This window comes from Nostoc sp. C117, from assembly GCF_043099735.1.
Lineage (GTDB): Bacteria > Cyanobacteriota > Cyanobacteriia > Cyanobacteriales > Nostocaceae > Nostoc.
Window position 1 is genome coordinate 3,036,070 of the sequence record NZ_CP170991.1, and the last position, 826,431, is coordinate 3,862,500.

The 826,431-nt window shown below is 41.0% G+C and carries 614 protein-coding genes, 3 tRNA genes, 26 pseudogenes and 1 CRISPR repeat array (1 of these 644 only partly in view); of the genes and pseudogenes, 331 read left to right on the forward strand and 312 right to left on the reverse strand.

The annotated features are described in order from the left end of the window. Positions 1 to 41: 41 nt before the first annotated feature. The 8 genes from ACFG4S_RS13405 to ACFG4S_RS13440 form a co-directional block, all read right to left on the reverse strand. Complete coding sequence (locus ACFG4S_RS13405; RefSeq protein WP_392535266.1) at positions 42 to 5,849, reverse strand: SDR family oxidoreductase; 5,808 nt, start codon at positions 5,847 to 5,849, stop codon at positions 42 to 44. Between the two features lie 176 nt (positions 5,850 to 6,025). Continuing rightward, complete coding sequence (locus tag ACFG4S_RS13410; RefSeq protein WP_392535267.1) at positions 6,026 to 10,669, reverse strand: amino acid adenylation domain-containing protein; 4,644 nt, start codon at positions 10,667 to 10,669, stop codon at positions 6,026 to 6,028. A 50-nt stretch (positions 10,670 to 10,719) separates the two neighbouring features. Continuing rightward, the gene (locus tag ACFG4S_RS13415; protein WP_392535268.1) at positions 10,720 to 12,234 is read right to left on the reverse strand and encodes a 3-oxoacyl-[acyl-carrier-protein] synthase III C-terminal domain-containing protein; all 1,515 of its coding nucleotides are present in this window, start codon (positions 12,232 to 12,234) and stop codon (positions 10,720 to 10,722) included. A gap of 64 nt (positions 12,235 to 12,298) precedes the next feature. Next, positions 12,299 to 12,733 (reverse strand): holo-ACP synthase, encoded by a 435-nt coding sequence (locus ACFG4S_RS13420; RefSeq protein WP_392535269.1) that lies wholly within the window; start codon positions 12,731 to 12,733, stop codon positions 12,299 to 12,301. Next, a complete protein-coding gene (locus tag ACFG4S_RS13425) occupies positions 12,733 to 14,070 on the reverse strand; it encodes an anthranilate synthase component I family protein (protein ID WP_392535270.1) in 1,338 nt (445 codons plus the stop codon). Before ACFG4S_RS13425 ends, ACFG4S_RS13420 begins: the two co-directional genes overlap by 1 nt. 25 nt (positions 14,071 to 14,095) lie before the next feature. Continuing rightward, entirely contained in the window at positions 14,096 to 15,658 is a 1,563-nt protein-coding gene (locus ACFG4S_RS13430; protein ID WP_392535271.1) for a benzoate-CoA ligase family protein, read from the reverse strand. 161 nt (positions 15,659 to 15,819) lie between these two features. Continuing rightward, positions 15,820 to 16,218, reverse strand: a complete 399-nt coding sequence (locus tag ACFG4S_RS13435; RefSeq protein WP_392535272.1) for a holo-ACP synthase — start codon at positions 16,216 to 16,218, stop codon at positions 15,820 to 15,822. A 3-nt stretch (positions 16,219 to 16,221) separates the two neighbouring features. Then, the gene (locus ACFG4S_RS13440) at positions 16,222 to 16,500 is read right to left on the reverse strand and encodes an acyl carrier protein (protein WP_392535273.1); all 279 of its coding nucleotides are present in this window, start codon (positions 16,498 to 16,500) and stop codon (positions 16,222 to 16,224) included. 969 nt (positions 16,501 to 17,469) lie between these two features. Between ACFG4S_RS13440 and ACFG4S_RS13445 the strand changes: the two genes are divergently transcribed. The 4 genes and pseudogenes from ACFG4S_RS13445 to ACFG4S_RS13460 all read left to right on the forward strand — a co-directional run. Continuing rightward, entirely contained in the window at positions 17,470 to 20,172 is a 2,703-nt protein-coding gene (locus ACFG4S_RS13445) for a TonB-dependent siderophore receptor (protein ID WP_392535274.1), read from the forward strand. A gap of 123 nt (positions 20,173 to 20,295) precedes the next feature. Continuing rightward, positions 20,296 to 20,475: a hypothetical protein gene (locus ACFG4S_RS13450; protein ID WP_392535275.1), complete on the forward strand. Its 180-nt coding sequence runs from the start codon at positions 20,296 to 20,298 to the stop codon at positions 20,473 to 20,475. 145 nt (positions 20,476 to 20,620) lie between these two features. Next, positions 20,621 to 20,671 (forward strand): annotated as a pseudogene (locus tag ACFG4S_RS13455) (hypothetical protein); the annotation flags it as partial. 123 nt (positions 20,672 to 20,794) lie between these two features. After that, positions 20,795 to 21,160, forward strand: a pseudogene (locus tag ACFG4S_RS13460) (transposase); the annotation flags it as partial. Positions 21,161 to 21,210: 50 nt separating this feature from the next. On the opposite strand, the gene ACFG4S_RS13465 reads toward ACFG4S_RS13460, so the two are convergent. The 3 genes from ACFG4S_RS13465 to ACFG4S_RS13475 all read right to left on the reverse strand — a co-directional run bounded on the left by ACFG4S_RS13465 (position 21,211) and on the right by ACFG4S_RS13475 (position 26,294). Continuing rightward, the gene (locus ACFG4S_RS13465; protein ID WP_392535276.1) at positions 21,211 to 23,229 is read right to left on the reverse strand and encodes an ABC transporter ATP-binding protein/permease; all 2,019 of its coding nucleotides are present in this window, start codon (positions 23,227 to 23,229) and stop codon (positions 21,211 to 21,213) included. A gap of 183 nt (positions 23,230 to 23,412) precedes the next feature. Next, positions 23,413 to 24,798, reverse strand: a complete 1,386-nt coding sequence (locus tag ACFG4S_RS13470; RefSeq protein ID WP_392535277.1) for an MFS transporter — start codon at positions 24,796 to 24,798, stop codon at positions 23,413 to 23,415. Positions 24,799 to 25,004: 206 nt separating this feature from the next. Next, complete coding sequence (locus ACFG4S_RS13475; protein WP_392535278.1) at positions 25,005 to 26,294, reverse strand: glycosyltransferase family 4 protein; 1,290 nt, start codon at positions 26,292 to 26,294, stop codon at positions 25,005 to 25,007. Between the two features lie 174 nt (positions 26,295 to 26,468). Here ACFG4S_RS13475 and ACFG4S_RS13480 point away from each other — a divergent pair, with 174 nt between their 5' ends. Continuing rightward, a complete protein-coding gene (locus tag ACFG4S_RS13480; RefSeq protein ID WP_392535279.1) occupies positions 26,469 to 27,302 on the forward strand; it encodes an aldo/keto reductase in 834 nt (277 codons plus the stop codon). Positions 27,303 to 27,387: 85 nt separating this feature from the next. Here ACFG4S_RS13480 and ACFG4S_RS13485 read toward each other — a convergent pair whose 3' ends face one another. From ACFG4S_RS13485 to ACFG4S_RS13625, 29 genes are all read right to left on the reverse strand, one after another. Continuing rightward, the gene (locus tag ACFG4S_RS13485) at positions 27,388 to 28,371 is read right to left on the reverse strand and encodes an isopenicillin N synthase family dioxygenase (protein ID WP_392535280.1); all 984 of its coding nucleotides are present in this window, start codon (positions 28,369 to 28,371) and stop codon (positions 27,388 to 27,390) included. A gap of 146 nt (positions 28,372 to 28,517) precedes the next feature. Continuing rightward, positions 28,518 to 29,525 carry an isopenicillin N synthase family dioxygenase gene (locus ACFG4S_RS13490; RefSeq protein WP_392535281.1) on the reverse strand — a complete coding sequence of 336 codons (1,008 nt, stop codon included), beginning with the start codon at positions 29,523 to 29,525 and terminating at the stop codon, positions 28,518 to 28,520. A gap of 76 nt (positions 29,526 to 29,601) precedes the next feature. Continuing rightward, the gene (locus ACFG4S_RS13495) at positions 29,602 to 30,285 is read right to left on the reverse strand and encodes a radical SAM protein (protein WP_392535282.1); all 684 of its coding nucleotides are present in this window, start codon (positions 30,283 to 30,285) and stop codon (positions 29,602 to 29,604) included. A 27-nt stretch (positions 30,286 to 30,312) separates the two neighbouring features. Beyond that, the gene (locus ACFG4S_RS13500) at positions 30,313 to 31,239 is read right to left on the reverse strand and encodes a hypothetical protein (RefSeq protein WP_392535283.1); all 927 of its coding nucleotides are present in this window, start codon (positions 31,237 to 31,239) and stop codon (positions 30,313 to 30,315) included. Positions 31,240 to 31,308: 69 nt separating this feature from the next. Further along, entirely contained in the window at positions 31,309 to 32,268 is a 960-nt protein-coding gene (locus ACFG4S_RS13505) for a hypothetical protein (RefSeq protein ID WP_392535284.1), read from the reverse strand. A gap of 17 nt (positions 32,269 to 32,285) precedes the next feature. Further along, positions 32,286 to 33,374: an SGNH/GDSL hydrolase family protein gene (locus ACFG4S_RS13510; protein WP_392535285.1), complete on the reverse strand. Its 1,089-nt coding sequence runs from the start codon at positions 33,372 to 33,374 to the stop codon at positions 32,286 to 32,288. A gap of 25 nt (positions 33,375 to 33,399) precedes the next feature. Beyond that, positions 33,400 to 34,689, reverse strand: a complete 1,290-nt coding sequence (locus tag ACFG4S_RS13515; RefSeq protein WP_392535286.1) for an SGNH/GDSL hydrolase family protein — start codon at positions 34,687 to 34,689, stop codon at positions 33,400 to 33,402. 10 nt (positions 34,690 to 34,699) lie between these two features. Further along, positions 34,700 to 34,864 carry a DUF5989 family protein gene (locus ACFG4S_RS13520; RefSeq protein WP_190233927.1) on the reverse strand — a complete coding sequence of 55 codons (165 nt, stop codon included), beginning with the start codon at positions 34,862 to 34,864 and terminating at the stop codon, positions 34,700 to 34,702. Beyond that, complete coding sequence (locus ACFG4S_RS13525) at positions 34,864 to 35,271, reverse strand: SxtJ family membrane protein (RefSeq protein ID WP_392535287.1); 408 nt, start codon at positions 35,269 to 35,271, stop codon at positions 34,864 to 34,866. Before ACFG4S_RS13525 ends, ACFG4S_RS13520 begins: the two co-directional genes overlap by 1 nt. A 5-nt stretch (positions 35,272 to 35,276) precedes the next feature. Continuing rightward, a complete protein-coding gene (locus tag ACFG4S_RS13530) occupies positions 35,277 to 37,115 on the reverse strand; it encodes a carbamoyltransferase (protein ID WP_392535288.1) in 1,839 nt (612 codons plus the stop codon). A gap of 45 nt (positions 37,116 to 37,160) precedes the next feature. Beyond that, complete coding sequence (locus tag ACFG4S_RS13535) at positions 37,161 to 37,871, reverse strand: hypothetical protein (RefSeq protein ID WP_392535289.1); 711 nt, start codon at positions 37,869 to 37,871, stop codon at positions 37,161 to 37,163. 30 nt (positions 37,872 to 37,901) lie between these two features. After that, a complete protein-coding gene (locus ACFG4S_RS13540; RefSeq protein ID WP_392535290.1) occupies positions 37,902 to 39,437 on the reverse strand; it encodes an MBOAT family O-acyltransferase in 1,536 nt (511 codons plus the stop codon). A gap of 19 nt (positions 39,438 to 39,456) precedes the next feature. Beyond that, entirely contained in the window at positions 39,457 to 40,626 is a 1,170-nt protein-coding gene (locus tag ACFG4S_RS13545; RefSeq protein WP_392535291.1) for a hypothetical protein, read from the reverse strand. Positions 40,627 to 40,707: 81 nt separating this feature from the next. Continuing rightward, entirely contained in the window at positions 40,708 to 41,700 is a 993-nt protein-coding gene (locus ACFG4S_RS13550; RefSeq protein ID WP_392535292.1) for an isopenicillin N synthase family dioxygenase, read from the reverse strand. 59 nt (positions 41,701 to 41,759) lie between these two features. Continuing rightward, positions 41,760 to 42,722 carry an isopenicillin N synthase family dioxygenase gene (locus ACFG4S_RS13555; RefSeq protein ID WP_392535293.1) on the reverse strand — a complete coding sequence of 321 codons (963 nt, stop codon included), beginning with the start codon at positions 42,720 to 42,722 and terminating at the stop codon, positions 41,760 to 41,762. Between the two features lie 80 nt (positions 42,723 to 42,802). Then, on the reverse strand, positions 42,803 to 44,611 hold the full coding sequence (locus tag ACFG4S_RS13560) for an ABC transporter substrate-binding protein (protein WP_392535294.1): 1,809 nt from the start codon (positions 44,609 to 44,611) through the stop codon (positions 42,803 to 42,805). A gap of 32 nt (positions 44,612 to 44,643) precedes the next feature. Then, positions 44,644 to 45,420, reverse strand: coding sequence for an SDR family NAD(P)-dependent oxidoreductase (locus tag ACFG4S_RS13565; protein ID WP_392535295.1), 777 nt, complete (start codon positions 45,418 to 45,420; stop codon positions 44,644 to 44,646). 55 nt (positions 45,421 to 45,475) lie between these two features. Beyond that, a complete protein-coding gene (locus ACFG4S_RS13570; protein ID WP_392535296.1) occupies positions 45,476 to 50,332 on the reverse strand; it encodes an amino acid adenylation domain-containing protein in 4,857 nt (1,618 codons plus the stop codon). A gap of 82 nt (positions 50,333 to 50,414) precedes the next feature. Next, the gene (locus ACFG4S_RS13575; RefSeq protein ID WP_392535297.1) at positions 50,415 to 51,209 is read right to left on the reverse strand and encodes an SDR family oxidoreductase; all 795 of its coding nucleotides are present in this window, start codon (positions 51,207 to 51,209) and stop codon (positions 50,415 to 50,417) included. Positions 51,210 to 51,222: 13 nt separating this feature from the next. Beyond that, positions 51,223 to 51,930: a cupin domain-containing protein gene (locus ACFG4S_RS13580; protein WP_392535298.1), complete on the reverse strand. Its 708-nt coding sequence runs from the start codon at positions 51,928 to 51,930 to the stop codon at positions 51,223 to 51,225. After that, positions 51,923 to 52,531: a LysR family transcriptional regulator gene (locus ACFG4S_RS13585; protein WP_392535299.1), complete on the reverse strand. Its 609-nt coding sequence runs from the start codon at positions 52,529 to 52,531 to the stop codon at positions 51,923 to 51,925. Before ACFG4S_RS13585 ends, ACFG4S_RS13580 begins: the two co-directional genes overlap by 8 nt. 52 nt (positions 52,532 to 52,583) lie before the next feature. Further along, positions 52,584 to 53,489 carry a DMT family transporter gene (locus ACFG4S_RS13590; protein ID WP_392535300.1) on the reverse strand — a complete coding sequence of 302 codons (906 nt, stop codon included), beginning with the start codon at positions 53,487 to 53,489 and terminating at the stop codon, positions 52,584 to 52,586. Positions 53,490 to 53,570: 81 nt separating this feature from the next. Continuing rightward, positions 53,571 to 54,626 carry a type 2 isopentenyl-diphosphate Delta-isomerase gene (fni, locus tag ACFG4S_RS13595; RefSeq protein ID WP_392535301.1) on the reverse strand — a complete coding sequence of 352 codons (1,056 nt, stop codon included), beginning with the start codon at positions 54,624 to 54,626 and terminating at the stop codon, positions 53,571 to 53,573. Next, complete coding sequence (locus tag ACFG4S_RS13600; protein WP_392535302.1) at positions 54,623 to 56,785, reverse strand: Rieske 2Fe-2S domain-containing protein; 2,163 nt, start codon at positions 56,783 to 56,785, stop codon at positions 54,623 to 54,625. The genes fni and ACFG4S_RS13600 overlap by 4 nt, the downstream gene beginning before the upstream one ends. A 22-nt stretch (positions 56,786 to 56,807) precedes the next feature. Further along, positions 56,808 to 57,386: an adenylyl-sulfate kinase gene (cysC, locus tag ACFG4S_RS13605; protein ID WP_392535303.1), complete on the reverse strand. Its 579-nt coding sequence runs from the start codon at positions 57,384 to 57,386 to the stop codon at positions 56,808 to 56,810. Positions 57,387 to 57,404: 18 nt separating this feature from the next. Beyond that, positions 57,405 to 57,785 carry a nuclear transport factor 2 family protein gene (locus ACFG4S_RS13610; RefSeq protein WP_392535304.1) on the reverse strand — a complete coding sequence of 127 codons (381 nt, stop codon included), beginning with the start codon at positions 57,783 to 57,785 and terminating at the stop codon, positions 57,405 to 57,407. A 115-nt stretch (positions 57,786 to 57,900) separates the two neighbouring features. Next, on the reverse strand, positions 57,901 to 58,725 hold the full coding sequence (locus ACFG4S_RS13615) for a hypothetical protein (RefSeq protein WP_392535305.1): 825 nt from the start codon (positions 58,723 to 58,725) through the stop codon (positions 57,901 to 57,903). An 89-nt stretch (positions 58,726 to 58,814) separates the two neighbouring features. Further along, complete coding sequence (locus ACFG4S_RS13620; protein ID WP_392535306.1) at positions 58,815 to 67,667, reverse strand: amino acid adenylation domain-containing protein; 8,853 nt, start codon at positions 67,665 to 67,667, stop codon at positions 58,815 to 58,817. Between the two features lie 322 nt (positions 67,668 to 67,989). Beyond that, positions 67,990 to 68,379, reverse strand: coding sequence for a hypothetical protein (locus ACFG4S_RS13625; protein WP_392535307.1), 390 nt, complete (start codon positions 68,377 to 68,379; stop codon positions 67,990 to 67,992). A 1,642-nt stretch (positions 68,380 to 70,021) separates the two neighbouring features. Here ACFG4S_RS13625 and ACFG4S_RS13630 point away from each other — a divergent pair. Then, positions 70,022 to 71,482, forward strand: a complete 1,461-nt coding sequence (locus ACFG4S_RS13630) for an MFS transporter (protein ID WP_392535308.1) — start codon at positions 70,022 to 70,024, stop codon at positions 71,480 to 71,482. Between the two features lie 80 nt (positions 71,483 to 71,562). Here ACFG4S_RS13630 and ACFG4S_RS13635 read toward each other — a convergent pair. From ACFG4S_RS13635 to ACFG4S_RS13670, 8 genes and pseudogenes are all read right to left on the reverse strand, one after another. Beyond that, positions 71,563 to 72,021, reverse strand: a pseudogene (locus ACFG4S_RS13635) (carbamoylphosphate synthase large subunit); the annotation flags it as partial. 84 nt (positions 72,022 to 72,105) lie between these two features. Continuing rightward, positions 72,106 to 73,155: pseudogene (locus ACFG4S_RS13640) on the reverse strand (IS5 family transposase); the annotation flags it as partial. A gap of 18 nt (positions 73,156 to 73,173) precedes the next feature. Next, complete coding sequence (locus ACFG4S_RS13645) at positions 73,174 to 74,421, reverse strand: ISL3 family transposase (protein ID WP_392530245.1); 1,248 nt, start codon at positions 74,419 to 74,421, stop codon at positions 73,174 to 73,176. Positions 74,422 to 74,653: 232 nt separating this feature from the next. After that, positions 74,654 to 75,049, reverse strand: a pseudogene (locus tag ACFG4S_RS13650) (transposase); the annotation flags it as partial. Positions 75,050 to 75,191: 142 nt separating this feature from the next. Then, positions 75,192 to 76,013, reverse strand: a pseudogene (locus ACFG4S_RS13655) (carbamoylphosphate synthase large subunit); the annotation flags it as partial. Between the two features lie 151 nt (positions 76,014 to 76,164). Continuing rightward, on the reverse strand, positions 76,165 to 76,596 hold the full coding sequence (locus tag ACFG4S_RS13660) for an isoaspartyl peptidase/L-asparaginase (RefSeq protein ID WP_392535309.1): 432 nt from the start codon (positions 76,594 to 76,596) through the stop codon (positions 76,165 to 76,167). 395 nt (positions 76,597 to 76,991) lie between these two features. Next, positions 76,992 to 77,192, reverse strand: a pseudogene (locus ACFG4S_RS13665) (hypothetical protein); the annotation flags it as partial. Further along, positions 77,152 to 77,442: a hypothetical protein gene (locus ACFG4S_RS13670; protein WP_392536162.1), complete on the reverse strand. Its 291-nt coding sequence runs from the start codon at positions 77,440 to 77,442 to the stop codon at positions 77,152 to 77,154. The gene ACFG4S_RS13670 and the pseudogene ACFG4S_RS13665, both read right to left, overlap by 41 nt. Before the next feature lie 524 nt (positions 77,443 to 77,966). On the opposite strand from ACFG4S_RS13670, the gene ACFG4S_RS13675 reads away from it, so the two are divergent. Next, entirely contained in the window at positions 77,967 to 79,535 is a 1,569-nt protein-coding gene (locus ACFG4S_RS13675) for a GMC oxidoreductase (RefSeq protein ID WP_392535310.1), read from the forward strand. A gap of 283 nt (positions 79,536 to 79,818) precedes the next feature. Here ACFG4S_RS13675 and ACFG4S_RS13680 read toward each other — a convergent pair. The 14 genes and pseudogenes from ACFG4S_RS13680 to ACFG4S_RS13745 form a co-directional block, all read right to left on the reverse strand. Further along, positions 79,819 to 79,986, reverse strand: a pseudogene (locus tag ACFG4S_RS13680) (transposase); the annotation flags it as partial. Between the two features lie 324 nt (positions 79,987 to 80,310). After that, positions 80,311 to 81,465 carry an HlyD family efflux transporter periplasmic adaptor subunit gene (locus ACFG4S_RS13685; protein ID WP_392535311.1) on the reverse strand — a complete coding sequence of 385 codons (1,155 nt, stop codon included), beginning with the start codon at positions 81,463 to 81,465 and terminating at the stop codon, positions 80,311 to 80,313. A 651-nt stretch (positions 81,466 to 82,116) separates the two neighbouring features. Further along, the gene (locus ACFG4S_RS13690; RefSeq protein WP_392535312.1) at positions 82,117 to 83,463 is read right to left on the reverse strand and encodes a cytochrome P450; all 1,347 of its coding nucleotides are present in this window, start codon (positions 83,461 to 83,463) and stop codon (positions 82,117 to 82,119) included. A 135-nt stretch (positions 83,464 to 83,598) separates the two neighbouring features. Then, positions 83,599 to 90,741 carry an SDR family NAD(P)-dependent oxidoreductase gene (locus ACFG4S_RS13695; protein ID WP_392535313.1) on the reverse strand — a complete coding sequence of 2,381 codons (7,143 nt, stop codon included), beginning with the start codon at positions 90,739 to 90,741 and terminating at the stop codon, positions 83,599 to 83,601. A 78-nt stretch (positions 90,742 to 90,819) separates the two neighbouring features. Beyond that, positions 90,820 to 92,607, reverse strand: a complete 1,788-nt coding sequence (locus ACFG4S_RS13700) for a fatty acyl-AMP ligase (protein ID WP_392535314.1) — start codon at positions 92,605 to 92,607, stop codon at positions 90,820 to 90,822. 299 nt (positions 92,608 to 92,906) lie between these two features. Next, positions 92,907 to 93,929: an SAM-dependent methyltransferase gene (locus ACFG4S_RS13705; RefSeq protein WP_392535315.1), complete on the reverse strand. Its 1,023-nt coding sequence runs from the start codon at positions 93,927 to 93,929 to the stop codon at positions 92,907 to 92,909. Between the two features lie 16 nt (positions 93,930 to 93,945). Beyond that, positions 93,946 to 94,200: an acyl carrier protein gene (locus ACFG4S_RS13710; protein ID WP_392535316.1), complete on the reverse strand. Its 255-nt coding sequence runs from the start codon at positions 94,198 to 94,200 to the stop codon at positions 93,946 to 93,948. A 54-nt stretch (positions 94,201 to 94,254) separates the two neighbouring features. Then, the gene (locus ACFG4S_RS13715) at positions 94,255 to 95,130 is read right to left on the reverse strand and encodes a class I SAM-dependent methyltransferase (RefSeq protein ID WP_392535317.1); all 876 of its coding nucleotides are present in this window, start codon (positions 95,128 to 95,130) and stop codon (positions 94,255 to 94,257) included. A gap of 31 nt (positions 95,131 to 95,161) precedes the next feature. Then, positions 95,162 to 96,109, reverse strand: a complete 948-nt coding sequence (locus tag ACFG4S_RS13720) for an acyl-CoA desaturase (RefSeq protein ID WP_392535318.1) — start codon at positions 96,107 to 96,109, stop codon at positions 95,162 to 95,164. Then, positions 96,109 to 96,963, reverse strand: coding sequence for a DUF1365 domain-containing protein (locus tag ACFG4S_RS13725; RefSeq protein WP_392535319.1), 855 nt, complete (start codon positions 96,961 to 96,963; stop codon positions 96,109 to 96,111). The genes ACFG4S_RS13720 and ACFG4S_RS13725 overlap by 1 nt, the downstream gene beginning before the upstream one ends. Further along, positions 96,960 to 98,312, reverse strand: a complete 1,353-nt coding sequence (locus ACFG4S_RS13730; RefSeq protein ID WP_392535320.1) for an NAD(P)/FAD-dependent oxidoreductase — start codon at positions 98,310 to 98,312, stop codon at positions 96,960 to 96,962. The genes ACFG4S_RS13725 and ACFG4S_RS13730 overlap by 4 nt, the downstream gene beginning before the upstream one ends. Positions 98,313 to 98,383: 71 nt before the next feature. Beyond that, entirely contained in the window at positions 98,384 to 99,751 is a 1,368-nt protein-coding gene (locus ACFG4S_RS13735; RefSeq protein WP_392535321.1) for a cytochrome P450, read from the reverse strand. Between the two features lie 493 nt (positions 99,752 to 100,244). Next, positions 100,245 to 100,526, reverse strand: coding sequence for a hypothetical protein (locus tag ACFG4S_RS13740; protein WP_392535322.1), 282 nt, complete (start codon positions 100,524 to 100,526; stop codon positions 100,245 to 100,247). Between the two features lie 3 nt (positions 100,527 to 100,529). Then, entirely contained in the window at positions 100,530 to 100,829 is a 300-nt protein-coding gene (locus ACFG4S_RS13745; RefSeq protein ID WP_392535323.1) for a hypothetical protein, read from the reverse strand. 333 nt (positions 100,830 to 101,162) lie between these two features. Between ACFG4S_RS13745 and ACFG4S_RS13750 the strand changes: the two genes are divergently transcribed. Further along, the gene (locus tag ACFG4S_RS13750) at positions 101,163 to 101,336 is read left to right on the forward strand and encodes a globin domain-containing protein (protein WP_392535974.1); all 174 of its coding nucleotides are present in this window, start codon (positions 101,163 to 101,165) and stop codon (positions 101,334 to 101,336) included. On the opposite strand, the pseudogene ACFG4S_RS13755 reads toward ACFG4S_RS13750, so the two are convergent. Beyond that, a pseudogene (locus ACFG4S_RS13755) lies at positions 101,324 to 101,614 on the reverse strand (transposase); the annotation flags it as partial. The gene ACFG4S_RS13750 and the pseudogene ACFG4S_RS13755 sit on opposite strands and share 13 nt — an antisense overlap. A gap of 331 nt (positions 101,615 to 101,945) precedes the next feature. On the opposite strand from ACFG4S_RS13755, the gene ACFG4S_RS13760 reads away from it, so the two are divergent. The 3 genes from ACFG4S_RS13760 (at position 101,946) to ACFG4S_RS13770 (ending at position 104,688) form a co-directional block, all read left to right on the forward strand. Beyond that, positions 101,946 to 102,227 (forward strand): hypothetical protein, encoded by a 282-nt coding sequence (locus ACFG4S_RS13760; protein ID WP_392535324.1) that lies wholly within the window; start codon positions 101,946 to 101,948, stop codon positions 102,225 to 102,227. Positions 102,228 to 102,740: 513 nt separating this feature from the next. After that, positions 102,741 to 103,547, forward strand: coding sequence for a methyltransferase domain-containing protein (locus ACFG4S_RS13765; protein ID WP_392535325.1), 807 nt, complete (start codon positions 102,741 to 102,743; stop codon positions 103,545 to 103,547). A gap of 247 nt (positions 103,548 to 103,794) precedes the next feature. Further along, positions 103,795 to 104,688 (forward strand): 4-hydroxybenzoate solanesyltransferase, encoded by an 894-nt coding sequence (locus ACFG4S_RS13770; RefSeq protein ID WP_392535326.1) that lies wholly within the window; start codon positions 103,795 to 103,797, stop codon positions 104,686 to 104,688. A gap of 96 nt (positions 104,689 to 104,784) precedes the next feature. Here ACFG4S_RS13770 and ACFG4S_RS13775 read toward each other — a convergent pair whose 3' ends face one another. Then, positions 104,785 to 104,982 (reverse strand): hypothetical protein, encoded by a 198-nt coding sequence (locus tag ACFG4S_RS13775; RefSeq protein WP_392535327.1) that lies wholly within the window; start codon positions 104,980 to 104,982, stop codon positions 104,785 to 104,787. Positions 104,983 to 105,081: 99 nt separating this feature from the next. On the opposite strand from ACFG4S_RS13775, the gene ACFG4S_RS13780 reads away from it, so the two are divergent. Both ACFG4S_RS13780 and ACFG4S_RS13785 read left to right on the forward strand, forming a co-directional pair. Further along, complete coding sequence (locus ACFG4S_RS13780) at positions 105,082 to 111,990, forward strand: AAA family ATPase (RefSeq protein ID WP_392535328.1); 6,909 nt, start codon at positions 105,082 to 105,084, stop codon at positions 111,988 to 111,990. Next, positions 111,977 to 112,606 carry a response regulator gene (locus ACFG4S_RS13785; RefSeq protein WP_392535329.1) on the forward strand — a complete coding sequence of 210 codons (630 nt, stop codon included), beginning with the start codon at positions 111,977 to 111,979 and terminating at the stop codon, positions 112,604 to 112,606. The genes ACFG4S_RS13780 and ACFG4S_RS13785 overlap by 14 nt, the downstream gene beginning before the upstream one ends. A 66-nt stretch (positions 112,607 to 112,672) precedes the next feature. Here ACFG4S_RS13785 and ACFG4S_RS13790 read toward each other — a convergent pair whose 3' ends face one another. Then, positions 112,673 to 113,092, reverse strand: coding sequence for a hypothetical protein (locus tag ACFG4S_RS13790; protein WP_392535330.1), 420 nt, complete (start codon positions 113,090 to 113,092; stop codon positions 112,673 to 112,675). 271 nt (positions 113,093 to 113,363) lie between these two features. Between ACFG4S_RS13790 and ACFG4S_RS13795 the strand changes: the two genes are divergently transcribed. From ACFG4S_RS13795 to ACFG4S_RS13910, 24 genes and pseudogenes are all read left to right on the forward strand, one after another. Next, complete coding sequence (locus ACFG4S_RS13795) at positions 113,364 to 113,957, forward strand: DsbA family protein (RefSeq protein WP_392535331.1); 594 nt, start codon at positions 113,364 to 113,366, stop codon at positions 113,955 to 113,957. Positions 113,958 to 114,142: 185 nt separating this feature from the next. Then, on the forward strand, positions 114,143 to 116,920 hold the full coding sequence (locus ACFG4S_RS13800; protein WP_392535332.1) for a PAS domain-containing protein: 2,778 nt from the start codon (positions 114,143 to 114,145) through the stop codon (positions 116,918 to 116,920). A gap of 8 nt (positions 116,921 to 116,928) precedes the next feature. Further along, complete coding sequence (locus ACFG4S_RS13805; RefSeq protein WP_392535333.1) at positions 116,929 to 117,558, forward strand: response regulator; 630 nt, start codon at positions 116,929 to 116,931, stop codon at positions 117,556 to 117,558. A 206-nt stretch (positions 117,559 to 117,764) separates the two neighbouring features. Continuing rightward, positions 117,765 to 118,322, forward strand: a complete 558-nt coding sequence (locus tag ACFG4S_RS13810; protein ID WP_392535334.1) for a DsbA family protein — start codon at positions 117,765 to 117,767, stop codon at positions 118,320 to 118,322. A gap of 99 nt (positions 118,323 to 118,421) precedes the next feature. After that, positions 118,422 to 119,234: an alpha/beta fold hydrolase gene (locus tag ACFG4S_RS13815; protein ID WP_392535335.1), complete on the forward strand. Its 813-nt coding sequence runs from the start codon at positions 118,422 to 118,424 to the stop codon at positions 119,232 to 119,234. 56 nt (positions 119,235 to 119,290) lie between these two features. Then, on the forward strand, positions 119,291 to 119,899 hold the full coding sequence (locus ACFG4S_RS13820) for a Dps family protein (protein WP_392535336.1): 609 nt from the start codon (positions 119,291 to 119,293) through the stop codon (positions 119,897 to 119,899). Positions 119,900 to 120,015: 116 nt separating this feature from the next. Beyond that, positions 120,016 to 121,587, forward strand: a complete 1,572-nt coding sequence (locus ACFG4S_RS13825) for a GMC family oxidoreductase (RefSeq protein ID WP_392535337.1) — start codon at positions 120,016 to 120,018, stop codon at positions 121,585 to 121,587. Positions 121,588 to 121,779: 192 nt separating this feature from the next. Next, the gene (locus ACFG4S_RS13830) at positions 121,780 to 122,319 is read left to right on the forward strand and encodes an SgcJ/EcaC family oxidoreductase (protein ID WP_392535338.1); all 540 of its coding nucleotides are present in this window, start codon (positions 121,780 to 121,782) and stop codon (positions 122,317 to 122,319) included. A 133-nt stretch (positions 122,320 to 122,452) separates the two neighbouring features. After that, the gene (locus ACFG4S_RS13835) at positions 122,453 to 123,202 is read left to right on the forward strand and encodes a glucose 1-dehydrogenase (RefSeq protein WP_392535339.1); all 750 of its coding nucleotides are present in this window, start codon (positions 122,453 to 122,455) and stop codon (positions 123,200 to 123,202) included. A 19-nt stretch (positions 123,203 to 123,221) separates the two neighbouring features. Further along, complete coding sequence (locus tag ACFG4S_RS13840) at positions 123,222 to 123,872, forward strand: MOSC domain-containing protein (protein ID WP_392535340.1); 651 nt, start codon at positions 123,222 to 123,224, stop codon at positions 123,870 to 123,872. Positions 123,873 to 123,929: 57 nt separating this feature from the next. Beyond that, positions 123,930 to 124,277, forward strand: coding sequence for an alpha/beta fold hydrolase (locus tag ACFG4S_RS13845; protein WP_392535341.1), 348 nt, complete (start codon positions 123,930 to 123,932; stop codon positions 124,275 to 124,277). A gap of 95 nt (positions 124,278 to 124,372) precedes the next feature. Then, positions 124,373 to 125,260, forward strand: coding sequence for an IS982 family transposase (locus ACFG4S_RS13850; protein WP_392535975.1), 888 nt, complete (start codon positions 124,373 to 124,375; stop codon positions 125,258 to 125,260). A 33-nt stretch (positions 125,261 to 125,293) separates the two neighbouring features. Beyond that, complete coding sequence (locus ACFG4S_RS13855) at positions 125,294 to 125,812, forward strand: alpha/beta hydrolase (RefSeq protein ID WP_392535342.1); 519 nt, start codon at positions 125,294 to 125,296, stop codon at positions 125,810 to 125,812. A gap of 148 nt (positions 125,813 to 125,960) precedes the next feature. After that, positions 125,961 to 127,424: a SidA/IucD/PvdA family monooxygenase gene (locus tag ACFG4S_RS13860; RefSeq protein WP_392535343.1), complete on the forward strand. Its 1,464-nt coding sequence runs from the start codon at positions 125,961 to 125,963 to the stop codon at positions 127,422 to 127,424. Next, positions 127,378 to 127,542 carry a hypothetical protein gene (locus ACFG4S_RS13865; RefSeq protein WP_392535344.1) on the forward strand — a complete coding sequence of 55 codons (165 nt, stop codon included), beginning with the start codon at positions 127,378 to 127,380 and terminating at the stop codon, positions 127,540 to 127,542. Before ACFG4S_RS13860 ends, ACFG4S_RS13865 begins: the two co-directional genes overlap by 47 nt. A gap of 47 nt (positions 127,543 to 127,589) precedes the next feature. Next, positions 127,590 to 128,585, forward strand: coding sequence for an alpha/beta hydrolase (locus ACFG4S_RS13870; RefSeq protein WP_392535345.1), 996 nt, complete (start codon positions 127,590 to 127,592; stop codon positions 128,583 to 128,585). A 301-nt stretch (positions 128,586 to 128,886) separates the two neighbouring features. Next, the gene (locus ACFG4S_RS13875) at positions 128,887 to 129,282 is read left to right on the forward strand and encodes a DUF6130 family protein (protein WP_335032941.1); all 396 of its coding nucleotides are present in this window, start codon (positions 128,887 to 128,889) and stop codon (positions 129,280 to 129,282) included. Between the two features lie 262 nt (positions 129,283 to 129,544). After that, positions 129,545 to 130,024: a DUF1348 family protein gene (locus ACFG4S_RS13880; protein WP_392535346.1), complete on the forward strand. Its 480-nt coding sequence runs from the start codon at positions 129,545 to 129,547 to the stop codon at positions 130,022 to 130,024. A gap of 52 nt (positions 130,025 to 130,076) precedes the next feature. Further along, a complete protein-coding gene (locus ACFG4S_RS13885; RefSeq protein WP_392535347.1) occupies positions 130,077 to 130,481 on the forward strand; it encodes a DUF302 domain-containing protein in 405 nt (134 codons plus the stop codon). Positions 130,482 to 130,701: 220 nt separating this feature from the next. Continuing rightward, on the forward strand, positions 130,702 to 131,349 hold the full coding sequence (locus tag ACFG4S_RS13890; RefSeq protein ID WP_392535348.1) for a cysteine hydrolase: 648 nt from the start codon (positions 130,702 to 130,704) through the stop codon (positions 131,347 to 131,349). 28 nt (positions 131,350 to 131,377) lie between these two features. After that, on the forward strand, positions 131,378 to 131,743 hold the full coding sequence (locus ACFG4S_RS13895) for a hypothetical protein (RefSeq protein ID WP_392535349.1): 366 nt from the start codon (positions 131,378 to 131,380) through the stop codon (positions 131,741 to 131,743). Positions 131,744 to 132,011: 268 nt separating this feature from the next. After that, a pseudogene (locus ACFG4S_RS13900) lies at positions 132,012 to 133,352 on the forward strand (transposase). 87 nt (positions 133,353 to 133,439) lie between these two features. Further along, on the forward strand, positions 133,440 to 134,834 hold the full coding sequence (locus ACFG4S_RS13905; protein ID WP_392535350.1) for a mercuric reductase: 1,395 nt from the start codon (positions 133,440 to 133,442) through the stop codon (positions 134,832 to 134,834). 75 nt (positions 134,835 to 134,909) lie between these two features. Beyond that, positions 134,910 to 135,857, forward strand: coding sequence for a malate dehydrogenase (locus ACFG4S_RS13910; protein ID WP_392535351.1), 948 nt, complete (start codon positions 134,910 to 134,912; stop codon positions 135,855 to 135,857). 596 nt (positions 135,858 to 136,453) lie between these two features. On the opposite strand, the gene tehA is transcribed toward ACFG4S_RS13910, so the two are convergent. The 8 genes and pseudogenes from tehA to ACFG4S_RS13950 all read right to left on the reverse strand — a co-directional run bounded on the left by tehA (position 136,454) and on the right by ACFG4S_RS13950 (position 143,690). Beyond that, positions 136,454 to 137,431 (reverse strand): dicarboxylate transporter/tellurite-resistance protein TehA, encoded by a 978-nt coding sequence (gene tehA, locus ACFG4S_RS13915; protein WP_392535352.1) that lies wholly within the window; start codon positions 137,429 to 137,431, stop codon positions 136,454 to 136,456. Positions 137,432 to 137,611: 180 nt separating this feature from the next. Beyond that, positions 137,612 to 138,559 carry a class I fructose-bisphosphate aldolase gene (locus tag ACFG4S_RS13920; protein WP_392535353.1) on the reverse strand — a complete coding sequence of 316 codons (948 nt, stop codon included), beginning with the start codon at positions 138,557 to 138,559 and terminating at the stop codon, positions 137,612 to 137,614. A 134-nt stretch (positions 138,560 to 138,693) separates the two neighbouring features. Continuing rightward, complete coding sequence (gene gnd, locus ACFG4S_RS13925) at positions 138,694 to 139,722, reverse strand: phosphogluconate dehydrogenase (NAD(+)-dependent, decarboxylating) (protein ID WP_392535354.1); 1,029 nt, start codon at positions 139,720 to 139,722, stop codon at positions 138,694 to 138,696. 181 nt (positions 139,723 to 139,903) lie between these two features. Continuing rightward, entirely contained in the window at positions 139,904 to 140,374 is a 471-nt protein-coding gene (locus ACFG4S_RS13930; protein WP_392535355.1) for a hypothetical protein, read from the reverse strand. 229 nt (positions 140,375 to 140,603) lie between these two features. Next, positions 140,604 to 141,914 (reverse strand): annotated as a pseudogene (locus ACFG4S_RS13935) (IS701 family transposase). Between the two features lie 191 nt (positions 141,915 to 142,105). Continuing rightward, the gene (locus tag ACFG4S_RS13940; protein WP_392535356.1) at positions 142,106 to 142,360 is read right to left on the reverse strand and encodes a hypothetical protein; all 255 of its coding nucleotides are present in this window, start codon (positions 142,358 to 142,360) and stop codon (positions 142,106 to 142,108) included. A 127-nt stretch (positions 142,361 to 142,487) separates the two neighbouring features. Further along, positions 142,488 to 142,709, reverse strand: a complete 222-nt coding sequence (locus tag ACFG4S_RS13945; protein WP_392535357.1) for a hypothetical protein — start codon at positions 142,707 to 142,709, stop codon at positions 142,488 to 142,490. A 666-nt stretch (positions 142,710 to 143,375) separates the two neighbouring features. Further along, positions 143,376 to 143,690: an alpha-ketoglutarate-dependent dioxygenase AlkB family protein gene (locus ACFG4S_RS13950; protein ID WP_392535358.1), complete on the reverse strand. Its 315-nt coding sequence runs from the start codon at positions 143,688 to 143,690 to the stop codon at positions 143,376 to 143,378. Positions 143,691 to 144,251: 561 nt separating this feature from the next. Between ACFG4S_RS13950 and ACFG4S_RS13955 the strand changes: the two are divergent. The 5 genes and pseudogenes from ACFG4S_RS13955 to ACFG4S_RS13975 form a co-directional block, all read left to right on the forward strand. Continuing rightward, positions 144,252 to 144,527, forward strand: a pseudogene (locus ACFG4S_RS13955) (hypothetical protein); the annotation flags it as partial. A gap of 62 nt (positions 144,528 to 144,589) precedes the next feature. Further along, positions 144,590 to 144,940 (forward strand): helix-turn-helix domain-containing protein, encoded by a 351-nt coding sequence (locus tag ACFG4S_RS13960; protein WP_392535359.1) that lies wholly within the window; start codon positions 144,590 to 144,592, stop codon positions 144,938 to 144,940. A 42-nt stretch (positions 144,941 to 144,982) separates the two neighbouring features. Continuing rightward, positions 144,983 to 145,525: pseudogene (locus ACFG4S_RS13965) on the forward strand (transposase); the annotation flags it as partial. Positions 145,526 to 145,646: 121 nt separating this feature from the next. Continuing rightward, positions 145,647 to 147,410, forward strand: coding sequence for a calcium-binding protein (locus ACFG4S_RS13970; protein ID WP_392535360.1), 1,764 nt, complete (start codon positions 145,647 to 145,649; stop codon positions 147,408 to 147,410). A gap of 399 nt (positions 147,411 to 147,809) precedes the next feature. After that, positions 147,810 to 148,211, forward strand: coding sequence for a hypothetical protein (locus tag ACFG4S_RS13975; protein ID WP_392535361.1), 402 nt, complete (start codon positions 147,810 to 147,812; stop codon positions 148,209 to 148,211). Between the two features lie 285 nt (positions 148,212 to 148,496). Here the strand turns inward: ACFG4S_RS13975 and ACFG4S_RS13980 are convergent, their stop codons facing one another. Further along, complete coding sequence (locus ACFG4S_RS13980) at positions 148,497 to 149,006, reverse strand: pentapeptide repeat-containing protein (protein ID WP_392535362.1); 510 nt, start codon at positions 149,004 to 149,006, stop codon at positions 148,497 to 148,499. Between the two features lie 342 nt (positions 149,007 to 149,348). On the opposite strand from ACFG4S_RS13980, the gene ACFG4S_RS13985 reads away from it, so the two are divergent. Then, positions 149,349 to 149,858 (forward strand): YraN family protein, encoded by a 510-nt coding sequence (locus ACFG4S_RS13985; protein ID WP_392535363.1) that lies wholly within the window; start codon positions 149,349 to 149,351, stop codon positions 149,856 to 149,858. Between the two features lie 69 nt (positions 149,859 to 149,927). On the opposite strand, the gene ACFG4S_RS13990 is transcribed toward ACFG4S_RS13985, so the two are convergent. Then, positions 149,928 to 150,317: a hypothetical protein gene (locus ACFG4S_RS13990; RefSeq protein WP_069068139.1), complete on the reverse strand. Its 390-nt coding sequence runs from the start codon at positions 150,315 to 150,317 to the stop codon at positions 149,928 to 149,930. Positions 150,318 to 150,562: 245 nt separating this feature from the next. On the opposite strand from ACFG4S_RS13990, the gene queA reads away from it, so the two are divergent. The 3 genes from queA (at position 150,563) to ACFG4S_RS14005 (ending at position 153,767) form a co-directional block, all read left to right on the forward strand. Then, entirely contained in the window at positions 150,563 to 151,753 is a 1,191-nt protein-coding gene (queA, locus tag ACFG4S_RS13995) for a tRNA preQ1(34) S-adenosylmethionine ribosyltransferase-isomerase QueA (protein WP_392535364.1), read from the forward strand. An 89-nt stretch (positions 151,754 to 151,842) separates the two neighbouring features. Beyond that, positions 151,843 to 152,466, forward strand: coding sequence for a serine O-acetyltransferase (locus tag ACFG4S_RS14000; protein WP_392535365.1), 624 nt, complete (start codon positions 151,843 to 151,845; stop codon positions 152,464 to 152,466). A 146-nt stretch (positions 152,467 to 152,612) separates the two neighbouring features. Next, on the forward strand, positions 152,613 to 153,767 hold the full coding sequence (locus ACFG4S_RS14005; protein WP_392535366.1) for a tetratricopeptide repeat protein: 1,155 nt from the start codon (positions 152,613 to 152,615) through the stop codon (positions 153,765 to 153,767). Between the two features lie 153 nt (positions 153,768 to 153,920). Here ACFG4S_RS14005 and ACFG4S_RS14010 read toward each other — a convergent pair. Both ACFG4S_RS14010 and ACFG4S_RS14015 read right to left on the reverse strand, forming a co-directional pair. Further along, a pseudogene (locus tag ACFG4S_RS14010) lies at positions 153,921 to 154,577 on the reverse strand (potassium channel family protein); the annotation flags it as partial. Beyond that, positions 154,577 to 155,278 (reverse strand): annotated as a pseudogene (locus ACFG4S_RS14015) (potassium transporter TrkG); the annotation flags it as partial. The pseudogenes ACFG4S_RS14010 and ACFG4S_RS14015, both read right to left, overlap by 1 nt. Before the next feature lie 288 nt (positions 155,279 to 155,566). Between ACFG4S_RS14015 and ACFG4S_RS14020 the strand changes: the two are divergent. Further along, entirely contained in the window at positions 155,567 to 156,409 is an 843-nt protein-coding gene (locus tag ACFG4S_RS14020) for a methyltransferase domain-containing protein (protein ID WP_392535367.1), read from the forward strand. A gap of 374 nt (positions 156,410 to 156,783) precedes the next feature. Continuing rightward, positions 156,784 to 158,730, forward strand: coding sequence for an amino acid transporter (locus ACFG4S_RS14025; RefSeq protein ID WP_392535368.1), 1,947 nt, complete (start codon positions 156,784 to 156,786; stop codon positions 158,728 to 158,730). Positions 158,731 to 158,920: 190 nt separating this feature from the next. Here the strand turns inward: ACFG4S_RS14025 and ACFG4S_RS14030 are convergent, their stop codons facing one another. The 4 genes from ACFG4S_RS14030 to ACFG4S_RS14045 all read right to left on the reverse strand — a co-directional run bounded on the left by ACFG4S_RS14030 (position 158,921) and on the right by ACFG4S_RS14045 (position 164,069). After that, positions 158,921 to 159,364, reverse strand: coding sequence for a hypothetical protein (locus ACFG4S_RS14030; RefSeq protein ID WP_392535369.1), 444 nt, complete (start codon positions 159,362 to 159,364; stop codon positions 158,921 to 158,923). Between the two features lie 481 nt (positions 159,365 to 159,845). Further along, positions 159,846 to 161,582 (reverse strand): diflavin flavoprotein, encoded by a 1,737-nt coding sequence (locus tag ACFG4S_RS14035; protein ID WP_392535370.1) that lies wholly within the window; start codon positions 161,580 to 161,582, stop codon positions 159,846 to 159,848. A 146-nt stretch (positions 161,583 to 161,728) separates the two neighbouring features. Continuing rightward, positions 161,729 to 162,235: a phosphate-starvation-inducible PsiE family protein gene (locus tag ACFG4S_RS14040; protein WP_392535371.1), complete on the reverse strand. Its 507-nt coding sequence runs from the start codon at positions 162,233 to 162,235 to the stop codon at positions 161,729 to 161,731. A gap of 103 nt (positions 162,236 to 162,338) precedes the next feature. After that, entirely contained in the window at positions 162,339 to 164,069 is a 1,731-nt protein-coding gene (locus ACFG4S_RS14045) for a diflavin flavoprotein (RefSeq protein ID WP_392535372.1), read from the reverse strand. A 644-nt stretch (positions 164,070 to 164,713) separates the two neighbouring features. Between ACFG4S_RS14045 and ACFG4S_RS14050 the strand changes: the two genes are divergently transcribed. Then, entirely contained in the window at positions 164,714 to 165,148 is a 435-nt protein-coding gene (locus ACFG4S_RS14050) for a hypothetical protein (RefSeq protein WP_392535373.1), read from the forward strand. Positions 165,149 to 165,280: 132 nt separating this feature from the next. Here ACFG4S_RS14050 and ACFG4S_RS14055 read toward each other — a convergent pair whose 3' ends face one another. Continuing rightward, a complete protein-coding gene (locus ACFG4S_RS14055) occupies positions 165,281 to 166,546 on the reverse strand; it encodes a glycoside hydrolase family 10 protein (RefSeq protein WP_392535374.1) in 1,266 nt (421 codons plus the stop codon). A 262-nt stretch (positions 166,547 to 166,808) separates the two neighbouring features. Here ACFG4S_RS14055 and bchI point away from each other — a divergent pair, with 262 nt between their 5' ends. The 4 genes from bchI to ACFG4S_RS14075 all read left to right on the forward strand — a co-directional run bounded on the left by bchI (position 166,809) and on the right by ACFG4S_RS14075 (position 172,054). Then, positions 166,809 to 167,933: a magnesium chelatase ATPase subunit I gene (bchI, locus tag ACFG4S_RS14060; RefSeq protein ID WP_392535375.1), complete on the forward strand. Its 1,125-nt coding sequence runs from the start codon at positions 166,809 to 166,811 to the stop codon at positions 167,931 to 167,933. Between the two features lie 173 nt (positions 167,934 to 168,106). After that, positions 168,107 to 168,403, forward strand: a complete 297-nt coding sequence (locus ACFG4S_RS14065) for a hypothetical protein (protein ID WP_392535376.1) — start codon at positions 168,107 to 168,109, stop codon at positions 168,401 to 168,403. Positions 168,404 to 169,390: 987 nt separating this feature from the next. Further along, a complete protein-coding gene (locus ACFG4S_RS14070; RefSeq protein WP_392535377.1) occupies positions 169,391 to 171,031 on the forward strand; it encodes a metallophosphoesterase in 1,641 nt (546 codons plus the stop codon). Between the two features lie 567 nt (positions 171,032 to 171,598). Further along, on the forward strand, positions 171,599 to 172,054 hold the full coding sequence (locus ACFG4S_RS14075) for a Fur family transcriptional regulator (protein ID WP_392535378.1): 456 nt from the start codon (positions 171,599 to 171,601) through the stop codon (positions 172,052 to 172,054). 130 nt (positions 172,055 to 172,184) lie between these two features. Here ACFG4S_RS14075 and ACFG4S_RS14080 read toward each other — a convergent pair whose 3' ends face one another. Both ACFG4S_RS14080 and cobN read right to left on the reverse strand, forming a co-directional pair. Continuing rightward, the gene (locus tag ACFG4S_RS14080; RefSeq protein ID WP_392535379.1) at positions 172,185 to 173,315 is read right to left on the reverse strand and encodes a peptidoglycan-binding protein; all 1,131 of its coding nucleotides are present in this window, start codon (positions 173,313 to 173,315) and stop codon (positions 172,185 to 172,187) included. Between the two features lie 9 nt (positions 173,316 to 173,324). Continuing rightward, positions 173,325 to 177,626 (reverse strand): cobaltochelatase subunit CobN, encoded by a 4,302-nt coding sequence (gene cobN / locus ACFG4S_RS14085; protein ID WP_392535380.1) that lies wholly within the window; start codon positions 177,624 to 177,626, stop codon positions 173,325 to 173,327. 92 nt (positions 177,627 to 177,718) lie between these two features. Between cobN and ACFG4S_RS14090 the strand changes: the two genes are divergently transcribed. Continuing rightward, entirely contained in the window at positions 177,719 to 179,863 is a 2,145-nt protein-coding gene (locus tag ACFG4S_RS14090) for an ATP-binding protein (protein WP_392535381.1), read from the forward strand. 178 nt (positions 179,864 to 180,041) lie between these two features. On the opposite strand, the gene ACFG4S_RS14095 is transcribed toward ACFG4S_RS14090, so the two are convergent. Continuing rightward, positions 180,042 to 180,875, reverse strand: a complete 834-nt coding sequence (locus ACFG4S_RS14095) for a RimK family alpha-L-glutamate ligase (RefSeq protein WP_392535382.1) — start codon at positions 180,873 to 180,875, stop codon at positions 180,042 to 180,044. A 349-nt stretch (positions 180,876 to 181,224) separates the two neighbouring features. Further along, positions 181,225 to 182,118, reverse strand: coding sequence for a hypothetical protein (locus ACFG4S_RS14100; RefSeq protein ID WP_392535383.1), 894 nt, complete (start codon positions 182,116 to 182,118; stop codon positions 181,225 to 181,227). Between the two features lie 135 nt (positions 182,119 to 182,253). On the opposite strand from ACFG4S_RS14100, the gene ACFG4S_RS14105 reads away from it, so the two are divergent. The 5 genes from ACFG4S_RS14105 to ACFG4S_RS14125 all read left to right on the forward strand — a co-directional run bounded on the left by ACFG4S_RS14105 (position 182,254) and on the right by ACFG4S_RS14125 (position 187,323). After that, positions 182,254 to 183,171 (forward strand): metallophosphoesterase family protein, encoded by a 918-nt coding sequence (locus ACFG4S_RS14105; protein ID WP_392535384.1) that lies wholly within the window; start codon positions 182,254 to 182,256, stop codon positions 183,169 to 183,171. Between the two features lie 82 nt (positions 183,172 to 183,253). Next, positions 183,254 to 184,720, forward strand: a complete 1,467-nt coding sequence (locus ACFG4S_RS14110) for an AAA family ATPase (protein WP_392535385.1) — start codon at positions 183,254 to 183,256, stop codon at positions 184,718 to 184,720. After that, positions 184,717 to 185,352 (forward strand): retron system putative HNH endonuclease, encoded by a 636-nt coding sequence (locus ACFG4S_RS14115; protein ID WP_392535386.1) that lies wholly within the window; start codon positions 184,717 to 184,719, stop codon positions 185,350 to 185,352. The genes ACFG4S_RS14110 and ACFG4S_RS14115 overlap by 4 nt, the downstream gene beginning before the upstream one ends. Positions 185,353 to 185,651: 299 nt before the next feature. Beyond that, a complete protein-coding gene (locus ACFG4S_RS14120) occupies positions 185,652 to 187,001 on the forward strand; it encodes an MATE family efflux transporter (protein ID WP_392535387.1) in 1,350 nt (449 codons plus the stop codon). A gap of 28 nt (positions 187,002 to 187,029) precedes the next feature. After that, positions 187,030 to 187,323: an antibiotic biosynthesis monooxygenase family protein gene (locus ACFG4S_RS14125; RefSeq protein WP_392535388.1), complete on the forward strand. Its 294-nt coding sequence runs from the start codon at positions 187,030 to 187,032 to the stop codon at positions 187,321 to 187,323. A 49-nt stretch (positions 187,324 to 187,372) separates the two neighbouring features. On the opposite strand, the gene pcrA is transcribed toward ACFG4S_RS14125, so the two are convergent. Further along, positions 187,373 to 189,697: a DNA helicase PcrA gene (pcrA, locus tag ACFG4S_RS14130; RefSeq protein ID WP_392535389.1), complete on the reverse strand. Its 2,325-nt coding sequence runs from the start codon at positions 189,695 to 189,697 to the stop codon at positions 187,373 to 187,375. 401 nt (positions 189,698 to 190,098) lie between these two features. Further along, a complete protein-coding gene (locus tag ACFG4S_RS14135) occupies positions 190,099 to 190,332 on the reverse strand; it encodes a hypothetical protein (protein WP_392535390.1) in 234 nt (77 codons plus the stop codon). 115 nt (positions 190,333 to 190,447) lie between these two features. Between ACFG4S_RS14135 and ACFG4S_RS14140 the strand changes: the two genes are divergently transcribed. Beyond that, on the forward strand, positions 190,448 to 191,215 hold the full coding sequence (locus ACFG4S_RS14140; protein WP_392535391.1) for a thioredoxin domain-containing protein: 768 nt from the start codon (positions 190,448 to 190,450) through the stop codon (positions 191,213 to 191,215). Positions 191,216 to 191,427: 212 nt separating this feature from the next. Here the strand turns inward: ACFG4S_RS14140 and ACFG4S_RS14145 are convergent, their stop codons facing one another. Both ACFG4S_RS14145 and ACFG4S_RS14150 read right to left on the reverse strand, forming a co-directional pair. Next, a complete protein-coding gene (locus ACFG4S_RS14145) occupies positions 191,428 to 192,093 on the reverse strand; it encodes a glutathione S-transferase family protein (RefSeq protein ID WP_392535392.1) in 666 nt (221 codons plus the stop codon). Between the two features lie 131 nt (positions 192,094 to 192,224). Continuing rightward, complete coding sequence (locus ACFG4S_RS14150; RefSeq protein ID WP_392535393.1) at positions 192,225 to 192,824, reverse strand: TetR/AcrR family transcriptional regulator; 600 nt, start codon at positions 192,822 to 192,824, stop codon at positions 192,225 to 192,227. A gap of 376 nt (positions 192,825 to 193,200) precedes the next feature. Between ACFG4S_RS14150 and ACFG4S_RS14155 the strand changes: the two genes are divergently transcribed. After that, a complete protein-coding gene (locus ACFG4S_RS14155) occupies positions 193,201 to 193,998 on the forward strand; it encodes a sulfite exporter TauE/SafE family protein (protein WP_392535394.1) in 798 nt (265 codons plus the stop codon). Positions 193,999 to 194,061: 63 nt separating this feature from the next. Here ACFG4S_RS14155 and ACFG4S_RS14160 read toward each other — a convergent pair whose 3' ends face one another. After that, the gene (locus ACFG4S_RS14160) at positions 194,062 to 194,724 is read right to left on the reverse strand and encodes a cadmium resistance transporter (RefSeq protein ID WP_392535395.1); all 663 of its coding nucleotides are present in this window, start codon (positions 194,722 to 194,724) and stop codon (positions 194,062 to 194,064) included. 42 nt (positions 194,725 to 194,766) lie between these two features. On the opposite strand from ACFG4S_RS14160, the gene ACFG4S_RS14165 reads away from it, so the two are divergent. Then, the gene (locus ACFG4S_RS14165; RefSeq protein WP_392535396.1) at positions 194,767 to 195,474 is read left to right on the forward strand and encodes a cadmium resistance transporter; all 708 of its coding nucleotides are present in this window, start codon (positions 194,767 to 194,769) and stop codon (positions 195,472 to 195,474) included. A 373-nt stretch (positions 195,475 to 195,847) separates the two neighbouring features. Then, the gene (locus ACFG4S_RS14170) at positions 195,848 to 196,909 is read left to right on the forward strand and encodes a hypothetical protein (RefSeq protein WP_392535397.1); all 1,062 of its coding nucleotides are present in this window, start codon (positions 195,848 to 195,850) and stop codon (positions 196,907 to 196,909) included. A 213-nt stretch (positions 196,910 to 197,122) separates the two neighbouring features. Here ACFG4S_RS14170 and cysK read toward each other — a convergent pair whose 3' ends face one another. Both cysK and ACFG4S_RS14180 read right to left on the reverse strand, forming a co-directional pair. Beyond that, positions 197,123 to 198,085: a cysteine synthase A gene (gene cysK, locus ACFG4S_RS14175; RefSeq protein WP_392535398.1), complete on the reverse strand. Its 963-nt coding sequence runs from the start codon at positions 198,083 to 198,085 to the stop codon at positions 197,123 to 197,125. Positions 198,086 to 198,103: 18 nt separating this feature from the next. Beyond that, positions 198,104 to 198,574 (reverse strand): RrF2 family transcriptional regulator, encoded by a 471-nt coding sequence (locus tag ACFG4S_RS14180; RefSeq protein ID WP_392535399.1) that lies wholly within the window; start codon positions 198,572 to 198,574, stop codon positions 198,104 to 198,106. Between the two features lie 215 nt (positions 198,575 to 198,789). On the opposite strand from ACFG4S_RS14180, the gene cysE reads away from it, so the two are divergent. Both cysE and ACFG4S_RS14190 read left to right on the forward strand, forming a co-directional pair. Continuing rightward, positions 198,790 to 199,518 carry a serine O-acetyltransferase gene (gene cysE, locus ACFG4S_RS14185; RefSeq protein WP_392535400.1) on the forward strand — a complete coding sequence of 243 codons (729 nt, stop codon included), beginning with the start codon at positions 198,790 to 198,792 and terminating at the stop codon, positions 199,516 to 199,518. Positions 199,519 to 199,798: 280 nt separating this feature from the next. Continuing rightward, entirely contained in the window at positions 199,799 to 200,389 is a 591-nt protein-coding gene (locus ACFG4S_RS14190; protein ID WP_392535401.1) for a Crp/Fnr family transcriptional regulator, read from the forward strand. 40 nt (positions 200,390 to 200,429) lie between these two features. On the opposite strand, the gene ACFG4S_RS14195 is transcribed toward ACFG4S_RS14190, so the two are convergent. Further along, positions 200,430 to 201,074 carry an NIL domain-containing protein gene (locus ACFG4S_RS14195; protein WP_392535402.1) on the reverse strand — a complete coding sequence of 215 codons (645 nt, stop codon included), beginning with the start codon at positions 201,072 to 201,074 and terminating at the stop codon, positions 200,430 to 200,432. Positions 201,075 to 201,495: 421 nt separating this feature from the next. Here ACFG4S_RS14195 and ACFG4S_RS14200 point away from each other — a divergent pair, with 421 nt between their 5' ends. From ACFG4S_RS14200 to ACFG4S_RS14210, 3 genes are read left to right on the forward strand one after another with little or no spacing between them, the layout of a single operon-like run. After that, entirely contained in the window at positions 201,496 to 202,845 is a 1,350-nt protein-coding gene (locus ACFG4S_RS14200; RefSeq protein WP_392535403.1) for a hypothetical protein, read from the forward strand. A gap of 38 nt (positions 202,846 to 202,883) precedes the next feature. Beyond that, on the forward strand, positions 202,884 to 204,194 hold the full coding sequence (locus ACFG4S_RS14205; RefSeq protein ID WP_392530234.1) for an IS701 family transposase: 1,311 nt from the start codon (positions 202,884 to 202,886) through the stop codon (positions 204,192 to 204,194). Between the two features lie 32 nt (positions 204,195 to 204,226). Beyond that, positions 204,227 to 205,396, forward strand: a complete 1,170-nt coding sequence (locus ACFG4S_RS14210) for a hypothetical protein (RefSeq protein WP_392535404.1) — start codon at positions 204,227 to 204,229, stop codon at positions 205,394 to 205,396. Positions 205,397 to 205,497: 101 nt separating this feature from the next. Here ACFG4S_RS14210 and ACFG4S_RS14215 read toward each other — a convergent pair whose 3' ends face one another. After that, positions 205,498 to 206,997 (reverse strand): IS5 family transposase, encoded by a 1,500-nt coding sequence (locus ACFG4S_RS14215; RefSeq protein ID WP_392530881.1) that lies wholly within the window; start codon positions 206,995 to 206,997, stop codon positions 205,498 to 205,500. Between the two features lie 555 nt (positions 206,998 to 207,552). Further along, positions 207,553 to 210,720: a GAF domain-containing protein gene (locus tag ACFG4S_RS14220; RefSeq protein WP_392535405.1), complete on the reverse strand. Its 3,168-nt coding sequence runs from the start codon at positions 210,718 to 210,720 to the stop codon at positions 207,553 to 207,555. A 636-nt stretch (positions 210,721 to 211,356) separates the two neighbouring features. Here ACFG4S_RS14220 and ACFG4S_RS14225 point away from each other — a divergent pair. Continuing rightward, positions 211,357 to 211,578, forward strand: a complete 222-nt coding sequence (locus ACFG4S_RS14225) for a hypothetical protein (protein ID WP_392535406.1) — start codon at positions 211,357 to 211,359, stop codon at positions 211,576 to 211,578. 280 nt (positions 211,579 to 211,858) lie between these two features. Here the strand turns inward: ACFG4S_RS14225 and ACFG4S_RS14230 are convergent, their stop codons facing one another. The 5 genes from ACFG4S_RS14230 to ACFG4S_RS14250 form a co-directional block, all read right to left on the reverse strand. Beyond that, positions 211,859 to 212,611, reverse strand: coding sequence for a response regulator transcription factor (locus ACFG4S_RS14230; protein ID WP_392535407.1), 753 nt, complete (start codon positions 212,609 to 212,611; stop codon positions 211,859 to 211,861). A gap of 594 nt (positions 212,612 to 213,205) precedes the next feature. Next, on the reverse strand, positions 213,206 to 213,472 hold the full coding sequence (locus ACFG4S_RS14235; protein ID WP_392535408.1) for an NIL domain-containing protein: 267 nt from the start codon (positions 213,470 to 213,472) through the stop codon (positions 213,206 to 213,208). Positions 213,473 to 213,581: 109 nt separating this feature from the next. Further along, positions 213,582 to 214,457 carry a sulfate ABC transporter permease subunit CysW gene (gene cysW, locus ACFG4S_RS14240; protein ID WP_392535409.1) on the reverse strand — a complete coding sequence of 292 codons (876 nt, stop codon included), beginning with the start codon at positions 214,455 to 214,457 and terminating at the stop codon, positions 213,582 to 213,584. Continuing rightward, positions 214,444 to 215,301: a sulfate ABC transporter permease subunit CysT gene (cysT, locus tag ACFG4S_RS14245; RefSeq protein ID WP_392535410.1), complete on the reverse strand. Its 858-nt coding sequence runs from the start codon at positions 215,299 to 215,301 to the stop codon at positions 214,444 to 214,446. The genes cysW and cysT overlap by 14 nt, the downstream gene beginning before the upstream one ends. Positions 215,302 to 215,746: 445 nt before the next feature. After that, entirely contained in the window at positions 215,747 to 216,919 is a 1,173-nt protein-coding gene (locus tag ACFG4S_RS14250; RefSeq protein WP_392535411.1) for a sulfate ABC transporter substrate-binding protein, read from the reverse strand. A gap of 248 nt (positions 216,920 to 217,167) precedes the next feature. On the opposite strand from ACFG4S_RS14250, the gene ACFG4S_RS14255 reads away from it, so the two are divergent. Continuing rightward, positions 217,168 to 217,860: a gamma-glutamylcyclotransferase gene (locus ACFG4S_RS14255; RefSeq protein WP_392535412.1), complete on the forward strand. Its 693-nt coding sequence runs from the start codon at positions 217,168 to 217,170 to the stop codon at positions 217,858 to 217,860. On the opposite strand, the gene ACFG4S_RS14260 is transcribed toward ACFG4S_RS14255, so the two are convergent. Both ACFG4S_RS14260 and ACFG4S_RS14265 read right to left on the reverse strand, forming a co-directional pair. Then, positions 217,857 to 218,636 carry a class II glutamine amidotransferase gene (locus ACFG4S_RS14260; protein ID WP_392535413.1) on the reverse strand — a complete coding sequence of 260 codons (780 nt, stop codon included), beginning with the start codon at positions 218,634 to 218,636 and terminating at the stop codon, positions 217,857 to 217,859. The two genes, ACFG4S_RS14255 and ACFG4S_RS14260, sit on opposite strands and share 4 nt — an antisense overlap. Positions 218,637 to 218,761: 125 nt before the next feature. Next, positions 218,762 to 219,061 carry a putative quinol monooxygenase gene (locus tag ACFG4S_RS14265; RefSeq protein ID WP_392535414.1) on the reverse strand — a complete coding sequence of 100 codons (300 nt, stop codon included), beginning with the start codon at positions 219,059 to 219,061 and terminating at the stop codon, positions 218,762 to 218,764. Between the two features lie 459 nt (positions 219,062 to 219,520). Between ACFG4S_RS14265 and ACFG4S_RS14270 the strand changes: the two genes are divergently transcribed. The 9 genes and pseudogenes from ACFG4S_RS14270 to ACFG4S_RS14310 all read left to right on the forward strand — a co-directional run bounded on the left by ACFG4S_RS14270 (position 219,521) and on the right by ACFG4S_RS14310 (position 226,947). Beyond that, complete coding sequence (locus ACFG4S_RS14270; protein ID WP_392535415.1) at positions 219,521 to 220,006, forward strand: glutathione peroxidase; 486 nt, start codon at positions 219,521 to 219,523, stop codon at positions 220,004 to 220,006. Positions 220,007 to 220,141: 135 nt separating this feature from the next. Further along, positions 220,142 to 220,966: an SDR family oxidoreductase gene (locus tag ACFG4S_RS14275; RefSeq protein ID WP_392535416.1), complete on the forward strand. Its 825-nt coding sequence runs from the start codon at positions 220,142 to 220,144 to the stop codon at positions 220,964 to 220,966. 21 nt (positions 220,967 to 220,987) lie between these two features. After that, positions 220,988 to 221,917 carry an alpha/beta fold hydrolase gene (locus ACFG4S_RS14280; protein WP_392535417.1) on the forward strand — a complete coding sequence of 310 codons (930 nt, stop codon included), beginning with the start codon at positions 220,988 to 220,990 and terminating at the stop codon, positions 221,915 to 221,917. A 77-nt stretch (positions 221,918 to 221,994) separates the two neighbouring features. After that, positions 221,995 to 222,732, forward strand: coding sequence for a glutathione peroxidase (locus ACFG4S_RS14285; RefSeq protein WP_392535418.1), 738 nt, complete (start codon positions 221,995 to 221,997; stop codon positions 222,730 to 222,732). 43 nt (positions 222,733 to 222,775) lie between these two features. Beyond that, a pseudogene (locus ACFG4S_RS14290) lies at positions 222,776 to 223,413 on the forward strand (hypothetical protein); the annotation flags it as partial. Positions 223,414 to 223,476: 63 nt separating this feature from the next. Beyond that, the gene (locus ACFG4S_RS14295; protein WP_392535419.1) at positions 223,477 to 224,244 is read left to right on the forward strand and encodes a phosphatase PAP2 family protein; all 768 of its coding nucleotides are present in this window, start codon (positions 223,477 to 223,479) and stop codon (positions 224,242 to 224,244) included. Positions 224,245 to 224,583: 339 nt separating this feature from the next. Next, entirely contained in the window at positions 224,584 to 225,420 is an 837-nt protein-coding gene (locus ACFG4S_RS14300; RefSeq protein WP_392535420.1) for a sulfite exporter TauE/SafE family protein, read from the forward strand. Position 225,421: 1 nt separating this feature from the next. Further along, entirely contained in the window at positions 225,422 to 225,979 is a 558-nt protein-coding gene (locus ACFG4S_RS14305) for a DUF1634 domain-containing protein (protein WP_392535421.1), read from the forward strand. Between the two features lie 167 nt (positions 225,980 to 226,146). After that, complete coding sequence (locus ACFG4S_RS14310) at positions 226,147 to 226,947, forward strand: RMD1 family protein (RefSeq protein ID WP_392535976.1); 801 nt, start codon at positions 226,147 to 226,149, stop codon at positions 226,945 to 226,947. 406 nt (positions 226,948 to 227,353) lie between these two features. Here ACFG4S_RS14310 and ACFG4S_RS14315 read toward each other — a convergent pair whose 3' ends face one another. Next, positions 227,354 to 228,508, reverse strand: a complete 1,155-nt coding sequence (locus ACFG4S_RS14315) for a hypothetical protein (RefSeq protein ID WP_392535422.1) — start codon at positions 228,506 to 228,508, stop codon at positions 227,354 to 227,356. Positions 228,509 to 228,778: 270 nt separating this feature from the next. Then, complete coding sequence (locus ACFG4S_RS14320) at positions 228,779 to 229,729, reverse strand: RpoD/SigA family RNA polymerase sigma factor (protein WP_392535423.1); 951 nt, start codon at positions 229,727 to 229,729, stop codon at positions 228,779 to 228,781. 757 nt (positions 229,730 to 230,486) lie between these two features. Between ACFG4S_RS14320 and ACFG4S_RS14325 the strand changes: the two genes are divergently transcribed. Both ACFG4S_RS14325 and ACFG4S_RS14330 read left to right on the forward strand, forming a co-directional pair. Then, on the forward strand, positions 230,487 to 230,564 hold the full coding sequence (locus ACFG4S_RS14325) for an element excision factor XisH family protein (RefSeq protein ID WP_392535977.1): 78 nt from the start codon (positions 230,487 to 230,489) through the stop codon (positions 230,562 to 230,564). Between the two features lie 245 nt (positions 230,565 to 230,809). Beyond that, positions 230,810 to 232,381 carry an adenosine deaminase gene (locus ACFG4S_RS14330; protein WP_392535424.1) on the forward strand — a complete coding sequence of 524 codons (1,572 nt, stop codon included), beginning with the start codon at positions 230,810 to 230,812 and terminating at the stop codon, positions 232,379 to 232,381. Between the two features lie 301 nt (positions 232,382 to 232,682). Here the strand turns inward: ACFG4S_RS14330 and ACFG4S_RS14335 are convergent, their stop codons facing one another. Then, the gene (locus ACFG4S_RS14335) at positions 232,683 to 233,945 is read right to left on the reverse strand and encodes a sensor histidine kinase (protein ID WP_392535425.1); all 1,263 of its coding nucleotides are present in this window, start codon (positions 233,943 to 233,945) and stop codon (positions 232,683 to 232,685) included. A 30-nt stretch (positions 233,946 to 233,975) separates the two neighbouring features. Next, positions 233,976 to 235,862, reverse strand: a complete 1,887-nt coding sequence (locus tag ACFG4S_RS14340) for an ATP-binding protein (RefSeq protein ID WP_392535426.1) — start codon at positions 235,860 to 235,862, stop codon at positions 233,976 to 233,978. 255 nt (positions 235,863 to 236,117) lie between these two features. Between ACFG4S_RS14340 and petN the strand changes: the two genes are divergently transcribed. The 6 genes from petN (at position 236,118) to ACFG4S_RS14370 (ending at position 241,296) form a co-directional block, all read left to right on the forward strand. Beyond that, positions 236,118 to 236,207 carry a cytochrome b6-f complex subunit PetN gene (gene petN / locus ACFG4S_RS14345; RefSeq protein ID WP_012408302.1) on the forward strand — a complete coding sequence of 30 codons (90 nt, stop codon included), beginning with the start codon at positions 236,118 to 236,120 and terminating at the stop codon, positions 236,205 to 236,207. 7 nt (positions 236,208 to 236,214) lie between these two features. After that, complete coding sequence (locus tag ACFG4S_RS14350; RefSeq protein ID WP_392535427.1) at positions 236,215 to 236,376, forward strand: hypothetical protein; 162 nt, start codon at positions 236,215 to 236,217, stop codon at positions 236,374 to 236,376. A 154-nt stretch (positions 236,377 to 236,530) separates the two neighbouring features. Beyond that, entirely contained in the window at positions 236,531 to 239,659 is a 3,129-nt protein-coding gene (locus ACFG4S_RS14355; protein WP_392535428.1) for a GAF domain-containing protein, read from the forward strand. Between the two features lie 36 nt (positions 239,660 to 239,695). Continuing rightward, entirely contained in the window at positions 239,696 to 240,091 is a 396-nt protein-coding gene (locus tag ACFG4S_RS14360) for a hypothetical protein (protein ID WP_392535978.1), read from the forward strand. Next, on the forward strand, positions 240,088 to 240,549 hold the full coding sequence (locus ACFG4S_RS14365) for a type II toxin-antitoxin system RelE/ParE family toxin (RefSeq protein WP_392535429.1): 462 nt from the start codon (positions 240,088 to 240,090) through the stop codon (positions 240,547 to 240,549). Before ACFG4S_RS14360 ends, ACFG4S_RS14365 begins: the two co-directional genes overlap by 4 nt. A 24-nt stretch (positions 240,550 to 240,573) precedes the next feature. Beyond that, complete coding sequence (locus ACFG4S_RS14370; protein WP_392535430.1) at positions 240,574 to 241,296, forward strand: HNH endonuclease; 723 nt, start codon at positions 240,574 to 240,576, stop codon at positions 241,294 to 241,296. 155 nt (positions 241,297 to 241,451) lie between these two features. Here the strand turns inward: ACFG4S_RS14370 and ACFG4S_RS14375 are convergent, their stop codons facing one another. The 3 genes from ACFG4S_RS14375 to ACFG4S_RS14385 all read right to left on the reverse strand — a co-directional run bounded on the left by ACFG4S_RS14375 (position 241,452) and on the right by ACFG4S_RS14385 (position 244,477). Then, on the reverse strand, positions 241,452 to 242,858 hold the full coding sequence (locus tag ACFG4S_RS14375; RefSeq protein ID WP_392535431.1) for an NAD(P)(+) transhydrogenase (Re/Si-specific) subunit beta: 1,407 nt from the start codon (positions 242,856 to 242,858) through the stop codon (positions 241,452 to 241,454). Continuing rightward, positions 242,855 to 243,148: an NAD(P) transhydrogenase subunit alpha gene (locus tag ACFG4S_RS14380; protein WP_392535979.1), complete on the reverse strand. Its 294-nt coding sequence runs from the start codon at positions 243,146 to 243,148 to the stop codon at positions 242,855 to 242,857. The genes ACFG4S_RS14375 and ACFG4S_RS14380 overlap by 4 nt, the downstream gene beginning before the upstream one ends. Positions 243,149 to 243,301: 153 nt before the next feature. Next, entirely contained in the window at positions 243,302 to 244,477 is a 1,176-nt protein-coding gene (locus ACFG4S_RS14385; RefSeq protein WP_392535432.1) for a Re/Si-specific NAD(P)(+) transhydrogenase subunit alpha, read from the reverse strand. A 762-nt stretch (positions 244,478 to 245,239) separates the two neighbouring features. Here ACFG4S_RS14385 and ACFG4S_RS14390 point away from each other — a divergent pair. The 8 genes from ACFG4S_RS14390 (at position 245,240) to sbcC (ending at position 253,658) form a co-directional block, all read left to right on the forward strand. Further along, on the forward strand, positions 245,240 to 245,752 hold the full coding sequence (locus ACFG4S_RS14390) for a DUF2808 domain-containing protein (protein ID WP_392535433.1): 513 nt from the start codon (positions 245,240 to 245,242) through the stop codon (positions 245,750 to 245,752). Positions 245,753 to 245,958: 206 nt separating this feature from the next. Beyond that, positions 245,959 to 246,093 (forward strand): 50S ribosomal protein L34, encoded by a 135-nt coding sequence (gene rpmH / locus ACFG4S_RS14395; RefSeq protein ID WP_392535434.1) that lies wholly within the window; start codon positions 245,959 to 245,961, stop codon positions 246,091 to 246,093. Positions 246,094 to 246,118: 25 nt separating this feature from the next. Continuing rightward, positions 246,119 to 246,541 carry a ribonuclease P protein component gene (gene rnpA, locus ACFG4S_RS14400; RefSeq protein ID WP_392535435.1) on the forward strand — a complete coding sequence of 141 codons (423 nt, stop codon included), beginning with the start codon at positions 246,119 to 246,121 and terminating at the stop codon, positions 246,539 to 246,541. After that, positions 246,528 to 246,920, forward strand: a complete 393-nt coding sequence (locus ACFG4S_RS14405; RefSeq protein ID WP_392535436.1) for a PH domain-containing protein — start codon at positions 246,528 to 246,530, stop codon at positions 246,918 to 246,920. The genes rnpA and ACFG4S_RS14405 overlap by 14 nt, the downstream gene beginning before the upstream one ends. Before the next feature lie 216 nt (positions 246,921 to 247,136). Next, positions 247,137 to 248,288: a membrane protein insertase YidC gene (gene yidC, locus ACFG4S_RS14410; protein ID WP_392535437.1), complete on the forward strand. Its 1,152-nt coding sequence runs from the start codon at positions 247,137 to 247,139 to the stop codon at positions 248,286 to 248,288. Beyond that, entirely contained in the window at positions 248,285 to 248,800 is a 516-nt protein-coding gene (locus ACFG4S_RS14415) for a protein jag (protein ID WP_392535438.1), read from the forward strand. Before yidC ends, ACFG4S_RS14415 begins: the two co-directional genes overlap by 4 nt. Positions 248,801 to 249,094: 294 nt before the next feature. After that, entirely contained in the window at positions 249,095 to 249,625 is a 531-nt protein-coding gene (locus tag ACFG4S_RS14420; RefSeq protein ID WP_392535439.1) for a YceD family protein, read from the forward strand. 1,006 nt (positions 249,626 to 250,631) lie between these two features. Continuing rightward, positions 250,632 to 253,658: an exonuclease subunit SbcC gene (gene sbcC, locus ACFG4S_RS14425; protein WP_392535440.1), complete on the forward strand. Its 3,027-nt coding sequence runs from the start codon at positions 250,632 to 250,634 to the stop codon at positions 253,656 to 253,658. A 29-nt stretch (positions 253,659 to 253,687) separates the two neighbouring features. Here the strand turns inward: sbcC and ACFG4S_RS14430 are convergent, their stop codons facing one another. Beyond that, entirely contained in the window at positions 253,688 to 254,836 is a 1,149-nt protein-coding gene (locus ACFG4S_RS14430; protein WP_392535441.1) for a peptidoglycan-binding protein, read from the reverse strand. Between the two features lie 99 nt (positions 254,837 to 254,935). Continuing rightward, positions 254,936 to 255,802: a WYL domain-containing protein gene (locus tag ACFG4S_RS14435; protein ID WP_392535442.1), complete on the reverse strand. Its 867-nt coding sequence runs from the start codon at positions 255,800 to 255,802 to the stop codon at positions 254,936 to 254,938. Between the two features lie 449 nt (positions 255,803 to 256,251). Between ACFG4S_RS14435 and ACFG4S_RS14440 the strand changes: the two genes are divergently transcribed. The 6 genes from ACFG4S_RS14440 to cas5d all read left to right on the forward strand — a co-directional run bounded on the left by ACFG4S_RS14440 (position 256,252) and on the right by cas5d (position 263,534). Continuing rightward, positions 256,252 to 256,458, forward strand: a complete 207-nt coding sequence (locus ACFG4S_RS14440) for a hypothetical protein (RefSeq protein WP_392535443.1) — start codon at positions 256,252 to 256,254, stop codon at positions 256,456 to 256,458. A gap of 76 nt (positions 256,459 to 256,534) precedes the next feature. After that, positions 256,535 to 256,768 carry a DUF433 domain-containing protein gene (locus ACFG4S_RS14445; protein WP_392535444.1) on the forward strand — a complete coding sequence of 78 codons (234 nt, stop codon included), beginning with the start codon at positions 256,535 to 256,537 and terminating at the stop codon, positions 256,766 to 256,768. Between the two features lie 59 nt (positions 256,769 to 256,827). Next, positions 256,828 to 258,822 (forward strand): type I-D CRISPR-associated helicase Cas3', encoded by a 1,995-nt coding sequence (cas3, locus tag ACFG4S_RS14450; protein WP_392535445.1) that lies wholly within the window; start codon positions 256,828 to 256,830, stop codon positions 258,820 to 258,822. Between the two features lie 3 nt (positions 258,823 to 258,825). Next, entirely contained in the window at positions 258,826 to 261,810 is a 2,985-nt protein-coding gene (cas10d, locus tag ACFG4S_RS14455; RefSeq protein ID WP_392535446.1) for a type I-D CRISPR-associated protein Cas10d/Csc3, read from the forward strand. Then, positions 261,810 to 262,865, forward strand: a complete 1,056-nt coding sequence (gene cas7d / locus ACFG4S_RS14460; RefSeq protein WP_392535447.1) for a type I-D CRISPR-associated protein Cas7/Csc2 — start codon at positions 261,810 to 261,812, stop codon at positions 262,863 to 262,865. Before cas10d ends, cas7d begins: the two co-directional genes overlap by 1 nt. A 3-nt stretch (positions 262,866 to 262,868) precedes the next feature. Continuing rightward, complete coding sequence (gene cas5d / locus ACFG4S_RS14465; protein ID WP_392535448.1) at positions 262,869 to 263,534, forward strand: type I-D CRISPR-associated protein Cas5/Csc1; 666 nt, start codon at positions 262,869 to 262,871, stop codon at positions 263,532 to 263,534. Here cas5d and ACFG4S_RS14470 read toward each other — a convergent pair whose 3' ends face one another. Then, entirely contained in the window at positions 263,535 to 263,945 is a 411-nt protein-coding gene (locus tag ACFG4S_RS14470; protein ID WP_392535449.1) for a hypothetical protein, read from the reverse strand. Between the two features lie 126 nt (positions 263,946 to 264,071). Between ACFG4S_RS14470 and cas6 the strand changes: the two genes are divergently transcribed. The 4 genes from cas6 (at position 264,072) to cas2 (ending at position 267,131) form a co-directional block, all read left to right on the forward strand. After that, on the forward strand, positions 264,072 to 264,890 hold the full coding sequence (cas6, locus tag ACFG4S_RS14475) for a CRISPR-associated endoribonuclease Cas6 (RefSeq protein ID WP_392535450.1): 819 nt from the start codon (positions 264,072 to 264,074) through the stop codon (positions 264,888 to 264,890). A gap of 39 nt (positions 264,891 to 264,929) precedes the next feature. Next, positions 264,930 to 265,526 (forward strand): CRISPR-associated protein Cas4, encoded by a 597-nt coding sequence (cas4, locus tag ACFG4S_RS14480; protein ID WP_392535451.1) that lies wholly within the window; start codon positions 264,930 to 264,932, stop codon positions 265,524 to 265,526. 302 nt (positions 265,527 to 265,828) lie between these two features. Then, positions 265,829 to 266,833, forward strand: coding sequence for a type I-D CRISPR-associated endonuclease Cas1d (gene cas1d / locus ACFG4S_RS14485; RefSeq protein WP_392535452.1), 1,005 nt, complete (start codon positions 265,829 to 265,831; stop codon positions 266,831 to 266,833). Between the two features lie 22 nt (positions 266,834 to 266,855). Beyond that, positions 266,856 to 267,131, forward strand: a complete 276-nt coding sequence (gene cas2 / locus ACFG4S_RS14490) for a CRISPR-associated endonuclease Cas2 (RefSeq protein ID WP_392535453.1) — start codon at positions 266,856 to 266,858, stop codon at positions 267,129 to 267,131. 226 nt (positions 267,132 to 267,357) lie between these two features. Next, positions 267,358 to 269,301: direct repeats of the CRISPR family, unit length 37 nt; unit sequence GTTGAAATTTCATTAACTCCCTATTAGGGATTGAAAC. A gap of 145 nt (positions 269,302 to 269,446) precedes the next feature. Here cas2 and ACFG4S_RS14495 read toward each other — a convergent pair. The 4 genes and pseudogenes from ACFG4S_RS14495 to ACFG4S_RS14510 all read right to left on the reverse strand — a co-directional run. Then, entirely contained in the window at positions 269,447 to 269,965 is a 519-nt protein-coding gene (locus ACFG4S_RS14495) for an SH3 domain-containing protein (RefSeq protein ID WP_392535454.1), read from the reverse strand. A 181-nt stretch (positions 269,966 to 270,146) separates the two neighbouring features. Further along, positions 270,147 to 271,658: an AAA family ATPase gene (locus ACFG4S_RS14500; protein ID WP_392535455.1), complete on the reverse strand. Its 1,512-nt coding sequence runs from the start codon at positions 271,656 to 271,658 to the stop codon at positions 270,147 to 270,149. Between the two features lie 490 nt (positions 271,659 to 272,148). After that, a complete protein-coding gene (locus tag ACFG4S_RS14505; RefSeq protein WP_392535456.1) occupies positions 272,149 to 277,566 on the reverse strand; it encodes an AAA family ATPase in 5,418 nt (1,805 codons plus the stop codon). Positions 277,567 to 277,693: 127 nt separating this feature from the next. Then, positions 277,694 to 277,803 (reverse strand): annotated as a pseudogene (locus tag ACFG4S_RS14510) (IS5/IS1182 family transposase); the annotation flags it as partial. 282 nt (positions 277,804 to 278,085) lie between these two features. On the opposite strand from ACFG4S_RS14510, the gene ACFG4S_RS14515 reads away from it, so the two are divergent. The 7 genes from ACFG4S_RS14515 to ACFG4S_RS14545 all read left to right on the forward strand — a co-directional run bounded on the left by ACFG4S_RS14515 (position 278,086) and on the right by ACFG4S_RS14545 (position 284,842). Beyond that, positions 278,086 to 279,198 (forward strand): M24 family metallopeptidase, encoded by a 1,113-nt coding sequence (locus tag ACFG4S_RS14515; RefSeq protein WP_392535457.1) that lies wholly within the window; start codon positions 278,086 to 278,088, stop codon positions 279,196 to 279,198. 5 nt (positions 279,199 to 279,203) lie between these two features. Continuing rightward, positions 279,204 to 280,286, forward strand: coding sequence for a galactokinase (gene galK / locus ACFG4S_RS14520; protein WP_392535458.1), 1,083 nt, complete (start codon positions 279,204 to 279,206; stop codon positions 280,284 to 280,286). 164 nt (positions 280,287 to 280,450) lie between these two features. Next, on the forward strand, positions 280,451 to 280,684 hold the full coding sequence (locus tag ACFG4S_RS14525) for a hypothetical protein (RefSeq protein ID WP_392535459.1): 234 nt from the start codon (positions 280,451 to 280,453) through the stop codon (positions 280,682 to 280,684). Positions 280,685 to 280,988: 304 nt separating this feature from the next. Then, on the forward strand, positions 280,989 to 281,267 hold the full coding sequence (locus ACFG4S_RS14530) for a hypothetical protein (RefSeq protein WP_392535460.1): 279 nt from the start codon (positions 280,989 to 280,991) through the stop codon (positions 281,265 to 281,267). 413 nt (positions 281,268 to 281,680) lie between these two features. After that, positions 281,681 to 282,490 carry a phytanoyl-CoA dioxygenase family protein gene (locus ACFG4S_RS14535; RefSeq protein ID WP_392535461.1) on the forward strand — a complete coding sequence of 270 codons (810 nt, stop codon included), beginning with the start codon at positions 281,681 to 281,683 and terminating at the stop codon, positions 282,488 to 282,490. Between the two features lie 729 nt (positions 282,491 to 283,219). Beyond that, positions 283,220 to 283,744, forward strand: coding sequence for an isochorismatase family cysteine hydrolase (locus ACFG4S_RS14540; protein WP_392535462.1), 525 nt, complete (start codon positions 283,220 to 283,222; stop codon positions 283,742 to 283,744). Between the two features lie 78 nt (positions 283,745 to 283,822). Beyond that, on the forward strand, positions 283,823 to 284,842 hold the full coding sequence (locus ACFG4S_RS14545) for an aldo/keto reductase (protein WP_392535463.1): 1,020 nt from the start codon (positions 283,823 to 283,825) through the stop codon (positions 284,840 to 284,842). Here the strand turns inward: ACFG4S_RS14545 and ACFG4S_RS14550 are convergent. Both ACFG4S_RS14550 and ACFG4S_RS14555 read right to left on the reverse strand, forming a co-directional pair. Continuing rightward, positions 284,772 to 285,194, reverse strand: a complete 423-nt coding sequence (locus ACFG4S_RS14550; RefSeq protein ID WP_392535464.1) for a hypothetical protein — start codon at positions 285,192 to 285,194, stop codon at positions 284,772 to 284,774. The genes ACFG4S_RS14545 and ACFG4S_RS14550 overlap by 71 nt on opposite strands. Positions 285,195 to 285,294: 100 nt before the next feature. Next, positions 285,295 to 286,206 (reverse strand): IS982 family transposase, encoded by a 912-nt coding sequence (locus ACFG4S_RS14555; protein WP_392530720.1) that lies wholly within the window; start codon positions 286,204 to 286,206, stop codon positions 285,295 to 285,297. A 338-nt stretch (positions 286,207 to 286,544) separates the two neighbouring features. Here ACFG4S_RS14555 and ACFG4S_RS14560 point away from each other — a divergent pair, with 338 nt between their 5' ends. From ACFG4S_RS14560 to ACFG4S_RS14570, 3 genes are all read left to right on the forward strand, one after another. After that, positions 286,545 to 287,276 (forward strand): HEAT repeat domain-containing protein, encoded by a 732-nt coding sequence (locus tag ACFG4S_RS14560; protein WP_392535465.1) that lies wholly within the window; start codon positions 286,545 to 286,547, stop codon positions 287,274 to 287,276. 871 nt (positions 287,277 to 288,147) lie between these two features. Then, entirely contained in the window at positions 288,148 to 288,657 is a 510-nt protein-coding gene (locus ACFG4S_RS14565) for a hypothetical protein (protein WP_392535466.1), read from the forward strand. Between the two features lie 323 nt (positions 288,658 to 288,980). Next, on the forward strand, positions 288,981 to 290,156 hold the full coding sequence (locus ACFG4S_RS14570; protein WP_392535467.1) for a ScyD/ScyE family protein: 1,176 nt from the start codon (positions 288,981 to 288,983) through the stop codon (positions 290,154 to 290,156). Here the strand turns inward: ACFG4S_RS14570 and ACFG4S_RS14575 are convergent. Next, positions 290,136 to 290,486, reverse strand: coding sequence for a four helix bundle protein (locus ACFG4S_RS14575; protein ID WP_094343524.1), 351 nt, complete (start codon positions 290,484 to 290,486; stop codon positions 290,136 to 290,138). The genes ACFG4S_RS14570 and ACFG4S_RS14575 overlap by 21 nt on opposite strands. 32 nt (positions 290,487 to 290,518) lie before the next feature. Further along, positions 290,519 to 292,408 (reverse strand): ISL3 family transposase, encoded by a 1,890-nt coding sequence (locus ACFG4S_RS14580; protein ID WP_392529995.1) that lies wholly within the window; start codon positions 292,406 to 292,408, stop codon positions 290,519 to 290,521. A gap of 374 nt (positions 292,409 to 292,782) precedes the next feature. Between ACFG4S_RS14580 and ACFG4S_RS14585 the strand changes: the two genes are divergently transcribed. Then, positions 292,783 to 293,597, forward strand: a protein-coding gene (locus tag ACFG4S_RS14585; RefSeq protein WP_392535468.1) for an IS5 family transposase whose coding sequence is annotated in 2 segments (ribosomal slippage) — positions 292,783 to 293,149 and positions 293,149 to 293,597 — 816 coding nt in all. Because the reading frame shifts where the segments join, the coding sequence is not laid out codon by codon here. A 19-nt stretch (positions 293,598 to 293,616) separates the two neighbouring features. Here the strand turns inward: ACFG4S_RS14585 and ACFG4S_RS14590 are convergent. The 5 genes and pseudogenes from ACFG4S_RS14590 to ACFG4S_RS14610 form a co-directional block, all read right to left on the reverse strand. Further along, positions 293,617 to 293,892 (reverse strand): annotated as a pseudogene (locus ACFG4S_RS14590) (cation:proton antiporter); the annotation flags it as partial. A 100-nt stretch (positions 293,893 to 293,992) separates the two neighbouring features. Continuing rightward, positions 293,993 to 295,363, reverse strand: coding sequence for a pentapeptide repeat-containing protein (locus ACFG4S_RS14595; RefSeq protein ID WP_392535469.1), 1,371 nt, complete (start codon positions 295,361 to 295,363; stop codon positions 293,993 to 293,995). A 240-nt stretch (positions 295,364 to 295,603) separates the two neighbouring features. Further along, positions 295,604 to 297,211: a two-component system sensor histidine kinase RppB gene (gene rppB / locus ACFG4S_RS14600; protein WP_392535470.1), complete on the reverse strand. Its 1,608-nt coding sequence runs from the start codon at positions 297,209 to 297,211 to the stop codon at positions 295,604 to 295,606. 13 nt (positions 297,212 to 297,224) lie between these two features. Continuing rightward, a complete protein-coding gene (locus ACFG4S_RS14605; RefSeq protein WP_392535471.1) occupies positions 297,225 to 297,614 on the reverse strand; it encodes a glycine zipper domain-containing protein in 390 nt (129 codons plus the stop codon). 113 nt (positions 297,615 to 297,727) lie between these two features. Further along, on the reverse strand, positions 297,728 to 299,302 hold the full coding sequence (locus ACFG4S_RS14610; protein ID WP_392535472.1) for a GMC oxidoreductase: 1,575 nt from the start codon (positions 299,300 to 299,302) through the stop codon (positions 297,728 to 297,730). Between the two features lie 462 nt (positions 299,303 to 299,764). Between ACFG4S_RS14610 and ACFG4S_RS14615 the strand changes: the two genes are divergently transcribed. Both ACFG4S_RS14615 and ACFG4S_RS14620 read left to right on the forward strand, forming a co-directional pair. Then, positions 299,765 to 300,172, forward strand: a complete 408-nt coding sequence (locus ACFG4S_RS14615) for a hypothetical protein (RefSeq protein WP_392535473.1) — start codon at positions 299,765 to 299,767, stop codon at positions 300,170 to 300,172. Between the two features lie 37 nt (positions 300,173 to 300,209). Beyond that, positions 300,210 to 301,223 carry a hypothetical protein gene (locus ACFG4S_RS14620; RefSeq protein ID WP_392535474.1) on the forward strand — a complete coding sequence of 338 codons (1,014 nt, stop codon included), beginning with the start codon at positions 300,210 to 300,212 and terminating at the stop codon, positions 301,221 to 301,223. Positions 301,224 to 301,535: 312 nt separating this feature from the next. On the opposite strand, the gene ACFG4S_RS14625 is transcribed toward ACFG4S_RS14620, so the two are convergent. The 3 genes from ACFG4S_RS14625 to ACFG4S_RS14635 all read right to left on the reverse strand — a co-directional run bounded on the left by ACFG4S_RS14625 (position 301,536) and on the right by ACFG4S_RS14635 (position 306,731). Beyond that, positions 301,536 to 301,898 carry a hypothetical protein gene (locus ACFG4S_RS14625; protein ID WP_392535475.1) on the reverse strand — a complete coding sequence of 121 codons (363 nt, stop codon included), beginning with the start codon at positions 301,896 to 301,898 and terminating at the stop codon, positions 301,536 to 301,538. A gap of 341 nt (positions 301,899 to 302,239) precedes the next feature. After that, a complete protein-coding gene (locus tag ACFG4S_RS14630) occupies positions 302,240 to 303,337 on the reverse strand; it encodes a DJ-1/PfpI/YhbO family deglycase/protease (protein ID WP_392535476.1) in 1,098 nt (365 codons plus the stop codon). A gap of 601 nt (positions 303,338 to 303,938) precedes the next feature. Then, the gene (locus ACFG4S_RS14635; protein WP_392535477.1) at positions 303,939 to 306,731 is read right to left on the reverse strand and encodes a beta strand repeat-containing protein; all 2,793 of its coding nucleotides are present in this window, start codon (positions 306,729 to 306,731) and stop codon (positions 303,939 to 303,941) included. 806 nt (positions 306,732 to 307,537) lie between these two features. On the opposite strand from ACFG4S_RS14635, the gene ACFG4S_RS14640 reads away from it, so the two are divergent. Together ACFG4S_RS14640 and ACFG4S_RS14645 are read left to right on the forward strand one after the other, a co-directional pair. Further along, positions 307,538 to 309,061 (forward strand): glycosyltransferase, encoded by a 1,524-nt coding sequence (locus ACFG4S_RS14640; protein ID WP_392535478.1) that lies wholly within the window; start codon positions 307,538 to 307,540, stop codon positions 309,059 to 309,061. A gap of 317 nt (positions 309,062 to 309,378) precedes the next feature. Next, positions 309,379 to 310,587: a 4-hydroxy-3-methylbut-2-enyl diphosphate reductase gene (locus ACFG4S_RS14645; RefSeq protein WP_392535479.1), complete on the forward strand. Its 1,209-nt coding sequence runs from the start codon at positions 309,379 to 309,381 to the stop codon at positions 310,585 to 310,587. A 239-nt stretch (positions 310,588 to 310,826) separates the two neighbouring features. Here the strand turns inward: ACFG4S_RS14645 and ACFG4S_RS14650 are convergent, their stop codons facing one another. Continuing rightward, on the reverse strand, positions 310,827 to 311,084 hold the full coding sequence (locus ACFG4S_RS14650; RefSeq protein WP_392535480.1) for a hypothetical protein: 258 nt from the start codon (positions 311,082 to 311,084) through the stop codon (positions 310,827 to 310,829). Further along, on the reverse strand, positions 311,062 to 311,283 hold the full coding sequence (locus ACFG4S_RS14655; RefSeq protein WP_392535481.1) for a hypothetical protein: 222 nt from the start codon (positions 311,281 to 311,283) through the stop codon (positions 311,062 to 311,064). Before ACFG4S_RS14655 ends, ACFG4S_RS14650 begins: the two co-directional genes overlap by 23 nt. Positions 311,284 to 311,357: 74 nt before the next feature. Between ACFG4S_RS14655 and cbiE the strand changes: the two genes are divergently transcribed. Both cbiE and ACFG4S_RS14665 read left to right on the forward strand, forming a co-directional pair. Next, positions 311,358 to 312,566, forward strand: coding sequence for a precorrin-6y C5,15-methyltransferase (decarboxylating) subunit CbiE (gene cbiE / locus ACFG4S_RS14660; protein WP_392535482.1), 1,209 nt, complete (start codon positions 311,358 to 311,360; stop codon positions 312,564 to 312,566). 300 nt (positions 312,567 to 312,866) lie between these two features. After that, the gene (locus ACFG4S_RS14665; RefSeq protein WP_392535483.1) at positions 312,867 to 314,888 is read left to right on the forward strand and encodes an ATP-binding protein; all 2,022 of its coding nucleotides are present in this window, start codon (positions 312,867 to 312,869) and stop codon (positions 314,886 to 314,888) included. A gap of 178 nt (positions 314,889 to 315,066) precedes the next feature. Here ACFG4S_RS14665 and ACFG4S_RS14670 read toward each other — a convergent pair. From ACFG4S_RS14670 to ACFG4S_RS14680, 3 genes and pseudogenes are all read right to left on the reverse strand, one after another. Beyond that, a pseudogene (locus ACFG4S_RS14670) lies at positions 315,067 to 315,298 on the reverse strand (hypothetical protein); the annotation flags it as partial. 978 nt (positions 315,299 to 316,276) lie between these two features. Then, on the reverse strand, positions 316,277 to 317,104 hold the full coding sequence (locus ACFG4S_RS14675; RefSeq protein WP_392535484.1) for a squalene/phytoene synthase family protein: 828 nt from the start codon (positions 317,102 to 317,104) through the stop codon (positions 316,277 to 316,279). Between the two features lie 693 nt (positions 317,105 to 317,797). Next, entirely contained in the window at positions 317,798 to 319,327 is a 1,530-nt protein-coding gene (locus tag ACFG4S_RS14680; protein WP_392535485.1) for an FAD-dependent oxidoreductase, read from the reverse strand. A gap of 469 nt (positions 319,328 to 319,796) precedes the next feature. On the opposite strand from ACFG4S_RS14680, the gene ACFG4S_RS14685 reads away from it, so the two are divergent. From ACFG4S_RS14685 to ACFG4S_RS14710, 6 genes are all read left to right on the forward strand, one after another. Then, entirely contained in the window at positions 319,797 to 322,154 is a 2,358-nt protein-coding gene (locus ACFG4S_RS14685) for a glycoside hydrolase family 31 protein (protein ID WP_392535486.1), read from the forward strand. 354 nt (positions 322,155 to 322,508) lie between these two features. Beyond that, positions 322,509 to 326,903: a PAS domain S-box protein gene (locus tag ACFG4S_RS14690; RefSeq protein ID WP_392535487.1), complete on the forward strand. Its 4,395-nt coding sequence runs from the start codon at positions 322,509 to 322,511 to the stop codon at positions 326,901 to 326,903. Positions 326,904 to 327,445: 542 nt separating this feature from the next. Continuing rightward, positions 327,446 to 328,360, forward strand: a complete 915-nt coding sequence (locus ACFG4S_RS14695) for a leucine-rich repeat domain-containing protein (RefSeq protein ID WP_392535488.1) — start codon at positions 327,446 to 327,448, stop codon at positions 328,358 to 328,360. 134 nt (positions 328,361 to 328,494) lie between these two features. Continuing rightward, positions 328,495 to 329,994 (forward strand): IS5 family transposase, encoded by a 1,500-nt coding sequence (locus ACFG4S_RS14700; protein WP_392530881.1) that lies wholly within the window; start codon positions 328,495 to 328,497, stop codon positions 329,992 to 329,994. A gap of 146 nt (positions 329,995 to 330,140) precedes the next feature. Then, a complete protein-coding gene (locus ACFG4S_RS14705; protein ID WP_392535489.1) occupies positions 330,141 to 332,000 on the forward strand; it encodes a COR domain-containing protein in 1,860 nt (619 codons plus the stop codon). A 58-nt stretch (positions 332,001 to 332,058) separates the two neighbouring features. Then, positions 332,059 to 332,274, forward strand: coding sequence for a hypothetical protein (locus tag ACFG4S_RS14710; protein WP_392535490.1), 216 nt, complete (start codon positions 332,059 to 332,061; stop codon positions 332,272 to 332,274). An 18-nt stretch (positions 332,275 to 332,292) separates the two neighbouring features. On the opposite strand, the gene ACFG4S_RS14715 is transcribed toward ACFG4S_RS14710, so the two are convergent. Both ACFG4S_RS14715 and ACFG4S_RS14720 read right to left on the reverse strand, forming a co-directional pair. Next, positions 332,293 to 332,363 (reverse strand) — tRNA-Cys (locus ACFG4S_RS14715). A 237-nt stretch (positions 332,364 to 332,600) separates the two neighbouring features. Continuing rightward, entirely contained in the window at positions 332,601 to 333,191 is a 591-nt protein-coding gene (locus ACFG4S_RS14720) for a chromophore lyase CpcT/CpeT (protein ID WP_392535491.1), read from the reverse strand. A 221-nt stretch (positions 333,192 to 333,412) separates the two neighbouring features. Here ACFG4S_RS14720 and ACFG4S_RS14725 point away from each other — a divergent pair, with 221 nt between their 5' ends. Further along, a complete protein-coding gene (locus ACFG4S_RS14725) occupies positions 333,413 to 334,642 on the forward strand; it encodes a tetratricopeptide repeat protein (RefSeq protein WP_392535492.1) in 1,230 nt (409 codons plus the stop codon). 236 nt (positions 334,643 to 334,878) lie between these two features. Here ACFG4S_RS14725 and ACFG4S_RS14730 read toward each other — a convergent pair whose 3' ends face one another. Together ACFG4S_RS14730 and ACFG4S_RS14735 are read right to left on the reverse strand one after the other, a co-directional pair. Then, complete coding sequence (locus tag ACFG4S_RS14730; RefSeq protein ID WP_392535493.1) at positions 334,879 to 335,859, reverse strand: aldo/keto reductase; 981 nt, start codon at positions 335,857 to 335,859, stop codon at positions 334,879 to 334,881. A gap of 441 nt (positions 335,860 to 336,300) precedes the next feature. Further along, a complete protein-coding gene (locus ACFG4S_RS14735; RefSeq protein WP_392535494.1) occupies positions 336,301 to 336,609 on the reverse strand; it encodes an RNA recognition motif domain-containing protein in 309 nt (102 codons plus the stop codon). Between the two features lie 493 nt (positions 336,610 to 337,102). Here ACFG4S_RS14735 and recA point away from each other — a divergent pair, with 493 nt between their 5' ends. Continuing rightward, entirely contained in the window at positions 337,103 to 338,182 is a 1,080-nt protein-coding gene (gene recA / locus ACFG4S_RS14740) for a recombinase RecA (protein WP_392535495.1), read from the forward strand. Between the two features lie 81 nt (positions 338,183 to 338,263). Here recA and ACFG4S_RS14745 read toward each other — a convergent pair whose 3' ends face one another. From ACFG4S_RS14745 to ACFG4S_RS14755, 3 genes are all read right to left on the reverse strand, one after another. Further along, the gene (locus tag ACFG4S_RS14745; protein ID WP_392535496.1) at positions 338,264 to 338,986 is read right to left on the reverse strand and encodes an FHA domain-containing protein; all 723 of its coding nucleotides are present in this window, start codon (positions 338,984 to 338,986) and stop codon (positions 338,264 to 338,266) included. Positions 338,987 to 339,839: 853 nt separating this feature from the next. Next, entirely contained in the window at positions 339,840 to 341,441 is a 1,602-nt protein-coding gene (locus ACFG4S_RS14750) for a pentapeptide repeat-containing protein (protein WP_392535497.1), read from the reverse strand. 883 nt (positions 341,442 to 342,324) lie between these two features. Continuing rightward, a complete protein-coding gene (locus tag ACFG4S_RS14755; RefSeq protein WP_392535498.1) occupies positions 342,325 to 342,447 on the reverse strand; it encodes a hypothetical protein in 123 nt (40 codons plus the stop codon). 318 nt (positions 342,448 to 342,765) lie between these two features. Here ACFG4S_RS14755 and ACFG4S_RS14760 point away from each other — a divergent pair, with 318 nt between their 5' ends. From ACFG4S_RS14760 to ACFG4S_RS14780, 5 genes and pseudogenes are all read left to right on the forward strand, one after another. Continuing rightward, the gene (locus ACFG4S_RS14760) at positions 342,766 to 349,431 is read left to right on the forward strand and encodes a HAMP domain-containing protein (protein ID WP_392535499.1); all 6,666 of its coding nucleotides are present in this window, start codon (positions 342,766 to 342,768) and stop codon (positions 349,429 to 349,431) included. Positions 349,432 to 349,751: 320 nt separating this feature from the next. Next, positions 349,752 to 350,096 (forward strand): ArsR/SmtB family transcription factor, encoded by a 345-nt coding sequence (locus tag ACFG4S_RS14765; RefSeq protein ID WP_392535500.1) that lies wholly within the window; start codon positions 349,752 to 349,754, stop codon positions 350,094 to 350,096. Between the two features lie 23 nt (positions 350,097 to 350,119). Beyond that, positions 350,120 to 350,734, forward strand: coding sequence for a cation diffusion facilitator family transporter (locus tag ACFG4S_RS14770; protein WP_392535501.1), 615 nt, complete (start codon positions 350,120 to 350,122; stop codon positions 350,732 to 350,734). A gap of 150 nt (positions 350,735 to 350,884) precedes the next feature. Next, a pseudogene (locus tag ACFG4S_RS14775) lies at positions 350,885 to 351,154 on the forward strand (transposase); the annotation flags it as partial. A gap of 146 nt (positions 351,155 to 351,300) precedes the next feature. Beyond that, complete coding sequence (locus tag ACFG4S_RS14780) at positions 351,301 to 351,795, forward strand: DUF6174 domain-containing protein (RefSeq protein ID WP_392535502.1); 495 nt, start codon at positions 351,301 to 351,303, stop codon at positions 351,793 to 351,795. A gap of 324 nt (positions 351,796 to 352,119) precedes the next feature. Here ACFG4S_RS14780 and ACFG4S_RS14785 read toward each other — a convergent pair whose 3' ends face one another. The 9 genes from ACFG4S_RS14785 to ACFG4S_RS14825 all read right to left on the reverse strand — a co-directional run bounded on the left by ACFG4S_RS14785 (position 352,120) and on the right by ACFG4S_RS14825 (position 364,011). Further along, a complete protein-coding gene (locus tag ACFG4S_RS14785; RefSeq protein ID WP_392535503.1) occupies positions 352,120 to 353,736 on the reverse strand; it encodes an iron uptake porin in 1,617 nt (538 codons plus the stop codon). 314 nt (positions 353,737 to 354,050) lie between these two features. Continuing rightward, a complete protein-coding gene (locus ACFG4S_RS14790) occupies positions 354,051 to 355,094 on the reverse strand; it encodes a Gfo/Idh/MocA family oxidoreductase (protein WP_392535504.1) in 1,044 nt (347 codons plus the stop codon). A 330-nt stretch (positions 355,095 to 355,424) separates the two neighbouring features. After that, positions 355,425 to 356,825, reverse strand: a complete 1,401-nt coding sequence (locus ACFG4S_RS14795; RefSeq protein WP_392535505.1) for a sugar porter family MFS transporter — start codon at positions 356,823 to 356,825, stop codon at positions 355,425 to 355,427. 122 nt (positions 356,826 to 356,947) lie between these two features. After that, on the reverse strand, positions 356,948 to 357,949 hold the full coding sequence (locus ACFG4S_RS14800; protein WP_392535506.1) for a ribose ABC transporter permease: 1,002 nt from the start codon (positions 357,947 to 357,949) through the stop codon (positions 356,948 to 356,950). Then, positions 357,946 to 359,499, reverse strand: coding sequence for a sugar ABC transporter ATP-binding protein (locus tag ACFG4S_RS14805; protein WP_392535507.1), 1,554 nt, complete (start codon positions 359,497 to 359,499; stop codon positions 357,946 to 357,948). Before ACFG4S_RS14805 ends, ACFG4S_RS14800 begins: the two co-directional genes overlap by 4 nt. 110 nt (positions 359,500 to 359,609) lie before the next feature. Further along, complete coding sequence (locus tag ACFG4S_RS14810; RefSeq protein ID WP_392535980.1) at positions 359,610 to 360,647, reverse strand: ABC transporter substrate-binding protein; 1,038 nt, start codon at positions 360,645 to 360,647, stop codon at positions 359,610 to 359,612. Positions 360,648 to 360,719: 72 nt separating this feature from the next. Further along, positions 360,720 to 361,733: an ABC transporter substrate-binding protein gene (locus ACFG4S_RS14815; RefSeq protein ID WP_392535508.1), complete on the reverse strand. Its 1,014-nt coding sequence runs from the start codon at positions 361,731 to 361,733 to the stop codon at positions 360,720 to 360,722. A gap of 699 nt (positions 361,734 to 362,432) precedes the next feature. Continuing rightward, positions 362,433 to 363,329: an inositol oxygenase family protein gene (locus ACFG4S_RS14820; protein ID WP_392535509.1), complete on the reverse strand. Its 897-nt coding sequence runs from the start codon at positions 363,327 to 363,329 to the stop codon at positions 362,433 to 362,435. A 172-nt stretch (positions 363,330 to 363,501) separates the two neighbouring features. Beyond that, positions 363,502 to 364,011, reverse strand: coding sequence for a gluconokinase (locus ACFG4S_RS14825; protein WP_392535510.1), 510 nt, complete (start codon positions 364,009 to 364,011; stop codon positions 363,502 to 363,504). A gap of 70 nt (positions 364,012 to 364,081) precedes the next feature. Between ACFG4S_RS14825 and ACFG4S_RS14830 the strand changes: the two genes are divergently transcribed. The 10 genes from ACFG4S_RS14830 to ACFG4S_RS14875 all read left to right on the forward strand — a co-directional run bounded on the left by ACFG4S_RS14830 (position 364,082) and on the right by ACFG4S_RS14875 (position 377,845). Continuing rightward, positions 364,082 to 365,116, forward strand: a complete 1,035-nt coding sequence (locus ACFG4S_RS14830; RefSeq protein WP_392535511.1) for a LacI family DNA-binding transcriptional regulator — start codon at positions 364,082 to 364,084, stop codon at positions 365,114 to 365,116. Between the two features lie 46 nt (positions 365,117 to 365,162). Then, on the forward strand, positions 365,163 to 366,584 hold the full coding sequence (gene uxaC / locus ACFG4S_RS14835; protein ID WP_392535512.1) for a glucuronate isomerase: 1,422 nt from the start codon (positions 365,163 to 365,165) through the stop codon (positions 366,582 to 366,584). Positions 366,585 to 366,834: 250 nt separating this feature from the next. Beyond that, the gene (locus tag ACFG4S_RS14840) at positions 366,835 to 367,689 is read left to right on the forward strand and encodes an SDR family oxidoreductase (protein ID WP_392535513.1); all 855 of its coding nucleotides are present in this window, start codon (positions 366,835 to 366,837) and stop codon (positions 367,687 to 367,689) included. A gap of 2 nt (positions 367,690 to 367,691) precedes the next feature. Beyond that, positions 367,692 to 368,960: a lactate racemase domain-containing protein gene (locus ACFG4S_RS14845; protein WP_392535514.1), complete on the forward strand. Its 1,269-nt coding sequence runs from the start codon at positions 367,692 to 367,694 to the stop codon at positions 368,958 to 368,960. Between the two features lie 292 nt (positions 368,961 to 369,252). Then, positions 369,253 to 370,413: a sigma-70 family RNA polymerase sigma factor gene (locus tag ACFG4S_RS14850; RefSeq protein WP_392535515.1), complete on the forward strand. Its 1,161-nt coding sequence runs from the start codon at positions 369,253 to 369,255 to the stop codon at positions 370,411 to 370,413. A gap of 148 nt (positions 370,414 to 370,561) precedes the next feature. After that, complete coding sequence (locus tag ACFG4S_RS14855; protein ID WP_392535981.1) at positions 370,562 to 371,728, forward strand: DUF1822 family protein; 1,167 nt, start codon at positions 370,562 to 370,564, stop codon at positions 371,726 to 371,728. Between the two features lie 290 nt (positions 371,729 to 372,018). Continuing rightward, complete coding sequence (locus ACFG4S_RS14860) at positions 372,019 to 373,455, forward strand: carotenoid oxygenase family protein (protein ID WP_392535516.1); 1,437 nt, start codon at positions 372,019 to 372,021, stop codon at positions 373,453 to 373,455. A gap of 689 nt (positions 373,456 to 374,144) precedes the next feature. Beyond that, positions 374,145 to 375,599: an aminotransferase class V-fold PLP-dependent enzyme gene (locus tag ACFG4S_RS14865; RefSeq protein ID WP_392535517.1), complete on the forward strand. Its 1,455-nt coding sequence runs from the start codon at positions 374,145 to 374,147 to the stop codon at positions 375,597 to 375,599. Positions 375,600 to 375,680: 81 nt separating this feature from the next. Further along, positions 375,681 to 376,955 carry a sulfite oxidase gene (locus ACFG4S_RS14870; protein ID WP_392535518.1) on the forward strand — a complete coding sequence of 425 codons (1,275 nt, stop codon included), beginning with the start codon at positions 375,681 to 375,683 and terminating at the stop codon, positions 376,953 to 376,955. A 98-nt stretch (positions 376,956 to 377,053) separates the two neighbouring features. Then, on the forward strand, positions 377,054 to 377,845 hold the full coding sequence (locus tag ACFG4S_RS14875) for a sulfite exporter TauE/SafE family protein (protein ID WP_392535519.1): 792 nt from the start codon (positions 377,054 to 377,056) through the stop codon (positions 377,843 to 377,845). 378 nt (positions 377,846 to 378,223) lie between these two features. On the opposite strand, the gene ACFG4S_RS14880 is transcribed toward ACFG4S_RS14875, so the two are convergent. After that, positions 378,224 to 378,997, reverse strand: coding sequence for a response regulator (locus ACFG4S_RS14880; protein ID WP_392535520.1), 774 nt, complete (start codon positions 378,995 to 378,997; stop codon positions 378,224 to 378,226). 1,022 nt (positions 378,998 to 380,019) lie between these two features. On the opposite strand from ACFG4S_RS14880, the gene ACFG4S_RS14885 reads away from it, so the two are divergent. After that, positions 380,020 to 381,795 carry a sensor histidine kinase gene (locus tag ACFG4S_RS14885; RefSeq protein ID WP_392535521.1) on the forward strand — a complete coding sequence of 592 codons (1,776 nt, stop codon included), beginning with the start codon at positions 380,020 to 380,022 and terminating at the stop codon, positions 381,793 to 381,795. A gap of 156 nt (positions 381,796 to 381,951) precedes the next feature. Here ACFG4S_RS14885 and ACFG4S_RS14890 read toward each other — a convergent pair whose 3' ends face one another. From ACFG4S_RS14890 to ACFG4S_RS14905, 4 genes are all read right to left on the reverse strand, one after another. After that, positions 381,952 to 383,451, reverse strand: a complete 1,500-nt coding sequence (locus ACFG4S_RS14890) for a hypothetical protein (protein WP_392535522.1) — start codon at positions 383,449 to 383,451, stop codon at positions 381,952 to 381,954. Between the two features lie 115 nt (positions 383,452 to 383,566). After that, entirely contained in the window at positions 383,567 to 384,340 is a 774-nt protein-coding gene (locus ACFG4S_RS14895) for a TIGR03943 family putative permease subunit (RefSeq protein WP_392535523.1), read from the reverse strand. Beyond that, positions 384,333 to 384,473 carry a hypothetical protein gene (locus ACFG4S_RS14900; RefSeq protein WP_392535524.1) on the reverse strand — a complete coding sequence of 47 codons (141 nt, stop codon included), beginning with the start codon at positions 384,471 to 384,473 and terminating at the stop codon, positions 384,333 to 384,335. The genes ACFG4S_RS14895 and ACFG4S_RS14900 overlap by 8 nt, the downstream gene beginning before the upstream one ends. A 39-nt stretch (positions 384,474 to 384,512) precedes the next feature. After that, entirely contained in the window at positions 384,513 to 385,565 is a 1,053-nt protein-coding gene (locus ACFG4S_RS14905; RefSeq protein WP_392535525.1) for a permease, read from the reverse strand. A gap of 814 nt (positions 385,566 to 386,379) precedes the next feature. On the opposite strand from ACFG4S_RS14905, the gene ACFG4S_RS14910 reads away from it, so the two are divergent. Continuing rightward, a complete protein-coding gene (locus tag ACFG4S_RS14910) occupies positions 386,380 to 387,738 on the forward strand; it encodes an ATP-binding protein (RefSeq protein ID WP_392535526.1) in 1,359 nt (452 codons plus the stop codon). Between the two features lie 116 nt (positions 387,739 to 387,854). Here the strand turns inward: ACFG4S_RS14910 and mnmA are convergent, their stop codons facing one another. Beyond that, positions 387,855 to 388,910: a tRNA 2-thiouridine(34) synthase MnmA gene (mnmA, locus tag ACFG4S_RS14915; RefSeq protein WP_392535527.1), complete on the reverse strand. Its 1,056-nt coding sequence runs from the start codon at positions 388,908 to 388,910 to the stop codon at positions 387,855 to 387,857. A gap of 442 nt (positions 388,911 to 389,352) precedes the next feature. Between mnmA and ACFG4S_RS14920 the strand changes: the two genes are divergently transcribed. The 4 genes from ACFG4S_RS14920 (at position 389,353) to ACFG4S_RS14935 (ending at position 394,544) form a co-directional block, all read left to right on the forward strand. After that, positions 389,353 to 390,084 (forward strand): hypothetical protein, encoded by a 732-nt coding sequence (locus ACFG4S_RS14920; protein WP_392535528.1) that lies wholly within the window; start codon positions 389,353 to 389,355, stop codon positions 390,082 to 390,084. Positions 390,085 to 390,246: 162 nt separating this feature from the next. After that, positions 390,247 to 391,863 (forward strand): NAD(P)H-hydrate dehydratase, encoded by a 1,617-nt coding sequence (locus tag ACFG4S_RS14925; RefSeq protein WP_392535529.1) that lies wholly within the window; start codon positions 390,247 to 390,249, stop codon positions 391,861 to 391,863. Between the two features lie 287 nt (positions 391,864 to 392,150). Beyond that, positions 392,151 to 393,017, forward strand: coding sequence for a DUF2382 domain-containing protein (locus ACFG4S_RS14930; RefSeq protein WP_392535530.1), 867 nt, complete (start codon positions 392,151 to 392,153; stop codon positions 393,015 to 393,017). A gap of 588 nt (positions 393,018 to 393,605) precedes the next feature. Then, on the forward strand, positions 393,606 to 394,544 hold the full coding sequence (locus ACFG4S_RS14935) for a DUF2382 domain-containing protein (protein ID WP_392535531.1): 939 nt from the start codon (positions 393,606 to 393,608) through the stop codon (positions 394,542 to 394,544). 356 nt (positions 394,545 to 394,900) lie between these two features. Here the strand turns inward: ACFG4S_RS14935 and ACFG4S_RS14940 are convergent, their stop codons facing one another. After that, positions 394,901 to 396,085 carry an MFS transporter gene (locus tag ACFG4S_RS14940; protein ID WP_392535532.1) on the reverse strand — a complete coding sequence of 395 codons (1,185 nt, stop codon included), beginning with the start codon at positions 396,083 to 396,085 and terminating at the stop codon, positions 394,901 to 394,903. 99 nt (positions 396,086 to 396,184) lie between these two features. Here ACFG4S_RS14940 and ACFG4S_RS14945 point away from each other — a divergent pair, with 99 nt between their 5' ends. Then, on the forward strand, positions 396,185 to 397,099 hold the full coding sequence (locus ACFG4S_RS14945) for an ion channel (RefSeq protein ID WP_392535533.1): 915 nt from the start codon (positions 396,185 to 396,187) through the stop codon (positions 397,097 to 397,099). A gap of 20 nt (positions 397,100 to 397,119) precedes the next feature. On the opposite strand, the gene ACFG4S_RS14950 is transcribed toward ACFG4S_RS14945, so the two are convergent. Then, positions 397,120 to 397,314 (reverse strand): hypothetical protein, encoded by a 195-nt coding sequence (locus tag ACFG4S_RS14950; protein ID WP_392535534.1) that lies wholly within the window; start codon positions 397,312 to 397,314, stop codon positions 397,120 to 397,122. A gap of 321 nt (positions 397,315 to 397,635) precedes the next feature. Between ACFG4S_RS14950 and ACFG4S_RS14955 the strand changes: the two genes are divergently transcribed. The 4 genes from ACFG4S_RS14955 to ACFG4S_RS14970 all read left to right on the forward strand — a co-directional run bounded on the left by ACFG4S_RS14955 (position 397,636) and on the right by ACFG4S_RS14970 (position 404,576). Next, positions 397,636 to 399,324, forward strand: a complete 1,689-nt coding sequence (locus tag ACFG4S_RS14955) for an alpha/beta hydrolase (protein WP_392535535.1) — start codon at positions 397,636 to 397,638, stop codon at positions 399,322 to 399,324. Positions 399,325 to 399,915: 591 nt separating this feature from the next. After that, positions 399,916 to 400,896: a hypothetical protein gene (locus tag ACFG4S_RS14960; RefSeq protein ID WP_392535536.1), complete on the forward strand. Its 981-nt coding sequence runs from the start codon at positions 399,916 to 399,918 to the stop codon at positions 400,894 to 400,896. A gap of 994 nt (positions 400,897 to 401,890) precedes the next feature. Further along, positions 401,891 to 403,057: an ABC transporter permease DevC gene (gene devC / locus ACFG4S_RS14965; RefSeq protein ID WP_392535537.1), complete on the forward strand. Its 1,167-nt coding sequence runs from the start codon at positions 401,891 to 401,893 to the stop codon at positions 403,055 to 403,057. 43 nt (positions 403,058 to 403,100) lie between these two features. Further along, positions 403,101 to 404,576, forward strand: a complete 1,476-nt coding sequence (locus tag ACFG4S_RS14970) for a cyclic nucleotide-binding domain-containing protein (protein ID WP_392535538.1) — start codon at positions 403,101 to 403,103, stop codon at positions 404,574 to 404,576. A gap of 276 nt (positions 404,577 to 404,852) precedes the next feature. Here the strand turns inward: ACFG4S_RS14970 and ACFG4S_RS14975 are convergent. Then, positions 404,853 to 405,667 (reverse strand): IS5 family transposase gene (locus ACFG4S_RS14975; protein WP_392535468.1). Its coding sequence is split into 2 segments (ribosomal slippage): positions 404,853 to 405,301 and positions 405,301 to 405,667, totalling 816 coding nucleotides; the frame shifts between segments, so codons are not numbered across the junction. An 88-nt stretch (positions 405,668 to 405,755) separates the two neighbouring features. Between ACFG4S_RS14975 and ACFG4S_RS14980 the strand changes: the two are divergent. Further along, a pseudogene (locus tag ACFG4S_RS14980) lies at positions 405,756 to 407,057 on the forward strand (cation:proton antiporter); the annotation flags it as partial. A 182-nt stretch (positions 407,058 to 407,239) separates the two neighbouring features. On the opposite strand, the gene ACFG4S_RS14985 reads toward ACFG4S_RS14980, so the two are convergent. Then, complete coding sequence (locus ACFG4S_RS14985) at positions 407,240 to 408,517, reverse strand: ATP-binding protein (protein ID WP_392535539.1); 1,278 nt, start codon at positions 408,515 to 408,517, stop codon at positions 407,240 to 407,242. Between the two features lie 427 nt (positions 408,518 to 408,944). Here ACFG4S_RS14985 and ACFG4S_RS14990 point away from each other — a divergent pair, with 427 nt between their 5' ends. The 5 genes and pseudogenes from ACFG4S_RS14990 to ACFG4S_RS15010 all read left to right on the forward strand — a co-directional run bounded on the left by ACFG4S_RS14990 (position 408,945) and on the right by ACFG4S_RS15010 (position 414,428). Then, complete coding sequence (locus ACFG4S_RS14990) at positions 408,945 to 409,472, forward strand: DM13 domain-containing protein (RefSeq protein ID WP_392535540.1); 528 nt, start codon at positions 408,945 to 408,947, stop codon at positions 409,470 to 409,472. A gap of 30 nt (positions 409,473 to 409,502) precedes the next feature. After that, positions 409,503 to 409,649 (forward strand): annotated as a pseudogene (locus ACFG4S_RS14995) (SDR family oxidoreductase); the annotation flags it as partial. Between the two features lie 413 nt (positions 409,650 to 410,062). Further along, positions 410,063 to 410,218, forward strand: coding sequence for a hypothetical protein (locus tag ACFG4S_RS15000; RefSeq protein WP_392535541.1), 156 nt, complete (start codon positions 410,063 to 410,065; stop codon positions 410,216 to 410,218). A gap of 36 nt (positions 410,219 to 410,254) precedes the next feature. Then, on the forward strand, positions 410,255 to 411,574 hold the full coding sequence (locus ACFG4S_RS15005) for a 2Fe-2S iron-sulfur cluster-binding protein (protein WP_392535542.1): 1,320 nt from the start codon (positions 410,255 to 410,257) through the stop codon (positions 411,572 to 411,574). Positions 411,575 to 412,124: 550 nt separating this feature from the next. Beyond that, positions 412,125 to 414,428 carry a DUF4157 domain-containing protein gene (locus ACFG4S_RS15010; RefSeq protein ID WP_392535543.1) on the forward strand — a complete coding sequence of 768 codons (2,304 nt, stop codon included), beginning with the start codon at positions 412,125 to 412,127 and terminating at the stop codon, positions 414,426 to 414,428. Positions 414,429 to 414,888: 460 nt separating this feature from the next. Here ACFG4S_RS15010 and ACFG4S_RS15015 read toward each other — a convergent pair whose 3' ends face one another. Together ACFG4S_RS15015 and ACFG4S_RS15020 are read right to left on the reverse strand one after the other, a co-directional pair. After that, positions 414,889 to 415,362, reverse strand: a complete 474-nt coding sequence (locus ACFG4S_RS15015; protein ID WP_392535544.1) for a hypothetical protein — start codon at positions 415,360 to 415,362, stop codon at positions 414,889 to 414,891. A 420-nt stretch (positions 415,363 to 415,782) separates the two neighbouring features. Continuing rightward, a complete protein-coding gene (locus ACFG4S_RS15020) occupies positions 415,783 to 416,190 on the reverse strand; it encodes a DUF6335 family protein (RefSeq protein WP_392535545.1) in 408 nt (135 codons plus the stop codon). 616 nt (positions 416,191 to 416,806) lie between these two features. On the opposite strand from ACFG4S_RS15020, the gene ACFG4S_RS15025 reads away from it, so the two are divergent. Together ACFG4S_RS15025 and ACFG4S_RS15030 are read left to right on the forward strand one after the other, a co-directional pair. Beyond that, on the forward strand, positions 416,807 to 417,718 hold the full coding sequence (locus ACFG4S_RS15025; RefSeq protein WP_392530720.1) for an IS982 family transposase: 912 nt from the start codon (positions 416,807 to 416,809) through the stop codon (positions 417,716 to 417,718). Positions 417,719 to 417,755: 37 nt separating this feature from the next. Next, positions 417,756 to 417,947, forward strand: a complete 192-nt coding sequence (locus tag ACFG4S_RS15030) for an alpha/beta fold hydrolase (RefSeq protein WP_392535546.1) — start codon at positions 417,756 to 417,758, stop codon at positions 417,945 to 417,947. 267 nt (positions 417,948 to 418,214) lie between these two features. Here the strand turns inward: ACFG4S_RS15030 and rpsU are convergent, their stop codons facing one another. Then, positions 418,215 to 418,403: a 30S ribosomal protein S21 gene (gene rpsU, locus ACFG4S_RS15035; protein ID WP_392535547.1), complete on the reverse strand. Its 189-nt coding sequence runs from the start codon at positions 418,401 to 418,403 to the stop codon at positions 418,215 to 418,217. 116 nt (positions 418,404 to 418,519) lie between these two features. Then, positions 418,520 to 418,825 carry an RNA recognition motif domain-containing protein gene (locus ACFG4S_RS15040; protein ID WP_392535548.1) on the reverse strand — a complete coding sequence of 102 codons (306 nt, stop codon included), beginning with the start codon at positions 418,823 to 418,825 and terminating at the stop codon, positions 418,520 to 418,522. A 302-nt stretch (positions 418,826 to 419,127) separates the two neighbouring features. Between ACFG4S_RS15040 and ACFG4S_RS15045 the strand changes: the two genes are divergently transcribed. Further along, positions 419,128 to 420,438 (forward strand): DEAD/DEAH box helicase, encoded by a 1,311-nt coding sequence (locus ACFG4S_RS15045; protein ID WP_392535549.1) that lies wholly within the window; start codon positions 419,128 to 419,130, stop codon positions 420,436 to 420,438. Between the two features lie 404 nt (positions 420,439 to 420,842). Here the strand turns inward: ACFG4S_RS15045 and ACFG4S_RS15050 are convergent, their stop codons facing one another. The 5 genes from ACFG4S_RS15050 to ACFG4S_RS15070 form a co-directional block, all read right to left on the reverse strand. Continuing rightward, a complete protein-coding gene (locus ACFG4S_RS15050) occupies positions 420,843 to 421,466 on the reverse strand; it encodes a 4Fe-4S single cluster domain-containing protein (protein ID WP_392535550.1) in 624 nt (207 codons plus the stop codon). Positions 421,467 to 421,705: 239 nt separating this feature from the next. After that, positions 421,706 to 421,873: a hypothetical protein gene (locus tag ACFG4S_RS15055; protein ID WP_392535551.1), complete on the reverse strand. Its 168-nt coding sequence runs from the start codon at positions 421,871 to 421,873 to the stop codon at positions 421,706 to 421,708. 93 nt (positions 421,874 to 421,966) lie between these two features. Next, a complete protein-coding gene (lnt, locus tag ACFG4S_RS15060) occupies positions 421,967 to 423,574 on the reverse strand; it encodes an apolipoprotein N-acyltransferase (protein ID WP_392535552.1) in 1,608 nt (535 codons plus the stop codon). Beyond that, the gene (gene gyrA / locus ACFG4S_RS15065) at positions 423,555 to 426,158 is read right to left on the reverse strand and encodes a DNA topoisomerase (ATP-hydrolyzing) subunit A (protein ID WP_392535553.1); all 2,604 of its coding nucleotides are present in this window, start codon (positions 426,156 to 426,158) and stop codon (positions 423,555 to 423,557) included. Before gyrA ends, lnt begins: the two co-directional genes overlap by 20 nt. 140 nt (positions 426,159 to 426,298) lie before the next feature. Then, on the reverse strand, positions 426,299 to 427,642 hold the full coding sequence (locus ACFG4S_RS15070) for a chloride channel protein (protein WP_392535554.1): 1,344 nt from the start codon (positions 427,640 to 427,642) through the stop codon (positions 426,299 to 426,301). Positions 427,643 to 427,855: 213 nt separating this feature from the next. On the opposite strand from ACFG4S_RS15070, the gene ACFG4S_RS15075 reads away from it, so the two are divergent. The 3 genes from ACFG4S_RS15075 (at position 427,856) to ACFG4S_RS15085 (ending at position 431,074) form a co-directional block, all read left to right on the forward strand. Continuing rightward, positions 427,856 to 428,059 carry a hypothetical protein gene (locus tag ACFG4S_RS15075; protein WP_392535555.1) on the forward strand — a complete coding sequence of 68 codons (204 nt, stop codon included), beginning with the start codon at positions 427,856 to 427,858 and terminating at the stop codon, positions 428,057 to 428,059. 160 nt (positions 428,060 to 428,219) lie between these two features. After that, positions 428,220 to 429,092, forward strand: a complete 873-nt coding sequence (locus ACFG4S_RS15080; RefSeq protein ID WP_392535556.1) for an S-methyl-5'-thioadenosine phosphorylase — start codon at positions 428,220 to 428,222, stop codon at positions 429,090 to 429,092. A gap of 434 nt (positions 429,093 to 429,526) precedes the next feature. Further along, positions 429,527 to 431,074 (forward strand): FAD-binding oxidoreductase, encoded by a 1,548-nt coding sequence (locus ACFG4S_RS15085; protein ID WP_392535557.1) that lies wholly within the window; start codon positions 429,527 to 429,529, stop codon positions 431,072 to 431,074. A 239-nt stretch (positions 431,075 to 431,313) separates the two neighbouring features. Here the strand turns inward: ACFG4S_RS15085 and ACFG4S_RS15090 are convergent, their stop codons facing one another. Continuing rightward, positions 431,314 to 437,235, reverse strand: a complete 5,922-nt coding sequence (locus ACFG4S_RS15090) for an AAA family ATPase (RefSeq protein ID WP_392535558.1) — start codon at positions 437,233 to 437,235, stop codon at positions 431,314 to 431,316. Positions 437,236 to 437,796: 561 nt separating this feature from the next. Here ACFG4S_RS15090 and ACFG4S_RS15095 point away from each other — a divergent pair. Both ACFG4S_RS15095 and ACFG4S_RS15100 read left to right on the forward strand, forming a co-directional pair. Beyond that, positions 437,797 to 438,726 (forward strand): SMP-30/gluconolactonase/LRE family protein, encoded by a 930-nt coding sequence (locus ACFG4S_RS15095; protein WP_392535559.1) that lies wholly within the window; start codon positions 437,797 to 437,799, stop codon positions 438,724 to 438,726. Next, positions 438,723 to 439,265, forward strand: a complete 543-nt coding sequence (locus ACFG4S_RS15100) for a DoxX family protein (RefSeq protein ID WP_392535560.1) — start codon at positions 438,723 to 438,725, stop codon at positions 439,263 to 439,265. Before ACFG4S_RS15095 ends, ACFG4S_RS15100 begins: the two co-directional genes overlap by 4 nt. A 132-nt stretch (positions 439,266 to 439,397) precedes the next feature. Here ACFG4S_RS15100 and ACFG4S_RS15105 read toward each other — a convergent pair whose 3' ends face one another. The 8 genes from ACFG4S_RS15105 to ACFG4S_RS15140 form a co-directional block, all read right to left on the reverse strand. Next, a complete protein-coding gene (locus tag ACFG4S_RS15105; protein ID WP_392535561.1) occupies positions 439,398 to 440,360 on the reverse strand; it encodes a VOC family protein in 963 nt (320 codons plus the stop codon). An 84-nt stretch (positions 440,361 to 440,444) separates the two neighbouring features. Then, positions 440,445 to 441,812: an NAD(P)/FAD-dependent oxidoreductase gene (locus tag ACFG4S_RS15110; RefSeq protein ID WP_392535562.1), complete on the reverse strand. Its 1,368-nt coding sequence runs from the start codon at positions 441,810 to 441,812 to the stop codon at positions 440,445 to 440,447. A 44-nt stretch (positions 441,813 to 441,856) separates the two neighbouring features. Further along, entirely contained in the window at positions 441,857 to 442,102 is a 246-nt protein-coding gene (locus tag ACFG4S_RS15115) for a hypothetical protein (protein ID WP_392535563.1), read from the reverse strand. A gap of 38 nt (positions 442,103 to 442,140) precedes the next feature. Further along, positions 442,141 to 442,803 carry a heme-copper oxidase subunit III gene (locus ACFG4S_RS15120; RefSeq protein WP_392535564.1) on the reverse strand — a complete coding sequence of 221 codons (663 nt, stop codon included), beginning with the start codon at positions 442,801 to 442,803 and terminating at the stop codon, positions 442,141 to 442,143. 269 nt (positions 442,804 to 443,072) lie between these two features. After that, positions 443,073 to 444,749: a cbb3-type cytochrome c oxidase subunit I gene (locus tag ACFG4S_RS15125; protein WP_392535565.1), complete on the reverse strand. Its 1,677-nt coding sequence runs from the start codon at positions 444,747 to 444,749 to the stop codon at positions 443,073 to 443,075. Beyond that, positions 444,739 to 445,659 (reverse strand): cytochrome c oxidase subunit II, encoded by a 921-nt coding sequence (locus ACFG4S_RS15130; RefSeq protein WP_392535566.1) that lies wholly within the window; start codon positions 445,657 to 445,659, stop codon positions 444,739 to 444,741. Before ACFG4S_RS15130 ends, ACFG4S_RS15125 begins: the two co-directional genes overlap by 11 nt. Before the next feature lie 168 nt (positions 445,660 to 445,827). Further along, the gene (locus ACFG4S_RS15135) at positions 445,828 to 446,409 is read right to left on the reverse strand and encodes a DUF2231 domain-containing protein (protein WP_392535567.1); all 582 of its coding nucleotides are present in this window, start codon (positions 446,407 to 446,409) and stop codon (positions 445,828 to 445,830) included. Next, entirely contained in the window at positions 446,406 to 446,900 is a 495-nt protein-coding gene (locus ACFG4S_RS15140) for a DUF2231 domain-containing protein (RefSeq protein WP_392535568.1), read from the reverse strand. The genes ACFG4S_RS15135 and ACFG4S_RS15140 overlap by 4 nt, the downstream gene beginning before the upstream one ends. A gap of 1,200 nt (positions 446,901 to 448,100) precedes the next feature. Between ACFG4S_RS15140 and ACFG4S_RS15145 the strand changes: the two genes are divergently transcribed. The 3 genes from ACFG4S_RS15145 to ACFG4S_RS15155 are packed head-to-tail and all read left to right on the forward strand — an operon-like array spanning position 448,101 to position 452,000. After that, entirely contained in the window at positions 448,101 to 449,039 is a 939-nt protein-coding gene (locus ACFG4S_RS15145; RefSeq protein ID WP_392535569.1) for a cation diffusion facilitator family transporter, read from the forward strand. A 50-nt stretch (positions 449,040 to 449,089) separates the two neighbouring features. After that, a complete protein-coding gene (locus ACFG4S_RS15150; RefSeq protein WP_392535570.1) occupies positions 449,090 to 451,486 on the forward strand; it encodes a glycoside hydrolase family 15 protein in 2,397 nt (798 codons plus the stop codon). Positions 451,487 to 451,541: 55 nt separating this feature from the next. Further along, positions 451,542 to 452,000, forward strand: coding sequence for a cupin domain-containing protein (locus ACFG4S_RS15155; protein ID WP_392535571.1), 459 nt, complete (start codon positions 451,542 to 451,544; stop codon positions 451,998 to 452,000). A 172-nt stretch (positions 452,001 to 452,172) separates the two neighbouring features. Here the strand turns inward: ACFG4S_RS15155 and ACFG4S_RS15160 are convergent, their stop codons facing one another. Next, positions 452,173 to 453,084 (reverse strand): IS982 family transposase, encoded by a 912-nt coding sequence (locus tag ACFG4S_RS15160; protein ID WP_392530720.1) that lies wholly within the window; start codon positions 453,082 to 453,084, stop codon positions 452,173 to 452,175. Between the two features lie 353 nt (positions 453,085 to 453,437). On the opposite strand from ACFG4S_RS15160, the gene ACFG4S_RS15165 reads away from it, so the two are divergent. From ACFG4S_RS15165 to ACFG4S_RS15185, 5 genes are all read left to right on the forward strand, one after another. Then, on the forward strand, positions 453,438 to 454,766 hold the full coding sequence (locus ACFG4S_RS15165) for an IS701 family transposase (RefSeq protein WP_392530294.1): 1,329 nt from the start codon (positions 453,438 to 453,440) through the stop codon (positions 454,764 to 454,766). A gap of 632 nt (positions 454,767 to 455,398) precedes the next feature. Continuing rightward, the gene (locus tag ACFG4S_RS15170) at positions 455,399 to 456,646 is read left to right on the forward strand and encodes an ISL3 family transposase (protein WP_392535572.1); all 1,248 of its coding nucleotides are present in this window, start codon (positions 455,399 to 455,401) and stop codon (positions 456,644 to 456,646) included. Between the two features lie 333 nt (positions 456,647 to 456,979). Beyond that, positions 456,980 to 457,195, forward strand: a complete 216-nt coding sequence (gene gvpA / locus ACFG4S_RS15175; RefSeq protein WP_392535573.1) for a gas vesicle structural protein GvpA — start codon at positions 456,980 to 456,982, stop codon at positions 457,193 to 457,195. A gap of 264 nt (positions 457,196 to 457,459) precedes the next feature. Then, positions 457,460 to 458,197: a GvpL/GvpF family gas vesicle protein gene (locus tag ACFG4S_RS15180; RefSeq protein WP_392535982.1), complete on the forward strand. Its 738-nt coding sequence runs from the start codon at positions 457,460 to 457,462 to the stop codon at positions 458,195 to 458,197. Positions 458,198 to 458,208: 11 nt separating this feature from the next. Next, the gene (locus ACFG4S_RS15185) at positions 458,209 to 458,598 is read left to right on the forward strand and encodes a gas vesicle protein GvpG (protein WP_392535574.1); all 390 of its coding nucleotides are present in this window, start codon (positions 458,209 to 458,211) and stop codon (positions 458,596 to 458,598) included. 217 nt (positions 458,599 to 458,815) lie between these two features. Here ACFG4S_RS15185 and ACFG4S_RS15190 read toward each other — a convergent pair whose 3' ends face one another. Next, complete coding sequence (locus ACFG4S_RS15190) at positions 458,816 to 459,082, reverse strand: gas vesicle protein (RefSeq protein WP_392535575.1); 267 nt, start codon at positions 459,080 to 459,082, stop codon at positions 458,816 to 458,818. A gap of 197 nt (positions 459,083 to 459,279) precedes the next feature. On the opposite strand from ACFG4S_RS15190, the gene ACFG4S_RS15195 reads away from it, so the two are divergent. Genes ACFG4S_RS15195 through ACFG4S_RS15205 form a run of 3 tightly spaced genes read left to right on the forward strand, consistent with a single transcriptional unit; the run spans position 459,280 to position 463,782 of the window. Further along, the gene (locus tag ACFG4S_RS15195) at positions 459,280 to 459,963 is read left to right on the forward strand and encodes a GvpL/GvpF family gas vesicle protein (RefSeq protein ID WP_392535576.1); all 684 of its coding nucleotides are present in this window, start codon (positions 459,280 to 459,282) and stop codon (positions 459,961 to 459,963) included. Between the two features lie 35 nt (positions 459,964 to 459,998). Continuing rightward, the gene (locus ACFG4S_RS15200; RefSeq protein ID WP_392535577.1) at positions 459,999 to 461,903 is read left to right on the forward strand and encodes an ArsA family ATPase; all 1,905 of its coding nucleotides are present in this window, start codon (positions 459,999 to 460,001) and stop codon (positions 461,901 to 461,903) included. Positions 461,904 to 461,940: 37 nt separating this feature from the next. After that, positions 461,941 to 463,782 carry an AAA family ATPase gene (locus ACFG4S_RS15205; protein WP_392535578.1) on the forward strand — a complete coding sequence of 614 codons (1,842 nt, stop codon included), beginning with the start codon at positions 461,941 to 461,943 and terminating at the stop codon, positions 463,780 to 463,782. Between the two features lie 133 nt (positions 463,783 to 463,915). On the opposite strand, the gene ACFG4S_RS15210 is transcribed toward ACFG4S_RS15205, so the two are convergent. From ACFG4S_RS15210 to ACFG4S_RS15225, 4 genes are all read right to left on the reverse strand, one after another. Continuing rightward, positions 463,916 to 464,275, reverse strand: a complete 360-nt coding sequence (locus ACFG4S_RS15210) for a PAS domain-containing protein (RefSeq protein WP_392535579.1) — start codon at positions 464,273 to 464,275, stop codon at positions 463,916 to 463,918. After that, positions 464,244 to 464,777, reverse strand: coding sequence for a PAS domain-containing protein (locus ACFG4S_RS15215; protein ID WP_392535580.1), 534 nt, complete (start codon positions 464,775 to 464,777; stop codon positions 464,244 to 464,246). Before ACFG4S_RS15215 ends, ACFG4S_RS15210 begins: the two co-directional genes overlap by 32 nt. Before the next feature lie 3 nt (positions 464,778 to 464,780). Next, positions 464,781 to 465,236, reverse strand: a complete 456-nt coding sequence (locus ACFG4S_RS15220) for a PAS domain-containing protein (protein ID WP_392535581.1) — start codon at positions 465,234 to 465,236, stop codon at positions 464,781 to 464,783. Positions 465,237 to 465,649: 413 nt separating this feature from the next. Next, a complete protein-coding gene (locus ACFG4S_RS15225) occupies positions 465,650 to 466,603 on the reverse strand; it encodes an NAD-dependent epimerase/dehydratase family protein (RefSeq protein ID WP_392535582.1) in 954 nt (317 codons plus the stop codon). Positions 466,604 to 466,931: 328 nt separating this feature from the next. Between ACFG4S_RS15225 and ACFG4S_RS15230 the strand changes: the two genes are divergently transcribed. Then, complete coding sequence (locus ACFG4S_RS15230; protein ID WP_392535583.1) at positions 466,932 to 467,987, forward strand: acyltransferase family protein; 1,056 nt, start codon at positions 466,932 to 466,934, stop codon at positions 467,985 to 467,987. Between the two features lie 241 nt (positions 467,988 to 468,228). Here the strand turns inward: ACFG4S_RS15230 and ACFG4S_RS15235 are convergent, their stop codons facing one another. Beyond that, positions 468,229 to 468,972, reverse strand: a complete 744-nt coding sequence (locus ACFG4S_RS15235) for a M50 family metallopeptidase (RefSeq protein ID WP_392535584.1) — start codon at positions 468,970 to 468,972, stop codon at positions 468,229 to 468,231. A gap of 409 nt (positions 468,973 to 469,381) precedes the next feature. Between ACFG4S_RS15235 and ACFG4S_RS15240 the strand changes: the two genes are divergently transcribed. From ACFG4S_RS15240 to ACFG4S_RS15250, 3 genes are read left to right on the forward strand one after another with little or no spacing between them, the layout of a single operon-like run. Next, on the forward strand, positions 469,382 to 469,960 hold the full coding sequence (locus ACFG4S_RS15240) for a Uma2 family endonuclease (protein ID WP_392535983.1): 579 nt from the start codon (positions 469,382 to 469,384) through the stop codon (positions 469,958 to 469,960). 10 nt (positions 469,961 to 469,970) lie between these two features. Further along, positions 469,971 to 470,549: a Uma2 family endonuclease gene (locus ACFG4S_RS15245; RefSeq protein ID WP_392535585.1), complete on the forward strand. Its 579-nt coding sequence runs from the start codon at positions 469,971 to 469,973 to the stop codon at positions 470,547 to 470,549. A gap of 11 nt (positions 470,550 to 470,560) precedes the next feature. Continuing rightward, a complete protein-coding gene (locus ACFG4S_RS15250) occupies positions 470,561 to 470,710 on the forward strand; it encodes a hypothetical protein (RefSeq protein WP_392535586.1) in 150 nt (49 codons plus the stop codon). Between the two features lie 133 nt (positions 470,711 to 470,843). Here the strand turns inward: ACFG4S_RS15250 and ACFG4S_RS15255 are convergent, their stop codons facing one another. From ACFG4S_RS15255 to rpmI, 8 genes are all read right to left on the reverse strand, one after another. Next, a complete protein-coding gene (locus ACFG4S_RS15255) occupies positions 470,844 to 471,542 on the reverse strand; it encodes a ribonuclease III family protein (protein ID WP_392535587.1) in 699 nt (232 codons plus the stop codon). Positions 471,543 to 471,655: 113 nt separating this feature from the next. Beyond that, positions 471,656 to 473,182: a ferredoxin:protochlorophyllide reductase (ATP-dependent) subunit B gene (gene bchB, locus ACFG4S_RS15260; RefSeq protein WP_392535588.1), complete on the reverse strand. Its 1,527-nt coding sequence runs from the start codon at positions 473,180 to 473,182 to the stop codon at positions 471,656 to 471,658. 513 nt (positions 473,183 to 473,695) lie between these two features. Beyond that, entirely contained in the window at positions 473,696 to 474,265 is a 570-nt protein-coding gene (locus ACFG4S_RS15265) for a peptidylprolyl isomerase (protein ID WP_392535589.1), read from the reverse strand. A 118-nt stretch (positions 474,266 to 474,383) separates the two neighbouring features. After that, positions 474,384 to 476,366 carry a primary-amine oxidase gene (locus tag ACFG4S_RS15270; protein WP_392535590.1) on the reverse strand — a complete coding sequence of 661 codons (1,983 nt, stop codon included), beginning with the start codon at positions 476,364 to 476,366 and terminating at the stop codon, positions 474,384 to 474,386. 320 nt (positions 476,367 to 476,686) lie between these two features. Continuing rightward, a complete protein-coding gene (locus tag ACFG4S_RS15275) occupies positions 476,687 to 477,211 on the reverse strand; it encodes a tetratricopeptide repeat protein (RefSeq protein ID WP_392535591.1) in 525 nt (174 codons plus the stop codon). 152 nt (positions 477,212 to 477,363) lie between these two features. After that, positions 477,364 to 478,179, reverse strand: coding sequence for a transporter substrate-binding domain-containing protein (locus ACFG4S_RS15280; protein ID WP_392535592.1), 816 nt, complete (start codon positions 478,177 to 478,179; stop codon positions 477,364 to 477,366). A gap of 12 nt (positions 478,180 to 478,191) precedes the next feature. Beyond that, entirely contained in the window at positions 478,192 to 478,548 is a 357-nt protein-coding gene (rplT, locus tag ACFG4S_RS15285; protein ID WP_392535593.1) for a 50S ribosomal protein L20, read from the reverse strand. 19 nt (positions 478,549 to 478,567) lie between these two features. Next, positions 478,568 to 478,765, reverse strand: coding sequence for a 50S ribosomal protein L35 (gene rpmI / locus ACFG4S_RS15290; protein WP_392535594.1), 198 nt, complete (start codon positions 478,763 to 478,765; stop codon positions 478,568 to 478,570). A gap of 809 nt (positions 478,766 to 479,574) precedes the next feature. Here rpmI and ACFG4S_RS15295 point away from each other — a divergent pair. The 4 genes from ACFG4S_RS15295 to ACFG4S_RS15310 all read left to right on the forward strand — a co-directional run bounded on the left by ACFG4S_RS15295 (position 479,575) and on the right by ACFG4S_RS15310 (position 485,706). Then, positions 479,575 to 480,648, forward strand: a complete 1,074-nt coding sequence (locus tag ACFG4S_RS15295) for a Rieske 2Fe-2S domain-containing protein (protein WP_392535595.1) — start codon at positions 479,575 to 479,577, stop codon at positions 480,646 to 480,648. A 481-nt stretch (positions 480,649 to 481,129) separates the two neighbouring features. Beyond that, positions 481,130 to 482,476, forward strand: a complete 1,347-nt coding sequence (locus ACFG4S_RS15300) for a cytochrome P450 (protein ID WP_392535596.1) — start codon at positions 481,130 to 481,132, stop codon at positions 482,474 to 482,476. 57 nt (positions 482,477 to 482,533) lie between these two features. Then, entirely contained in the window at positions 482,534 to 482,671 is a 138-nt protein-coding gene (locus ACFG4S_RS15305) for a transposase (protein WP_392535597.1), read from the forward strand. Positions 482,672 to 482,790: 119 nt separating this feature from the next. After that, positions 482,791 to 485,706, forward strand: coding sequence for an AMP-binding protein (locus ACFG4S_RS15310; protein WP_392535598.1), 2,916 nt, complete (start codon positions 482,791 to 482,793; stop codon positions 485,704 to 485,706). Between the two features lie 302 nt (positions 485,707 to 486,008). Here the strand turns inward: ACFG4S_RS15310 and ACFG4S_RS15315 are convergent, their stop codons facing one another. Next, complete coding sequence (locus tag ACFG4S_RS15315) at positions 486,009 to 488,453, reverse strand: ATP-dependent helicase (RefSeq protein WP_392535984.1); 2,445 nt, start codon at positions 488,451 to 488,453, stop codon at positions 486,009 to 486,011. Between the two features lie 1,088 nt (positions 488,454 to 489,541). Between ACFG4S_RS15315 and ACFG4S_RS15320 the strand changes: the two genes are divergently transcribed. Then, positions 489,542 to 491,386, forward strand: a complete 1,845-nt coding sequence (locus ACFG4S_RS15320) for a vWA domain-containing protein (protein ID WP_392535599.1) — start codon at positions 489,542 to 489,544, stop codon at positions 491,384 to 491,386. Positions 491,387 to 491,445: 59 nt separating this feature from the next. Here the strand turns inward: ACFG4S_RS15320 and ACFG4S_RS15325 are convergent, their stop codons facing one another. Continuing rightward, positions 491,446 to 492,240 carry an aspartyl/asparaginyl beta-hydroxylase domain-containing protein gene (locus tag ACFG4S_RS15325; RefSeq protein WP_392535985.1) on the reverse strand — a complete coding sequence of 265 codons (795 nt, stop codon included), beginning with the start codon at positions 492,238 to 492,240 and terminating at the stop codon, positions 491,446 to 491,448. A gap of 117 nt (positions 492,241 to 492,357) precedes the next feature. On the opposite strand from ACFG4S_RS15325, the gene ACFG4S_RS15330 reads away from it, so the two are divergent. Next, positions 492,358 to 493,827 (forward strand): amidohydrolase family protein, encoded by a 1,470-nt coding sequence (locus ACFG4S_RS15330; RefSeq protein WP_392535600.1) that lies wholly within the window; start codon positions 492,358 to 492,360, stop codon positions 493,825 to 493,827. 35 nt (positions 493,828 to 493,862) lie between these two features. Here ACFG4S_RS15330 and ACFG4S_RS15335 read toward each other — a convergent pair whose 3' ends face one another. The 6 genes from ACFG4S_RS15335 to ACFG4S_RS15360 all read right to left on the reverse strand — a co-directional run bounded on the left by ACFG4S_RS15335 (position 493,863) and on the right by ACFG4S_RS15360 (position 501,695). Further along, on the reverse strand, positions 493,863 to 494,780 hold the full coding sequence (locus ACFG4S_RS15335; protein ID WP_392535601.1) for a DUF4437 domain-containing protein: 918 nt from the start codon (positions 494,778 to 494,780) through the stop codon (positions 493,863 to 493,865). A gap of 317 nt (positions 494,781 to 495,097) precedes the next feature. Next, entirely contained in the window at positions 495,098 to 495,913 is an 816-nt protein-coding gene (locus ACFG4S_RS15340) for an alpha/beta fold hydrolase (protein ID WP_392535602.1), read from the reverse strand. 55 nt (positions 495,914 to 495,968) lie between these two features. Continuing rightward, positions 495,969 to 496,268, reverse strand: coding sequence for a protealysin inhibitor emfourin (locus tag ACFG4S_RS15345; RefSeq protein WP_392535603.1), 300 nt, complete (start codon positions 496,266 to 496,268; stop codon positions 495,969 to 495,971). A 341-nt stretch (positions 496,269 to 496,609) separates the two neighbouring features. Next, positions 496,610 to 497,689 (reverse strand): M4 family metallopeptidase, encoded by a 1,080-nt coding sequence (locus tag ACFG4S_RS15350; RefSeq protein WP_392535604.1) that lies wholly within the window; start codon positions 497,687 to 497,689, stop codon positions 496,610 to 496,612. 444 nt (positions 497,690 to 498,133) lie between these two features. Then, positions 498,134 to 498,850, reverse strand: coding sequence for a methyltransferase domain-containing protein (locus ACFG4S_RS15355; RefSeq protein WP_392535605.1), 717 nt, complete (start codon positions 498,848 to 498,850; stop codon positions 498,134 to 498,136). Between the two features lie 574 nt (positions 498,851 to 499,424). Then, entirely contained in the window at positions 499,425 to 501,695 is a 2,271-nt protein-coding gene (locus ACFG4S_RS15360; protein ID WP_392535606.1) for a RelA/SpoT family protein, read from the reverse strand. A 295-nt stretch (positions 501,696 to 501,990) separates the two neighbouring features. On the opposite strand from ACFG4S_RS15360, the gene patD reads away from it, so the two are divergent. Next, on the forward strand, positions 501,991 to 502,344 hold the full coding sequence (patD, locus tag ACFG4S_RS15365) for a heterocyst frequency control protein PatD (RefSeq protein ID WP_392535607.1): 354 nt from the start codon (positions 501,991 to 501,993) through the stop codon (positions 502,342 to 502,344). A 334-nt stretch (positions 502,345 to 502,678) separates the two neighbouring features. On the opposite strand, the gene ACFG4S_RS15370 is transcribed toward patD, so the two are convergent. Next, a complete protein-coding gene (locus ACFG4S_RS15370; protein ID WP_392535608.1) occupies positions 502,679 to 503,272 on the reverse strand; it encodes a TetR/AcrR family transcriptional regulator in 594 nt (197 codons plus the stop codon). A 292-nt stretch (positions 503,273 to 503,564) separates the two neighbouring features. Here ACFG4S_RS15370 and ACFG4S_RS15375 point away from each other — a divergent pair, with 292 nt between their 5' ends. The 5 genes from ACFG4S_RS15375 to ACFG4S_RS15395 all read left to right on the forward strand — a co-directional run bounded on the left by ACFG4S_RS15375 (position 503,565) and on the right by ACFG4S_RS15395 (position 508,557). Next, complete coding sequence (locus ACFG4S_RS15375; protein WP_392535609.1) at positions 503,565 to 505,154, forward strand: DHA2 family efflux MFS transporter permease subunit; 1,590 nt, start codon at positions 503,565 to 503,567, stop codon at positions 505,152 to 505,154. A gap of 666 nt (positions 505,155 to 505,820) precedes the next feature. Continuing rightward, entirely contained in the window at positions 505,821 to 506,546 is a 726-nt protein-coding gene (gene cysH / locus ACFG4S_RS15380) for a phosphoadenosine phosphosulfate reductase (protein ID WP_392535610.1), read from the forward strand. Between the two features lie 96 nt (positions 506,547 to 506,642). Continuing rightward, the gene (gene sbcD / locus ACFG4S_RS15385) at positions 506,643 to 507,896 is read left to right on the forward strand and encodes an exonuclease subunit SbcD (RefSeq protein WP_392535611.1); all 1,254 of its coding nucleotides are present in this window, start codon (positions 506,643 to 506,645) and stop codon (positions 507,894 to 507,896) included. 80 nt (positions 507,897 to 507,976) lie between these two features. Further along, positions 507,977 to 508,243 carry a prevent-host-death family protein gene (locus ACFG4S_RS15390; protein ID WP_392535612.1) on the forward strand — a complete coding sequence of 89 codons (267 nt, stop codon included), beginning with the start codon at positions 507,977 to 507,979 and terminating at the stop codon, positions 508,241 to 508,243. Then, a complete protein-coding gene (locus ACFG4S_RS15395) occupies positions 508,240 to 508,557 on the forward strand; it encodes a type II toxin-antitoxin system RelE/ParE family toxin (protein WP_392535613.1) in 318 nt (105 codons plus the stop codon). The genes ACFG4S_RS15390 and ACFG4S_RS15395 overlap by 4 nt, the downstream gene beginning before the upstream one ends. Before the next feature lie 6 nt (positions 508,558 to 508,563). Here the strand turns inward: ACFG4S_RS15395 and ACFG4S_RS15400 are convergent, their stop codons facing one another. Together ACFG4S_RS15400 and ACFG4S_RS15405 are read right to left on the reverse strand one after the other, a co-directional pair. Beyond that, positions 508,564 to 509,406, reverse strand: a complete 843-nt coding sequence (locus tag ACFG4S_RS15400; protein ID WP_392535614.1) for a hypothetical protein — start codon at positions 509,404 to 509,406, stop codon at positions 508,564 to 508,566. 141 nt (positions 509,407 to 509,547) lie between these two features. Beyond that, positions 509,548 to 510,069 carry a hypothetical protein gene (locus ACFG4S_RS15405; RefSeq protein ID WP_392535615.1) on the reverse strand — a complete coding sequence of 174 codons (522 nt, stop codon included), beginning with the start codon at positions 510,067 to 510,069 and terminating at the stop codon, positions 509,548 to 509,550. Between the two features lie 206 nt (positions 510,070 to 510,275). Here ACFG4S_RS15405 and nfi point away from each other — a divergent pair, with 206 nt between their 5' ends. From nfi to ACFG4S_RS15420, 3 genes are all read left to right on the forward strand, one after another. Then, positions 510,276 to 510,941 carry a deoxyribonuclease V gene (gene nfi / locus ACFG4S_RS15410; RefSeq protein ID WP_392535616.1) on the forward strand — a complete coding sequence of 222 codons (666 nt, stop codon included), beginning with the start codon at positions 510,276 to 510,278 and terminating at the stop codon, positions 510,939 to 510,941. Positions 510,942 to 511,148: 207 nt separating this feature from the next. Further along, complete coding sequence (locus ACFG4S_RS15415; protein ID WP_392535617.1) at positions 511,149 to 511,709, forward strand: FHA domain-containing protein; 561 nt, start codon at positions 511,149 to 511,151, stop codon at positions 511,707 to 511,709. Between the two features lie 89 nt (positions 511,710 to 511,798). Next, entirely contained in the window at positions 511,799 to 513,760 is a 1,962-nt protein-coding gene (locus ACFG4S_RS15420; RefSeq protein ID WP_392535618.1) for an FHA domain-containing protein, read from the forward strand. A 269-nt stretch (positions 513,761 to 514,029) separates the two neighbouring features. Here the strand turns inward: ACFG4S_RS15420 and ACFG4S_RS15425 are convergent, their stop codons facing one another. Next, positions 514,030 to 516,837: a beta strand repeat-containing protein gene (locus ACFG4S_RS15425; protein WP_392535619.1), complete on the reverse strand. Its 2,808-nt coding sequence runs from the start codon at positions 516,835 to 516,837 to the stop codon at positions 514,030 to 514,032. A gap of 955 nt (positions 516,838 to 517,792) precedes the next feature. Further along, positions 517,793 to 518,857 (reverse strand): potassium channel family protein, encoded by a 1,065-nt coding sequence (locus tag ACFG4S_RS15430; protein WP_392535620.1) that lies wholly within the window; start codon positions 518,855 to 518,857, stop codon positions 517,793 to 517,795. 147 nt (positions 518,858 to 519,004) lie between these two features. Here ACFG4S_RS15430 and ACFG4S_RS15435 point away from each other — a divergent pair, with 147 nt between their 5' ends. Continuing rightward, the gene (locus ACFG4S_RS15435; RefSeq protein WP_392535621.1) at positions 519,005 to 520,285 is read left to right on the forward strand and encodes an aspartate aminotransferase family protein; all 1,281 of its coding nucleotides are present in this window, start codon (positions 519,005 to 519,007) and stop codon (positions 520,283 to 520,285) included. A gap of 350 nt (positions 520,286 to 520,635) precedes the next feature. On the opposite strand, the gene ACFG4S_RS15440 is transcribed toward ACFG4S_RS15435, so the two are convergent. Continuing rightward, positions 520,636 to 520,908, reverse strand: a complete 273-nt coding sequence (locus tag ACFG4S_RS15440) for a hypothetical protein (protein ID WP_392535622.1) — start codon at positions 520,906 to 520,908, stop codon at positions 520,636 to 520,638. A gap of 269 nt (positions 520,909 to 521,177) precedes the next feature. On the opposite strand from ACFG4S_RS15440, the gene ACFG4S_RS15445 reads away from it, so the two are divergent. The 7 genes from ACFG4S_RS15445 (at position 521,178) to ACFG4S_RS15475 (ending at position 529,034) form a co-directional block, all read left to right on the forward strand. Further along, on the forward strand, positions 521,178 to 521,639 hold the full coding sequence (locus tag ACFG4S_RS15445; RefSeq protein ID WP_392535986.1) for a hypothetical protein: 462 nt from the start codon (positions 521,178 to 521,180) through the stop codon (positions 521,637 to 521,639). A 321-nt stretch (positions 521,640 to 521,960) separates the two neighbouring features. Further along, the gene (locus ACFG4S_RS15450) at positions 521,961 to 522,143 is read left to right on the forward strand and encodes a hypothetical protein (RefSeq protein ID WP_392535623.1); all 183 of its coding nucleotides are present in this window, start codon (positions 521,961 to 521,963) and stop codon (positions 522,141 to 522,143) included. A gap of 853 nt (positions 522,144 to 522,996) precedes the next feature. Further along, positions 522,997 to 524,874, forward strand: coding sequence for an NAD(P)H-quinone oxidoreductase subunit F (locus ACFG4S_RS15455; protein WP_392535624.1), 1,878 nt, complete (start codon positions 522,997 to 522,999; stop codon positions 524,872 to 524,874). A 147-nt stretch (positions 524,875 to 525,021) separates the two neighbouring features. Continuing rightward, entirely contained in the window at positions 525,022 to 525,735 is a 714-nt protein-coding gene (locus ACFG4S_RS15460) for a carbonic anhydrase (protein WP_392535625.1), read from the forward strand. A 273-nt stretch (positions 525,736 to 526,008) separates the two neighbouring features. Further along, entirely contained in the window at positions 526,009 to 527,505 is a 1,497-nt protein-coding gene (locus ACFG4S_RS15465) for an NADH-quinone oxidoreductase subunit M (RefSeq protein ID WP_392535626.1), read from the forward strand. Positions 527,506 to 527,542: 37 nt separating this feature from the next. Beyond that, a complete protein-coding gene (locus tag ACFG4S_RS15470) occupies positions 527,543 to 527,725 on the forward strand; it encodes a hypothetical protein (RefSeq protein WP_392535627.1) in 183 nt (60 codons plus the stop codon). Position 527,726: 1 nt separating this feature from the next. After that, on the forward strand, positions 527,727 to 529,034 hold the full coding sequence (locus ACFG4S_RS15475) for a CO2 hydration protein (RefSeq protein ID WP_392535628.1): 1,308 nt from the start codon (positions 527,727 to 527,729) through the stop codon (positions 529,032 to 529,034). Between the two features lie 71 nt (positions 529,035 to 529,105). On the opposite strand, the gene ACFG4S_RS15480 is transcribed toward ACFG4S_RS15475, so the two are convergent. The 16 genes from ACFG4S_RS15480 to folK all read right to left on the reverse strand — a co-directional run bounded on the left by ACFG4S_RS15480 (position 529,106) and on the right by folK (position 549,314). Then, positions 529,106 to 529,546 carry an acyl-CoA thioesterase gene (locus ACFG4S_RS15480; RefSeq protein WP_392535629.1) on the reverse strand — a complete coding sequence of 147 codons (441 nt, stop codon included), beginning with the start codon at positions 529,544 to 529,546 and terminating at the stop codon, positions 529,106 to 529,108. A 345-nt stretch (positions 529,547 to 529,891) separates the two neighbouring features. After that, positions 529,892 to 530,362: an acyl-CoA thioesterase gene (locus ACFG4S_RS15485; protein ID WP_392535630.1), complete on the reverse strand. Its 471-nt coding sequence runs from the start codon at positions 530,360 to 530,362 to the stop codon at positions 529,892 to 529,894. A gap of 144 nt (positions 530,363 to 530,506) precedes the next feature. Continuing rightward, the gene (locus tag ACFG4S_RS15490; RefSeq protein ID WP_392535631.1) at positions 530,507 to 531,406 is read right to left on the reverse strand and encodes an alpha/beta fold hydrolase; all 900 of its coding nucleotides are present in this window, start codon (positions 531,404 to 531,406) and stop codon (positions 530,507 to 530,509) included. A 33-nt stretch (positions 531,407 to 531,439) separates the two neighbouring features. Then, the gene (locus ACFG4S_RS15495; RefSeq protein ID WP_392535632.1) at positions 531,440 to 532,456 is read right to left on the reverse strand and encodes a zinc-dependent alcohol dehydrogenase family protein; all 1,017 of its coding nucleotides are present in this window, start codon (positions 532,454 to 532,456) and stop codon (positions 531,440 to 531,442) included. A gap of 39 nt (positions 532,457 to 532,495) precedes the next feature. Continuing rightward, positions 532,496 to 532,804 carry an Mpo1-like protein gene (locus ACFG4S_RS15500; protein ID WP_392535633.1) on the reverse strand — a complete coding sequence of 103 codons (309 nt, stop codon included), beginning with the start codon at positions 532,802 to 532,804 and terminating at the stop codon, positions 532,496 to 532,498. A gap of 157 nt (positions 532,805 to 532,961) precedes the next feature. Continuing rightward, positions 532,962 to 533,744, reverse strand: coding sequence for a sterol desaturase family protein (locus ACFG4S_RS15505; RefSeq protein ID WP_392535634.1), 783 nt, complete (start codon positions 533,742 to 533,744; stop codon positions 532,962 to 532,964). A 374-nt stretch (positions 533,745 to 534,118) separates the two neighbouring features. Further along, a complete protein-coding gene (locus ACFG4S_RS15510; protein ID WP_392535635.1) occupies positions 534,119 to 535,189 on the reverse strand; it encodes a fatty acid desaturase family protein in 1,071 nt (356 codons plus the stop codon). Between the two features lie 18 nt (positions 535,190 to 535,207). After that, positions 535,208 to 536,056, reverse strand: a complete 849-nt coding sequence (locus tag ACFG4S_RS15515; RefSeq protein ID WP_392535636.1) for an acyl-ACP desaturase — start codon at positions 536,054 to 536,056, stop codon at positions 535,208 to 535,210. Between the two features lie 340 nt (positions 536,057 to 536,396). After that, the gene (locus ACFG4S_RS15520; protein WP_392535637.1) at positions 536,397 to 536,654 is read right to left on the reverse strand and encodes an acyl carrier protein; all 258 of its coding nucleotides are present in this window, start codon (positions 536,652 to 536,654) and stop codon (positions 536,397 to 536,399) included. 41 nt (positions 536,655 to 536,695) lie between these two features. Next, positions 536,696 to 537,544 carry a class I SAM-dependent methyltransferase gene (locus ACFG4S_RS15525; protein ID WP_392535638.1) on the reverse strand — a complete coding sequence of 283 codons (849 nt, stop codon included), beginning with the start codon at positions 537,542 to 537,544 and terminating at the stop codon, positions 536,696 to 536,698. Between the two features lie 25 nt (positions 537,545 to 537,569). Further along, positions 537,570 to 539,417, reverse strand: coding sequence for a fatty acyl-AMP ligase (locus ACFG4S_RS15530; protein WP_392535639.1), 1,848 nt, complete (start codon positions 539,415 to 539,417; stop codon positions 537,570 to 537,572). A 1,050-nt stretch (positions 539,418 to 540,467) separates the two neighbouring features. Continuing rightward, a complete protein-coding gene (locus ACFG4S_RS15535; protein WP_392535640.1) occupies positions 540,468 to 545,894 on the reverse strand; it encodes a PAS domain S-box protein in 5,427 nt (1,808 codons plus the stop codon). 11 nt (positions 545,895 to 545,905) lie between these two features. Beyond that, the gene (locus tag ACFG4S_RS15540; RefSeq protein WP_392535641.1) at positions 545,906 to 546,715 is read right to left on the reverse strand and encodes a prohibitin family protein; all 810 of its coding nucleotides are present in this window, start codon (positions 546,713 to 546,715) and stop codon (positions 545,906 to 545,908) included. Between the two features lie 676 nt (positions 546,716 to 547,391). Next, positions 547,392 to 548,237 carry an ADP-ribosylglycohydrolase family protein gene (locus tag ACFG4S_RS15545; RefSeq protein WP_392535642.1) on the reverse strand — a complete coding sequence of 282 codons (846 nt, stop codon included), beginning with the start codon at positions 548,235 to 548,237 and terminating at the stop codon, positions 547,392 to 547,394. Between the two features lie 7 nt (positions 548,238 to 548,244). Then, positions 548,245 to 548,793, reverse strand: a complete 549-nt coding sequence (locus ACFG4S_RS15550) for an NUDIX hydrolase (RefSeq protein ID WP_392535643.1) — start codon at positions 548,791 to 548,793, stop codon at positions 548,245 to 548,247. A gap of 68 nt (positions 548,794 to 548,861) precedes the next feature. Continuing rightward, the gene (gene folK, locus ACFG4S_RS15555) at positions 548,862 to 549,314 is read right to left on the reverse strand and encodes a 2-amino-4-hydroxy-6-hydroxymethyldihydropteridine diphosphokinase (protein WP_392535987.1); all 453 of its coding nucleotides are present in this window, start codon (positions 549,312 to 549,314) and stop codon (positions 548,862 to 548,864) included. A 604-nt stretch (positions 549,315 to 549,918) separates the two neighbouring features. Here folK and ACFG4S_RS15560 point away from each other — a divergent pair. Further along, positions 549,919 to 552,177 (forward strand): transglycosylase domain-containing protein, encoded by a 2,259-nt coding sequence (locus ACFG4S_RS15560; RefSeq protein WP_392535988.1) that lies wholly within the window; start codon positions 549,919 to 549,921, stop codon positions 552,175 to 552,177. 249 nt (positions 552,178 to 552,426) lie between these two features. Then, on the forward strand, positions 552,427 to 552,654 hold the full coding sequence (psb35, locus tag ACFG4S_RS15565) for a photosystem II assembly protein Psb35 (protein WP_392535644.1): 228 nt from the start codon (positions 552,427 to 552,429) through the stop codon (positions 552,652 to 552,654). Positions 552,655 to 552,809: 155 nt separating this feature from the next. Here the strand turns inward: psb35 and ACFG4S_RS15570 are convergent, their stop codons facing one another. The 6 genes from ACFG4S_RS15570 to ACFG4S_RS15595 all read right to left on the reverse strand — a co-directional run bounded on the left by ACFG4S_RS15570 (position 552,810) and on the right by ACFG4S_RS15595 (position 560,009). Further along, positions 552,810 to 553,232, reverse strand: coding sequence for a TerB family tellurite resistance protein (locus ACFG4S_RS15570; RefSeq protein WP_392535645.1), 423 nt, complete (start codon positions 553,230 to 553,232; stop codon positions 552,810 to 552,812). Between the two features lie 57 nt (positions 553,233 to 553,289). Next, complete coding sequence (locus ACFG4S_RS15575; RefSeq protein ID WP_392535646.1) at positions 553,290 to 554,708, reverse strand: 16S rRNA (cytosine(967)-C(5))-methyltransferase; 1,419 nt, start codon at positions 554,706 to 554,708, stop codon at positions 553,290 to 553,292. 123 nt (positions 554,709 to 554,831) lie between these two features. Continuing rightward, on the reverse strand, positions 554,832 to 556,286 hold the full coding sequence (locus ACFG4S_RS15580) for a glycoside hydrolase 100 family protein (protein ID WP_392535989.1): 1,455 nt from the start codon (positions 556,284 to 556,286) through the stop codon (positions 554,832 to 554,834). 665 nt (positions 556,287 to 556,951) lie between these two features. Next, positions 556,952 to 558,727 (reverse strand): DnaJ domain-containing protein, encoded by a 1,776-nt coding sequence (locus ACFG4S_RS15585; protein ID WP_392535647.1) that lies wholly within the window; start codon positions 558,725 to 558,727, stop codon positions 556,952 to 556,954. Between the two features lie 83 nt (positions 558,728 to 558,810). After that, positions 558,811 to 559,605 (reverse strand): PspA/IM30 family protein, encoded by a 795-nt coding sequence (locus ACFG4S_RS15590; RefSeq protein ID WP_392535648.1) that lies wholly within the window; start codon positions 559,603 to 559,605, stop codon positions 558,811 to 558,813. 224 nt (positions 559,606 to 559,829) lie between these two features. Further along, on the reverse strand, positions 559,830 to 560,009 hold the full coding sequence (locus tag ACFG4S_RS15595) for a type II toxin-antitoxin system HicB family antitoxin (protein WP_392535649.1): 180 nt from the start codon (positions 560,007 to 560,009) through the stop codon (positions 559,830 to 559,832). Positions 560,010 to 560,064: 55 nt separating this feature from the next. Between ACFG4S_RS15595 and ACFG4S_RS15600 the strand changes: the two genes are divergently transcribed. Then, positions 560,065 to 561,258: a Coenzyme F420 hydrogenase/dehydrogenase, beta subunit C-terminal domain gene (locus ACFG4S_RS15600; RefSeq protein WP_392535650.1), complete on the forward strand. Its 1,194-nt coding sequence runs from the start codon at positions 560,065 to 560,067 to the stop codon at positions 561,256 to 561,258. A 40-nt stretch (positions 561,259 to 561,298) separates the two neighbouring features. On the opposite strand, the gene ACFG4S_RS15605 is transcribed toward ACFG4S_RS15600, so the two are convergent. Further along, positions 561,299 to 562,531: an aminotransferase class I/II-fold pyridoxal phosphate-dependent enzyme gene (locus tag ACFG4S_RS15605; protein ID WP_392535651.1), complete on the reverse strand. Its 1,233-nt coding sequence runs from the start codon at positions 562,529 to 562,531 to the stop codon at positions 561,299 to 561,301. Between the two features lie 85 nt (positions 562,532 to 562,616). Between ACFG4S_RS15605 and ACFG4S_RS15610 the strand changes: the two genes are divergently transcribed. From ACFG4S_RS15610 to ACFG4S_RS15635, 6 genes are all read left to right on the forward strand, one after another. Further along, a complete protein-coding gene (locus ACFG4S_RS15610; protein ID WP_392535652.1) occupies positions 562,617 to 563,435 on the forward strand; it encodes an acyl-CoA desaturase in 819 nt (272 codons plus the stop codon). A 237-nt stretch (positions 563,436 to 563,672) separates the two neighbouring features. Next, positions 563,673 to 564,725, forward strand: coding sequence for a fatty acid desaturase (locus ACFG4S_RS15615; RefSeq protein WP_392535653.1), 1,053 nt, complete (start codon positions 563,673 to 563,675; stop codon positions 564,723 to 564,725). A gap of 343 nt (positions 564,726 to 565,068) precedes the next feature. Further along, entirely contained in the window at positions 565,069 to 566,148 is a 1,080-nt protein-coding gene (locus ACFG4S_RS15620; protein ID WP_392535654.1) for a fatty acid desaturase, read from the forward strand. 878 nt (positions 566,149 to 567,026) lie between these two features. Continuing rightward, entirely contained in the window at positions 567,027 to 567,722 is a 696-nt protein-coding gene (locus ACFG4S_RS15625; protein WP_392535655.1) for an NYN domain-containing protein, read from the forward strand. A gap of 131 nt (positions 567,723 to 567,853) precedes the next feature. Next, positions 567,854 to 568,564: a response regulator gene (locus ACFG4S_RS15630; RefSeq protein WP_392535656.1), complete on the forward strand. Its 711-nt coding sequence runs from the start codon at positions 567,854 to 567,856 to the stop codon at positions 568,562 to 568,564. A gap of 5 nt (positions 568,565 to 568,569) precedes the next feature. Further along, on the forward strand, positions 568,570 to 569,658 hold the full coding sequence (locus ACFG4S_RS15635) for a sensor histidine kinase (protein ID WP_392535657.1): 1,089 nt from the start codon (positions 568,570 to 568,572) through the stop codon (positions 569,656 to 569,658). Between the two features lie 494 nt (positions 569,659 to 570,152). On the opposite strand, the gene ACFG4S_RS15640 is transcribed toward ACFG4S_RS15635, so the two are convergent. After that, positions 570,153 to 570,665: a PEP-CTERM sorting domain-containing protein gene (locus tag ACFG4S_RS15640; RefSeq protein ID WP_392535658.1), complete on the reverse strand. Its 513-nt coding sequence runs from the start codon at positions 570,663 to 570,665 to the stop codon at positions 570,153 to 570,155. Between the two features lie 491 nt (positions 570,666 to 571,156). Here ACFG4S_RS15640 and ACFG4S_RS15645 point away from each other — a divergent pair, with 491 nt between their 5' ends. From ACFG4S_RS15645 to ACFG4S_RS15675, 7 genes are all read left to right on the forward strand, one after another. Next, on the forward strand, positions 571,157 to 572,950 hold the full coding sequence (locus ACFG4S_RS15645) for a ShlB/FhaC/HecB family hemolysin secretion/activation protein (RefSeq protein ID WP_392535659.1): 1,794 nt from the start codon (positions 571,157 to 571,159) through the stop codon (positions 572,948 to 572,950). 445 nt (positions 572,951 to 573,395) lie between these two features. Continuing rightward, positions 573,396 to 576,032, forward strand: coding sequence for an EAL domain-containing protein (locus ACFG4S_RS15650; RefSeq protein ID WP_392535660.1), 2,637 nt, complete (start codon positions 573,396 to 573,398; stop codon positions 576,030 to 576,032). Positions 576,033 to 576,339: 307 nt separating this feature from the next. Then, complete coding sequence (locus ACFG4S_RS15655) at positions 576,340 to 577,191, forward strand: ABC transporter ATP-binding protein (RefSeq protein WP_392535661.1); 852 nt, start codon at positions 576,340 to 576,342, stop codon at positions 577,189 to 577,191. After that, positions 577,148 to 578,002 carry an ABC transporter permease gene (locus ACFG4S_RS15660; RefSeq protein ID WP_392535662.1) on the forward strand — a complete coding sequence of 285 codons (855 nt, stop codon included), beginning with the start codon at positions 577,148 to 577,150 and terminating at the stop codon, positions 578,000 to 578,002. Before ACFG4S_RS15655 ends, ACFG4S_RS15660 begins: the two co-directional genes overlap by 44 nt. 19 nt (positions 578,003 to 578,021) lie before the next feature. Further along, positions 578,022 to 578,495, forward strand: a complete 474-nt coding sequence (locus ACFG4S_RS15665; protein ID WP_392535663.1) for a MarR family winged helix-turn-helix transcriptional regulator — start codon at positions 578,022 to 578,024, stop codon at positions 578,493 to 578,495. Then, the gene (locus tag ACFG4S_RS15670; RefSeq protein ID WP_392535664.1) at positions 578,461 to 579,729 is read left to right on the forward strand and encodes an MFS transporter; all 1,269 of its coding nucleotides are present in this window, start codon (positions 578,461 to 578,463) and stop codon (positions 579,727 to 579,729) included. The genes ACFG4S_RS15665 and ACFG4S_RS15670 overlap by 35 nt, the downstream gene beginning before the upstream one ends. Beyond that, positions 579,726 to 580,001, forward strand: coding sequence for a hypothetical protein (locus ACFG4S_RS15675; protein WP_392536163.1), 276 nt, complete (start codon positions 579,726 to 579,728; stop codon positions 579,999 to 580,001). Before ACFG4S_RS15670 ends, ACFG4S_RS15675 begins: the two co-directional genes overlap by 4 nt. Positions 580,002 to 580,243: 242 nt before the next feature. Here the strand turns inward: ACFG4S_RS15675 and ACFG4S_RS15680 are convergent, their stop codons facing one another. The 5 genes from ACFG4S_RS15680 to ACFG4S_RS15700 all read right to left on the reverse strand — a co-directional run bounded on the left by ACFG4S_RS15680 (position 580,244) and on the right by ACFG4S_RS15700 (position 589,438). After that, entirely contained in the window at positions 580,244 to 580,651 is a 408-nt protein-coding gene (locus tag ACFG4S_RS15680) for a phosphomannose isomerase type II C-terminal cupin domain (protein WP_392535665.1), read from the reverse strand. A 439-nt stretch (positions 580,652 to 581,090) separates the two neighbouring features. Beyond that, on the reverse strand, positions 581,091 to 582,437 hold the full coding sequence (locus tag ACFG4S_RS15685; protein ID WP_392535666.1) for a PQQ-dependent sugar dehydrogenase: 1,347 nt from the start codon (positions 582,435 to 582,437) through the stop codon (positions 581,091 to 581,093). 117 nt (positions 582,438 to 582,554) lie between these two features. Then, positions 582,555 to 583,766: an EAL domain-containing protein gene (locus ACFG4S_RS15690; protein ID WP_392535667.1), complete on the reverse strand. Its 1,212-nt coding sequence runs from the start codon at positions 583,764 to 583,766 to the stop codon at positions 582,555 to 582,557. Positions 583,767 to 583,779: 13 nt separating this feature from the next. Then, on the reverse strand, positions 583,780 to 586,296 hold the full coding sequence (locus tag ACFG4S_RS15695) for a PAS domain-containing protein (RefSeq protein ID WP_392535668.1): 2,517 nt from the start codon (positions 586,294 to 586,296) through the stop codon (positions 583,780 to 583,782). A 337-nt stretch (positions 586,297 to 586,633) separates the two neighbouring features. Next, the gene (locus ACFG4S_RS15700; RefSeq protein WP_392535669.1) at positions 586,634 to 589,438 is read right to left on the reverse strand and encodes a glycoside hydrolase family 10 protein; all 2,805 of its coding nucleotides are present in this window, start codon (positions 589,436 to 589,438) and stop codon (positions 586,634 to 586,636) included. Positions 589,439 to 590,006: 568 nt separating this feature from the next. Here ACFG4S_RS15700 and ACFG4S_RS15705 point away from each other — a divergent pair. Next, entirely contained in the window at positions 590,007 to 590,240 is a 234-nt protein-coding gene (locus ACFG4S_RS15705) for a hypothetical protein (protein WP_392535670.1), read from the forward strand. A 261-nt stretch (positions 590,241 to 590,501) separates the two neighbouring features. Here ACFG4S_RS15705 and ACFG4S_RS15710 read toward each other — a convergent pair whose 3' ends face one another. Both ACFG4S_RS15710 and ACFG4S_RS15715 read right to left on the reverse strand, forming a co-directional pair. Beyond that, the gene (locus ACFG4S_RS15710; protein ID WP_392535671.1) at positions 590,502 to 591,827 is read right to left on the reverse strand and encodes a TIGR03279 family radical SAM protein; all 1,326 of its coding nucleotides are present in this window, start codon (positions 591,825 to 591,827) and stop codon (positions 590,502 to 590,504) included. A 76-nt stretch (positions 591,828 to 591,903) separates the two neighbouring features. Next, a complete protein-coding gene (locus tag ACFG4S_RS15715; RefSeq protein ID WP_392535672.1) occupies positions 591,904 to 592,815 on the reverse strand; it encodes an undecaprenyl-diphosphate phosphatase in 912 nt (303 codons plus the stop codon). Between the two features lie 182 nt (positions 592,816 to 592,997). Between ACFG4S_RS15715 and ACFG4S_RS15720 the strand changes: the two genes are divergently transcribed. The 4 genes from ACFG4S_RS15720 (at position 592,998) to ACFG4S_RS15735 (ending at position 597,891) form a co-directional block, all read left to right on the forward strand. Beyond that, positions 592,998 to 593,765, forward strand: coding sequence for a DUF3120 domain-containing protein (locus ACFG4S_RS15720; protein WP_392535673.1), 768 nt, complete (start codon positions 592,998 to 593,000; stop codon positions 593,763 to 593,765). Between the two features lie 471 nt (positions 593,766 to 594,236). Next, positions 594,237 to 594,665, forward strand: coding sequence for a photosystem II complex extrinsic protein PsbU (gene psbU / locus ACFG4S_RS15725; protein ID WP_392535674.1), 429 nt, complete (start codon positions 594,237 to 594,239; stop codon positions 594,663 to 594,665). 175 nt (positions 594,666 to 594,840) lie between these two features. Then, positions 594,841 to 596,514 carry an L-aspartate oxidase gene (gene nadB / locus ACFG4S_RS15730; RefSeq protein WP_392535675.1) on the forward strand — a complete coding sequence of 558 codons (1,674 nt, stop codon included), beginning with the start codon at positions 594,841 to 594,843 and terminating at the stop codon, positions 596,512 to 596,514. A gap of 465 nt (positions 596,515 to 596,979) precedes the next feature. After that, the gene (locus ACFG4S_RS15735) at positions 596,980 to 597,891 is read left to right on the forward strand and encodes an IS982 family transposase (protein WP_392530720.1); all 912 of its coding nucleotides are present in this window, start codon (positions 596,980 to 596,982) and stop codon (positions 597,889 to 597,891) included. Between the two features lie 249 nt (positions 597,892 to 598,140). Here ACFG4S_RS15735 and ACFG4S_RS15740 read toward each other — a convergent pair whose 3' ends face one another. From ACFG4S_RS15740 to btpA, 4 genes are all read right to left on the reverse strand, one after another. After that, positions 598,141 to 598,290 (reverse strand): hypothetical protein, encoded by a 150-nt coding sequence (locus ACFG4S_RS15740; RefSeq protein ID WP_392535676.1) that lies wholly within the window; start codon positions 598,288 to 598,290, stop codon positions 598,141 to 598,143. A gap of 848 nt (positions 598,291 to 599,138) precedes the next feature. Further along, positions 599,139 to 601,340 (reverse strand): CHASE2 domain-containing protein, encoded by a 2,202-nt coding sequence (locus tag ACFG4S_RS15745; protein ID WP_392535677.1) that lies wholly within the window; start codon positions 601,338 to 601,340, stop codon positions 599,139 to 599,141. A 470-nt stretch (positions 601,341 to 601,810) separates the two neighbouring features. Further along, positions 601,811 to 602,797 (reverse strand): vitamin K epoxide reductase family protein, encoded by a 987-nt coding sequence (locus ACFG4S_RS15750; protein ID WP_392535678.1) that lies wholly within the window; start codon positions 602,795 to 602,797, stop codon positions 601,811 to 601,813. A gap of 258 nt (positions 602,798 to 603,055) precedes the next feature. Continuing rightward, positions 603,056 to 603,904: a photosystem I biogenesis protein BtpA gene (btpA, locus tag ACFG4S_RS15755; protein ID WP_392535679.1), complete on the reverse strand. Its 849-nt coding sequence runs from the start codon at positions 603,902 to 603,904 to the stop codon at positions 603,056 to 603,058. A gap of 900 nt (positions 603,905 to 604,804) precedes the next feature. Between btpA and rimO the strand changes: the two are divergent. The 5 genes and pseudogenes from rimO to ACFG4S_RS15780 form a co-directional block, all read left to right on the forward strand. After that, a pseudogene (gene rimO / locus ACFG4S_RS15760) lies at positions 604,805 to 605,656 on the forward strand (30S ribosomal protein S12 methylthiotransferase RimO); the annotation flags it as partial. A gap of 72 nt (positions 605,657 to 605,728) precedes the next feature. Next, positions 605,729 to 607,057 carry an IS701 family transposase gene (locus ACFG4S_RS15765; protein WP_392530294.1) on the forward strand — a complete coding sequence of 443 codons (1,329 nt, stop codon included), beginning with the start codon at positions 605,729 to 605,731 and terminating at the stop codon, positions 607,055 to 607,057. Positions 607,058 to 607,103: 46 nt separating this feature from the next. After that, positions 607,104 to 607,577: pseudogene (locus tag ACFG4S_RS15770) on the forward strand (TRAM domain-containing protein); the annotation flags it as partial. A 106-nt stretch (positions 607,578 to 607,683) separates the two neighbouring features. Then, on the forward strand, positions 607,684 to 609,225 hold the full coding sequence (locus ACFG4S_RS15775; RefSeq protein ID WP_392535680.1) for a DEAD/DEAH box helicase: 1,542 nt from the start codon (positions 607,684 to 607,686) through the stop codon (positions 609,223 to 609,225). A gap of 259 nt (positions 609,226 to 609,484) precedes the next feature. After that, entirely contained in the window at positions 609,485 to 610,063 is a 579-nt protein-coding gene (locus ACFG4S_RS15780; protein ID WP_392535681.1) for a Uma2 family endonuclease, read from the forward strand. A 10-nt stretch (positions 610,064 to 610,073) separates the two neighbouring features. Here the strand turns inward: ACFG4S_RS15780 and ACFG4S_RS15785 are convergent, their stop codons facing one another. The 4 genes from ACFG4S_RS15785 to ACFG4S_RS15800 form a co-directional block, all read right to left on the reverse strand. Next, complete coding sequence (locus ACFG4S_RS15785; RefSeq protein WP_392535682.1) at positions 610,074 to 611,021, reverse strand: aldo/keto reductase; 948 nt, start codon at positions 611,019 to 611,021, stop codon at positions 610,074 to 610,076. 95 nt (positions 611,022 to 611,116) lie between these two features. Further along, positions 611,117 to 612,685, reverse strand: coding sequence for a hypothetical protein (locus ACFG4S_RS15790; protein WP_392535683.1), 1,569 nt, complete (start codon positions 612,683 to 612,685; stop codon positions 611,117 to 611,119). Next, positions 612,658 to 613,287: a hypothetical protein gene (locus ACFG4S_RS15795; protein WP_392535684.1), complete on the reverse strand. Its 630-nt coding sequence runs from the start codon at positions 613,285 to 613,287 to the stop codon at positions 612,658 to 612,660. The genes ACFG4S_RS15790 and ACFG4S_RS15795 overlap by 28 nt, the downstream gene beginning before the upstream one ends. Further along, entirely contained in the window at positions 613,284 to 616,730 is a 3,447-nt protein-coding gene (locus tag ACFG4S_RS15800) for a DEAD/DEAH box helicase family protein (RefSeq protein ID WP_392535685.1), read from the reverse strand. Before ACFG4S_RS15800 ends, ACFG4S_RS15795 begins: the two co-directional genes overlap by 4 nt. 332 nt (positions 616,731 to 617,062) lie before the next feature. On the opposite strand from ACFG4S_RS15800, the gene ACFG4S_RS15805 reads away from it, so the two are divergent. The 3 genes from ACFG4S_RS15805 (at position 617,063) to ACFG4S_RS15815 (ending at position 620,137) form a co-directional block, all read left to right on the forward strand. Continuing rightward, complete coding sequence (locus tag ACFG4S_RS15805; protein WP_392535686.1) at positions 617,063 to 618,487, forward strand: BCD family MFS transporter; 1,425 nt, start codon at positions 617,063 to 617,065, stop codon at positions 618,485 to 618,487. Between the two features lie 85 nt (positions 618,488 to 618,572). After that, positions 618,573 to 619,379 (forward strand): inositol monophosphatase family protein, encoded by an 807-nt coding sequence (locus ACFG4S_RS15810; RefSeq protein ID WP_392535687.1) that lies wholly within the window; start codon positions 618,573 to 618,575, stop codon positions 619,377 to 619,379. Positions 619,380 to 619,594: 215 nt separating this feature from the next. Continuing rightward, positions 619,595 to 620,137, forward strand: coding sequence for a hypothetical protein (locus ACFG4S_RS15815; RefSeq protein ID WP_392535688.1), 543 nt, complete (start codon positions 619,595 to 619,597; stop codon positions 620,135 to 620,137). Between the two features lie 200 nt (positions 620,138 to 620,337). On the opposite strand, the gene ACFG4S_RS15820 is transcribed toward ACFG4S_RS15815, so the two are convergent. Beyond that, a complete protein-coding gene (locus tag ACFG4S_RS15820; RefSeq protein ID WP_392535689.1) occupies positions 620,338 to 622,698 on the reverse strand; it encodes a TOMM precursor leader peptide-binding protein in 2,361 nt (786 codons plus the stop codon). Positions 622,699 to 623,073: 375 nt separating this feature from the next. Further along, a complete protein-coding gene (locus ACFG4S_RS15825) occupies positions 623,074 to 623,271 on the reverse strand; it encodes a DUF5837 family cyanobactin class RiPP (RefSeq protein ID WP_392535690.1) in 198 nt (65 codons plus the stop codon). Positions 623,272 to 623,845: 574 nt separating this feature from the next. Between ACFG4S_RS15825 and ACFG4S_RS15830 the strand changes: the two genes are divergently transcribed. Next, positions 623,846 to 624,802 carry an alcohol dehydrogenase catalytic domain-containing protein gene (locus ACFG4S_RS15830; protein WP_392535691.1) on the forward strand — a complete coding sequence of 319 codons (957 nt, stop codon included), beginning with the start codon at positions 623,846 to 623,848 and terminating at the stop codon, positions 624,800 to 624,802. A gap of 24 nt (positions 624,803 to 624,826) precedes the next feature. Here the strand turns inward: ACFG4S_RS15830 and ACFG4S_RS15835 are convergent, their stop codons facing one another. The 3 genes from ACFG4S_RS15835 to chlG form a co-directional block, all read right to left on the reverse strand. Next, a complete protein-coding gene (locus tag ACFG4S_RS15835) occupies positions 624,827 to 625,114 on the reverse strand; it encodes a hypothetical protein (protein ID WP_392535692.1) in 288 nt (95 codons plus the stop codon). Positions 625,115 to 625,219: 105 nt separating this feature from the next. Then, positions 625,220 to 625,348: a helix-turn-helix domain-containing protein gene (locus ACFG4S_RS15840; protein ID WP_392535693.1), complete on the reverse strand. Its 129-nt coding sequence runs from the start codon at positions 625,346 to 625,348 to the stop codon at positions 625,220 to 625,222. A gap of 54 nt (positions 625,349 to 625,402) precedes the next feature. Continuing rightward, positions 625,403 to 626,446: a chlorophyll synthase ChlG gene (gene chlG / locus ACFG4S_RS15845; protein ID WP_392535694.1), complete on the reverse strand. Its 1,044-nt coding sequence runs from the start codon at positions 626,444 to 626,446 to the stop codon at positions 625,403 to 625,405. An 893-nt stretch (positions 626,447 to 627,339) separates the two neighbouring features. Between chlG and ACFG4S_RS15850 the strand changes: the two genes are divergently transcribed. Continuing rightward, positions 627,340 to 630,081 (forward strand): DUF4347 domain-containing protein, encoded by a 2,742-nt coding sequence (locus ACFG4S_RS15850; RefSeq protein WP_392535695.1) that lies wholly within the window; start codon positions 627,340 to 627,342, stop codon positions 630,079 to 630,081. Between the two features lie 317 nt (positions 630,082 to 630,398). On the opposite strand, the gene ACFG4S_RS15855 is transcribed toward ACFG4S_RS15850, so the two are convergent. Both ACFG4S_RS15855 and ACFG4S_RS15860 read right to left on the reverse strand, forming a co-directional pair. Continuing rightward, the gene (locus tag ACFG4S_RS15855; RefSeq protein ID WP_392535696.1) at positions 630,399 to 631,499 is read right to left on the reverse strand and encodes an ArsA family ATPase; all 1,101 of its coding nucleotides are present in this window, start codon (positions 631,497 to 631,499) and stop codon (positions 630,399 to 630,401) included. Positions 631,500 to 631,780: 281 nt separating this feature from the next. Beyond that, a complete protein-coding gene (locus ACFG4S_RS15860; RefSeq protein WP_392535697.1) occupies positions 631,781 to 631,972 on the reverse strand; it encodes a DUF2862 domain-containing protein in 192 nt (63 codons plus the stop codon). A gap of 264 nt (positions 631,973 to 632,236) precedes the next feature. Here ACFG4S_RS15860 and ACFG4S_RS15865 point away from each other — a divergent pair, with 264 nt between their 5' ends. From ACFG4S_RS15865 to ACFG4S_RS15905, 9 genes are all read left to right on the forward strand, one after another. Then, positions 632,237 to 633,055 carry a Uma2 family endonuclease gene (locus ACFG4S_RS15865; RefSeq protein WP_392535698.1) on the forward strand — a complete coding sequence of 273 codons (819 nt, stop codon included), beginning with the start codon at positions 632,237 to 632,239 and terminating at the stop codon, positions 633,053 to 633,055. Positions 633,056 to 633,533: 478 nt separating this feature from the next. Then, positions 633,534 to 634,340 (forward strand): ABC transporter permease, encoded by an 807-nt coding sequence (locus ACFG4S_RS15870; RefSeq protein WP_392535699.1) that lies wholly within the window; start codon positions 633,534 to 633,536, stop codon positions 634,338 to 634,340. Further along, entirely contained in the window at positions 634,341 to 635,102 is a 762-nt protein-coding gene (locus ACFG4S_RS15875; protein WP_392535700.1) for an ABC transporter ATP-binding protein, read from the forward strand. It abuts the gene before it with no gap. A 68-nt stretch (positions 635,103 to 635,170) separates the two neighbouring features. After that, a complete protein-coding gene (locus ACFG4S_RS15880) occupies positions 635,171 to 636,103 on the forward strand; it encodes an NAD-dependent epimerase/dehydratase family protein (RefSeq protein ID WP_392535701.1) in 933 nt (310 codons plus the stop codon). A 14-nt stretch (positions 636,104 to 636,117) separates the two neighbouring features. Next, positions 636,118 to 636,858 carry a sugar phosphate nucleotidyltransferase gene (locus ACFG4S_RS15885; protein WP_392535702.1) on the forward strand — a complete coding sequence of 247 codons (741 nt, stop codon included), beginning with the start codon at positions 636,118 to 636,120 and terminating at the stop codon, positions 636,856 to 636,858. A gap of 4 nt (positions 636,859 to 636,862) precedes the next feature. Then, a complete protein-coding gene (locus tag ACFG4S_RS15890) occupies positions 636,863 to 638,233 on the forward strand; it encodes a hypothetical protein (RefSeq protein WP_392535703.1) in 1,371 nt (456 codons plus the stop codon). Between the two features lie 97 nt (positions 638,234 to 638,330). Then, positions 638,331 to 639,311, forward strand: a complete 981-nt coding sequence (locus tag ACFG4S_RS15895; protein WP_392535704.1) for a hypothetical protein — start codon at positions 638,331 to 638,333, stop codon at positions 639,309 to 639,311. Positions 639,312 to 639,343: 32 nt separating this feature from the next. After that, complete coding sequence (locus tag ACFG4S_RS15900) at positions 639,344 to 642,328, forward strand: glycosyltransferase (RefSeq protein WP_392535705.1); 2,985 nt, start codon at positions 639,344 to 639,346, stop codon at positions 642,326 to 642,328. 67 nt (positions 642,329 to 642,395) lie between these two features. After that, on the forward strand, positions 642,396 to 643,364 hold the full coding sequence (locus ACFG4S_RS15905) for a class I SAM-dependent methyltransferase (RefSeq protein WP_392535706.1): 969 nt from the start codon (positions 642,396 to 642,398) through the stop codon (positions 643,362 to 643,364). Between the two features lie 91 nt (positions 643,365 to 643,455). Here the strand turns inward: ACFG4S_RS15905 and ACFG4S_RS15910 are convergent, their stop codons facing one another. Both ACFG4S_RS15910 and ACFG4S_RS15915 read right to left on the reverse strand, forming a co-directional pair. Then, positions 643,456 to 645,615, reverse strand: coding sequence for a DUF4347 domain-containing protein (locus ACFG4S_RS15910; RefSeq protein WP_392535707.1), 2,160 nt, complete (start codon positions 645,613 to 645,615; stop codon positions 643,456 to 643,458). Between the two features lie 277 nt (positions 645,616 to 645,892). Continuing rightward, a complete protein-coding gene (locus ACFG4S_RS15915) occupies positions 645,893 to 647,404 on the reverse strand; it encodes an FG-GAP repeat domain-containing protein (protein ID WP_392535708.1) in 1,512 nt (503 codons plus the stop codon). 1,839 nt (positions 647,405 to 649,243) lie between these two features. Between ACFG4S_RS15915 and ACFG4S_RS15920 the strand changes: the two genes are divergently transcribed. The 3 genes from ACFG4S_RS15920 to ACFG4S_RS15930 all read left to right on the forward strand — a co-directional run bounded on the left by ACFG4S_RS15920 (position 649,244) and on the right by ACFG4S_RS15930 (position 651,719). Then, a complete protein-coding gene (locus ACFG4S_RS15920) occupies positions 649,244 to 650,215 on the forward strand; it encodes a CobW family GTP-binding protein (protein ID WP_392535709.1) in 972 nt (323 codons plus the stop codon). Between the two features lie 91 nt (positions 650,216 to 650,306). Further along, entirely contained in the window at positions 650,307 to 651,368 is a 1,062-nt protein-coding gene (locus ACFG4S_RS15925; protein WP_392535710.1) for a WD40 repeat domain-containing protein, read from the forward strand. Positions 651,369 to 651,446: 78 nt separating this feature from the next. Then, positions 651,447 to 651,719 (forward strand): hypothetical protein, encoded by a 273-nt coding sequence (locus ACFG4S_RS15930; RefSeq protein ID WP_392535711.1) that lies wholly within the window; start codon positions 651,447 to 651,449, stop codon positions 651,717 to 651,719. A 179-nt stretch (positions 651,720 to 651,898) separates the two neighbouring features. Here the strand turns inward: ACFG4S_RS15930 and ACFG4S_RS15935 are convergent. Then, positions 651,899 to 651,985 (reverse strand) — tRNA-Ser (locus tag ACFG4S_RS15935). Between the two features lie 181 nt (positions 651,986 to 652,166). Here ACFG4S_RS15935 and ACFG4S_RS15940 point away from each other — a divergent pair. The 11 genes from ACFG4S_RS15940 to ACFG4S_RS15990 all read left to right on the forward strand — a co-directional run bounded on the left by ACFG4S_RS15940 (position 652,167) and on the right by ACFG4S_RS15990 (position 663,147). Further along, a complete protein-coding gene (locus ACFG4S_RS15940; RefSeq protein ID WP_392535712.1) occupies positions 652,167 to 652,535 on the forward strand; it encodes a 2Fe-2S iron-sulfur cluster-binding protein in 369 nt (122 codons plus the stop codon). 47 nt (positions 652,536 to 652,582) lie between these two features. Beyond that, complete coding sequence (locus ACFG4S_RS15945; protein ID WP_392535990.1) at positions 652,583 to 653,122, forward strand: thermonuclease family protein; 540 nt, start codon at positions 652,583 to 652,585, stop codon at positions 653,120 to 653,122. Positions 653,123 to 653,221: 99 nt separating this feature from the next. Continuing rightward, a complete protein-coding gene (locus tag ACFG4S_RS15950) occupies positions 653,222 to 654,034 on the forward strand; it encodes an inositol monophosphatase family protein (RefSeq protein ID WP_392535713.1) in 813 nt (270 codons plus the stop codon). Between the two features lie 226 nt (positions 654,035 to 654,260). Further along, positions 654,261 to 655,211 carry a tetratricopeptide repeat protein gene (locus ACFG4S_RS15955; RefSeq protein ID WP_392535714.1) on the forward strand — a complete coding sequence of 317 codons (951 nt, stop codon included), beginning with the start codon at positions 654,261 to 654,263 and terminating at the stop codon, positions 655,209 to 655,211. A 64-nt stretch (positions 655,212 to 655,275) separates the two neighbouring features. Then, positions 655,276 to 656,490, forward strand: coding sequence for an ATP phosphoribosyltransferase regulatory subunit (locus ACFG4S_RS15960; RefSeq protein WP_392535715.1), 1,215 nt, complete (start codon positions 655,276 to 655,278; stop codon positions 656,488 to 656,490). A 330-nt stretch (positions 656,491 to 656,820) separates the two neighbouring features. Continuing rightward, a complete protein-coding gene (locus tag ACFG4S_RS15965; protein WP_392535716.1) occupies positions 656,821 to 657,048 on the forward strand; it encodes an indolepyruvate ferredoxin oxidoreductase subunit alpha in 228 nt (75 codons plus the stop codon). 73 nt (positions 657,049 to 657,121) lie between these two features. Further along, positions 657,122 to 657,850, forward strand: a complete 729-nt coding sequence (locus tag ACFG4S_RS15970) for an ABC transporter ATP-binding protein (RefSeq protein WP_392535717.1) — start codon at positions 657,122 to 657,124, stop codon at positions 657,848 to 657,850. A 216-nt stretch (positions 657,851 to 658,066) separates the two neighbouring features. Continuing rightward, positions 658,067 to 659,431, forward strand: coding sequence for an AAA family ATPase (locus ACFG4S_RS15975; RefSeq protein ID WP_392535718.1), 1,365 nt, complete (start codon positions 658,067 to 658,069; stop codon positions 659,429 to 659,431). 104 nt (positions 659,432 to 659,535) lie between these two features. Beyond that, a complete protein-coding gene (locus ACFG4S_RS15980; protein ID WP_392535719.1) occupies positions 659,536 to 660,075 on the forward strand; it encodes a retron system putative HNH endonuclease in 540 nt (179 codons plus the stop codon). A 177-nt stretch (positions 660,076 to 660,252) separates the two neighbouring features. Further along, entirely contained in the window at positions 660,253 to 660,975 is a 723-nt protein-coding gene (locus ACFG4S_RS15985) for a carbonic anhydrase (RefSeq protein WP_392535720.1), read from the forward strand. Between the two features lie 663 nt (positions 660,976 to 661,638). Further along, positions 661,639 to 663,147 carry a UbiD family decarboxylase gene (locus tag ACFG4S_RS15990; RefSeq protein WP_392535721.1) on the forward strand — a complete coding sequence of 503 codons (1,509 nt, stop codon included), beginning with the start codon at positions 661,639 to 661,641 and terminating at the stop codon, positions 663,145 to 663,147. A gap of 147 nt (positions 663,148 to 663,294) precedes the next feature. Here ACFG4S_RS15990 and ACFG4S_RS15995 read toward each other — a convergent pair whose 3' ends face one another. The 6 genes from ACFG4S_RS15995 to ACFG4S_RS16020 all read right to left on the reverse strand — a co-directional run bounded on the left by ACFG4S_RS15995 (position 663,295) and on the right by ACFG4S_RS16020 (position 672,801). Continuing rightward, positions 663,295 to 663,564, reverse strand: coding sequence for a TauD/TfdA family dioxygenase (locus ACFG4S_RS15995; RefSeq protein WP_392535722.1), 270 nt, complete (start codon positions 663,562 to 663,564; stop codon positions 663,295 to 663,297). Beyond that, positions 663,542 to 665,947 carry a filamentous hemagglutinin N-terminal domain-containing protein gene (locus tag ACFG4S_RS16000; RefSeq protein WP_392535991.1) on the reverse strand — a complete coding sequence of 802 codons (2,406 nt, stop codon included), beginning with the start codon at positions 665,945 to 665,947 and terminating at the stop codon, positions 663,542 to 663,544. Before ACFG4S_RS16000 ends, ACFG4S_RS15995 begins: the two co-directional genes overlap by 23 nt. 298 nt (positions 665,948 to 666,245) lie before the next feature. Continuing rightward, positions 666,246 to 666,863: a Uma2 family endonuclease gene (locus ACFG4S_RS16005; protein ID WP_392535723.1), complete on the reverse strand. Its 618-nt coding sequence runs from the start codon at positions 666,861 to 666,863 to the stop codon at positions 666,246 to 666,248. Positions 666,864 to 666,971: 108 nt separating this feature from the next. Further along, entirely contained in the window at positions 666,972 to 668,684 is a 1,713-nt protein-coding gene (locus tag ACFG4S_RS16010) for a ShlB/FhaC/HecB family hemolysin secretion/activation protein (protein ID WP_392535724.1), read from the reverse strand. Positions 668,685 to 669,138: 454 nt separating this feature from the next. Beyond that, complete coding sequence (locus ACFG4S_RS16015; protein ID WP_392535725.1) at positions 669,139 to 670,557, reverse strand: sensor histidine kinase; 1,419 nt, start codon at positions 670,555 to 670,557, stop codon at positions 669,139 to 669,141. 819 nt (positions 670,558 to 671,376) lie between these two features. Further along, on the reverse strand, positions 671,377 to 672,801 hold the full coding sequence (locus ACFG4S_RS16020; protein WP_392535726.1) for a phospholipase D-like domain-containing protein: 1,425 nt from the start codon (positions 672,799 to 672,801) through the stop codon (positions 671,377 to 671,379). Positions 672,802 to 673,007: 206 nt separating this feature from the next. Between ACFG4S_RS16020 and ACFG4S_RS16025 the strand changes: the two genes are divergently transcribed. The 3 genes from ACFG4S_RS16025 (at position 673,008) to ACFG4S_RS16035 (ending at position 676,041) form a co-directional block, all read left to right on the forward strand. Next, on the forward strand, positions 673,008 to 674,177 hold the full coding sequence (locus ACFG4S_RS16025) for a cysteine desulfurase family protein (protein ID WP_392535727.1): 1,170 nt from the start codon (positions 673,008 to 673,010) through the stop codon (positions 674,175 to 674,177). Between the two features lie 155 nt (positions 674,178 to 674,332). Beyond that, positions 674,333 to 674,602, forward strand: a complete 270-nt coding sequence (locus tag ACFG4S_RS16030) for a type II toxin-antitoxin system VapC family toxin (RefSeq protein WP_392535728.1) — start codon at positions 674,333 to 674,335, stop codon at positions 674,600 to 674,602. A gap of 704 nt (positions 674,603 to 675,306) precedes the next feature. Continuing rightward, complete coding sequence (locus ACFG4S_RS16035; protein ID WP_392535729.1) at positions 675,307 to 676,041, forward strand: DUF1995 family protein; 735 nt, start codon at positions 675,307 to 675,309, stop codon at positions 676,039 to 676,041. Positions 676,042 to 676,346: 305 nt separating this feature from the next. On the opposite strand, the gene ACFG4S_RS16040 is transcribed toward ACFG4S_RS16035, so the two are convergent. Next, positions 676,347 to 676,796 (reverse strand): ABA4-like family protein, encoded by a 450-nt coding sequence (locus ACFG4S_RS16040; RefSeq protein ID WP_392535730.1) that lies wholly within the window; start codon positions 676,794 to 676,796, stop codon positions 676,347 to 676,349. 79 nt (positions 676,797 to 676,875) lie between these two features. Beyond that, a complete protein-coding gene (gene cobW / locus ACFG4S_RS16045; protein ID WP_392535731.1) occupies positions 676,876 to 677,916 on the reverse strand; it encodes a cobalamin biosynthesis protein CobW in 1,041 nt (346 codons plus the stop codon). 409 nt (positions 677,917 to 678,325) lie between these two features. Here cobW and ACFG4S_RS16050 point away from each other — a divergent pair, with 409 nt between their 5' ends. The 3 genes from ACFG4S_RS16050 to ACFG4S_RS16060 all read left to right on the forward strand — a co-directional run bounded on the left by ACFG4S_RS16050 (position 678,326) and on the right by ACFG4S_RS16060 (position 682,711). After that, positions 678,326 to 679,294 carry a DUF1822 family protein gene (locus tag ACFG4S_RS16050; protein ID WP_392535732.1) on the forward strand — a complete coding sequence of 323 codons (969 nt, stop codon included), beginning with the start codon at positions 678,326 to 678,328 and terminating at the stop codon, positions 679,292 to 679,294. 208 nt (positions 679,295 to 679,502) lie between these two features. Continuing rightward, on the forward strand, positions 679,503 to 681,830 hold the full coding sequence (locus ACFG4S_RS16055; protein WP_392535733.1) for a CHASE2 domain-containing protein: 2,328 nt from the start codon (positions 679,503 to 679,505) through the stop codon (positions 681,828 to 681,830). A 71-nt stretch (positions 681,831 to 681,901) separates the two neighbouring features. Then, positions 681,902 to 682,711, forward strand: coding sequence for a DUF928 domain-containing protein (locus ACFG4S_RS16060; protein ID WP_392535734.1), 810 nt, complete (start codon positions 681,902 to 681,904; stop codon positions 682,709 to 682,711). A 191-nt stretch (positions 682,712 to 682,902) separates the two neighbouring features. On the opposite strand, the gene ACFG4S_RS16065 is transcribed toward ACFG4S_RS16060, so the two are convergent. Both ACFG4S_RS16065 and mtnA read right to left on the reverse strand, forming a co-directional pair. Beyond that, entirely contained in the window at positions 682,903 to 685,008 is a 2,106-nt protein-coding gene (locus ACFG4S_RS16065) for a M3 family metallopeptidase (RefSeq protein ID WP_392535735.1), read from the reverse strand. Between the two features lie 248 nt (positions 685,009 to 685,256). After that, positions 685,257 to 686,315: an S-methyl-5-thioribose-1-phosphate isomerase gene (gene mtnA / locus ACFG4S_RS16070; RefSeq protein WP_392535736.1), complete on the reverse strand. Its 1,059-nt coding sequence runs from the start codon at positions 686,313 to 686,315 to the stop codon at positions 685,257 to 685,259. A gap of 396 nt (positions 686,316 to 686,711) precedes the next feature. Between mtnA and ACFG4S_RS16075 the strand changes: the two genes are divergently transcribed. Next, on the forward strand, positions 686,712 to 688,370 hold the full coding sequence (locus ACFG4S_RS16075) for a hypothetical protein (protein WP_392535737.1): 1,659 nt from the start codon (positions 686,712 to 686,714) through the stop codon (positions 688,368 to 688,370). Between the two features lie 116 nt (positions 688,371 to 688,486). On the opposite strand, the gene ACFG4S_RS16080 is transcribed toward ACFG4S_RS16075, so the two are convergent. Together ACFG4S_RS16080 and ACFG4S_RS16085 are read right to left on the reverse strand one after the other, a co-directional pair. After that, positions 688,487 to 688,993, reverse strand: a complete 507-nt coding sequence (locus ACFG4S_RS16080) for a pentapeptide repeat-containing protein (RefSeq protein ID WP_392535738.1) — start codon at positions 688,991 to 688,993, stop codon at positions 688,487 to 688,489. 128 nt (positions 688,994 to 689,121) lie between these two features. Then, complete coding sequence (locus ACFG4S_RS16085) at positions 689,122 to 690,639, reverse strand: LCP family protein (protein ID WP_392535739.1); 1,518 nt, start codon at positions 690,637 to 690,639, stop codon at positions 689,122 to 689,124. Between the two features lie 115 nt (positions 690,640 to 690,754). On the opposite strand from ACFG4S_RS16085, the gene ACFG4S_RS16090 reads away from it, so the two are divergent. From ACFG4S_RS16090 to ACFG4S_RS16105, 4 genes are all read left to right on the forward strand, one after another. After that, positions 690,755 to 691,819 (forward strand): mannose-1-phosphate guanylyltransferase, encoded by a 1,065-nt coding sequence (locus ACFG4S_RS16090; protein WP_392535740.1) that lies wholly within the window; start codon positions 690,755 to 690,757, stop codon positions 691,817 to 691,819. A 168-nt stretch (positions 691,820 to 691,987) separates the two neighbouring features. Next, the gene (locus ACFG4S_RS16095) at positions 691,988 to 693,634 is read left to right on the forward strand and encodes an ABC1 kinase family protein (RefSeq protein ID WP_392535741.1); all 1,647 of its coding nucleotides are present in this window, start codon (positions 691,988 to 691,990) and stop codon (positions 693,632 to 693,634) included. A 324-nt stretch (positions 693,635 to 693,958) separates the two neighbouring features. After that, positions 693,959 to 694,942 carry an ATP-binding cassette domain-containing protein gene (locus tag ACFG4S_RS16100; protein WP_392535742.1) on the forward strand — a complete coding sequence of 328 codons (984 nt, stop codon included), beginning with the start codon at positions 693,959 to 693,961 and terminating at the stop codon, positions 694,940 to 694,942. A gap of 104 nt (positions 694,943 to 695,046) precedes the next feature. After that, positions 695,047 to 695,835 carry an ABC transporter permease gene (locus ACFG4S_RS16105; protein ID WP_392535743.1) on the forward strand — a complete coding sequence of 263 codons (789 nt, stop codon included), beginning with the start codon at positions 695,047 to 695,049 and terminating at the stop codon, positions 695,833 to 695,835. A gap of 177 nt (positions 695,836 to 696,012) precedes the next feature. On the opposite strand, the gene ACFG4S_RS16110 is transcribed toward ACFG4S_RS16105, so the two are convergent. Continuing rightward, entirely contained in the window at positions 696,013 to 697,692 is a 1,680-nt protein-coding gene (locus tag ACFG4S_RS16110) for a protein kinase (RefSeq protein WP_392535744.1), read from the reverse strand. Positions 697,693 to 697,965: 273 nt separating this feature from the next. Further along, entirely contained in the window at positions 697,966 to 698,802 is an 837-nt protein-coding gene (locus ACFG4S_RS16115) for an alpha/beta fold hydrolase (RefSeq protein WP_392535992.1), read from the reverse strand. A 162-nt stretch (positions 698,803 to 698,964) separates the two neighbouring features. On the opposite strand from ACFG4S_RS16115, the gene ACFG4S_RS16120 reads away from it, so the two are divergent. The 4 genes from ACFG4S_RS16120 (at position 698,965) to ACFG4S_RS16135 (ending at position 705,610) form a co-directional block, all read left to right on the forward strand. Next, complete coding sequence (locus ACFG4S_RS16120; protein ID WP_392535993.1) at positions 698,965 to 699,039, forward strand: hypothetical protein; 75 nt, start codon at positions 698,965 to 698,967, stop codon at positions 699,037 to 699,039. Between the two features lie 68 nt (positions 699,040 to 699,107). After that, the gene (locus tag ACFG4S_RS16125) at positions 699,108 to 700,640 is read left to right on the forward strand and encodes a SagB/ThcOx family dehydrogenase (RefSeq protein WP_392535745.1); all 1,533 of its coding nucleotides are present in this window, start codon (positions 699,108 to 699,110) and stop codon (positions 700,638 to 700,640) included. Between the two features lie 649 nt (positions 700,641 to 701,289). After that, positions 701,290 to 704,088, forward strand: coding sequence for a PAS domain S-box protein (locus ACFG4S_RS16130; RefSeq protein WP_392535746.1), 2,799 nt, complete (start codon positions 701,290 to 701,292; stop codon positions 704,086 to 704,088). Positions 704,089 to 704,098: 10 nt separating this feature from the next. Continuing rightward, positions 704,099 to 705,610 (forward strand): ATP-binding protein, encoded by a 1,512-nt coding sequence (locus ACFG4S_RS16135; RefSeq protein WP_392535747.1) that lies wholly within the window; start codon positions 704,099 to 704,101, stop codon positions 705,608 to 705,610. A 396-nt stretch (positions 705,611 to 706,006) separates the two neighbouring features. Here ACFG4S_RS16135 and ACFG4S_RS16140 read toward each other — a convergent pair whose 3' ends face one another. The 4 genes from ACFG4S_RS16140 to ACFG4S_RS16155 all read right to left on the reverse strand — a co-directional run bounded on the left by ACFG4S_RS16140 (position 706,007) and on the right by ACFG4S_RS16155 (position 711,002). Then, complete coding sequence (locus tag ACFG4S_RS16140) at positions 706,007 to 708,655, reverse strand: DUF3769 domain-containing protein (RefSeq protein ID WP_392535748.1); 2,649 nt, start codon at positions 708,653 to 708,655, stop codon at positions 706,007 to 706,009. A 195-nt stretch (positions 708,656 to 708,850) separates the two neighbouring features. Continuing rightward, positions 708,851 to 708,967 (reverse strand): photosystem II reaction center protein I, encoded by a 117-nt coding sequence (locus ACFG4S_RS16145; protein WP_206263044.1) that lies wholly within the window; start codon positions 708,965 to 708,967, stop codon positions 708,851 to 708,853. Positions 708,968 to 709,422: 455 nt separating this feature from the next. Further along, on the reverse strand, positions 709,423 to 710,112 hold the full coding sequence (locus tag ACFG4S_RS16150) for a DapH/DapD/GlmU-related protein (protein ID WP_392535749.1): 690 nt from the start codon (positions 710,110 to 710,112) through the stop codon (positions 709,423 to 709,425). A 752-nt stretch (positions 710,113 to 710,864) separates the two neighbouring features. Then, positions 710,865 to 711,002 carry a hypothetical protein gene (locus ACFG4S_RS16155; protein ID WP_174707946.1) on the reverse strand — a complete coding sequence of 46 codons (138 nt, stop codon included), beginning with the start codon at positions 711,000 to 711,002 and terminating at the stop codon, positions 710,865 to 710,867. Between the two features lie 645 nt (positions 711,003 to 711,647). Between ACFG4S_RS16155 and ACFG4S_RS16160 the strand changes: the two genes are divergently transcribed. The 3 genes from ACFG4S_RS16160 to ACFG4S_RS16170 all read left to right on the forward strand — a co-directional run bounded on the left by ACFG4S_RS16160 (position 711,648) and on the right by ACFG4S_RS16170 (position 716,254). Then, positions 711,648 to 711,971, forward strand: a complete 324-nt coding sequence (locus tag ACFG4S_RS16160) for a hypothetical protein (protein ID WP_392535750.1) — start codon at positions 711,648 to 711,650, stop codon at positions 711,969 to 711,971. Between the two features lie 697 nt (positions 711,972 to 712,668). Beyond that, entirely contained in the window at positions 712,669 to 715,233 is a 2,565-nt protein-coding gene (gene glgP / locus ACFG4S_RS16165) for an alpha-glucan family phosphorylase (RefSeq protein ID WP_392535751.1), read from the forward strand. Positions 715,234 to 715,387: 154 nt separating this feature from the next. Continuing rightward, positions 715,388 to 716,254: an Rpn family recombination-promoting nuclease/putative transposase gene (locus ACFG4S_RS16170; protein WP_392535752.1), complete on the forward strand. Its 867-nt coding sequence runs from the start codon at positions 715,388 to 715,390 to the stop codon at positions 716,252 to 716,254. Between the two features lie 63 nt (positions 716,255 to 716,317). Here ACFG4S_RS16170 and ACFG4S_RS16175 read toward each other — a convergent pair whose 3' ends face one another. Continuing rightward, entirely contained in the window at positions 716,318 to 717,049 is a 732-nt protein-coding gene (locus ACFG4S_RS16175) for a DUF429 domain-containing protein (RefSeq protein WP_392535753.1), read from the reverse strand. Here ACFG4S_RS16175 and ACFG4S_RS16180 point away from each other — a divergent pair. The 3 genes from ACFG4S_RS16180 (at position 717,048) to ACFG4S_RS16190 (ending at position 719,632) form a co-directional block, all read left to right on the forward strand. Continuing rightward, the gene (locus tag ACFG4S_RS16180; protein WP_392535754.1) at positions 717,048 to 717,224 is read left to right on the forward strand and encodes a hypothetical protein; all 177 of its coding nucleotides are present in this window, start codon (positions 717,048 to 717,050) and stop codon (positions 717,222 to 717,224) included. The genes ACFG4S_RS16175 and ACFG4S_RS16180 overlap by 2 nt on opposite strands. Positions 717,225 to 717,453: 229 nt before the next feature. Further along, on the forward strand, positions 717,454 to 718,722 hold the full coding sequence (locus ACFG4S_RS16185; protein WP_392535755.1) for a glycosyltransferase family 4 protein: 1,269 nt from the start codon (positions 717,454 to 717,456) through the stop codon (positions 718,720 to 718,722). 43 nt (positions 718,723 to 718,765) lie between these two features. Beyond that, positions 718,766 to 719,632, forward strand: coding sequence for a calcium-binding protein (locus tag ACFG4S_RS16190; protein ID WP_392535756.1), 867 nt, complete (start codon positions 718,766 to 718,768; stop codon positions 719,630 to 719,632). Between the two features lie 31 nt (positions 719,633 to 719,663). Here ACFG4S_RS16190 and ACFG4S_RS16195 read toward each other — a convergent pair whose 3' ends face one another. Further along, on the reverse strand, positions 719,664 to 720,293 hold the full coding sequence (locus ACFG4S_RS16195) for a cation diffusion facilitator family transporter (RefSeq protein WP_392535757.1): 630 nt from the start codon (positions 720,291 to 720,293) through the stop codon (positions 719,664 to 719,666). Between the two features lie 411 nt (positions 720,294 to 720,704). Between ACFG4S_RS16195 and ACFG4S_RS16200 the strand changes: the two genes are divergently transcribed. From ACFG4S_RS16200 to ACFG4S_RS16210, 3 genes are all read left to right on the forward strand, one after another. Next, positions 720,705 to 721,256 (forward strand): Chromate resistance protein ChrB, encoded by a 552-nt coding sequence (locus tag ACFG4S_RS16200; protein ID WP_392535758.1) that lies wholly within the window; start codon positions 720,705 to 720,707, stop codon positions 721,254 to 721,256. A 295-nt stretch (positions 721,257 to 721,551) separates the two neighbouring features. Next, positions 721,552 to 722,754: an AAA family ATPase gene (locus ACFG4S_RS16205; RefSeq protein WP_392535759.1), complete on the forward strand. Its 1,203-nt coding sequence runs from the start codon at positions 721,552 to 721,554 to the stop codon at positions 722,752 to 722,754. A gap of 227 nt (positions 722,755 to 722,981) precedes the next feature. Further along, the gene (locus tag ACFG4S_RS16210; protein ID WP_392535760.1) at positions 722,982 to 723,797 is read left to right on the forward strand and encodes an SDR family NAD(P)-dependent oxidoreductase; all 816 of its coding nucleotides are present in this window, start codon (positions 722,982 to 722,984) and stop codon (positions 723,795 to 723,797) included. A 138-nt stretch (positions 723,798 to 723,935) separates the two neighbouring features. Here ACFG4S_RS16210 and ACFG4S_RS16215 read toward each other — a convergent pair whose 3' ends face one another. The 7 genes from ACFG4S_RS16215 to ACFG4S_RS16245 all read right to left on the reverse strand — a co-directional run bounded on the left by ACFG4S_RS16215 (position 723,936) and on the right by ACFG4S_RS16245 (position 730,849). After that, positions 723,936 to 725,774 carry an SUMF1/EgtB/PvdO family nonheme iron enzyme gene (locus tag ACFG4S_RS16215; RefSeq protein ID WP_392535761.1) on the reverse strand — a complete coding sequence of 613 codons (1,839 nt, stop codon included), beginning with the start codon at positions 725,772 to 725,774 and terminating at the stop codon, positions 723,936 to 723,938. Positions 725,775 to 726,048: 274 nt separating this feature from the next. Then, on the reverse strand, positions 726,049 to 726,783 hold the full coding sequence (locus ACFG4S_RS16220) for an ABC transporter permease (protein ID WP_392535762.1): 735 nt from the start codon (positions 726,781 to 726,783) through the stop codon (positions 726,049 to 726,051). A gap of 143 nt (positions 726,784 to 726,926) precedes the next feature. Then, a complete protein-coding gene (locus ACFG4S_RS16225) occupies positions 726,927 to 727,544 on the reverse strand; it encodes a 2OG-Fe(II) oxygenase (RefSeq protein WP_392535763.1) in 618 nt (205 codons plus the stop codon). 155 nt (positions 727,545 to 727,699) lie between these two features. Then, complete coding sequence (locus ACFG4S_RS16230; RefSeq protein WP_392535764.1) at positions 727,700 to 728,563, reverse strand: fructosamine kinase family protein; 864 nt, start codon at positions 728,561 to 728,563, stop codon at positions 727,700 to 727,702. A gap of 74 nt (positions 728,564 to 728,637) precedes the next feature. Next, on the reverse strand, positions 728,638 to 729,942 hold the full coding sequence (locus ACFG4S_RS16235; RefSeq protein WP_392535765.1) for a M16 family metallopeptidase: 1,305 nt from the start codon (positions 729,940 to 729,942) through the stop codon (positions 728,638 to 728,640). Positions 729,943 to 730,070: 128 nt separating this feature from the next. Then, positions 730,071 to 730,454, reverse strand: coding sequence for a type II toxin-antitoxin system VapC family toxin (locus ACFG4S_RS16240; RefSeq protein ID WP_392535766.1), 384 nt, complete (start codon positions 730,452 to 730,454; stop codon positions 730,071 to 730,073). A gap of 2 nt (positions 730,455 to 730,456) precedes the next feature. Next, on the reverse strand, positions 730,457 to 730,849 hold the full coding sequence (locus tag ACFG4S_RS16245; RefSeq protein WP_392535767.1) for a hypothetical protein: 393 nt from the start codon (positions 730,847 to 730,849) through the stop codon (positions 730,457 to 730,459). Positions 730,850 to 731,065: 216 nt separating this feature from the next. Here ACFG4S_RS16245 and crtD point away from each other — a divergent pair, with 216 nt between their 5' ends. The 3 genes from crtD (at position 731,066) to ACFG4S_RS16260 (ending at position 734,650) form a co-directional block, all read left to right on the forward strand. Further along, on the forward strand, positions 731,066 to 732,580 hold the full coding sequence (crtD, locus tag ACFG4S_RS16250; RefSeq protein WP_392535768.1) for a C-3',4' desaturase CrtD: 1,515 nt from the start codon (positions 731,066 to 731,068) through the stop codon (positions 732,578 to 732,580). A 449-nt stretch (positions 732,581 to 733,029) separates the two neighbouring features. Beyond that, positions 733,030 to 734,136 carry a saccharopine dehydrogenase family protein gene (locus ACFG4S_RS16255; protein ID WP_392535769.1) on the forward strand — a complete coding sequence of 369 codons (1,107 nt, stop codon included), beginning with the start codon at positions 733,030 to 733,032 and terminating at the stop codon, positions 734,134 to 734,136. Between the two features lie 130 nt (positions 734,137 to 734,266). Then, entirely contained in the window at positions 734,267 to 734,650 is a 384-nt protein-coding gene (locus tag ACFG4S_RS16260) for a hypothetical protein (protein ID WP_392535770.1), read from the forward strand. Between the two features lie 252 nt (positions 734,651 to 734,902). Here ACFG4S_RS16260 and ACFG4S_RS16265 read toward each other — a convergent pair whose 3' ends face one another. Next, positions 734,903 to 736,201 carry a cation:proton antiporter gene (locus ACFG4S_RS16265; protein ID WP_392535771.1) on the reverse strand — a complete coding sequence of 433 codons (1,299 nt, stop codon included), beginning with the start codon at positions 736,199 to 736,201 and terminating at the stop codon, positions 734,903 to 734,905. Between the two features lie 501 nt (positions 736,202 to 736,702). Here ACFG4S_RS16265 and ACFG4S_RS16270 point away from each other — a divergent pair. Further along, positions 736,703 to 738,070 carry a cytochrome P450 gene (locus tag ACFG4S_RS16270; protein ID WP_392535772.1) on the forward strand — a complete coding sequence of 456 codons (1,368 nt, stop codon included), beginning with the start codon at positions 736,703 to 736,705 and terminating at the stop codon, positions 738,068 to 738,070. Positions 738,071 to 738,078: 8 nt separating this feature from the next. Here ACFG4S_RS16270 and ACFG4S_RS16275 read toward each other — a convergent pair whose 3' ends face one another. Next, positions 738,079 to 738,753: an HAD family hydrolase gene (locus ACFG4S_RS16275; RefSeq protein ID WP_392535773.1), complete on the reverse strand. Its 675-nt coding sequence runs from the start codon at positions 738,751 to 738,753 to the stop codon at positions 738,079 to 738,081. Positions 738,754 to 739,185: 432 nt separating this feature from the next. Continuing rightward, on the reverse strand, positions 739,186 to 739,824 hold the full coding sequence (locus ACFG4S_RS16280; protein ID WP_392535774.1) for a histidine phosphatase family protein: 639 nt from the start codon (positions 739,822 to 739,824) through the stop codon (positions 739,186 to 739,188). 122 nt (positions 739,825 to 739,946) lie between these two features. On the opposite strand from ACFG4S_RS16280, the gene ACFG4S_RS16285 reads away from it, so the two are divergent. Both ACFG4S_RS16285 and ACFG4S_RS16290 read left to right on the forward strand, forming a co-directional pair. Then, positions 739,947 to 740,108, forward strand: coding sequence for a hypothetical protein (locus ACFG4S_RS16285; RefSeq protein WP_392535775.1), 162 nt, complete (start codon positions 739,947 to 739,949; stop codon positions 740,106 to 740,108). After that, entirely contained in the window at positions 740,080 to 740,280 is a 201-nt protein-coding gene (locus ACFG4S_RS16290; protein WP_392535776.1) for a hypothetical protein, read from the forward strand. Before ACFG4S_RS16285 ends, ACFG4S_RS16290 begins: the two co-directional genes overlap by 29 nt. A gap of 216 nt (positions 740,281 to 740,496) precedes the next feature. On the opposite strand, the gene ACFG4S_RS16295 is transcribed toward ACFG4S_RS16290, so the two are convergent. Together ACFG4S_RS16295 and ACFG4S_RS16300 are read right to left on the reverse strand one after the other, a co-directional pair. After that, positions 740,497 to 745,704 (reverse strand): hypothetical protein, encoded by a 5,208-nt coding sequence (locus ACFG4S_RS16295; RefSeq protein ID WP_392535777.1) that lies wholly within the window; start codon positions 745,702 to 745,704, stop codon positions 740,497 to 740,499. 407 nt (positions 745,705 to 746,111) lie between these two features. Then, positions 746,112 to 747,416 carry a P-loop NTPase fold protein gene (locus ACFG4S_RS16300; protein WP_392535778.1) on the reverse strand — a complete coding sequence of 435 codons (1,305 nt, stop codon included), beginning with the start codon at positions 747,414 to 747,416 and terminating at the stop codon, positions 746,112 to 746,114. A 609-nt stretch (positions 747,417 to 748,025) separates the two neighbouring features. On the opposite strand from ACFG4S_RS16300, the gene dxs reads away from it, so the two are divergent. Next, the gene (dxs, locus tag ACFG4S_RS16305) at positions 748,026 to 749,933 is read left to right on the forward strand and encodes a 1-deoxy-D-xylulose-5-phosphate synthase (RefSeq protein ID WP_392535779.1); all 1,908 of its coding nucleotides are present in this window, start codon (positions 748,026 to 748,028) and stop codon (positions 749,931 to 749,933) included. Positions 749,934 to 750,323: 390 nt separating this feature from the next. Then, positions 750,324 to 753,977: a calcium-binding protein gene (locus tag ACFG4S_RS16310; protein ID WP_392535780.1), complete on the forward strand. Its 3,654-nt coding sequence runs from the start codon at positions 750,324 to 750,326 to the stop codon at positions 753,975 to 753,977. 142 nt (positions 753,978 to 754,119) lie between these two features. On the opposite strand, the gene ACFG4S_RS16315 is transcribed toward ACFG4S_RS16310, so the two are convergent. Continuing rightward, positions 754,120 to 757,137, reverse strand: a complete 3,018-nt coding sequence (locus ACFG4S_RS16315; protein ID WP_392535781.1) for a GAF domain-containing protein — start codon at positions 757,135 to 757,137, stop codon at positions 754,120 to 754,122. Between the two features lie 899 nt (positions 757,138 to 758,036). On the opposite strand from ACFG4S_RS16315, the gene murJ reads away from it, so the two are divergent. Then, on the forward strand, positions 758,037 to 759,641 hold the full coding sequence (murJ, locus tag ACFG4S_RS16320; protein ID WP_392535782.1) for a murein biosynthesis integral membrane protein MurJ: 1,605 nt from the start codon (positions 758,037 to 758,039) through the stop codon (positions 759,639 to 759,641). Positions 759,642 to 759,933: 292 nt separating this feature from the next. On the opposite strand, the gene ACFG4S_RS16325 is transcribed toward murJ, so the two are convergent. Continuing rightward, positions 759,934 to 760,668 carry a hypothetical protein gene (locus ACFG4S_RS16325; RefSeq protein ID WP_392535783.1) on the reverse strand — a complete coding sequence of 245 codons (735 nt, stop codon included), beginning with the start codon at positions 760,666 to 760,668 and terminating at the stop codon, positions 759,934 to 759,936. Between the two features lie 147 nt (positions 760,669 to 760,815). Beyond that, a complete protein-coding gene (gene rppA / locus ACFG4S_RS16330) occupies positions 760,816 to 761,499 on the reverse strand; it encodes a two-component system response regulator RppA (protein ID WP_392535994.1) in 684 nt (227 codons plus the stop codon). Positions 761,500 to 761,558: 59 nt separating this feature from the next. On the opposite strand from rppA, the gene hisG reads away from it, so the two are divergent. Next, a complete protein-coding gene (gene hisG, locus ACFG4S_RS16335) occupies positions 761,559 to 762,203 on the forward strand; it encodes an ATP phosphoribosyltransferase (protein WP_392535784.1) in 645 nt (214 codons plus the stop codon). A gap of 257 nt (positions 762,204 to 762,460) precedes the next feature. Here hisG and ACFG4S_RS16340 read toward each other — a convergent pair whose 3' ends face one another. Further along, positions 762,461 to 762,856: a hypothetical protein gene (locus tag ACFG4S_RS16340; RefSeq protein WP_392535785.1), complete on the reverse strand. Its 396-nt coding sequence runs from the start codon at positions 762,854 to 762,856 to the stop codon at positions 762,461 to 762,463. A 578-nt stretch (positions 762,857 to 763,434) separates the two neighbouring features. Here ACFG4S_RS16340 and ACFG4S_RS16345 point away from each other — a divergent pair. The 3 genes from ACFG4S_RS16345 to ACFG4S_RS16355 are packed head-to-tail and all read left to right on the forward strand — an operon-like array spanning position 763,435 to position 768,771. Continuing rightward, a complete protein-coding gene (locus ACFG4S_RS16345) occupies positions 763,435 to 766,026 on the forward strand; it encodes a GAF domain-containing protein (protein ID WP_392535786.1) in 2,592 nt (863 codons plus the stop codon). Positions 766,027 to 766,053: 27 nt separating this feature from the next. Next, positions 766,054 to 766,479: a response regulator gene (locus ACFG4S_RS16350; protein WP_392535995.1), complete on the forward strand. Its 426-nt coding sequence runs from the start codon at positions 766,054 to 766,056 to the stop codon at positions 766,477 to 766,479. 6 nt (positions 766,480 to 766,485) lie between these two features. Beyond that, complete coding sequence (locus ACFG4S_RS16355) at positions 766,486 to 768,771, forward strand: response regulator (protein WP_392535787.1); 2,286 nt, start codon at positions 766,486 to 766,488, stop codon at positions 768,769 to 768,771. Positions 768,772 to 769,380: 609 nt separating this feature from the next. On the opposite strand, the gene ACFG4S_RS16360 is transcribed toward ACFG4S_RS16355, so the two are convergent. After that, the gene (locus ACFG4S_RS16360) at positions 769,381 to 770,721 is read right to left on the reverse strand and encodes a glycosyltransferase family 39 protein (RefSeq protein ID WP_392535996.1); all 1,341 of its coding nucleotides are present in this window, start codon (positions 770,719 to 770,721) and stop codon (positions 769,381 to 769,383) included. A 93-nt stretch (positions 770,722 to 770,814) separates the two neighbouring features. After that, positions 770,815 to 771,729, reverse strand: a pseudogene (locus tag ACFG4S_RS16365) (polyprenol monophosphomannose synthase); the annotation flags it as partial. Positions 771,730 to 772,093: 364 nt separating this feature from the next. On the opposite strand from ACFG4S_RS16365, the gene ACFG4S_RS16370 reads away from it, so the two are divergent. Beyond that, positions 772,094 to 772,288: a hypothetical protein gene (locus ACFG4S_RS16370; protein WP_392535788.1), complete on the forward strand. Its 195-nt coding sequence runs from the start codon at positions 772,094 to 772,096 to the stop codon at positions 772,286 to 772,288. A gap of 89 nt (positions 772,289 to 772,377) precedes the next feature. Here ACFG4S_RS16370 and ychF read toward each other — a convergent pair whose 3' ends face one another. The 3 genes from ychF to yidD all read right to left on the reverse strand — a co-directional run bounded on the left by ychF (position 772,378) and on the right by yidD (position 774,092). Then, positions 772,378 to 773,469 (reverse strand): redox-regulated ATPase YchF, encoded by a 1,092-nt coding sequence (ychF, locus tag ACFG4S_RS16375; RefSeq protein WP_392535789.1) that lies wholly within the window; start codon positions 773,467 to 773,469, stop codon positions 772,378 to 772,380. 38 nt (positions 773,470 to 773,507) lie between these two features. After that, on the reverse strand, positions 773,508 to 773,735 hold the full coding sequence (locus ACFG4S_RS16380; protein WP_392535790.1) for a hypothetical protein: 228 nt from the start codon (positions 773,733 to 773,735) through the stop codon (positions 773,508 to 773,510). Between the two features lie 114 nt (positions 773,736 to 773,849). Then, positions 773,850 to 774,092, reverse strand: coding sequence for a membrane protein insertion efficiency factor YidD (yidD, locus tag ACFG4S_RS16385; RefSeq protein ID WP_392535791.1), 243 nt, complete (start codon positions 774,090 to 774,092; stop codon positions 773,850 to 773,852). A 61-nt stretch (positions 774,093 to 774,153) separates the two neighbouring features. Here yidD and ACFG4S_RS16390 point away from each other — a divergent pair, with 61 nt between their 5' ends. Further along, entirely contained in the window at positions 774,154 to 774,870 is a 717-nt protein-coding gene (locus tag ACFG4S_RS16390) for a diacylglycerol/polyprenol kinase family protein (RefSeq protein WP_392535792.1), read from the forward strand. A 105-nt stretch (positions 774,871 to 774,975) separates the two neighbouring features. Here the strand turns inward: ACFG4S_RS16390 and ACFG4S_RS16395 are convergent, their stop codons facing one another. After that, positions 774,976 to 775,875, reverse strand: coding sequence for an alpha/beta fold hydrolase (locus ACFG4S_RS16395; RefSeq protein ID WP_392535793.1), 900 nt, complete (start codon positions 775,873 to 775,875; stop codon positions 774,976 to 774,978). Between the two features lie 724 nt (positions 775,876 to 776,599). Here ACFG4S_RS16395 and ACFG4S_RS16400 point away from each other — a divergent pair. The 4 genes from ACFG4S_RS16400 to ACFG4S_RS16415 all read left to right on the forward strand — a co-directional run bounded on the left by ACFG4S_RS16400 (position 776,600) and on the right by ACFG4S_RS16415 (position 779,742). Next, a complete protein-coding gene (locus tag ACFG4S_RS16400) occupies positions 776,600 to 777,154 on the forward strand; it encodes a thioredoxin family protein (protein ID WP_392535794.1) in 555 nt (184 codons plus the stop codon). Between the two features lie 71 nt (positions 777,155 to 777,225). After that, positions 777,226 to 777,954: a UMP kinase gene (gene pyrH, locus ACFG4S_RS16405; protein ID WP_392535795.1), complete on the forward strand. Its 729-nt coding sequence runs from the start codon at positions 777,226 to 777,228 to the stop codon at positions 777,952 to 777,954. Beyond that, a complete protein-coding gene (gene frr / locus ACFG4S_RS16410; protein ID WP_392535796.1) occupies positions 777,941 to 778,489 on the forward strand; it encodes a ribosome recycling factor in 549 nt (182 codons plus the stop codon). The genes pyrH and frr overlap by 14 nt, the downstream gene beginning before the upstream one ends. A 131-nt stretch (positions 778,490 to 778,620) precedes the next feature. Next, positions 778,621 to 779,742 (forward strand): geranylgeranyl reductase family protein, encoded by a 1,122-nt coding sequence (locus ACFG4S_RS16415; protein WP_392535997.1) that lies wholly within the window; start codon positions 778,621 to 778,623, stop codon positions 779,740 to 779,742. A 395-nt stretch (positions 779,743 to 780,137) separates the two neighbouring features. Here ACFG4S_RS16415 and ACFG4S_RS16420 read toward each other — a convergent pair whose 3' ends face one another. Beyond that, complete coding sequence (locus ACFG4S_RS16420; protein ID WP_392535998.1) at positions 780,138 to 780,944, reverse strand: CPBP family intramembrane glutamic endopeptidase; 807 nt, start codon at positions 780,942 to 780,944, stop codon at positions 780,138 to 780,140. A 252-nt stretch (positions 780,945 to 781,196) separates the two neighbouring features. Beyond that, a complete protein-coding gene (locus tag ACFG4S_RS16425) occupies positions 781,197 to 781,637 on the reverse strand; it encodes an AbrB family transcriptional regulator (RefSeq protein ID WP_392535797.1) in 441 nt (146 codons plus the stop codon). Between the two features lie 1,442 nt (positions 781,638 to 783,079). On the opposite strand from ACFG4S_RS16425, the gene ACFG4S_RS16430 reads away from it, so the two are divergent. Beyond that, positions 783,080 to 784,093, forward strand: a complete 1,014-nt coding sequence (locus tag ACFG4S_RS16430) for a succinate dehydrogenase/fumarate reductase iron-sulfur subunit (protein ID WP_392535798.1) — start codon at positions 783,080 to 783,082, stop codon at positions 784,091 to 784,093. Positions 784,094 to 784,210: 117 nt separating this feature from the next. Here the strand turns inward: ACFG4S_RS16430 and ACFG4S_RS16435 are convergent, their stop codons facing one another. The 4 genes from ACFG4S_RS16435 to psbX form a co-directional block, all read right to left on the reverse strand. Continuing rightward, positions 784,211 to 784,735 (reverse strand): TolB family protein, encoded by a 525-nt coding sequence (locus tag ACFG4S_RS16435; RefSeq protein ID WP_392535999.1) that lies wholly within the window; start codon positions 784,733 to 784,735, stop codon positions 784,211 to 784,213. A gap of 257 nt (positions 784,736 to 784,992) precedes the next feature. Then, positions 784,993 to 785,553 (reverse strand): TolB family protein, encoded by a 561-nt coding sequence (locus ACFG4S_RS16440; protein ID WP_392535799.1) that lies wholly within the window; start codon positions 785,551 to 785,553, stop codon positions 784,993 to 784,995. Between the two features lie 47 nt (positions 785,554 to 785,600). Further along, the gene (locus ACFG4S_RS16445; protein WP_392535800.1) at positions 785,601 to 786,518 is read right to left on the reverse strand and encodes a Ycf66 family protein; all 918 of its coding nucleotides are present in this window, start codon (positions 786,516 to 786,518) and stop codon (positions 785,601 to 785,603) included. A gap of 254 nt (positions 786,519 to 786,772) precedes the next feature. Next, positions 786,773 to 786,892, reverse strand: coding sequence for a photosystem II reaction center protein PsbX (gene psbX / locus ACFG4S_RS16450; RefSeq protein WP_392535801.1), 120 nt, complete (start codon positions 786,890 to 786,892; stop codon positions 786,773 to 786,775). A 238-nt stretch (positions 786,893 to 787,130) separates the two neighbouring features. Between psbX and ACFG4S_RS16455 the strand changes: the two genes are divergently transcribed. Further along, the gene (locus ACFG4S_RS16455; RefSeq protein WP_392535802.1) at positions 787,131 to 787,424 is read left to right on the forward strand and encodes a YggT family protein; all 294 of its coding nucleotides are present in this window, start codon (positions 787,131 to 787,133) and stop codon (positions 787,422 to 787,424) included. A gap of 231 nt (positions 787,425 to 787,655) precedes the next feature. Here ACFG4S_RS16455 and accC read toward each other — a convergent pair whose 3' ends face one another. Continuing rightward, complete coding sequence (accC, locus tag ACFG4S_RS16460; RefSeq protein WP_392535803.1) at positions 787,656 to 788,999, reverse strand: acetyl-CoA carboxylase biotin carboxylase subunit; 1,344 nt, start codon at positions 788,997 to 788,999, stop codon at positions 787,656 to 787,658. A gap of 461 nt (positions 789,000 to 789,460) precedes the next feature. Between accC and ACFG4S_RS16465 the strand changes: the two genes are divergently transcribed. From ACFG4S_RS16465 to ACFG4S_RS16490, 6 genes are all read left to right on the forward strand, one after another. Continuing rightward, a tRNA-Leu gene (locus ACFG4S_RS16465) sits at positions 789,461 to 789,543 on the forward strand. Positions 789,544 to 789,827: 284 nt separating this feature from the next. Further along, on the forward strand, positions 789,828 to 790,454 hold the full coding sequence (locus ACFG4S_RS16470) for a chorismate lyase (RefSeq protein ID WP_392535804.1): 627 nt from the start codon (positions 789,828 to 789,830) through the stop codon (positions 790,452 to 790,454). Positions 790,455 to 790,997: 543 nt separating this feature from the next. After that, positions 790,998 to 792,728: a DUF3352 domain-containing protein gene (locus ACFG4S_RS16475; RefSeq protein WP_392535805.1), complete on the forward strand. Its 1,731-nt coding sequence runs from the start codon at positions 790,998 to 791,000 to the stop codon at positions 792,726 to 792,728. 209 nt (positions 792,729 to 792,937) lie between these two features. Further along, entirely contained in the window at positions 792,938 to 793,999 is a 1,062-nt protein-coding gene (gene ccsB / locus ACFG4S_RS16480) for a c-type cytochrome biogenesis protein CcsB (RefSeq protein ID WP_392535806.1), read from the forward strand. A gap of 162 nt (positions 794,000 to 794,161) precedes the next feature. After that, a complete protein-coding gene (locus tag ACFG4S_RS16485) occupies positions 794,162 to 794,470 on the forward strand; it encodes a KGK domain-containing protein (RefSeq protein WP_392535807.1) in 309 nt (102 codons plus the stop codon). Between the two features lie 152 nt (positions 794,471 to 794,622). Continuing rightward, a complete protein-coding gene (locus ACFG4S_RS16490) occupies positions 794,623 to 795,363 on the forward strand; it encodes a Uma2 family endonuclease (RefSeq protein ID WP_392535808.1) in 741 nt (246 codons plus the stop codon). A gap of 138 nt (positions 795,364 to 795,501) precedes the next feature. Here the strand turns inward: ACFG4S_RS16490 and ACFG4S_RS16495 are convergent, their stop codons facing one another. The 3 genes and pseudogenes from ACFG4S_RS16495 to ACFG4S_RS16505 all read right to left on the reverse strand — a co-directional run bounded on the left by ACFG4S_RS16495 (position 795,502) and on the right by ACFG4S_RS16505 (position 799,768). Then, positions 795,502 to 795,699: a tetratricopeptide repeat protein gene (locus tag ACFG4S_RS16495; protein ID WP_392535809.1), complete on the reverse strand. Its 198-nt coding sequence runs from the start codon at positions 795,697 to 795,699 to the stop codon at positions 795,502 to 795,504. Positions 795,700 to 795,723: 24 nt separating this feature from the next. Next, positions 795,724 to 799,441 (reverse strand): annotated as a pseudogene (locus ACFG4S_RS16500) (tetratricopeptide repeat protein). After that, a complete protein-coding gene (locus tag ACFG4S_RS16505; protein WP_392535810.1) occupies positions 799,442 to 799,768 on the reverse strand; it encodes a hypothetical protein in 327 nt (108 codons plus the stop codon). Between the two features lie 349 nt (positions 799,769 to 800,117). Between ACFG4S_RS16505 and tilS the strand changes: the two genes are divergently transcribed. Together tilS and ACFG4S_RS16515 are read left to right on the forward strand one after the other, a co-directional pair. Further along, a complete protein-coding gene (tilS, locus tag ACFG4S_RS16510; RefSeq protein WP_392535811.1) occupies positions 800,118 to 801,113 on the forward strand; it encodes a tRNA lysidine(34) synthetase TilS in 996 nt (331 codons plus the stop codon). Positions 801,114 to 801,129: 16 nt separating this feature from the next. Beyond that, positions 801,130 to 801,531: a type II toxin-antitoxin system HigA family antitoxin gene (locus ACFG4S_RS16515; RefSeq protein WP_392535812.1), complete on the forward strand. Its 402-nt coding sequence runs from the start codon at positions 801,130 to 801,132 to the stop codon at positions 801,529 to 801,531. 117 nt (positions 801,532 to 801,648) lie between these two features. On the opposite strand, the gene hmpF is transcribed toward ACFG4S_RS16515, so the two are convergent. Further along, positions 801,649 to 803,412: a pilus motility taxis protein HmpF gene (hmpF, locus tag ACFG4S_RS16520; RefSeq protein WP_392535813.1), complete on the reverse strand. Its 1,764-nt coding sequence runs from the start codon at positions 803,410 to 803,412 to the stop codon at positions 801,649 to 801,651. Positions 803,413 to 803,911: 499 nt separating this feature from the next. Between hmpF and ACFG4S_RS16525 the strand changes: the two genes are divergently transcribed. The 7 genes from ACFG4S_RS16525 (at position 803,912) to ACFG4S_RS16555 (ending at position 816,164) form a co-directional block, all read left to right on the forward strand. Continuing rightward, positions 803,912 to 805,087 carry a response regulator gene (locus ACFG4S_RS16525; protein ID WP_392535814.1) on the forward strand — a complete coding sequence of 392 codons (1,176 nt, stop codon included), beginning with the start codon at positions 803,912 to 803,914 and terminating at the stop codon, positions 805,085 to 805,087. 420 nt (positions 805,088 to 805,507) lie between these two features. Beyond that, positions 805,508 to 805,873: a response regulator gene (locus ACFG4S_RS16530; protein WP_334960544.1), complete on the forward strand. Its 366-nt coding sequence runs from the start codon at positions 805,508 to 805,510 to the stop codon at positions 805,871 to 805,873. A 13-nt stretch (positions 805,874 to 805,886) separates the two neighbouring features. Then, positions 805,887 to 806,417 carry a chemotaxis protein CheW gene (locus ACFG4S_RS16535; protein WP_392535815.1) on the forward strand — a complete coding sequence of 177 codons (531 nt, stop codon included), beginning with the start codon at positions 805,887 to 805,889 and terminating at the stop codon, positions 806,415 to 806,417. 14 nt (positions 806,418 to 806,431) lie between these two features. Then, positions 806,432 to 809,368, forward strand: a complete 2,937-nt coding sequence (locus ACFG4S_RS16540) for a methyl-accepting chemotaxis protein (RefSeq protein ID WP_392536000.1) — start codon at positions 806,432 to 806,434, stop codon at positions 809,366 to 809,368. Between the two features lie 182 nt (positions 809,369 to 809,550). After that, positions 809,551 to 814,992 (forward strand): response regulator, encoded by a 5,442-nt coding sequence (locus ACFG4S_RS16545; protein WP_392535816.1) that lies wholly within the window; start codon positions 809,551 to 809,553, stop codon positions 814,990 to 814,992. 426 nt (positions 814,993 to 815,418) lie between these two features. Beyond that, positions 815,419 to 815,835, forward strand: a complete 417-nt coding sequence (locus tag ACFG4S_RS16550; protein WP_392535817.1) for a XisH family protein — start codon at positions 815,419 to 815,421, stop codon at positions 815,833 to 815,835. Continuing rightward, positions 815,823 to 816,164, forward strand: coding sequence for a XisI protein (locus ACFG4S_RS16555; protein WP_392535818.1), 342 nt, complete (start codon positions 815,823 to 815,825; stop codon positions 816,162 to 816,164). The genes ACFG4S_RS16550 and ACFG4S_RS16555 overlap by 13 nt, the downstream gene beginning before the upstream one ends. A gap of 575 nt (positions 816,165 to 816,739) precedes the next feature. Here ACFG4S_RS16555 and ACFG4S_RS16560 read toward each other — a convergent pair. After that, entirely contained in the window at positions 816,740 to 817,627 is an 888-nt protein-coding gene (locus ACFG4S_RS16560) for an IS982 family transposase (RefSeq protein WP_392535975.1), read from the reverse strand. A gap of 148 nt (positions 817,628 to 817,775) precedes the next feature. After that, complete coding sequence (locus ACFG4S_RS16565) at positions 817,776 to 817,985, reverse strand: putative adhesin (RefSeq protein ID WP_392535819.1); 210 nt, start codon at positions 817,983 to 817,985, stop codon at positions 817,776 to 817,778. A 395-nt stretch (positions 817,986 to 818,380) separates the two neighbouring features. Between ACFG4S_RS16565 and ACFG4S_RS16570 the strand changes: the two genes are divergently transcribed. From ACFG4S_RS16570 to ACFG4S_RS16580, 3 genes are all read left to right on the forward strand, one after another. Next, positions 818,381 to 819,163 (forward strand): AAA-like domain-containing protein, encoded by a 783-nt coding sequence (locus tag ACFG4S_RS16570; RefSeq protein WP_392535820.1) that lies wholly within the window; start codon positions 818,381 to 818,383, stop codon positions 819,161 to 819,163. Between the two features lie 4 nt (positions 819,164 to 819,167). After that, entirely contained in the window at positions 819,168 to 819,866 is a 699-nt protein-coding gene (locus tag ACFG4S_RS16575; RefSeq protein ID WP_392535821.1) for an AAA-like domain-containing protein, read from the forward strand. A 114-nt stretch (positions 819,867 to 819,980) separates the two neighbouring features. Further along, the gene (locus ACFG4S_RS16580; protein WP_392535822.1) at positions 819,981 to 822,050 is read left to right on the forward strand and encodes a prolyl oligopeptidase family protein; all 2,070 of its coding nucleotides are present in this window, start codon (positions 819,981 to 819,983) and stop codon (positions 822,048 to 822,050) included. A gap of 277 nt (positions 822,051 to 822,327) precedes the next feature. Here ACFG4S_RS16580 and ACFG4S_RS16585 read toward each other — a convergent pair whose 3' ends face one another. Next, positions 822,328 to 822,942, reverse strand: coding sequence for a class I SAM-dependent methyltransferase (locus ACFG4S_RS16585; protein ID WP_392535823.1), 615 nt, complete (start codon positions 822,940 to 822,942; stop codon positions 822,328 to 822,330). Positions 822,943 to 823,262: 320 nt separating this feature from the next. Between ACFG4S_RS16585 and ACFG4S_RS16590 the strand changes: the two genes are divergently transcribed. From ACFG4S_RS16590 to arsS, 6 genes are all read left to right on the forward strand, one after another. Further along, positions 823,263 to 823,550: a Mo-dependent nitrogenase C-terminal domain-containing protein gene (locus ACFG4S_RS16590; RefSeq protein ID WP_392535824.1), complete on the forward strand. Its 288-nt coding sequence runs from the start codon at positions 823,263 to 823,265 to the stop codon at positions 823,548 to 823,550. 135 nt (positions 823,551 to 823,685) lie between these two features. Then, entirely contained in the window at positions 823,686 to 823,904 is a 219-nt protein-coding gene (locus ACFG4S_RS16595) for a hypothetical protein (RefSeq protein ID WP_392535825.1), read from the forward strand. Between the two features lies 1 nt (position 823,905). After that, positions 823,906 to 824,076, forward strand: coding sequence for a hypothetical protein (locus ACFG4S_RS16600; protein ID WP_392535826.1), 171 nt, complete (start codon positions 823,906 to 823,908; stop codon positions 824,074 to 824,076). Between the two features lie 137 nt (positions 824,077 to 824,213). Further along, positions 824,214 to 825,182: an arsenosugar biosynthesis arsenite methyltransferase ArsM gene (arsM, locus tag ACFG4S_RS16605; protein WP_392535827.1), complete on the forward strand. Its 969-nt coding sequence runs from the start codon at positions 824,214 to 824,216 to the stop codon at positions 825,180 to 825,182. Between the two features lie 141 nt (positions 825,183 to 825,323). Next, positions 825,324 to 826,283, forward strand: a complete 960-nt coding sequence (locus ACFG4S_RS16610; RefSeq protein WP_392535828.1) for an anion permease — start codon at positions 825,324 to 825,326, stop codon at positions 826,281 to 826,283. A gap of 35 nt (positions 826,284 to 826,318) precedes the next feature. Next, positions 826,319 to 826,431, forward strand: the beginning of a protein-coding gene (gene arsS / locus ACFG4S_RS16615) for an arsenosugar biosynthesis radical SAM (seleno)protein ArsS (RefSeq protein WP_392535829.1). The gene runs 895 nt beyond the window's last position; only the first 113 of its 1,008 coding nucleotides appear in the window; the start codon lies at positions 826,319 to 826,321; the stop codon falls past the right edge of the window.

An 826,431-nucleotide genomic window follows, 5' to 3' on the forward strand; every position in this document is an offset into this window, starting at 1 on the left:
CTTTGATTGATAATGTTGGGTTTCGTTATTACGAATTGAGATTACCCAACTTTTTCTAAAGTTGCTTCAACTTCTTCATCAGTTAGTTCTTCTAACTCCTCTAGAATAATTTTTTCGATAAACAGAGATAATTCAGCAACAGTAGGGGCTTCAAAGAGGGCGCGGACTGGTACTTCTATTTGGAAGTCATCACGCAATTGGTTAATCATTACACTTCCTGTTAATGAGTCTCCTCCTAAAGCAAAGAAACTGTCATAAATCCCCACTTTCTCAAAACCTAAAAACTTTTGAAAGCTTCTAGCAATCTTATTTTCGAGTTCGTTAGTAGGTGCAATGAATTCATTCTTTAAATTTGGTCTGGGACGCAGAGAAGATAAGTCATATTCTTGAATATTTGCTTTCTGTTTTACGGACTTTAACCTAGTTGCTTGTTCTAACCTAGTGGTGAGATTTCCAGTCGAGACAAATACTTGATTTAATTCCTTCCAAGATAAAATCCGTTCCAGGACATTGATACCTTCTTGTGGTGTCAAAATAAATTCAGCTAAACTGGCATCAACAGATAAAAGCTGTTGTTGAACTTTTCCAACTTGCCAAGTATCCCAATCTACGCTTACCCAAGGAACAGAACTAGTTTGATTGTGTTGGTGAACAAAAGCATCCATGAAGAGATTTGCTGCTGAATAAGCTATCAGTCCTCTTCCTCCTAAAACTGAGGATAAAGAAGACATCAATAAGCAAAAATCTAGCTCTTTCGATTCTAAAACTTTTGCTAGGACTAAAAGCCCGTGTACTTTAGCTGCAAATTGCTGCTCGCACTGGGTCTTAGTTGCCTGTTCAATGGTACATAGTTTGCCAGAAATTCCCGCAGCATGGATGACACCGTTGATTTTACCAAACTTTGTTTTGGCTTGAGCGATCGCACTTTGCATTTCTTCTTCGTTAGCGACATCAGCGCCAACTAGTAAAACTTCCGCGCCTAGCGCTTCTAGTTTCAACACTTTTTCTAACAGACAATTTGACCAATCATCGCGGTTTGGTAAGATTGAACGTCCTGTTAAGATTAGTTTGGCTTTGACAGTTCGTGCTAAATATTCTGCTAAAAGTAGTCCTAAATTCCCTAACCCACCTGTAATTAAATAAACTCCTCCATCTCGCAATTGTGGTGTTACTGTTGCTACATCCCACTGGATTTGCTCAAAATTTTGTACCCAGCGATGATGATGGCGATAGGCAATAATTTGCTGAGTCGATTGCACAGATATTTCTTTGAGCAAGTTGTCTACAAGTTTATCAACTGTTCCACTGGGAAGTACAACATCAATACTACGACAGCTAATATTTGGATATTCTTGGGGAATGACTTTACAAGCTCCTAATACAGTTGCTTTTTGTGGAGAGAGTATTTCATCTCCTATCACATACTGCATATTGTTGGAGATTACCATAATTTGCAACTGTTCAGCCCAATTCTGTTGTTCCAGAACTTGAGTTATAAATAGTAAGCTGTAAAATCCTACATCTTGAGCTTGGTTGACTTCATCTACTTCTAATATTGTTTCATTGGGCGGTGTGACACTCCATAAATGAACAATCGTTTTTGGTGTGAAATTTAAGCCAGAAAGCTCCTGAAACAGTGTATGGTAGTCATTCGCTTGCCGAGGATTGATTGTATATGCATACTGTTTTTCATCTACAGCAAATTGCTCTCCAACTCTGACAGTAATCACTTTTTGACTTTGGAGTTCCAATCTTTGAACGATTTGCTCGCCCAAGCTACTCTCATCAACAAATATCAAATAACATTCCTGTTGACTTGTCTGCTGTGCTATCACAGGTGGCAACATTGAACGTTTCCATGATGGAATGTAAAACCAGTCTGCAATTTCAGGCTTTTTACCCGATGAAACTTGACTGGCATCTTCTTGATGAATCAATGCCGTCAATGCTGCTGGAACTGATTTTAATAGTGATGCAGAAGCCTGAGCTAAAATAATATGTTCTCCAAACACATCAAATTCTGAGAAAGCCGCAACATTGACAAACCCATGCTCAGTTAAAGCTTCTTGCCACTGCTCTTTTGATAAAAAGGGATTACCCATATTGCGGATACCTGCTTCATCCTCAATGGGATTCATTAGCACTGCATCCATGATGTCAGCTTCTAATCTGGCTTCGGTGATTTCCCAGAGGATTAAAAAACCTCCTGGAGCCAATAAAGAACGCACATGTTCTAAAGTAGCTCCAATATTTCGAGCTACGTGCAGCACATTAAAGGCAATGATGACATCAAAATTGTGGGTAGAATATCCTTGCTCTTGTGGCGGTTTCTCTATGTCTAGCAAACCATATTCAACAAATGGATAAGCGCTAAATTTCTTTTTGGCTGCTTTGAGAAACAAACTACCTAAATCAGTAAAGGTATATTTGGTTTGCTGTTGCGGCAACAAAGGTAACAATTCCTCTGTGGCTGTACCTGTTCCCGCCCCCAGTTCGAGAATTCTGAGGTTAACATTTGCTGGCAAGGGTTTGACCACCTGTTCAACGATCGCTCGCAAGATCGGTTTATAGTAAGTTTGCGTGGGGTAGGTTGGCACGGCATAGTCTTCTTCTTGAAGTTTCACCGAAAAGTGAAACTCTAACGCTCCCCTAGCACCAGTTAAAATGGCTGATAAGTTTTCCCCATAAAGCTGGTAAATATCTACCCATTCCATTATCTCTTGCGATCGCAATCTGGCTTCTTGAAGAAATGTATTCACTGAGTCTGGAGAAAGTGGCACCAGATTAGTATAAATTCCTACCTCATCTCGTTGTAAATCACCTGCTTCTACTAATACATTCAACCAGCGAGTCAACAGTTCTCGATAGCGAGGAATAATTTTGCACTGCTCAAACAATTCTGCGAAAGTATACTTATCCTCTGGATTGTTAAAAGCACCTAACTGTCTGATGGTCTGATTCATGTACCCAGCACATAAACGAGTCAGCCACAGTTTCCGTTCTTGCTCAAGTTGAGTGTCAATTCCTTTTACACCCTCAACTGCCTGATATTGACCGGCTTCTACCATAGATTGCCAAAGTGCAGGTAATGTCGGTAATTTTTTGCTAGTAGTTGAGGGTTTTAGTCTGTCAATCCAGTAACGTTGGCGCTCAAAGGGATAAGTTGGTAAAGGAATCCGATGACGACGCTCATGTGCGTAAAATGCCGACCAGTCTATCTCCACTCCAGAGAGCCACAGTTGCCCTAAAGTGTTGAGTAAGAATGCTAAGTCTGATTGTTGCTCGTAAGAATAACGCAGAGATGGTAGCACCACTTTATCTACAACCTGTTCGCTTTCTAAATATTGCAAAGCTAGGCTACTCAAAGTTTGTCCCGGTCCGACTTCTAACAAAATGGGATTCTGTTTTTTCCACAATTGCTTCACCCCTTCACCAAAGCGCACAGGCTGACACAGATGCTTTGTCCAATAGCTGGCATCGGTTGCTTGGTCAGCTGTAATCCATGTACCTGTAACATTAGATAGATAGGGGATTTGCGGAGGCTGGCGCTTTACGGTTTTGACTAACTCAGTGAATGGCTCGGCGATCGCTTCCATCATGTAAGAATGGAAAGCATGAGAAGTTTGCAAACGCCGACACGCTAAACCTTTCTCAGTCAATTTACCAGTTAATTCATCGATTGCATCTATATCTCCAGCTACCACACAAAGTTTTGCCCCATTAATAGCTGATAAGGAAAGTTTTTCACTCAACAAAGGACGCACTTCTGCTTCCGAAAGAGGTACAGCCAGCATTGCTCCGCTTGGCAACTCTTGAATCATTTGCGCTCTTTTCGCCACCAGAGTTAGGGCATCTTCTAAAGACAATACTCCGGCTAAAGTCGCAGCCACATATTCCCCAATGCTATAGCCAATCATAGCTACAGGACGAATTCCCCAAGAAATCCACAACTGAGCTAGAGCATACTCAATGACAAAAATAGCTGGTTGGGTGAGATAGGTTTGATTGAGTTTTTCGGCGGCTGCATCTGGTTGTTCAACAGTGCGACCAAGCATTTTACGCAAGTCGAAACCCGATTGAGACGCACCGTTTACGGGATTGGGTTGTGCAGAATTTTTCGGATAAATGACATCTCTTAAGTCAAGATTCAGTATGGGTTTGAGGATTTCACAACATTGAGCAACTGTTTTTTGAAATGTCGGCTCTAGTTGGTAAAGTTCCTCGGTCATGTTGACGTATTGTGTACCCAATCCCGTAAACATGAAGGCGACGGGGCGATCGCTAATTTCTTGAATACTGCTCAAAACTCTTTTAGAATCTTGAAGTGCGCTCACAGCATCTTCAAGGTTTTGGCAAACAACTGCTCGCCGATGTTTAAAAGCTTGACGACCAAGTTGCAGTGTGGAAGCGACATCAGCTAGGTTGACATCGGGATGCTGCTTGAGGTGTGCAGCTAAATTGGCTGTTGCTGTGTTTAAGGCAGAGCTAGTTTTCGCAGATAACAACAATAACTGCGAAGGACGCGAGTTACCAGAAGGTTGGGAGGGAGGCGCTTCTTCTAAAATAACGTGGGCGTTAGTTCCCCCCAAACCAAAGGAACTGACACCAGCGCGACGGGGTTTGCCATTAGTTGGCCATTCAGCAAGCTTTGTGTTGACGTAAAAGGGGCTATTCTCAAAATTAATTTGCGGATTGGGTTCGGCAAAGTTCAGGCTGGGTGGTAGTAATTTATGTTTGAGTGACAAGACTGTTTTGATTAACCCAGCCATTCCGGCTGCTACTCCCAAATGCCCAACATTTGTTTTAACTGAGCCGACTGCACAGTAGCCTTTTTTATCTGTACTAGCTCGAAAAGCTTGTATCATCGCCGCCATTTCAATTGGGTCGCCCAAGGTAGTACCGCTACCATGAGCCTCAATGTAGCTGATTGTATCCGGCTCAACTTCTGCCATTAGTTGAGCCGCACGAATAACTTTAGCTTGAGCAATTTCACTGGGGGCTGTGTAGCCAATTTTCAAAGAGCCATCATTGTTGATTGCCGAGCCTTTGATTACAGCATAAATCTGATCGCCATCTGCGATCGCACTCTCCAACCGCTTGAGAACAACAACACCCAAACCGTTACCAAAAACTGTACCTTGAGCCTTGGCATCAAAAGCTCGGCAATGTCCATCAGGAGACACCATTCCATCTGCTGGAAATGGGACAAATCCATCTCTAGTGACTGTAATAGTAATGCCACCAGCCAAAGCTATATTACATTCCCCACTCAACAAACTTTGACAAGCTAAATGAACTGCAACTAGTGAAGTAGAACAAGCTGTGCCAACATTAATACTCGGCCCGTTAAGATTTAATTTATACGAAACGCGTGTAGCTACAAAATCTTTATTATTACCAACAATCGCTTGCAAAGGACTTATTGCTTTTGCTGCCATCAATTCTTCATCAGCATCAAGGTTGAAAGGCAAATAACTGCTTGACCCAGAACCAGCGTAAACTCCTATAGGCTTTTCTTCCTTTTCCGGATCGTAGCCAGCGTTTTCTAAAGCCTCCCAAGCACACTCTAAAAAGAGCCTTTGTTGTGGGTCAATAGTTTCCGCTTCTCTGGGAGTATAACCGAAGAAGGAAGCATCAAATAACTCTACACCCTCTAGAACAGCAGCAGCTTTAATTGTCTTGTTGGCCTGATTAGATTCATTAAACCCCATATCTACTTCTGGCAATTCTGAAACCAACTCCACACCGTTGACCAGATTTTGCCAGAAATCCTCAATATTTTTTCCCCCAGGAAAACGCCCAGCCATGCCAATTATTGCTACTTCTAAACCAGTGGGTTCAAGATTCATCGCCTTTATCCCTCCTAAAAAATGTAGTTACCGATTATTACGTATAGCGACATTCATCTCAGTCAAAGTAATTCGTAGTTACAACCAGTAAAGACTTGTACAAATGTAATTATGAATTACGAACTTGTACTGAGTTTCGACTACGCTCAACTACCGCGTAGGCGAAGTATTACGAACTACGAATTAGTAATGATTGACCTTTGGAACCGTTGTTTTAGCCGATTTTTTCCTGCTTTTAATTCTTTCTCTAATTCCGTACTTTGTTGCTGTAAAGAAATTCTTGGTTTCTCTTGGCTTAAATGATTAGCCAAACTCTTAATTGTTGAGTATTTAAACAAATCTACCATTGAAATATCTAGCATTTCTTCAGGTAAAACTTCTTTCAGATAACTGTAAATTTTTGTGATGAGCAAAGAATCACCACCCACATCAAAAAAGTTATCGTTAATGCCAACCTTTTCTAATTCCAAGACTTTTTGCCAAACACCAGCAACAGTTTGCTCAATCTCAGTCTCTGGTGCTATATAACTATCTGAACTTTGCAGCAAACTTTTTTGCTTTTGCAGTTGACTACGGTCTATTTTACCATTTGCAGACAGAGGTAGTTTTTCCAAGCTCGTATATGCAGAAGGTACCATATAATCTGGCAGTTTCTGCTGTAAGTATTTTTGTAAATTACTTGCTTTAAACCTCTTCACAGATAACGGTGCTTGAGCAAGTACAACTTCAAAACCAATGCATTCAGATACAGAATTAGGTCTAGTTAGAAGTACGCTATCTTGAAATCCAGAATGAGCCAACATTGTTTGCCATTCTGATCCTGAAATCAACGGATGAACTTGCCGTAAATCATGATCTTCAAAAACATCAAATCCCTGCTGCAATCCCATATTTAAATCGAAAAACTGTTGAAATTTAGTTATTTCGACTATTACCAATAAACCCGCAGGAGCCAACAAAGATTTGATATTATCTAAAGTTTGAGTAATGTAACGAGTGTCGTGCAACACAGCCGATGCAATCACTACATCAAAACTATGAAGCTCATAACCTTGTTCTTGAGGAGTTTTTTCTAAATCATATAAATTGTAGCTGATAAATGGATATTGAGCAAGATTGTTCTTAGCATTTTGTAAAAAATAATTGGAAATATCAGTAAATATGTAAGTTGTATCTAATGGTAATTCCGGTAATATATGAATCGTCGTTACACCCAGACCTGCACCAACTTCTAAAATCCGCAGTGGTTTTCCTGACAACCGATTTTGCACCACTGATTTCATGATTTCCCCAACAATGTAATTACAGTAAGGAAATAGCTTTTGGTAAATTAAGGGCAAGTATTTACTAGCATATATTTCGGCTGCTTTAATTTTCTCAGTAATAATATCTGCCAAATTTTCTGAGGCAAAATCAAGCCAACTACTTTCAGAATCATTAAACAACAGAACTTCAGCCAGTTTTGCTCGTCCTTGGATTTGTAACTCTGATAAACTCACTTCTGGTAAAGCAACAGAACTAGTGAATATCTCACCTTCTTGCTCTAACCAACCTGCTTTTACTAGTGCTGTTAATGCTCGATACAACCAATGTCGATAGCGAGGCGCAATCCCACACTGAGAAATTAATTGATCTAGATCGTATTTCTCGCCAACAGAGTTAAAAACTCCGAGTTTTTTAAATGCTTGACAGACAGAGTTAGTGTGCAAATGTCCTAAAGTTTGTAATAAATCTAAGACATTTTCTCCACTTGCTTCCCAGATAACTTGTTGAGCTTGTTTTTGACCGGCTTCCACAACAGATTGCCAAATTTGCTGAGATTTGGCTGGGTGTGCCTCTTCCACTTCAAAAATATCTGCTGCCTGATTTGGTTCTGGAACTAAATAAGCTAATAATTGTTTTTTCTGGTGTTGTTCTCCCACGGCGGTAACAACAGCAACACGTACTGCTGGATGCTGTGACAAAGCTGCTTCAATTTCTCCAGCTTCGATGCGGTGTCCCCGAATTTTGATTTGGAAATCTATTCGTCCTAAAAATTGAATGTTGCCGTCTGGTAGATAGCAACCAAGGTCTCCTGTTTGGTAAATACGATCGCCTGTACGAGGATGAGAAATAAAGCTGGCGGTGGTCTTTTCTTCGTTACGCCAGTAGCCTTTGGACAGTTGCACGCCAGCACAGTACATCTGACCTGGAACCCAAACAGGGCAATCTTCTAGGCTTTCTTTCAAAATATAGTATTTTGAGTTAGCCATTGGTTGACCATAAGGAATACTCTTCCAAGTTGGATTGACTTCTTCTATGAGATAACCAATATTCCAAATCGTAGTTTCAGTAGGGCCACCAATACTGAGTATTTGTACTTCTGGGACTAAAGCTCTGATTCGTTGAGGAAGAGAAACTGGTAGCCAATCTCCGCCTAAAATTGCCAAACGCAAGCTTTTAGGTAGTTCCACAGATTGCTGTTCGGCATAGTTGACCAACATCTCCATCATTGCTGGTACAGTATTCCACAGTGTAACTTGCGATCGCGCCATCAAAGCAGCCCAGCGATCGGGGTCTTTAATACCACAGGCGTCGGGTATGACAATTGCACCGCCAGCACTCAAAAGCCCAAATATGTCATAAACAGACAAGTCATGAGACAGAGAAGTGAGAGCCAAAATCCGGTCTGTGGAACTCACGTTAAAGCGTTTGTTTGTGTGAATCACGACATTCACAACATTCCGATGAGTAATCATCACCCCTTTGGGTAAACCAGTGGAGCCAGAGGTATAAATGACATAGGCTAAATCATCGGGTGTCTGAACTGGCTGTAATGGCTCTTGACTTTCAACAGCGAGTTCTTCTGTATCTATGCACAGTCGTTGAATGTTCGCTGGCCACTCCAGTTTTTCATTTAGCCACGATTGCGTCAGAACAATCTGAACTTCACCATTTTCTAATAGATATTCCCGTCGCTGTTGAGGTAATCCTGGCTCAATGGGTAAATAGGCGGCTCCAGCAGCTAAAACTCCCAACACTGCGATGATTTGCTCCCATCCTTTCTCCATAACTATGGCGACAAGCTCGTTGGGACGAACTCCCAAACGGCGTAGCCGATGACCAAGTTGATTGGATAGGTTGTATAGTTCTTGATAAGTCAGGATACCCTGAGATGAAATGATCGCAGGTTCTAATCTGCGATTCTGCACTTGGGCTGCAAATAAAGTGTGCAACATCTCATCAGGAAGTGTTGCTGTGGTGGCATTGACGGCATCCCGCAGAGCTAATTGGGCTGGAGGTAGTAATTGTCTAGTCTTCTCCAACCAAACAGAATCAGAATTTGCCAACTGTTTGAGGAAAAGACAATAAGCCTCAAACATATCGTTGACAAGATTTTCTGGAAAGAGTTCTTCAACTACATCCCAGTTGAATGTCAATTCCTCTTTTTCTTCCCAGACTTGTATATCCATCCAAGCCTGAGAAGCTTGACTGATGCCATAGACTAGTTCGCCAAAATGACTGAATGTTAAGGTTTCTTGGCCAAGGGAGCGAAAACCGAGAGTACTGGTAAAGACAATTGGCATGGCGCTGGGGCCTGTACCTTTTTGCCGAGCTAGTTCTCGTACCACACGCACACCACTATAGTAGCGATGTTCTAAATCTTGCCAAAGTTGCTTTTGTAAGCGCAGGGAGCGGTCAGTAAATGCTTCGGGCGTAGAGTTATCTACTGTCAACAGAGTAACGGAGGTGAAGTCTCCTAAGATGTCATTTACTTGTTGGTGTAGCGGCAAGCGATTAAATAGGGCTAAATTAATCGTAAATTGGGTATTTTTGCCCCAAAGTGTCAATATTTCGGCGAAAGCAGCCAGCAAGACACCAGAGGGAGTTAAACCGACTTGAGCGGCTCGCTGCTTCAATTGCTGCCAAAGGGTTCGTTCTAGTTGGGAATGATAACGTTTACAACGATGTTGTTTGAGTTCTTTGGGATTTTTAGCTAGAGGTAAGTCTGGGGCTGGAGGTATGCTTTCTAGACGGTTGAGCCAATATTTTTGCGATCGCTTGTATAATTCTGTTTCTTGCAAAGACTGTTCTGCTAAGGCATAATCTCGAAAGGAAAGCTCTAGGGATGGCAATACTACATCAGGATTTTGGTAGATTTGAAACCACTCATCAAATAAACGAAATAGACTCCAAGCATCAAATACTTGCAAATCGTAGCTGATGTGTAGCCGAACGTGTCCTTCATCCAAACGTGTGGCGCTAAATTCAAATAGAGGCCACTGGTCAGATGGTAGCACTTGATGAGAAAGGCGATCGCGCACTCCTTCTAGTTGTGCGTTGACAAATTCCTTATCCTGTCCCCGCAAATCTAAAATTTTCATTTCATAAGCAGGTACTTTCTCCAAAATCTGCTGCTGTCCATTGGGACGTACCACAGCACGCAACATATCATGGCGTTCAATTAATTTTTGCAGTCCCCAGTTCAAGTGTTCTAGGTTAAGGTCATGACCGGCAATTTCGTAGTAACCATGATTGGATACACTACCTAACTCCAACGCTCCATTGCGCCCTACCCAAAAAGCGTGCTGCATATCAGTCAGGGGAAAAGGTTCGTAGCGATCGCTTGGCGCTGGTACAATTTTCGGTAAATCCGTAAAACTTGCACTGATGCTGTTCTCTTGCAGAAATCGCAGAATCTCTAATTTATGTTCAGCCAATGAGTTACGTAATTCTGAAGTTAGTACTCCCTTGGGGGCATCAACATCTAGTAAATCTCCATTAGCAGCTAGTTTTACGCCTTTGTCAGAGAGACTGGTTAAAAGTGAACGCAAATCCATGATTTTAGCTTGATATTTAGGTTTTTATGATGCGAACAATGTTGCCTGGTTTAGAAACTCAATTTTTCTCTTTCTTCTAGATTTAAGTCAGCAGAGGCGATCGCTTCTGATACAGTTAGGCTGGCTAAGGTTAATTGGTTCAGTAATAGTTCGGCGAGTTGAGCTATGTTATTAACTAAAAATTTATCTATAGGCACTTGCACTTGTAGATTGGCCTCTATTTTGCGCCTGAGTTCAATAGCCATTAAAGAATCAAGTAATGAAGCAGTAGACTGCTGGGTGTTAAGGCTGCTTAAAGGTAGCTGTAGCGAGGCAGCCAACCATTCCAGAAGATAAGTTTCTAGCATTTGCTGTTGTTGCTCTGGTTTAGCAGCCAACAGTTTTGCTTTTGAAAAAGTCGCTTGTGTTGCAGTGAAGACTTTTTCTTGGGAAAGACAATCTTCTGCTGTTGGTTCAGACCTAACGCTAATTGGGGGGGCTGGAACTTGTCCAAGGGCTACATCACCCCAACGCATAACAACTGCTGCGGCAGTAGCTGCGGCACCGTTAGTATAAACCAGAACTAAACTATTTTCGCTAATTTTTCCCTCTGCTGCTGCATGATACAAATTGGCGATGGGAAGTACTGGCCCGATATTTGCATATCGCGGGTAGAGATTAATTGTTCGCTGTTTATCGATACCTAATGCTCGCGTACAAACATCGACATACCAAGCAGTAGGAGTATTGAATGCAAAAAAATTAATATCATCAAGGGTGACACCAGCAGCAGCAGTTGCACTGTAGCAGCAGTTACGGACAAAATCTACTGCTGTTTCTGCCAGCATACTAGCATTGTTACCCGTGTGAGTACAAATTCGCGGCTTGCCTTGTGCATCTGTTGTCAGTTTATATGAGTATGCACCATGTGTAGCGATCGTATTGACGATTTTAGTACCCAGAATTCCCTGATTAGGTTTAAGCAAATCAACCACAAAGGCTCCAGCACCATCACCCATTGACCATGAGAGTGTGTCTGCTTCATCTACAGCATTAGATCCAATCTGAGAGATAACTACTAGTACGTTACGATAGGTTCCAGTTTGTACCAGAGCGCGAGCATTTTCAAGTGCCACTAAAGCACTAGAGCAAGTTGACTCCAAATTCCATGCAGGGCAGCATAGTTTTAATTGTTCGGCTAAATAAATAGCATTTCCAGTCCCGACTTGTTCGGAGAAAAGCGAAGCGACAATCATGAGTCCAACTTCACTGGGAGCAAGTTTTGCAGCCTCTAGAGCATCTTTGGCGGCGCGATATTCTAACGTTAGGGATGACTCTTGAGAACTAAGCACCCGTCGTTCAATATTACCTCGAAAGGGGTCTGATAAGTATGGTGCTACTGCTATTGACCAAATGTCCAGTCCATTGTTGTCGGTAGTCAAGTCATCGGATTTAGACCTCCTTGGGTTTCGGAGTTTTGTTTGTGTAAATAGATCGGGATACTTGTTTTGCCAGTATTCATTTCTCCGAATGATATCGGGAAAGCTAACTGCAAGTGCGCGAATACCTACTGAAAGGTTAATCATTTGAAAAAGGGAATAGGGAACAAATCAATTCAAAATTCAAGAAGTCCTACGTCCTGCCTTTTACTTAGAGAGCGATCGCACTTGCCGTTGCATAAGATGATACATGGCTGATGCTAACTAACCATTTGGTAATTCCAAGTGCTACTGCAATTTCTTGACATTTGCCATCTAGCAATATTGCTGGTTTACCTGTTGATAATCGTTGTACTTCCAAATCCAGCCAGAAACAATCTTGGTTATATTCAACGCCAAGGATTTGAAGTACAGCTTTTTTGACGCAGAAACGACCAGCCAAATACTGAATACGATGATTACCAAATCCAGATGCACTCAACTCACGTTCTGTAAACCATTGCATCTCAAAAGACCTACCTGCTGGTTCTATGAGTTTTTTAATAGAACTTATAGTCACGATATTAATACTATGACCAATGACTTTGAGAGCATCAGGCTCAAAGGTGAGCAGGTTTACAGGTATTTCAGACTCAATTGTAAACATCAGATTAACTTGGTTTCAGGCTGCAAAACTAAATTGGTCAACATCGTATTCATTTTGTTGACAGACTCGATGTACTCTTTTTCTGGAACTGATTCAGCCACAATACCAGCGCCAGCATTTAAGTGAATAGTATTTCCGTATTGATAAACTGAGCGAATAGCGATCGCAATATCTGATGAACCATTGCTATCTACCCAACCAATACCACCAGCATAGATCCCTCTTGGCTCGTCTTCCAAGCGATTAATCCATTCTAAAGCTTTTTCTTTATCAATCCCAGAGACTGTAATTCCGGGAAACAATACCTTCAAAGCATCCCATAAGGTATTACCTATTTTGAGTTTACCACCTACTCGTGATGATAGATGTTGTACACATCGGTACTTTTTAACCTCCATAAAGTCAAAAATGCGTACACTTTCTGGTAAACACAAGGAAGCAATCTCACTTTGTGCTAACCAGGCTGAGAGTGAGTGTTCTTTCACTTCTTTAGCATCAGTAAATAATTCATCACTTAAGCGTGTATCTTCTTGGAGATTTTCACTACGAGGGCGAGTTGCAGCTAGCGGATTCGTGATCACAGACCCATCTGCATTGGTTTCCATTAGAATTTCCGGGCTAAAGCCAACTGCACGCACATCTCCGGTATCTAAACAATAAGAACGTGCTGCATTATTGGCTCTAGATCCTACTACATAAGTTCCGATGACATCTAAATCGCCGGGTACTTTGACTGAGCGAGAAATTATCGCTTTGTGCAAATCACCTTCTTTAATCGCTTGGATGAGAGTCTTAATGCGATTTTGATAAACTTCGCGATCGCTAAAATCTAATTCCAAAGATACTGGTGTATAGTTTGGCAGTTGATTATCAATAAATAGTTGACTTTTTATTTGTTCTAATGACTTAGTAGTTTTGATATGGACTCCTTCTACTGTACAGTGAATTTCAGTTTCTGGAATCATAAAATAAAGCAGTTCTTGCGGGATTGCTTTAGAGTATGAAGAGTAAAAACGAGCTATATCAAACGCTATATAACCATAAGCTGTCCAATTTTCAACATTCAAAGACTTGAGTAGATTCTCTACTTGCTTTAAAGGATCGATAACTGGCTCACAGTCAGAATTATCTGAACCGTTAATCGAGACAAAATCTTGGTTTACCGCCACCCTAAATAACTCATTACCAGCAATACGAACCTCATTTTTACCTTCATACATGACATATTTTGTAATAATTCCAGCTTCTAGTAGGTTCTTGAGGATGACGATGGGTTCTCTTTGTCCAGGAACAAATGCTTCTTGATACTTTATTTCGGTCTTTAACTCCGTTACCATCTATTTCATCCTTGTAAGTGATTAGTTAATTAATTGCTTTTGTCGCTAAAGTATGCTTTTTACCTAATATTTTGCGATTAATTTTACCAGTCGAGGTGCGTGGTAATTTTTCTAAAAAGTAAACTTTTTTTGGAGCCTTAAAATGAGGTAATCGCCGTTTAGCAAACTTCCGAATACTATCCTCTACTTCCGGCGAAGGCTTTTCTCCCGGTTTGAGGCTGACATAAACAACTACCTGAATCAACTCTTCCCCATTGTTTGACTCTGGTACTGCTGCTACCTCAAAAATTTGCGGATGCTGATGCAAAATATCTTCAATTTCTAAAGGTGATAGCCATTGACCATTAACTTTAAAAAGGTCATCCTGACGACCCATAAACCAGAAATATCCTTCTGCATCGCATAAATATTTATCTCCGGTTCGCATCGTCTTACCATAGATAACTTTTCGCGTTTGTTGCAGTCGGTTCCAGTACCCTAACATCAGGCTTTCTCCACTCACTTGAAGGTCGCCAATCTCGCCAGCACTACAAGGAAAACCATTTTCGTCAATCACCCGAACATCGTAACCAGGAACCGACCGACCAGAACTGCCTGGTTTACACTTTCCTACTTGATTAGTCAGAAAAATGTGCAAAAATTCAGTCGTGCCAATACCTTCACAAATTTCATGATTGTAAGTCAAAAGCCATTTATGCCAGATACTTTTAGGCAATTGTTCAGCAGCTGATACACATAAACGTATAGAGGAAATATCTAAAGGAGAAATTTCATGTGCGCTGAGAATACTTGCATAAGCGCTGGGTATACCAAACAAGACTGTAGGTCGATAGTGGTGGATATCAGTAATGATGTCAAAAGCATTATTGGCATCAGATAGTATAGATGCTGCACCAACAGCCATTGGCATATAGAGAGTATTACCTAAACCATAGGCAAAGGGCATCTTAGCAACTGAATAGATGATGTCATCTTGATGCAAGCCCAGGATGATTTTTCCATACTGTTCTGCACACACCACCATACTTTGATGAAGATGAATCACACCTTTAGGCTGTCCTGTACTCCCAGAGGTGTAAAGCCAGAAAGCTGGTTCATCACGGGATGTTTCGGCACAAGGTAATGCTGACTCTTGTTGAGTTAGTAAAGAAATTAAGGGATTTTCACCATCTGCTAAGAGAGTATGGCGTAAGAACTGAGACTGAATGGGAGCTAGTTTTTCTTGCCACTCTTGGGTAGTTACTAAAAGTCTGGCGCGTGAATTTTGCAGGATATACTGAATTTCATCCAAACTACAAGCAGTATTAATCGGAACAGGTATAGCTCCTAACCAGATAGCACCCCAAAAAGTAAATACAAATTCTGGAGTGTCGGATAAGAGAATGGCTATGCGATTTTCCCGTTCTAAATCGAGATGAGATAATAGTTTAGCTGTGCGTTGGACAAAGCTGTTCAGTTGGCCATAGGTGTATGTCTCACCTTGATAGTAAAAGGCTGTTTTGTCACTACGTCCTTGTACTAGGTTGCCCTCTAAGAAGTAAGCTGCAACGTTAAAGACCTCTGGTAACTTTTCTGAAATACTATCCATCCAATTTTCCTGTGAGGCTGATATGGTTCACTAGACTTCTTGCAGAAGTCGGGAAAAGAGGAGGGGGCAAAGGGTAAAGGTTTTGTATTTAACCCTTCCCCTTTACCCTTTACCCTTTACCCTTTTCCCACAAGAGTGCAAAAAGCACTTTTGCAAGAGGTTTACTGAGCAAGGACTTGAACTAGTACGTGTTGATCCCAATAGCACCAAGTAGCCAATAATTCTCTGATGCCTTGTTGTTTTGCTTGGATACTTGCTTCTCCTTGCAAATTAATTATTAATTTGCTGTGTGTGATGTCTACTTCAATTTCATTCCAACCAATCCCAGCTAATCCAGTTCCCAAGGCTTTACCTACGGCTTCTTTGGTAGCAAAGCAGATTGCATAATCCTGTTGGGGATTATTAGCTGCTTGACAACGGTCGATCTCACCAAGAGTAAACAGTAAATTTAAGGTTTCGCGATCGTGTCGGTCAATCAATCTAGTAATTCTTTCGATAGGTGTGATGTCAATACCAAGCCCCTTAATACTGACAGTTCTACTAGAGAAGAGGGAAGCCATTGCCTAGCCAAAATTTTTCGATATAGTTGCGCTGTACTCAGGATTTACAAGCATTGCAGCCTGCACCAGATGACCAAATTGAGCCAACGTCATATCTTGCCGACCTTCAAGTTTGACACTAACTCCCAACTGACGTTTGAGTTCTAAGGATACTTCTACTGTTTCAGTGGAATCAAGCTGTAAATCCTTACGCAGTAAAGCATCTGGATAAAGCAACTCTTCGGTAATACCTAAATCAGTAAGTATTTTATTGATAGTTTCCATCACTTTTAGAGTATCCATAAAGCAAAACCTCTCAATGCGTTTGAACTAGAGGATTTATGGCAGTTCTTAATTATCTAAGATATATTCTCATATCAAGCCTGGCTGATTACTTAGTAATGAGAATAATTTGCATTTTAAAGGAGAAGTTTTTGAATCCAAGTGTCACTCACAGGTTGTTTTAAAAGTCCTGATTTCACTCAGTTTTACAAATATTTCATGTCCTTTTTAGTGCAAATTTGCACGTTATTCGCTTGAGTTTGTATTAAAACTCTTTTTTAGAACATCTGTGGTTGAAAAACTAAATCAAGTTTCACTGTATATAGGAAAGATTTTCATTAACTTTGAGTAGCTTATTACAGAAATCATCTCTTAGCAAGCCCTAATTTCAAGTTCTATGTAGTAAAGAAAATTCTCTAATGAGCAAAAAGGTCTAAGAATAGGCTATTTCAGCAGTATCTAGCTTGCAACAATATAATTAAATATATGGTAACAGCGACCAGAAGATAGAAATTATTTATCAATAAGCTAGGCAGAGCGATCGCTAGCCTGGGTTTTATCCAGTGGTGAGAGATAAGCTACATCTGCGAAATTCTCAAGTTTTCTTGCGTTGCACTGCATCATGCTTCACAAACATCGCAAGTTTCAGTATGCTGCTAAAAATAAATGATATAGTTTATCATTTATCTGGAGATAAAAATATTTCTATTGCTTGTTATCTTCAGCACTAACAAGCCCCGCCTAAGACAATGAGAATCTGCCCAGTCGTTGACTCAATTCGATTTGGAGTTTTTCAAGTGACAGTCAAACAACCACCAATATGAGAATTACTACTATTATTGGTATGATGTAGCCGCTCTGAGTCAGCTGTATTCCTTAAATTTTAATAAAAATTTTTTTTAATAAAGTCCATCTATATGAAATTATAAGTATTGAGAATATTTTTTATTAAATTTTCCCCGCTTGATTACAGCAAACGGGAAAAAGAGTGTGGGTGAACAAATGAAACTGCGGCTATTACTTCAATTTTTGTTACTGACAGGTTCTGCTTGGCTCTTATTGACAAATTCTGCTAATGCAGAAGAGAGACAGGTATCTAGCTACACAAATAGGATAATTGCAAATACTAATCAACAATTACCCCTATTGAGTACAGGACAGTCTATTGAGTCAAATAGAAATCACCGACTGAGTGAGGTAAATTTGCCACTCAAGAGTGCAGATAGACTTGTGCAGTCACCAACACTAAACTCGCCGCCTACAAATGAAATCATTGAAGTGACATCAGTCAAGGCCAATGGCACAGATAAAGGTGTAGAGGTGATTTTAGTAACTTCCAAAGGTCAGCAGTTGCAAGTATCGAATCGCAATGAGGGAAATAACTTTATTGCTGATATCCCGAACGCACAACTACGTCTACCCAATGGCGATGCATTCACATTTCGCTCCCAAAAACCTGTTGTTGGGATTAGTGAAATAACTGTTACTAATCAAGATAGTAATACTATCCGACTTACAGTGACAGGTGAAACAGGTGTGCCAGTTGTAGAGTTGTTTGATAGTGATGAAGGTTTGATATTCGGACTGATACCTGTTGCATCTTCGGCACAAACGCCGCCCACTCCACCACAACCAGAGAATCAAACTCCATCAGAGAAACCATCGCCACAAACTGATGAACCGATTGAACTGGTGGTGACAGGTGAGCAAGACCATTATTTTGTCCCCGATGCTTCGTCTGCAACCAGAACTGATACCCCAATCAGGGATATTCCAGCATCTATTCAAGTGATTCCTCAACAGGTGATTAAAGACCAGCAAATCACTCGTTTGGATGAAGCACTTCGTAATGTCAGTGGTGTCACATTTGCGGGAAATAATGACAATCGAGGTATTAGGTTTAGTTTGCGAGGGTTTGGAGCACAGGCATATTCGGGGAGTGTCCCTGTGTTGCGAGATGGTTTTAGGGTATACGGAAGTCAGGGGTTTCCAGAAATTTCCAACTTGGAGCGTGTTGAAGTCCTCAAAGGACCAGCTTCTATTCTCTACGGCGACATTGATCCAGGGGGTGTAATTAACCTAGTTTCTAAGCAACCACTAGCTGAACCATTTTATGAAGCTGAACTACAAGTAGGTAGCCAAGCATTTGTGCGTCCTCGCTTTGATATTTCCGGCCCATTGACAACCGATGGCAAGGTTCTTTATCGACTGAATGCTTTATACCAATATAGTGAGAGCTTTCGGAACTACGACAACGATCTCGAACGCTTTTTTGTAGCACCGATTGTGACCTGGAAAATAGGCGATCGCACTAATTTAACTTTTAACTTGGAATATACCAAAGATAATAGTCCTGCCGACTTTGGTATTGTTGCCTCTAACAACGGAATTGTTGACGTTCCTCGTAGTCGCGTCAGTAATAATCCCAACGACACTATCGAGAATAGTTACCTCAGTGTTGGCTACAATTTAGAGCATAAATTTAGCGAAAATTGGACAATCCGCAACGCTTTTCGGTATATGTCTTACGACTACGATTACAGTCCTTTAGCATTGCCTTTCAGTTTTGATGGCACAACAGGAATACTGACTCGTTTGTTTGCCGATCAGGAAAACACCACAAAAGATTACTCACTTCAGACAAATGTAGTCGGAAAGTTAACGACAGGTTCCATTAAGCATACTCTTTTGGTAGGTGTTGACCTTAACGATAATGACGATAGCGGCAAAACTAGCGTTGGTGGCACAGATACTATTGATATTTTTAATCCTGTTTATGGTCCTGAACCCGATCCGAGTACATTAGGTATTTTGCTCAACACTACTAGCAACACCAAAAGACTCGGTATCTATCTACAAGATCAGGTAACGTTACTCGATAACTTGTTTTTAGTAGCAGGATTTCGCTATGACACGATAGATCAGACAGTAACTAATAACACAAATGGTAGTGAGCAATCGCAAACCAATGATGCCATCTCGCCTCGATTCGGGATTCTTTATCGAGTGATTCCAGAAATTTCACTCTACGCTAGCTATTCGCGATCGTTCAGTCCCAACACAGGAACAACAGTAAGTGGTTCTCCCTTAGAACCTGAAACAGGAGAAGGTTACGAAGTCGGTGTGAAAGCAGATTTGCTCTTAAACAAACTTTTCGCAAACTTGTCATACTTTGATGTCACAAAGCAAAATGTTGCTGTTGCCGATCCCGTTAATTTTGGCTCCTCTCTTGCTGTCGGTGAACAACAAAGTCGAGGGGTGGAACTGGATATTACTGGGGAAATCTTACCTGGATGGAATATCATTGCCTCCTACGCTTACACGGATGCTGAAGTTACAAAAGACACAAATTCAAATTCAATTGGCAGCAGATTAGCAGGTATTCCCAGGCACAGCGCAGGTTTGTGGACAACGTATGAAATTCAAAGTGGCGATTTACAGGGGTTAGGTTTTGGACTGGGATTTAACTATGTAGGCGCACGAGAGGGTGGATTACCAAATACTTTTCAAGCTGATAGTTACTTTGTTACCAATGCAGGGCTGTTTTATCGCCGTAATAATTGGCGATTTGGTTTGAATTTTAAGAATCTATTTGATGCCAATTACATTGCAACCGTCGGTGATAACCCAGTCAGAGGTAATGATTTCGGCGAACCATTTACTGTAATTGGTTCGGTAACATTTCAATTTTGATTCCAAACTTTCATGAATTAACAATTAGTAATTACGTTACAGATGGGGATTTAGACCCCACCTGTAATTTAGGTGGCATGAGGAATAACCCAACTTCCTTACCTGCATAGGGAACGCAAGGCAATGCCCAACCACTGGGGTTATTGCCATATCGCAGTCAATCTTTTAACTCAAGAAAAGCGTGTCAAATGCGTAATCAAAAATAAACAGTTTCTCGCGGCGATGGATAACAAATATTTACTAAGTATTTTAGCCCTAGTAGTCTGTCAAGCCAACTTTGCTTGGTTTGACAGGTTTTGGTAAGCTAATTGAAGTATTAGCTACGGTTAGCATTATGGCAAAGAAGTATACAATAAATTTGAGTAATGGAGAAGTAGCCTATCTGCGATCGCTAATCAAAACAGGTAAGAGTAAAGCAAGAACTATTGCTCGTGCCCACATTCTTCTGATGACTTCTGAGGGGGAAACCGATGCCACGAGCGCAGATAGGCTACGAGTTAGCGTCTCGAGAGTTGAGCGCACCCGCGCCAAGTTGATCAAAAATGGGATTGAGGGCACGCTTAATGACCGTCCTCATCCACCCAAACCACGGAAGCTAGATGGTTTTAATATTTATCACCGCGATGCTGATGTTATTCGTCTAGTAGTTGATAACCTGAACACACATAATCCAGCATCTTTGTATGAAGTTTTTGAGCCACAAGAAGCTCGTCGGATTGTCCAAAAATTAGAGTTTCACTACACACCAAAACATGCCAGTTGGTTAAATCAAGTTGAGATTGAATTCTCTGTTTTATCCCGACAGTGTTTAGAGCGACGCATAAAAGATGTACAAACATTATCGAATGAAATCGCCACTTGGGAACAACAACGGAATAATGTATCTGCCAGTGTCAATTGGCGCTTCAAAACCACTGATGCACGGACAAAGATGGAGCGGTTATACCCCACGTTCTCACCCTGCAAAGTTGGCTTGACAGACTACTAGTGCTGCGCACTCAGGTCATACACACAGCAACAGCGGCTCCCGTTACCAGGCTAAACTCTTACCCATTTCAATACCTTAGTATTTTTATCATAGCGATAGGTAATGCCGTCTCTATTAGTGATAGTTTCCCCTTTGCTTGCCTTACTTCTAATAGTAGTAACGGAATAGTCGGTTAATTCGTTCATTTCTTTATGAGACAACCCTGTGACTGTGGTTGTTTCTGATGGAATTAGAGATTTATCTTGAGACGAATCATCTATTTTTATTTCAGGATTTGTGGAAGGAATAGTGGCAATTGCTTTTTGAGTCCGATAATCCTGCACGGTCACAAGTCGCCAACTAGAATCTTGTGAAAGTTCCAAAACCCATTGATGATAATCAAACAGGCTTTCTCGATGCCCAACACTGATAAATGTTGTTTTCGTCTCTTGTAACTGTTGATATAACCTTCCTTCATTTTCCAAATCTAAAGCACTCGTTGCTTCATCTAAGATAGTAAAGCTAGGATGAGTAACTAACAGTCGTGCAAAAGCTAGGCGTTGTTGTTCTCCTATCGATAATATATTTTCCCAAGGAACTTCTGTATCAAAGCCATCGACTCGACTAAGTAAGTTTTGCAGGTTAACTTGTTGCAAAACTTCTTTGAGTTCTGCGTCGGTCATTTGACGACTGGTATTAGGATAGAGCAATTGTTCGCGCAAAGTTCCCAAAATTATATATGGGCGTTGAGGCAAAAACAAGACTTCTTCTAAAGGAGGTCGCACCAAACGACCAGTTCCCGCATTCCACAAACCAGCGATCGCTCTCAATAGAGAACTTTTACCTCGACCACTAGGGCCAACAATCAATAAACCTTCCCCCGGTTGAACAGATAATGATAAATCTTCAACGATTACCTGTTCATAGTTGGGCGTTTGTAAGGTGACATTTTCAAAAGCAAGATGGTTTTCTTCTATTATTTTAATAGTACTGACATTTTTGGGTTGCTTAGTTACTTCTTCTAAAGCATCTGAAAAGTCAGATAAACGCTCAACATAGCTAGAAAATCTTCCTGAAGTTCCAAATTCACTAATTAAATCTGCCATAGCGTTAGCAAACAAACCAGTAGCTAAACTGGCTTGGCCAACTTGTCCGAAATCAATTTCACCATTAATATATAATGGCCCAAGTACTAGAAACGGAAATATTTGGATAATAGCCTGATATCCTCTGTTAAAAATTTCCTTACCTCTCTCCCAATTAATCTTGCGTTCAATATTTTTTAGGAGATTATTGAATCGGCGATGAATTATATTTGATTCTTGCTTTTCTCCTTGAAAAAAAGCGATCGATTCAGCATGATTACGAACATGGTTTAGGGAATAATTATATTCAGCTTTAAGTTCAAGTTCCTCTTGATTAATCTTATTTAATTCTTGAGTTAAATAAATAGCAATCAAATTTCCTATGACCGTATAAACAAGCATAACAATAGCGATCTGTTGGGAAATTGACCAAACAATTACTAAAAAAGCGGTCATTTCCAGCACTTTTTCTAAGAAAGTAGCTGAAAACGAGAGAGCATTACTGGTAACGGGTTCAATTTCTTGAGCTATACGTTGATCTGGGTTATCAAGATCAGATTTAAAATTGATTCTATAATAAGCACGCTTACTCAAATATTTTGATAATGTCCGATTATTTAGCCATTTGTACCAATCAAGAGCAATTTTTTTTCTGACAAATTTAGAAAATCCTACCAAGAAGGTTACGCAGAGCAGACTAACACCGTAAATTGACAAGGTTTGAGTGAACTTAGTAATATCTTTCTCTTCAATAATCACATTGACTAAGTAGTTACTAATGAAGGTATTGAAGGCAGCTACGCCTACGAGCGCGATTATTAATAATATCAAGAGAATGAGCATAGCCCATGTGCGAATCACGTCTGAAAATGCTCTATCTCCTGGCTCTGTTGGATACCAATAAGGCCCTGCGATCGCTCTAACATTCTCCCAAAATCGATTAAAAGCCGACAATGGAGAAGTAGTATCTTTTAAGGTTTGATTGCGAAGAACTTGAGCTTGCATATTTTATAATAAGTACGTCGAAAATTTTCTATGCCTGTATAACTGAAATAAAGGAAAATATAGCTGGAAAATTTTACTGGATAAGCTTTTTAGCTATTGCTTTTTGGGAAATCATCCATACTTACCTTGTTTACTTTTAGTTAACTAAAAAATAAGAGTTTGAGTAAGACATTCTTTCAGACCTTAGAGGATATCTGAGGTTGGTACAGCTGCGATGCCGGCGGCGGACGTAGCCAACGCAACTTCATCAATCACATCAGGTAGTTCATCTTCCACAAATCGTAGGCGAGGGTAGAAGTAGGTAATACAAGTTGCTAAAATAGTTAAAATTCCCATGATGATGCACAGAAGTCCCATACCACGACCTGTGCCGACACCAATAATTTGTCCGATACTACCTGCCAACAAACCATCAGTAGCCATTAAGGGTTCAAACACCTTTTCTGCCAAAGGGCCTATTGTAATATAGCCTAGAGGTAAACCTACGGCTTCGATCGCTCCTTTAATAGAAAAAACTCTACCCTGCACTAATGGTTCTACTTTCGACTGAAAAATAGCTTGTGTTGAACTAGCAATTATTGGTCGGATCAAAAAGAATAAGAAGATGCCGACAATGAAGACATAAATAGAAGCTTGCAAACCGGCAACAAGAAGAAATACACCCGTGAGCAACATACAGCTATATATCGTATTCATATTACGCTCTAGACCTCCCCAGATACCAATCAGTAAACCCCCTGCTAAAATAGCAACGCCAAAAAGTGAAAGAATAGTCCCTAAAACTGTTACGGGAGCAAAAGATAACACTAGAGGTATAGTAATAACCTGAACACATCCTACAAGAAAAAGGCTATAAGCTGAAATAATTAATACTCCTAGTAGTCCTGGTCGAGCCAATAAATAGGTTAATCCATAAGTTGTTTCTTTGAGAAAAGAACTTTCCTCAATTGCAACAGCAGGAGTGCTGCATTTAGGAAACTGAACCAGCAACAAAAGAGTAATACTCAAAAATACCGTAGTTAAATGCAGCACGATAATCCCTTGCAGAGAAATCATCCCTAACAAGATACCTCCTAAAGGTGGTGCCACAAGCCGCGCCGTACCGTTCATGAAACTCAGCATTCCATTCGCACGGCCAAGGTGCTGTTTTGGTACTAGTAGGGTTATGGAAGCGATGAAAGCTGGTATCTGAAAAGCCATGAAGATAGCACTGAAGGTATTGGCTAAGTAAATGTGCCATACTTCCAATCGACCGATGATAAATAAAGCAGCGATCGCCACTGTTGCTAAAGTTGCAAATAAATCGCTGAGAATCATTGTCCATCTACGATCCCAGCGATCCACTAATAACCCAGCTACAGGTGCAAGTAAGATTAAAGGTAAAGTATTGGAAAGAGTAATAAGAGCAAATTGGGTGACAGAACCTGTCTGTTTGTAAACCCAAACATCCAAAGCAAATGCGGTGATGCTAGTACCAATAGATGCAATGAGCTGTCCCACCCAAACAATAATAAACAGTTTCATCTCACGGAAAATAGTCAGTGGCGTTTTTTCTATACTTGCTAACACGATCAACTCCTAAGTGTATGCCTATTCAAACTTTTAATCATTAGACCTGACTTGAAAATAGGGACTGGGGAATGGGGACTGGGGAAGAAATATTTTCATTTCTTCGTTGTGAACCGTGTTCATGGAGTCTCTTGCATAAGTTGAATAGACCCCCCTTAATCCCCCCGATATATTGGGGGGAAACTTGAAATATTGCCCCCTCCCCTTCATAAGGGGAGGGTTGGGGAGGAGTGATTCAACGATTTTTGCAAGAGGTCTATTTCTTGATATTGGTGCAATAGCTTTTGCGCCTGATGATCCCAATCAAACTTTTCAACTGCTTGTTGCTGTCCAAGTTCTCCCATTGCAATTCTGAGATTGTCATCTAAAAGCAGCCGTAGCATTGCGTCGGCTAAAGCATCCACATTCCCGCGTTCGACCAATAACCCTGTTTTCCCATCCTCTATCAGTTCAGGGAAAGCACCCCCACGGGTAGCAATAACAGGCAATCCCATCGACATTGCTTCGATAATCGGCATTCCAAATGCCTCATTCCAAACAGATGGAAAAATAAATATATCTGCTTGCTGATAATACTCAAATAGCTCGAAATGGGGAACTTTGCCTAGAAAAAAAACTGAATTGGCTGCGTTAGAAGCAATTCGCTCTTGCAATTGCGATCGATAGCTACCTTGGTAATAAGGAAGAATATTCTGAATTTGCGGGTCTTTTCTATCAAGTGTGTACCACGGTACTAATGCGGTTTCTGAACCGACAAGTTTTAGCTGTACTTGTGGATCGCGGGATACTACTTTATTAAAGGCATCGATTAAAACGTGTATACCCTTCTCTGGTGAGATTCTGCCCACAAAAAGTATTTGTTTAATATCTTTTTTTTTGGTTTCTCTATTGTGATGATCGGGGAGAGCAAAGTGACGAGTATCTGCACCATTATATAAAGTTTGGCTATTAATGTGAGGCAAATATTTACGAACCTGATTTTTTAGATAATCGCTGCACCCAATTACTAAATCGACTGACTTAAGGTGCTTTTTAACCATTATTGGATCAAACAATGGTAGAAAATCACTATGTATATGTAAGACAATTTTTGCTTGGGGATTATAGGCACGCATGAGGGGAACGAATTGAAAAACAATGTTTATATGAATTACATCACATTGCTGTGCTTGGATATCCTTGGCAACTTGTCGGTAAAATTCGCAATAAAATAATTTAGAGGCATAGAAAGGTCTTTGAGGATGAGATATATTCCAGATATCAAGAAAGTTTAATGGTTCTAATATTTTATCAACCCATGATTCGGGAATGCGGTGATAAGTAATGCCATCTTCGTGATATTCTAATTCTTGATAGTGACCTTTTGAGCCATAGAATAAAACTTCATGACCAGCACGAGCTAAACGTCGCGCCAAGGCATAAGACACTAGGCGTATCCCCCCAGTTTTAGGTGGTTCAGCTAGAGTTACAGGATAATCAAAAAAAGCTATTTTCATAAGGAGAAATTAAGATGATTTTGGGAATAAAATAGAATGTATTGGAAAGAAATAATACGATTTTCAGTTGTGGTGATTAGTATTCTAAATTAATCTAAAAATTGTGTTTTATTGTTCAATAATATCTGAGAATAAATGGAATTAGTTGGTAAGTTTTAAGTTAAGAAGTTGGTTATGAAAACTATTTGTTTACCATCAGGTCAATTGATGCCAGTATTGGGAATGGGGACTGCGGGACTGGGTGAAGCGATCGCCCAGCGTGACAATGAGATTGCTGCTTTGCGTCGCGGAATCGATTTAGGGATGACGTTGATTGATACGGCAGAAATTTACGGTGAGGGTAAGGCGGAAACGTTAATCGGCGAAGCGATCGCTAATTGTCGTTCATCAGTCTTTCTGGTTAGTAAGGTTGCGCCTCGCAATGCGATTGGGCAAGGGGCGATCGCAGCTTGCGAGAATAGTTTACGGCGCTTGCAGACAGATTATCTCGACCTCTATTTGTTGCATTGGCGTGGGCCTGTAGAGTTATCAGAAACTTTGGCAGCATTTGAGACGTTGAAACAATCCGGCAAAATTCGAGATTATGGCGTTGGCAATTTTGATGTTGAGGATATGGAAGAAGCCAGTGCTTTACCCGGAGGTGAAGCCATTGCGACAAATCAAATCCCCTACAATTTGCAGCATCGCAATGGTGAGTGGAAGTTGTTATCGTGGTGTCGGCAAAGAGAAATCCCGATCATGGCACATTCGCCTTTACTACAAGGCGAACTACTCAAACATCCCAAATTGCAATCAATTGCCCAGCAGCGCGGGGTAACAGTTGCACAGGTGGCGATCGCTTGGTTGTTGCATCAAGAGGCGATCGTCTTTCCCAAAGCCAGCAATATCACCCACGTTGAACAGAATCGCGCTGCCCTCGATTTGCAGTTAACAAAAGAAGAATTGAGTGCTTTGGACGTTGCTTTTCCCCCACCATCTGCACCTATTGCCCTGCTTGAAAATTGGTAACGGAATAATTCGTAATTCGTAATTCGTAATTCGTAATTAAGAAGTTTCTGGGGAGAACAGGCGATTTACTTTTGTCTGTTTCTTTTCATTTAGAACCATTAAATCTTTTTGCTAAATCTTCAGTTTTCTGTTTGTAATATTCTTTTGTGAGAATTGGGGTGTATTTAGGAGATTCACCTGCATCTAAGCAATTTTCAATACAGGCAATCTCTGTATCATCACCAGGGGAGAGAAAGAAAGCTAAGGAGTATCTTTCTGGAAGACTACGGGCATTGGCTGGCATCAGTACCCGATGTTTGGTAGCAGGGAATTTATCGTTTGTCCATCGCTGCATGACATCTGCGATAAAGACTATCGCTGTGTTAGGAAGTGGGGGCGCAGCAATCCATTCTCCGGCATTGGTGCAAACCTCTAGCCCGCCATTTTCATCCTGAAAGAGTAAGGAAAGACTGCCCCAATCTGTATGTTCCTCAAAGCGGGCTTCTCCGGGTTGGGGAGGTTCGGATACTTCATAGTAGCGATGCAACAGCCCATAGTCGGCTTGTTGAGGATGGCGATCGCTAAAGTAAGATTCTGGTAAGTTTAGGGCAATGGCGATCGCTTTGAGAATACGATTACCAGCGTCATGACAAGCTGTGAATAATTGCTGCACAGCATCACGAAAAGCGGGATGGTGTCCCAGGTGTTGATGAACCTGCTGCGCCACTGGGGAATCTGTATCGATCCGATCTGTTAAAACAGCTTCGCCGAAAACGAAGGCTTCCCGAAAGTCACCGTTATATTTAGTGTAAAAGTATCCGAGAGCTGCGCCGTCTTTCCAAGCTAGCTGTCTTTTTTCTGCCTCTGGTAGCGCAAAGAAGCCATTAGCATTACCAAAGGCTTGGTCAATTGCATTTTGGGGAACACAGTTTTTCAAGTAAAAGCAGCCAACTTCTTCAATGGTCTGTAAGACTTCAGAAGCGATCGCCTGTTTACTAGCAAAGTCACTAAAAATAAACTGATGGAAATCAAGGATGGGAATCTGCGTGGAACTGGTAGTTTGTTGTTCGAGTTGTTTAATGGAGTTCATAAGTTAAAAGGCGGTAGATTAATTGCGGTTATTTGGTTATTTTTAAACGCAAAGGAACGCAAAGGTATGCAGAATATTTGCGATGATAAAATGTCTTGCAAACCTCCTATATCAAGCCTTGTACTGCATGTAATTACGAATTAAGATTAACTACGTCCATATTTTGTGGCTCTGTCTTTGGTTCTTTTTAGGAGATGATCGCCTACAAATGTTGGAGGATATTTAGGATATTCATCGTTTTTTAATAAACTTTCTAGACAAGTGACTTCTACTTCGTAATTAGGAATTACAAAAAAGCTAAATGAGTACCTTTCTTTTACTTTCTGGAAATCAGTTGGTACGGAAACTCGATGAGGTGTAGCGCAAAATTTATCGTTTGTCCATCGTGACATCATATCTGCCGGCATCACCAAAACGGTATTAGGAACTGAAGAGGTGGTAATCCACTCTCCTTGGGGTGTGTATACTTCTAGTCCTCCTCCTTGATCCTGAAATAGCAAGGTGATGCTGCCTAAATCAGTGTGTTCAAAAAAGCGAGTTTGTCCTAGTTTTGGCGCTTGGGAGATGTTGGGATAGTAATTGAAAACTCCGGCGTGGTTTTGCTGAGAATGTAAATCGGTAAAGTAAGAATTTGGTAATTGCAAGGCGATCGCAAATGCTTCTAACACATTCAAAGCACATTCTTGGCTAGCTTGGAAGAATTGCTGCAAAACTTGACGAAATTCTGGCGGATTTTCTGGCCATTGATTAGGGACATCCAAAGCCTCTGTATAACTTTCATCCCCAGCTTTGTTTAGATCGAGTTCATTAGCAAAACTAAAGGATTCGTGTAATTGTCCTGGTTGATCGCCAATGAACATTTTCTCAAAGGGTATGTAACCTCGACTACGCCCAGTCACTGCTGAGGCTACTTTTTCTTTTTCTGCTAATGGGAGTGTAAAAAATTCTTCGGCTTGGGTAAAGGCTTGGTCAATTAAAGTTTGGGAAACTCCATTTTTTAAATAGAAGCAGCCCATCTCTTGAATAGCACGAGAAATTTGGTTTGCAACTGTTGCTTTAGCCTTGCTGTCACCTGTAACAAATGGATAGAAATCAATAATGGGAATCTGCGATCTAGCAGTTGTTTGCTTTGTAAGTTCATTGATTGAGGTCATAATTATAAAATTCCTAGAAAGTTGATGATTTTTTCTTGGGTTATTGATAACGTTTCTGTTTTCTAAAACAAGTCAATTATTCTTCACGCATTAAATCACAAGTGCTGCATAGTGGAATTGCATTAAATTCATATTCATCTGTTTTACCAAGATAATCTTTAACAGAACCAACAATACCTGTTCCGTTTACATCTATACAACAGGTATTGATGCTTCCATCCCATAAAACTACAACTCGCTTTTTCGCTTCAAAAATGCAAGGTTTATACTTTTCTATCGTACTAGTTAAGCTTCGACCTGATGTAGTTTTAGAACTAACTTGTCCAGCCCAATCATGTTTTTCTTGCTGATGAGGATTATAGGTATAGACGATAGACAAAGGAATAGACTTTTCCTGAAACATTTCTTGAATACGCTCTTTCTGCCCAGCAAGATGTTCTGACAGATAAATGTCACGCACACCTAATTCAGACAAGCGCCATGCCTTTTCCTCATCAAGGAGTATACCGTTGGTGATAAAATTACATTCAATTCCTTTCGTTTTCGCATAAGAGATAAAATCGAATAATTCTGGATGAAGTAAGGGTTCTCCAAAATTATTAAGAAATAAATCTTTTTGTCCACACTGTATTGCTAATTCCACAACATCTACAAATGTAGAAAATGACATATTTCCTTTTGCTCTACTTTGAGATGGATGAGGACAGTAAGAGCAAGTTAAATTACAAAAATTGGAAATTTCAACTTGATAAATATACATCGTTTTGAACTCCTAAAATATCAACAGTTATTCAACACGATCGCTGATTTCTAACCTGAGTGCTTTGTGGTATACGGCGCGATCGCCACCTGCAACAAAGGTATCTATACAGTCTCTTCCGCGAGAAACCGCAGCCGGTGCAGAAGTACAGTAACCACCAAGATGCTGCCAATCACTCCAGACTGAACCATCCCAACTCTTGCGGTACATTGCACCATCACAGCCAACAGTAAAGATATCTAGCCGATTTGCAGCAACAGAAGTAGCAGCGACACCATACTGGCAATAACCTCCCAAGTTTTCCCAACCACTCCAGGTTGAGCCATTCCAGTGCTTGTGATAAATCGCACCATCCCCGGCTAAAACAAAGGTATCAATACAGTCCATCCCGTGAGAAACCGCAGCCGGTGCAGAAACACAGTACCCTCCGAGATTTTCCCACTCATCCCAGGTTGAACCATTCCATCGCTTGTGGTACAGCGCACCATCAATCCCAATGGCAAAAATATCTAGCCGATTCTCACCAACGGAAGCAGCCGCGACACCATAGTGGGAATACCCGCCAAGGTTTTCCCAACGACTCCATTTTGAACCATCCCACCATGTGCGGTACGTAGCGCGATCGCTACCCAAAACAAAGGTGTCAATGCGATTTAATCCCCAAGAAACCGCAGCTGGCGAGGAAATACAGTATCCTCCAAGTCTTTGCCAATCGCTCCAAGTTGAGCCATCCCACCACTTATGCCATAAAGGGCCAATACTGGCTGTGAGTAAAACATCCAGCCGATTCTCTGACCAAGAAGTGGCTGTAACACCATATTGGCAGTATCCGTCTAAATATTCCCCATCCGTAGAAAATATTGGCATATCTTCTTTAGAGGCGGCACTCATCGCCGGAAATGGCATACCCCGATCCTGAGAAATTGCTGCTGTAGTTGGATAGCTGGTTGTCATTTGCCTCTTTTCTTCCTTTGCGTTCTTTGCGGTTCGTTAAAAAAACTGACTTTGACAAAGAGTTAAGCCTTAACTGACCCTTATTGCATACCACTTGTGATAGACTGCGCGATCGCTACCCAACACAAAAGTATCAACACGGTTTGGAGCCGAAGCAACCGCAGCCGGCGCAGCAATAGAGTAACCGCCCAGATTATTCCAACCGACCCAGTTTGAGCCATCCCAGTACTTCTGGTACACTGCACCGTTACGAGCAATGATGTAAATATCTAGGCGATTTTCAATTCCAGAAGCAGCCGCAACACCATACTGGGAATAGCCACCGAGTTTTTCCCAACCACTCCAGCTTGAGCCATCCCAATATTTTTGGTAGACGGCGCGATCGCTACCCAAGGCAAAGGTGTCAATCCGGTTTAATCCCCAAGAAACCGCAGCTGGTGTTGAAATACAGTAGCCCCCCAGCCTTTCCCAATCACCCCAGATTGAGCCATCCCAAGACTTTTGGTATATAGCTCCATCCCAGTTGACGATAAACAAATCCAGCCGATCTCCCCAAGAAGCAGCCGCCACACCATACTGAGAATATCCGCCAAGATTTAGCCAATCGCTCCAGGTTGAACCATCCCAGCCTTTATGATAGACAGAGCGATCGCCTCCGATCGCGAAGGTATCAATCCGATTCTCTCCTCTGGCGATCGCAGTTGGTGCAGAAACACAGTAGCCCCCTAGTCTTTCCCAATCACTCCAGACTGAGCTATGCCACTTTTTGTAGTACATAGCGCTATCTTTGCCAATGCTAAAGACATCCAGCCGATTTTCTGCCCCAGAAGTGGCAGCTACACCGTACTGAGAATAGCCGCCAAGATTTTCGCCATCCATCGCAAAGGATGGCATATCTCCTAACGAAGCAGCCCCCATCATCGGGTATGGGGTTGGTGGAGGATAGGGCATACGTAGAGAAGCGTCTTGAATTTCCATTTCAAGCGGTGGCATCTCGTTAGATATTTCCTCTGTGGTTGTTTGGCTCATTGTCATTTAATTACGAATTACGAATTATCTAAAGTCTTTAAAATTACTTTGGCAGCTAGTTTATGTCCCGCAGAATTCCAATGACCATCAATATCAAAGTAAAGTTTTTCTTGCGTGCTATTTTTCCTAAAATCATCAGTTAGATTGACACAAGTTACATCTTGTGATTCTGCAATATCACATAAACGCTGATAGCCAATCTCTTCATTTTTGAGTAAACCTACATTCTCAGGAAATAACTGGACATAATCTTTGATATAGGCTGATTCTTTTGAAGGTACAAGAAAAACAAACAGCTTAACTTGATTTTCTTTGGTCAATTTAATGATTCGTGATAATGCTGCTTCTACTTTGATAACACCATCAGATATGAAATAATCACTATCTACACCAACTCCTGACTCAGGCGCTGCCAGCGATAAATTAAATAGAGTTAAACCATTTTTTGCTTCTTTAGAGATAGGATTTCCGATTGATGCTTGCAAGCTTTTTTTGTTGTTTTTCAAAACAAACTGGTACAGAAATGTTTTTTCATACCAAGGCGAAAAACTTCTTTCTTTGAGTGTATCATATATCTTTTGACCAATATCCGATGAATAATTAGTCAAATCATTAGCAACTATAGATAAGATGGCTGTCTGAGGTTTATATTTGGCGATCCATTCATTAAATAATGTTTCATATTGAGCAAAAGAATAGCCCGGAACACCTAAATTAATCACTGGCTGCTGCAATTCTGATTCTACAAGTCTGGGAAATATTTTTTCCTCACTGACCCATTGACCCCATGTAAATGAATCTCCAATAAAATACAAGTTAGATTTTGTGTAATCTCTCCCTATATTGCGAAATCCATAACTATCTGTATTAGCAACTTCTGTAACTTTTGCTTCTTGCCAAACAGTTTTGAAGTCCTTCAGGTTTGATTTAGGTTTGTAGCCTAATTGAGCATCCGGTTGAATGAATTGATAAAAAATTTGCGCCTTGGACTTTTGTGGGGCAGCAACTCCAGTAGTAATGGCAAAAGTTTCGATGATTAACAGCCCAACCATAACTCCAGCCAGCATGAGCAATAAATTTTGTAGCCAAGGCTTTATTTTTTGCATCAATTCTTACTCTTATAATTACGAATTACGAATTACGAATTACGAATTGTTTACACAGTGTTTTAGCCACAATCTTCCCTGCTAACTGATGTCCCAAAGCGTTCCAATGTCCGTCGCAATGAAAAGTATTATCAAACCCATGTAAGCAGACATTATTCTGCTTGGCATAGGCCTGAAAAGATTCTCCTAGATTGATAGTAGTAAAACCTTCACGTTCTCCTAATGCTGCAATCCGCTTTTCTGGGTAAAACCAATCTGTTAACCCTGACACTTCCTGACGATCGCGCACGATAGGATCGGGATTAACTTGCAGGGGAGTTGTTAGCGTTACTACAGCAAAATTCGCTTTTTTAGCAATTGTTTCATTATGTATTAAACTAATTAGTCTTTCTGTTTGTTGCCATGCTTGTTGCCATTCAGAATCAGTTGCGGTGTTATATATCAGCCATTCTGTTTGCTTCAAGAAATTCTGCCATTCAGGGTCAGTGAACGGAGACAGTGTTACAGGCTTGCTTGCTAATTGGAGGTCTTGTTTTTTATTATCTTGATGAGGAAGTGGTAAAGCGTATTTTGCTTGTTTGAGAAGCTGTAAAATCCGTAAACGGTCTTGAACTTGGAGATAAGCCTGATGCCACCATGACTTTTGTGAGCGATAAATATCCATATTCACAAACGAGTCATCAACTACCCAATCACCATCTCGATCGACAAAATAGGGTTTCATAAGGGCGCTATTATCCATAGCAGTCTGACTCACCATTTTTTCGGTGAGAGGGCGGAAGTTGTTGATCAAATCATTGCCAGGATAGAAATTCAGGAGTACGAGATCCGGTGAATATTTCCAGACCTTTTCCTGCAAGGCGATCAGTTCTTGATCGGTTCCATAACCATTGACTCCGAAGTTCATCACTTCTACGTCACGACCTGCTAGGGTTGGACAATTTTTCAGTTCACGTTCGATGACGGCGGCGATTCCTTGTGTTTGTGGCAGTTGGCGTGCTTCTGTAAAAGAATCTCCCAACAAGGCAATACGGATGGTATTCTCTGGCTTAACTGGGGAATGTTCTCGGTCGTGAAAACCCTCACTGTTGTATTGGATATAGGCTTCCCCTTCGTCATGCACCCACCCAGCCGCATAAGGTCGTCCTGCCCAACCTCTATGTTCATCAAAGGTATAAAATGTCTTGTATTCAACGCCAGCAATGCGTAAGCCAATTTCTACGACAGCCAGCCCTAAGACAATTCCGCCTAGCAATAAAACTAGGGTCAGCATCACTGCTACCCACCGCTTTAATGATAATGCCGATGTTACCACCTCACATTCCTCAAAATAGTGTGTAAATAAAAGGTGCAAGTACGGATGACTGGGCGAACACAATCAAGATACCTAAGAGTAATAGTGTGACGATGAGTGGTAGCAGGAAGAATTTGCGGCGTTCTTTCAGCAATCCCCATAAATCTTTCAGCAAGTCTTGTGTTGTTTCAAGCATTAGAAGGGTTTCTCCATTTTGTTTCTAGGTTTAACTTGATTGATAATGCGATAAGTTTTTACGTCAGCATCTAGCTTTCTGGCCATCGCATCATGATGAAACACGCCTCGCATCACTAGACCGATTGGCGTAATTAAGGTATAGAAAATAATACTGAGGATTATCCGCGTATTAATCCAACCTAAAATTAGTCCAATTCTCATCCAAATTTGGTAAACACCATTGAGTGTGGTGGGGGCAATCAGCGCCCAAACCCAAAGGATGCTAGCGATCGCCCAAGGTAAAATCGGTAAGGGTTCATGGTGTATCAAGGGCAGTATACTACCGAATAATCCTGCGGCGATCGCACCGCCAAGCAGTCCAAAATCCCGTAGTCCTTTCCGATCGAGTTGTTGTATTTCGTTCATCGGCGTTAATCTAATTCAAATTCTGTTTTCCAAGATTCATCTTTTTGTCCCTGCGGTTGATTCGATTTGACAATGAGAAAGTTCTCTAATACCAAGTAGTCCATCTCCGTTCTCATAAAACAGCGATAGGCATCTTCTGGGGTACACACAATTGGTTCACCCCGGACATTAAATGATGTGTTTACCAAAACTGCACAGCCCGTTTTTGCCTGAAAATGTCGCAGCAGTTCATAGTAACGAGGATTAGTTTGTTGATGAACCGTTTGAATCCGAGCCGAGTAATCTACATGAGTGATGGCGGGAATTTGCGATCGCTTCACGTTTAACTTATCAATACCAAATAACTCCTCCTGTTCTGATGTCATGGAAATCCGCAACTCGGCTTTGATTGGTGCAACCAAAAGCATATAAGGGCTGGGACTTTCAAGCTCGAAGTAGTTGGAAACCTGTTCTGCTAAAACAGAAGGGGCAAAGGGACGGAAGGATTCGCGGTATTTAATTTTCAGGTTCATCACCGATTGCATCTTGGGATTACGAGGATCGCCAATGATCGAACGACCTCCCAAAGCTCGCGGGCCAAACTCCATCCTTCCAGAGAACCAACCTACAACATTCCCCTGCTCTAGAATTTCAGCAAGTTCAGGCATGAGTTTGTCATCTTCTAGATATTGATAGGGTGCATTCACAGACTGGAGATAGTCTCGAATCTCTGTTTCCCCATAACAAGGGCCTAAATAGCCTCCCCGCATGGCATCTCCATCGTGAGGAATACGCGGCTTTTCATGATACTGATGCCAAATAGCTAATGCTGCTCCAACTGCTCCTCCTGCGTCTCCGGCTGCTGGTTGAATCCAAATATCCCGAAAATCTGTTTCTCGCAAAATGCGTCCATTGGCGACACAATTTAGGGCGACTCCACCGGCTAAACAAAGATAGTCTGTATCCAGTTCTTTCTTAACCGTTCTTGCCAAACGCAAAACGACTTCCTCGGTAACGTGTTGGATAGAACAAGCTAAATCCATTTCTCGCTGGGTAAGTTTCCCCTCGCTTTGGCGTGGTTCACCACCAAACAATTGATGAAATTTCGGGGTAGTCATGGTCAACCCCGTGGTGTAGTTGAAGTAGTCCATATTCAACCGGAATGTGCCATCTTCTTTAAGATCCAAAAGATGGTTGAGGATATGGTCTACATATTTGGGTTCACCGTAGGGCGCTAAACCCATGAGTTTGTATTCCCCAGAGTTGACCTTGAAACCTGTGTAGTAGGTGAAGGCAGAATAAAGCAGCCCTAAAGAGTGGGGAAAATCAATTTCCCATTGGGGAGTTAGTTGGCGATCTTCTCCTAACCAAACCGAGGTGGTTGCCCATTCTCCGACTCCATCGAGGCACAGCACCGCCGCCCGGTCAAAGGGACTGGGAAAAAAGGCAGAAGCGGCGTGCGCTTGGTGATGTTCAGTAAATAAAAGTTGGGGTAATTGCGTTTTTTTGCAATTTCCCAGGGTCGCCAGTTCTTTTTTTAATAGCGTTTTGAGATAAAGCTTTTCCTTTAACCAAACTGGCATTGCTGCAATAAAGGAACCTAATCCCTTGGGTGCGTAGGCGAGATAGGTTTCCAGGAGTCGCTCAAATTTGACCAAAGGCTTATCGTAAAAAACTATTTGGTCTACTTCTGATAATCTAATACTTGCTTGTTTGAGACAATAGGCGATCGCACCTTTAGGAAATCTCGCATCATGTTTTTTGCGGGAAAAACGCTCTTCTTGAGCAGCAGCAACAATATCACCATCCACAACTAAGGCGGCGGCACTATCGTGATAATAAGCTGAAATTCCTAAAATACGCATTTTTTATATAAAACTCCTATTTTTATTTATTCTTTATCCCCTGTTCTATAACCCTATATCACTCAATTTCCATAGACCCAAACTCTTTTGTGGGTAGTCTTTTCTTTCTGTTGTTTCTTCATCAATGATTTCCAACATATCGGGAAAGTTGTAAGGAGGTAATTGTAAATCGATTGCTCGCCAATCACCCGTAACAATATCTTTATTTTCAGGTATGCCCGGATAAATTGTAGTTAAAATATATGTAGAATTGCTTTTCTTGAAATTTTTAATTACAGCGATAGCATCTTTAAATGAGAGATGTACTAGACAATCTCTACAGAAAATTAAATCGACTTCTGGCAGTGGATCTATTGCTAAGTCGAGATTAATAAATTCTCTGGCTTCATTGGCGTAACGACGTTGATTGTCGGTAATTAAATCGGCAACAATATCACATCCAATATATTTGTCTATATTCAGTTGTGCTTCCTTTAGCCAATAAAAATCTCCACAAGGAGCATCAAGAATGGTTTTGACATTAAGTTTCTCCAATAAAACTGGTATTTTTTTTATAATGACCGATGTTTGCTGAAGATTAGATCCTCTGCCAGAAATAGATTCGCGATCGCCCCACCTATTACGATAATATATATCATTAAAAACTTCTTTTCTGTTTTTACTGCGATACGATAAAAGCATTAATTCATATTGTAAATTAAATGACAGATAATCAAAGAAAGATTTTATGGGATGTAAAATTATATTCTTACTCATATTTTTTAAAAAGAGAACTGCTAAAGTTAACTAAAACTGAAAGTAGACAAAGGGTTGAGGATTGATTGCTGCAAAGCGAAGTATTATTGAAACTAACATTCCATAGAAAACGGCAAAACTCCATTTAGGAATTTTATGCCACCAGTCCGCAAACCAACTTTTATAAGCTGCCCAGTGCATAATAATTAAAGGTATAAAAATCCATCCAATTTGAATGTTTAGGTTTTCAGAGCCAGGAGAATTGAAGAATAAAAAGGATTTCTCTACTTGTATAATACTGCTGAAATCGCTAACCCGAAAGAAGGTTGCAGACGCACAAAACCAGTAAAAAGTGAGGGGGATGCCTATGATATTTCTAAGGGTCTGGAATTGCTTGTAGGGAGCAATCCAAGATGACCATTGCTTATGAACAATTAAAGCGATTCCATGCAATCCTCCCCAAATTACAAAATGCCAAGCAGCACCATGCCAAAATCCAGAAACAAGCATCAAAATGAGAATATTTCTAGACCTAAAGATTTCTGTGCGTTGTTCTCTTGGTCGCATTTTTATTAAAGGGGTATAAATATAATCTCGCAGCCAGGTAAAAAGGGTAATGTGCCAACGTTGCCACAACTGAGTGATATTACTGGAAAAGTAGGGAAAATTAAAGTTGAGAGGTAGCTTGTATCCAAGTAAACCTGCACAGGCGATCGCCATATCTGAATAGCCAGAAAAGTCGCAGTATACTTGTATAACGAAAGCAATCACAGCAATCCAACAACTTAAGGCGGTATAAATCTCTGGATTAGTAAAATACTGGTCTACCAAAGGAGAGAGATTATCCGAAATACAAGCTTTCTTAAAATATCCCACCAAAAAAAGTGTTAAACATGCCCGAAAATCAACTTCGTTTAAACTTTTTGGGGTTAGCAGTTGAGGGAAAAAAGTAGATGCACGGACAATGGGGCCCGCAACTAATTGAGGGAAAAAAGCTACAAATAGAGAAAAATCCCAAAAACTTCTAATAGGTTTGACTTTACCCAGATACGCATCAATTGAATAGCTCAGAGTTTGAAATGTGTAAAAGCTAATCCCTGCTGGAAGAATGATCTCAAGGGTATTAATACTAACAGGTAAACCCAGAAAAACTAATAATTCTGAGGCAGAGTCAGCAAAAAAGTTATAGTACTTAAAAAATCCTAATAATCCTAGATTTACAACTAAACTAAGTGTTAACCATGCTTGGCGCTGCGGCTGATTTAGGGGTTTATTTAGTAGTGCATCCCAAGAAAATGTGTTTATCCATTCGTTCTTAGTTTCTTTGTTTTCTACTACTTCGCTAATTTGAATTTGCTGTCCTGCTATTGAACTATCAACTTGTGGTCTAGATAGCATCAAACCGACAAAATAATCAACGACTGTAGAAAGTAAAAGCAGCGAAAGAAAGCGCCAATCCCAAGCACCATAGAAAATATAACTACAGACTAATAACCAGGTTTTACGATGATTATGTTTCTGTAAAGCCCAGTAGATACAGAAAATAAGAATAAAGAAAAAGAGAAAACGAAATTCTGTAAAAACCATATTTATAATAATGGGTGAATTAACTTCTAGCAAATAAATTCTGGCTGATAGATGTAGGCGATTGATTATATATTTCCTCTGGAGATAACTTAAGATGCTGAGAAAATTTTGTCGCCAAAATGCGTGTAAATTCTTGAGCGCCTTGGTGATTTAAATGTCTAGCATCAGCTCGGCGTTCAATGTCATAGAGAGTGGCGAAAGTATTGGGATTATTAAAAGCCAATAGGGTCGAAATATATCCTAAATCGTAAGCTCTCATAATAGCAGAATGATCGGCATCAGAATCTAGAATTGGAGGAATAAAAAAGATAGGTTCAACTTTGATGTTGTTGGTTTCCTCTTGACTATCAATTCTAAAAATAATTTTTTTAACAATTTTAAGCGCATAAGAATCTTGTGGATATGCAGATATATTTTCTCGCTCAACAACTCCTGATTTTGCTTGCATTAATCTAATCTTATAACTCTGTAAGTAATTCAATTGAAAAGTTTTTTTCCACTCTTCACTATTTTTCAGCCAATCCATTGCATAATATCCAGCTTCCTGTAGTAATTTTTCACCTGTTATTCTTTTGGATAATGGATCTAATTTTTGCTGCCAAGAATTAGAAAAATAACCAATCCCTAGCCATCGATGAAGAAAGCTTATTGAATTTGCATAATATCCGCTAATTTTATCTTTAAAACTATAGGTTGATTCGGCGATTAATTGAAAGTTTTCTATCGTTTTTATAGGAGTATGCCAATAAACATTTTTAGCTGAAGTCGGTGCTTCTTGCATGTAAATATTATCTAAACAATCTAAAAATATCCATTTTAGTTTTGCTGGTTTTAAAGCTAAAATTTTTTGCAAGTAGAAATCCATCTCAGCTACATTTGCCGCCAATATACCAAAATTGAAAGATCTGATATTCTTATGATTTGCTGCCATTGTTTCATCAAATACTTTGGGGATAACTCCTTGATATGTGGTACTAGGCCCCAAAAAAATCACATCATAATCATCTTTATGCTCAGTAAAATATTCAAATTTTACGCTGATATCACCAAGATTTTGACGAGTAGCTGAAGAGGGTAAAACCGTATTGATTAATCCAGCAGTCGAAATCAAAGCCACTATAAAAATTAAGCTATAAATAAACATAACTAGTGGTTTTGGCACTATTTGTTTTAAAATATCTACATTCATTGTCAGGTTGCCTTGAGAATAAACACTTTATTTTTAGCTTATACAGGGAGAAAGTCTAAAATTAAAACTTTTGTCAGAAGTCTATTTTTCAGAAGAAATTAAAATCGATTTATTTTTATTATTTCTTTGGGTATAAAATTCGCTTGTCAAAATAGGTGTATACTTTGCAGTTTCATTTGCACCTAAACAACTTTCAGGACAGGCAATTTTGGCATCGTTATTAGGAGACGCAAAAAATGCAAAGGAGTATCTTGGTTGAATAGATTGGGATGCAAATGGTATTGCAACTTGGTGTTTTGTGGCATAAACTTTATCGTTTGTCCATCGTTGCAAAATTTCCCCTGCCATGACGACAACCGTATCAGGAATCAAAGGAACTGGAACTCGCTCTCCAGTTTTTGTGCAAATTTCTAAGCCTTCTACTTCATGTTGAAACACATAAGTAATAGTGTTCCCATCTGTATGTTCTCCCAGGCGAATATTTTGGGCTTGCGAGAGTTGAGATGCACCTGGATAGTGATGTAGCCCCACAGCATGATTTTGCTCAGAATGCAATTCAGTAAAATAAGACTTTGGCAGTTTCAAAGCAATAGCTAAAGCTTCAAGAACTTTCAGCGTACTTGCGTGACAAGCTGCGAAGAATTGCAACATTGCTTCTTGAAACTCTGGTTGACTTTGTAGCCATTGGTTCGGTTGGTGAAAAGGATGATCTAGCTGATCTAATTCCTCTGGATTCATTTCTCTACCAAAGTAAAATTGTTCGCTGAGTATGCTTGACATCCCCATAGGGATATATCCTCGATGACATTTTTCTGTTAAAGCTATCTGTTTCTTCTCTTCTAATGGCAGTGCAAAAAAACTCTTGGCTTGAGCGAATGCTTGAGCAATCAAAGTTGTGGGAACATCATGATTTTTTAGGTAGAAACATCCCATTTCCTGTAAAGCACTGGCGATTTGATGAGCAATTAATTCTTTAGCAACTCTGTCACCAACTAAAAATAGATGGAAATCAATAACAGGAATAGGTGTGGAAATGATAGATTTTTTTGTCAGTTCGTTAATTGGTGTCATCATAAAAAACTTTGCGTACCTTTGTGTTTACTTCGCGTACCTCTGCGTTTTAAAAGCTCATGCTATTTTTTCTCAGACGTATAACCTCCTGTCGCAACTTGATTAATATATTCATGGGTGCGAATTGGTGGATAGTTGGGAGTTGTATTTGACTCTAAGCAAGTAATTTCGGCATCGTAATCGGGAGACTCAAAATAGATAATCGAGTACCTGGGATTACTAGGGAATTTGGCAGGTAGAGGAACTCGATGTTTGGTGGCGGGAAACTTGTCGTTTGTCCAGCGCTGCATTAAATCTGCAAGGATAACTAGAACTTTACCAGGGACGAAGGGGGCTGCAATCCATTCTCCAGCATCGTTGCAAACTTCTAATCCAGCCGTCTCATCTTGAAATATTAAGGTGATACTGCCGTAATCTGTATGTTCTGCAAAGCGAGTCTCGCCGGGAGAGGGGGGTTGTTGTAGAGATGGATAGTGATTGATGGAGGTGTTGAAGTTGCGTTCTTGATGGAAATCGGTAAAGTAGGACTCTGGTAGTTTTAAGGCGATCGCCAATGCTTGTAAAATACTAAAAGACTTACCACGACAATTTGTAAAAAATTCCAATAGCACTTGGCGAAACTCTTTTTGGTCTTGAGGCCATTGATTTGGTTCACCAAACTGCTGATGAGTTACACCCTCTTCTGCTGGCGCAACGTCTAAACCAAAATTGAATGCTTCCAGCAATACCCTCTCTTTCCCACGCACAACATAGCCTCGACTCGTCCCAGGAACCAGGCGGACTTGGTTTTTTTCCTCCTGTGGTAATGCGAAAAAAGTCTGCGCTTGGGCAAAGACTTGCTCAACCAAGGTCTGAGGTACACAATTTTCGAGGTAAAAACAGCCAATTTCTTGAATAGCACACGAAATGCGATCGGCTACTGCTTCTTTCGTAGCAAAATCACCAACCAGAAACGGATGGAAATCAATAACGGGAATCGGTGTAGAAACAATTAATTGGGGTTCACGTTCTTTGATTGGGTTCATTGGTAAAAAACTCCTTTTTGTAATTTTGCGCGGTGTCCAGATCCCCGACTTCTTTAAGAAGTCGGGGATCTAATATTTTGTTAATTATTGATATGATTGGTTTTCAGTTCATAAATATTCCAAAATGTTCCTTGTAAAGCAGAGTGCTTTACGCCCTGAATGCGATTTCGCACAGACACCATTGAGAAGGAATTTACTAGATAAATAAACGGCAAATATTCCTGACTCAATCTTTGAGTTTCTGCATAAATTTGTTTTCGTTGTACTTCATTTGCGGCTGCACCTTGAATGTAGAGATCATCAATCTTTTGTTCCCAATCTGCTACCTGCTGACCACTAATCGGTATTTGTCCGGCTTGGGGCTGGCGGTTAAAAAAATGCCAGTTCCCTTTAGTAGACCAAATATTTATTGCTTCGTTGGGTTCTACCGTCATTGGGAAACCATCAATAATTTGACAATCCCAATCCAGACGATTTGCTAATTTGTCTACAACCAATCCCACTCCAATCAAATTCAAATCTACCTGAATTCCTATCTGGCTCAAATCGTCTTGAATTAAAGGAGCCATGTTTTGCAACACCTTATTGCCAACATTAGCTGTGAGCGTAAACCTGACTCGATTCCCATCTACATCGAATAACTCACTTTGATTGTTATATTGAAAACCTGCTTTGAGAAGTAATGCTTTTGCCTTTTGAGGATTATAGTTGTAGACTGGTAAACCAGCTTGTTGAGAAAGATAGTAAGGACTTTGCATGGCTATGGGCGAATTTTGCAGCGCTCCTACTCCCGCAAATAAGTTGTTTACCATACGCGGGCGATTGATGCTATGTGCAATGGCTTGGCGGAATTCTACTGTATTGAACCAGTGGGATTTAATCGGATTAATTAAAGGATGACCATTTCTTAGTCCTGTATTCAAATTAAACATCATCGCCGTGGTTACTGTTTGAGAACCACCGTTATAAATTGTAAAGTTTCCTTTTTTTTCTTCTCGTTTCAATAATGAAAAATAATTAGGATTTACGTCAATAAAATCAAGTCCTCCAGAACGAAATTGAATTAATGCTGTATCATTGTTGCTAACCGTATTTAGAACAATGCGATCGATATAGGGTTGAGTATGACTTTGAGTATCTTTACGCCAGTAATAGGGATTTTTGCGAAAAGTTATCCGCTCACTTGGAACGTATGATTCTAATTTGTATGCACCGTTGCTCACAATTTGATTGGGTGGAGTATCTGTTCCCCAGATTGAGAGAAATAGCGGTCTACCTGCGGAGTCTTTTGTGGTGATGCTGGAGCGCAGAATGTGAGCAGGTAAAATTTCTAGTTTTGTTGTGCGAAGAAAGGGAGCAAAAGGTTCTGGAAGGGTAAATTCAACGCGCCAATTATCCAATTTTTTCACTGTAGGAAAACTGCGATTTTTACCTATTTGCAAAAAATCTTTGGCATAAGAAGGAATAGAAGGATTCGTATAAATATCTTTATAAGTAAACACCACATCATCAGCAGTTAGCGGTTTACCATCTGACCATTTCAGTCCTTTCCTCAATGTAAAAATAATGCGCTTTTGGTCTTCAGAAGTTTCCCACGATCGCGCTAATGCTGGTTTAATTTCTCCTCGACCATTTTCACGAATCAATCCTTCATAGAGGAAAGTCAAAATTCCTACTCCCTGTTCCATTAACTGAGGGTTAAAGGTGTTGGGTTCGGCAGAACTACTAAGAATGATTTGAGATCCAGCTACTGCTTTGTTGATCAATTTAGTTTGGACGCAACTAACTAGGACAAACGCCAGGATAAATCCTAGTAGAACTGGCGTAGCATGCGGCGGGCTATGCCAACGCCGACGGTGGATAGTAGTAAGTGCGATCGATCTTCGCATAGCTGTACTCTCAGAAACTTCTTGTACCTACCCTACATTGCGCTGTATCCCCCATCCACCATCAAAATTTCCCCCGTCACATAAGAAGCTGCTTCAGACGCGAGAAATATCACTGGGCCGATGAGTTCCTCTGGTTTTCCGCGTCGCTGCATAGGAATCACAGCACTTAGATGTTGCTGATCTTCCTGTGGCGATCGCCGAAATGTTTCAGTACCTTCCATAATGTTGTCGATATAACCAGGCGCAAAAGCATTAACTCGAATCTGGTGATTTGCCCATTCCAGTGCTAGCGATCGCACTAATAAATTTACCCCTCCTTTGGATGCTGTATAAGCCGCTGAACCACTGATTCCCACTACACCACCGATGGAGGAGTTCATAATAATTGAGCCGCCTGTCCCTTGTTCAATCATTTGTCGAGCCGCCAGTTGAGCGCAATGGAAGTATCCTTTCAAATTGACGTTGATGATGTTATCCCACTCTAATTCTTCTAAATCAGCCGCCGGTTTGATGATGTCAATGCCGGCATTACACACTATGATGTCAAGTCTGTGATAGTGCGCCACAGTTTGCTCAATCAGGCGTAAACAATCTTGGCGATTTCTGACATCGGTGGGAATAGCGATCGCTTCGCCTCCAGCCGCTTGAATTATTTGTGCGGTGTTTTCTGCTTCGGTTGCTTTAATATCAGCAACTACAACCTTTGTGCCTACAGCTGCTAATCCTTGAGCTATGGATTTACCGATACCTCTTGCAGATCCGGTGATAATGGCGACTTTTCCTGTTAGGTCAAAAAGGGAGGGTTTCACGGTTTTTTAGTCAATTAATAAGGGTTGTCATTTGTCATTTGTTATTGATAAGAGACTAATTCTCTATTTCTGCCTTTCTTTGTAAATTGCGGATAGTTTCTGCTTGCTTAACTATGGTGGTTTTCTCAAATAAGGAGACTAAGGGTAATTCTATTTGCCAAGCTTTTTGTAATTTGTATGTAAGTTGTAGAACTAGTGAAGAATGTCCTCCAAGGTCAAAGAAATTATCTTGTGTACTAATATGTTCTAACCCTAAAACTTCTTGCCAAATAGCTAATATGGTTTCTTCAATAGAGTTACTGGGTTCAGTAAATTCAATTGCAGAATTGTGGTTAACTATTGGTAATTTATTATTTTGAATTGGTAAATTTTCACCTTCATTTAAAAAGGGAAGTTCTCTAAGACGTTGGTCAGGATTAGTAACTATGTATTCAAGTAAGTTTTGAAAGACTGTTACCATTCTGGCGATAGTAGCAGGTGTAAACAAATCCGTTCTGTAGACTAAAGCGCCTTCAATTCCCTCTGTTGTTTCTTGGAGTGTGAGATTTAAATCAAATTCGGCTGTATCTTTGGTATCTGTGGCAATAAATTCCTCCTTTAAAGTCAAATTTGCTAGTTTTAAATCATCTTCTGGAGTGTTTTGGAAAACAAACATCACCTGCGCTAGTAGTGTGTGACTAGAGTCTCTCATAGGTTGCACTTGTTCTACTAGTTTGATGAAGGGCATTTCTTGATGTGCATACACTCCTAAAGACACTTCTCGCACTCGTCGCAATAGTTCGCGGAAGCTGGGATTGCCTTCTAAGTTGGTGCAGAATGGCAGTAAATGGACAAAGAAACCAATCAGTCCTTCTGTTTCGGGACGGGTACGATTGGCAACTGTACTACTCACAATGATGTCTGGTTGTCCTGTGTAGCAGAAAAGTAATATTTTGAGTGCTGCTAACAAGGTCATAAATAAAGTTACGCCTTCCTGCTGACTCAAGATTTTGAGTGCTTTGGTTAAGTCTGAAGAAATCACCAAAGGTTGACGCGCACCTGTGAAGGTTCGCACGGCTGGACGTGGATAATCGGTTGGTAGTTTTAAGACTGGAGGATGAACACCTAAATGTTGTTTCCAGAATTGCATTTGTGATTCTAAGGTTTGCCCCTGCAATAATTGTCTTTGCCAATGTGCAAAGTCTGCATATTGAATGGGTAACTCGTTCAGGGGAGAGGGTTTACCTTGAGAAAAAGCTTCGTAAAGGGTTGCCATTTCTTGGGTTAACACGCTAAAAGACCAACCATCAGCAACAATATGGTGTGTAGTGACAACAAGTAAATGCTCGGTTTCACTCAAACGCCAAAGCTTACTCCGCAATAACGGCCCCCGCGCCAAATCGAAAGGCTGCTTAATCTCTTTCTCGGCTTGTCGTTTTGCTTCCGATATGCTTTGTACGTCTATGACAACAAAATCAAATACAGGTTCGGGGGAAATTACATAAACAACTTGTCCGTTTTCCACCTTAAAGGTAGTTCGCAAGGTTTCGTGTCGTCGCACAATTTCCCTTAAACTCTCCTCTAACGCTTTCACATCCAGCGAACCTGTGACGCGATAAATCAGGGGCAAGTTGTATACAGGATTACCAGGATAGAATTGCTCGAAAAACCAAAACTCTAGCTGAGTTAAGGAGATTGGCTGTGTTGCATTTGGCGATCGCCTGGCTTCTAATGGTGTAATCTCTTGCTGATTAGCTGTTTCAACTTTTCTAGCTAATGATGCGATCGCTGGAGATTCAAATAAACTTCGCAGAGATAATTCTACCTTAAATGCTTTACGTGTCAGAGAGATAACCTGAGTAGCAAGTAATGAATGTCCTCCCAAATTAAAGAAGTTGTCGTAAATTCCAACTTGTTCTAACCCCAAAACATCCCTCCAGATACCTGCCAAAATTTCTTCGGTGGGAGTCCGGGGTGCAACAAAAGTTTGAGCTAATTCTGGTCTGCTGGTCGTCGGTTCGCTCAAAGCGCGACGGTTAACTTTACCGTTGGGGGTCAAGGGGAAGGACTCCATCTGCACAAAAGCTGATGGAATCATGTAGTCTGGCAACTGATCTTGGAGAAAAGTACGCAACTGTTCGAGAGTGAGAGTCTGTCCTTGAATTGGTACAAAGTAAGCGACTAAATATTTTTCCCTAGCACTTTGCCCAAACACCTTGGCCACTGCTTGGTTGATTTGGGGATGTTTGCTCAAAACCGCTTCAACTTCGCCAAGTTCAACCCGAAAACCCCGGACTTTTACTAAATCGTCTATCCTTCCTAAAAATTCGATGTTGCCATCTGGTAAATATTTAGCTAAGTCGCCAGTTTTGTATAGCCTCCTGCCTCCTGCCTTCTCAAACGGATTTGGGACAAATTTTTGGTTTGTCAAATCTGGGCGGTTAAGGTAGCCACGAGCCAAACCATCACCGCTAACGTAGAGTTCCCCAGGAACGCCAATCGGCACGGGTTGGAGATTGCGGTCTAATAGATAAACTTGCACGTTGACCGCAGGCTTACCAATTGGTGGATAAATAGGCCATTTATCTGGCTCTGGGCTAAAAGTATAAGCTGTAACTAAATCTGCTTCTGTGGGCCCGTATAAATTATAGAGTCTACAATTCTCCAGACGCTGAAACAGCTTAATCATTGGTTGAGTAATCTGGAGTTGTTCGCCACAGGCGATCGCTTCTCTAATGTTCTTAAATAAATGTTCTTCCTCTCCGTATATTTCTGCTAATTGTTGCCATAAGGTGACGGGAAGGAACACTTTGGCGATTGGTTCAAATGCAAGTAACTGAATTAATTTATCTAAATCCTTGCGATCGCTTTCGCCAATCATATACAGTGTGCCACCCAAACCCCATGCCGCAAACATTTCGTGATAGCTGACATCAAAACTAAGGGACGCAAACTGAAGCACACCCACACCTGTTGTCATCTTCGCTTGATGGTGTTCTATTAAATTGGTTAGCGATCGATGGGGAACAAGAGTACCTTTAGGAGTTCCTGTAGACCCAGAAGTATAAATTACATACGCTAAATTATGCGCTTCTGTATCTGTCTGAAGATTGATATCAGATTCTTTGGTAATCTCATCCCATCCCTCATCTAACAAAATTAGATGGTGGTGAAAATCCTTTTCCAGTAATGGCTTTAAACTAGCTTGAGTTAAGACAACGCTTGCACCAGTATCCGCCAGCATAAATGCTAAACGCTCTGGGGGATAGGTAGGGTCAAGGGGAACGCAAGCACCGCCAGCTTTCAGAGTTGCTAATATAGCAACTGCCGCCTCTAGAGAACGTTCCAGACAAATTCCCACAGGTGCATCTGGTTTGACACCTAAACGTTGCAGATGATGTGCTAGTTGATTGGCGCGTTGATTTAACTGTCGGTAGGTCAGTTGTTGATTGTCATACACCACCGCCACAGATTCGGGTGTTTTTTCAACGTGCTGTTCAAATAATTGATGGATGCAATAATTGATGGGTTGGGCTGCTTGGGTAGCGTTCCACTGTACTAACAGTAAATCTTGCTCTGCTGGAGTGAGTAGCGGTAATTCGCCTATACTGCGATCGCGTAACTCAACAATTCCCTGCAACAGGGTGAGTAAATGACCAATCATGCGGTCAATTGTATCTGCGTTAAAGCGATCGCGATCGTAGTTGATTTTGATTACCAGTTCATCGCTGGGAATTGCCACCACCGTTAAGGGATAATTCGTTTCTCCGAGGGCTTGGCGATCGGCTATTTTTAAATTCCCTGGAAGTGCTTGCAAGGTTAAATTGACAGGATAGTTCTCAAAGACAACAATGCTTTCAAACAAAGGTTGATTCCTCGGAATCTCACTCACGCCTTGAATATCTACCAGTGAGGTGTAGGAATACTGCTCCCGTTCTATATGTTCTTGTTGCAATTGCACTAACCAAGGCAATAAATCACCTGTTTTAGGGATTTTTACCCGTACAGGTAGGGTATTAATAAATAACCCCACCATCGACTCTACGCCAGATAAATTATGAGGACGACCCGACACTGTAGCCCCAAACACCACATCAGACTCACCACTGTAGCGACTAAGTAACAATCCCCAAGCTGCCTGTATCAACGTAGAAAGGGTGAGATGATGTTGTTGGGCAAAAGATTTTAAAGTAGTAGTTGCCTCGGCTGATAAATGTTGCTGTCGAATATAACTAGTTTGCTGGTGAGCAATCTGCCCTACAGCTTGTTCCACAACCAAAGGGGTAGGAGTAGTAAAACCCTCAAGAGTTCGCCGCCAAAATTCCTCAGCACTAGACAAGTCTTGCTGCTGTAACCAATTAATATAATCTCGGTAAGAACGAGTTGGGGCTAAATATAATGATTGATTATTGGTAATGGACTCGTAAAAAGCAAAGATTTCTTTGAAGAGAATCGGCCAACTCCAACCATCGAGCAATATATGATGAAAGCTCCAGACAAAATGATAAGTCTCGTCTGCTAACCGAAATAAAAGAAACCGCATCAAGGGAGCTTTATCAAGTTCAAAACTTTGCTCTTTATCTATGTTTAAGAAAGAAGTAATTTGTGTTTGCTGTTCCTCAGTTGATAGTAAACGTAAGTCTTTGTTAATCCAAGTTAAATTAACCTGTTTACGCACTACTTGGACTGGCTGTTTGCGGTTCTTCCAAACAAAAAGAGTTCGTAAAGCTGCGTGTCTCTGTACCACTTGTTGCCAAGCTTGCTCAAACGCACTCTTGTTTAAATTGCCGTTAATAGTGAAGCGAAACTGCTCAAAGTATATTCTTGATTCTGGCTGATAGAGAGTATGAAATAGCATCCCCTGCTGCATTGGCGAAAGGGGATAGATGGCTTCAATATCTTTTGTTTTATTTTGATTTTGTATAGCTACCATTGTGATATTTTTTATAAAATATATATTTTTAATTAACCGCAGAGGCGCAGAGAGCGCAGAAAAAGAAATGCAATTAAATTACTTAAAAAGCTGCTGTAGATAACCCGCCATCTACTGGAATAGTTACACCGGTAATATAACTGGCGCATTCTGAACTGAGAAAAGCAACTAAATTAGCAACTTCACTAGAAAGACCACGACGACCTATAGGAATTGTGTTATCTATTCCTTCTATAATTCCCTCAATATTTCGGTTTTCTTTTTGGGCAAATACTTCTAAATATTCTCTATGTCTTGGTGTGTCAATAATACCAGGATTCACAGAGTTAACTAACACATTCCATTTAGCAGCTTGCGTAGCTACAGATTTGGTAAAGTTGATTAATGCTGCATTCGCCACTCCTGATTTGATTAAACGAGGGGAAGGTTCTTTTCCTGACGTGCCAATAATATTGATGATTCGTCCCCATTTCTGATTTTTCATATTAGGTAAAACCAGGCTTGTCATGCGGATATAGCCCATTGTTTTACCTTCAAAAGCAGTTGTCCAATCTTCATCAGATAGGTTTTCTACTGCAACGTCGGAAAATTTAGCTCCCTCAGAATTGTTTACTAAAATGTCAATTTTACCAAATTGATTAAGAGCTTCCTGCACTAACTTTTCCGAGTCGGTTGCTTTTTGAACATCAGCTGATAAACTGATAATTTTTACTGGGAAATGCGCCAGATTTTGACCAGCTTGTTCTAATCGTTCGGCATTTCTTCCACAAATTATTAAATTACAACCTTCTGCTGCTAGTTTTTGGGATATCGCATAACCAATGCCAGCACTAGCTCCTGTCACTAAAGCTACTTTCCCTGATAGTCCTAAATCCATAATCGATAGTCCTCTAGGTTGCAGTTAGCGATCGCGCAGCTTTTTCATTCAAAGAAGCTTCTTTGTAAGATAAACGAGAACTAGGTTGAATCAAAATTTTAATCAAAGATACTGTTTCATTAGAAGAATTATATCCTCCACAAAACATATCAACTGGAGCATAATAAATACTACCATATTCTAGTCGCTGCTGTTCGTCTTCCACAGACATCATCAACTGTCCATTCAGGATTATTCCCATTTGTTCGCTAGTAGATTGTTGCATTGGGATAACTCCTCCTGGGGGAATTTCAGTAATTACAATCTCAAACCAAGAAGCAACAATAGATTGACATGGTAAACCAGTAATTTCATCTTTTTTAGGCGATACCTTGAGAAACACTTCGTCAGTTTTTTCTGATGCTAAAGAAGTTACGATCCGTTTGACATCGAATACTATTGCTGTTTCTGGAAAAATATTTACAGAACCGTGAGGAACATAAGCATTGGCAATATAAGCTTGTTGTAGCGGTTCGATAATTTCTTTGGTTCCGTTGACGTTCATTTCTAAACGACCAGAAATTATCATCCCCATCTGACTTTCTAAATGTTCGTGTAGGGGAAAATTAGCTCCGGGAGGAAGATACACTAGTTGAACAAGTGTGTCTTGACATTCATAAGCTATTAATTCTACATCTGAATCAAGTTTTGTAATTTTGGGAGTTGGGAAAAATTTAGACATGACTTTCTGCTAATTTTTTGTAAAAAATTGACCAACTCATAGGGATTTTTCCATAAGTGGAAATAAACTCCAAATCATAAGCGTCAACAGCATTTTTATTAGTAATAGCTAGAGTAGCTAAACCCTGTTGTACTTGAATTGCTGCATCGCTAGTAGAAGGAGACAAATCAACCTGAATTTCTGATTGGTCTTGGGAGTCTGGTAAAAGTCTTGACAACAAAGGTAAAGGCGCAGGATGAGTAACAAGTCTAGCTCCTTTAAAAACTACCTCTGTATTTTTCTTCTTAGCTAATCCATAAACTGGAGTCGGATAGATAAAAATGAAGCCTAAATCAAAACTTGGCTCCATATAAAACTCATTAATCATTTGGTAAGCATGAGGAACTAGAGCTAGATCAATCTTGTCTTGCAATAAAGCTTCTTTGACCTCTGGAAAACCATCAAATAACTGAATTTCTCCAGTTAATTCTTCTGACTCTAATTGTTTAATTATATAGCTAGAAGCATAGTCACTACTAGTACCGCTAGGCCCCAATGTACCGATAATCAAACTTTTTGTAGGAGGAATAGGAGGTCGAAATTCAATTGAAAACTTTAGCATAGTTTTAATCAAGGTCGTATAGTAGAAAAAATCAAGTTAAAGTTACTAATTTTTAAACATTTTCTGTACCAAATATTAATTTTCGATCTATATATTGAGACTTACTCTGACTCAAAATCAATGCAGTTAGTACCAAAGCCGTACCAATCAAACCGCGTACTCCAAACTTCTCACCGAGTAGCCAAAAGGAAAAAACGGACGTGAGTACCGGATCGAGGGTACACAATAGCGCTGCCTCGGAAGCTGAAATCCATTGCTGGCCTATTGTTTCTAACCAGGTAGTACCAGCAGTCCCCAGCAAAGCCAGGTAGAGGACAATGCCATAGTTATTGCTCAGAGCCTCAAATTGTCTAACGTTCAGATCCGGCACTGCCCAGATGGTACTTAACACTGCTACAATCCACAGTTGGATAGCAGTCAAGGATAGGGTTGAGTGGCGTTGTGCCGTTTCTTGAAGTACCAGCATATAAACCCCGTAAATGAAGGTTTCAGCAAACAAAAACAAGTCACCCATGCCTAAAGAGCCATTTTCCCAACACATAATGCCGATGCCTGTGAGGGCAACTCCGGCGGCGAGTACAGTTTTCAGCAGCAAGGGCTGACCGAATAACGCCCCCAGCAGGGGTACAATGATCACATTTAGGCTGAAAATGAATCCTCCCCGGTTGGCATTGGCAGTTTCCAGCCCGATCGCTTGGAAGGCAAAACAGGCGAAAAGTAGAAGTCCTAAAACTATGCCATCGCGTAATATTTGAATGTTTAAAGAGCGTAAGTATGGGGTAAATATTGCGGCTGCAACTGTAAAACGGCTGGCGGTGAGTACAGCTGGTGAAAAGCTAGTGACTGCATCTTTGGTCAGTGGGAAGGTTGTCGCCCATATTAGACTGACGATCGCGATCGCAATTATGCCCCGAATGTGAAGGGCGTTTTCTGTAATTGTGGGTTTGTCATTTGTCATTTGTCATTTGTCATTTGTCATTTGTTATTTGTTATTTGTCATTTGTCATTTGTCATTTGTTATTTGTTATTTATTCCCCATTCAGATCCGTTGTAATGCCCCAGAACTTCTGAGTTCTGCTAAGGTGGCATTGCCAGTACAAAATAAAGCTGTTTCGAGTTCAGCAATCAGAACTTCGACCAACTGATCAACGGCGGCTTCCGATTTGACGGCTGCTTCTAAAAAAGGTCGGGCTAAACCTGCTAAATCGGCTCCTAAAGCGATCGCTTTGGCTATATCCAATCCGTTAAGTAACCCGCCAGAAGCAATCAAGGGAATTGTCGGCGCGTTCCCCCGGATGGAATTGATGCACTCGGCGGTTGGTAAACCCCAATCAGCAAAAGTTTGTCCCAAACGGCGCTGCTTGTTGTCTTTGGCGCGTTGGCTTTCCACTTTTGCCCAGGAAGTTCCACCTGCGCCAGCGACATCAATGGCTGTTACTCCCGCATCAACTAACTTTTGTGCGATCGCCGCAGAAATTCCATTTCCCACTTCTTTAACAACAACCGGAACAGGTAGTTGCTGACAAAGTTGGGCAATTTTATCCAACAGCCCCCGAAAATTTGTATCTCCTTTTGATTGCACACATTCTTGCAGGGGGTTAAGATGCAAAATTAGTGCATCTGCTTCCAGAGAATCTACAAGGCGCAAGCAATCATCAAGTCCACATCCGTAATTTAGTTGCACAGCCCCTAAGTTCGCTAACAATAGAATGTCAGGAGCAAAAGAGCGCACGGCAAAGGTAGGAGCTAAATGAGGCTGTTCAATCACAATTCGTTGCGAACCAACTCCCATTGCTAATCGGTAGCGTTGAGCAACAGTTGCTAAACGAGTATTGACTAGCTGCGCCAATTCGGTTCCCCCTGTCATGGAAGAAATTAGTAGGGGAGCGCCGAGATTTTTACCCAGAAAGGTAGTTTGCAGATTGATGTCGCTGCGGTTGATTTCAGGAAGACAATCATGAATAAACCGATAACGCTCAAATCCACTAGTTACCTGCTGAAACTGGACATCTTCTTCTAAGCAGACACGTAGGTGGTCGGCTTTGCGAGTCTCAATTTCAGTTACAGCATTGACTGATGGGATAGTGGTAGTCATAATGGTTTTCGTTGACGACGGGTTATTGGTAGTTTGGTGTAAATAGCCTCCTGAAACTTAGCAACATCAAATTCGGCAATACTAAATACTCCTGTTTTATCGAACAGCCGCGAGGAAACGCTGTCTTGACAGATGTAGTTAACGCGAATGTCCTCATGTAACGATTCCACAAGTAGTTGGATGTTCGCTAGCCGCGCCTCTTCAATGGCTTTAGTGTGAGGATCGTTTGGGTCAAGAACATGACCATAACTGCGAACGTGAAAACGGCACTCTCTTGGCCCGGCGGGAACTAAGGAAAAAGTTTGGACGTGTTCGGGAAATACGCTCAAAGAAAAAGGCATTGGGATTTCTTCTTGCGCTGACATCGAGCAGAAAGCTGAGAAACACAGCGTTTCGGGCAAAGAATCGTTTTCAGCAGCAAAATCTTGTAATTCCTGTTCACGCTCCCAAGAATGTCGAGCGATCGCTTTAGCACAATCATAATATTGTCGCTCGATTGGGGTTAAGCTGGGTGAAGCCGGATCGCGCATGGGAATAATCATGCCGTTGATACCTTCACAATCACTCGACACACCAAACCGACGGGTTAAACCTTTGTGCATCATGGGAAAGTGATAATCTTCTAAGAAGTTTTCCCACAACAGTTTGTAATCCACCTCAACATTAATGTCATAGCGACCGACTCCACCAATCGGTTGCATATTTTCCAGTTGGTAGGGTTCTAATAACCCAGGTGAATACCAACTATCGGCTAATCTTGAGCCTTCCCAACTAAAGCGAATGAAAATAAATCCATAAAAAATGTCAATATCGATGGGTTCTAAACCGTAATTAGGTAAACCAAATTTTGGATAGCTTCCCCGTTGTGTGACATCCTGAAGTTTGCCAGCGAACAATTCACCGCTTGCAGTGCGGATGACGTAGGCTCGTTCACCGATAATATCCAGCCAAGTGAAGTTACCCGGTTGCGGAACTTCGTTGATATGGCAAACAAATTGCCAAGTTGGTTTAATTAAATGCTCAACTTCCAGCGCAAACAATGCTGCATCGCCATAAATCCAGATTGGCAATGCTTGCCTTCTTTCAGATGATTCGGGATATTCTATGTCATCAGCATCAATTTTGGAATACTCAATAGACTTTCCAATGATTTGCTGTTGATCGTCATTGCTGTAAACTCGTTGCAGCACTTCATCCAGTTCTGGGGTTGACCCATCACTATCAACAGTCAGGATAAGGTGTTTGAGTTCTGCAATCAACGAGTGTAATATTAATTGGTGGCGATCGCTTCTTCCTTCTGAGGTAATCTCTGCAATTAGCTGTTTTATATTCTCTTCTAAATAACCAACTCTCAACCAGAGGCGGATTTGTTCTGGAAGTGTAGCGGTTTCTCCATCTGCATAGCCTGGACTGACAGAATTAAGCAGATTTATAATTTCTACTCCGATATTTTGATGGCTTTCAGGTTGTGATTCTTGCTTGAGATGACTATTTTCTGAAAACTTGGCAAAAATCCCCTGATTTTCATCAATTTTGACCTCAAACTCCTGCAAACTGTAATTTATCAAATCAAAATCAGCACCAAACTCTCCTCTATTTGCCCCTGGTGCATTCTTGCAATGACCATCTATACCATAAGCCCATCCATGATAAGGACAAAGAGCCGATTTATCTACATTTACACAACCGTGACCTTCAAAGACCGGTGCTTGCCGATGAGTGCAGACATTAAGGAAAACGCGAATTCTTCCGTCTGCTTGGCGTACAGCCACTAACGGTTCTTGAAAAACCTGAACAGTAATAAAATCTCCAGGCTTGGGAATTTCTGCCGCGCCACAAATAAAATACCAGTTTTTCTCTAGTTCCGATGGTTCAACAAAGATTGAACGAATAATTTTAGCGGCAAAGTAGTTATAAATAGTTTTAATATTAACTTCTGACTGATTTTGTTTGTTATATTCAGCAACTCCATGTACTAAATATTTATAAATATCTTCAACAGTAGTATTGCCTTTTACTGATAATAAATGGGTGATAAAACTAGTCCATGCTACCTCATTCTTCTTTGCAAAAATAGTCCCCTTAGCAACAAGGGAATATTGTTGTTGTCCAACTTCAAAAAAAAGTTTACATAGTTCCTTTTCTTTCACTAAAGTCATTTCATTTTTTCCTACTCAATCATCATATTCGGGAGTAATTGTTATGGAATTGTGGCAACAATAGGGAATTGATATACCCTAATTCTTCTAATTTAGTCAAAATTTTATTTGCGCTTTGGGAAATACTTTCTTGATTAGTTTTGCATTCAACATCAGGTTCAAGAGGTATTTCATATAAATCATCAATTCCAGTGAAATTTTTGATTTCACCAGCCCTAGCTTTTTTATATAAACCTTTGACATCTCGCTGTTCACAAACTTCTAATGGTGCATTAACGTATACTTCAATAAAATCTCCAATCCGGTCTTTGATTTCTTCACGAATCGCTCGATATGGCGAGATCACCGAAACCAATACAATCACATTATTTCTAGTTAACAGGTGAGCTACAAAACTAATTCGCCGAATATTTTCGTTACGATCCTCCTTGCTGAAAGTTAACCCCTTACTTAAGTTTTGGCGAACTACATCGCCGTCTAGTACTTCAATTTTATATCCTTGCGATCGCAGTTCAGTCTCCAAGAATTGGCAGATGGTGGTTTTGCCAGCACCACTCAAACCAGTTAACCATATTGTTACACCACGCTGTTGTTCCGCCATTCTACCTTTACGCTTTTACTAAACTGCTGGTCTAAAAAAGTGTGTTTTTCGAGTTTTAATCTTACCTTTTTCAAAAGAGTATACATCAGCAAAAAGCTCATCTATTTGGCAACTGTCCTTGGTAATACCAATAAATCTACCCCAACAAGCTCCATAACTGCCATCAATTGTAATATGCTCAATGTGGTGTTTCCCTGATGCAATTATTCTTTCCATTTGATAAAACTTGAGTAGGCGCTCAATCCCAACAAAAGGACTGTAACCTGGACGTTCATAGACGATATTACTATGAAAAATCTCCGCTAGACTTTCCCAACCAGAAGAATCAACAGCGCAAAATAGGTCAACGACTAATTTACTATAGGTTGTGAGGACTTGTGAATTGCTATTTTGATACATAATTCGACTCCTTTTATGCATTTAGTTTCGCTCGATCGAGAAGCTGCTAATAACTAACAGTGTAGATAATATTCACAATTAGCAATTTCCTATTAGTCATTAGCAATACTTAATATTAGTCTTCAATAATCGGTTCAGGGATTACTGGTACTGGATGGTCGAGACGATAAGCATTCCAAGGTTTGAGGAAAGAATCTCGCTTCATGCCAGAAAATCGCCCTAACTGTTTATGAAATAGACTTTCATAAAAGTCTAACTCTTTCTTTAAGAAATAAGGCGCTTTTTCTCCATAAACTTTCACAAACATTCTGTAGGTATTATAATGTTTAGCTGCTACATCATCTGAGTAAAACATCAGATCATCTTCAATGTCATTTAAAACTTCTAAAGGCCACATCAGTCTTAATTCTTCATTTAACTCATCTTCTAGGTAATTTAAACCTAACATTTTGAGCAAAGTACAATGTAAAACTCGATAGTCAGAAGAACGTAATTCCGCCGCCTTTTTAATCATTCCATGAGTAACATGAGAGCTAGCTAATAAATGAGTTTCTAATTCAAAATATTCTCCCAATTTTTGCATATATGCTTCAACTTTGCAATGCTTGAGATTATGCTCTTCTAAAACAGCCAAGATCATTTCTTGTTTGGAGTGCCAAGGAGAATATTGGAGATTTTCATAGCCTTCACTTTGAATTTTTTCAACTTCATCATCTGTTTGATAAACCAGAGCTTCAATAAAACCTAAAACTGGATAAAACCGAAAAAAATCATTCATTGAGAGGTTATAAATGGGAAAATAATAAAGCACAAATTCTCTCAATACTCTGCTAGACCGACGCATACTTTGATAAGAAATACAGGAAATCTTGGAAGCAAGTTTATTAACTAAAACTCCTGAATCACGCGCGGTTGTGAGTGTAGCTTTCGAGATTGTCATAAATAATGAATATGGTTGGTGTGAAAAATTCAAACAAAGGACAAAGTGAGGACACGTCTTCTCTTAATAGAGATGAGTTGTCAATAACTTCATTCAATTTCTGCTAGCAGTTCGTCCAACGCTTCTTGGCTTAAACCAACTTCTGGGAAATCTGAAGGGGTATAACCTCCTGCTTCTGGGGATAAGCAGTGGTCAATAATAGCTTCTAAGACTTTCACATAGTTGGTAGCCAAATTTTCTACAGTAGTCTGGTGATGGAAAGCTTCGCTATATTTCCACTCCAGATGCAATCTACCTTCAATGACTAATCCATTCACATTCAACAAATGGCGGCGCTGTCCTTTGGAACTGTGAATAGAACCGCTAGACTCTTGGGCATATTTCCAACCAAGGGGTGCTAGGTGCGTTTGGTCGAATTGACCCAAATAGTTGAAGCTCACTTGAGCTTGAGGGAACAGTTCAAGTTGCTTGTTTATGGTTGCATCCATGCTCAGATACCGCAGGATGCCATAGCCAATACCTCGGTTGGGAATGCCTCGCAGTTGCTCTTTCACTGACTTGAGAGCCTCTCCAGGATGGTGAAGACTTCCAAGTTTTAAGCAAACGGGGAATAAACTGGTAAACCAGCCTACTGTGCGGGACAAATCTACATCCTCAAATAAGTCTTCCCGTCCGTGACCTTCTAATTCAATCAGTAGAAAGTCATAGCCTGTCCATCCAGCAAAACTTTGCACTAATGCAGTCAATAGCACATCGTTAATCTGGGTGTTGTAAGCTCCAGGGACATCCTGCAACAGAACGCGAGTCTGTTCTGCACTCAAGGATATAGAGACAATCTGACTTGAACCGACAGTGTTTTCTGAGGCAACAGCAGGATAATCTAATGGTAAAGGAGCAACTGTGAATGACCTTGAGTGCAGCCAGTAATCTAGCTCTGAGTGCAGTCCTTGAGTACTGGCATAATCCTGCAATCGGATTGCCCAATCTTTGAAGGAAGTTGTTTTTGCAGGGAGTTGGATGTTGTTCCCACTATCTAACTGTTTGTATGCCCCAGATAAATCTTCCAGCAAAATCCGCCAGGAAATCCCATCTACAGCCAAGTGATGAATGACGATGAGCAACCGTTTAGGGGAAGATTTGCCTAAGTTAAATAGTACAACCCGCAGCAACGGCCCATCTGCTAAATTTAGCGATCGCTGTATTTCATCTGCCTTTAACTCAATGGCTTTTGATTGTTCTGCTTGAGTCAGGTTGGATAAATCAGCAATTGCTAAAGATATTGCATTGCACACATCACTGTTGTACTGTTGCCATTGCGCTGCTTGCTGCACAAATCGCAGCCGTAAAGCATCGTGATGGTACACCAGCTTTTGTAATACTTGCTCTAGTAATTCCGGTTGGATATTTGGCGGAACTTCTAGCAGAACAGATTGGTTAAAGTGATGGGGTTCGGGTAAATTTCGCTCAAAGAACCAATGCTGAATCGGTGTTAAGGGAACAATGCCCTTAACTAAGCCCTGTTCTGCCTCCTTAGAGGTAGTTGTCACAGCTACAGCAGCTAATTCAGCAATGGTTTGGTGCTGAAATAGCTGTTTTGGAGTTAGTTTTAATCCAGCTTGATTCGCTTTGGCGATAATTTGGATTCCAATAATGGAATCCCCACCCAATTCAAAAAAGTTGTCGTGAATACAAACTTGTTTTAATCGTAAAACATCTTGCCAAATTTTTACCAAGATTTTTTCAACGTCGGTGCGGGGAGAGACAAAGCTAGTTTTGTCATTTAACTCCAACTCTGGTACTGGTAAGGCACGACGGTCTACCTTGCCATTGGGCGTAATTGGCAATACCTCCAGAACTGTGAAGGATGCAGGAATCATATAGTCGGGAAGCTTTTCTTTAAGGAACGATCGCAACTCGTTACTAATTGGCTGTTTTCCTTCGGGGATTAAGTATGCTGCCAAATTTTTAATTCCTGGCTGATCTTCCCTAGCAATCACAACGGCATCCCGTACTTGGGGGTGTTGAGTTAAAATCACCTCAATTTCTGCAAGCTCAATTCGGAAACCACGGATTTTAACTTGGTTATCAATGCGACTAAAAAATTCAATATTACCGTCAGGTAAGTAGCGAACTAAATCTCCTGTTTTATACAGGCGATCGGCATTCGTATGCCCAAAAGGATTGGGAATAAATTTTTGCTGATTCAGTTCAGGACGATTCCAGTAGCCCCTGGCTAAACCAGCACCACCAACACACATTTCGCCCCAAACCCCGATGGGTACAGCTTGGAGATTGGAGTCTAATATATAGACTTGTGTATTACCAATGACACGACCGATAGGAATTGATTTATCAATTCGACTTTCAGCCGATACAGTAAAGCAAGTGGTAAATACAGTATTTTCCGTAGGGCCGTAGCCATTGATAAATTGACAATTGGGGAGTTCTCGCAGGACTTTTTGGACGTGAGCTACAGATAATACATCACCTCCACTCATCAATTGATGCACAGGTTGTAAATCGTGCAATCTTTCATCTACCATCAGATGGAATAAACTGGCTGTCAGCCAGAGAATACTCACCTGATAGCGCTGGATGATTTCACCCAACTCTTCTAAGGATGGCTTTTGGCTAGGCATTAGGATGAGCTTGGCTCCATTCAGGAGACAGGGCCAAATTTCTAGTGTTGAGGCATCGAAGGAAAGGGGGCCAAGTTGCAGAAATACTTCTTGTGGTGTTAATGATGCAAAGTTTGTTCCCTTAGCTAACCGAACGACATTTCTGTGGATAATGCAGACACCCTTGGGTATACCTGTTGAACCAGAGGTGTACATGATGTGAGTTAGGTTGTCTGGTGTCACATCTGTCTTGAGGTTCTGTTGGCTGTATTGGTTGAAAATTTCCCAATTTGTGTCTAAACAAACGACCTTAGCTGAGTTTGGGGGTAGTAATCCTATCAACTGCTGTTGAATGAGCAGCACCGATACCCCTGTGTCTTGGAACATATAAGCCAAGCGTTCTTGGGGATAGGCTGGATCAAAGGGAACATAAGCACCACCTGCCTTGAGGATGGCGAGGATGCCGATAATCATTTCGAGCGATCGCTCAACGCAAATCCCCACTAGTACTTCTGTTCCGACTCCCAAGCTTTGTAGATAATGCGCTAATTGATTGGCGCGATCGCTCAATTCCCGATATGTCAGTGACTCATCCTCATACACCACTGCGATCGCATCTGGTGTTTCTTCTACCTGTTCCTCAAACACTTGATGGATACATTTAGTATCGGGATATGGTATGTGAGTATCATTCCATTCCAATAGCAATTGATGACGTTCACGCTCAGTTAGCAATGGCAATGTACCTACTGATGCTTGAGGATTCGCCACAATTCCCGCTAATAATGTCTGGAAATGACCAGTCATGCGAATGATTCTATCTTCATCAAATAAATCGGTGTTGTATTGCCAAAACCCTTGTAAGCAGTTATCTTGTTCCCACATTTGTAATGTGAGGTCAAACTTGGCATTAACGTTATCTAGATGTAGAGGAGTAACAGCTAATTCAGGCGTTTCTAATTGCTCCATTAGGGTATTCTGCAATGCAAACATCACCTGAAACAGGGGACTGTGGCTGAGACTGCGCTCTATTTGCAAAGCTTCAACAATCTGCTCAAAAGGAACGTCTTGGTTGGCGTAGGCATCCATGCAAGTAGAACGTACTTGCGTTAGTAACTTTGAGAAACTCGGATTATTTTCTAGTCGAGTTCGCATCACCAAGGTATTGACAAAAAAGCCAATTAATCCTTCTATATCTTGATGGTTGCGACTAGCGATCGGTGTTCCTAGCAAAATATCTTGCTGACCACTGTAACGGAATAGTAGAGTCGCATAAGCCGCCATCAAGGTCATAAATAAGGTAGTTCCTGACTTGTGGCTGAGTTCTTTCAGCGATGCCGTCAGTTTTGCATCTAGCTGGAAGGAAAAACACCAACCTCGGAAAGTTTGTACAGAGGGACGAGGCCTATCCGTAGGTAGTTCCAAAAGAGGTGGTGCGTCTGCTAATTGTTGCTTCCAGTAATTGATTGAAGTTTGTAGTGCTTTTCCTTGCAACCATTGGCGTTGCCAAATCGTAAAATCTGCGTATTGAATCGGTAGTTGTGGGAGGGGAGAAGAATCGCCAACCAAGAAAGCTTGATATAAACTCGACAATTCTTTAATAAATACTCCCATTGACCAACCATCACCGATAATGTGGTGCATGGTCAATAACAAAGCATAAGACTCCGAATTGAGTTGCACACCTTGCTGAGTCAACCAAATTTGAGAATCTTTCTCTCTTTCTCTGTGTTCTCCGTGTCTTTGCGGTTCGTTATTTAACCGTACCAAAGTCACTCGCAGCAACAATCCTCTACTGAGATCAAAAGGTTGCAATTGATCCTGAGTTGCCAAGCATTGCAATTGTTCTGACTGTTCTTGTCCTGACAAACCTTGCAAGTCTACAACCGAGAGTTTCATAGTTGCGTGGGGAGCAATTACTTGTACAGGCGTTCCCTCCACCGCACTAAAAGTAGTGCGTAAAACTTCGTGACGACGGATAATCTCGTTGAGGCTGCGTTCTAAAACTTCTATATCTATACGCCCGTTAAGACGAACAGCCTTAAACATATTGTAGAAAGGGTTGTCCGGCTCCAATTGCGCCAAAACCCATAGGCGTTGCTGGGCGAAAGAAACAGGGAAAGTCTGAGATTCTGTTTGATTTCCCCGACGAACTTTCGCAATAGCACGGTTATTTCTTTGATATCCCAAAGACTCTGCTACTCGCCAAGCTACATCACTTAAGAAGTCAGTGCTGTAATACTGCTTCCAACTATCTGCGGTGCTAGCATTAATACCCTGATGTTCATGGAATTTCACATCCCCTACCATTCTAGACTGGGCATAAATCCCATCGGTCATACGCTGCTTTTTCTCTTTGTATGGTTGCAGCATATCAGGATGGAACTCCACCCCTAAAAATTGACATAAGCCCTCAACACTTGTCTGCGGTTGGCTAACTATGTCTTCAAATTTGACTTGATACTGGCGTTCTTGGGGAACTTGTTGTAGGAATTCGAGAATATTTTGATGGCTAATTAGCCAAACGAGTTCAGCGAGTTCTCGCCTATTGAAGGGATGTTGATAGGGAAATGTTTGCTCTACTCTAGCTTCTTCATAAGAGCGCATCGTTGCATAAGGATGACGCACAAGGTGTATGTAGAGTGGGTTTTGGAAGTTTATTTCCGCTCGTTTAAGGGTCTCTAAATCTATGGAGTAGGAGGGGGTCTTATCTACCAAGATTTTATCGCCCAGCCATTGCTGTATGAGTTGGTAGAACTGCTTAGTAGTAAGATTTTTCGCTTCTAATTCTTCCATAAGTGCGATCGCCTCTTCTGGACTACACCCACGGATTTGCATAATTGTGCGAATTGTCCCTTCCGCCCAAAAGCTGTAACGTCCAGAAAATGCTGCTTTTCGTTCCCCAAGTGTATTGAACGTCAGCAATTCCAATTCTGGAGGCGCGAACAACTGCGGATTTCCCCCCAGGATGACGCGCAGTAAGGTAGAACCGCTACGATGAGGCGAGAGGATAAAGATAGCTGGCGGGTTTTTGATTGCGTCATCTATTGGGGGAGCAATGGAGGGAATAAGCGATCGCATTTGCAAAACTTTAGCTTCATCAATACGCTCTTGTGGTAGTTCACTAATTGCAGTTATTTCCTTACCCAGGAGTTTTGCTGCTGTTTGTGGATAGTGTTCTTCTATGTAAGCTGCTAGTTTAGCAACTGTCTTGGTATCAAATAGAACAAGAAAATGAATGATCTCGTTGAGTTGTGCTTGCAATTTATTAATCAGAATCGCTCCTCGAATCGAGTCGCCACCTAGTTCAAAGAAGTTATCGTCAATACCTACTTTGTCTAGTTTGAGGGCTTCTGCAAATAAATGTGCGATCGCCTCCTCTATAGGAGTGCGAGGAGCAACAAATTCTATATCTAACTGAGGACGTTGGCGCTGTTGTCGGGATGTAATCTCTTTGAGGATGAGTTCGGGACTGTAGAGATTCCGAGCAATGCGCTCAAAGAAGTCTGCAAAGGAGGCTATTTTTACCGATCTATCAGATTTTGGTTCTTGATTGGGATTTCTATCTACGGTAAATCTGTCTAATATAAGTACTTTGTCGGATTCGGACGAGGTTGCTTTTATAGCTTCTTTATCTACGGTATCTGTATCGGATATAAGTACTTTATTCGATTCGGACGAGGTTGCTCTTATAGCTTCTTTGTCTACGGTATCTGTATCGGATATAAGTACTTTATTCGATTCGGACGAGGCTGTTTTTCTTAGACTTCCATTAGCCTCTTTAACTACGGTATCCATATCGGATATGTGTAATAAATTGCTTTCGGATGCGGTTTGAGATGGAAACTCAAATAACCAACCGCCATCTTTCTCCTGCTGAAATTGTCTACCAATACTAACCAGAAAATCCCAAGCTGGTTGATTCTTCTTTGTAGGTCTATAGAAAAGCTCGACTCGTTCCAATCCTCTTTCTTGAGCAAGAGTTCCCAAATAGGCAAGCATTTTATGCTCTACACCCCGACCAAGTACCCGACAACTAAGCAAAAATGTATCTACAGATAGTGCATTTTCTTGAGATTCAAACAAGAGCAGACCGACTAAGCCATAATCTCCAAAGCGGTCTTTTACCTTGACTACCCGACACTCTAAACTTTCTAAATTACAAAGTTGTTGAATTTCAGCCTCAGACCGTCGGATTGTTGTGAGGTTAAACTGATTGGTGCGTTGGGTAAGTTGAGCAACCCGTGAAAGTTGCTGGTTTTGCATTGGCGAAATCTCAATTTCTAAGTTCAGTTGGGCGAGGAAATCGCTAAAGGAGAGAGAATCCTGTTGCAAAAACTGGCGCTGGACATTCTGTTGATAGAGATTAGTTCTTTGTTGGTCTTCTTGGGTGGTTTGGAGTTGGTCGAAAGCCCAATAATGCTCTAAAAATTGCGGGATGCGATCGGGTTGTTCTGGAAGTTGTAATGTCAGGACTTCTGGACAGTTTGCTCTAACTTCAGCACACTCAATTGGATTGTCATCTATGAAGATGAAGCTATCTAAACTCAGTTGTAGTTCAGTAGCTAAAGCTTTCAGATTCTCCGATTTCGATTCCCAGTTAATGCGCCAGTTGACTAGATGATGGCGCTTAAGCACCATATCTGGATGTTGGTCAAAGACTGCAAATACATCCTCTTGTTCATTCTTGCTACACAAACAGATCAACTTTCCTGCTGCTTGCTGGGCGATGATAAATTCTTGGAGCGTTCTATAGGGTGGATTGATTTTGACTCCTCCAACTCCATCCTCTCCACAAATACCACTCCATAATGTATGGTCGCAATCAAGGGCAATCACCTTATGAGGAGAGCTTTGCAAAGCAAAGATTTTCCGCGCCAGTATTGTCCCCAAGGCACAGAAAAAGGTCGGCGTGTAAGGAATATGCCCTAGTTCGTCACCGTAGGGGTCATAGTACTCTTTTACGGGGTAAGTACTGGTCAATTCTTGACTTTTTATCAGATACATACCACTAACATCTTTGAGATCGGCTGCTAACAGTTCCTGCATTCTCTCATGTAAAGTGTTATTTGCTGCATCTGTTGTTGGAGAGGGAGGACAGATACAGACCAAGTAAGGAATTGGCGATCGCGTTGTTGCAGTTTTCAAAGCACTACCAAAATCCTTAACGGTTTGCTCTAGTTGGACTGGATTTTTTTCAAATTGCTGTGATGCTGAGCTTTGCTTCAGCTTGGGGCGAGTAGCGTAAATATTAAACAGTCCAGAACCGTGCAGGAGAGACTCTTCATCGACAACAAATTGGAAGCCTTTGTCTTCAAGCAAACGCATGACGTGTTTAATTGTACTGCCTTCTTGGTCATGCACTTCCATAACTATTTGTTTAATCAGTGACCAGTGATGGTCTTTAATTCCTTGGAGAATTGCTAACTCGCTTTTTTCAGCATCTAGTTTCAGTAAATCAATTTTTTCAATCTTATACTCTTCGATAATTTCTGAAAGAGTTCGCAATTGAGCTTGATATATTTCTCGCTCTAGCCTATCCTTGAGGAATTCATCAGCTAGGCGTTCTAATGACTCTTGATCCAGAGAATTATCGCGTTGCAGCATATTAATAATGACTGAGCGAATAGCTTTTTCATCTTGCTCTGTATCAGCTGCAAAACTTGAGAAAACTGAGGAGTGAGGGTAGAAAGTGAAGGTTTCTTCTGCGCGTTCACCACCTAATCCACAGTTAAAAAGATGGGTATTTTGACAGTAGAGCTTGGCATTAATCTGTAACTTATCAAAGGCGTGGGGCGCAGGTTCAAAAGCATAAATAGTCCCTTTTGGGGATTTTTGTTGAGCAAATAAGGTGAATAGACCAATATTCGCTCCCACATCGATTATGCAGTCATCTTCATTGAAGACAATTCCATGCTTTAAATAGACGCGATCGCTAAAAATCTCTTGATATAGATACTCGGTTTCGTACTGGTTAAGGTGAGCTATTTCTAAGTGATTTGGTAAGGTGTGGCGTAAGCGATCGCCAAAAATTTGTTCTTTTAGATAATCGTCAACTGTTAATTGCAGACGATTCTTAGTTTCTTCCCAATCCTCAAACCTAACCAGAACTACATTGACTCCGTTTTGATTGTTAGACAGAAGGCTGGCTGGATTAAGCAGTTCTTGAAATATTTGATTGTAAGGAGCAAACTCTATTGAATAAGGGACTTCTATTTCTTGAAACCAATACGACAGGGAATCCTCAATTGGTTCACTTGTAAACGTAGCTGTAATAACAATTTTCTGTTTAGAGATGTGTTTTAATAAATCTTGTGTATTCATAAAACTGATTTTCAGTAATCATTTCTAGATGAAAGAAAATTATGCGATAGTAAAAGCATCTCAATCAGTCTTAAAATAAGGAATCAAAAGAATCTGATGTATATTTTTAGCCGCATGATAAAACATCGATTTAACGGTTTCAGATCGATGAATTCTAATATCTCACCGCAGGTGTCATCGAACAGCATTCCTTTTTTATGCCAAAAACCTTTCAATCGATATACTGTTCTTTGATTAACAGTAGTTTGACATCAGGTAACAGTGAGTTAATAAAAACTCTCCCCTCTTTTCCAGCGCCTACCTATTGAGAAGTTATAATTTATTACTCAACAATTTCAACTACTTTTGGAATCTCAACCTTTTGGGCATCAGTACTATTTTCTGGCCTCAGTTGATTTTTCAGTTTGAGTTTTAGCTCTTCTGTAATTGGTAAATCTTTAATTTCATTGAGGAGAAATGTCACGGATTCAGTTTTGCTTCGTTCTTCATAGATAGCCTTGAGAATGGCTTCTATTCCATATCCGGCTACAGCATCTCCTGCAACAGTTATTAGACCAAGTAGAGCTATACCTCCGACGATACCAAACGGACCCCCTAATGCTGTAAGGGTAGCTGCAACGGCAGCGGAACTACCTCCTGATGCAACCGTTAGAATCACGAGAATTACGCCAGGAAGTCCCAGCCCAGCAAGCTTTTTAACGATTTCGTTCATTTTAATCACCCTCGTTTTTTTGCCAGTTAAAGATTATAAATGGCAATAAAAGTTATTTAGCCTAATGAAAAGTATAAGTCTTTTTATTTTATTGTTTTTCACAATTATTTTAATAACAAAGATAATCTCAGGTTTATCAATAAAATGCAATAGCAGTTTAAGTTAGTTAAATGGACAGTTAAGACAGTTAAGACAGTTAAGACAGTTAATAAATAATAATTAACCAGCCCCAGCAATTCTCATTTGGAAATAAATAGAGTATTAACCCCCATTCTGAACATTCAAAATGTAGTATAAAATAACTACTTTTTCAGGGAGAGTCGTAGGCGCAGGCCGCCGTAGGCATCGCTTAAAAAACAATTGGGCTGATTATGTAAGTATAAATACTCAATGTACTGGAGGGAATTGCCCGATCGCGAAGGGTAAACCCAAGAAAATAGGTAATCGATCACAGGCGATCGCAAATTACAAGAAAACGAAACCCTTGTGTTTCCAAGATTTATAGGCTAGTAGTTCGCCCAGTGAACTTGGCGGGGTAAAGGGAAAGGCGGCAGGTGGGGCCCCCACGAAGTGTGGATAAGGGGCAGGGGGAAAGGTTTTAAATCCCTTACCCTTTCACCTTTCCCCTTTCCCCAGACCTCACAAGCGCATTTTTGGGTTGGCAGACTACTAGGATGAGCAATGATACCTTACGATAGAAATTAAGAGTAAAATACTTTTCTCAAGACTTATGCAATTAGTCTTAGATTAGTTATTTAGCATATCTGGAATTAGGAGGTAAATAGACAAACAGCGTATCTGGCAAATTTTTCTCCACATTATCTAAAAAGACTACTCAAATAAGTTAATTTTCAAACCCAACCCTAACTATTGGTTATATAAATGCAGTATTTTTTGTCTATGTATACTAGCAAAAACGAAGATTTAATATTCGTATATAAAGGTATTAATCCTCAAGAATGATTTTATAAAAATTCTCTTATTATCTCTTTCCTAAAAATTAATTACCTGCTAAATTTTTATTTATACTAAAGCCTCTAGCAAAATTTGTATTAACCCTATGTCAAATAATTGACTTATTGCATAGAAGCCTAAGCACAGTTATATGTTAATTATTTAGAGGATGTTTTAAAAGTCTTCTGGTCAGTAGCAAAACGTTTTATATTACCCTAAATATCCCTTAAAGAGGGGGACTTTTAGAGACTTCCCCCCTTTTTAAGCCAGGGCTCTTTCATTCCCTAAAGAGCTTTAAAAATCAAGGGTTCTAGCGATTAAAAATTAGTTATTTTGTTACTAGCGTGCCGATGAAACCAACTATTTTTATGGACTACTACGCCACTAGGTAAATAAAGCAACCATTTCAAATTACTAAAAAGCTTATTCCCTAACACTTTTGAGTTTTGACTTCCGCTTTGCGGTACTAGTCTTCTAGACAAGTAAGTAATTGTAATGTTCTTAGAACTTGTTAATTAAATTTTATATAGCGGTTCTTGGTTGAGTGAGGTACAAGAACACTACCCCCGCAAGGGGGGAGAGAGCTAAAATCTACTTTGTATGGGTTAGGAAATTGCTATATAAGTTTTGCCAATTTTGGTTAATAGCAGCTATAACAATTTAACTCTTTAAATATTAATTAGATAATATGGTTCAGTCCCAAGAAGATGATATTTCAGTAGAAGCTAGTTCTCTTCCCCCTGTCCCTATTCAAGAAATCTCAGAGGATAGGGCATTAACAGAGACGGTACTTTTCCCTACTCCAAAACTGTTTCTAAAAATTTCTAAGCCAGAAATTCGCCAAAGTCTCAGGGCACTAACTTATGAAAGTGTCTTTGCTGCGGTTCTTTATAGTATCATCGGCGGTGCGTTGCTCAGTAATTTCTTGCTAAAGTTAGGTGCTGGTCCAGTCGAAATTGGTGTACTCGCGGCTATCCCTCAGATGGTGAATCTGCTCCAACCACTGGGAGCGTATTTGGTAAACCGAAGTACCAGCTTCCGTTGGTATTTTATGTGTATTTTCATCCCGTCGCGACTGCTATGGTTGATTCTTTTACCAGCAATTTGGTTGGTTACTTCATCTCGTATTACTGAATACCAAGTAGTACAGTTGACACTGGTAATTCTCTTAGTAGCTAATATCATTGAAGCTTTTGGTCGTGCGCCTTGGCTTGGGTGGTCAGCTGTATTGGTACCTCAACGGTTGCGGGGGCGATATTTCGGCTTTCGCAATAGTATTCTCGGCTTGACTAACCTTGTTGGTGTGCCAATGCTAGGTTTAACGGTATCAGCTTGGCCTGGTGGAACCCTTCAAGGTTATGGCACTGTCTTGGTTTTAGGAATTATCTTAGGGCTAATCAGTGTGGGCTGTCAGTTCTGGATGACCGATATAAACCCGCAGCTTTTAAAAGTTGGGGATTCAGACATATCACAGCTGCAGACTCAAGGAATAGATTTTAGCTTCCTTAAAGATGCTAACTTTTTGAAGTTTGTGCTTTACCTGAGCATCTGGTGCTTTGCTGTTAACGTCAGCAATCCCTTCTTTAACCTCTATATGTTGGATAACCTGGATATAGATATTAGTGTAGTAACGATTTATCACGGCTTAGGAACTGGTGCAAATATGCTAATGCTGCTTTTGTGGGGCAAACTGGCCGACCGAATTGGGAATCGTCCACTACTACTATTAGTGGGAGTTTTAGTGGCGGTAACACCTCTGCTGTGGCTCTTGGTTGGAAGCGATCGCATTTCTTTTTGGATCTGGCTACCCTTGTTGCACATACTAGCTGGCGCAACGTGGGCAGCAATTGATTTGTGTACTAACAATTTGATGATGGGAATAGCACCGTTGGGTCATCAGTCGAGTTATTTTGCGATCGCAGCTGCAATTGCTGGTATCACTGGAGCAATGGGTATTACTGTCGGTGGCTTTCTAGCAACTCTCCCTGGTGCTGCGGATTTGCTGGGGCTATTTGTGATCTCAAGCTTACTACGGATGCTTGCGCTTGTACCCTTAGTTTTTGTTCAAGAGCAACGCTCCATACCACTAGGCCAGCTAATGCGATTCTTATTCCCAATCAAGCAGTCAACTGATCTGATAGAAAGCTAATTAATTTAAAAATTAGGCAAAGAACTCATTTGATAGGATAAATAAAACTTGACAATGATAGATATCAACAGTAGCGCTGTTTAAAGGAGCCATTGTAATCCCTTATCCTGTAATTTATCCTCGACATGCTGCATTTGCTGGATAGTTTCACCAGTAACGAGCGCATAAATTTCGGTGTAAATTTTTCCGTATTTAACCTTCTCTAAAGCCGACAGAATAATCAAGTCTTTGCGATCTAGTTCTGGTTTTAAAGTCACTAAAATTGAATCTAAAGTTCCTTCCATACGGTAGTCACTAGAATATTTAGCTACTTCCTTTCCCAGTCCCAGTAAAGTATGACGCTGCAAACACAGAGGAGTTGATCCATTAACTCGAAAATTGGCATCGATCGCATAAAATTGTCCGTCTCGATCTTCCAACACATCGAACCCAATCACACCGAAATAACCCTGTTTGTGAGCATACTGACCAATGGCAGCAATCATCTCAAAGAACTTGCTCATGTCAGTGTTGTGGTAGTCAATTAGTCCCCCTAAATAGGGGTTGCTGAAAAAGTATGAAAAAGCAATTCTTTTGGGTTGACTAGTTATTCAAGCAAAATGAAAGATAAGCTTTTGTTGTCTCTAATTCAGAAAATAATAACTTTCAGTTATAGGAAACTGCAAAAAAGGTGCAGTTTTCAAAAATAGACATAAAAAAGCATAAAACACGCGCGACAGGTGAGTAGAAAGATTCATCACTAAAAAAGTAATAGCAATTGCAGTTTCAGAAGTATGGGAAAGTTTCGCCATCACTCGATTGAGGCTAAACCTTCTTTTAGCTTGCCCAAATTTTCCTTCAATACAATTACGAATTTTCTCAGATTCTAAATCTTGTTTCTTTTTTTCTTTACTAAGATTAGCAGGTGGTCTTCCCAAAGGAGGGCCACTGATGATAATACCTCTTTCTTTGCACCAAGCTCTATTCTCTCTTGTGCGATAAATTTTATCTACATGAACCGATTCTGGATAATAGCCAGTATAATTTTTATATGCTTCTACTTGTGCTTTTAAGTCTCCTGATTCATTAAAATTATCCCAACTAATATGGTCTAAAAATACATATCCATCAAAATAACTAGCTGATAATTTTGCCCCAAATTCCACGGCTTTCCCAGCTTTTCCACGGACAATTGGACGGATATGTGGTTGGCTTAAACTAACGATTCGGTCATCAATACTCTGTTTTTTATTTTCATACAACCATAGTTGTTGACGATAAACTTCTACAACTACAAGCAACATTTTATATTGTCTAGTACTTAGTTTTTCTAGAGTTGCTCCTGTTCTGATTAGCTGGTCAATATGAGATAAGTTTCTTTTGATATATTGAAGCTGCTTTTTAATCGCTTTTTTCCTATCTTTTTGGGATACACGACGCTTTTTAGCGACTTCTAAGTAGTCAATTCTTGCTATTTCCCGATAAGTCCTTGGTTTTTTCTCTAATGTACCTTTTATCTGTTCATAAAGAAGGTCTATTATTTGTTCTGTCTGTTTTCTTGCTTGGTTCAATAGCTCGAAATCTGTTGGATAGCTGATGTCTGCTGGCGCACAAGTCGCATCTAATATTAATTCTCCCCGATTTTTTGGCGTGTTATCTTCTTTTTCTAATTCTTCTTTTTTTTTTGGTTCTTCAGTACATAATATGCTTAACTAATAGTTTAAATGCCAATTTAACAAGCATCTAACTCGGAAATTATCAAAGTTTCTAAATCCATAGCCGGAACGTTTAATTAGCTTAAGTTTGTTATTAATGCCTTCCACAACACCACTAGTTGTCCCATTATCAAAGTAAGCAATAATCTCATCAAACCAACGGATAATAGTATTGTTACTCTTGGGAAAATATTTTTTAGCTTTTGCTAACCACATCCCGAGTTTAAAAACTCCCGGATACCAGTTATCTGTCTTATTGAAAATCTTTCTAATTTTTTCTTTTAATTCATGCATTTCTTTGAGAATAGGAGATAAATTTTTCACTTGATAAAGTTTGTTTATCTGCTCTTCATTTAAGTCTGACTCATTTTTCAATAAAACGTATTTACTATTTTTTAGTCCCGACAATACTTTTTCGTACTTAGATTTTTTTGATAATGATTGCGCTTTTTTAACTAATTCTTCTAGATTCCGCTTCTCTTGTTTTCTTTGTGTATCTAGTTCTTTATTGATTTGTGTCATCACATGAAATCTATCTGCTACTACTTGAGCATTGGGCATTAATTCTGTTACTACATTTTTGTAACCTACCCACAAATCTATACTCACTTCCTCAATTCGTGCTAAAACCTCAGTTCCCCACTCTATAAGGGTTTTCTTTACTACCTCTTGTGTGCGCCCACTTAACAAAGTTATTAATTTAGATGTATCTAAATCTATTAATACTGCACAGTAATTACCCTTGCCTTTAACTAGAGCTATTTCATCAATTCCAAGCCTTTTTATAAAATCAGGTTTGTTATCAGATAATTTTTCTGAGGCATCTTTTAACATTCTTTCTATTTCTTCTGTTGTCACTATCCCTTTATTTGCTACACTATGAATATCATTTTCTACAACATCTTGTATTATCTTGTCTGCTAGCCGTTTTGTATAAGTTCTTTTCTTACTTACAAAATCTAGCTTTTCACTAAACGGTTTTTCACATTTTTCACATTTGAATTGTCTCCTATTTATTTCTAAAAATACTGGCTTTTCTCCAAAAGGTAAGTCTTTAACAACGTATCGATGATTTTGATGTAATCTATGGCTTTTTGTACCACAGCGAGGACAATTACTGTATGATTTTGTTGATTCAGTTTGTAAAATCATTCCTATCCCCTCATGAATCCGATGAGATATAACTTTCACATCTTTTAAATCAAGAAGCGCTGTTAGGATTTTAATATTTTGTTTCCTATTCATGACTGTAAATACACAAAAAAATATTTCTCTTGTAATTACAGCTAACAACAAATATGCTTTATAAGTCAATTAGGTCAAAGTTTTTTCTCAATAGCTGATACGATTATTTTTATTTATTAAGCTTTTTGGCTAACAATTTAGCATAACAAGTGCTGAAGAACCTTTTTTTTTGAGTTGATTCAGTTGATTCAATTGATTCAGTTGCTAAAGTCGAAGATGTTGTCTCTAGTATCCTCTTAACAGTTTCTTGATTTACTTTGTTTACTAATTCTGCACTAATTCTTTCACGAAAATGGACTAGCATCGATGCATTAAATGGAGCTTCATTAATATAGGATGACATCCCTATGAAGTACTGTAGATAAGGGTTTTCCTTGATTTGTTCTACTGTCTCTCTATCACTTATTCCTAGTTTTTCTTTGATTATTAATGCCCCTAATGCCATCCGAAATGACTTTGCTGGCGCTCCCATCTCTACAGAGAACCCGGATGAATATTCCTCTTCAAATTCTGCCCAGGGTATTAAATTCGCCAGAATAATCCAACGATTATCTGATGACAACTTGCCTGAAAACGGAAATTCAAAGTTCTCTGGTGAGATTGGATTTTGCCCCTGTTTTCGGTACATGGTTACAAACAGCACACTTGTGTACTGCTGGTCGCGGTTATGCAAGGATTTTGGGCTATTTTACCCTCAAGTCTTGCACCTGAATATACTTCTTTGGTCAGATAATCTATATCCTGTGAGCTTCTCTTTCTTTTTCAGCAACCCCTAAATAGTTTCCTTCCGGAGTGACTAGTTGGCTGGTAGTGCCGATGAGGACTATCTCTCCTAGCTTGTTGACATAGAATTGTACGCAGTAATTCTGCACTTCATTATTGACGAACTCCGAGACAATAATTGTATCGAGCAACTTAATATCAAGATATTTCTTGATTTCTTCAAAACAGTAGTTCAAATCGCTGGGGCTTTTGATGATATAAGTGCCTTCTCCTGAGAGTCCGTGGGAGGTTTTAATTAAATATGGGAATTGTGGTAGTTGAATGTCTTCGAGATTAACTTGGTGGAGATTGTAGATTTCGTATTTTGGACATTGCGCCCCCAGTTGGTCTAGCATTACTTTGCTGAGTAAATGGTAATGAGTGTCTGGAGGAACAGCGTGTTTTTCAGGTTTGAGGTGATCAAAGGGAAATAAAGTAATGAGTTTGTTGAAGCGTTCGCTGTGGCTGAGGTCATCCAAATAAGTTGAGCAATTCATCATTTCAATATTGGAGTACTTGAAGCCGAGATGCTCTTGCCAGTATGCAATTAACGACTTTGACGGCGGTATAATCACAATTCCTGGAATGCGATCGCCTAACACAGCCAGATTTTTCCAAGGTTCCTTCTGACAAATCTTGTCGAAGGAGGTTTTAGTGGCTTCACTACTGCCGTCTTGAATAAAATATTTTTTCCGATTGGGATAAGCAGCCCAACTGGCAGTTGCAGGGTAATTTAAAATAAACCCATAAGATGTATCTGTAATATCTTGAGCAAACAGATCAGAAAGAGTACTCCCTTGAAAATAATGAAAGTCGTATTTTGAGTTCATCTACTCCTCCGAAAAAGCGCATCCTCTTATGGATACAGTTGTTTATCAAAAATGAGTCTCCTGGATTTCCAAGTAACACTAACTTGAAAAAATAAGCCTATATATTCAAACTTGAAAACTTAGATTGAATTTGGTTTTATTAATTACGTATTTACTTAGCGTAGCGGGGCATTTCAGCACCGCAATCTCTGGCAAAGCATTCTCCACCCCGTGCTACTAGCAGCCTGGGCTTTTCATCCATCATTTTTCGCACAACCGAGATTGGATGACGTATACCTTGAACTGCTGCGTTTGCCCCTGGCGTTGGCGGAGCGATCGCTCTCCAACTTAAAGAGCCTTCCATAATCGCCGCGTCTAACTCCACCTCTTTGTCGCTGTTAAGAGTTGCATCAAGACCAGCGTTAAATGTCAGGTCAGCTTCCAAAACACGGGTAGCTGCTTCCACAGCTTCTGCGGCAGTACCTCCACTAATTAGCACTGCCCAACCAGCTTCTGCTGCTGCTGTACAACCTGCATTATTGGGTGCAACTTTGTTGTCTGTGATGGTTTTTGCTCCACCGTGGACAATAATAGTCGGTGTCATATTATAATTTCTTCTTGTTAGTATGAATTTTGTGGGACTGCGATCGCCTTGTGTCGTACAGAAGACCCAACTGTTAGCGGTAGCGGGGCGTTTAGCGCATTCTGGCTCCTGACTCCTGAATTCTGTTTGTTGACAATAAAACTAACAATTTAAAGTTTAGTTTTCAGCTATGTATATTGTTATTTTGATCTTTTTTAATTTTCATTTAATCTACCAAGAGAAATAAGCAACTTAGCTATAGATAATTCTCTCAAAATAAAGCTTATACAAAATGGGTTATAGACTAATTAAGTGAGGTATTAACCATAAATGAGACTGTAAACGTGTAAGTTTCACTATGGTTAACCCAACCACAACAGCAGAGGTACAGAGAACATAGACTAAATGTCTCTAATTTACGTACAATTATTGTTCATTAGCCAACAATAACGCAAAAGTGCGTTAGCGAAGCTCGCCGAAGGCATTGCTTCTTCTTTCCGCTTGGCTTCGACTTCGATCCACCGTGCTTGGTGGTAAACGTTAGGCATATCGGTAATCAAGTCGCTGTGTTTTCTGTCATTGAAAGCTTGCTCCCCATTGGAAATATGGACTAATTGCCGAAACAATTGAATGGCTCCACAAAGAAGGTGCTGCTACTGAAACCAATTTCAAACTTTTGACTGCAATTTGTCGAATCGATTCTTTGCTCGGAAGAATCATACAGCAGATTTTTGCAGTGTGGTTTCGATGCAGCAATTGAGTTTTTCGACACCAATTCTCAAAACTGGGAATTTCAATAATCAATGTCATCACCTCATAATCCCAGGAATTGCAATGAGTACAAGCAGCTACAACAAATACGGGCATTGTTGTTAACAACCCAATAGATTTAATTCAGTTCCCTTGATTTGCAAATATCCCAATATCACCTATCGAAATACTGAAATATTTCAACTTCTGCTGACTATTTTTGGTAGCAGATGGAAAATCTTTGCCACACTACAGCAAATCCAAACAGGCATTGCTATTTCATCCAAAATTTCATAATTTCACCCTAATTTGATCATTTCATCTTTACTTGCGATGTCTTTTAGCTAACAACTGCAAAGTTTGTTATATTGGAAACCATACTGAGACTAAAAAGCTCGTTTTTCCAGGGTTTTATCTAAGATTTTGTTCAAGAATCAGACAGGAGTTTTATAGGGAATTTATACTTAAACGAGTGATAATAAAATCTTAATTTTTAGCTATTAATATTATTCTGTTATTTTGGTTTAACACACAGATTTCTATGTCACTTCTGTAATTCCTTGAAGATATCAATTGCAGCTAGTTGTTTCAACTGGTATGGCAGGTGTCGCTGCATAATCAACTCATAGAGGAAATTAATTATGTCAGGCGTAATTAAACGTCGTCAATTTATTCGAGCAACACTGGCAGCAACTGCAAGTATAGCTGTGCCTCAGATTTCTTCTGCAACTTATCGTGGTGAAGAATGTGTAGAAGCGCTGGTGATTGGTAGCGGTTTTGGTGGAGCAGTTGCAGCATTGCGCCTTGGTGAAGCTGGAATTAAAACCATAGTATTGGAGCGGGGACGACGATGGCCAATCACCAATGCAGGTAATACTTTCTCTACATATCAAAACCCAGATGGTCGGTCTACTTGGTTAAGTCCGACTACAGTTACATTCAACCAAGTTCCGATTGATATTTATACTGGTGTCTTTGATGTTAAGGTCGGCGATGGCATTATTGCTTATCGTGGGGCGGGGGTAGGAGGCGGTTCGCTAGTCTACAATGCTGTCAGTTATCAGCCAACTCAAGAACTTTTTTATCAAGTTTTTCCACGCACCATCAAATATGAGGAACTCGATAAAGTTTACTATCCAAAGGTGCGTTCTGTCCTCAAACCATCTTCCATACCGGATGATATTTTAGAGACTGATTACTATTTAGCAAGCCGTATTTTATTAGAGCAAGCAGCCAAAGCTGGTTTAAAAGCCCACAAACTTGATGTAGCTGTTGATTGGGATATCGTTCGCCAAGAAATTGCGGGTAAGAAGGTTGCTTCTGCGATCGCAGGTCAAGTTTCCTACGGTCTTAACAGTGGTGCGAAAAAGAGCTTAGATCGAAATTATCTCAGCATGGCAGAAGCTACTAAAAAGGTGGAAATCCGACCCCTACATGTAGTAAACACGATTGAAGAATATCATGCTGGACGTTACCGAGTTACCTGCAATCAAATCAATGAGCGGGGAGTTGTACTGGCTAAAAAATCCTTTATCTGTCGCTATCTGTTTTTAGCAGCCGGTTCCATTGGGACTACCGAATTGCTTTTACGTGCCAAGCACAACGGGACATTGCGCCGCCTGAACCATCAAGTCGGAAAATTTTGGGGAACTAACGGTGATGGAGTGAGTACGATCGTCACTTCTGGTCAAACTAATCCTACACTGGGTGGACCAGCATCGGTAGTAATTGAACACTTGGACAATCCCATTGCTCCAGTAGTCATTGAGCAATTTCCTTTTCCGATAGTTCCACAAGGTCTGTTAGCTCCTATTAGCCTTGCGATCGCCAAGCCAGAGGGCTATCTGACTTACAATACTTCTACGCAATCAGCTAATCTGTTTTGGCCGAAAGACTCAGCCAATAATCAGAAAATTACCCAAGCTAATCAGTATACCTACCAACGGCTAAATCAAGCTAACGGTACTACTTTGGGCGCACCGCTTGACTTTAGTGTTACAGCGCATCCCCTTGGTGGTGCAACTATGGGTGCTGTATGCAACACTTACGGCAAAGTCCACGGCTACTCTAATTTATTTGTTGTTGATGGTTCTCTGATTCCTGGTTCGACTGCCTGCGCTAACCCATCGCTAACCATCGCGGCTTTGGCGGAGCGGTGTATGGATCGCTTTCTCAATAAGAAGCTTCCTGAAAGTATGGAATGGGAGTAAATGGGACTTCCAACTAAAAAAAGATCCCATCGCTTTGGCGAGCAGGGAACGCAGGGGAGGAAGAATCTAAGGATCATCGTCTCTCCCAAAATTGAATAATTTAGGGTAAGGGGAAAAGGGAAAAGGTTTTAATTCCTTCCCCGAACCCCAGTCCCCTTTTCCCAGTCCAAACCTAGGGTGTTGACTCTGAGGGTTTTAAAGTGGTAAATTTTCATGCAAGAAGTACGTAGCTGCATAGAAGTTAATGCAAGAGTTTAAAAGCCCAACCAGCCGATTAGCAAGATTGTTTGTAGAAAATTGCATTGAGAATTTCTCGCAAATCTACTTCTATAGGATGCCCAAATCCTTTAGGGTTTGGCAGAAGAGGCTTGATAATTAACCATTCGCTATCACTTAAATCACTTGGATAGGGTTTGCGCTGCGGATTTTCAATTACTGGTAGACGGCTCATCGACAACAACATTAATGTTATTAATTTAGCCTATAACCTGAATATACTGAGGCTCTGTTCTCTTTAGATTTTCTTTACGAATCAGCTCTAAGTCAGTCTGCTGCACTGGAGTTCTTATGCTGGGCTTGCTACCGGATTCTTCTGAAGATAGCCCAGCTTTGAAAATAGCCTTGATAACGTTACCGTAACACTATTATCTAGAATAGCCTTGACAGCAGCTTGACTACCAGCCTTTACAGCACTAGCGATATATTGTAGTAGTCCCAAATTGCGCGTTTGTGAAGGAGATTTAGACCCCAAAACCAAACGGAATTGCGAATTGGTTTAACGAATTTGAATCGATGCTCTTACCTGTAGCTTATTTAAAGTTCTCACTCGTTCGCTATCATTGGGATGGAGACGAATCTTCACTTTCACGATTCTCACATCTGCTCTGGCAGAGGGGTCATCATTCACGATTCCTGGCTTGTCAATTTGCAATCCAATGCGATCGACAATTCCTTTAATTTCGCCAGTGAATCCTCCATACTCGCTGATAATAATTGCGGGCTGATTTACTTTAATATATTGAATATCGCTTTCGTAAACTTCAGCCATTACATACATCTGTTGTGTCTGACCAATGTCAACAATACCACCACTACCGATAACTTCACCGACTTTCGCGTTGACACTTAAAATTTGCCCCGCTACAGGTGCTTGCACATAGGTAGATTCCATGTCAACTTTTGCTTTTCGTAATTGAGACAACGATTCATTTAACTCTGCTTTCGCTACTAGAATATCTGTTGGCTTCACATACTTGACACTTTGCAGAGTTGCTTGAGACTCTTTAACACGTTCTGAGCCTGTACTAACTTGTTCGCTCAGGTTGGCTATTGCTTCCTGTAACTTTTTTTTCTCGATCTCTACTTGCAAACGCTTGGTTTCTGTGTCGGCTGCGGAAACAGCCCCTTGTTGTGAGAGAGTCTTATACTGTTGATAATCATTTTCCGCTTTAAGTAGTTCCACTTGCTGACGAGCAATAATTGTTTCCTGAACTTTCACGCCCTCAAATAGCTGAGCTTTCATTTCTGCAACTTTCTTGCGTTGGGCTTCAATTTGGCCAAACTTTTCACCAGCCTGGACTTGAGCTAAACGCGATCGCGCTACAATCACTTTCGCTTTAGCATTTTCTACAGCCGCTTGATACTGGTTAAAGTTGTCCATAATCGCAATGATTTGCCCAGCTTTAACCCGATCGCCTTCTTGTACACGCAGTTCAGCCAAACGCTGGTTAGATGCTGGAGCAGACAGATGGATGATATCTCCTTGAGGTTCCAAACGCCCCAAAGCTGTTACACGACTTATAGTCTGCTGATTACTGGAGGTTTCCTGTAGCTTGTTTTGGTTGCTGCTAAAATACCTACGTGAGCTAATACCAAAAAGAATACAAACAGTCACAGCACTAATAGACAAAAGCAAAGCGCTCGCTTTCATAATTTAGTATAAATTTAGCTTGCCAAGGTACTTATTTTGCCCATTATTATTTAGAAATTAATTATGTCCGTTGCAAAATACCGATTTTAGGCTTTGAGAAAATTGGGGAATCCCCACTTCTGGAAGAATTTTCGGAATTTTCAGCAGCTAAATACGATGTTAAAAATAGGTTTTATGATAACTGTTCTGTCTAAAGTAGGTGCGATCGCTTCATTCACTAGTAGTTCGCCAAGTTCACTTGGCGGGGTAAAGGGTAAAGCGGAAGGTGGGGCCCCCACGAAGTGGGGATAAGGGGCAGGGGAAAAGGTTTCAAATCCCTTACCCCTTACCCCTTACCCTTTCCCCAGCCATCACGTAGCATTTTTGGGGTGGCAGACTACTAGGACTGAAGATTGCCTATAGTGCTTCTCGGTTGAGTCCAATACAGACCTAACCCCCAGCCCCTTCCCTGCAAGGGAAGGGGAGTAAAATTCAAAGCCTCTCTCCTTTTAGGAGAGAGGTTTGGAGAGAGGTCAAAGTGTATTAAACTTCTTTTAAAAAGAGATAAGCTGATGCGCGTCTAAAGTATATAAACACTCTTGATGATCGTTGATTGTTGACGGGTTTTCAGTCATCAGGTAAATGTACAAATTAAATGCGTAACAGCTTACCTTAGCGTTTTTTTACGATCATTTTAATACCATACTTTGGTTTTAGCGAAAACGTAGCTTGGGGTACAATAGGGTGATTAGGTTCAATTTCTAACTGAAACTTTGGGGCAATTATTGTTAGCGTTAATACCATCTCCATCATAGCAAATGCCTTGCCAATGCACATGTGTCCACCATCTCCAAAGGGAAAATATGACCCTCTAGGAAGTTGTTTTTCCAAGTCATTAGTCCAACGTTCTGGTTTGAAGATATCTGGATTTTCAAAATAACGAGGATTGCGGTGCATCACCCATTGAGCAAAAATAAAATAGCTGCCTTTGGTAATTTGATATTCACCAATTTTGCAGTCTTTGGTTGATTCACGACTGAGTATAGGTGCAGCTGGGTAAAGGCGCAGCGTTTCTTTGACGATCATTTCAGCGTAGCGTAGGCGTGGTAAGTCAGCGAGAGTAGGAAGGCGACCATCCAGTACTTCTTTTAACTCCGCAAGCAATTTAGTTTGTACTTCAGGATGCTGAGATAAAAGCATCCATGCCCATGACAATGTACTTGTTGTGGTCTCATGACCTGCAATCATGAAGCCAGCTATCTGATCTCGTAACTGCTTGTCTGTCATTTGGCTGCCATCTTCTGCATCACGAACCTCCATCAGCATCGACAGCAAATCTTTTGTATCTTTACTAGTACCAGTGATGCGTCGTTGAGCAATTATTTTATAAATAATTTTATCTGTTTGCTTAACAACATTTCTAATACGAATATTTTCTGGAGTAGGAAACCAGTTAGGAATCAAAAAACTTTGCTTACGCTTAATTTCAAACCAATTTGCTCCCTCATGTACGGTTAAAACTAAAGTTTTAGCAGCTTCCTGAGTCAAATCTAGACTAAGCATTGTTTTAACGAAAATGTCTAGGGTTATGTGTCCCATATCCACATAGACATCATGAGTTTTTCCATCTTGCCAGGTATCGATCGTTTCTACGATAGAGGCAACCATAATCTCTGCATAACTTGCAATCTGTTTATTATGAAAGAGAGGTTGGGCTAAACGTCGCTGACGAAACCAAGTGTCTCCTTCAGTGGTTAATAAGGCTTCACCTACTACCATTTTTGCGCTACGAAACGCTCGACTTCTAATAAACAAGTTCTGGTCTCTCAATACTTGTTCAATATGCTCAGGATTAGTTAGCAGAAAGACTGGTGTGAAACCCATACGCAACGGTACAATATCACTGTATTGATAAGTACACTTTGTGAGAAATCCCAGAGGATCTTTCCCAAAATCTGGCAAGTTGCCTAATATAAAATTGCCTTTTGGACGAGGTAAAGTAAATACAGTGTTAGTCATATTTATGCCAGAAATGTTGAATAATGATGCACATATAACCAGATTAAAATCAATTCGCTATCAACTTGTGAAATTCTGTTAAAACTGCGATTTATTAGGCGGTTGCTTGGTGCTGGAACGGCAATAAAATTAATTTTACACAAGTAACGATTTTAACTGCTCAGATATAGTTCTTAAAAGAAGTTTTCGCTCACTTAATAAGAATAAGTGTTTTCCAGGAAACATCTTCATCTGAAATTCTTTACAGGTATGTATACGCCAAGGTGCTAAATCTTGGTCACGAACGTGTTCGTCTTCCAAGCCACCGAAAACAGAGATAGGATAATTGAAAGGCTCTTCTTCTAAGTAAGTATAATCATTAAGTATAGAGCGATCTGCTTGCAGCGTTGGTTTTAGCGTTTTTATCAATTCCACATTTTCTAAGATAGAGGTCGGTATATCTACAATTGAGGGTAGTTGATTCTTAACCAAATTGCCTTGTTGTTGGAATGGAGTTTTCAGATGAGGAGCCCAGTAAGCAGCGATAAACAAATGAATTGGGCTAGGATATTCACATCGGCGTAGTTGACGAGCAAGTTCAAAGCTGATGATCGCTCCCATACTGTGACCATAGAATGCGAAAGGCTTATCTAAATATGGAAGCAAAACTTCTACCAGAGTTTCTACCAGTGGAGCCATTTGAGTAAATGGTTGTTCGCCAAGCCGATTTTCCCGTCCCGGAAGTTGAATAGGACAAACTTCTATATCTGATGGCAATTCATTTTCCCATTCTCGGAAAGCAGAAGCACCTCCTCCTAAAAAGTGGAAGCAGAATAGACGCACACGAGTATTAGGATCGGATTTGTGATGGACAATCCACTTGGATATTGATTGTTTTTCTGAACCTCCTGCTGAATTTTGGAGTTCTTTTTCCTGCACAGAAGAATCTAGTTGCAAAATTAATGTTTCTGCCAATGCAATCACACTAGTTCCTGACAAAAGTTCAGCGATAGGAACTTGCAACCCTAAATTTTTCTCAATTCGATTCTTTAACTCCACAGCCATTAAAGAATCGATTCCCAATTCACTGAGGGGTTGTTCAAAATCTAGAGAATGAGATGAACTCAAGCCAACAACTTTTACAACATATTCGCCGATGTAATTGATTAGTAAAACTTTACGTTCTTCTACATTCGCCTGTTTTAGTAAGTGTAAAATATCAACCGATTTCAGTATTTCCTGTTCATCATAACTTCTCCTTTTCACTAATTCAGATAACAGTATAGGAGGGTTATTAGTTGAGAACTGCTGTACAAACTGCGACCAATTAATTGGTAATACGCCAACTTGAGGATGAGTTTCTCCAAATAAATGTTCTAGAATTTCCAAACCTTGTTCTGGAGCGATCGCACCCATTCCTTGTGTAGCTAATCGCCGCTGCTTTTGGCTGTCTAGATTGGCTGCCATGCCGATATTAGACCAAGGCCCCCAGTTGATACTTAAACTAGGTAATCCTTGTAAGTTGCGATGATGAGCCAGAGCATCTAAAAAGGCGTTAGCAGCTGCATAATTTCCTTGTCCGGCAGAACCCAGCAGAGACGCTACAGAAGAGAAACAAACAAAAAAGTCTAAGGGAATGTCTTGAGTCAATAAGTGCAGATTCCATGCTCCTTCAACTTTTGGAGCCATTACTTTGGCAAAACGCTGCAAGTTTTGTTGTAACAAAACACCATCATCTAAAATACCTGCTGCATGGATAACTCCTCTTAATGGTGGAAGAGATTCGCTAATTTCAAGTAGTAATTGAGTAACTTGTTCCTTCTGGGAAATATCAGCTTGAGCCACTAATATTTGAGTTCCTTGTTCTTCAAGTTCTTTCAAGATTATCTTGGTTTGAGCAGATGCTTCATTGCGTCCAACCAGCACTAAATGCCGCACCCCTTGTTCTACTAACCACTGGGCAATCTTTAAACCTAGAGATCCTAGTCCACCGGAAATTAAGTAAGTTGCTTTTGATAAAATATTGAATTTGTTTACTTCCTGCAATTTTTGGGTGTGAGATATAACCACTTTTCCAATATGTTTGGCTTGTGCCATGAAACGGAAAGCTTTACTTGCTTGTGTTATCGAGTAAGTAGTGTGTGGAAGAGGCTTGAGTGTGCCTTGATGAAAACCCGTAATTAGCTCGCGGAACATCAACTGAATTAAGTTGGGATCGTCTTGACAGACTTGTGCTAAATCAAAGGGAAAATAAGATATATCTTTCCGCAATTGAGCAACTTGATTTTCATCCCAAATACCTGCCTTACCAATCTCTAAAAATCGACCATTCTCACTTAATAAAGAAAGACTTTTGGAAATGAAGTCCCCAGATAAAGAGTTTAATACAATATCTATCCCTTGCTCATTGGTAAGTGTTCTCACTTTATCCGCAAAATCAAGAGAGCGAGAATTCATAATATGTGGAACACCCAGAGATTGAAGAAATTCCCATTTACCTAAACTTGCAGTACCATATATCTCTGCATTGGCTTGCTGTGCTAGTTGCACAGCTGCTACTCCCACGCCCCCAGCAGCAGAATGAATGAGAACTCGCTCACCCGGTTGAATTTTAGCTAAGTAATGCAGCCCATAATATGCCGTCAAGAAGGCGATAGGAATAGTAGCAGCCTCCTCAAAACTAAGATTTTCCGGTTTATGGACGATGAGAGCAGCATTTGTCAGGACAAAGGTACTAAAACAACCAGATGCAATTCCTAATACTGCATCTCCCACCTGAAAGTTTTCTACTCCTTCTCCAACAGCAGTGATTTCTCCTGCACACTCAATACCAAGAGAACCAGCATTACCAGGGTACATTCCCAGAGCATTGAGAACATCTCGGAAATTCAAACCTGTAGCGCGAACTTGAATTTCCACTTCTTTGCTTCCAGGTTGAGGACGTGTAGTCGGCTCAAGCGTTAGGTTGTCGAGTACACCGCGAGTAAATATTTCTAACCGATAGGGTTTGTTTAATTCTGCTCTAATTCCCGATTCTGAAGTCATCGGTACAAGTCTAGGCACATAACGAACTTGGTGGCGAAAAGCTACTTGATTTTCGGAATCTCTAATGTGGAGTTCTTCAAATAAGGTGTGAATTTCTGAAGCATCTCCTAAAGGAGACAAATCTACTCGGACACAGTGAAGCTCTGGATGCTCTAGAGTAATAACATTACCTAGACCCCATATACATACTTGTGCTAGGGCTACCGAACTCATACCTAACTCGATCGCTTGAGTTCCTCGCGTAATTAGCCATAGACGAACGGGGATATTTTCTGTTGCTGATGCGATCGCTTGAACTAAATGTAATACACTGCCACAGCTAATTACTTGATTTTCAATGATAGTACTATCTAAACTCCACAAATGCACTATTCCCAAAAGGGGACGTGTGCCTCCAAATTCATTGGATTGAACTTCATTTAGCAATCGATGAAAATCTTCTGGTTGACTTGGATTGATTTGATAAGACTCAGAATTTAAAACCTGATAATTTTCTCCAACGTATATTAATGTATAGTTATCGCCAGATTGCTTTAATAATCTTGCTAGTTCTGTACCAATGGAAGTGCGATCGCAAAAGATCAGCCAATGAGTTGATTGTTCTGACTGACTGGACACAGAAGAAAGACTGGGTTGCCATTTTAATTGATACAGCCAATCTGTTAGATTGTGTGAGGTTTTACTCAAGCTTCGCTTCGGTACTTTTTTCAACAACAGTCCTGTAACTTCTGCTACGACTGTTCCATTCGGTTGGAATAAACGCAGGTTTCCTGTCAGTGTTTTATTATCAGCTCCCCATGAGCTAATCACAACTAAGCCCCAGAGACGGCTACAAGAACGTTGGTAAATTCGTAAACTCTCGATGCTTATTGGTAGATAAATGTCTTTATTGGCAGCCTTTTGCTCATTCTCAGTCAATGCTGCGGCAAATAGCTGGAAACAACCATCCAACAGTACGGGGTGTAGCTCATAAGCTTGATTTTCTCTGATTAAGGCTTCTGGTAACTGAATCAAACCTAAAGCTTTCCCATCTTCTCGCCAGAGCTGTTGAATGGCTTGAAAGTTCATGCCATACTCAAGTCCTTGTTCTTGAAATTGTTGGTAATAGTTTGCTATGGGTAGTGCTTGCTGATATTTTGTTTGTTCGTCTTCTATAGAAATAGAATTTGGAGTACTATCGGTTTGGGATTTACGGATTTTACCAGATGCGTGTTCTTGCCAAGAGGTTTGGTTAACTTCTGCTTCATTTGATAGGCTCAAAATTTGGAAAGAAGCGTTGCCTTCTTCTTCAGAAGTTAAAATGAACTGAACAGTTTTAAGATCGTGTTTAGGAAGTATCAAAGCTGTGTGAATTGAAACATCCTCAACACAATAAAAGCCCGAACCAAATACTTTTGATGCCGCAGCACAAGCCATCTCTAAGTAAGCAGCAGCAGGTAATACTACCATCTCATTTACCTGATGGTCTTTGAGATAAGCTGGAGAATCGCCACTTAACTGAGTTTCAAACTGAATCTGTTTCAGTGCTGAACGCAATTGATAACCAAGCAAGGGGTGAATTTTCTGGTTTAAATCTGTTCTAAGTCTATTTTGGGAGTATTGAAACTGAGGGCCGATCTCAGAAGAAATCCAATATCGCGATCGCTCCCAAGGATAAGTAGGTAGTTGGAGGCGGTAGCGGGAGTAGTCGCGGTCAAACCCAGACCAATCTACGACGACTCCGCGAACGTATAATGTTGCCAAACTCTGGAGTAACTGCTGCCAGTCATCCTGTTCTTTTCGTAAAGAAGGGAGCCAATCGCCTGTACTATCAGGTAAACACTTGCGCCCCATTCCTAACAAAATCGGGCTAGGGCCAATTTCTACAAATAACTTATAGCCGGATTCGTTAAGAGTCTGCATTCCTGAATAAAATTTTACAGGCTCCCGCAAGTGATTACGCCAGTAAGAATGTTTTGTTAACTCTTCACCTGAGACTAATTTTCCCGTAACGTTAGAAATCACTGGGATTTGAGGCAGTGAATATTCCACCTTTGCGGCTATTTCTTCAAACTTATCAAGTATCGGCTCCATCAAAGGTGAGTGGAAGGCGTGAGAAATCGCCAATGATTTGGCACTGATACCAAAAGATTCTAATTGTTGCAATAATGTTTGGATAGCTTGGCGATCGCCAGAAATGACTGTATTTTCTGGGGTATTCACTGCTGCAATAGACACTTTTTTGCCGAAGGGTGCGATCGCTGCTGCAACCCGTTCTTCTGATGCAAACACCACTGCCATATTACCATCTGGCGGCAATTCTTGGACTAGCTGACCTCGCTGTTGCATCAACTTTAACCCATCTGCCAAACTGAAAACTCCAGCAACACAAGCAGCTACATATTCTCCAACACTGTGACCCATGACAACATCTGGTACAATTCCCCATGATTGCCACAATTGTGCTAAGGCATACTCTATAGCAAAGAGTGCTGGCTGAGTGTAAGCTGTTCGATCCAAAAGTGTGGGATCGTTTGTCTGTGGGTAAAGTACCTCCAGTAAAGACTTTTCCAGATAGGGGCGGAGAATTTCATCACACTGATTTAGGGTTTGGCGGAATGTGGGTTGGGTTTCGTAAAGCTGTCGTCCCATACCAACATACTGAGAACCTTGTCCGGTAAACAAAAATACTACTTGTGGAGTTTTTTGGGGAGCGCGATCGCTCAAAATATTGCTGACTTCGCCGACATCGGCAAAGGTTTGCAAATCGGCTGATAATTGCTGAGGAGAACTAGCAACCACTGCGAGGCGATAAGCAAAATTTGCTCTACCGATATTTGCCGTAAAGCAAACATCGGCAATAGAGATATCAGGATGAGATTTCACAGCAGCAGCATAACGGCTGGCAAGGGAGCGCAGAGCTGTTTGACTTTTAGCACGTAAAGTCAGAAGATGATGAGGACGTTCTAGATCGGAGACTTTTCGAGAAAGTCTTGGCATTTCTTCAATGATGGCGTGAGCGTTGGTACCACCAAAGCCAAAAGAATTGATCCCAGCGATGCGAGGCTTTGTCCCTGATTTCCAAGGTTGGTTTTGAAGAGGGATAACAAAGCCAGTCCCTTCAAGGGATATTTTGGGATTGAGTTGCTGTAGATGTAGATGGGGGGGAATTTCCTCATATTGTAGCGATAGGACTACTTTAATCAGACTAGCCATACCGGAAGCCGCTTCCAAATGACCAATATTTGTCTTTACTGAGCCAATAGTACAAATTTGGTCAGGCGATCGCCCTGGCATTAACGCTGCTTTTAAGGCATTTACCTCAATCGGATCTCCTAAAACTGTTCCTGTACCGTGAGCCTCAACATAACTGATTTGTTCTGGAGCGATGTCGGCGTTTTCTAATGCTTGAATAATAACAGTCTTCTGTGCTGTTGGATTTGGTGCAGAGATCCCATTAGTTAGACCATCTTGGTTGACAGCCGAACCTCTAGCGATCGCTAAAATATTGTCTTTGTCTGCAATTGCTTCTGATAAACGCTTCAGAACAACTATCCCACAACCCTCTCCTCGAACAAAACCATCGGCTCTCGCATCAAAGGTTTTACAACGTCCGTCAGCAGCCATCATCTGGGCTTGAGAGTAGCCAATCATCACTTCTGGGGTGAGAATCAGGTTGCTCCCTCCGACTAGTGCCAGATTGGATTCCCCTGTTTGCAAACTTTGACAGGCTAGGTGTAAGGCAACCAGTGATGAAGAACAAGCTGTATCAACAGCAATGCTTGGCCCTCGCAAATCTAAGGCGTAAGAAATTCTGTTAGCTGCAATGCTGTAACTTCCACCAGTACCACTAAAGGCACTAATTTTTGTATAATCTCGTAGTGCTAATCTGCCATAATCATTAGTAGAAATACCAATAAATACTCCTGTCTGGCTACCTGCTAGTTTATCTGGTGTCAATCCTGCATTCTCTAGTGCTTCCCAACTTACTTCTAGCAGCAGTCTTTGTTGCGGATCTATATATTCTGCTTCCCGAGGAGAGATTTTAAAAAACGGGGGATCAAATTGGTCAATATTTTTTAAAAAGCCACCCCATCGGGTACTCATTTTTCCGAAAGTACTCGAATCAGGGTCATATAAACTATTAATATCCCAACGATCTGGTGGTACTTCTGTGATGGCATCAATACCATCGTGTAGTAGCTGCCAGAAAGCATCAAGGTTTTCTGCACCTGGAAAGCGACAAGCCATACCAACAATTGCGATGGGTTGCATTTTCATTTTTATCTTTACCTAGAGAAATAAACGCTAACTTTGACGCAAATGCAAAGATGGGGCAATTAAAGGAGAGAGTTAGTTAACCCTTTCGCTAGGCACTGGAGTCAGAAAATCAGGGAGCAACACTGACTTACTAACGGACTGTCTACCCCATTCATGAACTACATTCAAGCTGCCAGCTAAAAAACTGTTTCGGCAAACATAACGTTGGATTTTTCCACTAGAAGTTCTTGGGATACCTCCTGGTTTGAGTAATGCTATGCTATAAACTTGTAATTCGTGGTTTTGTGAGATTGCTGCCTTGATAGGCTTAATCATCGCCTCAGCATTGTTCCAAGCATGACGCTCGATCTCTGCTACAACCACTAACCTTTCTTCACCTGCAACATCGATGGAAAATGCCCCAGCAGTTTTTAATGAGTTATGACTTTGTTCTACAGTCAACTCAATGTCTTGAGGGTAATGATTACAACCATCTACAATAATTAAATCTTTGAGGCGGCCTGTAACGAAGATTTCGCCATTCTTGAGGAAACCCAAGTCTCCAGTGCGTAAAAATGGCTGATTTCCTGTGTCTGCAATTCTTGCCTTGAATGTATTTTGTGTCTCTTCGGCTCGGTTCCAATAACCTAAGGTGACGCTCGATCCCGATAGCCAAATTTCTCCAACTTCGTTATCCTGACATTGGGTTAAAGAGTCTGGGTTAACAATAACAACTTTTTGCTCAAACCAAGTTTGACCACAGCTGACCAACTTCCGGGTTCTCTGGTTGTTACTAGATACTTCTATGACCCGATTATGCTCTAAATCTGCTTCTTGAACAGTACAGATAACAGGTGGAGATGCTTTTAAGCCACCAGAAATAAATAAAGTTGCCTCAGCCATTCCATAGCAGGGATAGAATACATTAGCACGAAAACCACATTGGGAAAAAGTGGCTGTAAATTGCTCTAGTGTTTCAGCGCGGATAGGTTCAGCACCAATACAAGCGACTTCCCAACTACTCAAGTCTAGATTGACTTTTTGTTCGGGAGTTATTTTACTAACGCATAACTCATAGGCAAAATTGGGAGCGCCAGTGGTAGTACCTTGATAGCGGGAAATGGCCTCTAACCAACGTATAGGCTTCTGTAGAAATGCCATCGGCGACATCAGCGTTACTGGAAAACCGCTATAAAATGGTTCTAGAATTCCAGCTATCAAACCCATATCGTGATAAGGAGGTAGCCAGATAACTCCTTGACTGTTGGGTGAGTGTTCAAGGCAATTATGCATAATTGCTAAATTATGCAGTAAGTTGTGATGACTGACCATGACTCCCTTTGGTCTCCCAGTAGAGCCAGAGGTGTATTGAAGAAAAGCCAGTGTATCATGCCTTAACTGCGGCTGATGCCATTTTTCTGCTAGTTGGTGGTTAATGGTGTCAGTTGCAAACCAGTGCAGCGTTTGCAGTTCTGGAGCCTCTATTAATTGTTGTTTGATGCTTGATATGGTAGATGAAGTGGTGAGTGCTACAGTTGGTTGGCAATCTGATATTATTGCCTGAAGGCGAGATATAGAGCGATTTAATCGGGGAGGATAAGCGGGAACAGCTACAACACCAGCGTACAAACATCCAAAAAAGCCAATAATGTATTCCAACCCTGGTGGGTAAAGTAGTAATGCTCGCTCCCCATTAGCGTTGATAGACTGAAGTTCAGTAGCGATCGCTTTTGCTTTTTCTTCTAACTGTTTATATGTTAAGTGAACTTTTGCTGTTTCTCCATCTAGCAAAAAGGTATAAGCAAGCCGGTCAGGCTGCTGGTGCGCTCTGTAACTCAAAAGCTCAACTAAGGTGCTTAATTCCAGCTTAGGCTTCCACATCACTGTTCCTGTAAGTTTTTGATTTCAGCTGCAAACGAGTCAATTCACATCTTGCACTAGGCTAAGCTGATGCGCGTCTAAAGTATATAAACACTCTTGATGGTCGTTGACTGTTAACTGTTGACGGGTTATCAGTCATCAGTCATCAGGTAAATATACAAATTAAATGCGTAACAGCTTATTAAAACTTCAGATTTAAGTCACCCAGTGCATAATGTGAATCAAGCCAATTAGACATCTCCCAAAAAGAATCTCAAACCCTTATCCTATCTACATGAAAACCTAATTTCTGGAGATGTCTATTTCTTTTCAAATAAGTAATGTGATACTAGCCAATCTTTGCCAGAGTTGTAGCCAAAAGATTCTGCACAGGTTAAGAAAAACAACCGCCACATCACCAACATTTTTGAAGCTTCTTCTTCAGAGATTTTGGCAAAAATATCTAATGCTTTTGTTCTTTCTTTGTCCAGATTCTCTAACCAAGCTTCACTTGTTTTTTGATAATGGACTCCACTGACTCGCCAGTGATGCTTGATAGCAACATCTTTGGCAAAGTATAGTAACAGGTCGTCGGACGGCATAATCCCACCTGTAAAAAAGTTATCAGCGATCCAATTTTTTTCAAAGTAGTAGGCATAGTTTAAATGTGTGAATATATGTACAAATAAAAATGCCTCTGGCTTCATCCAAGTATTAATTTTAGCCAGCAGCCTTTCATAATTGCGTACATGTTCAAACATTTCAATTGAAACGATCCGGTCGAATTGGCTTGAGGTTTCAAAATCGCAAATATCGGCAGTGATAATTGTTAGATTTTCAAATCCCAGAAGTCCTTTTTGAAAATCAATAAATTCCTTTTGGGTATGTGAATTAGATAATCCCGTTATTTTGCAATTAGGATATTTTTCAGCCAGATAAAGAGATAAAGATCCCCATCCACATCCTAAATCCAGTATTTCTTGACCGTCTGCAACTTGAGCGCGATCGCAGATCAACTGCAACATCGCTTCTTGTGCTTCATCAAGGGTTGACACCCCAACAGGCCAATAACCAGAGCTATACTTCAATCTTTTGCCTAATACCAATTGAAAGAAATCAGTTGGTACTTCATAATGCTGTTGATTAGCGTCGCTGGTGTGAATAGCTATCGGACTGGATTTGAGTTCATCAATGAACTGTAAAAGTTGATTAATTTCAGCTTCTGGGTCGTCTTTTTGTTTCTCAACTAGAAGCTTTTTCAATCCAAACCGAATCACATTTCTAATGACGCGATCGCTGAGTTGATCTTGTTCTAATTTTTCTATTTCAATGGGAAAATCCATTTTCACACACTTGTTGCTAGTTTTTTGCCGCTAAAAATTCCGCGAGCTTATTAATTGTTGGATACTCCCAAGCTACACTGGGTTCTATGCTGAAGCCTAACCAATCTTCTAAATCACCTGTCAAAATAATTGTCTGTCTTGAACTTAAATTAAAGTTGACAAATGGTTCTTCAATGTCTAATTCATCAGCTTCTATCTTTAATTCCTTGGACAACCAAGAAATAATCCACTCTTGAATTTCTTGGGTATTTTTCTTTGTTTGTGTGTTCATGTCAATTGCTCCTGATATTTCAACTAATAAACAAACGGTAAAAACTTGATTTAGTTATCGTGGAACATCGATGCGTCGAAATGCAATTCGATATACATCGCACGTCCCAACTTCAAACATATAAGCCGAAAGCTTTAAATAACGCTCAAAACTGATAACTTGTTCTTCTCCTACTAATGCAATTGCTGACTCCCGCTTTTCTCTTAATTGCGATCGCCACTTTTTTAAGGTTTGCACATAGTCAGCACGATTATTCTGCAAAATAACTACCTCAAAAAGACGCTCTACCGCTTCAGCAATCTCAGCTAAACGAGGTAAATCAGATTCAGGAAAGATTTCAGTAGAGATAAATTCATCTAAGATTGGAAGAGAATTGCCAAAGGTAATTGTCTGTAAAGACAACCATCCACCAGGCTTTAGCCACTGATGGCATTTAGAAAAGAATGTTCTATAAACATGAATTTTTTCTTGAGTAGATAGTCCGGACTTCGCAAAGGCTTCAAACGCTTCTATAGAAATAATTCCATCATAAGGTTCTTTGGGTGAATGGTCTGCCCAACTTTCGAGTAAAACCTCAATTTTTGGTTCGTTGAGTTGCGAAATCCAATCTACTTGACTTTGACTTAAAGTCAAGCCAACACCACACTCTACTTGATGTGCTTCAACTAGGCGTTTTAATGCTCCACCCCAACCACAGCCAACATCTAAAACGCGTTTTGCACCTTTGACTTTGGCTTGATGGATATGTAAATCTATCTTTCGTAATTGAGCAGCTTCAAGAGAGTCATTTTCATCAGTTTGATCCCAACTTGCACATGTATAAGTCATTGTTGGATCGAGCCACAAACGATAGAAATCATTTCCCACATCGTAATGATGTTCTATGGCTTGAACAGATGCACCTAGTTCTTGTACTCTTGTGGAAGTCATAAATTAGTTTTCCTTTCAAATATTTCTCCAGTTAAATACGACCAATATTTAACTCCCGTTTTTTAACTTCTAACATTTTGGCTGTAGGTAGCTTGACATCCCAAATCAAACCAGTTTTTTCCAAGAGATGAATAACTAAGTAAGTCAGATCGAATTGCCACCATTCAAGCCCGTGTCTAGCTGAAGCTGGAAACGCATGATGGTTATTGTGCCATCCTTCACCACATGCTAGTAAAGCACATAAAAAGTTGTTTGTACTTTCATCATTTGTCTCATAAGGACGAGACCCGTAAATATGGCAAATTGAGTTGATACTCCAAGTGGAATGATGTACTAAAAAGATTCGGACAAATCCACCCCAGAATAATCCTGAGATGATTCCTTGCCATGTCCAAGTTAATAAGCCTCCTAAGATCGCCGGAATTAAACAACCTAAAAAGATCCATAGGAAGTACCAATTATTAACTTTAAAAATCAACTGATCTCGTAGTAATTCCGGAACAAAACGAACCCAGTCTTCACTATCGTGATTAAACATCCATCCTAAGTGAGCGTGCCAGAATCCAGCTAATCGTCCTCTGATTCCTTGAGTATAAAGGTTAGGTGAATGGGGATCGTTGGGGCGATCGCTATTTTGGTGATGTCTGCGATGACAAGCTACCCAAAACAATATCGGACCCTGTGCAGCCATTGAGCCAGCAATCCCCAACAGAACTTGAATAGTTCTACCTGTTTGAAAACTTCGATGGGTAAATAACCGATGAAACCCCGCAGTAACTCCCAAAGTTGTTACAACATACATACTCAAACAGAGTCCTAATTCAACCAGACCAATACCATGTTTCCACAGTAAAATAAAGGCAGCAATTGTCCCAAGCCAAGGAATAAAGACGATAAGTAAGGCAATTTGTCGCTCTAATTGTTTTGCTGAGTTAGGTCTAGGTTTGTGTTTTATCTTGGAGGTATTTGAAGAAATCATTATTTTAAGTTAGTAAGTTGACGGTGAATTTTATGTTTCATAGACGTGATTGACCTGTGTAGTCGTTGATTGAAAGATGGCTCGGCTTTCCGAATCGTCATTGGACTTGTTGGATTGGGTTTTAAAACTGGTTGTAAGCCTTTCCTATAATTTAAAATTAGAGCTTGGCAAGTTATGCGTGGCATAGCTAAAGCCGCAGAAATCGGATATTTAATCAGAGTCTGTATCAAATTCGCTGAAGTCAAAGGAGTTCCTGTACCCCAAAGTCGAGAAAGGAAAACTTCACGTCCTTCACGCAGAATATTAATCCGAATATCTAGATGTTCTTTCAGTTCTGAAAGATGAAAATCATAATCACCCTTGAGATCGTTAAAGGGTGAAACATAAAAATCTTTCTTGACTTGATAATGAGCTAAAAAACCTGGAAGAGGTTTTTCTGCTCTATCTAGAATATAAAGATGGGTTTCACCATAAGTATTATTAATTTCAGCTACAGCGCATCCAAGTGAACCATCTGCACGATAACAATAAAAAAAACTAACAGGGTTAAAAATATAATTAAAGTATCTTGCTACTGTCACCAATTTTACAGCAGTAATATCTCGATCGCATCCCTTATTTTTTAAGAATGAAAAGAGCTTATTTCTAATACTTCCCTTTGTATCACCTAGATAATCTCCATCGTGAATTGCAACAGGTCTAATTTTATTGTATCCAAATAATTTCAATGACTCACCGAGCTTAGGCAATTCAAATAAATCAAAAGAGTAGTAGTAAACTGGATAGACAAAAGCATGTTTAATCGGCTCAAGTCGAGAATGCATTAAATATCCTACATAAATTTGAGAGTTCATAATTCCACTCCGAATGCACGAGCTACTTCTACTCCTGATTTGACAGCATCTTCATGAAATCCGAAACCGAAATAGCTGCCACAAAAATAAGTTCTTTTCGCTCCATTTAAGGCTGCTAGTTCTTTTTGAGTACTAAAAGATTCAAAGTTATAAGTAGGATGAGTAAATTTCATCTTTCTAAGAATAAATTCCTCCGCTATTGGTTTATGTCGATTCAAACTCAGGAAATACTGTTTTTGAGTATTTTCATGTCCCTGTAAGCGATTTAAATGATATGTAATACTAAAGGAAGAAATATCATCTACACCTGCTTCATTTATATAATTCCATGAAGCCCACGCTGTTTTATCTGGTGGCATTGCTGATTCATCAGTATGAAGAATACCATCATTTACCTGATACTTCCAAGCTCCAAGAAAACGGCGCTCATCTACCGAAGGATCTGCAAGTAAACTTAAAGCTTCATCGGCATGAGCGGCAATAATAACGTAATCAAACTTTTGTTCTTTGTTGTTTTTAGGTCTGATTATTACACTATCATCTAAACGAGAAATAGACTCAATTGGTGAATTAACTTCTACTTTCCCAGTAAAGTTTTTGCAGATTTCTTTGACATATGTCTGACTTCCTCCTTTAATATATTGCCATTTTGGCCCTTCCCTCAGAGAAAGCATTCCATGATTATCAAAAAAATATAGGAATGTTTTTGCAGGGAAATCAAAAATCTTTTGTGGAGTTGACGACCATATCGCTGCACCCATAGGAATTACATAAGAATCAATTAAAGCAGGTGAATATTTTTTACTTTGCAGATAATTACCAAGAGTCAATTCCCAAAAATTGTCTTCCAAAAGATCTTTACGAGCTTGATTGCAGAATATCAATATTTCTTTTAAAAGATTCAGTAATGTAGCATTATATGGCTGTGGCTCTAAAGGAGAAGATTGGAGATTAGTACGTTTAGAAAACTGATTAGTATGGCTCCAGTTGATTGCATATTGAATGTTAGATGTTTCTGAGTAGTAACTAAAAGACATTTCACTATCAGGAATTTCGCAAACATTCAACTGAGACAATAACTTGTGTAGAGTAGGATAATTGCGATTATTCAAAACCATGAAACCAACATCTAAGGGAGTGCCTACATCAACTCCTTGTTCAACTAGAATAGTATGGGCGTGTCCCCCAAGTCGGCTTTCTTTCTCAAAAATAGTTACATGGTGTTTGCGCTGAAGAAGATAAGCCGCTGTTAAGCCAGCAGCCCCAGCACCAATAATAGCGACTTTACTCCTTGCTTTGTTGTTTATTCTCGATTCTTCTGCTGTATTAACAAAGGTGTGGTCAATCATTTTCTAACTTAATTAAAAAGTTAAACATTTTCTTGAAATGCAGAACAAGTAGTTTTTTATAGCAAGTTAAACTAACGTTTTTTTAATACGACTTTCACACCATTTTTTGGTCGTAGTGAAGCTGTAACTTGAGGAACAGCTTCGTATCCTGGCGCAAGAGTAAGTTGAAATTTTTGAGCTATTGTTGCTACTAATAAAGCAGCTTGTGTTAATGCAAAGCTTCCACTGATGCAAGCACGTGGGCCTAATCCAAAGGGAAAATATACACCTTTCGGTAGCTTACTTTCTAAATTATTTGCCCAACGTTCGGGTTGAAAATCGTCTGGAGCTTCAAAATAATCTGGGTGGCGGTGCATCACCCACTGGCTTAAGAAGATGTTATATCCAGCAGGGATATGGTAGCCGCCAATTTCACAGTCTTGAGTGGATTGTCGAAACATCATATATCCGGAGGGGTAAAGACGCAACACCTCTTTAACAATCATGTTGGTGTAATGTAAGCGAGGTAAGTCTGCAATAGTTGGAACCCGACCATCCAATACTTCGCTTAATTCTGCAAGCAATTTAGTTTCTACTTGCGGATGTTGAGATAGAAGTACCCATGTCCATGACAAAATATTAGTTATATTTTGATGCCCTGCAAACATTAAGGTTACTATTTGATCTCGCAATTCTTTATCTGTCATCTGATATCCATTGTCTTGATTCCTAGCTTGTATGAATAGTGATAGTACGTCTCCTAAATCCTGACTATTGTTCAGCTGCCGTTGATTAATAATGCTATAAATAGTTTTATCCATCTGCTTAATAGCGTTTTTATGGCGAAGATTTTGTGGTGTAGGAACCCAGTAGGGAATCAAATAATTTTGCCTTCGCTGAATTTCAACCCAGTCCATTGTGATATCTAAAGCATGAGGTATATCATGAGCTATTTCATCTGCAATGTCTAGGTTAAATATTGTTTTCATCAGAATATTTGATGCGAGACGCATAATGTCGAAATATATGTCACGGGTTTCACCATCTTGCCAAGTGTTCAGCATTTGTTGAGTGTAGTCGACCATCATTTCCCCATAAGCTGCAACTCTAAGATGGTGAAAAACTGGCTGTGTCATCTGTCGCTGGCGCAACCACATATCTCCTTCGCTAAAAGCTAAGCCATTTCCCATAAATATTTTTATGAGACGCATAAATCGACCTTTGATAAACAACTCTCTGTTGTTTAACACTTGCTCAATATAGCTAGGATTAGTTAATAGACAAACTGGAGTGAACGCTAACTGTAACGGAATGATATCACTATATTCACGACTACAATGAGTTAAAAATTGTAAGGTATTTTTACTAAAATCTGATAAATTTCCTAGTAAAAAAGTCCCTTTTGGTTTTGGCAAATGAGATAAAGTTTTGCTTTTAAATGATTTAGATAATGTATGCATTTTTTGCTATTTTTCAATTTAAATTAATATTGACAATACTTTATCTCCATTAAGAGGTTATTATACAATGTCTAATAAATAGTTAAAATTTGGCGTTCCTGAATCAAAATATGAATCATTTCAGGTTCCTCACAAAATCGTAAAAAAGGGGTCAAAAACCATTAAAATGTATATATACCAAGCATTTTACAGTTATAATCAATGACCAGAGTTTCAACAGATTGTTTACGAAAACAGTTCCGATTTGAACGGGTTCAGTTGCCATAATCCCGAACGTATACCGATTTTTATTAAATCTTTGATTCTCTTTTAGACAAACCCTGTTATATCAATTGTTTGAGCGTTTTTTAGTGTTAATTTATCAACCTAAGTCTGGGAGAGCCATTACAATCCTCTTTCCTGTGTATTACATGGAATGAGCAAATAGACGAGTTAAACCGCGCAAATCTCAGCAATATAGTCTGAATTGGTTTCTTAAATATCATAGAGGGAGTTACGAATTAGTAATTATCTCGACAATAGTTTGAGCCGTTGGCGCATTGGCATCTTTCTGAATTCCTTGGCGATCGCGCCAGAGTTTATAGTAAAGAATTGGTATTGCCGATCGCGACAACAACAAAGATGCAACTTCACCCGCCATCAGCGAGATCGCTAGCCCCTGAAAAATCGGATCGGCGAGAATAATTGCCGATCCCACAACTACGGCGGCGGCGGTTAACAGCATCGGACGAAACCGGACGGCTCCCGCATCAATTACGGCTTCTTCTAAAGGCATTCCTTAATTCAAGCAGTAGCAAAATAGCAGATCACTCAGCAAAATAGGATTCACAAAACTTTTTACCTTGCATAGCATATTCACATCGTTTGCCCCTTGGCGATCGCATCTAACTGGAGTTTGGTCTAATACTAGAATCTTACCGCTTCGATGGTAAGTGACAACTGCCTGAATCTGCTTGAACAGTCGAACACATTCTTTATAGGTAATCCCGCTACTGCGGGCAATCTGGTAGTAGGGCAAACGCGATCGCAACTGTAATCTATGTTCTGCTACATCTGTTCTTTCTGCGATCGCCCTCATGCAGAATAATTTCTCCCCGCAAATACTGTTTAACTACATGAGTTCGCAACTGGAGAAGCTGATCTAAATCGAGTCCAGAAAAAAGTGAAATTTGCCGCAATTTTTCAATCGTAACTTGCATTGCCCTGCCACCCTAATCAAGCAATCCGGTCATTTCCTTCTCCAATTTAACTTTTTCCCATGTTTAAACGCTTTTATGAGCTAGCTCATAAAGGGATTCACAGAAATTTAGCAAACTATAAACAGTAAACAAGAGGAGCTGAATATATGTCTTTAAACATTGAATTATTGGAATCCACTTTTTTACAGATTAAAGCCCAGGAAACCGAGTTTATGGCTCACTTCTATAAAACTTTGTTTGCGGACTATCCAGAGGTCAAGCCACTATTTGCTAATACTCACATGGGAAAGCAAGCCAAGCAACTTTTCAAATCACTTGTTCTAGTTGTAGAAAATCTCCGCAACCCTGACGTTTTGTCTAATGCACTTCAGGGACTAGTGACATAATCTAATTTATATTCAGATATTTTTCTAATAAATTGGCTACTTTCACCATATAAACTATCTGCTAGTACTAATTCAATATTAAGGTCTGATTCGATTAATTCAGTAATAATTTCTGATGCCAACTCTATTTTAGTTTTATATTTATCTGACTCCTTTAGTGTTCCTTTTGGTTTAAATACTTTTACAATTAATGGAAAAGTTATGTGAGAGGAAACTCCATAACCATTGACTGAAACTATCTCATTATGTACCTTACCCACACTTCCTAAGTATTGTCTGTTTAGAGATGGGACTTAAGCCGTGATTATTGCTGTTAAACGAGGTATTGTCAATTTGTAGGAACTTGTACTAAAGTTGGAATCCAAATTTCAACTTTAGTTGGAGCCAACATTCCATTTTAAGATGGACTGATTTATCAATCACTCTATTGAGCAAAAGTTTCAACTTTTAGGGGACGACAAGTTAGAGTTAATTGCATATATTTGTACAGAAAGCCACTAAAGGTTCAACAAAAGTATGTAAACATTTAGTTGCTCACTGGTGGCGAAATCCTCTAGTTAATTGATGTCAAAGAACATTTATAATTGGTAAAAAAGGCGGAATACAAGTATGAGTAATCTTTGGAATTTGGGTAAATTAGGAGTCGGAATCGTTGCTGCAATAGCTTTGTCTGGAAACTCTGCTATTGCCACAATCAATCAGGGTGTGACTCTAGAGAATAATCTGAATGTGCCTACCTTAAACACAGCGATTAAAAAGCACAATACATTAGGAGACGATGCACAAAAAATTAATCACAACACCAAACAAACTCAATTTCAAAATAGATATGCTGTAGATAAGAAAAAACCGTTAATAATAGCCTGCATCCCGCTCTGGATCTGTGGTTAAGCCTTAGCGTTTTTTATTTTAACCTAATAAAAAAGCTGCTTAAATCACAGCCAGCTTTTTTATTAGGTTGAATTAGGTGCGATGGTTGCAAGCGAACTTGCGTAGCCATCGCACTTATTCACTCATCAAATTTAATAGGCAAGCCATTGAAGTGACCCTAGGTAATTTCCGGTCTAAGCCACCCAGGTAAACTAATTTTATGTTCTTCCAATTGGTTGCCATTATTATCCACTAATCCCTCAAGTATTCCCTTGAACAATAGCTTGTCTTGTGGCTTACTCTTCTAGTTGAGCCTGTATGATTTAACGGCTATCAAAATAATTTTAGTTTACAAAGTCAAATCCGTTGACTATCTGACACAAAAGAGCATTGTTAATATGACTGGTAATTATAAGCTTTGTAATAGGTGATTAAACCTCATAATTACGAATTACAAGACTTACAAACGATCTAATTCTTCGTATATATTTAAGAATAATTAGTTAAGTCAAACAGTTCTAATATGAAGAAAAAATGATACATGATGACCGTTATACACTAGCCACTGGAAAAGTAGGCGCAAATCGATTGCAAATTCTTCACCAAATCCATAAGCCATATACAGAGTTTTTACTTGGGCGAGTTGGACTCAGCGAAGGGATGCATATAGCTGACATTGGTTGCGGTATTGGAAGTGTTTCCACTTGGTTAGGGGAGCAAGTTGGATTCAACGGTTCAGTTATTGGTGTAGATGTGAGTACAGAGCAGGTAGAACAGGCACGAGGAAATGCAGACGCACTTGGCCTGAGCAATGTAAAATTTGTCTTGGGCAGCGCTTACAATACGGGATTACCTCATAACTCCTTTGACTTAGTTTACTGCCGCTTTTTGCTAGTCCATCTAACTCACCCTGAAGATGCACTGGAACAAATGCTGGCACTACTCAAGCCAAGTGGGTTGTTAGTGTGTGAGGAAGCCGACTTTAGCACTGGTTTTTGTCAACCTCCTAATTCTAGCTACGACCGTTGTATTGAGCTTTTCCTTAAACTGGGTAATGCTCGTAACCAGCACTTTTGTATGGGAAGCAAGCTTTACCAAATATTTCAAAATGCTGGTTTGCTTACGCAAGAAATTTTTTTAGTGCAGCCTGTCGCACTTCACAAAGAAACTAAGCGTTTTGTAGATTTGTCAGTATTAGAGGCAACTGATGCTTTAATTGAAACTGGAATAACAACGCCAGAAGAGATTAAGCAAACTATAGAGCAAATAAGAGAGTTGGCAGAGGACGAAACAACATTGTTTGGCATCCCTCGTGTGACACAAATCTGGGCGCGAAAATAACTATACAGTTTATTGAAGCTTTACAAAGTTATTGGATTGTGAAGAGAAAATCAATTCTCTAGTGAACAACTGAAAGCGGATCATAGTTGATTAACCTTTGAAATGCGAAAGATAAGCTGTTTACCATTCTCAGACAGGATAATTAATACCAGTTGGTAATTCGTAATTCAGAAATTCAGATTTAATCTGTAAGCGCGATCGTGATGAACTTGGCATTAGTAACTACAAATGCAGTGGGAGCTAACTTATGCTTACTCAATCAGAATCTCAAAGAAGAAAAGAGCCTTTTTGGCATAAAATTGTCCGACTTCTAAGATGGGAAAAGCCCAGTGGACGGTTAATTCTAATAATTCCAGCCCTTTGGGGTATTGTTTTAGCAGCAAAGGGAATGCCATCAATACCACTTGTTAGCCTGATCATTTTTTTTGCTTTAGCTACCAGTGCTACAACTTGCACGATCAACGACTTGTGCGATCGAGATATTGATGCACAAGTGGAAAGAACGCGTGAGCGTCCCTTAGCTTCTGGTGCGCTTTCAGTCTCTGTTGGGATCGCGGTTGCCGTGATCTCTGTGGGCTTGAATGCAATACTGGCTTTTGCTCTGAAACCACTTTCGTTCTGGTTATGGGTTGGAACACTTCCGGTAATTATTTTATACCCATTGTCTAAACGGGTATTTCCAGTTCCCCAGTTATTACTGGCAATAATTTGGGGTCTTGTAGTTTTGACTAGCTGGACTGCGGTGAATGAGCAGATAGAATTTACTACTTGGTTGCTGTGTAGCTCAACTGCCCTGTGGGCTGTGGGATTCGACACCATTTACGCTATGTCTGACCGCAAGGATGACCAGCGGATTGGTGTTAAGTCCAGCGCTCTGTTTTTTGGTAAGTATGCTCCTGTTGCTGTTATGATTTGCTATGCAACTGCTGCCTTACTATTGGGTTTGCTAGGCTTTTATATGCAATTGCAACTGAGTTTCTGGATTAGTTTGATGATTGCAACTATTGCTTGGATTTGGCAGTTTATACGGCTGCTTGATTCAGAACTTCCAAATACTGCCTACAATCAAATGTTCACTCAAAATGTCTGGATTAGCTCTGTATTGCTTTTTGGGATGATTTTCGGGTTTTTAAAATTATAAATTGAGGAACTTAATAAGGACGCGCTCCAGAAGAAACGTCTACTCGATGAAATACATTTTTTTTGGTTTCATAAATATACAGAATAAAAAACTAATCTATTTGGCTTTATTCCCTACCTTAAAGCCTTCACCACTTAAAAATTCGTCGTTTATCAGCAACAGAATTTTATCTGTGTCTTTCCCTTTGTTAGCATAGCTGGCAGGATTGGACGGGTCTTTCTTGTTCTCCATCCCGTACTTGGCATTATGGCTGATTATTTCATCCTTGTGCTGTTCAATCGAATATTTACTCAAACTTATTTTCGATGGGAGCAAACAGCAAGTAATTATTCTCAAAATGAGAATTGGTGTATAGTTTGAGTTATGCCAGATTATCCTCTCAAGAGTTGCTCTATGATTGCTCTACCTGGTATTGCCATCCAAGACAAAATATACGAAAGTTCCAATTCTCTAGTTTATCGAGGCATCAGAAACGATGGAGTAGGGATCGTCGTAAAAATGCTAAAGCTTGATTATCCCTCACCTCAAGAACTAACTCGCTACAGACAGGAATATAAAATTACCCGCTCCCTAAAATTAGAAGGAGTTATCAAAGCATACAGCCAGCAGGACTATCAACGCACTCTGGTGATTCTCTTAGAAGATTTTGGGGGAGAGTCCCTAGAGCAATGGATACACAAGCGTCCAGATATCTTCTGCCCCATGCCTTTATCCCAATTTTTAAGTCTTGCGATCGCCCTCACCGAGATTCTAGGCAAAATCCATGCAGCCCTTGTCATTCATAAAGATATCAATCCTGGAAACATAGTTCTCAATCTGGATACTGGTGTTGTTAAAATTATTGACTTTGGAATTGCCACCCAATTTAACCGCACGAATCCGACTTTCAAAAGTCCTCATGTGTTAGAAGGGACACTCGCATACTTATCTCCAGAGCAAACCGGGCGGATGAACCGTTTACTCGATTACCGCAGCGATTTTTACTCCCTTGGTGTGACATTTTACGAACTGCTCACTGGACAACTACCATTTCCCACCACAGACGTGCTGGAGCTAGTCCATTGTCATATTGCCAAACATCCTATTCCGCCTAATGAAATAAATACAACGATTCCCAAACCAGTTTCAGATATTATTCTCAAACTGATGGCGAAAAATGCTGAAAATCGCTATCAAAGTACCTGGGGTATCAAAGCGGATTTAGAAATCTGTGCTGAACAATTAGCAGAAAACGGTCAAATCTCTAGCATTCCACTGGCGCTTCAAGACGTTTCGGATCGGTTTCAAATTCCCCAAAAACTGTATGGACGAGACAAGGAAGTTGCAATGTTACTGGCGGCGTTTGGTCGTGTAGCGTGTTCAGAGTCAAATCCGGTTGCTGCTTTACTAAACAATTCAGAAACAACTTCACAAAGCGAACAAAGAGGCAAACCAAAATTCCAAGTCGGAATGATGTTGGTATCTGGCTATGCTGGCATTGGGAAATCTGCGTTAGTGCAAGAAATCTATAAACCAATTACCCAAAAGCGCGGTTATTTTATCTCTGGTAAATTCGATCAATTTCAGCGCAATATTCCCTACAGCGCGATCGCAGATGCTTTGCAAAAATTGGTGCAGCAATTGCTCAGTGAACCAAATGACAAAGTGCAACAGTGGCGATCGCTCTTACTTACAGCTTTAGGAAACAACGCACAAATCATCATTGATATCATCCCAGAAGTTGAATTAATTATCGGCAAGCAGTCGCCTGTACCGTCCGTTGGAGCAACTGAAGCTCAAAATCGCTTTCACAGAATCTTTAGGCAGTTTGTGCGGGTGTTTTGTTCAGAATCACATCCCCTGGTGATATTCTTAGATGATTTGCAATGGATAGACTCAGCAACGCTGAATTTAATTGAGTTGATGCTGCTGGATGAGCAAGCCCAATCATTATTTTTAATTGGAGCTTATCGAGATAATGAAGTAAATCCAACGCATCCATTAGCATTAATGCTAGAGAGACTGCGAAAACAAGGGGCAGTGCTTCAGGAAATTATCTTAGCACCCTTAACGCTCTTGCCGTTGAATCAGTTGATTGCCGAGACGCTACATCGGAATGCAGACATCGTTCGTCCCTTAGCTGAGTTAGTTTTGCGTAAAACTGAGGGCAATCCGTTCTTTGTCAGTGAATTTTTGAGAATGCTGTATAGCGAGAATCTGCTGACATTTGATGCACAACACTTATGCTGGCAATGGAACATAACTGATATTCAAGCCCAGAATATTACCGATAATGTTGTGGAGTTGATGCTTCACAAGTTGAAGAAACTGCCAGAAAATACACAGCAAATTCTCCGGTTAGCTGCTTGCGTCGGTGCTGAATTTAATTTAGATACTCTATCGATTGTTTGTGAGAAACCACCTGAAACGATTTTTCAAGATTTACTAACAGCCATACAAGTTGGATTAATTCAACCACTATCTGAATTAGATGAAAACTTGTTAATTCAAAAGTATAAGTTTCTGCACGATCGCGTACAGCAAGCCTCATACACATTAATCGATGAGTCGCAAAAACAAATTGTTCATTTACAAATTGGTCGCAATCTCCTTGGAAAAATTTTGCCAGAGCGACTATCAGACCGACTGTTTGAAATTGTCGATCATCTTAATTACGGAATTGAGCTTGTCACAGATCAACTAGAACGCAATGAAATTGCTAGATTAAATTTAATCACAGGACAGAAAGCAAAAGCTGCGATCGCCTATAAGGTCGCCAAAAAATATTTAGCTACAGCAAGAGCATGGCTAGCAGATTCAAGCTGGCAAAAAAACTACGATTTGACCTTAGAGTTATATTTAGAAACTACAGAAGTTGCATTCCTGTGTGGCGATTTTGAGCAGGTAGAATATTGGGTAGCGATCGTTCTACAATCAGCTAAAACAGTTCTTGATACCGTAAAAATTTATGACATTAAAATCCAAACTTACATCGCGCAGAACCATCTCTTAGAAGCAATCAATACGGCATTGCAGGTTTTACAGCAACTGGGGATCAGGTTTTGCGAACAGCCAAGTCAGTTGGATATTCAGCTTGAAATAGACGCGATCGCATCACTCTTTAACGAGATGCCGATTGAAGGGTTGAGCTATTTGCCAGAAATGGTCGAACCACACAAGTTAGGAGCAATGAGAATCCTATCAAGGATAACGACCGTTACCCAAATTGCGGCTCCTAATTTGATGCCTCTATTTGCGTCTAGGCAAGTCAGCTTGTCAATTCAGAATGGAAATGCGTCTACATCTCCTGTTGCATACGCAAACTTTGGGTTAATTCTGTGTGGGATGGTTGGAAACATGGAGTCTGGTTACGAATTTGGGCAGCTTGCCCTAAGACTTTTGTCACAGCCATATACCCATGCAATCAAATGTCGGACTGTAACAATTGTAAATAACTTTATTACTCCGTGGAAGAAACATGTCAGGGAAACATTGCAGCAATTCTTAGAAGGCTATCAAAGTGGGCTTGAAACAGGAGATTTAGAGTTTGCTGCCTATTGTGCTCATTGTTATTGCTTTCACTCCTTTGCGGTCGGGAAAGAACTCGTGGAACTTGAACGTAATATGACCAAGTATGGTGAAGCAATCCGTCAAATTAAACAAGAAGTAGCACTTACCTGGAATCAGGTATATCAACAGTCTATCTTGAATTTAATCGGATGCTCAGTTAATCCATTCCGTCTAATTGGAGAAGCATACAATGAGGAAAGCAAACTGCCACAGCATGAAATAACAAATGATGGATTTGCAATCTTCAATGTACATTGTAATAAGCTTTTCCTCTGCTATTTATTTTATGAGTACAATCAAGCAGTTCAGAACTCAGATATAGCACAAAATTATTTGCTCCAGATGACAGCTACCTTTGCTAAGGTTTTGTATTATTTCTATGATTCTTTAACTAGACTCGCAATATATCCTGAAAGCTGTGCTCAAGTACAGCCAGAAACTCTCAGAAAAATTGCGGCTCATCAAAAAGAAATGAAACACTGGGCACACTATGCTCCGATGAATTATTTGCATAAATATTATCTAGTTGAGGCAGAGAAAGCGCGAGTTTTAGGTCAGTTATTAGAAGCAGAAGAACTCTACGAACAAGCAATTATTGGTGCTAGAGACAATGAGTACATTCAAGAAGAAGCCTTAGCCTACGAATTAGCTGCTAAACATTATCTGGTGCGAGGTCGGCAAAAGATCGCCCAAACCTACATGAAAGAAGCTCACTACTGCTATGAACGGTGGGGAGCAACTGCGAAAGTGAGAGATTTAGAAGCTCGCTATCCGCAGTTATTTCCTCATTTATCCAGCGTGGCTTCTACACCAATCCGCACTACTGCTGGAACCACCTCTAATACCTCACACATCGCTTTTGATTTAACAGCAGTGATGAAGGCAATTCAGGCGATTTCGAGCGAAATTGAACTAGATCAGCTGCTCCGCTCCTTGATGAAGATATTAATCGAAAATGCTGGCGCACAAACAGGTTCTCTGATTTTAGAAAACTCAGGAAAATGGATGATTGAAGCGTCTAGTGAACTTAATGAGGGTGAGAATGTCTATGCTACACAAGTGCTGCAATCTATCCCAACTGCAAATCATCTGCCTGAATCAATTATTAATTATGTTATTCGTACTCATGAATCTGTCATCTTAAATGATGCTACTCGTGAAGGTAATTTTATTAATGAGCCATATATTCAACAGAATCAAACTCAATCAATTTTATGTTTACCTCTGCTCAATCAAGGTAAGCTAGTGGGCGTGTTGTATCTAGAAAATAAATTAGCGGCTGGAGCATTTACACCAGAGCAAGTCTCCTTTGGAGACGCTACGCGATCGCAAGTTTTACATCTGTTATCCACTCAAGCAGCGATCGCGATCGAAAATGCCAAACTCTACTCAAAGCTCCGCGCTAGCGAAAGTCAGATGACTCAATTTTTAGAAGCGATTCCAGTGGGAATTGGCATTATTGACGCGACAGGTCGCCCTTACTATGTCAATCAGCGCGGAATTGAGCTTATGGGTAAAGGCGTTGATCCTGCTGCGACACCAGAGCAACTTTCAGAAATTTATCAATTTTACGTGACGGGAACGGATCAAATCTATCCGTCAGAGAGACTGCCAATTATCCGGGCGTTGAGTGGCGAACGCACCAGGACTGACGATATAGATATTCGCCAAAACAACGCAACTATTCCATCTGAGGCATGGGGAACTCCAGTCTTTGACGAACAGGGCAATGTGATTTATGCGATCGTAGCCTTTGAAGATATTACGGAACGTAAAAAAGCAGAAAATCTTTTAGCGAATTACAACCGCACCTTAGAACAACAGGTAGCCCAACGAACAGCCGCGTTACAGCAAAGCGAAGCAGAACTGCGCGGTCGAGAACAAGAATTACGGCTGATCACCGACGCTCTACCCGCTCTGATCAGCTATGTGGATGCCAATCGATGCTATCAATTTATCAACCGTACCCATGAGGTTTGGTTTAGCCGTAACCGTGATGAGATTCTGGGCAAATCTGTTCATGAACTTTTAGGTGAGACGGGTTATCAACGGTTTGAGCCGTCTATTAATCAGGTGTTTGCAGGGCAAACTGTAACCCTGGAAGCAGAAATTCCTTCTTCCCTTGGTAGACACTGCATCAGTGCGACCTTGATCCCTGATTTTGATCGCAATGCTCAAGTGAGAGGCTTCTACAGTCTCATGACCGATATTAGCGAACGCAAACAAGCAGAAGAAGTGTTACGTCAGTCCGAGGCTCAATTTCGAGAACAGGCAATCCTCTCCGATTTTCGCGCCGATGTGGATAGTGCCTTGGCTCAAAGTGCTAGTTTGCCCTTGATACTGCATCGCTGTGCCCAAGCCGTTGTTAAGCACTTTAATGCGGCATTTGCTCGGATTTGGACGCTAAATAAAGACAATAATGTTTTGGAGTTACAAGCCAGTGCGGGGATGTATACTCGTCTTGACGGTGAATACAGTCGAATTCCTCTAGGTAGCCTCAAAGTTGGACGAATTGCTCAGGAACGCTGTCCTCTATTGACTAACAATGTGTTTGATCAATCATCCATTGATCAAGAATGGGCAAAACGAGAAGGTATGGTGGCATTTGCGGGCTATCCGATACTGCTGGATGAGCAGCTTGTTGGAGTTATAGCGATGTTTACTCGACATCCCATTCCGTCGTCAAACTTTGAGGCGTTGGAGTTTTCAGCCCGCGAGATTGCATTAGGAATTAGACGCAAACAGGCAGAAGAAGCGTTGCAAGCTTCCGAAGCAGAACTTCGGGCGCTCTTTTGTGCAATGCCCGATCCGCTCTTGGTAGTAAATGCACAAGGGCGGATTTTGAGAGCAAGCCTGATCGAGTCAGAGAAATTATCTAACCCGATTGACGAACAGGTGGGTCGAACATTTTCCGAAATTTTTGAGCGATCGCAAGCCGAGACATTTCTTGTCTGTATTCGACAAGCATTAAGCACTCAGCAGCCCCTAACGGTTGAGTATAGCTCGATCGTGGGAGGGTGGAAAACCTGGTTTGCAACTCGCATCTCGCCCATCTCAGAACATTCTGTCATTTGGCTAACAAGAGATATTAGCGATCGCAAACGAGCCGAAGAAGCCTCCATTCTAGAAGAGCGCAATCACATGGCACGGGAAATTCACGACACTTTAGCCCAAGCGTTTACAGGTATTATCATTCATGCTCGCTCTGCCTCCAATAAGGTAACGGCAGACCCAGAAAAAGCGCAAACTCTCCTCACTCAGATCCTCGACTTAGCCCGTTCTGGGCTTGCGGAGGCACGTCGTTCAGTAGAGGCACTACACCGCCCATACCTTTTAGAGAGCAGTAACTTACAGGATGCCTTACGCCGTCTTGCTGCTGAATTAAACTCCTCGATCGCAACCCAAATCGTCTACGAAGTCATGGGTACACCCTATCCCCTATCCTCCGATCTGGAAAATAATCTGTTTCGGATTGGGCAGGAAGCCTTGACAAATGCCATTAAACATGCTGCCGCACATAAAATCCACATTGAACTGATCTATGAACCGACCCAATGCAGCTTGCGAATTAAAGACGATGGGCAGGGATTTAATGTAGAAAACCAGGCGATGCAGAATGGCTTTGGTCTACTGGGGATGGCAGAACGGGCTGAACGCATTAGAGCTGAATTAAAGATTCAAAGTGACTTAGAGCAAGGGACAGAGATCGTGGTATCTATTAATCGGGGGTTAAGTCAGCATGAATCAGCCTAGTAGCATTCGCGTTCTGGTTGTGGACGATCATCCTGTTGTCCGCCAGGGTTTGATCGGAATGTTAGAGGAGGCTCCAGATATTGTCATTGTTGGTCAGGGGCGAAATGGGCATGAGGCGATCGCAGTTTTTCAGCAACAGCAACCTGATGTGACTTTGATGGATTTACGGATGCCTGAGATGGGAGGTGTTCAGGCGATTACGCTTATTTGCAATGAGTTTCTCAATGCCCGAATTATTGTGCTGACCACGTATGACACCGATGAAGAGATTTATCAAGGATTGCGAGCCGGGGCAAAGGGGTATTTACTGAAGGACTCTGAGCCAGAGGAACTATTGACAGCAATTCGGACAGTGAGCAGGGGACAACAGTATATTCCCCCTAACGTGGCTGCCAAGCTAGTCCAACGGCTGACTGCTCCAGAACTGAGCGATCGTGAGTTAGAAGTCCTCCAGTTAGTCGGACAGGGCATGAGCAACCAGGAAATTAGCACTGCTCTCAATATTAGTGAAAGTACAGTGAAGACTCATATCAACCGAATTTTAAGCAAGCTAGATGTCAAAGATCGCACCCAGGCAGCCATTATTGCGTTGAAACGCGGAATTGCTAGCTTGTGAACTACCTACACCGACCTTATGGCTGCCTAACGAACCGACGTTCAGCGGCCGGTTAGCCGCAGCAAGTCATGCCACCCGATAGAACTCTTGCGCCTGTAGGAGGGCGATCCCGACCGAGAAGTCGGCGAAGTCGCAGTCACATAGGGCGATGTACTCCAACGCATCCTGTGCCGGGTCACTGCCGTGGGCGTGGAGGAACTCCTTGGTCTGCTTCAAACCCGCTCCACATAGGAACTGGACATCAATCCCGCAGTGTGTATCGAAGTTGCAGGACTTCGCCTCCCAAACCAACAGGGAGTCTTCGACCACACCCAGCGAGAAAAGCTGGGCGCACAGGAGGCGCATCAGGAACTGGTCGCCGACCTCATTGGCCTCAAGTCGGATCTGCTCACGCAGTGCGGCGACAATCGCCGGGCGGTCGGCGTGCTTCGCCGGGAGCCCAAAGCGCCTCAGCGCCTCGTTGACACCTTTCCAACCGTCATCCATCACGCTGCCTAACTATTTATTATGCGGAAACTTTCTATATAACATTTTAGTCTGTGAGGCAATCAAACCTGAGTTTGATTCGTTTTACTCCCTCAAATTGACTCATCATCAATCATTTTGTTGATTAAAATACAGACCCGGAATTGACGACAAGCCTAAGCAATTATCATACATTAACCTCATATAAACGACTATCAGAGTTTAAGGGAAGAGATTTCAGAATGCACGGGCTGAATCTCTTCTCCTCAAAGATTTAGCATGAGGATTTAAAATGAGCGATGCTATTCCTGGCGACACTTGCGGTAACTGCCAAGCAGAGTGCAATCAATTAATTGTACCTCCTTCTGAGCAAGACCATCGACAAGGATCGTTGAATGCTCGCGTTGTACTTGTTGAGTATGGCGATTATCAGTGTCCCCAATGTAGTGAACTTTATACCTCAATTCAGGCAATTCAACGCCAGCTTGAGGCGACCTTATTCGGGAGAGATTCTCTATGCTTTGTATTCCGACATTTTCCTCAACTTCAAATCCATCCTCAAGCTCAAAAGGCAGCAGCAGCGACAGAAGCAGCAGCAACACAAGGGCAGTTTTGGCAGATGCACGAGATGTTATTGAAGCATCAGCAAAAGCTAGAAGATGGGTATTTAGCAGAATACGCTGACAATTTAGGGCTTGATGTAACTCAGTTTATTCGAGACATTGCCCAAAAAGTGTATGTCGATCGCATCAATCAAGACATTGCTAGCGGAATGGAGAGTGGAGTAGTTAACACTCCAGCTTTATTTATCAATGGTGTGCGTTATAGAGACGCTTTAGAGCTTGAGCCACTACTTGTTGCGATCGTTGCAGCTTCTCATGGCTAGTAATTCGCCAAGTTCACTTGGCGGGGGAAAGGGGAAAGGGAAAAGGGGAAAGGTTTTAAATCCCTTACCCTTTACCCCTTACCCTTTACCCCGCCCTCACCCAGCATTTTTGGGTTGGCAAACCATTAGTATTTTCGTCAATAGACTAATCGTGCGCGAACTGCCCTAAATGAGGAATCTGATTGATGAGCAGTCTTCTCAAGCAAGTTGTAGCTCAAGTTTCCAGAACGGTGCCATTGCAGACGGTTTTGATTGTGCCGTTTGTGCTGCAAACTTTGGTGACAGTCGGCTTAGTGGGGTATTTTTCCTTCCAAAATAGACAGGAAGCCATCAACGATCTCACCAGTCAACTGCGGCGCGAACTGACGAACCGGATCGAAGGCAAACTACAAACCTATACCGAGATACCCCATAACATCAATCGGCTCAATGCCAGCACCTTCGCTCAGGGAAAAATTGACCCTAGCGCAGTCAAAGGTGAGTTTCCACTCTGGCAGCAAATTCAGATTTATCCAATGGTGAGTGATATCTACTGTGGCGATCGCAAAGGTTCTCTTCTAGGGGTGCGACGTAGCCCAGCCGATCGCTCAATTGAACTGCGGTCGAGTAATGTTGCTACAGATCGTAAACTCTACGGCTACAGCCTCGATCGCAATGGTCAGCGAGACCAGTTAATCAGTCAAGGCAACAAAGCCTTCGATGCGCGGGTTCGTCCCTGGTATAAAGCAGCAGTGACGGTAGGCGAACCAAGCTGGAGTGGAATCTATGCCGACTTTGCTAGCCAGTTGCCAACGATCACCGCCAGTACGCCTGTCTATAGCACTGCCGATCGATCGCTGTTGGGAGTCTGTGCCACCGATGTATTTCTGCCTAATGAAATGAGCCGTTTTTTGGCTAGCCTGCAAATAGGCAAGACAGGCATCGCCTTTATTGTAGAGCGATCGGGGCAACTGGTTGCCACCTCCACCGGAGAAGCGATCGTAAGTGGTGGGGCGGCAGCAAATCGATTGTCCGCAGTTGAGAGCCGTAACCCTACCGTGCGAACTACTACTGCCTATTTGCGCGAGCATTTCAGCGATTTGTGGCAGATCCAGACTGCGGAACAGCTTGATTTTAAGTTCGATGGTAGGCGGCAGTTGATTCAGGTGATGCCATTCAAAGATACTCGTGGGCTAGACTGGCTGATTGTCACGGTGTTGCCTGAATCCGATTTCATGGCCAAGATTAATCAAAGCATCCGCACGACGATTCTGCTTTGTATTGCGGTTTTGCTGCTTGGCATTGCGATCTGCATTTTGATTGCCCGATGGATCGCTAAACCGATTGTCAGCGTCAGTCAATCGGCAAAAGCACTAGCAGACGGTGCATGGAATCAGACGGTAGAAATTGAGCGATCGGGCGATTTGGGCGAACTGGCTCGATCGTTCAACCAGATGGCACAGCAACTTCAAATCGCATTTGCCAAAATGCAGTCTTTAAACCAGACCCTCGCCCAAAGTGAAACCCGCCTCCAGAAAATTTTAGAGTCGGTTCCGGTAGGAATTGTAGTTATGGATGCAACAGGTCGCCCTTATTACGCGAATCAGAAGGCAATCCAACTCTTGGGCAAGAGCGTGCTGCCGTCTGTCACCCCAGAGCAAATTGCCGAGGTCTATCAACTCTATGTGGCAGGAACCGATCGCCCCTACCCAACCGAACAACTGATGATTAGGCGAGCGCTAAACGGCGAACAGGGCAGTGTGGATGATATCGAAATTCATCAGGGGAATCGCATCATTCCGATCGAAAGTTGGGGAACTCCAATTTTTGATGAGTCTGGCAACATTCTGTATGCGATCGCAGCCTTTCAAGACATCACCGAACGTAAACAAGCAGAGAAGCTTTTAGCAGAATACAATCGCACCCTAGAGCAACAAGTTGCAGAACGAACGACAGCATTGCAGGCAAATGAAGCAGAGCTACGCGGTGTCTACGAGGAGCTTCGCTTACAAGAGCAGGAATTACGACTGATTGCCGACGCTCTACCCGTTCTGATTAGCTATGTCGATGGCAATCGCTGCTTTCAATTTATCAACCGTACATATCAGGTTTGGTTCAACCGTAGCCGTGAGGAAATTCTGGGCAACCCTGTTCGCCAACTGCTCGGTGAGGCGGTTTATGAACGGATTGAGCCGTATATTAATCAGGTGTTTGCAGGGCAAACTGTCCCTCTAGAAGCAGAAATCCCTTTTCCTGATGATAAACGGTGCATTAGCGCGACCTTTATTCCTGATTTCGATGACAATGCTCAGGTAAGAGGTTTCTACAGTCTCATGACAGACATTAGCGATCGCAAACGAGCTGAACACACTTCTATCTTAGAAGAGCGTAACCGGATGGCGCGAGAAATTCATGATACACTAGCTCAATCTTTCACAGGTATTCTGCTTCAAGTTGGAGCAGTAACACAAGTGCTGGCGGATGACCCAGAAGCAACCCAAGTACATCTGGAAATGATTGAGGAACTAGCACGCGCTGGGCTGGCAGGGACACGGCGATCCGTATCAGCACTCCGTCCGCGGCTACTAGAAGAAGGTAATTTAGAGAGCGCCTTGCATCGTATTGTGGCTCAAATGCGAGCAACGACCGACACGGCTCTGATTTGCGAAACTCAGGGTATAGCTTATTCCTTATCAATCGAAGTAGAGAACAACTTACTCAGAATTGGGCAGGAAGCATTAACCAATGCGATTAAATACGCAAGTGCTGGCGAAATTCGGGTTGAGTTAGTGTACAACGAAACACAGTGTATCTTACGGGTTAAAGACGATGGCAGGGGCTTTGGAGTAGGTAGTACTCCTTTGAGCGGTGGGTTTGGCTTATTAGGAATGAGCGAACGGGCAGAGCAAATTGGCGCACAACTATTGATTCAAAGCCAACCGGGACAGGGAACAGAAATTATTGTCACCATCAATCGAGTGTGAGAATTACAATGAGCCAATCCACTACGATTCGAGTGCTGATTGTTGACGACCATGCCATAGTCAGAAAGGGTCTAGCAACCATCATTAACCGCGATCCAGAAATGACCGTGATTGCTCAAGCTGAAGATGGGCAACAGGCGATCGAGGCGTTTAGAGAATACCAACCTGATGTCACACTAATGGATTTACGAATGCCCAAAATGGGGGGTGTTGAAGCCATTATGGTTATTTGTACTGAATTTAAGCAGGCTCGAATCGTGGTACTCACAACCTACGATGGCGATGAAGATATCTATCGCGGTTTACAGGCAGGCGCTCAAGGCTATCTGCTTAAGGATTCTAAACTTGGCGAGCTTTTGAATGCGATTCGCGCCATTCATAATGGTCAGAAATACATTCCGCCAGAAGTGGGCGCAAAATTATTGCAGCGAATGACCAATCCAGAACTGAGTGAACGAGAGTTGGAAGTGCTGCGTTTAATGGCACAAGGAAGGGGTAATCAAGAAATTGGGACTGCTTTGAGTATTGGTGAAAGTACCGTCAAATCCCATGTAAATCGGATTTTAAGCAAACTGGGAGTGAGCGATCGCACCCAAGCCGTGATTACTGCTGTTAAGCGTGGGATTGTCAGTTTGTAAGCTGTACTCAAGTTTGTATCCAAATTCCAACTTTAGTTGGAGACAACGTTCCACTACGAGATGAACAGGTTCATCCATCACTAGATTGTATAAAAATGTCAACTCAGAGTGGACGACAAGAGAGGGTCAATTGTCTATATTAAATCCATAGCAATGTTAGCGCAGTTGGGTTGTAAGGCTTAAGTTTGCTTAATACAAACCGAAACATGACTTACAACCGTGATAATCGTCCTTTATTCGTTCTGCCTTCAACCCAAGATCATATTCAAGGTGTACTGAATGCTGCTGTAGTATTCGTCATGTATGGAGATTATGAATGCTTTCAAAGTGCCAACGTCTATCGATTGATTAAAGTTGCCGGACAGCAATTGAAGGTTTCGTTTGGAGAAAACAATTTAGGTTTTATCTTCCGTCACTTTCCCCAGAAACAGATTCATCCACATGCTCAACGGGCAGCGGAAGCAGCAGTTGCAGCAGCGGCTCAAGGGCAGTTTTGGCAAATGCATGAAATATTGTTCATTCATCAACAGGAATTGGGAAATGGCTATCTAGTCGAGTATGCCAATCGTTTAGGACTTGATATTTCTCAATTTTTGCAGGATTTATCCAAGGGAGCGTATGTCAATCTTATCAATGCGGATATTGAAGGTGGACTGCGAAGTGGAGTGGAGGCTGCGCCCGCTTTGTTTATTAATGGAATTCGCTATCTCGATCGCTGGACTGTTGAGCAGATAATGGCAGCCATTGTTGCTGCAAATGATTAAGGTTTTTGATGCTTATCCCAACAAGTATTTCATAACTTCTATACGGACGACAAGAATCAGAGATTTCAGCAATTTAGCAAGAATAAAGAGGCGATCGCAATGATGGTTTTTACATGGAAAAAAGTTCAAAAATTGTTGCTGTGGTTATTTGCATTAAGTGTTGTCGTTGGAATATCAATGCATCCAACACCAGCCACCTCCAAGGAATTACCTCAAGCGTCCAGCTCTAAACCTGCGATCGTTCTCGTTCATGGGGCTTATGCTGACGGTACATCATGGCAACACGTTATTCCATTGTTAGAGCAGGATGGCTACAGAGTAACTGCTGTGCAGATTCCGCTCACTTCTCTTGCTGATGATGTGACAACGACGAAGCGGGTGATTGAGAGTCAGAAGGGTTCTGTTGTAGTAGTTGGACATTCCTATGGTGGAAATGTAATCACGGGTGCGGCGGCTGGCAATCCACAGGTGAAAGCTCTGGTTTATGTTAATGCTTTCGCACCAGATATCGGTGAAAAGACGAGTGATTTGAATAAAAGATACGCAGCACCTCCGATTAGTACGGCAATTGTGTCTGATACTGCAAACTTCCTCTATGTCGATCGCGGGAAGTTTCACGAATTTTTTGCCCAAGACGTATCGAAGGCTGAGGCGCGAGTGATGGCAGCAACCCAAAAGCCGATCGCCAGTGCCGCCTTTGAGCAATCAGTGAGTGAAATCGCCTGGAAAACGATTCCCTCCTGGTTTATTGTGACTCAAAGCGATCGCGCCATCAACCCTGAACTTCAACGATTTATGGCTAAACGGATTAATGCTAAGACAACCGAAGTTAACTCCAGTCATGTTCCTTTTATCTCTCATCCCAAAGAAGTTACCAAAGTGATTGAAGCAGCCAGCACTGCTGTGAAGTAATCGTAATTTTAAGAGAAGCAGTTTCTCGGTACATACAAATAGAACAGACCTAATTATTGACTCTAGGAGATGCGATCGTGCCGACTCAAAATACAGACATCACTGAAGTCGATGGCAGTCAACCCTTACTGCATCAACATGGATATGAAATTCAGCAGTATGGTACTCTTCGTAATTTGCCAATTGTTCTCAACCCCAGTGCCCGCAGTGAAAGCTGTGTTTTAGTCAATCAAATTTTGGCAGATACGATTATTCTCTATCACCTTTACAAGAAACATCACTGGTTGATGCGCGGACATACGTTTTATCAACTGCATCTGTTGCTTGACAAACACGCCAGCGAACAGATTGAGTTAATTGATGCACTGGGTGAACGAGTACAAACACTAGGAGGCGTGGCGATCGCTGACCCGCGTCATGTAGCAGAAGTTACTAAGATTAAGCGTCCGCCCAATGGCGTTGAGGAAGTACCCGTGATGTTGTCGCGGTTACTGGAAGCCCACGAGTTAATCATTGGGGAATTGAGAGTAGCGATCGATAAAACAGCAGCGAATCAAGATAGTGGTACTAACGATTTATTAGTGAGCCAAGTCCTGCGAACCAATGAGACGCAAGTTTGGTTTCTGGCAGAGCATTTGGTGGATACACCATTGGTACGCAGTTAAAGTCAGCAGATCGGGTGTTGTAAATGAATAACTAATAGTATTTCAGCGATCGCTCTTTAAATCAGTTCATTCTTGACTCCATTTATCCATTGTAGATAACAGAGGAAGAGAACTTTATGACTAATTATAATTACATTGTAATCGGTGCAGGGTCAGCAGGTTGTGTGGTTGCCAATCGTCTAACCGAAGACTATGACACAACAGTGTTACTCCTAGAAGCGGGCAACCCAGCTACAAAACCAGAAATTCAAATTCCGGCGCAATGCTTTAACCTAATAGGCTCTGAAGTGGATTGGGGTTACGTTTCTGAGCCGGAACCCTTCTTGAATAATCGCAAAATGTTTTGTTCCCGTGGCAAAGTCTTGGGGGGCAGCAGTTCGATTAATTTCATGATGTATGTCCGGGGCAATCCTCAAGATTACAATCGCTGGCAGGAATTAGGAAATCTCGGTTGGTCATACTTTGATGTCTTGCCCTATTTCAAGAAATCGGAGTGCCAGCAGCGAGGCGCGTCAGAATTTCACGGAGTTGATGGGGAGTTGAGCGTTACCGATTTGATTTCCCCTGCTGTGGTTTCCCAAAGCTTTGTAGATGCCTGTGTGTCAATGGGATACAACTACAATCCTGATTTTAATGGTGTACAGCAACAAGGGGTAGGACTCTATCAGTTGACGGTCAAGGATGGTAAACGGCACAGTGCTGCTGCTGCTTTTCTTATACCCATTTTTCATCGTCGCAATTTGACCGTAACGACAGGGGCATTGGTGACGCGATTGATGTTTGAAGGTACTCGCTGTGTGGGAGTGGAATATCTGCATCAAAGTAGGCTTCACCAGGTCAGAGTCAACCAGGAAGTGATTTTAAGTGCAGGCGCATTTGATTCGCCCAAACTACTAATGCTTTCTGGTATTGGGGATGCAGAATATCTGCAAGCGATGGGAATTTCTGTCGTTGCAGATTTACCGGGAGTTGGTCAAAACCTTCAGGATCATATTCTCACTTGTGTCGTTCAAGCAGCTACTCAAGATATACAGCCTGCCATCACCAGTAATGGAGTTGAAGCCGGATTATTTTTGCATAGTAAAGGGAATGTCGAGGCTGCACCCGATTTGCAGTTCTTTTTCGGCCCCATTCAATTCTTGTCACCTGGTTATACTCCTGCTGATTTTGGATTTACGGGTGCAGTCTCTCTTACCCGTCTCCAAAATGTTGGCAGCGTCAGCTTACGTTCATCTAATCTCAACGATCCACCAACCATTCGGATGAACTATCTGCAAAATCAAGCCGATGTGCAGAAGCTGGTTGAGGGAATTAAATTAATCCGCCAATTGTTTCAGAGCAATGCCTTCAATGAGTTTCGTGGCAAAGAAATTGCTCCAGGTTCCCATATTCAAAGTGATGCAGCTCTCGAAGCTTACATCCGAGACACTTGCAGCACAGTGTGGCATCCGGTTGGCACTTGCAAAATGGGTACTGACCCAATGGCGGTTGTCGATCCTGAACTACGAGTACATGGAATTGAAGGATTGCGTGTTGTGGATGCGTCTATCATGCCCACTATCACCACGGGAAATACGAACGCACCGACCATGATGATTGGCGAAAAAGCAGCAGATTTAATTAAAGCGAAGTATACCTCACAAAGCATTGCCAATAAACTTAATGTCCAAGTTCAATCGCATCTCTAGCGAAATTGGTGACGAAATCCTGGGTATACCTGGAGATATCCCTTAGAGCTTGTCACGAAACAATCTTGCCTTTTTTGAGTTAGAAATCCTTTCTCAGTAAGCTTTCTAGATAAAAAATTGTAAAAGTTGTTTCATAACACCCTCTATGCCGCTTAAAAACATATCTATCACTTAAAAGGAAAACTCAAAACTATGACTTCACAAACAGCTCAAACCACCCCTACTGCTGACGAGTCGGCAATCCGTGCTTTCTATCGCCAGATGATTGATGCTTGGAATCGAGGTAGCGGCGAAGGCTTCGCTGCCCCGTTCAGCGAAACTGCTGATTTCATCACGTTCGAGGGCACGCATCTCAAGGGTCGAAAAGAAATCGCTGCATTTCATCAGCAAGCGTTCGATACAGTTGTCAAAGGAACACGCCTGGAGGGTGAGGTGGATTTTGTCCGCTTGGTGAACTCACAACTCGCGCTCATGCTCGTAGTTATCAGGGTAATACTGCCCGGACAAACCGAAAGTTCACCGTCACGAGATTCGCTGCCGCTATACGTCGTAACGAAAGGCGACGAAGGTTGGCAGATCGAAGGGTTACTCAATACCCGGAAGTTAACGCTAGAACGTCAATTCTTCTTAGACGACTTTGACTCACTAAGCGCAGAGGCTCAACGTCAAGTGACCGACCTCGTTTCAAGTCTCAAGCAGCCTCATCAAGCAGATCAATCAAAGGAGATGTAAGGAATGGCACGCTTGTTAAGATACAAAAGGCGATCGCCCTTGCTCCCCAATATCGGCTGACTATTCTTCCTCCTGACTCCGCTCTCTATTAACAACTTACCGCTTTAAACCCAACAATCAAAGGATTAGCATAATGAGAAAACTAGAAGGAAAAATCGCCCTTGTCACGGGTGGCAACAGTGGTATAGGTCTTGCCACAGCCAAACAGTTTGTTGCTGAAGGTGCCTATGTCTACATCACGGGTCGTCGCCAAGTCGAACTGGATGCTGCTGTCGAAGCCATTGGTAAAAATGTTACGGCTGTGCAGAGCGATGTTTCTAATCTGGCAGACCTCGATCGTCTGTTTGCCACCATTAAGCAAGAGCAGGGACACCTCGATATCATCTTCGCTAATGCTGGCGTTGGACAAATTGCCCCACTTGGAGCAATCACTGAGGAACACTTTGACAAAACATTCAACGTAAATGTCAAAGGTTTACTGTTCACTGTACAAAAGGCATTGCCACTGTTGCCAGAAGGCGCTTCTATTATCCTGAATGCTTCGATTACTTCTATAAAAGGTACGCCAGCTTTCAGTGTTTACAGCGCCACCAAAGCCGCAGTGAGATCATTTGCTCGGAATTGGATACTCGACCTCAGAGAACGCAAGATTCGGGTGAATGCCATTAGCCCTGGTGTGGTTCCGACTCCTGGTTACGATCATTTGGGACTGAATGACCAGCAGTTGCAAGAATTCGTGGACAGCCAAGCCAGCACCATCCCACTGGGACGAGTCGGCACACCCGATGAGATTGCCAAAGCGGTTGTTTTTCTGGCTTCAGATGACAGCAGCTTTGTGAACGGCATTGAGTTGTTTGTTGATGGCGGTATGGCACAGATTTGAAGTCCAAAAGGAGTTAAAGATGAAGCTTATCTCTGTTAATGTTGGCCTGCCGCGTGAAGTGACCTGGAAAGGAAAACCCATCCGCACTGGAATTTTCAAAGAGCCAGTTAATTCGAGAGTGATGGTGCGTGAACTCAATTTAGATGGCGATCGCCAAGCGGATCTCACCGTTCATGGCGGAGTTGACAAAGCAGTTTATGTCTATCCCTTTGAGCATTACGACTACTGGCGAAGCGAATTGCCTGACACAGAGTTAACGCCAGGAATCTTTGGTGAAAATTTCACAGTTACAGGATTGAGAGAAGAAGAATTAAACATTGGCGATCGCTTCAAAATCGGCAGTGTGGAACTAATGGTGACTCAACCGCGCTTACCCTGCTACAAACTAGGGATTCGCTTTGGGCGATCGGATATGGTGAAACGATTTCTCGCCAGTCGTCGCACCGGATTTTACTTTCGGGTTTTGCAAGAGGGCGAAGTGGTCGCTGGAGACACTTTAGAGTTGATGAGTCGAGATACCAACAATATTACTGTTGCTGATATCACTCAGCTTTATGTTCGTGAGCGAAACAATCCAGAGTTACTGCATCGTGCAGCTCAACTGAAAGCCTTACCCGAAAGCTGGCGGGACTACTTTCAGGAGCAGATTCGTCGTCAGGATATGAGATAGATCGATCTGTCGTAAAACGCCATCATGTCACTTTTATCACTTACAAGGAGTAATCCTATGACGACATATCGCACAGTTTCCATCGATGGTTTAGATATCTTCTACCGTGAAGCGGGTTCCCGTGATAATCCAACGATTTTGCTATTGCACGGCTTCCCAACGTCATCTCACATGTTCCGTAATCTCATACCAGCACTTGCTGATAAATTCCATCTCGTTGCACCTGATTATCCTGGCTACGGCAACAGTTCGATGCCAACTATAAATGAGTTTGATTACACGTTCGATCGCTTGGCTGAGATTGTGGAAAAATTCATTTCTGCGATCGCTCTCAAAAAGTACAGCCTCTATGTGATGGATTATGGTGCGCCGATTGGCTATCGGATTGCCGCTAAATATACGTGAGTTCGACGGGCTGAATTGACCATAGTTACTGGTTAGGGCTTCAATAAAAGAGGTGGCGATCGTGTAATACTGTTATGGCGTATCTACAATCTCGCTTGGATATCACAAACGTTTTTTGCGACTTAGACGACTTCTGCCAAATTTTTGAATCAGGATGGAAGGAAGCACACCTACCGCAGATGGCAGGAGAGAAATTAAGCAAGTGTCGAATGTGTTTGAGCGAGATCATGACTATCGTCATTGCATTTCATGGATCTGGGTATCGCACATTTAAAGATTTTTATACATTGCAAGTTCTACCTCATTGGAAGAATGCCTTCCCGAATCTAGTCAGCTACAACCGATTTGTTGAAATCATGCCTTGGAGTCTAATGGCATTGTGTTGTTATCTACACAGCCGTCGAGGAAATACTACTGGGATTAGTTTCATTGATTCAACTCCGATTAGTGTTTGCCATAAGTGTCGTGCAACCTCACACAAGGTATTTAAGGAATATGCTCATTGGGGTAAGAATTCTGTTGATTGGTATTTTGGTTTCAAATTACACCTAATTATCAATGAACAGGGGGAATTAATCGCTTTTAAACTGACCTCAGCTAATGTTGACGACCGTGCGCCAGTTCCAGATATGACACAAAATATTGTTGGTAAATTGTTCGGTGATCGAGGTTATATTTCACACAAACTTTTTGAGGAGCTTTACGAGCGAGGTTTACAGCTAATCACAAAGCTCAAAAAAAATATGAAAAATAAGTTGGTTCCCTTGATGGATAAAATCTTGCTCCGTAAGCGGGCTGTAATTGAGTCGGTCAATGACCAACTTAAGAACATTTGCCAAGTCGAACACTCAAGACACCGCAGTGTACTCAATTTTATGGTTAACCTTTTAGCTGGACTGGTCGCTTACACCTACCAAGAGAAAAAACCTTCTTTAGATATTAACCCTAAAGGTTTACCTGCTTTGCCTGCTGCGGCTTTTTAGGTTCGTCGAACTCACGTTAAATATCCAGAGCGTGTGCAATCTCTGATTGTTCAAAATGGTAATGCTTACGAGGAAGGTCTACGCGAATTCTGGGAGCCAATTAAAGCATACTGGCAAGAGCGATCGCCTGAGAATGGTGAAAAGCTCAAATATCTTGTCACCCTGGAAGCGACGAAGTGGCAATATACCAACGGTGTTCGCAATCTAGAAGCAATCAGCCCCGATACCTGGACTATCGATCAACATTTCCTCGATCGCCCAGGAAACGATGAGATTCAACTTGCGCTGCTGTATAGCTATGGTACGAATCCACCGCTCTATCCCCAATGGCAGGAGTATTTCCGCCAGTATCAACCCCCTACCCTGATTGTTTGGGGCAAGAACGACTATATCTTTCCTGCTGACGGTGCTTATCCCTACCAGCGTGACTTGAAAGACGTTGAGTTCCATCTACTCGATACCGGACATTTTGCCCTGGAAGAGGATGGAGATGCGATCGCAAACTATATCGATCAATTTCTCACATCACGGCTGCAATCCGTTCTCGCCTAATCGATGTAGTAAAGATTGGCTGGAATCGTCAAAAAATGACCAAATAAAAAATACCTACTTTTGTAAGGGCTTTTATTGAAAAATTAAGGAGAATTGGTCAACTATTCCGATTTTTTCATCCATCGCAACGATATCTGAGGAGATCGACATGACAACAACGAGCAATTCCGATTTTGCTGCCCGCGAGGCACTACGCCTGCTCGGTCCCGATCCTGAAAACTGGGTACCCGATCGCCCTGGCATCGATCGCAATGTCACTATAATAGGTGGCAGCGGTAGCGGTAGCACCTTTGTATTTGCGCTACGACGTGCTGGGATCGGTCGCGTAACGGAGATCGATGCAGCCGATGACGAGGCTCATGCAGGCGTGTGGTTGACGCGAGCGCGGATGAGAACGCTCCGCACACCGAAACATCTGCCTGGGCCAGAACTAGGCATCCCAGAATTGTCCTTTCAAGCCTGGTACGAAGCGCGGCACGGTGCGGCAGCCTACGCAAAGATCGATCGCATCGAGCGAGTAGCTTGGGCTGAGTACCTCAGTTGGTATCGGCACTTCCTCGGTATCCAGGTTCGTTACCAGACGAAGTTGGTGCGGATTGAACCAGTCGCAGGTTTCTTCCGCCTACACCTTGAGGTAAACGGTGTCCCGCAGATAGAGACTACGCGCAAAATTATCTTTGCCAATGGCGTGGCTGGCACGGGTGGTCCGTACATACCTCCAATACTGGCTGACTTACCCCGCACGTTGTACGCACATACCGCCGATGCCATCGATTTTGAAGCACTGCGCGGTAAGACTGTGGCGGTGCTGGGTGCGGCGGCTTCAGCTTTTGATGCAGCAGCAGTGGCGCTGGAATCGGGAGCTAAGGCAGTACATCTATTTGTACGCCGATCGGCGATCGCATCTCTGTCAGTCCTTCGGGTACGGGATTACCCTGGTGCTTACGACAACTATCCCCAACTACCCGATGCAGCCCGCTGGTTCCAGGCTTGGCAGTTTCGTCAAGCAGGCACTGCGCCACCTCCGAACTCGATTAAGCGAGCGATCGCTTTCCCGAACTTTCACATCCATCTATCTGCACCTTGGAAATCGGCACGGAAACTGGGTGATGCGGAAGCCGCCGCCAAAGGCGAACGCATTGCCATCGAGGTGAACGATGATGTTTTCGAGTTTGATTTTGCGATCGCTGGCACTGGTTACTTCGTTGACCCAACAAAGCGTCCCGAACTAGCCGACTTTGCCCAGCATATTGCCCTCTGGCGCGATCGCTACCAGCCACCAGAAGACCTGCGCGACAACGGTTTGGGGGCACATCCTTACCTCGGTAGCGCCCACGAATACCAAGAAAAAGTACCTGGCACTGCCCCTTATCTGAAAGACATTCACGTATTTAATCCTGCTGGTTTGGTCAGCTTCGGATTGCCGGTTGGTGACATCCATAGCATCCGCCGCGACGTACCTGCAATAGTATCGCGCATCAGTCACGACTTGTTCTTTAAGGACTGGGCGCATCATGAAGCACGTATTACAGGTGATATTGCCCCCGATTTTGAGGACTCGCTCTATGCTGCTGCGGTGTGGAAACAACCGATCGAGGCAGCGACCCGCTAGGCCGACAACCTTTTCACCAGTAACAAATAATTCCGGCTGGGAAACGATGCCAGTAGAAAGCGATCGCCGTTTCACGATCGCTGCCGATCGAGCATCACTGTTAAACCAATTCACTTAACAGTGTCATTTCAACAGATTGTTTACTAATTATCAAACGAGAATGTCATGGTTGCTCAAATAAACTCGCCAGCAGCAAAAATTTTGGAAGTTGCAGACGATCCACGTCTTTCCAGTGGGGTGAAGGAATTTTTGAAAGTGCTGAATTCAGGAGGTGTGCCGCTGGAGACACTCACTGCAATCGAAGCACGTCAAGTACTTGCGGATGCACAGGCTTATGTTCCAGTAGACCTTTCAGGCATTGAAGAGTCTGAGAAGACAATTACTGCTGACGGTTATTCGATTACGCTCAACATCGTGCGACCGGAAGGAGTCAAAGGCACATTGCCTGTTTTCATCTTTATTCATGGTGGTGGTTGGGTGTTGGGTGATTATCCAACACACAAGCGCATGGTTCGCGATCTGGTTGTGCTTTCAGGGTTTGCAGGGGTCTTTGTCAACTACACGCGCACGCCAGATGCTCAGTACCCACAGGCGATCAATGAGATTTATGCTGCGACCAAATGGGTTGCCGAGCATGGTGAGGAGATTGGGGTGGATGGCAAGAATCTGGCAGTGGTCGGCAACAGTGTCGGCGGAAATATGACAGCAGTCACTGCTTTGAAGGCGAAAGAAAACGGAGGACCACACATCAAGTTACATATCATGATGTGGCCGATCGTCGATGCCGATTTTGAAACGAATTCTTATCATCAATTCGGCGACAAACGGTACTTAACCGTACCCACGATGAAGTGGATGTATGACCTGTACATCCCTGACCCAGAAAAGCGCAAAGACATCTACGCATCTCCCTTACAAGCGACGGTTGAACAACTCAAAGGCTTGCCTCCAGCATTAATTGTGGTTGCAGAGAGCGATATTTTGCATGACGAAGGCACAGCCTACGGACGCAAGCTCGATGAAGCTGGGGTAGAGGTGACAACGGTGCAGTACAACGGCATGATTCATGACTTTGGACTGCTCAATGGTTTAGCCGAACTGCCACAAGTCCGCTCTCTGTTTGTTCAAGCTGCTGCCCAATTGAAGAAACATCTGCAATAGGATGCGATCGATGTTTTTGGGGAAAGGAAAAGACGCTCTTCCATCGCTTTGCTGCTTACCGAGTTAGGTAGGGGAAAAAGGGAAAGCGGAATGGCACTAAGTTAAGACACAACCCTTGCTTCCCAGCCTCCAGGCTAAGAACTAATTCTGAGAGCCTCCGCCTCCAAAGGCTTGATCAGAGGCAGAGCCTCTCGAAATACATTCCCAGCCTACAGGCTGGGAACGGGGTGAAACAAGACTTTCGGCTTATCTTAGTGCCATTTCGATCGTAATACAAACTACTCTCAGGTAATTACCTGCTATGAACAGCCACACACCGAGCGCTAGGGACATAATCGGATCATCACCGTTGATTGCGATTGAAAACGAAGCACCACCCAAGCTGATTGTCGATCCACCGCTTCCCGAACCACTGGCACAGGGACGTGTCTTCATCCAGTACCGGACGGAGAATTTGCGCGTGTTGCCAGTGTTCGGCAAAGGTGCCCTCGAAGTATCGCCGCGTATCGGTCATATCCACATCACCGTTGACGACGCGCCGTGGCACTTTGTCGATGCCAGTGGGGAAACGATCATCCTGGTCGGACTGGAACCTGGCGTACACAAGGTGCTGATCGAACTAGCTGACCCCACGCACAAAGTAATCACTAGCGAAACTGTGGAGTTCACGCTGCCCGATCCTAAGAAATCATCATGAAAAAACTAGAGGGAAAAATCGCAGTTGTGACGGGGGCTTCTGCGGAAACGCTGCACATCGCGGGTGGTAGTCATTGATCTGTATTAAACTGCTTTTGAGGTAATTCGGTCGGCACGCACTTACAGCAGAATTCAGAATCCAGAAGTAAAACAGGGTTCATACCTGGCTTTGGGACTTAGTTTGTGTACTTCATCAACTTGAAATCTGCTGTAAATTTAATTCAACCGTGCTGAGACAATCACGATTCTAGCGCTTACATACTATGAACAACCCCGAAAATCCTCGACTACCCCTGCCGCCTTTTGATAATGAATCCGCTATCCAAAAAGTCAGAATTGCAGAGGATGCTTGGAACACACGTAACGCGGAACTAGTATCACTCGCTTACACGTCGGATAGCATTTGGCGCAACCGCTCAGAATTTCTATCTGGTCGTGAGGCGATCGCACAATTCTTGACACGTAAGTGGCTTAAAGAATTGGACTACCGTCTGATCAAAGAGCTTTGGGCTTTTCAAGACAACCGTATTGCTGTCCGATTTGCTTACGAATGGCATGATGATTCCGGCAACTGGTTTCGCTCTTACGGCAATGAAAATTGGGAGTTTGATGAACATGGATTCATGCGATGGCGTATTGCCAGCATCAACGACCTGCCAATTCACCAAAGCGATCGCAAATACCACTGGATACTAGGTCGTCGTCCTGACGATCATCCCGGATTGTCAGACCTCAATCTTTGAAAAGCCCAACGACCATATCACCCAGTTTTTATCTTACAAGAAGTCCACTGCTATGAATGCAAACAACGGCATCATCAGCCAGATCAGCCCGTATGCTGTGACCGAAACTATCGATCGCTTTGCAGCCATCCTTCAAGCAAAAGGCATCACCGTTTTTGCCCGCATCAATCAACAGGCTGAAGCCGAAAAAGTCGGACTTAGCCTACCTCCTACACAGTTGTTGCTGTTTGGCAACCCGAAAGCCGGAACTTCCCTCATGGTGGCAGAACCAACAATCGCCTTGGATTTACCCCTGAAAGTACTGGCATGGGAAGCGACTGACGGCAAGGTGTGGGTAAGCTACAACGATCCTAATTACTTAAAACAGCGATTTTCTCTCTCCGATGAGTTGGTGAAAAATATCGCTATCATTGCACCTTTAATCTATCAAGCACTTAGTTCCGCCGATCGCCAATAAGTCGCAGAATTAACACGCGATCGCACCTTGGCGTTTTTGAAACAGCATTTAGGCAGTGGTGTCAAAGTCTGAAATGGGGTCACTACTGCCAGATAATTCGCCCACCGCGATCGCCCTAGTAACCAAGATATTCTGATTCTGAATCACTGGGAAAACGCTGCATATCGCAGATGGTTTTTAAGAAAGAGAATGGTGAAAATCAACAATCAAGGAAAAAACCATGAACATCAACAAGAATGACACCGCAGTAGTTGTCATCGATCCGCAAAACGATGTCTTGAGCGAAAAAGGGGTTTCCTGGGATTTGGTGGGTGAGAGTGTTAAGGATAACAACACCATCGAAAACATTGAGCGAATCTTCAAAGCCGCGAAGCAGAATGGATTTGAAGTTTTTATCTCCCCTCACTATTACTACCCCACCGACCATAGTTGGAAATTTGCCGGAAACCTAGAGCAAATGATGCTTGAGGTTAAGGAGTTCGATCGCCGTGGTGCGTTGAGCCTAGATGGATTCCTGGGATCGGGTGCTGACTGGCTCGATCGCTATAAGCCCTTCATTGAGGATGGCAAGACGATTGTGGCGAGTCCCCACAAAGTCTATGGGCCGCAAACTAACGACCTCGTTTTGCAACTGCGTAAACGCAACATCAGCAAAGTCATTATACTCGGAATGTTGGCAAATCTTTGTGTTGAAGCTCACCTACGCGAATTGCTTGAGCAGGGATTTGAGGTTCTTGTTGTCAAGGATGCAACAGCAGCCCCTCGACATCCGGAATTGGGCGACGGCTACAAGGCAGCACTGATCAACTTTGGCTATATCGCCAATGCAGTTCTTTCTACAGATGAAGTTGTAGCAGCAATGCAGTAATGTCAAACTTATTAATTTTACAAAACTCATGAAAACATCGGCGTTACTCGTGGCTCTGCCAATCAGTATCTTAGCTAATTTTTCCTTACCTGCTTCTGCTGATTCTACTGCTGGCCTCATCCTGAGTACAAAATGCCAGGGTGGGTACAACATCAATATTTGGCAGAATTATAATTCCGGTGAATTGCTCTATCGCGCGACCAGTCCCAACGGTAATTTAAGTTTGGGCAAAGGAACTAGCCAAGCGACAGAAGGTGTTCGAGTGTATAAGTTTCGGAATAGAAATTATGAATATTCGGTGTGGGATGGCACGTTAGATAATCCGCAGGCTGGAACTTTAGAGGTGTATAAAAACAACCGTATTGTGATGAAGCAAGCTTGTAGAAAAAGTTGAATCTTTTAGCGGGTGTTATGCACTTTTTGTCAACCCAGCTAGGGCAAGCATCTTGAGTTACGCTCGCCAAATACGTTATCGCTAAAACCCTCTTAGTCACAATACCTTAGCCAAAATAAGAGTATGAATTCGGAGGGATGATGTAATAGAGTTATTGTCTTCGCATAAATTTCCAACCTGGGGTGCGATCGCAAAGTTTGAAGAGATAGGGCTGCCGTAGTAGAGTTATTGTCTCTCACAACGACAACTCAAAACCCACAAACAGCCCATGCTCGACATCTTATCACTACTGCAATGCTTGCTACCGCAGATCAACGCTACGACGATGCGCCGAATGAATCAAATAATCCTGGCCATGTTAGCGATGAGCGGACGAGTCACGATGTTAGGAATTTCTCGTTGGACAAGCACTGGTGGTAGTTATCGAACAATGTTGAGATTCTTTCATACAGTAATACCTTGGGCAACATTATTTTGGCTATTTTTCCGCAAGCATTTGTTCCGTGCGAATGAAGTGTATTTGCTTGCAGGAGATGAAGTTGTAATAAGTAAATCAGGGAAACAAACTTATGGGCTGGATAGATTTTTTTCTAGCCTAGTTAGCAAACCTATATTAGGACTATCTTTTTTTACATTGTCATTAGTAAGTGTTGAACAAAGGCACTCGTTTCCGATTCAGATAGAACAGGTAATCAAGAGCGATATAGAAAAAAGTAGCCTGTCACCAACTAAAGAAATAAAACCGAAAGAGAAACGTGGACGTGGACGACCAAAAGGAAGTAAAAACAAGAATAAAACACAGGTAGTTTTAACATCTGAATTACTCCGAATTCAGGAAATGATTAAGTCGTTATTTGAGTTCTTGGCTAAATTTATCCCCCTTACTTACTTAGTCTTGGATGGACATTTTGGTAACAATAATGCTATGCAGATGGTTCACCAAGTTAACTTGCACATAATTTCAAAACTCCGTTATGATTCAGCATTATATGTACCTTATCAACACTCTGACCCTGATAAGCGCTCACGTCGTAAATACGGTGATAAAATCGACTACGATAATATACCTAACAAGTATTTATGTAAAAGTACCATTGATGAGGATATTCAAACTGATATTTATCAAGCGACTTTACTCCATAAAGAATTTGCCCAGGCTCTAAATGTAGTTATTTTGATCAAAATCAATCTTAAAACTAATGTCCGCAGCCATGTAATCCTATTCTCTAGCGACTTGAAATTATCATTTGAGAAAATAATCGACTACTATAAACTCCGTTTCCAAATTGAGTTTAACTTTCGTGATGCTAAACAGTTTTGGGGTCTGGAAGATTTTATGAATTTAAGCCAAACTGCGGTGACTAATGCTGCTAATTTAGCATTTTTTATGGTAAATTTATCCCATCATCTCCTCTGAGATTTTCGTCTCCTTAATCCCGACTCCGGCATTCTCGACCTTAAGACTCACTATCGTGGTTTTCGATATGTCCATGAAATTTTAAAAATGCTTCCCGAAATGCCTGAGCCTATTTTATTAACCCAAATTTTTACCAAACTCACTTCTTTAGGACGTATTCATCCTGTTTGTACAGGCATTGAACCCTCGTAAATTGACTAAGGTATTGAGTCAGCCAGTTTTTTCTGAAATTAATAACACCTTCTAGAAATTGTATTCACCCGATCAAACCCAAAGGATATGGAAGTGGACACTCAACACTATGACGACATTATTATCGGCGGCGGCAAAGCAGGTAAAACACTAGCACCAGCGTTAGTTGCTGACGGACGTAAAACCGCTCTGGTTGAACGCAGTTTAAATATGATTGGTGGCGGGTGCATTAATATCGCCTGCATTCCTACTAAAACTATGGTGACGAGTGCCAATGTAGCAAACACAGTGCGAAACAGTGCCGCTTATGGGGTTAAAACCAATACACCCACTGTTAATTTAGCAGAGGTGATCCAACGAAAACGAGCGGTTGTGCAAGGGATGCGTGAAATGAACTTGCACAATTTAGAAACGGCTTTGGATAAGAACTTGATCATTGGCGAAGCAAGGTTTGTTGCTCCCAAAACGATCGCAGTAACGACGACTGAGGGGAACAATCGCTTACTTACCGCCGAACGCTTATTTATTAATACAGGCACACGACCGTTAATTCCATCTGTACCCGGACTCACTGAAGTTGAGTTTTTAACAAGTGAGTCGATTATGGAGCTAGAATATTTGCCTGAACACCTGATCGTTCTCGGTAGTGGCTATATTGGTTTAGAGTTTGCCCAGATGTTTCGGCGCTTTGGCTCTGGCGTTACTGTCATTGGGCAAAGTGAGCAAATTCTGTCACTGCAAGATCCAGATATAGCGATCGCAGTTCAAACACTGCTAGAACAAGATGGTATTGAATTCTTGCTAAAGGCGAAGGTGTTGAGGGTGGATCGCACTGATAATGAAACCATCCTGCAAATTCAAGTTGGCGATCGTGAAATCACCCTCCAAGGGTCGCATTTGCTCGTCGCCGTTGGTCGTGCGCCCAATATCGATAGCTTAAATTTAGCTGCTGCTGGTGTGGCAACCGATACACGCGGATTTATTCAAGTTAGCGATCGCTTAGAGACGAACGTACCTGGAATTTGGGCGTTAGGCGACATCAACGGCGGCCCGCAATACACCCATATATCGCTTGACGATTATCGCATTATCAAAGCCAATTTAATTGATGGGGGCAACCGGAGTACAAGCGATCGCTTAGTGCCATCCTGTTTGTTCATCGATCCAGAACTGGCTCATGTGGGTTTGACTGAAACTGAAGCACAGCAACAAGGATATGCTATCCGCGTGGCGAAAATCGATGCGTCAATCGTTCCTAGAGCAAGAACGCTCGGTCAAACCGATGGACTTCTGAAGGCGATCGTGGATGCAGATACAGGTCGTATTTTAGGGTGTTCCCTGTTGTGTCATGAAGCAGGTGAAGTGATTTCAACAGTGCAAATGGTGATGCAAGCTCAGATGCCGTACACCGTTCTACGCGATGGTATTTTGACTCATCCCACGATGACCGAAGGATTAAATATATTGTTTTCCAAATTGTGAGGAGACAGCAATTGCAGACCCAAGGATTTACCAAACAAACGACATTTATCTCTTGAAAAAAGTAGATATAGCATCATGAGTAAAACATCTAAAGTCGGTATTATTGGTGCAGGTAATGTAGGTGCAGATGTTGCAAATGCTTTAGTTCTACTCGGTAGATGTGTAAGGGTTGTCCTTTTTGACCGAACCTTATCAAAAGCTGAAGGAGAAGTCTGGGACATTGAAGACAGCATTCCTCTACTTAAAGAAATGGAAATCATACCATCAAATCAGTATGAAGACTTAGCTGATTCAGATATCATTATTGTGACTGCTGGGGTGCAGCCGAAACTTGGACAGACGCGATTAGATACATTGAGTGACAATGCAGAGATTATACGTTTGACAATCAAAGAATTGGATCGAGTTGCACCGAATTCAATCATAATTATCATTAGCAATCCGGTGGATGTACTCACGCGGATTGCGATCGCTACTTCCACTAGAGCAGAAAACCTAATTTTCGGTTCGGGAACCGTTCTTGATACTGCTAGACTGAGATATCAACTTGGAAAGCGACTGAGTGTTGCAAAACAAGACGTTCATGCTTATGTGATTGGAGAGCATGGAGACAGTGAATTTGTCGTTTGGTCTAGTGCATTTATTGGGGGAATTTTGTTAACTGAATTTCCCATACCACAAGGAGCAACGCTAGAACAAATTCAGCAAGAGTATGCACAGTTAACTCGTAAACGAGGCCATAACATTTTTGAACGCAAAGGAAATACAAGCTATGGTATATCAACAGTAGTTTGTCAGTTAGTTGATACAATCCTGCGAGATGAAAAGCAGATATTTCCAGTATCGGCCAGAGCAGATTCTAACTATGGAGTTGGCAGTGAAGTTGTTTTTGGACTTCCATGTATCATTGGCTCAACAGGTATTGAGCGCCAATTGCTGTTATCAAGAAATGCTCATGAACAAAGCTTATTAGAAGAATCAGCCAACAAACTCAATGAAGCCTATAATTTTTTGCATAATTAAAATCAAATTGGAACCCTATTAAACAACATACTCAACATTACATCTAAATTAGTGAGATAACAAGTGATTTATCTAAATCGATTCATGCTTGTAATTTTCCAGTTTTTTTACTGAAGCCTCAAGTATTTATTTTGGCATTTACTCTCCAAAAAGCATTTATTTAATCGGTTGATTCTAATACATTAAAATGATTTAATGCTCTGATCTCAGCTTGACCTAATTTCCGGTCTCCCATAACGCCACCGCTAACTTTTCATGTGCATTTGTTTCAATCAATGGTCACGAAGTATTCAGAATTTTATAACCCAATACGCTTGGGTTAAGAAGAATAGTAGGTTGGGTTGAGCAACAGGGAAACCCAACAAAGCCCTGATAATGTTGGGTTTCGTTCCTCAACCCAACCTACGCCAGTTTTAGTTTTTAGCCTTAACTTAACTGTATTGTTTTATAACCCGCAACTTGGGTTATCTAGTTGCGATCGGATTTCTACAAGAATATCAATTCGAGTTGAGTAAACGAACGATTTAGTGTCATTTTGCTTAGTTGTTGCAGCCATAAGTTCCACTCCCAATATGTTCTGGAAAAATGAACGATCGTTAGCTTAGTAATTTGCCCCGCAGCAAGAGCCGCACTGTCCCTAGAGCAATACTGCCGATCGCAATATTTGCGCCAATGAATAGCAGTATTGCCAATTCTTGCATCACTCCAGTCATGCCGCGTTCAACAAGGCGCAAGGATGCCAGCGATAAGGCAGCAATGCCGAGGGTGAATGCCCAGTAGGAAGCTGTAAAGGGTTGTTGAAACAACCACGGTAGCAGCCGCAGTAAAATCAGCCCTTGAAACAGTCCATAACCGAAGAGAAACTGGGCAAAGGCATCAGGCTGACCACTGGTGATACTCAAATAAGCAACACAGCCAACGACAGGGGGGGCAAGTTGAATGCCCAGCGTTGGACGTAGTGGTTTAGGCAACGCTTCTAACAAGTAGAGGCGCTGCATAATCATCGACTCCAGTGCTAGCCACGAAAACAGCCCTCCTCCAAAAAACAACGGGCCCCATTCTCGATAACCGAGGGTACTAGCAACGATCGCACTGACAAAACTACCCGCGACTGTAGAGAGGTAGAGAATGGGTGTGATTATTTCTGGCTTACGTCCTCCCATCCATAGCTGACCGGAACGATACACGCCAAAGCTTAACTGACCAATTGTACCGACAACAAATAATGTGATGGCGATCGCACGAGAGTAGGGTGCGATCGCTAGCGCTACAAACATCGTAGACACAGGCACTAACCCAATAAAGCAACACAAAACAGGGTGCTCAAATTCAGCTAAGGCATCTGCTCTCGCCCACAACCATTTACCCACATAAAGCAGCAACAACACGAGCCAGATTGCAATTGTCAGCAGCATAATTGCTTCGCCAATCCAGGTAGGCAAGTGCCAAAGTTTAGCAGCTACTCGCCAGCAACTACCTAATCCTGCCAAACCTAGAATCATACCAAAAAAGGAAGCAGGAATGATGGCACGATAATCTTTCAATAGGGTAGGCTTTGGACGTGATTTTCTCACGATCTAGCTTTCCTGGCAGCAGTAGAGGGATGCAAGCGATGAAAAAAGTCAGGCATATTGGGGTGGGGAAGATTGCTTCAAGGTGAGGAGTCGGTTCGTAATAGAGACAACAAACCCAATTTTTAGGCTGTTTTGATCGATTTCGATTGTAAACTCATCAAAACAGTCTTGATAGACAAATTAGGTCAGTGCAGGAGTGCGAATGGTCTGAGACTGTTCACTGTAAATATCCATGATTGTGTTGAGCAATCGCAGTGCATCTGGCTTGGAACGCTGGAAAGAATTGCGTCCGATAATCGAACCAAATCCATGTCCGGCATGAATGGCACGAACTTCATTGAGGAAAGCATCATCACTGTCGATCGGCCCACCCGAAAAAATCACGATCCGCCGTCCGTTAAAGGCACATTGCACCACATGATGCACTCGTTGAGATAATGTTGCGATCGGAATTTGCTCTTGCTCATACACCTTGCGGGCTGCATCCTGTTCAACGTGTTCGTTGGGCAGTTTCACCTTGATGATGTGAGCGCCCAATTGAGCCGCAATCTGAGCCGCATAGCCAATCACATCGATCGCTGTCTCACCCACTTTACTTAAACCCGATCCCCGCGCATAAGACCAAATCATCACGACCAATCCATGCCGCTTTGCTACCTCGGCACAGGCTCGAATCTGTTGATACATCTCAAAGCGATGGGCTGAACCTGGATAGATAGTGAAACCGATCCCCACACATCCTAACCTCAGCGCATCCTCCACGCTGCCAGTGAGTGCTTGCGTTGGGTCTGACTCAGCTAGTAACACATCGCGATCGTTGGCTTTCAGAATTAGGGGAATTTCACCTGCAAATTCTCGCGCTCCCGCTTCCAAAAATCCTAACGGTGCGGCATAGGCATTGCATCCTGCTGCGATCGCTAACTCAAAATGATAGCGAGGATCATAGGCTGGTGGATTGGGCGCAAAACTGCTAGCTGGCCCATGCTCAAAGCCTTGATCCACAGGCAGCATGACGACTTTGCCAGTTCCAGCTAGTTTGCCATGATTCAGCAACCGGGCTAAATTAGTCAACGTTCCGGGATTGTCGCTGCCATACCAACTGAGAATTTCTTTTACTCGATGAGCCATTGTGTTTCTCCTAAAATTATTGTTTGGTAAAACTTCTTTCCTTTGGGCTTACGACATATCTATTAAGACGATCGCAAAAGGTTCAGCTGGATGAACCGAGCTTTCAACTTGAGACTGAGGTGCAGTGGCGATCGTCATGATTTTATTTCCGCCTGTTGTTCTACGTGTCCGCCAAACTGAAAACGCATGGCAGACAACAGCTTATCCGCAAAATCATTTTCGCCGCGTGAGCTAAACCGTTGATACAAGGCTGCGCTGAGTACAGGAACAGGAGTGCCTTCGTCAATGGCGGCTGCGATCGTCCAGCGTCCTTCGCCTGAATCAGACACGCGCCCCCCAAAGCCTGATAAGTCTGGTTGTTCCAGAAGGGCGATCGCAGTTAGATCCAGTAGCCAGGAGGCAATTACACTGCCCCGTCGCCAAACTTCGGCAATATCAGGCAGATTCAAGTCATACTGATAGTGTTCAGGATTGCGGAGGGGGGTCGTTTCAGCATTAGCCACACGGTTCTGCTTACCCACATTGGCGTGATGCAAGATATTCAATCCTTCTGCGTAGGCTGCCATCAAGCCATATTCGATGCCATTATGCACCATCTTGACAAAATGCCCCGCCCCATTCGATCCGCAGTGCAGATAGCCTTCTTCAGCCGTACCGCCTACCTTTTCCCGTCCAACAGTACGCGGAATATCACCCCCTCCGGGAGCTAATGATTTAAAAATGGGATCGAGATACTGAACCACCATCTGAGATCCACCAATCATCATGCAATAACCCCGCTCCAAACCCCACACTCCGCCACTGGTTCCCACATCTAGGTAGTGAATGCCCTTTTCCATCAGATCATTTGCCCGTCGAATATCGTCAATGTAGTAAGAGTTGCCGCCATCAATTAAGATATCGCCGGAATTCAGTTTTGCAGCCAGTTCCTTCACCATCTGCTCGGTTGGTTCTCCGGCTGGCACCATCAACCAAATCGCACGAGGTTTATTGAGCTTCTGGACAAAATCATCCAAGCTGTAAGTGCCGATCGCCCCTTCTGATGCAAGCAGTTTCACTTTGTCAGGCGTGCGATTGAACACGACACATTCATGGTTGTTTTGCAGCAGTCGCCGAACAATGTTCGCACCCATACGTCCCAGACCAATCACTCCCATCTGCATAATTTTTCTCCAATGTAATTCTCGTTTGCATAAAGTCGGTTCTGATTAGAGATAAGATTCTGGTTCATTAACAGAACAGCAATATTTCATCCTTCTTGCTCAAGTACATCACCTGTGCAAAAGGGAGGCGATGGGCTTAAGCCTCGCCAGAGGCGATCGCAACTCCGTTCGATGTATTGTTTTATCGATTATCGATTGATTTCTCAAATGTATATAATTGTGAGTGACCCGTTCTAGTTGGGGCTGAGATTACAAATCGACTCACCCCTTGCTCCCACTTTGCGGTTGCATCAACGGTGTAAGGACTAGCGGTGCCAAACTGGTTAAGGCTGCTAGGTGGAGGGGTGAAAACCAGATGAAACTTACTTCCGCGATGGGAACCGCTAATTTGAGCAAAGTTCTCACCATCATTAGACTTCAAACTTCCGTACAGTTTGCCGGCAGGATCGATAAATACGAGTATCTGCCCCTGAGAACCGACAGTACGGAAGGTTCCCGTCCAACTGCCCCGGTAGGGAAGTACATAATCTTGAGAGGGATTTGGTTGAGCTTGGCTGACTGGAAGCGCGAAGAGAGGCTGCGAGCATAGCAGTCCAATCATGCCAATCGTTAAGATTCCACCAGCCAATTGTTTTGTTGTTCGTGTCTTCATCAGTGGTTCTCTTTAAATAGATGATCGATCAACTGTCAATCTGTCAGATTCCCAGTAACGATATGGTTCTGAGATGATGATGGGAATCTCTTCAAAGTTTTCGCTTGGCGGCAGTGAGGAGGTTGTCCACTCTAACCCTGTTATGTCACTTTTGGAAAACAATAATCGAAGCAAAATTCTCAACCTTAGATTGAATCAAGCTTTGAGACTTTATCCCTCTTGTGTCACTTTAGGCAGAAGAAAAATAGAATTCAGGGTGATCCAGGAAGAGAAAAATTGGGGAAGTGAGCCCATAAACGATTGCTTGAAGCGTAGAAAAACCCAAAGACAGTTGAGGAATAGGAAAAACTGTCAACCAGGGATATATGAGGTTAAATAGTATAAAAGGTTGAATAACTAAACGCAGATTGTTGAGAATATTCTTCCAACCTTTACCATTATCCCACCAGGGGTGAGAAGCAAATGTTGATTGAGGATCTGGGGGAGAAAGATGCAGAGATTCTGAATGAAGGCTAACCATTAAGTAGGCACTTGCATTTAATTTCCCACCACCGCTCAATATCTTCATAGCGAGTAAAACGATAATCTGCCCAACCTAATTCATTTTTACTTTGTTTTAAGCCATATTCAACCCAGGTTCTTAACCCATAAAAATTACCAACCTCTCTAGGTGTAATGTCGGGATATTTGCTCATGACATACCAGGTAGAGTTTCCAGGTAAGTTAAGAGTGTCTGTAGTAATTTGCCAATACCTATGTTCTCCACGTTTTCCGTGAATTATTTCTCGAATAAACCGATTTTCACTGCTTAAGTCAGAGAACACTCTTTTAAACCTTTGCCACTTTAAGTATTGAGTGTACTGCCCTTTAAGTAAGTCTACAGAATGGTTTGAGCGAATCGCTACTAAATAATTTAAATCAAGTTCATCTAGCACTGATATGAAATTCGTCCCACTCTCTCCATATAAACTATCTGCCAGCACCAAGTTGAATTTGAAACCCATTAACTGTAGTTTTCTGATTAGCATTGCCCCGATTTGAGGCTTGGAAGATATTTATCTCCTGGCTTTAATTTTTCCCGTGGCTTGTATACTTCAAATAGTAGGGGAAAAGTCATCCCGCAGAATACACTATACGCGGTGACTGCTACAACTCCATTCTCAACCTTTCCCAAATTTCCGATGTATTGCCGTTTCACATAATCTGTAGTCGTGCCTTTCTTCTTATCTCCTGTTTCATGAATAATTAGAATGATTGGTCTTCCTTTTAGTACCTCTAAAATTAGTTTCAATCGCAAAGCTCTTAACTGTTCTACTGACCATGATGATGTAGTTAAGAAATGGTGTAGTCCTTCATAGTTGTCTAGTCCAACAATTTTCGCTATTTCAGGTAGACTTTTCCGTTTTAAATCAGAAATACATCCTATATGTAGATATTTGAAAGCTTCAAAATTCCTAACATCTGAAAACAGGTTTTTATACCACAAGCAATATTCATCCACAAACTTCACGGTTTTAATGGGTGAACGAGGCTCTACCATGCTCTGTGTCTTCGTTCTAGGTTTTGTACATTATTATACTACCGCGATAGTGACACAAGAAGGTTATTTACTAACAGAAACTAGAATTTATAGCCAAAACCCAGAAATTAAAGCTGCAAAAGGCTTACAGCGATTGGTTTCTACTAAAGTGACACAAGAGGGCTAATCCAGTGGCATACACAGCTGGATGCTCATGGGGGAAACCCCCAAGACCGCGCTGGCTCACCATATAAACCTATCCAGAAATTACTGTGACGCTTCTCATTTCTATTTTTTTCTTGAGTGCGACAAATATAAGAATCAAGTTTTTGAAATTTAGTTCTTTGTCCATGTAACCAAGCACTGGTCATAGCCAAAGTGATTAAGAAAATTAAACGCACAAGTTTATCAAGATTAGCTTTAGAACCTTTGAGATTATAACCACCAGTTTTACAATCACGAAACATAGCTTCAATCCCAAAACGCGCTCCGTAAACTTTGACAGCAGTTTCTAAATCAGGCAAATTGGTTAATAAATACCAAGCTTCTTTATCTTGCTTACCTCTATACTTTCTTTTCCAGTAAACTGCTAAATTAAAACTGGCTGTATTCCGGTTCTATGGCTCGAATTGCAATTGTTTCAGCATGGTTACTGCCATCAGCTTGAACAGGATTTGCGTGTTGAAGCAATTTAGCGACCTCTTGGGCGACAGCAGTGAGTGCATGATTAATAGGAGAATTTCCAAAAAAGTTACTCTGAGTTGGAACTTCGGAATACTCAAAATCATCTCCAACTAGTAATGGCATACGTGTCATAAAATTATCCTCAACAAAATATTGATTGAGATTACTGACTCAATTCGTAGATGATCTAAGCTGTTTCAAATACTGAGAAATTATTCTGTTACCAGAAGGCCATGAATAAGAATCAATAACACAATTCATCTGACGATGACGCAAAGCCGATCATGCTGTTACCAAAACCCGAACAATGTACACTTTTTTACATATATCAGGCAAGAATTGGGAAATATCAGGTCACGGTCAAAGCTCACTGATACTGTATGTTCAGCATCAGCATTGAGCATACAGCCCTTTTCTTACTATCTTTGTGTGAAGTAAACTGAAATATTGCAACTAAATTACTCTCAATATTTGCCTGAATTAAATATATGCAATTAACTCTAAGTTGTCGTCCACTCAAAGTTGGAATTTTTGTACAATACAATGATTGATGAATCAGTCCATATATCAATGTAAAGTTGGCTCCAACTAAGGTTGGAATTTAAATTCATACTAAAGTTCAATACCTTAGCCAGTTTATGAGGGTTCAACGCCTGTGGAAAGGGAATGGATATGTACCAAAGCAGGGGTTTAGTGATGTTTTGTCTGTAGTGGCTCAGGCAATGAATGATTCTGATTCTTGCTTACTAGTACAAATGTACTAAATAAGGGCATTATACATGATCTGGAGAATCAGAATTATCTACCCCTGATGTGTGGTCGAAAAGTAAGATTAATCCGAGTGCTAACAACTTTGTTGGTTTTGGGAACCTGGTGGAGATGTGTGGACTGACAACCAGGGTGCATCACAAGCAGACTCCCGTGTTCCAGCCAAAAGTCAGTGGGTTTACCATTTCTCGGTTTGATTTGGAATTTGCGAACACCACCGAGGCTAAGGGAAGCGATCGCAGGGTTGAATCCCATCGATGCTTCGTTGTCAGCGTGCCAACCAATCGAATCCTGTCCACTGCGGTATTGATTTCCGATGACGATGCGGAATTTGTAACCTGTCAACGCAGTGATTCTGTCCCGCAAGTTAGACAGAGATTTTGTCCAAGTCCATCAGTGAGAGGTTAGAGTGATTGCACTTTTGTCAAGAGGGTGCAGGAAAAGGGGATAAATCGAGCTTGGAGACTGGTTTTCGCAGCGCTTTAACAACTCCTAAATCTTGATTTTCTTTTGCAGCGAAGTACTTAATTGGGAGTATGGGAAAACTATTCCAAAACTACGAATTGATCAGTTCAGCGAACTCATGAAACTGTACGAATGCAGTTTTGATGAACTGATGACGGCAGTAAAGGAATCAGGTAATGCTCTCGAATGAAATAAACCTTTTAAGTGTTACTTTTTTACTTCTCTTGAAGGGATGATCGCTTCTGTCATCTTAAGTATTTATTACGTTGCAATGAACTTCAAGCTACCATTCCTTGCATTTGGCGCTCGGTAAATCCGTTTCCCAGTATGGATTAGCCATAACTGCTGATAGTTGCGGAATATGTATTAAGCAAGATTAGCTCAACTGAGTTGCAACTTAATGTCGATTTACTTCATAGAGTGGAAACGGCGTTAATCAATATGTCAAACGAGGAAGATCCGGTTTCAGCAGACATAACTGTTACCTCTGTCGAAATTCCAGAGTTGACAGAGGAAGAACAGCGCGATCGCCTTCACCTAGAGCGCCGTGTGGAAAGAGCGTTTTTTGAGGCGGGGAAAGCGCTGACAGAATTGAGGGACAGACGACTGTACCGTTCCACGCATAAAACATTTGAGGAATATTGCCGCGATCGCTTTGCTCATAGTCGCCAACAGTCAAATTACTTGATTGCCGCAGCAGGTGTTTACGAAAATTTGACAACCATTGGTTGTCATACCAATTCTGTATGAAGATGCGCCAAACTACGTCAAACTAATAGATGGATGCATTTAGTAATTTTGTGATGAGTCGTCCATTCCAAATCGAGATTTCAGAAAGCCTTGAAGAATTGGAGAAAGCTCTCAAACATGCGACAACGGCAAGCAGCAAAGAAAGATTGCAAATGCTCTATTGGCTCAAGAGTGGTCAAGTCAGCAGCAGGCGAACGCTGGCAAAACGTTTAGGGCGTGATGAAGCAACCATAACTCGTTGGGTGAGAAAGTATAAAGATGAAGCAACGAGGGGCTTGCTTGAAGTCAAACATGCACCCGGAAAGTTTAAATCTCTTACCCTTTTCCCTTTCCCCTTTCCCCAGTCCTCACTTAGCATTTTTGGGTTGGTAGACTACTAAGTACAACATTCTCTTGCCCTAATATACGGTTTAGTAATGTAGTATGAAGACCTCAATGACCATGAAGAACTGCGTCACGATTTGATGTTTGTATTGGCAGTAAAAAAACAATTAGGTTGGAGAATGAAGTAAATGTATTAGCAGGAAAAAGTACATTAAATCGCATCGAACATTGCCCAGAAACAGTTTCACAAAGAGTAGATAGCGGATATCATCGCATCGGACATGACACAGAAGCTATTGAAAAGATTACTGGTAGAAATATTTTTAGAATCCTACTACAAAGCACCAAGACAAATACTATTAGACCTAGATGTAACCAATGATTTAGTGCATGATAATCAAGAGCAAGCATTCTTCAACACTTATTATGGAGGATATTGTTATGCCCCACTCTACATTTTTTGTGGTAAACATTTATTAGCAGCTAAATTGCGACCTTCTTACGAATACTTGCCTGAAGAATGTGAGCAGATACGATTAGTTTTAGATTCGCTTCGACAACACAGACGCAACGCCCCAAGCTCATTTGACATTTGGGCTGATGCTTCAATTCTACATCTGTTCACAAAAATTTCGTATTAAATGTGTTCCAGCAAACATTGCATTGTAAACAATTTAATGATTTATTTATATTTGTCTAAAGTATTGTGTCCGGAGCCAAATCCAGGCATACATATATTCAACGCAAGGAAAATCAAACTACATGGCTACATCTCTTCAATTGGCGGTAGGTCAAGATCAGGCCGCTGTAGATGTTATCGGGGATGTTGCTGCCTCACCTATATTCAACCTTGATATATTGAATGAGGAATTACTTTCGGGCAAGGTAGCTGCTGTTGATTTAGCTAAGTCATTAAGTGATCCAGTTTTTGTTGAACAAAGCAGGTTGGCTTACCCAACTCCTGAAATTGTTACAACCACTAGCGATGCAGCGACTGAGTTTGTTGTCAAGTTAGCTCCTGAGGTAGCAAATGACCCGGCCGCTTTCAAGGCATTCTTGACCGCTGCTAATCAGCTAACGCCATCAAGTGACATCCGTCTCAAGCTGGTTCACATTATTATTGGGACTGCTGGTAATGACTTTTTGGTCGGTAAAGCCACCCATGATTACATTTTTGGTCTGGATGGTAATGATCTGCTACTAGGACAAGGCGGGAATGACTACCTTTTTGGAGGTCATGGCAATGATATCCTCTTCGGTGGAATTGGTAACGATATTCTGTTTGGCGAAAGCGGAGATGACATTCTGTTTAATGACGCAGGTAGTGATGTCCTCATTGGTGGTACTGGTAATGATTATTTTTACGTATTAGATCCCAGTGGCAGCAGCGTGCTGAGTGGTGACAGTGGGATTGACACGGCTGATTACAGTGCTTTAAGTCAGGCAATTACCCTGAAGTCTACTGGAATCGTGACAAAAGGAGTTGGGTTTGGTACAGACCAACTGGTTCAAGTCGAGAGAATTTTTGCAACTTCATCACTCAACGACTGGATTGACGCATCAGATGCAACCAGTCCAACCTCAGTAACCGTTAATTTATCAACCAATTCCCTGATTGTGAATAATGTTCCTGGCCTAGGAACGCTCAACTTCACTGTCAGCGGTTTTGAGAACGTCAGAGGTACAGCTCAAAATGACAGTATTACTGGTAATAATGCTAACAACACTCTCGTTGGTGGTACTGGCGATGATGTGTTCGCTGGTAGCCGGGGCAATGATATCATCAACGGTGATGCAGGCACTGACACAGCAAACTATAGTGTGTTAGGACAAACTATAGTTCTCGGACCTACGGGTACTGTCACTAAAGCAGGTGGATTTGGTACTGACCAGTTGAACGGCATTGAAACTATCACAGCTTCTACCCTGCTGGGCGATACAATCAATAACTCCACTGCAACGGGTAGTACCAGTATTACGGCAAATCTGGCTATCAATAGTTTGATTGTGAATAATGTTCCTTTTCTGGGAACGCTCAACTTCACTGTCAATAACTTTGAGAATGTAACAGGTACGGCTCAAAACGACATCATTACTGGCAATGCTGGCAACAACATTCTCAGTGGTAGTGCTGGCAACGATTTCTTAGCGGGTGATGCTGGTAACGATACTCTCATCGGTGGTAGTGGCGTTGATATCTTAACCGGTGGTGCTGGTAGCGATCGCTTCACCTTCTCAAATCCCCCGGAAGGTTTAGATATCATCACTGATTTTACCTCTGCCCCTGATACGATCGCAGTTTCTGCCGCTGGTTTTGGTGGTGGCCTAACTTTAGGTACTCTTTCAAGTCTTAAGTTCTTTGTGGGTGCTTCTGCAACAAACGCCACTCAACGGTTTATCTATAACAATTTGACTGGTGGATTGTTCTTTGATGTTGATGGTAATGGTGCTGCTGCACAACAGCAAATTGCTAGCCTAACCTCTGCTCCAGTCGTGACATCCAGTGATATCCTGGTGATTGCTTAACGGCTAGTTGTCGTAAAAGGGGTTAAAAACCCTGATATATCCTAGGGTCTGTCATCAGTTGATGTAAAGGAAGTAAAGTAAACAGAGAAAAGAATTTAGCTATTACGCCGTAAGCCTCCCACTGAAACGGTACTCCGTTCAGTGGTGAGATATAAGGCAGTTAAAAATAACGCGACCTCCGACTAATTCAATCCGCAGGATTGATAGGGAGGGGGTCAGCGTTATTTTTAACTCATACTTTGAAAACTATTGCAGCTATTTGTTTAGTGCTTGACGCTTCCCAGAAAGTGTTACTAACTAGTATAAGACCTTGCTATATCTGGATTTCAGTGCTTTTACCCTGCCAGAACCCCTTTGATTGCGGATAGAAATATATGAAATCTTATATTTTGAAACTGTATGTCTGTTAAAATAGGCGGCATTGTGGGAGCGATCGCTATTTTGTTGAGCAGTGGCGCAGCGTTTGCTGAAAGTGTTGGCGCAGCAATGCCCGAAGATGCACAAAGATATATCACCGTAGGGCATGATAAGTCAGGCAACAGCATAGCTCTGGACACAAAAAGTATTAAGGGTACAACATACAAGCTTTACGGTATGTACGGTGATGGCATCTTCGAGACTACATTCGATGCATCGTGTACAGAATCGCGGCTTTTTCTCAATCACATTGCCATTTACAGTTCAGAGGGACAGCTAATTCAAGAGGATAAGGATAAAGGAGAAATACCTTTTGTAGCAGATTCTTCACCAGGCAAAGGAATGCAATTTGTCTGTGAAAAGATTGGCGCTCATGGTTGGTAGGGGGAATGGGGATGGTGGAGTCCCCTCTGGGGATAAGGCTACGGTGTACACACAAGTCCGAAATAGTAGTCTGTTAAGGAATACTTGGTAAGTAGATTATCTGTCTTGACGGCGATTTATCTTGTCTCTCTAACGTCGCAGTTTTTTAGACGCGATAAATCGCTTCTCTACATGAGGGCATTCTGGCTGTTCCCAAGCGTATTGGAATAAAACTGGTAACTTGTGCGTACACCGTAGAGGGATAAGGGGAATGGGGAGTTAGAATTCTTCTCCTAGTCCCTCTCCCTATGGGCAAAACAAAGTGTCACGGGTGTCTCGTCCTGTAACTGGATTAGTCCCTTTGGCAACTTTACACAATTTTTTTTGTTCATCGGAACGCAGCAGCACATCGGTAAAATCTGCTCCGTCAATAATTGCGCCGTCAAATTTGGCGTTAGCAGCAAACGCCCCCTCTAATACAGCATTTGTCAAATTTGTTTTGATTAGGCGAGCTGAGTCCAAAGTGGCATTTGTCAAGTCAGATGCCTCCAAATTCGCAGATTCCAAATTGGCTGCAAAAAAACTCACACCGCTTAAATTAGTGTGACTGAAGTTGCTCTGGCGAAGATTAGCTTTGGTAAAGCTGGAATCTCTTAAATCACGTCCGGAGAAATCAGCCTCGATCAAAATTTCTTTATTATATTCGAGTGCGAAAGCTGTGGGAGCAAAACCCACGCTTACCATGATGCCAACTATTCCCCATAGGAAAAAGCTGAGTATGCTTGCCCAAATCCGGGCGCTTAACTTAGAATTCATGCTATTTTTAGCCAATCGCGAACCCTCCTCCATCTCATTATCCTTGAGTCAGAGATGTTAACGCAAAAATCCTTTAAAAATATTTTTATGAATACTAATTCAAGTTCATACAAGGATTTGAACATTTATTTCCCACTTGTGTGTACACCGTAGCTCCTAAGGGGAGACGCCAAAGGCGATAGCGCAGCTAAAGCCTTCTCTTCTCCCAAGAGAGACGTTAGCGCGAACAAGAGGCTTGTCTGCGACACGCTACGCGAACCTCAACAGCATAGCTTCGGTTAGAGCGACTCTTATTTTTCTGTTTAATTAAGTCATTAAATAACCCAGAATACTAAAGTTTATATGCATTATCCTGAGATTGGTCAATTTGGAGAAGATCTAGTAGCCCAATGGTTGCAATCTACAGGTTGGGTGATTCTCCATCGTCGCTTTTCTTGCCGCTGGGGTGAAATTGATATTATTGCTGAATATGATAGGAAAGTGGGGGAACAGTGGAGCAGAGGAACAGTAGGAGAACTCAGGACTCAGCACTCTACCTTAGCATTTATTGAAGTTAAAACCCGTAGTTCGCGCAATTGGGATGCAGGGGGAAGAAGTGCAATCACCCCACAAAAGCAAGCAAAAATTTGGCGTACAGCTGAAATATTTTTAGCCCAGTATCCTGAAAAAGCAGATTATTCCTGTCGATTTGATGTTGCTATTGTCTCTTGTCAACGGATATCAAAAAATATGACTGGGGTTACAGCAACACCAGAAGCTCTCGCTACTTCATCGGTAGGCGGATACAAGTTTAAGCTGCAAGAATACATTCTGGCAGCTTTTGACTCTTTAATTGATAATGGCATTGGTTAATCGCTAAGGGATAAAATATCTTGATTACCAATGACCAACAATTGTTAGTGACGTTACAAGTAAATTGAATCACGCCAAAGTTTCTGGACAGTAGCCTAAGCCCCGAACAAATTGTTGCCGAAAAGCCTCGATTTCGTCTCTCTCTGGGCTACCATGAGAGACGATCGCTACTTGATAGCGACGCATTACGTCTACAGGGCACTGTCCCGCTTCCAAACTCCAAAGTGCCATTTGCACCCTCATTGGCGGTTCGTAGCTAATTCCTAATTCATTTAGAAAAGCGCGAAAATCGCCATCTTCTTGGGGCGAAACTTGACCTCTAAGTTTGATCCTAACCACCCAGCCATCAATTTGATGAATTACGGTGACGAAGGAAACTGGTGTCTGGGGTCTAGCGTGCAGGTGTTGAACGACCCTCAGGGTTAGACTGGCATTAGCCAGATAATACAGGTATTCCATGTTTGTTGGTGCTTGGGATCAAAGCCAATCCTACATATCTATATTCATAAATTGATGCCTATTCCCGGTAGGGTAAAAGCCCTCCTTTTTAGATGGGGAGGTTTACCCAATTTTGATGTTGATTTTTGCGTGTTACCTAATATTATCAATCTTATGGCCTAGAAATAAAATTGAGCAGCGATGCTTTAGAGTTCCTTATAAGCCTAAGCTCAAACCAGCATTTTTTAAAGCAGTATAAATACTAAATGGAGAAAAAACTAGCACAAGCGAATTTGAACAAGATCTTTACTTCACAAGAAAAAGATATTGAATTAGATTGTTCAATAGCTGGGTATAATTATGAACTACCTCCAGAGATGATTGCCCAAAACCCAGCAGTTCCTAGAGATAGTTCGCGGTTACTGGTGGTTGACTCTCCCACTACAGGCATTGAAACAGCACCGCTACACCACATTTTCCATGATTTACCTACACTACTGCGGCCTGGTGATTTGTTGGTAATGAATAATACAAAAGTTATTCCGGCACGGCTTTATGGTCATAAATCCACTGGTGCTAAGATCCAGGTGTTGCTATTGGAAGAACGGCAGCATAACTGTTGGTTAGCTTTAGTTAAACCAGGAAAAAGCTTCAAACTGGGAGCGAAGATTTTTTTTGAAGCAAGGGGAGATGGGGGAGATGAGGGAGTAGGGGGAGATAAATTAATTTCTTTATCCCCGTCATCGCCTCACCTCCTCACGGCTACAGTTTTGGAGACAGACACAGCAACTGGGGGGCGTTTGTTGCAATTTGATGTACCAGAGGGAAAGTCTTTGGTGCAACTGTTAGAGGTATTTGGAGAAGTACCGCTACCACCTTACATCACTGCTTCTGAAGCTGCTGATGACCAATATCAGACTGTTTATGCCCAATATCCAGGAGCGATCGCAGCTCCGACGGCAGGATTACACTTTACCCCAGAATTATTACAAAAGTTGTGCGATCGCCAAATCAATCAAGCTTTTGTGACGCTACACGTAGGTGTAGGCACATTTCGCCCTGTGGAAGTCGAGGACGTAACTACTCACCAAATGCATAAAGAATGGATTGAAGTCCCTACGGCTACCGTAGAGCAAATCCGCGCCACCAAAGCTGCTGGTGGGCGAATTATTGCTGTGGGGACAACAGCAGTAAGAGCTTTAGAAGGGGCGGCTCAATCTGGAAATTTAGAACCATTTTGTGGTGATACAGACTTATTTATTTACCCCGGCTACCAATGGCGGGTAGTTGATGGCTTAATTACCAATTTTCATTTGCCGCGTTCCAGTTTGCTGATGTTGGTAAGTGCCCTAATTGGTAGACAAAGGTTATTGAATATATACAATGAAGCGATCGCTTCTGGGTATCGTTTCTATTCCTTCGGTGATGCCATGCTAATTTTACCCTCAGCCATCTGACCTGCGGAAGGGTATTATATTTAGAGTTGCTATTCTTGGGCTACTTTTACTTTTTTCAGATAATTACAATATCTAGTGTGAGTAACCTTATGCGTGATTTCATAATTAAGTTTGCCCAAACTATCGGACAAATCGTAACTGCTCCGATGCTCATATTGTTTCTTTTAAGTAAAAATAAACAAGTGATTATTTTAGATGTAAGACGATGGATAAAGATAGTTGATAATATGAATCAACCTAGTGCTGACTGGGTTAATTTGCTCTATTTGCTTTCTACACATCAAGAATTTAGAAACCTTTATTATTATAGAATTAAACAAAGTGACTCGATTGGCTTTGTTCTGGTCCAGGTTTGCCGAATTTTCTATAAACAATGTCCATCCCTTTTTATTGACTGTAATAATATTGGTTCGGGGCTATTTGTTCAACATGGATTCAGTACGATAATTTCAGCAGAGAGTATTGGAGAAAATTGCTGGATTAATCAACAGGTTACAATCGGTTATACCACTAAGGGGCGTCCCATAATTGGTAACAATGTAACCATAAGTGCAGGGGCGAAAGTGGTTGGTAAAATAACTATAAATGATAATGTCCAAGTTGGAGCGAATGCAGTTGTAGTCAAAAATGTTCCTAACAACTGTGTTGTTGTTGGTGTTCCAGCTTATATAGTCAAGAAAGATGGCGTCAAAGTAAAAGAGCAGTTGATTTGAATTTGTTTATTAATGATAAGGATGTTTGTGCTTGCGTTGGGATGCTCGTGAAATGAGAAATTCTTAATTTTTGATTTGTAATTTTTCATGCTGTGGTGGGTACTCTGACTTATAAACATATAAGCATCAGTACAGCTATGTCACTCATGTCTAAAAAATCTCAACCTCAACAGTGGTTACATTGGTTATCTAAGGTGGCATTTCACCGAAGCTTTACTCAGGAAAAGCCGCTGTTCATACTTTTGTTGGCTTCCTCTGCTTTTGTGGTTTTGGTTGCACCAACAATTATTATTAATTACCCAGAAAGCAAGGTGCTAGCAGAAAACGCGATTTCTCAGGATTTGGAAGCAGCTAGTTTTTTCCAGCAGGGAGTCACGCGCTATAACCGCAATGACTTACAGGGTGCGGAATATGCCTTTCGCCAAGCATTGCAGCGAGATCCCAACGTTGAGGAAGCACACAACTATCTAGGTAATATTTTCTTGCAGCAAAATCGTCTGGATGTGGCTGTGCAAGAATATGCAGAGGCGATTAAAACTAATCCCAATTTTAGTGAAGCTTATTACAACTTGGGATTAGCGTTGTACCGACAAGGAGAAAAAGAAGCAGCGATTGTTGCTTATCGCCAAAGCCTGGTAATCAATCCGACAAAAGCAGCAACTCTGTATAATTTGGGTTTAGTACTGTTTGAACAAGGACAGTTACAGGAAGCGATCGCTGCATATCAAAAAGCAATTAATCTCGATAGCAGCAATGCCAATGCTTATTTTAACTTAGCGATCGCCTTGCAACAACAAGGAAAAATAGAGGAGGCGATCGTTACTTATCGTCAAGCCTTACAGTTAGATCCCAAAAATGGCACAGCCTACAACAACATGGCAAGTTTGTTGGCAATTCATGGTCAATCTTCTGAGGCCATTTCGGCTTATCGGCAAGCTATTCGCCAAAATCCTCAAAATGCCTCAGCTTACTATAACTTGGGAGTGACTTTATATAATCAAGGTGACATCAAAAAAGCCAATGCACTACTCAAACGCGCCCATACTGAATATCATCAACAAGGCAACATTGAACAAGCTGAAAAAATTGAGCAGCTAATGCAGCAAATTGCTCAGAAGAGAGAACCACAGCAACCTCAAGCCAATCAACTAGCCACTCCCTCGCAAACTCCAAATCCTACAAGTAATGTAGTCCAAACAACTCAGCCACAGACACCAAATCAGCCAGAAACACCAGCTAATCACAGTGATGCACCTGTTTCAGTGGAACCACAGTCTACTTCAACGAGTACTGGACAATGAAGAAGAATTCATAAGTCAGAAGTCAGAAGTCAGAATAAATTAATGCTGATTCAACTAATCAATTAACAGTTTTTCAGTTGGGAGTTAGAGTCGCCTAGCAATATTAAGTGGTAAGTTTAACTCCTAACTCCTAACTTCTAACTCCTAACTTTTTTAAATCGGTAAACGATTGATATTTTTGTTGCAGCCAATAACTACCATTGCTGAACCACGCTCTAAACGCTTGGTTGAGTCAGGATTAATTTGAAATTTACCATCTTGACTGACCGCTAGCAAATTCAAACCGTAGCGGTTGCGAAGTTGAAGTTCGGCGATCGTTTTGCCGTGAAATTCATCAGGCACGATTATCTCTACAATACTATTATCTGGGTCAAGGTCAAACCGATCTAAGATTGATGGTTTGGTGAGTGTACGCGCTAAGGCACAACCCGCCTCATATTCAGGAAAAACAACATGATCCGCTCCCACTCGCCGCAACAGTTTACAGTGAACTTCACTGGAAGCTTTGGCAACTACATGAGGTACACCAGCTTCTTTCACATTTAGAGTGGTTATGATGCTTTCCTGAACGTAGTTGCCGATCGCTACAATTACAGTATCGAATTCAAAAACTCCAGCTTCTTTGAGTGCAGCTGGTTCGGTAGAATCTAGTTGCAATGCATGACCAACGATTCCCTCAGTCAATGCTTCAGAAACTCGTTTTTCATCAATATCTGTTGCTAGGACTTGATAACCAAAATTGTGCAGTGTAGAACACACAGATCTACCAAAACGACCTAATCCAATTACAGCAAATTGGTGGTTATCTTTATAACTGTCGTGCTGGTGGCAACTTTAAAGTCTAGAGAAAATAATTGACAACTAGTTTTTTTGAGAATGCGATCGCGTATCCAAAGGTACATTTCTAAAATTACCTGATAGCCAATTCCGCCAAAGATAATCAATCCGGTAATAGTAAAAATTACTAAAAAAGACGATTGATAACCGATTAAATTATCTTTAAATAGACTAAAACCAGCATTATTCCAAGCATTGATACTATGAAAAATTGCCAACCAAAGTCCTTGTTTCCAACCATATTCGGGAACAAAAGCTGGTAAAAGTAAAAATACACCTGTAATTTCAAAAATCAATGTTGTAGCAATAATGGACTTGATAACTTGGGCACTACCACTCATACCAGGTCGGTCTAAAGCTTGTTGAATGGCGATTTTTTGCCGCATATCAAACTTACGTCCTATTAGCAAAATCAGAAATGTGGTGGTTGTCATGTAGCCTAATCCGCCAATTTAAGCTAATAGGGCAATAAACAACTGACCCCAAAAGGAAAAATAAGTACCAGGATCGACTACTGATAAACCTGTGACACAAACTGCAGAAGTAGACGTAAAAAGTGCAACAATTAGGTTATTCCACGTACCATTACTAGTTGAAAAAGGCATCATCAGCAAGATAGTTCCTACAGCGATGACAGCCATAAATCCTAAACAAATTGTCCGAGCAACAGTCATAATTAATTCGTAATGGGCTATGCCCCGCTACGCTAACGTAATTCGTAATTAAGAAAGTTAGATTGAATTTGGGTTTGTACGTCTTCTGTTATGTAAGCTTTTTGGGAGAATTGGTATAAATTCGAGACAGAACAATTGATTAAGGTAAAACCAATCAATTTTTTCAGGGAGGATAAATCTTGGTTTACTTTCCTTAGAACAAAAAATACCCTTATTTAATTAAAAACATACATGGTAGTCTACGAATATGTTTTTTTAAACTATGCTTTGTCTTGAGACTGCTTTTTCATGAGTGCAACACTTTACCAGCAAATTCAACAATTCTACGATGCTTCCTCTGGTCTGTGGGAACAGATTTGGGGGGAACATATGCACCACGGCTACTACGGGGCTGATGGTAATGAGAAAAAAGACCGTCGTCAAGCGCAAATTGATTTAATTGAAGAATTGCTGACTTGGGCAGGTGTACAGGCGGCGTCAAATATTCTAGATGTAGGTTGTGGTATTGGTGGCAGTTCTTTATACCTGGCAGAAAAGTTTAATGCCCAAGCGACAGGAATTACATTGAGTCCTGTGCAAGCCGCCAGAGCAACAGAACGCGCCCTAGAAGCAAATTTGAGTCAAAGAACCCAGTTCCAGGTGGCGAATGCTCAAGAAATGCCCTTTGCTGATAATTCTTTTGACTTGGTTTGGTCGCTGGAAAGCGGCGAACATATGCCAGATAAAACCAAGTTTATGCAGGAGTGCTATCGGGTGTTGAAACCTGGTGGTACTTTTATTATGGTGACTTGGTGTCATCGACCAATTGATGTGTCACCACTGACGGCGGATGAGGAAAAGCACTTGCAGGATATTTATCGGGTGTATTGTTTGCCTTATGTGATTTCTTTACCAGAGTATGAAGCGATCGCCCATCAACTTCCATTAAACAATATCCGCACTGCTGATTGGTCGCCAGCTGTCGCCCCATTTTGGAATGTGGTGATTGATTCTGCTATCACTCCTCAAGCAATTTTTGGTTTGTTTCAAGCCGGTTGGACTACCATTCAAGGAGCATTATCTTTGGGATTGATGCGTCGCGGTTATCAGCGCGGCTTAATTCGCTTTGGCTTGTTGTGCGGAAATAAATAGCTGAACTTAGTCTAAAATGCAGTGGAGATGGCATGTAGCGATGCTGACGTAATTCTCCACTTTACTAACTTACACAAAAACGAGATGGCGATGCCAACGATGGGCTAGGCTAACAGACACCTGTTGCTGAAAAATAACTCAGACAAAAGCAAAACTTACGCAGATATATTTTTTGCTCTGATGACAATAAAAACGTTTTCCGGACTTCCACTTATATATATAATTATTGCTGTAAGTTATAATCTTTTTCTACTCAGATCTTTCTGAGATTTGTCAACTATAGCATTAGGGCTGATTCCTAAATTTGTTAAAGTTGAACAAACAATTTCTACTCAATAAATCCCTAGTCGAGAAACCTGCCTCAACCCTATTTGATGGCTAAATCAATTATTTCAACAAAACGGCTCAGCAAACAGTTTATCCGCTGGTTGCTTGAAGAAGATACAAAAAAACAAAAAAGACCTCACCCCAAGGAAGAATCACATCGCCAGCATTCTTGGTGGGAAGTGATGTGTTTGACTGGTGTAGATTATTTCTCGACTTTGGGGTACCAACCAGGGATTGCAGCCCTGGCAGCAGGGGCTCTTTCTCCTGTGGCCACGATGATTCTCATTTTGTTAACGCTCTTTGGGGCATTGCCAATTTATCGGCGTATTGCTGCCGAAAGTCCTCATGGTGAAGGTTCGATCGCCATGTTAGAGCGTTTGCTTCCCTGGTGGCAAGGCAAATTACTTGTGCTGTGCCTACTTGGCTTTGTGGCAACTGACTTTATCATCACTATTACTTTGTCGGCTGCTGATGCTACAGCCCATATCATCGAAAATCCGCTGGCTCCAAGTCTGCTTCACAATCAGACCATCGCTATTACCCTTGTATTAATTGCATTATTAGGTGCAGTTTTTCTCAAAGGTTTTAAAGAAGCCATTGGAATTGCAGTATTTTTGGTGGGAGTTTATCTGGTATTAAACTTCATCGTTGTTAACGTTGGTCTGCATCAGATCCTAACTCACCCAGAAGCGATCGCTAACTGGCAAACTGCATTGTTTGCACGCCATTCTAATCCTTTAGTGCTAATCGGTCTAGCTCTGCTTGTATTTCCCAAGTTAGCGCTAGGATTATCAGGCTTTGAAACGGGTGTCACAGTTATGCCCCTTGTCAAAGGTAGCAGCGGCGACACTTATCAGTACCCTAAAGGCGTGATTCAGAATACGCGCAAGCTGCTGACTGCTGCTGCTGCGATCATGAGTTTCTTTTTACTCACCACCAGCTTAATAACTACTCTCCTGATTCCCGCATCAGAATTTGCCCAAGGAGGCAAAGCCAACGGACGTGCCCTGGCCTATTTGGCACATTTGCATCTAGGCAATACCTTTGGCACAATTTACGATTTAAGCACTATTTCGATTTTGTGGTTTGCAGGTGCATCGGCAATGGCAGGGTTACTAAGTATTGTGCCTCGTTATTTGCCACGCTATGGCATGGCACCGAATTGGGCACGAGTCACGCGACCCTTAGTCCTAGTCTATACAGCGATCGCTTTTATTGTCACAATCATCTTTCGGGCAAGTGTGGAAGCTCAAGGTGGGGCTTATGCAACTGGTGTCTTGGTGTTGATTACCTCAGCAGCCTTTGCTGTCACCTTATCAGCTAACCGCCACAGAGAGAAACACGCAACACTTGTCTTTGGAATTATTACAGTGTTGTTTGTGTACACAACTATTGTAAATATCATCGAAAGACCAGAAGGCATTAGGATCGCTGCATGTTTTATCGGTGGGATCATTTGCACTTCCTTGATTTCTCGGGTTTGGCGTTCAACTGAACTACGAGTTGAGAGAATTGAAATTGATGATAATGCCCGTCAATTCATTGCCGAGGAAAGCCAGGGGGCAATAAGAATAATTGCCAATCGGTTAAATACAGGCGATGTCCTAGAGTATTTCTTAAAAGAGAAAGAGGTGCGCGAAGACAACCATATTCCAGCCAACGATCCCATCCTTTTTCTCGAAATTATGATATCAGATGCTTCGGAATTTGCGGATGTGATTAAGGTAAACGGTATACAAGTTGGTGATTACCGCATTCTACGTGCCAAAAGTGCAGCAGTACCCAATGCGATCGCGGCTTTACTCCTTCATATTCGCGATCAAACAGGTAAGATTCCCCATGCTTACTTCGGCTGGGTCGAAGGAAACCCAATACAATACTTACTGCGTTTTATTTTGTTTGGTGAAGGCGATATTGCTGTGCTTACCCGTGAAGTACTTCGTCGAGCTGAAAAAAACCCCCAGAGGCGTCCAGGCGTCCATGTTGGGGGTTGAGGTAGAATTCGTAATTCGTCATACTTCGACTTCGCGGTAGTTGAATCTCGACTTCTCCTGACGGAGACGCTACGCGAACGCTCGATTTCCGCGTAGTCGAAACTCAGTACAAGTTCGTAATTCGTAAGGCTAAAAGTTCAAATCCTGTCTAAATCCCTAACAACGAAATCAGACAGGATTCCTATATTGTCTATTTGCTAAAAGCATCCTTGATGGAATCAACAGTGCGTTCAACAGCATTCTTAGTATTGTCTACTGCTTTCTGCGTACGAGCTGCGTCTTTGTTTGCTTTTTCCTGAATTCTAGCTGCATCTCTTTGTGCTTTGCGCCCAATAAAGCTACCATTATCTGTTGCTTCGTCTACTTTATTGGCATTGTTTTTTGCAGTCTGCTTTAGCTTATCTGCCGTATCTTGGATGAAATTCTTAGTTCGTCCAGCATCTTCACTGGCTTTGCCTTTAGCATCATCGATATCGGCGGATGCAATGAAGTTTGTTGCAGGATTAGCCATTGCGGAGGTGTTTGCTAAAAATGCACCTTGCCAAATAAAAGCGATCGCTGATACACATAACAAAGTTGTAGCTATGGAGCGTCCGATAGAGGAAAACCGTTTCATCAAATAATTCAGTTTCATAGAATTCAATGTCCATTTGATTTAGCATTCTATATTTACTTTATTTCGCCGATCAGCTTAATCGTTCTGTAGACAGAGGTTTTTTTATCATAAGTTATTATGTAAACTCGCTCTTTTTATAGATTCAAATATTGCTGATTTAAGTGTATGAGACAAATTCTCCGCAGATTTTCTCACTGAGGCTTTTATTCTTTCTTTTGAATCTTAAATTTACTATAACAACTAGCGATCGCCAAATTCATCAACAACTAATTTTGAACCGATAGCTTTCACAAATTCTGGGGATTCTAAGTTTCATACCAACTAACCATTCAAATCACAAAGACGCGATAAATCGCCGTCTCTACAATAATCAGTCCTTCGTCTTAACGGCGATTTATCGCGTCTCTTGCCTTAACCGAACTAAATCCCCATTACAAAACTTAATTACGTTAGCGTAGCGGTAGCGAGTCCGCGAGCGTCATTACGAATTACGAATTATTTAATAGTAACTCCCAGATTTTCGATGTTCGATTGCAGTTACACCATCATTTTCCAACACTTTTCCTTTGTCTACTACGGCATAAATCAACCATCTATTTCCACATTCAAGTTGATTTTGGACTGTACATTCTAAATAGGCCAATGCTTCATTCAGAATCAAAGAACCATTCTCAGCAGTTTGTGTAGAAAGATTCGCAAAGGGATTATCTCCTAAAGTGCTTTGACGAGAAAAATATCGTCGGATATTTCTCCCTTCTTTGAGAATATTAAGTACAAATTTATCGCCTGGATGACGCATTAAATCTGCATTCTGCTCTTTTGCAATCGCTATCATAATCCCTGGTGGATTAAAAGTTGCTTGAGATACCCAAGAAGTTAAAATTCCTTTGTGGGTTTGTTGATCGCGAGTTGTCACAACACATAAAGAACCAATGATTCGCCCTACTGCTTGCTCAGTACGGTCTATTTTCGCTTCTGTGACAGCTTGACGAGGAGTACGCAATTTTTTAGTTTTCTTCAAGATTTGGGCAAAGGCAATACCCGCCTGTTGACACTGCTGTAAAATGTCAGGAGTAGGACTGAAGCGTACCCGAATTGTTTCAAACCCTAAACGATAATTAGCATCTCTCAACTTACTTTCTATCACATCAATTGCCTCTCCACTCCAACCATAGGAACCAAAGACTCCTGCTAACTTAGTTTTAGCTACCGTTGATAAGACAATTCCTAAAGCTGTTTGAATTTGAGTTGGTGCATGACCCCCTAAGGTCGGTGAGCCAATAATAAAGCCATCACAAGCTTCTACAATCCGAGTAATCTCTGCGGGATCTGTTAATTCACAGTTGATTGACTCTACATTGACTCCACTTTGAATCAAGCCTTGGGCAATATCATTAGCCAAAATTGCTGTATTCCCATAGGCGGAAGCATAGAGCAAAGCCACACTTAGCTCTTGAGATTTTTGTTCTTGACACCATTGACGATAATCATAGGTAAAACGGCTGAGACTGTAACGGACAACTGGGCCATGAGCAGGAGCATAAAATTTTGCTCCCAAAACTGTTAATTTATCTAAGGCAACTTCGACTTGTTTGGCTTGGGGTGCATGGAGACAATCAAAATAATAATGACGTTCTGCATCTAACGCCTTCCAATCTTCATCAAATAAAGTATCTTCGCAAATATGAGCGCCAAAAAATTTATCTGTGTAGAGAATTTTGGTAGCAGGATCGTAGGTACAAAGTCCATCTGGCCAACGGGGAGTTGGTACAGTGATAAATGATAATTCATGTCCTTGTCCTAAATCCAAAATATCCTCAAAGCGCACCGCTTGGATGCGTGATTCCCATTGAGGGAAGGCAGCTTTTAGAGTATTAGTAGCAGCGCGAGAACAAATTAGAGTGACTTGAGGAGCTTGAGAAATTAATACCTCAAGGGTAGCTTTACGATTGGGGTTAACGTGACCAAGAACAACATAATCGAGGGTGGTGAAGTCTAGATGTTCTGCTAGCTGCTGGAGATAAATTTCAGTAAAAGACTCACCAGGAGGATCAATAAGGGCTTTTTTATCAGCTTGGATAAGATAAGAATTTGCGGTGGTTCCCCGTTGACGGGAATATTCAACCTCAAATTTTAGTCTTTCCCAAGTGCGCGATCGCAAGATTAGGGTATTTTTTCCAATCTCTGTAACCTGAACATCTCTGGGACGGTTGGGAGTGATTGTAGTTGCAGACATAATAACCTCTTGATTGGGCATCGTGCAAAAAAGTGCTGTTAGCGATAGCGGGGCGTTTAGCCCGTGCTGAGTTAGGAGTTAGGAGTTTTAGTTTATCTCCTTGTCCCCTTGTCTCCCTTGTCTCCCTCATCTCCGTCTACTTCTTCCTACTCGACGTTCTCAAATTTGGAATGGGTTCGAATTCTATAGCGTTGAGATACTTGTTGTTCTGGGTCGATACCTTCAAAAGTTGGAGGTAACCAAACTCGGAGAGTGAGTAATATTCCTAGAACTAATAAGAAGGCACAAGTTGCTAAAATTTGGCTCCAATTAGTTTCTAAAATACCTTTGACGATGACCTCTCGTAAGGCAGAAACAATGGAAACTTCCACAGCTACGCCAATAGATATTCGTTGTTCTTGTAGGTAAATAATTAACAGTCGAAATAACTCAACTAAGATGAGTAAAAAGAGAATATCCGCAGTAACAACATGAAAATCTAGAGGCGGGAGTAGGGAGAGAAACATGTCTCTCACTTCTAACACCATGAAGCTAAATAAGCCTATACACAGGGAAATTACAATCACGTCTTGGATAAATTCCAAGCTTCTGACAATGCGTCCGCGATTAATTTGATACAGGGAAATTGGGTTATCTTCAACAGGCTCATACATGGTTTTTTGTGATGATGGGGATAAGGAGATAAACAAAACTCATAACTCAGCACTCAGCACGGGCTAAACGCCCTGCTACCGCTAACAGCACTCTTTTGCCCATTTAGTAATGATTGCCAATTTTGCGATGATGGACGGCTGTAAGTGCATTTACTTTGGCGACTCTTCCAGTTTGAACAGTGCTATAAATGACCCAATGATCGCCACAGTCCATACGGCTAGTAACTTCACATTCTGTATAAGCTAGAGCGTCAGCAAGAATAGGAGAGCCATTATTAGCGGAATATGTTTTGACTCCAGCAAAGCGATCGCCACCAGGAGCAAAACGTTTAAGAAAGTGTTTCATTAATCCTTGATAGTTTCCTTCTTCTAAAACATTGAGTACGAAGCGATCGCCAACTTGCATCAAGGATTCAATTGCTCGTTCTTTAGAAACAGCGATCGCCACTCCTAAAGGATTTTGACTTGCTTGTGTCACCCAAGAAGCTAACATAGCACTCTGAATTTCTCCTTTTTTGGCGGTAATAATGTATAATCCGGTGCTAATACGTCCTAAGGATTTTTCCAATTCTGTGTTGATGGATTTAATTTGTTTGATAGTGCGATCGCGGTTTAACCATTGACCCATATCTGTTCCCGCTTCATCACAAAGTTGTTCTGTTGCTTGAGTAGGATTTTCTTTAATTAAAATAGGCGGAAAAACTTCAGTTAAGCCCAATTCTTGAAATTTATTCCGTAAAGGGTAAATGGGTTCATCTTCTCCCCCTCCCGACTCTACTAAACCAATAGATTGTTTCGTGTGAACAGCAGCTAAAATAGTGCTTAAAGCAGCATGAGCAACACTTGAAGATTGCGGCGGCATTCCAATCACTAAACCAGAGGCTTGTGTGGTTAATTCTCTAATTTCTTGAGGCTCGGCAGTATTAATATCTACTAATTCTACTACCACGCCTGTTTTTGCACATCCATGTGCTATTGTACGCACTAAATGTTCACTGTAACCATAATCTTCTGTGTAAAATAGTGCTACTAAACTATCTATTTTTGCTTGTTCTAAGCTCCAGCTTTGATATCGCTCAATCCATTCTGGAATATAGTTTTGTAGTAAAGGTCCATGTCCCGTAGCAACTATTTTTATTTCTAACTTTTCAATTCGCTTTAAAGCTGCCAAGACAGACCGCGCATTCGGTCCCATGAGACAATCATAGTAATATTGAAAATCTTCTTCTACCAAGTCTAAATTTTCATCATAAGTATGATCGTCACAGTAGTGCATTCCAAAGACATCGCAGGTGTAGAGGGTACTAGTTTTGTGGTCATAAGTAAAGATTGTGTCAGGCCAGTGTAAGTTAGGTGCAGAAATAAATTCTAATTCGTGTCCATTACCTAAATCTAAGCGTTCTCCGCTTTTCACCAGCTTTGATTTAAATGGCTGGTGAACCATATTTTCCAGAAATTGAATAGCTACTTTAGCACCAACAATGGTAATAGAAGGAGCTAATTGCAAAATATCTTTGACCAAAGCGCTATGGTCTGGTTCTGTATGACTAATAATTAAGTAGTCAATTCTATTTGGGTCAATTAATCCTAATAGTATCTCAAGATATAACCGCTCGAACTTTCGATGAGAAGTATCAACTAAAGCAACTTTTTCTCCTTGAATCAAAAAAGAGTTATATGTGGTTCCATTCCGTAAACCAAATTCGACATCGAAACGTTCCCTATCCCAATCAAGACAACGAATAGCAGTTGTTTGGGCAGCAATTTCAATAGTTTGAATTGTTAAACGTCCTGAATTAGAAATAACTTGATTAGTTTTAGTGATTGTAACCATTGGTTTTCACCTCAAATATATTGTCTACAGGAAATGTTCTTGTTCCTATATTGACTTGAAATCCTCAATTGGTAAAATGCCAATTTCTAAAGCTAATCATTAGAAAAATTTATTTTGAATTGATCTTGATTTACCATTGAAATTCTCAATGTTTATCATTATTTTTTTCTCAATAATGAGAGACGATCTAAGTCCAAGGATGTATTTCTGATTTTTCAAAATACTCTAGAGTGTCAGCAATAAAATCACTCGTAAATATGGCGTAATATTGCTCTGGCGATCGCGGCTTCAATTCTGTACCAGTTATGAATGCCTATAAAGTCTATGTTTTCCCCAGTCTTAAATTAGTTTCAGCCTCTGGGGCGATCGGCAACTTCCAGTAAAAACAATATCTCAGTAACTATAAGCACAAGCCAATAATAGCCAACCACTGAGAATCAGCAACAGAGCGTCATCGGTTAGGAAACTAGTGAAACAGAAATCACCCGTTCGGGTGACCTAACTGTACGAAGTCGTGGCTGATGAAAAATAAGAATCTATTACTTAAGCCTACTGATTTAACTTTTTGTGTAAAACCGTTTCTTCAGTCTGAATAATATTTAGTGGCTAAAGAGTATTAGATTTTGTGGTTTGAGGATAGAGATATGAGACTAACAACTTTAATAGATTCTGTATTTATTGTTGCCTGTATTGCTTTTTCCAGTGGAATTGTTAGCGCTCAACCAGCCGATAACAGCAACTACATTTCTCCTAATGTAGAGTATGGTGCAACCAATCATAAACAAACAAATATAGCTATCACTACTAACACGTTAAACCAATCTGGGACAATCAACAGTTATGTAGAACCTTTCAATCTTGTTGCTTTTGCTTACCAAGGAGGTCTAAACCAACAAGGTATTCCCAGTGGGGAAACCTTACTCGTTCAAACCCAGAGTCAAAAAATTCTGGCTCTGGATTTGGTGAAGGCTGCTGTTAATGCCAACAGATTGTCAGCCCAAGTTTTGAATGACCAAGATTACTTGAGTGCTGTTAAGTTGCAACTGGATGCATTACCTGATTATGCTGCTGCTGATTGATAGAGCAGTTTTCTTTTGCATGAGGAGGTCAGAGGTAGATATGAAAACTGTTTAGATCTGATTTTCGACGCAAACCCTGAATCTAAGGGGGTGTGGGGCTATAGGGAAAACTAGCTCACTAGCAAAAAAAAGTTATTCAGCTCTGGCGCGGAGTGCAGGTGATGGAAAGAGGGTTTCAAATGCTGCTTGGCGCTCGTTTAGAGATTCTGGTGCATCATTCCAAAGACTTTCATAATAAAAGAAAGTTACACCTAAACCGCGTTCTTGGACAGCCCGCACCTGAGATTTAATTTGTTGCATCGAAACTGGGCTGTTTCGTAAACCTGCCATAATTCCAATTCCAGTGGGAATTATTTGTTGCGCGGCTTGAATTTCTGGACGGGAAATATTTGTGACAAAACTTTGCAGATTCGGACGATAAACTTGCACAATTAACTCGTCTACAATATTCTGCTGTATCCAAGTAAGCCAGTCTTGCAATTGAAACTTGTAAGCAAAGTCATAGTAATTAGGCGAAAGGGAGAAAATCGCCTGGGGTTTTCTCTGCTTCACAGCTTGGTTAAGTTTTAGCATGAATGCGGTAATTTTATCTGCTCGCCACTTTACCCATGCCGGATCTTTGGCATCTGTTGGGGGAGTCTTTTTAGTTTCTTGGCTATACAAGGCAACCGTATATCGATCGTAGCCAAATTCGTGGGGCAAACTCATATGATCGTCAAACTGAATGCCATCGACATCATATTGGGTAACAATTTCTAGCACGAGATTGGTGATGAACTGCTGCACTTTGGGATGGAAGGGATTGAGCCACATAACTTCACCAGCTGCACTGATGGAAGTTTGGCTACCATCCCGCTTTTGTGTGAACCAATCTGGATAGTTCAGCGCCAATTCGGATGTTGGGGGAGCCATAAAACCAAACTCAAACCAGGGAATCGCCAGTAGTCCTTTGCGATGGGCTTGGTTAATTAGATCTGCAAGAATATCATGTCCATCTGCACCTCTGTAGACAAAAGGTTGAATTCCTGCACGTTGTGCGAAGGCACTGGGATACATCACATAGCCAGAATTCCAAACCACAGGATAGATTGTGTTAAAGTTTAGCCGCCTCAACTGACTCATGGCATCCTGCACTTTGACCCGATTTTTGAGGGTGTCAAAATCATTGCTGGTCATCCAAACCCCGCGAATTTCCTGACGGGGTAGCTGCGCGATGGCAGGGGTGAAGCTATCTACCAACAATACCGTGACGAACGATATTAAAATCAAGAGTGGAAATATATATTTGAATTTTCGTCGCCAACCTTGAATAAAAGAACTTGATTTCATAGGTTTGAATGATGCATTAGCTACCCACACACGCCATTGCTTGCTTTGATGATTAGATCTACTAGACATATAGTGTACAAGCATTTATACTTACTAAAAAATTCATTTGTTGGTAGTTGTTCGTTCCGTATCTATGGAACTTTTGCACCAGAAAAACTAAATCAGACTTACGTAAATTAAGATATTTGACGCAGTTATGTAGTTATTAGTGCCTAATATTGGACATTGGGCATTAGTTATTCTCCTTTGCTCTTTGATTGCTGACTCCCCCAGATCCCCACCTGTGTCACAATAAAGAACTGTAATAAGAAAAATATTGTTAGGTAATTTAGTGAGTCCAACTGCTCAATCCACGGCAAGCGCGCGTCGTGTGGTATTTCCTTTTACGGCAATTGTCGGCCAGGAAGAAATGAAACTGGCGCTGCTGTTGAACGTGATTGACCCCAAAATTGGTGGTGTTATGATCATGGGCGATCGCGGTACCGGTAAATCCACAACTATCCGCGCGCTGGCGGATCTGCTGCCAGAAATCTCTGTGGTTGCCAATGACCCGTTTAGTAGCGATCCTAGCGACCCTGACTTGATGAGTGATGAAGTCCGCCAACTGTTAGAACAGGGGGCAGAAATTCCTGTAGCTCAGAAAAAAGTCCAAATGGTAGACCTGCCACTAGGAGCCACAGAAGACCGAGTTTGCGGCACAATTGACATCGAGAAAGCTTTATCTGAAGGTGTCAAAGCTTTTGAACCGGGACTGCTGGCAAAGGCTAACCGAGGCATTCTTTATGTGGATGAAGTCAACTTACTAGACGATCACCTTGTAGACGTGCTACTCGATTCCGCCGCCAGTGGTTGGAACACCGTGGAACGGGAAGGTATTTCTATCCGTCACCCAGCACGTTTCGTTCTTGTGGGTTCTGGAAACCCCGAAGAAGGTGAACTGCGCCCCCAACTACTCGATCGCTTTGGAATGCACGCAGAAATTCACACGGTAAAAGAACCAGCTTTGCGGGTGCAAATCGTCGAACAACGATCGGAATTTGACCAAAATCCCCCAGTTTTTCTCGAAGAGTACAAACCCCAGCAAGAAGCACTCCAAGAGAAAATTGTCAATGCTCAGCAGCTTTTGCCAGAAGTTAAAATTGACTACGATCTACGGGTAAAAATTTCTGAAGTCTGCTCGGAATTGGATGTAGATGGTTTACGGGGTGACATTGTAAGTAACCGCGCTGCTAAAGCCTTAACGGCTTTTGAAGGACGCACTGAAGTTACAGTTGATGATATCCACCGCGTAATTACGCTATGCTTGCGTCACAGACTCCGGAAAGATCCCTTAGAATCGATTGATTCTGGCTACAAAGTCGCCAAAGCTTTTAGCCGCGTCTTTGGCGTCGAACTACCAGAAGGTGACACTGCACAAAAAAATGGTATAGGTCAGAAGTTAGGGGCTAGGAGTTAAAAGTTAGAGTGAGGAGTAAAGAGTGAGGAGTTAAAGGTTTTGAATAAAAAGCTGCTTTATAACTCACAACTTGATTCCTCACCGATAACTCATAACTGACTACATAATTTACAACTCTTAACTCAGCATGGGGTAAACGCCCGGCTAACGCTAACAGCACTCAGCAGTGAAATATGAGATTTTGGTATTTTTGGTTTAACACTTTTATTGTATCTAGCCAATATAACCCGCCGCGGTTTGTAGAATTATTGATGCTATTTTTAGCGATCGCTATGTTGGCAATAGCTAGTATTTTACCCGACAGGCCTTATTTAATCTTAGGTTTGAGTTTAGTAGTTGGGGCATCTATTTCCATTTTAGTACGAGAAGCGATCGCTCCTTCACCCCAGACACGAATTACCCAATTAACAGCATTACTATTGCTAGTCATCAGCCTTTATGGGTTTGCTGATTTAATGTACACTCTTTAATGGTGACTTTTGTATACTTTTTATCGCAGTACTGAACTAGCGTCTCGCTTTTCTCAAATCCAGCTTGAGCGAGATCTTCTGAAAAGATTGACCGGTTTTTCAATTCCGATATTTCTCAGTAGCTTCTGCGAGAAACTACCAAATCAGCAGCATTAAATCATTTAACATTTTGCAAAGCTCATTATTTTTATCTTATCTTTTGCCTGAGACCAAAAAATATTTATGCAAGAGGTTTATTGCAAACGCATCTAAATTACTCTTAATCACAACTAACGTTAAGAACCAACGAAAAAATCAGCATTTCGCGTTTGATTTATTTTGCAAGCTTCAAAGCGATGTCTACGACGGTCACTGAGCGAAGTTGTTCGCGGAGCGTCTCGTAGAGAAGTGCGGGCTACGCCTACGCTAAATCTATGTCAATAAGTAGCTATTAATACGACTTTTTTTCAGCTTATTGACAATAGGCTCTTTCTGTTGACATGATGCCTTTGCCCTGGCTTCTTACCCCCTTCATGAGTTCGCATATACTCAGCTTTTTTCGGACGAAACTGGCTGATAAACTCATGTCTCATAACTCCCGTTATTGCAGGGCTAGGCGCAATCAAACTATCTCCCGTTTCAATTTTATATTTTAAGTTTGGTAGCGGTGGCGGATTATCCCCCTCATAATCTTGACACTAGACGTTTTATGCAGAATAGATTTTTAAAGGTGTTCGCCAAAAAGCTACTCTCTTTCTGCTAAAAGAATACCTAATTTTTTAATAAACCGCAGAGGCGCAGAGAACACAGAGTAGGAGAGAAGATTAGATAATCTTAGCCGGAAGAGGGTAATAATAAAATTGGGTTTAATCGGTGAATACCCTACAAAATTTTGCTATGCTACTCATGCTCAGAGCCTTAGACACCCGAAAAATCTTGTCAGTGGCTATGCTTGTGCTTGTTGTATGCTTTACTCTAGTAAGCGTGCATTCATGTAGGCAAACAGATATGATATCAGCACCTTATCTGCTGACCGATCCATTTTTGCAAGTGCCAACTGAAAATTCAGTGCGAGTAGTTTGGTTTACCGAGTTTGCTGGTGTTAATCACACAGTGTCCTACGGGGAAAATTTCAACCAAACTGCTAAAGCAAATACTATCAAACTCAGTCGGACACGCGAAGACCAAAAGTCAAAGATTGCAAACCAAACCAAAGACAACCAAGTTTATCAAAAACCTGTACAGCGTGACATTTGGCGACATGAGGCTGAGGTAACTGGGTTAGCTGCTGGTGTGCGGGTAAATTATCGCGTCACAAGTGTCCGAGAAGATGGTGAGAGCGTTAGCAGTGATGTTTTTAGCCTCGCAGCTACTCCCAAACCTGATACAGCATTAAAAATTCTACTTACTTCAGATCATCAATTAAAGCCGATGACATCTGCAAATCTGCAAAAGGTGGTGGAAACCGTTGGACGAGTTGATGGGGTGTGGTTTGCTGGTGATTTGGTTAATGTGAGCGATCGCGCCTCAGAATGGTTTGATGATAATAGTGGTGGTGCGTTGTTTCCTGGTTTACAAGGTCGTGCTAAATACGAAATGACCCACGACGGTGTGAAGACAACCTACACTGGTGGGAAAATCATTCAATATGCACCCATGTTTACTTGCATTGGTAATCATGAAGTAATGGGGCGATTTGCTAGGAAAGAAAGTTTAAATGATGAATTTGATGATACCATTCCTCATGCAGTTGCTCAAAAATTTTACCCTGATACATCTGCGATAGATCATTCTTTTAATACTGTTACCTACGAAGAAATTTTCACTCTACCAACAAGTAAAGAGGGTGGAAAAAAATATTACGCAGTTAGTTTTGGTGATGTGCGTCTAGTAGTACTATATATTACCAATATGTGGCGAAGTCCTAAGTTAGATGCACAGGCAAAAGGTAGATATAAAGAAGCAGAAAAGGATTTTAATCATCCAGAAAATTGGGGTTATGGACAGGTAATTTATGAGCCAATTACTAAAGGCAGCAAGCAGTATAATTGGTTAGAAACAGAACTTAATAGCCCTGAGTTTAAACAAGCAAAATACAAAGTTGTGATGTTTCATCATCCCCCACATACTTTGGGTGATAATATAGTTCCTGCTTATACAGATCCAGTACAAATAATTGAACGGGATGATGGCAAAATTAAGGCAGTCCGTTATGAGTACCCTAAAAACGCAGATTATATCATCCGTGATGTTGTCCCTTTACTAGAAACGGCTAATGTGCAATTGGTATTCTATGGACACTCCCATTTATGGAACCGCTTTGTTAGTCCTACTGGAATGCACTTTTTAGAAACATCTAATGTCGGTAACACTTATGGCGCGGCTTGGGGTCAGAGAAAGCGAGAAGTGCCAATTGGATATCAAGAGGATTATGTTCAGGTTGGCGACCCTAATGGTTTAAAACCGATGTTACCAACAATTGCACCTTTGTTAGGTGAAGATGGCCAGCCCATGCCTTATATTGCTAGTAATGATATTACAGTTTTTAGTATCTTTGATACAGGGACAGGTACCATCAGCAGTTATCGTTTTGATACTCGCAAGGGTGATTCAGAAGTAGTGAAGTTTGACGAATTTAAGTTGAAATAGATATAAATATAGTAGTTCATATACAGGTAAGCTACAGAAAAAATAATTAACCACAAGCAAACATATACGGTTATGAGGGCGGGGCGCTAAGGGTCATTGAGAGATTGACGCTTACATCCAACAACTTTGGGTTTTCTCTTCTGAAGTTGACCCTAATGACAGATGTGCTAACTTACTAGCTGGTGTATCTCATTAAAATGAGAATTACTAGAATTAATAATTCTTAATTAACAGGACTTTGACAAAAATAGCTAGATAGCCTATTTCGTACAATCCCCAAGGCGAAGGAGTTTCATTGCAAAGGACGCAAAGAGAAATAAGAAATGGTTATCTGAACAGATATTTACTTATAGCTAATAATTTTCATCTAAATATACAAGACTTTCCCGAAACCTTGGCTGAGAATATCTTGAAGATAAGGATTAAGGGTTACCTGATTTTTCAATCAAGATTTGATGAAATTTTCTTAAGTATTTAGTAAAGATTCTCAATAGAGAACGACTGTTGCAAATTACTCAGAATATTTGCTATATTCTCAACAAAGCCTGTTAGTTGAGAAATATTAGTATGACTGTCTACACAACTACTTCACTTAAGGCAGAACTGAACGAACGAGGCTGGCGTTTAACTCCCCAGCGCGAAACAATTTTACACATTTTTCAGGAACTTCCGCAAGGTGAACACTTGAGTGCGGAAGATCTTTATCATCGGTTAGAAACTGACGGTGAAGGGATTAGTCTGTCAACTATTTATCGCACTTTGAAGTTGATGGCGAGAATGGGAATTTTGCGGGAATTAGAATTGGGTGAGGGACATAAGCATTATGAAATTAACCAGCCTTATCCCCATCACCACCATCACCTAATTTGTGTGCGGTGCAACTCAACCATTGAGTTTAAAAATGACTCAATTTTAAAAATTGGTGGGAAAACTGCTCAAAAAGAAGGTTTTCACCTGCTTGACTGTCAAATGACCATTCATGCAGTGTGTCCCAAGTGCCAACGAGCGCTGATGCCGCTTTAGCACTTGGGGGATTAAAAAACGAAACTACTCAAATTAACCAAATAAGTGGAATTTTGAGCAGTTCGTAATTTGCTATTACTGGAGGTAAGCAATCAGTTGAGGACTGATACTAACAACACCAAAGCGGATGCTAAAAGCGTCCGCTCTTAAGATCCTTGAGACTAATCCCGTAGAATTCCTGGGCTTGTTTAATTGCTTTTTTAGTGTCATCTGCCATCAAACCGTTCAGCTTGCCTTTATAAAAGCCCCGCTCCCGCAATCGTGTTTGGATTTCTAAAACATTAAATTCGCTCTTAGGAGCAGTATCAATTGAGCTATATAATTTAGCTCTGGTAGTTGGTCCAGCAACGCCACTTGCTGTTAAGTAATTAGCTGCTTGAAATCTACGTACAGCATCGGCAGTGTAGGGACCATAGTAGCCATTTGGCTCTCCCTCTAAATATCCTGCCTGAATGAGCTGTTCTTGTAGTAATCTAACTGGTTCACCGCGATCGCCTACGCGGAGTTTATCTCGATTTACTACCTTTTTGGGAGTCTCTTCTCCATCACCAATGCCAATTGCGGGCAATTTACGTAATGTTGCCGGACCAACAACCCCGTCAACGCTTAAGTTGTAAGAATCTTGGAAACGTCTGACAGATTCTTCAGTAATCGGACCAAATATGCCTGTGGCGTTTCCGTAATAAAACCCTGCGATTCGTAATCGTTCTTGCAAAACCCTGACATTTTCACCTTCATCTCCCTTCATCAGGTAGTCGGGACTATGGCGCTGGGTACTTACTGAACTAGTAGTGCTGGTTTTTTTAGCTTGGGCACTGACAACAGTGGTTTTTTTTGCTTGTGTCGTTGTGCTACTGGGTTTTTTAGCTTGCCAGGTGTCTAATTTTTGCAGGGTGGTTGCTCCAACAATCCCGTTCACTTGCAACCCGGCAGCCTTTTGGAAGCGCCGCACAGATTCTTCTGTGGATACGTCATAGATTTGGGTGATGGGAGCTTGGTAAAAACCTGCTGTTTTTAACTTTTGTTGTATATTCCTCACAGAAGGACCTTGATCGCCTTTTTCCAGCGCCATCACGCTGCTGACAGCACTCAGAATAGACAAAGATAGAGCAAGGGGGAGCATATAGTTCCAAGCCCTACCAGAAAGCCGTTTCCAGTCTGGCGCAGTTGCTTTGTTAAACAAAGAACTGAGGGAGACTAATTCATTGGGTGTGCTGTCCTCATAGGCGAAAGCTAGGTGTAAATACGCAAGATTCTCCATAGTTTTTTCCTACACCATTGATTTTTCTTCGATAACTGCTTCAGCTTGATGTACTAGGTTTATCAAAGCTTCTAATGTTCCTATATTTACATCCTGCCATAAATTGCGCTTGTGTGCTTCTAATAATCTTTCGGCAATATCACGCAGTGCATAAGGATTCTTTTCCTGAATAAATTCCGAGACAACTGGATCGAGCAAATAAGCTTCGACAATGCCTTGATACATATGATCTTCGACACATTTAGTTGTAGCATCGTAGGCGAATAAATAATCTACGGTCGCTGACATTTCAAAGACACCTTTGTAACCGTGGCGCATAACTCCGGCAATCCACTTAGGATTGACTACACGAGAACGATACACTCGGGCAATTTCTTCTCTCAGTTGGCGAACGCGTGGTTGGGCGGGTATAGAATTATCCCCAAAATAAGTTTGAGGATTTTTTCCCTGTAGAGAACGCACCGCTGCTGTTAAGCCACCCTGAAATTGATAATAATCATCAGAATCGAGTAGGTCGTGTTCGCGGTTGTCTTGATTATGCAGGACAATTTGCATTTTGGTTAAGCGTTGCTCGAAGGCTTCGGTATTGGGGAGTGGGGATTGGGGACTGGGGACTGGGGACTGGGCATTGGAGATTTTATCCTCCCCTGTTCCCCCTGCGCCGTTTCCTGAGGAGTAGGCGTAACTACTCCAGTTAATGTAGGCGCGGGCTAAATCTTGGTCATCTGTCCAGTTTTGCGATTCGATTAAGCCTTGGAGTCCAGCACCGTAAGCTCCTGGACGAGAACCAAAGATGCGATATTGCGATCGCTCTTTCGCATCTTCTAAAGTTAAACCTTGTTTTGTCCACAAATCAGTCTCTTGGCGCACTGCATCTGCGAGGGGGTTTTGTTCTGGCGGTTCATCCAAGTTTGCCACTGCTGTCACTGCTTGAGCGAATAAATCAATTAAGTTGGGAAATGCATCCCGGAAGAATCCAGAAATTCGCAAGGTGACATCTACGCGGGGACGCCCTAAAATCGTCAGGGGTAAAATTTCAAAATCCACTACTCGCCGCGCTGCACCATCCCACACAGGCTGTACTCCCAGCAAAGCCAAGGCTTCAGCAATATCATCACCGCCAGTCCTCATGGTGGCAGTTCCCCACAATGATAAACCTAGTGTTTTGGGATACTCACCATGTTCTTGAGTGTAATATTCTACGAGGGTTTCAGCGGCTTTTCTCCCAATATCCCAAGCTGTTTCTGTGGGAACGGCACGAATATCCACAGAATAAAAGTTTTTCCCAGTTGGTAGAACTTCCGGGCGTCCGCGTGTGGGTGCGCCAGATGGGGCGCTGGGGACATACCCGCCATCGAGTCCGTGTAATAAGTGGGTAATTTCTTCGTGGGTTCGTTGTAAAGCGGGAAGGAGGCGATCGCTTATCCAGTCAAGGGTAGTGCTGAGTGGGGAGTTAGGAGAGACGCGATGAATCGCGTCTGTACAAGAGTTAGGAGTAGAGACGCGATTCATCGCGTCTGTTCTGAATTCTGAATTCTGGCTAATCAGTTTTTCTACTAAAAGGGCGGCGTGTTCTTCTAGGACTTCAACAATATCACCGATGGTACGACATTCTATGCCATTGACTACTGAATTTTCACCACTAGGCATTGACAAATCGGCTGTGAGGGGATCGAAGTCTAGTCCCCAATCTTGGGCTATGGCGCGGGTAATACCTGAAGAATAGCGATTGGGTATTCGAGCGATCGCTACTATTAAATCCCTTAATTGCCGTCCTTGGGGACATTGCCCAAAAATGTGCAATCCGTCGCGGATTTGGGCTTCTTTCAATTCACAAAGATAGCCGCCTATATTATTCAAAATTGAAAATTCGGAATTTAAAACTTCTTCATTTTGAATTCCTAAATCTAGATGGAGATTTTCTGTGATTATCAGTTCGCGGATGCGATCGCGAATCACTGGTAAACGGGAAGGATCTAGACTTTCTGCTTCATAATACTCATCAATTAAATTTTCTAACTGTTGCAAAGAACCGTAGAGTTCGGCGCGAGTCATGGGCGGTGTGAGGTGATCTATAATCACCGCCTGAGCGCGACGTTTAGCTTGGGAACCCTCACCAGGATCGTTGACAATAAACGGGTACAAGTGAGGAAGTGCGCCGAAAGCGACTTCTGGGTAACAATTACTCGATAAAGCCAAACTTTTACCAGGTAGCCATTCTAAATTTCCGTGTTTGCCCACATGAACTACAGCATCAGCACCAAAACATTCTCTCACCCAATAATAAAAAGCTAAATAAGCATGGGTTGGTTCTAAATCCGGCGCATGATAATTCAAACTGGGGTCATTATCATAACCCCTTGGCGGCTGAATTCCTATAAAGATGTTGCCGAGTTGAATTCCGGGAACGGGCATTGGGGATTGGGGATTAGGGATTGGGTATTGGGGATTGGGTATTGGGTATTGGGTATCCCTCTTGTTTCCCCCGTTTTCCTTTTCTCCAGTCCCCAGTCCCCAGTCCCCAGTCCCCAGTCCCCACCGTTCACTAATACCTTGCTGCACTGCTAGCGGTAATGAAGCGAAATATTTTTGATATTCTTCCCAAGAAACACTTTGGTGTATCGGAAGCCATTCTCTACCTTCTGGATCGTTGGTGACGCCAGATGTTAGCCGTTGAATCAACTCATCTCCTTGAGCAGGTGGATTTTCTACTTGATAACCAGCCAGATGTAAAGCTTGAAGGATTTCTACACAACTAGCTGGGGTATCCAGTCCCACACCATTAGCAAGGCGTCCATTGCGGTTGGGGTAGTTTGCCAGAATTAAGGCAATTCGCCGCTCTTGGGGTGGTTTAGAACGCAGACGCACCCAGTTTGCTGCTAGCTTAGCAACGAACTCAATGCGATCGCTCACTGGTTCATAAATTACCACATCTGTCTCTAAAAGGGGATTACGAGTTTGCACGGCTTTAAAAGACACAGCACGGCTAATAATCCGCCCATCTACTTCTGGTAGCGCCACATTCATCCCAATATCGCGGGGAGAAAGCCCTTGAAACTGTGACTCCCACTGCTCAATTGAGCCACCACTGAGGATTACCTGCAACACAGGTACGTCTAATTTTTGCCACAGTTCCGTTTGGGGTATTTCGCTTTCCAAGCGTGCTAGAGAAAAACTGGTGGTATTTAGCAGCAGTGCAATTGGTTCGGTTTCTTTGGGTTGAAAAAATTCACACAACTCAATTTGAACATCCGGTTCACGCAATGAGGAAACAAACACAGGCACAGGTTGTAAATTTTTCTCTACCAAGGCTTGGCATAGAGCATCAATTACCTTAATATTTCCCGCCAGATAATGGGCGCGGTAGAAAAGGATGCCGACTTTGGGGAGTGGCACTTCGGCTACGAGTTCTGAGGTGGATGAATGAGGTTCTGAGGTGGATGAACGGAGTTCTGAGGTGGATGAATGAGGTTCTGAGGTGGATGAACGAGTATCTGAGGTGGATGAACGGAGTTCTGAGGTGGATGAATGAGGTTCTGAGGTGGATGAACGGAGTTCTGAGGTGGATGAACGAGTATCTGAGGTGGATGAACGAGTATCTGAGGTGGATGAATGAGGTTCTGAGGTGGATGAACGAGTATCTGAGGTGGATGAACGGAGTTCTGAGATGGATGAATCAGTTTCTAACTCTCCTCCGCCCCTCTGCCCCTCGGTCACTGAGCGTAGCCGAAGTGTCGCCCCTCCGCCCCTCTGCCCCTCCGCCCCCCATTCATACAATCCCACACGCGGAATCGGCTGCGGTGCTGGAGGATTGTATGCAGTAGATAAGCAACTATCGCTGATAAATTGCAGAGCATTAACGAAATTTTGAACGCCGCCTTCGCTAAAATACTGCCATATCTGGTTAACAATAGCCAAAGGCACGGTAGACTGAGAGATTAATTCGGGATCAAAAGCGTCGTCTCCCGGCATTACAATGAGGGTTGTACCATTACGTTGGACAATTTCCTGCACGACTTCTAAGCCATAACCCCAGTAGGAACGTCCTCCTAATAGGCGCAAAATTATTACCTGGGCAAGTTCCAAAACTTGCTCTCCATAAGTATCAATAGTTAATTGTTGCTGCAATTGCAACAAGTTGGCGACTCTAAATGCAGGAAATTTTGGAGGTAATTTTGTCACCGCAGCTGCCAACGTTTGAATGTCAGTATCAGCAGCTGTAATCAACACCAAAGTCGCTGGAGTTTGTTCTAAAAAAATTAAACTTTCTGACTGATTCCATCCACCGGGTATGCTACTAGTACGATGCATAATCTTGTATTACCGTCTTAAACTGTTGGTTTGTACACAATAAAACAAACTTTCGTCCCTGCATTCAGCCCCTTTTACCAAAATGATTGAAAATGCTGAGTTCTCCTGATTTGAGCTTTTCTCGAACCTTGCCTATTGTTGTATTCAATCAGCTTGGAGAATTGTTAGAACAGATGGCTCAAACGGTGGAAAGTCCCGTTCTAGTACTGACAGAAGCTACGTTGGCGTCGATTTGTATACCTGTAGAGTGGCAAAGGCAAAGGTTTACAGTCGTGGTTTCTGAGCAGTTTAGTGCGCTCTTGCTGGGGAATTTTGAGGAGGGGAGCAAAGAAGCAGGGGAGCAGGGGAGCAGGGGAGCAGGGGAGCAAGAAATTTCCTCTGTAGTTGGGACTGCTAACTCCCCACTCAGCACTCACTTAGCGCTCAATACTAGGTTGACGTTTAATTTGGAGGCGATCGCTTCTTTTATCTCCCAAGTGAGAGATTTGTTTGAGTGCAATTCTTACACTTACCAAAATATCCAACGCTATCGCCAAATTATTAGACCCAATGATGCTACGCTCCAAAGTCAATTTACGCTGTTGTTATTAGAATATCTCCTAACTAAGCCAAACCAAGAGATAATACCACCTCCAATCCCAAATGGACCGACTGTTTATATCTGTCAGCCAGTAGAAGATGCCCTAAAAAAACAGATTTCCCAAGAACAACTGTTAAACCAGGTAACAACGCAGATCCGTAAAAGCCTAGATTTACCAGTAATTATGGCAACAGCAATTACACAAGTGCGTGAGTTTCTGGAATTAGACAGATTAGTAATTTATAAATTTGAGGGTTCTAAAGTCAAGACTCAACAACACCAGTTTGAGAGTATTGCTCTCAATGGAAGGCCACTAGCGACAACAGAAGGAATTTTCGCTAGTGATATGGAACCAGAAATATCAATTCAAGGAAACCTCTACTCAGATTTTTCACCGCACGAGGGTAGCGGTAAACGCTCACTTTCTTTGTCTGTTAATAGTCAACCTCTGCCAGAACAGTACCAAAAGTCTGGGGGTTATGTTGTTTATGAAGCGCGTGCTACTGATACTATTTTGTCGGTGTTAAATTACACGGAAAAAAATTGCTTTATCCGCACCTCTCAATGTTGGGAAAAGTATCGCCAAGGCTTTACTTTAGCTGTGGATGATGTTGAAAAAACTTATGCTTTAGAAGACTGTTTGTTGAATTTTTTAAGGGAATGCCAAGTTCGGGCAAAGTTAGCTGCACCAATTATCTTTGAAGAAAAACTTTGGGGATTGCTGATTGCCCATCAGTGCGATAATCCACGTCAATGGACTGATAGCGAAAAAAAATTGCTGACTTCCATTGCCGAACAATTAGCGATCGCTATTCATCAAGCTGAGTTAATGCGATCTCTGCAAGATGCTGCTCTCAGGCTCACCCAAGAAAAACAAACCTTGGAAGAACGAGTTATTGAGCGTACAAGAGCGCTACGAGATGCCCTACTCGCCGCCGAAGCTGCTAGCCGCCTCAGAAGTGAATTTCTCGCTACCATCAGTCATGAATTACTCACACCTTTAACTTATGTGATTGGGATGTCTTCGACGTTGTTACGCTGGCCTTTGGGTGAATTGAGTCAACGACAACGGGGTTATCTGCAAACAATCCATGATAGTGGAGAACATTTATTAGCAATGATTAATGACATCCTCGATTTATCACAAATCGAGGCTGGTAAGACAGCTTTAAATATTTCGGAATTTTCTTTGCTAAATGTTGCAGAACGTGCTGTAGAATCGCTACAAAAAAAAGCAAAAAGCGAACAAGTAAATCTTATACTGGATTTACAAATTGATCCCAAACGCGATCGCCTGACCGCCGATGCCGAACGAGTAGAACAAATTCTCTGGAATCTGTTAACGAATGCGATTAAATTCACCCCCGAAAACGGTAGTGTTACCCTCCGTCTTTGGGTAGAGGATGATAGCGCTATTTTTCAAGTAGAAGACACCGGCATAGGCATTCCCGAAGAAAAATTACCATTACTGTTTGAGAAATTTCAGCAACTCGATACACCCTATCGCCGTCGCTACGAAGGCACCGGATTAGGACTAGCTTTAACTAAACAACTTGTAGAACTCCATCGCGGTCGAATTGAAGTAGAATCAACCGTGAGCATTGGCTCAATTTTTACTGTGTGGATACCAACACAGGCAATGAGAGTGCCAAGTTAGTGGTGAGTGCTGAGTGAAGAGTAAAGAGTAAAGAGTTATAGCAGTTTGCAAGTAAATGAGGTACAAAATGCAGGACTTCAAATCAGATGTAAACAGTCTCTGCCTCCTCCAAACCCATAGCTTTGTACTTCATACAAAAGAAACCTGCTTTATTTTTCCTATGCCAATGCCCAAATTTTTATTTTGATTCTAAACTAATTAGCATTTTTTCAAAAACTTTCAACACATGCTGCTTTCCATTGTCTCTAGTGAAAATTGTATAATTCGGGTGAGAATTGATTTCAATCAACCAATATTTATTGTCTCTATCTAATACGATATCTAGACCAGCATAATTAAGGTCTAATTCTTCAAAAACTGGTCTGGCAAAATTACTAATTTCTGACCATATTTCTGGATCGTTAATATACTTTGCTCTTGCGCCATCCCAGTGAAGAGGGCTTAGATTGCCTGTAAATGTTGCATTAGTTACATCTTTTTCATAGAGTAAAACTAATTCTTTATTTAAGAAAACCGCTCTATATTCAGATTTGATAGAAATTAATTCCTGAGCAAGAGCGACGTAATCATATTTTCTCAAGTTGATATTAAAAATCTCTTTTAAAGCATTTTCAATTTCATCTTGATTCTGGCATAAAAATACGTTATGTCCGCTCGAACCAGAATTTCTTTTAACAATTACAGGTGTTTCAAACTGTTCTTTAATTTCTAATATAATATCTTCAATAGTCGGAAATTTTAAGTACATCTTATATTGGATGTCACAAAAAGGGGAAAGAAAACCTATTGTTCGAGGAAGTTTAACTTTCTTATTTAAAATATGGTAAGTATACTCTTTGTCTTTTATTATCTTTGATACTGCTTGATTAATTAACGGAGTACTATAATTACAAAAATAATGATGTTTATTATTCAGTTTTATTCTAATTAAATTTTCAGTAGGATAAATAATTTCATAACTGATGTTTAAGTTATCACAAGCTTGAAGCAATAGCGAAACGTTGTCTAACATAAATAGTTGAAGTTAAACGCCCAAATTAAGTGTTTACATGACTTAAAAAGAAAAAATTTGCTTTAATTGATGAATATCAATTAAGCGCTTTTTCTCATTTTTTGAAATTATCTTTTTTGAAAGCTTTTTAGAAAAGCCATCTTATAAAATACACCTATTTTTTCGATAATGCAACAGTTTTTCGCGAATTTCGCAATGGATATAAAAATGTGATAGAGCAGTTTGCAATTGTTTGGAGTACATACACTGTAGGAACGCATATCTGCACGCTCCTACGATGTATGTCATTCAAATAAAATAGGTATTGAAATCTAAAAAACCTAATTCTAAAAGTATGCAATGCTAATTTTTAACTTGTTGTTGAACTTGTTATTTGCCGTTTAAAAATCACTATCTCAGTACCCACAACTGGGTTACGCGCTATCAGCCTATTTTGAGAGTCGATAATTTCTAAATGAGTAAAATCAAGTTGTTGAGAGCGTTGTAATATCTCCGCAGCTAGTTTATCCTGTTGAGATTCTTTGAGAGTATACCAATCATCACTAATTTTGACGGTGAGATTACTCGTGCGAAAGTTCGCTTGAATTGACTTTATCAGACCAGAGGCAACGCGATCGCTAATTTCCGCTACCTGGTTTTCAATAGCCATAATCAAAGCTTGTTCAGGTGTCAATTCTATGACTGGTGTAGGCGTTGGTGTGGGTGTGGGAATGACTTCTGGTTCTGGTGGTGCTGGCGTAATTTCCGGTTGCGGCTGTTGTACTTCTGGTGTTGGAGTAATTTCCGGTTGTGGCGGTGGTTCTGGTGCGGTTGACTCCGGTGGAGTAGTTATCGTTGGTGTGACTACAGGAACCTCCTCAACTGGGGGAACTGTTGCTACTTCCGTAGGTTTACCAGTAAAGATAGTCACACTTGTCCAAAGGAGAATTACACTAATTCCAGCAACAATTCCCGTCAAAACTGTATCTGATAACTTTGTTGATAAATTTGATGGCAAAAATAACCGGACTGTCCTTAATAGTCCATTCCAGCGCAACAAAAGCTGCTGCAAAAAACTAGGCGTTTCCTCAGTACCCGGTGGGGGTGCTGTCTCCAGTTTCTCCACCGTTACTTCTAAAACCCCAATCGTCCCTCTCAGAAGTTGGACAATTTTAGCCTTCCAAATTGGCTGAACTCTCTGGTAAGGTTTTTGGGGAGGTTGAGTTATCTGCTCATCAGTCGGTTTTGGATTGTCTTGTGACATGGAACTTTCACCAAAAGCAGCGAATCAAAGACAAACAACGTACATTATTACTGGTGCTGCCTCTTTTGCCTTAATGTATCACTTCATTGCACGTTACTTCTGCGGAAACTAACTATTTATTACATTTGGTGAGTTATGAACCTGAAACGCCGTCAATTTTTATTTTCAAGTACCCTGGGTGCGATCGGTACAGGATTTGTGGGCTGGATGTTAAATCATCAAAATCATCAAAGTGCTGAGATTAGCGATTCAACAGCAGCGATCGCCGCGAATCCCCCTAAAAAAGACTTGTTATTACGTTTTGTATCTGTTGCAGATACAGGAACCGGAGCTAAAGGACAGTATGCTGTGGCTAGGGCAATGAATTTTTACCACAAACAAAATCCTTATGATTTAGTCGTTTTAGCTGGAGATAACATTTACAATAACGGCGAAATTGAAAAAATCGGTGAAGTTTTTGAGCGTCCTTATCAAGGTTTGCTCAAACAAGGTGTGAAATTTCAAGCTTGTTTAGGTAATCACGATATTCGTACTGCCAATGGCGATCCACAAGTGAAGTATGTTGGTTTTAATATGAAGGGACGATACTACACATTTCGTCGGGGAATTGTACAATTTTTCGCTTTAGATACTAATAGTAATGCTGATTGGAAAAACCAGCTATCTTGGTTAGAAAAAGAATTAAGCCTTAGTAATGCTTCTGCTAAAGTTGTGTTTGGACATCATCCGATTTATTCATCGGGTCAATATGGGAGTAATTCCGCTTTTATTAAAACTTTCACTCCTCTATTTAAAAAATACGGCGTTCAACTTTACATCAATGGTCACGAACATAATTATGAACGCACTCGTGCTATTGATGGTACAACTTATTTAATTTGTGGTGCAGGTGCAGGGAACCGTCCTGTAGGGCGTTCGGAGTGGACAGAGTATTCCACCAGTGATTTAAGTTTTGCGGCGTATGACGTGTATAAAGATAGAATAGAAGTCAGGGCGATCGGTACTAATAATCGCGTCTTTGATAAAGGTATTATTCAGTTGAAATCAGCGTAATCTCATAGTACTGCAAGATGATTTAACAGATGTAGGGTAGGCGATACTTATCCACTAAATTACATTAAGACTAGTTGAAACTATGAAAGTCAAGCGCTTGAAAATACAATCATTCCGGGGAATTAACGATTTGACACTTGAGTTTGATGAAACCCAGCCAACGGTACTTATTGGTATTAATGGCGTGGGCAAATCAAATATTCTTGATTGTCTGGCTATTATTATGTCACAGGTTACGGGAAAAATTCAGGACTCTCCTGATTCTATTCGTTCATTCAGCAAACAAGATACAAGTAGTGGTCGTAACGAAATACGCGCCGAAGTTATTACCGTGCTAGATAATTTAGAGGAAGTGCCTTTGTCTATCAATCTGTTTCAGATAGGTGACAGCAAATCATCTGCGCTACTACAACCAGTAATTGAAGATTTTGCTGTAAATTTAGTCGCAGATATTGCAAAATTTTTAAAAAACTCAGCTAGTAAAGAATTTTCAGATGTTGAATATCAAGAATTACAAGAAATGTTAAATCCTATATTACCAACTATAGTAGATAAAATTTCTGATTCTGTCGCTACTGATCTTGCTAAATCTACTAATATTTCTAGTTTTGAATACTCAAGATTAGGGCTGCAAACTACAATTGATTATCTACGCAAACAATTAGAAACTAATTCTCAATCCAATATTCATTTAGTAGTTTACTACCCTGTTAATCGCGCTGTTATTGATATGCCTTTAGAGATTTCAGAAGGAAGTTCATTTAAACAAGTGGATGCCTATAATCAGGCGCTTACGGGAGGAAGAATTGACTTCAAAATCTTTTTTGAATGGTTTAGAAATCGAGAAGATTTAGAAAATGAGAGGAGAAGAGATAACCCTCATTATAGAGACAAACAATTAGAAGCAGTAAGACAGTCTATCTCTTCCTTAATACCAGAATTTTTAAACTTGCAGGTTGAACGTTCTCCACTGCGAATGACTGTCAGAAAAAAAGGTGAAGAACTTATAGTTAATCAGCTATCTGATGGGGAAAAATGCTTGTTGGCAATGGTGGGAGATTTAGCAAGACGATTAGCGATCGCTAACCCTAGTTTACCAGATCCCCTCCAAGGTAGTGGCGTTGTTTTAATTGATGAAATTGAACTCCACCTACACCCTAAATGGCAACGAGAAATTATTCCAGCGCTGACAAGAACATTCCCCAATTGCCAATTTATTGTCACCACTCATTCGCCTCAAGTAATTAGCCAAGTCAAGCCTGAAGGAATTTACATTCTAGAAAAAACAGACGAAGGTGTTGTTGCAAAAAGACCGGAAAGTTCCTTTGGCAGAGATAGTAATCGTATCTTAGAAGACCTCATGGGTGTTCCAGCACGTCCACAAGAAATTAAAGATCGTTTACATGAGTTATTTAGACTAATTGATGAAGGCAATCTTGATGGTGCTAGGCAGTTATCTCAAGAAATTGCTGATATTATTGGACAAGATGAACCAGAATTAGTAAAAGCAAGTGTATCTATTCGACGCAAAGAGATTTTGAAGCGGTGAAATATATCAAAAAAAGTGAGGAACCAGAAAGTTTTACCGTTTGGAAAAATCTAGCAAATGAGGATTGGCAACCAAGTTGGGACGACTTCAGGAAACCACAAAAAACCGATGTACATGATTCCTTATTGCAAGAGCAAGGCTTTATCTGTTGCTATTGTGGAAGGCGTATTACCAAAGAAATTAGTCATATTGAACATCTAAAACCTAGATATCCTAATACTGAGCTAGCGCTGGAATACACAAATATGCTGGCTTCATGTCAAAGAGAAAGAGAGCGTAAAGAACCTCTGCACTGTGGAAGCAAAAAAGATCATTGGTACGATGAGGATTTGATGGTTTCACCCATAAATGCAAATTGTGAGGAGTTCTTTAAGTACACTGATGACGGTCAGATTTTGGCGACAAATAATTCAAAAAAGCAATTAGCTGCTGAAACAACAATTGATAAACTCGCACTCAATATTGACAAGCTGAAAAATTTACGTGCAAAATCTATTGAGCCAATATTGGAAATTATTAATACGATTACAGACGAAGAGAGACAAGACTTAATTCTAGGCTTCAGTGAAACTGATTCTAAAGGATATTACGAAGAGTTTTGCGCTGCGATTATCTATTTATTAAAAAATTAGTTTTAATGGCGTATACTGTTGTAGAGGTTGCATTGACTTGATACTAATGAGGTGTATAAAGATAGAATAGAAGTAAGGGCAATCGCTACTGATAATCGCATTTTTGATCGAGGTATTATTCAATTAAAATCAGCTTAGTTAGAGCAATGATTCAGCAATAACTTCCTTCCGAAAGACTGTAAAGTGAGTCATCTTATTCCATTAAGATAGATTCAATTTCCCAGAAGCAGTATCTTTTGAACATGGGTTTAGATTTTGGAAAAACCCTTTGTTATTCACATGGGGTTATTAAGTAATATATGTTTTCTGAAGTGAAAAAATGTCTCGTGTTAGCTGTACCTTTGGCAGCAGCACAAGTAGCTCAATCTGCAACTGCTTTTGTGGATACAGTAATGATGGGCTGGTTGGGAAGTCAGACTATTGCATCTGGAGCATTGGGAGTTACTATCTTTAGCTTTTGTCTGTTAATCGTTAGTGGTATCGTTTCTGCTATCAGTCCGTTAGCTGCTCAAGCATACGGAGCCGGAAATAGAGAAAAAGTTGGCACAATTGTCCGGCTTGGACTAGGAATATCTCTGATACTAGGAATACCAATTACATTGTTGCTTTACAATGGAGGTGCTTTACTACTTCTACTAGGGCAAGATCCTAACACAGTAGCACTAGCAGAGATTTTTTTAAGGGCGATCGCACTGGGTTTTATTCCTGCTTTAGGCTTTGCAGTACTTAAAAGCTTTCTTTGTGCTCTGTTGCAACCGCAATTAGTGATGGTAACTGTGGTTTTGGGTACTCTGCTCAACATCACAGCTAACTATGTGCTGATGTTTGGCAAACTGGGATTTCCCGCGCTGGGTTTAGCTGGTATCGGTTGGGGAAGCACATTCTCACTTTGGAGTATGTTTGTTGCTTTAACATTTTATATATGTAATCAGCCTGACTTTGCAGTTTATGGTATTTTTCGACCTTTATCTGATAAAGCTTTTCCTTTAAAGCATCGCCATATTATTGGCGAGATTTTTGAGGTTGGATTGCCCATTGGAGGTCTGATTGCGGTCGAAGCGGGACTGTTCACCATTGTTACCTTCATCATCGGAAAATTAGGAACAAACGCTCTTGCTGCCCATCAAATTGCTTTACAAACAATTTCCATGTCATTCCAGCTTGCACTAGGCATTTCTTTAGCGACAACAGTACGTGTTGGGCAGTTAGTTGGGCAGAGTGACCTGCTTGCTACTCGTCTGGCTGGATATGTAGGGATTGCCATTGCAGCTCTATCTATGGGTGTAGTAGGCATAACATTTTGGTTAGTGCCAAAGTCGATTATTTCTCTTTATATTGACATTAACGATCCAAACAATGCAGATGTGGTTGTCCTCGCAGTGAAATTGCTGGGAGTGGCAGCGATTTTTCAAATAGTTGATGGTGTGCAAGTTACTGCGGGGGGAGCATTACGCGGACTAAAAGACACTCGAATTCCGATGTTGATTGGTATTTTTGCTTATTGGTGTGTTGGTTTATTCACTGGTTATATTTTCGGAATCTCATTGGGGTATGGAGCTATTGGTCTTTGGTGGGGGTTGGCTATTGGTTTAGCGATCGCTGCAATAATCATGACTTGGCGGTTTAGCAACAAAACAACTAACTACTGATAAACAAAAATTATCACCGCAAAACTTTATGATTCTTGAGGCAGTTATGCTTAATGTTAAACCTGGTCTAGAATCAGAATTTGAAGCTGCTTTCAAAAAAGCTTCTAAATTTATTTCCTCAATGGACGGATATTTATCTCATAAATTGCATAGATGTATAGAAGTACAAGAAAAATATTTATTACTTGTCAGATGGGAGACTTTAGAATCTCATACTGTGGGATTTAGAAATTCTCCTGAGTATCAAGAGTGGAAGAAACTTTTGCATCATTTTTATGAGCCATTTCCCACTGTTGAACACTTTGAAGAAATTGAAATATGAAAAATCAGATCCCCGACTTCTTTGAAAAGTCGGGGATCTGCGGATATATTCAGTCTACTCGTTGTAACTGCGCTACTCTTGGGTCAACAATTTTTTGTCCCAAACTGGCAAATTTAATTGCTACAGACATTTTACTACCCGTTCCAAATACATGAGTAATTTCACCAAGACCAAAGGTCTTATGTAATACCCGATCGCCTACTTGCCAATTTTGCCCTGTGTCTGGCTTTCCATTAGCATTAGCGGCACTTTTGGTATAACTTTGACGACTGGCACGTTTGGTCGATAATAACTCTTCTGGTAATTCGTCGAGAAATTGCGATCGCATTGCAGGTTCACGAGAACCATATAAACGCCGTTCCCGCGCATGTGATAAATACAGCCTTTCTTGAGCGCGAGTAATCCCCACATAACACAGGCGGCGTTCTTCTTCCAAAGATGCGGGGTCACTTAGCGATCGGTAACCGGGAAATAATCCCTGTTCTAATCCCACCAAAAAGACTACGGGAAATTCCAAACCTTTGGAAGCGTGCAAAGTCATCAAAGAAACTGCTGTTTGTCCTTCTTTTAAGTTATCCAAATCGGAACTGAGAGCAGCACTACTTAAAAAGTCTTGCAGGGAAACCTCTTCGTTTTCTTCTTGAAATTGCAGCGCAGCGTTATAAAGTTCCTGGACGTTTTGCACTCTATCTGTCGCTTCATCTGTGCCTTGACTCATCAAGTCTTGAACGTAACCAGAGTCTTCTAATATTCCTTGCAAAACCTCAGTCACAGGAAGCGTACCAATTTGTCCTTGCCAACGGCTAATCATTTCGGCAAAGTTATTTACAGCTTTTGTTGCCCGTCCAGCTAATGTATTAACTGATGTTTCATCGCTGAGTATTTCCCACAGTGTTGTGCCTAGTTGCCCAGAGGCGTTTACTAAAGCGTCAATAGTGGTTTTGCCAATTCCTCGGCGGGGAGTATTAATAACTCGCAATAAACTGACTGTATCAGATGGATTGGCGATCGCTCTTAAATAAGCGACGACATCTTTAATTTCTTTGCGATCGTAAAATCTCATTCCCCCCACAACTGTGTAAGGAATTTGCTTTTCTACTAAGAATTGCTCAAAAGGACGAGATTGAGCATTTGTCCGATAAAGTATGGCAAAACTACCCCAGTTCAACTCAGGATTTTGCTGTTCTAAAGTGATAATTTGATTAATCACAAATGCCGCTTCTGCAATTTCTTCATCTGCTTTGTGACAATGAATTTGCTCACCCGTACCCCTCGTAGCTTTGAGGATTTTATCAATCCGTTGGGTATTATTTTCAATTAGCTCATTAGCTGCTTGCAGAATGTTTTCACAAGAACGATAGTTTTCTTCCAGCTTAACCATTGTGCGGGTGTCATCATCTAGCAAACCATCGCCAAAGTCTTCCTGAAATCCCAGCAAGATCGTGAAATCTGCCATCCGAAAACTATAGATGGATTGATCTGCATCGCCGACAACAAAAACTGAGCGATTTTCCCATTCCCATTCGCTCTTTTTGGTTTCGCCATTAGTTACTAATAAATGGATCAGTTCGTATTGGGTACGGTTAGTATCCTGATATTCATCTACGAGGATATGGCGAAACTTGCGATGCCAGTAACCTAATACTTGCTCATTTTGCTGAAATAATCTAGTAGGTACAAGAATTAAATCGTCAAAATCCAGAGCATTATTTTCTGCTAACTTATCTTGATATAAATTATAGACTTGGCCAATCACTCTTCCCCGATAATTCGGTTGTTCTTGCTCAAATTGTTGCGGTGATAAACCTTGGTTTTTAGCATTACTAATAGCATAGCGGACAGAGCGGGCATCAAATTTTTTATCGTCTAAATTTAACTGTTTGGTGACGATTTCTTTGATGAGAGTCATCACATCTGATTCATCAAAGATAGAGAAATTACGATTCCACTTTCGTCCTTTTTCGTCTACATATTTTTCAATATCAAAGCGGAGAATCCGAGAAAATAGACTGTGGAAAGTGCCACACCATAAGTCTTTGATAGTATTTTTATAAACTTGCGATCGCAATTGGTGTTGTTGGTATTCTGTCAACAAATCATATCGCTGGCCATGTTGTTTCATTGCCAGTTCTTCCGCAAACAGCCGTTGAATCCGGTCTTTCATTTCCCGTGCAGCTTTGTTGGTAAAAGTAACCGCTAGGATATTTTCTGGATCGACACGATGTTTTAGAATCAGATTGGCAATGCGATAAGTTAGCGCTCGTGTTTTGCCTGAACCAGCGCCAGCAACTACTAGCAAAGGGCCGCAGTAATGTTCGACAGCTTGACGTTGACTGGGGTTAAGGTGACTGAGAAAGTCGATGGTTGTTGTCATAGATGTGAAAAAGCGATGTCTACGACGGGCTACGCCTACGCTAGGCGTCACATCGATAAGATAGTGGCTATTGCCCAGGTTACAATATCCTAACGAAACTTGGTCAATAAAGATTGTTTGCCAATGTTCTTAACCAGAATGTTACTTTATCACGATTGACGAAATTTTACGCTGCCGAATGTCGCAGCTACAAAAACAAAACCCGCCTACGCTGGTTAATTAAATACTTCTTAGTCCGGGCAGGCGGACTTTGGCTGTGTAGGCGCGGTTTCCAACCGCCAGCTGTAACTACACAATAAAACATCTTTGGAGAGGATCAACCTTCTATCGATAATCCCAGAATTGTGGTAAGTGCGATCGCTAACTCTTCCATATAACTATCATCTAAATGACCAAGTACCTTAACAATTCTGGATTTTTCGTTTACTGAGACGTTCTTCATAATCTTCCAAATTCTGCAAATAGTCAGAAAAATCTGATTCCACTATTTCTGCTTCTTCTGTGAACTCCGTCCATGAGGACTGAACACTGCTGTTGTTTTTCATCATGAGAAAATCTATGAAGTCATTCACTTGTTGAAGCAGTGGCTCAGGTAGTTGACGAATCTTGGCTATAGTTTCTTCATGTACACTCATTTGACCTCTGGATGATAATCATCGTGCGTCTATGTTTCTAGAGTAGCTTCAAGCAGTTATAAATTTGCACATCTATGGCAATACTAAGATAATATTGATTTTTTACACTTTTTGTATGACTACATTCTTTAATTGGTTTGGGCAATTAGTTCAATATCTGCGTACTTTGGCAACAATAAGTCTGTTATGTTTTATTTTCACCTGGTCGCTTCCAGCACAAGCTGCTACCCGCATTGACCCCCAGCTAGAACAGCAAGTATTGCAAATTATCCGCGAACATCCAGAGACAATTATCGAATCTGTTCAAGCTTATCAGCAGAAACAACAAGAAAAAATCAATGAAGCAAGGCAAGGATTTTTACAGGATTTCAAAACCAATCCTCAAACAGTGATTGGTAACTCTCCAACCAAAGGTTCAACTCAAGCAAAAATACTGCTGGTGGAATTTTCAGACTTTCAATGTCCTTACTGTGCTGAAGCAAATAAAACATTGAAACAGTTGTTAGCAAAATATCCAGACAAGATAAGATTAGTTTACAAGAATTTACCTCTCGTTGCAATTCATTCTCAAGCACTTCCCGCTGCCGCAGCAGCTTGGGCAGCACATCAGCAAGGTAAATTTTGGGAATATAATGATGCCCTATTTACTAATCAAAAGAAACTAGGTAATTCCTTGTATTTAGATATTGCTAAAAATCTCAACTTGGATTTGGATAAATTTAAACGCGACCTGACTATTGCCACTCCTGCAATTACAAAAGACATCGAACTAGCTCAAAAATTAGCTGTTTCTGGCACACCATTTTTTGTAATTAATAGTCCAACTGTTTCCGGAGTAGTACAGCTATCAGACATTGAAACCATATTGGCTGATGCTAAGTAAATTGGTGTGTTTGGGAATTAGTCTTTTGTCATTGTTAGTAATCACTAATCACTCTAAAATTCACATTTTTGAGGAGTCTATCTTTAATCTCCCCTTTCCTTACTAAGCAGAGGGTTTGGGGGTGAGGTTTTCAGGTGTAACTTCACGCTTATTAGAAAATGCTATATTTTCTGATATTCCGGTTTAACACATACAAACTTGCCAATCGCTTGCTATTTGTTCTTATTGGCTTTATTTCTACGTAACCTCACTATAGCCCTAACTCGCCCTTTAAATGCTTCAAATTCTTCGCTACTCAATTTGGTTTTTTGCCATGCTGGACGTTGCATTAATAGCTCAGACCATTCATTTATTTTGGGGTAATCACTGAGATTAACACCTAAGTTAGGTAATGAAAGTATACCTATACCAGCAACGATATCTGCTAGAGTTAACTGCTGACTACCGAAAAAACCGCGATCGCCAAGTAATTCTGTAAAAAATTGCAGTATCTTATCTATATGCTGCTTTGCTTGTGCAACTTGTGGTGAATCTTCTCTTTCATAAATTAGTGAAATTATTTGTGGAAATAATTCATTACCAGTAACTAATTGCACCATCCTCACGGTTGCTAATGCCTGAGGCTCAGAAGGTAGCATTGCAGGTGTAGGATATTTACTTTCTAAATAGTCCATAATTGCTAGGGATTCTACAACTCGAAAACCGTCATCCACCACAACCGGAATGTGATGAAAGGGGTTAACTATCGCAAACTCTGATTGGAATTGATCGCCATTCAATTTCATTAAAACTGGTTCAAAGGGAATTTCCTTTTCTAGTAAAGTGAGCCACACACGACGAGCATTTGGCGAAACAGGATTGTAGTAAAATTTCAGCATGTTGAATCCTTGATAAATAAAACCCTTCGGTCTGAAATCAGTTAAAAAAATTATCGCATTCTTAAATTACGAATTACGAATTAGGTTGCCGAGCGTTCGCGTAGCGTCTCGCAGAGAAGCCGAGGTACGAATTACGAATTATTTTTCAGGTGAGTTTCTAAATATTGATTTAGGTGATTAATTACCCTGTGCATATGAATTGAATCTCCATAAAGTTTACTCATCATGATAGCTCCTTCCAGAGTTGCAATGATGATGGTAGCGATTTCATCAGCATTTACCTCAGAACGAATTTCGCCTTTTTCAATTCCTGTTTGAATAATTCGATGAATCAGATTTAGCCAAGAGTTCATGGCTTGTTGAGCGCGATCGCGCAGAGCCGGATGAGTATCATCACTCTCTATAGCAGTATTCAACAATGGACATCCTCCCTTAATGGGTGGATTTTCTGCAAAGCTACTAAATACTGTAATAATTGCTTGCAGACGTTCTACTGCATAGCGCTTGTTTTGCAATGCCGATCTAGTATGCTGTTTGATATGGGCGATCGCAAACTCAAAAGCCTGTAGCGCCAAATCGTCTTTGCTTTGGAAATGATTGTAAATTCCTCCTTTCTGCAATCCAGTGACACGCATGATGTCTGACATCGATGAGCCTGCATACCCCTGCTGGTTAAACAGTTCGGCTGCTTGCTGGAGAATTCTGCTTTTTGTTTCTTTACCTTTAGACATTACAGCTTTTCAGACCGATTGGTTTGATTAGGTGTATCACGACAGTTGCTTAAGAGTCAAGCATAGTTCAGTGTAGAGCATTCCCCACTTCCCTCCTCAGATTATCGAGCCAGATACAAAGCTAATACAGTAGACGTTTAATCATTCTTACGAGTAAAATACGGTAATGTAGTCGGATTACCGGATTTTACGTGTAAAACCGCAAAAAAATTAGTCAGGAGTAGTAATTCACCAATCAATCACAGTGAACAGTTATCAAAGATTTGTTTGGGGATTTAAACCCTAACCTACGCTGCTCACTTATAGAAGTGGAGGACTCAACAGGACTCTGATAATGCCGATACTTGATAACTGATTGTTGAAATTCCCCAAGAGTATGGACTATTTATTACTACCAATCTTAAGCTTCTTCGTTGGCATCATCGTTGGTTTAACAGGAATTGGGGGAGCCTCTCTTATCACTCCAATGTTGATTTTTATCTTTCAGGTTCCACCTTCTATCGCGGTGAGTTCTGATGTTGTAGCTGCCACATTGATGAAGATTGTCGGTAGCGTCAAGCATTGGGAACAGAAAACCATTGACACAGAAGTTGTTAAATGGTTGGCATTCGGAAGTGTTTCTGGCTCATTCTTCGGGGTGGCAATTTTACACTTCATTAGAGGTACGGCTGAGTATAACTTGGATAACATATTGCTGCGTTTGCTTGGGGTAATGATTCTCCTAGTTACAGTCTTGGCATTAATACAATTATTGCTATTGACTTTTTTCCCCAAGTTGAATTTACCAGAACTACCAAAATTAGACTTGGAAACTAACTTTGGTCGTTTCCAAACAATCGTGTTGGGAGCAATTTTAGGTTGTTTGGTTGGTCTAACAAGCGTTTCCTCTGGTTCAATGTTTGCCCTAGTAATGATTGGATTTTTCCGTCTTGATGCACGTAAATTAGTGGGTACAGACATTTCACACGCAGCGATTTTATTACTGTTTACCTCCCTTGGACACCTCAGCTTGGGAACAGTTGATTGGAGTCTGGTAATACCTATATGGTTAGGCTCTGTTCCAGGAGTTTTATTAGGTGCTAAAGTCTGCCAAGTAGCTCCACAAAGACCACTACGGTTTATTATTTACGCAATCTTGATGATGGTAAGTTGGAAATTAGTCCATCAAGTGTAATCAATTTTAGATCTTAGATGGGGATTTTGATGGTTTAATCCAAAATCCAAAATCCAAAATTGATTAGCCTCTCAGCCACGGTAATAGTCTGAATGTACCTCGTTCATAGATAATAAAGAGACCCAAGCCAATTAATACAAAAGGTACTATGGCGTTACCGTAGCGACTTAAAATATTTGCAATGGTAGGTTGACGGCTTAATAAATAAGCGATCGCACACCAGACTCCTACCATAACAAAAAATATACCCAGAATTACTCCCAGGCTACTAAGGTCATGACCAGCGAATAAGGGGATATATATACTAATATTGTCACCACCATTGGCGATCGTTACTGCTGCCACTTTATAAGTTTGCGGGTGCAAAATACTCAAAATAAAAGACAATACAGGGTTAGTAGGTGTAGATTGCTCAAAATCACTGCTTACTGTCTGAACTGTTGTAGCTTCTTCTTTTCTAAATATTAATTGCTGAATACCAATTGCTACTGGTAGCAGTCCCAACAATCCTATCCATTGTCGATTTATAACCAAACCACCAAAAAATCCTGGTAAGCTAGCGATGATAATAGCTGTAAAACCGAGATACTGACCGAGTAAGATATGCCGCCGCCGAAAATTAACATCTATCTGTGAGAAAAATATTAACAGAATAATGATGTCATCAATATTGGTGGCTGTGAAGGCAATTATTCCTTCTGTCAAAGCTGTTGCAAGCTTACTCATGCTGAATGGTCATAACACACGATTTCCTAGAATACCAAATTAATGTCCTGGCACAACTATGTTACTTCAATTAGTACAGGGGCAATTGCATTTATTGCCACTAACATTGATGATATTGTTCTTCTGTTGTTGTTTTTTTCTCAAATAAATCCTACTTTTCGCTCCCGGCATATAGTTGCAGGCCAGTTTTTAGGTTTTACAGTTTTGCTAATCCTGAGTCTTCCTGGTTTATTCGGTGGGTTAGTTTTATCAAAAAGCTGGATTGGATTACTTGGTTTGTTGCCAATTGCCATTGGTATCAGCAGTTTAGTGAATCGAGAAGAAGATTCATTAGACGAAGTTTCACAAGAAACAGAACAATCTGAAGGATCAATAATTACTAATTTACTATCTCCTCAAACTTACAGCGTTGCAGCCGTTACAGTTGCCAACGGTAGCGATAATATTAGTGTCTACGTGCCCTTATTTGCCAGCACTAATTTTGATGATTTTCTGCTAACTATAGGAATATTTTTTATCTTGTTAGCAGTTTGGTGCTACGCAGCATACAAATTAACTAACAACAGAGTCATAGCTGATGTATTAAGTCGCTATGGCAATAATATAGTGCCTTTTGTACTTATAGGATTAGGCGCCTTTATTGTGTTAAAGAGTGAAGCTTTGAGCTTAATAAAGCTAGCTGCAAGTTGTTTTTGTTTAATGATTTTGGTAAAAAATAATGAAAGTACCGATGAAGTTGAGGAAAATTGAACTGGGTGAAAAAGCTATGTAATAGTTTAGATTTTTGGGACTTAAACATTTTCGAGGCAGAAATAAGCCTCAAATTCATACAGGTAAAGGAAATACACCAAATGCTCAAAAATACCTCAAACCCAGATATATTGACAAAGCGAGCAAAATGATGTCAAAGTCTCCCTGTATATAGATTAGAAGCTTTTTTGTCTAAATCCCGCTAAGTAATGAGCACGAACACCCTAACTCTAACTGCTTATACTTTTATTTTTTTGTGAATTTTTCTCATGGAAAATGGGAAAGATAAAGGTAAATATTCAATAAATATTAATCTCAAATTTTGAGTATTTACAGTTCAATTTTAATATTAATTATGTACTGTGTAAAAGCAATGTATGAAATTGATATTCATACAAATAAAGTAAGAATAGTCTGTGCTGATGAAAGATATTTAAATTATTATTCGTACACATTTAAAGGATTGTGCTGCATAGAATGTAAGGGAGAAGTTTTCTTGAGAGATGGCTATGAAAAAAGAAGACATTTTGCTCATTATCCTGCTGTTACTCCTAGTGAACAAAAATGTTCGTTAAGAATAGCAGGTCATGCCAATAAATGGAGTAGCTTAACATCAGAAGGCAAAAGTCAAAGAAGAGCATTATTTCAAGAATACTTTTTAAATATGATTAAAAGTACAGATATAAATTTTGATAATAATATCCAGATGGTTCAAGATAGAGTATCGTCAGATTTTTTAAATCTTTTCATAAGAAATTCCTGCAATTATTTTTATAACAACAAAAATAATTTAATTGAAGAATGTTCTTCTATCGAAGAGCGTGAAGATAGCAAGGACTCCATCTGGAAAAAAATAATTACGGCTGAGGCAATAGATTACTTATCTATTGATTCTAGTAAATTTATACTAGAAACACTGATTAATTACAGCATTTATAAGTATTGCAACACTGTAGCTTGGAACTGGGATTATTGGCTTAATAATAGTAAACCAAATGATATTTTTTACCCCCTTAAAGAAATTCTTATTAATACTAATTGGTCATATACCTTATATTCCGCCCATAAGAATAGTATCCCAAAAAAGCCAAAACTTGAAATACATAATGATCCTCTACAATATTTTGTTAATCAGAAAAGTTCTCACCAGTTTAATTTTAGTTATATACCTGTTACATTAAAATTAACAGGTTCTCTTATCAATTTACAATTAAATAGAAGAGATTCAAAAAGAAGATTAACTACGATTGCAAAAATCACAGGTTGCAGTGTTCAAAATGATGTATTAATTATTATGTATACTCTCTTAGATGACACAGATTTTATTAATAGAAATAACCTTCGTAGTAAATGTTCTGAAATTTGTAAAAATATAGAAGATTTTTTAATATCTGCACTGAAAACAGATTTAAAACCTGTATTTTTTCTGAATTAGTCACAATCCTTTTTAAAATTGGTATTAAATTTTGTGAAAAGTCTAAGGTAAGTAAGTCTTAGCTTAGACTTTGGATATTTTGGATTAGGATAAAATCTCAAATTCAAAATCAATCTTAAATTCAAAATCTAAATAACTGATTTTTAGAAAGATGATTCATCTGCCAGGAGAATCTCAAATCTCAAATCCAAAATCTCAAATTGCTTTACGGAATTAAACTTTACTCAACCACTCATTTTCCTCTGGATCTTTAAACAGTGAGGTACTGAGGTAACGTTCACCGAAGCTAGGCTGTATCATAACGATGAGCCGACCTGCATTTTCTGGACGTTGTGCGACTTGAATAGCCGCATACAAAGCAGCGCCAGTAGAAATGCCAGATAACAATCCTTCTTCTTTTGCTAGGCGTCGGCTGTAGGCGATCGCCTGATCGTCTGCTACCTGAATTACTTCATCTACCAGCTCTGAACGATATATTGCTGGGATAAATCCCGCGCCGATACCTTGAATTTTGTGAGGTCCCGATTTCCCACCTGTTAATACTGGGCTGCTGCTTGGTTCAACGGCGATCGCTTGAAAACTCGGCTTGCGCTCCTTGATGACTTGTGATACTCCCGTAATCGTCCCGCCAGTACCCACTCCAGCGATGAGAATATCCACTTGTCCATCGGTATCATCCCAAATTTCTTCGGCGGTGGTTCGGGCGTGAACTTCGGGGTTAGCAGGGTTGCGAAATTGCTGCAACATATAAGCATTGGGCGTTTGAGCGACAAGTTCCTCTGCATGGGCGATCGCCCCTCGCATCCCTTCCACACCTGGAGTTAACTCTAGTTGAGCGCCATAAGCTTTGAGCATAGATCGTCTTTCGTGGCTCATTGTGTCAGGCATCGTTAGAATAAGATGGTAACCTTTTGCGGCTGCTACCATCGCCAACGCAATTCCTGTATTCCCAGAGGTTGGCTCTACTAAAATCGTTTTTCCAGGGTGAATCAAGCCTGATTTTTCTGCCGCTTCCACCATACTTGCCCCAATCCGGTCTTTCACTGAAGACGCTGGATTCATGCTTTCTAGCTTCACCACAATTTGAGCAACTGCTCCCGAAGCTTGGGGAATCTTGTTTAACTGAACTAAAGGAGTCCGTCCGATTAACTCTGTAATATCTTTTGCTATCCGCATATAAGTACCCCTCCGTGACTAAATGTAATACATCGGACTTTGCTGTGCGCGAGTTTCCCTTTCCTGGCACAAGTCTTGAAGTGTATAGCGACCCAAAACTTCAATTGCAGCAGCATTGGCTTGCTCCCAGATTTCATAAACCAGAGTTCTTTCTAGAGTGGGAGGCTCAGAACTCTCTTTCTCTTTCCGCTCACCTTCGACCAAAGTGACAATTTCCAGCAGGGTTATCTGCCAAGGTTCACGAACTAAAACGAAACCTCCTTTAGAGCCGCGCTGACTTTGCACGACACCAGCACGCCGGAGGTTAGTCAAAATCTGTTCCAGATAGCGCTCAGGTATGGGTTGCTTCGTGACGATCTCACTCATGGTCAAGGGAACTTTTTTCCCGTGGTGGCTTGCCAGTTCTAAAAGTGCCAGCAGCGCGTATTCCACTTTGGAAGACAGATCCAGGAGAGCGTAGTTTTGGCTATTCAAGACTGTACTCAACATACTACGGTGAATTGAAAGATTTATCGCAGTTTATGCGAAATTAATTTTTTCCACGTATTGGATGTGATAGCATCCCATTTACTAACAATAAAGTCTATAAACCTATCGACTTACCGTAGATTATCCTACATAATTCCCAACAATAAGTCATTGTTTGCAGAAATTATCTGCATAGCTGGTTTGGGAGCCTCACCTACTAATAATGTGAACCGAGTATGCTAGTAAATGATTTGCGAACTATTTTTGAGCGTGACCCAGCAGCCCGTAACTGGCTGGAAGTATTGTTTTGTTACCCTGGATTCCAAGCGTTAATTTTTCATCGGTTGGCGCACTGGCTGCATAAATTGGGTATCCCCTTTATACCTCGCTTGATCTCTCATATTAGTAGGTTTTTAACTGGAATTGAAATCCATCCTGGGGCATTAATTGGCGAGGGAGTGTTTATTGACCACGGTATGGGAGTAGTGATTGGGGAGACAGCGATTGTCGGTGACTATGCCCTGATTTATCAAGGTGTTACCCTTGGTGGTACTGGCAAAGAAATCGGTAAGCGCCATCCAACTTTAGGCAGCCATGTAGTTGTGGGAGCCGGTGCCAAGGTATTAGGAAATATTCAAATTGGCGATCGCGTCCGCATTGGAGCCGGTTCAGTAGTGTTGCGAGATGTACCCAGCAACACAACTGTAGTCGGGATTCCAGGGCGTGTGACTCGTCAGAACAACTTATCTACCAATGTTTTGGATCATGATAAAGTGCGGGACGTGGAAGCTGAAGTCATCCGCGCTTTATTTGAACGAGTCAAAGCTCTAGAAAAACATTTAGAGCAGTTACAAGATGAATCAAGTTTGTTCCCAACTGAGCTTGGCGACAAACCAGCCGACAACTCTAAGTGCAATAATTCTGATGGAATGATTGAAGATTTTCTTGATGGTGCCGGAATTTAGGCATTGGGCATGGGGGTGGGGCGTTAGGAGTGCTGAGTTAAGAGTTAAGAGTTTTGTTTATCTCGTTGTTCCATTGTCTCCCTTGTCTCCCTTGTCTCCTTGTCTCCTTGTCTCCTTGTCTCCTTGTCTCCTTGTCTCCCTTGTCTCCCATGTCTCCCTTGTCTCCCATGTCTCCCATGTCTCCTTGTCCCCTCTTTTTATTAATTTCAATATCCATAGGCTTTTATAACCTGGTATATATATACTACGGTTAGTGTATCCAAAAGCAGTACTATAGGTTATGGTTTCTTTATACGCAAATTTGACCAATCTACCAAGTAATAATACTAAGCAAGTTTTTGCACGTCGCTCATTTCTACCAGAGTATCCGAATGGTCTTTGGAAAATTGAAACGGGTTTTGTCAGAACTTTTACTTACCTGGAAGATGGTACAACTGTCGCTCTGGGATTGTGGGGTCCTGGAGATATCGTTGGTAAAGCTTTGTCAAAATTAGAACCTTATCAGATGGAATGCTTAACTAAAGTAGGGGCGACAGTCCTACCTTTAGAGGAGTGGACTCAACTAACAGAAACTCTACTTAGCCATATCCAACAGGCTCAAGAATTGATGGTGATTCGTAGCCATAAAAAAGTTGATACCATGCTCATTAAGCTCTTGGCATGGTTATCTAAAAAGTTTGGTTCGGAAGTGGAGAAAGGGCGTTTAATAGATATGCGTCTGACTCATGAAGACTTGGCGGAAATGCTGGGTTCAACTCGTGTAACCATCACTCGTGTTCTTGGACAGTTTGAGCAAGAGGGTTTGATCGATCGTCTTTCCTTGCATCGAATCGTGGTGCGAGAAGAGGAAATTTGGTACTACGAAATTTAGATTATTTCAGGATTCAGAATTCTGACTCCTGAAATATTCCCTAGCGATCGCCATAAACGCTAGAAAAATCCAACCAAATTGGTAGCCCTAGTTTTTCTAAATAACTGAGGCTAGAGTAAAGTTGCTTTGTTGTACCCCATAAATCCAAATCAAACCAGCCATCATCTTGGGTATCGGGTTGAAGTCTGGCACTGGTGATATTGACTGTTAGTCCATAACGAGAAACTAACTTGGAAATTATTGGTTCCTCATAATAAGATTTTAAGACGCACAGTTGCAAGCGCAATCGATTAGTTTGACCAAGAGAAATCCATTGCTGAAATTGTTCTTGCCATTGATCTGTCAACGATGTAGAGTCTCGATGACTGAGTTTGCTAGCTGATTGTGGGAAAGCTAAAGAGTTTTGGCTGGGTTGAATGTGGTTAGCGATCGCCAATTCCACTAAATTCACTCCCAATCCTTGCAAGTAAGATAGGCTATTTGTCAGTTTTTGGGGATTTCCCGAAAGTTCTAAATCAAACCAGCCATCGCTGTCGCTGTCGGATGTCAAGGATGCAGCTTTGATATTGACGGTTAAACCATAACGAGATACCAGCCGGGAAATTACAGGTTGTCTATGATACCTCTGAGGCACGAGAATTCGACTCTGGACTGAAGCGGGTTTTGCAGATTTACTCTGAGACATCAGATTAATTCCCAATAGCGATACCTACGGTGGGCTGCGCCTACGTAATCCTTAAATTCCCTAGAAAATCTGACTGATGCTACACCCTTAGTTAACTGTGCCTGCTTAGATGTCAGCCTTAGAGAGATTTTCATCTTTTCGGCTCTTATTAAACTACGGTAAATCTATCGTTTTAATGTATTTACTGTTATGTAAAGGAGATTCTCATAAAGTCCACAAAAAAACAATGGGTAAATTCACGTAAAATATGCTCAATTTATGTAAAGTAATTTGACCCGAAATATATTGACAATTTACTATATCTGTGGTCTGGTTTTGAAACTCTGGTCTTGCAGGCAAAGTCTCGTGCGATCGAGACTAAGAGTTGCCTGATACCAAATATGAGCCACTCCCTGAATAACAACAAACACAGGAGAAAATCATGGCTAATTCAACATTTAATCTTTCAGATCTCAATGGCAGTAATGGCTTTACTGTTAATGGAATTACTGTAGCGGATCGTTCTGGCTCCTCTGTCAACAATGCTGGGGATGTCAACGGCGACGGGTTCGACGACCTAATTATTGGGGCGCCCGGTGCCGACCCCAACGGCCAATCTTCTGGGCAAAGCTACGTGGTATTTGGCAGCAGCACAGGCTTTAGCTCTAGCTTCGACCTGTCTACCCTCAACGGCACTAACGGCTTCGCTATCAACGGCATTGCGGCAGATGACAGTTCTGGCTTCTCGAGTGGTGCTGGAGATGTTAACGGTGATGGCTTCGACGATCTAATTATCGGAGCCAGCAGCGCCGACCCCAACGGTTCCCAATCAGGCCAAAGCTACGTGGTATTCGGCAAAAGCATAGGTTTTAGTTCCAGCCTTAACCTCTCCAGCCTCAATGGTACTAACGGCTTCGCCATCAATGGTATCGCGGGAGGTGACTTATCAGGCTTGTCTGTCAGCAGTGCTGGAGATATCAACAACGATGGCTTCGACGATGTGATTATTGGGGCAATTGGTGCCAATGACTTTTCTGGGCAGAGCTATGTAGTGTTTGGCAAAAGCACAGGGTTTAGCCCCAGCCTTAACCTCTCTACCCTTAACGGCACTAACGGCTTTGTTATCAACGGCATCCAACTGGGTGACCTATCGGGCGGCTCTGTCAGCGATGCCGGAGATATCAACGGTGACGGTATCGACGACCTGATTATCGGGGCGACCAATGCTCCTGACGGCTCTTCTGGGCAGAGCTACGTGGTATTTGGCAAAACCACAGGCTTTAGTGCCAGCCTTAACCTCTCTACCCTCAACGGTGCTAACGGCTTTGCGATCGACGGCATTGAAGCGGGTGACTTCTCAGGCTCCCCTGTTAGCAGTGCCGGAGATGTTAACGGTGACGGTATCGACGACCTGATTATTGGGGCAATAAATTTTCAGACTAACAATGGTGGTACAGTCTCGGCTTCTGGGCAAAGCTACGTGGTATTTGGCAAAAGCACAGGCTTTAGTGCCAGCCTTAACCTCTCAGACCTCAACGGTACTAACGGCTTCACCATCAACGGCATCGAAGCGGATGACTTGACAAATTTCTCTGTCAGCGGTGCTGGAGATGTCAATGGTGACGGCTTCGACGACCTGATTATCGGGGTCCCCAGTGCCGACCCCAACGGTATCAGCTCAGGGCAGAGCTACGTGATGTTTGGCAAGGGCACAGGCTTTAGTCCTAGCATCAACCTCTCGGATCTCAACGGCACTAACGGCTTTAGCCCTCTTGTGTCACTATCGCGGTAGTATAATAATGTACAAAACCTAGAACGAAGACACAGAGCATGGTAGAGCCTCGTTCACCCATTAAAACCGTGAAGTTTGTGGATGAATATTGCTTGTGGTATAAAAACCTGTTTTCAGATGTTAGGAATTTTGAAGCTTTCAAATATCTACATATAGGATGTATTTCTGATTTAAAACGGAAAAGTCTACCTGAAATAGCGAAAATTGTTGGACTAGATAACTATCAAGGACTACACCATTTCTTAACTACATCATCATGGTCAGTAGAACAGTTAAGAGCTTTGCGATTGAAATTAATTTTAGAGGTATTAAAAGGTAGACCAATCATTTTAATTATTGATGAAACAGGAGATAAAAAGAAAGGTAACACTACAGACTATGTGAAACGGCAGTATATAGGCAATCTAGGAAAAGTAGAGAATGGAGTTGTGGCAGTCACCGCGTATGGTGTGTTCTGTGGGATGACTTTTCCACTACTGTTTGAAGTATACAAGCCAAGAGAAAAATTAAAGCCAGGAGATAAATATCTGACTAAGCCTCAAATTGGGGCAATGCTAATCAGAAAGCTACAGTTAATGGGGTTCAAATTCAACTTGGTACTGGCTGATAGTTTATATGGAGAGAGTGGGACGAATTTCATATCAGTGCTAGATGAACTTGATTTAAATTATTTAGTGGCGATTCGCTCAAACCATTCTGTAGACTTACTTAAAGGGCAGTACACTCAATACTTAAAGTGGCAAAGGTTTAAAAGGGTGTTCTCTGACTTAAGCAGTGAGAATCGGTTTATTCGAGAAATAATTCACGGCAAACGTGGAGAACATAAGTATTGGCAAATTACTACAGACACGGATAACTTACCTGGAAACTCTACCTGGTATGTGATGAGCAAATATCCCGACATCACACCTAGAGAGGTTGGGAATTTTTATGGGTTAAGAACATGGGTAGAATATGGTTTAAAACAAAGTAAGAATGAATTAGGTTGGGCTGATTATCGTTTTACTCGCTATGAAGATATTGAACGCTGGTGGGAGATTGTTTGTAGTGCCTACCTTATGGTTAGTCTTCATTCAGAATCTCTGCGTCCTTCTCCTCCAGATTCTCAATCAGCATTCGCTTCTCACCCCTGGTGGGATAATGGTAAAGGTTGGAAGAATATTCTCAACAATCTGCGTTTAGTTATTCAACCTTTCGTTTTATTTAACCTCATATATCCCTGGTTAACAGTTTTTCCCATTCCTCAGCTTTCTTTGGGTTTTTCTCAACTTCAATCCATTGTTTATAGGCTAACTTATCCAATTTTCACCTTCCTGGCTCACCCTGAATTCTATTTTTCCTCTGCCTAAAGTGACACAACAGGGTTAGCATCAACGGTATTGTGCCATTTGACAGTTCAGGTAACTCTGTCAGTCGTGCTGGAGATGTCAACAACGACGGCTTCGATGACCTGATTATCGGGGCATTTTCAGCCAGTCCTAACGGTTCCCAATCTGGGCAAAGCTACGTGCTGTTTGGCGGGAAGAATATCGGCATCAGTTCTAACCCCACAGGAACTTCTGGTGCAGATACTCTTGCAGGCACAATTGGCAACAACATCATCGATGGCAAAGCTGGTAATGATATCCTCACAGGCAATGGCGGACAAGATAGATTTATTATCCGCCGAGGCGATGGCAATGACACTATTACCGATTTTGGTGGTGTAGGTAAAGGCACAAACCCATCACAGGCGGTAATTGCCAATGTTGACACACTGCAATTTATTGGGGCTGGTTTGACTGCTCAAAATCTGCTGTTAACTCAAAATGGCAGCAACTTAGAAGTGACCTTTGAAAATGTGTCTAACACCAAAGTCACTTTGAAAAACTTTCAGTTAGAAAAGTTAGATAATCTGAAAGCTTCTGGAGCAAGACCGGCCGTTGGTAATATCCTATTTAATGGGCAAACTAGTATCATCGACAGTTTTAATGTCCTTGATGCCAACTCTACTGATACGACCATAGGCATCAAGAACACGGTAACTTTCCTCAATGACCTCAATAACAACATTACAGGTTTAGACAACTCTGCTGATGTGGTCAATGGTCAGGGGGGTAATGACAAAATCAACGGCAAGAGTGGCAATGATTTACTCCGGGGTGGAACTGGTAATGATACTCTCATTGGTGGTGCAGGCAATGATACTCTGGTTGGTGGTGCGGGTGCTGACAGATTCCTTTACAATACCAATGCTGTCTTTGCCAGTTCTGCTGTTGGTCAAGATACGATCGCTGATTTCAAACACTCCCAAGGTGACAAGATTATCCTAGATAAAACTACCTTTAAGGCGATCGCTTCTACTCCCGGAACAGGTTTCAGTAAAGCCAGTGATTTTAAAGTCACTACTTTAGGCGGAGCCAGCACAGCGAAAATTGTCTACGACGCTGTGAATGGGCAGTTGTTCTACAACCAAAATGGTAGTGCCGCTGGTTTTGGTAGTGGTGGTCTATTTGCTACTCTTAGCGGTGCGCCCACTCTCACAGCTACAGACTTCATCATTCAAGCGTAAGTAGGTCGGCGTAATTAGGGGTTGCTGAAAAAGTATGAAAAAGCAATTCTTTTGGGTTGACTAGTTATTCAAGCAAAATGAAAGATAAGCTTTTGTTGTCTCTAATTCAGAAAATAATAACTTTCAGTTATAGGAAACTGCAAAAAAGGTGCAGTTTTCAAAAATAGACATAAAAAAGCATAAAACACGCGCGACAGGTGAGTAGAAAGATTCATCACTAAAAAAGTAATAGCAATTGCAGTTTCAGAAGTATGGGAAAGTTTCGCCATCACTCGATTGAGGCTAAACCTTCTTTTAGCTTGCCCAAATTTTCCTTCAATACAATTACGAATTTTCTCAGATTCTAAATCTTGTTTCTTTTTTTCTTTACTAAGATTAGCAGGTGGTCTTCCCAAAGGAGGGCCACTGATGATAATACCTCTTTCTTTGCACCAAGCTCTATTCTCTCTTGTGCGATAAATTTTATCTACATGAACCGATTCTGGATAATAGCCAGTATAATTTTTATATGCTTCTACTTGTGCTTTTAAGTCTCCTGATTCATTAAAATTATCCCAACTAATATGGTCTAAAAATACATATCCATCAAAATAACTAGCTGATAATTTTGCCCCAAATTCCACGGCTTTCCCAGCTTTTCCACGGACAATTGGACGGATATGTGGTTGGCTTAAACTAACGATTCGGTCATCAATACTCTGTTTTTTATTTTCATACAACCATAGTTGTTGACGATAAACTTCTACAACTACAAGCAACATTTTATATTGTCTAGTACTTAGTTTTTCTAGAGTTGCTCCTGTTCTGATTAGCTGGTCAATATGAGATAAGTTTCTTTTGATATATTGAAGCTGCTTTTTAATCGCTTTTTTCCTATCTTTTTGGGATACACGACGCTTTTTAGCGACTTCTAAGTAGTCAATTCTTGCTATTTCCCGATAAGTCCTTGGTTTTTTCTCTAATGTACCTTTTATCTGTTCATAAAGAAGGTCTATTATTTGTTCTGTCTGTTTTCTTGCTTGGTTCAATAGCTCGAAATCTGTTGGATAGCTGATGTCTGCTGGCGCACAAGTCGCATCTAATATTAATTCTCCCCGATTTTTTGGCGTGTTATCTTCTTTTTCTAATTCTTCTTTTTTTTTTTGAGTTGATTCAGTTGATTCAATTGATTCAGTTGCTAAAGTCGAAGATGTTGTCTCTAGTATCCTCTTAACAGTTTCTTGATTTACTTTGTTTACTAATTCTGCACTAATTCTTTCACGAAAATGGACTAGCATCGATGCATTAAATGGAGCTTCATTAATATAGGATGACATCCCTATGAAGTACTGTAGATAAGGGTTTTCCTTGATTTGTTCTACTGTCTCTCTATCACTTATTCCTAGTTTTTCTTTGATTATTAATGCCCCTAATGCCATCCGAAATGACTTTGCTGGCGCTCCCATCTCTACAGAGAACCCGGATGAATATTCCTCTTCAAATTCTGCCCAGGGTATTAAATTCGCCAGAATAATCCAACGATTATCTGATGACAACTTGCCTGAAAACGGAAATTCAAAGTTCTCTGGTGAGATTGGATTTTGCCCCTGTTTTCGGTACATGGTTACAAACAGCACACTTGTGTACTGCTGGTCGCGGTTATGCAAGGATTTTGGGCTATTTTACCCTCAAGTCTTGCACCTGAATATACTTCTTTGGTCAGATAATCTATATCCTGTGAGCTTCTCTTTCTTTTTCAGCAACCCCTAATTAAAGCTAACTGGCAAGGGCTGTCCTTGGTCATTGGTAAGGGTTTTAAGCCTGTTTACGTTTCGTAACATAATTTGATTTATTCCCGAAGACTTACTTAGTTGGTTCATTATGGAAAGGATTTGTGAGGGCGTGCAGCTAGTTGTGCGCCTCCACAGTTGCTACAAACCTTACTAAGCTGTTACGCATTTAACTTCTACATTTACCTGATGACGGTTGACCGTTGACTGATGACGGATAACTCTCAACCGTCAACCGTCAACCGTCAACGATTATAAAAAGTGTTTATATAATTTAGACGCATATCAGCTTAATCACTTGCTTTAGTACTGATGACTGAAAACCCGTCAACAGTCAACAGTCAACAGTCAACCTGAAATCTCATCCCTTTTAGGGGTGGGATCAGCTTAACAAGTTGTCATCTGACGAATTGGCAACTCAACCACAAACTCTGTACCTTTGTAAGGTTCAGATTGGCAGTAGATCTTGCCCTTGTGTTTATCTGTGACAATTTGGTAGCTGATAGAAAGCCCTAGTCCTGTACCTTTACCAACAACTTTAGTGGTAAAAAATGGATCGAACAATCGAGAGAGCAATTTTTCATCAATGCCAAGTCCGTTGTCTGCAATGCGAATGGCAATCCACTCTTTATTGAGCAGCGAGGTAGAAATTCGGATGACGGAGGGGTTTGCTGCCATTGCTTCGGGAGTAGATTGGGCATTTCGCTCTTCTAAGGCATCAATGGCATTGGAGAGCAAATTCATAAATACCTGATTCAACTGACCGGGATAACATTCTATTAGAGGTAAGGCATCATAGTCTTTAATTACATGAATGGCGGGGTTATCGGCTGAGGGCTTTAAGCGGTTTTGCAAAATCATTAATGTACTGTCGATGCCTTCGTGAATATTTGCTGGCTTGAAGTCAGCTTCATCTAAACGCGAGAAGTTCCGCAAAGAAGTAACAATTTCCCGAATGCGATCGGTGCCAACTTGCATAGACTGAAATAATTTAGGTAAGTCGTCAAATAAAAATTCTATTTCGGCTTTCTTGAAAAACTCTTGTAGCTCTGGTTCGGCATTGGGATGATAATGCTGATAAAGTTGCACACAGCGAAGCAAATCTTGGGTGTATTGGTGAGCGTGTTCTAAGTTGCCGTGGATGAAATTAATCGGATTATTAATTTCGTGAGCAACCCCCGCCACCAATTGCCCCAAACTCGCCATTTTTTCAGCGTGGATCATTTGCATTTGGGCAGTACGTAGCTCATTGAGTGCCTGGGCGAGTTGATTGGCTTCTTCACGGGTTTGACCGAGCAAACTGGATTGTTGGAACAAGTTGGCTTGACGTAGGGCTACACTGAGTTGAGCTGCTACCTGGGTGACAAATTCCAATTCAGCTTCTTCCCAATGGCGTGGATGGGTGCATTGGTGAATGCACAATAATCCCCACAAATTGTCACCTTCCATCAGCGGCACGACAATTTGTGCTTTGACTTGGAATCGCTCAATCACATCAAGATGAGGTACTTTGGAGCCAATGCTGTTGACATCAGAAATTACTTGGACTTGCCCTTGGCGATATTGCGGTGCATATTGGTCACCGAAGCAATAGTCTTGTACTTTGACGGTTAGGGCAGAACCGAACTTGGGTAGTACATCTTCAGCGATAAATTCACCACTGCAAAAACTGACATCAGGATCAAAGCGGAAGATGCCGACTCGATCTACTTTGAGCGATCGCCGCATTTCATGTACTGTGGTTTTAAAGATCGTCTCCAAATCCAATGATTCCCGAATTTGGACGACCAAATCAAATAAAATCCGGCGCTGTTCTGCGGATTGGTGCAGTTCATCAGCACGAGTTTGGATTTGAGTCATCATTTGAGAACTTTGCATCGCCACTCCTAGTTGGCTAGCAACTTGTCCCAAAAATTCCACTTCCACACTATCCCATTGACGCGGTGCAGAATGTTGATAGGCAGCCAGCAGTCCCCACAGTTGTCGTCCGACAAAAATTGGCGTTAACGCATAGGCGCGAATCTTAAACTGCTCCAAAATATCCAGGTGACAGCGTGAGTGTCCAGCTTTATAGATGTCGTCTACAGCAGAATTTTCGTTGTTGCGGTAGCGTCCACCTTTGGTTTCTTGCAGGTGGGTATCTTCCCAAACGAGATTTTTGCCAAATGGATTGATGCTATTCCACTGTGACTCAACCATGCCGAATTGACTGACAAATTCGCCACTCCAGTCTTCATTGAAGCGATAAACGCCCACCCGCTCAACTCGCAATAGTTTACAGACTTCTTGGCAAGTGGTATTGAGGATTAAATCAATATTTAGAGAGGAGCGAATTTTCCCCACTACTTCAGTTAGTGCCCGTTGTCTGGCAATGGCACCTTGTAAAGCAAATGCCTGTTGTTTAGAATGACCTAAATTCTCGGCCTGCTGAATGGCAACTCCCAATTGTGCGCCCACCTGTCCGAGAAACTCAACTTCATAATTTGCCCATTGGCGGACTCCTGAGTGTTGATATGCGGCTATCAGTCCCCAGAGTTTTGGACCGATGAAAATGGGAGCGATCGCATACGCTCGAATCTTGAATTGCTCTAGAATGTCAATGTGGCAGCGCGAGTGACCGACTTGATGAATGTCATTGACAGCCAAACTTTCATTATGGCGGTAGCGTCCGCCTTTGGTTTCTTGAAGGTGGGTATCTTCCCAAACGAGATTTTTGCCAAATGGATGAATTCTATCCCACTGTGGCTCTACCATGCCGAATTGGCTGACAAATTCGCCGCTCCAGTCTTCATTAAAACGATAAACCGCTGCACGTTCGAGCTTCAGTAGTTTGCAGAGTTCCTGACAGGCGGTGTCGAGAATAATTTCGGTGTTTACAGAAGAGCGAATATTTCCCACCACTTCCGTTAACGCACGTTGTCGCGCAATTGCATCTTGCAATTCTGCTGTGCGTTGTTTGCTTTGTTCTAAAATTTCTGCCTGTTGCATAGCCACGCCGAGATGGCTGGCAGCTTGGGCTAAGAATTCGATTTCGTGAGGATACCATTGCCGAGGCTCTGAGTGTTGATAGCCTGCAAGCATTCCCCAGAGTTTAGCACCAATGAAGATCGGGGCGATCGCATAAGCCCGAATTTGAAACTGTTCTAATACCTCAATATGACAACGAGCGTGTCCGGCATCGTAAATGTCAGCCACACCAAATGGCTCATTTTTCCGATATCGCCCTCCCTGAGTTTCTTGCAAATGGGAATCTTCCCACACCAAGTCCTGTCCAAAAGCGTTGAGTGTATCCCAGCGTGGTTCTGCAAAGCCAAAACGATTGATAAAACTACCACTCCAATCAGCGTTAAAGCGGTAAATTGCAACTCGCTCAATCTTCAATTGCCGACAAATATCTTGAGAAGAAGTCGAACACAGAGATTCTAAGTTTACAGATGCCCGAATTTTCGCTAGAATTCTCGCCAATATTTTTTGGTACTGAACCGATAGCTGTAGCTGTTTGTGACACTCTTCCACGTCTTGAAGGTTTGACGTTTTGTAATCATGTGTTGTCATAGAGTACAGGGAAAATGAAATACCTACTTTCAGTGTTCCCTGTTTATTTTTGCGATTATCAGTGGAAACAAAAACTGAGTTAGGACTTAGCTACCATTCGCTCAACTGCTTGCATCTCTACGCGATTGGGTAGAATGGATGGGGTGAGAAAGTTGGATTTGGAAATGCCTAATCACGAAACTTACTTGCCTAATTTGCTCTTAAGTTTGGCATAATTTTTGCTTGATTGACTGAAAACTTAATTATGCCTCGTTTCGGAAAATCCTTAAGTTTTTGAGTTTACCTATTATTTCTGAGGAAATTTGATGTCAAAAATACAAAACTCAGTGACACTAATGGCACTAAAAAAAGCGTAAATCCTTAATATTCCTGGCTTTGAGGTGTTGGGTCTTACGTGTGGAGAATAAAAAAGATGTTGTTCTGTTCGACGCACTAAAATTCAATTTTCTTAAACAGTACACCCTGCCAAGGGTTCACACGGGTCTTTGTGCCATTCCTCAGTGATACCATTATTGGCGGTAATCAAGATAAGCAATTATTTGGCAATGGCAGCAATGACGGCAATGACATAATTATGTATTAACTACCGCCGCTATTGGCAATCTTATAAATAACTTGAGCAAAATTAAATTAACCATGTTTCATACTTCAGAGCATATCCAAGCTGGAGATAAAGTTTTGATTTTACATCCTGCCTACGTAGTTGGAAAAGTTGGAGTAGTTTGTGGTTGGGAAACACCAAAACAAAACCAATCTAACAAGCGCTGGCTAATTCAAATAACTTCAGACCACGAAAATATTTTGGTATCGCTTGTTGCTAATGAATTTCTGGGGATTAGTCCAGAACTTTATTCTTAGCAGTAATTCTTCAATATCATTCCGATCCACAAGTATAAGCTGTTACGCATTTAATTTGTACATTTACCTGATGACTGATGACTGTTAACCATTAATTGTCAACAGTCAACAACCATTAAGAGTGTTTATATACTTTAGACGCGCATCAGCTTATTCTTTTCTCAATCTCAAGTTTTTACCAAGGTAAAGATTACTTTTTGAGAAAGAAAATTACTTGACCATGAAGAATTTTAGTACTAATCCTCCAGACGATCTTTAGTACAATTTATTGCTAATCTTTTTAGCCAAATCGATAACCAAAACCTCTTACTGTCACAATATATTCTGGACAGCTTGGGTCTAGTTCTAACTTTTCACGCAACCATCGGATGTGAACATCTACTGTTTTACTATCTCCGACAAAATCTTCTCCCCAAATCTTATCTAGTATCTGTTGTCGCGTCCATACCCGCTGTGTATAACTCATAAACATTTCTAGTAGACGGAACTCCTTCGGAGATAGATTCACCTCTTGGCCACGAACTAGCACACGGCACTCTTGAGCATTAAAACTGATATCCTTGTACTCTAATCGTGATGTTTGTGGCGAAACCGCAAACCGTTGGCGACGTAGTAATGCTCGACAACGAGCTATTAGCTCCCGCATCCCAAACGGTTTTGTTAAGTAATCATCTGCTCCTACTTCTAAACCTAATACACAATCAGTTTCACTATCTTTAGCACTCAGCATCAAAATCGGTACTAAAATTCCTTCCTTACGTACTAAACGGCAAATCTCTTGCCCATTTAGCTCCGGCAACATTAAGCCTAGAATCACTAAGTCAAAACCAGATTCTCCTGAGTTGGTTTGAAGTGAAGTCAAATATTCTATAGTAGAGCGCCCATTCATAGATGTGATTACTTCATAGCCTTCTTCCGATAATGCTACATCTAGCATTCTCCGATTTAGCTCTTCATTCTCTGCCACTAAAACACGATACCTTCGACCATTTTTGATTTCAGCAAAATAATTGGTAGATTCTTTGATATACATTGAGTCTCCAAAGTTTAGTATGTGCTTGTATTTAGATGAATATTCAGAAAGCTATCTCTTTGAAGAAAAACAAATGTTTTTTTGACAACCATCATAGACTATCGGCTGTAAACAGCTTTCATCGGCTTGTGAAAAACAGACCCAGACAGATGAAATATATGTCTTTGGATAGTTTCATTCAAGAATCTCTCTAATGTAACTATCTTTAGATACTTGACAAAAACTAAAGTCTTACTTCTTTTTTTGCGATATTAATTTAATTTTTCTTCTTCTAACCTCTAAATGCTGGATACTGACGGTATTTACATCATTTAAGTAGCTAGGCACAATTAAACTAAACTACGCAAACTTATGTAAAGCGCCACAATTCCATCAAATATAGGCTTTTAAGCGATTTACATGTCTTAATTTAGTTGTCTTTTTTAGCGCTCACTTACTTAGATGACAACTGAAGCCTTAAATCTAGATCCCTTCGAGGAAGCCTTAAAAAGGATTTCCAACTAAAAAAATATTCCATCGTTGTGTATGCAGAGGAGGCAGAGGACGCAGAGGAGAAAGAATCTGCCACTATGAAAATATGTGTTTTAGCTTAGTTTACCAATCGCTTGCTTTGGCATCATCCCAGACTTCTAATTCCAAGTCGTGGAGATAAGTTAGTCCACTTTGAATTTGTGCATCTGTTCCTTGTAATTTCAGGTCAAACCAACCATCACCGACAGCATTGGCTCCCAGAATTGCTGCGGTGATATTCACAGTCAGACCGTAATCAGACACCAGACGAGAAATCACAGGTTCCTGGTGATAATCTTTAGGAATTCTGAGTCTAATCCGTTTATTGGTGAGTGTATTGTCACTAGCCATGATTTTCACTAGCCATAGAGGGGAAGGGGCAGAGGGGCGAAGGGGGATAAAGGAGATGAGGGAGAAATAACCAATGCTCAATGCCCAATGTCCCATGCCCCAAATTTAACTATTCAACATCTTTGATGCGGGTTTTGCGTTCTAAAATCTCTTTCAGCACTAAGGTGACTACTGCTAGCAACGCTAACAGTACAGCGGCAGAAAAGGCAGCTTCGGTTTCATACTGTTTGTAAGCATCTTCTACAAACAGTGGTAGGCTCTGGGTTTGGTCAGCAATGTTGCCTGATACCACTGAAACTGCGCCGAATTCACCCATTGCTCTGGCGTTGGTCAAAATTAAACCGTAGAGTAAACCCCAACGAATACTGGGTAAGGTAACGCGCCAAAATATTTGCCAATCTTTTGCACCTAGAGTTCTAGCTGCTTCTTCTTGATCCTTGCCGAATTCCTCTAAAACGGGAATCACTTCCCGCGCCACAAAGGGCATACTCACGAAGGCTGTAGCCAGCACCATACCGGGAAAGGCAAAGACAATCTTGATATCATGTGCTTGGAGCCAAGGGCCAAACCACCCATTGCGTCCGTAAAGTAGGACAATCATTAATCCTGCGACTACGGGTGAGATGGAAAAGGGTAGATCAATAATGCTCAAAACTACGGCGCGTCCGGGAAATTTATGACGAGCGATCGCCCACGCTGCACATAAACCAAATACTGTATTTACAGGTAAAGAAATCACGGCCAATAACAGTGTCAACCAAGCTGCATGGAGAAAGGCTGGTCGCGTTAGGTTGGACAAAAATGGCCCAACTCCCTTGCTGAAAGCTTGGAAAAAAACGTTAATTGCTGGGATATATTGAACTAAGGCTAAATAGGCGATCGCTATACTAATTAAAACTATTGGCACCCAGTTGTTCTGCTCTTTAGGCTTGGTTATATCAGATACAGATGCAGATGAGTGAAAACTTGGTTTATCTAGTGTCATATCGCCTTGCCCATGCTTGTAAGAAATTAATTGCTAATAGCAGTACCAAGGAAATTGATAGTAAAACTATGCCAATTACTGTTGCACCAGAATAGTCATACTGCTCTAATCGTTGGAAAATCAGCACTGGTGCGATTAAATCTTGGAAGGGTGTATTAGAAGAAATAATCACAGTTGAACCATATTCCCCAACTGCACGGGAGAAACCCAAGGCAACACCAGTCAAAATTGTCGGAAATAAAGGCGGTAAAATCACTTTCCAGAAAGTCTGCCATTGAGAAGCACCCAAGCACCAAGAGGCTTCTTCAATTTCATGTTCCATTTCTTGAAGCACAGGTTGCACAGTTCTCACAATAAAAGGTAGTGAGATAAATATCATTGCTACTGCTACTCCCGTGCGGGTAAAAGATACCTTAATTCCTAGTGGTGCTAGTAGCGAACCGATCCAGCCATTATCACTGTAAACTGTTGCCAGGGTTAGCCCTGCTACCGATGTTGGTAGTGCAAAGGGTAAATCCACTGTGGCGTCAATCAAGCGTTTTAAGGGAAAGTCGTAGCGAACCAGAACCCAAGCAATCAAAGTTCCAAATACGCCATTAAGTAAGGCTGCAAATATTGCTGTAAAAAAAGTGACGTTATATGTTGCTAATGCGATGTCACTGGTGGCGATCGCCCAAAATCTTGCAGGAGGTTCGGTACTCGCTTTCAAGAACATGGCAGTTATGGGGATAAATAACATCACCGTCAGGTATGCAATGGTGATTCGCCAAGTCCAAGGAACCCGCCCCAATTTTTTCCAGAATGGCGTTTTCCGTTCAATTTCCCCAGAAGGAGATAGAGTCATGTGGCTTCGCTCCGAATTCAAAAATCAAAGAATCAAAAAACTTTTTTGTCAGCTATGGTTGTTATTTTTCCACTGACTGAAAAGGAGCGTAGGGAATTCCTAGTCTGTCCCATTAATTTTGAGGGTTAAGAGAATGAACCGCAAAGGGCGCAAAGGAAGAAAAATTAAGAATGAGTTCACCCCTGGTAACTAATGGGACAGACCAGTAGTAGTTTGTCAAGTTTAAATTTATGGGTAAGCAAGTTCGTAGTAAGGACTTTAGTCCTTATTTTCTAAGCACTAAAGTGCTTACTACAAACCCTCAAAACTAACTTAACAAAGTAGTAGGCAGACAAGAGGACAAGAAAGCAAGGAGATAAGGAAATAAACAAAACTCCTAACTCAGCACGGACTAAACCTTAGCTATCCGCTAACAGAAATGTTTTGCCCAATTCCCCATAACTAATTACTTTTTCTTGGCTTGAATCTGGTCAAAAATAGCTCCATCTGCGAAGAATTTCTTATTGATTCCATCCCAACCGCCGAAGTCTGCAACTGTACCCAGAGTTTTCACCTTAGGAAATTTGTCTGCAACTTCTTTACTGAGAGTCAAAGTATCATCCACCGGTCGGAATCCTAATTTTGCAAACTCCTGTTGAGCTTCTGGAGTATATAGATATTTGACAAAACCTTCGGCAACTTCACGCGTGCCGTGCTTATCCACATTTTTGTCTACCACTGCGATGGGATTATCGATGGAGATATTAACATCAGGGATAATCGCAGTTAACTTTTCACCCTTTTGTTCTGCCAAGATAATCTCATTTTCATAGTTAATCAAGGCATCACCTTGACCCTGCTTGAAAAAAGCATCAGTAGCTTCACGTGCATCTTTGGTCAACAAAGGTACGTTTTTGTAGACTTTGGTCACAAACTCAGTGGCTTTAGCATCATCTCCACCAGTTTTAATGACTGAATTCCAAAGAGCTAAGAAATTCCAGCGAGCAACTCCTGATGTTTTCGGATCGGCAGTAATTAGTTTTATACCGTCTTTAGATAAATCTTCCCAGTTTTTGATATTTTTCGGATTTCCGGGACGGGTAACTAATGCTGCCACCGATTTGGAGACAATACCATTGTTGGGAACTTCTTTCTCCCATCCTGGCTGGATTAATCCAGCCTTTTCAATCTTTGAGGTGTCTCCAGCTAGTGCCAAGTGAACAACATCTGCTTCCAAACCATCGATAACGGCGCGAGTTTGGGAACCAGAGCCGCCATAGCTTTGCTTGAAGGTGACAGTTTGATTATGATCTTTCTTCCACTGTTCGACAAACTTGGGAATGATTGCTTCGTGAGCCGCTTTCGTAACCGCAAAGGAAACCAGAGTTAGTTCAACGTTATCTTTGCTTGCAGCCACAGTAGTAGCATTAGGGGTTTCAGAGGAAGAACTACTTCCAGTTCCTCCACCAGAACAGGCGGCAAGCGCCACACTCAATACAGTACCTACCAAAAAGAGTGATACAAAGCCTTTGAGCGAATTTAGTCTGAACCGATATGTTGTATGTTCAGCGTAGATGCGAAGCAGCTTGTCGTAAGACATCGCTTGTAATCTTTTCAGTGGGCGTTGCCACAAACTCATTCTCTTTCCTCCGCTAAATCTACACTTACTAGATCGTAATACAGTAATAACTGTATTATGGTACTAGATTTTTGTGGGTATCTGGTTACAAATACACAAAAACCTCATATTCTCTATCGAGAATATGGTGATTTTATCAGTTCTATGGATAATTACAAATACCTGAGTTTGAAATATTAAATTGTGATGAGAATGAGCTAGCTAAATATCAAGCAATTTGCTATTAAATAACTAAAATAATCTGCATTATGTCACTTAGTCGTAGCGACCTCGAAGCCGGAAACGAACAGACGAGACTATTAGAAGCATCACACTCTGGAATCAAGCTAACTACACTGAGTGAAGATGAGTTACAGCGATCGCTTCAGCAAACACTACAACAGCAACCAGCAAATTCTGATATCTGGATATTTGCCTACGGTTCGCTAATTTGGAATCCCTTAATCACATACATTGAGCGCCGTACTGGGATTATTTATGGTTGGCATCGCCGCTTCTGTACATGGATGATCCTTGGTCACGGGACTCCAGAGAATCCGGGATTACTCTTAGGACTCGATCGCGGCGGTAGTTGTCGTGGCGTTATTTATCGAATTGCTGCTGCCGATGTGCCAAAAGAATTACTGCTAATTTGGCGACGGGAGATGATAGCTGGTGTTTACCTTGCTCGTTGGGTAAGGGTTTTTGATGGGACAGAGGAATTCAAAGCGATCGCCTTTGTTGCCAATCGTCAACATCCCAGGTACGCTCATCAAATACCATTAACAACCACCGTTAATAGTATTGCCACGGCATCGGGAAAATTGGGTTCCTGTGCTGATTATCTAATGAGAACTGTCGAGGGATTGATGGCAGAAGGCATTAAAGATAAAAAATTGCTCTTATTACGCAAACAAGTCCTAGCAAAACAACAAGCGCTTTTAGTTAGTAGCGGTTCTTAACTAAGGGGATATTTCCGAGGTAAACCATCCTGAAATACTAGCAATTCGCCTGGTTGGATTTGTGTCCAAACTTCATTGTCAGTCAGGGGGGTAGTAGCAATAACGGCAACGCGATCGCGTTCAGTAGTTACCTCCCGAAAATCTACAGTCATGTCTTGATCGATCAAGTGAGCAGCAGTAAAGGGTGCTTGGCGGACAATGTAGCTTAGTTTGGTTGAGCAATAAGCAAAAAAGTGTTCTCCATCGGATAATAAGTAATTAAATATACCCAGTTTGGCAATTACAGCAGTAATTTCTTGCAGCACTGAGTATAGTTCCTTGATATCAGGCTCACCTTCAGGAAAGTGCGATCGCAATGTTTCTAGGATCGTGCAGAATGCTTTTTCGCTATCGGTGTCACCTACGGCTTGATAAAAGCCCATATTTTCGGGATGAAAATTGGGTAAATTACCGTTGTGGGCAAATACCCAATACTTACCCCACAATTCTCTGCGGAAAGGATGGCAGTTTTCTAGGGCAACTTCACCCTGAGTAGCTTTACGGATATGGGCGATGACATGGGTTGAGTGGATAGGATAACTCCGCACGAACTCGGCTACCGGAGAAGCAACAGAAGGTTGGGCATCTAAAAACATCCGACATCCCTTTCCTTCAAAGAAAGCAATGCCCCAACCATCGCTATGATGATCCGTTTTTCCTCCCCGTGCAGAAAACCCTTCAAAAGAAAAGCAAATATCCGTTGGGACATTGCAGTTCATTCCGAGTAATTGGCACATAGGTCTTGCAGCTTTGAATTTTCGACTAAGGGTTCAGAATCAAGATACTTCAGAATGCTGCATTGATTCTGGAGCGATCGCTTCAATCTCAGAATTTAGCTCCAACAAAAGCTGTAATTATGCCACTATGCCAAAAGATGGTAACGGCGGATATCTGGCGTCGCAGCTAGCAAAGCTTCGAGTTTGGCTGCTCCGGCTTGGAAATGGGGTGAATTCAGGTGAGTATTCAGGGCTTCATCAGAAGTCCACTCTTCTAAAAAAGTAAAGTCTGTTGGGTCCTGCTGATTTTGTAAAAGTTCATACTTGATTGCACCTGGTTCTTGTCTGGTTGGCTCAATGAGTTCCAACAACACAGCTTTTAGTTCCTCTACTTTGTTAGGTAAAGCAATCATCCGAGCAACAACGCGAATAGTGTGGTTTGTCATTTGTCGTTTATCATTTGTGATAATTTGAGAATTGCCATAGCTCACCTGATATTTTTGATGACAGGTTAAGCTGATGCGCGTCTAAAGTATATAAACACTCTTGATGGTCGTTGACTGTTGACTGTTGACGGGTTTTCAGTCATCAGTCATTAGGTAAATGTACAAATTAAATGTGTAACAGCTTATCACAAGTGTAGTCACAGGCGATCGCTATCTTCATCAGTCAGTTACACTAGCCCAGCCATACCTTAGCCAAGATGTCAGATAAAACAAAACATCTTTCCTCACTCCCCACCCTCACCTATCAGAACTAATGGGTTGAAGCTGACACCGGGACAAGGAGAATTTTAAACCGTGCAAAATTAATGCGACAGACCAATAGTTTCCTTCAACAAACAGGGTTTAAAGTACCTGTAATATGGGAGACTTGGCAATATTCCCTATAAATTCAGATTCAAGATGAGTAACGCAATTTCTGATATTGTGGTCAAAACCATCAACGGCCAAGATAAGCAATTCAACGACTACGCAGGAAAAGTACTTTTAATCGTCAATGTCGCTTCCTACTGCGGTTATACTTCCCAATACGATGGACTAGAAAAGTTAAACCAAAAGTACAAAGAAGCAGGGTTACGTATTTTGGGGTTCCCATGTAACGATTTTGGAGCGCAGGAACCAGGAAGCAATGAAGAGATTGTAAAATTTTGTACAAATCAATATCATGTTACTTTTGAACTATTCGATAAAGTTCATGCCAAAGGCTCACAGCAGCATCCACTTTATGAGCGATTGACCAAAGCTCTGGAGCCAACTGAGCCTGTTGCTTGGAACTTTGAAAAATTTTTAGTTAATAAGCAAGGCGAAGTGGTAGCTCGATTTAATAGTAGTGTTCACCCATCTTCACCAGAGCTAATTACTACAATTGAGAATGAATTAGCAAAATAGTCATTTGTATTATTGGCTATTGACAACGCCAATTTGAGATTTTTAATTTGGGGGAAGGCTAGATCTCAGACTTTCTGCTGAATTCCCCTGATTGAATTCTGAATTCTTATTTAATTTATTTGCGTCTACTTTGCCATGAACGTTGCAATCATTGGTTGTGGTTATGTTGGTTATCAAGTTGCTCAATATTGGCAGCAAAATATGAATTTTGTTGTCAGTGCAACCACAACTTCTCCTGAACGTGTTCCTGCACTACAACCAGTAGCCCAAAGAGTTGTAGTTACGAAAGGTAACAACTTCGATAGTCTAAAATCAGTTTTACAAAATCAGGATGTTGTACTTTTGAGTGTTGGTGCAAAAGATGCAGAGGTTTATGAAGAAACTTATCTGCAAACTGCTAATACTTTAGTTTCAGTCTTGCGACATATTCCCAGTGTTAAGCAACTAATATACACAGGAAGTTATGCAGTGTATGGTGACAGAAATGGTGTTTGGGTAGATGAAGAAACACCCGTTGCACCTGCTAATTTAAATGCACAAATTCTCTGCAAAACTGAGGATGTGTTATTATCAGCATCTAGTGAAAATCTCCGTGTTTGTATTTTCCGTTTAGGAGGAATTTATGGGTATGGCAGAGAACTAGTGAAAATATTTGGTAGATATTCTGGTGCTACTCGTCCTGGTAATGGCGAGGATATTACGAATTGGATTCACTCGGATGATATTGTTGGGGCGATCGAATTTGCTCGTAACCGTCGCTTGCAAGGCATTTATAATTTAGTAGATGACGCACATCTCACTAGTCGAGACTTACTCGATGGCTTATTTGCCAAACATAATTTACCTAAAGTTATATGGGATACCTCTACCAGCAGTAACCGCCCATATAATGCCTGGGTATCTAATGAAAAGCTCAAAGAAGCTGGATATGAGTTGATTCATCCACAGATGATTTTTTAGGAAGTATTCAAACTAGGAATTATGCAACCATCTGCTGTAGCTAACACAAACGATTTGACAGCATCTCCTAGCCAGTTTTACACTTGGCATAATTATCGTTGCGCCTATGAAGTCCATGAACCAATTAATACAATATCTGAGGGTATTCCCTTACTATTAATTCATCCGATTGGTGTTGGATTATCGCGGCAATTTTGGCAGCGATTCCAGCGCGAGTGGTATAATTCAGGTCAGCGTAATTTGATTTACAATCCCGATTTACTAGGATGTGGTGAAAGTGATATGCCTCATGTGGCTTATACTCCTAGCGATTGGGCAGAACAGTTGCAATACTTTTTACAAACAGTAGTGCAGAAACCTGTTATTGTAGTTGTACAAGGTGCTTTATTACCTGTTGCGATCGAATTAGTCCAAAAGGAATCAAATTTAATTGCTGGACTAGTTCTTTGTGGACCACCAGCTTGGGCTGTAATTACGAAGAAATCTCCAGAATTGCAGCAAAAAATTCTTTGGAATTTGTTAGATTCGCCTTTTGGGAGTGGTTTTTATCGTTATGCACGCACGCCAAAGTTTTTACGTTCTTTCTCAATTCGTCAACTCTTCGATTCAGAGAATACTGTCGATACAGAGTGGTTAAATACCTTGGTTACAGGTGCAAAAAATCCCGCTAGTCGCCATGCAGTGTTTTCTTTTTTAGCAGGATTTTGGCGACAAGATTATAGTAGCTCAATGGCTTCGATTCAGCAATCGACGCTAGTAGTTGTAGGAGAAACCGCATCAAGTATTAGCCAAGAAGGTAAAAAAGAAACGCCAGATGAACGCTTGGCTGATTACCTCGCTTGTCTACCTCAAGGTAGAGGGATAAAAGTCAATGGGCGCAATGTTTTACCATATGAATCAACCGCTGAATTTGTAGCAGCGATCGCTCCATTTATCAATGAAGTTTCTTAGCTAATTGACAGTTAGATGAAACCACTAATCCGATCGTAGGATATTAGTGGTATTGATTACTAAAGGCAAGCAAAATAATGTTCCCCAATCGCCGAGGACAAAGAGTACCCAATGTCACTTTTCATACTCGTAAAAATGACCAGTGGGTGGATGTAACAACCGATGAGTTATTTGCTAATAAAACAGTAGTTGTTTTCTCCTTACCAGGTGCTTATACTCCTACTTGTTCATCAACTCATCTACCTGGTTACAACGAGTTAGCTAACGTTTTCCAAGAAAATGGTGTCGATGACATTATTTGTATTTCTGTCAATGACGCTTTTGTGATGAATGAATGGGCAAAGGATCAAGAAGCAGAAAATGTTACACTAATTCCCGATGGTAATGGTGAATTTACTGAAGGCATGGGAATGCTGGTAGATAAATCAGACTTGGGATTTGGTAAGCGATCGTGGCGTTATTCTATGCTGGTAAGAGATGGCGTCATTAACCAGATGTTTATTGAACCAGATGAGCCAGGAGATCCCTTTAAAGTGTCTGATGCTGAAACAATGCTCAGATATATCAATCCCCAAGCCATCAAACCCGAATTAGTCTCTTTGTTTGCAAAAGTAGGTTGTCCCTTCTGTGCTGCTGCTAAGGCGATGCTCAAGGAACATGGGATGAACTACGAAGAAATTACCTTAGGAAAAGATATCACCACACGCTCTTTACAAGCAGTTACAGGTGCCTCAACAGTTCCCCAAGTATTTATCAATGGTAAATTAATTGGTGGATCGGAAGCGCTAACAGCGTACTTCGCTTCTGCTAAGTAGGTTTCATTAAGGTAGCACTATGTGCTACCTTAGCACCTAACTTAATATTAATAATGAACTAGTTGCAAAACCACAAAGTACTATTTTTCTAGCCTTTATTAAAAATGAAAATCAATTTAGAGAAATTGACCAAGGATATCAAAAAGCATCATTTTGGTATCCAAGTATCCAGCTTGGTTTTCAGTCTCTCTTTCTTCTACCATTGATTATCATTGCTTTATCAGTTTATAAATTTGCCCAAGGAAGACAATATGGACTGATCTCGCTCATTAGCTGGCATTTCCTAGTTATATTCTTTATCCCACTGTTCGTTAAAATCTTTGAATTTCTGCAAATCGACGCAATATTTCAATTTATATTTGATGTAATTAGTTCTCTTTTTGGTGGGTTGCTTTTCTTAATCAATTATGTTTATATCTTGCTAATTCCGCTTGTTCGTTTTGGAATTATCAAGTTTTTTCAAAAATTTGTTTTTAATGCTAAAGTTCAAGCAGCTAACAGAGTTGAAAAATCACTCTGTCTCAATTCTGCGAAAAAATTCGACGTCACGATCCCTACTGTCCCCACTGCGGTTATTATCAATATTTGGAATCTGAAAACTGTCATAATCTTACCTATAAACATTTGCCGTACTGTAAACAGTGTGGAACTTTTCAAGATTATAGTAAAAGTATTAACTAGTGGCAGATGACATTTAATACTTGATTCAATAAAGTATTTAGGAGTCAGGAGTCGGGAATCAGAATGCAAAGTGTTAAAAAAGTCAATAAAGAAAGTCGATCGCTGTTTTCTTTTTTGAAAGATTTATTGATTGTACGTTGGCGATCGCTCTTACTCCTCTTAATCGGGGTATATTTACCTTTGCAGGTCTTTAAAACCCTAGCAGTGAAGGTATGGGAAAATACAGATGGCTTTCCGTGGGATGTACCGATTCTGTTAGCCGTTCATTCTACAGAAAACCCACAATTGGATGTTTTAGCAGTAATGCTGGCTAGAATTGGTTCGCCTTGGACAGGAGTAGCGATCGCATCTGCCATCATACTAATATTAGTATTTCAAAAGCGCTGGCGATCGCTAGCTTACGTAATCACCATTTCAATTGGAAGTGTCATCATCAGTTGCACAGGTAAGGAATTCATGCATCGAGTGCGTCCTCATCTGTGGGAGTCTATTAGACCTGAATTGAGTTTTTCATTTCCTAGCGGTCATGCTATGGCAAGTGTAACATTGGTAGCAATTGTATTAATTCTAAGTTGGGCTAACCCCTGGCGTTGGTTGGTTTTCATCTTCGGTAGCTTATATATTATGGCTATTGGTTGGTGTCGTCTCTATTTAGGAGTTCACTTTCCCAGCGACATTCTCGCAGGTTGGATGGTTACATTAGCTTGGACAATTGGCGTCAATTTAATTATCAAACCGTATTTAACTACAGCCAAAACTGTAGACGAAGAACCCGCCAAAGATGAAACCACTTTACTTCCCGAAGAAGTAAAGTTGATAACTGAAGATTAAACTACCAAAAAGTCACTAAGCTATTACGCCTTTTAATTGCAGTCTGACTAGTGTTGGCGCATTATCTATGTTCGGAAGAGGCTGTCATTAGTCAATGGTCTTTTGGTGTAGTCACCGTGACACCAAGACCAAAAATACTGCAATATGTTAAGTCCCTTAGCTGAGCAAAAATAGATTTTTGGGTTTTCGACAAAATACTTAACAGTTATTAGTGAAAACTGATAACTACTTCAACTTTATTGATACCTGTCAACAGTAAAAAACTTGTCATTTAAGTTTCAAAGAATACAAAATATATTTTGGCATCTTGGTATACATTTAAAAAAAGAGGTATGAAATTTGTCGATTTTAGAATTTTCTTTACTAGTTTGGCTTGGTTCATTTAGCGCTGGCTTTTTAGGGGCGTTAACTGGTCTAGGGGGTGGAGTCGTAATTGTTCCTTTATTAACTTCTGTATTTGGCGTCGATATTCGATATGCTGTTGGGGCTTCGCTAGTATCTGTAATTGCGACTTCTTTGGGTGCAGCATCTACTTATATAAAAAAAGGCTATACTAATTTACGCTTGGGAATGTTTTTAGAAGTAGCAACAACTATTGGAGCGATCGCAGGAGCAATCATTGCTACTTTTGTGTCTGTGAAAGCCCTAACTGTTGTATTAGCGATCGTCCTGATTTATTCAGCATATCTTTCACAAAAACCGAGAATAGAAAATACTGAAGATGAATCGGCAGATCCCCTAGCAAACTATCTAAAACTAAATAATAGTTATCCAACTCCTGATGGAGTGATGTCTTATCAAGTTCATTCAGTACCAATGGGATTTAGCATGATGATCCTAGCTGGTGTACTTTCTGGATTGCTTGGTATTGGTTCGGGAGGATTTAAGGTGTTGGCAATGGATCAAGCTATGCGTCTACCCTTCAAAGTTTCCACCACCACTAGCAATTTTATGATTGGTGTAACAGCAGCAGCATCAGTCGGAGTTTATTTAGCACGGGGCTACATCGATCCGGGACTATCTATGCCCGTAATGTTGGGAGTATTACCTGGTGCTTTCTTGGGCGCACGAGTCCTTACAGGAAGTAATACGCAAATCTTGAGAATTATTTTCAGTGTTGTGATGGTGGTAATGGCTTTGAAAATGGTCTACAACAGTCTAATAGGGGGGCTGTAAAATGTATAAATTTAATCCTGACTTTCACTGGGGATCGTCGGCAAAGCCAGATAGTGAAGTGGTTACACTAACCTTACCGCAGGAAAATCAAGACTCTAATATCAAACAATTAGAAAAACAGCGCGTTAGCACAGTAGGACAATTTACTAACAGTTCTGAGATTGATGCTAATAATAACCTGACAAAAACATCAAGTGAGCAGCAATTAGAATATTTGCTCAGTAACCTTCTAAAATATGGCGTTTTGATGGCTAGTGCTGTGGTGTTGCTGGGTGGTATACTTTATCTGGTTCATCATGGCGGTGAACCTGCTGAATATAACTATTTTCAGGGAGAACCATCACAATTTTGTTCCCCAGTAGGTGTAGTCAAAGCAGTTTTATCAGGTAGCGATCGCGGTATTATTCAACTGGGACTATTATTCTTAATCGCTACTCCCATTGTGCGCGTGATCGTTTCTCTATTCGCGTTTTTACTACAACGAGAATTTATTTATGTGATTGTTACTTTATTAGTACTAGCTAGTTTGACTTACAGCCTTGTAGGAGCGTATTATTAATTTTATTTTCCCAGATGACAATAATTCATAGTTAATTTGGAAGTCCCTGGTAGCAGTGCTAGATGGATTTATTGGTAAGCTGAGATTGTAGCGATATCTGAGAACAGACATAAGTGGCGATCGCAACTCAGGCAGTTCAACAGGCAGAAAATAGCTTCCGGGCGACAATGCAAAAACTTCTTTTTCATGACAGAGATAGATTTAGAGCCCAGGCTTTATTTCTTGGTGAGGATATTAACTTAAAGACCTTGGAGGATGACGTTTGCTTGGCGACTATGCCATTAATGGTTTCAGTGGGTGAATACGCCTGTGCAGTACTGTTTGACTATGGTGCAGTTGTCCTGTTTAACCTGGAGTCTGTAGAAAAGGTAGCTTTTTTGACTAAACTATCCTCTCGAGTTCGTGGCTCTTTTGCCAACCCAGAAACAGAAGAGGTGGAAGTTCATCTCAACTTTGGGGAGAGTGAACGAGCTAAAGAAGGAAAAATTTTGCTCCATGAATTTAGTGTAGAACGCTTACAGATAGTAGCTGATATTCTTGCCAAGAGTGTTGTGCTATCTCATTATGAAACCAGCCTAGCGACTGTATTCGATCAAATTGAACCGTTTGCAGCTAGTCTCCAGCGTGAAAACAGGGGAAGACGCCAGAGCCGGGAATTACTGCGTCAACTTGGGACTACGCTGTTAGTTCAACATAAGATTGTGGGTCGAGTAGAAATCATCGATAAACCGGAGTTGCTCTGGGAGTCTCCACAGCTAGAAAACTTATATCTGCGCTTGGAAGATGAATACGAAATCCGGGAGCGTCACAATGCCTTGGAACGGAAACTAGAGCTAATTACTCAAACCGCACAAACAGTTCTAGAGTTTATGCAACATAGCAGTAGCCAGCGAGTAGAGTGGTATGTAGTAATTCTGATTGTCGTAGAGATTCTGATCTCACTGTACGACATCATTTTTAAAGGCTAAGGCTAAATTTGGAGATTCTAACAATTACTGCCTGTTTGAATCAATTGCAGGACGAGTGGTATTTCTGCTTATAGGATTTCACCAAATTATTGATACAAATCAATATTCTTGCTCCCCCTGCCTCCCCTGCAAGAATCTGTATTGTATCAATCTTAAAGTTAAACCATATCATAGGGGGAATGTGTTCAAGTCACACCCCCTGTTTTGTTCTTTGAGGTCAGCTAAAATGACCTTGATTACAGTTTTGGACTTTTATATTTGCAGTTTCCAACAATTAGATAGAAACTGCGGCTTTGCATAATTGCGGGATAATTTGAGAATTTAGATCGAGACAGAATCACCCCATCTCCGCATCTTTGCGTCCGCGCATCAGCCCATTATTCAGCAATGCCGAAACTGCCTGATGTTACGGAGATGGAACTGCCACTCGATTACCGGGAACAATCTGTTGCTGATAGGAAAACACCTCTCGGCTACAGGGATTTACGATTACTTTGACCCAATTCACATCGTTGGTACCGTTCGCCGCATTGTCGCCAAATGTCTCGAGACGAGTGAAATTCTCGATGCGTCTGCCTTGAGCATCCAGAAATGGCTTGTCAATGCGCTGGTAGTGCGAGTCGCCATCTACGTAAACAACCGGTTTACGGAAAGCAATCACCTCATCGCGCAAAGCTAATAAAAAGCTCTGGAAACCGTCAGGCTGGCTATCGGTTTCAGCAAGTGTCTTTGGATCGCGCAAAGGCGCTCTGGTTCCGTCGGTGAGATCCCACCCCGGATTACCTTGGGAGATAAACATAACCGCCACTGAATTGCGTGCCTTTGCAGCCTGAAAGGTCTCTCTCATCCATGCAATATCAGCCGCGTTTCGCGCCGCATACTCTTGAGGGTCTGGCGCAGTGTCGCATAGGTTGTTGCACGAACCCTGAATATTGAGTGTTGCATAAGTAACCTTACCGACAGTCCAGCGACGGTTCTCAACACATGGCACTGCGGTGTCGTTTGCACTCAGACACAGGGGTGCTGTCTGCACCTCCTGGACTAGCCGACGCTGCCCCAGGGAAAATTTTGTGCTGAAGAATACCTGACGCTCGTAGTCAAGGCGCTCGCGTGAGTTGAATCCACCGTTTGAAGAGCGATCGCAGTCAGTCCAATCGTTGTCCCCTGGTGTGAAGGCTGCTGGTGATTTCAGGGCGTTGAAGTAGCCGAGTGCCTGGGTGTAGAGAGCATTATTGCAGGTCGTTGGCGTGACTGAGCCGGGCGTAGAGTTACCCGCCTTCAGGTCGCCGTCGTGGACTGTGAATGCCAGGTTTTGCGCGTTCATATCAGCAATGAGGTTTGGCACTCCCGTCGTCGCCTGTAGGTCTGAGTAGGGGAGATCGCCCCAAAGCCCAATAGCGTATGACTCGTTCTCGTCCTCATTCTCTTTCTCGCTGGCAATTACCAAACTCATTACGGAACTGACTAGGAACGGCACAGTCAGCGCCAGTAAACACATTTTACGTAGGAAACGCGCAGTGGTGACGCGTTGAAATAATGAGTAGCCAAGCTTTGTTGTCATCTATCTCTTAATTATTCTTTGAGTGGGTGAGGGCATTTTGGACAATTAGCCCCTGCCCACACCATTTCAGTTAGGTAATTTAGATTATCGGATTGTCGATGACAGAGAGATTATGGATTAGTTAAGAGTTGATTTTTTTACAGATACTTCACGGATACTTTACAGGTTCTATTTTCCGTTGGTAGCGTGGAAAAATATTTTGTTCCGCAAAGAGAGTTTAAGCTCTCAGTCTTCTGCACCGATAAATCAGTAAAAATAGTCATCATGGTACTAAAAAGATAAATACTGTGCAAGTTCAGGTTGTTGACGCCGCAGAATATTAATTGCTTGTACCTGGATTTGACGAACTCGTTCTCTACTAACATTTAAGCGTTGGCCAATTTGAGCCAAACTGAGCTGTTGATCGTCCTCAAGTCCAAAGCGCAAAGTCAAGACATCGCGCTGCATGGGTTTGAGTGATGCCAACAAGTTATTCATGTCTTGACGCAGAAGTTCAACAGCGATCTGTTCATTAGGTGAAATGGCCTCCGAAGCTAAGAGTTCACTAAGTTCGGTGTCTTGATTTTCTCCCACCTTTGAATCTAGAGAAGATGGCTGACGAGATGCACTAAGATATTCCCGAATCTGCTCTGGCTGTAGGTTTAAAGCTTGGGCAATTTCTGTAATAGTGGGAGTGCGACCAAGTGTTTGAAACAGTTCTCGCTGTACTTTCTTAATTTGATTTAGTTTTTCAGTGATATGAATTGGTAAGCGAACAGTGCGCGATTTTTCGGCGATCGCTCTGGTGATTGCTTGACTAATCCACCAGTATGCATAAGTTGATAACTTATAGCCGCGGTTAGGGTCAAACTTCTCCACACCTCGTTGCAAACCTATCGCCCCTTCTTGAATTAAATCCAAGAACTCCACATTGCGGCGCTGATACTTTTTGGCAATGGAAACCACCAGCCGCAGATTTGCTGTGACCATCTTTTGCTTAGCTCGTTTCCCTTGCTGAAGTATGTGAGTCAGTTCAACTTCGCTTTTGCTAAGATGTAGAGCTAATTCGCTCAAAGTTGGTTCGCGGTTCAATTGTTGGCTAAGGGCATCTTTGTCTTGCTCAATGACAATCATTTGCTGTACCTCCCTGCCATAAGCAATTTCTTGGTCTGCTGTTAACAAGGGAAACTGACCAATTTCTTGCAAATAAACACGAACCATGTCGGAACTGAGGCTGGACATACAACTTTAATGCTCTTTGATAATTAGACGAACCTAAAAGTATAAATCAAATATTTGAATAATTTTTCTCACTTTGTGTAAGTTGGCCAAGTTTTTTCCACAAGTGTGATTAGTTTTTTATCTTCCGTAAGCTTGTCAGTTCCTCAGTCGCAGCATTTTTGCAGAATATTTTAGCGATCGCATTAATGTCCCGCTTTATCAACAGATTTTGGGAGCATCTTAATGAGTGTAAAAACACACCTACCCTGATGAATAGAATTCGCGCGGCAGTTACTGATGGGGGAAACTCCCTTCTCTACGAGACGCTCCGCGTTCGCATAGCGTTCCGTTCGCGTAGCGTCTCGTAGAGAAGGAAAGGCGCTAGCCTCTCCCTTTGGGAGAAAACCGCACTGGCTTGGCTATACAGACAAAACCCACGTAGGTGGGTTTCAAATTCTTTGAGTCCACGTAGGCAGACAAGAGTTTGTGTAGCCGCTATTTCTAATCGCCTGGTATATTTGCAAAGGTGAGATGCTCTCCAGATTTTTGACAGCAATTTTATTGATGAAGCGATCGCTGTTTAGTAATCTGTCGCATTTGTTGCTGATGGTTGGGTTTACAGTATTTTTTTCAAACTCATAATTTAAACTGCGATCGCGCTATTCACAACTAAATATTACAGCATACATAAGGTTTTTAGTCTGTCAAATTTTAATTAAAATGTTCTAGTGCTGTGATTTATTAGCGATCGCTCAAGTTCCTCAACGCAACCCATAATATGGCAAAAGATTTGTATCACGAGCAAGTTAAACGCGTTGTTGAAAAAGACGGATGGCAAATAACTCACGATCCATAGGAATTGCGTATAGGTGGAGTTGAAATGTATCTAGTCATTGGGGCGCATCAGCTTATCACTATTTCAATAAACTTCTTGCAGAAGTCGGGAAAAGGGGACCCCACCTTTCCCTTTAACCTTTTCCCTTTTCCCACCTCTTGCAAAAAGCACTTTTGCAAGAGGTCTAATGCTTAATTACCGCAGATAAAGGCTAAAATAATGCGGAAATTTAACCAGATAATTCTGGCATGAAAAAATAAATCTATATGCATAGACGAGCGCCCTTGTATTTGTTTTTAGGAGTATTAACGAGTTCTAGCTGTTTCATCTTTAGCGTAGTAGCCCAAGTCCCATCTAATTCGCAGCAGTCCTCGACTCGGAGTGAAGCTGAAACTGCTAGTTGGTTTGAAGCCCATCGCGCCCAGCCAGCCGCTTTACGAGCATTTGTACAGCGAATGCCGAAGGGAGGAGATATCCACAGTCATCTAAGCGGGGCTGTGTACGCAGAACACTATCTGGAGTGGGCTGCCAGCGATGGGTATTGTGTGAATCCAAAGGCGGAGGTTTTAGTTGAACCTAAGGCTTGCGGTCAGGACAGTAGCTATTTTCCCGCCTCAGAATTGTTCAACCGAACATCTGTTTATGATTCCCTAATAAATCGTTGGTCTACTCGTAACCTCCAATTTGCCGGAAAATCTGGACACGACCAATTTTTTGAGGCTTTTAGTGGTTTTGGGACAATATCAGACTCTATGAGCCGTCGGGATGATATGGTCGCGGAAGTAGCAAATCGGGCAGCTTCGCAGCATATTACCTATCTAGAGTTAATGCTTACCGTTCAGGGCAGCGAGGTTCGACAGCTAGGGCGTGAAGTTGGTTGGAATAAAAATTTTGCTCTGATGCACCGTCAATTGCTCAAACGAGGATTAACCAAGCTAGTGACACTCGGCAGCCAGCAACTTGCACAGTTGGAGGGCGAAGTCTCGAAAACACTCGGTTGCGGTACTCCATCAGCACAGCCTGGATGTGCAGTGAAAGTGAGCTATTTGCAGCAAACGACAAGAACAAAGTCGCCCGTTGAAGTGTTTGCTCAGTTAGCTTATGCCTTTGCACTAGATTCATCAGATTCGCGGGTAGTTGGCATCAATCTTGTCGCCCCAGAAGACAACCCGATTGCACTGCGCGACTACACGTTACAAATGCAAATGCTGCAATTTTTCAAACGCCAATATCCCGATGTCAAGGTCGCCCTCCATGCTGGAGAGTTAACTCTGGGGTTGGTTCCGACAGAGGATTTACGTTTTCATATTCGGCAAGCTGTAGAAGTAGCACAGGCCTCTCGCATTGGACATGGTGTAGATATTCTTTTTGAGGAGCGTCCCTTCGAGTTAATGGAGCAAATGCGGCGACTTGGCGTGTTGGTCGAAATCTGCCTGACCAGTAATGAGGTTATTTTAAATGTTCAGGGAGATCAGCATCCTTTTATGGAGTATTGGAAGGCTGGAGTACCAATGACCCTTGCTTCCGATGATGAAGGCGTTTCCCGCATTGATTTAAGTCATGAGTATCTGTTAGCGGCAACAAGATATAGGCTGGGATATAAAGACCTCAAGCGACTGGCTCGCAACAGCTTAGAATATAGTTTCGCTCCGGGAAATAGTCTCTGGGAGTCCCCTGAGTTTAAGGCAATGGTTTCAGCTTGTGCAAGCGATACCCCTGGTGAAACCTCTGTTTCTCAAGGGTGCAGTGCGTTTTTGCAAAAGAGCGATCGCGCGCGGATTCAATGGCAGCTAGAGTCGGAATTTGCTCGGTTTGAGTCATTGCAGAACTGGCTTTGATTGATGCTCTCTAAGTCTGCAATCCATCGCCCTGGGTAAGGGCTTCGGGCTTGATATGGTCGCGGCAGGAAACAGATAGCGCAGCGGTAGCGAGTCCTTGAGCGTCGCGCAGTTTTCCTCAAGATATGGAATTTTCTTTTGAGCTACTTGAACCAGAGAAATAAGCGATCGCAACTAAAAATGCGATCGCCTAAAATATTCACTCTAAATAAAACTTAGATATTGGGTATTGAGAAAATTATTTCTTAGTTTCCAATATAATAAATCCTAGAGCCATTTTCTAACTAATTAAATGTTGCTCTTATGTGGGAATTTTGATGATAAATTCGGTTCCCATTCCTGGTTGAGAATTCACTTCTAATCCACCTTTGTGTTTCTCTACAACTATATCATAGGCAATGGACAAGCCAAGTCCAGTCCCTTTTCCAACGTTTTTGGTGGTAAATAATGGTTCAAACAAGCGTTTTTTCAGCCGTTCAGGAACACCAATCCCATTATCACTAATGCGAATTACAACTAATTGTTGAGAATCTATTTCTGTGGAAATTTTAATTTGAGGAACTATATTGCTCATTTTGCCTTGGATTATAGCTTCATCAAGGGCATCAATTGCGTTTGCCAGAATGTTCATAAATACTTGATTCATCTGTCCTAGATAGCAGTTGACTTGTGGTAATGCTCCATAACTTTTAATAACTTCAATGGCAGGGCGATCGCTATTAGCTTTGAGACGGTGTTGCAAAATCATTAATGTACTATCTAGTCCTTGGTGCAAATCAGCAGATATTTTAGCATCACTATCCGAGCGACAGAAGTTGCGGAGCGAATTAGAAAGCTTCATAATTCGTTGACTTCCTAGCTCAAGTGAGTTCAAAATTTTTCCCATATCTTCAAGAATAAAATTCAAATCCAAGTCGTCAATAACAGTAGTAATTTTGGCTGTTGGGTTTGGATACTCTTGTTTGTACAGTAGAAGCAACTGAGTTATTGCTGCAATGTATTCTTCTAAGGGTGGAATATTGCTAGAAATAAAGTTGATGGGATTATTGATTTCATGACCAATACCAGCGATTAACTCTCCGAGTGTTGATAGTTTCTCTTGCTGTACCAGTTTGACTTGGGCTTGTTGCAAAGCTTTAGTGCGATCGCTAACTTTTTGTTCCAAAGATTCAGTCAATTGTTTGAGTTGTAAATGCACCCGCACTCTGGCAATAACTTCTTCTTGGGCAAACGGTTTCGGGATATAGTCTACTGCACCAAGAGAAAATCCCTTTGTTTTGCTATCTGTATCTGCTAAAGCAGTGGTGAAAATAATCGGAATGTTTTGCGTAACGGGATTGGCTTTGAGGCGGCGACAAGTTTCAAATCCGTCAATACCCGGCATTTGTACATCCAGCAAAATCAATTCTGGTTGATTGCGTTCAGCTTGAGCGATCGCACTTTCTCCATCCACTGCAACACGAAAACGAAAACCCTCACTATTGAGTGCTTCGTAGAGGACAGATAAATTTGTCGGATTATCATCCACAATCAGAATAAATCCGGTATTGGCAGTTTTGTTCATGATGAATTGAAAACGAAAATTTCTCTGAAATTAATTGATATTTTGTTGAATAAAAATTTCCAACCGTTTGAGTTGGAAATTACTAGCAAGCTGGACAAGTTGCTGAGTAAAAACTCTTAGTTGCTGATTCGATGCAGAAAGTTGTTCGGCCATCTCCAAAATTGTTTGAATATCCCCGTCTTGTACGAGTTCGAGTAATTGTTCTAAAACCTCATTGGCAGGATAAATCATCTCATTTGCTTGTTCAGAATTACCTGCATAATTTTTTTTGATTGTGTCTAACTTACTGTCAAAAATCCATTCGAGATGTAAAAATTGTCGTAGCATTTCTAGTAGTGTTTCAGCTTCTACAGGCTTTGGCAGAAATGCATCTGCACCTAAATCAATACTCTTATACTGGTCGGCTGCAAACACACTGGCCGATGAAGCAATAATAGTAATCTCTTTAAATTGCTCAGATTGACGCAAGCGACCAATAAATTCAAATCCATCCAATATCGGCATCACTAGGTCAGTAATAATCAAGTCTGGTTTGTGTGCTAGAGCCTTTTCCCATCCTTCTTCGCCCTGACTAGCTTCTATAACAGTAAATCCAACTGGCTCTAGTAAATTTACAATTACCGATCGGTTTTCCCATTTGTCATCTGCAGTTAAAATGGTGCGCCTTTGTCCTTGATAACCAATAATGGTTCCTTCCTCAACCACTCTAGAAATTTTTGCCCAATCTTTAGATTCTGGGAATTTTGCCTCAAACCAGAAAGTGCTACCTTTACCTAAGGTACTTTGCACCTGAATTTGACCACCCATCAATAAAACAATTTTTTGGCTGATTGCTAATCCCAACCCTGTACCTTCAGATTGTCGTTTCTGATTTCCTACTTGCTCAAAGGGCTGGAAGATTTTCTCGGCTTGTTCAGGGATTATACCTGTACCTGTATCTATGACTTCAAAGCGAATTTTGTAGTTAGTCTCTTTATTAGTATTTGATTCTTGACCAATGACCTGAACTTTGAAAGTAACACTGCCTTGATTAGTAAACTTAATCGCATTACTAAGTAAGTTAATTAGTACTTGTCGCAAGCGTTTTTCATCAGCATGAATCCCTATTGGCAAATCAGGATCGAGTTGAATATGAAATGCGATCACTTTTTGTTCTGCTCGGATGCGACAAATTTCAGTCACACTATCTATAAAGGCAGGCAAATAGAAATCAACAGGATGCAATTCGAGTTTCCGAGCTTCTATTTTGGAAAGATCGAGAACATCATTAATTAGAGTTAAAAGATGGGAACCACATTGGTAAATAATGCCGACTCCTTTGCGTCCTTTCTCACTCAAAGATTCTGTGCGTTGGAGGATTTGTGTATAGCCGAGAATGCCGTTTAGTGGTGTGCGTAGTTCATGACTCATGTTAGCGAGAAATTCACTCTTGGCTTGGCTGGAGTTTTGAGCGACTTCTTCTGCAAGGCGTAGTTCTGTCTCAATGCGCTTGCGCTGGACGATTTCACTTGAAAGCGCTCGATTAATAGCTCCTAGCTGGGCTGGGCTAGGTAGCATTAAAGCTTGAGGCATGAGATAAATTAATGCAAATGCAGTGTATATCGAAATAATGGCAGTTAGAGCTTTTAAACTACCTGCAATCCAATAGTCTGGATGCCAAAGCGTCCAAATGTCCATTAAGTGTCCACTACCGCATGCAATGATAAAAGCACCAAATAACAAAAATACTCCATTGAAAGGAACATCTTTGCGCTTAGTAATAAAGTAAATCAGTAAGAAGGGAATAGAATAATACGCAAGAGCAATCGTCGCATCCGAAATAATGTGGAGCCAAACTAATCCAGTTTTCCAGAGATAACAATGTCCGTGGGGAATAAAACCGTTAGACTGGAAAGGAGCGTTAAAAAATGTCGGCATGATACTATGGGTTACTAGATTTGAAATATATACTCATTACCCTAGTATTCCCAAAGCATCAACTCTAAAGCGCGATCGCCATTTTTTTACATTCGTCTTTATGATTGCTTAAAGCCCTAGCCTATCAAGAAAAGAGCATGACTCAAGGGCAATCGCACGCAAAACTTACAATATCATTGATAAAAAAATCCCCGATGCCCAATCCCTGTATGATAAAGATTAGAAACCTTTTGTAATTATTTGAAAAGCGGGACTATGGAGATTTTGACACTAGGTTGGGTATCACTGTTAGTTGTGTTCACTTGGTCAATTGCAATGGTAGTGTGGGGACGTAACGGACTGTAGAGGCATTGTGGAAAGTCCATTCTTAAGTATTTTAGCTTTAGTTGCTGTGGTGCTGCTCGTAGTAGTCACTGGTGGTATTGGTTATTTGACCCTAGCAGATTGGCGCGATCGCCGTCGCCGAGATGAAGAAAAACGTACTACCCGCAGCGCCACTCCCAAGCGGCGATGATTCACTGGTGTTTAAAAAATGCTATTATAGGGACATGATATTATCATGTCCCTATAATATTTTAATCGGCGATTCCAAGTAGATAACTGTTACCTTTGCGATCGCTAGGGGAATTATGAGATAGAAACTTTTAATATTTAAAATTCCGTAGGGAATGGAAAACTCTTCTACTAATCAACCCATAGAACCAAATTCCGAACGGCAAGAATCTCATTTAGATGTGATATCCTCCTTAGGTCAGAATGAGCAACAAAAAGCTTTGTCTGGAGTTCTTGCCCGAATTCGCCAATCTCTAGACATAGATGCCATATTCAAAATTACAGTCACTGAAGTACGCCAGCTTTTGAAAAGCGATCGAGTCGGCGTCTTTCGTTTTTATCCTCATTTGGCATGGGAAGGAGAATTTATCTATGAAGATGTAGGAGCAGAATGGGGTTCAGCCTTAGCAGCTAAACTACGGGATCACTGTTTTGCTGAAGAATTTGCCGGATTGTATCAACAAGGTCGGATTAAAGCAATAAATGATATCTATCAAGTTAATGCCAGTGATTGCTACATCCAGATTTTAGAAAGATTTCAGGTACGTGCCAATATAGCTGCTCCCTTGTTGAAAGGTAAAGATTTATGGGGATTGTTGTGTATTCATCAGTGTAATAGTCCCCGACAATGGGAAGCATCAGAAATTGAGTTTGTCCAATTAATTGCCGAACATCTGGCAGTTGCTTTGCAGCAAGCAGATTACTTAGAACAAGTGAAGTTACAATCGGCACAACTAGCACAAGCAAAAGCTAAAGAAAAAGCGGCAGAATGGCAGAGAACTATCGCCATAACTATTGAGAAAATCCGTCAATCCCTAGACTTGGAAAGCATTTTCCGCACAAGCACCGCAGAACTTAGACAGTTGCTAAATGCTGACCGTGTGGCTATCTATCGCTTCAATCCCGATTGGAGTGGTGAATTTGTGTTTGAATCAGTGGGAGAGGGCTGGATCTCGCTGATAGATGAGCAATTGCAGTGGCCAGAATTGAGTGAAAATATCAGTGAATGTAGTGCTAAAGATTTAGCTCAACCTCCAACTCCTGATACTTACTTGCAAGAAACAGAAGGTGGTCGCTTCAGCAGGAGCGAGGTATATCGTATTTGTAATGATATTTACAATGCAGGTTTTAGTGACTGCTACATTCAAATTCTAGAAATCTATCAAGCCAGAGCTTATGCGATCATTGCGATTTACCACGGTCAAAAACTCTGGGGCTTGCTAGCAGTCTACCAGAACACGGGAAGCCGTGATTGGCAAAAAGATGAGGTATACTTACTCACCCAAGTTAGTACCCAACTAGGTGTGGCTTTGCAGCAGGCCGAATTTTTACAACAAATGCAGATTCAAGCAGCACAAATCAGCAAAGCTGCGGAAAGACAAAGGGCGTTGGCGAACACTGTCGAAAAAATTCGTCAGTCACTGGATATTCAAGCTATTTTTAAAACCACTACTCAAGAAGTCAGACGGCTATTAGAAGTAGAAAGAGTGGCGATTTATCGATTTTATCCTGACTGGAGTGGTGAATTTGTCGCTGATTCCATTGTTGATGGGTGGACGCCAGTAGTGAAGCCGCAACCTGTGACGGAACCCGTCTTTGTGCAAGGTACTGAAGCAGGTAAGTATGCACGTCATGAAGTTTTTGTACCAATTTCTCAAGGCGAGAAACTTTGGGGGTTATTGGTAGCTTATCAAAACTCCCGACCACGTTATTGGCAAGATGAGGAAGTCAACTTGTTAGCGCAAGTTGGCGTTCAATTGGGGGTAGCATTACAGCAAGCTGAATCCTTGAGACAGGTACAGGCGCAAGCCCAGAAGCTGGCCAAAGCCACCGAAAGAGAGAAAGCCTTAGCCGCAACGGTGGAGAAAATTCGCCAATCTCTTGATATTGACACTATATTTGCTACCAGTACAGAAGAAGTCCGACAGCTATTAGAAGTCGATAGAGTAACAATCTATCGATTTCGGGCTGATTGGAGTGGTGAATTTGTCGCTGAGTCCTTAGCCGAAGGTTGCATACCAGTCAGTGAACTTGTAGGTGCAATATCTACGACCGGCTACGCCTATGCAGATGATGACTTGCAAAGTAGCCAAGGCGGAGACTTTGCTAATGGTAAAGTTCTTGTCATTAGAGATATTTATAAGGCTAATTATTCTATTTCTCATATTCCCCCCATCGACCTAATTGAGGCTAGAGCATATCTGATTGTGCCACTTTTTCAGGGCGATAAACTATGGGGATTACTAGGAGCGTATCAAAATATTAATCCTCGTGATTGGCAAGAAGATGAAGTAGATTTGCTGATGCAAATTGGTACTCAGTTAGGAGTAGGACTTCAACAAGCGGAATTACTCGAACAAACTCAACGTCAAAAAGAAGAACTCACCCAAACTCTCAAAGAATTACAGCAGACTCAAAGCCAGTTAATTCAAAGTGAGAAAATGGCAGGTTTAGGACAATTAGTTGCTGGTATAGCTCATGAAATTAATAATCCTATTAGTTTCATTTACGGCAATATCACTTATGTGAATGAACATGCTGAAAATTTATTGAAATTACTGCAACTCTATAATAAACAGCATCCAGAACTAACAGAGGAAATTCAAAAGCAAGCAGCAGAACTAGATTTAGATTTTATTGCAGATGACTTACCAAAAATTCTCACTTCAATGACGATGGGGGCAGAACGGATTTCTCAATTAGTCTTGTCGTTACGCAGTTTTTCTCGACTTGACGAAGCAGAAATGAAACCCGTTAACCTCCATGAAGGTATCGATAGTACTTTATTAATTTTACAACATCGACTGCAACCAAATACTAATTCTTTGGGGATTGAGATAATTAAGGAATATAGCGATCTACCGCCAGTAGTCTGCTATGCAGCCCAGATGAATCAGGTATTTATGAATATTCTCAATAATGCGATCGATGCTCTAGATAACTCAGCAAATGCTGAACAAATAATTGACAATCCGAAAATTTGGATTAATACAAAAATCCTTGAACGGAATACTATTCTCATTTGCATTGCTGACAATGGTTGTGGTATTCCAGAAATGACGCGATCGCGCATTTTTGAACCTTTCTTTACTACTAAACAACCTGGTCAAGGTACTGGTTTGGGGCTATCTATTAGCTATCAAATTATTGTCGAAAAACACGGGGGTAGTATTAAATGTGTTTCTGAACCTGGTAAGGGCTGTGAGTTCTGGATAGAAATTCCCACGAAACCCAGAGTTAATTAAGAAAGAGCGTTGACGTTGGCGTAGCCTATTGTGACGATGCCTGGGTTGGGCTTTCCTACGCATTTTTTATCTTACGCAAAGGCGCAGAGGCGCAAAGGAAGAGAAGAGAGCGATGGCATTTTGGTTTCGCGCAAAGTCGTAGAGAAGCGATCGCCTACTCCAAATCTTCTATACTTGTACTATGTAAAGGTAATCAAATTCTCTATGATTACAAGCACTAATACCCAAATGAAAAGCAGTGAATACCCATTTGCTCAAGAATTAATCACAGATACTCAAGGTAACATTCGTAAAGTAATTATAGATTTTGAAGACTATCTACGCTTATTAGAAGCGATTGAAGATGAAGGATTGATATTAGCAATCAAGGAAGTACAACAAGAAAGACCATTAAATATTAATGAGGCATTAGCTGAATTAGAAAGAGAGTGAATACCCAGTATCTACCCAGTTTTATTAAGGATTTAAAAGCACTCAAAAGTACACCTTACTATGAGGCGATTAAAGTACTTGGTTTTGAAGAAATATCACAAATAGCTAACTTGGAAGAAATTACTAATATTAAAAAGCTGCAAGGATATGATGATATTTATCGTATTCGTATAGGTGATTATCGAATCAGGATTATATTTGATGGTGAAACACTAATATTTCAGCGTGTGTTACATCGTAAAGATATTTATCGCTATTTTCCAAAGTTAGTTATTTTGTGGAATTCAGCGATCGCTCTTTGGAGTTTTGGCGATCGCTTTTTTGTTTCGCGCAGAGGCGCAAAGAAAGAGAAAGAGCGATCGCATGGTGTAGATTTGGAGGTGCGATCGCTCTTTTTAGCCCCATTTTTAGTGCAGATGTACTATATTCATAATGTTGCTCTACCCCACCTACAATAAATTTTAACTGGAACAAGATAAACAATGGCTAAACAACCTAAATCCGGAAGATGTGTACATTGTTTACAAAACGTGGAAGATTTGACAAGAGATCATATTTTCCCCTTTGCTTGGTATCCAGATAATACTCCTGAAAATTTGCAAAGATGGACAATTCCATCGTGCAAACAATGCAACGAGGAATATGGCAGATTAGAAGAGGATCTACTATTGAGACTAGGTATTTGTATTGATTCAGAAGATGCAAAGTCAAGCGGAATTACAGATAAGGTATTGCGTTCAATAGATCCAGACTATGCAAATGATAGAAGAGAAAAGCGAATAAGAGAAAGAAAAAGAGAGAAAATAAAAAAAGAAATCGTTAGATGGGAAGCAATCCCAACTATAGGTTTCCATCCAAATTTTCGAGTACAAAGCAATGTTTACTATCGAGAATATCCATCTATTCCAATATCAGTCGATAAGTTAGAACGATTGTGTCATAAGATAGTTCGCGGTATAACTTATTTTGTTGATCAGACTTTTATAGAAAACAATTTTGAGATTCAATTTTTTACTGTAGATGATAAAGCTGCTCAACCCATACTAGAAAAATATCAACAATATTTGGAGACATACGATCGTCCAGGTATTAAAGTAGTACGTGCTATGATAAGTGACAATCCAGATGCTGGTTTTTATGCCATAGAAATATGGGGCAGATTAAAAATGTACGCTGTAGTAAAGCCAAAGAAACTGTCATGCTGAATGCTATGAATAGTTTATGCAGGATAAACAGCAAAATTTCAATTTCCAAAACTCCCTTTATTTGACTAAAAAACTTGCCTCAGAAGCATCACACCCCCAAGGCAAGCCAACTCTCTAAATTCTTTACTCCGCGCTCTCTGCGTCTTGGCGGTTCGTTAAAGTTGCTTCACTTCCGAAACCAACTTCGACACCATATCCTTCGCACTACCAAAAAGCATCGTAGTTTTATCCTTGTAGAACAACTCATTATCTACACCGGCAAAACCCGTACTCATCCCGCGCTTAATCACAATTGTCTGCTTCGCCCGATCTACTTCCAAAATCGGCATACCATAAATCGGGCTATTTGTATCACTCCGCGCCGCCGGATTTACCACATCATTTGCCCCAATTACCAAAGCTACATCAGCTTGATCGAACTGGGGATTAATATCATCCATGTCGTACAACTGCGTATAAGGCACATTTGCCTCAGCCAATAACACATTCATGTGCCCCGGCATTCTTCCGGCAACGGGGTGAATTGCATACTTAACATCAACGCCCATTTTTTCTAACTGATCCGACAATTCACGGACGCTATGTTGTGCTTGGGCAACTGCCATACCATAACCAGGTACAATTACCACAGAACGAGCATAACCCAACATCATCGCTCCTTCTTCGGGATCGATGCTGCGGACAGTTTGATCGATCGCACCACCACTAGCAGCAGCACCACCAGAACTAGATCCTGTACCAAAAGCGCTGAACAGCACACTGAAGAGAGAGCGGTTCATTGCCTTACACATAATCTCGGTGAGAATTAACCCAGATGCTCCCACCAAAGCCCCAGCGATGATTAACATATTGTTCATCACCACGAAACCAGCAGCAGCAGCAGCCACACCTGACAACGAGTTCAACAGCGAAATTACCACTGGCATATCGCCGCCACCAATAGGGATGACAAACATCACACCCAACACTAAGGAAATAGCTACTACTCCTAAGAATATCGGTAAGCTATCCGGTGTAATGATTAAATAGGCACTGCCTACCAAATAACCACCGAGAAGTAAAAGGTTAAATGGTTGTTGGAAAGGAAATGTAATCGGGGAACCACTGATTAACCCTTGCAATTTGGCAAACGCGAGAAAACTACCAGTGAAGGTAACACCACCGATTAACACATCCAACAGCATGGAAATGTTTACATCTAGGGGTACGGGTGCGCCAGTATCCAATAACCGCCAGAATTCGGCAACGGCGACTAATGCCGAAGCCGCACCACCTAAACCGTTGAGTAAACCCACCATTTGGGGCATTTCCGTCATTTGGACTTTGTAGGCAACGATCGCCCCAATTCCCGATCCAATCGCCAAGCCCAACAATATCATCTCGTAGTTCAACACATGCTGATCCAGCATTGTCGCCACGATCGCCAGCAGCATCCCCACCGCTGCAATGACATTACCATTCCGTGCTGTCGCTGGTGAACCCAGCTTTTTCAAACCAAAAATGAATAAAGATGCAGCGACTAAATATGTCAGCTGAATGCCAGTTGGTAAAAAGTCGCTCACGCCTTAATCTCCTTCTTCTTGAACATTTGCAACATTCTGTCTGTAACGAGGAAGCCACCGACAACGTTAACTGTAGCGAATATAACGGCAATTAAGCCGAGAACCACTGATACACTTGTCTCTCTAGCACCGGAAGCCACTATTGCCCCAAGTACCGAAATGCCAGAAATGGCGTTTGAGCCTGACATTAAGGGAGTGTGTAGCGTCGGTGGTATTTTGTTGATGACTTCAAAGCCGATAAAAGACGCCAGAACAAATACAAACAAAGCAGCAAGTAATGCCTCTGTCATGAAATCAAAACTCCTTGTGTAAGTGGGCATTGGGTATGGGGTATTGGGCGTTAGGAGTGCTGAGTGCTGTTAGCGGTAGCGGGGCGTTTAGCCCGTGCTGAGTTAGGAGTTAGTATTATCCCTCTGCCCCTCTGCCCCTCATCTCCCCAGTCCCTAATTAACCGCCGGTTGTTGAGTATTCAAAGCTTGTAGCGCATCCCGCACTCGTTGATTGCGAATTTCACCTGCGTGGGTAACGCAAGCTGCATCAACGATGTCGTCACCAAAGTTTATCTCCAAAGCTTTCTCTTTGTTAATCAGCAGTTGAATCAACGATGTGACGTTCTTGGAATACAATTGGCTGGCGTGGACTGGCATTGAAGATGGTAAATTTATCGGTCCGATAATTGTCACGCCGTTCCACACAATATCTTTGCCGGGTTCAGTACAAGCGCAGTTACCACCTTGATCGGCAGCTAAATCTACAATTACTGAACCAGGTTTCATCTGTGCCACCATTTCTTCGGTAACCAGACGTGGTGCTTGTCTTCCAGGTACTTGGGCGGTGGTAATCACCACGTCAGAATTTTTGACGTGTTCGGCGACAACTTCTTGGGTACGTTGTTTGCTAGCCTCAGAAATTTCCTTGGCGTAACCACCTGCGGCGACGGTTTCTTCTTCTAATTTGACTTCAACGAATTTCGCCCCTAAGCTTTGCACTTCTTCTTTGACGGCGGGACGTATATCAAAGGCTTCTACCACTGCACCCAAACGTCTAGCGGTGGCGATCGCTTGCAATCCTGCGACACCAGCACCCATAATAAATACTTTCGCTGGGGCGATGGTGCCAGCGGCTGTTGTTAACATCGGGAAATATTTCGGTAATGCCGCTGCGGCAATCAATACTGCTTTGTAACCTGCTAGTGAAGCTTGGGAGGACAAAGCATCCATACTTTGCGCCCTGGTGGTACGGGGGATCATTTCCATACTCAAGGCGGTGACTTTGCGATTTGCCAATTGCTGCGCTACCACAGGATTTCCCAAAGGATTCAGAAAGCTGACTAATACAGCTCCTTCCTTTAACAAGTCAACTTCATTCCGTCCATCTTCTCGTTCTTGAGGTGGGCTGACTTTCAGCAGGATATCTGCTTGGCTCCATAATTGGGCAGAATCGCTGATTATCGTTGCTCCTGCTGCTTCATAGGCGGGATCGCTAAAAAAAGATCCCTCTCCTGCACCCGATTCTACCCAAACTTCCAAACCTTGTTTTACCAATCGGGCAACCATGTCAGGAATTAATGCCACACGACGTTCACAAACTTCAATTTCTTTAGCAACTGCTATTCTCATGAAATCTCCTGAAGATAAATACTTAATCTCTGCCAAGTAAGCGATCGCCCCAATCAGGCATATTTCGCACTCTTAGTACTTAGGCAGGAACATCAGCCATGATTTTTACTAGTAGATTGAACCTTGAATCTTTCCTCTCCCACTCTTAGCTTTCCAGGCAAAGCCTGACTTTGCACCTCGCAGATGTCATATTTTCAGATAGTTGCAAACAGGGTTACGTATTGCACATCCTATGTTGATTCCCAAATTTTGCATCTTTATCTTCAGCTTGTTTTCGGGATTGAGAAATTGGGTATTCCTTTCTTATAGAGTAATATTGACCAAATTTTTGAAGCTTGATAATTTCCAAATCAAATTTTAATGATTACGACTTTCATTCCAACTTATTTTAATCAATTTATCTCACCTTAACTGGCGATCGCAGATCGTATGGCTCAATTTTTATAACAAAACTCTCAAATTTAGATACACTTATACATATTCAGAAACACAATCCAATCTCAACTGTATTTTCATCTAGTTCACAATTTGACCAACTTACCAATCAAATCAAGACTCTGTAAGGATAATCAAGTCACTTTACTAAAAGTTAAATTTATTACTAAGCAATTTTACAGTTCCTCAAACCTCAGGAAAAATGGCACTTTTTCTTAAGATTTAACGTCTTATTGTCAGGAAGTGAGTAGTAAAGTTTAGTAACAAATACTAACACACAGTTATTTTAGATAACAGATTTATATTTTTGGTGGAGGAAGCCCAACTATGCGACGTTTAATTTCTGCTTTAGCTGTGACTAGCTGCTTACTGACTGGATTTCCTGCCCTGACTTTGGCAGATAGCTTACCTGGATTTACGCTCTTTAGCGGCGTCAAAGCTGAAAATCAACTGCCGTTTAGGTTAGATTTTGGCGGAGAAGCTAATGGTTGGGATCGATACAGATTAAGGATTCCAGCCCAAAGGATGAAATTGGCAGTTGGTCAATTTGCCATTAGCTACCCTGATTATTACAAAGGAACTTTTAACCCCAAAAAAATTGAGGTACGAGTCAAAGATAAAGCGGTTAAGCTTTCTGAGGTTAAGTGGGACAAAGAAGGTAAGCTGATTAGTATTTTTCCCGAAGAGCCTGTACCAGCAGGTAGCGCCGTTGAGCTAGTCTTCTCTGACGTACACAACCCAGCTTTTGGTGGAATGTATTATTTTCGCTGTCAAGTTCTCTCCCCTGGCGATGTGCCACTACTACGCTATATGGGAACATGGATTTTGACCATAACTTAAGTTTGGGGAGTGGGGAGATGGGGAGACTTGTACTGAGTTTCGACTACGCTCAACGACCGCAAAGCCGAAGTATGGAGAGCGGAGGGGCAGAGGAGATAATCCTAACTCCTAACTCAGCACTCTTTTGTCATATTCCCAATTCACCGTTAGAGTGGTACAATAAGAGATTGTGAGTTTTTATAAAAATCACCTAAGAGGAGAACAGTATGCAAAGAACACTAGGCGGTACTTCCCGTAAGAGAAAAAGAACCTCTGGTTTTCGCGCTCGGATGCGGACACCAAATGGTAGAAATGTGATTAGCGCCAGGAGAAAAAAGGGACGCCACCGTTTGAGCGTTTAGGGCATATCAAAGTAAAAGAGTATCTGTGGCTTTGCCCAAGGCAAATCGGCTAAAATGCCGAAAAGATTTCCAGGCAGTTTTCCGGGAAGGAGTTCGGCGTCATGGCTCTTATTTAACATTAAGAGCCTTAAAGCCTTTATCTTCAATAAGATCTTCTTTGGATACTGACACTAAAAATATACAAGCAACTGACTCAAGACATCTTGCCAGCACGCGAATTGGCATTTCAATTAGCACAAAAGTCAGCAAAAGGGCAGTAGTTCGCAACCGGATAAAACGGCAAATTACTGCTTTTTTGCACAACTTGTTGCCCAAATTATCACCAGGATGGCGGCTAGTGGTAGTTGTAAAACCGACAGCAGCAGATTCTAAGTGCGTAAGCCCACAATTTCTGCAAGAATTAGAGCAGTTGTTGGCACAAGCTGAGGTATTCGATGGGCATTCGTGAAGACGTATATTATGAAGGTGGCCCCCATATTGGGGATCTAATTATTAATCTGCTGATTGGACTAAGTGTTGTTGGAATACCATTGACAGTCGGGGCAATAGTCAGAGCATTGTGGCTGCGCTTCCGCATCACCGATCGGCGAATTACCGTGACAGGAGGTTGGCAGGGGCGCGATCGCACCGACGTAATTTACTCAGAAATTGTCAAAATCGTCAAAGTCCCCCGTGGCATTGGTTTGTGGGGAGATATGGTGCTAACCCTAAAAAATGGCAGTCGTCTCGAATTACGGGCAATTCCCAAATTTCGGGAAGTCTATGACTACATTAATGAAAGAATTGCTGCCAAAAATCCCGAATATACTGGCGCTGGGAACAAGTAATGGGATGAGGGGGATGAGGGGCAGAGGGGCAGAGGGGCAGAGAAGATAATACCAACTCCTAATTCTTCACTCAGCACGGGCTAAACGCCCCGCTACCGCTAACAGCACTCAGCACTCAAAATGTATGGCTATCCGTAGCGAAGGATAGTCGCACATAAGTCATGATTTAGATAAATTAGATTCAGTTATACAGTACCTCAGGTTAAATTCAGAATAATGGATTTTGGTATCGGCTTTCTCTCGAACAACGTGATGCTGCCAATCATAGATTTTTTCTATGGAATTGTGCCTAGCTACGGATTGGCGATCGTTGCTTTGACACTGATAGTCCGCTTTGCGCTCTATCCCCTGAGTGCTGGCTCAATTCGCAATATGCGGAAGATGCGAATTGTACAACCTCTGATGCAAAAGCGGATGGCAGAAATCAAAGAGCGCTATAAGGACGATCCGCAAAAGCAGCAAGAAGAAATGGTCAATGTTCAAAAGGAATTTGGCAATCCTTTGGCCGGCTGTTTTCCATTGCTAGTGCAAATGCCGGTTTTATTGGCGCTGTTTGCCACTTTACGGGGTTCGCCTTTTGCAGGTGTGAACTACAGCGTTAACCTGCAAATCCTTCCCTCAGAACAAATCGAACAGATTCAACCCCAAGCCTTTGCCACTGCTCCTCAAAATATTTATGTTGCTGATGGCGAACACGTTAAAGTAGCTGCAATTCTTCCTAGCGGCAACAAATTAGCCGTGGGCGAACAAACTAAAATACAATATCAGACTATTGAGGGCAAGCCATTTCAGGTTCTCTTAGCAGAACACCCAGAGAATAAGCTGATTCCTGATTGGAAAGTCACCAAAGGCGAAGATAGAATCAAAATTGATGCCCAAGGGAATGTAGAAGCGTTGCAGCCTGGAGATGTTACTATTCAAGGAACAATTCCTGGACTAGCGGCAGAAAAAGGCTTTTTATTTATTGATGCTTTGGGCCGGGTTGGTGCAACCGATCCAGATGGCACAATCCATTGGGATATCGTCGCCATGATTGTCTTCTTTGGAATTAGCCTTTATGTTAGCCAAATGCTCTCCGGGCAAAATTCCAGTGGTGGTAATCCTCAGCAAGATACAGTTAACAAAATCACTCCAGTGATCTTTTCTGGAATGTTTTTGTTCTTCCCTCTGCCAGCCGGGGTGTTGATGTATATGGTGATTGGTAACATTTTCCAAACCGCACAAACTTATCTTCTATCCCGCGAACCCCTACCAGAAGAATTGCAAAAAATTGTAGCAGATCAAGAGAAAGAGGCAGTAGTCACAGAACAAAAAGCATTGCCCTTTGAGCCGAAAAGCTCTAAGAAAAAGGCTACAGGGGGATCATGAGCAAAATTCTTATGGAGCGAGGCCAGGAGTGGTTAAAAACACTGCTGGAAATCAGTGGAATTCCGACTGAGATTCACGGTAATTTAGAAACTGCTCAACCTCAAGACGGGGATTCCCCAGAACCAGATAACTACTGGTTGACAATTGATGAAGCAAATTTGACACCAGAACAAATACAAGTCTTAATTGGTGCTGATGGTTCTGTGCTAGATGCGATTCAGTATTTAGCTAATTCGGTTCTCAATTTGAGCCAATCCGAAGAAGGACAAGCTTCTTACACCATTGAGTTAAATGGCTACCGTGTCAAAAGACAAGCCGAAATTCGCGGATTAGCAGAAGCAGCAGCCGATGAAGTGCGCTTTTCTGGTAAGGAAGTGGAAATCAAATCCCTCAGTTCTGCTGAACGGCGTCAAGTTCATACTTTCTTAAAAGACTTTGGAGATTTGGAAACCTTCAGTCGTGGCAAAGAACCACATCGTCATTTGGTTGTGCGTCCAGCTGGGTTGGAATGAGTTAGGAGTAGAGACGCGATTAATCGCGTCTGTACATTAGCAGTTAATTGAAAAGTCATAACTGTATAATTTCAAAATTTCTATTATCCCTAAGAGATAAAATAAAAATGTACTAAGCTGTTACGCATTTAATTTGTACATTTAGCTGATGACTGATGACTGATGACTGTTAACTATTAACCGTCAACAGTCAACGACCATCAAGAGTGTTTATATATTTTAGACGCGCATCAGCTTATCAGCAATTGGGCTGATAATCACAATAAATGTTAGTGAGGATGTCTCACAAATCCTATGGACGCAATTTATATTCCGCAGCTAACCAGAGCATCGGAGCGGACAGAGGAAGTTCAAGTTAACGAATTTCTACCTGGTCTGGAAACCTTGACACCAGTTCGCGGTCGTGTGCATGTCCAACATCATGGCAATTACCTGGAAGTGTCCGGTCAAGCAGAAACAATTATTACTTGCACCTGCAATCGTTGCTTGCAGCAATACAATCGACGTTTAGGGCTGGATACTAAAGAAATCATCTGGTTAGAGGAAACTGCAAATCAGTTAAAAGACTTGCCTTTAGAAAGGGAAGTAACTATGGAAGATTTGGTAGAAACCTTACCACCTGATGGTTATTTTCATCCTAGCGAATGGCTGTATGAGCAGATGTGTTTAGCAGTGCCTCAGCGCCAACTGTGCGATCGCAATTGTCCAGGTATTCCTGCAAGTAGTACTGTTTATAGTTCTGATACTTCTGATACTTCTGAAACTCCAGTTGATAACCGTTGGGCTTCTCTGGAAGCACTGAAAAAGCAACTTCCGGGACAGTAACATATGTTATTACACATCACTTGTTTGGTTTTAGTCTTACAACTTATGTAGTAGTTTACTAAGCTAATCTATGACATTTCTATAGAAACTCGGCCTCTCTAAGAAGCCGGGTTTCTTCAGTTTTACTTGGCAAAATAAGTTAAATTGTCAATCAAGAAAAAGACATCGATGCAAAAGACACGATCCGTCATTAATCATATTAACGATATTACTTAAGTCATGATTCAGTTAGCAAATTTGATTCACGGTGTGATGAGTTAATATTGACCCTCAAACCAAATGAAAATCCTGTGCGGACGCTAAACAATCTCTTTGCTTGGCGCTCACCAGGCGCGCCCTCTCCAAGTGGCAAAAATAAAACACCTTACATTGATGTGAGAGGACATTTAGGAACTCAGAAAGAATAAATTTTTCAGAAAAATTCCATAAATAATATTGGTAGCAATAATTCTTGAAACTGAATCAGCTACACTCAGAGCCAAATAAGCTGTTACGCATTTAATTTGTACATTTAGCTGATGACTGATGACTGATAACTGTTAACGGTCAACAGTCAACGACCATCAAGAGTGTTTATATACTTTATCCCTCTTTTGTCACTTTGGGAGAATCCAATCGCTCAAACGGTTATGGGTCTTTAATTTCTACTTTTTGTCTAAAAATTTTAGTTTCTGTTAGAAAATAAAGCCTCAAACCTGGATTGAATCAAAGTCTCAGAATTTGGCTGAGATAAAAATCATCTCCCTCAAATCTTAGAGCAATTCTTGTGCCTATATTTTCTTCTCAGATAACAGCGCAAAATAACCAAAAGCCTCAACGGAAGTTTAATTTTTCTCTGAATACAGCAAAAATTCTTTATGCAACAAGAAAAATTCACTCATGAAATTGTAAATTTTTGTAAATTTGATGTCTTCAAGACTAGAAACCTGATATTTAGATAGCTAAACTAAAAAACAGTGCATCTGTACTCTTAATTATTAAAAGTAGATGTGGCGCTATAGTGTGAATGATCCCAGTACAACTTATCCTCAAAAACTTCCTCAGTTACCGTGATGCAACTTTAGATTTTCGCGGTTTGCATACGGCTTGTATTTCTGGTTCCAATGGTGCGGGTAAATCTTCTCTTTTAGAAGCAATCACTTGGGCAATTTGGGGTGAAAGCCGCGCCACTGTTGAAGATGATGTTATCTATTCAGGTGCAAAAGAAGTTCGGGTTGATTTTACTTTCCAAAGTAATCAGCAAAAATATCGGGTGATTCGCACCAGAATTCGGGGAGCTACTAGCGTTCTCGAATTTCAAATAGAAACACCTTCTGGGTTTCGTCCACTCACCGGCAAAGGCGTGAGGGCAACTCAGGATTTGATTGTCGAACATATCAAGCTCGATTATGATACTTTTATTAATTCTGCTTACTTACGTCAAGGTCGTGCAGATGAATTCATGCTCAAACGACCTACAGAACGCAAAGAAATTTTAGCGGAGTTATTAAAACTCAATCAGTATGATGATTTGGAAGAACGCGCCAAGGAATCTTCTCGTCAGTTTAAAGCACGGGCGGAAGAATTAGAGCGTTCTTTGGAGTCGATTAAAATTCAGCTGCAACAACGGGAGACAACGGAAGCGCAAAGGAATCAGTTGGAAGGGGAACTCAATCAACTCCAACAGGTACAAGCTTTTGACAACATTCAATTACAAAGTTTACAAGTTCTCCAACATCAGCGCCAAAATTGGGAACAACAATTGAGCTTTGTGAAGCAGCAATATCAGAATCTTAGCCAAGATTGCGATCGCCTCCAACAAGAACAATCAGCGATCGGCTCTCAGCTAGCAGATTTAGAAAAAATATTACATCAAGAAGCCGAGATTAAAGCCGGATACGCCGAATATCAAAGTCTACAATCTCAAGAAGAAGCCTTTGCCGTCAAATTTGAAGAATATACCCGCGCTGGGCAAACTCGGCAACAAAAGCAACAACAGCTTACCAAACAAATTCACGAAATCGAACGGCAACTGCAACAAGCTCAAGCCCAAATCGAAGCTTTGCAGCAACAAGAGCGAGAAATTCAGCAAACTCTGACTAAATCAGGTGAAGTTGAAGCTGCTTTGTCGCAACTAGGCGCAGCTCGTCACCATCTTGCTCGTTTAGATCAACTGCAAATGCAAGTCACTCCGTTGTTGCAACAACGAGCAGCTTTACAAAGCCAACTAGATCGAACTCATGCTGGTTTAGTAGCGCGGCTCGAACAACTCCAAAGTACTGAAAACCAATTGCAACGCCAGCACCGACGCCAACCGCAGCTGCAACAAGCGGTAATGGATGTCGGAATCCAGATTGAGGAATTGGAGAAAAAACGGGTTTATCTGCAACGAGTCCAAGAAAAAGGACAAGAAAGGCGTCACTTTATTGAACGTCTGCAAGCTCATCAACGGGACTATGAAAAACTGCTGGGAGAATTAGAGCAAAAATTGCAAATGCTCCAAAATCCCGAAGCACTTTGTCCATTATGCGAACGTCCTTTAGATGAACATCATTGGAGTCGGGTGGTGGAAAAAACCCAAACTGAGTTAGAAGATACTCAAGGGCAGTTTTGGGTAGTGCGAGAACAAATGGCTGTCTCAGATCGAGAAATTCAAGTACTTAGGCAAGAATATCGGGACATATCGCAACAATTGGCAGGTTACGATGGTTTACGGGAACAACGAGGACAATTGGCAGCACAGTTAGAAGCGACAACTGATGTCCAGCAACAATTACAACAAATTGCAGCTGAAAAACAGCATTTAGAGCGATCGCTCCAAGTCGGTGATTACGCTCCCGATAAACAAGCCGAACTCCGGCAGCTAGACCAATATCTGCAACAAGCAAATTATAATGAACAAGATCACGCCTTGGCTCGGAGCGAAGTTGAGCGATGGCGGTGGGCAGAAATTAAACTCCAGCAGATTAAAGATGCTACGAAGCGACAAGCGCAACTAGCAGCCCGAAAACCAGAACTGCAAGCTACTATTGCCCAATTACAAGCCAGAATTCCCCAAGAACAAACTGATTCTGAGTGTGCCAAACAAATTGCGGCTCTGGAACGTCACATTGTTGAAATTGGCTACAGTTCTGAGCAGCACAACAACCTCCGCATGGCTGTAAAGAAAGCTCAATCTTGGCATTTGCGCTATCAACAATTTTTCGCCGCCCAGCAGCAGTATCCCCAACTCCAAGGGAGATTTCAAGAGTTGGATGAGTCCAGAAGTGCCAGATTAACTGAGCGGCAAAAACTCGCCGACGAAATCGCAAGCATAATCAAGCAATTAGAAGCAACAGCTAACCCATCTACCCAAATTCAAGCTTTAGAGCAGCAGCTACCAATACGCAGACGCCAACTCGATGAGCAAATAGCCAAGTTGGGGCGTTTGGAACAGTTGGCGCATCAATTGGAAACGCTACAAATTCAGTACGAACAACAGCACAAACAACTACAATCTTGCAAGCAGGAACACCGTGTTTATCAGGAATTAGCGCAAGCTTTTGGTAAAAATGGTATCCAAGCACTGATGATTGAAAATGTGTTGCCTCAACTGGAAGCTGAGACAAATCAACTACTTTCGCGGTTGAGTGGCAATCAATTTCATGTACAATTTATTACCCAGAAAGCTGGGCGGAGTGCTAAATCAAGTAAGAAAAATGCCAAGTTGATAGACACGTTGGATATTTTAATCGCCGATTCTAGAGGAACGCGGGCTTATGAAACTTACTCTGGTGGAGAAGCTTTTAGAATTAACTTTGCCATCCGCTTGGCGTTGGCGAAATTATTAGCTCAACGGGCGGGGGCGGCGTTGCAATTGTTGATTGTGGATGAGGGTTTTGGTACACAGGATGCTGAAGGATGCGATCGCCTCATTGCAGCGATTAATGCGATCGCCTCCGATTTTGCCTGCATCCTCACTGTCACCCATATGCCGCACCTCAAAGAAGCTTTCCAAGCCAGAATTGAAGTGAATAAAACTCAGGAAGGTTCGCAATTGAGTTTGTCAATTTAACCAAATCTTCCCAGTCCCCAATCCCCAGTTCAATTGTATTTTACCCGTGCATCCAGACCATAGGAGCGGAGCATTTTCGTTAGGTTTTCTGCTTGTTTGCGATCGTTAAATGCTCCAGCATTCACATAATCTCCCAGACTAGATTGCTCAGTCACAGCACTAGGTATATATTGTTGCACTTTACTCAGAGTATCATTACTGGAAATTGGCACTATTACTCTGTAGGGATTATCAGCAACTAATGTGTTCCCATTGGTAACAGGTACTACAGAGTCATTATTAGGAGGTAATACATAGCGACTAGCCCCAGCAGAATTGCTGACAGTGGAGCTATTCAATCCTAATGCTTGCCAAGTTTGCCAATCGACATTTCCAGTAGAATTAAGTCGAGAATATTGCTGGAATGCAATCACAGATTGCCTAGTGTAATCGCTGAAATAGCCATCAGGATTAATATTAGAGAAACCTAACTGCGTCAAACGCTCTTGAATTAATCTGATATTATCTCCTCGATCGCCCACAGTGAAATAATTTCTAGTTGCTTGTTGAGTCGGATATCCACCACTGGAGACTCTGCGTAATGCTGCCAAAATTTCTGTATTGGCGACACCATTGGGAGTTAGTCCATTGACTTGTTGAAATTTGGCGATCGCTTGTCTGGTAATTGGACCAGCTTTCCCAGTAGGATTAGGTTTAAAGTAGCCTAGCTGTCGTAAACGCTGTTGCAGTTCTTTTACTTGTTGACTAGAGAGACTTCTAGATCTAGCTACATTCCTACTAGAAGTTCTACTCTGACAGGCTCGTTGCAAAGCTCTTTGAGTACTAGGGCCGATAAACCCAACCGCAGGTATTTTTTTGGCTTGCTGAAATTTGATGACAGCATTCTGAGTCAAGCTAGCAAACTTGCCTGTCACTGGACCGTTAAAGTAGCCTAACTTTTTTAAACATCTTTGGCTATTGGCGACTTCAGAACTATTACTTCCGATTTTCTGAAGTGCTAAAGCTTCTCCAGTAATACTGATAAGTCCCATAGTCAGTGCCACAGATAAAAGACGTATCGCAGCACTGCTAGATAACTTTTTCCAATTCCAAAATTTTAAATTAACTGGTAGAGGAACAACCATGATGCTTTCGGATGCTTCATAGACTGAGACTAGCTCAGTTAAATAGCTTTTCACTTGTTTTTTTCAAGTTATAACCATACAAGATTATACTACTTTCCCAGTGTGATGTTTATTTATTGTATGATTCTTTACAACTCATTTTTTCTTGCTGATTTAAGAAGAAATTTCTAGCTTGTAATGCTGGCAGAGAGTTTTAAGTTTTCCGAGTATAAGCACTTGCACATTTTTGGGCGCTACAATCACACAATCTGGTGCATATTGCATGACTTCCCGAATGAACCAAAATGTACTAGAGACACGCCTGACAACTCGCTTTACCCGTTGCGTGTCTGGTAGCCATTCATTTATCTTGTCTTCTTGTTTAGCTTGATAGGCAAAAGCCAAACCTGCAAATAGATGCATTTCCACTTCTATCTCAGCCAAATTAGATCGCCACTCACCAGAAATTGGCATGACAGCGGCTTCTGTAATCCTGTCTAATCGTAAACTCCAGTTGTGAACCAGTTCTGGGATATCAAAGTTTCCTTCTGTCTCTTCGCACCAGCAATCAAGATATACCCGCTTTTCGTGGGGTGTAACTTTGGCGTAGCGAACGGTAAAATTAAGTACTTGTTGTCTCGCATCTTGATAAGAAAGCTGAAAGGGCTGTTCGCGCAAGATATAGCGGTCTATTTCTAAGCGCCAAGGTGGGGGCAAATTCTCTAAGAAACGTTCGATTTCGCCCCGCAGTGGTAATGATAATTCGCTGCGTTCGAGAAGTAAGTTTGCAATGATTTGGGCTTGTTCAATTTGCCCGATGTCTGTCAAAGCATTGATACATCTGTGTAATGCGCGGATGCGTGGTTCTTTCCAATCGTTATTGTTACCGATGAGTAACTGACGTTGAGCGATCGCTTTAATTAACTTAGAGATGTTAGGGTCTTCTCCCCACATCATACCGAATTCACGAGCGATCGCTTCTAGCTCGGCTTTATCACGTTCTGATATCGACAGTGTAATAGATTGACCTTTTCGACTCATTAAAAATGTCCGTATACTTTGTACATATTTTCTCTTGTCAACTTCTATTTTGCGTGTCAATATAGTTTTTAACAACCAGTTACGGACACAATATAAGGTATTTGAAAAGAATATAAAAAAGCCAGAGCAAGACTCTGGCTAACAAACCCTGATAGGGATTTAGGAGTTCTATTAATGCCTTGATCACATCTTTCCTACAGTTTCAATCCCTGATAGGGATTAGGTTTGAATCTCAAGGCTTCTTTAGTATACATCTTAAAAAAATCTCGTTCAAAATTTTTGTGATTAGATCGTATTTAATCACTTATTTACTACAGACAATGTTCTAGTGCTATATTAAGGAGAACCGAAACAAAGCTGTTTCAGTTCACCTATCCTATGTTGAGTGGTATCTCATAGGCTAGCACTGATATGGCTTCTTCGGCGCAAACCTATCAAGGTAATTTCTAATGAAAGACAACCTTCAAGATCGGATGCTTCAACTGATGTCAGATGCTTGCTGGCATTCTACAGAGGAGCTAGTAGAAAAAATTAGCCATCGATTTTCTGCAACTATGCACACTCTCAAGAAGCGTGGTTATCAGTTTGATAAACGCCGTATTCAAGGTCAACAGCATGAGTATAGACTGCTCATCAAGCTGAAAGCGATCGCATAAATAATATTTCTCACATATTGGGGGTAGTTACAGCTACTCCCATTTTCTGAAAAAGCCGCTAGTAAGGTCAATAACTATGACCGATAAGAATTTGCTGTCCAGAATTTCTATAGACCCAAATATTTGTTTTGGTAAACCTTGCATTCGTGGACATAGGATTTGGGTTTCTTTAATTCTTGACCTTTTATCCGCAGGAGAAACAATTGATACCATTCTTGAAGCTTATCCGAGCATAGAAAAAGAAGACATACTAGCTTGTATTGCCTACAGTGCGGAGATGATAAGGAATATTTTTGCAGATTCTTACTAATTTAGTGTATGTGTAACTATGCCAGATTCTCTCAGATTTTTCAGAATTGAGAGTAATTTATGAAAATCAAACTCTTTTCCACATGGTCAAAATATTCCCAAACTTCAGTTTCTCATATTAAACTTGTTACCCATCAACAAGAAGTTTGGGATGCCATAAAAAATTATCAAGTTGTCTTTGATACTGCTCTAACTGGTGACGGTAAAACTTTAGCTGCTCTTCTGCCAGCATTTTATGAACGTGAATTAGGACAAGGTTTATTTAACTATCCTACAAATGAACTTATTCGCGATCAAGCCAAACAAATAGGAAAATGGAAAAATGAATTTAATATTAATTTACAAATAGGAGAACTCACAGGAGCTAAATTAGCTTCATATATAAGCGCAGAAGGTTTTAATAAGCTGGAAACATTAAGAAATTTTGCTAATGATAATAAGATAGTTGCAACCAACCCTGACATTTTTACTTTAATTCATCGTTTACACTATGATCGCAGAGGAGGTAACAAAGCTCGTTTAGCTGAAACTTGGTTTAATAAATACCGCTATATAGTCTTTGATGAATTCCACATTTTTAATGCACCGCAAATTGCTAATGTTCTGGATGGTATTGCATTTAACAGAGCAAGTTTAGGAGATCGTTTTGCAGCAAAATTTCTTTTTCTTTCTGCTACCCCAGATAATGTTTTATTGAGAGTGCTTGATAAAGCAGGAATTACTCCAAAAATTATTAAGGGTGAGTATGAGCATGATTTAAAAAGAAGTGATACTCATCGAAGAATTTTACATGAAGTGGATTTAAATTTAGTTACTTCTGAGCAAAACAATGGGGGAATTGAAAACTGGGTTTTTGAAAATTTAGAATACATCAAGCAATTCTTTTCTCAATATCCTAAATCTAAAGGGCTTATCATTGCTAACAGTGTATTTGCTGCCAAGCGAATAGTCAGAACTTTAGAGAATGCTAATTTGGGCTTAAGCATAGGAGAAAATACAGGTCTTACTGGTGCAAAAATTAGAGAAGATGCAATGAATAAACAATTGATTATTGCAACTTCCACAGTTGATGTAGGTGTAGACTTTGCCATAAATTTTTTAATTTACGAATCTTTAGATGCTGGAACATTTATTCAGCGTTTAGGCCGACTAGGAAGACATGATGGATTTATCACTTACCAAGCAATAGCTTTAGTTCCAAATTGGGTCAAAGATAAATTTTCTGAGTTTTATAGCAATAAAGCTGAAGTAGAGAGAGAAACTTTCTTTCAAACTGTTAGGGAGAAAGTATATCAAAAACCTCAAGAATTTCAGGGATATTTAAGCCGTTGGGGTTGTGTTCTCTCAACAATTAGATATTGTTTTCTTAGTCAACAAAAGGATCAATATCAAACTCTGATTGAGCGTTATTCTCAAGAAGCCACACGGCTTGTTGGTGCAACTCCCAAATGGTGTAGGCTGAATGAACTCAAAGAACACAAAATTATTATTGAGGATTTGGAAACTTTTAGAGGTGCAGGACAGTTAGATATATGGATTAATGACCCCAACACAAATGCAGTCAGAAGTATTAGTTTATTACGTTTACTTGCAGGAACAGATTTTAAACTTATCACAGAAGATGAAGCCCAAGAAATTAGTCAGAATTTAAATGAACCCTTTTATAAAAATAATTTAGGGTTATATGCACAGATCACACAATATTTAAGTAGCTATGAACTTGTAGAAGTAACTTTTACAGATTATTTGGATAGCTTTAATCTCAACATAGCACAAGAAAGGAAAGGATTTTTTATCCAGAGTCGCCATAGAGAAATTAAAAAAATAAATGAACAAATTGAGTATTTACCCCTTACAACTTGCGTTGCAGACCCTAGTAAATACGATATTAAAGCATTGCGCCGTATTTATAGATTACCTGCGTTATTTGAACTACATAAAGTATTGGATTTGAGTCGTCAACAATATCCTGTAGCTTTTGGTTTAGATGCACTGCTTTTAGATAGTCTTCTGTATTGGCAAAAAACTAATGAAATATTTTTTGCAGGAGAGTAAAAAATGATAGATAATTTTGATTGGTTACAGCCTAATGATTATGGTAAACCAGTTATACCGGAAAAAGAGCCTCCATTAGTAGTTCTAGCATTAGATACTTTGAATAAGGCTGAAGATAAAGTTTTGCGAGATTGGATAGAAAAGGTATTTCCCAATATTCTTGATTACTTCAGCCTCAAGCCAGCTAAGGGAATGAGTTTAGAAGCGGCTGAAAAATTAGCTGTTAATGCCAAACCAGATAAAAAAGACAAGATTCTCACTAAATTGGTTGAACATAAAGACCAAAGTTTAGCTATACACCTTTTAAATGCGGCTGTTGGTGGTTGGACTCTAGTTAAATTAGCAAATTTAGATGAGCTTGAACAACGGTTATATTTAGCAGCAGTTACTCTGCACGATCTCAATAAAATTGTACTCACGCAATTGGGTAACGTGCGGATGGATGGTAAGGAAGGGGATAAATACCATCATTATTTTGATGTTTGGGCTGATACTTTAGGACTATGGAAATTTATTAGCAATGAATATTGGCAAGACATAGCTTTTCTTGCTCAAAATGCTGAAGATGCAAGAGGAGCAAATCTGACTTTTGCTAACTTTCAAGAAATCAAATTAGCTCCTGAACATTTGATGAATTTAGCTGACTTTGTTCGGTTTGCTGACTTATTAGCTTCTATGGCTCATCGTCCAGATAGTTTATATCAAGAAAATATTCGGGCAATTGTACGACGCAGGTTAAAAGATAAATATGTAATTCGCCATCATCGTACTATAGAAAACCGAGGACTATTAACTCAAACAATCCACAATGCAGTATTAGAGAAAGCAAGAGAAGTTGGATGGATAGCCTTTTTGTTTTTCCCTGATGGCATTACCTACTTTGCACTAAAGGAGAGTGAGAAACCAGATTTATCAAACCTTGCAGGAATAGTGCGATCGCACATCTTAAAAACTGCTACTAAGGGTTTGGGTAGTTTAATTTATCGTCAACCCAAAGGTATTATCAGTTGTAAACCAGATATGAAAGAAGTGGCTGATGTTGAACTTGCAGCAGGAACTCTTATCCGTCAGGTTTTTAATATACTTGGTGAAAAGCGATCTCCTGTAACTGGCGAGAGAAGAGAAAAAATAAAGTTACTTCCTGAATTAGTAAATTTAGATTGGAATTATCCCACTAATTTACAGGTAGATAGGTTAGCAGAAGGAGTCAGAGGATTAGTAGACATTCTCAAAGAATACTATGAAGTAAGTGAAGAAAAGGCTATCCAAGCTTTACTTAATGCTTTGGATATGAACGAATATGTAGAAGCTTTACAGCGCATACCTGCTCTTGGTGGTGTACCTCATGGTTGGTATTTTTTAGCTGGTCATTATATCGGTAAAAATGGCAGCTTAAATGATGCTGAACTTGAAAATTTAATGATAAAAGCTATCCGCCAAGTTATCACAGAATGGGGTAAACCAGAACAATTAACAGCGTTTGCTTTTCTTGATGCTTATATTGCTCAAGTATTAGATATTAGCGATAGTGATAAACAACATGATTTTGAAAAAGAGTTAAATCGTTACCATCGTAATAAAGCCAATCGCAAACGTGAACCAATATGTGCTGTTTGTAATAGTGCCTTTGATGTACGAGAGGAATTTTCTAGTTATACTAACAAGCGAGTGACTAGCCTTTCTAAGGAGTCTTTACGTGGCATTTGTACAGTCTGTCAAGTAGAAAAACTACTTCGCAGTTATTCTTTACACCGGACTTTAGAAGCAGATGATGATATTGTTTACCTGCACCTTTACCCAGATTATTACTTCACACCAGAAACGGCTCTTATAATGAATCGAGCCTATAAAAGCTTTGCTCAAAATGTATTTTCTGATTTAGATAAAGAATTAGCTAAACATAGCTATAACCCTAAATATATACCTCGTGCAGATGTTTTTAGGGTAGGTACTGATTCCAAAGAAAATGAGAAGCGACGACTAGAAAAAGTGGAATATCTAGAAGGACAAATGCACGGCTATTATCTTTTAGGAATTCCAGCATTATTTAAGAAACCAACTGATACAGAGGTATGGCATATACCAGCACTATTAACGCTAATTGCACCTTTAGCCTTTGGGGTTAAAGTAGTTGCTAGTCGTTCAACTCTTCCACCATACGACTCAGGAGCGGATTTTAAAGAAACTGCGGTTTTGGATGGTGTACATACCTATTGGCAACACAGCATCAGAAAATCTAGTTTCCGTCTAGATGAGTTAACAAATGCTATTCCTGCTGCGTTCTCTGTGTATGCTCTAACATCCCAAGCATACCGTGACAGTAAAAATTTTCCTGTTTGGAATGCTTTAAATAATGTTTCTCAATCTTTGGATACTAGCCCTTTGTATGTGTTCCATTATGCAGAGCGGATACTTGAAAATATTAAAAAGGAGGAGCGCAAGAAAAAAACAACTCAACTGAATGATCCATCAATTATTGTTTCTACAAAATTGTTGAATTATTACCAAATTTTGATTGATTATTACCAATGCAATAGCCCTATGAAAATGATTGAAGCATTAGTGAATAAATATGCTCGTTTTTATCGAGCTTCAGGTAAAAATTCCTCGGCTTACACAAGACTTCGACCTTTAAACATAGCAGCAAAAGTTATCTTGGAAAGTCAGCCCAATACTTCTGAAGATGATCTGCAACTAATGATACAAGGTTACTTGTTTTCTCTAGTAGATGGTGTACTAAATAACAATAATGAAGGTTATATCCCATCGGAAGCTGTGAAGGATAAAAGCCAGCGTCAAGCTCTTATTGAAGACTTTGCCCAATACTTTGTCAAAGAAGTATTTAAGAACTATTGCAGGGCAGAGAGATCGCTTCTCAGACAAAATATCAATCTTATTCGTCATGCGGCGGAAGCTTGGTATATAAAACAGTACATCAAAAAACCTGAAGAAAAAGCACAAAAATCAGAAAATAAGGAGTCAAATTAATGTTTGAGCAGTACAAAAAACATTTTCAAGAATCTATTCCTCGCATTCCTGGAGCCAAATATGCTCACTTTGTAATTCTGCGAGAAACTGATTCTTATGCAGTATTTAAAACTGATGGAGAATTAAATGTAGCTAGAGTTAGAGCAGGAATTAATAATTCACAAGTAATTAGTCGTTTAGTCCTTTTTAAACGTAAACAAACTACTCCTGAACGCTTAACAGGGCGTGAACTATTGCGGCGTTATGAAGTTTACAACTACATAAAAACCCAACATAAAAAAGACTGCGCTTACAATGAAAATCCTTGTGGAGTTTGTCCTGATTGTGTTATTTACGGTTATGCTGTGGGTAAAGGTGGTGCAGATAATTCTGGTTCGGAGAAATCCAAAGTTTTTATAGATTCAGCTTACGCTGTTCCTAAATATGAAGAGTCCCACGGAACTTTTACGCTGAATGCACCCTACGAAGATGGAACTATGACGCAAGGAACGGACACTACTAACCGTTTCAGTGAACAAGACCATGTTTTACCAGAAGTTCCTTTTCCCAGCGTAGTTACATTACGCGATCCAACACCAAATACTTTTTTATATCTGTTAAATAATTTGTACCGTACTAAACGTTACGGTGCCCAAACTACACGCACTGGACAGATGCGAAATAAGGTTGTAGCAATAATATTTGCTGATGGCGAAATTTTCAGCAACCTGCGCTTAACTCAAAAAATTTACGACATTATCGGAGATGTCTTACCTCCTTATGGACTTGATTCTCTCAAAGAAGCTACCGAACAAGCTGTGAATGAATTAATTCAAGAAGACGGAGTTTTTTATGAATTAATTGCAAAAGAAGCTCTTGTATCTCTTCAAAATGAAGCTCAATCTATTCTTGCAGATGAGGCTAGTTTCCAACAATGGATGAATTCATTGACAGAAGAGACTTTAAATTATGCAAAAGCAGTGGGTGTTCTTAAAGAAGAAAATCCAGAAAATAGCAACACTAGCAGCAGAAGTAGAAGGAATAAAAATAAGACGGCTGAAGATGAGGAAGCATAATGTATGCACATTTACTGTCTTCTCATTACCTTACAAGACCCATTGTATTTTGCTACTCGTGAATTAGGTAGACTTTATGTAACAGAGCAATACTTACATAACTATGCTCTGACTTACGCTCTTGGTTTAGCAAAAAGCAGCTATTACGATGCAGAACATATACCGCATTACGAAAGAGAGTTAGAACCTCTCAATCAGCAAGGTATTTATATTACACCTGCACGTCCTTTAAATTCTGCTTATGTGACGCACACTTATAAATTTGCTAACCTCTCTTACCATGTCAAAATGGATAAAATCAGCAAAAATATCCCAACATTTGGACGTATCCGTGAATTAGCGCCTGAAAGTAGATTTGAGTTTTTTGTTATATCTCAAAAAGAACTTAAATTACCAAAGTGGATTCGCTTGGGTAAATGGATGAGTAAAGCTGAAGTGACAGTTGAACAATTACCAAAACATAAAATTACTGAAGGTATATTCACTTGTACACATCCATTAAATCCTTTAGATGTGATGTTCATTAATCAAGTGATTAGCTATGATGTTGTGAATATGCCTCCAGTTAGCTTAATTCAGAATGTCCAAATGCGAGGTCAATACTATCAATTTGATGGCATTCAAAACTTAAAAATTCCAGTTCGGCTGGAATATCGTTTTCGGAGTTAATTACTTTCCAAAGCCTTTACTACGGGTTTTATTTTTTCGAGGCTCTATCGTCATTAACTCGGCTTTAAAACCTCTGGAATCTTGCAACATTAACTTACGTATCCGCTGGCGTTGGTAAGTCTGCACTTCAGCCGCTAGAGGATGATTAGAGTCAATTTTTAGATGAGTAATAGAAGAAACATATTTTTCTTCACTTTCGGGATTATTTGGATCTTTTAGTCCGCACATAATCCCGCCTTCATCTCCTGAATAGCCAACGAAATCAATTTCAAATTCTCTGTCTGGATCGGCGTTTACTCCTTTTTGCTTTAATGTCTTGAGAAACTCTTTGCCAGCTTTTACTTTAGCTGGTAGACTCTGTTTTAATTTTTCAGTCAGTGCTTTTGCCGCATTATAATCATCAATTCTCATCTGTCTTTCTCCTTGTGCATTAGCGCAGCTTACCGTAGGTATCGCACCTACTAAAAGTAGAGTAACATTTGCCTAATTCAAGTCTTACTTGAAGCAGCTCTCAGTCTACAAAAAAGCTGAAAAAATATGCCTCACAGTCTCGTCCTTAACCTCATTCCCCAATCTCCCATTTACCCGGAATTCCTGACTGGGAGACACTACCACGCACTATTTCTCACTCTCATCAGTTCTGTTGATTCCAGCTTGGCAGAGTATCTGCACTCCTCTAACGCAGATAAAGCCTTCACTCTCTCACCGTTGCAAATACAACGACAACATAAGCAAAATTACCACACTTTGCAATTTAGTCATCAAAAACCCATCCCGCCTGGTACTCCCTGCTGGTGGCGTATTTCCCTACTTGATGACACTTTGTTTAGTAAATTAACTGGACTTTGGCTAAATTTAAACCCCGATCGCCCTTGGCATTTAGGTTCCGCAAACTTGTATATTACCAGTATTCAAGGTACGCCCCAATCAATCCAACCTTGGGCTAATGCTTGCACCTATTCACAATTGTACGATCAAGCATCAGATAGCGATCGCACCCTAAATTTAACCTTCGCTACACCTGTATCATTTCGTCAAGGTGCATATGATAATGTCCTTCCTATCAAAGAATCTGTATTCAATAGCCTTTTGAGTCGTTGGAATAAATACAGCGGAATTGAAATATCTAGTGTCGCCCTTGAATCAATTTATCCCAGTGCTTTTGATATTAATACGGAAGTTATCAGTAACTATGAAAGTAAGTTTATCGGTTGTGTTGGCAACATTAGCTATCGAATTTTGGGAGATGTTGAAACCCTGGCAATTAAGCAAATTAATACTTTAGCTAATTTTGTATTATATGCAGGATTGGGGCGTAAAACAACGATGGGAATGGGAATGGTACGCCGAGTATAAAATTTTAGATTTTGGATTTTGAAATAGTTACTTAAAGATATGAATGAAAGTGATTACATTCCGATTGCGGCTTTAAATCAATATAGCTACTGTTCGCATCGCTGCTGGCGAATGTTTTGTGCAGGAGAATTTATTGATAATCAATACACAATTGAAGGCACAAGTTTACACGATCGCGTTCATACAACTGGCGAAGGAAATCGCGAGGAAATTTGGCAAATAAGGGCGATTTGGTTGAAATCTGATAAATACAGCCTCATCGGCAAATCAGATTTAATTGAATCAGAAAACGGTGAGTGGTATCCAGTAGAGTATAAACGAGGGCGTAAAGGCGAATGGGATAACGATGAATTGCAAGTCTGCGCTCAAGCATTATGTTTAGAAGATATGACAGGTAAAACTATTAATACTGGCTATATCTACTATGCACACTCCCATAAACGTCAACTAGTCGAGATTTCGCAAGAATTGCGTCAAAGTGCGATCGCCACAATTGAAGCTGTGCAAACACTACTCTTTACAGGTGCAATGCCCAAAGCTATCAAATCAAAACGCTGTGAAGGATGCAGTTTATATTCACACTGTTTACCTCAAGCTGTAGAAAAAGTAGGACGCTATCAAGAAGGCAATTATTAAGAATTCAGAATTCAGAATGGGCTAGGGCGTGTTTTTAAACTACTCGTTTAGTCTCCTAACTTTTTAGATCCCCCTAAATCCCCCTTTTTAAGGGAGACTTTAATAAGTTTTTGCCCCCCTTTTTTAAGGGGGGTTGGGGGGATCTAAGACTTTGAAAACACGCCCTACGCCCCGCTGCGCTAACAGAAGTCAAACAGAATTTATACGTCAATATCATTCATTGAAGCGCAAAATTATTCATTCATTGTAGAGACGCGATTCATCGCGTCTAAAAGACCTAACAATTAATTTAGGATGTAACTATGGGTACAGTATACGTCACTCAAGAAGATGCTTTTATCGGTAAGGTAGATGAACGACTCCACGTCAAATTTGATAAAAAGACGATTTTAGATGTCCCACTAATTAAAGTAGATGGGGTTGTAGTTTTAGGACGCGCTACTGTTTCGCCAGCCGCCATATCTGAACTACTCGATCGGCATATACCTCTGACTTTTCTCACAGAAAATGGTCGTTATTTGGGAAGGATAGAACCAGAAGTTACCAAAAATATCTTTGTGCGTAAAGCCCAATGGCAAGCAGCAGGTGAATCAGCGCAAGCAATTCATGTAGTACAAAGCTTTGTGCGCGGGAAACTGAAAAACTATCGTAATCTCCTTAACCGCCGTCAACGTGAATCCCCAGGTTTAGATTTATCTGTGAATGTAACACGTTTAGAAAACGCCATCGCCCCAATTGATACCACTAACAATATTAATTCACTTCGCGGCTTAGAAGGTGCTGGGAGTGCCGCTTATTTTGGCTGCTTCAACCAACTCATTCGGACTACAGAATTCTCGTTTAACACTCGTGTCCGCCGTCCCCCAACCGATCCGGTTAACTCTTTACTCAGCTTTGGCTATGCATTATTACGGCACGACATTCAAAGCGCAGTCAATATTGCAGGTTTCGATCCATATTTAGGATATTTACACTGCGATCGCTATGGTAGACCATCATTAGCCTTGGATTTAATGGAAGAATTTCGCCCCTTAGTAGTAGATGCAGTGGTTTTGTCTACATTAAATAAACAGTTGTTAACAACAGCAGATTTTCTCACAGAACCCCTGAGTGGAGCCGTTTCTCTGACTCCAGAAGGACGAAAAAGATTTTTGCAGCAATATGGACAAAAGAAACAATCCGAGTTTAAACATCCTGTACTAGGACGCAAATGTACTTATCAAGAAGCCTTTGAAATTCAAGCCCGATTATTGGCGAAATATTTGATGGGCGAAATCGAGAAATATCCGCCACTGGTTTTGAAGTAGGTAATGGAGGTCAAAAATAACGATGAATGTCTTGGTATCCTACGACATCTCCGAAGATAAGCGCCGTACCAAAATCCATAATATTCTCAAATCCTATGGACAATGGGTACAGTATAGTGTGTTTGAATGCCAACTAAGTGATACTCAATATGCAAAACTGCGATCGCGCTTGTACAAGCTGATTAAACCTGACACTGATAGTATCCGCTTTTATTTCCTCTGCGCTTGCTGTTTTGTTAAAGTTGAACGTATAGGCGGGGAACCAGTCCGCGACGATTCAATTTTCTTTGCCGAATAATGCGCGGATGGGTAGGTGTTAAAAACTAGACTTGGGGAAAGAAGCTTCAAATCCTTCTGGAGCAAGACTTGTGGGATAAATATTTTCTAAAGTACCCGCGCACCTTACACAGACTAGGTTTTAGCCATTTCCCTAATACTCAATCTCAATTTTCTATGTTACGATCAGCCCATCCGCGCAACAGAACCTTGAAAACCAAATACAGACTGTGTTTTAGACTACCGCAGTTGAAATTTCATTAACTCCCTATTAGGGATTGAAACATATTACCTCCAGTAATCGGGCTTTGGCTATTCACCCTAACGTTGAAATTTCATTAACTCCCTATTAGGGATTGAAACAACTGGCGGAATAATTAAATCACTCTACTGGATATCAGTTGAAATTTCATTAACTCCCTATTAGGGATTGAAACGTAGCAGTTCAAGTATCTAGTACGATGGCTAAACGTTGAAATTTCATTAACTCCCTATTAGGGATTGAAACTCCCACGCTGAAGTCGTGCTTAGGTGATTTGTCGCGTTGAAATTTCATTAACTCCCTATTAGGGATTGAAACATTTCCCAAAGCTGTAAATGGGAAGATTTTTGGGGTGTTGAAATTTCATTAACTCCCTATTAGGGATTGAAACCTCAGAAAGAATACTATTACCCTCGATTTGAATACTTCCTACGTTGAAATTTCATTAACTCCCTATTAGGGATTGAAACTTATTAGCCCACGAAGACGGTTGAATTTATGTTCAACAAGGTTGAAATTTCATTAACTCCCTATTAGGGATTGAAACATCAACGGCAAAACTAAGCACTTGCCGCATCCTCAAGTTGAAATTTCATTAACTCCCTATTAGGGATTGAAACAGCATTTTTGCCATCACTATTCGCAGTGCTTTGGGATAGTGTTGAAATTTCATTAACTCCCTATTAGGGATTGAAACTGATGATTAATGTTACAATAATCATCATAGGAGGTTGAAATTTCATTAACTCCCTATTAGGGATTGAAACCAAGGAATTGAGCCACCTTGCAGATTACCCAAGTGTTGAAATTTCATTAACTCCCTATTAGGGATTGAAACGGCTCTACTGGCAATGAGTAATCCCAATCCATTGCGTTGAAATTTCATTAACTCCCTATTAGGGATTGAAACTCTTACTGGTGTAAGAACTGGTGAAGCAATCGGTGTTGAAATTTCATTAACTCCCTATTAGGGATTGAAACAAAATCTATCTTGGTGCTGGCAACACGCTGCAATGGTTGAAATTTCATTAACTCCCTATTAGGGATTGAAACGAAACGATTTAAAGCTATGTCACGCTGTATTATTGTTGAAATTTCATTAACTCCCTATTAGGGATTGAAACGTAAATCCAACTTACTGCCTTAACATTACTCAGTTCCGTTGAAATTTCATTAACTCCCTATTAGGGATTGAAACTGCTTCTTTTTTGCCTAACTCAAAAGCTTTGTGATGAGAGTTGAAATTTCATTAACTCCCTATTAGGGATTGAAACCGATTACAGGATTGAGCAATCCCCGAAACAGAGGCATTGTTGAAATTTCATTAACTCCCTATTAGGGATTGAAACATGGAACAAGCCGATAAGGAGGAACTGGAGATCGCGCTGTTGAAATTTCATTAACTCCCTATTAGGGATTGAAACCGATAACGGGAACACTGCCCCCCTATTCAGGAGATGTTGAAATTTCATTAACTCCCTATTAGGGATTGAAACATATAATGCGATCGCTCTCCTGTGAGTTTTCATAGTTGAAATTTCATTAACTCCCTATTAGGGATTGAAACTGAAAGTACCAGACATAAAGGTGATTTACATTGGAGTTGAAATTTCATTAACTCCCTATTAGGGATTGAAACCAACGATTTCAAGAACAACTAAATCTAAATATACAAAGTTGAAATTTCATTAACTCCCTATTAGGGATTGAAACGTAATCCTGTTACCTTCCATCTCATTCCCGCAGGAAGGAGTTGAAATTTCATTAACTCCCTATTAGGGATTGAAACATTCCGCAGTAACAAAAATGGGTCTAACTTTGAGTTGAAATTTCATTAACTCCCTATTAGGGATTGAAACGTTTACCTTGTTCATCTCTTGGTGGAATGTAGTTGTTGAAATTTCATTAACTCCCTATTAGGGATTGAAACGTGCAATTCACTCTGATGGTGCTTTAGTTACCATTGACAAAGCCCAATCTAGGGTCAGGATTTTACCAATAAGACGTGAATAAAACTTCAAGGACAAAGGACAAATGACAGCCCAATCTAATTAACTTTAATTGCACCAACTTACTTATTGTTCATCAACTTTTTCAGTATTACCTGCTTTCACCCAACCTTCTTGTTCGCTATCTTCCAAACGGATCTTTTGCCAAGCTTTATCTTGGCTTTCTTCCAAGATAATAATTTTTTGATTAAAACCAACCCCACCAATTCGCTCAGCATCCTGATTTGGTTCTTTTCGCAAACTCAAGCCTTCAGCCCAACTAACACGCCCTCGGTAAGCTCCTGATGGCAAAGGTTTTGTCGATGGGGTGGGAGTAGGTTTAGGTGATTCAGCGGGGGTAGGAGTGGAGGTTGAATTTGGAGACGATTGAGACTGGGTACTATGTGTCAGGGTAGGTTTATCTCCAGCCTCGGTTCCTTTGGGGGCTTGGGCTTTCACCGAGGGACTATCATTGGAAAAAACGGGTTTAGCTGGGGGTATGCCGGTGCGATTCATGAAATAAAGTCCAACTGCAACACCGCCACCGATTAATACAGCGATCGCTAAGAAAAACCCAAGTAAAAACTTTATTAAGCCAGAGAACATAATTAAAACCTGATTATCAAGAGTCAAAGGTCAAGAGTCAAGGGCTACAAATAGAGAATCAATTTAACCCATCGGTATAAGAATCAATAGTCTATGATAATTCATGATTAACTATTGACAATATACTGTAGAATATTGACCCTAAACTCTTGACTAATCCATTATTCTGCCGTTGAATCCCTTAACGTAACTTACCGAAGCTATCGCTCAAAGGGCTATGTTTCGATGCTAAACGCGCTCTCCCCGCAGCCGCCCATTCTTGGAGTTGCTGAATTTGCTCCACAGCAGTTCGTGCCAAAGGTATGATTTGACTGGCGGCCTCTAAAATATCATCCTTAGTAAAATCACGATTTTGGCTAAATCCAATATGCATCGCTTCAATTAAAGTTTGCTCAATTTCTGCCCCAGAAAAATCGGGTGTCTCGTAGGCTAACCTGTCGATGTCATAACTTTTCAAGTTGTGGGGGCGCAGTCGGGATAAATGAACATTAAAAATTGCTTTTCTCTCTTCTTGGGTAGGTAAACCCACAAAGAAAATTTCATCAAATCGCCCTTTCCTGAGCATTTCCGGCGGTAGAGATTGGATATCGTTAGCGGTGGCGACGACAAACACCGGTGAGGTTTTTTCGGCTAGCCAGTTAATAAATGTGCCAAACACCCGGCTGGTAGTACCCGCATCACCTTTGCTACCCAGCCCGGAAAAGGCTTTATCTATTTCATCAATCCATAAAATACACGGGGCTAAGGCTTCAGCTACCTGAATCATTTGGCGGGTGCGAGATTCTGATTCACCCACCAAACCACCAAATAACCGCCCCACATCCAAACGTAACAGAGGTAAATGCCAGTGATGAGCGATCGCTTTTGCCGTTAACGATTTCCCAGTTCCCTGAATACCCACCAACATTAAACCACGGGGGTGCGGTAATCCGTACTGTCGCGCTTTATCACTAAAGGAGCCTCCCCGGCGAATCAGCCAATCTTTCAGGTTATCCAGTCCGCCGATATCAGAAATTTGCTCAGTGGCGGGGCAGAAGTCCAGGATTTGGGTTTGGCGGATAGTTTGGCGCTTTTCCTCCAAAACCAGATCCACATCTTCTGGCTGTAATTCTCCGTGGGTAGCGATCGCTTTTGCCAAAACCCGGCGAATCCGTTCCATCGAAAGTCCTTGACAAGAGCGCACCAAGTCATCTAAAACTTTTCCAGAAAGGGAATTACCAGTACTTTGTAATAAGCGTTCGATCTCAGTTTTTATTTCTGGGGCGGCGGGTAAAGGAAACTCCACGACTGTGAGAACTTCCGTTAAATCGTCAGGAATGGCGATGCGTGGCGACAGGAGGACAATATTTTTGGGTTGCGACTTCAGGAGTCGGGCGAGATTGCGGAGTTTGCGAGCGATCGCCACATCATCCAAAAAGCGATGATAATCTCGTAAAATCAATACCGCAGGTGCCGAAGCTGGTAATTTTTCGATGAATTCCAAAGCTTGCAACGGGTTACGCCGCCCAAACCCAACATCATTGGGGTTTCCCTGGTAGCCATCGACAAAATCCCAAGTATACACCGGGCGATTACCCTGGTTAGTTGCTTCTTCCCGAATAGCTGCTTCTACCCGCTCCTCTTCGTATGTAGGAATATAAATTAAGGGATAGCGGGCGCGTAGCAGCAGTTTAAACTCATCACGGAAACTCATGAACTCACTCCTATCAATCTGACGGACTCCAGCTTTTTAAAATTTAAAAATTAAATACAAAAATTGTTTCGACTTAAATTACTGTACTAATTCCCACTGTCTCTAGGGTTTAAATTTATCCAATAATTTTTCTACATAAGAAAACCCTCCAAATAAGAGGGTGGCGTTTAGAAGTCTAAGCTGATGCGCGTCTAATCCCTCTCCTAAGAAAACAGAATGGTTTCTTTCATCCATAGTGGGCGATCGCTCCTAAGAAAACAGAATGGTTTCTTTCATCCATAGTGGGCGATCGCTCATGAACAGCTTTTGTCACTCTCGGAAAACAATAATCTCAGCCAAATTCTGAGACTTTGATTCAATCCAGGTTTGAGGCTTTATTTTCTAACAGAAACTAAAATTTTTAGACAAAAAGTAGAAATTAAAGACCCATAACCGTTTGAGCGATTGGATTTTCCCAAAGTGACAAAAGAGGGTTAATTTGAGTTAAGTATTACACTTTAATTGGCAGTGTAATTACAAACTCAGTTTTCTCGTGCGGAATGACATCTACTTCAATTATACCGCCATGAGCTTCCACTACAATTTGACGGGCAATAGCCAATCCTAATCCCGTTCCTTTGCCCACAGCTTTGGTAGTGAACAAATGGTCAAAGATTTTCTGTTTAACTTCCTGAGGCATTCCTACACCATTGTCAGCAATCCGAATCACAACGTGCTGGCCTGATTGGGCTACAGAGGTTTGGATAGTAATACAATTAGGTTTAGCAGCGATCTCTGCCATACTTTTCCCTAAATTAGATTCGTCTAGGGCATCAATTGCATTTGCTAACAAATTCATAAAGACTTGATTGAGTTGTCCAGCGAAGCACTGCACTAAAGGTAGTACACCATAATTTTTTTCCACTTCAATTGCTGGACGCAATTCATTAGCTTTCAAACGGTGTCTGAGAATTAAAATTGTGCTGTCAATGCCTTCATGAATGTTGAAAGGTACTTTGTAATGCTGATCGGTTCTGGAAAAGGTTCGCAAACTGTTGCTGATACTACGAATACGATTAGCACCCAAGTTCATGGAGTCAAGTAACTGGGGTAAATCTTTGCGCAGGTATTCCAGGTCGATCGCTTCAATTTCATCTCCAATTTCTAGGCCAGGATCGGGAAACTTTTCTTGGTAGAGGTTAATTAACCCGAACAAATCCTGAACGTAATCTTTTGCTGGTTCAATATTGCCAGCAATAAAGCCAACGGGATTGTTGATTTCATGTGCAACACCAGCCACGAGATTTCCCAAGGCTGACATTTTTTCACTCTGCACCAATTGCAACTGCATCTGCTGTAAGTCTTGCAACGATCGCTCTAATTGTTGACTATTTTGCAATGATTTTTGATACAAACGGGCATTTTCCAGAGAAATAGCCGCTTGAGTACAAAGAAGGTTCAATATATCAACGCGATCGTCAGTGAATGCGCCAATAGAGTGATTATTTTCCAGATACAAAATGCCCAATAACTTCCCTTGATGCAAAATTGGGCTACACAAAATACTCCTTGGCTGGTGCTGCTGAATATATGGATCGTGCGTAAATCTGGGATGCACCGTTGCATCAACAATCACCAATGGTTGCAAACTCCGTTTCACAATATTGATTAAGCTCAAGGGTACTTCTTGGCTTTCTTCTATTGCTTGTGGATGGAGTAGTGTTACAGAATTATCTATATTGGCGATCGCTTGCACTATCAAACTACCGTTTTCAGATAGTAGTAATGCACACTTATCAGCTCCAGCATTTTCTAGAGTAACGTGTAGTAAGCTAGAAACAAGTTTTTCTAATTTAATTTCACTCGAAAGAGTTTGAGATGCTTTGAGAATTAATGCTAAATCTAAAGCAACAGAGGCACTAATATTATCTGAAGAAGAGGAATTGTGAGAACTTCCCCGACCAGAGACAACGATTGTTTCATTGCTAGAGATAGGGCAAGATCCTTTTTCAAGGATAGGGGATAAAAGTTGAGGATAACGAGTTTCTAAATCAGTAACTTTGGCTTTAGCTCCCCAACGGGTATAGCAGTAATAAGCTTCAATCATATAGTTTTGTGCGAGCTGCTGTTTGCCCCAGTTAAGATAGAATTTGGCGGCGAGTTCATTAGCGATCGCTTCTGGTTGAATGTAGCCCTGCTGTTTAGCATTTTCTATAGCTTGGTCATACAATTCGATCGCACAGGCTTTGTTACCTAGCACCCGGTTTCTTTCTGCTTCCACCAAACACCACAGATGTTGATAGTTCATTGGCGCATGAGTTGCCCAATACTGCATTAGGGCTTGATTTTCAGCTACCTGTTGCAGATATTGCTGCTGTTCGCTGGCTGATACATCTGGGTAATGCGCCAACAGAGACAGAGATGAATACAGGTTGTACTCTACAAAATGAACTGTATTTCTAGTACCATTTTGGTATGGTTGGGCTAGTCGCAGATTTTCTATCGCATCAGTATAAGCTCCAAAGAAATAGGCAAGAATTAATTTGTATAAATATACAAAAAATAAGATGAAGCCTACCTGATATTTAATCCAGATTGGCAACATTTCTGTTTCATTGCAACTCTCACCCACCAAACGCAACTTATCAATTGTACGACCACTTAAATTTAAGAGAAATTGTCTACTGATTTTACTTTGAATTTGCTGATACTCTTGTTTTAAATTTTGAATAATCTCAGTATACAAAGTTTGCTTGCCAAGGACTGTTTCTAGTTCTAACTCAGTATGAAAAGAAAAATCGCAATATGTCGTAGCATTGTAGCAAGCAAATTCTAAATCTCCAGTTTCCAACCCAAGCTGAAATCCTTCCTGTAAAGGTTCCAATGTGGCTTGAAAATGTTCTTTCCAGTGGCGAATGCTGCTATTAAACATCATGTAAACTTTAGATTTTAGCTTCCTGCTATCAAAGCGATCTAACAACTTGATTGCCATCTGACCAAATTTATAACCAGACTCAATATCCCCCCCACTACAGAGTAATAATCCATAGGTGACATAGGCATAAGCAGCAAGGGTAGAATTACCATATCTGATGCACAGATTGACCATTGTAAAGACGATTGATGGGTACATCTGAGGATTAGCTAGAAACACCGCAGGAGCAACGGTCATCAATATTCGCTGTGCAGCTAGTTTATCCAGAACTGTCATTTCTGGCAGGTCGATTAATGCTTCAATATCTAAGGTGGCGATCGCTTCTTGCTCTAAACTGACACCTAACATCTGCAAAACTTCTAATGCTATGTCTACCGCTGACTGCATTTGAGATTGCGAAATTAAAGATTGAATTTTGATTTCGTAAACTCTGGCTTTTTGTAGTGTATCCTTGACATTTTCGAGAAGTGTTTGTATCAACAGATTGGCTTGTTCATAGTTCGTATTTAGGTATTCTGCTTCTGCTGCTGCTGAATATAAAGAGAGCGTTAAATTGTACTGAGTCTGCCATCTCTGCGGTTCTAGGTACATTATGCCTGTATTAAAATATTTCAGTGCAGCTTCGTAGGCTGTTGCGACCTTTGCCTGATGACCCGCTATGAGATTCAGATTCGCTAATTTTTCTCGTTCGCCAAGACAATCGATTAGTTCACCAGCCAGGTTGAGATGGTTCAAAATATTAAAAATCTTTTCATGCTGGTCTGCTGCTGACGTATTGTCTAACAACCGTCGCCCAATTTTGAGGTGAGTTGCTTGCTTCTGGTCTAAAGGAATCAATGAATAAGCTGCTTGCTGGACGCGATCGTGCAGAAATTTATAGTTGGTGGTCATTTTTCCTGGTTGACCATTTACCAATGACTCGCGATCGCTCAAAAATACTTCTTGTTGGAAAAACTTATAAACATCATTCTGCGGTAAGATTAGCCCGTCTTTTAGAGCTAGCCACAAATCTTTGGCGGTTTGAGTTGGGGATTGTTCGTAAACGATCGCCAGTGTTTCTAAATCAAAAGTGTTCCCAATGCAAGCCGCTAACTGCAACACCTCTTGAGTAGCTTGGGGCAACTTCTGAAGTTGAACTGCCATAAACTCTACTACATCATCGGTAAGAGTAAGCGATCGCACCTGTGCAATGTCACATTCCCAGTAACCGCCGTGAAAATTGAATGCAATCAGCCCATCTTCATATAATGCTTTGAGAAACTGAGTTGTGAAGAAGGGATTGCCTTGAGTTTTGCTAAATATCAACTCTGTCAATGGCAAAGCTAACTCTAGGGAACAACTGAGTGTATCAGCTACCAACTGATTCACTGCCGAAATATCTAACGGGGCGAGAGTAATAGTATTAACTGTAGCCTGTGACTTCTCAATTTCTTGCAGCGTCAGCATCAGTGAATGAGTTGTATAGACTTCGTTATCTCGGTAAGCCCCAATTAGCAACAGATATCGGCTATCTATCTCGCTCATTAACAGTTGTATAAACTTGAGAGAAGCAGAATCCGCCCACTGCAAGTCATCGATAAAGATTACCAGAGGATGATCTTTTGTCGCAAACACCTGGATAAATTTTTGAAATAGAATATTGAAGCGGTGTTGAGCAGCACTTCCAGAGAGTTCGGGGACAGCAGGTTGTTTTCCAATAATCTGCTCTAGTTCTGGAATGACTTCAATAATAACTTGAGCGTTTTCTCCTAAAGCAGCGAGAATTTTGTTCTTCCATCGATCTAATTGCGTATCATTTTCACTGAGCAGTTGCCCAATCAAATCACGAAATGATTGTAAAAAAGCAGACAGGGGAATGTTGCGCTGAAACTGGTCAAATTTACCTTTAATAAAATAGCCCCGTTGCCGGACAATTGGTTTGTGGACTTCGTTGACCACAGCAGTTTTACCGATACCAGAGAAACCAGCCACTAGCATGAGTTCGCTACTTGCTTGAGAAATTCGCTCAAAAGCTGCTAGTAAACTTGCTACTTCGTTATAGCGACCATAAAGCTTTTCTGAGATGATAAAGCGATCGCACACATCTCGTTGTCCAATCTCAAATAGCTCGATCGGTCTCGTTGTTTGCAGTTGGTTGAGACACATTTCTAAATCATGTTTCAGCCCTAACGCACTCTGATAGCGGTCTTCAGCATTTTTCGCCATCAGTTTCATCACTATATTTGCAATCACCTGCGGAATTTCTTCCCTTCTGACTTCTAATAAGGGTGGTTGTTTAGCGATATGGCAGTGAACTACTTCCATCGGATCGTGAGATTGAAAAGGTAATTTTCCGGTAAGTAGTTCAAAGAAACTTACCCCTAAAGAGTAGAAATCACTGCGGTAATCAATACCTCGGTTCATCCGTCCGGTTTGTTCTGGGGATACATAGGCAAGTGTACCTTCCAAAATATTCGGACTATAAATTTCTTGCGTTTCTCTAGACAGTAGGGAAGCAAGGCTAAAATCAATCAACTTCACCTGCTGGCTATCTGGATTAATTAATATATTGGCAGGTTTAATGTCTTTGTGAATGATCCGGTGGCGATAAAGTTCATCAAGAATTGCTGCTAGAGCGATCGCAATTTCTAAAAAAGCTTTCAGGCGATGCGGCCAACAGGAGTCACTATTGCTGTTAATTTCTTTATGTATCCACTCTCGTAAAGAAATACCACTAAAATCCTCCATTATCAATGCATAGCTGTTGTGGTAATGTTCCAAGCTGTAAAGACGAACAATACCCCCAAAGTCAAGATTTTTAGCAATGGTGTACTGATTGCGAAATTGCAACAATTCATTAAATGATGGATACTCTTGTTTAAGTATCTTGATGACTACTGGTAGTTGATCCTCTGTGCGAATTGCTCGGTAAACTAGGGTTCTAGAGCCTTCATAAAGTCGCTCACTAATTCGATAACCCAGAATCTTGGTAAGTGGCTCAACTACTGTAGTCATTTTGAGTAATTTGGCAAAGAAACTAATTGATTTACAGTATTTTTCCCAAATCATAGCGATTTCTAACTCACTTGTTAGAAACGTTATAATCCCTCAAAACCTAAGAGACCATTTATAAAGTAAATCTTTAGACGGCTAGACGAAGTAGCATAATACAAATCATAACGGAATATATCGCACACTCATTTCAATCAGACGTTCATAATCCTTACTCAAACTATGGTACTGGTTTAACCAGCAATCATGTTCTTTCTACTACCCTCTTCTCCATGATTATCATTTTTACTTAGTTAAAGCCGCATATTTTTATAAAATTACCAATTGGCGGAGTGAGTATATTTGCTAATGATGCTTTACCAGAGAAGAAAGCGAAGGGATTATCAGTAGTGGTTGTAAATATTAGAATGCCAAACTCGATATAATACCGTACTCACGTTTTTATCAAACCATAGACATACGCATATAAACACAGATGAACCTCATAATTAGTCTGTATTCATCTATGGTTACTAATTTTGTATGAACGAAGAAGTCTCCAAAAAATTAGAGTTAATCAGGCAAACCTTGCGTGAAGCCGAAGTGCAAGGTGTGCGCTTGCGCGGTACAGACTGGTTTGCCTGGGCAACAGCTGGCGCTTCTAACACCGTACTGCTTACTGCTGAAAGTGGCGTAGCAGAAGTATTAGTAACTACTGACGAGGCTTGGGTATTGACGGATGAAATTGAAGCGCAGCGTCTTAAGGATGAAGAACTGCCAGCTAATTTTAAGGTGTATGTGAACCCTTGGGCTGATTATGCTGTCCGTGAGTCTTTTGTTCGCGATGTAACTGGTGGTGGAAAACTAATTAGCGATGTCTGCGACAACGGGAAGCGCGAACGCCCCATCTCCAATTTAGAAAAGCCGTTACCCCCAACTCTGCAAAATCATAAACGGGTAATGATGTCAAGTGAATTAGAGCGATATCGTCAAGTCGGGCAAAAAGCGAGCCTTGCAATGACAGAGGTACTCAAAGCCGCCAAGCCAACTTGGACAGAATATCAATTAGCAGGTGCGGGTGCAGAGGCGTTATGGGCACAAGGGTTACATCCAGCGCTGACACTAGTAGCTGGTGAGAGGCGTTTACCCCTATACCGTCATGCAACAGCCACCGGAGAACAGATTGGACAGCAAGCAATGCTGGTATTTTGCGCCAGAGGTTACGGTTTGTATGCAAATCTAACGCGATTTGTTTGTTTTGGTAAGCTTTCAGACGAACGGGCGGAATTACATTCTCATGTGCGCGAAATAGAAGCAGTAGTTTTGAATCTGTGCCAACCCGGAACCAGTCTGGATGCAGTTTATCACACCTTAGCTCAGGCTTATGAGCAGCATGGATTTCCCAATGCCATCCGCGAACATCACCAAGGAGGAACCACTGGATATCTAGCGCGAGAAATCGTCGCCAATCCAACTACTACTGATGCTTTGACAGAAGGCATTGCTCTGGCTTGGAATCCTAGTTTAGCAGGGGCAAAGATTGAAGATACTTTTGTGATTCTCAAGGATGGAAAGTTAGAAAATCTGACTTTTGATGCAAATTTTCCTCATGTTGAGGTAGAAGGAAGGTTACGCCCTGTACCTTTGTACAATTAAAAATTATGGATTTTCAACAAGTATTCGCTAAACTACCAGAAACTCAAGCCAGTGCGCCAGGAAGAGTAAATTTACTCGGCGAACATACTGACTATAACGATGGTTTCGTTCTGCCAACTGCGATTCCTCAATCGACCACGGTAGAGCTAGGTTTGAGTAGCGATAGCCACCATCACTTTTACTCGGAAAATTTCAACGAGCAAGTGAGCATTTTAGATATCAATCATACCCCGTCTGGATTTGCCAGTTATATTTTTGGCTGTATTGAGGTTTTGCAAAAAGCAGGACATAAAATACCATCGCTTTCTGTGTACGTCAAATCATCGGTTCCGATGGGTTCGGGTTTGTCTAGTAGCGCGGCTTTGGAAGTGGCAACGCTGCGGGCATTACGCCAACTTCTGAACCTTCCCATTGATGATGTTGAAATCGCCCAATTCGCCCAGCAAGCAGAAATTCAGTATGCTGGCGTACAGTGCGGCATCATGGATCAGATGGCTTCTAGCTTGGCTGATACCGAGCATATCTTGTTTTTAGATACTCGGACTTTAGAACGTCGGGTGATGCCTTTGCCAGACAACGCAGAGATTTTAGTGATTGATAGCGGCGTGCCCCGTACCCTCGCAACTAGCGGTTATAACCAGCGTCGGGCTGAGTGTGAAGAGGCGGCGCGATCGCTAGGAGTTAAGGCACTACGAGATATTACTGATGTTGAAGTAACAGAAAAATTACCCGAACCTCTACGCCGTCGTGCCCGTCATGTGGTTACAGAAGATAACCGCGTCTTGGAAGTATTGCAGGGAGTAACATCTAAGCGCTTTGGCGAATTGATGAACGCATCCCACGCCAGTTTGAGAGATGATTACGAAGTGTCTGTACCTGCGCTGGATACATTAGTAGAGATTTTGCAGAAAACAGAAGGAGTGTTTGGTGCAAGGCTGACAGGTGCTGGTTTTGGCGGTGCTTGTGTTGCTTTGGTTAAATCAGCCCAGAGCAAAGATATTGCAACTCATGTTCTTGAGCAATACAAGCAAGCAGGTTACACCGGACAAATTTTGGTTCCTTCCTTGGGGTTAAGTGATGCAGCCTAAAGTTGTTTATGGAAACGTAGGCGTTGAAGGTGTAAATCGTTGGGGATGCAATACTTTTCGGTTAAACCCAATAATGTCTCTTTTGGTCTGGGGAAAGGGAAATTCAAACCCTTTCCCTTTCCCCTTTCCCCCAAAACCCGAAAAGTATTGGTTGGGGATGGTTCATGGGTCACTTTATCACTCCTGAAGACGATCCGCGTTCCACGGAAATGCTAGAAGTAAAATGGGCTGTTCACAAAGCAGGTGAAAGTAGAACTGAATGGGCAGTAAATAACCAAGCTGCGACGCTTTCAATTCTCATTCACGGAGAGTTTCGTCTGCAATTTGAAGATAGAGAAATTTTATTATCTCGTGAAGGTATAAAAGAAGCAATTAAAGTGGAATCATTTTGTCAATAAGGCTCACAAATGAGACAAATATCAACAATATGCCTTATTGAGAACCGATTAAAACAGAGCTTCAGACCGAACAACGAAAAATCAGGGGTTTTGAGGATTTCTTATCCCGAACTCAGGTTAAGTAGATTGGCTTAAATAATTATCGTTGCGATCGGGCAGAAGCAGGAGGGAAGAGGGGTTGAGCCAACCCAGAATCGGTACTATTACAAGAGGTAAAGATTAAGTTGTAACTTTGGGAACTACTGAGACAATATAAAGTATCTCCTAATAATTTAGCAAAGTTATAAATATTGGAGCCAAGCAAATGAACGCTAAATTAATCGTTTTTTCTGCCTTTGTGACAGCATTTGTAGGTGCAGTAATTGGCTTTATTATTGCTAATTTAATTCCTTGCCCGTACACAAGTCAAATGTATAAAGGCTTGGAGCAAAAATATGCGATCGTTGGTGCAGTTGCTGGCTTGCTGATTGGTTCCAGTCAAGAAATGATTCGAGAACTCAAGCAAGAGCGCGATGCAGAAGAAGAATTGCTGCGGGATTTGAACAAAGCTATTCACTCAAGTACAGATCGAGAAAATTTATGACAATTTTTTGACAAAGACTAACAGCTATAGCAAAAATTCCGATCGCCGTTTTGATAAACTGCAAAGCCGCCATACTCACAAGTAGTAACTCTGGAATTAAGCGGGCAGTCGCACTTACTTTCGCCCGTGAAGCGCCGATGTGCTGATGTATGCAAGTGTGTCTATTGGTGGTTTGCTGAGTCCAACTGCATTGTGACTGTTAGATGCCCTTCAAAGCCAGGCGATCGCGTTGCATTGTCTGGATGTCAAAGAATTTAGTTATGTTAACTAATTCGTTATAATTAATTATTACAGAGGATTGGCATAAGCCACCAATTTTAAAAATAGTGCGCTACTATCGACAAGCAATAAAAAATCTCGTAGAGGTCTGATATTAATACGCCTCTAGTTATAAGTTGAAGAGGATAAAAAAGATGGTTCAAAGTATAGGCGGTATAGCGAAATATTCAGCTACCGACCTAGACCGATTTGCTCAAAAACTGAATCAAGACGGAATTTGTGTGATTCCCGGTGTTTTTGAGCAAAAATTGATTGACGAGTGGGCACAAGCTTTTGAAAAATTATTTCACGAGCGTCAAAATCAACCAGGTGGGTTGGCTCCTCGTGAAGTTTCGCGCTACTATTTAACCTTGCCTTGGATTTACCCATTTGCTAATGAATTAGTTTTTGCTAACCCAGTGATTATGGGTATCCTAGAGCGCGTGTTTTTCCAAGAATACGTAATGGTTCAGATGGGAGTTGATGTCCCATTCCAGGGTTCAGATTATCAGGAAATCCATCGGGATTTTCGCCCATTATTTAGCGATCGCATAGTGACCCCACTTTACGCCCTAGCAGTCAACTTTCCCCTCGTGGAAGTAACCGCAGAAAACGGTCCCTTTCAAATGGCACGCGGGACTCATATATTACCGCGTGAAGAAGGATTAAAGAAGGTTGCTAGTGGTGAAATTCCGATGGAATCTTTTTATATGCAGCCAGGTGACGTGATGGTGCGATCGCCTTTAGCGCTGCATCGGGGTTCCCCAAATCGGACAAACCATCCAAGATCTATGGTAGTTCTGGGCTATGCCATGCATTGGTTGTACACACCAAAGGTAGATTTAACTCTCCCACAAGACTATTATGAAAGTCTGCCAGAAAAGCTAAAGCAGATGCTACGCTGTCAGCTAGTAGAAAGCTTACCTCAGAACAAAGTCGAAACTTACGTGAATTTCAAATACTAGTCGTCTATCGCATTAGTTATGAGTGGTAAATGCGTTGCCACTTCTGTTGTCTAATTTGTAGCGTTCGGCTGATGAATTACAATCAAACTCTTCAAAACAGGGTCTTGTTTTCAGTTTTCCCTGAGCAGTAGCTTTTCTAACACAAAAACTTCCAAACCGAATCTTCACGCCAGATTTCCTACCAACACCCCACATCAGCAGGACTTTCGGCAGTAAGAGAGAAAATCGATTAGCTACGCTTTGCTTTAAGAGCGATCGCTACTTCCTTCATCCCCAGATTTGCCTTCTCAGCCCTCCATCACCACCAAGCATACCTGTCAGCTGCAAAGGAAGAAGCTCAAAGTTGCGGATGTCATCTTTTATAATATTGTTTTACCGAAACAAAATTCAGGAGTCAGAATTTAGTTGGGTATTTTGAACTTTATAGTCGATGAATCCAGGGATTAAATACCAATACGGTTCGGATAAACATTTTTTACTTTCCTTGTGGTCTGGGTTAAGGTTAAGGGTTAAAGGGGAAAGGATGTATTCAAAACATGAGTCCCTTTCCCCTTTAACCGAACCCAATAGGGTTTAAAACCACCACTAAATCCTTGATTTAGTGGTGCAACAATTCCGTTGCGGGTCTGAATCTCCCATTGACTCCTGAATTCTGACTCCTGAATTCTGACTTGTGAATTCTTCTTCAATTAATCTCTTAAATCTTAATCTAAATAAATTCTGGCACAAATGAGCGAAATCCTTCTTGTAATAGATATGCAAAACGGGTTTATGTCGGATAAATGCAGACATATTATTCCTACCGTCATTAAAGTAATTGAGCGTTTTTTAGAGGCTGGAAAACTCGTTGAATTCACAAAATTTATCAATACAGCCGACAGTAATTATGTGAAGCTAATTCATTGGTCAAGCTTGATACATGAACCAGAAACAAACATTATTGATGAACTTCAGCCATATATACATAATATTTTTGATAAACCTTATTACTCTGCATTTACAGAGAAGTTTTCGAGTTTTATTTTGATTAATCAAATCAGCAAAATATATCTTTGTGGAGTTGAAACTGATAGCTGCATTTTGAAGACAGCAATTGACTCTTTTGAGCGCGGTATTGAACCAGTAATTATCGAGGATGCTTGCTTTAGTGCTGGTGGTCAGCAAGCGCATGATGCAGGTATTTTTTTACTCAAACGTAATATCGGAAAAAACCAAATTCAGATGAGTAATCAGATTCTTGAGAAGATATCATAAGCTGTTCCACAGAAACTATCCATTGTGAGAAAATGTTCACTTGACTTCAAATAGGCACGGCTTCAAGGAGTAACAGCGATGGAAACGCGATTTTTAGGAAAGTCCGGTCTTAAGATTTCGGTTCTCAGTTTCGGTACAATGACATTCGGTGGTAGCGACTTCTTCCAAGAAATTGGGGCGACTCAGGTAGACGAGGCGCAGCATCTGATTGATATTTGCCTTGATGCAGGTGTCAACATCTTTGACACAGCAGATGTTTACTCGAATGGACTTTCTGAGGAGATTCTTGGTAAAGCTCTCGGAAAGCGTCGTTCTGATGTAATTATTGCAACTAAGGCTTATGGTCGTATGGGAAAAGGAGCAAATGATACTGGATTGTCACGTTATCATCTGATTCGAGCCTGTGAGGACAGCCTACGTCGATTAGACACAGATTACATCGACCTCTATCAAGTTCATGGTTTCGATGCTCTAGCTCCACTAGAAGAAACACTTCGCGCCTTAGATTCACTTGTACGTAGTGGCAAAGTTCGCTACATTGGTTGTTCTAATTATTCAGCTTGGCATTTAATGAAGGCGCTGTCTGTATCAGAGCGTTTGAACTTGGAGCGCTATGTGTCACAACAGGTTTATTACTCACTTGTGGCGCGAGAGTTGGAATTTGAACTAATTCCTCTAGGTTTAGATCAAGGTGTGGGTATCTTGGTGTGGAGTCCGCTTGCTTTTGGTTTCCTCTCAGGTAAGTATCGTCGTGGTCAGCCCCAACCGGAGGGGACGCGACGAGCCAAAATCGGTGATATTGGTACTGTCAGTGACCTGGAAAAGGGATACGATATTGTGGAAGTTCTGCACGAAGTAGCTAATAATCGTGGTGTCAGTGTTGCTCAAGTTGCGCTCAACTGGCTGTTACGTCAGTCTGGTATTACGTCGGTTATTATCGGAGCGCGGAATGAACAACAACTTCGAGACAACCTTGGGGCTGCTCAGTGGGAGCTAACATTAGAGGAAGTAAATCGGCTCAATCAGGTTAGCGCGATCGCGCCAATCTATCCTTACTGGCATCAGCGCAAGTTTGGAGCTGAACGCATTCCACAATAAAAGAGAAAAGGTTAAAGGGCAAAGGGCAAAGGGATGATGATTGTCGCGCCACAAGAGGCGAGGTTTTTACCTGACTCATAAAATTTGGATTATTTCGCGCCACAAGAGGCGAGGTTTTTACCTTTCCCCAAACCCCAGTCCCCCTTCCCCTTCTTGATAAAAATATCCCAGTTGCGATCGCATGAAGGCAGTGAGCTTGGTGCGATCGCTCTCTATCTGCAAGTCCTAGCCCGGTTGAGGAAAATGAGAGGTAGACAGTAGAGAAGCGAATGCTGTCTATGATCAGCTGCCTGATGCGGACTTCTACACTTTGTAATGCCAGCTCAAGATTATTCTTTTTTGCGTAAAGCACGAAACTTGAGGTGAATAGTATTATATGACGGTATCTATTATGGATAAACCGGGGACAACAATAAAAGTCCCCTATATAATTTAACGTGAGTTCGACAGAGCTAAAAAAGGGCAGGAGGTAGAGCAAGTAAGCCTTTTGGGTAAATGTCAATAGAAGGTTTTTTAGGCAAATAAGTATAAGCAGCTAAACCAGCCATTAAATTAACCAAAAAGTTAAATGGACTACGATGGCGAGAATGTTCGATTTGACATATATTTTTTAGATGGTCATTGACGGACTCAATCACAGCGCGTTTGCGTAACAGAATCTTATCAATCAGTTTTACCAAACGGTTTTTCATTTTCTTCTTAGATTTTGTGACTAACTGCAATCCGCGCTCATATAACTCCTCAAATAATTTTTGAGAGATGTATCCTCTGTCACCAAAAAGTTTACCAATTAAGTCACGAGTCATTTCTGGAACTGGTTTTCGGTCATCTACATTCGCCGGAGTTAATGAAAATGCAAGTAATTCTCCGCAATCATTAATAATCAAATGAAGTTTAAATCCAAAGTGCCAACCTACAGAATTTTTACCCCATTCTACTAAGCCTTTAAATACCTTATGAGAATGGGCTCGACAGTTATGACAAACATTAATCGGAGTGGAATCAATAAAGCTAATCCCTGTAATTTCTCCTGTACGTGTATGTAAAAAGCAACATAATAACATTAAGCACCAAGGCATCAATTCCACAAACCGAGTGTAGCTGACCAAATTCGGAAATGCTTGATGCCAACTTTGAAGCACATGCAGAGTGTAGAATTCCTTGAAAGTCTTATATCCACTGCCATGAAACGCAATGACTATTGTCATTACCTCTGATAAACACATCCTCGATTTACTGCGACGCTCTCCAGAAGTAGACGGTAATTGTGGTATTTGCTGCCATAGATTTTCCCATTGGTTACAGAAATCATCTACATCCCAGAATATTTGAGTGATATCGAGCCGAGATACAATGGTAGACATAGCCGAGACCTTGATTTTTCTTAGATATTTTTAGTCTCGGCATTTTTTTGTCACTTTTTCACAGATTCTCAATCAATCGTAGCGATCGCCTGAACAATACCCAATTGTGCAAATCTATATATGGCAAGCTTTTTTGGCTTTTTCTAACCGTCGAACTCACGTTAATTTACTTCTATGAAAAACTGCTCCAGCTTTCGTCTAGGGCAGTTTTATATTGCACGGTAGAAGCCAGATTTACAACTGCACCCAATATCTAAAAGCGACAGTCTAAAGCTTATATAGTAATACTTCAGCCTATTTAGCTCCTAGTGTCAGCGACGCTATATTTACCCCAATCTATGAATCTTCAAGAAGTCAAAAATCAATTTCCAGAAGCAGTAGGTGAGATCGAGACACTTGAAAGACTAGGGTTCGCTTCCCGTAGTGGTAATTGGATTGATACCCTTGACTTTGAAGAAGCACAGACAGCTTGTTGGTTATTCGGAAGAGTCGGTGATGATCAAGACGCTGATGCCCTTATTCGTACTTTGTCTGGTCAACGTCGTGAATTATGGATGCAAGCAGCAACTTCCCTCAGTCTCATCGCTACTGAGAGACACCTAAAATCTTTGTTGTCTATTCTGTCCACTAGTTCTGATCCCATACAGCGAAATAGTGTGGTGTATGCAATTTCTTTTCTGTCGAATTACCAAGGAAATCAGGAAGTGATTAGTACACTGACCGAAGTAGCAGCAAACATTGCTGAGGCTCCTTTTATTAGAGCGCAAGCATTAGAAGGAATTGGTAATAAGCTCTCTCATGAATTACCAGAAAATTTATATCAGCCAGCAGTGAGTGTAATTATCCAAGGGTTGGATGATACTGAAGCTGAAGTTAGGTTTTGGTCATGTTTTGCTGCCGGTGCCTTACAAATCAAGGAGACTTTGCCCAAGCTGCAACTATTGGCGCAGACTGATAAAACAATCGTAGCCGGGTGGTGGTCTGTAGGTGAGGAAGCTGAAGATTCAGTTACTCTTATGAGTGGAGGAGAACCACCACTGCGTAAACCATACAATTTACCTACCAATTAACTATATTTTCTAGAACTCTAGTAGTTCGCTAAGGAAACTTGGCGGGGTAAAGGGTAAGGGGAAAAGGGAAAAGGTTTTAATTCCTTCCCCCAACCCCAGTCCCCTTTTCCCAGTCCAAACCTAGCAATTTTGGGTTGGCAGACTATTAGCTGCTGCTACGCTGATTGCCATTTCCATTGCCGTCGTTGTCACCGATGAAGGTCGCACTAAGATGCTTGATTGGCGTTTCCACAGAGGTTTGAGCTTTTTACAATTGGGTTTACGTGAGATTAAACGACTGTGTTATCAATGTCTGCCAATTCCCACCTTTGTCTCTTGACCTCGAAGAAGTCCTATACCGGGCTGTGCCTCACTTAAAAAACCGGAGCAATTACAGACCAGGATTGAGTTCTCTAAAGTCACTGTTTTCTCTACTTAAAACTCAAAAAAGTTTTCTGCACCACTAAGGGAAACTAGACGATGATGCCAGATACAGTTATGTTATTTACCTTCTTATTCACCATAGTTAAATTTAATTGATCGGTTTTGAAAGTTTATTATAAATTAATATTTATCTTCTAAATAATATGCTCTTTGACTGATTTTAAAGCAGCAATCTCTAACTATATTGTCACTCCAAAAACTCAAAAGCAAGAAAAGCTAGATAGCTGATTTACTCTCTATTTCAGACATTTAAAAAAGTTCATTTTTTAGCTATTTAGTCAATGTTTTAGCTATTTAGAGTATATACAAGATTTGTATATAATATTTTTGCCCAAATGGGATGTTGCCGCTATATTTAACCTATATTTAGTCTATTATTAATTGATTTGAGTAAGGAACTCCTGTAAATTATGTAAATGTAATCAGCAAATTCTTTTTGCCCAAAAATATGAAAAATAGAGAAGAGGAGACAAAAAATATGTTTTTTAAAAGTAGAGTAACCGCAGCTATTTTTTCAACCGTTTTTGCCTTAAGTTTTGTAAATTTAGGGACTTCTCTCAAGGCAGAAGGTTCACCGCGAAGACAATTGTCTTGCACAAATAGAATGATACGAGGCAATTATGCATCTCAATATTCTGGTGTTGGAACTCCTGGAGGACCTCCTACTAATTTACTTTCCCTAAACACATTCGATGGAAATGGGAATTTAGCATCAGTTAGAGCTTTTTTAAGTGTTGGAGGAGAGATTACACCAATTACTAATGAATTTACTGGCACTTACCAGGTAAATAGTGATTGCACTGTTAATCTAATCTTTAGAGGTTCTGGTTTAGAATCAAGATGGTTCGGTATAATTGTTAACGATGGTAACACCATTTTGTATCAACAGATAGACTCTGGTACGAATAATTCTGGCTCTTTGGAAAGAGTTGCTGATGGTTATAGATATAGATTTTGATTCATGATTTTTTAACTTCCGTTTGAAGGAAAGTTGTTAGCTGTGATTTAAAGAGAAGCTCCATTTTTAGATATTACTTTTGTGCCTCTCCTAGACTTCGGTTGATAAATTAATACTAAAAAATACCTAAAACACTTGAGATAACTAGGTTTCGCCAAAATAGAATCAAAGATTTAATAAAATATGATTTCTGATTCTTGAATCCCTTAATATATAAGGACTTAACCTGATATCAAGTATTAATTTTCTCTCACTAGTCTAGGAGAGCCACTTTTGTTTCTTATTCTTGATTAATACTGACCTCTACATATTTGGATTGCCCAATGTCTTTATCTTTACTTTCCAAATCTGCTATACACTTTGTATTCATCTCTGTTGGTATTGCTGTTGTTTCTGGAATCAAACCAGTCCTAGCTGCGTCATTTACTGTCGTTGCTGATGGTCTTGATAATGTACGTGGTCTTAGCTTTAGTTCTGACGGCAGTCTCTATGTTACAGAAGCAGGAGTAGGAGGTGATCAACTATGTACTACATCAGTAACTACGCCAACTGAGCAAGCTTGTGTTGGCAAGACTGGTGCTGTAACAAGAATTAAAGATGGTAAGCAAGAGCGGATTCTCACAAATTTACCATCTTACGCATTATCATCCAATCAAGGTCAAGGAATTGGCACTAACGATATCCAATTTGATAACTTTGGGAATGCTTATATTCTGTTTGGTTCTATTTCTAATGTCAATTATGATAATACCCCGTTAATTTCTCCAAAATGGGGAGCGTTATATAAAGTCGATTTTAACAGTGGTACATTTACAACTATTGCTGATATTTCTAGTTATGAAGTTAAAAATCCTAATGAAGATAACATCTTTAATGGAAATGTAGTTAGCGATCCTTACTCTTTTATTATTGAAGGCAATACTGCTTATATTGCCAATGCAGCCTCAAACGATGTGTTAAGTGTAAAACTTGATGGTAGTAATTTAAAGAGACTTGTTACATTTCCAAAGCAAACTCTAACTACTCCTACGCAAGATATTAAATATGAAGCAGTTCCCACAGCCATTGCCATTGGTCCTGATAAGGGTTTATATATCAGTCAATTGACAGGTATACCTATTCCTGAAGGTAAAGCTAGCATATTTCGTGTTGGAGCAGATGGAAAAACAACAGTATATGCTGATGGTTTTACACAACTAACTGACTTAAGTTTCGACACTAAAGGCAATTTGTATGCTTTACAATTTGCTAACCAACCATTTTATAGAGGCAATCTCGATGCCTCGCTTATTCAAATAGCTCCTGATGGAACTCGGACAACGTTACTTAGTGGTAACGGGTTAGAGTCAGCTACTGCTTTAACTATTGGGCCTGACGGTGCTATTTATGGGTTCTTGGCAACTTTTGGTGATCTTGGTTGGGGCAAGGCAGAAGGCAGAGGGCAGAGGGCAGAAGTCGGAAGGGTAGAAGTAATAAATTCAAGCTTTGAGTTTGTTTAAGCTAGCAACTAATATACTTTGCATTTCCTCGACCTCATTCAATAGGGGAGTGAAAAGGTTTTTGTCAGCTAAATCTACTTCTTTAGCTATGATTAATTGGGTATCAAGTTCTCTCAAAGAGCCTAATGCAATATGTAAAAACTGTATGTATTCTGGCTTTGAGCGCCTTCCATAGCCTTCAGCTATATTGGATGCTACAGATACAGAAGAACGTCGGATTTGGCTGGTTAAACCATACAATTCTGATTGAGGAAATAGGCGGGTAAATTTATAACAATTGATAGCAAGTTGAACCGCCCTTTGCCAGATAAACTGATTTCTATAACTCATATAATCAAGTGTAAATTGTCAAAATTTTCTCCTCAAATAGCCAACAAAAATCGTCGTTCAAGTAAATCTATTTTGGCGCGACCATACATCTGTCGCTTTAACATTTTCAAGCGATTAATATGGCCTTCAACTGGGCCATTACTAACTGACATAGTTACACCTGCTTTCACAGCATTGTAGTCAGACTCTAAACTAACAGCGAAGGAGCGCAACAAAGAAACAGAGCTGTTTTTAGCTTTGTTGAACCAAGCATCGAGCTGCTCAGGTAGGCGTTGACGCACAAGGAATGCAAACTGTTGAGCTAGTTCAATAGCTGACTTCAAATCAGAATGGGCTGTTTGTAGTTGAGCGATGATTTCACGCTCATTAGGCTGTATTAATTCTGGTCGTCGCAAGACTAAAGCTGTGACGCGACTGGGGGTGAGAGGACGATGGGAGGAAGAACTAACCCTAGGGGACGCATTTTTCTTTGAACACTTTGCTGGCCCAAATCCGGGCAAGGTCTTGAGATAACGAGTGAAGCGAGCGACCGTGGCATAACCACCGATATAGCCGCAGGTGCGAATTTCTTCAAACAGTTCTTGGGTGTTGTGGTTCCCGCTATTCCAGCGACTGAGGAGGTAATCATGATAAGGGTTGAGAAGACTCAGACCGTGGTCGCTACGTTCACGACGTTCGGTAAAAGTTGAGCTACGCAAGTAATTGAATACGGTAGTTTTAGAAACTCCCAGCTCTTGAGCGATTGCTAGCCCTGAGAAGCCAACAGACCGCAGTCTCCAAACTTGCTCATGGATTTCCCTCCGTCTATCCCGTGCTTTGGCGGATTGAACTTTTCTTTTTAAAGATGTGTTTTGGGGAAACCTTGGCACAACTGAACTTTTATTAGTCTCAGCAATCATGGAAAGGTTATCGGGGAAAGGCAGAGAGCAGACGGCAGACGGCAGAAGGTTGGTTTGAGGGTTTTCCTGTGCAGCCAATCCGTCTGTATTCTCTGCCAAAAAGGGTTTAAGACCCCCAGCCAAGTTTTGAATTTCAGTGGTCTGCAATTGGGTGGGGTATGTATCCCCATCCAATTCCCCAATGCCTTCTTCAAGTGCTGTTTCCACCTCTAAATGCACTTTAGTATTAGTACTAAATACTTGTTTCTCCACTTCTTTAAGTACTTTGGCGTGAATACCAAAGACTTGATAGAGCGTTTGAGATAAGTTCTGCAATAAGTGAAAACGGTCTGCAACTTGAATGGCTTCTGGCGCGCCTTGACGAATACCACTTTCATAAGTTTTTGACCGATCTCGTGAGACGACTTTGACACCAGGGTGAGCTTTTAACCATTCTGCTAAGGTTTCAGCTTTTGCGTCTTTGAGTAGAGCGATTGGTCGGCTACGTTCCAGGTCAATCAATGCTGTGCCGTAAGTTTTGCATTTGCGAAAACAAAAGTCGTCTACCCCAAGAGTATGTGGCGTTACGATTGATGGCAGTGGGATTGAGCGGACTAAATTTAACAGTGTGTTGCGAGAAACTTTTATCCCCCATTGCTGTGAGAGTCTTACCCCTGCTGCACCACCCACAGATAAACCAATTGCGCTCAGTCGTTGCGCTAAACGCTGAGTCCTTCGCGCCCAAGGTGCGGTTACACTTGTCAGCCTTTCGGTAAAAATACGCCGTTTACATAAAGTGTTAATGCAAAAAAACTTTCGCACCCGTAACTGTAGGGTAATACTGTAATCAGCCCAGGGCAGGTCTGTTAACTTACGTTCGTAGCGGCTATGAATTCGGTGAGTTGGGTGGTTACAAACTGGGCAATTAATGACAGTTTGCATCGCAGAGACAATCAACGTAATCGTCCCTTGTACTTTGTCAAATTGCCATCTCTTCAGTTGAAGGTTTGTTGTATCAGGTAACAGGTGGTATAGCAATTCCATACCAAAAGTTTGACGGAGTAAAGTTTGAAGTTAGTAATTCAATTCTATCCCTTCCTCCTTCTTTTTTTCCCCCCTTCTGCCTTCTGCCCTCTGCCCTCTGCCTTCCCCCAAGCGAGATCACCAAAAGTTGCCAAGAACCTATTTATGTTTCAAACAAAGGCGATCGTGCAAAACAAGGGCAAGTTTTAAGAATTGAAGTTGTGACAAAGGTGAGCGAACCAAGTACGCTACTAGGTACGCTTCTAGCGTTTGGTACATTGGCTGTTCATTCGCTCACCAAGCGTAAGAGCTGATTCGTAAAGAAAATCTAAAGAGAACAGAGCCTCAGTATATTCAGGTTATAGGCTAAATTAATAACATTAATGTTGTTGTCGATGAGCCGTCTACCAGTAATTGAAAATCCGCAGCGCAAACCCTATCCAAGTGATTTAAGTGATAGCGAATGGTTAATTATCAAGCCTCTTCTGCCAAACCCTAAAGGATTTGGGCATCCTATAGAAGTAGATTTGCGAGAAATTCTCAATGCAATTTTCTACGTGCAACGCACTGGCTGTCAGTGGGAGATGTTACCTCATGACCTTCCTCCTTACACAACAGTGTACGGCTACTTTCAAAAATGGCAACGCAAAGGCATCTGGCAGAAAATCCACGATCAAGTACGTCATCAACTGCGACAAGATTTAGGAAAAGATGAAGATTCTACCGTGGCGATCGCAGATTCTCAGTCAGTGAAGACAACGGAAAAAAAGGGGAGGTCTACGGCTTTGACGGTGGTAAGAAGGTTAAAGGGCGTAAGCGGCATATCGTTGTAGATTCCCAAGGATTGTTAATTGGCGTTTTAGTGACTCAAGCCAATGCCTCGGAACGTTTAGGTGCTGTAGTGGTGCTGCATGAAGCAGCTCAGGAATTGTCTAAATTGGAAGTTGTTTGGGTCGATCAGGGCTATTCGGGCGAGAACTTTGCTCAACCTGTCAAGCAAGTTTGTGGAGAGCAGGTTCGAGTTGAGGTGATTCAAAGAAACTCGAAAACATTTGAGCGATTGCCGAAACGATGGATTGTGGAACGGACATTTGGGTGGCTCAATCGATTTCGGCGTTTGAGTAAAGATTATGAGTTGTACAGTGAGTTAAGTGAAGCAATGATTTATGGCTCATTGATTCGTCTGATGATAAGGCGAATGGCTTCTTAAGCTTTTGTTTACGAATCAGCTCTAAGTCTGACCATTTCAAATTCCAAGCAGCTTCAAACAGCAGTGGCGGTAAGAAAATCATCAGAATCAATTCAGGAGAGAGATTAACCAATCGGACATTGACGAATGCTAATCCTAATCCCACTATGACTAGTAAGAGTGTATAAGGAATGCGGCGCAACCAACTAAAAATTTGTGGTAGTGTTGCTACACCCAATGAGACAGATAATACTAGTAGAAATTGCTTGAGTTGTTCTGCAATTACGACTTCACCCGTGGTAGAATCTAAGACCATAAGGGGATTCCAGTTAAATAGAATATTTAGGATCAATTTATATAAAATTGCCCCAAAAGACACAAAATTTACATCCTATAGCTCTTCTCTAATATGTCGTTTATGTTGTTTTTCTGAGTTTGTATTCTATTCTTCCAACACCGTCAACATAAGTGTTTCTATCAAGATAGCCAAAATAATCTTCTTTGTTTCTGACAAAAGCTTCTTCATCCCGACCGAATTGTTCTCGGTTAAAGCCATCATTAAATCCAAATCTCTGAGTAGGTATACCCCCAACCCACTCTAATCTCTTAAATTTTTTATTATCCAATACAATATTAGGTTTATCTTGATCATATATACTCATATAATCGAATTTTATCTCGGAAACTGTGATTAATTCTTCTCCTTCTTTTTCTGTAATATGTGATGAGGGATCATAGCTGAAGAAACCAACAAAAATTTGTCCAAGTTTAGAACCAGATTTTATCCTAACGGTAAAATCATAAGTAATTTTTTGGGCATCACTACGCAGACAAACTTCCTCTCTGATCTTAATCTTCCCAAATTTAACATTAGATTTTGTTAACTCTTCTTCCTTGAAGCCAAAAGAAATGAGGTTAGCTATCGTAAAGTCCCCATGCTCATATAGAGCTCCACGGAAGTCCGTTTCGCTCAGGATAGCTTTACCGAATTTCGCTTCCGTGAGGTTAGCTTCCTTGAAGTCCGCTTTCGTAAGGTCTGCACTAGTGAAATCAGCTTTATTGAGGTTGGCTTTCGTAAGGTCTGCACTAGTGAGGTTTGCACTAGTGAAGATAACTCCCGGCAGGATAATTCCCCTGAGATTGGCTTTCTTTAGATTGGCTCCTGTAAAGTTTAACTCTGATAAGTCTAAATGTGTCAAGTTTTTTAAAAGGCCGCTATCACCAAGGAAGGATAAAACACTTGCTTTACGCTCAATGTCAGATTTAAACAAACGTAATAGGGATAATGTTTTTGCTGTAATGATAGATATTGCTGCTTCAGGATCAATAATATTAGGAAAATCTGCTGCTTTGGGTTCAAGTATTTTCATTAATTTTTTATCGACAGTAAATTCTGACAAAATTTTCAAGTAATCCTGTAAAGTTACTTCATGTTGTTGATCAGTAGCTTTATCATCAGCGTCTTTTTTAGCAGCACCTTGAGCCTTGTCCTGTAAGTCCTTAAAAAACCAACCCAAATAAGCTACCATGACTGGGGGGATTAATAACCCTATCCAGTCCCAAAGCGTTTTTGCAGATTCAAGCTTATCGGTAGTTGTCTTCTTAGTTATCTTCTCAACTCCCTTGTTCTCGGGTTGCTTTTCCGTAATAGTCGATGAATTTATAGTAGTACTTTCCCCAAATCCTGACCAGGAGAAGCGGTAAGATCCTATAATTACTAGAATGATTACAACACCCACAATTACAAGTTTATTGGTATTGGTATTGGTGTTAGTATTATTACTCATTGATGAACCTCTCAAAGTTGTGTAAAGAAACTTGTACCCAACTAATCCGACTTAATGCAGTCGGTGCAAGGACTACGCTTGTGGAGAATCTACCTTACCATTATCATCTCTTTGTGTCTGCATTTGAGCCAGTAACCTGAGTGAATCACCAATATTGCGGGGTTTTGGTACTTTGCCTTTACCAGATGGCCAACCTTCACGCTGACAGGAGCGTAAGATAGCAACATTTATTTCCAGAAATCACGATGAAAGAGGAAGCCGAACTGTAAATGTACTACCTAGCCCAGGTTGACTTTGAACGTGAATATTGCCTTTATGCGCTCTGGCGATCGCGATTGCGATGGCTAATCCCAAACCCGAACCGCCAGAGGTACGAGAGCGTAGGCGCAGCCCGCCGTAGGCATCGCGATCTACTCGGTAGAAGCAATCGAAAATTCGCTGTTGATGTTCAACAGCAATACCAATTCCTGTATCTTGAATTTTAATCATGGCGTAAAGCTCACTTTTTTCCAAAAAAACAGTAACTTTTCCACCGCTAGATGTGGCTTGAATTGCATTGGCAATTAAGTTGGAAATTAAGCGATAAAGCTGTTCTTCATTTCCTATCACATACAGTTTTTCTGAGACTTGCACCTGTTTAGAGAGATTGACTTTAGTTTCTACTGCCAAAAATGCTAATTCCTCAGTTAAATCGCTAATTAAATCATTTAAACAGCAAGACTGATATTCTCCTGTTAGTTGTTTTTGGTCTATCCTAGTTAATAGCAATAAATCTCCTACTAATTGTGATAGTCGCCGATTTTGGCGTTTGAGTACATCTAAAATTCCCCCATTGGATTTTGGTTCTTGCTGTAACTTAATAGCAGCTTCAATAGTAGAGTACATTGCTGCTAAAGGTGTGCGAAACTCATGGGCAGCATCAGCAGTAAATTGTTGCATTTGTTGGTAGGAAAAATATACAGGTTGCATTGCCCTTCCTGCCAACCACCAACTAGACAAACCAACGAAAATCATGGAAATTGGCAATCCCAAGACCAAAGCTAATCTTAAATAAGCCAGATGTTGGTCTAAATCGGTGATACTACGCGCCACTTGTAGATAACCCGAAACCTGGTTTTGAGTATACAAAGGTAAAGTGATTTCGCGGTATCGAGTACTAGAGGAATCTGTTAAGATTTGCCAATGCTGTAATTCTGAGCTAATCGGTAAATTGTCAGATTCCATGCCTACACTAGCAAAAATTTTTCCTGAGCGATCCAATAAGCGGATATAGTAATTAACTGGATTCGCTGCCTCTGTGATTGATTTTTTAATGGCTGTTGTTTTAGGCAAACAACTTGTCTGACCCACACATAATTCTAAAGAAAATTCTTTATTCAGGCGTTGTAATTGTCCGGGTTGTTGCCAAGCTGGTTCAATACTTTTATGGAGTGCGTTTGCGACTGATTGCAATCCCTGATCTATGGTTTGTTGTAATGCTCGCAATCTTGCCAGCAGTTCTGCCATATCAAAGGGTTTAACCAAATAATCATCTGCACCGCTATCTAGACCAATAATCTTTTCCTCCATTCGGTCTTTAGCCGTTAGCATTAATACAGGCAGAGTTAATTGACGCGTTAGCGAAGCTCCTCCTTTGGAGGCTCGCAACCATTTACACAACTCTATCCCTGATATTCCAGGAAGCATCCAATCAAAAATCGCAAGTGTGTACTCAGTCCAGCCAGTTTCTAAATATTGCCATGCCTGAGTACCATCTAGAAACCAGTCAACTATATACGCCTCATGGCTCAGGACTTGTTTGATTGCTGCACCCAAATCTGCTTCATCCTCAACTAATATCAGCCGCATAGTCAACCCAATGCTAAAAGCCTTCTTGAGCTTGCATTTTTTCACCTTGGGGTTTTGATAGTGCTTGTAGTTCTTCCCAACTATAGTGACTAGGTAATTCAATTGGTTTGTGATTTGCTCCTAATCCCAATCCAACTGTTGGTTCGAGTTCTTCAGTAAATTCCTCTACATATTCTGTCAACTTATTGGCTACAAGCCCACCAGTAATTGCCCCTGCAAGCCCACCAATTGCAGCACCCATCTTACCACCAATTGAGCGACCCAGTGCGGCTCCTGCAAAGCCACCTCCCACAACACCTAGACCTGTCGCTAAGGGATCAGAATCTATATGTTCTGACTCGTCCTGTTGAGATTGAATCTGTGGTTGCTCAATTGGTGTAATTTGTCGTTCATCCTTGGTCATAATGTTTCTCCTTTTTGCTATTTACTCTTGACCAATAACCTGTTCATTTCAATCGTTAAGCTATGCGTTAGTGTACCCTTTCCTACGAGATGCCAAGGGCGAACGGGATTTTGCTACGCGGAGCGTGCTGCAAGCAGATCGCCAACACGCAATGCATTCGCCATAATCGTGAGTGTTGGGTTAGCACCGGAATTTGACGGAAAGAAACTACTATCTACCACATAGAGATTCTCGACATCATGGGTACGGCAATTGATGTCAAGGACTGAGGTTTTGGGATCTGTGCCAAATCGACAACTACCGCATTGATGAGCAACTGCTTGTTCAGGTAGGTGAGTGCGGGGATAAAGGCTAAATGGCAGGACGTGTTTAGCAGAGTGAGGAATTGATTTGAGTACAGATGTCCATCGGTGAATTAAGCGATCGCTTGCTTCGGTATTGTTCAGTGTATAGTCAACATGAATCTTGTCGTCCACCACCCGAATCCGATTATTTGGATCTGGTAAATCTTCTGTCTGCAACCACCAGCCAACCGATCGCTCGGCCAGCAAATGGCGCTCAAAATGAGGAATCAGCTTGACAAATGGAGCCATTAGTGCGGGTGCTTCTCCGGGAATCATATCGGCAAGGACATTACCTGTATTCTGCACCATGCCCATCGGATAAGGAAAATCTGGCTCTCCCCAGTAAAAATCGTTGACAGCGATCGTTTTTTGAAAGTTGGCGTGATTCACTTCTAGATGTATGGAAACTATGGCCGTTTCCAGTTGCTTCATGAAATTCCGCCCCACTTGATCGGAACTATTTGCTAATCCGTTGGGATGTTTGTCATTAGCAGAGCGTAAAAGCAAAGCAGCTGAGTTGACAGAACCACAGGCAACAACCACAATATCGCTTGTGAACCAATGTTGCTCTCCTGCAATTTCAGTTTCTACCTTCGTCACTTCTCGCCCCGACTCACTGGTGTGCAGTCGCAAGACTTTGGCATTAGTTAAAAGAGTAACATTGGCATACTTTTCACGAGCCGGACGAATGGCGTTGACATCAGCATCGGCTTTTGCCTGTACGAGACAGGGGTATCCATCAAAAGTATCGCAGCGAATACAGGGACTATTTAGGCGATCGCTTTCATTCAGCTTTAATCCTAATGGCAGGTGAAATGGGTAGTAACCCAGTTCCCGGATGCCATCAGCAAGAGACTGCATATCTGGCTCATGACTGACTGGCGGATAAGGATATGGTTCGCTGCGAGGCGGTTCGGTGGGGTCTTCTCCTTCCTGTCCATGCACGTCATATAGCTTTTCTGCTTGGGTGTAGTATGGCTCAAGGTCTTGATACTTCAAAGGCCATTCTGGAGAAATTCCTCCTTTATGAATTACCCTTTCAAAATCTCGCTCCCGGAATCGAATTAGGGCTGCACCGTAGAGTTTGGTATTGCCACCAACCCAGTAGCCTGTTTGGGGACGAAAGGCTTTGCTTTCCTTGTTATACCATTGCTCATCAGTATGGTAGCGATGTTTTTGATAGACTTCCTCTGGATTCCAGTTAGCTTTCTCTCTGGGTAAAAAGTCGCCTCTTTCTAGTACTAGAATTTTTTTACCTGTGGGTGCAAGGCGGTGAGCTAATGTACCTCCACCGGCTCCTGTGCCGATAATAATGATGTCATAATGTTCTGTGATTTTAGTCATAATTGATAATTGGTAATTTCATATTAATTACGGTTTAACAACAAAGAATTCAGGAGTCAGAAGCCAAAATTCAGAATTGAATTCTGTGCGAGTTGCGGATGAATAAACGGGTTTAATTCCCCCATCAAATTCAAAATTTGGTGGTCTTCAATCAGTGGGTCAGAATCGCCCACTCATAGCGTAGCGTTAGCGAGGAACGAGTGTCGCGTCTTGATTCTGAATTCTTCTTTAATTTATAGGTTTTCTCAAAATTTAAATAGCTCTAAAGACAGATTCTTCTGTTTAGACTAAAGCTTTAATTACAATATTGCTTCTCTCTAATGGATTAATATTTATTTATGCCTAAAGACAGGTTAGTATTTCATTTTAATTTCATTTTTTATTTTTATTGTGTGAAAACGCTTGAAGACTATATCCAAATGACATTCATTTCTCCACACAGCAAGATGGGAGAAGAAAAAAATGGGGGTAAAAATCGTGAATAACAATAATCGGTGGTTTTCGTGGTTGATTTGGGTTCCTGTTGCGGTATTAGCGGTGTTCTGGTTGGCGTGGTGGATATACTTTCGTCCCCTTCCCTACACGAATCCCTGGCGGAGCCTCGGACTGCATGGCGCGATTTTGTTAGGAAACATCTTTGTGTGGATTAGTACTTATTATCGTCGTGGAAATGAACCAGGTCGTTGGTGGTTCTGGGCGTATTCAGTCATTGTTGGCTTTAGCATTCCAGGTGTTATCGAAGATATCCTTCACGTCAATCACGTGAGGACTTTATCACCGTTGGGCGAAAATGCCCTTTTGAGCTTTGGATTCTTGACGACCATCGGGTTGGGCTGGCTTGCCCAAAGAAGAGGATACAGAGTAAGATGAGCCAACTTTCAGAAATGGCAATCGCTTTGGTATTTATTTGGCAGCTTCCTCAATTAAAACACCATCTAAATCCCCGATCGCATTTTACAACTTGCCTTTAATATATTGTTTACGCTTATCTGTATTGATAAAACATCGGAACTTCAAAAAAATATTTATTGAAATTTTCTTGCCAATTTCTATAGGATTCATCTTACCTCTTCTGGTTGTTTTCAGCTACTTTGCCGAGGTTAATAGTTTATCAATTGTATATAAGACATTTTTTGTATATCCTGGTCAAGTGGTTGCTAATGGCAAATTTAATATATCTAAGCTACTTTCTGGAATAGCATGGTTCTTAAAGAACTTTATCACTTTAGTTTTAATAGCTACTGTTACAGTAAATGTCTCCTTGCGTAAGGGTAAAAATTTATTCACTTTGCTGCTTGTTGTTTGGTTTGTTTTAGGGCTGATTGTTATTATTCTACAAACTAGGTCACTGTGGAGTTACCATTATTTACTATTATTTGTACCTACAGGTATTTTAGCAACTAAAGGTTTAGATATATTATGGCAGCCTTTAAAAGAAATGAGTTCACCACTAATTAAGATTTTGGTGTCATTTTTGTTTTTATTACCTTTATTATTAAATTTTAAATTCAAGAGTTTAGCTTTAGTGAAGAATAATTTTGCTTTGACTGAAGATACACGATTGAAATATCAGACTGTATTTCGAGAAGACTATACATCGCTGCGTTCAGAAGTTGATTTTCTTTCTCAACCAGGAAATTTACCTGGTAAGATTTTTGTTGCTGGCGATCCGTCTATTTACTATTTATCTGGTCGTACTCAAGCAACATCCCTAAATGCTTGGTCACTTGAATTGTTTCTATCTGAGCAATGGCCACAAATTCTACAAGAATTAGATTTATCCAAGCCTCCTTATATATTTATTAGTGATAACTATCAGCCTCTCATTAAAAAAGAGTTTCCCCAGATTATAGAATTGATTGAGAAAAGATATCATCTTTTCTGCAAAAGCAATGATGGTATTTGGTATATTCTCAATTGAGAATATACCAAATACCATCATGGATTAGATGTAATGACAGACTGAATGTAAGAGACGGTAGGCAATTACTTCTTGCCTATCGTCCCTTACCTTATACCAATTTAACGTGAAGTTGCACATATCTTTATCCCCCTAAATCCCCCTTAAAAAGGGGGACTTTAATAGATGTTTTTCCGGTTCCCCCTTCTTAAGGGGGGCTAGGGGGGATCGAATTATATGCAGCTTCATAAAAAATTGGTATTAGATATAGGTCATTTGTTCATGCAATCAAATCTGATTACTCTTTGAGTCAAAAATTTTTCGACTCAAAACTTAGTAATAAGCCTTTCTATCTCCATCAAATCCGCGGGTTTTATCTCCTGCTCTATTTTTTGTAGGATCAAAAAACTCTTTTGTAGCTCGAGGATTTTTTTCATCTAAGTTTAGCTTTTCGCGGACATTATCAGCAGCATCTTTTAATTTGTTCTGGGCATTTGTGATTGGGTTATCGTTTTTAACTTCATTTCGGGAATCTGGTGTGCCCTTATAATAAGTACCTTCTGGAGTTATAACATCAGCTTGTGCTACATTAACGTAACTAAAAGCCTGACCCAGTAAAAACATAAATCCTACCACAAAAACCACAACTATCTGGTGTATGCGAATATTTCGTAGTGCAGAAATTAGTCTGTTCATAAAAATCCTCAAATTGCATTATGTTGGGTGTACGACTCAAAACATTGAATGACTCTTTACCATTCAATGTTTAAGAACAACTTTGATCTAGTTGTCTTTCTTTTATACAAGCAGCAAAGCGACTTGTATCTGCATTTCCTTCTTCTCAGAAGGAAATGAGATTTTATAATAAACGCCTGATGTGAAAAACGCCTCTTTCGCCATAAGGATTTCAAAACTTGTGAAAAATCGTAGTTTTTGAACTATAGACGAAATTACAACGATTTCGACACTCAATTCACATTAGACGTAAGAAAGCCTGTTTTTCGTAAGGTAGCACACTAGTGCTAACCTACAGTTATTTACATCGATACAGCAGCCCCAGTAGTTGGCTTGGCAGGTTCAATCTGAGCATTTATCCGCGCTCGATATAGTTCTACTAGTTGCTGTTCGTATTTCAATAAATTGTGGTAAATTTCTTTGAAAATAGCAGTAGCTACTGGGTCAGTGTACATTGCACACAAATTGCTAATATCGCCAATACCTGTTTGCACATCTCCTAAAGCGGAACGCAATTGATATATGTTATCACTTCCGGTTAAGGCAGTTTTCACTTTGGCATATTGATTAGCGATATTTGCCCCTAAAGAGGGTTTTTCACCTAATATCTGAAGATATGTTTCCAGATTTTGAATCTGGCGTTGTTTATTGCCAATCATTTCTTGAAAAACAGATTTAACTTCTATATCTGATTCTTTCTCTGCATATTTTTCTAAAGCTTCTAGCGAATAACGTTCACCAGCAAGGGCAGTATTTAAACCCCTACCAATCTCACTTTTTGTTGAACCACCCCAAGCATCAGCCAGCTTCCACCATTCAGCAGTTGTATCTTTTTCATTTGGTAATGCGGCATCTTTGCCAGCATAACCCAAGCGACTCAAAATAGCTGTGGTAAAAATTGCTAAGTCTCCAGGTTCACGAGATGTAATTAAATTCCCATCAACTATTAAGGGTTCATCAGAATAATTTGCACCTGCATTAATCATGTCTTTGGCAATAGCAATAAAACCAGTAGCTTGTTTACCTTTAAGTAATTCACCTTCAATCAAAACTTGTGGTCCGTGACAAACTGCTGCTACCAATTTTCCTTGTTGCATAGCTTCTTGGACAAAGCTGACTGTATTCGGATTTCGTCGCATTTTATCAGGAGCCATACCACCAGGAATCACTACTGCATCAAATTCATCTGCGATCGCTTCTGTTGTAGTGCCATCGGCTTGTATGCTTAGTTTACCGCGTTTTCCTTTATATTTTTCATTCATTCGGGAACCAAGAACAACCACTTCCATTCCCGCTTGTTTTAGTCCATTATAAGGAACTATAAATTCTTGATCTTCTACTCCCTGTTCAATAAGGATGGCAACTTTTTTGTTTCCAAAATGATTGTTGTTGTAAGCCATAGTATGATGTTACCTGTTAATTTCTAGTATTTAACTATTATCGGTAGAGGTAAATTCGTAATTCTGATAGTGCAAGCATCTCATTGGCTTAATATTGAATTCATTTATTTGCCAATAAAAAATAGTTATGAGAGAGAAACTTACTATCGAATCACTTCGGTTAAATAACTCTTAACTCATAACTAATAACTTCAACTACAAATTGCTTGACCATGAATTTATATTTATAATCCTATGACGGAATTACTAGCTTAGCTTCACTCTAACGAGGGATTTTGACAACCCCAATAGAGGGGGTTGTCATTTAATGATTACAGAGTTATGGTTTGTTCGGCGAGCGCTCTCGACAACTCTTGAAACAAAAGATTCCCAACCTTAGACATCAGCTTATTTTGCAAGTGCTTACCATTGAGTGATTGCTTGCTTGCTTGAAGCGTCAACTTTACTTTTGAGCGTTTCTTTGCAATTAGCAATTTCTCTATCTATGGGATTATCAGGTAACTGTCCGGCAATTTCGATTTTGGTTAGTACATACTGCCAACAGTTGATTATCAGCTTAATGATAAGTCTTCAACCGCACATAATATAAGTCCTGCCTATATCAAGCCACGATCGCAAAATCAGCAGCAGTCAAAGTAGGCAAATTCAGCAAATTAGCAAACTCTGCACCAGTCCCCAACCCAGCAGCACTACCATTTTGGTTATAGTAAAGACTGCCACTACCGACACTGTAAACTAGGAATGCTTTACTAGTTGCAACTAAATCATCATCGTCTACGGTAGTAAAATCAGAAACTTGACTCAACCCATTACCGATAACACTACTCAAAGCAGTAAAAGTTTGTTTACTCAACACCAATTTGTCACTAGCAGAGGTAAAATCAGTCAAGAGATCGTTGCCAAAATCAGTACTGCTAAAAGCTCGTCCGCTACTATACAAAAAGCGATCGCTATCACTCCCACCAGAAAGAATATCATTTCCCGCCCCGCCAATCAAAGTATCTGCGCCGCTTCTACCTGTTAACACATCATTGCCACTACCCCCATTCAGCGTATTGTTGAGGGTATTGCCAATCAGGCGATCGTTGCCATTACCACCAACCACATTTTCAATTACATTATTCGCAGATAGGGTCAACTTCAAGTTATTATTAACTGTCTGCGTCGTAGTGATACCTAAATTTACTCGTGCATCTGTACTAGTATTACCAAAGTTGAGAGTATCATTCCCGCCTGTGGTAATTTCTTGAATGCGATCGCTACCTAATGGAGTAGAAGCATTGAATGCGTAAGTATCATTACCGTTACCACCAGCAAGAATATTATTGCCACTATTGCCTGTCAATATATTATTGCTACTATTACCAGTGCCATTAATATTGCCAGTGCCAATGAGAGTTAAATTCTCGACACCATCAGCTAAGGTTGTTGTGGTACTAGCTTGTAAAGTGTCAGTGATAGTGACAGTCCCAGTCGCTTTTTGTAAAGCTGCATTGGTAGGGCTAGAAAGGTTAACACTAAAAGTTTCGTTGGCTTCACTGAGATTATCATTCAGGATGGGAACAGCAATTGTGGCAGTGGTAGTATTGGCAGCAAAAGTTAAAGTACCGTTGCGGCTGGTATAGTCTGCATTGGCAGTAGCAGTACCTGGGGCTGTAGTGTAGTTAACTGTGACTGGTTGGCTAGATGCATTGCTGAGGCTGACAGTTAAGACAGCTTGTGGGGTTTGCCCTTCGACAACAGTGATGTCATTGATGGAGAGAGTTGGAAGATTTGCATCATCATTGAGTATGGTTCCTAGTGCTTGATTATCAGCAATGGTGGCATTAGTGGCGTTGCTAAGATTGACGAAGAAGGTTTCGTTAGGTTCAAATCTTGTATCACCTGCAACAATAACACTAATGGTTTTACTGGTATTTCCTGGGTTAAAGGTTAATGTACCAGTGCTGGCGGTGTAATCGCTACCTGCTGTAGCTGTGCCGTTAGCGGTAGCATAGTTAACTGTGACAGCAGAGGTACTAGCGGCAGAGAGATTGACAGTAAAGGTAGCGTTCGTTGTCCCTGTATTGCCTTCAGTAACGCTAATATTGTTGATGCTGAGAGTCGGTAAGGTGGCTGCTTGTACTTCAAACGCCCCAATATCTACTGTACCGCTAACAACCCGTGCCAAGCCTCGTTCGTCGTAGGGAATAGGTTCTGAAGTGTTGCCATCGCCGTCAAGATCTTGTGTATCAACAGGAATCAAGTTGTTGTTGCCGGCGTTAATGGCTGGGCTACCAGTCAGGAGGGCATGGGTAAGGGTGAGTCCGCCATTGTTTTGTAAGGGGCCAAGTCCGGGGTTAGGGTTAACGATATCTGTGCCCGTGCCTACAGTCCCACTGGCTCCAGCCAAGCTGCCGATTAAATTGTTATTATTGCCATTGAATGTGCCAGAGAGATCTGGGTATAACTGAATCCTGCCATCAAGAGACAAATTTCCAGCTACAATCGTATTCTTGAGATTTACAGTCCCGTTCCTATTACTAACTCCACCGGCATAACCCAGAATGCCGGAAAAAGTGTTATTAGTAACGGTACTGTTCAATAGATTAATTATTCCACTGTCGTTACTTACACCACCAGCACCACCCAAACTCGCACTATTACCACTGACTGTAGTATTGACTAAGGCGGCTGAAGCATTACTAAAATTGTTGTTTATCCCCCCGCCTGTATTAGCAGTATTGCCACTCACAGTCGTATTGATTAAGGTAAGTGTTTGAGTGTTGTATATACCACCACCAAAAGTAGCACCATTATTATTACTAATTGTGGAGTCAATCACAGTCAATGTGCCATCATTCCTTATACCACCACCATCAGGAACCAATCCACTGACGCTATTGTTAGTAACTGTACTGCCGTTACGCAGGTGGGCATCGCCGGCGTTGTAGATACCACCTCCATTTTTCGCACTATTATTACTAACGGTGGTATTATATAAGTCTAAAAAGGCTGCCGAAGCAACTTTAACTCCTCCACCATCTTCACCGGAAATAGCTCCTCCTTTGACTACTAAATTCTGTAAGCTTAATTCTCCTCCAGTTAGTAGATCAAAAACGCGATCGCTATTTAATAAACCGGAAGCATCAATAGTTGCCTTTTGTCCACCAACTGCCACAATATAAAGTACATTATTGCGACTTTTAATATCTAAATCTCCGGTGAGGGCATTATCTTCATTAATCCCGTTCGATGTTAGATTATAAGTTGCTCCTCCTGTTAACTGGATTTCATAGTCAGTATTCGGGTTTGCATTGGCAATTAAAATCGCATCCCGCAGAGATAAACCATTAGCAGCACTGCCATCATTTTGATCGGCTGTGGTATTGACGGTCAAAATCGTAGTAGCCATTTGAGATTTCCTTGTAGCAAAATTAGTATTTGAGTTGTGATGTCATTCCTATTCTGATAATCACAAAAAAGGAATAATTCATATCTTATTTGTGTTTAGTCAATCAACTGATAATTTGAGAATAAATTCACCAATTAGAAAATAAGAGTGAATTAGGTGAAGTTTTTTTCAACAACTTCCTGATTTTTGCAACCAGAATCATTCGTGAGTAAATACGGAATCAATACTTGTCGGTTAAGGGGAAGGGGAAAAGGGGGAAGGGGAAAGGGGAAAGGGGAAAGAAAAAACCTTTACCCTTTACCCTTTACCCTTTACCCTTTACCCTTTACCCCAAACCCAATGCCGAGTTAAAAATGCAAAACCCGAGCAGTATAGATACTAGGTAATATTTATAGCTAAAAGGAGAACTGCGATCGCTGACTCTTACTGAGTTAACAGATTACATAACCATTCGGCTAACATCAGTGTGTAATGGACTACGCCCCACCTTCTTAGGATATCTGCGACGGGCAACTTGAGTTAGGGTTCACCATACTGGTGAACCATACTATTTATGCCATCCGGTATATGTGCCCGAGCAGCACTAGCGATTAAGTTAAGCATTAGGAAAATGCGCGAATTGGCTGGATTTAAGCTAAAGGGAACCAACAAAAACCCTTTGACTTAGTTTTTGATTGCATTTATCTACAGCCTCACTGCCTGTATTTTTCAGTCTTGGGAGTTTTTAACAAGCTTACTAAGCTGTTCTGCTGCCGTCTTCAAGCAAAAACCTCTAGTAGAAATCAACCTGTATTAGGAAGTAAGCGATGCACATTGGATTTCTCAACCCTCAAGGCAATTTTGATTCAGGCAATAGTCACATAACGAAACACCCAGATTTTGGGGGTCAGCTAATTTACGTGAAGCAAGTCGCCATAGCGATAGCTCAAATGGGTCATCAAGTTGATATTCTCACGCGTCAAATTATTGACCCAGAGTGGCCAGAGTTTGCCGAAACATTTGAGACATATCCAGGGGTCGAGAACGTCCGCATTATTCGTTTACCAGCGGGGCCAAAAGAGTTTCTTCCTAAAGAGTTTTTGTGGTCTCATTTGGTTAGTGATTGGGTACCCAACATTCTAAAATTTTATCAACAACAAGGTAGCTTACCTGATGTAATGACTGCTCACTACGGTGATGGGGGATTATGTGGCGTTCTGATTGAAGACCAGACAGGTATACCTTTTACCTTTACTGCTCATTCTCTCGGCGCTCAAAAGATGGATAAACTGGAAATCACTCCAGAAAATCTCCCACAAATAAACGAGCAATTCCATTTTAAATATCGTATCTTAGCCGAGCGCCTAAGCATGAATCGCTCGGCGGTTAATATTACTAGTACGCGACAAGAACGTTTTGAACAGTATTCTCATCGAGTGTATAGTGCTGCGGTGGATGTAAACAACGACAACCGTTTTGCAGTGATTCCACCAGGAGCAGATTTCTCGATTTTCGGTGCAAAGGCGCGTTCCGAAAACGAGGAGGCTACCTACCAACTCATTGAGGAGCGATTGGTACGGGACATTGCAGAGCCGCGTCGAGATTTGCCTGTTATCATCGCATCTAGTCGATTAGAGCCTAAAAAAAACATATTAGGGCTGGTGCAAGCCTTCGCAATCAGTCCAACACTTCAGGAACGAGCAAACTTGGTGCTACTTACAGGAGGATTGGACGATCCCTTGCGAGAGGAGACTAGCGACGAAATGACTGAAGAGGTATTAGTCCCCATTCGGGAGGTAGTTCAAGAAAACGACTTATGGGGCAAGATCAGTGCATTTGGCTTGTTAGATCAATCTCAAGAGTCACTGGCAGCAACCTATCGGTTTATGGTTAAACGCCGCTCGGTATTCGCCCTGACCGCACTTTACGAACCCTTTGGGCTTGCTCCCTTAGAAGCGGCAGTAGCGGGTTTGCCTGTGGTAGCAACACAGAACGGTGGTCCTAGCGAGAGCTTGCGACAGGGAAATAAGGAATATGGCGTACTTGTTGACCCAGAAGATCCTGCTGATATTGTCCGGGGATTAGAGCGGTTGCTATGTGATGCCCAGGAGTGGGAATATTTTGCTCAAGCTGGTCGGCAACGGGTGCTGAAGATGTACACTTGGGAATCCACTGCTGAAAACTACCTAACTTTGCTCGAGCAGATTCTGTCTTCAGCACAAACCCACCCTCGCCCTGAACTTCTACCCATCCATCCCTACTTCCGTCATCCAGAATCGCAGACTGATGTTTCTTTGGAAGAATTTGGCGATCTCTACTTTGAAAGTAATAAAAAGGTACTAAGTACGTAAATCCAGATACTTCTACGCTGATATCAAGTATGTTAGGTTACGCTCTAGCACACCCTACAAGACTACTGAGATTTTTTCAGAAATCAAATGTGATTACTATATGATGATAGTATCTGCGTAGCAAAGATTGACAACCCCTAAAGGTGGAACGCATTCATGAGCGATCGCTATCCATAGGTTTCCTGTGGCTCTCCTTTGGCCTCTCCACGCTTAAAAGCTTTCTGGTTTGACTTTTGTAATATCTTTGAATAGAAGTCTGTATAAATCGCGTCTTGGCGCGAGAGAATAAAAAATAGTGGTTTAAGTAGATAATTATAATGGATACAAAAGCTTTTAAGCGCACGCTCCAACATTCAGAAAATTACAATCGCAAGGGTTTTGGTCATCAAGCAGAAGTTACCACCCAGTTGCAGTCTGAGTATCAAAGTAACTTGATTCAGGAAATTCGCGATCGCAATTACACCTTACAACGGGGTGATGTGACAATTCGACTCGCACAAGCCTTTGGCTTTTGCTGGGGTGTAGAACGGGCTGTGGCTATGGCTTACGAAACCCGTCAGCACTTCCCCACAGAACACATCTGGATTACCAACGAGATTATCCACAACCCTTCTGTAAATCAGCGGATGCAGGAGATGGAGGTAGAATTCATCCCCATTGAAGGAAAGAATAAAGACTTTTCTGTTGTGGGAACTGGTGATGTAGTTATATTACCCGCTTTTGGGGCTAGCGTTCAAGAAATGCAGATACTCCACGAGAAAGGCTGCAAAATTGTTGATACAACTTGTCCTTGGGTATCTAAAGTTTGGAATACAGTAGAAAAGCACAAAAAAATCGATTATACATCAATAATTCACGGTAAATATAAGCATGAAGAAACAGTTGCGACTAGTTCTTTTGCTGGCAAGTATTTAATTGTGTTGAATTTGCCAGAAGCAGAATATGTTGCTAACTATATTATTAATGGTGGCAACCGTGAAGAATTTCTGACAAAATTTGCCAAAGCTTGTTCAGCAGGATTCGATCCCGATCGCGATTTAGAAAGAGTTGGCATTGCTAATCAAACTACCATGCTCAAAGGCGATACTGAGCAAATCGGCAAGCTTTTTGAGCATACTATGTTGCAGAAGTACGGCCCCACCGAGTTAAATCAGCATTTCCAAAGTTTCAATACTATCTGTGACGCCACCCAAGAACGTCAAGATGCAATGTTGGAATTAGTGGAAGATAATTTAGATTTAATGGTAGTAATTGGTGGGTTTAATTCCTCGAATACTACTCAATTGCAACAAATTGCTTTTGACCGGGGAATTCCTTCCTATCATATTGATACTGCTGAACGGATTAAATCAGGAGATTCCATAGAACATCGGCAATTAAATGGGCAGTTAATAACTACAGAAAAGTGGTTACCAGATGGAAAAATTGTTGTGGGAATTACTTCTGGTGCTTCAACGCCTGATAAGGTTGTCGAAGATGTGATTGAAAAGATTTTTACATTGAAAGCAACAGCAGCACTGGTTTAAAAGTTATTAGTTATCAGTTACTAGTGTTCGCTGGTAATTGATAACTGTTGACTTTTCATTGGGTTAAAAATTTGTGAGAAATTAAAACAAATGGCTGTCTGTTTATAAGCAAATATTCAGACAGGGCAGAACGGCGAGATTGTCAAAAAGTATGAAAATAATCAAGGAGATTATTTGTTTGTAATCGCCGATAAACTAGGAACTTGAGCTAAAGGGTGAAGGTTGAAGCTGCAATATTCTTATCCAATCAGCGCCTCGTACTCATCATGTGAACCAATCCAGATCCAGTAATAATTGTCACCTTTCTTAAGTGCTAGTGCCCGATATCCACCACTAATCCTGACTGACCACAAATCATTTCCTACTTTTTTGAAATGTAAAGACGGATGAAACTGATTATTAATCCAAAGACGATATGCCTTTCGTGCTTGCTCTTTAACTTCAGATGATAGTGCAAAATATGAGTGCCAAAAATCAGGGGTTGTTAAGGACTTCATCTAACGGTTTCACACGATTAGCTTCAATATCTGATTTGGCACGCTGGATTAACCGATCCAATCGACCAGATTTTACATCTGCTTCAATTTGCTTGTCCCAAGCATCATTGAGATATTCTTGGAGCCAGTTTGATAGATCGCGTATTTCACCTTCCGACAATTGCATAATAGCAGCTTCGATTTCTGGGAGTGAGTTCATCCAGTTATCCTCAATCCAGCACTATGCACTCTATACTACCAAAATTGACAGAATAATTCAGAATTTGAATTAGCATGACAGAGAAATGGCTTTCTATTGTCGGCATTGGGGAAGATGGGTTACAGGGGTTAAGCGCGATCGCTCTTTCTTTACTCGATCGAGCTAAAGTAATTGTGGGAGGCGATCGCCATTTAGCAATGCTCCCTACACATGACCAACGTGAAAAACTAGTCTGGACATCCCCCATTAGCACTTCAGTTGACGAAATCATCAAGCGTCGGGGTCACTCAATCTGCGTACTAGCAAGCGGCGATCCTATGTGTTACGGCATTGGTGTTACCTTGATGCGGCAAATTCCCGTTTCCGAAATGACGATTATCCCTGCACCTTCAGCCTTCAGCCTCGCCTGTGCCAGGATGGGATGGTCTTTAACTGAGGTGGAAACCTTGAGTTTAAATGGTCGTCCATCCTCCCTACTCCAGTCTTATATTTACCCAAAAGCGCGGCTGTTGATTTTGAGTGAAGGGAAGGACACACCTGCCCTCGTTGCTCAAATTTTGACAAATCGCGGCTATGGTGACAGTAGAATCACCGTCTTGGAGCGTATGGGCGGCGCTCATGAAAGAATTGTGGAAGGTAGAGCTGTATCTTGGAGTGAAACTGAAGTTGCGGCTTTAAATGCGATCGCAGTTGATTGTATTCCCGATGCTGGGATTGTCCCATTACCAAGATTACCAGGATTACCAGATAACGCCTATCACCACGATGGACAGTTAACGAAGCGTGAGGTTAGGGCAATTACTTTGGCAGCTTTGGCTCCCACACCGGGAGAATTATTGTGGGATGTGGGTGCAGGTTGCGGTTCAATTTCTATTGAATGGATGCGGAGTAATGCTCGGTGTCGGGCGATGGCGATCGAACAAAATGCGTCTAGACTACTATATATTGCCGATAATGCTGCCACTCTAGGTACTCCAAATCTGCAAATCATTGAAGGTAAAGCACCTCATGTTCTCAAAGATTTGCCTACACCAGATGCCATTTTTATTGGTGGTGGCGTAACAGTAACGGGACTTTTTGATGTTTGCTGGGAAGCATTGCGATCGGGTGGACGTTTGGTGGTTAATGTCGTGACAGTAGAGGGCGAGCAGACTTTATTTCAATGGCATGAAAGAGTCGGTGGTGATTTAACTCGTATTGCCATCCAACGAGCAGAACCTATTGGTAAATTTTTGGGCTGGCGAGCAATGGCGGGTGTGACGCAATGGGTAGTTGTAAAATAACAAGATTTGTGATGCATCTGAAAACGTGCCAGCTTAAATCTTTAACTGCTTACTTCGTTTTGTAACCTTCTCCTTGCAAAGACGATACGCCAAGGGCAAAAGCAATATGATATCAAACGATAAATCTGATTATTGTTTTACTACACGAACCAATATTTTTGTCAATATTATTTTAGATGTGCTTAAGCTACTTTATCTTTGATTTATAAATATTCCATTATCTTAAAGTTTTGAGAAGTAGATTGAAATTCTAAATTTTTTAGGGAACCATTAGATACACAGAACAAATAATATTCGTTTATGAACTTAAATTTAGAGGCATTAGGCAAAACAAGTCAATCAAACAATAACTGGCATAATTTTGATAATTCATCGATGAATTTTAGCTATCAATCAGCAGTTAATACACTGGGACAAAAAGCACTGTCAGGACTGGAATTATCGTATTTGTTCCAAGATACGGTTGCTTTAGTAGCTCAAATACTCAATGTTAAATACAGTAGAATTTGGCAAGTACTTTCAGATAGTAATGCTTTGCGTCAAGTAGCTAGCATTGGGGAGAAACCTTTAGAAACAAACTCTCCTGAGATTAATGTTACGACTAATCAGCAAATACAAAAATTGTTGGAGAATACTCAGTCAATTATTAACTGCAACACACCCAATTGTCAGATAGATGATTTAACTATTCCCTCTCCTGGTGATAGCGTTACTGGTTTGAGTGTGCTAATTCCAGGTGAGAGTAAGCCTTTAGGTTTGCTAGAAGTATATGCTACTGAGGCGAAGAGTTTTTCTTCAGATGACGTTCATTTTTTACAATCCATAACCCATATTTTGGCAACAGCGATTGAACGCAAGCGCTCAGAAGCATTAGTGTACACCCAAAGCCAAGTTTTAGAACAAGTTGCCTTTGGAGTCAACCTATATGAAATTTTTAACAACCTCTGTGTGTTGTTAGAGCAACAATTACCTGGCGCGTATTGCTCCATTTTAGTTGTAGATGAAGACAAGCGGCGACTGCGGGGAGGAGCAGCACCCACTCTCCCAGAAGAATTTGCTAAGGGTGTTGATGGTTTGATGATTGGTGAATGTTGTGGTTCTTGTGGTACTGCTGCTTATAGAGGAGATTCAGTATTTGTTACTGATATTGCTAATGACCCTTTATGGGCTGATTTCCGAGATTTCGCTTTGAGTTATAACATTAAAGCTTGTTGGTCATCACCTTTTACTTCACAAACTGGTGAAGTTTTAGGAACATTTGCTATATCTCATAAATTTCCTTGCGATCCGACTCAGCATCATCTAGAAATTCTGAAAACTGCCACCCATATTGCCAGTATTGCTACAGAAACCTACAGAGCCGCAGCAGCTTTACAAAAGGCTAACAATGAGTTGGAACGAAAGGTTTTAGAACGAACATCTGAATTAAGAAAGGCTTTGCTGGACTTACAAAAAACACAAGCTCAACTGGTTCATAGTGAAAAAATGTCCAGTCTAGGACAAATGATAGCAGGGATTGCCCATGAGATTAATAATCCTGTGAGTTTTATTGCTGGTAATCTCAGATATGCAAATCAGTATATAAATGATTTACTAGATTTAGTTGCGGTTTTTCAAGAGCAGTATCCCCAAATAAATCCCACCGTAGCAGCCAAAATAAAATCTATCGAACTAGAGTATCTGTGTGACGATTTACCTAAGTTAATGGCATCTATGAGTACAGGTAGTGAGAGAATTACAGACATTGTTCTTGGCTTACGCAACTTCTCACGCCTAGATGAAGCAAAAATTAAATCTGTAGATATTCACGAAGGCATAGATAATACATTGATGATTCTAAATCATCAGTTGACACTACCAAATAAATTACCTGATATTCAGATAGTTAAGGAATATAATCAACTGCCAAATATTAGTTGTTATGCCAACCAATTGAATCAGGTTTTTATGAATATTATCAATAATGCAATTTACGCTTTAAAGGAGAATATTCAATATTGGCAGTCTGCAACTAAGATACCAACTATTCAAATAAAAACTTTAGTTGTAGACAACGAGAGGATTTTAATTAGTATCAAAGATAATGGACCTGGCATGAAATCAGAGATTCAGGAACAGATTTTTAATCCCTTTTTCACTACTAAGCCTGTTGGTCAAGGAACTGGTTTAGGGTTATCAATCAGTTATCAGATTATTGTCGAAAAGCACCAGGGTAAACTAAACTGTATCTCTGCATTAGGTCAGGGAACTGAATTTAAAATTGAAATTCCTATTCAGAATTTTCAGCAGTCAGGAATAACATCGATTGACTCTTTACCTTAAACTTGGGCTGTATCTCTTGTATAACTACCAATGTTCTTCCAGTGCGCTGAAGGTGTTGCAGCAAAGATTTGGCAGATGGCGGTAGGATATGGAAATCACATTAATAAATTTATCACAAAACTTTTTTGTAAGAGGTCTAGTAAATAAAGACAACATTTGCTTGTACTTCTCACACTTACTACTTCCCATCCTCCAATATCAATGTAAACTCAGCAGTACGCCCAAATTCTTCTGGTGCATATTGTAGGTGAACTTCTGCACTAGGCCAAGAGAATGTACCAGGAGTAAGAACGGACTAAGTAATGCAGACTGTAAACTCCTGGTTCTAGGTGGTCAGCGTAGGCGATACAGCACTTGCGGTAGATATTTCTAAAGCCAAGTTCTCAGCTATCGGCTTTTGCTTGTAATGCTTAATATTTGAACAGAACTCTGTTTACTGCACTAGTACTCAATACTTTTCGGTTAAGGGGGAAAGGGAAAGGGTTTGAATTTCCCTTTCCCCATTGCCCTTTAACCTTTCCCCAGACCAAAAAAGAGATTATTGGGTTTAACCGAAAAGTATTGCACTAGTACTATGTTTTATGAGCCTTGGAAAAGCCACTTTTAAAAATACATTTATTAGATTAATTAGGCAATCAGTCTTTAGTAGAATAGTAATTTTTAATAGGTAGTTTTAATAAAATTATAAACTGGTATTTGATGGAGAAATTTCAGGTGACATACCCTCTATTTAATTAATAGTTTTTAACTTTTCCTTAACTTATGGACAACCAAAATAATGTATAAGGTAAACAAGGTAGTTTTTGAATAGCCTAATGTCTTAATCTCACAGCACCATAAAAGCATTTTATATATTAGGCTATTTAAAGATAAAAGTTGTATATTTTCGGTAGGCAAGACGCTCAAGCAAAAAAATTATGCTTATTTTGCTATATTAAGATTCTGAAAAATCTGAAATAAATCAGTAAGTAATAGCAGAAGTAAATACAGTTTTCGCTAATAGCATTTCTAAGGTTGAATCTATCAAAAATATGAATGTTTTGTTTTGGAGACTTATGGAAATAATTAAAGAAAAGTAGGATTTGTCAAGGGGAAGGAAAAAGGCGATAAATCAAAGATTTGAGGCTTTTGCTGTATCGTCTTCACAACAAGCAACTTATGAAACAGGTGTTTAAATAGTTCTGCCCAAAAGCTGAGAAACCTTTGTGACAAAGCTTGTTGGGAAATTTTTAGCATCTTTCCCACAACAATTTTTATTGACCCAATGTTTGAGACAATTCTGTTTAAGATTTCTCGGTTTTTTGGTCGGCATTACTTTCAAGCAGAAGAAAGCCGGCATGAGTGAATTCCTTTATACTGACTCTTGACAAAACCTCAAAAACTTTAACTTATCGTGAATCGTTCACACCAATCAATTGTTCGAGGAGTGCAAACACATCACTGCGGCTGAGTTTTTCTTTACCATTAGCAAGGGCGTCAAGGGTACCATGAGCCAAAGTTAAAGGAATTTGGCAAAAGTCTAAGGCTGGTCCGTTAGGAAGAGCTTTAGTATAAGTTTCTGCCAGTATCAAATTGCGCCGTGCATAATCTTGCATATCTACTGCACTCCAACCCTGTGGGAAGAAGTCTACCCCACGCCTCAAATCTTCAGTGTGATTACGCAGAATGTTAACTGCTTGTAAGCCGCGACCAAACCCAATTGCTTGAGTACGGTTAGTTTGTGTACCATCGTACCAAGTCCATAAGTCCGAGAGCAATAATCCCACTGCACCTGCAACTCCAAATGTATAACGATCTAAATCAGATTCTGTATAGATTTTCCAGTTTCTTTCTGCCCAGTAACCCATCCGGTCAGCCATTGCCGCAGTAGCATCCCAAATTCGAGGTGCAATGGTCTCCGGTGCTAGTAGTGACCATTCTCTAATTCTTAGGGTAACTTCTTCTAAGGAATTTTCATACCCACTAAATCCTGCAAAGAAAGCATCTACTGGGAAACCATCAACCCCTGCCTGTAATGTCAGGCTAATTGTGCGTAACAGTTTCGTCTTAGTAAGGTTATCTAGGTCTGGATGATCTTCAATTTCATCAATGGCACGCATACACAAATATGCTGATGCTACTGCTTCTTGCAATCCTGCTGGTAAAACGCTAATTGGAATATAAAAAGTTCGGCTAGTTTCTTTGAGGATTTGCAATGCATCTGTACGTAAATTCATGTTTTCACTCCCCGCTTGATTGTTGCACCACATGAAGTTTGCAATTTTTTGATGATACTGGATACAGTTTTGAGTAAACCTTAAAAACTATAGACTATAAGATACGCTAGTATTTCATCTAAAAATTAATAGTTTTTGGTGTTGCAATTAACAAAACCTCAAATTTCTAAAAGTTTAGTCTAGTATATAGGTTTTCGGATGCAAAAAAGCGTTAGGTGTAGTTAGATATAGGCTTCATAAAGTTTTGGCGCAAATATTATCAATTATGTTAATATTTAATTGTTTTTAGCCAAATTTATTTCCTAGCGAAGATTGATTCTACGAATTTCAAACTCGTATAAGTCTGCGTTAATAAGACTAATTGACTGGAATTTTTGTATCTATAGAGACAATTCAGTAAAAACTGAGAACAGATAAGACTAACTGTATACACCTGTAGATGTAAACGGCAGATTGCCGAGAATCAAGGTAAGTGAGTTTGGGAAACATACTGGCACGATCGATCGCTAATTGGGAAGAGTCATTAGTGACTATAACTCAGAACAAGAAGTTCCCGTGTATTCACTCGGTTGACAAAAAAAAAGTAGGCAAATAGCCCACTCAACAAAACACTTGTGAATATCTAATGTAACTTTTTAAGCTGTTACGGATTTAAGTTGTACATTTAGCTGATGACTGATGACCCATAACCCGTCAACTGTCAACCGTTGGTGTTAGTCCATTAATGGCAGGGCCGTTGATTACCTTTCCCTGAGTATCAAACCGCGAACCGTGACACGGACAATCCCAAGTATTTTCTAGGGAGTTCCAAGCGACGATACAGTTGAGGTGAGTACAAATTGCCGAATGTTGGTGCAGTGTGCCTTTTTCGTCTCGATAAGCTGCGATTTTTGTTAAACCATTCCGTATAACTGCACCTTTACCGGGAGCGATTTTTTCGACGGAATCAACATCTCCTGGTGTCAGCCAGTCTAAATACTGCGTAGCAACATTGACGTTCTCTGAGATAAAATCACTGACTCCACCAACTCTCACACGCGATGGGTCATAAAGCTCTGCCCAGGTATTTTTTCGCTCCAAAATCAAATCAGTTAAGAGTATGCCAGCGATCGTGCCGTGGGTCATGCCTATGCCTGTATCACCGGTGACAATGTAGACGTTATCCTCATCAAAGGGGTTTTTCCCAATGTAGGCAATACCATCATCAGAATTCATTACCTGACCCGACCAATGAAATAAAAGCTCCTGTGCCATCGGAAAACGTTCTCGCGTCCATGTTTGGAGTCTGGCATATCGTGCATTGGCATCGTCAGCTTGTCCAGTCTTGTGGTCTTCGCCACCAACTATTAATAGATCGTATTCGTCATCAAGTTTCTGTAATCTTACGTAGTGGTAGGGGTCGATGGTATCCCAATAAAGGGCTTTGGCGACGGAACCATGAGGCACTTTAAGAGCAATGACAAAAGTAATGTATGGAGCTTGCTTAAAGTGCATACTAGCCAAGTTACTGATAGGGGAGTTAGTAGCAACTACTACAGCATCAGCTGTGACAACTTGACCAGTGCTTGTCTCAACGCGCGCAAGTAAACCACCTTGGATTTTTTCTACGTGTGCCCTCGTATAAATTCTCCCGCCACGGCGTTGAATGGCTTCTGCAAGTCCGGCTAGATATTTCAAAGGGTCAAATTGCCCTTGTCGGGGAAACCGCAGACAAACTCCGGTATCAAAATCAGTTAATGGCGCTTTCTTGACCATTTCTACGTCAGTGAGTCCGACTCGGTGTGCAGCCTCTAACTCATGCTGAATGTCATCGATGGATTTCAAGTCTGGGGCGAAAAGATAGCCGTCAAGTCGCTCAAAATCGCAGTTAATATTTTCTTGGGTAGCGATCGCCTCTATAGTATTAATAGCTGTTGTATGACTTTGGGCAATAACTTTTGCGCCTTCTTTACCGTGTATTTGCTCTAATTCATAATAACGATAACTTAGCGCATTCGACAGATGTGCTGTCGTCCGTGCAGTTTGACCGCCACCAATAAGTCCATCATCCAGCACGACTACTGACTTTCCTTGGCGGGTTAAAATATAGGCAGTTGACATCCCTGCTATCCCGGCACCAATAATGCATACATCTGCATAAATATTTTCGGTAAGCACAGGTTGTTCTGGCACTTCTGCTGTTGTCATCCAAATAGAAATAGTTTTACCAGAGTCGTTTTGCATATTTTTGTAGTGTTCAAGCTTAATTTACCTGCTCAAAAAAAGTTATGGCGGTTAAGGTGATGGGAAAGTAAGAAGGAATAAAAAAAGGAAAATATCTTTGAAATTTTCCCTTTTTTATATACATACCTTTAACCGTTGCCATAACTTAGTTAATATATGTATTTCAGGTTGTTCTTATGTAAGCTTAAACTATTTTTTCTCGCTCAGGTATCTGCTCGATGATAGACATTAAAATCTACTTTTTTGGGGATGAAATTACCGAAAAAGCATATTTATAAAAAAGTATATTGGTTTGGTTGCTAGATTATTTGAATTGGAATCCTAAGTTATAAAAAATCATCTTAGTTCACAGTAATTAATCTGTAGATTTATTAATCTTTCAGACAATTTATAGCGAAAGAAAGAGTTTAAGGCTGATTATGTTTGTAATCATAAATGCGGACAAGTTTTAACCTGATTAATACGTGATATGCCACAATATTTTGGAAAACTACCCATAAATCATCAACCTTGGACAACCATTGGCAATGTAGATGCTGTAACTTGGAACAATAAAACTATTAATTTCGAGTCTAATAACTCACGCCTCACTATCACTATACTTGCGCCCAACTTAATCCGGGTGCGTTTTGCACCAACTGGGGAATTTATGCCCCGTCGTTCTTGGGCGGTGACACTGGATGATGCAGAATGGACAACAACACCTTTTACGGTGCGAGAAACTCAAGCAACCGTGGAAATTGAAACATCACAGATTCGTGTATCTGTCCAGCAACAAAACTGTCGCATTACCTGCTTCGACAAAGCTAAGCGTCCCTTTGCGGAAGATACAGAAACAGGTATGGGTTGGCGGATGGGCGCAGTTGCAGTATGGAAGCAAATTGCAGCCGATGAACATTTTTATGGCTTTGGTGAACGCACAGGTTTTCTCGACAAACTTAGCGAGGTAAAAACCAACTGGACAATTGACGCTTTAGATTACGATGCACTTACCGATGAAATGTATCAAGCAATTCCGTTTTTTATGGCTTTGCGCCCAGAGGTAGGTTATGGCATCTTTTTCAACACCACTTTTTGGAGTCAGTTTGATATTGGCGCGGAACAACCAGGTGTTTGGAAAATGGAAACTCGCAGCGGTGAATTAGATTATTACATTATTTACGGCCCCGAACCTGCTCAAATTCTGAATACGTATACTCAGCTAACAGGGAGAATGCCATTACCGCCAAAATGGGCGTTAGGCTATCACCAATGTCGCTGGAGTTACGATTCCGAAATTGTGGTGCGGGAATTGGCGCAGGAATTTCGTCAGCGTCGCATTCCTTGTGATGTGATTCACTTGGATATTGATTATATGCAAGGTTTCCGAGTATTTACTTGGAGTTCTCAGCGGTTTCCTAACCCGGCAAAACTCATCAGTGATTTAGCACAGGATGGTTTTAAGACAGTCACAATCATCGATCCTGGTGTGAAGTATGAACCAGAAGCCAATTATCATGTTTTTGACCAAGGTATAGAAAACGATTATTTTGTGCGTAAAGCTGATGGCGAATTGTTCCACGGCTACGTTTGGCCTGATAAAGCTGTTTTTCCAGACTTTTTACGTCCTGATGTGTCTAATTGGTGGGGTGATTTGCACAAAAGCCTGACTGATATTGGTGTAGCCGGCATTTGGAATGATATGAATGAACCGGCCATAAACGATCGCCCTTTCGGCGATGATGGGAATAAGATTTGGTTTCCCCTAGATGCACCGCAGGGGGGAGGGGAGGACAAGGGGAATATCCCTGTGTCTTCTTCTACTCATATAGAAGTGCATAATTTGTATGGGTTAATAATGGCGAAAGCTTGTTATGAAGGGTTGGAACGGCATCGCAATTCAGAGCGATCGTTTGTGTTGACGCGATCGGGTTATGCGGGTGTGCAGCGCTGGTCTTCGGTGTGGATGGGGGATAACCATTCTTTGTGGGAGCATTTAGAAATGTCTCTGCCGATGCTTTGCAATATGGGACTTTCGGGTGTGGGGTTTGTGGGCTGTGATATTGGTGGATTTGCAGGTAACGCCACTGGGGAATTATTTGCTCGGTGGATGCAGGTAGGAATGTTGTACCCATTGATGCGCGGTCACTCGGCCATGTCTACTGCTCGTCATGAACCTTGGGTATTTGGCGATCGCGTTGAAAATATCTGTCGAGAATATATTAATTTACGTTACCAATTGCTTCCCTACATTTACAGCCTTTTTTGGGAAGCAGCAACAACAGGCGCACCAATTTTAAGACCATTATTGTACCATTTCCCCAACGATCCTCAGACTTGCACTCTTTACGATCAAGTATTTTTAGGTGCGTCGCTCATGGCTGCACCAATTTATCGTCCTGGAATTGAGCATCGCTCGGTCTACTTACCCCTTGGCACTTGGTATGATTGGTGGAGTGGGGAGTGTTATGAAGGACCGATTCACATTCTGGCTCATGCACCACTAGAGAGAATGCCACTGTATGTCCGTAGCGGGGCGATCGTTCCCATGCAACCTGTCAAGCAATATGTTGATGAATCTCCACTCGACGAGATCCGTTTACGGATTTGGCCTGGTAATAACGAATATCAGTTGTTTGAAGATGATGGACATACCAGCAAGTATCAAGATAAGAGCTTTGCGCTAACAAACATCAGGGTATTTACACAGACAAGCAAAACAGTAGTGGAAATTGGAGCCAGAGAGGGGAAATGGACACCTCCAACCCGTGAAGCGATCGTGGAACTTGTTGGTTTTGGAGAGCAGCGTTTTCCAGATGATGGTAAACAACATCGCCTGGAATTCTGAAATAGTTGGGGAGTGGAGACTGGGGAGTAGGGGAGATGAGGAGGATGGGGGCGGAGGAGCAGAGGGGCGGAGGGGCGGAGGAGCGGAGGAGCGGAGGGGCGGAGGAGATAATACTAACTCCTAACTCAGCACTCCTAACTCCTAACTCAGCACTCAGCACTCCTAAACTCAGCACTCCTAACGCCCAATTCAACCAAATATTATGTCTTACCCTAAATTCTCGCAGAAAAAATATGCATTGGGGTAGATGATAAATAAATCAAGAGGTAACATAAAATACAAAAGCTCAGAATCATTAAACCGTAAGAAATACGTAAGTTTACTACATTAGATAGATGCGGTTAGAGAACACTAATGTTAAAGGTTAACCGCTTGCGGCTGCAAGATATCTTTAAAGTCCCGGCAAATTCATTTGTGGCACAAATCGCAAGTGCGATTCCCGTTTTAGTTGGTAGCCTGGTACTAGTTGGCTGGTGGCTGGAAATTGAAATTTTCAAGCACGGCTTCCCCGGTAGTCCGGCCACAATGAAAGTCAATACAGCGCTGTGCTTTGTGCTATCTGGTGTGTCGCTGTGGCTATTTTTAAGAACAGAGGGGCAGGGGGGCAGAGGGGCAGGGGGGCAGAGGGGCAGGGGGGAAAGAACAATTCAAAATTATCCGCACTCTCGGACTCTTTTAGTTTCTAGGGTTTGTGCGATCGCGGTGACCACAATTGCTGGGCTGACACTGTGTGAATATCTGTTCGGCTGGAATTTTGGTATTGATGAGTTGATGTTTCGTGACTCAGCTGCCAGTTTGGCGACATCGCATCCGGGGCGAATGGGGGTAAATACCGCACTCAACTTTATCCTGATGAGTGTAGCCTTACAGTTTCTGATTCATCCAAAAACCCACCGCAGTTATTGGTATAGCCAAATTCTCGCTCTGATAGCTATTTTAATTTCCTTACAAGCACTTATGGGCTATGCCTATAAAGTGAAAGTTCTTTATGGACTTGCTCCTTATACAACATCAATGGCGTTACACACAGCAGTGTTGTTCAGCTTACTAAGTCTAAGTCTTTTGTGGGCGCGGGCAGAACAGGGTTTAATGAAGGTAGTTACAAGTGATACTGATGCTGGATTACTTGCACGTCATTTGTTGGTTGCAGCGATCGCCCTACCTTTTGTACTAGGCTGGGTAATTGTTGAAGGTCAACGCGCAGGACAATACGATCCAGCTTTTGCCATATCAGTGTTTGCGATCGTCCTGATTGTAATTTTTACTGTTTTGATTTGGCAAAGTGCGAGGGTTATTGAACGCCTCAGCTACCAGCGCGATATCTCCGATGACTTACGGCTACGCGCCCAAGAAGCACTGAGAACCTACGAAGATAAACTGGCAAGTTTCGTCGATGCTAACGTCATCGGCATTTTGTTTGGTGACGTGTATGGCAGTATCAACCGAGCAAACGACGAATTTCTCAGGATGGTTGGTTACACGCGGGAGGATCTGTTAGCAGGTAACCTCAGTTGGAGCAATATCACACCACCAGAGTATCTATACTTGGATGACCAAGGTATTGCTGAAGCCAAGGGAAATGCTAACGGTGCTTGTACACCCTATGAAAAAGAATACATTTGCAAAGATGGTAGCCGTGTTCCCATTTTAATTGGTTATGTACTACTGGGAGAAAATCGCGAAGAGTCAGTAGCATTTATCCTCGATTTGAGCGAACGCAAGCAAGCAGAAGCAGAGCAACAAAAATTAGTATCACTGGTAGAAAATAGCTCTGACTTTATCAGCATCGCTACCCTTGAAGGCAAATTACTTTATATAAATGATGCAGGTCAAAAATTAGTCGGGCTTGCAAGCCTTGATGAGGTAAAACAAAAGGCAGTATTAGATTACCTCATGTCTGAAGACAAAGGATATTTTCTTGAAAATATCCTGCCAACTGTGCTTAAACTTGGCCGCTGGCAGGGAGAATTCCGTTTTCGGCATCTCCAGACAGGTGAAGCGATACCTGTTGATTACAACATCTTCACTGTTACAGACAACAATACACGTCAGCCAATTGCCTTAGCAACTGTGACTCGCAACATCAGCGAGCAAAAGCAGTCCAAGGAACAAATTCTTCAACTGAATAAGAATCTACAGCGCCGCATCACTGAATTACAAACTTTGCTGGAGGTAATCCCCATTGGCATAGGCATTGCCGAAGATCCACAATGCCAAAATATCAAGGTGAACCCTGCTTTTGCCAAGCAGTTAGGGATATTGCCAGATACAAATGCCTCCCTCAGCACTCCCTTTGAAAAACCCACAAGCTTTAAAATTTACCGCGAGGGAAGGGAACTGTTACCAGAAGAACTCCCCATGCAGTACTCTGCTACTCATGGTGTAGAAGTTTTGGATTTTGAAGTTGATATAATCCATAAAAATGGAAAAATTGTCAAGCTGTTGGAGTATGTTGCACCTTTATTTGACGAAGACGGGAGGACGAGAGGAAGTGTTGGTGCATTTTTGAATATTACAGAGCGCAAACAGGCTGAAGAAGTGCTTTGGAATCAACAAAAATGGCTGGAAGATGTCTTAAATCTGATGCCCAGACCGTTGTTGTTTATTGAGCCAGGCACAGCGCGGGTAATTTTTGCCAATCGCTCTGCTGACGAATTAGCTGGAGGCGAATTTCCCAAAGGTATACCAGCAGCAGAATATCATACAGCTTACCACTACACGGATGCGGCTGGCGATCGCATCCCCAATGAGCAAATGCCAGGAGTCCGGGTTGCCCTTGGCGAACGTCTGAATGGGATCGAGGTGGACTGGCATACTAGCTCTGGTGTGCGTTCTCTACTGATATTTGCCGATACCTTGCCAGCAATGCACGGCCATCCAGCGATCTGTGTTTTGGTATTCCAAGAAATTAGCAACCTCAAACAGGCAGAAAAAGCACTTTCTCTAGGTTACGAGAGGCTAAAGCTATTATTTAACACAGCTAACGATCTCCTATCCAGCCAGCAACCAGTAGTACTAATTGATAGCGTTTTCCAAAAACTCAGAGAGCAAATTGGTTTAGATGTTTACTTTAACTATTTGGTTAAGGATAACTCTCAGGTAATGCGGTTGCAGTCTTACAGTGGTATTTCCCCAGAACTGGCAAAGGAAATTGAGTGGTTGGCATTTGGTCAAGCGGTTTGCGGTACTGTCGCCCAGGAGGGCTGTGCAAGAGCTGTAGAGAATGTGCAACAATCAACTGACCCGAAAACAGAATTGATTCGCTCTTTAGGCATTACTGCTTATTATTGTTACCCGTTGATTGCCCAGGGACGGCTGTTAGGTACTCTTTCTTTTGGTAGCCGGAGTCTGCTAAGTTTCACCGCGAATCAAAAAGCGATGATGCAAGCGGTGTGCGACCAAATTGCGATCGCAATGGAACGAGCTGATTTAATTGCATCTTTGCAGCAGCAAACTGAGGAGTTGCAAGAAGCGAACCGGATGAAGGATGAGTTTTTGGGCATATTATCGCACGAATTGCGATCGCCCCTCAATGCAATTCTCGGTTGGGCGCAACTATTGCAACGAAGCAAGCTCAACGAAACTCTCATGGCGAAGGCGATGGAGACAATTGAGCGCAATGCTAAGGCGCAAACCCAGCTAATTGAAGACCTGCTGGATATATCGCGGATGATTAGAGGTAAGTTACGCCTGAATGTGCGTACTTGTAATTTGGTGCCGATGATTGAGTCTGCGATCGAAAATGTTAGCCTAGCCGCCCAATCTAAGGAAATCGATTTGACATTTTCCCTTATTCCCGCAACAGAAACCGAAAAATCTCCAGAAGCACAATTCCCAACTCATCAACATTCAAACAACAAATTCCTCAGTCAAGATTCGCTCTTCTTAGTTTCCGGTGATTTTGAGCGCTTACAGCAAATCGTCTGGAATCTGTTATCTAATGCTATCAAATTTACACCCAGAGGAGGACGGGTAGAGGTGCAACTGTCAGTAGTTACGAGTCAAGAAAAACCAAGAATAATTGACATCAACACCTCAGCATCTAATTTAGGAGAACACCAAAGGCAAACTGATAAATATGCCCAAATTCAGGTAATTGATACAGGCATTGGCATCAGTACTAATTTTCTTCCTTATGTCTTCGATCGCTTTCGTCAAGCTGATAGTTCTAGCACGAGAACCTATGGCGGATTAGGACTAGGATTAGCGATCGTCCGTCATTTAGTAGAATTACATGGCGGTACTATTCACGCCGATAGTTTGGGTGAACAAAAAGGCGCGACATTTACAGTCAAGCTACCACTTCTCAAAAGTCCACTCTTGCTCCCCTGCGCCCCTGCTCCCCTGCGCCTTTCCGCTTCTCCCTCCCTCCTTGATGTGCGGGTATTGGTTGTAGACGATCAAGCCGATAGCCGTGAATTCATCACCACAGTACTTGAACAGTGCCAAGCTGAAGTTAGAGCAGTGGCGTCAGTTCAAGAAGCATTGCAGGTAATTCAAGAGTGGAAACCACATGTTTTAGTCAGCGACATCGGTATGCCTCAAGAAGATGGTTATTCCTTGATTCGCAAACTGCGATCGCAACCACCAGAATTAGGGGGAAATATTCCCGCCGCCGCACTGACAGCTTATGCTAGGGCTGAGGAGCGGATGCGAGCGATACAAGATGGTTATCAGCTGCATTTGCCTAAACCCATTGAGCCGGCTGAATTAGCGACAGTAGTGGCCAGTTTGGTTGGGCGTACCTGATAAATTCAACACAATTCAAGTTCAAAAGTGCAAGTTTCGTGTTCGGAACTCGGCCGTTCATGTTTGGAACTCGGCCATTCATGTTTGGAACTCGGCCATTCATGTTTGGAACTCGGCCATTCATGTTTTGAACTCCGCCATTCATGTTTGGAACTCGGCCATTCATGTTTAGAACTCGGCCATTCATGTTTAGAACTCGGCCATTCATGTTTTGAACTCGGCCATTCATGTTTAGAACTCGGCCATTCTTGTTTTGAGGTGAAATGGTCAGGGTTTGGAGGGGGGCAATCGCTTTTTTTGCTCGACAATTTGAGTTTTGAGGTGGAATGGTGAGGGTTTGAAAAGGGGCGATCGCTTTTTTTGCTGGACAATTTGAGTTTAGAAGTGGAATGGTGAAGGTTTGCGGGGGAGCGATGTCTACGATGGTACGCCTACGCACTAATGCAATCCTTCATACAGGCTACATTATTAATTAGCTCAATTTCTCTGCTGCGCGTCCAAGCAGAAACTCGTCGTCAGACATCACCTTTGTAAAACCCCAAATGACTAACGAAGAACTGCTGCAAATTATTGAACAATCTGCTAAGGATAAGGTGACAGAATTAGACCTTTCTGGCAAAGGCTTAATAAAACTGCCAGCGGAAATTGGACAGCTTACTGAGCTGCGATCGCTCGACCTCAACTTCAATCAACTCAACAGTCTGCCAGCGGAAATTGGACAGCTTACTGAGCTGCGATCGCTCGACCTCAACTTCAATCAACTCAACAGTCTGCCACCGGAAATTGGACAACTCACCAACCTGCGATCGCTCGACCTCAGCAGTAATCAACTGAGCAGTCTGCCACCGGAAATTGGACAACTCACCAACCTGCAAACCCTCGACCTCAACAACAATCAACTGAGCAGTCTGCCAGAGGAATTTGGACAACTCACCAATCTGGAATCCCTGGACCTCAGCAGTAACCAACTGAGCAGTCTGCCACCGGAAATTGGACAACTCACCAATCTGCAATCCCTTTACCTCAGCAGTAATCAACTGAGCAGTCTGCCACCGGAAATTGGCCAACTCACCAATCTGCAATCCCTTTACCTCAGCAGTAATCAACTGAGCAGTCTGCCACCGGAAATTGGCCAACTCACCAATCTGCAATCCCTTTACCTCAACAACAATCAACTGAGCAGTCTGTCACCGGAAATTGGCCAACTCACCAATCTGGAATCCCTCCACCTCAGCAGTAATCAACTGAGCAGTTTGCCAGGGGAATTTGGACAACTCACCAATCTGGAATCCCTCCACCTCAGCAGTAATCAACTGAGCAGTCTGCCACCGGAAATTGGCCAACTCACCAACCTGGAATCCCTTCATCTTTACAGTAATCAACTAAGCAGTCTGCCACCGGAAATTGTCCAACTCACCAATCTGCAATCCCTTTACCTCTACAGTAGGGGTTGCTGAAAAAGAAAGAGAAGCTCACAGGATATAGATTATCTGACCAAAGAAGTATATTCAGGTGCAAGACTTGAGGGTAAAATAGCCCAAAATCCTTGCATAACCGCGACCAGCAGTACACAAGTGTGCTGTTTGTAACCATGTACCGAAAACAGGGGCAAAATCCAATCTCACCAGAGAACTTTGAATTTCCGTTTTCAGGCAAGTTGTCATCAGATAATCGTTGGATTATTCTGGCGAATTTAATACCCTGGGCAGAATTTGAAGAGGAATATTCATCCGGGTTCTCTGTAGAGATGGGAGCGCCAGCAAAGTCATTTCGGATGGCATTAGGGGCATTAATAATCAAAGAAAAACTAGGAATAAGTGATAGAGAGACAGTAGAACAAATCAAGGAAAACCCTTATCTACAGTACTTCATAGGGATGTCATCCTATATTAATGAAGCTCCATTTAATGCATCGATGCTAGTCCATTTTCGTGAAAGAATTAGTGCAGAATTAGTAAACAAAGTAAATCAAGAAACTGTTAAGAGGATACTAGAGACAACATCTTCGACTTTAGCAACTGAATCAATTGAATCAACTGAATCAACTCAAAAAAAAAAAGAAGAATTAGAAAAAGAAGATAACACGCCAAAAAATCGGGGAGAATTAATATTAGATGCGACTTGTGCGCCAGCAGACATCAGCTATCCAACAGATTTCGAGCTATTGAACCAAGCAAGAAAACAGACAGAACAAATAATAGACCTTCTTTATGAACAGATAAAAGGTACATTAGAGAAAAAACCAAGGACTTATCGGGAAATAGCAAGAATTGACTACTTAGAAGTCGCTAAAAAGCGTCGTGTATCCCAAAAAGATAGGAAAAAAGCGATTAAAAAGCAGCTTCAATATATCAAAAGAAACTTATCTCATATTGACCAGCTAATCAGAACAGGAGCAACTCTAGAAAAACTAAGTACTAGACAATATAAAATGTTGCTTGTAGTTGTAGAAGTTTATCGTCAACAACTATGGTTGTATGAAAATAAAAAACAGAGTATTGATGACCGAATCGTTAGTTTAAGCCAACCACATATCCGTCCAATTGTCCGTGGAAAAGCTGGGAAAGCCGTGGAATTTGGGGCAAAATTATCAGCTAGTTATTTTGATGGATATGTATTTTTAGACCATATTAGTTGGGATAATTTTAATGAATCAGGAGACTTAAAAGCACAAGTAGAAGCATATAAAAATTATACTGGCTATTATCCAGAATCGGTTCATGTAGATAAAATTTATCGCACAAGAGAGAATAGAGCTTGGTGCAAAGAAAGAGGTATTATCATCAGTGGCCCTCCTTTGGGAAGACCACCTGCTAATCTTAGTAAAGAAAAAAAGAAACAAGATTTAGAATCTGAGAAAATTCGTAATTGTATTGAAGGAAAATTTGGGCAAGCTAAAAGAAGGTTTAGCCTCAATCGAGTGATGGCGAAACTTTCCCATACTTCTGAAACTGCAATTGCTATTACTTTTTTAGTGATGAATCTTTCTACTCACCTGTCGCGCGTGTTTTATGCTTTTTTATGTCTATTTTTGAAAACTGCACCTTTTTTGCAGTTTCCTATAACTGAAAGTTATTATTTTCTGAATTAGAGACAACAAAAGCTTATCTTTCATTTTGCTTGAATAACTAGTCAACCCAAAAGAATTGCTTTTTCATACTTTTTCAGCAACCCCTACTTAACTTTTATAGGCAGCAACAAGAAACCGATCGCTTCTATGAAGCTAAATTAATCATTGTGGGAGAAAGTGGTGCAGGTAAAACTACGCTAGCCAAAAAAATTAAAGACGATAAATATAAGTTACAACCAGATGAAAATACCACCCAAGGCATTGATGTTATTCAATGGAAGTTCTTGCTTGAAAATCAGAGAGAATTTCAGGTCAACATTTGGGACTTTGGTGGTCAAGCAATTTACCATGCTACTCACCAATTTTTTCTCACAAAACGCTCTCTGTATGCCTTGGTTGCTGATACTCGCAAAGAAGATACAGATTTTTACTACTGGTTAAATGTGGTTGAATTGCTGAGCGTTAATAGTCCTTTGTTAATTATCAAAAATGAAAAGCAGGAGCGCAAACGAGAAATAAACGAACGGGATTTACGGCGCGAATTCACCAACTTTAAAGAAACACTTGCTACAAACCTGGCTACCGATCGCGGTTTGCCAGAAATCTTAAATAAAATTAAGCATTATATTAGTAACTTACCCCTTGTAGGAATAGAACTCCCTAAAACCTGGGTCAAAGTGCGGGAAGCTTTAGAAGGTGACTCCCGCGAATATATTAGCTTGGAAGAATATCTGAACATCTGTCAGAAACATGGTTTTACGAAACAGGAGGATAAACTCCAACTCAGTGAGTATCTGCATGATTTAGGGGTATGCCTTCACTTTCAAGACGATGATTTTTTAATAAAAACAGTGATTCTCAAGCCTACTTGGGGTACAGATGCCGTTTACAAAGTGTTAGATAATCCACAAGTTATTGAAAAACTAGGTAAATTTGACCGCAATGATTTAAAAAACATCTGGTACGAAAGCAAATATGCCAATATGCGGGCAGAACTCTTGCAGCTAATGATGAAATTTAAACTGTGCTACGAAATTCCTAGTAGCCCCGGCACTTATATTGCACCTCAATTACTCTCTGCAAACCAACCTGATTTCAATTGGGATGAATCCAATAACCTAATCCTGGGCTATAAATATCACTTCATGCCGAAAGGTATTCTCACTCGTTTTATAGTCGAAATGCACTCCAATATTGAACAGCAAACCCTAGTTTGGAAAACAGGCGTTGTTCTTGCTAAAGACGAAACCCGTGCTGAAGTTATTGAAAACTACAATCAACGAGAAATCAAAGTTCGCGTAGCAGGAAAACGCAAGAAAGAACTGCTAGCAGTTATCAACCATGAACTAGAAAAAATCCATAATTCTTACGAACGTCTGCAATATCAAACATTAGTTCCTTGCAACTGTGAAAGCTGTAAGGATAGTCAAGCGCCTCATTTTTATAGCCGAGAAGTGTTGTACAAATCCCTAGATGCGCTTAATTACCAAATCCAGTGCCAAAATAGCTTTCGTATGGTAGATGTCCAAAGACTGATTGACGATGTTTTATTGACTCCACAAAAACCTATGTCTGAATCTATAACCAGAAATCAAGTTTTCATCAGCTATAGTCATCAAAATCAAGAGTGGCTTACAAAACTCCAAAAACACCTCAAACCAATAATTCGCAACCAAAATATGGTGGTGTGGGACGATACCAAAATTCAACCTGGTGCAAAATGGCGTGAAGCAATTGAAAATGCTTTAGCAGCAGCAAAAGTAGCAGTATTGCTGGTTAGCCCTGATTTTTTGGCATCAGATTTTATTGCTGATAATGAGTTACCCCCATTATTAGATGCGGCTGAAGCCGAAGGACTGACGATTATTTGGATACCTTTGAGTTTTAGCAGTTATGAAGAGACAGAAATTGAAAAGTATCAGTCAGCGCATCCTCCCAATCAACCTTTAGATAGCCTGACTTCTGCACAAGAGAATCAAGCTTGGGTGAACATTTGCAAGAAGATTAAAGCAGCAGTTATTCGGTAGAATAAGGCTACAGCCGCAGTAGTATTTTGCGCCGAATTCAATCCGGTGAGTGGGAGGATTGAATGGTCTATGGGGTGGAAAAGCCAGGATTTATGAGTTACCCATCAGAATCATGACATTCAACCGACTGTGGAGCGATCGCGCCAAAATTGCTACATTAAGGCTTGGATACTCTCCGGCAATTGATTTAGCTTGGGCGGTAGCGTTGCTCTGTGCCAAAGCTTGTTTCAACAACGCTCAATGCATACTTTTAGGGTTAGTGACAAATAATTAGTTAATGTACAACACCTGAAGGCGGCACCCGGATTTGAACCGGGGGTGGAGGTTTTGCAGACCTCTGCCTTACCACTTGGCTATGCCGCCACACTCTGGTTTTTCTTAACCTACTCTAGGATACTTCTAAATTTGGTAACCATTTTGTAGTCATTAAGCATTAACCAAATAATAATAGCATATGACCCATGAAGAAGACGTAGTAGGTTAACCGAATATTTTTGGTCATTTTTGAGCGATCGCTCTAGGCGATCTAAAATATGCAAGTGCTGATTCAGCAGAGTTAGGAGTTAGGAGTTAGGAGTTTAAATCCTCACTCCTCACTTGTTACACCTTCACTTCATCAGCAAAACTACCCCAACGGACAAAGTGAAATGGTCCAGCTATAGAACCCCACAGATGTTCATCAGTATCTAAATCTCTTCCTCTATCCAGGCTGAAAAATTCTTTGCCGTCAATCTCAAATTCGTTATCAAGATAAGTATTTTTACCATCACGAACCACAATACAGCCTTTACCAGGTTCAACCCTACCCTTGAAACTGTGACCTGTCCACTCTACAACCATATTGCAACCAGGCATTTTTTCTAGTTGGTCAATGGATAAGACTTGTAGGCGTTCGGGGTCACGAGATGCACCGAAAAATTTTTGTTCTTCTTTAACTGTGTAATGTTCGATGATAATGTGGTTTTCTGCCTCAATCAAGTTCATTACCCGTATCCGGTAAGGTTGATTGAGCATAAAATTATAAGCTTGTTCGAGAAACAAACTGACTCCTGAGAACAATTCCAAGGGTAGGGGACGGATACACACACGAATATGAGCGTAAAAAGGCGGATTTTCAAAAGCTTGTTCTTGATTGCTAAAGTCAGCTGCCATCCAACGGGCTAAGGTGACAATATCAGTAGAATGAGTCATTAGAGATGATCAACCACTTGCTTAAAAATTATCTGGAAGTATTGTAGACCTTGGTAATGGTAATAGGGAATGGGGCATGGGGCATTGGGTATGGGGATAATTTTTAATCTTTTATGCGTCAAACAAGTTGGCAAGGTTGAGAGTAGGGATGAAACATTAATATAAAGACCAATGACCATAGCCAATGTCCATGCCCAATCCCAAAATAAGGTAAAGTATTCATGCTAAAGCGCTTAGTTCTGATTGTTACTGCCACTATATTCTTTAACAGTTCCTTGACCTTGGCAGAGAGTAAAAAACCGAAACCACCCGATAAATTTCCTCCCAGTCCCCTAGAAATTACCACACCCGATCCACTGCTGCCACGATCGCCTAAAGACAAACAGCCCTTAACTCTCGAAGAACGGCAAAAATTAGAACCAGCGCTAGATGCATTAAATGAAGAAGCTGCGGCGAAACTGCAAGCAGGGGATAATGTAGGAGCGTTTGAAATTTGGAACCGGGAATTGCGCTTGCGGCGCTTTTTTGGTTCATTGGCAGAGGTGCAAGCATTATCACGAGTTGGTGCCGTCGCCTGGAATCAAAACGATAGCCAAGAAGTTCAATATATTAACCAGCGATTACAAACAATTCAAAAGCAGTTAGAATCGCAGAAAATATCTGCCCAAACCGATCTGGAATTATGGCGATCGCTAGGTCAAGCTTACCAAAATGTGCGATCGTTTAAATTAGCTATAGAAGCTTACGACCAAGTTTTGTTAGCAGTGCGCCAACAAAAAGATACAGCAGAATTAGTACAAACTCTTCAGACAATTGGAGAAATCCATCTCAGTTGGTTTGATTATCCTAAAGCTGCACCAATCTACGAGGAATTGTTGAGTTTAGCTACTTCCCAGGGGGAGCGTGTAAAAGAAGTAACATATCTACAACGACTGGCTGAGATTTACGCACAGACACAACAACCGCAGGAGTCATTAAATGTACTTAACAAGTTAGTAGAAATTTACGTTCATGAAAATAATCTTACTGAAATACCAGTATTGAAGCTAGCGATCGCTTCAAATTATGAATCTCTAGCAAAAAAAGATCCTAATTTAGTGGTAGAGGCTTTTAAAACCTATCAAGAAGCTTATACTACTGCTTGGCAATTGCAGGAATATGTTCGTGCTGGTGAAGCTTTACAGAAATTAATTGCGCTGTATCGTTCTCAAGGACAAATAGATGAAGCTTTGCAGACTAGCCAAATTATTGTAGATACGCAGGCGCAAGCCGCCAACTTTTACGGGATGATGCAAGCTTACGACCAAATTGGGCAATTATATGTAGAACACAAAGACTATCCTCAAGCACTAACAGCTTTTAAAAAAGGGTTAGAACTGGCGCAACAACTCAAGCATGAAGAAGCATACTTTAATGAGCAAATTGCAAAAGTCTCGAAAGCAAATCTTTAACTAAAGAAGAATAAATGCTGAGATAATCTCTTCTGTCACTTTCCCTAGATAAAAAGATGAAATACTTGCTAAACAATAGTTTCAGTAGCGAGCGATGATGATTATCGACTAAAAAATAAAGCCAAAAACCCAACCCTAGTCTAAGGTTTAAACATTGCTTTTGATTTTTCTTTTCGGAGAGTGATAAAACAAGGATATGTGGAGATTTCTGGGTAATTCAAAGATATTCAAAAACTTCACTTAGTCTGAAAAATATTTTGCACCATTTTTTTGTCTGTATTAGCTGCTGCTTTATCTAACTCTGCAATTTCACTACTGTCTAATTGCCAACCCAATGCACCAATATTTTGCCTCGCTTGTTCCACAGTCTTTGCCCCAGGGATGGGAATTGTTCCTTTACAGATGCACCAGTTAATTGCTACCTGTGACATGGTTTTGTTTCTGTACTCTGCCACTTCTTGCAAACATACCAACAGCGATCGCACTCCTGGTAATATTTGTCTAAACAATAGACCTCTAATACCTTTGGGGAAAGAACCTTCAACAGAGTATTTTCCTGTCAATAGCCCTAAAGCCAGAGGGCTGTAGGCAATCAATTTAATTCCCAACTCATCACAAATATCTTTGAGCTTCAGTTGGGTGACAGGATATGTAGAAAGCAGAGAGTATTGAACTTGCAGAGTCGTAATCGGAACGCCGCGCTCCGCAAACTTTTTTTGTACTTGCTTGAGCCGTTTCGGACCGTAATTGGATAGTCCCACTCCCTTAACTAACCCTTGCTCATAGACATCGGCTAAACCATCTAACAGCCGCCCCTCTTGCCAAGGAGCATAGTTCGCTGTAGACCAGTGCATTTGTACCAAATCAACATTTTTCCCCAGGCGTTGAGCAGATGACTGGCAAGCCTTTACCATTGATTGGCGCGTCCATCTCCACGGATAAGCAGCAAGCTTAGTAGCAATACAAATATTTTCTTTGCCTGAACCTAAGTATTCTTGGTTGAATCGTCCTAAAAGTAGTTCACTCCGACCATTCAATCTCCCAGTTCCGTAAGAATCACCTGTATCAAATAAAGTCACACCATTGCTTACACAAAGGTTAAAAACAGCTTGCAACTGGTCATCCATGCTTTCGTTATATCCCCAAAGCAGTTGGTTGCCCCAAGCCCAAGTCCCGCAGCCCATGTTTGGGAGAGAAAGTTTTTGGAGAGTCTGCATTGTTTGCTCTCTGGTAGATTGCCTTAATAATTATCAGGCAATTCATTGGAACTAAGCTAAAATACATCCCAATCTCTTGAAAAGCGATCGCATTGGTCTGACAACAAAGAGTTATAATTAGTAGTAGAAGGCTTTCCTGACGTTGCTTTGCTTAGATATCCCTTTGCGCTTTTGCAACGACATTTCAAAGTGATGGCGCTTTCCGCTATCTGGAAAATATCTCTAAGCTTAGACCTACACTTCTTCCTTCAATCCAGCTGAGGCTGATTCTAGCCCTTCTTTTTCGCCTAAGATGATTTGGATGATAGTATATCGCTACTAAAGTTCCTTGATTAATCGTGCTTAGTAGTGAATACTTTGAGGGATAAAAACGCACAAAAAAAGCAGACGCCTTGTCTGCTCTCAATCAAGACCTGAGATTTAAATTGTCGGTTTTAGAGCTTAATAGCGTCGGGAGTATCCTCCACCATCACCACCTCGTCTACCACCACCACCAGGAGGACGGTCAGTCTTAGGCTTGGCTTTATTAACCTTTAAGCTCCGACCCATCCACTCAGCACTATCAAGGGCTTCAATTGCTGCTTCTTCTTGTGCGTCTGATTCCATTTCTACAAAACCAAAACCTCTCACCCGACCTGTTTCGCGGTCTATGGGCAATTGAACATTTTTAACGGTTCCATATTCTGAAAAGACTTGCCTGAGGTCATCTTCTCTAACCTCATAAGATAGATTACCGACGTAAATTGACATAAAATGTCTCCAGAATCAGGGGAGTGTAGAGATTTATATCCGGAGAGGTCTGTAATACAAAAATATATAAAAACAAACTACACAGCCGAATTTAATCTTCCTTTGACACTTTAACATAAATTCAGAGGTAATGTTCCTAAGCAACACTATACTAGGACTTACTCATGGGGCATTGGGCATTGGTTGGGGAAATACTTAACTATCTGTTCTCGCAATCTTCCTGATGTCTCCCTATCGTGTATAAATAAGTCCTTCTGACTCCCTCAGACTTTCCCTTGCAAAGGTATGGTGTACAAAGTCTGAATGCAAGTTGGTATCATTGTGCAAGACTAGGCAAATTAGGTGGCGATCGAGTTACGATCTTGTCATACCCTTTTTTCATTAGACAAGTCCTATTCTAGAATTTTCTGGTTAAAATAGTATATCTGTTCTACTCAGACACGAAAACCAACACTCTTAAAACCATATATATTTAGAGGCATTAGAGGCAGGAATGGCTATCAACACCGATACTTCTGGCAAGCAAAAAGCGTTGAGTATGGTACTCAACCAAATTGAGCGCACCTTCGGTAAAGGAGCAATTATGCGCCTGGGGGATGCTACTCGGATGCGGGTGGAGACGATTTCCAGTGGGGCACTGACCCTAGATTTAGCATTGGGAGGCGGTTTACCTAAGGGGCGAGTGATTGAGATTTATGGGCCGGAAAGTTCTGGTAAAACCACGGTAGCATTACACGCCCTTGCTGAAGTCCAAAGAAATGGCGGGATTGCAGCCTTTGTTGATGCCGAACATGCCCTTGATCCCACCTACGCTGCGGCATTAGGTGTGGATATTGACAATTTGCTGATTTCCCAACCTGACACAGGCGAATCAGCTTTAGAAATTGTCGATCAGCTTGTTCGCTCTGCTGCCGTTGATATTGTAGTAATTGACTCAGTTGCGGCACTAGTTCCCCGTGCTGAAATTGAAGGCGATATGGGTGATGCTCACGTTGGGCTGCAAGCGCGGTTAATGAGCCAAGCCTTACGTAAAATTACTGGCAACATTGGTAAATCCGGTTGTACAGTAATTTTCATCAACCAGTTACGCCAAAAAATCGGTGTTACCTACGGTAGTCCAGAAACCACAACTGGCGGTAATGCATTGAAGTTTTACGCTTCTGTGCGCTTGGATATTCGCCGAATTCAAACCTTGAAGAAAGGCACAGATGAATTTGGTAACCGTGTGAAAGTTAAAGTTGCTAAAAATAAAGTAGCGCCACCTTTTAGAATCGCGGAATTCGATATTATTTTTGGTAAAGGTATTTCTACGTTGGGTTGTCTTGTTGACCTAGCAGAAGAAACTGGCATAATTATCCGCAAAGGAGCTTGGTACAGCTACAATGGCGATAATATCTCCCAAGGTCGAGATAATGCTATTAAGTATCTAGAAGAAAAGCCTGAATTTGCCGAACAAATTAAGCAACTTGTTAGAGAAAAGCTAGATAAAGGTGCAGTTGTTTCTGCTAATTCTGTAGCGAAGACCAGCGAAGATGAAGAGGAAGAAGAAATGGATTTAGAGCCAGAAGAATAGGCGATGTTGATGTACTAATCTTATATGGTGCGTTACAAAGATAGCTAACTAACGCACCTTTTGAATTTGTTAGCTGGGATTTTAGGGTTTTTGTCTGCTAAAAAAGCGGTCTAAAATTTCTGATTTCTGCTCGTAACTGAAGTTCTCATACCAATGTTCAAACTTATCAACTAGTCCAGAATTTCTCAAAATCTCTAAATTGTCATTTGGTTTTTCAATTAAAGATTTTTGTTTCTCACCAGGATAAGTAAGTATTTCTGCGTGAGTATCATTCTTACGATGTACAAGCTGCATCAATAACTCCATTGCTACAGTTGGCAAAACTCGGCAGGTATAATTCACGAAAAAGTCAAAAGTCATACTACCTAGACGGATGCGATCGCCATCTTTGAGCTTGATCGGCTGATTAGTACGTTCGCCATTCACGAACGAACCATTAGTACTGTTGAAATCAATTAAGTAGAAGCCTTGCCGCTCGATATATTGAATAGCAGCGTGGCGACGAGACATATGACTATCTGCAATGCAAATTCCACTGCTGCGATTACGACCTATTGTCCATATCTGTTGTGCTTGTAGCAAACTTTGGCTCTGATTGTCACCTAAGTTAGTCATTAAATAAACAGCATTAGTATCGACTACACCATGTACATAAGATGCCTTCACCCTCTTCAACGAGGGTGGATATAGGTTTTCTAGCTGAAGAATTTCATCTAGCAGACCGCTGTGGTGTTCATACAGCTTGAGGAATACTTGATATAAAGTTAATCGCCGTTCTATTTCGGTTTGTGCAAAGTCAGACATTGTTTATAAACCTTGTATTACCTGATTTCGGTTGTGAATATTTTGCTTCAGCCTACAATCAGGGATAAATTGTTTTTTCACTTTCCCTTGCAATCTGAGAAGTTGATTGGCTTAGGAAGGTTAGATTTCAGAACTTTTAAGTGTGATATTCCCTGTTGTTAGTAGCCATAAAAGTTATGACAATCTTTATAAAAAATTATGTGATAGTTTATTGTTTATTGTAAATAATTTTTTGCTATTTGTAACAGATATAAACCATAAAGATTTGATTAAGATTACCAACTTGTCTACGTATTTTTGCGATTTTTGATTATATAAATAACTGTTATAAATAGGTGAAAAAATATTATTTCTAGGTTTTCTCTAGAAATATCCTCACAGTAGTTCTACCACTAATAAATAAATCCAGTTGAGTTATATAGCAAGCCTAAACTGCATGAATATGGTGTTTTATCATGAATCATTTAGGATTGCTATATTTCCTTAAAGTGGGGAGCATCTCAAATGTGTAAAAACCTTGATAGCCCTCATCCTCTAACCCATTCTCCCAAATATGGGAGAAGGGAAACTAGAGTTATGTCTCCCCTCTCTCAAACATGGGAGAGGGGCTGGGGGTGAGGGAAAAGATTTAAGCAAAATTGGTATGCTCCCCTTAAAGTGAGCTTTAGACTGACAACTAAAGTTTTTAATTTCTACCCTAAGTAAATCAGTGGGAATTAAGTCAAATTATGTGATGCAACGTAAAAAGGCTTAAAATTCTTACTTAATAAATAATGGCACAAGACAAATGACGCAGTTTACCAGTTAGCTTTAATTCCGCCGACCTACTAAGACTTTTTTTGTAACTTTCAAATCACAACAAGCCTCGTTTACCATTAGGGCGCACAGTCATCCAATTTGTTTTTGCTAGTGCTAGCTGTTCGTCAGAAATTTTGGCATTAGTGAGATTGGCACCACATAGATTAGCTCCTCGCAGATTGGCATTGCTGAGATAAGCATTACTGAGGTCTGCACCTCGGAGATCTGCTGCTTCTAAATCAGCATGATTGAAGTATGCTTTGGTTAAATTAGCATCTTTGAGATTTGCTTTATTGAGACTGGCTCTACCAAAGTCACTGTTGTGTAGATTAGCTCCTTGAAGATTAGTTTTTTGTAATTGAGCGGAATGGAAATTTGTCCCTGATAATTCAGCGCCTTGGAGGTTCAGCAAACTTAAATTGTGTAGAGCAAAATCCCGTCTCCCTTTCATATAGGCTGTTAGTAAACTTTGGGTATCTAACTTGCGCTCAATTTTAGAATTTTGAATTTGGGAATTATTACTGTTACTGTTAACCAAAGTCGTTGATTTGGCAATTCCAGAAGGTTGGTGTAATCCACCCGCTTCGGCTGCTTTGGCTCGTCTGGCGCGAATTGCTGCTGCTACCTGTGCTACTCCTGCACTAGTAGCAGAAGGATTGCTAGATAAAACAGCAGAATCTTCTGTGTGGTTGTGTCCTCGTGCTTTCACTCCAGAATCAGTAGATTTAACTAGCAAACTCTGTGCCAAACTTTCTAAATATGGTTCTATTTCTAAGGCTCTGAGAACTTCTGTGGCTGACTGGTAGCGATTACGTACTGATACCTCTAGCATTTTCCGTAATACATTGCTTAAGTGGTCGCTGACCTGGACAAGCTGCTCCCACATTATTTCACCAGTTGTCGGATTGTAATCTAAATCTTTAGGAGTTTTGCTAGTCAGCAAATAAATACATGTTACCCCCAGTGCGTAGATATCACTGGCGTAGACTGGACGCATAGCCATTTGTTCTGGAGGTGCGAAACCAGGAGTACCAATAGCGTATGCAGTTAATGCCGTCTGTCCCGATTGATTTGCTGCTGCTTGGGTGACTTGATTTTTAACGGCGCCAAAGTCGATGAGTACCATTCTGGCATCTTGAGTACGGCGAATTAAGTTAGCTGGCTTAATATCTCGGTGAATTACCTTTTGCTCGTGAATGTATTGCAGCAATGGCAAAATCTCACTCAAGAATTGCTTAACTCCAGTTTCGCTTAAAATACCGTTAATTTTGACCTCCTCCTGCAAAGTATCACCACTAATGTATTCTTGAACTAAGTAAAATTGTTCATGATCTTCAAAATAGTCTAATAATCTTGGTACTTGGGGATGATTGCCAATCTTACCTAGAGTTTTAGCTTCTCGCTCAAAGAGTTCTCTCGCCATTTGTAAAACATGTGGCGAGCTTCCTGAGGGACGTAGTTGCTTGATTACGCAACTCGGTTCTCCTGGTAAGCCTTGATCGTTGGCTAAGAAGGTTGCTCCAAAGCCACCCTGACCTAATGGTTTGACCACCTGATAGCGATCGCGCAACAGTAGTTGCGAGCCACAAGACTGACACCTTTGGCTATATACCAAATTTTCTGGATTAGGACAGATAGGATTTAAGCAGTAGCTCATGCACTATCAACTCGCTGCACGAATAATCATAGGGAGTGTTTATACTCTGTTTCAATTATTTAGATCTAAATCAACTCTTACCAGGTAATTTTTGCTGGAAATCCTTTAAAGAGTTTCTAAAGTTTAACTGAGATTACGTAAACTTATCTGATTTTAAAGATAGCTTATTATACTTTAACTGTTAACTGATGTTTATACTAAGTTCTATGTGACCCTACACATTAATACTCTATCCTGAGGTGAATACTACCCCGACAACGCTAGAAGGTGCTGGAGCAAAAACAAAACCTGCCTAGCCTTTTCATTGGAGAGAGGCTTTGACTCTTATCTACGTATAAATACGGTAGTAGTAAACCTAGTAGTTCGCCAAGTTCACTTGGCGGGGTAAAGGGAAAGGGGGAAGGTGGGGCCCCCACGAAGTGGGGATAAGGGGCAGGGAGAAAGGTTTTAAATCCCTTACCCTTTCCGCTTTCCCCAGACCTCACAAGCGCATTTTTGGGTTGGCAGACTACTAAACGGAGGCTAATTTTTCCTGAAAAGTCTAATTTATTGAAAGTGGGGGGAACTCCACCCACAAGGCGATAGAGTTTTTTATTCTTTTCCTTGACTACTCAAAGTATCTGCTATGCTATAGCCCTAGCACATAGTATGTTTACTTAAGTGTTACTCTAAGTAGTCTGATATTTTTCGTGATTACGAATGACTTTGGCTATGAGTTTTTGCTAACTTTTCAACGTACTCCATTCTTCTACTAGTACAGCAAGCACGGCGGAAATAACCCAAGTATTAGATAGCCAACACTTGACCCTTAGATGTCTGCTTAAAAGGTTTAGCCATTGTTTGATTAAAATAGTCGATAAATTCAAGAATTTGAATTTTGAGGTCATCCTGACTTTTGAAGATGGCACGCTTGAGTAATTATGGTGCGATCGCCTCCCAAAGAATTCATCAGTTGTGCTAAAAAGTTACAATGCAGTTCAAAGACTCGTTCCGAAATACTATTCATCCGAATTTGCTAAATTATAGCTACAAATCATTTTCCCCCAGCCCTTCTGTTCCTATGCCCACATAAAATATTTGCTAGTTATCCATAACAGAGGACGACTAGCTATGATTAGCTAAGTGGTACGCCAGATACAACTTCAGCACTACCATGTAGTCAGCAGTATTTATAAATTGCTGACACCAGCACCCAAACAAATTTGTTTTATCGACTTTTTATTCCTTACTTTCTATTTTGATAATCATTAGCTGAAACTACCCTTAGCAGCTACGGGGTGCAAAAAATACAAAAAATTCTTCAATATTTATTAAGGATAAGGCTATGGCAACCGAACAGTTGACTAGAGACAGCGACAATCTAGATTTAAATCAGCTACTGAGAACACTGGCTGCTGTCAAGCAAGGTGACTTCTCGGCTCGGATGCCCTTAGACCATACTGGTATTGGCGGTAAAATTGCTGATACACTGAATAATATTATCGATCAAAATCAGCGAATGGCGGCGGAGCTACAGCGGATTGGTAATGTTGTCGGCAAAGAAGGAAAGATTGCTGAACGCGCCTCTTTAGGAGATGTTCGCGGTTCGTGGTCAGATTGCGTCACTTCTGTCAATACTTTAATTACAGATTTAGTCCAACCAACAGCCGAAACGACTCGCGTGATCCGATCTGTGGCTAATGGGGACTTATCGCAAACCATCGCTACAGAAATTGACGGCAGACCCCTGCAAGGTGAGTTTCTCCAAACTGCCAATATTGTCAACACAATGGTAGATCGCCTGGGTTCCTTTGCCAGCGAGGTAACAAGGGTCGCCCGTGAAGTGGGAACTGAAGGTAAACTCGGCGTTCAAGCCGAAGTGCAAGGTGTTGCTGGCACTTGGAAAGATTTGACAGACAACGTTAACTTGATGGCAGGTAATCTCACCGGACAAGTTCGTAATATTGCCGAAGTTGCTACTGCGATCGCCAATGGTGACTTATCCAAAAAAATCACTGTCGATGTCAAAGGCGAAATTCTGGAGTTGAAGAACACCGTTAACACAATGGTGGATCAGTTAAATTCATTTGCATCTGAGGTAACCAGAGTTGCCCGTGAGGTGGGAACTGAAGGCAAGTTAGGCGTCCAAGCCGAAGTTAAAGGAGTCGCAGGTACTTGGAAAGATCTCACTGACAACGTGAATTTAATGGCGGGTAATTTAACTGCCCAAGTCCGCAACATTGCCGAAGTCACCACAGCAGTAGCTAACGGCGACCTATCTAAAAAAATCACAGTCGATGTCAGAGGCGAAATTTTGGAGTTGAAAAACACCGTTAACATCATGGTGGATCAACTAAATTCCTTTGCATCAGAGGTGACAAGAGTTGCCCGTGAGGTGGGTGCAGAAGGTAAATTGGGCGGTCAAGCAGAAGTCCGGGGGGTAGCGGGTACCTGGAAGGATCTCACTGACAGCGTGAATTTCATGGCGGGAAGCTTAACGGCACAGGTGCGGAATATTGCCGAAGTCACCACGGCGGTAGCTAACGGCGATCTTTCCAAGAAAATCACTGTGGATGTGAAGGGCGAAATTCTTGAACTGAAGAACACGATCAACACGATGGTGGATCAACTAAATTCCTTTGCATCAGAAGTTACCAGAGTTGCCCGTGAGGTGGGAACCGAGGGTAAGTTGGGCGTCCAAGCCGAAGTTCGGGGAGTGGCGGGGACTTGGAAAGACTTGACGGACAACGTGAATTTAATGGCGGGTAATCTCACCGGACAAGTGCGAAATATTGCCGAAGTTGCTACAGCGATCGCCAATGGTGACCTCTCGAAAAAAATCACCGTGGATGTCAGAGGGGAAATTCTCGAACTGAAGAACACGATCAATATCATGGTGGATCAACTCAGTTCCTTTGCATCAGAAGTAACGCGGGTTGCCCGTGAGGTAGGCAGTGAAGGGAAACTCGGCGTGCAAGCAGATGTAAAAGGTGTAGCTGGCACTTGGAAGGATCTCACTGACAGCGTGAACTTTATGGCGGGAAGTTTAACAGCACAGGTGCGGAATATTGCCGAAGTGACAACAGCTGTAGCAACAGGTGACCTTTCCAAAAAAATCACCGTTGATGTCAAAGGGGAAATTCTCGAACTGAAAAACACGATCAACACGATGGTGGATCAGCTCAATTCCTTTGCAAGTGAAGTAACGCGGGTGGCGCGAGAGGTAGGTAGTGAAGGAAAACTGGGCGTCCAAGCAGAAGTGCGTGGGGTGGCTGGCACTTGGAAAGACTTAACCGACAGCGTGAACTTCATGGCGGGAAGCTTGACGGCACAGGTGCGAAACATTGCTGAAGTGACAACAGCAGTGGCAACAGGCGACCTTTCTAAGAAAATTACCGTCGATGTCAAAGGGGAAATTCTGGAACTGAAGAACACGATCAACACGATGGTGGATCAACTCAGTTCCTTTGCATCGGAAGTAACGCGGGTGGCGCGGGAGGTAGGAACCGAAGGAAAATTAGGTGTCCAAGCAGATGTAAAAGACGTTGCGGGCACTTGGAAAGACTTGACCGATAGCGTGAATTTTATGGCGGGAAGCTTGACAGCGCAGGTGCGGAACATTGCCGAAGTGACAACTGCGATCGCTAACGGCGACCTTTCTAAGAAAATTACTGTTGCTGTCAAAGGCGAAATTCTCGAGTTGAAAAACACGATCAATATCATGGTGGATCAACTCAACTCCTTTGCATCAGAAGTGACAAGGGTGGCGCGAGAGGTGGGAAGTGAAGGTAAACTGGGTGTCCAAGCAGATGTACGCGGTGTCGCTGGCACTTGGAAGGACTTAACTGACAGCGTGAACTTTATGGCGGGAAGTTTAACAGCACAGGTGCGAAACATTGCCGCCGTTACCACCGCTGTAGCTAACGGCGACTTATCTAAAAAAATCTCTGTTGATGTCAAAGGTGAAATTCTCGAACTGAAAAACACCGTCAACACAATGGTGGATCAACTCAATTCCTTTGCATCAGAAGTTACAAGAGTTGCTCGTGAGGTGGGAACCGAAGGAAAATTAGGCGTCCAAGCAGAAGTTAAGGGTGTAGCCGGCACTTGGAAGGACTTAACTGACAGTGTAAACTTCATGGCGGGAAGCTTGACGGCACAAGTCCGCAACATTGCCGAAGTGACCACAGCGGTCGCAAATGGCGACTTATCTAAAAAAATCACCGTCGATGTCAAAGGGGAAATTCAAGAACTCAAGAACACGATCAACACGATGGTGGATCAACTCAATTCCTTTGCATCAGAAGTTACAAGAGTTGCCCGTGAGGTGGGAACCGAAGGAAAATTAGGCGTCCAAGCCTACGTCAGAGGAGTTGCAGGTACCTGGAAAGATTTGACCGACAACGTGAACTCAATGGCGGGGAACCTCACCGGACAAGTCCGCAACATCGCCGAGGTTACCAAGGCGGTAGCGAATGGCGACCTCTCGAAGAAAATCACCGTCGATGCCAGAGGTGAAATTTTGGATTTGAAGAACACGACCAATACAATGGTCGATCAACTCAGTTCCTTTGCATCGGAAGTAACGCGGGTAGCGCGGGAGGTGGGAACCGAAGGGAAATTGGGCGGACAAGCCCAAGTCCAAGGAGTTGCAGGTACCTGGAAAGATTTAACCGACAACGTGAACTCAATGGCGGGGAATCTCACAGCCCAAGTGCGCGGTATTGCCAGAGTTGTAACCGCAGTTGCTAACGGTGACTTGAAACGGAAATTGATGTTAGATGCCAAGGGAGAAATTGAAACCTTGGCAGAGACAATTAATGAGATGATTGATACCCTAGCTACCTTTGCCAATCAGGTAACCACAGTAGCGCGAGAAGTGGGAATTGAAGGAAAGTTAGGCGGACAAGCCAAAGTACCTGGGGCGGCTGGGACTTGGAAAGACTTGACAGATAACGTTAACGAACTCGCTGCTACACTTACCACCCAGTTAAGAGCGATCGCGGAAGTAGCTACAGCCGTAACTAAAGGCGATTTAACCCGTTCCATCGCCGTGGAAGCACTGGGTGAAGTTGCCATCCTCAAAGACAACATCAACCAGATGATTGCCAATCTGCGGGAGACAACCCAGAAAAATACCGAACAAGACTGGTTGAAAACTAACTTAGCCAAGTTTACGCGAATGCTTCAAGGTCAGCGAGACTTGGAAACCGTATCTAAACTAATTCTCTCAGAACTGGCACCCTTGGTAGGAGCGCAACACGGCGTCTTCTTCCTGATGGAGTCTGGAGAAAATACCCCGTATTTGAAATTAATTAGTAGCTATGCTTACCGGGAACGCAGACATCTAGCTAACCGCTTCTTCTTGGGTGAAGGGTTGGTGGGACAATGCGCCCTAGAAAAAGAGCGAATTTTGATCACAGACGTACCAAGTGATTATGTCAGAATCTCTTCTGGACTAGGAGAAGCCACACCCTTAAATGCCGTCGTGCTACCCGTACTCTTTGAAGGACAAGTGACAGCAGTCATTGAATTAGCATCCTTCCGCCGCTTTAGCGAAATTCACTTGACATTCTTCGACCAACTTACCGAAAGTATCGCCATCGTCCTGAATACCATCGCCGCTTCCATGCGAACGGAAGAATTACTCAAGCAGTCGCAATCTTTAGCTGAAGAACTGCAAACCCAGCAAAATGAACTCCGAGAAACCAACAAACGCTTAGAACAACAAGCCCAATCACTCAAAACTTCTGAAGATTTACTCAAAGGACAGCAAGAAGAACTGCAACAAACCAACGCTGAATTAGAAGAAAAAGCAGAGTTGCTAGCTCAACAAAAGAAAGAAGTCGAGCGCAAAAACCGGGAAATCGAACAAGCAAGAAGGTCTTTGGAAGACAAGGCGGAACAACTAGCCCTCTCTTCCAAATACAAGTCAGAATTTCTCGCCAATATGTCCCACGAATTGCGGACACCACTGAACAGCTTACTAATTTTGGCGCAGCTGTTAACAGATAACCTTGAGGGTAACCTCAGCAAGAAACAAGTCGAATACAGCCAGACAATTTACTCAGCAGGTACTGATTTGTTGACGTTGATTAATGACATTCTCGATCTCGCCAAAATTGAATCTGGAACCATGTCAATTGATATGACCCAAATGCCCTTGGTAGATTTAGGCGAGCAGACTGACCGTACCTTCCGGCAAGTAGCTCAAAGCAAAGGACTTACGTTTGCAATTGAATTTATTCCCGAATTGCCCTCCACCATCTACACAGATGTCAAACGCTTACAACAGGTTTTGAAAAATCTCCTCTCCAACGCCTTTAAATTTACAGAGGAAGGAGAAGTCCGGTTGCGGGTTGCGGTAGTAAAACAGGGATGGAGTCCCGACAACGAAACTTTGAATCGCGCCGAGGTTGTCATTGCCTTCTCAGTCAGCGATACAGGCATTGGCATTGCCCCAGAAAAACAGAAAGTCATTTTTGAGGCATTTCAGCAAGCCGATGGCTCTACCAGTCGGAAATACGGCGGCACCGGATTGGGCTTATCAATTAGCCGCGAAATTGCCCGTCTCTTCGGCGGCGAAATTAAACTAATCAGTCAACCTGGTGAAGGTAGCACCTTTACATTCTATTTACCACAATTGAGTTCCGTTAGCGATAGCGGGGCGTTTAGCCCGTTTCGAGTTCCGAGTGCTGAGTCAACATCAAAACCACTCTCCACTTCCTACTCCTCACTCCTCACTCCCCACTCAGCACTCAGCACTCAGCACGGGCTAAACCTTAGCTATCCGCTAACAGCACTCATTAATGACGATCGCACTACAATTACCATTGGCGATCGCGTATTATTAATTGTCGAAGATGACGTTAACTTTGCCCGTATCCTTCTAGATATGGCGCAACAGCATGGATTCAAGGTGATAACTGCCCAAACTGGCACTACAGGCTTGATGCTCGCACAGCAATTTCTGCCTTCAGCTGTTTTGCTGGATATAAGATTACCAGAAATGGATGGGTGGACGGTATTAGATCGTCTCAAACATGACCCGAATACGCGCCACATTCCCATACATATCATGACTGTTGAGGAGGGAAGACAACGCGGTTTGCAATTAGGAGCGATCGCATATCTACAAAAGCCTTTAACTAGTGAGACAATCGCGGAAGCGTTGAACAAAATTAAAGGTTTTGTCGAACGCCAAGTGAAAAATTTACTCGTAGTCGAAGATGATGACACTCAACGTCATAGCATTGTGGAGTTAATTGGCAACAGCGATGTTGCTACCACTGCTGTAGCCACCGGTGCAGAAGCCTTAGAAGCCATCCGCACTCAGCATTTTGATTGTCTCGTCCTGGATTTAGGGTTACCAGACATGACTGGGTTTGAATTAATCGAGCAAATCAAACAAATACCTAACGGCAAAACTCTCCCAATTATTGTTTACACTGGTAGAGAAATTAGCAAAGCTCAAGAAACTGAATTGAGGCGGATTGCAGAGACAATCATCATTAAAGATGTGCGATCGCCCGAACGTCTCCTTGATGAAACAGCGTTATTTTTACACCGAGTCCAAGCAAATTTACCAGCACCGAAGCGACAAATACTTGAACAGCTGCATTCTCGAGACTACTTACTCGCTGGTAAAAAAGCCCTAATTGTAGACGATGATATGCGGAATATCTTTGCTCTAACAAGTATGCTGGAGCGTTATCAAATCCAGGTGTTATATGCTGAAAACGGCAGAGAAGGAATTAGCCTGTTAGAAAATACACCAGATATTGATGTGGTTTTAATGGACGTAATGATGCCAGAAATGGACGGTTACGAAACAACCCGCCAAATCCGCCAAAACAATCAGTTTCAGTCTTTGCCGATTATTGCACTCACTGCTAAAGCCATGCAAGGCGATCGCGAAAAGTGTATTGAAGCAGGTGCATCAGACTATATCACCAAACCCGTAGATACCGAACAATTGCTTTCACTCCTGCGTGTTTGGCTATATCGTTAAAGAATAATTCGATAATGACTGAAAACCCGTCAACAAACAGTCAACGACCATCAAGAGTGTTTATATAATTTAGACGCATATTAGCTTCTGACTGCGATCGATTACTGTACCGTAAGAGAATGTTTCAAAAGCGAATGGATGGGTAAAAAAGCGCTCTTGGCATAACTACAGCTTATGCGCGCTCGTGCTTCTTGGTGTGGCGGTAGCTTGAAGTTTGTCTGATGCTGCTCACGTAAGGGTATAAATAAGCTTTCAAGTGTTTATATATCATTATTTGCTGATATGATGATATAAAAGAGCTTTGTATTGAAACTAAGCATATGATTCTCTCTGCTCAATCCCAGTCCACTCGCTTGAAAGCAAAACTCTTACGTGGGTTTTCTGATTCGTCACGATTGGCAATTTTGGACGTGCTGCGATCGCGTCCAATGACCGTGAGTGAAATTGTTGAAGCAACCGGGCTATCGCAATCTAACACCTCAAACCACTTGGGCTGTCTCCGTGATTGTGGTTTGGTAAACACCCTACAGCAAGGACGGTACACGAGCTATCAACTCGCCGATCCACGAGTTGCTGAGATATTGGAAATGGTCGATGAGTTACTGGCTGATGTAGCAAAAGGAGTTTATGAATGTACCCGCTACAACTGCTCAAAGAACGAATAACAACAAGCTAATCAGGAGGCACAATGTCAGACTGTGGATGTCACATGGAAGCGAAGAACGCAGCGGAGCGTAAAACGCTGCGAATTCTGTTATTTATTAATGGCACAATGTTTGTCGTCGGAATTGTGGCAGGAGTTTTAGCGCATTCAACTGCCCTAGTTGCAGACTCATTAGATATGTTTGCAGATGCTTCGGTTTACGCGATGTCGCTTTATGCAGTTGGCAAATCGGCGCATCACAAGAATCGTGCAGCGACTCTAAGTGGTATTTTTCAGATCGCGTTAGCCGTGATGGTTGTCGTCGATGTGATTCGACGGTTTGTTTGGGGGGAGAGTTCACCGGAATCAGGCTGGATGATGGGAATTGCTCTCTTGGCGCTGATTGCTAACAGTTATGGTTTGTACCTTCTCTCAAAGCATCGTAAGGGTGAGGTACATATGCGGGCAAGTTGGATATTTACGCAGAATGATGTAATTGCAAATTTCAGTGTGATCGTCGCAGGTTTGCTAGTCACTCTATTCAATTCTCGGTTTCCCGATTTAATTGTTGGATTTGGAATCGCAAGCCTAGTTCTTTGGGGTGGAATCAGTATTATTCGAGATGCACAATGCGACAGAACGAAGCAACAACCGCTGTAGCAATATCGCTTAAGAGGTTTTGCAGCAGCGATTTGAACGTTTCTCGCTTCGTTTTAGTTCTCTCATCGCCGAAGTCGAGACATAGAAACAGTACCGAAGATAGCTATGAGTAAAGTGTACTCCAGCAACTTGACCCTGGAACAATGAGAATTGATTGAACCTTTAATTCCACCTGCCAAATTTGGGGGTCGTCCTCGGAAGGTTGAGGTGTGGGATGTCCTGAATGCGATCTTTCTTTTACCTGTTAACCTAAGGCCGTACTTGGCATGACTTACCTGGAGATTTACCACCTAGACCGTGTATCGCTACTTGTGTACGTGGCGTAAAGACGGAAATTTACTGAGGCTACATAACCGACTTAGAGCCTGGGTTAGAGTTAGCCACAACCGAGCGGTGAGTCCGTCTGAAGCTGATTCGGATCGCAATCAGATGTTTGGCATAAAATTTGACCTCTCATCACTTCTGAAATGTCCTCTTAGGATACAGGTATTTAATCAAAATATAAAGTATATTTAAAGACTTAATGAATTAATATATTTAAGGTTTTGACAATTTCATGGATTCATATGCGCCTAGCTCTTATTATCAGTACCAGCTTGTTGCTATCTGTAGGTCTTAACCTACCAGCAATCTCCCAAACTCCCATACAAGTAGCACACTGTCCAGAGACTAATAATTTAAATCTAAGACGATTAAATTTTAATCGCCGTTTGTGGAATCAGCAAAATATTTCTAACTATCGCTATACATTTAGCAATGGTTGTTTTTGTACACCAGAAGCTAGAGGACCAGTAGTAATTGAAGTACGTAATGGTAAAATCAAAATCACTTCTGTAGCTACAGGTAAACCAGTTGAAAATCCACAATTCTTTGAAAACTACAACACAATTCCTAAGCTTTTTAATGTAATTCAAGATGCTATCAACCGTAAAGCCTACAACCTCGATTTAGAGTACAGTCCTAAACTTGGCTATCCAACCAAAATTAATATCGATTACAATAGTCAAATAGCTGACGAAGAAATATATCTCACCATTGAGAATTTTGAGGAAATTAAATAGATACTATCGGAATCCAATTTGATTCCTTAACTTCACGTAACTAAAAAGAAGGGTAACGTACTAAGTCCAGAACCATACATACTCACTAGGTTATCCCAAAAAGGCGATCGCACTGCGATCGCCTTTTTTATCTAGAAAGGCAGTATTTGCTGCAATACTCTTGTCGGTTAAGGGGAAAAGGGGAAAGGGAAAGGGGAAAGAAAAAACCTTTAACCTTTACCCTTTAACCTTTACCCTTTAACCTTTACCCCAAACCCAATTCCGAGTTAAAATGCAAAACCCGAGCAGTATTGGTATTTGCTGGAGAAAAAAAGGTCTCAAAATTTAAAAATCGAACGTTGTGCGAATTACCCCTACATATTGAGTATCATTTTGGCTGTTATTTTCTGGGTTGAGAATCATCCAAAAACCAGGAGTCACTGAAATGCGATCGTTCATTCGCCAGCGGTAGAATGCTTCGAGGTGGTAAGAGTTATCTCTCTCTTGACGGACATCACTGTTAGATACCCGTGGTGGCAAACCAAAGAGAATTCCTGGCAGATTGCCCTTACCCCCCACATCTGGAAACGACAGGCCAATTGCCCCAAACCAGGCATTAGCATTATCACCATTGTTCACAAACAGAGAATCTGTTCCACCCGTACCATTAGAAATATCACTGAAACCAGAGTTCTTGGCATTTGCCCAAATATATCCACCCCAACCGTGAATCTGGAAATTTGGGGAAAATCGATAGTATCCCTGTACGCCAGCAATGCTGTTGCTAGTAGCAATGTTGTTACCAAAGGGAGCATTTGATAGAGCGCTACCTCTTCCGGCTGTGATATTAACAGAACCAGCAGGGGTATAGCCATGAGAGTAGGCGACACCAATTGCTCCTTTTTTGCCGTAATACACTAAATGAGCTAGAGCGTTGTAGCCGCCATCAAATAATCCATTTCTTTGGGTGGGGTTATTAGGACTATCTGCTAAATAGCCCAAGGTAAGAACCAAGTCTTTGCTGATATTCCAATTAGCGGCTGCACCGCCGCCGCCTCGCTCGAAGAGAAAACTATTCTTGCCAAACAATGACGGAATACCGTTACCATCATCCCCAATGGTGGCAGGGGTGACGTTATCTGTGATGTCGTTGTAACCAATGCCTGTGGGACCGACAACAAAGGAGAGGGAATCACTAACTGGGAAATAGTAACGAATGTGGGGAATAAAGAGTGTATTATTACTGTCATTATCGAAGTTCAGGCGGGTCATCCCTGTACCAGTGAGTGCCGCGATTTGGCTTGAGCCACTGGAATTGGCAAAGTTGCCAAATTCTAGTCGGACTCGTAATAAATCTTTGCCTGTGAAACTGCTCTCTAAATTGAGACGGCCGCGAGTTGCGAAGTAAGTCTGGGATTCATCGCGATTTCCTCCTACCTTATTACCAAACGTATCACTAATCGCAGTAATAATTTGAGCATTCAATCTGGTAGTCGTGGAAAACTGTTGTGCTTCTAGTGTTGCTGTACGCGCCTCTAAGCTATCCACCCGCCCGCGCAGAGTTGCCAGTTCTGCTGCAAAGTCTGTCTGCAACTTTTGCAGCACTGCCAAGTCTTGCTTATTAACTAAATCGCCAGTAGCTGTTGCAATTAACTCATTAATTCGATCTAAACAAGCATTTAAACCTGCGGCAAATTCGTAACGGCTTAAGGCACGGTTGCCGCGATAAGTGAAATTGGGATAACCTGCAATACAACCGTAGCGTTCAACCAGCGATTGTAATGCCCCAAATGCCCAATCAGTTGGCTGTACATCAGAAAATTGGGAAACTGAGGTGACTTGTCCTTGCAATGTGCCAGAATTAGCAACTGCGGCATCAGAATTATCCTCCAAAGGTGTTGCCCAAACTGCTGGGCATGTCAACAACAAAAGCGGAAAACTGTATAAAAGATGTTTGAACATTAGGTGTAGTATGGTATCGAATCAGAGATAGGTAAAAATCTGTGTTTTGAGTTGAAAAACTCTTGCTATATCTGTAGCTCGCAAGCATCTGAATAAACGAGTTTAAGACTACCACTAAATCTTTGAATTAGTGGTGATTCTAGGTCATCAATACGCTTAGTTTAAGGGTTATTGGTGTAGATGATTATTCTTTGAAGACGCGATAAATCGCGTCTCTACATGAGGGTTTTGGGTTGAGCTAAACTGTATTGGTTTCTAGACGGGGGTAATTCCGCACCAAGAGTAATTCTGACTCTTGAATTCTGAATTATTCTTCAAACTGCTATTACTTTTTGCTCATTGTGGCTTTGAATAGCCGCTTCTATAATCCGCATCACATTAACTCCGTCTTCAGCGGTTACGGCAATTGGTTGATTATCAACAATTGATTTATACATTGCATCGTAGTAACCTAAATAACTGCCCTGTGAGCTTTTTACTTTTTCTCGAATTACTTTTCCAGCTTTTTCTGTGTGCAGCAAACCATATTCGCTTTCTGGCTCTGTGTACCAATCAGATGTGTTCGGCTTCATACCCGCCCGTAAATTATCTTCTTGTCCGTCGGCCCTGCTTTTAAGAAAAGAACCTTTTGTGCCATGTATAATGTATGACGGCACAGGTTCACGCACCAGAAAACTCGCTTTCAATTTGACGCGCAGTTTGTCGTAATATAGTATTGACTCAAAATAATCATTTATTTGTGATGCTTCTCTGGTGATTCGCATGTCTGCAAAAACAGCGTTAGGCATTCCAAATAAATTCAAAGCCTGATCTATTAAGTGCGGTCCTAAATCTTTGATGATTCCTGCCCCTGGACCTGGAGTTTCGACGTGTTGTTTATAACTGAGTGTTGGTTTGTATCGATCAAAATGAAATTCTGCTTCAATAATATCTCCTAGCACGCCTTCCTGGACAATTTTTTTTACTGTTTTAAAATCACTATCCCACCTGCGGTTTTGATATACAGATAATTTCTTTTCCTTTTTTTGGGCTAATTCCTTCAGTTCTTCTGCTTCTGCCACTGTTGTAGTAAATGCTTTTTCTACTACTACATGTTTTCCTGCAAGTAAAGCTTGTTTAGTATAATCGTAATGGGTATTAGTAGGCGTATTTACCACTACTAAATCAATTCGATCGTCTATTAGCAAAGCTTCTAAGGAAGGATAGCTTTCTGCATCAGGATAATCTTTCTGTATTAGCTTTTTGCTTCTTTCCCAAGAACCTCGTAATTTAAATCCAGGATGCAGATTTATAAATGGTGCATGAAATACCGAACCGGATAATCCATAAGAACACAGTGCCGTATTGATAGTTTTCATCTTTTAACTATTAACTGTCAAAGAATAGATGGATTTTTAAAAATGCAATTTATTAAAATAGAATTCAGGAGTCAGAATTTAGTATGAATTCTGTATAAGTGGTAAATAACACAGCATAAAGCCTTCTCTTCTCCCTTAGTGTTAGCCTCTCACTTGAAGAGAAGCAGAGACATTAGGCGTAACTTGCTTCTCAACAGGAGTACGTTTAGAGCAAGTCCACTAGCATCTTGATTATAAATCCTGAATTCTGAATTCTTTTTTAATGGTGGTTTCTGTTAATAAAAAGCTCTATTCAGAACTGATTGGTAAATACTATTAGCTTGCAGTCACTTACATATCTTCTAACTCCATTCCTTTGGTTTCTTTAATAAAGAAGAGAACGAAAAACAATGAAATAGCCGCCGCAGTTGTATATAGACCATAGGCAGAACCCAGTCCGAAATATTGCAGTATGGGAGGAAATGTTGTAGAAACGATGAAATTTGCCACCCATTGCATTGCCGCCGCGACTGAAAGTGCAGCAGCGCGAATTTTATTATTAAACATTTCTCCCAGCAGCACCCAGGTGACTGGACCCCAAGAGAAACCGAAACAAAATACATAGAGATTGGCTGCGATGAGAGCCACTATACCCGCTGAGCCGGTTAGAGTAAGGTTACCAGAAGCATCTACCGAAGCGGCTCTAAACATAAAAGCCATCGTCCCTAAGGTTGCAGTCATGCCGATTGACCCAAGAACGAGCAAGGGTTTGCGACCAAATTTGTCTACAAAGGCGATCGCAATCAGTGTTGTAATAATATTTACAGCTCCTGTGATCACTGTAACCTTTAGGGAATCTTTTTCTGAAAACCCAACTGCGCGCCACAAAACGCTGCTGTAGTAGAAGATGACATTAATGCCAACAAATTGCTGAAATACAGATAAACCGATTCCAATCCAAACTATGGGGAGGAGTCCGCCACTTCTTTTCAAAAGATCGGAAAACCTTGGCTCGCGTTCTTGCATCACTGTTTGGCGAATTTCCTCGATTTTTGCCAAGACGTTACCACCCAAAATCTTGGTGAGAACGCTAACAGCTTCTGGCTCTCGTCCTTTAGCAACTAAGTAACGGGGAGATTCGGGAATTGTTAAAGCTGCCATTCCATAAATCACTGCTGGAGGCACTGCTGTCCAAAACATCCAGCGCCAGGCAGGTATGCCAAACAAAAACGGTAACTCCGCTGAACCTGCTGATACAGCGATAAAGTAGTCACTCAGTAAAGCAATGAAAATTCCAACCACGATCGCTAGTTGCTGGAGAGATCCTAGCCTTCCTCGCAATTCGGAAGGAGAACATTCTGCAATATAAGCGGGTGCAATGACGCTAGCAGCGCCGACTGCAATTCCACCCAGTAATCGCCAAAAGATAAAATCCCAGATAGTGAAGGCGATTCCAGAGCCGATGGCACTGAGAGTAAACAACCCCGCAGCGACTACCATTGCCTTGACTCGACCATAACGATCTGCAATCTGTCCGGCCAGGAAAGCTCCTACGGCAGATCCCAGCAAGGCTAAGGACACAGCAAAACCAGTTAACCAACTGCTGATGTTAAAAGCTTTTGATAAAGCGACAACCGCACCGTTGATTACCGCAGTATCAAAACCGAATAAAAAACCACCGAGAGCGGCAGCACCTGCAATTAAAATGACATAAAATGTGTTGGATTTACGACGACTAGTAGTGGAAGTCATACATGTTGGGGATTGGGGATTGGGGATTGGGGATTGGGGACTGGGGACTAGGGAGTGGAGATTGGAATGTGGGGTATAGGGGAAAGACATTTTTAGATTGTTCAATCCAAAATCTAAAATGTTTATCGTCTGGAACGTCTGCGGAGGCGATCGATCATTACTGCCATAATAATTACTAGGCCTTTGACGACTAGTTGCCAGAAGTAAGACATGTTTAACAGTGTTAAACCATTGTTGAGAACAGCAATGATTAATGCACCGAGAAGGGTGCCGCCAATTGTGCCAATGCCACCTGTAAAGCTGGTGCCACCAAGAATTACCGCAGCGATCGCATCTAATTCGTAACCTTGTCCCAGCAAACCACTAGCACTATATAGACGGCTGGCACTCATGATTCCTCCCAAACCTGCCAGCAATCCACTGATACCATAGACAAACAGCAATACGTGGTTGACTTTGATACCAGTTAATCTGGCTGCCCGCTCGTTACCACCAACGGCATAGATTTGCACTCCTAAAACAGTCTGTCGCAATACAAACCAACTCACTGCCACGGTCAGCAAGGCAATTACTACCAACCAAGGAAGGGGACCTAAATAGCTATTACCAATCCAAGCAAAATTGATGTCACGGTTAATCACTGTTGTGCCATTGGCAACCAAATAGGCAACACCCCGCAGAGCCGTCAGAGAACCCAGTGTGACGATGAAAGGTGGTACATCTAAAAAGGTAATCAGAGCGCCGTTGAGTAAGCCTAAAAGCAATCCTACTACCAACGCCGCAGGTACGGCCGCCCAACCTAATGCCGGAACTAAGGATACTAAGAGTCCAACTACGGCAGAAACAGCCAATATTGACCCCACAGAAAGGTCGATGCCTCCAGTCAAAATCACAAAGGTCATTCCTGTTGCCAACACAATGTTGATGGATGCCTGTCGTAATATATTGACGAGGTTACCGCCTGTGAGGAAGTTGGAAGAAAGGAAGGTAAATAAGATACAGATAATTACAAGGATTGGGAGAATACCTGCAACTTCTAGGAAACTGGCGATCGCTCTCCGATTACCCTGCTTGGCATTTGTGCCGACTGGATTATTCTTGGTGGGTCTAACTGTCTGGCTCATGATGTTACTACCTCCGATGCTCCTGTTGCATAATGCATAATCTTTTCTTGGGTAATTTCTTTACCAGGACTGCCGTCAAGTTCGCTTACTAGCTGTCCTTCTCGCATCACTAGGATGCGATCGCTCATACCAATCACCTCTGTTAGTTCGCTGGAAACCATTAAAATAGCAATCCCTTGGGCTGCTAGTTCGCTAATAATTCGGTAAATTTCGCTTTTGGCACCGATATCTACGCCGCGTGTCGGCTCATCGAGCATCAAGACTCTCGGCTTAATGGCTAGCCAACGTGCTAACAGTAGCTTTTGCTGATTACCACCAGAAAGATCCACGGCTCTGATTTCCAAATTTGCCAATCGGATATTGAAGTTTTCTACGGCTTCCGTTGCCAACCGATTGACTGAACCCCAGTTAACAACTCCTGCTTTGGCATCTTGCTTGAGTGTGTTCAGGGCAATATTTTTCCGAGAACTCATCTCTAGAAATAAACCTTGGTCTTTGCGGTCTTCTGGGACGTAACCAATACCGGCAGCAATGGCATCAGAGGGGTTATTAATATTCAGTTTCACCCCATTCAGGAAGACTTCGCCGCTGGTTTTGCGATCGGCACCAAAAATTAGTCGGGAAACTTCTGTGCGTCCAGCACCCACTAGCCCTGATAGACCAACGATCTCGCCAGCACGGATTTGAAAACTAGTCGGTTGAATCTTGCGTCCGTCGCTGATATTTTTGACTTCCAGCACCACGGGGCCAGGATTGGTTACTCGTTGATGCTCATAAAAGTCTTGCATCGAGCGACCGACCATCATCTGTACTAGTCGCTGGGCAGAAATTTCCTCTCGTGTGAGACTGCCTACGTATTGACCATCGCGCAGTACGCTAATCCGGTCGGCCAACGCATATATTTCTTCCATGCGGTGACTGATGTAAATAATGGCGATGCCATCATCTCGCAGTCGGCGAATCACCTGAAACAAATGCTGAGTCTCACGGTCAGATAGAGCTGCTGTTGGCTCATCCATCACCAAAACGCGGCTTTTGTCCTTTAGCGCCCTGGCAATTTCTACTTGCTGCTGTTCGGCGATCGCCAAAGTACCAACTATGGTTTGTGGTGTAAAACTTGCTCCGAGGCTTTGGAGTACTTGCTGTGCCTCCAGTTCCATAGCTTTGCGGTCTAAGAACTGACCCTGCCGTAACTCGCTACCCATAAAGATATTTTCGGTGACAGTTAAGTTGGGTGCGACGTTCAGTTCTTGATAAATCAGATTAATCCCCGCCTTTCGTGCTGAAGCTGGATCGGTAATTTTTATCACCTGACCATTGATGCGAATTTCCCCTTCATCAGCAATATAAGCCCCAGCCAGAATCTTCATTAATGTGCTTTTACCTGCTCCGTTCTCGCCCATGAGAGCGTGAACTTCTCCCGGATAAATTGTCAGATTGACATTTTGGAGTGCAGGTACACCATGAAATCGCTTGGCAATCCCCTGCATTTCTAATACAGGGGCGGCGGTTGGTGCTTCCGGAAAGGAGGTTTCAATAGTTGTAGTCATAAGTAACTCCTTAGGAGTGCTGAGTGTGAGTGCTGTACATGGATAGCGGGGCGTTTAGCCCATGCTGAGTTAGGAGTTTTGTTTACCCCCTCATCTCCCCACTCCCACATTTACCAACCTTTTTCAGTGCTGACGTTATCTTTGGTAATCAGCTTGACTGGAATCAAAATGGTAGATGACTGAGGTTTTTTACCATGCAAGATATCGTTGCCAACTTCGACTGCTTTCGCCGCCATACCTCGCGGATTTTGAGTAGCTGTTGCTGCATATATGCCATCTTTGGCAGCGATCGCTTTAATTGCTTCTGGGGCACCATCAACCCCAACAATAAAGAAGTCTTTACGTTGTGCTTGGTTAGCTGCTAGTTCTGCTCCCACTCCACTCGGATCGTTGATGGCAAAAACAGCATCAATTTTCGGAAAGGTTGTGAGCAAATCAGTCATAACTCTAAGTCCTCCATCCCTGCTGCCCTCTCCATTTTGGTCTTTAGAGAGTAGTTTGATATCAGGATATTTGGATAACACATTCTCACAACCACTAACTCGCTGAATCACTGAGTCTACCTGAGGTCCATTGAGAATTACTACATTACCTTTGCCTTTGAGGCGATCGCCAATATATTTACAAGCAACCTCTCCAGCTTGCACATTATTAGTGGTTACAGTGGCATCCACACCTCCTTCTGCACCTGTATCTACTGCAATCACAATTCTGCCTGCAAGTTTGGCTTTTTCTACTGCTGGCTTAATCCCACTTTTATCAGCAGCATTCAAGATAATGATGTCAGTATTGGATGCTGTGAAGTTTTCAATTTGGTTAGATTGTTGGTTGAGATCGTAGGCACTAGAAACTACACTTGTCTTGACATCATTACCGCCGATTTTCTTGGCTGTGGCTTCAATTTCCTGTCCCATCAGGACGAAGAAGGGGTTACTTAAATCGCCAGCGGTGAAAGCTACCGATCGCAATTTGGCATCCGCAGTCCCCGGCTTAGTCTGGGCGCTAGTATTAGTAGCAGTGTTAGTACCAGCGTTGGTATCAGGGTTAGTAGCAGTATTGCTATCTTGAGAGCCATTTGTACAACCAATCAAAGTACTACTGACAAGACCTAATAAACTAGCTGCGATCGCAATTTTTTTCAAAATAATTTACCTCCAAAAAATACAATACGAGTGCTGAGTTAGGAATTCTTCCTCTGCTCCTTTGCTTCCTCCGCCCCCTCACCAACCCTTATAGCTGCTGAGATTTTCACGGGTGACTAAGTTGACTGGAATCAAAACTTCACGGGACTCAGGTTTTTTGCCTTGGATGAGATCGTTACCAATCTCAACCGCTTTTTCAGCCATCCCTGCGGGATTTTGAGCAGCAGTTGCCACAAATACACCATTTTTGTCTTCCATTGCTTTGGTTGCATCAGGTGAACCGTCAACCCCAACAATAAAAAATTCATTCCGTTTTGCTTGCCTCGCTGCTAAATCTGCGCCCACACCGCTTTGATCGTTGGTGGCAAAAACAGCATCGATTTTGGGAAAGGTTGTCAATAAATCAGTCATGACTCTAAGTCCACCATCCCTTGTCCCTTCTGCGTTTTGGTCAGAAATAATTTTTATATCGGGATATTTAGAAAGTGAATTTTTACAGCCGCTAACTCGCTGATTAATGGAGTCCATCGGCGTACCATTAAGAACAACTACGTTACCTTTTCCTTGGAGGCGATCGGCAATATATTGGCAACCAATCTCTCCAGCTTGGGTATTGTTCGAGCTAATCATCGCATCCACGTCTGCATCAACGGCTGAATCTATGGCAATGACAACTTTACCTGCAAGTTTTGCTTGGTCAATTGCTGGTTTTATTCCTTTTTTGTCAACAGCGCTAAGGATAATTAGGTCAGTATTAGCAGCAGTAAAATTTTCGATTTGATTGGTTTGTAGATTCAGATCAAAGGCACTGGAAACTGCATTAACTCTGATATTACCGCCCCCGATTTTCTTGGCTTGTTTCTGTGCCCCATTCTGTACCGCTACATAAAATGGGTTTCCCAAATCATTCAAAACAACACCGATTGTTTGTAACTTTCCATTAGAATTACTAGCCTGATTCTCTAAACTAGTGTTAATAACTCTGTTAGTATTATTGTTAGTCCCAATATTCCCATTTTGAGTGTCATTGCAACCAACAATTGTAGTACCAACTAAACCTAATATGCTAGCTATTAACCAAAGTTTCTTCATACTCATCTATATCCAACAACGCATTGAAATTGGCGGAAAATTAGCAGAATCGAAATCTGCAATATCATAAAATGTTGGTAACTTCAGACTTAATTAATTGGCACTGATAGCTGTGGTATTTTGACTTCTGATTAAAGTTCTTACATTTGGTTGGATGTAATTCCAGCTTTTGCTATTAGTTAGACTAAAGTAATTTGTTTGCTTTTTAAAGCAGAAGTAAACCAATCATTTTTTGAAACTTGTATTTAAAAGCAGTTAGAGCAAAAAGAATTGTTTGCTAAGATTTAAAAAACCTTAGGTTGTTAAAATTTTGACTTTCTATGTTGTTTTATTTTTTTAGTTTATCCTGGATTGTTACAAAAATGAATTTCCTTTATCGAAGTTTACAAAACAAAAAAGTCTTTTTCGTTTCAATGTAATATCATGTTAAATGAACTACTTTTCATGACTTATGATGCACAGATAAGTGCAATGCCCAGTCCCTATACTCCTCAAAGGATCTTTTAAAAGGGTATTTTGCTCTGATAGTTAGTGCAGCAAGACATCTAACTACATAACTAAAACCTGGATTCGACTTTGCACTTAAAAGAGTGCAGAAATGGAAAATTATGCCTTTCGGAACTTTTAAACAATCCTCTCAAGGAGTTATGATATCTGTGAAGTATTTATTGAATATTTACCTTTGCAACTACCAGACATTTAGAATTTTAATGTTGGCGGTAAATATTTAGCGACTAGATCCTCATAATGAGGCCTTAGTTTTTGCCAATCAGGAGGATTGGGGTTTTTGGAATACAAATCGTAGGGATTGAATAACTTCACCCATTTAAACATTTCGCGATCGCGTTTATCCATCAAATGGTCGTATGCGTCTTCACGATGTTGAGGATAAAATGAGTGATAGCGAAGGATGTACAATGCAGGTTCGGGCAAATAAGGTTTCATGATGGTGTAGAAATACTCATCGTGTCCCCATGACATGTGTACATTACTCAATCCACAATTCGGCTCGTAAATACCATATTTAGTGTTGTATTTCGGGTTATTGTAATCAGGATTATCTTTGAAAAACTCTGAGAAAACAATTTTATCAGAAAATTCACAACCTACAGGATAGGTATCGCCTACAGTCGCCCATTGAGGTTCACCAAATAGACAAAGCACTTTCCCCATATCGTGAAAAAAGCCGGTCAGTACCATCCAATCAGGATGACCATCTGCACGAATAGCTTCTGATGTTTGTAACAAGTGCTGTAATTGGTCTAGGTCTGTATCGGGATCAGAATCATCAACTAATTGGTTCAAAAATTCGATCGCATCCCAAACAGTCATTTCCTTATTGTCAAACTTGGAAAACTCTGCTTTTTTTTGTATTACAAAATCATAAGTTTGATGAATATGATTTAAGCGATAAAACTCTTTCACTGTATCTCTAGTAGTAGTTTCATAATTCCTGTATTCTTCAGTTGTTTTACCTTCTTTAACTATGCTTTCTGGGTTGGGATAGCGATTGAGTAGATCTTCTTCCCATTCTTCTAATGAATGCAAAGGATTGTTTTGAACTTGAACAAAGGAATTATTTAAAGTTGGAGACATAGCTTTCTACTTTTCAATACTGAATTTTAGTAGGTTTATGCACAGGTGTGTATAAACATTTAATCTGCTTATTCTTAATTTTTGCACACGTGTGCAAAAAAGTCTGTTAAGTTTCTTATCTAAATGCATACCTGTGCATTTAGCCATTAGCAAACATTCTTTACATTAGTGATTAAATTGCTAAAGCTGTTCTGATATTTTGGAGAATTTCTTCAGGCGTCTGTGCAATATCTATATATATAGTGTTTAATGGCTCTTCCAGAGTATTAAACTGGCTATCGAGGAGTTTTTCAGTCATATAGTGATTGTGACGCTCTTGCAAGCGCTTTTGAATTAACTCATAAGATCCTTTGAGGTAAACTAACTTAATGCGATCGCTTCCGTCTGGGCATAGTCCATCGCTATCTGACACCAAAAATTGGCGATAGCTGTCTTTGAGAGCCGAACACGCCAGTACCATATTTTGATTTTGTTGCAGCCATTGCTGAATGGCTGTTCGCAAATCTTGCAACCAAGGTACTCTGTCAAGATCGCTCAGAGGGATACCATGTTGCATTTTCTCAATATTCTCTGGCGAGTGAAAATCATCTGCGTCGCTAAATTTCCAGTCCAAAGACTCTGCTAGTAGTTTTCCTATGGTAGTTTTGCCCGATCCAGAAACACCCATTAAAAGAATAATCATTTGACAAATGACTCAAGTTTGCTGAATAATCAACATTATATGCACACGTGTGCATAAATTAAGATAAAATATGAGTAAACGAAAAATTTCCATTGAAGATATTGCTCGAAGAGCAGGTGTTTCTCATTCCACGGTTTCGCGTGCTTTGCGAGATAATGCTCTGATTAGCGCTCAGGTGCGAGAGGAAATTAAGAAAATAGCACGAGAAATGAACTATGTGCCTAACGCCATAGCTCAAAGCTTGCAAAATCAACGCACTAATACCATTGGAGTAGTAGTAACTTCCATCGCCGATCCATTTTTTGGCGAGGTAGTAGAGGGAATTGAACAGATAGCTAGAGAAGCTGGCTTGAATGTTCTTTTAAGTGCTTCACACCGGGATTTTCAGCAGGAAATAGCCACGATTGATAATTTTCATCGCCGACGAGTGGATGGAATCTTAGTAGCCGACTCACGAATGAATAAACAGCATACACAGCAACTCACTCAAATTGCTGTACCAACAGTTCTGATTAATAGCCAGACTAAGGATCAACCAGCAATATTGCACTCGGTATCCATAGACGACTGCTTAGGTGGCCGATTAGCGGTAGAGCATCTGATTAGTTTGGGACACACTGCTATTGGTTATTTGGGTGTAGGCGATCGCAGTAAGTCAAACCAAGAGCGTTTAGAAGGATATCGAATGGCTCTTAGCGAGGCTAATTTACCACAAAACAATGATTGGGTAGCAATTAGTGATGAAGACAATATCAGAATCAGCGATGTTGATACGGGAAAAAAGATGCTATATAAACTATTTATCACTGGCGTAACAGCCATCTTTTGTTACAACGACATGGTAGCAGTTGGCGCTCTCTTAGCCTGTCAAGAACTAAGTATTTCAGTACCCCAAGAATTAAGTTTAGTCGGATTTGATGGTATTGCTCTTTCCCGTTACGTCACGCCTTCACTGACAACAGTTTGCCAACCAATGTTAGAAATTGGTCGCTCAGCCATGCAAATATTACTCGATTTATTAGAGGAAAAAAGTGTGGAAAACCGCGTCTTATCTCCTTTTCTAGTAAAGCGGGGTAGTACTGCTGCATTTGGGCAAGGGGGATGAGGGGACACGGAGAAAAACTAATAACAAATAACAAATAACAAAAAATATGTTGACTAAAAAATGGAGTTTATCTGGCGATCGCTGTTTCGCCTCAGAACCAGTCCAAAGACAACTGGCGCGTCAATTTTTTGAAAGCATATCTACTTTACCACTGGTCTGCCCCCACGGACATGTAGACCCAGCTTTATTAGCTAATCCAGCAGCTCGTTTTGGTTCGCCAACTGAATTATTTATTATTCCTGACCATTACATTTTTCGTATGCTCTATAGTCGGGGTATACCTTTGTCAGCTTTAGGCATACCTAGCAGTGATGGTTCGCGTGTAGAAACTAACCACCGGAAAATCTGGCAGCTTTTCGCCGAACATTTTTACTTATTTCGAGGTACTCCGTCTGGGTTGTGGCTAAAAGACGAACTCACTAACGTCTTTGGGGTGGATGAGCCTTTAAATTCTCGCAATGCTGGATACATCTATGATTATCTAGAAAGATTATTACTGTTACCTGAGTTTTCACCTCGGGCTTTATTCAAAAAGTTTAATATTGAAGTGCTTTGTACTACCGATGCAGCCAGCGATCGCCTTGAGTACCATCAATCATTAAAGCAAGAAGGTTTTACGCAGATCAAACCGACTTTTCGACCAGATGGAGTAGTCAACCTGGATATTCCTGGTTGGCGGGAAAACCTAGCGAAGTTGGAAAGCACTGTTGGGCGAGACATTAGCACTTACGCGACTTTTGTGGAAACTCTAGAAGAACGTCGAGCTTTTTTTAAAAAGATGGGCGCGACAGCAACCGACCATAGTGCAGCTACACCTTATACTACACGCCTTACTGAACAGGAAGCAGAAGCTATTTTTGCCAGAGCATTAGCCAACAAACTCAATCCCGGTGATGCAGAGCGTTTTATTGGTCATATGTTTATGGAAATGGCTCGGATGAGTATAGAAGATGGTCTAGTGATGCAAATGCATTGCGGTATTATGCGTAACCATAACTCAGCGGTCTTTGAGCGGTTTGGAGCTGATAAGGGTGCTGATATTCCTTTAAAAATAGAATGGACTGAAAATTTACGTCCGTTGTTGTCAGCTTACGGCAATTACAAAGACTTTCACTTAATCTTGTTTGGATTAGATGAAAGCACTTATAGCCGCGAACTAGCTCCCCTAGCGGGTCATTATCCCGCAGTACTGCTGGGCCCGCCTTGGTGGTTTCACGACAGCATGAATGGTATGGAGCGATACTTCAATCAAGTCATGGAAACAGCCGGACTTTATAACACCGCCGGTTTTAACGATGATACACGCGCTTTCGTTTCTATTCCTGCTCGCCATACTGTTTGGCGACGTGTAGCTTGTAACTGGTTAGCGGGATTAGTAACACGTGGGTTAATCGAGGAAGAAGAAGGGTATGAAATGGCTTTTGCTTTAGCTTACGATCTCGCCAAAGTTGCTTATAAATTGAACTAAGGGAGTTCTAAATAAAAAATACTCAATTATTTGTTGTGGGGTAGGCGTCTTGTCCGCCCACAGCCAAAGGCGGGCAAGATGCCCACCCCACAAGATTGAATAATTTATTTTTTGGAAATCCCTTTGTTGCATCGAACTGCAACTTTGATGCGTCGCCCTGCAACTTGAATGCATCACCCTGCAACTTTGATGCATTGCGGATGAAATTAAAATGGTGCGCGAACGGAGTAAATAAATAGAGGAATTATCAATGCCAGACTTATTAAATAAATCAGATTTGATTTTACATAAACTTTTTAGTTTGAAAGACCAGGTAGCCATAGTCACAGGGGGTTCTGGTGTGCTTGGTGGAGCTATGGCGAGGGGTTTAGCCCTTGCTGGAGCGCGAGTAGTCGTTATCGGCCGCAATGAACCACGGGCGGATGCGGTGGTGGCAGATATTACCGCTAACGGTGGCGAAAGTATGACTATACTGGCAGATGTTAGCGATCGCTCGCAATTAGAAATAGCCAGATACGCTATTTTAAATCATTGGGGACAGATAGATATCCTGGTAAACGCCGCTGGTGGTAATATTCCGGCTGCCACAATTACTGCTGATGCCAGTTTTTTTGATATGCCACATACAGCATTTGAGGAAGTCGTTAGTCTCAACCTAATTGGTACTTTACTGCCCAGCCAGATTTTTGGTCAAGCAATGGTCGAAAAAAATCAACCCCAAGGTTGTATTGTGAATATTTCTTCTATGTCTGCAATCCGAGTAATTAGTCGGGTGGTTGGTTATTCAGCAGCGAAAGCGGCCATAGATAACTTTACTCGTTGGCTAGCTGTAGAACTGGCTCAAAAATATGGAGCGGCGTTGCGAGTCAATGCGATCGCCCCAGGTTTCTTTATTGGCGAACAAAATCGAGATTTATTACTCAATCCAGATGGCAGTTTAAGCGATCGCGGGCAAAAAATCATCGACCATACCCCAGCCGGACGCTTTGGAGAACCAAACGAATTACTCAGTACTTTGATTTGGTTATGCAGTTCTGGTGCTAGTTTTGTTAACGGGGTAGTTGTGCCGGTAGATGGTGGGTTTAGTATCTACAGTGGAGTTTAAAAATGTATTCACTAGCTGTAACTAATGGCACACTTCCAGATGAACAAGTTTCCGATTTAGTTCATCAAGCTTTGGCAGATCCTCAGTTAGATGGACAGCGTATTCTAGTATTAATTCCAGATGGCACCCGCACCGCTCCCATCCCCCAAATGTTTCGATTGCTGCATCAGCAATTGAGTAAGAGGGTTGCTGCATTAGATTTTTTGATTGCTCTGGGTACACATAATCCCATGAGTGAAGAACAAATCAATCGCTTAGTTGGAGTAACAGCACAGGAGCGAGAGACAACTTTTAAAGGAGTTCACATCTTTAATCATCTGTGGAATGTCCCAGATACATTTATTTCCTGTGGAGTAATTTCGGCTGCGGAGATAGCAGATATTAGTAATGGAATGCTCTATCAAGAAGTTGATGTACGTGTTAATAAGCTAGTAACAGAATATGATTTAATAATTATTTGTGGCCCAGTTTTTCCCCATGAAGTTGTCGGGTTTTCTGGTGGAAATAAATATTTTTTTCCCGGCATTAGCGGTCAGGAAGTAATTAATCTATCACACTGGTTAGGAGCCTTAATCACCTGTTATGAAATTATTGGTACATTGGGAATAACCCCAGTTAGACGCTTGATAAATCGAGCCGCCAGTTTAATTTCTACACCGAAACTTTGTTTGGCAATGGTGGTTGCACCAAAAACAAATCATTTAGCTGGGCTTTACATAGATAAACCGGAGTTAGCCTGGGAAGCTGCGGCAAAATTATCAGCCCAACTCCATATTAAATATGTAGATCGGTCTTTTAAACAAGTGCTTTCAGTCATGCCGAAAATGTATGATGATATTTGGACAGCCGCAAAAGGAATGTATAAGCTAGAGCCAGTAGTGACAGATGGAGGAGAAGTAATTATCTATGCACCTCATATTACTGAATTTAGCTATACACACGGCGAAATCTTAGCTCAAATTGGTTATCACGTGCGGGATTACTTTGTTAAACAGTGGGATAAATTTCAAACATATCCTGCGGGAGTGCTGGCTCATAGTACTCATTTAAAAGGTATGGGCAGTTTTGATTCTATAAAAGGAGAAAAAGCGCGGATTCGTGTTACTTTAGCTACTGGGATTTCTCCAGAGCGTTGCGCCGCTCATAACTTGAATTATCGCAATCCGGCTACCATTCAACTAACAGAATGGTCTAATCGGGAGGATGAAGGTGTTTTGCTTGTACCCAAGGCTGGCGAGATACTTTACCGTTTAAAAACAATTCAGGAATAAGAAGCACAGAGAAAATACAACAGTTTGCAGGGAGCATTCCATATGTGCAAAAACCTTGATAGCCCTCATCCCCTAACCCCTTCTCCCATCTTTGGGAGAGGGGCTGGGGGTGAGGGGAAAGATTTAAGCTTGCATTGGGATGCTCCCAGTTTGCAAGTAAATGAGGTACAAAATGCAGGACTTCAAATCAGATGTAAACAGTTTCTACCTCCTGTCTCCAAACCCGTAGCTTTGTACTTCATGCAAAAGAAACCTGCTGTAACTAATAACTCTTGACAAATGACAAATTTTTATGCAACCCCGAAAAAGCATTACTGAAATATTTTCAACTTTTGTGCAATTTGAAGCCGATCGCTTTAGTCGTTGGGCGATAGAATCAAGTTTGCGTCGGAGTATCCAAAGTTGTGTCAATCGCACCCCACAAGAAAGTTCGGAATATTTTTGGGCGCTTTATTGGTATAAATTTTCGCAGCTTCCCGAAACTGAGGTACTGGCTAGGCAACATCTCACGGCTTACTTGCAAGAACCTTGTTATTGGGTATCTCAAAAAACTGTTACTAATTTTGCCAGTACTCAGTATAAACTATCAGACTGTTTTCAGATTGCGATCGCCCAAGTTGATAAAGTCCTTAAAGGTTTCAACCCCAATCAAGGTTTTGGCTTAAAAAACTACGCTAACGCCATCTTTGGTAGTGCAATTCGTGAAACTTTGCGTCAAAAGAGCGAAGTTGATATTTGTACAGATTGGGGACTGTTACGAAAAATCACTAAAAAGCTTTTGCTGGAGTCTTTGCAAAATGCTGGCTTATCCCCAGAGGAGATTAATGCTTACATCCTCGCTTGGGAATGTTTCAAAACTTTGTATGTTCCTACGAAAACTGGGACTTCTCGGCAACTTTCTCGACCAGACGATGTAATTTGGCAAGCGATCGCTAAAGCTTACAATACACAAAGTAATCAACAAGTCAATTCCGCAACTCTGGAAAAATGGCTCTTAAGTTCTGCTAAAGCTGTCCGCAAATATCGTTATCCTACCGCAGAATCTCTCAATATACCCAAAGGTAGTGATGACTCCTGGGAGTGGCTAGACAATCTCACCGCAGATAAACAAGAATCCTTAATTAATGAAATTGTCGCCCAAGAAGAAGAACAAGCTAGAATTTCTCAGCAAACTGAGATTAACAAAGTTTTAGTCTTGGCGATCGCTCAACTTGAACCGCAATTACAAGAAATTGTAAAACTTTACTACGGTGAAGAACTAACTCAAGATAAAATTGCCAAACAATTACAAATGCAGCAATATACTGTCTCTCGAAGATTAAAAAAAGCTCAGGAAGCTTTATTGCGGTCTTTAGCTAATTGGAGTCGAGATAGTTTGCATATTTCCATTACATCAGACCTACTCAAAAGCATAAATACAGTGATGGAGGAATGGTTGAGAAATTATTACTAGTAGTCTGTCAATAAATAAATAATTGATGGATAAATATGCCTGTAGAGACGGCGATTTATCGCGTCTCCCTAACCGTCAAAATGAATTTGACAGACCACTAGCCCCAATCCCCAGTCCCCAGTCCCCAGTCCCCAATCCCCAATCCCCCATGACTACTGTATTTACTTTTGCAAATCCAACAGACTTAATTTTAGAAATTCCCACTGCTACCCAAAATCAAGCAGATATTCAGAGTCAATCTTTTTCTAACCCTACTTCTCGCTATCAAGGTTATATTAACGAACTTTGCCTGGGCGCTGTCTTAGTATGGTTACAAGAGGATTTCACACCGCAAGCAAAGGTCTGGCCAACTACCACTGTTTTATCCAGTTTTTGGGAATTGGTAAATGGAACCCCAATCACGCTAGACGCAACCCGATTTATCTTAATTCCCAGCGAGACAATTGATTTAAGAGAATTGCGAGTACCTCAAGAATGGGTGGATATTCCCAGTTGGGTAGGTGATTATTACTTAGCTGTGCAGGTAGAAGCTGATGAAGGTTATGTGAGAATTTGGGGTTATTGCACCCATGCACAACTCAAAGCTAGGGGAAATTATGATGCAAGCGATCGCACTTATTCTCTTGATGCCGATAATATTATCAATGACATCGGTATTTTAGCTGTGGCGCGGCAACTTTGCCCAGAGGAAGTAACACGTATCCCCATTGAAGAGATAGCCACCGTACCACAAACCCAAGCACAAAACCTAATTACGCGTCTGGGAAATCCAGAAATACTTACACCCAGAGTCGCTATTCCTTTTGAATTATGGGCGGGGTTAATTCAACATGGCGGTTGGCGCAAAAGCTTATATCAACGTCGCTTGGGAATATCAGAACAGTGGTCAGTTCTTGAATGGTTGCAAAGCGGTGTTTCTCAAGTTGCAGAGGCTGTTGGTTGGGGAAGTCTTGGTTTACAACTGAGTAGCGCTGGGGCGCGGAGTGTTGACCAAAGCCAACCAGAGATGATTATATCTCGTCAATTGGCGATCGCAGGTCAAAGCTACGAACTGCTAATTACACCACAAGGTCAACCAGATACAACTGTTTGGCGCTTTGAGTTACGCAACCTGAGTGTGGGTGCAGCCATCCCTGGAGGTTTTAAACTCCGACTCCTCACTGAAGATTTACAACCCTTTCCCAACAACGAAGATATTGCTCTCAATGCCGTAGAACAACTTTATGTAGAAGTTGCTTTGGAACCAGGAGAAGGCATAGTTTGGGAAATAGAACCTCTTCCCGAAAACTATGACCGAGAAATACTCAAATTTTAGGCGTTGCATATTTGCGCGTACCCTCGGGGAACACTTAAACTTCAATTTAATTTGTACATTTACCTGATGACTGTTGACTGAAAACCCGTCAACAGTTAACAGTCAAAGACCATCAAGAGTGTTTATACTTTAGACGCGCATCAGCTTATTCAACCGAACTTAATATTATTGTGTTCTCCAACGCTTAAGCCTTTGTAGCTCTACAGGCAGAGGCGTTGTTAAGAAATTGCAACAGAAAATGTCACAATGCATCTGTATACATCAATGAATTTATCAAACACTAATTTAATATGCATACTATTACTAAAAAGTCAATTAAAAAAGCTTGGGCAGGTGCGATCGCCACACCAGCAACAGAATTTCCCCATAGCAAACTGCCAATTATCTCTGGCAAAATTCCAGATGGCTTGCGTGGCACACTTTACCGTAATGGCCCCGCACGACTAGAACGCGGTGGCATTCACATAGGACACTGGTTTGATGGAGATGGGGCAATTCTGGCTGTAAATTTTACCGATGAAGTCGCAACTGGGGTTTATCGCTACGTGCAAACCTTTGGTTATCAAGATGAAGCCGCAGCAGGTAAACTACTCTACGGCAATTATGGCATGAATGCACCGGGGCCAATTTGGAATCAATGGCAAAAGCCCCTCAAGAATGCTGCCAACACTTCAGTACTAGCACTTCCAGATAAACTTTTGGCACTGTGGGAAGGTGGTAAACCCCACGCCCTCGATTTACAAACTTTAGAAACTTTGGGCGAAGATGATTTAGGAGGGTTAACTAAAGGATTAAACTACTCCGCACATTGTAAGCGCGATCGGCAAACAGGGGAGATTTTTAACTTTGGCATCAGCCCTGGACGAAATGCAACGCTGAATATTTACAAAAGCGATTCGACTGGCCGGATTATCCAACAAGCCGCATACGAACTAGATGGTATACCATTCTTGCATGATTTTGTTTTAGCAGGACAATATATTGTATTTTTCCTTCCGCCAGTGCGGTTGAGTATCTTCGCCCTGCTAATAGGGATAAACAACTATAGTGATTCGCTAGAGTGGAAACCTAAATTAGGAACTCAAATTTTAGTTATTGACCGAGAAACCCTATCTGTGGTCAGTCGTGGAGAAACTGAAGCTTGGTTTCAATGGCATTTTGCCAACGGTTATGTAGATGCTAGCGGTTCAGTGATTGTAGATATTGCCCGTTATGAAGATTTTCAAACTAATCAATATCTCAAGGAAGTAGCTACAGGTGAGACTCACACCCCAGCTAAAAGTACATTAGGGCGAGTTCATCTGCATCCGCAAACGGCCAAAGTTACCTCAATTCAACAACTATTAAACCAACATTGTGAATTTCCGAATGTACCACAGCAAAACGTGGGACAAGCTTCTCGGTACACATACATGTCAACATTTCGTTCAGAAACAGATATTAGCCAAGAACTAGTAAATGCGATCGCCTGCTTCGACCACAAAACCGAAACCCTCACCGAAGCAGACTTTGGAGAAAACCGTTATCCTTCAGAACCTATCCACGCCCAAGACACCCAAAACCCTGAAAAAGGTTGGGTGTTAACGGTTGTTTATGATGGTAATTCTCATAGTAGTGAAGTTTGGATATTTGATAGCGATCGCCTAGATGCAGAACCAGTTTGTAAACTAGGATTACCCAGCGTTATACCCCACGGCTTCCACGGCACTTGGAACCCAGCAAAATAACACCTTTGCCTTCCTACTAGTAGTTCGCCAAGGAAACTTGGCGGAGTAAAGGGTAAGGGGAAAAGGGAAAAGGTTTTAATTCCTTCCCCCAACCCCAGTCCCCTTTTCCCAGTCCAAACCTAGCAATTTTGGGTTGGTAGACTACTAGTTCATTGACAACTTTTATGTTGCTTGAAACCATTGCGACATCTCAAATGTTATGTAATTATGACAAATACGAATAAATACTTATAAAGAATTGATGAAGAAGTAATAAGTTCTCTAAGTAAATTAATAAAACTTCTTTAAAGAGTAATCTCAACTTAATCCAGGCTTGTTTTCGGTAAATACAGTTCTAGTAAACAATCCCACGCTTAGTTAATCACAAACTTTTTCTCTCATATTGCCTTCAATGCATCAAGTTTGTTTAATGACTGCAAGAAAATTATTTAAAGTATAGTTTAGTACTTATAAATAACAGATACATTGTATATTAATTTACTAAAATCTTGATTAAGTTAAGCGTAAGTACTGATATCATTTTTAATTAATTTATTAAAGAATAATTGGAAGAACCGAGTTTTCTACTAGGAAAAAAGTAACTATAAAGACCATAATTACTGCGGATTGATATAACTGTTGCGCTCAATAAAGCGTTGTGCTAGTTAAGGACTTCCAAAAAATCCAAATTTAAAATAGGGGTGCTAAAGATGACTGATGTACTTGAAATAAGCGCAAAAATCAAGCAAGAAGCAGCTAGATTACCGCTAGTTGCAGAAAATTTTGATAGTTTTTGGGATAAAGAAATCAGACCGTTATTCACAGATGAATCTTTATCTTTCAAAGTGAAAACTCTTAGTGGTAAATATCTCAAGTACGTGAATTTGGATAATGGTGCTACAACAACTCCCTTTGCAACTCTCAAGCAGTATGTCAATGAAATGCTTGACACCTATGGTAGTGTACATAGAGGTTCTGGGCAAAAATCCGTTATCACTACACGAGAATATGATGCCAGTCGGAATATTATTCGGGACTTTGTAGGGTCATCTTCAGAAAACTATGTAATTTTTGCCAAAAATACCACAGAAGCAATTAATGGAGCCGCGACACTTTGGGCAAAAAAACCTGGAAAAATCTTGGTTTCTGATATTGAACATTCATCAAATTTGTTGCCTTGGGTAACTAGAGACGAAGTTGTGCAATACAGAACCCAGCCAGACGGAAGTGTCAGTCTCGCTGAAATTGAAGATATCTTCAAGGCACACCAAAATCTACCTAAATCCGAGCAAATTAAGTTAGTAACTATTACAGGTGCTTCAACAATTACAGGTTATAGACCTCCAATTTACGAAATTGCAGCTTTAGCACATCGGTATGGTGCAAAAATATTTGCTGATGTGTGTCAATTAATTCAGCACGAACAAGTAAATATGGGTGCAGATGATGACCCATGTCATTTAGATTTTGTGGCTTTCTCTGGACACAAGATGTATGCACCCTATGGAACCGGGGTTTTGCTGGGACCAAAGGAATTTTTTGATAGCTCCTACCCTTATCAAATCGGGGGTGGAAACCTGCCTTATATCACCAGAAACCTAGAAATCAAGCGTTTTTATACAGAACGTGCCCACGATCCTGGAACACCAAACGCAATGGGTGCGATCGCCATTGGTAAAGCGATTAAAATTATTGAAGGACTGGGACGCTCGCGCATTGCTCAGTATGAACACTCTCTAGTTGAATTCACATATACACGGCTTCAGAGTATTCCTGGCGTCAAAGTACATATCCCAGGAGATAATTTAGCCCACGTTATACCCTTTGATATTGATGGGTTTGATGGACGCTTAGTGGCAGAAATTCTGGCGCAAGAATACGGCATTGGGGTTCGGGCTGGGGCTTTCTGCACATATGAATACATTCGCAAACTCAAGAATGTTTCAAACGAGCAAGACTACGAGATTGCCAAGGAAGTAGACAGAGGAATTACACGTAATATTCCTAGTATTATCCGCGCCAGCTTTGCTGTATATAATACATTAGAAGACTGCGATCGCTTTATAGATGCGATCGAGCAAATAGCTAGAAACGGATTGGCTCACTATTTACCTAACTACACACAAGATCAGATAACCGGTGTTTGGACAGCGATCGAGAGATAGTCTTTTGAGTGTTAACTGTTGACTGTTAAGTGTTAACAAAGGACAGTTGACTGTTAACAAGTGACAAAGGACAAAGGACAAATGACAAATGACCAAGAGGATTATCTCAAAGCACGGGTCGATGAGTGCATCTGGCAAAAAAGTACAGACGCAGGTATGTCGCGCCAGCGGTTTCTGCAAATACTAGCTACTATGGTTGGCGCAACAGCCATCGGGAGTTTAGCTAAACCTGCGTCAGCTCATAGTCAGGCAGGTGTTAAAACTAAAGCCAGTAAAATACTTAAGCCATTGCCACCAGGATATATCTCTCATAGCAAAGGCACATTAGAGATGAACTGGGAAGAGATGTATGGGCGTGGGTATATAGTCCCAAACGATTGGTTTTATGTTCATAACCGCAGTACACCGCCTCCTTTTGACCCGTCTACATGGCGTTTGCAAGTTCACGGAACTGGTATTTCTACTCCCTGTGAGTTCACATACGATGAAATCATCGCAATGCCGTCTATCTCAGTCACTTGTGCCATTGAGTGTGCTGCCAATGGTCGGCGCTTCTTTGAAGAAGCTTACAACACACCACTCTCTGGAATCCGCTGGAGGCTTGGGGCTATTGGTGTGGCTGAGTGGACTGGTGTACCACTTGGTATGTTATTAGAGCGAGCAGGACTGAAATCCACGGCAACAGATGTACTGGTTCAGGGCGCAGATGTAGATTCGCTGGACTCAAAGGAGACCAATAAATCTAAGTTCAGTAGCGTAGTTCCCATTACCAAGGCATTAGCAGATAACTCGCTCGTCGTCTATGCCATGAACGGAGAACCATTACCTCCAGATCACGGTCAGCCATGTCGTGTCTTATTTCCTGGCTGGGGAGGAAACGCCAATGTTAAATGGATTGAGCGGATTGAAGTTTCCGAAACACCGATATATACCCAGTGGGTGACAGAGCAGATGGTGCTGATTGGTGCAGACTATCCAGCGATCGCCCCGTATAAAGGTAAGTTGATTACATACCAAAATGTGAAAAGCGCCTTTGAATTGGCTTGGCCAGCTAAGCTCTCTGCGGGAAACTACTTACTGCGTGGGCGTTCTTGGTCTGGGAAAGGCAAGATTGTACGTGTGGAAATCAGCCTAGATGGTGGCAAAACTTGGCAATTTGCCCGACTGAGAGAACCCAACTTTCCATTTGCATGGACACGCTGGGACATTGAATGGAACCCAGTTCCTGGGGAATATTTTCTGCAAGCTCGTGCTACTGACAATTTAGGTAACACACAACCGAGTATAGTTCCCTGGAATGATTCTGGATTACTCTACGGGGGCATTGTTAGTCATCCGGTAACAGTACGGGGATGATGGGGAGATGGGGAGATGAGGGAGAATAACTCCCCATACTTCGACTTCGCTCAGTACAAGTTCCCCATTGCCCACTATTTGTAAAAAAACAATCGTTTATGAATGATTTTAGTTGGTTGATTTTACTGGCTGGGGGTTTAATATCTGGAGTTATAGCGGGACTTTTAGGCATAGGTGGCGGTATTATCACAATTCCCCTTTTAGTCACACTAGGTTATACTCCCGTTCAGGCGATCGCTACTAGTAGCCTTGCTATTGTGATTACCTCAATTTCTGGAAGTTTACAGAATTGGTGGATGGGCTACTTTGACTTTAAACGAGTATTTTACTTAGGAATTCCAGCTTTTCTAACTACTGGAATAGGTGTATATTTTGCCAATAAAATTCCATCCCATATAGTACTTTTTACATTTGGCATTATACTACTAGCTAATATCTATTTGATTGAACTTCGTAAACAACTATTACTTAGAGAAAAAGAAAACACCACACCAATATTTAACCCATTGGTTTCTAAAATTGGTACTGGGGGAGCAGCAGGAGTTTTAGCAGGTTTATTCGGCTTAGGTGGCGGTACGATTATGGTGCCACTGCAAATGCTACTACTGGGAGAAGACATAAAAGTAGCAATTCAGACTAGTTTGGGTGTGATTGTCATCACTGGTTTAGCTGCCTGTACAGGACATACATTAGAGGGAAATATTCTGTTTATTCAAGGTATAGTTTTGGGGTTTGGAGGTCTTTTAGGCGTTCAGATAAGTACTCGGACATTGCCAAAATTACCAGATCGTACTGTAAGTTTAGTACTTCGTATTTTCTTAGGAATACTATCAATTTATATTTTTTGGGAAGCTTGGATAAATTATCAACAAATAATTCCTAATTTATAATCAACTAAACCTATGCAATCTCAAATTAGGCTTTCGATATTTGTAATCTATCCATATAGTTTTACTTGATGATATCAAATTAATTGGTTCTTCAGTATGTGTTATGCCAAACTATTAATTAAAACTCAAAATCTATTAATCAATTAGACTTTAAGCCTCTAAACCATATAAAAGCTCTTTAAATTGAGTTAAAAACTGATATTTTTTTTGTCTGGCATAGGTTTTGAGCTTTTTAGAACGTAGATTTAGCATACCAACTACCGAAGAACTAATTAATTTGTAATTTGATTGATTAATCAAAGTATATATTACAGCTTTTTGGTTCTATGCTGTCAGAAATATTATCTAGTGTATTAAGCTAATTTAGTCTGTATAATTTTAGATGTCAAAATTTACTAGTTTTAGACTAACTGCATAGCGTACTAGACCTACAATATCATAAATATTAAGGCGCTTCATCAATTGCAATCGGTGTGCTTCGACTGTCTTAGTACTAATACTTAATAATTCTGCCATCTCTTTTGTAGAATGACCTTCTGCAATTAATTTTAGAATTTCAAGCTGGCGTGATGTTAACGAACAACTAGGCTTTGTGTTTGGAAAAATGCACTCGTCGTTTGTCGGCAATTCTGACTCGGCTTGATGGGGTTTAGTAATTTCTAGTTTTAATTCATCATTAACTAAAGAAAGTTTATTAGTATAGTTTTTAACCTTTAATTTCAATTCTTCATACGCTTTATGTAATAATATCTCAGCTTGTTTCTGTTTAATAATATTGAAGGCTGTTTGAATGCCAACATATAGGTCTTGCAGACTAACAGGTTTTAGAATATAACCAAAAGTAAATGTTAGTGTTGCCCTTTCTACAGTACTTTTATCAGAGTAAGCTGTAAGATAAATAAAAGGTATTTGAAGAGAATTCCAAATTTCTCCTGCTGCTTGAATACCATCTATTTCACCCTGAAGTCTAATATCCATTAAAACTAAATCTGGGCGAAGTTCAGTTGCTTTTTCAATTGCTGTTTCCCCAGAATCTACAATATCTACAACAGTGTATCCGAGGAACTCTAAATTTTCTTTTAAGTTGATTGCAAGAATAAATTCATCTTCGACAATAAGAATCCGATGAATGTTTGTTATAAAAGTGTTCATGAGACTATTGGGTTACTTACTATATATCGAGTATTCGTTTTTTAGAGACTGTTATGCAATATTTATTTTGTAAACAATTAAAAGTTCTACAACTACTACCGCTCTAATCCAAATCATTATCGTGTTTCTTCTGTTATTAAGTTGTGATAGCATAACTCTTGCTGCTGATTGCTAATTAACTATGGTACTATAGACAGATTGTGTATACAAAATACACATAAACTTCATTACTAAGCTGTTGCGCTTATAAGTTGCACTTTTTGGACGCCGTAACCCTTCATATATCGAGAATGCTTTGGAAAAGTAAAGGTCCAACAGCTTATAACCCTGAAACTACACTAGTCAATACGCTACCAGAGGAACTAAAAGACTAGTCTAAATATTTTCCCAGCACTGGTTTGCAGTATGTACTCATCTATTGGGTAACTTTTTTGGGAATTTTATGGCTGTTAAAGTCTAATTTATCATTATTTTCTGATAATCAGGAAAATTCTTAAATAGATTAAGGATTTTCCTGATTGTTTTTTTTTTCTGTTTCAGGTTAATTTATAAAAGATTGCAAAATTAATGTTTTATTACATATATTTTATAATATGAATTCTTTTCAACAAGCTTTTCTAAGACTGGCTCCAAAATTCACTAACTTAAGTCTTGTATAAAATACAATTGCTTCTCAAGTAATCGTTCACGGGATAGAGATAACTTTTTAACTAAAAAAGCCGTGAATTAAAAATTTCACTAACTCTATTTATATAATTTCATACTTGTTCTCTTTTAGAAACGTATTTTATTATGACCTCTTCAATGTATATAGTAGTCATCCTCAATAAGTTTTTAAATTACTTATTGAAGTAGGGGATAGGTATAGAAAATAAGGGTTAAAAATGCACTTGATTTTTTCGTAGATTCAATATGACCGCTATATTAGAAAATTCTCATCTTCATAAACTTCACTCTTTTAGTCCGCAGTCATTAGTAACCTTAGTCGATCAATCATAAAAATTTTCTAGGAGATATATATTATGTATGACTTACAAAATTTTACTTTGAAAAATATGTCAGAATGTGGTTTAGCTCTCCGTAATTTAGGCAAAAAAGCTAACAGTATGGAAGAAGCTAGTAATGATATTGTCCAATATCTTTATAATAATTTAATCGATCTAAACTCTGGTGAAAAATCCTGTGCGCTTGTCCGTTTTTTCAAAACTCATTCCTACGGAAAGCTAACACCAAAATTACAAGAGTATACACATAGTCTATTAGAAAATCATTTACTAGAAGATAATCTAAAGTGTTTAACTTTACTGGCAACTGCTGGACAACTACCAGAATGGAACTCACGGCATAAATCTGAGGGACACAAGGTAATTCCTCTCTTTAGCAAAGAGATGATTGCTCGCATACCGATGATTTTTCAACTTATCCAGCAATTAGGACTAAATCTTGATATTGTAGTACGACCAGACCCAAATTTACTAACTGATTTAGAACAGCGGATGTATAACGTCTTTTATGTTCCTGATGCCTTGGGTAGTCCTTATATTCCTTCACAAACATCATTTGTAATTCCTTATAATATCAAGTCTGTAGTTGGCTTTGGAGGATTATTACCTTCAGGTAACATATTTGTACTTCTTATGTTTTTAAAAGTTGTAGTTCCTCGGATAAGCGTAAATTTATTCCGTCCGATAGCATTAAACGTCAAGACGACAATATTACCTTTTGACAATGAAAAAGTTTTCATTGATTGCGAGCAATCTATTGTAGATCAGACGATTGTAAGGAAAACAGATGATGAAATATTTCAACATCTCAACTCACAAATTGCAACACTAACTCAGTTATTAGATGTCTCTGAGCAATCTAGCATAAGTCAATCAGATCGTCTTGAACAAACAAATATCTACCTTCAGCAAACTTTAAAAGAGCTTCAATCAACTCAAATTCAACTAGTCCAGAATGAAAAAATGTCTAGTTTAGGAAAACTCGTTGCTGGTATTGCTCATGAAATTAACAACCCTGTTAACTTTATTTATGGTAATATCAGCTATGCTAAAGAATGTACTCATTCCATGCTAGAAATAATCCAAAAATATCAAGATTATTATCCCAATCCTCCGCAGGAAATTAAAAAAATAATCCAAGAGAAGGAATTAGACTTCCTGACTCAGGATCTTACAAAAGCTTTCAATTCTATGACAGTGGGAACAAAACGAATTACTGAAATTGTTAACTCATTGCGAAATTTTTCGCGTTTAGATGAGGCAGAAATTAAACAAGTCGATATTCATCAAGGTATCGATAGTACTTTAACTATTTTAAAATACTACTTAGAAGCTGGAGCTAAACATCTAGAAATTAAAGTTATTAAAGAATATAGTGACTTACCTTTAATAGAATGCTATCCTGCGGAACTAAATCAAGTTTTTATGAATCTCCTTACTAATGCTATTGATGCATTACAAGATAGTAGGAAATCATGGTTCATAGGTAATAATCAACTAGAAAAACCCAATTACTTATTACCAACAATTCGTATTCGCACTGAGGTAATTGATGGAGAATGGGTAGTAATAACCTTTGCTGATAATGCTTCTGGAATGAGTGAGAAAGTGCGTACAAGATTATTTGACCCTTTTTTTACTACTAAACCTGTGGGTAAAGGCACTGGTTTAGGTCTATCGATCAGTTATCAGATCATAGTTGAAAAACATAGTGGACAAATTGGCTGTATTTCCGTTCCAGGAGAAGGGACAGAATTTGTAATTAAAATTCCTGTCAAGACTAAAAATAGGTAGAAGCATCAAGCCTGTTATTTGTCGTCGCTGGCACTTAGTTCTTAAAATGTGACAAATATCCTACGGTTATTACTACTCACAATTACAAATTACGTAGCTCGCTTCTGGCCATTTGCGTACTATATTGTAGAGACGGTAGTATTACAAATTATTCTCTCAAGGTAGCCAGCGGGGATGAAATCCAGCTAAGGGGAGTTGTTCTGGTTTAATTTCGACAGTTGTAGCATCAGCTATGGGCAAGAGAGGCATTAACCAAAGGCTGCTGGTAGCGATCGCATCTCCATCATCAGTTTTCAAAGTGTTTTTAGGTAATGATGTCGGAGGGTTTTTCTGCGGTACTACTTGGTCAAATAATAAGCCCAAACCGTCAGCAGATAAACTCATTTGCACATTTCGCTGATCTGGAGGTAGTACTAGCAGTGGTTTTTGTTGTCCGGTTTTCAGGTCAATTGCCACTACATAGGGTTGTTCTATATATTGTTCCTTAGATACTAACTGTGTCAATAAGCAATAGAGGGTGGGTGAGGCGATGTCAAATTGGCAGCTGACAATTGAACCTGTTGTTTTTACTAGTTGTTTCTGTACGCCTTGGTTTGTGACTAAAAACAAATCTCGCGTATAATCTGTATTAAACTTTACCATTGCTGCTTGAGAACCATCTTTGGAGAAAGCCTGTACTAAGCCAAACTGTGGTAGAAAATCTAAGGGTTTACTGGCATCTCCTTGTAGCGGTAAAATTGCTGCTCCCTGTCCTTGGGCAACTGCCACGGCTTTACTATCTGGCGTAATCATAAAGTCCCCTCCTGGCTGGCTTTTCAAGCGTTTAGGGGTAGGTTTTTCTCCCGAACTGTCAGTAGTTGTTGGCATAAACCATAGTCCAAAATCGCCGGGATTGGCTTTGTTTCCCCGTTGGATAACAATGGTTTGCCCATCAGGTGATAGATCAAATTTCAGGTTTTGATAATCTTTGCTATCTAAAATCAGGTCAACTCTACCTGGTGATTCTACTTTTTGTCCAGATTTACTAGAAACGCCTGTTGTAACTGTGTAGAGTTGAGCTGAAAGTAAGTCTTCGTTATTGCTCGCACGAGCGGAAAATAAAATTTTCTCCCCATCTGGAAATGACTCAAAGTCCATTGCTACTAGGTCTTTGGGAGTAAGTACCCTTTTTTGTTCTTGAGTTAAGTTGTAAAGAACTAACCGTCCTTGCTCTTCTTTCTCGGTTCCTATGTAAAGAATGACGCGATCGCGTGTGCGGAAGCTACCCACAAAGGGCTGGATTGTCCGATTTTTGCCTTCTTGCTCAGCAAACTTATCTTTTGCTGCCTGTAACTGCACTTTATAATTTGTGCCATAGGGTGCTGGGGTGAGCAGTGTATAAACCATTCGCCGCCCTGCCCAACTAAATTTACCTGCTAGAGGCGGCTCGATTTTTAAGTTATCCTCTACGCTTTTGGTAACCATTGGGCGACTAAAGGTGAGGCCAAAGGAGTTATCTTCTGCACCAATTTGCTGATTTTGCCAGGTAAAATCTCGAACACGAGCTCTCACCACATCACCTTGCAATATCATCAATCCAATCAACACAGTCAACAGTAGCATCAGTGCGATCGCGATGCGATCCAGTGGTTGAATAAATGCTTTTGATTTAGTCATTGGTTATTGGGCATTGGGCACTTGTACTGAGTTTCGACTACGCTCTACTTCCGCAAGGCGGAAGTAGCCGAAGTATTGGGCATTGGTCGTTAGTCATCAATAAAATGACAAATAACTAATAAGTATAAGGATTCTGGGGTTGAGGAATCTTTTTAAGGGAGGTTGCAGAAATAGTCAGTTGGCGTTTATTTGAGATATTTTCTGTTACCATTTTTCCTTCTACTTCCAGCCAGGTATCAGCCGAATAAGGCTCTTGATTATTTGGGAGTTTAACGGGTAATCCCACAGGATAAGCATCTGCTGCACAGCAAGTTAAGACAAATCGTGCTAAAAACAAATATTCTTTTCCCAAATCTGATGGGTGGATGACAAATCCCTGGACTTTGACTTTTTGTCCTGTATATGAATCTGGTTCTGGATAGACATTTAGAGTTCGTACCCAGTCTACAAGCGATCGCTCTTCTGGATGAACAGTTACCCGAAAGGCTTGGGGTTTAACCCTTGTGGTTCCTAATAAATCAGCTGTCACACCCCTTTGCAGTGCTTTGTCACTAGCAAAAACTTGCGGTGTAAAAATGAAACCCAAAATTGCTGCAATCAATAATAATGTACTGCCCCAACCAGGGGGAAAGAAACTCATATGCTGGGTGTTTGGCATGACATCACGGCGGCGCTGCTGCCAAAGTTCCTGCATTTTGAACAAACCAATAATAATGAAGCTGACACCACACACAATCACCCACGAGAAATAATTTGGATGAATTAATAGGTTCAGCTTGTTAGTTAGCCAATATCTCAACATTAAAATGCCCCAAGCTGTGATTGCTAGGGCATCCAGCCAAGGGAATAAAAGAATTGGGATTTTCGGTTTGGGATTTCTGTTAGCCATTAGTTATTGGGCATTGGGCATTGGGGAAAATAGTTTCGTTAGCGGTAGCGGGGCGTTTAGCCCGTTCTAAGGAAATAAGTGAGATTAGCCACTCAGTAGGGGCTAAACGACTCACAGCACTTGTGAAGGGCATTGGAGATTAGCAAAGGATGAAGGACAAATGACAAATTTTTTAAAAGACATGCAAGTTCAAGAAAAGGGTAAACAAAAATGTTAATTGTGCTGCTAAAGCAAATAAGTAAAAGATAGTTTTTGGCTTAAAAATAGTTAACATCAAACCAACACCTTTGATGTCAATCATTGGCCCAAACACTAGAAATGCTAGTAACGAGCCACTGCTAAAAGTCGAAGCAAAAGACAGGGCAAAGAAAGAATCGACTGTAGAACAAATTGACACTATTACTGCTAATATCAACATGACCACAATTGAGCTAATAGGCCCAGCACCCAAACTGAGGAACATTTCACGAGGAGCTAGGACTTGAATCGCAGCAGCAACCGCACTTCCTAAAACCATTACTCCGCCTAATTCCCGCAATTCTTGAATGCTATTATCTACCACTAAACGCAGTTTATCTGCAAGAGGTTTACTAGTAGTAGAAATGATCGTGGGTGGTACTAAATTAGGATCGATCCGTATAGGTAAACCTGCTTTTGCTCCTAAGATATAAGTCCCGGATTGCAAGATATTTGGTACTGGTGCTTCCTGTTCTACTTGGTAGCGTTTCCCACGGCGTTTGGTTTCAGACCGTGCGGGGGGATTAAACTTCATATACCGAGCGATCGCAGGTTGGACTATGGGATTTAAGTCCTTTTGAAAACTGAAAACATAGCCAATAATTGTGGCGATTAATAGGGAAAATACGACCCGTAATACTACTATTTCTGGCTGATCGCGAAAGGCTGTCCAAGTTGCCCAGATGACAACTGGGTTAATTGTTGGTGCTGCTAGCAAAAAACCAATTGCTACTGGTGTGGGTACTCCTTGAATTAGGAACCGCCTTGCTACAGGTACATTCCCGCACTCACACACTGGAAATAAAAAGCCGATCATACTGCCAACTAAAGCACCCAACAGCGGATTTTTGGGCATTTTTTCTACTAATTTGCTCTCATCAACAAAAAATAGCAGCAAACTGGAGAATAAAACCCCAAGAAGCAAAAAAGGCATCGCCTCGACTAGCAGACTTAGAAATAGCGTAAAACCATTGTTGAGTTGATTCATGGGCGTCGCTGTCAAAAGCGGTTTTGAGTTTTATAGTTCTGCTTAGTCGCTGTGGGGGTAATTCGTAATGACGCTCTGTACGAGACGCTAAAAGCGTAGCTTGCAACTCTTACAGAGTACGCGGACTCGCTAACGTAATTCATAATTACCTGTTCACAAGGGTTTCAGACATTTAGTAATGCGTGGCTTATTTACGCCGTGCTGTACTAGTCATTTTATCGAAATAGGGATCAAAAGCAGTTCCAGAAAATTAAACATCATTATAAATAACAAGTTGTCCTACGGTTGCGAGTGCCGTTTAAGCGCTACAATCCTTTAATTCAGGGGAAACAGTGATATTTACCTGAGTGCATTTACTGACGATGACCATTTCTAAGATTGTCTGAGTTCAGAAATTGTTCCGATACCAGTGGGCAAGTAGCTGCATAGATGATTTTGAATTTCCCTATGTTTATACTTACAGTAATTTTCTGAATAAAATATTAACTACGCCATATTTTCATCAAGGATTTACAGTTATTCAACATTTGGGGATCGCTGTTAGTTGTTACGATAATTGATTATGGCTAGTTTTGGCAAAATTTGATTTGAGCTTTGGTTCACAGCAGGGAGTGGGGAGACAAGGGGACAAGGAGAAAAAGTTGCAACGCCGTTTTTCTCCTTGTCCCCCATTGTCTGAACTTCCCCGCGTCCCTGCGTCGTTTTTTGTCCAATGCTCAACATAGATACTTATACCGAAACTGCATTTAAAGAATGACAGAGGCTAAAATATTAGCTTATTGTTGACCTGTCTTTGTCAAAATCAGGGTGTATAGTGCCAGAAGAATTCAGTTTTCAAATCTCACCGCCATTTTTGTCTCTTGGTAGCGATCGCGATATCAGTTTAGATTCAACCCTCCAAGAACTACCAATGTACAACTTCCCAGTGGAAATTAACTGCACTGCGATGGAAGTGGCTAATTTTTTGGAAAAGTATCCCCTGCTACCGGGAGTAATTTTGGTAGAACAGGGAAAGTTTGTGGGTATGATTTCGCGGCGGCGACTGTTAGAAATTTTAATTCGCCCCTATGGACAAGAGTTGTTTGTTCAGCAACCATTAGGGGTTCTCTACGGCTATGCACGGACACCGATTTTGCTGCTTGCTGAGACGACATTGATTTTAATGGCAATGCAACTTAGTTTAAAGCGATCGCCGGAATTATTATCAGAACCGATTGTAGTGCAAACGGCATCTGGCGATTATAGATTATTGGATGTGCAAGAATTAAATGTTATTTCTTGGCAAATTCGCGGAATCAATAATTTTGTCCGATATGAACGCAGCCAAGCCCAAATGATCCAAAATGATAAAATGGCAAGTTTAGGGCGTTTAGTAGATGGGGTAGTACACGAAATTTTAGATCCTGTGGGTTTTATTTGGGGTAACATAACTTATGTCTCAACCTACAGCCAAGACTTACTTAAGTTAATAGAGGCTTACGATCGAGAGTTACCATCAGCTTCTCAGACAATTAACCAAATCAAAGAAGAGATTGAATTTGATTTTTTAGAACAAGATTTGTTGCGATCGCTTTCTAGTATCCGCAATGGAGCAGAAAGATTAAAAAAACTTGTTACCAGCTTACAAAACTTCTGCCATATCGATGAACTTTATCCCAAGCCTGTAGATTTACACGCGTGTATAGATAACCTTATTTTATTAATTAATAGCCGAATTCAAGGAGAAATTCAAATCGTCAAAAGCTATGGACAATTGCCACCAGTGTATTGCTTTATGGGGCAGTTAAACCAGGTTTTGATGAATATTTTAAGCGAAGCTGTAGATACTTTACTCAATGAAGCAGTGCGACAGCAGTTGCATCTAGAAGATACAAAAACTGTTCAAAAACCCCGGATTGAGATTACCACAGAAGTTATTTCACAGAAACCGACTACCTCAAATATACTAGATTCTCGCTGGATTCTAATTCGGATTGCTGATAATGGTCCGGGAATATCTCCAGAGTTGCAACAGCAAATTATCGAGTCTTTTTGTCTGGAGACAAAAAATAGTAAAGAAACTAGTTTAGGAGTAAGCTATCGAATTATAACCGTGAGACATGGTGGTAAATTCAATTTTCGTTCCCAGATTGGTGTAGGCACTGAATTTGAAATTTTATTACCCTTGGTGTAGCAATATGTATTTATGAAAAACTCTATCTACAAGGGAATGGGGCATGGGAAAGAAGTTACCAATGCCCTCATAGACCTTATAGAGACGTTGCATTGCAATGTCTTCTACGACAGCCACTAGCTAAACTGTTCGATGATTCCACCACCTAATACTTTTTCGCCGTCATACCACACAGCTGCTTGTCCGGGTGTGATACTGAATTGAGGTTCATCAAACATCAAACGTACACGAGAGTTTTCTAAGGGAATCACCGTCACTGGTGTAGGTGTAGAACGATAGCGAATTTGCACTTCGGCATGAATTGGGCTAGATGGTTCAGAGATAGACACCCAATTGACTCGGCCTACAGTACATTCTGGCTCAGTTACCTTGGTGCGATCGCCAACAACTACTCGATTATTTACCGCATCTAATTCAATCACATACAAAGGTTCAGGAGCAGCAATTCCCAAGCCTTTACGCTGTCCAATTGTATAGTGATGAATGCCATCATGCTGTCCCAAAACTTTCCCTGCGGTATCGACAATATCGCCTGTTTTGGGGGCAAGATATTTATCAAGGAATGCGCGCATGGAACCGTTACTTTCCACTAAGCACAAATCTTGACTTTCTGGCTTATCAGCAGTTTTTAAACCGTATTCAGTGGCGATGCGACGGGTGTCAGTTTTTTCCAGTTCGCCCAAAGGAAATATAGTTGCCCCTAGTAAATCTTGAGACAAATCATAGAGAAAATAAGATTGGTCTTTGTTGCGATCGACAGCCCGTAATAACTGATAACGCTCAGTGGCTTCGTCATAGTTAATTCGGGCATAATGACCAGTGGCAATGCGATCGCATCCCAGTTGTTCGCGGGCATACTGCACCATTGGTCCAAACTTCACTGTTTTATTGCACTGAGAACAAGGCAAAGGCGTGATCCCAGCACTGTAACCAGTCACCAAGAAATCGACAATATTTGTTTGAAAGACATCCCGAATATCTACAACTTCATGGGGAATGCCCAGTTGTTCACAGATATCAGCCGCGTCAATCATACCCTCAGAGCAACATTGACCTTTGCCTTTCATTAGCCAAAGAGTCAAACCAATTACTTCATAACCCTGATGGTGCAGGATAGCAGCGGCGGTGGAACTGTCAACACCACCAGAAAGACCAACGACGACTTTTTTCATACAAACACAACATGGTAGCTGCGTGGCTGTCCAATTGTAGCACACACTCTTTCAAAGCCTTGCCAGCAAAGCACTTCAGTTTATCAGTAACTAGATACATCGCTGGACTGCCTTGAAAGAGGATCTAGGTTGGGTTTTGAGTGCATAAGTCCTAGATAATTGTTGCTCATTTACTCATCTAAGATTAGTTACAAATGTATTGTTTAGAACTTAAATGAGGTAACTTAACACTAACGCTATATAGTTCCTACAACAGCGAACTAATTAGTTCCTGACAGAAATTGCCTAAAAATATTTAGATTACTTTCTAACTACTATGTCCAGTGGAATACCAAATCAATTTATTCGATTTCAGATCTTGTCTTTGTTAATGGGAGGATGTTTTCTGCTGATTGCTGACTGTATCCCAGTACAAGCACAAATCTCAAAGAAGAACCTGCTATTGGCTCAACAAGAAGTTGAAACTTTACCGCCAGTTCCCTTTGATCAAGAATCACCGCAGTTACCACCGGCAGAACCAGGACAGACTTTTCAACCCGAGCAAAATTTTCAGCCTACTCAACCAGCACAGACTTTTCAACCTGAGCAGAACTTTCAGCCCACTCAACCATCACAGTATACTCAATATAACCAAAACTTTGAACGCTATTTAGTTTACGTTGATGGCAGTGATTTGCAGACGCTACAAGCAATACGCCGGCTTGAACCTAGTGCTTACATTCGAGAATACCAAGGACGTAATGTAATTCAATCAGGAGTTTTTAGTAGAGTATCTAACGCCCAACAACGGGTGAATGAACTACAATCACGAGGTATTTATAATGCCCGAATCATCAGCTTTGCTAACGGACAGGAAATAACCTCTTTTAATGGAGGTAATAGAAATTTAATCGGCGATCGCAGTAATGGAAATGTTCCCAGACAAGTATCTAGATATTATGTAGCCATTCCCACCACTTCCGAAAAGTTACCAGGAATCGCCCAACAAATCAGAGATAATTTAGCCCGATTCAGCCAAGATTTAGGACGATCTGGCGGAGTCCTCGAAAGGACACAACCACGAGGACCACACGTAGCAGTCGGGCCTTTCGCTGACCGATTACAAGCAGAAGAATGGAATAAATATCTGCGACATCTAGGATACGGTGATGCTAGAGTTTATTACGGAAAGTGAATGAGTGCTGTACATGGATAGCGAGGCGTTTAGCCTGTGCTGAGTGCTGAGTAAAAAATTAAGAGTAAAAAGTTTGGAGTTGCGAGTTTGAAGTAATATAAAACTCACAACTCCTAATTCCTAACTTTTCACTCAGCACTCATAACTCAGCACTCAGCAGTGATGCAAGATAGACAAGAACAAATTTCGCAAGTGGTAGTAACTGCTGAGCAAATGCGCGATATTGAAGCGCGGCTCTTTGCAGCAGGAATGCCTGTAGTCGCTTTGATGGAAAAGGTGGCGGGATTAATTGCCCATCGCATTCAAGATATTTACTCGCACCCTAGACAAGGGAAAGAAAAGGACACGGCGAAAAGACGCGGGGACGCGGAGAGTTCTTTCCCCGCGCCTTTTCCTCGTGTCGGCATTCTTGTCGGTCCCGGTCATAATGGGGGAGATGCTTTAGTCATAGCCCGTGAATTACATTTTCGGGGATATGAAATTTCCATTTATTCTCCTTTCTCTAAGCTCAAAGAATTAACTTCTCAGCACTTGCAGTATGCCCAGAGTTTGGGCATCCCAATTTATCAAGAAATTGAACAATTACTAGATTCTGATTTGTTGATTGATGGGTTGTTTGGATTTGGTTTAGAAAAAAACCTTACCGATCGCATTGCTTCAGCAATTAATCAGCTAAACGATTTGTCTGTGCCGATTTTCAGTATTGATTTACCTTCGGGGTTGCACACTGACACGGGCGAAGTCTTGGGAACTGCGATTCGCGCCACTTATACATTTTGCCTGGGTTTATGGAAGTTAGCTTTCTTGCAAGATCGGGCGCTAGAGTATGTTGGCAAAGCTGAGTTAATCGATTTTGATATTCCTTTGGCTGATGTGCAAGCTGTTCTGGGAAATGCACCCAGGATTAAACGCATTACACCAGCAACGGCACTTTCTACTTTATCTCTACCCCGTCCAGCAGTTACCCACAAGTACAAAGAAGGACATTTACTGCTGATTTGTGGTTCGCGGCGCTATGCTGGTGGAGCAATTTTAACTGGTTTGGGTGCAAGGGCTAGTGGTGTGGGAATGCTTTCTGTTGCTGTACCGGAATCGCTGAAATCTCTTTTGGTGTCACATTTGCCAGAAGCGTTGATTGTTGGTTGTCCAGAGACGGAAAGTGGAGCCATCGCCTACCTCGAACTACCTGCAAAAATCGATCTGAGTTCTTTTAATGCGATCGCTTGTGGTCCCGGTTTAACAACAGACGCCACTCCAATTGTCCAAAAGGTCATTGAAAGCGATCGACCTTTGCTTCTCGATGCCGATGGTTTAAATATACTCGCCCAAATGGGAACCATCCCCACTTTACAAAAACGCCAAGCAGTAACTTTACTCACACCCCACACAGGTGAATTTCAGCGATTGTTTCCCCATATCGCTGATGCCAAAGGCGATCGGATAAAAGCAGTACGAGAAGCAGCAGCCCAAAGTGGGGCAATAATTTTGTTAAAAGGCGCAAGAACTGCCGTAGCCAACCCGCAAAATGAAGTTTGGATTGTTCCAGAAAGTACACCTGCCTTGGCACGTGGCGGTAGCGGTGACGTGTTAACAGGATTGTTGGGTGGATTATTAGCACAAGCCGCTACTAAACAGATTCCTATAGAAGATATTGCTGCAACTGCTGCTTGGTGGCATTCCCAAGCGGGTATTTTAGCAGCCCAAGAGCGTACTGAATTGGGTGTAGATGCATTTACATTGACACAATATTTAATGACAATTTTAAGTATTTATCACTAAGATAAGACAAAAGAAAAAGAATATAGCAATCTTCAATCATTCGTGAACGCCGACTTCTCATTATAAATCGGCGTTCTCATACTTTAGTTATATTTCTATTGATTATCAACAGGCAAAGTTAATTTTTATCTCTGCCTGTCTTCTTGTTTTTTTAATTCAGAAACTATATATAACTTTCGATAATTGACTCTTCAGAAAGTTACTTCGACAGAAAGAGGTAAACAATTAAAGAAATGTCTAAATTATTAATAACGAGATCGAAAAGAAAATTTTTGAGGTTAAATATAATGGTTCTTTACAAATTAGATGATTTTGATCCTAACTACCAAGAGAGTTTTGAAGGTCATGATATTAAGGGACTAGGGGTCTATACACAAGGAACTGACGAAAAGATTGGTACTGTTAGCGATGTTTTAGTTGATGAAGAAGGTCATTTACGATATCTAGTTGTTGACTTAGGCTTCTGGATTTTTGGTAAAAAAGTATTACTACCAATTGGTCGTGGACGTATTGACTATAATACTAGTCGCGTTTACACAGTTGGCTTGACTAGAGAGCAAGCAGAAGATTTACCTGAGTTCAATGAACGTCAATCCCTTGACTACGACTATGAAGAACGAGTTCGTGGTGTTTATCGTGGCTCAGGAGAATATACCCCTCCTGTAGAAGCATCAGCACCATTAGACACAAATTATCCTACTCCTACTTACAATCGTGATAGCTATACATACGAACACGAGCCTTCTTTATACGCCTTAAATGAACAAGATAATTCAACTTTAAAATTGTATGAAGAACGACTAATCGCCACTAAACAACGCCGCAAAACTGGAGAAGTATCAATTGGTAAACGTGTTGAAACTGAGACAGCAACAGTTTCAGTTCCAGTGGAAAAAGAGCGAGTTGTGATTGAGCGTGTAACACCTACCAATGCGGGTACGCCAGTTTCTGCAAGCGAAGCAAACTTCCGTGAAGGTGAAGTTGCTCGCATAGAACTCCATGAAGAAACTCCTGAAATTCGTAAAGAGGCATTTTTGCGGGAAGAAGTAAGAGTTAAAAAAGTGGTAGATCAAGACACTGTTGAAGCTCAAGAAACTCTGCGTCGTGAAGAATTAGAAGTGAATGCTCCTAATCTTCCTGTTGAAGATCTGTAAGTAACTAACTAATTAGTAATACTCGTGTCCAGCGAGAAGCTAGCTACGTAATTCGTAATTCGTAATTTTTGGCTTAATAACATACCAAGCTATAAAATTGGTAGTTTCTAATTCCTTGGGTAAAAATTTCCAAGTAATTATATATACGAATTACGAATTATTTTATATAAATCCGAAATGATTTGTCAGAAAATTCACTCCAATATAGCGCTTCTCGGTTGAGTCCAATACAGACCTAACCCCTTCAAGATTCAAAGCCTCTCTCCTAAAAAGCTACGGTGTACACACAAATCGAATTACCCCCCTTAATCCCTCCTTGTAAAGGGGGGAAACCGGAAAATCTAGTTCCCTCCCCAATACATACGGGGAGGGTTAGGGCGGGGTAAAACCCAGATTCATCAGGTATTTCAGACTTGTGTGTACACCGTAGCCTAAAAGGAGAGAGGTTTGGAGAGAGGTCAGGCGAGAACCGCTATATTTTTGGGGGGGGTTACAGGGGGATAACAACTATCTCAAATTCTGACGAATGATTTATGACTGCAATTTTTAAATAAACATAAATAGAAAGCAGTTGATAAATTTTGCATTATGAATAGCCAACTGATGACAAAAAAGATTGGGCAAGCAAACTTGAATAATCGCACTAACACCTTACTAGCAAATTTGAAAAATAAGGTGAATAATTTTGTTGTGTTTGATAGTCAAGGTGAGCTAGTAGGGAAGGTTGAGGATTTAATTGTCGATCCTAATCATCGGCTAACCTTAGTTATATCTAACCAAGTGCATCAAGAAGTTGTAGAATCTGGTCAGCAGTTAGCCGAGAAACATACTTCTTTATTTCAAGTGCAGAGCCAGAGAATAAAAAAAATCGACAACCCGACTAAATCTGTTTTCATAGACCTGGAACAATCAGAAATAGATTATATGCCTGAATATTTAGAAACAGAAACACCGGGCGAGGACTACGACGGGCTACGCTCACGCAACCTCTCAGAATTATCAGAAAATTCAACTAAAAAACTAGCTGATAGTCAACCCAAAAATAACTCTATTAAGCCAGAAAATTTAGAAGATGTTAGTGAAGAAAAGATTATTCGTTTACTAGAAGAACGATTAGTTATTGAAAATAGCAAGCGAAAAATTGGTGAAGTAATTGTTCGCAAGGAAATTGAAACTCGGATGGTACAAGTGCCTGTCCGTTATGAGAAGTTAATTGTAGAACAAGTTAGCCCAGAATACAAACAACTTGCAGAAATTGATTTAAGTCAAGGTGAAATTTCTGGGCTAGATTTGACTGAAGTAAAAAGAGTTGAACTTCAACATTTCGACAGCGCTTTAACAGTAAGTGGTGAATTTAATTCACCTAAGATTGCTAGTTTATTATTAAATGCGATCGCCCTAGAGCAAAATAACGCCTGTAAGCACGTGCAAGTAACGATTGCTGTTGAGGATGAATCACATCAGAAACAATACCAAGAATGGTTTGACCGTTGTTCTAAAGGTCAGCAACCAAAGTCTGAAAAATAAGTTTCTAGCAGATAAATTTAGTAGGGTGAGCATTGCACACCCTATTTTTTTTGGGGTATGTCTTCAACAATAGGACAGATTTCAATACTTGTCGGTTAAGGGGAAAAGGGCAAAGGGAAAAGAAAAAACCTTTAACCTTTACCCTTTAACCTTTTCCCCAAACCCAATTCCGAGTTAAAAATGCAAAACCCGAGTAGTATTGGGACAGATTTATTCGCTGTCGTGTGTTGTTGTTAAGCATACAGTGAAAGAATAGCTTTTATACCAATTTAATGTGAAGTTGCAGATATCTCTATCCCCCTATAAAGAATTGGTATTACAATTAAAAACATTATGCTATTTTGGGAAAATACGAATTACGAATTAACTTGAGGCATGTATCTTTTGCGAGTAACTATTGCCAAAAACAATACTAAAAAAGTAAATATTCCTGCCAAATATAATGGATAACCATAGGTATTGGGGTTAGATTGATGAATTAGCATTCCGGCAATTACAGGACCAATACCATTGGAGATACTTAAATAAGATGCGTTCAATCCCATTGCAGTTCCTTGATCCTCTGGTTTAGTATTGAGAGAAATTAGCGTACTAATCATAGGTTGAACTAAAGAATTGAAGATTGAAAAGAGTATACTAACTCCCGTAAAGTAAACAATACTAGGAAATACTGGCATTAATACAAATGACAAACTTCGGAAAAATAAACCTAAAAATAATATACTAACTACATTAAATTTTCGACTGAGAATTGAAACTCCCCAAGTTTGCATGATTACGCCTAACACTCCAAAGACTAAAAATAGCAACGTCAAAGACTTGCTATTTTGACCCAAAACATTGATGTAATAGGGCTGAAAGGCATAAGTAAAAATAGTAAAAGTTGTGCCAATAAAAAAGTTGATAATTAGAAGTATATTAACTTTCGGCATAGTCAGACCTTTAATTAAATTTCCTAAACCTAAGTCAAAGATATTTTGTGCTTTTTTAGCTTTGTTTGGCAGAGTTTCTGGTAATAAGAAGATTGTAATTAAGAGAGCTACGAATGCCACTGCTCCGGAAACGATAAATCCAAATCCCAAAGAAATCTGCTGTGCCAACAAGCTGGTAACTGGGCCTAGTACAAAGCCTAACCCTAATGCTGCTCCATAAATTCCAAAGCCCTGGGCACGCTTTTCGGGAATGGTAATATCTGAAATAATTGCCTGAGCTACGGAAGCATTTCCGCCTGTGATTCCATCTAAGAGGCGAGCTAGAAAGAGAATACCTGCTGTTGTTGCTGTTCCAGCGATCGAGTTAGCGATCGCAGTTCCGGCTAAACTAACGATCAATAGAGGTTTGCGTCCAAAGCGATCGGAGAGTTTCCCAATCACTGGAGTCGCAAAAAACTGAGCTATGGAGTAAATCGAAAATAACAAACTCGTCTGAAAATCGCTAAGACCAAATTGTTTGCCATAAAGGTAGATAATGGGAATTAAAACTGTAAAACTCAGGGAATTAATAAAAGCAATTAAAGCCGTAATCCAGAAATTTCGATTCATCACAACCTGGTTGTTACTTTGCAACTGCACTGTAACTGAAAACAGCGACTTTTCAACCCTAGTTATATTAACTACTTGTCGTTCTTTTGGCTACCCCCGATGAGATTTCGACTGAAACGACTTTCACGGAAGCAACAACAGCGTTTGAGCCCACGTATTTACATTCAAGTTCGAGATGGAAAATTTGAGGTGATGGGTATGGGTGCATGGTATTCCTACTGGCGCGATCCCTACCATCTGCTACTGACGATTCCCTGGACTGGCTTTATTCCTCTGATTTGTGTTTTCTATATAACTACTAATGCTCTGTTCGCCCTAGCTTACTCGCTAGGAGGAGATTGTATTGCTAACGCCCGACCTGGCTCTTTTTTAGATCTCTTTTTCTTTAGCGTCCAAACTCTAGCATCCATCGGCTACGGTGCGATGTATCCGAAAACAACTTATGCCAACATTATTGTCACCATTGAAGCGATGATCGGTTTGGTGGGAATTGCGGTGATGACTGGACTAGCATTTGCCCGATTCTCTCGACCAACTGCCCGTGTAATGTTTAGTCGTGTAGCAGTAATTACACCTCATGACGCCAAACCTACTTTGATGTTTCGCACCGCTAATCAGCGCCGCAACACGATTTTAGAAGCGCAGATGCGAGTATATTTGATGCGTGATGAAATAACGGCAGAAGGGCAGTTTATGCGTCGAATCTACGATCTCCAACTGCTGAGGAACCAAACACCTAACTTCTCGTTAAGCTGGTCAGTGGTACATGTGATTGATGAGTTTAGTCCTTTATATGGAATGACACCGGAATCGCTCATCGAGACAAATTCGATGCTGATCATCTCTTTGAGTGGCATTGATGAAACGGTTGCACAGGTAGTCCATGCTCGTCATAGCTATGGTGCCAATGAGATTTTGTGGAACAATCGATTTGTCGATATTTTCCATCACACAGCTGATGGACATCGTTACATCGACTACAATCGTTTCCACGACGTTTTACCTTTAGAGTAAATAGGTTAAATGGCTCAAATTTACTCAGAAGTTTGATTAATTCGTGGTTGTGAGGGTTTCACGACAACGCGACCATTTTCAACCACAGTGGAATTTTCCCCACTATTCTTGCTGTGGTTAACTGGCACATCCTGACACTGATTTTGGTGGGAGAGATTTTGCTCCTGTTGTTGATTGAGGACAACAACACAACAAGAACAGGTAGTTACAGACATATAAAATATTTTGATCTCTATATCTATTATCGCGCTACTGATACTGTTTAGGTGAAAAATTTGCTATTTACAGCAATTTTAACTGGCTAGAATACAAATGACCGTAGGGACATATAACTGACCCTACTTTGTTGGCGATCGCTGGATCAAATCAACCACCTTAAGCAATACAAATGACTATAGGGACATACAACTGACCCTACTAGTACTTTGTCAAGCTAGTTTTGAGGCTTTGTAGTCAGGACTTTAGGGCTTAGAAAATAAAGACTAAAGTCCTGACTACGAACTTGTTTAAGCAGCATTAGACAGTAGGTTTTTCTGATGAAAAAATTTTTGAAATACCTGGGTTTAGGTTTTCTATCTGCGTTTTTGACCGCTACTCCTGGATTAGGGGCTGAGCGCATTAGCTTTTTTTACCCTCCCTTCGGCGAATTCTCTTTGTCTGTGAATTCGCTAGAAACTTTTGCTAAAGAGGGCAAAATCGATGAAGACTTTTCTTTTTATGCTAGTCGCGCCACTCCCGAACAACTCGCCCAACTGCGGGATCTACTCCAGCAGCGGTTCAATGTTAGTCCTACTGTGGTATCTCAGGTTACTTACTCACCTATAGGGGAGCAGGTGGTGCAACGGCTAGGAGATTTACTGCTCACTGAGTCTCGACAAAACGGTTTTTATGCCATACGTGCCTCTTTAATTTTGGCTGCTGCCGATCGCGAAGGTTTAACAGTGATCAATTTGCTGCGGAGATTTCCCAGCCAGACTATCAGGCTAAATTATACAGAGGGGCTCAGGATAGTTGATGACTTGTCACAATTGTTCAAAAAAAAGGATGAAGTTGTGGCTTTTCTGCAACAAGAAGCAACTGCCCAAGCAGCCAATTCCACTTTTGATTTCTCAAAACAACCAGATTTGCGATCGCCAGGAAAATTTCGTTGGCAGAAAAAAAGCCTGGAACTAAATGATACTTCTCGCAATCGCCGTCTCCCAGTAGATATCTATTTACCGGAAGTAGGTTCAGAAAACACAAAAAAACCCCCGTTTCCGCTGATTGTAATTTCTCATGGTCTGGCATCAGATCGGTCTACTTTTGCTTATCTAGCTCACCATCTAGCATCCTATGGTTTTGCTGTTGCAGTGCTGGAACATCCTGGTAGTAATGCCGAACGCTTTCAGTTATACTTTGCAGGATTGGCAAAGCCGCCAGAACCAGCGGAATTTATCAACCGACCTTTGGATATCAAGTTTTTGCTCGATCAACTGGAGCGTTTAGACAAATCCGATCCTTCCCTCCAAGGAAAACTCAATTTTCAGCAAATTGGGGCGATCGGTCAGTCTTTTGGTGGTTACACTGTTTTGACTTTAGCAGGAGCAAATATTAACTTTAAGCAACTCTACCAAGACTGCAATCCCAACAATTCATACTTTAATTTATCGCTGTTGTTGCAATGTCAAGCAACTGAGTTATCGCCAAGAAATTACGAACTCAAAGACGATCGCATTAAGGCCATTATGGCGATTAATCCCATTGACAGCTCAGTTTTAGGGGAGGGTGGCGTGAGTCAAATTAAAATTCCCGTCATGCTGGTAGCTGGTAGTCAAGATATTTTCGCCCCACCCGTATTTGAGCAGATTCGACCCTTTACCTGGCTTTCTAACTCCAATAAGTACCTTGCTTTGATCGAAAATGCTACTCACTTTTCGGCGATCGCCGAACCTACCCCTGAAAATAATGTTTTACCTGTACCATCTGCCTTACTAGGCCCCAATCCTGCTCCTGTTTATTCTTATCTCGATGCCTTAAGCGTAGCTTTTTTGGAAACTCATCTCCTCAATCGCCCTGAATACCAATCTTATTTACAGCCATCCTACGCCCAGTTCATTAGTCAAGAGTCTTTAAAGCTCAGTATTTTACAGTCGTTCACACCAGATCAATTTAATCAAGTCTGGAATGGGGCAATTCCTCAGTCATTCAAACCTTCAAATCCTTTACCAACACCTACTCCACGTTAGTTATACCAAAGAGGTGTAGGGTTGTAGTAAGACAATATCAGTTCTCTACACCCTACACCCAGCCTTTAAGTATTTCTTGTTGAATTTTGAATTGTTAAATGGTGTATCCTTTGGTCTGTTACTCCAAGGAGTCTGGATACCGCTAATGCCATCAGACTCAGAAAACATTTGGCGCTGATCTGGCTGATACGGCAGAGGGGCTGTTTTTGCGACGATGAAACTGGGTTATTTATTACAGGTCGTCTCAAAGATTTGTTAGTGATTATTATTAAGCAAATGTTGAAAGTAGTTTTTATAACAGACACTAACAAAATATAAACTGGGAGCATCTCACTTTTGTAGAAAGCTTTTTCAACCTCACCCCAACCCTCTCCTTACTAAGGAGAGGGAGCAAATATCTTGTTTCCCCCCTTACTAAGGGGGGACTAAGGGGGGTCGATTTAGGGTGCATTTGCAAAACTGAGATGCTCCCATATAAACTTTTGTCTGATTTCTGAATAAATTCCAAATGAAACCGTGATAAAAGATAAAACGGGTTTTGGAATTTATGTATATTTTCTTCCAATCAAATATTAGTCCAATATGTTGAATATGAATCCCAATCTCCAAGAAACTACTGTGCATAAGTCTTCCATAATTTATGGAGTACACTTTGCGACCAGCAATAACCTAAATGTACTTAGTGAAAGTGTAGCTAGTGAAACCGCAATAAATATTTCTCATCCAGTAGCTAGACTATTGCATAGTTCAGAGGTGAAAAATATAACCCACACGACCCCTGAAATATCTCTAGTGTCTTTAGAGATACAAACTGGTAAACAGTTATCGCACTCGACAATCTCCGCTAACATTGTTGAGAATCAAAATACACATACCAAACATGTACCTAAAGCCTTCCATACAAAACCTCACGAGAGGATAACGAGTTTCGCTCCTTTATCCAACGGGATGTTTATTATTGCGTGTACAGCACACATGCAAAATGGCAATTTTACTCGTCTCATATTTATTAATAGTAAAAAGTCTTCTGGAACTCACAAAGCTCTAAAAGTTTCGGGATTTAAACAGGAGAATAGTACTTTAGAAAGTCTGATCGAAATTAAAGATGGCAAGCTTCTGGGTATAGTTAGTCTCAATTCAGGTATTCCACCCTTTGAGTTAGTAACTATTGACTATAAGACGGGTAAAGTAACTTATGATGAACTAGTTTTACCCGATCTGCAACCAGATCGACGCTATAGTAATCTCACTCAATCCCCGGTTAACAGAAAAATTTATGCTACAAGCATGGGTATACCAATGGGTGTGCATTTAGTGCAGTTAGATATGGAGAATAATTCAGGGATCACTGGCAAACCACTAATTATTAAGTTATCAGAGTTGCATTTTGAAAATAAAGCTTTAGCAAGTGATTTGCTCAGTTTAGCTTTTTCTCCATTAGGAAAATTATATGCAGTTGCTAATTTAAATCATCAGCCAATGAATTCTCTATTTACCGTGGATATCAAAACCGGAGAGATGACCCTAGTGAAAAAATTAGCATATGGTAAAATTGCTTTTGCTTATACATAAAACCTATCCTATTTTTAGGACTTATAAACCTGTAAATTGGCAAACTGAGGCTGAGTTGAAAGACAGAGTAGGGTAGATATTTGCAAATCCGTTGGTGGTAATACCAATTGTTTATGAAGTTGCACATTCTTTTCACACTTCTCAACCTCCCCTTACTAAGAGGTTGTTTGAAAAGTGTTTTGCTGTAATTTTGGACACGTTTAGATTCCCCCTAACCCCCCTTAAAAAGGCTACGGTGTATACACAAGTCGAATTACCCCCCTTAATCCCCCCGATGTATTGGGGGAAAAAGAAAAATTTAGTTCCCTCCCCAATACATACGGGGAGGGTTAGGGTGGGGTAATTCAAGGACTGGTAGTGATTCGATAACTTGTGTGTACACCGTAGCTTTAAAAAGGGGGGAACTGCAATCAAAGTCCCCCTTTTCAAGGGGGATTTAGGGGGATCTAGAACGTTTTGTTACAGATAAGAGAACTTTTCAAACATCCTCTAAGGCTACCGTCTACACACAAGTCTTTTAGAGTGGCTCCACAGACTTTTGCTTTTAATCCCCCCAGCCCCTTTTGAAAAGAAAAGCTGTTTCATTCCCTCAAAAGCTCAAAAAAAACTTGCGTTGTGAACGAAAGGACTTGCGTTGTGAACGAAAGGACTTGCGTTGTGAACGAAAGGACTTGTGTTGTGAACGAAAGGACTTGTGTTGTGAACGAAAGGACTTGCGTTGTGAACAAAAGGACTTGCGTTGTGAACGAAAGGACTTGCGTTGTGAACGAAAGGACTTGTGTTGTGAACGAAAGTGCTTGTGTGTACAAATATAAAATTTAAATAAACTAAGCTGCTAAGTCCAGTCATGACTTGACTTCCTAGGAAGCAAGTAGCATTTTTAATAACTCTGATGAGGAAAATACTGTCGGCAAGCCATCACTTCATCATTGCAAACTAGATAAAGTTCGGATTTGGCAAATAAATCTAATCAATTGTAATTTAAAGATTATACATGAATTCTTTTGGCAGAATCCCCTTAGCTTGGTTGCAACTGACTCGCTATAAGCTGCGGCTGTTGGTAGCGATTGTCGGAATTGCTTTTGCAGTAATTTTGATATTTATGCAATTGGCTTTTTTAGACTCCCTCTACGACAGCCAAACAGCCTTACACAGTCGGCTGGTAGGTGATTTGATTTTAATTAATCCGGAAATGAAGACTTTGGCTAACACCAGAGAATTTCCTCGACAATATTTGTATCGCACACTTAATTTCAGCGAAGTTGACTCTGTTAACTATGTGTATCACGGACAGCATTCTTTTAAGTATGGCAATGTCAGTGCAGGTAAAGGAATTATTATCTTAGGCATCAACCCAGATAATTGTCCATTTGAAATTCCCAATTTCGATCGAGTTGCTCATTTATTGAGAACTAGGGGTGTGATTTTATTCGATCGCAACTCTAACTTAAAAGAATATGGCAATATCTTAAACGATTTGGAGTCAGGAAAATCAGTTGCAGCAGAAATTGGCGATCTTAAAGTTTGGATTAGCGGTTTAGTCAATTTTGCTGGTGCTTCCTTTGCCGATGATGGTAATGTGATTACCAGCAGTACAACTTTTACTTATTTGTTACCGATACGTTCTGCAAACAATATTAACATTGGATTGATCAAGCTTAAACCTGGTGTAAATCGCAAGGCGATCGCCAAAAAAATCAGCACTCAACTTCCTGCTAGTGTTCAAGTAATGACACGTCAAGAATTTATTGATTATGAAAAACACTATTGGGCTACTAGCGCTCCCATTGGATTTGTATTTAGTACAGGAGTTCTCGTTGGTTTTTTAGTAGGAGTAATTATTGTTTATCAAATTCTATATGGCGAAGTCTCCGATCATTTACCAGATTACGCAGTTCTCAAAGCCAGAGGCTACAAACATCGTTATTTTTTAAACGTTTTGTTTCAGGAAGCGCTTATCTTAGCAGTATTAGGTTACATTCCTGGACTGATAGTTTCTCTAGGATTGTACGAAATTGTCAAAGATGCAACCGCTTTGCCTATGCACATGACATTGCCACGAGCATCATTGGTACTTTTATTAACAATTATTATGTGCTTTACATCCGGCACTATTAGTATGAATAAGCTGAAAGATGCTAATCCAGCAGACTTATTTTGAACTGGGAACTTGGGAAAGAAGAATAATTAATAGCTGCTGCCAAATGACAAATGACAAAACGATCGTTTCCATCGAAAATCTCAATTACTTCTTTGGAGAAGGCGAACTCCAAAAGCAAGTTTTATCTGATATTAATCTAGAAGTTAAAGCCAAAGAATTCGTGATTTTGACCGGACCTTCAGGTTCAGGAAAAAGCACATTGCTGAGTTTAATTGGTTGCTTACGTTCTGTTAAAAAAGGAAGTCTCAAGATTTTGGGACAAGAACTCAATGGTTCTAACAGACAGCAATTAGTCCAAATGCGTCGAAATTTTGGTTATATTACCCAATCAAGTAATTTGTTGGATTTCTTAACAGTTCAGCAGAATATTCAGATGTCATTGGAATTGCAACCAAATTTCTCACCTAAAGAAGCCCGTGCAAAAACAGCCGCGATACTAGACGCTGTTGGATTAGCTGATAAGCTCAATGCTTATCCAGGAAATCTTTCTGGGGGACAGAAGCAACGAGTGGCTATAGCGAGTGCTTTGGTAACTCAACCCAAGTTGGTACTCGCCGATGAGCCCACAGCATCTCTAGATAAAACAGCAGGACGCAATGTAGTAGCCTTAATGCATCGTTTAGCCAAAGAACACAATAGTGCTGTTCTTATGGTTACTCATGATAATCGCATACTTGATTTGGCAGATCGGATTGTTAATGTTGAAGATGGCAAATTGGGTTTAGCTTTAAATCAAGAACTTTCGCTGGTTTTACCTGGTTTTGATGAAGCCTTGCTAGAAAAAGTAGCCACTAAACCAATCGTTTTAACTTACCAATCAGAGGAAGTAATTGTTCGCCAAGGTGAGCCAGCCACTAAATTTTATATTCTTCTAGAAGGTGAAGTCGAAATTCTCCAAGAATTTCCTAATGAACCCCCTCGTCTTTTAAATCATCTCAGTCGTGGGGATTATTTTGGCGAAGTCGGTTTGCTTCGGGATGGTAAACGGACAGCAACAGTACGCGTTGCTAGAAATTCAGAAGTTAAAGTGATGGTGATTGAGGAAGAACTTTTCCGACTTTTCCTTGGGAACTCTGAATTAACGAAGGCTGACATTGTGCATCATTTGCATCAACGTGTGATGACAAGTCATCTCTCAAATGCATTACCTAATGTTGATCCATCCGAGATTGTAGCAGTTGCCGCGCAAGCAAAGGTAGTTAGATATGGAGCCAATTCTATCATCGTTCAAAAAGGTGAAGTCGCTGATAAATTCTACCTGATATTAGAAGGAGAAGTTGAAGCATTGGTGGGCGATTGCCATGATGAATTCACGTCGTGTACTCTCCAACCAGGGGAATACTTTGGTAATGCACAATTGCTTAATGGAGAAAATTATCCCTTTACAGTTCAAGCTGGACTTACTGAAGTGGAAGTGATGATAATCGAACGAGAAAGTTTTTGTAGTTTAATTTTCAAATCGAATACAAATGAGGAAACTGTTGCTTCTGTGCTTCGTCAACGATTGATGAATTTGTGAATAGCATTACCTATCTAAAACAAAAAAAGCAAAAAAAGAAGTTTTTGCTTCCATTGATAGTAAATGTCTTTATCGAAAATCAAGTCTATGTACTAATACCAATTTTTTATGAAGCTGCATATAATTCGATCCCCCCTAGCCCCCCTTAAGAAGGGGGGAACCAGAAAAACATCTATTAAAGTCCCCCTTAAAAAGGGGGATTTAGGGGGATCAAGATATGTGCAACTTCACGTTAAATTGGTATAAGACTTTAAGAGCTGATTCGTAAACAAAAGCTTAAGAAGCCATTCGCCTTATCATCAGACGAATCAATGAGCCATAAATCATTGCTTCACTTAACTCACTGTACAACTCATAATCTTTACTCAAACGCCGAAATCGATTGAGCCACCCAAATGTCCGTTCCACAATCCATCGTTTCGGCAATCGCTCAAATGTTTTCGAGTTTCTTTGAATCACCTCAACTCGAACCTGCTCTCCACAAACTTGCTTGACAGGTTGAGCAAAGTTCTCGCCCGAATAGCCCTGATCGACCCAAACAACTTCCAATTTAGACAATTCCTGAGCTGCTTCATGCAGCACCACTACAGCACCTAAACGTTCCGAGGCATTGGCTTGAGTCACTAAAACGCCAATTAACAATCCTTGGGAATCTACAACGATATGCCGCTTACGCCCTTTAACCTTCTTACCACCGTCAAAGCCGTAGACCTCCCCTTTTTTTCCGTTGTCTTCACTGACTGAGAATCTGCGATCGCCACGGTAGAATCTTCATCTTTTCCTAAATCTTGTCGCAGTTGATGACGTACTTGATCGTGGATTTTCTGCCAGATGCCTTTGCGTTGCCATTTTTGAAAGTAGCCGTACACTGTTGTGTAAGGAGGAAGGTCATGAGGTAACATCTCCCACTGACAGCCAGTGCGTTGCACGTAGAAAATTGCATTGAGAATTTCTCGCAAATCTACTTCTATAGGATGCCCAAATCCTTTAGGGTTTGGCAGAAGAGGCTTGATAATTAACCATTCGCTATCACTTAAATCACTTGGATAGGGTTTGCGCTGCGGATTTTCAATTACTGGTAGACGGCTCATCGACAACAACATTAATGTTATTAATTTAGCCTATAACCTGAATATACTGAGGCTCTGTTCTCTTTAGATTTTCTTTACGAATCAGCTCTTAAAGCGGGATTTGTTACCTATTTGTCTGTATGCAGTAGTAGGGGTAATAATTTCTATTGCCGGAGTAGCAATCGGTCTTCATCAATTCGCTGGAATTGAACTTAGCATTGCTCTATTAGTTGGAGCTAGTCTATCAGCAACCGATCCGGTTTCGGTAACGGCTCTATTTCGGGAACTAGGAGCAAGCAAACGTCTAAGAACACTAATGGAAGGAGAAAGTTTATTTAATGATGGTATGGCCGTTGTGGCTTTTGGCTTATTAGTTGCTTTGCCGTTAGGTACTGCCAAACTTGATTTACAGTCTGCTTTATTAGAATTTTTTCAAGTAGTAGGCATTGGTATCAGCGTTGGAGGACTAATTGGGTTTGGTATTTCCTATCTAACCCAACGTTTCGACTTACCATTAGTAGAACAATCCCTTACCCTGGTTTCTGCCTACAGCACTTACCTAATAACAGAATATTTAGGTGGTTCTGGAGTGATTGGAGTCGTTACCACAGCTTTAATTTTAGGCAACTTTGGCTCGCGCATCGGCATGAACCCGCGCACGCGGATTATTGTGACTGAATTTTGGGAATTTCTCGCTTTTTTTGTAAATTCAATTGTTTTTCTCTTAATTGGCGATCAAATTCGCTTTGCTGTTTTAGGAGATAACCTAAAAAGTATTGCAGTCACAATTGTGGCGATGATTGTGGCACGGGCAGTATCTATTTATGCTTTAAGTAGTCTTAGCAACTGGTTATCTAAATCCGAAATTCCTTTATCTGAACAAACTGTATTGACGTGGGGTGGGCTACGCGGCTCTGTCTCCATTGCCCTGGCTTTGAGTGTACCAGCCATACTCCCCCAAAGGGAAGAAATTATTGCCACTGTATTTGGAGTAGTTTTATTTACTCTGTTAGTACAAGGCTTAACTATCCAACCATTATTAGAAAAATTCCAACTTTTAGGTTCGCAACCGCTACGTCAAAAATACACCGAAGCAATTGCCCGTCAAGTTGCTCTCCAACGGGCGCTGGAATATTTAGAAACAGCACAAAACCGTCCGGGAATTGAGCCAGAGTTTTATCGCTACCAGAAGAGGCTGCTTGCAAGTGAAATTACCTGTTTGCAAGAATAAATTGACAAGTTACTTGATGAATACCCAAATTTGCAAGAATTTTCAACCGAAGAACTGCGAGGGGAACTGCTGGCAATTGAAGCTGATACTTATGCTGAGTTTGTCCGCGCAGGTAAGTTAAATAAAGAACTGTCACCTTTTTTGCAAACAAACCATGAGGGAGCGAATGGGAAGGAATAAGTCTATGTTCTATAGTAATACCGTTTCATTTTAAGATTGATACAGATTCTTGCTCGCCCTGCAAGAATAGTGATTTTTATCAATAATTTCGTGAAATGGTATGATGCGATCGCAACTTACACAAGATTGTAAACTCTTTAAATTGTGTCTTCATTCCTCCAGCCGTCAAAAATACCATCCGTTTAAAGGCTCCCAAGAACAACCAGAGGTAATTGAACGCTGACTTTAGTACCTGTCACGGTGTCAGATTCAATAGATAATTCTCCACCATGAGCATTGATGATACGTTTGCTAATGGCAAGCCCCAACCCAGTACCGCTTGGTTTTGTGGAAAAGAACGGCTGCGTTAGCTTTGACAAAACCTCTGAAGGAATTGGCTCACCACCATTGCAGACATTAATGCAGATTTTATCAGGAGACGAACGATCCACTTCCCATTTAATCGCATCTCCGGCTGAGACTGCTTCACAAGCATTGCGAACAATATTAATAAACACTTGTTTTAGCTTATCTTTATCTCCTAAGATTTTGACTGTAGGTAACGCCGGGATAAATTCGATTTGCCGTGAGAGCGCTTCTGGCATCTCACACATTGGCATCAGTAACTCACAAATAAATTCATTCACATCCAATTCACACAGTTGCAATACTTGGGGTTTGGCATAAAGTAAAATTTCACTCAGCAGATTTTCTAGCCGACTAGCCTCACTAAGTGCCAGCGATAATCGCTCAAGACCCGCTTCAGTCAGAACAGTTTTCTTAAAATACTTCAATCCCATAATCATTGTTGTTAGTGGATTGCGAATTTCATGCACAATCATCGCCGCAAATTCACCAATAGCTGCCAGCCGTTCCTGTTCTAAAAGCTTGGCTTGGGCTGCTTGTAGTTCTGCGGTGCGTTTTTCTACCTCAGTTTCCAGGATATGATTAAATTGGCACTGCTGCTGGTAAAGATGGTAATGGTCGATGGCAGTAGCAGCACGTTCGGCGAACAATTCCACAATTTGGATTTCTTCTTTGGTAAATTCCCTCGCTTGCCGATGAAAAGAGCAAACAGTACCGAAGACTTGACCTTCAGTAGTTTGCAAAGGTATCCCTAAATATGCTCGATAACCTGACGCAGGTTTACCATATTCTGGATTAGCCACAGCATCCTCAACAGCTAATGTGCGCCCAATTTGCATAACTGTACCAATCAATCTACCATGCAGTGCATAAACACGAGGTGTATCTTCGGACATTTCCAGACTACTCGCTAGAATAGTTTCAAACCCCTCTTGGCAAAAGGTAACAACCGTCCAATCAACTGCAATCAGTTCGCTGACTCCACAGGCAATATTGTGTAAATAGCTACCTATCTCACCAGTGCGATAGTTCAAAGAGGACAAACGTGCTATTATCTGCCGCTCGCGCTGCCAAGGCTGTTGCAACAACATTTCTTCATCATCGGCTTTGCTCATGGATGCTTGTTGCATGGTTTGGCAAAATAAGTTAAAAAATCAAAATATTAAATATTGGATTTTCCAGGTGTTAACTCTGGATATCCTAATAATTTTGATGGGGAAATTTTACTAGATAAATGTGCTAATTATGCAGAAAAAATATGAAATTTTACTTAAATACATGCAAATTTATACAACAAATAGCAAGCAAACATCAGGCTAGCCATTGACAATTTACCGTATCTTTTTTTACATTTAATCACCCGTAACCTAAAAATTTAAATTTTGCTGAGAAATCTGTAAGAAGTTTCTAAGGGAAATATCAGTTTTTTAGATATCAATCTTTATCTATTCATAATTCTTAGATAAATTATTCAAGCAATAATCAGTTTAAAGTTTAAGTCAAGAGCTATATTGCTGATTAAGGGATTGAGGAATTGAAATTATGAAATTAAAACATTTATTAATAGTGGGCTTATCTTCTCTTGTCATATTTGGCTGCGTCACTGAAGTATCAAAGAACCAGGCTAATAAAAGTCCTATAGCTGTGAATGCGTCTGTTCCCGTGTCTTCAACTCAGGCGAAACCGTTAGCCAACTCAGCGCCATCTCCAAATTCAACTGCTATGAAGTCAGGTACATTTGTTTCTGGAGAACAAAAAACTCAAGGGAAAGTTAGTATTACTATTAAAGACGGCAAATCATTTCTAGAGCTTGATGAGTCATTTAATACTTCTGAATCAGGGCCAGATTTAGTAGTAATTTTGCATCGTTCTGATAACGTGATTAATTCAACTAAGCCACCATCATATCCTTTAAAAAACGGAGATTATTTTATCCTAGCTCCGTTACAAAAATATAGTGGCGCTCAAATATATTCTATTCCTCAAAACATCAATTTAGGAGACTACAAATCCATCGCTATCTGGTGCCGCAAGTTTAATGCTACTTTTGGTGCTGCTAGTTTGAGTTAGTAAATATTAACCAAAAATTTAAAAATCAAATTAAAAAATATTCCGCTTGGTCGCTTGGGTCAACCACAAGATGTTGCTTCTTTAGTCGCATTTCTGGCTTCTAATGATGCTAACTACATTACAGGTAGCACTTTATTTGTGGATGGTGGACTACTTTGGAATTATCAAGAACACTAGGGAGAAAAACTATGTCATATTGATCTTTATTTATTCCAGTTATCCTTGATACTTCTCGTCAAGGTCGCCAGAGTGAACACGTTGCTAAATTTATCGTTGAGCAGGTTGCAGAACGCGATCGCCTAGAACACCAACTCAGTAATAAAAAACGAGACTGAGATATGCAATTTTGACGCCTTTTAAAACCAAATTTTCCTTGTTTCAACCCAAAGAAACTGAGCTTTTTCGTCATAAGTCTGAATACTGAATCGGAGTTCTAGCACCCTGGAAAACCGGGAAAATCATTGAAGAAGAATTCAGGAGTCAGAATCAATACGTTCATAGAAGTGGGTGCAATAATTCTCGGTTAAGGGGAAAAAAACCTTTAACCCTTACCCTTTACCCTTTACCCCAAACCCGATTCCGAATTAAAAATGCTTAACCGAGAAGTATTGGAAGTGGGTGCGCCAGTTTCAGAGAGAATTTCATCACCTACCGTCAGTTTTGCAGACATCGAAAAAGTTTTGGCTGTGGCTCTGAGGTATGGTCTTGAAATTATTCCTCCACCTGCTGAATCATCGCAGATATAGTCCAACATCACTAAAAGTATTAGACAGGAGACAACGATGCTAGAAAGCCTAAAAAGAATTAAGAATCCATTAGTCAGAAGTATAGCCGCAGCAGCTACAGTTGGTTCGATAATTACCTTATCTGCTGCTGTTGTAATTGGAGTAACCAATGCCAAAGCTAAATCTGCCTATCAATTTGGTGTCTATTCCTCACTGTTTGGAGTAGCTAGTGGTGCAGTATTTGGCTTAATTTATACAAACAAAGCAAGTGGAAACAAATCTACTCCAGACCTCAAAGCATCAGATAGTCATGTTTGGCAAGATTGGCGAAATTTTGTTGTTGTTCGTAAGGTGAAGGAGAGCGAAGAAATTACCTCTTTTTATTTACAACCTGAAGATAAAGGGGAAATTCCCAACTTTCAACCAGGTCAATTTTTAACCATCAAACTTGATATTTATGGACAGGATAAGCCTGTAATTCGTACTTACTCGCTTTCAGATTATCCTGAAAACTGTGAATACTATCGCCTCTCAATTAAGCGGGAACCTGCACCTAATGGATTAGATGTTATGCCCGGTATAGCATCTAATTTTATGCACGATCGCATTCAGGAAGGTTCAGTAATTCTAGCAAAACCACCAAACGGTAAATTTGTTTTAGATGTGCCAAAATCTATCCCCGCAGTATTGATTAGCAATGGTGTGGGAATTACACCGATGATTAGTATGGCGAAAGCTTGTAGTTTTCTTAATCCTACTCGTCCTATTTGGTTTCTACATGGTGCTAGAGACGGTAAATTCCATGCTTTTCGGGATGAATTGAGGGAAATTTCTCGACAAAATCATAATCTGAATGTGCATTTTCGCTATAGTCGTCCTACATCTGAAGATAGAGGTAAATACCACAGTGTTGGTTATGTTGATGCTGCTCTTATTCAAGAGTTAGTACGACAAGAAGCTGAGTATTTTTTGTGCGGTTCTCCATCTTTTATGCAGTCCATAATGCAAGGGTTGAGGGAATCGGGAGTACCTGATAGTAGAGTATTCTTTGAATCTTTCGGCAAACCGATGAAAAGTCTGTCTGAGAAACTAATTCAAACGGCAACTGGAGATGAGAGATTTACAGAAATTGTCTTTGCAAAATCTGGCAAAACTTTGACATGGCAACCTAGTGATGGCACTATCCTAGAATTTGCCGAAGCCAATGATATTAATCCACCTTTTAGTTGTCGTGTAGGTGTTTGTGGTACTTGTATGTGTAAAATCAAAGAAGGTGTAGTTGCTTACCAAGAAGAACCAACTGTAAAAATTGATAAGGGTTCGGTATTGATTTGTATTTCTCAACCTGGAAGTGCAAAATTAGTGTTAGATATTTAATAAATTCCTTTGATAATCAAGTCATATCAAGCATGTTATCTATCAGTCTTAATATCGGTACAAAATTTTATTAGAGGAGATATAGCAATCCTACGTGAGTTTCAAACAAATGGTACATTTATACTAAAGTTTATTTACAACATTATGCCCGTGAAAAACTTTTTGTTAGAAGACCAGCTTTATGCAGAAAGAATAATGCTGCTGACAGAGTTTATCGAAATCATCAGGTCGGTCGTTGAGAATAAATGCACCAGATATGATGTAACCGTTGTTAATATAAAAACTGTAATTCTAGTCCTTAAAACGATTAAATCTTCAAAGGATACTTACTTTTTTTGGTCGTATTCTTGAACAGCTTTCCTAATTTATTATTGAAGAACAGTATTGCCTAAAATTTCAATTTTATTCACTGGAAAGGTGCATTTATAGGACAAATTTTCTGACTTGGTGAGGTGTTAAGTATAGGGAGTAATAGGGGAGCAAATAAATTTGACAACTAATGATATTATTGTTTGATATCAGCTAGACGCTTAGTTTTAGGTACAATCCGATGACATTCCAAAGAATCGCAAAAACTGCTACTAGCAAACCTAAAATTCAAACAACATCCCAATTTGAGCCAAGACCCTTTACACCGATTACGCAGCACAAAAAACTAGCTCCTCATCAGCAAGGGCAAGCAACTCAAGCACGAATTCAAACAAAGACCAACTTGCTAGAAATTCTTAATTTCAGGATAGAACCAAAAAAAACAAATCTGCCAAACCAACTAGTTCAGGCAAAGCTGATGATTGGGGAACCGGGGGATAAGTACGAAAAAGAAGCAGACGAGACAGCACGCCAAGTAGTGCAAAGAATTCATCAACCACAAAGCCAAATTCAACAACAATCTTTATCTGCTGACACAACTACTCTTGAACAACACAAGAGGACAAACTTAGTATTGCAAAACAAACGTCTACTACAATGTAGTGTGTCTGGTGGTGGGATAACTACCGCACCAGATTTAGAAGTATCAATACAAAAAGCACGTTCTGGAGGACAGCCGTTAGCAAAAAATATTCGCCAACCAATGGAACAAACGTTTGGGGCAGATTTTAGTAGAGTCAAGGTGCATACAGATACTCAATCAGATTCCTTAAATCGTTCTATTCAGGCCAAAGCTTTTACTACAGGACAAAATGTGTTCTTTCGCCAAGGGGAGTATAACCCTAATAGCCGAGGCGGACAGGAGTTGTTGGCACATGAGTTAACCCATGTGGTGCAACAGAATGGTAGTGGCAGTGCAGTGCAAGCTAACTCTGGTTTAATGCAGAGAACACCAGACGAAGAAGATACTTTTTTTGGCGATCTGAACTTTGATTTGGCTAGTGAAGACCCAAAAGTTGCCGATCCGGATATCTTAGACAAACATAAGGGGAAAAAACTACTCATTCCGGCCAATACTACCTCCTGGGAGTTTCAGAAGGCTCACAGATTTTGTGGTAAAGACATACCACATTCGATTGATAAAGACGAAGACTTTTCGAGTGACATAGACCAAGTAGTTGACATATTACTTGAAGCCGTAATTGAAGGTAAAAAAGGTTATGTTTTCTCACCTGATGAGTTTTATAATTACTGGGTAGCAGAGACGGATACTACTTTACTTGAACCTGGGTTTAAGAAAACAAATGAACCGCTTTTCCCCACTGACCAGAGTGGAAAACCGAGACTGCCATCACCTGATGATGTCAGACAAGGCAATATTGGAGATTGTTATTTGATGGCAGCGATTGCAAGCATAGCAAAAACTGATCCTCAATACATCTTGACAATGTTTCGTGACTATGGGGATACGGTCAGCGTTCGGCTATATGATACGGATAAATCAGACCCCTTAAAAGTGAAATTTACCCCAAGATATATAAAAGTAGATAAATCAGTTGCCAAAGACGTTCAAGGTAAATTGCTATACAATCAGGGTGCTTTGTGGGTGAGTATGCTTGAAAAAGCTTATGCCGCTGGCGGATTCGGAGGAACACATCAAATCACGAAAGATCAAACAATATCACCTTCATATAAAAAAATAGAAGCAGGTAGTAGCGCAGATGCTTTTGAGGTATTGCTGGGTAAAGCAGCTATAGAAATAAGGATTCCGACAACAGGAGGCTTCTTTAAAGCCGATTTCATGCCGTGGAGTCAGCAAGAGCGTGATGCTTACAACATAGCCAAGAGTACAAATAATTATCAACAATTAGCAAGTTATAATATATTCAAAAAAGATGTTCAGAAAATACACCAATGGATGGATTGGCTGACTCAAAAACAAGGATTGCAAGCCATTCAAACATTAGATAATAAACTCAATGGCAGTTATCAAGAAGAAATTCGATTAGAAGATTTTGAATTAATTTTTAAGGCTAAAGGGCTTGACGCAATACTAATCAACGATCTCATGAATCACCTGCAAGGCGGGTTTTCTGGAAAGAAGGGAACCGGGAATTATTCGAAGTTACAGTTAGACTTTTATAACAAAATAAATAGTAATATATTGACAGGCAAATTTATAACTGTGACCACCAACAAAAATATAGGTAGAAAAATAACGGCTAGTGGACATAGTGCAGGCGAGCCAATTTCTAAAGGATTGGTAGGAATGCATGAGTACACAATAACTGGTTGTAAACATGATAAAGGAAGTGGTTTACGCTACATTAAGCTTCGTAACCCTTGGGGAAATTACGGTCGAGACTATGACATGAATGCGAGCAAAGGAAATAAAGCAAAGGAAAATCAACAAGCTCATAGTGAATTCGATTTAGAGTTGAGTGATTTCACTAAGCGCTTCAATTTTTTAAAAGCAGACATCTAAAGTTTTCAATAACTTAGAGGTTGTTTAAAAAGTCAGGTAGGTTATAAAAAAGTTCTCTCGTTATACGCTGTGAGTAAATAGTAATAGGTATATCAATCACTGGTTGATGCTGCATTTTGGGGTAAAACTGGATTTTGAACTGTGGGAGCATGTTGAAATATCACCTCAATCATCCAATGAGCCTTATACACTCGATAATTTCTGGGGTAAGCTCCGTCAACCTAAACCAGATTGTATCCACCAGAGATTTGAATGACTTCTGCATTGGGGTCTCTTGGAGGTAGGAGTATGTTGTCAAGAGACTATTCCAACTGAGTCTGTTGAAGAGAAAATGTAGTAAGCATATTCTGTGTGCCATGATGATTTCGATTGTCTAAATTTCGGTTAAGCGGCGATCGCTTTTTCTTGAACTGCGATCGCTTTTCTCACACTGCTCCACTTTAGGGGCGAACACACTACATCACCCCCACCCCTTAGTTGGCTTTGCCAATCTTTCAGAAAAATAATCGTCAATTTCTGTTTTTATATCCTCCATTAACCTGTATTGCCTAAATGCACCATAGATAGGAAAAATCAGTATCAGGAAAATGGGAAGGGGATAAGCAGCAAAATAACTCCAAAGAAATAGTGAAGAACTAATCAAAAAAGTAGTTAAGAAAACAAATTGTTTGAGCCTAAATTCATTGACATAATCACTTAAGATTACTTCCGTTTTACCTGGCTCAATTGATATTGAAATTCTTAAGCTGGCTGATAATCCAGTTAACATAAGCCACGTATCTGACTTCTGTATCACTAAAGTATCGCGACCTACCTTCTTATTCTCGTATTTATGTCGGTGAGCAAAAGCAACTATTCTTTCAATTAAGCCATTTATATCCGCTACTTCGTTGTAGGATACCAGTGTTTTGTTGAAAGATACTGATAGCTTCATTTGCGTCAAATGTTGAGTATGGGTTTAATGAGTTTAGCCAGTTGGTTGGGCAAGTGCTACACCTTTCAGTTTTGTGGGCGATCGCACATCCACAAGAACTACTCCATCTCCAGGTTCCACTCAACTCAAAAACTCTATACGACAGCAGGATAACTATATTATTATACGGAAACTTTCCGTATAATCTTTTTCTAAATCCTAATATATCAAGCATTACAGCTACCTTCTTTCTCGATATACGGAAAACTTCTTTTTTAAACCCCTATTTTGGATATTGTACAGAATTTTTCCGTATATCCACCTTTTACGGGATGATTATAGCCTGCGGCTGCTTCTTCTTCTTCCTCAGAATGATTATCATTCTTTTAATTGGTGATTTTATTCCTTGGAAGTCCCTCACTCAGAGAAGTGTGAGAGATGTCACTGAGCTTGTTCTCGCCGAGTTTGATAATCTTCAGAAGACTTTGGATCTAACTCCCAGCGATCGCCATCACGATCCTCTAAAATATCGTTGGTATGGAGAAACTCAGAATCAGCCATTTCTAGCCCCACTGCTGTTTCTAGCTCCTCAGTTACATTTTGATCGGGAGTAGAAGTACTACCACCAACAGCTTCATCTCCAACTGCATCTGCATCTTGCCAATAAGCATCAACATCCCCACCGGTGAGTTCAGGACTAGTTTCTGTATACTCGTCCCTTTCCTGCTGTATGGAGCGCCCGCCAATATTATACCCTGGCAAGTCTTTTACACCAGTACCGTAGGACTCGGTAATTTCTTGTGGCAAATCATTAGTTTTAATTTCGTCATGATGATTTTTTTCTGCCATGATACTAGCCCTTTTCTGCCTTCTCACAATAACGTTTTCCTGTCAGCAATTTGTCTAACTAGAGATGTATAGCTGAGAAAATAATCTATCCCCTGGGAACGAAGCTAAACTCGGTACAGATTAGTCAATTGCTGCGATCGCCTTCCAGGACCTTCGCCAGAATCTGATATACGACCACCAAACTCTTCTAAATTGGGGCTTGTTAATAAGGCGATCGCTGTCAACTAAGTTCCATAGATTTTTCGCCTCCTGGTTTTGACCAATAATCTTCTCACCAAATTAAGAGAATTAATCCTACTTATTCTCATTAAGCTATTAAATTTGGAATCAAATTTAGTTCATGTGTACTACTCCGTCCGCTTTTTGTTGATGTGTGACAGTTGGGGTGCGGAAGGCGGGTTTTAACAGGCTGATGCTGGCGCTACAGCTATGTATAGTTTACTTCACTAAAGGAACGTGAGTTCGACGGTTAGAAAAAGCCAAAAAAGCTTGCCATATATAGATTTGCACAATTGGGTATTGTTCAGGCGATCGCTACGATTGATTGAGAATCTGTGAAAAAGTGACAAAAAAATGCCGAGACTAAAAATATCTAAGAAAAATCAAGGTCTCGGCTATGTCTACCATTGTATCTCGGCTCGATATCACTCAAATATTCTGGGATGTAGATGATTTCTGTAACCAATGGGAAAATCTATGGCAGCAAATACCACAATTACCGTCTACTTCTGGAGAGCGTCGCAGTAAATCGAGGATGTGTTTATCAGAGGTAATGACAATAGTCATTGCGTTTCATGGCAGTGGATATAAGACTTTCAAGGAATTCTACACTCTGCATGTGCTTCAAAGTTGGCATCAAGCATTTCCGAATTTGGTCAGCTACACTCGGTTTGTGGAATTGATGCCTTGGTGCTTAATGTTATTATGTTGCTTTTTACATACACGTACAGGAGAAATTACAGGGATTAGCTTTATTGATTCCACTCCGATTAATGTTTGTCATAACTGTCGAGCCCATTCTCATAAGGTATTTAAAGGCTTAGTAGAATGGGGTAAAAATTCTGTAGGTTGGCACTTTGGATTTAAACTTCATTTGATTATTAATGATTGCGGAGAATTACTTGCATTTTCATTAACTCCGGCGAATGTAGATGACCGAAAACCAGTTCCAGAAATGACTCGTGACTTAATTGGTAAACTTTTTGGTGACAGAGGATACATCTCTCAAAAATTATTTGAGGAGTTATATGAGCGCGGATTGCAGTTAGTCACAAAATCTAAGAAGAAAATGAAAAACCGTTTGGTAAAACTGATTGATAAGATTCTGTTACGCAAACGCGCTGTGATTGAGTCCGTCAATGACCATCTAAAAAATATATGTCAAATCGAACATTCTCGCCATCGTAGTCCATTTAACTTTTTGGTTAATTTAATGGCTGGTTTAGCTGCTTATACTTATTTGCCTAAAAAACCTTCTATTGACATTTACCCAAAAGGCTTACTTGCTCTACCTCCTGCCCTTTTTTAGCTCTGTCGAACTCACGTCAGGTTACGGTAACAGTTCGATGCCAACCATGAATGAGTTTGACTACACATTTGATCGCCTAGCCCAGATCGTGGAGAAATTTATTACCGCGATCGATCTCAAGAAATATAGCCTTTACGTGATGGATTATGGCGCTCCCATTGGCTATCGGATTGCGGCTAAATATCCAGAGCAAGTGGAAGCGCTGATTATCCAAAACGGGAATGCGTAGGAAGAAAGAAGATCTGCGTGAATTTTGGGAACCGCTCAAGGCTTACTGGTAAGACCATTCTCCTGAAAATGCGGACAAGCTCATTAAAAAAGAGTGAGGAGGTGAGCAACGCTCACCTCCTCAGGCACGATTATTATTTTTAGATCCCAAATTTTGGGAACCTAAGGGAAAAATTAGGATTTTAGCCCTGGCGAACAAGGAGTTAAATATCACTCCTTTAATAGCGATCGCTCTCAGCCGACCAATAATATCGGCTGAAAAACCTGATTAAGTCCGGAAACGTCTCTTACCCTGCCTGTGTTTGGCAACTTCTTTGCGCTTGCGCTTTTCAATAGGTGTTTCAAAGTGACGATGCTTTCTCATATCTGGAAAAATTCCAGCTTTGGAAACTTCTCGCTTAAATCGGCGTAAGGCTGACTCAATGTGTTCATTTTCGCCTACTATTACTTGGGTCATTATCTCTCCTACTAAATTGACTTAATCAATGGTGCGAGTATACGCTAACAGTGGAAAAAAAGGCAGACGTATAGTCTGACCTATTAGGCTTTAGATGAAATTTTAAATTTCATCACTTAGTAGCGGTTACGCCCACCGCCGCCACCACCACGGTTACCGCCAAATGAGCCTCCTCTATCTTCTTTGGGTTTAGCCTTATTCACTTTTAAGTCACGACCCATCCACTCTGCACCATCAAGACCTTCAATGGCAGCTGTTTCCTCAGCTTCTGTTCCCATTTCCACGAAAGCAAAGCCTCGTGGACGACCCGTTTCCCGGTCTGTAGGTACTTGAACCCGCTTTACAGTTCCATATTCGGCAAAAATACTACTTAAATCATCTTGTGTAACTTCGTAAGAGAGGTTACCTACAAAAATTGACATCTATAATTTCTCCAAAATTCAGGACTTTGTAGAGATTTAAATTTCGGAGAAAAGTCTGTAAATACTAAAAACAAAGATGCTCACCGAATTAACTCTCCTTTTCTAGGATGACACAATTAGTAATTCTCTGCATTTTCTTATGTAAAACGCGGGTGCTTTTCCTTGATTATTCCATATTCTGTTAAGATGGTAAACTACGGCATTTGCTCTGAGTCTTGGCGCTACTGCCCTTCAAACCTTTATCCGTCCGCCTAAGACTGACGCCCCTACAAGCGACAGGCCGATGTTAATTATGGAGTCCTATGTCTTTTTCTAATCTCGGCTTGTCCAATGAAATTATCCGTGCTGTCAATGAGCTGGGATACACAGAACCTACGCCAATTCAAATACAGGCGATTCCTGCGGTGTTATCGGGTTGCGATCTGCTAGCTGGGGCACAAACTGGCACTGGTAAGACCGCAGGGTTTACTCTGCCGCTATTGCATCGATTGTCGTCTGACAAGAATCTGAAAACCACTTCTAATGGATACCCACCAATTCGGGCGCTGATTCTCACTCCAACTCGCGAACTCGCCGCTCAAGTAGAATCAAGCGTGTGCGACTACGGTAAGTACTTGAACCTGAAGACGATGGTGATGTTCGGCGGAGTTAGCATTAATCCCCAAAAACGGCTTTTAAAAGGGCGCGTCGATATTCTGGTTGCTACTCCGGGGCGACTGCTAGACCATGTGGAGCAGGGTACGGTGAACCTGTCGCAAATTGAGATTTTGGTGCTGGATGAAGCAGATCGGATGCTGGATATGGGCTTTATTCGTGATATACGTCGTATTCTCTCACTGCTGCCCAAACAGCGACAGAACTTGCTCTTCTTCGCCACCTTTTCGGAAAAAATCAAAGCACTCGCCGCTGGGTTGCTAAATCGCCCACAGACAATCGAGGTAGCACGCCGCAACATTACTGCTGAGACGGTGGCACAGAAAGTCTACAAAGTAGACCGTGACAAAAAACGTCAATTGCTTGCTCACCTGATTCGCCAAGATAACTGGTATCAAGTGCTAGTATTCACCCGCACTAAGTATGGTGCCGATCGTCTGGTGAAACAGCTGGGAGACGATCGCATTCAAGCACTCGCCATCCACGGTAATAAGAGTCAGCCCGCGCGTACCCACGCTTTAGCGAAGTTCAAGAACGGCAGTTTACAGGTACTAGTGGCAACTGACATTGCAGCACGAGGTCTGGACATTAGCGAACTTCCCCATGTGGTGAATTTCGATCTGCCTAATGTCCCAGAGGATTATGTCCATCGCATTGGTCGCACTGGCCGCGCTGGCGCGTCAGGTGAAGCTGTATCCCTCGTGTCCGTCGATGAATATCATTTGTTGGCAGATATTGAAAAACTGATTCAAAAGCGCTTGCCATTTGAAATAGTGGCTGGCTTTGGAGCCAATTTACCCACGAAGCCCCAAGAAATCCCCAATGGACGCAAAGAAAACCCCAAACCCAAAGGTCGCAAACGTCCGGCTCGTTCTAATGCTACAGGTTCACCAAAGACATCGGCTAAACAATCAGCACGGCGAACCGTAGCTAGTAGTCTACCAACCCAAAAATGCTAAGTGAGGACTGGGGAAAGGGGAAAGGGAAAAGGGTAAGAGATTTAAACCCTTTCCCGCTGCCCCTTATCCCCACTTCGTGGGGGCCCCACCTTCCCCCTTCCCCTTTACCCCGCAAAGTTCACTTGGCGAACTACTAGTGGCAAAAAGAAAGTTTCGGCGAAGAATGTTTAGTGGGTTGGCGTATTTCTTGGGGGAAGTGGTGGGGGCTTTCATTAGTCATTATCTTTAACAATAATTCGTCAGCGTGAGTGTCTAAAGTATATAAACACTCTTGATGGTCGTTGACTGTTGACTGTTGACGGGTTTTCAGTCATCAGTCATCAGTCATCAGTCATCAGGTAAATGTACAAATTAAATGCGTACCAGCTTAATTATTTACACCAAAGAATTGAGGCAATTACGAATTACGTTAATTCCAGCCCACCTTGATAGCCAGTAACAATACGGCCGCCATCTTTGAGGATGTGGATTTCAATCTGATCGCTAGCCCAAGTAATTTGGTCTTGGAAGGCTGGGTTTAATACGCGCACCCGTTGGTTGCTAGAAGAAACTGGAGAATCGGGAGAATGAATTGCCAGAGATTGCACAAAAGGGCCGTCAATGAGGATATCCAGTTGTTCTAACAATTCTTGGGAACCTGGAGGTGCAGATTCAGACTGTAGCTGCTGGAGGGTGAAGCCAGAAAAAGACATAACATTTAACCCAGCAGCTTTGACTTTACGAGCTAAAGATGCTAATGCAGTTGCTTGCCAAAACGGTTCTCCGCCAGAGAAGGTTACACCCGTGTTGCGAGGGTTGCGAAGAATATTCTCGGCCAGGGTATCAACAGCAATCAGTTGGTTAGCCTCAAATGACCAGGAGTTAGGATTAAAGCAGCCAGGACACTCACGCAAACAACCTTGCACCCAGACGACTGCACGACAACCAGGACCATTGACCTCTGAGGTATCGACGTAACCCATGATATTGAGATAGCCAGAGGGAATTTCTGTGAGTGCTAGTGATGGGTCAATTGGCTTAGTTTCCATCTCTTTAACTCCTTTTAAAGCCGTTGCGTGTTAAATATTAACTATAGCGAAATCTAGCAATTGGTAACATGAGTAAAGAACTCAGGCTGTTTGTCGGACTTTGTACTCAATAACTACTTAAAATGGGTGTTGTTGATGTAGAGCTTTGCTACTAGCACCAATTGAAAGAATGATTGTCATAGATGGAATCTTCAAAGCAATGACCAGCACTTTTGTCACAGTAAATTGAAAGTAGCAAATTAACTTGCGTGTGACCAATCACTGAGCAATTCATGCTGCTGTAATATTTTCTGAGATTTACGGAATGGTACTTTCGGAGAACCAATACTCATACCGGGAAAAGACTGTTTTTTGGTGTTACTGGGTCTTTTGTCTTGTTTAGTTGAACTGATTTGGTTGGTTTTCATTGGTAATTAGATGTTTGATTAAAACTTCAGCACTAATCTATAACATCAATTTTAAAATGGCAAATTTCTGAAGAAGGATTAAAAAAGTAAACCCTAATTCATCTTTTTATTATGCAACGCCACTTTTCTCATAAATAGCCAAAATCCTCCAGAGGATATCAACAACAACGGTGTCAACCAATCACCCCAACGCACATATAAAGTTTTTGTCTGTCGGCGATAAATTGTTTCAGCATGAGTTTCGTAGGTATTATATCCAGAGATCCATAAGGTTCTGCCATGAGGATCTACAAAGGCTGAATATCCAGTATTAGTTGCCCGTGCTGACCATCTATCGGTTTCAATTGCGCGCATGATATCCTGTGCATGGTGCTGGAATGGCATGGACGCAGTGTAATGAGCATCGTTAGAAGAACTGAGAATAAATTGGCCACCTACGGCAGCTTGACGGCGAAATTGTTCAGGAAAAGCTGATTCATAACATATACTAGCGATCGCTCTACCAAAAGGAGTGTCAAATACCTGATTGGCTGAACCGGGAACTTGGTGTGCATCCAAAGGCGACAAGCGCTGAACTATTCCACCTAAAATTCCTTCAAAGGGTATATATTCTCCTAGAGGTACTAGCTTTGCTTTATCGTAGCGACTGACAATTTCACCTTTACTATTAAAAGTAAATAAGCTAATTGTATAGCTGCTTCCTCGTTCGCCAAAAGCGCCAATCCAAGCAACTACACCTTTTTCTTTCACAGCTGCGACTAAGGCTGTTTCAATTAAGTTACGCTGGAAAACAGGTAAGGCTCCTTCTGCGGTCAGGACTCCATCTACACCTTGATTTGCTAAAGTTATATATCCCTTGGTGTAGTTTTCTTCGGCGCGACGAAACCCTTCGGAACTCCGCAAAAGTCGGTTAGGAATATTACCTTGAACAATGCCGATTTTTAAGGCTGCTTCTGGTGGTTGGGCGATGGGACGGCTGTATAAGATAAAACCAATTAGGTGTAAAGTAATTAATAGTCCGGTGGCGGTAGCTAAGTATTTATTAACGAACCGCAGAGATCCAGAGAGAAATTCCTCTGTGTCTTGGCGGTTAGTCCATGCTTCAGCAATTAACCCATTAACAGCAACTATTGCAGCTGTCACAGTATTAGGTCCAGACAGTTGACCTAAGTGTACAATTACAAGATTATGCGGACTCTGTGTGTAAGCCAGAGAACTCCACCACAGAGGACCTGCACTCCATAAACTCTCTAAGCCGCACCAGACAGATATGCCAATTAATACACGTAACCACGGTTTTTGTTTGGCTACGCGAACCATTACAGCCGCCCAAATAGTGACAAATATTCCTCCCAAGACGCTGATAAATCCCCAACAAAAAAGGGTAATTAGCAAACTCGGAAACCAGGGAACGCCCAACCAAGTCATCGGATGAATTCCGGTAATCCAGGATAGGGCGATACCATGATAAGCGATACCCCAGAGAAGGCCAGGGAGCAAGGGAGCAGGGGGAGATTGGTTTTTCTCTTTGGCATAACCAACAACTAGTACCCAGAGGGGAACTAGAGCAATCCAAGCTAGAAACCATGCGCCGACAGGGGCGACGGTTAGCCCCATTAAAATGCCGCTGGCTAAGGCAATCAAGTAAGGGAGTGAGGAATTTAACCTCTCTCCCTGCTTTTTACTCAGCTTCTTCTGCATCAACACTATCAGGTGGAACTATTGCTACTCCGGTAATCGCGTCGTCTTCATCTAAGCGCTGTACTCTTACCCCAGTTGCCGATCGCGATTGGATAGAAATCGCATTCACTGCTTGACGGATGATAATACCACGATTTGTCACCATCATAATTTCATCGTCATCGTTGTTCACAATGCGGAGGGTTGCCAACTTATCTTTGGTTTTGCGGTTTTTGAACTTGGTTGCCATTAAACCCTGACCAGCACGGTTTTGTAGCCGGAATTGGGCAACTGGTACACGCTTACCATATCCACCCATTGTAATTACCAACACCCAAGGCCCAACTACGCCACTGCTAGGCACTTCTGCGGACTCTTCAGTAATTTCGGTAATTTCGATATCTTCTGTTTCGATTGTTTCGATATCTTCTGTTTCTGCTTCTGTAACATCCAAAGTTTCCAGAATTGCTGCGGGGAGAATATCCATACCCACCAGCTCATCTTTATTTTTGAGTTTCATAGCTTTGACTCCACGAGTCGCCCTACTTAAAGGACGCAGTTGTTCGTGGTTGCACCGGAAGTTAATCGCCATACCGTTACGAGAACCAATGATTACACTGTCTTCGACTCTGGCGCGTCGCACCCAGCGGAGTTGGTCGCCTTCTTCTAAGGAAATAGCAATCAAACCATTGGCACGAATGTGGCTAAAGGCTGCCAATTCGGTTTTCTTAATATTGCCGCCTTTGGTGAGCATAACCAAGTATTCTTCGTTGCTAAACTCGTCAACCGGCACAATGGAAGTGATTTTTTCCTCTTTGGGAATCGGTAACATCTGGACGATTGGTGTGCCGCGACTGGTACGCGAACTCGCTGGAATTTGATAAGCTCTCAGGCAATAAACAACACCACGCTCGCTAAAGAATAAAATACTGTCATGATCGCAGCAAGTTAAGAAATGCTCAATAGTATCATCATCTTTCACCTTGGCCGCGGCTTTGCCTCTGGTAGCACGGCTTTGGGCTTCAAAAGTGTTAACTGGCATCCTTTTGATGTAGCCTTGCTCTGTCACCAGAATTATCGCTTTTTCATTGGCAATGAGGTCGCGATCGTCTAATTCCCCTTCCCCTGGTAAAATCACCGTGCGGCGGGGTGTGGCAAAGTTAGTTTTGAGTTGCCCGACTTCAGTTTCAATGATTTCTAGCACTCTCTCCCGACGTGCCAAAATATCTTGCAAGTCGGTAATCTTCGCTTGTAATTCTTCGTGTTCCAGACGAATTTTATCTGCTTCTAAAGCAGTCAAGCGGCGCAATTGCATTTGCAAAATGGCATCTGCTTGCACTTCTGAGAGTCCGTAAGTTGTGATTAATTCGCCTTTGGCTGTGGGTGCATCGGGAGCATGACGAATTAAGACAATAATTGGATCTAAATGAGATAGAGCTATTAATAACCCTTGAAGGAGATGGTCGCGTTCCTCAGCTTTCCGCAGTTCGTAGCGGGTGCGTCTGACAATGGATTCGATGCGGAAATCCAGGAAGACAGTTAAGAACTGCTTGAGGGTGAGTACTTGGGGTTCGCTATTTACCAACGCCAGCATATTGGCGCCGAAGTTGGCTTGCAGTGGTGTTTGCTTGTAGAGATTGTTCAGGACAACGCGGGGATAAGCATCACGCTTGAGTTCGATGACAACTCGCATCCCGTCGCGATCGCTTTCATCCCGGATATCTGCGATGCCCTCCAGACGCTTCTCGTTGACCATTTCGGCGATTTTTTCAATTAGCGCCGCTTTGTTGGTTTGATAGGGCAATTCGGTGATGATAATTGCTTCTCTATCTGGGCGTCCCCGTTGTTCAACGGTTTCAATGTTGGCGACACCACGCATGGTGATGGAACCACGCCCGGTAGTATAAGCTTCTCGAATGGCAGATGTTCCTAAAATCTGCGCCCCAGTTGGAAAGTCTGGACCGTGGACATACTGCATTAATTCCAGGTCGGTGATTTCGGGATTGTGGATTACAGCCACCAAAGCATCGATCAATTCGCCCAAGTTGTGAGGCGGAATGTTGGTGGCCATGCCCACGGCAATTCCAGAGGAACCGTTAAGTAGTAACTGCGGAATCCGTGCTGGTAAAACTGTGGGTTCTTGCTGGGAACCGTCGAAGTTATCAGCAAAGTCTACGGTTTCATACTCGATGTCGTGGAGTAAACCAGCACTAGTTAAAGCTTGTAACCGACATTCGGTGTACCGCATGGCGGCTGGGGGATCGTTGTCTACCGAACCGAAGTTACCATGTCCGTTAACTAGGGGCGATCGCATGGAAAAATCCTGCGCCATCCGCACCAAGGCATCATATACAGCCGTGTCACCGTGGGGGTGATATTTACCCAATACTTCACCCACTACACGGGCGCATTTCTTAAAAGGGCGATCGTGAAGCAGACCTAGCTCGTGCATTGCATAGAGAATGCGACGATGCACAGGTTTTAGACCATCCCTGGCATCTGGCAACGCCCGACCCACTATCACGCTCATGGCGTATTCCAGATAAGACTGCGACATTTCGGTTCGCAAGTCTATCGGGATAATCCTATCCTGTGAGGTTGTCATAACCTAAAAATCTCCAAAAATCGTAGATTTTAGCTTGTTTACTCAACAAGGCGCAAAATTATTCTAAATTGCTCTTGAATAATTGCTATAATTTGATACAATTTTAGCATATATTGCCTTGTCTTGCCTGGATAGCAAACTCAATGGCTGTTTTGGCTGTTTAATTCATGAGTTTCGCTGTGGGACTTGAGTTGAGATGCAATCAAGGGAACTTTGGGAGCAAGAAAAAATCCAATTAAACTAGCAAAAAGGATTGGCGTCAAGGGATTTAAGTTAGTTAATTTTGACAATAGCAAAGTTGTACTAATCGGTGTGCGGGTTACTGCTGCATTAAGAGCCGCCATCGTACAAATCATCGCCAGAGCTGGATTCAGTCCTGGGATTAAGATTGCGACTGCTTTACCAATGCAAGCGCCAGTGAAAAACAGGGGAATGATGAATCCACCACGCCACCCACCTGTTACCGTCATGCTAATGGCAGCCATTTTTCCAAGAGCTAGAGTTAAGAGAAAAATAGCACCAAAGCTAGTAGTGAGAACTGAATCTAACTCTTCATGTCCAAAATAACGCGTCAGAGGCAATAAAACTGCTAAAATGCCAAGTCCGAATCCTGCTAGTGTTGTGCGTACATAAATAGGGCTAGGAATTCGAGCAAAGAGGTGTAAACGAGAAACCGCTTGCCAAAAGGCATCACAGCCGCGAAAAATACCCATAAAAATCCATCCCGCCATCGCTCCAATAATTCCAAAGACGATCGCGATCGCAAAATCATCGATATTTTCCAGGTGATACTGGGGAAAATGCCAAGTGGGGGCAATTCCCAAGTGGGTAATTGCAGCAAACACTAGATAACTAGCGCAACTGGAAACAATGGCTGGCATTAAGGCTTCGTAATATTCCACAATATGCTCGTGATGCAAAATCTCCAGGGCGAACATTGCACCCCCAAGAGGTGCGCCAAACAAAGCTGTAAAACCAGCCGCCATCGCTGCTAAACTCATAGTTCTGAGGTCTTCACCTTGAAGTTTTAAGCGATCGCCAACCCACGTACCAAAAGAACCTGTTACCTGTACCAGTGGGGCTTCTGGCCCAGCACTACCGCCCGCTGATATGCTAATTAGAGAAGCAAGAATCATTGAGGGATTTTTGCGAACATCTAGGCGTCCGCCACGAAAATGGATATTATCAACAATCACGGCGATTTCACCGGGATCTCCCAAAAAATGAATCACCAACCCGATAAATAAACCGCAAAGTGGCATTACTATCAGGAGGCTAAAACCTTCAAATCGTTGCAGTCTGTGAGTTAAAAATTCTAGAACATTCCAGTACAACGCTGCAAAAAGACCACCAGCAGTCCCCACAATTACCCAGCGAATCGCCCACCGAGAAATCATCAGAGGGTTACGCTTTACTAGTCCAAAAAGTTGAGCAAATGTCCAACGTTGAGTTTCATTCGTAGCGGAGGGCTTTTTTGGTAACACTGCTTATTTCCTAATTTGTGAAACAAAAAGTACTGAATATTTACGCTTTTTATGGTAGAGCTATTTAGTTTACAAAGAGCAATGTCTCCGACGGACTATTCGGCGTCGCTTTTCTTCCCCAACTCTGCATAAAATTAAGTCCCAAGATAGTGTGTACCTCACTATAGAAGAACTTAAGCTGGGCTTATAAGTTTAAGTTTTAGAGCAATAGTTATGAATAACGAAACAGTTCCTAATCCAGCTGAAAAGACGAATCGCAAAAGCGATGCCTCACAATTAAGTCCAGAGGTACTTGACAAAATTAAACACCCTCCCAACATAGATGATGTTATTCGGGAGCAATCACCACAAGAACATAGAGGTAACCCCGCCTTAGTACCCGAAATGATCGATGAACCAAGCGATGAAATGATCTGATTCACCAAAACAGAGATTCCCTGCTGCACCTAAAAACTCTGCGTTCCTCTGCGTTTAAAAATATGACTTTTTAAATGCAGAGGGACGCAAAATTTTGCCAATGCTACTCACGATTTAGGTAAAATAACTTGGCACAACAGCAAGGGAAAGGTTCGGTATCATGGCTCAAGCTAAAATTGGCATCATTGGTGGGAGTGGCCTGTATAAAATGGATGCACTCAAAGATGTAGAAGAAGTGCAAATTCAGACTCCCTTTGGTTCACCATCTGATGCTTTGATTCTAGGGACATTAGATGGTACACGAGTAGCTTTTTTGGCGCGTCATGGCCGCAATCACACACTTTTACCTTCCGAGTTACCGTTTCGCGCCAATATCTATGCGATGAAGCAATTAGGTGTAGAGTATTTAATTTCTGCAAGTGCTGTTGGTTCCTTGAAAGCAGAGGCGAAACCATTAGATATGGTGGTGCCAGATCAGTTTATTGACAGAACAAAAAATCGGATTTCAACGTTTTTCGGTGAAGGAATTGTTGCTCACATTGCCTTTGCCGATCCGATTTGTCAGAATTTGGCTGGTGTATTGGCAGATGCGATCGCTTCTCTCAATTTACCAGAAGTTACTCTCCATCGCAGCGGTACTTATGTCTGCATGGAAGGGCCAGCTTTTTCCACTAAGGCAGAATCCAATCTTTATCGCAGTTGGGATGCCACAATTATTGGCATGACTAATTTACCAGAGGCAAAGTTGGCCAGGGAAGCGGAAATTGCCTATGCAACTTTAGCACTGGTGACAGATTACGATTGTTGGCATCCAGATCATGACAGTGTGACGGTGGAGATGGTGATTGGTAATTTGCTGCGGAATGCGGTGAATGCTCAAAAGGTGATTCAAGAAACTGTGCGCCGCTTGAGTGAAAATCCGCCATCGAGTGAGGCGCATTCGGCTTTAAAGTATGCAATTTTGACTCAATTGGATAAAGCACCAGCGGCGACGAAGGAAAAGTTAGGGTTATTGTTGCAGAAGTATTTATAGTTTTGCTAGTTATCTCAACGATGGGCTAGGTCTATGCACCATTATTTCAAATCATAGAGGCGATGTGTAACGACGAGCTGCTAGAACACCAATTCAGTAATCCTGGAAGAACCTCTTCCCCAACGCTCGTAGGCAAGGGGGCTGGGGTTTTTGATTACTCAATCGATGCTCTAGTAGTCTGCCAAGGGAATTTTGCGTGGTGGCAAGCAGAGGGGCAGAGGTGCAGAGGGGAAAGAACTTGTACAAATCTCTCCTCTGCTCCCCTGCTCCCCTGCACAAGCGTCCCCGGCCTAACTGCTGTGCCAATATCATCACAAAATGCTTATCCTCCTCATTCACATTGGTTATTGTGCAAATAATCGCCCACCCAAGCACATATATCTAATTTCTTCATTCTCAGGTAGCTTGGGAATGTAGAGTTCAGTTTTTCCAAAATGTCTTTAACTCAAGAGATTCTTTCCCAACTACCAGGCGATGTTTTAAGAGGATTGGGTCAAAGCGATCGCCTTTTAACATCACTGAGAGAAAACACCGCACCTATACCAACGCTAGTTACAGAAAGTCAGCAACCCCTAAAGGTTGCTGACTGGGATGTGCTTATCTGCGGTGGTACCTTGGGGATTTTAATTGGTTGCGCTTTGGCGGTGAAGGGATTGCGGGTGGCGTTGATGGAACGGGGAATTCTCCGGGGGAGAGAACAAGAGTGGAATATTTCTCGTAAAGAATTGGATGTTTTTGTGGAATTGAACTTGTTGACAGAGGAAGAATTAGAAAGTGCGATCGCCACTCAATATAACCCAGCACGAGTAGGCTTTCACAAAGGTACAGAAGTTTGGGTAGAGGATGTTTTGAATATCGGCGTAGATCCGGTTTATTTGCTGGCTAGATTAAAAACTCGATTTCTTGCTGCTGGTGGAAAGTTGTTAGAAAACACACCTTTTACTGAAGCAGTGGTTCATCCTGATGGGGTGATGGTAAATAACCAATTCAAAACTAGGTTGTTAATCGACGCAATGGGACATTTTTCTCCCATCACTCAACAAGCACGTCAAGGAAAAAAACCAGACGCCCTTTGCTTAGTGGTAGGAACTTGCGCCCAAGGTTTTCCGGAAAATACTTCAGGCGATTTGTTGTTATCATTTACATCTTTGCAGAATCAATGCCAGTACTTTTGGGAAGCGTTTCCAGCTAGAGACGGTAGAACCACTTACTTATTCACTTATATGGATGCAGACCCTCAACGATTAAGTTTGGAAGCCTTCTTTGAGGAATATCTGCGTCTTTTACCAGAATATCAGGATGTGGAATTAACTCAGCTGAAATTTCAACGAGCGCTGTTTGGTTTCTTTCCCACCTATCGCCAAAGTCCCCTGAAAACTCCTTGGAATCGCATTCTACCAGTGGGAGATAGTAGCGGTAGTCAATCTCCCTTGAGTTTTGGTGGTTTTGGGGCGATGGTGCGTCACCTGAAGCGTTTAACATTTGGCATTTACGAGGCGCTATCAAGCGAACAATTATCTGCAAAGGCGCTGTCATTGCTGCAACCATATCAGCCAAGTTTGACTGTTACCTGGTTATTTCAACGGGCGATGAGTGTTGGTGTAAATCAGAAAATTTCCCCAGATCAAATTAACCAACTACTCTCAGCGGTATTTGAGGAAATGCAAAAGCTGGGTACACCAGTTCTAAAACCATTTTTACAAGATGTAGTTAAGTTTTCGGCACTGACACAAACACTATTAAAAACTGGATTATCTCATCCCGGAATAGTAATTAAAATAATTCCGCAAGTAGGTTTAGGAAGTTTATTAGATTGGATACTGCATTATGGTAATTTAGGTGTTTATACTGCCTTATTTGGCCTAAGTCCAATGTTAGAAACATGGATAAAGAATCAATCAACAGAACAACAATATTATTGGCATTGTTTGATTGATGCTTGGATGTATGGTTCTGGCAGTGATTATTCAGATGAAATTTAAACAAGGTCCATTACTGCCTATTTATTAGTATATTGGACGTATCTTTCATCCTGTTTACCTGATTCTTTGGACTGGGGGCAAGCTGCTTTTCTTGCACTATCTACTTTTTTACCTCATTTAGTCTTGTCTTGATTGCTACTAGATATTGAACGGCTTCGACCCTTAGCACTTAGTCATGGAATTAACATTACTATTTCCAGGTGCAAGATATGAGTTTCAGACATTTTAAAGGGGGTGGCTTATTTCCGCCGTGCTGTACTAGTTTGAACCAGAATCGGTAAGGTAATGACAAATTCAGTTCCCTTGCCGAGTGTAGAATTCACAAGGAGCGAACCGTTGTGTTTTTCCACTATAATTTGCTGGGCGATCGCTAACCCCAAACCAGTTCCTTTCCCCACAGCTTTTGTAGTAAATAAATGCTCAAATATTTTTGATTTAACTTCTTCACTGATCCCCTTCCCATTATCCATAATGGCAATTTTAACTAGATTAGTTTCTACTGAGGTTGTAATAGTAATGCAGTTAGGATTGGCTTTAATTTCCTCACAACTCCGACCTGTATTTGATTCATCTAATGCATCAACGGCATTCGCCAGGATGTTCATAAATACCTGATTTAATTGACCAGGAAAACATTCTACTTGAGGTAGGTTACCGTAGTTGGCGACAACTTCAATCTCCGGACGTTGTTCATTAGCTTTCAGACGATGTTTGAGAATGAGAATTGTACTGTCAATGCCTTCGTGGATGTTAAATAGCACTTTGTGATCTTTGTCGGCACGGGAGAAAGTTCGTAAACTAGTGCTGATATTTTTCAGGCGCTCGCACGCGATAGTCATGGAATTAATCATCTTGGGCAAGTCTTCTAAGCTATAATTCAAGTCGATTTCTTCAGCATGATTAAGAATTTCATCACTTGCATTGGGCAAGCTTAATTGATAGAGTTTTAAATGTTCAACAATATCAGCAAAAGTCGGTTTAGCTTGTTTGAGGCTGGCAGCAATAAAACCGAGGGGATTATTCATTTCGTGAGCCACACCAGCAACTAAGTTGCCCAGTGCTGACATTTTTTCACTTTGCACAATTTGTAATTGCGCTTGTTGTAAATCTTGTAATGCTTGTTGTAAATCAAGTGATTTTTGTTGCAAGGCAAGTTCAGCTTTTTTGCGATCGCTAATATCAATCACTACCCCATCCCATAGGATTGCGCCATCGGCAAGTCGCTCTGGCCGAGCAGCAGATTGAATCCATTTGACATTTCCTGAAGGGAGAATAATGCGCCATTCTTGCTCAAATGGGGTGAGATTTTGAGCAGAGTAGGCGATCGCTTGGGCAATAGCCGATTGATCGTCAGGATGATTCATGTTGTAAAGGCTATGCGTCCCTGCCATTACCTGCTCTGGCGCTAACTCATATAATTCCAAACAGCCAGAGCTAACATAGGGTGTTGAAGTTGAACCGTCGGGCGCCAGACGGAATTGGTACACCATACCAGGAATATTATTCGCCAAATTTTGGAAGCGGGTTTCACTAGCTTGCAATTTTGTTAGAGATTGGGTTAACTGTTGAGCATAGTTCTGGGAATTTTGATAAAGTCGGGCGTTCTCCAGGGAAATTGCAGCTTGAGCGCAAAGCAAGCTGAGTAATTCAACGCGATCGCTTGTAAAGGCTCCGGTTGCCAAATTATTTTCTAAGTATAATATCCCCAGCAATTTACCCTGATACAAAATTGGGCTACACAAGATACTCTTGGGCTGCTGTTGCTGAATATACGGGTCATTGATTAATTGCGGATGCACTGTGGCATCAGTAATTACTGCTGCTTGTAAGTTGCGTTTGACGTTATTAATTAAGCCAACTGGCACATCTACACAGTCTTCAACAGGTTGCGGGTTGAGCAACATCGGGTAAAAATTGACGTTGGGAGCCTGATTCTGTACACCGTCTAAGGAAAGCTGTGCTAACGCCTGAACTAGTAACCTATCTGACTGCAAAAGTATGAATACACATTTATCGGCTCCAGCATTTTCAATGACTATATGAAGCAAAGCTGAAAGCAGTTTTTCGAGTTCGATTTCCCCAGAAAGGGTTTGAGAAGCTTTGAGAATGGCTGCTAAATCTAAAGCCACAGATACACTGCTACTACTGGAAGTGGCGGAACTTGTGGAGGTGAAACTTTCCAATGTAAAGATAGTTTCGTTAGTTGAGAGGGGAGAACGGGTTTGCTGGAGGATGGGGATGAGGAGTTGGGGATAGCACCGTTCTAAATCGGCGACTTTGGCTTTAGCGCCCCAACGAGCATAGCCGTAGTAGGCTTGGGTCATGTATTCCCCAGCTATGCGCTGTTTACCCCAATCAAGGTAAAATTTAGCAGCTAGTTCGTTGGATAATCCTTCTTCTTGGATGTAATCGTTTTCTTTGGCAAGAGCAATGGCGCGATCGTACAAATCTATTGCCACAGCTTTATTTCCTTGTACTCGCTGTCGTTCCGCCTCGACTAGATAAAACTTGTGCAAGAAATTCATCGGCGCACAATCTGCCCAGTTCTTCATCTTTTCTTGGTTGTTTGTGACTCGATTTAAAATATGTGCTTGTTGTGAATCTGGCACAGATGGGTAGAGTGCTAAGTGCACCAAAGAATCATAGAAGTAAGATACTGGTACGACGAGAAGACCTGGCACTCCATCTAAATACTGTTCTGCTTGCAGAGCATTTTCCCGTGCTTGTGAATAGTCTCCAAACAAGTAGCAAAGAATCAATTTATTGAAATAAAAGTGATGTAGCCCTGTTCTATCATTAGTATCCTTCTGCCGTGGTAAAGCTGTTTCTTCGTTGTAGACTTCACCCTGTAAAATCCAAGGATGTTCTGAGGCATTCAGTAAATTCAAGACTGATTGTTGAAAGATTTGATGATAGCTTAAAGCATTTTCTTGCTTGAGTTGAACTAGGAGATCACTGATGATTGCCATTTCTTGGGCAACTGTTTTTAATTCCTGTCCCATTAAATATGTGTGCTGGTATTTATGTATGGCAGCATGGGAAGCAAATACAAAATTGCCGCCTTTAAGTCCGCTGTGGTAAGCATCCCAAAGAATTGGCAATGTTTCTCTGACATGAACTTTGGCATGAGCTATACAAACTCCCATGACAAAAAATGCCGAGCATTTGATATCCGGAGCATTAAAATTTTCTGCTAAATTTAAAGCTAATTTACCAAATTTATAAGCGGATTCAATATTTTGAAATATTGCATTGAGAAAGATACCGTAAGAAGCATAACCATAACTTGAACAAGGTGAATTACCATATTTAATTGATAAGTTCACCAGTTCACATATCACCAATGGAAATAGTATCGGTGCAGCTTGATAGGTAGCAGGACCAATACTAGTTAACATCATGGCAGCGGCTAGATGTTCGATATCTGTCATCAATGGTAGATTAATCAGCTCTTCGATATTCTTCCCATCCAAATTGCTGGCGATTTGAGTGAGTGCTTGCTGAATATCTGAGGGTTCGGGTGACTCTGGTATGCTTATCCCCAAAAGTTTCAAGGCTTCTAACCCAACTTTGACTGCTTCTAGCTTTTTGAGTTGTGCCATATCAGCTTGGATTTTAACTGCATAGATTTCTACCTTGTCAACAGCAGTTTTTGCTTGTTGTAGGACAATATCTACCCATTGCTCCATCTGCTGAAAATCGCCGTTGAGATATGCAGTTTCTGCTACTAATTTATACAGTGCGAGGGTGAGGTCGTAGTGGGTTTGCCAGCAAGACTGCCCTTGGCTCGGGTTTAGCAAGGCGATGCCTGTAGTGGCATATTCCCATGCTGCTGCATAAGCTGTTGCAGTTTTGGCTTTTTCTCCAGCATTCAAATTGAGTCGAGCCAGTTCTATTTGCGCTTCTGGTTCAATAATCAGAGATTTCCCGATATTGAGTTGATTGACAATCTCAAACAGGCTTTCATTCTGTTCTGTGACTGGCTGATGATTCAGCAGCAGTTGCCCAATTTTTAGGTGAGTTGCCTGTTTTTGCGCTTCTGGAATTAGGGAATAGGCAGCTTGTTGGACGCGATCGTGTAAAAATTTATATGCAACAATCTCTGAATTTTCTTGGGTAACTGGTTGATGTTCTTCCCCAACACAAAACTTATAAACTTCACTTTGGGGTAAAATCAAACCCTCCTGCAAGGCTTTCCATAAACTTGTACCCGCTTCGATTTGGGATTGTTGAGAAACGATCGCCAATGTCGCCAAATTAAACTGATTGCCGATACAGGCTGCCAGTTTTAAAATATTTTGAGTCCTGGGTGGCAATTTCTGAAGCTGTTGGGCCATAAATTCCACCACATCATCAGTGAGAGCCAGCGATCGCACTTGCGTGACATCACATTGCCAAAAACCTGCCTCCCAATCAAAGCTAATCAGCCCATCCTCGTGTAGAGCTTTCAAAAACTGAGTTGTAAAAAAGGGATTGCCTTTGGCTTTTTGATAAACCAATTCTGTCAACGGCAGTGCTTGTTCGCTTGCACAACTGAGTGAGTCGGCAATCAAATAGTTCACATCTGCTTGAGTTAAGGGAGTTAGGGTCAGAGTGTTGATGCAGGAGGATGCCTTTTTAATTTCATTTAGCGTTAACATTAGTGGATGAGCTGCAAACAGCTCGTTATCGCGGTACGCACCAATAATGAAGAGATAACCGCAATCGCTCTCGCTCATCAACAGCTTCAGCAAATCAAGCGATGCCGAATCTGCCCACTGCAAATCATCAAGAAACATCACCAATGGATGCTCTCTTGTGGTGAAGACTTGAATGAATTTTTGGAACAGCAGATTGAAGCGGTTCTGTGCTGCACTACCCGATAGTTCTGCGATCGCAGCCTGTTTGCCGATTACCTGCTCCAGTTCCGGAATCACCTCAATCAAGACTTGCCCGTTCTCGCCAACTGCCGCTAAAATCTTACTCTGCCATTGCTCTAGTTGGGTATCGCTTTCATTGAGCAATTGTCTTATGAGGTCACGAAAGGCTTGGACAAAAGCAGACAGAGGAATATTGCGCTTGAACTGGTCGTACTTGCCCTTGATGAAATAGCCATTGCACCGCACAATCGGCTTATGGACTTCATTAACAACTGCGGTTTTACCGATGCCAGAGAAACCTGCCACCAACATCAGTTGAGAACCACCATTGGCAACATGACCAAATGCCTCTAGTAAGGTCTGTACTTCCGATTCCCGTCCGTAGAGTTTTTCTCTGATGAGAAAGCGATCGCTAATATCTCGCTGTCCCAACTCAAACCAGGTATGTTTGCCTGTTTCTCGCCACTGTTCTAAACAGGTCACTAGGTCATGTTTAAGTCCCAACGCACTCTGATAGCGGTCTTCAGCGTTCTTTGCCATCAGTTTGCGGATAATCTCTCCTAGCATCAAGGGCAAATCCGGGTTGAAATCGCAGACTAAGGGTGGAAGTTTGGCAATGTGGCAATGCACCAACTCCATCGGTTCATAAGACTCAAAGGGCAATTGTCCACTCAGTAGTTCAAAGAAAGTCACACCTAATGAATAGAAGTCGCTGCGGTAGTCAATGCCTCTGTTCATCCGCCCGGTTTGCTCTGGCGACAGATACGCTAGCGTTCCCTCCAGTCCGTTGAGACTTTGGAGCTCCTGAGTTTCTCGTGGTAAGAGCGAGGCAATACTGAAGTCAATCAGCTTGATTTGTCTGCTGTCAGGGTGAATCAGAATGTTGGCTGGTTTAATGTCTTTATGAATGACCCGATGATGATGTAACTGGTGTAAGCTGTCTAGCAGTTGCAAAGCTATGGGTTGAAATTGCTCTAGTGTTAGTGTTTTTCCTTGAGTAAATTGCCGCAAGGAAATGCCACCAAAGTCTTCCATGACTAGGGCATAGCCATTGTAATAAGCTTCCAGGCTGTACGGTTTGATAATGCCGGGAATATCTAGGTTTTTGGCGATGGTATATTGGTTGCGAAACTGTACTAGTTCGCTGAAGGTAGGGTATTCTCGTTTTAAGAGCTTGATGACAACTGGTAGGCGATCGCATTCTCGTACTGCTCGGTATACTTGGGTACGCGAACCTGAATAAAGTTGCTCTATAACTTGGTAGCCAGCAAACCTGACATCCCCATCAACTTTTGCGCTCATAAATTTTTACGAAAAGTACTAAAGTTAGAATTCCCAGCACATAATCTTGTCTAACAAACACCTCAATTTGGGGTTGAGCTGGGATATCTGGTGCGATTCGTTCTGGAGAAACCCATTTTCTGGGGCGATTCCAGGCTTTAGTAGAGTAACCCGAATTTCTTACTCATAGGGTGGGGGGTGTGGGGAGGGTGGGAGGTGTGGCAATACGGTTCGGATAAGCATTTTTCACAATCGAGTGTGGTCTGGGGAAAGGGTAAGGGGTAAAGGGGAAAGGATGTATTCAAAACATGAGTCCCTTTACCCCCCTTACCCTTTAACCGAAACGTATTGCTCTATAACTGGTATGAGTAAGTTTGAATAACACCAATCTAAAATTTTAGAGTCTATCCAATGGCAGAATTTTTATTTGTGCCTAAAGAAAGGCTAAGATTTCATTTCAATTTCATTTATGTTTATATATGATGTAAATCATACATATTTGATATTTATAAAAACTAAATTTGTATTAACTTGAACCTGCCATTTATCGCCAGTAACCAAGTTAAATAACAGGAGATTACTATGGCTGAAGCCATTGAGATTGATGACGATCGCCTCCTTGCTATTGTATGCCCTGATGCTTCACTTCAGCAGCTAGCCAACGGTGCCGTTCATAGTGAGGGGCCTGTTTACTTCCACGAAGATGATAGCGTTGTCTGGAGTGACGCTCACGGCAACCGCCTGTTACGCTGGAGTTCTACCGATGGTGTAAGTGTCTTGCGATCGCCATCTGATTTTCAAAGCGGCAATTACCGCGATTTAGAAGGTCGTTTGGTTGCGTGTTCCTCCGGTCTGCGTGCTATTATCCGACGCGAACATGATGGTGAATGGAACGTTTTAGTTGATCGCTACCAAGGCAAACGTCTGAACAGTCCAAATGACTTGGTAGTCAAAAGTGACGGCACGATTTGGTTCACCGATCCGCCTTATGGGATTACCGAACCAAATCAAGGTTACGGCGGCGAACAGGAACAACCCGGAAGTTACGTCTATCGCTTTGACCCAGCAACAGGTGAGATTTATCCTGTAGTAACAGACATGGTGCGCCCGAATGGATTGGCTTTCAGTCCAGACGAAAGCATGCTGTATGTTTCAGATACAGCTGCGTTTAATATTCCTGGGGGGCCTCATCATATTCGCATTTATGAGGTTGTGGGCGATGGCTATGTAAAAAATGGGCGTGTATTTGCAGTCATTGAGCCAGGACAACCGGATGGACTGCGGGTTGACGAACATGGCAATGTTTTTACTAGTTCTGAAGATAGCGTGCAGATATACGCCTCCGACGGAACTCGCTTGGGAAAGATTTTTGTACCGGAGACATCTGCTAATCTGACTTTCGGCGGTAAAAAAGGAAATTCCCTTTCAGGGACACTTCGCGATCGCTTATTTATCACAGCCGGTCATTCGTTATATGTTATCGACCTTAATACTTGTGGTGTACAGCAATGATTTATCAATTTGGGTTGGGTGTAGCGATCGCTTTTTTCCTAGCTGCATTTAATTTCCCGCAGCTAAGTCCACAGTTGTTAAGTTCACTTTCTCCTGTGTATCCTGACGGATTTCCGGGATTAGCACTTTTACTACTAAGAGTTAGCCTTGGTTGGTTGTTTATATTACACGGATATCCCAAAATAACCCATCTTCAACAGTGGGCTGAGTCTCTAAAAACGCCTGTCTTTCTTTGCTTTTTATCAGCTGCATCGATGTTAGGTGGCGGAATTTTTCTGATTATTGGATTCCTCACATTTTTATCAACTTTGCCCATTCTCTGCTCAATGATTTTTGCAATATATTTGCATATCACTGGAAGTAAGCCTTTTGTAGCCCAAGATCCATACTTAATTCCTCAAGAACAGTATCAAGGTGCTTTAGGACAAGGTGAACCGCCAAGTTGGGAAAAGGCTTTTATGTATTGTGTTATGCTAATTGCGATCGCAGTTTTAGGACCTGGTGCTTATTCGCTCGATGCTACGATTTTTGGACGGTGAATCATCATATTTATGATTCAGTTATTAACAACGCCACATCATAAAATTTAAACTTCTGATCTACAGTAATTATCGTTAGACCTTCTACCAAAGCCTGAGCAATAGCCAATCAACGACCCACCGTTTCCCACATCAAGATTCCGCAATTAGCAAGATTGCGTGTCCATCAGGATCTTTAACTAAACAACGTTTGCGATAAGGACTTACACTATTTGTAAACTGCACAATCCGCGACGATACAAACTGAACGCCGTTATGCCGTAGCTTATCTACTAACTGCTCAAGATTATTTACAACAAGCTCAATTTGGATATGTGCAATATCGCAACTTTTCCAGTCACTCGGCATTGAGCGGCCTTTTCCCGGCACAATATAGTCTAACAGTTCAATTCCCATACCATCTTCAACAGGTCGCAACGCTGTAATTTTGACTTCGGCTTCTGGCAAATTATCCAAGCGAGATTGGGTTGGACGCCAGTTGAGACTGCGGCTATCAATTTGCATTCCCAGAAGGTCGCGGTAAAAGTGTAGACTCTGCTCGGTATTGGAAATCGCGATCGCGCTATGGTCAATTCCCAAAAATAAGCGATTGCTGTTTTGATGCCATTTATCTTTTCCTTTATCAGGCGGAAACCAAATTAACTCTAAATCATGACCATCAGGGTCTTTAAACTTGAAGGCGCGGACACCACCAGATGCTTGATTACCAGGTGGTATTGTCTGGGGAGCAACTGAAATTGGTTCAATGGAAAATGAACGCAAGTGAGCATAAGCACGATCCATATCACTCACTACAATCGCCAGATGTTGAAACCACCGGTCATTACTTTGTGAATCGCTGGGGATGGGTTTACCCTGAATATTAAGATACTCCATCAACTCGATAAGTTCGTCACCTAATCGCAAAGTGATAATGCGAATTTTTGCCTTAGTCACACCTTCTAAGTCGCTGTAATCCTGTCCTTCAACAGTAATATCAGAAACGAGTTCAAAAGCAAGTGCTTGTGTGTAGAAATCAACAGAGCGATTACAGTTTGTCACTGTTAAGCCAATAGCTCTAATTCTTTGTACTTGTACATCGGTTTGACTAGACATATTCAACAGCCTCTGTACTTATAATTAACGTTCTGTTAAAGGAGATTATGTCAAGGGAAAAATCTTTTTAGCACTCCCCAATCCTTATTTACTTTTCTCCTCGTCTCCCAACATTTTTAATAATTTTCTGGCAACTAAAAGACCTACAATTCCTGCACCAACTACTTCCACTGTTTGCACAACTTTTTTACTTACATCGTGGGGGTCAAGGTGGTGATGGAAAATCTCTTCATCCACCCATTCGGTTGTTGCTTTAAAGTCATGAATTGGTGTTGGCAATAGCGTTAAATAAGTGCCTTGACGGATTAAATGCCCAGATTCGCCTGCAACTTCAAAAACATTAAAAAGGTTAGCAGCAGCATCATTTAATCCCAATTTTAAGAGAGTTCCGCGTATATTTACCTTTGCTGGCTTGAGGTCTTCTCCTAAAGCGATCGCTTTTAAATTCTGGGCAATATTGGCTCCTTGCTGATAAGCCACTTGAGCCGTAGGCGGTAGCGAATTATCCTGAACTGCTGCACAATCACCACCGACAAACACCTCTGGGAAATCGAGCAATTGCAACGTGGGAGTAACTAAGGGGCGATCGCTACGATCTCGATGTTCTTTAGAAATTGGCAAATCTTTAATCAGTGGATGGGTAGAAGTGCCAGCAGTCCAGATTGTGGTATATGCTGGTAGTGTGTTAACTTGATTATTGCTCTTATATTCAATTGTATTAGGGTGAATAGCAGTGGCTTCTGCTCCCATGAGAATTTCAACTGGTACAGTGCGTTTTTGTAATTCTTTCTCCGCAATTGGGCGTAGTGGATCGTTAATATCGACATCAAGAATTTTCTGACCATGATTGAGAAGAATCACCCGAATTTCAGTAGAATTACCTCCTAAGGCGCTATACCAATGTGGGAGAAAATCAGCTAAGGTTGCTACCATTTCTACACCAGAAGCACCACCACCAACTACGACTACTGTTAATAGTTTTCGCCGTTGTTCTACATCTTCAGTTTGAATGGCTTTTTGCAAACAGTCACGTAAATGTCGTTCAAGAGCGATCGCATCTGCTTGCGTCCAGAAAGGAAAGGCATTTTCTCTAGCACCTTCAACTTGATGATAGCCAGTAACACTGCCCAAGGCTAATACTAAATTGCTGTAATTGTAAGAGTTTCCCGATACTAATTTGACTTCTCGTTGATGCAAGTCTATGGATTGCACTGTATCTTGCACAAAAATGACACCACTACCTTTAAGTAGTTCCGAAAAACGTGGGACTACCTGAAAGGTATCCATCTCGCCATCGAAATATTCATATAGTAGCGGCTTAAAGCAAAAGCGCTCATTTTTATCAATCAAGATAACAGAACGAGGATAATCTTGGTGAGCTAAATGTAAGGCTGTAAATAGCCCTGCAAAACCACCGCCGACAATCACAGTTTGATAAACTGGGCTGTTCATAAAATCCCTCACAAATGTTGTTAAATCAGAGAATGAAAGCTTTACTATAGGAATAAAAACAAAGCTATCAAAATAGCGCTGAGGAACACAGCAAATGCAATAGCATATTCAACTCTCTGACTAAAAAATCCCACAGCAGCAATCAGAGCGATCGCTAGCCCAATAATGCCAGCATATTGCTCTTTTTGTAATCCGCGTGCAATTAGTGGATCTTGACCTGGTGCTGGAGTTTCTTGAATTGTTTTTGGGGCGCGTTCTGAGGCTGGTATTTCTTGTAAGAATAGATTCATCACATTACTCCTTAAAATATTGGGATTTGTGAATTTTTTTATGCTCGCCAAAGGTAGAGAAGTGAGAAAAGAAAGACCCAAACTACATCAACAAAGTGCCAAAACAAAGTTGTTGCACTTGTACCGAAGTGAGTCTTATTATAATTGCCTGGAATAAATGAGCGAATCAGCATAATTATCTGAAGCACAACACCAGCCAGGACGTGTAGACCGTGGAAGCCTGTTAGCAAGTAAAATGTCGAACCAACTAACCCTGTAGTAATCTTGAAATCGAGATTTTTCCACTCAATTAGGAGACCAACTAAGAAGTAACTCCCCATTGCGATCGTTATTAGCCATAGCCAACGAAATTTATTGAGTTGATTACGTTTGAGGGCATTTTCTGCTGGTTGAATGACAAAGCTACTAGAAAGTAATACTACCGTATTAATAACCACAAGTGTAGACAATTGCGGCCCCAAAATACCGGGCGGTAGCCAATTAGTAGTATTCAGTCGCAGAGCTACATAAGTAAAGATAAAACTCAAAAAGATGATGCTTTCTGACAGCAAGAACACGGTAAATCCGAACATTCCTTTACCATGATGATCTTCATGGCTACCGCCACCACTTGGTAGGAAGCGCTGTAACCAATTGGGTAAGCGTCGCCGCCACAAATCAAAACGGATAGGACTTTCATCTATATGAGTGCGACGTTGCATAATTTATAATTCGTAATACTTTGGCTCCCTTCGGCTTGCTTCGACTACGCGGTAGTTGAATCTCGACTTCTCCTAACGGAGACGCTACGCGAACGCTCGATTTCCGCGTAATCGAAACTCATACCAATTCACGAAATTTTTGATACAAATCACTTTCTCTGCTCCTCTGCTTCTTCTGTTTGCCCATGTATATCATTTTTTAAGAAATGGTATCAGTACAAGTCGCTCAGTACAAGTTCGTAATTCGTAATTAAAATTTGTCTAACTCTTTACTCACTGTTGTGAGAATTTTCGATTACTGAGTACTTTGGATTGCCGTAGTCATAAGGAGGTCTGGTTACAGTTGGAATCTCTTCAAAGTTATCTCGCGGGGGTGGTGAAGAGGTTGTCCATTCTAATCCGGTAGCGTGCCAAGGATTGTCAACTGCCCTCGCCCCGTAAAGCCAAGAGCCTACTATGTTAGCAATAAAAGGCAGTGTGGATGCTCCTAGTAAAAATGATGCCAAGCTAGCGATGACGTTCCATCCTTGATATTGCGGATCGTAGGAAGAAACTCGACGTAGCATCCCTTGTAAACCTAATGGGTGCATGGCGAAGAAGGTAATATTGGCAGGAATAAAGGTCAGCCAAAAATGCAATTTGCCCCAACCCTCAGCGTACATTCTGCCAGTGATTTTGGGAAACCAGTAGTAAATTGCCGCGAAGATTGCCATTGTAATCGTGTTAAAAACGATGTAATGGAAGTGTCCCACAACAAAGTAGGTGTTATTAACGTGGATATCAAAGGGCGTGGCAGCAAGCATTACACCCGTAACACCGCCAAAAATAAACATGGCTGCACCTCCCATCGCAAATAGCATTGGTGTCTCTAGATGTAGCTTGCTTCTCCAAATGGTGGCAGTCCAAGCGAAGGCTTTAATACCAGTGGGTATGGCAACTAACATTGAGGTAGCCATAAAGGTCATCCGCATCCAACCAGGGGTGGCACTGGTGAACATGTGATGTGCCCAAACGAAAATGCTGATCGCAGCAATACCCAAGGTGGCGATCGCCACTGATCGATAACCAAATAGGGGATTGCGAGAAAATGCAGGTAAAACCTCAGCAAAAATACCGAAGGCTGGTAGTGCCATGATATAAACTGCTGGGTGGGAGTAAAACCAAAATAGGTGTTGGTAAATGATGGGGTCGCCATTTCCATCTGGTTTAAAGAATTGTGTGCCAAAGGATAGGTCAAACAAAAGCAGGATTAATGCACCCGTTAAGGCAGGTAAATTAATCAGTTGCAATAACTGGGCACTGAGAACCGACCAAACAAACACGGGCATCCGAAAAAATGTCATCCCTGGGGCGCGCATCCAAAAGATGGTTGTCACAAAGTTGACAGCCCCCATGATGGAAGAGATACCGATTAGTACTAAGCTAACTATCCAAATAAATTCACCGTTAATCAGTTCACCACCTGGAATTTGCAGACTAATTGGCGGATAAGACCACCAGCCAGATTGTGCAGTCCCGTTTGGGAGGAAGAAGCTAGACAGTAGTAAAAGACCTGCGGGTGGTAAAATCCAAAACGAGATGGCATTGAGCAAGGGAAAAGACATATCCCGCGCTCCAATCATTAGCGGTACTAAGTAGTTAGAAAGACCTGCATTGAAGGGAATAATCCACAGGAAAATCATGATTGTCCCGTGCATGGTGAACAAACCGTTATAAAGTGGGCGATCGACCAAATTTGATTCTGGGGTGAGTAATTCAGCCCGGATTAGCATCGCCAACAGTCCGCCAATCAGGAAGAAAATGAAGGTCATCACCATGTACTGAATTCCAATCACCTTATGATCGGTGTTGAAACTGAAATATTCCCGCCAAGTATTACCCTCTTTGTTCTGAGAATTTTTCGATTCTCGATCCCCGGTAATATCTTGACTAAAATCATGTGTCATTATTTAGCTTCCTTTTATTGGCAATACCAGGTTGAGCAGGTGTGACGGTGTACCAGCCGCTATTAAACAATGTTTTTGGTGGTTGGATATTTTCGGCAACCGCCTGATTTACTGGAGTTTGTTCGCTATTAGTAGTTTGCGTGAGCCACTGATTATATTTATCGAGGGATTCAACGTATACATCCGTTTCCATTAAGGCAAAGTAAGTACCGCTAAATTGAGAATCTTTCAGCCGATATTTGCCTGGGCGAATGGGTGTTAGCACAAGATCAATGTCGCGCCCTGGAATAATATCCTGCTTTAAGCGAAACTCTGGGACATAGAAACCGTGGATTACATCCTGCGCTTGCAGATTTAAGCGAGTGCTGCGATTGATCGGTAGATGCAGTTGATTGCTAGTAACGTTATTTGGATAACGAAAAGACCAATCCCACTGTTTAACGAAAACATCAATAGTTTCAGATGCAGGTTTGGGGGCATCGCTAACGGTTTCGGCGTAGGCAGGTGCAGATTCTAGAGGTGTATGCAAATGCACGATTTGGTTTAGACCTAAAATATTTAACTGCTGATAAATATTGAAGCTTTGGAAAGCAATCCACACTACTAATAAAGTTGGGGTTGCTGTCCACAATATTTCTAGCCTGGTATCACCTCTAGAGGGGTGTCCCTCAGTGTAGTCTTCTGGAGGAGCGCGATGGAAGGCGATCGCATACACCATAACGCCAATCAGCCCAAGCAAGATAAATGCTCCAATTGAGACTAAGAAGCTAAACAAATCATCTACCCGTTGTGCTTCTGCTGTAGCTTGGGGAGGCATCCAAGAAAACGCCTGTTGCCCAATCCACCGACTGACGACAAGCAACACTGCTACATAAACCGCTATTAATACATATTCAAAAACACTAAACATAAAATTCAATAAATTCTCGTTTAATTATTTGTTGTAAACATTTTTGCCAATGGTATTAAGTAGCTAAGCGCAAATAAATTAAAGTTTGTAGTCGGGACTTTAGTCCTGATGATAATCCTTGTTTTGAGCGATGAATCGCTTACTACGAACTAGGATTTGATTTTATGTTTAATTATGCCTACCTAACTTAGCAGCAGTAACATGAACCCCAAATTCCTCTCCCAATTGCGCCCCCAATGTTCCGTGAACGAATAATATGCCTAGTATTACAATCCCTGCTAACAAGTAATTCCACTGCACCTGTCTGGAAACATCCTTACGCCAGCGATAGCGTTGCAAACCTCTCCATACAGTCATAGCGACAATGATCCCCAACAGCAAAACGCCACCCAAACCATGTAAAAGCATCGTCCAACCAGCACTCAAGCCCCAAGCACTTTTTTGATCGACTGGTGGATTTGCTAACAGTAGCTCAAAAAAACCAGCCGCAACCGTGAAAAATGTGATACCTGCTGCTGCTATGAGGTTGTACCAGCCGACATCAAAAAAGCTGGAACGGATGGCGGCCAATCCCAAAAATTTGAAAATTGGTTTTTCTAAAGAAAACAACACTCCTGCTATATCAAAAAGAATGGCAATGATAAATAAACCGAGGGTTAGATGTACTAACTGCGGATGTATAGGAATCTCATATGGTAATCCGTTAGCGCCCAACCGTAATCTCAACTGTTCGATCAGTTGCGAATTCATGGTGAAACTCCCTGTTTCATGGCTTGAACTACAGGCTCAACGTGCAACCCATACACCCAAAACAGTTTACTCCCTAAATACACTTGCAAAAACACTAGGCAGACTAAAAATGTTGCAGCCCCCAAGTAAGCAGGTGGTACTTTTCGGGGGCTACGGTTGCGAATCACAAAACGCCAAGCTGCGATCGCCGCAACAATCGCCGCCAGTGACCAACCCAAGACGGTATGATAATTCAGTGTTGACTGGGCTGCTTTCTGGGCTTGTGCTAGTCCGGCTTCAAATTGACCAAAGATCACCGCTAAGAAAATTGCGATCGCAGCAACAAACATATTCCAGAAACTCACCTCGAATAAACGCACGTTGCGGGTGAAATAGCCTAAAATATCGCACACGAAAGAAAAAAGCACCATTGCGATTACGAAGTGGACAATAATAGGGTGCAAAGGATCGGGGTATGGTAGATTCTGGCTATTGAGAGGTAAGGCAGACATCGCTTTTTCCTTGGGGTATCAGGTGCTGTGATTACTTAGATATTTTGTAAAAATAGGATTTAGTATTGACTTTTGGGAGATTTTTAATTTTGCAGATGCTGACAAGATTTAGAATTCCTAACAATCAATATCTAAAAGATAGAGCAAAAGCTACTATCTTAGGGATGACTTATCCAAAAATAAATTATGATTTATTATTAGCTACATATCTCCAATTTCCAATTTTATTCAGAAAGGTAGATGGCAAAAGAAATTCATTAAATTTTATCATCAATAATGATACACACCTGAAAATACGCATCTCTACAAGATTAATAAATAACTTGAGTAAATCCTTATACCAATTCTGTTTGAAGATGCACATAAAAAGACCCCCCTGTAGTCCCCCCCAAGGCATCGGGGGGACTACAGGGGGCTTAAATATATGCAGCTTTACAAAAAAAGGGTATTACTTGTCATTAATCAAACTATTGTAGAAATAAATCTATGTCAAAAAATTGAAATTATTATAAAATCTATTTCCTGCTTAAGAAAGACATGCAACTGACTTCATCCTTTAAAAATTTCATCCAATAATGAAATCGCGATGAAATTTTTATAGTTCTTTTGGTAGATATATTTATTATTCCAATGGCTAGAAGCGTTAATTCTTGCAAACCTCTAAAGTAATGCCAGAATCACAAAAATAGTTGTCAAAAATTAAACACATAAGCAAAATGTATAATTGGTATAAAAATTTCAACGTAGGACAGCTTGCTTTAATTTGGATTCAATCATAAGTTTTCAATATCAGCTATCGTCAAACTTTGCAAATGAAAATACATAGTAAAAATTCTGAAAAAGTATTATGAGTTATTGCCCTCATACCAATTTTTTATGAAGCTGCATATAATTCGATCCCCCCTAGCCCCCCTTAAGAAGGGGGGAACCAGAAAAACCTCTATTAAAGTCCCCCTTAAAAAGGGGGATTTAGGGGGATCAAGATATGTGCAACTTCACATTAAATTGGTATTATCTGCATTAAAGGTTAAAAAGCACTTGTGACAGGTGGTATTTCTAGGATTGGTGAAGCGATCGCTTTATGCAACGCAGCACCTTCCACCCTATGAGTGAGAAATTCGGGTTAATAATTGCACTCAATGGGAAGTTACCCATCTAAATGGTGAATTAGAAATTTCTACATAATTATTATTTACTCTTATGGCAACTGATTCATCTAAAAAAACAATCTTTGCGGCGATGGGGGCTAACTTAGCGATCGCTATTACTAAATTTATCGCTGCCTCTATTACTGGCAGTTCGGCTATGATATCTGAAGGTATTCATTCAGTTGTGGATACTGGCGACCAACTAGTACTTTTGCTAGGAATTAGCAGAAGCCAAAAACCAGCAAACGATAGCCATCCTTTTGGCTATGGTCAAGAACTTTATTTCTGGACTTTTATTGTTGCCATTCTCATCTTTGCTATTGGTGGTGGAATGTCAATTTATGAGGGAATTACTCATTTAATTAGTCCTAGTCCTTTAGAAGACCCAATGTGGAATTATATTGTGTTAGGTGTGGCAATATTATTAGAAGGTTATTCTTGGACTGTAGCTTTAAAAGAATTTTTGCCGATGAAGGGCAAACAAAATTTTTGGCAAGCTATCAAAAATAGTAAAGATCCCACAGTAATTACAATATTATTTGAGGATACTGCTGCAATTTTAGGTTTATTCGTTGCCTTAATAGGAATATTCTTAGGACATTTATTTAATAATGTTTATTGTGACGGTATCGCCTCAATTATTATTGGCATTATCTTAGCTGTTGTAGCAGTGGTGCTAGCAAGAGAAAGTAAAGGATTATTAGTTGGTGAGAGTGCTGATCCTCAAACTATCGCTAACATCCGTTCTTTATCAAAAACAGAACCAGGAGTGAAAGAAGTTATCCGGGTGCTTACAATGCAACTTGCTCCCAAAGAAGTATTACTCAACTTAGAACTTCAATTTTCTCACAATCTTACAGGTGAAGAAATAGCATTAACTGTAGAAAGTTTAGAAGCAAAAATTAGCCAAAAACATCCTGAAATAAAACAAATTTTTATTGAAGCTAAATCCTTAACTGCGTCTCGCAAATATTCTCAAAGTTCTCAATAATTTTTTAATCAAATAAATATCAACTACAGCACTGAACTAGACAAAAAATTATGGTAAAAATTCTTGGTCAAGGACAGGCTTTTGGCTCACCAGGTATCGAACCTCGATGGACTCATGCCAATAAAGATGGAGTCGGAACAGCTTACTCTACCTCTAGTAACATTTGGTTTACTATTTGGAATGGTGTTGTCACTGAAGTCTACCATCCCACAGTAGATAAACCCCAAGTTCGGGATTTACAGTATCTAATTTCTGATGGAAAAAGCTTTTTTCACGAAGAGAAACGCCATCTTAAATCAAAAGTTGAACCGATGTGGACTCATGGTTTAGGATACCGCATTACTAATTCCGATCCACAAGGGCGTTATGCTGTCATCAAAGAAGTAATTGCTGACCCGCATTTATCCTGTATTTTACAACGCACAAAATTAACAGGAAATAGCGATTTTATTTCCCAACTCCACCTATATGCTTTGTGTGCGCCACATCTAGAAGTTGGAGGTAGAGGTAATAATGGTTACGCTGTACAAGTTGCTGGACATCGGATTATCACAGCCGAGAAAGGAGGAACATGGTTAGCGCTGGGTGCAACAATTCCCTTTACCCGGATTTCTTCTGGCTACGTTGGTGAAAGTGACGGTTGGACAGATTTAGCTGATAATTTTCAGATGGATTGGGAGTTTGATAGTGCTGTAGATGGCAACATAGCATTAACTGGAGAACTAAATTTAGATAGCACTAAAGAGTTTACTTTAGGACTGGCATTTGGGACAAATCTGCACAACGCAATTTCTACACTGTTTCAGTCACTCAATATTCCTTTTGAAAAGCAGAAGCAGCAATATAATGAACAGTGGAAGCGATCGCGCCAGGATCTCAAACCATTAGAAAATAGTTCTTATGATGAGGGTAAGTTATATCACAACAGCGTTAGTCTGTTGTTGGCGCATGAAGATAAAAGCTATCCTGGGGCATTAATTGCATCTCTGGCTATCCCTTGGGGTGAAGCCAAAGACGACCAAGATCAAGGAGGATATCACCTTGTCTGGACGCGGGATATGGTTAGCAGTGTATCAGGTTTAGTGGCTGCTGGGGAAACAGAAACAGCAGTGCGATCGCTAATTTATCTCGCCACTAGTCAGCAAGAAGATGGCGGTTTTCCCCAAAATTTCTGGGTTGATGGTAAACCTTATTGGACAGGTATCCAGCTTGACGAGGTGGCATTTCCCATTTTGTTAGCATGGCTATTGCACCAAGAGAAAACTTGTTTAAATTTTGATATTTATCCAATGATTTTGCGGGCGGCTGGTTATTTAATTCGTCACGGCCCAGCTACCCAACAAGAACGCTGGGAAGAAAATAGCGGTTATTCACCATCAACATTAGCATCTAATATTGCCGCCTTAATTTGTGCTGCTCAATTTATTCGTGAACGTGGCGATGAAGCAACAGCAAAGTTTATAGAAGAATACGCTGATTTTTTAGAATCTCATATCGAAGCTTGGACAGTAACTACTGAAGGAACTTTAGTTTCTGGCATCAAACGCCATTATATTCGGATTACTCCTACAGATATAAATAATCCTCACCCCAACGAAAATCCTAACCAAGGAACTCTTTTTATTAGCAGTCAACCTCCTGGTGAACCGTCAGAATTTCCCGCAAAGGAAATTGTTGATGGTGGGTTTTTACAATTAGTACGCTATGGAATTCGCAAACCTGATGACCCGATTATTATTGATTCTGTCAAAGTAATTGATGCAGTTTTAAAAGTTGATACACCTGCTGGACCTTGTTGGCATCGTTACAACCATGACGGTTACGGTCAGCAAGAAGACAGTAGTCCTTATACTGGTTATGGAAAGGGACGCGCTTGGCCTCTCTTAACAGGAGAACGAGGACATTATGAATTAGCTATTGGCGGCGATGTCAAAACATATATCAAAGCGATGGAAGGATTTGCTTCAGATACTTGTTTACTACCCGAACAGGTTTGGGATGAAGCAGATATACCTGAAACCCATCTGTATTTAGGAAAACCAACAGGTTCTGCAATGCCTTTGATGTGGGCGCACGCAGAGTATATCAAGATGTTGCGGTCAAATCATGATGGTCAGGTATTTGATTTGATTCCACAGGTGGCGAATCGCTATCTAGGTGAAAGAAAAGAGTGTAAATCATTGGAAATGTGGAAGTTTAACCGTCAAATAGACAGAGTTAAAAAAGGTTATACATTGCGAATTCACGCTTTAGCATCTTTTAAGTTGCACTGGTCAGATGATAATTGGCAAACCGTCAAAGATACACCTGCTACTTCTACAAAATTAGGAATTCATTTTGTAGATTTTTCTATTTCTGATCGTCAGGAACAGCCAATCAACTTTACCTTTTTCTGGATGGAAAGCAGCAAATGGGAAGGACATAATTATACGGTTAGAATTTCGTAATTCGTAATTTTTAATTCGCTTTTCAATACATTTCGGATCAAAAAGAGCCATTATTATGCAGAATAACTCATCACCCAAACCAACAATTGAATACTGGCACGTCTGGACTGACAACGACGGTATAAGTCACCAATCCCGTTGTCAAATTGAAGACTTCATGGAAAAAGGCATAGCCCCGGATACCTCACCACAGTGGCTTTCTAATTTGAAGCAGTCCGGTGCTACAATCACTTTTACTGTGCTACCCGTGGGATGGGTTGGTAACTGGCATGAGAACCCGAAACCCCAGTGGATCATACCTTTATCGGGACGCTGGTTTGTGGAGACTATGGACGGACAGCGAGTCGAGATGGGTGTTGGCGAAATTTCCTTTGGAGAAGATCAGGGTACGAAAGCAGACGCACAAGGTCATAAAGGTCACTTATCTGGAACAGTAGGCGATGCGCCAGCTGTTCTAATAATGGTGCAATTTGAAGAGACTCCGACTGTAAATCAATCTTGTCGATTTAGGTAAGTGAATTAGTAGCCAATACAGTTCAGAATGAGCAACAAAATATTTGTAGAGAGGGCGATTTATCGCGTCTCGAAAACCCAATGTTGTCAGTAGACCTTAACCCAAGCGTATTGAGTTAGTAGCGATCGCTAGCAGTGCGTTAGTATACTCCTTTAACGTGAGTTCGACAGAGCTAAAAAAGGGCAGGAGGTAGAGCAAGTAAGCCTTTTGGGTAAATGTCAATAGAAGGTTTTTTAGGCAAATAAGTATAAGCAGCTAAACCAGCCATTAAATTAACCAAAAAGTTAAATGGACTACGATGGCGAGAATGTTCGATTTGACATATATTTTTTAGATGGTCATTGACGGACTCAATCACAGCGCGTTTGCGTAACAGAATCTTATCAATCAGTTTTACCAAACGGTTTTTCATTTTCTTCTTAGATTTTGTGACTAACTGCAATCCGCGCTCATATAACTCCTCAAATAATTTTTGAGAGATGTATCCTCTGTCACCAAAAAGTTTACCAATTAAGTCACGAGTCATTTCTGGAACTGGTTTTCGGTCATCTACATTCGCCGGAGTTAATGAAAATGCAAGTAATTCTCCGCAATCATTAATAATCAAATGAAGTTTAAATCCAAAGTGCCAACCTACAGAATTTTTACCCCATTCTACTAAGCCTTTAAATACCTTATGAGAATGGGCTCGACAGTTATGACAAACATTAATCGGAGTGGAATCAATAAAGCTAATCCCTGTAATTTCTCCTGTACGTGTATGTAAAAAGCAACATAATAACATTAAGCACCAAGGCATCAATTCCACAAACCGAGTGTAGCTGACCAAATTCGGAAATGCTTGATGCCAACTTTGAAGCACATGCAGAGTGTAGAATTCCTTGAAAGTCTTATATCCACTGCCATGAAACGCAATGACTATTGTCATTACCTCTGATAAACACATCCTCGATTTACTGCGACGCTCTCCAGAAGTAGACGGTAATTGTGGTATTTGCTGCCATAGATTTTCCCATTGGTTACAGAAATCATCTACATCCCAGAATATTTGAGTGATATCGAGCCGAGATACAATGGTAGACATAGCCGAGACCTTGATTTTTCTTAGATATTTTTAGTCTCGGCATTTTTTTGTCACTTTTTCACAGATTCTCAATCAATCGTAGCGATCGCCTGAACAATACCCAATTGTGCAAATCTATATATGGCAAGCTTTTTTGGCTTTTTCTAACCGTCGAACTCACGTTAACCTGGATAACGGGACTTAAACAAAAATTAAGCCCAAATAAAGCCCAAACTAGCTTTGTCAGCAGCAAAGACATCACGGTTGAGGGTCAACCAATCAAAAAATCGATAAGACATATCCCTCTTCTGTCACTTTCCGGTTATTCTAAATAAAAGAATAAAAAAAGAAAACCCTGAAAGGTAAGTAGGGCAATGGATGTAGAATTACAAATTTTGAAACATTTGGCAAGAGATGCTCACCCAACAGTTGCGACCATAGATGAATATTGTGCAGAGTATAAAGACCTGTTTAAAGAAGTAAGAAATTATGAATGCTTCAAATATTTACATCTGGGAATAATGTCACAAATTAAAAGAAAATCATTACCAGAGATAGCGAAAGTCGTAAGTATAAACTCCGCACAGTCATTACATCATTTTTTAGCCAATTCAGACTGGTCAGTAGATAAATTAAAACAACTAAGATTAAATAAACTTAAAAAAGCACTAAATGGAAATGCGATTACAGTAGTAATAGATGAAACCGGAGATAGAAAAAAAGGTAAAAAGACTGATTATGTAGCCAGGCAATATCTAGGAAGTGTAGGAAAAGTCGATAATGGAATAGTTTCAGTCAATGCCTATGGAGTTTATTCTAATATAACGTTTCCATTAACTGTAAAAGTATTCAAACCCAAAGGAACGTTAAAAGAGGAGGATAAATATAAAACTAAAATAGAGTTAGCGTCAGACATCATTACAGAATTAATTGAATCAGGTTTTAACATTAAACTGGTACTGGCAGATAGTTTATATGGTGAAAGTAGCCAATTTATTAGAAAAGTAGCTGAATATAAATTAGATTATGTCGTAGCAATAAGAAGTAATCATGGAGTCTGGTTGCCAGCAGGACAAAGCGTTAGGGCTAATAAGTGGTGTAAATTTGAAAGAACATTTAGCAATCAAAAATCAGAAACCCGATACATTAGGGAAATAATTTATGGTAAAAAAAGAGCCATAACTTACTGGGAAATAACTACTGACCCAGAAACCATGCCAGAAAATTCTACAACATTTGTGATGACAAATCTTCAAGGAAAACTCAAAAAAACTTTAGGCGATTTATATGGATTAAGAACCTGGGTAGAATATGGATTTCGACAGTGTAAACAGGAACTCGGCTGGACAGATTATCGGTTCACAAATTTTCAACATATAGAAAGGTGGTGGGAAATTATTTTTTGTGTGTACACAATGATTAGTTTAAATTCTCCAGCCTTCTTAAGCTTAAATAAATCTCGTCAAATTGAAGCTGAGGTTCAAAAAAATAGTGATGTTGATTTTTCTAATCATCAACAATGGAACCATGAATGCGGATGGAAAAATACTCTAAATAATCTGCGTCTCATTGCCCAACCACTCTTACTATTTTGGTTAATTTATCCCTGGATACATATTTTCCCAAATTCTAAATTATTGCTGGGATTCAATCAATTAATTAGTGCAATGAATCAATTTAAAACCTGTTATGCTTCTGGATAATTTCACTTTGTTACTACTTGCTTATCTCGGAGAGTGACAGAAGAGGGTTATAGCAATCCGGAATCATACGTGAGAAAACACTTAACCTATAAACGTAGTTTTAAACACTCATTAATGACTTGATTTGGAGGCTAGAATTATATATATTCCATAATATATAGATGAAAACTAAGTTTTAGAAATCACGTTATATATCCCCGTATATTCTCATAAATGATTTAGGATTGCTATAGCCCTTCTAAAAGCTTCTAAAGCATCAACAAAAGTGTTTAAAGGTTTGTTGGCCCATGAGTAAATACATCATCAAATCGTTGACACCATCTTTCAAAGCATGGGGGCATGGCTACGGGGGTAGTTTCTTTTATGAATTTCTTTCAACGTGAAAGCTATGCTGAGATAGCATTATACTCTTTTTTACTTTGCTGTTTTGTTTAAGTCCCGTTATTTAAGCCGGGCAGCTTAATTAGTTTGGTTCTTCAGCACTTGTTATGCTAAATTGTTAGCCAAAAAGCTTAATAAATAAAAATAATCGTATCAGCTATTGAGAAAAAACTTTGACCTAATTGACTTATAAAGCATATTTGTTGTTAGCTGTAATTACAAGAGAAATATTTTTTTGTGTATTTACAGTCATGAATAGGAAACAAAATATTAAAATCCTAACAGCGCTTCTTGATTTAAAAGATGTGAAAGTTATATCTCATCGGATTCATGAGGGGATAGGAATGATTTTACAAACTGAATCAACAAAATCATACAGTAATTGTCCTCGCTGTGGTACAAAAAGCCATAGATTACATCAAAATCATCGATACGTTGTTAAAGACTTACCTTTTGGAGAAAAGCCAGTATTTTTAGAAATAAATAGGAGACAATTCAAATGTGAAAAATGTGAAAAACCGTTTAGTGAAAAGCTAGATTTTGTAAGTAAGAAAAGAACTTATACAAAACGGCTAGCAGACAAGATAATACAAGATGTTGTAGAAAATGATATCCATAGTGTAGCAAATAAAGGGATAGTGACAACAGAAGAAATAGAAAGAATGTTAAAAGATGCCTCAGAAAAATTATCTGATAACAAACCTGATTTTATAAAAAGGCTTGGAATTGATGAAATAGCTCTAGTTAAAGGCAAGGGTAATTACTGTGCAGTATTAATAGATTTAGATACATCTAAATTAATAACTTTGTTAAGTGGGCGCACACAAGAGGTAGTAAAGAAAACCCTTATAGAGTGGGGAACTGAGGTTTTAGCACGAATTGAGGAAGTGAGTATAGATTTGTGGGTAGGTTACAAAAATGTAGTAACAGAATTAATGCCCAATGCTCAAGTAGTAGCAGATAGATTTCATGTGATGACACAAATCAATAAAGAACTAGATACACAAAGAAAACAAGAGAAGCGGAATCTAGAAGAATTAGTTAAAAAAGCGCAATCATTATCAAAAAAATCTAAGTACGAAAAAGTATTGTCGGGACTAAAAAATAGTAAATACGTTTTATTGAAAAATGAGTCAGACTTAAATGAAGAGCAGATAAACAAACTTTATCAAGTGAAAAATTTATCTCCTATTCTCAAAGAAATGCATGAATTAAAAGAAAAAATTAGAAAGATTTTCAATAAGACAGATAACTGGTATCCGGGAGTTTTTAAACTCGGGATGTGGTTAGCAAAAGCTAAAAAATATTTTCCCAAGAGTAACAATACTATTATCCGTTGGTTTGATGAGATTATTGCTTACTTTGATAATGGGACAACTAGTGGTGTTGTGGAAGGCATTAATAACAAACTTAAGCTAATTAAACGTTCCGGCTATGGATTTAGAAACTTTGATAATTTCCGAGTTAGATGCTTGTTAAATTGGCATTTAACCTATTAGTTAAGCATATTATGTACTGAAGAACCTAAGTTTTTTACAATTAGGATTACAGAAAATTGAACGCTTGTGTTATCAACGTCTCCCAATCCCCCCATTAGCTACCTTACCAGAGCTTCATATTAAAGCTTACATTTTGATTTTAGTTCTATATAAAAGCAATCTAAATTCAACATAAAAGCTATCATTTTTTATTTGGCAGTTGTTGTTTATGCCTTTTTTATACAGATAAACTCTTTACATTTATGAAAACGTATGTTTAATTTGATTCAGTAGAGAGCAAAGGCAAATGCCTCGCTAATACTAAAAATCAACAATGAGTTAGGGTCTAAAATCATGGCAGTCGAAAAAACCAATTCTTCTTCAAGCTTGGCAGAAGTTATTGACCGTATCTTAGATAAAAGTACCGTTGTAGATGCTTGGGTACGTGTTTCCCTAGTTGGTATTGAATTACTTGCAATCGAAGCTCGGATCGTTATTGCTTCTGTTGAAACCTACTTGAAATATGCAGAAGCTGTAGGCTTAAGACAGTCAGCTGCTGTACCTGCTTAATTATTAAGTAGATGCAATCAAATTAGAATTACTAAAACCATTTTTTGTGAAGTCATCTGTGGCAAATTTCCTGGATAAAGACCGTTGTAATTACCAATAATACTTACACAACTAGCACTCTAGAACAAGAATGAACGTGGTCAATAGTCCACAGTCAAAAGTTAAATCAAGCTGGACTATTGACTCTTGACAAAATCATCAATAAATCTCTAACACTTGCGTAAGCTCTGATAATTCCCTTTAGTTTGAGTATTTTTTAGCATGATGACATTTGGTCTTTACGTATACGGTATTTTTCTTGAGCCAATTCCAGAAACAGTTCCTCTTAAAGGATTGGATTCTCAACCTGTTTATAGTCAAGTAATTGATGGATTTACTTTTTTATATTCAGAGGCACAACAAGAAAAATATTTAGCTTCACGACGAAATTTAATCAACCATGAAAAGGTTCTAGAACAAGCTATGCAAGCTGGATTTAGAACCTTACTGCCTTTACGTTTTGGATTAGTTGTGAAGAATTGGGAAACAGTAGTTACACAACTGCTTCAACCATATAAAGAGCAATTACAACAGCTATTCCAAAAATTAGCCGGGCGCCGAGAGGTCAGCGTTAAAATTTTTTGGGATAGTAAGTCTGAATTACAAGCCTTGATGGAGTCTCATCAAGACTTGAAACAGAAGCGAGACCAAATGGAAGGAAAAGCATTAAGTATGGAGGAAGTAATTCATATTGGACAATTAATTGAAACTAATTTAGCAAGTCGCAAAGAATCTATAATTCAAGTCTTTTTTGACGAGTTAAAACCATTAGCAGATGAGATTATCGAAAATGACCCAATGACAGAAGACATGATTTATAACGCTGCCTTTTTAATTCCTTGGGAACAAGAGTCTATATTTAGCGAACAAGTCGAAGCGATCGATCAAAAATTTGGTGAACGTTTACGCATTCGCTACAACAACTTTACTGCACCTTATACATTTGCTCAAATTGCTTCATAGGAGTCAATATTATGCTAGGGAAAATCTTACTATTACCAGTCATGGGCCCAATTAGTGGACTTATGTGGATTGGAGAACAAATTCAAGAGCGGACTAATACTGAATATGATGCTCAGGAAAATCTCCATAAACAATTATTAAGTCTGCAATTAAAATTTGATATGGGCGAATTGTCTGAAGAAGAATTTGATACTCAAGAAGAAGAACTCCTCTTGAAAATTCAAGCTTTGGAATTGGAAGAAGAGTCTCGCCTGGCTCTAGAGTCGGAAGATGATGATGATGATGATTATTCAGTGCAATCTCAGTTTATAGATGTATCTGAAGAAAATGAAGTTTATCAAGAGCAAAGTGTATTTGTCAAAGAATATGAAGACAATGAAAATCTAGTTCTATCACCCTAATAAGTAGTTTCCATGAACTACCTATAGTTATAACGGATGAAAAAACTAGAGGAAAAGGTTATAAATTATGAATACTAAGGTTTTAAATCAAAAACTTGATTTATTTACCTCTAGCTAATTAATCTATAAACTTAAACAAGTAATAACCCGCGAAAGCGGGTTATTACTTGTTTAAGTTTTGTTCTTATTTTAGACTAATCTGCTCAACACTTATAATTTAGTATTCAACCTCAAAAGTTTGGTAATTAGTAGCCTCAAAAAATATTTTTGGACGCGCTACTGGAGGAATATCTGACTCGGAATGACGTATTTTCTTAATATTATTTTCTGTTGTATCTATCTGGGTTTGAAGTGTAGTTAAACGTTGTGTAAGAAGCCCTTTTCGCTGTTCGATAAAAGCTAACTCTTGCTTAATTATTTGTTTTTCTGTGATTAGCTTATAAAGTTCTAATTGGTTGGATGCCTCAGATTGATTACGAGGCATGGTGCTAATTTTAGGTCTGATTATTCCTTGATTACGTATTTTTCTCATGTTATTTATCTGAAGATTTGATAGTATTATAACTAAGATTTTAAGAATGTAAATAGGTTAATAACTTTTAGCAGATTTTTTATTTTTATGCCAAAATGATTGCTTAAGTTACTATGGGTTATTGTTAAGTTTTTTATCTAGTTAAAATCATGCGATCGCCGAATTTCTACACTTACGCATTTTTCAACACACCTGATTTCCCTGTGAATTTGCCATCTGGTAATCTGGGTGAATTACTTCTGATTAATGGCAAGAATATCTCAGCCGTTGTAGAACCTGGAATATCTTTAGAAGTAAGTCAAAATAACGATGAGCAAGTCATCAAAATGGTTTTAGCCCATGACCGTGTTATCTCTGAGCTATCTTGTCAGATCACAGTTTTACCTTTGCGTTTTGGCACTTATTTTCTTTCTGAAGATACATTGCTAAATCATATAGAATCCCATGCTCAGGAGTATCAAGAGAAACTAAATAACATTCAAGGAAAAAACGAATATACTTTAAAAGTCATTCCCCAGAAAGTTGAAGAACTTACCAAGTCGTCTGGGATAAATGGCAGAGATTATTTTTTGGCTAAAAAACAATATTATGAACAGCAAAAAAGCTTTTTTCCTGCCCAAAATGAAGAAAAGTCCCATCTAATTAATGTAATTAGCGAAACTTATCAATCATCTGCGATCGTTCAAGAACATGTAGAAGAAATACGGCTTCATCTTTTAGTCGATCGCTATGATCAAGCTTTACTTTTAGAACAAGTATTAAGCTTGCAAGAAAAATGCCCTCATTGGAATTTCACCTTGGGAGAACCTCTTCCTCTTTATCACTTTATTTAATTATTACTCACAATTTTTTCAGGGAATTTTTCATTATGAACTACTATGATTCGTTGCATCTAGTTATGTTTAGCGGCAAGGGTGGAGTTGGTAAAACTACCATTTCTTGCAGTTTTGCACGTTATTGGGCGCGAAAGTTTCCTGAAGAAAAAATTCTGTTAATTTCTACAGATCCGGCACATTCTTTAGGTGATGTATTGCAATCAGAAGTTAAAGATATTGCTTTACCAATAACAGATTTACCTAACTTGAGCGTTCAGGCGCTGGATGCTCAAAAACTATTGTTGGAATTTAAAGCCAAATACAGCTATTTTTTAGAAATGCTGGTGGAACGTGGCAGTTTAGCTGATGGAGGCGATTTAGCACCAGTATGGGATTTAAACTGGCCTGGTTTAAATGAATTAATGGGATTGCTAGAAATTGAGCGTTTGCTGTCTGAAAAAAAGGTAGATCGCGTAGTTATAGATATGGCTCCTTCTGGACATACCTTAAATTTATTGGGCTTAAAAGATTTTTTAGATGTTATTTTAAATTCTTTAGAATTGTTTCAAGAAAAACATCGGGTAATCACCAAAACTTTTTCAGGTAGTTATACGGCTGATGAAGTCGATAATTTTTTAGTAGAAATGAAAACCCAATTAGCAGAAGGTAGACGCTTACTGCAAGATGAAAAATTTACAGGTTGTTTAGTGGTAGGTATTTCTGAACCCATGTGTTTTTTAGAAACTGAGCGGTTTCTAAATAGTTTAGAAACTTTAGAAGTTCCCTACGCTGGATTATTCATCAATCGAATTTTGCTAAATTCGGAGCTAGAGCCAGACCGTTATGCTGAACAGCAAAATTTACTTAAAAAATACTTAGAACTTAGTCCCGCTCACCCTGTTTTTATCTTACCGCAGCAGAGAGTAGAACCCTTGGGCGAAGTAGCTTTAGATTCTCTAGCATGCCAAATTAAACAAATTGCAAGTGTTGAACTTGCTCCACCGCCACTTATTCAATGGCCTGCTAAAGTTTTACCTAGCTTTCATGATTTTCTCAATGAAGGATGCCAATTAATTATTGTTGGCGGTAAAGGAGGTGTAGGTAAAACAACAGTAGGGGCTGCCATAGCTTGGGCTTCTTCCCAACAACATCCAGATAAAAACATTCGGGTTATTTCTATAGACCCAGCGCATTCTTTAAGTGATGCTTTTGGAACAAATCTAGGACATGAACCTATATCTTTAACATCTAATTTGAGTGGACAAGAAATTGATGCTCATCAAGTTTTAGAAAAATTCCGCGTAGATTATCTTTGGGAATTAGCGGATATGATTAGTGGTGAAGGTTCGCAAACAGAGACAACAGTTAATGTTGCTTATGTTCCAGAGGCATGGCGGCAGATTATGTCTCAAGCTTTACCAGGCATTGATGAGATGCTAGCCCTAATTACTGTGATGGATTTATTAGACAGTAAGGAGCAAGATTTAATTATTTTAGATACAGCACCAACTGGCCATCTTCTCCAATTTTTAGAAATGCCATCGGCTTTAGGTGATTGGTTATCTTGGATATTTAAACTGTGGATCAAATATCAAGATGTTTTGGGTAGAGTTGATTTTATTGGCCGCTTACGACATTTACGCCAACAAGTTGTACAAGCACAAAAAAAGTTAAAAAATCCCCAACATACTCAATTTATTGGTGTAATTCAATCGGAAGTAGCAATAATATCTGAACACATCCGCTTAACAGAATCTCTCAAAAATATGGGTATTAATCAGCGTTATGTGGTTCAAAATCGTTACAGTCGAGAGGTAGAAATTGATGGCACTTTATTTCCAGAGCAAACTATGATTCGCCTACCTAGTTTACCCCGTTCCGTGGAGCCGATAGCCCGGATTCAAGGAGCGGCAAATCTTTTATTTGAATTCGAGGAATTGACTAAGAATAAAAGATGAATAGGGCAAAAGTAAAGTAGATTTTTGGAGTTATTGTATGAGTGATTTATTCAAGGGATTTGAACAGTTAATTGAATTAGTTAAGACTTTAGAAGAAAAAGTAGAAAAGGGAGAAATTAAGACGGATTTTCAGATTAACTCCCGTTTTATGAGCAATATTCCTCGGTCTGGGAATATTCCCCGTCCTAATAATATGGCTAACGATATTGGCACAAGCCGTATCCGTACCCAACCGTCTCCTAATTCTGATGCAGCGAATGGAGCTGCACCTGACATTGTTCCACCACCTGATTCTCCTTCTGGTAATGCTTTGAAAGATATCGGGGGGCTTAATGAGATTCTCAAAGAACTCAAAGAACTAATCGCTATTCCCTTAAAACGTCCTGACTTGCTAGCTAAACTGGGGCTAGAACCAACCAGGGGTGTACTTTTGGTTGGTCCTCCTGGTACTGGTAAAACCCTGACTGCGCGTGCTTTAGCTGAAGAACTCGGCGTTAATTACATTGCTATTGTGGGGCCGGAAATCATCGGTAAATACTACGGTGAAGCCGAGCAAAGACTGCGCGGCATCTTTGAGAAAGCTGCTAAGAATGCTCCCTGTATTATCTTCATTGATGAAATCGATAGCCTAGCTCCAGACCGCAATTCTGTAGAAGGTGAAGTGGAAAAACGCGTTGTGGCTCAACTATTGGGTCTGATGGATGGTTTTTCTCACAACCAAGGTGTGATTGTTCTGGCTGCAACGAACCGCCCCGACCATCTTGACCCAGCTTTGCGTCGTCCTGGGCGATTTGACCGCGAAGTGCAGTTTCGGATTCCAGATGGCAAAGGACGCAGAGATATTCTGGAAATTCTGACCCGTGCGATGCCTTTGGATGAGACGGTTAACCTAGATGTCATCGCTGAAGGGGCTGTGGGATTTGTGGGAGCGGACTTGAAAGCTGTTTGTCAAAAAGCTGCTTATACAGCTTTGCGTCGGCAAATTCCTTCGATTGAGGGACAAATCCCTGAAAATATGACGGTTAGCCAAGCTGACTTTTTGCAAGGACTCAAAGAAATTAAACCGGCTGTGTTGCGGAGTGTGGAAGTGGAAGTTCCCCATATCGCCTGGGAAGATATTGGTGGTTTGGATAAGATTAAGGAAACTCTACGGGAATCAGTAGAAGGGGCGCTACTGTATCCAGAACTTTATCTGCAAACGAAAGCACTAGCACCCAAAGGAATCTTATTGTGGGGGCCACCGGGGACAGGTAAAACTTTATTGGCTAAAGCTGTCGCTTCCCAAGCCAAAGCTAATTTTATTAGTGTCAACGGTCCAGAATTACTCACCCGTTGGGTAGGAGCCAGCGAACAAGCTGTGCGCGAGTTATTTGCTAAGGCGCGTCAGGCGGAGCCTTGTGTAGTATTTATTGATGAAATTGATACTTTAGCGCCAGCACGCGGCAGTTACAATGGTGATTCGGGAGTGAGCGATCGCGTAGTCGGTCAATTGCTGACTGAGTTAGATGGTATAGAAGTGGGAAGCACTATCTTGGTGATTGGGGCGACTAATCGACCTGATGCCCTTGACCCAGCTTTGTTACGAGCTGGACGCTTGGATTTACAGATGAAGGTAGATTTACCAGATTTAGCTAGTCGCTTGGCAATTCTGCAAGTCCATAGTCAAGGACGACCCCTACAAGATGTAGATTTAAACTATTGGGCAGAGATGACCAAAGACTGGAATGGTGCAGATTTAACTTTACTGTGCAATCAAGCGGCGGTAGAATCAATTCGGCGTTTCCGCTCCCAAGGGTTGATAGAGCCAACTGATATCAGGATTACTACTGATGATTTCAATTATGCTTATCAGGTTCTAACTCAACAGCGCCCAGATTAGCTTTTTCTGAGATCAAAACATAGGTTTTGAGCGATTGATTAACGTAGGAGCAATTCATAAATTGTTCCTACGTTAATAGTAATGTTTATATTTTATACTTCTGGTTCAATGCCTAAAGCACGCAATTGGGCAGTTAGGCGATCGGCTCTGTGACGTAGATACAATTACTAGCAGCATCAAGGCGGAAAATCGCAACTGGAGCAGCTTCTGTTAAGGTAGCATAACGGTGTTCGCTCTCCCGCAGAGGTAACTCTACTTGTTTGCGATCGGTAATATCATAGTTAATGCCAACCATGCGTTGTGGTTCACCCTGCTCATTTTGTTGAATTAGAGCAGAGGCTTTGATAAAGCGGATACTGCCATCGGCAAGAATAATCCGAAACTCCATATCCAGTTCTTTTACCCGCTCTATAGCATTTTGAAAAGTAGTTTCTGCTACAGTTCGATCGTCTGGATGGAGCCTATTTGCCCAGTCTCGATACCCTAAAATCACGGCGATCGCGATCGTCTGGATGAATACAATGGAGCATTTCGTTGTAGCTTGGTGTCCCAGACTCAGGATTGCGGCCAAATATGCGAAATACCTCTTCTGACCAAATTAATTGTTGCGTGTGTAAATCCATTTCCCAACTACCCAGATTCGCAATCCGTTGTGCAGATTCGAGGTTAGCCGCATTTTTGTAGAGTTGAGCTTCAATTTGTTTTTGCTGGGTGATATCTTTGGCAATCTCCACACCGCCGATAATTTCTCCTTCTAGATTACACAGGGGTTTAACCGATAGAGCAACAGGAAAGCGCGAACCGTCTTTACGAATGAAAGTCCATTCCACCTCGCAATTATCTTGCTGGGTTTTCAGCATAGATAAATCTCCCAAGGCAATTTCCCTGCCCATCTCCCGCGAGAGTACATATGTCCGTTGTTTGAGTTCCTCTGGGTCGTGAAAAGTGTTTAGTGTTAACTTACCAATAACCTCATCGGCTGTATAATCCAGCATTTCCTAAGCAGCCAAGTTAAAAGTTTGAATTATTCCCTCGGAATTGGTAGAAATGATCGCATAATCGATGCTGGCCAGAATAGACTGTTTCAATCTGGTAACGGCTAATAATTTTGCTTCCGTCTGCTTCCGTTTGGTAATATCCGTTGCCGAGCCACTCATACGAATGGCATTGCCGAATTCATCCCACAATGCCTGACCCCGGTCTAATATCCATAATATCCATATATAAGAATCATCTTTGCATTTTAATTGGTATTCTTCTTGGAAAAAGGGTGCTTTATGGGCTAAATGGTCAGCCAGCACCTTAATGATGCGATCGCGATCGTCGAGATGAATGCGGCTTGACCATGCTTCAAAAGTGTGGATAAGCTCATTCTCAGCAATGCCCAGCATTTCTTCCCAACGAGCCGAAAAGAAAACATCATTAGTTTTGATGTTCCAGTCCCAGTTACCCATACACTCAACTTACGAGACATGATTGAGGAAACTTTGATTTTACTGCCAGATACAACTGAGAATTTTATATTGTAACTTTAAGCAATAGATTCACCGATTTTGAAAACTTGAAAAGGAATTACAGCATTTATTACGGTCTATCGTGAAAGACGTTGAAATTACGCTAAGAATCTATTCTTTTTCGGACATGGCAAATTGGCAACTATTATAAAAATAATTGTGTTATTTTCAATACTATACAAGGTGTATTTGCACTTTCAAGCTATTTAGACGGGCTGCAACCCGTCTTTATTTATAGGTAGATCAAAAGTTCAGGACTTACGCATAGGTCAAGGAAAATCAAATCAGCGAGGACGCAGTGAACACAGAGAAATAAGAGTTTCAGAGAGTTCTTGCATAAGTCCTAAAGTTGATTAAATTTCGTTCTTGCTACGCCAAGTTTGTACGGTTTGCTGCAACCCTTCTTTGTAAGTTAAATAACGGGGTTTCCAACCAAGCTGTTGCTCAATGGAGTCGTTTTTGATTGTGGTTGCTAACTTGAGTAACTCTACTTGTTGAGGTGTAATTATTAACAAAAGTGCTAAAGGTGTTAGCCACATAGGAATATGTGCAGGTTGTTTTCTACCTAAGGTGAAAGCAAAGTAATCAATGAAGTCTGCAAAGGATACTGGAGTACCATCAACAACGTTAAAGACCGCACCTACTTTTTGCTGTTCTCCTGCTTTAACTAGAGCGATCGCAGCATCTTCAAAGTGTAGCCAGTTACCCAAGTTATTTGCAGGTCCGGCAAAATAAGGGCGTTTGAGTTGGAATGATTTTATATATAGCTTTAGGTCTTTGGATTGGGGACCATACAGATATCCCATTCGTAATAAGGAAGAGGGAATCTTGCTGTTAAGTACTTGGTTTTCTGCGGCGATCGCGGCGGTAAAAATTGGATCGTCGCCTGGCGCAACTAAGGGAGTCGTTTCTGTAGCGTTTGTTGCATTGCCATAGAGAAAAGTGTAACTTGTATGGACAACAAACTGAATCTTTGAATCTGCGATCGCTTCTAATAGTGCAGCAGTTGTAGCTTTTAAAGTTTTGTCAAATCCTTTCCAGTCTTGCCCATCGCTTAAGAGCGTATTAGGCATCTGTGGCGTTAGATTGACGACTACATTAGCATTAGCTGTCTGTAAAACATTCTTAATTTCACTAGCGTTGGTCAGGCTAGCATCAACAGGTAAACCGCCCTGCAAACGTATGACCTCAAGGCCATCTTTACTCAAGGGTATTCCTGTAACCTGATGTCCACCAGCAACTAGCTGCCGCGTGGTTTCTTGTCCAAGTTCGGTATCCGCACCTGTAACAACAAAGTTTAGAGTCATGTTTTCTAAAATAATTCTTTGTGGAAAGAGCTAATGTTTATCATCCACAGAGGAGATTAGCTGGTTTGCTCAACTTTTTTACAACGATTGCGATGCTCAGAGATACCCCCTTAAGATTGACATTTAGCAGTTTGCGATCGTGTAAAGATATAGATTGCTAAATAATCCTATTTTAAAGGAAGCAGATGAGAAGGATGCTGGTAATATCCACCACTAATAATTTTTCTAAATTGGGCAAACGTTGATTATGCTATTTTTTTTAGCATTACTTTATACCACTATTGAGATGTACTGAGTTTTTTGGCAAATCAAATAGGATTCCTATAGTATGACTAATTGTGTAATAAATAAGTCGATAAATCCAATCCATAGTTTAACTTCTCTTCGTTTTTTTTCGGCAATTGCAATTGTATTTTTCCATATAAAATCTACGATGCCAATTTTTTTTAGTGGCTCATATTTGGAGAATTTGAAAGTTGGTGTCGAATTCTTTTTTGTTCTATCGGGATTTATATTAGGTTACAATTATAATCAATCTGCTAAATTATCGCTAAAAGAGTTTTATATTAAAAGATTCGCGCGAATATATCCCTTACATTTATTAACTTTTATAATTTGGTGTTTTTTGTTTTTCTCAAGCTGGGGAAATGAAACACAAGAAAAACTGGTGAGTGGTTTTGCAAATATTACTTTAACTCAAGCTTTTTTTCCCGGTCTATTGTTCAGCTTAGGTTACAATGCAGTCAGTTGGAGTTTATCAAATGAGGTTTTCTTTTATACTTTATTTCCTTTGATTCGTCGGGTAAAGTTTTCCATTATAATCGTTTTTATAGTTATTACTTATCTTTTATTACTACATCTGTTTAATCTACAAGAAATTGTAAATAATTATTTTCCCAATTTTAACCACTTCTCTCCATTCGTTCGCATATCAGATTTTTGTTGTGGTATTATAACTGCACAATTTTATCAACAAAATACTCGATTAAAATATGCAAATTTCTTAGAAGTTTTTATGATTTCCCTAGTGATATTTCAGGTAAATACTGTAGTAATACCAATTTCTCCAGATTTCATGCAAATATATTATTCTTTGATATTTTCGTTATTAATTCTGATTTTTGCACACGAACAAGGTGCTATCTCAAAATATATAGCAAATCAAAAATTTCTGATTTTTCTTGGTGAAGCTTCCTTCTCTTTATATATGTGGCATCATATAGTTCTACACTATTGTGGTGAAAACTTTTCTCCCCAAACACCAAAGCTTTTAGCGATATCTAGTGCAGTTCTGATTTCAATATTAATATCTATGATTTCCTTTAAATATTTTGAATTAGTATCTCGTAAATTTATATTAGAGAAACTTTTAAATAAAAGTTGAAAACGACAATCACTGATGCAATGTCTTTTCTACGATTAAACAAGTTTAAAAGTGGGTACAATCATTTTTGCAGAAAAGAAGAAATTGGTCAAAAACTTTTTTATCCTCTCCATTTTTTGTATTGTCAAGACTGTAGCCCAGTGCAGCTAGACTACACATCGGCTAGCTAAAACCCTCTTTCCTGGTGCCTTATGCCAACAACAAATAATAAAAGCTCAAAATAGTGTATGTGAAGTTCGATTTAGGGTGAACGATAGGCAATGCGGAGACTTTGGACTAAAATCACTCCAGATGCGATCGCCATTAACCCACCCCAAAACCAGTAAGGCAAAAGCAAATACTGCTGCATTTGTGCTGTATCTGAGATTCCAAGGGGACCAGCAGACCTACTAAATAAATAATCGAGTTGATGGTAGGTACTCACACAAGCTTGCACACCCAAAAATTGAATACTAAACCCTTGTACCCAACGAGGTGCTTTCAGGGCGATACCCAAAATTATTAAGCCCAACAAAGGAATTGCGACCAACCCAAACCAAGAACGCACCCAAATTAATGTGGAAAACAGTAAAAAACTGCCTAAAATTTTTAAACAGAGGGTTGCTGCTGTAAAACTGCGCGAAGCCAGAATCAAAGCTGCACCAGCAAGAGGTGGTCCCATTGGTCCTGCGGCTGCGACTAAAGCCGGGCCGATAGGCCCGAATGATAACCGCATAACATAACTTGCAACACCGGAACCGTTGCTAAAAATCGCCAATTTCTGAAACTGTCCTCCTAATAGGAGTGCCATTAAGCCGTGACCCATTTCATGAAACCAAGTTGCTAGGATCGTAAATGGGTATAAAATATAATCTCCTCCTGGAATTTGCCACAATAAAGCAGTAGCGATCGCCGCTATAATTAGCCACGTTAGACCCATGCGTTCAACAACTGGTGGCGCTTCTGTTGATAGCAAGGGTTCAAAATTTTTGTTTGGTTCCCTCATAGGTGACTCAATTTTAGATTTTAGATTTTAGATTTTAGATTTTAGATTTTTCTACGGTTCAATCGGAGTATTTGCTAACTCTACCTAAAATGTATTCTTATTATCTAGTATATATTGCTCAAACTGCATCTGTAGCGTGTTGTTGATTGATGCGTTCGGTGCATAGCCCAATATCTTGCCATTTCTCTCGACATTGCGATATGAATGCACGTTGTTATGGTGTGAGATAGTAGGCGGACATAGCAGGTATGCGATACAGTGGCTATTTTGTATTAAAGCAGATTATTTGGTTTGGTTAATTGCATTTAGAAAATTGCAATTTATCTTGGTAATTAGATATTTCTTTCTTTTGACTTTTTATTTCGCTTACAATTTAGCTAAATTTGATGTTCTTTCCAATATAGTTACTATGACAGCGATCGCCATTAATTTAAACCCTATCATCCAACTCACTGACAACCAATTTTATCAACTCTGTCGGGAAAACCCGGAAATCAAATTTGAACGTAATGCAGAGGGAGAACTACTGATAATGTCACCTACAGGCGGAGAAACTGGAAATCGTAATATTGAAATTTCAGCAGATTTTGTGTTTTGGAATCGCCAAACTCAGTTAGGAGTTTGCTTCGATTCTTCTACTTGCTTTAAATTACCTAATGGTGCTAACCGTTCTCCTGATGTCGCTTGGATTAGAAAAGAGCAATGGGATGCACTCACACCTGAACAAAAAGAAAAGTTCCCCCCCATTGCCCCAGATTTTGTTTTAGAGTTAATGTCACTAAGTGATAGTTTGCGGGAAACGCAAGAGAAAATGCAGGAATATATCAATAACGGAGTCAAATTAGGTTGGTTAATTAATCCGAAAATGCGTCAAGTAGAAATCTATCGTCTTGGTCAACCGATACAAATATTAGAATCTCCAAAAGAATTATCAGGCGAAGATATTTTACCAGGATTTATTTTAAATTTGTCAATCATCTGGAGATAGATATTTAGTTATGACAGCGATCGCCATTAACTTAAACCCCATCATCCAACTCGCCGACAACCAATTTTATCAACTCTGTCGGGAAAACCCTGAAGTCAAATTTGAACGCAATGCAGCGGGAAAACTTCTAATTATCCCACCTACAGGCGGAGAAACTGGAAATTGTAACTCAGAAATTAATGCTGATTTTGTAATTTGGAATCGCCAAACTAAACTAGGTAAAGTTTTCGATTCTTCTACCTGTTTTAAACTTACCAATGGTGCAAACCGTTCTCCTGATGTCGCTTGGATTAGACAAGAGCGATGGGATGCACTTACACCTGAACAAAAAGAAAAGTTCCCCCCCATTGCTCCAGATTTTGTTTTAGAGTTAATGTCCCCTAGCGATACTTTGAGAGAAACACAAGACAAGATGCAGGAATATATCAATAACGGAGTTAAATTAGGTTGGTTAATTAATCCAAAAATGCGTCAAGTAGAAATCTATCGTCTTGGTCAAACAGTAGAAATATTAACATCTCCAGAACAATTATCAGGAGAAGATGTTTTACCAGAATTTATTTTAAATTTGTCAATCATCTGGGGATAAATATTTATTTTATGATAGCGATCGCTATTAATTTAAACCCCATCATCCAACTCACCGACAACCAATTTTATCAACAAGTTAGGTTATGGAGTAAAGGCATCGAGGAGGAGGCTGCAATCGCGGCTCAGGTCGAGTTCTTGGATAACCATGATAGGGTTTAAGTCGAGGATAATTTTATTTTATTTTTACTCTTCAGGGGTTCATATAATTTGACTAGTTTTTATTCGTTCAACCCCACCTATTTGCTAAATATACCATCAATTAGCCCAATACTTTTATTTTTTTGATATTTTGTCACGATTCGAGTACTAGTACAAGTAATTTTAATGCTGCGTTATTCTTAGCTATTTGCTTTGATTTTCCACTTCCATCTGCTGTTAGATATTGTCCTTGAAATTTACAATTAGCTCTGATAGTAAATGTAGGACTATGATCGACACCAGATCGGCCTACCTCAAGATATTCTGGTGGAGAAATACCATATTTTGCTAGCAATTCTTGTAATGTAGAAATAGGATTTTCTACATTAAGAATGCTTGCTTCTAAATTGCGATTTTTATAAATAAATGGAGGAGTTATTTCGTTTAATTTAAATAATCTATAAATAACTTCTCTGCATTTATCCAGTCCTTGATCTAGATAAATTGCTCCTATTAATGCTTCTAAAATATCAGCAACTACTCTATCGGTAATCTGTTCTTTACTGCTGGTATTTGGAATAGTTACTATTGCACCTAGATTAAGTCCGCGAGCTATTAGAGATAAATTCTTATCTTCTACAAGTTTAGATTTAACTTCAGTAAACCATCCCGGTCGGTCTATAGTAAATCTTTGAACTAAATACTCAGATACTACAAAACCAAGTACTGAATCTCCAAAAAACTCTAGAACTTCATACTGTCGGGTAGTAATTGCCATTCTATACTTGCTTAAATCTTTCGGGACGACAGAAAATTTAATCTGAATCCACTGACTTAAGTTTTTGTCATCCATAGGTCTTGCAATGTAGCTTATTATTAAATGCCTGAAATAATAAAGTAAGAGCATCCTCAAAAAGGAGCGCTCTTACATAATAATCAGCCTAAAGCTAATAGCTAACCGTAAATTTACGCGCCTACAGCTTCCTTCGCCGCGTACAACACCTCAGCATTGATTTCTTTGAAACCCCGATCGCGGGCAAATTTTTCAGTATTTCGCTTCACTTTACCCCGGACAAATCCCGGAATTTTATTCAATTCTGCTTGACCATCTTTTGTCCAACTCAGGTCAGAATCAGCAGAAATACCCCTAGTAATTACTTCTTTGGTATCGTGACCTCCGAAGATTTCTAACAGGTGATCTTCCATTCCCAAAGTGAAGGAATTGTAGATTAAATCTGTAATCTGATTTGTCCCTTCGTAACCCATAAATGGTTTGTAACCAATGGGGAAGTTTTGGACGTGGATGGGTGCAGCAATTACGCCGCAAGGAATATCCAAGCGCTTACCAACGTGGCGTTCCATTTGGGTGCCGAAAATAGCAGAGGGTTCGACGCGAGCGATCGCATCCCCAATTGCACCATGATCGTCTGTAATCAGAACTTCATCGCAATATTCGCTCACCTGTTCGCGGAACCAGTCTGCATCATATTTGCAGTAGGTTCCAGCCCAAACTACGTGAATCCCCATTTCCCGTGCCAAAATTTTGGTGATGGCGGCGGCGTGGGTGTTATCACCAAAGACCACTGCTTTTTTGCCGGTCAAGTTCTGACAGTCAATGGAACGGGAGAACCAAGCAGCCTGAGATACATGTAGAGTTTGCTCGTTGATGAAGTCTTCGTAATTAACATCAGCGCCTTGGGCGTTAATGACCTGCTGAATTTTCCGGATACACCGAGCAGTTTCTACTACACCCATTGGGGTAATGTCTATGTAGGGTGTGCCGAATTGTTCTTCTAGGTAACGAGCTGTAGTCAAACCGAGTTCCCGGTAAGGAACCAGGTTAAACCAGGCTTTGGGCATTTTCTTCAAGTCGTTCACTGAAGCGCCTTCGGGAATTAAGGTATTGACTTCAATCCCCAAGTCAGCCATCAACCGTTTTAATTCGGTGCAGTCGTGATTATTGTGGAAACCGAGGGTGGTAGTACCAATAATATTAACTGAAGGCTTTTCGGTTTTGCCCTCTGGTAATTCGCCACGCTTTCGGGCTTTTTCAATGTAGTATTGGACGATTTGATCGAGAGTGCGATCGGCTGCTTGGAGTTCGTTGTAGCGGTAATGGTTCACATCCGCCAACATTACGTCGCCTTTCGCTTCCAGCTGCGCCCGTTCCACAAAGTTGTGCAGGTCTTCTTGCAGAATGCTAGAAGTGCAGGTGGGAGTTAACACAATTAAATCGGGGTGTTCCTCGGCGTCTTTGCGGGTGATGTTATCTACCACCTTTTCTTGAGAACCCCGTGCCAAAACGTTGCGATCGACGACGCTGGTGGTCACCGGAGTGAAATCCCTCTCCCGCGATAGCATGGAGCGCATGACGTTAAAGTAATCATCGCCTAGTGGGGCGTGCATGATCGCATGAACGTTTTTGAAAGAACTAGCAATCCGGAGAGTGCCGATGTGGGCTGGGCCTGCATACATCCAGTAAGCTAATTTCATGTTTGTGTTCTCCCTGTCCAACTTAAATAAAACGAAGTCCGATAACAGTGGACTATAAGTGCATCATTAATGACATCTCCTACACTGACTGCAAGCAGTACAGTCTCAGCTTTTCAGTGACTCCCATTAACTGAAGCTCACTTTTGATTCTACGGGATGCCCCACCGCAGAATTTAACAACTAAAATTAAACCGCTTCTGATTGTCTCAAAACTTGTATCCCTAAAGAAGTGGGTGATTTTGCAGGTTTTGTCTGAAGTGCGATCGCCCAAACCTGCTTCCCAATTGGAATCTAGCTTCTGATTTTAACAACGTTACTGTTGTTTTTGGAAAATAAATCTTAATTTTTCGGCAAATTTGTTTTCAATTTGGGATGGTGTGTTAATCATCACCATTGAAGAAGAATTCAGAATTCAGAATTAAAAGGCTTGGATATCCAAGCTTGATAATTGAAAGAAAATCAAGCAGATATACAACCATTCTGACTCCTGAATTCTTACTAGAGAGGTATTACTTACTGGCGAAAAATTTCTACTTTTTCTAACACTACCTCTTGATTAGGACGATCTCTAGTCGTAGGTACATTGGCAATTTTCTTGACTATATCCATCCCTTGGACAACTTCACCAAAAACACTGTGTTTGCGATCGAGGTGAGGCGTTGGTCCTTCTGTAATGAACCATTGCGAACCATTAGTATTGCGTCCTGCATTTGCCATTGAGAGGATACCCGCATTAGAGTGTTTCAATTCAGGATGAAACTCATCTTCAAATTGATATCCTGGACCACCAGTACCCCAGCGGTTGGCCGTATCAAGATAACGAGTCAGGGGATCGCCACACTGAATCATAAAACCAGGGATAACTCGGTGAAAGCGAATCCCATCGTAGGCAGGAGTACCCTTCAGAGATTCACCACTCTTAGGGTCTTTCCAGTCGATTGTTCCGGTTGCTAGACCGACAAAATTTTTGACGGTGTTGGGGGTTCTCTCTTCTTCCAAACGAACTACAATTTCGCCTAAGGAAGTAATTAAACGAGCGTGCAATGTACCATCACCGGGAATATTAATTTCTGGAAAACTCATAAGATATGCTATGAATGAAAATTGCCAGTGTTTGACCTATATAAGCTTATCAGCATTCAAGTTACAGGTTGACAAATTACAAAAAAATCAACCAATAAAACTTGAGAAAAAAAATATTTTACTCTGGCAAATTAATGGCTGGATTACGACTAAAGAACCCTCTTGGTACTAGCTTAAATCCAACTCGGTGAACGGGCATCACAGGCCAATCTTCCGATCGCGGAATATGAGTTACGCCCATTGTGTACCACAGGACGATATCTTCACCTATCAATGATTCATCGTCGGCAATATATTTAGGTAAACCTTTTCCAGCCTGAGTTTGATTAGGATAATTGCCGCCAGCATAAAGTTCATCGGGTTTATATTTTGTTACCCAAATATGGTGTGTAGCAAATTGTGCCCGTTTACGAATTTTTGAGCCTTCCACAGGGAAAAATATGGAATTTGCTTCTGGCATCAGCATATATCCAGGCGCAGCGCCGAGAGCATTCTTTTTATCTGCACTCACAATCATCCATTCTCGATTGTGTTTCATATCCAGATTCCGTACAGCAGCCGTTTCTTTGGTTAATGGGGTTTCTGTGATGGCGATCGCATTTCCTAAAGGATTTTTTTCATCCATCGGTAAAGCGTTAACATCCATTTCCATCACCGAATTAACTTTACCATCTACATCCAAATCTAGGCGGTAGTTGAAAAAGTGTTGGTGATTGACTCCAAAAATATTCTTACCAATTAGCCGTCCATAGGAATTATCTTCAGATTGTTTTTCAGCAGCCGTTCCCTGTGCTAGTACAATACCTGTTAATTCGTTTTGTACTTCTAAAGTTCCATCCTGGTGAAAGATCCAATTAATGCTGTAATCGTAGTTGTCAACTGCTGCCGTCATCGTCAGCACTAATTCTCGATTGCGACGGACATCATTACGTTGAGTATTATAATCATAATGCTTCCAGAGCATTCCGTTATCGCGCTCGTAGATACCAATAACCCCTGGCATCTTGTAAGGTTCTCCCTGTTCATTAGCAAATATTGCATCTAATAAAAGTCCATTTTCAGGAATTTCCTTACCTAACTCCATACTATTTGCTAATAAACCGAGGTTGTATTCCCCAACATCAAAGGCATTTCTAAATGACCAAGTAGGATCGGGATCGCCATAAGGAACTACCATTTCCGAGAGGCTAGCGCGGTATAAAACTGGTCGGATATTTTCGCCATCTTTATATGTCACTTCGTACAGCATCAATCCACTACGGGGATGCATTAGATAGCGGAAATTCCAACCTTGCCAGCTAATTTTGCGATCGTTAATTTGGAAATTTTTACCATTAGGTTGGGAAATATTTAATGCTTTTAGCGGTGAAAGCAATTTGCCCAAAGACTTCACATCATAATTCCAATTTTCTTGGGAAAAAGGTACTTTTCCCCGATCGACAAAACTGGCAATTTTTCCTGTATTTAAATTGACCGTTGCTACTACTCCTTCAATGGGACTACCGTAATAATTCCAGCCTTCGCCTTTGTAATAAGATAAGCCTCGACAAAGACGATTACCTGCTGCTTCTTCCTGTTTACTGAGGATTCCGGGTGCCCACAAACTGATTTTCACTCGATCCAAATCGGTAATTCCCCGCCTTTGCATTGCTTTTTGCCATCGGGGATCGGCTTTAATTACCTGGATTCCTAGTTGATATTCTGAATTGACAATGGCAGGTTGGACAGAGGGTATTTCTTGCCAGGAACTTAAGGTTTTGCTTTTTAAGTCAACGATACCTTCATAGGTTTTATTTTGGGAACGTTCATAGATTACCAAAAAAGCTTTTCGCCCAAAAGCTTTACCGGGTGTAAAATTTAAGACTTCTTCTTTATCAGGTTCTTGTAAAGCAATAAGTGGAAAAGCTGCCATTTCGCTCAAAGTTTTTTCTTTTTTGATAACCGAAACAGCTGTACTAATTTCTGCCTCTGTTAACGAACTCAGAGGATGGGAAATCGAAGGCTGTTGAGCCGTCAATATTTCCATTAGTCCCAGGGAAATAGAAATCATGACAATGATGGCAATAGCTAGCCACAGAAAACGCTTTAGCCGCTTAATCATCTTTTACATTTTTACAAAAGACTTATACTTATCTATTTCCAACGCTAAGATTGAAACCCGATAAAATATAGAAGCTAAAGCCAAATTAATTTCCCAAGAGTGTCCCTAATTGAGAAACTCAATATATTCCTTTAGCGAGTTGATGTAGCTCATAATTTATGAAGAGAAATTAACTGGCTCAACATCGGTGAGGACAGCAGTATGCACGACGATCATAAATTATCAAAAATTATGGAGGGACGTATTGCAATACGCTCCTCCATAATTTTGCGTCGCTCCATCTAAAATCGAAAATCCAAAATTATTTGACTTCTCAGCAATTAAGCCGAAACCAAACGGCGTAAAGATTCAGCACGACGTTTAGCAATAGGGTTATTTGGAGCTAATTTGAGTGCTTCTTCGTAAGTTTGTAACGCCTGAGTAGTTAATTTTTTCTTCTCATAGGCGTGACCAAGATTATTTAATCCTGTCACGTAATCTGGTTTAGATTTGAGAGCTTCTTTGTACTGGCGAATTGCTAAGTCATATTGCTCTTGGGTAAAATAAACATAGCCCAGCCCGTTGTAAATGGGAGCGATGTTTTCTTCTTCCTCTTCTTCGGCAGCTTTGAGAGCTTTTTGAAATAAGGCGATCGCCTGGGAGTACAGTTTTTTTTCTGAATAAATACTGGCTAACTCATAATATTCTTGAGTTGTGCCCTTTTCTTTCTCTAACTTCTTTCGCAATTTTCCAAAGGAGCTTTCAATCTTACGAGTTTTGAAAATCTGGCGTAGAACACCCACGGCTGCAATTGTGAGTATACCCACCAAAACTGAGAGGTAAACAACGGCTAGACTGTTATCCATTGCCTGCAAATAGAAATATTAAAAGTTGTTTCTGTAATCTATTATCAACGTATTGGAGAGACAAGGGAGACAAGGGGATAAACAAAACTCCTAACTCTTGTACAGAGGCGATTCATCGCGTCTCTACTCCTAACTCAGCACTCAGCACTGACTCAAGGTAAACCCCAAAATTGAGCGCGTTGTTGGAGCCAACCTTCTGCTATGTAACGAGCGATCGCTTCATTCACTCGTCGTCTTAATTCATCGTACTGCAATCCTTTGGGCATCACTACAGACAAGGGTTCTGTTGAGAGCTTGATTGGTAGTAGCCGATATTGGGGATATTGTTGCACCCAACCACCCAGAACGCTAGCATCTGCGGCAAATGCTACAACGGCATTATTTTCTATTTGCTGTCGCGCTTCTTCGTAGGAATTTACTCCTACTAACTCGGCGTTTGATAAATAGTACCGGACTTTAGCAATTGTACTGGAGTTGTTCAGTACGGCAATTTTTTGTTTTGCCAAATCCTTTAACTCCTGTACAGAAGCATCTTTGGTAATTAATACAGTGCTATCTAAGTAGTAGGGAACACTGAAATTAACGATGCGGCTGCGTGAAGAAGTTGCTGTTACCCTGGCGATCGCCAAATCAACTTTTTTGTCTAAGACTACAGACAGGCGATCGCGATTCGCTACGGGTTTAAATTTGACAGCATCTTTTTTACCTAGCAAGTCAACTGCTAAGTGCTGTGCCAAGTCAATTTCTAAACCTTGCAAATTGCCGCTATCATCTTTAAATCCCAAAGGACGCAAGTTATCTTTAACTGCGATCGTTAAATAGCCACGCTGCTGTATTTCTGCCATTTCGGCGGCAGATGCAATTAATCCTGTGCCTAGAAAACAAAAGCACAAAACCAAAATAATAGTAGCGGATAATACCAGATGTAACTGGGTAATTGCTTGCCATCTGTTACATCGGTTATTCATCCGTTACCACCTTTATCCTTTTGCTTGAATTGCCAATTGTGCGACTTTACCAAAGCTGGCTGGATCGAGTACTGCTAGTTGCGCCAACATCTTGCGATTTAGTTGAACATCAGCTTTTTTCAGGTTACCGATCAACTGGCTGTAACTCAAGCCGTGTTGCCTTGAAGCCGCGTTGATGCGAGTGATCCAGAGGCGACGGAAATCGCGCTTTTTCTTTTTGCGATCGCGGTAGGCACTTCGTAGCGCCTTCATCACTTGTTGATTAGCAGTTCTAAACAGAGTTGAATGGGAACCGCGAAAACCTTTAGCTAGTTTGAGAATTTTATTGCGGCGCTTGCGAGCTACATTACCGCGTTTTACCCGTGTCATAACTTAATTCCTGAAGGACTTACAAATATGGGAGCATCAAGCGTACATTATCTTCATCGCGTTCATGTACAAGTCCACTCTTGGACATGTTCCGCTTTTTGTTAGAAGATTTATGCTCTAGAAGGTGGTTTTTGAAAGCTTTGCGACGGACGATTTTGCCTGTGCCGGTGGCACGGAATCGCTTCGCTGCTGCTTTACGAGTCTTAAGTTTAGGCATTGTCTAGCTTTAATTCGACACAATCCCTGATTATATACTAAAAATATAAATTTTTAAGGGAATAGTTTATTTTCTCAGCAATTCTAAATTTTAGAGCAACCTAAGGAACGTGGATTAAATTAAGATGCAAAAAGAAAAGATGCAAAATCTCATCCTGTCTCTAGCTTCCCTCTCCTTTATAAGGAGAGGGATTGAGGGTGAGGTAAACCAGGGACATAAAGTGTATGTTATTTAATTCTTATTCCTAAGTGTGATTGCCGTAGAACTTTTGCAATTAACTTATCTACACGGCACTCAACCTTCAGTCTCTGCCATTGAGATCCTTAACCCGCTTGAACTAACTCAGGATTTTAAGTATACAGGTACTGTGGCGAGGTTGGTTAATGTCCCGTCTTTAGTTGGTAGCTGGTTTGCTTATCAAATATTTTTTTTAAATCTAATAAATGTATTTAAAAATACAGTTAATTAAACAATAGTCTAATTAACTGTATTTTTCACAGCGATCGCAGAAGTTTTCGGTCTATTGATAGATAACATTAACTGGAGTATCATCTAATTTTAAAAATTAGCTCATCTATTTTTAACCTGCAACAAGTACATTAATATCAGGTAATTGTCCAAGTTATTAAGCTTTAAAAAAAAAGTACTAGTTTAAAGTGGTGTATTGCAGCATTTAAGTAAAAAATAAATTGATTACCGAAATATTTTGTTAGCACTTAAACTCATGTGAAAAACCTAGTTTTAGTCTAACAATCAGTTTTCTATCTTAAAAAGGTCATATATAGAGTTAAGTATTAAAAGTAGAACAAATGAAAAGTATTTTTGAAGAAGCCAAAGAGCAAAGTCAAACTAAACCGAGAACAGAAGTCGATAAAAAGGCGATGAATCTTGCCGCTAGCTGGTATGTTGCTATGGACTCCAAAGCTTTAGTCAAAAAGCCAAAAGCTATAGACTTATTTGGTGAACACTTAGTAGCGTGGCGAGATCAAAAGGGACAGCCAGTAATCATGAAGCGTTACTGTTCCCATATGGGGGCTAGTCTGGCAATGGGTAAGGTAATAGACAATTGTATCCAATGTCCTTTTCATCACTGGCGTTTCGATAACGTGGGGCAGTGTATTTCTATACCCGATTTAGACCATATTCCCCCAACATTTCGTCAAACTACTTATGTTACTGAGGAAAGATATGGTTACATCTGGATTTGGTATGGTACTCAGACTCCTCTATTTCCTTTGGTTGAGTATAAGGCTGCTGAAAGCCAGAGGCATAACTATATGACTTTTCGTTTTTCTTACCGTACCAAAACCACTGTGTTGAGAGTGATTGAAAACGTCTTTGACCAATATCATGCAGCCGCCTTACATCAGCTACCAACTACTTCCCTTCAACTTACTGTGCTTGATGAAAATTACTTAGCACAACAGAGCGAACTACCCATAAAAAAAGAAGCTTGGTTTGGAGTTTTTATTGAAGGCCAGATCAAGAGGTATGTTGGGTTAATCGGTGTAGTAGCTCATATTTTAGGTATAAAATTTGAGACAATTACACTTTACATAGACGGTTATTCTGGCGGAACTTTGACAAAATATTTTTTAAATGGTGAAGAGAAGTTTCAGGCACTCCAGAGCAGCACTCCCATTAGTAAAAACCACACAATCTTGAATGGGTTGTTCTCGATCAAGAAAACTGGCAATATTTTCCTGGATTTAGCTTACTATCTCCTGTTCGGTTTGCAAAGCGCATTAACTGTTTATCAGGATGTAGCAGTCTGGAATAACCTAAATCCAGATGAGGGTGGAGCTTATATCAAGTATGACAAGGGAGTACTGAAGTTTAGAGAATTCTATCAAAGTTGGGTTAATAAGGTCGAAGTTGAATAGCACTAGCAAAAGCTAGCTATTAGCAATTCTATTTAATTTACAAACTTACTCGTCAATAGGGTAGTACCTGCACCAGTTTGCAGGGACTATCCAAACTCTAATTGTCAATTAAATAATGTAATGACTAAAGTTTCATTTCTCGATCGTAACACGACCAAAAGTTTGATTTTTCCCCTCATATCTAACGTTAAAAATAGTTCAACTCAACTGTCACACTTTTCAATACATTTTGAACTTAATTTTTAATAATAAATTAAACTGTGTTTTATTTATTTTTAATCGGTAGTATTTATTATCTACTTATTATTTAATGGTTCATCCAAAAGCTTTAAATAAAAGGTATGGTTTGGAATATTCAAATTCCAAGATTAGACTTAATACAACTAAGTAAGCTATTCATGCATGATAAATTACAAATACAAATGCCTTGGTCTACGCATATCCAATATAGAAAATATGAATTACTTAACAACTACTAAAAATGACTAATAATATATCTAGCTTACCTTATCCAAAAGGTAAATTTCTATTAGGAAACTTGCCTGAATTCATTAGAAATCCACTAGAATTTATCACGAAATGTACCTATGAATATAGTGATATAGTTCCGCTACGTATAGGTTTTAAAACAGCATTTATACTGACAAATCCTGAGCATGTTGAACAAGTGTTGAAAAACCAGGAATTGTTTATTAAAGGTCAAGGGTTTCGTATCCTAAAAATGCTGATGGGTGAAGGTTTGGCTACTACTGAAGGAGACACTTGGTTTCATCAGCGGCGTTTGGCTCAACCTATGTTTCATAATAAACAGATCGCAACCTATGCAGACCTCATGGTTGGCTCTACTGTGCAAATGCTCAACAACTGGCAAGAGGGAGAAACTCGTGATATTTATGCAGATTTGGAGCGCATCACCTTAGAAATCTTGGCTAAAGCAATTTTTAGTCTAGATTTATCAGAAGAAGCTGCTAAAGCTTTAGTTTTAACTACACAAGAAGGAGCGCATTGGTTTGAAATTAAGCGTAAACAAAGTTTTTTGATTCCTAATTGGGTTCCTACACCAGAAAATCTTCATATCAGAAATGTTGTTAAGCAAGCTGATAAAGCTATTTATGAAATAATTTCTCAGCGACGTATCAGTAATAGTAGTAAAGAGCGGAAAGATTTGCTGTCGATGTTGATGGAAGTTCGTGATGCGGAAGATGGTAGTCAAATGACAGACAAGCAAATACGAGACCAACTAGCTACTTTTATGTTTGCAGGTCAGGATACCACAAGAATTACATTGTCATGGGCTTGGATGCTTTTATCTGAGTACCCCGAAGTACAAACTAAACTGCTTGCAGAGTTACAAGAAGTACTAGATGGTCGCCTTCCTACCTTTGTTGACTTACCACATCTGCGTTACGCTGAAATGATAATTAAAGAAACAATGCGTTTTTACCCAGCTATACCAATACTCAGTCGTGAATCAATTAAAGACTGTAAAATTGGTGACTATCAAGTTCCTAAAGGAAGCCACGTTATTTTTGCTCAGTGGGCAATGCACCGCAATCCTCGTTATTTTGAAGAACCAGATGTATTTAAGCCAGAACGTTGGGCTAATGACTTAGAAAAGCGACTTCCTCGAGGATCGTATTTTCCTTTTGGAGATGGTGGCCGGATTTGTATTGGTAAAGCATTTGCCATGATGGAGATGGTTTTAATACTAGCAACAATTACGCAAAAAATTCATTTAGAAATTGAACCAAATCATCCTATTGTTGCTCAATTAACATTTACACTCAAGCCAAAACATGGTATCAAAATGATCGTTAAAAAACGCTAATGGGAATTGCTATAACCGTTAGTTTCAGTAGGAAAAAAAGGTGGTCATCCAAGGGAAGTGGATGTATGTTCGGTACTCAACGCCATTTTTTCTGTATTGAGACAAGTATTTACCTGGCGAAACCTACTGAGAGAGTTTCCCAATTTGCAAAAGGTATATACTTACTTTCGCAATTGGCAAAAAGACGGAACATAGATCGGCATCTATGACCGACTTAGAGGTTGGGTGAGAGCTGAAAACGAGCGAGTTGTTACGGCATTAACTTTGTACTACGTCAGAAACACTATTGTAAAGACGTGATTTGGAAAAGCTATATGAATTTTTCGACTTTAGTAGAATTACTACAGTATCGTTTAGAATATCAAACACATCATAATACTTATACCTTTCTCAAAGATGGTGAAACCGAAACTGAGTATTTAAATTATCAACAGCTAGAGCAAAAAGCACGTGCAATTGGTGCGTATCTTCAGTCACTTAATGCCTACGGTACCAGAGTTGTATTGCTCTATCCACCTGGGTTGGAATTCATTGCAGGATTTTTTGGATGTTTGTATGCTGGTGCTATTGCAGTTCCCACTTATCTACCACGACCCGATCAAACGCTAAATAGGCTAGATGCAATCGTAACTGATGCCGAAGCGGAATTGGCTTTTACCACCACAGCTTTAGTTAACTACTTACAAAGTCGGTTTGCAGAAAACCCAAAGTTGGTAGCATTGAAGTTAATTGCCACTGATAATATTACTAATATTATTGATGCTGATTGGCATCAACCTGAAATCAACACAGACACATTAGCGTTTCTTCAGTACACTTCAGGTTCAACAGGTGCGCCCAAAGGTGTAATGATAAGTCACGGTAACATCATGCACAACCTGGCGATGAATGCAGCATGTAACGATTTACATAGCAGCAGTCCCACTATTACTTGGTTACCGTTTAGTCACAATACAGGAATGCTAACTGGAGTGGTACAACCACTTTACAGTGATTTTCCTGTGATTATTTTGTCACCACTCGACTTTCTGCAAAAACCGTTACGATGGCTAATGGCAATTTCGCAATATAAAGGGGTTCTAAGTCTAGCGCCTAATTTTGCGTATGATTTAGTTTGTTTGAGAACAACACCCTCGGAACGAGCCAAACTTGATTTAAGTTGCTGGGAATTAGCTGCTAGTGGAGCCGAACCAATACGTGCAGAGACGATTGAAAGGTTTGTAACAACGTTTTCTCCATATGGGTTTCGTCGTGAAGCATTTACTGTAGCTTACGGTATGGCAGAAAGTGTTGTAAGTATTTCTGGTGGCTCTAAGCATAAACCAGTAGTTATTTTAGACATTGACAAAGCTGCGTTTGAACAAAACCGCGTTCTCGTTATGACGAATGCAGACGAAACGACCAAAAAAATAGTTGGTTGTGGTCGTACTTTGTTAGATCAAAAAATTGTAATTGTGAATCCCGAATCTTTAACCCAATGTCAAACAGGAAAAGTTGGAGAAATTTGGATATCAAGTCCAAGTGTTGCTCAAGGATATTGGAAAAATCAAAGTGCGACTGAAGAAACTTTTGCAGCATATTTAACAGATACAGGCTCTGGTCCATTTCTACGTACCGGCGACTTGGGATTTTTACATGATGGTGAGTTATTTGTTACCGGACGGCTCAAAGATTTAATTATTATTAGAGGTCGCAACTATTATCCTCAAGATATAGAATTTAGCGTGGAAAATTGTCACCCAGCTTTACAGGCAAATTGTAGTGCAGCATTTTCAATTGAGCTAGAAAGTGAAGAAAGACTAGTTATTACTCAAGAATTAAAGCAAACACATTTAGATAATGTAGACTTTAATGAAGTAACAACAGCGATTCGGCAAGCAGTATCCAAGTATCATAATTTACCAATTTACGCAGTCCTTTTGTTGAAGCCTGGGACTATTCCCAAAACATCAAGCAATAAAGTTAAACGTCATGCTTGTCGAGTTGGCTTTTTGAATGAAAGCTTAGAAACGATCGCTAGCGATATCGAAAAAATAGCAAACATTAACTTAAGTATTGGCGATCGCATAACTATCAACCGTAATCTACTGGCAGAGGTATCAACTGAAGAGCAGCAAGCATTACTTACATCATATCTTCAAGATACAATCTCTAGAATTCTTAAAGTTGAAAACAGGAGAATTGACTGTCAACAAACGCTTACTGATATGGGACTGGACTCTCTAATGATAGCTGAGTTGAGTAGTGTATTGGAATCAGAATTGGCATGTACCATTGATTCCACATTGATTTTTGATTATCCAACAGTATCGGCGTTAGCTAATTATTTAGTAAACGAAATTCTCGTCCTCGGTAAACCTACAACTACTTTGTATAATCCTTTAGTGGCAATTCAGACAGGAGATTTAAAAACTCCTTTTTTCTGCGTACCAGGAAGCGTAGGTACTGTATTTTATCTTCACGCATTGGCAACTCACCTTGGGTGTGACCAACCTTTCTACGGTTTGCAAGCACTGGGACTTGATGGCGATAAAGAACCATTATCACGAGTCGAAGATATTGCAGCTAATTATATTAAAGCAATACAAACTATTCAACCAACTGGACCCTATTTTATTGGTGGTCACTCATTCGGGGGTAAAGTCGCATTCGAGATGAGTCAGCAGCTACAAAAACAAGGTTCAACAGTTGCTTTACTGGCAATTATTGATATTCCAGCACCAATTCTTGACTTACAAATAAATATTGACTGGGATGATACAAAATCAATGATTGAACTTAGAAGTTTATTTGCTAGATTGCGAGGAAAAAAATTAGATATAGCCTCTAACGATTTAGCGCAACTCGCACCGGAAAAACAATTAAGTTATGTAATCGAACAGTTACAGGTATTTAGAGTTTTACCTATGAATGTAGGAACAAAGCAAATACAAGGTCTTGTAAAAGTTCTTCAAGCCAACCTACGTGCAATGGCAAACTACTTTCCAAGAGAAATATATCCAACACCGATTGCTTTATTTCGAGCAGAGGAAGTTCATCCTTGGGATGCAGCAACATGGCTTTCAGAAACAATACAAAGAGAAAAAGCATTTGGTTGGAATAAATTTGCAAATACATCACTGGAGATTTTTTCTGTTCCAGGCGACCACGTTACGATGATGGTTGAACCAAACGTTAATATTCTTGCCCAACATCTAAAAACCTGTCTCCGCACCAAATGTACATGTTAAATTACTTGTGATTTTGGTTAAAACTAATATATTAACTAAAACAAAGGATAAAGTGACTGTTTTTAACCTATATTCAGCAGCTTCTTTAAGACCAAAAATAATATTAAAATGCTAGAATTTGGGATAGTCATATTTATTATGTACTGATTTGAAGTTGATGAAGTAGACAATCAAAGTCCAAAAACTAGCTAAAAACCTTGTTTTACTTCTGACCAAAACAGTGCTGAGTAAAAATTAAAACTAATTTCACTCAGTACTATTGAATTCTCAATTTTTTGTATATATGTATGCCTCCTGCCTCCTTAGTTGGTTATCATTGTTGGAGTGCCGACAACATATTCAGGAAATTGGCGCTTTAGTGCCCCAAAAACAGGACATGGGGTTTGTTCTTGTAAATTTTCCGGTTTACTCCAAGTAAAGGGCGCTTTGAGTGCCGCAGACATCCATAACAACAGCTTTGCTCGTGTCATCGCAACGTAGAGTAAACGATATTCTTCAGATATTTTTAATTGCTTGGCTTGTTCCCATGCTTGCGTTACATCCGGTATGGTAGATTCTCCGTGGAGAGCAGCGCGAATTTGGGCACGGGCTACTTCTGATAAGGTAAAATCACCTAAGAACTGGCTTTGGGGAGGAACCCAAAATCTTCCAGGAATCAAGTTTTCGTGTAGAAAGGGAATAAAAACATAATCCCAGTCCAGCCCTTTGGCTTTGTGCATAGTAATAATGGTCAATTGACCGCGACGGGTGTAACGTTCTTCTGAATCTTCGGTTTCTACTGGTTCAAACCGTTCAGAACTGACGATTTCACTTAATGCTGACAGCATTGACCTCATGGAACTATTGCTAGCTATCTGCTGGTTTACCCGTTCTGCTAGTTTATCAGCAGTTGCCAATTCTGCCTGGTCGTAATTTAAGGTCAAGGCGAGGAAAGAAATGAGCTGATACAAAGGCAATTCCAAGCGGGCGCGGAGTAAACTACGGCATAAATGGGCAGCTTTTTGTACTGGTTCTGGCTGGGATACTGCTAAGGGGCTAGGATACAAAAATTCTTCTGGTAGACTTGCAAGGGCGTTGAGGTCTTGGGTAGGAATTAGCTGACGCTGCACCAATGCTTCTAGTGCGGCTTTGAGGTAATCGGGAGAGTGGGGGCGATCGCAAAATTGGAGCAATGCTAAAATTTCTTGGGGAACATGAGAACGGCGATCGCGTTCTCCCACATCGTAAAGTGTAATATTATGTTCTTTGCACACAGATGCCAGAGCCTCTCCTAACCATCGTCCCTGGCGATTTTCTCGCACTAAAATCGCGGCACTATTTTTTGTCGGATCTTCACCAAATAACTGAATTATTCTTTGAGATAACAATTCAACAGTGTGATGAATATCACGGGGAGTATATAATTCTAATCCCCCTCCTATGGCTGTTGGGTTGGCGTTAGCTTGAGGATCGCCAGCGTCAACAGGACGAATTGTCTGTAAGCGAAATGGTACTTGTCGGTTATCAGTAATCTGTTGTTTATTATTAGTGATTGCTGACCACTGACTATTGATCCATTTGAGAGTAAAGTTAGCAGCATCAATAATTATTCTCGTACTGCGACCGGCTTGATCCATCGTCGCCAATCGTTGAATGCGATCGCACTCTTCGCAAAATTGCCGAAAATAAATCGGATCGGCTGGCGTAAAAGTAGAATTAATCGCCTGATTCGGATCGCCAACCCGGACTAGGTTGAGTGCTGAGTGCTGAGTGCTGAGTGAGGAGTGAGGAGTGAGAAGTGAGGAGTGAAGAGTTAGGAGTGAGGAGTTGTCCCCCTTGTCCCCCTTGTCCCCCTTGTCCCCTTGTCCCCTTGTCCCCCTGTCCTCATCTCCCCCATCACTCGCCAAAATTTCCAACAACTGCGTCTGAAGTGGGCTAGAATCCTGGGCTTCGTCTTCAAAGACAGCGAAAACTTGGTTTTGCTCGATGCGACGGGCACTGTCGTTTTCTAAAACTCGCAGTGCAGCTAAAATCATATCGTCGTAGTCGATGAATTCACGCGATCGCATTAACCTTTGATATTGCTCGTACAATCCTGCGGCGACAGTCAAAATTCCATATTCGTCTGTGGTTTGTTGACTCCACTCCTGCAACTGTTCTGGTGATATCCCAGAACTTTTGGCTTCATGAATTACCGTATTAGCTAATTCCGGCAATACTTCTGTTCGCAGCACCGATTGGCGACGTAACCTTTCTGTTTCTTCACCGTCAAATTGATGACCTTCTAATAACCGCAAATAACGTTCTGGATTATTGCCAATCCATTGCTCTACTGCTGTGCGGATAAAACGGTGACTTTGGGTTGGTGTAATTAACGTGACGTATTCTAACTGCAACCCAGATAAATCAGAATGGCGAGTGGCAATGTTTAACGCTAGACCATGCAAAGTATAAACAAAAAAGCCTGTTTGAGGTAAACCCAAATCATCTCGTAAGTATTTGCGAATCTTGGCTTTAATATTGGCAGCAGCCGAGCGAGTAAAGGTGACAACTACTAGCTGACGACGCGAAGATGAGCGCGATTCGGCAGAACGTTCATATTGACGTGCAATGGCGATCGCCGCTGCCGCCGCCATCCCGGTAGATTTTCCTGCACCAGGAACGGCAGAAATCGCCAGAGGACCAGATTGCCAGTCAGCCATATGTTGCTGTCCAGGGCGCAAACCATTGCGAATGCGCGCTATGGCTTCTGCCCGTGGAAATGACAGGGGCGATCGCTGCAATACTTCTGAATGGAGATGTTCTTGAGGCACAGTAATACCAATTTAAAATTCAAAATGACGTTCGCGGACTCGCTCTAAGCGAAGCCATGCCGTTCGCGTTAGCGTCTCTGAAAGAGAAGGCTTTACGCTGCGCTAACAAAATTAAGAAAGCCTGATTTAATTTTGGTTTCAGATTTATATCTCTATCTGTCACATTCTTTTTTCAAATTGATATATACAGTGAGGTTATTGTTCTGAATATAGCGGTTCTTGTAAGAGGATGTTTGAAAAGTCATGATTGATGTATCAAATATTCTTTTACCCCACCCTAACCCTCACGCCACTTGCTCCACTTGGGGAAACCCCAAGACCGCAGTGGCTCCCCTTATAAAGGGGAGGGAACCGGATTTTCTTGTTTCCCCCCTTTATAAGGGGGGATTAAGGGGGGTAATCATTCGATTAATATCACAACATAGAACTTTTCAAAGAACCTCTAAGCTTTGGTGTATCTTTGCGTCCCCAAGGTGATGAGGGGGATAGGAAGTTTGCACCTTTTTACTCGGACGTTGCACCTTTTTACTCGGACGTTGCACCTTTTTACTGGAACATTGCACCTTTTTACTCGAACATTGCACCTTTTTACTGGAACATTGCACCTTTTTGCCGGAACATTGCACCTTTTTGCCGGAACATTGCACCTTTTTACTGGAACATTGCACCTTTTTACTGGAACATTGCACCTTTTTGCCGGAACATTGCACCTTTTTACTGGAACATTGCACCTTTTTACTGGAACATTGAACCTTTTTAGGGACTTCCAGAAAAAAAAGACTCAACTAATTCTTGTGGGGTGGCGTCTCGCCCGCCCGTAGGCAGAGATTTTAAAATAATTCGTAATTAAACCAATATTCATTACCCAGTCGTAGAGAATTCATACTGAATTCTGACTCCTGAATTCTTCTTATAAAACTTTACATTAAATTTGCCTCTGAATACGGAACACATTGGTTTCTGGGTACACTAAAAACAGCACTGGCTATCCATACGGCATAAGACTTAAGGCTGATCGCAGATAAATCGGAGGCGTATAAAAAATGCTCAAGATAAGTTACGACTTTGACCAGGCAATTCTACCCGCAGGATCTTCATTAAAGACTAATATTCTGCTGCGTTTTCGTGCTGACATCGCTGAATCTCCCCGACGTAACCTTAACCTTTCTCTGGTAATCGATCGCTCAGGCTCAATGGCAGGTGGTCCTTTGCATCATGCACTAAAAGCTGCTGAGTCTGTGGTAGATCAACTTGAGCCACAAGACATTCTCTCGGTGGTTGTTTACGACGATGCCGTGGACACCGTTATTCCACCCCAGTCTGTGAGTAACAAAGCGGCGCTGAAAAATTCCATCCAAAAGGTAAGAGCAGGGGGTATTACAAACTTGTCTGGGGGATGGCTCCAAGGCTGCGAACATGTGAAAACGCAACTCGACCCCCAAAAAATCAATCGTGTTCTGCTGCTTACCGATGGTCATGCCAATATGGGGATTCAAGACCCGAAAATATTGACCACGACATCAGCGAAAAAAGCTGAGGAAGGCGTTACCACAACTACTTTAGGTTTCGCTCAGGGTTTCAATGAAGACCTTTTGATTGGGATGGCGAGGGCTGCTAACGGCAACTTCTACTTTATTCAGAGCATCGATGAAGCAACTGAAGTATTTAGCATTGAGTTAGACAGTCTTAGAGCAGTGGTAGGCCAAAATCTCAAGGTAACACTTGAGTTAGCTGATGGTGTCAGCCTTGTAGATACCTTAAGTTTGGCTAAAGTTAGTCATGAAGGTGGTAAAACAGCGATCGCTTTAGGCGAACTTTACGAAGGCGAAGACAAACTTTTGGGATTGAGTTTAGAGATATCCTCTGCTCAAGTTGGCGAATTACCTCTGATGAAGTTGCATTACACCGCCGATGTTGTGCAAAATGACGTAATTCAAAATGTCTCAGGCACAGCAGATGTCGTCGTCAAAGTTGGCACCGTAGAAGAAGCTGCTCTTGCCTCTTCTAGCCATATCATTCTAGAATTAAGCCGCCTCACCATCGCTAAAGCCAAAGAGACAGCCCTCAATTTAGCTGAACATGGCAGACATGAGGAAGCCGAACAAATCCTTCGGGCGCTGGTGAAAGAATTACGCGATAAGGGGCTAAATGAGAATTTTGAAATTGCAGAAGAGATAGACCAGCTAGAGTATTTCGCGGGGAGAATTGCCCAAAAAGCTCTGGGTAATGCCGGACGTAAAGAACTGCGGGATCAGAGTTACCAAACAATGACACGCAACCGCACCGATTTAGCAGGTCGCGGTGTCACGACTGGCGATGAAGTATACGCCATGCCGGTTGTCAATGAAGTGGGTTCTGGCGTTGAATTACACTGTCTGCGTGAAGGCGGTAAACTGCGGATCAAAGTCATGTCCGACGGCTACGATTCAAGTAAAAATGTCCAGTTTCCCCGCGCTATTCGTGCCGAGGGCGCACGCTATGTAGTTGAAGGATTGGAACTTTCCAGCGATAATACTTTCTACCGTGTCCGTGGTAACATCACTCGTCTGACTCGACCAGGTGAAGCAGATAACTTTGTTGCCCATAGGCAATCGAGGTCAACTAACACAGGCAAAGCATCCAAAGGACCTGCTAGTGCCGCCGACCTGCCGACAACTGACAATACAAAGGATGGTATTCTCGTTCAGTGTGTCAAAGATGGGAGCAAGCTCCGTGCTAGAGTCGTTTCCGACGGCTATGAACCAGATTGGAATATGCGTTTTCCGCGATCGGTTCGGGAAGAAGGAATGCTTTACGTCGTCGATGAAATCAAAACAGCACCCGATGGCAAATCTTATATTGCCTGTGGTGAAATTAAGCGATTTGTCCAACCCACCATGACTAATTGAAGATAAAAAAACATCCTAAATTTTCTTGTGGGATGGGTGTTCGCACCCGTCCCATTGTTTTATAAGGCTTTATCCCACTCTAATTGATGAGCTAAACCATACTTAATAAAATCTTCTTCCTTAGCTTTGTCGCTTTTACCAAAAACACCTAAACTATAAGGGTTATCTTGCATACGTTGTGTGACTTGCTCTCTCTCAAAGGCGATCGCTTTTTCTCTAGGCATATCTGGTTTAAAAAAGTCTACAACCAAGACAGTGCGATCGTAATTTGTATAATTATGCGGACAGTGTGGATAGCTGTGATCTAAAACCATGAATTCTCCTTCATGCCAATAAAGCTCTTCATGGCATATTTTCATCGCTATATCCCCCTCTGGCACAATTAACCCTAAATAGCCACGATTCATATGAGGGTTATAGTTTACATGTAGTTTGATATCCAACCCTGGATGGAATGTACCAAAATACACGTTTCTGATAATTTCATCATGATTTAAGTTTACTTTTTCTATCAGATTAGCCAAATTGGGAAAATATTTTTCTCTTAATATAAATGCTTTTTCTGATGCCTCATTTGACCCATACTCAACATATTTTATTTGATGAAATTCAATATATTTATCAATAAATAGCCCTTGAAATAAGATACCAAAAGCACTGTATTTAGAATTACCTTTGGTTTTAATCGTTTTACTTTTAGGTCCTAGAATCTCGTAAGTAAAATTTAACTCTTCCTGAGATGCATTTTTAATAAAGTGTGTAAATTCATCTCTAATCACTTGCCAATTATCTTGAATTTTTTTTAAAAAAGTAAATTCTTTTGGGTCTATATGATATTCATTAAAACTTTCCATTATCTTTTCTCCTGAAGATGATTTCATAAAAAAGCGTTACATGGTGGTGGAATTTAGTCTGTATCCCGGTAGGATGTGGGAATTACTGACTAAGCTCATTTTAGTGTGAGGTTTACTGTGTCTGAAACTCCCGTATTAGATAAAATTATCAAAAATGTGCGGGTAGTTCGTCCCCATGAGGAAGCGATTGAACTACTTGATTTAGGCATTAAGGACGGAAAATTTGCTCAGATTGCCTCTAATATTAGCCCAAACACAGGCAAAGAGGTATTTGATGGCAAAAACTTACTGGGCTTTCCTGGGGTCGTAGATGCTCATATGCACATCGGTATCTATCAACCCCTCGACAAAGATGCTGTCACTGAAAGCAAAGCAGCCGCAATGGGAGGCGTGACTACCAGTCTAAATTACATCCGCACAGGGCAGTATTATCTGAATAAAGGCGGTTCTTATAAAGATTTTTTTCCGGAAGTCTTAGCTTTATCCGCAGGTAATTTTTTTGTTGATTACAGTTATCACATTGCACCTATAGCCAATCAGCATATCGATGAAATACCTTTATTGTTTGAAGAATACGGTGTATCTTCCTTTAAAATATTTATGTTTTATGGCGGATATGGTTTGCATGGTTTGTCAGACCAACAAAACCTCTTTTTAATGATTAACAAAGAGGAAAGATACGATTTCGCCCATTTTGAATTTATCATGCGTGGTCTAACTCGCTTAATGGAAAAACATCCAGAAGCGCGAGATACTATCAGCTTAAGTTTGCATTGCGAAGTAGCAGAAATTCTCAACGCCTATACAAAAATAGTTGAAACCGATTCTAGTCTTAGCGGATTACACGCTTACAGTGCAGCCCGTCCTCCTCATTCTGAAGGTTTAGCAATTTGTATTGCTTCTTATTTGGCACATGAAACTAACTGTGCAAATATAAATTTGTTGCATTTAAGTTCGCGTAAAGCAATGGAAGCAGCTTTGACTATGCAAACTGCTTTTCCTCATATCAATTTTCGGCGAGAAGTTACTGTTGGACATTTGCTATTAGATGTCGATACCCCTAATACAATTTGGGCAAAAGTAAATCCTCCTATCCGTCCCCGTGCTGATGTGGAATACTTATGGCAAGCAGTACTAAACCATCAAGTAGATTGGATAGTTAGCGATCATGCCTGCTGTTCTGCGGAACAAAAAAGAAGTGCAAAAGACCCGAATAATATTTGGTTAGCAAAGTCTGGTTTTGGCGGTACAGAATATTTGCTTTCTGGTGTATTGAGTGAAGGTAGGAAGCGGCGAATGTCCTACAACCACATGGCTAAGTTGCTATCTTGGAACCCATCCCGGCGCTTTGGTTTGTTAGAAAAAGGTGATATTGCGATCGGCTATGATGCTGATTTGGTATTGGTAAACCCCAATGAAACCTTTGTGGTAAGTGCTGCTGAGTCGGAATCACAACAAGGTTATACACCCTTTGAAGGAATGGAGTTAACTGGACGGGTAAAAAGTACCTTTTTACGTGGAAATTTGATTTACAACAATGGACAGGTTTTGGGTTCCCCCACTGGACGTTATTTGAAAAGATGTTAGAGTAATCTCCACATAAATGCGATCGCTTAAAATCCCTATTCTTTAATATGCCCATATGAAGACACTGTTGCAAGTTGGGATATATCCCTATCAACCCTAACAAAAGATAAATATCCATCAATTGTTCTGTGTCTAGGGTAAGTATCATAGCTAGGACAATAGCCTAAGTGATCCTTTGCGAACCGATAATTTCCTATGTCACAATATCCAGCCAAAGCAAATGCCTCTTCATTATATGATTGAATGATTCCATAGTGACCGTCATAATGTGGCAAGATGGCAAGTAACCATGTTCCACCGCCGTTATTATGTTTCCTTAAAAACTTCTTTTTTGCTACTTCAAATTGAACTGTATCTGTCTTATTCCAAGGCAACAATTTGCTATCCAATGCAGGAATAAATTCACTTATTCTTGCATGGGGATGATTAGTTTTTGCATATTGGTACTTGAGTGGGACTGGACCATTTTCCATCCAAAGGATTTCCGCTTGTTCTTTGCCTAAAACTTTCCAAGATTCTATCATTACCCCTGCGGGAATAAAGGAATAAGAATGTTTATCTAGTCGCCATTCACCAACTTGAATTTCACCAGCAAGAATAAAAATTTCCAAATCAGCTGTAAAGATACCAGATGGCGCTTTAAATTGGGGTGGTAGTACTACTCTTGAAGTAGATGCGCCACAATCATGCCAAGTCAACAATCTTCTTCTTCCTACTAATACTTCATCTGGCATTCCACTGATTCGCCATCCTGGTTCTTCAGGCACAGCATTTGTGTTAAAAAATTGATGCTTACGAGGTATGTACTCTTTCGATATTGCCGTGCATCTTCCCGATAAATTCAAGTTTCCTCTACCATCTCCACCCCAATCTTCTTTTACAGAAGCTACATTTAAAAAATCATCAACTTTGTCTTCTGCTACGGAATTAAAATTTATATTCTCTTCACCCACAACTCTAATTTCTCCTGTTCATATCCTTCTTGTTACGAATTTGATATAGGAGTGCGATTTGATTTCTGAAAAAATCTAAACTATCTGTAGGGTGTGTTATGGCGTAGCCTAACGCACCTCAATCGTTAACTGGTGCGTTAGCCTTTGGCTAACGCACCCTGCTGGCGTGGCAAGACTAAAATAGTGCAATAGATTTTTGAGAAAATTGAGATAAATCAATGTTTTCTACTTTTTTCTTAATGCACACATTTAGCCTTGCCACGCCACCACGTATATTTCAGAAATCAAATATGAGTCCTATATTATATTGTTATCAGTTAATTGTCCTCTAAAAACCCCATTACTATCTTTGATATTTTTTCAGGTATTTGGTTCATCATACATATTGTTCCGCCTTCAATATCAATCATCTTTGCATGAGGAATTGCTGTTAAAATAAACTCCCTATTATCTGCATTAGCAAACCCTAGTCTTTCTAATTGTTTTACGTCTTCTGTACCAGATAATATGAGAGTAGGAGACTTAATTAAACTAAATCTTGCTTCCATTCTTTGGCAGTAGTCGATAACAGCCAAAGGTGCATACCAAGGATAGCCAAAACCTTTTAAATCGTCTAAAACCCAACGGTGATTTAACTCCGGAGAACCTATATAGCTTGCTCTGGCTGACCATCTTTGCATCAAATGGGAACCGTCTGCTTGTATCTTGAGATGTTCAAATTTATTGGATAAAGCTGCTTTTCCCTCTTCGCTAAAGTTATCTAAGTTACATAATATAATTTTTTCGACTCGTTCAGAATAAGCTGCTGCTACTTCGGCTGCTACACAAGCACCTGTATGGTTCCCAAGAAGACTTGTGGTTTTTATGCCTAATTCGTCTAGCAGTAAAATAACAGTTTTTGCGTAATCTTCAATTGAATACATTCTTGACAGTTTATCAGAATCTCCTAATCCCAAAAAATCCATAGCCATGACTAGTCTTTTCTGAGCAAAGATTGGTATCAACTCCCGGAATTCGTCACTACTTCGGAAGTTTTGATGAAGTAAAAGCAGAGGTTTTCCCTCGCCACCAATCCGGTAAAGAATCTGCCCGTCTTCGGTGTCTAAAAAAGCTCGCTTGATTGGTTTATTCATAATACCCTGATAAATTTAGGATTTATGTCAGTATTTATTTAATTTTTTCGGCAAGTTATATTTTTTGTGCTGTGTTTTGTAGCCATTCAATCAGGGGTCTTAAAGTTCCTGGCAATGCTGTTTCGCTGACAGTCACCGTATGCTGTTTGTTGTTATCTTCTACTGTTAATTTATATTGAAAGCGATCGCTCTGGGGATTTGCCGAAGTAATTAGTTCCGGTAGCCTAAAGAAATCAGCAACTTCCACTAGTCGGGGAAGTGTCGCAGCTTCATGTGGCGGGAGAGTATCTGTATCAACGGTTGTCTTTTTGCTAATTCCAGCAAAGCCACCTGTGCGTTCAAAGGATACCCGCATTTTTTGCTCTCCATTGTGTTATTTAGTTGGGATAAATACTTAAAGTGGGAGGTGATAGTTCTTATCTCCCACTTTAGCAACAATACACAAGAGATTTATCAATCCTGAGTGTTGAATTAGGGAGTGGAAGGTATTAAACCATTTATTTCTAACTCCTCACTCATAACTCCTAACTCTTAGAGGTTGTTTGAAAAGTGGTTGGCTGTGATTTTAGGTACTTATTGATCCCCCCAACCCCCTTAAAAATGGGGGCAAAACCTTTCAAAGTCCCCCTTTTTAAGGGGGATTTAGGGGGATCTAAAACGTTTTGCTACCAAGAAGAGGACTTTTCAAACATCCTCTTAGATAACTCCTACCTTTTGCCAAGCATTCTGCACAGCTTTTTGCTCATCACTACCATTACCGTAGAGTTCCCCAGCAACTTGAATGGTGACGTTTGCAGCTTTTTTAAAATCTGCTTTGGCATTTAAGCGATCGCGTAAAGTTATGTACCAGATTTTACCAGCTTTTTCCCAGGCATAGCCACCAATTTCAACAGCTGCTAAATAAAAGGCATAGTTAGGAATGCCTGAGTTCATATGCACCCCACCGTTATCATCAGTACCAGTATATTGATCTTTCACATGGGCTGGTTGAGGATCTTTACCCAATACTGGATCGTCATAAGCTGTTCCCGGTGCTTTCATGGAGCGCAGGGCTACACCTTTGACAGTCGGTACTAAAAGACCTTGGCCAATCAACCAATCTGCGTCTTGTGCTGTCTGATTTTTGCTCTTTTGTTTTACTAGGCAACCGAAGACATCAGAAAATGATTCATTTAGTGCCCCTGGTTCACCATAGTACTGTAAACCCGCTTCATATTGGGTTATACCATGAGTTAGCTCATGCCCAATCACATCAATTGATGTGGTGAAGCGTTGAAACAGTTCTCCGTCACCATCACCATAAACCATTTGATCGCCGTTCCAAAAGGCATTGTCATATTTAACGCCATAATGCACGGTGGAATCTAAACGCAGTCCTTTGTCGTCAACAGAATTGCGATCGAATATCTCATGAAACAAGTCATAAGTAGCACCAGCCGCATCATAGGCTTCATTCACGGCTGGGTCATTGCTTGGTGGATCTCCCTCACCTCGCACTAGTGTACCAGGAAGTTGCTGTCCATATTTCGCATCGTAGATGGTGCGGCGCTTCTCACCGGGAGAAGGTGCAAATGAGACATTACCTACGACGTTTCTCCGTCCCAGAAATTGTGCCGAAATATTTAATGTATGAAAAGCCCAAGTACGCTGCTGGGGATTCCCATTCACCACGACATTTTGTAGCATGTGAGGCGGGACAATACAACAAATAGGGCATCTAGAGTAAAGTGGATGCTCATTCTTAAACCCAGCTGATTTCTTTTTATTTCTAGCCATCCAATATATTCTCCTTTTCAAACTAAGTGATGGCAAACAGTGGTTTTAACTCCACTTTTCAAAAAACTAGAAAAACGAATACAAATCATGTGTTCCTGGTTTTTTCAGAAAACTTTCTACTCCTATTTTTAGATAAGTATGGGAAAGATGAATAGTACTCTTATGGTGTACTTTTGATGTAGAAATATTTCATAAAAGCATAAGGTAAGCTTAATTACCGCAAGTTTCAGCCAAAATCTTTGCGTCAGTCAGCAAGACCTCCTTTACAGATCGAATGCGTTTATATATTAGTTCTTATCAAGGATAATAATCTTATTTATTGCTGTTTTGTTACTATAGCAATCCTAAATTATTTATGAATCACAAAATTGCTGACTTTTCAAAGAAGTCAGCAATCTCAGTCTTTTATAAATGGCAAATTCGGGCATCCAAAATCTAAATTTGTTACAGCCAGCCACCAAATACTGCTAAACCATAATATTTCCAAGGTACTGCCACAGTTTTAAATCCAGCTTTTGTTAACATTTGTAAATGGTCATCTAAAGTAGCTAGCTGATCTTGACTGGAGTAACCTTCGGTGCTAATAATGCCACGTTTAGCACCAATCTCTGTCAAACTAATTCCTTCTTGAATTGCCCATTCCTCTCGTGCTGCCTTGTAAACTTCTACTAAGGCTGGTGATTCTGGTAAAGTGGGATCTGCATTCCAAAAACAGCCATCTTGAGTCAGGCTAGCAGCAATTTGCTCAAATAACTTCAATTTCATCTCATCGTGAAGATGGTGGATTGCCAAAGACGAAACACAACCATCAAATTCGCTACCAATATTGAACTTCTCTGGATTATTTGTCCAGTCGCCAAAATCTGCTTGTATACCAGTCCACTGCTGTTGATATCCTGCTGCTGTAATTTTATCTTGGGCAAATTGCAACATTCGAGGTGAGTAATCTACGGCAATTACTTGAGCATTTGGACACCGCTTGAGTATCTTCAGAGTAAGTTCACCTGTACCACAGCCTAATTCTAAAATACGCCGACTTGTGGAAGGTACACAACGGGTAATTACCTCCAGAAACTCATCATATCGTGGTAATAATTGACGAATACCAATATCAAAATCAGCAGTGTTGGCGAATACTTCTCCGGGAAATACATTTTGCATGGGAGTTGGAATAATATAAATACACTAATCAATATTAATCATCCATTATCGCTGAGGTACGCAGTACATCGGTGGAAACAACTTTTAAGCTGTTATGTATTTAGTTTATACATTTACCTGATGACTTTTAACCATTAACCGTCAACAGTTAACGACCCTCAAGAGTGTGTATATACTTTAGACGCACATCAGCTTAGTATATACATATGCAGAATGAAAAGTTTATGAACAAGGTTAATTTTGAACAACCTGATATCAGAGATAACAATATGCTCCAGAATACGATTTTACAGGTGGTTTACGTGAGAAGTATTACCAAGTTTATCGACGTTAACATACTGTTACCATTCATCAAACTGATGAGATAACTATTGTACAGAACTTTATTCCTGAAGATAGGGGAATGATACTTGATCCCGATGTACTTTATCAGCTTGTGAATCTCTAATTTTTCAGCACCGATTGCAAATGAATTGAGAGGTTCCTTTAATTTTTCTTGCTGTATGAATGGCAAATTTTTATCATTTAAATTGGTGCGTTAACGCAGTGTAACGCACCCTATCAATTGAGATACTTACTCGTCAATTTGACCAACGCGGCGGATATTCAAAATGTCGCTCATTTTCTTAATTTGCACAAACACTTGCTCTAATTGAAAGCGATCGCGTATATCTATTCCTAAGTCCATCAATGCAGGTTGACCAGTAGAGGTTTTCACCTGAGCATGGCGGACGTTGATCCCTTGGTCACTCAGCCGTGACAAAATATCCTTTAGCACTCCGACGCGATCGAGGGCTTCAATTTGAACATCTACTGGGTATGTGTGTGGACGACCGCTATTTTCCGCGCCTGGGTTCCATCTGACTGGTACTAAGCGCTCATACTCCACACTCTCCAGATTATGGCAGCCTTGGCGATGAATTGAAATCCCCCTACCTCGCGTCACCACACCAATAATTGGTTCGCCAGGAATCGGGGTACAACACCCAGCTAAATGATACACCAAGCCTTCTACCCCAACAATAGGCGAATCACTGGCGCGGGAAGTAGTTGGAGGCGCATCTCGCAAAGCTTTTGATGTACTTGGTTCTTTGGGGATAAATGGCGCCACTGTGGAAACTGGTTGTTGTCCCTTGGCCACTTCTCGCCAACGATTTAACACTAGGTTCAACGTCACTTCTCCGTAACCCAAACCGGCAAGTAAATCGTCCACGCTGTGATAGTTACACTTTTCGGCCACAGTTTCCATTGCATCCGACTTTAGCAAACTATCAAAGCCAGTTTTACCAAGTTCTTTTTCTAATAATTCTCTTCCACGGGCGACATTTTCTTCGCGGCGCGATCGCTTGTACCATTGTTTAATCCGATATTTCGCCGCCGAAGTCCGAACAAAGTTCAACCAATCTAAACTCGGATGGCAGTTCTTTTGGGTTAAAACTTCTACAATATCGCCATTGCAAAGCCGTGTTGACAGTGGCACCATTCGCCCATTCACCCGCGCCCCTGCACAGTGATTCCCCACTTCTGTATGAATGCGATAAGCAAAATCTATAGTTGTAGCACCAGGACTTAGAGGCACAACATCCCCCTTAGGGGTGAAGACATAGACATCATCTTCAAATAGATTATCTTTGACGCTATCAAGATATTCTTGGGCGTCCTTGAGATCGGTTTGCCATTCTAGCAGTTGCCGCAGCCAAGTAAACTTGTCATCTGTACCTGTCAAATGGCTAATGCTAGAACCACCTGTTTCTTTATACTTCCAATGGGCGGCAATCCCGTACTCGGCGATGTGATGCATTTCGATTGTCCGAATTTGCACCTCCAAAGGACGACCAGTTAACCCAATTACTCCAGTATGCAACGACTGGTAACGGTTAGGCTTTGGCAGTCCAATGTAGTCTTTAAATCTCCCAGGAATTGGGCGAAAAGCATCATGAACCACCGCCAACGCCCGATAGCAATCCTGATTCGTTTGCACAATAATCCGCAACGCAGCCAAATCGTAAATTTCATGAAATTCCTTTTGCTGGCGGTGCATTTTTTGGTAAATGCTATAAAGGTGTTTGGGACGACCACTGATATCCTGAAAGATGATGCCGGCTTGCTGCAAACGTTCCCGCAAAATATCTGTAGCTTTGGCCAATTTCTCTTCTCGCGCCGTCCGTTTTTCGGAAACATGTTCCTGCATTTCGCGGAAAGCTTCTGGTTCCAAATATTTAAAAGCCAAATCTTCCAGTTCCCATTTAATCCGCCAGATTCCCAAGCGATTAGCTAAAGGGGCAAAGATATCTCGCGTTTCTTGAGCGCTGCGGCGGCGGCTGGCCTCTGACATATATTGTAAAGTTCGCATATTATGCAAACGATCTGCCAATTTCACCACAATCACCCGAATATCTTGCGCCATTGCCAAAAACATCCGCCGGAAGTTTTCGGCTTGGCTTTCGGTTTTGCTGGTGAAATTGATTTTAGAAAGCTTGGTGACACCTTCCACCAATTGCCGTACTTCTGGGCCAAAGCGTTCTTCTATTTCTTGGCTAGTAACTTCTGTATCTTCAACGACATCATGGAGAAATCCAGCTGCTATCATAGCAGCACTGCCTCCCAAGTCACGCAGCAAGTCAGCTACAGCGATGGGATGAGCAATGTATGGTTCTCCAGATTTGCGGTATTGACCTTGATGCAGTTGGTAAGCAAATTCAAAGGCGCGACCAATCAACACTGCATCATTATGCCTTCGGTCATCTTCCGCTTCGGCGCTAGTTGTCGATGACTCCTTCAAACATTTTTTTAACCATTCCGGAATGGCTAGATCAACTGATGAATTTATAGCTAGACTGCTCATAGAATTGGGTTTAGACAGGATCGGTAGATTAAGTGAATGATAAATAAAACTAGCAGCATCGCCGTGAGAAGATGCTGTTGCCCAGAGACGGGTGAAAAAAGCAGTGTCGGAATGATTTTCCAATTGCCGATAGGGCAGCGTTGGGTATTCATCCAGTTTGAGTTTTAAGGATCATAAAGAAAGGCAAACAAAGCCTCAAACCATGATTTGAGGCTTCTAGTGCTGATAAGTGTTTAAGAAAGTTTATTGTAGAAGAAAAATTACTTGACATTAATACTATCTTAACTAGCACCGGATGTCTTTAAACTGTGAGAAATATTTGGCACTCGTAACCTTGCTTGAGCAATTACGCTCCGATGCCACAACTACCGAAATCGCTGCACCCGAACTGCGACAAAGTGTAGCCTCGTTGCAGCAATTTTTCGGAGAGCAGATTGTGCCTTTGGCTGATGAAAACTGGCAAGTGCAGTCTTATCAAACGGAGATGAGTAAGCAACTGCGCTTGTTGGAAATAGATGTAATGTTTTTCCAAGGAGCGCGGCAAGCATCGACTGCACAAACGAGACTTCAAACGATTAGCGATCGCTTGACAACTCTTATCAAATATTGCGATGCCATTCTGCAACCAGAAGCGGAGGGAGAAAAATAACAATTGTTCACCTTTTTCTCTAATTTCTCTATCATCTCATTTCTGACCTATGATGGAAAGTTATTTTGGCAACAAGTTGGAAATGAGGACTGGGGATTGGGGAATGGGGAATGGGGAATGGGGAGTGAGAACTTATAAGAAAATTCTTCCCTCATTCCATACTCCCCACTCCTCACATCTTGCACCAATAAAAATTGATGAATTTTCAATACTCAGTATTAAATCAAAACCCTTGATGTAGGGATAAAAGTTTATAAAAGCAAGGTAGCTTTATTGACTATATTTTTATGTTCCCTGGGTTTGTACGTAGAGGGGCAAGATATGAGACTCCCTTTTAACCAGCACTAATACCTTTGAGGAGAAGATTCATTGTACGACGCATGTATGCTTCTACTGGCTCAGTTGTGGGTTTGAAGATGAGTGCATAATATAATGACCCGCTCACAAGGTCGATAATTAAGTCTACGTCTGCATTGTTGTGGATTTCGCCTCTAGACTTGGCGCGCTCAAGTACTTGAGCAAAGGCTTCACGTCGCAGTTTTGTATATTTTGTCCAGTAAACTTCGGCAAACTGAGGATTGCTAGATGCTGTACTAATTATCAGCGCAAGTGTCTGACGACCAAGGGAACTATCTATTTTTTTGGCTGCGTTCTTGATGAGGATATCCATATCTCCCCAAAAGCTGCCAGTATCGGGGATCGCTACATCATCTCTCAGACTTTCTATAGCGTCCGCAACTAATTCCTCTTTGGAAGTATAACGCCGATAGATGGTGGTTTTACCAACTCCAGCACGAGAAGCGATCGCTTCTATACTCATACTTTCATATCCTACCTCTGCAAGCAAATCCAAAGTCGCTTGGAGAATAGCTTGGTCAGCGTGGATGCTGCGTGGGCGTCCAGAAGGGCTGTTGATTTGGTTACTCATAAAAATATCGTCCCCAAGCAATATCTTCTTGGTAATTTGCTTCTAACTTTGGGCATAGAACATAGCCGATAAGAACAAATAAGCTCTATAACCCAATTCTTATGCACGAAAACAGCAGGAGTGACCATCCATCTTTAGCATAAGTATTTTTGCTGCTTTTCATTGAAGTCTCCCTTGACCGTTTTAATATGATACGCTACCGTAGCGTATACATACAAAACTTAATTTTAGCTTTAACGTCCCCCAATCCAGGCATAGCTTTGACATCTCGCAAATATTATTTGTGCTAACAATGGCTACCAATATTAAACGTTCGACTTTTGATGAATTTGGTTATGTGCAGGGGCCTTTGAAGTGGGCGATCGCTTTTACCGCTTCTCTTGGCGCAATTTTAGAAGTAATTGATACTAGTATTGTTAACGTTGCCCTAACTGACATCCAAGCCAGTCTGGGTGCAACTGTGACTGAAGTAGGCTGGGTGGTAACTGGATATGCGATCGCCAATGTTGTTTTAATTCCCTTATCTGCATGGCTGGGAGATTACTTTGGGCGCAAAACCTACTTCATTTTCTCGTTGGTTGGCTTTACGATTGCCTCGGTTTTATGCGGATTGGCATTGAATTTACCGATGCTAGTTATTTCTCGAATCCTTCAAGGTTTATGTGGTGGCGGATTACTGGCTAAAGCACAAGCGATTTTGTTCGAGACTTTTCCACCAGCTGAACAAGGTTTGGCGCAAGCAGTTTTTGGGGTAGGTGTCATTGCTGGACCAGCCATCGGACCAACTTTAGGCGGATTCTTGGTGGATGGTTTGGGCTGGCGGTGGATTTTCTTTGTTAATATTCCCTTCGGGATCGTTGCAGTGGCGATGTCAGTGATGTTTTTGCCCAAAAATAAAGATAAAAGCAAGACACAAAGTCAAGCCGTCGATTGGTTTGGGATTGGATTTTTGGTGATTGCTATTGGTTGTATGCAAACTTTATTAGAGGAAGGAGAGACAGACGACTGGTTTTCCTCTAGTTTTATTACTACGTTAGCGATCGCTAGTTTTATCGGCTTGGGCTTGTTTATTTGGCGAGAACTAAAAACAGATCACCCGGCTGTGGATTTAAGAGTTTTGCGCCACCGTTCTTTAGCTGCGGGAAGCGTTCTTTCAGCAGTGGTGGGTATGGGGCTTTATGGCACACTCTTTGCTGTACCGATATTTGCTCAGAGTGTGCTGCACTTTACGGCAACGCAGACAGGACTGTTGTTAGCGCCTGGTGCTTTAGCGTCGGCGATCGTTATGGTTTTATTAGGCAAACTGTCCAGTAAAATTGATGCCCGATTTTTAATTACAATGGGCGCTGTGGGATCGTCTGGAGTCATGTTTCAACTAGCAGCAATTACCCCACAAACTGGTATAGATGATTTATTTTGGCCATTGGTATGGCGTGGGGGTTTTACTGTGTTGATGTTTCTCCCTTTGAGTTTGGCAGTTTTAGGCCCCTTACCCAAACAAGATATTTCTGCTGCTTCTGGTTTCTACAACCTCACCCGACAACTGGGTGGTAGTATTGGCATTGCTCTACTCACCACTCTGCTTGACCGCCGAGAAGCTTTTCATCGAGCCATCCTGTTAGCAAAACTTAGTCCTTATGACTCAGAAACTAGTCAACGCCTCGATGCGCTCAACGGCGCACTCCAAGGTCAAGGTATAGATGCGACAACAGCTCAACAACAAGCACTAGCTTTATTAAGTCAAACAGTAGATACTCAAGCTGCTGTTTTGTCTTACGCAGATTGCTTTCGAGTGGTAGGGGTAGGGTTCCTTTGCTCCTTACCTCTGTTGCTATTTCTGGGTAAAGGCGGTGCAGGAGCGAAAGCACCAGTGGCTCACTAGGTAGGTAGTACAGTTTTAACCAGTGCGAATAGGCAAGTTTATCTGTAAAAATGTAAAAACCCTACTCAGTTTTGAGCAGGGTTTTGTAAAGTTTTATTACTAAAATTAGAATTTTTATCTTAGAAAGCGTTCATGATTGTGATGATGCTAACACTGGTCAAGGCAATCAAAGCGCCCATAACTATAGATTCACTTAATGGATTACGTAATTTTGAATTCTTCATTTAAGTAAAATCCTTTTTATTAATTGTTTCTTAACCATATCAACATCAGTATAAATATCCATAAAAGCGCTGTAAAACTTAAAAAAGCTTAAAATTTCTTAGTAAAAACTTCAGCATTTTCTTGTGTAATGGTTTTTACTGGGCATTCGCAACAGGCAAAAGGGCGCAGAGCAAAAATAAAGACTTAAGCTGTTACGCATTTAATTTGTACATTTACCTAATGGTTGTTGACTGAAAACCCGTCAACAGTGAATAGTCAACGACTATCAAGAGTGTTTATATACTTTAAGACGCGCATCAGCTTACTAAAACTTCTCTACCCATTCCCCACAATGTAGTAATTTTCGAACCAAATAATTACCTTATCTCCTAGCGGAATATGCGCCTTTATGGAGTAAAATAAATCTTAATCAAGGTAAAAATATTTGAACAGAAAATTATCATGACAGTTTCCACGGCATCTAAAAACCAAGCGATCGCTTTTGACCTAGAAAAATTAAATCAGGAATTTGAAGCTGCTACTCCGAAAGAAATCTTGGCGTGGTCTATAGAGAACATCCCAACTGGACTGGTGCAAACCAGCGCCTTTAATGTGGATGACATGATAATTACCCATATTCTGTACAGTGAACTGAAGCATCCGGTTCCTGTAATATTTCTCGATACCCTGCACCATTTCCCCCAAAGTTTAGAACTAGTAGCTAGAGCCAACGATATATACAATCTGGATCTGAAAACTTACAAAACTCCAGATTTAGACACCCGCGAAGCCTTTGAAGCCAAGTACGGCGACAAACTTTGGGACAAAGATATTGCCAAATTCCACCACATTACAAAAATTGAACCACTGCTACGAGGTCTAGACGAACTCAACAGTGTCGCTTGGATTACCGGACGCCGCCGTGACCAAGCAGTAACCCGTGCGAATATGCCTATATTTGAATTCGACGGTAAGGGTCGGCTGAAAGTAAACCCCATCGCTACCTGGACACGTCAAGATAGCTGGGTTTACGTCGCCGAACATGGAGTCATCTATAATCCTCTACATGACCAAGGCTATCCCAGCATCGGCGACCAGCCAATCACTACCAAAGTAGGCGAAGGTGAAGACGAACGCGCTGGACGTTGGCGGGGAAGTGATAAAACAGAATGTGGAATTCATATTTAGTCGTTAGTCATTGGTCATTAGTTATTGGTCATTAGCTATTCACAAACAGCAAATGACAAAGGACAATTGACAAATGACCAAGGACAAAGGAAAAATATGATTAAAATCCTCCACCTTTCTGATATCCACATGGGAAGCGGCTTTTCCCACGGACGAATTAATCCGGCGACTGGATTAAATACACGATTGGAGGATTTTGTCAATACCTTATCTTTATGTATTGACCGAGCGATCGCCGATGCCGTAGATATGGTGATATTTGGTGGCGATGCTTTCCCGGATGCGACACCACCACCCTATGTACAACAAGCTTTTGCTAGCCAGTTTCGCCGTCTGGTGGATGCCGATATTCCAACAGTGCTGTTGGTGGGGAATCACGACCAACATTCCCAAGGATTAGGAGGCGCGAGTTTATGTATTTACCGCACCTTGGGAGTGCATGGTTTTGTTGTAGGTGATACCGTGACTACTCACTGTATCGAAACGCGCAATGGCAAGGTGCAAGTAATTACTCTCCCTTGGCTGACCCGTTCTACCCTGATGACTCGCCAAGAGACTGAGGGTTTATCTTTGGCAGAAGTCAATCAACTATTGACAGAACGTCTGCGAGTTGTTCTGGAAGGGGAAGTTCGTCGTCTTGACCCCGATGTGCCAACTGTGCTTTTGGCTCACTTGATGGCTGATAATGCTACCTTAGGTGCAGAACGCTTTTTAGCAGTTGGTAAAGGCTTTACTCTACCGCTATCTTTGCTGACGCGACCTTGTTTTGATTACGTAGCGTTAGGACACGTGCATCGTCATCAAAATTTGAATAAATCCAACAACCCGCCGGTGATTTATCCAGGAAGTATTGAACGGGTAGATTTTAGCGAAGAGAAAGAAGACAAAGGCTATGTAATGATCGAACTGGAGCGGGGTAACGCACAATGGGAATTTTGTGAGTTAACAGTCCGGACTTTTTGCACCATTGAGGTGGATGTCTCCAAAGCAGACGATCCCCAAGCGGTGTTAATGAAAGCGATCGCCAAATATGATATTGAAGATGCTGTAGTGCGGCTAATTTACAAACTCCGCTCGGAACAGATGGATTTAATTGACAGTTCCTCTCTACATACTGCTTTAAGTTCAGCTCACACCTATACCATTCAAGCAGAATTAATCAGTCAATTAGCTCGCCCCCGGATTCCCGAATTAACTGCAAGTAGTAGCATCGATCCAATGGAAGCCTTAAAAACCTACTTGAACAATCGTGAAGACCTCAAAGATATCGCCGCATCAATGCTAGAAGCCGCACAAAAACTATTAGCAGATGATGTGGAAATCTGGTTAGAAGCAGCAATTAGTGAGTAGAGCGATGGCATTTGTATTTCTAGTTTAGCTTTCAGGGGCGATCGCTATACTAGAAACATAAATCTCATCTATTAACTGTAATGACGATCAAAGAATTGCTATTACAAGAAATTGACAACACTCCAAACGAACTGCTAGAGGAACTACTTGGGTTTTTGAAATCACTCAAAACATCCCCAAAACAGCACCAAGCCACATACAGAGAACTCTTAGAACGCATTGATTACTTAGAAACAATAGTAGGTATTCGTAAAGGACTAGATGAGTTTGACCAGGGTGAAGGAATTCCTGCACAGGAAGCCTTAGCAACCCTAGAATATAAACTTGGCATTCCGCCTCGCCCATGAGTTACCAGGTTCTCATTCAACCTACTGCTTTTCAAGAAATCGAAACATCTTATCGTTGGATGTGCGACAATCTGAGTGCTGAAGTAGCCAACAACTGGTATTACGAACTTCAAGATGCTATCCATTCGCTTCAAAAATTTCCTAATCGTTGTAGCATAGCACCAGAAACACCAGTGATTGGTCGTGAAATTCGGCAACTATGGGTTGGAAAACGAAGAAAATATCGAGTTTTGTTTCTCGTTGAAGAAGATATTGTAGCAATTCTTCATGTTCGCCACAGTCACCAATCTTATCTAGGTGAAGAATCTGAGTAATTTTTGTCAGTGACCTCTATACTCTAACAACATTTTTTCAGCGTAGTTGAGATTTTTTTGATACTCTATAATTTTTTGCTGGGCGATTGCATAATTTGGGCTAGAAGAAGGCACACTTTTCATAAGTGCGATCGCTGGCGAAAAGATAGTTAGGATTAATATAAAAGATAATCCCATTACGACTGTGCCATAGAAACCTGCCCATAAGCTACTTAAACTAGGTATCCATTTAGATAATTTATTATATGATTTAGGCTTTTGCCAAATAAACCAAAAAATATGGTAAACAAAAGCTAAAAAAATTGTTGGTATTAACAATCCAAATAAAACAGAAAATATTAATAGTATGGTACTCTTGCTCCAAACTGATATAAACATTGCCACAAATCCAAAGACTATTAAACGTGTTCCAGGAAATGCTATGGGAACTAGAATAATCGCCCTGAACCAAGAACTAGGATAAGGAAACCAAATAGGCCAGATTTGACAGAGGGCTTCGTATTTTCCCTTTAGTTTTTCTAAAAAACTAGAATGTTTTTTAGTTTCGTCATTCTCAGGAGTCAAATTTAAATAATCTATCCAAGCTACTGAAGTTTGTCCTGCTTTTTTTCCATAGATTTTTACAGACTTAATACGCGTGGCTTGCAACTTTATTATTAGTTTATGAATAAAAGTGACTGATAATTCTTGCTCCGGTACTTGAAAAGATTCCAGCATTATTTGTAAACAACCATCTTGCAAGCTTACTTTTGCAGTAATTCCTTTGGGTTGCAAAAGATAATTGATTACTGATGCGATCGCCTGTGTATCTCCCTGCTTAGCAAGTTCTAAAAGATTAGGCTGTGTCATAACCAAGAAAGGCGAATAAATAATAAAACATCGTCTATCTTAGGATTCCCCATTTACAGGCAAAAATAATACAACATATTCATTCATAAATTTTCTAATTATTTTATTATGTTTATTGTGATTAATTTTTTGCGTCTTGAACTAACGTTCCTTTGTAATTACAGAATTACCATTAGTAATACTTACTTTTTGAATAAAAATATCATTACAAGAGGATAAAATATCAGTGCTAATTTGATTAGCAATAAATTCAAAATCTTGGTTTGTTAATCCCTGTGCAGTATCGCCACTAAAGTTAATAGAAATAGTTAGAATCTGAGGATTATTGACAAATTGCTCATCATCCTCTAGTTCTTGGTCAGCTTCCGCTAAACCTAAATCAAATTCTTGACTCCAAGCGGGAAACTCTTTACTTATTTGCTGTCCGTAAACCTTCACCCTGGCAATAGATGCAGCCCCTAAGTTAGTTAATCCTCTACGGACAAATACAACCAAGATTTGCTGATTTGGTACTTGGACAGATTCTAGCATTACCTCTAAGCAAGTATCTTGGAAGGCAACTTTTGCAGTGATTCCTTTGGGTTGTAGATGGCGATTCATCAGAGATGCGATCGCCTGTACATCTCCCTGTTTTGCAAGTTGCAGAATATTTGGCTGTGTCATAACCAGTAAAAGAAAAAATCTGAAAGAATAAACTTATATTCTCAGGATTCCCTTTTGACAGACTTAAGTAACATTATGATGTTAGTATTGACGATCCAAAGCTTTAATATTTGAAGAATTCAGGAGTCAAAATTCAGAACTCAGAATAGCTAAAGAGTCATGAGAATATTTGGATTAATTAATCAATTTTAATTCCAATTTTAAATATGAAGATTTATCAATATCATACTTGGCCTTCGACAGTGGAAGAAGCCATAGTTATCCAAGAGCAGATGCGAAATCAAGTAATTACCTCAGATCAACTGCCAGAACCTATTGAGTACGTTGCTGGTGTGGATATGGGTTTTGAAGCCGATGGAACCATTAGCCGTGCAGCTGTGGCAGTACTGAGTTTTCCTGATTTGCAGGTAATTGAAACGAGGCTAGCACACCGTCCTACCATCTTTCCTTATATTCCTGGTTTCCTTTCATTTCGGGAAATTCCAGCTGTCCTTGATGCCTTGGAGAAAATTAAAACAACACCAGATATTATTTTGTGTGATGGTCAGGGAATTGCCCATCCGCGCAGATTCGGTATAGCTTGCCATTTGGGGTTACTTGTGGATATACCGACAATTGGTGTAGCTAAGTCATTGTTCATCGGTAAGCACGAGGAATTACCAGAAACCAGAGGTAACTGGCGATCGCTCATAGATAAAGGTGAAATAATTGGAGCAGTTTTGCGATCGCGTACAGGAGTAAAACCCCTATATGTCTCCAGCGGTCATCGAATCAGCCTACCTACAGCAATTGATTACGTATTACGCTGCACACCGAAATATCGGTTGCCAGAAACTACACGTATTGCTGATAAATTAGCCTCAGCCAGATGAAGAAAAGGACAAGCAGACAAGGAGACAAGGAGAGGAATTCAGATGGAAATTGGGACTTCTAGACAATTACACCAAAGTCGGCTTGTTCTCTTGAAAAAAAAAGTTATTGAAGTTTTTGCTAAATACTTGCTTGCACCTGCTGAATCATGTTAGGAATCGCACAGAAGAAAGTTGAAGTAGCTAAATACCAGTTAGGAAGTTAGAACAATGAACGCACTAACTTTACAGTGGCATGATGCAGGTCAAGATAAAACTCAGAACATTTACGAACAACAGCCAAGTAAAAATCCTGGCAGTGTCCGCATCGGTCGCGATCCACTCCGGTGCGACATTGTTTTGAGTAATCCTACTGTATCTGGTCTGCACATCGAAATATTTTTTCATCCCCAGCAACAGCGCTTTTATCTTAGGAACTTGCGATCGCAAAATCCCCCCCTTGTCGATGGACGGCAACTAGTTCAAGGAGAAATGCCTTTAACTGAAGGGATTAGTATCTCTTTGGGACAAGTACAACTCAAAGTTACTGTTATTTCTTCAGGTAGCATTCCCGCAACAATTTTGATGCCACCGCAGCCACCAATAGGAAATCCTCATTTACCAGTGAATATCGGACATAACCACCATCCAGCACCACCACCAGGAATTTATGGCTTAGAATGTCCCAAATGTCATAAAGTTTCCCCACCAGAAAATCTCCAAATCGGCTGTCACTGGTGTGGAACGTCTTTAGCTGCCGCAGTGAGTGTGTTAGTTGCACCTGGGAGTTAGGGAGTGGGGAGTGCTGAGTGCTGAGTGGGGAGTTAGGAGTTATTATTCTTCCTTTGTCCCAATAACAAATGACAAATGACAAATGACCAATGACAAATGACCTACAAATCCAATTAAGTTGGGAAGATCCTGCAACGGGAGAACGGCGAGAACCGATGTTGAGTATACCGATCGCCTTCGGTCGCGAATTCGGCCGATTACCTGCTGAACTTCGAGGACAGCGGGTTTCGAGGATGCTGCTTAATAGTAATGAAGTTTCTCGCTACCATGCCGTAATTGACTGGGAACAAAATCATCTGGTGGTGATTGACCAAGGCAGTGTTAATGGTGTCTATGTCAACGGTAAACAGCAAACGCGCAGTGTTTTGGTTAATGGCGATACCTTGCAAATTGGTCCCTATGTAATCACACTGATGTTTGCGGCTGCTAGCGTCTCTCAACCAGATACCAGCCCGCCTTCAACGATTCGGTTCAATCCGAATACCAATATCCCAGACCCATCGTTGCCTTTAGTCCAGCCGGCGATCGCTGTTGGAAGTAATTTTCCGCCACCAGCATTTCAGGCACAAAAAGTTTCCGTTCAAGCACTTCATGCCACTGGGTTGTCAGTGGATGAATTTGATTATCTGGCGATCGGGGCAGGAATCGGTAGCTTTGTTTGGGTTGATTTGCTACGAATTAGTGGTGTGCGTCCTGAAAAGATTGCTGCTGTGGGATTGGAAGGTGAACCCTATGCGCGTTACAAGCGCCTATGTATGAATTCGCAAATTCCTTTACATGAAAGACTGCGGTCTAATTCTGATTCTTGCCCTGATAATATTTGGGGTTGGCCTAGTTATGCCTTGCGCGAAGCTTGGAGTGACTTCGCCAAGGGACAAATGAAGTCAGCATTTAAATATTTGTGGCAGGTGTTTGCTGAACCAACATTTGCGGAAACTTATACACCCCGTTCTGGTAACGTCTTTAATTCCATAGACCGGGAAGCCAAGCGCATTGGCTGGAACCAAATTTATCGCTATGGGCGAGTTCGGGCAATTCGCAAAACCGATGATGGCAGATATTGCGTAGCCTATTCTCGCGCCCCAGGAAATTATGCTTTTTTAGTTACTCGTTATTTACATTTAGCTACTGGATATCCCGCAATTCAGTTTCTTCCAGATTTGCAAGCTTATAGAGAAAAATATCAAGACTTTAAATCTGTTGTGAATGCTTATGAAGCACACGATCATGTATATCAGCAACTAGAACAACAGGGTGGTACAGTATTGATTCGAGGACGAGGAATTGTTGCTTCGCGGGTTGTGCAGCGGATTTTTGAAGCCAGAAAGCGAAATCGGAATATCGCAGTTTTGCATTTAATGCGATCGCCAAAACCCCAAGGCAATAAATTTCAACATGCCCAACGCCTAGTCAAAAATCATTACGAATTTCAACCCTTCAACTGGCCTAAAGCTTGTTGGGGCGGCGAACTCCGGGCAATGTTAGAAAAAGCCAGCCCCGATGAACGCAAACGTTTACTAACAGATTGGGGCGGTACTACCACAGCTGACCGTCAGGATTGGCAGCAGATTACTGCCCAAGGAATCAGCGAAGGCTGGTATCAAATTACCTTCGGTGAAGTACAGAATGTAGAACGAGATGCCCAAAACCGGACTATTACCCATATCCGAGAACATAGCTTTGGCGAAATGAAGTTGATAGCTGACTTTATTGTTGATGCTACTGGACTGGATGCTAAAGTAAATGCTAATCCCCTACTAGAAGATTTTGTCAAACACTACAACTTACCACTGAATCACCTGGGGCGATTAACTGTAGCAAACAATTTTGAATTGATAGAGATGCGTAGCGATCGAGGACAGATGTATGCAGCAGGGGCGATTACCCTTGGTGGTCCTTATGCCGCAGTTGATAGTTTTTTGGGCTTGCAATACGCCGCATTAGTCGCTGTTGATGGACTCGCCGCCGCCCGTGCGCCTGGAGTTCAAAGGTTGAATGTTCTAAATTCCTTTGGGCAGTGGTTGAAGTGGGCGTTAAATCAGTCGCCTTAGTACAGCTTTGCCTAGAATCATAGTTTTTTTAAACGTAAGAGTATACACCAAGTCTGTTGACTTGCACCTTTGTTGCATCGCCCTGCAAAAATTAACTTACTCTACGTTACTCTCTTGTTTCCCCCCTTAGAAAGGGGGGATTAAGGGGGGTAATTCGACTTGTGTGTACACCGTAGGCTTGAGCAGGGGAGCAGAGGAGAGTTAAAATACCAAGTTCTTTCCCCTCTGCCCCTTCCCTCAAGCTTGTGAGAAATGGGGGTTGTAGATGCCTAAACAACCACAAAATTATCTTTGGTTAATGACACTCCAGCAGAGAACTGTGCAAATTGTACTTGCTTAAACCCGCTTGCACTGCCATCAAGGTCAAAGTACAGCGCACCTGTAATATCGTTATAGATAAATCTCTGAGTGGTACTTGTTGCAGATATTCCTTGGGTAAACTGACTAGCTGACAGTGAAGGAGTGGATAACCCACCACCAAAACCAACAGCCGATACCTGAATCACTTCATTACTAGCGTTGAAGTCATAAATAGTATCAATGCCTTGATTGTAATTATTGAAAGCAAAGGTATCAGTACCAGACCCTCCATAAAGGTTGTCATTACCTTTGCCACCTATGAGGATATCATTGCCATCTCCACCTTTGAGGGTGTTATTGCCCGAAGCACCAAAGGCTGTGAGAGTATCATTTCCATTGCCACCAAAGAGTAAATTATTGCCTGTTGAATAGTCAACATTCAAGTAATCGTTACCAGCGCCACCATTAAGGGTATTATTGCCAGAAACAGTATAAACTCCGTAGTCAAAGTATAATGAGTCGGAGCCAGAGGCAAAAAGACAATCATTGCCATCGCCACCAGAAAGCAAGTTATTACCACTTGAAAAGCTGGTAACTAAATTATCGTTACCTGCACCACCTTTGAGGGTATTATTGCCAGAGATAGCATCGAGATAGAACTCGCCTCGGTAGTCGTTGTAGCTGCCAGAAGCACTAAGCGAATCATTGCCATTGCCACCAGAGAGCAGGTTATCACCATTTGAATAGTTAGCAGATAAATTATCGTTACCTGCACCACCCTTGAGAGTATCACTGCCACTACCGCCCCCATCGATGGTATCATTACCATTGCTTCCGACAATATTATCATCGTAGGCTGTACCGTGGACATTTAATCGTTCGATATTCTTGTAGCTAACCTGATTGGCATCCGTTGTAATTGAGCCAGTGTTAGTAGCAGCATCAAAAGTCGAAGTAATTCCCGTGCCAGTATTGTAGTTAGAGAAGGACAACAAATCGTCACCTGCACCTCCATCGATGCTATCGTGGCCGCCATCGCCGCCGGAGAGGGAATCGTTGCCTTTACTTCCTACAATCAAGTCATCATAGGTAGTACCATCGATATTTAATCGTTCAATATTCTTGTAGCTAACCCGATCCGTACCCGTTGTAATTGAGCCAGTGTTAGTAGCAGCATCGAAAGTTGAAGTGATTCCCTCTGTTGCAAAGTAGTTAGAGAAGGATAACAAATCGTTACCTTTTCCGCCATCAATGGTATCCTTACCTGCGCCTCCATCGATGGTATCGTTGCCATTAGTGCCGACGATCGAGTCATTGTAGATTGTACCTGCGATCGCTAATCCTTCGATATTCGTGTAGTTAATCAGAATGTTGCCCGAACTAATAGAGCCACTATTAGTAGCAGCATTGAAAGTCGAGGTGATTCCCTCGGTAAAATAGGCATAGGAAACGTTCAATAAATCCTTACCTCTTCCCCCATCTACTGTTTCAGTCGCTAAGTCAGAGGGGGAACTATATAGGACGAAAGAGAAGGAATCATTGCCATCCCCACCATTGAGGATATTATTGCCAAAAGCGCCCTCATATGTGCCTGAGTAGTCGTAGTAGCTAGAGGCAGAGAGATAATCATTGCCATCCCCACCATTGAGGATGTTATTACCTGATGAATTGCCAGCAACCAATGTATCATCACCAGCACCACCATTGAGGGTGTTATTGCCAGAAATGTCAAATCCGTAGTTATCAGAACCTTGGCTAGAGGCAGAGAGATAATCATTGCCATCCCCACCATTGAGGAGGTTATTGCCTGTTGAATAGTCAGCAGCTAACTTATCGTCACCAGCACCACCATTGAGGGTGTTATTGCCAGAGGCGGGATTGGTATATCTCTGGTAGTCGATGTGATTCCCAGAGGCGGAGAGATTATCATTACCATCGCCACCATTGAGAAGGTTATTCCCTGTTGAAGAGTTAGCATCTAATCCATCGTTGCCAACACCACCGTTAAGGATGTTATTGCTTGTTGAATAATCAACATTCAAGTAATCGTTACCTTTACCGCCAAAAATTGTATCATTACCATAACTGGGATCGTTACCACTACTGCCCCCAAAGAGTAAATCGTTGCCATTGGTTCCTACAATCAAATCACTGTAGACTGTCCCTCTAATTTCTAATGCTTCAATATTCTTATAGTTAACCCGATTCGTACCTGCCGTAATGGAGCCACTATTAGTAGCAGCATTGAAAGTAGAAGTGATTCCAGCGGCAGCACTAATATAATTTACAGTCAAGTAATCCTTACCTGTTCCTCCATCTACCGTTTGAGTCTTTAAGTCAGAGGGGGCAGTATTTGGGGCAGACAAATAAAAGAAATCATTGCCATTCCCTCCGCTTAGGGTGTTTTTACCTTGGACTCCATCGGCATAAAAGGAATCATTACCATCTTTGCCTAAGACCGTATTGTTGCCAGTAGAGTAACTAATATCAAGGTAGTCATTCCCTTCATCTCCAGAGAGATTGTTATTTCCAGAAGAATAGGAAGCATCAAGGGTATCATTGCCCGTATCACCCCGTAGCACGTTGTTACCAGTACCACCAATCACGGTGTCATTTCCCTTACCACCAATCACGGTGTCATTTCCCTTACCACCTTTTAAAAAGTCGTTGCCACTGTTGCCATTGATGATATCATCACCTGCTTGACCGTTAATTGTATCTGCCCCGTTGCTACCTAGCAGATTATCATTACTGTTGGTTCCAATGATATTCACCATAACTTTTACCTTCTGAATCGATTTATTGAGTAACTTCGGTGCTTAATTTGATTTATTGTTGATGCTGTTTGAGGACACACAGAACTCGCCGAGAGTTACCACTTTCGACATACTTTGATTTCACCCTTAAGGCTTAGAAGTTTCCCCGAAGATTCACTCTATTGATGAGTTTGTGAGTAGAATTTATCTAACTGACTTTCAAAAGGCAGGATGTAGGAGGCAGGAGGTTGAAAATTAAATTCTTTAATTATTTCCTATTCCCTTTTTCAGCCGTTATTGATGTACGCATTTGATTATGTACTTAAGACTATCTAAGTCTTAAGCTCTGCACAAATTTATGAGAGTGAATTTAGGAAAACACATAGTTTCAGACTTTTTTCTCTCATCCTCGATCGCTAACCAAACCGATTTATCGGTGAAGTTACGCTGAAAAATCAAGCTTGAATGCCTAAAACCGAAACTTCATATTTGTTTTTTGTCAATGCGTAAGTTCTACTGTCGTAAAAATAGAGGAGAATTAACTCTAGCTAGGGAAAGAATTTTTTTAACCTCTATAACCTCGTTATTTGCTATTACGTATGGGTGTGTAGCTTAAAATAAGGAACATCTAAATAACACTATAATAACCATATCTGAATATTTACTGAGATGTCTATCCTTAAAGAGGAACTTTGCATACTCTTCACATTATTTGCCGATGACTGTAAGTAAGTCGGCGTTAAAAAATTAAGCTATGTGACGAAATGTAAAATCAGCAAATAGCTTATAATTTGGTTATTCATAGTTTTTACAAAACTAAACATATATGGGTTTTTTCGTGCCGACTTACTTAAAATTTAAGTTTTTCTCTTTATATGTTCTTCACTTGCAGCTTTTATCTCGTCAGAAATCAACTCAATAGAAGCAACAGCAATATCTTCTTCTAGGTAATTAATAGTAGTTGTGTCGGTGAAAATCAGCTATTTTTCGGTCGCCGCAGTTGTTTGGAATTCATCGGACCGAGAATTTGATTCAGACTACGTAATTGCTCAGCTGTACCCATGCCAATTAGCCGATCTCCCGACATTAAAACTGTATCACCAGTGGGACCACCGATTAAAGTACCATCAATGCGGCGAATTGCCAGAACTAATGCCCCAGATTGCGATCGCAATCTCGCTTTTTGTAAACTTTGACCCACGAAAGGACAAAAAGCCGGGTCGAGTAAAAATTCTTCCATGTATAACTGGCGGTCTGCACCTGTCAAAATCCCGTCTACAAAGTCTAATACTTGAGGTCTAAGTGCCGCAGCAGCCATTCGTTTACCACCAGTAATATAGGGAGAAATCACTTCATCTGCGCCACCGCGTCGTAACTTCTGCAAAGCTTCTTCTGTACTTGCCCGCGCAATTACCCGAATTCCCGAATTCAGGGTTTTTGCTGATAAAACAATATATAAATTTTCGGCATCTGAAGGGAGTGCTGCAACGATACACATCGCCCGTTCAATGCCAACTTTCAGGAGTGTATCATCTAACGTAGCGTCACCTTGGTATGCCGTGTGACCTTCCGTCTGCGCCCTTTGTACAGATTCCATATCCGAATCAATCACCACAAAAGATACACCTTCTGCCTGAAATTCCTTGGCGATTTGACGACCAGTCCGACTAAATCCACAGATGATGTAGTGTTCTGACAGGGATTCCATTAACCGCCTCTGTTGTTGTAGCCGAATTCCTTGTTGAAAGTAGCCTTGAATGATTGCTTCTGTAAATCTGTTGACAATGTAACCGATATTGACTACACCCAACAAAATCAGGGCGATGGTAAATAACCGTCCTCGGTTACCGAGTGGATGCGTCTCCCCATATCCCACAGTCGCCAAGGTGATGACTGTCATATAAGCTGCATCTTCCCAAGACCAGCCCTCTATTATTCGATACCACAAAGTGCCAATTAAGAAAACACCACCGAGAGCGATCGCCCCGGCCATTAACTCCTTTTGGATACGTTGATATTTTTGCTCAAGTGTTGAGTACAAAATTTTTTCACCACTGCCAAGCGTCTGAGGTCATATAAGCGTTAGCCTAAAAAAAGTACCAGTTGTGCTAAATAAAAAGTAATTTTTAGGGATTTCTAGGAAACTAGTAAATAACTATATAATGAAAAACTTTCAGGAGGAGCGGTAGTGAGCCTACAAACTCTCGTTGAACAAGCCACCATCCCCCCAGATTCAGGGTCAGCATCTAGTCCCTTTGATGCAGATAGCTTCAATGAAGCTGTTATGTCTACCTATGGCCGGTTTCCCTTAGCTCTAGAACGGGGTGCTGGATGCCGGGTTTGGGATACACAGGGACGAGAATATCTGGATTTTGTGGCGGGAATTGCTACTTGTACTTTAGGACATGCCCACCCCGCTATGGTAGAAGCGGTGACACGCCAAATCAAAAAGCTGCATCATGTGTCTAATTTGTACTACATTCCTGAGCAGGGTGAATTGGCCAAATGGATAATTGAACATTCCTGTGCCGATCGCGTGTTTTTCTGCAATTCTGGAGCTGAAGCTAACGAAGCTGCAATTAAGCTAGCGCGAAAATACGCCCACACAGTATTAGACATTGAAAAACCAATTATTTTAACCGCCAATGCCAGTTTCCACGGACGGACTTTGGCCACTGTTACCGCCACAGGGCAACCGAAGTATCAAAAGTACTTCGATCCTTTAGTTCCAGGGTTCCACTACGTAAATTACAACGATATTAATGCTATGGAAGTGGCCATTAGCGAGTTGGATGAAGGCGATTATCGGGTAGCGGCGATTTTGATTGAGCCATTGCAAGGAGAAGGTGGCGTGCGTCCTGGAGACATTGCCTATTTCAAAAAGCTACGGCAGATTTGCGACGAAACTGGGATTTTACTGATTTTTGATGAAGTCCAAGTTGGTATGGGGCGCAGTGGTAATTTATGGGGTTACGAACATCTAGGCGTAGAACCAGATATCTTCACCAGTGCTAAAGGCTTAGGTGGCGGTATCCCCATCGCGGCGATGATGAGTAAGAAATTTTGCGATGTTTTTCAACCAGGAGAACACGCCAGTACTTTTGGTGGTAATCCTTTTGTGTGTGGTGTAGCACTAAGTGTCTGCCACACATTAGAGCGAGAAAATATTTTGCAGAATGTCCAAGACAGGGGCGAACAGTTAAGAACTGGATTAAAGGCGATCGCCGCCAAATATCCTCAGCACATTAGCGAAGTTCGCGGTTGGGGTTTAATCAATGGTTTGGAGTTGCGAGCCGACATTGGGCTAACCGCAGCCAATGTTGTTAATGCTGCCATCAACGAGGGTCTATTGCTTGTCCCAGCCGGGCCAAAAGTCATTCGATTTGTGCCGCCGTTGATTGTCACAGAAGCGGAAGTCAATACTGCCTTGCAAGCTCTGGATAAAGCAATAGCGATCGCCACAAAATAGGCGTTCTGCAAAATAAACATAGTGGTTCTTGTTTGGATACAACAGATCGACTGCTGTTGTACTCCTACCACCAGGATTCCACATAATTGAAATCAATTTGAACCACAATCCGATCTAGGGGCGCACAAATGTGCGCCTCAATACTTGTCGGTTAAGGGGAAAAGGGGAAAGGGAAAGGGGAAAGAAAAACCTTTAACCTTTACCCTTTAACCTTTACCCCAAACCCAATTCCGAGTTAAAAATGCAAAACCCGAGCAGTATTGATGTGCGCCTTTGCTTCAGGTGACCAATTTGAAAAAAAGAATGTGACCAATAGACCATCTGTAGAGACGCGATTAATTGATGAAGGATTATGAACCTTGCAAAAGGTCATTAATAGAGTTTATACTCTGTTCAATTAATCCTGCCAGATAAGTTCTTAATAAATCAACAGTTTCCCCTGAAAAATTTAATAATCCCGTAGCATATAAGAGACTCGAAATACCAATAACTAAAGCCAGAAATCTGCCAAAAAAACCAGGATTAATTTCAATAAAACCTAATTTAGATTGCCCAATCACAGCAATCGTGATAAAAATAATTCCTGTTATTAAAAATGTGTTGTTTGGAGTTAAATCTGTCATTTCCCTATTCAGATACTTCAGTAGTTTTATTGTAACTATTTTTAGTTTAAATTTCTGCAATAGCTATTCTGCATAGGCTTTTTCCTATTTTGCTAAAACTATTGATTGCTAAGAATCTGAGGATCAAAAATTAGAAATTATATCACTACTCTACTATTATGACTACCATTTGATTTTGCCAAAATTCGTACAACTAGAACCAGATGGCTATAGACTTTGGTCTGGTTTTTAGTTTAAACTACACTAAACAGATGGGAATAGTGGATTTTATGGAAAGCTTCCAAGAAGTCAGTCAAGAGTTGAGCCTGGAAAACCAGACAATCACCGAGCAGTTAGAGCCGACTGTTTCAGAGGAGTTCAAAAAAGACATTTTCAAAAAACTCAGAGGTGGATTCTTTCTAGTGCTGGGATATTTGTTATCACCACTATGTTGGTGGAATGACTTACTTTTTAATCTGCCAATAGCTTATGGTTTCGGGTATGCGTGTAGTTTACTTTCCCCAAAATTACTTTTACCTTGTTCTATTATAGGGTACTGGCTCTCTAATATTGTGGGAATTCTCTTGATGCAATTTGGTTCTAAGGAGATGTTTCAAAAAGAACCCAAAGAGCATAACCTCAAAAAAGAGTTAATTACGGGTCTAATTTCTTCAACAGCTTATACTTTGTTGATTATGCTATTGATTCAGCTGAAGATTCTCGACTCTCCAGTTTTATTCTCGAACGGTTGAAGCAGAGTAGAAAATTCAGAATTGAGAATCAAAGAGTGGGAGATAGCCTACGGGAACTAAACTACAGACCGCCAGTAATTGGTGTCAACTTTAGATAAAATATACTGAGTGTCTGAGTTTTGCCTTCTTCCCAAAATTTAGACGGTGTACTACTTATTCTAAGATACAAGGACACAAGGTTGGGTTTCGTTCCTGAACCCAACCTACGCCTAAATAAAAATTTTCTGATGGCACAAATTTAAATCTAATTGGCGATCGCATTTATTTTGGCAATATGTAGATATTAGGTAAAGCACAATCACTTCGATATAGGAATTACTGATGAATCGTTCAAAATTAATTGCCATTCTTACAGGTGCGATTTCTGTCATTTTAGCGATCGCCTATCTGATCTTAGTCCAACTCCTAGACTACCGGGACATGAAACCAGCCCCCATTAGTCAAGTTGAAATGCATGCGATTGTTGCCGATTGTTGGCAGATTGACAAAGTTACCGAGGTATAAATTACATTTAGGGAACTCCAAGAAATAAATTATCAATTTTGTAGCATGGGCATTTTACCATTGGTGTCAACTTCTGCTTAGGGACATCCAAAAATTACATTACTCAATCAATTTTTGCATCCAATAGGAGCAGGGGGACAAGGTAGACAAGGTAGACAAGGTAGACAAGGTAGCAATACCTCTCCCTTGTCTCTCCAAAGCGATTGATCATTTTTTTATTTGGAAGTCCCTTATAAGCATATAGTGTTAAGTCTTTGGGGTTCGCTTTATTGTTCAGACGGGGATTCTACCCCGACTGTTGCTTAACGTAAGTTCGATGAACTTCTCCCTCCCAGCCTCCCTCTTGGAAACGGAAAGCAGGGTGGTTTCATACAAACAGAGAAAAACTAAAACTGGGTTTCAAAGCCTCTCCCCCACGGGCTACGGTGTACAAACAAGTCTTAAAATTACACCTCACACTTGGTTTCGTCGTCTATTCCTAAGCTGTTGGATCGCTCCGAAAGGCTCTTTGCAGCGTTCGCGCAGCGTCTCGTAGAGAGGAGGAACGACGAACGCAAGTGCGTTTCGTAGACAAGCAATCACTTTAACTACGGGTAATACTACTAATTCATAGATAAAAATCAATGGCTATTATTCATTACTCAAATAGTTGATTATATAAGTTTTAATTAGAGTAATTATCTTAGATTTATTTAGATAAAGTAATTCCTTTTTGACAAATATAACGGTAAGCTATTTCTAACAAAATTAAACAAAGATAAATTTTCATTATCTGCGATGGGTGGGTTAACAGGGATTAACCCAAATTGATTGAAAACCCTCAGTTTTTTATGAAAATATAGAGGTTAAGTTGATGGCTCAGTTTCTAGTTGAGACTGTTTGGCTAGTTCCTTGCTATGCCTTAATAGGTGGCTTATTAGCTGTGCCTTGGTCACCGGGAGTGATTCGGAGAACAGGACCAAGACCGGCCGGTTATGTGAACTTAGTGATGACATTTTTGGCGTTTGTACATAGTGCGATCGCCTTACAAGCAACTTGGAATCATTCAGCCCAAGAAGTATTCATTCCTTGGTTATCTACGGCTGGTTTAGATCTCACCATTGCTGTGGAAATATCCTCGGTGAGTGTCACTGGTTTAGTTGTGATTACTGGTTTGAATTTGCTGGCGCAGATTTATGCGATCGGCTACATGGAAATGGATTGGGGTTGGGGACGCTTCTATTCTTTATTAGGATTATTTGAAGCAGGACTGTGTGCCCTTGTTCTGTGTAATAACTTGTTCTTCAGTTATGTAATTCTCGAAATCTTGACGCTGGGAACCTATCTTTTAGTCGGCTTATGGTTTAGTCAGCCGTTGGTAGTTACAGGTGCAAGAGACGCTTTCTTAACCAAGCGGGTGGGAGACTTATTCTTGCTGATAGGGGTGTTGGCATTATGGCCTCTGGCTAGAACTTGGAATTATACCGAACTTGCTGAATGGGCAACTACTGCTAACGTGAACCCGACGACGATGGCATTGGTAGGTTTAGCCTTAATTGCAGGGCCGATGGGTAAATGTGCCCAATTTCCTCTACACTTATGGTTGGATGAGGCGATGGAAGGCCCTGTTCCCAGTACGATTTTACGGAATTCAGTGGTAGTCGCTAGTGGTGCATGGGTGTTAATTAAACTGCAACCTGTGTTAAGCCTGTCCCCGATAGTTTCCTCAGCGATGGTTTGGATTGGTGCAGTGACGGCGGTAGGTGCTTCGTTAATAGCGATCGCTCAAATCGATCTTAAACGCTGCCAATCCTATTCTGTCAGTGCATACATGGGTTTAGTGTTCATCGCCGTGGGAACGCAACAAGACGAAGCAGCGCTGTTGTTAGTACTCACCCATGCTATATCCGCAGCGCTGTTAGTAATGAGTACTGGGGGAATTATCTGGAATAGCATCACCCAAGATGTAACCCAATTAGGTGGACTGTGGAAACGTCGCCCGATTTCTGGAATAGCTTTTATCGTTGGGACTTTGGGGTTAATTGGTTTTCCATTCTTGGGTAGCTTTTGGGCGCTGATGAAATTAGCAGATGGGTTGTGGGAAACTCAACCTTGGTTAGTGGGAATAGTTATAGCGGTGAATGCTTTGACAGCCGTTAGTTTAACCAGAGAATTCGGTTTAATTTTTGGCGGTAAAGCTACACAAATGACCGAGCGATCGCCTGAAGCACACTGGCCGATGATTTTACCAATGATAATATTACTTGCTTTCAGTTTACATCTTCCTTTGGTGTTGCAAAACTTATCACTTTTACCAGATTGGGCAAGCCTAAATAAAGATGTTGCACTACTGCTAATTTGGTCGAGTATTTTCGGTTGCACCATCACTGGTGTAATTTATTTAGGCAATATTCCCAAACCGATTCGTTTACCTTGGCAAGGTTTACAAGATTTATTTGCATACGACTTTTACACCCCCAAACTCTATCGGATGACTATTATTTTCAGCGTTGCTCAAATTTCGCAACTTGCCGATATGATTGACCGATTTGTAGTTGATGGCATCGTTAATTTTGTCGGTTTATTTTCGCTTTTGGGTGGCGAAGGTCTGAAATACAGTACCTCTGGTCAAACTCAGTTTTATGCTTTAACCGTTCTTTTAGGAGTAGGCATTTTAGGAATGTGGGTAACTTGGCCATTTTGGGGAATACAGTTTTTAAATTTGGTTTTTCAAATTTCGACAGTTGGGTAGTAGTCTCTCAATAAATAGTTGATGAATACATCCCCTGTAGAGACGGCGATTTATCGCCTCTCTCTAACCCTCAAAATGAATTTGACAGACCAGTAGTTAATACTGTTTTATTACAACCAGACAGTTTAATATTTTGAGGAGAATTCGATGAGCAGACAACATCCCCAAATCAATCTTTCTAGAAGAACTTTATTTAAGTTTAGTGCAGGTGCGATCGGTACAGGTGTATTCACAGCCGGACTTAGCTCAAACTTACTTGCCGCTGAAAAAGCCTCACCACCAAATGATATTACCCCCGATAAAGCATTGCAAGAATTATTAGAGGGTAACGAAAGATTTGTCCAAGCAAAACGTCGCAATCCTCACCAAACTCATTCGCGTTTAGTTGAAGTTGCCAAAGGTCAAAAGCCCTTTGCCTCTGTTCTCGGCTGTGCAGATTCACGAGTGCCTTCAGAGATTATTTTTGATCAAGGACTTGGAGATTTATTTGTCTGCCGTGTAGCTGGTAATATTGCCACAGCAGAAGAAATTGGTAGCTTAGAATTTGGCAGTTTAGTATTAGGTTCTAAAGTCATTGTGGTAGTGGGGCATGAGAGATGTGGTGCCGTAAGTGCCGCGATTAAAGGTGCTGAAGTACCAGGGCAAATTGGAACTTTACTTGAGGCAATTAAACCAAGTGTAGAAAGCTCAAAAGCAGAACCAGGAGATAAGTTAGAAAATGCTTGTAAAGCAAATATTTTGAGACAAGTTGCAAAATTGAAATCATCACCAGTTTTATCTAAATTAATAGAGGAAGAAAAACTGAAAATAGCAGGTGCTTATTACGATTTAGACACTGGCAAAATCAGTATAGTAGCCTAGCTTTTTTTTCATTGGTCATTGCCTAAGGGATTTCCAAGTAAAAAAATATTCCATCTTTGTATATGCAGAGGAGGCAGAGGAGAAAGAATCTGCCACTATGAAAATGGGATAATTTATTTTCTGGAAGTCCCTAAGAGTATTCACCTAAACCCAAAACCCTCATGTAGTGACGTGATACATCGCGTCTTCTTCAAAGACCAATCATCTTTCACCCAAATGTATTGAGTCATAAAGGACAAAAAACAAAAGACGAAGAAAAAGGACAAAATTACCATGTTAAGTGTTTTGATTTGGCTCCCAATTTTAGCTGCCACTCTCATAGCAATATTACCTGCAAATATCCCTAATTATCGAATTCGTTTAACAGCATTAATTTTTTCGGGGATAGTTTTTTTCTGGAACCTTTGTATCCTGCTAAAATTTGATATCAGCAATCCAGGGATGCAATTTAAAGAGTATTTGCCCTGGAATGAAACCCTTGGATTGAGCTATCAATTAGGTGTTGATGGTCTTTCTATCTTGATGTTGGTGTTAAATAGCCTACTCACTTGGATTTCGATTTACAGCAGCAGTAAAGAAACTGAACGTCCCCGGTTATTCTATTCCATGATTTTATTAGTGAGTGGAGGAGTAGCAGGTGCTTTTCTAGCTGAAAATTTACTGCTATTCTTCCTATTCTACGAACTAGAATTAATCCCTTTCTACTTACTAATTTCTATTTGGGGAGGGGAAAAACGGGGTTATGCTGGGATTAAATTCCTGATTTATACTGCTGTTTCAGGAGCATTAATTCTGGCGACATTCTTGGGTATGGTGTGGCTGAGTGGTTCTACCAATTTTGCTTTTGATGCAGTCTCTACAGAAAATCTGTCAACAGCAAAGCAAATCCTTTTATTAGCAGGAATAGTATTAGGTTTTGGCATCAAAATTCCTTTAGTTCCCTTCCATACTTGGTTACCGGATGCTTACGTTGAAGCTTCAGCGCCAATTGCCATTCTTCTCGGTGGCGTGTTGGCCAAGCTGGGAACCTATGGACTGCTGCGATTTGGATTGGGTATGTTTCCCCATGCTTGGAGTATTATTGCACCAACTTTGGGAATTTGGGGAGCAATCAGCGCTATCTATGGGGCAGTAATTGCGATCGCTCAAAAAGACATCAAGCGCATGGTAGCATACAGTTCCGTCGGTCACATGGGCTATATCTTGCTAGCTGGTGCTGCTAGTACTCCCTTAGCACTGGTTGGTGCAGTCGCCCAAATGTTTAGCCACGGTATCATCCTGGCGATTCTCTTCCACTTGGTGGGAGTTGTGGAAGCGAAAGTTGGTACCCGCGAATTAGATAAACTCAATGGTTTAATGAGTCCCATACGTGGTTTACCTCTAATTAGCGCCCTACTAGTTTTAAGTGGGATGGCCAGTGCAGGTATTCCTGGTTTAACTGGATTTATCGCGGAATTCCTCGTCTTTCAAGGTAGTTTCTCTGTCTTTCCCATCTCAACAATTTTGTGTGTAGTGGCTAGTGGCTTAACCGCAGTTTATTTTGTCATCCTCCTCAACCGCACCTGTTTTGGCAGACTCGATAACTTAGCTTACTATCCCAAAGTCCTTTGGTCTGAGAAAATCCCAGCTTTAATTTTGGCAGCTTTTATCATCTTTTTGGGAGTACAACCCACTTGGTTAGTGCGTTGGAGTGAATCCACAACTACAACAATGGTGGCCACAATTACCCCCTTGGAAAAAACCGTCATCTCTGAAGTAGCGTTGAAGTAATCAATTAAGAGAGTTACGCATCGATAAAGGAGGAAGGATGAATCTGACATTAATTCCCAGTGGTTTTGTTCTATTTCGCTTTTTGATATCTCCATTCCTCCTGTTAGATGCTTTGGATGGCAAAACTAGTGTTTGGTTCATCGTCGGTTTTGTTGCAGCTTTCCTCATTTTTCATGCCCTGAATATTCGTCAAGAATTAGTAACACCAATTACCAAATAACATGACAGCAATTAAAACAGCAATTAAATTACCTCCTTCTAAACATGAATTTGCCGAAGTAATTCACCGCCTAGAAGCCGGCGGTGCAATGTTACCCGATACCCCAGAAAATTTGATGCAAATCATCGGTTTATACAAAGCTTATGCTGTACCGATGGATTTTTACTGGCGCGACCTACTTTATATTGCCGAACGCGAATTTTTAAACCCGTTGCCTTTCTTTAAATACTTCTTGCCCAAAGAATATTTAGACCTACATAATCATTACGCTGGCGATGATGCCGATTTACGGATTTGGCGCGGTGAAGCCACTGCACATCCAGAACTTTTGGCATTTATTGAAAAGGGTGAAACTTTCAAAATGCCCAAGTTATTGCATCACTTGTTCCACGATCGCATTAACATGGAATTTGCAGAAGCTTGTATGCGGGCGATGTTGTGGCACAGAGGTATGGGTGGACAATTTGACCCTTACCTAGATTCTGAAGAATACAAAGCCAATGCCGACCGGGCAATTAAAGCTTACTTCCAAGGAAACCCTGTGATGCTGGGACTTTACCAGCTGTTCCCCGATATGTTTTTGGAACAGTGCCGTCAAATGTCATACTACGCTAATCTGGGTTTGTTCTGGGAAGTGATGGCACCGGTATTCTTTGAAATGTCCGACCGCTATGACGAAGGTACTATTACCAGCGTCCCAGAGGCGATGAGCTTCATCGTTAATGGTATATTTGCGATCGCAGGTCGTCCCATTTATCATCACGTTTATATTCGTGGTGAATGCTACGAAATTGTCCCCAAATCCAAGGGTTTCATGTGGCTATATGAAGCCGCATTACCGTATGTCGAAGCAGTTTTCTACCGCACTGCACCCTTCCGGGGTACAAAATCTTATAATGCTCAAGCGCGTCAAGTACCAGATGACCAAAAAGACTTTCACTATGGCATTCTTTACGCTGATGTATTTCCAGTAGGTACTGCTGGTATTCCCCCCACATTATTAATGCAAGATATGTTGCATTTTTTGCCCTCATATCTTGTTGATTATTACAGCCAACATTGCCGGGGTGAAGAAGATATGTTGATTCAGTTGGGAGTTAGTTTTCAACGATCAATGTACTGCGTAACTTCTGCGGTAATTCAAGCCTTGCGGACTGCACATTTATATCCTTTAGATGACCAAAATCCCCAGCATTTGCAAGCCAATCGAGACTTCTTTGAAATGCAGCTAAATCGCTTTACTCGTTCTGAATACAATATTCGTGATGCTGCTCGTTTGGGGAGTATTCAAAGGCAAGATTATCGATAATAGATCCCCCCAACCACCCTTAAAAAGCAGGGTGGTTTCAAACCCTATTACCGATGGAGCTTGCTCGCTTGTTAATAGGGTTTGAGATGCGCTAACCCTTCCTGGGAATGCACATAAGGTGCGAACAAAGAACGTTCCTCTGGGCGTAACCGCCTTGGGCGCATTGTTTGTCTATCCACAAACAATCCTTTTTGCCATCCCTCTGCTGCTAATATTCTCTGTTCGTTATAGAAACAAAACTGCATAATAGCAGAGGCATTCTTCAATTCAGAGATCCACATTTCTATCTGCACACGTTCGCCTAAATAGAGCGGTGATTTGTAGGTGATGTTGGTTTGAACTAAAATCGGAGCAAACCCTTGCTGAAAGATTTTCTGTGTTGGCATCTCAACGGCTTCCAGCAGTTTTGTCCGTCCAATTTCCATCCACTGAATATAAACAGTGTTGTTCATATGACCAATAAAATCAATGTGAAAAGAATAAACCTCTAATTCAAAGGAAATTTTTTGCATCTTTAGTCCTCAAAGCCACCACTCAGTGACAAAGTATCATCAAAACAGAAAATTGGATATAATAAATCCTCAACATTTAAGAAACTGGTTTGCTAATTGTTACTAATGTACCTCATAACAGCCGAAAATGCTGTATGTAACCCGTTTTTACTGAAAGTATTGTGTAGCAAAGATTATTTTTTTCTCTTGAGAGAGTGATAGAAGATCGCTATATAAATCCGACTTTAATTTGGAAATAATACTGACAAGTAAAATATTTATTCCGGAAGGCTTTTATATTAAAATTTTAGAAAATTTCAAAAATCAAATAGCAGTTTTAAATATACTTTGAGTATATTGAGAATGTTAATTATTATTAAACATCTTTATTGCTTGTTTTAATTCCAGCGGAATCGATTTTGGTTTGCCGGATTTTAAGTCAACACATGCTAGTGTAATTTGACTCCAAAATATTGTCTCAGGCAAGTAAACAAATTTTTCTCCAGCCTTTTCTATTTCCTCATATGTTGTAGGTAAAGTTGAAGTTATAGATTGACAAATTTTAACACTGCTTTTACCTACAAAAATTACCCGGCTTATCACAAATAATTCCTGTTCGATTGTGGCTGGACGTAGATAATTGGCGTGGATTTCTGATACTACTAACGCTAAGCCAGAATATGAAAGTTTTTCCAAACTATAACCGCATTGTTTAATGCCGTAAAAACGCGCCCTTTCCAGGTATTTCAAGTAATTAGGATGATGAACAACTCCATTAGCATCTACATCTTCAAATTGAACAGTTAAAGTAAAGATAGATGATTGCTGAAATATCATTGTAAATACCATTATCTTAAAAAGGCTTGGAAATAGAACGATTGGAATCTTCGCAATTATGCTGGATTCCAGCTATTTGTCAGAAGAAAAACTCCGGTTATCCAGTTATAAAATTCATAGAGAACTATGCAGATTTAGACTTAACTATATCGATTTAAATTTGGTCGAATCTGCTTCAAAAACGAGCTGTTTCAGCCATTCTTCCGCTTGAAACCAAAGCGCCTGGGGAGATCGACGATGAAAAAAACCAAAGTGTCCAATACTCTCCATGCCAAAATCCTGAGGACTAATCAATTTATGGCGTAACTTCGATCCTTTATAAAGATGAGTTAATGCTTCAACAGAGGCCGCAGATGCATAGTAATTGTCATCGGAGATGGTAATAGCAATCAGGGGTCCACTGTACTCAGCAAATAGCGATTCAACATTTACACCATTTATGTCTGTGAGTACACCAGTCTGTCCCCACCTCATCCATTGCAATAAAACCTGGTTTGGGCACTGTTGGGGTAATGTAAACTTTGAAATCGGCAAATGCCCAAAAAGACGTATAAAAATTGGAAAGAACGTATAAGCATAATGGATTCGGAGACGCGCCTTACCCTGAAACAGATTCGGGATGCCTCTCTGTGCAGATATAAACAATGCACCGTCAACAAATTGGCGAACTGGACTTTGCCCGAATAATTGACCTCCGATACTATGTGCAATCACCCCTAAGAATTTGGTGTCGGTTCGTCGTTTGACTTCAGCAACGGCGGATGGGATGTCTAGATTTACCCAATCATCAGCGGTAACTAAATAGTCAAGTTGAGCATCTTTTGATGCTCCTGTCCCTCGATAATCAAACGTCAGTACTCCCCACCCTTGTGCAGCAAGATAAGCCGCAAACCAGCGGAGGTATACCTGAGGCGCGGCAATCGCAGGTAGAAAGACTATACTATATTCAGAAGCCTTTGTCCCTTGCCACCACCGAGCAGATAACGGGCGACCATCTGCTGCCAAAATAGTGATGCTCTCTTCTTGAAATCTCCGAGATTGCATAAACACTTGCTTCCCAGCATTAAATTTAATAGTTTAGGGAATCAGAATCAGTTTTCCAATGTGTTTTCCTTTTTCCATCTCTTCATGAGCTTGACGTACATCTTGAAGTGAAAAAAGCCTAGCGATGGGGAGTTGGTATGTACCGCAGACAAGAGAATCTAGCACATGCTTGTAAGCTGATTGTATATTTTCTGGTTCTGCAATCCCTAACTCATTGAGAACCCAACCGCGAATTGCTGCACGTTTACGGATTAAAGGCGTTACATCTACTACACCTACTGTCCCCAAAAGTCCATAAATCCAGATTGTACCCTCGTTGGCTAAAAGACTGATTTCAGTATTGAGAAACTCGCCAGCGGCAACAGGATCAAAGATAATGTTCGGTCCCTTACCACTGGTGAGTTTTCTGATTTCTTTAGACCATTGTGGATCGCTAGTTACAACAAGATGGTCGTATTGAGCTTCGGGCATACTCCTAAGCTTTTCCAGCTTCTCAGCACTGGTAGTAGTTCCAATAGTAATACCACCATAGTGTTTTACAACCTGCGAAGCGGCGATCGCTATACTACTACTCGCACCTGGCAATAAGACAATCTGGCCAGGTTTAAGGCACTGCTTCCAAATAAGGCAACCCCATGCAGTGAGATATGGTAGCCAAATTGCGCCTAATAATTGATCTGGAATAGTATCAGGAACCGGAATGGTCTTATCTGTAGTTGTGAGGTAGTGCGATTGGTAAGTACCTTCACTACGACGAGTCACTTGAGGGGCATCAGGACTGAGAATGACACGCTGACCTATAAAGCGATCGCTAACAGCATCGCCAATTGCATCAATGTAGCCACCGCCCTCTAGACCAGGCGTAAATGGTGGATTACCTGAAACCAGCTTATATTCACCCCTTCGAGCCATTAGGTCAGCATGATTCATACCAATGCTAGTTAGTCTGATAACGACTTGATTGCTATTAGGAGCAGGAATGGGATCGGGTAATTCAATAATTTGTAACTGCTCTGACCCTCCAAAGGCTTTGACAACTACTTTGTACATCTCATAAACCTTTTAACTGATTGTTTTAATGTCTAATTCTTAAAATTTGATTTTCCCAAATATTATATCTTTAGTCATTATGAAATCGCTCAAGAAGCTCAAAATTGGGTATGTGAATGTTGCTGGCTTATTCTTTTCAAAGAAGAAATGGCCAATCCAGGCGAATCCATACCCAATAAACACTGTACTTGGTAAGTAAATCCAAGAATTAGTTTTTATGATTACTGCTAAGACAATTAAACTAAATATCTGCCCTACTACGTGCAGCAGCTTACAAATGCTATTGGTATGCTGTGACAGATAAAAGAGATAGAAATCAGAAAAGTTATTGAATTTTTGTTTATTCATTAGTTATTTATAAATGAGTTTTTGTGATTTTTTTGAAAGCCTTGCCTTATAGATTTTTTAAAATCTACAAAAAATAGCACTTTTTAATTTGTTAAAGCTGAGTAACTATAACAGTAATCAATAATTAAGAAAATCTTCATCTTTATTAGACAACTATTCATTCGATAATCACTTGTAGATTTTCAAGAGCTTCACCTAGAGAAACCTTTTCCTGAATTTTTTCTGTATCTTCAGCATAAGTACCAAAAATACGATCCAGAATGGAGCTTAGAAGACCAAAGTTAGTATCATACCGCGCATGGTGAAGCGCATGTCCAGTGCCACTCCCACTAAACTTATCCAGTCCAAAAGGTAAATGTTTTTGTATGGAATATGTAAATTCAGTATTGGAGTGGGCAATAGCGCTTGATATATAGTAGTAGGTAAAGTACAAAGCAATACCGTCAGCAGATATAGGGATATACCACGATATCAACGTCGGTAATAAGAACCAGCCACAGGTGTAAAATACAAATTTTTCAATGATAGAAAATGAGGTTGCTGTCAGAGGTTGGTTAACCTGCGATAAATGGTGATACTCGTGGATTTTCCACAAAAAGTCACTTTTGTGCATCCAGCGATGAGTCCAGTAGAACCACACCTCAATCCATAGAAAAAAGGTAACAAAAGTTACGAGGATGTTGGTAGGAGAATCTGATGCCAACCTAATTAGACTAAACCCTACTAGTAAAGTCAGAGCAAAAACATCAGTAAATACAACCCAGATCGCCTTAAGCTCCCTAATAGTCTGCTCTCTAGATATCTTAATGTTAAAGACACGAAGCTTTTGTTTTGAAGGCAAGTCATTGAGAATAGTAAACAGTCCAATAATCAGCAATTTGCCAAAGGCTAACCACAACAACACGCTGATTAACTCCGGAGTAAAGAGGTCTAGTTTCATTTTGAGTATTATGTCAGCAATAATGTTTGTATTATAGGACTTACGCAATTGGCATATTATTTTTAGTTCGTAGTGAGGACAAAAGTCCTCAAAATCAGGGCTGAAGCCCTTACTACAAACTAAAAATTTTAATTTTCTGTGACACTTACGTAAGTCCTATATTAAAAGGTAATAGCAGATTATCAAGAAAAGCAGAGGTCAGAAGCCAGAAGGAATTTATCTCTTCTCCTGAATGCCTAAACCGTCTGCGCGATCGGAGGTAGCAAGGGTTTAAAACCCCACCAATTTTTAAATTTGGCCATGCCATTTTTCACGGGTTTGAATCCCCTTCTAAATGGAAACTTCTGCCCTCTGTCTCCTACATTCTGCCTTCTTCAATCGATTGCTTGTTGAAAAGGATCGAAGCTATTATCAGTTCCTGCTATGTAATCAGCAGCAACCTGACGGTAAGAACCGAAAAAAGAAGGTTCTATGGGTGCATTGACCTGTTCATAGATCCCACGTTCCTTAAGTAATTTGTGAATTTTGTGCAGACGATAACAGGGAATTCCAGGATAAAGATGATGTTCTAAATGATAATTAGAGCCAAAATATAATACTGTCATTAGCGGAGAAGTTCGGCTCCAGGCATTACGGAATAGCTCATCGCTGGTGCCAGCATGATCGATGTATATCTGACACGCATTAATCAACATTGTTAGAATCAGCGGTAGAGCAATAGAAAACAATCCTGTTAATGGATCGTAGAGTGCTATTCCAACATAAAAACTGAACCAAAACAAGGCAAATGCGAAGTTTGTCCAACACAGAATACGTACAGTTGAAAGCTTAAAAGGCATTTTGTAAGGGAACGGCCAAGTATCGCCTAAAGCGATATTTAATGCTGTCTTGAAATAAAGAAAATTGTAAATTGGACGGGAGAACAATATTCTTTGCCACCACGCCTTTAAATGCTTGACTGGCTCGATGTCGGGATCTGAAGCCTGATTCGTAAAACGATGGTGGTTCCAATGGTGAACTGCAAAACCCATCTCAAAATACGTTACTACTGAAGAAGCGAAAAAAAGCCCTAGGAGTACACTTACTATCTTATTACGATGCAAGGATATATGTAGACCTTCATGACCCACAAATCCTAGTAACTGAAAGCCATAGGCAGTAAGAATCGTGAGTGGTACCATCAGCATAATCCGTAGTGGCAGAGAGTCAAATGAGGTCGCTACTACACGGCATAAAAACCCTGGGATGGCACACAAGGCTACAGCATAGACGATAAACGTTATAGTACCCAGAAGTGAGGGACGATACCATTCTGGTGGTATTGAAGGCCTTTTAACTTTCTGCATCAGCATAATTAAGCTTTTGGGTGCAAGACTAACATGAACATCTATTCGCAAGAGTGCTATGAGGTAACTCCAGATGAACATTTTAGGAAGAACATTCACATAGCACCCAATGAAAAATTAACTTGCTACGGCCATAGCTACCTTATTTAAAGAAATATCTTCCTTGGGCATATCCATGACCTTCTTCTTGTGCAATAGCCGCACCAACTCTTGACGACTCGTCCCTACTGCCTTCAGCAATGGGAAAATACCTCGTTGGAGAAATTGCTGGGAGCTAATTCCAACTCCATCAACCCCAAGGCGCCGATCGTACTCCGGAATCAATCCTACTCCTGGCATTTCAAAGTTATAAACCACATGTGCTAGGTCAGCTAGGGTGCCCTCCCGGTCTTCTTCTAGTTCTAATTGCAGAACTTTAATATAGAAACCCATGTGGGCAGCTTCATCCCGACTAACGTAGAAAAATATTTTTTCTAGTACGTCATCTTGTTCCTGCTGTGCTTTTGCCAACTGTGCACGATAGATGAGAAATGTTGCTGACTCTTGCAGAGCACCATAGCAAGTCATCTGTCGCCGAGTATCAAATGGTAGATTCCAAACTTTGGCAAAAATCTGCTGTTCAAACTCCGCATATTGCGCTTCTGTACGCAGACCCGAACGAATTAAGTACTCACGAAAAGCAAGCCCATGCTTAGATTCTTCATAACCCCAATTCGCCTGAAACCAAGCATGTCCAAAAATTGTGCGCGTTAGGTTAAAGCCGTTTGCTGTATAGTCTGGAACATACAACTCGACTCCACAGAATGTTTCAACACAGATTGCTTTTTCTTCTGTATTTTTCGCGGGTTCGAGCTTCTCCCAAGGAATATCATTTAAGGGATGCCAGCGTCGCTTACGCTCTGCGACATCAAAGAATTCCATATAAGCACGGTACATTTTTTCCTGATGTGTCAATGAAGCACCCATTTTGTCCTCCTTTTATACTTTTTATACTTTTTTAGACCAGTACCGAATGGCACTAACAAAAGCCCAAAGGATTGTGTGACCTAGTTCCCAGCCTCCAGGCTGGGAACCAGTCAGGTCAAGGGCTGTATCTGAATGGCACTAAGTTAAGCTGAAGGGTATGCAGCGTAAGGATTGCAGAGGAGCAGGGGGGCAGGGGCGCAGAGGGGAATTTCTAAATATCCGAACGCAATGCTTAAAACTTCTTCTTTCTACCCTGCTCCTCCGCTCCTCTGCACCCCTGCTGCCTCAACGATTTTCCCTTTTCTTAGTGCCATTCGGCTGTATCTTTTCTTAGTGCTATTCAGACCAGTGCCTTTGTATGTTGGCGAATCAAGTTTACGAAGCCTTTAATGGTAACAATCTGAGCCAATTCGTCATCTGCAAGTTGAATTCCTAACTTTTCTTCGATATATCCTGCCATTTCTAAGGCAATAATTGAACTGACACCGAACTCATGAAGCGTGCTATCTATTGTTAAGGCTTCTACTCTCTCTGCAACTTCCGGAGCAGCAAACTTGAAAGCTTCCTTAAGCAGGGTTAAAATTTCATCGTTTGTCATTGTTTTTACTCTTTAACAGACATTTTGGGCAAACCATCGTATCAATCAACCCGACGCAGGGCAATCTGCACCAGAGATTGATAGCCTTTCTCAAAGGACATGATGCAGGCGCTTAAATAGCGATCGTATTCTTCAAATTTCTCGTCTCCCCAGCGCTGCCGAATAAGCGGCTCATGACTCCTGAGACGTTGTAACCACTCTGCCGTTGTTTTGGCGTAGTGTTCTCGCCTAGTTTTTACTTCCATGACTTCCCAGTAAGGGTTTACAGAGGCTACAATTGCTTCTAAACGGGGTGTAATTGCTCCAGGAAAAATTGTGGATGTTACCCAACTAATTTCCCGCACATCATGTCTATTTCGCGGTAGCCGAAAGCCAATGACGCTTTGAAGAGCAAACCAAGAACCAGGGTTAGTCCACTCCCAAGCTCGGCGGAAATAGTCTCGATATATCGAGATATGTTCACCAGTGCGTGCCTGTTCTGGTGTGGCGATATGCTCAAACATCCCAACACTAATCACCCCATCAAACTTTTCTTTAGGCTGATAGTCTGTATATGACACACATTCAACAGATAAACCTGGGATGGATTTAGCGTTAATTTCGGAGTATTGAGCATGGGAAAGGGTAATACCCGTTACATTTTTTACCCCCATTTCTTGTGAGAAGAACTCTATTGTGCCCCCCCAACCACAACCAATATCTAGCAGATGTTTATCTGGAGTGGCTCTCACCGCTTCGTGGAACCATTTGAGCTTGTTGACTTGGGCAGTTTCTAGGTCATCTATGCCTTCAAACAGAGCACATGTATAGATCATGCGCTTATCTAGCCATAAGCGAAAAAAATCATTGGAAACATCATAAGAAACTGCTATTTCTGCTTGTGTAGACAATCTAAAAACCTCCAATTGATTCAATTTATTTAATATTTGACTTTCTATGTTGTGCCTCGTTTTGCAGTTGTTGCAACAAGGTTTCTACTTCTGTATTCAGAGATTGAAACTTGGTTTTGTGTTGATGATTCATACTCCAATCCATCACGACATCTAAGCTTCCATCCACAAATCCAGCCCGACAAGCACTGCGCCGAATTTTACCGCTAGAAGTTTTGGGAATACTTCCAGCCTTGAGCAGCAATACCGCATAAACTTGTATATCATGCTCTTCTGAAACTGCTTGCAGAATAGCTTTAATTACTTCATCAGCATTGAGCTTTCGCACATAGTTCTGCCGCTCTACCTCTTGAGCAATCACTAACTTTTCTTCACCGAATATGTCGAGCGAAAATGCTGCTCCATGACCTAGACGCAAGGCTGAATGACACTGTTCTACTGTTTGTTCAATATCTTGGGGATAATGGTTGCGACCCGATATAATAATCAGATCCTTAAGACGACCGGTGACGAATAGTTCGCCATCTTGCAAAAATCCTAAGTCCCCAGTCCGCAGAAAGGGTCCTTCATTAGTATCTGCCAAATATGCATAGAAAGTCTGTTCTGTCTCTATAGGCCGATTCCAATAGCCTTGAGCTATACTCGAGCCTGATACCCATATCTCTCCTATTTGCCCAGCAGGACGGAGGGTTAAAGATTCAGGATCAACGATCGCGATTTTCTGGTCTAACCAGGTTCTACCACAACCGACGATCGCTCGGTTGCTCTCCTGATTACCAGTAGCAGCTACTACCTGGTTTTGCTCAAGCGCTGTTCCTTTAACTTGGAGAATAATCGGCGGCTCTGTTTTCAAACCTCCAGACACGATTAATGTTGTCTCAGCCATCCCGTAGCAGGGATAAAATGCCTCTTTGCGAAAGCCGCAAGATTCAAAAGTAGCAGTAAAACGCTCCAAGGTTTGTGCGCGGACAGGTTCGGCTCCAGTGAAAGCAATATCCCAGCTACTCAAGTCAAGAGTCGCACGCTGTTCGGGAGTAATTTGGCGAACACAAAGGTCATAAGCGAAATCTGGACCACCACTTGTAGTAGCTTTGTAACGGGAAATCGCCTGTAACCAGCGGAAAGGTTTTTTGACAAAGGTTGTTGGCGACATAAGTGTTACCGGAAAACCACTGTAGAGAGGCTGTAGTATTCCCCCGATCAAACCCATATCGTGGAATGGTGGTAACCAGATTACACCTTGGCTATCATGCTTATGCTCAAAACACTGGCGAATAAGTGCTAAATTGTGTAGCAAATTGCCATGACTTATCATTACCCCTTTTGGTGTTCCTGTAGAGCCAGAAGTGTACTGGAGGAAGGCTAGCGTGCTATCACAAATCTGTGGCTGTTGCCATTTGTTGATGGAATCACTGGTAATAGTGTCTGTAGCTAACCATTGCAAAGTTGCTAAATATGGACTTTGTTCAAACTTCTGTTCTACATTTGTCAAAATAGATGTAGTAGTAAGCGCAATTTTTGCCTGTGCATCTGCCACAATTGCCTGTAGGCGAGGCATAGGCTTATTGAATCGAGGTGGATAAACAGGAACCGCAACAAGTCCTGCATACAGGCACGCGAAAAAGGCAACAATGTATTCTAAACCGGGCTGGTAAATAAGTAATACTCGTTCACCTCTGAAACCCAATAATTGCAGATGTGCGGCTATCTCCCGTGCTCGCTGTTCTAACTTTTGATAAGTTATGCTGACTTCTTCTGTTTCACCGTCCACCAGAAAAGTATAAGCAGGTTTCTGAGGCTCATGAATAGCTCTGTACTGTAGTAGCTCAACTAAAGTTGAAAAGTTAAATATTGAATGTCGCAAATAAGACATATATTTAGCCCTGTGGTATCCCGTATGCTTTACATACTTAATTGTGTTTTTACTTGAGAATCAGGTTAAAAGTTATCTCTTATCCAGTTAATCTACTTCATTCGCTTTCGCTTTCTCGTAAGCGATAGTCACACCTTTTTAAATCTCTGAGAAGATATAAATAATTTAAATCTCTGAGAAGATATAAATAAGATGCTGTACTTGAATCTTTTTCAAATACTCCATTTATTAATTTAGCCAACAATTATTGTTTGGAATAAAGTACAAAAAGCAAGTAATCAACATTATTTACACGCAAAAAAATAAAACAACATTAGTATTTTTTCTTCCAAAGTATTTGAGCATTATTTCAATTAGGTTGTCAAGCCTTATATTTTTAACCAATAATTAATATTCTTAACCAGTAATTAATTTTGGACAAAACTACTAATAATGATATTATCCTTATTTCTAGAGCAGTTTTGCAAGTAAATTAGGTACACAATGTTGGACTTCGAATCACATATAAACACTTTCTACATCTCCCTCCTGCCAATGCTCGTTGACTCCCTCTAAGCTTTGGCACAGCCTCTTGTAGAGAAGGCTTTACGCTGCGCTATCCTGCCTCAAAACTCTAGTTTTGTACTTCATGCAAAAGAAAACTGCTGTATATTTAGAATAGAAGTTAGATAAGTTGGTAATGTTGGTAATGTTGTGATATGTTTACCTATAGGCTTTTAGTCAAGACTTTACTATGAAACAAAAAAAGATATGGCAGCGCGCGCCACAAGTGTTGGTGTAGTAGACGTCAATTGTCTTCAAGGATGTAATTTAATACTTCAATATCCTAGAGTTTAGCTTTTTTTGTTCAACGATGTATGGGTCGTTTGTTTTAAAGATCATCTGTTCCAGATTGGAACTTGCATAAAATAGGAACAAGATAAATCCAGTTTATGAATCATGCCAGTTAAAGGATTTCTCAAGGATGAGCCTATCCGAGAAGACACTCATAGTGATTACAACATTCATCAACTGATTCGGTAGTACTCAATCAAGCCTTATTACTTAAAATTACTGGATACTCGTCAAATCCATAATTTTCTCAAACTGGAAATTATGAGCTAAATCTGTCAGAAAGTTTCGCATTACAACATTTTCAAACGGTATTTTCTCAATCAAATCTAAAATCAGAACATCACTGCATTGAGCTGCGGCATTATACACCTGCTTTACCCATTCAGGTGACATTGTAGATAATAAAGGAACTAAATCTGTAAGCGTCAAGATTGATTCTCTTTCCTGTTGCCCTGGGTTTGCTATTTGATAAGTTTCCTCTTGATAAATATATTGAACTCCTAAATGTTCGCTCAATTTTTCCAGTAGTTCTTCCTCACGAAAGGGCTTGTTAATAAAATCATCACAACCCGCTTCGCTCATTGCCTCTCGTTGTTCCTCAAAGGCATGGGCAGTTAAGGCAATAATGATAGTGTGAGTATGGAGCATTGTGCATGGGACATTGGGTAATTCTTTATCGTGTTCTTCTCTAGCTTTAATAATTCTTGTGGCTTCGTAGCCATCCATAATCGGCATTCGCATATCCATTAATATCAGGTGTGGTTGCCATTGCTGCCAAAGTGCGATCGCTTCTTCACCATTTGCAGCTTCCTGTACTACAAAACCAATGGATGTAAGAATTTTTCTTAGCACTAAACGGCTGTCTGCGGCGTCATCAACTACTAAAATTCGGTATTCTTCTCGATCGGGTACTAAACTAAGAACTTGGCGTCTAGTTTGCTTAATTTGTACTTCAGTAGCCACGGCTAGACCAATTTGAATATCAAAGGCAAATCTACTTCCCTCGCCAACAGTGCTGGTAACGCTAATATCTCCCCCCATTAGTTGCACATATTTGCGGCTAATTGCTAAACCTAGTCCTGTTCCCTGTTGCGATTTTCTGCCGGTTTCAGTTTGCCCAAAAGCTTGAAATAGCAATCCAATTTCTTGGGAAGCAATACCGCAGCCAGTATCTTGTATTTCAAAGAAAAGATGGGTATTGGGCATTGAGAGTGCTGTTAGCGGATAGCTAAGGTTTAGCCCGTGCTGAGTACTGTTAGCGGTAGCGGGGCGTTTAGCCCGTGCTGAGTTAGGAGTTAGGAGTGAGGAGTTTTGTTTGTCTTTTTGTCCCCTTGTGCCCCTGTCCTCTTGTCCCCTTGTCCCCTTGTCTCCCTGCTCATCATGCACCATCCCTACATAAAGCGTCACCCTACCACTATCAGTAAATTTGATGGCATTTCCCAGGAGGTTCAGCAAGACTTGACGTAGTTTACTTTCATCTGCTTCGATGAACTGGGGAAGGTAAGATGTATATTCAAATACCAACTCTAAACCTTTGGAGGTGGCGCGGAAACGCAACATCTCTTCGAGGTTTTCCAAGAGGCGAATTAAGTCAAAACTGCTGAGATTTAATGAGATTCTGCCAGCTTCGATTTTAGACATTTCTAGAATGTCGTTGATTAAGTTAAGTAGATGTTCGCCAGCACGATTGATAATTGCTAGGTTTTCTTGATGTTCGGTTGATATAGTGCGATCGTGGCTCATGAGTTGGGTAAAACCAAGGATGGCGTTCAGCGGGGTACGCAGTTCGTGGCTCATGTTGGCGAGGAATTCGCTTTTGGCGCGGTTGGCAGCATCAGCAACGATCGCCGCTTCTTGCAGTGCTTGTGATTGCCTTTGGGTTTGTGTGAGTAATTGTGCTTGCTGCAAAGCAACTGCCAATTGATTGCTAATTTGAACTACGACGTTGGCTTCTTCTGGTTTCCATTGGCGGAAATCGGAATTTTGATAACTTGCTAATAATCCCCAAAGCTGATTACCAAATAAAATAGGAACAATAATATAAGCTTTTGCCTGAAAACGTTCCAAGAGTTGGATATAACAAGGATGAAACCCAGCGTTGTAGATGTCTGGAATGCAACTGAAACTTATGCCTTGGGTGTAGATATCTTGGAGGTAACTATCTTGCGGTTGATTATCTGACCGATCCAAGAATTTGATTAGGCAACGACCATTTTCTAAAACATCCTCTGTCAATTCAGGGTGATTGTTTTGTTCTTCGATTAAAGAAATCCACCCCTCTGCTACTGACTCGGAGATAAATTGGCCGCTCCAGTTGGGATTGAAACGATAGACAGCAACCCGATCGCAATTGAGTACTTGCCGTAATTCTTGGGTTGTCGCCGCAAATATAGTATCTAAATCGAGGGTTTGGCGCATTCTTTGAATTACTTGGGCGATCGCTCTTTCTCGTTCTGCACTCTCGCGCAAGGCTTCTTCTGCCAATTTTCTCTCGGTAATATCTGTAATCATACCGATGTACCCTTTAATTTCTCCATCATCTCCAAATTCGGGCAAAGCCTGACAAATTACCCAGACGATTGTCCCATCCTCACGCAATAAACGATGTTCGTATTTATATATTTCTCCAGCAGATGTTGCTTGATTCCATCCTAGTAAGATCTGCTCCCGGTCATCTGGATGCATAGCATTTGCCCAACCTGTCCCCAGAGATTCTTCTACACTGTATTCAGTAATTTCACTCCAGCGTCGATTAAAATATAAGACATTACCATTGACATCACTATAAAATATACAAGCTGGTGAAGCTTCTGCTAAAAGTTGATATCGCTGTCTACCTTCCTGCAAAGCCAATTCTGCTAACTTGCGCTCGCTGACGTCTGCCCAATAACCAACGCATTCTATTGGATTACCAGTTTCATCACGGATTAACCTCGTTTTTTCATAAAACCAGTGATAAGTTCCGTCAGCATGTAGCCAGCGATATTCGTAGGAGCTATACTCTTGCTCAACCAGCTCCTGAAATTTTCCGGAAATTAGTTCAATATCTTCTGGGTGGACGTGATTTAACCAGAAATCAGAATTATTGATAAATTCCCGCGCTTCATAGCCAACCATTCCTCTGACATTCTTACTAATAAAAGTAGTGTTAAAATCTCCTGATGTTTTGCTGCTATAAATAACTACAGGACTAGAAGTGAGCAGATATTGGAGGCGTTCGTTTGCTAAACGCAGTTCTTGTTCGACGCGTTTGCGATAGGTAATTTCTACTAAAACTGTGCCAACGCCAGAAGGGCGATCGCCTTCACCAGGAATTGGAAAATAAGAAGCTAGGAAATGGCGCGTAATATTTGGTTCTTTGGATGATACACCGCTGATTTCTTGATTAAGAATGGGTTGACCAGTCAATAGAACTTGCTGATAAATTGGTTCTACTAAGGGAGCGATGTGGGGTAAAATTTTAAAAATGCTTTGGCCAATATGATCTTCCTGGGATGTTCCATTAATCTCTGCCAGCAGTTGGTTAATTTGCACAAACCGCAGCTGGCTATCTATAATCGTCATACCAACGGGAGCGCTGCTAAAAAAAGCATTGAGCCGAGCTTCTCTGAGTGCTAGTTTTTGTTCTAGGGTTTTACGCTCAATTAACCCACCCAACTGAGCAGCAACAGCGCTTACTAATAAAAGCAAACGCCGATCTATTAATACTGAGCTACGTTTAAAAAATACTAAAACAGCTAATACTTGATTATTAGCTAGTATGGGAACGCCAAAACCAGCTTTTAATCCGACATTTGTGGCTTGTGGCGATCGCCAAAAAATCGGCTCTGTAACTTGGCAAACATCTTCTATCCATTCTGGTTCCTGGTTCTGCCAAACTCGCCCAGGTAGTCCCACTCCCATAGGAAATTTGACAGTTTTGCTTTGGTGGTAAAATTCTTCTAAACTATTTTCCTCACCGTACCAACCCAGGCTGTGTTCTAAAATGGTGTCATCTTCATTCGGTATCCAGGCTTCACCAAAATCCCAGCCAATGGTCTGACAAATTAACTGCAAGACCACTGCTAAGGCGTTATTGACATCACTGGCGCGAGTGATGGCTTGGGTTGTCAGCAGCAGCAAACGACTTTCATTTTCTGCTTGCTTACGTTCAGTAATGTCTTTGGCAGTACCCAACACATACCACAGTCCATCAATGTCGATCATTTCTGCACTAAACAAAGTCGTCCTGATTTCCCCAGAACAAATGCGAACATCAACCTCGTGGTTACGGATGGCTTTTGTTTGTTGCAGCATATGGGTGAGAAGATTATATTCTTCTGGATTCACCCAAATATTCAATTCTTCATCGGTGCGATCGATAACTTGAGAACGAGAATAACCAAAAAACTGACAAAAGCTGTCGTTAATTTCGATATAACGTTTGTCAGGAACAGTAATTAAGGCAATTGGATCGGGAGATGACCTAAAAGCTGATGCTAACTTTTTTTCAGAAGCGCGTCGTGCTGCTTCTGCGCTTTGGCGAGAGCGTGCTTCCAGTACCAGAGAGGCTAAATTACCCAGAGAACGAGCAAAATTTTGGTCTTCTAGTGTCCAAGAATGAATACCTCCCACTGCTTCCAGACATAAAACTCCTACTGTCTTTCCCTCCTGCCTGATGGGTATATCGAGTATGGAGGTGATGCTTAATTTCAAGTAAGAGGCAGAAAATTCCTTAGTTCTGGGATCGATGTGGGCATTATCAGCCGCGATTGGTTGGTTTTGCTGCAAAGCTGCAAAATAAGCTGGATAGTCTGCTGCTGATAAGGAAACTCCTTCACTATGTTGATTGCAGCTCGCCTGAAATAAATCAAGACACTTCATTTTCATCGCTGTTTCGTCATACAGCCACACACTGGCTCGTTCCACCCCAATATTTTGAGTAGCTGCTTCTGTGATTTGGCTCAAAGCTACTTTCAAGTCACCCTGATAGAGCGTTTGATTTTGTGCCAATTCTGTTAAGACTAAATTATGATTGCGGAGCTTAGTTGCGCTTTCTTCGAGTACTTTTTCTGCTATTAAGTGTCGATACTTAGTTTCGCTATTCTTCAGGGAGGCTTTGACTAAAAGGCGATCGCCCTTGGCTTTGGCGCAGCGATCGCTTTGCAAGAGATTGTTAATACTAATTTTTGGTAAGGTATCTTCTATTTGTCTGTTGCGAATATTTAACTCAACTGCCAGCCGTTGACGTTCTTCAATCTCTTCTTTTAAGTCTTTTTTTAGCCTTTGCAGAGTCAATTGATTTTGAACACGTAATAAAACTTCTTTAGTTTTAAATGGTTGATTAATATAATCAACATCACTAAAATCGAAAACGTTGACTTTTTCAGATAATTCATCTGTAATACCAAAAAAAATTATCGGAACATCTTGAGTTTTTTGGTTAGCTTTCAAATATTTACAAACTTCATAACCATTATTTTCTCCCATCAAAAGATTTAGTAAAAGTAAATCTGGAGGAGAAGTAAGTACTGTATTAATTGCCAATTTTCTAGAAATAATACTTTGTACTTGATAACCTTGGTCTTGAAGAATATCTGATAAACAATATAAGTTTTCTAAGTTATCATCAACTAATAAAATTTTTATTTTTTGAGCATCCATATCAAAGAATATCAATTTTTATAAAACTTTAATAATTCACTAATATTCAACAATTTAGGGGTCTCATTACTTACAATTAGTGGTAGTTTACCATTCCACTTTTCTATTGCTTGCCTTTGCAGTATTTCTGGAGTTAAACCGTCACGTAATAATCTATGTGCTTCGGCCTCTCCTTTTGCTAAATTAACTTTTGCCTCAGCTTCTTTTGTTGCTTTTAAGGCAATAAACTCTGCTCGCTTTGCTTCTTGCTCAGCAATTTGCTTTGCTTCCACCGCCTCACCAAATTGTTCTGAAAAACGGACATGAACTAGAGAAATATCATCAACTGCAACATGATAAGTGGCGAGTCGTGCAGCCAAGGCATTATCTACTTTATCTTTTACTTCTTGCCGTTTAGTAATAATTTCTTCAGCAGTATACTTTGCCATTACTGCCTTTAACACTTCTTCGATTGCTGGGTTAATAATCCGATCGACTACAACTAATTCATCTCCAATCTCCTGAAAAATGACATTTACTTCCTGGGGAATAATATGCCAATTCAGAGCTATATCCGTGAAAACGTTTTGTAAATCCTTAGAAGAAGCTTCAGTAGCAATTTGCTGCTTTTGTACTCGGACACTCAACTTTTTTACACTATTATAGACAGGAATAATCAAGTGAATTCCTTCTTCTAATACCTGGTTCTGAACTTCCCCAAATTCCATCAAAACGCCACGTTCTCCGGCATTTATAATCACACAAGGAGTCAGGAAAATAGTTATCAGGAACAAAAGAGCAGTCAGTTTCCCAGCACGGTTAAAATTTGTATTTTTTGTCATTTGTCTGAAACATTTATGTGTCTTGCATATAGACACATATTTACTAGTTGTATGCTTCTTTAGGTCATGTTCTTATAACTTTAGCTGTAAGTCAATTTCTTTTTCACTTTAGCCAAGGTCATAAAACAGTATTGTCAAAAAATACCAAATCCCTAAGAGGACATTTGAAAAGTCCTCTTCTGCAAGGTAATCCTATATCTTGTATATAAAAGTACTCAGTATATAAAATTTCTAGATATAAGAATTTAAAAACATTTAATATATATCATAGCTATACCTTACCGCACTTGATTCATGTGGATATTGAATGAAGTCGCAACTGCTCGATCGTATTAATTTTGCTGTGTTAAAAAATTCTGGCTCTCCTAGACTAGTTATAACAAATTAATACTTGATATCAGGTTAAATCCTTACATAGTCAGGGATTCAAGAGGAACAAAGTAAACTTTTATTAAATCTTTGATTCTATTTTAGACAAACCTTCTTCTATCAATCGTTTTAGCCGTTTTTTAGGGTTAATTTATCAACCCAAGTCTGGGAGAGCCAAAATTCTCCACGTCTCTGTATTATTTAAACCCTTCAAATGTGGCTTGACGGACTACTAGTAGTCTGTTGTAAAAGTTTTGAGAGGCTTGTAGTAAGCATTAAAGTGCTTAAAAATCAAGGACTAATTTCCCTAACTTATTTGGTTGTCCACCAAACTCATCAACTGCTGATTTAGCCGAATCAGGTAATCTCGACCGTAAGCTCCATTTTCTAAGCCTGTGACAAGATGCTTGGGGATGTCTTGTGTAATTTCCTCGCTACAAGAACCAGCGGCTAGGGCGATCGCTGCCACTGTATCTACATCCCCGGTAAAAGCGATACAATCCTGTAAAAGTTGGCTCATAGTGTCATTTCGCATCACCGCAGTAATCGCGGCTCTGACACTCATCCAGCCTTTAGATTTTACTTCACCCTGCCACGGTTTAGACCACTCACCAGATACATAACCTTCTAAAAACTCTCCTAATTTGCGTTTTGCTCCGAGTCGATAGATAAAATAATGTGACATCAGAGCAGCAGCAACGGCAGCATTGATTCCATCGGGTGTATTGTGGGTAATTGCCGCTTGAATTGTTGCCGCCTCAATGACTTTTTCGGGTGTGGAATAGATGCCAATGGGTGCTGCACGCATTGCTGCTCCACTTTTATCGCTCTCAGAGCGAATTTTTGTTAAAAACTCTTCTGCATCTTGGATTTCTAAGAGAAAATCGTAGAAGTGTTTAGAATATCCTTGCCTTTGGTCACGTTTGAAGGCTCTAACAAAGCTTTCGGCTAACACTTCCGGAGTCCACGGTGCTTGAGCAACAATTACTTCGGCAATGGCAATACTCATTTGGGTGTCGTCGGTGTAGCTGCCAGGAATGAGTCGAAAACGGGGATGTTGAACGTATCGACTCAAATCATTGTTAACGATCATCTCGTCAGCATATTCAAAACCTGCACCATAAGCATCGGCGATCGCTAACTCTAGCAGCATATTGTGATTACACTAAAAATGGACGCGCCAGAAAAAAGCTAGAAATTGATTTAGCATCTACCAGTTCTCCTTCCAGAATAGCTTTTTCCAATTCTTCAGGAGTCAAAAGCACTGTTTCGAGATCCTCGTCTCCATCTTGTGCTGGTGGTGTCTCCAGCTTTTCTAAATCTTGAGCGAGAAAAGCATAGATAATTTCATCAGAATAACCAGGCGCTAGGAAAAATTCTCCTAGTTTCTCCCATTTTTGGGCGCTATAGCCAGTTTCTTCCTGAATTTCTCGTTGTATCGTCTCTAAAGGTTGTTCTTTTCCTTCCAGTGTCCCGGCCGGAAATTCTAATATCCGTCCCTGAATTGCAAAACGATATTGCCGCACGAGTACAAGTTTACCCTCTGGCGTCACAGGCACAGCTAGGGCACCACCGGGGTGACGAATACACTCCCATTCTCCTTCCGCTTTATTCGGTAAACGCAGGCGATTGACTTCAAAATCAAACTTGCGTCCTTTATGGAACAAGCGTTGTTTCAACAGTTGTGGTAATTCTCTACCTAATGGCATAATAAAATCTGATTATCTGTAAATACAGAGGTGAAATCAGCGTTCTGGTGCGTTTAAAGATGGTTATTTTAATTGCCCATCAATAAATGTACATCAGAACAGTCTACCTCTTTCAGCAGTTCTTTAATAACACACCCAGAAACTGGTTCTACCCAATCTGAGGCAATTTCTGCAAGTGGTACTAACACAAAAGCCCGATGTCGCATTCCTGGATGGGGTATTTGCAGGTTTGGCGTATCCACAATCAAGTCATCATATAATAACAAATCTAAATCCAGGGTTCTCGGTCCCCAGCGTTCTTGACGCACACGCCCAAATTGTTGTTCTATTCTTAATAAATTTTCTAATAGCTCATGGGGTAGCATTTCTACTTGCAATGTGACGCACCCATTTAAGTAATCTGGCTGTGGTGGTCCTACGGCTTTGGTTTTATACCAATTGGATTTGGCTTCTAAGAAAATCCCTGGGGTTTGGGCTAGAACTGCGATCGCCGCTTCTAATATTTCCTGTGAATCCCCCATATTACTACCAAGGGCAAGGGCAATTTTGGCACGTTTTTCTATGGGTAAGCCGTTTTCTGGTTGTCTTTGGTGATACTTAAATTCACCTATTCGAGAAAATATCAATATTTTTATATTGCGAATACTTATGAAACTTGTAGTCTTTTGACAAAATTCTCTTCTTTAAAATCGAAAAAAATTAATTTTTTCCAAAATAATTCTGGATTCTATCTCAATGATGAATCCCAGTCTTTAATATACTAGCCCTTAAGCTGAAATTATATAAATATTGCTATAGTATAAAAAGATACTCATTTTTTTGAGTTCTGAATTCTTTTTTACAGTGAATTGAGTTAATTATTTATAGGATATTATACTAACACTAAAGTTATGCCATAACCCCAAAACTGATTAATGGTGGTTAGGTAGTTACTACCTTGATCGAGGAAGCTTACTTGGGCAAGCTTAACCTCCTGGTTCAAGAAAAAACCAAGTAATTGGAATGACTCTTGCGAGGAGAAACCACAATTGCCGCTTGGTAATCATCATCAACACGAGGATATCGACAACAAATGACAGCTTACCACCAGTATATGTGGCACAGCCAAGGCAGTTACTGAGCAAAATGAAAATTTTACCATCCAGAATGAAGGCTAATCAGGCAACTGGCAAGAAACCACTATATCGTCGTATCTGGTTTTGGGCAGTCTTGACTGTAGGTGGTGGCATAGCTGCCTCGCTCTATGGCATTAGTTTAATAGATCGCACCTTGCCAGATAAAGCCGAGCTAAACGCGGTGGTGAGAGAGCAAACACTGACCATCAAAGCCGCCGATGGTAGTATATTACAACAACAAGGTGAAGCTACCAGAGAACAGCTAAGGCTGGAGCAAATCCCAGATAATTTAAAAAAAGCTTTCATCGCCTCAGAAGATAGAAGATTTAGGCAACACAATGGAGTCGATCCTCAAGGAATTCTCAGAGCAAGTTTGAATAATTTGCGATCGCAAGGTGTGGTAGAAGGTGGTAGTACCATTACCCAGCAACTAGCCCGGATTCTCTTTTTGAAACAAGAACAGACAATCTGGCGCAAACTCAAGGAAGTCCGTTTAGCACAAAAAATCGAGTCAGAATTAACCAAAGATCAGATTCTAGAGCGTTACCTAAATTTGGTTTATTTGGGAGATGGTGCTTACGGTGTAGCAGATGCAGCTTGGGTATACTTTAGTAAATCCCCAGATCAACTTTCCTTGGGGGAAATGGCAACCATTGCGGGATTAGCTCCTGCCCCAAGCTTGTATGCGCCAGACAAGAATCCAGAAGCGGCAAAACGGCGACGGGACTTAGTATTACTACGGATGCAAGAAGATGGAGTTATTACCCCAGAACAAAGGCAAGCTGCTATCCAACAGCCACTAATCCTGAAAAGCAGTTTACCTAAGCGAATGCAGGTAGAGTCACCCTACTTTACTAGCTATATCCAGAAGGAATTGCCCAACTACGTTTCTGCTGATGTGCTTTCTGCTGGGGGTCTAGTAGTAGAAACCACTTTGAATCCGACTTGGCAAAAATCGGCAGAAGAAGCAGTTGCCAAAACGCTGCGAAATCAAGGAAGTTGGGAGAACTTTAAAGAAGCAGCAATGGTTGCCATTGACCCCCGCAATGGTGAAATTAAGGCAATGGTTGGGGGGAAAGACTTTGGCAAAAACCAGTTTAATCGCGTTACCCAAGCACAACGGCAGCCAGGATCGACATTTAAAGGATTTGTCTATGCCACTGCGATCGCTAGCGGTAAAAGCCCCTACGATACCTACGAGGATACACCCTTTGTCGTAGACGGCTACGAACCGAAAAACTATGGTGAAAATTTCCACGGCTCAATGAGCATGAGAGATGCTCTTACCCGCTCGATTAATATTGTTGCGGTGAAGGTGTTGATTGATGTGGGCTTTACACCAACGATTAAACTTGCCCATGATATGGGAATTAAATCTGAACTCAAGCCCACTTATTCCTTAGCTCTTGGTTCAAATGAAGTCAATTTGCTGGAATTAACCAGCGCTTACGGCAGTTTCGCAACCCAAGGTTTGCACACAGAACCTCATGGTATTAGCCGCATCCTCAACCGCCAAGGTAAAGTAATTTGGTCAGCTAATTTCAAATCCAAACGCGCCATTGACGCCGACAGCGCTGCCATTATGACCTGGATGCTACGTAACGTCGTGGAAGCCGGGACTGGCGGTGCCGCCCAATTAGATAATAGACCAGTTGCCGGGAAGACAGGCACCTCCGATAAAGCCCGCGATTTGTGGTTTATTGGTTACATTCCCCAAATGGTGGCAGGGGTTTGGCTAGGTAACGATAATAACCGCCCCACAGATGGCACTAGTAGTAGCGCCGCTTACACTTGGCATGAATTTATGGAAAAAGTGGTACAAGGGATGCCCATAGAACAGTTTCCTAAACGACCCAAATTAGAAGGTCGTAAAGGCAGCATCAAAACACAGTCAATCAAACCCAAAACAGTGCTGAATCGTTCTATTTCTTCCGATGAGGATGAATCAGAACAGGACAATGTAAAAAATTCCCAAGAGAGTGGCTCATCTCAAAGACGTAGAAACCGGAGAAGTTATTCTCAAGAAGAACAGCAATCAAACAACGATACCCCAAGACGGAGAAGACGCGATCGCACCGAAGAATCAAGTTCTAGAAACTCTTCCTCAGAATCATCTACTCCACGGCGGCGATCTAGAAGAGTAGAATCTGATTCTCCCCCACCTCAAAGATCTCGGCGATCGTCCTCCCCAGAAAATAGTTCCGGTTCCTCAGGTTCTTCATCACCACAGCCATCCTGGCGGGATAGACTTAGACCTTCTCAGCAATAAATTGGGAATGGACATTAGGAGTGCTGAGTGCTGAGTGTTGTTAGCGGATATCTAAGGTTTAGCCTGTGCTGAGTTAGGAGTTAGTATTATCTCCTGCGCCCCTCCGCCCCTTATTTCCCTCATCTCCCTCATCTCCCCATTCCCCATCCTCTAGAATATTCAACTTGCTCAAACTACAGAGGGATGTTAAGTGATACGCTCATTTTATAGTGTGTTAAATAGTGTTACCTAACTTTGGAGAATATACATATGAATTTATTGATGCAAACAGCAGCGCCAGCTGTAGATGCCGCTCCTCATTTTCCCTTGGCTTTTACTTTGGTGTATGTCGTTGGTTTTATTGCTGCTGTTACCATTGGTTCAATAGCTTGGTACAACTCAAAACGCCCCGCAGGTTGGGAAAGCAAAGAGCGTCCTGATTTTGTGCCTAAAGTTGATAAAGAAGAAACTCCGGGTCTGGGTGAACCGAAGTCTTAACAATTCAAAATTCAAAATTAAAGAACTCCTGCCTACGGCACGTTCTTTGCCAACATATAAAGATTTAAACCCCGTCTGTAGCTCGCTTACCGCGAAGTAAGTGTAAACTTTGTAATAGAGGGGGCTTAAACCTTTTTATTTACGATAACTCCGATTTAATTTTGAACTTCAACCCAACGGCGGTAAAGTTTTTGAATTTGCTTGAGAAGCTGAGTATGAGCCGGTTGAGTTGACTCATTCGGCTTTGCTATATCCTGCAATTCTGTTAGGAGTCTCGCTTCTTCGATCGCAACTTCACCATCGCTATAAATTAAGCCACTGATAGCTTCAATCAGATTTTCACAGTCTTCCAAGCTGGGGCGATCGCCTAAATACTCCCGCACCCACTCATAGCACTCTTTTGGCTGTACGGGAACTAGTTCGTACAGCCAAGGTTTAATTTCTGGATCGTTAGCTAAACCTTTTGCTTGAGCTATTTCGCGGAGATATTGCCGTTCTTCTGGCTGGATTCTGCCGTCAAGCCAAGCGGCTCCGATCAGGATTTTAACTAAGTTTTTCACATTGGAATGGGTAACCATTGGTGCCTCCTCTGGTAGATTCAGGCTTCCACCAAATGGTACAATCCCAAACAGTATTCATTCGGAATTATTGGTTTTTCTTAAGCGCACCATAAAAAAGCCATCCATATCCTGTCGCCAAGGCCAAACCTTGAACCAGCCTTCAGGTGTAGTATATGCCGAATCAAGTAACTCAACGCCTCTTGGAGACTCAATTTGCCAATCAGGTGACTCAGCTAAAAATGTCCTAATTACTTCTTCATTTTCTGCTGGATGCAATGTACAGGTGGCATAAACTAATACACCGCCAGCCTTGACAAAACTAGATGTATGTGTTATTAATTCTTTTTGGAGTATTGAAAGTTCTCGGACAGATTCTGGTGTCTGTCGCCAACGGGCATCAGCATGACGGTGCATAGTTCCCAAACCAGAACATGGAGCATCAATTAATACGCGGTCTGCGGTATTATAAAATTGACCAAGATGGCGACTATCACCAGTATAAATTTGAATAGATTGTAAATTTAGTCGTTGAGAATTTTCTTGGAGTTTGCGAAGACGAGAAGAAGTGCGATCGCAAGCCCAAATTTTTCCGTTATCTGCCATTAACTCAGCTATGTGGGTTGTTTTACCGCCTGGTGCAGCACAGGCATCAATTATCACCTCACCTGGCTGTGGGTCAAGCAAATGACCTACTAATTGGGCACTGCTATCTTGTACAGTCCACCAACCTTCACTGAAGCCAGGTAGTTTTTGAATTGACCCAGCATTACTAATCAATCGTAGTGCTTGGGGTAAGTGAGCAACCCGCCTCACCAAAACACCAGCAGATTGCAACGCCGCCTCAACCTCTTCAATGGAAGTGCGAAGCGGATTGATCCGCAAGTCAATTGTTGGCGTTTGGTTCATCCATTCACAAAGTTGTTCTGTCTCTGCAAAACCTATTTGTTCTAACCAAACTTGAATAATCCAGTCAGGGAAGCTGTGTAAAATACCCAGGCGTTCCACTGGGTTTTCTGGGAGTTCTAAGGGATCGGTTTGGAGAGATGAAGAAGAGGCGGAAAGTGGAAGACGCACTGAAACGGGTAAAGAGTTCTCCGTGTCCTCTTCGCCTACTTTCCTGAGATACTGGCGCAATAGACCATTAACAAAACCTGTGAGTCCAGAAAAACCGTTTTCTTTGGCTAGCTGGACAGTGGTATTAACAGCCGCTGAAACGGGAATACGCTGTTGATAGCGGAGTTGGTATAAGCCTAAATGTAGGATAGTGCGGAGGTCTTTTGGTTGTTGGTGAGATTTCTTTTGGGCAAGTTGGTCAATGAGAGCATCTAGACTGCGTTGCCTTCTGACACTGCCGTAAACTAATTCTGTCACTAAACGGCGATCGCTATCACCCAAATTAACTTTTTGCAGCACTCTGTCTAGGGCAACATCAGCATAAGCCCCCTTATGAACATCTCGCAGGATAAAAAAAGCTAGTTGACGGGCGTTTGTCATGTAAACCAGGAGTCAGGAGGCTTTTGTATTTTAACTCCTAACTCCTAACTCCTAACTTTGCCAATTTTAGATTTTAGATTGAAAAAAATCTAAAATCTAAAATTATATGGCTCCTACCTTATTTTATCGAGACAGATACGGGTCTACACTGGCAATTTCAAATTCACAGGCTCTCGAAACCACTTCTGCTGGTAATTTTCCGAAGCTAATTAATGGTAAAGAACTGGGGTTGGCTATAAATTCTTTTGCCAATAAGAACCCAGTAATTGTCCAAGTTTGATATTTCCTAGCTTGTTTGCCAATGAGTCGCCCTTTCTTACCATCGTAATACTCTGGCCATTCGTCTTGAGTGATACGGGGTTCGGCAATTTCAATAGCCTTTTGTGCAAGACTTGTTTTGTTGGTTTTTATAGCTGCTGCTGCCAACATCCACATTAAAACTGGCCAACTACCCGCATTATGATAGGACCAAGGTATATTTTTCGGGTCGCATCCAGTTACAATTCTGTATTCCTCATGTTCTAAAGCTGGGAAACAGATTTTCATCGGCATATCTCCCACTAAGTCATCCCATCGTTCCTCAATGAGAGTCATAATTGCCTGAGACTGTTCTTCGGTAGCTAAATCTGAAACGATCGCCATCAAGTTTCCGAGTGAAAAGAAGCGAGTATCTAGCTGCGATGGTCCAACATTACCTGCGAGATAACCACCTTTTTTAGGCAGCCATTTGTCTAATTCATAATAGGGAATGGAGTCTACATATATATTGAATAAATTAACGGCAGCTTTACCATATTCTTCACTTTTGAAGCGATAAATTGCATTCAGACGATTAATATCTATCCAATAATGCTGACGAATGTGAGCGCATAAAAGAGGTAAGCGATTATCAATTGCTACGACAATATCTTGATTGCCTTGACAAATTAGTAATTCACGAGATGCACGCAATGCCGTGTAAAAAAGAACTTGTAATTCTAGAGGGTGACCATAGATACCCATCCGACGGTCAATCATACAAGCACCATCTGGAACCAACAGCGTTGGGTACATATCAAAACGATTCGCCAAGCAGATTTCCATAATTAACCTGATACCATTTTGGAATTCAGGTTGATAGGCTAGAGAAAAATCTTCTGTAGCGACTACATAAGCACGCAATAATATAATCCACCATAGACAAGAATCCACTGGTGTAACTCTGGCGATCGCATGTTCCCCAAAATCGGCTTCTAGATATTCTTGCCCATTTTCTGATAGCACTTTAAAGCTAGCTGGGATTAATCCTCGACCAGGTTTATAAGCATCTAATGCTCTTTCTTTTGGCTGTAACTTTAAGGTTTCCTCTAAGAAATTGCGAACAATTTCTGTTCTGCCTTTAATCAGAAAAATTAAGGCTGAAGAAACAAAATCGCGAACAAAGCACTGGTCATAATTGAGAGCCTCTACAGATAAATCGTAAGCAGCTACAGTACCAACTGGTCGGCCTTGATAGTAGATAATTGTTTTTTCTAATGCTTCCCAGGCTCCTGCTAATTCTTTAGCATTTTCAGTAGCTTCTAATTCGTTTAATTGCATCGCCAGAATAACTCCATTTGGGTTGTGAATTTGTGGTAGATGCGTCTTCATTGATGATATTTGCTATTATCAGCATAACAAAGATCGCTTTTTGAATAGCAAATATCATCTTGGCAAAAATTAATCAAATACTAACTAAGAAAGCTGCTGATATATATGCAACTTTATTGATAGTTAATTTGCTTTTAATCAATTATCATTTTGGTGAATTACAATTGTTGTTCTTCACCGCAAGCAGTAACATTATTCCTAAAACAGTCACATAAGATATATTTCTAGATTACTTCTGGTTCCGTTTTCATATCCGGAATCCTTGCTTTACCAAACAAAAACATATCTTCGTGCTGTTTAAGGTTTGCATGAAGTTAAAAGTAGTTGCAGTATCTTTACTTAATTAGGATTAGTTTTTGACACTAAAAAGTCAGATTATTCCCCTACACTATAATGTATAACGTTTTGTGAAAATATGCAAGATGAATGCTCAAAAAATTTAATAAGTCAATACTTCTGAAGGGCTATATATTCTACTCTACTGACAGATGACATTGGGGACTTATGGGAGTAATGCTAAAAAATAAAGTAAACAGAACTAAGTATTAAGTCTTACTCAGAAGCGCAGAAAAAGAGGGAGAACAGCACGCTGTTAGCTTAATTCAGCCGGTAGCTTATTTATCAAAGTTTATGTAATTGTGAGCATTCAATTGCTTCTGAAATTCTTTATAAGCTTGATTAATTGCTTGCATAGAGGCTTTAGCGATCGCCGAATTGTTAATATCAGGATGATACAATCTTGCTAATTGATGGTACGCAAGTTTGACAACCTTGGGGCGATCGCCCTTATCTATACCCAAGACTTCCCACCATTCGCCAGATAGTACAGTATCGAGTTTAAAGCTTTGCATTTGACTCCAAATCTTGAGACTTCCGCCATTACCGCCACTTACCAGTATCTTGCCATCAGAACTGAAAGCAACAGGACTGCACCCAGAAAGAGTTTGTAGTAGTTTCCCGGTGTGTAAATTCCAAAGTTTGATGATACCGTCTCTGCTGGCACTAGCGAGGGTTTTTCCATCGGGGCTGATGGCAACAGACAAAACTGCATCTGAGTGTCCAATCAGAGTGCTGAGTAATTCTCCAGTATAGAGATTCCACAGTTTAATTGTGGTGTCTGTGCTACTACTAATGAGAGTTTGACTGTCAAGACTGATGACAACTGTATTCACTGCTGCCAAATGTTCAGTGATAACACAGTGCTGTTGCCAAGTTTTGATATCCCAAAGCCTAATGGTTTTATCCGCACTACCACTTGCCAGGATTTTACCATCGGGACTGATGGTGACAGACAAAACTGCATCTGAGTGTCCATTCAAGGTGCGTTTTAACGTTCCCGTGTAACGTCCCCAAATTCTAATGGTTTTATCAGTACTACCACTTGCGAGAATTTTACCATCAGGGCTATAGGCAACTGAATTAACAAAGCCATTATGACTGTAGGGAGAATTTAAATAAAATAATGTCTGGAGAAATTTTCTTGTGTCCATTTGCCAAGTGCTGATTTTGCGGTCAACACTGCCACTTGCAATCTGCTGTCCATCGGGGCTGATAGCAACAGATAAAACTGCCTCAGCTTGTCCAGAGAAAGTGTAAAGCCATTTTCCTGTTTTCAAATTCCACAGATTAACTTGTCTGTCATCACTGCCACTAACTAAGGTAGTACCATCAGGACTGATAGCGATCGCATTAACTCCCGCTAAGTGACCTTTAAGTGTGCGTACACATCTCCAAGTTTCAGGTATCTCAGTTGTCAGAGATTTTATTTCTGGTTCAATATTGCGAGTAGAAGGTTTAGGGGTAACAAATTCTGATTTCTTCTTGAATTTAGCCTTGAGTGCTTGTAACTCATCTTCGACTTCCAAAACAGCAAATTTTTGGTTGAGATCCTCACCAGTTAAAAATGCTTCTAATTCCATCACTGCTGAGGAATAGTAGTCCATCTGCAAGACTTTTTCTTCCATCCGCTCAAAAAGCTGTGTTGGAGTTTCACTAATTCCAGATTCGTCTAAGAGTTTGGCAATACCATAGGCGGCGAGTCCGACCACTGCACCAAGTCCCGCCATTGGTACTGTACCAATCCCAAATGCCAGCCCTACTTTAGGTGCGACTAAACCCATACCACCGACGACGCTATAAACACCAGCACCACCGACTGCACCAATTCCCATTGTAGCGAAAGCAGCTGTATCTCCCTCTGCGATCGCTTTGAAAGCACCATAAGCAGCAGCACCAGTCACAGCGCCAGCACCAACTACAGGCGCAGTACCAATGCCGACTGCACCAAATCCGCCTGCTAGTCCCATCCCGCCTACCGTTGCGGAAACACCAGCACCTGCTATGGTTCCAACTGCAATAAATGCTGCACCTGTTTTAGAGTTTTGTGTCACTGGTTTATTGTTTTTGAAGAGGAACAAATTAGGGAGAAAGAAGGCAGAGTGCGATGCCTACGCCGGGCTGCGCCTACGCATTTCTATAATTCCTCATCTGGGACGATACTTTCTACAGCAATCAGGTTTCGTACAAGTAGATCTAATATTGCTTCCTGGTGCTGGAGCTGAGTTTGAAGAATAAGGACAATTTTATTTTGAACTTTTTTATTCACTACAGCTTGAAGCGCTAAATCATCGTCATTGTTTCTCAAAGCTGTTTGAGCTTTTTCGTTCCAGTATTTAGCTTCTTTCTGCGCTTTTTCAAAATATTTCTGAATATCTTCTTGATTAGCAACAGCCTTTGTTACAGTTTCTTCTATTTCGTGAATAGCCTCTGCTAAAATCACTCTAGTGTCTTTTTTTGATTTAATTTTCTCTTGATATTTCAATGGTAGCAATAATGCTTCTTTAAGTGGCTGTAATTCATCAGCCCATACATCAATCTCTTCATCTTCAAAGCTGATGAATATAGGTGTAACCTCACTGGTCTTAGCCTTCCTACATAATACTTCATTCTGTGCTTCTGAAACCTTTTTCTCCCAAGATACCAAACTATTTTTAATTGCGTCTACTTGTGGTTGTTGCTCCTCTACCAAGGTTTTTAACCTGCTAGCAATTGCTTGGTATCGTTCCTTTTGGAATTTTGCTTGACGAATTAAATCTTGATTATTTCCTTTCAAAGCAAGTTCATATTCTTGTTCCCATTTATCAGCTTCTGCTTGAGCTTTTGCATAGTCTCGTTGAGCAATTTCTTGGGCTGCTCTGGAGTGGCTTGCTCCTTCGCGTAACTTTCGTAGCGCATCCTGTGATGATTGATTTTGGTCGTAAAGTCCCATAAGTACATCTGATTAGCCTTATTACCCAGAGCCTAGACTGATTAACACTATTACGTCTTCGTAAAAATTACTTAAGCCTTGACTTTTGCTTTTAATGTTACGCCAGAAAAGTCTCAGTACAATATTTCATTAATTCATAGCGAAATAAATTAGGCAAAACTCTGCATTACTTTGCATTTAGTTTGCGTCCCTCTGCGTTTCAAAACATTACGATTTTAGCTATCTTAATTTGGCGTTGCTTCCCCATATTCCAGCTTATCTGCCAAAACACGCAGTGCTAATGCTTGAACTCTAGCAACTGCTTCTTCTCGTGTCTCCCCATAAGCCAGCACACCAGGAAAACCAATCACTTCTGCTAGAAAGCGTCCATCCTCTTCTTGTTCAATCTCTATCGTTAAGTTCATAGCTAGTGAAGGTATTGTAATAAAAGTGATTCCTGAAATAAAACAAAAAGTTTATATGACCTCAGTTTCTCCTCACAAAAAAGCCAGAGCTTTAAAATCTACTAGCCGTCGTCCTGCAAAAGAACTCTGTAGCGAGTGCGGATTGTGCGATACATACTATATTCACTATGTCAAGGAAGCTTGCGCTTTTATTAATCAGCAAATAGGCGAACTTGAAGCAGAAACCCACAGGCGATCGCGCCATCTCGATAATCCCGATGAGCTATACTTTGGTGTTCACCAAGACATGATGGCGGCGCGCAAACAGGAACCAATTGAAGGCGCACAATGGACGGGAATTGTTAGCAGCATTGCCATTGAAATGCTCAATCGCGGCTTAGTTGAAGGTGTTGTCTGCGTACAAAACACCAAAGAAGATCGCTTTCAACCCATGCCCATCATCGCCCGTACCCCAGAAGAAATACTAGCAGCCAGAGTAAATAAACCAACACTTTCTCCTAATCTTTCCGTGTTGGAAGAAATAGAAAAATCGGGAATGAAGCGGCTATTAGTAATTGGTGTTGGTTGCCAAATTCAGGCGCTACGAGCTGTAGAAAAACAACTTGGTCTAGAAAAACTGTATGTTTTGGGTACGCCTTGTGTAGATAATGTTACCCGCGCTGGACTGCAAAAATTCTTAGAAACCACCAGCCGCTCGCCTGAGACAGTCGTACATTACGAATTCATGCAAGACTTCCGAGTTCACTTCAAACATGAGGATGGCTCAACAGAAACCGTGCCTTTCTTTGGCTTGAAAACTAATAAACTCAAAGATGTCTTTGCCCCATCTTGTATGAGTTGTTTTGATTACGTCAACTCCCTAGCCGATTTAGTCGTTGGCTACATGGGCGCACCCTTCGGCTGGCAGTGGATTGTAGTTAGAAATGACACAGGTAAGGAAATGCTGGATTTGGTAAAAGACCAGTTAGACACTCAACCGGTGATGTCTAAGGGGAATCGTAAGGAAGCTGTACAGCAAAGCATTCCCGCTTACGATAAAGGCGTTACGCTGCCCATGTGGGCTGCAAAACTGATGGGTGTGGTGATTGAGAAAATCGGCCCTAAGGGTTTAGAATATGCGCGGTTTTCCATTGATTCTCACTTTACTCGGAATTATTTGTATGTGAAGCGGAATCATCCGGAGAAGTTGGAGGAGCATGTTCCGGAGTTTGCTAAGCGGATTGTTGGGCAGTATGAGTTACCGGAGTAGTCTTTGCGCCTTTGCGTGAGACAATCCTAACCCATGTTCTTTATGTCACCACCCCTACTGCATCGATCGCCGCCTCCAATGCGATCGCCACATGAGTCCAATGAGTCCCCCCTTGGCAATAAACCACATATGGTTCACGCAAAGGTCCATCTGCCGATAATTCCAAGGTACTCCCCTCAATAAACGTCCCCCCAGCCATCACCACCTGGCTCTCATACCCCGGCATTTCATCTGGAACGGGGTCAAGATAGGAACCGATAGGAGAATGCTGTTGTATCGCCTTACAGAAGGCAATTAGCTTTTCAGCAGAACCCAGTTTGATTGCCTGAATCACATCTCCACGGGGCGCAAGGGGTGCGGGATTCACGGGATAACCGAGTTTGTCAAATACATAACCAGTAAGATATGTCCCTTTCATCGCCTCCCCCACCATCTGCGGGGCGAGAAATAGTCCCTGGAACAACAGGCGATTTTGGTCAAAGGTAGCACCGCCATAACTACCGATACCGGGAGCAGTCAGGCGACAGGCGGCGGCTTCCACTAAGTCGGCGCGACCGGCAACATATCCACCAGCGCTGACAATGGTGCCACCAGGATTTTTAATCAATGACCCCGCCATTAAATCAGCACCTACGGTTGTGGGTTCCCTGGTTTCGATAAATTCGCCATAGCAGTTATCCACAAAGCAAACGGTGTTGGGGTTTTGCTCTTTTACCAAATGAATAATTTTTTCAATATCGGCAATTGATAAACTAGGACGCCAAGAATAGCCACAAGAACGCTGAATTAACACTAAACGAGTGTTCTCAGCCACGCTAGTACTTAAAGCTTGCCAATCTATGGCTCCTTGGGGGGTTAACTCCAATTGGCGGTATTTTATGCCAAACTCGATAAGGGAACCTTGACCTTTACCCCTTAAACCAATGACTTCTTCAAGCGTATCGTAGGGAGAACCGACCACTGCTAACATTTCATCTCCGGGACGGAGTACACCAAACAAAGCACAGGCGATCGCATGAGTTCCCGAAACAAACTGCACTCGCACTGCTGCTGCTTCTGAACCCATAACTTCGGCAAAAACTTTATCTAAAGTTTCTCGCCCCAAATCATCGTGACCATAGCCACTTACGCCTGCAAAGTGGTGCGCGCCCACACGGTGATTACGAAAGGCATCAAGCACACGTTTTAGATTATGCTTGACCTGGGTGTCAATACCAGAAAAAATTTCTAACAGTGCATGTTCTGCTTGCCGCAGCTGTTCCAAGCTGTTCATTAGTTCCTCGTTCACAAAAAATTATAAGTATGCGGATTATCAAATCGCGCAGATTCGTCCGAACAATTCCAATTCAGGTTACTGCATGACAATTGCTACTTCAACTAAACCTCAAATCAACTGGGTTAATACCCTGTTTTTCATTGGTCTGCACATCGGTGCGCTGTTTGCCTTTGTTCCTGGTAACTTTAGCTGGACGGCAGTTGGCGTAGCTTTATTACTCTACTGGGTGACTGGTGGTTTAGGAATTACCCTGGGATTTCACCGCCTTGTTACCCACCGCAGTTTTCAAACTCCCAAGTGGCTAGAGTATCTCCTGGTTTTTTTTGGGACACTCTCCTGTCAAGGAGGCCCAATTGAGTGGGTAGGGACACATCGCATTCATCATTTAAACTCTGATACTGACACCGATCCCCATGATTCCAATAAAGGCTTCTGGTGGAGCCACATGGGTTGGCTGATTCATTTTTGTCCCTCTCAGGCTGAAGTTCCTCGTTTCACCAAAGATATTGGCGAAGACCCAGTTTATCAGTTTTTAGAAAAATATTTCATTTTGCTCCAGGTTGCTCTGGGTGCATTGCTTTTGTATCTGGGTGGCTGGCCGTTCGTGATTTGGGGAATTTTTGTTCGCATTGTCTGGGTTTACCACTGCACCTGGTTGGTAAACAGTGCTACTCATAAATTTGGTTATCGGAGCCATGATTCTGGCGATCGCTCAACTAATTGCTGGTGGGTCGCCGTACTAGTTTTCGGTGAAGGCTGGCATAATAATCACCATGCGTTTCAATACTCAGCTCGCCACGGACTGGAATGGTGGGAAATCGATTTAACCTGGATGACTGTTCAATTGCTGCAAGCAATTGGTTTGGCTACTAACGTGAAGTTAGCTCCAACAAAGCAGTAAGTTGTTTGTCATTTGTCCTTTGTCCTTTGTCTTTTTTAAATGGCTAATGACTAATGACAAAGGACTTTCTTTGCAACCAAGTATCATATGCCAATTCTGAGATCGCTTTAAAAAGCTATTTACGGGTGCGGTTGTGTAGGTTAGGTTGCTATAATCCGAAGCGCTAATGTGAAGAATATTTGCGGCAAGTTGCTTTTTTGTGACTTGGTGGAGGAGTTTTTTGTTTTTCAGGTGTTCATGACTACATCAATAATTAACAGCCAGAAACTAAGTGACGAGCCTGGTAATTCCGACTTCAGGCTAAAAGATATTGTCAAAACCCTGCCACGGGAATGTTTTCAACAGAACCGTCGCAAAGCTTGGACGCAAGTACTACTCAGTGTTTTGGCAGTTGCCTTGGGCTACTACAGCCTAATTATCACTCCTTGGTTTCTCTTGCCCCTAGCTTGGGCTTTTACAGGTACTGCTTTAACAGGTTTTTTTGTAATTGCCCATGATTGTGGCCACAGGTCATTTGCCAAACGTCGTTGGGTAAATGATTTGGTGGGGCATTTCTTCCTGATGCCCTTAATTTATCCTTTTCACAGTTGGCGCATTAAGCATAATTATCACCATACTCATACCAACAAATTGGATGAGGACAACGCTTGGCATCCAATCAGACCAGAAGTCTTTGAAGGTTGGGATAAAAGCCGACAGTCTGCTTTTGAGTTATTTATTAGCAAACGCCTCTGGTGGGTAGGTTCCATAGGACATTGGGCAGTTGTGCATTTTGATTGGCGGAATTTCAAAACCAAAGACCAATCGAGTATCAAGCTTTCTGTAGCTGTAGTAGTTGTTTTTGCGGCGATCGCTTTCCCACTCCTGATCGCCACTACAGGTATTTGGGGATTTGTCAAGTTTTGGCTAGTACCCTGGATGGTTTACCATTTCTGGATGAGTACTTTTACCATCGTTCACCATACTGCCTCAGATGTTCCTTTTACGACAGCGAACAAATGGAACGAAGCTCTAGCACAGCTATTTGGCACTGTTCATTGCGATTATCCTCGCTGGGTAGAAATCCTCTGCCACGATATCAATGTTCATGTCCCTCATCATATTTCCACTGCTATTCCTTCTTACAATTTGCGCCTAGCTTACAGCAGCATCAAAGAAAATTGGGAGCCTTATCTCCATGATGAGTGTCAGTTTTCTTGGTCTTTAATGAAGCAGATTACAGACCAGTGTCAATTGTATACAACTGATGTAGGCTATAAGACTTTCAACGAATATTACGCCGAACAATAAATAGGGTTGCAAGCTTTCCTAACGCTTCTGAAGCCAACCAGAGCATTAATTGTCCTGTGTTTCAATAGTATCTGGCAATTCTTGACTCACTCAAATTGTTAAGTAAATTGCCAGAAATTTATCTTCTTGGATGTTAATAAGAGTTAGTATCTTGGGCATCATAGAGGGGATACCATTTTGAATTTTCAATTTTAGATTGTGAACGCTAGTGCGTCTCGTAGAGAAAGAGTTACTGAACTAGGTTTTCGGCACTCCATCTGTCACAATCTTTTTTCAAATTGGTATGAGGTATGATTATCTTGCCTCAAATAAAGTTCTGATTTATATTCAACAAAAGAATCCAGTGCAATCAAATACCATTACAGTCAACGATCCTCATAACTATGAATTATCTGAGGATACTACCAAACTTCCTTTTACTCTTCAGGACTTAAAAGCTGCAATCCCTGCTGAATGTTTTCAGCCCAATGTGACAAAATCACTTTTTTACTTCTTTCGTGACATCGTGATTATTGGTCTCCTTTATGCCGTTGCTTCTTACCTGGATTCTTGGCTTTTCTTTCCGATTTTCTGGTTAATGCAAGGAACAATGTTTTGGGCTTTGTTTGTAGTAGGACATGACTGCGGACACCAATCTTTTTCTAAGCATAAATGGCTGAATGATTTGATTGGACATCTTTCTCACACACCCATACTTGTTCCTTATCATGGTTGGCGAATCAGCCATAGAACCCATCACAAAAATACTGGCAATATCGATAATGATGAAAGCTGGTATCCTGTAACCCAATCCCAGTATCAGGAAATGCCGTTAGTACAAAAGATAGGCCGATATTATGCGTTTCTATTAGCTTATCCTGTGTATTTGTTTAAGCGTTCTCCTAATAAAGAAGGCTCTCACTTTTTACCTAGCAGTCCGCTTTTTAAACCTTCAGAAAAATCGGATGTTATCACTAGTACTGTACTGATAATTGGTATGGTAGGTTTGCTGGGTTTCCTTACCTATCTATGGGGTTGGATGTGGTTGCTAAAATATTACGCTGCACCATATATTGTGTTTGTAATTTGGCTAGATTTGGTGACATTCTTACACCATACCGAAGCAGATATTCCTTGGTATCGTGGAGAAGATTGGACTTTCTTAAAAGGTGCTATTTCTAGTATCGATCGCGATTATGGTTTGATTAATCATATCCATCACGATATCGGTACTCATGTAGCTCACCACATATTCCTTAACATCCCTCACTACAATTTGCTGAAGGCCACTGAGGCTATAAAACCAGTTATGGGTGAGTATTTCCACAAATCAGAGGAACCAATTTGGAAATCATTATGGAATTCATCTATTAGCTGCCATTTTGTACCTGATACTGGAAGTAAGGTTTACTACACATCCAACAAGAACTTAGCTAAAAGCTAAGGTTCACATTTGCGACTTATTTAATAAGTCGCAAATCTAGTGTTGTCAGTTGTCAGTGGATTATTACTACTGACCGCTGATTAATCTCTCTTCATATAAATTTTTATAAAAGTTGCATTAAAGATTACGCAAAGACCTTAATCTAAATTGTCTTTTGAAGGCGATTTCACATTAAATTATTTGTAAACTCTATTAAAATTTGAGCGTATTTATTTAAATGATGATAAATTTCATTCAATAAACATTCATAACTAACTTTCTGGCTATAGAAATCCCGTTTGATTTATGAAAGAAATTAGGTATTGTCGGGTGCATCAGCATGAAGTCCGTAACACACCAAAGCCTTAATAAGGATGCGTACTCTCAGGGATAACACACCCTAAGTATATGCTCAAAAATCAAATAGGAATCCTATATAATCGGTAATTAAAATACAGAGGTAAAATGAAAATGGATAGATACCCTTGGCTTAGTCCAAGTCAGCGAAAAATCAAAGGGCTGATTCGCGCATATCTCTTAGCGTAGTGTTAGCTAGTGTTTGCACAGAGTCTCTTAGATGAGGAAGAGAGTCCTTTTTTAAAGCACTATTGCTTATTCAAGGATTGTCGTCTTACAAGAAGATATTTTTCTTTAAACTCTTGCAGTTGAAGCGGGTAAAGACTAGCATATCTGTGGGCAGAGGTAATGTTTGGTAAAATAAACTCTAATAATACTGAAAATCACTTGGTCAACTCACTTTCGATTCTGTTCCGGATGAGTTAAGTTTATTTGCATCTAGTTACTTCAGTCAATTTCCTGCTAGGGTTATAAATCAGCGCAGATTATAGTATAGACAATTTAGCTAAAACTCTTTCCAAATTTAAAATTCAGAGGTATCAATGATTATAACTAATTTTAGTAAACAAAGAAATGAATTTAATGAATCTAAAGTACTCAAAGCTAAACCACATTGGCAAGGGCAAAACTTGAGCGATAATGCTGTCAAAGGTAAAGATACCAAGATGCGAGATACTGCACCTGATAGTTCCATTCTTAATAGCTTGAATCGCGGTCGAGTTGCTATTTTTATTGACGGCTTAAGCTTATTTCATACAGCTTTACAACTCGGCATAGAAATTGACTACGTTAAATTGCTTTGTCATTTAACCAACGGTTCGAGACTGCTACGTGCTTTTTTTTATACTGGAGTTGATATCACCAATGAAAAGCAACAGGGTTTTCTATTGTGGATGCGTCGTAATGGCTATCGTGTCGTAGCAAAAGATCTCGTTCTCTCGGCAGATAATTTTAAGAAATCAAATCTGAACGTAGAAATTGCTGTAGACATGATAACTTTAGCTCCTTACTATGATACTGCGGTATTAGTTAGTGGAGATGGAGATCTAGCTTATGCTGTAAACGCTGTGAGCAGAATGGGAGTTAGGGTAGAAGTTGTCAGTTTACAAACGACGACTAGCGAAGGCTTAATTGATGTTGCTGACTGCTTTATTGACTTAGATAGTATTAAAGCACACATTCAAAAAGATTCTAATCTTGGCTATAGTTACCGGACACCTTCAAATTCAAACCTCTAACTAAGAAAATGCGGGGAATGTGAGACGGGGGAGTAGGAGAGTTGGAGAAGCAGAAAATTTTTCTTGTTTCCCTATATCCCCGCGTCCTCGACTTTTTGTTAAATCTGCATATTTTACTCGACCTAATTTAGATGGATATTTTAATAGTTGAAGATGAACCAGAAATTGCTCATTTAATTCAACTCTCTTTAGAAAAAGAAGGATTTTTCTGCCGTATTAGTCGGGATGGGATGAATGCTTTACGTCTATTTCACGACCAACCACCCGATTTAATCATTCTAGATTTAATGATTCCTGGTTTGGATGGGCTAGAAGTTTGTGCCAGAATTCGCCAAAAACCTGGTGCAAAAGATCCTTATATTTTGATGCTCACAGCTAAGGGTGAGGAAATCGATCGCGTTATTGGCTTATCTACTGGTGCTGATGATTACATGGTTAAACCCTTTAGCCCCAGAGAGTTGGTAGCCAGAGTCCGGGCGCTATTGCGGCGTAGTCTCCGCCAAGGTGGACAACATCAAGTTAATCGTACCCAACACTTTATAGTAGATGTAGACCAACGTACTGCCAGTCGCCAACTTAATTCCCAGCAACCGGAAATTTTGGACTTAACGACCCTAGAATTTAATTTGCTAACGACTTTTGTCAGCAATCCCGGTCGAGTTTGGAACCGCACCCAACTAATTGACAAACTTTGGGGAGATAACTTTTTTGGTGATGAACGCGTGGTTGATACTCATGTAGCTCGGTTGCGAAAAAAAGTTGAACCCGATCCGGCAAATCCCACTTTTATTAAAACTGTTGTTGGGGTTGGCTATAAATTTGAAGACCCCCAAGTGGGGTAAATGTTATGAAGATGGGGCTGAGAGGACGCCTATTTTTTTCTCACTTGGTAGTAATGATTGTGGGGGTAGCTAGTTTAGTTACTATCAGCAAAGTTTCTTCCCCTCGCTTATTTGTTTTGCATTTGGAACGACTAGAAAATCTCGGTTTCGACTTAATTGATGTTCGGACTGAATTGGTTACAGGATTTGAACTTGCTTGGCAGCGAAGCACCATTTGGTCAGTTTTAGTCGGTACCACCGCCGCTGGAGGATTGAGTTACTGGGTATCGAGACGGATTATGCAGCGGTTGACCGAGATGGAACAAATCACCCAAAAATTTGCAGCTGGTCAGATGGATGCGCGATTACCTATGTCTGATATTCCCGAACTCAATGGACTGGGTGCTAGTTTCAACCGGATGGCAGCCAGTTTAGAAGGGGTAGAAGTGCGGCGGCGAGAAGTAATTGGAGATATGACCCATGAATTACGAACACCGTTAACAGTTGTGCGCGGTTATTTGGAAGAACTGGCTGATGGGGAAATTGAAGCGTCTCCGGAAATTTATCGACGTTTAGCGAAAGAAACTAGGCGCTTAGAGCGGTTAGTGAATGATTTACAAGAACTATCGAAGGCGGAAGCTGGTTATTTGCCAATTAACATACAACGAGTAAATCTGCGTCCGTTGTTAGAGTCATTAGTAGAGAAATTTAGCGACCAGCTGTTGGAAGATGGACCTGTTTTGCTCTTGGAATGTCCATCTGTGCTGCCTCCTGTATTGGCGGATATCGATCGCACCGAACAGGTGTTGGTTAATCTGCTTGGTAATGCAGTGCGTTACACCAACGAAGGTTCAATTACTATTCGTACCGAAATTGAAACATCTAAACTCTGGATTGCAGTTAGGGACACAGGTATTGGTATCGCCCCAGAAAATTTGCCCCATGTATTTGAGCGTTTCTGGCGAGCTGACCAATCACGCGATCGCCATTCCGGAGGCACTGGTATTGGCTTGACGATTTCCCGACGTTTAATTGAACTACAAGGCGGTCAGATTCAGGTAGAAAGCGAGTTAGGAATTGGCAGTACGTTTCGTTTTTTTCTACCTTTGGCTTGAGTCACAATACTTGAGATACAAGGGATTGACATCAGGTAGTCACGGGGATGCCATACTCAATTGCTAGTTTGAAAGTATCCCAAATCTTCGTTTGTTGATGGACGACAAGATTTTTAAATTGCATAAATTATAACCTTTATTTGGCATTTTGGTAGAATTGTATGCCTACTTTTTTTCTGGCCGCTATTTTGGTTAGTTTAGTCACCATATCTGGTTACGCTGCGATCGCCTACCTATTTCCTCAAAATCGTTCTCAAGACTAGTACGGTCGTGAATTCAAAGTTCCCTTTTGCGTAGCGTCTTCCAAGGAGAAGGGTAGCCCGCCTATCGCGCTTGCACTGCGCTTCACGCACCACGCGGACTCAAAGAATTTGAAACCCACGCAGGTAGGTTTTGTCTGTATGGCTGCGAATTCCATTCGCCAGGGCAGGTGTGTTTTTACTAGAACTAATTCTTAGTAAATGCGGTATTGTTTAATTGCATTCCTTTTGTAGCTAATCTCGCCTCAGGCGTTCAGGGACAGCGATTATGGTTGCAGAAAAACTAATGCTGTCCTCACTATCTTCATCTCCGAAATTTTCAAACCCTGGTGTAAGTGGTGGCGCGGAAAAAACCTCTAAATAAGCTGGTCTTGACAAAAAACTAGCAAAAAATGGACTAGAATAGCTTCCTGCCGAGGTGGAATACCCAAAACCTTTATCTGTTAACTGCTGCTCATTAAGACTAACTAAATTATCAATATTAAAAGGTTCGTTTCCTGGTACTGGAGTTCCAGTAGGTTGCAAGCCAGTAATTGTTCTCCCATTTCGTGTACCAGTAATTGCAGAAATCAGGTAAAAACCTGAATCATTAGGCGTGTCATTAGTGGTGAAAGTACCGCTCGCTGTTATGTTATTACCAGAATAATTCCAGTTCCAACTTAAAGCAAAAGCCGCTTGCATTGTGCCGAAAAATAATACAAATGTGGCGGCTAAGGCTATGGCAGATAGTAGAGCTAGATTTTTCATGAAAGTTTTTAGTGGGATTGCTTTCTCTACACTAAAAGAAAACATAGATGTTGTACGTTGAGTTAAGCTAAAGGCTCTGAAAACTAAATCTTCATAAGCCTTTAGCCTATTGCGTTCTCCCAAAGTTACACAACAGGGATAAGCTAACGTACTTTTAATTTACATAATTTGGGCAGTCGAGACGTTATTGGTGTCAAGTTAGGGAATTCCAAAAAATAAAAACAACCGCTTGAAGTTGATGACTGTTGACTGTGAACAGTGAGATATTTTTATTTGGAAGTCCCTTAAGAAAATTAGAGTCTTGATAAGGCAATGATGTGTTTGATAATGCTTATCAGTTGTTTGAAGTCTGCAATCACGAGCGCAAATTTGGCTTACTGATTGAAATTTACCGAAGATATTAACTTTAGCGGCAAAAGATCAAGTAAGATTCACATCTGAAGCAGTCTCCCTATAATCCTATAGTTACTGAGAAAAAATACTCTAGTGCGATGATTAATAAATATCACCAGAATCTTACAGTGTCCTGCTTATTACCGCTGAGTGTTTTTGTATCCCTCACCAGCGTACCTTCTATACCGCTAAAGGCTCAGGCTGTGGATACGACAAAACTACCAAGTAATTTCATCTTATCGCAACAACTCCCATCACCACAGGATGTTCAACCACCTATTCCTTCCCCAGTTCCCTCACCGGAACTGCCGCAACCACTTCCGCCACCAGCCGAATTACTTCCACCCTCTACCCCAACTCCTACACCTGAGGAACCTTTCCCTAATAAGTTTCCTCAAACTATTACTGTTGAACGCTTTGAAGTTATTGGTAGCACAGTTTTTAGTGCCGAAGAGTTAGCCAAAGCCACAGCGGAATTTACCAAACGACCGATTTCACTCAATGAAGTGTATCAGGCACGCTCGAAAATTACTGACCTATATGTGAAAAATGGTTATATTACTTCTGGTGCCTATATTCCACCCCAAACAATCCAATCTGGTATCGTCAAAATTCAGGTAGTTGAAGGTAGATTAGAAGACATCCAAGTAACTGGTACTCGGCGATTAAACCCGAATTATATCCGTAACCGACTAGCAATAGCTACATCAGCCCCTCTCAATCGGCAACGTCTCCTAGAGGCGTTGCAACTATTGCAACTCAATCCTTTAATTCAAAACCTGTCTGCTGAACTTTCGGCGGGATCGCGCACCGGTACTAGTCTGTTAGAAGTCAAGGTTAACGAGGCAAAAACCTTTAGTAGCCAAATAGTTCTTGATAATGGGCGATCGCCTAGTGTTGGTAGTTTCCGACGCCGATTACAATTGAATGAAGCTAACTTATTGGGATTGGGAGATTCTTTGGGTGTAGGTTACACCAACACCGATGGTAGCAACTCCTTTGACGCTAGCTACACATTACCTCTCAATCCCCGTAATGGAACCCTTACTTTTAACTATGGCATCTCGTCGAGCAATGTTATTGAACCTCCTTTCGACTTTCTAGATATTGCATCAAATTCTCGCTACTACGAATTGACATTCCGCCAGCCAATAATCCAAACTCCTACACAAGAATTCGCCCTTGGGTTCACAGCATCCCGGCGGGAAAGTGATATCTCGTCTTTATTACAGAGAGAAGGGTTACCCGCATCGGAAATTTCCCCTGGAGCTGACGATCGAGGAAGCACCAGGGTATCTGCGTTGCAATTTTTTCAAGAATGGACTTCTCGTAACAGCCGTGAAGTCATTGCCCTACGTTCTCAATTTAGCTTGGGTATTGATGCCTTGAATGCGACGATTAATGAAAATGCTCCCGATAGTCGTTTTTTTGCGTGGCAAGGACAAGCGCAGTGGGCACGCCTTTTAGCTCCTCAAACCTTGCTTTTACTTCGTTTAAATACGCAACTGGCATCCAGAAGACTTTTGCCCATAGAGCAATTTGGCTTAGGTGGACAGGATAGCATTCGAGGCTACCGCCAAGACTACCTGCTGACGGATAATGGCACTTTTGTTTCTGCTGAAGTTCAAATACCCATTCTGCGCTTATCGCAGATAGATAGTATCTTGCAGGTTGTCCCCTTTGTTGATTTTGGTGTTGGCTGGAACAGTTCTGGTAGAGAGAATCCCGATCCTAATACCCTAGCTGCGGTTGGCTTGGGGTTGCGTTGGTCGCAGGGCGATCGCTTCACTGTTCGTCTTGACTGGGGCATTCCTTTAATATCAGTAGATTCAAATGACAGAACATTACAAGAAAACGGTTTGTATTTTAGTTTACTTTATAACCCTTTTTAAATCTCTGTATTCTTTTTTCCAACTTACACCTTAATAATGAGTCGTATACTCTGTGGTTTACTCGTAATTTACCAAGTATTTGAAAATAAAAATCCGCAAATATACGATGTATTATATTCGGTGTTTCATTCTGTTTTGGGTATCCTAAAACAAGGAAAGGTTGGATTGTATAGATCGAAGCACAAAGTTTACAGCTTATGGACGAATTGAAAAAACAGCTAGGAGTTATATGGTCAAGACTGATTAGACAATTGGGCATTTCATCTCAAAAGGTCAATTCTGAAGACAAGAGTTGGTCTGCACCCTCATCCGAATTTTTAAATTTATAGATAACAATAAATTAAATTGAGCAAATTTCCCAAGAAGCGGAGCTGAAAAGTCTGAACTTATGGGAGCAATATTTTTCAGACTAAAACCTAAAAATATGAGAATTTAAGAAACAGCTATGCTAGGAAATGAGCGGGAAAAAATACGTCATCTGTTGGTCATCCAAGACATAGAAGGTCAACGAACTATCCCCCTGCGAGAGGCTACTTATTCTCTAGGACGGCATCCTGCGAACACGATTGTCCTAGCTTCTCGGTCAGTATCCATGCAACATGCAATTTTATTGCGAGTAACTGTTCCAGAAACTGACCAATATGGTTTTCAAATTATTGATGGAAACTACAAGGGTAAAGGAAGTACTAATGGCTTATTCGTCAATGGCGATAGATGCTTTTCTCACAACCTCAGGCATGGAGATGTTATTGCCTTTGGTAGTAATCATGCCCAAGCTAAATATTATGCTATTTCTAATCTCTCAGAACAAGCATTTTCTCAATCTTCTGATGTTGAAGACTTATCTGGTTTTCTTTCATACCAAGCCAATCCGGCAAATCCTTTTCAAACTCTCGCTATCGATCCCAACTTTGAAGCTGCTAGTGAGACAGCTTTAGCTCGCCTAGCATCCTTCCCGGAACTTATCCCCAATCCAATTATCGAAATGGATTTTGAGGGAACAGTAACTTATCTCAATCCAGCCGCAGCTCTCAAGTTTCCCAAAATTAGGGAAGTTGGAAGGCAACACCCCATTTTGAGAGGACTATTAAGCGAAATTAAAAATCTCGCAAACAATTCTTTTGTGCGGGAGGTGGAAGTAGGTACAGAAGTTTTTGAACAATCAGTTCTCTACTTGCCTGAAAGCGATCTAATTAGAACTTTTATTGTTAGAGATATTACAGAGCAAAAGCAAGCCACAGCCGAACTACACCAACGCGATCGCTTGCTACAGGCAGTTGCAGAAGCAGCAAATTATTTGTTAGGAGAAATGAATTACGAAATAGGACTTGAATTAGCCTTAGCTGTTTTGGGTGAAGCTGCCAGAGCAGATCGTGCTTATCTCTTTCAGAACCATCCCCATACTGCCACAGGAGATATAGCTGTCAGTCTGCGATTTGAATGGACGCGCTCTTCTATCAAACCTACCCAGCACCATTGGCAGAATCAACCTTATGAAACTTCTGGATTAACTCGTTGGTACAATCTTCTCTCCAATGGGCAGTTAATTAGCGGACTCACTCAAAAATTTCCCGTCGCCGAGCAAGAATTTCTGATCAGAGATGGCATTCAATCCCTGCTTCTAGTGCCTCTGAGATTGGAAAATGAGTTTTGGGGTTATCTTGGTTTGGCAGACTGCACCTTTGAGCGTCATTGGTCAAAACACGAAGAATCTACCCTGTTGACGATGGCTGCCAGTATTATTGGTGCGCGGCAACGTCAGCAGGTAGAAGAAAAGATTCGCTATCAAGCCCTTCATGACATGCTGACAGGGTTACCCAATCGCTTACTATTTCACGAGATGCTTGGCAAAACCTTACCCAACGCAACTCGGAATGGAGAAACTTTAGCTGTGATCTTCCTCGACTTGGATCGCTTCAAGGTAATCAATGACACTTTGGGGCACACCCTGGGAGACAAGTTATTACAAAACGTTGCTCAAAGATTAAAAGATTCACTTAGAAGCGGAGACACCGTAGCTCGTTGGGGAGGCGATGAGTTCACTATTTTACTTCCTCGAACGAGTAACCTCGAAGAAGTAACTCAAGTGGCGCAGAGAATCTTACAAACCTTAGAAGAAGCCTTCCATCTCCAAGGGCATGAACTTTATATCAGCGCTAGCCTTGGTATTGCCTTGCTCGATGGCGACAGTGCTGACGCCGAAACACTAATCCAGCACGCTGATGCTGCTTTGTACCATGCCAAAGATAGAGGACGAAATAACTATCAATTTTACACTGCTTCCCTAAACAACCAGAATCCTGAACTCCTAACTTTAGAGAAAAGTTTGCGTTATGCCCTAGAACGCAAAGAATTTTCTGTTTACTATCAACCTCGTGTGAACATTGCCACAGGAGAAATTACTGGTATGGAGGCTTTGTTGCGTTGGCAGCATCCAGAAATGGGGTTGATCGCGCCGAATGTTTTCATTCCCCTTGCCGAACAAAGTGGCTTAATTATCCCTATCGGTGAATGGGTACTCCGGACAGCCTGTAGACAAAATAAAGTCTGGCAAGATGCAGGATTAGCACCTCTGATGATCGCTGTTAATCTTTCTCTCAAACAGTTTCGTCAACCAAAGTTGGTAGAGACTGTAACCCAAATCTTACAACAAACGGGTCTGGAAGCACACTTTTTAGAGTTAGAAATTACTGAAACCACAGCCATTGAGGATTTAGAATTTACCCGAGGCCTATTACAAAATTTACAGCAAATGGGCGTTCACCTCTCCATTGATGACTTTGGCACAGGTCATTCTTCACTCTCGCGCCTACAGCTTTTGCCACTGCACAATTTGAAAATTGATAAGTCTTTTATCGAAGATTTAACACACGATGTCAAAGTAGCTCATATTATCAAAGCTATAGTTACCTTGGGGCGGAGTTTGGGATTGAGGCTAACAGCTGAAGGTGTAGAAAAAGAAGAGGAATTAGAGTTTTTGAGATCTATTAAGTGTGACGATGTACAAGGCTATCTATTTTATCAACCTCTTTCTGCAAAGGTAGCAACAGAAGTCCTCGAAAGTAAACGACCAATGCTTTAGGGTTAGGGATTGGGGAAGGTGGGGTCTCCTCTGGGGATAAGGGGTAATGGGGACTTGTACTGAGTTTCGACTACGCTCAAATCGAGCGACTTGCACTGACCGGTGTCGAAGTGAGTCGAGATTCAACTACCGCAAAGCCTTTGGCGCAGCCTCTCGTAGAGAAGTATTGGGGATTGCGAAGTTACTATAAATTCCTCACTGCTCCCTCATCTTCCCATTTTTCCTCTCAGCGAACTATTGACTTCAGCGGAATATATTGGGAAACTAATAGTTAGTTTTTCTAACTAAATTAGGTGCATCAAAACTTGTGACAATACTGACGGGAAAAATCAATCGATCGCTACCTCCTAGGGAACCAAAATCACTGATTTTGTCAACTCAAGGACTGACGCGCCGTTTTGGGAAGTTAACCGCCGTTAATAACCTGAATATATCTGTAGAACAAGGTGAAGTATTTGGGCTGCTGGGGCCGAATGGGGCAGGGAAAAGTACAGTTATAAAAATGTTGACAACTTTACTGCCTATCAGTGCAGGGAGAGCAACTCTGGCTGGCTATGACGTGACTCGTCAATCTAACGCTGTGAGACGGGCGATCGGCTATGTGCCCCAGGCATTATCTGCTGATGGTAGTCTGACAGGTTATGAAAATCTGTTAATCTTCGCCAAGTTGTATGAAATACCTGCCAAAAGACGCGATCGCTGTATCTATGAAATTCTAGAATATATGGGTTTGCAAGATGCTGCCAAGCGCTTAGTCAGAACCTACTCTGGTGGCATGATCCGCAAGCTGGAAATTGCTCAATCGATTTTGCATCAACCCCAAATTTTATTTCTAGATGAGCCGACTGTGGGACTAGATCCCATTGCCCGGACTCAAGTATGGCAACTTGTGGAACAACTCTGTGCAGATTACGGCACAACGATATTTTTAACAACCCACTTTTTAGAAGAAGCGGATAGTCTATGCGATCGCGTGGTGATTATGCAACGAGGTGAAGTTGTTACCACAGGCGTACCGAGTGAATTAAAAGCCTCTCTGGGTAAACCTAACGCAACTTTAGATGATGTCTTTATTCACTACACAGGCGACCAATTAACATCAGGAGTCAACTACCGTGACACAGCAAGAACCAGACGCACCGCTCAACGGTTGGGTTAAGTTCCAACCGACTCGCCGAACTAATTTTATCTCTGCAATTGGTGAACTAGTTACAAAAACTGTAGCGATCGCCGAATTGGAAGTCCGTAAACTACGCCACGATCCCACTGATTTAGTAGTTCGAGCTGTGCAACCAGCTTTATGGCTGCTCATCTTTGGGCAAGTTTTCTCCCGCACTCGCGCCATTCCCACAGGAAACTTACCTTATTTGGACTTCATCTCTGCTGGTATTCTGGCTCAAAGCGTTCTATTTGTGGCAATCTTCACTGGTGGGATGACGCTGATTTGGGAGCGAGATTTAGGAATTGTACATAAATTTTTAGCTAGTCCTACACCCCGTGTAGCGATGGTGTTGGGCAAAGCACTGGCGTGTGGAGTGCGATGCCTATCACAGGTAGTAGTCATTTACGGATTAGCATTTTTATTAGGCGTCAAACTGAATCTGCATCCCCTAGCGATTTTCCAAGTGCTAGTGTTGGTCATGCTATCGGCGGCTTGCTTTTGTCTTTTTTCCTTAATTATTGGCTGTTTGGTGAAAACGCGAGAACGGATGACTGGTATTGGGCAATTGTTAACCATGCCGTTATTTTTTGCCAGCAATGCCATTTATCCCATCTCACTGATGCCTGATTGGTTAAAATTCATTTCCCATTTAAATCCTTTGACTTATGAAGTTGATGGCTTACGCGGTACCATGCTGCTGAACGGCATTAGCATCTATGGCTTTGGTCTGGATTGTACAATTCTCTTGTTAACATTAATAATCTTAGCCATCATAGGTGGAAAACTTTATCCACGGGTGGCGATGTAATCAGGAGAACAACAATCCCATGACCTTGGATAAACCTAATCAAGGTACAACTTCCGAAGAATGTGCCGCCAGAGTAATGGAAACAGTTCCATTAGTGATGCGGTTTATCCGAGCGGATATGCGCGCCCACAGTGCCGCTTTTTTATCTATACCTCAGTTGCGATCGCTAGCATTTATTAATCGTAACCCTGGTGCTTCCTTATCTGACTTGGCAGAGCATTTAGGCGTCACCTCTGCCACAGCCTCAGCAACCATAGAACGCCTAGTACAACGCGATTTTGTGGAACGCATCGCTCATCCTCAAGAGCGGCGGCGGGTGCTGCTCAATCTCACAGAGGAGGGAAAGCGCCAACTGAAGCAATCCCAAGATCAAACTCGGACTCATATTACCGATTTGCTCAAAGGTCTTACAGAAGAGCAAATTTCCAACATTGAAGAAGGCTTAACTCTACTAAAAAATGTCTTCGAGCAAACAGAATTCAAATCGCCATAATTCTGAGGTTGCACAGCACGATCCCTTTGCAGTTCTGAGAATTCGGGACTATCGGCTATTTACCATTGGACGCCTACTGCTTTTCGTGGGGTCGCAAATGCAAACTGTAGCCATTGGCTGGGAACTCTATGAGCGTACTGGCTCAGCGATGCTTTTAGGTGGCGTGGGGCTGGCGCAAGTCGTGCCAATTATTGCTCTCACCTTAATTACCGGAGATGTCGCCGATCGCCGCGATCGCAAACTTACCATATTACTGTCGGTAATGTTGCTCGCTCTTTGTTCCCTGGCTTTAGCAGTACTTTCCTATACTCAGGGCGCAGTTTTTCTGATTTACGCTTGCTTGGTATTCACAGGAATCGCTAGGGCATTCCTCAAACCTGCCGGTGATGCGCTAATGTGGCAGTTGATACCTGTGAGTGCTTTTACCAATGCAGCCACTTGGAATAGTAGTAGTTTTCAGTTAGCCGCAGTCATCGGCCCAGCCTTGGGAGGATTTGGAATTGCGCTGCTGGGAAGTGCTACAGGAGTTTATGTCGTAGCAGCGATTGCGGCGTTGCTGTGTTTTATTTTAACCCTGGCAATCAAAGAGCAAAAAGTCATCCGCAACACCGAACCAATATCACTGAAAGCGCTATCAGCTGGTGCTAAATTTGTCTGGCAAAATCAATTAATTTTAGCAGCAATTACATTGGATATGTTTGCTGTATTGTTGGGTGGGGCGATCGCTTTATTACCGATTTTTGCCAAAGATATTTTACATGTCGGTCCAGTTGAGTTGGGATATTTACAAGCAGCCCACTCCATAGGTGCTTTGACTATGGCAATTAGCTTGGCTTATTTACCACCTTTACGCAAAGCGGGTCCTGCCTTATTGTGGTCAGTAGTTGGCTTTGGTGTTGTCACAATTATCTTTGGACTTTCTCGTTCATTTTGGCTGTCTATGTTGATGCTGACACTTGGTGGCGCACTAGATAGTATTAGCGTTGTGATTCGCCATACATTAGTTCAAATTAGAACCCCCGATCATTTGCGTGGTCGAGTTGCTGCGATCAATAGCGTATTTATTAGTGCTTCAAATGAATTGGGGGGATTTGAATCAGGCTTGACTGCTGCGTTGTTTGGCCCAGTAATTTCCGTTGTCGGTGGTGGAATTGGTACAATTGCGGTGGTGATTGCTACAGCGATGATTTGGCCAGGAATTCGCAAATTAGGGGCTTTGCAAGAGTATAAATGAAGAGTGCTGAGTTAAAAGTGCTGACTTCTAAGTTAAAAACTCAAGCTACAGCCCAAGCTTGGGAAGAATATCAAGGGAGTTTTGGTCACCTGGCTAACTTGGGCTGGAGTACCATGCAACAAGGACTTGACAGCAGGACAATTACATTAGAATGTTTGCGGCAACAGGTGGTTTTACTACCACAAGAAGCCCATTTTTGGAGCCGTTCTATTCTAGATAATTTTCAAAGCGGCACCAAAAGCAGTTGTCGAGGCGCAAAAGCAAACGATTGAGCGATTAAAACAAAGTGTATATGCAGCGATCGCAAAAAGCAACGTGCGAAAGCCACCTTCAACTAAAGTTCTTTGGCTTTGAGTTAAAGTCTTCTTTTGATGACTAGAGATTTTTGGGGATATTATAGTCATTAAAAGAAGACTTTTGTTATTAGCAAGGAACTTCAGTTCCTTGCTGGACATAACTTTGATGTTAAGTTGATATGTATGCCTCTTACCCTGCCCCTGTGCCCCCTCATCCCCTACTCACTATCACCTACAGACTTGATCAAATTTAAGTCATAGGGACGTTCTATGTCGTCCTCACCCAAATACTCGCCATTTTGAATTTCCAGAATCACTAAGGGAATATGACCGGGATTTTCTACTTTATGGAGTGTTGCGGCGGGAACATAAGTTGACTGGTTGCGATTTAGTAGTATTTCTTCTTCTCCACAAGTGACTTTTGCTACACCTGAGACTACAACCCAGTGTTCATTGCGATGATAATGGATTTGTGGTTTAATGCCGTGCCTGGGTTTGATTTCAACACGACTAATTCTATAGGTTTGTCCTTCCTCAATCACCTCCACATTACCCCAGTATCGTGTACCGGAATGCGAAGACAATTCATTAATATTTGACTGAGTATTATTTTCGTTCAGAGTCATAATTAATTTCTCAACCAGATAACTATCACTATTTTTCAGTAATCTAGCATCAAACCGATTTGTCAGGTTATGCACTAATTTCCAGCAAGCATCACGTCTTCTCTGGGAAATTTCTTTATGCTTGCATACTAGTGGTCTGTCTCATTAATTTTACGTGGCTGCAAGATCCCCGACTTCTTTAAGAAGTCGGGGATCTGACCACTATTACCTATCAGAATGAATTTGACGGTTAGAGAGACGCGATAAATCGCCGTCTCTACAATGAATTTATCCATCAATTATTTATTGACAGACTAAGCTGTTATGCATTTAATTTGTACATTGACCTGATGACTGATGACTGAAAACCTGTCAACAGTCAACACTTAACAGTCAATGACCATCAAGAGTGTTTATATACTTTAGACGCGCATCAGCTTACTAGATTAATCCTTGCTTATTATTTACTTCCCGTATACTGAATCCGATAAATTCGATTATTGGCTTCTTCTGTTACTAGTAGACTGCCATCTGGTAAGACGAGTAAACCCACAGGTCGTCCCCAAGTGCTTGGTACAGAGGGATTGAGCAAAAATCCGGTGAGAAAGTCTTCATAGTAGCCTGGCGATCGCCCTTTAGCATCAAAGGGAACAAATACAATTTTGTAACCAGTGCCGCGATCGCGATTCCAAGAACCACGAAAAGCAGCAAATGCACCGTTATGATATTTTTGGGGAAAGGTTTTACCATCATAAAACTGCAAACCCAATGCCGCTGAGTGCGCCTGAAACAACACATCGGGCGTCCGGGTACGGGCTGCTAAATCGGGGCGTTTGCTTTGATCGTTTATCTTTTGACGCGGATCGAGGTTATTTGGCGTCAGATAAGCATAAGGCCAACCGTAGAATTCTCCTTGCTGGATACGTGTCAAATAATCTGGCACCAAATCATCGCCAATTCCATCCCGTTCGTTAACAGTAGCGTAAAGTTCCTTAGTTACAGGATGAAAGTCCAGACCAACAGGGTTACGCAAACCTGAAGCAAAGGTCTGTTGTTGGGAACCATCCAAATTCATCACCTGTATTGAAGCCCGTGGTAGGGGTTCTTCATCCACATTGGTTCCCGAACCAATTGAAACATATAATTTATGGCCATCGGGTGAGACAACAACATTGCGTGTCCAATGATTGTTATAACCTTGAGCCGGCAAATCAGCAATTTTTTGTCCCTTACCTGTAATTTTGTTTTCACCTTGAGTATAGGGAAAACGCAATACAGCATCTGTGTTCCCCAGAAAGAAGGAATCACCTGCAAAAGCCATTCCGAAAGGTCGATTGAGTCCGTTGTCCCTAGTAGCAAAGGTTTCTCGAACATCAGCGACACCATCCCCGTTGCGATCGCGCAACAGACGAATGCGATTTTGCCCGGTTTCAGTCACCAGTACATCACCACTGGGGGTTAAAGCTAGCCAGCGTGGGGCATTTAAATCTTTAGCAAAGACGTTAACAGTAAAGCCTGGTGGTACGCGCAGTACCGGGTTTTCCGGAATCGGCACAACTTCGGGTCGCTTAGAGGCACTTTCTGTTGCGAAGGGTGCTGGTAAGCTCTTGAGAGTGACTCGGATAGGTTTAGGTGAAAATGCTTCAGTGCGAATGAGATTTTTCGACTCTGTAAGATTCTGTGCTAATTCGGCAGAAGGTAAAGATGTTTGCGGTGGGGGATTATCTGAGGAGGCGCGAGTCTGATTACACGCTGCTACCAAGGTTAGCAAAAAGACTGGCAACAAGAAACGCGCAGAAATTTTCATGGTAGTAGATACTATACACAATTTTTATACTCTAGACTTGAGGCTTAATAATTGTCGCCAGCCTAAAGTCCGATTTTTGTCATTTGTCATTCTCATCTCTGCCCAATGCCCAATTCCCTAAACATATAAACATTTATTAGTCAACAAAAAATTTTCAAATTCGGCTGCTGGCAATGGACGACTAAAGAGAAAACCTTGCATAGAATTACAGTTGTGTTGGCGTAAAAAAGCTAATTCTGCTTCTGTTTCTACCCCTTCAGCAATTACATCTAGGTTTAGATTATGAGCCATTTGAATTAATGCTTTGGTAATCGCTGACTTTTGGAAATCATGAGCAACATTATGAATAAAATAACGGTCTATTTTTAAAGTATTAATTGGTAAATTTTTCAGATAAATTAAAGAAGAGTAGCCTGTACCAAAATCATCGATCGCTATTTTCACACCCAAAGATTGCAATTTGCTCATAGTAGCGATCGCATTATTAACATCTTGCATAATCATACTTTCAGTCAGTTCTAATTCTAGGCAATTTGCTTGTAAATTATTAGTTTCTATAAAATTCAATATTCTCTGAAAAAAATCTGGTTGATTAAATTCAATTACCGATAAATTTACAGCAATAATTAATGAATTAATCCCCACATCGCGCCAGATTTTAATTTGCTGACAGACTTTTTTTAATACCCATTTACCGATAGGAACAATTAAACCTGTAGATTCTGCTAAGGGAATAAATTCTGTTGGGTAAATTATTCCTAATTCTGGACTATGCCAGCGCAATAAACTTTCAGCAGCTACTATTTTACCAGAAGCAATATCGACTATTGGTTGATAATAAATCTCAAACTCCTGAAAATTATGTTGTTTGATTGCCCGATGCAAGCTAATTTCTAACAACTGCATTTTCGGAGAAAAATGATGAATTGTACTCTGGGGAGATAAATGCCTTTTTAAAGTAGCATACTTTTCCAACCTGTTCATGATGGCACTTAATAACTCAGCCCGAGTGAATGGCTTAGTTACGTAGTCATCTGCACCCATATTCATACCTTGACGGAAGTCAGATTTGGTAGATTTAGCTGTTAGAAAAATGAAGGGAATTGTTGCCGTCGTTGGATCTTGGCGTAATGCTGTTAGCACGCCATAACCATCAATTTCTGGCATCATCATATCACACAAAATTAAATCGGGAACTTCGGAAATAGCCAAGTGTACCCCAATTCTGCCATTAGCCGCAGAAATAGTTTCAAAATCTTCAGCTTGTAGTAAATCTAAAAGGTTTTCCCTGACTGATTCTTCATCTTCGATTATTAAAATTTTTGCCATAGTTAATCCCAATTTATATTTTATTATTTAATGATAAAATTACAGTAAAACTCGTGCCTAATCCCACCGTACTTTTGACAAATATTTCTCCTTTATGAATATCTACACACTTTTTGACAATTGACATTCCTAATCCAGTGCCTAGTATATTGCCGACATTACTAGCGCGATGAAAGGATTCAAATAGGTATGGTAAATCTTCCTGTGGAATGCCAATTCCCCAATCTTGAATTTCAAATATTGCTTGTCCATTTTTGCAACTGAGACTAAATTTGATAATGCTATCATCTGGGGAATATTTAATAGCATTTGATAGTAAGTTATTTAGAATATGTCCCAACAATTTTTCATCCATACAGCAGGATACAAATTCGTACTGACTGGTGAAAGAAATCAAGCGCTGATTGTTGAGATTCATCTGTATTTCGTCCAGCAATTGTTCGCAGAATTTGACTAAATCAAAGGATGTTGGTCTATAATTTAATTTACCAGTTCCCGCTTTGCCAATAACTAATACATCATTCAACATTTCAGTCATTCGCTTGACAGCCGTTTGAATACGATGTAAATGAGTTAGTTGTTTTTCTTCTGTCCATTTGTGACGGTAGTGTTCCAGTAACTCACAAGAAGAAAGAATAGTACTCAATGGTGTACGAAATTCATGAGAAGTCATTGAGACAAAGCGAGATTTAAGTTCGCTGAGTTGTTTTTCTTTTTCTAGTGCTACTCTCAGTTCTTGTTCTAAGTGCTTGCGTTCTGTGATGTTTGCCCAGTAACCGACTATTTCTACAGGATTCCCACTTTGATCTCGGACTATCTTACCTTGATCGTATATCCAACGATAGATACCGTCTTGATGTAAAAATCGGTACTCTATTGTATAGTAACCCTGTGTTAATATATTTGAGATTTCGGCAAATACTTGCGTTATATCTTCTGGATGAATATGACTAGCCCAAAAATTAGAATTTTCGATAAATTTTTCGGCTTTATAGCCTGTCATACTAACGACATTTTCGCTAACAAATGTTGTGTTGAAGTCTCCAGAAATATTACAGGTATAGATGATAGCTGGACTAGAAGAAAGTAAATATTGCAGCTTTTGTTGGCTGACAAGTAGTGCCGTTTCTGTCTGTTTACGCCCTGTAATATCCCGATCTATACCGCGATAACCACGGAATTGACCCTTATCATCGAAGATTGGAACTCCGCTTGTTTCGAGAACCACTAGATGACCATCTTGGTGAATATTAATACTTTCAAGACATTTAAATGGTTGTTGTGCAGCAGCGATTGGGGCAAAAATTTTAATTACACGTTTCGCTTCTGCAGCTGACATAAATTCAAAAGGGGTTTTACCCAAAACTTCTGTTGGTTCATAACCCAAAATGTCACGTATTTTCGGACTGACATAGGTATAGACTGTATTTTCATCAACTTCCCATACCCAATCGCTACTGACTTCAACTAAATTGCGGAACCGTGATTCACTATGGTTGGATGCCTCATTTTTTGCTTGGTCAAAACCAGCTATTTTGATAAACTTACGATTACAACCCAATAAGACAGAGTTTCTATCTTTCCAGAAAACGCACTGGGGGATAGTATCCATTATTTGCTGCAATAGCCGCAGTTGTTCCTCTTTTGCCTGTACACAGGAGGTAATATCCACAGAAACTCCAATGAGGCGGGCTGGTTTGCCTGTCGTGTCTTTACGTACTATAGCGCGTGTTAGTAACCATTTGTACTCAGAGCATCGCCCCTCAAGGAAAATTCTATGTTCTATCTCAAAAGAACTACTATTAGCGATCGCCTCAGAATAGGTAGAAGCAAATTTTTCCCGATCGCCTGGATGTACTAACTCCAAAAATTTGCTGTAAGATATTTCTTGAGTTTCTCCTGGCTCACCCAGTATACTCAAGAATAACATCAGGTCTTGATTGAGATTCTGCTCCCAATAGATTGTGTGAGTCGGTACTAAAGTCAATCTTTTTTGAGTACCATTTTCCGGCAATACTTCAAAAGCTTGCTTGGATTCGGTGATATCTAAATAGGAGTCAATATAACCTACAAAATTGCCACGTTTTTCTTCAGTTTCTTCGTAGTTATTTGTAGTTGTCTCTATTTCTTGTGCCAGCGCTTGACAAATACTCTCAGGAGTGATTACACCGATAACTTGACCTTGATTATCTACAACTGGCAGTAAATCCAAATGCTGCTGGCACAATAGTGACAAGTTACAGGTCATTTCCGGAAATTCTGAGACCTTCAATGTCTTGACCGAGGTATGCATAACCTCAGAAATTTTAGCTGTTCTCAAATCAGTCCCTGAAGCTATAAGATCTACAATATCACGCTTTGTAAAGCAGCCGACTAAGTGCGAAGAAGACCCTACCAAGACATCTTTGCTCTGTGTTGCCATCAGAGCGATCGCATCTGATAGTGGTGTTTCCGGCACAACCATCAACGGCGAACAGTCGATTATTGACTCTAAGCTTTCTAGCCCGAGAAACGGAGATAAAGCTTGCATAGATTATTACTATAGCTATTATCAAACGAAAGTTATCGAAAGCTCCTCACTTAAGCATTTTCTAATATTTTGCCGCTAAAAAGTTAGTAATTTTTGAAGTGTAAACACTGTAAAACTAGTGTTAAGAAATACAAAGCGGTTTATAGGCAGTTAGTTGGAAATCGGTATGGGGCATTGGGGAGACTTGTACTGAGTTTCGACTACGCGGAAATCGAGCGTTCGCGTAGCGTCTCCGTTAGGAGAAGTCGAGATTCAACTACCGCAAAGCCTAAGTATGGGAAGAGAATTTCACCCCACCACCCCATCTTTTCACCCCTCCTACACTCCTAATGCCCAACTAACGCAACGGCACCCGCCGTTCACCGTAACGCAATAGCCTTTCTATAGTTGCAAGCCGATTTTCCCAGACTTTGACCTGATAGGAATTTGATTTCAACTCTTGCTTCATCAATACCCGAAATTGAGACTGGAAGCGAGTCAGCGAAGCCTTTGCTACTAGTAACTTACTGCTAGAAGGCGCAGTGGAAAGCTGATTTAAAGCAATGCGTAAAACTTCTGCCTGGTTGTTAAAATCTGAAATTGTTTTAGCAGGCATTGGCATTTGGTCATTTTGCAAAACAAATTTCCATTCCCGTTGCAGTGCGCTGTAACGAATTGCAGCAGTTTGAAAAGGTTGGCGGTGAGGAATAGGTTCGCGTGTTCTGGATTGAACTCTACCTTGGGTACTAATAAAGAGTTTTTCTAACTCGTTGTTAAAGTTCTCTGCCGCAAAGAGTGCATAACCGCTAACTGGCAAATCCCTCACCAACTGGAGTTGGTCAAATGTTCCGATTGTTGGCAAAGAAAGTAAGCGAATTCCTGGCACTAACAAAGTGGCTCCTAATTGTTTAGAAGCAATCCACGGTTGAGCCAGTCGTTGAAACCGCGAAGTATCTAAAGCATAGGTCATGGGAACGATTAAATCTATATCCCCCCGCCTTGCCCAAATTTCCCAGTTTTGTTGAATTTTTTCAATTCGCTCGATTTGCGGCAAAGGAAAGACTGCAACTGACAAAATCAAGTTGGCTCGCTTTTGTCGCAATTCCTTTGATACTTGGGCAACAAAGCTATCAACTTGTTCGGTGCGAAATGCTGTCCATTTTTGCCACAGTTCTGGTTGGCTGGGAGAAATATTTACTGGATCTACACCAGTAAGTTGCTGAAACTGCGCTCTTGCAGCTTTACCATAACCGTAGGTTCGACCTGCAAGTGGGTCTTGGAAAGGGTAACGAATGTAATCTAGTTGTAAACCATCTACATCATACTGAGTGACGATTTCTTTGTACAGCTTCAGCAAATACTGCCGCACTTCCGGGTTAGCTGGGTCGAAGAATGGCTTAGTCTGCCCAACGGGAATCATGTTACCAAGGTTATCGTAGTTTGCCCAATCGGGATGAGCAGCCAGTACTGGCCCTGGGTAATCAGGATTAACGTTGATAATTTCATTGTGACGTTGGTTACCAGCCGCAAAAGTCCAAACCCAAGCGTGTAATTCCATGTCTCGTTCATGGGCTAGTGTAACTGCATCTGCTAGGGGGTCCCAACCGTGAATTAATGGGTTTTGTTCTTTGGCAACTTGGCTCGGATAAATTGTATAGCCAGCATTGACAGTTTCAAAAAAGACGGTGTTAATTCCGGTTTCTGCTAGTCGGTCAAAAACCTTGGCTAGTCCCGCTTTGCTACCGGCACGAACAATCGTCCCTCGGTCTAACCAAACAGCCCGAATTTCTGGCTGGGCTAGCCTTTGATCCACAGGGAATTGCTGCCACAAAATTCTCTTAGCAACTAGCCACTGCTGACGAGCCAGTGCGTAGTTTTTTTGGGCAATCAAATTAGATAAATTTTTGGCAATCACTTTCGCCTGTGCCAAGGCTTGTTCTTTGGTCTTGATTAGTGCCCCTGGTCTGCTTGAGGCCAATTGCGTCTCCTGCTTGACAGATTCTACATCTACAGTCAACGCATATCCAGAGGACTGCTTATTATCAGATATAGCTTCACTAGGATTAACAGCATTGGCTGAGACTGCTAACTGTGCGCTTTCCACCCGACCAATGAGATTTTCTAACTCTTGTTGGAGGGCGATCGCTTCGTTTTCATTTATCGGCTCATTGGAGTTGGGGACAACATCTAGACGCACCGCTTCTTCCAATTGATCGATAGCCTCCTGGGAACTTGGCGGTTTGACTATGGGAAGCGGCCTCGGTTGGGGAACTGTGGCAGTTTTTGGAGGAGTAGGGGATGGGGTAATGCGGGGAGGGGGTGACGCAGTGACGCGGGGAACTTCGCCCCCCCGTGTCCCTAAGTTCCCTACCGTCGTCGCTACAGTCGTAGAGCAACTTGAGGAAGCTCCTTCTATTTTTTTCATCCGATTGGATGGTGCTGGTGCTGTCAAATAGTAATTGACAGCAGCTTTTAACCAAGCGCTATCTAACTCTGCTGTGGAGGCTGTATCTGTTCCCCAACGCCAGCCCAAAAATGTCGAACGTTCGGTTGTGATTACTGCGGCTGGATTATCTTTGGAATTCCAAATGGCAATAGATTGGGCGCCCATATCATTAGGAATCACAACACCGCCACGCACTTTGCCAAAGAGTGCAGTTTCGTTTGCCCATCCTGGGATTTTGGTTTTTGCAGGTTTGATTTCTTGTGTGTCACTAAGGCTGAATCCCCAATAACCTCCTAAGAGCGATCGCAATAACTGGCGAACTCCTGGTGCCGACAAACTACCTACAGGACCACTGGCAATTAAACGCCCTCCCTTACTCATCCATTCTTCTAGGGCGATGACTTGGGTTGGAGTTAATGTCTCAACATTTGGCAAAAATAAGATCCGGCGATCGCCCCAATCTGCCATACTCCTGATATTACTTAGGGAAACTACACAATATTTCCCCCCCATTGTCTGTAGGCGATCGCTTATCCCTGTCCATTGATTAGCATTTTCTTCACTATGGACTACGCTCAATACAGGTTCTTCAGTTGCCGCAGTTACTGGCAAAATACTAAATAAATTTAAAAGTAAAATTTCAAAACCTAAAATAAATATTTTTTTAGTTTCTTTATTTTTTAATCTGACATCTTTTCGTTTTTCTTGATTCTTCACCAGTCACTCCTTATTTACTTAATTATTAATTAATTGAATTATTAGTCATAATTCATTAGTAAGTAATAAACTAGTCGTCAAGGTACTTACTGAATGAACTTAACTAATATAGCGTATCAAAATCGATAAAAAATGCCAAGATCGATACTCAAATTATCAGAGGCGATTTGACATAAATTTTTGGCATTACATTCTGCGTTTAATTCAATTTTTAACAACCAAAATAAATTTGATAATTATATTAGCTAGAGCTTAAAATACTAAAATCAATTCGTCTAATTAATTATTCATCAAACTTACGCACTAGCTTAATTCCATAGGCTGGAATAAACTGTCGGAATAAGTTGTCAAAGACTGAAAAAAATAATCAAAAAGGGAGAAGAGGTAAGCGACGCTCACCTCTTCTCTCTCATATACGATTATCATTTTAAACTTCAAAAAAGAGTACAGCCACCTGCCATTTTTTGATTTTTTACGGGATGAAACCTTATCCGCTCGTCAGCGCCTAAAATTTTACCCTTGCATAGCTCCTTGTATCATGAGCTTTGGCGATCTAAATCGCTAGGTTATGCGCCAGGAGACAACTTCAGATCCCTATCATACTATGGTATTTGGGAGACTTGACCAAATTCGGCTTCCTTCGATCGCCAGAAACCAGAAAATCTCGTCCACTGAATATTTAGAATTTTTCTACAGCGATCGCACCGCAGTCAATCGCCTATTGTCACACAACCTGGCTCATTCGATTTATGGCTTATACGCGTCTAGCGATTATCGAAGCAGTTTCTACAAGACGCGATAAATCGTCATCTCTACAAGTCTTTTGGTCTTATCTGAACTGTATTGAATTATAGGGTTCCTATTTGATTTTTGAAAAGACATACAGGGTGTGTTAGCGACAGCGTAACACAGCCTTTATAAGGATTTGATTCCGTACTCTCAAAGCTACACACCCTAGAATACCAAATTTTTTTATAAATTAAACTTGGAAAACAAGGACTATTTTACCTTTTTTCCTTCCCCGAAACCTTCTTCATCAACTCTAATAATTAACAAAAATTAGTTAACTAATACAGGTGTTAATTAAATCTTCAACTCCTGCCACTGGTAAGATATTTGTTTTTAACTTGCTAGCTAATTCTTGAATACTGATATCATCTAAAAATACTAATTCACTATGTTTCAACATAACATTTGGTAGCAAAATACCATCGCCCAAATCTTCTTCTGCTAAGTTTAAAAGCAAGTCATGACCAGTTAGTAATCCAGTTACACTAATCTCCTGTCCCCAGTAATCACTAGATAAAGCACGCATATTTACTTCTAAACCTTCAACCAAATTTAAGCGTTTCAAAATCGGTTGAAATGCTTTTTCCACAGCATTGCCTACTACCCAAGTAAATTTTCTCTGAGGATAAACTTTTGCTGGTAATAATTCTGCCGCGGCAGTGGAAAATTGTTTGATAAATAATTGAATTGAACCAACACCGTTATCAATTTGGGGATATTCTTCATATTCCGATTCGCTTGGTAATTCTTCACCTGCAATCAAAAACCACTCATCGGCTAACCAAGTAACGCTAGAGGCGAATTTTTGGCGAAATTGCTGCGAAAGTATTTTGACTTGAGAAATTACTTCTTGGGCTTTTTCCCTAGTTACAGGTATGAGTTCATCTTCTTGGGGACGAAACCGTGTCAACCCGACTGGTACAACTGCTACTGACGCCACCGTTGGCACTTCACCAGTATGAAAGGACGCTAAATCTTTGAGGGTTTGTTCTAAATGTTCGCCATCGTTTATGCCAGGACAAACAACCACTTGAGCATGAATTTGCAATCGCCTTTCTTGAAACCACTTCAGTTGTTGCAAAATTTGTCCCGCACGCTGATTTTTTAGCAGTCTAATTCTCACTTCAGCCTCCGTTGCATGAACGGAAACATACAAGGGAGACAGGCGCATTTGTTCAATGCGCCGCCATTCTTTTTCTGATAGATTGGTGAGGGTTAAATAGGAGCCGTACAAAAAGCTCAGACGATAATCATCGTCTTTCAAATACAAGCTAGTGCGCTTACCTGGTGGCTGTTGGTCGATAAAGCAAAACGGACAGCGGTTATTGCACTGAATTAAGCCATCAAATAGAGCAGTTTCAAATTCTAGCCCTAAGTCTTCGTCGTAATCTTTTTCGATTTCCAGGTTATGAGTTTTACCAGCAGCATCTAAAACTTCGAGTTCCAAGACTTCATCAGCACACAAAAACTGATAATCAATTAAATCACGGGGATGTGTACCGTTGATAGCAACGATCGCATCCCCTGCCTCAAAGCCAATCTCTGCGGCTATGGAATCAGGTAATACTCTAGTAATTCGGGCAGGATTAATGGTAGTCATGGGCATTGGGCATTGGGTATAGGGTATAGGGTATTTGGCATGGGGCATTGGACAAATGACCAATGACCAATGACTATTAACTATTGTGCAAAAATCCTTTGGCGATGGCGCCCAAGATTACTGTCCCAAATGCCAAGCGATACCAAACAAATATCCAAGTATTCTTGGTTTGAAGATATCGCAATAACCAGGCGATGGAAATATAAGAAAATACAAATGCTGATAAGGTTCCTACTAATACCACTATTAGGTCAATTTTTCCCAGTGCCTCTTTAAAAAATTCATATAAAGTAGCAATTGTTAAGGTGGGAATTCCTAACAAAAAGGAAAATCTCGCTGCTGTCTGCCTCTCTAGCCCTAGAAATAATGCCGTTGTTAAAGTGGAGCCAGAACGGGATACACCGGGTGCTAAGGCGAGCATTTGCCCCAAACCGATGAGCAATCCATCAACTATTGTGACTGAGTTAAAATCTCGTTTGCGACTACCTAATTTTTCGGCTGCACCCAATAAAAGCGCCATGACGATTGAAGCGATCGCGATGGTAGTCATACTATTAATTGTTGAATTTTCATCGTTGAGGGCTTTTTTCAGGAGAAATCCACCTACTAATGCAGGTAAGGTTCCGATTGCTATCCCCACCAATAATTTCCATTCTTCTCGTTGCCAGTCTTTTTGACGAAAAGCTTTCCAGCCTCCCGTTAATATCAAGTTAATATCTGTCCAGAAATAAATTAAGACTGCAATTACACTGCCAAACTGAATTGTAGCCAGAAAAGCTTTCGATCCCAATTCTTCCCAGTGAAGAGCCTTGGTGAACACTTCTAAATGGGCTGTGCTGCTAATGGGCAGAAATTCTGTGATTCCTTGGACAATGCCGAGAATAAATGCCTGAAATAGTTGCTGTACAAAGTTGACTGGACTTGCAGCCACAGCTAGATGCGATACTCCCATCTCTAGCAGTTGCGGGAATAACCAATTTGTCGCCATTAATTTCAAACTCCTAAAGATACATACTTTTGTGAATTATCCAACTTTACGTTGTTGCGATCGGTTTTTCCGGGCGACATATAACCTACGCAAATTCTAGGTAAAATTAAAATGCCCCAGGGGGGGATTTGAAAGTGTGATATCTTAAATAAGATAAAGTTTAGTAACAAATATTAAAAACTTTGATAAATAATACATTGTCCTCCTACACCACTTCTATTGATACTGGGTTGGATATATCTAATACCAAGGACAGTGATATCAGAGAATTGGAATCTACACTCTCCTCCTCTGCTTCCCTGCCCTTAATCTCTTCTAGACAAACATGGTTAGTGTTTGCGGTGGCGGTATTTTTAGTATCAGTACCAGTATTTGTCGAAGCGCCAATAGTGCGATCGCTACCGAGTCTGAGTTTAGCGCTGACAGCATTTTGGGTGTGGTTAAGTTTTACATTGATGTCACGCCCCGTAACTTATGTTTGGGGAGATTTGCTCTTAGGGTTTAGCTGGAGTTGGTTAGCAGGAGCAATTTACTGGGGTTGGTTACGTTGGGAACCTGTATGGCATTTACCAGTGGAGTGTATCGGCTTACCGTTTGCTTGTTGGTGTTTGGCGAAGAATTGGGGTAAGGTGGGTAGCTGGTTTTATTTAGGTTCTTTGCTCGGTACAGTTTTAACAGATGTATATTTTTATCTTGTAGATTTGATGCCCTATTGGCGGCAAATCATGAGATCGGATGTAGATGGTGCATCACAAATTTTACAAAATGCTTTGATACAGGTACAAACACCTTGGGGTGAAACTTGGGCGATCGTTCTCGCCCTAATGCTGTTAACAGTGGGAATTTTACCTTTAGGTCAAAACCACAGACACTGGTATGCGTTTGGTGGGGCAGTTTTAAGCACAATTTTGGTAGACAGCCTATTTTTACTCGCTGCGATCGCAGCTTAAAAATTGTTTAATCTTAAAAGCAAAACTTTTCTCAACACAATCTACAGCCCATCAATAATGATGCTGTAAATGATTCTTTAATTAAGAAATATTACAATCTTCATCACAATCAAGTCATCTTTGGGAGAGTTGGCGCTATTGTCCATCCCAGAATCTTCTGTTTAGTTGGGAAGTAGAATCAACCAACCTGCAAAGATTTTGTTCATCTGGGAATGTACCGTAGTCTATGAATGCAACGCTGTTACCGCTATGTAGCACTCTTCCCAGTGGAAATAATTCGCAAAACTACAGTCAAACCCAGTAACAGTAAATATTGTGGATATTAATACGCTGTATATTAGTTTCTGATGACTGCTGTGTTGATCGAGCTATTAGGTTTTGTCCTTTGTCCTTTGTCCTCTAACAAATGACCAATGACAGCCGTTAGCTGAAAACTTTTATTTCTGTTTGATGGAAAGAGGTAAAAAAATCGTGAAAGGATTGGTGCGTTTATTAACAGTGTTTAGTTTGTTACTTGGTTGCTGGGGATGGCTGGGAACAACTCAGATAGCCCAAGCTGCTAGTTTCAACAGTTTTGCTTTTCCCCAAGTCCCAATTCTGGCAATTGAGCGGCAGAATCGGGCAGACAAGAAGCTAGCAACGGAATTTGGTAAAAAAATTGATTTGAATAATACCAACGTCCGAGCTTTTCAACAGTTTCCAGGGCTTTATCCCACCCTAGCTAAGAAAATCATCACGAATGCACCCTACAAGAATGTAGAGGATGTATTGGATCTTCCGGGATTGAGCGATAGCCAAAAACAAACTCTGCAAGCCAACTTCGATAATTTCACCGTGACAGAACTAGAGCCTGCCTTCAACGAGGGAGACGATCGTTTTAACAACGGTATCTACAGATAACTGCACGTTGCAGTGAATGTAGCAAAAGCAGCCCACTCCTGATTCTAAGGAGTGGGATATTCTATTACAGATGGGGATGAAAGAGACAAGGGAGACAAAGTAGACTTTACTACCTCATCTCCCCTGCTCCCCCTGCTCCCCCTGCTCCCCCTGCTCCCCCATCTCCCCCCTTACCTTGCCTCAGATAGATATTCCTACCCAATTTGATGTTTTAGTAGTTGGCGCTGGTGCTGCCGGACTTTACACAGCGCTGTGTCTGCCAGAGTCTTTGCGAGTCGGCTTGATTACCAAAGAAACTGTCGCTTTGTCCGCAAGTGATTGGGCACAAGGTGGTATTGCCGCAGCAGTTGCCCCAGAAGATTCTCCAAGGCTACACATTGAAGATACAATCCAGGCAGGTGCCGGTTTATGCGATCGCGCCGCCGTGGAATTTCTCGCCCAACTTGCTCCTAACTGTATTCAGTCTCTAGTTAACTTGGGAGTAGCTTTTGACCGTCATGGTCAAGCTTTGGCTTTAACTTTAGAAGCAGCCCATTCTCGCAACCGTGTTCTCCACGCCGCTGACACCACAGGACGAGAAGTTACCACCACTCTCACCACCCAAGTTCTCCGCCGCCAAAATATTCAAGTCATCCAACAAGCTTTGGCTTTGAGTTTGTGGATTGAACCCCAAACTGGTCGCTGTCAGGGAATTAGCTTGTTTTATCAAGGTGAAATCACATGGATAAGAGCTGGTGCTGTAGTACTAGCAACTGGTGGTGGGGGTCAGGTATTTGCCCAAACCACTAACCCGGCTGTGAGTACGGGTGATGGGGTAGCGATCGCTGCTCGTGCTGGGGCTATCCTCCGCGATTTAGAATTTGTCCAATTTCATCCCACCGCTCTCACCAAACCTGGTGCCGATCGCTTTCTAATTAGCGAAGCTGTACGCGGCGAAGGGGCACACCTAATCGATAATGAAGGGCGGCGTTTTGCCTTTGACTATCACCCAGCTGGTGAGCTTGCACCAAGAGATGTGGTCAGTAGAGCGATTTTTAGCCATTTACAACGTACCGCCGATCCATCCACCGCTCATGTTTGGTTGGATATGCGCCCCATTCCCGACGACAAAATTCGTCACCGCTTTCCTAACATCATCAAAGTTTGTCAGCATTGGGGTATTGATGTCTTTAGTGAACCAATTCCTGTAGCCCCTGCTGCTCATTACTGGATGGGTGGTATTGTCGCAGATTTAATGAATCGTACTAACATTCCTGGTTTATATGCAGTCGGTGAAACTGCTAGTACTGGAGTACATGGAGCAAATCGCCTTGCTAGTAATTCGCTATTAGAATGTATTGTGTTTGGCGCTCAGATGGCTAATATTGAGTTGGCAGATATTGAATTGCCATTAGAAACACCAGGGCTACCATTGCAGAAATTTAATCCTGAGAGTAGCAATTGGCAGACTCAGCAAGCACAGCTAGAGATAATTAGGGAAAAGTTACCGCGTTTAGTGTGGCAAAATGCTGGTATTTGTCGGGAACAGTCAGGACTGTCAAATGCGATCGCCACTGTAGAATCTTGGCAGCAGGATTTAGCCGCCTTACCTTTAACTCAATTCTTGCTAGCTTTACGTCCAACAGAACCAGCTAGTTTTGACCTACCAGATGTTGAAGGGCAATTGCGACTTTGGGCAGAAACTCGCAATTTATTAGATGTAGCTGATTTAATTCTCAAAAGTGCGGCTTTTAGAACCGAAAGCCGAGGCGGACACTATCGTTTAGATTATCCTCAAACAAATTCAAATTGGCAAGTTCACACACTTGTACAAAGACAGCACTGGTCGAAATCTCCAGATATTGTTTGAAATTTCAGGTTCCTGACGAACCATTGACTAAACGCGAAGCCGCTAGTGTAAATCTCAGTTAGAAACTTACAAACTGCTGTATATCAAGTGCAGGTAATCACTTGTTATCAAAACAGAATTGATTCTGACTGTAGGACTGTAGGATGAATAAGCCGGTTTAAGACCCCTAGGGACTCCCAAAAAAATAATCAATCGCTTTGGCAAGCTGTTCTTGAGCAGAGGAAGCAGAGGAAGAATACAATTATGGTCTTCGCTCTGAAAAATGGATAATTTAGTTTTTGGATGTCTCCTACTAAATCTTTAACGTGAGTTCGACGGTTAGAAAAAGCCAAAAAAGCTTGCCATATATAGATTTGCACAATTGGGTATTGTTCAGGCGATCGCTACGATTGATTGAGAATCTGTGAAAAAGTGACAAAAAAATGCCGAGACTAAAAATATCTAAGAAAAATCAAGGTCTCGGCTATGTCTACCATTGTATCTCGGCTCGATATCACTCAAATATTCTGGGATGTAGATGATTTCTGTAACCAATGGGAAAATCTATGGCAGCAAATACCACAATTACCGTCTACTTCTGGAGAGCGTCGCAGTAAATCGAGGATGTGTTTATCAGAGGTAATGACAATAGTCATTGCATTTCATGGCAGTGGATATAAGACTTTCAAGGAATTCTACACTCTGCATGTGCTTCAAAGTTGGCATCAAGCATTTCCGAATTTGGTCAGCTACACTCGGTTTGTGGAATTGATGCCTTGGTGCTTAATGTTATTATGTTGCTTTTTACATACACGTACAGGAGAAATTACAGGGATTAGCTTTATTGATTCCACTCCGATTAATGTTTGTCATAACTGTCGAGCCCATTCTCATAAGGTATTTAAAGGCTTAGTAGAATGGGGTAAAAATTCTGTAGGTTGGCACTTTGGATTTAAACTTCATTTGATTATTAATGATTGCGGAGAATTACTTGCATTTTCATTAACTCCGGCGAATGTAGATGACCGAAAACCAGTTCCAGAAATGACTCGTGACTTAATTGGTAAACTTTTTGGTGACAGAGGATACATCTCTCAAAAATTATTTGAGGAGTTATATGAGCGCGGATTGCAGTTAGTCACAAAATCTAAGAAGAAAATGAAAAACCGTTTGGTAAAACTGATTGATAAGATTCTGTTACGCAAACGCGCTGTGATTGAGTCCGTCAATGACCATCTAAAAAATATATGTCAAATCGAACATTCTCGCCATCGTAGTCCATTTAACTTTTTGGTTAATTTAATGGCTGGTTTAGCTGCTTATACTTATTTGCCTAAAAAACCTTCTATTGACATTTACCCAAAAGGCTTACTTGCTCTACCTCCTGCCCTTTTTTAGCTCTGTCGAACTCACGTTAAATCTTTAGATTTAGTGGTCTTCAATCATTGGTGAGTCTGAATCCCCCACTGATATCTCAGCGTTAGCGAGTCTGCGAGCTTCTTGATTCTCACTGGAGGCAGAGAGGCAAAGCGTCTCCATGTACCCGCGTCAGCCCTAACGATAATTTTTCAACCGGACATGATATTAGCTATATTCTTTTAACGCCCGAAGCGACTGATTTTAGTTGCCACAAAATTCAAAATCATATTAGCGGGTACCACTACCATACGGACTATCAGGACCGCCATAATTTGGTGGGATATATGTGTCTTTTAAATTCTGAGAATTGACTTTGCGTGCGATTAAGGTATTGCTGTCATTAGGGGTAAAACTACTAGCACTTGCGGCACTGAACATACCTATGCAAGGAGCCATTTTCGGTAATATTATGTAAAGAGTTATACATAATACCATAAACTTTATAATTCCCAGGTTAATTTTCATAGTCATCAGTAAAATTACTATTTTTTTCATCTCAAAACGTATAATTTATAAAATTGCGTATTTTTACGTAACTTACATCAACGAATTAAAAAGTTATTATTTTTTGCTGCTCATGGACAAGTAATTGTCCTATTCATTTGCAGATTAACCTTAATTTGCTGGTATTAAATAGTGTTAACACTTAAGAAATATTCTTAAATGTCCTATTTCTGCATCAGTCTAAAGTTAGATATATTGATGGATTACCATAAGCACTTTGCCTAGTTCACTATTTATTAATAATATCTTAATAATTTTAAGTGTAAACACTAAGTTCAATCAAAAATAAACTCAAAAAACTATAAAATAATACTTTGAGTTTTGTATTTTATTTTTTAAGTTAAGTAAAGTTATTTTAACATAGAATTTCATGATTCTTGTATAAAAAGGGTTTCAGAACCTATAGGTCTATAAAAACCCATAATTTATTACCTAAGTACAGTCCTAAATTTTCAAGTAAAAATACTTGCCAAAAAAAAATAAGATTTTTAATTACGTAAATAAAAGAATGACTAAATTTTTTTCCTAGCTTTGTTAGTAGATTTAGTCTTTAACTAAAAAGTATTGCCAGCTAGGGATTTCAGCTATAACGCTACCTCTACGGCTGTATGCAATACTTTGTTAAAATAATGCTTTGCCCGTCTCTGAAGTCAAACTCGCTCGTTTAATGGTAAAAATATTGACCAGAGATAAAATAGTTTAGGAACTGGATTCTTAATTAATTAAGCGAACTCGTAGCGATTTTTACCCAACCGCTTTGCACGATACATTGCTGCATCTGCTTGTTTCATCAAAGTTTCACTATCTTGGCTGTTATATGGGTAGACACTAATACCAATACTCGCAGAGACTCGGATAGCATACCCATCCAAAATAATTGGTCTAGTAATACTACTTAAAATTTTTTCAGCAACTTTAGAAGCTATTTGGACATTGGGAATTGCTCGTAAAATCACAGTAAATTCATCGCCACCCAAGCGAGAAACTGTATCACTAGCGCGCAAAGAGTTGCTGAGTCGATCGGCGATAGTCATCAGTAGGCGATCGCCCATCTCGTGTCCCAGAGTATCATTAACTTGCTTAAAGCCATCTAAATCGATAAATAGCAGTCCTAACAACAAGTTGTTGTGTTGCGCCCAGTGTAATGACTCGTAAAGTTGTTCGGCAAAAAATTTGCGATTAGATAAACCCGTCAGGGGATCGTGATATGCTAAATAACGCAAATGGTCTTCTTTGAGCTTTAATTCATTGTTAGAGCGAAATAACTCAGCAGCAGTACGCTTGAGTTGTTCCTCCATTAACTTGCGTTGAGTAATATCTCGGATCACTCCAACTAAAAACAAATTACCAGCTGCGTCTTTGTGGAGCGATCGCTTAGTGGCAATTTGATGAGTCTGACCATCAGCATTTGTAAATTCTTCTTCGTGTTCCTGGGCTTGGTGAGTCCGAAAAATCAGCTCATCCTGTTGTCGAAATACATCGGCTTCATGTTTAGGGAAAAAGTCATAGTCTGACTTTTCAAGTAAGAACTTATTGGGATAACCGATGAATCGACAATATGCTTCATTTAAAACAATCCACTTATGTTGTTCATTTTTGACAAAAATTGGGTCAGGAATTGTGTTGATTACGTGATGCAAAAACTCTTTAGAGCGTTTCCACTCTTCCTGCATATGGGCAATATGACTCGTCATCCAAATAGCTGAACTGCCAAACGTAAACAGTGCCGGAACAAGTGGTATCACCCAACCATATAAGAAAGCAACATAGGTACTAAAGCTCAAGACAAAGCAACAAACTAGGATGCTCAGGAAGCTCTTAGTTGCATCTTGTATCCGCCATGTAGTAACAGCCCCCAAATAAGACCAGGAAAAAATCCATAAGTATTCCACGAATTTAGACCAGATTTTGAATAATGGTCTTTCGCCAAGGGCGGCCGATATTAATTCACTAATAAAATAAGCTTGGAGTTGAATACCAGGTACAGGCTTTGCTGTACCAATCAGACTGCTGGAATAGGGAATAAAGACAAAATCTTGGAGACTAGGCGCTGTAGAGCCAATAAGTATAATCCGATTTTTAATGAATTTCTCTTGGACTTTATCTGCCAGTACATCGCTCATCGATACCTGGCGAAAATGAGAAAATTTGACAGATGATCCTTGACATTTGGGCTTGGGAAAATTAGACAAAATTTGGTAACCTCTAGCATCAGCTGCCACGTAAAGACCATCATTAGCCTCGAAACGAGTAAATGTTGCCTTATCCAATTGCAAATACTCGGGGTTACTTTTTGCTTTGGTAGGGGTAATATTTTCTGACTTTAAATACAATAAAGCCAACTTTAGGGCAAAACTTTCGTGTACCCGATCGTCAACATGCCAATACAACAAGCTGCGACGTACTTTCCCGTCAGGGTCATACAGCACATTGTTAAAACCCACTTGGTCGCTATTCAGCTCTGGTGGAGCTGAAACACTAGGGTTTTTGCTTTTGTCATTTCCCAATAGTTTAATACCAATCAAGTTTGGCATTGACTTATAAACAGTACGTAGTTCCTTATTACCAGGCTCTACTGGCAAATTTCGGTAGATATCCAAGCCAATAGCACGGGGTTTGTAGACCTTTAATTTTTGTAACAACTCGGCAATCTTCCGATCTGGAATTGGCCAACCTACTTTGCCTAAATAGGCTTCGTCAATCACAACAATAGTGATACGGTCTTCTGGCGGATCGTTTGGACGTAAGAGAAAAAATTGATCTAAAGCTGCTAACTCTAGGGATTGCAACAATCCGATAGAACGCAATAGTAGGACGCAGACTGCAATACCAACAGCAGTAATCAATTCCCTGTGTCCTCGACTAAGCGATTGTTTCAGTCCAAAGATTAACTTCACAAAACGCTTGCCTAGCTGCTGATTCATTAAGCGACTCCTAAAGTTCCAAAACTCGACTTCTGAGCTACCTTCAGGAAATTTGTCGAAGCATCTGGGGACTTTTGTTGGCATCTACACAAACGTTTAGGAAGGTAATTTTGCGGTTCCGATTTGCATTTTTTCACTAATAACAAAAGCATATTGCGGGTAACTTCAACATACACACTTTCAGATTTAGTGCTGACATAATTACACCCGAAGGCGGCTTCCATGTGCTGCAAAAATAAATTAAAGTACACATTGATGATAGTAAGTATACTTAATCAAGTTTCTTTATATTTCAATTTTTGTGCGTGAAAACCACATAAAAATTGATAACTTAGTATTGGAAAACACTTATTACTTTCACCAAATATTACCAAAAACAAAAAAGCTAACCGGAAACGGACTTGCTGTCTCAATCCAGTTAACTATGGGGTCTATAAACCAAATAGCCAGAAAGAGGCTTCTGTAAGCAGTTATTTAAAAAACTTGAAGTTCTGAGCGCCTGTGTAACCAGAAACTTTTGCTAGTTCCTCTAAGTTTTGCACTCCGCTATAGCTTTTACCATTAACGATCCAAGTGGGAAAGCCTTCAATTTTCGCAGCTTTACACAATTCTGGTTTAGCTTTGAGTCCATCCTCAGCGCACTCCACTTTAACATTATCGTTGAGTTCTTGATAAGCTTGTTTGCCAAAGAGCAATTTTTGTTCGTGGCAATGAGGACACCAGTAAGCAGTGTATTCCTTAGCACCTATCTTCACGAGATGGCGTGCTAGGGCTATTTCTGCTTCTCCAGAAGTAGTAGTAATTTCCCATCCGAATGCCGGATTAGGATCTTGTTTGGGAGTAAAGAAAATTTTGACAGGTTGTCCAGGAGTTCCGGATGTAACATCTGATTGATTGACGCCAGCATAGATGCCTAAAGTGCCAATCAGCGTCACCATTCCGACAATAATGGCGGTAAAGAAGATTTGGCCAATATCCTCCCAAGTACGACCGATAATTGTCAGTACCAAAAGGCTCACGGAGAAGAAAGCTGAGCCAATACAGTAAGGACAAACAGCTTTGATTTGGAATGCTAGCAGGTACATTAAGTAACCGCTAAACACAGACATAGCGATCGCTCCTGCCAGTAGTAGCAACCACGTCCAATTTTCTAGCTGCTTGCGACTATTATTGTTGTCCCCTGAGGAAAATACCAAGGGAGACAAAGCGAATATCACCATACTGGTATACGCCAAAAACCCAAACAAGGCTAATGGCTGACCAAGAACAGTTGCCCAAGGACTGGAAAGCACATCATTACAGCCTTTGACACCAGCCTGTGCTACACAAGCTGCACTGCCTCCGGTTAACTTTTCTATGGTGAGATAACCTGTTGTCAGGGCACCAGATCCAGCGATCGCGGCAATCAATGGACGTGACCATTTATGAATCCAAGGAGTAGAACGACGGCGAATCATAAATATTGGGTACTGGGGATTGGGAATTGGGGATTGGGGATTGGGGATTGGGGATTGGGGAAGGTGGGGTCCCCTCTGGGGATAAGGGGTAATGGGGATTGGGGATTGGGGACTTGTACTGAGTTCCGACTTCGCTCAACTACCGCAAAGCCGAAGTAGCCGAAGTAGCCGAGGTAGCGAAGTCGAAAGGAGTCGAAGTATTGGGGATTGGGCATTCAGAAAACTTTTCTCCAGTCCCCAGTCCCTAGTCCTCAGTCCCTAAGAATGTAACTTCACTTGTTCTGCTGATTTGCTTTCAGCTTTGGAGTTCCAATTGCGACGTGCGGCTTCCACAAATTGACTGACGCGAATGGGATCAATTGGTTGCTCTATGCGTCCGTGACGTTTCAATGAACTGGAAACTATTACACCATCTGCGGCCTGCATCAATGTATCAATATTTTCCCAATTTGCTCCACTACCGATAAATACTGGCGTTCCAGCTGCGGCACTACAGGCTAGTTCCAAATCTTCTAGGTTAGGAGGGCTACCAGTTGCCCAACCAGACAAAATCACCCCGTCTGCCAAACCTCTTTCAATGGTGTCTTTTACGGCGACTGTGAGATTTGGAGAACTCAAAGGACGGGCATGTTTGACCAACACATCGGCCAGGATTTTAACATCGCTGCCCAACTCCCGTCGATAGCGAAGTAGTTGATGGGCTTCTCCCTCAATTAATCCCTGATCCGTTGCCATCACTCCTGTGAGGACGTTGACGCGGATAAATTGCGCTTGGACACAGCTGGCGATCGCCATTGCACTTCTACCGTCGTTTCGCAAGACATTTAAGCCTACAGGCAATGTCACCAAGTTCTGTATCCGCTGCACAACCATAGTCATGGCACTGACTACCACTGGATCTACTTGGTTTTTGGTAAACGGCGCGTCGAAAAAATTTTCCACAATCAGTCCGTCAACTCCTCCGCTTGCCAAGGCTGCGGCTTCTTGTTCGGCGCGGTCAATTACCGCTTTCAGGCTACCTCCCCAACGAGGTGAAGTTGGCAGTGGTAGCAGGTGAACCACGCCAATAATCGGTGAGCGAGTTTTAAATAACTGATATAAGTCCACGTCTTTAATTAAATTATTGCCAAGGATTAGGGACTGGGGATTAGGGGTTAAGGACTAGGCATTAGGGAATTTTTAACAGGTTGCGCCCAGGATTCTTCAACTTCGATACAGCCAGAAGGTGAGTAATGGGCGCTCTGCGACTGGGTACTGGGTACTGGGGACTGGACAAGAAATTCCTTGATTGTTTTGGTTGGGGTCTGAATCCCGATACATTTCTTCCCAGTCCTCAATCCCTAGTCCCCAGTCACTAGTTTAATTTCTAGCCCCTAGCTCCTAGTTCCTAGTCTCTATTTCCCATACCCCTCATTAAAATTAAATGTGTTTTATGATGGATAGTTTACAGCTTCCTTCCTTAGATGGAAATTGGCGTGAAACCTCTCATAAGATATGTTAAGATAAAACCTGGCTACAAGAGGAGTTTGCCACTCACAACACGCGAGGCAGCTTTCCGTGGTTGAGGCGTCTTGTCCGCGCATAGTCGTAGGACCAGCCAATAGCCAGGGCACCATTACTGCTTTATAGGCGTAGTCGCTTTCGTCGATTTCCCGGAGGGTAGCGACTTCTCACAACAAGCCCTTTGGGCGGCTTCCCGATGGGTAGGTTAACAACGCACACGCTGCGGTAGTGTAAAATACCAATAGGTGAATTGTTAAAAAACATTACAAGTGTCAAATGTACCCAAAGACACTTCAATTTACCCTGGGGAACAGATTGATAGGAATATCATAACATGACCTCTATTTTTATTATCAATAGGGTCATAATTTAACGGGCATTTACTGAGAGTGGTAATTTACCACTGTTAATGAATGTTTTCATGAGGATGCTGATAGCAAAAAAGCAAAGTTAGCGTTGAAATGATTTTGATTAGAAGAAAAAAACGGAAGATTTTTTCAAAATATGGGTGACAAGCCAACAATTGCCATTTCTCATCTTGGCTGCGAGAAAAATCGAATTGATACAGAACACATGTTAGGAATGCTCGTAGAAGCAGGTTACAGTGTAGATACAAATGAAGAATTAGCAGATTACGTTATTGTTAATACTTGTAGTTTTATTGAAGCAGCGCGGCAAGAATCTGTCAGAACTTTAGTAGAGTTGGCAGAGGCAAATAAAAAAATCGTGATCGCTGGCTGTATGGCGCAACATTTCCAACAACAACTTTTGGATGAGTTGCCTGAAGCTGTAGCGATCGTCGGTACAGGCGATTATCACAAAATTGTAAATGTAATTGAGCGTGTAGAACAAGGCGAAAGAGTCAAACAGGTTAGTATCGAACCAACCTATATTGCCGACGAGACTACACCGCGCTATCGCACTACAACAGAGGGCGTAGCTTACCTGAGAGTTGCGGAAGGATGTGATTATCGTTGTGCGTTTTGTATAATTCCTCACTTGAGAGGAAACCAGCGATCGCGTACTATTGAATCGATTGTCGCCGAAGCCGAGCAGTTAGTTAGTCAAGGGGTACAGGAAATTATTTTAATTTCCCAAATCACGACTAATTACGGTGTGGATATTTACGGCAAGCCCAAGTTAGCCGAATTACTCCAAGCATTGGGGAAAGTAAACGTACCGTGGATTAGAATCCACTATGCTTATCCTACGGGACTAACCCCAGATGTCATAGCTGCCATCAAAGAAACACCCAACGTCTTGCCGTATCTCGATTTGCCATTGCAACATTCTCATCCAGAGATTCTCCGCGCCATGAACCGCCCTTGGCAAGGGCGTGTAAATGATGGGATTATCCCTCTTCTGTCACTTTCCGGTTATTCTAAATAAAAGAATAAAAAAAGAAAACCCTGAAAGGTAAGTAGGGCAATGGATGTAGAATTACAAATTTTGAAACATTTGGCAAGAGATGCTCACCCAACAGTTGCGACCATAGATGAATATTGTGCAGAGTATAAAGACCTGTTTAAAGAAGTAAGAAATTATGAATGCTTCAAATATTTACATCTGGGAATAATGTCACAAATTAAAAGAAAATCATTACCAGAGATAGCGAAAGTCGTAAGTATAAACTCCGCACAGTCATTACATCATTTTTTAGCCAATTCAGACTGGTCAGTAGATAAATTAAAACAACTAAGATTAAATAAACTTAAAAAAGCACTAAATGGAAATGCGATTACAGTAGTAATAGATGAAACCGGAGATAGAAAAAAAGGTAAAAAGACTGATTATGTAGCCAGGCAATATCTAGGAAGTGTAGGAAAAGTCGATAATGGAATAGTTTCAGTCAATGCCTATGGAGTTTATTCTAATATAACGTTTCCATTAACTGTAAAAGTATTCAAACCCAAAGGAACGTTAAAAGAGGAGGATAAATATAAAACTAAAATAGAGTTAGCGTCAGACATCATTACAGAATTAATTGAATCAGGTTTTAACATTAAACTGGTACTGGCAGATAGTTTATATGGTGAAAGTAGCCAATTTATTAGAAAAGTAGCTGAATATAAATTAGATTATGTCGTAGCAATAAGAAGTAATCATGGAGTCTGGTTGCCAGCAGGACAAAGCGTTAGGGCTAATAAGTGGTGTAAATTTGAAAGAACATTTAGCAATCAAAAATCAGAAACCCGATACATTAGGGAAATAATTTATGGTAAAAAAAGAGCCATAACTTACTGGGAAATAACTACTGACCCAGAAACCATGCCAGAAAATTCTACAACATTTGTGATGACAAATCTTCAAGGAAAACTCAAAAAAACTTTAGGCGATTTATATGGATTAAGAACCTGGGTAGAATATGGATTTCGACAGTGTAAACAGGAACTCGGCTGGACAGATTATCGGTTCACAAATTTTCAACATATAGAAAGGTGGTGGGAAATTATTTTTTGTGTGTACACAATGATTAGTTTAAATTCTCCAGCCTTCTTAAGCTTAAATAAATCTCGTCAAATTGAAGCTGAGGTTCAAAAAAATAGTGATGTTGATTTTTCTAATCATCAACAATGGAACCATGAATGCGGATGGAAAAATACTCTAAATAATCTGCGTCTCATTGCCCAACCACTCTTACTATTTTGGTTAATTTATCCCTGGATACATATTTTCCCAAATTCTAAATTATTGCTGGGATTCAATCAATTAATTAGTGCAATGAATCAATTTAAAACCTGTTATGCTTCTGGATAATTTCACTTTGTTACTACTTGCTTATCTCGGAGAGTGACAGAAGAGGGTTATAGATCGCATCAAAACGGCGCTACCAACAGCCGTATTGCGGACAACATTTATTGTTGGTTTCCCAGGAGAAACAAGCGAGCATTTTGAGCATCTACTAGATTTCGTCCAACGGCATGAATTTGACCATGTTGGCGTCTTCACCTTTTCGCCGGAAGAAGAAACCCCTGCTTACAAGCTGCCAAATCAGTTGCCCCAATCGGTGATGGACGAGCGCCGAGACCAACTGATGGAACTTCAACAACCGATTTCCGAAAAGAAAAATCAACAGGAAGTAGGCAAAATCGTTGATGTCCTGATTGAGCAAGAAAATCCTGAAAGTGGTGAATTAATCGGTCGTTCAGGTAGATTTTCCCCAGAGGTTGATGGCCTGGTGTATGTCCAAGGACAGGCGAAGTTAGGAACCATCGTACCAATAGCGATTCACCACGCTGATACTTATGACCTTTATGGTCAAGTTGTCAATAACTAATTTGTTATTTGTCCTTTCTCATTTGTCATTTGTAAATAACAAATGACCAATGACTAATGACCAATGACTAATCCAAAAATCCTTAGATAAAATTTAGGAGTAATTAATGAATCTTTCCTTTCAAGAATTAGGTATTTCCCAACAACGTGTTGAGCAACTAGAAAAAATCGGCTTTACCACACCTACTCATATTCAAGCCCAAGCAATTCCCCAACTGTTGGCGGGTCGTGATGTAGTCGGTCAATCCCAAACTGGAACCGGTAAAACCGCAGCATTTTCACTGCCAATTTTAGAGCGGCTGGACATTAATCAAAGAGCTGTACAAGCCTTGGTTTTAACCCCAACTCGTGAGTTAGCAATGCAAGTTCACGATGCGATCGCTCAATTCATCGGCGATGAAGGATTGCGCGTGTTAGCAATCTACGGCGGTCAATCAATTGAGCGGCAAATGTTACAGCTCAAACGTGGCGTTCACATGGTAGTGGGCACTCCAGGACGCGTCATAGATTTGCTCGATCGCGGCTGTTTAAAGCTCGATCAAGTGAAATGGTTTGTATTAGATGAAGCCGATGAAATGTTGAGCATGGGCTTTATCGACGATGTGGTGAAAATTCTTTCCCAAGCGCCCGTAGATCGGCAAACAGCTTTATTCTCAGCGACAATGCCACCCTCGATTCGCTCCTTGGTAAACAAGTTCTTGCGATCCCCTGCTACAGTCACCGTCGAACAACCAAAAGCTGCACCCAACAAAATCAACCAGGTTGCTTACCTGATCCCCCGCCATTGGACAAAAGCCAAAGCTTTACAGCCGATTCTGGAAATGGAAGATCCAGAAACAGCTTTAATCTTTGTTCGTACCAGACGCACCGCCGCTGAACTCACCAATCAACTGCAAGCCGCTGGTCACAGTGTTGATGAATACCACGGTGACTTGTCCCAACAAGCGCGGGAACGCTTATTGAGCCGATTCCGGAATCGACAAGTTCGCTGGGTGGTAGCAACTGATATTGCTGCACGCGGATTAGATGTCGATCAACTCTCCCATGTGATCAACTACGACTTACCCGATAGCGTAGAAACTTACGTTCACCGTATTGGTCGTACTGGTCGTGCTGGTAAAGAAGGAACCGCAATTTCTTTGGTACAGCCATTTGAGCGCCGCAAGCAGCAGACATTTGAACGTCATAACCGCCAAACTTGGCAAGTGCTGACAATTCCTACACGCGCCCAAATTGAAGCACGACACATCTTGAAATTGCAAGAACAAGTGCGAGAAGCTTTGGCTGGTGAGCGTTTGGCTTCATTCTTGCCCATTGTCAGCGAATTGATTGAAAAATATGATGCTCAGGCGATCGCGGCTGCGGCACTACAAATCGCTTACGATGAAACTCGTCCCGCTTGGTTGAACTCAGACGTAGAAATTCCCCAAGAAGAAAGCCCCACTCCCAAACCCAGACTCGGTGGTAAGCGCCGGGAATCATCCTCTAGCGATCGCCCCCGTTCTGCTTGGAAGTCAGATAGCGTTGGTGGTGAAGAAGAAAGACATAGTTCTCCCAAGCCCAAACTGCGAACAAGTGGTCACGAATCTTCTGTGTCGCCTACGAGTAAAAAGATCGGTTCACCTACAGTTAGAGAATCAGCTTCTTAGTTAGGAGTTAATCAATTTTGGATTTTAGATTGTAGATTTTAAATTTTTCCTTCAATCCAAAATCCAAGTTACCCTCGAAGCGCACAAAGGTGCAACTCAAAATCTAAAATTAGTAAAGTTGAGAGTTAAGAGTTAAGAGTTAAGATTTTGACTTTGGACTCTTGACTTTTTGATTTTTTAGGTAACTTTTTCTATCAGTTTGTCGGAACATAAATTAAACTAATTCGTAATTAGTTAAAGATAGATTTTTGGTGGTTTTATGTTCAGTATCCCAGATTTAGAACAATTACAAGCAGAGCATCCAGAATGGCAAATGGAACTGGTAGACGGAAATATAATTGTTATGGGACCATCAGATTATGAGTCAGAAGAAATAGGTGCGGAGTTAGTTAGATTACTTGGCAACTGGGTACGCCCACGACAATTAGGACGAGTAACTGGTTCTAGCGCCGGTTTTATTTTGCCTACATTAGAAACGGAAAACGGCAAAGAAGCTGATAAAGAAAAACGAAATCTCCGCGCTCCTGATGTATCTTTTGTTCGTGCTGATAGACTCAAAATAAGTAAGCGCGACTTTGTGGAACTTTTGCCTGACTTGATGGTAGAAATAAAATCTAAGTCTGACCGCATTAAACCACTGGTAGAAAAAATTCAACTATTCTTACAATTGGGATCTACAGTTGGTATCCTGATTGATCCTGACAAATTGACGCTCACAGTTTATCGCCTCAACCAAGAGCCAATCGTTTTGCAGGACAACGACAAGTTGACACTACCAGACTTATTACCAGGTTGGGAGCTAGTAGTGTCAGAACTTTGGCCTCCGGTGTTTGATTAGTTGAAAAAGACTACAGCCAAGGACGACTCACTTGTTCTAATTCTCCAATTTCATCCTCGTTCAATCTCCAACCCAAAGCCCCAGCATTTTGACGTACATGTTCGGCTGTTTTCACTCCAGCAATGGGAATAACGTTACCCTGAGCAATTAACCAGTTGAGAGCAACTTGAGATGGGGTGCGATCGTATTTTTCTCCCAAACTGCGTAGCAAAGATATTACTGGGGCAATTTTTTGTAAGCCTTCTTTATTAAATCGCGGGTCTATTTTCCTCGCACCACTGGGAATTTCAGCACTATCAATAGTGTATTTACCTGTGAGTAATCCCTGAGCTAAGGGACTATAAGCCAAGAGAGTCACACCTAATTCCCTAGCAGTTGCCACAATACCCTTACTTTCAACTTGGCGACTGAGTAAAGAATAGCGTACTTGGTTCACAGCCAAAGGCACTCCGCGATCGGCCAATATTTGATGAGCGTCTCGCATTTGCTCTGCTGAGTAATTACTCACCCCGACTGCGGCAATTCTACCCCGCTTCACTTCATCCGCTAAGGCGTTCATGAGACTTTTTTGACTTAAAAAGAAGGCAAAAGGCCAATGCACTTGGTACAGGGCGATTTGCTGTAGTTGTAGCCGTTTGAGGCTCTCTGTTAAAGCATCAGAGACAGATTGCGCTGTAAATCGCCACGGTAGGGGGCCAAATTTTGTGGCGATTTGGACAGGTTGTTGTGTCTGTTGCAGAAATTGCCCCAAAAATTTCTCAGATAATCCCATTCCGTAGACTTCCGCAGTGTCGAAGAAGGTAACACCAGCTTGTAGCGCTGCGGTAAAGGCTTCTTCTAACTGTTCTGGTCCGTAGCCGTTGCCATAATTCCAAAAGAATTTATCACCCCAAGCCCAAGTGCCTATGCACAAAGGTGTAACAATTGGGCCATTTTGCCCCAATGTGATGTTTTCCACGGTTGCAAAATTTATTTTATTTACATTTCTTTACTTTTATAGTGTAGCGTTTCAAAGAAAGAGCTATTGTACTTAATTAGTACTCACTCATACAGTCATTTAGTATCGCCAAATTTCTTATACTCCCTAATATACTTAAAAGGGAAAGGGATTACGGTACTTTGCCCTGTACGAACAAAATCAACATCCATAGTTTCAAGCAGTTGTCTGAATATCAGTTTTGAGCCATTCACTGCATTTGGGTCATTCACCGCAACTATTTTACGGAGATGGCAAGCATCTTTAAAATGCAATTTCACATTATCTCTTCTATCGCCAACAAGGTAATAAGCTTCTTTTTCAGTTTCACCAAAATATTTTATGTTGAGAGAAGCGTCGAATAAATCTTCTTTGCTCTGGTTATCCTGGGGGAACTTCAATCGAATTTCATGTTTGTCGATAAGGTAATCTCTAAAACGAATAGCCTCACTTGTACTACTAACATCAATCTCCTTATCTCCTACCTTCTTTGTTGTCCCCAAATACTGTGCGATTAAACGCTTAAAATCTCGCTTTGATATAGGTTGGTTACCAATTTTTATAAGTTCCGATGAGAATGATTTAAATTTTTCAACATCAAGGTCAGATGCTTCTTGTAAAAATTCTTCAACTATATCAGCTAGCTCATCTCCACTTTGCTTGTCTTCGGGAAGTTCAGTTTCGACTTCCTTGAGAATAGCTTCAATTTTAGAAAGGTCAGGAATACTGATTTCATGAGTTAAAAATATCTGATTTATATCACCAGCATCAGAAATAACAAGACCTTCTAATGTCTCGATTTTATCTCCTGAGCTACCCTCTGTCATGAATTTTCTATATTTTTCAAATTTTTGCCAGTTAAATAATATATCTTGACCATCTATTTCGTAAAATTCAAAATCACCATTGGGTTGAATTTCCATAAAAATTACGTGGTCTGTATCTTCATCCCAAGCAGCAAAAGTCCAAATTCCTTTTAGTTGAAGTTTAGCCCAATCAAACAAGTTCAATGTTCGAGAGCTAATATCACGCTTAATAAGCTGTTCCTTTATAATTGTTTTAACAATAGGCTTAGAGACATTTTTAGTTGATTCAATTGTCAGATGTTGTCGCTGAAATTTATCTGTTGAAGGGAGGTATTCGTCCTTTTGCCCGCTTTTTTCATAAAATTCGGCATCATGTATAATTCTAAAATTTAGAGTGTTTTCTTTATCACGTTTCCCGACGGTGATTAGCTTTTCATCAGTGATATAAGGAAGAAGAAATTCTTTCAGTGTAATTACTAAATTAGTAGAATCTTCATCATTAACTCTATCAACTATATTTATTGCCTGACCATCTAGTTTTGAGTGAAGTTGTTTTGGACTTTTAAGCAAAGTATTTTTGAGTTCAATGCTGCGATCAATTTCAAGAGTGGAAAAATTCACACTCATATATTCAGATAGATATTCTTGAATACTATTGAAAACTTGAAACAAAATACCTGCTCGGCTTTTCTCAAATTTCTCTATACTTTCAAACTCAAGGAAATTAGTATGAAGCTTTTTACCTTGTTTACCACATTGTATGTAAGACTTTGTAGGATCTGTTTCTTTACCATCAGATGGAAGCCACCTTCTCAGAGTTCCTGTGCCACTATGGAACACATACTCAGGTCTTTTAAGAATTTTTTTAATTCTGCTGTGCCTTTATATTCTTTTAATATGGAAACCTTCTTTCGATAAGAGGCTACACTAACTTTCAATAAGAATTCATTTTTTTGACTCTCATCACGACTAAGAGTTATTTCAGCAACGCCAATCGCATCATAAAGCTTATTTGTCAATGGAGGGACTTTAAGTAATGCTCCAGTCAGATTTGAGAAATGCAGATGTTTAAATTTAGATCGTGATGAACCTAAGGAGTTAATTAATAAACGGGCAAGTGTTACTTCACAGATACATTCATCATTTCCAGTATAAACAGCCTGGGGTTTTACCTCAATTGCAGATACACTAGCAAATTTAGGATCGGTTCTAAGTTTTTGAAGTAATGCGTAAGTATCATTCGATTTTTTCTCAAACATAGCATAGGCATATTGAGCATATCCCACAGACATAGCTTTATAATCTTCGCCTATAATGCAATCCAGTTCTTCCGCTCCCCACCATTTGCCATTTTTGTCTCGTTTGAAGCGGATAAAAACAAAGTCTCTATCAATAGCATCAATATGAAAATTTATTTTTAGTCTATTTGTAAGAATGCTCATGTTAAAAATTCATTCACAAGAAATTTAAGTGCTAAACTATCGATTTTATCATTTTTACAGAGATAGGGAACTTCTATAATTTTTCCGCCAAATGATGGAATCGGTTGAAAGGGAGTGTTGGAAGAGCCAAGAATGTTGATAACAAAAACCCTTTCTGCTCGAACAATCGCCATTTTTTCACAGATTTTATCAATTATTTCCTCAGCTTTTACTGCAACTCGATCATTCCATAGCTTGAAGTCTATATAGATATTTTGCTCTGTTTTAAAGTCAAAAAGTTCAAATTCATCTATATTCAGTTCTAGTAAGGGAATATTTAAGAGATTTTGACAAATATGTTTCCCACATACTTCGCCTAATACCCCTTTATAAATATTGTTGAACATGGGAGGTGTCAACATTAGTTGAGATTTAGGAAATGTTGTTGCCCAATTAGAATCACTGAACAATTTATGTAGAGTATCGATTTTCATCAACTCTGTAAGACGGGCAGTTTGTTCGCTCACTTCTTTAACTTCTCTTTTACCGTAGTCATCAGAAAAGAAAACTTCGATATTATCATAGTCATTTTCATGCGAGAAATAATATAAATCGGCAGGTTTTGGCAAATGCAGGTAAATATTATTCCAGTTAATATTGCATTCTGATTCTTTTACAATACTTGGTTGATAAAGAACTTGTTCTCTTAGTTCTTGCCACTTTTTAACACTCTGTTTTGTCCACGGCGTACTCAGTTGGCGACGTATATAAACAGCAGTTTGATTGCTTTTATGGGATGCACGGTTTTGTGCTTCTATTAAATCTTCAGGTTGGTTAGTCGATTCGCCTGCTGATTCAAGGAGAGTAGTATATTCACGAATAGGAATTACATCTTCTGGTAGAGAAAAGCCGATTAAATGTTTTCGGATAGAAGCGTCAGCAAGAATATGAATTGTTGGAGCCTTCATATTGGTACGACATATTCGGCCTAGTGCCTGAATAATGATTTTATTTAAGTAACGTGAATAAGCATTTGTATTGTATGGGCTGATGAAGTCCTCAGCCTTTCGTCTAGGTTTATATCTTCCTATATATTTATGAAAAGCTTCATCTAGCTTGCTCTTAAACTGGTTTAGTGAAAAATCTCCATTCTCGCGAATAAATTCCAATTGAAAAATATATTTTATAAAATCATCATCATTTATATTATTCTTAAATATATTAACAAGAATATTTGTTGGGTTATCTAAATATATCCCGTTAATATCCATGTTTGAATGCTTGGGAAAGCTATTAATATGTATTGGCTCTAGTCCACAAGGAACCGTAAATTGTAAATTTTGTCCAACTCCAATTGTTTGGTATGCAGAAATAATAAATCGGCGTTTATTATCTTTTAGCTCATTTAGCAGTTTTTCTTTATTTTCTTCAAAGTTATTTCCACTAAGTACAAAGAATGTATCAGCCACAGAACCTTCAATAGTATTTTGATGGCTATCCAATAAAAATCCCGCATATTTATGCAATATGTGCAGATCGAACTTTGGGTCGTAAGGCTTTGGTAATTTACTAAAAAGACAAAGGAACGCATGACAATCAGGATTATCCAAAAAATATTTCCATGCTGTTAAAGCTCTTACATAACGGCAAAATGAAAATTCAATACTCTCCTCATCATCATTAGTAATTGTATGGCGAAGAGTATTCCATAAATCCTGGGCTACTTCTTTATCATTAAAAAGCTCTTCAAGTTGTTTGATGGCTTCTTCTGGTAAATTTGTCCCAATAAATTTAGTTTTTATAGAGACTTGATTATATCCTTGAGTCGCTTCGTTATATGCGTTTTTAAGTTTAACAAGAGCATCATCTTTAATACGTATAAATGAATCTCCTAAACGAGATTTCAAATACTCAAGATCATAATTACCAATGTTTGTATAAAGCCCAGCAGTAGCTGAAATACCTACTACCAAAGCTTTTGAGCAAACTCCAGCCAAAAATGATTCTGGTGTACGGCTGAAGTTAAACATATATATTTTTGATAATGTATCATGTTCATCACTATCGACGATATCATAGTAACGAAATCCCCTATCATAAAAAGTCTGATTTTGGATTGTTCCTTGATAGGATTGCAAGCCATACGGCAAATCATCTTCAAGAATTTTACGGGTTAAAAATTCCACATCTTTAAGGTGAAAATTATTAAGAACTGTCTGAATAGCTAATTTAAAAGGAAAAGTTTCCTGTCCGCCTTTATCTTCCTCTTTTAAATGGCGATAGTTATTGGCCAAATATTTAATTCCTGTCTGAAAATATGATAAATAGCCAGTAATTGTACTTAGTAGTTCCTGTATGTCAATGCCCGTTTTTTTATCTTTAATATTAAAAGCATTAATCCAATTTGTACGGCTATTTATATCTCCAATAATCTCTACGCGTTGATTACGATCCAGCACATTATGGAATTTATAATCATAAAAAAGAAAGTTTCTTTCCTTGGTTGAAAAATCATCGTGAGATTTACAAATATGCTGTAGTTGATATTTTTTAAATATATAATTAGCTTTCTCTCGTAATGATTCAATCTGTTCTCGCAGAGATAGCCAGTTTTTACCTGAAGATTGCTGCTTTCGCCATTTTGATTCTTGTAAAAGTACTTCAGGGCACTCGGTTTGCATCAGATGATTATGAATATTTAAGAATAAATCAATAAGATCCACCCTATTTCTTAACCCAGATTGAATGATATTTTTGAGTACAGTTTCTTTGGTAGTATCAAACTCATCAATAAAAATAAGTGATTTATTAATAAACCGCTCAGAGAAGTAATATGATGGTTCAATAAGTGTTGTGTTTTGAGCAACAAACTTATCTATACTAAGAAATAAAATAGTTTTATCATCTGTAAATACTGCGGGATAAAGTTTTCCAATCCATTGGTAATCTTGATTATTTTTTATAGCTGACAGACGGGCTTTTTTCGTTTTAAAATTTTCTGACAATGTTTTTTTAATAATGTCTCGGAATGCTGGCTCAATATTTTTACGAATATCTGTTTTAATGTTTTCCTTAAAATCGCTAGGTAATTGCTCATGTTGGAGCATTTCTATATATTTTTTGAGTTGTAAATATATTTTATTTTTAAATCTGTCAGGAATTTGATTGTCAAGATTTAGCAAGTTCTTAATGACAGGATCTACGTTAGAATCAATAAAAAGAACATATTTTTCAAAATCTTCCTCATTTCCATTGTCGATAAAACGTTTTTTAAGTTCGTCAATAGGTAGATTTTTCTTAAGGTTAGTAATAAATATAATTTTTCTCTTTTGGTTGGCAAATTCCTTGTAATTAGAATGTATAAACTTTAGAACAATGTATGTTTTACCCGAACCAGTTGCCATACTCAGGAGAAGCAGTCCAAGATTATCTTGTTTACAGTATTGGTTTAATATTTCTTCCATATCCCTGATCCCCTTAGTAAAATTGAAAAAAGTTGGAGGTAAATGCTATATCTAAATAGCGATCGCCAACTATGACACTAGTTTTAGCGATCAAAGACAGGGGTAAGCAAGCAACTATCTCAGTTAGCCTCTGTTAATACTCAATCACGTTTAATCTAGTTATGCTTGCACAACAAGCCTTGAATAACCAAAAAGTTTTATGTACGTTATGTTGCGGTGTCTACTGCCAAACCCAAAAATTGATGCCCCGAAATTAGTAGTTTTTTGGAATATTGAACAGTTTATATTTAATTAAAGAGACTATATTCCATAAACTATACAAAAAAGTAGCTATGGCAAGCGGTGAAGTATTTGATACCAAAACTAAATCCTTATCTGTGCCAAGGGTAAACCTGCTGACTATGTTCCGGCTGGGTTTATTTCAGATGGGGTTGAGCATGATGTCCATTTTGACTCTGGGAGTACTCAACAGAGTCATGATTCAAGAAATCGCAATTCCGGCGACGCTGGTATCAGTCGTTCTAGCACTGCCTTTATTTGTTGCTCCTTCTCGTGTCTGGTTCGGCCAGATTTCTGATGCTAGACCGTTATGGGGATATCACCGCACAGCTTATGTTTGGGTGGGGGCGGCAATATTTGCGATCGCTGCATTTTTAGCTGTACAAGTAATCTGGCAGCTCAATCTTGCCGCAAGTAGTGCAAGTGGTTGGGCATGGACAACCCAAACAATCGGCTGGATAGGGCTTTTAGCTTTGATTTTTACTATCTACGGTCTAGGTATTTGTGCCAGTGGTACTGCCTTTGCGGCTTTGTTGGTAGATATATCTGAAGAAGATAACCGTTCTAAAGTGGTTGGTGTAGTCTGGTCAATGCTGATGGTGGGGATTATTGTTGGGGCGATTATCAGTTCTAAGTTGCTAACACCAGATGCAAGCACAGTAACTTTACAGGCTTCTGTTAACAGATTATTTATGATTGTCCCAGCTATTGTATTTGGCTTGGCGATCGCTGCAACATTCGGCGTAGAAAAAAAATACTCCCAATACTTAAGCCGTTCCACAGTGGTAGACCGAGAAGACAGCATTACTCTGGGCAAAGCTTGGGAAATTTTGACAGCTAGTCCGCAAACAGGTTTGTTTTTCACCTTTTTACTGGTGATGACTCTCTGTTTGTTTATGCAAGACCCCATTTTGGAACCCTATGCAGGTCAGGTATTTAAAATGCCTTTGGCTGAAAGTACTAAACTCAACGTTTTTTATGGAACAGGTATACTAGTTGCTTACGGTGTAAGTGGTTTTTTCATAGTGCCGCGTTTAGGTAAGCAGAGAACTGCAAGACTAGGATGCATGTTAGTGGCATTTTGTACAGTATTACTTGCTATCTCAGGTTTCACAGCTAATCCAGCTTTCTTAAAGCTAAGTTTAATTTTGTTTGGTTTAGCCACTGGTGTCTTAACAACAGCAGCAGTTAGTTTAATGTTGGATCTCACAGCAGCAGAAGCAGCAGGTACATTTATTGGTGCATGGGGATTAGCACAGTCTGTCTCTAGAGGAGTGGCAGTGGTTTTAGGTGGTAGTTTATTAGATATAGGTCGCAAAGTGCTACCAAATTTAGTTTTAGCTTATGGGCTGGTATTTGCTCTAGAAGCTGTGGGAATGCTGGTGTCAATTTGGTTTCTCAACCGGGTGAACGTCACAGAATTTCAAACAAGTACAAAGCTGGCGATCGCTTCGGTTTTAGAAAGCGATTTAGACTGAGTTTGGGCATTGGGCATTAGTTATTGGACGACTGCAAATGACCAATGACCAACGACAAATGACCAATAACAAATGACAAATTATCATGAATGATTTTTGGACAACAATTCTTGATTTTGCCCAAACGACCACTACCAGAGTCGGTAAGCAGTTAATGCAAGATTTTGGGCAAGTACAGGCTTCGCAAAAAGCTGATGGTAGTTTGGTGACGCGAGCTGATAAATGGGCAGATCAGGAAATTCGGGATGCGATCGCTTCTAATTTTTCTGGTTATGGCATTTTAAGTGAAGAAAGCGATCAATCATTTCCCGGTACTGAATGGTGCTGGGTAATTGACCCTCTCGACGGCACAACCAACTTTACACGCGGTATTCCCATCTGGACAATATCTTTAGGTTTACTGTATCGAGGTACACCGATTTTTGGTTATGTTTACGCACCAACCTTAAATCAAGCTTTTCATGGTTTTTGGGCAGGTTCATCTGGCTTAACAACCCCAACAGGTGCATTTCTCAATCATCACCCCATCCACACCAGCACTGATAGTCCTAGCAATAATCACTTTTTTAACCTTTGTTCCCGCAGTACGGCAATTATCCGCAACGGTTTTCCCTGCAAAATCCGGATGTTGGGTGTAGCTAGCTATAACTTTTTGACAGTTGCTACTGGGGCCACTCTCGGTGGGATTGAAGCGACACCAAAAGTTTGGGACTTAGCTGGGGCTTGGGTAATTGTCCAGGCTGCTGGAGGCGTCTGGTCATCACTCAATTTGGAACCGTTTCCGTTATCATCGGGAGAAGATTATAGCGATCGCTCTTTTCCTACTCTTGTGGTTAGTCGCTCAGAATTGGTTTCGGTATTTAAACCTTTTCTTGAAGGTGTCAAAATTTAATTTGTCGCTCTCGTAACTATAAACAGTTATTTTGGCAACCAGGATAGTGGACGGCGCTATGCCGATATTAAACTTAACAAAACCCTAGTCAAACAAAGAATTTAGTATAAATAAAGCTGGTAATAATCCTGATTTAACTCTGTGACCAGTGTAGTTATTGATTCAAGTATTCTTGTGACTTTCATTACACTGGTGAATTTAGTATAAATAATTTTATGTTATCTAATTTAGATTTAATTCGAGAGTTTGTCGAAAGCTCTATCCAGAAAAAAGATGTTTTGTTGTCAAATCCGGCTTTGACAGCCCAAACAGTTTATAAAACTAACCAACTGACAGCAAAATCTGAAGGCGTAATTGCGATCGCCCAACTATCTAACACAGTATCTGAATTCTCGATTTCTCCAAAATCAACCCAGTGGGAAGTAATCAATCAGGCATTAGCAGAATATGGTTATCTCCTCAAAGGAGAAGTAGATAGTCGGGGTTTTTATCAGTATCAATACTGCGAAGTTCCCAAAGGCTATCAGATGCACTGTACTAAATCTGTGCTTCTATGGCGAGCTTGGTGGAAATATCGCAAGTATACTTTACGACCAGGAATCCCCTTGGAACTTCTGGTTAGAACGCGAGACTCATGGTATCCAATTCGAGATTTAATTATTAGCGACGGACTTCTTTATATCAAAACTTTAGGAAGTGAGATCGCACTTGATTCAGATGACTTGGTTACTTGGTTAAGCAAAATTGAGGTGAGTTAAGGGAACTCCAAGAAATAAAAATAACCATTTCAAGTGGTTGTTTTGTCTCCTTATTTCTCGCAAGAATGCACCTAGTTAGTAGTCTGTCAAATTCATTTTGACGCTTAGAGAGACGCGATAAATCGTCGTCTCTAGAGTGAATTTATCCATCAATTATTTATTGACAGACTACTAGTGCTTGCCTAGATAGGCGTATTATATTAATAATTACAGACTTCTGGCATAGGATTCATCTGGTCTTCAGACAGGGGAGCTGTGAGCCAACCAAGTTTTACAGGCACATCGTATAACCGTCCAGTCCCAAAGCGAGACCAGAAGTGGCGGAGTCCAGGAACAATTACTTTGACCACAGGTAAACCAATATCAGGACGAGTCTGGTTTAATACCAGCATCTCCAGCCCTGCTCGTCTAACAATGTCCACACAGTTCAAGACATCTTCATAGATATCGTCACTCCACTGCTGGATATAATCAGTCGCTTGTTTAGCAGGAGCTTGAGAGGGAGCTAAATAGGGACGATTGGCAATCGATCCATGAGTAAACCAGTAATTCAATGCTGAATCTGCATTGGTTGGGAGATACTTTTCTGGTGGGTTACAACCAATTTGATTTACCTCCGTCACGGCTCGTAAGACGGCAATTTTGGGATCGAAATGTGCCCCGTATCCAGAGATGATGTATTCTCGTTCTCCACCCGTGTAACGAGAAACGGCTGCAAATGTGGGAATATTCAAGTCTGTAGTTAAGTCTAACACCCACAATTCTCGCTGCTGTTTGTGATACCAAGTTTGCAGATCGAGTAAGTAAGGTTCGTTGAAACTCGCTAAGTCTACACCAGGACGCGGTATTCGGTTATACCACCATATTGCTACACTATCGCGTTCTGCCAGTTCGAGAAATCCTTGCAGGATAGCATCTTCCAGGGTTCCACCAGCAGCATTGCCGTTGGAGTCGGCAGAACAGAAGCGATGCTCTTTAGGCAGTTTGTAATTGTAATAACAGAAGGCGGTGGGGAGATATTTGTGGGTTTGCTCGCTGAGAGACCAAACGGGAGTCCAGTCAATAGTTTGCTTTTCATTAAAGGGTTGGGGAATCCAATCCTGATCGACCAACGCCTGAGCATTCAAAGCTTCTCGGTTTTGATACTGAGTATCGCTAAACATCAAACACTGGGCAGGATGAATGACTCGTGGAGCTTTCCCATCTGGCAGAGAATCCTCAAGTTCTGCAATCGTAGCACTAATGCGGGGTTCATCGCCCTGATAAATGCCGGAATATCGCTCAATTGCCTCACAGAATGCACTGGCTTGGGACTGGCGATCGGTTTTCCCCTTACCGCCACTTTTATGCCTGAGCGATCGCCGCAAATCACCCAAATTAGAAGACGAACCAAAGGCATGAACCGCACTGTAGGTATGTACAAAGGGGTTTTCTGGATCGGACGATCGCCTGAGGCTACTGACAACTCCAGTAATTGGGCTAATCAAATGATCGTAGCGTTGCAAAATTTGGTCTGGTGTAAATGCCCGATGTCCGCCATCCTCGGTAAAGAGCTTTTTGCGGCTGGTGAGAGCGATCGCTTGGTTGACCTGTTGACTAACTAAATCAGGATTTCCACAGGCGGGACATTGAGGGCGATGAGTCAGTAAGTGGGTTTTCAGGGTGAAGTTCGTCTGATCGAGCGTAATGATTTTTCCCGCTAATGTCTGAATGTTCGACTCTGGGATGGACTGTTTAACTAGCCATTTAGCAATTTCAGTCGTTGTCAAGCCCATTGCCGTTTGCAGCGTCGAAGGTAACTCAATAACACCACTCGGTAAACACCCCCTACCTTGTTCCCCTTTTTGCCGCAAGACTGATGTTTCCACCTCCCGATTCCCATCAAGCCGATGCGCTAGGCATTCCCAACAGCCAGTTTCACCAGGATTAAAAATAGAACCAAACCAGAGCATCCCACCGATGGGTTTGATGAGTAGCCAGGGCTGCCGAGTTTGGAGGGCTATTTTATTGATGTAGCTCAGTTCTGGTTGGAGATAGTCATCGGTGAGAACAACCAGCAAGGAACAATCCATCTGTTCCCCCTTAATGGGGGTATTTGCAACAATGTTGAATAAATTTATGTTAGGGTTTGGATCGTCTTGTTGCCATTGCTGAACAGGAATCTGGATTGCCTCCAATGCCTCGATCAAGGGTTGGGTGTCAACGGTTCCGATGGCTGTCACAAAAACTTGGGTATGTCGCAAGCGATCGCTAACTATCTGCGGGTCTACATTCAGCAGACTCCAGAATGCAGCCGCTTTCGGCGTGAGGGTATGAGCGGCATCTGTCAGATAGCCTTTTGCACACAGATGATCGAGGACGTATTCAATATGTTCAGGTGCGATCTGCTCATTTAGTTTCTGAATAATCTCTTCTAGTGTGTGCTGACCATTTAGAAGGGGAAGAATCTGGCAATAGAGTCTACCCGTCAGCGCATGGGTGGCATATTCGCTGATTAAATAGACGTTTTTGGGTTCAACGATCTCCACACGGAAGTGGGGTTTAATCTGGGGAATTTTCATCAATTTCAACTTTTTATAAGTAAAATTAGTATAAAATTATGCCTAGGATTCTTCCTATTTGCAATTCACTTTCTAAATAAGGCTACTACCATTTCTTTTACTCGTAAAACAAATTTTCTCCGCTCTTGATGTCGCAGCACTACTTACACAATCTAACGACAGAAATCTTTTAAAGACAGCAAAAATAGGTGGTTATGATAACCACCATCAAATCAATATCACTAAATTTTAGTTATTGCTTGACGCAAGCTGTTCTTGAACTGGGGGAGACAAGAAAACAAGTGTGTTTAAGGTTATTGTATTAGGAATAAATTACTAATAATTCCTTTTTACTTGTCAGCTTGCCCAGCTTTTAAAGGGTGGTATAATTCAAGCCTACTCTGCGTTATCCCCATCATAAGAACATCTACACCGACACCGACAACAAGCTGTAGGTGGTGGTAGTACAGATGCGCTGTCAGCGTCGCCATGTAATTTCCATAGGGATTCTTCTGAAAGTTCTGCCAGTTCGGGAGGCAGTTGTTTCTCTGAAATCTGCTTTAGGGGCTGTGGGATTGGTTGTGTATTATGCATGAGAGTTTTTGACCTTCTGTAGTTGGTTGATGTCCTGTTGTCGAGCCACTGCTCAGTTGATGGATTTGACCGCTTTAAATTAGTTATGGTCATCAAACTTTTGCATTTTCAAATAAAATAAACATTAAAATTGACCTAGGAAAAGGTTAAATTTACATAAATTCTGATTAAGTTTCGTCTAGGTTGAAACTACTTCACTCGTTGAGCTAATTCATTTTTAGTTTGTTTAAGTCAGTATTTGAGCCAATTTATTACACCATATAAATTTCCTACTTCTTGATACTTAATGCGAGGGAGGTTGGTCATAATAAACCAATTCTAATTTTGAGGCAGAGTTTCTGGGTCAGTCGTAACTTGCCAAATACTATGTCTTGAATATACTGTTTTCTGACTGCTCGCCAGAAAAAATACGGTGTCCATACAACTAAATTCAGGAATCAAATCGGATTGCTATACCTACACCAATAACCCTTAACTCAAGGGTACTGTCCTTAATATTCGTTTAAATTGTTATACTATGTACTTATTAATCTAATGTATATTAATTGTTTTCTTTATTACCCCTGAAATGGCAATGAAAGGACTCTGGCTTGAAAATAATCAATTGGAACTACGCACAGACATCCCCATTCCAGAAGCCCCAGAGGGAGAAGCCTTGGTGCGCGTCTTGCGTGCGGGTATCTGTAACACTGACCTAGAACTACTTAGAGGCTACTATCCTTATACTGGTATTTTAGGTCATGAATTTGTGGGCGTTGTCGAACAAGGACCAGAACATTTAGTTAACAAACGTGTAGTTGGAGAAATCAACGCTGTTTGTGGAGATTGTCGGTTTTGTCGTAGCGAACAACCGACTCACTGTGAAAACCGCACTGTTTTGGGTATTGTCAACCGCCACGGAGCTTTTGCTGACTATCTCTGCTTACCAGTGGAGAACTTACATTTAGTACCTGATAATCTGCCAACAGAAGTAGCAACTTTTACTGAACCTGTAGCAGCAGCTCTAGAAATTCAGCAGCAAGTATCATTGCGTCCAGACCATCGCGTGCTAGTGGTTGGAGATGGCAAACTAGGACAGTTGGTAGCCCAGACACTAGCTCTAACTGGCTGTGAACTCTTGGTTGTAGGGCGTCATCAAGAGAAACTGGCTAACTTAGAGATACGAGGAATCAAAACGAGTCTTGCCAATGCTGTAACAGATAAATATTTTGATATCTCAGTAGAATGTACTGGAAATCCAGAAGGATTTGCGATCGCCCGCCGCGCCCTACGTCCCCGTGGTACACTAGTGCTTAAAAGTACTTATGCTGGCAACCTCAGCCTCGATGCTTCTTCTTTAGTAGTTAACGAAATCACTCTTATCGGCTCCCGTTGCGGTCCCTTTTCGCCAGCACTGCAACTACTAGCCACAGGACAAGTTGATGTACAACCCCTGATTCATGCCACCTATCCCTTAATTGAAGGACTTGCGGCTTTTGAACAAGCTCAGAGTCGGGGTGTTTTAAAAGTTTTGTTAGAAATTAGTCATTAGTTCCTAGTCCCTAGTCCCTAGTCCCTAGTAAAGATAAGGATTAGTCTTCGGTTGATAGTCAGAACAATCGATCGCTTCTTCTGTATTGGCAATAGATGGACGGACAGTGCATTTTAGACGGTAATCATCGGTAAAATATTGGCAACCAGTACAGGGTATTTGATGCATAAGTTTGGCTGTACTCACACTGTCTCGCGCCGCCGCCCAAAGACTCAAAACAACGAGAATAATTAGAGTCCAAGCAGCAACAAAGCAAATCGGCACTAATAAAGGTTGAATTGCATGAATGAGGAAGTAGGTAAGTTCTAACACTGCGTTTACTGATAAAACTTAGGAGTTAGAAGTATATTACCTGCTAGATAAATCCTAGACAAGTCTAGATATTTACTTCTTACTTCAACGGGAGCATGGGAGCGGTTATCCATAAAGATTCTTCCAAATAGCCAAACCCCAGTTATATGTAAACCGCGCAATCCCTGCGTGTTTACTCATTATTGTTTCTTGGGTTCTACTTAGTTTTAACTTTGTCTTGATGGATAAAAGCATTGTTTCGACCTCAACACTCCTAACTCCTAATTTTTAACTTCATAGAAGTATAAGTTAAACGCCAGCATGACCCAGGGCTAAACCAGCAACGAGCATTCCTAAAACCAGGAATGGTTGGGCGCTGGCTTGGTACTTAACGTCATTTTTCACGGGGTCACGCAGAAAATACATATCCTGCAAGATGATTTGCGGGATGATTAACAATACTAGTATTGTTGCGTACAAATTCTCATTGATGCTGACAAGATAAGCTGCAATCAATCCTTGAAACAAATCAATCGTCACGACACAAATCCATGCCGCAGTGGTGATGCCAAACATTACGGGTAGTGAATTCAACCCTAGCTGGCGATCGCCTTCTACACTCTTAAAATCGTTGACAATGGCAATCCCCAATCCAGCCAAGCTGTAGAACATTGTCAAAATCACAATTGTGGAACTTAGATGACCAAACAAAGCATGTCCTGTACACCAAGGTAGGGTGATATAACTTGCACCCAAGGCGTAGCTACCCAGCCAGCCATTTTGTTTGAGTTTCAGGGGAGGTGCAGAATAAATATAGGCGATAAAAGAACCGATGATGGCGAGTGTACCAATGGTCGGAAATTCATGACCAGCCCAGACATCCAGCCCAAAAGCCAAAGCAATCCCAGCAATCAATAATACCCAAATCTGCGTAATTACCTGGGGTAGAGAAATTGCCCCAGAAGGGATGGGACGATAGGGTTCATTAATGGCATCGATTTCGCGATCGTAGTAATCATTGAGGATTTGGGTGTAACCTGTCATCAATGGCCCAGCCAGAAACATACAGGCTGCTACCTTCAAAATATTTTCTAGTGTCCAAGTGTAGCTACCGGAAGAAGCCGCACCACAGACGACTCCCCAAATTAGGGGAATCCAGGTAATCGGCTTCATTAGCTGCAAACGAATTTTCCAAATTGAAGTTTCCCCTGGTGATGCACCTTTCATCCCCAGCAACTGCCTAGTTTTCGCAGTGCGATCGGTAGATGTTGCTTGCTCACTGGGATTATTTACCACTGAGTCTAGTGCCTCAGATGGGTTGGAGTCTGGGGTAATGGGAGTTGATTCTGACATAAGATTTACTTATTAATAAGGCATTAGGCATTGGCAATGGGGCATTGGTGATTAAGTTTTTTCCCTATTTCCCACTTCTAAGAACTATTGCAAAAGTTTTTTGCGATCTGATGGGGTATTTTGTCTTTTGCTTAGTATTCTTTAGTTTAAGAACGAAATATTGTCAAGCCATAAAACTATCTTCAAGAAAATTTAAACCACTTACAGGAGTTACTAGGACAACTTATCAGTTAATTAATTCTATAGGTTTAAGTCCCCCGCAACTAATAAATAATAAGTGCCGAGGTCTAAAATTTCCTTTATTATCAAGGCAATGCCGCTTCCATAAACTAATCCTCATTCATTTTTCCAGACTGATTTGCTTGTAATAAGGGCTTCAGCCTTGGTGTTATGCAACTTAGGTGAATTCTAGTAATAAATTTACCATAGCGTTGGTTTCGACTTCTCTGCGAGACGCTTTGCGAACGCTCAACCAACTGAGTGGTCGAGAGTTGAGCGAAGTCAAAACTCGTCAACACAGGTATTTTTTTTATGAGAAATCACCTTAAATGCTCATTAGCTTGGTGTCTCTTAGAGAAGGCTGGCTAGACCAGAGCCCGATGGTTCATTAGACTTCTTGCAGAAGTCGGGGAAAGGGGGAAAGGTTTGGTATTTTCCTTTCCCCTTTAACATGAGTCCCTTTTCCCACAAGAGTGCAAAAAACACTTTTGCAAGAGGTCTATTCTTGCCGCCTAAAACCAGTATAGAAGTAAAATTAATACCTCCGATTTGCCTAAAAATTGCGTTTAATTACTTATTGAAAAAATATTATTCTAATCTATATACGGATACTAGCCGTGTATGATTTTCTGGGATGATGTTGTCTTGTAACTTCTCCTTGGAAAGAAATCACGATGTCCTTTGATCTTCGCCGGTTAGCAACCTCTTCTACTGATGTGCTGTCTACAACTAGCCTTGCACCTGTCTGGAATAAAGCCAATTTGACCACTTCTTTCACGGAACTAGGACGATCGAGCCAATCTCTCTTGTTTGTTGATGGATCGGTGGCTGATTATCAGCAGTTAGTGGCGGGGGTGATTCCGGGTAACGAGATCCATGTGCTAGATCCAGTGCAGGATGCTGTCACCCAGATTACCAACACCTTGCTAGGGCGGCAAAATATCACCAGTTTGCATATCGTTTCCCACGGGGAAGCCGGAGGGTTGGATTTTGGCAGCAGCGCCCTTAACCTCACCGATTTGCCTCAGTACGTAGCCCAGTTAAAGACCTGGAACACAGCGCTAACCAAAGATGCAGATATTTTGCTCTACGGCTGTAACGTTGGTGAAGGCGAACTTGGTCAGGCCTTTGTCCAAAAGATCGGTCAGGTTATTGGAGCCAATGTTGCTGCCTCCAATAACCTGACAGGAAAAGATGGCGATTGGAACCTGGAAGTAACCACTGGCAAGATTGAGTCGCCCCTCGTTTTTGACCCCAAAGTGACCTCTGCCTATGCCCACGATCTGAACATTCTAGGTGAAAGCTTCAAGGGCAGTGATGTCGCTAACCCTTCCTGGATCTACAATACAACGGGCACGCAGCCATTCCTGACTGCGCGTTCGACAACAGCAGCATCGACAGGCGGCATACCCGGTGGTGGCTCAGATCCAGTGGATTCAGGGGCATTGCGATTAACCTCTGCTGCCCAAAATCAGGCATCCTTTGTACTCTACAACCGCCCCATTAACGCTAGCAACGGTCTATCCATTACATTCAACATTGATGCTTATGGTGGCAATGGTGCCGATGGCATCAGCTTCTTCCTAATTGATGGCAATGCCAACCCGACTCAGGCAGGTGCAAGAGGAGGAGCGCTGGGCTATTCCAGTAACGGGTTCACACCTGGTCTTGTCGGTGGCTACCTTGGCGTTGGCTTTGATGAGTTTGGCAACTTCTCTAACCCCCTATATGGTGCAGATGGTCCAGGTGCTGTAGCTGATTCTATTGCAGTTCATGGCAGTCAAGCTAATAGCTATAAGTATCTGGCGGGAACAGGAACGCTATTACCAGGTATTGACAATACATCGGGCAATAGAGCAACTGCTCAGAAAAAGGTGCAGATTGATTTGACACCTACCGGGCTGTTATCCGTCAAAATTGATTTGAATAATGACGGAGATTTCTCCGACACTAACGAAACTCCAGTAGCGCTCCAAAATTACAATGTAGTTGCCAATAATGGCGCACTGCCATCTACGTTCAAGTTCGGTTTCGCTGCCTCTACTGGACAAAAAACCAACATCCATGAAATCACAGGGCTGGATGTTGATACGTTTGGTGGTGTGCCGTATACACCGTTGGTCAACTTTACCAGCAACAGTGGTTCAGTCAGTGAAGGAGCAGCTAGTTTAAACCTCACTGCCCAGATTGATGTCATAACCTCAAATACCGTTACAGTGCCGGTCACAGTGTCGGGAACGGCAGCGGATGGAACAGACTACACACTCTCTAACAGTTTCATAACGATTTTGCCAGGACAACTTACTGGTAGTATCACCCTAAATCCCATTGATAACTTAGTAGTCGGGTCGAATAAAACTGCTGTGGTGACAATGGGAACACCAATGGGCGCTCAACTGAGTCTTCAGAATAATGTCTTTACAGCAACCATCGTAGATGACGATTCCTCTCTCTCAGTCTCTCCTACCGAGGAAAATACCATTTGGGAGATGAATGGCTTCGCTCTGAAAAAGGACTACTCTTTACCCACGTTGACTGAATCAGGTTGGCAGGTTCTCAGCACCGCGGACTTCAACAGTGACGGTACCCCTGATATTCTTGGGCGCAATAAGGCAACTGGCAAGAATGCTATTTTGCAGATGAACAACGACTTTACCCCGAACACTGTTCACTTCATCACTCAGATCGCGGATCTAAACTGGCAAATTGTCAGCACAGCGGACTTTAACAGAGACGGTACGCCTGATATTCTTTGGCGCAACAAGGCAAACGGCGAAAATACTATTTGGGAAATGAATAACGACTTCACCCTGAAAACAGACCACTCGATCGCTCAGATCCCAGATCCCAACTGGGAGATTGTCAGTACAGGTGACTTCAACGGTGACCGTACGCCTGATATTCTTTGGCGCAACAAGGCAAACGGCGAAAATACTATTTGGGAAATGAATAACGACTTCACCCTGAAAACAGACCACTCGATCGCTCAGATCCCAGATCCCAACTGGGAGATTGTCAGTACAGCCGACTTCAACGGTGACGGTACACCTGATATCCTCTGGCGCAACAAGGTAAGCGGCGAAAATACTATTTGGGAAATGAAAAACGACTTCACCCTAGAAACAGGACACTTCATCACTCAGATCCCAGATCCCAACTGGGAGATTGTCAGTACAGGTGACTTCAACGGTGACGGTACACCTGATATCCTCTGGCGCAACAAGGTAAGCGGCGAAAATACTATTTGGGAAATGAAAGACGACTTCACCCTAACAACAGGACACTTCATTACCCAAATCCCAGATCCAAACTGGCAGATTGTCAGTACAGGTGACTTCAACAGCGACGGTACATCTGACATCCTCTGGCGTAAGATGCCAACGGTAAAGAAAGATAGCTCAATAGCGTTGAGTTAAGCAAAGTTATCAGTGGAGACAAGCTGTTTTTTAGAGGACGAGCAGAAAAAGGAGGGGGAGAAAGAATTATTGCTGAATAAATCTTTTTCTTTCCCTACTTCTTCTGCTTCAACAGTTTGTCCGAACCGTATTGGAAGATATCTGGCCAATAAGTGGCTTCAGTTATGCAGAAAAATAGATTATTAATTAGGAATTATTTTGACCTCCATGATAAGTAAGTCCTCTGGCTTAGAGGTATCTAAATAATTTTTTCTTCCGAGCTTGACTGAATTTTTGTTTCGCGGAGTTATCCTGTTCCCGATGCCCTCTCCCATAACTTAAAACGAAACTATCAAATAATTATTTTGAAACTTTGCTCCAGCAACAGGTCTGCCACTTAGAGCCGGAGGGAGGGGAATATTCCGCCGCTGATCTCCTGCTTCTACTGTGACTTCTGGTCCATATTGGGTGAGTTTGACCTGTTTTTTGTCAAATCCTGGCAAGAATAACCGTACTTGACCATTGTGGATATCGATTTCAATTGGCTTGGGAGCCTGTACTGCTTGGGCTTCAAAGTTGGGAAGGGCGTCTATCAGTGTTTCCCAGTTACCTGCTGAGGAGTCGTCAACGACGCTTACAGGTAGAGGTGTAAATTCTTCTGATAGCTTGATGTTAGTTTCGGAAGATACAAGCAAAACACCACCAACAGTTAGACCAATTTGCTGAGCGCTACCCCACAAATACCGTGCAGTTGCCACCTCAATGGGGTCTTGTGTAGTCACCAAAAAAGCAGCGACACGCTTGGGATCGGCAAGAGCCGCTCTCCCCTTTTCTAAGAAATTATTGACTTGGTTAGTGGGTTGAGCAAAGTTATCTGCTGTCCAATTGATATTGAAAAAGCTGCTAATCAGTGGTTGAATCAAAGGCGATTCAACAATCGTCTTGCCTAAGTCAGAGTTGACAAACAATTGGCGAAAGCGCCGGACATACCAACTGAGAGATTCTGGCAAACCCAACATTCGTAAGGTTAAAGAGTCACCCGTGCCATCGTAGACGATCGCATCATATTTGCCACTGGCATCATATTCGCGGATAGCATTCAAGGCCAGGGCGCTGTCCATGCCTGGTAATACCACTAATTCTTGACCGAAAACGTCTTTGAATATGGGTGTGCGAAGATATTGCGCCTCAAGTTTCTTCACTTCGTCCCAGTTGCGTTCTAGTAGTACAGATGCTTGGAACTGGACTACTTGCAAATTGGGTGCGATTTCCTGGGGGTCGCAAGCAATGGGAGTACCCAGTAAGATTGACAGTGGTGGTTCTGCTAATCCTGCTAAAAGTACACGCTTGCCTTGGCTTGCCAATAATTTGGCGGCGGCGATCGCAATTTTGGTACGAGCGGTGCCGCCTTTGCCCAAAAATGTCAATATTAGAGCCATTACTTGATTCCTATTTTCACCGCCGATCTTTTCAATTCCAACTTAGCACTCAATAAAGACTCTCGACCTGTACTTTCAAACTGAGATTAGGGAACTCCAAGAAATAAAAACAACTGCTTGAAGTTGCTGACTGTGGTCACTGAATCTCGACTTCGCTCGATTTGAGCGTTGGTCATTGAGCGTAGCCGAAATGAGCCGAAATGAGCCGAAGTGTTGACTGTTGGGATATTTTTTATTTGTCAGTCCCTTAAGAGAAAAATCCCGATCTTGAGTTATTTCTCCTATACAGGTTTAATTTCATCTTCAAAAAACCAAGTGGAAGAATTGTCCTCAAACTGCACCACAACACCGATACCGCCGCCATCGGTGACTTTGTAGCCTTGAATAATACCCACTTGTCCTAGTTTTTTCGCAACGGGGGGAGAAACGCGATCGCGCAAACGATAAACCTTAACCTTTTGTCCGATTTCCATGCCTGATTACAATTCAGATAAACCAAGTCTCAGTGTAGCCGAATCCGTGACTCTACTCTCACAAATTCAGGGGGATCTAATTTCTAACTCCTGACCTAAGAGCTTAAAATTAAATCAATAACCAACCAGGTACAACGATGATGTTTGTCACAGCGCAACAGCTAAAACAGCAGATGCCAAATGCAACTCCGTTGTTAAGTGATTTGCGAGCGATCGCTCGCAGTTAATCTAGATAACTTGAGTTAAGCAACAAAGGTAACAGTCATGTATCAAACAGATCCCCCCCGTCCACCAGAAGAAACCATGCCTACGATGTATGATTTACCTAGTGAACTAATAGGGGAATCAGGTTTGCCAGATGAATTTCACTGTATTCAGGCGGATTTGCTGACTGAGACTTGTCAACCTCTTACTTATCCATCTGGGGAAATTTTACTTGCTAGCGATTTGAATCTTTATTACGACCCCCGCCATACTTTGTGGTACAAGCGTCCTGATTGGTATATGGTTTTAGGAGTACCTAGTGCTAGCCAACAGCAAGACCTACGCTTAAGTTACGTTATTTGGCAAGAGGGAGTCGTTCCATTTTTAATAGTTGAATTACTTTCACCTGGTACAGAACAAGAAGACTTAGGAAAAACACTGCGCGAGGTGAACCAGCCCCCAACGAAGTGGGAAGTATATGAAAGCATTTTGCGGGTTCCCTACTACGTTATCTACGATCGCTATGAAAATCATTTGCGTGTCTTTCAACTTATAGGCACTCGCTATCAAGCAATATCTTTACCAGAGAATCGCTTCTGGTTGGAAGAATTAGAACTAGGATTGGGTCTTTGGCAAGGTAGTTATCAGCAAACAGCAGGTTTGTGGTTGCGCTGGTATAATGCAACTGGTTGGGTGCCGACGCGAAGAGAACAAGCAGAACAAGAACGCCAACGGGCAGAACAAGAACGCCAACAGGCAAAACAAGAACGCCAACGGGCTGACCAAGAACGCCAACGGGCTGACCAAGAATATCAACGTGCAGAACGATTGGCAGAGTATTTGCGATCGCAAGGAATTGATCCAAACAACCTACCCTAGTCAAAGGTAGACATAACTACAACCATCAAAATAGTTAATCCCAACAAAAGAATATTCCAGTTTCCACGTGAACCATTGGCAGAATCATATCTACAGATCTACGCAATTCTCACCACCCAGAAGTAATGAAACAATACCTAACAGTTGATGCAAATAATTTGAATTAGGTAATGCAATGCAATAGCGCTTAGATCGTCAAATAATTAGACATCCTGAAAAAGATTGTATTTGACTTGCAAACATTTTTATGATATTCATAGCTAGTTTGTGGCAGAGAGTTCTAGGAACCACTTGATAAATTAACTAGTCTTACTCGGGTAGGATGCGGTTAAGAGTATAAAAATGGTAACCAGTAACTTGTTTGCTTAACAATGCTTTGTAAAATAAAGTTTTGATTGTTAAGGTAATGCGGCAAAGTCAACTCCGATAGTATAGAATTCGCAAATAACTTGCCTGTGGTGTGTAGTAGTTTTTAAAGATGATAATTTCGCTTAAAGGCAATTCAACTTGGTTACAAGTGCGGCGTTATTGGGAATTGCTGCACGTTTTGGTATCACGAAACCTTAAAGTACGTTATCGAGGTTCGTTTCTGGGAGTTTATTGGTCACTCTTGAACCCGTTAATTATGACAGGGTTATACGCTGCGATTTTTGGGAAAGCCTTTGTCGCGTATTATCAAAACTCAATCTTTAACTATGCTTTAGCAGCCTTTACTGGGCTAGTAGTAATCAATTTCTTTTCATCTTCCACCTCTCAGGCATTGAGTAGCGTAGTTGGTAATGGCTCACTTTTAAATAAAATTAGTCTACCAGTCAGCATTTTTCCGGTATCAATGATTGCAGCGAATGTATTTCAGTTCGTCATCGGCGTGTTGCCATTGTTGGGAGTAATTACTTTTATCAATTCGGAAAATTTAGTAAACGTGCTGGCGTTACTGTTTCCATTTCTGGCGCTAGTCTTAGTTTGTACGGGAGTTGGGTTTTTGGTCAGTGCTTTATACGTGTTTTTTAGAGATTTACCTTATTTTTACGAGTTAGTTGTATTTGTACTTTGGCTCAGTAGTCCTGTTTTTTATCCAGCAGCTATTGTTCCCCCTGAGGTAAAGCCGTTTTTAGCCTTAAACCCATTATCCCCAATTATTGAAAGTATACGTCAGATTACATTATCTGGAGCGCCACCAAATTTAAGTTTAATTTGGGGTGCATTACTCAGTGGCATAATTATTTTGTCCTTGGGATGGACTTGTTTTCACTTGTGGCGACATCAATTTATGGATCTGCTGTAGATGGAAGTAATTCGTCTAGATCAAGTTTCGCTGTGGCGACGGACTCAAGAAGAGTTTTCTTACGACCTCAAGAAAACCCTGCTATCTATTGTCGAAGGTAAGTATCGCCAACCGGCCAAAAAATTGGTGATAGATCAAATTAATTTAGTGGTAAATGCAGGTGAAACATTAGGTATTATAGGGGCGAATGGTTCAGGAAAATCAACACTACTCAAGTTAATTTGTGGAATTTTGCAGCCGACACATGGAACAGTAAGAGTAAAGGGTAAAATTGCCCCATTAATTGAACTTGGAGCAGGGTTTGATGCAGAAATTTCCGTCATCGATAATATTATGCTTTATGGTGTACTTCTGGGATATTCTAGAACAGAAATGCTGAATAGAGCGCCTTCAATACTGGAGTTTGCAGAATTACAGGATTATGCCTTAGTTCCAGTTAAAGGTTTGTCGTCTGGTATGGTTGCGCGGCTAGGGTTTGCGATCGCTACCGATGTCCAGCCAGATATTTTGATATTAGATGAAGTTTTATCTGTAGGAGATGAGAGTTTTAAAAATAAGAGTAAGCAAAGAATTGATAGTTTCTGGAATGGCAAGGCAACGATTTTGGTAGTTTCCCATGATTTGAAATTTATCAAACAATCCTGCCAATATGCAATTTGGTTAAACAAAGGACACGTAAAATTTGCAGGTAAATCTGAAGAAACAGTCGATTTTTATCTGAAAGCAGTGGAACTAGGCACTGAATCTTTATCTAGTTCTTAGATGAATAGTATTACTAAGAAGAAAATCTTTAGCCTAAAAAATTAAGTCAGACAATTTGTGGAGTCTCAATGAAGATACTGTTGACAGGAGGAGCTGGTTATATTGGTTCGGTACTAACACCGACTTTATTAGCTCAAGGTTATGAGGTTACTGTATTAGATAACTTCATGTTTCACCAGAACAGTTTAGCTGATTGCTGTCAATATGATGGCTTTCAAGTTGTCAGAGGTGATTGCAGAGATGAAGAGACTATTAAATATCTTCTCAAGGATGCTGATGTAATTATTCCCCTAGCAGCATTAGTAGGTGCGCCTCTGTGCAAGAATGATAAAATTGCCACCCAAACTATTAACTTTGATGCCGTGAATATGCTCTGCCGTCTAGCTAGCAAAGAGCAAAGGATTCTTATGCCAGTGACAAATAGTGGTTATGGCATTGGTGAGTCTGGAAAGTTCTGCACTGAAGATACACCTCTGCGGCCAATTTCCCTCTATGGCGTCACAAAAGTAGAGGCTGAAAAGGCAGTATTAGCCAGAGAAAATAGCATTACCTTCAGGCTAGCAACGGTTTTTGGTATGTCTCCTCGTATGAGGGTTGATTTACTGGTAAATGACTTTGTTTATCGGGCTGTACACGATCGAGCTGTGCTAGTTTTTGAGGGTCATTTTAAAAGAAATTATATTCATATCCGAGACGTCGCCAAGGTTTTTCTGCATGGCATTACCAATTTTGAACAAATGAAGGGCAAGCCCTACAATGTGGGACTAGATGATGCTAATCTATCGAAGTTAGAATTATGCGCTGAAATTAAACAGCACTTACCTAATTTTGTTTATCTTGAAGCCCCCATTGGAGAAGATCCAGATAAACGTGATTATATAGTCTCTAATGCTCGAATTTTGAACACAGGTTTTGAACCTGATTGGTCTCTTAGTCGCGGAATTAGAGAACTGATTAAGGGCTATACAATCTTGCGTAACAGCCTCTACTCTAACGTCTAAAATTGAGGAAGCAAATGTCATCTACCCTGAATGATGTCGTAGCTGTAATTTTAGCTGGTGGCTATGGCACAAGAATTAAACACTTACTCGATGGTGTGCCTAAACCGATGGCATCAGTTGCAGGTAAACCTTTTGTGGAATGGGTTATACGTTATTTAAGAACACAGGGAATCACAAAAGCCATTCTTTCCACAGGTTATCTATCAGAGGTAGTAGAACAACATTTCCAAAATCATCCTGTTGATGGAGTAGAGACTATTTGCTGCCCAGAAAAAACTCCTTTGGGAACAGCCGGGGGTTTCTTGAATGCTGTCCATCAAACTAAAGAATCGCCATTTGCCTGGTTAGTAATAAATGGCGATTCTTTAGTTTTTACCAACTTAGTCTCATTAAAAACTCATTTATTAAACTCTACAGTTAGTGGTGTAATTGTTGGTTTATCAGTTAATGACACCTCACGATATGGTTCTCTAGTTTGTAATCAACTTCAGAACCTAGAGAACTTTGCAGAAAAAAGCCCAGGAGATGGTACTATCAGCGCTGGAGTATACTTATTCCGCAATTCTCTAATAAAAGAATTTTCTTTGAGCTTGCCTTTAAGTTTTGAAAATGAAGTCTTCCCATCTTTACTTGCTAGGGGTATTTGCTTGCGAGTACATACTGTGCAAGCACCTTTTCTAGATATTGGTACTCCTGATTCCTTCGTTCAGGCTGAAGAATTTATCTTGCAAAATTACGCTAAATTGATTGACTAAATTTATGGCGTACTCAAGTTTTAAACTATTATTTCCTCATTCTTTACGTACTATTTTGCGGAATTTAGATAGTGCTTATCAGGAAAGATTGAAGGAAATTGAGATTAAAAATCAGCAAATTGAAGAATTACAACATACATCACAAGAATCACACAATCATCTTTTGAAGGAAATTGAGATTAAAAATCAGCAGATTAAAGAATTACAACATACATCACAAGAATCACACAATCATCTTTTGAAGGAAATTGAGATTAAAAATCAGCAAATTGAAGAATTACAACATACATCACAGCAATCACACAATCATCTTTTGAAGGAAATTGAGATTAAAAATCAGCAAATTAAAGAATTACAACATACATCACAAGAATCACACAATCATCTTTTGAAGGAAATTGAGATTAAAAATCAGCAGCTTATTGAACTAGAAAGCAATTTTCAGAAACTTTCAGAAGCACTGGTGGAGTCAGAAAAGTGCCGCATTCAAGAGTCCAATCTGTCTGAGGAAGATTACGAAAAGCTGAGTAAAGCGGGACTTTTCATTATTGGTAGCGCCAGATCTGGAACATCCATATTATGTGATTGTTTAAATCTTTCCCCAGATGTATTTTTACTAGGGGAAGCAAATTTATATATACATCATAATCAGGAAAATTTTGTCGATTTTTTTAATACTCAACATATACAATTTAAGAACCGTAGGAGCAAAGGAACATTCGCTCCTCCTTCAAGACTTCCAGAGAGAGGGGGAATTAATTTTTTATCAAGGATGAAGAAAAACTATAATTTTGTAGGTGAAAAAATAGCGTTTGGTCCTCATGGAGAAATTGATAATCAATCCTTTCAAGAAGTGTTTTTTAATTTTCATGCAAGATATTTTTATTTTTCAAATTACATACTGATTATGCGTAGACCTGCTGAAGCAGTATTTTCAATGCTAAAAATGTTTCCCGAAAGAGGTTTAGATGCAATTTTTGATTGTTGGTTGAGAACAGTTAAAATTCAAATTGATGTTTTTCAGTCATTCCCTCACTCCTATGTAATTTTTTTTGAAAATCTTAGTAATGAAACAGTTACGAATCTATGTTCAATCATAGGTATTAATATTCATATACCTAAAGGTATATTCAGAGAAGAAAACAAGTATTCTCTTTTAGCTCAAGATGAAATACCAAATGAATTTTCCAAATATCGAAAGATTGGTCTAGCTTGCGAAGAAATTTATCAAAAAGTGAAAAATGAATTTAATCTAGAAACTTTTAAGTTCAAAGATACAACAGCCAATTATGGCAATGCTCGTTACGGTTTTAGTGATAAAATTCAGAAACAAATAGATGAAATTATTCATGAACTAGCTAGTGTTCAAGCTTAAAAGGTGATTGCAGTTAAGTGTGATATTCATTAGATAAGATAGAAGATTTTTGTTTTAATTTCTGTGCAAAAATAGTTTTGATAACTAAATATATAATATGCTAATATCTCGTGCTCCTGTTCGTATTAGTTTCTTTGGCGGTGGAACTGACTATCCTGAATATTTTCTTCAACATGGAGGTGCTGTATTAGCTACAGCGATCGATAAATTTTCTTATGTTACTGTTAGTCCTTTCCTGAGCCATCTTTTTGACTATTCAATCAGAGTATCTTATCGGCAAGTAGAATTAGTTAAAACAGTAGAAGAAATAGAACATAAAGTTTATCGAGAATGCCTGAAGTTTTGTGGAATGGATAAAGATATTGAACTGCATAATGTAGCTGACTTGCCAGCGTTTACAGGCTTAGGCTCTTCTTCAGCATTTACAGTATCTCTCTTACATGCACTCCACTGTTTTAAGGGTGAGTTTCTCAAGCCACTTGAATTGGCTTATGAGGCAATTTATGTAGAACGGCATTTGGTCAAAGATAAGGTAGGATGTCAAGATCAAGTTTTAGCTGCGGTTGGTGGTTTTAATTTGGTGGAGTTTAGAACAGAAGATGATATTATAATCAATCGCTTACCTATTTCTCAACAACGTTTACTGGAGTTTGAGCAGCACCTTTTTATTGTGTTTACAGGTATTAGACGCAAGGCTGCTGATGTAGTTGAAAAGCAGTTGCAGAAGGTTGGTGAAAACACAGATATATTAAAGGATATGCGATACATGGTTGACGATGGCTGGGATATTTTAACTGGAAATAGATCGTTTGCTGAATTCGGAGCATTACTCCATAGTGCATGGTTAGCTAAACAAAGTCTTGACTGCGGAATTTCTAATCCTGAAATTAACAAAATTTATCAGATGGGTATAGAAGCAGGTGCTTGGGGTGGTAAATTGTTAGGTGCTGGCGCAGGAGGATTTATGCTATTTTTTGCTCCCCCAGAATTACATCCAAACTTGCAAACAATTTTTGCTAATCATCAAGTATTAAAGGCAAAAACAAATGCACCTGCTTCCCAGATAATTTTTTCCTAAAATTTAACAAATCTAAGATGAGATTTAAGCAAATGAAAGTCCTAATTGCTGACTTTGACTTATTTACAAAAATGGGTGGTGGACAGACTTTTTACCGAAGTCTAATTGAGAAAAATCCTCATATTGATTTTTACTACTTCATCGCTTCAGAAGATATAGAAACAATTCGTCCTCTCAATTCTCATACCATTACTTATCAGGAAAAATATCGTTTTAGTGATTATGAAATTTTTCACGATCTAACACCACCAAAATGGATCTATAGATCGTTTGTGATGGCTAGTAACATCGCTGCTTCAGTAAGTGGACAATGTTTTGATATAGTAGATTTACCAGATTATGAACAACTGGGTATAATGATGCGGCCTGCATTGAAACATCATAATGTCAATTTTGAGCGCATTGTGTTGTCCATGCATGGAAATATTTCTACATCTATTCAAATGGACTGGTTTAACGCAGGAAAAGTTGACCAAACTTTGGTGTGGAAAGAAAAAATGCAATATAGCGTAGTTGATACACGTTATGGAATAAGCAAGAGTTACTTAGAAGAATGGCGTGAAATTGTAGATTTAACATCTCACTACTTAAATCCTTTGTCAGTCATCTCATTACCTAAGCCTAAACTAGCTGATTCTTCAGCAGAACTACCAAGCATAAATTTTGTGGGGCGAACAGAAAAGCGTAAAGGTCCGGATATTTTTGTAGAATTAGCTTGCTGGCTACCTCGTTCTAAATTCAGTACAGCTAATATTATTGGTCCTGACAGTTTTGATTTTAAAGGAGAAATAGGTTCAGGATTACTTTTATATCAAATGATCAATAATAGGCTTAAGGACAATGTTAAGCTGCTACCCGCTATGAGCCATGATGAACTATACCAAAAATTGTTTTCTAGTAAATCTATTACCATTCTTCCATCTAAATATGACACATTCAATTTAACTGCATTGGAGTCTTTATTTTCTGGATGTCCAACAATTATAGGAACTGGAGCTGGGGTAGTTAGATTTCTTAAGGAAACATATCCTCTCTTACCTTTGATAACCGTAGATATAAACAATATATATGATTGTATTCCCTCTATATGTTTCATTCTAGATAATTATGATGATTACCGTTACAAGCTAGTAGATGCCTTATCTAAGAACCAACCTGAGTTATCTGGTTCAACTCTTGAATCAATATACGAAAGTCAACCAGTTTATAATTCGGTTTTACGTACTGAAATTGAGAACTGGTATTTCCAGTTAATGCGTTTTCAAGACCGAATTAACAACAAAAATGTTGTCCCACGTAGAAATATAAAAAATGAAATCGTACAAATTATTAAGAATAATTATAGCCCGGAATTAAAACAAGTTTTGAAGAACGTAAGGTCTTTGGTAATTAATCCTAAACAGTTAATTAAGAATAAACTTTTATCCATTTTAAAAAAAGATAACTATGAAGATTTAAAAATAATAGATCAAGGATTAAAAGCACTATCACTTTTTGAGAAATATAGATATATATTTAACTTAGGCGAAGGGAGTAATCAAGAATTAAGCGGGAAAATCAAGAATTGTTGGAATTTATCATCCGATCATCGAGTTGATCGTGTACGCATTTGGAGAGAGATAGCTAGATTAGAGCAACTTCGGGGTAATGATATTGTTGCCGCAACTTATCAACTCAGAGGAATGCGATTACTTGGTGAGGATCATTTTGGTGACATTGCATCTGTTGTACATACTCTAAAAAATAATGGCTTTAGTAGAGAAGCGGTTACAGCTGAAGCAATGTATAGCAAATCTCCAGATCGGAATCAACACTGTAAAGCATTACTAGATCAAGCTCTAGCAGACAACAAACTAAATCAAAAGTGGCAATATGAGTTCCTTGACGATCGGCGTAACTCCACTAACTACCGAGTGTCCATCATTGTATCACTTTACAATGCAGCAGCCAAGCTGCCGTTATTTTTACGGACGTTGCAACACCAGACAATGCTTAAAGCTGGTGCTGTTGAGGTAATTCTGATCGATAGCGGTTCTCCTGCTGATGAGTATGGTGCATTTCAGCAGATTATGGAATCTCTCGATATTCCTATTCTCTATGCACGTTGTGCTAAACGAGAAACGATACAGAGCGCCTGGAATCGTGGAATAGACCTTTCTCGCTCCCCGTACTTGACCTTCTTGGGTGTTGATGAAACTATACTGCCTGAGTGCCTGGAAATTCTCTCGGCAGAATTAGATGCCGATCCGACACTAGATTGGGTACAGGCTAACAGTTTAGTCACCAATGTTGACAAAAATGGTTCATGGGTAAACGATATTATGATCTATGACCGAAAAGATTATAAACAAGACTTAGTTTACCTAGAAACTTGTTACTTATCTTGGGTTGGCGCTCTTTATCGTCGTTCTATCCATGACCGATTTGGTTTTTACGATGCTACGTTTATGGCAGCAGGGGATACAGAATTCAAGAGTCGTATTTTACCATTCATTAAAACCAAAGCAATTACTCAAACTTTAGGAATTTTCCGCAACTACCCAGATGAGAGAACTACACAGCATCCTAGAGCGGAAATAGAAGATTTACGAGCTTGGTATTTACATCGGACTTTAGCGGGAGTTGAGTATGCTTTTGCTACCCGCAATCCCGAAGAAGCGGAGGAATTGTTCTATAACTGTTTACGATATCGCAAATCCTATTGTCAGCACTGGAGTACAGATATAGACTATGCCTATAATGTCGGGTGTTTCATCCAACAAAAAATACCAGATTCACCAGCTTTAAGATATCTGCCAGGAACCAAAAACTTGCTGGATGCATACCGATCTTTGGATTGGGTGTCGAATCTTTCCAAACTATCCTCTGCGGCTACGGTTCTGCGGACTAATCAGGCGATCGCACAAGTTGAAGAACAGCATAGAGCTATAGATAGTCAATTTATAGAACCTATGTATAAAATTTTCAACGATAATCGTCATGAGCAACACTCATATCTGTGGTTTACTGATGTCTGAAGACACAAATAATAAAAGTTTGCTCATTTATTAGATAAACCACACTTTTTTGAGTTTAATTAAAACTATGGGAATAAAAAATTGGCTAAAAAACAAAATCCGCAACGCACTAAACTTGCCAGAATTAGAAGAACAGATTCGGGAGATTAGTAATAATACTAAGAGCTTGTTAGAATCTCAAGCTGATATCCATCAGGGTGAGCATGACAATAGTAAGTTTATTATTGAATTAGATTATCCTCCATCCCGTGATTACCAACCTAGATGGGGTTATACTCATCCCCCACATCAGGGATTAATAGACCTTTTTAATAAAAACTATAGTGAGTACTGTGAGACATTTCGTAAATTAGCTAAATTAGAATCTTTTTTAGTAAAAATTAACCCGGAATTTTCTCATGAAAAACCCGGAGAACCAGGATGGACTGGTGGTGCTATCAATGCAATAGATACTGCTCTACTTTACTATTTTATAACGGAATTTAAACCAAAAACTTATCTAGAAATCGGTTCTGGCGTAACAACGCTATTTGCTGTACGAGCAAAACACGATCATAACCTGACAACACGCATAGTTTCCATTGACCCTGAGCCACGTGCTGCTGTTGATGCTGTGTGTGATGAAGTCATTAGAGCCGGACTAGAAACTACAGATTTATCTGTTTTTTTTAACTTAGAACCTGGAGACATTGTGTTTATGGATGGCAGTCATCGCTCATTCATGAACTCAGATGTCACCGTATTTATGCTAGATGTACTTCCAAAACTAAATCCCGGTGTTGTGATTCACTTTCATGATATTGAACTTCCTTATGACTATTCTAATATGTTTAGTGATTGGTATTGGAATGAACAATATATTCTGGCTGCATATTTAATTGCCGCAGGAGATAAAGTGAAAATACTAATGCCGTCTAGATTTATGTCAAATAGTCCCGAACTTAAGGAAACAATAGACCCAATTTTGAAAAATTGGCAAGGTTCTACTGATGTTTGGCTATTTGGTGGCTCACTCTGGTTTACTCATGTTAGGTGAATTTTTGATTCTCATTTGAATGAGTTAAAAGGATAGTATGGGCGCAGAGATGTGCGCCCATAAATGTTTACTTAGCTGGCTTCAAAGAGATTTATGGGTTGGGAGACATGCCTTGCCAGCCGATATTGCTACCACCAGAGTTCATCAGCCAAGCACCATTTTGATTGCTAGAAGCGTTGTGCCAAAGAATGTCTTGGTTAACATCTTTATTGAAATCTCCTGTGCCGTTGATCTCCCAACCAGTGGGGTTCCCTGACATCCCTTGCCAACCGATATTTGCTCCACCAGAGTTCATCAGCCAAGCACCATTTTGATTTGTGGAAGCATTGTGCCAGAGGATGTCTTGATTGCCATCTTTGTTGAAATCTCCTGTGCCATTGATTTCCCAACCAGTGGGGTTCCCTGACATCCCTTGCCAACCGATATTTGCTCCACCAGAGTTCATCAGCCAAGCACCATTTTGATTGCTAGAAGCGTTGTGCCAAAGAATGTCTTGGTTACCATCTTTATTGAAATCTCCTGTGCCGTTGATTTCCCAACCAGTGGGGTTCCCTGACATCCCTTGCCAACCGATATTTGCTCCACCAGAGTTCATTAGCCAAGCACCATTTTGATTTGTCGAAGCATTGTGCCAAAGGATATCTTGATTGCCATCTTTGTTGAAATCTCCTGTGCCGTTGATATTCCAACCAGTGGGGTTCCCTGACATCCCTTGCCAACCGATATTTGCTCCACCAGAGTTCATCAACCAAGCACCATTTTGATTAGTAGAATTATTGTGCCAGAGAATGTCTTGGTTACCATCTTTGTTGAAGTCTCCTGTCCCATTGATATTCCATCCCACAGGTGCTTGATTAAACTCACTTACATCAATGATTTCTAATCCATAACTACCATCAGCCACATAAGCATAACTGCCTACGACTTGTACGCCTCGAGCTTCGCTATTAGTAGCATAATGACCTTTAAGGACAGGTGTAGTGGGATTGTTGATGTTGATGATTTGTACTCCGGAATAACCATCAGCTACATAAGCATAATTGCCTACTACTTGTACATCCCAAGCTTCGCCATTAGTATCATAATTACCTTTAAGGACAGGGGTAGTAGGATTGCTGATATCGATGATTTGTAATCCGGAATTATTATCAGCTACATAAGCATAATTACCTACCACTTGTACGTCACTAGCAAAGCTACTGGTATCATAACTCCCCTTGAGGATAGGGGCAGTGCGATTGCTGATATCGATGATTTCTAATCCTGCACTACCGTCAGCTACATAAGCATAATTGTTTAATACTTGTACCTCAACAGCAGTGCCACTGGTATTATAATTACCCTTGAGCATAGGGGAAGTGGGATTGCTGATATCGATGATTTCTAATCCTGCATACCCATCAGCAACATAAGCATAGTTGTCTACTACTTTCACACCATAACTATTGCCAGTAGCATAATAATAACCCTTGAAGAGACTAGATGCAGTGGGATTGCTGATGTCAAGGATTTCTAATCCTCTATAAATATTTCCTGAACTATCATTAGCTACGTAAGCGTAGTTGCCTACTACTTGTACACTATAAGCATAATCTCCAAGGGTATAATAATTCCTTTTGAGGATAGGTGTATGGGGATTGCTGATGTCGATGATTGCTAATGCATCACCATTAACTACATAAGCATAGTTGCCTACTACTTGTAGATCATAAGCAAAGCCACTAGTATAATAATTTCCGACTAAAGTAGGAGATAACGTTAGCACCATCTGATAAGCCACTAAAGTTGCTGGGCTAAAAGCGAGAGAGTCGGATGAATCAGTCTGAGGAAGATTAACTTCTAATTCCCAATCTCCTCCTAATTTGGGATTTCCTGTCAGTTTGGCAGAAGCAGAAATTTTCGCTCCCGTTATCTCATGTAACTTGCGAATAAATTCTGATCCAGCATCTCCTGCACCGATATTACAACCGTAAAGTAAAATGCTCTTAGTTTGCCAAAGCTGCAAGAATTGAGTATATTTACTGAGGTTATCTAAATTAAGTTGACTATTCCCTAAATACAAACATCCCGGCGCGCCATGAGAAACAATATGTATTGTGGTTATTACCTCATATTGCTCTAAAATTTCGGTGATTTGTTCAATACCGTCTTGACTAGGTGAAAGGGCGATCGCTTCTACCCCATCCACTACACCCGACAGCAGACTTTGGTAGTCAGTTACAGAAGAATCAATAAACAGAATTGTAGTCATTTTATTACTTTGATTTATCTTATTTCTTCGAGTGTCATCATAAAGTTAAAATAATTACAATAACAATCCGTACAAACACTTGAGAATTTATTAAACGTAGTAAAAGCTAAGCAAGAGGCAATAGTATTACAAATTAGGCATTAACGGATAAGCCACATTACTTTTTTCTTGATTGCCAAAATTTGTAAACATCATAATAATTACCCAGCATTACAAACCAATTACTGAGATTGATGCAACCCAGTAAATTGAGTTGTTGCTGAGTAAACTTAAGAATTTATGGATTAGGAGACATACCTTGCCAGCCGATATTGCTACCACCAGAATTCATCAACCAAGCTCCATTCTGATTGGTGGAACTATTATGCCATAGGATGTCAAGGTTACCATCTCTGTTGAAATCCCCTGTTCCCTGAATATCCCAACCTGATGGGTTGCCAGCCATTCCTTGCCAACCAATATTGGCACCATTAGAGTTCATCAACCAAGCTCCATTTTGATTGGTGGAGTAATTATGCCAAAGGATGTCGATATTACCATCCCGATTGAAATCTCCTGTCTGTTGAATTACCCAACCTGTGGGGTTGCTGGCCATACTTTGCCAACCAATATTGGCACCATTGGAGTTCATTAACCAAGCCCCATTCTGATTGGTGGAGGCATTATGCCAAAGGATGTCGATATTACCATCCCGATTGAAGTCTCCTGTCCCATTGATGTCCCAACCTGTGGGGTTGCTGGCCATACTTTGCCAACCAATATTGGCACCGTTGGAGTTCATCAACCAAGCACCGTTTTGGTTCGTGGAAGGATTATGCCAAAGGATGTCGATATTACCATCCCGATTGAAGTCTCCTGTCCCATTGATGTCCCAACCTGTGGGGTTGCTGGCCATACCCTGCCACCCGATATTGGCACCACCAGAGTTCATTAACCAAGCACCATTTTGATTAGTGGAGGTATTGTGCCAAAGGATATCAACATTACCATCCCGATTAAAGTCTCCTGTGCCTTCCATTTGCCAAGAGGAGGCTCCATACGGCTGATCTGGTCCTGTTAACGAGAGAGTATAGTTTGTATTTACCCCTGAGTCTGGAGAAACCTGAATGAAATAAGTGCCTATCCCTAAAGTTTGATTAATGGTTGCGTTGCTGCCAGTGCTGGCATAGTCGGAGTACAGAGTATCACCGTAATCAACAGAATTGTTGCCATTAGCATCGTAAATGACTTTAGCATACACATAACTTTGGGTTATACCATTTAGCGTAAGGCTAAAGCTAGTGTTACTAGGAAGATAAAACTTGTAAAAGTCCAGACTATCAGCTGTGCCAACAAACTCTGTAAAGGTTTTTGTGCCATACAATGTGCCAAGATCCAAGGCATTACTCAGATTGTTGCCAGGATCTCTAGGAGTTGTAGGAGGTGCAGCAGTTGCACCAAGCCGTAGAGTATAGTTTGTATTGACCCCTGAGTCTGGAGAAACTTGAATGAAATAAGTGCCTGTCCCTAAAGTTTGATTAATGGTTGCGTTGCTGCCAGTGCTGGCATAGTTGGAGTATAGAGTCTCACCATAATCAACAGAATTGTTACTATTAGCATCGTAAATGACTTTAGCGTAAACATAGCTTTGAGTGATACCACTTAAGGTAGCACTGAAATAACTAGCAACAGGCAAATAAAATTTGTAGTAATCTAAATTATCAGTACTTCCAATGAAGTCAGTAATTTGAAAAGTACTTAAATTGCCTATTGACTGAGCATTCAGTAGTGTATTGTTTGGTTCTGCCATAAATACATAAAGTCCTAAATTATACCTTATTATAGGTGCATATTTAGAAAATAGGGAAAGAAAACACTATATCTGATTAAATATTCCCCAGAAAGATGAGTGATAAAAGTTACTAATATTTCAGAGGCTTTTATCATGTCTATTCTGATTTATCTTCGTTTAACAGACCACTACACAGAGATAAAAAATTGACGTTGCAGAATTCTTGTGGTGTTACCTATGTCCCGATGGGACATAGATGCACTTTAGTTTCAACAACATCATCTCCACTCCCAGTAGCTCAAACATAAATTTAGCTTCCTCTAATTCACTCGCCAGCAGCTTGTTCTTGGTGTGAGTAAATCTTGATAGAAATTTATGTAGGGAGCATCCACTTTTGGAAGATATACAAGTTCTGGGAGAATAACAATAGATAAAATAGTGTGCATTACCAACAATGAACCAAGATAAACAAGAACGAATCAAGGCAGACCTGTCCGAAAATTAAATTTGCGTAAATATAGAAAGTAAAATTTTATATTTATCAATCTGAATCTTTGCTATATATAGTTTCTGCGGCTTGTACAGCATAATAAATCCTGTTGACGCTCAAAATTTGAAAATACTATTTTTTCTCTATAAACTATCATCAACTATGCCAAACCTCTATTGCTACGTTGAGGTAAGACGTATAGTTGACCTTTAAAACCCTTGTATAGACTGGGTTATAGATTTTCGGACAAGTCTGTTGCTAAATAAGATAGGGTAGTTAAAAGAAAAAACCTCTGGAAAGTCCAGAGGTTTTGGTTCCTGATTTAGTTTCTAATTGTTACTACAATTTGTCCTGACTCATTTCCTGATATCGAAGAAGATTATTTCATTTGGAGGATGCCTAAATCGATGGGGCACATATTTGTGTACCCTTAGCTCGACTTTATCCAATTACGCGGCATAAACGGCAATGTCCCGCAAACGTTCAAACAAAGGGCGAGGTACTTTTACCATCTCAAAGGATTCATGGGACATTGAAAAAGTGCTAGCCCACAAAAATTGCCCCACTAAAGCCAGTGCATCTGAGAAACAAGGCAAATGTTTTGAGTACCAACTTGTTTGTCGCACTTGCCACTGAAAATAATTTTGTAAATGGTGTACCAAAAGGGTAACTAAACTCGGCTTTATTCAATAGACTTCTTGCAGAAGTCGGGAAAAGGGGAAGGTGGGGTCCCAATACTTGTCGGTTAAGGGGAAAAGGGGAAAGGGAAAGGGGAAAGGGGAAAGGGGAAAGGGAAAGAAAAAACCTTTAACCTTTACCCTTTACCCTTTAACCTTTTCCCCAAACCCAATTCCGAGTTAAAAATGCTTTACCCGAGCAGTATTGGGTGGAGTCCCAAGAAGGGAATAAGGGGCGGGGGAAAGGGGGAAAGGTTTTGTATTTTCCCCTTCCCCTTTAACCTTTTCCCTTTTCCCTTTTCCCACCTCTTGCAAAAAGCACTTTTGCAAGAATTTTTGGCAACGCTCAAGTTGACGCTGAAACCTTTATGGAATAGTAGTTTTGCTTTTTCGATTTCACTGATAATTACTATTGACGGTATCAAGAGAACCAAGTTCTGAATTTTGGATAAAGTCGAGCTAAGAGTTCTCCAAAGGAGTAGTTTTGCTTGTATGCAATATTCCTGTTAGGCTAACCAATTTGTGAATATTTATGACTTATTACAGATGCAGAAAAATAAAAGATTTCTAAATTAAGTTATGTGATAATTTTGCTGAAAGTCAAAATAACAGCAAGTTAGCACAAAAATATAAAAAGATTTATGATATGTGATAATGATTATCCATAAGGTGAGATAAGGAATTTAGAGTATGGTGGCTGACGTAATCAACAATTCAGTTCCCGTTACTGTTCTTACAGGCTACTTGGGAGCAGGTAAAACGACTTTACTCAATCACATCCTCACCTACGAACACGGCAAAAAAGTTGCTGTGATTGTTAATGAATTTGGGGAAGTGGGCATTGATAATCAACTAATTATTGATGCAGATGAAGAAATATTTGAAATGAATAATGGCTGTATTTGTTGTACAGTTCGCGGTGATTTAATTCGCATCATTGGAAATTTGATGAAGCGGCGCGATAAATTTGACCATTTAGTAATTGAAACAACTGGATTAGCCGATCCCGCGCCAGTTATTCAGACATTTTTTGTTGATGAAGATTTGCAAAGTCAACTTTCTTTAGATGCAGTGGTGACAGTCGTAGATGCGAAGCATATCTGGCAGCACTGGGATGCAGACGAAGCCCAAGAACAGATTGCCTTTGCCGATGTAATTTTACTTAATAAAACTGATTTAGTCGCGCCAGAAGAGTTAGATGAATTAGAAAAAAGGATTCGGGCGATGAATGCGATCGCTAAAATTTATCGTACTCAAAATTCTGAGCTAGGCATGGATGCTTTACTGGGTGTCAAAGCCTTTGATTTAGATCGTGCATTAGAAATTGACCCAGATTTCTTAGGCGAAGATGCCCACGTACACGATGAAAGTGTCTTTTCTGTGGCTTTAGTAGAAAAAGGTGCGATCGATGGAGAAAAATTAAACGCTTGGCTTTCAGAATTACTCCGTACTCAAGGGCCAGATATCTTTCGGATGAAAGGTATATTAAACATTGCTGGGGAAGAAAATCGATTTGTATTCCAAGGAGTACATATGATTTTTGATGGTAAACCCGATCGCCCCTGGAAACCCAGCGAAACCCCCAAAAACGAACTAGTCTTCATCGGCCGCAACCTTGATGCAGTAAAACTCAAGGAAGATTTTCTCGCTTGTCTAGCATAGATAGGGGATTGGGTATTGGGAAGAATTTAGTCCTTAGTCCCCAGTCCCCAGTCCCTAATCCCCAGTCCCCAATCCCCAGTACCCAATAACTATGAACTCCACAACCAGCAAATCTAAAGAATTTGAACAATACTATTCGGGGATACTTACAGATTATGTAACTGCGATCGCTTGGTCACCACAAGGTAAAACCCTCGCTGCAACTTCTGCTGCTGGGGAAGTTGTACTCTGGAATAATGGCGAACTGATAACCTTACAAACTAATCACGGTAAATCAGTAGACTGTCTTGCCTTTTCTCCAGATGGGAAATTTTTAGCTGTTGGGGGACAAGATGGACAAGTCAAAATTTGGCGGGACACTGAATTAATTGCCACCTTGGAAAATGCCCCTGCATGGGTTGACAAGCTAGCTTGGAATTATACCAGCAACCAACTAGCTTTTAGCTTGGGTCGTTATGTTCAAGTCTGGGATGCGGATACTCATGAAATTGTCGTGACCCTGAATTTTGATAATTCATCAGTCTTGGGGATAGATTGGCGCATTGATGGTGAGTATTTAGCTATTAGTGGTTATAAAGGAGTCAAGATTTGGCATAGTCAAAACTGGGATGATGAGCCATATATCTTACATATGACTACCGTCAGTTTAGCTATGGCTTGGTCACCCGATGGCAAATTCCTGGGTTCTGGCAATATGGATCGTAGCGTCACAGTTTTGGAATGGAACAATCCCGACCCTTGGGTGATGCGCGGCTTCCCTGGTAAAATTCGTCAATTGGCATGGTCAGAAGCTATGACCAAAGTGGGCGCGCCAATACTCGCATCCTCTAGCGTTGAAGGCGTTATAGTCTGGGAAAAGCTAGAAGATGACTCCTTGGGTTGGGAAGCGCGAGTTTTAACTAATCATGTAGGTGTGATCAATGCGATCGCCTTTGCACCCAAAAGCTTCCTTCTCGCTTCTGCTGGCGCTGATGGCTGGTTGTGTTTGTGGAACAAAGCCAAGGAAGTATCCCAAATTATCACAGGTGTCTCAGGAGGCTTTTCTAGCCTAGCTTGGCATCCCCAAGGCAAATTACTAGCCGCAGGTGGTGAGAAAGGCGAATTAGTTATTTGGTCAAAAGTTTCTCGAGGTCAAGGATTTGGGCATAGTTAAGCAATACCCAGTACTTGAAGTTGAAGGTAGACACTTTATTGGCTATGTTGTATCAACAAAGGTATATTTGTGTGAATTATGAAAATAGCCAAATTAATCTTACTTGCCTGTCCTGCCCTTTTGGCATTTATATTGTTGTTAGCCAATCCGGCACATGCATCTAGTCTGAAGTTTGAATATGCTACACAACTAATTACAGTAGCATCTACACAACAAATTTCCGATTTGGCAACACCAATATTGACTCAAAAATCTTATCCGATTATCGATCGACTTGGTTGCAATTGTGCCAACTGTGTTCAAGCTAAATTTCAGTCACTACAAGGTAAACTGCCATCGGTTGGTTTTTAATAAAATTACCAGTTATGAATATTTTCAGGGCGAAGCAATGCTTCGCCCTTATTAATTTTGAGAAAATACTCAGAAAATCATTCTTCTCACTCAGAGGAGTTTTTAATCTAGCAAAAAATAAAAAGCCGTCGTAAAACCGTGGGGCTTTAGACCCGATTTTTCGGTAAAATAAGGGCTAACGGAGAGAGAGAGATTCGAACTCTCGTAGATGTTTCCACCTAACAGACTTTCCAGGTCTGCGCCTTAAACCACTCGGCCATCTCTCCAACTGTCACGAACTATAATCTTACTATAAAATCCCAAAAAATGCAAAGATAAAGAAAGATTTTATAAAACTCAGTTAATGTCCGACGGGATACCGGGAGTCACTGAGAAGCCTACATGCTCACTGCAAGAGTCGAGATATCACGTTAATCTGAAAGTTCAAGTCTTAAAACCCAAATCCAGATGTCCCGTAGATATACAATTCGAGTTCGCGATCGCGCCACTGGCAAAACATACAGCCTAGAAGTACCAGAAGACCGTTACATCCTGCACAGTGGTGAAAAACAAGGGGTGGAACTGCCGTTTTCTTGCCGGAATGGGGCTTGTACTACTTGTGCGGTGAGAGTGTTGTCCGGAGAAATTTACCAACCAGAGGCGATCGGATTGTCGCCGGAGTTACGTCGCCAAGGTTATGCCTTATTGTGTGTCAGTTACCCTCGTTCTGACTTGGAGGTGGAAACACAAGACGAAGATGAAGTCTACGAACTCCAATTTGGTCGCTATTTTGCTAGAGGGAGAGTTAAAGCGGGTTTACCGTTAGATGAAGAATAGGATTTTGTTCACGCAGAGGCGCAGAGGTGGAAATTAGTGCTTTGTCGATGCATTTTGGTGCTTGGGTGAGAAAAATAGCTATTTTGGTTTGTCTATTACTGCTGGTGAGTTGCCAAGGGAAAAATCAGCTGCCAAACAATCAGGCACAGGTGAAAGTCGCGCGGGTAGTTAGTGGTCAAAGTTTGGAAGTATTAGGTATGGCCGAACAACCAAATTTGATTTCCCAGGTGCGGTTAGTGGGAATTGATGCACCAGATTTGCGACAGCGGCCTTGGGGGGAAGAAGCAAAAGAACAGTTAGAAAATCTCATTGGTGGTACGGAACAATCGATAACGCTGGAATTTGATCTAGAAACAAAAGACAAAATTGGGCGAACTCTGGCTTATGTGTGGAAAAATAAGGTTTTGTTGAATGAAGAATTAGTCAAACAAGGAAATGCATTGTTTGTTGGGCGATCGCCTAACCACAAATATGACCAACGTTTAGAACGTGCCCAACAGTGGGCTAGACTCATGGGGCAAGGAATTTGGAACCCAGAAAAGCCCATGCGCCTCACTCCCGCAGAGTTTCGCCGCCAAAATCTTTGAAGAGCGGGGACTGGGGACTAGGGATTAGGGACTGGGGACTGATGAAGAAGTTTCCTAATACCCAGTACCCAGTACCCAGTACCCAATCAAAAATAACAAATGACTAATCTACAAATTTTTCTAGATATTGCTACAGAAGCGGCGCTAGCTGCTGGTACTATATTGCAGAGTTACTTGGGTGAGTTAGAAGGCGCAATTATTGAAAAAGGACGCCCTGGTGATTTAGTCACCGCCGCTGATAAAGCTTCAGAAGAGTTGATTTTAGAAGTTTTGCGCCGTCATTTTCCCCAACATTCGATCCTCGCGGAAGAATCAGGGAAATTAGGCGATCAAGAAAATGAATACCTCTGGGCAATAGATCCTTTAGATGGCACAACCAACTACGCCCATCAATATCCATTCTTTGCGGTTTCCATCGGGCTGTTAATTAATGGCGTTCCCCAAGTTGGTGTAATTTATGACCCCTTTCATAATGAACTATTTCGTGCTGCTGCTGGTTTGGGAGCAACGCGCAACCGTTTCCCTATAAAAGTTTCGGCAACCTTAGAACTGAGTAAAAGCTTACTGGTAACTGGATTTGCTTACGATCGCCGTGAAACCTCTGATAACAACTACGCAGAATTTAGTCATCTCACCCATTTGACTCAAGGAGTTAGACGTAGCGGTTCCGCATCGCTGGATTTAGCATATGTTGCCTGTGGACGTGTCGATGGTTACTGGGAACGGGGACTTTCACCTTGGGATATTGTTGCTGGTATCATTTTGGTGCAAGAAGCTGGGGGTCAAGTTACCGCTTACGATGGTACCCCCTTAAAAATTGACTCAGGTAGAATTCTCGCAACAAATAGTTATATTCACGAGACTCTTAGTCGTGAACTTTTACAAGTTCCACCCCTGTCAGCCTGGAAGTGAAGAAAGGCGGGGATAACAGGGACAAGAGGGACAAGGGGACAAGGAGATAAACAAAACTCATAACTCAGCACGAGCTAAACGCCCTGCTATTCATGTACAGCACTCCTAACGCCCCATGCCCCATGCCCAATAACAAATGACAAATGACAATTTGCTACTGACCAATTACTGATCAACCGAAGTAAACTAGAAAAAATCTAATTGCTCCTTTGGTGCAAACTGCTATATGTCTTTCAAAATAGACCGTGGACTATTTAAATATGATTTCATAGATCATCACGCAGTATTGTGTGTTCCAGTTGATGCGGATGTCAAAGATATTCGTAAACGTTATCTCCAAATTGCCCGTCATTTACACCCAGATAGTAGTATTACTGAAAGTCCTCAACAAAAACAGCTAGGAAACGAATTATTATCAAAGCTTGTTAACCCAGCTTACGAAAAACTTTCTCACGAACGCACTAGGGCAGAATATATTCTGATTTTGTCGCAAATGGGCAAGCGCTTGGTACAGGAACCGACTACGGTGGAACTGAAGACTGACTTGGCTAGACAATTAGCTGGTGCCAACAATATCGATCATTTTTATAGAAGTGCGATCGCCAAACTTGCCCAAACCCAATATGATTCTTTAGAGCAAGTACTGCAAGTTATTGCCCAAGTTAGCGAGTTGAATTTAGTGTACTTAATACGGAGTGTCGCAGGAACCCCAGCACAATCTCAACCCAAAGTTAACTCAGGCACATCTAAGCCCGATACAGCAAAACAGACACCACCAGCACCACCGCCAGCACTACCAAAAGAAGACTCGGTTGTAGAACAGTATGTTCGTCGCGCTCAATCTTTGATTGAAAAAAACCAATTTGCCCAAGCTAAAGTAGAGTTGCAGGAGGCACTGAAGCTAGAACCTAAAAATAGTCGCTGTCATAGCTTGATTGCAATGGTCTATTTGAGGCAAAATCAGCTAAAAATGGCAAAAATCCACTTCGAGAACGCTCTAAAATTAGACCCCAATGACCAAACAGCGTTGCAATGGAAACCAAAAATAGATAAAGCTTTAGGACAACAACCTACCGATCAGAAGGTGACTTCATCCCCCAATAATGGAGATAAGCAACCAGATAAATCTGGTAGTGGTGGTTTGTTTGGTGGTTTGTTTGGTGGTAAGAAAAAATAGTCAGCTACTCACAACTAAGTGCTATTGCATGATAGCGTGAGCTTGCCCTAATAATGGAGGATTAATGGTTTATCAACCAGCAGCGGGAGCCAGGGATTTATTACCCTTGGATGTGGAGAAAAAACGCTGGATTGAAGATCGGTTACAGCAGGTGTTTCACCGTTGGGGATATCACAGGATTATCACCTCGACTTTAGAGCGTATGGATACCCTGATGGCAGGGGAAGCAATCCAGCGTCAGATGGTGATTCAACTACAACAAAATGGCGAAGATGATGAATTAGGGCTACGTCCAGAATTAACAGCATCCATTGCTCGTACAGTTGTAACTCGGATGGCAGGTGTTACTTATCCACAACGGTTGTACTACAGTGCCAATGTATTTCGCCGCACTTGGGAAAGTAGGCATAATCGCCAGCAGGAATTTTATCAAGCTGGGGTCGAGTTGTTAGGTGCTGGCGGATTGTTAGCAAATGCAGAAGTACTGCTATTAGTAGCAGATTGTCTAGCTGCACTGGGTTTGCGGCAATGGCATTTAATTTTAGGTGAAGCGGGAATTACCCGATCGCTCCTAAGTGCCTTTCCTGCTAATTTACAAGATAAAGTTCGCACCGCGATCGCTCATCTTGACCGCATTACTATAGATACCTTACCTCTGAATGACGAACTGCGCGATCGCGCCCGAATCATGCTAGATTTGCGCGGTTCGAGTGCCCATGTCTTGGAAAAAGTCAGTACTTTAGATCTAGATGAACAACAGCGAGAATCAGTAAATAACCTCAAATCCCTAGTAGAACTACTGGAATCTGAGAAAAAATTTCCGTTAATCCTTGACCTCAGCCTGATCCAGACCATAGACTACTACACTGGCATCGTCTTTGAAGTTGTCAACGATACCGAATCCCAAACCCGAATTTTAGGCCAGGGTGGTCGCTACGACCAGCTTTTGGGTCTATATCATCCTCAAGCAGAAAATATCCCCGGAATCGGTTTTGTACTCAACATCGAAGATTTATACCAAATTTTATTATCTACACAGCAATTACCGCAAATAACCCCGGCAAGCAATTGGTTAATAGTACCAGAGACGCCGAGTGCTGATGCTCCTGCCTTTGCCTACGCGCAAAAACTGCGAGATTCCACTCATTTGGTGCGGGTAGAAATGGATTTGCTCAGAAGGGATGCAGAGGCCATCCGCCAATACGCACGCGATCGCGGCATTGCCCAAATTGCTTGGATCAAAGCTGATGGCTCACCAAAAATTGAATCATTGCGTTAGTGGGCATGGGGCATTGGGCATGGAGAAGAGACAAGGTAGACAAGGAAGAGAGGGGAGACAAGGGAGAGACTTGTTCAATAGAGCTTCTTGCAGAAGTCGGGAAAAGGGGAAGGTGGGGTCCCAATACTTGTCGGTTAAGGGGAAAAGGGGAAAGGGAAAGGGAAAGAAAAAACCTTTAACCTTTACCCTTTACCCTTTAACCTTTTCCCTTTTCCCACCTCTTGCAAAAAGCACTTTTGCAAGAGGTCTAATAATTCCCCCTTGTCTCCCCTCTCCCCACTCCCCTGCTAGGCTAGAAATAGCCGATACAGAAGAGAGGGAATCGAGAACATGCCACACACAATTGTTACAGAAGTCTGTGAAGGCGTTGCTGACTGCGTAGGTGCTTGTCCCGTAGCTTGCATTCATGAAGGTCCCGGCAAAAATGTCAAGGGAACTGATTGGTACTGGATTGACTTTGCCACTTGCATCGACTGTGGGATATGTCTCCAAGTTTGCCCAGTCGAAGGGGCAATTCTTGCAGAAGAACGACCCGAGTTGCAAAAAACCCCGGAATAGTCCATAGTCAGTGGTCAGTTGTTTTTTGCCAATGACCACTGACAAATTAACAATGACAAATAACAAATGACAAATGACAAATGACTATTTACTAGAAGTTGAAAACGTCCACGCCGGATATATCAAAGACGTAGATATCCTACAAGGTGTGAATTTTAACGTTGCACCAGGGGAATTGGTAGCAGTAATTGGCCCGAACGGTGCTGGTAAATCTACTTTGGCAAAAACGATTTTTGGGCTTTTAATTCCTCACACCGGTATAATTACCTTCAAAGGTAAAAATATTGTGGGACTAAAGTCGAATGAAATTGTGCAACGAGGAATGTGCTATGTACCGCAAATAGTCAATGTGTTCCCATCACTGAGTGTCGAAGAGAACTTGGAGATGGGTGCTTTTGTCCTCAAAGTTCCTTTAAAACCACTCAAAGATAAAATATTTACGATGTTTCCCAGACTGAGCGATCGCCGTACTCAACGAGCGGGTACTCTATCTGGAGGAGAACGCCAGATGCTAGCAATGGGAAAAGCTTTGATGTTGGAACCTAGTTTGCTCATTTTGGATGAACCTTCTGCTGCTTTATCGCCCATCTTGGTAACACAAGTGTTTGAGCAGATTAAACAAATTAATCAGACGGGTACTGCGATCGTATTGGTAGAACAAAATGCCCGCAAGGCTTTAGAAATGGCTAATAGGGGATATGTGCTAGAGTCTGGACGCGACGCTATTTCGGGCCCAGGTCAAGAATTGTTGAACGATCCTAAAGTGGGTGAACTGTATCTGGGAGCCGGTAAAAAGCATTAAAAGAATTAAGGATTGAGAAATAATAGCTATGATTCATTGAATAAACTGCCAACAAGATAATATTTTCATCTTATTGGCAATTTGAGCTTTTAATAGATACAACAAGCCCAATTTGTTGACAAGCTTACTACCTGCTTAAGATCATCTGTATGAAAAGGCTTAGAGACTAAATCAGGCATATTGCTCTGCATCAACAAGTAGGATAAATTTATAACTATGCATATTGAAGAACTACACTTACAAAACTTTAGAGGCTTTCAAGAACTTAGACTGAAGCTTCCGTCTAATGTGGCTGTGTTCATTGGAGTTAATGGTTCAGGTAAATCATCAATTTTAGATAGTATTGCTATACTTTTATCACAATTCGTCTTTGAGTTACGTCAGACACGTAAACGAGTTTCAGAACTTGATCTAACAGAAGATGATATCAATATAAACTCAGAGACAACTCGCAACTCTATTCGCATTGTCATTGACTCAGATACAAAGCTTTTCTGGGAAATTACGATAGGCACAGATGTATCTGGATTGAGACCATTGAAATCTAAAACAGATAAACGAGAAATTAATAAGTATGCTTCCCAAATACTTAAATCATTAGAGGATAAACCTGATTTAAGTTTACCAATACTACTGTATTATAAAACACAACGAATAGTGATAGACTCTTCATCTGGAAACTCTCCCTCTGTAAAAGATGGGAGTGAAAATGAAGAATCTAGACAATTTCTTCGTAAATCTAATCAACTGGATGGATATAAAACCGCTTTTTCAAACAATGTTAATAATTTTCAAGATTTTTTTGATTGGTTTAAAGAAGAAGAGGAATATGAAAATGAAGTTCGGTTAAGAGAAGACCCTAATTTTAGAAATCCTAGTCTGGAAATAGTTAGAAAAGCATTAAAAACATTTTTAGAAGGTTTTCCAGATACCGAATTTTCCAATCTTCATGTTGTACGCGTAAGCTCTAATAGAGAACTGGGAATTCGTCGTCTAAAAAATCCTTTATTAGTTATAAAAAAAAATGGGAAAGACTTTAAACTAAATCAGCTTTCTGATGGTGAAAAAAATTTATTGATGTTAGTGATTGATATAGCAAGAAGGTTAGCGATTTTAAATCCTAGTATCACTAACCCTTCAGAAATTTTAGAAGAAGGTAAAGGTATAGTTTTAATTGATGAAGTAGATTTACATCTACATCCTCAATGGCAGAGAATTCTGCTTGATAGTTTTATCAGAACATTTCCCAAATGTCAATTTATTGTGACAACTCATTCTCCTCAAGTATTAAGTGGAGTTAAGCGAGAAAATGTATTTATTTTAGAAGATTCAGAAGTTGTAGAAGTCACACCACATACTTTTGGTAGAGATAGTAACTCAATTCTTTTTGAAGTTATGGGTGTAGAAAAAAGGCCTACAAAAGTTCAGAAAAAATTTGATAGGTGTTTTGAACTTATAGATGATGGGAAATTAGAGGAGGCTAAAAGGGAACTACAAAAACTATCTGATTTACTTGGTAAAAATGACTCAGAAATAGTTAGAGCTTATACACTTATAGACTTTTTTAATAGAGTGGAATAAAAAGAATTATCAAAGGAACAGAACCTCCATGTCTTCTCAAATATCGACAAATACCTGGTGCAAATTACGAAGGTTATCATCCAAAAGAACCTTTAAAAAAGACATTGCTGACTGAGCAAGGTTATATTTGTTGCTATTGTATGCAAAGAATCTCAGAAGAGAATATGGAGATTGAGCATAGTAAACCTCGGTCTGATAGTCCAGAGTTACAACTAAATTACAATAATTTACTAGCTTCTTGTTCAGGTAATAGAGGTTATGGAAAGAAGAATCTACATTGCAATGGAAGAAAAGGAGATTACGAAGCAAAAACAAGAAATTATCAAATGACTCTCAATCCAGCCGATTCAAAAAATTGTGAAAATTATATCAAGTACAGTTCATCTGGAAAAATATTATCTGATAATGACATTATAAATGATGAGCTAAATAATATTTTGAATCTTAATTTTCAAACTCTGATAGACAATCGTACAACAGCTTTGGATGCAGTAATTGGTGCATTAAATAAAAAGTTTCCCAAGAAAAATTGGTCAAAAGAAAGTATACAGAAGAAACTTAATGAATATAGTAGCAAAGATGCAGATGGCAAATACAGTGAATACTGTCAATACATTGTTGTTTATTTAAGCAAGCGATTATGAATTACAGATAAACACACTCCGATCAAGCTTATCAGAGGCTAGTGTTAAAAAACATAGATCTGATGGATATACCTAATTAAGCTTAAATAACTCTTAAACCGTGTAACAGGGTACTCTTGAATTCTATTGAAATCTGATATCTTCCTGATGCTAATAAAAATGTTATCAGGTAGATTCATGAGTCGAATTAATGGATTTGTCAGGCGGCGTGATTTTTTGAAATTTGCAAGTGTTATGGGTATTGCAGCTACTGCTTTTGGCGATAGCTTCTGGAGTGCAGACCAAGCTGCTGTTGCTGATGTTCACCCAGTAAACCCTAGTCCCATCAGTGCAAATGAAGCTATCAAAAACTTACTGGATGGTAATCAAAGATTTATTCATCAAAAACGCCAATATCCCGATCAATCACTAGAACGTCTACGATTAGTCGCTCAAGCTCAGTATCCATTTGCAGCTATATTAGGCTGTGCAGATTCGAGAGTACCTGCGGAAATCGTTTTCGATCGAGGACTTGGAGATTTATTTGTTGTACGAGTGGCTGGCAATGTTGCCAGTGATATGGCGATCGGTAGTTTAGAATATTCTACAGCTGTATTAGGTTCGCAGTTAATTGTAGTTTTGGGTCATAAAAGATGCGGCGCAGTCACAGAAGCAATTAAAAACGAACCACTTCCTGGCAGAATTGGCTTTGTTGTTGAGAGCATCAAACCTGCCTTAGCAAACATAAAATTGACAACTGGGAATTATAGTGATGATGCGGTTATAGCCAACATTCAATATCAGTGTAAAAAATTGCAGGAAAGCTCAATAATTTTAGCCAAATTACTACGTGAAAGCAAACTAAAAATTGTTGGTGCTTTTTATGATATTGACACTGGTAAAGTCAATCTTATTACTTGATATATCTCACAATTATTAGTTATGCATATTAACTAAAAACATTTTTTATTTATAATCTTGAATAACTATAAATTCTAATTCGTTTTTCAACTGAGAAAATAGTCCTGGGTTAGACCATACCAACGCAAACTCAAAAAAATTCACAAAAATTTAAAAGCCAATCATAGCCAAAGCTTAGATAAATAAACCCAGCAGGGGCTACATAACAAGACCGCCTGCCAGGAAGGTATAGTTTATTCTGGCCATGTTTGATTAGGTTAGCGCTTATTTATCAAAAATAATGCGTATCCTTAGTTAGGATAACTAAAACGTTTGGACAACTAAGTTAAGAAACGTTAACAAATAGATTAATTTACAGTTAAGCCGAAATACCTGACTGGAGATTAGGTGCTGGGGACACTTCTCTGCGAGAGGCTACGCCAACGACAAGCTCAGTGCATCGCTGGGGAGACTTGTACTGAGTTTCGACTACGCGGAAATCAAGCGTAGTCGAGATTCAACTACCGCAAAGCTGAAGTATGAGGAGAGAATTTCACCCCATCTCCCCACCATCCCACGTCTCCCATGCCCGATGACCAATGCTCTATGCCCATACACATAACAAATGACTAATAATATAAGAAAGCGCTTCACACTTCTTAAATAATCAGCTTTACAAGAAAAATGGCGAGAGACTTACGGGGATTCATTAAAATTCTAGAAGAAAGAGGACAATTACGGCGAATTTCAGCTTTAGTTGACCCAGATTTAGAAATTGCTGAGATTTCTAACCGGATGCTGCAAAAAGGTGGGCCGGGATTGTTCTTTGAAAACGTCAAAGGTGCTTCATTTCCGGTGGCGGTCAATTTGATGGGCACTGTGGAAAGGATTTGCTGGGCAATGAATATGCAGCATCCAGAGGAGTTGGAAACTCTAGGGAAAAAGTTGAGTATGCTGCAACAACCAAAACCGCCGAAAAAGGTTTCTCAGGCGATAGATTTTGGTAAGGTTCTGTTTGATGTGTTGAAGGCGAAACCCGGACGGGACTTTTTTCCTGCTTGTCAGCAAGTTGTGATTCAAGGCGATGATTTGGATTTAAATCAGTTGCCTTTGATACGTCCTTATTGTGGTGATGCTGGCAAGATTATTACGCTGGGATTGGTAATTACTAGGGATTGTGAGACGGGGACACCAAATGTAGGTGTGTATCGCTTGCAACTACAATCGAAAAATACGATGACGGTTCACTGGTTATCGGTGCGGGGTGGTGCAAGGCATTTGCGAAAAGCAGCCGAACGTGGGAAAAAATTAGAAGTAGCGATCGCCCTTGGTGTCGATCCTCTAATTATCATGGCAGCAGCTACGCCCATTCCTGTAGATTTATCAGAATGGCTGTTTGCTGGACTTTACGGCGGTTCGGGTGTGCAGTTGGCAAAGTGTAAAACTGTCAATTTGGAAGTTCCCGCAGATTCAGAATTTGTCTTGGAAGGGACAATTACACCAGGGGAAGTTCTACCAGATGGGCCTTTTGGTGACCACATGGGTTATTACGGTGGCGTTGAAGATTCGCCATTGATTCGCTTCAACTGCATGACCCACCGCAAAGATCCAATTTACTTAACAACATTTAGCGGTCGTCCACCGAAAGAAGAAGCGATGATGGCGATCGCACTTAATCGCATATATACACCGATTCTGCGGCAACAAGTCTCAGAAATTGTCGATTTCTTCTTACCAATGGAAGCTTTGAGTTACAAAGCAGCGATTATTTCCATTGACAAAGCATATCCAGGACAAGCGCGACGGGCGGCTTTAGCTTTTTGGAGTGCGTTACCACAATTTACCTACACCAAGTTTGTGATTGTTGTAGATAAAGATATAAATATTCGCGATCCGCGTCAAGTTGTGTGGGCGATTAGTTCTAAAGTTGACCCAGTGCGGGATGTGTTTATTTTGCCGAATACGCCCTTTGATAGTTTAGATTTTGCCAGCGAAAAAATTGGTTTAGGTGGACGTATGGGAATTGATGCAACCACCAAGATTCCGCCGGAAACAGACCATGAATGGGGTGCTACTTTGGAATCCGATCCAGATGTGGCGGCGATGGTAGATAGACGATGGGCGGAGTATGGTTTAGCAGGGTTGCAATTAGGAGAAGTTAATCCAAATCTGTTTGGCTACGATATGAAGTAGTATTTTGTCTCGCGGTGCGTTGGGCTAATACCGTTTCACTTTAAGATTGATACAGATTCTTGCAGGGCAGGCAGGGGGAGCAATAATAATGATTTATTTGTATCAATAATTTCGTGAAATAGTATAACAACGCACCCGATAAAATTGCTAAAAAGAAAAAGTTGGGGAACATAACCTAATATAAATATCTCTTTGATCGTCAGCAAATGCTCTTCTACCATGAAGTATTGTTGTATTGTCAATCATTAAAATATCCCCTTGTCTCCACTCAATTTCCGTGGTTATTTTTTCAGCCATTTCATTAAGTTTAGACAGAACCTCATCAGAAATTTCTGAATTATCCTCAAAGTTAATAATTTTTGGACTTACGTTTTGTAGGTAAAATACGGGAAAATTAATTTTTAGAAACAGTGGCACAGGTTAAAGATTGCACCACAGGAGATTGAGCCGCAATTAATTCAACTTTGCCGTCACGATTGCGATGCCAAGTTGTAGCTTCAACAAGAACTTGTGGGGGTGAGGGTATTTGAGCAACTGCCTGAGGATGGGTTTTGCGGTATCCAGAAATATCGCGAATATCAGACCAAAGGCGATCGCTTCTCAGATCCTGACTGGGATTTTGCGGTATCCCACCTCTTCCTGTTGCTACAAATCGACTGCCTTGATTTGCGGAACAACCACTGGCTATTTGCTGGGATGGGTCGGTAACATTTGCTGACAATTCTACTAAGCCAGAATTTGGATCGATACCAATGTGATTAATCTGTACCGTACCACTCACACCAAACTGCGAACTGGCAGTAATATCATTTTCAGCAGTAATTTGAGGACGATATTGTAAGCCGATAATTCCCTGTGTGGAAATTTGAATATTACCTCCACGTCCTTTAACTGCATTAGCAATAATGTCGCTGTTTTCTAACCCAGCAACAATGGGTGCATTAATATTAATATTCCCCCCATCCCCCGAACCGCCAGCCGTTGCAGTTATTTGGCTCCGATCGCGTATCAACAACAACTTTTCAACTTGTAAGCCGATATTGCCACCATTGCCAGATTCTGTTTGTGCCTGAATTAAGCCTTGATTTTTTAATTGGATGCGATCGGCTGTGATGTTAAGATTGCCACCATTACCAGTACCTTGGTTAGTGACGCTCAAAGTACCGCCATCTTGCAATATCAGATTAGGTGTAGTCACACTGACATTACCAGCATTTGCCGTCAGTATATCTGCCAAACCAAATAACTTGCGGATTAATGGTTCTGACTTGAGAACGGATGAGTTGATGCTGCTTTGATTTAATCGACTGCGACCACTGATTTGGATAGATTCTGTGGCATTTACACTAATATCTCCCCCGTTACCGATAGAAAACGAAGTTCCGGCAACCACTCCTCCATCTAACAGTCGTAACCTCGCAGTATCCAGCGTTAAAGTTTTGGCGCTGCCAGTACCGTAGGTGAGGATGCTAATATTGCTGTAAAGTCCGGCGGGGTTGTCTCCTCTAACTGTAGTATCTCTGTTGCGGATGTTTACCTGACCGCTAGAGCCTTGACCAAAGGTAACAGAAGATAATGAGCCACCATCAGACAGTAGTAAGCTATCAGAATTGACAGATATATCACCAGCTGTCCCAGTACCTCGGGCGGTAGTGGCAATGCTGGTTACACCAGATGGATTAAGAGCTGAGGAGCCAGATAATTCTATTGCTGAGGCTTCAATCTGAATTTTACCACTGTTTGCGACTCCAAATGCTGTGCTATTCAACCCTGAACCTTTCTGAAGCGTTAACCGGGGAGTGGTGATATAAATATTTGCACCAGTTCCCAGACCCAAGGCTTCACTACGAATCCAACTCCGAATTTTGGCATCGGATGTTGTGCCAATAATATCGATCGCTTCTGATGCTTGAAGGTGGATGTCACCACTGGGGAGATTACCGAGATTTGTTGTCAGCACTAGCGATCCATCAGTGAATTTAATCTTACGTCCCTGAACCTGAACTGAACCTGCATTTACCCCACTGACATTTAACAGTGACTTTTGTGCTAGTTGAATATCACCAAAGCTTTGCCCCTTTTCATATCCAAGCGTATAGCCTTGAGTGTTTGGAACTAAAGTAACTAATCCTGCACCTCCCAAGCTACCTAATTCTATTTGTCCTGTTTCGGCGTTTAGGGTTGCTCCATTCAGATTCAGATTACCACCCACCAACGCCAGGGTTTTTCCAGGCTGTACTTGCAACTCTGTTGGACTAGGAGTGCGAATTAAAGGAGCCAAAATATTGGTAATAGTTAAAGCATGTCCTGTACCTTGAACTTGTATTGATGAGGGATTATTACCCATTTGCAGTCCAATAGGAACATTGATACTTAATAAAGGGTTGACTTGAGGATTAATGGCGCTAAACTCAACACCATCAGCAAACTTGATGCTATTGGCTGTCGTACCGATAAACGAACCGCCAATATTTAATCTGGCATTTGCTCCAAACACAATCCCAGCAGGATTTATTAAAAACAAACTCACTGGATTAGTACTATTTACTGTCTTAATTAATCCATTAATATCGGAAATATTTCCACCTGTAACCCGACTAAATATAGTAGTAATATTTGATGTGTTGGTTAAATCAAAACTTGCTGAACCACCGTTTGGGACTGAGAAATTACTAAAACTATGAAATAAATTATTACCTTTCTCAATTCCATTAAGAATAGTAAAGTTATTCCCACTTTGGTTGACAATGGTGTTAGTTGTACCATCAGATGTTACCTGAGCGATGGCAGGTAAAACCATTCTTTGAGTTAATAACCCACTTGTTAATATAAATATAAAAGCGTAAACGCTTCGCGGCTTGTCCTTAGACATCGCTCTCATACCAGAAATCTCCCCTTCCTTGCCTTCTGGTATTAGGATTCCCAAAATTGTCTTATGAGGTAGCACTCATTACCTCGATTGAAGGAGACAGAAGGCAGGAGGCAGATAGCACCGTGTTAGCGAGTCAGCGTACTCTTACAGAGAAGCAAGCTACGCTTTTAGTGTCTCGTAGAGAGCATCGGGCAGTTTTCCTCCTGACTTCCTCGATAAAAAAGCTCTACAAAGTACCATTAAAAATCTGATTAGCAGTCAATTTCAAATCTATAAAAGTAGGGGAGATAATTCGTTCTGAATTCCTAAATTGAGAGACTTGATATTCTTCATCAACTAGATGATAAATAGAAATGGTTGGTTGTTTGGGATTACCAATGAATTTTCTTGCCCCCAAAGCTGCATAATCAACGATCCAATATTCAGGAATCTTCATTGCTTCGTAATTCCCTAATTTGGTGTAATAATCATCTTCCCAGTTTGTACTTACAACCTCTATAACCAAAGGAATGGATTCACCTTGAGTCACAGTAGATTCTTTTTCCCATAATTCCTCATTCTGCAAATTAGCATCATTGATTAATATGACATCCGGCGAGTAACCCGATGATTTTCTTGGTGGTTTAACTAACGCTGTTTTGGGAATAAAGTATGGCAGTTTCAAGCGCTTATATTCAACACTAATTTCCCCTGCTAAAAATCCCGTAACTTTTTCATGTTTTCCACTTGGCTGGGGCATTTCAACAATTATTCCGTCGTGTAATTCGTAACACTTTCCGGTGTTTTCCGGCAGCCATTCGATAAATTCTTCAAAGGTAAATAGTTTGGGTAAAGCTTGAGCCATATCAAAACCTCCGGTTGTTTTGAGTTTAGCATTTCAGTTTGGCAATGTAACACAGGTTAATGCTTGTTGTACCTGAGTAAAAGTTTGCCATCAGCTATTAGGAAGTTCCTAAAATGGTGAATAGCTCAGTGAGAAATATATACCGTTTTCTTGGAGCGATCGCTTTTCTCCCTCCACTGAATTAAGCGGTATACCCCAATCTAGACGGACTGACAAACTATCGTCTTGTTTCCAGAGCAGTCCTAATCCTGTACCCACAAGCATACTTGGTGATGGATTATTGCCTTGATGATTCCAGCCTTTGCCAATATCTAGGAAGGGTGTCAGTTGCAGCACTCCGCCAATTTCAGGGGCGCGGACAATGGGCAACCGAAATTCTGCAGATAGTAATATACCATTATCTGTAAGTAATGAATCCTGACGATAACCGCGTACACTTAACTGTCCACCCAAACCAAATTGCTCCAAGGGTACTAGTGAATCTGCTGCTACTTGTAAATCACCTCTGACCAAAAACAAAGTATCAGGTTTCAACTGTCGTACCCATTGCGCTTGTCCTCGCCAAGCAAAAAAACGGCTATCTGGGGCATTATCATTGACATTTGCACCGAACCAATCTACCCCAACACTAAATTGCGATCGCGCCGCAAAAACGGACTGGCTACTACGTTGGGTATACTCTTGGGTAAAGCGTAGAGCGGAAATTTTTGTTTTTCCGTTTGCATCTGCACCAGGTGATAAAGGAAAACCTCCGATGTTATCCAGACCTAATTCGGTTTGGCTTTCTTGGCGCGAAAACGATACTCCCACTGCTAATTCTTCGGTTGGTTTTTGGATCAGTGGTTGTTGGTAACTGAATTCATAAGACTGGCTATTTGATTGAATATCAAGGACACTGAAGGGTTTTTCAATTACATTATTCCATCCCTGGTTATAACCAAAGGATATAGTGCCATTATGGGCATTAACTGGCAAAGTGTAATTGAAATTGACCGTGTTACTACCATCAGTATTTGCATAGCCAACACTGAGGGTATCGCCCAAACCGAGTAAATTAGCTTCTTGTACGTCTATTCCCCGGCGAAAACTACCGACACTTGGCGATCGCCCATTATCTAGAGTTGCTGTAAATTTAAAGGTATTGGCTTCTTTTACCTCGACTTGTAACAAATTCGTTCCCGGACGCGTACCTGTTTGCAATTCGGCCGAGAGATTTTCAATGCGCGGGTCGAGTCGGAGTAATTGTAACTTTTCTAGTAATCGGTGTACATTAAGGGGTGTTCCTGCACCTAATTGAATGCGATCGCGAATATATCGACTACTCAACCTCCTGTTACCAACGATTTTGATTTCTTGCAATGTACCTTCGATAACTTGAATTTTGATGACTCCTGCTTCTAATGTCTGCGGTGGAATCAATGCTCCTGTAGTTGCATAGCCTTTGTCAGTGTAAAGCTTGGTGATGGCATCTTTGACTTGTAATAGCTCTGCAAACGTTAGTTTTCGTCCGACAAAGGGAGATGTTACCCGAGTAAAATCTTCCGGTTTAAAAATTGTACTACCAACAACTTCGATGCGATCGACCTGAAATTTGGCATCTATGTTATCCTGTGCAGGAATTTGCGTTTCTGGTAGTTGTGGAGGAGGAAGTAGTGGCTCTGGCGGTAATGGTTGCGGTAATACATCCGATGGTAAAGGAGTTACAGGAATATCTTCTAAGCGATCGGTTGGTAAAGAATTGGGATTGGGAGTTTGGGCGATCGCTTGCTGATAGTTACACAGCAAAGTTGCGACAACAAAGCCGAACGTGACAGATTTCATATCAGTAATAATACTTATATAAGTATTAAATATTTTCAAAAAAAGACTTAATAATTTTGTCTTGATATTTACAAAGCTAATTCCTGCTACTAGATCTACCGATCCATAACTATAAATATAGTTACTTCAATTTTTACAAACGCCACTAGAGTAAATACTGATTTTTCCGAAAAAGTTAATGTTTAAACAGGGATTGTCATCATAAATTACGTACTTACCCTAATATCCAAGTTCCAGGTAAGCCGATCTAATTTTCTCTAAAATACAAAACGGTTATGTACAAGTTAAATTCGTAACAGCTTATTCATCTTTATTGATGAACTAGATAGGTAAACCTGACTTTTCACGGGAAGCCTTAAAACCCTTGTTGATATGGGGTGTTGGATGTAGCGGAAATCATCAAAGTCTTAATTACACTCCACACCCTGTCCCTTTTTCCAGATAACTTGAAAAGTCAGATAGGTAAACTGATTGTAAAAATACTACCTTCTCCTAATTTAGATTGCACGCTGACATTACCTCCCATACCTTCTACAAGCGTCTTAACAATTGATAAACCTAAACCAGAACCTCCGGTTGCATGAGAGCGAGATTCATCTACGCGGTAAAATCTCTCAAAAATACGCCCTTGGTGTTGCAAGGGAATGCCATAACCGTTATCACAAACTTGTATAATTGCTTTGTCTGAAAGTCGATCTAACTTAAAATTGATTGGTGTATTAACTTCAGAATACTTAACAGCATTATCAATCAAATTCAGTAATACTTGTTTGAGACGACTGTAGTCTAATTTTACCTCAATTGGGTAAATTGTAGACTCAATGGTAATTTGGCGATCGCTATATTTTTCTGCCATCACCACGATTTCTTCAACTAAGTCATTTAGGATGTAAGATTTCATCTGAAAATGCAAGTAACCACTATCTGCTCGTGCTAAATCAAGTAAATCTTGTAGCAATCGAATAGTACGTTCTGCTTCCGATGCAGCAGTTTCTAAAGCTTCTTGTTGAGGCTGGGTTAAATTATTTTGCCGTCGTAAAACACTTTGCAAATAACCATGTACAATAGTTAAAGGTGTACGTAATTCGTGAGATACATTACTAACAAATTGTCGTTCTTGCTCCCATGATTGAGAAAGACGTGATAATAACATCGTTAAAGTTTGAGCTAATTCTTTGACTTCACTGGGTGCATTATCAAGATATAACTGTGCTTTTCCTAAATCTTCTGGGGAAATGACAGCAGCCATCTGATTTAGCTGGCGTAGGGGTTGTAGAGAATGCGTGATAAAAATGGCGATCGCAACTGTTAAAATAATAATTGCCAACACACTAATAATAACTAAACTTTGCACCAGTACCAGAAACATTGTCTGTTCGCGGGTAATATCTTTAACTACAAATAACTTACCCAATAACTTACCTTGTACTTCTACAGAACCACCACATAAAACAAAGTAGCTTTGGTTAATTTTATAAATCTGTGGTTTAATCGGCATCTTACTCAGAGACATTAACTCATCCACCATAGAATTAGATAACAAATCTAAAGTGGTAGATTTTACTAGTATTTTATTATCAGGACTTTTTAGCCATAATAATGTATTACTATTTTCCCAGTTATTAATAGCCTTTTGCAATGCAGTTTCTGGCTGCATCATTTCACTATAAATTTGGACATCTCTGGGCAAACGCTTGGCTATTTGTTCTATATTATATTTCTGACTATCAATTAATATTTGCTGCATTCTCCAGCTAGCCCATGTAGCGAGTCCACCTAAAACCAAAGCGGAAAAGCCAGCAATCCCAATCGTTAGACGTAATTGTAATGAAAATGGATCTATATTTTGCCAATTTTTTTTAATTTGCTTCACTGCTTTAATTAAGTTTTTGTATTATTTAAGGCTTTATTAATAAAATTAGATTATTAAAAGTAGAGTCAGTTTTATACCAATTTAATCTGAAGTTGCAGATATGTCGATCCCCCTAAATCCCCCTTAAAAAGAGGGACTTTGATAGATATTTTTCCGGTTTCTCTCTTAATAAGCTACAGTGTACACACAAGTCGAAAATAGTAGTCTATTAAGGAATAATTGACAAGTAGATTCTCTCTCAGGACGGCGATTTATCGCGTCTCTCTAACGTCGCAGTTTTTCAGACGCGATGAATCGCGTCTCTACATGAGGGCTTTCTGGCTTATACCAAGCATATAGGGATAAAACTGGTGACTTGTGTGCCTTAATAAGGGGAGCTAGCGCGGTATTAGGGTCTCCCCAAGTGGAGCGACTGGCGTGGGCTAGGGGGATCGAAATTCTATACAGCTTGGTAAAGAATTGGTATTAGCCCCTACATTTTTAGTTATAGTTAGCTTAAAAATAGGGGTTAAGAACTAGGAATTAGTAAATACAGATTGTCATCCTTCGTTGTGAGTTTTTGCCGTGATTGACTGATTTAAAATTATCTCTATTTTATCCCTACAGCACAAAGGGTAGCTGTTCCAAAAAAGTTACTATTTTTTATTTCATTTTCCTCGCGACTTGCAAATCCTCTATATTACTAATTTATATGTAATGAATATAAATTAAATTAATTTCATCTGAGAATTTCCTTAAAATTCTTCTCAAGCAAGAACTCCAACTTCTTAAAGAAGTCGGGGTTGTAAGCCTTGCAATTTTAACAAAAAATATTTAACTTTATGAAGAAGTTTTTAGCTGGGAACATTTTGTTTGTTGAACTTTAATTTTTTGTTGTATTGCTGGTGGTAAGCCGGGTTTAATCTTTGTATAAAGACGAGTAAATTCTCTGACATAATGAGCAGCTACTATTGGACTTTGAATTATGATAAGTGTCTCATCATTACCATTATTGGCAGCATCAGACCAATTATGAGAACCTGTAATTACTGTTTGGTTATCAATCACAGCAAATTTATGATGGAGTAAATCTCCTTTGGGTAAAACAGGTACACCTACGGTAGTAATTGGGTTTTGCCAAGGATGATTATCAGCTTCATATTTACATTTATTACTGAGAGTAACTCCCATCATATCTAATGCTTCACTATAAGGACGATAGGCAAATTGTGGTTCAATTAAAGCCCGAATTTGGACATTTTGTTGATGTCGAGTTTCTAAAATATTGGCGAGACGTTGTTCAGAAAAGACAAATAAAGCCATATCAATAGATTGGGTGGCTGAATCTAAAGTTTTACCAATTAAACCATTACTACTATTAATCCATGATTGAGTCACAGAGGTAGGCGAAAACTGTACATTAATTGTAGTTTGATTTAATCTGATTTGTTTTGGTAAACGCAGGGGTTTTTGCAAACCAAATCGACTATCAGGCTTGCCTTCCGGTCCGTCACCCCACATAATGTTAAACTCTTCTGTAAATAAAGATGCTAATTCAGGACTGTCAATTTGTAATAAGTTATTGGCATTGCCTAAACTCCTAGAATTTGTATAATCACCCGAAGTATCACTTAAAGTAAAATTAGCCGAAGTGATAATTACAATGCGATTATCTACAATCACAAACTTATGGTGCATTAAATTACTACCTGCTGACCCATCGGCTCGATCGTCTAACCAAGGAATTTTGGCATTTTGCAAAATTATTAAAGCATCTCTTTGATTGATTTCTGTGGTAGTCAGTTGATTATCTTGGTTAATATCGATAAATTGGCGAAATTCTTGATAGCGTTCCTTTTCTCTTTTATCTAACTTATTTACTTGTTCAGGTGTTAAACTACTCCAAGGTCGGCTATAAGTATTTTCTAAAATCAACCTGACCTTTACTCCGGCTTTTTGTCTATCAACTAGTGCTTGGGCAACTTTAGGTAAACGTAATTCTTGCACCGCTACATCTACTGTAGATTTAGCGTGTGTAATAGCATCAACAATTTGTTTTTCTAGATCGTCCCCCAAGCGAGTTTGCTGACGGTAAGATTCTTTGTATTCTGAAGACTCAGAATGGTTAAAGTAAACTTGAACTAAGGGATCTTGTGGTAAGGGTGCTAAACGCTTATTAGATGACTGCACTTGTTGACAAGCAGCCAGGGGAAAGACCAGTAAAAAGATATATAAAAAATACCTTTGTCGAGATAAAAATTGCACTGTAATCTGTTAAAAGTGGATTAAGGGTGGACATATTTATCATTCCCAAAATTTTATGTTTTGAGATTAAGTAGAAAAATAGCTTTCCAAGGCAAGAAAAAACGACTCATACATACAGAATTACAGAGATTTTGTCCACTGAAACTGTATATGCTCACAAAAGCAGCAGCCCATTACCACCGTGAGTTCTCACCATTATCGGTTTTATGCAAATTTATCTAGATTACAGTGCTACCACTCCCACTCGAAAAGAAGCGATCGCAGTTATGCAAACAATCCTCACTCAACAATGGGGCAATCCCTCCAGCTTACATGAGTGGGGACAACGGGCGGCAACGGTTGTAGAACAAGCCAGAATCCAAGTTGCTGGTTTAATTAACGCCGCCACTGCTGAATCGATCATTTTTACCTCTGGTGGCACTGAGGCGGATAATTTGGCGATTATGGGTGTGGCTCGGTTGTATGCTGTTCCTCAACATCTAATTATCTCCAGCGTTGAGCATTCCGCAATTTCTGAGACAGTACGGTTACTAGAAATGTGGGGTTGGGAAGTTACGCGGTTGTCTGTAGATGTGAAAGGCAGAGTCAACCCCTTGGATTTAAAGGCGGCGTTGCGACATAACACAGTCTTAGTTTCTATAATTTACGGTCAAAGTGAAATTGGGACAGTACAACCGATCGCCGAACTGGGTAGAATAGTGCGATCGCATGGTGCTTTGTTCCATACAGATGCCGTACAAGCTGCGGGACGTTTACCCATAGATGTACAACAACTCCCCGTAGACTTACTTAGCCTTTCTAGTCATAAAATATATGGACCCCAAGGTGCAGGGGCGCTGTATGTGCGTCCTGGTGTGGAATTGATGCCTTTATTGAGTGGTGGTGGGCAAGAAATGGGGCTGCGTTCTGGTACGCAAGCAGTACCGATAATTGCCGGATTTGGTGTAGCAGCAGAATTAGCAGCCGAAGAATTGGCTACAGAAACACCACGTTTAATTGAGTTACGCGATCGCGCCTTTGCCCAATTAGCTGAGATTCCTGGTTTAATTCCTACAGGGGATATTAGCGATCGTTTACCTCACCATGTGAGTATGTGCTTAGAAAACGCTGACGGCGAAAAACTTAGCGGTAAAACCTTAGTACGACAGCTAAACCTTGCTGGCATTGGCATCAGTGCTGGTGCTGCTTGTCACAGTGGTAAACTTAGCCCTAGCCCAATATTGTTAGCGATGGGTTATTCCGAAAAAGCTTCTTTGGGGGGAATTCGCATCACATTGGGGCGTGATACTACTGAAGCTGATATAGATTGGACGGTGATGGTGCTGAAGCAAATTTTGCAAAGGCTGACACCGGATTTATCTTTAGTTAAGCGTTAAATTAAATGTGACAAATCGCATACCTGTGGGAATACTAGCCGTATAAACTAGCTAAACACGGGTGCGCGATGACAGAAATTGGTTTTATTAAAGTGGTTTGGAGTTAAATTTCTGATTCCTGTAGATATTCAATATCAGCAACATAACCTTTTTAAATGCGATACCTGCTTGATACGAACATCTGCATTTACTTGATAAAGCAAAAACCCCAAAAAGTACTGGATAAATTTCAAACCCTTAGCATTTCTGATGTTGGTATCTCCTCTATCACCATTGCCGAACTAGAATATGGAGTTGCCAAAAGTCAACAGCAAGAGAAAAACCGCATCGCCCTGATGCAATTTCTGCTACCTTTAGAAATTGTTGAATTTAATCAAGCATCTGCAACAATTTACGGTACTATTCAGAAACGATCTCGAAAGTAAAGGACTTATTATTGGTGCAATGGATATGCTCATTGCTTCTCACGCGCTGAGTTTAGGAGTTACCCTAGTCACCAATAATGTGCGAGAGTTTTCTCGTATTCCTACACTCCTATTAGAAAACTGGGTTGAGTAGTTGTCAATATGCGAGGTGTGATGGCATTGCATTGCGCAAAGGTTTCCCCGATTGTACTCCTTCCCTACGGGATGCTCCGCGAACGGAGACGCAAGTGCCCGAGGTATTTATCACAATGTTTTTGCGTCTCTACAACAAGATTCATACATCTAATCAGGAACGCCGTCAAAAGGGTTAAATGAGTTTTTTACCAAAAGGTAATATTTTGAGTCATAAAGGAGTTCAAGCATGACTTATTTTTATTACTTTTGATTGAGGCTTTGCTGGAATGAATAAATTAATCATTGGAATTGGGGTGTTTTGTGGCTCTACGATTGGCAGCTACATTCCTGTATTGTGGGGTGGAAGTTTGCTATCCTTTTCCTCGATCTTCTTCAGCGTGATTGGTGGCATTGTGGGGGTTTGGCTGGGGTATCGGGTATCAAAATATCTAGGTTTCATCTAAATTTTGAGTCTGTCTTTTATGCGATCGCACTCGCGCTTCTGAAATTGAGATGGGAAGTACCTTTGTCGCTCAAATCAGAGCTAATACTGAAACAATAGAAGTAATGCTAAAGCGACACAATAAACCATGAGTGAACTTCCCAATAGTCTTGAAGATGCGATCGCCCAATCTTGCACAGCTGCCCAAGCTGCCCTTGCAGATGGCTGTAATCGCCTACAAGTTGAGTTCCTATTCCCAGAAATCAAGCTTATGCCCGTGGCGGAACAATTTCTGCCCGTGTTTACAGAATATGATTCCCGCTTGAAGATTTTCTTTGCTGATGCTGGGGCTGCGGCTTTAGCTCGACGTGATTGGGCTGATGCACCATTTCAAATTCTGGATATTGGGACGGGGAGGGCTGCTTCCTTGCAGACAAAAATCCAGCCAGAGGATGAAATTTTCTTATTCATCTCGCCCACTTCCGTAGAAGTGCCGCAGTTAGAAAAGTTATGTGAAGTAATAGGCGATCGCCCTTTAGTCTTTTTAAATCCCCGTCTTGAAGATTCTGGGGTTGTAGGCATTGGTTATGCAGCTAGAAAAATCCGCGATCGCTTCATCAATACTATTGAATCCGCTTATTACCTACGCCCCATAGACGATCAAAGTGCCTTATATCGCTGCTACCCAGGACAGTGGGAAGTTTGGCTAGAAACCAGCGGCGAATATCAAATAATTGCCGAATTACCCACAAAACCATCAGGCGATGAGTTGGATCTCATCCTGATGAAGGGACAATCGCAAACCACAACAGATGCGGCACCTGCGAGAAAGCCCAATGTGTTTAAGAGTTTACAAAGATTTTTAAAGGCGTTAAGTAGTTAGAAAAAAGCAGAGGTAGCAGAGGTAGATTTTATTCTCTGCTGCCTCATTTTATGCAAAAGCTACAAGATAAAGCGGTATTTCTGCGGATTTATTTACTGGCTAATATTGTATCTAATTCTTTAGGGACTTCCAAATCAAAAAATATCTAATTAACTCTTGTGGGGTGGGCATCCTGCCCCGCCCAGTTGATATGGCTCTCGTGTCGCCCACCCCAAAAGATTGGATAATTTATTTCTTGGAGTTCCCTTAAGCGATATCACTGAAATTTACTGCACACACGTTCATGGGTTCTTTAAAACGTCCTCTCAGGATGCAGCTTCATTCTGCTGAAACTTCGGAAAAAATTTCTTAGATATCCAGTCAGTCAAGATGTGAGATAGTAATCCCAGAGGACCAGCAAAGAAACACAAAGCTAGGGAATGAATTGTCCAAACCTCTGTTTTTTGACCTTCCAAGTATATCCAGCGACCAACAAATAAATCCATTACCAAATAATGAACCCAACCCGTTGCGGCAACTTTTTCATCTGCAAAAAGTCGGGCAATATTAGCTAACTCAAGATTCGAGAAATCTTGAGCATTTTCTGGTGTCACGCTGTTAATAAACAAATACAAATATGCTCCAGCTAACAGCACAAATGGCAGATATGATGACATTATCTGTCGTGTAACTTTCCAATTTGGCAATAAAATCATCAAAGCCCAAAAAGGTAAGACGAAAAGATTGGCAATGTTAAATATTTGAGAGACGATCATTTTGTAAAGTTAGGAGTGCGAAGTGGGGGAATATGAGGGAGATGAATTAATAACCAATCAAAAATGACAAATGACAAACTTATAAAGCTACAAGTTGCGATTCGATTTCTGAGGATTTCAAATTACGACCGATGAAGACTAAGCGGGTTTGTCTGAGTTCTTCCGGGTGCCAGGGGCGATCGTAAAATTTATCAAATCGGGTTCCGACGCCTTGCATGACTAGACGCATGGGTTTATTTGGTACTGCTACAAAGCCTTTAATTCGATAAATTTCTTGTTCTTCTGCCAATGTTTGCAACTGCTGTTCTAGCTTTTCTGGGTCAAAGGCACGATCTAAAATTAAATTAGCTGAAATAATTTCTTCATCGTGGTCGTGGTCTTCTTCAGTGTCGTGATGACTGGGACGAGAATCTAGGTTGTCTTCGACTGCGGCTTGGAATCCTAATAATATAGATGCATCAAGTTGAGATTTATCGCTCTCGACAATCTTCACTACTCTGGGCAACTCTTGTTTAATCAATTCCTCAACTCTGGTTTTTGTCTCAGCATCTACCAAATCAATTTTGTTCAACACCACCAAGTCTGCACAAGCAAGTTGATCTTCAAACAGTTCTTGCAAAGGCGTTTCGTGTTCTAGACTATCATCTGCTTGGCGCGCAAGGGCGATCGCCTCCGGATCGCTGGCAAATGTTCCTGCTGCGACTGCTGCACAATCAACTACGGTAATTACCGCATCCACGGTGGCTGCATTGCGAATTTCCTGCCAGCGAAAAGCTTTTATTAAGGGCTTTGGTAAAGCTAAACCAGAAGTTTCAATCAAAATGCAATCAATGCTATCTCGCCGCTTAATTAACTCTTGCATCGTCGGGTAAAACTCTTCCTGGACGGTGCAGCATAAGCACCCGTTGGTTAATTCAAAAATATTACTGTCGCCTTCACCATCCTCAGGGCAAATTTGACAGGATTTTAACAATTCGCCATCAATACCTAGTTCGCCAAATTCGTTGACCAAAACCGCAATACGGCGTCCTTGGTTATTTTGTAGCAAATGGCGAATCAGGCTAGTTTTTCCACTACCTAAAAAGCCTGTGATTACTGTGACCGGAATTTTTGCAGCCATATTTTGCCTGATATCCTCAGTATATTAAATTTCATTAATGGAAACTTAAATACTGAAATTAACCTGAGTTTCAATATTGACTTAGTTATTCTAAGCTGAAATTCTAGAGCAAAACGCTGAAAGTAAAAAGAGGTAGGGGGCGGAGGGGCAAAGGAGCAGGGAGACAAGGGAGACAAGGGAGACAAGGGAGATAAGGGAGACAAGGGAGACAAGGGAGACAAGGGGACAAGGAGATAAACAAAACTCCTAACTCAGCACGGGCTAAACGCCCCGCTTCCGCTAACAGCATTCAGCACTCAGCACTCCTAACTAATTTCCTTGTTTCAATAATCATTCTCTATTTTGTGGCATAAATTTAGTGAATATGGGCGATATGTACATAGCAGCATTGATCGTTAGGGACTGACTTATGAATAACTCCACCTATCAGCTAGAAGATTTCACTCTAAAATTGCCAATTACCCAAAAAGCTCACATAACTGCTCAGCAATTTGCTAACGAGCAGCCAAATTATGAAAAAGCAGAGCAAGTCCGGCTGAATACTCTAGCTGTATGGGTGGTGAATGATTATTTGGAAATGATGGATATTCCAACCGATTTAAAAGGTAGTGACAGTTGGAACCCCATTACGCGCCTGTGTGGGAATGTTGCTGATTTAGAAGTACCCTCAGTAGGTCGTTTGGAGTGTCGCCCTGTTCAGCAGCACCAGCAGACATGTGCAATTCCTCCAGAAACCTGGGAAGAACGGGTGGGTTATTTAGTGGTTCAATTTGATGAATCACTCCAAGAAGCGAAGCTACTTGGTTTTGTCCCTAGTGTGACCACTGAAACACTACATTTAACACAACTGCAACCATTGGAAGCGTTTATCGACCATATGGCGCAACTTCGCGAATCTGCACTCACCTCATTGGTGAATTTGGGTCAGTGGTTTGCTGGTATATTTGAGACTGGCTGGCAAACTGTTGAATCCCTATGGAATCTGCCAGAACTTAGACCAGCTTATGCCTTTCGTGGTATTGAGACTGCGGAACTGAATGCTCTCCATCGACCAGAATCAATTACTAAACGGGCAAAATTAATTGATTTGGGTATTCAACTTCTCAACTACCCCGTGATGTTAATTGTAGAAATCAGTCCTGAAAAGAATCAAGAAACCAGTATCCATCTTCAATTGCATGCAACTGGCAGTCAAATATACTTACCACCAGGAGTTCATCTCACTGTTCTAGATAGTTCCGGAGCAGTCTTTTTAGATGCTCAATCGAGAAAATCAGATAACTATATTCAGTTGCAGTTTCGCGGTGAACCCACAGAACAATTTAGCGTTAGGGTGGCCTTGAATGGTACTAGTATTACCGAACATTTTCGGATTTAAAAAATTTAGCTATCTTCCCTCTTTGTCGGTAATTTATAAGTGGTAAATTAATTAAAAATTCAAGCCAGCTTTTGGGGATTTGGAAAACAGTCTGTACACGCTGATAAAGCTTGTCATCAGACATCAGAGTTTCTCCTATGGGAGACGCTTCTCTATGAGAGGCTACGCCAAGGCGAATGTGATTTTGCACAGGGAGATAGCGACGGTTATGAGTAAGTTAGTGGTTCTGAAATTCGGAGAGGGTAGTTTTGAGCAGGGGTTTACTGTCACCCTCCAAATTGGTGAAGAACACGAGCGTCCTGCAACAGAAATTACGGGAAAGTTACCTCCATTTCCCCAAATGCCGCTCTATTATAGTCATTGGCAGTCTAGTTATCGGCAGATAGGCAATCGTTATCGCCTCCATGCAGAGCAAGTGCAGGTAACGAATGTATCGATGATCCAAGACTGCGAAAACACTTCTCATATTTTGCGGGTACGCTTTAATACCTGGCTGCGAGCGGAAGAGTTTCGCCCTGTCAGAGAAAAATGGTTAGAAAGATTGTCGTCCTCGGAAGAAGTGCGAGTAATTTTGCAAACAGAAAATAGTCAATTGCAGTTATTACCCTGGCATTTGTGGGACTTGTTAGAACGCTATCCGAAGACGGAAATCGCTCTTGCTTCACCGACCTACGATCGCATTCACAAGCCACGCACTCCAAATCCTTTAGTCAACATTTTGGCAATTGTCGGTAATAGTCAGGGAATTGACACCCAAGCCGATCAAGCTTTATTACAAGAATGTAGCAACGCCGAAGTCAGTTTTCTTGTAGAACCACAGCGCAAAGAATTAACTGAGCATCTCTGGGGAAAAAACTGGGATATTCTCTTTTTTGCTGGACACAGTTCTAGTCACAGAAATGGAGAAAGCGGACGAATTTATCTGAATAAAACTGATAGTCTCACCATTGGCGAATTAAAGTACGCTCTGAAAAAAGCGATTGAAAATGGCTTACAATTGGCTATATTCAACTCCTGTGATGGATTGGGATTGGCGCGAGAATTAGCTGATTTACAAATTCCTCAAATAATTGTGATGCGCGAACCTGTCCCAGACCAGGTTGCTCAGGAGTTTTTAAAGTATTTTCTGCAAGGCTTTGCTGGTGGAGAGTCTTTGTATCAATCAGTGCGTCAAGCACGGGAACGGTTGCAAGGACTAGAGGATCGATTTCCCTGTGCGACTTGGTTACCAGTAATTTGCCAAAATCCAGCTCAGATCCCACCCACTTGGGATGAATTAAGGTTTATAGAAAGTGCAGCTCCACCGAATTTCTGTCCGTCTATCAGACATAGATTTTACACGGCTTTATTATCGAGTGTGGCGATTACGGCTTTGGTTTGTGGGGTAAGATTTACAGGACTGTTGCAAAATCAAGAAATTCCAGCCTTTGACCAGATGATGCGATCGCGTCCTGGGGAAGGAATCGATCCCCGAATGTTGGTAATCACAATTGACGATGATGATTTGGCAACTCAAAGAAAAAATGGTGAGTCCTTAATCGGAGCTTCTATTTCCGAAAAATCTCTCAACAAACTTTTAGCGAAACTGAATCAGTATCAACCCAGAGCGATCGGCTTGGATATCTACCGTGATTTTAAGACCAAAGACCCAGATTTAATTTCTCGTCTAGAAAAAACTCCCAACTTAATTGGCGTATGTAAGGGGAGTGATGGCACAGCCAATATCGGAGGTATTCAGCCACCACCAGAAATCCCGCCAACAAATCTTGGATTTAGTGACTTTATTCATGACAGTGATGGAGTTATCCGTCGTCATCTCCTGTTTATGAACCAAGAGGTGACATCGTTGTGTTCTGCTCCCTACTCATTCAGTCTACAACTGGCCTCTCTCTATCTTCTACAACGTTCAGGAATTAAAGTTAAGTTCACTCCTGAAGGGAATTTGCAGTTGGGTAAAACTGTTTTTCCCAAACTGAATCCCCGTAGTGGTGGCTATCAAAATATTGATGCCAGCGGTCAAATCTTACTCAATTACCGTTCCTCAAAAGAGATAGCCCAACAGGTGAAGCTAACCGAGTTTTTATCCAGTCCGGTTAATCCCAATGCTGTCAAAGACCGGATTGTTTTGATTGGTGTGGTATCAAGAGGCGATTCTCCAGATACCTGGTCTACACCCTACGGAGCTTCCTTAGACGAGCAAATGCCAGGAGTCTTGGTACAAGCACATATGATTAGCCAAATTCTCAGTGCTGTGGAGGATGGGCGTCCATTAGTGCAGGTGTGGTCACTGTGGATAGAAATCGTCTGGATTTGGGGCTGGTCTTTAATAGGAGTAGTCTTGACTTGGCGAAAGCTTTCATTCCTCTGGTTGGCATTGTTAGTCAGTGTAACTTCTAGCGTTCTGTATCTAGTTTGCTTGAGTTTCTTAATTTGGGGTGCTTGGGTGCCCTTTGTGCCCTCAGCTTTATCGCTGCTAGCAACCGTTGGCTTGATGTCAATTTATAATTCAAAAACAAAAATTTCCAGTTCTGAGTGAGTGCTGAGTGAAGAGATGAATTTTCTCCATACCCAATGCCCTATGCCCAAATCTGATGATATGAGGTTTTTATGAAGTCTATTTCACAACCGATAAAACTAAAACTATTTTTAGTACTAACTTTTAGCTGTACGGGTTTGGTAGTAAGTCAAACTTTGACTTTTGGTCATTCATTAGGCGATCGCTTAGCATCCCATAATCCGAAAACGATTGTTGCTCAAACCCCACGCTTTGAGCAACCCCCAATTCCACCTGGTCCCCCTCCTGGCGGACGTGTCCGTGGCGGAGCAACGCGGGGAGGTGCATGTCTCCCAGCTAAAGAACTCACGGCTTTAACGCCCTTTAATGAGGAAGCTGACGGGGTGATCAATGTCTGGGCACAGACAACCCTAGAACGCCCAAGTTGGTTTTTCTATGTGCCATGTACGAAGGATCAGGTCGATCTAGTAGAATTTGTGCTGCAAGATGAGGACTCGAATGAGATATTTAAACAGACCATCGCTCTACCCGATAAGCCAGGAGTTATGCGCGTTTCTCTGCCTAGCACCGCTCCCGCCTTGGCACTAAATAAACGATACCGTTGGTTTTTCAAAATTAACTACGATCCCCAAAAGAATTCTCCCTGGACTTACGTTGAAGGGGTAATACAACGAGTTAATCTCAGTCAAGCAACAGTTAAAGAACTAGAAACGGCAGAACCTCTAAAACGATGTGCAATCTATAGCCAAAATGGAATTTGGTACGAGGCAATAGCAACACTGGCTCAACTCCGTCAGAAAAATCCTCAAGATACCGGACTTCAGGCACAGTGGGAGAATTTGGTAGCAAGTATCCGCTTGGATGATGTTGCCAAAGAACCGCTTTTGTTAGATAAACCTTAGATGTTGGGTATGGGGCATTGTGAGTGCTGGCTGAGTGCTGTTAGCGGAAGCGGGGCGTTTAGCCCGTGCTAAGTTTAAGAGTTAGGAGTTAGGAGTTAGGAGTTTTGTTTATCTCCTTGTCCCCCTTGTCCCCCTTGTCCCCCTTGTCCCCCTTGTCCCCCTTGTCCCCCTTGTCCCCCTTGTCCCTCTGCTCAAAACTTAGCCTTGACTAAACCATTGTGTCTGAGTAAGGCGATCGTACTCGGTTCACGACCCCGGAAAGTTTTAAACACCTCCATTGGATGTTTACCACCACCGAGTGCCAGCACCGTATCTCGATAACGCCGACCTGTAGCTTTTAGACTTTCTTCATTTTCTAACCCCGCTTCTTCAAAAGCAGAAAAAGCATCAGCACTAAGGACTTCAGCCCACTTGTAACTGTAGTAACCTGCTGCATAGCCACCTTCAAAGATATGTCCAAAAGCACATAACATTGAATCTTCTGGGAGTGGTGGCAAAACAGTAGTATTCTTGGCTATGCGATGTCTAACATCCGCTGGAGTTTCATCACTATCGGGACGATAACGGTAGTGTAGTTCTAAATCAAGACTACTAAAGTGAAGTTGCCGCAACATAGCAGTACCACTCATATAATTACGCGCCGCTAGGAGCTTTTGATAATAATGCTCTGGTAAGGCTTCCCCTGTTTCGTAATGCTTAGCCATACCAAACAAAGTAGGTCGCTCATAACACCAGTTTTCCATAAACTGACTAGGTAGTTCTACTGCATCCCACTCAACATTGTTGATACCTGCGGCTCCAGCATAGTCAACCTTGGTAAGCATATGCTGCAATCCATGACCAAACTCGTGAAACAAAGTCTCTACTTCATAGAAAGTCATCAAGCTAGGTTTGCCATCGACTGGAGGAGTTTGGTTACAGATCAAATAAGTCACAGGTAAGCGGATGGTAGTTACGCCGTTTTCTGTGATTTTGGCACGATTGATGCACACATCCATCCAAGCACCACCGCGTTTTTCTGCTGGACGGCTGTATGGATCTAAGTAGAAATAGGCTATGGGAGAACCTGTTTCGTCAGCAATTTGGAAATAACGGACATTTTCATGCCAGACTGGGGCTTGACCATCGGCAGGGGTAACAGTAACACCAAACAAACGTTTGACAAGTCCAAATAAGCCGTCTAAAACTTGTGGAAGAGGAAAGTAAGGACGTAATTCTTCAGCGGTGAAGGCAAATTTGGCTTCTCTTTGGCGTTCTGCCCAAAAGCTGATATCCCAGTGTTTTAAATCCTGATATTCTTCTCCGTGTGATGCCGCGAAAGCTTGGAGTTGTTCTAAGTCTTTGACAGCAGCATGGTAACTGGCCTGGCGTAGTTCTTCTAATAATGCTTCTACTGCTTCAACACTAGGAGCCATTTTACTGGCAAGGCTCAACTCGGCATAACTCCCGAAGCCAAGTAAATTTGCGAGTTCTTGCCTTAATTGCAAAATACGCTTAATTAACGGGTTGTTATCTAAATCGCCACTAGAAGCGCGGGTGATATAAGCTTTATAGAGTTTTTCACGTAAATCTCGCCGGGTGCTGTGCTGCATGAAAGGGCTGTAGCTGGGGAAGTCCAAAGTAAAACGCCAAGGTCCATTTTCTGGTGTGGCGTTGCTTTCACCAACTTCACGAGCAGCTTGTGCTGCTAAACTCACTAAGCTTGGGGGTAAACCATCAATTTCGGCTTTTGTGGTTAGGGTTAAGCTAAAGGCTTTAGTCGCATCCAGTACATGGTTAGAGAATTTACTAGAAAGTTCTGCTAATTCCATTTGAATGACGTTGAAACGCTCTCTTGCTTCTCCTTCTAAGCCAACACCAGAAAGCTCTGCATCTCGAATGGCGGCTTCTACAATCCGCTGTTGGGCTGATTCTAAAGTTGTCCAATTATCGCTGGCACGGAGTTCTTTAAAAGCACTGTAGATGGGTTGGCTTTGACCAAGCTTGCTGATAAACTGTATTACCTGTGGCTGAATGGTTTCATGAGCTTCCCGCAGTTCCGGGCTATTTTTAACACCCATTAAATGATTCACCACTGCCCAACTCCAGGTAAGCCGTTCAGTTAGCCTTTCTAAAGGTTCTACTAAACCTTTCCAAGTTGGCTCTATATTAGCCTCCAATGCGGCAAGCTGCTGGTCAAGTTCTGCCAGCAATTGGTTGAAGGCTGGTACTACTCGTTCTGGTTTAATCTCTGCAAAGGCAGGTAAGCCAGTGCCTTGAAGTAAAGGGTTGTCGGAAAGAATGGTACTTGCACTCATGTTTTTGTTTGAACTGCGGATTAATAAAAATCATTGTTGATTTTTATATATATATCTTCTACTGTAGCGATCGCTGTGCTATTTAGTCTCGCTATTCTGACAAAATAGCAACAAAAAGATTGGGGATTGGTTATTTATTCTCTCTGCTCCTTTGCCATGAGAGTGTTGACTGTTGACTGATGACTGTTAACTGTTAACCGTCAACTGTCAACCGTAAAATGCCATCCCCTTTTAGGGGTGGGATGAGCTTAAACTACCTGCTTTAGGTGTGATTTTGCTAACTCACTCGGTGCGATCGCTCCATACTCTGTAATGATGGCTGTAATCAATTCGGCTGGGGTGACATCAAATGCTGGGTTGTAAAACTCTACACCCGCAGGTGTAAGAATTGTATCGCCGACTTGATAGATTTCTGTGGGATCGCGTTCTTCAATGGGAATTTTGCTGCCATCAGCTAATTCAAAATCAACGGTGGAAAGGGGTGCAGCGACAAAGAAGGGGATATTATGTGCTTTGGCTGCGATCGCTACACTATAAGTACCAATTTTATTAGCAGCGTCGCCGTTAGCGGCAATGCGATCGGCACCCACAACTACTGCATGAATCAAACCCTGTTTCATACAATGGGCTGCCATGTTATCTGTAATTAAGGTGACTGGAATAGCTTCTTGGACGCATTCCCAAGTGGTAAGTTTGGCGCCTTGTAGACGAGGACGGGTTTCGTCGGCAAACAAACGCTCTAAACGTCCTTCTCTCCAGGCGGAACGCACAACACCTAAAGCTGTACCATAACCAGCAGTAGCTAATGCCCCAGCATTACAGTGTGTCAGCAACCTCAACTTTTCTGGGGTAGAAGGTAAAGCTGCCAAGCCACGATCGCCGATCGCTTGACAGGTTTGTAAATCTTCGGTATTAATTGCTTGGGCTGTTTGCAAAAGTGTTTGCTTGATTTCTTCTACTGTTCCCAGAGTTTCATAGGCAGTTTTCAGCATCCGACTAATTGCCCAAAATAAATTCACTGCTGTGGGACGAGTAGAACGCAACAACTGGGCGACTTTATCTAAGTTTTGCAAAAATTCGTGGCGATCGCTTGTTTCAATTTCCCTCGCCCCCAAATACATTCCATATGCCGCAGCTACACCAATTGCCGGCGCACCCCGAACAATCATTGTTTTAATCGCCCGCGCCATATCTTCACTATGGTGAATTTCCACAAATTCATATTCGTTGGGTAGGCGAGTTTGGTCGATTAGTGACACTGAGTTGTTGTGCCAAATGACGGGATAAATCTGGTTTGTAGATGTCATAGAAAGCGGTATTAATACATGAATAGCAAATACTTAAATGTTACTTGATATGACGTATTTGCCCTAACGGTGGCGATGGCTAATACACTAAGAATTAGTTTTATCTAGCTCGAAATCCTAATAATTTCTTAAATTTAGAGATATCACTTAGTACTAAAAAACATTAAGAATAACCACATCATCACACAAAAAAGCAGTTTAGGGACTTCCAATAAATAAATTATCCATCTTGTGGGGTGGCATCTTGTCCGCCCTAAATCTGATAGTGGTGGGTACACCCATCACACAAGAAAATTTGGGATGTTTTTTATTTGCAAGTCCGTTAATAGATCTTGCTACATCAATTAAAAATACTCCCACTGTCTTATGCGCTTGTATAACATATTCTGGAAAAGAATGAGCAAAAAGTATTATTACTTTCTGCTATCTTTTAGTCTGGCATTTCTGTTGTTGTTTACTTCAGTAGAGTTGGGTCAAGCAGAGGAAATTAATAGCACTAGCCAGCCAAATAACAATAATTCTGGTCAGACAAGCACTACAACATCCAGTCAGCAAAATGCTACTCAAGGGGCAATGATACCCGAAGTTACATCTATAAAAAGCATCAGTCCTAAAGAGTTTTACGTCAGTATTCCTCAGTCGATTATACCAGAAGATAACAGTAGGTATAACAACGAACATATCAATGTAGTGGTGACAGGGCAAAACTTTCCCAAGCAAGACAATTCGCCTCAAAATAAAATTGAGATAAAAATTGGTAAGTTCTCTAATATTGCGATCGCTAGAGCAAAAGTTGCAGAAAATGGGAAAGCGATTTTTGCCAGCTTTAATAACGAGCAGCTAGCGAAATTGAATACTGGAAAAAATCCTGTGATTGTTGAGGTAGGTGGTAATGCAACTGATATAGTCTCTCAAGAGGGTGACGACGAACTTCAGGTCACGGTGGAGCGCCCTGTGAGCGGTTGGACAACGCTAATCGTGTTTATAGTTACAGCAATTTGTGTATTCATACTTGTGGTAATAATCTTTCTGCTGACAAAAGATGCTTATTCGCTGACCACAAATACAAACAAACTAAACTTGCCAACAAGTTCCTCAGACAATAAAAGAGAAAAACTAAATTTTTTAGAGTGGTTCTTGGTGGATGTCAAAACCAACACTTATAGTCTGGCGCGTGCCCAGTTTATCTGGTGGTTGGCTATCATCGTTTTTGGCTATCTATTTCTTTTGATTGGGCGCGGATTGTTCCGACGTACATGGGAATTCATTCCGCTATCAGGATTTGGCTATACCTTCCTAATTAGTTTAGCAACACTGGTAACAGCGCAAGCAACCTCTGAAATTCGTGGCAGCAAGGGATCTGGGGAAGTGAATCCTGGGTGGTCAGATTTGATTGTACATGGTGGCGTAGTAGCCTTGGAGCGCGTACAGCAAATAGTTTGGAACCTAATTATTGGCATTGCTTTTATCCTCATCCTTGCGGTAACTTATCCAACCGCATCTTCTTTCCCAACTATCCCCTCTGAACTGTTAGCACTAATAGGAATTAGTGCTACTGGTTATATCGGGGGCAAAGCAATCCGCAAGCCTGGACCTAATATTAATCAAGTAATACTTTACGGGAAAGATCCTAAGTCTCCCGATTACATTACCATCGCTGGTGCTAACTTCTCACTAGGAGGGAAAATATTAAACTCAGAGGAAAAGGAGGAAGTTAATACACAGATAAAGGATGCTGGCGTGATTGTTCAAATGGTGTACTTAGACAATAAAGAGGAAATTTCAGAAACATTGGTTGAGATAAAAAAAGATGACATCGTTACCATAAAGCCCGATCCTGATGCTCCTATGGAGTTTTGCAGAAGATTTAAAATCCCCCTCAAAGACCTTAAAAGGCTTCCAGAAGATTGGCTATCAAAATTTTCTGAGCATTACGATCAAAGAGAAGTAAAAATAACTATTATCAATGCTGATGGACAGAAGGCTGTTTGGGATGGTTCTATTATCACACCTGAACGGGAAATACCTCCGCCAGCGACAGAACCAGAAGAGTGAAGAAGGCAGTTCTTGCTGGAGGCACTTATGTTGCAATGAGCGTCTCCAAGAGTTGCCTACACTGATTGTATGTAACACAAGTGCCCTCTGACTTCTTCACGGTTGCCAGGCTACTACTATCGACAACCCAAACTATCCCGTGTTGACATACCCGTGACCGGATTTACTCCATCGGCTCTTCTACACAATAGCGACACTTGATAGCGGTCAATTAGAGCATCGCTAAAATCAGCACCAGTGACATCAGCATCAAAAAAACGGCTGCGGGTTAAAGTTGCTTCTGTAAATATGGCATTTTTTAGGTTAGCACCATCGAATGTGACGCGATCGACTAAAGCACCAGTCAGGTTCGCGCCTTCTAAATTTGCTTTTAATAAAATTCCTTTAGTCAGAATTGCGTTGCTGAGATTGGTTCCTTGAAAATTTGTCCCTCGCATTTCTGCTGCTACAAAAGTCACACCTGCTAAATCAGCATGAGAAAAGTCACGATTTTCTAAATTTATATTATTGTAGTTAATTGCATTTAGTTGAGCAAAAGCAGGTTTGGGATTAAGTACGATCCACAAAAATGCTAGTGTCAAAATTACAATCCAACCCAAAAAGCGGAATAAAATCTTTTTCATAACTTTATGATCTGTTCAGTAGTCTTTTGTCATTAGCCCTTTGTCTTTTGTTATTTATCCTTTGTCATTAGTCAGAGGACTAATGACCAATGACCAATGACCAATGACTAATGACTAATGACTCTTGACTATTTCCAATCTTTACCAATCCGAATTGTCAGGTCAGATTCTAAATCACCGATCGCCGACACGTCTATTTGACCTAAGCCTAAGACTTTTTGCAAATCAACTCCAACTTGTCGGTTGCCTTTTTGGACAATAATTTGAGTTTGGCGTTGGGTATCTGGCCAATCGGGCACTTTGTAAATATTAGTAAAGCCTTTCTCTTTGAGATAAGCAATAACTTTTTCAGTTAACTGAGGTTGATTGGAAGCATTTTGAATAGCAATTTTGAGGTTAGGAACCCGGCGCATATCTGGCTTCAGACCAGGTACATTTACCCCAACATAATCATTCAACAGGCTTTGTTGTCCGGTCATGTTCAGCCAATAGCTATCAGGGTCTTTGCTAAAACGGCTAAATGTACCAGGCAACACAGTCATTTGGAAGTTATCTCGATCTAAGTTCAGACCGAAGTTCACCAACGCCATCATTTCTTCCATCTTCAGGTTTGTGTCAAAGTATTTTCGCATTAGGCGAGTTAATTGAGGCAACCTGGGTAAGACGGTGGGACTATTGAGACGTTGCAGCAGGGCTGCTATGAGTGCTTGCTGACGCTGTACTCTCGGCAGATCTCCCAAACCTGGTTCGCGGAATCGGACAAACTGTTCTGCTTGTTCGCCGTTGAGGGTTTGCCAGCCACTGACTAAATTAATCGACAGGCGACTGCTGGAGTCTTTATATTCCATTGATTGGGGAACAAAGACCTCTACTCCGCCTAATTGATCGACTAGCTGGCGTAAGCCACTAGTAGAAATGCGGATATAGCGATCGATTGGGGCGTTGTTTAAAGTACGGCTGACTACCCGTGCTGCCAAGACTGGTCCGCCTTTGGCATTGGCATCAGATACCTTAGTTAACCCCTTTTCTCCCTTTTCTGGGATAGCGATCATTGTATCTCTGGGAATCGAAAGCACGCGTACAGATTTTTCCCCAGGGTTGAGCCGTACTAGCACCATCGAATCACTTTTGCCAGCAAAGCTTTCTGGTGAACCATCAACAGTACCTCTGACTGGTTCAATTCCCATAATTAAGATATTCATGGGTCGTGAAAGCTGGTACTGTGAGAGTTTACTCCATAACTCGCCAGGTAGGGGAATTTTTACGTCGTCTTTAGCAGCAGTTCCGGAATCTTCATCTGTTCGATCTAGATTGCTCCATAAGGGAGTCCAGAGCGCTAAGGTTGACACCAGCAGCCCTGATAAAATGATGCCAATGACAATCGTTGTAATCCACAATAGCCATCGAGGCATGGTCAAACCCAGTCTCTCGTAAAGCTGATTGGGAATTGCACTCACAGATTCGACGACGCTACGGTTCGTATTTGCTGGCTCGTTTAGTTCTACTTCTTCTTCTGTCTCTTCTACTGGTGCAGGTGTTGCTTGATTTTCTGGATATTGAAGTTGCGGCGATCGCCCTTCATTTTCAAACTCTGCTAGTTGTTGAGATGTGACTTGATTTTCCGACCATTCGACTTGTTTTATCACAATTATCTCCCCACTGAACCACTCCCTAAAAGTATGTTAATGCAAGCTACAAATATTGCCAGTGGAAAAGCTCACTGTAAACTTGTAATGTTCTTCAGTAGACGTGTATGACAACATGAATACTTTATTGTTCCCTGTAATCCTTGCTGGTGGTAAAGGTGAACGTTTTTGGCCTCTGAGTCGCAAAAACCGACCAAAGCAATTTTTAAGTCTTGATGGCAGTTCTAGAAGCTTATTACAAGCAACCGCCGATCGCTTGTTAACACTCGCAGGCGGTTGGGATTCCTTGTGGGTCATCACTTCTAGTCAGATAGCTGAAGGTGTAAGACAACAATTACCCGATCTACCATCTCAGAACTTACTAATCGAGTCAGAAGGAAGAGACACTGCCGCAGCCGTTGCTTGGACAAGTTTAGAAATCAAACAGCGTTATGGAGAAGACGCTGTTATTGGCTTTTTCCCTGCTGACCACTGGATTGCTGACCAAGAGGCGTTTGCACACACATTAAGCGCAGCTACGCAACTGGCGGCAAGCACAGCAGCGATCGTCACACTGGGGATCAAGCCTACTTTTCCATCAACCGGCTACGGTTACATTGAACAAGGTGAAAAAATAGGTAGCTTTAATGAGTTGCCAGCTTATCACGTCAACCGCTTTACTGAAAAGCCCAACCGTGAAATAGCAGAAACTTTTTTATCTACGGGACGTTTTAGCTGGAATAGTGGCATGTTCGTTTTTCGGGCAGGAGTTGTTCTTAAGGAACTACATACCCATGCTCCGGAAATTATCGAACCTTTAGAACAACTTGGACCTAATGTCTATCCCCAGTTACCTAAAAAGAGTATAGACTATGCACTAATGGAAAAGACAACTCTAGCATACGTTTTGCCAGTTGACTTTGGTTGGGATGATTTAGGAGATTGGAATGCGATCGAACGCTTACTGAAAACAGAAGATACTCCGAATGTAGAACTTGCTACTCACGTAGGACTAGATACGCAGGGGGCGATTATTTATGCCTCAAATCCAGAAGATGTAGTTGTTACTATTGGTTTAGAGGATGTGGTGATTGTGCGCGATCGCAATGTCACCCTAGTTGTCAAAAAAGAACGTACCCAGGAAATCAAGCAGATTCTGAAAATTCTTCAAAGCGATTCCCGATTTACCGACCTGCTATAAAAGTTAAAACCCTTGGCAGAGGCGAAAAAGTCCATTTTCTCATTATAACTTAAATCTTCAAAAGGGGAGCATTGGATATTGGGCATGGGGCAATAATCAATAGTTCTGCTTCCCCTGCTTCCCCTGCTTCCCCTGCTTCTCCCATTCCCACATTCCCCACTCTCAACAATGTTCCTCACACAAACTGTTCCGCGTCAACGAGAAATTCTTGAAGTCTTCCTTCGCAATGGCTGGGACTACATGCGAAGGTTACTAACTGGTGGTAAAGCTGATGAACCCCAGCTGCCTACACCTGCGGTTTTAAAAAATATCTTGGTAGATTTAGGTCCAGTCTACGTGAAACTCGGCCAGTTACTCTCCACCCGTCCAGATTTACTGAGCGCCGCCTATATAGAAGAACTATCCACCCTGCAAGACGAAGTACCGGCAGTTCCCTGGTCGGAGGTAGAATTAGTCATCCGCAAACAGTTAAAACGGCCACTGGCAGAAACTTTCAGCACGATTAACCCTGTTCCAGTAGCAGCGGGATCAATTGCCCAGACGCATCGAGCTACATTAATAGATGGTCGAGAAGTCGCGCTGAAAGTGCAGCGTCCCGGAATTGATACTACTATTGCCCAAGATATTGCCTTAATTCAAGGTATTGCCGATTTAGTGGCGCGGACTGATTTTGGGCAAACCTATGAAATCAAATCCATCGCCGAAGAATTTACCAAAGCTCTAGAAGCAGAATTAGATTTTACACGAGAGGCAGGTTTTACAGACCAATTACGGCGCAACTTATCCCAGAGCCGTTGGTTTGATCCTACACAAATAGTAGTTGCGGAAATTAACTGGGAATTGACCACAGAAAAATTATTGGTGATGGAATGGTTAGATGGGGTACCATTTCTATCGGCGGATTTAGACAGCAACACCAACGGTAAAGACCCTGCGGTAGAACGTAAAGAAATAACTACTTTGTTATTTCGGGTATTTTTTCAACAACTATATATAGATGGCTTTTTTCATGCCGATCCCCATCCCGGAAACTTGTTTTATCTCAAAGATGGTCGCGTTGCTCTCTTAGATTGTGGGATGGTGGGAAGACTTGATCCCCGCACGCAGCAGATATTAACAGAAATGTTGTTAGCGATCGTTGACTTAGATGCTCAGCGGTGCGCTCAGTTGACCTTGCAGCTATCAGATTCGGCTCAGCCAGTAATTTTGTCGCGGTTAGAAAATGATTACGATCGCATGTTGCGAAAATATCACAACGTTAGCCTGACGCAAATCAACTTCAGTCAGATAATTTATGAAGTTTTACAAGTTGCTCGCAACAACAAAATTAGGTTACCTAGCAATATGGGATTGTATGCCAAAACCCTAGCTAATTTAGAGGGAGTAGCGCGGACATTCAACCCAGAACTTAATTTTTTTGATGAAGTTAAACCATTAATTACAGACTTATTTCGTCGGCAGTTATTAGGGGACAATCCAGTGCGATCGCTCCTGAGGACAGCTTTGGATATTAAAAGTCTCTCTCTGCAATCTCCCCGACAAATTGAACTGTTATTAGACCGAGTTACCTCCGAAACCCTACAGTGGAATTTATCGCTACGGGGCTTAGATGGCGTGCGCCGGACTATGGACGATGCTGCTAACCGACTGTCTTTTAGCATTTTGGTGGGTTCACTGATTATGGGAGCAGCAATTATTTCTACCAGAGCGCAGACAACTGAGCTATCTTTTTTAAGTACAATCCTGTTTGCAGTCGCTAGTTTATTGGGTTTGTGGCTAATTATTAGTACATTGCGATCGGGACGTTTACGGTAAAAATTATACTTTTTGGTTGGATAATTTCCAATATGGGAAATTATGATAACTAAATTTGTGTTTCAGTATTTAGAACCACAGATGAAGAAGAATTCAGAAGTCAGAATTCTGGCTTCTAAATAGAATAACCATGTTCGCGCAGCGTCTCGCAGGGAAGAATATTAAAATTTCATTTTTCTACGCGAGTTGCTCTACTTGGGAAACCCCCAAAACTTGATTTGCTCTAAAATCAGACTTGGTTTTCAAGTACTATTCATTACCCAGTCGGACTGCAATTCATACTGAATTCTGACTTCTAATTTCTGAATTCTTTTTGATAAAAATATGTCAATCATCATTGTTGAAAAGCTGACTAAATCTTATCCTGTAGCGGTAAAAAATCCGGGTATCAAAGGCACAATAACCCACTTTTTCCGTCGCAACTACCGCACAATTAAAGCAGTTCAGGATGTTTCCTTTGAAATTGCTCCAGGTGAAATGGTGGGGTTTTTGGGGCCAAATGGTGCTGGTAAAACCACTACACTCAAAATGCTCACAGGGCTGATTCATCCTTCTAGCGGTACAGTCAGAGTCGCTGGACAAGTTCCCTTTCGTCGCCAAGAAGCATTTTTGCAAAAAATTACCTTGGTGATGGGTCAAAAGCAGCAACTAATTTGGGACTTACCAGCGCTGGATTCTTTAAAAATTAATGCCGCTGTATACAATATCTCTGATAAAGAGTTCCAGCGACGGGTGGGAGAATTAACAGAAATGCTTTCCCTAGAAGGCAAACTTACCCAACCAGTGCGAAAGCTGTCTCTGGGTGAACGAATGAAAGCGGAACTATTGGCAGCACTTTTGCACCGTCCCCATGTATTGTTTCTAGATGAACCGACACTGGGACTAGATGTAAATGCTCAAGCCGCGGTGCGCGAGTTCTTGCGCGAATATAATCAGCGTTATCAAGCTACAGTGCTGTTAACAAGTCATTACATGGCTGATATTACAGCTTTGTGTCAACGAGTACTATTGATTCACCAAGGAAGCTTAATGTATGACGGTAGCTTAGATAGGTTATTGGAACGTTTTGCACCTTACCGAGAAGTCTATATAGAGTTAGCCCAACCTCTAGCAATAGAAAAACTCATGACTTATGGTGATGTAAAACTCTTAGAAGGTAGAACAGTGCGTTTTCTCGTGCAGCGAGATGCGCTCACCCTTACTGTATCTAAAATTTTGGCCGATTTGGAGGTAATTGATTTGACAGTTACGGAACCACCTGTAGAAGAAGTTATTGGACGAGTTTTTCAAGCAGGAGTGGTTGAGTAAGTTCTGAATTCTGAAGGTGAATTACTGTTATTTATAGCTGGGCATCGAGCCAGTGTTGAATTCTGAATTTTGAGTGGGTAATTTTTCTCGCAGGAAGTCAATCAATGAAGCCAATAATTAGAAAAGCCTTAACTTTGCTATCAGTATACTATGCTTATATGCTTGAGTATCGAGCAGAACTAATTTTATGGGTTTTGGCTGGGACTTTACCGATTATTCTCATGGGTGTCTGGATACAAGCGGCGCAAGGTGGACGCTTTGGGCTATCATCTGTGGATTTTGCCCGTTACTTCATCACGGTTTTTGTTGTTAGGCAACTCACCGTTGTTTGGGTAATTTGGGACTTTGAAAGAGAGGTAGTAGAAGGCAAGCTTTCTCCGAAGTTGCTACAACCACTCGATCCAGTATGGCATCATCTTGCTGGGCATATTTCTGAAAGATTTGCCCGTTTAGTCTTCGCTATTTTATTAGTGGGATTATTTTTTATTCTCTATCCCCAAGCTTTTTGGTTACCAAGTTTAAGTCAATTGTTGCTGTTTACATTGGCTGCAATACTAGCTTTTGCTTTGCGGTTTGTGATTCAGTACACTTTTGCCATGTTCGCTTTTTGGACAGAACGGGCTAGCGCCTTAGAAAATTTCTGGTTCTTGTTTTATCTATTTTTATCTGGTTTAATAGCACCTTTAGAAGTCTTTCCAGAACCTATGCAGAAAATAGTGATGTTTACACCTTTTCCTTATTTGATTAATTTTCCTGCAAGTCTTTTAGTAGGGCTACCTATGAATATATGGCAAGGATTTTTCTCAATGGTAGGTTGGATATTAATCTTTTTGGGAGCTAATCGGCTGCTTTGGCGTGCAGGTTTGAAAAGATATTCTGGTATGGGAGCTTAAATAATTTAATATTCAAATAAAATTGGCAATTTCAGAGGTTAGACACGGACACTCACGTAAAGATGTTAAGCTGATATGTGTCTAAATTATAGAAACACTCTTGATAGTCGTTGACTGTTTACTGTTAACAGTCATCAGTCATTAAGTAAATCTACAAGTTAAATGCATAACAGCCGATTAATTAGTTGGTATCGTCTTAAATTTATCGACTGAACCCAAAGAATAATCTTCTAATCTAAAATCAGCAAAAGGCTTTTTTTCTAATCTATTCCGTAGGGCTTCATCTAATATTACACCTGGAGATTCTTTTTTCACACCAATGATTATAATACTTTTCTGATATGTAGTTAAATCCTGATTCGCTTGACAATCACTTCGTTGAAATTGACCCAAGTTTAATAAACGATAACCTTTAATATTTGCTCTATTAATAAATAATTTCTTTATTAAAACTTGTATTTTTAAGGAACGTTCTAAAGCTAGACGTTGTTGAAATTCAATATTACTCTTACAAGAAGCTGTACCTACAGAGATAATTTCACTAGGATCTTCCATAATCTTCTGTATATCTTCTTGTTCGAGGTTTAATTTTAAAAGGTGAAGGCTAATAATTTCATCATTAGATTTAATTTGAAAATTGCTACCTACGAGCCATTTATATTTTAGTGATAAAACAGCTATATTGAATTTGGCGATTCTTCCCTGGCTATCTCTACCTTCTTTATAGGGAAAATAATCAATATTACCTTTTCTTTCGGGAATTTGTCCATAATTTGGTATTGAAGAAATTTTTGATGTCTGCGTCAATAAAGCCACTATACTAACTAATCCTAATGTCACTAGCAGCACTGCAAAAAGTGCTAGTAGTGGCAATTTTTCTGTCTCGTTATGTGGATGTGACGAATTTTGAGTAATTGACTGTGGTAACTCTTCATCTGGCAAATTATTGACAAAATCTACATTTAAAGGATTAGTTGGTATTAGTTTATTTTCAATTTCTTCTAAATACTGCAAAATTTCCTTGGCAGTGGCAGGACGTTTTTCTACATCGACTTCTATTAGCCAATCAATTAAATTTAATAGTAAGGGTGAGATATGGATAGTATGATTTTGCCAGTGCAACAAATTTTGCTGAAGATCGTACATATCTAAGGGATGGTATCCCGTTAGCAAAAACACAAAAGTGCGTCCCAAGGCAAAGAAATCTGATTGCGTTACAGCTTGACCATTCATTTGTTCGGGAGCGCTGTAGCCAGATGACATAAGTGATGTCATTCTGGTGCTGTTGCTGATTTCATTAGCAGTACCAAAATCAATGATTACTAACTGCTCATTGGGTTGGATCATGATATTAGATGGTTTTATATCTCGATGCAGATATTGTTTGCGATGCACTAAATCCAAAATTCCTAGCAACTGTTTTAACCAGGCGATCGCTTTTTCTTGAGAAATAGGCTGATTTCCCTTCTGGAACCACTGGTCTAAGCTAAATCCATCGATTTTTTCCATTGCAATGCAATGCAACACTAAACCATTTCGGGTTTGATATTGGAAGTAACAATCTTCCTTGGGAATACCAGGATGGTTCAGTTGTCCTAAAACAGTTAGCTCTTGCTGAAATAGTTCTACTGCTTTGGAGTCGCTTGATAAATCTTCTTTGAGTATCTTAAGGATTTTGGGCGTATCTTGTTCGTATGCCTCATAAACTTTACTAAAACCTGTTTTGTCACTCAACAGAGACTTCACCCGATAACGCCCTAGCAATTCCAGATGAGAACCACAACTTTGACAAAAACGGTTTTGATGATTATTTGGGTGATTTGGTTTCGGGCAAACGGGATTAATACAAAGGCTCATGACTGGATAAGTGGGCAAAAGAGTGCTGTTAGCGATAGCGGGGCGTTTAGCCCTTGCTGTACATGGATAGCGGGGCGTTTAGCCCGTGCTGAGTTGGGAGTCAGGAGTTGGGAGTTGGGAGTTAGGAGTTGGGAGTTAGGAGTTTTGTTTATCTCCTTGTCCGCTTTTCCCCTTGTCCTCCCCTCCGCCTCTTATGCCCAATCACTCTAAATGTCGCTTCTCTTAATTCTTCTGTTGCTGTCTGATAATCCCGTGTAATAATCATGAGATTTTCTATCTCTGTTCTGCCAAGAAAGCTGCTACGGTCTGGTTAAATGGTTCTGGTTGTGTCAAAAATGGCCAGTGATTGCCACGAACTTGGCAAATACGTAAGTTTTTCAGATGAGTTTTGTAGGGTTGGATTTGCCAATTTTGGCGGTTCAGTCCTTGTTCTGGCTGGATGAAGAGAGCAGGGGTGTGAAGGGGAATTGTAAAACCGGGCACTTGCATTACTGCCTCGAAAATTCCATCGCGGGCGGCTATAGTAAATTTGCTTCCCCAACTACCATCGGGTTTTTGTTCAATTCCGGCTTGAAAGACTTGCTGCTGTAAAGGACTCCATCCTTGATATTGCTTTAATTGCTGTGCTTGTTGTTCGGCTTCTTTGTGACTGGCAAAGGGACCCATACTTTTGAGAAAAGGCAAGAAGCGATACAACGTTGGAAAAGTTACCCGGAGAAGGCTGGGCATTTTCCAGATGAAAATCGGATCGATCAAAATCATACTGCGTAAACGCTTTGGGTTTTGTCTTGCCCAAATGACAGCTAATTTGCCCGTCCAAGAGTGACTGACAATATGGGCAAAAGTCCATCCGAGACGATCCATGAGTGCTTCGAGGTCTGCGATCGCACTTTCAAAGCTATAATCTGTCTCTGGCTTACTACTTTCGCCATGTCCACGCATATCTGGTGCGACTATGTGGTAATCTGCCGCCAAATAATCTCCCAAGTCAGACCACACAAGAGCATGATCGCCTAACCCGTGCAATAACAGTAAAGGTTCTTGACCTTGGTTCCACTCTAAATAAGAAAGTTGGATATCAGGCTTTGATAAAGTGTGACGTACAGGCATCATTACACATCCACCTGTGGAGAGATAGTTTTGCGTTTATATAGTACTGCGAAATAAGGGGGATTGGGGATTGGGGATTAGGATTAGGGGATTGGGCATGGGGAGTGTTAAAACTGAAAGTTTCAAGCTCAAAGGTTCAACGTTAAAGCTCAGAGGTTTAACATTCAAGCTTATCTTCCCAATCCCCCATTCAGTTACCAATTAGCACTTTGTGAGTCTGAGGATTGTACCAATTGACACGAAACAATGAGACTGATGAATGCCAAGATCAAAAATAAGAATGCCTCAAGGATATAGAAAGTACTATGCCAGAATTACACCAATCAATTGCTCAGCATTACCACGAACGGACTAAATATAACCCTGAGACTCTTGCCTCCAAGCATCAAAGGTTAGACTGGGCTAAGCAGCCAGTGCCTTTCAAAGAATACAAAATTGGCTCTACTTTTGATCTCAAACCCTATATTCAAGAAAAACCAGATAAATTTGCTAATAATCCTGATGCTCAGTGGTGGCAAAGACTATCGCGCCTGCTATTTCGCAGCTATGGGCTAACGGCGAGAATGCCTTCTATGGGAAGTGCGGTGTATTTACGTGCTGCTCCCAGTGCAGGGGGGTTGTATCCGGCGGAGGTGTACTTAGTTTCTCGTGGTACATCGTTGTTGCCACCAGGATTGTATAATTACCAATGTCGGACTCATTCCCTGATGCATTATTGGGAAAACAATGTTTGGCAAGCTCTACAAGCCGCTTGTTTCTGGCATCCTTCTCTAGAAAATACCCAGATGGCAATTATTGTCACGGCAGTTTTCTATCGTTCTGCGTGGCGCTATGAAGATCGGGCTTATCGGCGGATTTTTCTGGATACAGGGCATCTTTTGGGTAATATCGAGTTAGCTGGTGCGATTACTGACTATCGCCCCCACTTAATTGGCGGTTTTGTGGATGAATCGATAAATGATTTGCTTTATATCGATCCACAACAAGAAGGTGCGATCGCTGTCTTACCTCTGGCAGACTTATTAGATATCAACCAAAATCTGCCATTGGGATGTACTGCTTTACCTTCCGCCACCGAAACCAGTTATCCGCAAATCCCCGATGGCGAACTGCTGTCATATTTCCACTCACATACCCAGATTCAACCAGGTATAACTGGCAAGTTAAATCTACCAACTATCAAACAAGAAAAATCTTTGGAGGATAAATACAATTTTCCTTTCTGTTTGAAAATTCCCACTACCACTATGCCTATAGATTGGGGAGAAAAGCTTTCAGAATTAGAAATGACGATGTACAAGCGACGTTCTACCCGCGCCTACAATGGTGATGATTTAACTTTAGATGAACTAAAAGCTTTACTCGATTTCACCTATCAACCGCAAAATTACATCGACCAAAGCTTAGATATTTCTCCAGATTACTTTGACCTGAATTTAATCGAAACATTTATTGCTGTTTGTGGCGTCAAAGGACTGGAAGCGGGTTGTTATTATTACGCACCGAAAGCGCAAGAATTACGCCAAATTCGCTTTAAAAATTTCCGGCGAGAGTTACACTTTCTCTGCTTGGGGCAAGAATTAGGACGAGATGCAGCAGCGGTATTGTTTCATACGGCGGATCTGAAAGCTGCGATCGCTCAATATGGCGATCGCGTTTACCGTTACTTACATCTTGATGCAGGTCATTTAGGACAACGCCTTAATTTAGCCGCAATACATCTAAATATAGGCGTTAGCGGTATCGGTGGCTTCTTTGATGACCAAGTAAATGAAGTTTTGGGTATTCCCGCTGATGAAGCTGTTTTATATATTACTACATTGGGACGCCCAAGATAGAACTAACCCCAGAGTGGCAGAGATATTAGAGAATCTCTGTCGCTCTACAATTAGATTTCACTAGTATAAAGCTGTGTCAGTAAATATATTTTGTATATAAGTTTACTTTTGTAAGTTAATAGCCTTAGGATATTTATTTGTATTACAAACAATTATGTAATACGTATATAGTACCGATGAAGATTGTTTGTTTTTTTATAAAACTTGTTTAATTAATCCCAAGTAGTTATTTAAAATCAAGTAAAATTAATATTTATCAATAACATTATCAAGTCAAATTATAATTTTTTATAATTAAGTGATTAATTATAAAATTGATTTTGGTGAATTGAAAACAATAAAATAACTATAGTCATCCTAGTAAAAATTGCTTTTTTAACGAACCACGAAGAACACGAATAAAGAAGAAAGAGAGGATTTTACCAATGATTTAGGAATGGTATAGATCTAGATAATAATTCAATACAGTTCAGATAAGGCCAAAAAGACTTGTAGAGACGGCGATTTATCGCGTCTCGAAAACCCGAAATGTTTGCCAGTGTCCCTTAAATGAACCGTATTGGATACTAATTTAGTAGTTAAATTAGGTTTTTTAGAATCAAAATATATCAAAATTAAGTATAAAAAAAGTTTTTTCATACAAAGTGTGATGCTATTTCCTGAAAATGAAAACCAACGTCTAGAAGTACTTAATCACTATCAAATTTTAGATACACCTCCAGAAGAAGTTTTTGATGAACTAGCTCAACTAGCAGCTAACCTTTGTGAAACACCAATCGCTCTAATTAGTCTAGTAGATGCAGAACGGGAGTGGTTCAAGTCGAAAATTGGAGTAACTACATCGGAAGTTCCTCGAAACATTTCCTTTGGTAGTTATACTATCTTAGAAAATCAAATATTAATTATCCCAGACACTTTGCAGGATGAACGGGTTGCAAAAAATCCCCTTGTGACATCAAATGATTATTTCCGGTTCTATGCAGGAGTTCCCCTAATTACCTCAAATGGCTTTGCATTAGGGAGTCTTAGTGTAATTGATTTTACTGTGCGAAACTTGAGCCATAAGGAGCAAGTAGCTTTACAACAGTTAGCTCGACAAGTCATCAGATATTTAGAGTTACATCGGCAAAAATTTATTGATGATAGCCAAAAAAGTTTCAATCTCTTTTTCTCTAAAAATCCCAACCCTATGTGGGTATTTGATGAAAATAATCTGCGGTTTTTAGATGTGAATCAAGCTGCTGTTGTTCACTACGGCTATTCACGAGAAGAGTTCTTGCAAATGCGAATAACTGATATTCCTCCTCCAGAAGATGTGCCTATGATGGTGGAATTTTTAGCAAAAGCATCTTCTGATTTACACTTTGCAGGACAATGGCAGCATCGTCGAAAAGACGGGCAGATTATTGATGTGGAAATTATATCAAATACAATATATTATGCCAATCATAAAGCTCAGTTAGTTAATATAAAAGATGTTAAAAAACACAAACGACTAGAAAGAAATCTTGAAGAAAGTGAAGCTATATTTCGAGCAATTTCTGAGGTCATTCCTGTTCCATTAGTTATTTCACGTGTGTCTGATGGGTTAATTTTATATGCTAATCCAGAGTTAGTTAAAACATTTGAGTTTTCTATAGTAGATTTAGATAAACACAAAAAAATATTAGATTTTTACCATAACTTAGCGGACTTAACAGCATTGTTAGAAGCTCTCAATGAGCATGGATTTATTCGTAATCATGAACTTCAGTTAAAAAGAGAAAATGGCACTTCTTTTTGGGCAATCGCTTCCCTACAATATTTAAATTTTAATGGTGAAGCAGCAATTCTCACAGTATTTTATGATATAACTCATCGCAAAAACGCGGAAACAAAACTCCAAGAACAAAATGAGTTTTTGCGGTTAATTTTTGAAAATATACCGCTGATGATTGCACTGATTAATCCCAACGGTAAACTCCAGTGGGTAAACCAAGAATGGGAAAGCATTTTAGGTTGGAAATTCCAAGATTTAGAAACTCGTGATGTGCTGGAAGCATTATATCCTAATCCGCAATATCGACAAAATGTAATTAATTTTATTCAGTCTGCACAACGTAATTGGGGTGACTTTATAACTCAGATGGGAGATGGTGATTTACTGAATACCTCTTGGGCTAATGTTAAACTTCCAAATGGTCAAATTATCGGTATTGGGCAAGATATCACAGAACGTAAGCGAACTGAACTTGCTCTCAAAGCTCAAGCCGAGAGAGAGCAATTGATGCGAACTGTTGCTCAAAGGATTCGTCAATCTTTGAATCTCCAAGAAATTCTGAATGCAACAGTTCAAGAAGTGCGAGATTTGCTGAAAGTCGATCGAGTGGTAGTTTATCAGTTTGACCCAGAGATGATTGGCACAATTATGGCAGAATCGGTAGAGCCTGGATGGACTGTTTCTTTAGGCGTAGAGATTCATGATACTTGTTTTCAAATAGGTGCAGGTGTGGAGTATCATCAAGGACGTAAAAGAGCGATCGCTAATATTTATGAAGCAGGACTAGCTGATTGCCATATTCGCTTATTAGAACAGTTTGAAGTCAAAGCAAATTTAGTTGTACCTATTCTACTAGAAGTAAGCTCTCAAAACCCTGGCTCTCACCTTTGGGGTTTACTAATCGCTCACCAATGCTCTCGTTTCCGTGAGTGGGAGGAAAATCAATTAGATTTGCTCGATCAACTTACAGTCCAATTGGCGATCGCCATTCAACAATCCAGTATCTTGGAACAAGCTAAAACTGAACTTGTTCAAAGACAAAAAGCTGAAGTGAAATTAAGAAGTGCATTGGCTGAAAAAGAAGTTCTTTTAAAAGAAGTTCATCATCGAGTTAAAAATAATTTGCAGATTGTCTCCAGCCTATTACAACTCCAGTCTCATACACTCAAAGACCCCGAAGTAATCAAAGTTTTTCGAGAAAGTCAAAACCGCATTGAGTCAATCTCTCTAATTCACAAAAATTTATATACTTCGGCTAATATTGGAGAAATTAATGTTGCTGACTATATCCATAATTTGGCAGCAAGCCTACTAATTTCCTATCAAATAGGGTCGGGTAGAATTGCTTTAGAAACTGATATAGCTCCAGTTAGCTTGAATATTGACCAAGCTATTGCTTGTGGATTAGCGATCAACGAATTAATTTCTAATGCCCTCAAGCACGCTTTTCCTAACGAACAATTAGGCAAAATTAGTATTGCTCTACGCAATATTGATAATAGGATTGAGATGACTATCCGAGACAATGGGATCGGTTTACCAGATAATTTAGATTGGAAAAATACTGATTCTTTGGGTCTCTCGTTAGTATACGACTTGGTTACAGAACAACTCGAAGGCAATATCACTCTAGAACGCAATCATGGAACAGTATTCAAAATTCAATTCACGCAGTTAACTTTGCATTAGTAAATATCAAATGGGTCAAGCTAGGATTTTAGTCGTCGAAGATGAAGTGATTGTGGCTAGAACTATTGCTAGCCAGCTGAGTCAATTAGGCTACATTGTTACAGGTACAGCTTCTTCTGGGAAAGTTGCCATTGCCAAAGCATCAGAAACTCAGCCAGAATTAGTATTAATGGATATTATCCTCAAAGGTGAAATGGACGGTATTGCTGCCGCTACTCAGATTCGCGAACAATTAGATGTTCCGGTAATTTTTTTAACGGCATATGGTGACGAAAATACTTTAGAACGAGCAAAAATTACTCAACCTTTTGGATATATTGTTAAACCTTTTACGACAAAAGATTTAAGAATAGCTATTGAAATCGGTTTGTTAAAACATCAGTTAGAACGTGAACTGCGAGAGAATCGAGATCGCTTAGCAACTCTTTTAAACTCAATGAGTGATGCTGTGATTGCCACTGACGATCGAGGAATGGTGACATTCATGAATCCCGCAGCGGAGGCAATAACTGGATGGCAACAAGAAGATGCTTTAGGCAATGAGGCGTCAGAGGTTTTTCATATTGTTGATGAAGTCACAGAAGCTACATTAGAAAACCCAGTGACAAAAGTACTGCGGGAGCAACAGGTTGTTTATTTAGGGGAATTCACCTCTCTGATTACTAAAGACGGAAAAAGAGTGCCAATTGGCGATAGTGCTTCACCACTGAGGGGAGGATCTGACCAGATAAATGGTGTAGTTGTTGTTTTTTGGGATCTTAGCGAACGGCGTCAGACACAATTGCTAGAACAGGCATTGGAAAAAGAGCAAGAACTCAATCGTCTCAAGTCTTTATTTATCTCTACAGTATCTCATGAATTCCGTAATCCTCTAACAGTTATTCAAACGGCAGTAGAACTTATAGAACTTCAAGGAACACATTTAACAGAGGCAAAAAGACGCACCTATTTAAAGCGCATTCAAGGAGCTGTGCAATCCATGAGCAACCTGATGGAAGAAGTGCTATTTATGGGTCAAGCGGAAGCAGGAAAACTCCTATACAATCCGGCTCCAATTAACTTAGAACACTTCTGTAGAGAGATGATTGAAGATTTTTCTACTGTGACAAATAGTGCCAGTGAAATTATTTTTACTTCTCATAGCGAGAATACTACCGCTGTGATGGATGAACGGCTTTTAAATTATATGTTTGGGAATCTACTCTCCAACGCAGTTAAATATTCTCCCACAGGTGGCAATATTCAGTTCGATTTAATATGCGATCCGACGGAGAAAGTTGCAATTTTTTATATTCGAGATCGAGGAATTGGTATTCCGGAAGCAGACCAAGCTCAACTTTTTGAATCATTCTACCGAGCCTCAAATGTCCAATCAATTCAGGGTACCGGATTGGGGTTAGTAATTGTTAAAAGGTGCGTTGATGCTCACAGGGGTAAAGTCAGTGTTGCAAGTCAAGTTGGTATTGGTACTACATTCACAATAATTTTGCCCTTAAATCCCGAATTATCGTTGACCGAATAATTCATTAGTAGTAAGCTTCAGAAGTCAGAATTTATCAAGTCAGGCAGGAGGTAGAGGGCAGTTATTGCTTGAAAACCGATCAACGCTCAATAACTCGCTTTAAGCGTTGACGCAGCCTCTCTAAGGTAATTCCAACTAAAAAAATATCCTATCGCTTTGGCAAGCAGGGGAAGCATGGGAGGAAGAATCTAACGATCGTTTTCTCTCCAAAATTAAATGATTTAATTTCTGCAAGTCTCTAAGAGTTGCTATGCTGTTCGCGTAGCGTCTGCTAGAGAGGAGATATTATCAAATTAGAATTTGGAGCAGCAGAGCAGTTTACAGTTGATTCTATTGGGCGTGCATTTTCTCTTCATACATCAGGGATGATATTGCTAGCACAATTAATTCTGATGACTAATAATCTTGTTGTACACCACCTACCACTGGCTTAACATCAGAAAATGGATCGGCGCCGCCATTCCAGTTAAAATCACTAATGCGGATGGTGAAGCCACCTAACTCTAACACCGGATTGTAACGCAAGGTAATACCATAGGTGCGGCGGCTATATTCCAAAATGTAGTCGGTGCTAGATTCTTTACCTGTATCCAAGTTAATTGAGGTTTGAAAGCCTAAGCGAAGAGGCCCATAGATTTGCTGTGTAATGCCAGCGCTCAATACTGTGTTATCAACGGAGCGATCGAATAAAAATGGTGATAATCCGTTATTTAAGCCTTGAGAATAACTGATATTAAAGGCCGTATAGTCGAAAAAGGGTCGAGAAAAATGACCAATTTGCCCTTGTAAGCCAATTGTACCAATTAGGGTGCTTTGGTTATCGCCATTAGTGTAATAACTGGTAGTGCCTGTGACGCCAGCGATCGCTTGCAAATAAGGAACCACAGGGGTAGCTGTGTATCTTAAACCCTCTGTGGCTGTGGGTGGTAATGGTTTTCCCTTCCACAATAATATGCCAGTACTAAGGGCAGCACTGCCTTGTAGACGACCTAATGAGATCCGATCGTTTTTGCGCTGTGGTTGTAATAAGTCTTGGCGATCGGTGTTGGCATCGATATACTGAGCGCTGCCTTGATAGCTGAGGTTGATGCCACTCTTGCCTAAAGGAATTACAGGAGAGGTAATCAGACCACCAAAACTACTTTGCACGGTTTGATAGCCAAGGGTGCCGTTGTAGAGGCGATCGCGGTAATTATATTGCAGATTCAAGATATGGGGAAGGCGATCGCCTAATGTCTGGCGCAATGACAAATTCGCCCGCAAATTGTCTTCCACCTTGTTCAAGTTAAAACTGGTTAACTCGCCAGTACCCTGAACTATAGTTCGTGGACTCAAAACAGAATTTATCTTTGTTTTTACAGCAAACAGTGCGCCTAAGTCACTCGTCCCATCTTGCACAGCTCTTTGTACTAATAACTGGGGGGTGACTGTCCAGCGTGTCTGCTCTGTATCGATCGGTGAAAAAGCACGCTCAACATATAAACCACCCCGATCTTCTCCATCATAGCCGGGAGAGACGATAAAGGGCGAAGTATCCCGCTCGCCACGGTCAATCTTCTGTTCATCCACCGGAATTGGTAAGGAGAGTCCTCGATCGAATACTAAACGTTGTCGCTGTGTCCGAATACGGTCTACTAAGGGTGTCTCCCGCGTCAGAGTCACTTTATCTGCACGTAACTCTAGTTCTGGCGGTGAAAAAGGGTCATTGGTGATGCGGACATCCCTTGCTTGCCAGCCTTGGGGATAAAAGTCAATGTGTTCGGCTTCAAATCTCAGCCGATTAACTGCACCTCCGGCTTTTGGTGCTGGGATGTTGCTAGCATTTGCTTGACCACCAATTGTCAGATCGAATCCTCCAGGGCTACTGACTCCGGAAAGGGGCTGATTGGCTCTAATGCGATCGCTTGGCGGACGTTTTGGTACTCTACCAGCTGTTATATCTGTGGACGAGAAAGCAAAATCTGTTTGAGCTGAGGGTACGTAAATTTCTCCTCTACCATTTAGCATTTCTCCACTATCTTGGACAAAGTTGTAGGTAAAACGTTGTCCTCGGAGGATCTGATCTCCCCGTGTGAGAGTTACATTGCCTTCCCCCGCAGCAATTAAGTTGTCCAAACTGACTTGTAAGCGATCGGCATCCACCACCGCCCCATCAAATCGCACAACGACATTACCAACAGCCGTAATAATTCGCCGTCGCTCGTCATACTCTTGGCGATCTGAGGTGACTTCTACAATTCTTGGGGCGGCTGGTGGGGTGCTAGCTGGTGCAGTTATACCTGATGATTGGCCTTGTGGCGTAGGTGCTGCGGCTTGGATTTGAGAATTGAATTCTACGGTTATGGGCGCAGACAGTTCCTTTGTAGGGTTGCGAGACTTGAATTGGATTAAATTTTGTGTTGATTGAGAACTTGGTGGAGAAAGAACTGGGGGAGATGCAGGAACAGGAGGACGCGGGGATACTCGATCGCTTGAGTTAGGATCGAATAAGGTCAATTTTTCTTTACTAGTAGAGTTGGAATTTGGCGATCGCTCCTGAACTTCTTGAGATGCTTGAGATTCTTGATCTGCAAGTCTCTGTGTCGGCTGAAGTTGCGTTTGCCCTGGGGAGAGCCATTGCCCCAAACTGGCACTTGGAATTTTCTCAGGATTTTCCTTCTCGTCAAAATTCGAGACTTTAACTTCCTGTCGAGGAAAACCAACTTCCAAAGACTGTCCCAAAAGTGCTGCACTTTTTGAGGTGGTGAGGGGAGAAAATTCTGGGGGTAGAGTTTTTGGTGGTTCCGGTGCAGATGAAGTTTCGCCGACTGCCAACTGATGTCCAGTTGATTTGAAGGGAGTTGATAATTGATGATAATTCTTGGTGTCACCTGCGATCGCCAAATGACCCAAATCCTGAGGATGCTTGGATTTATTTGTATTTAAAAGCTGTCCAATTTTGACACCTGAAGCAGACTTTACATCACTAACAGATGAGATGGGATTGGCAGGTTGTAAAGGTTCGAGAATCGGAGGCGGATCGGGTGGCAGAACAGGATGAAGCATATTTGAGCAAAACCGAGCTAACAAACAGCCAAATGACGGACGGAAGGATGAATATATATTTTGCCTTCCGACTGTCGCCTTCTGCTACCTGTAGCAAGCTACCTGAAGCAGGAAACTTACTAACTTTAGCCTAGTAAGTTTCCTTGGCGTTTAGTATCTTCCACCTTCCAAAGTCGCGGATGAGCGATCGGCCTTTTACTCTAAGTCCCGACGACCGGGGTTACGAGCTGGATCGTTCGACAAAAATCCGAAGACGAAGATAGTTACGAAGAAGGCAACAACAATATAAACAACGATTTTTAAAGTCACCATACAAATATCTCCAACGGGTATGCAAAGAGAGCTTTTTTTCAGTATTATCTGCTATGCAGAAAACGTAGCTACTTTATATTACCCACATCTCGTCCCTTTTTGAGACGAGTTTGGTGAGAAGGGATTGGGGACTGGGGATTGGGGACTGGCAGTGCCTAGCCTACGTTTCTTGAAAGTTGTGCAAGATGTTCAGTTTTCTGACTTGATAGATGCCCCGAAACATAACTCAGAGACTGGCTATTATCGTGACGCTGACTGATAGCAAAAGTTTCCCAAAAAAAGCTTAGGGCGAGTAGTTGCCATGCTCAATGCCCTTCAGGAGTGCCCAGTTGTGAGTGCTGAGTGCTGTTAGCGGATAGCTAATGTTTAGCCCGTGCTGAGTTAGGAGTTAAGAGTTAGGAGTTAAGAGTTAAGAGTTAGTATTAATCTCTCCTCTGCCCCTCTGCCCCTCTGCCCTATTTTTTTGCTAGATCCTTGCCAGTTCGATTTTTTACTACTCGTGCAGGTATGCCTACAGCGATGGAGAAAGGAGGAATATCTTTATTGACAACTGCTCCTGCACCAATCACACTACCTTTACCGATGGTAACACCATCTAATACCGTTACTCCATGCCCTAGCCAACAGTCATCCTCAATTACAATTCCCTTGCGAGTGACACCTTGGTATTTCATTGGCTCCATTGGATCGGCAAAATTATGATTATTAGCATATATTCCTGACTGAGCAGCAATCATACAGTGTTTGCCAATTTTAATGTTTCCTGGCCCCTCAATACATACGTTAGGACCAATAAAGGTGTCTTCATCAATATGTATATACGTATTTTCCAAACACCCTATATCAACGTTACGTTCAATAGCGACTCTATCTCCTAGATGAATTCTATTATCTTTATGTCCTCTAGCATTCATCCGTACACCCTTGAAAATATATACTCCAGTGCCAATTTCAATACAAGAAGTACCGTTAAATTCCACGCCATTTTGAATATAAACTGGGCTGCCTATTTTGGCAAAAATACTACGATACCCCAAATTACGCAACTTTGGCCCCAGAATGAGTGTAGGAATATCTCCTAAAATAGTAGTTACGACAAGTTCTTGCGATCGCTGCAATTTTGATAAATATTGCTCGTTAGGCATGGTTACATATCTCTTCAATCAATTGTTGTTGACGGTTTGGCACTTTTTTTGGGCTGTATCCTAATTTTTTTCGCATACCAGTAGTTTTGGTATGTCTTAATACCTGATTCAGATTTGAGGTATTACCTGTATTTCCCAATATTTTTAGATTGTTTTCCTAATTGGGAAAAACCAGAGTCTGACTTTGACTATGCGAGTAATTCTTTAATTTTGCTGTGGTAGAATTACGCAATTGATATACACAATTGTCAAATACCGTTTCTTTGTGAAGCTGCATCAATTTAACCTCTGGCTATGACATCCACCTTGTAAGGGCGACTCTTAGCTGGTCTTATTATTTACATCTTCATACAGAATTGATCTTAGTTACTAGAAGCATTTATACTACTTAAATTAAGTAAAATTTTGCTTCTTTTTTAAGAGACTGAATTAACAAAAGAATATCAGTGCATTACAGAGTCAAATATCAGACTAGATAAATTATCTGATGGGAATATTTGCTGATTTAGATAAGCGACTATTTCGCAAATTTGAAAAGCTTGTGACGCAACTAATAATAGAGTTGTTTACCTGAAGGCTATTTCCTCTCAGGCAGTTTTACTGTTTTGAAACAACTCACTTCCACAAGCGATTTTGCAACAAAAATACATTTAACTAGACTATTTATAAAAGACTAGAGAAAACTTTTGTCTAGCAGAATAATGTAATTATTGTTGGATTTTGATGGGTACTTATGCCCAAATAAAATCCAATTAAGGGGGATTATCTCCCACATCAGCCATCACATTGAAGTTAACCATCGGTGCAAACAAGTAAGCGCTTCCCCGACTGCTATGACGGCTTTCTTGCAACGAATTTCTAGAGTATGCTGCTCCAATCATGTTGCACACAGATGATTTACAGACTAAGCAATTCACACTTTTAATTAGATGAATGGCTTTTAATGACAATTGCTTTTAACGATAACACATTTTATTTTTAATGGAGCAATATTATGAAATTTAAGTTTATTTTCCGGTTATTTACTGATGATAATGATGATAGTTGGCTAATTTTTTTACGAGAGCGATCGTGAAGATAACATTTGTATAATAATCCGATTTGATTCCTGAATTTACTTGCGTGGACAGGCAAGATGGTTGGGGAGATCTAAGACTTTGAAAACATGGTCTTAGCCCCTCATTAAACAGCAATTTACTTTATATACCAGTTTATTGGCTTTTTGTTGATATTTATACCGTTGCTTATCCAAATAAATTTATAATTAGGCGTTAATTTTAGAATGATATCTACTATACTTAATGACACCCTCTTAGTGAAAAAGCTAAAAAACGAAAAATTTCCTTCTTCGTTTATCTAAAAATTTGTAAATCACCCATTTGGGTGAGCCAAGCGGGTGATGCGTTGTTGGTATTGGTTGTTATAAATTTTATTGAAAGCTAAAACGTAGCTTAGTTTCCGGGAGAAGTTCACAAAGCAACATCACAATGCCGAATTTGAGGTATTGGTTTTAACTCACACACTTGATTCAAATTATGGCTTTAATTAAAGAAATAGTACAAGAAGCTCTAGCTAACGGCTATTTGAGTATTGTAGCCGAAGACCAAATGCGATCGCTGATGCAAAGTAATTATGATTCAGAAGACCTAGACGCCTGGATTATATTACAGCGATCTGTTATGGCGGGTGATGTCAAGCAAGAGTCGCGCCGGAAAAAAGTTTCCCCCTCTCCTAAAGCTAAAGACGCTTCATCAAGTATCAAACTTGCTTATCAAATGGCGGCGGAGATTGCTTATGCCGCAGCCATAGCTCTTACAATGTCAAAAAATACTAAAGATCAACCTTCATTAGGTGCATAAAGTAACATTAAAGCAGAGTTCACAAGCGGAGCCGGAGACGCTCCGCTTCCCAAAAGTGTCAGGATTGGAAAGTGAAACAGGTTTTCTACCTAGCTTGAAGACGAATCGTTATGTACTTCATTTTTCTGTAAATATACTATATTAAATAAAGTTATTTTTCTCTTACTAGATCGATTTTTAATACTAATTAGTTGGTGTAGGCGTAGCCCGCGGTAGGCATCGCTTTTTCTGGTTAAGCGCTTGGTAGAGTTTTGTGAAACAATGTCATGCAATTTTATAACCTTCAATCAAGGTTAACCAACGCATGGTTATGCATATAATTGACGATGATTATATTAAAAAATAATTAAATTTTTCCTGATTACCAGAAATCTATAAGAAATTTTCCACCTTAACTAAGACTTGAAAATTGATCCCCGAAATCAATAATAAAATAAATATAAATTATTACTCAAAACTAGATTTTTCTTAAGTCATACATACCAGTAAATGATTAAATTCTAATATACCAAGTACATGGCTTCTAGTAACGCGTAGAATTAAAAACACCTTGGTATCAACCTGAGGAACGAGTTAAAAGAATTCTCAATGCTTAACAAAGTCATCGCTTTTTCACAAACTTACAGTATAAAGAATTGGCAACATTGGTAAAGAGAGTAAACAATAACCATAGCTAAACTTGGAGTTTTGCCAACCTATGCAGCCAATTCGTACATTCAACGTATCTCCTTCACTGCCGCCCCGACTCGAACCACTACGGCGGCTGGCATATAACTTACACTGGGATTGGAACGTTGAGACTAAAGATTTATTTCGTCGCTTAGACTCAGACCTGTGGGAATCTAGCCATCATAACCCCGTGTTGATGCTAGGTACTATTTCTCAGTTGCGGCTTTTGGAAGTTGTCGAAGATGAAGGCTTCCTAGCCCAAATGGATCGAGCTAACCGTCAGTTAGAAGATTATTTGCAAGAGCGCACCTGGTATCAGAAACAACGCGAACACAAACCAAAAGAATGCTACGCCTATTTTTCGGCTGAATTTGGACTTGTAGATTGTTTACCCGTTTATTCTGGAGGCTTGGGCGTTCTGGCGGGGGATCACCTCAAATCTGCTAGTGACTTAGGCTTACCGCTTGTAGGTGTAGGTTTACTCTACCAGCAAGGCTACTTTGCCCAGTATCTCAATGCCGATGGCTGGCAGCAAGAACGCTACCTGCTCAACGATTTCTATAATATGCCCTTGCATTTGGAGCGCAATGCCGATGGTTCAGAACTACGGATTGCGGTAGATTATCCAGGACGCAAGGTATATGCCAGAGTTTGGCGCGTCCAGGTAGGAACAGTGCCCCTGTATCTGCTGGACACCAACATTGAACCCAACAATACTTACGACCACGACATCACAGATCAGCTGTATGGTGGCGACATTGATATGCGTATCCACCAGGAAATTATGCTGGGGATCGGTGGTGTGCAAATGCTTAAAGCATTGGGGCTGAAAGTTACCGCCTACCACATGAATGAAGGCCACGCCGCCTTTTCTGCCTTAGAGCGCATCCGCTTGCTGATTCAGGAAGAGGGACTGAATTATGCCCAAGCTAAACAAGTGGTGGCTTCTAGCAATATCTTTACCACCCACACACCAGTACCAGCAGGAATTGACTTGTTCGCTCCTGACAAAATGTTGTACTATCTGGGGTACTATGCAGAAATATTTGGGTTGCCCAAAGAGCAGTTTTTAGGACTGGGGCGCGAGAACACAGGCGATTTATCTGCACCTTTTAGTATGGCGGTGCTGGCGCTGAAGATGGCAACATTTTCGAACGGTGTAGCACAATTGCATGGCGTGGTATCGCGGCAAATGTTCCAGGGCTTATGGCAGAAAGTGCCAGTAGAAGAAGTACCGATCGCCGCCATTACTAATGGTGTTCATGCTCGGAGTTGTGTTGCTAAATCAACTCAAGAGTTATACGATCGCTACCTGGGTCCAAATTGGTCATCAGCACCAGTAGATAGCCCATTGTGGGAGCGGATGGACGCCATACCCGATGAAGAATTGTGGCGAAATCACGAACGCTGTCGCTTAGACATGGTTTTGTATGTGCGAGAGCATTTGGTGAAGCATTTGCGCGATCGCGGCGCTTCCGCCTCTGAAATTGTCCAAGCACAAGAAGTTTTAGATCCTTACGCTTTTACCATTGGCTTTGCCCGTCGTTTTGCCACCTACAAACGTGCTACCCTTTGGATGCGTGATATAGAACGCATTAAGAAGCTTTTGCTCGCTAACAAAGACCGGAAAGTACAATTCGTAATTGCTGGTAAGGCACATCCTAAAGATATTCCTGGAAAAGAACTGATCCGCGACATTAATCACTTTATCCACGAACAGCACTTAGAAAAACAAGTAGTGTTTGTTCCCAATTACGACATTCATATTTCCCGGTTGATGGTGGCGGGTTGCGATATCTGGTTAAACACACCACGTCGTCCACGAGAAGCTTCTGGTACTAGTGGCATGAAAGCCTCTATGAATGGATTGCCAAATTTAAGTGTACTAGATGGCTGGTGGGATGAAGCTGATTATGTTCGCACAGGCTGGGCAATTGGACACGGAGAAAACTACGACGATCCCAACTACCAAGATGAAGTAGAAGCAAACGCTCTCTATGAGTTGTTAGAAAAGGAAGTTGTACCGCTATTTTATGAACATCGGGATAGTGATGGCTTACCCCGTCCCTGGGTTGCCAAAATGAAGGACGCAATTCGCTTGAATTGTCCCTTCTTTAATACAGCGCGGATGGTGGGGGAGTATGCACAAAGAGCTTATTTCCCAGCTAGCGATCGCTATCATACCCTCACCGTTGATAACTATGGCCCAGCGAAAGAACTAGCTGCTTGGAAAGAAAAACTCGGCGAAAACTGGTTTAATATCAGAATCAAAGATATTGACGTATCCACACCTTCAGACATTGAAGTGAACCAAACCGTTGCTGTCAAAGCCAAAGTTGACTTAGCAACTTTGACCAATGATGATGTGCAAGTGGAGTTGTATCAAGGTGCGATCGATGCCAATGGTGATATTGTCAACGCTATACCAGTAGTGATGGATTACCAAGGCGAAGATGCACAGCAATTGAGTACTTACACAGCAAATATTACCTACACCGCTTCTGGTTTACAAGGTTTGTCTTTGCGGGTATTGCCGAAAAATCCAAACCTAGCTAATCCCTATGAACCAAGGTTAATTGCTTGGGCAGAATAAGACTACTAAATAGTTTTTGAATACAAAATAAAAGGCGTTGCTGATTTAATTTTAGCAACGCCTTTTATAAGACAATTGAAAAAACGATTGCGACACATTGATTCACAGAACCCGTATACACAAAGCGATTTACAATCCAAAATTCAAAATCCAAATGCGTCGAGATTCTATATTTTACAAACTATTTCAACAATCCCCGGCTTTGCTATTTGAACTATTAACAAATCCTCCAACAAATGCAGAAGCTTATCGATTTGATTCAGTCGCTGTCAAAGAACCGAAATTTGAAATCGATGGGGTATTTTTACCACCAGAAAATGCAAGTCCGGGTATTGTGTATTTCTGTGAGGTACAATTCCAGAAGGATGAAAGGCTTTATGAAAGGGTATTTGCAGAATCATCTTTATATTTCTACCGCAATCGTGACAGATTTAGTGATTGGCAAGCAGTGATAATTTACCCATCCCGCAGTATTGAACAAAGTGATATTTATCCTCATCGAAATCAACTCAATGGTAACCAGGTACATCGGGTTTATCTAAATGAATTGGGAAATATTCGCTCCTTACCTGTGTGGGTGGCATTGATGGTATTAACTACGGTAGAAGAAGAACTTGCGCCCTCCGAGGCTAGATATTTAATTGAGCGTTCCTCTGTTGAGGAGTCAGAAACTGCAAGTCGCGCCATAATTGAGTTAGTAACCACAATCTTAGTGTACAAATTTGAACAATTAAGCCGAGCGGAGGTAGAACAGATGTTAGGAATAACGCTTAAAGAAACGAGAGTTTATAGAGAAATTAAGGAAGAGGGACGAGAGGAAGGACGAGAAGAAGGACGAATTGAGGGAGAGCGATCGCTCATTTTCCGATTACTACAAAGACGGGTAGGAGAATTACCTCAAGATATATGTGAATCTATTGAAACTCTCTCGTCAGAACAATTAGAAAATCTGGGTGAAGCATTGCTTGATTTTATCAGCTTGGCTGATTTGCTTTTTTGGTTAGAAGCACTTCAAAGTTAGGATAAGCACCACAGTTGCGATCGCCATCGTCTGGAAGTTGATATATTCGGATGCTCGCTCATTTTAAGCTAAAATTCTTTGGGGAATGACAATGTAGCCTGTGGTGCGATCGCCTAATACCAAATTATGTTGTTCTCCCCAATACCACCAGTATGCACCAACGTAAGCGCAAACTAGGCTATCTAGTTTATCTTCGGTTGCTTTGAGGGCTGCGCCTGTGGTGGGAATTTCCAGAATAAACGAACTGCTAAGGCGCAGAGGAGGAGAGAAAAATGAGAGGACATCGAGGAGATAGTTTTGGAGTTTGATTAGTTCTAAGCGGCGATCGCTAAGGCGGCCTTTTTTGTATTTGAGGATGCGTTCTAAGTTAAATAGGTTAACGATTGCTGGGTGGGGAAAAACTTCTATTTGATATCTGCCGAGTTTTTGTGGTTCGATGGTGGGTGCGTGTAGATAGCCGCGTGATTCTAATTCTAAGCCGAAGTTGACGGTGCGATCGGCAAAGGGTAGGTTTTTGTTAGCTGGGTAACAGCCGGCGTGATATTTACCAAAGTATTTGTGAGTGAGTTTGTCGGGGAGGCGACTTCCATTGTCATTGGGTATGAGGGTGGGTGCATCTACGGCGATGATGGCTGGTTCGTTTGGTTTGACAGTGCGATCGATCCAGTCGAAGATGTCTGCAATGGCTTCTTTACGGTCTAAATCGACTAGTTGCAGTTGTCCATCTATCCATTCTAAGCAGCATAGTCCACTTGGTTGGGATTTCCAGCCTAAATCAATACCAATAAATTTCATGGCGATCGCACTAATTTCCGATTATTTTCGCATTTTGCAGCAACGGTTGACGAAAACACTGCTATTAGAAGTTACGGGGCGAAACGCCCGTAACCAGTTGGAAGCGTTGAGTATTCAAGAACAATTCAGTTTAGCTAAATTTCATTGCCAAAAATTATCGCAAATAATCTTATAATTTAAAAAAGCTTGTCTTAATTTATGAAAAAAATTTAGGAGTTAGGAGTCATAATTGAGTATGATTTATATGCAACTGGCGATGGATTTTGGTTGAAAAATTCACGCACGGCTAATAAGCGAAACTAATGTTCAATATTTTCCCTTGTTAAAATTGTATTCCTTTATGGGTAGAATATTCTGAATTCTGTTTTATTTTATCTCACAATAAGTAAATCCAGATTATTCCTATGCAGATTTTATTTTTACATCCCAATTTTCCCGCCCAATTTCGCAATCTAGCCATGTATTTGGGTAAGGATAATAATTTCAAAGTTGTCTTTGCTACAAATCGTCGTGAAGGAGAAATAGCTGGTGTTAATAAAGCTATCTACACTCCTTCTCGTGAAGCTGCTCCCCAAACCCACCACTACGTTCGCAATCTAGAAAATGCTGTCCTCACTGGTCAAGCCGTCTATCGCATAGCTGAAAATTTAAAAGCTGACGGTTTCGTTCCCGATATAATTTATGGTCATTCTGGTTGGGGACCGACTTTGTTTATGAAAGATGTTTTTCCCAAAGCAGAATTGTTATGTTATTTCGAGTGGTTTTACCATGCTCATGGTTCCGATGCAGATTTTGATCCCAACGAACCACTAAATGCTGATGATGTCTGCCGAATTCGCGTGAAAAATGCGCCGATTTTAACTGATTTATATAGCTGCGATCGCGGTCTTTCTCCTACTAATTGGCAGCGCCAACAGTTTCCTAAAGAATATCATAACAAAATCACTGTATTTCACGATGGCATTGACACCAAATTCTTTGCTCCCAAACCAGGCGCAAAGTTAGTTTTACCAAGAATCAATCTCGACCTTTCTCATGTAGAAGAGTTAGTAACTTATGTCGGACGGGGAATGGAACCTTATAGAGGTTTTCCTCAGTTTATGGAAGCAGTAGCAATAATTCAACAGCGAAGACCTAAGTGCCATGTAGTAGTTGTCGGAGAAGATAGAGTTGCTTATGGTAAAAACCTCCCCGATGGGAAAACTTATAAACAATTAATGCTCGAAAAATTATCTTTAGATTTATCAAGACTGCACTTTACAAATAGCCTACCTTATCATGAATATATTCAGGTATTACAAGCTTCTTCGGCTCATATTTATTTAACGCGTCCTTTTGTTTTATCTTGGTCAATGTTAGAAGCTATGTCAATAGGATGTGTACTAATAGCTTCTAAGACTGCACCAGTTTTAGAGGTCATAAAAGATGGGGTAAATGGACTACTAGTAGATTTCTTTTCTCCTGAGAATATTGCTAATAGGGTTGAGGAGGCACTGAATCATCCTCAGGAAATGAATGCAATTCGTACTAACGCGCGAGCGACAATTCTCAAACATTATGATGTGGCAAAACTACTACCACAGCATTTGCAATGGATGTTAGCTAGTAAAAGTTCTGATAGTTTGAAAAAGCGCCAAAGTTCTAAAATTTATAAAGGATTTAGTGCAAATTAACTATTAAATACTCGGCATTCACAAATGACAAATAACATTGAAAATGCGAATTATTTTTACTATTGCCCATTTTTTCAAACCTAGCAATGATGGTCGTCATGCTTCCCAACGCAAAGATCCCCAACCCCGTTTGGAGGCGTTAGCTAAAAGTGTTACTGCTTTGCATCAGTTATTTGGTAAATCTCAAAGTATCATTAACATTGCTCAACGATTAGCTTTCCCTGCTAATCAACCACAATCTCACGAATTAGATATTGTTATTTGTACAACCCAAAATAATCATCTTTTGCATCAGCTTTCTGTACCATCCCATTTTTATAGGCATCATTCTACCAATGTAGAACCTATGCTTTTAGGATTTGAATGTCAAGCTATTCTGCAAAGTAGTCTCGGTAAATATGATTACTACTGTTTTCTGGAAGATGATTTAATCATCCACGATCCTTGGTTTTTTATAAAATTAAACTGGTTTACCCAACAAACAGGCGACTTAAATTTGCTTCAACCAAATCGTTATGAAATCTCCCCTAATGGGTTGGTTCAAAAAGCTTATATTGATGGAGATTTGGCTTTGCGAGTAACTGCTCCCTTTCAAAATGTGCAGGAACAACAGCAACTCAAAGGTACAATTATGAATACACCAATTACATTTAATCCTGCGCTTAATCCCCACGCAGGCTGCTATTTTTTAAATGCAAATCAGATGGCTCAATGGGCTAATCAACCTTATTTTCTCGACCGAGATACGAGTTTTGTTGGCGCTCTAGAAAGTGCCGCAACTTTAGGAATTATGAAGACATTCCAAATTTATAAAACGTCGTCAGAACAAGCAAGTTTTTTGGAGATTCAGCACTTTGGAACAGGTTTTTTGGGGCTAATTGGAGGACAGGTAGGTTTGGCACAAAGGTAAATCTATGTGTGTGACAATAGTAAATATAACTCTACAAATGACTGCTTTCAACCCAAGCGTGCCAGCCCTCTTTGAAGCCATAGAAAACAATCACGAGTCCGGCAATAGGATCAGCCCACCACCAGCCAAAGAACGTATTTAGAAGTAAGCCAACTAAAACTGAACCAGCTAGATAGGCATCTATGACAGTAACGCGAGCTTCCGCTTTGAGAATTGAATTACCTAGCTTTTCGCCTGTTACCTCCTTCCCCCAAGCGAGCGATAGCATCACAATGAACGTTGCCACCAGCCACGCAATACCTATTATTGATTGGCTCGGATGCACTTGCGCTAACAGCGTCTCTAAAGAGTGAGTCAAAATATATGTTGCCAGCACAAAAAATCCTGTACCAATTGAGCGTAGGGCTTGTTTTTCCCGTCGTTGAGAAACTCCCATTAGTTGCCAAATGACAATCATTGATGCACCAATTTCAATCAAAGAGTCGAAAGCAAATCCAACCAACGCAATGGAATTGGCTTCCATTCCTGACAGAATAACAATTATGGAACCAACAACATTCCAACCTAAAGTTAGGTATTCGAGGAGAAGTCCCCGCCTAAGAAGTTTGTTAGCTGCTCTTAGTTCTCGTTCCGATTTGGGTAGATTGCTGATTTCTTCCATCGTTTTTCATCCTCCTAAAAACAGTTTTGTTAAACGTGTTAAATAGGCAGCCACAAACACACCCAATACTGCTCGGGTTTTGCATTTTTAACTCGGAATTGGGTTTGGGGTAAAGGTTAAAGGGTAAAGGTTAAAGGGTAAAGGTTAAAGGTTAAAGGGTAAAGGGTAAAGGTTAAAGGGTAAAGGTTAAAGGGTAAAGGTTAAAGGTTTTTTCTTTCCTCTTTCCCTTTCCCCTTTTCCCCTTAACCGACAAGTATTGCAAACACACCTACATTCATAGAAATAACTTAGATTTATCGCAATTCTTTACAGTTGCTTAAGAAAGCAAAGTAGCTCTAAATGCAACGTCTGTTACATTAAAATCTTAACTGTAGTCACCACTGAAAGCAACACTTGTTGCAAACAAATTTGATGAATCAAAAATTTTGGAACTTGCTGATATATCGTGTACCGACTCAACCCTCAACAAAACGGGTCTATATATGGCGTAAGCTCAAAGGCTGGGGAGGACTTTATTTGCAACAGTCAGTCTGTGTTCTGCCTCAGAGGGAAGATTTACAGCATCAGATGGAAGAGTTAAAGACAGATATTTTAGAAAGTGGGGGTGAGGCGGACTTACTGACTGTGGCAATTGACCATCCTCAGCAAAACGCTATGTTGATTAAGCGATTTCAGCAGCAAGCAGCACAAGAGTATCAGGAGTTTTTAGGGCGTTGCCAAGATTTTCACAACGAACTAAGTCATGAACGGGAGATACATAATCTTACCTTTGCAGAATTGGATGAAAATGAAGTGGAATTGGCAAAGCTTCGCTCTTGGCTGTCTAAGATTTGGGAACGCGATCTATTTGAGGTTCCAGGGAAATATACACAAGCAATGGAGGCTCTGAAAGCTTGTGAGCAAGATTTCCAGGCCTTCAGCCAGCAAATGTATGAGACACAGCCAGCAAACTTGGATAATTAATACACATCGCAGAACATATTTCTCCTCGTAGGCGTCAGCTTTTGCTACAAGCTGTAATAATTGATGCATAAGGTCGGCGATTGCCGTTTTCTTAGCGAGTGTCTTGAAACTCCAGAGATCGGCGAAATAACAATTGCTGTCTCAAAATCGATTTCAGCGACTTCGTAAACGGCAAATGCGATCGCATTTCAGCACTGGCGACTTCCAGACAATTGGTTTATATTACGAGAAAAGTTTTTCAAAATCTTCTACTTCCGCACAAAATAACTCGATAATGCTGCATAACTAAACAAATATGGATTTTGACTATTTTAGAAATAATGATGGCACTCCTGGGAATAACACTCGTCAAAGCTTACTTGCTAGCGGTTGGCGACCGTTTCAGCGAGAATTGGACTTGGGCTTTTTATGCACATTATTATCTAATGACTCACGGGAATTAACTCAAAAAAGTTTGAATTTAGCAAGTAATATTGCTGATATTTTAGGACGAAATAATTATGCTTGGTGGGCAAATTTATTAAATGTTGTATCTGAGAATACGCGCTACGAAGTTGAAAAATTTTGGAATTACATCACGCCAGATCCTCTATCACCAGATCATCGCTATAAAGATGTTTTGAGTACCGAAACGCCCATAGTTCAATTTGTCAGTCGTAGCAGTATTCCCATTGATTACGTTCTCAACCGACTGCAAGAAATTACTATAATGCGAGTTTTACATTTGTTGGCTCGTCCTGACATTATTACTCAATATTATTCAGAAAGAGACTTTTATTTTCCTGTAGAAAAATTTTTTAGCTGGGAACGCTTAGACGTAATTAATACTGTTTATGCTTACTGGTCTCAATATGATGTTTGGTTGCAAATTGACCCCTACGATCGCGGACGACGACAATATACTTTAATGGCGAGAAATTTAGCACCATTAATTAACAAAGCAACTTATGACTTAGCAGTGATGCTGAGCGGATATCAAAGTCGTGTAGGTAAAGTTCACAGTCAATTTCCCATTCGGACATTTCCAGCAGATTTACAAAACTTTACTGATTCTGTACAGCAAGCAATTCTGAATCAAAATCAGTTAGCGGTTGTTGTGCATGGAAAACCAGGGACAGGTAAAACAGCCTGGACACAAGCAGTAGCAAAAGAAATTCTTGTACCTTTAGGTTTTGTAATTTTCATTTTAGATCATGATGCGATCGCTAACTTTGTCCCACCCACTTACTTAGAGCGAATTTGTATCGTGATTAACGAAGCTGATAATTTAGCCCAAAATCGTGCTTCGGAAGTAGCGCAATATAATAACAAAACTGAACACATTTTAAGTTTGTTAGATGGGACTTTGTATCAAAGCGTAATTGATGACTCTGGTATTCAGATGCAGCAACGGTTAGTTGTCTTGATGACTTGCAATACTACTGAAAGATTAGATCCAGCCATGTTACGTAAAGGTAGGGTGGATTTAATGTATGAGTTTACGCAATTGTTTGTATAAAGTGGTTTTTTAGAAATAAAAATACAGAGAAATTATCAGTGAGAATCTCTGTTTATTTTCGTTAGAAAATTTCAAGCCACAGACCCCCGATTTTTCTAATCATTCGGGGATTTTATTATTCGCAAATGATTAACTGTTTATATAGATACATATTTTTATATTTGAGAATAATATAGTCAATTATATATTACTGCACTTCAATTAATTAACTCAAATTCTCGATTTTAATGAATACAACATCAAAAAATCGACACCAAAAAACTGCTCTGATTACTGGAGCAGCAAGTGGAATAGGCTACCAATTTACACAGATTTTTGCTTGCCATAATTACAATCTTGTATTAGTAGACAAGAATGAACAAAAGCTGGCTGAAATAGCAAATGAATTGCCACAAAAATTTAATATTTTTGTCAAAACTTTTGCCAAAGATTTATCTATATCAACATCTCCAGAAGAAATTTTTACAGAACTACAGCAAGCATCCATCAAGATTGATGTGTTGATAAATAATGCTGGCTTTGGTACTTACGGAGCATTTAGTGAAACAGACCTCACTACTGAACTGAAAATGTTACAGGTAAATATGGTGACTCTGACTCATTTAACTAAGTTGTTCCTCAAAGATATGATCGAGCAAGACTATGGAAAAATATTAAATGTTGCTTCAGCTGCTGCTTTTCAACCAGGCCCTTTAATGGCGGTTTATTTCGCTACTAAAGCCTATGTGTTATCATTTTCAGAAGCGATCGCCAATGAATTACAAGATACAGGTGTGAGTGTAACTGTTCTTTGTCCAGGACCCACCGCTTCAGAATTTCAACAAACAGCTGCAATGGAAGACTCCAAAATTGCTAGCGTTAACAGAATGATGGATACAGAAACCGTTGCTAAAATTGGTTATCGTGGCTTAATGGCAAATAAAACTGTTGTCGTTCCTGGTATGAGAAATAAAATTTTGACTGAAAGTGTCAGATTTACACCAAGAAGTTTGGTAACCAAAGTTGTCAGAAGTATGCACGAACTGAAAAAATCTAGAAGCTAAAGAAGGCAGGAGGCAGGAGGCAGGAGGCAGAAGGTTGCAATACAGTGTACGCAACTCTTGGAGATGCTCCGCGAACAGACCTACACTGATTGCAAGAGCAAACCTTCTGCATTCTGCCCTTAGCAAGAACTGCCTTCTTCACGGCGTACCCTCTTGAGAAAATACTACCCGAAAACCACAAATCCTCAACCCACCGTCTGACTCATTCCAGCTACGACTAGCGCTGCGACAAAGTTCCGCGCTGAAACTCCAAGAACCACCGCGCAGTACCCGGCGATGAATATCACCGCCCACTTCCCAAACTGTTCCATCAGCAGGTGCATCATCATAATTGTTATGCCACGGATCGGCGCACCATTCCCAAACTAGCCCGTGCATATCATACAATCCAAAGGCGTTAGCTACTTCAAAACTGCCTACGTTTGTTGTTTCTTTACGGAATTTGCTTTTTGGTTCGTCAGCACAGCAAACTAACTCCGGAGTAATGGTTTCACCAAAGTGAAAGGATGTCGTAGTTCCAGCCCGACAAGCATATTCCCATTCAGCTTCACTCGGTAAACGATAGTCGCGTCCAGTTTTTTCTGATAACCTCAGACAAAATTCTACAGCTTCATCCCAAGATACATTTTCTACTGGTCTATCTAAACCTTTGAATTTTGATGGATTGGGATTTAACGTTTGGTTGACTTTAGGTAAACCTGCTACTACTCTCCACTGTGCTTGAGTTATAGGAAATTTTCCCATAAAAAATGGTTCTGTAGTAACTTTGTGTCGAGGACGTTCGTCAGCATCGCCTTCAAATTCTGGCGAACCCATCATATAAGTACCGCCAGGAATCGATATCATTTCTAGGGCGACAGACTTACCCAATTCTTCAGCAAAAAAATTTGCATTGCGACTGACGCGGCTAACTTCTCTACCTGCTGTATCTACTGTTACTACCTCAAATTCAAAAGTTTCTAAAGGCGGTAATGATACGATTAATTTTTGCGGTAGCTGCGGTAATATCGATTGGGAAATCGAAACCATTTTTAGAGCAACAGGTTCAATGTTCGATCTTCTAAACTCCAAATCTTTGATAACTTCTGCTGCTGTTTGATACCTTTCGCTCGGCAAATGTTTGAGTAATTTATCTAAAATTTCTCCTAAATTGTCACTAATAGCAATACCTTTTTTTTGCAATTTTTCGCGCCATAACCATTTAGCATTCATCGCATCATAAATAGGATCGCTAATCTGTCCAGAAGCATCTTGTGAAGGCAAACATTGAGTTAAAAGACGCACACAAGTTACACCCAAGGCATATAAATCGCTCCCATGACAAGCAAATCCAGCCATTTGTTCGGTTGGCGCATAACCAAGTGTATAAATTACGGTAGCTTGTCTTCCGATACTGGTTTGTGTTACTTGTTTAGCACCGCCAAAATCGATTAATACGGGTTTTTTATCGCTGGAACGGCGGATAATATTTTCTGGTTTGATATCCCGATGAATAACATTACTGGTATGAATGAAGTCCAAAACTGGCAATAAATCAGCTAAAAGTTGCCAAATTTGTTCTTCACCATATGTTTGTTGCTGAACTTCTTGTAAGAGAGTTTTTCCTTGAATAAATTCTTGCACTAGATACAAGCTAGTACCTTGTTCAAAATAAGCAAGTAATCTAGGAATTTGGGTATGATTTTCACCCAAATCATACAAGCGAAAAGCTTCTTCTTTAAAAAATTCGGCTGCTTTGGTGCGTTGTCCTGTTCCTTGGAATTGTGGAAAAAATTGCTTGATGACGCAAGGTGCATTTAGTCTATCTACATCTTCTGTAGCATAAGTTCTGCTAAACCCACCTTCACCTAAGAGTGTTAATACGCGATAACGGTTTCTGAGAAGTTTGCCAAAGTTGCTGTGTCCGCAACTGACGCAAAATCTATTGCTATCAGAGTTAAATGGATTTGAGCAATTGGGATTTTGGCAGATTTGCATAATGAAGGGAAAATAGCATCTTCTCCAAACTTAGCCCCAATATTATGTTATTGAAAACCGTGATGTAGAAAAGCGAACACGGAATTTTTTATATGTGTTTAAAAATATAAAAACGGGAGTCAGAATTCAGTTAAGTAAGATGGCACGTTAGGCTAAGGCTATAACGCTCCTTACTTGTGAACTCTGAATTCCTCTTCAAGATAGTTGTTGTTACCAACTAAAAAAGTTCACTAAGAACTAAATAAGGGATAATTTTTATTTTCAATTCTCAGTCTTAATTTAAGGTTTTATTTTCTCCAGAAGCACGAATTAATTCAGCGACAAAAGCAACAATCCCAGATACGGAAATTAACATTACACTTAGTGCATTAATGTCAGGCTTTACTCCTGTTCTAATACGGCTGAAAATTTCCATTGGTAGGGTGTTAGAACCACTACCGGCAGTAAAACTGGCAATGAGAAAATCATCTAAGCTGAGGACAAAAGCTAACAAACAACCAGCTACAATACCAGGCATTAATTGAGGTAATAATACTTTGAGAAAAGCTTGAGTTGGTGTAGCACCTAAATCTAGTGCTGCTTCTTCTAAATGAGGATCTAAATTGGTAAGCCTTGAAGCAACCACAAGTCCGACGTAGGCTAGACAAAACACCATATGGGCTGCAACTATTGTCCACAAACTCAAGGGTATGGCAAAGGCTGCTAAACATACTAAGGTAGCAACTGCGATCGCAATATCAGGAATAATCAATGGTAGGTAAGCAATACCACGATACAAATTCTTTCCTGGAAATTGATAACGCGCCAAACCTACCGCCATCAAGGTTCCCAGTACTGCGGAAATCCCTACGGCACAACCAGCAACTATCAAACTATTTTGCAAAGCCGATAAAATGCGATCGTCACTAAATAACTTACGATACCAATCGAAGGTGAATCCTTGCCAAGTTGCACTGTAGGGCGACTGATTAAAGCTATAAAAACCAAGTACCAGTATAGGCAGGTACATGAATATAAATATCAGTAGTGAGAAAACCGCTTGCCATGAGACACGCGGTTTTTTGAGGGATGCAGAAATATTCACGTTTATATGTAATTTTTATTGATAGCAATATAAAATATCATATTTTATGTAATAAGTCAACTATTGCCTTATCCAGACTTTCGCTTTTTGGTTGTAGACTGAGTTTTTCTTGACTCTATAGTAAACTGGGGAATTTCCTGGAGTTCAGTTTCACTTAAACTATACTGCTCACAAACCAAGCTGAGGCGATCGCCTGGAGTTTTCACAGCGTTAACAGAATGAGTTAAATCACCCTGAAAGTAAAGTAAAGTATTGATTTGGGGCTTTATCTGCCCAAGTTGACGTTTTGGCGATCGCAATATCAATTCTCCCCCTTGCATATCCCCAGGGACTCGCACGTAAAGAACACTCACAACTGTAGGTGGCTCAATGGTTTTGGAGTAGGAACGTAAGGAGCGATCGATGTGCGGATCGACACGAGAGCCTTCTTTTAGCTGTAAAGGATTGAGATAAAAAGCATTACAATTTGGCTGGAGAGCTAAATCTAAGTAAGGTTTGAAGTAGGGAAACTGCTGTTCTACTGTTGCTAATCCAGAACGCTGAAATACTACGGAAAATCCTTTAGTAGCAACAAAATCACGGTTCAGATTATTGATAGAAAAATAAGGACAAGCTTGAATTTCTCCCCACAAATTATTTAGGTAGTCGCTGGGGAAGGCGTTGGTTTGTTGTTGATAGTATTTCACAATTGATTTCAGAGGCGAAAGGCTAAAGTTTTTTCGGAAGTAGTAAGTTAAAAGTTAATATAAATGACTAGATTGTGAGTCCAAGCAATTTCTGCAATCATTGGTTGCAGTTTTCCATTTTGGTTATATGTAACGTAAAAATTACCCTTGAATTCTCAATCCAAAATCTCGTCAATCATTCGGTTGGCTTGGGAACCATAACCACCCCCAAATAAATTGAAGTGATTTAATATGTGATACAAGTTATAAAGTGTTTTTCTCTGTTCATAGTCAGCATCTAAAGGAAAGACTTCGTTATAACCTTTATAAAACGCTGCGGGGAAACCACCAAACAATTCTGTCATGGCAATATCAACTTCTCTATCTGCAAAATAAGTTGCTGGATCGAATATCACTGGTTCTCCCGACGCAGTACACCCAGCATTTCCACCCCATAAATCGCCATGTACTAAGGAAGGTTGCACTTGATGATTTGCCAATAGTTCAGGAATTAACGCTAGTAACTTATCTTGTTGAGGAAAATTGCCACCTCGTCGCCTTGCTAATTGAAATTGATAACCCAGGCGATGTTTAATATAAAATTCTACCCAGTCTGCTGTCCAAGTATTGATTTGGGGCGTGGAACCAATCGTATTGTTAATTTTCCAGCCAAAGCCTTGACTGCTAATAGTTTTGTGCATCGCGGCCAAATTTCGCCCCATCTCTTCCCACGATTTAGTATTACCGCCAGCAAGTTCCAACCATTCGAGGACAATGTAGCTAGAATTATCAGCTACACCCCAGCAAATAGGTTTGGGAACGCGAATACTAGCTGTTACTAGCATTTCCTCTAAACCCAGCGCCTCAGCCTCAAACATCGCAACTTGAGATGCTTGGTTCAGCTTAACGAAGTACGTTATTTCACTATCCGAGACAGCATAGCCTTGGTTGATGCATCCACCACCAACCGATCGCCTTTTCTGACTTTGAAATTTTTCGCCAGTCACCTGGGTAATATGCGCGTCGATTTGAGTCCACATAGTTTGGGGAGTGGGGGGAGATGAGGGAGTGGGGAGAAAGAATAATATACCTCATTCCCTATTCCCTTCCTAATTTACGGCTTAACTACAACCACACCATAAGCATCGGGAAAAAGATATTCTTTGGCTGCTTGCATTAAGTCAGTTGCGTCTTGGCTTTGAATTTTAGCTGGGTAGTTAAACGCGGGTTCTAAATCTCCTACTAAAGATTGATAGTAACCATATAAGCCAGAGCGATCGCCTGGTGTTTCGTTACCAAATATAAATCTGTTGGCTACTCGCCGCCGCACACGGGCAATTTCGGATTCTGTCACCAACTCTGTCTGTAAGCTGTGGATGTGTTGAGCGATCGCATTTTCTACTTCAGCTAAATTTTCTGCTGCACATTTAGCTGAAATATAAAATGTTCCTTGCAGTTCATGGCTCATGTTACTCACACCAATTGAGGAAACTAATCCCCGTTCTTCTCGTAAATCTCGCACTAACCTTGATGTTCGTCCATGTCCCAAAATTGCTGCTAAAACATCTAGTCCATAAGTGCGTTCTAGCTGATTCATTCCTGGAACTCGCCAAAGCATCACTAGCCTTGCTTGTTGGAGAGTTTCATCAATAAATTCTCGACGAACTATTTCTGTAAATGGTGACTCTGGGATGAGTGCTGAGTGCTGAGTGCTGTTAGCGGTAGCGGGGCGTTTAGCCCGTGCTGAGTGCTGAGTGGGGAGTGTTTTTGTAAATCCTTCTGCAACGGTTGCAATTAATTCTTCAACCGGCAAATTACCTACAGCTACAGCAGTAATTGACTGGGGTTGATACCAACTACCGTGAAAATCCCGCATCTGCTGGGGTTTGAGTTGGGAAATTACTTCTTCTGGCCCTAATACCGCACGGCGATAGGGTAACCGATCAAAGGCTGTTTCCATCGCTCGTCTGTACGTGCGGCGGCGGGGATTATCTTCTGAACGTCTTATTTCTTCGAGAACCACTAATCGTTCGCGTTCAAAGGCCTCATCAGGAATACTAGCATTAGATACTACATCTATTTGTAATGGCGCCAGCTCGGCAAAATCTTTGGGCGCAGTAGTTATATAGTAATGAGTATAGTCTTGGCTAGTAGCGGCATTGGTCACAGCACCCCGCTCTTCAATTCGACGTTCAAATTCGCCGCTAGCCAATTGTTCTGTTCCCTTAAAAATCATATGCTCTAAAAAGTGAGCCATCCCGTTAATCGCATCGGGTTCTACAGCTGAGCCAACTTTAATCCATATGTTGAGGTTTACGGCTTCAACTGGCATCTGCTCGGCGATGATTGTCAAACCATTGGGCAATTTATGCAAGGTTGGAGCATTCAGAGGAGAAATTTTCTGCAGGATTGAGGTCATTGCTACTTGTGTGCGAGAAGCTACGTTACTCTTTTATCTTATCTACGACTTAGTACTCAGTTAAGTTTTGTACTTTTCAATACTAGCACTTTCCAGGTGTCAATCTAGGTACGATGACATTTTTTTAATTATTTTGTGGCAAATAAAAGTGGTACTCCATAATTTATAAATTGAGTATCGGAAGTAATTATAATCATCTTTTCTAGTATCGCTTGTGCTATTAAAAGCCTATCAAAAGGGTCTTTATGATGGTCAGGTAAGGATGCTGCTTTAACCGCATGGTGTTCTGTTATTGATAAAAAACTAAAATCAGTATCAATGATGGCTTGTATTAAATTATCTGGGGTTTTAAGCTGTCCTTTTTTTCTTTTTATTTCTATTTCCCAAACACTAATAGCACTAACAACCACTTTATTTGAAGAATCTGAAATTTGTTGACGAACTTCAGGTAAAAGACAAGAGTTATCTTCAAGTGACCATATTAAAGCACAGGTATCAAGTAACAACTCCATTATTATTCAATACCAAATTCATCAATAATATCACTTGATGTTTTATGAAAATCTTCTGATATTTCTACTTTTCCTTTCCAAATACCTAAAGTTCTAGGAGAATTTTGAGTAGGAGTTAATTGTTTTATCTCATCAATTTCACAACTGATTAGAGGGGAATTAACTACAGTCGATTCAGTCTTGAATGAAGTTTGAGGAATAGTTTTTTCATTCGGACTAATACCAGAACGAAAAAATTGGAAATCGTAGGCACGCCCGCTCATAAAACTTCCTCTAAAATTACCTCGGTAATTTGTAATAATAGAATCAATTTTTTCTCTCAATGATTCTAACTCTGAAAGAGTTAAAGAAGATAGTGTGGATGATATTAAACGTACTTTCTCGTTAATATACATAATACTCTTACTTATCAAATTAACTACAGTCAACAACTAGAAACTAAAATTCTATTCCACCACTATTTTAATCTGTCTAGCCAAGGTTTTTAGACGTGATAGCACTTCCATGCAACAAAGTTGTAGAGGATACACCCCTACTGATGATTGTGGTTTAATCAATCACGCTGTAAAATTATGAATAGTAATGTTAAGAATTATCAAAAATAAGTATCAATGTCCAGCATTTCTGTTGATAAAACTAAATCTCGTGTCGTCGTCATTGGTGCGGGAATCGGTGGACTGACTGCTGGAGCATTACTCGCTCATAGAGGTTACAGCGTTCTCATTTTAGATCAAGCGATCGCACCGGGAGGCTGTGCTTCGACGTTTAAACGTCAGGGATTTACCTTTGATGTTGGTGCAACTCAAGTTGCAGGTTTGGAACCAGGGGGAATTCACCACCGCATTTTCTCAGAATTAGCAATAGATTTACCAGAAGCAACGCCTTGCGACCCTGCTTGTGCGGTATATTTACCAGGGGAAACTACACCCATCAACGTTTGGCGCGACCAAGAAAAATGGCTTGAGGAACGACAAAAACAGTTTCCTGGTAGTGAGCCATTTTGGCAATTGATGACGACTTTATTTAATGCTAGCTGGGAATTTCAAGGACGCGATCCGGTGCTACCACCGCGTAATTTATGGGATTTGTGGCAGCTAACGCAAGCGGTGCGTCCAAGTACATTAATTACAGTGCCTTTCACATTGTTGACGGTGGGAGATGCTTTACGGTTATGTGGAGTCGGAAATGACCGACGACTGAGAACATTTTTAGATTTGCAATTGAAGTTGTATTCCCAAGTCAACGCTGAAGAAACAGCATTACTTTATGCCGCCACAGCGTTGAGTGTATCGCAACTACCCCAAGGATTATTTCATCTTCAAGGGAGTATGCAAGTATTAAGCGATCGCCTGGTAGAATCTTTAGAACGAGATGGCGGCAAATTGTTGATGCGCCACACTGTAGAACAAATCAAAGTAGAAGACGGCAAAGCTAGTGCTGTAGTCATTAGAAATCAGAAAACTGGCGAAGTGTGGACAGAAGCCGCCGACCATATAGTTAGCAATGTCACCGTCCAAAACTTGGTACAGTTGTTGGGAGAAAAAGCCCCATCTGGTTATAAAAACAGAGTGGAAAAATTGCCCCAAGCATCGGGTGCCTTTGTGGTTTATTTGGGTGTAGATGCGAGTGCTATACCACCTGAGTGTCCTCCCCATCTGCAATTTTTGTATGATGCTGATGGTGTCATTGGCGAGAATAATTCTTTATTTGTTTCCGTTAGTCATCCTGGAGATGGTCGCGCCCCAGAGGGGAAAGCAACGATTATCGCTTCATCATTTGTCGATCCTACACCGTGGTGGCAAACTGAAGATTATCCAGGATTAAAACAAAAATATACCTTAGAAGCGATCGCTCGTCTTGCCGAATACTTTTATCTCAAACCAGAAACAATCATCCACGTAGAAGCTGCAACGCCTCGCAGCTTTGCTCATTATACAAACCGCGATCGGGGTATAGTTGGCGGTATAGGTCAAAGAATCCCCACTTTTGGCCCCTTTGGCTTCGCTAATCGTACACCCATCCAACATCTTTGGTTAGTTGGTGACTCGACCCATCCCGGCGAAGGTACTGCTGGGGTAAGTTATTCGGCGCTAACGGTAGTCAGACAAATTGAATCGCAATTGTAGTACTTTGTCAAATTATTTTTGATGGTTTGTAGTAAGCACTTTAGTGCTTAAAAAGCAAATCACAAAGACGCGATAAATCGCGGTCTCTTGCGTTAACCGAACAATATTGCCTCTTTAGGGACTTCTAACAAATAAATTACCCAATCTTGTGTGTGGGGTGGGCGTCTCGCCCGCCCTACAAGAAGTAGTTGAGTATTTTTTTATTTGTCAGTCCCTGAGCCAATACTTTTCGGTTAAACCCAATAATGTCTCTTTTGGTCTGGTGAAAGGTTAAAGGGTAATGGGGAAAGGGAAATTCAAACCCTTTCCCCCTTAACCGAAAAGTATTGGTCCCTGAGCAACATCTTTGTAGCATAAATTTCGTGAAATGCCATAAGTCATACTTGTAACCGATGGCAAGGGAGACACAAAACTGATGAAATAAGATTAGTGTTACGAATCCTGGAGTAATGACAGACAGAGTTTTAATTCTTGGCGGACGGGGGCGAATTGGTAGCAGTGTTGCTCAGGATCTAGCTACCCATACTGAGGCACAAATTACAATTACTGGACGTTCTGCGGAGATTGGGAAGAGCGTTAGCTTGTCTTCGGGAGGGCAAGTACAGTTTTTGGTATTAGACTTAGCAGAAGTTGATAAGCTAAGAGAGGCGATCGCTAATTCTAATTTAGTTATCCATTGTGCTGGGCCATTTCACTATCGAGATACTAATGTTCTTGAAAGTTGCATTGCTCAAGGCGTCAATTATGTAGATGTCAGTGACCATCGTTCTTATACTAGTAAGGCTCTCAATTATCATGAACAAGCTGCGGCTGCGGGGGTGACAGCAATTATTAATACGGGAATTTTTCCCGGTATTTCTAACAGCATGGTACGTCAGGGTGTTGAACAATTTGATGAGCCAGAAAAGATACATTTAAGTTATTTAGTTTCTGGTTCTGGTGGTGCTGGTATTACCGTAATGCGGACAACTTTTCTGGGATTACAATATCCTTTTGAAGCCTGGCTCAATGGAAAATGGGAGATAGTTAAACCTTATAGTCACAGGGAAATAGTTAAGTTTCCACCTCCCTATAAACGTACTGGAGTTTATTGGTTTGATATGCCAGAAACCTTTACACTACCAAAGTCCTTCCCCTCAGTGAAAACTGTAATTACCAAATTTGGTTCTGTACCAGATTTTTATAATCATCTCACTTGGATTGCCGCACACGTTTTTCCTAAGTGGTTAATGCAGCGTCGTTACATGATTGAATTTCTTTCTTATGTCAGCCATACGATGACAGATGTCACCAATAATTTTAGTGGCATTGGAGTAGCAGTTCGTTCCGAAGTTACAGGACAAAAAAATGGGAAAACAGCCATTTATTGTTCAAATTTAGTGCATGAAAATACAGCCGTAGCCTCTGGTTGTGGCACAGGTAGTATTGCCCAATTATTGCTAGAAGGTAAACTCAATAAACCAGGCGTTTTTGCTGTGGAAGAAGCACTACCGACAGATTTATTTGAAGATACAATGCAAAGCCGAGGAATTACAATTCATCAGAATTGGTCATAACTAAAAATTAATATACCCTAAGGTAGAAGGAAAAACTGTACCTAAACAATTAGGATGCCTGTGAGCCTTCGATATGGAATCTATTTATACATAACATAGGCTAAAACTGAAAATCAGGAGAGTTATTTCCATGCAAAAAATTCTATTAACTTTAAAGAAAGCTTTACATTCAAGCTTTTTGGTTGTTGGCTTGACAGTCTTCATCAGCTTGTCAGGTTTGTCTATTTTCGTTCAGCAACCTAGTTATGCAACGACTCTTGAAGAGTTAAAGCTAATACCTCGAGAGTATAAACCAAATTCTGATGAAAAAATTAACCGTGCTAACGAATTTGATCCAGGTGTTGGCGTTCAAGAAGAAGAACGACAAGAGTCTTATGAACAAGCAGTAAAAGATTCTCAAAATCTTGGAACTATAGAAAAGGCTTACGAAAGAAATTTAAAGGCTGAAGGAAAATCTGAGCCTAATTTACTTAATCAAGCTGAAGAGCTAGTTGAAAAGGTGACAGGAAAGTAGAAAATAGTAGGAAAAGTGGGAGACATTAAGAATTTATTTACTCTTTTTTGTCTCCTTCATTACTCCTAAAACATTCATAAAAATGACAATTTTAGTATTTACAAAATACCGAGATTCTAAAACTTTTAATTCTAAATACCCAATTTATTGTTAAATTTAAAGCCTTGCTCATTGTGGGCGAAGTAATCCTTGTATTGCAATGTAGGTTGAAACCGCGCTACTTGTGAGCGGCTTAGTATTCTCTATTCCCTATTACTCAAATTCATCAATTGTGCTAGGATGGCTAGAGTTAGTGTACTTGGCAATCCTGCTCTCATACCACTTCATTAAGGGAGTTGCACTAATTCCATGTACAATCACAGAAGCCACAATAGTAGTGTAAGTTATCCAGGAAATTTGTTCTGCAACTTCGCCTTGTAAGCCTTTACCAAAAGCATAGGCAAGATAATATAAAGAGCCAACACCGCGAATGCCAAACCAACCAAATAACAAGCGTGTTGCGGGGTTTAAGGTGCGTCTGTGAGAATATATAGGACGTTTTCCTATTGTACTAATCCAGACTCCTATAGGTCGGATAATGACAAATAAGAAAAATATCACTAATAAAGATTGACTGGCATAGTTGAACATCGGCTTGACTAATAATATCGATCCCAATATTAAAATTGTCCCGATTTCTAAGAGTTTTTCTATTCTCTCGATAAACTTCAGTTGTTCTAGTGGTTTCTCCGAATTTTTATAACTTCGCTGAACTACTAACCCAGCAACAAATACGGCTAAAAATCCATAGCCATTAACAATTTCTGTCAAAGAATAAGTTACTAAAATTGTAGCGATCGCCAAAAAATCTTCCATCAACTCATCAACCTGACGACGTTTTTGGATTTTTTGATCTAGCCAAACTATTGCTTTAGCTACAACAATTCCCATGACAATACCAGCAGCGATCGCCCAAAGCAAATCAATTGTAATCCAGTCTTTAAACCAGTTAGCCCAGTTATCATCTTTAAGGGCATAAATACCAAAATAAACAAATGGAAAAGCTAAAGCATCATTTAACCCACCTTCAGAAGTTAAACCAAAGCGTAACTCATCTTTATCTTTTACATCAGTCAATTGAACTTCCGAAGCTAATACTGGATCGGTAGGGGCGAGAATTGCTCCTAATAAAATCGCCTCTCCCCAAGTCATACCTAAAAATAATTTACCTACAGTAGCTAAGGCAAAAATTGAAATTGGCATTAAAAATCCAATCAGTCGGGCTGTAATCTCCCAAACTTCTAGCTTGAGAGGACGGAGGATTCTTAACCCACAGCTAAATACAGAAATAATTACTACTAATTCTGTTACCTTCTCTAGCAATTGAGCGTTGAATACTTCATCTCTACGTAATTGAATCAATCCATAACCGTAAGGGCCTAACAAAATGCCAACTACTAGATAAATAATCGCAAAAGAAAGAGGTAAGCGACTAATCCAACCCGATCCTAATGTGACCATCAGTAGAAGTACACCAATCACAAGTAGGTCAATAATATAGATATCTACCATATAGCAAAGTATATAAAATTAGACGTTGCTTTTTTAGCTTAGTGCAATAGCTTATTCTTAGAAGTAACCTATAGATAGATTAATACTTGTCAGGTTTTGGCAAAAAGGAGAATTTAAAAGGGAAAAAAAACCTTTAGCCCTTACCCTTTAAGCTTTTTATCAAACTAAATTCCCGTTCAAAATCAAAAAGCCGAGCAGTATTGATAAGTAGATTTAACTAAAAATAATGTATCTATTCTAATGAAGCATGGAGGTTGAAACCTCTACCTTAATAGGTAGCTTTATTTCATCTAGAATTTAAATCTGCATCTAAAATATACATACGTCATAATTCAGATTTCAGTGAGTAAAGTCAGCTTGAGATATTACTTTTAGATTTAGTTTGTGTAATGCACAAACTAAATCTGCTAAAGTCACGAATTACCTGAGCGTAGCCGATTACGAATTATTAATTCTACCTCTGTTAAGTTAGTGTAAATAGAAGTAATCGGAGTATTTGTCATGAAACTACCAGAGAGTTCACCAAAACCAAGACTTATACAAATGCTTCAGTGGATTTTTAATCCTTTGAAACTGATGAAAACATCTGCAAAAGCGTATGGCGAATGTTTTTCATTACAGTTAACTGGTAACATCCCAATAGTATTATTTAGTAATCCCCAAGCAATTCAGGAAATTTTTACCGCTCCGCTTGAGCAGATAGATGCTAAAGCTTCAGCGAATCTTTTAAAATCTTTATTGGGTGAAAACTCGTTAATATTGTTATCTGGTACATCTCACCAACGCCAACGGCGATTATTAACCCCGCCTTTTCATGGCGATCGCATGAAAGCCTACGGTGAAATTATTACTCACATAACTTATGAAGTCATCAGTAGTTGGAAAATTGGCGAACCTTTTTCCATCCGTGACTCTATGCAAGAAATCTCCCTCAAAGTAATTCTTCAAGCTGTATTTGGTCTCCACGAGGGAGAACGTTTCACAAAATTGCAACGACTATTGCGTTCCGTCGTGGATTTATCTGGTTCCCCCTTGCGTGCTTCCTTCACATTTTTTCGCGCACTACAAGTAGATTGGGGTAACTGGAGTCCTTGGGGAAAATTTTTGCTGCAAAAGCAGCAAATTGACGAACTCCTGTACAGTGAGATTCAAGAACGCAGAGATAGTCCTGATGCTACTCGTAGCGATATCCTCTCGTTAATGATGTCAGCGCGTGACGTAAATGGCGAACAAATGACTGATGTTGAGTTACGCGATGAGTTAATGACTTTGTTAATTGCCGGTCACGAAACCACCGCTTCAGCTTTGACGTGGGCATTATACTGGATTCACCATCTGCCAGAAGTACGAGAAAAGCTCCTAACTGAGTTAGATAATGTGAATGAGAATACTGATTGGAATGAAGTTTCTCGCTTACCTTATTTAACAGGGGTATGCCAAGAGACACTCCGCATTTACCCAATTATCATGCTTACTATCCCTCGCATAGTCAAGACACCAATAGAAATTATGGGCTATGAATTTCAACCAGGGACATTGCTAACAGGTTCTATATATTTAACCCATCACCGCGAAGATTTATATCCAGAACCGCAGCAGTTCAAGCCAGAGAGATTTTTAGAACGTCAGTATTCTCAGTATGAATATTTACCCTTTGGTGGCGGCAATCGTACTTGTATTGGTATGGCGTTTGCGATGTTTGAAATGAAACTGGTATTAGCAACGGTTTTATCACAAATGGATTTAGCATTAGTTGACAATTATCAAGTTAAACCTACCCGTCGTGGCATAACTTTAAGTCCTTCTGGCGGTAAGTGGTTAATTGCAACCGGTCAGCGACAAAAGGTGAAAAGTCCTGTGGGTGTGTAAATACTAATTCATAATTCTAAATTTGGGTCCAAGGGAGAAGAGTCATAGTGCTGTAGCAAATCTTTTGGATCGTCGTAAATTGCGATCGCTCCGGAGAGTTGTTCGTCGCTAAAACCACCGCAGCGCAAAGCAATCACACTTACCCCTGCTTTGCCGGCAGACTTAATATCGTAGGGAGAATCTCCTAGCATCACTACTTTATCAGGTGTCATTTGCCCTTTATTTAAGGCGGCTTGTACAATGTCAGGAGCAGGTTTAGATGCTTCGGCATCATCGGATGTAGTAACTTCCGAGAGCAAATCATCTACTTGAGCAATTTTGAGCATGATCTCAAGTTCTTCAGAACTCGCTGAACTAGCAACAACCAGATGCAATCCCGATTCTTGCATCTTTAATATTAACTCTCTGCTTCCATTGGCAGTAGTAATTTGCGGTATAAATTTGTCAAATAATAGTTCTTTGCGTAGTTCAGCGATCGCTTTACCAATTTCTTCTTCACCATTTAATTCCGGCACTACTTTGGGAATCAGTTGATCTCCCCCCATACCCATCAGTGGTCTAACTGTTTCAAATAATATTTCTAAGCCATGAGCTGCAAATGCTTCTACCCAGGTATTTGCATGAACATCATTACTTAAAACCAGTGTGCCATCAATATCTAATATCACCCCTTGTAATGCCATGAAAAACCTCGCCTGACGTTTTGTTTCATAGCTGATGATGGCATAATAAATATTTTACTTCATCGTCCCAACAGAAGAGAAAGGGGTTATGTAGCGATTCTCACTTCGCTGCCATACAGTCACAACCCCAAAGTGCTGGGATCAAACCCTCCCCTCCCCGCTTGCGACTACGGTGTACACACAAGTTTGAAGCGCTTAAAAACCTGAATTTTACCCCACCCTAACCCTCCCCTTATAAAGGGGAGGGAACTAGATTTTCCAGTTTCAAGATTATTGACCCAGCCTACCAACGGTGTTATACCCACTCATAAAGGGGAGGGAACTAGATTTTCCAGTTTCCCCCCAATATATCGGGGGGATTAAGGGGGGTAATTCGAGTTGTGTATACACGGTAGCCGTCTGTTTATTTGCGCCGTGCTGTACTATGGACTATTATGTTCCCGGACGAGAGCGGATATCATCGGGTATATGATGGCGATCGCCTAATATTTCTAACAAAGGACCATTAACATCAAATTTAACCATACTTACCGACGCGACCAAAATATTCACCCGATAGCGATAGCGTCCCAAATCAATCCCCAGTAAACTGCAAAGCATAATCCTAATCGTGGCTTTATGGGAAACTACTAAAACATTACCTTGGGGATGTTTTTCTTGAATTTCAGCAATCACAGGCATAGAACGGTTAGCAATATCTACCGCAGTTTCTCCACCTAGTGGTGCATTCCAAGCGGGTTCTGTCAACCATTTTAAATAGTTTTCTGCGTAATTCTCTTGGATAAACGATTTACTCTTAGTTTCCCATTCGCCGTAACTACCTTCTCTAAGTCCGTCACGCAACTGCATATCCATACCGATAGCATCACAAAATGGCTTGGCAGTTGCAATTGTGCGCTTCATCGGGCTAACATAAACACCCTCCCAATTCAATTTTTGATAAACATCGGCAAAACTCTCTGCCATCTGCATCCCTTCAGAGGTCAACTCTGCATCAGTTTTACCGCAGAAATTACCACTTTGACTAAAAGTAGTTTCTCCATGTCGCAGTAAATATAAATTCAATGTCATAGCTTGTATCGGGATTGGGATAAAGGAGTTTGTGCAAAAATAAAATACCATCAATCTCGCAATCGAGTATGTGACACCAGAACAAAGTAATCGGCCAAAAAAGTCAATTCCCCCACAAACTTTTGAAAAGAGTTAGAGAAGAGATGGCGATCGCTTATAATTATTTGCAATTGCACTTGCGTTCGAGACGCTTGGGCGATCGCAAAATATTGCTTGAGCTACATCGAATAGATAGAGGCGATCGCCTTTCCTACAATGGAAATCTCTTGTCTGGCGATCGCTAAAATTAAAAACATTACGATGTTGGTCACCAACATCACAATATTAATCACCAACATTACAATGTTTGTAACAAAACATTACGACGTTAGTCACCAATATTACAATATTGGTCATCAACATTACGATGTTAGTCACCAATATTATGATGTTGGTCATCAACATTATGACTATTGAGCGTCAACATTACAATGTTGGTCATCAACATTACGATGTTGATTGCAAATGTTTAAATATAGCCGTAATCGTTTTCATACATGAAATCAGCAATGCGCGATCGCTTACAATAATTAGGGAAAGTGCGTAGACGCATTAGCGAAGCGGTAGCGACGTTCGCGCAGCGTCTCGCAGAGAAGGAGCGTCAGCAGCTTGTCGCAAGACATCGCTTGGCTTTTACTTGATATCGTCGCAGAGATGCTTGTCGCTCTCATTCACATTCGGGTTATTCTGCAAATAATCATGCAGCCAATTGCAACCCCGCACCAGCAATCTGTCTAAACTCTCCACAGGCCACAACCGTGCTGTCTTGTCATCTGATGCCGTAGCGATGGTTTTGCCGTCTGGGCTGAAACTCACACCCCTGACACCCCCTTGATGCCCTTTGAATTCTTGCAGCAGTTGCCCGTTGAGCGTCCACAACCGCGCTGTCTTGTCACCTGATGCCGTGGCGATGGTTTTGCCGTCCGGGCTGAAACTCACGCTATAGACTTCACCTTGATGCCCTTTGAATTCTTGCAGCAGTTGTCCGTTGAGCGTCCACAACCGCGCTGTCTTGTCAGATGATGCCGTAGCGATGGTTTTGCCGTCCGGGCTGAAACTCACACTATTAACCCAGCCTTGATGCCCTTTGAATTCTTGGAGCAGTTGCCCGTTGAGCGTCCACAACTGCGCTGTCCCGCCATCTGATGCCGTGGCGATGGTTTTGCCGTCCGGGCTGAAACTCACACTATAGACATAGCCTTGATGCCCTTTGAATTCTTGTAGCAGTTGCCCGTTGAGCGTCCACAACCGCGCTGTGCTGTCACCTGATGCCGTAGCGATGGTTTTGCCGTCCGGGCTGAAACTCACACTATAGAAGACTGTGCCTTCATACCCTTTGAATTCTTGCAGTAGTTGCCCGTTGAGCGTCCACAACTGCGCTGTCCCGGCATCTGATGCCGTGGCGATGGTTTTGCCGTCCGGGCTGAAACTCACACTTGTGACTACGCGTTGATACCTTTTGAATTCTTGGAGCAGTTGCCCGTTGAGCGTCCACAACTGCGCTGTCCCGTCATCTGATGCCGTGGCGATGGTTTTGCCGTCCGGGCTGAAACTCACACCCCTGACACGATCTTGATGCCCTTTGAATTCTTGCAGCAGTTGTCCGTTGAGCGTCCACAACCGCGCTGTCCTGTCATCTGATGCCGTGGCGATGGTTTTGCCGTCCGGGCTGAAACTCACACTATAGACTAGTGTGCCTTGATGCCCTTTGAATTTTTGTAGCAGTTGCCCGTTGAGCGTCCACAACCGCGCTGTCTTGTCAGATGATGCCGTGGCGATAGTTTTGCCGTCCGGGCTGAAACTCACACTATAGACATCGCCTTGATCCCCTTTGAATTCTTGCAGCAGTTGTCCGTTGAGCATCCACAACCGCGCTGTCTTGTCAGATGATGCCGTGGCGATGGTTTTGCCGTCCGGGCTGAAACTCACACTATAGACATAGCCTTGATGCCCTTTGAATTCTTGCAGCAGTTGCCCGTTGAGCGTCCACAACCGCGCTGTCTTGTCAAATGATGCTGTGGCGATGGTTTTGCCGTCTGGGCTGAAACTCACACCCCTGACACCCCCTTGATGCCCTTTGAATTCTTGCAGCAGTTGCCCGTTGAGCGTCCACAACCGCGCTGTCTTGTCAGATGATGCCGTGGCGATGGTTTTGCCGTCCGGGCTGAAACTCACGCTATAGACTTCACCTTGATGCCCTTTGAATTCTTGCAGCAGTTGCCCGTTGAGCGTCCACAACCGCGCTGTCTTGTCACCTGATGCCGTGGCGATGGTTTTGCCGTACGGGCTGAAACTCACGCTATAGACTTCACCTTGATGCCCTTTGAATTCTTGCAGCAGTTGCCCGTTGAGCGTCCACAACCGCGCTGTGTTGTCAGATGATGCCGTGGCGATGGTTTTGCCGTCCGGGCTAAAACTCACACCTTTGACCCAATATCGATGCCCTTCTAACTGGTTACGTTCTTTAATTTTATTGAGAATACTATCCAAAGCAAAAATAGGGCTGATAGCTGGATATTTTTCTAAAGGGCGACCATCTTTTACCAAAGATTTTAACTCTTTCCCAGTCTGCACTGCTGCCACCAGCGATTCTAACTCGGTATACTCAAACTCTCTTAAGGCGTTAACTCCAGCCCGTTCTAATTCCGTTCCCTTTTGTGCTTCTTTTTGTGCTGTCTCTGCTGCGCGTGTATCTCTGTATGCTTTTGTCAGCGCTGCTTGGGCTTGACTCAAAATAATTTGAGCCTTTTTAGTGTTAGATTTTGCTTCCTCTTGTTGTCCATTTGCCAGTTCTGCTTTCTCCTGAGCAGTTTTAACTTGTTCGTTAGCTGTTTTAATTTTTTCCTCTGCTTGAGAATTTTTATCTTGTAATTCTGCTGCTTGCTGGTTTACTTTCCCTAACTCTGCCTGTGCTACCTTAAATTTCACTTCTGCGGCTTGCTGATTCTTCTGCGCTGCTTGAAACTTCTGCTCTGCATCTTTCTTTTTAGTTTCTAATTCTTGCGCTTTCTTCTCTAATTCTGTCTGTGTTTTTTGCGTAGCTTGCAAGTTAGCTTCAGCCGTTTTAACTGTATTTTCTGCCAGTTGCTTTTTCTCATCAGCATCTTTAGCGACTTGAATTTGATTCAAAGCATATAAAGATAATATACCTGCCAATAATAATAGACATACCGCTAAACCAGAACTCACCGTCAATTGCATCCGCCCTTGGTGAATTTGTCGCTTGGCTTCTAGCTGAGCATCAACTAATATCTGTCTTGCATCTTGTTCAAGCTTCAGTTTCTCTTCTGCTTGCAAGCGTTGTTCTCGCTCTCTAGCTAATTCTGCTAATATTTCATTGCCCTGTTGTTGGCGAATGAACGACACAAGGTAATCATGCACCAGTTGATAACGGTCAGCCGGCGATTCTGGTAACAGTAATACTAACCTTGATGCCACAAAAATCTCTAACACCAAATCTAGTTTATCGGCTTCTACTGCTAAATCTGCGACTAACTCAGCGCGAGTCTTCAGGGGACGAGTCCCATTTTCATCTGTGAGTAAATATAGAACCAGTCGTGCAACCTGTTCATTCTCCGCACCACAATCATGGATGACTTCTTCTAAAAATCGCTCAACCAGTTTTTCTTTAGTGCCAAATTGACGATACTTATCTAAAGTTGTAATTTTCTCAGTTTGCAATTGCGTCCCCACAATTTGTAACTCAATGGGGCGCACCTCACCCAAATCACCCGCTAAATCGCGCACTAATTCATCAATCAAATCAGGTTCAAGATAAAAGTGAGAGCGTTCTGTTAAACTCTGTACTACAGCCTTAGCATGGGCTGGCGAAAAGTTACCCAAATAATAGCGAATATTTTTATCAAGAATATTATTATTAATCGCAGTTAAATTAAACAGACGGTCTAACTCTAATAGATAATGTAAATAATCTTCCCGTAAAGACAGAATTATCTTGACAAAAGGAATATCTAGACAAACTCGCAAAAACTCATAAAATGCTCGTCGTTGACCTTGGTCTGGATAAACAAAGAAAAACTCTTCAAACTGGTCAAACATTAAAACCGTCAACAAATTTCTGTCAGCATTTTTCCGCAATTGTCCTAAAATAGCTGCTGAAGAATCCAGATTAACAGATAACTGTTTACCTCTGACCTCCTCAAAAGCCTTAGCCAAACACCGCCCCAACATCGCCACCCAATCTGTATAAACTCGCAACAAAATAGGTAAAGCATCTCGCTCACCAATTGCTTCCTGTTGCAACGCCGGGATTAACCCACCTTGCAAAATCGAACTTTTCCCCACTCCTGACTGACCATGAATTACAGTTAATTTATGCTCAGTCCCGCTAATTCTTTCTCGCAACAGCTTCACATCTTGTCCCCGACCAGAAGCAGCAATTTCTTGAGCAATTGTTTCCGGATTTTCAGCTTGCAACTGTGCAGAATTAATTGCCTGTCGTTGCGGATTTAGATAAGATGCACCAACAAAGGCGCGGAAACCATACTGCTGTTCTATTTGTAGTTGCTTTTGCTTAATCTGAAAAGCCTTGAGATATTCACCTTGCTCAAAATAAAGTAGGCGTAACCTCTCTAATATAGATATATATAATTGTGGGTTGTATTGATGATTAATTTCATTTTTGGCAGCTTCTAAATTAGTAATTGCTGCTTCAATTTCACCTAAACCCTGTTGTGATTTGGCTAAAATAAACCGATATAAAGCAAATTGATATGATTGTAAATTAGGTATCTCAGCTAATATTTGCAACGCTTGTCCTGCGAGTTGATTAGCCTCATTCCACCGTGACTGCTCTAAAGCTACCTCTGCCACAAAACCATAATCTTGAGCCAATTGCAACGATGTGCCATAATTTTGATGTAGCGGCAGAGATTTATCAATCAATCTTTGTAACTCTGGCCATGCTTCTAAACGTTGGAGTACTTCACCCAATTTGGTAATATGTTTGGCAACTAAATCAGAACGTTGTATTTGCTCAAAAACATCAATAGCTTGCTGTAGATAACCTTTTGATTCTTGCCAATAAGGTTGACTTTTTATCTGATTTTTTTCAGCTTGGCGATTATAAGCTAAAGCAATATTAACGAGTACAATACCTTGTCGTTCTAAATAATTACTTCGCCGCCAAAAATCTAAACTTATTTGATAATCTCGTAAAGCAGTGTCTATTTGGTCATGTAAATAATCATGCAAACCAAGTACAAATTCTAAACTGGCTTGTAGTGCCGGTTCTAATACTTCTTCACGGCTTTGCAAATCCTGACGAGCAGTTTCTAATTCCTGGCATACTTGGGGATTAGGTGTTACATCACCAGCAAAGATTTCATCAGTTTTTTGCTGGAGGAAGTTGACTAACTCATCCGTAGGGTTTTCAAACTCAATAATAGTTGCCCAATTTTCTAAATCAGCGGCTAAACGAATAAATTTTTGCAGAACTGAATCATTAACCCACAACAATATCGGAAACGGAAAGTTTTTTCTAAATTCCTCCCGGACTTGGTTAGCCGAAGTTAAAACTGTATCAATATTTTTAACCGACTCCAAACCAAAAACCATTAATGCTGGTGGCTGTTCATCTTCCAGTTGTTCGCGTATATTCGTGTAAAGCGTTTTAACTGATGGAGGTAAGGTAATTTCGCGTATGCGTACAGGAGAGATTTGGTGCAGCCGTTCTACCATTTGCTGACGTAAATCAGCATAATTGCAACGCAGAAAAATCAGCGAAAATTCTCCCTGAGAAAGGGTAATTGTTCGCACCAGAGTTTGCAATGAACGCTCATTGTCAAAAGGTGAATTTTCTGGCTCTTGCTGATTACTCATAACATAGATAATTTACCTTATATTAGCTGTTTGTATAATTACATCATGCAACTAGGGGACAGTGGGCAGAAGGATGATTTCTATTAGTTAAGCTCCAGTTGTGAAAATTACAATTGATACCGCTCCCGTGAACCCTGGAGCATTACTGTCAACTTAAGCTCAAAGCTTACCGGGTATACGTTTTACCCCCCTTAATCCCCCCTTGGAAAGGGGGGAAACAAGAAATCCAGTTCCCTCCCCTTTCCAAGGGGAGGGTTAGGGTGGGGTAATGCGGATCGTTAGGTACGTGAGTAAATTCAAAATCACTTCTTCATAAGGGTTTCACATTAAGTTGACACCAATGACCCTGGACTGACTCCCCTAAACCCTGAAACAGTTACCGTGACGATTCAATAGGTTGTGTTGATTTATAACCTAAAGTCCTTGGACTCAACCAAAATCGGATTGATATCAAACCAAGAACCATCTTCATTACGGTATTCAAATACAAACATACTGCGAAGCAAAAGTTCGTATCTTTCATGACCTCTTAAGCTTTTCTCTTGCGCTACTTCACGCAATACTTCCCATTCATCGGCAGTAATTGCTAAACTTAGCTCGTTACAGCGTTGTTTAATCACTCTATTTACGCACTCTTGCGATAGAGGTGGGTCTTCTTGCTGAAGACAGCGAAATAATAACATCAGCAAATTTCGCAAATGACCACCACTAACTAAACACAGCCGTTCTAAAGTATTAGGACTATCAAAAACCTCAGTAATTAAATGCTGGCTTTGTTCCCAACTCACACCAGGAAAAGCCCTGGCCATAACCATTTGTTGCAGTAGCGTAATTCCTTGAAAAAATTGCGAACCATTCTGTAGTCGCACAGGAACCATCGGTAAAACCTTGGGGTCTACTCCAAAGCGATTTGTTAATCTGCCTAAAGCATTAGAAAAAATCAAAACTAGGGGAATGGTATAAATAACGTGACAATCTAACTGGTTTAACTGTTCACCGCGTTCCACAAATAAATATTCAGGTTGGTAATAACCGGAAGGCTTTAAAGAATTATCCACTCGGTCAAGATTATCGACAATTACCACCAGTCCTTTTTTACCCTGCTGCTTGAGTTTTTCTCTAGCAGGTTTGAGCAATTCTTTGTTTATTGATTCTAAAATGCCATTGGTGCGCGGTTCTAAATATTGTCGCAACTGGCCGCGAAGTTTGGGACTATCTTTAGTTTTGGCAGTGATTTTGGCAATACCTACAGACAATTCAGCCTCAACGCCAATGTCTAAGGGTGTTTGCAAAAAGTCAGAAATTTCTGTAAACAGATTTTTAAAATATCCTGGTTTGAGGTTAATTTTAATGGCTTCTAGACTTTGACTGACTTCACGAGCGATCGCCAGTAAAATATCTGTAACATCAATATCTGCCATATCCAGGCTTTGGCTAGACTCGAAATAAACCACATGCAATCCCTGCTGTTCTAATTCTGCCTTTAGCCGCAGTAACTCTGTGGATTTGCCACAACCAATATGTCCGGTAAATAATTGACAGGTCGGTTCTTCAGGTGAAAGGCGGGTGATAGTTCGCCCTAGTTCCTCAATAATCCTCGCACCACGCACTTTGGAAAAATCAATATAATACTGTCTATCTTCCGGTTTGCTTATAATCAGAGTCTTGCTAGGGTTGCAAGCCTGAAAAAACCTGACTAAATCTAGTTTCATCACAAATGACCCGAAATCAGCTTGACAGTTTTGCCTATCTCAGTGATTATACAGATGACAAAGCCGCTATTTCGGATAGAGAACTTCCAAATAAAAAAAATATCCAAGTATTTATTGTGGGGTGGGTGTCTCGCTATTGGTGTTAAGTTAAGAAAAATAGAAACTTGTCAAGTGGGTAAAACTTAATTGGGCTTTTATCGGTTTGAGTGGTTTAATACCCTGACTAAGCAAGGAAAATATTATTACGAAACATAAATCGTTCGCACCAAGCCGGGAAAGTCCTCCAACGCAGTGACTCACCAATGAAAAAGGTTACCGAGGAGACTTACCAGCCTTTATTATACAGGGTCTCCCTGCTTACCAATGACAAAGGACAAATGAGAGTCCTACCCAGTTAGTCTTAATTGCGCTGACCTACTTGTATTAGGATTTTTAAATTCTTTTGTTGACGAATTGTTAATGGATAAGACATTCTTCATGATTATCAATTAAGAAGTTATACTTTCCACTACAACTTAGTAACAATAGAAGAGTGTAATTATGTAAACAACCCGACCGTGGGAAAATCAAAATACCGAAACCAGAAATTAGAGAGGAAAACCCTGTAATATGCATCTGAGCGAAATCACCCATCCCAATCAGTTGCACGGTTTATCCGTTCGTCAACTGCAACAGATTGCCCGTCAAATTCGAGATAAGCATCTCCAAACCGTAGCAGTTAATGGTGGACATTTAGGACCAGGGTTGGGTGTTGTAGAATTAACACTAGGGCTTTATCAAACACTGGACTTAGATCGGGATAAAGTTGTTTGGGATGTAGGACACCAAGCTTATCCCCACAAATTACTTACAGGACGTTACGATCGCTTTCACACTCTGCGGCAAAAAGACGGAGTTGCGGGTTATCTCAAGCGCTGTGAAAACAAATTCGATCACTTTGGCGCGGGACATGCTTCCACCAGTATTTCAGCAGCGCTGGGCATGGCTTTAGCACGAGATTTAAAAGGAGAAAAATTTAAAGCGGTAGCTGTAATTGGTGATGGGGCGTTAACTGGGGGTATGGCTTTAGAAGCCATCAATCATGCCGGACACATGCCGAAAACTAACTTGTTGGTTGTTCTCAATGACAACGACATGTCCATATCTCGCAACGTCGGCGCGATTCCCCGCTACCTCAACAAAATGCGCCTCAGTCAGCCTGTGCAGTTTATCAAAGATAATTTAGAGGAACAGTTTAAGCAAATTCCCTTTGTTGGTGAATCTTTATCTCCCGAACTCGGACGCATCAAAGAAGGGATGAAACGCTTGGCTGTTCCTAAAGTAGGTGCAGTTTTTGAAGAACTCGGTTTTACTTACATTGGGCCAGTTGACGGACATAATCTAGAAGAATTGATTGCTACTTTCCAACAGGCACATCAAATACCAGGCCCAGTTTTGGTTCATGTGGCAACAACTAAGGGCAAAGGCTATGAAATTGCCGAACTAGATCAAGTTGGTTACCACGCCCAAAGCCCCTTTAATGTGGCAACTGGTAAAGCCATTCCTTCTAACAAACCAAAACCGCCAGCTTACGCCAAAGTTTTTTCTCACACTTTGGTGAAACTTGCCGAACAAAACCCGAAAATTATCGGTATTACTGCGGCGATGGCAACGGGAACAGGTTTAGATAAACTTCAGGCAAAACTACCCAATCAGTATATTGATGTGGGTATTGCCGAACAACATGCTGTTACCTTAGCAGCAGGACTGGCAACTGAAGGAATGCGCCCCATCGCCGCCATTTATTCTACCTTCCTGCAACGCGCCTACGACCAGATAATTCATGATGTCTGCATTCAAAACTTACCAGTCTTCTTCTGCTTAGATCGAGCAGGAATTGTTGGTTCTGATGGCCCCACCCACCAGGGTATGTATGATATCGCTTATCTGCGTTGCATTCCCAACATCGTAGTCATGGCGCCGAAAGACGAAGCAGAACTCCAACGTATGTTAGTAACTGGTGTTAACCATACCAGTAGCCCGATCGCCATGCGCTATCCTCGTGGCAATGGTTACGGCGTTCCCCTAATGGAAGAAGGCTGGGAACCTTTGGAAATCGGTAAAGGCGAAATTCTGCGTACAGGCGATGATGTGTTAATCGTCGGCTACGGCACAATGGTTTATCCAGGAATGCAAGCTGCGGAAATTCTTAGCGAACACGGCATTGAAGCAACTGTAATTAATGCCCGTTTTGTTAAGCCTTTGGATACCGAGTTGATTTTGCCTTTAGCGAAGAAAATCGGCCGAGTTGTCACCTTAGAGGAAGGCTGTGTTATGGGTGGCTTTGGTAGTGCGATCGCCGAAGCTTTACTAGACGCAGATATTCTCGTTCCTGTCAAGCGTTTTGGTGTACCAGATGTGTTGGTAGATCATGCTGAACCCAATGAATCTAAAACAGAACTAGGTTTAACTAGTCATCAAATAGCAGAAAGAGTCTTGGAAGCTTTCTTTAAACGCCAACTATCTACTGTTGTTTAGCTGATTCTTTGTCGAATAAATCGCCTACATTTGTTATTCAGGTGTGGGCGATTTTTTCTGAAAACGGCTAAGTCTAATAGTCAGTTGACCGAAAAGCAAGTAAGTGATTTTAGTGAATTTTCTAAAATCATGAGGTATTAAATAATTGTTCAAATTAATTTTGATAGCTTGATTATCTGTATACTTAATCTTGTTCAATTAAGATAGGATTCTCATACCATCAATTTAGCAGCAACATCATTGCAGTAGTAGGCGATCGCTTTATATTTTTCATGGGTTCACCAAGTGAAGTTGAACCCGGTATTTTGTCATGATCTTTTTCACAAATCAAGCCGAATTCCGATATTCAGTCAATAAGAATGCTTGTCAAAATTTCACAAAAGGATAAATATGCCAGGAACGACATTCACGACAGCTCAAAACATTGGTATCCTCACATCATTTAACTTCAATGATGCCATAGCAAATGCAAATCCAGTTGATTACTATAAATTTTCCCTGACAGCCACAAATAATATTACTTTCCTTTTGAATGGAGTGACTCAAAACTATCTCTATGCCAAAATTTATTACGATAGTAATAATAACGGATTAATTGATAATGGAGATGAACTTTATTCTGATGTTGCTGGTTCCGGTCGCAATGGTCAAATTACTACAACATTAGGAGCTGGGAATTACTATGTTGGAATTGGTCAAAACTCCAGCAACGTTAACTCCAACTACTCCCTACAATTATCAGCTACATCTGCACCTCCTTCCATTGCTTCTAATCCTGGGAACACACTCAGCACTGCTTACAATATTGGCACTCTGACTAGTACTCAGACTATCAAAGAATTTGTCGGCAGTGTAGATCCAGTTGATTACTATAAATTCTCTCTGACAAGCACAAATGATGTTACTTTCCAATTGAGTGGAGTGACTCAAAACTATCTCGATGTAGCCATCTATTACGACAAGAATAACAATGGATTGATTGAGACTGGAGAACAACTTTACATTGATTATGCTGGTTCTAGTCGCAATGGTCAAATTACTACAACCTTGGGAGCAGGGAGTTACTACATTGGAATTTTCCCAGATGCCAACTACAACAACGTTAACTCTAACTATTCCCTACAATTATCAGCCACATCAGCACCTCCTTCCATTGCTTCTAATCCTGGGAATACACTTGGCAGTGCTTATAATATTGGCACTCTGACTAGTACTCAGACTATCAAAGAATTTGTCGGAAGTGTAGATCCAGTTGATTACTATAAATTCTCTCTGACAAGCACAAATGATGTTACTTTCCAATTGAGTGGAGTGACTCAAAACTATCTCGATGTAGCCATCTATTACGACAAGAATAACAATGGATTGATTGAGACTGGAGAACAACTTTACATTGATTATGCTGGTTCTAGTCGCAATGGTCAAATTACTACAACCTTGGGAGCAGGGAGTTACTACATTGGAATTTTCCCAGATGCCAACTACAGCAACGTTAACTCTAACTATTCTTTACAGTTAGCAGCCACATCAGCACCTCCTTCCATTGCTTCTAATCCTGGGAATACACTTGGCAGTGCTTATAATATTGGCACTCTGACTAGTACTCAGACTATCAAAGAATTTGTCGGAAGTGTAGATCCAGTTGATTACTATAAATTCTCTCTGACAAGCACAAATGATGTTACTTTCCAATTGAGTGGAGTGACTCAAAACTATCTCGATGTAGCCATCTATTACGACAAGAATAACAATGGATTGATTGAGACTGGAGAACAACTTTACATTGATTATGCTGGTTCTAGTCGCAATGGTCAAATTACTACAACCTTGGGAGCAGGGAGTTACTACATTGGAATTTTCCCAGATGCCAACTACAACAACGTTAACTCTAACTATTCCCTACAATTATCAGCCACATCCGCACCTCCTTCTATTGCTTCTAATCCTGGGAATACACTTGGCAGTGCTTATAATATTGGCACTCTGACTAGTACTCAGACTATCAAAGAATTTGTCGGAAGTGTAGATCCAGTTGATTACTATAAATTCTCTCTGACAAGCACAAATGATGTTACTTTCCAATTGAGTGGAGTGACTCAAAACTATCTCGATGTAGCCATCTATTACGACAAGAATAACAATGGATTGATTGAGACTGGAGAACAACTTTACATTGATTATGCTGGTTCTAGTCGCAATGGTCAAATTACTACAACCTTGGGAGCAGGGAGTTACTACATTGGAATTTTCCCAGATGCCAACTACAACAACGTTAACTCTAACTATTCCCTACAATTATCAGCCACATCCGCACCTCCTTCTATTGCTTCTAATCCTGGGAATACACTTGGCAGTGCTTATAATATTGGCACTCTGACTGGTACTCAGACTATCAAAGAATTTGTCGGAAGTGTAGATCCAGTTGATTACTATAAATTCTCTCTGACAAGCACAAATGATGTTACTTTCCAATTGAGTGGAGTGACTCAAAACTATCTCGATGTAGCCATCTATTACGACAAGAATAACAATGGATTGATTGAGACTGGAGAACAACTTTACATTGATTATGCTGGTTCTAGTCGCAATGGTCAAATTACTACAACCTTGGGAGCAGGGAGTTACTACATTGGAATTTTCCCAGATGCCAACTACAACAACGTTAACTCTAACTATTCCCTACAATTATCAGCCACATCAGCACCTCCTTCTATTTCCTCTAATCCGGGAAACACACTCAGCACTGCTTACAATATTGGCCTTTTAACAGGTAGTCAAACTTTCACAGAGTTTCTCGGGAATGTAGACCCAATTGATTACTATAAATTCTCGCTGACAGGTACAAATGATATTACTTTGCTGTTGAGTGGAGTGACTCAAAACTATCTCGATGCCAAAATCTATTACGATAGCAATAATAATGGCTTGATTGATACTGGAGAACAAATTTACTCTGATTATGCTGGTTCCAGTCGTAATAGCCAAGTTACTAGAACCTTGCAGGCAGGAAATTACTATGTTGGAATTTCCCAAGACTCCAACAATATTAACTCCAACTATTCTCTACAGTTAGTCAACATTACGAATCCTAACCCAAACATTACTCTCACCGTAGGTAGTCCTCCTAGTGTCGCTGAAGACGGCACCACCAACTTAGTTTACACCTTCACCCGCACCGGTAGCACCACCAATGCTTTAACCGTGAACTATAACGTTGGTGGCACAGCGACTTTAAACACAGACTACAGCCAAACAGGTGCAGCAACCTTTACAGCTACCACCGGCACAATTACCTTTGCAGCCGGAAGTAGTACCAAAACCTTAACCATTGACCCGACAGCAGACACCACTGTTGAAAGTGATGAAACCGTTGCTATTACTCTAACAGCAAGCACTCGTTACACCATCGGCACTACAACAGCCTTAACCGGAACCATCACTAATGACGATGTTTCGTCTGTTATTATTAATCTCAGTAATAGTCAGACGACAAATGCAACTGGTGGAGCAGGTAATGACCGTCTCACTGGTAATACACTGAATAACACTCTGATTGGTCTTGATGGAAACGATCAACTGCAAGGGTTAGCAGGAAATGACACTCTCCAAGGAGGTAACGGTAATGATATTCTCACAGGTGGAACTGGTGATGACTTTCTCTGGGGAGGACTAGGTGATGATATTCTCACTGGTGGAAGCGGAAAAGATAAATATGTGTTTCAAGGCAATGGTGTATTCAGCACAAGCTTAGGTGTTGATTACATCAGCGAGTTTGAAGCAGGACAAGATCAGATTGTGCTGAGTAAAACTACCTTCAATGCTGTTACTAATACTGTAGGACAAGCTTTAACTGATTTTGCAGTTGTCAGTGACGATCAATTTGTCAACGGTAGTAATGCACATATTGTTTTTAGTCAAAGTAGTGGCAGCCTATTCTATAACCGGGATGGCAACGTTCTGGGTACAGGAACAGTGTTTGAGTTTGCCACTTTAGGCAATCCTGATATTACTCTCAGTACTAGCAATTTTACTCTGATTGCCTAGTACTCTGTCAACTTTGAATTCATGGATAAGTAAGTTCGTAGTAAGCACTTTTGTCATTATTTTTTAGCACTAAAGTGCTTACTATCAAGCTGAAAAACTAGCTTTACAAAATACTATTAAATTTAATTTTTTGTTTTTGCCTTCAATTATCCGTGGGAATTTTAATTAAAAACTCTGTTCCTTCTCCTGGTTTGGACAAACATTTAATTTCACCATGATGTTTTTCAACCACAATTTGATAGCTAATAGACAATCCTAAGCCTGTACCTTTACCTGGTGCTTTGGTGGTGAAGAAGGGGTCAAAAATGTGCGATCGCACTTCCTCTGGAATACCCAGAGCATTATCAGCTATTCTAATGACAACTTGATTATTAACAATTTGTGTACTAATCCAAATATTCAAGGGAATCCTTGGGCATTTTTGTGCTGATTCCACATACTTTTTTCGTATAATTTTAAACTTTTCTTCTAATGCATCAACGCTGTTACTCAGGAGATTCATAAACACCTGATTTAGTTGTGCAGGATAGCATTCAAGCAAGGGTAGGGTGCTATATTCTTTAATTATCTCAATAGCTGGGCGATCGCTATTATTTTTGAGCCGATGTCCTAAAATCAGCAAAGTACCATTTAATCCTTCATGAACGTCTACTGCTCTCAATTCAGCCTCATCTGTACGAGAGAAGTTTCGTAGTGAGAGGACAATCTCATTAATGCGCTCTGCTCCTACTTTCATCGACTCAATGGTTTTGGGTAAATCTTCTATAAGAAAGTCTAAATCAGTTTGGTCAATTTTCTTTTGAATATCTGGCAATAGAGAGGAGTTTTGACGGTACAGTTTCACTACCTTTAGCAGTTCTTGAGTATATTCATTTAAATGAATGAGATTACCAAAAATAAAACTGACAGGATTGTTAATTTCATGAGCAACTCCTGCAAGTAGTTGTCCTAATCCTGCCATTTTTTCACCCTGAATTAATCGGCTTTGAGTTTGTTTTAATTCTTGTAGGGCTTGAGTCAGTTCTGAGGTTTGACGTTTAGTTTGTTCGAGTAATTCGGCTTGCTGAATCGCAATTCCTAATTGCACTCCTACTTGAGCTAGTAAATTGATTTCTTCCTCTTTCCAATAACGCGGTTGTGAATTTTGATAAGCAACTAATAACCCCCATAATTTTTCACCTTCTCGAATCGGAACAAACGTTTCATTACGCGGAAGTTCGTTATCATCGTCTGTATCCTCAAAAGTTTCTATAATTATTGGTTGGGTTTGGACGACAGGTTTCCAACCATCTTTGAAAGAATCTGCTACAAATTTACCACTCCAGTCAGAGTTGAAACGGTAGATTGCAACTCGCTCCACTTCGAGCAACTCTCGTACAGCTTGAGTAGTGGTTTTAAAAATAGTTTTAATATCGAGTGATTGACGGATTTTATCAATAGTTGCAGCTAGCAAATCTTGCCGTTCCATTGCCTTTTCGCGTTCAGTGGCTTCTGCTAACTGGACAATCTGCATTTGAACTTGCTTTAAATAAGAATCCTGTTCTAATGCAACTCCCAATTGCTCGGCTATTTGGCTGGTAAATTCAATTTCTGAGGGTTGCCAGTAGCGAGGAGCCGTACATTGGTGAATACATAACAATCCCCAAAGTTCACCTTTTTTTAATAAAGGTGCAACCATGTTTGCACGTACTTGAAATTTGGCCAGGATTTGGACGTAGCAACTTTGAAAGTTTCCTTGATAAATGTCAGCGATCGCATTTACTCGACCTTGTGCGTAAAGGGCTGCAAAGTTTTCACCGAAGCAATAATCATAAACGTTTTCTGCCATTACCGAGTTACATTCAGGTACAAAATCCTCAGAAATAAATTCTCCTTCCCAATCTTTTTGAGGGTCAAAACGAAAGACTGCTACTCGGTCTGCTTGCAGCATTTGCCGTGCCTCGGTAACAGTAGTCTGGAAGATTGTATCTAAATCTAGAGACTCTCGAATTCGAGTAATCACGCTAGTTAATGTCTTTTGTTGCTCTGCTTGGTACTGAGCATATGCCAGCAATTTATAGTGTCGCAAGGCCACACCAATTTGTGTACCGATTTTCATCAGTGATTCAACTTCATAAGATTGCCACTGTCTGGGTGAGGCATTTTGGTAAGCAGCGATGATTCCCCAGAGTTGATCTCCTTGGAGAATGGGGGCTGTTGCAAAGGATTTTGCCTGGAATTCTTCCAACAGGGTTACATGACAATCTGTTAAGCCAGCTTGATAAATGTCATTGACTATCAATGTCTGGTTGTTAATATAACGTCCGCCTTGGGTTTGTTGTAAATAAGTATCAAAAATGGTCGGCTGAACGCCAACTAAAGGAGTCCACTCTTGAGCAAATGATTCTGCAACAAAGTTACCACTCCAATCTGGATTGAAGCTAAAGATAGCAACTCGATCGGCTTGTAGTAGTTTCCGTATTTCTTCAGTTGTGGTTTTAAAGATAGTTTCAATATCAACGGGTGAGCGAATTTCATCAACAATCTGAGCTATTACTTGGTCGCGTTGAACTGCTTGAGCTAATTTTGTGGCTTGCAACTGGACTTCATGGAGATGCTTTGCTTGTTGAATCGCCACAACTAAATGGTCAGCAATTTGACGAATAAACTCAATTTCCGATTCTTTCCACTCACGAGTCTGACTACACTGATGAATGCAAAGTAATCCCCACAGTTCTTTCTCCCGCGATAGAGGAACAACGAGGTTAGCCTGCACCTGAAATTTACTCAAAATTGCCGCATGACAATCACTCAGTCCCGCTTGGTAAATATCTGCTACTGCTTGGACTCGACCTTGTTGATAACTGGAAGCAAATTGTTCTCCAAAGCAGTGGTCGTAAACTTTTACTCCCATTGCTGAGTTCCAGCCAACTGCAACATCCTCAGAAACGAATTCTCCTTCCCAATCTTTTTCCAGGTCAAACTGGAATACTGCTACACGGTCAGCATTTAGCAACTGACGCACTTGTGTAACGGTAGTTTGAAAAATTGTTTCTAAGTCAAGAGACTCCCGAATTCTCACAATCACACTTGCTAAAGCCTTTTGTTTGTCTAATTCCTCTTGAAGTTGAGCGCTTGACAATAGAAGTTGATTTTCCGTGAAAGTTGAATTGAGTTCCATTGCTATTGATTTTAGAGATTTTTCTACAAAGATTTGTCATCCTAAACTTCATCGGGTTAAACAGTCTCAAATTTGTGAGTCTGGGAAACTTATTTTTGAAGTATCGAATTCTTTCAAAGAAGATGGTTATTTTTATAGTTCCCGTTTCTTGACCTATCTTCACAACTGTTTAACAATGATTAATTAAAGTCCTAGACAATCTACAAGGTGCAGTTATCAACTACTAGTTATGTTGATTGTTCGCTGACTTAACTAGCTCGTTTGACCTATGGTTTAAATCTTAACTCAAACCCCTAGCTCGGACTTCGATCGTTGTTCGCTGATTGAGTTGAATGTCTAAGTATAAGGAAGTCGGCGCAATTAAAACTAACTAGTTAGGAGTGTAATTTTTACTTTGTCATTATTTATTGATAAGGATTTTAAGTGATTTACGTTTCGTAACATAATTGAGTTTATTTCTGCCGACTCATTTACAATTATCTCAAAATATAGTGTTTTTAAACGCATATAAAAATGTTTAGACATGCAGTACCTCCTACCTGTCTGGTGAAAATTGTTGTAATTTTAGGCGATCGCCTTCTCAAAGCTTTCTAGTGTATCTGGTACGAAAAAAGGCGATCGCACTGCACTAATTACCATTACACTAATGACCCATACATTGAGAAATTTGACATTTTGACTTTGATCCCAAACCTAAAATAAAAAGGTTTCAGAGCCATCGGGGTCTAAAATCACTAGAGGACAAGCGTAGAGACGCTATTTGTCCTCCAATCCACACCGTTACACCTTATATACCCTTTCTTTTTTGACTAACTTATCAAAAATTTGCCTGACAAAGCCTAAAATCTAAGTTAAATGTTTTCAGATATGCACTCTGCAAGAGTTGTCGGGTATTATTCGTGACACAACAAAACCAAAAACCCTCTCGTTCTTTCGCTGGAATTGCTGGCATTGTTGCCATTGCTACATTAATTAGTAAAGTATTTGGTTTAGTTCGGCAACAAGCGATCGCTGCTGCTTTTGGCGTCGGTGCGGCTGCCACTGCCTATAGCTATGCTTATATTATCCCCGGCTTTCTACTAATTTTACTAGGTGGTGTCAATGGACCATTACACAGTGCAGTTGTCAGCGTTTTAGCTAAGCGGAAGCAACAAGAAGCGGCTCCCCTGGTGGAAACAGTAACAACGCTAGTGGGTGGATTGCTGTTGCTGGTGACAGTTGCTCAGATTTTCTTAGCAGATGAGATTGTCGATCTAGTCGGTCATGGTTTGGATGGAACAACCAGAGCGATCGCCATTCAACAACTCCAGATTATGGCGCCGATGGCTTTATTTTCCGGATTAATTGGCATTGGTTTTGGCACTCTCAACACAGCCAATCAATATTGGTTACTCTCCATTAGTCCCTTATTATCAAGCATTACTGTTGTTGTTGGTCTTGGTGTCTTGGCTATGCAACTTGGCAAAGACATTATTAAACCGGAATACGCTTTAATTGGGGGAATGGTGTTAGCTTGGGGAACCTTGGCAGGAGCAATTCTTCAGTGGTTAGTGCAGCTAATTGTCCAGTGGCGGTTAGGATTGGGTACGTTACGACTCAGGTTTGATTTTAAATCTCCTGGTGTGCAAGAAGTAATTAAAATCATGACTCCGGCGACAATTTCTTCCGGAATGATGCCAATTAACGTTGCTACTGACCTTTATTTTGCCAGTCCAATCCCTGGTGCTGCCGCAGGATTTAACTATGCCAATCTATTAGTACAAACTCCTTTAGGGATTATTTCTAATATCATTTTACTGCCACTGTTACCTATATTTGCGAAACTGGCTGACCCCGAAAATTGGCAGGAGCTAAAATTACGCATTCGCCAGGGACTCCTGCTAACTGCCTTCACCATGCTACCGTTAGGGGCGCTAATGGTAGCGCTATCTGTACCCATTGTGCAGGTGATATATGAGCGCGGTGCCTTTAAACCGGAAGCTACAAAGTTAGTATCATCCTTACTAGTTGCCTATGGTATTGGGATGTTTGCTTATTTGGGGCGTGATGTTTTGGTGCGGGTGTTTTATGCTTTGGGTGATGGACAGACACCATTCCGCATCAGTATTTTTAATATCTCGCTCAATGCTTTACTAGATTGGTTTTTCGTCGAACCTTTTGGCGCTCCCGGTTTAGTCTTAGCAACGGTGGGAGTAAATTGTAGTTCCTTGTTAATGCTATTGTGGTTACTCGATCGCAAACTCAATGGTTTACCTTGGCGTGAGTGGAGTTTGCCAATTCTTGGTTTGGCTGCGGGTAGTATTGTCGCTGGTGTAGCTAGCTATGGGACATTGGTTGGTTGTCAACAGGTGTTAGGTAAAACAGGTTTACTGATTCTGGTGTTAGAGTTATGTGTATCTGGCTTTGTGGGGATTGCAGTGTTTGCTGCGATCGCTTCATCACTGAAAATACCAGAGGTAAATCTTTTTATATCTCGTCTGCGTCAGCGCTTTTTGAAAAAATAACTATCTGGAAAACTAAACTGGGCGAATTATAATTCACCCAGTTTAGTCTAAATGTATGTAAAAAAATATACAATCGCTAATTGCTACTGCCGGAATGTTATTGTCAGCTGATGCGCGTCTAAAGTATATAAAGACTCTTGATGGTCGTTAACAGTCAACCGTCATCAGTCATCAGTCATCAGTCATCAGGTAAATGTACAAATTAAATGCGTAACAGCTTGTTCATCTGTTTCCAGCTGGTTCCTACATGAGCGACAAATAAATAAAGCCATCGCCTTTTTTCACACAGCGATCAAAAACTGCTTGCTCTGGGGATTGCAGATTCATTTGGGACTAGATTTAGCTGATATGGTAAGTTGAGAAACTTGGTGTTCACAAGTTCTTTGTAAGCCTCCATATCTCTCGCCCAGTTGCTAATTATTTGTGATAGACCAGCTAGAAGCTGACTTTCTTCTTCTTGAACAATTGCGTGATTAAAAGTGGCGGTGAACAGGACGATGGGTTGCACTGCTCGATCTGGCATTTGTACCCCTCCTTCATTGATATCTAAGCTCATCTGTGCCCCTTCGAGAATGTAATTAAATCGTAGTGCAGCTTGCACAGGGGCTTTGCCAAACTCATGCCAAGGACCAGGATTCAGCAGTGTGCCAAGGATATAGTTGCGTGCTGTATTGTTTTGCTCATTGAAAAAGACATATCCTCGAAAGTTAATAGAAACTCCCTGATATTCTACTTGCGGTAATGTCTCTAGATATTTACGAGCTAGAACCGGAATTTCCACCTCTGTAGATTCTTTGTTGGCAATCAGCTCAGTGAAAATAATCCGATTGACTTGTGCAGTTATACTGATGTTGTTTTGAAAGACTACTTGAGCAGCATATTCTGTAATAATTGGTGGTTTAGCCAGTTCCCAGCCACTAGGAACAATGCCACTATATTTCAGAAAATCTGGAGTTAAGATTGTGGGATTATGCTGCTTAGCTGCGATCGCAATGGCAATTTCCTGAATATTTAGAGTTTGATTCATTTGCTTTTTCTCTATACAAATTTAGTTTTCAATTAAATTTTAAATCTGCGAGTTATCAAAACCTGCTTTGCGGATTAATCCGACTATCCCATGCCTAAATCCTACCCAGAGTAGCCGACAGCAGAGGATATGCGGAATTAGCTAAATTCATACGCCGCCGAAACGATAGCCTTTGCCGTAAACTGTGTGAATTAGCGTACTTTCTTTACCCACCTCAATCTTACGGCGTAGCAAGCGAATTAATGCCGCTATCACATTACTGCTGGGTTGTTCTTCCTCTTGCCACAAATTTTGCATAATCTGAGCATGAGTTAGTAGTTGTCCAGTATTTTCCATAAAAAATTGCAATAACTGACTTTCTTTTTGGGAAAGTTCAATTATCCTACCTTGGCGATAGGCTACTTGATTTTCACAATCGAGTTCTAAATCAGCAACGTTCAGGCGTCCAGTGCTGGTTTCATAAACTTGGGAACCGGAACGACGCAACAAAGCACGGACTCTCGCCAGTAACTCTCGCAGTTCAAAAGGTTTCACCAAATAGTCGTCTGCACCAGCATCTAAACCTTCTACTCGGTCATCAAGAGTATCTTTCGCTGTGAGAAACAAAACAGGAGTAGTTTTGCCTTGGCGTCGCAATTCCTGACAAATCTCTAACCCTGTTTTTCCCGGCAGCATCCAATCTAAAATTAGTAGGTCGTAACTACCTGCTTGTGCATGTTCGCTGCCAGATGTCCCATCGTAAGCGGCATCTACACTATAACCCTCACGAGTTAATAAGCGACTCAAGGGTTGAGTTAGTTCAACTTCATCATCAACTAATAAAATTCTCATGCTGCTTGTGGTAAGCATATAGAGATATTCTCAATATTATTGAACTGCTAAGAAAAAGAATGCTGACTGTTGCATTGCCAAAAGGGGAACTTCTTAAAAATAGCATCCGCTTGCTACAAGCTGTCGGATTAGATTTTAGTGCTTTTTTAGATTCAGGAACTCGCCAACTTCAAATTCCTGATGCTAAGGGACTGGCGAAAGGTTTACTGGTACGGGCGCAAGATGTACCTGTTTATGTAGAATACGGTCAGGCACAACTGGGTATTGTTGGTTACGATGTGCTGCGAGAGAAACAGCCGCAAGTTGCCCATTTAGTGGATTTGCAGTTTGGGCATTGTCGCATGTCGGTGGCGGTAAAAGCATCTAGTTCTTACCGATCGCCTTTAGATTTGCCAGCTCATGGTAGAGTTGCTTCAAAATATGTCAATTGCGCTCGTGAATATTTCCACAGTCTCGATTTACCTGTGGAAATAGTGCCGCTATATGGTTCAGTAGAACTAGGGCCAATTACTGGCATGTCAGAAGCGATCGTGGATTTAGTTTCCACCGGGCGGACTTTACGCGAAAATGGTTTGATTGAAATTGCGACTCTCTATGAAAGCACAGGGCGATTAATTGCCCATCCCCTGAGTTACCGTTTGAATACTGGCAATTTGAGTGATGTGATTAGTAAGGTACGGGAGACTGTTTTGTTAGGGGTTTAATAATCATTAGTCATTGGTCATTAGTAAAGAACAAATGATCGATGACAAAATTCAATATTTGTGGTGCGTTAGGACTAACGTCCATAACGCACCCTACTAGCGTGTCAAGGCTAAAAGTGTACATTAGCAAATGGGCTTTAAACTTTTAAATTCGGTCTTTTTAGCACCAATCTATCGCACCATTTTAGTCTTGACGCGCTACTACTTAACATTTACTTTATAAATAAACTCTAAGTCCCTCAACAAATCTATTGCCATCAAAATTTGATAAATACAAACGCACAAGCCGAAAGAGATGAAATCAGGAAACCCCAAGCAAGTCCTGAGTAACGGCGAATAGCATTAGCTTTAAACAAAGTAATCGCCGCAGTTACACAAGCACCCAAAAAGCAAATCAAATAAGTTTTAGACCATACGATAATTGCCATTACCTGAATCTGAGCGAGTACGGTAGGAACGACAATTGGGGTAGGTCCGGGTTTATTGTTTAACAGATCCAAAAAGGTTAAAAATAGAAGGATCGCTGGTATGAAAAGCGAGCCGATAATTGCAATATTTCGGTATCCTCGTACAGTACGACAACGAGTGAATGAAATTACAACCGAACATAAACCTACAAAATTTACGATTGCCCAAACGCTCAAGATAATCAAAAAGATCATTCCCATAAATAATACAAGTAGATAAAGGTACACCTGTTAGTCATCAGATTTCAAGATTATTTGCCAAATATCAGTACGTCAATGCTTGTATTGTTTTTGACTTTTATTTATTGAGTATGATAAGTGTTTATCTCATCCGCAAAATGGGATACCGAAAAACTAAAGACTTCATGCGACAGGATCGCACTGGCTCGACTTTCCGTGACTTGTGCGTAAGTCCTGTTTAAGTGAAAATTAATATAGTTTGCAACAAGTGAATCTTTTTATGCATATAAATGTGTATTTGTAAATAATATCAGCCCAAACTTTGTTTACACTGGGATTATGGCGATCGTTAAAGTTGGCGGCGTAAACAGGATACTTGACCAGAACTAGGGTGTGGCGCAACGGCTGAGTGGGTGTAGGGAAGAGAAAAGGATCGTGTTTTTTAGTACGCTCTACCCCGAAACTAATAGGGGTACAAGCCCCCACCAAAATCTACGATTTGGTGGTCTTAAAAGTTAATCTATTTTTGAGGTAGTCAGACTGCTGACTCGATATCATAAATTGACATTTTTTAAGACAAGTTAATGAAAACTGGAGACAATCTTACAGAACAGGCGAGATTAGAAGCCCTACGCCAGTACCAAATTCTTGACACTAAACCGGAAGAAGCCTACGACAATCTTGCTCAGTTAGCGGCATTCATTTGTGGGACCCCTATATCCTTGGTAAATTTTATTGATGAAAATCGTCAATGGTTTAAGGCAAAAGTAGGTTTAGATGTCTCAGAAATGCCCCGGAGTATTGGGTTATCTTACCTTTGCCAAGAGCAACGTCAGGTTGTGGTAGTTCCAGATACATTAGCCGATGAAAAATTAGCAAATAATGCAGTAGTAACTGGCTATCCCTATGCACGGTTTTATGCAGGTGTACCCCTAATCACTGCCAAAGGATATATGCTGGGAACTCTGTGCGTAATTGACCAAGTTCCTAAAGAATTGAGCCAAAAACAAATCGAAGCGCTGGTAGCTCTAAGTCGTCTAGTAATTGATCAACTAGAACTGAGGCTTAGTGTAACTCAAGTATCTCAAATTACTTACCAGCTAATGGCGCAGGAACAGGCAGCACGCGCCCAATCTGAAGCCGCGAGAACCCGCATCACCAATCTTCTCGAAAGTATCACTGATGCGTTTTTTGCTTTGGATAAAAAATGGCAATTTACCTATGTCAATGGTCAAGCAGAACGGCTGTTGCAAAAAAACCAGAATCAGCTTTTAGGTAAAAACATCTGGGAAGTTTTTCCAGAAATTATTGGCACAGCATTTGAGCGCCAGTATCACACGGCAATCTTACAACACATAAGTGTCAAATTTGAAGAATTTTATCCGCCGCAAAATTGCTGGTTTCAAGTCCACGCTTATCCAGGAAGAGACGGCTTATCCGTTTATTTTCAAGATATTACTGAACGACGGCAAATAGCAGAAGCACTTCAAAAAAGTGAAGAACGTTGGCAATTAGCATTACACGGTAATAATGATGGTATTTGGGACTGGAATCTCAAGACTAATAAAGTGTTCTTCTCAACTCAGTGGAAGGAAATGCTGGGGTATAAAGACCACGAAGTTTCCGGTTGTTGGGATGAATGGACAAAACTAATCCATCCCGATGAGCGAGATTTTGTACTTCAAGCCTTTGAGGATCACTTTGCCAAGAAAACACCGTTTTACGTTTGTGAGTATCGAGTCCAATGCCAAGACGGCAGCTATAAATGGATTCTGGATCGAGGACAGGCACTTTGGGACGCATTAGGTGATGTAGTGCGAATGGTCGGTTCTTATACAGATATCACAGATCGCAAATTAACAGAAGAAGAATTAAAGCGACAGAATTTGCGATCGCAATTATTTGCCGAAATCACGCTGAAAATTCGAGAATCTTTACAAATAGATGAAATTCTCCAAACTACCGTTACTGAAGTACAAAAACTACTACAAGCTGACCGAGTTTTAATCTTTCAAATCTTACCTGACGGTTCGGGAACAGTAGTACAAGAAGCGGTGTTACCCGGTTGGCCAGTAATTCTGGGAAAAAATCTCCTCGATACCTGCTTTAAAGTAGAATACTTAGAAAGATATCGTCAAGGGAGAGTCAGTGCCATTGAAGACATTGAAACTGCTCCTATTCAACCTTGCCATCGAGACTTTTTGAGGGAGTTTGCTGTCAAAGCTAACCTAGTAGTGCCAATTATTGTCAGAGAGGGTATTTGGGGCTTATTGCTAGCTCATCAGTGTGCTGCACCTCGAAAGTGGAATAACTTTGAGACGCAGTTATTACAGCAGCTAGCTAACCAAATTGGCATCGCTTTATCTCAAGCGCAATTGTTAGAACAACAAACCCGCCAAAGTCAAGAACTTGCCCGTTCCAATGCCGAATTAGAACAGTTTGCCTATGTAGCTTCCCATGACTTACAAGAACCTTTGCGGATGGTAACCAGTTATTTACAGCTTCTTGAGCGCAGATACAAACATCAATTAGATAGTAATGCCGATCAATTTATCAACTACGCTATAGATGGAGCGCGACGGATGCAAACCTTAATCAACGATTTGTTGAATTACTCCCGCGTTAGCACCCGTGGACAGCCTTTTGTCAAAGTTGATTGTAATGCAGTTTTAAAACAGGCGATCGCAAATTTGCAACTGGCGATCGCAGATAGTAGAGCAATCGTCACCTATGATAATAATTTACCTGAAGTGATGGCTGATGCTACCCAACTAATACAAGTGTTTCAAAACCTCATCGGTAACGCCATCAAATTTTGCCAAAATCAGCAGCCACGAATTCATATTGGAGTGGAGAATGGAGAGCGGGGAGTAGGGGGAGATGAGGGAGTGGGGGGAGATGAGGAAAAAAATACTTCTTCATCCCCCCCACTCCCCACTCCCAACGAATATTTATTCTCGGTACGTGATAATGGCATTGGATTAGAATCTCAGTATGCTAAACGTATTTTTATAATTTTTCAGCGCTTGCACGGTAGAGATAAGTATCCAGGTACTGGTATTGGTCTGGCAATTTGTAAAAAAATTATAGAACGCCACGATGGCCGGATCTGGGTTGACTCAAAACTGGGTCAAGGCTCGACTTTCTACTTCACAATTCCAAATAGAAGCTTTTAAGCGATCGTGATTAACATAACAGCGATTATGCCTATTGAGGTTTTGTTGGTAGAGGACAATCCTGGTGATGCTCAACTTACACGCATCGCCCTGGAAGATAGCAAAATCTCCATTCACCTGAATGTGGTAGAAGATGGCGTCGAGGCAATGGCATTCTTGCGGAAACAGGAAAAATATGCTAATGTGGCACATCCAGATATTGTCCTGCTCGATTTAAACCTCCCCAGAAAAGATGGGCGGGAGGTATTGGCAGAAATCAAAGCAGATGAACACCTGAAACGAATTCCAGTAGTTGTCTTAACGACTTCCCAAGCCGAAGAAGACATTATCAAAGCCTATAATTTATCTGCAAACTGTTACATCACTAAGCCAGTAGACTTCGATCAATTCGTTAAAATTGTAAAATCAATCGAAAATTTTTGGTTTGCGATCGTAAAACTGCCACCGGAGTAATTGGCAATGGCAGGTGAATATATAAAAGTTTTGTTAGTAGAAGACAACCCTGGTGATGTCTTTTTATTACAGGAGTTTTTAAAGGAAGTAAACACAGTTTTAGTTGAATTGATGCCCGTTGAGCAGCTTTCGCAAGCACTCAAACAGCTAGAAAAAGAAATTTTTGATGTGATTCTGTTAGACCTTTCGCTACCAGATAGTCAGGGGTTGGAAACTTTTATCATCGCTCATCAACAAGCAAAAGCAACTCCAATTATTGTGCTAACAGGTATCAACGATGAAACCCTGGCAACTAGGGCAATGCAAGAAGGAGCGCAAGATTATTTAGTGAAAGGGCAAGTAACTGGTGACTTGCTGGTGCGATCGATGCGTTATGCAATTGAACGTCAACGCGCAGACAACGCACTACGACAGAGTGAAGAACGATTTCGGGTTGCCCTGAAAAACTCTCCCATTTTTGTCTATAACCAAGATCGGGAGTTACGGTACACTTGGGTTTACAATCCTTCCTATGGATTGACAGTTGAGGAAATGTTGGGAAAACAAGATTTGGATCTCATCCCAGCCGAAGATGCTCAACGTCTTACCACTATCAAGCGTCGTGTACTAAATAGTGGTATAGGAATGCGAAAAGAAGTATCAATTACAACTAAAAAAACAACTCGATATTACGATTTAACAATTGAGCCATTGCGGAACGAGTCCCAAGAAATTGTCGGGGTAACTTGTGCCAGTATCGATATTAGCGAACGGCAAGCTGCCTTGCGCGAACACAAATTAGCCCAAGAAAAAATCCGCGAACAAGCAGCATTACTTGATGTCACCACAGATGCTATTTGCGTGCGAGATTTAAACAATGAGATTGTCTTTTGGAATAAAGGTGCAGAGACACTTTATGGCTGGCAAGCTATAGAGGCTTTGGGCAAAAATGCTAGTGAGCTTTTGTATGACGAACCTTCACCAGAAATGGAAGCAGCTCTGTTCCAAGTTATTAGTCAAGGTAAGTGGCAGGGCGAATTAACTCAACTCACTAAAATGAACAAGGAAATCCTCGTTGCTAGTCGCTGGAGCCTGGTGTGCAATCAACAAGGGAAACCCAAATCAATTCTCACAGTTGATACGGATATTACTGAAAAAAAACACTTAGAAGCCCAGTTGTTTCGCGCTCAACGCCTAGAAAGTATTGGTACTTTGGCCAGTGGCATTGCTCACGACCTCAACAATATCCTGACACCAATTTTGGCAGGAGCGCAACTCTTACCGCTCAAATTTCCTGATATAGATGAGCGGACTCGGCATCTACTAGAGATTTTAGAAATTAACGCTAAACGTGGTGCTGATTTAGTCAAACAAGTGCTGTCCTTTGCTCGGGGTGTGGAAGGAAAGCGCATCACTTTGCAACTCAAACATTTAATTGTAGAAGTTGCCAAAATTCTCAAAGAGACATTTCCTAAATCCATAGAAATTAGCACTGATATCTCACAGGATTTGTGGATAGTTTTTGGGGATAGTACCCAGCTTCATCAAGTACTGATGAACCTCTGCGTTAATGCCCGTGATGCAATGCCCAATGGCGGTATTTTAACTATCTCTGCTAAAAATCAGTTGATTGACGAAAATTATGCTCGGATAAACCTAGAAGCCAAACAGGGACCTTACATAGTGATTAGTGTCTGTGATACTGGACAAGGCATTCCTGGAGAAATCTTAGATAGAATTTTTGAGCCATTCTTTACCACAAAAGATGTTGGACAAGGCACAGGATTAGGACTTTCCACCGTGCTAGGAATTATTAAAAGCCACGGAGGTTTTGTAAATGTGTACAGCGAACCGGGAAGTGCTACCAGCTTTAAAGTTTACTTACCAGCCGTTGAGGGAATAGAAACATTCACCCCAGAAGATTTGCCACCACAGAGAGGAAATGGAGAATTAATTCTGGTTGTGGATGATGAAGTAGCCATTCAGGAGATTACGAAAACATCACTGGAGGCTTACAACTACAAAATCCTAGTTGCCAGTGATGGCATTGAAGCGATCGCCCTATATGCTAAAAATATAGACAAAATTAGTGCCGTACTCATGGATGTTATGCTCCCCTCCTTGGATGGTTTAACTGCCATCCGTACCTTGAAAAGAATCAACCCACAAGTCAAAATTATTGCTAGCACTGGATTGATGTCTGACAATAAGCTCACCGCATTAACTAATCTTGGTATCAATACGTTTTTGTCGAAACCATACACTGTCAACGAATTATTGCTCTCTTTGCAGCAAATACTTTCATTATCATAGATAACTCCAAGCTATAAATATCAGGCTTGAAGTTGCTGATTGTTGACTGTTTACCATAACACTACTTCGCCCAAATCTAGGGTAGGTGAACTTATTATTGAAATCGCCTAGATTTACTATCATTGGGCATCTAGTAATACATACCTCTTACAGAGAGTGTGAAGTGGGAGAGCAAAGGGGAACAAGGAAAGAATTTCCCAATATCCTATAAGGTTTTGTCAGGGTCTGTGTGGGAAAAGCTTGAATCATTCGTAAGCTGATGCGCGTCTAAAGTATATAAACACTCTTGATGGTCGTTGACTGTTGACGGGTTTTCAGTCATCAGTCATCAGGTAAATAGACTTCTTGCAGAAGTCGGGAAAAGGGGAAGGGGGAAGGGGAAAAGGTTTTGTATTTTCCTCTTTCCCGTTAACCTTTTCTCTTTTCCCACCTCTTGCAAAAAGCACTTTTGCAAGAGGTCTAATGTACAAATTAAATGTGTAACAGTTTAAACGTTGAGCTTAGTGTTATCTACTGTTTTATTGATATCTACTATGAGCTTTTGAAACTTACAATTGGCAAGGGTTAAAAGCCTCTATTTCCGCATTTACAGGCATCTCGGTTCAATCCCTACTTAGTGTTATTTTTCTCAAACAAGAAAATCTCAATTTTTTGATCGAAACTTTTCTGACTTAGCTGCGTCATTTTTTGGTCAATATCAGATATTGCGAGATTTTGTGGATCTTCAAATTCACGATTCCTAACAACTAACCAAATTCTACTAAATCTTTGAACAATATTGAGTAATTCACTCCTTTTTATTTCGGTTACTTTTGTGCTTGGTAGTCGTGGGATGTTAAAACTCCATCGCCGCAACCCATACTGAGTTACTTCCCGTTTAGGTGAATGGAAGTAATATTGAAATGCTGAGTCTATCGTGCTTGGAAATAGTAGAATCGTATCCTTTGGCTGTACAAGAGATTGGACGTAAAAACCAACTTCATTCCAAGGCTCTTTTTTACTATATTTATAGTATTTGCTTGTAAAGAAAAGCTGAATAATTATTAGAATAGCAATAGATATAGCTATTAATGACCTCTTGCGAAAATACAGTATACCAGCAGCAACTAATACAAAAAAAGGTATAGTTGTCCATAAGAAAATTTTAGTTATAAAAATTGAACGTTTAAAACTGATTAGAAATCCTAATAAGATAGTACCAATACTGAGAGTAACTGTTAATCCTGATTTGGTTGGCTGATGTCGCCAATACAAAATTCCTAATACTGCTAAACCCGAAATAAGTAGCAAATAATATTCAGAACCATAAAGGCTAATGAGGGTTGTAAAAAAAATTTGAATTGTCGGATAAGGAATCCAAAAATCACTCAGAGTAACTGCTGTCTGCTGTATTATTTTTGGAATCCACCAAGACCAGATTAGTATCCAAATGACATTGGCAACACTCCAGTTTAAAAAAAATTTCTTACTAAAACAGCCTTTTGTTGCCCACCAAACAAGAACAACAACATTAGCCAATATAGGTAGGAGTACTGCTGTGTTGTGGCAGTAAAGAGCAATAGAAACACCAATTATATACGCAATCCATGCTAAATCGGATGTCAAATTATTCCAGTAAGCTTGTGTACTAAAAGAATTACGACGCAAGGTATTAATTAACCCTTGACCAATCAGTACAGTAGGTTTATGTGGAAGTGTCAGAAGATATGCTAAGCCCCAGATTGATAATGTTGCAGCCGCAGTCAGGAGCGCATATCCTCGTGCCTCTTGACTGTATTGAATATTAATCCTTGAAGTTGCTAGTAGTGCAGAGGCGACCAATCCAAGCCAATGACCCCCTAATACCCGACCTAGCCCGTATAAAAGTGGGATATTTATTGTACCAACAATAGCGGAGAGAGAGCGTAAAGCTGCCTCAGACTGTCCAAAGACTAGCCAGAGTTTTTGCAGTGTATAGTAAAGCGGTGGGTTTGTTTCCCTTACTGCTTCTTCACCCCAAAGCTGGGAGAGCGGTAACTGTGCAAACCTCCAAGTAGCTGCTTCATCAACCCAAAGGGGTTCTTTTCCAAGCTCGTGGAAGCGAAGCAACGCACCCAAAATGGTTATAGCAATAAGTGGAAGGTAAGAATTAATAGCGTTACTAACTCTTATCAGCCGCCCTGTCGAGAGTCGCAAACGTATTAAGTGATGTATATAATCTACGTATTGCTTCCAAGTTACTTTACTTTCACCTTCTTTTCGTTCGCAGAACACATAACTTGCTTCTGCAATCTGGTTTACCTTACCCCGCCCAATTACTTCCAACAGAATTTTGTATCCTACAGGATTGAAGGTGACGTTTGCGATTGAGTTGCGACGCACCAGAAAAGAACCACTCATCGGATCGGAAACGCGACTCAAAACCTCTGGAAGGATAATTAATCCCAATAATTGTGCGCCACGAGACAAAAAACGCCTGGCAAAACTCCAACTACTCACGCCGCCACCTTCTACATGACGGCTGGCTACTGCTAAATCTGCTCCATTTTGAATTTCACGCAAAAGTTCTTGCAGCATATGAGGTGGATGCTGCAAATCTCCATCAATTACCCCTAAAATACTTCCCCTTGCTACCTGCCATCCTCGAATCACAGCAGTAGACAATCCTCGCTCATGCTGACGGCGCATTACTCGTAATTGCGGATATTCTGCTATCAAAGATAGTGCAACTTCCCAAGTACGATCTGGACTATCATCGTCTACTACAATTAGCTCGTAATTTCCTGGGATAAACTCGTCTAGTGTTTGACTTAATCTAGTGATAACATTCTTGATATTGTCACTTTCTTTATAAGTAGGAATAACCAAAGAAAATTGGATGACTTGACCAATACCACTGACACTAGTAGCCGGCAAATCAGAAATTTGTAAATCACCGAATGGTACTTCTAATAATGAATTATTTTGACTTCTGATCATTGAGTCAAGTTTGGTGAATATAAAGATTCCTTTAAGAAGGTAACTTTTCTACTCACACCTAATTCATTATCTGGTTAATCTTTATAAAGTTTTCATATATTTTTACATCATCTATAAAATAGTTGCAATTAAGTCTAAAAGCCTCTAAAAATAAGCATTTTATAAATTAGTTAAGAATTGTTAAGGAATTAATTACAATAATTTAGGCAATTATTAAGTATATTTTACCTACAAATGTAAATATTAATTTTAAAGTTTCTATATAGTTGAGATATATATACTTTACATTTTCACAATAACGTGCATCTGCCAGTAATTACAGATATGATTGTGTCGTTTCGGTACTAAGTTAGATAACAAGTAAGTGCAATTTGCTTTAGGTGCTTCCAAGGATGCTAAACTGCGATCGCGCAAGCAAGTAGGTTATAAAACTTTTAATATTGATGTAATTTCCATCTCAGCTATGTTGCAGCACTTTGGATTCCTTTGGAACAACGGTAAGCCCAAAAGACTTCTTATACTGTGTGCGTATAATGGGCTAATGCTTGATATAGCCTAAGTTATTTAGGGCGATTATGGCGATCGCAATTCAGTGTAGGTGTAGGTTGACCATTATCCCATCGATAACGGCAACCCATTAGTTACACCCTACACATTAAATCGGAATAACATCACATCCGCTTCTTGCACAATATACTCTTTACCTTCACTGCGAACCAACCCTTTCTCCTTCGCAGCATTCATCGAACCAGTTGTTACCAAGTCTTTATAGGCGACTGTTTCGGCGCGGATAAATCCCCGCTCAAAATCACTGTGGATTACACCAGCGGCTTGAGGTGCAGACATTCCGGCATTAATAGTCCAAGCGCGAGTTTCTTTTGGACCGCAGGTAAAATATGTCCGCAAGCCTAAAAGACTGTAAGTAGCCCGAATCAATGACTTCAAACCGCCTTCCTCCACACCCAAAGATGCGAGAAAATCAGCTTTATCTGACTCTGGTAATTCTACTAATTCAGCTTCAACTTGAGCCGAAACTATGACAACTTGAGCATTTTCTGTTGCCGCAATTTGCCGCACTGTTTCCACAAAATGATTCCCAGTTGCCAACTCATCCTCAGATACATTGGCAGCGTAGATAATCGGTTTATAAGTTAGCAGTTCCAGTCCTTTAATAATCTCTGCTTCTTCTTCATTTAAGCTCACCTGACGCACCGATTTACCTTCATTTAGAGCCGCAGCTAATTTTTCTAAAACTGAGACTTCAAACTGTGCATCTTTGCTGGTACGAGCTTGTTTACGAGTGCGGTCAATTCGCCGCTCAATTTGTGATAAATCTGATAAACCCAACTCTATATTAATGATTTCAATATCTCGCGCTGGGTCAACAGAACCAGCAACGTGGATAATATCGTCATTTTCAAAACAACGTACCACATGGACGATCGCATCAACTTCCCGGATGTGGGACAGGAATTGATTACCTAGTCCCTCACCCTGACTTGCACCTTTAACTAAACCGGCAATATCCACAAATTCAACCCGCGCCGGGATGATTTGCGCTGAACTGGCAATCTTAGCAAGAACATTTAACCGTTCATCCGGTACTGCGACAACGCCGACATTCGGTTCAATCGTGCAAAAAGGGAAGTTAGCTGCTTCTGCTTTGGCATTAGCAACGACAGCATTAAATAAAGTAGATTTTCCGACGTTGGGAAGTCCGACAATTCCGGCTCTTAGCATTTTGGATTTTGGATTTTGGATTATATTACCAAGGTAATTCAAACAGGTTCCGGTATGGTTTGGGGAATTGGTGCTGGAACTGTTTGAGGAATGGGAGCAGGTACTGTTTCTGGTACTGGTCCCGGTAAGGGTTGAGGAATCGCTGGACCCGGTACAGGTTCCGGACTCGGTAGCGGATTACGTTCAGGATTGGGGCTAGGTAGGGGGTTTGGACTAGGAGTAGGAATTTGTGGTTCTGGAATAGAAATTGCAGTGGGATTAATCATGGTAAATCTAAATTAAATTATTTAACCTTCCCAACCTAGATGACAACCTCAACTGTTGACATCTCCCCACAAGACTATGCCGACGAACACTTCTCATAGCTTAGGCATTGGGCATTAGTTATTTCCCCTCTGCTTTTTTGCCTTTGATACTGGCACTGGATCGTAACCACCGGGATGAAACGGATGACAGCGTAAAATCCGCAAAGTTGCCATCCAGCTACCACGCAATACTCCAAATCGTTCAATGGCTTCAATAGCATACATCGAACAAGTTGGTTGAAAACGACAACTTGGGGGAAACAAGGGCGAGATAAACATTCGGTAGCCCTGAATTACCCAAATTAATAATAGTTTCATGAGAGTTACCTAAATCTTATAAATTAGTAATAGAGGTAAAAATTTCCATATTGTTGTATCTTTGTTGATTATATTTTCTGACTTCACCTCAATTCCGGTTTTATGGCTACAAATTGCGTTGGCTGCAATTTGGGTGTTATTCATCCTCCTAATTGCATCGGTGGTAAAACGCTTTGGTAATGACGAGCCAGAAATCATCCGCAAAATAGTTCATATTGGCACTGGTAATGTGATTCTACTCGCTTGGTGGCTAGATATTCCCCCTAGCGTCGGCATTGCGGCCTCAATTTTAGCAAGTATAATCACCTTATTATCCTACCAATTTCCCATTCTTCCTGGTATTAATAGCGTCGGGCGGCAAAGTTTAGGGACGTTTTTTTACTCTCTCAGTTTCGGTATTTTAGTCGCCTGGTTCTGGTACTTAGAACAACCTCAATACGCAGTACTAGGAATTTTGATTATGACTTGGGGAGATGGATTAGCAGCCTTAATTGGGAAGCGCTTTGGTACACATAAGTATAAAGTCTTTGGGACAGAAAAAAGTTGGGAAGGCTCCCTGACTATGATGTTTGTTAGCTATCTCATCAGCAGTTTGATTTTATTTGGCACTCAAGGAAACAGTTGGCAAATTTGGGCAGTATCACTGTTAGTTGCATTGATCGCTACTGCTTTAGAGGCTGTTTCATTTTTGGGTATTGACAATTTGACAGTTCCTTTGAGTAGTGCAGCGCTTGCCTTCTTCTTAAGTCAGTTACTACAGGTTCCCATAAGTTCATAGCAAATTAAATTTGGCAAAACTTTATATCCCTTGGCGTTGAAAAAAGTAATGTTTTAAAACGCAGACAGTTTGATGGAAATTATGTCTCTAATTTTGCCGAGTCTATTACCGCGATCGCTCCAAAATCCAATCGAGTAAAATCGGATTGACTAACTCCGGCGCTTCATCCTGCGGACAATGCCCTACTCCCTCTAAAGGAATAAACTTTTCTACTTGGGGAAAATTAGCTAATTCTCTCCCTAATTTAATTGGTTCCCACGGGTCGTCTGTTCCCCACAAGATAATCGCCGGACAGTCTAGCAGTGGTAAAAGGTCTTCTGGTAGTGGCCCTGTAGAATAAGAAGTAAAGGCTAGAAACACAGCAGCAGCACCCAGATCGCTGGCTGGCGCTGTGAGAATATCTACCAACTCATCTGTCACCATTTCAGGATTTGAGTATGCTTGCAGCAGAATTTTCCTCACTGTTTTTGGTTTGGCGAGTTGATTGAAAAAGAAATCGCCAACTGGTTTGATAGATAACAGGCGTTGCAGCACAGGCGCTCCGAAACGACGAGACCAAGGTAAAGTTACCCGTTTGCGATCGTGCAACAATCGTAAAGAACAATTGAGCAAAGCAACTCCTAAAGCAATATTTGGCTTGCTGACTGCTGCTTGCATGGCTACAATACAGCCAATAGAATTTCCAACTAAAAAAGCTGGCTCACCCACTACTTCGCGGCAAAAATCTGCTAATTGCTCTCCCCAGGTTTCTAGTGTGTAGGTAATTTGTTCGCCAGGTTTAGGTTTGGCTGAACCACCAAAACCAATCAAATCGATCGCATAAACACGGCAATTTTCTGCTAATACAGGAATATTTTTTCGCCAATGCCACCAAGAAGCCCCAAATCCATGCACCAGAACAACAGCTGGCCCAGTGGTTCCTTGACTTTGATAGCAGATAGGGAAACCTTGCCAAATCCAAGTTTTTGTAGAGGTAAGTGCTGTTTTTGAACTTGAGGTTGTCATGGGGAAATTTGATGAACACAATGGTAAAAGACTTTCAGCAGCCACATTGAGCAAAACTGTTTTGATTTTGCGTAAAATTTATCAGATTTTAAAACTAATTGATTTACTCTGGTGATAACTTAGACATACACCACGAAAGCTTCTAAGCATCCAACACTAGCATTATGCCAATAGTCTTATCTCGTACAGGGAGTTTTCATCTTGTTGATAAAAGCGATCGACTCACAAATTAGATTATCTCAGTATTATGAACCACAAATTCCTTGATGTGACTCACATTCTCGCTATATTGGCACAGATTTATAGTATTTTTGCTATTCTTGAGCTTTGATATCTATGCCAACAAGGATACTTTACACAAGTCAATCGGCACAATTCAAGCTCACTGGCTAAGACTGTCATTGTTTATTGGCAAGGGTTTTAAGCCTATTTAGGTTTCGTAACATAATTTGATTTCTTTGCACCGACTTACTTGTAGTAATGTTGCCTATTATTACGAAGAAAATATACAGTCATCAGATATGCAAAAACTTTCCAGATGCCATTATCGAGGTGATGGAGTTAACATCAGTTTTAGATTCAGTAGTTTTACAATTTACGATCGCCAATCCAAGTTTCTAAAATTGTTGAACATGAGGCATCGGCTAAGGGGTGGTTTGCAACTGGAAACTGACGCTGAATTTAACAATATTTTTCTTGTTCCTAGTTCTGCGAGCCAGAAAAGATGAATATATTAGAAGCAATTGATACTCCTATTGGGAGTTACGCACCAGATTTTGAACTGCCAGGAATTGATGGTCAAGTACACCATCTCAGGCGTTATCTTGAGAAGTTCCGTGCAGTCGCCGTCGTTTTTATATGTAACCACTGTCCTTATGTAGAGTGGTATTTAGACAGACTTAAAAACCTTCAAGCCGAATTTGCCCCAGAAAGCTTCACCCTAATTGGTATGAATGGCAGTAATGAGCATCACGAATCAGGCTTAAACTTTGAAAATATGAAAGCTTTTGCCCAGCGTCACCAGTTGAACTTCCCTTACTTGTGGGACCCAACTCAAGATGTGACCCGCAGTTTTGGGGCTACGAAAACACCAATGGCTTTTTTAATAGATAGTACTGGTGTAGTACGCTATAAAGGTCAAATCGACAATCATCCCCAAGACCCATCATCCCTGGGAGAAGATTATTTAAGAACTGCGATCGCCTCTTTGTTTCAAGGGCAAGAAATACAAATACCACAAACAGAACCAATCGGTACTACATTGATTTGGCGTAACTAGACATAGATAGTCCCTGTACCTGTTATCTTAAATTGGAGGCAATTGCAACTTTTTTGATAAAGCGTAACTTCATGGGAACGAATTACCGACGGGTTTTACTCAAACTGAGCGGTGAAGCCTTAATGGGCAACATGGGCTATGGCATTGATCCAGAAGTGGTCAAAGGAATAGGCCAAGAGATAGCAGAGGTAATAGCCACTGGGACTCAAATTGCTATTGTTGTTGGCGGCGGCAATATTTTTCGTGGCGTCAAAGCAGCGTCAGCGGGGATGGACAGGGCAACCGCTGACTACATAGGCATGATTGCCACGGTAATGAATGCCATGACGCTACAAGATTCGCTGGAGCAGATAGGAGTGCAGACGCGGGTGCAAAGTGCCATCGCCATGCAAGAATTAGCGGAACCGTATATCCGTCGTCGTGCCATCCGTCATCTTGAAAAAGGTCGGGTGGTAATTTTTGGTGCTGGTTCTGGAAATCCCTTCTTTACTACAGATACAACTGCGGCATTAAGAGCCGCAGAAATTGATGCCGAAGTGATTTTTAAAGCGACCAAGGTAGATGGAGTGTACGATGCCGATCCCCATATTTATCCTGACGCCAAGCGTTACAACAGCCTCACTTACGCGCATGTTTTGGCTCAAGATTTGCGGGTAATGGATAGTACTGCGATCGCCTTGTGTAAAGAAAACAATATTCCCATTTTAGTATTTGACTTAACGGTAAGAGGTAACATTCACCGAGCAGTCATGGGAGAATCCATAGGCACTCTTGTGGGAGGTTCTTGTGAAATTAGCTGAAGCTGAGAGTACGATGCAAAAAACCGTTGAGTCAACTCAACGAGCTTTTAACACGATTCGCACTGGTCGCGCCAATGCGAGTTTATTAGATAAAGTCTTAGTGGACTATTACGGTTCGCCTACATCCCTAAAATCACTGGCAAATATTAGCACGCCAGATGCCTCGACAATTCTGATTCAACCTTACGACCGCAGCAGTTTAAACATCATCGAGAAAGCAATTTCTCTTTCAGATGTGGGTTTAACCCCCAGCAACGATGGTACCGTAATTCGCCTGAATATTCCGCCCTTAACAAGCGATCGCCGGAAAGAATTCGTCAAAATGGCTGCTAAGTATGCTGAAGAGGGACGTGTTGCTATTCGTAATATTCGTCGTGATGTTATAGACTCGATTCGCAAACAGGAAAAAAACACCGAAATTTCTGAAGATGAAGCACGGGATCTGCAAGACGAACTACAAAAACTGACAAATAAGCATACCGCCAGAATAGACGCACTGTTAGCAGAAAAAGAAAAAGACATCACAACTGTTTAAAGTGTTAACTGTTAACTGTTAACAGTCAACCGTCAACCGTCTTTCGTGTTATCCCATCCCCTTTTAGGGGTGGGATGAGCTTAACAAAATTTAAGTTAGGAAACTTAGGAGAATTGCAACAATTCAGCCATATGTACGACTGCATCATCGTCGGTGCTGGGCCAGCTGGTGGAACAGCTGCATATCATTTAGCCAAACAGGGGCGTTCAGTATTAGTTTTAGAAAAAGAATCGCTACCAAGATATAAACCTTGTGGCGGTGGTGTATCTCCAGCGATCGCTCAATGGTTTGACTTTGACTTTAGCCCAGCGATTTCTTTAAAGGCAAACTCCCTTCGCTTTACCTGGAAATTGGGCGACCCTGTGGAAACGAAAATTGCCACTAAAGAACCAGTCTGGATGGTGCGACGGGATGTTTTTGACCATTTCCTAATCCAGCAAGCCCAAAAACAAGGAGCGCAACTACAAGACAAGACTGAAGTAACTGGTATTGAATTTCAAAGCGACTATTGGCAAGTTAACACAGCCAACGCCCCAGTTACAGGTCGCTACTTAATTGCGGCTGATGGTGCTAAAGGATCGATGGCCAAATGGCTAGGTTTTAAGGAACGTAAACGTCTCCTCACAGGGGCTTTGGAAGCAGAAGTTCCTGGGATTATCGAAAACAACCCCACAATTTATTTTGAGTTTGGCTTGGTCAAAAACGGCTATCTCTGGAATTTTCCCAAAGCTGACGGTTATTCCATAGGTGTCGGGACGTTTATTGGCCGTCAACCCCAGGACTTCAAAAAGATTTTGGATGAGTACGCCAAATCATTAAATTTAGATCTCAAAACCAGTAAGCAATATGGTCATCCCCTATGTATTTGGGATGGGAATCAAAAGCTACACACCCAAAATGCAGTTTTGGCTGGGGAAGCTGCTTGTGTGGTTGATCCTATGACAGCAGAAGGCATTCGCCCTTCAATTTTGAGCGGTTTGCTTGCAGCTGCAACCATTAATGAAGCACTTTCTGGTGACACTAACGCTTTAGAAAAATATAGCGAAGCCATTAATGAACAGTTGGGTACTGAAATGGCTTGGGCGCAAAAATTAGCTGGAGCATTCTATCGATTTTCTAATATTGGCTACAAAGTTGGTGTTAAACACCCCTCTGCTCCTCAACTCATGGGTAAGATTATGTGTGGAGAATTACGCTATGGCGATGTTGTCGATCGCGCCCTCAAGCGTTTAATCCCTGGCTTTGGGAGCTAAATATTTTGGATTGGGTAACTAATCTCCACTACTACCCCACAATAAAAGGGAAAAGGTTAAAGGGGAAAGGGGAAAGGGATGATGATTGTTGCGCCACTTGCAGGCGTTAACGTGTAGCCAGACGAAGTACGGTTTTTACCTTTCCCCCAACCCCAGTCCCCCTTCCCCTTCTTCATAAAAAATCATCTCTTGTGGGGTAGGCATCCTGCCATTGGTGTCAACTTAAGGTTAAAACCCATTTGTCAACGATAGGTTTTGTGAGGAACGAAGTATAAGGGTGAACTTTTTTCTGACTTTTATATGCAAGTTGGGAGTGATGCTAATAAACAAAGCATTAATAGTCCCTGAAAAAGTTCGTTTTTTGTCCCTTTCAAATATTGCACCTGAACGCAAAATTAAAAATATTTAGAGAATAACCAAATAATCGCTCCAGTTCCCACTAGACAAATAATTCCCGCCAAACCAGCTAGAGGTTTTTTGTTCTTACCTGTGAACCAATCAGAGACTTTACCTGTGTAAGTAATTAGTTCTGCTGTGTCTATGGTAGCGATCGCCCATACCCATCCCGCATGAAGTCCCCAAGCTAAACCCAAATTACCACTAGAGACCAAACGTGCTAACACCAACACCATTCCCATCAGCCACAATCCAGGGAGTTGGGGTAAACTTTCGCGTTGCTCCCAAACGAGGTGTAAAAAGGCAAAAATAAAGCTGGAAATTACTGCTGCTAGCCAAACCGGATAATCTTGGGCTAATTCAGTCAACAAAAAACCCCGAAAAATTAACTCTTCTATACCACCAACTAACAACGCTATGAAGAAAATCGGTAGCAAGATGGGTAGTAGTAACTTAATATGCAAGTTTTGAAAAGAACACCAACCTAATCCAAATTGCCCACTAAATACAATAGCTAAGCTCAGCACTCCCAAAGCGAAACCTAGTGCTAAAGATTTTAGAATTGAAAAATTGCTAACGAAGCCGTAATCTAAAAAAGACCTATTGACTAACCAACCAACTCCCCAGAGAATCAGGGGAGCTAACAGGTAAAGTGACACCAATAACGGTGTCTTTTGCTCTGGCTGCAAAGGTTTTGTCGGTTGCCAATTGAGCAATATTGCTAATACTGTTGCCACTGGTAACCAACACCCTACCCAACAAATTAGGAATACCATCACTACAACTAGTGATGGTGCATTTTTCATAAATGCCAGTAAGGCGTTGACCAAAGGTTCAAAAAAGTTTGTCAAACCAAACGAAAAAACACGATAGACTTCTTGCACTATAGATTTCCTGCTGATGAATCAAGACTCTACTAAATTTACTGACTTTTGCAAGGGGTCTGATCGTATTTTTTACTTGGACAAAATCATTGTAAATAGAGCTACTAATTTGCTGTCCGGATAAGGACAAGTTATCAAGCATTTACCCGAAACTTATCCCTACCATCAGCAAATTTACTCTTCGTCTTCCAAATCTTCGTCCGATTCGTCCTCAGAATCTATATCTGGTGAGGTTAGTTTTTTATCACTTTCACCGAGTTGAATCAGATGAATATGCTTGTATCCCAGTCTAATTTCAAACTCATCTCCAGCTTTTAAGCCCATAGCTTTGGTATATGTGGCACCAATCACAATCTGACCATTTTGATGGACACTAACGCGATATGTCGGTTCACGACCACGACCATCTTTTGGTGCTTCTGGACTTAGAGGAATTCCTCTAGCCGATAGCAAAGCATCATAAAAATCGGTGAGATTGACGCGAACCTGGTTATTCTTAGTAACAGTGTAATAGCCGCACTGTTTGGCTCTTTCTCGACGTGGCAAAGTGGAAAGCTCTTTTACTTTAGCAAGTAATGATTTTCCAGTTAATGGCGCGGTTGCAGTTTCACTCATTATGCTCAAATTTTCCTTACTCTCTCCAAACTGATAAACGATGTAGTTTCATGCCAGTATTCCGCTTTTTAGCATTTGCATAAAGCTACTTAGGACTCTAGTGTTACCCGTGAATTGCTGCTGATAGGAGCCAAAAGCACTTCTATTATGGTTGTTCACAACCTATTTAGAGGTTATAGTTGCCAAATAAATTAATTTTAGTGATTTTACGGCACTTTTAACCATTATTCGCCATCAAAAACGAAACCATTTTCTCTTTTGGTGCTACTGTAGCGGTGTAATTTTCAGCCACCTTTACAAATTGGCTAGGTTCTACTACAAATAAGTCGTAGAGCCAATAAATTGCAGATTTTTCACTTTTAGCGCTTGCCTTTCTTGCAAATGAGATAAGTAGAGTTTTCTCTACTCATTCTTTCCAGTTTAGGACAGCATAGTATTTCAATAGAGTCCTATGGGTATACACCCTTTGTCCTGCGAGTAGAGACGCGAATTTTCTTGTCTCTACATTACGAATCAACAAAGCAGTGTTAGCCGCGCTGATACGGCTATTGATTCTGCTTTTGTTACTTCGTAATTTTATATTAAATACTAGCATGGACTAATAATAGCAAAATATTTGTTTAATTTTGAATTAAACTTGCTAGTAAATTTTTATTTAAATTACTGGACTTTAGCAAGGAAAAAGCAGTGAGGATTTTCCTAACCCATGATTGCAAGCGTGAGTATTGCTCTATGACTTTTATAAAAATTTATCTAATTTAGACGAGCAGTTTTGACCAATGAGTGAAATCTCAGATTTTCTTGATTCAGAGGAGGTAAAAAGCAAAAAGTCTCGCATGTAGAGGTTTTCCGGTGCAAGAACTTTTATTGGAAACTGGTGAGGATTTTTCGTTGGTTTATTACCGTCAGGTAAAAAGTGGTCAGAGGATTCTCCACGTCTGTCTATGGGAAGAATAAATCTCTTAATATATGCCTCGCGCTTGATTGTCAGCAGCTATTGAACACCTGCTTTCATACTTCATATATAATCAAAATATTTTACCTTCGGTACTGTTTGATGGATTTTGAGAGCCAGTTGCTCTCACAGAAGCTAACATACATTTAACTTGGATCTTATTGCTAGGTAGGAGATTAACATAAGTCACTCTCTGGGCAAATTACCTTTCCTTGACACTTCCAAAGAGGTAAATTCAATGTAAAGCTGCGATGATAATTTTGGTGTTTTAGCTGAAAGATTGACGTGAATATCGTCTATGACTGTGTTACAACTAAAACTTTAATGGTTAGCCTTAAACTAGAATCAGTAGCTCTTTCATCGTCAGCTTATTAACATCAGGCTTTGAATTAAGGGGAAAAAGAGTATAGCTCACTTTTGGCAACTAGCTGCCTTAACTGATGATTTTCGAGCCAGGTGAAGCAATTTTAAAATTTGGTTAGAAGCAATGGAAGTTATTTTTAAGGTCATTCGACAGCAAAAAAATTCCTCTCCTGTGGCGCAAAGCTATCTTGTGGAGGCTCAAGCAAGTAATACAATTCTAGATTGCCTTAATCATATTAAGTGGGAACAAGATGGAAGTTTGGCATTTCGCAAAAATTGCCGCAATACTATTTGTGGTAGTTGTGCTATGCGAATCAATGGACGTTCGGCTTTAGCTTGTAAGGAAAATGTTGGTAGTGAACTTGCCAGATTACAACAAATAGCATCATCCAAAAGTAAAGTAAATGCCATTCCGGAAATCACGATCGCCCCTCTTGGTAATATGCCTGTGATTAAAGATTTGGTTGTAGATATGAGCAGTTTCTGGAACAATCTAGACTCAGTTGCTCCTTATGTGAGTACCGCAGCAAGACAAATACCAGAAAGAGAGTTTTTGCAAACACCAGAAGAGCGATCGCGCCTCGATCAAACTGGTAACTGTATTATGTGCGGTGCTTGTTACTCGGAATGCAATGCCCGCGAAGTTAATCCAGACTTTGTAGGGCCTCATGCCCTTGCGAAAGCTTATCGTATGTTAGCAGACTCCCGCGATGGCGACACCGAAAATCGTTTAGCAACCTACAACGAAGAGACTAAAGGCGTGTGGGGTTGTACCCGTTGTTTGTACTGCGATTCCGTTTGTCCAATGGAAGTGGCACCACTAGAACAAATCACCAAAATTAAACAAGAAATTCTCACCGAAAAACAAGCTAGTGAGAGTCGCTCAATTCGCCACCGGAAAGTATTGGTTGATTTAGTCAAAGAAGGTGGTTGGATTGATGAACGTCAATTTGGTTTACAAGTAGTCGGTAATTATTTTCGCGATCTCAAAGGATTACTTAGTCTTGCACCTTTAGGGTTACGAATGCTCCTTAGGGGGAAGTTTCCCCTATCATTTGAAGCTTCAGAAGGCACGAAACAGGTGCGATCGCTCATTGAATCTGTGCAACAAGAAGAGGGACTAGGGACTAGGGACTAGGGACTGGGGAAATGAGGGAGTATTGGGGGTGGGGGTTGGGGGTGGGGGTAGTGAGGGGAGTTATAAAAAGCTTCCTATCCTTCCCACACTCCCAATCCACAATCCCCAATCCCATATCTAACGCGGTTCCTGAGGTATATTCAACGGTTGTCCATAACGGTCATATACTAAAACATCCCACTGCCCGTTATTACTGGACTCAAAAGCAATCCTACTACCATCAGCACTAATTGTAGGGTTGCGGACTTCCGCTTGCAGATTAGAAGTAAAATTGCGTGATTGGCGCGTTTCTCGGTCGTAGAGAAAAATAGCCGATCGCCCTTGGCGATTAGCTGCGAATACCACATAACGACCATCTTGGGAAACACTAGGATGATTGGCGATCGTATCAAAGGAATTTAAGCCAGGTAAATCAACCAAATTACTAGTTACCGTATCAAACATATAAACATCTTGGCTACCCCGTCGGTCAGTCACAAAAACGATGTATCTTCCAGATATTTGGGGATCTAATTCTGAAGCAAGACTGTTGAGACTGCGCCCCCCAGGATCAAAAGGATAATTCAAAATCCGAGGGTAGCCAAAACACCCAGTCAATAAACTTAAGCAGATAAATACAGGTATATAAAGAATTCGTTTCATAATAATTGGGCATCCTTTCGACTTACCTCGGCTACTTCGGCTACTTCGGCTTTGTGGTAGTTGAGCGTAGTTGAAACTCAGTACAAGTCCGCTCGGCACGAGTCGCTCAGGGCAAGTGGGCATTGGGCATTGAGAGTGCTGTTACCGGATAGCTAAGGTTTAGCCCATGCTGAGTTAGGAGTTGGTATTATCTCCTCTGCCCCTCTGCTCTCTCATCTCCCCACACTCCCTCATCTTCTCACACTCCCTCATCTCCCCTACGGAGGTGAACCGACAGTTGCACCATTAGGAATATCTAACTCTATATTCGGTCCTCGATCTAGGACTTCAATATCCCACTGACCACGGCTGGCGCTTTCAAAGACAATATAACGTCCATCTGGACTGATATTTGGTTTTCTCACCCAGCCTCGATAGATTGGTGTGAGGATTTGGGATTGTTGCGTAGCGCGATCGTAAAGCGCTACTACCGGTCTACCTTGGTCGCTAGTAATATAAGCAATGTAACGCCCGGTATAACTCAAGCTAGGACTTTCAGCAATAGTTTCCTGACGGTTTATACCTGGTGTAGAAATAAATAGTTGTCTCTCCAAATCGTACACCAGTAGTTGTTGATTACCATTGCGATTAGATACAAACGCTAAAAAGCGCCCATTACCACTCAAAGCAGGTTGCTCTTCGGTGTAGCGACTGTTGAGGGAAGTAGGCCCTATGGGAATATCATTAGAACCACAAGATACAAGCAAACTTGTAAAACCAAAAACCAGGCTCCAATGAATTGGTCTTTGGAGCCAGAATCTAGGCGTAAATTTTTTCACCTCAAATGTTTTCCGTCGCCTCTAAACCTACCTCTACACCAACTGTTTTAAACATCGTCATCAAAATCCGTCGAATTATCTAGCCGCTCATTTGGATTTTCAATTGGATTATATGGTACATATTCAGTTGGGATCGCCTCATCATCTTCACGCGATCTTCGAGGAGCCGAATCAGTGGGTGGACGACGCCTTCTTGGTCTGGGAGCAACATCATCTTCACGGCTTTCTGGTCGCTGGGGTTGGTTATTAGTGCGGCGAGATGGTTTTCTCACTTCCTCACCCGAACTTTCCCAATCATCAACTTCCCTAGATGAAGAACCCCAATTTTCTTCTTCAAAGCTTTCATAAGGACGACTCACAGGACGCCCCGAATTACGCCGCCGCATTCTATCACCGGAACTAGGCCTTTCGTTATTAGTATTACGGCGTTGTGAACTACGGGGAGGTTGATCCTGGTAGTAGTCATCACGAGTTGAAATTTCATCTCTGCTACCGCGAATCCGGGCACGGGGGGGGCGTTCTTCTTCGTCTTCATAAGGCAGGGGCTCTAAATCTGCCTCCATATCAGCTTGATACTTCTTGCGATTGCGGTTCATTGAATAATTTCCGCTGACCTCTCGCTCATCATCCACAATAGGAGTATTGCGCTTAGCTTGCTGAGTAGCTATACTTCGCAGACGAATACTTTCAACTGCAAAAAACACAGTTGTGCCGACTAAAAGCAGTTGACCAAATTGTAAAATCGGGTCTAGCCGCCATCCTTGAAAGACGAGAATAAAGCCGCAGAGCAAACCTACTGCCGCAAAAAAGATATCTTGATCTCGTGACAATTCCGGCCGCACAGTGCGAAGAAAATACAGTGCTGCCCCAGCCACAGCCAGGAAAATTCCTAGAATACTGGCTGAGTTTGCCCCAAAATTTACCTGAGCCAGAACACTGGCTGAGTTCAGCCCAAAATTTATCATTGCTGTTTTCCCAATATCAAATCTATGTTAGCGAGTCACAATTAAAATCACTACTCTAATTAGTCATCATATATTGAAGCTTCAAAGCCTCTGACAAAGAAGCTCTGAAGCTGTTCACCGAAAAATAAGCTCATCCTACCCGTAAAAGGGGACGGGATTTGACGTTAACGTTTCACTGTTGACGGGGAAAATATCAGTCAACAGTCATCAGTTAGACAATCACAACTTATGAGTCTACTTGACTCTCCTAAGCATTATGAACGCTGGATTTTATCTTTTTGGCTAATGAAAATCAGACCAACTGTAGCGGGTACCACAACAATTAAACCACCCCAAAACAGACTCCAAAGAAAATTTGCTAAAGCAGGTGTCATACTTCTCAACCTTTTTTTACAGACTTCATCCTAATTTTAATAGTGTATTACTTTCTTGAGAAGCCTCCAGGGGGAACTGTCAAACTTAGTAATTGCTCTTTCTCAAGTGTGCTGAGTAAATTCAGTGCTGACTTACTCTGTATTGAAATAAAATTGTAATGAGAGTGCTTTACAAAGCTTCAAATTTTTTGGCGATCGCTCAAATGTTTTCTTTATTCACAGATACTTGTTTAAACTGATGAATGGTGTTGACCTGACTGCTTGGATTCTCGGCCCTGTGTTGGGACTAATGACATTTTTATTTATATTTCGCATCATTCTCACTTGGTATCCCCAAGTGAATCTGAATCGTTTGCCCTTTAATTTAATAGCTTGGCCTACTGAGCCATTTTTAATCCCTTTGCGAAAGCTAGTCTCACCAATAGGCGGAGTAGATATTACCCCGATTATTTGGGTTGGTATCTTCAGCCTAGTACGAGAAATTCTTTTAGGCCAGCAAGGATTACTGACTATGCTGGCTCGTGTAAATTAAGGATGGGGCGGGACAAAACAGTTCTGTTAGCGGATAGCTAAGGTTTAGCCCGTGCTGAGTTAAGAGTTTTGTTTATCTCCTTGTCCCCTTGTCTCGCTCATCTCCCTTATCCCCCTCATACTTCGGCTACTTCGGCTTTGCGGTAGTTGAATCTCGACTTCTTCTAACGGAGACGCTACGCGAACGCTCGATTTCCGCGTAGTCGAAACTCAGTACAAGTCTCCCCATCCCCTACCCCTTCATCTCTTGCACAAAACTTGTATAGACATTACCCTCCAAAAACTGTGGAGTTTCCATGATTTTTTGATGAAACCCGATAGTAGTGGGTAATCCCGTAATGGCACATTCCCGTAATGCGCGTTTCATGCGGTTAATAGCAGTGGGTCGGTCTGGTGCCCAAACAATTAATTTGCCAATTAAGGAATCGTAGTAGGGCGGAATTTGGTAATCTGTGTAAACGTGAGAATCAATGCGAACACCAGGACCTCCAGGAGGGAGATAGCCGCTGATCCGTCCAGGAGATGGGCGAAAATCATGATCTGGATCTTCAGCGTTGATGCGGCATTCGATCGCATGACCCCTTAAAATTACTTGGTCTTGGGTAAGCTTGAGTCTTTCGCCTTGAGCAATGCGGATTTGTTCCGCAACCAAGTCTACTCCAGTAATCATCTCTGTTACCGGATGTTCGACTTGAATCCGGGTGTTCATTTCCATAAAGTAAAATTTACCGGATTTATCCAAGAGAAACTCAATAGTACCCGCCCCAGTGTAGTTAATGAATTGGGCAGCTTTCACCGCAGCTTGTCCCATTTTCTCACGGAGTTCTGAATCCAGAGCAGGGCTAGGAGCTTCTTCCAGAAGCTTTTGATTCCGGCGCTGAATTGAGCAATCACGTTCACCTAAGTGGATAACATTGCCGTAGTTATCCGCCAAAATTTGAAATTCAATGTGTCGGGGACGTTCAATAAATTTTTCTATATAAACGCCAGAATTTCCAAAAGCCGCTCCTGCTTCCCCTTGGGCTGCTAGGAAAAGTTTGACAAACTCATCTTCAGAACGGACTAGGCGCATACCCCGTCCACCGCCACCCGCTGTAGCTTTAATCATCACCGGATAGCCGATATCCTTGGCGAATTCTAATCCTTCTTGCTCGGATTCTACCAACCCATTACTACCTGGTACTGTCGGTACTCCAGCTTTGGTCATAGTTTCTTTGGCAGTGGATTTATCCCCCATCAGCCTGATAGCTTCTGGAGTTGGTCCGATAAAGGCAATATCATGGGCGGCACAAATTTCTGCAAATTTAGCATTTTCTGCCAAAAAGCCATAACCTGGATGAATCGCAGTGGCATTGCGCGTCAATGCCGCAGCAATAATATTGGGAATATTCAAATAACTTTTACTGCTAGCAGGTTCGCCAATGCAAACCGCTTCGTCAGCAAGTTGAACGTGGAGAGCGTTACGATCGACAGTAGAGTGAACCGCAACTGTGGCAATTCCCATTTCTTCACAGGCGCGGAGAATGCGAAGGGCGATTTCTCCCCGATTGGCAATTAATATTTTGTCAAACTTCATTTTAGAGTTTCGATATTAGTACCAGTAGATTGACATTTGCTCCCATCTGATTTGCAACAACGCTTTGGCGTTATTTCAAATTATGACAGGAGATTCACAAGCTTTATCTTCAGCACAGTCAAGGATTGGGCTTGCTGCCTCTACGGGTCTTAACTAGACTAGCAACATTGCTGCTGCAAGTCTTGGCCAGTTTCCCGAATTAGTTTTTGGCGATCTCGTATGAGCTTTCTGAGCTTCAAAAGGCATTCTCCTCTCAACGGCATCTTTTATGGCCTAGCGTGTCTCCTACAATAGCTCTACCCTTTTTAATATCACTTATGCATCTGCTACATTTCTGTCAGTCTGATACCGCCTTGAGGAAATTTCTAAAACCCTACACTTAAATTTTTCTAAACTGGAATTCAGAACTCACCTTACTATAATTATTTTCTTATGCTATAGTCTATCTTTAGACAACCTGTGCGGATGTGGCGGAATTGGTATACGCGCACGCTTGAGGTGCGTGTGGGCAATGCCCTTGCGAGTTCGAGTCTCGCCATCCGCATTATTTTAGTCAAGGGTCAATAGTCAAAAGGTCAAAAAACCTGAGACTATTGACCCTAACAATTTTAGATTTTAGAATGTTTTGGTTTATGCCGGACTAACATTCTGCTACGCTAACATCTCTTGTGGGCGACACAAATCCAAAATTTAAAATCTTTGAGCTTCATCCGTTTATTGATGGGGTCAATCCAAAATTTAAAAACCAACATCTGTTGACCCTTAAATCTGAACCTAGCTCTGGTTTTTTATGCTTTTATAGAGATAGGTAAAGTTTTGTAAAAAACATTGACTATTACTTTTACGCCGACTAACAACTTAACACTGCCAGCAGCTTGGCATCGGCTGACTCCGATTTGGCAAGCAGGAGAGGAAGTAATTCAACAAAGTTTGCCTCACACTCAGCTTGCACCAGCTTGGCAACTACTACTTTTAGGCGACGGATCGCCAACACGTCACTTACAATTACTTACAGGTGAACCTACAGAAGTAGATGTCATTGATATGTCATTAATTGGCACAGACTTGGACGGTGCGCCTGATTTAATTCAAGCTGTCCCAGGTCCACGACTAAGGCGACAAGTGTGGCTGCGTACCGCTTCTGGTCAGCGATTAGCCTATGCCACTTCCTGGTGGGAAGCCAGCCATGTAGATGAGTATTTGCAAAATCGCTCATTACCAATCTGGGCGAGTTTAGCTCGTCTCCGCACAGAGTTGTATCGTGATGTGCGAGGAATTTACTATGGTGATTCATCGGCGCTACAGTCGGGTTTTGATGTAACTGGACCTTTTTGGGGTCGCCACTACTTGTTTTGGCATCATGGACAGCCACTAACCTTAATTTATGAAGTTTTTTCGCCTTATTTAACCAAATATTTGGGGTCTATGCAGCTAAGTACCGAGGCCAATTTCTAAAAATTAGAAATTAACAACATATTTGAGTTGCGGTACAGACTGGGAACTAGTATTTTTATTCAGCATGGGCTAAACGCCCCGCTACCAGTAAAGGCACTTTCAAAGCAGTTTAGGTTGTTAATGACTTGCGGCTTTGTCAACTTAGGTATATCCTCAAAATGCTTGAAATGATGCATTTAACTATCGAAGACTTTCCACAGAGTTATTCTTTCAAAGGAAGTGTCCTGCGAAATTCAACAAAGCGTGTTAAAAAAGGTAACTAACCACTAAAACACTGCTTTTAACAATTCGTCATTACCTTACGGATGGGGATTTCAACCACAACCGTAACTGCAAGAACCTACAGGTCTCTGACTCTTAGTTTAATTACGAATTGGTAATTAATTATTGTTGAAGCCTTAGGGAAGGTCGATCGCGGAAATATTATTAATGTCTAGAGTGGAGAAATTTATGCGCTTAGCTGCCCTAGATAACGAGAAACTTTTTGGTTGACTGAACCAATGAAGCAAGTAATGAGTTTGCAAATATGAGGTATAGGTTTCAATGGCACCGCCTCTTGTGTCTGTTTCCATGAAAAAAATTAAGAAACCGTCTCTGGCGCTGAGACTCTCCTCTGTTGGGTTATTGATTGGTGTGGGGAGTGTAGGATACTGGTTGTTAACCCAAAGACAACCATCTGAGAGCGATTTGCTAGTAGGTGCAAATATTATTCCTGGTGATGCTCTGTTTGCGGTTTCCTTAACAACAGATCCGCAGCAGTGGCAGAAATTACGGGGGTTTGGAACAAAAGAAACCCAAGTAGAACTAGATAAAAATTTAGTCCAATTGCGCGATCGCTTTCTGACTAATAATGGTTACGACTTTGAGAAAGATATTGCTCCTTGGGTAGGTAATAACGTTACAATCGCCATTCTTGCCCCAGAAATAGTCAATAAACCTGCACCTAAACCAGTTACCACTGATGAAGATGCTGCTAGGGATCAGCAGTCAATGGTAATGGTATTGCCAATCAAAAACCCCGAAATCGCCAAAAATGTCTTCGCACAACCCAAAACCCTGGAACAAGGCAAATGGGTCGATCGCACTTATGAAGGAATCGCCATCAAACAAAATCAGGGACAAGCAGGGGAAAACTTTTCTGCAACATTGCTAGATGGGCGTTTCCTAGTCATAACTGATAGTCCCAAAGCCACAGAAAGAGCGATCGATGCCTACAAAAGTAAAACATCGCTAGCCACAACAGGAGGCTTTGGAGAAAATTTCCCGAAAATTGCCCAAAACCAACCCTTTGGCCAGTTTTACGTCAATATACCAACAGCAGCGAAAATAGCGGCTGCTTCTCCAAACCGTCCTTTACCTGCTCAAGTTTTAGCTCAACTACAAAATAACCAAGGCTTAGCCGGGACAATGACCTTAGAGTCAGAAGGAATCCGCTTAAAAGGCATTTCTTGGCTCAACCCTAACAGTCAACGTGTGTTGGCGGTGGAAAACAAAGCTGGAAAAATGCAAACTCGCGTACCAGCAGAAACCTTAATGATGCTCTCTGGCGGCAACTTACAGCGGTTGTGGGGAGAATATGTTTTAACATCTCAGGGAAATCCCCTCTCGCCGATCGCACCAGAACAGCTGCGAGGTGGTATAAAGTCTCTTACCGATCTCGATTTAGATAAGGATTTCCTCAGTTGGATGAAAGGTGAGTTTTCCTTATCAGTAATTCCTACTACTGTCAAAGAAGGTTCGCTAGATAATTTTCGGGCGGGTTTGCTGTTCATGGTACAGACAAGCGATGCCTACGGTGGGCAAAGCCTACGCAAATCAGCTGAAGCATCTATTAGTCGGCTGGATGAAGTGATGAAAAATCAATACCAGTTCCAAGTCCAACCGGGGAAAGTCGCAGGTCAACCCGTTGTTAACTGGATATCACCTTATGGCACCTTAACCGCCACCCACGGCTGGTTAGATGGAGATGTGGCTTTTCTGGTAGTGGGCGCTCCTATCACCGATAAAATTGTTCCCAAACCCAACAAAACACTAGCTAGCACTCTTCCTTTCCAACAAACAGTTCCTACAGAACTTAACCCAACAAATGGACAATTTTTCCTGGATGTGGAACAAACGGTGAAAAATTTTCCCTTACCAACTCTGATCCCCAATCAACAAATTTTGCTAGATGCAACCCGCTCAATTGGCATGACATCTGCTGTCAGCGACAGTCGTAGTAATCGTTACGATATTTTCATCACACTGAAAAAAGTTAGTAACTCGACAAGATAGGAAAAGGTGACAGGGACAAGAGGATGGGGAGATGGGGGGCAGAGGGGCAGAGGAGATAATACTAACTCTTAACTCAGCACGGGCTAAACATTAGCTATCCGCTAACAGCACTCGGAACTGTTTTGCCCCATTCCCTATTATCCTCTTAACCAGATAGGATCAGAACAGTCTGAATCGATATTTTAAATCATCCACGGAGAGAACATTTTATGAATCTGGTTGTACTCCAGAACTGGCTGGACAATGCCTCCTTTGGCATATTATTCCTGACAATGCTGGTTTATTGGGGAGGAGCGGCTTTTCCGAATCTGCCTTATCTAGCCGCTTTGGGGACAGCTGGGATGGCGATCGCTAATTTGTGTATAGCTACATTACTAGGGGCACGATGGATCGAAGCTGGTTACTTTCCCTTAAGTAATCTCTATGAGTCTCTATTTTTCTTAACTTGGGGGATTACCACGGTTCATCTAATTGCCGAAAATAGTAGCCGTAGTCGTTTAGTCGGAGTTGCTACTGCTCCGGTGGCAATGGCGATCGCTGCTTTTGCTACTCTGACACTACCATCTCAAATGCAACTGTCAGAACCCCTAGTACCTGCTTTAAAGTCAAATTGGCTGATGATGCATGTCAGCGTTATGATGCTGAGTTATTCTGCTTTGATGGTGGGTGCATTGTTAGCGATCGCTTTTCTGATTGTCACTCGCGGTCAAAACATCCAACTACAAGGCAATTCTATCGGTAGTGGTGGCTATCGCAGCAACGGCTACCGCTTAAATAAAGCAGCTGAACTAATTTCTCAACCATCAGCCCCCTCTGCTGAAAATAACGGTTTTTCTCGTTTTGAAAGTACTAGCAACGGCAACGGTAACGCTAACACCGCTGTGTTGAATTTAGTAACTGTTCCTGAGTCTCAAACTGTAGCATCTGCCGAACCTCTTTCACCCCAGCGCCTTAGCCTTGCCGAAACCCTCGACAACATCAGCTATCGCATCATTGGACTTGGATTTCCCCTATTGACAATTGGCATCATTGCTGGTGGGGTTTGGGCTAACGAAGCCTGGGGTTCCTATTGGAGTTGGGACCCTAAAGAAACTTGGGCATTAATTACCTGGTTAGTTTTTGCAGCGTACCTCCACGCCAGAATTACTCGCGGTTGGCAAGGGCGGCGTCCCGCAATTTTAGCTGCAAGTGGCTTTGTTGTTGTCTGGGTTTGCTATCTCGGTGTAAATCTTTTGGGTAAAGGTTTGCATTCTTATGGTTGGTTTTTCTAAAAACCTCACCAAAATAGTGCTAAGTGTTAAGTAGTTTTTACTCATCACTTAGCACTCGTAACTCATAACTTATTAGAACCACTAAATCTATAAAATCATTATTTTATTTCGGATGAACTGCTAAATCTGTGGAAAGTATAGATTTAGTCACAGGAGATGTTTATGGAAGATGGATTTGAGAGACTAAATCACGATGAAGTTGTGTCTATAGAACCAGACACTTTTAATAAGCTAAATATTGCGAAAACTTTTAAAGTCCGTGATTTGATTACAGCAATTAAGGAATATATTGGCGCAGAAGATACAGATGAAGTAAATTTGTATACCCAAGGATTAAATTGTGAAGTTCTGCAATTTAGTACTCAGGGATGGAAAAAAGGAAAAGTTAGACTTGCTTTAGAATTTTGTCCTGAGGGTTCTGAATCACCACTTGATGAAATTTTTCAAAAGCTCAAACAAGTGGAAAATTAATATCCAATTAGCAAAAGAACCCCGACTTTTTTAAGAAGTCGGGGTTCTGATGCTCTTGATGTTTACAAATAAAATTAGGATGTGGTGAATTGCTATCAAAATTAATTCATAAAATAAAGATGCACTAATAACTGAGGAATGGTAAACCCATCATGCTAAAGTACGATCCATTAGCTTGTTTGCCCTCATCCGAGGAACTGCCAGACTCTGACGATACCCCAGTGGATAACGAATTACAAAATATAATTCCAGGTTTACTCAAAGTTATTTTAGCGATGGTTTGGGCAGAACGCATGGATTGGTTTTTTGGTATAGATATGGGTATTTATTATGACCCAGATTTACCAGCAATAGTCCCAGATGGGTTTTTGAGTTTGGGCGTAGAGCGATTTTATGATGAAAACCTCCGCCCTAGTTACGTTCTTTGGGAAGAGAAGAAACTACCCTTATTAGTGCTGGAGGTGGTATCTCAGACATATCGCGGTGAGTACTCAACCAAGAAAGCAGAATATGCAAGATTGGGGATTTTGTATTATGTAGTTTACAACCCATTTCGTCGCCGTAAGCCACATTTAGAAGTTTATAAATTAGTTAACAATACTTATGAATTACATGATGGGAATCCAGTTTGGTTGCCAGAAATAGGTTTAGGAATTGGCATAGAACGAGGAACTTATCTAGGCATTCCGCGCGAGTGGATGTATTGGTATAACCACCAAGGACAAAAGCTTTTAACACCAGAAGAAGACAAAAAACTTGCTCAACAAAAAGCTCAACTTGCAGAACAAAAAGCTCAACTTGCAGAACAAAAAGCTCAACTTGCAGAACAAAAAGCTCAATTATTACAAGAACGGTTGCGATCGCTCGGTATAGATCCTGATTCTCTCACCTGAATTGCTATCAAAATTTATTAATGAAATAAATCCCATAATCACGAAGACGCGATAAATCGCCGTCTCTACAAAGGAATGATTATTGTAGAGACGGCGATTCATCGCGTCTTTTGCCTTAACCGAACAACATTGCGACGTTCACGAATATTGATTGAAAAGTGCGATCGCTTCATCCACTTCCCCTTTATCGGCGTAGATACGTCCCAGTTCGTACAATGTCACCGCTTTGCCTTGGACATTACCAATGCGCTCATATATTTCCAAAGACTCCTTGTAAAGTGCGATCGCTTCATCCACATCCCCTTTGTTGGCGTAGATACGTCCCAGTTCGTGCAACGTCGCCGCTTTGCCTTGGACATTTTACGAATTACGCATTACCCTATCAAGACTTGCACTCACACTTTCAGCGTGTGGTGACTGCAATCGCTGCAAAATATCTAAAGCTGTTTGCAAATAGGATATCGCTTTAGTGTATTCACCCTGCTGTTCTGCCAAACCTCCTAGCCACCACAGAGTCATTGCTTTGGTTTGGACATCACCAATGCGTTCTGTTATTTCCAAAGACTGATTGAAAAGTGCGATCGCTTCATCCACTTGCCTTTGTTTAGCGTAGAGAACTCCCAGTTGGTGCAATGTCGCCGCTTTGCCTTGTACATTTCCAATGCGTTCTTTGATTTGCAAAGACTGCTTGTAAAATGCGATCGCTTCATCCACTTCCCCTTTGTTGGCGTAGAGAATTCCCAGTTGGTGCAACGTCCCAGCTTTGCCTTGAGCATCTCCAGTGCGTTGTGTTATTTCCAAAGACTGATTGTAGAGTGCGATCGCTTCATCCACTTCCCCTTTGTTGGCGTAGATATTCCAGACATTGCAACGTCGTCGCTTTGCCTTGGATATCTTCAATGCGTTCAAATATTTCCAAAGACTGATTAAAAAGTGCGATCGCTTAATCCACTTCCCCTTTATTGGCGTAGAGAATTCCCAATTGGTGTAATGTCGTCGCTTTACCTTGGACATCACCAATGCGTTCAAATATTTCCAAAGACTGATTGTAGAGTGAAATCGCTTCATCGACTTCCCCTTTGTCAGCGTAGATATATCCCAGATTGTTCAACGTCGCCGCTTTGCCTTGGACATTACCAATGTGTTCAAATATTTCCAAAGACTGATTGAAAAGTGTGATCGCTTGCTCCACTTCCCCTTTGTTGGCGTAGATATATCCCAGATTGTACAACGTTGCTGCTTTGGTTTGGAAATTACCAATGCGTTCTGTTATTGCCAAAGACTGATTGTAGAATGCGATCGCTTGATCCACATCCCCTTTATTGGCGTAGAGATTTCCTAGACAGTGCAACGTCGCCGCTTTGCCTTGGACATTACCAATGCGTTCATCAAGTGCATCAATTTCCAAAGACTGATTGTAAAATGCGATCGCTTTTTCTACTTCCTCTTTGTTGGCGTAAATAATTCCCATTTGGTGCAACGTCGCCGCTTTGTCTTGGACATTACCAATGCGTTCATCAATTTCCAAAGACTGATTGTAGAGTGCAATCGCTTCTTCTACTTCCCCTTTGTTGGCTTTCAGTATCCCTAAATGATGATAAATTGCTGCTAATTCTCGTTCGTCTTCTGTGGGACAAAGATTTAAGGCTTGTTGGTAATAGTTTAATGCTTGATCAACCCCACCCATTTGATATTCACAAACAGCCATTGGTCTAAGAACAATATGGTTTTTAGTAATTTCTAAGGTTGATTTGCACAGATGTATTGCTTCCCGAAATCGACTTTGATTCCGCAAGTGTCCCGCCAATGAATTACCCATTTTCTCCGCAATATTTTCATCCTTCCCCAACAAAGCCAAGCGATGAATTTCTAACATTTTTGCTTCCGTAGCAGTTTCCGCCTCTTCCCACCACAGGTGATACAAAATTTGTGCAGCTTGTTTATACAACTCTTCACCCTTGGGGTTTTCTGGAAACTCTAGCAACGGTGACAAAATCCGGGGAACACGATACAACCTCTCTGTGTTGTTGGTGAGGGTAACTTCCAACAAACCCAAAATTTCAGCGCGTTGCTTATGACTTTCCCAACTTGAGATATCCTCACAAATCGGGTCAATAGCAGCTTGAGGAACAGGTAACTCATACACCAACAACTTCCCCAGCATAAGACGCAAAGCTGGAGTTTGCTGCTTCAGCAATACCTGTGCCAAAATATCCTCACGAAATTCCTTTTCCTTATCTGCCATCTTTTGCAGAATCATCTCAACTCCCCTCTCCGCTTCTGGCGACTTCGGGGAATTTTGCAAAATCTTATCTAACCATTCCAACAGCCGAGGATTTCCATCTGCTGCTTGTTTGGCACGTTCCGGCAAATCTGGCTGAAATTGCCAACTGCCATTAAACGAATCCAGACGATTATACTTTTTAATTAAATCTGCCCCACCCAAAGCCCCCAGAGGTTCGCGGTACAGACGATGATTCAGTTCCGACAATGTGAAATTGTAGCGACAGGTAATAATTACCTTGTGGGGAAGTTGGGAATTTTGCATCGCCTTCAGCAACGCCAGCAGTACATCCACAACTTGTGGTTGCAAGACGGAAACCCCATTTCGTAAATCCAAATTTGCCTCAAAGTCATCCAGCACAAAAGCAAATCGCTGTTCTTTGGTATTCAGTCCTTCAGTGAAAAACTTAGTGAGGCGCTGCATCAAGGGTAACTTGCCATTGAGAATTTCATGCCCCCGTTCCGAGGTACATTGTTCAGCAAGGGTTTTGAGCAGTTTGTCCTCATCTAGTTGCCGAAAGTTTACCAGCCTGTGATAGCCAACCATCCTTTCCAGAAGTCGCGCAGTCACAGTACTCTTACCCACACCCCCCAATCCGTGAATTAGTACCCCTAATGAAGTGCGAATAGCTTTGAGACAACGTTGCAAAGTCCGCCGTCTCCCAACAAACTCAGAGGGTTTCGCCACCCGCACCAGTTGGGTATCGGGATCTAAAAACTGTTGATAAGCAGGTTCCGGCGCTGAGGGTGGCACATCTCCCAATACATCCACCAACGCACCCGGACATTCTCCCTGGACATATAACCGCAACAAATGCCAGTCACGCACATTCTGTTTAAACAACTGCTGGTAAGTGCTAACGAGTGCTTCAGCTAATTGATATCCGGCTGCCAATTTGCCGTAGAGATGCGCGGCGGCGGCTGTAGCTGTCCGATCTTCCACAGGCCGCCCCCAACTTAAAACCGCCCTAGCGCCTTGGGCAATTAGTGCCTCAGCCATTGAAGGGACAGCCCCTTTATCTGATGCTTGTCCAGTCCGACACCCAGATAAAAACACCAACTTGGGAAAGCGAAACCGGAAGACATCGGCCAGTTCTGCGGCTGTGGTTTCGTGGCGTTCCCCGATTTCCGTCTCAGTGATAAAGTAAGGCGTGTAAGGTGCTTCATCTTTAATTGAGGCGTGTCCTGTGAGGTGAAACACATCAAAGTCATTAAGATAGCGACTCCACACCTTACCCAACTCGCTAACGCAACCGCTTTCTTCCACCCGCAAATCTACAGCAAAATCTTGCGTATCAGCCAGAATTCTCGCCTCTTCCTGTTCAAACTCTAACTTTGGTTGCACATCTTCCGGGTCGGTTGCCATAAACAATACTCGCAATTGTCGTGCTTCCACAGAAAACCCTGCCGTTTCTTTCTCAATCCAGCGCAGAGGTAATACCACTGGATTAACCCGCTTGACTAAAAAATCCTCACCATCATGCAGCACTTCCCAAGGTAGATGTGCCAGTTTTTGATCGGTATCAATAGCAATTACCAACCCCTCACCGCGACAGTTAGCAATTCCCCGACTCAACCACCGTCCATCCCCATCCAACCAAAAAAATAACTGCTGCCCGATTCCTGGTAAATTGGGCAGCAGTTTATAGTAATCTCGTTCACCTTGCTTGAGGAAATCAGCGATTTCTGCTAATTTCAGCCGACGTGATTCATAGTGCTTTATTTGAGGTAGCCAATACCTGAGTTCAACTGTTTCCTGCGTACTTTCCCGAAGTTGAATGCGGATAGTTTGCACTTATTTGCTGATAGATTTGAGGATTTCCGTGATTTCCTCTATAGTAGCTTCTTCAAGTAAAATCCTGTTTCCAGTATCAGGGTCAAGAATTACCACATCAAATTGCTTTCCTGGATGAGATTTATGCCATTCTTGATACCATTTGCGAATTTGTTCAGCTAAAGCTGCAACACCCCCGACAATGCCAATAATAGTAGCAATGGCGGCTAGAGTTCCCTCTCTTTGGGTTGGAACTTCATAGCTTCCCGATATTCCAGGAATTTCTAGCAAAGCCTCGGCTGCTGCTGGTGCGCCTTCACCTTCGATTCCGATTTGAACTTGTGCCATATCTAACCTGCGAATTTATACAACATAATGTATATTCTGCGTTGAATTGGGAACGATGTTCGCGTACAAGAAGACGCGATGAATCGCGTCTCTACAAATGTTCTGTTTGTTGCATTCTTTTTTGAAATTGTTATTACTTTGTGTTATGTCAATTGTCTAAAATAAGGCAACAGACGTAGCGAATTATCTTTAGAAAACCTCCGCGTACCTTTGCGTTGAAAAAAAGTTATGATTTGAAACGGTATTAGCAATGCAGGAGGTTTACGGGTAATGACCGCATTCTCTCTACTACTTTCCTAAACAAGTTGTAGCTGCAAGTCAAATCCAAAAACTATGAGAAGTTCTAAAAATGGTATGGACTCCTCTACATGCAAAAATCCACCGCACAATGCGATCGCGCCACTTATTTGAACGCAATCAGCGTCTATTAATCGCTGTCTCCGGCGGACAAGATTCTTTGTGTTTAATCAAATTACTTTTAGATTTACAATCCAAATGGGGATGGAATTTAGCTATTGCCCACTGCGATCATCGCTGGCGTTCTGACTCCGAAGCTAATGCTCATCACGTCGAAAATTTAGCTAAAAGTTGGGGTGTATCCTTTTATTTAGAAACAGCCAACGAACCTATAAATAGTGAAGCTGCTGCACGCGATTGGCGCTATCAAGCTTTAAGTGCGATCGCCCAAGCAAATAATTATCAATATATAGTTACAGGACATACGGCAAGCGATCGCGCCGAAACTCTCCTCTACAATTTAATTCGCGGTACTGGCGCTGATGGTTTGCAAGCCCTGACTTGGCAACGCCCCCTAACTACAGGCATTATGCTAGTGCGTCCACTTTTAGAAATTACTCGTACACAAACAGAGCAATTTTGTCAAGATTTTCAACTACCAATTTGGGAAGATTCCACAAATCAGGATTTGCAATACGCCCGCAACCGCATCCGCCAAGAGTTAATACCATATTTGCGAGATAATTTCAATCCCAAAGTAGAATCAGCCTTAGCCCAAACAGCAGAACTTCTCCAAGCAGAAGTACAATATCTCGAAAAAGCTGCCCAGGAGTTGCGGGAAGAGGCGTTGGGTATAGGGGATGAAGAAGATTCTCTTATTCCTCTTCTTCCCTTACGGTTAAATCGTCGGGTATTGCAGAAAGCACCATTAGCACTGCAACGTCGCGCGATGCGTCAGGTGTTGCAGCAAATACTGACTGATGCGCCCAGTTTTGAACACATCGAAAAATTAACGGCTTTAATTATAGCGCCAAACCGATCGCAAACCGATCCATTTCCTGGTGGGGCGATCGCTCAAGTAGAAGGCGACTGGATCTGTTTGAAATAGTTAGGAGTTAGGAAAGATGACCCTTACTTTTAATCCAGATAAATATAAGGAATTATTAACAGCTTATCTTCCAAAACTGATAAAAAGTGAAGCTGAAAACGAGGAAGCTTTAGGGATAGTCGAAGATTTGATGCACCGAGAACGCACCCCCGAAGAAGATGAACTGTATCAGTTATTAATTACTTTAATTGAAAAGTTTGAACAAGAATATTATCAGCCAAGCCAGCAAAATAATCCTGTATCTATGTTGTTATTTCTTTTAGAGAAATCTGAGAGAATTAGAGATGACTTAGTAGCGGTTTTAGGGACGGAAGATTTGGTTGATAATATTTTAAATGGACAAGAAAAGATAAATACAGAAAAAGCGCGTAAGCTGGGAGACTTTTTTCATGTAGAATCTAGTTTATTTATGGAATAATAACGAAGTTCGTAGTTGGGCTAAAACCCAAAAAAATAAGTTAGGACTAAAGCCTAACTAAATAGCAGAGAAATACTATAGGACTAATATTTGATTTCAGAAAATCCCCGGAACTTATTAAGAGGCTAACAATTCTGGCTGAGGCAGTAAACTTTGGAGAGTATGACGTAACTGAGCGATCGCTTGGAGTTGAGAATCGCCAGTTTCCTGGAATCGATCCAAAGATTCTCCAATCCCTTGGAGCTTTTGCCGTAAGCCATCTAGAGAATCTTGAATTGGTTGCAGTGCTTCTTCATAGAGATTCACTCGGCCACAGCATTGAGCAGTTGCTGTTCGTAGAGACAGCAAGTTTTCCTCGATCGCTTTGAGTTCTTGATGCTTCTCTTCCAAATCGTGGGTTTGGTTCTCAATCATTCCCTGATTTAGCTCAATACCAGAACGCATCTGCTCAATCTCACGTTCCAGCTTTTGGATTTCATGTGAATATTGTTGTCGCTGGGTTTCAATTTGTAACAAAATCGGTTCTAAATTGATTTTGTCGTTACTCTCTTCTTGATCAGCAACAGTATTTCCTTGGCGCCGCAGCAATACAGCTTGGTGTTGCTTGAGAAACTTTTGATGCTGTAACATATTACGGCGTTGTCCCACCAAACTGGAGTTTAGCATCTGATAAAGATCGTTTTCATCAGTTAGTTCCAGTTGCAAATTAATGTGGTCATTGTCAGATGCTTGATTTAATTTATTTTGCAGTTCTTCTATAGCTTCTTGTTTATATTTCAGTTCTTGTTCTTGGTCGTGAACAAAACTAGCGTCTATTTCCAATTTATGCTGTAAGTCTTGGACTATCTTTTGTAGTTCTTCTAAAGGCATTTTCTGCAAAGCTTCTACATCAACTGCCTGTCCGAAAACCATACCACCAGATGTTGCAGCCAAGCTATGAATTTGTTGATATAAATATTCTTGATTGCTTAATTGCTGTTTAAGTATCTGAATATATTCTTGCTTGCTGGTAAGTTCGGCTGTAGTCACCTGTAATTGGGCTGTTTGCTGGGCTAGAGAATTTTTTCCTTGTTCCCAAGCATTTTGGCGATCGCTCAATATTTTTGACAAGCGCTCAACTTCTTCTTGTTGTTGAGCGATCGCAGTTTTTTGCTGCTGGAGTTGTTCCCAATGTGGAGTCAGAATAGCTTGCTGCTTTTCTACGAATTCAAAGGCAAGATTGAGGGGTTCTGTTAGTGTTTCTGTGGGAACAGCGCGACTTGATAAGCGATCGAGTAACTCACTCATCACTCGACTTTGCTCCTGATCCAAAACTGTCCCTTGTTTTAAATCTTCTTGACGCTCCTCTAGGCGACGCTGTTCACCGCGTAAATGCTCCCAAGCACCTTCTAATTCTTGACGGTTACGCTCAATTTCTCCCTGTAAACGTTCAATTTCTCCACGGGATGTATCAACTTCCTGTTTTTGCTCTTCTAGTTGTTGCAACTCATCCTCTAGTTGTTGCAACTGTTCCAGCCGTGCTTCCATTTCCATTTCCCGGCGATTCAACTCTTGCGCCTGAAATGTTAGCGACTGTTTCCACTGATCGATCTCATCTTCTTTGAGCTTAAATTTCTCCAATTGACGGGAAAAATTCTGCAAAATATTGACTAGCGGCCGACCTGCTTCTTGAATCCGCTGCACTTGACGATTCGGATTTAGTTCAACCAGTACCAAAGCACCATCATTTAATTTGCTTGCGTCCTCAGCAGCAATCACTTCTTCCGACACAGTACTCCAATTCTGGTCAGTTCGCTGACAAGCTAGTAATTTCAGTTCGGTTTTGCCAGCGCCACTGAGTAAACCACCTTTCTGTTTTTGTACTTCTGCTAAATACAGCACACTGTTAGTCCTTATTGATGCACTTAAAGTTAGTATTTTGAGATATACCTGAGATAATTCTGTTAAGTTGTCTCACTACACCGAAGTTTAGGAGAACAAAACAGACAAAATTATTTATAGACGCAAGATGCTACGTCTTGATACTTATAGAAGTAAGTTGGCCGCGCCTTTATATTTTGTACTGATGGCAGTGATGATGACTTCCGTGTTAACACTAGCTTTGTCAAAGTGTATTACGAAATATTAAGGTTTATAGCTTAATTTCTTCCTTGGTGAGAACAAGGAATAGTGTAAAAATCTTTCCAATACTCCATAATCAATACTTAGAAGCAGAATTCCTAATTCCGAATTTAGCAATATTTGAAATAGGGTAAGAGAAATAACTCCTAACTCCTAACTTAACTCCTAAATTAAACTACCTGCTCGAAACATGAAATAAATTGACGGACAGAATTAACAAATAAGATAAACACCATTATGAGGAGTAATTTTTAGCTAAATGCAGGGAAATTTAAATGAAATTGATATTTGCAGTATCCTGCAATTAATTGAGTTGGGACAGCGAACTGGACAACTATGGGTAGAAACTTATATCTCTCACCATAACAGTAAACTTGGTGAAGACGGAGCTAATAAATATTCTCCCAAACAACAGTCTTGGTTTGTTTTTTTCCTCAACGGTCAAATTATCTATTGCCAAGAAGGGGAAAGTAGTTTGTCGAGAATTACCGATTATTTACGTCATTACCGAGTTGAGATGCGAATTGCCGACAAACAAATTGCTTCCTTATTATCAACTGATGCCCCAGAATATGCCTATATTTGGGCATTATTGGAGCAAAATATCATCAACCCAAAGATAGCTGCTAGTATCATCCACGGTTTGGTGCATGAAACCCTGTTCGATTTGCTTAGCTTACACCAAGGTAATTTCATTTTCCGTCAGGCTGCCGCACTTGCCCCGCAATTAAATACTTTCGAGATTGCTCCCTTTGTCACAAAAATTATGAAGCAGGTACAAGAGTGGAAGCAACTCTATCCACACATTCAGTCTCCCGAACAATTGCCAGTTCTATCTGACAAAGTTCAGATGGACTCTTCACTACCAGCAGCAACTGTGAATAAACTACAACATTGGGCTGATGGTAAAACATCCTTGCGTCAATTGGCTCGTTATCTTAACCGAGACATTTTGACAGTAGCTAGGGCAATATATCCATATGTGCAACAAAGCTGGCTAAAACTAGTATATTCAGCGACTGACAAACTGGATGTTCACACCGATGACTGGGAATTGAAGAGAAAACATAGGGGGCGGGTAGTATGTATTGACGATGCGATCGCCATCGGTGAGACTATAAATTCCATCTTACAAGCACAAGGTTATGAAGCGATCGCCCTCACCAATCCCCTAGAGGCACTCAGTTTGGTTTTTCAACTCAAACCGGATTTAATTTTATGTGACATTGCTATGTCGGAATTGGAAGGATACGAAGTTTGCGCCATGCTGCGACAGTCAACAGCATTTCGGCTCACACCGATTATTATGCTTACTGGTAAAGATGGATTTATCGATCGAGTCAAAGCTAGGATGGTCGGGGCAACAGATTATTTAACAAAACCATTTACAGACACTGAATTAATCATGCTTGTAGAAAAATATATCAACAACTAATGAAAATGGGGCATTGGGCATCCCTTATCTGCGAGACGCTATGCGACGACTTACCTCGGCTACTTCGGCTTTGCGGTAGTTGAATCTCGACTTCTCCTAACGGAGACGCTACGCGAACGCTCGATTTCCGCGTAGTCGAAACTCAGTACAAGTTCGCTCGGTACGAGTCGCTCAGGGCAAGTGGGCATTGGGCATTGATTCTTTCTCCCTCATCTCTGAGGCAGATAAAGAGATCTAAATACTTGTGGATCTACGAAAAGATTAGGTAAAAGATGTTATCACAGAATGAGCCAACTCAGTGAAACGTCAATATCCAGGAAATTAGTGAAACAGTAAATTTAATTTATACAGTTAATAATTGCGGGAGAATCAGGGAATGTTCCAAATAGGAACGTTACATCAGGAGGTAGATGGACACTTATGAGTACAGTTCTGATTGTGGAAGACAGTATCGCGCAAAGGGAGATGATTACAGACCTCCTGAAAGCAACTGGACTAATAGTCACCCATGCCAGTGACGGATTAGAAGCATTGGAGGCAATTCAAATAGCACCTCCCGATTTAGTGGTATTGGATATTGTCATGCCCCGAATGAACGGCTACGAAGTTTGTCGGCGGTTAAAATCCGATCCAAAAACCCAAAATGTTCCTGTGGTTATGTGTTCTTCCAAAGGGGAAGAATTCGATCGCTACTGGGGCATGAAACAGGGTGCAGATGCTTACATCGCCAAACCGTTTCAACCAACTGAGTTGGTAGGAACAGTCAAACAACTGCTGCGAGGATAAGGATAAGAGCAATATGGTCAGCAAACCGGACTTTTTAAGTGGCAGTGGTCAAGATCATTTCCGACCAGAATTACAAGTAGAAAGTCCTGAAGGTGAGTTACATTTGAGGTTTTACATTCCCTCGCATCAGGAGTTTGCACTACAAGCAACTGGCATTCGGGAAGTAATTGAACTAAGTCCTGATAGAATCACCCCGATTCCTAATGCTTCTCCTTTACTTTTGGGTACTCTAAATTTACGAGGTCGAGTTATTTGGGTGGCTGATTTGGGTCAATTTCTGGGAGAACCAAGTGTATTAAACACGGATAAAGCTGAAATTCCGGTGATTGCCATTGAAGAACAAGAGACAATAGTGGGTTTAGCAGTAGAAGAAATTGGTGGTATGGACTGGCTGGATGTACAAAATCTTATGCCACCAACTAGTGTTCCAGATACTATGGCTCCCTTTTTACGCGGAGAGTGGGTTTTAGGTGCTAAAAATAATCAGTGTCTACGACTGCTCGATCAAATGGCAATTATACGGAGTGCGCGATGGGCAGGATGAAATTGGAGGAGGAAATGGCAGCAAGTATTGATGGTTACGAGCCAACATATCAAGAGGCGATGACCGCCTATGTTCAAAGAAACTATGAGGTTGCCGCCACTTTAGTTGACCAAGTGGTGCAAAGTCTACCAAATGACCCAAATTCTCATTTGTTAAGGGGTCACATCTACTATGTTTTGCAGCAGTACGATGTCGCCAAACAAGAATATCAAGAGGTATTACACTTGAGTAACGACCCAGAAATTATTGGTTTTGCCAATAATGGAATTGAAAATATAAATCAATATCTAGAGTCGTTTGGTGGTCAAATTGATGCATCAGCAAGTCAAGAGCAAGTCAATGCTCTAGATATGTCCGATCCATTAGCATATAGCGAACAAGAATTAGAAGATTTGCCCGCTAATGAGGAGTTTGACAGTGAAAACCTTGATTTGAACTTTTTTGAAGAGCATCAAGAAACTGTGAATACTGTTGAAGAAGTATCTTCAAATAATCCATTTGACATCGCCACAGAAGACGGTATTGGAACAGAAAAAATATCAGATTCTTCTACAAATTTTGGTGACGATCCTTTTGCCTTAAATGAAGAATTAGATGAACCAGAGTCGAATAATAGCAATTGGGCAGAGAAAACAGAATTAGAGTTACCTGCTTTCTGGCAAGAAGATATCTCACAAGATAGTCTGGAAGAATCATTAGTGAATAGTCATTTTACAAACAATGAAATAAATTCCACTAACGAACATTCAGATATTAAGAATAATAATTCATCTTCTAATTTCCAGACTGGTAATACTAACAATAATTTTGCTGATTTGTTGAATGAGTCACAGCCCGAAGATTTTAGTGTTGGGAATTTAGAATATAAACAACCTCATTTTGAAGATGAAACTTTACTGGTTACTGAAAAAGAACTAAGCAATGGCTTTATAAGCACTAACTTAGAATACAACAGTGAACAAAATTTATCGGCAAACCAGCCCAAGAGTTGGTTACAACAAAAAGAATTGGAATTAGAGGAAGAATTCCAACCGAATTTTGCTGATAATTCTTCATCTTTGAACAAAAATTTCCTCTCAGACGATAAGCAGCCTAAATCGGGCGAATTCTTAGAAAAAAATAGCTTTGAAGAAGATGAAAGCTTCGATTTAGAAGCATTTGAGTCTGCTTTTGGTTCTGAAGATTTAAACTCTCATCAACAGTCAAACAATATACTGAATCGGGAAAATTCTAAGAGCAATATAGAATTTTTAGATGACTTTGAGGAATTTGATGATTTAGGAAATATTCCAGGCTTTGACCTGATGGAAGGAGATTCTGACTTCGGTGATGTAGCAATGCATTCTGCCCCACAAGAAATGAGTGGAAATGCACGCTCTCAAGTCGTCGAGGCTTTTCCAAGTAATACAGCAGATCGTGAAGAGGAACTATTCTCGATCACTGGTTCACACGAACCAGTCCCTGTCTTTACCCAAACAGATGTCTCAAAACTAGAACCCAATGTTAGTGTCGAGCAAGGTTGGTTAGCACCATTAGAAAATGCTCCCATAGAAAGGAAGCAATGGTTAATTGCTGGGACTGTGGGTATTGTCTCAGCACTTGTTGTAGCCACAGTTAGCTTTGTCGCCACCACATTTTCGCCAGCCCAACAACGGGAATCAGTGCGGAATACAGGTTGGGCAATGTCCCTAGCTGCTGGATTGGCGGGTTTTGCTACCGCAGGCTTTATGGGCAATATCACACTCAAGCAAATTCGGCGCACAACCAAGGATTTGGAAACTCAGTTTGAGGCTGTACGCCAAGGAAATCTGAATGCTCAAGCCACGGTGTATTCGGAAGATGAATTAGGGCATTTAGCCAGTGGGTTTAATGAAATGGCACGAGTCATTTTCACAACCACAAGTGAAGCCCAGCGGAAAGCCGATGAACAAGAAGAAGCCAAAGAAAACCTGCAACGCCAGGTGATTCGACTTTTGGACGATGTGGAAGGAGCTGCTAGAGGTGATTTAACAGTCCAAGCTGAAGTAACAGCTGACGTACTAGGAGCCGTAGCCGACGCCTTTAACCTGACAATTCAAAACCTGCGGGATATCGTTCAACAGGTAAAAGTGGCAGCCAAGGATGTAACAAAAGGTGCAACCAACTCCGAAACCTTTGCTAGAGCCTTATCTAGTGATGCTTTGCGGCAAGCAGAAGAATTGGCGGTAACTTTGAATTCTGTACAGGTGATGACAGACTCGATTCAGCGGGTAGCAGAGGCGGCGCGAGAAGCCGAAACCGTCGCCCGCGATGCAAGTACGATCGCTCTCAAAGGTGGCGAAGCAGTAGAAAATACCGTAGCAGGGATTTTGGAAATTCGAGAAACCGTTGCTGAAACAACTCGCAAAGTGAAGCGCCTGGCGGAATCTTCCCAAGAAATTTCTAAAATTGTGGCGTTGATTTCTCAGATTGCTTCCAGAACAAACTTGCTGGCACTCAACGCTAGTATTGAAGCCGCAAGGGCAGGAGAAGCGGGACGCGGGTTTGCGATCGTTGCCGATGAAGTCCGCCAATTAGCAGACAAATCTGCCAAATCCTTAAAAGAAATTGAACAAATTGTGATGCAAATCCAAAGCGAAACAGGCTCCGTAATGACCGCGATGGAAGAAGGCACACAACAAGTAATTAAAGGTACAAAGTTGGCAGAAGAAGCCAAGCGATCGCTCGAAAATATCATTCAAGTAGCAAATCGCATCGATATTCTGGTGCGTTCCATTACTAGCGATACTGTGGAACAAACGGAAACCTCCCGCGCCGTCGCTCATGTAATGCAATCAGTAGAACTCACAGCCCAAGAAACTTCCCAGGAAGCACAGCGAGTTTCAGGTGCCCTACAACACTTAGTAGGTGTATCCCGTGACTTGATCGCCTCCGTTGAACGTTTCCGAGTGGAAACTATGGAAACCAGATAAAAAAGTTAGGAGTTAGGAGTGAGGAGTTAGAAATAAAAATCACAACTTGGAATCAAGTTAGGAGTTAGGAGTGAGGAGTTAGAAATAAAAATTACAACTCATAACTCATAACTCACAACTCATAACTCACAACTCACAACTCATAACTCACAACTCACAACTCACAACTTATAACTTTTGCTATGCTGCCGGAACAACAACAGCGGATTTTAGGTTACTTTATTGAAGAAGCCAGGGATCACGTTAATACTATTGAGCAGGGGTTGCTGAATTTAGAGGGTACCCTGAACGACCCCGAAATGATTAGCGAAGTCTTCCGGGCGGCTCACTCCATTAAAGGAGGAGCGGCGATGCTTGGATTGACTAGCATCCAGCATACCTCCCACCGTCTGGAAGATTGTTTCAAAGTTCTTAAAGATAATCCGGTTCAGGTTGACCAAAAGTTAGAGTCTTTATTTCTCGGTGTATCTGATACCCTGAAAGCGCTGTTAGAGCATTTGAGCGGGCCATTTGGTCTTTCTGAAGATGCAGCTAATACTTTGATGTCAGAAACTGAGCCGGTCTTTCAATGGCTGTATCAGCATTTGGAACAACTTGTAGAACAAGGAAGCAGTGGAGTAGCTAGCAGTTCTTCTGAAACAGAACTTCATGCAGGAACTGTGGAAAATGTCTCTACCCTCACAGAACTTTTTCTGCGCCGAGATATTCCCGATTTGTCAGAAGACACGGGGCAGGAGTCTACAGAAATATCTTTCTCAGCACCCCAGGAGGTGCGAGATGCTCGCAAAGTTGCCAACGCGGCGCTATCGTCAGTCAGCGCCCAAGAAAATAATAATTGGAGCGAGTTTCAAACCCAGGTGCTGCAAACACTGCGGGAAATGTTGCAACTGTTTAAGCAAACAATAACATCTTCAACTCGGCAAAACCTCCAGGAATGCTGTTACCAGTTAGTCAGACTTGGAGAAACTTGGAAGTTGCCCAACTGGTGCGGTTTATGTCAAGGAGCAGCTAGTGCGATCGCCAATCCTGACAACACTTATTTAACTTTAGCTAAAATTGTCATCACCGAAATCAAGCAAGCTCAAGAATTAGTTCTGCAAGGTAGGGAAACCGAAATTACCATTAGTCAACAACTAAAAGCACTTTTGAGTTTTGTAGAAATTGAGTTGTTAGAAACTCCCTCTGACTTGGTTGACGAACAATCTATTCCAGAGCTAATTTTTCCAGAAACTGAAGATTCTGAGCTGTTATTGATCAATAATTTCTCTGAGCCAATTGAGGAAATTAATCTAGAAGATACTAGTGAAAACCTGTCTTTTGAGTTACAAGAGACATCGATATCATTAAATGCTCCAATTGTGACTAGCTTCAGTTTCACACCACATGAGGAAGCGCATCCAATCAGTGGCAATCTTGACCCCAATGGACCAGAGGTAGGAATAGCTGAGTTAAATACCCTTGCCGATTTATTTGAAGGCGAAACTCCTGAACTAGATGAAAGTTGGCATCAAGAAGAAACTTTAGATATTACTACTACTGATGAGTTGGGAATTGATTTGAGCAGTAGTGAAATTGAAGATATTGATGGCGATTTATCAGATTTACTCTCATTTGATGAAGAGACAAACAACGAGCAACAGACGACAAACACAGCGGAAACAGAAGATTTATCTCTATTATTTGGTGACAACTTCCTAGAAAAGGAAAATTCCCAAGCGCAAAATCAATTAGTATTAGATAGTACAACTATAGAGTTGAGTGATATTAATGAACTTAATCTCAATTTAGACGCTGATTCTGAGGCGATTTTACAAGAATTTACAGAAATCTCTAGTGAGAATAACCAACCAATTAGCGAGATTGACCAAAACAGTCTCGATCAAGATTTATTCACACTTACCCTAGATGATGACAATGAATTATTAATTACAGGCGAAGTAACTCAACCAGAAAATGAGGAATTTGCCAGTGTAGAATTATCTAATAATCAACAAAACAGTTTTGATAACTTATTCTTACAAACTGAAAATACAAATTGGGTAGAAGAAATTACCCCTAGTGATTACATAGAATTACCACAGCAGAAAAGTTTGTCTTTAGACAACCTATTTACTGATATTGAGGAACATCCGCCACTGTCTACCAGAGATTCAGAAATAGGTGATTTATTTGACACCATGCCGATAACAGTATCTGAATTTTCTCAATCAGAAGATGATTTGAGCAACTTCTGGAATCAAGAAACTGTAGAGGAACAACAGGACAAATTCGATTCCTTTGTTGAGCAGAATGTAGAAAAGGCGTTAGAAGAAAATTTATTTGCTGGGACTGATGATATTTTTGCCGATAATCAGCAGTCCCTAACTTCTTCCATAGCTAGTTTTGATCTAGAAGATTTTGATCTGAGTTTCCAAGGTGAAGAGCAACTAGATTTGATATTACCATCGGATTCTGGAGATGATTTATTTGAGGATTTAGCACCAAGCAACTCAAATAATCTCCCTGAAATCAGCGAAGTAGTGATGTTAGGAGAGTCATTTGCACAGCATTCTGTAGGAGAGGAAATTCATAGCTTATCGCAACAACCAGAAGCTTTAGATTTTATTCCAGAATTTACCAATCAACTCCCAGAGGTATCTGATGTTGATTCTCCTCAAGCATCTTCTGATGTAAAACTTAATTCCTTCGGCTATTTTGATGAAAATTCCCAACTATTATTTGAAGATCTAGCTATACATGACTCCATCCATATTCAGATGGATATTACAGATGATGTTGTGGATGAACTATCGGTTTCAGAAACTTCACCATTACCCCAACCACAAGTAGGTGATTTGTTCGGATCTTTTGATGAAAACACAGATGAAAATGCACAACTGCTGTTTGAGGATGTAGTCACATATGACTCCACCTATATTCAGATGGATATCACAGATTATGTGGTGGATGAACTATCAGTCACGGAAAATGATCTATACACTTTTAGCGAAGCTTCTACCTTACCTCAGACAAACCCAGAAGTTTTAGATAGTGAAGATAATAGTTTAGAGACTACCTTGGAGTTCTCAGAAAACACAAGCTTTGAAAGTACAGAACAGAGTTTTGCGAATGATTTATTGTTTGCAGAAATTACTTTAGCAGAATTAGAAGAAAATACTTCAACAATTGAATCATCAACTGCAAATGAGTTCGCAGAAACAGTTATTCAAGAAATTGGAGAAACAGATGAAAATCTAGCAGAAGATTTGTGGAATCTAGGAGAGACATCTGAAACTGTACTAGTGTCAGAGGAAGGAAATACTATTGCCCAAACTGAAGAATTGACAGTAAGAGAACCTGTTGAAGTAGTTGTTTCCGAAGATGAATTTGCCAACTTGGAAGCCTTGCTAGGAGAGGAAGTAGCACCTATCATCCCCAAAGCGAAGGAGATACCAGAACTAGATTTTGCGGCCTTAGAAGAATTGCTAAGTACGGATAAAAATGAGGCGACTACTATATCTAGCGATGTCTATGACGGGCTACGCCAACGGGAACTATTAAATACTCAACCAGTCTCAGGCAAAAATGACGTTCCATCACCACGGATAGATGAGTTTGGCGACTTGGAGAAGTTGCTGGCAGAAGCAGATCAAACAATATCACATTCGGCACTAGCAAAATCGAACACAACTAAAACTCCACGTCCTTCTACTCGTCGGGCTGCAAGATTTGAAGAAACCATGAAGGTTCCAGTCAAGCAACTAGACGATATGAGTAATTTAGTTGGGGAGTTGGTGGTAAATCGAAATACCTTAGAGCAAGATCACGAACGTCTGCGGCAGTCATTAGATAACTTGCTGATTCAGGTACAACAGCTTTCGGATGTAGGCGCAAGGATGCAAGAGTTGTACGAGCGATCGCTACTCGAAGCTTCTCTGTTAGCTGGACGCAAAAAGAAAGATTCTAGCTTCCATTCCCAGGACTCTAATTCTGACAGAGGTTTTAGCGAGCTAGAAATGGATCGCTTTACTCCCTTCCATACACTCTCACAGCAGATGATTGAGCGGATTGTGCGAGTACGTGAGTCAGCTAGTGACATTGATTTTGTTACCGAAGAAACCGAACGAGTCGCAAGGCAATTCCGCCAAGTAACCACCCAGCTACAAGAGGGACTAACAAGAGCGCGAATGGTGCCTTTTGCCCAAACTATCGATCGCTGGCGGCGAGGAGTGCGCGACAACGCCATCAAGTGTGGCAAACAAGTGGAGTTAGTAATTGAAGGTGGCGATACCTTAATTGACAAGATGATTTTAGATCATCTCACCGATCCATTAACTCATATGCTGAATAATGCGATCGCTCATGGGATTGAAACGCCAGAAGAAAGGCAAGCTGCTGGTAAGCCACCCGTGGGAATTATTACTATCCGTGCCTTCCACCAAGGTAACCAAACGATCATTTCTGTAGGCGATGATGGCGCAGGTATTGATTCAGCAAAGGTTAAGGCTAAGGCAGTCAAAATTGGTATGATTACTGAAGCTCAGGCAAAAACCATATCTCGCCTAGAAGTCTACGATCTATTATTCCACTCTGGTTTTACCATCAAAGACCAGGCAGATGAAATTTCTGGTCGTGGTGTGGGTATGGATGTAGTCCGCTCGGAGATTAGCGAAATTCGGGGAACAGTCAACACCGATTCGGCAATTGGTAAGGGAACTACTTTCACCATTCGTTTACCACTGACTTTGAGTATTTGTAAAGCTCTATGTTGCGTCTCCGATAGAGCTAGAATTGCCTTCCCGATGGATGGTGTAGAAGATACCCTCGATATACCACTCAAAAATATTCAGCATAACGCCAATGGGCAATCATTTATTTCTTGGCGCGATACCCTGTTGCCATTCCGTCCTTTGAAAGAACTTTTAACCTTCAATCGCCAGATCAGTCGCGGTAATGTTTATGGCGGCACCAGAGATGATGATATGGTTTCTGTAGTTGTGGTGCGATCGGCAAATACCTTGATTGCCCTACAGATTGACCTGGTGTTGAGCGAACAAGAAATTGTAATTAAGCAATTTGAAGGTCCAGCACCGAAACCCATTGGTGTAGCTGGTGCTACAGTTTTGGGTGATGGTCGCATTATGCCCATTGCTGATGTGTTAGAAATCATTGACATCTTCCAGGGACGAATTTCTACACAAATTGGTGGTAGTTCTTGGCAACAGAAAGGGACTCCCGCAGATACATCTCCTGCGAAGATTGACCCGACAGTACTGATTGTCGATGACTCAATTACAGTCCGAGAATTGCTCTCTCTGACTTTCAACAAAGCAGGTTATCGCGTAGAACAGGCACGTGATGGCCAGGAAGCTTGGGATAAACTCCGCTCCGGTTTGCCTTGTGATATAGTATTTTGCGACATCGAAATGCCCCGTTGTGATGGTCTGGAGTTGCTTTCTCGCATCCAAAAAGACTCTAACCTCAACCACCTACCTATTGCTATGCTGACCTCACGGGGTGCAGACAAACACAGACAAATGGCAGTTCAACTCGGTGCAAGTGGCTACTTTACCAAGCCTTATCTTGAAGAAGCTCTACTTGAAGCTGCGGGGCGGATGCTTAAAGGGGAGAAACTTGTTAGCTAAACCAAATAAAAGACTCGGATTTAAGGCAAAACTCTACACAGTCTCAGGTTTTGCTTTTAGTCCAATTTAATAGTACAATTGTTCTATAAAGTGAAAATAGCACGTATTCGCCCCGACTAATGACGGGGCTTTTTTTGAGAAAAACCAATAAAGTTTAGTAGTCCTTTGGCAAAAGTCTTTGCGTTCTCTTCTCTGCACCTCTGCGTGAGACAAAAAAAGAGGTCTAGTTAAGAAAAATTATCGGTTGGGTTAAGCTTTGTGATGCTAACTAAACCGTATTGATTTATAGACGGAACTGAGTATGAGCTTTCGAAAAATGGTATGACAGTGGTAGAAGGCGATCGCTCATTTACTCTGTAGAATAGCAACTAGGTTTTTGTCTTATTTGTAGCTGCGATCGCATCTTTGTTAAGATCAACCTAAAATATGCCAGCAAAAGATGTTTACCACGATGCGGTCAAAAATGCCTTAATCAAAGATGGTTGGAGCATTTTAGCCGATCCTTATAAAATTAAATACAAAGATGCTGAATTATTTGCTGATTTAGCAGCAGACAAACCTATTGCTGCTGAACAAAATGGACGCAAAATTGTTGTTGAGATTAAAAGCTTTTTAAGCGCCTCACCAATGAGAGATTTTGAACTAGCTTTAGGACAATATATTTTATATCGAAACTTAATCAATCTTACTGAACCAGAATATCAAATTTATTTAGCAATTAAAGACAGTATTTACGAAAACTTTTTTAAACGGGAGTCAATTCAAGATATTAATAAAATAAATCAATTACTTTTGATTGTTGTTGAGATGGAAAAGGAGGAAATTGTACAATGGATAAATTAGCAAAATATCGTAATTGTATAAAAAAAATATTAACAGAATATCATGAATGGGTTTCTGGTTCAGCCAATTTAGATCGAGAAAGTTGTCTTGTTTTTGACGAGATACACGATCAATATTTTTGGCTATTTATGGGTTGGGAAGGGAAGAAAAAAATCAGAAATATTCAAGTTCATATTCGCATTAAAAATGAGAAGATTTATATTGAGGAAGATTGGACAGAGGAAGGAATTGCTACTGAGTTATTAAGGGAAAATGTAGCTAAACAGGATATTGTTCTAGCTTTCCATGATCCAGAAACTCGTAAGTTAACTGAGTTTGCTGTTGCTTAAATTACAGTAAAATTTCGTCGTCCCTCATCTTAAAATTTGGCGATCGCATCTTCGTTAACCTCAACCTCAAATATAAGGTGGGTTAGCGATCGCGTAATTCACCATTAATACCTCATTTGGAGGATAATTTAGTTGGTGCGGTACTTTCAGTTAACGCACCCGACAAGATAAGCGATCGCACTATTGGACTTTATTAAGTTACTCAAAAAATGTTATTCAAAACTAGAGCCAGAAAATCATAGTGAAGAAAAAGGTCTTTATCAAAAGTTTGAGTAAACTAGATTCATTGGCTGTTAACTTCCCATATCTTCAAAAATGGATAAAGTAGAGCTTAGATTGGCTAAAGAAAGTTTAATTAACAGAACACCCCCTTCAACGTATTGTCTATTGTTGTTCTCTCCATAATTAACATGATGCAAGAACAATAACACATCATCAGGATAAGCAGAAGGCATTTTTAGCATCATATAACCACAAACTGTGAAATCTCCTGAAGATTTTAACTCAATAATTTCTTCATTTTTAAAGGGAGAGAGAAAGGAAAAGAACTTATTGATAACGTGAGTTCGACGAACCTAAAAAGCCGCAGCAGGCAAAGCAGGTAAACCTTTAGGGTTAATATCTAAAGAAGGTTTTTTCTCTTGGTAGGTGTAAGCGACCAGTCCAGCTAAAAGGTTAACCATAAAATTGAGTACACTGCGGTGTCTTGAGTGTTCGACTTGGCAAATGTTCTTAAGTTGGTCATTGACCGACTCAATTACAGCCCGCTTACGGAGCAAGATTTTATCCATCAAGGGAACCAACTTATTTTTCATATTTTTTTTGAGCTTTGTGATTAGCTGTAAACCTCGCTCGTAAAGCTCCTCAAAAAGTTTGTGTGAAATATAACCTCGATCACCGAACAATTTACCAACAATATTTTGTGTCATATCTGGAACTGGCGCACGGTCGTCAACATTAGCTGAGGTCAGTTTAAAAGCGATTAATTCCCCCTGTTCATTGATAATTAGGTGTAATTTGAAACCAAAATACCAATCAACAGAATTCTTACCCCAATGAGCATATTCCTTAAATACCTTGTGTGAGGTTGCACGACACTTATGGCAAACACTAATCGGAGTTGAATCAATGAAACTAATCCCAGTAGTATTTCCTCGACGGCTGTGTAGATAACAACACAATGCCATTAGACTCCAAGGCATGATTTCAACAAATCGGTTGTAGCTGACTAGATTCGGGAAGGCATTCTTCCAATGAGGTAGAACTTGCAATGTATAAAAATCTTTAAATGTGCGATACCCAGATCCATGAAATGCAATGACGATAGTCATGATCTCGCTCAAACACATTCGACACTTGCTTAATTTCTCTCCTGCCATCTGCGGTAGGTGTGCTTCCTTCCATCCTGATTCAAAAATTTGGCAGAAGTCGTCTAAGTCGCAAAAAACGTTTGTGATATCCAAGCGAGATTGTAGATACGCCATAACAGTATTACACGATCGCCACCTCTTTTATTGAAGCCCTAACCAGTAACTATGGTCAATTCAGCCCGTCGAACTCACGTTATTGATAGAGTTTTTGTCATTGCTTGTAAAGTCAGCAACCTTAATACTAATTTTCAGTAGAAGAAACTGTTTGAACAATCTTTCCACCTGGAACTATCCCTTTTTGTAGCTTGTCGAGGATTTCATAGCCATCCTGGTTACTTAGAAGACCCCCATCCTCAACGTAAAACAAAACTTCACTTCCATAAGGAAGTCGAAAATTTTGTGGGTCATTTGACCATCTACCACCATGAGCTGAAATTATTATATCAGTCATCGATTAACCTCTGAATTGTCTATGACTCAATAATGCGGATTTTCTATTTGCAACACCACCAAAGTTTACAATTTTAAGAAAAAAAGATAAAGATTTAGTATCAATAATTTGCAAAATGCATCTGCTGTATCGGTTTTAGCTATTGAAAACTTAAGTTTTTCGTACCTATTAATTAACTTAGTTATTAACTTTGGATAAAATACAAAGTTAACAAATATACTTCATTTTATTAAATAAATTCCCATACAAAAGCCTTTAAGGATAAGCTTTTCGGGATTTCAGCTGTAAATTTTTACCGATATTGCATAAATTTTTCAAGTACATCAGTCATCTATTTAGTTAGACTTAGTAAGCCGATTACTAAACACATTTTTATACTTTAATTAGAGTAAGAAATGCAATTACAATCGAAAAATCATCTACGGCGGCGGGGTACAATTTTGACTTCTCAAGGTTTCAGAAAACTCAATCAAGCAAAAGCTGAGATAGAAATTCAGCAAAACTTTAAGCGATGCACTCTTGAAGACCTGAGTGAGAAAACGGGCTTAACTCCTAATACCATCAGCAAGGTCTTTACTGGCTTAATAGGAGTTGATAAGCGAACCTTGGAGTGCTGTTTCAATGCCTTTAATCTGACCTTGTTAAAAGACGATTATCTCTATTTGTTACCTGAACAAGACAATCTTGCTGAGATTAGCTCAATGTCTCCTGCTGAAATCTGCTTGACCATCAAACCAATCTGCGATTCTCCGTTAGAGACGCTCCGCTTAGGCGTAGCCAGCCGTAGGCATCGCAACAATACCCTTCAAACTCACAAAATGGAACGACCCCAAGACAATCTGCAACCTCATCCCTTCACCCCACCAGGAGGACAGATGCTTCTGGATTCAGCCTTATATATTGATCGTCCTATCCTCGAATCGCTCTGTTACGAAGCCATCCAGCAATCGGGTGCGTCGATTAACATCCGCGCCCCCAAGCAAATGGGCAAAACCTCTCTAATGACCCGTATTCTGGCTTACTCTAAAAATCTTGGATATAAAACTGTTTCCGTGAGCTTGCAACTTGCCAACGACGAGATTTTACAGAACCTAGAACGCTTCCTGCAATGGTTCTGTGCTAGGCTTAACGAACGCGTTGGCGCAGCCCAATCTAAGCATCGCCAATTTTTGGGATAACTCCTTGGGTAGCAAATCGAACGCTACAGACTACTTTGAGGATGTTATCTTAGCTAACCTTGATTACCCCCTCGTCATTGCGATTGATGAACTTAGCGAGCTTTTTGCCTACCCCGACATTACCCGTGAATTTCTTCTACTTTTGCGAACTTGGTCTGAGCAAGCCAAAGCAAGGGTTGCAGACAGCAATCCTTGGCACAATTTCCGATTGGTGACAGTTTATTCTACGGAAATCTTGATGAACGTTGCGATCAATCAATCCTTCTTGAATACTGGGCTGGTTATTGAGTTACCTGAGTTTACGCCAAATCAGATACAGGAATTAGCAAATCGGTGGGGAGAGGAAATGACCGTACAACAGATGCAGAAAGCGATCGCTCTGTTGGGAGGACATCCCTATCGGTTGCAACTGGCATTTTACTATCTACATCAGCAGACAATAACCCTGGAACAACTCTTAGAAAATTCTGCGATCGCCACCGCCATCTATGCAGACCATTTAGAACAACAATGGTCAAATCTGCAACGTTATCCCAATTTATTGCCATGCTTGACAGAAATTGTTCGGCAATCAAGTCCTGTAGATTGCGAGGCTGTGCAAGCATCCCAGCTACACAAGATGGGGTTGGTGCATGTGCATGGTTTTCAGGCAAGTCTCGCCTGTGAGTTATTTCGTGCGTTTTTGGGCGATCGTCTGCGGTAAATCAACCTACATTCTGCACTTTTACTTTTTACTGTAGCCTTGTTTTACTAGTACATACTCTAGATATTGGGTTTATTTTTGTAGTATGTAAAATAGTAATTTTACCCTGATATTATGCCCTCGCCTGAAAGATCTCTCAGCTACCCACCCAGCAACAAAATTAATCAAGTCGATAATTATCACAGTACTTTAGTTGCAGACCCTTACCGTTGGTTAGAAGATCCTGACTCCGAACAAACAAGGACTTGGATTGAGGCACAAAATCAAGTTACTTTTGGCTACCTGAGTGAAATTCCTTCTAGGGAAAAAATTAAACAACGTCTCACAAAACTTTGGGATTACGAAAAATACAGTATTCCCTTTAAAGAAGGTGAACAGTACTTTTATTTTAAAAATGATGGACTGCAAAATCAAAGCGTCCTTTACACCCTGAAATCCCTCGACGATGAGCCTAGAGTTTTACTCGACCCCAATAAACTCTCAGAAGATGGTACTGTTGCACTTTCGGGATTGTCCATTAGTGAAGATGGTAAACTTTTAGCATATGGTTTATCTGCCTCTGGTTCTGATTGGCAAGAGTGGAAAGTCAGAGATGTTGAAACAGGTGAAGATTTGCAAGACCTCTTGAAGTGGATTAAATTTTCTGGCGCATCTTGGACACACGATCGTCAAGGTTTTTTCTACAGTCGCTACGATGAACCAAATGAAAAAACTCGATTAGAAGATGTTAACTATTATCAAAAACTCTACTATCATCAAGTTGGTAAACCCCAATCAGAAGATATACTAATTTACCATCGTCCCGATCAAAAAGAATGGGGTTTTAGTGGTGACGTTACTGAAGATGGACATTATCTAATAATTTCAGTTTGGTTGGGGACTGATTCCAAAAATTTAGTTTTCTACAAAGACTTGACTAATCCTAATGCTGAAGTTTTAGAACTAATTAACCAGTTTGAAGCAGATTACAGCTTGATAGATAATGATAATAGTGTCTTTTATTTTCGCACCGATTTAAATGCACCACGGGGACGACTTATTGCTATTGATACCAAACAACCTGCAAGAGAAAATTGGCAAGAAATTATTGCTCAGTCAGCAGAAACGTTGGAAAGTGTAGGTATACTCAACAATCAATTTGTAGTTGATTATCTGAAAGACGCTCACAGCCAAATCAAAATTTTTGACCTCAAGGGTGAATTTATCCACGAGGTAGAATTACCCGGACTCGGTTCAGTCGGTGGCTTTGGTGGTAAGCGTTATGATACTGAAACTTTTTATAGTTTTACCAGCTTTACCATACCAGGCACTATTTATCGTTATGACATAGTAACGGGAAAAAGTGAGGTTTTTCGTGAGCCAAAGGTAGATTTTAATCATGATGATTACGAGACAAAACAAGTCTTTTATCACAGCAAAGATGGTACTAGAGTGCCAATGTTTATTACCCATAAAAAGGGCATTAAATTGGATGGAACTAATCCTACTTATCTTTATGCTTATGGTGGTTTTAATGTCTCGATGACACCTGGCTTTTCTGTGAGTCTCTTAGTATGGATGGAAATGGGTGGTGTATATGCAATGCCAAACTTACGTGGTGGTGGCGAATATGGAGAAGAATGGCATCAAGCAGGAATGAAGGATAAAAAACAGAATGTCTTCGATGATTTTATTGCCGCAGGTGAGTGGTTAATTGCTAACAAGTATACTAAAAGTGATAAACTGGCGATCGCAGGTGGTAGTAATGGCGGTTTATTGGTGGGTGCTTGTATGACGCAGCGTCCCGACTTGTTTGGTGCAGCTTTACCAGCAGTCGGTGTTATGGATATGTTGCGATTCCACAAATTTACCATCGGCTGGGCTTGGACTTCTGAATATGGTTCAGCAGATAATCCAGAAGAGTTTCCAGCGCTGTACGCCTATTCACCATTGCATAGCATCAAACCAAATACAGCTTACCCAGCAACCTTAATTACCACAGCCGATCATGACGATCGCGTTGTTCCTGCTCATAGTTTCAAATTTGCCGCAGCTTTGCAAGCAAATCACGCAGGTGATACGCCAGTGCTAATTAGAATTGAGACGAAAGCAGGACATGGTGCAGGTAAACCCACAGCTAAAATTATCGAGGAAGCTGCCGATAAATGGGCTTTTTTAGTGCGTATTTTGAATGTTGAAATTTAGAGATTGATTTATTGGGTGCGTTATGGGAGTGTAACGCACCACATTATTTCTACAAGCTAAATTATTTCAGTTCATCTAAATTCAGAACAATTGACGAAGCATTAGCATTATAATGATTCGCTGTCTTTCCTGAGTTTCCTGGTCTTAGCAAGGAGGTCAAATGGAAAACGGATTGTTAGGGCTTCGCGTTCCGTAGAAATCGATATCACTAAATAATGAGATCATTCATTGTAACTATTTTTTGATTTTTAATTGTATTCTGACCATACTTTCAAGTCTAAGGTTTAGCAAAAATCGTTAGCAAAACAAACCCTAGTAAATAATGGTGACTCAAACACAATAGGCCAGCAGAGGAACCTAGAAGTTGACGTTGATTAGGACTGTAGAGTCGAATTCCACGGGGAGAAATTGGCAATAGTTGAGGTTCTACCTCTTTATTAGAAGTAATATCAACCAAATAAAAGCGTCCGCCAGGAGAAAGTACCCGTGCTATTTCACTAATTACTTGTTGAGGTTCCAAATAGTGCAAAAAGCTGATAGTGCTGAAAACAGCATCAAACTGACCATTAGCAAAGGGAAGAGACTCAGCTTTGCCCTCAATAAAAATTAAACGGGGATGGTGGCGATTGCTGAGTCTTGCCATCCGTAACATATTAGTAGATAAATCCAATCCAGTGCCCCGCAGTTCGGGAAACTGAGTAGCAAGACGCTCAAGTAAGCGTCCAGTACCACAGCCGATATCGAGTACATTCGACGATCGCTCTGGTAAATCGACGTATTCTAGCAACCGTTTTTGAACAGCTTGATAAAACACTGAAGGAAAAAGCCAATCGTAGCTTGATGCCCAGAGATCAAAAAGGAACTTTTTGTTACTAAAAAAGTCATTATCCATTAGTTTTCGCAGTTTCCCTGAAGCAGAATGCTTTTTTGGGTAAGTGGCTGCGCCTCCAAGAAGTTAGTTACGTATACCTTTCCAGTCCAGCAATATCTAGCTTAACCTTTAGCAAAATACTTATGCTCACCTTGGCAAATTATCCGGAATTTTGGTACTTGAATGTGTATTTAAAAGTGTCCTAGAGACTGATGAGATCTCTATAGAAAACCAAAAAACTAACGATCGCTGCATAAAACTATAACAGTAGACCGTATCTATTCTTAGAGGTTCAAATACAACCAACCCAATCTATTTTAAAAATATAAAGGATAGGAATTATGTCAAGCTTTATTCAAGTCCAGTTACACAAAGATCCACTGTACCCAGTCCGCGAGTGGTTGGAGTCAATAGAAATTCATAACTCGAAATTTGCCCATTTCCTCTGCAAAGCTATTCCTGCTCAGTGTCCATTTGAACGGGAAATCACTTTGTTTGGTCGCAAGCTATTTCATATTCCACCAATGTGTAAATTAAATCCTCTGTACGAGGAAGTAGTTGGATTGCGTTTTAGAGCGCTCTGTTATCTTGCCGATGAATGTGGTGAAGATATCACAGCTTATTGCTAATAGTCACTTGAATTGTTATTTAATCGAGCAGTTATCGTGAATTGCAGACTTACGGTTGTTACTTGCTCATATTTATACTAAGCTAGCGTACACTCAATTAGATGTCTGGGTATTTTGTAGTTGACACCTTGCTAAATGGTTTCACTACTGGATTGTTGCTTACCATACCCTGCTAAAATCATTAATATTACTTACGATAGATTAACTACACTTACCACACCAGGGAAGTTTCATCTGGATTTAATTATTTTAGAGTGGATGTTGCTTGGTTTGCTAGGGTTGGAAATTTGCCACCGCCTGCGAAGTATTGGCGATCGAATGCCGATAATCTTATTAACGAACCATCAAAAATAAAGTGAGCGATCGCATTGCAGGTATTAAGCCTGGTGCTGACGATTACGTACTTAAACCCTTCAGCATTGATGAGTTATTAGCCACATTCCGCACTCACCTGCGAAGAAGACATCAAACAGACGGCGCAGATATTTTAGAAAGTCCCTATTTTTTACTCTCCAATGTTAAATAACGCTAAAACTACAAATACATCTACCATAAGAAAATTTGTATTTTTTGGCAATCTCAGCAAAAACTCATGCAGTTCAGAGTTAACTATACTACGATGCACAAAGCTGTGATTATCTAAAATCCAAAATCTCAACTGGTATGACCTATCTAGAAACAGCGGCAGAATTTTACCGGGAAGTTGCCCAAACCCCCCAAGTTGGTCTTTGTTGCGTGCAAAGTACACCCCTGCAATTACCAGGATTAAAAATTCCTTTACCAATGCAGGAAATGAACTATGGCTGTGGCACTACTGTTCACCCTACCGAACTTGGAAACCAACCCACTGTGCTATATGTCGGTGTTGGTGGTGGGTTAGAAGCATTGCAATTCGCTTATTTTTCGCGCCATCTAGCTGCCGTAATTGCCGTTGAACCGGTTACGGCTATGCGAGAAGCCGCTGCACAGAACCTAGAAATTGCTGCTCAAGAAAACCCCTGGTTTGACACCAGTTTTGTAGAAATCAGGGACGGCGATGCTTTTAATTTACCCGTTGCTGATGCTAGCATCGATATTGTGGCCCAGAACTGCCTTTTCAACATCTTTGAACCGGAAGATTTAACTCGTGCTTTAAAAGAAGCATATCGGGTATTAAAACCAGGTGGACGCTTGCAAATGAGCGATCCAATTGCTACTCATCCAATTCCAGCCCATCTTCAACAAGATCATCGACTAAGAGCTATGTGTTTATCCGGCGCACTCATATATCAAGAGTATATTGAACGGATTACAAATGCCGGCTTTGGTCAAGTTGAAATTCGTGCCCGTCGTCCTTATCGTCTACTAGATATCCAGACTTATAATTTGGAAGAAAACCTACTTTTAGAAAGCTTGGATTCTGTTTCTTGTAAGGTTGCTATTCCAGAAGATGGTCCTTGTATTTTTACGGGTAAAACAGCAATTTATGCTGGTTATGAACCTTTATTTGATGATTTAGCCGGTCATCTACTTCAACGAGGAATTCCCGCATCTGTGTGTGATAAAACTGCTGCTAAGCTTGGAGCTATAAAGCCATCAGAAATAATTATTACCGATTCTACTTGGCATTATAGCGGTGGTGGTTGCTGTTAATTTTTTCAGAAAATAATTTAAATTTCATGAGTAAGAATTCAGAATAATTCTGTGCGATTGGCAAAGGAATGCACAATTTCAATATTTTACCAATTGCATTCTGGATTCTGGATTCTTGTTTCTTACTTATTAAAATCCAAAATGTTACTAATTAGTATATTTTTAGTTACTCTTTTTTTAGCATATTCTAATGGTGCAAATGATAACTTTAAAGGTGTAGCAACTCTATTTGGTAGCCGAATAAGTAGTTATCAAACAGCAATTTTGTGGGCAACTTTTACAACTTTTGCTGGTGCAGTAGCCGCAACTTTTTTAACAAGCGGACTAATTAAAAAATTTTCTGGACAAGGACTAGTGTCAAACGCGATCGCCAATGCACCAGAGTTTCATTTAGCAGTGGCGATCGCTGCGGCTTTAACTGTACTCATCGCCACCTTGATGGGATTTCCTATTTCTACAACTCACTGTTTAATAGGTGCTATTCTTGGTGCTGGATTAATAACTAGCGGGCTGAAGGTTAATTTTGCAACTTTGGGAACTTCCTTTATTTTGCCTTTATTACTTAGTCCAATGATTGCTATTTTCTTGGGAGCAGGAATTTACAGTTTATCTAAGTATATTAATTCAAAATTCAACCTACTAATTAACCAGAAAATGATTTATGTCTGTCATTTTATCAGCGCTGGAATTATTAGTTTTACTAGAGGATTCAATTATACTCCGAAGATTACATCACTCATTTTAATTATTGACTATTTTTCAATTCAAGGAGCAATGAGCACCATAGCGATCGCAATGGCACTTGGTGGTTTACTCAACTCCCAAAAAGTTGCAGTAACTATGAGTGAAAAAATTACCTCAATAAATCAGATTCAAGGTTTATCGGCAAATCTAGTAACCGGATTTCTAGTTATTACAGCTAGTCAGTTTGGACTTCCTCTTTCCAATACTTACGTTTCAGTTAGTTCTATTTTTGGAGTTGGATTGATTAATAAAAAATGTAATATGCGTGCTTTTTATCAGATAGTACTATCGTGGATTTTAACTTTACCTATTGCCGCAATTATTAGTGGAATAGTTTACAGATTATTGCAAAAATAAAAATATTAATGTCCATATTCAAGGATTAGTAAATAATGGAAACTCAACCAATAAATATACTAGATACATCTGTCACTAAATTCAAACACAGAGTAAATTCTCCCTTAACGAAAAAAAGAATTACTATTTTACAAATTAATCTTGGCAA

Bases quoted from the DNA above. Each gene is read 5' to 3' on its own strand.
- ACFG4S_RS13405 (WP_392535266.1), bottom strand. From the start codon at position 5,849: ATGAATCTTGAACCCACTGGTTTAGAAGTAGCAATAATTGGCATGGCT.
- ACFG4S_RS13410 (WP_392535267.1), bottom strand. From the start codon at position 10,669: ATGGATTTGCGTTCACTTTTAACCAGTCTCTCTGACAAAGGCGTAAAA.
- ACFG4S_RS13415 (WP_392535268.1), bottom strand. From the start codon at position 12,234: ATGATTAACCTTTCAGTAGGTATTCGCGCACTTGCAGTTAGCTTTCCC.
- ACFG4S_RS13420 (WP_392535269.1), bottom strand. From the start codon at position 12,733: ATGTTTACAATTGAGTCTGAAATACCTGTAAACCTGCTCACCTTTGAG.
- ACFG4S_RS13425 (WP_392535270.1), bottom strand. From the start codon at position 14,070: ATGGTAACGGAGTTAAAGACCGAAATAAAGTATCAAGAAGCATTTGTT.
- ACFG4S_RS13430 (WP_392535271.1), bottom strand. From the start codon at position 15,658: ATGGATAGTATTTCAGAAAAGTTACCAGAGGTCTTTAACGTTGCAGCT.
- ACFG4S_RS13435 (WP_392535272.1), bottom strand. From the start codon at position 16,218: ATGGCTTCCCTCTTCTCTAGTAGAACTGTCAGTATTAAGGGGCTTGGT.
- ACFG4S_RS13440 (WP_392535273.1), bottom strand. From the start codon at position 16,500: ATGGATACTCTAAAAGTGATGGAAACTATCAATAAAATACTTACTGAT.
- ACFG4S_RS13450 (WP_392535275.1), top strand. From the start codon at position 20,296: ATGCCCAACCACTGGGGTTATTGCCATATCGCAGTCAATCTTTTAACT.
- ACFG4S_RS13465 (WP_392535276.1), bottom strand. From the start codon at position 23,229: ATGCAAGCTCAAGTTCTTCGCAATCAAACCTTAAAAGATACTACTTCT.
- ACFG4S_RS13475 (WP_392535278.1), bottom strand. From the start codon at position 26,294: ATGAAAATAGCTTTTTTTGATTATCCTGTAACTCTAGCTGAACCACCT.
- ACFG4S_RS13480 (WP_392535279.1), top strand. From the start codon at position 26,469: ATGAAAACTATTTGTTTACCATCAGGTCAATTGATGCCAGTATTGGGA.
- ACFG4S_RS13485 (WP_392535280.1), bottom strand. From the start codon at position 28,371: ATGAACTCCATTAAACAACTCGAACAACAAACTACCAGTTCCACGCAG.
- ACFG4S_RS13490 (WP_392535281.1), bottom strand. From the start codon at position 29,525: ATGACCTCAATCAATGAACTTACAAAGCAAACAACTGCTAGATCGCAG.
- ACFG4S_RS13495 (WP_392535282.1), bottom strand. From the start codon at position 30,285: ATGTATATTTATCAAGTTGAAATTTCCAATTTTTGTAATTTAACTTGC.
- ACFG4S_RS13500 (WP_392535283.1), bottom strand. From the start codon at position 31,239: ATGACAACCAGCTATCCAACTACAGCAGCAATTTCTCAGGATCGGGGT.
- ACFG4S_RS13505 (WP_392535284.1), bottom strand. From the start codon at position 32,268: ATGAGCCAAACAACCACAGAGGAAATATCTAACGAGATGCCACCGCTT.
- ACFG4S_RS13510 (WP_392535285.1), bottom strand. From the start codon at position 33,374: ATGCAAAAAATAAAGCCTTGGCTACAAAATTTATTGCTCATGCTGGCT.
- ACFG4S_RS13520 (WP_190233927.1), bottom strand. From the start codon at position 34,864: ATGCTTGAAACAACACAAGACTTGCTGAAAGATTTATGGGGATTGCTG.
- ACFG4S_RS13525 (WP_392535287.1), bottom strand. From the start codon at position 35,271: ATGAACGAAATACAACAACTCGATCGGAAAGGACTACGGGATTTTGGA.
- ACFG4S_RS13530 (WP_392535288.1), bottom strand. From the start codon at position 37,115: ATGCGTATTTTAGGAATTTCAGCTTATTATCACGATAGTGCCGCCGCC.
- ACFG4S_RS13535 (WP_392535289.1), bottom strand. From the start codon at position 37,871: ATGAGTAAGAATATAATTTTACATCCCATAAAATCTTTCTTTGATTAT.
- ACFG4S_RS13540 (WP_392535290.1), bottom strand. From the start codon at position 39,437: ATGGTTTTTACAGAATTTCGTTTTCTCTTTTTCTTTATTCTTATTTTC.
- ACFG4S_RS13545 (WP_392535291.1), bottom strand. From the start codon at position 40,626: ATGAATGTAGATATTTTAAAACAAATAGTGCCAAAACCACTAGTTATG.
- ACFG4S_RS13550 (WP_392535292.1), bottom strand. From the start codon at position 41,700: ATGATGACACCAATTAACGAACTGACAAAAAAATCTATCATTTCCACA.
- ACFG4S_RS13555 (WP_392535293.1), bottom strand. From the start codon at position 42,722: ATGAACCCAATCAAAGAACGTGAACCCCAATTAATTGTTTCTACACCG.
- ACFG4S_RS13560 (WP_392535294.1), bottom strand. From the start codon at position 44,611: ATGCGAAGATCGATCGCACTTACTACTATCCACCGTCGGCGTTGGCAT.
- ACFG4S_RS13570 (WP_392535296.1), bottom strand. From the start codon at position 50,332: ATGGTAGCTATACAAAATCAAAATAAAACAAAAGATATTGAAGCCATC.
- ACFG4S_RS13575 (WP_392535297.1), bottom strand. From the start codon at position 51,209: ATGGATTTAGGACTATCAGGGAAAGTAGCTTTAGTGACAGGAGCTAGT.
- ACFG4S_RS13580 (WP_392535298.1), bottom strand. From the start codon at position 51,930: ATGTCTAAATTTTTCCCAACTCCCAAAATTACAAAACTTGATTCAGAT.
- ACFG4S_RS13585 (WP_392535299.1), bottom strand. From the start codon at position 52,531: ATGCTAAAGTTTTCAATTGAATTTCGACCTCCTATTCCTCCTACAAAA.
- ACFG4S_RS13590 (WP_392535300.1), bottom strand. From the start codon at position 53,489: ATGACAAATGACAAACCCACAATTACAGAAAACGCCCTTCACATTCGG.
- fni (WP_392535301.1), bottom strand. From the start codon at position 54,626: ATGACTACCACTATCCCATCAGTCAATGCTGTAACTGAAATTGAGACT.
- ACFG4S_RS13600 (WP_392535302.1), bottom strand. From the start codon at position 56,785: ATGACTTTAGTGAAAGAAAAGGAACTATGTAAACTTTTTTTTGAAGTT.
- cysC (WP_392535303.1), bottom strand. From the start codon at position 57,386: ATGGCGGAACAACAGCGTGGTGTAACAATATGGTTAACTGGTTTGAGT.
- ACFG4S_RS13610 (WP_392535304.1), bottom strand. From the start codon at position 57,785: ATGTATCAAAATAGCAATTCACAAGTCCTCACAACCTATAGTAAATTA.
- ACFG4S_RS13615 (WP_392535305.1), bottom strand. From the start codon at position 58,725: ATGACAATCTCGAAAGCTACACTCACAACCGCGCGTGATTCAGGAGTT.
- ACFG4S_RS13620 (WP_392535306.1), bottom strand. From the start codon at position 67,667: ATGAATACACAAGATTTATTAAAACACATCTCTAAACAGAAAATTGTT.
- ACFG4S_RS13625 (WP_392535307.1), bottom strand. From the start codon at position 68,379: ATGAACGAAATCGTTAAAAAGCTTGCTGGGCTGGGACTTCCTGGCGTA.
- ACFG4S_RS13630 (WP_392535308.1), top strand. From the start codon at position 70,022: ATGGTTCAGTCCCAAGAAGATGATATTTCAGTAGAAGCTAGTTCTCTT.
- ACFG4S_RS13645 (WP_392530245.1), bottom strand. From the start codon at position 74,421: ATGAATAGGAAACAAAATATTAAAATCCTAACAGCGCTTCTTGATTTA.
- ACFG4S_RS13660 (WP_392535309.1), bottom strand. From the start codon at position 76,596: ATGACACCGACTATTATTGTCCACGGTGGAGCAAAAACCATCACAGAC.
- ACFG4S_RS13670 (WP_392536162.1), bottom strand. From the start codon at position 77,442: ATGCCCGTATTTGTTGTAGCTGCTTGTACTCATTGCAATTCCTGGGAT.
- ACFG4S_RS13675 (WP_392535310.1), top strand. From the start codon at position 77,967: ATGTCAGGCGTAATTAAACGTCGTCAATTTATTCGAGCAACACTGGCA.
- ACFG4S_RS13685 (WP_392535311.1), bottom strand. From the start codon at position 81,465: ATGAAAGCGAGCGCTTTGCTTTTGTCTATTAGTGCTGTGACTGTTTGT.
- ACFG4S_RS13690 (WP_392535312.1), bottom strand. From the start codon at position 83,463: ATGACTAACACTGTATTTACTTTACCTCGTCCAAAAGGCAATTTTATA.
- ACFG4S_RS13695 (WP_392535313.1), bottom strand. From the start codon at position 90,741: ATGCAACCCATCGCAATTGTTGGTATGGCTTGTCGCTTTCCAGGTGCA.
- ACFG4S_RS13700 (WP_392535314.1), bottom strand. From the start codon at position 92,607: ATGTGGAAGCCTAAGCTGGAATTAAGCACCTTAGTTGAGCTTTTGAGT.
- ACFG4S_RS13705 (WP_392535315.1), bottom strand. From the start codon at position 93,929: ATGGATTTTCCCATTGAAATAGAAAAATTAGAACAAGATCAACTCAGC.
- ACFG4S_RS13710 (WP_392535316.1), bottom strand. From the start codon at position 94,200: ATGAACACACAAACAAAGAAAAATACCCAAGAAATTCAAGAGTGGATT.
- ACFG4S_RS13715 (WP_392535317.1), bottom strand. From the start codon at position 95,130: ATGACTTCCACAAGAGTACAAGAACTAGGTGCATCTGTTCAAGCCATA.
- ACFG4S_RS13720 (WP_392535318.1), bottom strand. From the start codon at position 96,109: ATGATTTCTTCAAATACCTCCAAGATAAAACACAAACCTAGACCTAAC.
- ACFG4S_RS13725 (WP_392535319.1), bottom strand. From the start codon at position 96,963: ATGAACTCTCAAATTTATGTAGGATATTTAATGCATTCTCGACTTGAG.
- ACFG4S_RS13730 (WP_392535320.1), bottom strand. From the start codon at position 98,312: ATGATTGACCACACCTTTGTTAATACAGCAGAAGAATCGAGAATAAAC.
- ACFG4S_RS13735 (WP_392535321.1), bottom strand. From the start codon at position 99,751: ATGCATACATTATCTAAATCATTTAAAAGCAAAACTTTATCTCATTTG.
- ACFG4S_RS13740 (WP_392535322.1), bottom strand. From the start codon at position 100,526: ATGCCTTTAGAAGAAGCCGTAATTGATGCGGGAGCCGTCCGGTTTCGT.
- ACFG4S_RS13745 (WP_392535323.1), bottom strand. From the start codon at position 100,829: ATGAGGGCGATCGCAGAAAGAACAGATGTAGCAGAACATAGATTACAG.
- ACFG4S_RS13750 (WP_392535974.1), top strand. From the start codon at position 101,163: ATGGCTCACTTCTATAAAACTTTGTTTGCGGACTATCCAGAGGTCAAG.
- ACFG4S_RS13760 (WP_392535324.1), top strand. From the start codon at position 101,946: ATGAGTAATCTTTGGAATTTGGGTAAATTAGGAGTCGGAATCGTTGCT.
- ACFG4S_RS13765 (WP_392535325.1), top strand. From the start codon at position 102,741: ATGATACATGATGACCGTTATACACTAGCCACTGGAAAAGTAGGCGCA.
- ACFG4S_RS13770 (WP_392535326.1), top strand. From the start codon at position 103,795: ATGCTTACTCAATCAGAATCTCAAAGAAGAAAAGAGCCTTTTTGGCAT.
- ACFG4S_RS13780 (WP_392535328.1), top strand. From the start codon at position 105,082: ATGATTGCTCTACCTGGTATTGCCATCCAAGACAAAATATACGAAAGT.
- ACFG4S_RS13785 (WP_392535329.1), top strand. From the start codon at position 111,977: ATGAATCAGCCTAGTAGCATTCGCGTTCTGGTTGTGGACGATCATCCT.
- ACFG4S_RS13790 (WP_392535330.1), bottom strand. From the start codon at position 113,092: ATGGATGACGGTTGGAAAGGTGTCAACGAGGCGCTGAGGCGCTTTGGG.
- ACFG4S_RS13795 (WP_392535331.1), top strand. From the start codon at position 113,364: ATGAGCGATGCTATTCCTGGCGACACTTGCGGTAACTGCCAAGCAGAG.
- ACFG4S_RS13800 (WP_392535332.1), top strand. From the start codon at position 114,143: ATGAGCAGTCTTCTCAAGCAAGTTGTAGCTCAAGTTTCCAGAACGGTG.
- ACFG4S_RS13805 (WP_392535333.1), top strand. From the start codon at position 116,929: ATGAGCCAATCCACTACGATTCGAGTGCTGATTGTTGACGACCATGCC.
- ACFG4S_RS13810 (WP_392535334.1), top strand. From the start codon at position 117,765: ATGACTTACAACCGTGATAATCGTCCTTTATTCGTTCTGCCTTCAACC.
- ACFG4S_RS13815 (WP_392535335.1), top strand. From the start codon at position 118,422: ATGATGGTTTTTACATGGAAAAAAGTTCAAAAATTGTTGCTGTGGTTA.
- ACFG4S_RS13825 (WP_392535337.1), top strand. From the start codon at position 120,016: ATGACTAATTATAATTACATTGTAATCGGTGCAGGGTCAGCAGGTTGT.
- ACFG4S_RS13830 (WP_392535338.1), top strand. From the start codon at position 121,780: ATGACTTCACAAACAGCTCAAACCACCCCTACTGCTGACGAGTCGGCA.
- ACFG4S_RS13835 (WP_392535339.1), top strand. From the start codon at position 122,453: ATGAGAAAACTAGAAGGAAAAATCGCCCTTGTCACGGGTGGCAACAGT.
- ACFG4S_RS13840 (WP_392535340.1), top strand. From the start codon at position 123,222: ATGAAGCTTATCTCTGTTAATGTTGGCCTGCCGCGTGAAGTGACCTGG.
- ACFG4S_RS13845 (WP_392535341.1), top strand. From the start codon at position 123,930: ATGACGACATATCGCACAGTTTCCATCGATGGTTTAGATATCTTCTAC.
- ACFG4S_RS13860 (WP_392535343.1), top strand. From the start codon at position 125,961: ATGACAACAACGAGCAATTCCGATTTTGCTGCCCGCGAGGCACTACGC.
- ACFG4S_RS13865 (WP_392535344.1), top strand. From the start codon at position 127,378: ATGCTGCTGCGGTGTGGAAACAACCGATCGAGGCAGCGACCCGCTAGG.
- ACFG4S_RS13870 (WP_392535345.1), top strand. From the start codon at position 127,590: ATGGTTGCTCAAATAAACTCGCCAGCAGCAAAAATTTTGGAAGTTGCA.
- ACFG4S_RS13875 (WP_335032941.1), top strand. From the start codon at position 128,887: ATGAACAGCCACACACCGAGCGCTAGGGACATAATCGGATCATCACCG.
- ACFG4S_RS13880 (WP_392535346.1), top strand. From the start codon at position 129,545: ATGAACAACCCCGAAAATCCTCGACTACCCCTGCCGCCTTTTGATAAT.
- ACFG4S_RS13885 (WP_392535347.1), top strand. From the start codon at position 130,077: ATGAATGCAAACAACGGCATCATCAGCCAGATCAGCCCGTATGCTGTG.
- ACFG4S_RS13890 (WP_392535348.1), top strand. From the start codon at position 130,702: ATGAACATCAACAAGAATGACACCGCAGTAGTTGTCATCGATCCGCAA.
- ACFG4S_RS13895 (WP_392535349.1), top strand. From the start codon at position 131,378: ATGAAAACATCGGCGTTACTCGTGGCTCTGCCAATCAGTATCTTAGCT.
- ACFG4S_RS13905 (WP_392535350.1), top strand. From the start codon at position 133,440: ATGGAAGTGGACACTCAACACTATGACGACATTATTATCGGCGGCGGC.
- ACFG4S_RS13910 (WP_392535351.1), top strand. From the start codon at position 134,910: ATGAGTAAAACATCTAAAGTCGGTATTATTGGTGCAGGTAATGTAGGT.
- ACFG4S_RS13920 (WP_392535353.1), bottom strand. From the start codon at position 138,559: ATGGCTCATCGAGTAAAAGAAATTCTCAGTTGGTATGGCAGCGACAAT.
- gnd (WP_392535354.1), bottom strand. From the start codon at position 139,722: ATGCAGATGGGAGTGATTGGTCTGGGACGTATGGGTGCGAACATTGTT.
- ACFG4S_RS13930 (WP_392535355.1), bottom strand. From the start codon at position 140,374: ATGAAGACACGAACAACAAAACAATTGGCTGGTGGAATCTTAACGATT.
- ACFG4S_RS13940 (WP_392535356.1), bottom strand. From the start codon at position 142,360: ATGTTTCGTGATTGTAAAACTGGTGGTTATAATCTCAAAGGTTCTAAA.
- ACFG4S_RS13945 (WP_392535357.1), bottom strand. From the start codon at position 142,709: ATGACACGTATGCCATTACTAGTTGGAGATGATTTTGAGTATTCCGAA.
- ACFG4S_RS13960 (WP_392535359.1), top strand. From the start codon at position 144,590: ATGGATGCATTTAGTAATTTTGTGATGAGTCGTCCATTCCAAATCGAG.
- ACFG4S_RS13970 (WP_392535360.1), top strand. From the start codon at position 145,647: ATGGCTACATCTCTTCAATTGGCGGTAGGTCAAGATCAGGCCGCTGTA.
- ACFG4S_RS13975 (WP_392535361.1), top strand. From the start codon at position 147,810: ATGTCTGTTAAAATAGGCGGCATTGTGGGAGCGATCGCTATTTTGTTG.
- ACFG4S_RS13980 (WP_392535362.1), bottom strand. From the start codon at position 149,006: ATGAATTCTAAGTTAAGCGCCCGGATTTGGGCAAGCATACTCAGCTTT.
- ACFG4S_RS13985 (WP_392535363.1), top strand. From the start codon at position 149,349: ATGCATTATCCTGAGATTGGTCAATTTGGAGAAGATCTAGTAGCCCAA.
- ACFG4S_RS13990 (WP_069068139.1), bottom strand. From the start codon at position 150,317: ATGGAATACCTGTATTATCTGGCTAATGCCAGTCTAACCCTGAGGGTC.
- queA (WP_392535364.1), top strand. From the start codon at position 150,563: ATGGAGAAAAAACTAGCACAAGCGAATTTGAACAAGATCTTTACTTCA.
- ACFG4S_RS14000 (WP_392535365.1), top strand. From the start codon at position 151,843: ATGCGTGATTTCATAATTAAGTTTGCCCAAACTATCGGACAAATCGTA.
- ACFG4S_RS14005 (WP_392535366.1), top strand. From the start codon at position 152,613: ATGTCTAAAAAATCTCAACCTCAACAGTGGTTACATTGGTTATCTAAG.
- ACFG4S_RS14020 (WP_392535367.1), top strand. From the start codon at position 155,567: ATGAGTGCAACACTTTACCAGCAAATTCAACAATTCTACGATGCTTCC.
- ACFG4S_RS14025 (WP_392535368.1), top strand. From the start codon at position 156,784: ATGGCTAAATCAATTATTTCAACAAAACGGCTCAGCAAACAGTTTATC.
- ACFG4S_RS14030 (WP_392535369.1), bottom strand. From the start codon at position 159,364: ATGAAACTGAATTATTTGATGAAACGGTTTTCCTCTATCGGACGCTCC.
- ACFG4S_RS14035 (WP_392535370.1), bottom strand. From the start codon at position 161,582: ATGTCTGCAACTACAATCACTCCCAACCGTCCCAGAGATGTTCAGGTT.
- ACFG4S_RS14040 (WP_392535371.1), bottom strand. From the start codon at position 162,235: ATGTATGAGCCTGTTGAAGATAACCCAATTTCCCTGTATCAAATTAAT.
- ACFG4S_RS14045 (WP_392535372.1), bottom strand. From the start codon at position 164,069: ATGGTTACAATCACTAAAACTAATCAAGTTATTTCTAATTCAGGACGT.
- ACFG4S_RS14050 (WP_392535373.1), top strand. From the start codon at position 164,714: ATGAGACTAACAACTTTAATAGATTCTGTATTTATTGTTGCCTGTATT.
- ACFG4S_RS14055 (WP_392535374.1), bottom strand. From the start codon at position 166,546: ATGTCTAGTAGATCTAATCATCAAAGCAAGCAATGGCGTGTGTGGGTA.
- ACFG4S_RS14065 (WP_392535376.1), top strand. From the start codon at position 168,107: ATGAGATTTTGGTATTTTTGGTTTAACACTTTTATTGTATCTAGCCAA.
- ACFG4S_RS14070 (WP_392535377.1), top strand. From the start codon at position 169,391: ATGATATCAGCACCTTATCTGCTGACCGATCCATTTTTGCAAGTGCCA.
- ACFG4S_RS14075 (WP_392535378.1), top strand. From the start codon at position 171,599: ATGACTGTCTACACAACTACTTCACTTAAGGCAGAACTGAACGAACGA.
- ACFG4S_RS14080 (WP_392535379.1), bottom strand. From the start codon at position 173,315: ATGGAGAATCTTGCGTATTTACACCTAGCTTTCGCCTATGAGGACAGC.
- cobN (WP_392535380.1), bottom strand. From the start codon at position 177,626: ATGCATCGTACTAGTAGCATACCCGGTGGATGGAATCAGTCAGAAAGT.
- ACFG4S_RS14090 (WP_392535381.1), top strand. From the start codon at position 177,719: ATGCTGAGTTCTCCTGATTTGAGCTTTTCTCGAACCTTGCCTATTGTT.
- ACFG4S_RS14095 (WP_392535382.1), bottom strand. From the start codon at position 180,875: ATGTTAGACAACGTTTCGCTATTGCTTCAAGCTTGTGATAACTTAAAC.
- ACFG4S_RS14100 (WP_392535383.1), bottom strand. From the start codon at position 182,118: ATGTCACAAGACAATCCAAAACCGACTGATGAGCAGATAACTCAACCT.
- ACFG4S_RS14105 (WP_392535384.1), top strand. From the start codon at position 182,254: ATGAACCTGAAACGCCGTCAATTTTTATTTTCAAGTACCCTGGGTGCG.
- ACFG4S_RS14110 (WP_392535385.1), top strand. From the start codon at position 183,254: ATGAAAGTCAAGCGCTTGAAAATACAATCATTCCGGGGAATTAACGAT.
- ACFG4S_RS14120 (WP_392535387.1), top strand. From the start codon at position 185,652: ATGTTTTCTGAAGTGAAAAAATGTCTCGTGTTAGCTGTACCTTTGGCA.
- ACFG4S_RS14125 (WP_392535388.1), top strand. From the start codon at position 187,030: ATGATTCTTGAGGCAGTTATGCTTAATGTTAAACCTGGTCTAGAATCA.
- pcrA (WP_392535389.1), bottom strand. From the start codon at position 189,697: ATGACAACAACCATCGACTTTCTCAGTCACCTTAACCCCAGTCAACGT.
- ACFG4S_RS14135 (WP_392535390.1), bottom strand. From the start codon at position 190,332: ATGAGTGTACATGAAGAAACTATAGCCAAGATTCGTCAACTACCTGAG.
- ACFG4S_RS14140 (WP_392535391.1), top strand. From the start codon at position 190,448: ATGACTACATTCTTTAATTGGTTTGGGCAATTAGTTCAATATCTGCGT.
- ACFG4S_RS14145 (WP_392535392.1), bottom strand. From the start codon at position 192,093: ATGCTGAAATTTTACTACAATCCTGTTTCGCCAAATGCTCGTCGTGTG.
- ACFG4S_RS14150 (WP_392535393.1), bottom strand. From the start codon at position 192,824: ATGTCTAAAGGTAAAGAAACAAAAAGCAGAATTCTCCAGCAAGCAGCC.
- ACFG4S_RS14155 (WP_392535394.1), top strand. From the start codon at position 193,201: ATGGACTATTTATTACTACCAATCTTAAGCTTCTTCGTTGGCATCATC.
- ACFG4S_RS14160 (WP_392535395.1), bottom strand. From the start codon at position 194,724: ATGAGTAAGCTTGCAACAGCTTTGACAGAAGGAATAATTGCCTTCACA.
- ACFG4S_RS14165 (WP_392535396.1), top strand. From the start codon at position 194,767: ATGTCCTGGCACAACTATGTTACTTCAATTAGTACAGGGGCAATTGCA.
- ACFG4S_RS14170 (WP_392535397.1), top strand. From the start codon at position 195,848: ATGTATGAAATTGATATTCATACAAATAAAGTAAGAATAGTCTGTGCT.
- cysK (WP_392535398.1), bottom strand. From the start codon at position 198,085: ATGCGGATAGCAAAAGATATTACAGAGTTAATCGGACGGACTCCTTTA.
- ACFG4S_RS14180 (WP_392535399.1), bottom strand. From the start codon at position 198,574: ATGTTGAGTACAGTCTTGAATAGCCAAAACTACGCTCTCCTGGATCTG.
- cysE (WP_392535400.1), top strand. From the start codon at position 198,790: ATGCTAGTAAATGATTTGCGAACTATTTTTGAGCGTGACCCAGCAGCC.
- ACFG4S_RS14190 (WP_392535401.1), top strand. From the start codon at position 199,799: ATGGTTTCTTTATACGCAAATTTGACCAATCTACCAAGTAATAATACT.
- ACFG4S_RS14195 (WP_392535402.1), bottom strand. From the start codon at position 201,074: ATGTCTCAGAGTAAATCTGCAAAACCCGCTTCAGTCCAGAGTCGAATT.
- ACFG4S_RS14200 (WP_392535403.1), top strand. From the start codon at position 201,496: ATGGCTAATTCAACATTTAATCTTTCAGATCTCAATGGCAGTAATGGC.
- ACFG4S_RS14205 (WP_392530234.1), top strand. From the start codon at position 202,884: ATGGTAGAGCCTCGTTCACCCATTAAAACCGTGAAGTTTGTGGATGAA.
- ACFG4S_RS14215 (WP_392530881.1), bottom strand. From the start codon at position 206,997: ATGTACCGAAAACAGGGGCAAAATCCAATCTCACCAGAGAACTTTGAA.
- ACFG4S_RS14220 (WP_392535405.1), bottom strand. From the start codon at position 210,720: ATGACAACACATGATTACAAAACGTCAAACCTTCAAGACGTGGAAGAG.
- ACFG4S_RS14225 (WP_392535406.1), top strand. From the start codon at position 211,357: ATGTTTCATACTTCAGAGCATATCCAAGCTGGAGATAAAGTTTTGATT.
- ACFG4S_RS14230 (WP_392535407.1), bottom strand. From the start codon at position 212,611: ATGTATATCAAAGAATCTACCAATTATTTTGCTGAAATCAAAAATGGT.
- ACFG4S_RS14235 (WP_392535408.1), bottom strand. From the start codon at position 213,472: ATGGCTAGTGACAATACACTCACCAATAAACGGATTAGACTCAGAATT.
- cysW (WP_392535409.1), bottom strand. From the start codon at position 214,457: ATGACACTAGATAAACCAAGTTTTCACTCATCTGCATCTGTATCTGAT.
- cysT (WP_392535410.1), bottom strand. From the start codon at position 215,301: ATGACTCTATCTCCTTCTGGGGAAATTGAACGGAAAACGCCATTCTGG.
- ACFG4S_RS14250 (WP_392535411.1), bottom strand. From the start codon at position 216,919: ATGAGTTTGTGGCAACGCCCACTGAAAAGATTACAAGCGATGTCTTAC.
- ACFG4S_RS14255 (WP_392535412.1), top strand. From the start codon at position 217,168: ATGTCACTTAGTCGTAGCGACCTCGAAGCCGGAAACGAACAGACGAGA.
- ACFG4S_RS14260 (WP_392535413.1), bottom strand. From the start codon at position 218,636: ATGTGCCAATTACTCGGAATGAACTGCAATGTCCCAACGGATATTTGC.
- ACFG4S_RS14265 (WP_392535414.1), bottom strand. From the start codon at position 219,061: ATGACAAACCACACTATTCGCGTTGTTGCTCGGATGATTGCTTTACCT.
- ACFG4S_RS14270 (WP_392535415.1), top strand. From the start codon at position 219,521: ATGAGTAACGCAATTTCTGATATTGTGGTCAAAACCATCAACGGCCAA.
- ACFG4S_RS14275 (WP_392535416.1), top strand. From the start codon at position 220,142: ATGAACGTTGCAATCATTGGTTGTGGTTATGTTGGTTATCAAGTTGCT.
- ACFG4S_RS14280 (WP_392535417.1), top strand. From the start codon at position 220,988: ATGCAACCATCTGCTGTAGCTAACACAAACGATTTGACAGCATCTCCT.
- ACFG4S_RS14285 (WP_392535418.1), top strand. From the start codon at position 221,995: ATGTTCCCCAATCGCCGAGGACAAAGAGTACCCAATGTCACTTTTCAT.
- ACFG4S_RS14295 (WP_392535419.1), top strand. From the start codon at position 223,477: ATGCAAAGTGTTAAAAAAGTCAATAAAGAAAGTCGATCGCTGTTTTCT.
- ACFG4S_RS14305 (WP_392535421.1), top strand. From the start codon at position 225,422: ATGTATAAATTTAATCCTGACTTTCACTGGGGATCGTCGGCAAAGCCA.
- ACFG4S_RS14310 (WP_392535976.1), top strand. From the start codon at position 226,147: ATGCAAAAACTTCTTTTTCATGACAGAGATAGATTTAGAGCCCAGGCT.
- ACFG4S_RS14315 (WP_392535422.1), bottom strand. From the start codon at position 228,508: ATGACAACAAAGCTTGGCTACTCATTATTTCAACGCGTCACCACTGCG.
- ACFG4S_RS14320 (WP_392535423.1), bottom strand. From the start codon at position 229,729: ATGTCCAGCCTCAGTTCCGACATGGTTCGTGTTTATTTGCAAGAAATT.
- ACFG4S_RS14325 (WP_392535977.1), top strand. From the start codon at position 230,487: ATGGCAAAAGATTTGTATCACGAGCAAGTTAAACGCGTTGTTGAAAAA.
- ACFG4S_RS14330 (WP_392535424.1), top strand. From the start codon at position 230,810: ATGCATAGACGAGCGCCCTTGTATTTGTTTTTAGGAGTATTAACGAGT.
- ACFG4S_RS14335 (WP_392535425.1), bottom strand. From the start codon at position 233,945: ATGAACAAAACTGCCAATACCGGATTTATTCTGATTGTGGATGATAAT.
- ACFG4S_RS14340 (WP_392535426.1), bottom strand. From the start codon at position 235,862: ATGCCGACATTTTTTAACGCTCCTTTCCAGTCTAACGGTTTTATTCCC.
- petN (WP_012408302.1), top strand. From the start codon at position 236,118: ATGGAGATTTTGACACTAGGTTGGGTATCACTGTTAGTTGTGTTCACT.
- ACFG4S_RS14355 (WP_392535428.1), top strand. From the start codon at position 236,531: ATGGAAAACTCTTCTACTAATCAACCCATAGAACCAAATTCCGAACGG.
- ACFG4S_RS14360 (WP_392535978.1), top strand. From the start codon at position 239,696: ATGCCTGGGTTGGGCTTTCCTACGCATTTTTTATCTTACGCAAAGGCG.
- ACFG4S_RS14370 (WP_392535430.1), top strand. From the start codon at position 240,574: ATGGCTAAACAACCTAAATCCGGAAGATGTGTACATTGTTTACAAAAC.
- ACFG4S_RS14380 (WP_392535979.1), bottom strand. From the start codon at position 243,148: ATGACAGAGGCATTACTTGCTGCTTTGTTTGTATTTGTTCTGGCGTCT.
- ACFG4S_RS14385 (WP_392535432.1), bottom strand. From the start codon at position 244,477: ATGAGAATAGCAGTTGCTAAAGAAATTGAAGTTTGTGAACGTCGTGTG.
- ACFG4S_RS14390 (WP_392535433.1), top strand. From the start codon at position 245,240: ATGCGACGTTTAATTTCTGCTTTAGCTGTGACTAGCTGCTTACTGACT.
- rpmH (WP_392535434.1), top strand. From the start codon at position 245,959: ATGCAAAGAACACTAGGCGGTACTTCCCGTAAGAGAAAAAGAACCTCT.
- ACFG4S_RS14405 (WP_392535436.1), top strand. From the start codon at position 246,528: ATGGGCATTCGTGAAGACGTATATTATGAAGGTGGCCCCCATATTGGG.
- yidC (WP_392535437.1), top strand. From the start codon at position 247,137: ATGGATTTTGGTATCGGCTTTCTCTCGAACAACGTGATGCTGCCAATC.
- ACFG4S_RS14415 (WP_392535438.1), top strand. From the start codon at position 248,285: ATGAGCAAAATTCTTATGGAGCGAGGCCAGGAGTGGTTAAAAACACTG.
- ACFG4S_RS14420 (WP_392535439.1), top strand. From the start codon at position 249,095: ATGGACGCAATTTATATTCCGCAGCTAACCAGAGCATCGGAGCGGACA.
- sbcC (WP_392535440.1), top strand. From the start codon at position 250,632: ATGATCCCAGTACAACTTATCCTCAAAAACTTCCTCAGTTACCGTGAT.
- ACFG4S_RS14435 (WP_392535442.1), bottom strand. From the start codon at position 255,802: ATGAGTCGAAAAGGTCAATCTATTACACTGTCGATATCAGAACGTGAT.
- ACFG4S_RS14440 (WP_392535443.1), top strand. From the start codon at position 256,252: ATGAAAGACAACCTTCAAGATCGGATGCTTCAACTGATGTCAGATGCT.
- ACFG4S_RS14445 (WP_392535444.1), top strand. From the start codon at position 256,535: ATGACCGATAAGAATTTGCTGTCCAGAATTTCTATAGACCCAAATATT.
- cas3 (WP_392535445.1), top strand. From the start codon at position 256,828: ATGAAAATCAAACTCTTTTCCACATGGTCAAAATATTCCCAAACTTCA.
- cas10d (WP_392535446.1), top strand. From the start codon at position 258,826: ATGATAGATAATTTTGATTGGTTACAGCCTAATGATTATGGTAAACCA.
- cas7d (WP_392535447.1), top strand. From the start codon at position 261,810: ATGTTTGAGCAGTACAAAAAACATTTTCAAGAATCTATTCCTCGCATT.
- cas5d (WP_392535448.1), top strand. From the start codon at position 262,869: ATGCACATTTACTGTCTTCTCATTACCTTACAAGACCCATTGTATTTT.
- ACFG4S_RS14470 (WP_392535449.1), bottom strand. From the start codon at position 263,945: ATGAGAATTGATGATTATAATGCGGCAAAAGCACTGACTGAAAAATTA.
- cas6 (WP_392535450.1), top strand. From the start codon at position 264,072: ATGCCTCACAGTCTCGTCCTTAACCTCATTCCCCAATCTCCCATTTAC.
- cas4 (WP_392535451.1), top strand. From the start codon at position 264,930: ATGAATGAAAGTGATTACATTCCGATTGCGGCTTTAAATCAATATAGC.
- cas1d (WP_392535452.1), top strand. From the start codon at position 265,829: ATGGGTACAGTATACGTCACTCAAGAAGATGCTTTTATCGGTAAGGTA.
- cas2 (WP_392535453.1), top strand. From the start codon at position 266,856: ATGAATGTCTTGGTATCCTACGACATCTCCGAAGATAAGCGCCGTACC.
- ACFG4S_RS14495 (WP_392535454.1), bottom strand. From the start codon at position 269,965: ATGTTCTCTGGCTTAATAAAGTTTTTACTTGGGTTTTTCTTAGCGATC.
- ACFG4S_RS14500 (WP_392535455.1), bottom strand. From the start codon at position 271,658: ATGAGTTTCCGTGATGAGTTTAAACTGCTGCTACGCGCCCGCTATCCC.
- ACFG4S_RS14505 (WP_392535456.1), bottom strand. From the start codon at position 277,566: ATGACTACAGTAGTTGAGCCACTTACCAAGATTCTGGGTTATCGAATT.
- ACFG4S_RS14515 (WP_392535457.1), top strand. From the start codon at position 278,086: ATGAACGAAGAAGTCTCCAAAAAATTAGAGTTAATCAGGCAAACCTTG.
- galK (WP_392535458.1), top strand. From the start codon at position 279,204: ATGGATTTTCAACAAGTATTCGCTAAACTACCAGAAACTCAAGCCAGT.
- ACFG4S_RS14525 (WP_392535459.1), top strand. From the start codon at position 280,451: ATGGGTCACTTTATCACTCCTGAAGACGATCCGCGTTCCACGGAAATG.
- ACFG4S_RS14530 (WP_392535460.1), top strand. From the start codon at position 280,989: ATGAACGCTAAATTAATCGTTTTTTCTGCCTTTGTGACAGCATTTGTA.
- ACFG4S_RS14535 (WP_392535461.1), top strand. From the start codon at position 281,681: ATGGTTCAAAGTATAGGCGGTATAGCGAAATATTCAGCTACCGACCTA.
- ACFG4S_RS14540 (WP_392535462.1), top strand. From the start codon at position 283,220: ATGAGCGAAATCCTTCTTGTAATAGATATGCAAAACGGGTTTATGTCG.
- ACFG4S_RS14545 (WP_392535463.1), top strand. From the start codon at position 283,823: ATGGAAACGCGATTTTTAGGAAAGTCCGGTCTTAAGATTTCGGTTCTC.
- ACFG4S_RS14555 (WP_392530720.1), bottom strand. From the start codon at position 286,206: ATGTCTACCATTGTATCTCGGCTCGATATCACTCAAATATTCTGGGAT.
- ACFG4S_RS14560 (WP_392535465.1), top strand. From the start codon at position 286,545: ATGAATCTTCAAGAAGTCAAAAATCAATTTCCAGAAGCAGTAGGTGAG.
- ACFG4S_RS14565 (WP_392535466.1), top strand. From the start codon at position 288,148: ATGAAAAATAGAGAAGAGGAGACAAAAAATATGTTTTTTAAAAGTAGA.
- ACFG4S_RS14570 (WP_392535467.1), top strand. From the start codon at position 288,981: ATGTCTTTATCTTTACTTTCCAAATCTGCTATACACTTTGTATTCATC.
- ACFG4S_RS14575 (WP_094343524.1), bottom strand. From the start codon at position 290,486: ATGAGTTATAGAAATCAGTTTATCTGGCAAAGGGCGGTTCAACTTGCT.
- ACFG4S_RS14580 (WP_392529995.1), bottom strand. From the start codon at position 292,408: ATGGAATTGCTATACCACCTGTTACCTGATACAACAAACCTTCAACTG.
- ACFG4S_RS14595 (WP_392535469.1), bottom strand. From the start codon at position 295,363: ATGAGTAATAATACTAACACCAATACCAATACCAATAAACTTGTAATT.
- rppB (WP_392535470.1), bottom strand. From the start codon at position 297,211: ATGCGGCTGATATTAGTTGAGGATGAAGCAGATTTGGGTGCAGCAATC.
- ACFG4S_RS14605 (WP_392535471.1), bottom strand. From the start codon at position 297,614: ATGACCAAGGATGAACGACAAATTACACCAATTGAGCAACCACAGATT.
- ACFG4S_RS14610 (WP_392535472.1), bottom strand. From the start codon at position 299,302: ATGACTAAAATCACAGAACATTATGACATCATTATTATCGGCACAGGA.
- ACFG4S_RS14615 (WP_392535473.1), top strand. From the start codon at position 299,765: ATGGGGGTAAAAATCGTGAATAACAATAATCGGTGGTTTTCGTGGTTG.
- ACFG4S_RS14625 (WP_392535475.1), bottom strand. From the start codon at position 301,898: ATGAACAGACTAATTTCTGCACTACGAAATATTCGCATACACCAGATA.
- ACFG4S_RS14630 (WP_392535476.1), bottom strand. From the start codon at position 303,337: ATGGCTTACAACAACAATCATTTTGGAAACAAAAAAGTTGCCATCCTT.
- ACFG4S_RS14635 (WP_392535477.1), bottom strand. From the start codon at position 306,731: ATGGCTACTACGATTTTGACCGTCAATACCACAGCCGATCAAAATGAT.
- ACFG4S_RS14640 (WP_392535478.1), top strand. From the start codon at position 307,538: ATGCACATTGGATTTCTCAACCCTCAAGGCAATTTTGATTCAGGCAAT.
- ACFG4S_RS14645 (WP_392535479.1), top strand. From the start codon at position 309,379: ATGGATACAAAAGCTTTTAAGCGCACGCTCCAACATTCAGAAAATTAC.
- ACFG4S_RS14650 (WP_392535480.1), bottom strand. From the start codon at position 311,084: ATGAAGTCCTTAACAACCCCTGATTTTTGGCACTCATATTTTGCACTA.
- ACFG4S_RS14655 (WP_392535481.1), bottom strand. From the start codon at position 311,283: ATGAACTCACTCCCAGAAATCGAAGCTGCTATTATGCAATTGTCGGAA.
- cbiE (WP_392535482.1), top strand. From the start codon at position 311,358: ATGACAGAGAAATGGCTTTCTATTGTCGGCATTGGGGAAGATGGGTTA.
- ACFG4S_RS14665 (WP_392535483.1), top strand. From the start codon at position 312,867: ATGAACTTAAATTTAGAGGCATTAGGCAAAACAAGTCAATCAAACAAT.
- ACFG4S_RS14675 (WP_392535484.1), bottom strand. From the start codon at position 317,104: ATGAATTTACGTACAGATGCATTGCAAATCCTCAAAGAAACTAGCCGA.
- ACFG4S_RS14680 (WP_392535485.1), bottom strand. From the start codon at position 319,327: ATGCAAAACGACTCTGGTAAAACTATTTCTATTTGGATGACAACAGCA.
- ACFG4S_RS14685 (WP_392535486.1), top strand. From the start codon at position 319,797: ATGCCACAATATTTTGGAAAACTACCCATAAATCATCAACCTTGGACA.
- ACFG4S_RS14690 (WP_392535487.1), top strand. From the start codon at position 322,509: ATGTTAAAGGTTAACCGCTTGCGGCTGCAAGATATCTTTAAAGTCCCG.
- ACFG4S_RS14695 (WP_392535488.1), top strand. From the start codon at position 327,446: ATGACTAACGAAGAACTGCTGCAAATTATTGAACAATCTGCTAAGGAT.
- ACFG4S_RS14700 (WP_392530881.1), top strand. From the start codon at position 328,495: ATGTACCGAAAACAGGGGCAAAATCCAATCTCACCAGAGAACTTTGAA.
- ACFG4S_RS14720 (WP_392535491.1), bottom strand. From the start codon at position 333,191: ATGACTCATTCTACTGATATTGTCACCTTAGCCCGTTGGATGGCAGCT.
- ACFG4S_RS14725 (WP_392535492.1), top strand. From the start codon at position 333,413: ATGCTAAAGCGCTTAGTTCTGATTGTTACTGCCACTATATTCTTTAAC.
- ACFG4S_RS14730 (WP_392535493.1), bottom strand. From the start codon at position 335,859: ATGCAGACTCTCCAAAAACTTTCTCTCCCAAACATGGGCTGCGGGACT.
- ACFG4S_RS14735 (WP_392535494.1), bottom strand. From the start codon at position 336,609: ATGTCAATTTACGTCGGTAATCTATCTTATGAGGTTAGAGAAGATGAC.
- recA (WP_392535495.1), top strand. From the start codon at position 337,103: ATGGCTATCAACACCGATACTTCTGGCAAGCAAAAAGCGTTGAGTATG.
- ACFG4S_RS14745 (WP_392535496.1), bottom strand. From the start codon at position 338,986: ATGTCTGACTTTGCACAAACCGAAATAGAACGGCGATTAACTTTATAT.
- ACFG4S_RS14750 (WP_392535497.1), bottom strand. From the start codon at position 341,441: ATGAGCTACTGCTTAAATCCTATCTGTCCTAATCCAGAAAATTTGGTA.
- ACFG4S_RS14755 (WP_392535498.1), bottom strand. From the start codon at position 342,447: ATGAATAGTATTTCGGAACGAGTCTTTGAACTGCATTGTAACTTTTTA.
- ACFG4S_RS14760 (WP_392535499.1), top strand. From the start codon at position 342,766: ATGGCAACCGAACAGTTGACTAGAGACAGCGACAATCTAGATTTAAAT.
- ACFG4S_RS14765 (WP_392535500.1), top strand. From the start codon at position 349,752: ATGATTCTCTCTGCTCAATCCCAGTCCACTCGCTTGAAAGCAAAACTC.
- ACFG4S_RS14770 (WP_392535501.1), top strand. From the start codon at position 350,120: ATGTCAGACTGTGGATGTCACATGGAAGCGAAGAACGCAGCGGAGCGT.
- ACFG4S_RS14780 (WP_392535502.1), top strand. From the start codon at position 351,301: ATGCGCCTAGCTCTTATTATCAGTACCAGCTTGTTGCTATCTGTAGGT.
- ACFG4S_RS14785 (WP_392535503.1), bottom strand. From the start codon at position 353,736: ATGTTCAAACATCTTTTATACAGTTTTCCGCTTTTGTTGTTGACATGC.
- ACFG4S_RS14790 (WP_392535504.1), bottom strand. From the start codon at position 355,094: ATGAAAACTATCAATACGGCACTGTGTTCTTATGGATTATCCGGTTCG.
- ACFG4S_RS14795 (WP_392535505.1), bottom strand. From the start codon at position 356,825: ATGACTTCCACTACTAGTCGTCGTAAATCCAACACATTTTATGTCATT.
- ACFG4S_RS14800 (WP_392535506.1), bottom strand. From the start codon at position 357,949: ATGAGCCAGACAGTTAGACCCACCAAGAATAATCCAGTCGGCACAAAT.
- ACFG4S_RS14805 (WP_392535507.1), bottom strand. From the start codon at position 359,499: ATGACTACAACTATTGAAACCTCCTTTCCGGAAGCACCAACCGCCGCC.
- ACFG4S_RS14815 (WP_392535508.1), bottom strand. From the start codon at position 361,733: ATGAAGAAACTTTGGTTAATAGCTAGCATATTAGGTTTAGTTGGTACT.
- ACFG4S_RS14820 (WP_392535509.1), bottom strand. From the start codon at position 363,329: ATGTCTCCAACTTTAAATAATTCCTTTGTTCAAGTTCAAAACAATCCT.
- ACFG4S_RS14825 (WP_392535510.1), bottom strand. From the start codon at position 364,011: ATGATTATTCTTTTAATGGGTGTTTCTGGATCGGGCAAAACTACCATA.
- ACFG4S_RS14830 (WP_392535511.1), top strand. From the start codon at position 364,082: ATGAGTAAACGAAAAATTTCCATTGAAGATATTGCTCGAAGAGCAGGT.
- uxaC (WP_392535512.1), top strand. From the start codon at position 365,163: ATGTTGACTAAAAAATGGAGTTTATCTGGCGATCGCTGTTTCGCCTCA.
- ACFG4S_RS14840 (WP_392535513.1), top strand. From the start codon at position 366,835: ATGCCAGACTTATTAAATAAATCAGATTTGATTTTACATAAACTTTTT.
- ACFG4S_RS14845 (WP_392535514.1), top strand. From the start codon at position 367,692: ATGTATTCACTAGCTGTAACTAATGGCACACTTCCAGATGAACAAGTT.
- ACFG4S_RS14850 (WP_392535515.1), top strand. From the start codon at position 369,253: ATGCAACCCCGAAAAAGCATTACTGAAATATTTTCAACTTTTGTGCAA.
- ACFG4S_RS14855 (WP_392535981.1), top strand. From the start codon at position 370,562: ATGACTACTGTATTTACTTTTGCAAATCCAACAGACTTAATTTTAGAA.
- ACFG4S_RS14860 (WP_392535516.1), top strand. From the start codon at position 372,019: ATGCATACTATTACTAAAAAGTCAATTAAAAAAGCTTGGGCAGGTGCG.
- ACFG4S_RS14865 (WP_392535517.1), top strand. From the start codon at position 374,145: ATGACTGATGTACTTGAAATAAGCGCAAAAATCAAGCAAGAAGCAGCT.
- ACFG4S_RS14870 (WP_392535518.1), top strand. From the start codon at position 375,681: ATGACAAATGACCAAGAGGATTATCTCAAAGCACGGGTCGATGAGTGC.
- ACFG4S_RS14875 (WP_392535519.1), top strand. From the start codon at position 377,054: ATGAATGATTTTAGTTGGTTGATTTTACTGGCTGGGGGTTTAATATCT.
- ACFG4S_RS14880 (WP_392535520.1), bottom strand. From the start codon at position 378,997: ATGAACACTTTTATAACAAACATTCATCGGATTCTTATTGTCGAAGAT.
- ACFG4S_RS14885 (WP_392535521.1), top strand. From the start codon at position 380,020: ATGTATGACTTACAAAATTTTACTTTGAAAAATATGTCAGAATGTGGT.
- ACFG4S_RS14890 (WP_392535522.1), bottom strand. From the start codon at position 383,451: ATGACTAAATCAAAAGCATTTATTCAACCACTGGATCGCATCGCGATC.
- ACFG4S_RS14895 (WP_392535523.1), bottom strand. From the start codon at position 384,340: ATGGCTAACAGAAATCCCAAACCGAAAATCCCAATTCTTTTATTCCCT.
- ACFG4S_RS14900 (WP_392535524.1), bottom strand. From the start codon at position 384,473: ATGCCCTTCACAAGTGCTGTGAGTCGTTTAGCCCCTACTGAGTGGCTA.
- ACFG4S_RS14905 (WP_392535525.1), bottom strand. From the start codon at position 385,565: ATGAATCAACTCAACAATGGTTTTACGCTATTTCTAAGTCTGCTAGTC.
- mnmA (WP_392535527.1), bottom strand. From the start codon at position 388,910: ATGAAAAAAGTCGTCGTTGGTCTTTCTGGTGGTGTTGACAGTTCCACC.
- ACFG4S_RS14925 (WP_392535529.1), top strand. From the start codon at position 390,247: ATGCAAGATAGACAAGAACAAATTTCGCAAGTGGTAGTAACTGCTGAG.
- ACFG4S_RS14930 (WP_392535530.1), top strand. From the start codon at position 392,151: ATGGTTCTTTACAAATTAGATGATTTTGATCCTAACTACCAAGAGAGT.
- ACFG4S_RS14935 (WP_392535531.1), top strand. From the start codon at position 393,606: ATGAATAGCCAACTGATGACAAAAAAGATTGGGCAAGCAAACTTGAAT.
- ACFG4S_RS14940 (WP_392535532.1), bottom strand. From the start codon at position 396,085: ATGAATCGAAATTTCTGGATTACGGCTTTAATTGCTTTTATTAATTCC.
- ACFG4S_RS14945 (WP_392535533.1), top strand. From the start codon at position 396,185: ATGAGATTTCGACTGAAACGACTTTCACGGAAGCAACAACAGCGTTTG.
- ACFG4S_RS14950 (WP_392535534.1), bottom strand. From the start codon at position 397,314: ATGTCTGTAACTACCTGTTCTTGTTGTGTTGTTGTCCTCAATCAACAA.
- ACFG4S_RS14955 (WP_392535535.1), top strand. From the start codon at position 397,636: ATGAAAAAATTTTTGAAATACCTGGGTTTAGGTTTTCTATCTGCGTTT.
- ACFG4S_RS14960 (WP_392535536.1), top strand. From the start codon at position 399,916: ATGAATCCCAATCTCCAAGAAACTACTGTGCATAAGTCTTCCATAATT.
- devC (WP_392535537.1), top strand. From the start codon at position 401,891: ATGAATTCTTTTGGCAGAATCCCCTTAGCTTGGTTGCAACTGACTCGC.
- ACFG4S_RS14970 (WP_392535538.1), top strand. From the start codon at position 403,101: ATGACAAATGACAAAACGATCGTTTCCATCGAAAATCTCAATTACTTC.
- ACFG4S_RS14985 (WP_392535539.1), bottom strand. From the start codon at position 408,517: ATGAGCAAAGCCGATGATGAAGAAATGTTGTTGCAACAGCCTTGGCAG.
- ACFG4S_RS14990 (WP_392535540.1), top strand. From the start codon at position 408,945: ATGAAATTAAAACATTTATTAATAGTGGGCTTATCTTCTCTTGTCATA.
- ACFG4S_RS15000 (WP_392535541.1), top strand. From the start codon at position 410,063: ATGCTTAACCGAGAAGTATTGGAAGTGGGTGCGCCAGTTTCAGAGAGA.
- ACFG4S_RS15005 (WP_392535542.1), top strand. From the start codon at position 410,255: ATGCTAGAAAGCCTAAAAAGAATTAAGAATCCATTAGTCAGAAGTATA.
- ACFG4S_RS15010 (WP_392535543.1), top strand. From the start codon at position 412,125: ATGACATTCCAAAGAATCGCAAAAACTGCTACTAGCAAACCTAAAATT.
- ACFG4S_RS15015 (WP_392535544.1), bottom strand. From the start codon at position 415,362: ATGAAGCTATCAGTATCTTTCAACAAAACACTGGTATCCTACAACGAA.
- ACFG4S_RS15020 (WP_392535545.1), bottom strand. From the start codon at position 416,190: ATGGCAGAAAAAAATCATCATGACGAAATTAAAACTAATGATTTGCCA.
- ACFG4S_RS15025 (WP_392530720.1), top strand. From the start codon at position 416,807: ATGTCTACCATTGTATCTCGGCTCGATATCACTCAAATATTCTGGGAT.
- ACFG4S_RS15030 (WP_392535546.1), top strand. From the start codon at position 417,756: ATGCCAACCATGAATGAGTTTGACTACACATTTGATCGCCTAGCCCAG.
- rpsU (WP_392535547.1), bottom strand. From the start codon at position 418,403: ATGACCCAAGTAATAGTAGGCGAAAATGAACACATTGAGTCAGCCTTA.
- ACFG4S_RS15040 (WP_392535548.1), bottom strand. From the start codon at position 418,825: ATGTCAATTTTTGTAGGTAACCTCTCTTACGAAGTTACACAAGATGAT.
- ACFG4S_RS15045 (WP_392535549.1), top strand. From the start codon at position 419,128: ATGTCTTTTTCTAATCTCGGCTTGTCCAATGAAATTATCCGTGCTGTC.
- ACFG4S_RS15050 (WP_392535550.1), bottom strand. From the start codon at position 421,466: ATGGAAACTAAGCCAATTGACCCATCACTAGCACTCACAGAAATTCCC.
- ACFG4S_RS15055 (WP_392535551.1), bottom strand. From the start codon at position 421,873: ATGAAAACCAACCAAATCAGTTCAACTAAACAAGACAAAAGACCCAGT.
- lnt (WP_392535552.1), bottom strand. From the start codon at position 423,574: ATGCAGAAGAAGCTGAGTAAAAAGCAGGGAGAGAGGTTAAATTCCTCA.
- gyrA (WP_392535553.1), bottom strand. From the start codon at position 426,158: ATGACAACCTCACAGGATAGGATTATCCCGATAGACTTGCGAACCGAA.
- ACFG4S_RS15075 (WP_392535555.1), top strand. From the start codon at position 427,856: ATGAATAACGAAACAGTTCCTAATCCAGCTGAAAAGACGAATCGCAAA.
- ACFG4S_RS15080 (WP_392535556.1), top strand. From the start codon at position 428,220: ATGGCTCAAGCTAAAATTGGCATCATTGGTGGGAGTGGCCTGTATAAA.
- ACFG4S_RS15085 (WP_392535557.1), top strand. From the start codon at position 429,527: ATGTCTTTAACTCAAGAGATTCTTTCCCAACTACCAGGCGATGTTTTA.
- ACFG4S_RS15090 (WP_392535558.1), bottom strand. From the start codon at position 437,235: ATGAGCGCAAAAGTTGATGGGGATGTCAGGTTTGCTGGCTACCAAGTT.
- ACFG4S_RS15095 (WP_392535559.1), top strand. From the start codon at position 437,797: ATGGCTGAAGCCATTGAGATTGATGACGATCGCCTCCTTGCTATTGTA.
- ACFG4S_RS15100 (WP_392535560.1), top strand. From the start codon at position 438,723: ATGATTTATCAATTTGGGTTGGGTGTAGCGATCGCTTTTTTCCTAGCT.
- ACFG4S_RS15105 (WP_392535561.1), bottom strand. From the start codon at position 440,360: ATGTCTAGTCAAACCGATGTACAAGTACAAAGAATTAGAGCTATTGGC.
- ACFG4S_RS15110 (WP_392535562.1), bottom strand. From the start codon at position 441,812: ATGAACAGCCCAGTTTATCAAACTGTGATTGTCGGCGGTGGTTTTGCA.
- ACFG4S_RS15115 (WP_392535563.1), bottom strand. From the start codon at position 442,102: ATGAATCTATTCTTACAAGAAATACCAGCCTCAGAACGCGCCCCAAAA.
- ACFG4S_RS15120 (WP_392535564.1), bottom strand. From the start codon at position 442,803: ATGCAACGTCGCACTCATATAGATGAAAGTCCTATCCGTTTTGATTTG.
- ACFG4S_RS15125 (WP_392535565.1), bottom strand. From the start codon at position 444,749: ATGACACATGATTTTAGTCAAGATATTACCGGGGATCGAGAATCGAAA.
- ACFG4S_RS15130 (WP_392535566.1), bottom strand. From the start codon at position 445,659: ATGTTTAGTGTTTTTGAATATGTATTAATAGCGGTTTATGTAGCAGTG.
- ACFG4S_RS15135 (WP_392535567.1), bottom strand. From the start codon at position 446,409: ATGAATTCGCAACTGATCGAACAGTTGAGATTACGGTTGGGCGCTAAC.
- ACFG4S_RS15140 (WP_392535568.1), bottom strand. From the start codon at position 446,900: ATGTCTGCCTTACCTCTCAATAGCCAGAATCTACCATACCCCGATCCT.
- ACFG4S_RS15145 (WP_392535569.1), top strand. From the start codon at position 448,101: ATGGCAACTGATTCATCTAAAAAAACAATCTTTGCGGCGATGGGGGCT.
- ACFG4S_RS15150 (WP_392535570.1), top strand. From the start codon at position 449,090: ATGGTAAAAATTCTTGGTCAAGGACAGGCTTTTGGCTCACCAGGTATC.
- ACFG4S_RS15155 (WP_392535571.1), top strand. From the start codon at position 451,542: ATGCAGAATAACTCATCACCCAAACCAACAATTGAATACTGGCACGTC.
- ACFG4S_RS15160 (WP_392530720.1), bottom strand. From the start codon at position 453,084: ATGTCTACCATTGTATCTCGGCTCGATATCACTCAAATATTCTGGGAT.
- ACFG4S_RS15165 (WP_392530294.1), top strand. From the start codon at position 453,438: ATGGATGTAGAATTACAAATTTTGAAACATTTGGCAAGAGATGCTCAC.
- ACFG4S_RS15170 (WP_392535572.1), top strand. From the start codon at position 455,399: ATGAATAGGAAACAAAATATTAAAATCCTAACAGCGCTTCTTGATTTA.
- gvpA (WP_392535573.1), top strand. From the start codon at position 456,980: ATGGCAGTCGAAAAAACCAATTCTTCTTCAAGCTTGGCAGAAGTTATT.
- ACFG4S_RS15180 (WP_392535982.1), top strand. From the start codon at position 457,460: ATGACATTTGGTCTTTACGTATACGGTATTTTTCTTGAGCCAATTCCA.
- ACFG4S_RS15185 (WP_392535574.1), top strand. From the start codon at position 458,209: ATGCTAGGGAAAATCTTACTATTACCAGTCATGGGCCCAATTAGTGGA.
- ACFG4S_RS15190 (WP_392535575.1), bottom strand. From the start codon at position 459,082: ATGCCTCGTAATCAATCTGAGGCATCCAACCAATTAGAACTTTATAAG.
- ACFG4S_RS15195 (WP_392535576.1), top strand. From the start codon at position 459,280: ATGCGATCGCCGAATTTCTACACTTACGCATTTTTCAACACACCTGAT.
- ACFG4S_RS15200 (WP_392535577.1), top strand. From the start codon at position 459,999: ATGAACTACTATGATTCGTTGCATCTAGTTATGTTTAGCGGCAAGGGT.
- ACFG4S_RS15205 (WP_392535578.1), top strand. From the start codon at position 461,941: ATGAGTGATTTATTCAAGGGATTTGAACAGTTAATTGAATTAGTTAAG.
- ACFG4S_RS15215 (WP_392535580.1), bottom strand. From the start codon at position 464,777: ATGCTGGATTATACAGCCGATGAGGTTATTGGTAAGTTAACACTAAAC.
- ACFG4S_RS15220 (WP_392535581.1), bottom strand. From the start codon at position 465,236: ATGGGTAACTGGGACTGGAACATCAAAACTAATGATGTTTTCTTTTCG.
- ACFG4S_RS15225 (WP_392535582.1), bottom strand. From the start codon at position 466,603: ATGACTCTAAACTTTGTTGTTACAGGTGCGGATACCGAACTTGGACAA.
- ACFG4S_RS15230 (WP_392535583.1), top strand. From the start codon at position 466,932: ATGACTAATTGTGTAATAAATAAGTCGATAAATCCAATCCATAGTTTA.
- ACFG4S_RS15235 (WP_392535584.1), bottom strand. From the start codon at position 468,972: ATGAGGGAACCAAACAAAAATTTTGAACCCTTGCTATCAACAGAAGCG.
- ACFG4S_RS15240 (WP_392535983.1), top strand. From the start codon at position 469,382: ATGACAGCGATCGCCATTAATTTAAACCCTATCATCCAACTCACTGAC.
- ACFG4S_RS15245 (WP_392535585.1), top strand. From the start codon at position 469,971: ATGACAGCGATCGCCATTAACTTAAACCCCATCATCCAACTCGCCGAC.
- ACFG4S_RS15250 (WP_392535586.1), top strand. From the start codon at position 470,561: ATGATAGCGATCGCTATTAATTTAAACCCCATCATCCAACTCACCGAC.
- ACFG4S_RS15255 (WP_392535587.1), bottom strand. From the start codon at position 471,542: ATGGATGACAAAAACTTAAGTCAGTGGATTCAGATTAAATTTTCTGTC.
- bchB (WP_392535588.1), bottom strand. From the start codon at position 473,182: ATGAAATTAGCTTACTGGATGTATGCAGGCCCAGCCCACATCGGCACT.
- ACFG4S_RS15265 (WP_392535589.1), bottom strand. From the start codon at position 474,265: ATGAGTTTTCCAGAAATTAATATTCCCGGTGATGGTACATTGCACGCT.
- ACFG4S_RS15270 (WP_392535590.1), bottom strand. From the start codon at position 476,366: ATGATTAAGCGGCTAAAGCGTTTTCTGTGGCTAGCTATTGCCATCATT.
- ACFG4S_RS15275 (WP_392535591.1), bottom strand. From the start codon at position 477,211: ATGGATAACAGTCTAGCCGTTGTTTACCTCTCAGTTTTGGTGGGTATA.
- ACFG4S_RS15280 (WP_392535592.1), bottom strand. From the start codon at position 478,179: ATGAATAACCGATGTAACAGATGGCAAGCAATTACCCAGTTACATCTG.
- rplT (WP_392535593.1), bottom strand. From the start codon at position 478,548: ATGACACGGGTAAAACGCGGTAATGTAGCTCGCAAGCGCCGCAATAAA.
- rpmI (WP_392535594.1), bottom strand. From the start codon at position 478,765: ATGCCTAAACTTAAGACTCGTAAAGCAGCAGCGAAGCGATTCCGTGCC.
- ACFG4S_RS15295 (WP_392535595.1), top strand. From the start codon at position 479,575: ATGAAAAGTATTTTTGAAGAAGCCAAAGAGCAAAGTCAAACTAAACCG.
- ACFG4S_RS15300 (WP_392535596.1), top strand. From the start codon at position 481,130: ATGACTAATAATATATCTAGCTTACCTTATCCAAAAGGTAAATTTCTA.
- ACFG4S_RS15310 (WP_392535598.1), top strand. From the start codon at position 482,791: ATGAATTTTTCGACTTTAGTAGAATTACTACAGTATCGTTTAGAATAT.
- ACFG4S_RS15320 (WP_392535599.1), top strand. From the start codon at position 489,542: ATGCTCAAGATAAGTTACGACTTTGACCAGGCAATTCTACCCGCAGGA.
- ACFG4S_RS15325 (WP_392535985.1), bottom strand. From the start codon at position 492,240: ATGGAAAGTTTTAATGAATATCATATAGACCCAAAAGAATTTACTTTT.
- ACFG4S_RS15340 (WP_392535602.1), bottom strand. From the start codon at position 495,913: ATGAATAAACCAATCAAGCGAGCTTTTTTAGACACCGAAGACGGGCAG.
- ACFG4S_RS15345 (WP_392535603.1), bottom strand. From the start codon at position 496,268: ATGCGGGTATCCTTTGAACGCACAGGTGGCTTTGCTGGAATTAGCAAA.
- ACFG4S_RS15350 (WP_392535604.1), bottom strand. From the start codon at position 497,689: ATGGCTAGAAATAAAAAGAAATCAGCTGGGTTTAAGAATGAGCATCCA.
- ACFG4S_RS15355 (WP_392535605.1), bottom strand. From the start codon at position 498,850: ATGCAAAATGTATTTCCCGGAGAAGTATTCGCCAACACTGCTGATTTT.
- ACFG4S_RS15360 (WP_392535606.1), bottom strand. From the start codon at position 501,695: ATGAGCAGTCTAGCTATAAATTCATCAGTTGATCTAGCCATTCCGGAA.
- patD (WP_392535607.1), top strand. From the start codon at position 501,991: ATGTCTTTAAACTGTGAGAAATATTTGGCACTCGTAACCTTGCTTGAG.
- ACFG4S_RS15370 (WP_392535608.1), bottom strand. From the start codon at position 503,272: ATGAGTAACCAAATCAACAGCCCTTCTGGACGCCCACGCAGCATCCAC.
- ACFG4S_RS15375 (WP_392535609.1), top strand. From the start codon at position 503,565: ATGGCTACCAATATTAAACGTTCGACTTTTGATGAATTTGGTTATGTG.
- cysH (WP_392535610.1), top strand. From the start codon at position 505,821: ATGACAGTTTCCACGGCATCTAAAAACCAAGCGATCGCTTTTGACCTA.
- sbcD (WP_392535611.1), top strand. From the start codon at position 506,643: ATGATTAAAATCCTCCACCTTTCTGATATCCACATGGGAAGCGGCTTT.
- ACFG4S_RS15390 (WP_392535612.1), top strand. From the start codon at position 507,977: ATGACGATCAAAGAATTGCTATTACAAGAAATTGACAACACTCCAAAC.
- ACFG4S_RS15395 (WP_392535613.1), top strand. From the start codon at position 508,240: ATGAGTTACCAGGTTCTCATTCAACCTACTGCTTTTCAAGAAATCGAA.
- ACFG4S_RS15400 (WP_392535614.1), bottom strand. From the start codon at position 509,406: ATGACACAGCCTAATCTTTTAGAACTTGCTAAGCAGGGAGATACACAG.
- ACFG4S_RS15405 (WP_392535615.1), bottom strand. From the start codon at position 510,069: ATGACACAGCCAAATATTCTGCAACTTGCAAAACAGGGAGATGTACAG.
- nfi (WP_392535616.1), top strand. From the start codon at position 510,276: ATGAAGATTTATCAATATCATACTTGGCCTTCGACAGTGGAAGAAGCC.
- ACFG4S_RS15415 (WP_392535617.1), top strand. From the start codon at position 511,149: ATGAACGCACTAACTTTACAGTGGCATGATGCAGGTCAAGATAAAACT.
- ACFG4S_RS15420 (WP_392535618.1), top strand. From the start codon at position 511,799: ATGACAAATGACCTACAAATCCAATTAAGTTGGGAAGATCCTGCAACG.
- ACFG4S_RS15425 (WP_392535619.1), bottom strand. From the start codon at position 516,837: ATGGTGAATATCATTGGAACCAACAGTAATGATAATCTGCTAGGTAGC.
- ACFG4S_RS15440 (WP_392535622.1), bottom strand. From the start codon at position 520,908: ATGACAGATTTAACTCCAAACAACACATTTTTAATAACAGGAATTATT.
- ACFG4S_RS15445 (WP_392535986.1), top strand. From the start codon at position 521,178: ATGGAAAGCTTCCAAGAAGTCAGTCAAGAGTTGAGCCTGGAAAACCAG.
- ACFG4S_RS15450 (WP_392535623.1), top strand. From the start codon at position 521,961: ATGAATCGTTCAAAATTAATTGCCATTCTTACAGGTGCGATTTCTGTC.
- ACFG4S_RS15455 (WP_392535624.1), top strand. From the start codon at position 522,997: ATGGCTCAGTTTCTAGTTGAGACTGTTTGGCTAGTTCCTTGCTATGCC.
- ACFG4S_RS15460 (WP_392535625.1), top strand. From the start codon at position 525,022: ATGAGCAGACAACATCCCCAAATCAATCTTTCTAGAAGAACTTTATTT.
- ACFG4S_RS15465 (WP_392535626.1), top strand. From the start codon at position 526,009: ATGTTAAGTGTTTTGATTTGGCTCCCAATTTTAGCTGCCACTCTCATA.
- ACFG4S_RS15470 (WP_392535627.1), top strand. From the start codon at position 527,543: ATGAATCTGACATTAATTCCCAGTGGTTTTGTTCTATTTCGCTTTTTG.
- ACFG4S_RS15475 (WP_392535628.1), top strand. From the start codon at position 527,727: ATGACAGCAATTAAAACAGCAATTAAATTACCTCCTTCTAAACATGAA.
- ACFG4S_RS15480 (WP_392535629.1), bottom strand. From the start codon at position 529,546: ATGCAAAAAATTTCCTTTGAATTAGAGGTTTATTCTTTTCACATTGAT.
- ACFG4S_RS15485 (WP_392535630.1), bottom strand. From the start codon at position 530,362: ATGATATTTCAGCAATCATCTATCTTTACTTTAACTGTTCAATTTGAA.
- ACFG4S_RS15490 (WP_392535631.1), bottom strand. From the start codon at position 531,406: ATGCAATCTCGGAGATTTCAAGAAGAGAGCATCACTATTTTGGCAGCA.
- ACFG4S_RS15495 (WP_392535632.1), bottom strand. From the start codon at position 532,456: ATGTACAAAGTAGTTGTCAAAGCCTTTGGAGGGTCAGAGCAGTTACAA.
- ACFG4S_RS15500 (WP_392535633.1), bottom strand. From the start codon at position 532,804: ATGAATAAACAAAAATTCAATAACTTTTCTGATTTCTATCTCTTTTAT.
- ACFG4S_RS15505 (WP_392535634.1), bottom strand. From the start codon at position 533,744: ATGAAACTAGACCTCTTTACTCCGGAGTTAATCAGCGTGTTGTTGTGG.
- ACFG4S_RS15515 (WP_392535636.1), bottom strand. From the start codon at position 536,056: ATGGGTGCTTCATTGACACATCAGGAAAAAATGTACCGTGCTTATATG.
- ACFG4S_RS15520 (WP_392535637.1), bottom strand. From the start codon at position 536,654: ATGACAAACGATGAAATTTTAACCCTGCTTAAGGAAGCTTTCAAGTTT.
- ACFG4S_RS15530 (WP_392535639.1), bottom strand. From the start codon at position 539,417: ATGTCTTATTTGCGACATTCAATATTTAACTTTTCAACTTTAGTTGAG.
- ACFG4S_RS15535 (WP_392535640.1), bottom strand. From the start codon at position 545,894: ATGGATGCTCAAAAAATAAAAATTTTATTAGTTGATGATAACTTAGAA.
- ACFG4S_RS15540 (WP_392535641.1), bottom strand. From the start codon at position 546,715: ATGACAAAAAATACAAATTTTAACCGTGCTGGGAAACTGACTGCTCTT.
- ACFG4S_RS15545 (WP_392535642.1), bottom strand. From the start codon at position 548,237: ATGCTGCTAGAGTTAGCGATCGCCGATGCTTATGGTGCAGGTTTTGAA.
- ACFG4S_RS15550 (WP_392535643.1), bottom strand. From the start codon at position 548,793: ATGCCATTAGGTAGAGAATTACCACAACTGTTGAAACAACGCTTGTTC.
- folK (WP_392535987.1), bottom strand. From the start codon at position 549,314: ATGGGGGATTCACAGGAAATATTAGAAGCGGCGATCGCAGTTCTAGCC.
- ACFG4S_RS15560 (WP_392535988.1), top strand. From the start codon at position 549,919: ATGAAAATTTTACCATCCAGAATGAAGGCTAATCAGGCAACTGGCAAG.
- psb35 (WP_392535644.1), top strand. From the start codon at position 552,427: ATGAATTTATTGATGCAAACAGCAGCGCCAGCTGTAGATGCCGCTCCT.
- ACFG4S_RS15570 (WP_392535645.1), bottom strand. From the start codon at position 553,232: ATGGTTACCCATTCCAATGTGAAAAACTTAGTTAAAATCCTGATCGGA.
- ACFG4S_RS15575 (WP_392535646.1), bottom strand. From the start codon at position 554,708: ATGACAAACGCCCGTCAACTAGCTTTTTTTATCCTGCGAGATGTTCAT.
- ACFG4S_RS15580 (WP_392535989.1), bottom strand. From the start codon at position 556,286: ATGCAATTAAACGAATTAGAAGCTACTGAAAATGCTAAAGAATTAGCA.
- ACFG4S_RS15590 (WP_392535648.1), bottom strand. From the start codon at position 559,605: ATGGGACTTTACGACCAAAATCAATCATCACAGGATGCGCTACGAAAG.
- ACFG4S_RS15595 (WP_392535649.1), bottom strand. From the start codon at position 560,009: ATGAACTTAACGATAGAGATTGAACAAGAAGAGGATGGACGCTTTCTA.
- ACFG4S_RS15600 (WP_392535650.1), top strand. From the start codon at position 560,065: ATGACCTCAGTTTCTCCTCACAAAAAAGCCAGAGCTTTAAAATCTACT.
- ACFG4S_RS15605 (WP_392535651.1), bottom strand. From the start codon at position 562,531: ATGAACAGCTTGGAACAGCTGCGGCAAGCAGAACATGCACTGTTAGAA.
- ACFG4S_RS15610 (WP_392535652.1), top strand. From the start codon at position 562,617: ATGACAATTGCTACTTCAACTAAACCTCAAATCAACTGGGTTAATACC.
- ACFG4S_RS15615 (WP_392535653.1), top strand. From the start codon at position 563,673: ATGACTACATCAATAATTAACAGCCAGAAACTAAGTGACGAGCCTGGT.
- ACFG4S_RS15625 (WP_392535655.1), top strand. From the start codon at position 567,027: ATGATTATAACTAATTTTAGTAAACAAAGAAATGAATTTAATGAATCT.
- ACFG4S_RS15630 (WP_392535656.1), top strand. From the start codon at position 567,854: ATGGATATTTTAATAGTTGAAGATGAACCAGAAATTGCTCATTTAATT.
- ACFG4S_RS15635 (WP_392535657.1), top strand. From the start codon at position 568,570: ATGAAGATGGGGCTGAGAGGACGCCTATTTTTTTCTCACTTGGTAGTA.
- ACFG4S_RS15640 (WP_392535658.1), bottom strand. From the start codon at position 570,665: ATGAAAAATCTAGCTCTACTATCTGCCATAGCCTTAGCCGCCACATTT.
- ACFG4S_RS15645 (WP_392535659.1), top strand. From the start codon at position 571,157: ATGATTAATAAATATCACCAGAATCTTACAGTGTCCTGCTTATTACCG.
- ACFG4S_RS15650 (WP_392535660.1), top strand. From the start codon at position 573,396: ATGCTAGGAAATGAGCGGGAAAAAATACGTCATCTGTTGGTCATCCAA.
- ACFG4S_RS15665 (WP_392535663.1), top strand. From the start codon at position 578,022: ATGACCTTGGATAAACCTAATCAAGGTACAACTTCCGAAGAATGTGCC.
- ACFG4S_RS15670 (WP_392535664.1), top strand. From the start codon at position 578,461: ATGTCTTCGAGCAAACAGAATTCAAATCGCCATAATTCTGAGGTTGCA.
- ACFG4S_RS15675 (WP_392536163.1), top strand. From the start codon at position 579,726: ATGAAGAGTGCTGAGTTAAAAGTGCTGACTTCTAAGTTAAAAACTCAA.
- ACFG4S_RS15680 (WP_392535665.1), bottom strand. From the start codon at position 580,651: ATGACTCTGAACGAAAATAATACTCAGTCAAATATTAATGAATTGTCT.
- ACFG4S_RS15685 (WP_392535666.1), bottom strand. From the start codon at position 582,437: ATGAAAATTTCTGCGCGTTTCTTGTTGCCAGTCTTTTTGCTAACCTTG.
- ACFG4S_RS15690 (WP_392535667.1), bottom strand. From the start codon at position 583,766: ATGGCAAAAATTTTAATAATCGAAGATGAAGAATCAGTCAGGGAAAAC.
- ACFG4S_RS15695 (WP_392535668.1), bottom strand. From the start codon at position 586,296: ATGCAAGCTTTATCTCCGTTTCTCGGGCTAGAAAGCTTAGAGTCAATA.
- ACFG4S_RS15705 (WP_392535670.1), top strand. From the start codon at position 590,007: ATGCGCCAGGAGACAACTTCAGATCCCTATCATACTATGGTATTTGGG.
- ACFG4S_RS15710 (WP_392535671.1), bottom strand. From the start codon at position 591,827: ATGACTACCATTAATCCTGCCCGAATTACTAGAGTATTACCTGATTCC.
- ACFG4S_RS15715 (WP_392535672.1), bottom strand. From the start codon at position 592,815: ATGGCGACAAATTGGTTATTCCCGCAACTGCTAGAGATGGGAGTATCG.
- ACFG4S_RS15735 (WP_392530720.1), top strand. From the start codon at position 596,980: ATGTCTACCATTGTATCTCGGCTCGATATCACTCAAATATTCTGGGAT.
- ACFG4S_RS15740 (WP_392535676.1), bottom strand. From the start codon at position 598,290: ATGTTCAGTGCCGCAAGTGCTAGTAGTTTTACCCCTAATGACAGCAAT.
- ACFG4S_RS15745 (WP_392535677.1), bottom strand. From the start codon at position 601,340: ATGAATCAGCAGCTAGGCAAGCGTTTTGTGAAGTTAATCTTTGGACTG.
- ACFG4S_RS15750 (WP_392535678.1), bottom strand. From the start codon at position 602,797: ATGATTCGCCGTCGTTCTACTCCTTGGATTCATAAATGGTCACGTCCA.
- ACFG4S_RS15765 (WP_392530294.1), top strand. From the start codon at position 605,729: ATGGATGTAGAATTACAAATTTTGAAACATTTGGCAAGAGATGCTCAC.
- ACFG4S_RS15775 (WP_392535680.1), top strand. From the start codon at position 607,684: ATGAATCTTTCCTTTCAAGAATTAGGTATTTCCCAACAACGTGTTGAG.
- ACFG4S_RS15780 (WP_392535681.1), top strand. From the start codon at position 609,485: ATGTTCAGTATCCCAGATTTAGAACAATTACAAGCAGAGCATCCAGAA.
- ACFG4S_RS15795 (WP_392535684.1), bottom strand. From the start codon at position 613,287: ATGAGCATTCTTACAAATAGACTAAAAATAAATTTTCATATTGATGCT.
- ACFG4S_RS15800 (WP_392535685.1), bottom strand. From the start codon at position 616,730: ATGGAAGAAATATTAAACCAATACTGTAAACAAGATAATCTTGGACTG.
- ACFG4S_RS15805 (WP_392535686.1), top strand. From the start codon at position 617,063: ATGGCAAGCGGTGAAGTATTTGATACCAAAACTAAATCCTTATCTGTG.
- ACFG4S_RS15810 (WP_392535687.1), top strand. From the start codon at position 618,573: ATGAATGATTTTTGGACAACAATTCTTGATTTTGCCCAAACGACCACT.
- ACFG4S_RS15815 (WP_392535688.1), top strand. From the start codon at position 619,595: ATGTTATCTAATTTAGATTTAATTCGAGAGTTTGTCGAAAGCTCTATC.
- ACFG4S_RS15820 (WP_392535689.1), bottom strand. From the start codon at position 622,698: ATGAAAATTCCCCAGATTAAACCCCACTTCCGTGTGGAGATCGTTGAA.
- ACFG4S_RS15825 (WP_392535690.1), bottom strand. From the start codon at position 623,271: ATGCATAATACACAACCAATCCCACAGCCCCTAAAGCAGATTTCAGAG.
- ACFG4S_RS15830 (WP_392535691.1), top strand. From the start codon at position 623,846: ATGAAAGGACTCTGGCTTGAAAATAATCAATTGGAACTACGCACAGAC.
- ACFG4S_RS15840 (WP_392535693.1), bottom strand. From the start codon at position 625,348: ATGCTTTTATCCATCAAGACAAAGTTAAAACTAAGTAGAACCCAAGAA.
- chlG (WP_392535694.1), bottom strand. From the start codon at position 626,446: ATGTCAGAATCAACTCCCATTACCCCAGACTCCAACCCATCTGAGGCA.
- ACFG4S_RS15850 (WP_392535695.1), top strand. From the start codon at position 627,340: ATGTCCTTTGATCTTCGCCGGTTAGCAACCTCTTCTACTGATGTGCTG.
- ACFG4S_RS15855 (WP_392535696.1), bottom strand. From the start codon at position 631,499: ATGGCTCTAATATTGACATTTTTGGGCAAAGGCGGCACCGCTCGTACC.
- ACFG4S_RS15860 (WP_392535697.1), bottom strand. From the start codon at position 631,972: ATGGAAATCGGACAAAAGGTTAAGGTTTATCGTTTGCGCGATCGCGTT.
- ACFG4S_RS15865 (WP_392535698.1), top strand. From the start codon at position 632,237: ATGTATCAAACAGATCCCCCCCGTCCACCAGAAGAAACCATGCCTACG.
- ACFG4S_RS15870 (WP_392535699.1), top strand. From the start codon at position 633,534: ATGATAATTTCGCTTAAAGGCAATTCAACTTGGTTACAAGTGCGGCGT.
- ACFG4S_RS15875 (WP_392535700.1), top strand. From the start codon at position 634,341: ATGGAAGTAATTCGTCTAGATCAAGTTTCGCTGTGGCGACGGACTCAA.
- ACFG4S_RS15880 (WP_392535701.1), top strand. From the start codon at position 635,171: ATGAAGATACTGTTGACAGGAGGAGCTGGTTATATTGGTTCGGTACTA.
- ACFG4S_RS15885 (WP_392535702.1), top strand. From the start codon at position 636,118: ATGTCATCTACCCTGAATGATGTCGTAGCTGTAATTTTAGCTGGTGGC.
- ACFG4S_RS15890 (WP_392535703.1), top strand. From the start codon at position 636,863: ATGGCGTACTCAAGTTTTAAACTATTATTTCCTCATTCTTTACGTACT.
- ACFG4S_RS15895 (WP_392535704.1), top strand. From the start codon at position 638,331: ATGCTAATATCTCGTGCTCCTGTTCGTATTAGTTTCTTTGGCGGTGGA.
- ACFG4S_RS15900 (WP_392535705.1), top strand. From the start codon at position 639,344: ATGAAAGTCCTAATTGCTGACTTTGACTTATTTACAAAAATGGGTGGT.
- ACFG4S_RS15905 (WP_392535706.1), top strand. From the start codon at position 642,396: ATGGGAATAAAAAATTGGCTAAAAAACAAAATCCGCAACGCACTAAAC.
- ACFG4S_RS15910 (WP_392535707.1), bottom strand. From the start codon at position 645,615: ATGACTACAATTCTGTTTATTGATTCTTCTGTAACTGACTACCAAAGT.
- ACFG4S_RS15915 (WP_392535708.1), bottom strand. From the start codon at position 647,404: ATGGCAGAACCAAACAATACACTACTGAATGCTCAGTCAATAGGCAAT.
- ACFG4S_RS15920 (WP_392535709.1), top strand. From the start codon at position 649,244: ATGGTGGCTGACGTAATCAACAATTCAGTTCCCGTTACTGTTCTTACA.
- ACFG4S_RS15925 (WP_392535710.1), top strand. From the start codon at position 650,307: ATGAACTCCACAACCAGCAAATCTAAAGAATTTGAACAATACTATTCG.
- ACFG4S_RS15930 (WP_392535711.1), top strand. From the start codon at position 651,447: ATGAAAATAGCCAAATTAATCTTACTTGCCTGTCCTGCCCTTTTGGCA.
- ACFG4S_RS15940 (WP_392535712.1), top strand. From the start codon at position 652,167: ATGTCCCGTAGATATACAATTCGAGTTCGCGATCGCGCCACTGGCAAA.
- ACFG4S_RS15945 (WP_392535990.1), top strand. From the start codon at position 652,583: ATGCATTTTGGTGCTTGGGTGAGAAAAATAGCTATTTTGGTTTGTCTA.
- ACFG4S_RS15950 (WP_392535713.1), top strand. From the start codon at position 653,222: ATGACTAATCTACAAATTTTTCTAGATATTGCTACAGAAGCGGCGCTA.
- ACFG4S_RS15955 (WP_392535714.1), top strand. From the start codon at position 654,261: ATGTCTTTCAAAATAGACCGTGGACTATTTAAATATGATTTCATAGAT.
- ACFG4S_RS15960 (WP_392535715.1), top strand. From the start codon at position 655,276: ATGGTTTATCAACCAGCAGCGGGAGCCAGGGATTTATTACCCTTGGAT.
- ACFG4S_RS15965 (WP_392535716.1), top strand. From the start codon at position 656,821: ATGCCACACACAATTGTTACAGAAGTCTGTGAAGGCGTTGCTGACTGC.
- ACFG4S_RS15970 (WP_392535717.1), top strand. From the start codon at position 657,122: ATGACAAATGACTATTTACTAGAAGTTGAAAACGTCCACGCCGGATAT.
- ACFG4S_RS15975 (WP_392535718.1), top strand. From the start codon at position 658,067: ATGCATATTGAAGAACTACACTTACAAAACTTTAGAGGCTTTCAAGAA.
- ACFG4S_RS15985 (WP_392535720.1), top strand. From the start codon at position 660,253: ATGAGTCGAATTAATGGATTTGTCAGGCGGCGTGATTTTTTGAAATTT.
- ACFG4S_RS15990 (WP_392535721.1), top strand. From the start codon at position 661,639: ATGGCGAGAGACTTACGGGGATTCATTAAAATTCTAGAAGAAAGAGGA.
- ACFG4S_RS16000 (WP_392535991.1), bottom strand. From the start codon at position 665,947: ATGGTTTTACCTGCCATCGCTCAGGTAACATCTGATGGTACAACTAAC.
- ACFG4S_RS16005 (WP_392535723.1), bottom strand. From the start codon at position 666,863: ATGGCTCAAGCTTTACCCAAACTATTTACCTTTGAAGAATTTATCGAA.
- ACFG4S_RS16010 (WP_392535724.1), bottom strand. From the start codon at position 668,684: ATGAAATCTGTCACGTTCGGCTTTGTTGTCGCAACTTTGCTGTGTAAC.
- ACFG4S_RS16025 (WP_392535727.1), top strand. From the start codon at position 673,008: ATGCAAATTTATCTAGATTACAGTGCTACCACTCCCACTCGAAAAGAA.
- ACFG4S_RS16030 (WP_392535728.1), top strand. From the start codon at position 674,333: ATGCGATACCTGCTTGATACGAACATCTGCATTTACTTGATAAAGCAA.
- ACFG4S_RS16035 (WP_392535729.1), top strand. From the start codon at position 675,307: ATGAGTGAACTTCCCAATAGTCTTGAAGATGCGATCGCCCAATCTTGC.
- ACFG4S_RS16040 (WP_392535730.1), bottom strand. From the start codon at position 676,796: ATGATCGTCTCTCAAATATTTAACATTGCCAATCTTTTCGTCTTACCT.
- cobW (WP_392535731.1), bottom strand. From the start codon at position 677,916: ATGGCTGCAAAAATTCCGGTCACAGTAATCACAGGCTTTTTAGGTAGT.
- ACFG4S_RS16050 (WP_392535732.1), top strand. From the start codon at position 678,326: ATGAATAACTCCACCTATCAGCTAGAAGATTTCACTCTAAAATTGCCA.
- ACFG4S_RS16055 (WP_392535733.1), top strand. From the start codon at position 679,503: ATGAGTAAGTTAGTGGTTCTGAAATTCGGAGAGGGTAGTTTTGAGCAG.
- ACFG4S_RS16060 (WP_392535734.1), top strand. From the start codon at position 681,902: ATGAAGTCTATTTCACAACCGATAAAACTAAAACTATTTTTAGTACTA.
- ACFG4S_RS16065 (WP_392535735.1), bottom strand. From the start codon at position 685,008: ATGAGTGCAAGTACCATTCTTTCCGACAACCCTTTACTTCAAGGCACT.
- mtnA (WP_392535736.1), bottom strand. From the start codon at position 686,315: ATGACATCTACAAACCAGATTTATCCCGTCATTTGGCACAACAACTCA.
- ACFG4S_RS16075 (WP_392535737.1), top strand. From the start codon at position 686,712: ATGAGCAAAAAGTATTATTACTTTCTGCTATCTTTTAGTCTGGCATTT.
- ACFG4S_RS16080 (WP_392535738.1), bottom strand. From the start codon at position 688,993: ATGAAAAAGATTTTATTCCGCTTTTTGGGTTGGATTGTAATTTTGACA.
- ACFG4S_RS16090 (WP_392535740.1), top strand. From the start codon at position 690,755: ATGAATACTTTATTGTTCCCTGTAATCCTTGCTGGTGGTAAAGGTGAA.
- ACFG4S_RS16095 (WP_392535741.1), top strand. From the start codon at position 691,988: ATGTTCCTCACACAAACTGTTCCGCGTCAACGAGAAATTCTTGAAGTC.
- ACFG4S_RS16100 (WP_392535742.1), top strand. From the start codon at position 693,959: ATGTCAATCATCATTGTTGAAAAGCTGACTAAATCTTATCCTGTAGCG.
- ACFG4S_RS16105 (WP_392535743.1), top strand. From the start codon at position 695,047: ATGAAGCCAATAATTAGAAAAGCCTTAACTTTGCTATCAGTATACTAT.
- ACFG4S_RS16110 (WP_392535744.1), bottom strand. From the start codon at position 697,692: ATGAGCCTTTGTATTAATCCCGTTTGCCCGAAACCAAATCACCCAAAT.
- ACFG4S_RS16115 (WP_392535992.1), bottom strand. From the start codon at position 698,802: ATGCCTGTACGTCACACTTTATCAAAGCCTGATATCCAACTTTCTTAT.
- ACFG4S_RS16125 (WP_392535745.1), top strand. From the start codon at position 699,108: ATGCCAGAATTACACCAATCAATTGCTCAGCATTACCACGAACGGACT.
- ACFG4S_RS16130 (WP_392535746.1), top strand. From the start codon at position 701,290: ATGCTATTTCCTGAAAATGAAAACCAACGTCTAGAAGTACTTAATCAC.
- ACFG4S_RS16135 (WP_392535747.1), top strand. From the start codon at position 704,099: ATGGGTCAAGCTAGGATTTTAGTCGTCGAAGATGAAGTGATTGTGGCT.
- ACFG4S_RS16140 (WP_392535748.1), bottom strand. From the start codon at position 708,655: ATGCTTCATCCTGTTCTGCCACCCGATCCGCCTCCGATTCTCGAACCT.
- ACFG4S_RS16145 (WP_206263044.1), bottom strand. From the start codon at position 708,967: ATGGTGACTTTAAAAATCGTTGTTTATATTGTTGTTGCCTTCTTCGTA.
- ACFG4S_RS16150 (WP_392535749.1), bottom strand. From the start codon at position 710,112: ATGCCTAACGAGCAATATTTATCAAAATTGCAGCGATCGCAAGAACTT.
- ACFG4S_RS16160 (WP_392535750.1), top strand. From the start codon at position 711,648: ATGGCTTTAATTAAAGAAATAGTACAAGAAGCTCTAGCTAACGGCTAT.
- glgP (WP_392535751.1), top strand. From the start codon at position 712,669: ATGCAGCCAATTCGTACATTCAACGTATCTCCTTCACTGCCGCCCCGA.
- ACFG4S_RS16170 (WP_392535752.1), top strand. From the start codon at position 715,388: ATGCGTCGAGATTCTATATTTTACAAACTATTTCAACAATCCCCGGCT.
- ACFG4S_RS16180 (WP_392535754.1), top strand. From the start codon at position 717,048: ATGGCGATCGCACTAATTTCCGATTATTTTCGCATTTTGCAGCAACGG.
- ACFG4S_RS16175 (WP_392535753.1), bottom strand. From the start codon at position 717,049: ATGAAATTTATTGGTATTGATTTAGGCTGGAAATCCCAACCAAGTGGA.
- ACFG4S_RS16185 (WP_392535755.1), top strand. From the start codon at position 717,454: ATGCAGATTTTATTTTTACATCCCAATTTTCCCGCCCAATTTCGCAAT.
- ACFG4S_RS16190 (WP_392535756.1), top strand. From the start codon at position 718,766: ATGCGAATTATTTTTACTATTGCCCATTTTTTCAAACCTAGCAATGAT.
- ACFG4S_RS16195 (WP_392535757.1), bottom strand. From the start codon at position 720,293: ATGGAAGAAATCAGCAATCTACCCAAATCGGAACGAGAACTAAGAGCA.
- ACFG4S_RS16200 (WP_392535758.1), top strand. From the start codon at position 720,705: ATGAATCAAAAATTTTGGAACTTGCTGATATATCGTGTACCGACTCAA.
- ACFG4S_RS16205 (WP_392535759.1), top strand. From the start codon at position 721,552: ATGGATTTTGACTATTTTAGAAATAATGATGGCACTCCTGGGAATAAC.
- ACFG4S_RS16210 (WP_392535760.1), top strand. From the start codon at position 722,982: ATGAATACAACATCAAAAAATCGACACCAAAAAACTGCTCTGATTACT.
- ACFG4S_RS16215 (WP_392535761.1), bottom strand. From the start codon at position 725,774: ATGCAAATCTGCCAAAATCCCAATTGCTCAAATCCATTTAACTCTGAT.
- ACFG4S_RS16220 (WP_392535762.1), bottom strand. From the start codon at position 726,783: ATGTACCTGCCTATACTGGTACTTGGTTTTTATAGCTTTAATCAGTCG.
- ACFG4S_RS16230 (WP_392535764.1), bottom strand. From the start codon at position 728,563: ATGTGGACTCAAATCGACGCGCATATTACCCAGGTGACTGGCGAAAAA.
- ACFG4S_RS16235 (WP_392535765.1), bottom strand. From the start codon at position 729,942: ATGACCTCAATCCTGCAGAAAATTTCTCCTCTGAATGCTCCAACCTTG.
- ACFG4S_RS16240 (WP_392535766.1), bottom strand. From the start codon at position 730,454: ATGGAGTTGTTACTTGATACCTGTGCTTTAATATGGTCACTTGAAGAT.
- ACFG4S_RS16245 (WP_392535767.1), bottom strand. From the start codon at position 730,849: ATGTATATTAACGAGAAAGTACGTTTAATATCATCCACACTATCTTCT.
- crtD (WP_392535768.1), top strand. From the start codon at position 731,066: ATGTCCAGCATTTCTGTTGATAAAACTAAATCTCGTGTCGTCGTCATT.
- ACFG4S_RS16255 (WP_392535769.1), top strand. From the start codon at position 733,030: ATGACAGACAGAGTTTTAATTCTTGGCGGACGGGGGCGAATTGGTAGC.
- ACFG4S_RS16260 (WP_392535770.1), top strand. From the start codon at position 734,267: ATGCAAAAAATTCTATTAACTTTAAAGAAAGCTTTACATTCAAGCTTT.
- ACFG4S_RS16265 (WP_392535771.1), bottom strand. From the start codon at position 736,201: ATGGTAGATATCTATATTATTGACCTACTTGTGATTGGTGTACTTCTA.
- ACFG4S_RS16270 (WP_392535772.1), top strand. From the start codon at position 736,703: ATGAAACTACCAGAGAGTTCACCAAAACCAAGACTTATACAAATGCTT.
- ACFG4S_RS16275 (WP_392535773.1), bottom strand. From the start codon at position 738,753: ATGGCATTACAAGGGGTGATATTAGATATTGATGGCACACTGGTTTTA.
- ACFG4S_RS16280 (WP_392535774.1), bottom strand. From the start codon at position 739,824: ATGACATTGAATTTATATTTACTGCGACATGGAGAAACTACTTTTAGT.
- ACFG4S_RS16290 (WP_392535776.1), top strand. From the start codon at position 740,080: ATGGAAATCTCTTGTCTGGCGATCGCTAAAATTAAAAACATTACGATG.
- ACFG4S_RS16295 (WP_392535777.1), bottom strand. From the start codon at position 745,704: ATGAGTAATCAGCAAGAGCCAGAAAATTCACCTTTTGACAATGAGCGT.
- ACFG4S_RS16300 (WP_392535778.1), bottom strand. From the start codon at position 747,416: ATGAAACTAGATTTAGTCAGGTTTTTTCAGGCTTGCAACCCTAGCAAG.
- dxs (WP_392535779.1), top strand. From the start codon at position 748,026: ATGCATCTGAGCGAAATCACCCATCCCAATCAGTTGCACGGTTTATCC.
- ACFG4S_RS16310 (WP_392535780.1), top strand. From the start codon at position 750,324: ATGCCAGGAACGACATTCACGACAGCTCAAAACATTGGTATCCTCACA.
- ACFG4S_RS16315 (WP_392535781.1), bottom strand. From the start codon at position 757,137: ATGGAACTCAATTCAACTTTCACGGAAAATCAACTTCTATTGTCAAGC.
- ACFG4S_RS16325 (WP_392535783.1), bottom strand. From the start codon at position 760,668: ATGAATCAAACTCTAAATATTCAGGAAATTGCCATTGCGATCGCAGCT.
- rppA (WP_392535994.1), bottom strand. From the start codon at position 761,499: ATGAGAATTTTATTAGTTGATGATGAAGTTGAACTAACTCAACCCTTG.
- hisG (WP_392535784.1), top strand. From the start codon at position 761,559: ATGCTGACTGTTGCATTGCCAAAAGGGGAACTTCTTAAAAATAGCATC.
- ACFG4S_RS16345 (WP_392535786.1), top strand. From the start codon at position 763,435: ATGAAAACTGGAGACAATCTTACAGAACAGGCGAGATTAGAAGCCCTA.
- ACFG4S_RS16350 (WP_392535995.1), top strand. From the start codon at position 766,054: ATGCCTATTGAGGTTTTGTTGGTAGAGGACAATCCTGGTGATGCTCAA.
- ACFG4S_RS16355 (WP_392535787.1), top strand. From the start codon at position 766,486: ATGGCAGGTGAATATATAAAAGTTTTGTTAGTAGAAGACAACCCTGGT.
- ychF (WP_392535789.1), bottom strand. From the start codon at position 773,469: ATGCTAAGAGCCGGAATTGTCGGACTTCCCAACGTCGGAAAATCTACT.
- ACFG4S_RS16380 (WP_392535790.1), bottom strand. From the start codon at position 773,735: ATGATTAATCCCACTGCAATTTCTATTCCAGAACCACAAATTCCTACT.
- yidD (WP_392535791.1), bottom strand. From the start codon at position 774,092: ATGAAACTATTATTAATTTGGGTAATTCAGGGCTACCGAATGTTTATC.
- ACFG4S_RS16395 (WP_392535793.1), bottom strand. From the start codon at position 775,875: ATGACAACCTCAAGTTCAAAAACAGCACTTACCTCTACAAAAACTTGG.
- ACFG4S_RS16400 (WP_392535794.1), top strand. From the start codon at position 776,600: ATGAATATATTAGAAGCAATTGATACTCCTATTGGGAGTTACGCACCA.
- pyrH (WP_392535795.1), top strand. From the start codon at position 777,226: ATGGGAACGAATTACCGACGGGTTTTACTCAAACTGAGCGGTGAAGCC.
- ACFG4S_RS16415 (WP_392535997.1), top strand. From the start codon at position 778,621: ATGTACGACTGCATCATCGTCGGTGCTGGGCCAGCTGGTGGAACAGCT.
- ACFG4S_RS16420 (WP_392535998.1), bottom strand. From the start codon at position 780,944: ATGAAAAATGCACCATCACTAGTTGTAGTGATGGTATTCCTAATTTGT.
- ACFG4S_RS16425 (WP_392535797.1), bottom strand. From the start codon at position 781,637: ATGAGTGAAACTGCAACCGCGCCATTAACTGGAAAATCATTACTTGCT.
- ACFG4S_RS16430 (WP_392535798.1), top strand. From the start codon at position 783,080: ATGGAAGTTATTTTTAAGGTCATTCGACAGCAAAAAAATTCCTCTCCT.
- ACFG4S_RS16435 (WP_392535999.1), bottom strand. From the start codon at position 784,735: ATGAAACGAATTCTTTATATACCTGTATTTATCTGCTTAAGTTTATTG.
- ACFG4S_RS16445 (WP_392535800.1), bottom strand. From the start codon at position 786,518: ATGATAAATTTTGGGCTGAACTCAGCCAGTGTTCTGGCTCAGGTAAAT.
- psbX (WP_392535801.1), bottom strand. From the start codon at position 786,892: ATGACACCTGCTTTAGCAAATTTTCTTTGGAGTCTGTTTTGGGGTGGT.
- ACFG4S_RS16455 (WP_392535802.1), top strand. From the start codon at position 787,131: ATGAATGGTGTTGACCTGACTGCTTGGATTCTCGGCCCTGTGTTGGGA.
- accC (WP_392535803.1), bottom strand. From the start codon at position 788,999: ATGAAGTTTGACAAAATATTAATTGCCAATCGGGGAGAAATCGCCCTT.
- ACFG4S_RS16475 (WP_392535805.1), top strand. From the start codon at position 790,998: ATGGCACCGCCTCTTGTGTCTGTTTCCATGAAAAAAATTAAGAAACCG.
- ccsB (WP_392535806.1), top strand. From the start codon at position 792,938: ATGAATCTGGTTGTACTCCAGAACTGGCTGGACAATGCCTCCTTTGGC.
- ACFG4S_RS16485 (WP_392535807.1), top strand. From the start codon at position 794,162: ATGGAAGATGGATTTGAGAGACTAAATCACGATGAAGTTGTGTCTATA.
- ACFG4S_RS16490 (WP_392535808.1), top strand. From the start codon at position 794,623: ATGCTAAAGTACGATCCATTAGCTTGTTTGCCCTCATCCGAGGAACTG.
- ACFG4S_RS16505 (WP_392535810.1), bottom strand. From the start codon at position 799,768: ATGGCACAAGTTCAAATCGGAATCGAAGGTGAAGGCGCACCAGCAGCA.
- tilS (WP_392535811.1), top strand. From the start codon at position 800,118: ATGGTATGGACTCCTCTACATGCAAAAATCCACCGCACAATGCGATCG.
- ACFG4S_RS16515 (WP_392535812.1), top strand. From the start codon at position 801,130: ATGACCCTTACTTTTAATCCAGATAAATATAAGGAATTATTAACAGCT.
- ACFG4S_RS16525 (WP_392535814.1), top strand. From the start codon at position 803,912: ATGCAGGGAAATTTAAATGAAATTGATATTTGCAGTATCCTGCAATTA.
- ACFG4S_RS16530 (WP_334960544.1), top strand. From the start codon at position 805,508: ATGAGTACAGTTCTGATTGTGGAAGACAGTATCGCGCAAAGGGAGATG.
- ACFG4S_RS16535 (WP_392535815.1), top strand. From the start codon at position 805,887: ATGGTCAGCAAACCGGACTTTTTAAGTGGCAGTGGTCAAGATCATTTC.
- ACFG4S_RS16540 (WP_392536000.1), top strand. From the start codon at position 806,432: ATGGCAGCAAGTATTGATGGTTACGAGCCAACATATCAAGAGGCGATG.
- ACFG4S_RS16545 (WP_392535816.1), top strand. From the start codon at position 809,551: ATGCTGCCGGAACAACAACAGCGGATTTTAGGTTACTTTATTGAAGAA.
- ACFG4S_RS16550 (WP_392535817.1), top strand. From the start codon at position 815,419: ATGCCAGCAAAAGATGTTTACCACGATGCGGTCAAAAATGCCTTAATC.
- ACFG4S_RS16555 (WP_392535818.1), top strand. From the start codon at position 815,823: ATGGATAAATTAGCAAAATATCGTAATTGTATAAAAAAAATATTAACA.
- ACFG4S_RS16565 (WP_392535819.1), bottom strand. From the start codon at position 817,985: ATGACTGATATAATAATTTCAGCTCATGGTGGTAGATGGTCAAATGAC.
- ACFG4S_RS16570 (WP_392535820.1), top strand. From the start codon at position 818,381: ATGCAATTACAATCGAAAAATCATCTACGGCGGCGGGGTACAATTTTG.
- ACFG4S_RS16580 (WP_392535822.1), top strand. From the start codon at position 819,981: ATGCCCTCGCCTGAAAGATCTCTCAGCTACCCACCCAGCAACAAAATT.
- ACFG4S_RS16585 (WP_392535823.1), bottom strand. From the start codon at position 822,942: ATGGATAATGACTTTTTTAGTAACAAAAAGTTCCTTTTTGATCTCTGG.
- ACFG4S_RS16590 (WP_392535824.1), top strand. From the start codon at position 823,263: ATGTCAAGCTTTATTCAAGTCCAGTTACACAAAGATCCACTGTACCCA.
- ACFG4S_RS16595 (WP_392535825.1), top strand. From the start codon at position 823,686: ATGGTTTCACTACTGGATTGTTGCTTACCATACCCTGCTAAAATCATT.
- arsM (WP_392535827.1), top strand. From the start codon at position 824,214: ATGACCTATCTAGAAACAGCGGCAGAATTTTACCGGGAAGTTGCCCAA.
- ACFG4S_RS16610 (WP_392535828.1), top strand. From the start codon at position 825,324: ATGTTACTAATTAGTATATTTTTAGTTACTCTTTTTTTAGCATATTCT.